Annotated in this window: 902 protein-coding genes, 4 tRNA genes, 1 other RNA gene, 11 pseudogenes, 3 riboswitches and 3 other annotated features (1 of these 924 running past the window's edge); of the genes and pseudogenes, 405 read left to right on the top strand and 513 right to left on the bottom strand. The window is 36.6% G+C overall.

The genetic code is table 11. The features are described 5' to 3' along the window. Positions 1 to 1930 carry the 3' portion of a DNA translocase FtsK gene (locus DQM45_RS07240; RefSeq protein WP_003084255.1) on the top strand. 476 nt of this gene lie to the left of the window's left edge, so only the last 1930 of its 2406 coding nucleotides appear in the window; its start codon lies off the left edge, out of view; it ends in the stop codon at positions 1928 to 1930. 71 nt (positions 1931 to 2001) lie between these two features. On the opposite strand, the gene DQM45_RS07235 is transcribed toward DQM45_RS07240, so the two are convergent. Further along, positions 2002 to 2352 carry a DUF3397 domain-containing protein gene (locus DQM45_RS07235; RefSeq protein ID WP_003085768.1) on the bottom strand — a complete coding sequence of 117 codons (351 nt, stop codon included), beginning with the start codon at positions 2350 to 2352 and terminating at the stop codon, positions 2002 to 2004. Between the two features lie 168 nt (positions 2353 to 2520). On the opposite strand from DQM45_RS07235, the gene DQM45_RS07230 reads away from it, so the two are divergent. The 29 genes and pseudogenes from DQM45_RS07230 (at position 2521) to smpB (ending at position 26731) form a co-directional block, all read left to right on the top strand. Beyond that, entirely contained in the window at positions 2521 to 3609 is a 1089-nt protein-coding gene (locus DQM45_RS07230) for a baeRF6 domain-containing protein (RefSeq protein WP_003082976.1), read from the top strand. Between the two features lie 164 nt (positions 3610 to 3773). Next, positions 3774 to 4199 carry a 50S ribosomal protein L11 gene (rplK, locus tag DQM45_RS07225; protein ID WP_003085047.1) on the top strand — a complete coding sequence of 142 codons (426 nt, stop codon included), beginning with the start codon at positions 3774 to 3776 and terminating at the stop codon, positions 4197 to 4199. A gap of 105 nt (positions 4200 to 4304) precedes the next feature. After that, positions 4305 to 4994, top strand: a complete 690-nt coding sequence (rplA, locus tag DQM45_RS07220) for a 50S ribosomal protein L1 (protein ID WP_003082715.1) — start codon at positions 4305 to 4307, stop codon at positions 4992 to 4994. A gap of 454 nt (positions 4995 to 5448) precedes the next feature. After that, entirely contained in the window at positions 5449 to 6177 is a 729-nt protein-coding gene (pyrH, locus tag DQM45_RS07215) for a UMP kinase (protein WP_003085747.1), read from the top strand. Between the two features lie 25 nt (positions 6178 to 6202). Further along, positions 6203 to 6760: a ribosome recycling factor gene (frr, locus tag DQM45_RS07210; protein ID WP_003084215.1), complete on the top strand. Its 558-nt coding sequence runs from the start codon at positions 6203 to 6205 to the stop codon at positions 6758 to 6760. 109 nt (positions 6761 to 6869) lie between these two features. Further along, a complete protein-coding gene (locus DQM45_RS07205; protein WP_003085427.1) occupies positions 6870 to 7724 on the top strand; it encodes a CvfB family protein in 855 nt (284 codons plus the stop codon). An 80-nt stretch (positions 7725 to 7804) separates the two neighbouring features. Beyond that, positions 7805 to 8311 (top strand): peptide-methionine (S)-S-oxide reductase MsrA, encoded by a 507-nt coding sequence (gene msrA / locus DQM45_RS07200; protein ID WP_003082990.1) that lies wholly within the window; start codon positions 7805 to 7807, stop codon positions 8309 to 8311. Then, on the top strand, positions 8311 to 8526 hold the full coding sequence (locus DQM45_RS07195) for a YozE family protein (protein WP_003084007.1): 216 nt from the start codon (positions 8311 to 8313) through the stop codon (positions 8524 to 8526). Before msrA ends, DQM45_RS07195 begins: the two co-directional genes overlap by 1 nt. Before the next feature lie 165 nt (positions 8527 to 8691). Beyond that, positions 8692 to 10464 carry an oleate hydratase gene (locus DQM45_RS07190; protein WP_003084758.1) on the top strand — a complete coding sequence of 591 codons (1773 nt, stop codon included), beginning with the start codon at positions 8692 to 8694 and terminating at the stop codon, positions 10462 to 10464. A 173-nt stretch (positions 10465 to 10637) separates the two neighbouring features. Continuing rightward, positions 10638 to 11717, top strand: a complete 1080-nt coding sequence (locus DQM45_RS07185; RefSeq protein ID WP_003083228.1) for a PhoH family protein — start codon at positions 10638 to 10640, stop codon at positions 11715 to 11717. Between the two features lie 42 nt (positions 11718 to 11759). Then, a complete protein-coding gene (locus DQM45_RS07180; RefSeq protein WP_003085072.1) occupies positions 11760 to 12233 on the top strand; it encodes an NUDIX hydrolase in 474 nt (157 codons plus the stop codon). A gap of 25 nt (positions 12234 to 12258) precedes the next feature. Further along, positions 12259 to 12831: a uracil-DNA glycosylase family protein gene (locus DQM45_RS07175; protein ID WP_003085605.1), complete on the top strand. Its 573-nt coding sequence runs from the start codon at positions 12259 to 12261 to the stop codon at positions 12829 to 12831. Between the two features lie 93 nt (positions 12832 to 12924). Further along, positions 12925 to 13422, top strand: coding sequence for an rRNA maturation RNase YbeY (gene ybeY / locus DQM45_RS07170; protein ID WP_003083967.1), 498 nt, complete (start codon positions 12925 to 12927; stop codon positions 13420 to 13422). Next, positions 13403 to 13804: a diacylglycerol kinase family protein gene (locus tag DQM45_RS07165; RefSeq protein WP_003086108.1), complete on the top strand. Its 402-nt coding sequence runs from the start codon at positions 13403 to 13405 to the stop codon at positions 13802 to 13804. The genes ybeY and DQM45_RS07165 overlap by 20 nt, the downstream gene beginning before the upstream one ends. 21 nt (positions 13805 to 13825) lie before the next feature. After that, positions 13826 to 14725 carry a GTPase Era gene (gene era / locus DQM45_RS07160; RefSeq protein WP_003082670.1) on the top strand — a complete coding sequence of 300 codons (900 nt, stop codon included), beginning with the start codon at positions 13826 to 13828 and terminating at the stop codon, positions 14723 to 14725. Between the two features lie 120 nt (positions 14726 to 14845). Further along, positions 14846 to 15322, top strand: a complete 477-nt coding sequence (locus DQM45_RS07155) for an NUDIX hydrolase (RefSeq protein WP_003084654.1) — start codon at positions 14846 to 14848, stop codon at positions 15320 to 15322. A 181-nt stretch (positions 15323 to 15503) separates the two neighbouring features. Next, the gene (locus tag DQM45_RS07150) at positions 15504 to 15893 is read left to right on the top strand and encodes a hypothetical protein (RefSeq protein WP_003083159.1); all 390 of its coding nucleotides are present in this window, start codon (positions 15504 to 15506) and stop codon (positions 15891 to 15893) included. A gap of 56 nt (positions 15894 to 15949) precedes the next feature. Next, a complete protein-coding gene (locus DQM45_RS07145; protein WP_003084912.1) occupies positions 15950 to 16741 on the top strand; it encodes a hypothetical protein in 792 nt (263 codons plus the stop codon). A 602-nt stretch (positions 16742 to 17343) separates the two neighbouring features. Next, a complete protein-coding gene (locus DQM45_RS07135; protein WP_003084472.1) occupies positions 17344 to 17976 on the top strand; it encodes an ABC transporter ATP-binding protein in 633 nt (210 codons plus the stop codon). A gap of 33 nt (positions 17977 to 18009) precedes the next feature. Next, positions 18010 to 18162: pseudogene (locus DQM45_RS10340) on the top strand (garvicin Q family class II bacteriocin); the annotation flags it as partial. Beyond that, on the top strand, positions 18143 to 18442 hold the full coding sequence (locus tag DQM45_RS07130; protein ID WP_003084370.1) for a bacteriocin immunity protein: 300 nt from the start codon (positions 18143 to 18145) through the stop codon (positions 18440 to 18442). The pseudogene DQM45_RS10340 and the gene DQM45_RS07130, both read left to right, overlap by 20 nt. A gap of 412 nt (positions 18443 to 18854) precedes the next feature. Continuing rightward, positions 18855 to 19676, top strand: coding sequence for a DNA-formamidopyrimidine glycosylase (gene mutM / locus DQM45_RS07125; protein ID WP_003082807.1), 822 nt, complete (start codon positions 18855 to 18857; stop codon positions 19674 to 19676). Further along, a complete protein-coding gene (gene coaE / locus DQM45_RS07120; RefSeq protein ID WP_039984898.1) occupies positions 19673 to 20260 on the top strand; it encodes a dephospho-CoA kinase in 588 nt (195 codons plus the stop codon). The genes mutM and coaE overlap by 4 nt, the downstream gene beginning before the upstream one ends. Before the next feature lie 340 nt (positions 20261 to 20600). Beyond that, the gene (locus tag DQM45_RS07115; protein ID WP_039984897.1) at positions 20601 to 22100 is read left to right on the top strand and encodes a helicase HerA-like domain-containing protein; all 1500 of its coding nucleotides are present in this window, start codon (positions 20601 to 20603) and stop codon (positions 22098 to 22100) included. 130 nt (positions 22101 to 22230) lie between these two features. Then, the gene (locus tag DQM45_RS07110) at positions 22231 to 23400 is read left to right on the top strand and encodes a multidrug efflux MFS transporter (protein ID WP_277779882.1); all 1170 of its coding nucleotides are present in this window, start codon (positions 22231 to 22233) and stop codon (positions 23398 to 23400) included. Beyond that, positions 23397 to 23543: a 50S ribosomal protein L33 gene (gene rpmG / locus DQM45_RS07105; RefSeq protein WP_077323081.1), complete on the top strand. Its 147-nt coding sequence runs from the start codon at positions 23397 to 23399 to the stop codon at positions 23541 to 23543. The genes DQM45_RS07110 and rpmG overlap by 4 nt, the downstream gene beginning before the upstream one ends. A 45-nt stretch (positions 23544 to 23588) precedes the next feature. Beyond that, the gene (gene secG / locus DQM45_RS07100; RefSeq protein WP_003083751.1) at positions 23589 to 23825 is read left to right on the top strand and encodes a preprotein translocase subunit SecG; all 237 of its coding nucleotides are present in this window, start codon (positions 23589 to 23591) and stop codon (positions 23823 to 23825) included. Between the two features lie 87 nt (positions 23826 to 23912). Beyond that, positions 23913 to 26261, top strand: coding sequence for a ribonuclease R (gene rnr / locus DQM45_RS07095; protein ID WP_003083152.1), 2349 nt, complete (start codon positions 23913 to 23915; stop codon positions 26259 to 26261). 2 nt (positions 26262 to 26263) lie between these two features. Next, positions 26264 to 26731 (top strand): SsrA-binding protein SmpB, encoded by a 468-nt coding sequence (gene smpB / locus DQM45_RS07090; RefSeq protein ID WP_003084337.1) that lies wholly within the window; start codon positions 26264 to 26266, stop codon positions 26729 to 26731. A 62-nt stretch (positions 26732 to 26793) separates the two neighbouring features. Here the strand turns inward: smpB and gloA are convergent, their stop codons facing one another. Then, the gene (gene gloA, locus DQM45_RS07085) at positions 26794 to 27174 is read right to left on the bottom strand and encodes a lactoylglutathione lyase (protein WP_003084823.1); all 381 of its coding nucleotides are present in this window, start codon (positions 27172 to 27174) and stop codon (positions 26794 to 26796) included. 14 nt (positions 27175 to 27188) lie between these two features. Beyond that, positions 27189 to 27854 (bottom strand): NAD(P)H-dependent oxidoreductase, encoded by a 666-nt coding sequence (locus DQM45_RS07080; protein WP_003083156.1) that lies wholly within the window; start codon positions 27852 to 27854, stop codon positions 27189 to 27191. Positions 27855 to 28019: 165 nt separating this feature from the next. On the opposite strand from DQM45_RS07080, the gene DQM45_RS07075 reads away from it, so the two are divergent. From DQM45_RS07075 to DQM45_RS07045, 7 genes are all read left to right on the top strand, one after another. Then, positions 28020 to 29453 (top strand): 6-phospho-beta-glucosidase, encoded by a 1434-nt coding sequence (locus DQM45_RS07075; RefSeq protein ID WP_003085315.1) that lies wholly within the window; start codon positions 28020 to 28022, stop codon positions 29451 to 29453. Between the two features lie 243 nt (positions 29454 to 29696). Then, entirely contained in the window at positions 29697 to 30014 is a 318-nt protein-coding gene (locus DQM45_RS07070) for a PTS cellobiose transporter subunit IIB (RefSeq protein WP_172601683.1), read from the top strand. Between the two features lie 61 nt (positions 30015 to 30075). Then, positions 30076 to 32043 carry a BglG family transcription antiterminator gene (locus tag DQM45_RS07065; protein ID WP_003084573.1) on the top strand — a complete coding sequence of 656 codons (1968 nt, stop codon included), beginning with the start codon at positions 30076 to 30078 and terminating at the stop codon, positions 32041 to 32043. Positions 32044 to 32052: 9 nt separating this feature from the next. Further along, the gene (locus tag DQM45_RS07060) at positions 32053 to 32367 is read left to right on the top strand and encodes a PTS cellobiose transporter subunit IIA (protein ID WP_003082553.1); all 315 of its coding nucleotides are present in this window, start codon (positions 32053 to 32055) and stop codon (positions 32365 to 32367) included. Positions 32368 to 32397: 30 nt separating this feature from the next. Next, positions 32398 to 32916 carry a hypothetical protein gene (locus DQM45_RS07055; protein WP_003085066.1) on the top strand — a complete coding sequence of 173 codons (519 nt, stop codon included), beginning with the start codon at positions 32398 to 32400 and terminating at the stop codon, positions 32914 to 32916. A 26-nt stretch (positions 32917 to 32942) separates the two neighbouring features. Then, the gene (gene celB, locus DQM45_RS07050; RefSeq protein WP_003083195.1) at positions 32943 to 34280 is read left to right on the top strand and encodes a PTS cellobiose transporter subunit IIC; all 1338 of its coding nucleotides are present in this window, start codon (positions 32943 to 32945) and stop codon (positions 34278 to 34280) included. 60 nt (positions 34281 to 34340) lie between these two features. Continuing rightward, on the top strand, positions 34341 to 35429 hold the full coding sequence (locus tag DQM45_RS07045) for a DUF871 domain-containing protein (RefSeq protein ID WP_003083493.1): 1089 nt from the start codon (positions 34341 to 34343) through the stop codon (positions 35427 to 35429). Positions 35430 to 35484: 55 nt separating this feature from the next. Here DQM45_RS07045 and DQM45_RS07040 read toward each other — a convergent pair whose 3' ends face one another. Continuing rightward, on the bottom strand, positions 35485 to 36570 hold the full coding sequence (locus DQM45_RS07040) for an aminopeptidase P family protein (RefSeq protein WP_003085603.1): 1086 nt from the start codon (positions 36568 to 36570) through the stop codon (positions 35485 to 35487). 173 nt (positions 36571 to 36743) lie between these two features. On the opposite strand from DQM45_RS07040, the gene ccpA reads away from it, so the two are divergent. From ccpA to DQM45_RS07000, 8 genes are all read left to right on the top strand, one after another. Then, complete coding sequence (ccpA, locus tag DQM45_RS07035; RefSeq protein ID WP_003083982.1) at positions 36744 to 37745, top strand: catabolite control protein A; 1002 nt, start codon at positions 36744 to 36746, stop codon at positions 37743 to 37745. 45 nt (positions 37746 to 37790) lie between these two features. Continuing rightward, complete coding sequence (locus tag DQM45_RS07030) at positions 37791 to 39254, top strand: alpha-amylase (RefSeq protein ID WP_003086006.1); 1464 nt, start codon at positions 37791 to 37793, stop codon at positions 39252 to 39254. 77 nt (positions 39255 to 39331) lie between these two features. After that, on the top strand, positions 39332 to 40330 hold the full coding sequence (locus DQM45_RS07025; protein WP_003084678.1) for a glycosyltransferase family 4 protein: 999 nt from the start codon (positions 39332 to 39334) through the stop codon (positions 40328 to 40330). Position 40331: 1 nt separating this feature from the next. Continuing rightward, positions 40332 to 41666: a glycosyltransferase family 4 protein gene (locus DQM45_RS07020; protein ID WP_003083937.1), complete on the top strand. Its 1335-nt coding sequence runs from the start codon at positions 40332 to 40334 to the stop codon at positions 41664 to 41666. Positions 41667 to 42085: 419 nt separating this feature from the next. Beyond that, positions 42086 to 44032, top strand: coding sequence for a threonine--tRNA ligase (thrS, locus tag DQM45_RS07015; protein WP_003084509.1), 1947 nt, complete (start codon positions 42086 to 42088; stop codon positions 44030 to 44032). 171 nt (positions 44033 to 44203) lie between these two features. Next, a complete protein-coding gene (locus DQM45_RS07010; protein WP_003083393.1) occupies positions 44204 to 45196 on the top strand; it encodes an ABC transporter ATP-binding protein in 993 nt (330 codons plus the stop codon). 1 nt (position 45197) lies between these two features. After that, positions 45198 to 46016, top strand: coding sequence for an ABC transporter permease (locus DQM45_RS07005; RefSeq protein WP_003083241.1), 819 nt, complete (start codon positions 45198 to 45200; stop codon positions 46014 to 46016). A 1-nt stretch (position 46017) separates the two neighbouring features. Beyond that, positions 46018 to 46803 carry an ABC transporter permease gene (locus DQM45_RS07000; RefSeq protein WP_003085183.1) on the top strand — a complete coding sequence of 262 codons (786 nt, stop codon included), beginning with the start codon at positions 46018 to 46020 and terminating at the stop codon, positions 46801 to 46803. A 168-nt stretch (positions 46804 to 46971) separates the two neighbouring features. On the opposite strand, the gene dhaQ is transcribed toward DQM45_RS07000, so the two are convergent. After that, a complete protein-coding gene (gene dhaQ, locus DQM45_RS06995) occupies positions 46972 to 47961 on the bottom strand; it encodes a DhaKLM operon coactivator DhaQ (protein ID WP_003083128.1) in 990 nt (329 codons plus the stop codon). An 8-nt stretch (positions 47962 to 47969) separates the two neighbouring features. After that, positions 47970 to 48509 (bottom strand): dihydroxyacetone kinase transcriptional activator DhaS, encoded by a 540-nt coding sequence (gene dhaS / locus DQM45_RS06990; protein ID WP_003085669.1) that lies wholly within the window; start codon positions 48507 to 48509, stop codon positions 47970 to 47972. A 160-nt stretch (positions 48510 to 48669) separates the two neighbouring features. Between dhaS and dhaK the strand changes: the two genes are divergently transcribed. The 5 genes from dhaK to DQM45_RS06965 all read left to right on the top strand — a co-directional run bounded on the left by dhaK (position 48670) and on the right by DQM45_RS06965 (position 52480). After that, positions 48670 to 49659: a dihydroxyacetone kinase subunit DhaK gene (gene dhaK, locus DQM45_RS06985; protein ID WP_003086083.1), complete on the top strand. Its 990-nt coding sequence runs from the start codon at positions 48670 to 48672 to the stop codon at positions 49657 to 49659. An 11-nt stretch (positions 49660 to 49670) separates the two neighbouring features. Then, positions 49671 to 50246, top strand: a complete 576-nt coding sequence (gene dhaL / locus DQM45_RS06980; RefSeq protein WP_003083917.1) for a dihydroxyacetone kinase subunit DhaL — start codon at positions 49671 to 49673, stop codon at positions 50244 to 50246. Further along, complete coding sequence (gene dhaM, locus DQM45_RS06975; protein WP_003082814.1) at positions 50246 to 50620, top strand: dihydroxyacetone kinase phosphoryl donor subunit DhaM; 375 nt, start codon at positions 50246 to 50248, stop codon at positions 50618 to 50620. The genes dhaL and dhaM overlap by 1 nt, the downstream gene beginning before the upstream one ends. Positions 50621 to 50630: 10 nt before the next feature. Then, entirely contained in the window at positions 50631 to 51341 is a 711-nt protein-coding gene (locus DQM45_RS06970) for an MIP/aquaporin family protein (RefSeq protein WP_003084424.1), read from the top strand. Positions 51342 to 51454: 113 nt separating this feature from the next. Further along, on the top strand, positions 51455 to 52480 hold the full coding sequence (locus tag DQM45_RS06965; protein WP_003084434.1) for a DUF3114 domain-containing protein: 1026 nt from the start codon (positions 51455 to 51457) through the stop codon (positions 52478 to 52480). Positions 52481 to 52531: 51 nt separating this feature from the next. Here the strand turns inward: DQM45_RS06965 and DQM45_RS06960 are convergent, their stop codons facing one another. The 4 genes from DQM45_RS06960 to DQM45_RS06945 are packed head-to-tail and all read right to left on the bottom strand — an operon-like array spanning position 52532 to position 55527. Beyond that, complete coding sequence (locus DQM45_RS06960; protein ID WP_003084630.1) at positions 52532 to 53179, bottom strand: amino acid ABC transporter permease; 648 nt, start codon at positions 53177 to 53179, stop codon at positions 52532 to 52534. A 15-nt stretch (positions 53180 to 53194) separates the two neighbouring features. Further along, positions 53195 to 53899: an amino acid ABC transporter permease gene (locus tag DQM45_RS06955; RefSeq protein ID WP_003085779.1), complete on the bottom strand. Its 705-nt coding sequence runs from the start codon at positions 53897 to 53899 to the stop codon at positions 53195 to 53197. Between the two features lie 17 nt (positions 53900 to 53916). Further along, positions 53917 to 54735 carry a transporter substrate-binding domain-containing protein gene (locus tag DQM45_RS06950; RefSeq protein ID WP_003083506.1) on the bottom strand — a complete coding sequence of 273 codons (819 nt, stop codon included), beginning with the start codon at positions 54733 to 54735 and terminating at the stop codon, positions 53917 to 53919. A gap of 12 nt (positions 54736 to 54747) precedes the next feature. Further along, on the bottom strand, positions 54748 to 55527 hold the full coding sequence (locus tag DQM45_RS06945) for an amino acid ABC transporter ATP-binding protein (RefSeq protein ID WP_003083323.1): 780 nt from the start codon (positions 55525 to 55527) through the stop codon (positions 54748 to 54750). A gap of 260 nt (positions 55528 to 55787) precedes the next feature. On the opposite strand from DQM45_RS06945, the gene yycF reads away from it, so the two are divergent. The 11 genes from yycF to DQM45_RS06890 all read left to right on the top strand — a co-directional run bounded on the left by yycF (position 55788) and on the right by DQM45_RS06890 (position 69109). Further along, on the top strand, positions 55788 to 56498 hold the full coding sequence (gene yycF / locus DQM45_RS06940) for a response regulator YycF (RefSeq protein WP_003084933.1): 711 nt from the start codon (positions 55788 to 55790) through the stop codon (positions 56496 to 56498). Then, on the top strand, positions 56491 to 57849 hold the full coding sequence (vicK, locus tag DQM45_RS06935) for a cell wall metabolism sensor histidine kinase VicK (protein ID WP_003082933.1): 1359 nt from the start codon (positions 56491 to 56493) through the stop codon (positions 57847 to 57849). The genes yycF and vicK overlap by 8 nt, the downstream gene beginning before the upstream one ends. Further along, a complete protein-coding gene (locus DQM45_RS06930; RefSeq protein ID WP_003084363.1) occupies positions 57850 to 58662 on the top strand; it encodes an MBL fold metallo-hydrolase in 813 nt (270 codons plus the stop codon). A 104-nt stretch (positions 58663 to 58766) separates the two neighbouring features. Continuing rightward, a complete protein-coding gene (rnc, locus tag DQM45_RS06925; protein WP_003085736.1) occupies positions 58767 to 59459 on the top strand; it encodes a ribonuclease III in 693 nt (230 codons plus the stop codon). After that, complete coding sequence (gene smc, locus DQM45_RS06920) at positions 59460 to 63005, top strand: chromosome segregation protein SMC (protein WP_003083218.1); 3546 nt, start codon at positions 59460 to 59462, stop codon at positions 63003 to 63005. A 29-nt stretch (positions 63006 to 63034) separates the two neighbouring features. Next, positions 63035 to 63847, top strand: a complete 813-nt coding sequence (locus DQM45_RS06915; RefSeq protein WP_003083446.1) for a Cof-type HAD-IIB family hydrolase — start codon at positions 63035 to 63037, stop codon at positions 63845 to 63847. After that, a complete protein-coding gene (locus DQM45_RS06910) occupies positions 63837 to 64661 on the top strand; it encodes a Cof-type HAD-IIB family hydrolase (RefSeq protein WP_003085523.1) in 825 nt (274 codons plus the stop codon). Before DQM45_RS06915 ends, DQM45_RS06910 begins: the two co-directional genes overlap by 11 nt. After that, positions 64661 to 66160, top strand: a complete 1500-nt coding sequence (gene ftsY, locus DQM45_RS06905) for a signal recognition particle-docking protein FtsY (protein WP_003084578.1) — start codon at positions 64661 to 64663, stop codon at positions 66158 to 66160. Before DQM45_RS06910 ends, ftsY begins: the two co-directional genes overlap by 1 nt. A 27-nt stretch (positions 66161 to 66187) precedes the next feature. Continuing rightward, the gene (locus DQM45_RS06900; protein WP_003083096.1) at positions 66188 to 66688 is read left to right on the top strand and encodes a YkgJ family cysteine cluster protein; all 501 of its coding nucleotides are present in this window, start codon (positions 66188 to 66190) and stop codon (positions 66686 to 66688) included. Between the two features lie 335 nt (positions 66689 to 67023). Beyond that, positions 67024 to 68265, top strand: a complete 1242-nt coding sequence (locus tag DQM45_RS06895) for a hypothetical protein (RefSeq protein WP_003085475.1) — start codon at positions 67024 to 67026, stop codon at positions 68263 to 68265. Positions 68266 to 68503: 238 nt separating this feature from the next. Then, positions 68504 to 69109 (top strand): SDR family oxidoreductase, encoded by a 606-nt coding sequence (locus DQM45_RS06890; RefSeq protein ID WP_003084076.1) that lies wholly within the window; start codon positions 68504 to 68506, stop codon positions 69107 to 69109. A 70-nt stretch (positions 69110 to 69179) separates the two neighbouring features. Here the strand turns inward: DQM45_RS06890 and DQM45_RS06885 are convergent, their stop codons facing one another. The 4 genes from DQM45_RS06885 to DQM45_RS10160 form a co-directional block, all read right to left on the bottom strand. Further along, complete coding sequence (locus tag DQM45_RS06885; RefSeq protein ID WP_003083512.1) at positions 69180 to 70544, bottom strand: MFS transporter; 1365 nt, start codon at positions 70542 to 70544, stop codon at positions 69180 to 69182. Positions 70545 to 70657: 113 nt separating this feature from the next. Then, a complete protein-coding gene (locus tag DQM45_RS06880; protein ID WP_003085608.1) occupies positions 70658 to 71473 on the bottom strand; it encodes a TIGR03943 family putative permease subunit in 816 nt (271 codons plus the stop codon). Next, positions 71470 to 72378 carry a permease gene (locus DQM45_RS06875; protein WP_003083014.1) on the bottom strand — a complete coding sequence of 303 codons (909 nt, stop codon included), beginning with the start codon at positions 72376 to 72378 and terminating at the stop codon, positions 71470 to 71472. The genes DQM45_RS06880 and DQM45_RS06875 overlap by 4 nt, the downstream gene beginning before the upstream one ends. A gap of 48 nt (positions 72379 to 72426) precedes the next feature. After that, positions 72427 to 72588 carry an SPJ_0845 family protein gene (locus DQM45_RS10160; protein ID WP_003085055.1) on the bottom strand — a complete coding sequence of 54 codons (162 nt, stop codon included), beginning with the start codon at positions 72586 to 72588 and terminating at the stop codon, positions 72427 to 72429. Between the two features lie 195 nt (positions 72589 to 72783). Here DQM45_RS10160 and DQM45_RS06870 point away from each other — a divergent pair, with 195 nt between their 5' ends. The 18 genes and pseudogenes from DQM45_RS06870 (at position 72784) to DQM45_RS06785 (ending at position 86635) form a co-directional block, all read left to right on the top strand. Beyond that, positions 72784 to 73167: a VOC family protein gene (locus DQM45_RS06870; protein ID WP_003084547.1), complete on the top strand. Its 384-nt coding sequence runs from the start codon at positions 72784 to 72786 to the stop codon at positions 73165 to 73167. 57 nt (positions 73168 to 73224) lie between these two features. After that, positions 73225 to 73707, top strand: a complete 483-nt coding sequence (locus DQM45_RS06865; RefSeq protein WP_003086117.1) for a cupin domain-containing protein — start codon at positions 73225 to 73227, stop codon at positions 73705 to 73707. Positions 73708 to 73787: 80 nt separating this feature from the next. Further along, positions 73788 to 74498, top strand: a complete 711-nt coding sequence (locus DQM45_RS06860; RefSeq protein WP_003085093.1) for a response regulator transcription factor — start codon at positions 73788 to 73790, stop codon at positions 74496 to 74498. A gap of 1 nt (position 74499) precedes the next feature. Further along, positions 74500 to 75834 carry a two-component system histidine kinase PnpS gene (pnpS, locus tag DQM45_RS06855; protein ID WP_039984600.1) on the top strand — a complete coding sequence of 445 codons (1335 nt, stop codon included), beginning with the start codon at positions 74500 to 74502 and terminating at the stop codon, positions 75832 to 75834. A gap of 156 nt (positions 75835 to 75990) precedes the next feature. Further along, a pseudogene (locus DQM45_RS06850) lies at positions 75991 to 76868 on the top strand (substrate-binding domain-containing protein). A 61-nt stretch (positions 76869 to 76929) separates the two neighbouring features. Next, a complete protein-coding gene (gene pstC, locus DQM45_RS06845; protein ID WP_003083587.1) occupies positions 76930 to 77793 on the top strand; it encodes a phosphate ABC transporter permease subunit PstC in 864 nt (287 codons plus the stop codon). Further along, complete coding sequence (gene pstA, locus DQM45_RS06840) at positions 77786 to 78601, top strand: phosphate ABC transporter permease PstA (RefSeq protein ID WP_003085264.1); 816 nt, start codon at positions 77786 to 77788, stop codon at positions 78599 to 78601. Before pstC (DQM45_RS06845) ends, pstA (DQM45_RS06840) begins: the two co-directional genes overlap by 8 nt. Positions 78602 to 78603: 2 nt before the next feature. Continuing rightward, the gene (gene pstB, locus DQM45_RS06835) at positions 78604 to 79356 is read left to right on the top strand and encodes a phosphate ABC transporter ATP-binding protein PstB (RefSeq protein WP_003084078.1); all 753 of its coding nucleotides are present in this window, start codon (positions 78604 to 78606) and stop codon (positions 79354 to 79356) included. 14 nt (positions 79357 to 79370) lie between these two features. Beyond that, positions 79371 to 80024, top strand: a complete 654-nt coding sequence (gene phoU, locus DQM45_RS06830; RefSeq protein ID WP_003082957.1) for a phosphate signaling complex protein PhoU — start codon at positions 79371 to 79373, stop codon at positions 80022 to 80024. Positions 80025 to 80227: 203 nt separating this feature from the next. Next, on the top strand, positions 80228 to 80581 hold the full coding sequence (locus DQM45_RS06825; protein ID WP_003084601.1) for a hypothetical protein: 354 nt from the start codon (positions 80228 to 80230) through the stop codon (positions 80579 to 80581). 56 nt (positions 80582 to 80637) lie between these two features. Then, positions 80638 to 80754: pseudogene (locus DQM45_RS06820) on the top strand (phosphate signaling complex protein PhoU); the annotation flags it as partial. 105 nt (positions 80755 to 80859) lie between these two features. After that, on the top strand, positions 80860 to 82992 hold the full coding sequence (locus DQM45_RS06815; protein WP_003083406.1) for a Tex family protein: 2133 nt from the start codon (positions 80860 to 80862) through the stop codon (positions 82990 to 82992). Continuing rightward, complete coding sequence (locus tag DQM45_RS06810; protein WP_197709519.1) at positions 82979 to 83422, top strand: SprT family protein; 444 nt, start codon at positions 82979 to 82981, stop codon at positions 83420 to 83422. The genes DQM45_RS06815 and DQM45_RS06810 overlap by 14 nt, the downstream gene beginning before the upstream one ends. A 59-nt stretch (positions 83423 to 83481) precedes the next feature. Continuing rightward, positions 83482 to 83754, top strand: coding sequence for a PspC domain-containing protein (locus DQM45_RS06805; protein ID WP_003082710.1), 273 nt, complete (start codon positions 83482 to 83484; stop codon positions 83752 to 83754). Between the two features lie 193 nt (positions 83755 to 83947). Continuing rightward, positions 83948 to 84877 (top strand): HPr(Ser) kinase/phosphatase, encoded by a 930-nt coding sequence (hprK, locus tag DQM45_RS06800; RefSeq protein ID WP_003085821.1) that lies wholly within the window; start codon positions 83948 to 83950, stop codon positions 84875 to 84877. A gap of 1 nt (position 84878) precedes the next feature. Continuing rightward, positions 84879 to 85658 (top strand): prolipoprotein diacylglyceryl transferase, encoded by a 780-nt coding sequence (lgt, locus tag DQM45_RS06795; RefSeq protein WP_003084228.1) that lies wholly within the window; start codon positions 84879 to 84881, stop codon positions 85656 to 85658. Positions 85659 to 85676: 18 nt separating this feature from the next. Then, positions 85677 to 86081 (top strand): DUF948 domain-containing protein, encoded by a 405-nt coding sequence (locus DQM45_RS06790; RefSeq protein WP_003085456.1) that lies wholly within the window; start codon positions 85677 to 85679, stop codon positions 86079 to 86081. After that, positions 86078 to 86635 carry a YtxH domain-containing protein gene (locus DQM45_RS06785; protein ID WP_003083716.1) on the top strand — a complete coding sequence of 186 codons (558 nt, stop codon included), beginning with the start codon at positions 86078 to 86080 and terminating at the stop codon, positions 86633 to 86635. Before DQM45_RS06790 ends, DQM45_RS06785 begins: the two co-directional genes overlap by 4 nt. A gap of 246 nt (positions 86636 to 86881) precedes the next feature. On the opposite strand, the gene DQM45_RS06780 is transcribed toward DQM45_RS06785, so the two are convergent. Further along, on the bottom strand, positions 86882 to 87166 hold the full coding sequence (locus tag DQM45_RS06780; protein WP_003083292.1) for a DUF3270 domain-containing protein: 285 nt from the start codon (positions 87164 to 87166) through the stop codon (positions 86882 to 86884). Between the two features lie 154 nt (positions 87167 to 87320). Between DQM45_RS06780 and DQM45_RS06775 the strand changes: the two genes are divergently transcribed. Next, positions 87321 to 88247, top strand: coding sequence for a peptidase U32 family protein (locus tag DQM45_RS06775; RefSeq protein ID WP_003085136.1), 927 nt, complete (start codon positions 87321 to 87323; stop codon positions 88245 to 88247). Between the two features lie 108 nt (positions 88248 to 88355). Further along, the gene (locus tag DQM45_RS06770; RefSeq protein ID WP_111724856.1) at positions 88356 to 89642 is read left to right on the top strand and encodes a peptidase U32 family protein; all 1287 of its coding nucleotides are present in this window, start codon (positions 88356 to 88358) and stop codon (positions 89640 to 89642) included. Positions 89643 to 89704: 62 nt separating this feature from the next. On the opposite strand, the gene DQM45_RS06765 is transcribed toward DQM45_RS06770, so the two are convergent. Further along, positions 89705 to 90016, bottom strand: a complete 312-nt coding sequence (locus DQM45_RS06765; protein WP_003085804.1) for a hypothetical protein — start codon at positions 90014 to 90016, stop codon at positions 89705 to 89707. Positions 90017 to 90132: 116 nt separating this feature from the next. On the opposite strand from DQM45_RS06765, the gene DQM45_RS06760 reads away from it, so the two are divergent. After that, entirely contained in the window at positions 90133 to 90348 is a 216-nt protein-coding gene (locus tag DQM45_RS06760; protein ID WP_003084313.1) for a YdbC family protein, read from the top strand. 36 nt (positions 90349 to 90384) lie between these two features. Here the strand turns inward: DQM45_RS06760 and DQM45_RS10300 are convergent, their stop codons facing one another. Both DQM45_RS10300 and DQM45_RS06755 read right to left on the bottom strand, forming a co-directional pair. Then, a complete protein-coding gene (locus tag DQM45_RS10300; RefSeq protein WP_003085313.1) occupies positions 90385 to 90519 on the bottom strand; it encodes a hypothetical protein in 135 nt (44 codons plus the stop codon). A 61-nt stretch (positions 90520 to 90580) separates the two neighbouring features. After that, on the bottom strand, positions 90581 to 91708 hold the full coding sequence (locus tag DQM45_RS06755; RefSeq protein WP_003083417.1) for an NAD(P)/FAD-dependent oxidoreductase: 1128 nt from the start codon (positions 91706 to 91708) through the stop codon (positions 90581 to 90583). A 98-nt stretch (positions 91709 to 91806) separates the two neighbouring features. On the opposite strand from DQM45_RS06755, the gene DQM45_RS06750 reads away from it, so the two are divergent. After that, positions 91807 to 92841, top strand: a complete 1035-nt coding sequence (locus tag DQM45_RS06750) for an ammonium transporter (RefSeq protein WP_003085477.1) — start codon at positions 91807 to 91809, stop codon at positions 92839 to 92841. Positions 92842 to 92948: 107 nt separating this feature from the next. On the opposite strand, the gene hutI is transcribed toward DQM45_RS06750, so the two are convergent. Beyond that, positions 92949 to 94214: an imidazolonepropionase gene (gene hutI, locus DQM45_RS06745; RefSeq protein ID WP_003084260.1), complete on the bottom strand. Its 1266-nt coding sequence runs from the start codon at positions 94212 to 94214 to the stop codon at positions 92949 to 92951. 195 nt (positions 94215 to 94409) lie between these two features. On the opposite strand from hutI, the gene DQM45_RS06740 reads away from it, so the two are divergent. The 8 genes from DQM45_RS06740 to hutG all read left to right on the top strand — a co-directional run bounded on the left by DQM45_RS06740 (position 94410) and on the right by hutG (position 104542). Further along, on the top strand, positions 94410 to 96443 hold the full coding sequence (locus DQM45_RS06740) for a urocanate hydratase (protein WP_003084476.1): 2034 nt from the start codon (positions 94410 to 94412) through the stop codon (positions 96441 to 96443). A 122-nt stretch (positions 96444 to 96565) separates the two neighbouring features. Then, on the top strand, positions 96566 to 97465 hold the full coding sequence (gene ftcD / locus DQM45_RS06735) for a glutamate formimidoyltransferase (RefSeq protein ID WP_003085098.1): 900 nt from the start codon (positions 96566 to 96568) through the stop codon (positions 97463 to 97465). Between the two features lie 14 nt (positions 97466 to 97479). After that, on the top strand, positions 97480 to 98106 hold the full coding sequence (locus DQM45_RS06730; RefSeq protein ID WP_003083088.1) for a cyclodeaminase/cyclohydrolase family protein: 627 nt from the start codon (positions 97480 to 97482) through the stop codon (positions 98104 to 98106). Between the two features lie 13 nt (positions 98107 to 98119). Beyond that, the gene (locus tag DQM45_RS06725; RefSeq protein WP_003083812.1) at positions 98120 to 99793 is read left to right on the top strand and encodes a formate--tetrahydrofolate ligase; all 1674 of its coding nucleotides are present in this window, start codon (positions 98120 to 98122) and stop codon (positions 99791 to 99793) included. A gap of 10 nt (positions 99794 to 99803) precedes the next feature. Further along, positions 99804 to 100427 carry a HutD family protein gene (locus tag DQM45_RS06720; RefSeq protein WP_003085425.1) on the top strand — a complete coding sequence of 208 codons (624 nt, stop codon included), beginning with the start codon at positions 99804 to 99806 and terminating at the stop codon, positions 100425 to 100427. A gap of 14 nt (positions 100428 to 100441) precedes the next feature. Next, complete coding sequence (locus DQM45_RS06715) at positions 100442 to 101773, top strand: APC family permease (RefSeq protein ID WP_003085697.1); 1332 nt, start codon at positions 100442 to 100444, stop codon at positions 101771 to 101773. A gap of 19 nt (positions 101774 to 101792) precedes the next feature. Further along, complete coding sequence (gene hutH, locus DQM45_RS06710) at positions 101793 to 103334, top strand: histidine ammonia-lyase (RefSeq protein ID WP_003084027.1); 1542 nt, start codon at positions 101793 to 101795, stop codon at positions 103332 to 103334. Positions 103335 to 103537: 203 nt separating this feature from the next. Next, the gene (hutG, locus tag DQM45_RS06705) at positions 103538 to 104542 is read left to right on the top strand and encodes a formimidoylglutamase (RefSeq protein ID WP_003083720.1); all 1005 of its coding nucleotides are present in this window, start codon (positions 103538 to 103540) and stop codon (positions 104540 to 104542) included. A gap of 28 nt (positions 104543 to 104570) precedes the next feature. Here hutG and DQM45_RS06700 read toward each other — a convergent pair whose 3' ends face one another. Both DQM45_RS06700 and lysS read right to left on the bottom strand, forming a co-directional pair. Beyond that, on the bottom strand, positions 104571 to 107624 hold the full coding sequence (locus DQM45_RS06700) for a BTAD domain-containing putative transcriptional regulator (protein WP_003085413.1): 3054 nt from the start codon (positions 107622 to 107624) through the stop codon (positions 104571 to 104573). 79 nt (positions 107625 to 107703) lie between these two features. After that, complete coding sequence (gene lysS, locus DQM45_RS06695; protein ID WP_003084276.1) at positions 107704 to 109194, bottom strand: lysine--tRNA ligase; 1491 nt, start codon at positions 109192 to 109194, stop codon at positions 107704 to 107706. A 264-nt stretch (positions 109195 to 109458) separates the two neighbouring features. Between lysS and DQM45_RS10155 the strand changes: the two genes are divergently transcribed. The 8 genes from DQM45_RS10155 to DQM45_RS06660 all read left to right on the top strand — a co-directional run bounded on the left by DQM45_RS10155 (position 109459) and on the right by DQM45_RS06660 (position 117188). Next, on the top strand, positions 109459 to 109599 hold the full coding sequence (locus DQM45_RS10155; protein ID WP_003082964.1) for a hypothetical protein: 141 nt from the start codon (positions 109459 to 109461) through the stop codon (positions 109597 to 109599). Then, complete coding sequence (locus DQM45_RS06690; protein ID WP_232036533.1) at positions 109599 to 109739, top strand: replication initiator protein A; 141 nt, start codon at positions 109599 to 109601, stop codon at positions 109737 to 109739. Before DQM45_RS10155 ends, DQM45_RS06690 begins: the two co-directional genes overlap by 1 nt. Positions 109740 to 110413: 674 nt before the next feature. Beyond that, positions 110414 to 110605 carry a hypothetical protein gene (locus tag DQM45_RS06685; RefSeq protein WP_003085091.1) on the top strand — a complete coding sequence of 64 codons (192 nt, stop codon included), beginning with the start codon at positions 110414 to 110416 and terminating at the stop codon, positions 110603 to 110605. Between the two features lie 48 nt (positions 110606 to 110653). Beyond that, a complete protein-coding gene (locus tag DQM45_RS06680) occupies positions 110654 to 110851 on the top strand; it encodes a hypothetical protein (protein WP_003082995.1) in 198 nt (65 codons plus the stop codon). A 607-nt stretch (positions 110852 to 111458) separates the two neighbouring features. Then, positions 111459 to 112088 carry a hypothetical protein gene (locus DQM45_RS06675; protein ID WP_003083881.1) on the top strand — a complete coding sequence of 210 codons (630 nt, stop codon included), beginning with the start codon at positions 111459 to 111461 and terminating at the stop codon, positions 112086 to 112088. A 200-nt stretch (positions 112089 to 112288) separates the two neighbouring features. Further along, a complete protein-coding gene (locus DQM45_RS06670; protein ID WP_241761056.1) occupies positions 112289 to 113980 on the top strand; it encodes an ABC transporter ATP-binding protein in 1692 nt (563 codons plus the stop codon). A 22-nt stretch (positions 113981 to 114002) separates the two neighbouring features. Beyond that, positions 114003 to 115397, top strand: a complete 1395-nt coding sequence (locus tag DQM45_RS10295) for an ATP-binding cassette domain-containing protein (RefSeq protein ID WP_003084985.1) — start codon at positions 114003 to 114005, stop codon at positions 115395 to 115397. 888 nt (positions 115398 to 116285) lie between these two features. Then, entirely contained in the window at positions 116286 to 117188 is a 903-nt protein-coding gene (locus DQM45_RS06660; RefSeq protein WP_039984887.1) for an HAD family hydrolase, read from the top strand. A 55-nt stretch (positions 117189 to 117243) separates the two neighbouring features. Here the strand turns inward: DQM45_RS06660 and DQM45_RS06655 are convergent, their stop codons facing one another. From DQM45_RS06655 to DQM45_RS06635, 5 genes are all read right to left on the bottom strand, one after another. Next, the gene (locus tag DQM45_RS06655; protein ID WP_003084293.1) at positions 117244 to 117861 is read right to left on the bottom strand and encodes a histidine phosphatase family protein; all 618 of its coding nucleotides are present in this window, start codon (positions 117859 to 117861) and stop codon (positions 117244 to 117246) included. Positions 117862 to 117874: 13 nt separating this feature from the next. Next, positions 117875 to 118240 (bottom strand): YccF domain-containing protein, encoded by a 366-nt coding sequence (locus tag DQM45_RS06650; protein WP_003085408.1) that lies wholly within the window; start codon positions 118238 to 118240, stop codon positions 117875 to 117877. A gap of 2 nt (positions 118241 to 118242) precedes the next feature. Next, positions 118243 to 118716 (bottom strand): aminoacyl-tRNA deacylase, encoded by a 474-nt coding sequence (locus tag DQM45_RS06645; protein ID WP_003084611.1) that lies wholly within the window; start codon positions 118714 to 118716, stop codon positions 118243 to 118245. 82 nt (positions 118717 to 118798) lie between these two features. Continuing rightward, positions 118799 to 119362, bottom strand: coding sequence for an energy-coupled thiamine transporter ThiT (thiT, locus tag DQM45_RS06640; RefSeq protein WP_003084238.1), 564 nt, complete (start codon positions 119360 to 119362; stop codon positions 118799 to 118801). Between the two features lie 45 nt (positions 119363 to 119407). Continuing rightward, a riboswitch (TPP riboswitch) is annotated at positions 119408 to 119504 on the bottom strand. A 226-nt stretch (positions 119505 to 119730) separates the two neighbouring features. After that, positions 119731 to 120576 (bottom strand): glycoside hydrolase family 25 protein, encoded by an 846-nt coding sequence (locus DQM45_RS06635; RefSeq protein WP_003085015.1) that lies wholly within the window; start codon positions 120574 to 120576, stop codon positions 119731 to 119733. A 224-nt stretch (positions 120577 to 120800) separates the two neighbouring features. On the opposite strand from DQM45_RS06635, the gene DQM45_RS06630 reads away from it, so the two are divergent. Further along, positions 120801 to 121304: an ECF transporter S component gene (locus tag DQM45_RS06630; RefSeq protein WP_003082575.1), complete on the top strand. Its 504-nt coding sequence runs from the start codon at positions 120801 to 120803 to the stop codon at positions 121302 to 121304. Then, positions 121288 to 121662, top strand: coding sequence for a DUF4430 domain-containing protein (locus tag DQM45_RS06625; RefSeq protein ID WP_003083363.1), 375 nt, complete (start codon positions 121288 to 121290; stop codon positions 121660 to 121662). Before DQM45_RS06630 ends, DQM45_RS06625 begins: the two co-directional genes overlap by 17 nt. 113 nt (positions 121663 to 121775) lie before the next feature. On the opposite strand, the gene pepF (DQM45_RS06620) is transcribed toward DQM45_RS06625, so the two are convergent. Beyond that, positions 121776 to 123575: an oligoendopeptidase F gene (pepF, locus tag DQM45_RS06620; protein ID WP_003085000.1), complete on the bottom strand. Its 1800-nt coding sequence runs from the start codon at positions 123573 to 123575 to the stop codon at positions 121776 to 121778. Positions 123576 to 123769: 194 nt separating this feature from the next. Here pepF (DQM45_RS06620) and ppc point away from each other — a divergent pair, with 194 nt between their 5' ends. From ppc to tpiA, 4 genes are all read left to right on the top strand, one after another. Beyond that, on the top strand, positions 123770 to 126475 hold the full coding sequence (gene ppc / locus DQM45_RS06615; protein ID WP_003084207.1) for a phosphoenolpyruvate carboxylase: 2706 nt from the start codon (positions 123770 to 123772) through the stop codon (positions 126473 to 126475). 176 nt (positions 126476 to 126651) lie between these two features. After that, on the top strand, positions 126652 to 127926 hold the full coding sequence (gene ftsW, locus DQM45_RS06610; RefSeq protein WP_039984885.1) for a cell division peptidoglycan polymerase FtsW: 1275 nt from the start codon (positions 126652 to 126654) through the stop codon (positions 127924 to 127926). A 247-nt stretch (positions 127927 to 128173) separates the two neighbouring features. Then, complete coding sequence (tuf, locus tag DQM45_RS06605) at positions 128174 to 129370, top strand: elongation factor Tu (RefSeq protein WP_003083585.1); 1197 nt, start codon at positions 128174 to 128176, stop codon at positions 129368 to 129370. 209 nt (positions 129371 to 129579) lie between these two features. Next, positions 129580 to 130338 (top strand): triose-phosphate isomerase, encoded by a 759-nt coding sequence (gene tpiA, locus DQM45_RS06600; protein WP_003085796.1) that lies wholly within the window; start codon positions 129580 to 129582, stop codon positions 130336 to 130338. Between the two features lie 91 nt (positions 130339 to 130429). On the opposite strand, the gene DQM45_RS06595 is transcribed toward tpiA, so the two are convergent. The 4 genes from DQM45_RS06595 to DQM45_RS06580 form a co-directional block, all read right to left on the bottom strand. Beyond that, positions 130430 to 131662: an aminoacyltransferase gene (locus tag DQM45_RS06595; RefSeq protein WP_003085493.1), complete on the bottom strand. Its 1233-nt coding sequence runs from the start codon at positions 131660 to 131662 to the stop codon at positions 130430 to 130432. Further along, positions 131662 to 132885 (bottom strand): aminoacyltransferase, encoded by a 1224-nt coding sequence (locus tag DQM45_RS06590; RefSeq protein WP_003085445.1) that lies wholly within the window; start codon positions 132883 to 132885, stop codon positions 131662 to 131664. The genes DQM45_RS06595 and DQM45_RS06590 overlap by 1 nt, the downstream gene beginning before the upstream one ends. After that, entirely contained in the window at positions 132885 to 133694 is an 810-nt protein-coding gene (yidA, locus tag DQM45_RS06585) for a sugar-phosphatase (protein ID WP_003082842.1), read from the bottom strand. Before yidA ends, DQM45_RS06590 begins: the two co-directional genes overlap by 1 nt. A gap of 170 nt (positions 133695 to 133864) precedes the next feature. After that, the gene (locus tag DQM45_RS06580) at positions 133865 to 135166 is read right to left on the bottom strand and encodes an HD domain-containing protein (RefSeq protein ID WP_003084909.1); all 1302 of its coding nucleotides are present in this window, start codon (positions 135164 to 135166) and stop codon (positions 133865 to 133867) included. Between the two features lie 79 nt (positions 135167 to 135245). On the opposite strand from DQM45_RS06580, the gene DQM45_RS06575 reads away from it, so the two are divergent. Further along, a complete protein-coding gene (locus DQM45_RS06575; RefSeq protein WP_003082740.1) occupies positions 135246 to 135632 on the top strand; it encodes a DUF1934 domain-containing protein in 387 nt (128 codons plus the stop codon). 327 nt (positions 135633 to 135959) lie between these two features. Further along, positions 135960 to 138647, top strand: coding sequence for a cation-translocating P-type ATPase (locus DQM45_RS06570; protein ID WP_003084302.1), 2688 nt, complete (start codon positions 135960 to 135962; stop codon positions 138645 to 138647). Positions 138648 to 138700: 53 nt separating this feature from the next. Here the strand turns inward: DQM45_RS06570 and DQM45_RS06565 are convergent, their stop codons facing one another. Then, positions 138701 to 139087 (bottom strand): hypothetical protein, encoded by a 387-nt coding sequence (locus tag DQM45_RS06565; protein ID WP_003083675.1) that lies wholly within the window; start codon positions 139085 to 139087, stop codon positions 138701 to 138703. Between the two features lie 110 nt (positions 139088 to 139197). Between DQM45_RS06565 and DQM45_RS06560 the strand changes: the two genes are divergently transcribed. Then, positions 139198 to 139950 (top strand): glycerophosphodiester phosphodiesterase, encoded by a 753-nt coding sequence (locus tag DQM45_RS06560; protein WP_003085246.1) that lies wholly within the window; start codon positions 139198 to 139200, stop codon positions 139948 to 139950. On the opposite strand, the gene DQM45_RS06555 is transcribed toward DQM45_RS06560, so the two are convergent. Both DQM45_RS06555 and DQM45_RS06550 read right to left on the bottom strand, forming a co-directional pair. Then, positions 139951 to 140325 (bottom strand): hypothetical protein, encoded by a 375-nt coding sequence (locus DQM45_RS06555; protein ID WP_003084181.1) that lies wholly within the window; start codon positions 140323 to 140325, stop codon positions 139951 to 139953. It lies immediately after the preceding gene. 18 nt (positions 140326 to 140343) lie between these two features. After that, the gene (locus DQM45_RS06550; RefSeq protein ID WP_003085866.1) at positions 140344 to 141210 is read right to left on the bottom strand and encodes a metallophosphoesterase; all 867 of its coding nucleotides are present in this window, start codon (positions 141208 to 141210) and stop codon (positions 140344 to 140346) included. Between the two features lie 68 nt (positions 141211 to 141278). Here DQM45_RS06550 and DQM45_RS06545 point away from each other — a divergent pair, with 68 nt between their 5' ends. The 6 genes from DQM45_RS06545 (at position 141279) to ftsX (ending at position 148027) form a co-directional block, all read left to right on the top strand. Beyond that, a complete protein-coding gene (locus tag DQM45_RS06545) occupies positions 141279 to 141917 on the top strand; it encodes an HAD family hydrolase (protein ID WP_003083989.1) in 639 nt (212 codons plus the stop codon). Between the two features lie 164 nt (positions 141918 to 142081). Then, positions 142082 to 143998: a fructose-bisphosphatase class III gene (locus tag DQM45_RS06540; protein WP_003086040.1), complete on the top strand. Its 1917-nt coding sequence runs from the start codon at positions 142082 to 142084 to the stop codon at positions 143996 to 143998. Between the two features lie 112 nt (positions 143999 to 144110). Beyond that, on the top strand, positions 144111 to 145229 hold the full coding sequence (gene queG / locus DQM45_RS06535; RefSeq protein ID WP_003084395.1) for a tRNA epoxyqueuosine(34) reductase QueG: 1119 nt from the start codon (positions 144111 to 144113) through the stop codon (positions 145227 to 145229). A gap of 49 nt (positions 145230 to 145278) precedes the next feature. After that, positions 145279 to 146380, top strand: a protein-coding gene (gene prfB, locus DQM45_RS06530) for a peptide chain release factor 2 (protein ID WP_111724854.1) whose coding sequence is annotated in 2 segments (ribosomal slippage) — positions 145279 to 145350 and positions 145352 to 146380 — 1101 coding nt in all. Because the reading frame shifts where the segments join, the coding sequence is not laid out codon by codon here. A 32-nt stretch (positions 146381 to 146412) separates the two neighbouring features. After that, entirely contained in the window at positions 146413 to 147105 is a 693-nt protein-coding gene (ftsE, locus tag DQM45_RS06525) for a cell division ATP-binding protein FtsE (protein ID WP_003084855.1), read from the top strand. Beyond that, on the top strand, positions 147098 to 148027 hold the full coding sequence (gene ftsX, locus DQM45_RS06520) for a permease-like cell division protein FtsX (protein ID WP_039984590.1): 930 nt from the start codon (positions 147098 to 147100) through the stop codon (positions 148025 to 148027). The genes ftsE and ftsX overlap by 8 nt, the downstream gene beginning before the upstream one ends. Positions 148028 to 148150: 123 nt before the next feature. Here ftsX and DQM45_RS06515 read toward each other — a convergent pair whose 3' ends face one another. Continuing rightward, positions 148151 to 148786, bottom strand: coding sequence for an MBL fold metallo-hydrolase (locus DQM45_RS06515; protein ID WP_039984587.1), 636 nt, complete (start codon positions 148784 to 148786; stop codon positions 148151 to 148153). A gap of 60 nt (positions 148787 to 148846) precedes the next feature. Next, the gene (locus DQM45_RS06510) at positions 148847 to 149668 is read right to left on the bottom strand and encodes an alpha/beta hydrolase (RefSeq protein WP_003085118.1); all 822 of its coding nucleotides are present in this window, start codon (positions 149666 to 149668) and stop codon (positions 148847 to 148849) included. Positions 149669 to 149819: 151 nt separating this feature from the next. Between DQM45_RS06510 and DQM45_RS06505 the strand changes: the two genes are divergently transcribed. The 13 genes from DQM45_RS06505 to lacD (DQM45_RS06445) all read left to right on the top strand — a co-directional run bounded on the left by DQM45_RS06505 (position 149820) and on the right by lacD (DQM45_RS06445) (position 166221). Continuing rightward, positions 149820 to 152282 carry a bifunctional DnaQ family exonuclease/ATP-dependent helicase gene (locus DQM45_RS06505; RefSeq protein ID WP_003085933.1) on the top strand — a complete coding sequence of 821 codons (2463 nt, stop codon included), beginning with the start codon at positions 149820 to 149822 and terminating at the stop codon, positions 152280 to 152282. 159 nt (positions 152283 to 152441) lie between these two features. Continuing rightward, entirely contained in the window at positions 152442 to 153632 is a 1191-nt protein-coding gene (locus DQM45_RS06500; RefSeq protein WP_003084398.1) for a pyridoxal phosphate-dependent aminotransferase, read from the top strand. A gap of 43 nt (positions 153633 to 153675) precedes the next feature. Beyond that, entirely contained in the window at positions 153676 to 155022 is a 1347-nt protein-coding gene (gene asnS, locus DQM45_RS06495) for an asparagine--tRNA ligase (RefSeq protein WP_003085258.1), read from the top strand. Positions 155023 to 155240: 218 nt separating this feature from the next. After that, positions 155241 to 156011 (top strand): DUF1003 domain-containing protein, encoded by a 771-nt coding sequence (locus tag DQM45_RS06490; protein ID WP_003083893.1) that lies wholly within the window; start codon positions 155241 to 155243, stop codon positions 156009 to 156011. An 80-nt stretch (positions 156012 to 156091) separates the two neighbouring features. Then, on the top strand, positions 156092 to 156982 hold the full coding sequence (rapZ, locus tag DQM45_RS06485; RefSeq protein ID WP_003084820.1) for an RNase adapter RapZ: 891 nt from the start codon (positions 156092 to 156094) through the stop codon (positions 156980 to 156982). Next, positions 156979 to 157956, top strand: a complete 978-nt coding sequence (locus DQM45_RS06480) for a YvcK family protein (protein WP_003083212.1) — start codon at positions 156979 to 156981, stop codon at positions 157954 to 157956. Before rapZ ends, DQM45_RS06480 begins: the two co-directional genes overlap by 4 nt. After that, the gene (gene whiA / locus DQM45_RS06475; protein WP_003084360.1) at positions 157953 to 158864 is read left to right on the top strand and encodes a DNA-binding protein WhiA; all 912 of its coding nucleotides are present in this window, start codon (positions 157953 to 157955) and stop codon (positions 158862 to 158864) included. Before DQM45_RS06480 ends, whiA begins: the two co-directional genes overlap by 4 nt. Before the next feature lie 106 nt (positions 158865 to 158970). Then, positions 158971 to 160368, top strand: a complete 1398-nt coding sequence (locus tag DQM45_RS06470; protein WP_003085987.1) for a C69 family dipeptidase — start codon at positions 158971 to 158973, stop codon at positions 160366 to 160368. A 254-nt stretch (positions 160369 to 160622) separates the two neighbouring features. Then, positions 160623 to 161372 (top strand): ADP-ribosyltransferase, encoded by a 750-nt coding sequence (locus DQM45_RS06465; RefSeq protein ID WP_003085890.1) that lies wholly within the window; start codon positions 160623 to 160625, stop codon positions 161370 to 161372. Between the two features lie 302 nt (positions 161373 to 161674). Next, positions 161675 to 163219, top strand: coding sequence for a zinc ABC transporter substrate-binding protein AdcA (locus tag DQM45_RS06460; protein ID WP_003083424.1), 1545 nt, complete (start codon positions 161675 to 161677; stop codon positions 163217 to 163219). A 103-nt stretch (positions 163220 to 163322) separates the two neighbouring features. After that, entirely contained in the window at positions 163323 to 164045 is a 723-nt protein-coding gene (locus tag DQM45_RS06455; protein ID WP_003084975.1) for a GntR family transcriptional regulator, read from the top strand. A gap of 19 nt (positions 164046 to 164064) precedes the next feature. Further along, positions 164065 to 165240, top strand: coding sequence for an SIS domain-containing protein (locus DQM45_RS06450; RefSeq protein WP_003083772.1), 1176 nt, complete (start codon positions 164065 to 164067; stop codon positions 165238 to 165240). Positions 165241 to 165243: 3 nt separating this feature from the next. Further along, on the top strand, positions 165244 to 166221 hold the full coding sequence (gene lacD / locus DQM45_RS06445) for a tagatose-bisphosphate aldolase (protein WP_003082618.1): 978 nt from the start codon (positions 165244 to 165246) through the stop codon (positions 166219 to 166221). Positions 166222 to 166250: 29 nt separating this feature from the next. Here lacD (DQM45_RS06445) and DQM45_RS06440 read toward each other — a convergent pair whose 3' ends face one another. Continuing rightward, positions 166251 to 166970, bottom strand: coding sequence for a GntR family transcriptional regulator (locus DQM45_RS06440; protein ID WP_003085062.1), 720 nt, complete (start codon positions 166968 to 166970; stop codon positions 166251 to 166253). Between the two features lie 156 nt (positions 166971 to 167126). Here DQM45_RS06440 and DQM45_RS06435 point away from each other — a divergent pair, with 156 nt between their 5' ends. The 4 genes from DQM45_RS06435 to DQM45_RS06420 are packed head-to-tail and all read left to right on the top strand — an operon-like array spanning position 167127 to position 169741. Further along, complete coding sequence (locus DQM45_RS06435; protein WP_003083389.1) at positions 167127 to 167630, top strand: PTS system mannose/fructose/N-acetylgalactosamine-transporter subunit IIB; 504 nt, start codon at positions 167127 to 167129, stop codon at positions 167628 to 167630. A 12-nt stretch (positions 167631 to 167642) separates the two neighbouring features. Beyond that, positions 167643 to 168524 carry a PTS mannose/fructose/sorbose/N-acetylgalactosamine transporter subunit IIC gene (locus DQM45_RS06430; RefSeq protein ID WP_003084529.1) on the top strand — a complete coding sequence of 294 codons (882 nt, stop codon included), beginning with the start codon at positions 167643 to 167645 and terminating at the stop codon, positions 168522 to 168524. Next, positions 168511 to 169329 (top strand): PTS system mannose/fructose/sorbose family transporter subunit IID, encoded by an 819-nt coding sequence (locus DQM45_RS06425; RefSeq protein ID WP_039984582.1) that lies wholly within the window; start codon positions 168511 to 168513, stop codon positions 169327 to 169329. The genes DQM45_RS06430 and DQM45_RS06425 overlap by 14 nt, the downstream gene beginning before the upstream one ends. Positions 169330 to 169333: 4 nt before the next feature. Next, positions 169334 to 169741 (top strand): PTS sugar transporter subunit IIA, encoded by a 408-nt coding sequence (locus DQM45_RS06420; protein WP_003085766.1) that lies wholly within the window; start codon positions 169334 to 169336, stop codon positions 169739 to 169741. 216 nt (positions 169742 to 169957) lie between these two features. Here DQM45_RS06420 and DQM45_RS06415 read toward each other — a convergent pair whose 3' ends face one another. The 4 genes from DQM45_RS06415 to yghU all read right to left on the bottom strand — a co-directional run bounded on the left by DQM45_RS06415 (position 169958) and on the right by yghU (position 172765). Then, positions 169958 to 170218, bottom strand: a complete 261-nt coding sequence (locus DQM45_RS06415) for a type B 50S ribosomal protein L31 (RefSeq protein WP_003086121.1) — start codon at positions 170216 to 170218, stop codon at positions 169958 to 169960. A gap of 113 nt (positions 170219 to 170331) precedes the next feature. Next, entirely contained in the window at positions 170332 to 171264 is a 933-nt protein-coding gene (locus tag DQM45_RS06410) for a DHH family phosphoesterase (protein ID WP_003083871.1), read from the bottom strand. Positions 171265 to 171272: 8 nt separating this feature from the next. Then, positions 171273 to 171707, bottom strand: coding sequence for a GNAT family N-acetyltransferase (locus DQM45_RS06405; protein ID WP_003082936.1), 435 nt, complete (start codon positions 171705 to 171707; stop codon positions 171273 to 171275). A 278-nt stretch (positions 171708 to 171985) separates the two neighbouring features. Continuing rightward, positions 171986 to 172765, bottom strand: a complete 780-nt coding sequence (gene yghU / locus DQM45_RS06400) for a glutathione-dependent disulfide-bond oxidoreductase (protein ID WP_003084432.1) — start codon at positions 172763 to 172765, stop codon at positions 171986 to 171988. A gap of 307 nt (positions 172766 to 173072) precedes the next feature. Between yghU and DQM45_RS06395 the strand changes: the two genes are divergently transcribed. The 12 genes from DQM45_RS06395 to DQM45_RS06340 all read left to right on the top strand — a co-directional run bounded on the left by DQM45_RS06395 (position 173073) and on the right by DQM45_RS06340 (position 183683). After that, positions 173073 to 173522, top strand: a complete 450-nt coding sequence (locus DQM45_RS06395; protein ID WP_003085023.1) for a flavodoxin — start codon at positions 173073 to 173075, stop codon at positions 173520 to 173522. 111 nt (positions 173523 to 173633) lie between these two features. Further along, complete coding sequence (locus DQM45_RS06390) at positions 173634 to 173912, top strand: chorismate mutase (RefSeq protein WP_003083479.1); 279 nt, start codon at positions 173634 to 173636, stop codon at positions 173910 to 173912. Further along, the gene (locus DQM45_RS06385) at positions 173899 to 175116 is read left to right on the top strand and encodes a chloride channel protein (RefSeq protein ID WP_003085504.1); all 1218 of its coding nucleotides are present in this window, start codon (positions 173899 to 173901) and stop codon (positions 175114 to 175116) included. Before DQM45_RS06390 ends, DQM45_RS06385 begins: the two co-directional genes overlap by 14 nt. 134 nt (positions 175117 to 175250) lie before the next feature. Next, positions 175251 to 175598: a 50S ribosomal protein L19 gene (rplS, locus tag DQM45_RS06380; RefSeq protein ID WP_003084324.1), complete on the top strand. Its 348-nt coding sequence runs from the start codon at positions 175251 to 175253 to the stop codon at positions 175596 to 175598. Positions 175599 to 175853: 255 nt separating this feature from the next. Continuing rightward, the gene (locus tag DQM45_RS06375; RefSeq protein WP_003083853.1) at positions 175854 to 176534 is read left to right on the top strand and encodes a hypothetical protein; all 681 of its coding nucleotides are present in this window, start codon (positions 175854 to 175856) and stop codon (positions 176532 to 176534) included. Positions 176535 to 176594: 60 nt separating this feature from the next. Next, a tRNA-Arg gene (locus DQM45_RS06370) sits at positions 176595 to 176666 on the top strand. Between the two features lie 121 nt (positions 176667 to 176787). After that, entirely contained in the window at positions 176788 to 178005 is a 1218-nt protein-coding gene (locus DQM45_RS06365) for an FtsW/RodA/SpoVE family cell cycle protein (protein WP_003085945.1), read from the top strand. Positions 178006 to 178106: 101 nt separating this feature from the next. Beyond that, positions 178107 to 178667: an HAD-IA family hydrolase gene (locus DQM45_RS06360; protein ID WP_003082977.1), complete on the top strand. Its 561-nt coding sequence runs from the start codon at positions 178107 to 178109 to the stop codon at positions 178665 to 178667. After that, positions 178668 to 180620 (top strand): DNA topoisomerase (ATP-hydrolyzing) subunit B, encoded by a 1953-nt coding sequence (gene gyrB, locus DQM45_RS06355; protein ID WP_003084428.1) that lies wholly within the window; start codon positions 178668 to 178670, stop codon positions 180618 to 180620. Positions 180621 to 180772: 152 nt separating this feature from the next. After that, positions 180773 to 182497, top strand: coding sequence for a septation ring formation regulator EzrA (gene ezrA, locus DQM45_RS06350; RefSeq protein ID WP_003085792.1), 1725 nt, complete (start codon positions 180773 to 180775; stop codon positions 182495 to 182497). 105 nt (positions 182498 to 182602) lie between these two features. Beyond that, entirely contained in the window at positions 182603 to 183259 is a 657-nt protein-coding gene (serB, locus tag DQM45_RS06345) for a phosphoserine phosphatase SerB (RefSeq protein WP_003083686.1), read from the top strand. Further along, entirely contained in the window at positions 183252 to 183683 is a 432-nt protein-coding gene (locus tag DQM45_RS06340; RefSeq protein WP_039984579.1) for a VOC family protein, read from the top strand. Before serB ends, DQM45_RS06340 begins: the two co-directional genes overlap by 8 nt. 303 nt (positions 183684 to 183986) lie before the next feature. On the opposite strand, the gene DQM45_RS06335 is transcribed toward DQM45_RS06340, so the two are convergent. Beyond that, positions 183987 to 184433 carry a YueI family protein gene (locus DQM45_RS06335; protein ID WP_003084829.1) on the bottom strand — a complete coding sequence of 149 codons (447 nt, stop codon included), beginning with the start codon at positions 184431 to 184433 and terminating at the stop codon, positions 183987 to 183989. Positions 184434 to 184661: 228 nt separating this feature from the next. Between DQM45_RS06335 and eno the strand changes: the two genes are divergently transcribed. The 25 genes from eno to DQM45_RS06210 all read left to right on the top strand — a co-directional run bounded on the left by eno (position 184662) and on the right by DQM45_RS06210 (position 212365). Then, complete coding sequence (gene eno / locus DQM45_RS06330) at positions 184662 to 185969, top strand: surface-displayed alpha-enolase (protein ID WP_003082749.1); 1308 nt, start codon at positions 184662 to 184664, stop codon at positions 185967 to 185969. A 386-nt stretch (positions 185970 to 186355) separates the two neighbouring features. Continuing rightward, positions 186356 to 186469: riboswitch (PreQ1 riboswitch) on the top strand. Next, positions 186467 to 186976 carry a QueT transporter family protein gene (locus DQM45_RS06325; RefSeq protein ID WP_003082822.1) on the top strand — a complete coding sequence of 170 codons (510 nt, stop codon included), beginning with the start codon at positions 186467 to 186469 and terminating at the stop codon, positions 186974 to 186976. (Overlaps the previous riboswitch by 3 nt.) A 107-nt stretch (positions 186977 to 187083) precedes the next feature. Next, complete coding sequence (gene ligA, locus DQM45_RS06320) at positions 187084 to 189042, top strand: NAD-dependent DNA ligase LigA (protein WP_003084882.1); 1959 nt, start codon at positions 187084 to 187086, stop codon at positions 189040 to 189042. 14 nt (positions 189043 to 189056) lie between these two features. After that, complete coding sequence (locus DQM45_RS06315; RefSeq protein ID WP_003084224.1) at positions 189057 to 190088, top strand: diacylglycerol kinase family lipid kinase; 1032 nt, start codon at positions 189057 to 189059, stop codon at positions 190086 to 190088. Then, positions 190088 to 192388 (top strand): type I pullulanase, encoded by a 2301-nt coding sequence (pulA, locus tag DQM45_RS06310; protein WP_003085809.1) that lies wholly within the window; start codon positions 190088 to 190090, stop codon positions 192386 to 192388. Before DQM45_RS06315 ends, pulA begins: the two co-directional genes overlap by 1 nt. Positions 192389 to 192463: 75 nt before the next feature. After that, complete coding sequence (gene glgB / locus DQM45_RS06305) at positions 192464 to 194338, top strand: 1,4-alpha-glucan branching protein GlgB (RefSeq protein ID WP_003082917.1); 1875 nt, start codon at positions 192464 to 192466, stop codon at positions 194336 to 194338. 60 nt (positions 194339 to 194398) lie between these two features. Then, complete coding sequence (locus tag DQM45_RS06300) at positions 194399 to 195538, top strand: glucose-1-phosphate adenylyltransferase (protein WP_003084595.1); 1140 nt, start codon at positions 194399 to 194401, stop codon at positions 195536 to 195538. After that, a complete protein-coding gene (glgD, locus tag DQM45_RS06295; RefSeq protein ID WP_003085897.1) occupies positions 195528 to 196661 on the top strand; it encodes a glucose-1-phosphate adenylyltransferase subunit GlgD in 1134 nt (377 codons plus the stop codon). The genes DQM45_RS06300 and glgD overlap by 11 nt, the downstream gene beginning before the upstream one ends. Further along, a complete protein-coding gene (gene glgA, locus DQM45_RS06290; RefSeq protein ID WP_003083709.1) occupies positions 196658 to 198097 on the top strand; it encodes a glycogen synthase GlgA in 1440 nt (479 codons plus the stop codon). The genes glgD and glgA overlap by 4 nt, the downstream gene beginning before the upstream one ends. 291 nt (positions 198098 to 198388) lie before the next feature. Next, on the top strand, positions 198389 to 198586 hold the full coding sequence (locus tag DQM45_RS06285; RefSeq protein ID WP_003085112.1) for a F0F1 ATP synthase subunit C: 198 nt from the start codon (positions 198389 to 198391) through the stop codon (positions 198584 to 198586). Positions 198587 to 198695: 109 nt separating this feature from the next. Beyond that, complete coding sequence (gene atpB / locus DQM45_RS06280) at positions 198696 to 199409, top strand: F0F1 ATP synthase subunit A (protein WP_003085377.1); 714 nt, start codon at positions 198696 to 198698, stop codon at positions 199407 to 199409. A gap of 15 nt (positions 199410 to 199424) precedes the next feature. Beyond that, the gene (gene atpF / locus DQM45_RS06275) at positions 199425 to 199919 is read left to right on the top strand and encodes a F0F1 ATP synthase subunit B (RefSeq protein ID WP_003085860.1); all 495 of its coding nucleotides are present in this window, start codon (positions 199425 to 199427) and stop codon (positions 199917 to 199919) included. After that, a complete protein-coding gene (locus DQM45_RS06270; RefSeq protein WP_003082621.1) occupies positions 199919 to 200455 on the top strand; it encodes a F0F1 ATP synthase subunit delta in 537 nt (178 codons plus the stop codon). Before atpF ends, DQM45_RS06270 begins: the two co-directional genes overlap by 1 nt. Positions 200456 to 200470: 15 nt before the next feature. Continuing rightward, positions 200471 to 201976, top strand: coding sequence for a F0F1 ATP synthase subunit alpha (atpA, locus tag DQM45_RS06265; RefSeq protein ID WP_003083862.1), 1506 nt, complete (start codon positions 200471 to 200473; stop codon positions 201974 to 201976). Positions 201977 to 201991: 15 nt separating this feature from the next. Continuing rightward, positions 201992 to 202870: a F0F1 ATP synthase subunit gamma gene (locus DQM45_RS06260; protein ID WP_003084154.1), complete on the top strand. Its 879-nt coding sequence runs from the start codon at positions 201992 to 201994 to the stop codon at positions 202868 to 202870. A 117-nt stretch (positions 202871 to 202987) separates the two neighbouring features. Beyond that, positions 202988 to 204394, top strand: coding sequence for a F0F1 ATP synthase subunit beta (gene atpD, locus DQM45_RS06255; RefSeq protein ID WP_003085772.1), 1407 nt, complete (start codon positions 202988 to 202990; stop codon positions 204392 to 204394). A gap of 12 nt (positions 204395 to 204406) precedes the next feature. Next, complete coding sequence (locus tag DQM45_RS06250) at positions 204407 to 204823, top strand: F0F1 ATP synthase subunit epsilon (protein ID WP_003084986.1); 417 nt, start codon at positions 204407 to 204409, stop codon at positions 204821 to 204823. Positions 204824 to 204903: 80 nt separating this feature from the next. Next, entirely contained in the window at positions 204904 to 205128 is a 225-nt protein-coding gene (locus tag DQM45_RS06245; protein ID WP_003085295.1) for a DUF1146 family protein, read from the top strand. A gap of 74 nt (positions 205129 to 205202) precedes the next feature. Beyond that, the gene (murA, locus tag DQM45_RS06240) at positions 205203 to 206474 is read left to right on the top strand and encodes a UDP-N-acetylglucosamine 1-carboxyvinyltransferase (protein ID WP_003083400.1); all 1272 of its coding nucleotides are present in this window, start codon (positions 205203 to 205205) and stop codon (positions 206472 to 206474) included. Then, positions 206474 to 206665 carry a DNA-directed RNA polymerase subunit beta gene (locus DQM45_RS06235; protein WP_172601601.1) on the top strand — a complete coding sequence of 64 codons (192 nt, stop codon included), beginning with the start codon at positions 206474 to 206476 and terminating at the stop codon, positions 206663 to 206665. Before murA ends, DQM45_RS06235 begins: the two co-directional genes overlap by 1 nt. A 30-nt stretch (positions 206666 to 206695) precedes the next feature. Beyond that, positions 206696 to 207577, top strand: a complete 882-nt coding sequence (locus tag DQM45_RS06230) for a DNA/RNA non-specific endonuclease (protein WP_003082810.1) — start codon at positions 206696 to 206698, stop codon at positions 207575 to 207577. Positions 207578 to 207869: 292 nt separating this feature from the next. Continuing rightward, the gene (gene pheS / locus DQM45_RS06225) at positions 207870 to 208913 is read left to right on the top strand and encodes a phenylalanine--tRNA ligase subunit alpha (RefSeq protein ID WP_039984576.1); all 1044 of its coding nucleotides are present in this window, start codon (positions 207870 to 207872) and stop codon (positions 208911 to 208913) included. 45 nt (positions 208914 to 208958) lie between these two features. Beyond that, the gene (locus DQM45_RS06220) at positions 208959 to 209483 is read left to right on the top strand and encodes a GNAT family N-acetyltransferase (protein ID WP_003083083.1); all 525 of its coding nucleotides are present in this window, start codon (positions 208959 to 208961) and stop codon (positions 209481 to 209483) included. 14 nt (positions 209484 to 209497) lie between these two features. Next, positions 209498 to 211903, top strand: coding sequence for a phenylalanine--tRNA ligase subunit beta (pheT, locus tag DQM45_RS06215; protein WP_003085834.1), 2406 nt, complete (start codon positions 209498 to 209500; stop codon positions 211901 to 211903). A gap of 90 nt (positions 211904 to 211993) precedes the next feature. Beyond that, the gene (locus tag DQM45_RS06210) at positions 211994 to 212365 is read left to right on the top strand and encodes an OsmC family protein (protein ID WP_003083287.1); all 372 of its coding nucleotides are present in this window, start codon (positions 211994 to 211996) and stop codon (positions 212363 to 212365) included. A 53-nt stretch (positions 212366 to 212418) separates the two neighbouring features. Here the strand turns inward: DQM45_RS06210 and ypfJ are convergent, their stop codons facing one another. Continuing rightward, complete coding sequence (ypfJ, locus tag DQM45_RS06205) at positions 212419 to 213336, bottom strand: KPN_02809 family neutral zinc metallopeptidase (protein ID WP_003084876.1); 918 nt, start codon at positions 213334 to 213336, stop codon at positions 212419 to 212421. A gap of 170 nt (positions 213337 to 213506) precedes the next feature. Between ypfJ and rexB the strand changes: the two genes are divergently transcribed. The 3 genes from rexB (at position 213507) to rpsU (ending at position 220756) form a co-directional block, all read left to right on the top strand. Next, complete coding sequence (gene rexB, locus DQM45_RS06200; RefSeq protein ID WP_003085335.1) at positions 213507 to 216743, top strand: ATP-dependent nuclease subunit B; 3237 nt, start codon at positions 213507 to 213509, stop codon at positions 216741 to 216743. 1 nt (position 216744) lies between these two features. Then, on the top strand, positions 216745 to 220398 hold the full coding sequence (gene addA / locus DQM45_RS06195; RefSeq protein WP_003084289.1) for a helicase-exonuclease AddAB subunit AddA: 3654 nt from the start codon (positions 216745 to 216747) through the stop codon (positions 220396 to 220398). A 181-nt stretch (positions 220399 to 220579) separates the two neighbouring features. Then, positions 220580 to 220756 carry a 30S ribosomal protein S21 gene (gene rpsU / locus DQM45_RS06190; RefSeq protein ID WP_000048058.1) on the top strand — a complete coding sequence of 59 codons (177 nt, stop codon included), beginning with the start codon at positions 220580 to 220582 and terminating at the stop codon, positions 220754 to 220756. 93 nt (positions 220757 to 220849) lie between these two features. Here the strand turns inward: rpsU and mscL are convergent, their stop codons facing one another. Beyond that, positions 220850 to 221224: a large conductance mechanosensitive channel protein MscL gene (gene mscL / locus DQM45_RS06185; protein ID WP_003085807.1), complete on the bottom strand. Its 375-nt coding sequence runs from the start codon at positions 221222 to 221224 to the stop codon at positions 220850 to 220852. A gap of 125 nt (positions 221225 to 221349) precedes the next feature. On the opposite strand from mscL, the gene dnaG reads away from it, so the two are divergent. The 20 genes from dnaG (at position 221350) to DQM45_RS06085 (ending at position 242903) form a co-directional block, all read left to right on the top strand. After that, positions 221350 to 223158: a DNA primase gene (dnaG, locus tag DQM45_RS06180; RefSeq protein ID WP_039984884.1), complete on the top strand. Its 1809-nt coding sequence runs from the start codon at positions 221350 to 221352 to the stop codon at positions 223156 to 223158. Between the two features lie 8 nt (positions 223159 to 223166). Continuing rightward, complete coding sequence (gene rpoD / locus DQM45_RS06175) at positions 223167 to 224276, top strand: RNA polymerase sigma factor RpoD (protein WP_003084376.1); 1110 nt, start codon at positions 223167 to 223169, stop codon at positions 224274 to 224276. 230 nt (positions 224277 to 224506) lie between these two features. Beyond that, the gene (locus DQM45_RS06170; protein ID WP_003083476.1) at positions 224507 to 224845 is read left to right on the top strand and encodes a metal-sulfur cluster assembly factor; all 339 of its coding nucleotides are present in this window, start codon (positions 224507 to 224509) and stop codon (positions 224843 to 224845) included. A 106-nt stretch (positions 224846 to 224951) separates the two neighbouring features. Beyond that, entirely contained in the window at positions 224952 to 225809 is an 858-nt protein-coding gene (rfbD, locus tag DQM45_RS06165; RefSeq protein ID WP_003084892.1) for a dTDP-4-dehydrorhamnose reductase, read from the top strand. A 114-nt stretch (positions 225810 to 225923) separates the two neighbouring features. After that, a complete protein-coding gene (gene cps2T, locus DQM45_RS06160) occupies positions 225924 to 227078 on the top strand; it encodes a beta 1-4 rhamnosyltransferase Cps2T (RefSeq protein ID WP_003084863.1) in 1155 nt (384 codons plus the stop codon). Continuing rightward, positions 227068 to 228009 (top strand): glycosyltransferase family 2 protein, encoded by a 942-nt coding sequence (locus DQM45_RS06155; protein ID WP_003082820.1) that lies wholly within the window; start codon positions 227068 to 227070, stop codon positions 228007 to 228009. The genes cps2T and DQM45_RS06155 overlap by 11 nt, the downstream gene beginning before the upstream one ends. Positions 228010 to 228011: 2 nt before the next feature. Then, a complete protein-coding gene (locus DQM45_RS06150; protein ID WP_003086054.1) occupies positions 228012 to 228737 on the top strand; it encodes a glycosyltransferase family 2 protein in 726 nt (241 codons plus the stop codon). Then, entirely contained in the window at positions 228737 to 229087 is a 351-nt protein-coding gene (locus DQM45_RS06145; protein ID WP_003084051.1) for a DUF2304 domain-containing protein, read from the top strand. Before DQM45_RS06150 ends, DQM45_RS06145 begins: the two co-directional genes overlap by 1 nt. Next, positions 229084 to 230844, top strand: a complete 1761-nt coding sequence (locus DQM45_RS06140) for a hypothetical protein (RefSeq protein ID WP_003084046.1) — start codon at positions 229084 to 229086, stop codon at positions 230842 to 230844. Before DQM45_RS06145 ends, DQM45_RS06140 begins: the two co-directional genes overlap by 4 nt. A 36-nt stretch (positions 230845 to 230880) precedes the next feature. Continuing rightward, complete coding sequence (locus DQM45_RS06135) at positions 230881 to 231705, top strand: LicD family protein (RefSeq protein WP_003085659.1); 825 nt, start codon at positions 230881 to 230883, stop codon at positions 231703 to 231705. Then, entirely contained in the window at positions 231706 to 232428 is a 723-nt protein-coding gene (locus tag DQM45_RS06130; RefSeq protein WP_003083568.1) for an IspD/TarI family cytidylyltransferase, read from the top strand. Position 232429: 1 nt separating this feature from the next. Beyond that, positions 232430 to 233488 (top strand): NAD-dependent epimerase/dehydratase family protein, encoded by a 1059-nt coding sequence (locus DQM45_RS06125; RefSeq protein ID WP_232036530.1) that lies wholly within the window; start codon positions 232430 to 232432, stop codon positions 233486 to 233488. After that, complete coding sequence (locus tag DQM45_RS06120) at positions 233488 to 234423, top strand: glycosyltransferase (protein WP_003084280.1); 936 nt, start codon at positions 233488 to 233490, stop codon at positions 234421 to 234423. The genes DQM45_RS06125 and DQM45_RS06120 overlap by 1 nt, the downstream gene beginning before the upstream one ends. 10 nt (positions 234424 to 234433) lie before the next feature. Next, positions 234434 to 235792 carry a DUF2142 domain-containing protein gene (locus DQM45_RS06115; RefSeq protein WP_039984573.1) on the top strand — a complete coding sequence of 453 codons (1359 nt, stop codon included), beginning with the start codon at positions 234434 to 234436 and terminating at the stop codon, positions 235790 to 235792. Between the two features lie 5 nt (positions 235793 to 235797). After that, positions 235798 to 237216, top strand: a complete 1419-nt coding sequence (locus DQM45_RS06110; RefSeq protein ID WP_003085705.1) for an oligosaccharide flippase family protein — start codon at positions 235798 to 235800, stop codon at positions 237214 to 237216. Between the two features lies 1 nt (position 237217). Beyond that, positions 237218 to 238051: a glycosyltransferase gene (locus tag DQM45_RS06105; protein WP_003083473.1), complete on the top strand. Its 834-nt coding sequence runs from the start codon at positions 237218 to 237220 to the stop codon at positions 238049 to 238051. Beyond that, the gene (locus DQM45_RS06100) at positions 238041 to 239177 is read left to right on the top strand and encodes a glycosyltransferase family 4 protein (RefSeq protein WP_003083285.1); all 1137 of its coding nucleotides are present in this window, start codon (positions 238041 to 238043) and stop codon (positions 239175 to 239177) included. Before DQM45_RS06105 ends, DQM45_RS06100 begins: the two co-directional genes overlap by 11 nt. A gap of 21 nt (positions 239178 to 239198) precedes the next feature. After that, complete coding sequence (locus DQM45_RS06095; RefSeq protein WP_003083304.1) at positions 239199 to 241076, top strand: N-acetylmuramoyl-L-alanine amidase; 1878 nt, start codon at positions 239199 to 239201, stop codon at positions 241074 to 241076. A gap of 84 nt (positions 241077 to 241160) precedes the next feature. Continuing rightward, positions 241161 to 242384, top strand: coding sequence for a peptidase T (gene pepT, locus DQM45_RS06090; RefSeq protein WP_003084888.1), 1224 nt, complete (start codon positions 241161 to 241163; stop codon positions 242382 to 242384). A 30-nt stretch (positions 242385 to 242414) separates the two neighbouring features. Next, the gene (locus DQM45_RS06085; RefSeq protein WP_003084542.1) at positions 242415 to 242903 is read left to right on the top strand and encodes an EbsA family protein; all 489 of its coding nucleotides are present in this window, start codon (positions 242415 to 242417) and stop codon (positions 242901 to 242903) included. Here the strand turns inward: DQM45_RS06085 and DQM45_RS06080 are convergent. Further along, entirely contained in the window at positions 242890 to 243087 is a 198-nt protein-coding gene (locus DQM45_RS06080) for a ferredoxin (protein ID WP_003082982.1), read from the bottom strand. The genes DQM45_RS06085 and DQM45_RS06080 overlap by 14 nt on opposite strands. 46 nt (positions 243088 to 243133) lie before the next feature. Here DQM45_RS06080 and DQM45_RS06075 point away from each other — a divergent pair, with 46 nt between their 5' ends. The 5 genes from DQM45_RS06075 to rplT all read left to right on the top strand — a co-directional run bounded on the left by DQM45_RS06075 (position 243134) and on the right by rplT (position 245673). After that, a complete protein-coding gene (locus DQM45_RS06075) occupies positions 243134 to 243628 on the top strand; it encodes an SAG1386/EF1546 family surface-associated protein (RefSeq protein WP_003085373.1) in 495 nt (164 codons plus the stop codon). A gap of 17 nt (positions 243629 to 243645) precedes the next feature. Beyond that, positions 243646 to 244326 (top strand): (d)CMP kinase, encoded by a 681-nt coding sequence (gene cmk / locus DQM45_RS06070; RefSeq protein ID WP_003082861.1) that lies wholly within the window; start codon positions 243646 to 243648, stop codon positions 244324 to 244326. Between the two features lie 23 nt (positions 244327 to 244349). Beyond that, positions 244350 to 244472: a sequence feature (ribosomal protein L20 leader region), on the top strand. A gap of 14 nt (positions 244473 to 244486) precedes the next feature. Further along, on the top strand, positions 244487 to 245017 hold the full coding sequence (gene infC, locus DQM45_RS06065) for a translation initiation factor IF-3 (protein ID WP_003083646.1): 531 nt from the start codon (positions 244487 to 244489) through the stop codon (positions 245015 to 245017). Positions 245018 to 245058: 41 nt separating this feature from the next. Continuing rightward, complete coding sequence (rpmI, locus tag DQM45_RS06060) at positions 245059 to 245259, top strand: 50S ribosomal protein L35 (RefSeq protein ID WP_003085764.1); 201 nt, start codon at positions 245059 to 245061, stop codon at positions 245257 to 245259. A gap of 54 nt (positions 245260 to 245313) precedes the next feature. Continuing rightward, positions 245314 to 245673, top strand: a complete 360-nt coding sequence (rplT, locus tag DQM45_RS06055) for a 50S ribosomal protein L20 (protein ID WP_003083401.1) — start codon at positions 245314 to 245316, stop codon at positions 245671 to 245673. A gap of 131 nt (positions 245674 to 245804) precedes the next feature. Here rplT and DQM45_RS06050 read toward each other — a convergent pair whose 3' ends face one another. Beyond that, complete coding sequence (locus DQM45_RS06050; RefSeq protein WP_003085557.1) at positions 245805 to 247988, bottom strand: LTA synthase family protein; 2184 nt, start codon at positions 247986 to 247988, stop codon at positions 245805 to 245807. 135 nt (positions 247989 to 248123) lie between these two features. Between DQM45_RS06050 and DQM45_RS06045 the strand changes: the two genes are divergently transcribed. The 5 genes from DQM45_RS06045 to gorA all read left to right on the top strand — a co-directional run bounded on the left by DQM45_RS06045 (position 248124) and on the right by gorA (position 253149). Beyond that, on the top strand, positions 248124 to 249284 hold the full coding sequence (locus tag DQM45_RS06045) for a class I SAM-dependent rRNA methyltransferase (protein WP_003083878.1): 1161 nt from the start codon (positions 248124 to 248126) through the stop codon (positions 249282 to 249284). Next, positions 249281 to 249958, top strand: a complete 678-nt coding sequence (gene aroD / locus DQM45_RS06040; protein WP_003082750.1) for a type I 3-dehydroquinate dehydratase — start codon at positions 249281 to 249283, stop codon at positions 249956 to 249958. Before DQM45_RS06045 ends, aroD begins: the two co-directional genes overlap by 4 nt. A gap of 97 nt (positions 249959 to 250055) precedes the next feature. Then, complete coding sequence (gene aroC, locus DQM45_RS06035) at positions 250056 to 251222, top strand: chorismate synthase (protein ID WP_003084448.1); 1167 nt, start codon at positions 250056 to 250058, stop codon at positions 251220 to 251222. 61 nt (positions 251223 to 251283) lie between these two features. Then, positions 251284 to 251622 carry a YlbF/YmcA family competence regulator gene (locus tag DQM45_RS06030; RefSeq protein WP_003082550.1) on the top strand — a complete coding sequence of 113 codons (339 nt, stop codon included), beginning with the start codon at positions 251284 to 251286 and terminating at the stop codon, positions 251620 to 251622. Positions 251623 to 251799: 177 nt separating this feature from the next. Further along, the gene (gorA, locus tag DQM45_RS06025; protein ID WP_003082565.1) at positions 251800 to 253149 is read left to right on the top strand and encodes a glutathione-disulfide reductase; all 1350 of its coding nucleotides are present in this window, start codon (positions 251800 to 251802) and stop codon (positions 253147 to 253149) included. Positions 253150 to 253176: 27 nt separating this feature from the next. Here the strand turns inward: gorA and DQM45_RS06020 are convergent, their stop codons facing one another. Next, positions 253177 to 253599 (bottom strand): DUF6556 family protein, encoded by a 423-nt coding sequence (locus tag DQM45_RS06020; RefSeq protein ID WP_003084609.1) that lies wholly within the window; start codon positions 253597 to 253599, stop codon positions 253177 to 253179. A gap of 236 nt (positions 253600 to 253835) precedes the next feature. Here DQM45_RS06020 and DQM45_RS06015 point away from each other — a divergent pair, with 236 nt between their 5' ends. The 35 genes from DQM45_RS06015 (at position 253836) to DQM45_RS05845 (ending at position 286758) form a co-directional block, all read left to right on the top strand. Beyond that, positions 253836 to 254978: a cysteine desulfurase family protein gene (locus tag DQM45_RS06015; RefSeq protein ID WP_003083901.1), complete on the top strand. Its 1143-nt coding sequence runs from the start codon at positions 253836 to 253838 to the stop codon at positions 254976 to 254978. 1 nt (position 254979) lies between these two features. Further along, the gene (gene thiI, locus DQM45_RS06010) at positions 254980 to 256194 is read left to right on the top strand and encodes a tRNA uracil 4-sulfurtransferase ThiI (protein WP_003085976.1); all 1215 of its coding nucleotides are present in this window, start codon (positions 254980 to 254982) and stop codon (positions 256192 to 256194) included. 109 nt (positions 256195 to 256303) lie between these two features. Continuing rightward, positions 256304 to 257473 (top strand): CapA family protein, encoded by a 1170-nt coding sequence (locus DQM45_RS06005; protein WP_394342210.1) that lies wholly within the window; start codon positions 256304 to 256306, stop codon positions 257471 to 257473. A gap of 65 nt (positions 257474 to 257538) precedes the next feature. Beyond that, positions 257539 to 257612: a sequence feature (ribosomal protein L21 leader region), on the top strand. Positions 257613 to 257645: 33 nt separating this feature from the next. Next, positions 257646 to 257960: a 50S ribosomal protein L21 gene (gene rplU, locus DQM45_RS06000; RefSeq protein ID WP_003083229.1), complete on the top strand. Its 315-nt coding sequence runs from the start codon at positions 257646 to 257648 to the stop codon at positions 257958 to 257960. Positions 257961 to 257969: 9 nt separating this feature from the next. Further along, positions 257970 to 258293: a ribosomal-processing cysteine protease Prp gene (locus tag DQM45_RS05995; RefSeq protein ID WP_003084795.1), complete on the top strand. Its 324-nt coding sequence runs from the start codon at positions 257970 to 257972 to the stop codon at positions 258291 to 258293. 26 nt (positions 258294 to 258319) lie between these two features. Next, positions 258320 to 258613, top strand: a complete 294-nt coding sequence (gene rpmA, locus DQM45_RS05990; protein WP_003082817.1) for a 50S ribosomal protein L27 — start codon at positions 258320 to 258322, stop codon at positions 258611 to 258613. 181 nt (positions 258614 to 258794) lie between these two features. Further along, positions 258795 to 259697: a LysR family transcriptional regulator gene (locus DQM45_RS05985; protein ID WP_003084380.1), complete on the top strand. Its 903-nt coding sequence runs from the start codon at positions 258795 to 258797 to the stop codon at positions 259695 to 259697. A gap of 9 nt (positions 259698 to 259706) precedes the next feature. After that, positions 259707 to 260153, top strand: coding sequence for a signal peptidase II (gene lspA / locus DQM45_RS05980; protein ID WP_003083253.1), 447 nt, complete (start codon positions 259707 to 259709; stop codon positions 260151 to 260153). 2 nt (positions 260154 to 260155) lie between these two features. Beyond that, on the top strand, positions 260156 to 261055 hold the full coding sequence (locus DQM45_RS05975; protein ID WP_003083497.1) for an RluA family pseudouridine synthase: 900 nt from the start codon (positions 260156 to 260158) through the stop codon (positions 261053 to 261055). A gap of 210 nt (positions 261056 to 261265) precedes the next feature. Continuing rightward, entirely contained in the window at positions 261266 to 261787 is a 522-nt protein-coding gene (gene pyrR / locus DQM45_RS05970; RefSeq protein ID WP_003082600.1) for a bifunctional pyr operon transcriptional regulator/uracil phosphoribosyltransferase PyrR, read from the top strand. A gap of 15 nt (positions 261788 to 261802) precedes the next feature. Further along, entirely contained in the window at positions 261803 to 263062 is a 1260-nt protein-coding gene (locus DQM45_RS05965; protein WP_003084780.1) for a uracil-xanthine permease family protein, read from the top strand. A 243-nt stretch (positions 263063 to 263305) separates the two neighbouring features. Then, positions 263306 to 264562 carry an efflux RND transporter periplasmic adaptor subunit gene (locus DQM45_RS05960; protein ID WP_003083147.1) on the top strand — a complete coding sequence of 419 codons (1257 nt, stop codon included), beginning with the start codon at positions 263306 to 263308 and terminating at the stop codon, positions 264560 to 264562. After that, positions 264562 to 265272: an ABC transporter ATP-binding protein gene (locus DQM45_RS05955; protein ID WP_003085050.1), complete on the top strand. Its 711-nt coding sequence runs from the start codon at positions 264562 to 264564 to the stop codon at positions 265270 to 265272. Before DQM45_RS05960 ends, DQM45_RS05955 begins: the two co-directional genes overlap by 1 nt. An 11-nt stretch (positions 265273 to 265283) precedes the next feature. Beyond that, the gene (locus DQM45_RS05950) at positions 265284 to 266510 is read left to right on the top strand and encodes an ABC transporter permease (RefSeq protein ID WP_003083483.1); all 1227 of its coding nucleotides are present in this window, start codon (positions 265284 to 265286) and stop codon (positions 266508 to 266510) included. After that, the gene (locus tag DQM45_RS05945; RefSeq protein ID WP_003085733.1) at positions 266503 to 267111 is read left to right on the top strand and encodes a TVP38/TMEM64 family protein; all 609 of its coding nucleotides are present in this window, start codon (positions 266503 to 266505) and stop codon (positions 267109 to 267111) included. The genes DQM45_RS05950 and DQM45_RS05945 overlap by 8 nt, the downstream gene beginning before the upstream one ends. A 178-nt stretch (positions 267112 to 267289) precedes the next feature. Beyond that, positions 267290 to 267562, top strand: coding sequence for a 30S ribosomal protein S16 (gene rpsP, locus DQM45_RS05940; protein WP_003084113.1), 273 nt, complete (start codon positions 267290 to 267292; stop codon positions 267560 to 267562). 9 nt (positions 267563 to 267571) lie between these two features. After that, positions 267572 to 267811, top strand: a complete 240-nt coding sequence (locus DQM45_RS05935; RefSeq protein ID WP_003082623.1) for a KH domain-containing protein — start codon at positions 267572 to 267574, stop codon at positions 267809 to 267811. A 154-nt stretch (positions 267812 to 267965) separates the two neighbouring features. Then, positions 267966 to 269495 carry an MSCRAMM family protein gene (locus DQM45_RS05930; protein ID WP_003084907.1) on the top strand — a complete coding sequence of 510 codons (1530 nt, stop codon included), beginning with the start codon at positions 267966 to 267968 and terminating at the stop codon, positions 269493 to 269495. Positions 269496 to 269871: 376 nt separating this feature from the next. After that, positions 269872 to 270390 carry a ribosome maturation factor RimM gene (gene rimM, locus DQM45_RS05925; RefSeq protein WP_003082648.1) on the top strand — a complete coding sequence of 173 codons (519 nt, stop codon included), beginning with the start codon at positions 269872 to 269874 and terminating at the stop codon, positions 270388 to 270390. Beyond that, on the top strand, positions 270380 to 271108 hold the full coding sequence (trmD, locus tag DQM45_RS05920; protein WP_003086070.1) for a tRNA (guanosine(37)-N1)-methyltransferase TrmD: 729 nt from the start codon (positions 270380 to 270382) through the stop codon (positions 271106 to 271108). Before rimM ends, trmD begins: the two co-directional genes overlap by 11 nt. Positions 271109 to 271114: 6 nt before the next feature. Next, positions 271115 to 272104 carry an NAD(P)/FAD-dependent oxidoreductase gene (locus tag DQM45_RS05915; RefSeq protein WP_039984567.1) on the top strand — a complete coding sequence of 330 codons (990 nt, stop codon included), beginning with the start codon at positions 271115 to 271117 and terminating at the stop codon, positions 272102 to 272104. Between the two features lie 144 nt (positions 272105 to 272248). Continuing rightward, complete coding sequence (locus DQM45_RS05910) at positions 272249 to 273310, top strand: PTS transporter subunit IIC (protein WP_003084675.1); 1062 nt, start codon at positions 272249 to 272251, stop codon at positions 273308 to 273310. Positions 273311 to 273333: 23 nt separating this feature from the next. Further along, positions 273334 to 274257 carry a 2-dehydropantoate 2-reductase gene (locus tag DQM45_RS05905; protein WP_003083322.1) on the top strand — a complete coding sequence of 308 codons (924 nt, stop codon included), beginning with the start codon at positions 273334 to 273336 and terminating at the stop codon, positions 274255 to 274257. Positions 274258 to 274420: 163 nt separating this feature from the next. Continuing rightward, on the top strand, positions 274421 to 275137 hold the full coding sequence (locus DQM45_RS05900) for a DeoR/GlpR family DNA-binding transcription regulator (RefSeq protein ID WP_257846284.1): 717 nt from the start codon (positions 274421 to 274423) through the stop codon (positions 275135 to 275137). Beyond that, on the top strand, positions 275134 to 276045 hold the full coding sequence (gene pfkB, locus DQM45_RS05895; RefSeq protein ID WP_003085693.1) for a 1-phosphofructokinase: 912 nt from the start codon (positions 275134 to 275136) through the stop codon (positions 276043 to 276045). The genes DQM45_RS05900 and pfkB overlap by 4 nt, the downstream gene beginning before the upstream one ends. Then, positions 276042 to 277994, top strand: a complete 1953-nt coding sequence (locus DQM45_RS05890; RefSeq protein ID WP_003083492.1) for a PTS fructose transporter subunit IIABC — start codon at positions 276042 to 276044, stop codon at positions 277992 to 277994. The genes pfkB and DQM45_RS05890 overlap by 4 nt, the downstream gene beginning before the upstream one ends. 88 nt (positions 277995 to 278082) lie before the next feature. After that, entirely contained in the window at positions 278083 to 278688 is a 606-nt protein-coding gene (locus DQM45_RS05885) for a glycoside hydrolase family 73 protein (RefSeq protein WP_003086064.1), read from the top strand. 137 nt (positions 278689 to 278825) lie between these two features. Continuing rightward, positions 278826 to 279551 (top strand): glycoside hydrolase family 73 protein, encoded by a 726-nt coding sequence (locus tag DQM45_RS05880; RefSeq protein ID WP_003084022.1) that lies wholly within the window; start codon positions 278826 to 278828, stop codon positions 279549 to 279551. A 44-nt stretch (positions 279552 to 279595) separates the two neighbouring features. After that, the gene (locus DQM45_RS05875) at positions 279596 to 280117 is read left to right on the top strand and encodes a hypothetical protein (protein WP_039984881.1); all 522 of its coding nucleotides are present in this window, start codon (positions 279596 to 279598) and stop codon (positions 280115 to 280117) included. A 68-nt stretch (positions 280118 to 280185) separates the two neighbouring features. Beyond that, positions 280186 to 280566 (top strand): DUF1149 family protein, encoded by a 381-nt coding sequence (locus DQM45_RS05870; RefSeq protein ID WP_003085914.1) that lies wholly within the window; start codon positions 280186 to 280188, stop codon positions 280564 to 280566. Next, the gene (locus tag DQM45_RS05865; protein WP_003084220.1) at positions 280566 to 281417 is read left to right on the top strand and encodes a DegV family protein; all 852 of its coding nucleotides are present in this window, start codon (positions 280566 to 280568) and stop codon (positions 281415 to 281417) included. The genes DQM45_RS05870 and DQM45_RS05865 overlap by 1 nt, the downstream gene beginning before the upstream one ends. A gap of 162 nt (positions 281418 to 281579) precedes the next feature. After that, positions 281580 to 282791 (top strand): CCA tRNA nucleotidyltransferase, encoded by a 1212-nt coding sequence (locus DQM45_RS05860; protein ID WP_003085402.1) that lies wholly within the window; start codon positions 281580 to 281582, stop codon positions 282789 to 282791. Further along, positions 282784 to 284655, top strand: a complete 1872-nt coding sequence (locus DQM45_RS05855) for an ABC transporter ATP-binding protein (RefSeq protein ID WP_003083671.1) — start codon at positions 282784 to 282786, stop codon at positions 284653 to 284655. Before DQM45_RS05860 ends, DQM45_RS05855 begins: the two co-directional genes overlap by 8 nt. Positions 284656 to 284903: 248 nt before the next feature. Further along, positions 284904 to 286256: an NADP-specific glutamate dehydrogenase gene (gene gdhA / locus DQM45_RS05850; protein ID WP_003083113.1), complete on the top strand. Its 1353-nt coding sequence runs from the start codon at positions 284904 to 284906 to the stop codon at positions 286254 to 286256. A gap of 91 nt (positions 286257 to 286347) precedes the next feature. Continuing rightward, entirely contained in the window at positions 286348 to 286758 is a 411-nt protein-coding gene (locus tag DQM45_RS05845; RefSeq protein ID WP_003085298.1) for a peptide deformylase, read from the top strand. A 36-nt stretch (positions 286759 to 286794) separates the two neighbouring features. Here DQM45_RS05845 and DQM45_RS05840 read toward each other — a convergent pair whose 3' ends face one another. After that, complete coding sequence (locus DQM45_RS05840) at positions 286795 to 288849, bottom strand: surface-anchored 5'-nucleotidase (protein WP_003082695.1); 2055 nt, start codon at positions 288847 to 288849, stop codon at positions 286795 to 286797. 428 nt (positions 288850 to 289277) lie between these two features. On the opposite strand from DQM45_RS05840, the gene DQM45_RS05835 reads away from it, so the two are divergent. The 6 genes from DQM45_RS05835 to fni all read left to right on the top strand — a co-directional run bounded on the left by DQM45_RS05835 (position 289278) and on the right by fni (position 296716). Further along, positions 289278 to 291014, top strand: a complete 1737-nt coding sequence (locus DQM45_RS05835) for an ABC transporter ATP-binding protein (protein ID WP_003084788.1) — start codon at positions 289278 to 289280, stop codon at positions 291012 to 291014. Then, entirely contained in the window at positions 291001 to 292743 is a 1743-nt protein-coding gene (locus DQM45_RS05830) for an ABC transporter ATP-binding protein (RefSeq protein ID WP_003084481.1), read from the top strand. Before DQM45_RS05835 ends, DQM45_RS05830 begins: the two co-directional genes overlap by 14 nt. Positions 292744 to 292920: 177 nt before the next feature. Beyond that, on the top strand, positions 292921 to 293799 hold the full coding sequence (gene mvk / locus DQM45_RS05825; protein ID WP_003085740.1) for a mevalonate kinase: 879 nt from the start codon (positions 292921 to 292923) through the stop codon (positions 293797 to 293799). After that, positions 293781 to 294725 (top strand): diphosphomevalonate decarboxylase, encoded by a 945-nt coding sequence (mvaD, locus tag DQM45_RS05820; RefSeq protein WP_003082948.1) that lies wholly within the window; start codon positions 293781 to 293783, stop codon positions 294723 to 294725. Before mvk ends, mvaD begins: the two co-directional genes overlap by 19 nt. Then, positions 294718 to 295725, top strand: a complete 1008-nt coding sequence (locus tag DQM45_RS05815; RefSeq protein ID WP_003084558.1) for a phosphomevalonate kinase — start codon at positions 294718 to 294720, stop codon at positions 295723 to 295725. Before mvaD ends, DQM45_RS05815 begins: the two co-directional genes overlap by 8 nt. Continuing rightward, positions 295718 to 296716, top strand: coding sequence for a type 2 isopentenyl-diphosphate Delta-isomerase (fni, locus tag DQM45_RS05810; RefSeq protein ID WP_003084169.1), 999 nt, complete (start codon positions 295718 to 295720; stop codon positions 296714 to 296716). Before DQM45_RS05815 ends, fni begins: the two co-directional genes overlap by 8 nt. Before the next feature lie 48 nt (positions 296717 to 296764). Here fni and DQM45_RS05805 read toward each other — a convergent pair whose 3' ends face one another. Then, positions 296765 to 298042: a hydroxymethylglutaryl-CoA reductase, degradative gene (locus tag DQM45_RS05805; RefSeq protein WP_003085843.1), complete on the bottom strand. Its 1278-nt coding sequence runs from the start codon at positions 298040 to 298042 to the stop codon at positions 296765 to 296767. Further along, on the bottom strand, positions 298032 to 299204 hold the full coding sequence (locus DQM45_RS05800; RefSeq protein ID WP_003083770.1) for a hydroxymethylglutaryl-CoA synthase: 1173 nt from the start codon (positions 299202 to 299204) through the stop codon (positions 298032 to 298034). The genes DQM45_RS05805 and DQM45_RS05800 overlap by 11 nt, the downstream gene beginning before the upstream one ends. Positions 299205 to 299403: 199 nt before the next feature. On the opposite strand from DQM45_RS05800, the gene DQM45_RS05795 reads away from it, so the two are divergent. From DQM45_RS05795 to DQM45_RS05770, 6 genes are all read left to right on the top strand, one after another. After that, the gene (locus DQM45_RS05795; protein ID WP_003085382.1) at positions 299404 to 300243 is read left to right on the top strand and encodes a thymidylate synthase; all 840 of its coding nucleotides are present in this window, start codon (positions 299404 to 299406) and stop codon (positions 300241 to 300243) included. 78 nt (positions 300244 to 300321) lie between these two features. Continuing rightward, positions 300322 to 300819: a dihydrofolate reductase gene (locus DQM45_RS05790; RefSeq protein WP_003084418.1), complete on the top strand. Its 498-nt coding sequence runs from the start codon at positions 300322 to 300324 to the stop codon at positions 300817 to 300819. A 23-nt stretch (positions 300820 to 300842) separates the two neighbouring features. Beyond that, complete coding sequence (locus tag DQM45_RS05785; protein ID WP_003083300.1) at positions 300843 to 301013, top strand: hypothetical protein; 171 nt, start codon at positions 300843 to 300845, stop codon at positions 301011 to 301013. A gap of 31 nt (positions 301014 to 301044) precedes the next feature. Further along, positions 301045 to 302274 carry an ATP-dependent Clp protease ATP-binding subunit ClpX gene (gene clpX, locus DQM45_RS05780; RefSeq protein WP_003086008.1) on the top strand — a complete coding sequence of 410 codons (1230 nt, stop codon included), beginning with the start codon at positions 301045 to 301047 and terminating at the stop codon, positions 302272 to 302274. Positions 302275 to 302286: 12 nt separating this feature from the next. Next, positions 302287 to 302886: a ribosome biogenesis GTP-binding protein YihA/YsxC gene (gene yihA / locus DQM45_RS05775; protein ID WP_003085441.1), complete on the top strand. Its 600-nt coding sequence runs from the start codon at positions 302287 to 302289 to the stop codon at positions 302884 to 302886. A gap of 101 nt (positions 302887 to 302987) precedes the next feature. Continuing rightward, positions 302988 to 303704 (top strand): hypothetical protein, encoded by a 717-nt coding sequence (locus DQM45_RS05770; protein ID WP_003083334.1) that lies wholly within the window; start codon positions 302988 to 302990, stop codon positions 303702 to 303704. A gap of 226 nt (positions 303705 to 303930) precedes the next feature. Here the strand turns inward: DQM45_RS05770 and DQM45_RS05765 are convergent, their stop codons facing one another. Then, entirely contained in the window at positions 303931 to 306030 is a 2100-nt protein-coding gene (locus DQM45_RS05765) for an AAA family ATPase (protein ID WP_003085631.1), read from the bottom strand. A 243-nt stretch (positions 306031 to 306273) separates the two neighbouring features. Continuing rightward, positions 306274 to 306408 (top strand) — a sequence feature (ribosomal protein L10 leader region). Between the two features lie 30 nt (positions 306409 to 306438). On the opposite strand from DQM45_RS05765, the gene rplJ reads away from it, so the two are divergent. Together rplJ and rplL are read left to right on the top strand one after the other, a co-directional pair. Then, positions 306439 to 306939 (top strand): 50S ribosomal protein L10, encoded by a 501-nt coding sequence (gene rplJ, locus DQM45_RS05760; protein ID WP_003083012.1) that lies wholly within the window; start codon positions 306439 to 306441, stop codon positions 306937 to 306939. Between the two features lie 65 nt (positions 306940 to 307004). Next, on the top strand, positions 307005 to 307370 hold the full coding sequence (gene rplL / locus DQM45_RS05755) for a 50S ribosomal protein L7/L12 (protein WP_003086110.1): 366 nt from the start codon (positions 307005 to 307007) through the stop codon (positions 307368 to 307370). 645 nt (positions 307371 to 308015) lie between these two features. Here rplL and DQM45_RS05750 read toward each other — a convergent pair. After that, the gene (locus DQM45_RS05750) at positions 308016 to 308870 is read right to left on the bottom strand and encodes a helix-turn-helix domain-containing protein (RefSeq protein ID WP_003083480.1); all 855 of its coding nucleotides are present in this window, start codon (positions 308868 to 308870) and stop codon (positions 308016 to 308018) included. A 280-nt stretch (positions 308871 to 309150) separates the two neighbouring features. Here DQM45_RS05750 and DQM45_RS05745 point away from each other — a divergent pair, with 280 nt between their 5' ends. From DQM45_RS05745 to DQM45_RS05670, 16 genes are all read left to right on the top strand, one after another. Further along, positions 309151 to 310017: a shikimate dehydrogenase gene (locus tag DQM45_RS05745; protein WP_003082858.1), complete on the top strand. Its 867-nt coding sequence runs from the start codon at positions 309151 to 309153 to the stop codon at positions 310015 to 310017. Next, entirely contained in the window at positions 310014 to 310871 is an 858-nt protein-coding gene (locus tag DQM45_RS05740) for a sugar phosphate isomerase/epimerase family protein (RefSeq protein WP_003084559.1), read from the top strand. The genes DQM45_RS05745 and DQM45_RS05740 overlap by 4 nt, the downstream gene beginning before the upstream one ends. Then, complete coding sequence (locus DQM45_RS05735) at positions 310852 to 311586, top strand: coenzyme F420-0:L-glutamate ligase (protein ID WP_003083362.1); 735 nt, start codon at positions 310852 to 310854, stop codon at positions 311584 to 311586. Before DQM45_RS05740 ends, DQM45_RS05735 begins: the two co-directional genes overlap by 20 nt. Next, positions 311579 to 312565 (top strand): Gfo/Idh/MocA family oxidoreductase, encoded by a 987-nt coding sequence (locus DQM45_RS05730; protein ID WP_003084921.1) that lies wholly within the window; start codon positions 311579 to 311581, stop codon positions 312563 to 312565. Before DQM45_RS05735 ends, DQM45_RS05730 begins: the two co-directional genes overlap by 8 nt. A gap of 9 nt (positions 312566 to 312574) precedes the next feature. Next, the gene (locus tag DQM45_RS05725) at positions 312575 to 313774 is read left to right on the top strand and encodes a methionine adenosyltransferase (RefSeq protein WP_003083309.1); all 1200 of its coding nucleotides are present in this window, start codon (positions 312575 to 312577) and stop codon (positions 313772 to 313774) included. Next, positions 313758 to 314723, top strand: coding sequence for an ATP-binding protein (locus DQM45_RS05720; RefSeq protein WP_197709518.1), 966 nt, complete (start codon positions 313758 to 313760; stop codon positions 314721 to 314723). Before DQM45_RS05725 ends, DQM45_RS05720 begins: the two co-directional genes overlap by 17 nt. 37 nt (positions 314724 to 314760) lie before the next feature. After that, the gene (locus DQM45_RS05715) at positions 314761 to 315849 is read left to right on the top strand and encodes a glycosyltransferase family 2 protein (RefSeq protein WP_003082636.1); all 1089 of its coding nucleotides are present in this window, start codon (positions 314761 to 314763) and stop codon (positions 315847 to 315849) included. Between the two features lie 181 nt (positions 315850 to 316030). Next, a complete protein-coding gene (locus DQM45_RS05710; protein ID WP_003085065.1) occupies positions 316031 to 319018 on the top strand; it encodes a non-ribosomal peptide synthetase in 2988 nt (995 codons plus the stop codon). A gap of 50 nt (positions 319019 to 319068) precedes the next feature. Next, complete coding sequence (locus tag DQM45_RS05705; protein WP_003083139.1) at positions 319069 to 320226, top strand: nucleotide sugar dehydrogenase; 1158 nt, start codon at positions 319069 to 319071, stop codon at positions 320224 to 320226. Between the two features lie 134 nt (positions 320227 to 320360). After that, positions 320361 to 321581, top strand: coding sequence for an MFS transporter (locus DQM45_RS05700; protein WP_003085554.1), 1221 nt, complete (start codon positions 320361 to 320363; stop codon positions 321579 to 321581). Between the two features lie 235 nt (positions 321582 to 321816). Beyond that, the gene (locus tag DQM45_RS05695; RefSeq protein ID WP_003083477.1) at positions 321817 to 322527 is read left to right on the top strand and encodes an energy-coupling factor transporter transmembrane component T; all 711 of its coding nucleotides are present in this window, start codon (positions 321817 to 321819) and stop codon (positions 322525 to 322527) included. Further along, positions 322520 to 323947, top strand: a complete 1428-nt coding sequence (locus DQM45_RS05690; RefSeq protein ID WP_003085965.1) for an ABC transporter ATP-binding protein — start codon at positions 322520 to 322522, stop codon at positions 323945 to 323947. The genes DQM45_RS05695 and DQM45_RS05690 overlap by 8 nt, the downstream gene beginning before the upstream one ends. Next, positions 323925 to 324512 carry an MptD family putative ECF transporter S component gene (locus DQM45_RS05685; protein ID WP_003084349.1) on the top strand — a complete coding sequence of 196 codons (588 nt, stop codon included), beginning with the start codon at positions 323925 to 323927 and terminating at the stop codon, positions 324510 to 324512. The genes DQM45_RS05690 and DQM45_RS05685 overlap by 23 nt, the downstream gene beginning before the upstream one ends. A gap of 1 nt (position 324513) precedes the next feature. Beyond that, the gene (locus DQM45_RS05680; protein WP_003082763.1) at positions 324514 to 326253 is read left to right on the top strand and encodes an ABC transporter ATP-binding protein; all 1740 of its coding nucleotides are present in this window, start codon (positions 324514 to 324516) and stop codon (positions 326251 to 326253) included. Position 326254: 1 nt separating this feature from the next. Then, the gene (locus DQM45_RS05675; protein ID WP_003085600.1) at positions 326255 to 327973 is read left to right on the top strand and encodes an ABC transporter ATP-binding protein; all 1719 of its coding nucleotides are present in this window, start codon (positions 326255 to 326257) and stop codon (positions 327971 to 327973) included. A gap of 201 nt (positions 327974 to 328174) precedes the next feature. Continuing rightward, positions 328175 to 328756, top strand: coding sequence for a TetR/AcrR family transcriptional regulator (locus DQM45_RS05670; protein WP_003084080.1), 582 nt, complete (start codon positions 328175 to 328177; stop codon positions 328754 to 328756). A 184-nt stretch (positions 328757 to 328940) separates the two neighbouring features. On the opposite strand, the gene DQM45_RS05665 is transcribed toward DQM45_RS05670, so the two are convergent. Then, positions 328941 to 329861: a polysaccharide deacetylase family protein gene (locus DQM45_RS05665; RefSeq protein ID WP_003083423.1), complete on the bottom strand. Its 921-nt coding sequence runs from the start codon at positions 329859 to 329861 to the stop codon at positions 328941 to 328943. Between the two features lie 186 nt (positions 329862 to 330047). On the opposite strand from DQM45_RS05665, the gene DQM45_RS05660 reads away from it, so the two are divergent. From DQM45_RS05660 to DQM45_RS05605, 12 genes are all read left to right on the top strand, one after another. Continuing rightward, a complete protein-coding gene (locus DQM45_RS05660) occupies positions 330048 to 331346 on the top strand; it encodes a homoserine dehydrogenase (protein ID WP_003086022.1) in 1299 nt (432 codons plus the stop codon). Beyond that, on the top strand, positions 331336 to 332199 hold the full coding sequence (gene thrB / locus DQM45_RS05655) for a homoserine kinase (protein ID WP_003084202.1): 864 nt from the start codon (positions 331336 to 331338) through the stop codon (positions 332197 to 332199). The genes DQM45_RS05660 and thrB overlap by 11 nt, the downstream gene beginning before the upstream one ends. Before the next feature lie 80 nt (positions 332200 to 332279). After that, the gene (locus DQM45_RS05650) at positions 332280 to 333566 is read left to right on the top strand and encodes a bifunctional folylpolyglutamate synthase/dihydrofolate synthase (RefSeq protein ID WP_003082578.1); all 1287 of its coding nucleotides are present in this window, start codon (positions 332280 to 332282) and stop codon (positions 333564 to 333566) included. Continuing rightward, the gene (gene folE, locus DQM45_RS05645; RefSeq protein ID WP_003082580.1) at positions 333559 to 334122 is read left to right on the top strand and encodes a GTP cyclohydrolase I FolE; all 564 of its coding nucleotides are present in this window, start codon (positions 333559 to 333561) and stop codon (positions 334120 to 334122) included. Before DQM45_RS05650 ends, folE begins: the two co-directional genes overlap by 8 nt. A gap of 13 nt (positions 334123 to 334135) precedes the next feature. Then, positions 334136 to 334936 carry a dihydropteroate synthase gene (gene folP / locus DQM45_RS05640; RefSeq protein WP_003084945.1) on the top strand — a complete coding sequence of 267 codons (801 nt, stop codon included), beginning with the start codon at positions 334136 to 334138 and terminating at the stop codon, positions 334934 to 334936. Between the two features lie 8 nt (positions 334937 to 334944). Continuing rightward, positions 334945 to 335304 (top strand): dihydroneopterin aldolase, encoded by a 360-nt coding sequence (gene folB / locus DQM45_RS05635; RefSeq protein WP_003083402.1) that lies wholly within the window; start codon positions 334945 to 334947, stop codon positions 335302 to 335304. Then, positions 335301 to 335792: a 2-amino-4-hydroxy-6-hydroxymethyldihydropteridine diphosphokinase gene (folK, locus tag DQM45_RS05630; RefSeq protein WP_003084900.1), complete on the top strand. Its 492-nt coding sequence runs from the start codon at positions 335301 to 335303 to the stop codon at positions 335790 to 335792. The genes folB and folK overlap by 4 nt, the downstream gene beginning before the upstream one ends. Positions 335793 to 335897: 105 nt before the next feature. After that, positions 335898 to 336788 (top strand): UDP-N-acetylmuramate dehydrogenase, encoded by an 891-nt coding sequence (murB, locus tag DQM45_RS05625; protein ID WP_003083345.1) that lies wholly within the window; start codon positions 335898 to 335900, stop codon positions 336786 to 336788. 36 nt (positions 336789 to 336824) lie between these two features. Next, positions 336825 to 337979, top strand: coding sequence for an ABC transporter ATP-binding protein (locus DQM45_RS05620; RefSeq protein ID WP_003084497.1), 1155 nt, complete (start codon positions 336825 to 336827; stop codon positions 337977 to 337979). Next, complete coding sequence (locus DQM45_RS05615; RefSeq protein WP_003084240.1) at positions 337963 to 338757, top strand: ABC transporter permease; 795 nt, start codon at positions 337963 to 337965, stop codon at positions 338755 to 338757. The genes DQM45_RS05620 and DQM45_RS05615 overlap by 17 nt, the downstream gene beginning before the upstream one ends. Then, positions 338754 to 339530 (top strand): ABC transporter permease, encoded by a 777-nt coding sequence (locus tag DQM45_RS05610; RefSeq protein ID WP_003085319.1) that lies wholly within the window; start codon positions 338754 to 338756, stop codon positions 339528 to 339530. The genes DQM45_RS05615 and DQM45_RS05610 overlap by 4 nt, the downstream gene beginning before the upstream one ends. Next, complete coding sequence (locus DQM45_RS05605; protein ID WP_003084741.1) at positions 339523 to 340596, top strand: ABC transporter substrate-binding protein; 1074 nt, start codon at positions 339523 to 339525, stop codon at positions 340594 to 340596. Before DQM45_RS05610 ends, DQM45_RS05605 begins: the two co-directional genes overlap by 8 nt. 81 nt (positions 340597 to 340677) lie before the next feature. Here the strand turns inward: DQM45_RS05605 and DQM45_RS05600 are convergent, their stop codons facing one another. Further along, positions 340678 to 341385 (bottom strand): response regulator, encoded by a 708-nt coding sequence (locus DQM45_RS05600; protein ID WP_003085841.1) that lies wholly within the window; start codon positions 341383 to 341385, stop codon positions 340678 to 340680. Position 341386: 1 nt separating this feature from the next. Continuing rightward, entirely contained in the window at positions 341387 to 342910 is a 1524-nt protein-coding gene (locus DQM45_RS05595) for a sensor histidine kinase (protein ID WP_003085169.1), read from the bottom strand. A gap of 162 nt (positions 342911 to 343072) precedes the next feature. Between DQM45_RS05595 and DQM45_RS05590 the strand changes: the two genes are divergently transcribed. The 4 genes from DQM45_RS05590 to DQM45_RS05575 all read left to right on the top strand — a co-directional run bounded on the left by DQM45_RS05590 (position 343073) and on the right by DQM45_RS05575 (position 352040). Beyond that, the gene (locus tag DQM45_RS05590) at positions 343073 to 344407 is read left to right on the top strand and encodes a 2-hydroxycarboxylate transporter family protein (RefSeq protein ID WP_003082744.1); all 1335 of its coding nucleotides are present in this window, start codon (positions 343073 to 343075) and stop codon (positions 344405 to 344407) included. Between the two features lie 13 nt (positions 344408 to 344420). Further along, positions 344421 to 345581: an NAD(P)-dependent malic enzyme gene (locus DQM45_RS05585; protein ID WP_003085511.1), complete on the top strand. Its 1161-nt coding sequence runs from the start codon at positions 344421 to 344423 to the stop codon at positions 345579 to 345581. Positions 345582 to 345849: 268 nt separating this feature from the next. Next, on the top strand, positions 345850 to 350361 hold the full coding sequence (locus DQM45_RS05580; RefSeq protein ID WP_003083176.1) for a S8 family serine peptidase: 4512 nt from the start codon (positions 345850 to 345852) through the stop codon (positions 350359 to 350361). A gap of 140 nt (positions 350362 to 350501) precedes the next feature. Then, complete coding sequence (locus DQM45_RS05575) at positions 350502 to 352040, top strand: ClC family H(+)/Cl(-) exchange transporter (protein WP_003084857.1); 1539 nt, start codon at positions 350502 to 350504, stop codon at positions 352038 to 352040. Between the two features lie 144 nt (positions 352041 to 352184). Here DQM45_RS05575 and DQM45_RS05570 read toward each other — a convergent pair whose 3' ends face one another. Then, positions 352185 to 353099 carry an AraC family transcriptional regulator gene (locus tag DQM45_RS05570; protein WP_003082902.1) on the bottom strand — a complete coding sequence of 305 codons (915 nt, stop codon included), beginning with the start codon at positions 353097 to 353099 and terminating at the stop codon, positions 352185 to 352187. A 205-nt stretch (positions 353100 to 353304) separates the two neighbouring features. On the opposite strand from DQM45_RS05570, the gene DQM45_RS05565 reads away from it, so the two are divergent. From DQM45_RS05565 to radC, 6 genes are all read left to right on the top strand, one after another. Beyond that, positions 353305 to 353919 carry an SGNH/GDSL hydrolase family protein gene (locus DQM45_RS05565; RefSeq protein ID WP_003083370.1) on the top strand — a complete coding sequence of 205 codons (615 nt, stop codon included), beginning with the start codon at positions 353305 to 353307 and terminating at the stop codon, positions 353917 to 353919. 216 nt (positions 353920 to 354135) lie between these two features. After that, entirely contained in the window at positions 354136 to 354771 is a 636-nt protein-coding gene (locus DQM45_RS05560) for a histidine phosphatase family protein (protein ID WP_003083522.1), read from the top strand. Next, a complete protein-coding gene (locus DQM45_RS05555; protein WP_003085611.1) occupies positions 354771 to 355703 on the top strand; it encodes an AEC family transporter in 933 nt (310 codons plus the stop codon). The genes DQM45_RS05560 and DQM45_RS05555 overlap by 1 nt, the downstream gene beginning before the upstream one ends. 20 nt (positions 355704 to 355723) lie before the next feature. Beyond that, positions 355724 to 357157, top strand: a complete 1434-nt coding sequence (locus DQM45_RS05550) for a 6-phospho-beta-glucosidase (RefSeq protein ID WP_269472102.1) — start codon at positions 355724 to 355726, stop codon at positions 357155 to 357157. Positions 357158 to 357369: 212 nt separating this feature from the next. Continuing rightward, on the top strand, positions 357370 to 358494 hold the full coding sequence (locus DQM45_RS05545) for an AI-2E family transporter (RefSeq protein ID WP_003083911.1): 1125 nt from the start codon (positions 357370 to 357372) through the stop codon (positions 358492 to 358494). A 90-nt stretch (positions 358495 to 358584) separates the two neighbouring features. Beyond that, the gene (gene radC, locus DQM45_RS05540) at positions 358585 to 359283 is read left to right on the top strand and encodes a RadC family protein (protein WP_003086005.1); all 699 of its coding nucleotides are present in this window, start codon (positions 358585 to 358587) and stop codon (positions 359281 to 359283) included. Positions 359284 to 359334: 51 nt separating this feature from the next. Here the strand turns inward: radC and DQM45_RS05535 are convergent, their stop codons facing one another. The 5 genes from DQM45_RS05535 to DQM45_RS05515 form a co-directional block, all read right to left on the bottom strand. Continuing rightward, positions 359335 to 359976, bottom strand: a complete 642-nt coding sequence (locus DQM45_RS05535) for a redox-sensing transcriptional repressor Rex (protein ID WP_003082838.1) — start codon at positions 359974 to 359976, stop codon at positions 359335 to 359337. Between the two features lie 210 nt (positions 359977 to 360186). After that, on the bottom strand, positions 360187 to 360534 hold the full coding sequence (locus tag DQM45_RS05530) for a DUF1831 domain-containing protein (RefSeq protein WP_003084919.1): 348 nt from the start codon (positions 360532 to 360534) through the stop codon (positions 360187 to 360189). Beyond that, positions 360524 to 361666, bottom strand: a complete 1143-nt coding sequence (locus DQM45_RS05525; protein WP_003085538.1) for a cysteine desulfurase family protein — start codon at positions 361664 to 361666, stop codon at positions 360524 to 360526. Before DQM45_RS05525 ends, DQM45_RS05530 begins: the two co-directional genes overlap by 11 nt. After that, positions 361653 to 362627, bottom strand: a complete 975-nt coding sequence (locus tag DQM45_RS05520) for a ribose-phosphate diphosphokinase (RefSeq protein ID WP_003083081.1) — start codon at positions 362625 to 362627, stop codon at positions 361653 to 361655. Before DQM45_RS05520 ends, DQM45_RS05525 begins: the two co-directional genes overlap by 14 nt. 126 nt (positions 362628 to 362753) lie before the next feature. Then, positions 362754 to 363320, bottom strand: a complete 567-nt coding sequence (locus DQM45_RS05515; protein WP_003083043.1) for a CYTH domain-containing protein — start codon at positions 363318 to 363320, stop codon at positions 362754 to 362756. Positions 363321 to 363411: 91 nt separating this feature from the next. Between DQM45_RS05515 and DQM45_RS05510 the strand changes: the two genes are divergently transcribed. The 5 genes from DQM45_RS05510 (at position 363412) to DQM45_RS05490 (ending at position 367634) form a co-directional block, all read left to right on the top strand. After that, positions 363412 to 364083, top strand: a complete 672-nt coding sequence (locus DQM45_RS05510; RefSeq protein WP_003085051.1) for a GTP pyrophosphokinase — start codon at positions 363412 to 363414, stop codon at positions 364081 to 364083. After that, the gene (locus DQM45_RS05505) at positions 364058 to 364894 is read left to right on the top strand and encodes an NAD kinase (protein ID WP_003083507.1); all 837 of its coding nucleotides are present in this window, start codon (positions 364058 to 364060) and stop codon (positions 364892 to 364894) included. The genes DQM45_RS05510 and DQM45_RS05505 overlap by 26 nt, the downstream gene beginning before the upstream one ends. Further along, positions 364891 to 365781 carry an RluA family pseudouridine synthase gene (locus DQM45_RS05500; protein ID WP_039984559.1) on the top strand — a complete coding sequence of 297 codons (891 nt, stop codon included), beginning with the start codon at positions 364891 to 364893 and terminating at the stop codon, positions 365779 to 365781. The genes DQM45_RS05505 and DQM45_RS05500 overlap by 4 nt, the downstream gene beginning before the upstream one ends. Before the next feature lie 19 nt (positions 365782 to 365800). Next, entirely contained in the window at positions 365801 to 366802 is a 1002-nt protein-coding gene (gene pta / locus DQM45_RS05495; RefSeq protein ID WP_003085799.1) for a phosphate acetyltransferase, read from the top strand. 73 nt (positions 366803 to 366875) lie between these two features. Next, positions 366876 to 367634: an SDR family NAD(P)-dependent oxidoreductase gene (locus DQM45_RS05490; protein ID WP_003084565.1), complete on the top strand. Its 759-nt coding sequence runs from the start codon at positions 366876 to 366878 to the stop codon at positions 367632 to 367634. 65 nt (positions 367635 to 367699) lie between these two features. On the opposite strand, the gene DQM45_RS05485 is transcribed toward DQM45_RS05490, so the two are convergent. Then, positions 367700 to 368386, bottom strand: coding sequence for a hypothetical protein (locus DQM45_RS05485; RefSeq protein WP_003082698.1), 687 nt, complete (start codon positions 368384 to 368386; stop codon positions 367700 to 367702). 150 nt (positions 368387 to 368536) lie between these two features. Between DQM45_RS05485 and DQM45_RS05480 the strand changes: the two genes are divergently transcribed. The 6 genes from DQM45_RS05480 to DQM45_RS05455 all read left to right on the top strand — a co-directional run bounded on the left by DQM45_RS05480 (position 368537) and on the right by DQM45_RS05455 (position 375413). Then, positions 368537 to 369379 (top strand): HAD family hydrolase, encoded by an 843-nt coding sequence (locus DQM45_RS05480; protein ID WP_003085210.1) that lies wholly within the window; start codon positions 368537 to 368539, stop codon positions 369377 to 369379. Positions 369380 to 369747: 368 nt separating this feature from the next. Beyond that, positions 369748 to 370476, top strand: coding sequence for an ABC transporter ATP-binding protein (locus tag DQM45_RS05475; RefSeq protein ID WP_003085301.1), 729 nt, complete (start codon positions 369748 to 369750; stop codon positions 370474 to 370476). Continuing rightward, on the top strand, positions 370469 to 371995 hold the full coding sequence (locus tag DQM45_RS05470; RefSeq protein ID WP_003085086.1) for an ABC transporter permease/substrate-binding protein: 1527 nt from the start codon (positions 370469 to 370471) through the stop codon (positions 371993 to 371995). The genes DQM45_RS05475 and DQM45_RS05470 overlap by 8 nt, the downstream gene beginning before the upstream one ends. 356 nt (positions 371996 to 372351) lie before the next feature. Further along, complete coding sequence (guaC, locus tag DQM45_RS05465) at positions 372352 to 373335, top strand: GMP reductase (protein ID WP_003083744.1); 984 nt, start codon at positions 372352 to 372354, stop codon at positions 373333 to 373335. A 43-nt stretch (positions 373336 to 373378) separates the two neighbouring features. Then, positions 373379 to 373474, top strand: a riboswitch (purine riboswitch). 83 nt (positions 373475 to 373557) lie between these two features. Then, positions 373558 to 374139: a xanthine phosphoribosyltransferase gene (locus DQM45_RS05460; RefSeq protein WP_003085958.1), complete on the top strand. Its 582-nt coding sequence runs from the start codon at positions 373558 to 373560 to the stop codon at positions 374137 to 374139. Further along, positions 374139 to 375413 carry a nucleobase:cation symporter-2 family protein gene (locus DQM45_RS05455; RefSeq protein ID WP_003082560.1) on the top strand — a complete coding sequence of 425 codons (1275 nt, stop codon included), beginning with the start codon at positions 374139 to 374141 and terminating at the stop codon, positions 375411 to 375413. The genes DQM45_RS05460 and DQM45_RS05455 overlap by 1 nt, the downstream gene beginning before the upstream one ends. A gap of 20 nt (positions 375414 to 375433) precedes the next feature. Here DQM45_RS05455 and DQM45_RS05450 read toward each other — a convergent pair whose 3' ends face one another. Further along, a complete protein-coding gene (locus DQM45_RS05450; protein ID WP_003085939.1) occupies positions 375434 to 376369 on the bottom strand; it encodes an FAD:protein FMN transferase in 936 nt (311 codons plus the stop codon). Between the two features lie 59 nt (positions 376370 to 376428). Then, positions 376429 to 376614, bottom strand: coding sequence for a 4-oxalocrotonate tautomerase (locus DQM45_RS05445; protein ID WP_003083140.1), 186 nt, complete (start codon positions 376612 to 376614; stop codon positions 376429 to 376431). A 198-nt stretch (positions 376615 to 376812) separates the two neighbouring features. On the opposite strand from DQM45_RS05445, the gene DQM45_RS05440 reads away from it, so the two are divergent. From DQM45_RS05440 to DQM45_RS05400, 9 genes are all read left to right on the top strand, one after another. Beyond that, positions 376813 to 377391 carry a thymidine kinase gene (locus DQM45_RS05440; RefSeq protein ID WP_003084689.1) on the top strand — a complete coding sequence of 193 codons (579 nt, stop codon included), beginning with the start codon at positions 376813 to 376815 and terminating at the stop codon, positions 377389 to 377391. 15 nt (positions 377392 to 377406) lie between these two features. Then, on the top strand, positions 377407 to 378486 hold the full coding sequence (gene prfA, locus DQM45_RS05435; protein ID WP_003085488.1) for a peptide chain release factor 1: 1080 nt from the start codon (positions 377407 to 377409) through the stop codon (positions 378484 to 378486). Next, positions 378486 to 379316 (top strand): peptide chain release factor N(5)-glutamine methyltransferase, encoded by an 831-nt coding sequence (gene prmC / locus DQM45_RS05430; RefSeq protein WP_003083432.1) that lies wholly within the window; start codon positions 378486 to 378488, stop codon positions 379314 to 379316. The genes prfA and prmC overlap by 1 nt, the downstream gene beginning before the upstream one ends. Continuing rightward, positions 379309 to 379902: an L-threonylcarbamoyladenylate synthase gene (locus DQM45_RS05425; protein ID WP_003083669.1), complete on the top strand. Its 594-nt coding sequence runs from the start codon at positions 379309 to 379311 to the stop codon at positions 379900 to 379902. The genes prmC and DQM45_RS05425 overlap by 8 nt, the downstream gene beginning before the upstream one ends. A 29-nt stretch (positions 379903 to 379931) precedes the next feature. Further along, positions 379932 to 381188 (top strand): serine hydroxymethyltransferase, encoded by a 1257-nt coding sequence (gene glyA / locus DQM45_RS05420; protein WP_003085725.1) that lies wholly within the window; start codon positions 379932 to 379934, stop codon positions 381186 to 381188. Positions 381189 to 381192: 4 nt separating this feature from the next. Further along, positions 381193 to 382170: a nucleoid-associated protein gene (locus tag DQM45_RS05415; RefSeq protein WP_003082870.1), complete on the top strand. Its 978-nt coding sequence runs from the start codon at positions 381193 to 381195 to the stop codon at positions 382168 to 382170. Continuing rightward, a complete protein-coding gene (locus DQM45_RS05410) occupies positions 382171 to 382773 on the top strand; it encodes a lysozyme family protein (RefSeq protein ID WP_003084170.1) in 603 nt (200 codons plus the stop codon). 307 nt (positions 382774 to 383080) lie between these two features. Beyond that, entirely contained in the window at positions 383081 to 384448 is a 1368-nt protein-coding gene (nox, locus tag DQM45_RS05405; protein WP_003086062.1) for a H2O-forming NADH oxidase, read from the top strand. A gap of 64 nt (positions 384449 to 384512) precedes the next feature. Then, positions 384513 to 385046 (top strand): dihydrofolate reductase family protein, encoded by a 534-nt coding sequence (locus tag DQM45_RS05400; RefSeq protein ID WP_003083923.1) that lies wholly within the window; start codon positions 384513 to 384515, stop codon positions 385044 to 385046. A 38-nt stretch (positions 385047 to 385084) separates the two neighbouring features. Here DQM45_RS05400 and DQM45_RS05395 read toward each other — a convergent pair whose 3' ends face one another. Next, positions 385085 to 386068: an L-lactate dehydrogenase gene (locus DQM45_RS05395; protein WP_003084658.1), complete on the bottom strand. Its 984-nt coding sequence runs from the start codon at positions 386066 to 386068 to the stop codon at positions 385085 to 385087. 194 nt (positions 386069 to 386262) lie between these two features. Between DQM45_RS05395 and gyrA the strand changes: the two genes are divergently transcribed. The 4 genes from gyrA (at position 386263) to DQM45_RS05375 (ending at position 391177) form a co-directional block, all read left to right on the top strand. After that, positions 386263 to 388773, top strand: coding sequence for a DNA gyrase subunit A (gene gyrA / locus DQM45_RS05390; protein WP_003083155.1), 2511 nt, complete (start codon positions 386263 to 386265; stop codon positions 388771 to 388773). A 2-nt stretch (positions 388774 to 388775) separates the two neighbouring features. Further along, positions 388776 to 389534 (top strand): class A sortase, encoded by a 759-nt coding sequence (locus DQM45_RS05385; RefSeq protein ID WP_003085142.1) that lies wholly within the window; start codon positions 388776 to 388778, stop codon positions 389532 to 389534. Positions 389535 to 389591: 57 nt separating this feature from the next. Beyond that, the gene (gene gloA2, locus DQM45_RS05380; RefSeq protein ID WP_003083508.1) at positions 389592 to 390005 is read left to right on the top strand and encodes an SMU1112c/YaeR family gloxylase I-like metalloprotein; all 414 of its coding nucleotides are present in this window, start codon (positions 389592 to 389594) and stop codon (positions 390003 to 390005) included. 215 nt (positions 390006 to 390220) lie between these two features. Continuing rightward, on the top strand, positions 390221 to 391177 hold the full coding sequence (locus DQM45_RS05375; protein WP_003084809.1) for a DUF1002 domain-containing protein: 957 nt from the start codon (positions 390221 to 390223) through the stop codon (positions 391175 to 391177). A 243-nt stretch (positions 391178 to 391420) separates the two neighbouring features. Here the strand turns inward: DQM45_RS05375 and DQM45_RS05370 are convergent, their stop codons facing one another. Then, complete coding sequence (locus tag DQM45_RS05370) at positions 391421 to 392143, bottom strand: DUF554 domain-containing protein (RefSeq protein WP_003085817.1); 723 nt, start codon at positions 392141 to 392143, stop codon at positions 391421 to 391423. Positions 392144 to 392557: 414 nt separating this feature from the next. On the opposite strand from DQM45_RS05370, the gene DQM45_RS05365 reads away from it, so the two are divergent. Then, positions 392558 to 392824 (top strand): hypothetical protein, encoded by a 267-nt coding sequence (locus DQM45_RS05365; protein WP_003084200.1) that lies wholly within the window; start codon positions 392558 to 392560, stop codon positions 392822 to 392824. 213 nt (positions 392825 to 393037) lie between these two features. Here the strand turns inward: DQM45_RS05365 and DQM45_RS05360 are convergent, their stop codons facing one another. The 3 genes from DQM45_RS05360 to guaA all read right to left on the bottom strand — a co-directional run bounded on the left by DQM45_RS05360 (position 393038) and on the right by guaA (position 397606). Beyond that, complete coding sequence (locus DQM45_RS05360) at positions 393038 to 394516, bottom strand: peptide MFS transporter (RefSeq protein ID WP_003085064.1); 1479 nt, start codon at positions 394514 to 394516, stop codon at positions 393038 to 393040. A 164-nt stretch (positions 394517 to 394680) separates the two neighbouring features. Beyond that, complete coding sequence (locus DQM45_RS05355) at positions 394681 to 395814, bottom strand: cation:proton antiporter (RefSeq protein WP_003083076.1); 1134 nt, start codon at positions 395812 to 395814, stop codon at positions 394681 to 394683. A 229-nt stretch (positions 395815 to 396043) separates the two neighbouring features. Continuing rightward, the gene (gene guaA / locus DQM45_RS05350) at positions 396044 to 397606 is read right to left on the bottom strand and encodes a glutamine-hydrolyzing GMP synthase (protein WP_003084738.1); all 1563 of its coding nucleotides are present in this window, start codon (positions 397604 to 397606) and stop codon (positions 396044 to 396046) included. 297 nt (positions 397607 to 397903) lie between these two features. On the opposite strand from guaA, the gene DQM45_RS05345 reads away from it, so the two are divergent. The 4 genes from DQM45_RS05345 to DQM45_RS05330 all read left to right on the top strand — a co-directional run bounded on the left by DQM45_RS05345 (position 397904) and on the right by DQM45_RS05330 (position 402264). Then, on the top strand, positions 397904 to 398602 hold the full coding sequence (locus tag DQM45_RS05345) for a GntR family transcriptional regulator (RefSeq protein ID WP_003082721.1): 699 nt from the start codon (positions 397904 to 397906) through the stop codon (positions 398600 to 398602). A gap of 107 nt (positions 398603 to 398709) precedes the next feature. Next, complete coding sequence (locus tag DQM45_RS05340; RefSeq protein ID WP_003083443.1) at positions 398710 to 399042, top strand: putative DNA-binding protein; 333 nt, start codon at positions 398710 to 398712, stop codon at positions 399040 to 399042. Positions 399043 to 399053: 11 nt separating this feature from the next. Next, the gene (gene ffh / locus DQM45_RS05335; protein ID WP_003085994.1) at positions 399054 to 400607 is read left to right on the top strand and encodes a signal recognition particle protein; all 1554 of its coding nucleotides are present in this window, start codon (positions 399054 to 399056) and stop codon (positions 400605 to 400607) included. A 373-nt stretch (positions 400608 to 400980) separates the two neighbouring features. Then, positions 400981 to 402264: an iron reductase gene (locus tag DQM45_RS05330; RefSeq protein ID WP_003084446.1), complete on the top strand. Its 1284-nt coding sequence runs from the start codon at positions 400981 to 400983 to the stop codon at positions 402262 to 402264. A 65-nt stretch (positions 402265 to 402329) separates the two neighbouring features. Here DQM45_RS05330 and DQM45_RS05325 read toward each other — a convergent pair whose 3' ends face one another. After that, positions 402330 to 403022, bottom strand: a complete 693-nt coding sequence (locus DQM45_RS05325) for a LexA family transcriptional regulator (protein WP_003085701.1) — start codon at positions 403020 to 403022, stop codon at positions 402330 to 402332. Between the two features lie 207 nt (positions 403023 to 403229). On the opposite strand from DQM45_RS05325, the gene DQM45_RS05320 reads away from it, so the two are divergent. The 3 genes from DQM45_RS05320 (at position 403230) to DQM45_RS05310 (ending at position 405211) form a co-directional block, all read left to right on the top strand. Continuing rightward, positions 403230 to 404246, top strand: coding sequence for a Gfo/Idh/MocA family oxidoreductase (locus DQM45_RS05320; RefSeq protein WP_003083935.1), 1017 nt, complete (start codon positions 403230 to 403232; stop codon positions 404244 to 404246). A 61-nt stretch (positions 404247 to 404307) separates the two neighbouring features. Beyond that, complete coding sequence (locus DQM45_RS05315; protein ID WP_003083486.1) at positions 404308 to 404763, top strand: DUF1801 domain-containing protein; 456 nt, start codon at positions 404308 to 404310, stop codon at positions 404761 to 404763. A gap of 73 nt (positions 404764 to 404836) precedes the next feature. After that, positions 404837 to 405211, top strand: coding sequence for a pyridoxamine 5'-phosphate oxidase family protein (locus DQM45_RS05310; RefSeq protein WP_003083069.1), 375 nt, complete (start codon positions 404837 to 404839; stop codon positions 405209 to 405211). Between the two features lie 39 nt (positions 405212 to 405250). On the opposite strand, the gene DQM45_RS05305 is transcribed toward DQM45_RS05310, so the two are convergent. After that, entirely contained in the window at positions 405251 to 406102 is an 852-nt protein-coding gene (locus DQM45_RS05305; protein ID WP_003085584.1) for a MurR/RpiR family transcriptional regulator, read from the bottom strand. Positions 406103 to 406431: 329 nt separating this feature from the next. Between DQM45_RS05305 and DQM45_RS05300 the strand changes: the two genes are divergently transcribed. From DQM45_RS05300 to xerS, 4 genes are all read left to right on the top strand, one after another. Next, complete coding sequence (locus tag DQM45_RS05300; protein ID WP_003083484.1) at positions 406432 to 406854, top strand: cupin domain-containing protein; 423 nt, start codon at positions 406432 to 406434, stop codon at positions 406852 to 406854. Positions 406855 to 407114: 260 nt separating this feature from the next. Then, positions 407115 to 407900 carry a threonine/serine exporter family protein gene (locus DQM45_RS05295; protein ID WP_003084632.1) on the top strand — a complete coding sequence of 262 codons (786 nt, stop codon included), beginning with the start codon at positions 407115 to 407117 and terminating at the stop codon, positions 407898 to 407900. Continuing rightward, entirely contained in the window at positions 407891 to 408337 is a 447-nt protein-coding gene (locus tag DQM45_RS05290; RefSeq protein ID WP_003083142.1) for a threonine/serine exporter family protein, read from the top strand. The genes DQM45_RS05295 and DQM45_RS05290 overlap by 10 nt, the downstream gene beginning before the upstream one ends. 200 nt (positions 408338 to 408537) lie before the next feature. Continuing rightward, positions 408538 to 409608, top strand: a complete 1071-nt coding sequence (gene xerS, locus DQM45_RS05285; protein WP_003084127.1) for a tyrosine recombinase XerS — start codon at positions 408538 to 408540, stop codon at positions 409606 to 409608. Between the two features lie 106 nt (positions 409609 to 409714). Here the strand turns inward: xerS and DQM45_RS05280 are convergent, their stop codons facing one another. From DQM45_RS05280 to DQM45_RS05250, 7 genes are all read right to left on the bottom strand, one after another. Further along, entirely contained in the window at positions 409715 to 410710 is a 996-nt protein-coding gene (locus DQM45_RS05280) for an ornithine cyclodeaminase (RefSeq protein WP_003084236.1), read from the bottom strand. A gap of 11 nt (positions 410711 to 410721) precedes the next feature. Next, entirely contained in the window at positions 410722 to 411579 is an 858-nt protein-coding gene (locus DQM45_RS05275; RefSeq protein WP_003084226.1) for a sulfite exporter TauE/SafE family protein, read from the bottom strand. Between the two features lie 20 nt (positions 411580 to 411599). After that, on the bottom strand, positions 411600 to 412385 hold the full coding sequence (locus tag DQM45_RS05270; RefSeq protein WP_003085312.1) for a TrmB family transcriptional regulator: 786 nt from the start codon (positions 412383 to 412385) through the stop codon (positions 411600 to 411602). Positions 412386 to 412576: 191 nt separating this feature from the next. Then, complete coding sequence (locus DQM45_RS05265; RefSeq protein ID WP_003083726.1) at positions 412577 to 413536, bottom strand: sensor histidine kinase; 960 nt, start codon at positions 413534 to 413536, stop codon at positions 412577 to 412579. Then, positions 413533 to 414198, bottom strand: a complete 666-nt coding sequence (locus DQM45_RS05260) for a response regulator transcription factor (RefSeq protein WP_003083161.1) — start codon at positions 414196 to 414198, stop codon at positions 413533 to 413535. Before DQM45_RS05260 ends, DQM45_RS05265 begins: the two co-directional genes overlap by 4 nt. A gap of 43 nt (positions 414199 to 414241) precedes the next feature. Next, entirely contained in the window at positions 414242 to 416197 is a 1956-nt protein-coding gene (locus tag DQM45_RS05255; RefSeq protein WP_003082986.1) for an FtsX-like permease family protein, read from the bottom strand. A gap of 1 nt (position 416198) precedes the next feature. Beyond that, positions 416199 to 416951, bottom strand: a complete 753-nt coding sequence (locus tag DQM45_RS05250) for an ABC transporter ATP-binding protein (RefSeq protein ID WP_003083603.1) — start codon at positions 416949 to 416951, stop codon at positions 416199 to 416201. A gap of 196 nt (positions 416952 to 417147) precedes the next feature. Between DQM45_RS05250 and DQM45_RS05245 the strand changes: the two genes are divergently transcribed. Then, on the top strand, positions 417148 to 417627 hold the full coding sequence (locus DQM45_RS05245; protein ID WP_003085291.1) for a PASTA domain-containing protein: 480 nt from the start codon (positions 417148 to 417150) through the stop codon (positions 417625 to 417627). 29 nt (positions 417628 to 417656) lie between these two features. Here the strand turns inward: DQM45_RS05245 and trmFO are convergent, their stop codons facing one another. The 5 genes from trmFO to DQM45_RS05220 all read right to left on the bottom strand — a co-directional run bounded on the left by trmFO (position 417657) and on the right by DQM45_RS05220 (position 422714). Next, positions 417657 to 418991, bottom strand: coding sequence for a methylenetetrahydrofolate--tRNA-(uracil(54)-C(5))-methyltransferase (FADH(2)-oxidizing) TrmFO (gene trmFO / locus DQM45_RS05240; RefSeq protein WP_003083978.1), 1335 nt, complete (start codon positions 418989 to 418991; stop codon positions 417657 to 417659). Between the two features lie 125 nt (positions 418992 to 419116). Further along, a complete protein-coding gene (locus DQM45_RS05235) occupies positions 419117 to 419833 on the bottom strand; it encodes a DUF3307 domain-containing protein (protein ID WP_003083864.1) in 717 nt (238 codons plus the stop codon). Beyond that, positions 419830 to 420501, bottom strand: a complete 672-nt coding sequence (locus DQM45_RS05230) for a SatD family protein (protein ID WP_003082682.1) — start codon at positions 420499 to 420501, stop codon at positions 419830 to 419832. Before DQM45_RS05230 ends, DQM45_RS05235 begins: the two co-directional genes overlap by 4 nt. Positions 420502 to 420648: 147 nt before the next feature. Next, on the bottom strand, positions 420649 to 421641 hold the full coding sequence (locus DQM45_RS05225) for a D-lactate dehydrogenase (RefSeq protein WP_003085803.1): 993 nt from the start codon (positions 421639 to 421641) through the stop codon (positions 420649 to 420651). Positions 421642 to 421655: 14 nt separating this feature from the next. Next, the gene (locus DQM45_RS05220; RefSeq protein WP_003084775.1) at positions 421656 to 422714 is read right to left on the bottom strand and encodes a PTS transporter subunit IIC; all 1059 of its coding nucleotides are present in this window, start codon (positions 422712 to 422714) and stop codon (positions 421656 to 421658) included. A 210-nt stretch (positions 422715 to 422924) separates the two neighbouring features. On the opposite strand from DQM45_RS05220, the gene DQM45_RS05215 reads away from it, so the two are divergent. After that, entirely contained in the window at positions 422925 to 423809 is an 885-nt protein-coding gene (locus DQM45_RS05215) for a LysR family transcriptional regulator (RefSeq protein WP_003085344.1), read from the top strand. A gap of 194 nt (positions 423810 to 424003) precedes the next feature. On the opposite strand, the gene topA is transcribed toward DQM45_RS05215, so the two are convergent. The 5 genes from topA to ylqF form a co-directional block, all read right to left on the bottom strand. Further along, positions 424004 to 426136: a type I DNA topoisomerase gene (gene topA, locus DQM45_RS05210; RefSeq protein ID WP_003083749.1), complete on the bottom strand. Its 2133-nt coding sequence runs from the start codon at positions 426134 to 426136 to the stop codon at positions 424004 to 424006. 103 nt (positions 426137 to 426239) lie between these two features. Next, positions 426240 to 427079, bottom strand: coding sequence for a DNA-processing protein DprA (gene dprA / locus DQM45_RS05205; RefSeq protein ID WP_003083806.1), 840 nt, complete (start codon positions 427077 to 427079; stop codon positions 426240 to 426242). A 71-nt stretch (positions 427080 to 427150) separates the two neighbouring features. Continuing rightward, a complete protein-coding gene (locus tag DQM45_RS05200; RefSeq protein ID WP_003084978.1) occupies positions 427151 to 427699 on the bottom strand; it encodes a sugar O-acetyltransferase in 549 nt (182 codons plus the stop codon). A 50-nt stretch (positions 427700 to 427749) separates the two neighbouring features. Continuing rightward, complete coding sequence (locus tag DQM45_RS05195) at positions 427750 to 428526, bottom strand: ribonuclease HII (protein WP_003083414.1); 777 nt, start codon at positions 428524 to 428526, stop codon at positions 427750 to 427752. Next, the gene (gene ylqF / locus DQM45_RS05190; RefSeq protein ID WP_003084532.1) at positions 428501 to 429364 is read right to left on the bottom strand and encodes a ribosome biogenesis GTPase YlqF; all 864 of its coding nucleotides are present in this window, start codon (positions 429362 to 429364) and stop codon (positions 428501 to 428503) included. The genes DQM45_RS05195 and ylqF overlap by 26 nt, the downstream gene beginning before the upstream one ends. A 177-nt stretch (positions 429365 to 429541) precedes the next feature. On the opposite strand from ylqF, the gene DQM45_RS05185 reads away from it, so the two are divergent. From DQM45_RS05185 to DQM45_RS05175, 3 genes are all read left to right on the top strand, one after another. Continuing rightward, a complete protein-coding gene (locus tag DQM45_RS05185) occupies positions 429542 to 429970 on the top strand; it encodes a DUF1836 domain-containing protein (RefSeq protein ID WP_003084388.1) in 429 nt (142 codons plus the stop codon). A gap of 13 nt (positions 429971 to 429983) precedes the next feature. Beyond that, complete coding sequence (trhA, locus tag DQM45_RS05180) at positions 429984 to 430634, top strand: PAQR family membrane homeostasis protein TrhA (RefSeq protein ID WP_003084967.1); 651 nt, start codon at positions 429984 to 429986, stop codon at positions 430632 to 430634. Between the two features lie 100 nt (positions 430635 to 430734). Further along, positions 430735 to 431646 carry a diacylglycerol/lipid kinase family protein gene (locus DQM45_RS05175; RefSeq protein WP_003084766.1) on the top strand — a complete coding sequence of 304 codons (912 nt, stop codon included), beginning with the start codon at positions 430735 to 430737 and terminating at the stop codon, positions 431644 to 431646. Between the two features lie 111 nt (positions 431647 to 431757). On the opposite strand, the gene DQM45_RS05170 is transcribed toward DQM45_RS05175, so the two are convergent. The 3 genes from DQM45_RS05170 to DQM45_RS05165 all read right to left on the bottom strand — a co-directional run bounded on the left by DQM45_RS05170 (position 431758) and on the right by DQM45_RS05165 (position 434124). Beyond that, on the bottom strand, positions 431758 to 432105 hold the full coding sequence (locus tag DQM45_RS05170) for a hypothetical protein (RefSeq protein WP_003082571.1): 348 nt from the start codon (positions 432103 to 432105) through the stop codon (positions 431758 to 431760). 9 nt (positions 432106 to 432114) lie between these two features. Then, positions 432115 to 432267 carry a hypothetical protein gene (locus tag DQM45_RS10150; RefSeq protein ID WP_003086119.1) on the bottom strand — a complete coding sequence of 51 codons (153 nt, stop codon included), beginning with the start codon at positions 432265 to 432267 and terminating at the stop codon, positions 432115 to 432117. Positions 432268 to 432579: 312 nt separating this feature from the next. Beyond that, positions 432580 to 434124 (bottom strand): ABC-F family ATP-binding cassette domain-containing protein, encoded by a 1545-nt coding sequence (locus DQM45_RS05165; RefSeq protein ID WP_003082701.1) that lies wholly within the window; start codon positions 434122 to 434124, stop codon positions 432580 to 432582. A 160-nt stretch (positions 434125 to 434284) separates the two neighbouring features. Here DQM45_RS05165 and DQM45_RS05160 point away from each other — a divergent pair, with 160 nt between their 5' ends. Further along, positions 434285 to 435553, top strand: coding sequence for an aminotransferase-like domain-containing protein (locus tag DQM45_RS05160; RefSeq protein ID WP_003085518.1), 1269 nt, complete (start codon positions 434285 to 434287; stop codon positions 435551 to 435553). A 116-nt stretch (positions 435554 to 435669) separates the two neighbouring features. Here DQM45_RS05160 and DQM45_RS05155 read toward each other — a convergent pair whose 3' ends face one another. The 5 genes from DQM45_RS05155 to DQM45_RS05135 form a co-directional block, all read right to left on the bottom strand. Further along, positions 435670 to 436008, bottom strand: a complete 339-nt coding sequence (locus tag DQM45_RS05155) for an ATP cone domain-containing protein (protein WP_003083992.1) — start codon at positions 436006 to 436008, stop codon at positions 435670 to 435672. 143 nt (positions 436009 to 436151) lie between these two features. Then, positions 436152 to 437234, bottom strand: coding sequence for an aspartate-semialdehyde dehydrogenase (locus tag DQM45_RS05150; protein WP_003083242.1), 1083 nt, complete (start codon positions 437232 to 437234; stop codon positions 436152 to 436154). Between the two features lie 268 nt (positions 437235 to 437502). After that, on the bottom strand, positions 437503 to 439020 hold the full coding sequence (gene cls / locus DQM45_RS05145) for a cardiolipin synthase (RefSeq protein WP_003083440.1): 1518 nt from the start codon (positions 439018 to 439020) through the stop codon (positions 437503 to 437505). Between the two features lie 319 nt (positions 439021 to 439339). Beyond that, entirely contained in the window at positions 439340 to 441010 is a 1671-nt protein-coding gene (locus DQM45_RS05140) for a formate--tetrahydrofolate ligase (RefSeq protein ID WP_003084232.1), read from the bottom strand. Between the two features lie 83 nt (positions 441011 to 441093). Next, complete coding sequence (locus DQM45_RS05135; RefSeq protein WP_003084805.1) at positions 441094 to 441849, bottom strand: lipoate--protein ligase family protein; 756 nt, start codon at positions 441847 to 441849, stop codon at positions 441094 to 441096. A 128-nt stretch (positions 441850 to 441977) separates the two neighbouring features. On the opposite strand from DQM45_RS05135, the gene DQM45_RS05130 reads away from it, so the two are divergent. The 4 genes from DQM45_RS05130 (at position 441978) to DQM45_RS05115 (ending at position 445695) form a co-directional block, all read left to right on the top strand. Next, positions 441978 to 442664: a phosphopantothenate--cysteine ligase gene (locus DQM45_RS05130; protein ID WP_003082919.1), complete on the top strand. Its 687-nt coding sequence runs from the start codon at positions 441978 to 441980 to the stop codon at positions 442662 to 442664. Beyond that, positions 442657 to 443202 (top strand): phosphopantothenoylcysteine decarboxylase, encoded by a 546-nt coding sequence (gene coaC / locus DQM45_RS05125; protein ID WP_003085314.1) that lies wholly within the window; start codon positions 442657 to 442659, stop codon positions 443200 to 443202. Before DQM45_RS05130 ends, coaC begins: the two co-directional genes overlap by 8 nt. 56 nt (positions 443203 to 443258) lie before the next feature. Next, positions 443259 to 443828, top strand: a complete 570-nt coding sequence (locus tag DQM45_RS05120) for an ECF transporter S component (protein WP_003083335.1) — start codon at positions 443259 to 443261, stop codon at positions 443826 to 443828. 148 nt (positions 443829 to 443976) lie between these two features. After that, complete coding sequence (locus DQM45_RS05115; RefSeq protein ID WP_003083919.1) at positions 443977 to 445695, top strand: phospho-sugar mutase; 1719 nt, start codon at positions 443977 to 443979, stop codon at positions 445693 to 445695. 40 nt (positions 445696 to 445735) lie between these two features. Here the strand turns inward: DQM45_RS05115 and DQM45_RS05110 are convergent, their stop codons facing one another. The 9 genes from DQM45_RS05110 to DQM45_RS05070 all read right to left on the bottom strand — a co-directional run bounded on the left by DQM45_RS05110 (position 445736) and on the right by DQM45_RS05070 (position 457050). Continuing rightward, positions 445736 to 449128 (bottom strand): S8 family serine peptidase, encoded by a 3393-nt coding sequence (locus tag DQM45_RS05110; protein WP_003085549.1) that lies wholly within the window; start codon positions 449126 to 449128, stop codon positions 445736 to 445738. A gap of 184 nt (positions 449129 to 449312) precedes the next feature. After that, positions 449313 to 450269, bottom strand: coding sequence for an ABC transporter permease (locus DQM45_RS05105; RefSeq protein ID WP_003084538.1), 957 nt, complete (start codon positions 450267 to 450269; stop codon positions 449313 to 449315). A 1-nt stretch (position 450270) separates the two neighbouring features. After that, positions 450271 to 451338 (bottom strand): ABC transporter permease, encoded by a 1068-nt coding sequence (locus DQM45_RS05100; RefSeq protein WP_003086043.1) that lies wholly within the window; start codon positions 451336 to 451338, stop codon positions 450271 to 450273. Further along, positions 451331 to 452863, bottom strand: a complete 1533-nt coding sequence (locus DQM45_RS05095) for an ABC transporter ATP-binding protein (RefSeq protein WP_003083505.1) — start codon at positions 452861 to 452863, stop codon at positions 451331 to 451333. The genes DQM45_RS05100 and DQM45_RS05095 overlap by 8 nt, the downstream gene beginning before the upstream one ends. A gap of 127 nt (positions 452864 to 452990) precedes the next feature. Beyond that, positions 452991 to 454046 (bottom strand): BMP family lipoprotein, encoded by a 1056-nt coding sequence (locus DQM45_RS05090; RefSeq protein ID WP_003085134.1) that lies wholly within the window; start codon positions 454044 to 454046, stop codon positions 452991 to 452993. Positions 454047 to 454137: 91 nt separating this feature from the next. Beyond that, entirely contained in the window at positions 454138 to 454527 is a 390-nt protein-coding gene (locus DQM45_RS05085; protein ID WP_003083268.1) for a cytidine deaminase, read from the bottom strand. Beyond that, positions 454514 to 455176: a deoxyribose-phosphate aldolase gene (deoC, locus tag DQM45_RS05080; RefSeq protein ID WP_003084753.1), complete on the bottom strand. Its 663-nt coding sequence runs from the start codon at positions 455174 to 455176 to the stop codon at positions 454514 to 454516. The genes DQM45_RS05085 and deoC overlap by 14 nt, the downstream gene beginning before the upstream one ends. A gap of 9 nt (positions 455177 to 455185) precedes the next feature. Continuing rightward, positions 455186 to 456463 carry a pyrimidine-nucleoside phosphorylase gene (locus DQM45_RS05075; RefSeq protein ID WP_003084015.1) on the bottom strand — a complete coding sequence of 426 codons (1278 nt, stop codon included), beginning with the start codon at positions 456461 to 456463 and terminating at the stop codon, positions 455186 to 455188. Then, the gene (locus tag DQM45_RS05070) at positions 456460 to 457050 is read right to left on the bottom strand and encodes a class I SAM-dependent methyltransferase (RefSeq protein WP_003086066.1); all 591 of its coding nucleotides are present in this window, start codon (positions 457048 to 457050) and stop codon (positions 456460 to 456462) included. The genes DQM45_RS05075 and DQM45_RS05070 overlap by 4 nt, the downstream gene beginning before the upstream one ends. A gap of 264 nt (positions 457051 to 457314) precedes the next feature. On the opposite strand from DQM45_RS05070, the gene coaA reads away from it, so the two are divergent. Then, positions 457315 to 458235: a type I pantothenate kinase gene (gene coaA / locus DQM45_RS05065; RefSeq protein ID WP_003083902.1), complete on the top strand. Its 921-nt coding sequence runs from the start codon at positions 457315 to 457317 to the stop codon at positions 458233 to 458235. A 59-nt stretch (positions 458236 to 458294) separates the two neighbouring features. Further along, positions 458295 to 458537, top strand: coding sequence for a 30S ribosomal protein S20 (rpsT, locus tag DQM45_RS05060; RefSeq protein ID WP_081461234.1), 243 nt, complete (start codon positions 458295 to 458297; stop codon positions 458535 to 458537). 74 nt (positions 458538 to 458611) lie between these two features. Here the strand turns inward: rpsT and DQM45_RS05055 are convergent, their stop codons facing one another. The 19 genes from DQM45_RS05055 to DQM45_RS04965 all read right to left on the bottom strand — a co-directional run bounded on the left by DQM45_RS05055 (position 458612) and on the right by DQM45_RS04965 (position 478490). Next, entirely contained in the window at positions 458612 to 459931 is a 1320-nt protein-coding gene (locus DQM45_RS05055) for a sensor histidine kinase (protein WP_003083461.1), read from the bottom strand. Beyond that, complete coding sequence (locus tag DQM45_RS05050) at positions 459924 to 460598, bottom strand: response regulator transcription factor (protein ID WP_003085675.1); 675 nt, start codon at positions 460596 to 460598, stop codon at positions 459924 to 459926. Before DQM45_RS05050 ends, DQM45_RS05055 begins: the two co-directional genes overlap by 8 nt. Positions 460599 to 460769: 171 nt before the next feature. Beyond that, a complete protein-coding gene (locus DQM45_RS05045) occupies positions 460770 to 463319 on the bottom strand; it encodes a M1 family metallopeptidase (protein ID WP_003083382.1) in 2550 nt (849 codons plus the stop codon). Positions 463320 to 463393: 74 nt separating this feature from the next. After that, positions 463394 to 464047, bottom strand: a complete 654-nt coding sequence (phoU, locus tag DQM45_RS05040; RefSeq protein ID WP_003085941.1) for a phosphate signaling complex protein PhoU — start codon at positions 464045 to 464047, stop codon at positions 463394 to 463396. A gap of 27 nt (positions 464048 to 464074) precedes the next feature. Then, complete coding sequence (pstB, locus tag DQM45_RS05035) at positions 464075 to 464833, bottom strand: phosphate ABC transporter ATP-binding protein PstB (RefSeq protein ID WP_003083395.1); 759 nt, start codon at positions 464831 to 464833, stop codon at positions 464075 to 464077. 11 nt (positions 464834 to 464844) lie between these two features. Next, positions 464845 to 465648: a phosphate ABC transporter ATP-binding protein PstB gene (gene pstB / locus DQM45_RS05030; protein ID WP_003085483.1), complete on the bottom strand. Its 804-nt coding sequence runs from the start codon at positions 465646 to 465648 to the stop codon at positions 464845 to 464847. Between the two features lie 15 nt (positions 465649 to 465663). Further along, positions 465664 to 466551 (bottom strand): phosphate ABC transporter permease PstA, encoded by an 888-nt coding sequence (gene pstA / locus DQM45_RS05025; protein WP_003082851.1) that lies wholly within the window; start codon positions 466549 to 466551, stop codon positions 465664 to 465666. Continuing rightward, complete coding sequence (pstC, locus tag DQM45_RS05020) at positions 466541 to 467476, bottom strand: phosphate ABC transporter permease subunit PstC (RefSeq protein WP_003085040.1); 936 nt, start codon at positions 467474 to 467476, stop codon at positions 466541 to 466543. The genes pstA (DQM45_RS05025) and pstC (DQM45_RS05020) overlap by 11 nt, the downstream gene beginning before the upstream one ends. Before the next feature lie 10 nt (positions 467477 to 467486). Beyond that, entirely contained in the window at positions 467487 to 468353 is an 867-nt protein-coding gene (locus DQM45_RS05015) for a phosphate ABC transporter substrate-binding protein PstS family protein (RefSeq protein WP_003082784.1), read from the bottom strand. 177 nt (positions 468354 to 468530) lie between these two features. Then, positions 468531 to 469292, bottom strand: coding sequence for an inositol monophosphatase family protein (locus DQM45_RS05010; protein WP_039984536.1), 762 nt, complete (start codon positions 469290 to 469292; stop codon positions 468531 to 468533). Further along, the gene (locus DQM45_RS05005; RefSeq protein WP_003086115.1) at positions 469282 to 469560 is read right to left on the bottom strand and encodes a UPF0223 family protein; all 279 of its coding nucleotides are present in this window, start codon (positions 469558 to 469560) and stop codon (positions 469282 to 469284) included. Before DQM45_RS05005 ends, DQM45_RS05010 begins: the two co-directional genes overlap by 11 nt. Before the next feature lies 1 nt (position 469561). Further along, positions 469562 to 469966: a Spx/MgsR family RNA polymerase-binding regulatory protein gene (locus DQM45_RS05000; protein WP_003083419.1), complete on the bottom strand. Its 405-nt coding sequence runs from the start codon at positions 469964 to 469966 to the stop codon at positions 469562 to 469564. A 104-nt stretch (positions 469967 to 470070) separates the two neighbouring features. Further along, positions 470071 to 470985 carry a bifunctional riboflavin kinase/FAD synthetase gene (locus DQM45_RS04995; protein ID WP_003085478.1) on the bottom strand — a complete coding sequence of 305 codons (915 nt, stop codon included), beginning with the start codon at positions 470983 to 470985 and terminating at the stop codon, positions 470071 to 470073. A gap of 31 nt (positions 470986 to 471016) precedes the next feature. Then, positions 471017 to 471895, bottom strand: a complete 879-nt coding sequence (gene truB / locus DQM45_RS04990) for a tRNA pseudouridine(55) synthase TruB (RefSeq protein ID WP_003082968.1) — start codon at positions 471893 to 471895, stop codon at positions 471017 to 471019. Positions 471896 to 472028: 133 nt separating this feature from the next. After that, the gene (locus tag DQM45_RS04985) at positions 472029 to 473366 is read right to left on the bottom strand and encodes a DUF2130 domain-containing protein (protein ID WP_039984877.1); all 1338 of its coding nucleotides are present in this window, start codon (positions 473364 to 473366) and stop codon (positions 472029 to 472031) included. An 87-nt stretch (positions 473367 to 473453) separates the two neighbouring features. Then, entirely contained in the window at positions 473454 to 474413 is a 960-nt protein-coding gene (locus DQM45_RS04980) for an aromatic acid exporter family protein (protein ID WP_003082800.1), read from the bottom strand. Between the two features lie 10 nt (positions 474414 to 474423). After that, complete coding sequence (locus DQM45_RS04975; RefSeq protein ID WP_003083713.1) at positions 474424 to 475026, bottom strand: restriction endonuclease subunit S; 603 nt, start codon at positions 475024 to 475026, stop codon at positions 474424 to 474426. A gap of 108 nt (positions 475027 to 475134) precedes the next feature. Beyond that, positions 475135 to 477771 (bottom strand): ABC transporter permease, encoded by a 2637-nt coding sequence (locus DQM45_RS04970; protein WP_003085812.1) that lies wholly within the window; start codon positions 477769 to 477771, stop codon positions 475135 to 475137. 17 nt (positions 477772 to 477788) lie between these two features. Next, positions 477789 to 478490: an ABC transporter ATP-binding protein gene (locus DQM45_RS04965; RefSeq protein ID WP_003083365.1), complete on the bottom strand. Its 702-nt coding sequence runs from the start codon at positions 478488 to 478490 to the stop codon at positions 477789 to 477791. Between the two features lie 121 nt (positions 478491 to 478611). Between DQM45_RS04965 and DQM45_RS04960 the strand changes: the two genes are divergently transcribed. Then, positions 478612 to 479151, top strand: a complete 540-nt coding sequence (locus tag DQM45_RS04960; protein ID WP_003085333.1) for a TetR/AcrR family transcriptional regulator — start codon at positions 478612 to 478614, stop codon at positions 479149 to 479151. Positions 479152 to 479200: 49 nt separating this feature from the next. On the opposite strand, the gene tpx is transcribed toward DQM45_RS04960, so the two are convergent. From tpx to pcrA, 11 genes are all read right to left on the bottom strand, one after another. After that, complete coding sequence (gene tpx / locus DQM45_RS04955; protein WP_003083578.1) at positions 479201 to 479692, bottom strand: thiol peroxidase; 492 nt, start codon at positions 479690 to 479692, stop codon at positions 479201 to 479203. A 97-nt stretch (positions 479693 to 479789) separates the two neighbouring features. Continuing rightward, the gene (locus DQM45_RS04950) at positions 479790 to 480434 is read right to left on the bottom strand and encodes a TrkA C-terminal domain-containing protein (RefSeq protein WP_003085302.1); all 645 of its coding nucleotides are present in this window, start codon (positions 480432 to 480434) and stop codon (positions 479790 to 479792) included. A gap of 153 nt (positions 480435 to 480587) precedes the next feature. Continuing rightward, positions 480588 to 481076, bottom strand: a complete 489-nt coding sequence (locus DQM45_RS04945; protein ID WP_003086053.1) for an Asp23/Gls24 family envelope stress response protein — start codon at positions 481074 to 481076, stop codon at positions 480588 to 480590. A 10-nt stretch (positions 481077 to 481086) separates the two neighbouring features. After that, entirely contained in the window at positions 481087 to 481290 is a 204-nt protein-coding gene (locus DQM45_RS04940; protein ID WP_003083851.1) for a CsbD family protein, read from the bottom strand. Between the two features lie 37 nt (positions 481291 to 481327). Beyond that, positions 481328 to 481849, bottom strand: coding sequence for an Asp23/Gls24 family envelope stress response protein (locus tag DQM45_RS04935; RefSeq protein ID WP_003085980.1), 522 nt, complete (start codon positions 481847 to 481849; stop codon positions 481328 to 481330). 66 nt (positions 481850 to 481915) lie between these two features. Then, the gene (locus DQM45_RS04930; protein WP_003083819.1) at positions 481916 to 482104 is read right to left on the bottom strand and encodes a DUF2273 domain-containing protein; all 189 of its coding nucleotides are present in this window, start codon (positions 482102 to 482104) and stop codon (positions 481916 to 481918) included. 9 nt (positions 482105 to 482113) lie between these two features. Then, positions 482114 to 482695: an alkaline shock response membrane anchor protein AmaP gene (gene amaP, locus DQM45_RS04925; protein WP_003085328.1), complete on the bottom strand. Its 582-nt coding sequence runs from the start codon at positions 482693 to 482695 to the stop codon at positions 482114 to 482116. Between the two features lie 59 nt (positions 482696 to 482754). Next, positions 482755 to 483000, bottom strand: coding sequence for a GlsB/YeaQ/YmgE family stress response membrane protein (locus DQM45_RS04920; protein WP_003085177.1), 246 nt, complete (start codon positions 482998 to 483000; stop codon positions 482755 to 482757). 88 nt (positions 483001 to 483088) lie between these two features. Then, a complete protein-coding gene (locus DQM45_RS04915) occupies positions 483089 to 483334 on the bottom strand; it encodes a GlsB/YeaQ/YmgE family stress response membrane protein (protein WP_003083198.1) in 246 nt (81 codons plus the stop codon). A gap of 82 nt (positions 483335 to 483416) precedes the next feature. Then, a complete protein-coding gene (locus DQM45_RS04910; RefSeq protein WP_003085102.1) occupies positions 483417 to 483659 on the bottom strand; it encodes a GlsB/YeaQ/YmgE family stress response membrane protein in 243 nt (80 codons plus the stop codon). 335 nt (positions 483660 to 483994) lie between these two features. Next, a complete protein-coding gene (gene pcrA, locus DQM45_RS04905; RefSeq protein ID WP_003084263.1) occupies positions 483995 to 486271 on the bottom strand; it encodes a DNA helicase PcrA in 2277 nt (758 codons plus the stop codon). Positions 486272 to 486458: 187 nt separating this feature from the next. On the opposite strand from pcrA, the gene DQM45_RS04900 reads away from it, so the two are divergent. Further along, on the top strand, positions 486459 to 487697 hold the full coding sequence (locus tag DQM45_RS04900) for a cation diffusion facilitator family transporter (RefSeq protein ID WP_003084644.1): 1239 nt from the start codon (positions 486459 to 486461) through the stop codon (positions 487695 to 487697). A gap of 97 nt (positions 487698 to 487794) precedes the next feature. On the opposite strand, the gene DQM45_RS04895 is transcribed toward DQM45_RS04900, so the two are convergent. The 14 genes from DQM45_RS04895 to DQM45_RS04830 form a co-directional block, all read right to left on the bottom strand. After that, a complete protein-coding gene (locus tag DQM45_RS04895; protein WP_003085236.1) occupies positions 487795 to 488565 on the bottom strand; it encodes a CAMP factor family pore-forming toxin in 771 nt (256 codons plus the stop codon). A 437-nt stretch (positions 488566 to 489002) separates the two neighbouring features. Continuing rightward, entirely contained in the window at positions 489003 to 489827 is an 825-nt protein-coding gene (locus tag DQM45_RS04890; RefSeq protein ID WP_003085758.1) for an amino acid ABC transporter substrate-binding protein, read from the bottom strand. A 25-nt stretch (positions 489828 to 489852) separates the two neighbouring features. Further along, positions 489853 to 490482, bottom strand: a complete 630-nt coding sequence (locus DQM45_RS04885; RefSeq protein ID WP_003085790.1) for an amino acid ABC transporter ATP-binding protein — start codon at positions 490480 to 490482, stop codon at positions 489853 to 489855. A 9-nt stretch (positions 490483 to 490491) separates the two neighbouring features. After that, positions 490492 to 491133: an amino acid ABC transporter permease gene (locus DQM45_RS04880; protein WP_003084092.1), complete on the bottom strand. Its 642-nt coding sequence runs from the start codon at positions 491131 to 491133 to the stop codon at positions 490492 to 490494. Between the two features lie 97 nt (positions 491134 to 491230). Then, positions 491231 to 491572, bottom strand: coding sequence for a zinc ribbon domain-containing protein YjdM (locus DQM45_RS04875; RefSeq protein WP_003085643.1), 342 nt, complete (start codon positions 491570 to 491572; stop codon positions 491231 to 491233). Positions 491573 to 491712: 140 nt separating this feature from the next. Then, complete coding sequence (locus DQM45_RS04870) at positions 491713 to 492861, bottom strand: mannitol-1-phosphate 5-dehydrogenase (protein ID WP_003084994.1); 1149 nt, start codon at positions 492859 to 492861, stop codon at positions 491713 to 491715. A gap of 29 nt (positions 492862 to 492890) precedes the next feature. Then, positions 492891 to 493328 carry a PTS sugar transporter subunit IIA gene (locus tag DQM45_RS04865; RefSeq protein WP_003085158.1) on the bottom strand — a complete coding sequence of 146 codons (438 nt, stop codon included), beginning with the start codon at positions 493326 to 493328 and terminating at the stop codon, positions 492891 to 492893. A 1-nt stretch (position 493329) separates the two neighbouring features. Next, positions 493330 to 495282, bottom strand: a complete 1953-nt coding sequence (locus DQM45_RS04860) for a BglG family transcription antiterminator (protein WP_003082661.1) — start codon at positions 495280 to 495282, stop codon at positions 493330 to 493332. A gap of 25 nt (positions 495283 to 495307) precedes the next feature. After that, positions 495308 to 497083: a PTS mannitol-specific transporter subunit IIBC gene (locus tag DQM45_RS04855; RefSeq protein WP_003085735.1), complete on the bottom strand. Its 1776-nt coding sequence runs from the start codon at positions 497081 to 497083 to the stop codon at positions 495308 to 495310. A gap of 124 nt (positions 497084 to 497207) precedes the next feature. Continuing rightward, on the bottom strand, positions 497208 to 499022 hold the full coding sequence (glmS, locus tag DQM45_RS04850; protein WP_003084136.1) for a glutamine--fructose-6-phosphate transaminase (isomerizing): 1815 nt from the start codon (positions 499020 to 499022) through the stop codon (positions 497208 to 497210). A gap of 374 nt (positions 499023 to 499396) precedes the next feature. After that, complete coding sequence (lepB, locus tag DQM45_RS04845; protein ID WP_003084168.1) at positions 499397 to 499954, bottom strand: signal peptidase I; 558 nt, start codon at positions 499952 to 499954, stop codon at positions 499397 to 499399. A 121-nt stretch (positions 499955 to 500075) separates the two neighbouring features. Then, positions 500076 to 501578 carry a pyruvate kinase gene (gene pyk / locus DQM45_RS04840; protein WP_003083678.1) on the bottom strand — a complete coding sequence of 501 codons (1503 nt, stop codon included), beginning with the start codon at positions 501576 to 501578 and terminating at the stop codon, positions 500076 to 500078. Positions 501579 to 501653: 75 nt separating this feature from the next. After that, positions 501654 to 502667, bottom strand: a complete 1014-nt coding sequence (gene pfkA / locus DQM45_RS04835; protein ID WP_003083631.1) for a 6-phosphofructokinase — start codon at positions 502665 to 502667, stop codon at positions 501654 to 501656. An 80-nt stretch (positions 502668 to 502747) separates the two neighbouring features. Further along, on the bottom strand, positions 502748 to 505858 hold the full coding sequence (locus tag DQM45_RS04830; RefSeq protein WP_003085783.1) for a DNA polymerase III subunit alpha: 3111 nt from the start codon (positions 505856 to 505858) through the stop codon (positions 502748 to 502750). A gap of 176 nt (positions 505859 to 506034) precedes the next feature. Between DQM45_RS04830 and DQM45_RS04825 the strand changes: the two genes are divergently transcribed. The 3 genes from DQM45_RS04825 to DQM45_RS04815 are packed head-to-tail and all read left to right on the top strand — an operon-like array spanning position 506035 to position 507892. Further along, a complete protein-coding gene (locus DQM45_RS04825) occupies positions 506035 to 506403 on the top strand; it encodes a GntR family transcriptional regulator (protein ID WP_003084209.1) in 369 nt (122 codons plus the stop codon). A gap of 1 nt (position 506404) precedes the next feature. After that, positions 506405 to 507103 carry an ABC transporter ATP-binding protein gene (locus DQM45_RS04820; RefSeq protein WP_003082769.1) on the top strand — a complete coding sequence of 233 codons (699 nt, stop codon included), beginning with the start codon at positions 506405 to 506407 and terminating at the stop codon, positions 507101 to 507103. Between the two features lie 9 nt (positions 507104 to 507112). Further along, positions 507113 to 507892 (top strand): hypothetical protein, encoded by a 780-nt coding sequence (locus tag DQM45_RS04815; protein WP_003082881.1) that lies wholly within the window; start codon positions 507113 to 507115, stop codon positions 507890 to 507892. Positions 507893 to 507949: 57 nt separating this feature from the next. Here DQM45_RS04815 and DQM45_RS04810 read toward each other — a convergent pair whose 3' ends face one another. Continuing rightward, a complete protein-coding gene (locus DQM45_RS04810) occupies positions 507950 to 508561 on the bottom strand; it encodes a TVP38/TMEM64 family protein (protein WP_039984875.1) in 612 nt (203 codons plus the stop codon). Between the two features lie 92 nt (positions 508562 to 508653). Between DQM45_RS04810 and ssrA the strand changes: the two genes are divergently transcribed. The 5 genes from ssrA (at position 508654) to DQM45_RS04785 (ending at position 511376) form a co-directional block, all read left to right on the top strand. Then, positions 508654 to 509001, top strand: a transfer-messenger RNA (tmRNA) gene (ssrA, locus tag DQM45_RS04805). A 131-nt stretch (positions 509002 to 509132) separates the two neighbouring features. Then, positions 509133 to 509756 carry a DUF3862 domain-containing protein gene (locus DQM45_RS04800; RefSeq protein WP_003083259.1) on the top strand — a complete coding sequence of 208 codons (624 nt, stop codon included), beginning with the start codon at positions 509133 to 509135 and terminating at the stop codon, positions 509754 to 509756. Positions 509757 to 510266: 510 nt separating this feature from the next. Continuing rightward, the gene (locus DQM45_RS04795; RefSeq protein ID WP_003085330.1) at positions 510267 to 510506 is read left to right on the top strand and encodes a hypothetical protein; all 240 of its coding nucleotides are present in this window, start codon (positions 510267 to 510269) and stop codon (positions 510504 to 510506) included. 38 nt (positions 510507 to 510544) lie between these two features. Continuing rightward, entirely contained in the window at positions 510545 to 511075 is a 531-nt protein-coding gene (locus DQM45_RS04790; protein ID WP_003085320.1) for a hypothetical protein, read from the top strand. Continuing rightward, positions 511020 to 511376, top strand: coding sequence for a hypothetical protein (locus DQM45_RS04785; RefSeq protein ID WP_039984527.1), 357 nt, complete (start codon positions 511020 to 511022; stop codon positions 511374 to 511376). Before DQM45_RS04790 ends, DQM45_RS04785 begins: the two co-directional genes overlap by 56 nt. Positions 511377 to 511437: 61 nt before the next feature. Here the strand turns inward: DQM45_RS04785 and DQM45_RS10290 are convergent, their stop codons facing one another. The 53 genes and pseudogenes from DQM45_RS10290 to DQM45_RS04555 all read right to left on the bottom strand — a co-directional run bounded on the left by DQM45_RS10290 (position 511438) and on the right by DQM45_RS04555 (position 545255). After that, positions 511438 to 512619 carry a peptidoglycan amidohydrolase family protein gene (locus DQM45_RS10290; RefSeq protein WP_003083904.1) on the bottom strand — a complete coding sequence of 394 codons (1182 nt, stop codon included), beginning with the start codon at positions 512617 to 512619 and terminating at the stop codon, positions 511438 to 511440. A 1-nt stretch (position 512620) separates the two neighbouring features. Next, entirely contained in the window at positions 512621 to 512953 is a 333-nt protein-coding gene (locus DQM45_RS04775) for a phage holin (RefSeq protein WP_003082713.1), read from the bottom strand. Further along, positions 512953 to 513276: a hypothetical protein gene (locus tag DQM45_RS04770; RefSeq protein WP_003083449.1), complete on the bottom strand. Its 324-nt coding sequence runs from the start codon at positions 513274 to 513276 to the stop codon at positions 512953 to 512955. Before DQM45_RS04770 ends, DQM45_RS04775 begins: the two co-directional genes overlap by 1 nt. Positions 513277 to 513286: 10 nt before the next feature. Beyond that, positions 513287 to 513445 (bottom strand): CD1375 family protein, encoded by a 159-nt coding sequence (locus DQM45_RS04765; protein ID WP_003085875.1) that lies wholly within the window; start codon positions 513443 to 513445, stop codon positions 513287 to 513289. A 28-nt stretch (positions 513446 to 513473) separates the two neighbouring features. After that, positions 513474 to 513803, bottom strand: a complete 330-nt coding sequence (locus tag DQM45_RS04760) for a DUF1366 domain-containing protein (RefSeq protein ID WP_003082983.1) — start codon at positions 513801 to 513803, stop codon at positions 513474 to 513476. A gap of 13 nt (positions 513804 to 513816) precedes the next feature. Beyond that, positions 513817 to 515838 (bottom strand): DUF859 family phage minor structural protein, encoded by a 2022-nt coding sequence (locus DQM45_RS04755; protein ID WP_003085338.1) that lies wholly within the window; start codon positions 515836 to 515838, stop codon positions 513817 to 513819. 12 nt (positions 515839 to 515850) lie between these two features. After that, positions 515851 to 520107 carry a glucosaminidase domain-containing protein gene (locus DQM45_RS04750; RefSeq protein WP_003082615.1) on the bottom strand — a complete coding sequence of 1419 codons (4257 nt, stop codon included), beginning with the start codon at positions 520105 to 520107 and terminating at the stop codon, positions 515851 to 515853. A 5-nt stretch (positions 520108 to 520112) separates the two neighbouring features. Further along, the gene (locus DQM45_RS04745) at positions 520113 to 521642 is read right to left on the bottom strand and encodes a distal tail protein Dit (RefSeq protein ID WP_003084640.1); all 1530 of its coding nucleotides are present in this window, start codon (positions 521640 to 521642) and stop codon (positions 520113 to 520115) included. Continuing rightward, positions 521642 to 524110: a phage tail protein gene (locus tag DQM45_RS04740; RefSeq protein ID WP_003083000.1), complete on the bottom strand. Its 2469-nt coding sequence runs from the start codon at positions 524108 to 524110 to the stop codon at positions 521642 to 521644. The genes DQM45_RS04745 and DQM45_RS04740 overlap by 1 nt, the downstream gene beginning before the upstream one ends. After that, positions 524110 to 524475 carry a DUF5361 domain-containing protein gene (locus tag DQM45_RS04735; RefSeq protein WP_003085800.1) on the bottom strand — a complete coding sequence of 122 codons (366 nt, stop codon included), beginning with the start codon at positions 524473 to 524475 and terminating at the stop codon, positions 524110 to 524112. The genes DQM45_RS04740 and DQM45_RS04735 overlap by 1 nt, the downstream gene beginning before the upstream one ends. Before the next feature lie 14 nt (positions 524476 to 524489). Beyond that, a complete protein-coding gene (locus DQM45_RS04730; RefSeq protein WP_003083704.1) occupies positions 524490 to 524750 on the bottom strand; it encodes a hypothetical protein in 261 nt (86 codons plus the stop codon). Beyond that, on the bottom strand, positions 524747 to 525304 hold the full coding sequence (locus tag DQM45_RS04725) for a phage tail tube protein (protein WP_003085353.1): 558 nt from the start codon (positions 525302 to 525304) through the stop codon (positions 524747 to 524749). The genes DQM45_RS04730 and DQM45_RS04725 overlap by 4 nt, the downstream gene beginning before the upstream one ends. Positions 525305 to 525316: 12 nt before the next feature. Then, positions 525317 to 525652, bottom strand: coding sequence for a hypothetical protein (locus DQM45_RS04720; RefSeq protein ID WP_003084965.1), 336 nt, complete (start codon positions 525650 to 525652; stop codon positions 525317 to 525319). Continuing rightward, entirely contained in the window at positions 525649 to 525888 is a 240-nt protein-coding gene (locus tag DQM45_RS04715; RefSeq protein ID WP_039984522.1) for a hypothetical protein, read from the bottom strand. The genes DQM45_RS04720 and DQM45_RS04715 overlap by 4 nt, the downstream gene beginning before the upstream one ends. Continuing rightward, positions 525881 to 526219 carry a hypothetical protein gene (locus DQM45_RS04710; RefSeq protein WP_003084841.1) on the bottom strand — a complete coding sequence of 113 codons (339 nt, stop codon included), beginning with the start codon at positions 526217 to 526219 and terminating at the stop codon, positions 525881 to 525883. The genes DQM45_RS04715 and DQM45_RS04710 overlap by 8 nt, the downstream gene beginning before the upstream one ends. Continuing rightward, positions 526179 to 526601, bottom strand: coding sequence for a phage Gp19/Gp15/Gp42 family protein (locus DQM45_RS04705; RefSeq protein WP_003082854.1), 423 nt, complete (start codon positions 526599 to 526601; stop codon positions 526179 to 526181). The genes DQM45_RS04710 and DQM45_RS04705 overlap by 41 nt, the downstream gene beginning before the upstream one ends. 21 nt (positions 526602 to 526622) lie before the next feature. Continuing rightward, positions 526623 to 526745 carry a hypothetical protein gene (locus DQM45_RS10285; protein ID WP_003083318.1) on the bottom strand — a complete coding sequence of 41 codons (123 nt, stop codon included), beginning with the start codon at positions 526743 to 526745 and terminating at the stop codon, positions 526623 to 526625. Beyond that, positions 526745 to 527650 carry a phage major capsid protein gene (locus tag DQM45_RS04700; RefSeq protein WP_003084804.1) on the bottom strand — a complete coding sequence of 302 codons (906 nt, stop codon included), beginning with the start codon at positions 527648 to 527650 and terminating at the stop codon, positions 526745 to 526747. The genes DQM45_RS10285 and DQM45_RS04700 overlap by 1 nt, the downstream gene beginning before the upstream one ends. A gap of 4 nt (positions 527651 to 527654) precedes the next feature. Beyond that, positions 527655 to 528119, bottom strand: coding sequence for a capsid assembly scaffolding protein Gp46 family protein (locus DQM45_RS04695; protein WP_003085856.1), 465 nt, complete (start codon positions 528117 to 528119; stop codon positions 527655 to 527657). A 78-nt stretch (positions 528120 to 528197) separates the two neighbouring features. Continuing rightward, a complete protein-coding gene (locus tag DQM45_RS04690) occupies positions 528198 to 529610 on the bottom strand; it encodes a DEAD/DEAH box helicase family protein (RefSeq protein ID WP_003083233.1) in 1413 nt (470 codons plus the stop codon). A gap of 78 nt (positions 529611 to 529688) precedes the next feature. Continuing rightward, entirely contained in the window at positions 529689 to 530375 is a 687-nt protein-coding gene (locus DQM45_RS04685; protein ID WP_003082637.1) for a hypothetical protein, read from the bottom strand. Continuing rightward, entirely contained in the window at positions 530368 to 531636 is a 1269-nt protein-coding gene (locus DQM45_RS04680) for a phage portal protein (RefSeq protein WP_003084869.1), read from the bottom strand. Before DQM45_RS04680 ends, DQM45_RS04685 begins: the two co-directional genes overlap by 8 nt. Continuing rightward, on the bottom strand, positions 531633 to 531989 hold the full coding sequence (locus tag DQM45_RS04675; RefSeq protein WP_039984519.1) for a hypothetical protein: 357 nt from the start codon (positions 531987 to 531989) through the stop codon (positions 531633 to 531635). The genes DQM45_RS04680 and DQM45_RS04675 overlap by 4 nt, the downstream gene beginning before the upstream one ends. 143 nt (positions 531990 to 532132) lie before the next feature. Further along, the gene (locus DQM45_RS04670; protein WP_003084109.1) at positions 532133 to 532486 is read right to left on the bottom strand and encodes an HNH endonuclease signature motif containing protein; all 354 of its coding nucleotides are present in this window, start codon (positions 532484 to 532486) and stop codon (positions 532133 to 532135) included. A 410-nt stretch (positions 532487 to 532896) separates the two neighbouring features. Further along, the gene (locus DQM45_RS04665) at positions 532897 to 533316 is read right to left on the bottom strand and encodes a DUF1492 domain-containing protein (RefSeq protein WP_003084147.1); all 420 of its coding nucleotides are present in this window, start codon (positions 533314 to 533316) and stop codon (positions 532897 to 532899) included. A gap of 257 nt (positions 533317 to 533573) precedes the next feature. Next, complete coding sequence (locus DQM45_RS04660) at positions 533574 to 533945, bottom strand: hypothetical protein (protein ID WP_003085855.1); 372 nt, start codon at positions 533943 to 533945, stop codon at positions 533574 to 533576. Further along, a complete protein-coding gene (locus DQM45_RS10145) occupies positions 533942 to 534097 on the bottom strand; it encodes a hypothetical protein (protein WP_003083626.1) in 156 nt (51 codons plus the stop codon). The genes DQM45_RS04660 and DQM45_RS10145 overlap by 4 nt, the downstream gene beginning before the upstream one ends. Before the next feature lie 146 nt (positions 534098 to 534243). Beyond that, positions 534244 to 534705 carry a hypothetical protein gene (locus DQM45_RS10140; protein WP_039984518.1) on the bottom strand — a complete coding sequence of 154 codons (462 nt, stop codon included), beginning with the start codon at positions 534703 to 534705 and terminating at the stop codon, positions 534244 to 534246. After that, a complete protein-coding gene (locus DQM45_RS04650; RefSeq protein WP_003084905.1) occupies positions 534702 to 535280 on the bottom strand; it encodes a DUF1642 domain-containing protein in 579 nt (192 codons plus the stop codon). Before DQM45_RS04650 ends, DQM45_RS10140 begins: the two co-directional genes overlap by 4 nt. Continuing rightward, complete coding sequence (locus tag DQM45_RS04645; protein ID WP_039984515.1) at positions 535270 to 535512, bottom strand: hypothetical protein; 243 nt, start codon at positions 535510 to 535512, stop codon at positions 535270 to 535272. The genes DQM45_RS04650 and DQM45_RS04645 overlap by 11 nt, the downstream gene beginning before the upstream one ends. Positions 535513 to 535563: 51 nt before the next feature. Beyond that, on the bottom strand, positions 535564 to 535740 hold the full coding sequence (locus DQM45_RS10135; RefSeq protein WP_003082837.1) for a hypothetical protein: 177 nt from the start codon (positions 535738 to 535740) through the stop codon (positions 535564 to 535566). Between the two features lie 12 nt (positions 535741 to 535752). Beyond that, positions 535753 to 535917 (bottom strand): hypothetical protein, encoded by a 165-nt coding sequence (locus tag DQM45_RS10130; protein WP_003084556.1) that lies wholly within the window; start codon positions 535915 to 535917, stop codon positions 535753 to 535755. After that, the gene (locus DQM45_RS04640) at positions 535918 to 536145 is read right to left on the bottom strand and encodes a hypothetical protein (protein WP_003084791.1); all 228 of its coding nucleotides are present in this window, start codon (positions 536143 to 536145) and stop codon (positions 535918 to 535920) included. It lies immediately after the preceding gene. Between the two features lie 3 nt (positions 536146 to 536148). Continuing rightward, positions 536149 to 536337: a hypothetical protein gene (locus tag DQM45_RS04635; protein WP_003083413.1), complete on the bottom strand. Its 189-nt coding sequence runs from the start codon at positions 536335 to 536337 to the stop codon at positions 536149 to 536151. A 1-nt stretch (position 536338) separates the two neighbouring features. Then, a complete protein-coding gene (locus tag DQM45_RS04630) occupies positions 536339 to 536563 on the bottom strand; it encodes a hypothetical protein (RefSeq protein ID WP_003083501.1) in 225 nt (74 codons plus the stop codon). Further along, positions 536560 to 536730: a hypothetical protein gene (locus DQM45_RS10125; protein ID WP_003085614.1), complete on the bottom strand. Its 171-nt coding sequence runs from the start codon at positions 536728 to 536730 to the stop codon at positions 536560 to 536562. The genes DQM45_RS04630 and DQM45_RS10125 overlap by 4 nt, the downstream gene beginning before the upstream one ends. Further along, positions 536727 to 536930 (bottom strand): hypothetical protein, encoded by a 204-nt coding sequence (locus tag DQM45_RS04625; protein ID WP_003085509.1) that lies wholly within the window; start codon positions 536928 to 536930, stop codon positions 536727 to 536729. The genes DQM45_RS10125 and DQM45_RS04625 overlap by 4 nt, the downstream gene beginning before the upstream one ends. Further along, positions 536927 to 537307: a YopX family protein gene (locus DQM45_RS04620; protein ID WP_003083845.1), complete on the bottom strand. Its 381-nt coding sequence runs from the start codon at positions 537305 to 537307 to the stop codon at positions 536927 to 536929. Before DQM45_RS04620 ends, DQM45_RS04625 begins: the two co-directional genes overlap by 4 nt. Continuing rightward, entirely contained in the window at positions 537304 to 537672 is a 369-nt protein-coding gene (locus DQM45_RS10180; RefSeq protein WP_039984513.1) for a hypothetical protein, read from the bottom strand. The genes DQM45_RS04620 and DQM45_RS10180 overlap by 4 nt, the downstream gene beginning before the upstream one ends. Beyond that, positions 537665 to 537907, bottom strand: coding sequence for a hypothetical protein (locus tag DQM45_RS04610; RefSeq protein ID WP_003085034.1), 243 nt, complete (start codon positions 537905 to 537907; stop codon positions 537665 to 537667). The genes DQM45_RS10180 and DQM45_RS04610 overlap by 8 nt, the downstream gene beginning before the upstream one ends. After that, positions 537908 to 538270 carry a hypothetical protein gene (locus DQM45_RS04605; protein ID WP_003084638.1) on the bottom strand — a complete coding sequence of 121 codons (363 nt, stop codon included), beginning with the start codon at positions 538268 to 538270 and terminating at the stop codon, positions 537908 to 537910. Then, complete coding sequence (locus DQM45_RS04600) at positions 538254 to 538607, bottom strand: VRR-NUC domain-containing protein (protein WP_003083980.1); 354 nt, start codon at positions 538605 to 538607, stop codon at positions 538254 to 538256. Before DQM45_RS04600 ends, DQM45_RS04605 begins: the two co-directional genes overlap by 17 nt. After that, positions 538567 to 539433, bottom strand: a complete 867-nt coding sequence (locus tag DQM45_RS04595; protein ID WP_003085452.1) for a bifunctional DNA primase/polymerase — start codon at positions 539431 to 539433, stop codon at positions 538567 to 538569. The genes DQM45_RS04600 and DQM45_RS04595 overlap by 41 nt, the downstream gene beginning before the upstream one ends. A gap of 243 nt (positions 539434 to 539676) precedes the next feature. Further along, complete coding sequence (locus DQM45_RS04590) at positions 539677 to 541230, bottom strand: hypothetical protein (protein WP_003083485.1); 1554 nt, start codon at positions 541228 to 541230, stop codon at positions 539677 to 539679. A 16-nt stretch (positions 541231 to 541246) separates the two neighbouring features. Then, a complete protein-coding gene (locus tag DQM45_RS04585) occupies positions 541247 to 541729 on the bottom strand; it encodes a DUF669 domain-containing protein (protein ID WP_003085195.1) in 483 nt (160 codons plus the stop codon). Positions 541730 to 541733: 4 nt separating this feature from the next. Then, positions 541734 to 543167: pseudogene (locus DQM45_RS04580) on the bottom strand (DEAD/DEAH box helicase); the annotation flags it as partial. Between the two features lie 5 nt (positions 543168 to 543172). Next, positions 543173 to 543880 carry an AAA family ATPase gene (locus tag DQM45_RS04575; RefSeq protein ID WP_003084362.1) on the bottom strand — a complete coding sequence of 236 codons (708 nt, stop codon included), beginning with the start codon at positions 543878 to 543880 and terminating at the stop codon, positions 543173 to 543175. Further along, on the bottom strand, positions 543877 to 544161 hold the full coding sequence (locus DQM45_RS04570) for a hypothetical protein (RefSeq protein ID WP_003082709.1): 285 nt from the start codon (positions 544159 to 544161) through the stop codon (positions 543877 to 543879). Before DQM45_RS04570 ends, DQM45_RS04575 begins: the two co-directional genes overlap by 4 nt. Further along, positions 544133 to 544342 carry a hypothetical protein gene (locus tag DQM45_RS04565; RefSeq protein WP_003082790.1) on the bottom strand — a complete coding sequence of 70 codons (210 nt, stop codon included), beginning with the start codon at positions 544340 to 544342 and terminating at the stop codon, positions 544133 to 544135. Before DQM45_RS04565 ends, DQM45_RS04570 begins: the two co-directional genes overlap by 29 nt. After that, on the bottom strand, positions 544343 to 544483 hold the full coding sequence (locus DQM45_RS10275) for a hypothetical protein (RefSeq protein WP_003084156.1): 141 nt from the start codon (positions 544481 to 544483) through the stop codon (positions 544343 to 544345). Continuing rightward, positions 544480 to 544758 carry a hypothetical protein gene (locus DQM45_RS04560; protein ID WP_003084851.1) on the bottom strand — a complete coding sequence of 93 codons (279 nt, stop codon included), beginning with the start codon at positions 544756 to 544758 and terminating at the stop codon, positions 544480 to 544482. Before DQM45_RS04560 ends, DQM45_RS10275 begins: the two co-directional genes overlap by 4 nt. 80 nt (positions 544759 to 544838) lie before the next feature. Then, positions 544839 to 545012, bottom strand: a complete 174-nt coding sequence (locus tag DQM45_RS10120) for a hypothetical protein (RefSeq protein WP_003083667.1) — start codon at positions 545010 to 545012, stop codon at positions 544839 to 544841. Between the two features lie 24 nt (positions 545013 to 545036). After that, positions 545037 to 545255 (bottom strand): helix-turn-helix domain-containing protein, encoded by a 219-nt coding sequence (locus DQM45_RS04555; RefSeq protein WP_003083278.1) that lies wholly within the window; start codon positions 545253 to 545255, stop codon positions 545037 to 545039. A gap of 186 nt (positions 545256 to 545441) precedes the next feature. Between DQM45_RS04555 and DQM45_RS04550 the strand changes: the two genes are divergently transcribed. From DQM45_RS04550 to DQM45_RS04535, 4 genes are all read left to right on the top strand, one after another. Beyond that, a complete protein-coding gene (locus DQM45_RS04550) occupies positions 545442 to 545798 on the top strand; it encodes a helix-turn-helix domain-containing protein (RefSeq protein ID WP_003084989.1) in 357 nt (118 codons plus the stop codon). Positions 545799 to 545802: 4 nt separating this feature from the next. Further along, complete coding sequence (locus DQM45_RS04545) at positions 545803 to 546153, top strand: hypothetical protein (RefSeq protein ID WP_003082950.1); 351 nt, start codon at positions 545803 to 545805, stop codon at positions 546151 to 546153. 53 nt (positions 546154 to 546206) lie between these two features. Beyond that, entirely contained in the window at positions 546207 to 546740 is a 534-nt protein-coding gene (locus DQM45_RS04540; RefSeq protein WP_003084506.1) for a hypothetical protein, read from the top strand. Positions 546741 to 546849: 109 nt separating this feature from the next. Then, positions 546850 to 547926, top strand: a complete 1077-nt coding sequence (locus DQM45_RS04535) for a tyrosine-type recombinase/integrase (RefSeq protein ID WP_003083425.1) — start codon at positions 546850 to 546852, stop codon at positions 547924 to 547926. A gap of 28 nt (positions 547927 to 547954) precedes the next feature. On the opposite strand, the gene DQM45_RS04530 is transcribed toward DQM45_RS04535, so the two are convergent. The 9 genes from DQM45_RS04530 to parE all read right to left on the bottom strand — a co-directional run bounded on the left by DQM45_RS04530 (position 547955) and on the right by parE (position 556470). Next, a tRNA-Arg gene (locus DQM45_RS04530) sits at positions 547955 to 548026 on the bottom strand. A gap of 100 nt (positions 548027 to 548126) precedes the next feature. Further along, positions 548127 to 549347, bottom strand: coding sequence for a 30S ribosomal protein S1 (gene rpsA, locus DQM45_RS04525; protein ID WP_003086014.1), 1221 nt, complete (start codon positions 549345 to 549347; stop codon positions 548127 to 548129). Between the two features lie 125 nt (positions 549348 to 549472). After that, positions 549473 to 549544 (bottom strand) — tRNA-Gln (locus DQM45_RS04520). Between the two features lie 8 nt (positions 549545 to 549552). Further along, positions 549553 to 549633, bottom strand: a tRNA-Tyr gene (locus DQM45_RS04515). A 60-nt stretch (positions 549634 to 549693) separates the two neighbouring features. Beyond that, positions 549694 to 549924 (bottom strand): DUF2969 domain-containing protein, encoded by a 231-nt coding sequence (locus tag DQM45_RS04510; protein WP_003083541.1) that lies wholly within the window; start codon positions 549922 to 549924, stop codon positions 549694 to 549696. Between the two features lie 63 nt (positions 549925 to 549987). Continuing rightward, the gene (locus tag DQM45_RS04505; RefSeq protein WP_003086102.1) at positions 549988 to 551010 is read right to left on the bottom strand and encodes a branched-chain amino acid aminotransferase; all 1023 of its coding nucleotides are present in this window, start codon (positions 551008 to 551010) and stop codon (positions 549988 to 549990) included. Positions 551011 to 551130: 120 nt separating this feature from the next. Then, complete coding sequence (parC, locus tag DQM45_RS04500) at positions 551131 to 553593, bottom strand: DNA topoisomerase IV subunit A (RefSeq protein WP_081461249.1); 2463 nt, start codon at positions 553591 to 553593, stop codon at positions 551131 to 551133. A gap of 318 nt (positions 553594 to 553911) precedes the next feature. Beyond that, positions 553912 to 554325 (bottom strand): YkvA family protein, encoded by a 414-nt coding sequence (locus tag DQM45_RS04495; protein WP_003085567.1) that lies wholly within the window; start codon positions 554323 to 554325, stop codon positions 553912 to 553914. A 195-nt stretch (positions 554326 to 554520) separates the two neighbouring features. Next, positions 554521 to 556470, bottom strand: a complete 1950-nt coding sequence (gene parE, locus DQM45_RS04490; protein WP_003083016.1) for a DNA topoisomerase IV subunit B — start codon at positions 556468 to 556470, stop codon at positions 554521 to 554523. Positions 556471 to 556601: 131 nt separating this feature from the next. Here parE and plsY point away from each other — a divergent pair, with 131 nt between their 5' ends. Next, positions 556602 to 557240, top strand: coding sequence for a glycerol-3-phosphate 1-O-acyltransferase PlsY (gene plsY, locus DQM45_RS04485; RefSeq protein WP_003085107.1), 639 nt, complete (start codon positions 556602 to 556604; stop codon positions 557238 to 557240). Between the two features lie 134 nt (positions 557241 to 557374). Here the strand turns inward: plsY and DQM45_RS04480 are convergent, their stop codons facing one another. The 27 genes from DQM45_RS04480 to cpsA all read right to left on the bottom strand — a co-directional run bounded on the left by DQM45_RS04480 (position 557375) and on the right by cpsA (position 585043). After that, complete coding sequence (locus DQM45_RS04480; protein ID WP_003082792.1) at positions 557375 to 558028, bottom strand: uracil-DNA glycosylase; 654 nt, start codon at positions 558026 to 558028, stop codon at positions 557375 to 557377. A gap of 108 nt (positions 558029 to 558136) precedes the next feature. Continuing rightward, positions 558137 to 558799 carry an amino acid ABC transporter permease gene (locus tag DQM45_RS04475; RefSeq protein ID WP_003085100.1) on the bottom strand — a complete coding sequence of 221 codons (663 nt, stop codon included), beginning with the start codon at positions 558797 to 558799 and terminating at the stop codon, positions 558137 to 558139. 20 nt (positions 558800 to 558819) lie between these two features. Next, complete coding sequence (locus tag DQM45_RS04470; protein ID WP_003086096.1) at positions 558820 to 559668, bottom strand: transporter substrate-binding domain-containing protein; 849 nt, start codon at positions 559666 to 559668, stop codon at positions 558820 to 558822. Positions 559669 to 559788: 120 nt separating this feature from the next. Beyond that, positions 559789 to 561246 (bottom strand): amidase, encoded by a 1458-nt coding sequence (locus DQM45_RS04465; RefSeq protein WP_003084334.1) that lies wholly within the window; start codon positions 561244 to 561246, stop codon positions 559789 to 559791. A gap of 183 nt (positions 561247 to 561429) precedes the next feature. Continuing rightward, positions 561430 to 562188: a GNAT family N-acetyltransferase gene (locus DQM45_RS04460; protein WP_003086056.1), complete on the bottom strand. Its 759-nt coding sequence runs from the start codon at positions 562186 to 562188 to the stop codon at positions 561430 to 561432. 72 nt (positions 562189 to 562260) lie between these two features. Beyond that, positions 562261 to 562893, bottom strand: coding sequence for an orotate phosphoribosyltransferase (gene pyrE / locus DQM45_RS04455; protein WP_003084043.1), 633 nt, complete (start codon positions 562891 to 562893; stop codon positions 562261 to 562263). 32 nt (positions 562894 to 562925) lie between these two features. Then, positions 562926 to 563618, bottom strand: a complete 693-nt coding sequence (gene pyrF / locus DQM45_RS04450; protein WP_003085657.1) for an orotidine-5'-phosphate decarboxylase — start codon at positions 563616 to 563618, stop codon at positions 562926 to 562928. A 249-nt stretch (positions 563619 to 563867) separates the two neighbouring features. Further along, positions 563868 to 564428 carry a hypothetical protein gene (locus DQM45_RS04445; RefSeq protein ID WP_003083436.1) on the bottom strand — a complete coding sequence of 187 codons (561 nt, stop codon included), beginning with the start codon at positions 564426 to 564428 and terminating at the stop codon, positions 563868 to 563870. 111 nt (positions 564429 to 564539) lie between these two features. After that, the gene (locus tag DQM45_RS04440; RefSeq protein WP_003085304.1) at positions 564540 to 565775 is read right to left on the bottom strand and encodes a nucleotide sugar dehydrogenase; all 1236 of its coding nucleotides are present in this window, start codon (positions 565773 to 565775) and stop codon (positions 564540 to 564542) included. A 1-nt stretch (position 565776) separates the two neighbouring features. Continuing rightward, a complete protein-coding gene (locus DQM45_RS04435) occupies positions 565777 to 566844 on the bottom strand; it encodes an NAD-dependent epimerase/dehydratase family protein (RefSeq protein ID WP_003085154.1) in 1068 nt (355 codons plus the stop codon). Positions 566845 to 566868: 24 nt separating this feature from the next. Beyond that, on the bottom strand, positions 566869 to 568065 hold the full coding sequence (locus DQM45_RS04430; protein ID WP_003083146.1) for a polysaccharide biosynthesis C-terminal domain-containing protein: 1197 nt from the start codon (positions 568063 to 568065) through the stop codon (positions 566869 to 566871). A gap of 23 nt (positions 568066 to 568088) precedes the next feature. Continuing rightward, on the bottom strand, positions 568089 to 569264 hold the full coding sequence (gene wecB / locus DQM45_RS04425; protein WP_003084701.1) for a non-hydrolyzing UDP-N-acetylglucosamine 2-epimerase: 1176 nt from the start codon (positions 569262 to 569264) through the stop codon (positions 568089 to 568091). Positions 569265 to 569282: 18 nt separating this feature from the next. Next, positions 569283 to 570317: a polysaccharide biosynthesis protein gene (locus tag DQM45_RS04420; RefSeq protein WP_003084716.1), complete on the bottom strand. Its 1035-nt coding sequence runs from the start codon at positions 570315 to 570317 to the stop codon at positions 569283 to 569285. A gap of 16 nt (positions 570318 to 570333) precedes the next feature. Continuing rightward, positions 570334 to 571779: a lipopolysaccharide biosynthesis protein gene (locus DQM45_RS04415; RefSeq protein ID WP_003083055.1), complete on the bottom strand. Its 1446-nt coding sequence runs from the start codon at positions 571777 to 571779 to the stop codon at positions 570334 to 570336. Next, the gene (locus DQM45_RS04410; RefSeq protein WP_003085022.1) at positions 571776 to 573029 is read right to left on the bottom strand and encodes an O-antigen ligase family protein; all 1254 of its coding nucleotides are present in this window, start codon (positions 573027 to 573029) and stop codon (positions 571776 to 571778) included. Before DQM45_RS04410 ends, DQM45_RS04415 begins: the two co-directional genes overlap by 4 nt. Next, positions 573007 to 574035, bottom strand: a complete 1029-nt coding sequence (locus DQM45_RS04405; RefSeq protein WP_003082779.1) for a hypothetical protein — start codon at positions 574033 to 574035, stop codon at positions 573007 to 573009. Before DQM45_RS04405 ends, DQM45_RS04410 begins: the two co-directional genes overlap by 23 nt. A gap of 20 nt (positions 574036 to 574055) precedes the next feature. Further along, positions 574056 to 575333 (bottom strand): glycosyltransferase family protein, encoded by a 1278-nt coding sequence (locus DQM45_RS04400; protein WP_003084335.1) that lies wholly within the window; start codon positions 575331 to 575333, stop codon positions 574056 to 574058. 12 nt (positions 575334 to 575345) lie between these two features. Continuing rightward, a complete protein-coding gene (locus DQM45_RS04395) occupies positions 575346 to 576470 on the bottom strand; it encodes a glycosyltransferase (protein WP_003082768.1) in 1125 nt (374 codons plus the stop codon). A gap of 10 nt (positions 576471 to 576480) precedes the next feature. Beyond that, complete coding sequence (locus DQM45_RS04390; protein ID WP_003083843.1) at positions 576481 to 577032, bottom strand: acyltransferase; 552 nt, start codon at positions 577030 to 577032, stop codon at positions 576481 to 576483. 6 nt (positions 577033 to 577038) lie between these two features. Continuing rightward, positions 577039 to 578133, bottom strand: coding sequence for a glycosyltransferase family 4 protein (locus DQM45_RS04385; RefSeq protein WP_003085942.1), 1095 nt, complete (start codon positions 578131 to 578133; stop codon positions 577039 to 577041). A 16-nt stretch (positions 578134 to 578149) separates the two neighbouring features. Beyond that, a complete protein-coding gene (locus DQM45_RS04380) occupies positions 578150 to 578998 on the bottom strand; it encodes an NAD-dependent epimerase/dehydratase family protein (RefSeq protein WP_003083516.1) in 849 nt (282 codons plus the stop codon). Positions 578999 to 579000: 2 nt separating this feature from the next. Continuing rightward, positions 579001 to 579603 (bottom strand): sugar transferase, encoded by a 603-nt coding sequence (locus tag DQM45_RS04375; protein WP_003085513.1) that lies wholly within the window; start codon positions 579601 to 579603, stop codon positions 579001 to 579003. 2 nt (positions 579604 to 579605) lie between these two features. Beyond that, on the bottom strand, positions 579606 to 581408 hold the full coding sequence (locus tag DQM45_RS04370) for a polysaccharide biosynthesis protein (RefSeq protein ID WP_003082683.1): 1803 nt from the start codon (positions 581406 to 581408) through the stop codon (positions 579606 to 579608). A gap of 3 nt (positions 581409 to 581411) precedes the next feature. Continuing rightward, positions 581412 to 582140 (bottom strand): tyrosine-protein kinase, encoded by a 729-nt coding sequence (locus DQM45_RS04365; protein WP_003085167.1) that lies wholly within the window; start codon positions 582138 to 582140, stop codon positions 581412 to 581414. Between the two features lie 10 nt (positions 582141 to 582150). Then, positions 582151 to 582840 carry a Wzz/FepE/Etk N-terminal domain-containing protein gene (locus DQM45_RS04360; RefSeq protein WP_003082847.1) on the bottom strand — a complete coding sequence of 230 codons (690 nt, stop codon included), beginning with the start codon at positions 582838 to 582840 and terminating at the stop codon, positions 582151 to 582153. Between the two features lie 8 nt (positions 582841 to 582848). Next, positions 582849 to 583580, bottom strand: a complete 732-nt coding sequence (gene cps4B / locus DQM45_RS04355) for a capsular polysaccharide biosynthesis protein Cps4B (RefSeq protein ID WP_003083510.1) — start codon at positions 583578 to 583580, stop codon at positions 582849 to 582851. After that, the gene (cpsA, locus tag DQM45_RS04350) at positions 583577 to 585043 is read right to left on the bottom strand and encodes an LCP family glycopolymer transferase CpsA (protein ID WP_003085574.1); all 1467 of its coding nucleotides are present in this window, start codon (positions 585041 to 585043) and stop codon (positions 583577 to 583579) included. Before cpsA ends, cps4B begins: the two co-directional genes overlap by 4 nt. A 254-nt stretch (positions 585044 to 585297) precedes the next feature. On the opposite strand from cpsA, the gene DQM45_RS04345 reads away from it, so the two are divergent. Beyond that, a complete protein-coding gene (locus DQM45_RS04345; RefSeq protein WP_003083286.1) occupies positions 585298 to 586227 on the top strand; it encodes a LysR family transcriptional regulator in 930 nt (309 codons plus the stop codon). Between the two features lie 5 nt (positions 586228 to 586232). Here the strand turns inward: DQM45_RS04345 and DQM45_RS04340 are convergent, their stop codons facing one another. The 6 genes from DQM45_RS04340 to rpiA form a co-directional block, all read right to left on the bottom strand. After that, a complete protein-coding gene (locus tag DQM45_RS04340; protein WP_003084367.1) occupies positions 586233 to 587018 on the bottom strand; it encodes a hypothetical protein in 786 nt (261 codons plus the stop codon). Then, positions 587011 to 587724 (bottom strand): purine-nucleoside phosphorylase, encoded by a 714-nt coding sequence (gene deoD / locus DQM45_RS04335; RefSeq protein WP_003082760.1) that lies wholly within the window; start codon positions 587722 to 587724, stop codon positions 587011 to 587013. Before deoD ends, DQM45_RS04340 begins: the two co-directional genes overlap by 8 nt. Before the next feature lie 200 nt (positions 587725 to 587924). After that, a complete protein-coding gene (locus tag DQM45_RS04330) occupies positions 587925 to 588734 on the bottom strand; it encodes a purine-nucleoside phosphorylase (RefSeq protein WP_003083849.1) in 810 nt (269 codons plus the stop codon). A 15-nt stretch (positions 588735 to 588749) separates the two neighbouring features. After that, positions 588750 to 589157: an arsenate reductase (glutaredoxin) gene (gene arsC, locus DQM45_RS04325; protein WP_003085761.1), complete on the bottom strand. Its 408-nt coding sequence runs from the start codon at positions 589155 to 589157 to the stop codon at positions 588750 to 588752. A 13-nt stretch (positions 589158 to 589170) separates the two neighbouring features. Further along, entirely contained in the window at positions 589171 to 590382 is a 1212-nt protein-coding gene (locus tag DQM45_RS04320; protein WP_003083494.1) for a phosphopentomutase, read from the bottom strand. 63 nt (positions 590383 to 590445) lie between these two features. Further along, complete coding sequence (gene rpiA / locus DQM45_RS04315) at positions 590446 to 591129, bottom strand: ribose-5-phosphate isomerase RpiA (RefSeq protein WP_003085570.1); 684 nt, start codon at positions 591127 to 591129, stop codon at positions 590446 to 590448. 162 nt (positions 591130 to 591291) lie between these two features. Between rpiA and mnmE the strand changes: the two genes are divergently transcribed. Then, a complete protein-coding gene (gene mnmE, locus DQM45_RS04310) occupies positions 591292 to 592668 on the top strand; it encodes a tRNA uridine-5-carboxymethylaminomethyl(34) synthesis GTPase MnmE (protein ID WP_003083143.1) in 1377 nt (458 codons plus the stop codon). Between the two features lie 93 nt (positions 592669 to 592761). On the opposite strand, the gene pepV is transcribed toward mnmE, so the two are convergent. The 20 genes from pepV to lepA form a co-directional block, all read right to left on the bottom strand. After that, complete coding sequence (gene pepV / locus DQM45_RS04305) at positions 592762 to 594165, bottom strand: dipeptidase PepV (protein ID WP_003082711.1); 1404 nt, start codon at positions 594163 to 594165, stop codon at positions 592762 to 592764. 119 nt (positions 594166 to 594284) lie between these two features. Further along, entirely contained in the window at positions 594285 to 594887 is a 603-nt protein-coding gene (locus tag DQM45_RS04300; protein WP_003086080.1) for a nitroreductase family protein, read from the bottom strand. Positions 594888 to 594978: 91 nt separating this feature from the next. Beyond that, the gene (uvrC, locus tag DQM45_RS04295) at positions 594979 to 596772 is read right to left on the bottom strand and encodes an excinuclease ABC subunit UvrC (RefSeq protein ID WP_003083971.1); all 1794 of its coding nucleotides are present in this window, start codon (positions 596770 to 596772) and stop codon (positions 594979 to 594981) included. A gap of 54 nt (positions 596773 to 596826) precedes the next feature. Then, entirely contained in the window at positions 596827 to 597636 is an 810-nt protein-coding gene (locus DQM45_RS04290) for a Cof-type HAD-IIB family hydrolase (protein WP_003083158.1), read from the bottom strand. A 66-nt stretch (positions 597637 to 597702) separates the two neighbouring features. Continuing rightward, a complete protein-coding gene (locus DQM45_RS04285) occupies positions 597703 to 599076 on the bottom strand; it encodes an NAD-dependent succinate-semialdehyde dehydrogenase (RefSeq protein ID WP_003083464.1) in 1374 nt (457 codons plus the stop codon). Between the two features lie 189 nt (positions 599077 to 599265). Then, positions 599266 to 599964: a YjjG family noncanonical pyrimidine nucleotidase gene (locus tag DQM45_RS04280; RefSeq protein WP_003082639.1), complete on the bottom strand. Its 699-nt coding sequence runs from the start codon at positions 599962 to 599964 to the stop codon at positions 599266 to 599268. A gap of 217 nt (positions 599965 to 600181) precedes the next feature. Then, a complete protein-coding gene (locus DQM45_RS04275) occupies positions 600182 to 600580 on the bottom strand; it encodes a DoxX family protein (protein WP_003085152.1) in 399 nt (132 codons plus the stop codon). Positions 600581 to 600769: 189 nt separating this feature from the next. After that, positions 600770 to 601387 carry a hypothetical protein gene (locus DQM45_RS04270; protein ID WP_003085049.1) on the bottom strand — a complete coding sequence of 206 codons (618 nt, stop codon included), beginning with the start codon at positions 601385 to 601387 and terminating at the stop codon, positions 600770 to 600772. A 76-nt stretch (positions 601388 to 601463) separates the two neighbouring features. Next, positions 601464 to 602648 (bottom strand): alpha/beta hydrolase, encoded by a 1185-nt coding sequence (locus DQM45_RS04265; protein WP_003085691.1) that lies wholly within the window; start codon positions 602646 to 602648, stop codon positions 601464 to 601466. Positions 602649 to 602786: 138 nt separating this feature from the next. Continuing rightward, complete coding sequence (locus DQM45_RS04260) at positions 602787 to 603806, bottom strand: YeiH family protein (protein WP_003084624.1); 1020 nt, start codon at positions 603804 to 603806, stop codon at positions 602787 to 602789. Between the two features lie 91 nt (positions 603807 to 603897). Beyond that, positions 603898 to 604884 carry an aldo/keto reductase gene (locus tag DQM45_RS04255; protein ID WP_003086120.1) on the bottom strand — a complete coding sequence of 329 codons (987 nt, stop codon included), beginning with the start codon at positions 604882 to 604884 and terminating at the stop codon, positions 603898 to 603900. Between the two features lie 42 nt (positions 604885 to 604926). After that, positions 604927 to 605250 (bottom strand): carboxymuconolactone decarboxylase family protein, encoded by a 324-nt coding sequence (locus DQM45_RS04250; RefSeq protein WP_003083496.1) that lies wholly within the window; start codon positions 605248 to 605250, stop codon positions 604927 to 604929. A 14-nt stretch (positions 605251 to 605264) separates the two neighbouring features. Further along, entirely contained in the window at positions 605265 to 605684 is a 420-nt protein-coding gene (locus DQM45_RS04245; protein ID WP_003085454.1) for a cupin domain-containing protein, read from the bottom strand. Between the two features lie 486 nt (positions 605685 to 606170). Continuing rightward, on the bottom strand, positions 606171 to 606395 hold the full coding sequence (locus DQM45_RS10175; RefSeq protein ID WP_003085074.1) for a helix-turn-helix domain-containing protein: 225 nt from the start codon (positions 606393 to 606395) through the stop codon (positions 606171 to 606173). 96 nt (positions 606396 to 606491) lie between these two features. Further along, entirely contained in the window at positions 606492 to 607346 is an 855-nt protein-coding gene (locus DQM45_RS04235) for an aldo/keto reductase (RefSeq protein WP_003082906.1), read from the bottom strand. Positions 607347 to 607439: 93 nt separating this feature from the next. Continuing rightward, positions 607440 to 608615 (bottom strand): Mbeg1-like protein, encoded by a 1176-nt coding sequence (locus tag DQM45_RS04230; protein WP_003084718.1) that lies wholly within the window; start codon positions 608613 to 608615, stop codon positions 607440 to 607442. Positions 608616 to 608678: 63 nt separating this feature from the next. Then, positions 608679 to 609140, bottom strand: coding sequence for a GNAT family N-acetyltransferase (locus tag DQM45_RS04225; protein WP_039984500.1), 462 nt, complete (start codon positions 609138 to 609140; stop codon positions 608679 to 608681). Positions 609141 to 609159: 19 nt separating this feature from the next. Then, positions 609160 to 609813, bottom strand: a complete 654-nt coding sequence (locus tag DQM45_RS04220; RefSeq protein ID WP_003083439.1) for an HD domain-containing protein — start codon at positions 609811 to 609813, stop codon at positions 609160 to 609162. Then, positions 609810 to 610262 (bottom strand): peptide-methionine (R)-S-oxide reductase MsrB, encoded by a 453-nt coding sequence (msrB, locus tag DQM45_RS04215; RefSeq protein ID WP_003084458.1) that lies wholly within the window; start codon positions 610260 to 610262, stop codon positions 609810 to 609812. Before msrB ends, DQM45_RS04220 begins: the two co-directional genes overlap by 4 nt. 157 nt (positions 610263 to 610419) lie before the next feature. Further along, positions 610420 to 612252: a translation elongation factor 4 gene (gene lepA / locus DQM45_RS04210; RefSeq protein ID WP_003082712.1), complete on the bottom strand. Its 1833-nt coding sequence runs from the start codon at positions 612250 to 612252 to the stop codon at positions 610420 to 610422. Between the two features lie 410 nt (positions 612253 to 612662). Here lepA and DQM45_RS10270 point away from each other — a divergent pair, with 410 nt between their 5' ends. The 3 genes from DQM45_RS10270 (at position 612663) to DQM45_RS04195 (ending at position 615324) form a co-directional block, all read left to right on the top strand. Continuing rightward, on the top strand, positions 612663 to 612908 hold the full coding sequence (locus DQM45_RS10270) for a hypothetical protein (RefSeq protein ID WP_039984852.1): 246 nt from the start codon (positions 612663 to 612665) through the stop codon (positions 612906 to 612908). A gap of 225 nt (positions 612909 to 613133) precedes the next feature. Next, complete coding sequence (locus DQM45_RS10210) at positions 613134 to 613238, top strand: putative holin-like toxin (protein WP_111724852.1); 105 nt, start codon at positions 613134 to 613136, stop codon at positions 613236 to 613238. A 289-nt stretch (positions 613239 to 613527) separates the two neighbouring features. Next, complete coding sequence (locus DQM45_RS04195; RefSeq protein WP_003084025.1) at positions 613528 to 615324, top strand: GBS Bsp-like repeat-containing protein; 1797 nt, start codon at positions 613528 to 613530, stop codon at positions 615322 to 615324. A 22-nt stretch (positions 615325 to 615346) separates the two neighbouring features. Here the strand turns inward: DQM45_RS04195 and DQM45_RS04190 are convergent, their stop codons facing one another. The 12 genes from DQM45_RS04190 to cdaA form a co-directional block, all read right to left on the bottom strand. Beyond that, the gene (locus tag DQM45_RS04190; protein WP_039984850.1) at positions 615347 to 615949 is read right to left on the bottom strand and encodes a DUF3862 domain-containing protein; all 603 of its coding nucleotides are present in this window, start codon (positions 615947 to 615949) and stop codon (positions 615347 to 615349) included. Between the two features lie 504 nt (positions 615950 to 616453). After that, positions 616454 to 616894 (bottom strand): GtrA family protein, encoded by a 441-nt coding sequence (locus DQM45_RS04185; protein WP_039984498.1) that lies wholly within the window; start codon positions 616892 to 616894, stop codon positions 616454 to 616456. Beyond that, positions 616866 to 617024 carry a hypothetical protein gene (locus DQM45_RS10115; protein ID WP_003085521.1) on the bottom strand — a complete coding sequence of 53 codons (159 nt, stop codon included), beginning with the start codon at positions 617022 to 617024 and terminating at the stop codon, positions 616866 to 616868. Before DQM45_RS10115 ends, DQM45_RS04185 begins: the two co-directional genes overlap by 29 nt. Positions 617025 to 618148: 1124 nt before the next feature. Then, positions 618149 to 618583, bottom strand: coding sequence for a nucleoside-diphosphate kinase (gene ndk, locus DQM45_RS04180; RefSeq protein ID WP_003084785.1), 435 nt, complete (start codon positions 618581 to 618583; stop codon positions 618149 to 618151). A 243-nt stretch (positions 618584 to 618826) separates the two neighbouring features. Beyond that, positions 618827 to 619471 (bottom strand): TIGR01906 family membrane protein, encoded by a 645-nt coding sequence (locus DQM45_RS04175; protein WP_003083282.1) that lies wholly within the window; start codon positions 619469 to 619471, stop codon positions 618827 to 618829. Beyond that, positions 619471 to 620235 carry a TIGR01457 family HAD-type hydrolase gene (locus DQM45_RS04170; RefSeq protein WP_003084668.1) on the bottom strand — a complete coding sequence of 255 codons (765 nt, stop codon included), beginning with the start codon at positions 620233 to 620235 and terminating at the stop codon, positions 619471 to 619473. The genes DQM45_RS04175 and DQM45_RS04170 overlap by 1 nt, the downstream gene beginning before the upstream one ends. A gap of 10 nt (positions 620236 to 620245) precedes the next feature. After that, a complete protein-coding gene (locus tag DQM45_RS04165) occupies positions 620246 to 620980 on the bottom strand; it encodes an acyl-ACP thioesterase domain-containing protein (protein ID WP_003082831.1) in 735 nt (244 codons plus the stop codon). 10 nt (positions 620981 to 620990) lie between these two features. Beyond that, positions 620991 to 622121 (bottom strand): radical SAM family heme chaperone HemW, encoded by a 1131-nt coding sequence (gene hemW, locus DQM45_RS04160; RefSeq protein ID WP_003083387.1) that lies wholly within the window; start codon positions 622119 to 622121, stop codon positions 620991 to 620993. 44 nt (positions 622122 to 622165) lie between these two features. After that, positions 622166 to 622834, bottom strand: coding sequence for a GNAT family N-acetyltransferase (locus DQM45_RS04155; protein WP_003085285.1), 669 nt, complete (start codon positions 622832 to 622834; stop codon positions 622166 to 622168). 66 nt (positions 622835 to 622900) lie between these two features. Continuing rightward, complete coding sequence (glmM, locus tag DQM45_RS04150; protein WP_003083947.1) at positions 622901 to 624253, bottom strand: phosphoglucosamine mutase; 1353 nt, start codon at positions 624251 to 624253, stop codon at positions 622901 to 622903. A 58-nt stretch (positions 624254 to 624311) separates the two neighbouring features. After that, complete coding sequence (locus DQM45_RS04145) at positions 624312 to 625268, bottom strand: CdaR family protein (RefSeq protein WP_003085969.1); 957 nt, start codon at positions 625266 to 625268, stop codon at positions 624312 to 624314. Between the two features lie 2 nt (positions 625269 to 625270). Continuing rightward, positions 625271 to 626116 carry a diadenylate cyclase CdaA gene (gene cdaA / locus DQM45_RS04140; protein WP_039984495.1) on the bottom strand — a complete coding sequence of 282 codons (846 nt, stop codon included), beginning with the start codon at positions 626114 to 626116 and terminating at the stop codon, positions 625271 to 625273. A 101-nt stretch (positions 626117 to 626217) separates the two neighbouring features. Between cdaA and murT the strand changes: the two genes are divergently transcribed. Together murT and gatD are read left to right on the top strand one after the other, a co-directional pair. Beyond that, positions 626218 to 627561: a lipid II isoglutaminyl synthase subunit MurT gene (murT, locus tag DQM45_RS04135; RefSeq protein WP_003083046.1), complete on the top strand. Its 1344-nt coding sequence runs from the start codon at positions 626218 to 626220 to the stop codon at positions 627559 to 627561. Next, entirely contained in the window at positions 627561 to 628349 is a 789-nt protein-coding gene (gatD, locus tag DQM45_RS04130; protein WP_003085115.1) for a lipid II isoglutaminyl synthase subunit GatD, read from the top strand. The genes murT and gatD overlap by 1 nt, the downstream gene beginning before the upstream one ends. Positions 628350 to 628417: 68 nt before the next feature. Here gatD and DQM45_RS10320 read toward each other — a convergent pair whose 3' ends face one another. Further along, the gene (locus DQM45_RS10320) at positions 628418 to 629851 is read right to left on the bottom strand and encodes a collagen-flanked surface repeat-containing protein (protein WP_003083500.1); all 1434 of its coding nucleotides are present in this window, start codon (positions 629849 to 629851) and stop codon (positions 628418 to 628420) included. Positions 629852 to 630414: 563 nt separating this feature from the next. Here DQM45_RS10320 and DQM45_RS04120 point away from each other — a divergent pair. Further along, entirely contained in the window at positions 630415 to 631581 is a 1167-nt protein-coding gene (locus DQM45_RS04120) for a YSIRK-targeted surface antigen transcriptional regulator (protein WP_003085467.1), read from the top strand. A gap of 46 nt (positions 631582 to 631627) precedes the next feature. Here DQM45_RS04120 and DQM45_RS04115 read toward each other — a convergent pair whose 3' ends face one another. The 12 genes from DQM45_RS04115 to trpX form a co-directional block, all read right to left on the bottom strand. Continuing rightward, positions 631628 to 632617 (bottom strand): lipoate--protein ligase, encoded by a 990-nt coding sequence (locus DQM45_RS04115; protein WP_003083890.1) that lies wholly within the window; start codon positions 632615 to 632617, stop codon positions 631628 to 631630. A gap of 162 nt (positions 632618 to 632779) precedes the next feature. Next, the gene (lpdA, locus tag DQM45_RS04110) at positions 632780 to 634540 is read right to left on the bottom strand and encodes a dihydrolipoyl dehydrogenase (RefSeq protein WP_003084277.1); all 1761 of its coding nucleotides are present in this window, start codon (positions 634538 to 634540) and stop codon (positions 632780 to 632782) included. Positions 634541 to 634639: 99 nt separating this feature from the next. After that, the gene (locus DQM45_RS04105; RefSeq protein ID WP_003085046.1) at positions 634640 to 636055 is read right to left on the bottom strand and encodes a dihydrolipoamide acetyltransferase; all 1416 of its coding nucleotides are present in this window, start codon (positions 636053 to 636055) and stop codon (positions 634640 to 634642) included. Between the two features lie 118 nt (positions 636056 to 636173). Beyond that, positions 636174 to 637175 carry an alpha-ketoacid dehydrogenase subunit beta gene (locus DQM45_RS04100; protein WP_003082562.1) on the bottom strand — a complete coding sequence of 334 codons (1002 nt, stop codon included), beginning with the start codon at positions 637173 to 637175 and terminating at the stop codon, positions 636174 to 636176. Between the two features lie 67 nt (positions 637176 to 637242). Beyond that, positions 637243 to 638211 carry a thiamine pyrophosphate-dependent dehydrogenase E1 component subunit alpha gene (locus DQM45_RS04095; protein WP_007893035.1) on the bottom strand — a complete coding sequence of 323 codons (969 nt, stop codon included), beginning with the start codon at positions 638209 to 638211 and terminating at the stop codon, positions 637243 to 637245. A 219-nt stretch (positions 638212 to 638430) separates the two neighbouring features. Beyond that, entirely contained in the window at positions 638431 to 640344 is a 1914-nt protein-coding gene (gene abc-f, locus DQM45_RS04090; protein ID WP_003085149.1) for a ribosomal protection-like ABC-F family protein, read from the bottom strand. Between the two features lie 81 nt (positions 640345 to 640425). After that, the gene (locus tag DQM45_RS04085) at positions 640426 to 641157 is read right to left on the bottom strand and encodes a matrixin family metalloprotease (protein WP_003085928.1); all 732 of its coding nucleotides are present in this window, start codon (positions 641155 to 641157) and stop codon (positions 640426 to 640428) included. Between the two features lie 16 nt (positions 641158 to 641173). Next, positions 641174 to 641959 (bottom strand): alpha/beta hydrolase, encoded by a 786-nt coding sequence (locus tag DQM45_RS04080; protein ID WP_003083459.1) that lies wholly within the window; start codon positions 641957 to 641959, stop codon positions 641174 to 641176. Positions 641960 to 642103: 144 nt separating this feature from the next. Next, positions 642104 to 643765: a ribonuclease J gene (locus DQM45_RS04075; RefSeq protein ID WP_003082687.1), complete on the bottom strand. Its 1662-nt coding sequence runs from the start codon at positions 643763 to 643765 to the stop codon at positions 642104 to 642106. Positions 643766 to 643948: 183 nt separating this feature from the next. Beyond that, entirely contained in the window at positions 643949 to 644707 is a 759-nt protein-coding gene (locus tag DQM45_RS04070) for an ABC transporter ATP-binding protein (RefSeq protein WP_003084628.1), read from the bottom strand. Further along, entirely contained in the window at positions 644704 to 645573 is an 870-nt protein-coding gene (locus DQM45_RS04065) for an ABC transporter permease (RefSeq protein ID WP_003085896.1), read from the bottom strand. Before DQM45_RS04065 ends, DQM45_RS04070 begins: the two co-directional genes overlap by 4 nt. A gap of 9 nt (positions 645574 to 645582) precedes the next feature. Next, the gene (trpX, locus tag DQM45_RS04060) at positions 645583 to 646581 is read right to left on the bottom strand and encodes a tryptophan ABC transporter substrate-binding protein (RefSeq protein ID WP_039984493.1); all 999 of its coding nucleotides are present in this window, start codon (positions 646579 to 646581) and stop codon (positions 645583 to 645585) included. Between the two features lie 339 nt (positions 646582 to 646920). Here trpX and DQM45_RS04055 point away from each other — a divergent pair, with 339 nt between their 5' ends. Next, the gene (locus DQM45_RS04055; RefSeq protein ID WP_003085823.1) at positions 646921 to 648576 is read left to right on the top strand and encodes an NFACT RNA binding domain-containing protein; all 1656 of its coding nucleotides are present in this window, start codon (positions 646921 to 646923) and stop codon (positions 648574 to 648576) included. A 77-nt stretch (positions 648577 to 648653) separates the two neighbouring features. Here the strand turns inward: DQM45_RS04055 and budA are convergent, their stop codons facing one another. From budA to DQM45_RS04030, 5 genes are all read right to left on the bottom strand, one after another. Beyond that, complete coding sequence (budA, locus tag DQM45_RS04050) at positions 648654 to 649370, bottom strand: acetolactate decarboxylase (RefSeq protein ID WP_003083457.1); 717 nt, start codon at positions 649368 to 649370, stop codon at positions 648654 to 648656. A 12-nt stretch (positions 649371 to 649382) separates the two neighbouring features. Continuing rightward, entirely contained in the window at positions 649383 to 651059 is a 1677-nt protein-coding gene (gene alsS, locus DQM45_RS04045) for an acetolactate synthase AlsS (protein ID WP_003084437.1), read from the bottom strand. A gap of 108 nt (positions 651060 to 651167) precedes the next feature. After that, a complete protein-coding gene (locus tag DQM45_RS04040; RefSeq protein WP_003083908.1) occupies positions 651168 to 652400 on the bottom strand; it encodes a tetratricopeptide repeat protein in 1233 nt (410 codons plus the stop codon). Then, the gene (locus DQM45_RS04035; protein WP_003084977.1) at positions 652387 to 653571 is read right to left on the bottom strand and encodes an AI-2E family transporter; all 1185 of its coding nucleotides are present in this window, start codon (positions 653569 to 653571) and stop codon (positions 652387 to 652389) included. Before DQM45_RS04035 ends, DQM45_RS04040 begins: the two co-directional genes overlap by 14 nt. A 4-nt stretch (positions 653572 to 653575) precedes the next feature. Next, positions 653576 to 654091 carry an NUDIX hydrolase gene (locus DQM45_RS04030; RefSeq protein WP_003082596.1) on the bottom strand — a complete coding sequence of 172 codons (516 nt, stop codon included), beginning with the start codon at positions 654089 to 654091 and terminating at the stop codon, positions 653576 to 653578. Between the two features lie 80 nt (positions 654092 to 654171). On the opposite strand from DQM45_RS04030, the gene DQM45_RS04025 reads away from it, so the two are divergent. Both DQM45_RS04025 and DQM45_RS04020 read left to right on the top strand, forming a co-directional pair. Continuing rightward, positions 654172 to 655182: a lactonase family protein gene (locus tag DQM45_RS04025; protein ID WP_003084670.1), complete on the top strand. Its 1011-nt coding sequence runs from the start codon at positions 654172 to 654174 to the stop codon at positions 655180 to 655182. Positions 655183 to 655255: 73 nt separating this feature from the next. Beyond that, positions 655256 to 655447: a hypothetical protein gene (locus DQM45_RS04020; protein ID WP_003082729.1), complete on the top strand. Its 192-nt coding sequence runs from the start codon at positions 655256 to 655258 to the stop codon at positions 655445 to 655447. Between the two features lie 92 nt (positions 655448 to 655539). Here the strand turns inward: DQM45_RS04020 and DQM45_RS04015 are convergent, their stop codons facing one another. The 18 genes from DQM45_RS04015 to miaA all read right to left on the bottom strand — a co-directional run bounded on the left by DQM45_RS04015 (position 655540) and on the right by miaA (position 673168). Next, positions 655540 to 656478 carry a glycosyltransferase family 2 protein gene (locus DQM45_RS04015; protein WP_003085108.1) on the bottom strand — a complete coding sequence of 313 codons (939 nt, stop codon included), beginning with the start codon at positions 656476 to 656478 and terminating at the stop codon, positions 655540 to 655542. A gap of 21 nt (positions 656479 to 656499) precedes the next feature. Continuing rightward, entirely contained in the window at positions 656500 to 658104 is a 1605-nt protein-coding gene (locus DQM45_RS04010) for a hypothetical protein (RefSeq protein ID WP_003085494.1), read from the bottom strand. A 173-nt stretch (positions 658105 to 658277) separates the two neighbouring features. Next, positions 658278 to 659324 carry a dTDP-glucose 4,6-dehydratase gene (rfbB, locus tag DQM45_RS04005; protein WP_003084392.1) on the bottom strand — a complete coding sequence of 349 codons (1047 nt, stop codon included), beginning with the start codon at positions 659322 to 659324 and terminating at the stop codon, positions 658278 to 658280. A gap of 44 nt (positions 659325 to 659368) precedes the next feature. Next, positions 659369 to 659965, bottom strand: coding sequence for a dTDP-4-dehydrorhamnose 3,5-epimerase family protein (locus DQM45_RS04000; RefSeq protein WP_003082791.1), 597 nt, complete (start codon positions 659963 to 659965; stop codon positions 659369 to 659371). Beyond that, complete coding sequence (rfbA, locus tag DQM45_RS03995; protein WP_003082955.1) at positions 659965 to 660834, bottom strand: glucose-1-phosphate thymidylyltransferase RfbA; 870 nt, start codon at positions 660832 to 660834, stop codon at positions 659965 to 659967. Before rfbA ends, DQM45_RS04000 begins: the two co-directional genes overlap by 1 nt. 55 nt (positions 660835 to 660889) lie before the next feature. Further along, positions 660890 to 661990 (bottom strand): NAD(P)/FAD-dependent oxidoreductase, encoded by a 1101-nt coding sequence (locus DQM45_RS03990; RefSeq protein ID WP_003085831.1) that lies wholly within the window; start codon positions 661988 to 661990, stop codon positions 660890 to 660892. A gap of 10 nt (positions 661991 to 662000) precedes the next feature. Continuing rightward, positions 662001 to 662822 carry a ZIP family metal transporter gene (locus DQM45_RS03985; RefSeq protein ID WP_003084117.1) on the bottom strand — a complete coding sequence of 274 codons (822 nt, stop codon included), beginning with the start codon at positions 662820 to 662822 and terminating at the stop codon, positions 662001 to 662003. A gap of 14 nt (positions 662823 to 662836) precedes the next feature. Further along, the gene (locus DQM45_RS03980; protein WP_003085241.1) at positions 662837 to 663625 is read right to left on the bottom strand and encodes a Nif3-like dinuclear metal center hexameric protein; all 789 of its coding nucleotides are present in this window, start codon (positions 663623 to 663625) and stop codon (positions 662837 to 662839) included. After that, positions 663615 to 664301 carry a tRNA (adenine(22)-N(1))-methyltransferase gene (locus DQM45_RS03975; protein ID WP_003085272.1) on the bottom strand — a complete coding sequence of 229 codons (687 nt, stop codon included), beginning with the start codon at positions 664299 to 664301 and terminating at the stop codon, positions 663615 to 663617. Before DQM45_RS03975 ends, DQM45_RS03980 begins: the two co-directional genes overlap by 11 nt. A 69-nt stretch (positions 664302 to 664370) precedes the next feature. Continuing rightward, a complete protein-coding gene (gene nth / locus DQM45_RS03970) occupies positions 664371 to 665021 on the bottom strand; it encodes an endonuclease III (protein WP_003084929.1) in 651 nt (216 codons plus the stop codon). Next, the gene (locus DQM45_RS03965; RefSeq protein WP_003083003.1) at positions 665018 to 665701 is read right to left on the bottom strand and encodes a DnaD domain-containing protein; all 684 of its coding nucleotides are present in this window, start codon (positions 665699 to 665701) and stop codon (positions 665018 to 665020) included. The genes nth and DQM45_RS03965 overlap by 4 nt, the downstream gene beginning before the upstream one ends. Positions 665702 to 665764: 63 nt before the next feature. After that, the gene (locus tag DQM45_RS03960; protein WP_003084090.1) at positions 665765 to 666283 is read right to left on the bottom strand and encodes an adenine phosphoribosyltransferase; all 519 of its coding nucleotides are present in this window, start codon (positions 666281 to 666283) and stop codon (positions 665765 to 665767) included. A 130-nt stretch (positions 666284 to 666413) separates the two neighbouring features. Continuing rightward, positions 666414 to 668618, bottom strand: a complete 2205-nt coding sequence (gene recJ, locus DQM45_RS03955; protein WP_003082551.1) for a single-stranded-DNA-specific exonuclease RecJ — start codon at positions 668616 to 668618, stop codon at positions 666414 to 666416. Then, on the bottom strand, positions 668615 to 669379 hold the full coding sequence (locus DQM45_RS03950; RefSeq protein WP_003084622.1) for an SDR family NAD(P)-dependent oxidoreductase: 765 nt from the start codon (positions 669377 to 669379) through the stop codon (positions 668615 to 668617). Before DQM45_RS03950 ends, recJ begins: the two co-directional genes overlap by 4 nt. After that, entirely contained in the window at positions 669376 to 670308 is a 933-nt protein-coding gene (rnz, locus tag DQM45_RS03945; RefSeq protein ID WP_003085215.1) for a ribonuclease Z, read from the bottom strand. The genes DQM45_RS03950 and rnz overlap by 4 nt, the downstream gene beginning before the upstream one ends. Positions 670309 to 670313: 5 nt before the next feature. Next, positions 670314 to 670955 carry a hypothetical protein gene (locus DQM45_RS03940; RefSeq protein WP_003083515.1) on the bottom strand — a complete coding sequence of 214 codons (642 nt, stop codon included), beginning with the start codon at positions 670953 to 670955 and terminating at the stop codon, positions 670314 to 670316. Then, on the bottom strand, positions 670948 to 672186 hold the full coding sequence (gene hflX / locus DQM45_RS03935; RefSeq protein WP_093958964.1) for a GTPase HflX: 1239 nt from the start codon (positions 672184 to 672186) through the stop codon (positions 670948 to 670950). Before hflX ends, DQM45_RS03940 begins: the two co-directional genes overlap by 8 nt. A 91-nt stretch (positions 672187 to 672277) precedes the next feature. Next, a complete protein-coding gene (miaA, locus tag DQM45_RS03930; protein ID WP_003084096.1) occupies positions 672278 to 673168 on the bottom strand; it encodes a tRNA (adenosine(37)-N6)-dimethylallyltransferase MiaA in 891 nt (296 codons plus the stop codon). Between the two features lie 132 nt (positions 673169 to 673300). On the opposite strand from miaA, the gene DQM45_RS03925 reads away from it, so the two are divergent. Then, positions 673301 to 673477: a DUF3042 family protein gene (locus tag DQM45_RS03925; protein WP_003084106.1), complete on the top strand. Its 177-nt coding sequence runs from the start codon at positions 673301 to 673303 to the stop codon at positions 673475 to 673477. A gap of 140 nt (positions 673478 to 673617) precedes the next feature. Here DQM45_RS03925 and trhO read toward each other — a convergent pair whose 3' ends face one another. After that, entirely contained in the window at positions 673618 to 674604 is a 987-nt protein-coding gene (gene trhO / locus DQM45_RS03920; RefSeq protein WP_003082775.1) for an oxygen-dependent tRNA uridine(34) hydroxylase TrhO, read from the bottom strand. 169 nt (positions 674605 to 674773) lie between these two features. Between trhO and DQM45_RS03915 the strand changes: the two genes are divergently transcribed. Then, positions 674774 to 675079: a hypothetical protein gene (locus DQM45_RS03915; RefSeq protein WP_003084861.1), complete on the top strand. Its 306-nt coding sequence runs from the start codon at positions 674774 to 674776 to the stop codon at positions 675077 to 675079. 80 nt (positions 675080 to 675159) lie between these two features. On the opposite strand, the gene glgP is transcribed toward DQM45_RS03915, so the two are convergent. The 3 genes from glgP to DQM45_RS03900 form a co-directional block, all read right to left on the bottom strand. Then, positions 675160 to 677424 carry a glycogen/starch/alpha-glucan family phosphorylase gene (gene glgP / locus DQM45_RS03910; protein ID WP_003083563.1) on the bottom strand — a complete coding sequence of 755 codons (2265 nt, stop codon included), beginning with the start codon at positions 677422 to 677424 and terminating at the stop codon, positions 675160 to 675162. Positions 677425 to 677445: 21 nt separating this feature from the next. Further along, positions 677446 to 678945 (bottom strand): 4-alpha-glucanotransferase, encoded by a 1500-nt coding sequence (gene malQ, locus DQM45_RS03905; RefSeq protein ID WP_003082829.1) that lies wholly within the window; start codon positions 678943 to 678945, stop codon positions 677446 to 677448. A gap of 81 nt (positions 678946 to 679026) precedes the next feature. Continuing rightward, positions 679027 to 680064: a LacI family DNA-binding transcriptional regulator gene (locus DQM45_RS03900; protein WP_003083932.1), complete on the bottom strand. Its 1038-nt coding sequence runs from the start codon at positions 680062 to 680064 to the stop codon at positions 679027 to 679029. 213 nt (positions 680065 to 680277) lie between these two features. On the opposite strand from DQM45_RS03900, the gene DQM45_RS03895 reads away from it, so the two are divergent. The 3 genes from DQM45_RS03895 (at position 680278) to DQM45_RS03885 (ending at position 683957) form a co-directional block, all read left to right on the top strand. Beyond that, positions 680278 to 681528, top strand: coding sequence for an extracellular solute-binding protein (locus tag DQM45_RS03895; protein ID WP_003083308.1), 1251 nt, complete (start codon positions 680278 to 680280; stop codon positions 681526 to 681528). A 231-nt stretch (positions 681529 to 681759) separates the two neighbouring features. Further along, positions 681760 to 683121 carry a carbohydrate ABC transporter permease gene (locus DQM45_RS03890; RefSeq protein ID WP_003084378.1) on the top strand — a complete coding sequence of 454 codons (1362 nt, stop codon included), beginning with the start codon at positions 681760 to 681762 and terminating at the stop codon, positions 683119 to 683121. Further along, positions 683121 to 683957 carry a sugar ABC transporter permease gene (locus DQM45_RS03885; RefSeq protein WP_003083539.1) on the top strand — a complete coding sequence of 279 codons (837 nt, stop codon included), beginning with the start codon at positions 683121 to 683123 and terminating at the stop codon, positions 683955 to 683957. Before DQM45_RS03890 ends, DQM45_RS03885 begins: the two co-directional genes overlap by 1 nt. Before the next feature lie 292 nt (positions 683958 to 684249). On the opposite strand, the gene dltD is transcribed toward DQM45_RS03885, so the two are convergent. The 6 genes from dltD to uvrB all read right to left on the bottom strand — a co-directional run bounded on the left by dltD (position 684250) and on the right by uvrB (position 690990). Next, positions 684250 to 685542 carry a D-alanyl-lipoteichoic acid biosynthesis protein DltD gene (gene dltD, locus DQM45_RS03880; RefSeq protein WP_093958844.1) on the bottom strand — a complete coding sequence of 431 codons (1293 nt, stop codon included), beginning with the start codon at positions 685540 to 685542 and terminating at the stop codon, positions 684250 to 684252. Continuing rightward, positions 685535 to 685774, bottom strand: coding sequence for a D-alanine--poly(phosphoribitol) ligase subunit DltC (gene dltC / locus DQM45_RS03875; protein ID WP_003084403.1), 240 nt, complete (start codon positions 685772 to 685774; stop codon positions 685535 to 685537). The genes dltD and dltC overlap by 8 nt, the downstream gene beginning before the upstream one ends. A gap of 15 nt (positions 685775 to 685789) precedes the next feature. Then, positions 685790 to 687049, bottom strand: coding sequence for a D-alanyl-lipoteichoic acid biosynthesis protein DltB (gene dltB, locus DQM45_RS03870; protein ID WP_003082827.1), 1260 nt, complete (start codon positions 687047 to 687049; stop codon positions 685790 to 685792). Continuing rightward, positions 687046 to 688590: a D-alanine--poly(phosphoribitol) ligase subunit DltA gene (gene dltA, locus DQM45_RS03865; RefSeq protein ID WP_003085684.1), complete on the bottom strand. Its 1545-nt coding sequence runs from the start codon at positions 688588 to 688590 to the stop codon at positions 687046 to 687048. Before dltA ends, dltB begins: the two co-directional genes overlap by 4 nt. 12 nt (positions 688591 to 688602) lie before the next feature. Beyond that, positions 688603 to 688737: a teichoic acid D-Ala incorporation-associated protein DltX gene (locus tag DQM45_RS03860; protein ID WP_003082556.1), complete on the bottom strand. Its 135-nt coding sequence runs from the start codon at positions 688735 to 688737 to the stop codon at positions 688603 to 688605. Between the two features lie 261 nt (positions 688738 to 688998). Beyond that, entirely contained in the window at positions 688999 to 690990 is a 1992-nt protein-coding gene (gene uvrB, locus DQM45_RS03855; protein WP_003085597.1) for an excinuclease ABC subunit UvrB, read from the bottom strand. Positions 690991 to 691161: 171 nt separating this feature from the next. Between uvrB and DQM45_RS03850 the strand changes: the two genes are divergently transcribed. From DQM45_RS03850 to pnuC, 4 genes are all read left to right on the top strand, one after another. Then, on the top strand, positions 691162 to 693336 hold the full coding sequence (locus DQM45_RS03850; protein WP_003083220.1) for an ABC transporter substrate-binding protein/permease: 2175 nt from the start codon (positions 691162 to 691164) through the stop codon (positions 693334 to 693336). Continuing rightward, positions 693336 to 694076: an amino acid ABC transporter ATP-binding protein gene (locus tag DQM45_RS03845; protein WP_003084120.1), complete on the top strand. Its 741-nt coding sequence runs from the start codon at positions 693336 to 693338 to the stop codon at positions 694074 to 694076. Before DQM45_RS03850 ends, DQM45_RS03845 begins: the two co-directional genes overlap by 1 nt. A gap of 326 nt (positions 694077 to 694402) precedes the next feature. Further along, positions 694403 to 695896, top strand: coding sequence for an ATP-binding cassette domain-containing protein (locus DQM45_RS03840; RefSeq protein WP_003085686.1), 1494 nt, complete (start codon positions 694403 to 694405; stop codon positions 695894 to 695896). 41 nt (positions 695897 to 695937) lie between these two features. Next, complete coding sequence (gene pnuC, locus DQM45_RS03835; protein WP_003084480.1) at positions 695938 to 696639, top strand: nicotinamide riboside transporter PnuC; 702 nt, start codon at positions 695938 to 695940, stop codon at positions 696637 to 696639. A 3-nt stretch (positions 696640 to 696642) separates the two neighbouring features. On the opposite strand, the gene DQM45_RS03830 is transcribed toward pnuC, so the two are convergent. From DQM45_RS03830 to DQM45_RS03820, 3 genes are all read right to left on the bottom strand, one after another. Next, positions 696643 to 696801 (bottom strand): hypothetical protein, encoded by a 159-nt coding sequence (locus DQM45_RS03830; RefSeq protein WP_003086044.1) that lies wholly within the window; start codon positions 696799 to 696801, stop codon positions 696643 to 696645. 126 nt (positions 696802 to 696927) lie between these two features. After that, positions 696928 to 698241 (bottom strand): GTPase ObgE, encoded by a 1314-nt coding sequence (gene obgE / locus DQM45_RS03825; RefSeq protein WP_039984483.1) that lies wholly within the window; start codon positions 698239 to 698241, stop codon positions 696928 to 696930. A gap of 50 nt (positions 698242 to 698291) precedes the next feature. Next, the gene (locus DQM45_RS03820) at positions 698292 to 698420 is read right to left on the bottom strand and encodes a DUF4044 domain-containing protein (protein WP_003085163.1); all 129 of its coding nucleotides are present in this window, start codon (positions 698418 to 698420) and stop codon (positions 698292 to 698294) included. Positions 698421 to 698587: 167 nt separating this feature from the next. Between DQM45_RS03820 and DQM45_RS03815 the strand changes: the two genes are divergently transcribed. Then, positions 698588 to 699829, top strand: coding sequence for an aminopeptidase (locus DQM45_RS03815; RefSeq protein WP_003084000.1), 1242 nt, complete (start codon positions 698588 to 698590; stop codon positions 699827 to 699829). A 59-nt stretch (positions 699830 to 699888) separates the two neighbouring features. After that, complete coding sequence (locus tag DQM45_RS03810; protein WP_003084802.1) at positions 699889 to 700806, top strand: magnesium transporter CorA family protein; 918 nt, start codon at positions 699889 to 699891, stop codon at positions 700804 to 700806. 41 nt (positions 700807 to 700847) lie between these two features. Here the strand turns inward: DQM45_RS03810 and DQM45_RS03805 are convergent, their stop codons facing one another. Further along, positions 700848 to 701567 carry a pseudouridine synthase gene (locus tag DQM45_RS03805; protein WP_003083410.1) on the bottom strand — a complete coding sequence of 240 codons (720 nt, stop codon included), beginning with the start codon at positions 701565 to 701567 and terminating at the stop codon, positions 700848 to 700850. A gap of 255 nt (positions 701568 to 701822) precedes the next feature. Here DQM45_RS03805 and DQM45_RS03800 point away from each other — a divergent pair, with 255 nt between their 5' ends. Further along, on the top strand, positions 701823 to 702185 hold the full coding sequence (locus DQM45_RS03800) for a thioesterase family protein (RefSeq protein WP_003084115.1): 363 nt from the start codon (positions 701823 to 701825) through the stop codon (positions 702183 to 702185). A gap of 36 nt (positions 702186 to 702221) precedes the next feature. On the opposite strand, the gene DQM45_RS03795 is transcribed toward DQM45_RS03800, so the two are convergent. The 7 genes from DQM45_RS03795 to DQM45_RS03765 form a co-directional block, all read right to left on the bottom strand. Further along, entirely contained in the window at positions 702222 to 703445 is a 1224-nt protein-coding gene (locus DQM45_RS03795; RefSeq protein ID WP_003086092.1) for an MFS transporter, read from the bottom strand. A gap of 284 nt (positions 703446 to 703729) precedes the next feature. Then, the gene (locus tag DQM45_RS03790; RefSeq protein ID WP_003082984.1) at positions 703730 to 704503 is read right to left on the bottom strand and encodes an ABC transporter permease; all 774 of its coding nucleotides are present in this window, start codon (positions 704501 to 704503) and stop codon (positions 703730 to 703732) included. Further along, entirely contained in the window at positions 704500 to 705156 is a 657-nt protein-coding gene (locus DQM45_RS03785; RefSeq protein ID WP_003083313.1) for an ABC transporter ATP-binding protein, read from the bottom strand. The genes DQM45_RS03790 and DQM45_RS03785 overlap by 4 nt, the downstream gene beginning before the upstream one ends. A 215-nt stretch (positions 705157 to 705371) precedes the next feature. Then, the gene (locus tag DQM45_RS03780; protein WP_003083002.1) at positions 705372 to 705758 is read right to left on the bottom strand and encodes a PaaI family thioesterase; all 387 of its coding nucleotides are present in this window, start codon (positions 705756 to 705758) and stop codon (positions 705372 to 705374) included. A gap of 82 nt (positions 705759 to 705840) precedes the next feature. Further along, on the bottom strand, positions 705841 to 706275 hold the full coding sequence (locus DQM45_RS03775) for a GNAT family N-acetyltransferase (RefSeq protein ID WP_003085423.1): 435 nt from the start codon (positions 706273 to 706275) through the stop codon (positions 705841 to 705843). Positions 706276 to 706314: 39 nt separating this feature from the next. After that, positions 706315 to 706785 carry a nucleoside 2-deoxyribosyltransferase gene (locus DQM45_RS03770; RefSeq protein WP_003084030.1) on the bottom strand — a complete coding sequence of 157 codons (471 nt, stop codon included), beginning with the start codon at positions 706783 to 706785 and terminating at the stop codon, positions 706315 to 706317. A 139-nt stretch (positions 706786 to 706924) separates the two neighbouring features. Then, complete coding sequence (locus DQM45_RS03765) at positions 706925 to 707380, bottom strand: 8-oxo-dGTP diphosphatase (RefSeq protein ID WP_003085963.1); 456 nt, start codon at positions 707378 to 707380, stop codon at positions 706925 to 706927. Between the two features lie 209 nt (positions 707381 to 707589). Here DQM45_RS03765 and DQM45_RS03760 point away from each other — a divergent pair, with 209 nt between their 5' ends. Further along, positions 707590 to 708159, top strand: a complete 570-nt coding sequence (locus DQM45_RS03760) for a dihydrofolate reductase family protein (protein WP_003085539.1) — start codon at positions 707590 to 707592, stop codon at positions 708157 to 708159. A gap of 39 nt (positions 708160 to 708198) precedes the next feature. After that, on the top strand, positions 708199 to 708576 hold the full coding sequence (locus DQM45_RS03755; protein ID WP_003085176.1) for a DUF1761 domain-containing protein: 378 nt from the start codon (positions 708199 to 708201) through the stop codon (positions 708574 to 708576). Between the two features lie 96 nt (positions 708577 to 708672). On the opposite strand, the gene DQM45_RS03750 is transcribed toward DQM45_RS03755, so the two are convergent. The 42 genes and pseudogenes from DQM45_RS03750 to DQM45_RS03545 all read right to left on the bottom strand — a co-directional run bounded on the left by DQM45_RS03750 (position 708673) and on the right by DQM45_RS03545 (position 744192). Then, on the bottom strand, positions 708673 to 709416 hold the full coding sequence (locus tag DQM45_RS03750; protein WP_003082725.1) for a class I SAM-dependent methyltransferase: 744 nt from the start codon (positions 709414 to 709416) through the stop codon (positions 708673 to 708675). A 424-nt stretch (positions 709417 to 709840) separates the two neighbouring features. Further along, positions 709841 to 710179 (bottom strand): Cd(II)/Zn(II)-sensing metalloregulatory transcriptional regulator CadX, encoded by a 339-nt coding sequence (gene cadX, locus DQM45_RS03745; protein ID WP_003084660.1) that lies wholly within the window; start codon positions 710177 to 710179, stop codon positions 709841 to 709843. An 11-nt stretch (positions 710180 to 710190) separates the two neighbouring features. Continuing rightward, positions 710191 to 710805 (bottom strand): CadD family cadmium resistance transporter, encoded by a 615-nt coding sequence (locus tag DQM45_RS03740; RefSeq protein ID WP_003084694.1) that lies wholly within the window; start codon positions 710803 to 710805, stop codon positions 710191 to 710193. A 41-nt stretch (positions 710806 to 710846) separates the two neighbouring features. Continuing rightward, positions 710847 to 711077, bottom strand: coding sequence for a CpXC domain-containing protein (locus DQM45_RS03735; RefSeq protein ID WP_228379842.1), 231 nt, complete (start codon positions 711075 to 711077; stop codon positions 710847 to 710849). Then, positions 711074 to 712411 carry a recombinase family protein gene (locus DQM45_RS03730; protein WP_415395678.1) on the bottom strand — a complete coding sequence of 446 codons (1338 nt, stop codon included), beginning with the start codon at positions 712409 to 712411 and terminating at the stop codon, positions 711074 to 711076. Before DQM45_RS03730 ends, DQM45_RS03735 begins: the two co-directional genes overlap by 4 nt. Beyond that, positions 712323 to 713564, bottom strand: a complete 1242-nt coding sequence (locus DQM45_RS03725) for a recombinase family protein (RefSeq protein WP_003083348.1) — start codon at positions 713562 to 713564, stop codon at positions 712323 to 712325. The genes DQM45_RS03730 and DQM45_RS03725 overlap by 89 nt, the downstream gene beginning before the upstream one ends. A gap of 353 nt (positions 713565 to 713917) precedes the next feature. Further along, positions 713918 to 714022 carry a putative holin-like toxin gene (locus tag DQM45_RS03720; protein ID WP_081461232.1) on the bottom strand — a complete coding sequence of 35 codons (105 nt, stop codon included), beginning with the start codon at positions 714020 to 714022 and terminating at the stop codon, positions 713918 to 713920. 137 nt (positions 714023 to 714159) lie between these two features. After that, positions 714160 to 715074, bottom strand: a pseudogene (locus DQM45_RS03715) (LysM peptidoglycan-binding domain-containing protein); the annotation flags it as partial. 162 nt (positions 715075 to 715236) lie between these two features. Beyond that, positions 715237 to 715560: a glycoside hydrolase family 73 protein gene (locus DQM45_RS10255; RefSeq protein WP_003085145.1), complete on the bottom strand. Its 324-nt coding sequence runs from the start codon at positions 715558 to 715560 to the stop codon at positions 715237 to 715239. Between the two features lies 1 nt (position 715561). Then, positions 715562 to 715960, bottom strand: coding sequence for a phage holin family protein (locus DQM45_RS03705; RefSeq protein WP_003082762.1), 399 nt, complete (start codon positions 715958 to 715960; stop codon positions 715562 to 715564). 17 nt (positions 715961 to 715977) lie between these two features. Beyond that, on the bottom strand, positions 715978 to 717834 hold the full coding sequence (locus tag DQM45_RS03700) for a DUF859 family phage minor structural protein (RefSeq protein WP_003083934.1): 1857 nt from the start codon (positions 717832 to 717834) through the stop codon (positions 715978 to 715980). A gap of 12 nt (positions 717835 to 717846) precedes the next feature. Beyond that, positions 717847 to 720762 carry a phage tail spike protein gene (locus DQM45_RS03695; RefSeq protein ID WP_039984847.1) on the bottom strand — a complete coding sequence of 972 codons (2916 nt, stop codon included), beginning with the start codon at positions 720760 to 720762 and terminating at the stop codon, positions 717847 to 717849. Further along, positions 720762 to 721487: a phage tail protein gene (locus DQM45_RS03690; protein WP_000589862.1), complete on the bottom strand. Its 726-nt coding sequence runs from the start codon at positions 721485 to 721487 to the stop codon at positions 720762 to 720764. Before DQM45_RS03690 ends, DQM45_RS03695 begins: the two co-directional genes overlap by 1 nt. Then, positions 721484 to 724603, bottom strand: coding sequence for a phage tail tape measure protein (locus DQM45_RS03685; RefSeq protein ID WP_003085290.1), 3120 nt, complete (start codon positions 724601 to 724603; stop codon positions 721484 to 721486). The genes DQM45_RS03690 and DQM45_RS03685 overlap by 4 nt, the downstream gene beginning before the upstream one ends. 182 nt (positions 724604 to 724785) lie before the next feature. Continuing rightward, positions 724786 to 725205, bottom strand: a complete 420-nt coding sequence (locus DQM45_RS03680; RefSeq protein ID WP_003084262.1) for a hypothetical protein — start codon at positions 725203 to 725205, stop codon at positions 724786 to 724788. 11 nt (positions 725206 to 725216) lie between these two features. Then, the gene (locus DQM45_RS03675) at positions 725217 to 725786 is read right to left on the bottom strand and encodes a major tail protein (protein ID WP_003084874.1); all 570 of its coding nucleotides are present in this window, start codon (positions 725784 to 725786) and stop codon (positions 725217 to 725219) included. Positions 725787 to 725788: 2 nt separating this feature from the next. Then, positions 725789 to 726115 carry a hypothetical protein gene (locus DQM45_RS03670; protein ID WP_003083592.1) on the bottom strand — a complete coding sequence of 109 codons (327 nt, stop codon included), beginning with the start codon at positions 726113 to 726115 and terminating at the stop codon, positions 725789 to 725791. Positions 726116 to 726123: 8 nt separating this feature from the next. Beyond that, positions 726124 to 726492: an HK97 gp10 family phage protein gene (locus DQM45_RS03665; RefSeq protein WP_003083471.1), complete on the bottom strand. Its 369-nt coding sequence runs from the start codon at positions 726490 to 726492 to the stop codon at positions 726124 to 726126. Further along, positions 726485 to 726823 (bottom strand): head-tail adaptor protein, encoded by a 339-nt coding sequence (locus tag DQM45_RS03660; RefSeq protein WP_003085935.1) that lies wholly within the window; start codon positions 726821 to 726823, stop codon positions 726485 to 726487. Before DQM45_RS03660 ends, DQM45_RS03665 begins: the two co-directional genes overlap by 8 nt. Then, entirely contained in the window at positions 726823 to 727080 is a 258-nt protein-coding gene (locus tag DQM45_RS03655; RefSeq protein ID WP_000631138.1) for a head-tail connector protein, read from the bottom strand. Before DQM45_RS03655 ends, DQM45_RS03660 begins: the two co-directional genes overlap by 1 nt. Further along, positions 727077 to 728285: a phage major capsid protein gene (locus tag DQM45_RS03650; protein WP_003082866.1), complete on the bottom strand. Its 1209-nt coding sequence runs from the start codon at positions 728283 to 728285 to the stop codon at positions 727077 to 727079. Before DQM45_RS03650 ends, DQM45_RS03655 begins: the two co-directional genes overlap by 4 nt. A gap of 13 nt (positions 728286 to 728298) precedes the next feature. Continuing rightward, positions 728299 to 728997, bottom strand: a complete 699-nt coding sequence (locus DQM45_RS03645) for a head maturation protease, ClpP-related (protein WP_003084543.1) — start codon at positions 728995 to 728997, stop codon at positions 728299 to 728301. After that, positions 728990 to 730279, bottom strand: a complete 1290-nt coding sequence (locus tag DQM45_RS03640; RefSeq protein WP_003082574.1) for a phage portal protein — start codon at positions 730277 to 730279, stop codon at positions 728990 to 728992. Before DQM45_RS03640 ends, DQM45_RS03645 begins: the two co-directional genes overlap by 8 nt. Before the next feature lie 56 nt (positions 730280 to 730335). Next, the gene (locus tag DQM45_RS03635) at positions 730336 to 730524 is read right to left on the bottom strand and encodes a hypothetical protein (RefSeq protein ID WP_000888907.1); all 189 of its coding nucleotides are present in this window, start codon (positions 730522 to 730524) and stop codon (positions 730336 to 730338) included. After that, entirely contained in the window at positions 730497 to 730685 is a 189-nt protein-coding gene (locus DQM45_RS03630; RefSeq protein ID WP_000224578.1) for a hypothetical protein, read from the bottom strand. Before DQM45_RS03630 ends, DQM45_RS03635 begins: the two co-directional genes overlap by 28 nt. 103 nt (positions 730686 to 730788) lie before the next feature. Beyond that, positions 730789 to 732381 (bottom strand): terminase large subunit, encoded by a 1593-nt coding sequence (locus DQM45_RS03625; protein ID WP_003086112.1) that lies wholly within the window; start codon positions 732379 to 732381, stop codon positions 730789 to 730791. Continuing rightward, on the bottom strand, positions 732378 to 732851 hold the full coding sequence (locus DQM45_RS03620) for a phage terminase small subunit P27 family (RefSeq protein ID WP_039984473.1): 474 nt from the start codon (positions 732849 to 732851) through the stop codon (positions 732378 to 732380). Before DQM45_RS03620 ends, DQM45_RS03625 begins: the two co-directional genes overlap by 4 nt. 48 nt (positions 732852 to 732899) lie before the next feature. After that, the gene (locus DQM45_RS03615; RefSeq protein WP_003085793.1) at positions 732900 to 733109 is read right to left on the bottom strand and encodes a DUF4314 domain-containing protein; all 210 of its coding nucleotides are present in this window, start codon (positions 733107 to 733109) and stop codon (positions 732900 to 732902) included. Between the two features lies 1 nt (position 733110). Beyond that, a complete protein-coding gene (locus tag DQM45_RS03610) occupies positions 733111 to 733365 on the bottom strand; it encodes an Nmad4 family putative nucleotide modification protein (protein WP_003084984.1) in 255 nt (84 codons plus the stop codon). A gap of 84 nt (positions 733366 to 733449) precedes the next feature. Next, entirely contained in the window at positions 733450 to 733704 is a 255-nt protein-coding gene (locus DQM45_RS03605; protein ID WP_003085595.1) for a hypothetical protein, read from the bottom strand. 70 nt (positions 733705 to 733774) lie between these two features. Beyond that, a complete protein-coding gene (locus tag DQM45_RS03600) occupies positions 733775 to 733963 on the bottom strand; it encodes a competence regulator inhibitor paratox (protein WP_003084540.1) in 189 nt (62 codons plus the stop codon). A 64-nt stretch (positions 733964 to 734027) separates the two neighbouring features. Next, positions 734028 to 735303: pseudogene (locus tag DQM45_RS03595) on the bottom strand (DNA cytosine methyltransferase). Next, complete coding sequence (locus DQM45_RS03590) at positions 735300 to 736556, bottom strand: site-specific DNA-methyltransferase (RefSeq protein ID WP_003083867.1); 1257 nt, start codon at positions 736554 to 736556, stop codon at positions 735300 to 735302. The pseudogene DQM45_RS03595 and the gene DQM45_RS03590 overlap by 4 nt, the downstream one beginning before the upstream one ends. After that, the gene (locus DQM45_RS03585) at positions 736540 to 736983 is read right to left on the bottom strand and encodes a hypothetical protein (RefSeq protein WP_003085469.1); all 444 of its coding nucleotides are present in this window, start codon (positions 736981 to 736983) and stop codon (positions 736540 to 736542) included. The genes DQM45_RS03590 and DQM45_RS03585 overlap by 17 nt, the downstream gene beginning before the upstream one ends. A gap of 288 nt (positions 736984 to 737271) precedes the next feature. Beyond that, complete coding sequence (locus DQM45_RS03580) at positions 737272 to 737637, bottom strand: HNH endonuclease (protein WP_039984471.1); 366 nt, start codon at positions 737635 to 737637, stop codon at positions 737272 to 737274. Positions 737638 to 737661: 24 nt separating this feature from the next. After that, a complete protein-coding gene (locus tag DQM45_RS03575; RefSeq protein WP_003083324.1) occupies positions 737662 to 738033 on the bottom strand; it encodes a hypothetical protein in 372 nt (123 codons plus the stop codon). Positions 738034 to 738065: 32 nt separating this feature from the next. Further along, a complete protein-coding gene (gene metK / locus DQM45_RS03570) occupies positions 738066 to 739103 on the bottom strand; it encodes a methionine adenosyltransferase (protein ID WP_003083625.1) in 1038 nt (345 codons plus the stop codon). Between the two features lie 46 nt (positions 739104 to 739149). Beyond that, positions 739150 to 739332, bottom strand: a complete 183-nt coding sequence (locus DQM45_RS03565; protein WP_003084750.1) for a DUF6900 domain-containing protein — start codon at positions 739330 to 739332, stop codon at positions 739150 to 739152. Positions 739333 to 739515: 183 nt separating this feature from the next. After that, a complete protein-coding gene (locus DQM45_RS03560; RefSeq protein ID WP_003084145.1) occupies positions 739516 to 739992 on the bottom strand; it encodes a hypothetical protein in 477 nt (158 codons plus the stop codon). Continuing rightward, positions 739985 to 741361: a DEAD/DEAH box helicase gene (locus tag DQM45_RS03555; protein ID WP_003083276.1), complete on the bottom strand. Its 1377-nt coding sequence runs from the start codon at positions 741359 to 741361 to the stop codon at positions 739985 to 739987. The genes DQM45_RS03560 and DQM45_RS03555 overlap by 8 nt, the downstream gene beginning before the upstream one ends. Continuing rightward, positions 741342 to 741623 (bottom strand): VRR-NUC domain-containing protein, encoded by a 282-nt coding sequence (locus DQM45_RS03550; protein ID WP_003084768.1) that lies wholly within the window; start codon positions 741621 to 741623, stop codon positions 741342 to 741344. The genes DQM45_RS03555 and DQM45_RS03550 overlap by 20 nt, the downstream gene beginning before the upstream one ends. A gap of 283 nt (positions 741624 to 741906) precedes the next feature. Next, complete coding sequence (locus DQM45_RS03545) at positions 741907 to 744192, bottom strand: phage/plasmid primase, P4 family (RefSeq protein ID WP_003085491.1); 2286 nt, start codon at positions 744190 to 744192, stop codon at positions 741907 to 741909. Between the two features lie 288 nt (positions 744193 to 744480). On the opposite strand from DQM45_RS03545, the gene DQM45_RS10250 reads away from it, so the two are divergent. From DQM45_RS10250 to DQM45_RS03525, 6 genes are read left to right on the top strand one after another with little or no spacing between them, the layout of a single operon-like run. Continuing rightward, positions 744481 to 744615: a hypothetical protein gene (locus tag DQM45_RS10250; protein WP_003084783.1), complete on the top strand. Its 135-nt coding sequence runs from the start codon at positions 744481 to 744483 to the stop codon at positions 744613 to 744615. Continuing rightward, entirely contained in the window at positions 744590 to 744913 is a 324-nt protein-coding gene (locus DQM45_RS03540; RefSeq protein ID WP_003083422.1) for a hypothetical protein, read from the top strand. Before DQM45_RS10250 ends, DQM45_RS03540 begins: the two co-directional genes overlap by 26 nt. Then, a complete protein-coding gene (locus tag DQM45_RS03535) occupies positions 744906 to 746027 on the top strand; it encodes a DUF2800 domain-containing protein (protein ID WP_003085480.1) in 1122 nt (373 codons plus the stop codon). The genes DQM45_RS03540 and DQM45_RS03535 overlap by 8 nt, the downstream gene beginning before the upstream one ends. A 4-nt stretch (positions 746028 to 746031) precedes the next feature. Next, positions 746032 to 746580 carry a DUF2815 family protein gene (locus tag DQM45_RS03530; protein WP_003083877.1) on the top strand — a complete coding sequence of 183 codons (549 nt, stop codon included), beginning with the start codon at positions 746032 to 746034 and terminating at the stop codon, positions 746578 to 746580. A 24-nt stretch (positions 746581 to 746604) separates the two neighbouring features. Beyond that, on the top strand, positions 746605 to 746772 hold the full coding sequence (locus DQM45_RS10110) for a hypothetical protein (RefSeq protein ID WP_003083091.1): 168 nt from the start codon (positions 746605 to 746607) through the stop codon (positions 746770 to 746772). Positions 746773 to 746820: 48 nt separating this feature from the next. Continuing rightward, positions 746821 to 748782 carry a DNA polymerase gene (locus DQM45_RS03525; protein WP_003083581.1) on the top strand — a complete coding sequence of 654 codons (1962 nt, stop codon included), beginning with the start codon at positions 746821 to 746823 and terminating at the stop codon, positions 748780 to 748782. 38 nt (positions 748783 to 748820) lie between these two features. Here DQM45_RS03525 and DQM45_RS03520 read toward each other — a convergent pair whose 3' ends face one another. The 4 genes and pseudogenes from DQM45_RS03520 to DQM45_RS03505 all read right to left on the bottom strand — a co-directional run bounded on the left by DQM45_RS03520 (position 748821) and on the right by DQM45_RS03505 (position 755754). Next, positions 748821 to 749390: a hypothetical protein gene (locus DQM45_RS03520; RefSeq protein WP_003086068.1), complete on the bottom strand. Its 570-nt coding sequence runs from the start codon at positions 749388 to 749390 to the stop codon at positions 748821 to 748823. 408 nt (positions 749391 to 749798) lie between these two features. Next, positions 749799 to 751667, bottom strand: coding sequence for an ImmA/IrrE family metallo-endopeptidase (locus tag DQM45_RS03515; protein WP_003084708.1), 1869 nt, complete (start codon positions 751665 to 751667; stop codon positions 749799 to 749801). Positions 751668 to 751905: 238 nt separating this feature from the next. Further along, a pseudogene (locus DQM45_RS10315) lies at positions 751906 to 752094 on the bottom strand (hypothetical protein); the annotation flags it as partial. 432 nt (positions 752095 to 752526) lie between these two features. Further along, positions 752527 to 755754, bottom strand: coding sequence for a collagen-flanked surface repeat-containing protein (locus tag DQM45_RS03505; protein WP_111724850.1), 3228 nt, complete (start codon positions 755752 to 755754; stop codon positions 752527 to 752529). Between the two features lie 169 nt (positions 755755 to 755923). Here DQM45_RS03505 and DQM45_RS03500 point away from each other — a divergent pair, with 169 nt between their 5' ends. After that, complete coding sequence (locus DQM45_RS03500; RefSeq protein WP_017647093.1) at positions 755924 to 756454, top strand: TetR/AcrR family transcriptional regulator; 531 nt, start codon at positions 755924 to 755926, stop codon at positions 756452 to 756454. Positions 756455 to 756756: 302 nt separating this feature from the next. On the opposite strand, the gene DQM45_RS03495 is transcribed toward DQM45_RS03500, so the two are convergent. The 14 genes from DQM45_RS03495 to DQM45_RS03435 all read right to left on the bottom strand — a co-directional run bounded on the left by DQM45_RS03495 (position 756757) and on the right by DQM45_RS03435 (position 769283). Further along, a complete protein-coding gene (locus DQM45_RS03495; protein ID WP_003085719.1) occupies positions 756757 to 757275 on the bottom strand; it encodes a ClbS/DfsB family four-helix bundle protein in 519 nt (172 codons plus the stop codon). Between the two features lie 497 nt (positions 757276 to 757772). Then, positions 757773 to 759578, bottom strand: a complete 1806-nt coding sequence (locus DQM45_RS03490; protein ID WP_003084142.1) for a recombinase family protein — start codon at positions 759576 to 759578, stop codon at positions 757773 to 757775. A 163-nt stretch (positions 759579 to 759741) separates the two neighbouring features. Next, positions 759742 to 759903, bottom strand: coding sequence for a hypothetical protein (locus DQM45_RS10105; RefSeq protein ID WP_153299043.1), 162 nt, complete (start codon positions 759901 to 759903; stop codon positions 759742 to 759744). A 134-nt stretch (positions 759904 to 760037) separates the two neighbouring features. Next, positions 760038 to 760262 carry a helix-turn-helix domain-containing protein gene (locus DQM45_RS03485; protein WP_000284847.1) on the bottom strand — a complete coding sequence of 75 codons (225 nt, stop codon included), beginning with the start codon at positions 760260 to 760262 and terminating at the stop codon, positions 760038 to 760040. Positions 760263 to 760450: 188 nt separating this feature from the next. Further along, positions 760451 to 761338 carry an aldose 1-epimerase family protein gene (locus tag DQM45_RS03480; RefSeq protein WP_000769130.1) on the bottom strand — a complete coding sequence of 296 codons (888 nt, stop codon included), beginning with the start codon at positions 761336 to 761338 and terminating at the stop codon, positions 760451 to 760453. A gap of 22 nt (positions 761339 to 761360) precedes the next feature. After that, on the bottom strand, positions 761361 to 761639 hold the full coding sequence (locus DQM45_RS03475) for a DUF3884 family protein (RefSeq protein ID WP_002938623.1): 279 nt from the start codon (positions 761637 to 761639) through the stop codon (positions 761361 to 761363). 24 nt (positions 761640 to 761663) lie between these two features. Then, a complete protein-coding gene (gene lacG / locus DQM45_RS03470) occupies positions 761664 to 763070 on the bottom strand; it encodes a 6-phospho-beta-galactosidase (protein ID WP_002938631.1) in 1407 nt (468 codons plus the stop codon). Positions 763071 to 763135: 65 nt separating this feature from the next. Beyond that, positions 763136 to 764851: a lactose-specific PTS transporter subunit EIIC gene (locus tag DQM45_RS03465; RefSeq protein ID WP_002938634.1), complete on the bottom strand. Its 1716-nt coding sequence runs from the start codon at positions 764849 to 764851 to the stop codon at positions 763136 to 763138. Then, on the bottom strand, positions 764851 to 765168 hold the full coding sequence (locus DQM45_RS03460) for a PTS lactose/cellobiose transporter subunit IIA (protein ID WP_003082802.1): 318 nt from the start codon (positions 765166 to 765168) through the stop codon (positions 764851 to 764853). Before DQM45_RS03460 ends, DQM45_RS03465 begins: the two co-directional genes overlap by 1 nt. Before the next feature lie 27 nt (positions 765169 to 765195). After that, positions 765196 to 766176 (bottom strand): tagatose-bisphosphate aldolase, encoded by a 981-nt coding sequence (lacD, locus tag DQM45_RS03455; protein WP_003084249.1) that lies wholly within the window; start codon positions 766174 to 766176, stop codon positions 765196 to 765198. A gap of 2 nt (positions 766177 to 766178) precedes the next feature. Continuing rightward, on the bottom strand, positions 766179 to 767111 hold the full coding sequence (gene lacC, locus DQM45_RS03450; protein WP_002936379.1) for a tagatose-6-phosphate kinase: 933 nt from the start codon (positions 767109 to 767111) through the stop codon (positions 766179 to 766181). A gap of 11 nt (positions 767112 to 767122) precedes the next feature. Further along, positions 767123 to 767638, bottom strand: a complete 516-nt coding sequence (gene lacB, locus DQM45_RS03445) for a galactose-6-phosphate isomerase subunit LacB (RefSeq protein WP_002936382.1) — start codon at positions 767636 to 767638, stop codon at positions 767123 to 767125. Positions 767639 to 767671: 33 nt separating this feature from the next. Beyond that, positions 767672 to 768097, bottom strand: a complete 426-nt coding sequence (lacA, locus tag DQM45_RS03440; protein ID WP_003084983.1) for a galactose-6-phosphate isomerase subunit LacA — start codon at positions 768095 to 768097, stop codon at positions 767672 to 767674. A gap of 235 nt (positions 768098 to 768332) precedes the next feature. Beyond that, a complete protein-coding gene (locus tag DQM45_RS03435; protein WP_002936385.1) occupies positions 768333 to 769283 on the bottom strand; it encodes an ROK family glucokinase in 951 nt (316 codons plus the stop codon). Positions 769284 to 769463: 180 nt separating this feature from the next. Between DQM45_RS03435 and DQM45_RS03430 the strand changes: the two genes are divergently transcribed. Further along, entirely contained in the window at positions 769464 to 770225 is a 762-nt protein-coding gene (locus DQM45_RS03430; RefSeq protein WP_003083650.1) for a DeoR/GlpR family DNA-binding transcription regulator, read from the top strand. Between the two features lie 8 nt (positions 770226 to 770233). Further along, positions 770234 to 770938: an HAD family hydrolase gene (locus DQM45_RS03425; protein WP_003085294.1), complete on the top strand. Its 705-nt coding sequence runs from the start codon at positions 770234 to 770236 to the stop codon at positions 770936 to 770938. Between the two features lie 43 nt (positions 770939 to 770981). Here the strand turns inward: DQM45_RS03425 and DQM45_RS03420 are convergent, their stop codons facing one another. The 3 genes from DQM45_RS03420 to DQM45_RS03410 are packed head-to-tail and all read right to left on the bottom strand — an operon-like array spanning position 770982 to position 773568. Continuing rightward, a complete protein-coding gene (locus tag DQM45_RS03420; protein ID WP_003084620.1) occupies positions 770982 to 772847 on the bottom strand; it encodes an SAG1250 family conjugative relaxase in 1866 nt (621 codons plus the stop codon). Then, complete coding sequence (locus tag DQM45_RS03415; RefSeq protein ID WP_003083998.1) at positions 772834 to 773199, bottom strand: MobC family plasmid mobilization relaxosome protein; 366 nt, start codon at positions 773197 to 773199, stop codon at positions 772834 to 772836. Before DQM45_RS03415 ends, DQM45_RS03420 begins: the two co-directional genes overlap by 14 nt. A 9-nt stretch (positions 773200 to 773208) precedes the next feature. Next, a complete protein-coding gene (locus tag DQM45_RS03410; RefSeq protein WP_003085008.1) occupies positions 773209 to 773568 on the bottom strand; it encodes an SAG1252 family conjugative relaxosome accessory protein in 360 nt (119 codons plus the stop codon). A 337-nt stretch (positions 773569 to 773905) separates the two neighbouring features. On the opposite strand from DQM45_RS03410, the gene DQM45_RS03400 reads away from it, so the two are divergent. From DQM45_RS03400 to DQM45_RS03380, 6 genes are all read left to right on the top strand, one after another. Next, a complete protein-coding gene (locus tag DQM45_RS03400; protein WP_003082588.1) occupies positions 773906 to 775663 on the top strand; it encodes a DUF4365 domain-containing protein in 1758 nt (585 codons plus the stop codon). Between the two features lie 177 nt (positions 775664 to 775840). Next, positions 775841 to 776539 carry a helix-turn-helix domain-containing protein gene (locus tag DQM45_RS03395; RefSeq protein WP_003083067.1) on the top strand — a complete coding sequence of 233 codons (699 nt, stop codon included), beginning with the start codon at positions 775841 to 775843 and terminating at the stop codon, positions 776537 to 776539. Next, positions 776536 to 776670 carry a hypothetical protein gene (locus DQM45_RS10245; protein ID WP_003085076.1) on the top strand — a complete coding sequence of 45 codons (135 nt, stop codon included), beginning with the start codon at positions 776536 to 776538 and terminating at the stop codon, positions 776668 to 776670. Before DQM45_RS03395 ends, DQM45_RS10245 begins: the two co-directional genes overlap by 4 nt. 4 nt (positions 776671 to 776674) lie before the next feature. Next, entirely contained in the window at positions 776675 to 778090 is a 1416-nt protein-coding gene (locus DQM45_RS03390; protein WP_039984844.1) for a Y-family DNA polymerase, read from the top strand. Beyond that, positions 778087 to 778455, top strand: a complete 369-nt coding sequence (locus tag DQM45_RS03385; RefSeq protein ID WP_003083640.1) for a hypothetical protein — start codon at positions 778087 to 778089, stop codon at positions 778453 to 778455. Before DQM45_RS03390 ends, DQM45_RS03385 begins: the two co-directional genes overlap by 4 nt. Further along, positions 778442 to 778729 (top strand): DUF5960 family protein, encoded by a 288-nt coding sequence (locus tag DQM45_RS03380; RefSeq protein ID WP_003085340.1) that lies wholly within the window; start codon positions 778442 to 778444, stop codon positions 778727 to 778729. Before DQM45_RS03385 ends, DQM45_RS03380 begins: the two co-directional genes overlap by 14 nt. Positions 778730 to 778784: 55 nt before the next feature. On the opposite strand, the gene DQM45_RS03375 is transcribed toward DQM45_RS03380, so the two are convergent. From DQM45_RS03375 to DQM45_RS03350, 6 genes are all read right to left on the bottom strand, one after another. Beyond that, a complete protein-coding gene (locus DQM45_RS03375; RefSeq protein ID WP_003083708.1) occupies positions 778785 to 779135 on the bottom strand; it encodes a recombinase family protein in 351 nt (116 codons plus the stop codon). A gap of 93 nt (positions 779136 to 779228) precedes the next feature. Continuing rightward, positions 779229 to 779510, bottom strand: a complete 282-nt coding sequence (locus tag DQM45_RS03370) for a hypothetical protein (RefSeq protein WP_003082951.1) — start codon at positions 779508 to 779510, stop codon at positions 779229 to 779231. Between the two features lie 44 nt (positions 779511 to 779554). Then, positions 779555 to 779950: a DUF5945 family protein gene (locus tag DQM45_RS03365; protein ID WP_003084059.1), complete on the bottom strand. Its 396-nt coding sequence runs from the start codon at positions 779948 to 779950 to the stop codon at positions 779555 to 779557. A gap of 3 nt (positions 779951 to 779953) precedes the next feature. Next, entirely contained in the window at positions 779954 to 780181 is a 228-nt protein-coding gene (locus DQM45_RS03360; protein ID WP_003083319.1) for a DUF5965 family protein, read from the bottom strand. A gap of 53 nt (positions 780182 to 780234) precedes the next feature. Continuing rightward, a complete protein-coding gene (locus DQM45_RS03355) occupies positions 780235 to 781323 on the bottom strand; it encodes a toprim domain-containing protein (RefSeq protein WP_003084411.1) in 1089 nt (362 codons plus the stop codon). 40 nt (positions 781324 to 781363) lie between these two features. Beyond that, positions 781364 to 782002: a hypothetical protein gene (locus DQM45_RS03350; protein ID WP_003083489.1), complete on the bottom strand. Its 639-nt coding sequence runs from the start codon at positions 782000 to 782002 to the stop codon at positions 781364 to 781366. A gap of 208 nt (positions 782003 to 782210) precedes the next feature. On the opposite strand from DQM45_RS03350, the gene DQM45_RS03345 reads away from it, so the two are divergent. Continuing rightward, positions 782211 to 783134, top strand: a complete 924-nt coding sequence (locus tag DQM45_RS03345) for a hypothetical protein (RefSeq protein ID WP_262863909.1) — start codon at positions 782211 to 782213, stop codon at positions 783132 to 783134. 51 nt (positions 783135 to 783185) lie between these two features. On the opposite strand, the gene DQM45_RS03340 is transcribed toward DQM45_RS03345, so the two are convergent. Beyond that, complete coding sequence (locus DQM45_RS03340; protein WP_003085572.1) at positions 783186 to 784145, bottom strand: polyprenyl synthetase family protein; 960 nt, start codon at positions 784143 to 784145, stop codon at positions 783186 to 783188. Positions 784146 to 784235: 90 nt separating this feature from the next. Between DQM45_RS03340 and DQM45_RS03335 the strand changes: the two genes are divergently transcribed. Beyond that, positions 784236 to 785123 carry a tyrosine-type recombinase/integrase gene (locus tag DQM45_RS03335; RefSeq protein ID WP_003083452.1) on the top strand — a complete coding sequence of 296 codons (888 nt, stop codon included), beginning with the start codon at positions 784236 to 784238 and terminating at the stop codon, positions 785121 to 785123. A 299-nt stretch (positions 785124 to 785422) separates the two neighbouring features. On the opposite strand, the gene DQM45_RS03330 is transcribed toward DQM45_RS03335, so the two are convergent. The 55 genes and pseudogenes from DQM45_RS03330 to DQM45_RS03050 form a co-directional block, all read right to left on the bottom strand. Next, positions 785423 to 785713 (bottom strand): DUF5966 family protein, encoded by a 291-nt coding sequence (locus DQM45_RS03330; protein ID WP_003085486.1) that lies wholly within the window; start codon positions 785711 to 785713, stop codon positions 785423 to 785425. A 14-nt stretch (positions 785714 to 785727) separates the two neighbouring features. Then, positions 785728 to 786027 carry a DUF5962 family protein gene (locus tag DQM45_RS03325; RefSeq protein WP_003084833.1) on the bottom strand — a complete coding sequence of 100 codons (300 nt, stop codon included), beginning with the start codon at positions 786025 to 786027 and terminating at the stop codon, positions 785728 to 785730. A 69-nt stretch (positions 786028 to 786096) separates the two neighbouring features. Then, positions 786097 to 787056: pseudogene (locus DQM45_RS03320) on the bottom strand (hypothetical protein); the annotation flags it as partial. Continuing rightward, complete coding sequence (locus DQM45_RS03315; RefSeq protein WP_003084608.1) at positions 787023 to 788906, bottom strand: recombinase family protein; 1884 nt, start codon at positions 788904 to 788906, stop codon at positions 787023 to 787025. The pseudogene DQM45_RS03320 and the gene DQM45_RS03315, both read right to left, overlap by 34 nt. Before the next feature lie 53 nt (positions 788907 to 788959). Further along, positions 788960 to 789151, bottom strand: coding sequence for a hypothetical protein (locus DQM45_RS03310; RefSeq protein WP_000503424.1), 192 nt, complete (start codon positions 789149 to 789151; stop codon positions 788960 to 788962). A 70-nt stretch (positions 789152 to 789221) separates the two neighbouring features. Beyond that, a complete protein-coding gene (locus DQM45_RS03305; protein ID WP_000659121.1) occupies positions 789222 to 789452 on the bottom strand; it encodes a YdbC family protein in 231 nt (76 codons plus the stop codon). Positions 789453 to 789528: 76 nt separating this feature from the next. Beyond that, positions 789529 to 790383 carry a ParB/RepB/Spo0J family partition protein gene (locus DQM45_RS03300; protein WP_000743701.1) on the bottom strand — a complete coding sequence of 285 codons (855 nt, stop codon included), beginning with the start codon at positions 790381 to 790383 and terminating at the stop codon, positions 789529 to 789531. 7 nt (positions 790384 to 790390) lie between these two features. Beyond that, positions 790391 to 791356 (bottom strand): MobV family relaxase, encoded by a 966-nt coding sequence (gene mobV / locus DQM45_RS03295; RefSeq protein WP_001145977.1) that lies wholly within the window; start codon positions 791354 to 791356, stop codon positions 790391 to 790393. 525 nt (positions 791357 to 791881) lie between these two features. Next, a pseudogene (locus DQM45_RS03290) lies at positions 791882 to 792906 on the bottom strand (AAA family ATPase). Positions 792907 to 793059: 153 nt separating this feature from the next. Further along, positions 793060 to 793533 carry a sigma factor-like helix-turn-helix DNA-binding protein gene (locus DQM45_RS03285; protein WP_000323521.1) on the bottom strand — a complete coding sequence of 158 codons (474 nt, stop codon included), beginning with the start codon at positions 793531 to 793533 and terminating at the stop codon, positions 793060 to 793062. An 83-nt stretch (positions 793534 to 793616) separates the two neighbouring features. Beyond that, positions 793617 to 794042: an RNA polymerase sigma factor gene (locus DQM45_RS03280; RefSeq protein WP_000323896.1), complete on the bottom strand. Its 426-nt coding sequence runs from the start codon at positions 794040 to 794042 to the stop codon at positions 793617 to 793619. 94 nt (positions 794043 to 794136) lie between these two features. Further along, positions 794137 to 794646 (bottom strand): sigma-70 family RNA polymerase sigma factor, encoded by a 510-nt coding sequence (locus DQM45_RS03275; RefSeq protein WP_000872511.1) that lies wholly within the window; start codon positions 794644 to 794646, stop codon positions 794137 to 794139. A gap of 473 nt (positions 794647 to 795119) precedes the next feature. Next, positions 795120 to 795309 (bottom strand): annotated as a pseudogene (locus DQM45_RS03260) (cysteine-rich KTR domain-containing protein). A 51-nt stretch (positions 795310 to 795360) separates the two neighbouring features. After that, complete coding sequence (tet(O), locus tag DQM45_RS03255) at positions 795361 to 797280, bottom strand: tetracycline resistance ribosomal protection protein Tet(O) (protein WP_000691759.1); 1920 nt, start codon at positions 797278 to 797280, stop codon at positions 795361 to 795363. Positions 797281 to 797646: 366 nt separating this feature from the next. Then, positions 797647 to 798021 carry a TnpV protein gene (locus DQM45_RS03250; RefSeq protein WP_001140406.1) on the bottom strand — a complete coding sequence of 125 codons (375 nt, stop codon included), beginning with the start codon at positions 798019 to 798021 and terminating at the stop codon, positions 797647 to 797649. Beyond that, positions 798002 to 803950, bottom strand: coding sequence for a DEAD/DEAH box helicase family protein (locus DQM45_RS03245; protein WP_003084104.1), 5949 nt, complete (start codon positions 803948 to 803950; stop codon positions 798002 to 798004). Before DQM45_RS03245 ends, DQM45_RS03250 begins: the two co-directional genes overlap by 20 nt. Before the next feature lie 50 nt (positions 803951 to 804000). Beyond that, positions 804001 to 804552 carry a hypothetical protein gene (locus tag DQM45_RS03240; RefSeq protein ID WP_003085680.1) on the bottom strand — a complete coding sequence of 184 codons (552 nt, stop codon included), beginning with the start codon at positions 804550 to 804552 and terminating at the stop codon, positions 804001 to 804003. Next, positions 804536 to 804727, bottom strand: coding sequence for a thrombospondin type 3 repeat-containing protein (locus tag DQM45_RS03235; RefSeq protein WP_003083517.1), 192 nt, complete (start codon positions 804725 to 804727; stop codon positions 804536 to 804538). The genes DQM45_RS03240 and DQM45_RS03235 overlap by 17 nt, the downstream gene beginning before the upstream one ends. Further along, positions 804728 to 809632, bottom strand: coding sequence for an SspB-related isopeptide-forming adhesin (locus DQM45_RS03230; RefSeq protein ID WP_003083409.1), 4905 nt, complete (start codon positions 809630 to 809632; stop codon positions 804728 to 804730). A 160-nt stretch (positions 809633 to 809792) separates the two neighbouring features. Next, positions 809793 to 810428 (bottom strand): hypothetical protein, encoded by a 636-nt coding sequence (locus tag DQM45_RS03225; protein ID WP_003084567.1) that lies wholly within the window; start codon positions 810426 to 810428, stop codon positions 809793 to 809795. 343 nt (positions 810429 to 810771) lie between these two features. Beyond that, the gene (locus DQM45_RS03220; RefSeq protein WP_003082612.1) at positions 810772 to 813576 is read right to left on the bottom strand and encodes a phage tail tip lysozyme; all 2805 of its coding nucleotides are present in this window, start codon (positions 813574 to 813576) and stop codon (positions 810772 to 810774) included. After that, on the bottom strand, positions 813573 to 815924 hold the full coding sequence (locus DQM45_RS03215; RefSeq protein WP_003084534.1) for a VirB4-like conjugal transfer ATPase, CD1110 family: 2352 nt from the start codon (positions 815922 to 815924) through the stop codon (positions 813573 to 813575). Before DQM45_RS03215 ends, DQM45_RS03220 begins: the two co-directional genes overlap by 4 nt. Beyond that, positions 815881 to 816234, bottom strand: coding sequence for a PrgI family protein (locus DQM45_RS03210; RefSeq protein ID WP_001097593.1), 354 nt, complete (start codon positions 816232 to 816234; stop codon positions 815881 to 815883). The genes DQM45_RS03215 and DQM45_RS03210 overlap by 44 nt, the downstream gene beginning before the upstream one ends. Before the next feature lie 61 nt (positions 816235 to 816295). Beyond that, the gene (locus tag DQM45_RS03205) at positions 816296 to 817150 is read right to left on the bottom strand and encodes a type IV secretion system protein (RefSeq protein ID WP_003085497.1); all 855 of its coding nucleotides are present in this window, start codon (positions 817148 to 817150) and stop codon (positions 816296 to 816298) included. Positions 817151 to 817166: 16 nt separating this feature from the next. Then, positions 817167 to 817409: a hypothetical protein gene (locus DQM45_RS03200; protein ID WP_001072129.1), complete on the bottom strand. Its 243-nt coding sequence runs from the start codon at positions 817407 to 817409 to the stop codon at positions 817167 to 817169. A 17-nt stretch (positions 817410 to 817426) separates the two neighbouring features. Next, positions 817427 to 819247, bottom strand: coding sequence for a VirD4-like conjugal transfer protein, CD1115 family (locus DQM45_RS03195; protein WP_003086094.1), 1821 nt, complete (start codon positions 819245 to 819247; stop codon positions 817427 to 817429). After that, complete coding sequence (locus DQM45_RS03190) at positions 819247 to 819735, bottom strand: hypothetical protein (RefSeq protein WP_003084600.1); 489 nt, start codon at positions 819733 to 819735, stop codon at positions 819247 to 819249. The genes DQM45_RS03195 and DQM45_RS03190 overlap by 1 nt, the downstream gene beginning before the upstream one ends. A 77-nt stretch (positions 819736 to 819812) precedes the next feature. After that, positions 819813 to 820394 (bottom strand): CPBP family intramembrane glutamic endopeptidase, encoded by a 582-nt coding sequence (locus tag DQM45_RS03185; protein WP_003083858.1) that lies wholly within the window; start codon positions 820392 to 820394, stop codon positions 819813 to 819815. Between the two features lie 2 nt (positions 820395 to 820396). Further along, on the bottom strand, positions 820397 to 820630 hold the full coding sequence (locus DQM45_RS03180; protein ID WP_003085021.1) for a hypothetical protein: 234 nt from the start codon (positions 820628 to 820630) through the stop codon (positions 820397 to 820399). Positions 820631 to 820639: 9 nt separating this feature from the next. Then, positions 820640 to 821023, bottom strand: a complete 384-nt coding sequence (locus DQM45_RS03175; RefSeq protein ID WP_003082591.1) for a thioredoxin domain-containing protein — start codon at positions 821021 to 821023, stop codon at positions 820640 to 820642. 9 nt (positions 821024 to 821032) lie between these two features. Next, the gene (locus DQM45_RS03170; RefSeq protein WP_003082657.1) at positions 821033 to 821461 is read right to left on the bottom strand and encodes a hypothetical protein; all 429 of its coding nucleotides are present in this window, start codon (positions 821459 to 821461) and stop codon (positions 821033 to 821035) included. Then, positions 821445 to 822800, bottom strand: coding sequence for a DNA (cytosine-5-)-methyltransferase (dcm, locus tag DQM45_RS03165; protein WP_003084878.1), 1356 nt, complete (start codon positions 822798 to 822800; stop codon positions 821445 to 821447). The genes DQM45_RS03170 and dcm overlap by 17 nt, the downstream gene beginning before the upstream one ends. Before the next feature lie 157 nt (positions 822801 to 822957). Further along, positions 822958 to 823782 (bottom strand): replication initiator protein A, encoded by an 825-nt coding sequence (locus tag DQM45_RS03160; protein WP_003085233.1) that lies wholly within the window; start codon positions 823780 to 823782, stop codon positions 822958 to 822960. Next, on the bottom strand, positions 823779 to 823952 hold the full coding sequence (locus tag DQM45_RS03155; protein WP_003084018.1) for a hypothetical protein: 174 nt from the start codon (positions 823950 to 823952) through the stop codon (positions 823779 to 823781). Before DQM45_RS03155 ends, DQM45_RS03160 begins: the two co-directional genes overlap by 4 nt. Before the next feature lie 210 nt (positions 823953 to 824162). Continuing rightward, positions 824163 to 825524: a 23S rRNA (uracil(1939)-C(5))-methyltransferase RlmD gene (gene rlmD / locus DQM45_RS03150; protein ID WP_003085278.1), complete on the bottom strand. Its 1362-nt coding sequence runs from the start codon at positions 825522 to 825524 to the stop codon at positions 824163 to 824165. A gap of 71 nt (positions 825525 to 825595) precedes the next feature. Next, complete coding sequence (locus DQM45_RS03145) at positions 825596 to 827074, bottom strand: LCP family protein (protein ID WP_003083604.1); 1479 nt, start codon at positions 827072 to 827074, stop codon at positions 825596 to 825598. Positions 827075 to 827236: 162 nt separating this feature from the next. Beyond that, positions 827237 to 827728, bottom strand: coding sequence for a shikimate kinase (locus tag DQM45_RS03140; protein ID WP_003084920.1), 492 nt, complete (start codon positions 827726 to 827728; stop codon positions 827237 to 827239). Continuing rightward, positions 827721 to 829004 carry a 3-phosphoshikimate 1-carboxyvinyltransferase gene (aroA, locus tag DQM45_RS03135; RefSeq protein WP_003083407.1) on the bottom strand — a complete coding sequence of 428 codons (1284 nt, stop codon included), beginning with the start codon at positions 829002 to 829004 and terminating at the stop codon, positions 827721 to 827723. Before aroA ends, DQM45_RS03140 begins: the two co-directional genes overlap by 8 nt. An 87-nt stretch (positions 829005 to 829091) precedes the next feature. Then, on the bottom strand, positions 829092 to 830051 hold the full coding sequence (locus DQM45_RS03130; protein WP_003084482.1) for a YihY/virulence factor BrkB family protein: 960 nt from the start codon (positions 830049 to 830051) through the stop codon (positions 829092 to 829094). A 1-nt stretch (position 830052) separates the two neighbouring features. Beyond that, entirely contained in the window at positions 830053 to 830913 is an 861-nt protein-coding gene (locus tag DQM45_RS03125) for a methionyl aminopeptidase (protein ID WP_003082554.1), read from the bottom strand. A 29-nt stretch (positions 830914 to 830942) separates the two neighbouring features. Continuing rightward, entirely contained in the window at positions 830943 to 832226 is a 1284-nt protein-coding gene (gene spxR / locus DQM45_RS03120; protein WP_039984829.1) for a CBS-HotDog domain-containing transcription factor SpxR, read from the bottom strand. Next, entirely contained in the window at positions 832219 to 832770 is a 552-nt protein-coding gene (locus tag DQM45_RS03115; RefSeq protein WP_003085728.1) for a GNAT family N-acetyltransferase, read from the bottom strand. Before DQM45_RS03115 ends, spxR begins: the two co-directional genes overlap by 8 nt. 142 nt (positions 832771 to 832912) lie before the next feature. After that, entirely contained in the window at positions 832913 to 834703 is a 1791-nt protein-coding gene (locus tag DQM45_RS03110) for a glycoside hydrolase family 3 protein (protein ID WP_003083100.1), read from the bottom strand. Between the two features lie 25 nt (positions 834704 to 834728). Next, the gene (locus DQM45_RS03105; protein WP_003085027.1) at positions 834729 to 835532 is read right to left on the bottom strand and encodes an HAD family hydrolase; all 804 of its coding nucleotides are present in this window, start codon (positions 835530 to 835532) and stop codon (positions 834729 to 834731) included. A gap of 161 nt (positions 835533 to 835693) precedes the next feature. Then, positions 835694 to 836533, bottom strand: a complete 840-nt coding sequence (locus tag DQM45_RS03100; RefSeq protein WP_003082613.1) for an SDR family oxidoreductase — start codon at positions 836531 to 836533, stop codon at positions 835694 to 835696. A gap of 41 nt (positions 836534 to 836574) precedes the next feature. Further along, on the bottom strand, positions 836575 to 837669 hold the full coding sequence (locus tag DQM45_RS03095; protein WP_003084591.1) for a mannonate dehydratase: 1095 nt from the start codon (positions 837667 to 837669) through the stop codon (positions 836575 to 836577). Between the two features lie 18 nt (positions 837670 to 837687). Next, entirely contained in the window at positions 837688 to 839088 is a 1401-nt protein-coding gene (gene uxaC / locus DQM45_RS03090) for a glucuronate isomerase (RefSeq protein WP_003084029.1), read from the bottom strand. A gap of 13 nt (positions 839089 to 839101) precedes the next feature. Then, entirely contained in the window at positions 839102 to 839719 is a 618-nt protein-coding gene (locus DQM45_RS03085; protein ID WP_003085978.1) for a bifunctional 4-hydroxy-2-oxoglutarate aldolase/2-dehydro-3-deoxy-phosphogluconate aldolase, read from the bottom strand. Positions 839720 to 839844: 125 nt separating this feature from the next. Continuing rightward, complete coding sequence (locus DQM45_RS03080; RefSeq protein WP_003083415.1) at positions 839845 to 840564, bottom strand: FadR/GntR family transcriptional regulator; 720 nt, start codon at positions 840562 to 840564, stop codon at positions 839845 to 839847. A gap of 38 nt (positions 840565 to 840602) precedes the next feature. Then, positions 840603 to 842393 carry a beta-glucuronidase gene (uidA, locus tag DQM45_RS03075; protein WP_003085472.1) on the bottom strand — a complete coding sequence of 597 codons (1791 nt, stop codon included), beginning with the start codon at positions 842391 to 842393 and terminating at the stop codon, positions 840603 to 840605. 9 nt (positions 842394 to 842402) lie between these two features. Next, complete coding sequence (locus DQM45_RS03070) at positions 842403 to 843428, bottom strand: sugar kinase (protein WP_003083761.1); 1026 nt, start codon at positions 843426 to 843428, stop codon at positions 842403 to 842405. 68 nt (positions 843429 to 843496) lie between these two features. Continuing rightward, the gene (locus DQM45_RS03065) at positions 843497 to 845041 is read right to left on the bottom strand and encodes an MFS transporter (protein WP_003086002.1); all 1545 of its coding nucleotides are present in this window, start codon (positions 845039 to 845041) and stop codon (positions 843497 to 843499) included. Positions 845042 to 845400: 359 nt separating this feature from the next. Continuing rightward, positions 845401 to 846660 (bottom strand): UDP-N-acetylglucosamine 1-carboxyvinyltransferase, encoded by a 1260-nt coding sequence (locus tag DQM45_RS03060; protein ID WP_003082690.1) that lies wholly within the window; start codon positions 846658 to 846660, stop codon positions 845401 to 845403. A 178-nt stretch (positions 846661 to 846838) separates the two neighbouring features. Beyond that, a complete protein-coding gene (gene metK / locus DQM45_RS03055) occupies positions 846839 to 848026 on the bottom strand; it encodes a methionine adenosyltransferase (RefSeq protein ID WP_003086030.1) in 1188 nt (395 codons plus the stop codon). Positions 848027 to 848259: 233 nt separating this feature from the next. After that, entirely contained in the window at positions 848260 to 850467 is a 2208-nt protein-coding gene (locus DQM45_RS03050) for a pneumococcal-type histidine triad protein (RefSeq protein WP_003085352.1), read from the bottom strand. A 155-nt stretch (positions 850468 to 850622) separates the two neighbouring features. On the opposite strand from DQM45_RS03050, the gene birA reads away from it, so the two are divergent. Further along, on the top strand, positions 850623 to 851558 hold the full coding sequence (gene birA / locus DQM45_RS03045; RefSeq protein ID WP_003082988.1) for a bifunctional biotin--[acetyl-CoA-carboxylase] ligase/biotin operon repressor BirA: 936 nt from the start codon (positions 850623 to 850625) through the stop codon (positions 851556 to 851558). On the opposite strand, the gene DQM45_RS03040 is transcribed toward birA, so the two are convergent. The 5 genes from DQM45_RS03040 to udk all read right to left on the bottom strand — a co-directional run bounded on the left by DQM45_RS03040 (position 851539) and on the right by udk (position 854984). Next, the gene (locus DQM45_RS03040) at positions 851539 to 851742 is read right to left on the bottom strand and encodes a DUF3272 family protein (RefSeq protein ID WP_039984826.1); all 204 of its coding nucleotides are present in this window, start codon (positions 851740 to 851742) and stop codon (positions 851539 to 851541) included. The two genes, birA and DQM45_RS03040, sit on opposite strands and share 20 nt — an antisense overlap. Before the next feature lie 59 nt (positions 851743 to 851801). Continuing rightward, positions 851802 to 853484 (bottom strand): DNA polymerase III subunit gamma/tau, encoded by a 1683-nt coding sequence (dnaX, locus tag DQM45_RS03035; protein ID WP_003085082.1) that lies wholly within the window; start codon positions 853482 to 853484, stop codon positions 851802 to 851804. Further along, positions 853484 to 853981, bottom strand: coding sequence for a GAF domain-containing protein (locus DQM45_RS03030; RefSeq protein ID WP_039985010.1), 498 nt, complete (start codon positions 853979 to 853981; stop codon positions 853484 to 853486). Before DQM45_RS03030 ends, dnaX begins: the two co-directional genes overlap by 1 nt. An 81-nt stretch (positions 853982 to 854062) precedes the next feature. Continuing rightward, positions 854063 to 854338, bottom strand: coding sequence for a DUF1294 domain-containing protein (locus tag DQM45_RS03025; RefSeq protein WP_039985009.1), 276 nt, complete (start codon positions 854336 to 854338; stop codon positions 854063 to 854065). A gap of 10 nt (positions 854339 to 854348) precedes the next feature. After that, entirely contained in the window at positions 854349 to 854984 is a 636-nt protein-coding gene (udk, locus tag DQM45_RS03020) for a uridine kinase (RefSeq protein ID WP_003082967.1), read from the bottom strand. A gap of 154 nt (positions 854985 to 855138) precedes the next feature. On the opposite strand from udk, the gene DQM45_RS03015 reads away from it, so the two are divergent. After that, positions 855139 to 856221 (top strand): DEAD/DEAH box helicase, encoded by a 1083-nt coding sequence (locus DQM45_RS03015; RefSeq protein WP_003085883.1) that lies wholly within the window; start codon positions 855139 to 855141, stop codon positions 856219 to 856221. A gap of 154 nt (positions 856222 to 856375) precedes the next feature. Here the strand turns inward: DQM45_RS03015 and DQM45_RS03010 are convergent, their stop codons facing one another. From DQM45_RS03010 to DQM45_RS02995, 4 genes are all read right to left on the bottom strand, one after another. After that, positions 856376 to 857665: a polysaccharide deacetylase family protein gene (locus tag DQM45_RS03010; RefSeq protein WP_003083857.1), complete on the bottom strand. Its 1290-nt coding sequence runs from the start codon at positions 857663 to 857665 to the stop codon at positions 856376 to 856378. A gap of 161 nt (positions 857666 to 857826) precedes the next feature. Further along, complete coding sequence (locus DQM45_RS03005) at positions 857827 to 859254, bottom strand: NADP-dependent glyceraldehyde-3-phosphate dehydrogenase (RefSeq protein WP_003084711.1); 1428 nt, start codon at positions 859252 to 859254, stop codon at positions 857827 to 857829. 152 nt (positions 859255 to 859406) lie between these two features. After that, positions 859407 to 861140, bottom strand: a complete 1734-nt coding sequence (gene ptsP, locus DQM45_RS03000) for a phosphoenolpyruvate--protein phosphotransferase (protein WP_003083223.1) — start codon at positions 861138 to 861140, stop codon at positions 859407 to 859409. A 4-nt stretch (positions 861141 to 861144) separates the two neighbouring features. Further along, positions 861145 to 861408: a phosphocarrier protein HPr gene (locus DQM45_RS02995; RefSeq protein WP_003085030.1), complete on the bottom strand. Its 264-nt coding sequence runs from the start codon at positions 861406 to 861408 to the stop codon at positions 861145 to 861147. A 565-nt stretch (positions 861409 to 861973) separates the two neighbouring features. Here DQM45_RS02995 and nrdH point away from each other — a divergent pair. The 4 genes from nrdH to DQM45_RS02975 all read left to right on the top strand — a co-directional run bounded on the left by nrdH (position 861974) and on the right by DQM45_RS02975 (position 866854). Next, a complete protein-coding gene (gene nrdH, locus DQM45_RS02990; RefSeq protein WP_003083060.1) occupies positions 861974 to 862192 on the top strand; it encodes a glutaredoxin-like protein NrdH in 219 nt (72 codons plus the stop codon). A gap of 19 nt (positions 862193 to 862211) precedes the next feature. Next, positions 862212 to 864371: a class 1b ribonucleoside-diphosphate reductase subunit alpha gene (gene nrdE / locus DQM45_RS02985; RefSeq protein ID WP_003083589.1), complete on the top strand. Its 2160-nt coding sequence runs from the start codon at positions 862212 to 862214 to the stop codon at positions 864369 to 864371. Positions 864372 to 864503: 132 nt separating this feature from the next. Next, the gene (gene nrdF, locus DQM45_RS02980) at positions 864504 to 865463 is read left to right on the top strand and encodes a class 1b ribonucleoside-diphosphate reductase subunit beta (RefSeq protein WP_003085394.1); all 960 of its coding nucleotides are present in this window, start codon (positions 864504 to 864506) and stop codon (positions 865461 to 865463) included. 146 nt (positions 865464 to 865609) lie between these two features. Continuing rightward, positions 865610 to 866854, top strand: a complete 1245-nt coding sequence (locus DQM45_RS02975; protein WP_039984821.1) for a chloride channel protein — start codon at positions 865610 to 865612, stop codon at positions 866852 to 866854. A gap of 247 nt (positions 866855 to 867101) precedes the next feature. Here DQM45_RS02975 and alaS read toward each other — a convergent pair whose 3' ends face one another. The 9 genes from alaS to nagB form a co-directional block, all read right to left on the bottom strand. Beyond that, positions 867102 to 869723 (bottom strand): alanine--tRNA ligase, encoded by a 2622-nt coding sequence (alaS, locus tag DQM45_RS02970; protein ID WP_003085703.1) that lies wholly within the window; start codon positions 869721 to 869723, stop codon positions 867102 to 867104. Between the two features lie 361 nt (positions 869724 to 870084). Continuing rightward, positions 870085 to 871026, bottom strand: coding sequence for a peptidylprolyl isomerase PrsA (gene prsA / locus DQM45_RS02965; protein WP_003084321.1), 942 nt, complete (start codon positions 871024 to 871026; stop codon positions 870085 to 870087). 62 nt (positions 871027 to 871088) lie between these two features. Continuing rightward, positions 871089 to 871796: an O-methyltransferase gene (locus DQM45_RS02960; protein ID WP_172601666.1), complete on the bottom strand. Its 708-nt coding sequence runs from the start codon at positions 871794 to 871796 to the stop codon at positions 871089 to 871091. 159 nt (positions 871797 to 871955) lie between these two features. Beyond that, entirely contained in the window at positions 871956 to 872597 is a 642-nt protein-coding gene (locus DQM45_RS02955) for an HAD family hydrolase (RefSeq protein ID WP_003084531.1), read from the bottom strand. A 76-nt stretch (positions 872598 to 872673) separates the two neighbouring features. Next, on the bottom strand, positions 872674 to 874476 hold the full coding sequence (gene pepF, locus DQM45_RS02950) for an oligoendopeptidase F (protein ID WP_003082959.1): 1803 nt from the start codon (positions 874474 to 874476) through the stop codon (positions 872674 to 872676). Between the two features lie 9 nt (positions 874477 to 874485). Continuing rightward, positions 874486 to 875436: a competence protein CoiA gene (locus DQM45_RS02945; RefSeq protein ID WP_003084896.1), complete on the bottom strand. Its 951-nt coding sequence runs from the start codon at positions 875434 to 875436 to the stop codon at positions 874486 to 874488. Between the two features lie 68 nt (positions 875437 to 875504). Beyond that, a complete protein-coding gene (locus tag DQM45_RS02940; RefSeq protein ID WP_003084884.1) occupies positions 875505 to 876650 on the bottom strand; it encodes an MFS transporter in 1146 nt (381 codons plus the stop codon). A gap of 93 nt (positions 876651 to 876743) precedes the next feature. Beyond that, entirely contained in the window at positions 876744 to 877460 is a 717-nt protein-coding gene (locus DQM45_RS02935; RefSeq protein WP_003083305.1) for a pseudouridine synthase, read from the bottom strand. A 70-nt stretch (positions 877461 to 877530) separates the two neighbouring features. Further along, complete coding sequence (gene nagB / locus DQM45_RS02930; RefSeq protein WP_003085267.1) at positions 877531 to 878241, bottom strand: glucosamine-6-phosphate deaminase; 711 nt, start codon at positions 878239 to 878241, stop codon at positions 877531 to 877533. 173 nt (positions 878242 to 878414) lie between these two features. Between nagB and queA the strand changes: the two genes are divergently transcribed. Next, a complete protein-coding gene (gene queA, locus DQM45_RS02925) occupies positions 878415 to 879443 on the top strand; it encodes a tRNA preQ1(34) S-adenosylmethionine ribosyltransferase-isomerase QueA (RefSeq protein WP_003083635.1) in 1029 nt (342 codons plus the stop codon). Positions 879444 to 879514: 71 nt separating this feature from the next. Here the strand turns inward: queA and DQM45_RS02920 are convergent, their stop codons facing one another. The 6 genes from DQM45_RS02920 to DQM45_RS02895 form a co-directional block, all read right to left on the bottom strand. After that, on the bottom strand, positions 879515 to 880561 hold the full coding sequence (locus tag DQM45_RS02920) for a serine hydrolase (RefSeq protein ID WP_003083969.1): 1047 nt from the start codon (positions 880559 to 880561) through the stop codon (positions 879515 to 879517). Positions 880562 to 880851: 290 nt separating this feature from the next. Beyond that, positions 880852 to 881460: a superoxide dismutase SodA gene (gene sodA, locus DQM45_RS02915; RefSeq protein ID WP_003082697.1), complete on the bottom strand. Its 609-nt coding sequence runs from the start codon at positions 881458 to 881460 to the stop codon at positions 880852 to 880854. Positions 881461 to 881578: 118 nt separating this feature from the next. Further along, positions 881579 to 882610 carry a DNA polymerase III subunit delta gene (gene holA, locus DQM45_RS02910; protein WP_003084683.1) on the bottom strand — a complete coding sequence of 344 codons (1032 nt, stop codon included), beginning with the start codon at positions 882608 to 882610 and terminating at the stop codon, positions 881579 to 881581. Positions 882611 to 882684: 74 nt separating this feature from the next. Further along, on the bottom strand, positions 882685 to 884928 hold the full coding sequence (locus DQM45_RS02905) for a DNA internalization-related competence protein ComEC/Rec2 (protein WP_306341356.1): 2244 nt from the start codon (positions 884926 to 884928) through the stop codon (positions 882685 to 882687). Further along, positions 884909 to 885595 (bottom strand): helix-hairpin-helix domain-containing protein, encoded by a 687-nt coding sequence (locus tag DQM45_RS02900; RefSeq protein WP_003085626.1) that lies wholly within the window; start codon positions 885593 to 885595, stop codon positions 884909 to 884911. Before DQM45_RS02900 ends, DQM45_RS02905 begins: the two co-directional genes overlap by 20 nt. A 69-nt stretch (positions 885596 to 885664) precedes the next feature. Further along, positions 885665 to 886405 carry a lysophospholipid acyltransferase family protein gene (locus tag DQM45_RS02895; protein WP_003083466.1) on the bottom strand — a complete coding sequence of 247 codons (741 nt, stop codon included), beginning with the start codon at positions 886403 to 886405 and terminating at the stop codon, positions 885665 to 885667. 147 nt (positions 886406 to 886552) lie between these two features. Between DQM45_RS02895 and DQM45_RS02890 the strand changes: the two genes are divergently transcribed. Genes DQM45_RS02890 through DQM45_RS02880 form a run of 3 tightly spaced genes read left to right on the top strand, consistent with a single transcriptional unit; the run spans position 886553 to position 887814 of the window. Next, complete coding sequence (locus tag DQM45_RS02890) at positions 886553 to 887302, top strand: tRNA1(Val) (adenine(37)-N6)-methyltransferase (protein WP_003086048.1); 750 nt, start codon at positions 886553 to 886555, stop codon at positions 887300 to 887302. After that, on the top strand, positions 887253 to 887543 hold the full coding sequence (locus DQM45_RS10335) for a DUF3923 family protein (RefSeq protein WP_081461248.1): 291 nt from the start codon (positions 887253 to 887255) through the stop codon (positions 887541 to 887543). Before DQM45_RS02890 ends, DQM45_RS10335 begins: the two co-directional genes overlap by 50 nt. Continuing rightward, positions 887533 to 887814: a GIY-YIG nuclease family protein gene (locus DQM45_RS02880; protein WP_039984814.1), complete on the top strand. Its 282-nt coding sequence runs from the start codon at positions 887533 to 887535 to the stop codon at positions 887812 to 887814. The genes DQM45_RS10335 and DQM45_RS02880 overlap by 11 nt, the downstream gene beginning before the upstream one ends. A gap of 226 nt (positions 887815 to 888040) precedes the next feature. Here DQM45_RS02880 and DQM45_RS02875 read toward each other — a convergent pair whose 3' ends face one another. The 16 genes and pseudogenes from DQM45_RS02875 to DQM45_RS02800 form a co-directional block, all read right to left on the bottom strand. Next, on the bottom strand, positions 888041 to 890047 hold the full coding sequence (locus tag DQM45_RS02875) for a KUP/HAK/KT family potassium transporter (RefSeq protein ID WP_093958883.1): 2007 nt from the start codon (positions 890045 to 890047) through the stop codon (positions 888041 to 888043). Between the two features lie 127 nt (positions 890048 to 890174). After that, positions 890175 to 891791 carry a DEAD/DEAH box helicase gene (locus DQM45_RS02870; protein WP_003084953.1) on the bottom strand — a complete coding sequence of 539 codons (1617 nt, stop codon included), beginning with the start codon at positions 891789 to 891791 and terminating at the stop codon, positions 890175 to 890177. Between the two features lie 522 nt (positions 891792 to 892313). Beyond that, positions 892314 to 893135, bottom strand: coding sequence for a hypothetical protein (locus DQM45_RS02865; protein WP_039985007.1), 822 nt, complete (start codon positions 893133 to 893135; stop codon positions 892314 to 892316). 56 nt (positions 893136 to 893191) lie between these two features. Then, positions 893192 to 893818 carry a DUF6287 domain-containing protein gene (locus DQM45_RS02860; protein ID WP_003082597.1) on the bottom strand — a complete coding sequence of 209 codons (627 nt, stop codon included), beginning with the start codon at positions 893816 to 893818 and terminating at the stop codon, positions 893192 to 893194. Positions 893819 to 893974: 156 nt separating this feature from the next. Next, positions 893975 to 895519 (bottom strand): peptide chain release factor 3, encoded by a 1545-nt coding sequence (locus DQM45_RS02855; protein WP_003085159.1) that lies wholly within the window; start codon positions 895517 to 895519, stop codon positions 893975 to 893977. 180 nt (positions 895520 to 895699) lie between these two features. After that, positions 895700 to 896392 carry a TMEM164-related integral membrane acyltransferase gene (locus DQM45_RS02850; protein ID WP_003082783.1) on the bottom strand — a complete coding sequence of 231 codons (693 nt, stop codon included), beginning with the start codon at positions 896390 to 896392 and terminating at the stop codon, positions 895700 to 895702. A gap of 98 nt (positions 896393 to 896490) precedes the next feature. Then, positions 896491 to 897855 (bottom strand): UDP-N-acetylmuramoyl-tripeptide--D-alanyl-D-alanine ligase, encoded by a 1365-nt coding sequence (locus tag DQM45_RS02845; protein ID WP_003085220.1) that lies wholly within the window; start codon positions 897853 to 897855, stop codon positions 896491 to 896493. Positions 897856 to 898213: 358 nt separating this feature from the next. After that, positions 898214 to 899260, bottom strand: a complete 1047-nt coding sequence (locus tag DQM45_RS02840) for a D-alanine--D-alanine ligase (protein ID WP_003083583.1) — start codon at positions 899258 to 899260, stop codon at positions 898214 to 898216. A 124-nt stretch (positions 899261 to 899384) separates the two neighbouring features. Further along, positions 899385 to 899980, bottom strand: a pseudogene (recR, locus tag DQM45_RS02835) (recombination mediator RecR). Between the two features lie 11 nt (positions 899981 to 899991). Then, positions 899992 to 902067, bottom strand: coding sequence for a penicillin-binding protein PBP2B (gene pbp2b / locus DQM45_RS02830; RefSeq protein ID WP_180687834.1), 2076 nt, complete (start codon positions 902065 to 902067; stop codon positions 899992 to 899994). 96 nt (positions 902068 to 902163) lie between these two features. Next, positions 902164 to 902925, bottom strand: a complete 762-nt coding sequence (locus DQM45_RS02825) for a formate/nitrite transporter family protein (protein WP_003082602.1) — start codon at positions 902923 to 902925, stop codon at positions 902164 to 902166. A gap of 118 nt (positions 902926 to 903043) precedes the next feature. Beyond that, entirely contained in the window at positions 903044 to 903562 is a 519-nt protein-coding gene (locus DQM45_RS02820) for a hypothetical protein (RefSeq protein ID WP_003084636.1), read from the bottom strand. Between the two features lie 72 nt (positions 903563 to 903634). Beyond that, positions 903635 to 904153: a transcription repressor NadR gene (locus DQM45_RS02815; RefSeq protein ID WP_003085721.1), complete on the bottom strand. Its 519-nt coding sequence runs from the start codon at positions 904151 to 904153 to the stop codon at positions 903635 to 903637. A 215-nt stretch (positions 904154 to 904368) separates the two neighbouring features. Next, complete coding sequence (locus tag DQM45_RS02810) at positions 904369 to 905064, bottom strand: phosphoglycerate mutase (RefSeq protein WP_003084158.1); 696 nt, start codon at positions 905062 to 905064, stop codon at positions 904369 to 904371. A gap of 234 nt (positions 905065 to 905298) precedes the next feature. After that, on the bottom strand, positions 905299 to 905505 hold the full coding sequence (locus DQM45_RS02805) for a hypothetical protein (RefSeq protein ID WP_003083391.1): 207 nt from the start codon (positions 905503 to 905505) through the stop codon (positions 905299 to 905301). Between the two features lie 72 nt (positions 905506 to 905577). Further along, a complete protein-coding gene (locus DQM45_RS02800) occupies positions 905578 to 907431 on the bottom strand; it encodes a heavy metal translocating P-type ATPase (protein ID WP_003083554.1) in 1854 nt (617 codons plus the stop codon). Between the two features lie 546 nt (positions 907432 to 907977). On the opposite strand from DQM45_RS02800, the gene DQM45_RS02795 reads away from it, so the two are divergent. After that, positions 907978 to 908319 carry a hypothetical protein gene (locus DQM45_RS02795; protein ID WP_003082871.1) on the top strand — a complete coding sequence of 114 codons (342 nt, stop codon included), beginning with the start codon at positions 907978 to 907980 and terminating at the stop codon, positions 908317 to 908319. A 358-nt stretch (positions 908320 to 908677) separates the two neighbouring features. On the opposite strand, the gene aphA is transcribed toward DQM45_RS02795, so the two are convergent. The 14 genes from aphA to DQM45_RS02725 form a co-directional block, all read right to left on the bottom strand. After that, entirely contained in the window at positions 908678 to 909415 is a 738-nt protein-coding gene (gene aphA, locus DQM45_RS02790) for an acid phosphatase AphA (RefSeq protein WP_003084440.1), read from the bottom strand. A gap of 305 nt (positions 909416 to 909720) precedes the next feature. Then, a complete protein-coding gene (locus DQM45_RS02785; protein ID WP_003084234.1) occupies positions 909721 to 909996 on the bottom strand; it encodes an HU family DNA-binding protein in 276 nt (91 codons plus the stop codon). A gap of 88 nt (positions 909997 to 910084) precedes the next feature. Further along, a complete protein-coding gene (locus tag DQM45_RS02780) occupies positions 910085 to 910681 on the bottom strand; it encodes a YpmS family protein (RefSeq protein ID WP_003085894.1) in 597 nt (198 codons plus the stop codon). Continuing rightward, positions 910659 to 911501 carry an SGNH/GDSL hydrolase family protein gene (locus DQM45_RS02775; protein ID WP_003083572.1) on the bottom strand — a complete coding sequence of 281 codons (843 nt, stop codon included), beginning with the start codon at positions 911499 to 911501 and terminating at the stop codon, positions 910659 to 910661. Before DQM45_RS02775 ends, DQM45_RS02780 begins: the two co-directional genes overlap by 23 nt. Continuing rightward, positions 911494 to 912333, bottom strand: coding sequence for a DegV family protein (locus DQM45_RS02770; RefSeq protein WP_003085253.1), 840 nt, complete (start codon positions 912331 to 912333; stop codon positions 911494 to 911496). Before DQM45_RS02770 ends, DQM45_RS02775 begins: the two co-directional genes overlap by 8 nt. 137 nt (positions 912334 to 912470) lie before the next feature. Then, positions 912471 to 914132, bottom strand: a complete 1662-nt coding sequence (recN, locus tag DQM45_RS02765) for a DNA repair protein RecN (RefSeq protein WP_003083729.1) — start codon at positions 914130 to 914132, stop codon at positions 912471 to 912473. A 14-nt stretch (positions 914133 to 914146) separates the two neighbouring features. Further along, positions 914147 to 914620: an arginine repressor gene (locus DQM45_RS02760; protein WP_003083574.1), complete on the bottom strand. Its 474-nt coding sequence runs from the start codon at positions 914618 to 914620 to the stop codon at positions 914147 to 914149. After that, entirely contained in the window at positions 914607 to 915434 is an 828-nt protein-coding gene (locus DQM45_RS02755) for a TlyA family RNA methyltransferase (RefSeq protein ID WP_003085306.1), read from the bottom strand. Before DQM45_RS02755 ends, DQM45_RS02760 begins: the two co-directional genes overlap by 14 nt. Then, positions 915427 to 916296, bottom strand: coding sequence for a polyprenyl synthetase family protein (locus DQM45_RS02750; RefSeq protein WP_003084108.1), 870 nt, complete (start codon positions 916294 to 916296; stop codon positions 915427 to 915429). The genes DQM45_RS02755 and DQM45_RS02750 overlap by 8 nt, the downstream gene beginning before the upstream one ends. Continuing rightward, entirely contained in the window at positions 916296 to 916514 is a 219-nt protein-coding gene (locus DQM45_RS02745; RefSeq protein WP_003084065.1) for an exodeoxyribonuclease VII small subunit, read from the bottom strand. Before DQM45_RS02745 ends, DQM45_RS02750 begins: the two co-directional genes overlap by 1 nt. Further along, positions 916489 to 917832 (bottom strand): exodeoxyribonuclease VII large subunit, encoded by a 1344-nt coding sequence (xseA, locus tag DQM45_RS02740; protein WP_003082735.1) that lies wholly within the window; start codon positions 917830 to 917832, stop codon positions 916489 to 916491. The genes DQM45_RS02745 and xseA overlap by 26 nt, the downstream gene beginning before the upstream one ends. Before the next feature lie 138 nt (positions 917833 to 917970). Beyond that, on the bottom strand, positions 917971 to 918810 hold the full coding sequence (locus DQM45_RS02735; RefSeq protein ID WP_003084720.1) for an NAD(P)H-hydrate dehydratase: 840 nt from the start codon (positions 918808 to 918810) through the stop codon (positions 917971 to 917973). Then, entirely contained in the window at positions 918807 to 919661 is an 855-nt protein-coding gene (locus DQM45_RS02730; protein WP_003083178.1) for a bifunctional methylenetetrahydrofolate dehydrogenase/methenyltetrahydrofolate cyclohydrolase, read from the bottom strand. The genes DQM45_RS02735 and DQM45_RS02730 overlap by 4 nt, the downstream gene beginning before the upstream one ends. A 216-nt stretch (positions 919662 to 919877) precedes the next feature. Continuing rightward, positions 919878 to 920108, bottom strand: a complete 231-nt coding sequence (locus tag DQM45_RS02725; protein WP_003085121.1) for a DUF1797 family protein — start codon at positions 920106 to 920108, stop codon at positions 919878 to 919880. A gap of 277 nt (positions 920109 to 920385) precedes the next feature. Between DQM45_RS02725 and DQM45_RS02720 the strand changes: the two genes are divergently transcribed. Beyond that, positions 920386 to 922680, top strand: a complete 2295-nt coding sequence (locus DQM45_RS02720) for an ATP-dependent Clp protease ATP-binding subunit (RefSeq protein WP_003085648.1) — start codon at positions 920386 to 920388, stop codon at positions 922678 to 922680. Positions 922681 to 922746 lie beyond the last annotated feature (66 nt).

Below are 922746 nucleotides of genomic sequence, written 5' to 3'. Positions count from 1 at the left end.
TATTGGGTCTTTCTTTATCGGTGCCTTAATTATTCTGCTAGGAATCTTCCTAATGACACCATGGGATGTTTACGATGTTAGTCATTATGTTAAAGCTCTTTGGCAAAGCTTTGCTGATCAGCAAAGACGTCGACGGGAAGAACACTTTGTCAAACGTGAAGAGGCCAAAGCATTAGCTGTGCAAGCACAATTAGAACAAGAAGCCTTAGAAGCTCAAATGTCCCTCAATCAAAATATTGACTTGGAGACGGGAGAGATTTTGGAAGGAACAGGTCCAGAGGTGGTTCTAGGAGCAGATGATTTTTCAAATCTTAGACAAGCTGAGCCAGAAATTGTAGCATACCAATCCCATCTTGATGAAGAAGTAATTGATTTTCCGCTTGAGGATTTAGAGGCTGACTACCTCTCAGGGGAAAATACAAGGACAGCTATCCCTGCCCAAGAGCTAGAAACAGATAGACTGGATGATGAACCGATCGAAGTAGATTTCACGCCAAAAACAAATTTACTTTACAAGCTGCCGACAATTGATTTGTTTGAACCCGATAAACCTAAAGATCAATCAAAAGAAAAGAATTTGGTACGTAAGAATATTAGGGTTTTAGAAGATACCTTCCGAAGTTTTGGTATTGATGTTAAGGTTGAGCGAGCAGAGATTGGACCATCAGTAACCAAGTATGAAATTAAACCAGCTGTTGGAGTCCGTGTTAATCGCATCTCTAACTTGGCAGACGACTTAGCCTTAGCCTTGGCAGCTAAGGATGTCAGAATAGAGGCACCTATTCCAGGAAAATCTCTGGTTGGTATTGAAGTCCCGAATTCTGAAATTGCGACTGTTTCTTTTCGTGAGCTATGGGAACAATCTAATAGTTCAGTTGAAAAACTTTTGGAAGTCCCGCTCGGAAAAGCTATTAATGGTATGGCACGTAGTTTTGATTTAACTAGGATGCCCCACTTATTAGTGGCCGGTTCGACAGGATCAGGGAAGTCTGTGGCTGTTAATGGTATTATTTCTAGTATTTTGATGAAAGCCAGACCTGATCAAGTTAAATTTTTAATGGTTGATCCTAAGATGGTCGAATTATCTGTTTATAATGACATTCCTCATCTCCTTATTCCAGTTGTAACTAATCCTCGTAAGGCCAGCAAAGCCCTGCAGAAGGTTGTTGATGAGATGGAAAATCGTTATGAACTCTTCAGTAAGGTGGGTGTCCGAAATATAGCTGGTTACAATGCCAAGGTTGAAGCATTTAACAGCCAGTCTGAAGAGAAACAAATTCCTCTACCTTTAATTGTTGTTATCGTTGATGAACTAGCTGACTTGATGATGGTTGCCAGCAAAGAAGTAGAGGATGCTATCATTCGCTTGGGGCAAAAGGCACGTGCTGCTGGTATTCATATGATCTTAGCTACGCAGAGGCCATCTGTTGATGTCATCTCCGGTTTGATTAAAGCTAATGTTCCATCACGGATTGCATTTGCTGTTTCGTCTGGAACAGATAGTCGAACTATTTTAGATGAAAATGGTGCTGAAAAACTTTTGGGACGAGGAGATATGCTCTTTAAACCGATTGATGAGAATCATCCCGTTAGATTACAAGGTTCCTTCATTTCAGATGATGATGTTGAACGTATTGTGTCATTTATTAAGGAGCAAGCCGACGCTGATTATGATGATTCCTTTGATCCAGGTGAAGTTACTGAAGCAGATATGGCGACTGGCTCTGGTGATTCTAGTGAAGGAGACCCCCTCTTTGAAGAAGCAAAAGCCTTAGTTCTTGAGACTCAAAAAGCCTCTGCTTCGATGATTCAACGACGTCTATCAGTTGGTTTTAATCGAGCAACTCGCTTGATGGACGAATTAGAAGAAGCCGGGGTTATTGGACCAGCAGAAGGAACCAAACCAAGAAAGGTTTTGCAAACACAATGATGCAATAAAACTCGTGTCCTTAGTAAGGTCTATCTTACATAAAAAGCTTTGTCTCAAATTGACAAAGCCTTTTATTTTGTGAAAATCACTATTACAAGTATTAAATACCCAAAGAAAGTCATGAGGAAGCCGATTCGCCAAAAGAGTTTAATAAAACGTGAATAGGTAAAACGCTGACTTCTAATGACTAATGTTAAAGTGATAATGATTGCTAGTAGTGATAATATAATCAGGTAATAAGGTAAAAAATTGTTATTAAAGAATTTTCCCGAAACAATAGCGATCTCTAAGGCAAAAAGTAGAAAGGCTAAATCAGGAAACTTTAAACCGTACCGACTAAGTTTAAAAAAAGTTACTAAAATCTGTGAGACAAGGGGTGTCAGAACAATAAAAAGCAATGCAATTAATTTGTATGTTATCATAGCATTATTTTAACCTTTAAACGATAACTTGTAAATAAATGTTCTTAAAATTTCTGAATAGAAATGGCAATTCAAAAAGTAAATCAAGTGGTCACTAAGGGTTTTTATTAGAAATTGACCCTGAAATATGGTACATTAGAAGCATAGAAAGAAGAAAGGAAGTTTATTATGAAACAGTTACATACATTCCCAGTTCCAGAACTGCTTACAGAGACTCAACCTTTTATTTCCATCAGCTTTGCTTTAGATGACTATTCTGCTTATTCCGAGAAGGATAGTCTCAAACTTGAAAACTATCTCAAGGAAGCAGAGAACGCAGTCCAAGATTTAGGTTCTTCATGGCAAAAACAAATTGAAGTTGTGCGTAAAGCTGAAAGGGAACTTTTAACTGCTACAAAAAGTCTTCTTTTATATATAAATGAGGAACAGGTCTTTTATTATCATCTTAATATTCCAGTTAACGATCAAATGCTTTTTGGAGATGGCCCTAATATAGCTCCTCTTATCAAACATTACCAATTTAATAGCGATTACCATCTTTTAGTTTTGAACCAAGATAGTGCTCATGTCTTCGAAGTTAGCCAAGATTCTATTCGAGAAGTAAAAGAAGATGAGTGGCCTCTTCAACTGACTGAAGTTCTAGGTCATGAAAAAGATGGAGGACAATTAAGTCATTCTGGTTCAGCTGCAAAAGGCGGACCTGGTCAGCCGGGATTTCATGGGCATAATGAAACTAGTGCTGAAAAAGAGATTGATCGAGAAAACTTTTTCCGAGCTGTCGATAATCATTTAATGGAGACCTTTGGTCAAGAGTCGCGCCCATTAATTTTGTATAGTTTGTCAGAGAACCAAGCAACTTTCCGCTCAATCAGTAAATATTTACCGCTAATGGATACGGGAATTGAACTATCAGGTGCTAAAGTATCTATAGAGGAAATTGCAGAGCGAGCTTCCGAGTTTATTGCTGGCTACCGCAGTCAAACTTTAACCTCGTTAAGTAAGCGATTTGTGGAAACTAAGCCAGAATACCGTGTTAATGATCAGTTGGACGAAATCAAAACTCTGGCACGCGAAAATCGAATTGATGAATTAATTATCGTTGAGGACAGAGTTCTTTCAACAGAGAGTGAGATGGACAAACGATTTACTATAAAAGATATTGTCCTAGCAACCTACCAAGCTAAAGGAAAAGTTTATATTTTGGATTCAGATCAATTAGAAGGAGATTTTGGCATTAGTGCTCGTCTCCGATATTAAAGTGAAGAATGAGAGGTAAATTCACCTCTCATTCTTTAAATTTTATAGAGATTTGAGTTGCTTTTTTTAAAAAACATTGTATAATAGTAAGGTATGCTATATGCATAACTGTGGGAGGTAAAAATCTTAGTTACCGCCAAAACCACAACAGGAGGATTTTTAAAATGGCTAAAAAAGTCGAAAAACTTGTAAAACTTCAAATCCCTGCTGGTAAAGCTACACCAGCTCCACCAGTTGGACCAGCACTAGGTCAAGCAGGTATCAACATCATGGGATTCACTAAGGAATTTAACGCTCGTACAGCTGACCAAGCAGGTATGATCATCCCAGTTGTTATCTCAGTTTATGAAGACAAATCATTTGATTTCATTACTAAAACACCCCCAGCTGCAGTTCTTTTGAAAAAAGCTGCCGGTGTTGAAAAAGGATCAGGCACACCTAACAAAACAAAAGTTGCAACAGTTACTCGTGCACAAGTGCAAGAAATTGCTGAAACTAAAATGCCAGATTTAAACGCAGCAAACGTTGAGTCAGCAATGCGTATGATCGAAGGTACTGCTCGTTCAATGGGATTCACTATCACTGACTAATCAGTTTTGAACCCTATTACCCGCAAGACTTCATCATAATTTGATGAGTGACGTGGGAGATTTTAAATCAAATCGATATGACCACATTACAAGGAGAATTTTAAAATGGCTAAAAAAAGCAAACAAATGCGTGCAGCACTTGAAAAAGTTGATAGCACAAAAGCATACAGCGTAGAAGAAGCTGTAGCATTAATTAAAGAAACTAACTTTGCAAAATTTGACGCATCAGTTGAAGTTGCATATAACTTAAACATTGACGTTCGTAAAGCAGACCAACAAATCCGTGGCGCAATGGTATTGCCAAATGGAACTGGTAAAACACAACGTGTACTTGTATTTGCGCGTGGTGCTAAAGCTGAAGAAGCAAAAGCTGCCGGAGCAGACTTCGTTGGTGAAGATGACTTAGTAGCTAAAATTAATGGCGGATGGCTTGATTTTGATGTTGTTATCGCAACACCAGATATGATGGCTATCGTAGGTCGTCTTGGACGTGTCCTTGGACCTCGTAACTTGATGCCAAACCCTAAAACTGGTACTGTAACTATGGATGTTACTAAAGCAGTTGAAGAGTCTAAAGGTGGAAAGATTACTTATCGTGCTGATAAAGCTGGTAACGTACAAGCTATCATCGGTAAAGTATCATTCGATGCTGATAAATTAGTTGAGAACTTCAAAGCATTTAACGATGTAATGGTAAAAGCTAAACCTTCAACAGCGAAAGGGACTTACATGACAAATGTGTCAATTACTTCAACACAGGGTGTTGGTATTAAAGTTGACCCATCAACAATGTAATAAAGGAGCTATCTGCGGATAGCTTTTTTTTTGTTAAAAAATGGAACTCTTAAAAGAACTTTAATAAATCGAAAAGTTAATAAAGAAGTTTCTTATTAAAAAATTGTAGCTGTCCTTAATTTATCTGATAGGAAAATTTCTATTAACTCAAAAATATACATTGGAAGCAGCAAGCCATTATATGAAGCAACCCCACCTATCTATTTGCAAGCTTTTTGTTTTACTTTTTGACTGTCAATTGACTGCCTTAGGTAGTTCCGATTTAAAAAATTAGCGGAGCTTATGTAATATCATATTGATTTAAAACCAGTCCTTCATCCGTTTTGGTGTCACTGAGTAGAGTTATAAGATTTTCATAAACGTTAAATTTTATCTTAGACCTTATTGTATTCAACTATCAAATTCAATGGTTTTATGGTAGAATAATAAAGGACAAAATAAGGAGATAATCATTGTGAAACCTAAATATCAACGTATTTTAATAAAATTATCTGGTGAAGCTTTAGCAGGAGATAAAGGTGTCGGGATAGATATTCCGACCGTACAAGAAATTGCCAAAGAAATTTCAGAAGTGCATGCTTCTGGTGTGCAAATTGCACTCGTCATCGGTGGTGGTAATTTATGGCGAGGAGAACCTGCAGCTGAAGCAGGGATGGATCGTGTGCAAGCTGATTACACAGGTATGTTAGGCACGGTTATGAATGCCTTAGTTATGGCAGATAGTTTACAACATTATGGAGTAGACACTCGAGTTCAAACAGCTATTCCAATGCAAAATGTTGCTGAATCCTATATCCGAGGTCGCGCATTGCGTCATCTTGAAAAAGGACGTATTGTTGTCTTTGGTGCAGGGATTGGATCACCTTATTTTTCAACAGATACAACAGCTGCTCTACGTGCCGCTGAAATTGAGGCGGATGCCATTTTGATGGCAAAAAATGGTGTTGATGGTGTCTACAATGCAGATCCTAAAAAAGATGCGAATGCAGTTAAATTCGATGAATTGACTCATGGTGAAGTTATCAAACGAGGTCTTAAAATTATGGATGCTACTGCATCAACTTTATCAATGGACAATGACATTGATTTGGTTGTCTTTAATATGAACGAAGCAGGTAACATCAAACGAGTTGTTTTTGGTGAACACATCGGAACAACAGTATCAAATAAAATTATCGATTAAAGAAGAATAGAAAGAGGAATAAAATATGGCAAATGCTATTATTGACAAAGCAAATCAACGATTTGAACAATCATTTCAATCTTTATCACGTGAATACGCAAGTATCCGTGCCGGTCGTGCGAATGCAAGTTTGTTAGACCGTATTCAAGTAGATTATTATGGGGCACCGACACCTCTAAATCAACTATCATCTATCACAGTGCCAGAAGCACGTGTTTTATTGATTTCCCCATTTGACAAAAACTCTATCAAAGATATTGAACGAGCAATCAACGCTTCTGATTTAGGTATTACTCCAGCAAACGATGGCTCTGTTATCCGCTTAGTAATTCCCGCTTTAACGGAAGAAACACGTAAAAATCTTGCTAAAGAAGTTAAAAAAGTTGGTGAAAATCAAAAAGTAGCTATTCGTAACATCCGTCGTGATGCTATGGATGAAGCTAAAAAACAAGAAAAAGATAAAGAAATTTCTGAAGATGAATTAAAAACATTGGAAAAAGATATTCAAAAAGCAACCGATGATGCAATTAAGCATATTGATGCTATGACAGCTGAAAAAGAAAAGGAACTCTTATCTGTTTAAGGAGATTTGTCGTTCCTTTCATAGAGAAGTAGAATAAGAAGGAGGTAGGCAAAGATTTCAGAAACTCTGTTTTGAAGGTCTGCCTACCTTTTTAAGAAAGAAAATAAAAATGAATGAATTATTAGCAACACAACTAACAGGTTTAATCCGTGAAGAAAATGACCAGTCTTACTTTGTTCAAAAGGACGGCTTTATTTTCAATCTATCTAAAGAAGAAGGTTCTCACGCTATTGGTGACATGGTCACTGGTTTTGCCTACCTTGATCAAAAACAGAAACTTCGCTTAACCACTAAAGACATCAAATCAACACGACATCAGTATGGTTGGGGTGAAGTTGTTGATGTCCGACGAGACTTAGGTGTTTTTGTTGATACTGGCATTCCAGATAAGGAAATTGTGGTTTCTTTAGATCTTCTTCCTGAATTGAAAGAATTGTGGCCCAAAAAGGGAGACCGTCTCTATATTAAGTTAGAAGTCGATAAAAAAGATCGTATCTGGGGGATACCTGCTGAACCAGAAGTGTTTCAAAAGATGGCTGACCCTGCTTATAATAATATGCAAAACCAAAACTGGCCTGCCATTGTTTATCGTCTAAAAATGTCTGGAACCTTTGTCTATCTGCCTGAAAACAACATGTTGGGCTATATTCATCCTAGTGAACGCTACAATGAACCCCGATTAGGTCAGGTCTTAGACGCGCGTGTTATCGGTTTTAGAGATATTGACAGAACCTTGAACCTATCTATTAAACCGAGATCATTTGAAATGTTAGAAAATGATGCACAAATGATTCTGACATACTTAGAATCCAATGGTGGCTTCATGACTCTTAACGATAAATCATCACCTGAGGACATCAAGACAACCTTCGGGATTTCAAAAGGTCAATTTAAAAAAGCCCTAGGAACACTGATGAAAGCAAAGCGTATTAAACAAGATGCTAGTGGAACGGAGTTACTCTAAAACAAGGATAATAAAAGCTTTGCCAGAGGCAAAGTTTTTTGCTACAATGAGACCATTAGATTTGTGATAGGAGTGCAGTGATGGAAAGAGCTATTTTTGCAGGTGGATGTTTTTGGTGTATGGTAGAACCTTTTGAAGAACACCCAGGAGTTATTTCAGTCCTCAGTGGTTATACTGGTGGTCGTACTGTTAATCCTACTTACGAAGAGGTTTGTAGTGGGAAAACAGGTCATACAGAAGCTGTTGAAATCATTTTTGACCCTGAAAAAATCAGTTATTCAGAATTAGTGCAGCTCTATTGGCAACAGACAGATCCGACAGACGCTTTTGGTCAATTTGAAGATCGAGGTGATAATTATCGCCCAGTTATTTATTATTTTGATGCTAGGCAAAAGGAAATAGCAGAGCTGTCCAAGGAACAATTGCAAGCTTCTGGCCATTTTACGAAACCTATTGTGACCACAATAGAGAAGGCACAGCCTTTTTACCCAGCAGAGGACTATCATCAAGCTTTCTATAGGAAGAATCCAGGACGCTATGCCCAAAGTAGTAGACGAAGACATGAATTTTTAAAGGAGAATTGGTAGTGAGAAAATCGTTTTATAATTGGTTAATGACTCAGCGGGATTCTAAGTCAAATGATCCAGTAGCCATTTTAGCAGATTTGGTATTTGAAGATACTACGTTTCCAAAACATAGCGATGATTTTGATGTCATTAGTCGTTACTTAGAAGATCAAGCAGTATTTTCCTTTAATTTAGGCTATTTTGATCAAATTTGGGAAGATTATTTGGCACATTAATGAAGATTATAATTGTGAGCTTTACGATAGAGTAAAGCTCTTTTTGTACACTTTGTCTAAAATTGTTTAAAGTCCAGCCTTTTTGGCGGTTTTCATTGGCAGAACTCAGAATTTAAGAGTAGAATGAAGGTGTTTAAAAGAAGTAACATAAAAGGAGGACTCTATATGTATTACAGTAGTGGAAATTTTGAAGCCTTTGCTAGACCACGCAAACCTAAAAAGGTGGATGGCAAGTCAGCTTATATTATTGGTTCAGGCTTAGCAGGCTTAGCAGCGGCAGTATTTCTCATTCGTGATGGTCAAATGGCTGGTGATCATATTCACATCTTAGAGGAGCTTCCACTTTCTGGGGGTTCGTTAGATGGTATTAAGCGTCCCGATATCGGTTTTGTAACACGTGGTGGACGTGAAATGGAAAACCATTTTGAATGTATGTGGGATATGTACCGTTCTATTCCCTCGTTAGAAGTTCCTGATGCTTCCTATTTGGATGAATTTTACTGGCTAGATAAGGATGATCCTAATTCATCTAATTGTCGTTTGATTCATAAGAGAGGAAATCGTGTTCCTGATGATGGTCAGTATACTTTAGGTAAACATTCTAAAGAATTGATTACACTAGTAATGACAAAAGAAGAAGACCTGGGAACAAAAACGATTGAAGATGTTTTCTCAGAGGAATTCTTTAAGAGCAATTTCTGGGTATATTGGGCAACTATGTTTGCCTTTGAAAAATGGCATTCTGCAGTCGAAATGCGCCGTTATGCGATGCGCTTTATTCATCATATAGATGGTTTACCAGACTTCACATCCTTGAAATTCAATAAATACAATCAATATGATTCAATGGTAAAACCTATTATTGCTTATTTAGAATCACATGGTGTTGATATTCAGTTCGATACCAAAGTTAATAATATCAGAGTTGATATTAAACCTGATAAGAAAGTAGCTAAAGAGCTCTTGTTGAGTACCTCTGGACAATCTAAAAAAATTAGCTTAACAGAGGATGATTTAGTCTTTGTAACCAATGGTTCTATCACAGAAAGTACCAACTATGGAAGTCATCATACCGTTGCAAAACCGAACAAAGACTTAGGTGGTTCTTGGAATCTTTGGGAAAATTTAGCAGCTCAATCAGATGAATTTGGCCATCCAAAAGTCTTCTATAAAGACTTACCTGCTGAATCTTGGTTTGTGTCAGCAACAGCAACTATAAAAAATCCTGCCCTTGAGCCTTATATTGAGCGTTTGACACATAGAGATTTACATGATGGTAAAATTAATTCTGGCGGTATTATCACCATTACTGATTCTAATTGGATGATGAGCTTTGCTATTCACCGACAACCTCATTTTAAAGAACAAAAAGAGAATGAGACAGCAGTATGGATCTATGGATTGTATTCAAATATAAAGGGAAACTATATTCAAAAACCTATTGAAGAGTGTACAGGACAAGAAATTACTGAGGAACTTTTATATCATCTCGGTGTTCCTGAAAATAAAATCCATGATTTAGCAAATCAAGAAAGTGTCAATACTGTACCAGTTTATATGCCTTATATCACAAGTTATTTCATGCCTCGTGTAAAAGGAGATCGGCCTAAGGTTATTCCTGATGGTTCTGTCAATTTAGCCTTTATTGGTAATTTTGCAGAATCTCCAAGTCGTGATACTGTCTTCACAACTGAGTATTCAATTCGTACAGCAATGGAAGCAGTTTATATGTTCTTAGATATTGAACGAGGGATCCCAGAAGTTTTCAATTCAACCTATGATATCCGAGAATTGTTGAAAGCAATGTATTACCTCAATGACAAAAAAGCTATTGAAGATATGGACTTACCTATTCCACAAATGATTAGAAAAGTGGGCCTTAAGAAGATTAAAGGAACTTTTCTAGAAGAATTATTGGAAGAAGCCCATTTGTTATAAAAAATATTAATCCTAAAGAACTCTTGAACATTTTTCAAGGGTTCTTTAATTATTTTGAACTGTGATTCCTTTACAATTCTCCTTTTTCATCAGCATGTCAACAAGATATTTCCCCCTTTAATTTTATTTTTTGTTATAATGAGACTATAATATGTAAGAAAAGGAAGATACATTTGCAAGAATATTCAGCAGAGATTGCTTTAAATCATCCTGATGATGTTTTATCGCTTTTTGGTAGCAATGAGCGCCATTTAAAATTAATTGAAAATCATTTAGAAATTATTATCCATGCGCGGACTGAGCGTGTCCAGATAGTCGGTGATGATCAAGAAGCGGTTGAATTAGCTCGCTTAACGATTCAAGCCTTGCTAGTTCTTGTAAATAGAGGAATGATAGTTAATACTTCTGATGTTGTTACTGCTTTGTCAATGGCAGAAAAAGGAACTATTGACAAATTTGTGGCTTTATATGAAGAAGAAATTATCAAGGATAACAACGGTAAACCAATCCGTGTGAAGACACTTGGTCAAAAAGTTTATGTCGAAAGTCTTAATAAGCATGATGTTGTTTTTGGAGTTGGTCCCGCTGGAACCGGGAAAACTTTCTTAGCCGTTACGCTTGCTGTTAAGGCATTGAAACGAGGTCAGGTCAAACGTATTATCCTAACTCGCCCTGCTGTTGAAGCAGGTGAAAGCCTAGGTTTCTTACCAGGCGATTTGAAAGAAAAAGTGGACCCTTACCTGAGACCTGTCTATGATGCTCTTTATCAGATTTTAGGGAAAGAACAGACAAGTCGGATGATGGAAAGAGAAATCATTGAGATTGCTCCGCTTGCTTATATGCGTGGTAGGACTCTAGATGACGCTTTTGTTATTTTGGATGAAGCCCAAAACACTACTATTATGCAAATGAAGATGTTTCTAACTCGCCTAGGCTTTAATTCTAAAATGATTGTTAATGGTGATACTAGCCAAATTGACTTGCCTAAAAATGTTAAGTCTGGTTTGATTGATGCTAGTCAAAAGTTACGCCATATCCGAGCCATTGATTTTGTGTATTTTTCAGCGTCAGATGTGGTACGACACCCAGTTGTTGCGGATATTATTCAAGCCTATGAAAGCGAAGCCAGTGTCGAACTTCAGGCTAGCGTTAGCAATTCTCAAAAGGAAAGTAAAGATCATACCAATCAAGAATCTGGCTTGACTTCTTATGAGGTAATCGAGGAGTTGCCTGAAAAACCACTTGACAAATAAAACAAGCTCTTCTTTGGAAGGGCTTTTTGTGAAAGGAAAACTATGTCGGATTATATTAAGTATATTAGGTCAAAAGTTGGTCAAGATTCAATCTTACTTCCTTTTGCAGCAGGTATTTTAGAAGATCAGTATGGAAGAATCTTACTTCAAAAACGGGCTGATACGGGAAATTGGGGGGTTCCTGGGGGCTGTATGGAATTAGGAGAATCCTCTCTTGATACAGTGATTCGAGAATTTTTTGAAGAGACTGGCATTCAAGTTGAAGCTTTGAAATTACTTAATGTCTATACTAATTTTGAAACCTTATTCCCAAATGGAGATCGTGCGCAGACAGTTGGTATAGTTTATAAACTCAGAGCCATTGCACCTTATGATATCAACGGTGTTACAAATGAGGAAACTTTAGAATTAGCATTTTTCTCAGAAGAAAGGATCAAAGATATTCTGCTAGTAAATGAGCAGCATCAGCAGATAATAGAAGAATATTTTTCAGGTAACTATAAACTTGGACATTAAGATTATAAATGAAAGGAACGTTTTTATGGATAAGATTTTTAAGGCTATTATGGATGATACAGATAATCAAAAATATACTGAAAAAGGAATCGAACCTCTTTATTCTGCACCGAAGAATGCTAAGATAGTAATTGTGGGACAAGCACCAGGCATAGTCGCTCAGGAGACCAAGCTTTTTTGGAATGACCGCAGTGGGTTAAAGCTCAGACAATGGTTAGGAGTAGATGAGGAAACGTTTTATCATTCTGGAAAGTTTGCTATTTTGCCCATGGATTTTTATTACCCCGGTAAAGGTAAGGGTGGAGATTTGCCTCCCCGTAAGTACTTTGCTCAGAAGTGGCACCAGCCATTGCTTGATCTTTTACCAAACGTTGAACTAGTCATTTTAGTAGGACAGTATGCTCAAGCCTACTATTTAGGAAAGACAAAAAAGGAAAATCTGACAGAAACCGTCAAAGCATATCAAGATTACTTACCAAGATTTTTCCCTTTAGTTCATCCTTCTCCACGAAACCAGCTTTGGTTAAAGAGGAATCCTTGGTTTGAAGAAGAAGTAGTACCTGTCCTTCAAGAAAAAGTCGCTAACCTCCTTAAATAGAGAACCTCTTTGAGACTGTCATAGTGATGATATTCCCATTTTCAACTTTCTTATGGTATAATGAAATGATAAAAGCAATTGAAAGAAGAATCTATGTATATCGAGATGATTGACGAAACGGGACTTGTTTCGCAAGAGATTATGGAGCAAACAAAAGATTTGCTTAACTTTGCCGCTAAAAAAACTGGTAAAGCTGAAAAAGAAATGTCTGTTACCTTCGTTACTAATGAACGAAGTCACGAGCTCAACTTGGAATATCGTGATACAGATCGTCCTACTGATGTTATTTCTTTAGAATATAAACCTGAGAGACCCATTCTTTTTGACGAAAGTGATCTAGAAGATAATCCAGACTTGGCAGAAATGCTGGCAGAATTTGACGCATATATTGGGGAGCTTTTTATTTCGATAGATAAGGCTAGAGAACAAGCACAAGAGTATGGTCACTCCTTTGAAAGAGAAATGGGCTTTCTTGCTGTCCATGGATTTTTACACATTACTGGTTACGACCACTACACGCCAGAAGAAGAAAAAGAAATGTTCACACTACAGGAAGAGATTTTGACTGCTTATGGCCTTACAAGACAATAAATCCCAACGTAAATGGAAAAATAGAACTGTCACCTCTAGCTTAGAGTTTGCTTTAACAGGAATAGTGACAGCAATTAAAGAAGAACGTAATTTAAAAAGTCACTTGCTATCTGCCTTAATAGCGACAACTGCTGGTATCTTCTTTGACATTTCAGCAACTGAGTGGTTATTCCTTTTTCTAGCGATTTTTTTAGTCATTGCCTTAGAAATTGTTAACTCTGCTGTAGAAAACGTCGTGGATTTGGCCAGTGAATATCACTTTTCTATGTTGGCCAAAAAAGCTAAAGATATGTCAGCAGGGGCTGTTTTAGTCATGTCCCTATATGCTGTCATCACCGGACTCATTATTTTTGCCCCCAAGCTATGGGCACTTATTTTTTAATTATCAGAAAACGGAGAAAATATGTCATTTAAATCAGGTTTTGTTGCTATCCTCGGCCGACCAAATGTCGGAAAATCGACCTTTTTAAACCATGTTATGGGCCAAAAAATTGCCATTATGAGTGATAAGGCGCAGACTACACGTAACAAAATTATGGGTATCTATACAACCGAGCAAGAACAAATTGTTTTCATAGATACTCCAGGAATTCACAAACCTAAAACAGCTTTAGGCGACTTCATGGTCGAGTCTGCATACAGTACCTTAAGAGAAGTCGATACCGTTCTCTTTATGGTTCCAGCAGACGAAAAGCGAGGAAAGGGCGACGAGATGATTATGGAACGTCTCAAAAATGCCAAGATTCCCGTTATTCTAGTTATTAATAAAATCGACAAAGTCCATCCAGATCAACTCTTAGAACAAATTGACGACTTTAGAAGTCAAATGGATTTCAAAGAAATTGTTCCAATCTCAGCTTTAGAAGGCAACAATATTCCAACCCTCATGTCCTTATTAACAGACAACCTAGAAGAGGGCTTCCAATATTTCCCAGCTGATCAAATAACAGATCACCCAGAACGCTTCTTGGTCTCAGAAATGATCCGTGAAAAAGTGTTACACTTAACACAACAGGAAATCCCTCATTCAGTCGCAGTAGTAATAGAATCCATGAAGCGTGATGAGGATACCGACAAAGTTCATATCCGTGCAACCATTATGGTTGAACGTGACAGCCAAAAAGGCATCATCATCGGTAAACAAGGAGCTATGCTCAAGAAAATCGGCAAAATGGCTCGCCGTGACATCGAACTTATGTTAGGTGACAAAGTCTACCTAGAAACATGGGTTAAAGTCAAAAAGAATTGGCGCGACAAAAAACTAGACCTAGCCGACTTTGGTTATAATCAAAAAGAATACTGATATTGTAATTCGAAATGCAACACTTAGTTGTCGCATTAAAAGTCTCTTGGTTAAAATTTGAAAAAAGAAAATACCTTTAAGTCAAGTTGGCTTAAAGGTATTTTTATATAAGGAGTAAAGATGGAAAAAGATTATATCTCTTTTATGCGGTCAAAAGTTGGTCATGATAAAGTCATCATGACCTTTGCAGGTGGTATTTTAGAAAATGAACAAGGACAGATATTACTCCAATTAAGGGGAGATAAAAAAACATGGGCAATACCAGGCGGGGCCATGGAATTAGGTGAAAGCACTGTGGATACTTGTCAAAGAGAATTTTTTGAAGAGACTGGCATTCCAATTGAGGCGACACGTTTCCTCAACGTCTACAGCAATTTTACCGAAGTCTACCCCAATGGCGATCAAGTCCAAACAGTTGTCTTTTTGTATGAAGTTAAAGCAAAGTCGAGTATAGAAATTACCGATTTTAGTAACGAAGAGACTCTAAAATTAAAATTCTTTTCAAAAAATGACATTGACTCTCTAGTTAATATATCAGACAAACATAGACTAATGTTAAAGGAATACTTTAACAACACTTTTAAATTAGGGTGGTAAAAATAAAGTGAAGCACAGCTAGTAGGCTGTGCTTTTTATGTTGAAATTTTTGTCTTATAGTCAAAAAAATAGATTCATGATAAAATAGTTTTTACTCATTTAAATGACAAAAAGCTAATTTTATTAAATTTTTGCGAATTTATAGTTAAGGGGGTAACAAATCATATAAGGAGGAAAAATAATGAAAAATCAAAAAATAAAGAGTTTAATAGTTTTAGCTAGTATATTTATTTCAACATCAAGTGTATTTGCTGGAACAAGACAAGTTGGCCAACTATCACATTTTCGAATTACACCTAATTTTACTGGAACAGGCTACCTACAGAAAATGAATGATAGTTATTATGTTGTTAACTTGTCATCGAAGAATCCACAAATAAGAGTGAAGCATTATCTTGCAAATTCGCAAGGAAATAGAAGAAGTGATGTTGATTTGACCTGGACTGGTCAAAGAGGTGTTTATACTAATGGTGCCAAGAGAAACTATATTTATAATTTAAACTTAGCTAGAGAAAACTTCTGGGATAAAGGCTTTTTTATAGATGGTAGTTGGTCTCCAGATTCAAAATGAACCTAATTAAAAAATAATTAAACTTGTTTGTTATTCCCACTATTGAAGGAGACAATATGATTTCAATTAAATTATTACCTTATAAAAAATGGTACCTTTTTACTATTTTGGTTTTTCTGTTATTAATTTATCACCAATCTGTTCTTCACGTTTTATTTTTTGATACAAATGCGAATGATTTAGTTCAATCAAATGGAGAAAGCATAAAATTGAAGTATTTAAAGGGTTTGCTTTCTTTGAATAATACCCTTTTTGAGTATAATTTTTACCAAGCTTTTTTGTTCCCCTTGTTAATTATTTTTATTGGAAACGCTTATAATTATCTTAAAAATAGGTATTGTCGCTATTATTTGGGTAGGACACAATACTATTATCTCACACTAAAAAAATTAAAGATTATTTTAGCGGTACTAAGTATTTTTATTTTTACAATTATTTTAGCCTTTATCATTACTGTATCTAAAGGAGTTGGCAGATTTGATTTAAGTGGAACTGAATATTATTTTAATAACAATTCTATTCTTTCGTTTTTTGGAACAAATACCACTAATTATCTGATTTATTATTTTTTAGTGAAATCTTCTGCACTTTTAGCAGAGTCATTCTTAATATTTTATATTATTGATTATTTTAATTATTTTACAAAATCAGCACTAGTTTATCTTCTATTTATGTGGGGAACTGCACCAATTTTATATAGCTTTCTTCCCTTTTACTTAGTTCCAATGACTCATATTATGATGACATCTTATGGGGATATTACTATCTGGCAAGTTTTTGCTTCATATTTACCATGTGCTATCGTCTTTTTAGTCATAAAATTTAAAAATTCATATGAAATTATATAAACTTACCTATTACATCACAAAATTTATTATTACATTATTTATTTCTTATCTTTTGTTGACGCACTATAACGAGATTTCGCATTCAGAAATTTCTAGTTTAGTCGCCTTTCAATTAATTAATCCATTTCTTTCTATAAATGGTCAACAGCTTAGCTTTCTTAAATTAATTATGATTTTAGGTTTATCTTTTACAAGTTTTTTAACAACATATGCATTTATGGCTGAATTATCTATTGGTGTAAAGACTATGATTAGAGCTCATTGTAATAATCATTTAAAGTTTCAGATTTCTATTTATAGAGTCATAACGAGTTTGTATTTAAAGGAATTTATTCTTCAAGTAATTTGTATATATAGTATTTCGTCGATATTATTACAGGATATAGAACAGGTCATAAACTTAACATTCTTATTATTGACGTGGTTTTTTGTAGATAGTATTTGTTATTTTTTTATTACATATTATATTTCAAATAATGTTCTCGTATTAATAGCAATTTGTATAGAAATTCTGATTCGGTTTATCCTATTCAAGCAGATAGCTATTTTATTATTTGTTGTTTTGCTTCACCTATTATTGAATGCATACTGGAGGTATCAATTTGCTAGAAATTAAAAACGGTATTGTACGAAAAGGACAAATGACAATATTAAACCATATTAATTTGGTATTTTCGAATCATCATGTCTATGGATTAGTAGGTATAAATGGTTCAGGGAAAACAATGATTTTAAAAGCATTAGCCGGTTTTTGTCGGCTAAGTAAAGGAGAAGTTCGTCAAAATGGAAAAATTCTTGGAAGAGGAAATGCAACAATTAGTGATGCAGGCTTAGTACTTGGAAATCAAGATTTTATTAGCCATTTGACTCTTGAAGAGAACTTGAATCTGATTAAAAAAATATGCCCAAACAGTCAGTGTATTGATTTAGACTATTGGATAGATCTCTATCAAATCAAAAAATTTAAGAATACGCTTTATAAACATTTGTCCCTAGGAACTCGAAAGAAAATGCTTCTTATTCAAGCTTTTATGGATAACCCTAAACTATTAATTCTAGATGAACCAATGAATGCACTTGACATCAAAAGTGTTGATATTACTAAAGAACTCATCAGAAAGCATAAAGAAAAAGGGTTTGTCATAATGACTTCTCATTATGAAAGTGACATAGCTGATTTATGTGACACTATTTTTCATGTGCAGGAAGGGAAAATAGTTTCGGAAGAATATTAAATATTTATCTTTTCATAACAAAAAATGTTTAGTAGGTATCCTAATGGTGAGTGGGGATATGTTGTAACGAAAGGTAATTTTGAAGTAACAAAGGATGTAATTGTAAATGGCTGGATTTCGTCACTTGGTGGAGGGTATTTTAATCCTGGGTATAAAGGGGAATATTATGAAAATAACAAAAAATGATCTGTTGATGGATGTGACAAATTTAATAATTAATCCTGCTGTTAAAGAAGAGGAAAGACGAATATTAATTACATATAAAAATAATATTGAAGAATCTCCACATTTAGAAAATAATATTATGAATTTATCAAATGAACTAAGACTATTAGCTGTAAAAAATATATCTTCAAAAGAAAAAATGATTATAGCTGTTAATGAGTTTTATAAAAAAATATGTTCCTATAATGAATTAAATAAAAATATTGCTCGTGGATTAGGGTTCTACGGAATAATGAGGTAGAAAGTTGATGAAACTAAAAGGTTTACTACCGTTTAGCTTGACAACAATCTTATTAGTTGTTTTTGGAAATTTATAAAAAATGGATTCTTGGACAAATATGAAATTAATTCTAAGTGCTGTTACGTTTGAATTAGTCTGTTTTATCTTGTCCAGACCTAAAGAAAATGGCTATCTTTCATTTATGGTTATTAGCAGATATTTCTATTTTACAAAAATCAGGCAAGTCATCATTAAATGGGACTTGCTTTTTTCATTTCTCAGCACTCCTTTTATCGTGTTATAATAGATGTAATGATGTCATTTAGGAATTAGCCGAACTTAATCCTGTAATGATTAGAATCAATGTATAAAGAAAAAATGTTGTCATTTTAATTTTCACATAATAAAAAAATGACTTGAACAAGGAGGAATCATGCCTGAGTTACCTGAGGTTGAGACAGTTCGTCGTGGCTTGGAAAAATTAGTTATTGGGAAAGTGGTTGCATCGGTTACTGTAAAAGTACCTAAGATGATTGTTTCCAATTCTGAAACTTTTGCTAGCGATTTGATTGGGCAAGAAATTCTTTCCATTGGTCGTCGTGGCAAGTATCTGATTTTCAATTTTAGCGATTTAGTGATGATTTCTCATTTGCGCATGGAGGGGAAATACTTGCTTTTTGAAGATGGTATTCCGGAAAATAAGCATTTTCATTTCTTTTTTCATTTTACAGACGGGTCAACTTTGGTTTATCAAGATGTACGTAAATTCGGTACCTTGGAACTGCTAGCTCGGGATGGGCTTGATTTGTACTTCAGTCAGAGGAAGCTTGGACCTGAGCCGACGAAAAATGAATTTAAGCTAAAGGCCTTTGAGGCTGCTCTGCGATTATCCAAAAAACCAATCAAACCCTTACTTTTGGAACAGAAATTAGTGGTTGGATTGGGCAATATCTATGTGGATGAGGTTCTTTGGGCGGCAAAAGTGCATCCCTTGCGACTGGCTTCAAATTTGAAGAAGGTTGAAATGAAAAGGATTCACGATCAGACCATTGTTATTTTGAATTTTGCTGTTAACAAGGGTGGTTCGACCATTCGAACGTATCAAAATACTCTAGGGATGAATGGGTCGATGCAGGATTATTTACAGGTTTATGGTCAAAATGGCAGACCTTGTCCTCGTTGTGGAACAGTTATTGAGAAAATTAAAGTTGGAGGGAGAGGGACACATTTTTGTCCCAAGTGTCAAAAACTATGACAATTATTGGTATAACGGGTGGTATTGCTTCGGGTAAGTCTACTTTGGTTGAACAGGTACGCTTGGCAGGTTACAAAGTTCTTGATGCGGATCAAATTGTTCACACTTTGCAGGAAAAAGGTGGGCGTTTGTATAATGCTCTTGTGAAAACTTTTGGTCCTGAGATTCTTACTGAAGATGAACGATTGGATCGACCGAAGCTTTCAGAAATGATTTTTTCAAGTCAAGAAAATCGGGAACTATCTGCTAACATTCAAAATCAGATTATTCATGAAGAATTGGAAAAAGCGAAGGATACTTTAGTAGTCTCTGAGGATGTTTTTTTTATGGACATTCCTTTGCTCATTGAATTGGGGTATCAGAACTGGTTTGATACGATTTGGTTGGTTTACGTCCCTAAAGATATCCAAATTGCTCGATTAATGGCTCGAAATCACTATTCTCGAGACGAAGCCCTTCAGCGTTTAGCGAGTCAAATGCCTTTAGAGGAGAAAAGAGCTTTTGCGGATAAGATTTTTGATAATAGTGGGAGTGTTGAAGATTTAAAAAGACAGGTATCCGATGCTCTTAGAAAGTTAATTTAGTAGGATTTTTCTTTAATCAATAAGTTCTTGAATAGCTACAAGTAGGGGAGAACTTCACTTTTGGATTTGGTGAGATAGTAGTTGCTGTTTTTATTATGCTAATTTAGATTATTCTATTAGTGGGATTAAGTAAATTAATCTTAATTAGTACAAGTGAAATAGTTTTTAGCGCAATCAGTCTTTTTGAAATAAAGTCATCTATGTACAGACTTTTATAGCTATGTAAAAGGTATTTGGTACGAAGTGCCTAAAAAAAGATTTAAGCTATTTTATGTTATAATTGGAATTGTAAGAAGTTACTATGGTCTTTAAATGTTTTGAAGTGGAGAAAGAGGTTGACATGGCAACACTAACAATTGCAAAAGGGAAAACCCCTATTGAATTTCAACTAAATATGTTAAATCGGCACGGTCTGATTGCCGGAGCAACTGGTACAGGAAAAACAGTCACTTTAAAAGTTTTAGCGGAGCAATTAAGTTTGGCAGGAGTTCCTGTTTTTCTTGCTGACATTAAAGGTGATTTAAGTAATCTAGCTAAAGCTGGACAAGTCAATGATAAATTACAAAGAAGACTAGATAAACTTGGGATTGGGAATTATCAATCGCAAGCTTTTCCAGTACGTCTATGGGATATTTATGGTGAGAAAGGTCTGCCTGTTCGGACAACAATTTCTGAAATGGGACCTTTGATGTTAGCTCGTCTTATGAATCTGAATGATACACAAACGGGTGTATTGAATATTATTTTTAAAATTGCAGATGATCGTGGATGGTTATTGATAGACTTAAAGGATTTGCAAGCTATCTTAAAAGAAGTAGCGGATCATACTAGTAATTATTCAGGGAAATATGGTAATATTGCAAAACAATCAGTTGGTGCTATTCAACGTCAATTATTGACTTTGGAGCAAGAAGGAGCAAATCTGTTCTTTGGTGAGCCTGCCTTAGATTTAGCTGATTTTATTCAGTTAGATGTAGCAAGTGGTCAAGGAGCTATTAATATTCTTAACGCCACTAAACTTTTTAATTCTCCAATTCTTTATACTACTTTCTTACTATGGATGCTTTCTGAACTTTATGAGTTACTTCCCGAGGTAGGTGATCTTGAAAAACCAAAGATGGTCTTTTTCTTTGATGAAGCACATTTACTTTTCAAAGATGCTCCAAAGATTTTTTTAGATAAAGTTGAACAAATTGTACGTCTCATTCGTTCAAAAGGTGTTGGGATTTTCTTTGTGACACAAAATCCTTTGGATTTGCCAGAGACAATACTAGCTCAGCTTGGGAATCGCATTCAGCATGCGCTTCGTGCCTATACACCAAAAGAACAAAAAGCAGTTCGAGTTGCTGCCGATACTTTTAGGCAGAATCCAGAATTAGATGTGGCAACTGTGATTACAGAGCTAGAAGTTGGAGAAGCACTTATTTCAGCTCTTAATGAAAAAGGGCAACCAAGTATCGTTGAACGTGCATATATTATGCCACCTAAAAGTAGTTTTGATTTGATGTCAGATGATGAATTGGTGAACTTAAATCAAACTTCTCCATATCAAAACAAGTATGCTCACAGTATAGATCGAGAGTCAGCTTATGAAAAATTGGCAGAAAAAGTGTTAGGTGAAGAAGCAGCTGCAAAAGAAGCGGAGCTAGCAAAGGAGCGAGAAAAGGTTGCCAAGGAAGCGGCTAAACAACAAGCTGAGGCTGATCGTGCTGCGCGGCGGTCTGTTGGTCGACCGCGTAAGTCAGTGGTAGAAAAGGCTACCGATGCATTTATTAGTACTACTGTAAGGACTATTGGTCGTGAATTAGTAAGGGGGCTATTGGGTTCTCTTAGAAGGTAATGGATTCATTCTCAGCAAATTTTTTTCTTTTTTAAATTATGTTATAATGGTCCAAGTAGATTTTGGAAAGAAGTGATGCTTTATTGATGGGAAAGTAATAGAAACTGTTAATTGGAAACAAAATTTGAAAGTGGCTTGGCTCGGTACCTTTTTTACTGGGGCAAGCTTTTCGCTTGTCATGCCTTTTATGGCGCTTTTTGTAGAGGATCTTGGGGTAGCAAAAAATCGGGTTGAATGGTATGCTGGTCTTGCTGTTGCTATTTCAGCCTTGGCTTCGGCTATTTTTGCTCCGGTATGGGGTCGTTTAGCGGATCGCTATGGACGAAAGCCAATGATGGTTCGAGCCAGTTTGATGATGACCTTTACTATGGGGGGCTTAGCCTTTATTCCAAATGTACAGTGGCTACTATTACTTAGGTTACTTAATGGTATTTTCGCGGGCTATGTTCCGAACTCTACAGCCTTGATTGCTAGTCAAGTGCCGAGGGAAAAATCAGGCTATGCATTAGGAACCTTAGCGACAGGTGTGACGGCGGGTACTCTTATCGGGCCATTAATTGGAGGTGTCTTGGCTGAAATGGTTGGGATTCGGTTGGTCTTTTTATTGGTCGGTGTTATTTTGTTAATCTGTACTATGATGACCGTTTTATTTGTGAAGGAAGATTTTGAACCGGTTAAAAAAGCACAAGTGGTGCCGACACGTATTATTTTGAAACGGATCAAGAGTCCTAAAATGATGGTAAGTCTTTTTGTAACTAGTATGATTATCCAAATTTCCGCTCAATCTATTGCTCCCATTTTAGCGCTATATATTAGGCATCTTGGGCAAACTGAAAATCTCATGTTTGTTTCGGGAGTAATCGTGTCGGCTATGGGGGTATCTAGTTTACTTAGTAGCTCAATATTGGGAAAAGTGGGTGATGTAATTGGTAATCATCGTATGCTCTTACTAGCTTTGCTGTATAGTTTTATCATGTATTTTTTAACAGCCTTAGCTAGAACAAGCTTGCAGTTAGGTTTGCTACGGTTTGCCTATGGTTTTGGTGTAGGGGCTCTGATGCCAAGCATTAATGCCTTGTTGACTCGTATGACCCCTAAGGAAGGGATTTCGCGTATCTTCTCTTTTAACCAAATGTTTATGAATATTGGGCAAGTGATTGGTCCCTTTATTGGATCTAATGTTGCAATTTTAATGGGTTATCGTTCTGTTTTCTATGTAACTAGTATAATTGTCTTGATTAACCTGATTTGGTGTACCATCAATTTTAGAAAATATATATATGTTAAGGATATTGTGTGAGAGTTAAAATTAATTTAAAGTGTAGTGAATGTGGAAGTAAAAACTATTTGACAAGTAAGAACAAGACGAACCATCCTGAAAAAATTAAGGTTCCAAAGTATTGTCCTAAGGAGAGAAAAGTAACCTTACATATTGAAACTTAGTATGAATTGTGTTAGAATTAGTGAGACTATAGTGGAGGAATGAACATGTACAACTTACTACTCACAGTATTGCTTGTTTTATCTGTTGTCTTGATAATCGCAATTTTTATGCAACCTCAGAAAAATCCAAGCAGTAATGTTTTTGATAGCAGTGGTTCAGAAGCTTTATTTGAGCGGACAAAAGCTCGTGGCTTTGAAGCATTTATGCAACGCTTTACAGCAGTACTAGTCTTTTTCTGGCTAGCTATCGCACTTGTGCTTGCTGTTTTATCAAGTAAATAGAGAGTGAGCTTGACAGAGTTGGTCTAGCTCATTTTTTTATGAAGCTAAGACTTGACAATAAAGAGATAAAAATAGAAATTTGGTAGTATGAAAGAAAATATTATGATGTATTTAAAGGAGCATGGCAAGTCAAACATTAATGAACTTGCAGCTTCTTTAGGGATGGCTGGGGCTAAAAAATTTCCCAGCCTTATAAAAGAAATATCTAAGATGGAAAGCAAGCGTCTTTTGCGCTTTTCTGATGACGGCAGTATTGCCCTACGTAAACAAGAGGAAAAGAAAAAGGAAATCACTGTTCAAGGTATTTTTAGAGCTAATAAAGCAGGATTCGGTTTCTTACAGGTAACAGATACAGAAGATGACATGTTTATCGGGAAAAACGATGTTGCTTATGCTATTGATGGGGATATTGTAGAAGTAGTTGTTAAAAAACCAGCAGATAGGTTAAAAGGTACAGCTGCGGAAGCCAAAGTCGTTGGTATTGTTGAACGTGCCTTAAGAACAGTAGTTGGTAAATTCGTCTTGGATGATGAAAAACCTAAATATGCAGGCTATATTAAGTCGAAAAATCAAAAAGTTCAACAAAAAATCTATATAAAAAAAGAACCTGTAGTTCTTGATGGAACCGAAATTATCAAGGCTGATATTGAAAAATACCCAACTAAGGGTCACGACTATTTTATTGCGAATGTCCGAGATATTGTTGGCCATCAAGGAGATGTTGGCATAGATGTTTTGGAAGTTTTAGAATCAATGGATATCGTCTCTGAATTTCCAGAAGCTGTGATTGCAGAGGCAAATGCTATTTCGGAGACGCCAAGTGACAAAGATTTGGTAGGCCGTATTGATTTACGCAAGGAAATTACCTTTACTATTGATGGTGCAGATGCCAAAGATTTGGATGATGCTATTCATATTAAGCCTTTGGCGAATGGTAATTATGAGTTAGGGGTTCATATTGCTGATGTTTCCTATTATGTGACTGAGGGCTCTGCTTTAGATCAAGAAGCTGTTGCTCGTGGTACGTCTGTGTATGTCACTGACCGCGTTGTACCAATGTTGCCAGAGCGTTTATCAAATGGTATTTGTTCTTTAAATCCAAACGTGGATCGCTTGACTCAATCAGCAATTATGGAGATTGATTCTAATGGGAAGGTTTTAAACTATCAAATTTGTCAGTCAGTTATCAATACGACTTTCCGAATGACTTACAGTGCTGTTAATGATATGTTGGCTGGTGATGAGGAGATGTTGCAAGAATATGCTGCTATTTCTGAATCTGTTGAGCATATGGCTAAGCTTCATAAGATTTTAGAAAGGATGCGCATTAAGCGTGGAGCCTTGAATTTTGATACTTTGGAAGCTAGAATTCTTGTTAACGAAAAAGGTATGCCTGTGGATATTGTTGTTCGTACTCGGGGAATAGCTGAGCGGATGATTGAGTCCTTTATGTTGGCAGCTAACGAATGTGTAGCTGAGCATTTTGCACGTAGCAATTACCCCTTCATTTATCGTATTCATGAGGAACCAAAATCAGAGAAATTACAAAAATTTATTGATTATGCTAGTGTTTTTGGAATTCAGATTAAAGGGACAGCAGCTAAAATTAGTCAAGAAGCTCTACAAGATTTTATGGCTAAAGTTGATGGGAAGCCTGGAGCTGAAGTTCTTAATATGATGCTCCTTAGATCCATGCAACAAGCGCGTTATTCTGAGACCAATCATGGTCACTATGGATTAGCTGCTGACTACTATACACATTTTACCAGTCCAATCCGTCGTTATCCTGACTTATTAGTCCATCGGATGATTAGAGAATATACTCAGGCAACTGAAGATAAGCGTAATCATTTTGCGATGGTTATTCCGGAGTTAGCGTCTTCATCATCACGGTTAGAACGTCGAGCAATTGATGCGGAACGAATTGTAGAAGCAATGAAAAAAGCTGAATACATGGAAGAACATATAGGTGAAACCTTTGATGGGATTGTCTCTAGTGTTGTTAAATTTGGACTCTTTGTGGAGTTGCCAAATACAATTGAAGGTTTGATTCATGTGACGAGTTTACCAGAGTATTATAATTACAATGAGCGTACAATGACTTTACAAGGTGAAAAATCTGGCAAAGTATTTAAAGTTGGTCAAGCTATTCAGGTCAAATTAGTTAAAGCTGATAAAGAAACTGGTGATATTGATTTTGAATACCTTCCAAGTGAATTTGATGTCGTGGAAAAATTGGCTAAGCCAGTCAAGGGTAAACGAAGAGACAGACGTCAGTCGACATCTTCAGAAGATCGCCAAAAAGGTTCCGCTTCACAGCAATCAAGAGACAAAAAGAAGCAATCTTCCTCAGCTAGAAAAGGAAAAGGACAAGCATCTTCACACAAACCATTTTATAAAGATGCTGCTAAGAAGAAAAAGAAAAGGAAAGGTTAATCATGGCAAAAGGTGAAGGAAATCTGCTAGCACAAAATAAAAAGGCAAGGCACGATTATACCATCGTAGAAACGATTGAAGCAGGAATTGTCTTGACCGGTACAGAAATTAAAAGTGTTCGCGCAGCTCGGATTCAATTAAAGGATGGCTTTGCCCAGATTAAACATAATGAGGCTTGGTTAGTCAATGTTCATATTGCTCCCTTTGAACAGGGCAATATTTGGAATCAGGATCCAGATAGAACGCGCAAGTTATTACTTAAAAAAAGGGAAATTCAACATTTGGAAAATGAACTAAAAGGTAGTGGTATGACCTTGATTCCCTTAAAGGTTTACCTGAAAGATGGTTTTGCTAAAGTTTTACTTGGTCTTGCTAAGGGAAAACATGATTACGATAAGCGTGAAAGTTTGAAACGAAAAGAACAAGATCGTGATATTAGGCGGGTTATGAAAAGTATTAACACAAGATAATAAGAGCTCCCATTTTGGGAGCTCTTATTATCTTTTATGAGATGTGAAAGGGAAAGATTCCCCTATTTGTGATTAATATCAATCACTTCAATTTTGTAACCATCAGGGTCTTGAATGAAATAGTAAGGCGCTGATGTTGCTGTTAGACCTTTAATATCTGTAACTGGATAACCTGCTTGAACATGTTTTTCGTAATCGGCTTCGAAGTGGTCAGATCCAATTGCAATATGACCATAGCCGTTTCCTAAATCATAGGCTTCGTGATTATAGTTGTATGTTAACTCTAATTCGTAGTCTTCCCCCTCTAAAGCGAGGTAAACCAGTGTGAATTGTTTATCAGGAAAATCTCTTCGTCTTGTTTCCTTAAAAGGAAAGGCACTAGTATAGAAGGTGATAGAGTCTTCTAGGTTTTTGACACGAATACAAGTATGTAAAGCTTTCATAGTAATCTCCTTTTTTAGTCAAAATAAGTAATAACTTCTGCACGCGGTTTGCGATTTTGAGGATGTTTAGGATCTCGTAAACGATATCCTAGTGATAGCATGCTAGCAATTCCTTCTTTATCAGGTTTAATGATACCATGTTTAGCCAAGATAGCATTAACCTTATCGTAATCAAAACCTTCAATAGGGCAGGAATCTATTCCTATTAAGGCAGCACTTGTCATCATGTTGCCTAAGGCAATATAGGTTTGCTTTGCTGTCCAATCAAAGAGTGCTCGGGGATTGTCAGCCATTTTCATATCACGTTTTTGGAAGTCTTCATAAGTTTTTAAACGTTTTAGGATAGCTTCTTCATCTGAAATCCCTCTTCTCACCAAACTCTGGCGCATTGATTCACCGTCATAGCGAGCATTGCGTTCTGCTAGTAATAAGATAAAATGGCTAGCCGTTTCTAATTGGTATTGAGCACCCCAAGCAACCTTTTTAAGTTCAGCTTTAACTGTCTCATTAGTCAAAACAACGAAACGCCAACCTTCTAAACCAACAGAAGAAGGACTCCGCCAAGCAGCATCTAGTATGAGATCTAAGTCTTCCTGAGAGATTTTTCGATTATTATAGACGCGTACCGCTGTTCGAAAAGTGTAACTGTCTCTAATAACTTTTTTGATGTCCTCTGTCATTTTCCACCTCCAAGCTTCTACAACATTAATGATAGCACAATGGCTTTATGAAAACAAAAATCTGATATGTTATAAGCTTTGCCGTTTAATAAAGGAAAAAGAATACATTTTCATTTTTGTAATCGCTTGCTAGAATGGTGATAAGAAATTAGAGGAGGATATCTGATGACAAAATTACCGGAATCATTTTTGTGGGGCGGTGCCGTTGCAGCGCACCAACTTGAAGGTGCTTGGAAAGAAGGGGGTAAGGGCGTAAGTGTCGCAGATGTTATGACAGCAGGTCGACATGGAATTGCGCGTGAAATTACTGATGGAGTAGTTGAGGGTAAATATTATCCTAATCATGTTGCTATCGACTTTTATCATCACTATAAGGAAGATATTGCACTTTTTGCTGAAATGGGATTTAAATGTTTTAGGACCTCTATTGCATGGACTCGGATTTTTCCAAATGGTGATGAAGCAGAACCAAACGAAGAGGGCTTACAGTTCTACGATGATTTGTTTGACGAATGCTTGAAATATGATATTGAACCTGTTATTACCTTGTCGCATTTTGAAATGCCTTATCATTTAGTCACAGAATATGGTGGTTTTACCAATCGAAAAGTTATTGATTTCTTTGTTCACTTTGCAGAAACTGTTTTTAGGCGTTATAAAAACAAAGTGAAGTATTGGATGACATTTAATGAAATCAATAATCAAGCGAATTTTATGGAAGATTTTGCCCCTTTTACGAACTCTGGTATTGTATACAAAGAGGGCGACGATCGTGAAGCTATTATGTATCAAGCGGCACATTATGAGCTTGTAGCAAGTGCACGCGCTACGAAAATTGGCCACGAGATTAATCCCAATTTCCAAATTGGTTGTATGATTGCTATGTGTCCTATTTATCCTGCAACTTGCAAGCCTTCGGATATTCTAATGGCGCAAAAGGCTATGCAAAAGCGTTATTATTTCACCGATGTTCACGTACATGGTTCTTATCCAAATCATATTCTTAAATACTGGGATCGGAAGGGAATCCGGATTGATATCACAGAAGAAGACAGTAAGGACTTAGGTGAAGGAACAGTTGATTATATAGGCTTTTCTTACTATATGTCTTTTGCTATAGATTCTCATAGACCAAATAATCCTTACTATGATTACTTGGAAACCGAAGATTTAATTAAAAATGATTATGTCAAAGCATCAGAATGGGATTGGCAGATTGACCCTGAAGGCCTTCGTTATTCACTAAATTGGTTTACCGATATGTATCATTTGCCACTCTTTATAGTGGAGAATGGCTTTGGTGCTATTGACCAGCTTGAAGAAGATGGCATGGTTCATGATGATTACCGAATTGAGTATCTGGGTGCCCATATCAAAGAAATGATTAAAGCAGTTGATGAAGATGGGGTAGAATTGATGGGGTATACTCCATGGGGTTGTATTGACTTAGTCTCTGCGGGAACAGGTGAAATGCGAAAACGTTACGGTTTTATCTATGTAGATAAAGATGATCAAGGCCATGGGACTTATAAACGTTCGCCAAAACTTTCCTTTAACTGGTACAAAGAAGTTATTGCTTCAAATGGAACCTCATTATAACTGTTAGCCATTTTTATAGTCCTGAGCTTTACTTTTTATTGAAGTTTAAACTATCTATGGAAAAGTAATGAATAGTTTTTAAAGAAATGGGGCCGATTTAGCTTTTTAGGGGATAGTTATGGAAAATATAAAAAGAGTAACTATATCTTTCCGTATTGATACGGCAAGAGAATACCTTGCCATTGGAAGCGCATACAAATATAATTGGATTATAACTAAAAAGATATTAAGTAGGAGGCAGTCATTATGACTAAAGCATTAATTATTTGTGCCGGAGGCATGTCATCATCGCTTATTGCTAAAAAAACCCAAACTTTGCTTGCTGAACAAGGAGTTGAAGTAGAAATGAATGCAGTAGGTGTCCCTGAAGGAGCAAAGAAAATTGCATCGGCGGAATACGACTTATACTTAGTAAGCCCTCAAACAAAAATGCATTTTAAACAGTTTTCTGAGGCAGCAGAGAAAGTTGGAAAACCAATTGTCCAAATCCCTCCCCAAGCTTATATTCCTATTCCGATGGGTATTGAGAAAATGGCTATCCTAGTTAAAGAAAACATCTGACTGTTCTTTTGATTAAAAATTCTGCATAATTAACATAAAGAATTTTCCAAAAGGAGACAGTATGTTAGGCCAGAAAGAAAAACTTATCTTACAATATCTTTATCAAAATCGGGGAAGTTTTGTTACCAGTAAAGAATTGTCCAAGCACCTAGCCTGTTCAGATCGGACTGTTAGAACTTACATTAAATCCCTCATTTCTTTTATTGAACAAGAAAAGGGACTACAGATAGTCTCGAAACAAGGACATGGTTACCAATTAGAGTTAGAAAATGAAGCTGATTATTTAAATATCGTTTCTGAAAATCATATTCAAGTTGGAACGGAAAATATTGATATTAATGATCGTCATAATTTTATCATCAATAAATTGATTTTTGAGCAAGAGGAGATTTTATTTGAAGATTTAATGGATCAGCTTTATGTTAGCCGATCCACTTTATCTTCTGATTTTAAAAAAATTCGGCATGAATTAGCACACTATGATTTAAAAATTGAAAGTCGTGCCAATAAAGGAGTTTATGTTAGTGGTGCTGAACATGATAAGCGACACTTCATTATGGATTACTTCTTTAGTGGCTATTTTTTAAAGAATATTCATCAGTATATTGGTGACGACTTTTTCAAACTCCCAATTAGCTTTGAAGAACTGACCATCATAGTTTTAGATGAATGCAGAAGTCGATATTTAAAATTGTCTGATTTTGTAATCCAAAACTTGATAGTTCATATTGCTTTAGCTATTAAACGAGTTAATGATGGCTTCAAGATTTCTCAACTTAATATTGATCAGCTGAAATTTAAGTCTGAGATTTTAGTCGCTACAAATATTTTAAGACGCCTTGAACAGGTAACAGGAACTGATTTTCCAGATGAAGAGATTAATTATATTGCCCTGCATTTAATATCTGAAAGTATTCATGCTGAGAACTCAGATAGCTTGGATTATATTAGTCTGAGACAAGATTTACTTGATGCGACAACTGAGATTGATCATAGTTATGGTTATCAATTTAGTCAAGATTTTACATTTATTGAAGGACTTTTAAAGCATTTAGAGGTCTTACTTGAACGTGTACGTAATAAGGTTCGATTGGACAATCCACTCTTAGATGATATCCAAAGACAATACAAGGAAGCATTTTTAATCTCGCGCAGTTTAATGAGTAAAATGAATTACTTTAAAGATTTTGATTTATCAGATGATGAAATTGCCTACGTAACCTTACATTTGCTAGCAGGCATTGAGCGTTTTTATCAAAACAATAAATTGAATACATTAGTTATCTGTGCCACTGGTTATGGCAGCGCTCAGATGCTTCGTATGCGTTTGGAAAATGAACTAGGAAGGCAAATAAATATTGTTAATTTGGTTGGTTATTATGACCTTACCGATGAAAGATTAGAGGGAATTGATTTAATTATCTCAACCATTGATTTATCTAATTTGGTTTTTTCAGTACCTGTTTTGACAACTAGTGTCTTTTTAAAGGATGATGAAGTTCAAATGATTAAAAATCAGCTAGCTGAAATTGACTGTAAGCACTATCGTAGCTCTCAGAATAATACCACTATGACAGATGTAAAAGTTTTTGATGATTACTTTTCCAAGGATTATTTTATGGTCTGTCAGGAAGGGGACAAAGAAACTGTATTGCGGCAATTGATAACCTTGTTAAATACAAAAGGAGATGACCAGTACCGCCTATCAATGAAAGAATTGATAGCGAGACGAGAGTCAATGAGTACAGTTATCTTTGACCAAGACATCGCAGTACCGCATCCCATAAAAGCTATTGATAAACAAGGAAAGATAGGAGTTGCTATTATTCCTACTGGTATATATTGGGAAGAAGGATTTGAAGCAGTTAAATTAGTTTTTCTGGTTTCACCTTCCATCTATAAAAATGATGGCTTAGCTGAAATGACTCGATTGCTTGTTAGTTTAACAGAATGTACTCAAACTAAGGAAAAACTTATTGCTTGTCAAGACTTTGAAAGTTTTAAGCAGATAATATTAGACATAAAATAGGAGAACATAATGACGAATGACGAATTGCAAATGGCTGCTTTTGAAATTATCTTGAATAGCGGGAACTCAAGAACAACAGTTCATGAAGCATTTGCAGAGATGCGAAAAGGTGACTACAATAGAGCCTCTGAGCTGTTAGAAGTTGCTAATGAAGATCTTTTACAGGCTCATAAGGCACAAACTAAACTCTTGCAAGAATATGCTGGAGGCACGGAAATCAAGATTGAAATTATTATGGTTCATGCTCAAGATCATTTAATGACAACGATGACCCTACGTGAAGTTGCTATTGAAATGTTAGCACTCTATAAAAAGATGCAATAACTTTGTAATGAAATGAAAGGAAGTTTTGAGATGAAGATAGTGGGAAAAGAGAAAATGGAAACTATACGTCAAACAAGTGCCCTTAAAACAATGTATTATACTAGGTATTTTATGATCCGTTATGTAGTTACATTTTTCTTTTTTACAAATCTTTATTGGATTATCATGCTTTATTTATCTAAAGCTTCAGCTACTGTTTTCATTCCAATAGTATTAGGGACTTTTGCTTTTTTTGCTATGTGGGAACAATTCAAGATGTATAGTACTAAACAAAAAAAAGCGACTGTGACTAAAACTTTCTTTAAAACAACTATTGCAGTGAATGCTTGTTTAATAGTTATGACTCTAGCAGGTCAATCCTATATCCTATATCCATTTTTTAATACTAGCTTTACAAGTAGAATGGTGGTAACGTCACTCTTAGCTTTAGGTATCTTGTTATCATTTTGGATGTTAGTCAAAATCAGTCATATCAATACCAATAAGGATAGGCAGTATGCTCGTATTAATCGTTATTTGGCATCACTTAAACCTAGCAAACATTATTAATGTAAATAAATTAGGAGGTAAGCTTAATGTTTGAAATTTTAGAGAAGTACCTCATGGGTCCCATGGGAGTAGTATCCACGTGGCGTCCTGTGCGTGCGATTGTCGCTGCTGGGATGGCCAGTATTCCACTCACAATCGTTGGTTCCGCTTTCTTGGTCTTAGGAATTATTCCTACCGCATTCCCATTCCCATTTGTCCAAGATTTGTGGGCAAGTTCATTTGATAAAATTGCTGCACTAACACTTATAGCCTATAAGTGTTCTATGGGGATTTTAACCCTTTATTTCGCATTTGTTATTGGATTTGAATATACCAAAATTTATGCAGAAGAAGATGGGTTGAATCTTGATCCGATGAATGGGGGGCTACTTTCAGTCTTTGCATTCTTTATGACAATTCCAGAAATTACTTTTTCTAAAGGAGCTATGGCATTAGTAGCTAATGAAACAACTATTAACGGATGGTCAGTAGGTGGGGATAGCTTAGCTCGTCTTTCAACCTCAGGTCTCTTTACAGGGATATTGATGGCAGTATTAACTGTGCAACTATATAGACTTTGTGTAGTTAAAAATTGGGTAGTTAAAATGCCAGATGCAGTACCAGAAGGTGTATCTCGCTCATTTACGGCCTTGATACCCGCATTTGTTGTAGCTGTAACGGTACTTTTTATTAGTGGAATCTTTATTATGTTGGGAACGGATATTTATAAAGTCATTGCTATTCCATTTGGTTTCGTTAAAAATATTACGAATTCCATTGGTGGGATTATCGTTATTTATTTCCTGATTCATGCTTTATGGCTAGTTGGTATCCATGGAGCTAACATCGTTATGGGACTAGTTAATCCTATTTTGCTAGCAAATATGGCAGAAAATGTTAATGGTGCCCACTTTGCCTTCGCTGGTGAATTTACAAATGCCTATGTTACTATTGGTGGTTCAGGTGCAACCTTAGGAGTATGTATCTTTATGGCATTATTTGCTAAGTCAGAACAATTAAAAATGTTAGGTCGCGCTTCAATTGGTTCATCACTCTTTAACATTAATGAACCACTTATTTTTGGACTTCCAATCGTTTATAATCCTATTCTTGCTATTCCATTTTTACTCTCTCCGGTAGTAACTGCAGTAGTAGCATTTGTTGTTGTGGATTTAAATATTGTTAAAAAAGCAATTATTCAAACACCATGGCCAACCCCAGGTGGTTTAGGGGCCTACCTTGGTTCAGGTGACATCAAAGCAGCTATTTTAGCTATTGTTTGTGTAACACTCGCATTCTTGATTTGGTTCCCATTCATTAAATATTATGATAAAAAACTGTTGGCTGAAGAAAGAGCTGTAGTAGCTGAATCAGCAATTGTATAATTCACTAAATACCTTAACTCACTTAGTGAATTAAGGTATTTTTTAGAGAGGAAACTAGTAATGGGAAAATTAGGAATATCTATTTATCCGTCTAAAACGTCAATGGCTGAAATGAAGGCCTATATTGATTTAGCAGTGAAATACGGTTACCAACGACTCTTTACGTCTATGTTAGAAGTAGCAGACAATGCACTAGAAACAGTTGCTACGTTTACCGAAATCATCCAGTATGGAAATAATAAAGGCCTTAAAACATCTTTAGATGTTAATCCAAAACTCTTTAAAGCCTTAAACATTAAGTACAATCAATTAGAAGTCTTTGCACAAATGGGAATTGATACTCTAAGATTAGACGAAGGCTTCACTGGCTATGAAGAAGCTATGTTGACCCATAATAACTTGGGAATCAAAATTGAATTAAACATCTCACGTGGGCAACACTACATTGATATGGTTATGGACTTTGGTCCAAATCCACATCAATTAATAGGCTCTCACAACTTTTATCCACAAGAATATACTGGACTGTCTTTTGACTATTTTCTCAAAACAGCCAAACAATATAAGACTTATAATTTGAAAACTGCCGCCTTCATTGATAGTCCAAATAGCAAAATTGGGCCATGGCCTCTTTCAGACCGAATGGTTTCCACTGAAATTCAACGAGATATGTCCTTAAAGGCACAAGTCTATCTTTTGAAAATGTGTGGCCAGATAGATGATATTATACTATCTTCAAGTTTATTACCTGAAAATGACCTCAAAATAGTGGCTGATGCTTTCAGCCAATCCTTACCAGTCTTTCCAGTTAAGGTTTGGCAAGAATTATCAGCTGTAGAGAAAGAAATCTTATTAAACAATCAACACCTCTACCGGGGAGACAAGTCGGATTACATGATTAGGTCTAGTCAGCCTCGTCTTATCTATAAAGACCACTCAATTGAGCCTTTCAATACTATTGCTATTAAGAAAGGTATGGTCACAATCGGAAATAATAATGCAGGTCAATACAAGGGTGAACTGCAAATTGCGTTGCAAGATCGCCCAAATAATGGGCGTCAAAATGTGGTTGCACAGATTGCATCAGAAAATGAGATCTTGACGACCCTTTTGCAGCTATGGCAAAGTTTCATATTTACTGAAGAATAAAAAGAGAGGCCAAAACGGCTTCTCTTTTGTTATAAGATTAAAATAAATTTTAGTATTAACCTTCAAAGTATTGCAATTCTTTTGTTGTTTTAGTAAAGGCTTGGAAACCTTCTTTGGTAACATGGCCGCAGTCTTCGATTCGCACGCCAACTTTTCCAGGAATATAGATGCCAGGTTCAATAGAGAAGCACATCCCTTCTTTTATTTCTAAGTCATTTCCTGCCATGATAGACGGAAATTCATGAACATCCATTCCTAGACCGTGCCCTAAACGATGGTTGAAATATTCTCCGTAGCCAGCTTTTTCAATAACGCAACGAGCAGCAGCGTCAACTTCTGCGGCAGTCACTCCTGGTTTGACGAATTCTTGGGCTGTGAGTTGGGCTTCTAAGCAAAGATTGTAGATATCAATTTTAAATTGATCTGGTTTTCCAACGGCAACAGTTCTTGTCATGTCACTAGTGTAGCCAAGTGTTTCAACACCTAAATCAAATAGAAGTAAGGCATTGTTTTCAATTTTATTGGTACCAGGAATACCGTGTGGATTTGCTGCATTATCACCAGTTAAGACCATGGTTTCAAAACTCATCTTACTGATACCCTGTTTCTTCATTTCAAATTCAATTTGAGCAATAATGTCTGTTTCGGTTGCTTCTAAAGAGATGTTTTCAAAACCAATTTGTACAGCCTTGTCAGCAAATTCTCCTGCAATCATCATCTTCTCAATTTCGTCAGTGGATTTAATCAGACGCATATTTTGAATAAAGGGTGTTAAATTATCAAAGTGCCCGCTAAATATACTTTGTAATCCTTGGAATTTGCTTACGTTGAGATGGTCGAATTCAGCATAGATACGTTTTGCTTTGGTATTTGGGAGTACAGTTGTGATTTTTTCCCAGGGGTTTTCAGAATCTATGTAGCCAAAAACAGGGAAGGAAACGCATTTCTGAGCGCGAGCTACCTCCAAGGCTGGGACAAAAAGAACCGGCGCTATCTGATCATAAATAAAGAGGAACATTTGTCGCTCATGAGGGTCACAAGCAAAACCAGTTAGATAGTTAACTGTAACAGGATCAGAAAAGATTGCTAACTGTGCTTCTTGTGACTTCAAAAAATCTTGTATTTGAGTAATTTTTGTCATGACAATACCTTCTTTCTGCTACTATTTTTCCAAAAAATCCTTAAAAAATCAAGTTTTCTTTTAATTGTTGAAAAAGTTTTCAAAAATGAGCAGTTAAGACTTGAAAGTGGTTTCAATTCGTGCTAAAATGACTTTGGAAGCGTCATTTTCAAAATTAGAAAGGAAGATAAAGAATGAACACAGATGATACTATCACGATTTACGATGTTGCTCGTGAAGCTGGTGTTTCAATGGCAACTGTTAGCCGTGTTGTGAATGGAAATAAAAATGTTAAAGAAAATACACGTAAGAAAGTATTAGAAGTTATTGATCGTTTGGATTATCGACCTAATGCAGTCGCTCGTGGTCTGGCAAGTAAAAAAACGACAACAGTTGGAGTTGTTATTCCTAATATTGCTAACGCCTACTTTTCAATCCTTGCTAAGGGAATTGACGATATTGCAGCAATGTACAAATATAATATCGTTTTAGCTTCAAGTGATGAAGACGACGATAAAGAAGTAAATGTTGTTAATACTTTGTTTGCTAAGCAAGTTGATGGGATTATTTTTATGGGGCATCATTTAACTGAGAAAATTCGTGCAGAATTTTCACGGTCCAGAACTCCAATTGTATTAGCTGGAACGGTTGATTTAGAACATCAATTGCCAAGTGTTAATATTGATTATAAAGCAGCTGTTTCTGAGGTGGTTGATATTTTAGCAGAAAAACATCAAAACATCGCTTTTGTATCAGGGCCATTAATTGATGAAATTAATGGTAAAGTAAGATTGTCTGGTTATAAAGAAGGCTTGAAGCAAAATAAATTGGACTATAAAGAAGGTCTTGTTTTTGAAGCTAACTACTCTTATAAAGATGGTTTTGAGTTAGCGCAACGCGTTATCAACTCTGGGGCAACAGCTGCCTATGTAGGGGAAGATGAACTAGCAGCGGGCTTATTAAACGGTCTCTTTGCAGCAGGTAAGAGTGTGCCAGAAGACTTTGAAATTATTACAAGTAATGACTCACCAGTAGTAGAATATACTCGTCCAAACTTAAGTTCAATTAGTCAACCTGTGTATGATTTAGGTGCTGTAAGCATGCGTATGTTAACTAAAATCATGAATAAAGAAGATTTAGAAGAAAAGGAAATTTTGTTAAATCATGGCATTAAACGTCGTGGCACAACGAAATAAAGATACTGCCACTTGCTGGCAGTTTTTTTATAGGAGGAAGAACCAATGACAAATGAATTATTATTTCAGGCCTTTGAATGGTATTTGCCAGATGATCATCATCATTGGAAAAACCTTCACGCTTCCATTCCAGACATGCAAAAATTAGGGATAACAAAAATGTGGTTACCACCTGCCTTTAAAGGGACGGGTAGTAATGATGTTGGTTATGGTATTTATGATTTATTTGACCTCGGCGAATTTGATCAGAACGGAACAATTCCTACAAAATATGGAACAAAAGAGGAATATCTTGATCTTATTAATTCCCTAAATGACGTTGGAATTATGCCGATTGCTGACATCGTCTTAAACCATAAAGCAAATGGCGATCAAAAGGAAACCTTTTATGTGCTAAAGATGGATCCTGAAAATCGTCAACAACCCATTTCAGACCCCTATGAAATAGAAGGTTGGACGGGTTTTAATTTCCTAGGTCGAAATGATAAGTATAATAACTTTAAATGGCATTGGTATCATTTTACAGGAATTGATTACGATGCTCGTAATAATGAAACTGGAATCTATATGATTACTGGTGATAATAAAGGCTGGGCTAATCAAGAAGTAGTGGATAATGAAAAAGGCAATTTTGATTATCTCATGTTCTGTGATATTGATTTCAAGCACCCTGAAGTTCAAGATCATTTAAGAGAATGGGCGCATTGGTTTATTGAAACAACTGGAGTTAGCGGCTTTCGTCTTGACGCAATCAAACATATTGACGCTACTTTTATGAATCATTTTATTCGTTATGTGCGTGAAAATATTGCTCCAGATTTATTTATTTTTGGGGAATACTGGAAAAACAATGCTCATGAAACTGATCGTTATTTAAAAGAAGTTGATATGCAGATTGAGTTAGTTGATGTCGCTCTACATATGAATTTCTTTGAAGCTAGTAAGGGTGGCAACCAATACAATATGGCAACACTTTTGGATAACACTTTGATGCAAGTAAATTCAAAATTTGCGATTACTTTTGTTGATAATCATGATACTCAAAGTGGTCAGGCTTTAGAATCTCAGGTTGAAGACTGGTTCAAACCTCTAGCTTATGGCCTTATTATGTTACGGCAAGAAGGAACACCGTGCCTTTTTTATGGAGACTATTACGGAGTTCAAGGAGAGCATGGACAGGTGGCTTTCAAAGACCTTATTGATAAAATGGCTTGGTTGCGAAAAAAACTTGTCTATGGTAAGCAAGTGGACTATTTTGATCACGCTAATTGCATAGGATGGACAGAACTTGGTAATGATGAGACGAATGCTTGTTTAGCAGTTGTCATGACTAATGGAGATCGCGGATGGAAGCACATGGAAGTTGGGAAACTTTATGCTGGGCAAACCTTTATTGATTATCTTGGGCACTGCTCTGAGGAAATTATTATTGATGAAGATGGCTGGGCTGATTTTATAGTTGAGCCAGGTTCTATCGCAGCTTGGATCCCGAAAAATACGATGATTTAATATAAAAAAAATCAGCTCTCAGCTGATTTTTTTACTCCCTAGTGAAAAATCCTTTAAAATAAGCTATAATAGAGACTATGAAAGTCTTACTATACTTAGAAGCTGAAAATTACTTAAAAAAATCTGGTATCGGCCGTGCTATTAAGCACCAAATAAAAGCTTTAACCTTAATTGGTCAAGCCTTTACGACTAATCCAAAAGATGATTATGATTTGGTTCATATTAATACATATGGGCTAGCTAGTTGGCTGTTGATGGTAAATGCACAGAAAAAAGGGAAAAAAGTGATTATGCATGGTCACTCAACAGAGGAAGATTTTCGAAATTCCTTTATTTTTTCCAACTTAGTGTCACCCTTATTTAGGCGCTACCTTTGTTTATTTTATAGGAAAGCTGATGCCATTATTACTCCGACCCTCTATTCTAAATCGCTGATTGAAAACTACGGTATTCAAAAACCAATATATGTCATTTCAAATGGTATTAATTTAGAACAGTACGGAGCAGATCCTCAAAAAGAAGCTGTTTTTCGGGAATATTTTAACTTAAAAGCTGGACAGAAAGTTGTTATGGGTGCGGGACTCTTTTTCAAACGCAAAGGAATTGATGATTTTGTTGAGGTTGCCAAAGCCATGCCTGATGTACAATTTATTTGGTTTGGTGAAACTAACAAGTGGGTTATTCCTGCTGAAATGCGTCGCATTATTGAAAAAGACCATCCAGCTAATGTTATTTTTCCTGGCTATATAAAAGGACCGGTCTACGAGGGAGCTATGACTGGGGCTGATGCCTTTTTCTTCCCGAGTCGTGAGGAGACAGAAGGGATAGTTGTTTTAGAAGCCTTAGCTAGTCGCCAGAATATTGTTTTGCGTGATATTCCAGTCTATTCGGGCTGGGTCAATCAGGAGAGTGCTGAATTAGCCAGCGATGTGCCCGGATTTGAAGCGGCGTTAAGACGTATATTCTCCGGTAAGTCCCATAAAGTTGAAGCTGGTTACCGAGTTGCAGAAAGTCGGAGTTTGGAAAAAATTGCTACTGAGTTAGTAGATACTTATCAAAAAGTAATGGAGTTATAAGATGCGAATTGGTCTATTTACAGATACCTATTTCCCGCAAGTTTCAGGTGTAGCTACGAGTATTAGAACTTTAAAAGACGAGTTAGAAAAAGAAGGACATGAAGTTTATGTCTTTACAACAACTGATCGTAATGTTAAGCGTTTTGAGGATCCAACAATTATTAGACTACCGAGCGTTCCTTTTGTGTCTTTTACGGACCGTCGAGTAGTATATCGTGGCCTTATTTCTTCTTATAAGATAGCCAAGCAGTATAATTTGGATATCATTCACACTCAGACAGAGTTTAGTTTAGGATTGCTTGGTAAAATGGTTGCCAAGGCTTTAAGAATTCCAATTGTTCATACCTATCATACACAGTACGAGGATTATGTGACTTATATTGCAAATGGTAAACTGATTCGACCAAGTATGGTCAAACCAATATTGAAGAGTTTTTTGAAAGAAGTGGATGGCTTGATTTGCCCGAGTCCCATTGTTTCAAATCTCATTGATGAATACCAAATTGCTATTCCAAAACGAGTTATTCCTACTGGGATCGAATTAGAAAAATATCTATGTAATGATATTTCAGATGATGACATTAGAGATTTAAAAGAACAATTACAGATTGAAGAAGATGAAACTATTCTTTTGAGCTTATCTCGAATCTCTTCTGAAAAAAATATTCAAGCTATTATTAAACAGATGCCCGATATTTTATCAGGTAATTCAAAAGTAAAACTCCTTATTGTTGGTGACGGACCTTATCTAGACGATTTAAAAGAGATGGCAAGTACCTTAGGTGTTGATGCTAATGTTATTTTCACTGGTATGATACCACATGATAAGGTTAGTCATTATTATAAGGCTTGTGACTTCTTTATTAGTGCTTCAACCAGTGAGACTCAGGGATTAACTTATATTGAGAGTTTAGCGTGTGGTAAACCGATTATTGCTCACGGTAATCCCTATTTAGATGAACTTATTTCCGACAAAATGTTTGGTACCTTATATTACCACGAGTCTGATTTGGCAGACGCTGTTCTGGACGCTATTCTTGAGACGCCAAAAATGTCACAAGAGTTACTTAATCAAAAGCGTTATGAAATTTCGTCTGAACATTTTGGACAGTCCGTATATACTTTTTATCTGGATACCCTAATTAACAAAAGTGAGCGTAACAAACAGAAACTGAGCTTGAGGATTACCGGTTCTAGCAAGAGAGAATCAATTAAGTTGGTTCAGTCAGCAAGCCAGTTACCAACAAGAGCTTTTAAAGCTACAGCAGTTACATCTGCAAAAGTAGTCAAAGCCCCTCTTAAAATGGTTAATGCTATTCGTGATTTTTTGGAGTAGTCACAGAAGTGGTAGATAAACTTCATCTAAATTAGTGGGTTTTCATGGGGTTATAGGTGATTTGCAGAATATTGTCTATCTAAAAGAGGAAGATATTTGTTTAATTCTTCATTGCTCAGATATTTTTGTAATCACTCTTGAAATTTTAGAAATTATTGTTATAATAACAAGGAAGACAAGTTGGTTTAGCAACATCTATCTAAGCGAGTGCTGGTTGGTGAAAAGAGCACAAGATGCCTAAGCTGATACTCCTTCCAATGATTTTATGTAAACATAAAAGGGTGGTTCCCTTATAACCAATCAGAGGTGTCTGGCTTTTTGCCGTACACAAATGAAGGTGGAACCACGTTGCGACGTCCTTTTTAGGATGGCGCTTTTTTATTTTTAAAATTATGGAAGAAAAAATAAAGGAGAGAAAAATGATTAAGATTACTTTTCCAGATGGTGCTGTTCGTGAGTTTGAATCTGGCATCACAACATTTGAAGTTGCCCAATCCATTAGCAATTCTTTGGCTAAGAAAGCTTTGGCAGGAAAATTTAATGGTCACTTAGTTGATACAAACCGCCCTCTTGAAGAAGATGGCAGTATTGAAATTGTTACACCAGATCATGAAGATGCGTTTGATGTTTTGCGTCATTCAGCTGCTCATTTATTTGCGCAAGCTACAAAACGGCTTTTCCCAGATATTCATCTCGGTGTAGGGCCAGCCATTGCTGATGGTTTCTATTACGATACCGATAATCAAGCGGGACAAATTTCTAATGAAGATCTTCCTCGTATTGAAGAAGAAATGAAAAAAATTGTTAAGGAAAATCATCCATGTATTCGTGAGGAAGTTTCAAAAGAAGAAGCTTTAGAAATCTTTAAAGGCGATCCTTACAAAGTGGAATTGATAGAAGAACACTCCGATGATGCTGCCGGTTTAACTATTTATCGTCAAGGTGAATTTGTGGACTTGTGCCGTGGCCCTCATGTGCCGTCAACAGGACGGATTCAAGTCTTCCATCTTTTAAATGTTGCCGGAGCATATTGGCGTGGTAACAGTGATAATGCTATGATGCAACGTGTTTATGGGACTGCTTGGTTTGATAAAAAAGACCTTAAAGCCTACTTAACACGTTTGGAAGAAGCTAAAGAGCGTGACCACAGAAAACTCGGTAAAGAACTTGACCTATTTATGGTTAATCCAGAAGTAGGACAAGGTCTACCATTTTGGTTACCAAATGGAGCAACTATCCGTCGTACTTTAGAACGTTATATCACTGATAAAGAACTAGCTTCAGGCTACCAACATGTCTATACTCCCCCAATGGCTTCAGTGGATTTCTATAAAACCTCTGGACACTGGGATCACTATCGTGATGATATGTTTCCAACAATGGACATGGGTGATGGTGAAGAGTTTGTGCTTCGTCCGATGAACTGTCCACATCATATTGAAGTCTACAAGCACCATGTGCATTCTTACCGTGAGTTGCCAATTCGAATTGCAGAGCTTGGGATGATGCACCGCTACGAAAAATCAGGTGCCCTATCAGGACTGCAACGTGTGCGTGAAATGACGCTTAATGACGGGCATCTATTCGTTACACCAGAGCAAATCCAGGAAGAATTCCAACGTGCACTTCAATTAATCATAGATGTGTATGAAGACTTTAATTTAACGGACTATCGTTTCCGTTTGTCTTACCGTGACCCTAATGATACAGAAAAATATTTTGATAATGATGAGATGTGGGAAAAAGCACAAAGTATGCTTAAAGCAGCCCTTGATGAAATGGGTGTTGACTACTTTGAAGCAGAAGGTGAAGCAGCCTTCTACGGTCCAAAACTTGATATCCAGGTAAAAACAGCGCTCGGAAATGAAGAAACCTTATCTACTATCCAGTTAGACTTCTTGTTACCTGAACGGTTTGATTTGAAGTATATTGGTGCTGATGGTGAAGAACACCGTCCAGTTATGATTCACCGTGGTGTCATTTCAACAATGGAACGCTTCACAGCTATCTTGATTGAAACCTATAAAGGAGCTTTCCCAACTTGGTTAGCACCTCATCAAGTTACTGTGATTCCAATTTCAAATGAAGCTCATGTAGATTATGCTTGGGAAGTTGCTAAAATCTTACGTGACAAAGGGGTTCGTGCTGATGTCGATGAGCGAAATGAAAAAATGCAATACAAGATTCGTGCTTCACAAACAAGCAAAATTCCTTACCAATTGATTGTCGGTGACAAGGAAATGGAAGAGAAATCAGTTAATGTCCGTCGCTATGGAAGCAAGGCAACACATACTGAGACTATCGAGCAATTTGTGGAAACAATCTTAGCAGATATTGCCCGTAAATCAAAACCAGTCGTGGAATAGACTAGTCAGTTTTTAGATAGACATCCCTCAAAAGTTAGAAAGTTATCTAATTTTTGAGGCTTTTTTTATAAGGAAGTGAGATGGTTATAGGAAGCGATTGCATAAAATTGGTCAGGGTGTTATAATAAATTGCTTATTATTTTAGGAAAATTAAAGAAGTAGGGCTTGATAATGACAATGATTGAGGTATCACACCTTCATAAAAATTTTATTAAAACTGTTAAGGAACCAGGTTTAAAAGGAGCTTTAAAGTCTTTTGTTCATCCTCAACTAGAAACTTTTGAAGCAGTAAAAGACTTATCTTTTGAAGTTCCTAAAGGACAGGTTTTAGGCTTTATTGGAGCTAATGGTGCGGGTAAATCAACAACGATAAAAATGTTGACAGGAATCTTAAAGCCCACTTCGGGTTATTGTCGCATTAATGGAAAGATTCCTCAAGAAAATCGCCAAGATTACGTCAGAGATATTGGTGTTGTTTTTGGGCAACGGACTCAGCTTTGGTGGGATTTAGCATTACAAGAAACTTACACGGTTTTAAAAGAAATCTACGATGTTCCAGACCAACTCTTTAACAAGCGCATGGCTTTTTTAAACGAAGTCCTTGATCTAAATGAGTTTATTAAAGATCCTGTTCGGACATTATCACTTGGACAACGAATGCGAGCAGACATAGCAGCTTCACTATTACACAATCCGAAGGTTCTATTTTTAGATGAACCTACGATTGGGCTAGATGTTTCAGTAAAAGATAATATTCGCAAAGCTATTGCTCAAATTAATCAAGAAGAAGAAACAACGATTTTATTAACAACACATGATTTAAGCGACATTGAACAACTTTGTGATCGTATTATTATGATTGATAGGGGACAAGAGATTTTTGACGGTTCAGTTAATCAGTTAAAACAAAGGTTTGGAAAGATGAAGAGTCTCTCTTTTGAGTTAGAGTCTGGTCAAGAAGAATTAGTCAAGCAGTTTGCAAATGTCTCTTCTTGGGAAATGACTTACCATGATCTTATTTTAGATATCCACTACGATAGTTCTCTTTTCCAAACAGCTGAGATTATTAGAAAAATTATGTTAGATTTTAAAGTGAGAGATTTGAAGATGGCAGATGTTGATATTGAGGAAATCGTTCGACGCTTTTACCGAAAGGAGCTTTGATATGCTTAGCTTTTGGAGACGTTATAAACCCTTTATAAGTTCAGGAATCCAGCAATTAATTACTTATCGCGTTAATTTCTTTTTATACCGGATAGGCGATGTTATAGGAGCATTTGTCGCTTTTTATCTTTGGAAAGCAGTCTTTAAGTCTTCACAGCAGTCTTTAATTAATGGTTTTACACTAGCAGATATGACCTTATATGTTATTATGAGTTTTGTGACCGCCTTACTAACAAAATCAGACAGCTCATTTATGATTGGGGAAGAAGTCAAAGATGGCTCAATTATTATGCGACTGCTTCGGCCTGTACATTTTGCTACTTCCTATTTATTTATGGAGATTGGTTCTCGCTGGGTTATTTTTATTAGTGTTGGTATTCCATTTTTAGTGTTAATTTTAATTGTAAAAGTGATGGCCGGGGTACCTTACTTATACCTGCTTTATACAATTTTCAGCTATGTACTCAGTATTTTATTGGCTTTTTTAATTAATTTTTATTTCAATATATGTTTTGGTTTTTCAGCATTTGTCTTCAAAAATCTCTGGGGTTCTAATCTATTGAAGAATTCGATTCTTGCTTTTTTGTCAGGGAGTCTCATACCCCTAGTCTTCTTTCCAAAATTAATAGCCGATATTCTTAGTTATCTGCCGTTTTCATCTTTAGTTTATACTCCGGTGATGATTCTGCTTGGGAAATATACAGTTAATCAGACAGTAGGAGCAATACTATTACAAGTCTTTTGGTTAATTGTGATGGTGAGCCTATCTCAATTAATATGGAAGAAAGTGCAATATCATTTAACAATTCAAGGGGGTTAGGATGAAAAAATTAGGACGGATGCATGTTATTTTTATCAAGCAATACCTCAAGCAAATTCTAGAATATAAAGTTGATTTTGTTGTGGGTGTGTTGGGAGTTTTTCTAACCCAAGGGCTTAATCTACTCTTTTTAAATGTCCTTTTTCAACATATTCCCTCCTTAGCAGGCTGGACTTTTGAGCAGATTGCCTTCATCTATGGATTTTCTCTAATTCCAAAAGGGATTGACCATCTCTTTTTTGATAATCTCTGGGCTTTAGGTCAGAGGCTTGTGCTGAAGGGAGAATTTGATAAATATTTGACTAGACCTATTAGTCCCCTCTTTCATGTCATGGTCGAAACATTCCAAGTGGATGCCTTAGGGGAATTGCTAATAGGGATACTCTTACTAGTAACGAGTTTTGGCACGATTGCTTGGTCTGTTCCAAAAGTGATCCTTTTTATCTTAATTATTCCCTTTGCTACGTTGATTTATACCTCGTTAAAGATTGCTACGGCAAGCATCTCTTTTTGGACGAAGCAGTCTGGGGCCATTACTTATATTTTTTATATGTTCAATGATTTTGCCAAATACCCAATATCAATTTATCATTCATTTCTAAAATGGGTGATTAGCTTTATTATTCCTTTTGCTTTTACTGCCTATTACCCGGCATCCTATTTTCTAACGGGGGAAAACGGCTTATTTAATGTCGGAGGAGTGGTATTAATATCCTTACTTGTTTTTGCAATCTCAATAAAACTTTGGAACTTAGGAATAGATGCTTATGAAAGTGCAGGGTCTTAACGATTTCTGATTAGTAAGTCTTTTTCACTTCACCCCAAGTTAACTCTGTTTTTATTGAGTATACTTTTGTACTATAAATAAAACACTCCTGAATCTAGTTGACTAGATAGTAACAGGAGTGTTTTATTTGTCCCCAATTTTGGGATGTGGTGCCATATTACAATTAATTTACCAAGCAAAGGCGTTGGTGGGTGCCTTAAGGTAGTCTAGCCAGATGGGATCTTTTAGGCGAGCTAGGGTCACTGAAATTCCTGCCATATCAAGGCTGGTCATGTATTTACCGTTTTTGAGATAAGCTATATCTAATCCTTCAAGTTCTAACAATTGTCCTAGGTCGTTTAGAAATATACCTTGTTCTAATTCTGTTGTTGTTCCTAAATTATTGGCTAACAAGATAAATTTCTCATCTTCTTGCCAATGGAATTTTATCTGTAATTTATTGACTATTTCGACTGCTAAATGTTCAGAGGAAGTAAATGGAACGGTCCGATAGCCTTCTTCCCCGTGAATTCCAATACCAAAAGAGATATGGTCTTCAGGTAATTCAAAGAGTGGTAGCGCGGCATTTGGGAAGGTGGGTGATTTGGTTGCAAAGCCAATAGTTGCTATCTCAGTGGCGAGATGAAACCCGATTTGCTCCAGCTCTTTGAGCCCTGCCCCTTGAAGCGCAGCTTGTCCCAAAATTTTATGTAATAGAATTGTCCCTGCTAGTCCTCGGTGGCGCATCTGAAAATTTTTTTTAGGTTCAACGGAGATATCATCGTGAGAAATAATGTACCTAACGGGAATTCCTTCAAGCCGTGCTTGGTGAATGGCCTTGCTAAACTCTCGGATGTCAGCTTCGAAATTTTTAATAATAACAAAGACTCCCTTTCCTTTGTTAAGGAATCGCAGAGCTTCTAAGATTTGCTCAGAACTGGGAGGAGTGAAAAGGTCGCCATAGACAGCTGCTGTTAACATGCCATCGCCAATAAAGCCGATATGTGCTGGTTCATGTCCCGAGCCTCCTCCAGACAGGATTGGAATGAGGTCTGAACGGAATTCCTTATTATAGATAATCGGTTTTTTAGGTACTTTAGCGAGGTGAGGATGTGCTGAAAGCATTCCTTTGATATAGTGATCAATCATCACATATTTATGATTTGAAATCGTAACCATCATGTTTCCTACCCTTCTGTCATACTAGAGAGAATTGTTTTTTTAATCAAATCTGTCTGTGGTTGCATTTGCTTATCGATTACAAATGCTCTAATCATGTCTGCCAATGCTCTTGAATGATAAGTTTTGAGAAAAGAGCGATAATTGGCTTCTAGATTAAGTTTTGTTTTAAGTTCTTGTTCAGCTATAATTTTTTCTAATAAAACCAAGCAATAGTCACCAAAATAGCTATAAAAATCGTTTTGGTCTTTAATAGCAAAAAGCTGAGCATAAAATGTTTTGTTATTACCAAAGTAAAAGAGTAACTCATCTAACAGTTGAAAGCCAGTAATGTAATTGAGGTTATTAGTCACTTGTTCTTGCAGCTCGGTTTCAAAAATCCAGTCTAGGAGTTCATATTTATCAAGAAAATGATTATAGAAGGTCTGTCTACGAATGCCAGCTTGATCCATGATATCAACGACAGAAATTTTATCAAAAGGTTTATAGGCTAGTTCTTTTTTAAAAGCCTTGGCGATTTTCTTTTTTGTAATTAGTGATGTTGCCACCTTTAGCCTCCTTAAACAGAATATCTTAACCTCATTATACTTTATCAAAAGAAATGAAGAAAGTATAAGGACAAATTCTTAATTTTGTCCCTTACATAAGTTTTTATTTTTAGATAGAATGAAAGCGTAAACAAAAAATATTTTATGGGAGGAAACCCGAATGAAAAAAATTATGAACCAACCAGAAGCTATTGTGCAAGATATGCTTGATGGTTTTGCCTTTATCCATTCTGATTTAGTAGAACGAGTGGATGGTTATGATGTTATTGTTCGTAAAGCTGAAAAGACTGGTAAGGTTGCTATTATCTCTGGTGGAGGTTCTGGCCATGAACCTTCACATGCTGGCTTTGTTGGAGAAGGGATGCTTTCAGCTGCAATCTGTGGGGCCGTCTTCACATCACCAACACCTGATCAAATTTTGGAAGCTATTAAAGCCGCTGATGAAGGAGCTGGCGTCTTTATGGTGATAAAAAATTATTCTGGCGATATTATGAATTTTGAAATGGCGCAAGAAATGGCTGAGATGGAAGGAATATCAGTAGCGAGTGTTGTTGTTGATGATGATATTGCGGTTGAAAATAGTCTCTACACACAAGGCAAACGTGGCGTAGCAGGAACTATTTTAGTGCATAAAATTTTAGGACATGCTGCGCATCAAGGAAAATCATTGGAAGACATCAAACAATTAGCTGATGCATTAGTGCCAAATATCAAAACAATTGGTTTAGCATTGTCAGGAGCGACAGTACCAGAAGTTGGCAAGCCAGGATTTGTGCTAGAAGATGATGAGTTTGAATACGGAGTTGGTATCCATGGTGAACCTGGTTACAAAAAGGAAAAAATGAAAGCTTCTTCTGAATTAGCTAGAGAGCTGGTTTCCAAGTTAGCAGATGCTTTCCAACTTGAATCAGGACAAAATTATGGTCTTCTTATCAATGGGTTGGGTAGCACACCTCTTATGGAACAATATGTATTCGCCAATGACGTAGCTAAATTAATGGCCGAATATGGCATCAATGTGGCTTATAAAAAGTTAGGTGATTATATGACGAGCTTGGACATGGCTGGTCTATCATTGACTCTTATAAAAATTGAATCAGACCAATGGTTAGAAGCCTTAACTGCTAAAGTTACTACACCAGCTTGGTAAAAGGAGATGTTATGGATTATCAAAAAGTTTTAGAATGGATGCGCCTATTTGACGAAAAAATAAAGGCTAAAAAAGATTATCTTAGTGAGTTAGATACACCTATTGGAGACGGGGATCACGGTGGTAATATGGCGCGTGGTATGGCAGCTGTTATGGAAAACCTTAATGGTAAAGACTTTGATAAGGCTTCTGATGTTTATAAGGTTGTTGCCATGCAACTGGTTAGTAAAGTAGGGGGAGCTTCAGGGCCACTTTACGGGTCGGCTTTTATGGGAATGGCTAAGCTGGCAAAGGATGTGTCCGTTGTTGAATTACTTACAGAAGGATTAGCTATGATTCAAAAACGTGGCAAAGCTGAAAAAGGTGAGAAAACAATGGTTGATGTTTGGATTGCAGTCATTGAAGCTCTTAAGAAAAATCAATTGACTAATGATGTTATTTGGTCTGCAGTAGAAGCAACCAAAGATATTGCTGCGACTAAGGGTCGGGCATCTTATGTGGGCGAACGCTCCATTGGCCATATTGATCCTGGTTCTTATTCATCTGGTCTTTTATTTGAAGCTATGTTGGAAGCAGAGGTGATCTAATGTCGGACTTAGGTATTGTTATTGTTTCACATTCAAAAGGCATTGCTTCAGGAATCACGGACTTATTGGCGGAAGTTGCAAAAGATGTAGCTATTACAAGCGTTGGGGGACATGAAGATGGTGGGATTGGTACCAGTTTTGATCAAGTCCAGATGGTAGTTGATCAAAATCCTAAGAGTCAGTTACTAGCCTTTTTCGATTTAGGGTCAGCCCGTATGAATTTGGAAATGGTAGCCGACTTTACAGATAAAGAATTATCGATTATGCAAGTACCTATCGTTGAGGGAGCCTATACGGCAGCTGCCTTAATTCAAGCTGGTGTTGATAAGGAAGCTATTTTGCAACAATTATCAGAATTAGAAATAAAGAAATGAGGTTTGGAGAATGTCATTTATTGGTGAATTATTAGGGACCCTGGTTCTAGTATTATTAGGTGATGGTGTTGTGGCAGCTGTCTGTTTAAAAAACACTAAAGCAGAAGGAAGTGGCTGGATTGCCATTACTCTTGGTTGGGGGCTAGCAGTTGCTGTCCCAGTTTATATGGTTGGCTTTTTAAGTGGAGCTCACTTAAATCCAGCAGTAACTATTGCGCTGGCTTTAACAGGTGCCTTCCCATGGGTGCATGTACTTCCTTATATTGTAGCCCAGATGTTAGGTGCGATGCTTGGAGCAACCCTAGTTTATTTGCATTACTATCCTCATTGGCAAGAAACTAAGGATTCAGCAACAATTCTAGGCTGTTTCTCAACTGCTCCTGCCATTCGTCACACATGGTCTAATTTTTTAGGTGAAGCTATTGGTACAGCAGTTCTTGTTATGACAGTTATGTCTTTAGGCCCTAATAAACTATCCGCTGGTTTTGGCCCACTCATTGTTGGTTTAGTGGTTATGGCTGTTGGTTTTGGCCTTGGTGGCACAACGGGTTATGCTATAAATCCTGCTCGTGACTTAGGTCCACGCTTGATACATGCTCTCTTGCCAATTCCGAATAAGGGCGAGTCAGATTGGTCTTATGCATGGATTCCAGTTGTTGCTCCTATTTTAGGTGGTTCTTTAGGGGCAGTTTTATATCAGCTTGTTCTATCTACAATGTAATTAAATTAAGGGTAAGACTAGGTCACACGTGACCTAGTTTTTTAATATCAAAAAAAAGAGAAATTTATTAATTTGGGATATAATAGTAAAAAGCTTTTTAAAAGGAGGGGCAAATGAAGGTAGACCTTCACAAAAAGTATGTGACAATCAAACAATTATACCATTTGGGATGGCCAATAGAAATTTTAAAGGAAGTTGCTTTACATGGCGATATAGACTACCGTATTGGCTCCTCTCTTTTTAGGCGTTTTTGGGCTTATAGCAGTGAGACTCTAGAAGGTAGGGCTTTATTAAAAATACTATTAGACATGGTTGCCATGCCAAGTGACTTAAGTGGGAGTCTTAATGAAACAAGACATTTATTAAGCCATTTCCACCCTTCTTTGAGTCCAGATGATTGTTTTTGGTCGAGTTTGGCTACCCTAGTTGATAAATCATTCCCTGGTGATAAGCTTTGCCAAGAGGGAAAATTAGAAAAAAGGATTCATCAATTTCGCTATGTCATTTCGAGCCAGCAAGCGCAGTATCTTCGTCACCATTATCGAAAACACCAGCAAACAGATGGTCAAGCTTTAGCAAACTATTTAAGCCACAAAAAGGGGCCTGCCTTTTGGCGAAATGTTGTCGACTATTCACTGTCTGAATCGTCGCGTCTACATAATAAGTTGAAGATGACGGGTAACCAGATTAGCTTTCCAGACAATCAAGTTTCTCATAATATCAAGATATTGATGGGGTTTCACACCGAATTTATCTTAGCAAGTAATGGCCGTTTTTTAAATGAACTTGATGCAGAAGTCATAACAGAGACTGGGATTGTCAATGGTGCTAGTTTTAATTATGGAACAGCTGGTCAACGACACTGGGATTTAGATGTTGATCCTGTTAGGAGACATGATCCCTTATTTAGACGAGAGGTTTTGAAAGATTATCGTTCACCAAAACATATCGTAAAAAAAAGGTCACAAGGCCAGATTAACGATTTTGAGTTATCCTATTTTAATCATAAGGGAGCTTTTGCCAGAAAAGGATTATCTAGTTATAGGCATGTTAAAAAAAGATGTTTCTACTTTTGTTGGAAAGTACGTTTTTTGAGATGGTTTGACCTCTTGTTTACTAAAAAAGAAAAGAGAAACTGATTTTCAGTTTCTCTTTTGATATAACCTTCTACTTACTGTGTCAATACAGCCTTAATTAGCCTTTGCCCATTTTTTTGCTAAACGCCTTGATAGACTTGAAATGGTAAAGTTAATAACAAAATAAATCAGGGTGATTAAAGCATAAAGGGCAAAAACTTGGTCAGCTTGAAAATAGTTTCCCATTAATATTTGACTCTTACCAAAAAGCTCTTGAATAGCAATAACAGAATATAGTAAGGAAGTATCCTTAATAACTGTTACAAACTGAGAAATGATGGCAGGTAACATTTTTCGGTAAGCTTGGGGGAAAACAATTAGTAGAAAGACTTGACTAGGACTTAAGCCTTGGGCTAGCCCAGCCTCTGTCTGACCGTTATCTACACCATTTAAACCTCCACGAATGATTTCTGCTAGCGCCGCTGAGGTAAATACAGTAAAAGCAGTGATACCAGCTGGTGTTGACTTCATCTGAAAGACTAAGAAGATGATAAATATCCACAAGAGGTTAGGGACATTTCGGACAAATTCGATATAAATACTGGCTAGTAATTTGACAAACTTGTTTTTTCCGTTACGCATAATGGCTAATATGGTACCAAAAAGGGTGGATAAAACGATGGAAATAAATGAAATATACAAAGTGAGACCTAGGCCTTGAAAAATAAAGGAAAGGTTTGCGGTTGTAAATAATTGAGACATGAACTTTCCTCCTTATTAGACTGAATAGGTTTTTTTGTTTGCTTCTTCTTTTCGACGTGCCCAGTTGGCAAGTGGGAAGCACATAATGAAGTATAAGATGGCTGCTCCGGCGAAAGCTGGGACATAATTAGTACTTTCATAGGCCCATGCTTTAGCAGTAAACATAATATCTGCACCTGAAATTATGGCCACAATGGATGTATTTTTGATAAGGTTAACGACTTGGTTAGTCATCGGTGGTAGAATTGTCCGCACCGCCTGAGGGAGCACGATTAAGCTCATCGTTTGTTCATAGGTAAATCCTTGTGAAAGAGAAGCTTCAATTTGCCCTTTAGGGACAGCTTCAATACCAGAACGAATAACTTCAGCAATGTAAGCACCATGGTAAACTCCAACGCAAAGAACTGCTGTAAAGAAGCTTGAAATCATAATATGACCATTACTTATGATTGCTAACCCGTAATAGACAAAAACGAGTTGTACTAGAAGTGGAGTGTTTTGGTAGAGTTCAACATAGACTCGAGCACAAGTTCGATAGCCTTTTTTCTTAGAAGTCGATAAGGCTCCAAAAAGAATCCCCAGAACTAAGGCTAAAATTAAAGCTCCAATCGACATGCCAAGAGTGTATAAAAAAGCTTTAGCAAAGAGAGGGAAATTTGCAAAAAAAGCTTGCCATTTTGAAAGAGCAAATGGACTTTCAACTGTTAGTAAATAGGTCATGATTAGCTCCTTTCATCTTATTCAGCTTTAGCAGGTTTCAAATGGTATTTACGATAGATTTTTTTCAAACTACCATCAGTTGACCATTTAGTAATTAATTCATTGATATACTTGGTTAAGTTTTGATTAGTTTTTGAGCTAGCAATACCGTAAGATTGTTGGTTAAAACCATCTGATAAAATTTGTGACTGTTTGCTGACATAGCCCGTTAGAATAGATTTGTCAACAGAAAATGCTTTAATCCGTTTAGCATAAAGAGAAATGGCTAATTCGGGGTAAGATCCTAGTTGAACAAATTTAAATGTGAGTTTTTTGTTTCTAGCATATTCCTCAATTGCAGCTTTAGTAGTTGATCCCTGGGCCACACCGATAGTTGCGTGGTTTAGGTCTTTGATTGATGCTACTTTTTGAGAAGTATTAACGAGAAAGCCAATTTCATCGCGGTAATAAGGTTTAGAGAAGGAGTAGCTAGCTTGTCGTTCAGGAGTGATAGTATAGGTAGCAATGATAATATCTAATTGACCATTATCCAAAAGGGCTTCACGTGTCTGAGCAGTTACAGCAGTAAAGACAGGCTTAACCTTTAGTGATTTAGCGATTTTCCTAGCAATATCAACTTCCATACCTTCATATTGACCACTATTAGGGCTATAGTAACCAAAGTTTGGCACGTCTTGCTTGACTCCTATTCTCAAAACACCTGATTTTTTAATTTTTTTAATAGCAGAGCTATTTACCCACTTGTTCTCAGTAGCTTTGACACTTGGTAAGGTTAATTGAGATAGACAGAAAAAAGCCAAAAGGCTTAAAAGAATCCATTTTTTTTTATAGGTCATCTAGGCTCCTCCTTATGGGCGAGATTTTTTCTTAGCTTGGACTTTTTCACTGGTGTGGTTAATGATTTTACTTAGAAATTGCTTAGCACGAGGTTCTTTAGGATTATCAAAGAAACCTGCAACATCTGTTGTATCCTCTAACACTTCACCGTCCGCCATAAAGATAATCCTGTCGGCAACTTCCCTTGCGAATCCCATTTCGTGTGTAACGACAATCATGTTAGTGCCATCGGCAGCAAGATTTTGCATGACTGCTAAAACATCACCAATTGTTTCAGGATCAAGAGCAGAAGTAGGTTCATCAAATAGTAGTAATTCAGGTTGCATAGCTAGCCCGCGTGCAATAGCAATTCTTTGCTTTTGACCACCTGACAACATAGAAGGATAAGAATCTTTACGATCCCACATATTAACAAAGGTTAGGTATTTTTCAGCTATTTTTTCAGCTTCTGCTTTAGACTGTCCTAGAACTTTGATAGGAGCTAAAGTAACATTTTCTAACACAGTTTTGTGGGGATAAAGATTAAAGTGTTGAAATACCATTCCAACTTCTTTACGTAGGGTTACTAAATCTTTGGCGGAACTATTAACAATTTGGTGCCCATTAACGATCAAGCTACCATTTTCAATCTTTTCTAAGCCATTAATGGTACGAATAAGAGTAGACTTTCCAGAACCAGATGGACCTAATAAAACTACTACTTGTCCTTTGTCGATAGTTAAATTAATGTTTTTTAAAGCGTGGAAATCCCCATAATGCTTATTAACGTTTTTAAATTCAATGAGTGCCATAAGATTCTCCTTTATAATAAATGTTAGAAAATCTAACATATGAACAGTGGAATTATTTTATCATAGGAAAACTTCTTTGTCAATATTTTCAGAATATTTAGAGTATCGTGAAGAAAATCACCTAAATAATAGCTTGCATTGTCTTTTGCCAATAAAATTTGGTATAATCATAGAGACATTAGTATAGGAAGAGTGTATACACAAAAATTTTTTAAGGTCTTAGCCTTATTACCAAAAAATAAATAGGAGAACATAAATTAATGAAAAAAATCCTCATTGTAGACGATGAAAAACCTATTTCAGATATTATAAAGTTTAATTTGACCAAAGAAGGTTATGATATTATGACGGCTTTTGATGGCCGAGAAGCCATTACAATCTTCGAAGAAGATAAACCTGACTTGGTTATTTTGGATTTAATGTTACCAGAGATGGATGGTCTTGAAGTCGCAAAAGAAATCCGAAAAACCAGTCATATCCCTATTATCATGCTTTCTGCAAAAGATAGTGAATTTGATAAGGTGATTGGTTTAGAAATCGGTGCGGATGATTACGTGACAAAACCTTTTTCAAATCGTGAGCTCCTAGCGCGTGTTAAAGCTCATTTGCGACGTACTGAGACGATTGAAACAGCTGTTGCTGAAGAAAATGCTTCTTCAGGAAATCAAGAATTAACTATCGGTAATCTCCAGATTCTACCAGATGCTTTCTTGGCTAAAAAATATGGCAAAGAAGTTGAACTGACACATCGCGAATTTGAATTATTACATCATTTAGCAAATCATATTGGGCAAGTTATGACCCGTGAACATTTATTAGAAACCGTCTGGGGCTATGATTATTTTGGTGATGTGAGAACTGTTGATGTTACCGTACGACGTTTGAGAGAAAAAATAGAAGACACACCAAGCCGTCCTGAATATATTTTGACAAGACGTGGCGTTGGTTATTATATGAAACAGCATGACTAGAGACATTGTTGGAAATTTATCTTTATTTGAATTAGCAATACTCTTCTTATTGATTTTTGTTGCTATCTATTTTATTTATTTAGCTGTTCGCGATTATCGTAATGCTAAAATTATCAGACAAATGAGTCACAAAATTCGTGATTTGATTAACGGTCGTTATACTGATGATATTAATAGCAAAGCAGACATTGAATTAATTGACCTATCAGAACAACTTAATGATCTATCAGATGTTTTTCGTCTCACCCATGAAAATTTAGCTCAGGAGAAGAATCGTCTGGCTAGCATTTTGGCTTATATGAGTGATGGTGTTTTAGCGACTGACCGAACTGGTCAGATTATGATGATTAATGAAACAGCACAAAAACAGATGAACATCAGTCGTGAGGAGGCCCTTACAAAGAATATAACTGATCTTTTGGGTAGTGAATCTCCTTATACTTATAGGGAATTAGTGTCTCAAACACCAATTGTTACCATAAATCGGCGTGATGAGACAGGCGAATTTATCACATTGCGCTTGCGTTTCGCACTGAATAGACGTGAAAGTGGCTTTATTTCAGGTTTGGTCGTCGTATTGCACGACACTACTGAACAAGAAAAAGAAGAAAGGGAGCGTCGTCTTTTTGTTTCCAACGTTAGCCATGAGCTGAGAACTCCTTTGACTTCGGTTAAATCATACCTGGAAGCACTTGATGAGGGAGCCTTAAAAGAGGACATTGCTCCAAGTTTTATTAAAGTTTCACTTGATGAAACTAATCGGATGATGCGGATGATTTCCGATCTTTTGAATTTGTCACGAATAGATAATCAGGTGACAGCGTTAGCCGTTGAGATGACTAACTTTACAGCTTTTATGACCTCAATCTTAAATCGATTTGATTTGGTTCGCAACCAAAATACAGTTGCCGGTAAGACATATGAGATAATCCGTGATTATCCCATAAAGTCAATTTGGTTAGAAATTGATAATGATAAGATGACCCAGGTCATTGAAAATATTTTAAATAATGCTATTAAATATTCTCCTGATGGAGGTAAAATTCGAGTTAAAATGAAAACTACTGATAGCCAGCTAATTATCTCCATTTCTGATCAAGGTTTAGGAATTCCTAAAAAAGATCTCCCTTTAATTTTCGACCGATTCTATCGTGTTGATAAAGCACGTAGCCGGGCGCAGGGTGGAACAGGACTAGGGTTGGCTATTGCAAAAGAGATTGTCAAACAACATAAGGGCTTTATTTGGGCTAAAAGTGATTACGGTAAGGGTTCGACCTTTACAATTGTTCTTCCTTATGACAAAGATGTGATGTCAGATGATGTTGATGAATGGGAGGACGATATTGATTAAATGCTAGAACAAGAAGGATTTAAATATAGTATTTTAGCATCGGGTTCTACGGGTAATAGTTTCTATTTAGAAACCCCTAAAAAACGGATTCTTGTTGATGCAGGTTTGACTGGTAAAAAAATTACCAGTCTCTTAGCAGAAATAGATCGGAAGCCAGAAGATTTAGATGCTATATTAATTACACATGAACATTCTGATCATATAAAAGGAGTCGGTGTCCTTGCTCGTAAGTATCATCTTGATATTTATGCTAACCAAAAAACGTGGCAGATTATTGATGATAGAAATATGATTGGAAAAATTGATTCGAATCAAAAATATATTTTTGACCGTGATAAGGTCATGACGTTTGGAGATCTTGATATTGAAAGTTTTGGTGTTAGTCACGATGCGGCAGATCCCCAATTTTACCGTTTTATGAAAGATAATAAATCATTTGTTATGTTAACAGATACTGGTTATGTGAGTGATCGTATGTCTGGCATTATTGATAATGCAGATGCTTATTTGATTGAATCAAATCATGATATTGAGATTTTAAGATCAGGCTCTTATCCATGGAGTTTAAAACAGCGGATTTTATCTGATAAGGGCCACTTGTCAAATGAAGATGGTGCTGGAGCTATGATTCGCAGCATAGGTTATAAGACTAAGAAAATTTTCCTTGGGCACCTGAGTAAGGAAAATAACATAAAAGAATTAGCTCACATGACAATGGAAAATCAATTAGCGATGGCGGATTTAGCAGTAGGAACTGACTTTAAAGTATATGATACATCGCCAGATAGTGCTTGCTCCTTAACAGATATTTAGTCACAATGAGTTGAAGATGAAAAAAAGCTGGTGGGACAAGCACCCCACAGCTTTTTTTGTTATAATAGGAATGTCTATGTGCAGTTAACTGAAAAGGAGAAATCATGAAAAAACTTAAAGCCTTACTCAAGGAGACTTTTAATATTGTATTTAATGATCAGGACTTACTTGAAACAGCCTTTACCCATACTTCCTATGCAAATGAGCATCGTCTCCTAAACATTTCACATAATGAACGTTTGGAATTTTTAGGAGACGCCGTTCTGCAACTGATTATTTCAGAATATTTATTTAAAAAGTACCCACATAAGCCTGAAGGTGATCTTTCAAAGTTACGGTCAATGATTGTTCGTGAAGAAAGTTTAGCAGGTTTTTCTCGCTTTTGTTCTTTTGATACCTATATTAAGTTGGGAAAAGGTGAGGAAAAATCAGGAGGTCGCAATCGTGATACTATCCTAGGAGACCTGTTTGAAGCTTTTTTAGGTGCACTGCTATTAGATAAGGGAATTGAGGAAGTCCGACTTTTTCTTAATCAAGTCATGATTTCGCAGGTTGAAAAAGGTAATTTTGAGAAAGTCAAAGACTACAAGACAGGCCTTCAAGAAGTTTTGCAGGCAAAAGGTGATGTCCAAATTGACTATCAAGTCGTTAAAGAAAGTGGCCCAGCACATGCTAAACAATTCGAGGTTGCTATCTTGGTTAATCAAGAAGTTATCAGCAGAGGAATCGGTAAATCAAAAAAGATTGCTGAACAAAATGCTGCAAAAAAAGCCCTTGAACACTTAAGTGAGGAATAAATGTTTTTAAAAAAAATTGAAATGCAGGGCTTCAAATCGTTTGCAGATAAGACCAAAATCGAATTTGAAAAAGGTGTTACTGCAGTTGTTGGTCCTAATGGGTCAGGTAAATCAAATATCACTGAAAGTTTGCGCTGGGCCTTGGGTGAGTCTAGTGCTAAAAGCTTACGTGGCGGTAAAATGCCCGATATTATTTTTGCAGGAACTGAGAGCCGTAATGCTCTTAATTTTGCTGAAGTAGCCATTGTTTTAGACAACTCAGACGAGTTTATTAAAGCTGCTGGTAAAGAAATCCGTGTAGAGCGACATATTTATCGAAATGGAGACAGTGATTACCTCATCGATGGTAAAAAAGTTCGCTTGCGAGACATTCATGATTTATTTATGGATACTGGCTTAGGGCGAGATTCTTTCTCAATCATTTCTCAAGGGCGTGTTGAAGAAATTTTTAACAGCAAACCAGAAGAAAGACGAGCAATCTTTGAAGAAGCAGCTGGAGTACTCAAATATAAAACACGAAAAAAAGAAACACAAAGTAAACTGACCCAAACTCAGGATAATTTGGATCGCTTAGATGATATTATTTATGAATTAGAAACTCAAGTAGGTCCTTTAGAAAAGCAGGCGGCAGTAGCACGAGAGTATAATCAGCTTGAGGGGGAGCGTCAAGTCTTGCACCTGTCAATCTTGGTGGAAGACGTCAGAAAAGATAAAAAGCAACTAAGCCAACTTCAAATGTCTTTAGAAGAACTTCAAAAAGAGTTAAAAGAATATCACCAGCATCGAGAATTGCTGGAAGCAAAAAACCAAAAGCTCAAAGAAAAACGACAAGCTCTGAACCGCGAAACTGAAAGTAAGCAGGCAGAGCTATTAGAATTAACACGAGCTTTGGCTGACCTTGAAAAACAGATTGATCTCATCAAGCTAGAAACAAGTCAAAAAAATGAAAAAAAAGCAGAAGCCAGCAGTCAAATCGCTGAGTTAGAAGCTGAGATAAGTATATTAAGATCAGCTGAGAAGCAAAAACATGAGATTTTAGAGCAGTTGGTAGTCAGTAACCATGAGAATACAATGGCTTTAGAAGAACTGCAAGAGAGCTTACAACGTTTTTCAGGTGATCCCGACCAATTGATTGAACAACTAAGAGAAGATTACTTAGCTCTGATGCAAAAGGAAGCAAGCTTATCCAATCAACTAACTTTGTTGACTTCTGAAATTGAAAAGGACAATCAAGAACAAGAAGATCAGCTTAAGGCTTTTTCTGAACAAGAAAAACATGTTGCTATGTTAGAAAAAGAGCACCAAGCGTTATTGGTAGCTTATCATGAGTGTTCTCAAAAGCTTCAAGAACTATTGGGAGACTACCAAGCTAAAAAGAGTCAACTACAAGATCAAAAGGAAAGTTATCAAGACGAACAAGGAAAGCTTTTTGATTTGTTGGATCAGAAAAAAGCTAAAGAAGCTCGGCTGAATAGTTTGGAAGCCATTCAAAAGAATCACAGTCAATTTTATGCAGGGGTTCGTGCAGTTTTACAAGCCAGTAATCAGTTGTCAGGCATTTTAGGAGCTGTCAGTGAACATTTAAGTTTTGACAGGAAATACCAAACAGCCTTAGAGATTGCTTTAGGTGCAAGCAGTCAAAATATTATTGTTGAAAATGAAGCTGCCGCTAAAGAAGCCATTGCTTTTTTGAAACGGACAAAACAAGGACGAGCAACCTTTTTACCACTTACTACCCTAAAACCTCGTTACTTGTCTGAAAGTCAGGAAAGGCAAGTGCAATCTAGCCCAGGTTTCCTTGGTAGTGCAGAGTCATTAGTATCTTATGACAGTCACTTAGCTGTTATCTTTAAAAATTTATTGAATACAACCCTAATCTTTGATTCTATTGACAATGCCAACAAAGCGGCTAAGCTTTTGCAATATAAGGTCCGTATAGTTACTCTTGATGGAACGGAATTAAGGCCAGGGGGCTCATTCGCAGGAGGAGCTAATCGACAATCGAATACCACCTTTATAAAGCCAGAAATAGATAGTCTTCAAGTTAGTTTAAGGGAGTTAAATCAGCATCTTCTTGAGCAAGAAAAGGTAGTCGCACACATTCAAACAAGTTTACAAGCAGCAGAAAATCAGCTCCTAAAACTTAAAGATTCAGGAGAGCGTGCTCGTCAAGAGGAGCAAGAAGTATCCTTTAAAGCAAAGCAATTGCAAGAGCGTCTAACTGATTCACAAGAGATTTTAGCAAATATGACTAAGATACAGTCTCAAAGCAGAGAGCGTGATTTTCAAACGCAGAAAGTTCACTTGGATCAAGAACTTGAGAGGATTAACCAAAGAAAAGATAGCTTAAGTCAGGAAATTGAGAGTATTAAGAGTAATAAAGATACAATTAATCAGAAAAAAGCTGCCTTAACAGAAGAACTTGCCCAAGCTCGGTTAAGCCAAAGAGACTTGGCTAATGAGAAGCGTTTTGAAGAGAGTAACCTTGATAGATTGGAAAACGAGCGACAGATAAAAGAAGAAAAAGTGGCTCAACTAAAAGACTTATTGTCAAACCATATTTCAGAAGAAGATATTGACCGTCTACCTTCTTTAGAAGAAGGTTTATTGGAAATTGCAGAGCGTAAGACCCAGGTTGAACAAAAATTGGTAGGTCTGCGCTTTGAAACAGAAGATTATCAAGCACAGCTGGAAGAATTAGAAGTTAAGCTTCAGCAAGAACAGTCTAAAAGTGAAGTATTTATTCGACAGCAGAGTAGGTTAGAAGCTGAACAAGAACAAGTTTCAGGACGCTTGCGTACTCATGCAAAAGTCTTATCAGAAGAGTTTCAACTTAGCTTTGAAGAGGCTCAAGCTAAAAGTCACCAGGTTGAGAACTTGGCTCAAGCAAAAGAAAAGCTTTCTAAACTCCGCCGACAAATTAAAGCTCTTGGTCCAGTTAATAGCGATGCTATTGCGCAGTACGAAGAAGTTTCAGAACGCCTAACATTCTTAATTGGTCAAAAAGAAGACCTTAACAAGGCTAAAAATATGCTTCTTGATACTATCCACCAAATGGATTCAGAAGTAAAAGCCCGCTTTAAAGTAACCTTTGAAGCTATTAGAAATAGTTTCCAAGAAACCTTTAAGCAAATGTTTGGTGGAGGTTCTGCAGATCTCATTCTTACTGATGGAGATTTGCTTACTGCAGGGATTGATATTTCCGTGCAACCCCCTGGAAAGAAAATCCAGTCTCTCAATTTGATGTCTGGTGGGGAAAAGGCCCTTTCAGCCCTAGCTCTGCTTTTTGCTATCATCCGTGTAAAAACAATACCTTTTGTTATTCTTGATGAAGTTGAAGCAGCACTTGATGAGGCTAATGTTAAACGTTTTGGTGATTACTTGAATCGTTTTGACAAGGATAGTCAGTTTATTGTGGTTACCCATCGTAAGGGAACGATGGCAGCAGCAGATAGTATTTACGGGATTACGATGCAAGAATCGGGAGTTTCAAAAGTAGTCTCTGTTAAATTGAAAGATTCAGAAAAACTTAGCTTTTTAAATTAAAGATAGGTGCCAAGGAGAAAGTGAACGAGATGATAAAATTAGTTGCTACAGATATGGATGGCACCTTTTTAACTGAAAATCATACTTATGATAAGAAACGACTAGCAGCACTGCTTCCCAAGCTGAAAGCTAAGGGGATTATCTTTGCTGTTTCAAGTGGCCGTTCTCTTTTAGCAATTGAGCAACTGTTTGCAGATTTTTTGGACGATATTGCCCTCATTGCGGAAAATGGTTCCTTAGTTCAATACCAGAATCAGGTTATTTTTGCCGATTTTATGACTAAAAAACAATATGTCGAGGTTGCTGAAAGGATTCTAGAAAATCCGTATTATGTTGAAACGGGAATGCTCTTTTCTGGCCAGAAAGCTTCTTATATTTTAGAAGGTGCTAGTCAAGATTACATTAATCGAATGCATTTATTTTATGAAAATATCAAAATAATCAGTGATTTTGATAAGATGGATGACGATTCGATTTTTAAAATCACAACAACATTCACAGGCGAGACGGTTCTAGATGGTAGCGCTTGGTTAGATCAGAAAATCCCATACATTTCAGCTGTGACCACTGGATTTGAATCTATAGATGTTATTTTAGCAGAAGTGAATAAAGGTTTTGGTATTGCTCACTTGTGTCAAGCACTTGATATTAAAGCCGAGGAAGTCATTGCCTTTGGAGATAATCTAAATGATTACCAAATGCTAGAGTATGTTGGCCAGGCAGTCGCAACAGCTAATGCCCGACCAGAAATCATTGCTTTGGCTGACCAGGTTATTGGTCATTGCAATGAACAGGCTGTTTTAACTTATTTAGAAGGGTTGGTGTCAGAAGATGACTTATAAGATTTTAGCATTGGATCTTGATGGAACACTTTTTAATAGTGAAAAAACTGTCAGTGATGCTAATAAAGCTGCTTTAGCCAGTGCGAGAGAATTGGGTGTAAAAGTTGTGATTACAACGGGTCGTCCTTTGGCGGCTATTGGTAGCTTGTTAACCGAGCTGGATTTGGTGAATGAAGATGATTATAGTATTACTTTTAACGGTGGTTTAGTTCAAAAAAATACTGGTCAGGTTTTGGATAAAAGCTCTTTAACTTTTGATCAAGTTGCTTTTATTTACCATGAATTGAGGACCTTAGGCTTGCCGACAGATATTTTAAGTGAGGGAATTGTTTACAGCCTTCCTAGCCAAGATGGACGCAAGTCACAATACCACTTAGCTAACCCTTTATTGGAATTTGTTGAATTAGATTCTTTAGAGGACTTACCAAGGGATGTTATCTTTAACAAAATTGTAACGGTAACGGATGCAGACTTTTTAGATGCTCAGTTGAATAGGGTCAAAGAGGAAACATTTGCCAACTTTGAATCCTTTAAATCACGTGACATTATTTTTGAGGTTATGCCTAAAGGGGTACACAAAGCCTTTGGGCTCCAACTTCTTTGCCAGCACCTTGGTATTGCTGCTAAGGAAGTCATGGCGGTTGGTGATGAGGCTAATGACCTTAGTATGCTGGAATGGGCTGGTCTAGGAGTGGCTATGGCAAATGGAACCTCAGATGCAAAACAAATTGCTAATGTAGTGACGAGTTTGACTAATGATCAGTCAGGTGTAGCCGAAGCTGTCCAAAAATATATATTAAGCGAGGAAAACTAATGGGACTTTTTGATAAATTATTTGGTTCAAAGAAGCCGAAAGAAAAACGTGATTTTCCAGATGTGACTGAAATGAAAGACGACACTAATGATTCAGAACCTGCTAGTTTAGCTGATGATACTACCAGGGATGATTCTAGTGTAACTAATGACCAAACAGAAAAACAATTACCAACAAGAGATCAAAGCCAAGGTGAGCTAAACAGTGTTATCCCACCAGAGGATGAAAATGAAGTACCGTTAACATCGCATCAAACGTCTAATTATTCAGAAGCTGGTTTTGAAAGTGAAATTTTCCCACAACAAAAAGAAATAATTGATACAGAAATTAAGAATGCACAGGTACAAGAAGAGGCGGGACTAAGTCATAATTCTAAGACAAAAGAGGCTAATGACCATCAACCAGGAGGCGAGGAAACTAGTTCTTATTCTATAGTAGAAGATGAATACTATCCAGGTAAAGTAACATTTGACGAGCAATTAGGTCAAAAGAAAGTTTCAAATTATGATGACAAGCCTATAGAAGTTAAGCCTAGTTCTTCAGAAGTAGCGGAAGAACAAGTGCATACAGAGGAAAGTAATCAAGAAAAATATGACCGTAGTCTGAAAAAAACTAGGTCAGGTTTTGCTAGTCGCTTGAATGCTTTTTTAGCTAATTTTAGAAGTGTTGATGAAGAATTCTTTGAAGAGTTAGAGGAGATGCTAATTCTTTCAGATGTCGGTGTGACGGTTGCAACGACTTTAACTGATCAGCTTCGCCAAGAAGCAAAATTAGAAAACGCCAAAAAACCCGAGGTACTAAGACGGGTGATTATTGAAAAATTAGTCGCTATTTATGAAAAAGATGGCAACTATAATGAAAAAATCAATTATCAGAATAATCTGACGGTTATGCTTTTTGTAGGTGTTAATGGCGTTGGTAAGACCACTTCAATCGGCAAGTTAGCCTATCGGTATAAAAGTGAAGGCAAGAAAGTTATGTTAGTAGCTGCTGATACTTTCCGTGCTGGAGCTGTAGCTCAACTAGTTGAATGGGGGCGCCGTGTTGATGTGCCGGTGGTGACTGGTTCTGAAAAAGCTGATCCAGCCTCTGTTGTATTTGATGGAGTCGAGAAAGCAGTTGCTGAAAATATTGATATCCTATTGATTGATACAGCTGGTCGTCTGCAAAACAAGGAAAACCTCATGGCTGAGCTAGAGAAAATGGGACGAATTATTAAAAGAGTTATTCCGGATGCGCCTCATGAAACACTATTAGCTTTAGATGCGTCAACTGGTCAAAATGCTCTTAGTCAAGCTAAAGAGTTTTCAAAAATTATGCCTCTAACAGGTTTGATTTTAACAAAAATTGATGGTACAGCTAAGGGAGGGGTTGTTTTGGCTATTCGTCAAGAATTGGACATCCCTGTTAAATTCATTGGTTTTGGTGAAAAAATTGATGATATTGGAGAATTTGATTCAGAAGAATTCATGAAAGGTTTACTCGGAAATATGATTTAATCAAAGTTTAGAGTAAGTATGTTCCTTATGGAAAAAATAACTGCAATTGCTATCGAGCGTTACAAAGATTTAGCCCAGCAAAAGCAAGCTGAACATCGTAAATTTCTAGCTCAACTTAAAAAGAAGCCACCTAAACAGTTAGATAAAATGGTTCAAGAGATACACGATGAAGTTTTTCAGGAAATTGATTGTAGAACCTGTGCTAATTGCTGTAAGGGTCTAGGTCCATCATTTACAGAAGCTGACATTCAACGCATGTCTAAATACTTTAGGATGAAGCTGGCGGTTTTCGAAGATCTCTATCTTGAAGTTGATGAAGACAACGATAAAGTTTTTAAATCAATGCCTTGTCCTTTTTTAGGCACTGATAATTTGTGTAGTATTTACGACGTTCGCCCTAAGGCTTGTCGTGAATTTCCACATACAAATCGTAAGAAAATTTATCAAATTAATCATCTGACTATCAAAAACACCTTAGTTTGTCCAGCGGCCTATCTCTTTGTGGAGAAGCTAAAAAACAGAGTCTAAAGCTGATAGTTTTTAGGACTAGCTTTCTTTACTCTCTTAAGATAGCCATATGATGCTTGTTGCTCAAAGATTATTCCCTATGTAAAGTATTATAGTTTTATTTTCCTTAGACGATTTAGGAGATCGCGAGCCTTGTGTTTACTTAGGTAACACGAGTTCAGATGTTTATGGAATAAAAACGCATTACCAATTGAAAGAAAAATGATGTGGATGGCTTATAGTCGTTAAGCTATTGGAAAGAATAAATTCAACCATCCATATCTTGTTTTCACCAAGTGACTACTTGGGCTTTGGCAGTAGCTGACTGCAAAACTTTATAATATTAGGAGATTATAATGAAAAGGTATATGATATTTTTAGGAATGATACTCGCTTGTGCAACTTTTCTCACGCCCGTGCAACCCGTTTACGCCAATGCGTCAGAATATTTAGACGATTTAGAAGAGGCAAATCGACCTCGCCAGCATCCCTCAATTTCAATTTCGGTGATTGGATTTGATAAAGATACGAAGAAAGAATTTTATATTCAAGGTTTGGATTTTGAAGTTACTTCTTCTAAAATTACAAAAGTTGCTTTATTAGACGCTATTAATAGTAAATATGCTCATTCAAGGGTAGATCATCAATCCAATGTATTGGATTTTCATGAAGATGCAAAACTTATCAATCGTCAAGGAAAGGTTCTTGAGGCAGACAGTGACGGTTCAGTAACTCTTCCAAAAGGACAAATTGAACAATACAGGTTAACCGGTCATGTTACTGTTGGAAGAAGGCCTCAAGCTCCTATTAAGAATCCTATTGATCGGGTATTAGTCCGAAGGAATTTCACGTTTAAACCTCTCAATAGTGACGGGAAAATACTTCGTAAAAATTTAGCTATACCAAATGTTAAAGAGGTCAATTCAGTGATTACGGTTGCTGATTTAAAATGTTCTGCTGAAGAAGTACTTAAACAGTTGGATTCAAATTATACGATATTAGAAGTAGATGAACTATCTGTAAAGCATGACGACCACACTTTTAGTACGATTGAGGAAAATGCTCCCTACACTGTCAAGGCAAGAGAGTACAAACCGTTTGAATCACAAGATGACGAATTAATGAGTGGGAATCAGGATATAATTAATGAAACCTATCTTATTATTAAAAAGGATTACTTGGACAAAAATGGTAAACTAAAATATGAAAATGTGAATGTAAGTTATATTGATAAAGAAACTAATACAGTGCTACGAAATAGCCAATATGGATTGATGCCTTATGAAATGCACCGTATAGATTTTCTTGATCCCTATGACTATCAAACTAGGAATAAGATCCTTAGAAATAGTCTTGATGATTATGGGATCTTTGGTTATACTGTCTCAGGTAAAGTAGACATAGTGAAATCAGATGGCTCAAGGCAAGTTAATGTCTATATGGTTAAACGAGATCCAAGTCTCAGACCTTTTGACCATGCTGGTTATGATAATGGGGCTTCTTATGAAGAAGCTAAAGAATACAGTTACTTACATGGTTTAACAGCTCCCAACCATGAAAATGAAAAATTGGGGCTATCGACTAACAGACCAAAATAGAGAATAAGTAGGCTAGGGAATATCAACGTTATTTCTTAAGAATGACAAATGAGTAACAAGTATCAAGCGCTAACAAAGACCAAGGACAAGTTTCTTTTAGAACTTGTCCTTGGTCTTTTCTATCGAACGACGAGTAGCACTGGGGTATAAATAGTAATTAAGTTAGCACCTTAACTATAATAGTTTGACTTAGTTCATTAGAATTCATATACTTAAGACATAAAGGAGGTGTTTACGGATGAAAGTATTAATTGCTGGGGGGAGTGGTTTTCTAGGTAAACAACTGATTGATATAGCATTAGACAAAGGGCACCAGGTTACCTATCTTGCTAGGCAGGAAGGGAAGGAGTCACTTTTCCATTCTTCTAGTCTTCACTATATCAAAGGAGATTTGCTGGATCTTGCTACGATTAATCTGTCCAATCAGTCTTTTGACCTTCTAATTGACTGTGTTGGTGCTATCAAGCCAAAACAACTCAGGAGCTCAAATGTTCAAACAACAAAAGGAGCCATTACCCTCTGTAAAAATAAAAAAATCCCTAAGATAGTCTATATATCAGCTAATACCGGTTACCCAGCTTATCTGAAAAGTAAACGAGATGCTGAGCAATTAATTAAAAAAAGTGACTTGGATTACTTGATTGTAAGGCCTAATTTACTGTTTGGTAAAGAGCGTCCTCTATCACTGATTCAGGCAAAAGGCTTATTTTTACTAATAGGTTTCCCCTTTTTTGGGAAATTTTTTAAAAGATTAAAGCCTCAAGAAGTGAGGAGCGTTGCAGAAACTATCATTACCACTCTTGTGACGTCACCAGACCAAAAGTTACTCACTTTTAATCACTGATATTGTGGATGATATCGATCACACTAAAACTAAAAATCCTTAAGAAAACCTTAAGGATTTTTTAGAAATTCTATTTTCCTTTATTTAAGAAAGTAAACATTCCTATATAAAGAAGGTAATTAAGGATCGCCAAAAAAGTAAATAAGAGATAAACATTGGTTACACCATTTGTTAGCGATGAACTGTTGTTCGCCATAATAGCAGCTAAAGCTGTTCCAAGAGCACCAGCAAATTGTTGCATCATTTGGAAAATAGCTGTCGCATCAGCGTTTTTGGAAACAGGTAAATTTTGAATAGCGGTAGCCAGAGTATTGTTAAAGGTCATGTTACGACCGATAGTGAAAATAATATAAAGGAGGGTGAAAGGAAGAATCCTAAAGTGAGATAGCATTATCGTAATGATTAATAAAGAAAGAAAAAAGAGGCTATTCCCCATGTAAAGTGATAACTTTGCACCTTTTTCATCATATAATTTTCCTAGAAGAGGAGCACATATAGCCCCGAGTAAGGTACCGGGTAACAAGACTAGTCCAGCGGTTGAACTGTTAGCAATATTTTGTAAGACTATGAAATTTGGGGTGATAAAATTAATACCTAAATTGATTAATTGAAAAGTGAAAAAAGGAATCAATCCAAAACTAACAGAAGGGCGTTTTAAAATACGAATATCAAGAAAAGGATATTGGCGGTTGAGACTTTGGTAGAGAAAGATGGCGAAGCTTAAGAAAAAGACAAGGACATAAATCCAATTGATGCCACCATTTTGCAAACTTGTGATTATTAACAAGGCCATGGTCAAGCTGATAGATAAGGAAATAAAGCCCAAATAGTCAAAACTTTCGGCCTCTCCTTTGGGAGAATCAATTAAAAAGCGGTAGGCGATGACGCTTGCAATGATAGGGAAGGGAAGTATACAAATAAAAATCCACTGCCAGGCAAAATGACTAATCATAAAGCCACCGTATGTAGGACCAAATGCAGGAGCTAGGCTGATAATCAGACCTCCAAGTCCCATATAAGTGCCAATTTTCTTTTCAGGGACGCGTTCTAAAATAATATTGAACATTTGTGGCATGATGATACCGGTTGCTATCCCCTGAATCACACGTGCTAAGAGCATAATCCAAAAAGAAGAGGTCAACGTTGCTAGAGTTGTACCAAAAATCATTAAACTTGCAGCTGTGAAAAAGATTTGTCTTTCACCGAAATGACGTTTTAGGGCTGCGGAAGCCGTTGTCATAATGGCAACCGATAAAAGATAGATAGTTGTTATCCATTGTAGATTACTTAAGGGTTGATGATAGATAGTCATCATTTTTGGGAAAGTAACGTTCATACTAGTCTCAGATAAAATACCTGAGAAGCCAATCATAGCAATTGCAATAATGGCCATTAGAGTTTCTTTACTAACTGCTTTTTCTTTGTTGTTTTGCATTTTTCCTCCTTTTATAAGTTATCGTCGCTCCGTTGCTATAGGAGCAAAGTAAAAGAAGGGAAAGTATCTAAAAATGTAGTTTAGAGAGACTTTCCGCTTCTTATAAGAATAGGTTAAAAAACCCGGTAGACATAAGGATTATCTGGTTTACTACTTTCCTTAATATCTTGAATGTGTAAAACAGGCAAGGTTTGTTCTAAATCCTTGTTATATTCTGTCTTAATTCGTCCCTTAACGGTTAACCAAGTATTGTTTGGATAAGTACTTTGATTACCAGTGGTTAATAAACCGTAGACGCCAGAGTCAGCAATACAGTGGATAATGCCAAACCGAAAGAGGAATTGGGATTTATCATGGCCCGGCTCGTTATAAACAAATCCTGTATACTGTATATCACGATTGGAAAATTCATCAGGGTAAAGGTAGATCAATTCCATCATTTCCATATAATTCTCAGTTGTAATGGTCAATGGTTTATCGCCTTGATATTTCTTCAGTTCCCTACGCATTTCTCTTTGATAGGCTGATTTTGTGAAATAAAGACTAGTATCAGGCTTTAAATATTGAATGGTGGTTCCATCTTCACTGACTCCAGTCTTGCTGGCACCAGCTGCTAGAGGGAATGTATATCCCTTAGCTGAAACTGTGGTTGAATCTAGACTGACCGTCGGAATCAGTAAACCAACCAGAACAGGAACAAGTAAGATAATAGGGCTTGTGATGATAGCTATTCTTCCTTTTAAATGACTTTGCGTTTTAATGTTCTTCATCCAAGTATAGAGTTGAACGAGAGCTAATAAAAAAGATAAAATCATTGAAATATAGGCAAGGTAAGAGTAGTGGGTATTAATGTACTGGTCAAGTTTCCCTGAAAGCTCCAAGTACATGGTTAACTCAAAGTAAGCAACCAAGATTAAAAAACGAATCATCCAATCACCCCCACAAATAAGCAGTAGAGCATAATGACAGCGACAGAGACACTAATAAATTGAACAACAAACTTTCCTTTAAAGGCTTTTAACATCATCATTAAATTCTTAATATCCACCATTGGTCCAATTAACAAGAAGGCAAGCACTGGAGCTAGACCAAAGGTTGATAATAAACTAGCTCCTATAAAGGCATCGGCTTCGGAACATAAAGATAAGATGAAGGCTAATAACATCATCACCAAAATAGCCGTTAAGGGATTATGGCCGATACTTGTCAGTATTTTAGTCGGCACATATATTTGCATGGCAGAGGCAGTCAGTGTCCCAAAAACTAAATAACGTCCAGTATCAAAAAATTCATCGATGGCATGAACTAAGGCTAAATAAATTCTTCTAGGCCACTTTTCACCAGTATAATTATGGATATGAAGATGATTTTCAGTGTCTTTTAGGATATCATCATCAACAACAAATGCCAACATGATGCCCAATGCAACAGCAACGATAATTGCTCCTAGTAAGCGTAAGGCTAAAAACCGCAAGGAATTTCCAAAAGCAGAATAAGTTGCAAATAAAACAATCGGGTTAATAATTGGAGCTGTCGCTAAAAAGGGAACAGCAGTGTAGCTTGGCACCTTCTTCTGTAAGAATCTATTAATAATAGGGATAATACCACATTCGCAGGATGGGAAGACAAAACCAATGAAAGTCCCAAAAAGAATCCGTGGCAGTTTAGCTTTGGGTAAGTACTTCTGAACGATGTCAGGTGTTACAAAAACTTCGATACAGCCAGAAAGGATGGTTCCTAGTAAGACAAATGGCAAAGCTTCAATAATAATAGATAAAAAAATAGCGAACCATTGTAGCATACTTGGAGGTAAGCTAGAGAAGAGATTTAACATGATATGCCTCCATCTAGCTGCCAGTAAAAGAGATCAAGTTTAATTAACTTAATCATTCTTTTCGTCCTTTTTCGTTAACTTATCTTTAGCTAATGGCTCAATTAGTTTACCTTCAGCATCAACGTCAATTGGCTTATCAAAACTCGGTATGGAGGCAAATCCAGCCATCATTTTCTCAAGGTCATCATTTCTTTTATGGGTAATTGCCATAAGGTCACCAACTTTCTTTCAAGATAATCCTATTATACTATCATTTAACAAGAAATGAAAAGAATTAATCAAAAAGTCCTTTCTGGTGGAAACAAAAAATCATAGGATTGTAGAAGAAAAAGCGTCTTTTTTATCAGTTAAACCATCAGAGATAGGGTATACTTGTACTAAATAAAAGAAGATGAGGTAGGTTCTATGCAAGTTAAAATAAATCATCTTGGTCTTTGGACAAAAGATATTGAAGCTATGAAAGCATTTTATTGTCGTTATTTTGAAGCAACTTCAAGCGATTTGTACCACAATCCGAAAACAGGTTTTTATTCTTATTTTCTCACTTTTACTTCTGGTGCCAGGTTAGAGTTAATGCATAAGGATTTTAACCAAGACCGTCATCCAGATGGTTTGGGGTTTGCTCATATAGCCTTTTCATTAGGTTCTAAAGAGAAAGTTGATGAGTTTTCATATGATATGAACAGTCAGGGATTTCCAGTTCAAACTGGGCCTCGCATAACAGGTGATGGCTACTATGAAGCTGTTATCCATGATTTAGAAGGTAATATCATTGAATTAACAATTTGATGTGTTCTTATCCACTAATGGGAAGCCATTTATTTTACTTGGAATAAAGGAGTCATTATGAATACAAGCGAAGAAATCATTCATTTATTAGGCTTAAAGGCTCATCCAGAAGGAGGCTATTTTAAACAAATAGAAAAATCCTCTGATTATATCTTAATGAAAGGAAAACACAGATCTCTCTACACGAGTATCTATTTTCTCTTAGAAAAGGATAATCCTTCACATTTTCATCGTTTGTCTTCAGATGAAATGTGGTATTTTCATCTAGGACAGCCACTAGCAATACACCTTTTATATCCTGATGGGAGCTATAAAAAGGTGGAGCTTGGTTCTGATGTAACAAAGGGTCAATACTTACAATTTCGAGTTCCTAAAGGAGTCATATTTGGTTCAACAGTTGACCAAGATTATGCCTTAGTTTCCTGTATGGTTTCTCCAGGATTTGAATTTTCTGATTTTGAACTTTTAAGTCAAGATATGTTGTTAAAGGACTACCCAGAACAAGAGGAAATCATTAAAAGGTTAACTTTGAACAAGTAAATGGATTCTTGAAGTAGTGTGGCTCTCTACGAAAGCTATTCTTTCAAATTGTGTTATAATGGCTCTTATAGGAGTAAGAGATGAAAAAACAGGTATTATTGGTTGATGACGAAGAACATATTTTACGACTACTCGATTACCATTTAAGCAAAGAGGGTTACGAAACAGAATTAGTCGAGGATGGTCGTACAGCCTTAAAACTAGCAGAGTCAGAACACTATGATTTTATATTACTTGATATTATGTTACCCCAGTTAGACGGCATTGAAGTTTGTAAGAGAATCAGAGCTAAAGGTATTCAGACACCAATTATGATGGTCTCAGCTAAGAGTGACGAATTTGATAAGGTGCTTGCTTTAGAGTTAGGTGCTGATGACTATATGACAAAGCCATTTAGTCCAAGGGAGCTTGTAGCTCGCTTGAAAGCCATCTTGCGTCGAACTGATAAGGAAGACAACCGTCAAGACAATAGTGAGAGATTTGCAGAAGAGACTTGGACTTTTGATAATCTTGTTATTTACCCTGAACGTCATGAAATCTATAAAGATAAGATTCTTTTAAATTTGACACCTAAAGAATTTGAATTGTTGCTTTATTTGGTAAAACATGCAAACATGACTTTAACGCGAGAAAGATTATTAGAGCGCATTTGGGGCTATGACTTTGGTCAAGAAACGCGACTAGTAGATGTACATATTGGTAAATTACGAGACAAGATAGAAGATGATCCCAAAAATCCTAAATTCATCAAAACCATCCGTGGTTATGGCTATAAATTTAAGGAGAAGTAGGATGAAAAAAAATCTTAAGCAACTAAAGGTCATACTCGGTCTAAGCTTATTCTGTCTTATTCTTTCTTTTTTTATAAGTCAGGGACAGTTAGGATTGCAGCTAATGAGTGCTTGCTTATTAGTTTTCTGTTTTATTCCAGTAAAGAAATTGAGTGATTGGGAAAGGCAATTTCAGATACTTGAAACAGGAAAATTCGTTAATCCAGACAGTTTTTTCCCTAAAAGCCAAGCAGATTTAAAGGCTATCTTTCTTACTTATCAAAATATGCAGAACCAAATACAAGCCTATAAGGATGAAATTGAACGCTTGTCTGGCAATTTAGAAGCACTTACTTCGAACTTAACAATGGGAATGTTACTGGTTACAAAAGAAAAAGCAATTGTTTTGCATAGTAACTCTTTACCGCATTTTTTTCCTGATGGGCAAGTAAGCTTTGAGCGTATTGAAGATATTGGAAGGACAGATATAAAAGCGACTATAGCACAAGCGTTTGATACGGAAAAAACAATTAAGAAAGAGTTAAGTGGTTTTCATGATGGTGATTTAATTTTAGAAGTCACTGCCGTACCAATTGCTAATCAAGAGGGTGAAATCGTTCAGGTTTTAGTCTTATTATATGATTTGACAACCATTCGCTCCTATGAAAAATTAAATATGGATTTTGTGTCTAATGCTTCCCATGAATTGCGGACTCCGGTTACTTCTATCAAAGGTTTTGCGGAAACCATTAAGGAGATGTCCCAAGATGAAATAGAATTAAAAGCGGAATTTTTAGATATTATCTATAAAGAGAGTCTGCGTTTAGAACATATAGTAGAACATATGCTAACTTTATCGAAGGCTAAAAATACCCAGTTGCAAAAAACACAATTTTCAGTCAACGACTTTTTACATTATATAGCTAACAGTATGAGACACCAATTGGACCAAAAAAAGCAAAGTTTATATTTTGAATTAACGCAAGATGTCATCATTGAAACTGATAAATACCTCTTGTCACAAGTTCTGCTTAATTTGTTATCAAATGCTATTCGCTATACAGAAGAAGGTGGTAAAATTACCTTATCAACAATCCTTGATGGGGAAAAACTTAACGTAAATGTCTGTGATACTGGTATTGGCATCAAACAAATGGAATTGGAACGTATTTTTGAACGCTTTTATCGTGTTAATAAAGGAAGAAGTCGTCAGAGTGGAGGGACTGGCCTAGGACTTTCGATTGTAAAAGAACTCACTCAGGTCTTAGGGGGAACAGTTACTGTAAGAAGTAAGCTTGGAGAGGGTAGCCAGTTTACCATAAGCTTGCCCTACTATCTAATAAAGGAAGTCAAGTGATTAAAAAGAGTTTATTATAACTCTTTTTTTATGCTCTTAGCATAAGATTTACAAAATCTTTACATGAATCACCACTAAATCTTTACAAATACTTGTTAGACTATAAGTGTAGTAAAGCTACAGAAAAACTTTATTAAATATAAAAAGGTGATGATTATGAAAATGAAAAAAATGCTTACCTTAGCAGTTCTTGGTTTATCAGGTTTAGGACTTGCAGCTTGTGGTAATAACACAGCTAGCTCAGGCTCTTCTAATAGTGGTGGTAAGATTGAAGTTATCACTCGTGAAAATGGATCAGGGACACGTGGAGCATTTACTGAAATTACTGGAATCTTGAAAAAAATAGTGGCAAAGAAGTAGATAACACCTCTAAATCTGCTGTGGTTCAAAATAGTACAGAAGGTGTCATTTCAGCAGTATCCGGAAATGCTAATGCAATTGGCTATATTTCACTAGGTTCTCTTAATAAAAGTGTTAAAGCCCTAAAAGTGGATGGTGTTGAAGCAAGTGCAAAAACAGTGTTAGATGGAGATTACCCACTACAACGCCCATTCAACATCGTCTTCAACGATAGCCTTTCAAGCCTTGGAAAAGATTTCATCACATTTATTCACTCGAAACAAGGTCAAAAAGTTGTTGCTAAGAATAAATTTATTGAGGCAAAAACAGAAACAAAAGAATATACCTCACAAAAAATGTCCGGCAAACTGTCAATCGTTGGTTCAACATCAGTTTCTCCATTAATGGAAAAACTAGTAGAGGCCTATAAAAAAGAAAATCCGGAAGTTACAATCGATATTACTTCAAATGGCTCGTCTGCAGGGATTACAGCTGCTACTGAAAAGACGGCTGATATAGGTATGGTATCTCGTGAGTTAACCCCTGAAGAAGGAAAAAAACTTAAGCACGATGCGATTGCACTTGATGGTATTGCAGTGGTTGTTCACAAAGACAATAAAGCAAAAAATATCAGCATGAAGACAATCACAGATATCTTTACTGGTAAAGTGACTAGTTGGAATAAAGTCAAATAAGTCGATTGTTTTGTAAGGGGGCTAGGTCTCCCTTACTTTCATTATTTAGAAAGGAAAGCATGTGAAAAAACAAGCTTTTAAAGAAGAACTTTTTAGAATTTTATTATTCCTAAGTGCAGCAACCGCAGTGATTGCTATCTTGCTTATCTGTGTTTTCATTTTTATAAATGGTCTCCCGTTTATTGGGAAATACGGAATTGGCAATTTTTTATTTGGTAAAGAGTGGTCCCCTTCTAATACGCCTGCCAGTTTTGGAATCCTACCCATGATTTTGGGATCTTTCTTAATTACTATCGGCGCCATTATTATTGGTGTCCCAACGGGGATTCTAACCTCTGTTTTTATGGTCTATTATTGCCCTAAACAATTGTACGCCTTTTTAAAGTCCGCAGTTAATTTAATGGCAGCTATTCCTTCCATTGTATATGGTTTTTTTGGTCTACAATTATTAGTACCTTGGATTAGAACTTTTGCTGGCAATGGGATGAGTGTTTTAACAGCTTCTATTCTATTAGGGATAATGGTATTACCAACTATCATTAGTTTGTCAGAATCAGCTATTCGAACTGTGCCAGCTACATACTATTCTGGTAGTTTAGCGCTTGGAGCAAGCCATGAAAGGACCATTTTTAGAGTCATTTTACCAGCAGCAAAATCAGGAATTTTATCCGCAATTATTCTAGGCATAGGTCGAGCAATTGGGGAGACGATGGCGGTTATTCTTGTTGCAGGTAACCAACCTATTATCCCAAGTGGTATATTTGAGGGAACGAGAACTATGACCACAAATATTGTTTTAGAAATGGCCTATGCTTCAGGGCAACATAGAGAAGCCTTAATCGCAACGTCTGCGGTTCTCTTTATCTTCATCTTACTAATTAATGCCTGCTTCGCATATGTGAAAGGAAAGTCAGTCCATGAGTAAATATATTTTAAAAAGCTTAGTTTATCTTTTTACGATCCTCACTTTTGGTTCACTTTTTCTAATTATTGGCTTTATTTTACTAAACGGACTACCCAGTATCACACCCAAATTATTTGAATGGACTTATACATCTGACAATGTTTCCTTAATGCCAGCTATTGTGTCGACTCTTGCTTTAGTATTAGGTTCTCTTTTAATAGCCTTGCCAATTGGCGTTTTTGCTGGTTTTTATCTAGTTGAGTATGCGAAAAAAGGGTCATTCTGGGTTAAAATTATTCGGATTGCAGCTGATACACTTTCAGGAATCCCATCAATCGTATTTGGACTCTTTGGCATGCTTTTCTTTGTAGTCTTCCTTGGCTTCCAATATTCATTGCTATCTGGTATTTTAACCTCAGTTATCATGGTTTTACCAGTAATTATCAGAGCAACAGAAGAAGCTCTACTAGCAGTTAATGATAGTGTACGCCAAGCCAGTTATGGGCTTGGTGCAGGTAAATTACGAACAGTATTTAAAATCGTACTTCCTGTGGCTATGCCAGGAATTCTCGCAGGCGTTATTCTTGCAATCGGCCGTATTGTTGGAGAAACAGCAGCTCTTATGTATACTTTAGGGACTTCTACCAATACACCGACTAGTCTTATGGCTTCTGGTCGTTCCTTAGCCTTGCACATGTATATGCTGTCAAGTGAGGGTTTACACGTTAAAGAAGCCTATGCTACAGGGGTTATATTAATCGCCACAGTCTTAATTATTAATGCTATTTCGAGTTTATTATCTCGTCGTCTTGTGAAAGGAGCATCCTAAGTATGGGAACTTTTTCCGTAAAAAATTTAGATTTATACTATGGGGATTTTAAAGCCCTTAAAAATGTTTCGATTGAGCTTCCTCAAGGAGAAATTACTGCTCTAATAGGGCCTTCTGGCTGTGGTAAATCAACTTTCCTAAAAACATTGAATAGGATGAATGATTTAGTAGCAGGTTGCCGTATTGAAGGCCAAGTCACTCTTGACGGTAAGAATATTTACGACAAAAATATGAACCTCAACACACTTAGAAAACGTGTTGGTATGGTTTTTCAACAGCCAAACCCATTTGCTATGTCTATCTATGATAATGTAGCCTATGGCCCTAGAACCCACGGTATCAAAGACAAAGTAAGACTGGATGCTCTCGTTGAAAAATCATTAAAAGGTGCAGCCATCTGGGATGAAGTAAAAGATGACTTGAAGAAAAATGCGATGTCGCTTTCTGGTGGCCAACAACAACGAATTTGTATTGCAAGAGCATTAGCTGTAGAACCAGATGTTCTTCTAATGGATGAGCCCACTTCAGCATTAGACCCCATTTCAACCCTAAAAATTGAAGATTTGGTTCAAAACTTGAAAAAGGATTATACCATCATTATTGTGACACATAATATGCAACAAGCTTCTCGCATCTCCGATAAGACAGCATTTTTCTTAACAGGTGAAATTTGTGAATTTGGTGATACCGTTGATATTTTCACTAATCCTCAAGATAAACGAACAGAAGATTACATTTCTGGACGCTTTGGATAGAGAAAGGACATTCCATGAGAGATCAATTTGAATTAGAATTACAAGAGTTAGAACACCTTTTTTTAGAAATGGGAACTGCCGTCTTAGAGTCATCTTCAAAAGCATTACTTGCATTAGCCGCTAAAGATACAACGATGGCGGAGCTGATTATAAAAGAAGACAAGTTGATTAACCAAGCACAACTGAAGATAGAATTAGCTTGTGCTCGCCTCTTAGCTCTGCAGCAACCACAAGTGACAGATCTACGGTTTGTCTTAACAATTATGTCAGCTTGCTCTGACTTGGAGCGGATGGGAGACCATATGGCAGGAATTGCTAAAGCAGTCCTAAACTTGAAAGAAGCGGATGCTTTAGCTGTGATAGAAGAGCGCATCCATGAAGCCGGCCAGAAAGCTCTTAAGATGATGTCAGATTTATTAATTATCTTTCCCCGTCATAATGCGGATAAAGCCATAATGATTGCTAATCAAGACGAGGCTATAGATAACTTATACTATACCATCTCACAAGAAATACTGACAGTCATGAAAGAACAAGAAACTTCCATTCGAAATGGTGCTCAATACCTTTATATGATTGGTCATGTGGAACGTTTTTCTGACTATATTTCTAATATCTGTGAACGTCTAGTCTATCTTGAAACAGGTGAGCTTGTTGAATTAAACTAATAAAGGGCGCTTAAAGCGTCTTTTTATTTTTTTGCGAAAAATTCTAATGATATAAGGTGAAAGTTTATTGACATAGTTATAATATATACTTTATATTAAAAAATTGAATTTAAATAAGTAAATAGGAGTGTTATAGTTAAAAAGTATCATAAAGAGTGTATGATGCTAAATAAACATAACAACTATAAAGAAAGGAAATAACAGTGAAAAAAATTATTTTAGCAAGTCTAGCAATGCTTATGATGGGGACGACTGTATTAGGGACAGTAGGAACAGTGAATGCGAATATATATGATAACTCTGATTGGAGTCCTATTAAATCAAATATTGGTAAAAAGAATGCTGAGAGAAAACTTGCAAAATCAGAAGGAGCGAAAAGAATAATAAGTCTTGAGGCTATGGTATCACAAGATACTGATAAGTATATTTATGAAATTGTGAGAGGATATATTAATCAAATTAAGAGAGCTGCTACTGCAGAGGAAGTAGAAAAACTTTCTAAACAGGCCAAAAGTGAATATGATAAATACCTTTCAGAATATTCTTATTACCCTTAATTTTGCTTAATTATCAGCTCAGTTTTACATTTCAGATTAACTAGAGATTTTTAAGAAATGGTGCTCAATACCTTTATATGATTGGTCATGTGGAACGTTTTTCGGACTATATTTCTAATATCTGTGAACGTCTAGTCTATCTTGAAACAGGTGAGCTTATTGAATTAAACTAAATCTAAAAATCACGCTAACTTAGCGTGATTTTTAGATTGTTCCAAGTTACTTATCAACTGAAAAAGTCTAATCTGATAGGAGTTTTATGGTATAATATTAGTACTATGGAAAAAAATATTATTGAACACATTTCAAGTGATTTGCAACTGTCTCAAAAACAAATTGAGGCTGTTTTAGCTTTGACGGCTGAAGGGAACACCATTCCTTTTATTGCACGTTACCGTAAGGAAGTAACAGGAAACCTTGATGAGGTAGTAATAAAAGCTATTATTGATCAAGAAAAATCCTTAAGGAACTTACAGGAGCGAAAAGAAACTGTTCTAGCTAAAATTCAAGAGCAAGGAAAATTGACGGATAGCTTAAAAGCTAGTATCCTAGCTGCTGAAAAATTAGCTGATGTAGAAGAACTCTATCTTCCTTACAAAGAAAAAAGGCGTACAAAAGCGACTATTGCAAGAGAAGCGGGACTCTTTCCGCTGGCACGTCTTATTCTACAAAATGCTAATAATTTAGAAAAAGAAGCAGAAGTATTTGTTTGTGATGCCTTTCCTAATACGGAATCAGCCTTGTCTGGAGCCGTCGATATCCTTGTTGAAGCAATGTCGGAAGATGTCAAACTTCGTTCTTGGACATATAATGAAATTTGGACCTATTCATCAATTACATCTCAAGTTAAAGATAAGGCCTTGGATGAAAAACAGATTTTTCAGATTTATTATGATTTTTCAGATAAAGTTTCAAAAATGCAAGGCTATAGGACATTAGCTCTTAATCGTGGGGAAAAATTAGGTATTCTGAAAGTTGGTTTTGAACATCATTTTGATAAAATGGTGCGTTTTTTCAGCGTTCGTTTCAAAGAAAAAAATATTTATATTGATGATGTTATTCAGCAAAGTATAAGGAAAAAAATAGTACCAGCAATGGAAAGACGAATCCGAACGGAGCTGACAGAAGCCGCAGAAGACGGGGCAATTACTCTATTTTCAGAAAATCTTCGTCATCTTCTACTGGTCTCACCACTGAAAGGAAAAATGGTTTTAGGATTTGATCCAGCCTTTCGAACAGGGGCAAAATTAGCCGTTGTTGATCAGACTGGTAAATTGATGACAACCCAAGTCATTTACCCAGTAGCTCCTGCTAGTCAAGCTAAGATTGCTCAAGCTAAAAAAGACTTAGCGGCTATCATCTCAGATTATAACATTGAAATTATCGCTATTGGTAATGGAACAGCCAGCCGTGAAAGCGAAGCATTTGTAGCAGAGGTATTAAAAGATTTTCCTAACTGTTCATATGTTATTGTTAATGAAAGTGGCGCTTCCGTTTACTCTGCTTCTGAATTGGCAAGACATGAGTTTCCGGACCTAACCGTTGAAAAGCGCTCAGCTATTTCTATTGCAAGAAGACTTCAGGATCCTTTGGCAGAATTAGTCAAAATTGACCCCAAATCTATTGGTGTCGGACAATACCAGCACGATGTTAGCCAGAAGAAACTTTCTGATAACTTAGACTTCGTCGTGGATACAGTTGTTAACCAAGTTGGTGTTAACTTAAATACAGCGAGTTCAGTACTGTTGTCCCATGTTTCTGGTTTAAATAAAACCATTTCTGAAAATATTGTCAAATACCGAGAAGAAAATGGCAGTATTAAATCTCGTGCTGAAATCAAGAAAGTTCCCCGTCTTGGTGCGAAAGCTTTTGAACAAGCCGCAGGTTTCTTAAGAATACCTAATGCTGAAAACATATTGGATAATACTGGTGTCCATCCAGAATCTTATCCAGCAGTGAAAGAACTCTTTAAACGATTAGCAATCAGTGATCTAGATGATCAGGCACGTGCTAAGCTAAAAAGTATTGATATAAAGACAATGTCGCAAGATTTGGGACTTGGTTTTGAAACCCTGAAAGACATTATCAGTGATTTATTGAAACCTGGAAGAGATTTACGAGATGATTTTGAAACTCCTGTCCTGCGTCAAGATATCTTAGACCTGAAAGATTTAGCCATCGGACAAAAACTGGAAGGTACTGTGCGTAACGTCGTTGATTTTGGAGCCTTTGTAGATATTGGTGTGCACGAAGATGGTCTCATTCATATTTCTGAGATGAGCCAAACCTTTGTCAACCATCCTAGCCAAGTTCTTTCAGTCGGTGATTTGGTCACTGTTTGGGTCTCAAAAATTGATTTAGCTCGTCACAAAGTAAATCTTTCCTTAATTGCGCCAAATGAATCTCACTAAGTATGTGCAAGAGGTTTCATTAGCAGATTTTGACAAACCATTTCGACATCAAGCGATATGGAATAGTCGCTTACGATCGACGGGAGGACGTTTTTTTCCGCGTGATGGTCATCTTGATTTTAATCCTCATCTTTATCAAGAGTTCGGTGAACCTGTCTTTCGTCAGATCGTCCGTCATGAGCTTTGTCACTATCATCTTTATTTTGCGAAAAAAGGATACCGACATCAAGATAAGGATTTCAAGGAACTCTTAAGAAAAGTTGATGGCTTAAGGTTTGCACCCAAGAGCCAGCAAAAATTAACTCACAAGTTTTATCAATGTCAGAATTGTCGGCAGATGTATCAACGTAAACGACGAATCAATACTAAAATCTATTTTTGTGGTCGCTGTCGAGGCCGACTACTTGAAATAAATCAGTCAAAAGGCTGATTTATTTTTCTCCCCATAAGGATTATAATATTACTATCGAAGATAAAAGGAGTTTTATCATGGAAAGCAAATTCTATAAACAAAGGAAAAATAGGTTAATTGCAGGTGTTGTGGCAGGATTGGCTGACAAATATGGTTGGGATTTGGCAGTTGCCCGTGTCTTAGCAGCTCTCTTAATGTATTTTTCGGGCTTTGGACTAGTCCTTTATATTTTACTAGCTATCTTCCTTCCTTACAAAGAAGATTTAATTGGTAGGAACGGAGCTAATGGTCCGCGTAAACGTAAAAATGCTGATCCAGCCAATGATGACGATGATGGTTGGTTCTGGTAAGAATAATGTATAGACATGAGTCAACTAAACAGGATTGACTCATGATTTTTAATGAAGCTATTGATATCTACTAGAGTCTTTATTATTTAATAAAGGCTTTTTCCTTATATTTGTCTTAGGAAAATCCTAATTTTACAAGTCTTTGCTAGAGTTAAGGTTTTGTCTTGTGTTATAATATAAAAAAGGAGAAATTATGACTGTAACAGTAAAAATGCTTGTTGATAGGCTTCGCTTAGAAAAGATATACAGTACTGATGACCTTCTGACCAAGGAAATCACAACCTCAGATATTTCAAGACCAGGACTTGAAATGACAGGTTATTTTGACTATTACTCCCCTGAACGAATTCAGCTTTTTGGGATGAAGGAATGGTCATATTTGACTAAAATGACCGCACATAATCGTTATTCTGTCTTGAAGGAAATGTTTAAAAATGATACTCCGGCGGTTATTATTTCTAGAGATTTGTCTGTTCCTGAAGAAATGATTCAAGCAGCAGAAGAAGAAGGTATTGTTTTACTACGAAGCAAAGTGTCGACCAGTCGTCTTTCTGGAAGTATTTCTTATTATTTAGATTCACTTTTAGCTGAAAGAACTAGTGTTCACGGTGTACTAATGGATATTTATGGTATGGGTGTTCTGATTCAAGGTGATTCTGGCATAGGGAAAAGTGAAACAGGCTTGGAGTTAGTTAAACGTGGTCATCGCCTTGTTGCCGATGATCGGGTAGATGTCTATGCTAAAGATGAAGAGACCTTATGGGGAGAGCCGGCCGAAATATTGCGCCACCTACTAGAAATTCGAGGAGTCGGCATTATTGATGTTATGTCCTTGTATGGTGCTAGTGCTGTAAAAGATTCCTCCCAAGTTCAGCTAGCTATCTACTTGGAAAATTTTGAGGCAGGTAAAGTCTTTGATCGACTGGGAAATGGAAATGAAGAGATTGAATTTTCAGGAGTGAAAATTCCAAGGATTAGAATACCAGTTAAAACTGGTCGTAACGTGTCGGTTGTCATTGAATCGGCGGCTATGAACCATCGTGCTCGACAAATGGGCTTTGATGCAACCAAAACTTTTGAGGATCGCCTTACCCAATTAATTAGTAAGAATGAGGGAGTGTGATATGATTGATCCCATAGCATTTCAAATTGGTCCATTTGCTATTCACTGGTATGCTATATGTATTATGACTGGCTTACTTCTGGCAGTTTACCTGACGACTAAAGAGGCTCCACGGAAAAAGCTAAGCAGTGACGATATCATCGATTTTATTTTAATCGCCTTTCCTTTGGCCATTCTTGGTGCGAGAATTTATTACGTTGTTTTTGAGTGGTCGTATTATTCACAACATCCTAATGAAATCTTAGCAGTTTGGAATGGTGGTATTGCCATTTATGGTGGTTTAATCACAGGAGCACTGGTCTTATTAGTCTACTCCTATTACAAGGTGATTAATCCCATCACCTTTTTGGATATTTCAGTGCCTGGTGTTATGATTGCACAAGCTATTGGTCGGTGGGGTAATTTTATAAATCAAGAAGCATATGGAAAAGCCGTTGATAATCTAGATTATTTACCGCATTTTATTCAAAAGCAGATGTTTATTGATGGTCATTATCGTATACCGACATTCTTATATGAGTCACTTTGGAACCTTTTAGGGTTTGTTGTCATTATGGGCTTGCGACGTAAACCCACTTTTTTAAAAGAAGGTGAAGTTATGGCTTTTTATCTCATTTGGTACGGAATTGGAAGGTTCGTCATTGAAGGGATGAGAACAGACAGTCTAATGTTCCTCGGTTTTAGAGTATCACAGTTAGTATCAATTGTTTTAATTATCGTTGGTTTAGTCTTTATCATGATTAGACGTCAAAAGAAGGGAATCCCGTATTATCAAGATTAAGGGAAAAAGGAGAAAAATATGGATTTAGTTGGAATTGCACTTATTATTATTGCTTTAGCGTTTGTTGCCTTGGTTATTTTTTTGATTCTGGTTCTGAAAAAAGTCTCTGAAACAATTGATGAAACGAAAAAAACAATTAGTATTCTAACCAGTGATGTGAATGTAACACTTTATCAAACCAATGAAATATTGGCTAAAGCGAATGTATTGGTTGAAGATGTGAACGGTAAAGTAGCAACTATTGATCCTCTCTTTGTTGCAATTGCTGATCTTTCTGAGAGTGTCTCAGATCTTAATGTCCAAGCAAGAAATTTCGGTCACAAGGCAAGCTCAGCGACAAGTAAAGCTTCAACCATGAGTAAAGCAGCTATTGTTGGCAAAGTGGCCAGTAAAATATTTAATAAAAAAGGAGAAAAAGCATGAGTAAATTTTTAAAATCTTTAGTTATTGGTACTGCAACAGGTATTGCAACAGCTTATTTTCTTAGCAGCGATAAAGGTAAGGCAATCAAAGCGCGTGCTGAAAAGGCTTTCGAAGCTTACAAAGAAAATCCAGATGACTACCATCAAATGGCAAAAGAAAAAGGGTCTGAGTATAGCAATCTAGCTAAGGATACCTTTACTACCTATAAAAATAAATTTGAAAATGGTGAATTAACACCTGAGCAAGTCTTGGAAACTGTTAAAGAAACAACTAATCAATTTATAAAAAAAGCTACTCAATATTTTGCTGAACAAGCCAGTGATTCTTCTTCTGAAGCAGATAAGACTGTATCAGAAGAAGATGTCATCATTAACTATGCTGATATTGAAAATAATTTATCTGCGACAGAGCCAGTAAAAACTAGCCCTATCATTGAGGAATTAGATAAGCAAAAAATGAATGATTTAGAAGGAAGCACTCTTCGCACAGTAGAGTCAGAGGATCCAATATCATCTGAGTCTTTTTCGGAAGTCCATAAATCATCAGAGTTATAAAAAGAATTTGATATGAAAAGCACTGCAAAAGTTAGATGAAAAATCTAGCGTTTGGAGTGCTTTTTTATATGGAATGAAGTTACTCAGGCAAAATTGAATTTTCCCTATTCAAAGGAAAGTCTTAGATAACTAGAATAGTACGGTTACTAAAGAAGGACTTAGTTCTGTGTTATACAGAACTAAGTCCTTCGCTTAAAAGATAATGTCTAATTTTTATCTACTAGTCAACTCACCAATAGGATTTTTTTATGACAAAAATGAATGTATTATTTTTGAAATTGCTAGAGTAGTTCCGTAGCTAAGTAAGCTAGAGAATAAGAAAGCCCATAAAGGAGCTAAATGCATAGCGAGTAGGACAAATGCAAAAAAAACAGTAACCATACTAAAAAATGCAATACGAGCAAAAAACAAAAGTTCATCTAGTTTTGTTTTCTGACTACTAAGGTTTTGAAAATCTTGAAATTTGGGTTCTGAATCAATTTCTTGATTGAGATAATCAAATTCATCTTGCTTTTTTAATGGTGATGGCATAGTCCTCTCCTTTCCTCTGAGATACTAAGTCATTTTAACATAAAAAAAGATTTTTGTCACTAGAATTTAAAAAATTTGCAAAATTAAGCACAATATCTCATTTTAGACAAGAAATATGCTCCAATTTTCTCTAAATTTGGTATAATTAATTCCTATGGAAAAAATAATCATTACAGCAACAGCTGAGAGTATTGAACAAGTTGAAGAACTTCTAGAAATTGGTGTAGATCGAATTTATATTGGTGAGGAAAATTACGGTTTACGTTTACCTTATAATTTTTCAGAAGATCAAATTCGACAAATTGCGCAATTAGTCCACGAGGCGGGCAAAGAATTGACAGTCGCTTGTAATGCTTTGATGCATCAGGATATGATGGATCAAATCAAGCCATTTTTAGATTTAATGAAGGAAATTCAAGTGGATTACCTTGTTGTAGGTGATGCTGGGCTCTTTTATGTGAACAAACGAGATGGTTACAATTTTAAATTGATTTATGATACATCAGTGTTTGTGACTTCTAGTCGACAAGTTAATTTTTGGGGGGAACATGGTGCCGTAGAGACAGTCTTAGCTCGTGAAATCCCATCTGAGGAGCTCTTTACCTTAGCAGCCAATCTTGAATATCCTGCCGAAGTATTGGTTTATGGCGCATCTGTTATCCACCATTCGAAACGTCCACTTTTAGAAAATTATTATAACTTCACACATATTGATGATGAAGTTACAAGGCAACGTGGCCTATTTCTTGCTGAACCTAGTGATCATGATAGTCATTATTCCATCTATCAGGATAAACATGGGACACATATTTTTATGAACAATGACATTGATATGATGACCAAGCTTGACCAGCTATATGAGCATCGCTTAAGACATTGGAAGTTAGATGGTATTTATTGTCCTGGTTCAGACTTTGTCGCTATTTGTCGCTTATTTATTGAAGCTAAAAACTTATTAGAGACTAAGCAATGGAGCCTTGAAAAGGCAGAGCTATTGGATCAAAAGGTGAAAGCTTTACATCCAAAAGGGCGTGGCTTAGATACTGGTTTTTATGACTTTGATCCTAAACTGGTCAAATAACTGCCTGATTTCTTTAAGAGTGAGTTTTGCTATTTCAGGGCTTGAAGAAATGATGCTTGAATCCTTTTAGATTTTATCTAACTATCTTGAAAATAGAAAGAATAAATGATGACACAATTGAAGAAAAGACCAGAGGTTTTGTCACCTGCTGGGACGCTTGAAAAATTAAAAGTTGCTATTGATTACGGTGCAGATGCTGTTTTTGTTGGGGGGCAAGCTTATGGCTTACGTAGTCGAGCAGGTAATTTTTCCATGGAAGAATTACAAGAAGGTATTGATTACGCACATGCTCGTCATGCTAAAGTCTATGTAGCTGCTAATATGGTTACCCACGAAGGAAATGAAAAAGGGGCTGGAGAATGGTTTCGCCAACTTCGTGATATGGGTTTAGATGCTGTAATTGTTTCTGACCCGGCACTTATCCTTATTTGTTCGACGGAAGCTCCAGGGTTAGAAATTCATTTATCCACCCAGGCATCATCGACTAATTACGAAACCTTTGAATTTTGGAAAGAAATGGGCTTGACCCGAGTGGTCTTGGCCCGTGAAGTCAATATGGCTGAATTAGCTGAAATCCGTAAAAGAACCGAAGTAGAAATCGAAGCTTTTGTCCACGGAGCAATGTGTATTTCTTATTCAGGACGCTGTGTCCTTTCTAATCACATGAGTCATCGTGATGCTAATCGTGGCGGTTGCTCACAGTCCTGTCGTTGGAAGTATGATCTTTATGATATGCCTTTTGGTTCGGAACGGCGTTCTTTAAAGGGCGAAATCCCAGAGGAGTATTCCATGTCTTCTGTAGACATGTGTATGATCGACCATATACCAGACTTGATCGAAAATGGGGTCGACAGCCTTAAAATTGAGGGAAGGATGAAGTCTATCCATTATGTATCAACAGTCACAAACTGCTATAAAGCTGCGGTAGATGCTTATATGGAAAGTCCTGAAGCATTTTATGCAATCAAAGAAGAGTTAGTTGATGAGCTCTGGAAGGTTGCCCAAAGAGAATTAGCGACTGGTTTTTATTATGGTATCCCAACAGAAAATGAGCAACTATTTGGAGCTCGTCGTAAAATCCCACAATATAAGTTTGTTGGTGAAGTTGTTTCATTTGACGAGACAACAATGACAGCGACTATACGTCAGCGAAATGTTATCAACGAGGGTGATAAGATTGAGTTTTATGGACCAGGCTTCCGCCATTTTGAAACTATTGTTAAAAATTTACATGATGAAGAAGGTCATAAGATTGATCGTGCACCTAACCCAATGGCGCTTTTAACAATCAGTTTACCTCAAGCTGTTAAAGCTGGTGATATGATAAGAGCGTGTAAAGAGGGCCTAGTCAATCTTTATCAGAAAGACGGTAGTAGCCAAACTGTGAGAGCGTAATAAAAAAATAGAATGCCTTCTTTAAAAACTAACAGACTGGTTTTTAAAGAAGGCATTGCCTTTTAATGATTATTGTTGATTGAAGTTCTAGGTAGCAGAGTTACTTTTTCAATCTCATTTAAAGGGATGATAGAAGTTAGATTGTTCTGGCTATCATTAAGGATAACTTGACCCTCTAATTTGTCATATTTTATTAAGGTTCCAGTGACACTTTTTTCATGACTAATAATATGAATGGGTGCTTGTTCTTGAAGCGCATTGTTGATAGCAGTGATTAGGTGGTTAGAGTGTAGTGAAATAGAGTGTTTATTTTGTGGCTTGTTATCTATAAAATCGATAAGAATAGATTTAAGAAGCATTAAAAATGATTTCATAGCTAAATTCCTTTTTTATTGATAAAATGATTTTATAGTATTTTACCCTAAATAGGAAAAATTTAAAAGAAAATACATTTTAGGTTTTTTCGAATAATAAAATGGGAGGAATAAAAATGGCAGAATTTACATTTAAAATAGAAGAACATTTACTAACGCTATCTGAAACAGATAAAGGTTGGACAAAAGAATTAAATCGAGTCTCCTTTAATGGTGCAGAGCCTAAATGGGATATCCGTTCTTGGAGTCCAGATCATACTAAAATGGGTAAAGGGATCACACTCAGCAATGAAGAGTTCAACCAATTAGTTAAAGCTTTTAAGGAGTCCTAGTAACTTTTTTCTAATCTAAAATAAGGCCGAAAGGCCTTATTTTTTTAAATGATCCGCCAATCCGATAAGAAAAATTACCGCACCGACTCCTAAAAATATCCATTTATGATAGAAGTATCCGTAAAGGATAAAGATTGCTGCAGATAGATATGAAATGTAGGCTTTTTTCATGTTTTCTCCTTATGACAATTACAATATGATCTTATTGTAACATAATTATGTTAAGGTTTCCTTAGCAGTCACAGTTAACATCGCAACAATCCAAATCAGTTAAAAACATTTGATTTTCTTTATACAAAGAAAGTGAATCTTCATCTAAATTGATTTTTTCACGTTTAGCTATCTCACAGATTATTGGCAAGAAGCGTTGGCGAAATTTGTAAATGTAACAAAAAATTGTGTCTCTTTGGCGTAAGCTTGGTCCTATTAAAAAACAGTTGGTTAGTATGGTCGATTCATCATTTTCTGTAACCATTGGGAGTTGGTGCTCATCATAGTTGAAAAGGTGATGGCCGTCAATACGGTGACAAGCGTTGAGAAAACCAGTTGCTAATATAGGCTTATGTTTACTTTTGGCATAGGTGCCATCTGAAAAGTTAACATGGTAATAGCCGTCGATTTGCTCTATTGCAATGGCTTTCTTCTTTTCGTTTATCTTAATGTTATATTGAGGATTTGATTGGATATGCTTTAATCTCTCCTTAGTAATTGGAGACAATGAAATACTAGGATCAGGGTTATCTTCCTTTTGCCCCAAGCTATCAGTAAAGAGGTGAACATGGTTACCTCGATATGCTAAGTGTGTTAGGGCGTCACAGGCGCTTTCATTGCCCCCTATTATAATAAAAGGTTCTTCAGAGGTTACATGGAAATTATCAATCTCCCCATAATGCATTCCTAAGTCCGCTCCTTTTATTGAACTTTTATTAGGATTTTGAAACTCACCAGTAGCAACGATTAGATAGTTGGCAGTCAGTTTTTCTTTTTGCGTTTCAACAATAAAAATTCCTTGAGATTTTTCGATATTTCGAACATGACTTTGAAGCCTTATGGGCAAGTGATAGTGAGATGCAACTAATTGTAGGTAGTGGGCATACTCTTTTCCAGAAAGGTGTTCTTTTTCAAATGAAAATGCTGGTGATGTGTCAGGGACAACAGCATTTAAATCGGGGAAGCCAAATCCATTAGTGGTAAAAGAGGGAGTAATAAACTGAGTTGTGGTTGGCCATTTTAAAAAACTGTCTCCAATGACACCTTTTTCTAAAATCAAAAAATCATCAATGCCGACCTTTTTAAGGCAAGCTCCAAAACCAATTCCAGAAGCCCCAGCTCCAATAATTATGATACGATAGTTTTTCATTTTTCCTCCTTGACAAGCTTAGGTCTGAAGTATTATACTTAACCAGTTAACTAAAATAGTGTAACAAATTCTATTTTTTTTGTAAAGGAAGCAATGACATGTTTTTATTAGTTTGTATATTAGTGATGTGGTTGATGATTTTTGGTGTGGCACTGATATATGTGTCAAGTTTGAGTCCAGAATTAAGTTCCTCGATTATTTATCGATTTCAACTTATTGTTTTAGTTTCTTCATTTGTGTGGATTTTATTTGCATTCGGTTTAACCTTTAAGGGGACGTTATGGTCTCCATTTTTTTCACACCCTATAAACTTTAATAGTATTTTGGACCTATTATTTCAGCTTTGTTTTTGTTTGTATGCCATAGTTATGTTAATTGGCTCAGTTATTGATCGTATGTCGACCTCCTTATTATTGAAGGTTGCTATTTTATGGATGCTTTTGGTTTACTGTCCCTTAGCTTTTTTAATTTGGAATTCCGATGGTTTTCTAGCTAGTATAGGGGTTAGAGACTTTTCAGGAGGGATGGTTGTCCATCTCTCAGCTGGTCTTTCCAGCTTGATTCTTGCAAAGCAAGTTGGTAAGACACCATATCAACATCCTCAAGAGATTCAAGTAAAATGGCTATTTCTAGGTGTCTTACTAGTTACTTTTGGTTGGTTTGGCTTTAACGCAGGCCCAGCAGGAGAGTTTAATCACCTTGCAGCTACAGCCATACTCAATACCTTTCTAGCTATTATTTCTGGGGGTATTTCCTTTAGTATTGCAGAATATATCTTAGAACGAAAACACACTTTACCAGTTTTATTAAATGGTACAGTGGTAGGCTTGGTGACTAGTACTGCAGGTGTGGGGTTTGTTTCTCCTTTACAGCTGGTTTTTATTTGCTTTTTTGCTTCTTTTGGAACCTATGCATTATCCTTTTTTATCGTAAAATACCTCGATGTAGATGATGTGGTAGATTCTTTTGCTATGAATGGGGTAGGAGGCTTCTTAGGAAGTTTAGGTGTTATCTGTTTCGATGTTAGGAGCTTACTTCCTCAACTGTTATCACTAGTTATCACTATTTTATTGTCTGTAGCAGGAACTTATCTTATAGTAAGGTTATTGCACTCTGGTAATAAATTGAAGTGATAAGATTTTAATTAATGAAAAGGCCAGAGTTAGATATACTAACTCTGGCCTTTAGAATACATCCAGCTATACCAATAAATGATAAGTGGATAGGTATATAGTTTAGTTTATTGGATATGACCATTTTTGACAACGCAACGGCCATTTTTGTAAACCTGATCAATAAGGTTTGTTGCAAAAAAGTAACACAGATAATCTATATTTGGTGCATCAAATATGGCAATATCTGCTAATTTGCCCTTTTCAAATGAGCCAACCGTAGTCTGTCTTCTAATAGCATAGGCGGCATTGATTGTAACGGCATTCAATACTTCAATAGGTGTTAATCGCATCATAAAGCATCCAAGTTGCATGATAAACTGCATATTAGCTGTAGGACAAGATCCTGGATTGCTATCAGTGGACAAGGTAATTGCCATCCCTTTGTCAATCATTTTACGAGCTGGAGCATAAGTATCCTCCATTAAACTAAAGGTGGTAGCAGGGAGTAAGTTACCAATAACATTTGCTTTTGCTAATTTGTCAATTCCTGTGTCAGTAATCATCATAAGATGTTCCGCACTGGTTGCATTTAGCTCGGCAGCTACATCGACACCTCCAATAGATTCAATTTCATCAGCGTGAATTCTTAATTGGAAACCTAATTCTTTAGCTTTTGAGAGAAGATAAGAGGATTCTTCAGCTGTAAAAACTCCTTTTTCACAAAAAATATCACAGAATTCGGCAAGGTCATTCGCTTTGACAATTGGAAGCATTGTCTCAACAATCAACTTCAGATAGTCATAGGGGTGATTTTTGTACTCGCTTGGGATTGCATGTGCAGCCATAAAGGTTGAAACCAAATCGATTTGGTGTTGTTTATCTAGAGCTTTGACAACTTCTAATTGCCGTTTTTCGGTTTCCCATTCTAATCCGTAGCCACTCTTAGCTTCAACGGATGTCACACCATGAAGTAACATATAATCTAAGAGCCTTTTTGATTTATCGTAAAGTTCTTCAAAGGAAGCCTTGCGTGTCGAAGTTACTGTACTAAGGATTCCTCCTCCTTGAGCTAAGATGTCAAGATAAGGGACACCATTTAATTTTTGAGCAAATTCGTGCTCTCGGCTACCTCCATATACAAGATGAGTATGACAATCAATGAGACCTGGTGTAGCAATCTTTCCTTCGTAGGATTTAATTTTGGTATTTTTTCCTATTAACTTTTGTTCAGGTTTCCCTTTGCCGACTGCTAGAATTTTGCCATCTTTAATAGCAATATAGGCGTCTTCAATAATTTCTGCTTTTTTCATTTCATGTCCCGAAAGGGGATGACCTAGGTCATTTGGGCAGAATACTTGGTTAAAATGGGTCAATATGGCATCAGCAATCATAATATTTTCTCCTTTTCACTAATGGATTCATCTAAATCATAGTTCAAAAACGTCAAATTTTAGTCAAAAAATAGGTTTTCAGCCTTTATTTTAAAAAATATAGCTATTTTCAAAAAACTAGACTAAAAATCGACGGCTCTTCTTTAAACTAAGTGTGAAAATAAACAATGGTCAAAAGACATAAGGAGGTTTACGATGACTTTTTATAGTGAAGCTGATATTGCCACAGCTATGACGGTAAAATTAGATGATGTTTTACCTGAAAAAACTGTCTTTCAAGAAGGAATCAGGCGGGCACCAAATCGGGGATTTCGCTTAAGTCAAAAACAGACAGAAATTGCACTAAAAAATGCCTTGCGGTATATTCCACCAAAATTTCATAAAGAAATTATTCCAGAATTTTTAGAAGAACTAAAAACTAGAGGGCGGATTTATGGGTATCGTTGGCGACCAAAAGAAAGAATTTATGGAAAACCTATTGATGACTATAAGGGAAATTGCACAGCAGCTAAGGCTATGCAGGTTATGATTGACAATAACCTAAGTTTTGAAATTGCCTTATATCCTTATGAATTGGTAACCTATGGGGAAACAGGCTCTGTTTGTGCCAACTGGATGCAGTATAACTTGATTAAGAAGTACCTCGAAATAATGACAGAAGAACAAACTCTAGTCGTTGAATCGGGCCACCCTTTAGGGCTTTTCAAGTCGAAACCAGAAGCTCCGCGTGTTATCATAACCAATGGTTTATTGGTAGGGGAATATGATAACATGAAGGACTGGGAAATTGCTGAAGAAATGGGTGTTACTAACTATGGTCAAATGACCGCAGGTGGTTGGATGTATATTGGCCCGCAAGGGATTGTTCATGGAACGTTTAACACTTTATTAAATGCTGGACGCTTAAAACTTGGAATTCCTGATGATGGTAATTTAGAAGGCAAATTGTTCATATCTTCAGGATTAGGTGGCATGAGTGGCGCACAAGGAAAAGCCGCTGAAATTGCTAAGGCTGTTGCTATCATTGCTGAGGTTGATGCCTCTCGTATTGAAACACGTCACTCTCAAGGATGGATTAGTCAAGTTGCCGAAACGGCTGAAGAAGCAGTTGCTTTAGCTCAACAAGCTCAACAGGCTAAAAACTCAACATCAATTGCATATCATGGCAATATTGTTGATCTTTTAGAATATGTGAATGAAAATAATATTCAAGTTGACCTTCTCTCAGATCAAACTTCGTGTCATAATGTATATGATGGCGGTTATTGCCCAGTGGGGATGACATTTGATGAACGTACACAACTGTTGGCTGATGATAAAGATAAGTTCCATCAATTAGTTGACAAAACTCTAGAACGTCATTTCAATGCCATTAAAGCATTAACCTCAAAAGGAACTTATTTCTTTGATTATGGAAATGCTTTTATGAAATCTGTTTATGATTCAGGTATTTCTGAAATTTCTAAAAATGGTATTGATGATAAGGATGGTTTTATTTGGCCATCATACGTCGAAGATATTATGGGGCCAATGCTATTTGATTATGGCTATGGACCATTCCGTTGGTGCTGCCTAAGTGGTAAGCATGAGGATTTAGTAGCAACTGACCATGCTGCAATGGAAGTTATTAATCCTGAGAGACGGTATCAAGACCGTGATAACTACAACTGGATTAGAGACGCTGAAAAGAATCAATTAGTAGTAGGAACCCAAGCTCGGATTTTATATCAAGATTGTATGGGGCGTGTTAATATTGCTCTCAAGTTTAATCAATTGATTCGCGAGGGTAAAATTGGGCCTGTCATGATTGGTCGCGACCACCATGATGTATCGGGGACAGATTCACCTTTCCGTGAAACTTCAAATATTAAAGATGGTTCCAATATTTGTGCTGATATGGCAGTTCAATGCTATGCCGGAAATGCTGCTAGAGGTATGAGTTTAGTAGCACTCCATAATGGAGGTGGAACTGGTATTGGCAAGGCAATTAATGGTGGCTTTGGATTAGTACTTGATGGTAGTGAAAGAATTGATGATATTATTAAATCAGCTATCGCTTGGGATACTATGGGTGGTGTTGCAAGGCGTAGTTGGGCACGAAATGAACATGCTATAGAAACCTCTATCGAGTATAACAAATTAAATGAAGGAAAAGATCATATTACTATTCCTTACTTAGCTGATGAAGAATTAGTTAAAGAGTCAGTATCCCAATTGTTTAATGACTGATGCCTGTGCGGGGAGTTGACGAAAGTAACTGTTCCGTTTATTCCTCGCTTTTCTTTGTTACAATAAAATGTAAGCGCAAACATAATTTGTGTTATAAAATCATAAATCTAAAGGAGAAGAAAATGTCAAAAATTGTTGAATGTATCCCTAATTTTTCAGAAGGTCGAAATCAGGCTACTATTGATGGTCTGGTTGCAACGGCAAAAAGTGTTCCTGGCGTTACCCTATTAGACTATTCTTCTGATACTAGTCATAATCGCAGTGTTTTTACATTAGTTGGCGATGAAGTAGCCATTCAAGAAGCGGCCTTTCTTCTTGTAAAATATGCTAGTGAACATATTGATATGACGAAACATCACGGTGAACATCCACGAATGGGAGCAACCGATGTTTTGCCTTTTGTGCCTATTAAAGATATTACTACAGAAGAATGTGTTGACATTTCAAAAAAAGTTGCTGAAAGAATTAATAAAGAGTTACAAATTCCTATCTTTTTGTATGAAGCATCGGCTACTTGCCCAGAAAGAACAAATTTAGCAAAGGTTCGTAAAGGACAATTTGAAGGTATGCCAGAGAAACTTTTGGAAGAGAATTGGGCTCCCGATTTTGGAGATAGACAAATCCATCCGACTGCAGGTGTAACAGCCGTAGGAGCGCGAATGCCCCTCGTTGCTTTTAATGTTAATTTAGATACAGATAATCTTGAGATTGCAAATAAGATTGCTAAAATTATTCGAGGCTCTGGAGGAGGTTATAAATATTGTAAAGCTATTGGAGTCATGTTAGAAGAACGTCATATTGCTCAAGTTTCTATGAATATGGTCAACTTTGAAAAATGTTCCCTCTATAGAACATTTGAAACGATTAAATTTGAAGCAAGACGGTATGGTGTCAATATTATCGGCTCAGAGGTTATCGGCCTTGCTCCAGCTAAAGCCCTCATTGACGTCGCAGAGTACTATCTCCAAGTGGAGGATTTTGATTATAGCAAACAAGTTTTAGAAAATCATTTATTGGGTTAGAAAGGATAGGAACAATGAAATTAGTTGATTTAACCTTGACTGAGTTTGCTCAAGTTCTAGGATCTGATAAACCTGCTCCTGGTGGAGGATCGGCTGCAGCTTTATCAGCAGTTAATGGCATTTCTCTGACAAAGATGGTGTGTGAGTTAACCATTGGCAAGAAAAAATATGAGGAGCATCAAGATCTTATGAAAGAACTTCATCAAGAAGCAAGCGATCTGCAAAAAAGCTTGTTAGATGCTGTTGATAAAGATACTGAAGCCTTTAACCTAGTGTCTGCTGTTTTTGCTTTACCTAAAGAAACAGAAGATGACAAAATTAAAAGACGAGAGGCTATGCAAAAAGCTTTAAAAGAGGCTACAAAATCACCCTTTGCAATGATGCAAGAGATTTTTGAAGCACTTGAAATCACTAAAAAAGCAGTAGGGAAGTCAAATACGAATGCTGCTAGTGATTTGGGTGTAGCGGCATTACATTTAAAGGCTGCTTTGCAAGGAGCTTGGTTAAACGTTTTGATTAATCTAGCAGGGATTAGAGATGAGACGTTTGTTACAGAATATCGTCAGAATGGACAAGAACTTTTAGAAAAAGGTTGTCAATTAGCTGATGCTATTTATTTAGATATATTGAAATTGTTATAATAAAGGAGGCATCATGGTTATTTCAGATATAGAAATTGCTAGTTCAGTTGAAATGAAACCCATTGTTGATGTTGCTCAAAATTTAGGGATTGATGAGAATGATATCACACTTTATGGTAAATACAAGGCAAAAATTAATGCGCATCAGTTACAAGATTTGAAGGATAAAAAAGATGGGAAACTGATTTTAGTAACAGCTATTTCACCAACACCAGCTGGTGAAGGAAAGACCACCACCTCAGTTGGCTTGGTAGATGCACTTTCTCAGATTGGTAAAAAAGCAGTTATTGCTTTGCGTGAACCTTCGTTAGGCCCAGTATTTGGTATTAAAGGTGGTGCTGCTGGAGGTGGTCATGCTCAAGTTGTGCCAATGGAAGATATTAATTTACATTTCACAGGAGACTTCCATGCTATTGGTGCAGCAAATAATTTATTAGCAGCTTTAATTGACAATCATATCCATCATGGCAATAGCTTAGGGATTGACACTCGTCGTATTACCTGGAAACGTGTTGTAGATATGAATGACCGTCAGTTGCGGCATATTGTTAATGGCTTACAAGGAAAAATTAATGGTGTTCCTCGTGAAGACGGCTATGATATTACTGTTGCCTCTGAAATTATGGCTATCCTTTGTTTATCCGAATCTATCTCAGATTTAAAAGCGCGTCTTGAAAAAATTATTATTGGTTATGACTACAAGGGAGAACCAGTTACAGCAGGTGATTTAAAAGCTGCTGGAGCTATGGCTGCCTTACTAAAAGAGGCCATTCACCCTAATATCGTACAGACTTTAGAACATACTCCTGCATTAATTCATGGTGGCCCATTTGCTAATATCGCCCATGGCTGTAATAGTGTTCTTGCGACTAAACTAGCCATGAAGTATGCTGATTATACGGTAACTGAAGCGGGCTTTGGTGCTGATCTAGGTGCTGAAAAATTTATTGATATTAAATGCCGTTTATCAGGTATCCGTCCTTCAGCTGTCGTACTTGTGGCAACAATTAGGGCATTGAAGATGCATGGTGGTGTTCAAAAAGCAGATTTAGGAACTGAAAATGTTGAGGCAGTTCTTAAAGGGCTACCAAACTTGGACAAGCATTTAGAAAACATTCAAGAGGTCTACGGGCTCCCTGTTGTTGTTGCTATTAATAAGTTTCCACTTGATACCGATGGTGAATTGCAAGCTGTCTATGATGCCTGCGACAAACGAGGTGTTGAAGTTGTGATTTCTGATGTTTGGGCAAATGGCGGAGTAGGTGGCCGGGAATTAGCTGAAAAAGTAGTTGAACTTTCAGAAAAAGAGAATCAATTCGCTTTTGTATATCATGAAGATGACTCCATAGAGACAAAATTAACTAAGATTGTGACAAAGATTTATGGTGGGAAAGGTATTTCCTTAACCGCAACTGCCAAGAAAGAGATGGCTGAACTTGAAAGGCTGGGATTTGGTTCTTATCCTATTTGTATGGCTAAAACTCAATATTCATTCTCGGATAATGCTAAAATGCTTGGTGCGCCTAAAGATTTTACAATTACAATTTCAAAGCTTAAAGTTTCAGCAGGTGCAGGTTTTATTGTAGCTCTAACTGGGGCTGTGATGACTATGCCTGGCTTACCAAAAGAGCCAGCTAGTGAAAAAATTGATATTGATGATCAAGGCAATATCACTGGTTTATTTTAAAATAGAGTTTATGAAAGATATTAGTATTCTAAAATCACAATCCTATTCAGTTTCTAAATGGTCTGGGGGAAAAACAAAAGAATTATATATTTTCCCTAAGACCAGCTCATACCTTGAAAAAAATTTCGATTTTCGCTTATCATCAGCAACAGTTTCATTAGTAGAAACAAACTTCTCAGACTTGAGGGGCTACCACAGACTTATTATGACTCTTGATAGGTCAATGAGCCTTTTTAATCTAGAGACACATGAAATCACGAAACTTAAACCCTTTGAAACTTTTTCTTTTGAGGGTTGTGACAAAATCAAGAGTTATGGACAATGCACAGATATTAATTTAATTTACAATGATAACTATTTGGGACAGATGGAGGCTGTTCATAAAACGACGGGGTCTATATGCAGTAGTATGACTACGCAAATGGTCTACACTTTATGTGATATGACTTGTACAGTTGATGGTCAACGAGCGTATTTGCTTAAGACTAATCATCTACTAGTCATACAAAATGGCTCTCCATCACCCCATAACAAGTTGGAATTATCACCTTTAAAACCGTGTTCAAAAGTTATAGCAATTTGGGCGGGTTTATCTTATAAAAAGGATTCGGGTTACATGATTAAAGGCTCTTAAGGAGGAGCATTATTATGGATTCAAATAAAATGACGAAACAAGAAAGAGAAGATGCTAAGTTTAGCTTAAGCGGTGCAACCTTGTATGGTATCAATGCTGTTATTGGCTCAGGTATTTTTCTCTTACCTCAAGAAATTTATAAAGGCTTAGGACCCGCCTCAATTGCTGTTATGTTAGCAACAGCAATCTTAACTATAATGCTTGCTATTTGTTTTGCAGAAGTTTCTGGTTATTTTGGGAAGAATGGCGGTGCTTTCCAATATTCTAAACGAGCTTTTGGCGATTTTATTGGCTTTAATGTTGGTTTTCTAGGCTGGGCCGTTACTATTTTTGCTTGGGCAGCTATGGCAGCGGGTTTTGCTAAAATGTTCATTATTACCTTTCCTGCATTCGAAGGCTGGAACGTTCCTCTTTCAATAGGTCTGGTTATTTTTCTTTCTCTTATGAATATTGCCGGTTTAAAGACATCTAAGCTTTTAACCATTACTGCAACGATTGCTAAATTGATTCCAATAGTTGCCTTTTCAATCTGTACTATTTTTTTCTTGCAAAAAGGGCTACCAAACTTTACCCCGTTTGTTCAGCTAGCAGATAATAAAAGTTTGTTTAGTGCTATATCTGGGACAGCTGTTTATATTTTTTACGGTTTTATTGGATTTGAAACCTTATCAATTGTAGCAGGAGAAATGCGTCAGCCAGAAAAAAATGTTCCGCGTGCAATACTTGGCTCAATTAGTATTGTTTCAGTCCTTTACATGTTGATTATTGGTGGAACAATTGCGATGCTTGGGTCAGAAATTATGAATACTAATGCGCCTGTACAAGATGCTTTTGTCAAAATGATTGGTCCTGCAGGGGCATGGTTAGTTTCTATTGGTGCTCTAATTTCAATTACAGGCCTAAATATGGGAGAGTCCATCATGGTTCCTCGTTATGGTGCTGCGATAGCAAATGAGGGATTATTGCCGACAATAATTTCAAAAGAAAATCAAAAAGCAGCACCTGTTGTTGCCATCATGATTTCAAGTGGTATAGCGATTGTCCTCTTACTTACAGGTACTTTCCAAACCTTGGCAAATTTAAGTGTTGTTTTCCGTTTCTTCCAGTATATTCCTACTGCTTTAGCAGTTATTAAGCTTCGAAAAATGGAACCCAATGCAAATCTTATTTTCCGAATTCCATTTGGCCCTATCATTCCAATTATAGCGGTTGTTATTAGTTTAATAATGATTATTGGGGACAATCCTAAGAATATCATCTACGGCTTAATAGGGGTAATTATTTCAAGTAGTGTTTATTATTTTATGCATGGGCGCAAGAAACATGTGAAATCTATTGTAGAGTAATTCAATGAGGAGTATAGTTATGACTAAAACTATCATTTTAGACGGAAAAAGTTTAACATTAGACGATGTGGTAGCTATTGCAAGAAAAGGAGAAAAATGTCAAATTGCAGAATCTGCAAAGCAAGATGTTAAAGCCTCTCGTAAAATTGTTGATGATATTGTCAGTGAAAAACGGGTGGTCTACGGAGTGACAACTGGCTTTGGTTCACTTTGTAATGTTAGTATCTCACCAGAGGATACGATTCAACTTCAAGAAAATCTGATTCGTACTCATGCTAGCGGTTTTGGGGATCCACTACCAGAAGATGCTGTGCGTGCGATTATGCTTATCCGTATCAATTCACTAGTTAAAGGCTACTCAGGTATACGCCTGTCCACTATTGAGAAACTAGTAGAGCTACTCAATAAAGGAGTCCACCCTTATATTCCTGAAAAAGGCTCACTTGGAGCTTCAGGAGATTTAGCTCCACTTGCTCATATGGTACTTCCTATGCTTGGTTTGGGTAAAGCTTACTATAAGGGAGAACTCCTTTCTAGTCAAGAAGCTCTTGATAAAGCTGGTATCGATAAGATTTCTTTAGCTGCCAAAGAGGGCTTAGCTCTTATCAACGGAACAACTGTTTTGACTGGTATTGGTGCCCTTGCAACCTATGATGCCATTCAATTATTGAAATTGTCAGACCTAGCTGGTGCTCTTTCTCTTGAAGTGCATAACGGAATTACTAGCCCATTTGAAGAAAATTTACACACTATACGTCCACAAAGTGGTCAGTTGGCAACAGCTCGTAATATCAGAAATCTCCTAGAAGGCAGCAAAAACACAACTGTAGCCACCCAATCACGTGTGCAAGACCCCTACACCTTACGTTGCATTCCGCAAATTCATGGGGCTAGCAAAGATAGCATTGCTTATGTGAAATCCAAAGTTGACATTGAAATCAATTCTGTCACAGATAACCCAATTATCTGTAAAGATGGGCACGTTATTTCAGGAGGTAACTTCCACGGAGAACCAATGGCACAGCCATTTGACTTCTTAGGTATTGCCATTTCTGAGATTGGAAATGTTTCTGAACGGCGTGTGGAACGTTTGGTTAACAGCCAACTCAGCAAATTGCCGTCCTTCCTTGTCAAATACCCAGGTCTCAATTCAGGATTTATGATTACTCAGTATGCTTGTGCCTCTCTTGCTTCTGAAAATAAGGTTTTGGCACACCCAGCAAGTGTCGATTCTATCCCATCTTGTGAAAATCAAGAAGATTTTGTCAGCATGGGGACAACGGCTGCTCGGAAAGCTGGTGAAATCCTTAAAAATTCACGTCGTATTGTGGCTACTGAAATCATGGCAGCCTGTCAAGCCCTTGATCTCAAACCTGAAAACCATAAACTTGGTAAAGGTACTCAGATTGCTTACGATTTATTCCGTAAAGAAGTCAACTTTATCGAACACGATAAAGACATTGAAATTTATGATGAGTTAAATAAAGCAAGTGCAATTATCGAAGAGGATGCTTTCTTAGAAGCCATTGAAGCACAAGTAGAGCTGTCAATTCAATACTAAGGAGATGGTGGTTGTAATAGATTAGGATATTATATATGGAATAAAGTTAAGAGTTTAATAATGTCTAGGTTTTTGAGCTCTTACTTTTTTAGGTTCGAATAACTGGTTAGCAGAAGTGGAACTAATAGAAAACTAGCAAAAAGGATGCTTTTCATTTATTCCAGTTTCTATTTCATTAAAATAGAGATATGAGAGGAGTAGATATGTTAACTGATTATTTTCCATTAATGCATAGCTATTATCAGAGAAGTATAGATGATGATAATCTTTATAATGCTAAATGGGGAATGTTAATTCAATTTTTAGATCTAAATGATAGGTCATTAAAGCCCTTTGAGGGAGTACATTTTGGTATTATTGGTTTTAAAAGTGATAAAGGAGTTTATATTAATCATGGACGCGTAGGAGCAGTTGAAGGCCCAAATGCCATCAGGCAACAACTGGCTAAATTACCTTGGCATTTTGGTCAGAATGTTCAGCTTTATGATGTTGGTGATATTGATGCTCCCAATCGTTCATTAGAGCAAATGCAGGAAAGCTTAGCAAAAGCTATTAAGCGTATGAAAGCACTCAATATATTCCCTATTGTCTTAGGTGGTGGTCACGGCACGGCCTACGGTCATTATCTTGGTCTGCAATCGTCGATTGCCCCTAAGGAGCAGCTTGCTGTTGTTAATATTGACGCTCACTTTGATTTGAGACCTTATGATCAAACTGGACCTAACTCAGGTACTGGCTTTAGACAAATGTTTGACTATGCCTTAACTCTTAATCATACCTTTCCCTATTTAGTGTTAGGAATACAAGAACATAATAATAATCTTTTTCTATTTGATTTTGTGGCCAAATCAAAAGGAATATCATTTCTAACAGGTCAAGATATTTACCAAATGGGCTATAAAGAGGTTTGTCATCAGATTGATTCTTTTTTAGCAGATCAAAAATATTTGTATCTGACTATTGATATGGATTGTTTCTCCTCAGCAAATGCTCCAGGAGTTAGTGCTATTCAATCACTAGGATTGGATCCTAAGCTAGCCTTGATTCTTCTACAGCATATTGCAGCCAGTGGTAAAGTAATTGGTTTTGATATTGTTGAAGTTTCCCCTCCGCATGATATTGATAATCATACGGCACATTTAGCAGCAACCTTTATCTTCTATATTACACAAATTTTAGCACAAAATGCCTTGATGGCCTTGGATTAATAAACAAAAACATCTAGAATCTTACGTTCTAGATGTTTTTGTGACTTATCATTTTTTCTAAACGTTCTAACTCCTTGATATGCTGGCGATCTCGACAAGGATTTAAATGATTTTTTGAAAGTTCTAAGTAGTAAGAGAGTTCTCCCTTTAGGAGATTAGTGAGCTCTAGACAGTTCAGTTTACCTGAGTTGATTTTTGCCTTAGTTAGGGCCATGATATAATAAATCATCCCCTTATCCCTGGGATTAGAGTAGCGTGCCATTAATTCTTCTTTTTTATTAATGAGATCAATTAATGGTTTATAATTTCCTTTTTCACAATTGATAAGGGCGAGGTAGACCTCTAATTGAACTTCTTTCCAAGGGAATCTGAGTGATTGTAAACCTTCTTTAGCATTTATTAAAATGGATTCAGCTTTATCAATTTCTCCCGATTGATAGTAGGAAATTCCTAGACTTATATAAAATGAAATGACTGATGTGCGACTTCGTTTGTTTTGACTGAGTTGAATAGCTCTATTCTGAAAGTCAATAGCTTTTCCAAGATTTCCTTGGATTTGCTCTATTTCAGCTAAATAGTCATAAGCCGCAGCAATTTGAATAGCATATTTTGATTGTAAAGCACTTGTTAGACTAAAGAAGCTAATTGATTGGTTAAGGTATTGGCTTGCCTTTGGGATGTGACCTATCATTAAAAAATATAGCCCGCTGAGTCTCAATTGGATAGCTATTGCTTCATAATTATTGGCACTGACAGCAGCATCTAAAGCAAGCTCAGTATAGTATTTCATCTCTGAAATATTTTCTACCTGGATACAGTAATGGATAATTTGCCGATAACTTTCTAAGAGATAGTGCGTGTGATGCCATTCTGTAGCAGCCGAAATCACTTTTTGGATATTAGTGATCCCTTTTTGGTATTGTCCGATCCGAATAAGATAACAACCCTCTATGTATAAAAAGCGTATCAGGGATTCCTGAAATGATTTGACCGGTTCAAATTTGGATCTTAGTTGTTGGATGACTTGATGAATCGTATTAAACTGTGTTTGAATAAGGAGGTGTCGCTTTCCATCAATACAGTCAGCTTCCATTGGGTTTTGCGAATAGATTGGGAAGAGTTCATGCTGAAATTGGAGAGTAGCCTCTAATCGATTCAATTGATGCTGTAAAGCTTGCACCGGTTCTTTAGCTTCCTGAAAATGGAAAGCAATTTCCTCGAATTGTTCAGCACTAAACTGTGTGTTTTGCATCATGTTTTCAAGTTGTTTAGCAATTTGAGCATGTAAGAGTCGTCTTTTAGCTACTGACATTTTCTGATAACAGTAATGAGCCAATAATTTTTGCTTGAAAATAAGGGTAACTTCGTCACCAGTAAAGATTTCTTTGATGAGTTGTTTGTTACAAAGCGTTTCAATAAATGAAATAGTCAATGCTAAAGGGAGATTCATAATTTCTGAGAGTATTGAAATACTAGCAGCGTTTTGGAAACAAGAAAGGTAGCAGAGTAGTTCTTCTTCATGGCTATTGACTTGTTTTAATTTTAAAGACAGTTTTGCTTCTATAGCAGGTGTCAAAATAGAAAATTTTTGACCTTTTAAATATTGGTTAACATATTCAGATAAAAAGAAAGGATTTCCTTCACTCCATTGGTAGATGCGTTGATAGTCCTTGTAAGGAGGATTTAGACCCGCTAATTTTTGTTCTAGATAGGTTAAGCTTTCTTTTTCAGAAAGTTCCTTAATTTTGATAATATCAACCTTTTTTCGATTGACTAAATGATTAAAAAATTGGTCTAAGTGAGGATTCGAATTGAGATTTTTGGTGAAAATAAAAGCGATAGGGTCATCTTCAAGATGATTTACAAGTGTTTGCAAAAGTGTAAGAGCTTCAGGTGTAATCCAATGAATGTCTTCAATAAGAAGAACAGTTGCTTTTTGACGAGATATTTTTTTTAATATATCAATCATAAAGCTTGTAAAAAGGTCTGCTGGGAAAATAGGAGTACTTAAATGGGAATCTTTGAGAAAATAGTTTGGGAAAAAGGTTTCATAAGCTCTTTTCCATTGATTAAGAGACATCAATTGATATTGTAATATAAGGTCCTTCAAACTTTCAAAGATGTCTTTTAAAATCTGTAAGGACTGTTTAGGTTCACCTTGAAAACATTCTGAGGTAACGATTTGATAATGATTGATCTGGTTTGATAATACTTGTCGTGTTACTGTCCGTTTTCCAATGCCGGTTCCTCCTATTAAAATCATAGTGTGCGACTTTTTTTCTTTATAAACTGAGTTAAAAAAAGTTTCTAATTCTTTAATAACGTCAAGTCGTCCAATAAAATCATTAGTTGTTTTGAGAAATTGTTTGATTTTCTGTTGATTGCGATCTTTAGCAATAACCTCTTCATAAATAGCTTGGGTTGCATCATTTGGGGTAATTCCAAGCTCAACATCAAGGAGATTTGCTAATTTATAATAAGTTTCGATAACTTTTCCATAGCGATGATGCTTTTGATAGACTTTCATTAACAATTGATAATTTTTTTCTTCAAATTCATCAATGGCAATAAGGCCTTGAAGTCTCTCTTCAATTTCTTCGATCCTATTTTGTGTCATCAATATGTCAATCTGTTGGTAGCATGATTTAATATAAATTTGCTCTAAATGAGCTCTCATTTTTGTTAGCCACAAATCAAAAGTTTCGTTGGCCTTCAGGTAGAAATTCTGTAAAAATTGACCTTTATAAAGTCCTAAATTGTTTAGTGGTTTTTTTAAAAAATAATGGACATCACTTACGACTTGCAAATCAGGATTAAACATCAAAAGTGTTCTATTTGGGCTGATAATATAATTATCACCTAATACTTTATTAACTTGATAAATAGAGTTTCGAAGATTTTTTTTAGCTGTCTTATTATCCTTATCTTCCCATAAAATACCTGCTATTTCATCTCGGTTAGTAGTTTCATTTATAACCAAATAATAGAGTAGGGCATTGATTTTTGCAAACGCGAAAAAGATTTCTTGATTGTCTAGATGGATAGAAGGATTTCCTAATAGAGTAAAGCGTAAAGTTTTCATTTGAAAGCGCCTCCATTTTTATAATTCCACTATAAACCAAAAAAAAGTATTTATCAAGCTTACACTTGATAAATACTGCTTATTTCATGGTTGGGAAAAGAAGGACGTCACGAATTGATGTGGTATTGGTAAGAAGCATACATAGTCTATCAATTCCAATTCCAAGACCACCAGTTGGGGGCATTCCGTATTCTAAGGCTTCAACATAATCGTAGTCAATACCAGTTGCTTCAATATCTCCCAATTCTTTTGCTTGTGCCTGTGCTTCAAAACGTGATAATTGATCAATAGGATCGTTTAATTCAGTAAAGGCATTAGCATATTCTTTGGTAACGATAAATAGTTCGAAACGATCAGTAAAACGTGCATCCTCAGCATTTTTTTTGGCTAATGGTGAAACTTCGACGGGATGACCATAAACGAATGTCGGCTGAATCAATGTTTCTTCAACAAATTCTTCAAAGAAAGCATTAATAATATGACCAACAGTAGTGAAATGTGTTTCAAGAGGAACGTGTTTCTCTTGAGCTAAGGCACGAGCGTCGTCAAAGGACATTTCTTTCCAGAAATCAATGCCAGTAACATCTTTAATAGCATCAACCATATGAAGACGTTTAAAAGGTTCATTAATATGAATCATTTGGCCTTGATAATCAATTGGACCATCCCCAGTAACTGCTTTTGCAGCATGTTGGATAATACCTTCAGTAAGGTTCATGATGTCTTGAAAATCCGCATAAGCTTCATAAACTTCAATTGAAGTGAATTCGGGATTATGAGTAGCATCCATACCTTCATTACGGAAGATACGGCCAATTTCATAAACGCGTTCCATACCACCAACAATCAGACGTTTCAAGTGTAATTCTGTGGCAATACGAAGAACCATATCAATATTTTGAGCATTATGATGTGTAATAAATGGTCGCGCCGCTGCCCCACCAGCTTCATTATGAAGAACAGGCGTTTCAACCTCTAAGAAGTCTTTACTATCTAGGTAACGACGGATTTCAGAGATAATTTTTGAGCGAGTAACAAAGCGGTTAAAGCTTTCACGATTTGAAATTAAATCTAAATGACGCTTACGATAAATGGTTTCAATATCAGTTAAGCCATGGAACTTCTCGGGAAGTGGGCGTAGTGATTTTGATAAATGTGTTAAATGCGTTGCTTTAATGGATAATTCACCCATATCAGTGCGCATAACCTCACCTTCGACACCAAGAAAATCACCTAAATCAGCTTTTTTGAAGATATCATAATTCTCTTCACCGACAGCGTCTTTACGAACGTAGATTTGAATTTGCCCTTCACGGTCTTGGATATGTGCAAAACCGACTTTACCTTTACCACGTTTGGTCATTAAGCGGCCAGCAATAATAGCTGTTTCGTTAAGGTCATGTAAGTCTTCTTTAGTTTTTTCTGCATATTTTGCTTTTAATTGACCAGAATTAGCAGTGCGTTCGAAACGTTTTCCGAACGGATCGATGCCTTTTTCAGCTAGCGCCATCATTTTTTCACGACGGACAATCTCTTGGTCATTTAATTCTTCAGTATGTTGATTTGACATGAGTTCCTCCAATAAGTTTTCCCCTATATTGTAACATAAAAAGACTTTATAATACAGCCTAATTTCCTTATAAATCGTGTCATAGAAAGGGTGATTAGACTGTTGAATTGTCCAGAGTTTTGAGAAATAGAAAAATATCAAATAAATTTAAGAGAACGAGAAAATGTTCTCTTATCGGTTTTTACTTTTTTGTCTCAGAAAGGAAATTATTTTATGAATTCAAGAAAGAAAAAAACACGAACTAGATAAAGGCAGTTAAGAAATATGGTTTTTATTTCTTTGATGAATGATACTGAACGGTCACGATCTAAAGATGAAGAGTCTGTCAGAGAGCTTGAGAAATTCAATTTGATTAAGTTTCCTGAACCAGGTGGAATGACGTTAAAAGTAGGAGAGGTCAGATAATGGCGTATGGAAGAATTTCGTTAGAACAGGCTCTAAACTGCGATAATTTTCATCAACTACTTAAAGTTATTATTGGTACAAAATACTACAGCAAACTAAAAGTTGAAGCAAAATTATTATTTATGCTATTGAAGACTTAGCCAGTAGTTTAGGATGTGGTCGTAACAAAGCGATAAAACTAATAAAAGCGAAAGAAGCTAATCAATTGTCTCAAAGACAATTGTCTGAATTAAAGATCATCTGTAATAAGAAGAAAGCTGTTTAGAAGACTTGTTAGCTTGTTATAACGCTCAAATGAATGTGAAATGTCAATCTGAATTTAGAAGCTAAGCACCAAGCTATAGAGGCTTAAGGCAATACAGCATCCCCTGTTTTTGATTAAGCAGGTAAGATTATTGATTATGTTGTTGCTGGATCAAAACAAAATCAAACAAGAGTAACAACAGTATCATACAAAATTAGAGGTAAACAAACGGTAGAACATAAAGGATATGGTGCAAGCCTCCCTCACACAAGTTCAAAAGAAAATATCAGTGTGATTATTATGAGAACTACTCTATTTACTTTAGGTTTGACTGATCGTAAAGCTAAGAAACAAGATTATAAAAGAGTAAAATGGCAAAGATTGGAATTGATTTTGGAGATGAAAAAGAAATACTATCAATAAGGAAGTGAAAGAACAGGAAACTCAAGAAAAGATCGAGGTTATTCCAGAACATATTGAAGTAAGACAAAGTGGAGAACACCTAAAATTTAATACCGTACCATAAAAAACCTAAAAGTAACACATGAGGCAAATGTTATTACACCAGAAATGCACAATGAATTAAATGCTTATGATGCTGGAGAAGAGGTTGACCTAGCTGTTACGCAAGAAAACATTCTACAAGTTATTCCAGAATTTTCAATATGGTATAACAGTGTCGATAAGCGAAATATTTCTGTTGGTAATACTTACAAACTAGTTGATCAACTTGAAGAAAGTAATCCAAAAGTCTTTCAGTGAGAACCAGAGCATGAAAATGATTTTGCAGAAATCTGTTTGGGAGCGGATTTGAAAGTAACACATTTATTTGAAGCGACAATACTAAATGGGAACTCCAAATCTATCTATCTTGTGAAGAGACCTTCTGGACTTAATGTTCCTAAAGCTGATGCAGAAGTGATAGGCGAAGGTATTTCATACTTGGCTGAGGAAGAAATCAAAGAAAACTGGAGTTATTCTTTGTTCAAGGTCTTAGCGTTTGTGTGAACAAAGATAGAGTCTACTGAGAAAGGAGAGTACATGATTAAATTTAATTCTGTTATTTTGGCGATCCTGTTAATGGCGGCTATGAGCTGGGAAATTGTCACAGATAGCAATAAATTTAGAAATACCCTTAATTTCTTCTTATCACTATTTTTATTCTAATTAGCCTTCTTGTTATTTGTTTTATTATAAACCATTTAGTTCAACAAACCACATGAATCCTTATATAAGAATAAAAATAAAAAAAAGTTAAAATAGCATGAAAGCGTTTGACTGATAGGAATATAGATGATACAATAAAATCAGAAAAATCAAAAGAGATTAACATTATGAAGTAAAGTCGTTTATTTCATAAATTGTTAACCTTTTTGTTATTAAGTAACGTTAAAATTAGTAATCTAAATTTTACAAATAATCATTCCATAAAGATAACATTAATATGAAGTGAGAGTTCAAAAACAAAACAATTCTAGTGGACTTGATGCTGGAAAGGCAGTTTATTATATATTAGGAAGTGTGTACATTTTAAAAAAATAGGAGGAATAATAATGAAAAAATTGTTGGTTTATACACTAGTCTTAATGATATTGGGAATCATGAACGCCACTACATGAAGTTTGGAGATTTTCACAAAGGAAGTAATCCATGTATTGTAAAATATGTTAGTGGGGATGGAGCTACTGTAAAATTTCAAGATGAGACTCATCAGCTTGAAGCTGGGATGGTGCTTGGTGCAGATGCCTTGGTCGATACAAATAGTTCATTTGTAGAGATTGCTGATTCATATCAGAATATTTATAGGCTTGCACCAGAAAGTCAATTTTGCTTGGAGCTGACAATCAAGGGCGTAGTTCCAGTACATTTTGGACATGTCCATGTTATTCCGTCTCATCAGACAATTGAAGCAGGAGCAAAATATAGAACAAGTTGTTGGACAGGTAAAAATCAAGTTACTATTGAATGTATTGCAAATAACTTAGATACTTATTATTCATATGATAAATCCGTTGAAGTTTTTGAATTTGACGAGTTTGGAAATAAATTTACCTTATTTACTTTAGAGCCATATCAAAAATGTGTTCTTCAGGATCAAGGTGGCGCTATGCGAGATAGATACTGTGTTCTAGAGCAGTCTAGCATAGAGAATAGTGAAATTATTAGGTTATATAAAACCTATTGCATGCCATTTAATTGGAGTTTCAGAGCTGAAGAAACCCAATTATCAGATCAGGCTAATTAGAATTTTGTCCGAGTTGCTTATTTTTAGTTAAAAATTTGGAGTTAAATGTATACACTTGCGATTCAGACTAGAGATTACTCTAGTCTGAACTTGTATCAAGGAAGGCATGGTAAGGTATGAAGAGAATGTATGAGTATCTGAAATTGTATATTAGAAGTTTAAACTTTATCTGGAAAAGTTCTAAGTTTGTGATGTTGTTAATGCTAGTAATGGTCCCCATACAAGCAATTCTTCCATCTATCAGTATTTTAATAACGAACATAGTTGTAAATAAAATATCCTATTTGGACTCCTTGGAAATTATGATACTTGTTACAGCTTGGGGCTTGACTTTCTTGCTCAATAATTTGATATCACCTTTGCTTGTGATGGTTCAAGGGAAGATGACGGATTTATTGACCTATCGTTTGAATACGGACTTGATGTATAAATCAGAGAAACTTCAGAGTATCAGTTACTTCGAGGATAGTGAATTTTATAACGATATACAACTTCTCAGTTCTGAAGCCAGTTGGCGGCCAGTTAACTTATTAGTATTTGGAACTAGTTTGATTTCCAACACAGTTATGTTCGGATCGATGCTATTGCTTGTTAGTTCTATCAACATATTTGTGAGTATTTTGTTGTTAATTGTGCTGATTCCCCAAGGAATGATTACCTATAAGATCCAACAGCAAGCCTTTGAAACACTTGTGTCAAACAGCGAAGAATCTCGTAAATTGGATTACTACAGTCAAGTTCTTTTGAGCAACAACCATATTAAAGATGTGCGATTGTATAATCTTTATTCATTTTTTATAAATAAATATACAGAATCGTTTATGCAGGTTACTGGGAAACTACAAACAGATCGCAGGAAAAAATCTATCAATTCAACCTTATTCATAACGCTGACCAGTATCATTATTCTTGCGATGTTTGCATATGTTATCCATCAGATTCAGACTGGAGAGTTGAAAATTGGTGTGATTTTTGTATTTTCAACAAGTATCATTTATTCCATAAATAGCATGGCTAGGTTGATAGAAGACAGTTCTTTATTGTACGATACACTTCTTTATATGGAAAAGTTTTTTGATTTCATAGAAATTGACGATGAAATGGTTTATGACACTGCAGATTGTTTGATCGAACATTCATCAGATATCCAATCTATTGAATTTAAACACATCAGTTTTTCTTATCCTCAAGCTCCCGATAAGGTCCTAGACGACATTTGTTTTGAGATTTCCAAAGGAGAGAAAATTGCAATTGTTGGAGAAAACGGTGCTGGGAAAACAACTATCATCAAATTATTGTGTGGCTTCTATCCAAATTATACTGGCGACATCTTTGTAAACGGCAGAACCATTAGAGGTTGTAATCTTACAGAATATCGAAAAAATATAACATCCATTTTTCAAGACTTTTCGAAGTTTGATATCACTTTAAGGGAAAATGTTGCATTATCTGATTTGTCTAGAATATATGAAGAAGAAGATTTGTACAAAGCGCTTCAAAATGGGCGTTTTAGCGCGTCTAAACTACCATTAAACCAGGTTTTAGGCAAAAGATTCGAAGGTGGAAAAGAGTTGTCAGGCGGAGAATGGCAAAAAATCGCATTATCGAGAGCTTTCTTTTCAAATGCTTCTATACTCATTTTAGACGAGCCAACCGCAGCTATTGATGCCAAAGCAGAATATGAATTATTCCAAGACTTTTTGCATTTGACGAGAGGAAAGACCGTTTTTTATATCACTCATCGATTGGCGAGTGTTAAGTTTGCAGATAGGATTATCGTTTTAAAATCAGGGAAGATTCATTCAATTGGGTCACATAGCGAATTGATGAAATCTGATGAATACTATAAAGAGTTATATGAAATGCAGTCTTCACTGTATACAGAGGAATAGTTAAATTAAGGAGGAGTAATAAATGGAAGCTATTCGACTGAGAAATATTAGCAAACAAATCTTCTCTCGAATATTATTTAATATTTCCGATTTAACCGTTTATCAAGGCGAACGAATAGGCATAGTAGGGGCTAATGGTTCAGGTAAAACAACATTGCTAAGAATGATTATCAATGAAGACTCTGACTATAGCGGTGAAATAGTCAGAAAAGGTGATATAGCGTATGTTCCACAAATAAAAGAATTGAAAGATGGGTCTGGAGGTGAAGTAACTCTGAGACTATTAGAGAAAGCATTTTCCTTATCACCATCAATATTAGTTCTGGATGAGCCCACTTCACATTTGGATCAAGAAAATGTTCAATGGCTAATTCATAAATTATTAAGATTCAAAGGTACAATTATTATTGTTAGTCACGATCGCTTTTTACTTGATTGTATTCCCGAAAGAATATTTTTCATTGATGAACGTGAAATAGAGACTTATGTAGGAAATTTTAGTGAGTTTGAAGACCAAAAGAATAAAAAGAGGAAACAATTAGAGAGGGAGATGACTCATTATAAAAATGAAGTTGCAAGATTAACTGAAGAACTGGAAAATAAAAAGATCAGGTCCCAAAAAATATCAAAGAAGAAAACTTCAAAGGTTAGTAACTCGGATTGGAAAGTTCGTTCAAAAATGGGGAGTTATGATAGTCAAGCAAAAGCTATTGCAAAGTCTGCAAAAGCTATTGAAAAAAGGATAAGTCGGTTATCTGAACCTCCTAAGATTCCTGCTCAAGCATTTATTAAATTTAAATCAATAGGTCACTTAGAAAACAATTCTCCTAGAACGTTGATACGAATAGAAGAAGGTAATTTTAAAACAAAATTTATAGAGTTAAAGTTACCTATGATTAAAATGAAATTTGGTGAAAGATGGCTACTAACAGGAAGAAATAAATCTGGAAAAAGTACTTTGTTAAAAAGTATAGTGGAAAAAGATATTGACGGATATTTTTCTAATGATTTAAAAATTGGTTACTTTAGTCAAAATTTAGATTTACTTAATAAGGAAAAGTCTCTTTTTGAAAATATTTATAGTATAAGTATTCAAAACGAGAGATTGATTATAAATTTATTAGCGATGTTGGGCTTAAAAAAAGATAAAATTTTTATTCCGTGTAAAAATCTTTCTGGGGGAGAACAAGTGAAGGGGCAACTCGCTTTGACTCTTTTAAGTGATTCGAATTTTCTTATTTTAGATGAACCGACTAATTTTCTTGACATTAATTCATTAGCTGCATTTGAAGATTTTTTACTGGATTTTCCTGGTTCAGTTCTATTAGTTTGTCATGATACATATATACAGAAAAATATTCATTTCAAAAGCATACAAATCAGAGATAATGAAGTGTTTCTTGAAAATTATTTTTAGTGTAGAGGTTATCAAATACTGACTCTAATTAGTTGCTACTATCAGTTGGAGTTTTTTTCAACACCCTCACTTGAAATTTGAGGACTGCAAAAGAGTTTATTTCAAAATGCAAAACATGATTTATTAGCATTGTATGTTTTGTTTTTTATACATTTAAAATCTTGATTTTTCACTTGTACTTAATAGTGAAGGCTAAAATTTGAGAGTACTTATAAAAAATCATCCGTCTCAATTCTACATTATGAGTCTAAAGAATAATAAGAAGGAATATATAGCATATTGTATTTATGTAAAAGGAAAGCTAGTCTCTGTTTTTAAATAAATATATCAAGGATATTGGCATTTAATTAACAGAGAGAAATAGCTTGGACGGTTAGCTTTACGATATCATGCTAGATCTTTTTCAGATTTTGATGATATACAATTATCTAATTTGATTGATAATCAGAGATTTAAACCGTTACTTAATAAAGGTAAGAGCTGGAATAGTTCAGGGTAAAATAAAAATATTAAAAGACTAAAAATCTTTATTTTTTAGTGCTTTTTACGTGTTTTGAGTTGCAAGGAAGATTAAAAAGTGCCGTATTTCTTATATTAAAATAAGAAAAAAGCCGTTAAAGGGCGAACTTTTACACCAAGCCAATTAAGGCAAATAGGACTTTCTTAGTAAATCGAGCCTTATTGAATATAATTAAAACGATAACGTCAAGACTGAAATAAGCAAAAATTCTTATTTCAGTCTTCTTAAAGGTTAAGTGTAGTTTTCTAAAACTTATTGGGTATCGACTAATCTCAAGCTTTCAGACACACACAACTGTTTCTATAATTGAAAAGCAGGAAAGAAAATAGTATAATATGACAGATATTACCCAGAAAGAAAAGAGACCTATGATTACAGCCATCGTTTTTGATGTTGATGATACAATATATGACCAGCAAGCACCATACAGAAAAGCTATGGAAAAATGTTTTCCAGAGTTTAACATGGCTGCAATGAATCAAGCTTACATCCGTTTTCGCCATTACTCTGACATTGGCTTTCCACGTGTTATGGCGGGTGAATGGACAACAGAATATTTTAGGTTTTGGCGTTGTCGTGAAACCTTGCTAGAATTTGGTTATCCAGAGATTAAGCAGGCAGAAGGAACTTATTTTCAAGAAGTTTATGAACATGAACTTGAAAACATTACTATGTTGGATGAGATGCGTATGACTTTGGATTTTCTCAAATCTAAGGGGGTGCCTATGGGGATTATTACCAATGGACCAACTGAACATCAATTAAAAAAAGTCAGAAAGTTAGGACTTTATGATTATGTTGATCCAAAATGTGTTATTGTCAGTCAGGCCACTGGTTTCCAAAAACCCGAAAAAGAAATTTTTAATCTTGCTGCAGAACAATTTAGCATGAATCCTCAAACAACATTATATGTTGGGGACTCTTACGATAATGATGTTATGGGGGCCTTCAATGGCGGATGGCACTCCATGTGGTTTAATCATCGAGGGAGGAGTTTGAAACCTGGGATTAAACCAGTTTACGATGTAGCTATTGATAATTTTGAACAACTTTTTGGTGCTGTCAAAGTTCTTTTTGATTTACCAGATAATAAAGTAATCTTTGATATGAATGATAAGAAAAATCCTATTCTTGAGATGGGCTTGAATAATGGCTTGATGATGGCCGCTGAACGGCTTTTAGAAAGTAATATCAGCATTGATAGAGTAGTAACCTTATTGAGGTTGTCTAAAAATCAAGAAAAAGTGTTACGAATGAAATATTCTAAATAACGTTAAAATGAGCTGCTTTTATAGCAACTCATTTTATTATTTCTAATCTAATAATTTATAAGTAGGACTTATCGTTCCAGGTTAAGCACTTAAAAGTTTTAAAATCGTCTGTTTCTAGAACTGTCAGACTCAGATTATTCAGGCCACCTAAAGCTCTTAAAAGGGCAGGTTCATAGCCAAGCAGGGACCTGATAGAAGCTGTTAGATTAGCTCCGTGGCCAACAATCAAGACGTTCTGGTAATTTTTATCTTTAAAATCCGTAATAAATTCTTTGACACGACTTGTGGTCTGATGAATGGACTCAGCTTCAAATTGACTACTATTAAATTTTGCTAAGTTGTGGGTGAAGGCAGCCATCTGACTTGGATAAATGGCACTCATGGTGGCTATTTTAGCCCCTTCTAATTTTCCTAAATGCCATTCCCGAAGTGCTTCATTGTAATGAATGGTTAAACTAAAATGAGCAGCTTTAGCAAGTAATTGAGCTGTTTTTTGGGCTCTTTTTAAATCACTAGAGTAGATAGCATCAAAGGGTATAGTTTTGAGATAATGCCCTAATGCTTTGATTTCTTGATAAGATTCTTCTAAAAGGGGTGAATCACCAGAGCCACCTTGAAAGCGTCCTTCCAAGTTCCACTCGGTTTTGCCATGTCTAACAAAGTAAAATTTCATAATACCTTATCTCCTAAACATGTACGATTTTAGCTCCGAAGGGGAAAAGGCTGATTCTAGCTAATTTGAGAGATTGAAAGGCAAAAGGAATACCGATAATGGAAATACAGAGTAAGAAGGCAGAAGTTAAATGTAAGAGCGCTAGTGACCAACCGACTAAAATTATCCAAATCAGATTAAAAATTAGGTTTGTTGCAGATTGATCAATAATAATGTCTTTTCCAAAGGGAAAAAGGCCAAAGTTTCCAATCTTAAAACATTGTAACCCAAGTGGAAGACCAAAGATAGTGATACAAAGAATGAATCCCACAAAAGTCCAACTAAGCCAAGCCCAAAAACCTGAACAAATGAACCAAATAATATTTCCTAAAAATTTCATAGTTACTCCCTTATATCTGCAAATTGAGCATTGACAAAATCAGCAAGCTCTTGACTACTAATACGAATTGAGCGACCAATTTCCCCGGCGGAGACAATTAGCTTGCCTTTTTCTTTAGCGATGAGGTCGATAATAATGGGAAATTGATGTTTTTGACGAATACCGATAGGATTGTTAGCACCATGTATGTAACCCGTTGTTTGTTGCAGATTCTTTTGTGGAATCATACTGACCTTTTTATTACCTGAAATTTGCGCTAATTTTTTTTCAGATAAATGTTCAGTAATTGGAATGATCCCTATCACTGGCCCGGTTTTATCGCCAATGAGGGCTAATGTTTTATAAATATCATCTTTCTCAATCCCCTCTGGTAATTCCTCTTTAAAAGCATCCAAACTTAGGCTATCATAGCTAATATGGGCTTTATCTAGTATTTGCTCAACTAGTGTTTTTTTAAGTTTTTTCTTCTTTGCCATAGACCCTTCCTTTAGAGCAAAATAAAAACGGTATAATAAGTTATTATACCATTTTTTGAAAAGTTCGTTAAGTGTGTGTTCATTAGTCTTTGGGTGCAAAAAATTGCCTTTGAGTTCGGATTAAAAGAAGGATGGCTATTGCTACTAGAATCAGAGTAAAAGCGCCTGCGGTGCCATTTACAGTGAATGAATACCACAGAGGAGATACCCCTTTTGGTGCATAAGATCCCCAGAAAAGGATTCCGGCAAAAAAGTGCCAAAGATAACGCGTTGCAGTGGCAATAAAAGCAGCGAAGAGGGCAATGTTAGTTGCTTTTGTTATCTGTTGGTCTGTAAGAGCCTTACGCAAATGTTCTGAAAAAAGTCCTGCTAGGCCCATTGAAGTGAAGGCTAAAATATACTCAATAAAAACTTGTGACATACTCAGATAATAGACTTTCCCTAGCACAAAATGGAGTAGCCCCCAAATAAGCCCAGATAAAATCCCATATTTCAACCCACGGCGTAGTGCAAAAAGAATCAGTGGAATAGCTCCAAACGAGGGACTAAACCAACTAAAGAAATCAGGAATAAACGAAAGGACCATAGCTAGTGCAGCAAATATAGCAGCTTCAACCAAATACTTAATATTCAGATTTTGAGACATAAAAAAACTCCTTTTCTTCACAAAAAGAGCCTGAAATCATGAGATAGAATTCAAGTTCACAATCCCTACGCTTGTATTAACAAGATCAGGTTGTTAGGATTTCGCACATGCGATCTCAGCCAAAGCACTCCTCTGTGACATTTTTTAATATTTGAGACTATTATAATCTTTTTAATAAATCCTTGTCAAGTTTAGAGAATTTAACAGAGTTCCCTCTTTTAGAATCTAGAATTCCCTTTTCAATAAGCAAGCAGAGAAAAAAGTTAGGGGTGAAACAGATGACTTTTTAAGTCTGTTTATTGTTGGCAAAGAAAAAGATTGAAGAAAAACTGTCCAATAGGATTTTTCCTTCAATCTGTATCTTATACTTATTTAACTTTTCCAAAAAGCTTTTCATACGTTTTTTTGGTGTCCTTGTTAACCGCAATCTGGTTTAAATCTAGCGGTTTAGAGAAGCCAGACAGATAGCCCTGAGAAGTATATTGATGTAAGTCATAGTTTAGTTTAGTATTAGGTGCAGCCTCATAGTAACCTGAATCGCTACCATAGGTTGGAATCCAAACAGCATCAAAACCTTCTGTGGAAATGTTTTGTTCAGCCATGAAATAAGTTCCAATATAAAGACCGACATTTTCAGCTCCTAACCGCTTCAATTCTTCTCGAAAAGCTTTAACGCCCTTGTTCATATCTTTCATAGTTGCTTCTTCTACGTCAATCCAGTAATAAGTTGGATTAAAGGGAGAGGCATTTTTATAAAATGTTCGTGCTTCAGCACGCATTTCCTTAGTACTAGATCCCAAGGCGTAGCTGTATACAGCTACAGGTACTTTTCGTTTTTGGAATTCTTTAATGTGTGTTTTAAAAGATTTGTCAATTCCAGTAGTATAGGCAGCATTGTTTTTTGAAGTAATTTGTGATCCACCAAAAACACGAACTATTGCTCCAGAAATGTTTTTGCACAAGGTATCGTAATCAATCTCACTAGGAAGCTGCCAACCCGAGACATCGACAATTGGATTTAGGATAAATTCTTCGGTGTCACTAGTGCTGGAGTTTTTTGTCTTTTCTTTACTGGAAATAATTGGGACACTTGATTTGGCGCGCTGAAGCTCTTTTTCCTTTATTTGGTCTGAATGTGTCTTACCAATTATTAATAATAATGCAAACAAAAGAAAGAAAACAAGCACTACAATAGGTTTTATTCTTCTTCTCATTATTGTTATTGTACCTTAAAAGGTTGAAAAAATCAAAACTTCCTCACTATATTCTTATATTATCATACATTTTAAGCAAAATCAGGGGAAAAGTTAAAGATTTTCCCTGATTTCTTTTTCGTTGGGTAGAGGGATTATTTTGTTTTAGAGTTTTTGGCAGGTTAAAGACTAGAAAAGTTTTTCTAATTCTGTCATAATAGAGTAAAACAATAGAAAGTAAGTTTATGTCATCCAAGAAAATTGCTCGAATTGCAATCTTAGCGGCCTTAGCCTTTGTATTAAGAATGGCTTTCAGTCACTTGCCAAATATTCAGCCGGTTACCGCACTATTTTTTATCGCAACAATTACTCTTAGCTATTATGAAGCCTTTTTAGTTATGTTTATCAGTATTTTATTAACTTCGTTTTTGTTAGGTTTCGGTCCCTGGGTATTTTGGCAAATAACGACCTTTACTATTATCATGGCTATTTGGCGCTTTCTTATTTTTCCTCTTAGTCGAAAAATTAAGGTCTATCGAATGCTCATGCAATCCTTATCCGTGGCTTTTCTTGCTTTATTGTACGGACTTATGATAGATTCTTGCTTTGCCTATCTTTACAGCATGCCTTGGTGGACTTATGTGCTGTCAGGGATGACTTTTAATCTCTTACATGCCCTATCGACTTTAATTTTTTACCCTGTTTTATTAACGTTATTTCGGAGGTTATTCAATGAAAAAATGGTTTAAATTTATCCTAATCTGCCTAAGTGGCTTTCTTTTTGTGGCATGTACTCGACAAGGACAAAACATGTCACAACCTAAAAAAGAAGCCTATGTTCATCTTATTGTTAAGGAAGATACGAACAAAGTTGATGAAAAAGTGTCCTTTACAACAGGAGACACAGTCATGGATGTCCTAAAAGCTAACTATAAGGTTAAAGAAACAGACGGCTTTATTACCTCAATTGATGGCTATAAGCAAAAACCAAATGAAAATATTTATTGGTTTTACAAGGTTAATGGAAAGATGGCAACAAAAGCTGCGAACGCTTTGAAGGTCAAAAAGGGTGATAAGATTTATTTTTATTTGGACAAAGTCAAATGAAATACTAATTTAGATAAATTAAAAGCAAGCTAACTGAAAAAGTTAGCTTGCTTTTTTAATGAATAGCGATGTCTCGCTATTTTAGATACCATTAGCAAAAGGTAGTTTATAGATTATGGGTTGTTGATTTGGCTTGAGTAAGCGATAATCTGATCAACTGTTCTGCTAAGAAATTGAATAGTATCCTTTAATGGTTTTTCTGTTGAAATATCTGCATGAATAAGCATTGCAGTTTCTTTTGGTGTTTTACTTCCTCCGGATTTTAGAAATTCGAGCCACTCTTTAGCACCGGTTTTGGAATGTTTCAAGTTGAGATATCCTGTCGTCGAGATGACTAAGCCGGCTGAGTAAGTGTAACTGTATAATCCCATGTAGTAGTGAGATTGGCGCATCCAGGTTAAGGCTGCATCATTATCGATTTCGATAGCATCTCCCCAAAATTCTTTTAGCACAGCCTTCATCAGCTCGTTTAATTTTTCAGCACCAAATGTTCCGCCATCTTCAATGAGCTGGTATACCTTTCGTTGGAAGGCAGCTTCTAGTAAGTGTGTGATGAAGTTGTGGAAGTAAGTATCAGTGAGGCGATGAGCTAGGGCAAAACGTTTTTGACGAGCATCTGGGAATTGATTTTCTAAATAATCAGAGAGGAGGAGTTCATTAAATGTTGAAGGAGCCTCCACATAGTAAGTTGACATATGGGTGTTAAAGTATGATTGATTGTTGTCTGAGAAAATAAATTGCCCAGAGTGACCAATTTCGTGAATGAGGGTGTAAACATCAGACATACGACCCGTCCAGCTCATCAAGATGTATGGATGAACCTTATAAGGATCGGCGGCATAGCCTCCGGAATCTTTATTTTCATTTGCTGCAAAATCAACCCAACGTTCTTTTTGATAACGAGTAATTTCTTGACTATATTCTTCACCGAGTGGCTGAATTGATTTCATGACTAGGTCATAAGCATCATCAATAGATACTTCTGGGTTCAAGTTATTGTCAATATCTAACTTCCAATCAGCAAAAGTCATTTTTTCGAGACCGTTAACTTGTGCGACATGTTTAAGGTATTTTTGTGCGACGGGACCAAATTCAGCCATTATGAGGTCAATTTGTCGATCAAACATAGAACGGTCGACCTCCTGTTCAGCTAGGAGATAGTCGAAGATAGTATCATAACCACGCATATCGGCTATTAATTTTTCAGATTTCACTTTGGCAAGATAGGCTGCGGCAGCTGTATTTTGATGCTTACGAAGACCAGTTGAGAATGAGCGGAAAGCTTTTTCTCGAATTTCTCGATTTTCATGATTTTGATAAAAATTTTCGTAAGAAACGAAGCTATTCTTATACTTTTTGCCATCAACTTCAAAGTCTTCCATTTCAAAATCACCGGCACGCATTTTTGTATAAATATCATACGGAGCATTTAAAACTTCGCGTAGATTCGTGAGGGCTTTTTCAACCTCGGGACTTAGGAGGTGCTTTTTTTGCAGTTTGGCTTGACGAATCATTGTTCTGAAATAGTCAATCTCTTCTAAAGCATCTAGGATAGCGGAGTCAGCTTGAGCCAAGGCAGAATCAAAGAAGCTTAATTCGACGCTAGCCTTTGTTACAAAGTCTTCGCCGGCTTGCGCGATAGCGGCAAACTCTTCATTTGAGAAGTCTGTTGTTTGAGGCATAAATGAATAAGTTTCAATGTGGCTGACTTGGATATATATTTGCTCCAGTTCATAGAGGGCTTGTTCGAAATCCTCTTTTGTTTGTAAATGTCCCTCGTAGTTTTTCTTAAAAGCCTCTACATCTGCAAGTGCTTTTTCAATGGCTAATAAAAAATCTTCTCGGTCCTTGTAAAGAGCTGTTAAATCCCAGAGTTCCTTTTCAGGAAAACTAGAGCGTTTTTTGAGTTCCATGATATTCTCCTTTAGTCGTAGTAAGTCCAGTATAGCAAAAAATAAGAACTTAAGTGAATATAAAAGAAGAAAAATCGTTAGATGAGAGTCTTGGAAAGAATTTTGTAAAAAACAAACCTTATTTTCAAAAGGTCTTACAATTTATTTAAAAAGTGGTATTATTGATTTAAGCAAAGTTTAAAGGAGTGAATGATTTGTCTGTAAAAAAGTTGGAAAGTAGTAACCATCACAAAATGATTACAGAAGAAGTTGCTATTTTACAAAGGCTACTTGAAGAAGTTACACGGTCAATGGCTGGTGATCAGGTCTATAAAAAAATTGAAACCATATTAGCTTTATCTGAGCAAAAAGATTCAGTTAAACTTGAAAAAATGATTAAAGACTTGACTAATGATGACATGGTCATAATTGCTCGTTATTTTTCAATCTTACCTTTACTCATAAATATTTCTGAAGATGTTGACTTGGCTTATGAAATCAATTATCAAAATAACACAAATAAAGACTATCTAGGGAAGCTATCAAACACTATTTCAGAAGTTGCTTTAAAAGATGATGCAGAAGTAATTTTGGAGAAGGTCAATGTAGTTCCTGTTTTAACAGCTCACCCAACACAAGTCCAACGCAAAACAGTTTTAGAATTGACAAATCATATTCATGACTTGCTCCGTAAATATCGTGATGTCAAAAATGGTATAGTTAATCAAGAAAAGTGGTTGGAAGAGTTGCGCCGCTATATTGAAATTATTATGCAAACGGATATCATTCGTGAGAAGAAGCTAAAAGTAAAAAATGAGATTACCAATGTTTTACAATATTACAAAAGTTCGTTAATTCCTGCTATTACGAAATTAACGCAACGCTATAAAGAGTTAGCTAAAGAAAAAGGAATCGTCTTGAATAAAGCCCGGCCAGTCACTATGGGGATGTGGATTGGTGGAGATCGTGATGGTAATCCCTTTGTTATCTCAGAAACATTAGAAGAATCTGCTATGCTTCAAAATCAAGTTATCCTAGAGTATTACCTGGAAAAATTAGCTATTCTCTACCGTAACTTCTCAATGTCGTCAACTTTAATTACGACTAGTAAGGAATTAGAAGAGCTTGCCCAACTTTCTAGTGATAAGTCTATCTATCGTGAAAATGAACCTTACCGCAAAGCTTTTCATTATATTCAATCCCGTATACAGGCAACACTTGCTCAAATAAGTCAAGAATCTGACAACTCTTCCCAAATTTCTTCTTATTCTGATGCTCGAGAGTTTAAAAATGATTTAGAAGTTATTAGAGCTTCCTTGATGGAGAATGGCGATGCTTCTTTAGTAGCGGGTGATTTAACAGAGCTGATTCAAGCGGTTGATATTTTTGGGTTCTTTCTTGCAAGTATTGATATGAGACAGGATTCCAGCGTACATGAAGCTTGTGTGGCAGAATTACTAAAGGCTGCTAATATTGTCAATGATTATAGTGCTTTAAGTGAAGATGAAAAGTGCCAAATTTTATATAAGGAGTTGACTGAGGACCCAAGAATTTTATCATCAACTAACGTTGACAAATCTGACCTACTGAAGAAAGAATTAGCTATCTATAAGGTAGCACGCAATCTAAAAGATAAACTCGGGGAAGATGTTATTAAACAACACATCATTTCACATACTGAGAGTGTCTCTGATATGTTTGAGTTGGCCATCATGTTGAAAGAAGTTGGGCTAGTAGCTAAAGATAAGGCGCGTGTGCAGATTGTTCCCCTTTTTGAGACGATTGAGGATTTAGAGCATGCTAAACAAATCATGACGGATTATTTAAGTTATGATATCGTTAAAAAATGGATCGCTTCAAACGATAATTATCAAGAAATTATGCTTGGTTATTCAGACAGTAATAAAGATGGTGGCTATTTATCTTCTGGTTGGACGTTATACAAAGCCCAAAATGACCTGACTGGTATTGGTCAGAAAAATGGAGTTAAAATTACCTTTTTCCATGGACGTGGTGGAACGGTTGGTCGAGGTGGTGGACCTTCTTATGATGCAATTACTTCTCAGCCTTTTGGGACAATTAAAGACCGGATTCGGTTGACCGAGCAAGGAGAAATTATTGAGAATAAATATGGCAATAAAGACGTTGCTTATTATAACCTTGAGATGTTGATTTCTGCTTCAGTCAATCGAATGGTCACACGGATGTTGACCGATGCAAATGAGATTGACGGTTTTAGAGACGTCATGGAAAATATTGTATCTTATAGCAATAAAGTTTACCGAGACCTTGTTTTTGGAAATCCCCATTTTTATGATTATTTCTTTGAAGCTAGTCCGATAAAAGAAATTTCAAGCCTTAACATAGGGTCACGTCCGGCAGCTCGTAAAACTATAACTGATATTACAGGTTTGAGGGCTATTCCATGGGTATTTTCTTGGTCACAAAACAGAACCATGTTACCGGGATGGTACGGGGTTGGTTCAGCATTTAGACAGTTTGTTGATCAAGAAGAAGGAAACCTGGCAAAATTGCAACACATGTATAAAAAATGGCCATTCTTTCACTCCCTATTGTCAAATGTAGATATGGTTTTGTCAAAATCGAATATGAATATTGCCTTTCAGTATGCTCAATTATCTCAAAACGATGAAGTTAGAGCAGTCTTTTATAATATTTTAGATGAATGGCAACTTACGAAAAATATGATTTTGGCCATTGAGCAGCATGATGATTTGTTAGAAGATAATGAATCATTGAAGAGGAGTTTAGAATTTCGCTTGCCTTATTTTAATGTTTTAAATTACATTCAGATTGAGTTGATTAAACGCCTACGCCACAACCAGCTCGATGAAGATTATGAGAAACTTATTCATATTACTATTAATGGTATTGCGACAGGTTTACGTAATTCCGGTTGATTAAAGCTATAGTTTGAAAAACTACCGTTTGGTCCTACCCATAATTAGAACGAAGAAGAGAGCAAAAGTAACTATTTTTAGTCTAAAAGGAGAAGTTGTTAACTTTTCCTTTTTTCTTTTTTTTGATTGGGAAAGATGGTATAATGCTTAAAGATTATCTGAGAATAGGGGAAACTATGAAAATTGATAAAAGGCATTTACTTAATTATTCTATACTCTTGCCTTATCTCATCTTGTCGGTAATTGGTTTAATAATGGTCTACTCAACGACAAGTGCAACCTTAATACAATACCATGCTAATCCATTTAAGGCTGTTCTGAGTCAAGGAGTTTTTTGGATAATCAGTTTAATCGCCATTGCTTTTATTTATAAATTAAAGCTGAATTTTCTAAATAACCATAATCTTCTAACACTAGTTATGTTATTTGAAGCCTTCTTACTCTTAATAGCACGTTTTTTCACTCAGGAAGTAAACGGTGCGCACGGCTGGATTATACTTGGGCCAATTAGTTTCCAACCTGCAGAATATTTAAAAATTATTATGGTCTGGTATCTTGCACATACCTTTTCTAAGAAACAAGAGGAAATCGCAAGGTATGACTATCAAGCTTTGACTAAGCGAAGATGGTGGCCTAGACAGTCTAGTGATTTAAAAGATTGGCGCGTTTATTCACTCTTTTTAGTGCTTTTGGTTGCCGCACAACCGGATTTAGGAAATGCAGCCATCATTGTTTTAACGGGAATCCTGATGTTTACCATTAGCGGTATCGGTTATCGCTGGTTTTCTGGTATTTTAACACTAATTACAGTATTATCAGTAACATTTCTTGGTAGTATCAAGGTAATCGGAGTTGAACGAGTGTCTAAAATACCAATTTTTGGTTATGTTGCTAAACGATTCAGTGCTTACTTTAACCCATTTAAAGATTTGACCGACTCAGGCCACCAGTTAGCTCATTCTTACTATGCTATGAGTAATGGAGGGTGGTTCGGAGTTGGTTTAGGAAATTCTATTGAAAAGCGTGGCTATTTACCAGAAGCACAGACAGACTTTGTTTTTTCGATTGTCATTGAAGAACTAGGATTAATTGGTGCGGGTCTGATATTAGCTTTAGTTTTCTTTTTGATTCTACGCATTTTAAATGTAGGTATTAAGGCTAAAAAACCATTTAATGCCATGATGGCACTTGGTGTTGGTGGCATGATTTTGATGCAAGTATTTGTAAATATAGGCGGAGTTTCTGGAATTATCCCATCAACAGGCGTAACTTTTCCTTTCCTTTCTCAAGGTGGGAATAGTTTACTGGTCTTGTCAGTGGCTATTGGTTTCGTCCTAAATATTGATGCTAACGAAAAAAGAGAAGAGATTCTAAAAGAAGCAGAACTTTCTTATAGAAACACAGTCAATGATGAAAAAGGAAAAGTCATTGATATTCGCCATTTTAAATAAACCTAGATTAGATTATAAAGACTAGCTGCTAGCTAGTCTTTTTTAATCACTGAAGGTTATATGAAATCAGAAAGTTGGAGGGATAGGGGAAGTCGTATTTTTTAAGTTACCTTAACTAAGAAAGAAAAGGCAAAAAGCATAAAATACTTGCTTTTTCCTTATAATTTGCTACAATAGTAAGGTAAAGTTAGACTGTAATGCCTACTGTCTATCTATAAAATATATTTTATTGGAGGCTTTTCCCAAAATGGCAAAAGAAAAATACGATCGTAGTAAACCCCACGTTAACATTGGTACAATCGGACACGTTGACCATGGTAAAACTACATTAACAGCTGCAATTACAACTGTTCTTGCACGTCGTTTACCAAGTTCAGTTAACCAACCTAAAGATTATGCTTCTATCGATGCTGCTCCTGAAGAGCGCGAACGCGGAATCACAATCAACACTGCACACGTTGAGTATGAAACTGAATCACGTCACTATGCCCACATCGATGCCCCAGGACACGCGGACTATGTTAAAAACATGATCACTGGTGCTGCCCAAATGGACGGAGCTATCCTTGTTGTTGCATCTACTGATGGACCAATGCCACAAACTCGTGAGCACATCCTTCTTTCACGTCAAGTTGGTGTTAAACACCTTATCGTCTTCATGAATAAAGTTGACCTTGTTGATGATGAAGAATTACTTGAATTAGTTGAAATGGAAATTCGTGATCTCCTTTCAGAATATGATTTCCCAGGTGATGACCTTCCAGTTATCCAAGGTTCAGCTCTTAAAGCTCTCGAAGGTGACTCAGCTCATGAAGATATCATCATGGAATTGATGAAAACTGTTGATGAGTACATTCCAGAACCAGAACGTGATACTGACAAACCATTGCTTCTTCCAGTCGAAGATGTATTCTCTATCACTGGACGTGGTACTGTAGCTTCTGGACGTATCGACCGTGGTACTGTTCGTGTCAATGATGAAATTGAAATCGTTGGTATCAAAGAAGATACTAAAAAAGCAGTTGTTACTGGTGTTGAAATGTTCCGTAAACAACTTGACGAAGGTCTTGCAGGAGACAACGTAGGTATCCTTCTTCGTGGTGTTCAACGTGATGAAATCGAACGTGGACAAGTTATTGCTAAACCAGGTTCAATCAACCCACATACTAAATTTAAAGGTGAAGTCTACATCCTTTCTAAAGAAGAAGGTGGACGTCATACTCCATTCTTCAACAACTACCGCCCACAATTCTACTTCCGTACTACTGACGTAACAGGTTCAATCGAACTTCCAGCAGGTACAGAAATGGTTATGCCTGGTGATAACGTGACTATCGACGTTGAGTTGATCCACCCAATCGCCGTAGAACAAGGTACTACTTTCTCTATCCGTGAAGGTGGACGTACTGTTGGTTCAGGTATCGTTTCAGAAATTGAAGCTTAATTTTAATTAAGTTCCCAGAATAACAATTAGAGTCAGACAACTCAGATTGTAAAGAGCCCTGTAAGGGGCTCTTTTTTATTTTCAGGAAATAAGTTTGAAAGAAACATTTTCCTTGTGAAAAAATTCCTAAAAAATGCCCATATTCTTTTATTAGCTCTTAAATTGTGTTAAAATAGTAGATGTAAATAAAAAAAGAAGAGGTATGTGAAATGTCACGTAAACCGTTTATTGCCGGAAACTGGAAAATGAATAAAAATCCTGAAGAAGCTAAAGCTTTTATTGAAGCAGTAGCATCAAAATTACCTTCAGCTGATCTTGTTGAAGCAGGAATTGCAGCTCCAGCTCTTGATCTTTACACTGTTCTTGAAGCAGCAAAAGGTTCAAACCTTAAAGTTGCAGCTCAAAATGCTTATTTTGAAAATAATGGTGCCTTTACTGGTGAAAATAGCCCGAAAGTATTAGCCGAAATGGGAACTGATTATGTTGTTATTGGTCATTCAGAGCGTCGTGACTATTTCCATGAAACTGATGAAGATATCAACAAAAAAGCTAAGGCTATTTTTGCGAATGGTCTAACACCAATTATCTGTTGTGGTGAAAGTCTAGAAACCTATGAAGCAGGTAAAGCAGTTGATTTTGTGGGAGCACAAGTATCAGCGGCCCTTGCTGGACTTACAGAAGAACAAGTATCATCACTTGTCATTGCTTATGAACCAATTTGGGCGATTGGAACTGGTAAATCTGCCACTCAAGACGATGCCCAAAATATGTGTAAAGCAGTTCGTGATGTTGTTGCTGCTGATTTTGGTCAAGCTGTTGCTGATAAAGTTCGTGTTCAATATGGCGGTTCTGTGAAACCTGAAAATGTTGCTTCATATATGGCATGTCCAGACGTTGATGGTGCCTTAGTTGGTGGAGCATCACTTGAAGCTGAAAGCTTCCTAGCTCTACTTGATTTTGTAAAATAGTTTAAATGAAAACCTTCAACAAGCTTTTGTTGAAGGTTTTTTTATGTCACAACTATGTAAAACAACTAAAAAGACAGGTTAGCCTGTCTTTTTAGTAGCGTTTTAAAAGTTTTTTAATGCTTTTAATTAGCTTATGTTTTAGCGGATTTGGGTAATAGGTAAAGCTTCCAACGGTACATTCTACATGCCCTTTAAAGTTTTGTTTGAATCCTAATACACCATCAGACCCATCAAAATATCCAGAAATTCCTAATAGGTTATAGCGATTAATACCGCGTTTTATAGCTTCTATCATAACGTACTCTTGAAGTATTGTTGGAGCGTAAAATTTGTTGAATTCTGAATAAGAACCACTAAAGAAATAAGTTACTTCTTGTTGTGTAAAAACAAATAAGGCACCAGCTAAGATAACATCTTGATTACCATATTGAGTAATTAATTCTTGAGCTTCGGCTTTTCGAACCTCGAAAGTTTGAAATTGACTTGAAAACTCTCTGTATTGATTTTGTTTTTTATCAGATTTGGGATTATTAATTAAGTCGTTCTCTAATTTATCGAGTTTAACCTTTAATTTAGCTTGATCTTTTTCCAGATTAGTAAAATAATCCTTGAAATTTAAAGTAGCGACAAGAAATTGCGCGTTATCTTTAAAACTGTCATAGAAGTATTCATAGTATTCTAAGGGCTTGTCATCATATTCACGTCGATCGGAGGTCGAAGAAGTGACAGCTTTAAATAAAGGTAACTCATCTTTTGTTAAGGCCTTAATTTTGATTCCAAAAGTTTTAGCTTTTTTGACTAAGGGTTTTCCCTTTTTACTAAAGGAGTTAATTAGAGTTTTTTCGGTAATACCAGTTAAATCCTTCACATAGTGCCAATCATGACTGGTATAGCCAACTTTAGGTTTAGTGTGTACAAAGCCAAGATTAACCAATAGATCAATATGATCTTGATCAACAGTGTTTTGAGGATTACCGTGATCATCAAAAACTTGATAATGAGCATATGGCTTAATAACAAATTCCATTACTCTCTTGGATTTTGCATAGTTTTTAAGTTCCTTTAAGAAGGGGACTAAGTAGGATTCATCTAAGTAAAGGGGTCCGTAATGAATTTCCATATGAACTCCACCAGCTATTGGTGTATTAAAAATAAGAGCAGCAACTTGTAGCTTACCTTGATTATCTTCAAAGCCTTTTAATTCAGTTGTATAGCCCCGCTTTTTAAGTAAAGTGTTCATATTGGCCGACTGTTCAAAGTAACGGCTTTTTACTGTCGAAGCAAAAGCTTCAAAGGTTGCTTCTGTAAGTGTTACTAAAGGCATTAGTGTTTGCTCCTTAATTTTTTACGTAGATTATAAACTAACATGGCTGGACGATAAAGGTGGCTAACCGGAATATCAAATTCCCCGGCAAACTCTTCAATTTGAGGATTTAATTTGGCTTTGAAAGCATAGAGCCCTCCGTCAAGTTGATTTTCGACACCACCCATATTTTGCCATTGACAACCACGATTAAAGGCTTCGTTGGCTGTTTCAAACCAAGTAAGAAGAGGGGCTTGGTACATTTTATAATCATCGTCCATTCCCGCGTAAAGATTTTCTGATGTCTTGCCAAAGATTAAGGTTAATGTTCCAGCAAGAGCAACAAGATTGTTTTCTTTTGTTTTTTCTTCTTCAATAAAGTTTAATTCAGCTTTTATCCGATTAATAGCGTCCTTATTTTCTTTAATTTTACCTTCTTTAGTTTTATCAGTAAATTTTGCCTGTTCTGTTTGTGCTTTACTCAGTTGTATTTCTAAAAGTCTTTGTCTATCATTAAGATTAATTTGAGACAGTGTAATGTAGGAATTGCCTGAGTATGTTTCCATCAGCTTTCGATAATAATCAACGCCACGGAGATGAATGCCTTTACGGACTTCCGTTTTTTTCATTAGCTTAGCGAAATCTTCAAGTAGTTCTTGACCACCGATGGTTACGGTAACGCCTTTATTTTGTGCCGTTCTAATAGCTTGTCTCGTCTTCTTGGGTAATTGAGCGAATTCAAAATCCTTAGCATAAAGATTGGCTTGGAATCTTGGTTGGATAGTTTCCCCGATATCTTTGGTATAACCACTCCATTCTAGACCTCTACTTTTTAAAAAGCTAATGGCTGATAGAGTTAAATCATTTGGTTCTACCTCAGTTATTTCTTCTGATACAGAGAACTGTTTTAAAAACAGACTAGGATCCCATTTGATAAAGAAGGCTTTTTGACGCTTACCATATTCTTTAAGTGAGCGAATGACAAAATCGACCAGCTCAAAATTGGTGAAATCCATAATCGGACCACGTGGTATATAAATGAGAGTATAATTTAGCGGGAGGTCTCTAATAAGCAGAGTAGCAGTAGCCACAAGTTGATTGTCTTCATAGAAACCCATTAATTTTTGCTTCCAGCTATCTTTGACACTTGCCCATTGAGAACTTTGTAAAATATTGCATTTAGGGTGAGACAGTACAAAAGCATCAAGTTCTTCTGCAGAAATATCAACTTTATAAGAATACATTATTTTAAAACCCACTCGCGTAGCGCATACGCTACGCCGCTTTCATTATTTGATTTAGTGACATATTTGGCAATCATTTTTAACTCGGGGCTACCATTTTCCATAACAACAGGATTACCAACTACTTCCAGCATGGCTCGGTCATTTTCTGCATCTCCAATCGCCATAGTCTGGCTTTGGTCAAGTCCCATTTTCTCAGCTAAATGAATAATGGCATTGCCCTTTGAAACAGATTTTGGCATAAATTCTAAGTAAAAAGGGGTTGATTTGACAATATTATATTGATCATAGAAAGATTGAGGTATATTTTTGAGAGCTTTGTCTAAAAGCTCAGGTTCATCAATCATCATCATTTTGACAATTTCCTTGGATGCCATTTCTTCGGGTGTTCTGTAAAAAATTGGCATGTTAACAAGTGTTGCTTCATGAACAGTGTATTTCCCAATATCTCTGTTTGCAGTATAGATTCCTTCTTTTGTAATAGCATGCATATGGAGACCAATTTTACGGCTGAGGAATTCAATTTCTAGATAATCGTCATAGGACATTATTGATTTGACAATTTCTTGTCCTGTCTCAGCATCTTGGACCAAACCGCCATTGAAGGTGATAACATAGTTACCTTGATGATTTAAGTTAAGTTCATTGAGGAGGTGGGTAACACCAGCAATAGGACGGCCTGTGGCAATAACTACTTGGACCCCTTGTGCCTTAGCCTCTTGAACAGCATCGAACACTTGACTAGTAATTTTACGGTCATCCGTAATAAGCGTGCCATCAATGTCGACAGCAACTAATTTGATAGACATGGGAATCTCCTTGATTCTAATCATTCTTTTTAGACAAAAAATATCTACCCTCTATCATACTAAAAAAGACAGTATTTGTCATGGAATCGAACGGAATTATAGCTTGATACGATAAGGAAAACGCTTAATAGATTATAACTATTAATAATTAAAAAAGAGCAGAGACTGCTCTAATTTGGAAATTGGAAATGTTCATCAGTAATGTAGGAAATAAATTCTTCTTTATCTTTAGCAAAGAGATCATCTGCTTCTAGCATTTCCTTTGGGAAGTAGAAGCGACGATCACCATATGTTGTACCGGTCAGTGTCTTGACAATAGGTGATAGGAGTGAAAGTTCAGACCTATGACCATCTTTATGAATCATTTCAATCTGTGTTCTTGGATTTTTCATTTCAGGACGATAAATATCATAAGGCAAATCAAAATTAACATGTACACCAGTATAATACTCAGGATTAAATCCAACAGCTTCGACAAGTTGACGGAGATGATTCAATTTATTTTCCGAGGCTTGATCAAAGGTCACTGATTTTAGAATTTTTCGATTGATAAAGCGACAAGCTAAATCTGCTAAAATGGAGTCCTGGCTCGTCATCCATTCTTGGAAGTATGTATTTAAAACACCATCATCAAGTTTTAAATAATCTGCTAATGTAAAGTTGTTTTGCAAAAAAGGAATTAATCCAGGTGCTGTTTTAATAATATAAGCAGGATCTTTTTGATAAATACGTTTAGCTCTTTTGAGTAGATTTTGCAGCGTTAGCTCAACTCCTCGACTGGCTGGATGGAAATAAACTTGCATATACATTTGGAATCGACTAACGATGTAATCTTCCACCGCGTGCATGCCATTCTTTTCGAATACAATGCCATTTTTGACTGGACGGATAACACGTAAGATGCGCATGAGATCAAATTGCCCATAATTTGCTGCTGAAAAATAAGAATCACGTAAAAGGTAGTCCATCCGATCGCAATCGATTTGACTAGAAATGAGCTGAACAACCTGTTTATTTGGATACGTATGATTAATAACACTGGCTACTTGATCGGGAAAATCTGGCGAAACTCGTCTAAGAATGCTATTGATTTCCGTTTCCGGATTAGTAATAATTTCTTGAGTGATGGCTTCATGGTCCGTTTCAAATAGCTTTTCAAAAGTATGTGAGTAGGCACCATGACCAATATCGTGTAAGAGACCAGCTGTCATCGTTAAGAGTGATTCTTCTTTATTCCATATATCGGAATATCGTTCGTCAAAAATTTCAGTGACACGTCTAGCAATCTCGTAGACGCCAAGGCAATGTGAAAAACGACTATGCTCTGCACCATGGAAGGTAAAGGCAGTTGTCGGAACTTGTTTAATTCGTCTCAATCGTTGAAATTCTTTAGAATTGACTAAGTCATAAATAACATCTTCACTAATGTGGATATAATTGTGGACTGGATCACGAAATACTTTTTCATTCATACCTCTATTATAGCAAAAATTGCTAAAATGAGGAGAAATTGGTAGAATAGACACGGTAAATTAATAGAATGGAATTGCTATGAAGATAGAGATTAGAAATACTATTTTGATTGACGATCAAGTAGAAAAAATTAAAGAGGTACAAAACTGTCAATTACATGAAAAGGGTAAGTATCTTTATTTTGTCTATCAGAATGCTGAAGATGAAAAAGTGGTAATTAAGTGTGATGCTAGTTCGCTGGTGATGAATCGTTTTTCTAATCCACACTCCATTATGACTTTTGAAAAAGGGGTTCCCCATGTTTTTAATATCCCAACCCCCCTTGGGATTCAACAATTAGTAACCGATACTGCAGAATATCAATTTGATCCTAAGAAGCAAAAGATAATTATCTCCTACAAATTAGTTCAACCAGAGAGTCTCGCTATTTTTGCAAATTATCAGCTAGAGATACTCTGGTACTAGCTATAATAAAGACCCACTTCCCTGATAAGCTTCATTTTAATATTGTTAAGAGAGTCGGAACAGCTAAGTTATTAGTTGACTGAAAGTTGGATTTAAGAGAGATGAGTTAGTCATTACATTTTGAGGTTTTTTGTATAAAATTCTTGTTTTTTTAATGTTTTTTTACTATAATGATTATTATATCAAGGGAGTAGCCGACGGTTTTAAACCGTGATTGCATCGTCACTACGGAATTTCGATTTCCGGTGCAATCTGAAACAGCGAGACTTGTTTAACTAAATTAAACAGGTCTTTTTCTATACAGAAAAGGCCAAGGAGGATAAACATTTGTCTAAAGAACAAAGAAAAGACGTGTATTATACACAATCCGAGGAGACAGTGCTTGAGCGATTGCATTCAAGTAGAGAAGGACTTTCATCTGACGAAGCTAAAAGTCGTTTAGACCAATTTGGTCGTAATGAACTTGATGAGGGTGAAAAACGAAGTCTCTTTATGAAATTCCTTGATCAATTTAAGGATTTAATGATTATTATTTTAATCGTTGCTGCCATGCTTTCTGTTATCACCGAAGGATCAAAAGGCTTGACTGATGCTATCATTATTCTAGCTGTTGTTGTTCTTAATGCGGCATTTGGTGTCTATCAAGAAGGACAAGCAGAGGCGGCTATTGAAGCCTTGAAGTCAATGTCAAGTCCACTTGCGCGAATTAGGCGTGATGGTCATGTCATTGAGGTTGATTCAAAAGAATTAGTACCAGGTGACATTGTCTTACTTGAGGCAGGAGATGTTGTTCCAGCAGATATGCGTTTATTGGAAGCTAATTCTCTTAAAATAGAAGAGGCTGCCTTAACGGGAGAATCTGTACCTGTTGAAAAAGATATTACAGTTCAAGTTGCTGAGGATGCAGGCATCGGTGACCGTGTCAATATGGGATACCAAAATTCAAATGTTACTTATGGACGTGGTCTAGGGGTTGTCACCAATACCGGAATGTACACCGAAGTGGGACATATTGCTGGGATGTTAGCAAATGCTGACGAGACTGATACACCATTAAAACAAAATTTAGATAATCTCTCTAAAATTTTAACTTATGCTATTTTGGTGATTGCTGCCATAACTTTTGCAGTAGGCGTCTTTATCCGTGGGCAACACCCATTAGAAGGGCTCATGACCTCTGTTGCCTTAGCTGTTGCTGCAATTCCAGAAGGATTACCAGCTATTGTAACAGTTGTTTTGTCCTTAGGAACCCAAGTCTTGGCTAAGCGTAATGCTATTATTCGTAAGTTACCTGCTGTTGAAACTTTAGGTTCAACTGAAATTATTGCTTCTGATAAAACTGGTACTCTTACGATGAACCAGATGACAGTTGAAAAGATTTATACAAACGGTTCACTGCAAACTGCTGGATCTGATATTGACTTTAGTAATAGCACTTTGCGCATTATGAATTTTGCCAATGATACAAAAATTGATCAATCTGGTAAGCTAATTGGTGATCCAACAGAAACAGCTCTAGTCCAGTATGGTCTTGATCATGGTTTTGATGTTCGAGAGGTACTTGCTTCAGAACCTCGTGTAGCAGAGTTACCATTTGATTCTGATCGTAAATTAATGGCAACTATTCATAAAGGGGTGGCAGATGCTCCTTACTTTGTAGCTGTTAAAGGTGCTCCTGATCAACTCTTAAAACGTGTCACACAAATTGAAGAGAATGGTAATATTCGGCCAATCACTGAAGCTGATAAAACAGCCATTTTAGACATGAACAAGTCTTTAGCTAAACAAGCTTTACGTGTCTTGATGATGGCATATAAGCATGTAGATGCCATTCCAACTTTGAATACAGAATCAGTGGAGTCAGAATTAATTTTCTCAGGTTTAGTTGGGATGATTGACCCTGAACGTCCTGAAGCAGCACAAGCCGTTAAAGTGGCTAAAGAAGCTGGCATTCGCCCAATCATGATTACTGGTGACCACCAAGATACTGCGGAAGCTATTGCTAAACGTCTAGGAATCATTGACGAAAATGATACAGGAGATCATGTCTTTACTGGTGCAGAATTGAACGAGCTTACAGATGAAGAATTCCAAAAAGTTTTCAAACAATACTCAGTTTATGCACGTGTATCACCAGAACACAAAGTACGCATTGTCAAAGCTTGGCAAAATGAAGGAAAAGTTGTTGCCATGACTGGCGATGGTGTTAATGATGCACCATCACTTAAGACTGCTGACATTGGTATCGGTATGGGAATTACAGGTACGGAAGTGTCTAAAGGTGCTTCGGATATGGTCCTTGCCGACGATAATTTTGCGACTATTATTGTGGCAGTTGAAGAAGGGCGTAAGGTCTTCTCTAATATTCAAAAAACAATTCAATATTTACTTTCTGCCAATATGGCTGAGGTATTAACTATTTTCCTTGCAACCTTGTTTGGTTGGGATGTTTTACAACCAGTTCATTTGCTCTGGATTAATTTGGTAACTGACACACTTCCAGCTATTGCTTTAGGGGTAGAACCTGCTGAGCCAGGTGTAATGAAACACAAACCTCGTGGGCGTAAATCAAGTTTCTTTGATGGTGGAGTAAAAGAAGCTATTCTCTATCAAGGAGCCTTCCAAACCGTACTTGTGTTGGGTGTTTATGCTTTTGCTCTAATGTTCCCAGAGCATTCAACTTATAAAGAGATTCATGCTGATGCCTTAACGATGGCTTACGTTACTTTAGGGTTAATTCAGTTAGTACATGCTTATAATGTTAAGTCAGTGTACCAATCCATGTTTAAAGTAGGACTCTTCAAAAATAAACTCTTTAACTACTCAATTCCGCTAGCATTTATCATGTTAATGGTAACCGTAGTTGTTCCAGGATTTAACAAATTCTTCCACGTTGCTCACCTAAGTGCCAGCCAGTGGTTAGTTGTTGTTATTGGTAGTCTACTGATGGTTGTCCTTGTTGAACTGGTTAAAGCTATCCAACGTGCAATGGGCATGGATGATAAAGCTATTTAAGTCAACTAGAAAACGATTCTGATTACAGAATCGTTTTTTTTATATTACATTGATTACTTCCTTCTAGTTTGTTTTTCAAAACAATAATTTGGAAGAAAAATAATCGGGATAATACTTAAGGTGATAATATTGCTAATAGGAGAAGTAAGAGGTAGACTCTTTTGAAAGAGCAGGAGATATAAAATATAAAAGCATAGGTAAAAGACCCGAATCATTAGAGTAACTTTATTCGGTTTAAGTAGTATTAGCTCTTCATTTGAAACTCGGATTCTTGGATAATCAAGAATATTATAGCTTAATAAACTGTTTTCTGCGGGTATTTCTAATTCAATACTTTCATTATTAGCGATTTCAGAAACATATTTTTTATTCAAACGAATAGCGATAGTATTTTTCAAAAAGCTTTTCTTGCCACTTATTCTTTTAATTATAATAGACATATTTACCTCCTAAAACGTTACTCAGTTAGTATACCATTTTTTAAATGAATTAGTGTCAATTATAAGATAAGATATGTTACACTAGAGAAAAAATATGGTTAGGAGAGAGTATGACAACCATTTTTGCTCATCGTGGTAGTAAAACAAATCGTCCAGAAAATACTCTTGCTGCTTTCAGAGAAGCCATAAGAGTTGGAACTGATGGCATAGAATTAGATGTCCATCGGACAAAGGATCGTCATTTAGTTGTCATTCATGATGAATCAGTTGACCGTACTACAAATGGTTACGGTTATATTAGAGATCTGTTACTAAAAGAGATTAAAGAACTTGATGCTGGTTCTTGGTTTGATCCCGTTTATTTTAGGGAGAAAGTTCCAACGCTTGAAGAAGTTCTAAAGCTTTTAGTGACAGAGAACTTTCAAGGGACATTAAATATTGAAATTAAGACAAATAAATATCACTATCCCGGTATCGAGTGGGATATTGCTCGGTTAATGAAAACTCGCGAGTGGCCTTTTAATTATCTTTATTGTAGTTTTAATGTTAGAAGTCTTAGGCTTATGGCAATTGCTGATCCTCATATTGAGTTAGCGATTTTGGTAAGGAATAATCCACTTCAAATCTGTATTGGTCGCAGAACATCCTTTATTAGTGCTTTTCACCCTAAGAAATTTTGGATAATGACTAGTAGAAGGATGGCTAGCTATTTTGGTAAAACGATTAGGCCTTGGACCTTAAACAATGAAAAACAAATGGAATATGCTTTTCGCCTTAACCTTGCTGGCTTTATGACAGATAAACCAGAATTGGCTGTTAGGGTCCGTGACCGAATTATAAATGAAAAAGCTAAAGAAAACTAATTAGTTTTCTTTAGCTTTTTTGAAATGACAACGAGGTGTTAAATAGCTAACTGCTAATAGAAGGATCCCGATTAGGGTAAACCACCAGAGGAAATCAGAATCGAAACTTAAAAGCAGATGGCTGATAAGAATGAGGGCAATACTTGACCAAAATAGGATGACATTGAGAGGGTTATCAACAATCAGATAAAAATCCTGATCACAGACTTTTATCCTTCTGCTCCGCCATTGGCGAATATAGATTTCTTCTCTTCCTTTATCAAGTGGAATAGTAGCTGTTTGACCATTCTTAAGAAGAACCTTCTCATTTTGGCCTATATTGACAGTGATTTTAGTACCAATCTTAGCAAATCGTGTTTGTCGTTTTAATTTCATACCAATAACTCCCTTTTTCTAACCAATGGTAAAAATAGTCATTGCAGAGCGAAACTCCTCCGCTAGATGTTCTTGTCGATAGATAATAAAAGCTTCTTCATTTTTAATAGCAGCAAAGCGTTTGTTAGGGTGATAAGTATCCTTGGTTAAATAGTGAGGAAATTGTCTCAAAAAGTGATTAGTTAATTGCCATTCTTTCATATACCCAAGGGGTTTACTGTGATAAGTGATTCCATCCAGTTCGGTTTTATTAATGCGCTTATGGTTGTGGCCAAACACCACATCAGTAACAGAAGTATTTGTAAAAATCTGATGAAATTTATGGCTGCCTAGAAAAGCATTGAATGGTTTCAATTTAGGGTAAGATAGCAAAAAAGCTTGGTGAGGAACAAAATGCATAGCGACAATGAGGCGCTTATCTGCTAATTGACAAAGCTTACTTTCCAGCTTTTGACAGATTGCGTCTGTAATTTGAGGATCAGATTGCTTTCTCTTAAGTCGGCGATCGAACCAAAAAGACTTCTTAAATGCTAGATTTTCTTGCTCAGTTTTGAGAGGATAGAAACTGTAGTCGTACCAGCCATGGATTGCTAGTAAACAATAGTCAGCACTCAAAGGATAGACCTGGAAATCATTGGCTTCAATAGTATCTTCACTCAAATCTAACATATCGTGATTACCTAAGTTATAGGTGACCTTGATAAATTGCTCTAAATAGCTTAGGAAGGGTTTTGTCGTTTTGTCAAAATGGTTGGCTAGATCACCAGCTAGATGAAGATGATCAACGGCCTCTTCTTTAAGGATATTGATAAGGACATCTATTTCATCTTTGTTAAAGTGGTTGAGGTCAATATGAAGATCACTCATAATAGCTAATTTAGTCATGCATTTATTTTAACAAAAATAAAATAACTTGGCTATTTATGGTAAAATAGGGCTTCAGGAGGAAAAACATGTATCAAGCAATCATTTTTGATATGGATGGGGTCATTTTTGACACCGAAGACTTTTATCTTGAACGCCGAAAGCAGTTCTTAGATAATCACGGACTTTCCATTGCTCATATGGAAGCGAAGGAATTTATTGGAGGGAATTTACAACAAGTCTGGCAAAAACTACTTAGTCAGAATACTGTCAAATTAGATGCAAAGGTCATTCAGGAGGATTATGAAGCTTATAAAGAGAAGCATCCTGCACCTTATTCTGATCTTTTATTCCCTCAGGTCAAATTAATACTTAAACAGTTGAGAGATAAGGGGTATAAACTTGCTTTAGCTTCTAATAGCCAGACAAGAGATGTGCACCGGGCTTTGACATCATCAGAAATCATGTCCTATTTTGATCTTGTTTTGGGCAGAGAAGATGTTGTTAATGCAAAACCAAACCCTGAAATTTATAAAAAAGCTGCACAGCTATTAGAGGTTGATAAGGAAGCAATCCTTGTTGTTGAAGATAGTGAAAAAGGAATTGCTGCCGCAAAAGAAGCTGGAATTACTGTTTTGGCTATCAAAGATTATCGCTACGGGATTGACCAATCAGCGGCTAATGGCCAGATTGATGACCTAAGTGGTTTGTTAGAAGTGTTAAAGTAAAATTCTAAAATGACTAAAATTTGTAGGTATCATGAGGTACCTTTTTTGTATGCGCTTACGTCTTATACTGGCATTTTCTTAAAATAAATTTTAAAATGGTGATAGGGACTTGTCTTAGACCGCTATTAATCATTGTTTTAAAAGAAAGGACTACTAGCCTAACCATGTTGCAGTACTATCAATTATTGAAAGAAAAGTTTCCGACAAAATCATCTCTGATTACAGAGATGATCAACCTTGATGCTATTTGTCACCTGCCCAAGGGGACGGAATATTTTTTGAGTGATTTGCATGGTGAATACCAAGCTTTTGACTATTTATTACGAAATGGCTCAGGTTCCATCAAAAAGAAGATTCAAGAATGTTTTCCACAAAAGAAGGTGTCAGATATCGAAACACTATGTCAGTATATCTATTACCCCGCGGAAAAAATTCAAGTACGTCAAGAAATAGTAGATCAAGATACTTTAAACAGAGAATTGTGCCATTATTTGCTAGATCTTTTACAATTAGTCAAATACATAGGCGGGAAATACACTCGTTCAAAAGTACGAAAGATGCTTCCCTCAGATTATGCGTATATCATGGAAGAACTTCTAACTGAGGAGCAACCAGATAAAAACAAACAATATTACTACAATGCCATTATTTCTAAAGTTATTGAACTTGAACAGTTGGACAACCTTTTTATTGCCTTTGCTTATTTAATCCAAGGATTGGCAATTGATCATCTTCACGTTGTAGGAGACATTTTTGATAGAGGACAATATCCAGATTTAATTATTGATCGTTTAAAAGGTTTTCAAAATATTGATATTCAGTGGGGAAATCATGATATAACTTGGATTGGGGCTATGTCTGGTTCTTACATATGTATGATTAATGTAATTCGTATTGCAGCTAGGTATAATTCACTATCCCTCATTGAAGATCGCTATGGTATTAATTTGCGTCGCCTTATTGATTATAGTCAGCGTTACTTCAAAGAAGAAACGGTTTTTAATCCGATTTTAGACGGCGATTATATTTCTGAATCAGAGCGAGTGACATTAAATAAATTACAACAAGCGACAGCCCTTCTACAATTTAAACTTGAGCATCAATTGATTAAGCGGCGTCCAGAATTTGGCATGGAGGCTTCGCAATTATTCTCGAAAATAGATCCTGAGAAAAAAACTATCCATATTGGTAAGAAGGTCTATCCTTTGCAATCATTTCCGTACCACAAGATTTCTTGGGATCATGCTGAACTTTTAACGGCAGAAGAAGAGCAAATCTTAAAAGGACTCATGTATCGTTTTCAAAATTCAGAAAAATTGGAAAGTCATATTGATTTCTTGATGGAAAAAGGCTCAATGTATCATATCTCTAATAATCATTTACTTTTCCATGGTTGCATGCCTATGCATTCTAATGGGGACTTTAAGTCCATGCGCTTTGGTAACTGTAGTTACTCTGGTAAGGCTCTTCTTGATTTTTTCCAAGAACAGGTCAGAGAATCTTATAAAAAGCGTGATCAACATGAAGATTTAGCGACAGATATTTTTTGGTACTTATGGTGTGGTGAGGTTTCTTCATTGTTTGGTAAAAATCGAATGACCACTTTTGAGCGCTATTATATCGCTGACAAAGCTAGCCACCATGAAGAAAAAAATCCTTACTACCGCTTAAGAGAAGATGAAGAAATTTGCCTTCGGATTTTGGCAGAATTTGGCCTTGACGACAATGCTCATATCGTTAATGGCCACACTCCTGTTAAAGAAAAAGGTGGTGAGCTTCCAATTAAGGCTAATGGTCGCATTATTATCATTGATGGTGGACTGGCTAAAGGTTATCAAAAAACCACTGGAATTGCAGGATATACCTTAATTTCCAACAGTTATGGGTTAGAGTTAGTAGCTCATAAGCCCTTCTCATCTGTCAAAGATGTTTTGGAAGGGAAATGTGATATTATCTTTATTAAGCGTCTAGTTGAACAAGTGGAACACCGGACATTAGTAAAAGATACAGATAATGGGAAGAAATTATTGCAGGAAATAGCGGATTTGGATCATCTTTATCACCACTTTGACCAATATTAAAGAGAAAGAGACTGGTTTAACTAGTCTCTTTTTGTCACTACAATTTAATATTTGTTACAAGAAGTCATTGCTTAGTCTTGAAGTCTTTATATTTTTCCATTATGATAGTACTATGGAACTTAAGTCGGAAATTATTAAGCTAGCAAAAGAAATTGGAATTTCAAAAATCGGTTTTACAACAGCTGATGATTTTTCTTATTTAGAAAAATCTTTAAAGTTAGCTATCGAAGAAGACCGTACATCTGGCTTTGAACACAAAGTGATTGAAGAACGGATTAAACCGAAATTATCACTGGCCTCAGCTAAAACTATTATTTCTATTGCAGTTGCATATCCTCATAAGTTACCTGTCCGACCGCAAAAAACGCAGTATAAACGTGGAAAAATCACGCCAAATTCTTGGGGACTTGATTATCATCATGTTTTACAAGAAAAATTGCAAAGATTAGCGGTTGGGATTGAGACTCTGACTAAGGATTTTGAATATAAAGGGATGGTTGATACGGGGGCTCTAGTAGACACGGCAGTCGCTAGACGAGCTGGTATCGGCTTCATTGGTAAGAATGGCTTGGTTATTTCAAAAGAGTTTGGTTCTTATATGTATCTTGGTGAGCTGATTACCAATCTAGATATTGAGCCAGATAAACCTGTTGATTATGACTGTGGTGATTGTCGGCGCTGTTTAGATGCTTGTCCTACATCTTGTTTAATCGGAGATGGCACCATGAATGCCAAACGATGTTTATCCTTTCAAACCCAAGATAAGGGCATGATGGATTTAGAATTTCGTAAGAAAATAAAAACCGTCATTTATGGTTGTGACATATGTCAAATTTGTTGTCCATACAATAAAGGAATTAATAACCCGTTAGCAAGTGTGATTGATCCCGACTTAGCAGAACCCGAGTTAATCCCTTTTTTAGAATTATCAAATAAAGAGTTTAAAGAAAAATTTGGTCATATTGCAGCTTCGTGGCGTGGTAAGAATATCTTGCAACGCAACGTTATTATTGCTTTGGCGAATGGTCATGATCGATCGGCAGTTGTTAAGTTGATGGAAATTATTGATAAGGGAAATAACCCTATTCATGTAGCGACAGCCATTTGGGCACTTGGTGAATTGATTAAAAAGCCTGATCAAGCAATGATTGACTATATGCAAAGCTTAGCTCCAAAAGACTTAGATAGTCAAAAGGAGCTTGAAAACCTCAGGACAAAATGGCAATTCTAATGGCAATGTGTTAAAATAATGAAGATAAAAACGAGAATGAGGTAAAACAATGGAAGTGGCAGAAATTCGCCAAAAAATAGTAGAAAACAAAGAGAAGTTGACTAGCTTCAGGAGGTCTCTTTGACTTAGATCGTTTAGAGGAAGAAATTGCTCTTTTAGAAAATCAAATGACTGAGCCTGATTTTTGGAATGATACTATTTCCGCGCAAAAAACATCACAAGAGCTCAATGAATTGAAAGTCAAATTTGATACTTTCCACAATATGGAAAATTTGTCAGAAGAGACAGAGTTATATATGGAAATGTTGGAGGAAGATGAGTCGGTTAAAGGGGAATTGGAAGAAAGTTTGCTTAAGCTAGACCAGATTTTAGCAGCTTATGAAATGACCTTGCTCTTGTCAGAACCCTATGATCATAATAATGCTATTTTAGAGATTCATCCTGGATCTGGAGGTACGGAGGCTCAGGATTGGGCAGACATGCTTTTTCGGATGTATACACGTTTTGGTAATGCTAAAGGCTTTAAAGTTGAGACTTTAGACTATCAGGCAGGGGATGAGGCTGGTATTAAATCAGTGACCTTGTCTTTTCAAGGCCCTAATGCATATGGTTTCTTAAAATCAGAGATGGGGGTTCATCGATTAGTTCGGATTTCTCCTTTTGATTCAGCAAAGAGAAGACATACTTCTTTTACATCTGTGGAGGTTATGCCAGAGTTAGATGACACCATAGAAGTTGATATTCGAGATGACGATATCAAGATGGATACTTTCCGTTCTGGAGGTGCCGGTGGGCAAAACGTTAACAAGGTGTCTACTGGTGTTCGTTTGACTCATATACCAACTGGTATTGTTGTATCTTCGACAGTTGATCGGACACAATATGGTAATAGAGACCGTGCAATGAAAATGTTGCAAGCTAAACTTTACCAAATGGAACAAGAAAAAAAAGCAGAAGAAGTCAACGCCCTCAAAGGTGATAAAAAAGAAATTACCTGGGGAAGCCAGATTAGGTCATATGTTTTTACTCCATATACAATGGTTAAAGACCATCGTACCAATTTTGAGGTAGCTCAAGTTGATAAGGTTATGGATGGCGATATTGATGGGTTCATTGATGCTTATCTTAAGTGGCGCATGAATGATGACTAAAAGAAAAGAATAAAACTAGAAAGAAGAGTAGAATGGCATTAATTGAAATGAAGGGCGTTACCAAAAAATACAAACGCTCGACAACAGCCTTAAGGAATTTAAACTTCTCAATTAACCAAGGTGAATTTGTATACTTGGTCGGCCCTTCTGGGGCTGGGAAATCCAGTTTAATTAAACTCCTTTATCGTGAGGAAAAAGTTACAAGTGGATCACTGTATGTTGGTGAATTTAATCTGCCTAAATTAAAAGCAAAACAAGTTCCTATTTTACGTCGTAATATCGGAGTTGTCTTCCAAGATTATAAATTACTTCCGCGGAAAACAGTTTTTGAAAATGTTGCCTATGCCATGGAAGTTATTGGTGCTAAGCCTCGTCATATAAAAAAACGAGTTCCTGAGGTGCTTGAACTAGTTGGTTTAAAACATAAAATGCGTTCTTTCCCAAACCAACTCTCAGGTGGGGAACAGCAACGGGTTGCTATAGCGCGTGCAATTGTTAATAATCCAAAACTATTGATTGCTGACGAGCCAACAGGTAACTTAGACCCAGAAATTTCTTGGGAAATTATGCATTTATTGGAACGTATTAATGTCCAAGGAACAACTATTTTGATGGCAACACATAATAGTCATATCGTTAACTCTCTACGCCATCGGGTAATCGCGATTGAAGATGGACGTATTGTCCGTGATGAAGAGGAAGGAGATTACGGCTACGATGATTAGAAATTTTTTCCGTCATATTTGGGAGTCTATTAAGAATCTCAAAAGAAATATATGGATGACTATTGCCGCAATTAGTTCAGTAGCAATCACTCTAACTTTGGTTGGGATTTTTGCTGCAACCCTATTAAACATTGAGCGAGTAGCTTCAGGAGTTCAAAATAATATTCAAATCAATACTTATTTGAGTGTTGATTCTACCGATACCAAGCAAGTTGTTAAAACAGTTGATGGTAAAGAGGTTAAAAATGATAAATACCACAAAATCTATGATCAAATTGCTAAAATAAAAGGTGTTGAAAAAATTAATTTTTCCAGCAAAGATGAGCAATTACAAAAATTACAAGACTCTATGGGCGATGTCTGGAAAATGTATGATAAAGACACCAATCCTCTTCAAGACATTTATATGATTGAAACTGAGAAACCATCTCAAGTCAAAAAGATTAGTGCAATTATCAAAGACATTAACGGTGTTGAAGATGTTGACTACGGTGGTATTAATTCAGATAAACTCTTTAAATTTGCCTCATTTATTAAGACATGGGGCTTGATAGGAACAGTATTGTTGCTGATCGTTGCGGTCTTCCTTATTTCAAATACTATCCGTATGACTATTATGAACCGTCAACGAGATATCGAAATTATGCGTTTAGTGGGAGCTAAAAATTCTTACATTCGTGGGCCATTCTTCTTTGAAGGAGCTTGGGTTGGCTTTTTAGGAGCTGTTTTCCCATCTCTCCTTATCTTTTATTTATATGAATATGCCTACCGACAATTTACGCCACAGCTTCAACTCAATGGTTTGTCAATGTATCCAATTGATTATTACCTCTATCTTTTAATTGGTATTCTCTTTATTATTGGCATTATTATTGGCTCTCTAGGGTCAGTTCTTTCAATGAGACGTTATTTGAAATTTTAATTCAAAAAAAGAATTTTACTTTTTTACTGTCTAAGATATTGATGAAAAAAAATTTAGGTTTTTATGTTCTAGATAATAGATTAAGTCTAAACTAAAAGCAGACCAAGATTACTTGGTCTGCTTTTAGTTTAGAAATGGATTGCTATTTTTTTCATGTGCAATTGTTGTCATCTGACCATGGCCAGGATAAACCTTGAAAAAAGGAGGCTGGGTCAATAATTTTTCTTTAATACCTTCAATCAGATGTTCATAATTTCCAGTTGGCAAGTCAGATCGTCCAATACTTTCACGAAAGAGTGCATCACCAGAGAAAATTGTTTCATCTTCTTTGAAAACAAAGGAAACACCACCAACCGAATGTCCGGGAGTTTCTACTACAGAAAAGGTAAAACCATCTAGGTGATAGTCTTTATCAAACTGAAAGAATTGCTCTGCGGGCTTACAAATAATGTCGGGAATATCAGCATGTCGTAATAGGCCTGATAAATTGTCTTTAGGAGTGAATAACCAAGAAGCTTCTTTTCCTGAGACGTAAACGGGTGGTTGATTAAAAGTTCGTCTAACCTTCTCTAAACTAAAAATGTGATCATAATGGGTATGAGTTAAGAGAATAGCAGCAACTGGTTTAGCCAATTTTTTAATTTCCTGACAAATTTTGTCGCCATTACTTCCCGGATCAATGACCAAAATAGCCTGATCATTAGATAAAATATAGGTATTTTCGCTAGCAATAGCATTGGTAACAGTCATAATTTTCATAAGTTTAGTTTAACAAATCCATTCTAGTTGACACAAGCAAAATGTGTTAACAATTTTGAGTTAAGTGAGGTTATTAGTCAAAAGGTGTTCCAAGAAGTATGGAAATTGCTTTGCCCAAACACTTTCTGTATGCCGAGCACCAGCAACAATAGCAAAATGTATTTGTGTAATAGGGAAGCCTTGGGCCAGAATTTGTTTATAGTAATTGAGGCTGTTAGTAATATAATTTTGATTTTCTTGAGGATTTGAAGGTTGATTTGGCATATCTCCCTCGTTAGTTCCCACTTGAAGATAAATATTAGTTTTGGGATTTAAAGGATGACTCTGACAGAAGCTTAGTAGTTGTTTTTCACAAGTCCAAGAAGCAATCGAAAAAACTCCTAATCCACCAAAAATATTAGGATACTGGGCTGCCGTATATGCCGTGATTAAGGCTCCCATAGAAGAACCGGCTAGAAAAGTATGCTTAAAGCCCCTTTTAGTCCGATAATTTAGATCAATAAAGGGTTTAAGCTCAGTCACTAACCACTTAGCATAAGCTTGGCCATTGCCCCCGTCCTTTGGAATTGCGTGAGGTACCACTTTTTCAAAGGGAAAAGGTGCATACTCTCGGAGACGATAAGCATCGGCGTGATCAATAGCAACTACAATAATATCTGGAATTATTTGTGATTGTAAGCTCTCTATAATGTTCCAAGATTTACCTGAAAATGATTCCTGATCAAAAAAGAGATTTTGTCCATCATTCATATATAAAACGGGATAGCTCACAGTATCTTTTTCTGAATAATTATTGGGTAGGAGAATACGAACACGTCGTTTTTTCTTTGTGTATGGCAGTGCTAAAAAATGGGTTTTTAGATTAGTAGATGTATCGACCATTCTGCAGATCCTTTGTTGAAATTTCAGCTTTATTATAACATGCTTTGAAGAAACAAAGAACACCTTTTGAAACAAATTCATTCCCAAGCTTTGCTTTAAAGATGGGTTTAGTCAGAAAAGATTTGTTAAAAAATGATATAATTAAGCTACCATGACAGAGAAATTAACAAAATATGCCGTCATTGATTTAGAAGCAACCAATGCAGGATCAGACGCACGTATTATCCAAATAGGAATCGTTATCGTTGAAGACAAAAAGATAATAAATAGTTTTCAAACTGATATTAATCCCCACAGCAAGCTTTCAGAACATATAAAATCACTTACTGGTATCACTGATCAACAGTTAGCTACAGCTCCGGAATTTTCCCAAGTAGCCGGCGAAATTTTTGAACTGATTAAAGATTGTGTTTTTGTGGCACATAATGTTAAATTTGACGCCAATCTTCTATCAGAAGCCTTGTTTTTTGAAGGTTTTGATTTGTTGACACCAAGGGTGGACACTGTTGAATTAGCTCAAGTCTTTTTCCCAAATTTAGAGAAGTACAATCTTGGTCACTTGGCTAAAAATATGGACTTAAATTTATCACATGCTCATACAGCTATCTCTGATGCTTTAGCTACTGCTAAACTCTTTATCAAGATTCAAAAGAAAATAGAATCTCTGCCCCGAGAAACATTGGAAATGATGGCAGTTTTTGCCGATAGTCTTATTTTTGAAAGTGGTCAGTTGATTACCCAAGCTCTTTCTAAAGCTAAATCTTATGATAGACACTATTACAATTTAGTAGAAGGTATCCTACTTCCCAAAAAGCAAAGAACAAAAAAAGCTAAAAAATTATCACAAGATTTTTCTATTAATACGGCTATTTTAGGATTAGAGGATCGGCCGTTACAAAATGATTTTGCGGCTTTAATCGAAGCAGGACTAAACCATTCAGAGCCCAGTTTTATTCAAGCGCAAGCAGGTATTGGAAAAAGCTATGGTTATTTACTTCCTCTTCTAGCAAAGACACAGGATCAACAAATACTTGTTAGTGTGCCAACAAAAATCCTTCAAGATCAGATGACTGCTAAAGAACTCGCTACTATCGAAGCTATTTTTCAGATTGATTGCCATAGTCTAAAAGGTCCTGCTAATTACATAAAACTTGATCTCTTTCATAAAAGCCTTCAACAAGTAGAAGATAACCGACTGGTCAATCGCTATAAATTACAGTTATTAGTTTGGCTGCTAGAAACAAAAACAGGTGATCTTGATGAGATTAAGCAAAAACAGCGCTACGCAGCATTCTTTGATACTATCCAACACGATGGAGATCTGAATCACGGATCACCGTTTTATGATTATGATTATTGGCGTTACAGCTATGAGAAGGGGAAACGCGCCAAAGTCTTACTGACTAATCATGCCTATTTTTTGCATCGGATAGAGGATGATAAGGCATTTGCTCGTGATAAAATTCTTGTTTTTGATGAAGCGCAAAGGCTGCTATTGCAGTTAGATCAATTGTCTCGAAAACAGATTAATTTACAACAATTACTACAAGATCTAACAAGAGCTTTAGAGACTCCTCAATCACTTGTAGAAAAGCGTCTGCTGGAAAGCCTTATTTTTGAATTAAATGATATGGCGACAAGTTATCTGAAAAAGCGTCCTTATGAGGCTAGCAATTACAAAGTATCACAAAAACTGAGTGATCTCGTAAAAGAATTAGATGGGAATCGTTTTCCAGAATTAAGTGCTATCTTTAAATATGCTGATACTGACTATTGGTTTAGTAGTGAGCACAAAGAGGAAAAGCGCGTCATCTACCTTAATGCCAGCACTCAGCGCTTTATTAATTTTCAGCACCTTCTACCAGAAATCCAGAAAAGTTTCTTTATTTCAGCTACTTTAGCTATCAGTCAGAGGGTGAATTTAGCTTATTTACTAGGCTTTGAAAATTATTCCTTTGCAAAAATCGACCATGTAAAATCAAAGCAACAAAAAATAATGATTGACCAAGAAATGCCCATCATCAGTGAAGTGAATGAAAAGGACTATTGTCAGGCTATTGCTAAGAGAATTTATGCATTAAGTCAAGAAAAATTACCCATTCTAGTACTCTTTAATTCCCGTAGTCATCTCTTTTTGGTATCAGACATTTTAGAAGAGTGGAATCTTGCTCATTTAGCACAAGAAAAAAGCGGGACCGCTTATAATATCAAAAAACGGTTTGATCGTGGGGAACAATCAATCTTATTAGGGATGGGAGCCTTTTGGGAAGGTGTTGATTTTGTACAGGCGGATCGTATGATTGAAGTCATTACAAAATTACCTTTTGATAATCCTCAGGATTTATATGTTAAGAAGATGAGTGCCTATCTTCTTGAGAAACAAAAAAATCCTTTCAAAGATTATTTCTTACCGATGGCAATTTTAAAATTAAAACAAGCGATTGGTAGGACTATGCGTCGTGAAAATCAAAAGTCTCTTATTTTACTACTAGATAAAAGGGTTATGACCAAATCATACGGTCCAGAAGTCTTAGCAAATTTAAGTGAGGAATTTCTTATAAGTTGCGAAACATTCGAAAATTGCTTACTTGAGTCAAGACAATTTCTGTTATAATAGAAAAGATAAGATTTATAACTTATTTAAGAGCCCCTTTTCATTTGCAAACAATCTCGACTAAATGAAGCTCACAGAAGATTGACCTTGAAAAACAAAAGGTATTTGCTATAATTGAAATACGTCTTAAAGGAGCATACAAGCTAAGTAGGAGAGGTCATGACAAAGCTATCTAAAAGAGTTCTAGAAATGGAAGAAAGTATTACCCTAGCTGCGGGTGCTCGCGCTAAGGCTTTAAAAGCGGCAGGCCGTGATGTTTTGAGTTTAACCGTAGGTGAGCCAGATTTTGTAACACCAGTAGCAATTCAAAAGCGAGCAATTGCTTCAATTAAGGATGGAAGTGCTAGCTTTTATACAGCTGCTAGTGGTATTCCAGAATTAAAAAGTGCTATAGCCACTTACATGGAAAAATTCTATGGCTATTCAGTTGCCCATAATCAAATTGTTGCTGGTACAGGAGCAAAATTTATCCTTTATGCTTTTTTTATGGCTACTCTCAATCCAGGCGATCAGGTAATCATTCCGACTCCTTTTTGGGTTTCATATGCTGATCAAGTTAAGTTGGCAGAAGGTGAACCAGTTTTTGTAAACTGTCTTGCTAGTAATGATTATAAGGTTACCCTTGAACAACTAGAAGCTGTTCGAACTAAAAAAACTAAAGTTTTATTAATTAATTCCCCTTCTAATCCAACGGGAATGATTTACACTAAAACAGAATTAGAAGCCATTGGTCAATGGGCAGTTCAACATGATATTCTCATACTAGCTGATGATATCTATGGTCGTTTGGTTTACAACGGAAATTGTTTTACTCCAATCTCAAGTTTATCTGAGACGATTCGACGGCAGACCATAACTGTTAACGGAGTGGCAAAAACGTACTCAATGACAGGCTGGAGGGTCGGTTTTGCAGTTGGTAACCCGGAGATTATTGCTGCAATGGCAAAGATTACGAGTCAAACTACTTCAAATTTGACCACAGTAGCACAGTATGCTGCGATTGAGGCTTTAAGTGGTGACCAATCGTCTGTTGAAACTATGCGACAAGCTTTTGAGGAACGTCTCAATGCTATTTACCCATTAGTAGAAGAGATTCCTGGTTTTTCATTAGTTAAACCTCAAGGAGCCTTCTATTTATTTCCAAATGTCGCTCAAGCTATGCAAATGACCGGTTTTTCTAATGTCACTGATTTTACAAATGCTATTTTAGACGAAGTTGGTGTAGCCATGGTGACAGGTGCAGGATTTGGGGCACCGGAAAACATTAGACTAAGCTACGCTACTGATTTAGCTACCTTAAAAGAAGCTGTGTCGCGCATTAAGTCATTTATGGCCAACCATATATTGTAAACGAAAGTCATTATAGGAAAAATTTAAGAAAGAAAAGAGAATTATGTCAAAACAATACGTGTCAATCATTGATGTTAAGAAATTTGTCGGACAAGAAATTACAATCGGTGCTTGGGTTGCTAACAAATCAGGCAAAGGTAAACTGGCCTTTTTACAGTTACGCGATGGGACAGCTTTTTTCCAAGCAGTCGCTTTTAAGCCAAATTTTATCGAAAAATTTGGAGAAGAAGAAGGAGCTAAGAAATTTGATGTCATTAAACGTCTTAGCCAAGAAACATCTGTCAGAGTAACAGGAGTTGTAAAAGAAGATCAGCGCTCAAAGTTTGGCTATGAGTTAGATGTTACAGATTTAGAGGTTATTGGAGAATCTGTTGATTATCCTATTACGCCTAAAGAGCACGGAACAGATTTTCTAATGGATAATCGTCACTTGTGGTTACGTTCACGTAAACAAATGGCTATTATGCAAATTCGTAATGCTATTATTTACTCTACCTACGAATTTTTTGATCAAAATGGCTTTATCAAGTTTGATAGTCCTATTCTATCAGGAAATGCTGCTGAAGATTCTACAGAATTGTTTGAAACAGACTATTTTGGAACACCAGCTTACCTAAGTCAGTCAGGACAACTTTACCTTGAAGCTGGTGCAATGGCATTAGGGAGAGTCTTTGACTTTGGCCCAGTGTTTCGAGCAGAAAAATCAAAAACACGTCGCCATCTAACAGAATTTTGGATGATGGATGCTGAATATTCTTTCTTAAACCATGACCAATCCCTTGATCTACAAGAAGCATATGTAAAAGCTTTAATTCAAGGTGTTATCGATAGAGCTCCCCAAGCTCTTGAAATTTTGGAACGTGATGTAGAGGCACTAAAACGTTACATTACTGAACCATTTAAAAGGGTTTCATATGATGATGCTATTAGTCTTTTACAAGAACATGAAGCTGATGAAGATACAGATTATGAGCACCTTGACCATGGTGATGATTTTGGTTCACCACATGAAACTTGGATTTCAAATTATTTTGGAGTTCCGACCTTTGTTGTAAATTATCCAGCAAGTTTCAAGGCTTTCTACATGAAACCAGTTCCGGGGAACCCAGAGCGCGTACTTTGTGCAGATCTTTTAGCGCCGGAAGGTTACGGTGAAATTATTGGAGGCTCGATGCGTGAAGATGATTACGATGCGCTTGTTGCGAAAATGGACGCTTTAGAGATGGATAAAACAGAATATGAATTTTATCTAGACCTTCGTAAATATGGTTCCGTTCCTCATGGTGGTTTTGGAATAGGAATTGAGCGTATGGTTACCTTTGTAGCTGGCACAAAACATATTCGTGAAGCGATTCCGTTCCCACGTATGCTTCATCGTATTAAACCATAACAAAAATTTGAAACCTATTCACATCGGATGGGTTTTTTTGATACTTGATATAAAGCTATTTTATTTAAGGAATATTTAAGTTAAGAAGAAGATAATGCCAACGGTTATATTGTTTGAAAATTAAAAACAATATTATCAAAAAATAAACTAACTTACAGGAGTAAGTTTCTTATTGATGTTAAGGTAGTTAACATTAGTAAGAAAGAAAGAGGTCACATATGAACAAAAAACGTTGGGTAATCGATGCCATTAATGGTGGAAAGTATCTTTCTACTGAGGGAGTTTTCTTCTATGAACTTGATGAACAATTACAAGCACTAATTATGGATGACCATCCTGAACTGGACTCGACCTCTTTTATCAGTCAGGAAAATTTGGCCACCTATCGTCTCAACTACCTGGATGAGATGATTGCAAGTGCTAAATTAAAAAACGAAGCTATTCGTGAAATGGTAAATGATGTTTCTAAAAACAACAATTACGCTATCTTAAATGTACAAGAACAGTTAGATAGTAAAATTACATTTGGGCAACGCCTAGCGGATCAAGTAGCTCGCTTTGGAGGAACTTGGACCTTTATTATTACTTTTATTATTTTTATGGCTATTTGGATGGGTTTCAATATCATTAATCCTTTTGGCTTAGCTTTTGATAAGTATCCTTTTATTCTTTTAAATTTGGCACTTTCTACCATTGCGGCTATTCAGGCTCCTCTCATTATGATGAGCCAAAATCGGGCATCTGAGTATGATCGTTTGCAAGCCAAAAATGACTATCAAGTCAACAAAACATCAGAAGAAGGTGTTCGTTTATTGCATTCTAAAATTGATCACCTTGTTTTACAAGACCAATCAGATTTGATGCAAATTCAAAAATTACAAACAGAAATTCTATTGTCTATCACTAAACAATTAAATCAAGTACAAATTTTAGAAAATGATGTCTTAACACCAGATGCGACAGATATCAAACAAAGAGCACAAAAATAGCCTATGAGAAACCTATCATTGATAGGTTTTTCTATGTTATAATAGAATGTACAGTCTAAATTTGAGAAAGGAATAGAAAAATGGTAACTAATAAAATTGACCTTGTCATAGTTACAGGAATGAGTGGAGCAGGTAAGACAGTGGCGATTCAATCATTTGAAGATTTAGGTTACTTCACTATTGATAATATGCCTCCGACATTGGTGCCAAAGTTCCTAGAAATCATTGGACAAACAAATGAATATGAACGGGTAGCTCTGGTCGTTGATATGCGCAGTAGGAGTTTTTTCAAAGAAATTAATGCTATTTTAGATCAAATTGAACGGAAACAATCTATTACATTTAGAATTCTCTTTTTAGATGCTACTGATAATGAGTTAGTCTCGCGCTACAAGGAAACTCGAAGAAGTCACCCGCTAGCTCCAGACGGGCGTGTAATGGATGGTATTAAATTAGAAAGAGAGCTCTTAGCTCCTCTAAAGAGCATGAGTCAAAATGTAGTGGATACCAGTGAATTGACTCCAAGACAGTTACGCCAAACCATTTCAGACCAATTTTCTAGCGCCTCAAATACGGTGTCTTTCCGGGTTGAAGTCATGAGCTTTGGTTTTAAATATGGAATTCCTTTAGATGCTGATTTAGTATTTGATGTGCGTTTTCTCCCTAATCCATACTATATTGCTGATTTACGAGAAAAAACGGGCCTAGATCAAGAAGTCTATGATTACGTAATGGAGCATCAAGAGTCTGAAGATTTTTTCCAAAACTTGGTTCAATTAATCTTGCCAATTCTACCAGGCTACAAGCGTGAAGGTAAATCACTTTTGACGATTGCAATTGGTTGTACTGGTGGTCAACATAGAAGCGTAGCTTTTGCCCATCGTCTCGCAGAAAGAATCAAAGAGGAATGGCCAATAAACGAAAGCCATCGTGATAAAGACAAACGTAAGGAAACAGTTAATAGATCATGAAAAAACCAAAGATAACGGTAATTGGAGGCGGTACGGGGATTCCAGTTATCTTAAAAAGTTTACGAAATGAAGAGGTTGATATTACAGCTGTTGTGACGGTTGCTGATGATGGGGGGTCATCAGGTAAAATTCGTAATGCTATGCAGCTGACACCTCCAGGTGATTTGCGTAATGTATTATTAGCTATGAGTGATATGCCACGGTTTTATGAAAAGGTTTTTCAGTATCGTTTTAATGGCAATGATGGGGTTCTCTCAGGTCATCCACTAGGTAATCTCATCATTGCCGGTATTTCCGAGATGCAAAATTCGACTTATAATGCCATTCAAATTTTGACTAAGTTTTTCCATATCACAGGCCATATTTTTCCTTCTAGTGAACAAGCTCTAACCCTGCATGCTGTTTTCAAAGATGGCCATGAAGTTTCTGGTGAAAGTCAGATTGCTGGGTATCAGGGAATGATTGATCATGTTTATGTAACTAACACATACAACGATGAACAGCCCAAAGCTAGCCGTAAAGTGGTTAAAGCTATTTTGGAAAGTGATATGATTGTTTTGGGACCAGGTTCCCTTTTCACATCAATTCTCCCTAATCTAGTGATTCCTGAAATTAATGAGGCCTTACGAGCCACTAAAGCTGAGGTTGTTTATATATGTAATATCATGACCCAGCATGGTGAAACAGAACATTTTTCGGATGCTGATCATCTTTCTGTTTTAAATAAGCATTTAGGACGAGATCTTATTGATACCGTTTTGGTCAATATAGAAAAAGTCCCTCAGTCCTATATGAATACTAATAAATTTGACGAATATTTGGTCCAAGTTGATCACGACTTTAAAGGGTTGCAAAAAGAGGCCAAGAAGGTTATTTCCTCTAATTTTTTACGTTTAAAAAATGGCGGAGCTTTTCATGATGGTGACTTAGTAGTAGAAGAGTTGATGAATTTAGTAAGGGAACAACATCTATGAGTTTCACAATACAGGTAAAAGAAGAGCTGATAGATCAGGCTAAAAGTGATAAGAATGAACTTTCAGCTATCATAAAGTTATCAGGAACATTGGGATTAAATAATCAAGGGCTAACTCTATCTATTACCACAGAAAATGCTCGTATTGCTCGTTATATCTATGCCCTTTTTGAACAAAGCTATCACATTCAACCAGAAATCAAATATCATCAGAAAACTAATTTAAGAAAAAATCGAGTTTACACTGTTTTTGTTGCAGAAGAGGTAGAAACAATCCTTTCTGATTTGAAGTTAGCAGATGCTTTTTTTGGGATTGAGACAGGTATGGCCTCATGGATGTTAGAAGATGATGATGCTGGTCGCTCTTATTTAAAAGGAGCTTTCCTAGCAACAGGAACGATTAGAGATCCAGAATCTGGGAAATATCAGTTAGAAATCTATTCAGTGTATTTAGACCATGCCCAAGATTTAGCTGATTTGCTACATAAGTTTATGTTAGATGCTAAAACGATTGAACATAAGAGCGGAGCAATTACTTATCTGCAAAAAGCTGAAGATATCATGGATTTTTTGATTATTATCGGTGCCATGGAAAGTAAAGACTTATTTGAATCAGTAAAGGTTATGCGAGAGGCAAGAAATGATATCAATCGTGCCAATAACGCAGAAACTGCAAATATTGCAAAAACAATAAATGCTAGTATGAAAACGATTAATAATATTGTTAAGATTATGGAAACAGTTGGTTTGGATAGTTTACCGATAGAATTGCAACAAATTGCTCAAATCCGTATTAACCACCCAGACTACTCTATCCAACAGATTTCGGATAATTTAGATTTTCCCTTGTCAAAAAGTGGTGTTAACCACCGTTTACGTAAACTTAATAAAATTGCTGATAATCTATAAAAACCTTCAATTCAACCGACTTTGTTATTTTGTCATTGATTCTATAAGCACAGCCAACTAACTGTCTGTGTTTGTGCCCCTAATCATACTATAAAGGAGATATATTATGTCATGCACAACAATTCTCGTTGGGAAAAAAGCTTCTTATGATGGCTCTACTTTGGTGGCTAGAACAGAAGATTCGCAAAATGGAGATTTTACTCCAAAGAAGATGGCTCTGATAACAGCTAATGAGCACCCCCGTCATTATCAAGCAGTCTTATCGCGTTTTGGCATCGATTTGCCTGACAACCCTCTAACCTATACCTCGGTTCCTGACGCTTTGGGTAAAGATGGGATTTGGGCGGAAGCGGGGATTAATTCTGAGAACGTTGCTATGAGTGCAACAGAAACCATTACCACTAATGCACGTGTACTAGGCGCAGATCCGTTAGTTAAAAATGGTATCGGCGAAGAAGATATGCTGACTTTGGTGTTACCTTATATTAGGTCGGCGCGTGAGGGTGTTTTACGCTTAGGGCAACTACTCAGCCAGTATGGCACTTATGAGTCAAATGGTGTTGCTTTTTCTGATGAAAATGAAATTTGGTGGCTAGAAACAGTTGGTGGTCATCATTGGATTGCCAGACGTGTCCCAGATGATGCCTATGTGACTAATCCTAATCAACTAGGCATAGATCACTTTGAATTTAATAATCCTGATGAGTATCTCTGTTCAGAAGATCTTAAAGACTTTATTAATAAGTATCATTTAGATTTAACTTATAGTAATGAACATTTCAATCCTCGCTATGCCTTTGGTAGTCAACGTGATAAAGATCGTCATTACAATACACCACGAGCTTGGATTATGCAAAAATACTTAAATCCTGAGATTGAGCAAGACCCACGTAGTTTTGCCATCCCCTGGTGTCAAAAACCCTACCGTAAAGTAACTATTGAAGACATTAAGTATGTCTTGAGTAGTCATTATCAAGATACAATTTATAATCCCTATGGTCCTGAAGGAGATAAGGTTAGTCGAAAAACGTTTAGAACCATCGGTATTAATCGTACGAGCCAAACATCAATCCTTCAATTAAGACCACATCAAGCTAAGGAAATTGCAGGTATCCAATGGGTTGCATTTGGCTCAATGCCATTTAATACGATGGTGCCACTCTTTACTCAGGTGTCTGATATGCCAGACTATTTCACAAATACTACTGAAAATGCCTCAACGGATAGTTTCTATTGGGTTAATCGCCTCATTGCAGCAATCGCAGACCCACATTTTAATCACCATGACAGTGATATAGAAGCCTATGTTGAAAAGACAATGGCTAAAGGTCATGCTATGCTTCATGCTGTTGAAGAGCTGATTGCTGAAGGTCAAGCTGTGGATTTAACTCAGAAAAATCAGGAAATGAGTGATTATATCCAAATTGAGACACAAGCCTTACTCAACAAAATTCTTTTTGATGCCAGCAACTTAATGACTAATCGTTTTAGTTTAAGTGATTAATATAACAGTTGAAAACCTTAAGGGTTATAACCTTAAGGTTTTTTATATCGTTCATGATTTGAGAAATTTCTAAAAATCAGATTTTATTCTACAGAAGTTATGGGATATGATAGTAAAAATATTATTTCAAACTATTAGTTATTTGAATTTAGGTGGTAAGGACTATTTTACAAATGCTTAGGTAGAGATTATAAACTCATTTAATAGTGTTTAGGTCCTAGTTTTGTTAGTAGTTAAAATTGGAGGCAAAGTGGATGAATCAAAAATTTAAAAATATTATCTTAATACCTTTTATTTCACTTTTTTTCTTTATAGGACAAAGTACAGTACTTTCCCAACATTATTATGATGAAGCTGATAGTATTGTATTTGATGGAGACAGTGCATATTTCAAGTTTACAGATTCAGAAATTACAAAGTACATTATTAACAAGCGCTGGGCAGATAAGACTATATTTACTGAAGAAGAAAAAAAGGGATTACATGACTATACTTGTGAGCAGTCTATTTCCATTAATAGTCAACTTGATAAGATTAAAAGTGACCTTAGTCAGCTAACTTCAGAAATGAGAAAGCAGGTAGAAGTGTTGGATAATGCTACGCATAAAATGTCTATTCCTTGGGATACTATTGTTTACCGCTATGTTTATACCAGTTTTCTTTTAGATTTAGGTTTTACCCAAGAACAACTAGATAACTGTTACACAAATGGTAAATTTAATCCAAAGGTATTAGATAAATTTACGCCAGGAGTTCAGTATACAAAATATAGTTTTATGAGTACCACAGCTTTGAAAAATGGTGCTATGATGCAAAGACCAATAGAATTACGAATCAGAGTTAATAGAGGAACAAAGGCAGCTTTTGTTGAGCCCTATTCATGGGTTCCTTCGGAACTTGAATTGTTGTTTCCGCGGGGGAGTCAACTAGAAGTTATAGGTGCTTATTTATCGGACAGTAATAAAAAGCTTAATATTGAAGTAAGACTAAAAGCGACTATGTAGGAATTTGCGAATTCTTTAAAATGTCTACGTTAGATATTAATGATCAAAAAGTTGCTAATATTTATTGTTAGTTAAGGGCCTAGTTCTCTATTCCATAGGATTGGGCTCTTTAGCTTACTTTTTCCTAGAACCTTACATTTTATCTTATATCTACGGATTAGCTCTATAGAATGACGAAAAGAAATATAGAAGTTATTTTTTTCACGATAACTCCTGAAGAAATAAAATTACGTGACATTTTCTTTTTTAAATGATATACTTAACCAGTGAAACTTTAACCAGTTAATAAAAGAGGAGGAATCATGAAAAAGAAAATTCTTTTAATGATGAGTTTTGTCGGATTGACATCAGCATGGCAATTAAGTCAAGTTAAGCAAGTAGAAGCAGAAGATACTAAAGTTAAGATAATGACGACTTTTTATCCCGTGTATGAATTTACTAAAGGGGTTGTAGGCAATGATGGCGATGTTTCAATGTTAATGAAAGCTGGAACTGAGCCCCATGAGTTTGAGCCAACGACGAAGGATGTCAAAAAAATTCAAGATTCGGATGCAATCGTCTACATGGATGATAATATGGAAACTTGGATTCCAAAAGTGAAAAAATCAATTAAATCAGATAAAGTTGATTATATTAAGGGAACAGGGTCAATGATTTTAGCTGCTGGTTCAAGTGAAGACCATGACCATGAAGAAAGCAAAAAAGATCATGACCATCATGATGAGGAAGGTCATAGCCATAAATTTGATCCCCATGTCTGGTTATCTCCATATCGTAGCATTACTGTAGTGGAAAATATCCGCGATTCGCTTTCAAAGAAATACCCTAAGAAAGCTGATGTCTTCAAATCAAATGCAGCTGCATATATTGAAAAACTGAAAAAGCTAGATAAAGACTATAGTGAGGCTTTATCTTCAGCAAAACAAAAGAGTTTTGTGACACAACATGCTGCTTTTGGTTACATGGCACTTGACTATGGTTTAAATCAAATTGCTATTAATGGTGTTTCTCCAGAAAATGAGCCTTCAGCAAAACGTTTAGCTGAACTTTCAAAATATGTAAAAAAATATGATATCAAATATATCTATTTTGAAGAGAATGCCTCAAGTAAAGTTGCTAAAACACTTGCCAAAGAAGCAGGTGTCAAGTCTGTCGTTTTAAGCCCACTCGAAAGTTTAACCCAAAAAGAGATCAAAGCTGGTGAGGATTACTTCAGTGTTATGCGTGAAAACCTTAAAGCTTTAGAATTAACAACTAAGCGTGATGGCAAGGAAATTAAACCAGAAGAAGATAATAGTAAATCAGTTTACAACGGCTATTTCAAAGATAATGCTGTGAAGGATCGTAAGCTAAGTGATTGGTCTGGTAATTGGCAGTCTGTCTATCCTTATTTACAAGATGGTACTTTAGATCAGGTTATGGATTATAAAGCTAAAAAATCAAAAGGAAAGATGACAGCGAAGGAATACAAAGATTATTACGAAGCTGGCTATAAGACTGATGTAACTGCCATTAAAATTAATGGTAAGAAGTCAACAATTACTTTTGAACGTGGCGATGATAAGAAAACTTTTACATATAGCTATTCTGGTAAAAAAATCATTACTTACGAAAAAGGAAACCGTGGTGTTCGCTACATGTTTGAAGCTAAAGAAAAAGATGCTGGTGAATTTAAATATATACAATTCAGTGACCATGAAATAGCACCAAACAAGGCAGAGCATTTCCATCTTTATTGGGGAGCACAGGGTCATGATGAGATTGCATCAAAATGGGATCATTGGCCAACATATTACAAGTCTGATTTATCAGGACGTGAAATTGCTCAAGAGATTAATGCTCATTAATAAGAAAAAAGAACTGAAAATTATCAGTTCTTTTTTTCTTGACAAAGTCTGGTTAGTATACTATACTCTTAGGTGGTTATAACCAGTAGAGGGAAATAATTATATGACGAAAAATCAACCATTATATCAAAAATTAGTCGATCAACTTGAAGTAAAGATTAGAAAAGATATGGCTCCTCATGAGAAGTTGTTGTCAGAAAGAGAGTTGAGTGAAAGCTATTCTGTTAGTCGCATAACTGTTCGGCAAGCTCTGAAGGAGTTAGAATCACGTGGTCTAATTTACAAAGTTCATGGTAGAGGGACCTATGTTTCAAAATTGAAGGGGCCCATAACAGACTTAGCGACTACATATAGCTTTACTGAGCAGATGAAAAAAATAGGAAAGAAACCAAAAACTGAAATCATTTCTTTTGAGAAAGTAGCAGTAAAGGATTATCTAGAAAAGTTTTTAGAAATGGATGCAGACGGTGAAGCTTTTGAGCTAGAACGGGTGAGACTAGCAGATGGTGAGCCAATGATGTTTGAAAGATCCTATCTTCCTGCTAACCTATTCAATGATTTATCAAAAGACTTATTATTACAAAAACCCTTATATGATATTTTTGCAGAAGGTTACCGTCAACAGATTCGACTTGCTGAAGAAGAGTTTTACGCTAGTATCGCTCTTGATTATGAGGCTCAATTATTAGGTATACAAAAAGGTGATCCTGTATTACACATGATACGTAAAACCTATAATGATAAAAATCTTTTAATTGAACACACTTTTTCAATTGCTAGAGCTGACCATTTTAAATATAAAATTATTCATCAACCCAATCAATAAAAGATTTTAGGAGGTCAATATGTTTCAATTAACTGAGCAGGAACTTAAGCAATTGGGAGCTACCATTACCACTAAAGAAATTAAACAAGAACCTGATTTGTGGGATCAAGTCTATCAGCAATTTTTGGATAAAGAAGAAAAACTTTCTTCTTTTTTAAACAAAGTCATTGAAAGCGCTGACACAAAAATCAAAGTTATTTTTACCGGAGCTGGAACCTCCGAATATGTCGGTAATAGTATTTGGTCATTTTTACAAACCTACGGGCAACGAGAGCAGTTTCTTTTCTACAGTATTGCTTCAACAGACATTGTGTCTGCTCCTCATTATTACCTTTATGAGGAAGATACCGTCTTATTAGTTTCTTTTGCAAGAAGTGGTAATAGTCCTGAAAGTATTGCAACAGTGGAACTAGTCAATCAATTAGTTACTAATTGTTATCATTTAACAATTACCTGTGCAAAGGAGGGAGAGTTAGCCAAAAGAGCTCGAGATGATAAGCGCAATTTCTTATTTTTAATGCCTCCTCGTTCAAACGATGCTGGTTTTGCTATGACAGGAAGTTTTACTTGTATGATGCTATCAGCTTTGTTAATTTTTGATAAGTCTCACACCAATGAGGAAAAATTAGATTTTATCTCACAAATGAGAAGAATGGCTGAAGACATTATTGATAGGGAGACAGAAATTAATGATTTCATGCAGAAACCTTTTAATCGCTTAGTCTATTTAGGTTCGGGATCTTTAGCAGGATTAACACAAGAAGCGCAATTAAAAATATTAGAACTAACAGCTGGCAAAATTGCAACGCTTCATGACTCCTCTATGGGTTTCAGACATGGTCCAAAATCTTTTATTAATGAACGGACACTGGTCTTTGGTTTTATTAATAATCATCCTTACACAAGACAATATGATCTTGATATTTTAGAAGAAATTGCTAATGATCAGATCGCTCAGTCAACCATTGCGATTGGTCAGAGAAAAGAGAAGAATTTCAGTGGTAAAAACTTTGTTCTGAATTCGGACTTTCTCTTGCCTGATGCTTACTTAGCTTTTCCTATGATATTTTTTGCTCAAACAGTTGCGCTACTAGCCTCAATCGAAGTCCATAACTTACCAGATACTCCTTCTGAAAGTGGAACCGTTAACCGTGTTGTTAAAGGTGTGAGAATATACAATTATTCAAAGGAGTAAAAAATGACAGTTATATCAAATAAAAAAGCCTACTTAGAAAAAGTAAGCCGTGACGGAATTATTTCTGCATTGGCTTTTGATCAACGCGGTGCTCTAAAAAGGATGATGGCAAGCCATCAAAAAGAAGAGCCAACAACTGAGCAAATAGTAAGCTTAAAGCGGCTGGTATCTGAAGAATTAACTCCCTATGCTTCCTCAATTCTCTTAGACCCAGAATATGGGTTACCAGCTATTGAAGTCAAAGACCAAAAAGCAGGTTTGTTACTGGCTTACGAAAAAACAGGCTACGATGCCAAGACAAGTAGTCGCTTACCAGACTGTCTAGAAGACTGGTCAGTGAAAGGTCTTAAAGCAGCTGGTGCAGATGCGATTAGGTTTCTCCTCTATTATGACGTTGATGGCAATGAGGCTGTTAACCACCAAAAGAAAGCTTACATTGAACGCATCGGTTCAGAGTGTCAAGCAGAAGATCTTCCCTTCTTTTTAGAGATTTTGACCTATGATGAAAAGATTAGTGATAATAGCAGTATTGCTTTCGCCAAAGTAAAAGCCCATAAAGTTAATGAAGCCATGAGAGTTTTTTCGGCTAAACGGTTTGGGATTGATGTTTTGAAAGTGGAAGTTCCACTTAATATGGCCTATGTTGAAGGCTTTACAGAAGGTCCCATTCTTTATAGTAAAGCAGACGCGGCCCTAGCTTTTAAAGAACAAGAAGCAGCCAGTCACTTACCGTACATCTACCTTAGTGCAGGAGTGTCAGCTCAGCTATTCCAAGAAACCTTAATATTTGCGGCCCAGTCAGGAGCGACGTTTAACGGTGTTCTTTGTGGTCGTGCTACATGGGCCGATGTTGTTTCAGTCTATATCAAAGAAGGAGAGGCTGCAGCTCGTCAATGGCTAAGACAAGAAGGGGTAAAGAATATTGAATCTCTTAATGACGTTTTAGCTAAGACAGCCAGTCCTTGGACAAATAAAGTATAAGAAGATATTTCCCTACATCAGTCTTAATGTCAATCGTAGTGAAGAGAATTAATGCGGTACTGAAAAAATTTCCAATTTTTATAAACTTCTGCATATTCCAAAATACGATGTGATGTCTTATCTTTGGTTAGTTTAAGTTGACGGACACACGGTTGCTTTTTATCTAATTGTAAAAATTTAGCCACTTCATTGCTATAATCAAGGGTTAAATCAGTTTTTTGAGAAAAGTCTTGTTCAGCCATTTGAATGTTAAAATCTTCAAAAAAGCGTTGATAGATAGAAGCATAAGAAGATAAATCTGCCTCGGGATTAGCAATGTAATCGTGTGCGATAAAAGATCTTTGGAATAGATAAGGCTCTTTATCTATCCACCTTTGACGTGACAGAATATAATAATACTCAGTTTTATGAAGGCCTAAAAGATTTAAATAATAAGGATCATTTCCTTTTTCTAAACTCAAAATATGCACATCTTCTTGATGGTTTGATGTGTTATTGGTGTAGGAAAAATGAACAATTTTATCTTTACTAGTTTTTTTGATAAAAGTTCCTAAACCACGTTTACGACTAATGAAGCCATCATTTTCAAGTTCTTTTAAAGCCCGTTTGATGGTTATAGAGCTTGCCTTGTATTTTTTGATCAATTCTGCCTCAGTAAAAAATAAGTCTCCTTTTTTATAATGCTTTGACATAATGAGGTGATAAAGATTTTCTTTAATAACTTGATATTTTGGTTTTTTAGCTTGCATAGGTTACCCTCAGTCCATTTCTGTACGCTTCTTACTTAAAATTATACCGAAAATGTTATAAAAAGCTATGCTCTTATAAAACTAATTGTAACAGTGTATTTATTGATAAAAATGAAAACGCTTACTAATAATTATTGTAGAAACTAGGAGAACACGATGACAATTATTGCAACACGAATCGATGGACGTTTGATTCATGGTCAAGTCGCTAATTTATGGACAACCAAACTTAATATTTCAAGAATTATGGTGATAGATAACGAGATTGTCGCCAATGATTTAGAAAAAACAGCCTTGAAGTTAGCAACTCCAGCAGGTATTAAATTATCTATATTAACAGTTGAAAAAGCTGCTAGCAACATTTTAGCTGGCCGTTATGATTCTCAACGCTTATTAATTGTAGCTAAGAAACCAGATCGTTTTTTAGAACTTATTAATAAAGGTGTAGCTATTTCTGATCTTAATGTGGGAAATATGTCCCAATCATCTGACACAATACCCCTTACACGCTCAATAAATGTTCTTAAACAAGATATTGATGATTTTGACGCTATTGCTAGAACTGGGACAAGACTAATTGCACAGATGGTACCAAGTGATACAGCTATCGATTTCATGCCTTTACTTAATAAAGTGAGACAGGAATCTCATCATAACTAGGAGGATTTTCAAATGATTCAATGGTGGCAAATATTTTTATTAACCTTATACTCAGCATATCAAATTCTTGATGAATTAACGATTGTTTCTTCAGCTGGATCACCAGTATTTGCGGGTTTTATAGCTGGTTTAATAATGGGTGACTTAAAAACAGGACTTTGGATTGGCGGTAGTCTTCAACTGATGGTTCTAGGTGTCGGAACCTTTGGTGGTGCTTCACGAATTGACGCAACTTCGGGTGCGGTTATTGCGACAGCTTTCTCAGTTTCACAGGGAATTAAACCAGAAATTGCAATTTCAACCATTGCAGTGCCAGTAGCCGCGTTAATGGTATATACTGATATTTTAGGTCGCTTTTCAACAACTTATTTTGCACACAGAATAGATGCTCATGTGGAGAATCATAACTACAAAGGAATCGAAAGAAACTATCTAATGGGGGCCCTCCCGTGGGCCTTGTCTAGAGCTTTGCCGGTCTTTTTAGCAGTTACGCTTGGTGGACACTTTGTTCAAGCTTTGGTTAACGGTATTCAACAGTATCAATGGTTAGCTAATGGTTTAACTTTGGCCGGTAAAATGTTACCTGGTCTAGGTTTCGCCATTCTTTTACACTATCTACCAGTAAAACGGAATGGTCACTATTTGGCTTTAGGTTTTGTCTTAACGGCAATGTTAACAACGGTTTATACTAATTTACAAACTGTCAGTACTGCCTTAACGACCCTATCCAAAGATTTTGATACCTCTCCGTATAAAAGTTTACCTATGATTGGAATTGCAATTATTGGGGCCTGCTTAGCAACATTGCATTATAAAAATAATCAAAAAACACCGATAATCGAACAAAGAGTTCAAGTCTCTGAAAGTGGGGAAATTGAAGATGATGAAATCTGATTATAAATTAAGTAAGCAAGATTTTAAACAAATTAATAAAAGAAGTTTATTTACTTTCCAATGGGGTTGGAATTATGAACGCATGCAAGGGTCAGGTTATCTCTATATGATTTTGCCACAATTACGCAAGTTATATGGTGATAATAGTCCAGAATTAAAAGAAATGATGGTTGTTCATACACAATTCTTCAATACTTCAAATTTTTTTCATACCATTATTACGGGGATTGATTTGGCACTGGAAGAAAATGAAGGTATCCAAGCTAGAGACGCTGTAAATGGAGTCAAAACTGGCTTAATGGGACCCTTTGCACCAATTGGCGATTCTGTCTTTGTCTCTTTAATCCCAGCAATTATGGGTTCAATTGCAGCTGGTTTAGCAAAAGACGGTATATGGTCAGGGATTATTGGTATTTTGATGTGGGTCAGTGTTCAAATGTTGATTAACGTTTTTCGATGGAAACAGCTGGAAGTTGCTTATAAGGAAGGAACAAAGTTGGTGACAACCATGCGTGACAGGTTATCTTCCTTGGTTGATGCTGCCTCCGTTATGGGGGTCTTCATGGTGGGTGCTTTGATTGCTACCATGATTAATTTTAAATTTACAGCAGCTCCCAAAATCGGTTCGAAAGTAATTGATATTCAAGACTTATTAAATACTATTTTCCCTCGCTTGCTTCCAGCTATTTTTACTGGAGCTGTTTTTTGGCTCCTTGGTAGGAAAGGGATGACACCAACAAAGGCCATATTTGCGATCATCATTTTTGCCATTATTATGGCTTATTTCAAAATATTAGGAGTTTAGAAGAGTGAAAAGTCTTATATTAATTAGTCACGGTCATTTTTGTCATGAGCTGAAAAAATCAACGGAAATGATAATGGGGCCACAAAATACTATTTTTTCGGTTGGTTTAGAGACTATTGAAGGAGCAGAGGATTTTAGAAAAAAATTGTTAACAATCATTAATAATATTGAAGGGGACTTCCTTATTTTTGCAGACTTATTGGGAGGAACTCCTTGCAATGTTGCTACGCAGTTATTGATGGCGGGTCATCATTTTGAACTCTACGCCGGGATGAATATGCCTATGATAATTGCTTTTCTAAATAGTCAAATGTTGGACCAAGAGATTGATTTAAAGAGATTTGCTCAAGAAAATATTCATTTTGTAAATACCTTACTAGAGCAAAATAATGATGAGGAAGATGAATTATAAGTATTTGTTGCGTTTTAATTAATGGTATTTGATGACACATTAGGTTAGGCTATATGTGATATCAATTAAACCATCAAATGATTTGGAAACATTACTTGATGAAAAAGAAGTTCTTATCGTGTTAAGTTTAGTTTTATGAGAATCTAACATTTTAAACTAAGGAATTTTTGATATTAAAAAACCACTTCTGAGAAGAAGTGGTTATATATTTTTGCCTTATTTTGCTGCGTTTGCGTCTTTGAGACCGTATTTTTTGTTGAAACGATCGACACGTCCGTCTGCTTGTGTAAATTTTTGACGTCCTGTATAGAATGGGTGAGAATCTGATGAAATTTCTACACGAATAAGTGGATAAGTTTCACCTTCAAACTCAACAGTTTCGTTGCTTGATTTAGTAGATCCACTAAGGAACTGGTAACCTGTAGTTGTATCTAAAAATACAACTGGACGATAATCTGGATGGATGTCTTTTCTCATCTTTAAAATAATTTCCTTTCTGCCATGGTGCCTTTGCCCATAGTTATTAACTAGTCTAGTTTATCAAACTTATCTTATTTTGACAAGCCTTTTACTTAAAATTAAAAAATTATCTAATCAAAGAGTGCTTGCATTTCTCGATAAATCTGCTCGTTTTCTGCTAGGCTATAGGAATTAGCACCACTGGCTAAGGGGTGCCCGCCTCCTTCATGGGCTTTAGCGATTTGATTAATTGTTTTTTCTTTACTGCGCATCCGTACTCTGAAGCTACCATCTTCATGTTGAACAAAGATAGCCCAAACGCTAACCATATCAATTTTCCCTGGTGCAGAGACGATAGCTGAGCTTTCAGCTTCTGAAATATCGAAGGATTTTAACGTTTCTTGACTCAGAACTACCCGCGCAACACCATTTTTATCAACTTCTAAGTGATCGAAGACATAGCCTTGTAATTTAGCAATTTTGAAGGGAAAAGAATCGATTTGGCGTGAAATCGTTGCAAAATCAAATTGGTATTCTCTAAGTTTAGAAGCTATGTGAAAAGTTTTAGCAGTAGTTGCTGGGTAGAGAAAACGTCCTGTATCGCCTACAATTCCTGTATAAAGTAAGGATGCAGCCTTGGCAGATAATGTTAAATTGAGACTAAAAGCAAGATCAGCAATAATTTCACTGGCACTTGAGGCTGTAGTATCAACTAGAGAAATATCGCCATAGACATCATCATTTGGGTGGTGATCAATTTTGATTAATTTTTTTCCATTGCAATATCTAGGATTATCAATTCTAGGGCGATTTGCCGTATCAGTCACAATTACAAGTGCATCACGATAATCGTCGTCAGTGACAGGATCCATTTGGGCAATCCAAACGAGACTTGGTTCATCAAAACCCGTAGCTAAAACTCTCTTGTCAGGAAAATTAGCTAAAATTAGTTCTTTTAAGCCAACTTGGCTGCCGATAGCATCTGGGTCGGGATTCTGGTGGCGGTGAATAATAATTGTCTCACTTTTTATAATTTCATCCAAAATTTGTTGGTAAATGGTCATGATATCCTCTAATCTATTTTAATCATATCAATATGGGGAATATTATCTTCAAGGTAAACCTCTGATGTACTGAAAAATCCAAAAGAATTATAGAAGTTTTCTAAATAAGCTTGCGCTTGTGCATAGACTGGTTTTTCGGGATATTTCTTGGCGCAATAGCCTAAAGCGTGATGAACTAAATCACGTCCGAGACCTAACTGACGATAATTCTTTCCTACTAAGACGCGTCCTAGCTTGATTTCACTTGCAGTAGGGATTAGGCGACAGTAAGCCATTACTTGTCCAAACTCATCTATTTTAAAAAGATGTATTGCAGTCTTGTCCAGTTCATCAATCTCTGGATAGGCACAGTTCTGCTCAACAACAAAGACCTCCACGCGTACTTTTAGTATTGCAAAGAGTTGCTCTCGACTAAGCTCTTTAAAACTTTTTACCATCCACATAGGTTTTTCTCTCCTCACCCTACTTAATGGTCATATTATAACATATTTGCAATAAGTCATTCACTTAGAAAAGCTTTTGCATAAATGACATTAACTATCAAATAGTGTTAATGATTAAAGGAGTCGGTATTAGAAAGAAGTGCTTTATTGATGTTAGTCATATATCCCTCTCCTCACGCTCTTTTCTAGTATTTATTAACTTATTATCTTTTCAGATTTGGTCCGCAAGTTTTATAAAAATTTATCTGAGAAAAAGTGATGGAATTTTCCATCACTCTTTAGTTAATATCCGTTAGCTGACAAGCCAAAGCCCGTTTAACAGCAGGCCTTTTCGATATCCGTCTTGCCCACGCTTGAAGGTTTTGATATTCTGTTACATCAAGAAACGTACCAGCATCTTTATAGAGATCATCAAGGGCGAGTTGTCCATACCAAGACCAAATGGCAATATCGGCAATGCTATACTCATTACCTACAATATAATCTTTGCTAGCTAGTTCTCTATCCAAAAGATCTAACTGACGCTTTGTCTCCATAGTGTAACGGTTAATGGGATATTGTAGTTTCTCTGGAGCATAATGGAAGAAGTGGCCAAATCCACCGCCAACAAAAGGGGCGGCTCCAGTTTGCCAAAAGAGCCAATTAAGTGTTTCGGTCCGTGTACTCCAGTCGGAGCTGATTAAAGACTGAAACTTGTCAGCTAGGTAAAGCAAGATATTCGCTGATTCAAAAATACGAATTGATTTCTCTGTACTCTGATCAACTAAGGCAGGAATTTTTGAGTTAGGATTGATGGCAACAAAATCACTACCAAATTGTTGACCTTGGTCAATCTTAATTTTGAAGGCGTCATATTGACTTTCTTCAATGCCTAATTCCTTTAGTTCTTCGAGCATGATTAAGGGTTTGATGCCATTTGGAGTTCCTAAGGTATATAGTTGAAAAGGAGCATTGCCTTTTGGTATAACTTGCTTGAAACGGCTTCCGGCTGTTGGCTGATTGTTGTCAGTTTCTTTAGCAGTGTTTTCCCAAACAGTTGGGAGTTGATATTCAGACATAGGTTTATCCTCCTAATTTTTCTTAAAATCATCATATCAAAAAGAAGTAGCTAAAACAAAAGATAAAATTACCAAAGCAAGATGAAGTTTATACTTGATGTAAGAAGTGTCCTTTTTTGGAAATGTCATAGATGAATTCTATCGGTAGTAGTAGAGTGTAAGAAAGAGCTTATTATAAAGGTCAGGCCCAAGTCTTTTTGACTAATTTTTAATCAAGGTCTTAGGAAATAGAAGCTATCTTAAAATGCAGATGCTTTTCTCAAAAAAGTGTGGTAAAATAAGAGCAGTTTAGTTTTTGGAGGAAATTATGGCATTAGCAAAGATCGTTTATGCCAGCATGACAGGAAATACTGAAGAAATTGCTGATATCGTTGCAAGTAAATTGCAAGAACTTGGACATGACGTAGAGATTGACGAATGTACCTCAGTAGATGCTTCAGATTTTGAAGATGCTGATATAGCAATTGTTGCAACTTATACTTATGGCGATGGTGATTTACCTGATGAGATTGTAGACTTCTATGAGGATTTACAAGATTTAGACTTATCTGGGAAAATCTATGGTGTTGTTGGTTCTGGTGATACCTTCTATGATTATTTCTGTAAATCAGTAGATGAATTTGAAGAACAATTTGCTCTAACCGGTGCAAGAAAAGGAGCTGATTCTGTTAAAGTTGATTTAGCAGCTGAAGAAGAAGATATTGAGAAGCTGGAATTTTTTGCTGAAAAAATGTCAGAAGCCGTAGAAGCTATCTAATAACAGATAAGGTTTGTAAAGCAAAATACTAGGAATTCCTAGTATTTTTATTGTTTTGTTAGCTAATTTTTCTTATAATCTAGAAAAATAAAAAAAGAAAGTAGGAAATCTATGGATCTAGAGCAACTTCGTCGAGAGATTGATCATATTGATGCTCAACTAGTTATTTTATTAGAAAAGCGAATGGACTTGATTAATCAGATTGCAGCTTATAAAAAACGTGAACAGATTGAAGTTTTAAACCAGCAACGCGAGACAGCTATTCTGGAAATGGTTTCTAAAAATATCCAAAATGCTGATTATGAGAAAACGATTTTAGCTACCTTTGAGTCCGTTATGACCTATTCTCGCCTTTATCAATGCCAGAGGTTAATTCATGACAAAGACTAGCATAGACACCAGAGCAAAAAAACAAGGACTCATATTTTTAAGTCTATTTGCCATAATTATCGGTTTTCTTGTGGGTTTTTTAGACTTTGTTTTTGGAAAAGGCCTACTTATATTATCAGCTTTTAGGGATACTCATTTTTTATACTTAATTCCTTTTTTAGCAATCAGTGGTTTACTTATCATTTTTCTTTATGACCGTTTTGGAGGAAAAGCTAAAGCTGGTATGTCTTTGCTTTTTGAGGTTGGGCAGGGGAAAGAAGAGGCGATTCCTCCCGTATTAATCCCTCTAATTATTTTGTCAACTTGGATGACACATCTGTTTGGAGGAAGCGCGGGAAGAGAAGGTGTAGCTGTTCAAATAGGTGCCAGCTTAGCACACTATTTTACAAAATTTAGTCAGTTTGAAAATGCTTCTCGTCTGTATTTGGTGATTGGTATGTCGGCTGGTTTTGCTGGCTTATTTCAAACTCCCATTGCAGCAGTTTTGTTTTCTTTAGAGTTGTTGTTATTAGATCATGTTTTCTTTAGAGCACTTATCCCAACAACAATTGCAGCATTTACAGCTTCTATGACAACTCACTTCTTAGGTCTAGAGAAATTTTCAGTAGCTTTAAAGTATCCCCTAGAGCTAAGTCTAGACCTCTTTTTTAAGATATTAATATTGGGTTTATTATTTGGAATTGTGGGAAATGCTTTTGCTATCAGTTTATCACGTTTGAAAAGCTATTTCTCACACATTTTAGAGAACCCCTATCAGCGAATTATGATTATTGGATTCCTTTTATCCCTGCTTTTAATCCTTTTACATCTAGGACGCTATAGTGGCTTAGGAACAAATTTAATAGCTGCTGCTTTTAATGAAAAGCAAGTTTTGACTTATGATTGGTTTTTTAAATTTGTACTTACAGTAATAACGATTGCAGCTGGTTTTCAAGGAGGAGAGGTTACTCCCTTATTTGCTATTGGAGCCTCCCTTGGCGCAGTTTTAGCACCACTTTTTGGTTTACCAATTGAATTGGTTGCTGCCCTTGGTTATATTTGTGTTTTTTCAAGTGCGACAAATACTTTTTTTGCACCACTTTTTATCGGCTTTGAAGTTTTTGGTTCGAAAAATTTTGTTTTTTTCTTTCTAGCCCTTGTTTTTGCCTACAGTCTCAATCGTAAATATAGCATTTATAGTAAGCAGGAAAGACTAATTTTGTAAAGAAAATATCTTTACAAGTCTGGTAAAATGTGTTAAAATACACTTTGTGTGTGATGGACACATAGAAATTACGGCTAATCCGCTTAGACTGTCATCAGGTTGCTCTAAAGATTAGTAAGATAGGAGAATAGAAAATGAATCCATTAATCCAAAGTTTGACTGAAGGTCAACTTCGTACTGATATCCCTGAGTTCCGCGCTGGTGACACCGTACGTGTTCACGCAAAAGTTGTCGAAGGTACTCGCGAACGTATCCAGATCTTTGAAGGTGTTGTTATTTCACGTAAAGGACAAGGCATTTCTGAGATGTACACTGTTCGTAAAATTTCAAGTGGTATCGGTGTTGAGCGTACTTTCCCAATCCACACTCCACGTGTAGATAAAATTGAAGTTATCCGTTACGGTAAAGTTCGTCGCGCTAAACTTTACTACTTACGTGCATTACAAGGTAAAGCAGCACGTATTAAAGAAATCCGTCGTTAATTTAGCTACCAAAGGTATCTATAAGTCGACAGAAATTGAAAAACCAGCTTGTGATAAAACACAGGCTGGTTTTTAGTGTTAAAAAATGTAAATACCTAGATGCTCACTAATATTATTAAGGACAGTCAGTTATAGGGTAACAGTGAAAGCTATTTGCTAAGGTTAAGAATTATGAATAATGTTGAGTCTTTGACAGTCGAAAACGTTCAGTCTGTGATAAAATATTAAAGAAAAACGAAATGTAGAAGGAGAAAGATGTCAGCTAGAAAACTTGAAGCACCAATTGTTATGTCGGATTTACGGAAAGAGATGATAAAAATGCCAGAGGTTATTCAGGAATGTTCTGGAATTTTTATTTATGGTCGTCGGATACGTTCAGTCTTATTTAGTACAGATGTTTCTATTATTGCTAATAGCGATGCTGATGCAGTCTTGGCGGTCTACCCTTTTACCCCGCACCCAGCTATTTTAAAAAGTATTATGATTGCTTCATCGGTACCAGTTTTAGCTGGCGTTGGTGGTGGTTTAACAACAGGATTTCGTTCAGCAAATATGAGCCTTTTTTCAGAGTCAGAAGGGGCATATGCTGTAGTTGTTAACGGGCCTACAAAGGTTGAAACCATTCGTGATATTGAAGACTTCATTGACATTCCCATTATTTATACAGTGGTATCAGAACATTCTGATATTAGGGGACGGATTGCAGCAGGGGTGGATATTTTAAATATTTCTTGCGGACCAGATACTCCTCAGGTTGTTCGTAAAATTAGACAATCATTTCCTGACATACCGATTATGGCCACTGGTGGCCCTACAGATGAGACCGTCAAAGCTGTTATTGATGCTGGAGCGAATGCGGTTACCATCACTCCACCAACCAATGGTGATCTTTTTAAAAAGAAAATGATGAAATATCGAGAAAGTCATCAGGACTAAAGATTTAAACTTGCAATTCCTGATTTTCTAGGCTACAATAGATGGAGGTATAATGCCTTAGGCTCCTTAGTTCAATGGATATAACAACTCCCTCCTAAGGAGTAGTTGCAGGTTCGATTCCTGCAGGGGCCATCTGTGAAAATTGTTAATAGTGACCAAATATTTGGTCCTTTTTTCATTTTTTCGTATTAAGGAAATCTTCTCTTCGTACCTGTAATCTAAAGTGGTTCGATAATATAGAAAGTAGGATAGAATGGCATATCATAAGAGAAGCCTTGATCATAAAATTGACTATGGCATTATCACTCCCGTTTTTTGTTTACTATTGATTGGTCTTCTGGCTGTGTATGTGGCAACTTATCATGATTATCCTAAAAATTTGACTAAAGTTATGGTTCAGCAGTTCTTATGGATAGGTTTTGGATCCTTATTTGCTTTTGTTCTCATGTTTTTTAGTACTAAGGTTTTATGGAAGCTGACGCCTTTTCTTTATACCTTAGGACTTGTTTTGATGATTTTACCTCTATTTTTTTATAGTCCACAGCTAGTCGCTGCTACTGGTGCTAGGAATTGGATTACTATTGGCTCTGTAACTCTTTTTCAACCGTCAGAATTTATGAAAATTTCTTATATTCTGGTTTTAGCTCGCCTAACTGTATGGTTTAAGGGGAAAGAGGAAAGATCAACTTTTAAGGATGATTGGAAACTCCTAGGATTGTATCTTTTATTAACCCTACCCGTGATGGTTCTATTGGGTTTACAAAAAGACTTAGGAACAGCCATGGTTTTTCTGGCTATCTTGATTGGAGTCGTGTTAATCTCTGGTATTTCTTGGTGGCTTATTTTACCGATCGCTTTTGGCGTTTTATTATCTATTGCAACTTTTTTTCTAGTTTTTATTCTCCCCCAAGGCAAGGATTTTTTCTTTAAGATGGGAATGGATGCTTATCAAATCAATCGGATTTCAGCTTTCTTAACACCATTTGAGTATTCTGAAACTATTGCTTACCAGCAAACACAAAGCATGATTTCCATAGGTAGTGGAGGACTTTTTGGGAAGGGGTTTAATCACTTAGATTTACCAGTTCCTGTAAGAGAAAGTGATATGATTTTCACTGTAATTGCTGAAAATTTTGGCTTTATTGGATCTGCAATTTTGTTAATGCTCTACCTTCTTTTAATATATAGAATGTTGAAAGTCACATTCGAGTCTAACAATCTTTTCTACACTTATATTTCAACTGGCTTTATCATGATGATTCTCTTTCATATTTTTGAAAATATAGGCGCTGCTATCGGAATTTTACCACTGACGGGGATTCCTTTGCCCTTTATTTCACAAGGTGGCTCTGCTTTGATTTCCAATCTCATTGGTGTTGGCTTGATTCTGTCCATGAATTATCAACATGTGTTGGCGGGTGAAATTGAAAGTGAACAACAATTAAGAAGAAGTTATCGTTACGACTACTAAAAATAGTGATTGTCTGTATTACTTTTCTGTAATAACTAGACAATCCTTTTATTTTACTTTCATACTATAAAATAGGGGTAAAATATGTTATAATTAGGGTTATGAATTACGAAGATTACATTTGGGACTTAGGTGGAACTCTTTTAGATAATTATGAGACTTCTACCCGAGCATTCGTGGAAACTTTGGCTACTTATCATCTTTCTGGGAGTCATGATGCTGTCTATGCCAAATTAAAAGAGTCGACAGAAGTTGCAGTTAACTACTTTGCACCTTTTGAGAGTCAGTTTCTTAATGATTATAAATTAAATGAAGCAAAGGCTTTGTCCAATCCTATTTGGCGTTCTGGAGCTAAAGAAATACTCAAAAAGATAGTAGAAGATGGGAAGCGTAATTTTTTAGTCTCTCATCGTGATAATCAAGTGTTACTTCTCTTAAAAAAGGCTCATTTAATGCAGTATTTTACTGAGATTGTGACCGCAAACGATGGTTTTGCACGAAAGCCTAATCCCGAAAGTATTCTGTACTTAAAAGAAAAATACCATATTCACAATGCTTTGGTCATTGGAGATCGTCCCATTGATTGCCAAGCAGGACAATCCGCAAATTTTGATACTTTGCTTGTTGATGAAAATAAGTCATTATTGGAGATAGTAAATTAAATGATTGAAGAAAACAAACCGTTAGAAGACAATGTACAAGAATATGACGCCAGCCAAATTCAAGTTTTAGAAGGTTTAGAAGCTGTTCGCATGCGTCCAGGAATGTATATTGGATCAACTTCATCTGAGGGCTTACACCACTTGGTTTGGGAGATTGTCGATAATTCTATTGATGAGGCCTTAGCTGGTTTTGCTAGTCATATCGAGGTTTTTATTGAAGAAGATAATTCCATCACTGTTGTTGACGATGGTCGTGGGATTCCCGTAGACATTCAAGCTAAAACAGGAAGACCAGCAGTCGAGACAGTGTTTACTGTTTTACACGCCGGTGGTAAATTTGGTGGCGGGGGCTATAAAGTCTCTGGTGGTTTGCATGGAGTTGGATCATCCGTTGTCAATGCTTTATCAACTCAGTTAGATGTTAGAGTCTATAAAAATGGTCAAATTCATTATCAAGAATTTAGACGCGGTGTTGTTGTTGATGACTTAAAAATTATTGGAGAAACCGAATTAACAGGGACTACGGTCCATTTTACACCGGATCCAGAAATTTTTACAGAAACAGTTATTTTTAACTTTGATAAACTTGCTAAGAGAATACAAGAACTTGCTTTTTTGAATCGGGGTTTAAGAATATCAATTTCAGATAAGCGCCCAGGAATGCAACAAGAAAAGGATTTCCACTACGAAGGTGGTATTGGTTCTTATGTTGAATACCTCAATGAAAAAAAAGATGTTATTATTGAAACTCCCATTTACACAGATGGAGAGATGGATGGTATTGCTGTAGAAGTTGCAATGCAGTATACTACTGGTTATCATGAAAATGTCATGAGTTTTGCTAATAACATTCATACCCATGAAGGCGGAACGCATGAGCAAGGTTTCCGAACTGCTTTAACTAGAGTAATCAATGACTATGCTAAGAAGAATAAGATTCTAAAAGAAAATGATGATAATCTGACTGGTGAAGATGTTCGCGAGGGTTTAACTGCGGTAATCTCTGTCAAACATCCAAATCCACAGTTTGAAGGCCAAACAAAAACAAAATTGGGGAATTCTGAGGTTGTCAAAATTACGAACCGTTTGTTTAGTGAAGCTTTTCATCGTTTTTTATTAGAAAATCCTCAAATTGCTAGAAGAATTGTTGAAAAAGGTATTCTAGCCTCTAAGGCAAGGATAGCAGCAAAACGTGCACGTGAAGTTACGCGTAAAAAATCAGGTCTAGAAATTTCAAATTTACCAGGAAAACTTGCGGACTGTTCCTCTAACGATGCTAGCCAAAATGAACTTTTCATCGTCGAAGGAGACTCTGCGGGTGGTTCTGCTAAATCTGGACGAAATCGGGAATTTCAAGCAATTTTACCTATTCGTGGTAAGATATTAAACGTTGAAAAAGCGACGATGGATAAGATCTTAGCTAATGAAGAAATTAGAAGCTTGTTTACGGCTATGGGAACGGGTTTTGGCGCTGATTTTGATGTAAGTAAAGCAAGATATCAAAAACTAGTTATCATGACAGATGCTGATGTTGATGGAGCTCATATTAGAACGTTACTCTTAACATTAATTTATCGCTTTATGCGACCAGTTCTTGAGGCAGGTTATGTTTACATCGCTCAGCCACCAATTTATGGTGTTAAAGTCGGCAATGAAATAAAAGAATATATTCAGCCGGGTGTCAACCAAGAAACACAATTACAAGATGCTTTAGAAAAATATAGTAGTGGCCGATCAAAACCCTCAGTTCAACGTTATAAAGGTCTAGGAGAAATGGATGATCACCAATTATGGGAAACAACTATGGATCCTGAAAATCGTTTAATGGCAAAAGTAACAGTTGATGATGCTGCTGAAGCAGATAGAGTTTTTGACATGTTAATGGGTGACCGTGTTGAGCCAAGACGTGAATTTATTGAAGAAAATGCGGTCTATAGTACGCTTGATATTTAGTGAAATATCCTTTGAAAAGCACTTTAAAGTATGTTATAATCGAAACGTTATAATGTATTTTTGATAAATTTTAATAAAGTAGCGAACTATCACTAAATCTAGAATTGAATTTAATAAAAAGTGATTACACCGCATAAAATAAGGAGATTAAGATGTCAAGCGGAATTATTTTGCTCATTGTAGCTATAGTCCTACTTGTGATTATTGCCTATTTAATAGGAGTCATTATTAGAAAACGTAATGAGTCATTGATTAGTAGTCTAGAAGATAGAAAAGTAGAACTATTTGGCTTACCTGTAAATGATGAAATTGAGGAAGTCAAATCCTTACATTTGATTGGTCAAAGTCAAACATCTTTTAGAGAATGGAACCAAAAATGGGTTGATTTAACCCTCAATTCTTTTGCTGATATTGAAAATCATTTGTTTGAGGCCGAGAAATTGAATGACACTTTCAATTTTATTCGCGCCAAACATGAGATTAACAATGTCGAAAGTCAGTTGAACTTGGTGGAAGAAGATATTCAGTCTATCCGCGAAGCTTTAGATATCCTAAAAGAACAAGAAGAAAAAAATAGCGCTCGTGTGACGCATGCTTTAGATTTATATGAAAACCTTCAAAAATGGATCTTAGAGAATGATGATAATTTTGGTTCAACTAAACCTGAAATTGACAAACAGATGAAAAATATTGAGACTGAATTTTCACAGTTTGTCACTTTAAATTCTTCTGGAGACCCAGTTGAGGCTTCTGAAGTGCTTGATCGAGCTGAAGAGCATACGATTGCGCTTGGTCAGATTACAGAACAAATTCCAGCAATTGTTGAAAAACTTGAAACACATTTTCCAGACCAATTAGATGATCTTGAGTCAGGTTACCGTCGTCTATTAGAAGAAAACTATCATTTTGCTGAGACTAATATTGAGGCACGTTTTCAGGAAATTAGAGAAGCTATTCGGACAAATTCTTCTGATTTAGCCAATCTTGATTTAGACAGTGCTAGGGAAAATAATGATCATATACAAGAACGTATCGATTCATTGTATGATTTGTTTGAACGTGAAATAAAGGCTCATAAACAGGTCGTAAGAGACAGTAAGATTATTCCTTCCTACTTAGCACATGCTAAAGAAAATAATCGAAAGCTTGCTGATGAAATGGCACGTTTATCACGTAAGTATATCATTACTGAAAACCAAACTTTAAATGTAAAAGCTTTTGAAAAGGATATCAAAGATGTTGAAGAAAATGCTCTTGAACTAGCAAAAGATATCTCGAATCAAGAAGTTCCTTACTCGGAATTGCAAGTTCTTTTTGATAAATACTTGAAAAAACTTGGAGCTGTGGAAGCGGGTCAAATTGAAGTCTTTGATTCTATTAAGGATATTGAAGCCATTGAAGTAAAGGCTCGCAAAGACGCTGATAAGTTTGTGGCTCAACTTCATATGATCAAGCGTTTTATCGAAAAACGTAATTTACCTGGGATTCCTCAAGATTATCTCAATGTTTTCTTTACAACATCAACGCAACTCGAAGCTTTAATGGACGAACTAAGTAAAGGTAAGATCGATATCGAGGCTATCGTGCGTTTATCTGATATTTCAAGTGCTTCAATCGCAAACTTAGAAGATTATACTTACCAAGTTGTCGGAAATGCTACCTTAACAGAACAATTATTACAGTATTCTAATCGTTATCGTAGTTTTGAAGCTGGGGTGCAATCTTCCTTTGAAGTAGCTATGCATTTATTTGAGGTTGAACATGATTATCAAGCTTCATTTGATGAAATTTCTTATGCATTAGAAACAGTTGAACCCGGTGTTACCGACAGATTTGTGAATTCTTATGAACGAACAAAAGAACGGATTCGATTTTAAAGTTTGAGCACCTTGCTCGAACTTTTTTATATTGCCTTTGATTATAATTTTCTGTAAAATAAGAACAGTATTTGAAAGCTTATTGTATACAATGAGGGAGAAATGATGAAAGATGTAAAAGGTCTTCTACTTATGGACGTTGATTCGACCCTAATTAAAGAAGAAGTGATTGATTTACTAGGGCAAGAAGCTGGCATAGGTTTGGAGATTGCAGAAATTACTGACCAAGCAATGAATGGCCTACTAGATTTTGAAGAAGCATTACGAGAGCGTGTTAAACTGTTAAAAGGCTTACCTATCTCAGTTTTTAAACAGGTCTATCAGCAAATTCATTTACAAAAAGGGGCTAAAGAGTTAATTGAAGTTATGCATGCTAAAGGTTTTAAAGTGGGGGTGGTCTCTGGAGGATTTCATGAAATCATTGATCCCTTAGCCCATGAATTGAAACTTGATTATGTCAAGGCTAATAAACTAGAGGTTAGTGGTGGTTATTTGACGGGACAAGTCGCTGGGCAAGTCGTTAATAAAAATGTTAAATACCAGTGTTTATTAGATTGGGCTAGTGAAAATCAACTACAATTAGCTGATACTATCGCCATGGGAGATGGGGCCAATGATTTGCCAATGATACAAACAGCTGGAATCGGAGTCGCTTTTTGTGCCAAGAGTATCGTTAAAGCGCAAGCACCATATCAAATAAATAAAGCAGATTTAATGGAACTGCTTCCCTTAATTGAAAAGCGAGAATTGTCAAATGAATAGAATTAACCTTATATGCCTAGGTGTGAGAAACATGGAAGATTCGGTAAAATTTTATCGAGATGGTTTGGGTTTTGAAACAAAAGAAAGAAGAACCAGCCCAGAAGTTATTTTTTTTAATAACGCAGGTACAAAACTAGAACTGTACCCGATTGAAGAGCTAGCAGCTGATTTTGGAAATGGTTTGCCAACTCTTCTAGAAGAGCATTTTAACGGAATGACACTTGCTTATAATGTTAGAACAAAAGAGGAAGTCTTTCAGGTGATAGCATTGGCGAAAGCAGCTGGCGCTAGAATTTTAAAGGAGCCCCAAAGTGTTTTCTGGGGAGGATTTCATGCTTACTTTGCTGATCCTGATGCCTATGTATGGGAAGTTTGTTGGAATCCGGAAATGGCATTTGATGATCAGGGGATGGTCATTGTTTGAGGGGATTTAGTGTTATCAGATATTGATTATCAGAAGGCAAGTCCCAAGTTGTTCTAGAGAGTTATGATATTAGTTATTGCAACGAGACCTTTGCTCAAGTTAAGGAAGATACGAATAGTGGTAACTTCAATTAAATAATTATAAAAAGAAACCAGTATGCACTATCTATCTCGATTTAAGATAAAAATCTTAGAATGGAGATTAAAGAGTGCATGCTGGTTTCTGCTTGTCGCTAATGATTATTATTTCAGTTTAAAGGTAAAGGCCGAGTAGTAGACTGTTTTGTGTCTTTGGCTATTCTGGCTATTTTCCAAACAAGTGTTGCCAAAAAGATTTTTTTTGTTTGGTGTCCTCTGTATTTTTTTGTTGGGATAGAGACGATGTGATGGAAGTTTCATTTAAATTGACAGCATGGTCGGTGTGTAAAACAATGGCAAATGGTGATTTGGCGCTTATTTCATCTACAATCGTTGTAGGGATATTTCTTTTACTTGCTAATTTCATATAAGCCATTTGATAGTCAGATTCTAACTCTGAGGACAACTTTAATGATAAAGGGGAGTAGTGTTCGACCAGACTTGGTAACAGTCGTTCAAATTCCAGCTTTGCAATATCATTTTCGATACCTTCAAGCGGTATTGTTAAGAGAACTCTTTCAGCAAATGTTCCTAAATAATAACGCTGCTGGTCAGGATCTAGACGATACTCTCCGTGGGCGCTTTTTAATACTTTTTGGTCTAATGAATCCATAATATCCTCCTTAAATGGGAATAAGCTTATTAACATTATACTGATTTTTAGATTAAAAAGCTATTAAAATATGCATTCTGAAACTTTCGATAGTTTTCAGAAACATAAGAAAAAACAAGGCAAAAGTTAGTGATTGTTTTCGTAAGCTCGTTTTTTAAGTTGAATCTGCTTAGTTTTTGTGGTATTATTAACATGTAAAATATTAAAACTCATAAGGAGAGTATTATAATGTCAATTATTACTGATGTTTACGCTCGCGAAGTCCTTGACTCACGCGGTAACCCAACACTTGAAGTAGAAGTTTATACTGAATCAGGTGCATTCGGACGTGGTATGGTTCCTTCAGGAGCTTCAACTGGTGAACACGAAGCAGTTGAACTTCGTGATGGTGATAAATCTCGTTACCTTGGTCTTGGTACACAAAAAGCTGTTGATAACGTTAACAACATTATCGCTGAAGCAATCATCGGTTACGATGTTCGCGATCAACAAGCTATCGACCGTGCGATGATCGCTCTTGACGGTACTCCTAACAAAGGTAAACTTGGTGCTAACGCTATTCTCGGTGTTTCTATTGCTGTAGCTCGTGCGGCAGCTGACTATCTTGAAGTTCCGCTTTACACATACCTTGGCGGATTCAACACTAAAGTTCTTCCAACTCCTATGATGAACATTATCAACGGTGGTTCTCACTCTGATGCTCCAATTGCCTTCCAAGAGTTTATGATTATGCCAGTTGGTGCACCTACTTTCAAAGAAGCTCTTCGTTGGGGTGCTGAAGTTTTCCATGCTCTTAAGAAAATCCTTAAAGAACGTGGACTTGTTACAGCTGTTGGTGATGAAGGTGGCTTCGCTCCTAAATTTGATGGAACTGAAGATGGTGTAGAAACTATTCTTAAAGCTATTGAAGCTGCTGGCTATGAAGCTGGTGAAAATGGAATCATGATTGGTTTCGACTGTGCTTCATCAGAATTCTACGATAAAGAACGTGGTGTTTACGATTACTCTAAATTTGAAGGTGAAGGTGGAGCAGTCCGTACTTCTGCTGAACAAATTGACTACCTTGAAGAATTAGTAAACAAATACCCAATCATCACTATTGAAGATGGTATGGACGAAAATGACTGGGACGGTTGGAAAGCTCTTACTGAACGTCTTGGTGGACGTGTTCAATTGGTTGGTGACGATTTCTTCGTTACAAATACTGACTACTTAGCACGTGGTATCAAAGAAGAAGCGGCTAACTCAATCCTTATTAAAGTTAACCAAATTGGTACATTAACAGAAACTTTTGAAGCTATTGAAATGGCGAAAGAAGCTGGTTATACTGCAGTTGTTTCACACCGTTCAGGTGAAACTGAAGATTCAACAATTGCTGACATTGCAGTTGCAACAAATGCTGGACAAATCAAAACAGGTTCATTGTCACGTACAGACCGTATTGCTAAATATAACCAATTACTTCGTATTGAAGATCAACTTGGTGAAGTTGCTCAATACAAAGGTATTAAATCATTCTATAACTTAAAAAAATAAGTGCTGAAATTACAGTTAGTCATGATAAGAATATGACTGGCTAAGCTTAAAGGTTAGTAGAAAATGAAAAACTTGGGGAAACCCAAGTTTTTTTGTGCTTTTATTAGAGTCTCTCAGGATAAGTAATAGTGGCGAATACTTTTATCTACTTCCTAATATTGGTTAGATAATACTTGCGTTAAGAGTTAGTAGGATAAATTAAGGATGTTGAAAAGTTTGGCAATAGCTTTTGCCGTTAAATAAGCTATGATTATCACTGTATTTTTTCATTGCTTTACTCTTCTTTTTGTCATATTTATTATATTCTTTATTCTTTTTAGGAGTACTACGATAGTGAGGTTGATTTCCATACAAAAGTATAGTATCTCTTTTTTTATCGGCTCTTTTGTGGTATACTTAAAAGGTTGCCATGTAACCCTTGGTGCTTAGTTCCCTTTCGCCAAGCATATTACAAATGTTATTAGCCAAGTTTTCTGATAACATTAAAGGAGAAAATGATGAAATCTTATACTATCCGTGACTATGTTCATATTGCCTTAGTGGCTGCACTTTATGTCGTTTTGACTATTACACCGCCTCTGAATGCTATATCTTATGGAGCCTATCAGTTTAGAGTGGCAGAGATGCTAAACTTTTTAGCCTTTTTTAACAAGAAATACATTGTTGCTGTTACCATGGGGTGTATAATTGCAAACTTTTACAGTTTTGGCTTAATTGATGTCCTAGTTGGCGGTACGTCAACCCTTGTATTTGTCACCCTAGGGGTGGTGTTATTTGAAAAGTATAAGAATGATTACTTATTTAATGGATTACTAAACAAAGCTTTTCTTTATTTTTCTCTATTTTTTGCAGCTTCTATGCTTACAGTGGCAATAGAGTTAGTTTTTGTTGCTAAATTGCCATTCTTTATGACATGGTTTACGACTGCAGTCGGTGAATTTACGTCGCTTATCATTGGAGCTTTAATTATTAATAAATTAGCTAAGCGTATTGATTTAAGTCAATGATCTTAGATTGAAGACAGATTTTCTAAATAGATTAGAGTCTGTTTTTTTATTTCTAAAGATGGTAGACTCAATCACGTATTTGAAAGGAAATATGATAAAATAAAGGTATGGAAAAAAGAATTATTGAGTTAACAAATCTCTTGAATCAGTATCGACAAGAATATTATACAAATGATAATCCTACTGTCAGTGATCAAGAATATGATAAACTTTATCATGAATTGTTAGCATTAGAAACAGAATATCCCGAATTTATTCAAAAAGATAGCCCGACACAAGGAGTTGGTGGGCTTATTTTATCTGGCTTTGAAAAATATCAACATCCGTATCCGCTGTATAGTTTACAGGATGCTTTTTCGCAAGAAGAGTTAGTTGCATTTGATCGGCGAATTAAATTAGAATTTCCAATAGTAACATATGTGGCCGAACTTAAGATTGATGGCTTGTCTATTTCCTTAAATTATAAAGGCGGAAAATTAGTAACAGGTGCCACACGAGGGGATGGCTCTGTTGGGGAAAATATCACTGAAAATATTAAAAAAATTAAAGACATTCCACAAATTTTAAAAGAGCCCATTGATATCACGGTTCGGGGTGAGGCGTATATGTCCAAACACTCTTTTCAGATGATTAATGTCGAAAGACAAGAAAATGGGGAAACAGAGTTTGCTAATCCTAGAAATGCAGCAGCAGGAACTCTTCGCCAGTTAGATACCTCAATTGTGGGCAAAAGAAATTTAGCAAGTTTTCTCTATCAGGAAGCTAGTCCTAGTCAGGAAAGTACCCAAGTAGCCGTATTAGACAAATTGTCTTACTTGGGGTTTTCTGTCAATAACCACCGTATGGTATCATCTTCCATGGAAGACATTTGGCAATTTATCCAAGAAATTGAGGCAGATCGTGCTCAATTGCCTTATGACATTGACGGTATAGTGATTAAGGTGGCTGACCTTGCAATGCAAGAAGAGTTAGGTTTTACTGTAAAAGCCCCACGTTGGGCAATTGCGTATAAATTTCCAGCTGAAGAAAAAGAAGCTGAGATCTTATCTGTGGATTGGACGATAGGCCGAACTGGGGTTGTAACACCTACCGCTAATTTAACACCAGTTCAGCTTGCAGGAACCACAGTAAGTCGCGCTACACTACATAATGTTGACTATATTGCTCAAAAAGATATTCGTATTGGTGATACTGTTATTGTTTATAAAGCTGGTGATATCATTCCGGCGGTTTTGCGTGTTGTAACAGATAAAAGAAAAGATCAAGAACCAATATTGATTCCTAATCTCTGTCCATCTTGTCAGAGTTCCTTAACTCACTTGGAAGATGAAGTAGCCCTACGTTGTATAAATCCATTGTGTCCTAGCTTGATACAAAGAAGTTTGGAACATTTTGCTAGTCGAAACGCTATGAACATTGCAGGTTTGGGACCTGCAGTAGTAGAAAAACTATTTACTGCTCAATTAATTCATGACGTTGCTGATATTTATAGACTCAGTCGTGAGCAGTTATTGTCTCTAGAAGGTATTAAGGAAAAATCAGCTGATAAATTATTGTCTGCTATTGCCGATTCTAAAGAAAAATCAGCTGAAAAACTTCTTTTTGGTTTGGGAATTAGACATGTTGGCGAAAAAGCAAGTCGTTTATTGTTAGAAACATTTGGTGATATTGAAACCGTAATGCAATCTGATGAAGAAGCTATTGCCCAGATAGATGGCTTGGGTCATGTTATTGCTAATTCTATAGCTCAATATTTTGCTAAACCAGAAGCTCAGCAATTGATATCTGAGTTGAAATCTCAAGGTCTCAACCTAAGTTATTTGGGCCAAAGAGTAGATCAATCTGCACCACTTTATGGTCTTACAGTTGTTCTAACTGGAAAGTTAGAGGAGATGGGACGTAGCGAAGCGAAGACTAAACTTGAAAATCTTGGCGCTAAAGTAACATCTAGTGTCTCTAAAAAAACAGATGTGGTTCTTGCTGGAAGTGACTCTGGCTCTAAGTTAGATAAAGCAAAACAGTTAGGTATTAGGATTGAAGATGAACAATGGTTATTGGACTTATAGTGACGAGGTAAAAAATGACAAAGCTAAAGAGAGCTAGGCTGATTTACAATCCGACATCTGGACAAGAAATAATGAAGAAAAATGTTGCGGATGTTTTAGATATTTTAGAAAGTTATGGTTATGAAACATCAGCTTTTCAAACAACTGCAGAGCCTAAGTCAGCTCAGAAAGAAGCAAGACGTGTTGCAGAGACTGGGGTGGATTTAATCATTGCTGCGGGTGGTGATGGTACTATTAATGAAGTTGTTAGTGGCATTGCACCCTTAAAAAAACGCCCTAAAATGGCCATTATCCCAACTGGGACGACCAATGATTTTGCACGTGCTTTAAAGATTCCAAGAGGAAATCCTATCAAGGCTGCAAAGTTAATCGGGAAGAATCAAACGATTAAAATGGATATTGGGAAAGCGCGTGAAAAGGAATACTTTATCAATATTGCCGCTGCGGGGTCACTAACGGAATTAACTTATAGTGTTCCAAGTCAGCTGAAAACAATGTTTGGTTATCTTGCTTATTTGGCAAAAGGGGTCGAATTATTACCTCGCGTTAAAAATGTACCTGTTAGAATCACTCATGATGGAGGCATTTTTGAAGGAGAGGTTTCAATGATTTTTGCAGCTATCACTAATTCTGTAGGGGGCTTTGAAATGATTGCTCCTGATGCAAAATTAGATGATGGTATGTTTACATTGATTTTAGTCAAAACGGCTAATTTATTTGAGATTGTCCACTTACTTCGACTTGTGCTTGATGGTGGTAAACATGTTAATGACCGTCGAATTGAATATATTAAAACGAGTAAAATTTCTATTGAACCAAAATCAGATAGTAGAATGATGATTAATTTAGACGGTGAATACGGTGGTGATGCACCTATTGTTATCGAAAATCTCAAAAATCATATTACTTTTTTTGCTAATACTGATTTGATTTCTGATGATGCTTATGATATCAATGACGGGGAACCAGAGATAGAAGAAATTGCACAAAAATTTGCCCATGAAGTAGAAGATTTAGAAGAAAAAAACAGAAGGGTTACGAACTAATGAAGAATGCTGTTACGGTACATTTCCATTCTAAAGATGGGAGTTATTTTGACTTCAATTTATGGAAATGGCGTGATGGCGAACTTGGAAAGGATGCCTTTTTCACAAGTTTTGATAGTTTTGGTCTTGTGGCACAATTAGATTTTGATGCCCCTTATTTTTTAAACCATGTATATGTTATTGTTAAAAAACATTATTGGCGCTATAAAACCAAAGATTATCGAATAGAAAGAGCTTACGGTTTACCTAAAACTGAGATTTGGTTGGTAGATGGTGATGACACCGTCTATTATTCTCGGCAGGCAGCAATAGCGAGCCATTGTTACAAAAATCGTGAAGCGCATGCTTTTGATATGGTTGTTAATAGCAGAGCTTTTGATCAAAAATGGGGCTTTTCGGGCTGGCTAGGTTTTTCCTATTCGAAAGAAAAAACGGAATTTCGTCTTTGGGCTCCCACGGCACTAGCGGTAGAAATTGTTTTATTTTCTTCAACTGCTGAGAATGCTAGTGTTTTAGCTGTTTACCCTATGATGCGTGGTGAGCATGAGGATAGGAATGATCATAGCCAAAATACACATGGAGTTTGGTTTATCAATCTAAATGGCGATTTAAATTATCAAGCTTATATGTACCGTGTTCACTATCGTAAGAGAACTTTTAAGGACACACGTGACCCCTATACTATTGCTACGACAGCAAAGGGGAAACGGTCAATTGTTATTGCCCCTGAACATTTAAGACCAAAAGGTTTTTCGGTAAAACAAAAAGAAGGGGCATGGTGGAGACTTGATAACCCTAATCAGGCAGTTATTTACGAGATGCATGTCAGAGATTTTTCGATTTCAGAAACATCAGGAGTTAGTGCAGAAAATAGAGGTAAGTTTAAAGGTCTATTTGAAGGAGGTACTACCAATTCCTACGGGGACTCCAGTACTTTTGACTATGTTAAAGGTTTAGGCGTGACACATATCCAATTGCAGCCTCTCTTTGATCATCATCAGACCTTGGCGGAAGATGGAAATTATGCTTATAACTGGGGTTATGATCCTGAAAATTATAATGTTCCTGATGCTAGTTTCACTAGTAACCCTGATGAACCGGCTACTCGAATTCTCGAATTGAAAGAAGCTATTCAAGCATACCATGACGCTGGTATTAATATTATTATGGATGTTGTTTATAATCATACTTATTCGTCACGAGATTCAGTTTTTCAACTAACAGTTCCAGACTATTATTATCGAATGAATCCAGATGGTTCTTTTCAGAATGGCTCTGGCTGTGGTAATGAAACAGCTAGTGAAAAGGAAATGTTTCGAAAATATATGATCGATTCTATCTTATATTGGGTCACAGAGTATAATATTGATGGTTTTCGTTTTGACTTAATGGGATTGCATGATATAGAAACAATGACCTCTATCCGTCAAGCTATTAATCAAATCGATAGTCGTATCTTAATATATGGTGAGGGCTGGGATATGGGAACTGGTCTTTCTCCTGAACAAAAAGCTACAAAGGCAAATGCTGCTAAGTTACCTGGTATAGGTTTTTTCAATGATGATCAACGTAATGCTATTAAAGGTGCAGAAGTATATGGCCATCTAGAGAGAGGATTTGTATCAGGAGCAGCCACAGAAGATGTGGTAGCTAAAGCAATCTTAGCAAGTGACGAACTTGTTCCTTACTTAAGTCCAGACCAAGTTATTAATTATGTTGAAGCGCATGATAATTATAATTTAAATGACCTTTTTTGGGCACTTAATCCAGATGATGATCAAGCTACACATAGAAAACGAGTACAGTTAGCGACAGCGATGACCATTTTAATGCAGGGAGTGTGCTTTATGCAAATAGGGCAAGAATTTTTGCGGACCAAGAGGATTGCTACAGGTCAAAATGGTTGTTTAAGTCAGGAAGATTTACAACGTGCGATGAATTCGTATAATGCGCCAGATGCTGTGAATCAGATTGACTGGGGACAGGTTACAAAAGAATCAGAAACAATAGAATTTGTGAAAAAATTGATTCAATTGAAAACCAAAACGAAACTCTTTTCATATCAGACATTTTCTGAGATTAGAAAGCATGTCTACCTTGAATCATCCCAGTGTGATAGTGGGTTTATCAGCCTTACTGTGGAAGATAGAAAGAAGTATCAAGTCATTTTCACATCTTTCAGCAAACGCTTGCAATTGAAAAATCAAAGTGCTATAATTGTAACAAATGATAAGCGCTTTCAAATTGAGACCGATTTTATTGATCAATTGACAGCATTGGTCCTTGATATCACAGAGTAACCTGAAGATTCAGGTTACTTTTTGTTTTATTTTAGTCCCAACTTATTATTTAGAAAATTAAAGAAAGAGAGATTGATGGATAAAGAACTAGCTTTATATACATTTGGTTTAGGTGAAAATTATCGGATTCAAGATTATTTTGGTGTTCATGAAACAGTAATGGATGGTCAGAAAGGATTTGTTTTTAGAGTCTGGGCACCAAATGCCGAAGCAGTTTTTCTGATTGGAGACTTTACTAACTGGTCATCCCAAAAGTTGGAAATGGCGAGAAATCAAGCTGGAGTGTGGGAAGTTTTTACAGATTTACCTCATGAAGGAGATATCTATAAATATTTGGTCAGACGACAAGGTGGTCAAGAAGTTGAAAAGTTAGATCCTCTCGCTATTCGTTTTGAAAATAGACCGGGAACAGGTGCAATTGTTAAACCATTAAAAACCAAAAGATGGAAAGATTCTCTTTGGATGGCAAGGCGTAAGCGGTTTGGATTTAAAGAGCGTCCCGTATCCATTTATGAAGTACACGCTAACTCTTGGAAAAAGGATCAAGATGGGAAACCTTATCAATTTAAAGAATTAAAGGAATACCTAATTCCCTATTTAAAAGAAATGCATTATACTCATGTTGAATTCTTACCTTTAATGTCTCACCCTTTAGGAATGAGTTGGGGATATCAGTTGATGGCCTATTTTGGTTTTGAGACAACTTATGGTAGTCCAGAAGATTTCCAAGATTTTGTAGAGGAGTGTCATGTTAACAATATTGGTGTCATCCTTGATTGGGTTCCTGGGCACTTTACACAAAATGATGATGCACTAGCTTATTATGATGGCACGCCAACTTATGAATATGAGGATTACCATCGTGCTCATAACTATAGTTGGGGAGTATTGAATTTTGACTTGGGAAAAAATCAAGTACAATCTTACTTAATATCGAGTGCTCTGTACTGGATAGAAACCTTCCACATTGATGGCATACGTGTAGATGCTGTTAGTAATATGCTTTATTTGGATTATGATCAAGGGCCTTGGCAACCAAACAGTGAAGGTGGTAACCATAACCTTGAAGCAATTACCTTTTTAAGGAAGCTGATTCAAGCTATCAAGAAGGACCATCCTGATGTTATGATGATTGCAGAAGAAGCAACATCAGATATTCCCATAACAAAATCGATTGATGAAGGAGGCCTCGGTTTTGACTATAAGTGGAATATGGGGTGGATGAATGATATTCTCAAGTTTTACGAAATGGATCCCTTTGATCGAAAATATCATTTTAACCTAGTAACCTTTAGCTTTATGTACTGTTTCAATGAAAATTATATTTTGCCTTTTTCTCATGATGAAGTGGTTCATGGTAAAAAAAGTTTAATGCATAAAATGTGGGGTGATCGTTACAACCAATTTGCAGGGTTACGGACGTTGTTAACCTATCAAATCTGTCATCCTGGGAAAAAATTACTTTTTATGGGATCTGAATTTGGTCAATTTCTAGAGTGGAAACACGATGATCAGTTAGTTTGGAGCAACCTTGAGGATGAGATGAACAGTAAAATGTTAGCATTCACATCGCTATTGAACCAGTTTTATCTAGATCATAATATGCTTTGGCAGGACGATTATACTTATGATGGGATTGAAATTATTGATGCAGACAATGCCCAAGAAACGATTCTAAGTTTTACTCGTAAAAATAAAAAGGGCGAGTTTATTTTATGTGTATTTAATATGACCCCAGTTGAAAGACGAGGATTTTCCATAGGTGTGCCACAAAAAGGTATTTATGAAGAGATTTGGAATACAGAATTAGAATCCTTCGGCGGTGTTTGGAAAGAGCATAATCCTATAACTGAGAGTAAGAATGAATCTTGGAGAGACTATCAAACAACACTAACTTTTACTTTACCTGCTTTAGGGGCAAGTATTTGGAAAATAAAAAAACGCAAGTAATGCTATTTAAAGCAGTGATTAAGTTTGTTTTGGGTCCAAATGACCATGAAAGGAATATCTATGAAAAATGAAATGTTAGCTCTTATTCTTGCTGGGGGACAAGGTACACGTCTGGGTAAGTTGACTCAAAGCATTGCTAAGCCAGCGGTACAATTCGGTGGTCGTTATCGGATCATTGATTTTTCGCTTTCTAATTGTGCTAATTCAGGGATTGATAATGTTAGCGTTATTACACAGTACGAACCCCTAGCCTTAAACTATCATATTGGAAATGGTTCCTCTTGGGGATTAGAGGGGATTAACCGAGGAGTTACTATCTTACAGCCATACTCAGCCACTGAGGGGAACCGTTGGTTCCAGGGGACTAGTCATGCCATTTATCAAAACATTGATTACATCGATAGTATCAATCCAGAGTATGTTCTTATTTTATCTGGGGATCATATTTACAAAATGGATTATGACGACATGTTACAAAGTCATAAGGATAATCTAGCGAGCTTAACAGTTGCTGTTTTAGATGTCCCATTAAAAGAAGCAAGTCGTTTTGGTATTATGAATACAGATAATAGCAATCGGATTGTCGAATTTGAGGAAAAACCTAAGCAGCCTAAATCAACCAAAGCTTCAATGGGAATCTATATTTTTGAATGGAAACGCCTAAGAAGTATGCTTGTTGATGCAGAAAAAAATAATATCGACATGTCTGACTTTGGTCAAAATGTTATCCCTGCTTACTTAGAAGCTGGTGAAAGAGTTTATGCTTATCACTTTAGTGGTTATTGGAAAGATGTGGGAACCATAGAATCACTTTGGGAAGCCAATATGGAATACATTGGAGAAAATAACGCTTTGGATAGTCGCAATAGGTCTTGGAAAATCTATTCTAAAAATCATATTGCACCACCAAATTTTATTTCGGAACATTCAGAAGTCAAAGACTCTCTTATTGTTGATGGCTGTTTTATCTCTGGAAAAGTAGATCATTCTATCCTTTCTGCCAATGTTCAAATGAAGTTGGGATCAGAAATTAAAGATTCCTTTATCATGTCGGGAGCCATCATTGGGGAGAGGGCCAGAATTACGCGCGCCATTATTGGGGAAGGGGCTGTCATTGGTAATGATGTCGTTATTGATGGAACTAATGAGATTCAAGTCGTAGGCTATAATGAAGTAGTGGGGGTTTCAAATGAAGAGTGATAAATATTCAGCAATTTTAGGTAGTGCTATTGGTTTTCCAGAAATGGGAGGTTTGACCGATAAGCGTCCATTAGCTAATTTGCCATTTGATGGGAAATATCGCTTAATTGACTTCCATTTATCTAATCTGGCTAATGCAGGTGTTAAAAGTATTTATGGTATTTTTCGAGCAGAAAATATTCGTTCCGTTTTTGATCATATTCGTAGTGGCCGTGAATGGGGACTAAATTCATTACTAAGTCATTACTTCTTGGGTTTCTATAATACTAAAGAAGATTCAAAGGAGACTGATGCTGACTACTATGATCAAATTCTGACCTATCTCAGAAGGTCTGGCTCAGATCAAACAATCTATATGAGTTGCGATATCCTCTGCAATATTGAACTAGAACAGGTTATTCACCTTCATAATGCTAACAAACGTAATATTACTGTTGTTTATAAGAAAATGCCTGTTGATTCCATTTCTTCTGAAAATGATATTTTAGAAATTGATGAAACGGATACTGTAATTGGTAGAAGTAGTGTCCGTGAAAAAGAAGGCATTGAAAAAATGTCTGCGGGCATCTATATTATTAATACCGACTGGTTGATAAGGGAGATGGAAAAAGAAGCTCAAAGAGAACAACCTCAAAAACTACGCTTCTTGCTACGTGATCTGACTGTTAATGAAGGAGCACTTGCCTTTGAGTATACTGGTTATATGGCAAATATTCATTCTATCAAATCATACTATGATGCTAATATGGATATGTTAGATCCTTTAAAATTTTATTCACTTCTATATTCAAATCAAAAAGTGTATACTCGTGTTAAAAATGAAGAAGCTACCTACTTTGCCGAGGAATCAGAAGTCAATAATTCACAATTTGCCTCTGGTAGTGTTATCAAAGGTACCGTTAATTATTCAATTATTTCGCGAAATTGTCATTTAGAAAGTAATTCATATATAAACCATTCTATTATTTCACCTAAGGTTACAATAGGAGAGGGTTCTACCGTAGAATACGCAATTGTTGACAAATCTGTTACGATTGCACCAGGGGTCCTTATCCGAGGAAAAGAATCTGACCCGATTGTTGTTGCTAAAGAGAGTCAAGTGACTGAGGATATGATTAAATGAAAATATTATTTGTAGCAGCAGAGGGAGCTCCCTTTGCAAAAACTGGGGGACTAGGGGATGTTATTGGTGCCTTGCCTAAATCCCTTGTAAAACACGGTCATCAAGTTGCCGTGATGTTGCCTTATTATGATATGATTGATCAGAAATTTGGACAGCAAGTGGAAGAAGTATGTTATTTTTACACTAATGTTGGTTGGAGAAGGCAATATGTCGGCATAAAAAAGCTTATTAAAGATCAGGTTACTTTCTATTTCATTGATAATCAATACTACTTCTTTAGAGGACATGTTTATGGAGATTGGGATGATGGTGAACGTTTTGCCTTTTTCCAACTTGCAGCTCTAGAAGCGATGGAGAAAATTAATTTTATTCCAGATTTACTACATGTCCATGATTATCATACGGCTATGATACCTTTCTTGCTAAAAGAAAAATATACTTGGATTCAAGCTTATCAGAACATCAAAACTGTCTTTACTATCCATAATATTGAATTTCAAGGGCAATTTGATTCAGCTATGCTTGGTGAGTTATTTGGTCTTGGTATGGAACGGTATGAAGATGGAACCTTACGATGGCATAATTGTCTTAATTGGATGAAAGCAGGAGTGCTCTATTCCGATAAAATAACGACAGTTTCGCCATCATATGCTCAAGAAATCCAAACACCGGCTTTTGGAAAAGGGTTAGATCATTTGATGCGAATGGAAGCTGATAAATTGTCTGGTATTGTGAATGGTATTGACACGGACTTGATAGATCCTAAGAACGATCCTTATCTAGACTATCCTTTTTCAGTAGATGATCTCTCTGGAAAACGTAAAAACAAGGCTAGTCTGCAAAAGAAGCTTTGTTTGCCAGTCAAAGCAGGAATACCATTAATCGGGATTGTTTCTCGTCTAACCGACCAAAAAGGATTTGATTTGGTGGTTTCGGAACTTGATAATCTTTTAAAACTTAATATCCAAATTGTTCTTTTAGGCACTGGTTACCAGCAATATGAAGAAGCATTTTCATGGTTTGCTCAGCAATATCCAGATAAGTTATCTGCTAATATTACCTTTGACTTAGAGTTAGCGCAACAGATCTACGGGGCTTGTGATCTCTTTTTAATGCCAAGTGCATTTGAACCTTGTGGTTTATCTCAAATGATGGCTATGCGATACGGCACCCTACCCTTGGTGCATGAAATTGGAGGATTAAAAGATACGGTACAAGCATACAATCGCTATAAAAAAACGGGGACCGGTTTTGGCTTTAACCATTTTTCAGGTTATTGGCTAACACAAACACTACTTTTAGCATTAGATGTTTATGATCATCATCAAGAAGATTGGGAAAAACTTCAAAGGAATGCGATGACACAAGATTTTTCTTGGGACACTGCAAGTCTTTCTTATTTAACTTTATACGACCAGATTGTAGACCAGAATTGAGAGCATACCTTTAAAAGCACGAAAGGATATTATTCGTACTTTTAAAGGTATCTTTCTTAGTTATGATAGAGTTGCAGAGCGATTGACAAACTTTGTGTTATCTGTTCATAACTGTTATAATAAGATTGTTAAGCTATCCGAATTTTTAAGAATGTAACCCTAGAAAACACCTGCTTTATGAAGGTTAGTAAAGGTTTAAGAAAGCGTCACCAGTTTTCAGAAATTAGTTGACATTCTTAATTTTAAGGAATAGAATAGCAAAGTAAAAAATATTTTAAGGAGAATTCAATTATGAGTCCTATTTTCGCATTAGCTATCGCCTGTATGGGTGTATCACTTGGTGAAGGTTTCTTGATGGCCAATCTTTTTAGAGCTGCGTCTCGTCAACCAGAAATTATTGGTCAGCTGCGTTCATTAATGATCATGGGTATTGCCTTTATTGAAGGTACTTTCTTCGTTACTCTTGCTATGGCATTTATCTTAAAATAAGTTTTTAAAATAAGGAATAAAGTAAGTTCTAAATATTTGTTTCTCATGTTGAGATGCAATAGTTAAACTTACATTTAATGTCATTTTAAAGAATAAAGGAGGGTTTAAATTGGGAGAAGTAACTCCAACACTGACACTCGGTCCAGTAACTATTGATTTAACCCTACTAGTTATGTGTGTAATCACAATTGCTTTAGTTTTCTCGTTTGTTTATTTTGCAAGTCGAAACATGACTTTAAAACCTAAAGGAAAACAAACAGTTCTTGAATACTTGATTGATTTTATATCTGGTGTTACGGATGAACACGTTGAAAAGCAATTTAGAAACCAATACTCACTATTCTTTTTCTGTCTCTTTCTTTTTGTGATGGTGGCGAATAACTTAGGTTTAATGACTAAATTAGAAACAAGTCATCATATGAATCTTTGGACATCACCAACTGCTAATATTGGCTTTGACCTCTCTCTTTCAATTTTAATTTCATTGATTTGTCAATTTGAAGGGATTCGTCAAAGAGGTGTGAAAGCCTATATCAAACGTTTTTTCACACCTGGGATAATGAGCCCGATGAATATATTAGAAGAATTTACAAATATTATTTCATTGGCACTTCGGTTATATGGAAATATCTTTGCTGGTGAGGTAGTAACTGGTTTGATCTTAAAATTAATTGCAGCTAACACATTATGGTTTCCAGTTGCTTTTATTTTAAATATCGTTTGGACTGCCTTTTCAATTTTTATCTCCTGTATCCAAGCGTATGTTTTCACTAAATTAACTTCTATGTATTTAGGTAAAAAAGTCAATGAAGAAGATGAATAGGAAAGGAGTACTTACATGGAATTAACAGTAGGTGAACTTATTGGGAATTTTATCCTAGTATCAGGTTCAGTACTTGTTTTGTATCTCCTTATCAAAAAATTTGCGTGGGGAGCTATTAGTGGTATTTTAGAAGAACGTTCTGCAAAAATTGCTACTGATATAGATAAAGCAGAAGAAGCTCGTCAGAGTGCTGAAACATTGGCTCAAAAACGCGAATTAGAATTAGCTGGAGCAAAACAAGAAGCAAATCAAATCATTACTGATGCTAAGGAATTAGGTCAAGTAAAAGGTGACAAAATAATTGCAGATGCATCTGAAGAAGCAAGCCGCTTAAAAACACAAGCTGAAGCTGACATTCAACAAAGCAAAACGGATGCCATTGCAAGTGTCAAAGCAGAGATGTCTGATTTATCAGTTCTTTTAGCTGAGAAAATTATGGGTTCAAACCTTGATAAGGACGCTCAAAGTCATCTTATTGATACTTATCTCGATGAGTTAGGAGATGCCTAATGACAAAAAAAGAACAGGCGCTTGTTGCACAGTATGCTAAAAGCCTTGTTGAGGTTGCTGTTGATCATGAATGTGTTGAGGACGTTAAAAATAATATTTTAACGTTAATGACAATTTTTGAGTCAACAGAACTTAATAAAACCTTATCGAGTTTAGCTGTTCCACAAGCTGAAAAGATGCATTTAGTTAGGTTATTAAAGGATACTAGTTCAGTATATATCAACAATTTACTTGAACTGATTATCTTGAATCAGAGAGAAGCATTTTTATTTGAGATACTTAATTCTGCACTGAGAGAAATAGAACAAGTAACAAATGAATATGATGTTAAAGTCATATCAACTGTTCCTCTAAATGAGGGACAAAAATCTCGTGTCAAATCGCTTGTTACAAAGAAATTTGGTTTACAGACAGGTCGATTAGAAGAAATCATTGATGAATCTCTTATTGGTGGCTTTATTATACAAGTTAACAATAAAGTCATCGATACTAGTATTCAGCAACAACTACACGAATTCAAAATGAAATTAATATAGAAAGTGGTGTGACTTTTGGCAATTAATGCACAAGAAATTAGCGCTTTAATTAAAAAGCAAATTGAGAACTTCCAGCCAAATTTCGATGTCACAGAAACTGGGATCGTTACTTATATTGGTGACGGTATCGCACGAGCTCGTGGTTTAGATAATGCTATGAGTGGTGAACTTCTTGAATTTTCTAATGGTGCTTTTGGTATGGCTCAAAACTTAGAAACGAGCGATATCGGAATTATCATTCTTGGCGACTTTTCAACGATTCGCGAAGGTGATGTCGTTAAACGCACAGGAAAAATTATGGAGGTTCCAGTAGGTGAAGCTCTTATCGGACGTGTTGTGAATCCACTAGGACAACCTGTAGATGGCTTGGGAGATATCGCAACAACAGGTTTTAGACCAGTTGAAGCGGTTGCTCCAGGCGTTATGCAACGTAAATCCGTATCTGAACCTCTTCAAACAGGTCTCAAAGCTATTGATGCTTTAGTTCCTATTGGACGTGGGCAACGGGAGTTAATCATCGGTGATAGACAAACTGGTAAAACCGCGGTTGCTATTGATACAATTTTGAACCAAAAAGGTCAAGATATGATTTGTATCTATGTTGCTATCGGGCAAAAAGAATCAACTGTTCGTACTCAAGTTGAAACCTTACGAAAGTATGGTGCTCTTGACTATACTATTGTTGTTACAGCCTCTGCTTCGCAACCATCACCGTTACTCTTTATAGCACCTTATGCAGGTGTGGCAATGGCTGAAGAGTTTATGTATCAAGGTAAACATGTTTTGATTGTCTATGATGACTTATCAAAACAGGCAGTAGCTTACCGCGAGCTCTCGCTATTACTTCGTCGCCCACCAGGTCGTGAGGCATACCCAGGTGATGTCTTTTACTTACACAGTCGTTTGTTGGAACGTTCAGCCAAAGTTTCTGATGCTTTGGGTGGTGGCTCGATTACAGCGCTACCATTTATTGAAACACAAGCTGGAGATATTTCTGCTTACATCGCAACAAATGTTATTTCAATTACTGATGGACAGATTTTCTTGCAAGAAGATCTCTTTAACTCAGGGATTCGTCCAGCCATTGATGCCGGATCTTCTGTTTCACGTGTTGGAGGATCGGCTCAGATTAAGGCTATGAAGAAGGTTGCAGGGACTCTTCGTCTTGATTTAGCGTCTTATCGTGAATTAGAAGCCTTTACTCAGTTTGGCTCTGATTTAGATGCTGCCACTCAAGCGAAGCTTAACCGTGGCCGTCGAACAGTTGAAATTTTAAAACAGCCCTTACATAAACCTCTTCCTGTGGAAAAACAAGTTGTTATTTTATATGCATTGACTCATGGCTTCTTAGATGATGTGCCTGTGAATGATATTCTTGCATTTGAAGAAGCATTGTATGACTACTTTGATATGCATTATAGCAGCCTTTTTGAGACAATCCGTACAACAAAAGATCTCCCAGATGAAAATGAACTAAACGATGCTATTAAAGCATTTAAAGCTCAATCACATTTTGAATAAGGAAGGGATGTAAGTATGGCAGGCTCTCTAAGTGAAATTAAAGCAAAGATTAATTCAACTGAGAAAACAAGTAAAATTACAAGTGCCATGCGGATGGTTTCTTCAGCAAAGTTGGTCAAATCGGAACAAGCTGCGCGTGATTTTCAAATTTATTCATCAAAAATTCGTCAAATAACAACAGATTTTTTAAAGGCAGAATTAACTGGTGGAGGTTCTAACAACCCAATGTTGGTTTCCCGACCAGTTAAGAAAACGGGTTATATTGTTATTACCTCAGATAAAGGATTAGTTGGGGGCTATAATTCTAAAATTTTAAAATCTATCATGGAGATGGTTGAAGAATATCACCAAAACGGTGATTACTCAATCATTTCAATTGGAAGTGTCGGTTCAGATTTTTTCAAAGCAAGAGGGATGAATGTCTCTTTTGAACTTCGTGGCTTAGCCGATCAGCCAACTTTTGAAGAAGTATCTAAGATTATTTCACAATCTGTAGATATGTTTCAACATGAAATTTTCGATGAATTATATGTTTGTTACAATCATCATGTTAACAGTTTGACTAGCCAAGTTCGCGTTCAACAAATGTTGCCGATTTCTGATTTGGTTGCTGATGAAGCAACTGAGGAAGGTGTCTTGGGGTTTGAACTAGAACCTGATCGCGATAGCATTTTAAATCAGTTATTGCCTCAGTTTACTGAAAGCTTAATTTATGGGGCAATTATTGATGCCAAAACGGCAGAACACGCTGCAGGGATGACAGCCATGCAGACTGCAACTGATAATGCGAAAAATGTTATTAATGATTTAACCATTCAATATAATCGTGCTCGTCAAGCAGCAATTACACAGGAAATTACTGAAATTGTAGCTGGAGCAAATGCGTTAGAATAAACTTATCGTTCACTAGAATGTTGAACCTTAAGATTAGGCATGTCATTTTTACAAAATTACTATAAAACGTAATCTCAAATTGAGATAATGTTTTCAAACTGACATAAGGAGAAATAAATGAGCTCAGGCAAAATTGCTCAGGTAGTGGGTCCAGTTGTTGACGTTGTGTTTGCAACTGGTGAAAAATTACCAGAGATTAATAATGCATTGATAGTTTATAAAGATAGCGATAAGAAAGAAAAAATTGTTCTTGAAGTTGCTCTTGAACTTGGGGACGGAATGGTTCGAACAATCGCTATGGAATCAACTGATGGGCTTACTCGTGGATTGGAAGTTTTGGATACTGGTCGCGCTATTAGTGTACCAGTTGGTAAAGAAACTTTGGGGCGGGTCTTTAATGTGCTTGGTGATACCATTGATTTGGAAGAACCATTTTCAGAAGATGCAGAACGTGAACCAATCCATAAGAAAGCACCAGCTTTCGATGAATTATCAACATCATCAGAAATTCTTGAAACAGGTATCAAAGTTATTGACTTGCTTGCCCCTTATCTGAAAGGTGGTAAGGTTGGTTTATTCGGTGGTGCCGGAGTTGGTAAAACCGTATTAATTCAAGAGTTAATTCATAATATTGCCCAAGAACACGGTGGTATCTCAGTATTTACCGGCGTAGGTGAAAGAACTCGTGAAGGGAATGACCTTTATTGGGAAATGAAAGAATCAGGTGTTATTGAAAAAACAGCCATGGTCTTTGGACAGATGAACGAGCCACCCGGTGCACGGATGCGTGTTGCTTTGACAGGTTTGACAATCGCTGAATATTTCCGTGATGTTGAAGGTCAAGACGTGCTATTATTTATCGATAATATCTTCCGTTTCACCCAAGCTGGTTCGGAAGTATCTGCCTTGCTAGGTCGAATGCCGTCTGCTGTTGGTTACCAACCAACGCTTGCTACTGAGATGGGTCAATTACAAGAACGTATCACGTCCACTAAAAAAGGATCTGTTACCTCTATCCAGGCAATCTATGTGCCTGCTGATGATTACACTGACCCAGCCCCAGCAACAGCATTTGCCCATTTGGATTCAACAACGAATTTGGAACGTAAATTGACACAGATGGGTATCTATCCTGCTGTGGACCCTCTAGCTTCAAGTTCACGGGCCTTATCGCCTGAAATTGTTGGTGAAGAGCATTACGCTGTAGCAACCGAAGTTCAGCGTGTCTTACAACGCTATCGTGAGCTTCAAGATATTATTGCTATCTTGGGTATGGATGAGTTATCTGAAGATGAAAAGACATTAGTTGGACGTGCACGTCGCATCCAATTCTTCCTTTCACAAAACTTTAATGTTGCTGAACAATTTACAGGTCAACCTGGTTCCTATGTTCCAGTAGCAGACACAGTTCGTAGCTTCAAAGAAATTCTAGATGGGAAATATGATCATATTCCTGAAGATGCTTTCCGTTCAGTTGGCCCAATTGAGGATGTTCTCGAAAAAGCTAAAAAAATGGGATATTAGTGAGGTTCTACTATGGCACATATGACAGTTCAAGTAGTAACACCTGACGGAATTAAATATGATCATCAGGTGAAATTTATCTCAGTAGCGACGCCTGAGGGTGAAATGGGAATTCTCCCTAATCACATTAATATGATTGCCCCCTTGGTTATTCATGAAATGAAAATTCGCCCTACCGACGATGTTGACAGTGTAGATTGGATTGCTGTGAACGGTGGTATTATTGAAGTAAAGGATAATGTTGTTACCATTGTAGCTGATTCTGCCGAACGTTCACGCGATATAGATATTAGCCGTGCCGAACGTGCTAAAAAACGTGCCGAGCGTGATATCGAAGAAGCGAAATCAACTAAGGATATTAACCAAGCTCGTCGTGCTGAAATTGCCTTACAGCGTGCTTTGAATCGGATTAATGTTGGAAAAAAATAAAAATTGGCTCTAGTGATAGAGTCTTTTTTATTTTGACTGAAATCCTATTCTTGTTCCTATACTTTTGGTATAATATTGCTATGGAATATATCAATAATTTATTAAAATTAATCAGTCATTTACTTTTTATCGGTATTAGTTTTCAACTATTGATTAGTCTTTTTGACTGGTCTAAAATCATTTATCGCAGTCCTGAAAATATTGGTAAATTAAAACTTTTTGTTTTTTTCCTAGCTATTGTCTTGGGCTATTTGGTTAGTCATTTTATTTTGGAGCTAATTCAAATGAGTCAAACCCTCTTCTAGTACTTGGTTAAGGTCTGAAAATTAGAAATGTGATATAATTTTATATTATAAAGTCAAAGGAAATGGAGAAAAGCGTGGATAAAATTATTATTGAAGGTGGGACAACGAGATTAGAAGGTGAAGTTATTATCGAAGGAGCCAAAAATGCAGTGCTCCCTTTGTTAGCGGCAACCATCCTACCATCAGAAGGAAAAACGGTTTTACGTAATGTTCCCATTCTTTCAGATGTTTTTACCATGAACAATGTAGTACGTGGTCTCAATATTCCGGTAGTATTTAATCAAGAAGCAAATGAAATTGTTGTAGATGCCTCTGGAGATATTTTGGATGAAGCACCTTATGAGTATGTTAGCCAAATGCGTGCTTCTATTGTTGTTTTAGGCCCGATTTTGGCTCGAAATGGTCACGCAAAGGTTTCTATGCCAGGAGGCTGTACAATTGGTAGTCGTCCGATTGACTTGCATCTAAAAGGCTTAGAGGCTATGGGAGCAGAGATTAAACAGAGCAATGGAGATATCACAGCAAGTGCAACTCGCCTCAAAGGAGCAACAATTTATATGGATTTCCCGTCAGTTGGAGCTACTCAAAATCTAATGATGGCAGCAACTTTAGCTGAGGGTACGACGACTATTGAAAATGCTGCACGTGAACCAGAAATTGTTGATTTAGCCCAACTCTTAAATAAAATGGGAGCTATTGTCAAAGGGGCTGGAACTGAAACGTTGACTATTAAAGGTGTGACTGAATTACACGGTGTTGAACATGACGTTGTTCAAGATCGGATCGAAGCAGGTACTTTTATGGTTGCGGCTGCCATGACGTCTGGCAATGTTCTTGTTAAAGATGCTGTTTGGGAGCATAATCGTCCTCTTATTTCCAAATTGAAAGAAATGGGGGTTGAGGTTACAGAAGAAACAGATGGTATTCGTATTAAGTCTGATACTTCCAAACTAAAACCTGTGACAGTGAAAACTTTACCACATCCTGGTTTCCCAACTGATATGCAAGCACAATTCACAGCTTTAATGGCAGTTGTTGAGGGTGAGTCAACAATGATTGAAACTGTTTTTGAAAATCGTTTCCAACATCTAGAGGAAATGCGCCGTATGGGGCTTCATTCAGAAATTTTACGGGATACTGCGATGATTCATGGGGGTCACGATTTACAAGGGGCACCGGTCATGTCCACTGACCTTCGTGCAAGTGCTGCTCTTATTTTGAGCGGTATGGTAGCCAAGGGGAGAACTACTGTTACAAAGCTCTCACACTTGGACCGTGGTTATTATCAGTTTCATGAAAAATTAGCAAAATTGGGTGCAAAAATCGAACGTATAAGTGAGGACTAGTGATGACGACTGGATGGAAATATGTTGCTAAACAAGTTGGTTTACTGGTGGTAGTAGCATTCTTGGCTTGTTTATTTTTAGCTATTGGTTTGATGATTGGCTATAGCATATTTGGCGATGGTCAACATGCCTCATCGATTCTGTCAATAGCCAAATGGACAGAGTTAATTAATAAATTTACTGGAAAGTAGGCTTAGCCTACTTTTTGACTGAGAGGAAAAATGTCTAAAAAACAGCCACATTTCAAAAAGCTTAATGGAATTCTGCTAGCTCTGCTCATTACTGGGCTAATAGCCTTCACCAATGGCCATTACCTTGCATCCAATAACCCATTGCAGCAAGTGTTACATGCTATTTCTGGTCAAGGGAACAATCAAAAAGACTCTAAAAATTCGACTAATCCTGCCACACCTAGTTATCAGTTAGCTAGCTCGGTGCTTACCCCGCAAGTGAAAAAGCAATTAGGTCAGAAAATTGTGTGGAATGGTGCAGGTGCTTTTATCGTAAATAACAATAAAACTAATTTGAAGGCGAAAGTTTCAAGTTTGCCTTATGCAAATAATGAAGTCAAGATAGTTGAGAGTAAGAAAGTGCCTTTTAGAGCCAACGCTTTGTTAACCAAATCAACAAGACAATATCGTAATCGTAATGAAACTGGTAATGGTTATACCTTCTGGAAGCCAGTGGGTTGGCATCAAATCCACGGCTTGCCAGGTGAATATGATCACGCTGTTGATAGAGGTCATTTATTGGGTTATGCCTTGATAGGTGGCTTAAAAGGCTACGATGCTTCGACCAGCAATCCAAGCAATATTGCAGTACAAATGGCCTGGGCAAACCAGGCTTACCTCTCAGATTCAACAGGACAAAATTATTATGAAACTTTAATCAGAAAAGCTTTAGATAGAAATAAACGAGTTCGTTATAGAGTGACCTTACTTTATGAAAAGAATAATATTATTTCTAGTGGTAGTCACTTAGAAGCAAAATCGGATGATGGTCGTTTGGAATTTAATGTTTTTGTACCAAATGTTCAAAAAGGGTTAAGGGTTAATTATCAAACAGGTCAAGTTGAGCAACAAAGTGATCAAAAAGCTAGCTGATTGGAATAGTAACTCGCTGACTATAGATAATTTTTATTGTTTTTTAAAAGCATTTTTGATAGAATAGTTTTAATTGAATAGAAGTCAGTGAGACTAGTAATTACAGGGAAATTATCAGGGAATGAGGGCCATAGACTGTAAGCCTTCTTGATGGAAATGTAAGGAATTCACTCACATATGATCACTAATTAAGGTCTGTTATTACAGATGAAATCGGATGGTACCGCGTGTCAACGCTCCGCTTATGTGGAGTTTTGGCACGCTTTTTTGTCCACTTAAAGAAGGGAAAACAATGGATTTACAAGAGCAATTAGAAGCATTACGAAACCAAACCTTAAATCAATTAAAAGAACTTACTGGCAATCACAGTAAAGAATTACAGGATTTAAAAGTTGCTGTCTTAGGGAAAAAAGGTTCTTTAACAGAGCTATTAAAGGGATTAAAAGATTTATCTGTTGACATGCGTCCTTTAGTTGGAAAGCAAGTTAATGAACTACGTGATGTGTTAATAAATGCCTTTGAACAGCAAGGAAAAGTTGTTGAGGCTGCTAAAATTCAAGATCAGCTTGATGCTGAAAGTATAGATGTAACACTTCCTGGTCGACAAATGGCTATTGGTAACCGACATATCTTGACACAGACCAGTGAAGAGATTGAAGATATCTTTTTAGGGATGGGTTTCCAAATTGTTGATGGTTTTGAAGTTGAAAAAGATTATTATAATTTTGAAAGAATGAATCTTCCAAAAGATCATCCAGCTCGTGATATGCAAGATACTTTCTATATCACAGATGAAATCCTGCTTAGGACTCATACCAGTCCCGTTCAAGCTCGTACACTTGATCAACATGACTTTTCAAAAGGGCCGCTTAAAATGATCTCGCCTGGTCGTGTTTTCCGACGTGATACAGATGATGCGACTCATTCCCATCAATTCCACCAAATTGAAGGTCTTGTCGTTGGTAAAAACATTTCTATGGGTGATTTAAAAGGCACCCTAGAAATGATTATCAAAAAGATGTTTGGCGAAGAACGTAAGATTCGCCTTCGTCCTTCCTATTTCCCTTTTACAGAACCATCTGTTGAGGTTGATGTTTCTTGTTTCAAATGTGGTGGTAAAGGCTGTAATGTATGTAAAGGAACAGGTTGGATTGAAATTCTTGGTGCTGGGATGGTCCACCCAAGTGTCTTAGAAATGTCAGGTGTTAATGCTGAAGAGTATTCTGGTTTTGCTTTTGGTCTTGGTCAAGAACGTATCGCTATGTTACGTTATGGAATCAATGATATCCGTGGATTCTATCAGGGTGATATGCGTTTTTCTGAGCAATTTAACTAAAAAGAACCTTCATTCAAACGAGACAGAAGTTTAGGAGGAATAGCCATGCAAAAAGAATTGTCTATTGATCTAGTAAAAGATGAGGAAATTGCAATATTAAGAGACTTAGCCATTCAAACTTTTACCGAAACTTTTGGTGGTCATAATACAGAGCAACAATTGCAAGAATTTTTTCAAGAAGCTTATACTACTGAGATACTCACTCAAGAATTAAAGAGTGAGGAAAGTCTAGTTTACTTTTTACGTTTAAATGGTGCTATTGTTGGTTACCTCAAAGTCAATTGGGGTAAGGATCAAACTGAGTATGAATTAGAAGATGCTTTTGAGATTCAGCGTATTTATATTTTAAATAAATACCAAGGTTTAGGGCTTGGAAACTATTTGTTTAAGTTTGCATTGAAAAAAGCATATGAATCAGGTAAGGCTTGGGCTTGGCTGGGTGTTTGGGAAAATAATTTAAAGGCTCAGTCCTTATATCGCAAGTATGGCTTTGAAAAATTTTCAGAACATTCATTTGCTGTAGGGGATCTTGTTGATACCGACTGGCTAATGAAGAAATCCTTGAAATAGAAAGAAAGAGATGTATGTTAGTATCTTATAAGTGGTTAAAAGAATTAGTTGACATTGATGTGACTTCAGCAGAATTAGCGGAAAAAATGTCGACAACCGGAATAGAAGTTGAGGGAGTAGAAGTTCCTTCAGCTGGCCTATCAAAATTAGTTGTTGGGCATGTTTTATCTTGTCAAGATGTTCCTGAGACATATTTACATCTATGTCAGGTAGATACTGGTGATGAGGAGCCTAGACAGATTGTTTGTGGTGCGCCAAACGTGAAAGCTGGGATTAACGTTATTGTGGCCTTGCCGGGAGCACGGATTGCTGATAATTACAAAATCAAAAAAGGTAAAATTAGAGGAATGGAATCATTAGGAATGATCTGTTCATTACAAGAACTAGGCTTACCAGATTCGATTATTCCAAAAGAATTCGCTGAAGGCATTCAGGTTTTACCAACTGATGCAAACCCTGGTGACAGTATTTTCCCTTATTTAGATTTAGATGATGAAATCATTGAGTTGTCAATCACACCAAATCGTGCTGATGCTCTGTCAATGCGTGGAGTTGCTTACGAAGTAGCTGCTATTTATGGGAAAGAAGTACATTTTCCTGTAAAAGAAATTCATGAAAGTCCTAAAGAAGCTTCTGATGTGCTTTCTGTCGCTATCGAATCAGATAATGTTCTAACCTACGCTAGTCGTGTGGTTGAGAATGTAACTATTCAACCCAGTCCACAGTGGTTACAGAATATTTTAATGAATGCTGGTATTCGTCCAATCAATAACGTTGTAGATGTTACCAATTACGTTTTGCTTTATTTTGGTCAACCAATGCACGCTTTTGATTTGGATAAGTTTGCTAACCGTTCCATTATTGCTCGTCAAGCACGTGATGGTGAAATGTTAATCACATTAGATGGTGAAGAACGTCAATTGATTTCCCAAGATATTGTTATAACAGTTAATGACAAACCTGTCGCTTTAGCTGGTGTCATGGGAGGAAAAGAAACAGAGATTGATTACGGCTCCACAAAGATTGTTCTGGAAGCTGCTGTTTTTGATGGCAAGTCAATTCGTAAGACAAGTAGCCGACTTAACTTACGTTCGGAAAGTTCATCCCGTTTTGAAAAAGGGGTTAATTATGATACAGTTCTAGAAGCACTTGATTTTGCTGCAGCTATGTTGGAGGAATTAGCACAAGGACAAGTACTTGCTGGACGTATACAGGCTGGACAGTTGCCAACCGAACCTGTTCAAGTTCTAACAACTTTGGATTATGTTAACGTTCGCCTTGGTACGGATTTAGCTTATACAGATATTGAGGAAATCTTTGCTAAGCTCGGTTTCGGCCTAAAAGGTGATGCCTCAGCCTTTACGGTATCTGTGCCACGCCGTCGTTGGGATATCAGCATTCAAGCAGACTTAGTAGAAGAAATTGCGCGTATCTATGGCTACGATAAGCTACCAACGACTCTTCCAGAAGCTGGGGGGACTGCTGGAGAACTAACTGCAAGCCAAGTTTTACGTCGGCGTGTAAGAGCAGTCGCCGAGGGAGCGGGGCTGACAGAAATTATCTCTTATGCTTTAACCACTCCTGAAAAGGCGCAAGCTTTTACTATTCAACCAAGTAAGCTAACAGAGTTAATGTGGCCAATGACCATCGAAAGATCAGCTCTTCGTCAGAATATTGTATCTGGTATGTTGGATACGGTTGCTTATAATGTAGCGCGTAAACAAAAGAATCTAGCTATCTATGAAATTGGAAAAATCTTTGAGCAAGAGGGAGATCCTAAAAGTGATTTACCGAATGAAATTGATACCTTTGCTTTTGCAATGTCTGGTTTAGTAGCTGAAAAAGATTTTCAAACGCAAGCACAGTATGTGGATTTTTTCTATGCTAAGGGGATTCTCGAGAACTTATTCCATAAATTAGGGATCAAGGTTAGTTTTGTTACTGAAAAAGAAATGGCAAGTATGCATCCTGGCCGAACAGCACGCCTCATCTTAAATAATCAAACACTTGGATTTGTTGGACAGGTACATCCTCAAGTGGCTAGTGATTATGATATTCCTGAAACCTATGTGGCTGAACTAAACTTACAAATGATTGAAGAAAGTATGAAGTCAAGTCAAATCTTCAAGGAAATCAGTAAAGTACCAGCAGTTTCACGTGATATTGCTATATTAGTTGATGATAGTACTAGCCATCAAGATATCATAAGTATTATTGAGAATCTAGGAATTAAGTATTTAGAATCTATAAAATTATTTGATGTTTATGCCGGTGCCCATATTGAGTCAGGGAAAAAATCAATGGCTTATAATTTAATGTTTCAAAATCCGCAAGAAAGTTTGCGTGATGAAGATGTTACAAAATATATGGATAAGATTACGACTGCCCTAGTAGAAGAAGCTGGCGCACAAGTAAGGTAAGATAAAAAAGGAACAAGGGATACCTATAAGTTTAAAGGTATTTGATCTTGTTCTTTTTGGTATAATAAGGTTGTTTAAAGGAGGTAGAAGATGTATCAAACAGAGATAAGAGGTGATTATCTATATCATACAAAATCAAAAGGCTATGGGGCAGAAATAGAATTATTTGGGGCAACTGATGATGGTGAAACACCAATGAGCTTGCTTAATATAGCCTTAGCATCCTGTGTCACCATGTGTATCCAATCATATTTTAAGACTTATGAAAAGATGGATGAATTATCTCTTAAAACAGAATCGCATTATGATAATCGTGCTTTTACTCTTACAGTTCACATGAAAGTGCAACTTAGCCAACAACAACAAAACCAATTGATGGCTTTTATAAAAAAGAAATGCCGTGTTAGTAAACTTCTAGCTCCAGATGTGGCTATTAAGATTGATTTCAAGACAATCTTATAATAAGACATAGATAAAATAAAAGAACTGTACCTAAGCCAGTTCTTTTATTTTATCTACAAGTTACTATAAGTTACTTCAAAGGTATTTCCGTGTTCAAGATCACCATATTGGTAACCCCTATTAAACCATCGTTGACGTTGTTCAGATGTTCCATGTGTGAAGCTGTCTGGAACGGTTTTACCATAGGTTTCTTTTTGCAAGGTATCGTCACCTACGGCATTTGCGGCCCTCATGGCTTCTTCAATATCTCCTTTATCAAGAAGGCCTTGATTTTGAACATAATTAGCCCATGCTCCAGCATAGTAATCAGCTTGGAGCTCAAGTTGAACATTAAGCCTGTTGGCGTCAGTTTGACTTTTTCCTTTACGGGCATTGGCGTACTTTTCCATTATACCTAGTTCATTTTGTACATGGTGACCAACTTCATGGGCAATAACGTATGCCATAGCAAAGTCACCAGCGGCACCATATTTTTCAGATAATTCATTATAAAAAGAAATGTCTAGATATACCTTGTTATCACCTGAACAGTAAAAGGGTCCTGAGGATGCTTGACCCTGTCCACAAGCCGTCGTAATAGAACCGGTATAGAGTACTAAGGTTGGTTTTTTGTACGTCTTACCTCGTTTTTCAAATTCTTTTCCCCAATAGTCTTCGGTGGAAGCAAAAACTTTACTAACAAACTGAACTTGTTGGTCACTAGCTTTATCACCACTTGTTCGTGTTACTTTTGTAGATTGATAGGGATTATTGTTGTTAGTCGAGTGACCTCCATTGAAGATGCCAGTTAGACCACCACCACCCATCACCAATAAGACAATTAAAAGAACAAGTTTTGTTTTCCAGCTTCCACGAGAAAAAAGGAGTTGTAGAAGTAGTCCTGCTCCGCTACCACCTCCACTGTAGGAACCAGAACTTTCATTGCGACGGTCTTCGACATTTTGGCTTTCTCTAAGATCATCAGTTTTCATTTTGTTTTCTCCTCTTTTTAGTACTTATAACTATTATAAAGTATTTTTATGAGAATTGCTTGAATATTAGGTTGAAAGTGCTGTTTTTAATTCAAAAATAGCCCTTAAATAGTTTTTGTGATTTGATTTGCTATAATAGAAGAAAGCATTCAGGAAAACGAAGGGTCAAAATGAAATTACTTTATACAGATTTGCAATATTCTTTAACAGAACTTTTAGTTACAGAGGCTGATAACTATGACAAAGAAGGGTGTCGTGTTTTTTATATCGCTCCAAATTCTCTTTCGTTTGAGAAAGAAAGAGCCGTCTTAGAAACGCTCAGTCAAGAAGCTTCGTTTGCCATTACAGTAACTAGATTTGGTCAGCTGGCTCGTTATTTTACTCTAAATGAAATTAAAACAAGTTTACCAATTGATGATACGGCTTTATCAATGATTTTTTACCGTGCTTTAGACCAATTAACAGAATCTGATTTAAAACGTTATTATCATTTAAAAGGAGATCTAGCATTTATACTGCAGTTAATTGATTTATATAAAGAACTTAAAGCAGCAAATATTGCAGTAACAGATCTTGAAATGGAAGACTCTGAGAAGAAGAATGATTTCATATCAATTTTTCTTGCTGTCGAAGACTTAATGGTAAACTACCAACTTGAAGAGACAAGTGTTCTTGATTACTTTTCTCAAGTCGTAGCAAGCGGACAAATAGATGAGCAACTTAGCCAGACAGTTCTTATCGTTGACGGTTTTACCCGTTTCTCTACTGAAGAGGCTAATTTGGTTGCGCAATTAGATACAAAATGTCATCAGGTTGTTATTGGCACTTATCTTAGTCAAAAGGCATATTCCAAAAGCTTTACCGAAGGTAATATTTATCAAGCTAGTATTGATTTTTTTCGTGAACTATCTCAAACATATCATGTCAAGGCACAATATACTAAGAGTCAGATAATTTATCCTGAGAGCTTCAGAAACCTTACTAAGCTCTTAGAAGAGCATTTTGACTTTTCTGAATCAGAGAGCCAGTTAAGTTCACAGGATAAGAACTCCTTCCAAATTTGGCAAAGCCTTAATCAAAAAGATGAAATCGAGCATGTTGCAAAGAGTATCCGTCAGAAGCTATATGAGGGTTACCGTTATAAGGACATCCTTGTTTTATTGGGTGATCTTGAAAGTTACCAATTACAGATCTGTCAACTCTTTGACAAATACGAAATTCCTTACTATTTTGGTAAAGCAGAAGCGATGTCTCATCACCCTCTTGTACAATTTATAGATGCTCTTGAGCGTATTTATCGCTATAATTGGCGTAATGAAGATATCTTGTCTCTGTTAAAAACAGGCTTATTTGGTCATTTTGAGGATTTTGATTTAGATCAGTTTGAAGCCTATGTCCAATTTGCTGATATTAACGGTTCGCGTAAGTTTGCTAAAACCTTTTTTGTAAACCCACTAGATAGTCGCGAACGTCGAAAATTTGATCTTGATGCTATAAATAGGCTTCGAGAGGTTATTTATAGTCCTTTGGAAGCATTATATAGGCAAAAGCAGCAAACAGGTGCAAGCTTTATGAATCGTTTATTGACCTTCTTAAATCAAGTTGAATTACCGACAAAGCTTGAGCAGCTTAGCTATGCTCAAAATGAAAATGAGCAGGAAAAGGATCTAGAAGTTTGGAAGGTTTTCACCTCTATTTTAGAGCAATTTTATCACATTTTTAAAGACGAACTCATTAACCTAGAACACGCTTTTAAGCTTATTAAAACGGGAATGCAGACAGCTCATTATCGAGCTGTGCCGGCAACTTTAGATGTCGTTACGATCAAATCGTACGACTTAGTTCAACCACATAGTAAGGCTATTGTTTACGCTATTGGGATGACTAGTGCACATTTTCCTAAAGTGACCTTTAAGAAGAGCTTAATAAATGATCAGGAACGTGCTTTAACCAATCAAAAGTTGCCTTCCTTTCAGCGATTTGAAGTTGCAAGTCATGAAACAACTAAAAAAAATCATTTTATGGCACTTTCCCTTTTTAATTCTGCAAATCAAAAATTGGTACTTAGTGTGCCAACGCAATTAAACGAAGTATCAGTAGAAATATCCCCTTATATTTCCTTGCTACTAGCTTTTGGTATTCCTTTAGTTGAAAAAGGGAAAAGTCGGTTCTCTGCTCTGGAGTCTGATATTGGAAATTACAAATCTCTTTTATCCCAAGTCATTGAATTGAATACTAGTCAAATGGAACTTAGTCCAGAAGAAGAAAACTTTTGGACAGTTATGTTACGCTATCTTAAAGGACGTTTGAAAAAAGAAGACCTAGTATTCCCTCAAACGAAAAAGCACTTACAAACCAAAACTCTATCCAAAGAAGTCATTCAAACTCGGTTTCCGGAAGAAAAGCCTATCCATTTATCTAATTCAGCTTTAACTGTTTTTTATGATAATCAATATAAGTATTTTTTACAATATGTTTTAGGTTTGCAAGAAACAGAGTCAATACATCCAGATGCCCGACAACATGGGACTTACTTACATCGTGTATTTGAACGGGTAATGGCAGATGCTTCAGACCTAGCTTTCGATAATAAAGTTAAAAGAGCAATCAAACAGACTAATCAAGAAGCAAGTTTCAAGTATTTTTATCAGGAAGATGCACAAGGACGCTATAGTCTTCATCTTTTAGAAGAAATTGCTAAAGCAACTGCAGATATTTTTAAAGCTCATCAAAATGTTCATGTCTTAGCCCAAGAAGAAAAATTTCAGTTGCCAATCCAGGACAAGTTGATTATTAATGGAACGATAGATCGAATTGATCAACTGGCTGATCAAAGTGTCGGTATAGTAGACTATAAGTCAAGTGCGAACGTTTTTGATTTATCTCTCTTTTTCAATGGCTTAAACTCGCAGTTACCAACCTATTTGTCAGCCTTGAAAAGGCGCTATCAAAATCATAATCCCATTTTTGGCGCTATGTACTTGCATATGCAAGAGCCAAAACTTGACTTGGCTACATATCAAGAACTGGATAGTAAGCTTTTGAAAGACCACTATAAAGAGCTCACCTACAAAGGTATTTTTATGGAAAGTGAAAAAGAACATTTAGCTTCTGGTGCCTACCACATTACCAACAATACTTTCACTGAAGAAGAAGTTGCCTTACTGTTAGCCTATAACGAATGGTTATATTTAAGGGCCGAAGAAAAAATTCGTCAAGGCCATTTTCTTATTAATCCCTACACTAAGGATGGAAAATCCGTTCAAGGGGATCAATTGAAGGCCATAACGGGATTCGAAGCTGATTTGGATTTTGGACAAGCTAGATCGCTAGTAACTGTTACGGGGAAAAATAAAAAAGAAATATTATTAGACTTAATGAAAGATAGACAGGAAGGTAACCAGTAATATGATCTTTCCAGAATTTTTAAGTGATAAGGAAATACAGGAACTGCAAAAACGGGAAGCTGGCTCTAATAAGTTACAAAAACGAACTCCTGAGCAAATTGAGGCAATCTATTGTAATGGACAGAATGTTCTGGTGTCTGCATCAGCTGGTTCAGGAAAAACTTTTGTTATGGTTGAACGGATTATTGATAAAGTGTTACGCGGTATTGCAATAGATAAGATGTTCATCTCGACCTTTACAGTTAAAGCAGCTACTGAACTGAAAGAACGCTTAGAAAAAAGACTCTTAGCCTTAATCAAAGAGAGCAGTGATTCCGAATGGAAGGCTTATTTAAATCAGCAATTACAAGCAATTCCTCAAGCAGATATTGGAACAATGGATGCCTTTACCCAACAACTCTTGTCCGAATATAGTTACACGCTAGGTATATCACCGAAGTTTCGAATCATGCAGGACAAATCGGAACAAGATATCCTTAAAAACAGGATTTATGAATCGATTTTTGCTAATTATATGGATTCAGAAGAGGCTATGACCTTTATGAAAACAGTCAAAAATTTCTCAGGAAACCGAAAAGATTCTAAAGGATTCCGAGCAATTGTCTATAGAATTTATGATTTTAGCCAATCAACTGAAAATCCTCTGGAATGGTTAGAGAGTACTTTTCTAAGAGCTAGTGAGATCTACACCGGTTTTGACAGTTTACCAGATGCTGATATAGAAGCTTTGCTCCAAAGTATGAAGAGGACAGCAGAGAGTCTACGTGATCTGACAGAATTAGAAGATTACGGACAAATGACAAAAGCAGGAAAACCCAGTGCCAAATATCAAAAGCATCTGCAGATGATAGAATTATTGCAAGAATGGTCACTCCACTTTGACACCTATTATGGTAAAGAACAGATTAGTCGATTAGCTAGAGACGTTTTGGCACTTTTACCGAGTAGTGACACTGTGACGGTCAATAAGAGAAAATACAGTATTTTTAAAGACTTACAAACACGCTTAAAAGATGTGAAGCATTTGGAAACTATTTTTGCTTTTCAACCAGAAACTTTACCATTATTAAAAAGTCTACAAGCTTTTGTCATTGATTTTAGCAAAGCTTATTTAAAAGCAAAAATAGATGAGAATGCTTTTGAATTTTCTGATATTGCCCATTTTGCGATTGCTATATTGGAAAATAATCCTGAGGTTCAAGCTTCTTACCAGAAGAAATACCATGAAGTAATGGTTGATGAGTATCAAGATAATAATCATATTCAAGAGAAGCTTTTAGAATTATTATCAAACGGTCATAATAGGTTTATGGTAGGAGATATTAAACAGTCAATCTACCGTTTTAGGCAAGCAGATCCTCTTATTTTTAATCAAAAATTCAAAGATTATCAAGAAAACTCGGAAAATGGCAGATTGATTCTGTTGAAAGAAAATTTCCGAAGCCAATCAGAAGTCTTAGAGGTTACTAATGCAATATTTTCTCATTTAATGGATGAAGAAGTTGGTGATATCCTTTATGATGCTAGCCATCGTTTATTACCTGGTAGCTCCCTTCAACGAGAAAGTTTTCCAGAAAACAGATGTCAATTCTTAATCTATGATACAGATAGTCAAGATCAGAGTCAGCACTCAGATTCTACTGAGACGCTTAGTGACAATCAACTCTCACCTGGTGAGGTAAAAATTGTTGCTAAAGAAATTATTCGTCTTCATAATGAAGAACAAGTAGCGTTTTCGGATATTACCCTACTGGTTTCTTCACGGACAAGAAATGATAATATCTTGAGAACTTTTAATCATTTGGGGATTCCTTTAGTGTCTGATGGCGGACTAGATAACTATCTACAATCAGTAGAAATAATGGTCATGCTAGATACCTTAAGGACTATCAATAATCCGCTGAATGATTACGCCTTAGTCGCCTTGCTTAAATCACCAATGTTTGCCTTTGATGAAGATCAGCTAGCTAGAGTAGCTTTACAGGAGTCTAGGCAAGATAAGGTAGAAAGTTTCTATGAAAAAATTCAAAATGCTTTATCTAATCAAGGTCTTTATCCAGATTTAGTAACTAATGAGTTACAAGAGAGCCTAATAAGGTTTGATAAGACTTTAAACCATTGGCGTCTTTTTGCTAAAAAAAATAGTTTATATGATTTAATTTGGAAAATCTATAATGATCGTTTCTACTTTGATTATGTGGCTAGTAGTCCCAAAGCGGAACAAGCGCAAGCTAATTTATATGCTCTGGCCTTAAGAGCTAGTCAATTTGAAAAAACAGGTTACAGAGGTCTATCACGCTTTATCTCAATGATTGATAAGATCTTAGAGACTGAAAACGACCTAGCTGATGTTGATATCGTTCAGGCCAAGGATGCAGTCAATTTAATGACGATTCACAAATCTAAAGGATTAGAATTCAAATACGTATTTATTTTAAACTGTGATAAAAAGTTTAGTTTTAAGGATTTGTATGCGCCAGCTATCCTTGATCGTCATCAGGGGATAGGTATTAAATACTTAGCTGATTTTAAAACTCTTTTGGATGCAGAGCAATTATCAAGTTTAAAGGTAAATTTAGAAACGCTTCCTTATCAGATTAATAAAAAATCTTTGAAGCGAGCTACTCTTTCAGAACAGATGCGCCTGCTTTATGTTGCTATGACTAGGGCTGAAAAGAAGTTATACTTGATTGGCAAGGGAAGTCAAGAGAAGTTAGGTGACAAGTACGATGGGCAAAGAGAAGGAAATCATTTGCCTAGGACAGTGCGCGAAAATCTCCAAAGCTTCCAAGATTGGTTTTTAGCTATTCGAGAAAGTTTTACACAAGAAGAACTTTATTTTGATCTTTGTTTTGAAAGTGATAGTGATTTAAGTGATAATGCTATCGGTCAATTAGCCGTCAAGGAGATTTTGGACTCTGATAATTTGGCTCATAATAGGCAGTCTGATCATATTGCACGTGCTTTAGACATGTTGGAAAAAGTTAATCAGTTAAACCAGACCTATCATGCGGCTATTCATTTACCAACGGTTCAGACACCAAGTCAGATTAAAGATTTTTATCAACCAATTATGGACTCTGAAGGAGTTGCTATTATAGAAAAAATCCGACCTCTGAGTCAAGCCTCGTTTGTACTGCCAGATTTTAGTGAAAATCCTCCCATTAATGCTAGTCAAATTGGTGCAAGTTTCCATGAATTGATGCAAAAAATTCAGGTTTCCGAAAGAGTGACGCAAGAAAGTGTTCAAAGGGCTTTGTCCCTGGTTAATGCTAGTGAGGCACTAAAAGCTAAGCTGGATCTGGATAAGGTTATTCAGTTTTTCAACCAGACAACTCTCGGACAGCTCATCTGCAATCATTATCAGAAGTTACATCGTGAGGCCCCTTTTGCTATGCTCAAAAAAGACATGCTTAGTCAAGAAAAGTTTGTGGTGCGTGGGATTATCGATGGTTATTTACTTTTTGAGGATAAAATCATTCTCTTTGATTATAAGACTGACAAATATCGCCAAGCAAGTGATCTACAAAAAAAATATGCCGGTCAATTAGCCTTATATGCAGAAGCTTTGTCACAAGCTTATAGTATAGACACGGTCGAAAAGTATCTTGTTTTGCTAGGAGGAGAAAACTTAGAAGTAGTTGCTGTCCCGTAAACCTTACATTGTAAGCTGTTTTTTAAAGATCAGAGGATTTTTAAAGGGAGTTTATGCTAAGTAAATTGAAAGAGAGAAAAAGTATTATTGTTAAGAGCAAATCTTATTGACAATTTCTCAAAAGTCATGTAATATGTTAAAGAACGTGTAAATGTTACAATATCTTGAGGAGGTGAAACATATGTCAAAAACAGTAGTACGTAAAAACGAATCATTGGATGATGCTCTTCGTCGTTTCAAACGTTCTGTTACTAAAGCTGGAACTCTTCAAGAATCACGTAAACGTGAATTCTACGAAAAACCTTCTGTAAAACGTAAACGCAAATCAGAAGCAGCTCGCAAGCGTAAAAAATTCTAATTTTAGATAAAGAAACAACCTTCCAACAGAAGGTTGTTTTTGACTTTAATAGGGTATCAAAAAAGAAGTTGGAAACCAACTCCTTTAGGATTATTATTTGCTTGCAAGTAAGTCGCGAATTTGAACGAGGAGTTCTTCTTGAGTAGGGCCAGCAATAACTTCTTCCTCTTCTTTTTTTCTGAAGGTCATTGCCTTATTAGCAGCCTTAACAACGAAGAACAAAGTTGTACCAATAATTAGGAAGTTGATAACAGCAGCAATGAAACTTCCGTATTTAACACCGTTCCATGCAAGTTCTGCAATGTTTGACACACCAGCAGCTTTAAGAACGGGATTCAGAATCAATGGTGTGATGACATCGGCCACTAATGAGTCAATGATTGCTTTAAAAGCAGCACCAATAACAACAGCAACAGCTAGGTCTAAGACATTGCCTTTAAATAAAAATTCTTTTAATTCTTTAATCATGAGAATTCCCCTTTTTTTTAATAACTTAATCATATCACAGTTTTCATATAAAAGACAGCAATTGTGTTCAATTTTAAAAATTTACAAAAAAGCTGGTAGATGGTATAATGAAATATAAAAATACAATGGGTTTTTTCTGGGGAGGTGACAGTTTGGCTATAGACAAAGAAAAGATTTCCCAGATTAAAAATGCTGTCAATATTGTTGATGTCATTGGTGAAGTTGTCAGCCTTTCTCGTTCAGGGAGACATTATCTGGGACTATGCCCTTTTCATAAAGAGAAGACACCGTCCTTTAATGTTATTGAAGATCGGCAATTTTTTCATTGTTTTGGTTGTGGTCGCTCAGGCGATGTTTTTAAATTTATTGAAGAATATCGACAAGTTCCTTTTTTAGAGAGTGTTAGCATCCTTGCTGAAAAGAGTGGTATCGTTTTAGATGTTCCCAAGCCACAAAGTCAGTCGCCTAAAAGGAAAACTCATCAAGAACTTATTGATTTACATCATGATGCTCAGAAATTTTATCAAGCTGTTCTAAAAACTACAAAAATAGGCCAAGAAGCTCGAAACTATTTATATCAGCGTGGCTTAGATGATAATCTGATTGAGCACTTTAATATCGGACTAGCTCCAGCTGAACCAGATTACCTTTATCAGGCACTTTCCAAAAAATACTCAGAAGAGACTTTAACATCGTCTGGGTTATTTAATTTATCTGAAACGTCTAATACCGTATATGATGCTTTTCGTAATCGTATCATGTTTCCTTTAGCGGATGATCGCGGTCAGACTATTGCTTTTTCAGGTAGAATTTGGACTAAAGAGGATCAAGATAAAAAACTAGCTAAGTATAAAAATTCACGAGCAACACTACTTTTTAATAAATCTTATGAACTTTATCATTTGGATAAGGCTAAGCCGGTTATTGCCAAAAAACATGAAGTTTTTTTGATGGAAGGTTTTATGGATGTCATCGCAGCTTATAAAGCAGGTTGTGAAAATGCTATCGCTTCAATGGGAACAGCGTTGACTCAGGAGCATATTAACCATTTGAAACCACTAACCAAAAAAGTGATTTTAACTTATGATGGTGATGATGCTGGTCAAAATGCTATTGCTAAATCCATAGACTTATTGTCTGATTTTCAAGTTGAAATTGTTCTTATCCCAAATAAGATGGATCCAGACGAATTTGTCCAAAAGTATTCAGCAGAAGAATTAGCTAATTTATTAGAACATTCAAGGATTAGTGACGTTGAATTTTTCATTAGGTATTTAAAGCCAGAAAATACAGATAACTTACAAGCTCAAATTGCTTATGTGGAAGAGATTGCTCGGATTATTGCTCAAGCTCCTTCAATAACAGCCCAGAATTCATATATTAATAAAGTGGCTGATAGTTTACCGGACTTTGACTATTTGCAGGTGGAACAGACAGTTAATACTTACCGAGTTCAAGATCGGCAAAGACGTCAAGTACAGATAGCTCCCTCAGAAGCGCCAGTTATGACTTTGCCGGTTACTAAAAACATTACGGCTTTAGTGAGAACAGAAAATCAACTTTTACATCGATTAATTCACCACGAGTATTTACTTAATGAATTTAGACTCAAGGACGATTTCTATTTTGACACACCAGCTCTACAGGAATTATTTCTTGTTTTAAAGGCAAATGGAGAGGTCAGTCCAATTGACTTAGCCAATCTATCGGAGGACGTGAACCAAGCTTATTATCGTGTTTTAGAAGAACATTTACCTGAGGAAGTGACCGAAAATGAAATTATTGATATTTTAGCAAAGCGTGACAAATTACTGAGGGAAAGAGATATCCATAAGCAAGGAAAACAAGTCCGAGAATCCAGTAATAATGGAGACCACCAACTGGCCTTAGAAGTTTTAGAAAATCTAATTGCACAGAAAAGGAAAATGGAATAGAGGAAAATATGACTAAAAAAAACGAAATAACAACTTTTAATGTTCAAGTTGCCGAATTCATTCGTAACCATAAAAAGGAAGGTACTGCAGTTGATGATGAGGTAACAGAAAAACTTGTTATTCCTTTTGTGTTGGACGCTGACCAAATTGATGATCTATTAGAACGTCTAACAGATGGTGGTATTTCAATTACGGATAAAGAGGGAAACCCGTCAACAAAATATATTGTCGAAGAACCAAAACCAGAAGAATTAACAGATGAACAGTTGATTGGAAGTAATTCAGCTAAAGTCAATGATCCGGTACGGATGTATTTGAAGGAAATTGGGGTTGTGCCGCTTTTAACAGGTGAAGAAGAAAAAGAACTAGCAATTGCTGTTGCTGAAGGTGATGTAGATGCTAAACAGCGTTTAGCAGAGGCAAACTTGCGTTTAGTTGTGTCAATTGCCAAACGTTATGTGGGGCGTGGTATGCAATTCCTTGATTTAATTCAAGAAGGTAATATGGGATTAATGAAGGCCGTAGATAAATTTGATTATTCTAAGGGCTTTAAATTTTCAACTTATGCAACTTGGTGGATTCGTCAGGCTATTACGCGCGCTATTGCAGACCAAGCGCGTACTATTCGTATCCCAGTTCATATGGTTGAAACAATTAATAAGTTAGTTCGTGAACAAAGAAATCTCCTACAAGAATTAGGTCAAGATCCTACACCAGAACAGATTGCAGAGCGCATGGAGATGACGCCGGATAAGGTACGTGAAATTCTTAAAATTGCTCAAGAACCGGTCTCTTTAGAAACACCAATTGGAGAAGAAGATGATAGTCATTTAGGTGATTTTATCGAAGATGAAGTGATTGAAAATCCAGTTGATTATACAACACGTGTCGTACTTCGTGAGCAGCTAGATGAAGTTTTAGATACATTAACAGACCGCGAAGAAAATGTTTTGCGTTTACGTTTTGGTTTAGATGATGGCAAAATGCGCACACTTGAAGATGTAGGTAAAGTTTTCAACGTAACGCGGGAGCGTATTCGCCAAATCGAAGCGAAAGCTTTACGAAAACTTCGTCATCCAAGTAGAAGCAAACAATTAAGAGATTTTATAGAGGATTAAACCCCTTCAGCAAAGGATTTTAAGGGTGAGTTTAAGATAAAAAGCCTGTGTCCAGTCGATGTTTAAAATAAAAAAGTAAAAACTATAGGCGGAGACTCTTAACGATGAGTTAAAAATTGGAACAGAGTTTCAGAGAACAAGCGGTAAATAAGTTACTCTACATGTTTCTAAGATTTAGCTTCGTTCTCCTAGAGTTAAGTAATCAAAATAATGAGGATGAAGGAAATTCCATGTTAGAAAATCCAAAATACAGTGAAGAGGAAATTGCAAAAATAAAAGATCGCATCCTTGAGGCTTTAGAAATGGTAATTGACCCAGAATTAGGAATTGATATTGTTAATCTAGGTTTGATTTATGAGATTCGTTTTTCAGATTCTGGCCATACAGAAATTGATATGACTTTAACGACTATGGGATGTCCTTTAGCAGATTTATTGACTGATCAAATTTATGATGTCTTAAAAGAGGTTCCAGAAGTGACTAGTTCAGAAGTAAAATTGGTCTGGTACCCAGCATGGACTGTAGAGAAAATGAGTCGCTACGCTAGGATTGCTTTAGGTATTCGTTAAAACCAATGGTGAAGAGATGAAATATTCTCTTTTTTAGTGTAGAATAATGAAGAAATAGTTAATTATTCTCAGAATATCTAATTAATAATTCTTTAAAGGAGAAGTTATGATTTTAATCACAGGAAGTAAGGGCCAGCTTGGGACAGAATTACGATATTTGCTTGATGAACGTAATGAAGAATATGTAGCTGTTGATGTTGCAGAGATGGATATCACTAATGAAGAGATGGTAGATCAAGTTTTCGCACAAGTAAAACCTACTTTAGTTTATCATTGTGCGGCCTATACAGCAGTAGATGCGGCTGAAGAAGAAGGGAAAGCTCTGAATCAAGTTATCAATGTTGATGGGACAGAAAATATTGCCAAGGCTTGTCAAAAGTATGATGCTACCTTGGTGTATATCTCTACTGATTATGTTTTTGATGGAACAAAAACAGTTGGACAAGAATGGTTTGAAACAGATATTCCTGATCCACAAACAGAGTATGGTCGCACTAAGCGATTAGGGGAAGAAGCTGTTGAAAAATATAGTAAGAAATACTATATTATTAGAACGGCTTGGGTTTTTGGTAATTATGGTAAGAATTTTGTCTTTACTATGCAAAATTTAGCAAAAACACATTCCAAACTGACTGTTGTTAACGATCAATTCGGTCGCCCAACTTGGACAAGAACTTTAGCGGAATTCATGTGTTATTTGGCAGAAAACAATAAAGCATTTGGTTATTATCACCTTTCAAATGACTCGAAAGAAGATACAAGTTGGTATGATTTTGCTAAAGAAATTTTAAAAGATACAGATGTTGAAGTAGTTCCAGTTGACTCATCAGCTTTTCCAGCCAAAGCAAAGCGTCCACTCAATTCAACGATGAATTTAGATAAGGCTAAAGCAACAGGATTTGTAATCCCTATGTGGCAAGATGCTTTACAAGAATTTTATAAACAGGATATCAAAAATAGGTGATATAAGAAGCTCTGCCCTAGTGGTGGAGCTTTTTCCTATTGGTAAAATTTCGCAAATAGACTATAAATATGCTATAATTGTTAAATGATTATAATTTAGAATGGGGCATTGTGGATGCAGGATGTATTTATTATTGGTAGCCGAGGATTGCCAGCAAAATATGGTGGCTTTGAAACCTTTGTTGAGGAATTAGTCAGCCGTCAAAACAGTGGAGCTATTCGCTATCATGTTGCCTGCTTAAGTGATTCAAAACATAAGGAGCACTTTGAGTTCAGAGGTGCGGATTGTTTCTACATCAATCCTCCTCAACTTGGTCCGGCTAGGGTGATTGCTTACGATATGATGGCACTCAATTATGCTCTGAGTTACTGCGAAAAAAATACTATTAATAATCCTATTTTTTATATTTTAGGGAATACAATAGGTGCTTTTATTGGTCTATTTGTCCCCAAAATCAAGAAGTGTAAGGGCCAATTTTTCATCAATCCAGATGGATTAGAGTGGAAGCGCAGCAAATGGTCTAAGCCAGTTCAATGGTATCTAAAGTATTCAGAAAAACAAATGACACAGAAGGCTCATTTGGTAATTTCTGATAATTTAGGCATTGAAAACTATATCAAAGAATCTTACCCTTGGGCAAAAACACAATTTATTGCTTATGGAACAGACATGGAACCTTCAGATTTAAGTTTTGAAGATGACCGTGTACGAGACTACTTTAATAAGGCCAATATCAATGAACAAAATTATTATTTAGTGGTTGGTCGTTTTGTTCCAGAAAATAACTACGAGACTATTATCAAAGAATTTATGGCTTCAAAAACTAAGCGTGATTTGGTTGTGATTTGTAATCATGAGGGAAGTTCATTCTTTGAGACATTAAAAAATAAGACACACTTAGAACAAGATGAGCGGATTAAGTTTCTAGGCACTTTGTATGACCGTCAATTATTAACCTATATTCGTGAAAATGCTTTTGCTTATATTCATGGACATGAAGTTGGGGGCACAAATCCCGGTCTCTTAGAAGCTCTTGCTCATACCAAGTTGAATTTGGTTTTAGGTGTTAATTTCAATAAATCAGTGGCAAAAACTGGCGCTTTATATTGGACTAAAGAACAGACTGTTTTAGCTCAGTTAATTGAGAGTGTAGATGGTCGCCACAACTATGATGATTTAGGTCAAGAAGCTAGAAATATTATTCAAAGAGAATATACGTGGGATAAAATTGTAGGAGAATATGAGGCCTTATTTTTAAATGAAAATTAATATCTTAATGTCAACCTATAATGGGGAACAGTTTCTATCAGAACAGATTGAAAGCATTCGAAATCAAACTGTCCAAGAGTGGCGTTTACTAATCAGAGATGATGGTTCGTCAGATAGAACACCAGAGATCATTCAGGAATATGTTGCAAAAGATAGTCGAATTCACTTCATTAATGCTGAGAATCGAGAAAATTATGGGGTTATCAAGAATTTTTTTACCCTTCTAAAGTACGAAAGAGCAGATTACTATTTTTTTAGTGACCAAGATGATATTTGGCTACCTGATAAAATAGCCGTTCAGTTAGGAGAAGCTAAGAAATATTCTGTAGAAACACCAATATTAGTTTATATGGATTTAAAAGTTGTTGATCAGCAGTTAAATGTTATTAACGAAAGTATGATTCGTTCACAATCTGGACATGCTAATACGAGACTAGTTCAAGAATTAGCTGAAAATTCAGTGACAGGGGGAGTCATGATGATTAATCATGCCTTAGCTGAAAAATGGCTGTCGCCGGATAATATTATTATGCACGATTGGTATTTAGCGCTTTTAGCAACGAGTCTTGGTAAGTTAATTTACATTGATCAACCTGGGGAGCTCTATCGGCAACACGCTAATAATGTTCTTGGAGCACGAACACTTGATAAGCGGTTTAAAATATTAAGGGAAGGTCCCAAAAGGATTTTTACTAGATATTGGAATCTCATTCATGCGTCACAAAAACAAGCACAAAAAATTATATATTCCTATGGACCTCTATTAAACCAATGGGATAGGGAACTACTTGAAAATTATATCGATATTGACCAGCAAGCTTTCTCTGAAAGAATTCGCAGAGTATTAAAATATCACTACACTAAAAATCAATGGAAACATATTATTGTATTCCGATTATTACTAATCACAAATCTATATAATGCGAGATGAACATGAAAAAAGTACTACTAATAATTCCAGCTTATAACGAAGAAGGAAGCATCGAAAAAACAGTCTCTAATATTGTGTCCTACCGAGAAGAGCACCAACTTCCTTTTCTTTTAGATTATATTGTTATTAATGATGGCTCAAAAGATAGAACAGCTGACATATTGGATGCTAAAGGGCTTCATCACATTGATTTAATTCAAAATTTAGGAATCGGTGGCGGTGTTCAAACAGGTTATATTTATGCTTTAAGAAAAGATTACGATGTTGCTGTTCAATTTGATGGTGATGGACAACATGATATCAATAGTATCGTTCAAGTGGTTATGCCAGTACTAGATGAAGAAGTAGACTTTGTTATTGGTTCTCGCTTTGTTGACAGGTCGATTGAAAATTTTCAGTCTACCTTTATGCGTCGTTTAGGCATTAATCTTATTTCAATTGCTATTAAGTTAACTACTGGTAAGAAAATTTATGACACAACAAGCGGTTATCGAGCTGGGAACAAAAAGGTAATTGCTTATTTTGCTGATCGGTATCCAGTTGCCTACCCTGAACCCGAATCAATTGTAAGTCTGTTAAAAAAAGGCTTAAAAGTAAAAGAAATGCCTGCAAATATGTTTGAACGATTAGAAGGCGTTTCGAGTATAAGAGCCTTTAAATCTGTCACATACATGATTGATGTGCTTATTTCAATCCTAATTGCAGGTTTCATGAAGGAGAAAGACTAATGAGTTTATTTTTACAAGTTGAAATGTTCCTGTTAGCCATTGTCATTTTATATGTCATCATTCGTATGGTTAATAGACATTCATTTTCTGTGAAACGGGCAACACCGTGGTTATTTATCGGTTTTTCACTTGTTTTTATTAGCTTATTTCCACAGGTCGTTTCTTTCGTGGCGCATAGGGCTGGATTTGCGTTAACAATGAATTTTCTTTTGTTTATGGCTGTCCTCTTTTTATTTATCCTAGAGATATTTGATACGACCAGTAGTACCCGCAAAGAAGAACAAATTAAAAAACTCATTCAAGAAGTTTCCCTGTTAAAAAAAGAAATAGAGGATAAAAATTCTAAATGACCAAAAAGATATTAATTGTTGTAACTTTTCTTTTACTATTGACGGGATGTAAGAAGTCAAGTAATTCTGAAAATACATATAAAAAAGTTGATATTACAGCTTATTATCATTATAATAATCAACCAATGCAAGGAATACATGTCGCGGTATTTAACTATGAAACGGCTTATAGAAAAATTAGATCTGGTAAATTCAATACATCTGATTTTTCGCACTATACTTTAGACAGTGTAAGAAAGAAATATGATGTTTATGACTCAAAAGTAAATCTCGGTGATTACCAGTTTGGACAAGGTATCAAGCATAATGATGCAGAGGCTAAAGCTATTATTAAGATTCTTTTTGAAAATTCATTAGATTACTTAACGTTTATGAATGGCTTAAAAAAAGAAGTTTTTCTATCTAATCCAGAAAACACAAGGTATAAATTTTCAAATCAGTCCGGTAAATTAATTGGGAATGTAGAGAGTGGTTTATCTATTTTAAGAGATACTACTGGGTCTAAAGATTATCGTTTAGTAAGACTTACTAATAATTCAACTGTTTATTTGGGGAATTCGAGACCGAATAAAAAACCGATATTACTTAATGGTAAACAAAAATTAAGTGGGATTTCAGCAGATCTCGGAGAAGAAATTACTTATGAAATTCCAATAACTTCACGTAAAATGCTAATACGATTATCACCCAATTTTGTTATTGATTCAGCAAATCATCATTATCAAGAAAAAATTGATCCAATTATTACTAAGAAGTCTGATAAGGGAAAACTCACGGATTCTAAATACAGTCCGACAATTGTAAATGGACAAATTAGTTATCGTATTGGAAAAGAAAATCCAGATAAAAATGATTTGGATATTATGGATAAAGAAGTTACTCTGGCGCTCTCTAAGCTTTATGCGATAAAGTCACTTAATTTTAATTTTGAAAAAAATACAAAAGATAAGCTGATTATTAAGGGGCATGTGAGCTCGAGGGTCAATTATAAGTTACCTTTGATTCTTGAAAAACCAAATGATCAAACAAGTCATATGGAAAAATCATTTGAAGTGTACAACACGAAATCATCGCAAGGTATTTTTGTTCTAGATGAAAATGGCGGTATTCTTACTCCACAAATTAGAAGTTATGGTATTAATTTTGTGACAAACAATCAGAAAACAAATAAACCAATCTCGGGAATTCAATTTATATTAGGAAGAATTCGAAAAGGGAAAGTAGAGGTTTTGGAAACAAATAAAGAGACAACTTTTTGGACTAATACTCATTTAAACCAAATAGAATTTATTAAGAAAATCAGTTGCTTTCAACCATTTTTAATTAGCGGTGAGAGGTTTACCTACGTAGATGGGAATGTTAGAGATATCCCTATCAATTATGACTTTTGGGTTTTCAATAAAAAAGAACAAAAAAAAGATAATGAACCTTTATACAAAATAAGAGGTCTTTCAGATAGATACAAATATTTTATTATTCCCCAACAAAATGAAAAGAGGGAAGTTAATAATAAGAAACCAATCTATTTTAAAGTCAATGGCAATTCTATTTCGAGTGCTAGAATAACTAATTATGAAGTTAACGGTTTTGTTTCAGATTTTAAATATGATGATCAAGAGTATAATGCTATTCCTGTTAAAAATAAGGGGCAGAAATCAGTTCATCATTTGAATCCAATATATAAGGTAGTAGGACTATTAGTTGTTGTTATTATTTCTTATATTGGCGTTATTATTTTCTTCATCAAAAAAACCTAGTTATAATGATTTCTTCAATTTGAAAGGAAATAAGATATGAAAAAAATGACCGTTTCAGAAATTAGGAAAATCCAATTGGAGATGCTTTCCTATATTGATAAAATAGCAAGAGAAAATAAAATAGAATATTCTTTAGGTGGCGGAAGTCTCTTGGGCTCTATTCGCCATCAAGGATTTATTCCTTGGGATGACGATATTGATTTAATGCTCAAAAGAAGTGACTATGAAAAGCTGATGGTAGTTTTAGCTAAAGAAGAAAATACAGAGTATAAGTTGTTGCACCATTCTGTTGAACCTAATCTATGGCCATTTGCAAAACTCTATCATACAGGTTCTATGTATCAGAGCAAGACTGATCGCATTCACCCTTGGACGGGTGTCTTTATTGACCTCTTCCCTATGGACAAATTACCTGAAAGTTCTGAGGATCGGGAGAAATTCTTTAAGAAAGTTCATAATGCAGCTGCAAACCTTATGTGTACAACCTACCCAAACTATGCTAGTGGTTCACGGAAATTATATGCTGTTGCTAGATTGATTTTAGGTTTTCCACGTTTTGTTTTGTATCATGGCCAAGCAAAAAAACGAGCACTAGTAGCAGATCAGATTATGGGAACATACAATGATCAAGATGTACCTTTTATAGGGTATACAGACTCACGCTATCGTTTAAAAGAGTTTTTCCCTGTTGAATTATTTTCAGAATATGAAGATACACCATTTGAACATTTAACAGTAAGAAAGATTAAAAATGATCATGCTTATTTAAATCAACTTTATGGTGATTCTTATATGGAATTACCGCCTGAGAATAAGCGAGAAAATCACAGTTACTACACTTGGTACTGGAAGGAGAATTAAATGAATATTGGTCTTATTTTTGCAGGTGGTGTAGGAAGCCGAATGCGCTCTAAAGGAAAACCAAAACAATTTTTAGAAGTTCATAGTAAACCAATCATTGTTCATACCTTAGAAGTTTTTGAAAATAATCCAGAAATTGATGTGACTGTTGTTGTATGTGTCAGTGATTGGATTGACTACATGGAAAAACTAGTAGAAAAATTTTCTCTCAAAAAAGTTAAAGCCATTGTTCCTGGCGGTGAAACAGGACAACTTTCAATTTTTAATGGTTTAGAAGCTGCTGAAAAAATTGCTAGAGGACAAGATGATATTGTCCTGATTCATGATGGCGTTCGTCCATTAATTGATGTTCCTTTACTTTCTAGCAATATTAAAACTGTAAAGGAAAAAGGAACTGCCATTACATCAGTAGCTGCAAAAGAAACAGTTGTTTTGATAAATGAGCAAGAGGAAATTCAAGAGGTTGTTGACCGAACGCGTTCCTATATTGCAAAAGCTCCGCAAAGTTTTTACTTAAAAGATATTTTAGAAGTTCAACGTGATGCTATCTCAAAAGGAATCACTAATGCAATTGATTCTAGTACATTAATGGGAATGTACAATCGGAAGTTAACTATTGTAGAAGGGCCATACGAAAACATAAAAATCACAACACCAGATGATTTTTATACATTTAAAGCTCTTTATGATGCTAAAGAAAATGCGCAAATTTATGGATTATAAAATGATAAGTTATTCAAATACAATTGTTCAAGAAGATTTACAAGCTATTATTAAAGATCGATCTGTAGCTTGGGATAAATTAAATCATAAATCAATTTTAATTACTGGGGCGAACAGTATGTTGGCTACCTATATGATTTACACCTTAGTCTATTTAAATCAGTTTGAGGATAGCGATATTACTATTATTGCAACTGCCCGTAACTTGGATAAAGCTAAAGAGCGCTTTAAAGGATTAGTTGAAGAGAATAAAATTATTTTAATTCAACACGATGTCAATCAACCATTGTTATATGATGGGACAGTTGATTTTATTGTTCATGCTGCCAGCAACGCTAGCCCACACTATATTTTAACTGATCCAGTTGGGATAATTAAAGCTAATACTTTGGGCACACTTAATCTTTTAGAATTTGCGAAAGTAAAAGAAATTGAAAATTTTCTTTTTATGTCAACCCGTGAAATTTATGGTAAAGCAATTCAGGAAGTTATTGATGAAGAAGCATATGGAGCATTTGATATTCTAGAAAGTAGAGCTTGTTATCCAGAAAGTAAGCGTATCGCAGAAACACTTTTGAAATCCTATTCGGATCAATATCAAGTTCCATTTACCATTGCTAGACTGGCTCATGTTTATGGGCCTGGAATGGAAGTGGCAAATGATGGCCGTATTATGAGTGATTTACTAAATAATGTTCTTATGAAGGAAGACATTGTTTTAAAAAGTGATGGGAGTGCAGAACGTGCTTTTTGTTATTTAGCTGACGCAACAGTTGCCTTATTCTTGATTTTATTAAATGGAGAAATTGGTCAAGCCTACAATATAGCTAATGAAGAAGAACCTATTATGATTCGGAACTTGGCTCAGTTATTAGTTGATACTTTCCCAGATAAAGATTTGCAGGTTGTATTTGAAATTCCAAGTGAAGCTAGTAAAGCATATAGTAAAATGGGACGGACAAGATTAAGCACTGAAAAAATTGAAAAGATTGGTTGGAAAAAGAAAGTTTCCTTAACAGATGGACTTGTCAAAACTGTTAAGAGCTTTGAGGAGATATAATGGTTAGAACAGCAGTATTAATGGCTACCTATAATGGTCAAGATTTTATTGAGGAACAATTAGATTCTATCAGAAATCAAACATTGAAGCCGGATTATGTCTTACTTCGCGATGATGGGTCAACTGATAAAACCATAGAAGTTGTTAATACTTATATTTTAAAATATAATTTAAATAATTGGTCTATTCAAAAAAATGAAAAGAATTTAGGATGGCGGTTGAATTTTCGACAATTATTACTTGATTCATTATCTTTAACAGTTGATTATATCTTTTTTAGTGATCAAGATGACATCTGGTATTGGGATAAAAACGAAAAACAAGTTTCTATCATGGAAACTCACCCTTTTGTTGATGTTCTAAGTGCAGATGTTGATATCAAATTAATGTCAGGAGAGGCTACTTATCCGAAACAATTTCAATTTGATGCTAAAGCTAAGCTAACTCAGTATCCACTTGATTTTTCATATCATAATTACCGTCAAGGATGGACTTTTTGTATCAGGAAATCATTTGTTGAGCAAGTTATGAAGCATTATCAAGAAGGGTTAATGCTATCACATGATAACCTAATGACCGGAATTTCCGGATTATTAGGAACAGGATACAATTATAATTATCCTGTAGGATTACATAAACGGCATGGTGGAAATGCCAGTGGTCATTTATTGAACATACACAGTACACATTCAAGACATATCACGGAGTTGAAATTAGTAGTGAGCTATTTTACAATCGCTCGAGCCGTACTCGTTGAGGATCAACATAAGAACCTGAATCGCTTAAACAAATATTATCAATTCAATGTTGAGCGTCTTGAAAATGCTGAGAACCGGAAATTATTTTCGACCTTAAAACAAACTATTATAAAAGGTCAATATTATGATAGTTTCAGTAATCGAATAAGAGATTTAATTTTTATCTTTAAGAAATAATGGTGAGTAAATGAAAGAAAAAGCTTTGACTTTTTTTGATAGTATTTTTTCAGACAGTTCAATACACAAAACCTTTTTGGTAGTAGGCTTAATGATAACAATGTCACTTAGCATTTTTATGCCTTTTTTCAATGAACCTGATGGTCAATATCATCTAGCGGTATCGGGTCGTATTGCAAACAAAGTTATTGATACTTCTAAATATGGTGAATATAGCATTGTTTCAGGGATGAAGAGTCAAAAAGAGTCGTATCAAGATGGGACAAGGTTTGAAAAATACTATCTTAATAAGGCAAATTTTATATCATGGAAAGACGCTCCTCGTGAAGTGAACTACTCCATTTTCAACTTTGTTTTTGGTGGGCATGTTTTGCCAGCGATTGGTCTTAAAATTGGTTCATATATTTATCCTTCAATGGGAATAATGATAACCGTAGCAAGACTTTTTTCATCTTTTGTTTCAATTGTAAGTTTAACATTAATTATTAAATACTTAAGAAATGCAAAAATGATATATTTTGCTGTTTTCTTGAGTCCAGTTGCACTAAATGCTTTTGCGAGTCTATCATATGATGCAACGGGTTATCTTATTACGGCCAGTCTAATAGCAGTGTTGATAAATATTCTATCGGATCGTTTAGTAACCAAAAGACGGTTAATAATTCTTGCATTTATAAGCCTTTTGTTATTACTTGCATGTAAACAAAACTACTGGCTATTACTTATGTTGATCCCAATCTCATTACTTCAGACGAATCATACCTTAGCCCAAAAAATGACAAACAAAGTGAAGCTAGCATATGACTTTGTGAAAAGTCATATGCTGATAAAAATAGTTATCATCCTGATTGCCCTAGGAGTCTTCTATTTAGTATGTAGGTCACATGGGGGCATTTTCGTTGTTATCCGAAGATACTTGATGACATTTGGCTATAATTACTCTGGAACTGAATTGTTAAGTAATGATATTACATCTTGGTTGGCAGCACCTTATCCTACTTATAATTTTATCCCAACATGGGTTTCAGCTGTTTGGTATCTCTTATTTTTTGTAGTCTTATTTACCGAAGAAAAATTTATTAAGAGTAGAAAAATGGGTTTAATATTCCTTATGACATTCTTTTTTGGGATTTTTGGGGTATATTTTATCATGCTAGAATATAATGGAGCAAGAACAAGTTATATTGAGGGGGTACAAGGACGCTATTTCACTCCAACTTTAGTGTTATTACAAGTTTTTGCATCTAGTATAAAAATTAGAATTGAGCAAAATGGACAAAAAATTGTGCCAATTTCTTTACTATGTTTAATAGTCGTATCGAATGGACTTCTATTATTTGATACTGTTATTAGTTTGATTTTGAGGTAATTCGCGTGAAATTAATAAGAAATATGTTTTACAATACCTCTTATCAGTTATTAACGTTAATACTTCCGCTGATAACAGTTCCTTATGTATCTCGTATCTTATCTCCAACAGGAATCGGTATTAATGCCTATACAAGTTCAATTGTTATGTATTTTACTCTCTTTGGAGCTTTAGGGATTTCTTTATACGGGAATCGTGAAATTGCTTTTGTTCAAAATAACAAGTATAAAAGAAGCAAAGTATTTTGGGAATTAGTTTTCTTGAAATTTATTACGGTCTCAATTGCTTCGGTTTTTTACTTGATTTTTGTCTTCTGGACTAAAGATTGGACTAGTTTTTACCTATTACAAGGGATAAATTTGCTGGCAATAGCAACGGACATTTCTTGGTATTACTTAGGAATAGAAGATTTTAAAAGGATAGTTGTTCGAAATACGATTGTTAAGCTAACAACGGTTACATTAACATTTATTTTAGTAAAAACTAAAAATGATTTGGGTTTGTATATCTTTTTAATAGCTTTTGCAGCTTTACTTGGGAATTTAACGGTTTGGTCACAACTCAAAGAAGAAGTTATACGAATCCCTTTTAAAAGACTTTCAATTTTTAAACACCTGAAACCAACTTTGATGCTCTTTTTGCCACAAATTACAATGCAAATTTACCTATCATTGAATAAAAGTATGTTAGGTGCAATGGATAGTGTTGTCAGTGCTGGTTATTTTGATCAGTCAGATAAAATTATTCGGATTTTATTTACAATTGTTTCAGCTATTGGTGGGGTTTTTTTACCACGTTTGTCAAGTCTCTTTTCTAATGGAAAAAAAGAAGAAGCTAAATCATTACTCATCAAATTAATAGATTTGAGTAATGCTATTTCAATGCTTATGATTGCTGGTGTTGTAGGAGTGTCCTCTACTTTTGCAACCTTCTTTTTTGGGAAAGACTATGCCCAAGTAGGCGCTTTAATGGCTGTTCAATCCTTTATGATAATTTTTATTTCTTATGGTAACGCTTTAGGAACCCAGTATCTATTAGCTTCAAAGCGGACAAAAGCGTATACCTATTCAGCAGTTGTTGGGCTAATTATAAATGTCATTGGTAATATCATTTTAATTCCAATTCTTGGTGCCATGGGTGCCATTATATCAACAGTTTTAACTGAGTTCGCAGTGTCTTTATATCAAATAATCTCTTTACGAGATGTCTTTAGTATTAAGGAATTAACAAGAGGACTATTGCGTTATTCGCTTGCAGCACTTGTAACGGCTTCCCTAATTTATTATATGGATAGTCATATGTCTATCTCCTTTATAAACTATGGACTTCAAACAATTGTAGGGGTATCAACTTATATTATTATTATCTATCTGTTGAAAACACCAGTTATTGATCTATTTAGAAACTTTAAGAGGGGACTATAAAATGCCAATATTAGCAGGGATTGTGACATTCAATCCAGAAATACAACGTTTAAAAGAAAATATTGAAGCCATTAAGCCTCAAGTAGATAAAGTGATAATTGTCGATAATGGGTCACAAAATTGTGATGAGATTTGTCAGGTTTTTCCTGATTTGACCATCATTAAATTGAATGAAAACCTTGGAATTGCAACAGCGCTTAATAAGATTGGAAATTATGCTATTGAGTATGCTTTTGATTGGTTCCTTACCTTAGATCAAGATACAGTCGTTTTTAATGATCTTATTGCTAATTATAAATCTTACATAAATTTGCCTAATGTTGGTATCTTAACCTGTTTGTTTAAAGATATTAATAAGACTAGTGATGAAAGCTACACATCGGAATATGAAGAAGTTACAAAATGTATTACTTCGGCAGCTTTTATGAAAACAAGTGTTTTCGCTAAATCTGATAAATTCGATGAAAAAATGTTTATTGACCTAGTGGATTATGATTTGAACTATCATTATGAAAAATTAGGATATAAAACATATCGCATCAATAAAATTGGATTTCTTCACGAAATTGGTAATGCAAGTCCAATCAAATTTTTAGGAAGAGATGCTTATACATCCAACCACAGTGCATTTCGAAAATATTATTTTGCTCGTAATACCATTTATCTTAGTAAAAAATATGGCTTTAACAAGGAAACAAAAAATAACTACATTGTTCTGAGAGATGAGTTTATTAAAATTGTCTGTTTTGAAAAGCATAAGTTGTCAAAAGTGACTGCAATGGGTAAAGGTATTATCAAGGGTTTATTTATGAAAGTTGACAATAATGACAGATAAGAAAACAATTCTATTTTTCTCCGGTTATTTTTTACCTTTCTTGGGTGGGATTGAGCGTTATACTGATAAATTAACAACTGAATTGGTTAAGCTGGGTTACGACATTATTATTGTAACCACCAATCATGATTATTTACCTAATTATGAAGTAGATAATAGTCGTAAAATTTATCGTTTTCCATCTAAAAAGCAATTTAAACAACGCTATCCTATTTTAGATAAAAATCAAGAATATCATGATTTATATAATAAACTTTTAGCTGAAAACGCAGATTATGTCATCTGTAATACCCGTTTTCAATTGACAACTTTAATGGGTTTAAACTATGCTAAAGCTAAAGGGCTTCCAAGTATTGTTCTTGATCATGGTAGTAGTCATTTTACTGTCAATAATAAAGTATTGGATATTTTTGGTGCCATTTATGAGCATCTTTTGACTGGTTTTGTTAAATCTTATTATCCTCAATTTTTTGCAGTATCCGAACGGAGTTCAGAATGGCTTGAACACTTTTCGATTAAGTCAAGTGGTGTGATCTATAATTCCGTTCCGGATAATTTAGCAGATCAATTTAAGGGCGCTAGCTATTTACCTAAAAAAGAGCAAGAATTATATATAACTTATGCTGGTCGAATTCTCAAAGAGAAGGGTATTGCTATGTTGGTTGAAGCATTTGAGGAAGCTAATTTTCCAAAAAATATCCACTTACAAATTGCCGGTGATGGACCTTTACTTGAGGAATTAGTTAGAGTGAACAAAAATGGGAATATCCACTTTTTAGGTAAGTTGAATTTTCAAGAGACCATGTCTTTAATGGCCCAATCAGATATTTTTGTTTATCCTTCGATGTACCCTGAAGGCTTACCAACGTCGATTTTAGAAGCAGGATTGTTGGGAACAGCCGTAGTTGCTACGGATCGTGGTGGTACAACTGAAGTCATTACCAATGATCAATTGGGAATTATTATTGAAGAAGATAAAGATTCGCTGAGAGATGCACTACAAACCCTAGTTGATGATTCTGCTAGAAGAGTAAATTTACAAAAAAATATTCAAGAACGGATTAAATCAACATTTGTTTGGTCAGTAACAGCTAAGAAGCTTGAGGCTGTATTATTTGGTAACTAAAGGTGATAATGGAGATAAAAAATGAAAAAATACTATGGCTCAAAAAAGTTTTATTTACTTGCGGGTATTACTTTAGCTAATCTTTTGAATGCAGGCATAATCCATGCAAATGATGTTAGCACACCACTAGCAACTGATAGTGCAACTAGTTCTGTTACTATTAATCAGCAAAATACAACTGGTGTGCAAAATGGACTAAGTGAGCAAGCCATACCTACTAAGCTAGTTTCAAAACCACAAAATACAGCTTCAAAAGATCTTATTTCTTCCCAAGAGTCACAAGTGTTATCAACAGTTAACCAGGATACTAAAACGATTCCTTCAACAACTCCGATAACTTTGGTTAAAAAAACTGATCAAACTGAGGTCAAAACTGCAGCAGTACAAGACACAGTCCTCTCCTATTCAGGTCATGTTCAGGATATCGGTTGGCAAGCGCCAGTAACTGATGGTTTAGTGAGCGGAACGACAGGTCAATCTAAACGACTAGAAGCTATCAAAATTAATATTTCAACTCCTTATACAGGTACAATCACTTATAATAGTTCAGTCGTTAATTCAGGTTGGCAAAAAGCTGTATCAACTGGTCAGATTAGTGGAACGACAGGTCAATCTAAGGCAATTGAAGCTATTCAGATCAATTTAACTGGTAATTTAGCCCTTAAATACGATATCTATTATCGTACTCATATTGCCTCTTATGGCTGGCTTGGTTGGGCTAAAAATGGTGCCTTTGCAGGTAGTACGGGCTTATCTAAACAGTTGGAAGCTTTTGAAATCTTTTTGATTACAAAGGGAGCAGAAACTAGCCTAGATCAAAATAAAGCCTTTATTCAAATGATAAAACCAAGTTTAACGTACCAAACTCACGTTCAAAATATGGGTTGGGAACCACTTGTTGCAGAAGGTCAGCTTGCTGGAACAACGGGTCAATCAAAAAGAATTGAAGGACTAATAGTTAATTTATCTTCAAATGAATTTGGAAATTTACAATATCGTAGCCATGTACAAGGCATTGGCTGGCAAAATTATGTCACTAGTGGAAATATGAGTGGTACAAGTGGGCAATCACGTCGCTTAGAAGCTTTGCAATTACAGTTAACGGGCATTTTAGCACAAAAATACAGTGTTAAATATCGAGTTCATGTTCAAGATATCGGTTGGCAAGCATGGGTTTATGATAATGCTATTGCCGGTACTACGGATCAATCAAAACGTTTAGAAGCAATTGAGATTCTATTAGTTGATAAAATTGCCAAACCAATAGGTCTGTCTGCTTCTCAAGGTAATTATGCAGTTATTAATAAAATTATTTACCTTGATGCAGGACATGGTGGCTATGATTCTGGAGCAGCTTACTTTAATCAATATGAGAAAACCCTGAATTTACAGATGCAAAATAGGATTAAGGCTAAGCTAGAAGCAGCTGGATATAAGGTTATAACTACTCGCACAAGTGATACATATGTTGATTTGATTCCACGGTCGGAAAATGCCAATGCATCATTATCTGATCTTTTTGTCAGTCTCCATTTTAATGCATCAACAAGCTCTTATGCCAATGGAATTGAATCCTACTATTATGAATATTATCCAGAGTATCCATCAGCGATTAATGAATTGTATCATAATGATCCTGAACGCTTGAGCAGAAGTGCCTTCTTAGCGCAAGCAATTCAGTCAGCTGCAGTGAGGAACACTGCCGCTAAAGATAATGGAGTTTTGAGAAATACTTTTGCGGTGTTAAGAGAAACAACAGCCCCAGCTGTGCTATTAGAATTGGGTTATATGTCTAATGCAATTGAATCCGAAAAGATTACAACAGCAGCTTATCAAGAAAAGTTAGCTAACGGTGTTGTTAGTGGTATTCTGGCATACTATAAACACTATTCACTCTAAAAAATGGCTCAAAAATCTTACTCAGCTTAAGATTTTTGGGCTATTTTATGCTATAATGGGGATAATAAATAATTGAGGTCGATAATGTTAAATAACACTCTTTTAGAACGTTTTTTGAAGTACGTTAAAGTTAATACACGCAGTAATCCTGAAAGTAAGACAACTCCCAGTACCCAAAGTCAAGTAGATTTTGCTTTGAACATTTTAAAGCCAGAAATGGAAGCAATAGGCTTGCAGAATGTTCACTATATCCCTGAAAATGGCTATATTGTGGGAACTTTACCGGCTAATGCTAGTCATTTAACCCGTAAAATTGGTTTCATTTCTCACATTGATACTGCTGATTTTAATGCTGAAAATGTTAATCCCCAAATTATTGAAAATTACCAAGGGGGAGCAATTGCTTTGGGTGAATCTGGTTATTCATTAGATCCTGAAGCATTTTCAAATCTGAATAATTATTTAGGCCAAACTCTCATTACAACGGATGGAACAACCTTACTTGGTTCAGATGATAAATCAGGAATAGCTGAAATAATGACAGCTATTGAGTTTTTAGTAGCTAATCCCAAAATAGAGCACTGTGAGATTCGTGTCGCTTTCGGTCCTGATGAGGAAATTGGAGTTGGTGCTGATAAATTTGATGTTGAAGATTTTAACGTTGATTTTGCCTACACTGTGGATGGAGGGCCTTTAGGAGAACTACAATTTGAAACCTTTAGCGCAGCCGGTCTGGATTTGACATTTTTAGGTCGAAATGTTCATCCTGGAACTGCAAAAGGTCAAATGATTAATGCTCTGCAGTTAGCCATAGACTTTCACCATCAGCTACCGATAAGTGAACGCCCAGAATTGACAGATGGATATGATGGTTTCTATATGCTGACTGAGATGTCAGGTAGTGTTGAAGAGGCGCATAGCTCGTATATTATTCGAGATTTCGATGAAGCTTCTTTCCAAGAGAGAAAAGCAAAAGTTCAAGCTATTGCGGACAAGATGAATGCCGAACTTGGTGCAGAGCGGGTTATCCTTACTCTTTATGATCAATATTACAACATGCGTAAAGTTATTGAAAAAGACATGACACCTGTTGAGTTAGCTAAAGAAGTGATGGAGGACTTATCTATAAAACCAATCATTGAGCCAATACGTGGTGGTACAGATGGATCAAAAATTTCCTTTATGGGTATCCCTACACCAAATATTTTTGCTGGTGGAGAAAATATGCATGGCCGTTTCGAATTTGTTAGCCTTGAAACTATGGAAAAAGCTGTTCAAGTTATTGTTGGTATCGTGCAAAAACCATAGTTATTTAAAAGTTTAAGGGGACTAAATCAAATGATTAAAATTTTTGGTAAAATCCGATACCACTGGCAACCAGAATTATCATGGTCTATTATCTATTGGTCAATTGCGATTTCTCCCATTTTTATTGGATTATCGCTCCTTTATGAGAATACCAATATTCCTAGGCGTGTCTTTATCTTATTTTTCATATTTATCGTCTTAGTGGGAATTGGATTGCATCGTTATTTCCTAATTGAGGAAGATGGAGTTTTAAGAATTGTTTCGTTAAGACTTTTAGGGCCACAGAGATTAGCAATTGCTGATATCACTAAAGTTGAAGTCACTAAATCAACTGTGACTATTTGCACAAGTGATAAAAACTATCTCTTTTATATGCGTAAATGGCCTAAGAAATATTTTCTTGATGCTTTAGTTATTAATCCATACTTTAAAGGGGAAGTTATTCTTGTTGATAATTTGATTAATTTGGATTATTTTGAATACTATAAAGATGAAAAAAAGACACTTACTCTATTGTAAGTGCTTTAGTTGGGCATGATTTAACAGCACGTAAAGTTTGACTATCATGAAGAGAGATTTCTTTTTGCAAACTATCTGAGTCTGTAAACTTTACGATGCCATCGTCTCGGTAGTCAAAGAGGTCAGAGTAGGTCTGACAAAGACCGCATGCAATACACTTTTCTGGAATTATAGATACTTTCATAGTATCATTTTAATATGATTTTGTTTATTTAACAAGGGGGAAGATCATGGCTAAAGAACCATGGGAAGAAAAAATTGTCAACGAGGATAAAGGGTTAAGGTCGCGAAAAGCTAGAGGTCCTATATTGAGTACACCTTGGTTAACAGCCTTATTAAGTGTTTTCTTCGTTATTATTGTTGCGATCTTGTTTATTTTCTTCTACACATCAAACAGTGGAGGAGATCGCACAACAGCCACAAGCGGTTTTTATGGAGCATCTATATCAAAATCAAACGAAAACGCCAAAGCATCAAAAGCTGCTAAGTCATCTTCAAAAAAGGGACAAACAAGTAGTTCATCAATGGCTGAGACATCTTCTAGTACAGCATCAAGTTCGAGTACTAAAAAAGGCGAAACGATTATTGTTTTACAGGGAGAGGGCGTTGCATCTATTGCTGCGAGAGCAGGTATTAGTGTAGAACAATTACAAACTTTAAATCCGGACCACATGACATTAGGGTATTGGTATGCAAATCCCGGTGATGCGGTATATATTAACTAATTTTATAAGAGGACAACATGAAAGCTATTAGAATCGCAATCGACGGTCCTGCATCAAGTGGTAAAAGTACTGTAGCCAAGATTATTGCTAAAAATCTTGGCTATACTTATTTGGACACTGGTGCTATGTACCGTTGTGCAACTTATATTGCCTTAGAGAATCATTTTACAGAAAAAGATGTAGATGCTTTGCTAGTGGAATTATCAAAACAACCTATTTCTTTCAAAAAAGCTAGTGATGGTAGTCAATTGGTCTATCTTGGACAGAGGGATGTTACCTTAGCTATTCGGCAAAATGATGTTACTAATAATGTTTCATGGGTTTCGGCTATTGCCAAAATCCGTGAGGAACTCGTAGATCAGCAAAGACGTATTGCAGCAAAGGGCGCTATTATTATGGATGGCCGTGATATCGGGACCGTTGTTTTGCCAGACGCTGAACTAAAAGTCTTTTTAATTGCATCTGTCGAAGAGAGAGCTATAAGGCGCTATAAGGAAAATACTGAAAAAGGGATAAAGACTAATCTAGAAATTTTAAAGGATGAAATTGCAGCACGTGACTATAAAGATAGTCATCGACAAGTTTCGCCACTAAAAGCAGCAGATGATGCTATTGTTTTTGATACAACAGGTGTTGATATTCAAGGTGTAGTAACATTTATTCAAGAAAAGGCAGAAAAAATAATTGACATGGATTAAATTTCATGGTAGTATAGTAACAATGAGAAAAGTAGAAGTGAGAGCTTCTCGCCTTGCGACTTAGGTTGTCTGGCCCTACATATCAAAATCCATTTGGATATTATGTGTGCGGGCTTGATTTATCAGGTCCGCTTTCGTTTTTCTCTAAAAAAATAAAGAGGTGAAGATCATAGCTAAAAAGGATCTATTCATTAATGATGAAATTCGCGTTCGTGAAGTTCGTCTAGTTGGTCTAGAAGGTGAACAATTAGGTATAAAACCATTATCAGAAGCACAATCAATTGCTGATAATGCGAATGTTGATTTGGTTTTAATCCAGCCACAAGCTGTTCCTCCAGTAGCCAAAATCATGGACTATGGAAAGTTCAAATTTGAGTTTCAAAAGAAACAAAAAGAACAACGTAAGAAACAGAGCGTTGTAACTGTTAAGGAGGTACGTTTGAGTCCCGTTATTGATAAGGGTGACTTTGAGACGAAGCTTCGTAATGGCCGTAAATTCCTTGAAAAGGGTAATAAGGTTAAAGTTTCTATTCGCTTTAAAGGGCGTATGATTACTCATAAAGAGATTGGTGCAAAGGTTCTAGCTGAATTTGCTGAAGCTACTCAGGATATTGCTATCATTGAGCAAAGAGCAAAAATGGATGGTCGCCAAATGTTTATGCAACTTGCACCAATTTCAGACAAAAAATAATTGTCACAGTTTTTAAGATTTAGTAAGAGGAGAATACAAAAATGCCAAAACAAAAAACACACCGCGCATCAGCTAAACGTTTTAAACGTACAGGTTCTGGTGGTTTGAAACGCTTCCGCGCTTTTACATCACACCGTTTCCACGGCAAAACTAAAAAGCAACGTCGTCATCTTCGTAAAGCTTCAATGGTAAGCGCAGGAGATTTTAAACGTATTAAAGCAATGCTTACTGGTCTTAGATAAGAGACTTAGTTAAACATTTACTAGAATTATTAGAACTATTTGGAGGAAATATAAATGGCTCGTGTTAAAGGTGGAGTTGTTTCACGCAAACGTCGCAAACGTATATTAAAATTAGCTAAAGGTTACTATGGAGCAAAACATATCTTGTTCCGTACTGCAAAAGAACAAGTAATGAATTCTTATTACTATGCATACCGTGACCGTCGTCAAAAGAAACGTGATTTCCGCAAATTATGGATTACACGTATTAATGCAGCAGCTCGCATGAATGGATTATCTTATTCACAATTAATGCATGGTTTGAAACTTGCTGAAATTGAAGTTAACCGTAAAATGCTTGCAGATTTAGCTGTTACAGATGCAGCTGGATTTACAGCACTTGCTGATGCAGCAAAAAATAAATTGGGCAAATAATTTTACCTAATCAGAAGGAGTGGGAAGAATTAGTCTTGTTGATAAGGCGATTTTTCTCACAACTTCTTTTTTTATTTTATATCAAAAAAGCACCTCTATCTATTAAGATAGAGGTGCCTTTTTAAATAGCGTTAGTTCTTTTCAATCTTTTTCCCGTCTTTTGAGTTACCATCATCAGATGAGAATGATGGTTTTTCCTCTTTAGGATTGAGTTCTAGATAGGAAGGAGCTTTGAAAAGGCTTATAGTCGTTTTATCACCATTTTCACTATAGAGACTCGTTGACTTATTGCCAAGTTCTTTTTCGATTTTTTTCATTTGTTTCAATTGATGTGTGTAAAGAAATTTACTTGGATCTGTTTTTTCTAAGCCATTATCCGTATTGAAGCGAAGGAGATCACCCGTTTGGACATTATCACTGACTGATAATTGTTGTGCGGTTTGTTCGCGGATGGCTTTTGTTTTTTCAAGAGTTACTTCATCAGGATTTGTAATTTCAACACCGGTTTTAGTATTATAAAGTCTGCCACCGTAGTTGGTGTAATCAGGGGTCATATAGGTTCCGGAGGTCCTTTGAGCTACGATTTGTTTATTTTGAGGAGATAATAAATCCTGACCGAGTTGAATATACTTGGAAGTATCAATACCAAGCACATGAAGTAAGGTTGGTAGAGCATCAATTTCGCCCCCAAAAGTATCTTTAATGCCACCATCGTGATAACCTGGGATATGTATCATATATGGTACGCGTTGAAGCATAGCGTTGTCATATTCAGACCAAGTTTCGGGATCCTTACCCAATAAGGCAGCTAGATTAGTATTACGTGAGTTAGAGATACCATAATGATCTCCGTAAAGTACAATAACTGATTTGTCATATAAGCCTGATGCTTTTAAATAGTCAAAAAAGGATTTGATAGAGGAATCGAGATAGTTTGCTGTTGCAAAATAGCCATTAATAGTTTCATCTTTGGTTTCTGCTAGTGGGAAGCCTTCTTCATCCTTCTCACCTTTTAAGCTGGTATAAGGATAATGGTTACTTACAGTAATAAACTTAGTATAGAAAGGTTGCTGCATTCTTTCTAAATATTTGATAGAATCTTTGAACATGTACTTGTCATTGAGTCCGTATTGGAAAGAATTATTTTTGGTCTGTTTTGAGAAATATGAAGAATCAAAGAAGTAGTTATATCCCCATTGTTTATATGCATTGTTCCTATTCCAAAAGGTACCTACATTACCATGGAAGACAGCACTGGTATAACCATCTTTTTGTCGAAGGATTGAGGGCGCAGCAAATTGTGTATTATCACCTCCATAGTTTACCATGAAGGAACCGCTATTTAAACCAAAGAGTGAGTTTTCCATCATGGTCTCAGCATCAGATGTTTTCCCTGCTTTGACTTGGTGGAAAAAGTTTGAAAAGGCGAACGTTGATTTTGAATGGTAAAGTGAGTTAAGAAAAGGTGTTACTTCATACTCTTTATCGCCAGATTTTAATTTATAATCAATTAAGAATTGCTGGAAACTTTCTAGATGAATAACAATAACATTTTTACCTTTTGCAATCCCATAATATTTAGGATTTGGCGCTGCGTAATGTTCCTGAACATATTTTTTGACAGCAACTAATTCATCTGCTGTAGCGCCGTTGCGCTCTTTTTGTGCTTGGTAAGTTTGATTTGCACTATACATAGTGAAAGCTGGTAGACCAAGCGCTCTAACAATATAAGTATTAGAAAAACCACGCGTTAATAGTTCAGGTCGATCAATCTCTGCTAGGAATAAATTGGCAGTGAGCATCAAGAAAGAAAGAGCAGAGACAGCAAAGGCAGCTCTTTTGTTAAAAGGCCTATGGTCTCTAGTTAATCTTTTGCTGACTTTTAGAATACCAAAGATAATAAAGTCTAGAATAAAAATAATGTCCCAGAAACGTAGTAAATTTAAGGCGGAATCGCCTAAACCTGCGGACACCTTACTAGAGGCTAACATGGCACTTACAGTGATAAAGTCAGAAAATTCGCGATAATAAATAGCATTTGAAATTAGTAACAAGTTCAAAATGACATAAATTATCCAAGAGAGGATATAGAATGTTTTTGTATTTTTAATATAAAGTGCAAATCCCAATAGTAATAATGCTAAAGGGATGGGATTGATGATTGATAAGAAGACTTGATATAGGTTTCCTAAATCAAGTGAAAAATCCATTTGGTAAGCCCAAAGGGTCTTTATCCAATAAGCAAGGAGTAGAGTTAGAATAAATCCTAATCGCGTACTTGTAAATTTTGATATGATAGTTTTAAATGTTGTCACTGAAGAAACTTCCTCATTTATTTTTTCCTAAAGATAAAAATCTCAAAGTAAATTATAACAAAAAAAATGATCTTATGCTTGTTAAAAGTTTAAATTTAGTAGGATTTTTGGGGAGTTTTTGTTATAATAATGACTATGAATAAACTCTATATCAATTCTTTTGTTGAAAAGAAGCTAACTGCGGGAGTTCAATTATTAGAAGAAAGAGATTTTAAAAATCTTAATATTACCGATCAGATGGTAACTCTTGTCTCCAAAACAAATCGAATACTTGGAGTAGCGTACCTTTCCAAACAACATAGAGGGATTGGCTGGTTTTTAGGTCAGCATGCTAATTTAACAACTGATTATTTTTGTCGGCTATTTTTGCAGGCAAAATCGAAGAGAAGTTCTTTCTTTGATGATGAGACTACCAATGCTTATCGTATGTTCAATCAAGAAGGTGATGATTTTGGTGGCTTAACCATTGATTTCTATGATGACTTTGCTGTCTTTTCGTGGTATAATACTTTTGTTTTTTCAATTAAAGAAATTATTATTGAGGCTTTCCAGAAGGTCTTTCCTGAAATTAAGGGAGCATATGGTAAAATTCGTTTCAAAAGTGAAACTGAAGAATCCGTACATCTTTATGGTCTAGAAGCTCCTGAGACTTTTATTGTCAAAGAAAATGGTGTTAACTACCAGGTGTTTTTAAACGATGGTTTAATGACGGGTATTTTTCTTGATCAGCATGATGTCCGAAAAAATCTAGCAGAAGGACTTGCAAAAGATAAGTCACTTCTAAACATGTTCTCTTATACAGCAGCATTTTCAGTGGCAGCTGCCGTAGGCGGAGCTAAAGAAACGAGGTCAGTAGATTTAGCTAAAAGGTCACGTGATCTATCAACCGCTCACTTTGAAGCAAACGGCATTTCTACAGATAATCATCTTTTCCATGTTATGGACGTATTTGATTATTTTAAATATGCTAAACGAAAAGCTTTGACTTTTGATTTAATTGTTATTGATCCACCAAGTTTTGCTCGAAATAAAAAACAAACTTTCTCGGTTCAAAAAGATTATCATCGTCTTATTTCTGAAGCACTAGCTATTTTGAATCCAGAAGGGATTATTATTGCGTCTACTAATGCAGCAAATATGACGGTCTTACAGTTTAAAAATGAGATTGAAAAAGGCTTTGAAGGATACCGTATCGCAGATATGACTCTTCAACAGTTACCCGAAGATTTTACAATAAACAACGCAGATGAAAGAAGTAATTATTTAAAAGTATTTACAATAAAGGTAAAAAAATGAAAATAGTAGCTCCGATAATGCCGACAAGTTTTGAAGAAGCACAGTCTATTGATGTGACTAAATATGAGGGTGTTGATATCATTGAGTGGCGTGCAGACTTTCTTCCGAAGGAAAAAGTAATCACGGTTGCTCCAGCCATCTTTGAAAAGTTTGCAGGTAGAGAAATTATCTTTACTTTGAGAACAAAACCTGAGGGTGGTATGATTGATTTGACAGACCAAGAATATATTGATTTGATTAAGGAAATCAATGCTATTTATAATCCTGATTTTGTTGACTTTGAGTATTTCACTCACAAATCCGTTTTTAATGAAATGATGGATTTTCCAAATCTTGTTTTGTCTTATCATAACTTTGAGGAGACACCTGAGAATCTTATGGAATCATTCTCGGAAATGACTAAACTAGCTCCTCGTGTTGTTAAAATTGCTGTCATGCCAAAAAGTGAGCAAGATGTTTTGAATGTAATGAATTATACTCGAGGGTTTAAAGCGCTGAATCCTGAGCAATCCTATGCAACTATGTCAATGGGCAAACTGGGAAGAATTTCTCGGATTGCAGGCGACATCATTGGCTCTGCTTGGACATTTGTAGCAGTTGATGATGCCAGCGCTCCAGGTCAAGTGACATTGGCTGATATGAAAAAACTAATATCAGTAATGGAAGCTGACTAGTGATGTTTGATATATAAGCATAACATTATTCTAATAGTAATTAGGATAATGTTTTTCTATATAGTATTTATTGAGTAAGATGACACGGGGGATAAAAATGAGGTATTTAACGGCAGGTGAATCGCATGGTAATAGTTTAACAGCAATTGTTGAAGGTTTTCCAGCTGGTCTAACGATTAACCTTGATGAGATCAATGATGAACTTAGGAGAAGGCAGGGTGGGTATGGTCGTGGAGCCAGGATGCTCATTGAGTCAGATAGAGTCGCTATTACTTCTGGAGTGCGACATGGAAAAACAACAGGTGCACCTATCACTATGATTATTCCCAATAAAGATCATCAAAAATGGCTGGACATTATGTCTATCCAACCAGTAGATCAGACCACACAAAAAAAGCGACAAGTAAAGAGACCACGACCGGGTCACGCTGATTTGGTGGGGGGAATTAAATATAAGTTCAACGACTTACGAAATTCATTGGAACGGTCGTCTGCTCGTGAGACTGCTATTCGTGTAGCGGTGGGTGCTCTTTCAAAACAGCTTTTAAAAGAATTGGGAATCACGACAATGAATCATGTTCTCAATTTTGGTGGGCAAGAAGTAGTTATCCCAGATGAGATATCGATCCAAGAGCTCACAGATAATGCTAGACTGTCAGAGCTTTCGATTGCTAATCCTAATCAGGAAGCTTTGATTAAAGAGTTGATTGATAAAATTAAACAAGAAGGCAATACTATTGGTGGAATAATAGAAACTATAGTGATTGGAGTCCCAGTAGGATTAGGATCTTATGTGCATTGGGATCGAAAATTAGATGGCAAACTGGCTCAAGCAATCCTTTCGATAAATGCCTTTAAAGGGGTTGAGTTTGGTATGGGGTTTGACATGGCAAATCATAGAGGTTCAGAGGTCATGGATGAAATTGTTTGGTCACAAGAAAAGGGGTACCGGAGACTGACAAATCATTTAGGTGGCTTTGAAGGTGGTGTCACTAATGGGCAACCATTGATTATCAAGGCTGTTATGAAACCTATTCCTACTCTCTATAAGCCATTGATGTCGGTTGACATTGATACCCATCAGCCTTTTAAAGCCAGTGTGGAACGATCTGATCCTACGGCCTTACCGGCTGCTGGAGTCGTTATGGAAAATGTTGTTGCAACTGTGCTTGCACAAGAGATTCTAGAAAAGTTTCCTGCTGACCATATTGACGATCTCAGATCAGCCTTTGCTGACTATCTTGAGTATTGCAAAAATTATTAACAGAAATAGTTGTTTTTTTATGGTATGATAGTAGTAATTTAAGGTTAAAGGAGATTAATAGATGTCACAAGAAATTTATGATTATGCTAATAAACTGGAGCGTGCTTTACGTAATCTTCCAGAATACAAAAATGTAGAGGCTGCTAAATCTTCTATTAAAGAAGATACAGAAGCTAGTCAATTATTTGACCAATTTGTTGCAATGCAAGAGAAACTACAAGGAATGATGCAAGCCGGACAAATGCCAACTGCTGAAGAACAATCTTCTATTGAAGAACTTAGCAAAAAGATTGAGTCTAATTCTTTTTTAAAAGCTTATTTCGATGCTCAGCAATCATTATCAGTCTACATTAGTGATATTGAACGTATCGTATTCACACCGCTTAAGGACCTTATCTAAGCAATCTTTTATATCCCTAAACATTACCTATGATATGAGGAGGCGCTTTTAAGATAAGCTGGGACAAGTTATAAATAATAAAAACCATTTTCAATGAAGATGGTTTTTATGTAGCAAATTCTTGAGAGGTATGGTTAATTATGTTACATTTAAGAAAAAATGAAGAGGTCATATAGAATGAAATCATTTGATTACATAGTTATCGGTGGAGGCAGTGGAGGTATTGCCTCTGCTAATCGTGCGGCTATACATGGCGCTAGTGTTTTATTAATTGAAGCAAATGAGATTGGTGGGACATGTGTTAATTTAGGATGTGTTCCGAAAAAAGTGATGTGGTATGGTGCGCAAGTTGCAGAAACGATACATACTTATGCGAAGGATTATGGTTTTGCAATTCAAGGAGAAGCATTTGATTTTGAGATTTTAAAAAAAAATCGTCAAGCTTATATTGATAGAATTCATGAGTCTTATGAGAGAGGTTTCCAACAGAGTGGTGTGACACATCTAACTGGCTTTGCTCGCTTTATAGATGCCCATCACCTTGAAGTAGATGGTGAAACTTATTATGCTCCTCATATTTTAATTGCAACTGGTGGGAGCCCGATCATCCCAGATATTCCTGGAGCTGATTATGGTATCACTTCAGACGGTTTTTTTGAGCTAAATCGGGTACCAGAGCGGACAGCCATTGTTGGAGCAGGCTATATTGCTGTTGAAATTGCAGGCGTTTTAAATGCTTTAGGGTCTACAACACATTTATTAGTTCGGCATGATCGTCCACTGCGAAACTTTGATAAAGATATCATTGACAGTTTAGTTGAGGAAATGGAAAAGACAGGTATCAATTTAATGACGGAAACCCATGTTCAGTCGGTATCAAAAAATACTGATCAGTCTTTAACCATTACTCTAAAAGATGGTAAAGAGCTTGAAGTGGATCAATTAATTTGGGCGATTGGTCGGAAACCTAATACCAAGGGATTTGGACTCGAGCATCTTGACCTTAAATACACTAAGGCTGGTTATATTGAAACCGATGCTTTTGAAAATACCTCTGTAGATGGAGTCTATGCTGTTGGAGATATTAATGGGAAGCTAGCTTTAACTCCAGTGGCTATTGCTGCAGGTAGACGCCTGTCTGAGCGTCTATTTAATCGTAAAACCAAAGAAAAGTTGGATTATGAAAATGTGGCGACAGTCATATTTAGTCATCCTGCAATCGGTTCAGTAGGTCTCAGTGAAGAAGCGGCCATTACAAAATATGGGGCTGATCACGTTAAAACGTATCAATCAACTTTCACTTCCATGTACACGGCTGTGACAAGTCATCGTCAAGATTGTAAAATGAAGTTGGTTACTTATGGTAAAGATGAGAAGATTGTTGGATTGCATGGAATTGGTTATGGGGTTGATGAAATGATTCAAGGCTTTGCTGTTGCCATCAAGATGGGAGCAACAAAAAGTGATTTCGACAATACAGTTGCTATTCATCCCACAGGTGCTGAGGAATTTGTAACTATGCGCTAAAAAAGGCTGAGAGTTATTCTCGGCCTTTTAAGGTGTAGTACTCGCGTTAGTGGAAGCTCCAGTGTCAGTTGTTGAAGCTGTGCTGGTACTTGTGTCTGTTTTAGCGGCAGGATTTTCCGATGAGCTACTAGTTTGAGTATTTGTACTGCTTTCTGGAATAGCAGAGCTACTAGAGTGGCTAAGGTCAGTATTAATTCCACTTGATGAGCTATCTTTTTCAATAATTTTAACAATAGTTGATGTCGAATTATTAGCATTATCTTTTTTGGTTTCTGGATTGGGATGAAGAACCTTAGTGATGGTGATGGTTGCAACGATAATACTTAAAATACTACCAACTAAGGCAATTGTTTTTTGAAGAGCTGTAAAACCTGTCTTGATATGCTTTGTTGGAACAGCAACAGTTTTTTTTGATTGGGGCTTGTTTTTTCGTGAATAGCGGGAATTCATTTTATCTCCTTATCAATTATTACTTGGAACCAAGAATCTTTTTTTCGATGCATTTGTAAAAAACTTTAAAAGTTTCACTTAATAGTATATGCTTGATAAAATTAGAAGTCAATTATTTACCTTTTACTATAAACAGATAAGCTACTAGATTTTAGTTAATTTGTTAAGGAAGCAAGTTTTTTCATTTAGCCTAAATTATGTTAAAATAGAGTATTGAGTAAAAACGTAGGTGAAAAATGATATATTTTGATAACTCCGCAACAACAATTCCTTATCCAGAAGCACTTCGTACCTTTCAGGAAGTGGCTAGTAAAATTTATGGTAACCCTTCTAGTCTCCATAGTTTAGGCTCTAATGCTAGCCGTATTATGGAAGCTTCTCGCAAACAAATTGCTCAACTTCTCAACTGTCAGGAACAAGAAATATTTTTCACATCTGGTGGAACAGAAAGTGATAATTGGGCTATAAAGGGAACTGCTTTTGAAAAGCAGGGTTATGGCAAACATATTATTGTGTCTGATATTGAACATCCAGCAGTTAAAGAGAGTGCCAAATGGCTGGCGAGTCAAGGTTTTGAGGTTACTTATGCTCCAGTAACTCACCAAGGTTTTGTTGACCTTGATCAATTGGAAAAACTAATTCGTAAAGATACGATTTTAGTATCAGTAATGGCTGTCAATAATGAAATTGGTTCAATCCAGCCGATTACTGCTATTTCGGATTTATTAGCAGATAAGCCAGGTATCACCTTTCATGTTGATGCTGTACAGGCCATTGGGAAGATACCACTTGAGAGCTTTATAACTAGCCGAGTTGATTTAGCCTCATTTTCGGGACACAAATTTCATGCAGTTAGAGGTATAGGTATCCTCTATAAAAAAATGGGAAAACGGTTAGCGCCCCTTTTACATGGTGGAGGTCAAGAGTCTAATCAACGCTCAACAACAGAAAACGTAGCAGCAATTGCAAGTATGGCCAAAGCCCTGAGATTGACTAAAGAAAAAGAAGTAGTGTCCTTAGCTCGAATGAGTAAGATGAAGGATCTTTTATATCAGGCTTTAGCTAGCTATCCAGATGTAACAGTTTTTTCTGGACAGGACTCTTTTGCGCCTAATATTTTAACTTTTGGAGTTAAAGGTGTTCGGGGAGAAGTGTTAGTTCATGCTTTTGAAAGTCATGATATTTTTATTTCAACAACCAGTGCTTGTTCCTCTAAAGCAGGTAAACCAGCTGGAACTTTGATAGCTATGGGGGTACCAACTAAAGATGCTCAAACAGCTGTCCGTATTAGTTTAGATGATGACAATAATATGGAAGAAATTGAACAATTTTTAACTATTTTTAACCAGATTTATCAAAAAACACAGAAAGTAAGATAAGATGCAGTATTCAGAAATTATGGTTCGCCATGGTGAACTTTCAACTAAAGGAAAAAATCGGATGCGCTTTATTAATAAATTGAAGCGCAATATTCAGGATGTTTTAGCTGCTTACCCTAAAGTAACAGTCAGATCAGATCGTGATCGAACACATGTCTATCTAAACGGAACAGAGTACGAACCTGTTATTGAGTCCTTAAAACTAGTCTTTGGTATTCAATCTTTATCACCGGTTTATAAAGTTGAAAAAAATGTTACTGTGCTCAAAAAGACAGTACAAGATATTATGACTTCACTGTATAGAGAAGGCATGACATTTAAAATTTCAAGCAAGCGTAGTGATCATCAATTTGAACTTGATACTAGAGAATTAAATTTGACTCTAGGAAATGCTGTCTTTGATGTTTTACCTGATATCAAAGCACAAATGAAAAAACCAGACCTTAATTTAAAAGTTGAGATTCGTGACGAAGCCGCTTATCTGTCCTATGAAGATATCAAAGGGGCAGGAGGATTACCTGTAGGGACTTCTGGTAAAGGGATGCTAATGTTATCTGGAGGGATTGATTCGCCAGTTGCAGGTTATTTAGCCTTAAAACGTGGTGTCGATATTGAAGCAGTTCATTTTGCCAGTCCACCATATACCAGTCCAGGGGCTTTGAAAAAGGCTCAAGATCTAACAAGATGTTTAACGCGTTTTGGAGGCAATATTCAATTTATTGAAGTACCGTTTACTGAAATTCAAGAGGAAATTAAAGCAAAAGCTCCTGAAGCCTATTTAATGACTTTGACCCGTCGTTTCATGATGCGTATTACTGATGCGATTCGACAAGCACGTAATGGATTAGTTATTATAAATGGTGAAAGCTTAGGACAAGTTGCTAGTCAAACATTGGAAAGTATGCAAGCTATCAATGCCGTTACAACTACGCCTATTATTAGACCGGTAGTGACTATGGACAAGCTAGAGATTATTGAATTAGCTGAAAAAATTGATACTTTTAATATTTCTATCCAACCCTTTGAGGATTGTTGCACCATTTTTGCTCCAGATCGTCCTAAGACGAATCCGAAGCTTAAGAATGTTGAGCAATATGAAGAACGTTTTGATATTGACAACCTTGTTGCGAGAGCAGTCGCAGGTATCACTATTTCAGAAATTGGCCCAGAAAGTATTAGTGATGGTATCGAGGATTTAATTGATGATATTTTATAAAAAGGTTTCTAAAAGAAATCTTTTTTTATGCTTTAAAGCATTTTTTAAAATGATATAATGATTAAATAAAGGAGGAATTTTTGTGGCTAAGAAATCCAAGTATCAAAAAATGATTATGTCAGTTATTACCTTAATAATAGCCATACTTATTTTTTCTTTGATTTATGATTTTATGGGCTTTCATCGTCATGATAATCTGTCAAAATCTAAGGAAAAACAAGTCATAACTAAAACAGCTAGAGTTGTTGCTAATGGTGATATTTTATTACATGATGTCCTTTATGAAAGTGCTGAAATTAGTGATGGGCATTACGATTTTACTCCTTATTTTGAATATGTTAAAGATAGGATTAGCAAAGCAGATTTAGCTATTGGTGATTATGAAGGAACGATTAGCCCTAATTATCCCTTAGCAGGCTACCCCCTTTTTAATGCTCCTAAGGAAATTGCAAAGGCTTTAAAAGTCACTGGTTATGATGTTGTTGACTTAGCCCACAATCATATTTTGGATTCTGGTCTAGAAGGAGCCTTGAATACTCAGAAAACATTTGCAAAACTTGGAATTGACAGTGTCGGGATTTATCGTAAAAATCGACAAACAGAACCTTTTCTGATCAAAAGTGTAAATGGCATAAAAATTGCTATTTTGGGTTACTCCTATGGTTACAATGGTATGGAGATAAATCTTTCTGCTACAGAATATGAAAGGCATATGTCTGATTTAAATAGACAAAAAATGAAATCAGAGATTGAGATAGCAGAAAAGAAAGCTGATATTACAATAGTTATGCCTCAAATGGGTACTGAATACGCTCTAGAACCAACTAATGAACAAAAAGAACTTTATCGATCAATGGTAGATTGGGGAGCAGATGTTGTATTAGGTGGGCATCCTCATGTTGTTGAGCCTTCTGAAACCGTCAAAATTGGAAATGAAAAGAAATTTATCATTTATTCGATGGGTAATTTCATATCTAATCAACGCTTAGAAACAGTTGATGATATTTGGACGGAGCGGGGACTATTGATGGATCTCACTTTTGAGAAAAAAGGAAAGATAACACGCATAAAAACCGTCAAAGCTCATCCCACAATGGTAATTGCTAAGCCTAAAGGGATGACCGGAAAAAGTGGCTTTGCTCTTTATAATTACAGAACCCTTGTTTTAGAAGATTTTATTAAGGGAGGCAAGTATCGTAAAAAGATTGATAAAGAGACACAAGATAAGGTGGATGTTGCTTATAAAGAAATGAACGAACATGTTCAACTCAATTGGTAAAAAGTTAGTGTAATGACTTGAAAAAAATAGATAGAGTGTTATAATAGTAATGTTGACTAAATGCACATCCTGTGCAACCGCACGAAAATCGTTCAAAAGTGGATTTGTCCCACGGTTCTAGGCGAGTCTTCACAGAGGGAAACCTCATAAAAATAATAATAGGAGGTGCATCATGAGCACATACGCAATCATCAAAACTGGTGGAAAACAAGTTAAAGTTGAAGTAGGTCAAGCAATCTACGTTGAAAAAATTGACGCAGAAGCTGGCGCAGAAGTAACTTTTAACGAAGTTGTTCTTGTAGGTGGTGACAAAACTGTAGTTGGTACTCCAGTTGTTAAAGGAGCTACTGTAGTTGGTACTGTTGAAAAACAAGGTAAGCAAAAGAAAGTAGTTACTTTCAAGTACAAACCTAAAAAAGGTAGTCACCGTAAACAAGGTCATCGTCAACCTTACACTAAAGTTGTCATCAACGCTATCAACGCATAATCTCATCATATGATTAAAGCAATTTTTACTCGCCATCAAGATGGTTCATTGAACAGTGTGACGCTGACTGGCCATGCTGGTAGTGGTGAATATGGCTTTGATATTGTTTGCGCATCAGTTAGTACACTAGCTATTAATTTTATTAATTCCTTAGAAGTGTTTACTACTGTTGTTGCCGACATTGATGTCGATTCGGTTGAAGGTGGGTATATGAAAATTTCATTTCCCCATGACAATCAAGAGAATGTTCAATTACTATTTGAATCATTTCTTCTAGGAATGACTAATCTGTCTGAGAATTCTTCTGAATTCGTCCAAACGGAAGTCGTCTAATGAATTTTAAGAGAGGAAACAACATTATGTTAAAAATGAATCTTGCTAACTTGCAACTTTTCGCCCACAAAAAAGGTGGAGGTTCTACATCAAACGGACGTGACTCACAAGCTAAACGTCTAGGAGCTAAAGCAGCTGACGGACAAACTGTATCAGGTGGTTCAATTCTTTTCCGTCAACGTGGTACTCACATCTACCCAGGTGTTAACGTAGGTCGCGGTGGAGACGATACCCTTTTTGCTAAAGTTGAAGGGGTTGTACGTTTTGAGCGTAAAGGCCGTGATAAACGTCAAGTATCTGTATACCCAGTTGCTAAATAATTATGATTTTTTAAAAAAACTTTCTATATTCATAGAAAGTTTTTTAATTTGCTAAGGTTGAAGGAGCTGGTTACTTTGTTTATCGTGAAGAACAATCCTTAAGGGGATTAGTTTACTAATAGATGCCTTTATAGCGTGCTTTGTGGTATAATAGCAGATACAGGAAAAAAGGATTGAACTAATGAACATTCAACAATTACGATACGTAGTTGCTATTGCTAATAACGGAACTTTTCGTGAAGCAGCAAGTAAACTATATGTTAGCCAACCAAGCCTATCAGTTTCTATAAAGGATTTGGAAGAAGAACTGGGCTTTAAAATCTTCAATAGAACTACAACCGGTACTGTCTTAACTAGTCAGGGCCTTGTTTTCTATGAAAAAGCATTAGAAGTAGTGAAGTGTTTTGATTCCTTTGAAAAACAATTTTCTGAAGCTGAATATGATCAAAATGAATTCTCTCTTGCTAGTCAGCATTATGATTTTTTAGCACCAATTATTACAGAATTTACAGATAAAAACAAAGGACACAAGCGATTACGCCTATTTGAAACGACAACAATTCAAATTTTGGATGAAGTGGCACAGGCAAATAGCGAAATTGGAATTATCTACCTGAACTTACAAAATCGTAAAGGTCTTTTTCAGAGAATGGAAAAACTAGGCTTAGAATTTATTGAATTAGATAGTTTTCAAACACACGTTTATTTAGGTCAACACCATCCTCTAGCTCATAAAGAAAGTATCATGATTGAAGAACTAGAAGGCTATCCTATTGTCAAATTTACACAGGAAAAAGATGAGTATCTCTATTACTCTGAAAATTTTGTTAATATAAATGAGACGGGAACTATATACAATGTTACAGATCGAGCTACATTAAATGGCATTCTAGAGAGAACCAATGCTTTTGCAACGGGCTCTGGGTATATTGATCAAGCATCTGTTAATGGCATAAAAGTTATTCCGGTAATTAACCATCTGGACAATAAAATGGTCTATGTTAAACGTAAGGATCGTAATCTATCACCGGCTGCTCTAGCTTTTATTGCCTTATTAAAAGATTATTTAAACAGTTATCATTAGAAAGAAAACATGAAATTTATCAAATTACTACTGGTCAGTTCCAGCCTTATTATTTTAGATCAAGTCAGCAAGTGGTGGATTGTCAGTCATATCAATTTAGGTGATGTCAGACCATTTATTCCTGGAGTTCTTAGTTTGACTTATTTGCAGAATAGGGGCGCAGCCTTTTCAATCTTGCAAAATCAGCAATGGTTCTTTGCGTTTATGACAATTACTGTTATTGGCTTTGCCATTATTTACTATTTAAGAGCTGAAAAAATGCCTATCCTGAAAGAATTAGCTCTTCTTTTGATTATTTCTGGTGGCATTGGTAATTTTAGTGATCGTATACGTTTAGGCTATGTGGTGGATATGATTCACTTAGATTTTATGAATTTTGCTATTTTTAATCTTGCAGATTCTTATTTATCTATTGGTGTTCTATTGTTAGTGTTTATCTTGTGGAAGGAAGACTGAAAATGAAAGTTATAATAAAAGAGACCGGCCTTCGACTGGACAAGGCACTAGCAAATGTTACCGATTTGTCACGTAGTCAGGCTAATGAACAGATTAAAAAAGGTTTAGTTTTGGTCAATGGTCAAGTCGTTAAAGCTAAATATAGTGTTAAAAGCGGTGATGAGATTACTTATCAACTCCCAGAAGAGGAAATTTTAGACTATAAAGCTGAGAACTTGCCTATTGATATTATTTATGAGGATAGCGATTTGGCTATTGTTAATAAAGCCCAGGGGATGGTCGTTCATCCATCAGCAGGTCATTCCTCTGGCACTTTAGTCAATGCGCTTATGTACCATATTAAAGATTTATCTTCCATAAATGGCGTGGTGAGGCCGGGTATTGTTCACCGTATTGATAAAGATACTTCTGGTTTATTGATGGTTGCTAAAAATGATAAAGCCCATCAAGTCTTAGCTGAGGAATTAAAGGCAAAAAAATCCTTGCGTAAATACTTAGCCATTGTGCATGGAAATTTGCCAAATGATCGGGGGATGATTGAAGCTCCGATTGGCAGAAGCGAGAAAGATCGTAAGAAGCAATCTGTTACTGTGAAAGGTAAGGATGCTGTCACCCGTTTTACGGTTTTAGAAAGATTTGGCGATTATACTCTTCTTGAATTGAGCCTCGAAACTGGTCGGACTCACCAAATCAGGGTTCATATGGCTTATATTGGTCATCCGGTAGCAGGCGATCCTTTATATGGACCACGTAAAACCTTAAAAGGAGCAGGTCAATTTTTACACGCGCAAACACTTGGTCTGACTCACCCGACTTCCGGTGAATTAATGACCTTTACCGCAGAGCCACCTGCTATTTTCTTAAAAACTTTAGCACATTTAAGGAAACAGTCTCAAACATAAACAGTTACTATTAATAAAAAAGGTAAAAATTAACTTGTTTTTCAGTTATAATTTTGTTATACTATTAAAAATTCGATATTCCTTTAAAACAGTCCCGTGAGGCTGTCAAGGAGACCGTTCAAGACAGAAACGCATGCTTTTGCATGTCATTATTTTGTAGGATCTCCTTGTTTAAGGAGATTTTTTTGTTGCACTATTTAGGAGGAAAAAATGAAATCAAAAGAGATTGTCGATGAGTTAACGATGAGACGTGCCATGACTCGGATTACGTATGAGATTATAGAACGTAATAAACAGTTAGATAATATTGTGTTAGCAGGTATTAAGACACGCGGTGTCCACTTGGCAAGGCGTATTCAAGAAAGACTTCAGCAACTTGAAGGCATTAGCTTACTGATTGGTGAACTAGATATCAAACCTTTTCGTGATGATGTAAAAGTAGAAGAAGACACAACTGTCATGCCAGTTGATATTAGTGGTAAAAATGTGATCTTGGTTGACGATGTTCTCTATACAGGAAGAACAATTCGAGCAGCCATTGATAATTTGGTCAGTTTAGGAAGGCCAGCGCGGGTCAGTTTAGCTGTCCTAGTTGATCGTGGACATCGAGAGTTACCGATACGAGCGGACTATGTTGGCAAAAATATTCCAACCAGTAGTGTGGAAGAAATTGTTGTTGAAGTAGTTGAAGTCGATGGACAAGACCGTGTTAGTATTATTGACCCATCGTAGGAAAAGAGGTGAAAAATGAAGGATGTTTTGTATGATGTAGAGGAAGTGCCAAAAGCTGGTCTCCTTTTTGGTCTCTCGTTTCAGCATTTGTTTGCTATGTTTGGTGCAACGGTTCTTGTTCCTATATTAGTTGGTATTGATCCGTCTGTCGCTCTTTTATCAAGCGGACTCGGAACCTTAGCTCACTTAAGTGTGACTAAATTTAAAATTCCAGCCTATATGGGATCTAGTTTTGCCTATATTGCAGCTATGCAAATGTTGATGAAGACAGATGGTATCGGGGCTGTTGCTCAAGGAGCAATAACAGGCGGCCTAGTATACCTCGTTGTGGCTTTGATAGTAAAAGCTATTGGAAATGAATGGATTGATAAGATTTTACCACCAGTAATTGTGGGACCAATTGTGATGGTGATTGGATTAAGTTTAGCATCAACAGCTGTAAACAGCGTTATGTTAAAAGATGGCAAATATGACCTGCTTTATCTGGTTATTGGTATGATTACTCTCTTAGCAGTTGTTTTCTTCAATATTTACGGTAAAGGCATCATCGCTATCATTCCTATTTTACTTGGTTTATTAGTAGGATATATCTTTGCTTTACTTATTGGTCTTGTGACGGGACAAGAAATTATCAACTTCACACAGGTTGCCCAAGCTAAATGGTTTAGCCTTCCTAGCCTCTCAATACCATTCTTAGCCTATGGTTTTAAATTTTACCCAAGTGCTATTCTAACAATGGCACCTATTGCTTTTGTCACAATGACAGAACATTTTGGACATGTTATGGTCTTAAATAGTTTAACCAATCGTGATTATTTCAAAGATCCAGGTTTAGACAAAACCTTGACTGGTGACGGGCTTGCCCAAGTTATTGCTGGATTTCTAGGGGCTCCCCCTGTAACATCATATGGTGAAAATATCGGGGTCATGGCCTTAAATAAAATTTATTCAGTTTATGTCATTGCAGGAGCTGCTGTAATTGCTGCTTTACTGAGTTTTATAGGAAAAGTTTCGGCATTGATTCAATCAATTCCGGATCCTGTTATTGGAGGTATTTCAATTGCTCTCTTTGGCGTCATTGCCTCAAGTGGTCTGAAGATTTTAATCGAATCAAAGGTAGATCTGGATAACAAGAAAAATCTTTTAATTACAAGTGTTATTTTAGTATCTGGTATTGGTGGCTTGATGTTACAAGTGAATGGCCTTCAAATTTCTGGGGTTGCTTTTTCTACACTGCTAGGGATTATCTTATATCAAGTTTTACCTGAAAAATAAAAATAGACTTGTCTTGTCGTTCAAGTAACTACTATTTTAAAAACTAATAACTAGCGATAAACTAACCATTTCTATGGTTAGTTTTTTCTTACAAAAATAGTAAGGAGAAATCTCTTTTTTGTTGTTATATTAGACTATATTCAAAGGAATGAAAATTTTAGATAATATGAACTTTACTTGACAAGTAGAAGGAAAGCTTTTATACTTGTCTTATATGATTAATACAATAAAAGGGAGATTAGGATGGTGAAAAGGAAAAATAGTCAAATGACTAAAAACACTAAAAAAATAATTGCAGGAGTAATAGTTGCAATACTTGTCTTGATTGGTGGTTTTTTATATATACAAGGGAAAAACCAACTAGCCAGTAAAAAAAGTAAAATGGCTTATTCTGCTATAAATGTGAAAGAAGGAACAATTTCTTCTACAACCTTACTTTCAGGAACAGTAAAAGCTTTATCAGAAGAATATATTTATTTTGACCAATCAAGAGGTAGCGATGCACAAGTAACTGTAAAAGTTGGAGATAAGGTTAGCAAAGGACAACAATTAGTACAATATAACACAACCAGTGCGCAAGCAGCTTATGATTCTGCAAACCGAAATCTAAATAAAATCGGACGCCAAATTAACTATTTACAAACTTATGGTCGACCGACAGCTTCTCCTCAGTTACCAGAAAATTCTAGTCAGGGAACCAGTGGGGCTGTAGACAATAGTGGTCAAAACTCTAATCAAGAGACAAATGCTAGTTATAATCAGCAATTACAAGATTTAAATGATGCTTATGCAGATGCGCAGGCAGAAGTGACAAAGGCTCAACAAGCATTAAATCAAACAGTCGTTACAAGCAGTCATGACGGAACAGTCGTTGAAGTTAATAATGACGTTGATCCATCTGCTAAAAATAGTCAAACTTTAGTTCATGTTGTTTCAGAAGGACAGTTACAGGTTAAAGGCAATTTAACGGAATATGATTTAGCAACTATAAAACCTGAACAAAAAGTTAAAATTAAGTCAAAAGTCTACAATGATAAAACCTGGGATGGTAAAATCTCCTATATTTCAAACTATCCAAATGATAAAAATAGTGCTTCTAACGAATTATCTCAAGGTGCAACAACCTCATCTGCAGCAAGTTATGAGTATAAAGTAGAAATTACGAGCCCTTTAGAACAATTAAAACAAGGTTTTTCTGTTTCAGTTGAAGTTGTTAATGAAGTTAAACACATTTTGGTCCCTATTAGAGCGATTTTTAAGCAAGAGGGCAAACAATATGTTTGGACTTATGACAAGTCTAGCTCCAAAGTAACTAAGACAGAAGTTACCCTAGGCAATGCGGATGCTAAGAATCAGGAAATTTTAACTGGATTAAAGGTTGATCAACTGGTTATTTCTAATCCGAATGGTCATATCAAAAATGGAGAAAAACTTGAAAATGTTAAATTTAAAGTTAATAGCAAGGGAGCAAACTCCAAAGAATCCGAGGTGAGTCAATAGTGGTAGAAACTAAAAATAAACTGATAAAGTTAACAAATATTTCTAAAAGCTACCAGAATGGTTATCAGGAACTTCAGGTTTTAAAAGAAATTAATTTAGAAGTTCAAGAAGGTGAGTTTGTGGCTATAATGGGTCCATCTGGATCAGGTAAATCTACCTTGATGAATATTATTGGTTTATTAGATAGGCCGACGAAAGGGGATTATTGGTTAAATGGTAAGGAAGTTGACCGGCTTAGTGACCGAAAATTAGCAGCTGTCAGAAATAAAGAAATTGGATTTGTCTTTCAACAATTTTTCCTTCTTTCTAGGTTAAATGCTTTGCAAAATGTTGAGCTACCACTCATTTATTCAGGAGTAGGTGTTACTAAAAGAAAAGAATTGGCACGGCAGTTTTTAGAAAAAGTTGAGCTTCATACAAGAATGAAGCACTTGCCATCAGAGTTGTCAGGAGGGCAAAAACAACGGGTAGCTATTGCGCGTGCCTTGGTTAATAATCCGTCGATTATCCTAGCAGATGAGCCAACAGGAGCTCTAGATACTAAAACTGGTCAACAGATTATGGAGCTTTTGACTGAACTTAATCGTGAAGGAAAAACGATTATTATGGTAACGCATGAACCTGACATAGCAGATTTTGCGACAAGAAAAATTGTTATTCGTGATGGTGAAATTACTGCTGATACTACGGATCGTGTGCGTATAGACTAGGGAGACATTAAATGGAAAATTGGAAATTTGCTCTCAGTTCTATTTGGGGGCATAAAATGAGATCCTTATTAACAATGCTAGGAATTATCATTGGAGTCTCAGCAGTTGTTATTATTATGGGACTAGGCGATGCAATGAAAAATAGTGTCACAGATTCTTTTGCAAGCAATCAAAAAGAAGTTCGTTTGTATTTTAAGTCCGATGATGAAAAAAATAATAATCCCTATGCTAGTTTATCTATTCAAGAAGATACTAATAAGGTCAAGAGAGAATGGCTAGAGCAAATCGTAAAGAATAGTGACGGTATTGATTCTTATTATGTTATAAATAATACAAATGCAACTATTTCATTTGGCAAGAATAAGATGAAAGATGCCAGTATAATAGGAGTAAGCAAAGATTATTTCAAAATTAAAAAATATGATATTGTTGCTGGAAGACAATTAACTGATAAAGACTATAATAATTTTTCAAGAATAATTGTTATTGATACTAACCTATCCAATAAATTATTCGGCTTAAATAATTATAATGAAGCTTTAAATAAAGTCGTCACGGTTAATGACAAAGATTATTTAGTTGTTGGGGTCTATAAATCTGATATACCAGCCATTTCGATAGGTGGTATGGAAATAGGCGAATCAGTGATGTCAAATACTCAAGTTGCCTCTGAATTTAATATTAATGAAGTTGGTCAAATTTATGTCCATGTTACTGATGTCAAAAGAAGTACAGAACTTGGCAAAGAAGCTGCTAAAATGTTAACTGACCTTTCTCATGTTAAAGGAGGAAGGTATACTATCCCTGACAATAGTGCCCTTATTGATAACATCAATAATCAGTTTGCTATTATGACGACAGTTATTGGATCGATTGCTGGTATATCTTTACTGGTAGGTGGTATTGGGGTCATGAATATCATGCTGGTTTCTGTTACAGAGAGGACGCGGGAGATTGGTTTGAGAAAGGCACTTGGTGCGACACGAGGAAAAATTTTAACACAATTTTTGATTGAATCTATAGTGTTAACTATCTTAGGCGGAATGATTGGCTTACTTCTAGCACTAAGTGTTGTAGGCGGCCTAGGCAACTTGATGAAACTAAAAGACGCAACTGTTTCGATTAATGTGGCTATTATTGCGATTTTATTCTCTGCCACAATAGGCATTATTTTTGGCCTTCTACCAGCAAATAAGGCAAGTAAACTTGATCCGATAGAGGCTTTAAGATATGAGTAGATATGGACAAAGACATGATAGATTAAAAAATGTGTTTAGAGTAATTGGCGTATTGTCTATTATTTTATCCCTTTTCTTTATTTTTTACCTTGTTAAGGACTTGGATATTTTCCATAATCCTAAAGTATTATCCCAGATGATTAAGGCACATCTCTTCTGGGGCTCAGTCATCTTCTTTTGCCTTCAAATTTTTCAAGTTATTGTTCCCATTGTACCTGGAGGAGTAACAACTGTTGTAGGATTTTTAACTTTTGGACCGTTATTAGGTTTTTTCTTAAATGTTATAGGAATTGTTTTAGGTTCAGTCTTTTTATTCTTACTTGTCAGAATATATGGTAAACCTTTTATTGCTTTATTTATAGATGACAAGAAAATAAAGGAATATGAAAATCGACTAGCTACTAAGACTTATGAACGTTTATTCATCATGAATATGGCTTCACCTATGGCCCCAGCTGATATTATGATTATGATTACAGGACTTAGTCAAATCAGCTTCCGCCGTTTCTTAATGATTATTATCATTTGTCGTCCTATCTCTATATTAATTTATAGTTATTTCTGGATATATGGCGGGCAATTATTAGGTCATTTATTTTGATAGCTTCATAATATCTGATTGTTTGCGTTGTTTTTTATAGTTTAAGAAATATCAAAAAAGTTTTGTCAAGAAAAAAACTTGACAGGTTTTTGAAAAAGTAGTACACTAAAAAAGTGAGAAATAGCAATAACGATTTCTCCTCAAAACAATAACATTAAAAGAAAAGAGATATTATAAAATGGCAGTAAAAATCCGTTTGACTCGTATGGGTTCTAAGAAAAAACCTTTCTACCGTATCAACATTGCAGATTCACGTTCACCTCGTGACGGTCGTTTCATCGAAACAGTTGGAACATACAACCCACTAATTGCTGAAAATCAAGTAACTTTAAAAGAAGATCGTATTCTTGATTGGTTAGCAAAAGGAGCACAACCGTCAGATACAGTTCGTAACATTCTTTCAAAAGAGGGTGTTATGGCTAAATTCCACGAACAAAAATTCTCAAAATAATAAAAGCTTATGGATACCATTGAAAATCTTATTATCGCCATTGTGAAACCTTTGATTTCACAACCAGACAATCTTACTATTAAAATTGAAGATACTCCAGATTTCCTAGAGTACCATCTTGACTTGGATGCCCAAGATATCGGTCGTGTTATCGGAAAAAAAGGTCGTACCATTACAGCGATAAGATCGATTGTTTATTCGGTTCCAACTCAAGGAAAAAAAGTTAGACTTGTCATTGATGAGAAGTAAAACATCCCAAAGTCCTCAGATTATTCTAGTCTGAAGGCTTTTTTTGTTATTGACCGAGAAGCTTAGAAGTGCTAGAATAACACTATATAGTTAACTGGTTAAGTATATTTGGTTAAATGATTAACTGGATAATTAAAAAAATAAAGGAGAATATATGAAAAAATCCCAATTTATTCACTCTAGTATTTTGAGTTTAGTTACTGTAGCGACGCTAACTTTAGCTCATCCTAAGCTCATTAGTGCCGTGCAAGCTGATGCTCTAAATCCAGCTAATATAAATAGTAATCAAGTTTCTGGATTTACTTTTACAGCCACAGTCCTAGATACTAATGGTAAGGTTTTAGCTGGAAAGAAAGTTCAATTATTTGATATTACGGATGCTTCTTCAAAGGTCTTGCAAGAACTGCTGACAGATAATAATGGGCAAGCTAGATTTACTCAACTACCAATTGGCAGAAGTATTAGTGTTTTTGTTGATGGCAAAGCACAAGGTTACACTCTTCGTACGAGTGAAAGTGGTTCAAATTTAGCTGCAAGTTTTACTGCTGATGGAGTAGGTACTGTAACTCCTACCTATGGGACAACACCATTAGACATTTATGTTCGTAATCAAGATGGACTGCCATTAGTTGGTAAAGGGGTTGATCTTAAAGACAAAAGTGGTAACCTGATTGAAAGTCTCACAAGTGATGCTAATGGTTTAGTACATTTTACACAGAAACTGATGGAAGGTACCTATTATAGTTATTATTTAGCTGGTACAAAATATGGAGAAACGATACCAGGTAGCTCTAGGACAATCTATTTGGACGATAGTAAGAGTCAAAATAGTTTTACTTTTACTGCAACAATTTTAGGGCAAGAAGGTAAGTTGGTTTCTGGCAAAACTGTTGAGCTTTATGATATTACCGATGGCCAAGCAGTTAAAGTTGCAAGTAAAGTAACTACTAAAGACGGACAAGCTGTTTTTAGTGATTTACCAGTTTCACGTAATTATAGCGTCTATATTGATGGACAAAATCAGGGTTATACTGTCCGTACCAGTCAAGCGGGATCAGGCATGGCTGCCGCTTTTTATGTTAATGCAAAAGGGGACCAAACTCCTACCTACACCAATATACCTTTGACCCTTACCGTTCGTAATCAAGAAGGTCAGGGGATAGCAAACCAATCTGTTGCTTTATATAATAAACAAGGACAACTAATAGCTAATATGACTTCTGACTCAGAAGGAAAAGTTGTTTTTACAGATAAATTGATGCAGGGAACTTTTTACACCGTTCGCATTAATAATTTCAAAATGGGGGAAGCAACACCAGGTAACAACATTAGCCTTTATTTAAAAAAAGACCAAATTAAAACTTCTCAGCCCAAACCAGTATCAAATGCACTTACTAAAGCCAGTTCTACTAAACTAGATCAGCAAGATCATGTTGGTCAGTCAGATAGCACTTCAAATCTCATATCGTCAAAAGCTGCTTTCAGCACAAAGGAAACAACTATCTCCAAAGGAAACAAAGCAAGTACAGTTGGGGCTGCAATTAAACCTGTAAACCAAGCTAAAACGCAGCTTCCTAAAACTTCTGAAGTGGCCTCTTCAATTGTGTCTCTAATTGGATTTGTTATAGCAGGAGCTACCGCAATTATTTTATTAGCCAAACGTTATCAAAAAAACCTAAAATAAGTGTAATTAGAAAGATTCAACTAGTTTTTATCACTAAGCTCTCAGTTAAAAGCTGAGAGCTTTTTAGTAAGCGTTATGTCAACAGATATCATCCTCACGATATGATATTAGTAAATAGAGAATTAGGAGCACTTAATATTTAGAAAAAAAGATAGCTATCATGAGGGAAACTTTGGAGGACTCAGTTTGAGAATATAAACTTATCACTATCAGCTATCATTTGTTGGATAGTTGACGTTATTTTCTGATATTATAATTCCTCTATAAATCTCTCATTTGGGATGCAAAATTAGCTCTAAGGTGTTAAAATAGAGATTGATTTTAAAAGTATTAGTAATGTGATGAAATCAAACAAGTATATCATACAGGAGTAATAATGGAATTTTTTAATGTTGGTAAAATTGTGAACACTCAGGGTTTACAAGGAGAGATGCGTGTCTTATCTGTCAGTGATTTTGCTGATGAACGTTTTCAGAAAGGATCAGTACTAGCTCTTTTTAATGATAAGAATCAATTTGTAGCGGATGTTGAAATATCTAGTCACCGCAAGCAGAAGAACTTTGATATTATCAAATTTAAAGATCATAACCACATTAATGCTATTGAAAAATATAAGGGCTTTACCTTAAAAGTGTCTGAAAACTATCTGAGTGATTTAGCTGACGATGAGTTTTACTATCATGAGATTATTGGCTTAGATGTATATGAGGAGAATCAGTTAATTGGGCAAGTAAAAGAAATTTTACAACCTGGTGCTAACGATGTCTGGGTTGTTAAGCGCAAAGGGAAAAAGGACCTTTTATTACCTTATATTCCTTCGGTTATTCTAAATGTGGATTTAGAACACCATCGGGTAGATGTTGTTATTATGGAAGGTCTAGACGATGAAGATTGATATTCTAACCCTTTTTCCAGAAATGTTTACTCCTCTTTCCTCGTCTATTGTCGGAAAAGCATGTGAAAAAGAGTTAGTAGAGATTCACTATCATAATTTCAGGGAAAATGCTGAAAAAGCTAGACATGTTGACGATGAGCCTTATGGCGGTGGACAAGGTATGTTACTACGTGCTCAGCCTATCTATGATGCTATCGAAACGATTGATAGAAAAAATCCTAGAGTTATCCTATTAGACCCCGCAGGTCAACCATTTAGTCAATCCTATGCAGAAGCATTATCCCAAGAAGAGGAATTAATTTTTATCTGTGGTCATTATGAAGGCTATGACGAGCGGATTAAAGCCTTGGTCACAGATGAAATTTCTCTTGGAGATTTTGTCTTGACTGGGGGCGAGCTGGCGGCCATGACTATAATTGATGCAACTGTTCGTTTGATTCCAAATGTTATCGGTAAGGAAGCAAGCCATCAGGATGATTCCTTTTCCTCTGGTCTCTTAGAATACCCACAGTACACAAGGCCTTATGACTTTCGAGGGATGACAGTTCCAGATGTTTTAATGAGTGGCCATCACGAGAAAATTCGACTTTGGCGGCTTGAGGAAAGCTTGCGCAAAACCTATTTAAGACGACCAGACTTGCTTGAAAATTATGAGATGACTGAAGAAGAAGCAAAGCTTTTACAGAAAGTAAAAAAAGATATCAAAGAAAAGGAGTGATGAGTAATCGAAACACAATATGATATCACCATTATTGGTGGCGGTCCAGTAGGTTTGTTTACGGCATTTTATGCTGGTTTACGGGGAATGAAAGTTAAAATTATTGAAAGTTTGTCTGAGCTAGGGGGTCAGCCAGCTATTCTCTATCCAGAAAAGGTTATTTATGATATTCCAGCTATTCCAGCATTGACTGGAGCCGAACTTACGGATAATTTAATCAAACAAATTAGTCGATTTGATGATCGCATAAGTGTTTGTTTAAAAGAAGAAGTTCAATTATTTACGAAAACAGAACATGGCTTTATTATCAAAACAAATAAAGCAGAGCATAGTACCAAAGCTATTATTATTGCTTGTGGGAACGGAGCTTTCTCACCAAGAAAACTAGGATTAGATGGTGAGGAAGAATATGCTGATGATAATATTTATTATAATGTCCATAAACTAGATCAGTTTACTGGCAAAAAAATAGTTATTTGTGGCGGTGGTGATTCTGCAGTCGATTGGGCATTAGCTCTTTATGGCTTAGCAAAAAGCGTGACATTAGTTCATCGACGGGAGGCATTTAGAGCACATGAACATAGTGTGGAGCTTTTAAGAGCTTCTGGAGTCAAGATTCTAACTCCTTATGTTCCAAGCGCTCTCTTGGGTAATAATGGGCGAGCTAACCAATTAGTTATCCAGAAGGTTAAGGATAAAGAGCAAATGACACTTGATATGGATGCTCTAATTGTCAGTTATGGTTTTTCAACATCAAATAAGAACCTCAAGAATTGGGACTTAGATGTTAAGAGGACAAGTATTAATGTTTCCCATCTTTTTGAAACGAGTCAAGAAGGTATTTTTGCAGTGGGTGACGCAGCACAGTATGAAGGCAAGGTTGATTTGATAGCTACAGGGTTTGGTGAGGCACCTATTGCAGTTAATCAAGCTATTAATTATATTTACCCAGATAGAGACAATCGAGTAGTTCATTCAACGTCATTAATAAACTAACTATAAATAATATCTATGGAACTATAAAAAAAACCATAGGTATTATTTTTTTTGTTAAGGATACAAACCTCAGTCTATGTGATATAATTAACTAGTAAATGTGATGAATTTCACACTATAAGACTATAATAATGAAGAGAGGTCATGAAAATGACAACAACTAAAGAAACATTTAGTTCTTTTATGAATAAAGTATTAGCTGGTACTGCCACGGCTATCGTAGTGGCGCTTATTCCGAATGCCATTTTGGCAACATTTTTAAAGCCATTATTGCCTAATGCGACAGCCGCTGAATTTTTGCACATTGTGCAAGTATTCCAATTCTTTACACCAATTATGGCTGGTTTTCTAATTGGTCAACAGTTTAAGTTTAATCCAATGCAACAGTTAGCTGTTGGGGGAGCGGCTTATATTGGTTCAGGTGCTTGGGCATACGCTGAAGTTGTTCAAAAAGGGGTAGCAGTCGGTTCTTTCCAACTTAGAGGTATTGGTGACCTTATTAATATGATGATTACAGCTAGTTTAGCTGTTTTGGCTGTTAAATGGTTTGGTAACAAATTTGGTTCGTTAACAATCATTCTTTTACCAATTACTATTGGAACTGGTGTTGGTTTCCTTGGCTGGAAGTTACTACCTTATGTTTCGTATGTGACAACTTTAATTGGACAGGGTATTAATTCATTTACAACACTGCAACCGATATTGATGTCAATCTTAATTGCAATGGCTTTTGCATTATTGATTGTTAGCCCAATTTCAACAGTTGCGATTGGTTTAGCAGTTGGACTAAATGGTATGGCAGCTGGAGCAGCATCAATGGGAATTGCAGCAACTGCAGCAGTTCTTGTCTGGGCGACGCTTAAAGTTAACAAATCAGGTGTACCAATTGCTATTGCTTTAGGAGCAATGAAAATGATGATGCCTAACTTTTTGAAACATCCGATTATGGCTATTCCAATGGTAATTACAGCAGCGATTTCATCACTAACTGTTCCCTTGTTCAACTTAGTTGGAACCCCTGCATCTTCAGGGTTCGGTCTTGTAGGTGCTGTAGGTCCAATTGCCTCACTGGCTGGCGGAAGTAGCATTCTTATCATTATTTTAGCTTGGCTTATTATTCCATTCGGTGTTGCATTTGTAGCACATAAAATCTGTAAGGACATTCTTAAACTTTACAAAGAAGATATCTTTGTATTTGAAGGATAAAAAAAGAGATAAAGGAGATTACAATGTTAGTTTATATTGCTGGTTCAGGAGCTATGGGTTGCCGTTTTGGTTACCAAATTTCTAAAACAAAAAATGATGTTATCCTTTTAGACAATTGGGAAGATCATATTAATGCCATTAAAGAAAATGGCTTGAAAATATCAGGTGATGTGGAAGAAACAGTTAAGCTTCCTATTATGAAACCGACCGAGGCAACACAAGAAGCAGACCTTATTATTCTTTTTACTAAGGCGATGCAGTTGCCTCAAATGTTACAAGATATTAAAGGTATTATTGGTAAAGAAACGAAAGTACTTTGCTTATTAAATGGGCTTGGTCATGAAGATGTTATTCGTCAGTATATTCCAGTTCATAACATCTTAATGGGTGTTACTGTATGGACAGCAGGACTTGAAGGTCCAGGACATGCTCATTTACAAGGTGTAGGTGCCTTAAACTTGCAAAGTATGGATCCTGAAAATCAAGAAGCAGGCCGTCAAGTTGCAGATATGTTAACAGAAGCAAAATTATATGCAACCTATGATGAAAATGTTCTTCCAAATATTTGGCGCAAGGCATGTGTCAATGGGACAATGAACTCTACTTGTGCCTTATTAGATTGTACTATTGGTGAATTATTTGCTAGTGAAGATGGTCTAAAAATGGTTCATGAAATTATCCATGAATTTGTGACTGTGGGGGAAGCAGAAGGTGTTAGCCTAAATAAAGAAGAAATTACTAAATATGTCATGGATACTTCTGTGAAGGCTGCGCATCATTACCCATCAATGCATCAAGACTTAGTTCAAAACCATCGTTTAACTGAAATTGATTTTATCAATGGTGCAGTAAATACCAAAGGGGAAAAATTGGGGATTGATACGCCATACTGTCGTTTAATCACACAACTTGTACATGCTAAAGAAGAGATCTTAAAGATTAAATAGGAATTTTTAACAAGACCAGTTTTAAGCTGGTCTTGTTTTTTGATAGCATTCTGAAAGAATTTGATAGATTATGCTTGACTTTGACAATAAATGAGGTATAATTTATATGTAACCGATTACAGAAAGTGGTGGTCTTATTCTAAAATCCAAACGGAAACAGAAGATTATGGAACGCATTCTGATAGATAGTTTTGTCGCTTTAGAAGATTTAATGCAAGAATTGGATTCTTCAGAATCAACTGTCAGACGCGATTTAGACGAGCTTGAAGCAGAAGGAAAGCTTCATCGAGTTCACGGAGGTGCTGAATTATTTCCGTCGCTTCAGGAGGAACTATCTAATTTAGAAAAATCTATCAAAAACAGTCAAAATAAACAGAAATTAGCTAAAAAAGCTTCTGAATTTGTCCTTGATAATGATGTCATTTTCATTGATGCAGGTACAACAACAGAGTTTTTGATTCCTCAACTCTGCCAAAAAAATTTGACCGTTGTTACCAATTCAATTCATCACGCTGCTAAGCTAGTGGATAGGAATATTAAAACTATCATTATAGGTGGTTTTGTAAAACAGACAACGGATGCTAGTATTGGAAATGTGGCTCTAGAACAAATACAACAAATGAACTTTGATAAAGCTTTTTTGGGCATGAATGGACTTGATAACTTTTATATGACCACTCCTGATATGGAAGAAGCGGTAATTAAAAGAACTATCATTTCTAATGCGAAAATGTCTTATGTTCTAGCTGATTCTTCAAAGATAGGATATGTGTCCTTCGTTAAAGTAGCTCCTATTGAAGATGCTTGTTTAATAACTGAAGTATCAAAAAGCATTCTGTTAGCAAAAATAAAAGAAAAAACAAAGGTGATTGAAGTATGATTTATACAGTAACCCTAAACCCTTCGATTGACTTTATCGTCAGGATTGACCATTTGGAAACAGGTTCAGTCAATCGTATGGCCAGTGACGATAAATTTGCAGGAGGTAAAGGAATAAATGTTAGCCGCATCTTACAAAGACTAGGTATTGATAATATTGCCACTGGTTTTATAGGTGGTTTTACTGGTCAATTTATTGAAGAGAGTTTAAAGTCAGAACAGATTACAACCAACTTTATTTCAGTCAAGGAAGATACACGGATTAATGTCAAAATTAAATCTGACCTTGAGACAGAGATTAATGGAGGTGGTCCTGAAATCAGTGACTGTGAGCTCCTAGCTATGAAAGAGGCTTTGTCCAAACTTTCTGAAAATGATACGGTAGTCTTTGCTGGATCAGCACCTGCTAATCTAGGCAATACTATTTATGACGAGCTTATCCCAATTGTAAGGTCAGCTGGTGCACAGATTGTTTGTGACTTTGAAGGACAGACATTATTAGATGCTCTTGCTTATCATCCTTTACTTGTTAAGCCCAATAATCATGAACTTGAAGCTATTTTTGAGACTACTTTAAAGGGCCTTGGCGACGTTGAAGTTTACGCTCGTAAGCTTATTGATAGAGGTGCTCAAAATGTTATTGTATCAATGGCTGGTGATGGAGCTTTATTGGTAACGCAGGAAGCATCTTATTTTGCCAAACCAATTAAAGGAACCGTTAAGAATTCTGTAGGTGCAGGTGATTCAATGGTAGCTGGATTTACAGGAAAATTTGTAACAACAAAAGATCCGATTGATGCCTTGAAGTGGGGAGTTGCTTGTGGAACAGCTACAGCTTTCTCAGATGATTTAGCAACAATTGATTTTATAGAAGAAACTTATCAAAAAGTTGAGGTAGAAAAAAGATGAAGATACAAGATTTATTGAAAAAAGACTTAATGATTTTAGATCTAAAAGCTAATAGCAAAGAAAGTGCTATTGATGAGATGATTTCACGTTTAGTTGCAAAAAATGTGGTTTCAGACTTTGATACGTTTAAGTCTGGTATTATGGCACGTGAAGCACAAACATCTACTGGTTTAGGTGATGGTATCGCAATGCCACACAGTAAAAATAACGCGGTACGTGAAGCGAGTGTTTTATTTGCTAAATCATCTACTGGTTTAGACTATGAGTCGCTTGATGGTCAGGCAACAGATTTATTCTTCATGATTGCTGCACCTGATGGTGCAAATGATACCCATCTTGCAGCGTTAGCACAGCTATCTCAATATCTTTTGAAGGATGGTTTTGCTGATCAATTAAGGGCTGTGGAAAGTCCAGAAGATGTCATTGCCTTGTTTGATGCTTCTGAAAAGGAACAGGTAGAGATATCACCTGTAGCAAAAACTTCAAACTCAGATTTTATTGTCGCTGTTACAGCTTGTACCACTGGTATCGCACATACCTATATGGCTGAAGAAGCTCTAAAAAAACAGGCTACCCAAATGGGTGTGACTATTAAAGTTGAAACCAATGGTGCCTCTGGTGTTGCTAATCGATTAACTGCAGAAGATATTAAAAAAGCAAAAGGCGTTATTGTGGCTGCCGATAAAGCTGTTGAGATGGACCGTTTTGATGGAAAACCTCTAGTATTACGTCCAGTTGCTGATGGTATTAAAAAAAGTGAAGAGCTTATTTCAATCATTTTAAAAAATCAAGCAAAGGTCTACCAAGCTAAGAATGATAGTAAAGAAGTTAGAGCTTCTGAAGAAAAGACAAGCTTTGGCGGAGCTTTTTACAAACACCTTATGGGTGGGGTCTCGCAAATGCTACCATTCGTTATTGGTGGAGGGATCATGATTGCGATTGCCTTCTTGCTAGATAATCTTTTAGGGGTACCAAAAGATCAGTTGGGGAATTTGGGTTCTTATCATGAAATAGCGGCTATCTTTAAAAATATCGGTGGGGCAGCCTTTTCATTCATGTTGCCAGTTTTAGCGGGCTACATAGCTTATTCAATTGCTGAAAAACCTGGTTTAGTTGCTGGTTTTGTAGCGGGCGCGATTGCCTCAAATGGTTTAGCCTTTGGTAAAGTTGCTTTTGCTGCAGGTGGTGAAAAATCTCTAGCCTTGGCAGGCGTTCCTTCTGGTTTCTTAGGAGCTTTGGTAGGTGGTTTCTTAGCAGGTGGTGTTATTTTAGTTCTTCGGAAGTTGCTATCTGGCTTGCCACGATCACTTGAAGGGATTAAATCAATCTTACTTTACCCTCTACTTGGAGTATTAATCACTGGTTTCTTAATGCTTTTGGTAAACATCCCAATGGCAGCTATCAATACAGCTTTAAATGATTTTTTACAAGGATTATCAGGTAGTTCAGCAGTCTTAATGGGCTTACTAGTTGGCGGTATGATGGCTGTAGATATGGGGGGACCAGTTAATAAGGCGGCTTATGTTTTTGGTACAGGAACCTTAGCAGCGACCGTGGCAAATGGTGGATCAGTTGTAATGGCTGCTGTAATGGCAGGAGGAATGGTTCCTCCATTAGCGGTATTTGTAGCGACATTGTTATTTAAAGATAAATTTACAAAAGAAGAGCGTGAGTCAGGACTCACAAATATTGTAATGGGGTTATCTTTTATTACTGAAGGAGCAATTCCATTTGGTGCAGCAGACCCAGCGCGTGCAATTCCAAGTTTCATTGCAGGATCTGCTCTAACAGGAGCTCTTGTTGGGTTAGCAGGAATCAAATTGATGGCTCCTCATGGCGGAATCTTTGTAGTTGCTTTAACAAGTAACCCGATTCTTTATCTTGTGTTTGTGGCTATTGGTGCCCTAGTATCAGGTATATTATTTGGTGCCCTTCGTAAAAAACTTTAATTAAGATATTTGTCTAAGTACAACTAGAATCTGCTAAGGTTCTAGTTTTTTGTTATACTTAAAGAACTACAATAAGGAAAATAGAGTTATGCCTAAAAAGAATTATCGACGGAAACCAAAATTTAAGAAACAAAATTTTCAAGTAAGTATTTCATTTTTAATTTTGACCTGTTTTATTATCAGCTTTTTTACCATACAATCACAAAGAGAAAGTATTAAAAAACTAGCAGGAAACCAAACGATTTTATTTTTGTCAACCGCTGCAAAGTCAGCTCAGTTTGTGGCTCAAAAAAATGATTTATACACCTCAGTAATGTTAGCTCAAGCCATATTGGAATCTAATAATGGTCAGTCACAACTAAGTCAAAAGCCCTATTATAACTTTTTCGGAATTAAAGGATCTTATAAGGGAAAAGCGATTATTTTACCTACAAACGAGGATGATGGCAAAGGGAACCTCTATAAGATAGATGCTAAATTTCGTCACTATGGAACGAGAACAAATGGTTTTAAGGACTATGCCCAGGTTTTATCAGATCCTCTTTATCTAAAAACACATAAAAGTCGGGCACAAAATTATGAGGAAGCAACTCAGGTTCTCACTGGTCATTATGCAACAGATACTACTTATAACCAAAAACTGAATCAAATTATTTCAACTTATCAGTTAACCTTGTTTGATTACCCATTTTAAATAATAGGGTTAAATATTTCAATATGACTACAATTTTATATCAGGTAATTTAAATATTACATTATTGTAGTTAAATACTAAATTAGTGTGTTATAATATTATTTGACTCAAGAAATAGAAAAGGATTAAAAGAAGCAATGACTAAGTTGAAAGGTAAAAAGTTATTACTGGCGATTTTTGCATTAGTAGCAGTAGTAACCGCATTTGTAGCAGTACAATCTTCACATAAAGAAAAAAAAGTAGAGGCTGACAGTTTTGCAGTTGGGCCAACACAAGCTTTTATCAACGAAATTGCTGGTACTGCTAGTCAAATAGCTAGTGAAAGAGATCTATATGCCTCTGTTATGATAGCTCAAGCCATTTTAGAGTCAAGTAATGGACAATCAGGCCTCAGTCAGGCACCATACTATAACTTTTTTGGTATTAAAGGTGCTTACAATGGTGGCTCTGTAACAATGAAGACTTGGGAAGATGATGGCAAAGGGAACCCCTACGAAATTGATCAACCTTTCAGGGCTTATCCAAGCATTGCTGATTCTTTAAACGATTACGCTAATTTATTAAGTTCACCTCTATATTCAGGTGCGCGTCGCTCAAATACCCTGTCTTATCAGGATGCAACTGCAGCACTGACAGGTTTATATGCAACGGATACATCTTATAATGCCAAGCTCAATAGTATTATCCAAACTTACGGTTTAACTGCTTATGATGTGGTTGCACAAGCTCCTAGCTCTCAGGCGACACCGACTGCAACGGTTGACACAAACAACCTTGTTTGGAATCATTTTAGAGGTTCTTATACTGATTCGGAAACATTAAGAATTGATCAAGCGTGGGCAGCGTTAAAGTATAACCGATAAATAAAAATCACCCTTCTAGGGTGATTTTTTGATATAATATGCTTATGAAAACAATAAATGAGACATACGAAAATCATCCTGAAAAACCTTATATTAATCCCAAATATGAATTAGATTTAATTCAAAAACCAATTCCAAAGCGAAATATGATAAGAACAGAAGAAGGTCTGTTACCAGGTCATATTGTTATGCTTTGGCGTATTAGCTTTGGCACTTATACAACAGAAAACCCACATCATAAATATTTCTACACAACCTATGGGATTGATGCTGATAAGGAATTAGCATGGCTCATTGCTCATGATTATGTTGTTATTGATTCAGCTTTTGATTCCTTAAAGCACATATCAGCTTTACAATTAAAGGAATTTCTAAAAGAAAAAAACCTTAAAGGGTTGTCTAAAATGAAACGCTCAGACTTAGAGAAGGCTATTGCACAAGCGTATGATGAGGAGAGTCTTGGGCGAAAGTTTTCACTGAGGTCTTATAGTTTATTAGAAAAAGGTAAGAAAACGTTACTGGCTCATCCTGAAATTATTGACCGACATCCGCAGAAAAAGTACTAATGAGCCTACTTTAATATTCTGAGAAACTATGCTATAATGAGTCATATTGTTATCAAGGAGAACAGAAAATGCAAGTCATTAGAGAAAAAGAATTTGTTAATCAGTATCATTATGATGCAAGAAATTTGGAATGGGAGAAGGAAAATGGAACTCCCGAAACTAATTTTGAAGTAACCTTTCAATTACTTGATAAGGATGAAGACAAAAATGAAACGGTAATTGTTTCAGTTTTACAATTTTTGATTGTAAAAGATGAATTTGTTATTGGGGGTGTTATCTCTCAAATGGTACGTATTGTTGACCGTTTGATTAATCAGCCAAGCGAATTCAAACAAGATGAAGTTGAGTATCTTGCTGAACCATTGTTAGATATGGTTCAACGCTTGACCTATGAAGTCACGGAGATCGCTTTAGATAGACCGGGAATTAATTTGGAGTTTAAGAGTTAATGAAATTAGCAATTGTTACAGATAATACGACAGCCATACCAGAAGAAGTGAAAAATCATAAAGACATATATGTCTTGAACATTCCAGTTATTTTTGATAATGAAACCTATTATGAAGGCTTAAATCTTAGCTTAGATGAGTTTTATCAAAAAATGGCTAATAGTTCAGAATTACCTAAAACTAGTCAACCTTCATTGACAGAATTAGATGAACTGTTAACAGACTTATCCGTAACAGGTTATACGCATGTCATTGGTTTGTTCCTTGCTGGGGGTATCTCAGGATTTTGGCAAAATATTCAGTTCTTAGTTGAAGAGCACCCTGATTTGACAGTGGCTTTCCCAGATAGTAAAATCGCATCGGTACCAACAGGAAATATGATTTCAGCTATCTTAAGTTGGTGTCAAAAGGGTGACGATTTTGACACTATCCTTAAGAAATTATATGCTAAAATTGAAGGTACTTCTGCCTATATTTTGGTTGATGACCTTAATCACTTAGTTAAAGGTGGACGTTTATCCAATGGCTCCGCTTTATTAGGTAGCCTATTAAGTATTAAACCAATACTTCGTTTTAACGACGAGGGTAAGATAGTTGTCTTTGAAAAGATTAGGACAGAAAAGAAAGCTATGAAGCGTTTGGTGGAGTTGTTAAATGAAACCGCTAAAGAGGGTGAATTTGAGTTTTCTATCATAAATGCTAATGGCCAAGAAAAAGCTATCACTTTAAAGAGCATGTTAATTGAGAGTGGTTTGCCAGATAACTTCTATGAAGCAGACTTCAGCTCAGTAGTTGGAGCACACCTAGGAACAAATGCAGTAGCAATTGGCTATTCACCAATTATTAAATAAGAGCTTATATTTATGGAGACGGAGGTCTTTATGACCGCCTATAGGCTATCAAGTAGCTAAAATTATTCAAATGTCTTCTTATCTTACTCAACAAGGTGTAACGCTAGGAATCAATTCAGTTATTAGCTATAAGTGACTGAATTATGGATTAGAGAAATTATTATGAAATTAATAACATTGCCTTCTGAATTTCAGAAGGCTTTACCAATATTAAAGAAAATTAAAGAAGCGGGCTATGAGGCTTATTTTGTTGGCGGTAGTGTACGAGATGTCCTTTTAAATCGTCCAATTCACGATGTGGATATAGCTACTAGCTCATATCCAGAGGAGACTAAGGCTATTTTCACAAGAACTGTAGACTTAGGTATTGAGCACGGAACCGTTCTTGTTTTGGAGGGAGGTGGTGAATATGAAATTACCACTTTTCGAACAGAAGATGTCTATGTTGATTACCGTAGACCTAGTCAGGTTTCCTTTGTCCGATCTTTGGAAGAAGATCTGAAGCGTCGAGATTTTACAGTTAATGCTTTAGCTTTGGATGAAGATGGTGACATTATTGATAAATTTAATGGGCTTGATGATTTAAAAGCTAGGCGCTTACGAGCGGTTGGAAAAGCCCAAGATCGTTTTGAAGAAGATGCTCTTCGAATCATGCGGGGATTCCGCTTTGCGGCAACTTTGGATTTTACTGTTGAAGAGACGACTTTTTGTGCGATGACTGAACAAGCTCACTTATTAACGAAAATTTCTGTTGAAAGAATCTTCATTGAGTTTGATAAGCTGCTGATGTCCAATCATTGGCGATGTGGGTTGGAATTATTAGTTAATGCGCAAGCTTACCAATTTTTACCAGACCTAGCAGGTCAAAAGACTAACCTACAAAAGATGATGACCAATTTACAAGCGACTTTTAACTTCACTGAGAGTGCTCAAGCTTGGGCAAGCCTGATTATAAGTCTAGATATTTCTAATAGCAAAGCTTTTCTCAAAAAATGGAAAACATCAAATGAGTTTCAAAAGAAGGTAGATCATATTATCAGCCTATATCGGCTTCGTCAAAAGCAAGAGCTAGATAAGTGGTCTTTGTACAGCTACGGCAAGGAGATCGCCATTCTTTGTGAAGAGCTTCGTCAAGCCCAGGCTTTAGAGGTAAATTTCTCTAGGATTCAAGATTTAGATGAAGCATTAGCGATTCATGATAAGCGTGAAATAGTGGTCAACGGTCGCTATCTAATGCAGGAATTAGGAATGTCCGCTGGACCGGAACTAGGTAAAACTCTTAATCATATTGAAGAAGCAATTGTTCGTGGGCAGTTGATCAATGATCTCCCGGCTATTCGTGATTATATTATTGAGGAGTTAAGGAATGAGTGATTTTTTAGTTGAAAAATTAAGCAAAACAGTCGGAGATAAAACTGTTTTTCGTGATATTTCTTTTCTCATACATGATTATGATCGAATTGGAATTATTGGTGTTAATGGAACAGGTAAAACAACTTTACTGGATCTTATCGCTGAAAAAATTGGTTACGATGGTGATTTATCTCCTTTCTTAAAACCTAACGATTATAAAATTGCCTACTTGACTCAGGATCCTGAATTTAAGGCTAATGATAGTGTTTTAGAGACAGTTTTATCGACAGATTTGCCTGAAATGGTCTTGATAGGACAGTATGAACGTCTGATGTCAAACTATTCAGAAGCTAATCATAAAGAATTAGAGAAAGTTATGGCTGAGATGGACCGACTTGATGCCTGGTCCATTGAAAGTGAAGTTAAAACGGTTCTCTCTAAGTTGGGGATTTCAGATTTAGAGCAAAAAGTTGGTCAATTATCAGGAGGGATGAAACGTCGTGTTCAATTGGCTCAAGTACTGCTAGGAGCAGCAGATCTCTTATTATTAGATGAGCCAACTAACCATTTGGATATAGATACTATTGCTTGGTTAACCAATTATCTTAAATCGTCGAAAAAAACGGTGCTGTTTATCACTCACGATCGCTATTTTCTAGATCATTTGGCTACACGAATTTTCGAATTAGATAATGCAAATTTACAAGAATACCAAGGTAATTATCAAGACTATGTCCGCCTTAAAGCTGAACAAGATGAACGCGATGCCGCTAACTTACATAAGAAAAAACAGTTGTATAAACAAGAGCTATCGTGGATGCGGACGCAACCACAAGCTCGTGCTACTAAACAACAAGCTCGTATTAATCGCTTCAATGAATTGAAAGAGGATGTGTCGAATTCGGTATCAAATGAATCATTGGAAATGGCTTTTGAAACCAGTCGGATTGGGAAAAAAGTCATTCACTTTGAAAATGTTTCATTTGGTTATGATAAGGATTTCTCTTTGATTAATGATTTTAGTTTAATTATTCAGAACAAAGATCGTATAGGGATTGTAGGCGATAATGGTGTTGGTAAAACGACACTACTCCATCTTATTAATGGAGACCTCAAGGCTCATTCTGGCAAAGTAGATATTGGAGAAACTGTCCGTATTGGCTATTTTTCACAGCAGATTCAAGGGATGGATGAGAGTAAACGTCTCATAACTTATTTGCAAGAGGTTGCTGATGAGGTAAAGACAAGTGTTGGTACGACCAGCATTAGCGAACTCTTAGAGCAGTTTCTTTTTCCTAGATCAACACATGGTAGTATTATCGGTAAATTATCAGGTGGAGAGAAAAAGCGTCTTTATCTTTTGAAAATATTGATTGAAAAACCAAATGTTCTTCTGTTAGATGAACCGACAAATGATTTAGATATTGCAACTTTGACTGTTTTAGAACAATTTTTAAATCATTTTGCTGGTCCAGTTATTACTGTTAGTCATGATCGCTATTTCTTAGATAAAGTGGCTACTAAGATTCTTTCTTTTGAAAACGGGGAAATTCAGGTCTTTTATGGAAATTATAGTGACTATCTAGATGAGAAAGCTTTTCAAAATGAAAAAATACTTTTAAAAGCTAAGAAACCGCCTAAAATGATAGCCAAAGAGTTAGCAGATAAGAAACGTATGTCATACAAGGAAAAGCAAGAGTGGGCTACTATTGAAGATGATATTACCCAAATAGAGAAAAAAATTGCGAGTATTGAAAGTGACATGTTAACAGTAGGTTCTGATTATGGCAAATTATCGGATTACCAAAAGGAACTAGATCAATTGAATCAAGAACTCTTAGAAAAATATGAACGCTATGATTACTTGAGCGAATTGGAGAACTAGTCTAATCATAAGTTTTAATTAAATCAGTCACCAATCAGATAAAATTTTGACTTTAACTCTTTGTGATGGAAGGTTATTTACAAATAGCGTGAGAAAAGAAGTGCCCCTTTTAGGCACTTCTTTTCTTTTGACGGAGCTATTGTTTGTTAGGAACTATTTCATTTTTATAGCAAAAACTTGACAGAAAAATTCAGAAAATTTATAATATTTACTACCTTATAAACAATTGCAAAGCGAAAGGACAAATTATGATATCAGGAAAAGAATATGTTGATCGTGTTTTTAAGAAAGTAAAAGCTACAAATGCACATGAGACTGAATTTTTACAGGCTGTTGAAGAAGTTTTTGACTCCTTAGTACCAGTTTTTGATAAATATCCTAATTATATTGAAGAAAATCTCTTGGAACGATTAGTTGAACCAGAACGTGTTATCTCCTTTAGAGTTCCATGGATGGATGACCAAGGGAATGTTCATGTTAACAGAGGCTATCGTGTGCAGTTTTCTTCCGCAATAGGTCCCTACAAGGGTGGGTTACGCTTTCATCCTTCAGTTAATCAGTCTATTGTTAAATTTTTAGGATTTGAACAAATTTTTAAAAATTCACTGACTGGACAACCCATAGGTGGTGGTAAAGGGGGATCAAATTTTGATCCTAAAGGCAAATCAGATATGGAGATTATGCGCTTTACCCAAAGCTTTATGACTGAATTACAAAAACATATTGGTCCAGACTTAGATGTTCCTGCTGGCGATATCGGAGTTGGTAGTCGTGAAATAGGTTATCTTTTTGGACAATATAAGCGTTTAAATGGTTATCAAAATGGTGTTCTGACTGGTAAAGGATTATCATTTGGGGGATCCTTAGCACGCAAAGAAGCGACGGGATATGGGGTTGTTTATTTTGCACAACACATGTTAGCTTCAAAAGGCCAAGAACTTAAAGGAAAAAAAGCCATTGTCTCTGGATCAGGTAATGTGGCTATCTATGCGACTGAAAAATTACAAGAACTGGGTGCAAGTGTTATTGCCGTTTCAGATTCGTCAGGTTATGTTTACGATGAAAACGGTATTGATTTAGATAGTTTAAAACAAATTAAAGAAGTTAATCGTGGACGTATCAAAAGTTATATCGAGTCGCATCCTCATGCTATCTTTACAGCAGTTGGTAGTGGGCCATCAATTTGGTCTTTAAAGGCTGATCTTGCTTTTCCGTGTGCTACTCAAAATGAGTTGAATGCTAAAGATGCTCAAATGTTGGTTGATAATGGTATCCTTGCTGTTGTCGAAGGTGCTAACATGCCATCTACTTTAAAGGCTATTGCCTTATTTCAAGACGCTGGCGTTTTATTTGGACCTGCCAAAGCAGCCAACGCTGGTGGAGTAGCGGTATCTGCTTTAGAAATGGCTCAAAATAGTGGACGAATTGCTTGGACTTTTGAAGAAGTTGATGCAAAACTCTTTGATATTATGAAAGATATCTATGATAATGCAACTCATGCTGCTGATGAATTTAACCTTTCTGAGAATCTAGTTGCAGGTGCTAATATCGCAGGTTTTCTAAAGGTTGCAGAAGCTATGTCGGCTCAAGGGCTTGTTTAATGGTTGAATGGATTGGGAAATAACTATTTTTCCTACTAGGATTTTGATATAATCTATAATATAGAGAATTCATCGCATAGGGAGATGTAAAATGATTCGTCGAATTGTGAAAGATCCTTTCTTTTTACAACAAGTTTCAAAACAAGCCACAAAAGAGGATTTGCCCATAGGTAAGGACTTACAAGACACTTTAGCTTTTCATAGAGAGAATTGCTTGGGCTTGGCGGCTAATATGATTGGAGAGTCTAAGCGTATTATTATCATTTCAATGGGGTTTGTTGACTTAGTTATGTTTAATCCAAAGTTGGTGAAAAAATCCGACTCATATATCACTGAAGAATCTTGCCTCTCGCTTTCTGGAAACCAGAAAACAAAACGCTACCAAAAAATTACAGTGGAGTATCTTGACCTTAATTGGAGAAAGAAAAGTTTAAGCTTAAATGGTTTAGCGGCCCAAATTTGCCAACATGAGTTAGATCATCTAGACGGGATTTTAATCTAAAAGGACATACCTTTAACTTAAGGTATGTCCTTTTTATTAGTGTTCTTTTTTCTTAGCTAAGCTAGTCGCGAAAAGAGTAGCAATTCCTGCTAGTGATAGTAGGAGAGAGCCTTGCTCCTTACTTCCAGTTATAGGTAATTTTTTCTTAACATCAGTATTTTGAATATGATTTTCAGACTTAGCATACATTAAGGAGTAACTATTAGTTGCTAGGCTTCTTACTTTTGTAGTTTCTGTTTCAGTAGCCTTAGTTGGTGTGAATAGGTCTGAAACTAACTCCGTTTGAATGATTTTTCCCTCACGATTACGATAAACGCGATTGACTAAATCATGTATACCCGATGAGTCTTTCCTTTTAGATGTTTCAAGAGTAACTGTAGCATAGGTTTTAACTCCAGAGATAGTGGCAGAAACTTTTTGATTGCTAGCTTCTAGATCTTTAATATATTTAATGAATACTTCGGTGTCAGGGTTGATTGCTCCTAACAATCTCCCTTTTTTAAATGTTTTAAAACCATCTCCTCCACCATATAAGAAGTCGTTGATAACCACTTTGTAGGTTGCGTTCGGATCAATTTCTTCACCGTTGGTCTTATAGGCTTTTACAACTTTGTAAGGATTTAAGGGATCAGCAGAGCCACTATCAGTATAGATGTACCTGAGACCAGATATTTGAAGGAAGTATTTTTCTCCCTCATCATACTGTTCATTCAAGACATCATAAATTTCTTGTCCTGTTAATTCAACAACTTGAAGGATATTTCCAAAGGGTTGGACAGCTTGAGCTGCGCCCCAAGTGATTGATTGATCACTATTAACTACTAAGTCAGCACGTACACCACCATTGTTTGTAATGGCGAAATCTACCTCAGGGAATGATTGCTTGGCAATAGCTAATTGAGCTTTTGTAATTAGGTTACCTAGAGCGGATTCTTTATCGTTATTAACCTCTCTTGAAATATTGGCATTTGTTATAGCTGTTCCAATTTTTGTTTCAGTTACACGAGCCACTATAGTATTGGCATTATTCACAATTGCTTGAATTTCAGGTGTTCCTGTTAAAATACCCGGAGCAACAGCGACAACTTGTCCAGTAGGTACTGTGATGAAATCTTGGGTATCAGTATCCAAAGTACCACGGACATCGGCATAGGCCTTTCCTTGAGCAAGGGCTTGAACAATCCGAGTATTACCAATTGTTCCGTTTGCATACACGTGGTTATGTCCAGTAAAGACTATATCAATACTGTTATCAGGATAGATTTGGTTAACTTTATTGATAATGGTAGCCATTTGATCACCAACCAGACCATCTTTTCCTGTAGTTGCAGGGATGTGAGCTAAAATCATAATAGCATTAACGTTCTGGGCTCTTAATTCTTTAGCATACTTAGCGATAGTTTCAGCTTCGTCTAAAAAATCATACTGTTCGTAATTCTGTTTAAGGACTAAATCGGGTATTTCAGTAGTAACGACACCAATTATACCGACTTTGACGGAAGTATTGTTAATAGGAATGGATTTAATAGCATAAGGTTTCCAATTATATGGAATCTCCCCAGTCTTTTTATCAACAACATTTGAAATAACAATCGTTTGATTAGAAGGAACATGCGGGTAGTCTTTTGTAATTTGATTAATAGTCGAATCAGGAGTGGGAGCTGTGCCAGTCATAATACGATTATACTCAGCCAAGCCCTCATCGAATTCATGGTTACCAAGGGTACCATATTCAACATTCATTTCATTAAAAATCTGAACAGTTGGTTCGTCTTGGAGTAATCCTGAGTTTGCTGGGCTAGCTCCAACCATGTCACCAGCTTGAACACGAAAACTAGTTCCATTAGGACTAGTTTGGGTAAAATCAGCTTGAGCTTTATCCATATAAGCATCAAGTTGAGCAGCCGTTCCAGCACCTGAAATTTTACCATCAGGCATATAAGCGGTGCTAGTTTGGTCAATGGCACCATGGAAGTCATTGACCCCTAAAATTTGAACATCAACTTGATCAGCGCTAACACCTGAAACAAATAATGACATACCAGCAAGGACACTTAAAACACTGCTTTTTAAAACAATATGTTTTTTCATAAAAATTCCAATCTCCTAAAGAATAAAATGATGTTTCATAAATAGTTTACTATCTTTTAATGCACAAAACAAGAAGTATTGCATAAAAAGTGAATGAAATACAAGTATATTTTTTATAAAAGGCTTACATTCTTTAAAAAACATATTATTTAAAACAAATAATTAAAAATGTTCGATTTTATTATTTTTATCTATTGCGATATAAGCTAATCTATGATAGTATGATAGTTAGATTAAAAGAAAGGAGAATAAACATGTTAACTATTAAAATGAATCAAGTTTTTTTGATATTCTCCTTTCTATCCTTCAAAGTTAACTTACTTTAGTGTCGCTATGTACCTAATAGTAAAGCCCGTGGTAGGAAGGATGACTTACTGCGGGCTTTTTGTATGCAAAAATTGATATTTATTCAAGAGAAGGAGGAAGGAATGTTAGCTTTAATTTTAGAACACATAAAAACTAAAAAAGCTATTTATCTTCTAGTTGTCATTTCTTTATTGGTCTATGACGCCAGTTTAATTATTCCTACTAAGGTTGTTCAAAATTTAGTTGATCACATGAGTCATCATCAACTTAGTCAAGCATCTTTAAAAAATCATATACTCGTTCTCATCATTGCTACCTTTATGTCATATGCCACAGCATACTTATGGCATCTCAAGCTCTTCCAAGAAGCAGTAGCTTTCAAATGTGATTTACAGCAAAGAGCGTTTAAAAAGTTGGTTTTGATGCGGACACCTTATTATGATAAATTCCGTTCTGGAGATATGATGACACGGTTTTCGACAGATGTTGAAGCTTTGATGGATTTTATCGGTTACGGTTTGATGATTATCTTATATGCTGGAGGTATGTTTGCTTTTATTATTCCCACAATGTTTTTCATTTCTTGGCAGATGACTTTAATTGGTATGCTCCCGATTATCATTGGTGTTTTTTTGACTTACTTCATGACGAAAAAACAGGAATTACTAGTAGAAGAAGCCAGAGAAGCCATTTCAAACTTAAGTGATCAGGTTCTAGAAACCGTAGAAGGCATTCGTGTTATGAGGGCTTATAGTAAAAAAGTTTTTTTAGCTAAAGAGTTTGAGAGAAAAACAAGAGCAATTGCTGAGAAATGGAATCGGATTGCATCGATTCGTGGCCTATATTTTCCTGTTTTTACTATTATGCTCGCACTTAGTACGATTCTTGTTTTAATCACTGGTCTTTCTTTTTTACAAAAAGGTCTTATCACTCTTGGTCAAGTACTGGCCCTGCAACTCTATCTAGTCTCTCTCATTGAGCCCTTCAGTATGGTGGCTGATTTTATCCTCGTTTTTCAGACAGGTAATGCTTCGTTTTCAAAACTTAGCCAAGTGATTGAAACTAGCGATGATATGGAGGAAGATGGGAGCCAATCCTTAGCCAAGATTGAGACTATTAGGTTGAAAGACTATTCTTTTAGGTATCCAGAAAGTAATCAAGATACTCTGAAAAAGCTTAATCTTGTCCTTAATCAAGGTCAAACCTTGGGCATTATCGGAAAAACAGGTTCAGGTAAAACGAGTTTAGTCCGACAATTTTTGCGTCAGTATCCAAAAGGTGACAGGCTTTTTGAAATAAATGGTCATGATATTTTAGACTATAAGCGTAAATCATTGGAAAGTCACATTGGCTACGTGCCTCAAGAGCATATTCTCTTTTCAAAGACTGTTTGGCAAAATATTGCTATGGGGAAAAGCGGAGCAGAGGAATCAGATATTCTTGCAGCCATCGAAACAGCTTCCTTTAGTGAAGATTTAGCACATCTATCGCAGGGCTTAGAAACGGAGATTGGGGAAAGGGGCTTATCAATTTCTGGTGGCCAGAAACAGCGAATTGCTATAGCTAGAGCTTTTCTAGGGAAGCCTGATTTGCTGATTTTGGATGATTCTTTGTCAGCGGTTGATGCTAGAACTGAGGCTGCTATCATTACTAACATTCAACGTGAAAGGCAAGGAAAAACAAGTATTATTGTTAGCCATCGTTTATCGGCAATCCAGCATGCTGATTGGGTTATCGTTTTAGAAGATGGAGAAATTATTGAGGAAGGAAAACCAAATGATCTTTACCAGCTGGGTGGTTGGTATTATCAACAATATATTAGACAAGAAGGAAAGGGGGTAGGGAATGTCAGTCTTTAAAACCTTAATAGCTGAAATTAGATGGGCTAGAAAACCTTTTTGGACAGGGTCTGTCTTACTCTTAATAGCAACTGGGGCAGGTCAATATGCTCCTTTGCTTCTGCAGAAAATGATTGATCGTTTTTTGACTCCAGTAGCGCGTGGGCAGGCCTTTAATAGAGATTCATTTACTAATCTGATTTATCTCTACCTTGTACTAGTCCTTGCTACAGCAGGCCTTCGTTATTTTTCTTTTAAGGCTCTAGTAAAAGCCTCTAATCAGATTGTCGAAAACTTGCGGAATCGGGCCTTTCAGACAATGCAGTCATTACCTATTTCTTATTTTGATCATCAACCAGCAGGGAAAATTGCAACACGTATCGTTAATGACACAGAAACTCTTCGTAATCAATTCTTTGATAATCTTTTATCGCAATTGATGATTTGCCTTTTACAAGTGTTAGTGATTTATGGTATTTTAATCTACCTAAACCTTACTTTAGGACTTTTTTTACTATTCATTTTACCGGTCTTTTATGGTATTCAACTTCTTTATAAAGGATTGACAGATCAGCCAATGAAAGATTTTTATAAAGCTAGAAGTGCTGTTAATACACAAGTCAATGAAACAATGAATGGTGTGTCTATCATTCAACTTTACCATCAAGAAGATCAGACCTTACAAGAATTTGATAAAGAGATTACTAAAATGCGAAAGGCTGACAATACTATTATCTTTGCTGATTCAGTTGCTTCGTGGACTTTAACAGAGTTTTTTAAGTACACTATAATTGCTGCTATTTTAACATTTATTGGTTATCGTTTTCTTAAAGGGCAAGCTAGAATGACAGTTGGTATGATTTTTGTTTATATTAATTATCTGACTAGATTGTTTGATATTCTAGGAATGGTGGTACGGCAACTTCCCAATATTCAAAGATCGCACGCAACAGGCAAACGGCTTTTGGAACTTTTAGATGAAAAGACTGAGAAAGATAGTAAAGTAGGAATTAAGGTCAGTCAGGGACAAGTCACTTTTGATCATGTTAGTTTTTATTATGATAAAGGCAAGAAAGTTTTGAAAGATATTTCCATTGAAGCTAAAAATGGTCAAACGATCGCCTTGGTTGGCCATACTGGCTCTGGCAAATCATCTATCATGAACTTGCTCTATCGCTTTTATGACCCCCAAGAAGGGGATATCAGAATCGACAATCAATCGATTAAGGATTTTTCTCGAGAAAGTCTACGTTCCCATATGGGGATTGTTTTGCAGGATCCTTATCTTTTTACAGGAACGATAGCCTCTAACGTGAGCATGGGAAACCAAGCTTATAGTGAAAAGCAGATAGAGCAAGCCCTCATTAAAGTAGGGGCAGAGCACCTCTTAAATAAATCGGACAAAGGGATATATGCTCCAGTTTCTGAAAGAGGCTCTTCCTATTCAAGTGGTGAGAGACAATTAATCGCTTTTGCTAGAACACTTATCTCAAATCCGAAAATATTGATATTAGATGAAGCGACATCACATATTGATACCGAGACTGAAGAGGTTATCCAGGCAGCTATGAAAGTTTTAAAAAAGGGGAGAACAACCTTTGTTATTGCTCATCGTCTCTCAACGATTCAGACAGCTGATCAAATTTTAGTTCTAGATCAAGGACGGATTATTGAGAGAGGAAATCATCACACTTTATTAAAAGCAAATGGTAGCTATGCTGAAATGTTTCGTATTCAAGAAAAAATCTAAAGCTGATTTCTTCAGCTTTTTTAGTTATGTGACTGCTAGTCCGTTTTATGCTCTAGTTTTCTTTTTGAAAGATTCAGTTTTAGATTAGTAAAAAGGGTTTCATATCGCATTTTCTTAGCTTTTAGTGTAAAATAGTTAGGTAGTTTAAAAGATTAAAAAGAACGAAAAGAATAATTTATGACAAAAAAAATAGGTATTGGTAAAGCTCACAGCAAAATTATTTTGATGGGAGAGCACTCGGTAGTTTATGGCTTTCCTGCAATTGCTTTACCCTTAAAAGATATAGAAGTGACTTGTCTCATTAAAGAAGCTAATGAAAAACTAAAATTTGATTTTTACGACACACTGTCGACAGCTATCTATTCAGCCTTAGATTTTTTACAGATTAAAGAAAAACCAATCTCATACGAGATTATTTCACAAGTTCCACAAAAAAGGGGAATGGGCTCTTCAGCAGCTGTTTCTATTGCTGCCATTAGAGCAGTATTTGATTATTTTGACCAACCAATTAATGATGACTTACTTGAAATTCTAGTTAATAAAGCTGAGATTATTGCTCATACGAATCCCAGTGGACTAGATGCTAAAACTTGTCTCAGCGATCATGCTATTACGTTTATTCGAAATGTAGGTTTTGAAAGCTTGGCTATTAATTTGGAGGCATATTTAGTAATTGCTGATACAGGTATTCATGGGCATACCCGTGAAGCTGTCAATAAAGTAGCTAAATTTGAAGAGAGTAATTTACCACATCTCGCTTGTCTGGGAAAATTAACAGAAGAAGTTCATCGAGCCATTATTAGTAAAGATGTAGAGGTAATGGGACATGCTATGACGCAAGCCCATCAAGAACTTAAGGCTATTGGAGTTAGTATTGAGCAATCAGATTTATTGGTTCAAGAAGCATTAGCACACCAAGCTTTGGGTGCTAAAATGTCAGGTGGTGGCCTTGGTGGTTGCATTATAGCTTTGGCAGCTACTAAAAAAGATGCTGAAATCATATGTGAAAAATTATTAGAAAAAGGGGCCGTGAATACGTGGATTCAAAAACTGTAACTGTGAAGTCCTACGCGAATATTGCAATAATTAAATATTGGGGAAAAGAAGATCAGAAGAAAATGATTCCTTCAACTAGCAGCATTTCTTTAACTTTAGAAAATATGTACACAGAGACGCAATTACAAGGCTTACCTAAAGGTGCTGATAAAGACTTGTTTTACATTGATGATCAGTTACAAAGTCAAGAGGAGCATGAGAAAATATCTGCAATTATTAATCAATTCCGGACTCCTAAGGACTTATTTGTCCAAGTTAGAAGCCGCAATAATATGCCAACAGCAGCTGGCCTTTCATCCAGTTCAAGTGGTCTATCTGCTTTGGTTAAGGCCTGTAACCAGTTCTTTGAAACAGGACTAACACAAAGTCAGCTAGCACAAAAGGCTAAATTTGCTTCAGGGTCGGCTTCTCGCTCTTTCTTTGGTCCATTATCTGCTTGGGATAAGAATAGTGGTGATATCTATAAGGTGAAAACTGATTTAAAATTAGCCATGATTATGTTAATTTTAAATGATGAACGAAAGTCTATTTCAAGTCGAGATGGTATGAAGTTGTGTCGCCAAACATCAACTACTTTTGACCAATGGATAAGAAAATCTGAAGTTGATTATCAAGAGATGTTACAGTATTTAGAGAGTAATGATTTTGAGAAAGTTGGCTTATTGACAGAAGAGAATGCACTTGCCATGCACGAGACAACTCGTACATCAAGCCCATCTTTTTCTTATTTAACCGAAGCCTCCTATCAGGCTATGAACAAGGTTCGAGATATGCGCTCTAAGGGTTATCAGTGTTATTTCACCATGGATGCGGGCCCTAATGTCAAAGTTCTCTGTTTAGAAAAAGATTTAGAGGAGCTTGCACATCTTTTTGAGCAAGATTACAAGATTATTGTTTCCAAAACAAAGGATATTCTGGATGATTAAGTATCAGGTAGAAACTGGCGGAAAGCTTTATATTGCAGGAGAATATGCTATTTTAAGTCCTGGACAAACAGCTATTTTAATGCCTATTCCTATAAAAATGAAGGCTGATATTGAAGCAGCTAGATATTTTAAAATCACTTCTGATATGTTTGATTATAGTGTTGGCTTAGAACCGGATGCTGGTTACCAGTTAATTCAAGCCAGTATTCGTACAGTATCTTTGTTACTTGGTAAGAAAGTAGAAGAACTGCCTCCTTTTCATTTAAACATTTCAGGTAAAATGGAAGCAAATGGTAAAAAGTATGGTTTAGGTTCAAGTGGTAGTGTTACTATATTGACGATAAAGGCTTTAGCAAAGCTTTTTCATCTATCACTTTCAAATGATTTGCTTTTTAAGTTAGCAGCTTACACGCTTCTTGCTTTAGGTGATAATGGTTCGATGGGGGATATTGCTTGTATTGCTTATAATCGGATGATTGCCTACAAATCTTTTGATAGACGAGTTATAAGTGAGAAAATTCGTTGTTATTCATTTGAAAAAGTAATGAAAGAAGATTGGCTATATCAAATAGAGGTAATTGAACCTAAATTAGACACTCATGTTTTAGTTGGTTGGACTAAAGTACCTTCAATTTCACGTGATATGATTAATCGTGTTAAGGATGCGATTGATGCCTCTTTTCTTTTGGAAACCCAAAAAGCTGTTTTAGATTGCCAAAAGGGGCTTGAAAGTGGAGATAAAGACTTATTTGTTCTTTCCTTAGCTCGTGTTAGTGACCTATTGCAAGAACTTGATCCTGCTATTTATCATCCCAAATTGCTTACTTTAAAAGAGGCATGTGAGGGGATGAATGCAGTCGCCAAGTCTTCTGGCTCAGGTGGCGGTGATTGTGGGATTGCTTTTTCTTTTGATCAAGTATCAACGAACCACATATTAACCAATTGGCGAACTAAGGACATTGAATTGATTTATGATAAGAGGTGGCTTGCAGATGACTAATCGAAAAAATGATCATATAAAATACGCACTAAAATACCAATCATCTTACAATTCTTTTGATGATATTGAGCTAATACATTGTTCATTACCTCAATATGATTTAGAAGAGATTGATTTGTCAACTCATTATGCTGGTCAGGACTTTGCTTATCCTTTTTATATTAATGCTATGACTGGTGGGAGTGAAAAAGGCAAAGCTGTCAATGAAAAATTGGCCCAAGTAGCAGCAGCAACTGAGATTCCTATGGTGACTGGTTCTTACAGCGCAGCTTTGAAAAATCCTAATGATCAGTCCTACCAATTACGATCGGTAGCTCCCAACCTTTTATTGGGGACCAATATTGGACTAGATAAAGATGTTAACCTAGGCTTACAAACAGTTAGAGAAATGAACCCAATTTTTTTACAGGTTCATATCAATCTTATGCAAGAGTTATTAATGCCTGAGGGAGAACGTTATTTTCGTTCTTGGCATCAGCATCTGAAAGACTATGCTGAACAAATACCGGTACCTATTATTCTAAAAGAAGTTGGTTTTGGGATGGACCTCAAAACGATTACTTTAGCGCGTGACTTAGGTATTCAAACATTTGATATATCTGGGCGTGGTGGCACGTCGTTTGCTTATATTGAAAATCAAAGAGGCGGTAATAAAGCCTATCTCGATAATTGGGGGCAAACAACTAGTCAATGCTTGTTAAACTGTCAAGCGATATCTGATGAAGTTGAGATTTTAGCATCTGGAGGTGTTCGAAATCCTTTAGATATGATTAAGTGTTTGGTCCTTGGAGCTAGAGCTGTCGGTTTATCTCGAACAGTTTTAGAGTTGGTTGAATCTTACCAGCTAGACGAGGTTATTGCTATTATTAATGGCTGGAAAGAAGAACTGAAGTTAATCATGTGCGCCCTTAATTGTCGAACAATTGCTGAGCTCAAAACTGTTGATTATTATTTATACGGTCGCCTAAAAGAAGCAAATAGCAAATCATAGGATAGTAATCATAAAAATCCCCGAAAGTTTTGGCTTTCAGGGATTTTTTTATTTTTGGCGTAATCTTGCCAATAACTTTTGAGTGTTTTCTAAATTAAGATGCTTGAGTGCTTGTAGCTCAGGAATTAGCGAAGCAAGCTCAGCTTCACTTGCTCCAGCTAATAGTGCTAAGGACTTAGCTTGAAGTTTCATGTGTCCAGCTTGGATTCCACTATTAGTGAGAGCTTTTAAGGCAGCAAAATTTTGAGCTAATCCTAAACTAACAATGATTTGAGCTAATTCTTTCGCCTTTGGCCAATCCAATAAGTCATGGGCTACCTGGACACTGGGATTGAGGCCAATAGATCCTCCCTTAGTAGCAATTGGCATTGGCATGGTTAATTGGCCTTTAATCACATTACTTTGGAGGTCTAAGCTCCAGGTACTTAAACCACGGTATGAACCATCCTTGGCTGCGTAAGCATGCCCACCAGCCTCAATGGCCCGCCAATCATTACCAGTTGCTATGACTAAGGCGTCAATACCGTTAAAAATGCCCTTATTATGGGTAGCAGCCCTATAGGTATCAAGTTGTGCGAAGTCACTGGCTAGCACCATTTTCTTAGCTAATTCTTCAGCTTCAGCTTTATTGCGACTTAAAAAACGGAGGTCAACCTGACATTCTGCTCTAACTAAAGCTTCGGTTGCATAGTTTGATAAAATAGCCATCAAGGTTTTACCGTGAGCTAAATCTTCTAGGGGTTTAGAAAGAGCCTCCACCATCGTATTAACCATATTCGCTCCCATAGCTTCTTGGGTATCAACCATAAGATAAACAATGAGAAGGCTCTCCTTTATCTTGATATGCAAATCGCATGCCCCTCCCCCGCGCTTGACGATTGAAGGATAGGCACTATTTGCGATCTCAAGTAAATTATCTTTTGCTAGCAAAATCTGGGTGCGGGCTTCTTTTTTATCTGGAACATCATACAAAGCTACTTGTCCGATCATCTGGCGATTGAGAACTTTTGTCTTAAAACCCCCGGAACGTTTGATGATTTTTCCAGCAAAGGTAGCAGCAGCAATAACTGAAGGCTCTTCTGTTACCATCGGTAAGTGGTAAGTTTTTTGGTTAATGAGAAAATCTGGGACGATGCTAAATGGAAGGGCGAAGCGTCCAAGGACATTTTCGGCCATTTGATCAGATATTTCAAGAGATAATAAGTCATCTCTTTCTAGATGGTCAAGAGCAAGGTCTCCAATTAGACCTTTTTCTTTTAAGAATTTAATTCTGTCTGCTGGACTTTTTTTATAGAAACCAGACCAATTAATAGGTTTATTTGTCATTTTTTTCATAAATCCTTTGGTGTTCTTGGATAGATTTCAAAGCAAATGCTCCGGTTAAATAGTCGTCAAAAGTAAGGTTCCCTTCTTGATCAACTGAACTATCAGCATAAAAAATAGTTTCATAATCAGTGACATTGATTTCTTGGCGTTGATCCAAGTAAGCCTGACGGTTAGTTTCTAATCTGCTTTGGTAACCATCAACTAACTGGATACTGTAGATTTCGCTAACAGCACCAGAACCGTAGGAGAACATGCCGATTTTATCTCCTGCCTGTAGGGTGTGACAATTTTCTAAAAGAGAAAGAAGGGACATGTATAGTGAACCTGTGTAGATATTTCCAACTTGACGGCTATAAGCAATAGAAGCTTCGAAAGCTAAGTTTAATTGCTTTTTATGCGAATCGGGTGTTTCTTTATCGAATAATTTATTGAGGCCTTTAAAAGCCAGCTTAGGAAAAGGAATATGGAAACAGAAAGCAGCAAAATCAGTAACCTCTAGGTTCTGGCGATTTTGGTACTCTTTCCAAGTTGTTTTTAGGGAATCAAGGTATTGTTTAGTAGAAAAGATTCCGTTTACGTAAGGGGTTGATGAGTAATTTGGTCGCCAAAAGTCCATAACATCTCGTGTTTGGGCGACATTGTCATTATTAATGATAGCAATTGAGGGGTTAGCTTTGACTAAAATAGCGACACTGCCAGCACCTTGAGTTGGTTCCCCAGCTGACTTGATACCATATTTGGCAATGTCACTGGCGATAACTAATACTCTTGAGTCAGGATTTAAAGTAATATGAGCTTTGGCATAATCAAGTGCAGCAGTAGCACTATAACAGGCTTCTTTTATCTCAATTGAACGGGCAAAAGGTTGAATGCCAAGTAAATGATGGACATAAACACTGGCAGCTTTTGATTGATCGATGGAGGACTCTGTTGCCAAAATGACCATATCGATACTTTCTTTATCCTCTTGATCAAGAATTGTGTCAGCAGCAGTAGCAGCAAGAGTCACAATATCCTCTGAAATCGGTGTGATACTTATGCGATCAAGCATCAATCCTTTAGTAAATTTATCTGGATCAGTTTGACGAGCGATAGCTAATTGATCCATATTTAAAACATAACGACCAGTTGCAAAACCGATCTTATCAATTCCAATTTTCATAATGTTCCTTCTTTAATATGCTAATAGATATTCCCTAATATTTTATCATAATTTTTCTGAAAAAAGAGAAAACAACTATTAGTTTCATGATTCAAACCAAAGAAATGCTTAGGGAAGCCTAATTTTTAATATTTCTTCTAGCTATTTCCTCAAAATTTGGTAAAATAAGAAACAGTATATAAACTAGAAAGGAAGCGTCATGACACGAGCAGATGTGATTTTTAAAGAGAATATCCAAAAGATTTTGGAAACTGGTGTTTTTAGTGAGCAAGCAAGACCAAAATATAAAGATGGTCAAACAGCTAACTCAAAATATCTTACTGGCGTTTTCACAGAGTATAACTTGGCTGAAGATGACTTTCCTATCACTACTTTACGGCCAATACCAATAAAATCAGCAATCAAAGAGTTACTTTGGATTTATCAAGACCAATCTAATTCTTTAGATGTTTTAGAAGAAAAATATAATGTGCATTATTGGAATGATTGGGAAGTAGGAAATACCAGAACAATCGGGCAACGCTATGGAGCTGTAGTTAAAAAACATGATATCATGACAAAAATTTTAAAACAGCTGGCTGATAATCCTTGGAATCGAAGAAATGTGATTTCATTATGGGATTACGAGGCATTCGAAGAAACAGAAGGTTTGCTACCTTGTGCTTTTCAGACAATGTTTGATGTTCGCCGTGTTGACGGTGACATCTATCTGGACGCTACTCTAGTACAGCGCTCTAATGATATGTTAGTAGCACATCATATTAATGCTATGCAATATGTTGCTTTACAAATGATGATTGCCAAACATTTTAGCTGGAAAATCGGAAAATTCTTCTACTTTGTCAATAATTTACATATTTACGATAATCAATTTTCTCAGGCAGAGGAATTATTAAGTCGTGAAGCAAGCAACTGTAAGCCACGTCTTGTTTTAAATGTTCCAGATGGCACTGACTTTTTTGATATTTGTGCTGAAGATTTTGAATTAGTAGATTATAATCCTGTTAAACCACAATTGCGCTTTGATTTGGCTATCTGAGTGAAACATGGATTTTTTTCAAGCAAAATATCACAAAATTTGCTAAAATAGAATCAATGACATTAAGGATAGAATAAGATGACAAAAGAAATAATAGCTATTTGGGCAGAAGATGAAAACGGAATTATTGGTTCAAATGGAACCTTGCCTTGGCATCTTCCAAGAGAATTACAACATTTTAAGAATACAACACTTCACCACGCTGTTTTAATGGGACGAGTGACGTTTGAGGGGATGAAAGCTAAACTTCTCCCTAATCGCCAAACCTTGGTGATGACCAGCAATGAGCGGTACGATGTAGAAGGTGTGCTAACTGTTACTAGTTTAGAAGAAGCTTTGGAATGGTTTCATGCCCAAGAAAAAAATCTGTACGTCATTGGTGGTGCTAAAGTCCTCAAAAGTTTTGAAGGGTATTTTAATCGTATCATTAAAACAGTTGTCCATCATCAATTTGAAGGCGATACTTATCGTCCCGATATTAATTTAGATGACTATATTGAGGAAGATCAGTTTTTCTATGCGAAAGATGAACAAAATCCTTTTGATTTTACGGTTCATGTTCTCGTTAAAAAGTGATTGTCGTTGGGAGAGATTAACTAATGCAACGTAGTATTTTTGGGGTATTTACGGCTTTTTTGTGTGCCATTTGTTTTCTTTGTGCAATGACAGCATTTAAGAAAAAACGTTATGGCTTGGGCACTTTGTTTTTACTAAATGTCATTACTAATTTAGTTAATACCATACATGCCTTTTATGGCACCTTATTTTAAATAAAGAGTGAAAAGAGAAAGTTTAGAAAATATGGCGGGAAATCGAAGTACTGATATCAAGGTTCATTGTTCATTTTGTGGCAAGAGCCAGGATGAAGTCAAAAAAATTATAGCAGGTAACAATGTCTTTATATGTAATGAATGTGTTGCCCTGTCACAAGAAATTATTAAAGAAGAATTAGCTGAGGAAGTATTAGCTGATTTGACAGAAGTTCCTAAACCAAAAGAATTATTAGAGACACTAAACCAATATGTGGTTGGTCAAGATCGTGCAAAAAGAGCTTTGTCGGTAGCTGTTTATAACCATTACAAACGGGTTTCTTTTGCAGAAAGTCGCGATGATGAAGAAGTGGAACTACAAAAATCAAATATTTTAATGATTGGTCCAACCGGTTCTGGGAAAACATTCCTAGCTCAAACATTAGCTAAAACCTTAAATGTTCCTTTTGCAATTGCAGATGCTACCTCCTTGACTGAGGCTGGTTACGTGGGTGAGGATGTTGAAAACATTTTATTGAAACTGATTCAGGCAGCAGACTATAATGTTGAGCGCGCTGAACGTGGTATCATCTATGTTGATGAGATTGATAAAATTGCTAAAAAAGGTGAAAACGTGTCAATTACCCGTGATGTATCAGGAGAAGGAGTTCAGCAAGCCCTCTTGAAAATTATTGAAGGAACTGTTGCTTCTGTTCCTCCGCAAGGTGGCCGTAAACACCCTAACCAAGAAATGATACAGATTGACACTAAAAATATTTTATTTATCGTTGGCGGTGCTTTTGATGGTATTGAAGAGATTGTTAAACAAAGATTGGGAGAAAAAATTATTGGTTTTGGACAAAACAGTCGCAAAATTGATGAAGATGCCTCCTATATGCAAGAAATTATTTCTGAGGATATCCAAACCTTTGGTTTAATTCCGGAGTTCATTGGAAGATTACCAGTTGTTGCAGCCTTAGAACAGCTTAGCACCAGTGATTTAGTAAAAATACTGACCGAGCCAAAGAATGCTCTTGTCAAACAATATCAAACCTTACTATCTTACGATGGTGTGGAACTGACTTTTGATCAAGAAGCTTTAGATGCAATTGCTGAAAAAGCGATTGCTCGTAAAACTGGTGCTCGTGGATTACGTTCAATCATTGAAGAGACAATGTTAGATCTTATGTTTGAAATCCCTAGCCAAGAAGATGTGACCAAAGTACGTATTACAAAAGATGCTGTTGATGGGACTGCAAAACCAATCTTGGAAATAGCTTAAGGAGAATTGGCCGTGACAGAAGAACAAGTCCTAAATACTCACAATGCCGGTCTTTTGCTGAGCGCAGCAAACAAATCGCATTACCCACAAGATAATATTCCAGAAATAGCTCTAGCCGGACGTTCCAATGTCGGTAAGTCAAGTTTTATCAATACTATTTTAGGGCGTAAAAACTTAGCCCGTACTTCAGCTAAACCTGGTAAAACTCAGTTACTTAATTTTTTTAATATTGATGATAAGATTCGTTTTGTTGATGTTCCGGGATACGGCTATGCTAAAGTTTCAAAAACCGAACGTGCAAGATGGGGAAAAATGATTGAAGAGTATTTAGTCAATCGTGAAAATCTTAGAGTAGTTGTTTCTTTAGTTGATTTACGACATGAACCTTCCGGAGAAGATGTTCAAATGTATGAATTTTTGAAATATTATGAGATACCTGTTATTGTTGTTGCGACAAAGGCTGATAAAATTCCGCGAGGCAAATGGAATAAACATGAAGCAATGGTTAAAAAGAAATTGAATTTTGATTCCAATGATCAGTTTATTATCTTTTCGTCAGTTGATCGTTTAGGTATTGATCAGGCTTGGGATAGCATTTTAGCAATGGTTTAAAAATACTTCAATTGAAGTATTTTTTATTTATACCAATAATGCAGTAGATGCTTGACTGTGAAATAGGGAAATGATACCATGCTAGTGGAGGAGAACCCTTTATGAATAATTGTGCAATATTAGATGTAAAACCCCAAAAATCGCGCAATCTTTTAAAAATAGTTAGTTTTTTGTTCTTTATTTTTCTCCTTGTTGGAGTAGGGGCTACTGCTTACTATAAATATCAGAAGGGAAACTTAGAAGGAACGTGGAAAGCTAATTCTGTTAAGGGAATTTATGAAAAAGATATCACTAATGACTTGAAATTATTAGACAAACAATTGGGTATGACCGTTGAAAATAGTATTTCGAAACCTCAATTAAAAATGGTAGTAAAAAAAGATAGAGTAGAGATGACCTACTATCTTACTGTCAATCGTGACCTTCTGAGCCAACAGATTTTAGATTATTATAAAAATGAAATGAGTAAAATTTTAAAAGATAGCGATGTCTCTTTAAATGAATTAGCTCCAGAAGTAAAAACGGCCATTGAACAATCAGTACCGACAAAAGCAGACATTCAAAAACAGCTGGATGAGGAATTTATGAAAAGGGCTTATGCTGTAAATGGTGAGTATGATAAGGCCACAGGAGTCATTTCATCACAGGTTGCTAGAGGAAAAGTCAATCGTTTCCTGAATCGAGTAGCGTTCAATTCTCTTAACAAGAAGGCGAAAATCTTTATGAGCCAGGGGAAAAAAGTGAACTTGAAGTATAATAAAACTGATAAAAAAGTCGTTTTAACAAATCAAAAAGATAAAATGGCATTTACAAAATAAAGATATCTATTACGTCAAGCCTTAAAAGGGAAACTTTCAAAGGCTAATCATAATAAGCAAAGGATTTAGCTATAGTGCTAAGTCTTTTTCTTTTAGTTAAGTAAATAGAATCATCTGTGTTGGATTGTGAGAAGATACTAGTGATATTAGTCGTATAAAAAAACATTCTAATCCTAGAGGAAAGTTGAGGATTAGAATGTAAGTTGACGAATAAAGAAATTTTATTTTAAGGAGCAATGGTGATTTTTCCATTTTCCAAATGGGCATGGAGCTTTTTGATTTCAGGATGCTCTAAGTAGTAATCTGTAATATTATCACGGATTTGTTGTTCAACAACACGTCTAAGTGGGCGTACTCCCATTGTTGGATCATAACCAAGCTCAATCAGCTGATCTTTAACATCTTCGTCCACCTCCAACGTGATTCCTTTTTTTACAATAGTTTTATCAACTTCGTCTAACATCAGATTGACGATAGCTTTCAGATCATCTTTTGTCAAACTCTTGAATTCTATAAGGGCATTGAATCTATTGAGAAACTCTGGTCTAAAGTACGGTGCAAGTCGATCCATGATTGGTATTTCTTTGTCTTTCTTGTCGAGATTATGCTCGTAACCAAACCCAGCATTAGATGTAGCGATAATAACAGTGTTTTTGAAGTCAATGGTATTTCCTTGTCCATCTGTCAAACGACCGTCATCTAAGACTTGAAGTAATAGGGTAATAACTTGTGAATCAGCCTTTTCAATTTCGTCTAAAAGGATAATAGCATAAGGATTACGACGTACTTTTTCGGTTAAGGTATTTTTGTTATCATCATAACCCACATAACCAGCAGTAGTGCCGATTAATTTTGAAACAGCTGTCCTGTCGCTGTATTCTGACATATCCAATCTGATAATGGATTCCTTGGATCCAAACATATCGAGTGCTAGCTGTTTTGCTAGCTCAGTTTTTCCGACTCCGGTTGGTCCTACGAATAAGAAAGATCCAATCGGACGATTCCCATCATCAAACCCAGCTCGGTTTCGACGAATAGCTCTTGCAACAGCAGAAACAGCCTGATCTTGACCAATAACATGCGCTTTCAAGCGGCTAGCAATTTCTTTTAGACGCTCTAAATCGCTAGCTCCCATCTTGGAAACGGGTATTCCTGTTAGTCGTTCGACAGATTGAGCAATGTCATTAATATTGGCAGTAACTTTTTGACCTTCTGTATGGTTTTCAATCTGTTTTTGTAATTCTTCGATTCTAGTTTTTGCTTTGAGAGCTGCTTCAAAATCTTCTTTTTCCACAGCCTGCTCTTGATTGTTTTTCTGTTTTTCAATTTCTTTTTCAAGAGATTGAAGATCTGTAGCAGGATGTTGGGCAGCTAAATGTGCTGCTGTCATATCTAATAAATCAATAGCCTTATCTGGAAGGCTACGCTGTGGAATATACTGGATAGAATAATCAACTGCAGCCTTTAATACGGAGTCAGGAAGAATAACATTATGATGTTGTTCATAAAGATTTCGTATACCCATCAAGATATGGAAAGTATCTTCAGCACTTGGAGCATTTACCTTTACTTCATTAAATCGTCTTGCTAGAGCAGCATTTTTAAGGATAGTATTTCGATATTCATCCTGAGTTGTAGCACCGATGACTGTTATTTCACCACGTGATAAGGCTGGCTTAAGAATATCAGCTAACCCTTTAGATCCCGATTCGCCACCTGTAGAACCTGCTCCTAAAATTTGGTGGATTTCATCAAAGAATAGAACAATGTTGCCCGATTCTTTAACTTCAGTGATTAAATTTTGAATATTTTCTTCAAAGCTACCACGGTATTGGGTACCTGCTTCTAGACTAGAAATATCAATTGAAATGATGTCTTTACCTTTAATCGCAGCTGGGACGTCTCCAGCTACAATAGCTTGAGCCAAACCTTCAACGACAGCAGTTTTCCCAACTCCTGCATCGCCAACAAGAACGGGATTATTTTTTGTTCTACGAGATAGAATTTCAGCAGTGTCTTGAATTTCTTTATTGCGTCCAATAACAGGATCTAGATTTCCTTTACGAGCTTCTTCAGTTAGATTAGTTCCTAATTTTTCCAAAATACTGTTATTAATTACTTGTTTTTTAGAGTGAGTAGCCACATTGTTTGTTTGATTTGGTATCTTGCCAGTCTGGCGGTAGTGATTGAACTCTTCAGGAGTCATCTCACGGCCATTGACTAGATAGCGACGGTTTTCTGTCTGGTAACCACCAATATTTCCCATTAGTTGGTTGAAAATATCATCCATATTTCCAAAAGAATCTCTTCCGTAATTTTTTGTCATTAGTTTTACCTCTTTAATTGTAATATGATTTTTATGAAGGAAACGGTCATTTAGTCTATACAAGAAGTAGAGAGATCAGATTTAAATGCCCGCTATTTATAGCTTGCCAACTACCTTCTAAATAGTATTATACTCCTAAGGTCAGTAAAGGTCAATAAAAAACTGACCTTTTTTGACCTTTATTTTGCAATAAATTTTAATATTTTTATTGACAAGAACTATTAAATAGAGTATACTGATATAGGTTTTGAAAAAAACTGACCTAAGACAGTAGGGGAGCAAGGCTCGTAAATTTCCTACCGAGGCACAAAACGATATTGTTTAATAACGTATTTGTACTTTCGTGTCTAGGTTTAGAGACGATTTTTTTCTGTCTCTAGACAAAAAATAATTACGGAGGTAAAACTAATGAGTGAAGCAAATATTGCTAAAAAAGCTGAGCTAGTCGACATCGTAGCTGAGAAGATGAAAAATGCTGCAAGTATCGTTGTTGTTGATTCGCGTGGTCTTACAGTTGGTCAAGATACTGAACTACGTCGTTCACTTCGCGAAAGCGGCGTTGAGTTCAAGGTTATCAAAAATTCAATCTTATCTCGTGCTGCTGTTAAAGCAGGACTTGAAGGAATGGAAGATGTTTTCGTTGGACCATCTGCTGTAGCATTCTCAAACGAAGATGTTATCGCACCAGCTAAAATCATCAATGATTTCGCTAAAACTGCTGATGCACTTGAAATTAAAGGCGGAACAATTGAAGGAGCTGTTTCTTCTAAAGAAGATATCATGGCTCTTGCGACATTGCCAAACCGCGAAGGTATGCTTTCTATGTTACTTTCAGTACTTCAAGCACCAGTTCGCAACGTTGCATATGCTGTTAAAGCAGTTGCAGAAAATAAAGAAGACGCAGCTTAAGGCGTCAAGTCGTAACCTTGGTTACCAATTAACTTAAACAATTATCTATTTGGAGGAAATTAAAAATGGCATTGAACATTGAAAATATTATTGCTGATATTAAAGAAGCTACAATTCTTGAACTTAACGATCTTGTAAAAGCTATCGAAGAAGAATTTGGTGTAACTGCTGCTGCTCCTGTAGCTGCTGTAGCTGCTGGTGGTGCTGAAGAAGCTGCTAAAGATTCATTTGACGTAGAATTAACATCTGCTGGTGATAAAAAAGTTGCAGTTATCAAAGTTGTACGTGAAATCACAGGTCTTGGTCTTAAAGAAGCTAAGGGTCTTGTTGATGGAGCACCTGCTAACATTAAAGAAGGTGTTGCAGCAGCAGAAGCTGAAGAAATCAAAGCTAAACTTGAAGAAGCAGGAGCTTCAATCACTCTTAAATAATCATCTACTGATTGTTTAAAGGTGAAAGCCTAGTATAAAAAGCGTAGATTCATCATATGGTGGATCTACGCTTTTTTAGTGATTAAAATAATATTCTTATCTTATGTATGTAAATTGGTATTTTAGTTATCTTTGTCAAAAAATCACTCAAAATGACAAGAATAATTATGATAAGGATGATACTCTTAACAAATAAATAAAATTGTTTAGTGAGTTGATGTCATGTAAGTTCTTAATTAGTTTGCTTACAAACGCATAGAAATACTTATAACTCGAACATAAAATTTTATCTACTTAATAGCAGATTTGTTGTAACAGATAAATGATAAACGTAACTTATAGCAAATAAATAGGCCAACATTTGAATGTAACTTCAAATGTTGGCCTATTTTGCATTAGAAGAGTAAATTTTTTGAAACTGCACCTGATAGAGTTAAGGTGTTATTGGCATAATACTGAGGGGGATTTAAATTTAGCAGGAATTTGATAGTTATCTTAATAAATACCAGGTGGACCCAAGTAAAAGGGTCTATTTGCAAAAGTGAGACATATCGTTGAATAAAGTAAATTAAATGAGATAGGGGGTAAGCGTTCCCGTAATTGACGAAGCTATCTTAAAAGTGTGTAGATGACGTTAGAAAGCATTTAAAAATTTTTAACATGTTTTTTGTAGTGCTCGAGATATTGTGATTTAATTTGGGATTCTCCGAGAATTTCAAAGATTTGCATAGCTTTTTCCATTTTTTCTATCCCTTTAGATGTGCGATTATTTTTGAATTCCCAATATCCTGTAGCATACACAAAAACGGTTTGTTCATAATAGTTTAATTCCTTATCTAATAATTTTTTTATTTCATCAATTAGGAACGTACAATTATCAAATTCACTTTTATCAACACTAACAATTAAGCAATTTATTGCTAGTTGTGTCACAAGTCTCTTATTTGTTTTATTTAATGATGAGTAGATATAATTTTTCAACATTTCTTTAGTAAGTAAAAAACACGTATTATAGTGAATTGTTCTAATGCAGTTAGCTAACAAAATTATTTCGTAATAGCCCCATTTTTCAATTTTGAAGAGGTAATCTGTTAACTGAAGCATTTCTTCGTCTGATGGCATAAAACTCTTATCCAATGTATGTAGAATTGATTTTATCATTGTTCTTTCAAGTGGATTCAATTCGTAAAGTGAATTATTGGAAAGTAAAGCTGCAATGTTAGCTTTATTTTGAGATGAATATTGTTTGCGAATATATTGTACTAGGTTAGCAAAAGAGGCTGTTCTAGGGTAATCATTATCATGAAGAATAAGAAATTCATCTAAAGAAATATGCAATTTATCTAGGATATTGATAAGTCGGATACAAGATATTTCGGACTCGCCTCGTTCGAATCGCGAAATTTGTGATTTCGATAGATGTTCATCTGCTACCGAAGACAAGCTTACTTGTTTACCTTTACGGACTTTTCTGAGTGTTTTACCAAGGTTAGATAACATAAAATTCCCACTTTCCCAACGAAATTATTGATACTTTTTATTTAGTATACAATAAATACACAATAAAGAAAAAAGTAAAAGGAGAAGCGAGATGAAAGAAGTATTAAAATCTGCCCCAATTCTGTTAGTGATTGTAGATATCATTATTATTGCTGGTGGCTGAAATTCTTAGATTTACAGAAAGTTTTTAGGATAGCTAAAGATGTATCAAAAATAATATTAATTTGTCTATTATTAAAGTTATTTAATATTATTGAAAATACAAGGAGGGAAAGATCATATGAAATATTCTGCCTTGATTGGGAATCCTGTTGAACACTCTATATCATCTTATTTATTTGAATATCTTAATTGTAATGCTGGAGGTTTGAAAGATTATAAACATCAAAAAATTCTAGTTGAATCAGTATCATTAGAAGATAAAATGAATAGGCTGATAAAAGATCCTCAATGTATCGGATTCAATATCACTTTACCCTATAAAAGAGAGGTATTAAAGTACATAAATGATTTAGATGAATCAACCCAAGCTATTGGGTCGGTTAATAATATTTATAAAACGGAAAATAGTGTGAAAGGGACAAATACTGATTGGAACGGAATCTATGAGACACTAGATTTCTTTGGCATCAATAAATTACAAAAATGTTGTATTTTAGGGACGGGTGGTACTTGTAGAGCTGCTATTTTCGCACTACAACAATTCAATATTTTACCAATAATAGTTTATAGAGAGCCACTCAGTGAAAATACGCTGTGTTTAATGGAAGAACGGCCCTATTTACACTATATTTCATATCAAGAGATGCTTAAGCACATTACTGAAGTAGACTTGATTATAAATACGACGCCTGTTGGAATGATTACCAACGATGAGGAACTACCAATTGGTTTAGATGTATTAGACTCAGTAAATTTTCACGATAAATACTTTCTAGATCTTGTATTTAATCCCTTACATACTAAATTATATAGGTATTTCAGTCATAAAGGAGCCAAGGCAATTGATGGCTTATGGGTTATGATTTTTCAAGGTATCGCTGCATATTCACTTTGGACTAATAAGAGGGCTGAAGAGCATAATTTAAGTAAAGATGATTTAGTGGAATTACATAAATATATTGGAAGGAAACTAAGGAAGAGATGACGTTTAAAATTACAATAAATCTGGACGAGATTTCGGATAATCTTGAAGATTCTTTAAACTTCTTAAATGAATTATCAGTAACGAGTTGTGAACTAAGGTTAATCAATGGCAAGAATCTTATACAACTTAATGATGCTGAGCTTATTCATTTAAAAGAAGCGTTAAGAAAATACAATATCACTCCAGTTTCTATTGCAAGTCCCTTATTTAAATGGACTATAGGAACTCATAAAACTGAAGACGAAATAGATCTGTATGGTGTATCTCCCAATATCACAATAGATCAACAATGGTTATATCTTAGAAAAATAGTTTTTATAGCTCATTTTTTTGAGATTAAATATATCAGAATTTTTGGAGGGATAGGCTGTTCAACAGAAGAGTTTTTAAAAAATGAACTTTTTTTAAATCTACTAAAAGAAGAAACCCTCATTTTCTTGATTGAAAATGAGTTAGGTACATCAGTCAGTAAGGCTGAAGATTTACTGAAAATAGCAAATTTTATAAAGACAAATGCAGTTAATAATTTGAAGATTTGGTTTGATATAGCTAATTATTATAGACTCGATCAAAATGTTGGAGAAGCTCTTTGTCAACTTAATGAATATATTTACTATATTCATTGTAAGAATTACCTTCCTGATGATCAAAAGGTAAACTACGTAGAATTGGGAAAAGGTATTATTGATTTTAAAAAAATTATTAAACAGATTCATCAAAACTTTACACATTTAATTTTTAGCCTTGAAATCCATGAAAGGGAACAGCTTAAAAAAAAGAACTCTGTAAAAAATTCTTTTCTGACGTTAAATAAATATATAAATGGAGATAAAAATGACTTTAAATTTAATTGAATTAGCAAATATACCAGAAATTAAAGAAGGCGATTCAGTAGCAGAGATTATCGCTGAAAGTATGATTTCTGCCAATCTTTGTCTCAAAGATAGAGATATCATTTGTATTGCTTCAAAAATAGTTTCAATTGCGGAAAATAGCGTGGTATCTCTTAATACAGTAACTCCAAGTGATTTAGCAAAACAGCTTCACAAAAGAATTCCACGTAAAGATCCTAGAATTATTGAATTAATTTTGGAATTAACAAATAGAGATTTATCCTTACTTGATCTAAGAGATAACTATATAGGTTGTAGATTAGCAAATGGATTAAAACTGACAAGTGGCGGAATAGATAAAAAGTCAGATGATGAGGTAGTAATGCTCCCTAAAGATCCAGATAAATCAGCAAAGAAAGTTTCGGAATATCTAAGCTTAAAATTTAAGAAGCAAGTAGCAGTTATCATATCAGATAGTGATGGTAGAGAAGATAAACGAGGTGCAAACCAAGTAGCTATCGGAGTTTTTGGAATTGAACCGTTAAGGAAAACAAAATCGATAGATATAACTACAGGCAAATCTAAAATTCAGGAGGAGACTTTATGCGATATGCTAGCAAGTAGTGCCGGTCTATTGATGGGTCAAAGAGGAACTGGAATTCCTGCTGTTATTATTAGAGGCTTAGATTATAAATGGTCGGAACATACGAGTATAAAGGAAGCATTAAATGAGTAGAAATCATGACTGTAAAAATATTCTAATAATTGGTTTTGGAAAAATTGGGAAAATTAAGGCGGATAAGTGGCTATCACGCGGATATAATGTCTACGTCAAAGATTTAAAATTTGCCAGCATGAAATTACTTAATAAAAACGTTAATGTGTTGGATGACTTATCACGAGAATATTTTACTATTGAAATTTGTACTCCGACAAATGATCACCTTAGGGTATTAAAAACTATTATAAAAACGTATCTCTATTCTTACATTAGCATTGAAAAGCCGCTTTGTAACAAGTTGGAAGATTTAGAAGAAATGATCTTGCTAGTAGAAAGTCAACCACACTTGTCAAAAAAAGTTTTTGCAAATGAACAATATTTCTTTTCTAAGATTATAGAAAAATTGTTACAAGCGGAATGTTTCTCGCTAGATAAAACTAAAGAAATAACAATTGATTTTTCTAAAGATAGGATTAAAGATAACGAGAATGGAAGATTTTTAGATCAGGAGATATTGGGTTATGGGATAGAACTTCCTCATATTATTGCTGTTATCTCCTATTTGGGAATTTCATTGGAAAAGTTCAAAAAAGGCATCTTTGTAAATACTATTTATATAAAGGACTTAGAGAAACACGACTATTCAATCGAAATATCATCCTGTATTAATCAAATGGTAGTTAAAATTACTAGTAATTTGGGAAGTTTCGCAATAAGAGAAGGAAAAATTAAAGGAGGTGATGTAAAGACAGTAAGAAGAGTTACAATTGACGATAAAATAATAACGTTTGATCCGCATCCTAAACTCGAAAGATACACGAGTGAGTTAGTAGCTGGGAAAACTATTCTTCAAATTCATGATGATATGATGGACACATATATCAGCTTGTTAGAGGAAAATTCTATTCCTGAAGGTTGCTATATTCATAATGCGGTTAAGCTGACAAAATTCTTAATTGAGTTATATTCTGAGTGTGAAAAAATTTATTTATGAGGTATAAATATGGATTTAAAAATTACAAATGGCTTTTATGATCCAAGCCATTCATCATATGAAGTAGTTGAACGTAAAGGCTTGGGGCACCCTGATACATTAGCAGATGGAATTGCCGAACAAATTGAAATTGATTACTCTCTTTATTGCTTGGAAAAATTTGGTGTTATCCCACATCATAATTTTGATAAGATTATCATCCGAGGAGGACATTCCGTTCAGGCTCTAGGGGGAAGTGATTTTATTGAGCCTATTAAAGTGATTTTTTTAGGTAGAGCAAGTAAAGAGTGTTTTGGAAGTACGATTCCTCTATTTAAAATTCAAAAAAAGGCTGCAATAAACTATTTAAAGAGAATTTTACCGAACTTAGATGTTGAAAACTGTGTAGCATTTGAGTCCTTGACCTCAAATTTCACTACAAAAGATAATTGGTTCTCACCGAAATCTCTTGAAGATCTACCTGAATATAGCGGTCAACCTAAAGCGAATGATACAGCTACAATGATAAGTTATTGGCCATTGACAATCTCTGAAGAGTTAGCATTAACGATTGAAGGGTATTTCTATAAATTAAATTCTCAAAACTTACCTGTACCAAGATTTCCTCAGGTAGGAGGGGATATTAAGGTGATGGTCGTTAGAAATGGTGCTCAATACGCTATTAAAATCAATTTCCCATTAATCAGTAAATATTTCATGGAGAAGGGCGAATGCGAAAAATATGTTGTTGAACATATCGAAAAAATAAAAAAATATATTGAGTCTAAATATCAAACTATTTCTTATACTTTGGGATACCACTACTATATGACCACCTCAGGCTCCTGTATTGATTTTGGAGAAGAGGGGGCAGTTGGCCGAGGTAATAAGACGCATGGCATTATATCAAGTTTCAGGCCAAATACTATGGAAGCACCTGCAGGTAAGAATTGCACTTATTTTATAGGTAAAGTATGGGGATTCTTGACTGATACAATTGCTAAAGAAGTTTATGAAACCTTCAAAACACCTTGTCAAGTTATTATGCAAGCAAACATTCATTCAGATTTGTACAAGCCTACTCATTTATTTGTTCAAACACATAAAGAAGTAGATTATGAAAAGATATTAGAAATTACAAATAAATATTTGTCTCTAGGCAGAGAAAATACAAAGTTAATTTTAAATACCCAGCACTTTTTACCTAGGACAAATGTCTATGAAGAGTAAGACAATCTTGTATTTTGGATTAGTTGAGATTACATTTGAAGTTCCAGAGTGTATATTTAAAAATATTAAAGAACAGGATAATCATATTAAAGCTCAGGCAAAAGAGGTTAAGGTTCGTGGGAACTTGAAGTTAATAAAAAGCAACCATCAATTTGTGAAATATGATGGGAAGAATAATATTTCTGTTTTTGGACAGATGAAGTACTTTAAAAAAGGAACTTCTCTCTATTATATAGGTGAATATTTAGCTGAATGCCTTTTGATTGAAGCAAGTCATACTCTATTAGTTCATGCTGCCGCGTTATATAATCCTGATACAAAAAAATCGATCATTTTATTTGGCGAAAAAGGGGCTGGAAAAACAACAGTTGCTCTAAGACTCTGCATTGAACATGGTTATCATCTTATTGGTAATGATCAAATCATATTTGGCTTAGAAAATGGAGAACTATTTACCTATGCAGGAACAGCTAACTTTAATATTAGGAGAACGGCTATTTTATCAGATGATTTATTACATAAATTATTTGGAAGTTATTTCAGTTCTTTTCCACAATCAGCTAGGATAAGTTGGGACGAAAAAATTTCTGTATCTGCTAAAGAATTAGGAGTGTTAACTTGTCACTCCCCGGCTAACGTTTCTAAAATTTATTACATTAAGACCGATAAAAAACAAGAAGGTACATTACAACAAATCTGGGATGATAATTTAGCATGTCTTATTCTGAATGAATTATTAGGAAGGCATATCTCAGCCCAAGTTTCCTGTTTTCAGTCTGATGAGGGGAATTATTTTTCTGCCATGCCTCTCATTCGTTATCAGCAAAACAATTTAGTCCGTGAAAAAATAGTAAAGACTATTTTAAAAAAATACAATATATATAAAATTGCTGCTGACACATCTGAAAAAATAGTGAAAGAGATTGTAGATGAGATGAATTCAGAATAAATGCAATTGAGTATATATGGAAAGGAACTATTTCAGTATGATTATTGTAGGTATTCCAACCTTAAATGAGGCCGATAATATCAGTAAATTAGTGGAAAAAATTGATAAGTACTCTTTGGAGTTAGGAGAGAATATAGTTATTATTAATTCTGATAGTAATAGTGACGATGGGACTTCAAAAATCTTTTTAAAGACGAAAACATTTAACTCAAAAATATCACTTACATCCATTCAGCGCGGAAAAGGTTACAATGTGAGAAATATTTTTCAATATAGCTTAGCTCATTTTCCTAATTTTGATGGGATTATTTTAATAGATGGTGATGTCATTTCATTAGATAAAACCTGGTTGAAAAAGATGTATCTATCCATTAGGGAAGGTAATGATCTTGTGGTTCCTAATTATGCTAGAAAATTTTTTGAAGGAAATGCGACAAATCATTTTATTTATCCTATCTTACTAAAATTATTTAAGAAAGATGTCCCCTATCAATGTATTTCTGGAGACCTTGGCTTCTCGAAAAAATTGGTTAAAGAGCTAATTTATAATTGCAATTGGCATAGTTTTTCTAAAGGCTATGGAATTGATATTTTTTTAACATTAACTGCACTATTAAAATCTTACAAAATTAAGGAAATTGATTTAGAGTCTAAGATCCATAAGAGAAGTTTTGAAAAGATAGAGAAAATATTTCTGGAAGTTTCCCAAAGTTTTTTTGAGACGCTGACAGATAATTTTTCCTATATTGATAGAGACAAGTATCATTTATCATTTGAAAGTCACACTAAGAGGTTTGTTGATTCAAATGATAAACCCTCCATTGATGAAATAGAAAAGTTAAGAACAAGAGCTTTGCTATTACTAGATATAAAGGAAAAATATCCTCAAGGAATCAGACCTACTGTGTGGCATAAGAAATTAGCTGAGTCACTCAAAAATATACCTAAGTTCAGTAGTAATGAGCTTGCAAGAAGCTTATTGCCTTACTATTTATTGAGAGTCTATAATTATCTAAAATTTAATAATTTTGGAAGTGTTTCCTTTGATTTAGAGACGACGACTCAAAACATTAAAGGCAGCTGTTGCAATAAAGAAAAACATTTTAATCTTTATAACTCACACTAAAGATGATTATAAGTGTTCAAGTCATTAGTAATCATGACTATTACTTCTGTTAGTGGATAAGAAGCAACTATTAGATTATTCAACTTGATACTAGTAAAGAATAGATATTAAGTTATTTCATTTAATAAGCATTTATTAAAGTATTAACCTTAGAGATCATCAGCTTGAAAGGAAGATGTTAATGTTAAAGCTACTCATGGATACATTAGAAAAAATAAGTAAAATAGACCCCAATAGAATTGCAATTAAAGCTCAGGACAAAGTGCTTACTTATTATGACGTTGAAAAATTGACTAATACTATTGCTAATAAATTAGTGGAAAAGGTCGGAGATAATCAGCGTGTCGTAGTTGCACTACCTCATGGGATCAATCAAATTTTGATACTAATTGCAATCATTAAATCAAATAATTGTTATGTACCTATTGATTACACAACTAAGGAAGATAAAATAAAAAAAATCTTTTCATCAACTAAAGCAATCATATATGTGTCAGATAAAGAAATTCCATGTTTATCTGATAATGACTATTTAGACGTCACAGAGCTTATGCTAAAAAATTCAGATAAGCTCAAAGAGCTCAATCCATTTGTGTACTTGAAGTCTCGTGAGGCTTATATTTTACATACCTCAGGGACTACAGGAGCTCCAAAAGGTGTTGTGATTTCAATATCAAATTTAGATTATATTCTCAAAAATTTAGGAATGCTTACCCCCGTTACAGAAGACTCTAGTTTTTTATTTTCGACTCCATATACTTTTGATGTTTCTATTACAGAAATGTTAGGTTGGATTATTGGTGGAGGTAGTGTATATTGTCTCGATTTAAAAGTCCGATCTAACTATAAAAAGCTAGATGATATTATTGTTCGAAACAGCATAAGTCATATTGCTTTTTCACCAACAGCCTTCCTAGCATTTATAGAAAAATTAGGTCCAACTAACTTAAAAAAATTAAATGCAAGTCTTGATTACGTGGTTATTGCTGGAGAGAAATTTAATCCTCTGATTTACCATATTTGGAAAAATAATGGACTAACTTTTACTTTAATTAATGCCTACGGTCCCACAGAAACAACAATATATGCCACGGCATATAAGCTTTCTACGAATGAAGGTGAGAATATTCCTATTGGACTTCCATTAGATGGAGTGGATTGGATTATTAAAGAGGAACAGAAAGAAAATCATGGCGAACTTTATATTGGAGGAGCAGGAGTAGCAAAAGGTTACACGCTACCAGAACTTACAAAAGAAGCATTTACTACAATTAATGGGAAACTGTATTATGCAACCGGTGATATTGTCTTTCGCAAAAAGGGACAATTTTACTATGTGGGAAGAAAAGATAATCAAATTCAAAAAAATGGGATTCGTATAGAATTAGGAGAAATTGAAAAAAATATTGAGCAAAATACTAACGTTTCTCAAGTTACAGTATTACAGCTAGATAAAAAAATCCTTGCCTTTTATAAGGGGGCGATAGAATCAAGCAAACTGAAAAATTTCTGTTTGAAAAATATGCCGAAATATCTGATGCCGAATTCATTTATTAAAGTAGAGCAATTTCCTTTAACCAGTAGCAGAAAAATAAGCAAGACTGCTTTAATAAAACTATATAATGATAGACAAAAAAATAAAGTGGTAGATGGAAGTGAGCAGTATGATTTAGATAAGGGTAGCAAAGAAATTTTGAAATTACTTGCTGATACTTTGAAAGTTAGTGTAAAAGCTATTGATCTTTCTCAAGACTTTTTTGAGAGTGGTGGAGATTCACTTACATTATTCACATTTATTATGGATTTTGAAGCTAGTTATGGCGTTTCCGTTTCAATGGATAATGTGTATGGGAAAGAACTTTTTTCATTAATCCAAGAACTGAAAAATCTAAGTAAAAAACAAATACAAGAAACCCAAAGCATTACTTCTATTGAAGAGAAAAAAAGTAGCACTAATAGCTTAAAGAAAGATTTAGATATTTTATATACAGATTATTTGATGGTCGACAATGAAGTCCTTTCAAAGTTTGAAGCAATTCATTCTCAGAGAATTTATTATTATGATGACTTTAGAAATATAGTAACGTGCACATTTGAATATAAAAATTGTTCTGTAGAAAAAGTTAAAAAAGCTGTACAGCAAGTCGTTAGTTCCAATGATTTATTACATTCACGATTGTCTTTCAAAGAAATTGGTTTGAATTTTGAAATCATTAAGCCAAATCTTTCGATTCCAGTTTTGAGTGTTTCAAATCAATCTGAATTAATATCTTTAGAAAAACTACTAGAAGAAGTTGGGGAAAATGCTATTCCTAACTCTAGGAATAAAGGTGGGCAATTGGCGATGCCAATTATTATTACTCAAGGGATGATGTGTGGGAAGATTATTTTTCAAATGGATCATTCTATATCGGATTTAGCAAGTATTAATGTTATAAAAAAACAAATTGGAAGTATTCTTAATAGTTACGATGGTGAAATTGAACAAGGAGAAAGCTATCGTTATTACTGTCAAAAAATAAAAGAAGTCAATGAAAGAAGTTCTTTAGAAAACAATCCATATCATAATTTACTCTTAAAAGAAGCTAAAAAAATTAAGAGGAATAAAGCCCTTCTTCCAAATAGTAACTACTCTTTATCGATTATACCTGCCCCTGATTATTCTAATGTTTACAGTATTTTGTATCTATCATATTTGGTATCACAAAATCTTTGTAAGGAATCCAAAAATAGTAGCTTAATTGTATCTACTATTTTTAATAATAGAGAAATTAGAAATTTAAATCTTCATAACACAATAGGAGATTGTCATAGCTCAAGATACCTCATTTACAAAGAAAATGATGATTTTAGATTATATAGAAAAAGGAATATAGGCTTTTTAACACATGCTGATGACAGTGTAATGTACTATAGACCAGGATTTATCTTTAATGAATATTATCCAAGAAGATCAGAATGGCGATCTAAACTAAAGCAAGACCTTACGAATATTTCCTTGGTATCTTTAAATTTTATTGGTATCTTGAATAAAGAAAAGAAGAATTTTTATTTAGAAAATTTTTCAGAAATTCCTGATTTTTTGAGTAAAAATCCCAAAATTTACATAACTTCTTTTAGATATAAAAATGATATTTATATTTTATCTAACAAAAATATGGAGTTGTAAAGATGTTAAAGAATAGCTCTAGTCTAAAAAATCAAATGATAGGGGGTAGTATGAAAATTACAGTTGTAGGTGTTGGATATGTTGGTTTATCAATAGGCTTATTACTTTCAAAAGAAAATGATGTTACTTTATTTGATATTGATAGTAAGAAAATTGAGTTGATAAATAACAAACAGTCTTTTTTAGAAGAGACTGCAATTAAAAAGCTATTGCTTAAGGCAAAAAATATAAGGGCGACTACATCTAAAGAGTTAGCTTATAAGGAAGCCTCTTTTATTATATTAGCATTACCAACTAATTTTAAAAATAAGACCTTTGATACTTCTGCTATTGAAGCAGTCATTCAAGACATCTTAAGCTATAGTAGAGAAGCTACAATTATTATTAAATCAACAGTTCCGATTGGTTTTACTGAGTATTTAAGGAAAAGGTTTTTTTATAACAATATTATCTTCTCCCCAGAGTTTCTTCGCGAAGGCTTTACCGTTCACGATAATTTATACCCATCTAGAATTATCGTTAGCAATGAATCGGAAAAGTCTAAATTGTTTTTGAAATTATTAAAGAGGATCGCGGTTACTGAAAGTCCACCCTACTTACTGACAAGATCCTCTGAAGCAGAAGCTATAAAACTTTTTTCAAATGCTTATTTAGCTCAAAAAATTGCATTTTTTAATGAATTGGATACATTTTCTGAATTATATCATTTAAATTCTGAAAAAATTATTGAAGGAATGTGTTACGATTCAAGGATAGGAAACGTTCACAATAATCCATCATTTGGATTTGGAGGTTATTGTCTCCCAAAAGATACTAAGCAACTAGAATATCATTTCAAAAATATATCAGCTCCACTCATTACAAATATAAATAACTCAAATTTGTCGCGAAAAGTACATATAGCAAAAATGATTTTAAGCAAAGATGTGACAACTATTGGGATTTATAGGATTAATTCTAAAGCAGACTCAGATAATTACAGGGATTCGTCAATAATTGATATTATTGAAATATTAAAAAATAAAGGAAGAAAGATTGTTATATTTGAGCCACTAATCAGAGAACAAACAATTTTGGGATGTTCAGTTATTAATGATTTTAATTCATTTACAGCTATTTCAGAACTTATTGTTGCTAATAGAATGGATGAACGAGTAAAAAAATACCGAGAAAAAATTTTCACTCGCGATGTTTTTCACAAGGACTAATGAAAGTAGACCGTTTATCAAGTGGCTAGTAGATTGTTTTGATGAAGGGATGCTTAGTGACGGGCTTATGATTGGACAATCACTTGAGCTTTGGCAGTAGCTAACTGCACTAAATATAAGGTAAGGAATATAAAATGAAAATAGATGAGAAGACTAATTTTCGTCACTTAATAAGTAGTAAAGGTATATCTCAAGTAGGTAATATAATGTTTAATTTTGCTAATCATACATTTCTTGCTGGTCTTAATCCGACTTCTTTATCGTTAGTTGCAATTTACCAATCCTTGGAAAGTATTATTGGAGTATTATTTAATTTATTTGGTGGAGTTATTGCTGATAACTTTAAACGCAAGAAAATTATTATGGGAACCAATATTCTATGTGGACTTGCTTGTCTAGCTCTCTCATTTATATCTCAAGAATTATGGTTAGTCTATGCAATTGTAATAACCAATGTCGTACTGGCCCTAATGAGTGCTTTTTCTAGTCCAGCATATAAAGCATTTACAAAAGAAATTGTAAGGAAGGAAAATATTTCTCGATTGAATTCGTTTTTAGAAACAACGAGTAATGTTATTAAAGTAACGATTCCGATGGTAGCTATTTTCTTCTATAACAGACTTGGAATACATGGTGTACTAACGCTCGATGGACTATCTTTTTTACTTGCTGCCTTGTTGGTTCACTTTATTGTACCTATTAATGAAGAAGTGGTATCAAAAGAGAAGATGACAGTAAGAGAAATCTTTGCTGATTTGAAAATAGGATTTAAGTATATTTATAGTCATAAATCAATTTTTATCATCATTACTTTATCAGCATTTGTCAACTTCTTTCTAGCAGCTTATAATCTCTTGTTGCCTTACAGTAATCAGATATTTGAAAATATGTCATCTGGGCTTTACGGAACCTTTCTGACAGCAGAAGCGATTGGTGGCTTTATTGGAGCCGTATTAAGCGGTTTTGTGAATAGACAACTGTCAACTCAGCGACTAATGATGTTTTTGGCTTTATCTGGATTAATGCTGATGTTAGCTACACCACTCTATTTTATATTTGATAATACAATCGTTTTAGCTTTTTCCCCAGCACTATTTAGTTTATATCTTGCTATTTTTAATATTCAGTTTTTCTCAATTGTACAAAGAGAGGTTGATAATGAGTTTTTGGGAAGAGTATTTGGAATTATCTTTACGGTAGCGATTCTTTTTATGCCAATTGGTACGGGAATTTTTTCAATGCTATTGAATCCTAAAAATACCTATAATTTTTTTATAATTGGCTTATCTGTTACATTGATATCGCTAATATCTGGTGCTTTATTCAAAAAATATGACCGTTCATCTATTAAGTAATTCTTACTGTTAAAGTATTTTGACAAATGATGTCGTGATATTACTAATAAATCATAAAAGTGTAAAGCTCTTAGTTTCTATTTGGTAGAGGGAATAGAAACTAAGGGCTTTTTAGATATTTTAGAAGCCACTAAAATTAGGTTTGCTTAATTAAAATATTAAGTATATTGACTTATGTCTAAAATAGTAATAATATATGTTATAGACGATTCCGTCGATAAAGGAGATGACAAGTATGCTATTAATAAATCCGAACAGTAAGCTACAAATATCAGCTAAAAAAGTTAATGCGTTAACAGTTATTTTGATCAATACATCATTACCACTTGTGAATAGTTTATATCCATCCCATAAAGGGGTAATATTTTCACAACTAGTTAGTTTACTAGTTATCTTTTTAGGAGGTTATTACTTAAAGGTTATTAAAGCGACGTGTTTCCTAGTGTTATTTTACAGCTCCTATTTATTATCGTCTGTCTACTTTAAAAATGGAATCCTAACTTCATTTTTTAGAATGTCTTTGTTATTTATACCTTGTTTTCTTTTAGCATGGCTTCTTTGTACAGAGTATAATTCTTCTGAATTATTATCAGCTCTCCAACGCTTACACTTGCCTAAGATATTTTTGATAGGTCTAATGGTAACATTGAGGTATATATCAGTTTTTAGAAAAGAATTTCAACTAATTAAGGAAGCGATGCAAGTAAGAGGGGTCGACTTATCTTTCAAACATCCGATAAGAACTTTTGAATACCTATTGGTTCCTCAATTGTTTCGTTGTTTAGCACTGAGTAATGACTTAACCAGCGCTAGCTTGACAAAAGGGCTGACGGTTCCTTGTAGGAGAACAAGTTATTTTGTTTCAAGATGGTCAGTTTATGATGTTCTCATTTTTATAATAGTTTGTTTGGGGTATGGAATGATTTTAGGTGGTATTTATGACTAAAAAAATAATGCTAGCACAAGAGTTGAGCTTCACCTATGAAGAAAATAAAAAAAGCACCTTGAATAAGGTCAATATTAACCTTGACTTAGGTGAACTTGTTTTTTTAACAGGCAGGAGTGGTTCAGGTAAGTCGACCTTACTGAATATTATTAATGGTATTATTCCAGAAGTTATTGAAGGTCAATTAGTTGGGGATTTATGGATTGATGGACAAAAGCATTTAAAAGTTCATGAGCGTCATTTACTTCTAGGAAATGTTTTTCAAAACTTAAGAAGTCAGTTTTTTACGACAAATACGACATCAGAATTGGTTTTTGAGATGGAAAATTGTGGTGTGGCTCATCAAGATATGGTTAGACGACTGAAAGCAATCAATGAGAAATTTAAAATTGAAGCTCTGCTAGACCGTCATGTTATGACTCTCTCTTCTGGTGAACGACAGTTGTTGGCTCTGCTGACAGCTTTGATGATGTATCCTAAAATTCTTATATTTGATGAACCATCTGCTAATCTAGACTATGGCAACGTTATGAGATTACGGCAACAAATAGCAGCATTAAAAAAAGAAGATAAGCTGATTATTATTGCAGATCATCGATGCTTCTACCTACAAGGGATGATGGATCAGGTATTGTTACTCGAAGACGGGACATTAAAATCCTACGCCTCTGAAGAAGCTTTTTATCAGACTTACTATGGAAAACGCGTATTTGATTTGTTTAGTCATCTGTACCCAGCTCGTGAGATTAGCCAAACAATGATTGAAACTGTCAAGATAGATCAAGTCTCTTACAAGAATATATTAAAAGATATTACTCTTAGTTTTCATCAGTATGAGATAGCAGTGATAGTTGGGAATAATGGTGCGGGAAAAACGACCTTAGCTAAACTCATCGCTCAGTTACTTAAGCCTTCTAAAGGAAGTATTGAGGTGGAGAGTCAACCTTTATATATTATGCAAGAGGCAGATTTTCAACTCTTTAGCTCTTCATGCCTTAAAGAATTAGAAATAACTTGTCATGATAATGAAAAAAATAAAGAAGCATTACAATTAGTGGATTTATACGATTTAAAGCATAAGCATCCACATTCATTGAGCGGAGGAGAAAAGCAACGTTTACAACTTGCGATAGCTTTTGTTAGCTCAAGTGATGTCATTATTTTAGACGAACCTACAAGTGGTCTTGATAAGGTATCAATGGAAAAGGTTATTGTCATGCTGAAATTATTAAAAAAAGAAAAAACGATTATCGTCATTTCACATGATTATGAGTTCATCAGAGGGATTGCCGATCGTATTATCTACATTGCTGGTCATCAAATAGCAGATGATTTTTACTTAGAAGCTCAACACATTACTAGACTAAATACAATTTATAGTGAAATGGAGAAATATTATGACAAAACAATTAAAAATTAAAGATTTTTTATTAATTGCTTTATTGACAGCGCTTTATATGCTGATTTACTTTGCAACAATGCTGATTAGCGCACCTTTTGGTCCTTTTGGACATGCTATTAGTCCGGGTATATGTGCGTTGTTCTCAGGAACGGTATTGTATTTCATGTCCAAAAAAGTTGGGAAAATGTGGCAGTTTACTCTTATGACTTTTTTAATTATGGCTATTTTCACCCTGTTAGGTGGTGGCTATCTTCCGTGGCTAATAAGTTCAGTTGCTATGGCCATTCTAGCAGATGTACTAGCGTCAAGTTCTAAAAACACAAGTCTAATCAAATTGGCGATTGCTTCAGGATTCATGCATGTGGGGCAAGCCTGGGGAGCAATTATTCCATCCCTATTTTTTGTAGAAAAGTATAAGGAAGAATGGATTCAAAGAGGGCAATCAATCAAAGATATGGAGGAGCTAATTAAATATACAACCGGGGTATGGAGTCTTATATCAACAGTGGTTGTCTTTTTGATGGCTATCGCTGGAAGCTATTTAGGTTATTTCATTTTGAGAAAACATTTTAAGGAGAATTAGTATGGATACCTTTAAACGTCTATTTTACTATGCAGATGAGAAGAAGAAGTATTTGATTTTTTCTCTATTATTTTCAGCTATGGCAACTATCCTTTCTTTTATTCCTTATTATTATTTTTGGGCAATTCTAAAAGAGATGACAGGAAATGCTGACAAGCAACTTATTCAAAAATTTGCTCTTTTGACATTTGGATCAACCATATTATATTTATTGATGTACTTTCTATCATTATTGTGTAGTCATACTTTCGCTTTCAGACTAGAAAGCAATATGAGGAAAGTAGGACTTAAGCATCTGTTAAATGCATCTTTTTCTTTTTTTGATTTAAACCCATCGGGGAGAACACGTAAAATTATTGACGATAATGCTTCTAATACTCACACTATCATTGCACACATTTTACCTGATTCAGTCAATGCTATATTATTTCCTATTTGTCTTTTAGTGCTTTCTTTTATGGCTAATATTTATGTTGGTCTCTTAGTGCTTATTGCTATCGCTTTTTCTTTAGTATGTATAAGATTTATGTATAGTGATACTGACATGATGAAAGAATATATGGGCGCTTTGGAGGATATTAATTCAGAAACAGTTGAGTATGTACGCGGTATCCAAGTCATAAAAATTTTCGATATGGTTATTGAATCGTTTGAAAAATTACATCAATCTATTATCAATTATTCTGTTGTGATTAATAGGCAATGTCGACTCTTTAAAATTCCATATGTTTTATTTCAATGTGTAATGATGAGCTTTGGCGCTCTAATTATCACAATAGCATCGATTCAGCTCCAAACTTCGAAACCTATGGGTGAGGTTTTAAGTCTAGTTGTCTTTTTCATGACATTTTCAGGATTACTTTATAATGCTTTTATGAAAATGATGTTTTTTAGTAAAGATTATTCTGTCGCCAAAGATGCTGTTGATAAATTAGAAGATTTGTTTAAGGAAATGGATTGTAATAAGCTAGATTATGGAAACCTGAGTGAGTTAGAGACTAATGACATTGAATTTTCGAAGGTAAGTTTTGAGTATGAGGCTGGGAGACCTATTTTAAAAGATTTTAATTTGGAACTCAAAGCTAATCATAAATATGCCCTCGTGGGCTCTTCGGGTTCAGGAAAAACAACAATTGCCAAATTAATTTCTGGTTTTTATCCTGTTACCTCAGGTCAATTAAAAATAGGTGGTCATGATATTAAAAACTATAAAAGCCAGGTCATTGAAAAAAATATTGCTTTTGTATTTCAACATGCAATGCTTTTCAAAACAAGTATCTTTGAAAATGTTAAATTAGGAAATCCCGATAGCAGTGATGAAGAAGTGATGAAAGCCTTGAAACTAGCGATGTGTGAGAGTATTTTAGACAAGTTTGAAGCAAGAGAACAGACGATTATTGGTGCGAAAGGGGTTCATTTATCTGGTGGTGAAGTACAGAGGATTGCTATTGCAAGGGCTATTTTAAAAGATGCTCCAATTATTATTTTAGATGAAGCCAGTGCAGCTAGTGACCCTGAAAACGAATATGAAATTCAAAAAGCTTTTTCAAAATTGATGGCCAATAAGACCGTTATAATGATTGCTCATCGTTTGACCAGCATTAGGAATGTTGATGAAATCTTAGTAATTGAAGATGGGAAATTAATTGAACGAGGAAGTCATGAGGTTTTAACTAAAAAGTATGGTAAATATAAGCAATTTCAAGATTTGTATGATCAAGCCAATGACTGGAGGTTATAAAGTGAAAGAAAAGATACAAGGCTATTTTTCATTGACAGAAAAAGGTGTCCATAATGTTTTTAAAGCAGCCTTTTTGTCCTTTTTGAAATTTATGAGTTTTATGTTCCCTCCAATATTGGTATTTCTTTTTTTACAAGATATTGTCAACAAAACATTGAAGCCAATTACATTTTATCTAGGAATTTTGGTGGTAATTGCAATTGTAATGTATGTGATTTTAGAAAAAGAATATACCCGGACATATGATGCGACCTATGAAGAGAGTATAGATTTAAGAATTAATATAGCTCAAAAATTAAAAGAATTACCACTCTCTTATTTTTCAACTCACAATTTAGCTGAACTGTCCCAAACAGTCATGATGGACGTTAATAATATTGAGATGGCTATTTCTCACTCCCTAGGACAGGGACTTGGCTTTTTAGGATTTTTTATTTGCATGACCTTATTGTTGATAGCAGGAAATCCTCTCTTAGGACTATGTGTTAGTTTACCTATTTGGCTAACAGTAGCAGCCATGTATCTTTCCAAGGATCTGCAGACAGCTCTGATTTCGAAATATTACCAACGCTTATTAGATAATGCAACAGCATTTCAAGATGCTTTTGAGTTACAACAAGAAATTAAAAGTTATTCATTACAAGATAAGGTTGAAGCTGATGTTTTAGAGAAACTAAATGATACAGAGAAACTTCATGTAAAAGCTGATTTTACCATGGCTTCTATCAGTTCCTTAATAGGCGTTCTACCTTTCTTTGCACCTGTTTTAACAGCAATTATTGGAGTAAGCCAATTCAAAGCAGGACATTTGCCACTTTTACACTATTTTGGCTATCTGATGGCTGCGACAACCCTGTCAAGTCAGTATGCTGGTATCAACGTGTTCATCTTGCTCATTCTTAATTTTAGAGATAGTTTCTCACGAATACGCGATTTATATGCAGAGCCTTTGCTAAAGGGAGAAGATACCAAGCTTGATTCCTTTGATATTCAGTTTAAAGACATCGTATTTGGATATGATCAAAATAAGATTATTAAAGGAGTTTCGTTTCAAGCTAAGCAAGGTCAGGTCACAGCCTTAGTGGGGCCATCAGGGAGTGGAAAGACAACTCTATTAAGATTAATAGCAAGATTATATGATTATGACAGTGGACACATTACCATTGGTGGTAAGGACATTAAAGATATGAGTATCCGTTCTTTGTATGATAATATTGCTATTGTTTTTCAGAATGTTGAACTTTTTAATACCTCAATCTTAGAAAATATTAGGGCGGGAAGAAAGTCAGCAACTGATGAAGAGGTACTAGCAGTAGCTAAATTAGCCAATGTAGATAAGATAGTTGAGAAGTTGCCAAATGGTTACCAGACGCTTGTTGGAGAAAACGGATCGAAGTTATCAGGTGGTGAACGGCAACGTATTTCAATTGCTAGAGCTTTTCTTAAAAATGCACCGATTATTCTTTTAGACGAAATTTCAGCTTCCATCGATGTGGAAAATGAGATGGAGATTCAACAAAGTATTAATCAATTGATAAAAAATAAAACAGTTATTGTCGTCTCTCATCGTTTAAAATCAATCGAAAAAGCAGATCAGATTATTGTTGTGGATCAAGGTCAAGTTGATCACAAAGGAAAACATGACTTCTTAATGCAAACTTGCCAACTTTACATGGATATGGTCAAAAAATCTAAATTGGCAGAGAACTATACTTACTAAGAAAAGATAACTGTTTAGGATAATAGTAGTTAGCTTATATGTGAGCTAAGGAGTAATGGCCTACTTGAGTCTTTTTGTTTTAAAATAAGATGAGCTGATATAAGTAGTAACAGCGTTTAGCCACTTTACAAGACTTGTTAATAGAGCCAAATTAAAATACAATAGCACTGACAACAAAAACATTTAGAAAAAGAGGTTGCTATGGCCACAAGTAAACGATTAAGTAAGGCAGAACGCAAACAAGAAATTATGGCATCTGCTTCAAAGCAAATTATTGCAAAAGGTTTTTCAAATACAAGTGTGGAAGATATCATTGCTGGCACGACTATGTCCAAAGGTGGGGTTTATCATTATTATAAGAATACATTAGACATTTTTAAAGACCTAATGCTGGAAGGATTGACCTACAGAAATAAGATTATTCAAGAGCATTTTGAGGAGTGTCAAGCTGGACACGAGACGGAGTTTCTGGTCAATCAGTTAGTAGATAAAGTCATAGATGATAATGATTTGATGCCACTTTATGTCGAATTCCTGATTGAGAAGAAGCGAAATCCAGAACTTAATAGTATCTTCGAATCCTTGAAAGAACAGTCCTTGCTTGATTTAAAAAGGATAATGCCTAGTCTTCCAACTATTTTGGAGCAAAAAGAGTCTTACGACTTGTTGACTGATGTTATAAATGGGATGATACTCGCTTCTAATCTACTTGGTGCAAGAGAGAATTTCAAGGCTAATAGGGTACTATTAGAACGTTTATTTTTGTTGCTTTTCAATCAATAAGGTGATAAAAATTAAGGTATTACAGTAGGTAGCATGAAATTTAAGAGATAAGATTCGTGATAAAAGTGACTAGAGTCTCAAAGAAGGAAACATGACTTTTGTCTAAAAAAATCTCCTCCCAAAAACCGAATGGAGGAGATTTTTTAGAATAGGTGTTTAAGGATACTTGCTTCATCGAATGTTTTTAGTTTGTATTGATATAAGTCAGTAAGGCTTGGGGATTTGTGTTAGGCATCATTCGTACTCTATTTAGTGAGAGTAAGCCATTGGCTGCGCTAGCTAACCCTTCATTGGTAGTTACCCCTAATTTATAATGGAGTCTTTTGGCAATATCAATAGTGGTATCACTATAACGACCAGAAGGATAGGCAATCGCTATAGTTTCTTGATTTAAGTTTTGGTCAAGGAAGTTTTTTGAAGCTTTCATTTCGTATTCCTGTGTCTGTGGATCTGACACTGAGAGATCGGGGTGATTAACCGTATGATCTTGAAATGACATGCCAAATTGTTTCATTTCTCTCATCTGCTTAAGTGTTAGATTTTCAGGCCGCTGATTTTCAGTAAAGCCAGTGATAACATTATTTGTAGCTTTAGCCTGATATTTTTTTAAGATGGGGAAAGCAGTCGTATAAAAATCTTCCATACTATCGTCAAAAGTGAGCCAGACGACTTTTGAAGCTGGTAATTCATTTTGACTGAGAACACGATAAGCCTCTTGCGGACTAAGGAAGTAGTAACCTGCTTCTTTTAAAGCTTTAATTTGCTCTTCGAAAATCTGAGGGTGAACAATTAAGTTAGCATTTGCTGTTTCTTCAGGCCCCATAACGTGTACTGCATGATACATGAGGATTGGCATCTTGACTTGCTCTGTTTGTTTAGTCCATGTTGTTTTTTCATTATCAACTGTTGATTTTTTCTTTTTAATAGTGTCTTGAGACCGACTCGTTTTGACTTTGTTTTTTTGAACTGCAACTGGTAAAAAACCTTTTGCAAAGTTCTTAATCTCTTGATGATAGGTAAGACCAAACAAACTTAGTGTAGCAATGATGAGTAATGCCAGTAAACGACTTATTATTTTTTTTGTGGTAGATTTCTTTCGTCTCATAAGTATGTGCTCCTGTGTTTAGATAGAGTCATTATATCATTTTTACAACAATAATTTAACGCCAGCAAAATATTTTTGAGAGAACTTTCAGCCATAATCTATTAAAATAGCCTAGAATTTGGTATAATATTCCAAATATTGATAATCACATCATCGTAAAAAGTGACAAGAACTAGGAGGTTTATAATGTCTTTAAAAATTGCTTTATTAGGCTTTGGCACTGTTGCCAGTGGGTTACCATTTCTATTAGAAAAAAATGGTGATAAGATAAAAAGTGCTGCTGGCGAGCAATTGCAAATATCTAAGATCTTAATTAGAGATGACGCTGAGAAAGCGCGCCTAAATGCAATGGGCTACGATTACCAATTTGTCACTTCTATTGATGAAATTTTGTCAGACAGTGATATTTCTATTGTTGTTGAACTTATTGGACGGATTGAGCCTGCTAAAACTTATATTATAAAAGCTTTGCAAGCTGGTAAGCATGTGGTCACTGCTAATAAGGATTTGATTGCTTTACATGGTAAAGAAATCAGGGAACTGGCAGAATCTAAGGCACTTGCTTTTTATTACGAAGCAGCAGTTGCTGGAGGTATTCCAATTTTAAGAACTTTAGCTAATTCTTTCACGTCAGATAAAATACAAGGTGTTTTTGGCGTTTTGAATGGGACTTCAAACTTTATGATGACTAAAATGGTTGAAGAAGGATGGTCTTATGAAAAAGCTTTAGCTAGAGCCCAAGCCTTAGGCTATGCAGAAAGTGACCCAACAAATGATGTGGAAGGTATAGATGCCGCCTATAAAGTAGCCATCCTAAGTCAGTTTGCTTTTGGCGTGTCTTTGGATTTTGAAGATGTCAGCCATCAAGGAATTTCAACAATTACAACTGAAGATGTAGCTGTCGCTCAGCAACTAGGCTATGTCATTAAGTTAGTAGGAAGGTTGGAAGAAAAAACTAGTGGTATTTGGGCTGATGTAGCGCCAACTTTTATTCCTAAAACTCATCCATTAGCTAATGTCAATGATGTGATGAATGCAGTATTTGTTGAGTCTATTGGCATTGGTCAGTCAATGTTTTACGGGCCAGGTGCTGGTCAAAAACCAACCGCAACTTCAGTTATGGCAGATATCATTCGTATTGCTAGACGATTAAAGGAAGGAACTGTTGGTAAACCTTTCAACGCCTTTAGCTGTCCTGTTAGGTTAGCAGAAAAAATTGATAGAACCAGCCGCTATTATATTACTATTAACACGCCAAACCAAAATGGTCGATTGCTCCGTCTTGCCTCTATCATTAGTGGTCAAGGTATTTCTTGCCAACAATTGTTAGAACAACAGGTTGATGACACTTGTACTCGCCTTGTAATCATGACGCATTTGATGAATCAATTGCAGCTAGATGCCATTAAGCAGCAGATTAGCCAGGAAGCGGACTGGCACTTGCTAAATGTCTTTAAAGTATTGGGGGATAACCATGATAATTAAGGTACCAGCCACTTCAGCCAATATCGGACCCGGTTTTGATTCTATAGGGATTGCAGTTACTAAATATCTAGAAGTAGAAGTATTAGAAGAAACCGCAGAGTGGTTTATTGAACATAAGCTTGACGGAGTTCCAAGGGATGACCACAATTTATTAGTTCAGACAGTTCTTCGAGTTGCGCCGAATGTCCAGCCTCATCACCTTATTATGCGTTCAGATATTCCTTTGGCGCGTGGATTGGGATCATCTTCGGCAGTCATTGTAGCAGGTATAGAATTAGCCAATCAATTAGCAGATTTACAATTAAGTATGGATCGTAAGTTTGAATTAGCTAACCAATTTGAGGGGCATCCTGATAATGTTGCACCAGCTCTTTTTGGGCAATTTGTTATTGCTTCACAACTCGATAATCAACTAGACTATATTCAGGCACCCTTTCCACAAGTTGGTTTGGTAGCTTTTATACCAAATTATGAATTAAAAACATCTGACTCTAGAAATGTGCTACCCCATCAACTGTCCTATAAACAAGCTGTTTCTGCCTCATCTGTAGCAAATTTGGCTATTGCTGCCCTTTTAAAGGGAGACATGATCAAAGCTGGACGAGCCATTGAAAATGATCACTTTCATGAGGTATACCGCCAAAAGCTAGTTAAAGAATTCCATTCTATTAAAGCAACAGCAAAAATAGAAGGCGCTTATGCTACCTACCTGTCTGGAGCTGGACCTACAGTGATGACCTTATGCCCGAAAGAAAAAGTGAGTTCCATACTTGAACATCTTGGAAACTTGGAATTGAATGGTGAGTTAGTTTCCTTAGAGATTGATAAAAAGGGCTTGCAAGTTTTAGCTTAGAGAAGTCTGGAAAAAGAGAGTTAACCTCCGATTCAACTTATTTATTAAAGTAGGTATGGCTCTCATGAAGTGAGGAAATTATGTTATATGAAGAAGCTCTAGAATGGATCCACGGACAAACGAAATTTGGAATTAGACCTGGTTTGAAACGTGTTTTCTGGGTCTTGGAAAAATTAGGAAATCCCCAAAATAACATTTTTGGGATTCATGTTGTGGGAACAAATGGTAAAGGGTCAACAGTAAATAATTTGCAACGCATTTTAACTGCTTCTAGTTATGACGTTGGTACCTTTACGTCGCCTTTTATTATGGACTTTCGAGAACGGATTAGCGTCAACGGTCACATGATTAGTAAAACGGATTTGGTAATATGCTGTAACGTGATTAAACCACTGACAGAAAGAATCCCTATTGAAACAGATTTAGGTCCCATTACGGAATTTGAAATTATTACCATCATCATGTTTTATTATTTTGGTAAGCTACATCCCGTTGATATTGCTATTATTGAAGCAGGTTTAGGTGGTCTATATGATTCGACAAATGTTTTTAAAGCCTTTGCAATCATCTGTCCCTCCATTGGTCTAGATCATCAAGATATTTTGGGTGAGACCTATGCTCAAATTGCAGAACAAAAAGCTGGTGTCATAAAAGGCGGTGAAAAAGTTCTATTCGCTATTGATAATGCAGAAGCTAGACAGGTTTTTCTCGAAAAAAGCCAAAAGAGCGGTAGCCAAGTTTATCAGTACGAAGTGGATTATAACATGCAAAAGATGGGTAATGTTTACCAATTTTTGTCTATACAGGGCTCCATTTCTGGGATTAAACTTGCTATGCCAGGTCAACATCAGGTGGCTAATGCGGCGCATGCTATACAGGCGTGTCAATTGCTAAAAAATAAGTTTCCCCTCATTAACGATGACGCTATTCGTGCGGGATTAGAGAAGAACTACTGGTTGGGGCGGACAGAATTAATGCTCCCTAATCTGATGATTGATGGCGCACATAACAAAGAAAGTATCCAAGCTTTGGTTGATGTTCTAAAGACAGACTACAAGGGCCGCCATATCCACATTTTAGTGGCTGCCATTAACACTAAGCCAATTGAGCAAATGCTGGATCTTCTTCAAGAAGTTGGAGATTTGGAAGTCACAACTTTTAATTACCCGAGAGCATTTGAGCTTGATGATTATCCTTTGGAGCTTCCACGAAATAAAAGCTTCAAGGACTGGTTAACTAAAATGGATGTTAAAGCCAGTAAGGATTTTTATGTGATAACGGGTTCTTTATATTTTATTTCAGAAGTTAGACAATTTTTCAAAAAAAGCGTAAAAGGCGAAGACAGAGAGGATTTTTGCGATGAATAGCAAAAAGGCAGAAGAAGCCATTTATCAGTTATTAGAAGCGCTGGGAGAAGACCCACAGCGTGAAGGGTTAATAGATACTCCAAAACGTGTTGTAAAAATGTATCAGGAGATGTTTGCGGGATTAGAGATGAATCCTAAAAATGAATTTACAACTGTTTTTGCTGAAGAAACTTATGATGATATTGTTTTGGTCAAAGACATTCCTTTTTACTCCATGTGTGAACACCATTTGGTGCCTTTTTATGGGAAGGCACACGTTGCTTATATCCCTAGGGGCGGCCGTGTAACTGGTTTGAGTAAATTAGCTCGTGCTGTAGAGGTTGCTAGTAAAAGACCCCAATTACAAGAACGTTTGACTAGTCAAATTGCGATTGCTTTAGAAGAAGCTCTACATCCAGAAGGTGTTTTTGTACTGGTTGAAGCGGAGCATATGTGTATGACGATGCGTGGAATTAAGAAACCTGGCAGTAAAACCGTGACCAAAATGGCCAGAGGCTCATTTATAGAAGATCGCGAAAGCCAACGGTATATTTTAGAATTAATTAAAGATAAGTAGGAGGAGTTAGGTTGTGAAAATTGGTAAATTTTCAATTGCTGGGAATGCTACTATTATGGGGATTCTAAATGTAACACCTGATTCTTTTTCTGATGGTGGTTCCTATACCGGTATTGAAGAGGCTATAGCACAAGTGGAACTGATGATCAATCAAGGGGCTACTATTATTGATGTTGGTGGTGAATCTACTAGACCAGGTTATAATTTTGTACCTGCTGAAGAAGAGATTGCACGCGTTGTTCCAATTATTAAAGCTATTAAAGAAAGATTTAATATTTTAGTAAGTATTGATACTTATAAAACTCAGACAGCTCAGGCAGCCTTAGAGGCAGGTGCTGATATTTTAAATGATGTTTGGTCAGGACTTTATGATGGAAAAATGTTTGCACTAGCTGCTAAATGGCAGGTTCCTATTATTTTGATGCATAACCAAAAAGAGGAAGTCTACGAGCATGTTGTTTCAGATGTCTGCGCTTTTCTAACAGAGCGTGCGCATCAAGCATTACAAGCCGGCATTTCCAAGGATAATATCTGGATTGATCCAGGCTTTGGTTTTGCAAAGAATGTTGAACAAAATATAGAATTGTTAAAAGGTTTAGATAAGGTTTGTCAACTGGGGTATCCAGTTTTGTTTGGTATTTCACGTAAACGGGTAGTAGATGCTTTATTGGGGGGGAATACCAAAGCATTGGAGCGTGACAAGGGAACAGCTGCTTTATCAGCCTATGCTATCGCAAAAGGATGTAAAATTGTTCGCGTCCATAATATTATTGAGAATGAAGCTATTGTCACTGTTTTAGAGAAGTTAATGTGAGGAAATGTATGGATAAGATAAGGCTAAATGGTTGTCGTTTTTATGGCTACCACGGTGCATTGGCTGAAGAACAGGTCTTAGGGCAGATTTTTGTGATTGACTTAGAACTAGCTGTTGATTTGTTATCAGCCTCAAAAACTGACAACTTAGAAACAACTGTACATTATGGTCATGTTTTTGAAAGGGTCAAAACCATTGTTGAAAGCCAACGTTTTGCGCTGATTGAAAGATTAGGTGGTGCAATTTGTGATGTATTGTTTCAAGAATTCTCGATGATTGAAGGAATTACTATTTCTATCAGAAAAGAGAATCCACCTATTGCAGGACATTATGATTCTGTTGGTATTATTTTGGAGAGAAGAAGATGACAAAGATATATCTTAGTTTAGGCAGTAATATGGGAAATCGGAAGGCTTATCTCGAGAAAGCTATTAGTCAGTTATCACAGTTACCGAAAACACACTTAGCTAAAATTTCTGCTATTTATGAAACAATAGCTTGGGGTAAAACGGACCAAGATAATTTTTTAAACTTAGCTGCTTGTTTTGAGACTGATTTAGAACCTGTCACTTTTTTAAATCATATTCATATAATTGAAAAGAATCTTGGTAGAGTTCGTCATGAAAAATGGGGACCACGTACTATAGATATTGATATTCTACTTTTTGGTGAGGTAATATGTAAGACTAAAGACCTAACGATTCCTCACCCATTCATGACGCAACGAGCCTTTGTGCTTATTCCACTTTTGGAAATTAATCCTGATTTAAAACTTAATGGAGAAAATAGTTATTTATCAGGCTATCTCTCTGAATTACCACAGAATGAGATAAAAAGTGTGGTAAAAGTATCATAATATGTCTTATTAATTATCGTTATTTTTAACAAATTTTGATATAATGGAATCGGCTCTGTGCCGATTTTTTAATGTAAAACGAAATGATTCGGAAAGTAGATAATAATGATTGAAGAACTTGCCGGAATTGATATCCGGATTAACGAACCTTTAAAAAAATACACTTATACCAAAGTTGGTGGACCTGCTGATTACTTGGTGTTTCCTCGTAATCGTATTGAATTAACACGGGTTGTTAAATATGCAAATCAGCACAAGATTCCTTGGTTGGTTCTTGGCAATGCAAGTAATCTCATTGTTCGAGATGGTGGCATTCGTGGCTTTGTGATTATGTTTGATAAACTTAATTTAATAACAGTTGATGGCTATACCATTGAAGCAGAAGCAGGGGCTAACCTGATAGAGACAACTAAGGTCGCTAAATATCATAGCTTAACTGGCTTTGAGTTTGCTTGTGGTATACCAGGAAGCATTGGTGGTGCTATTTTTATGAATGCTGGTGCCTACGGTGGTGAAATAGCTAACATCTTTCTTTCGGCTAAAGTCTTAACGCCAGAGGGGGAGATTAAAACAGTAACAGCGAGAGAAATGGCTTTTGGCTATCGGATATCTGCTGTCCAAACTAGTGGTGATATTGTTATTTCTGCTAAATTTGCTCTAAATCCAGGGAATTTTGAACAGATTTCCCAGGAAATGGATCGCCTTAATTATCTTAGGCGTCTAAAACAACCATTAGAATACCCTTCTTGTGGATCTGTCTTTAAGCGTCCTCCTGGCCACTTTGCTGGTCAGTTGATTATGGAAGCTGGCTTGAAAGGTTATCGGATTGGTGGTGTTGAAGTTTCGGAAAAACACGCAGGTTTCATGATTAATGTTGATCAAGGAACTGCGCGTGACTATGAACAATTAATAGCCCACGTTATTGCAACCGTCAAAACCAACTCTGGTGTTACCTTAGAGAGGGAAGTACGTATTATCGGGGAAGAGTTGACCTGATATTTGCTCAGATATTTTATGGAGGATTTATGACAATTGACTAAGCCAATTATCACATTTAAAAATGTTTCTAAAACATTTGAAGACAATGGTACTCAGGTACTAAAAAATATTAATTTTGAACTTGAAGAGGGTAAATTTTATACTCTTTTAGGTGCATCCGGTTCAGGGAAATCTACTATTCTGAATATTATTGCTGGACTTATTGATGCAAGCAGTGGTGATATTTTTCTTGATGGAAAACGGATTAATGATGTTCCCATCAGTAAACGAGATGTTCATACTGTATTCCAAAATTATGCCCTCTTTCCCCATATGAATGTTTTTGATAACGTGGCTTTTGCCTTAAAATTAAAAAATGTCCCTAAAGTTGAAATAGCAAAAAGAGTTCAAGAAACTTTAAAAATGGTTCAATTAGAGGGGTTTGAAAAAAGACCTATTCAAAAATTGTCAGGTGGTCAAAGGCAACGTGTAGCGATAGCACGCGCAATTATTAATCAACCTCGCGTGGTTTTACTTGATGAACCATTGTCGGCTTTAGATTTGAAGTTACGTACAGAAATGCAATACGAACTGCGTGAACTTCAACAAAGACTTGGGATCACCTTTGTATTTGTTACCCATGATCAAGAAGAAGCATTGGCTATGAGTGATTGGATTTTCGTCATGAATGATGGTGAAATTGTTCAGTCAGGGACACCCGTTGATATTTACGACGAGCCGATTAATCATTTTGTTGCAAACTTTATTGGAGAATCTAACATCATTAATGGAACTATGATTGAGGATTATTTAGTATCCTTCAATGGAAAAACCTTTGAATCAGTTGATGGTGGGATGCGTCCAAATGAACCAGTAGAAGTAGTGATTCGTCCAGAAGATCTGCAGATTACTCTACCTGAAGAAGGTAAGCTCCAAGTTAAGGTTGACACTCAGTTATTCCGTGGTGTACATTACGAAATTATTGCTTATGATGAGCTTGGTAATGAGTGGATGATTCATTCTACTCGCAAAGCCATTGAGGGTGAAATTATTGGATTGTCCTTTACTCCAGAAGATATTCATATCATGCGTTTAAATGAAACAGAAGAAGAATTTGATGCACGTATTGAAGAATATGTTGATACCGATGAGCAGGAGGAGGGGCTGATTAACGCAATCGAGGAGGAACGTAATGAAGAAAACCTCTAAGTCTTACTCGATTCCCTATTTTCTTTGGATTTTTCTTTTTGTTCTAGCACCAGTTGCTCTCTTATTTTACAAATCTTTTTTTGATATCCAAGGTCATCTTACTCTTGCTAACTATCAGATTTTTTTCAGTTCCTGGACTTATCTACGTATGGTTTTTAATTCCATTGTTTATGCAGGAATTATTACGATAGTCACTCTTTTGTTATCTTATCCAGCAGCCTATTGCTTAACTAAGCTTAAGCATCGGCAACTGTGGTTAATGTTAATTATTTTACCAACTTGGGTTAATCTCTTATTAAAAGCTTATGCCTTTATGGGGATTTTTGGTCAGCAAGGTGGAATTAATGCCTTTTTGACTTTTGTTGGAATTGGTCCTAAGCAAATTCTATTTACAGATTTTTCCTTTATTTTTGTAGCTTCATATATTGAACTTCCTTTTATGATATTGCCGATCTTTAATGCTTTAGATGATATAGATGGAAATGTTATAAATGCTAGTCGCGATTTAGGGGCAAATGAAGTTCAAACTTTTTCGCGTGTCATCTTTCCTTTGTCAATGAGTGGTGTACGTGCAGGTGTACAGTCTGTTTTCATTCCAAGTTTGAGTCTTTTCATGCTAACACGCCTCATTGGTGGAAACCGTGTCATCACTCTTGGAACGGCCATTGAGCAGCACTTCCTAACTACGCAAAATTGGGGAATGGGTTCTACTATTGGTGTGGTTCTCATTTTTACCATGCTTGTCATTATGTGGGTAACAAAGGAGAAAAGCCAATGAAAAAATTTGTTCCAATTTATTTAACTTTCACTTTTGTACTTCTCTACGTTCCGATTTTATATCTCATTTTTTATTCTTTTAATAAAGGAGGAGACATGAATGGGTTTACTGGGGTAACATTGGAACATTATCGGACGCTTTTTGCTGATAGTCGACTGATGTCAATTCTCTTGCAAACCTTTGTCTTAGCATTTTCAAGTGCTCTGATTGCAACCTTCATCGGTACTTTTGGTGCTATATTCATTCATCATGCTAAAAAGAGATTCCAGAATTCGCTCCTATCTGCCAATAATGTTCTCATGGTTTCACCAGATGTTATGATTGGCGCATCATTTTTAATACTTTTTACAACTTTGAAGTTTCAATTAGGCGCTTTTTCTGTCCTCTTAAGTCACATTGCCTTCTCAATTCCAATTGTCGTTTTGATGGTCTTACCACGACTTAAAGAAATGAATCAAGATATGATTAATGCAGCCTATGATTTGGGAGCTAGTCAATTTCAGATGATGAAAGAAGTTATGTTGCCTTTCTTAACACCTGGTATTATTGCTGGATACTTTATGGCTTTTACGTATTCATTAGATGATTTTGCAGTTACTTTCTTTTTAACAGGTAATGGTTTTACTACGCTTTCTGTAGAAATTTATTCGCGCGCTCGGCGAGGGATTTCACTTGATATCAATGCTCTCTCAACGATTGTCTTTTTTGTCTCAATACTTTTGGTAATGGGCTATTATTATATCTCACTTGATAAGGAGGACAAGCATGCGTAAATTGTATTCTTTTGTTGCAGGGGTATTGGTTATTATTGTTGTCCTAGCTGGGCTTTCTTTTGCTATTCAGAAAAAAACAGGGTCTGCTAATCAAGCAGATAAATTAGTCATTTACAACTGGGGTGATTATATTGATCCTGCTTTGCTGAAAAAATTTACAAAGGAAACTGGTATTCAAGTGCAGTACGAAACCTTTGATTCAAACGAGGCCATGTACACCAAAATAAAACAGGGTGGTACAACCTATGATATTGCTGTGCCAAGTGATTACACCATAGACAAAATGATTAAAGAAAATCTTTTAGTCAAATTGGATAAAAGTAAACTAAAAGGGATGGATGCGATAGGTAAGGAGTTCTTAGGGAAAAGTTTTGATCCTAAAAATGATTACTCAATTCCCTATTTTTGGGGGACGGTCGGTATTGTGTACAATGACCAACAAGTAAAACATGCTCCCAAGCATTGGGAGGATTTATGGCGTCCTGAATACAAAGATAAAATCATGTTGATTGATGGGGCGAGAGAGATGCTGGGAATAGGTTTGACCACATTTGGCAATAGTGTCAACTCTAAAAATATGAACCAATTAAAAGCAGCAGAAAAACGACTTCAATCATTAACACCAAATATCAAAGCTATTGTTGCCGATGAAATGAAAGGTTATATGATTCAAGGAGATGCTGCTATCGGAGTCACTTTCTCAGGCGAAGCAAGTGAGATGCTTGCTAATAATAAGCATTTACACTATGTTGTTCCTACAGAAGGTTCAAACCTCTGGTTTGATAATTTGGTCTTACCAAAAACAATGAAACATGAAAAAGAAGCTTATGCCTTTTTAAATTTTATCAATGAACCTAAGAACGCTGCTCAAAATGCAGAATATATCGGCTATGCTACTCCAAATACCAAGGCTAAAGCTATCTTACCAAAAGAGATAAAAGAAGATCCTGCTTTTTACCCAACAAATGAAACCATTAAGAAACTAGAAGTTTACGACAACTTAGGAAATTATTGGTTAGGAGTCTATAATGATCTCTATCTGCAATTTAAAATGTACCGCAAATAATAAAATAAGACTATCCACGTGGATAGTCTTATTTTATTATTCCTTTTCCGAAATGCTCGCTTACTTTTGAGATTGCCGTAATTAAGGGTAAAAGGAGTGGGTAGTAGGGGAAGGATTTTTATGATAAACACGGTATGGACGTCCCACCTTTGTATAAATCTGGTCACTCAGTAAGTAATTATTTTCTTCTAAAAAAGTAATATATTTGCGAACAGAAACATGAGAAAGTTGGGATTTTTGGGTAATATCTTGGATGGTAAAGGAATCAGCTAAGGTATCAATTGTATTAAGAACAAGCTGCATAGTCGTTTGTGATAGTCCTTTTTCTAATAGCAAGGATTGCCTATTTTGCGAGGACACTTCTTTATTGTTTATTTTAAGAGAGTCAATGTGTTCTTGTTGCAAGATTGTTTGGTTTAAGCGTTTGAATTGTGCTAAAAATAAGTCAATACTTTCTTTGAACCGCTCGTAGGTAAATGGTTTGATTAAGTAGTCTACAACTCCAAGATGAAAGCCCAATTTAATATTTTTACCATCATTAGCAGCTGAAATAATAATGACTTCACAATTAAGGTGTTCTTGTCTTAGATATTCTAAAAATTGCAAGCCGTTGCCATCTTTAATATGAATATCCAGTAGGACGAGATCAATCTTGAAATTATTACATTTTTCTTTAGCATCCTTGATAGTGCTACTGGATAAAATGATATCAAATTGATTTATTTTTTCCAAATAATTCCGATGAATGAAATCTACCATGGGATCATCTTCAATAATTAAAACATTCATATTACTCTCCTTTATAGGGAATGGCTACTGTAAATTCTAGTGGATAAGTGAAAAGCTGTTTAGTTGATTTAGAGTGGGTTTTAACAAGTAGTTGTTTGAAATAGTGGGTTTCTAATATATCTTCGATATTTTGAGCCTCTATTAACTTATCGTTAATTTGATAAGAGCTAAAGAGTGTGTCATCTTGATAACTTAAAGTAATTGTTACAAATTTAGGATTCAATCCTTTCAGTACATGAGTGTGAAGATATCTAAAAATCATTAAGACATTGTTTAATTGATTTTGGATTTGATTTCGAGGAATATCACTAGTTACTTCAAAGGCCAAACTAACATTGAGCTCTTGAAATTTTTCTTGTTCTCCAATTAGGAAGCTTGCCAGTAGAGGTTCTTTAATTAAAACGGACAATCGTGTAAAAAATTCTGATTCGGGTTCAAGTAAACTATCTAAGTAGATTTTGAGCTGATCAAAATAAGAAATATCAACTAAACCATAAATCACATGCAACTGATTCATAAACTTATGAGTTTGTGCTTGTAGGGCTGAAGCATATGTAGTTGTATACACCAGCTGATCCATGGTATATATAGCATCTGAGGCATTCCGAATGAGGAGTAAATAGCCTCGAAGATCTTTTTTTACAGCAATAGGTGAAATTGTAATAAGAAAATCTTCATCCTGGTATTTTAAAAGTTGCTCGTGACCTTGATGTAAATCTAGACTGGAAAAATTTGGGAAAATACTTTCAATTTTTCGTCCTTTAAGATGTTCTAAATTAAGTTTTTGTTGAACTAATTGATTAGCTGAAGGGTTAACCAATTCAATATGATGTTGGCGATTAATAATAAAGACAGCATTTTCGATTTGATCTAGCATAGCATTACGTTCTTCTAAAAGCTGATAAATTTCGCTAGGTTCTAAATTATGGAGTTGTTTTTTTAACCTCATTGAAATAATTGATGTTACTAATAAACTAAAGACAAGGGATAAAATAACTGCTGAGGTGTATTTTTGCTTGGATAAGGTAACAACTTCATTTAAAGTTGTTAATTTTATCCCAACGGCAAGGGCTCCTATTTGTTTGCCATTGCTATTTTTAACAGGAATTAAATACCTAAGAGATTTCCCTAAACTGCCCTTAGCTGTTGAAATAACTTCCTTACCTTTCAAAACAGTTTTCTCATCACCACCTTGAAAAGGTTTGCCGATTTTATGAATATTGGGATGTGTGTATCTAATTCCTTGCATATCCATAACAACAACATAGTCTAGGTCATAAGCCCTCGTAATACCTTTGGTATAGGAAATAAGTGATTGATTGGTTTGCTTATTTTCAAGACTTTGAATAATTTGGTCATTTTCAGATAACATTTTCCCAGTTGCTGTTAGAAGATGACTTTCTTGCTGTTTAATAGAACGGTAGGTTTCATGAATCGTTATCCCATAAAAGATTGAGCCTGTTACGATTATCATACTTACTAATACCAGAGATAAGCTGGCCCATAATGATAGATGTCTTCTCATAAATCCTCCTATTAATTGAGTATATCATAGGAGAAGTTTTAGACCTAGTTTAAATTAATTAAATAAATTGAATTATTTTAGATAGTTAAAGAACTTAAATAAACTTCCGCTTAAGTTTGATATCTCTTATACTAAAATTAACTAATAAAGGGAGGTAGTTTCATGGGGATAAATCATGAAAATGATGCCGTAGATAAAGCATCAGAACACAATCAGAAGAAGTGGTTAGCCTTTAAAGTAGGCTCAGTTCCATTACCAGTTTACCTAGTTTTTGCAACTTTAATTCTTTTTACAGCGTGGCTTCAACAGTTACCAGTTAATATGCTGGGAGGTTTCGCAGTCATTTTGACAATGGGGTGGTTGTTAGGCACTATTGGAGCTAATATTCCTGGATTGAAAAATTTTGGTGGCCCAGCGATATTATCGTTACTCATTCCTTCAATATTGGTATTTTTCAACCTTTTAAACCCGAATATTTTAGGAGCTACCAAAGTTCTAATGAAAGATGCCAATTTCCTATATTTCTATATTGCCTGCCTTGTCTGTGGTAGTATTTTAGGAATGAATCGAAAAATATTAATTCAAGGACTATTTCGTATGATTATTCCGATGCTTCTTGGAATGGTATGTGCGATGGCAGTGGGCACCTTAGTTGGTGTTATTTTAGGATTAGAGTGGCAGCATGCATTATTTTATATTGTTACACCTGTCTTAGCAGGTGGTATTGGTGAAGGTATTTTACCTTTGTCATTAGGCTACAGTGCGATTACGGGCGTAGGAAGTGAACAATTAGTAGCTCAACTTATCCCAGCAACAATTATCGGTAACTTTTTTGCTATTATGTGTACAGCCCTACTATCTCGTTTTGGCGAAAAACATCCGCAATATTCCGGAAAAGGGCAATTGGTAAAGGTTGGTCATGGTGAAGATATGGCTGATGCCTTAAAAGACAATTCCGGGGCTTTAGATGTAAAACTCATGGGTGGGGGCGTCCTTACAGCATGTTCTCTTTTCATAGCGGGTGGTTTATTACAGTATTTAACAGGTTTCCCAGGGCCAGTATTGATGATTCTACTAGCGGCCTTCTTGAAATATTTAAATGTTATCCCACAAGAAACGCAGAATGGAGCTAAGCAACTTTATAAATTTATTTCTAGTAACTTTACTTTTCCCTTAATGGCGGGGCTTGGGCTACTTTATATTCCTCTTAAAGATGTAGTAGCAACCCTAAGTTGGCAATATTTTGTCATTGTTATTAGTGTTGTTTTCACTGTCATTTCGGTAGGTTTCTTTGTTTCTCGTTTTTTAAATATGAATCCTGTAGAGGCAGGTATTATTTCAGCTTGTCAAAGTGGTATGGGAGGAACAGGAGATGTAGCTATCTTAAGCACTGCTGATAGAATGAACTTAATGCCATTCGCACAAGTTGCAACACGCTTGGGTGGTGCCATTACTGTTATTACAATGACAGCAATTTTAAGAATAATTTTCAAATAGAAAGAGGTAAAAAATGACAAAAGATTTTGGGCAATTAGCCTTAGAGCAAGCGAAAAAATTTGGTGGTAAGTTAGAAGTCATCCCTAAAGTAGCTATTGAAAATAAACATGATTTGAGTATTGCTTATACACCAGGGGTTGCAAGTGTTTCGACAGCAATTGCAAAAGATAAAGAGCTAGGTTACGAATTAACAAGTAAAAAGAATACGGTTGCAGTAGTTAGTGACGGTTCAGCGGTACTTGGCTTAGGAGATATAGGAGCATTAGCTGCTATGCCCGTTATGGAAGGTAAGGCAGCGCTCTTTAAAGCATTTGCTGGTGTTGATGCTGTTCCGATTGTGCTTGATACAAATGACACTGAAGAAATTATTAGCATAGTAAAAGCACTTTCTCCAACCTTTGGAGGCATCAACCTGGAGGATATTTCAGCTCCTAGGTGCTTTGAAATTGAACAACGCCTTATTGAAGAATGTGATATTCCTGTATTCCATGATGATCAACACGGTACTGCAATTGTGGTATTAGCAGCGATTTTCAATTCCCTTAAATTAATTGGTAAAGCTCTTGAAGACGTCAAAGTTGTTGTGAATGGTGGAGGCTCTGCGGGTCTATCTATTACGCGAAAATTATTAGCTGCTGGGGCCAAACAGGTCACAATTGTTGATAAATTCGGAATCATTAATGAAAAGGATGGCCATAAACTGGCACCACACCATTTGGAAATTGCCAAGCTTACTAACCGAGAATTTCAATCTGGTACCTTAGAAGATGCTCTAGAAGGGGCTGATATATTTATCGGTGTTTCAGCTCCTGGTGTTTTAAAAGCAGAGTGGATTGCTAAAATGACTGAAAAACCTGTTATTTTTGCCATGGCTAATCCTATTCCTGAAATTTACCCCGATCAAGCTATTGAAGCTGGAGCCTATATTGTTGGAACTGGAAGAAGTGATTTTCCAAACCAAATCAATAATGTTTTAGCCTTTCCAGGAATTTTCCGCGGAGCTTTAGATGCGCGTGCTAAGACAATCACTGTTGATATGCAAATAGCAGCAGCAAAAGGGATAGCAAGCTTAATACCAGATGAAGAATTATCACCAACCCATATTATCCCAGATGCCTTTCAAGAAGGTGTGGCAGAAATTGTCGCAAAAAGTGTCCGCCAAGCAGCAGATTAAGTCTCCTTTTAGCTCACTTAATATTTCCTCCTAAACATACTAGTGTTTAAAGAAACTTCTTTAAGCACTAGTTTTTTTGTCTCACTTTTCAGAGGAACCGAATCTAGTAATTTTACTCACTTACTTTTTTATGTGTTTTTCTTAAAATTATCTTGAAAATAAAATGATAAAATGTATAATTAAATTAAGCATGCTTAATTTAATATTAAAGCTAACTAAATATAGTTATGTTTTACCAAAGCGATTTTTAGAAAACAAGGGGGTTAAGGTGACAAAAAAATCTATTTATGCAACACAAACTAGAATTCTCCTAAATTCTAGTATACTTTTACTGTTTGCTGGCTTGGCAACTAATTCTTCAAACGTATCTGCAGATAGTCATGAGATTGACAATAATGCTTCTGCTAATAATATACAAGCTGGTAGCGCGAGTAGAGCAGAAGCGATTAATACTAAGGAAGTTGAACTGAACTACAAAGAAGTCAGTGGAACTAGCATAGAAACAAAAAACAGTTCTTTTGATACCACTCCAAGTATGCCATTACTTGATCAAGCTAATACTATTCACAACCAAGAAGTAAAGGCTGAGGGAGACACTAAATTAGATGGTAGAGGTGTTCTGATTGCTTCTATTGACTCCGGAATTGATCTTACTCATGAAACGCTGAGTTTAGATAATGATATTAGCGATCGTGACTTAAAAGAAAAAACAGTTGCTTCTGGGGCTAGCAGAAAAGTTCCTTATGTCTTTGATACTATGAGTGGGGATACTAGTATTAAAGATGATCAGACTGAACATGGGATGCACATTGCAGGGGTTTTGGTCGGTAACACTAAAAACGGTTTCAAAGGAATGGCTAAGAATGCACAACTTTTGGCCTATCGTACTTGGAGTAAGGATAATAGTGAAGGTTATCAGGGGTCCAGTCAATTTTTTGCGATGGAAGATGCGATGAACCGAAAAGCAGATATTATAAGTTTGAGCATAGGTGAGATAGGGACAGGTCGAAATGACGATATCTGGGCTAAAGTTTTGGAGAGAGCAAAGAAAGAAGACGTTATTATTGCGGCGGCTATGGGAAACTATGGAACCTCTTCAATGACTAATTCCTATGATACTTTAGTAGATGAAAAATTCTCACTTCAAGATAATTCAACACTTCTATCAGTATCATCAAATGACTCAGTTTTAGGTGTAGGTTCCTATTATGACACTCACATGCGTTTACCACATCTCAAAATTGAAGACTTAGACTTAGCTTATGAGAATATTAATTGGCACAATTATTTCTTATTTGAGCAAAAAGATAAAAATCAGATTAGTTTTGATAATAATATTATTGACTTGGAGCAGGAAAAAAGTATTTCGAATATTAGTGGAAAAATTGTCCTAGTTAATCGAAAAAGTGAACAAGTCTATCAACAACTAGTAACAATCATGGGAGAAAAACCAAAAGGCATCATCTTAGTTAATGCTGCGACTGCCACGACATATGGTAATTACAAAAATGTACCTGAAATAAGAAGTACCTTACTTGGTGATTCAAAAGGTTTATTTCAAGCAACTTGGGCGATTAGTGTATCAGCAAATGATGGGGAGAAACTCCGTAATTACCTTAAAAATCAATCTCAGAAGCTTCATCGTCTCACCATAGAAAGAGAGCCAAAGCTAACCAAGGTTTTTGAACATAAAGGAATTTCAGGATTTAGTACCTGGGGACCAAGACCTGATCTGGAATTAAAACCGGATTTAGTCGCTCCCGGCGAAAATGTCTATTCATCAGGAAATGAGAATAGTTATTATAATGACAGCGGGACATCAATGGCTGCACCACACGTTGCAGGTGCTAGTGCTATGTTGTTGCCTATCACAAAACAATTCCAAGCCAAATGGAACCAGAACTTTGCTAAAATTTCGCTCATTCAACTCAATAAACTATTGCTACAAAATACTGCTGATATTTTGATTGATCATACAGTGCCAAATGGTAAACCACTCTTACCATACTCTCCAAGGCGTCAAGGAGCAGGAGCAGTCAATCTCTTAAAAGCATTGAAGACCAAGGTATTTCTTTCAGATGAAAACTTAAAAGGTGCTATCAGTCTTAAGGATTTCACTGAAAAGGAAAAAACTTTTTCCCTTGTTTTACACAATCTATCGGATAAAGAACAATTTTTCAAACTTGAAGCAAGTCCAATCTTAGGAAAAGTAACTTACGACAATAAAAGGCAAAATCTTGAAAAAACATTGGCTATTAAAACAGTTCATTCCCGCCAAATTGAAGAAGCGAGCCTTATTGCTCCGAGGTATGTGAGAATTGCACCAAATAGCCAGATGACTATTCCTATGACTCTGAAGGTTGGAAAAGCAAAAATGGATGAGTTTATAGAAGGGTTCATTCGCTTTAAGTCACTTAACAAAGAGCAGGCTGACTTGAGTATACCTTATTTGGGCTTTTATGGAGATTGGAATCGTGAAAAGATTGTTGACCCAGTTGCATGGCAAGACGGTAGCAAAACAAAAATGACAGGTATCGTTAAAGCTTATCCTATAGGGCTTGAAATTTTCGATTATGTTCCTTGGGGTGTTGACTATAACAAATGGAAAGAAGATCACAATAACCTAGAGGCAGATCCGCGTCATTATGTTATGCAATCACTTGGTGGTATTGATAGTCATGCGCTGATGAAACTTCGACTAATCTTTATGCGACATGCTAAGGATTTTCAGGTCGAAATAACAGATTCAGCTAATCCTCAACTAGCAAAAACGTTGAAAGTTCTGAAAGTGGGCCACTATTATCCTAAATTTATGGAAAGTGCTTACCAAGAATATCCAGATCGTTACCAACCAATGTTTGGAGATTACGATCCCGATCTTGAATGGGATGGTAGCCTTTATAATCCAAAAACAAATGATGACCAACCTATTGCTGAAGGATTATACTTTATCAAAATTAAGGCACGGTTAGATGAAAATAGGCCGTGGCAAGAAACTTATATTCCCTTCGCCGTTGATAATACTAAACCAAAGGTTAGCCTTGTTCATAATACTGATAAAGAAGTTCTTCTTGCTATCACAGATAAGCACCTAAAAGATGTTACTATCGTTATGGAAGATAAAGTAACGAAAGAACTTAAAGCGGGTGCTGATGGTTATTATCGTGTGCCTAAAAACAGTGGTGACACTTACTCAGGCTATAGCCTAATTGTTGAAGATTTTGGTGAAAATAGAGTTGAATATGACCTGCAAGAACTTTTGTTAAAAGGTAATCTCAAGGAGAAAGAGTCAAAAAGACTTACTAAAAAATCCTTACTTACTGATTCGAGTGTTCTTAAACCAAAGAAAAAACTTATTCCTCAACCAGGACATGACATTGAACCAGACAATGATACTGAATGGGAAGATGATAATCAGGAGTGGGAAACAAGTGATAGTAACCCTAAAGAGTTTACCCATGGAACGGATTTCCATGATGGTAAATTAACATCAGCTTACACAGAAGCAACAGCCTCTAATGATGTTGATATTGAATTTGATGAAAATGGAAACGCCTTTAGGACATATTATATTCATTTGCAAAAAGGACAACACCTTTTTCTAACTAATACAAACGCTTTATATAATGCTAAGCAAAAACAGAGTCTTTTTGCTCCAAGTTGGCAAAAAAGATACGACTACCAAGAGTCAGATTATAAAGATAGTCATTTCAAGGAAATAAAGGTTCCAATTTTTCAAGGTCCAAATACCTTGAATGTCAAAGCCTACTATAACAATGAACTGATTTCTAATAAAGGCTATGCCATCAAGCTTGATACGCGGACTCCGGAATTGACTTTCCACAATACAAATATCCATTATTTCCATAAAGAAGGATTAAGTTCAGAAGATAGAGAAGATCAGCTATTGGGAGAAATTACTATCCCAAACAATGTTTTGCGTTTAGCAGGCAAAATTAAGGATGCCCAAGACGGATGGAAATTATTTGTAAATGGTGATATGGTTGACAGTCGTATAAAAGATGGAGAATATGATGACTATTTCCACCAGAATGAATCTGAGTGGTACTATGAGAAAGCTATTGAAGACGGAGATTATGTCAAAGTAGTTATTTCTGATTATGTTAATAACAACATTTCTTATTTGTTTAAAGTTAAGATTGACCCTAATGCTGTAAACGATGGCTTAGCTGAGCATCTATTAAAGAGAAAAGAAAAAAAGGAAGGCCTACTACTAGAAAATCAAAAAACACCTGTCAAAAAAGTGGATTTGATGAAACCAGCCCAATTAGCTAACTTTAATGGTAAGGGGATCACAAATGCTGAAGAGTTAATATATGCCTTGTCTGCAGAATTACCAGACTACAGTATTCAAGTTCTAAATATGTCAATTGAACCACAGGTACCAACAAAAGGACAGGCACTTATTCAATTACAAAAAGGACAGTCAATAGGACGATTTACATTAAATTGGGAAACCCCAGTCCAGTCAGAACAAAAAGCTACTAACACTTTGCCTGTAAATGTGCTGTTTTCATTTGAAAGAAATAATAAAAATGTAAAGACCTATGCAAGGGCTCTATTTAATAGCTATAAGACAGACAACGTAAGTCGGAATATGGAAAGTATTACTGGAACAGATACATTAGAAACAACAGAGAAGACTCTTCCTGTAACAGGTGAAAAGGATTCAAAAGTGTGGTATATTTTTGCAATTTTCTTTAGTCTCTTTTACTTTAAGTCAAATCGAAAAAGAAAAGAGTTTAATAAAGAAAACTAGTAAATCTCAATAAAATAAAAAGGGAAATGGTAATGTCATTTCTCTTTTTTTGGAGGTTTTTTGTCTTAGTAGTAACTAGATTCTTTTAGCTTACTTTGATACAATGTTAAATGTTTAGTGTTTATAGAAAGTGAGGACTTATGGAAAATCATAAGAATGAATACGCTTTTTCAAATGAATCAATTATTTCGTTTGTTTGGCGGGGTATTTTAGTTGGTAGTATTGCTGGTGTTATAGTTAGTTTATTTAGACTTCTGATTGAGAAGTTATCGCATTTAGTGGTAGCTACTTACCAGATATCACATGATAAACCAAGTCTAGTGCTAGTAATCATTGTTATAAGTATTCTAGTGCTTGTAGTTATTAGTCAGTTTATTGCTTCTGAACCAGATATCAAAGGCTCAGGGATACCACATGTTGAAGGAGAGCTTAAAGGGTTATTAGCACCCACTTGGTGGCCTGTCCTTTGGAAAAAGTTCATAGCAGGAATTTTAGCTATTTCAATGGGATTTATGCTAGGACGAGAAGGTCCCTCAATTCAATTAGGAGCAATGGCAGCAAAAGGGTTGTCAAAATTTTTAAAATCCAGTCGCTTAGAAAAAAGAGTTCTCATTGCAAGCGGAGCGGCTGCGGGTTTGTCTGCAGCTTTCAATGCCCCTATTGCAGGTTTACTTTTTGTGGTGGAAGAAATTTACCATCATTTTTCACGTTTAATTTGGATCACTGCTTTAGTTGCTAGCTTGGTTGCTAATTTTATTTCACTGCATATTTTTGGTTTAGAACCCATTCTTGCTATGCCAAAAGCGATGCCTTTTTTGGATTTGAATCATTATTGGCTATTACTCCTCTTAGGAACTTTTCTGGGAGTTTTAGGGTATGTCTATGAGCGTGTTATTCTAGCTTTCCCCAAATACATTAACCAAATATGTAGTGTTCTCCATATATCTCCCAAATATCAAGGGCTAATTCCTCTCATACTTATTATGCCCATCGGCTATTATTTTCCTCAGTTGCTCGGTGGTGGGAATGGATTGATCATAGGACTATCCATCAATCAAACAACATTGTTTATGGTTTGTTTATTTTTTATACTACGCTTTATTGGAAGCATGTTTTCCTATGGGAGTGGTTTACCAGGAGGTATTTTCCTTCCCATTTTGACCTTAGGAGCTCTTCTAGGATTAATTTTTGGTCTCCTTTTCCAAAAAATCGGCTTATTAGAGCCTGGATTTTTGCCTTTATTTATAGTTCTTGGCATGGCAGGTTATTTTGCAGCTATCTCAAAAGCTCCGCTGACTGGTATGCTTTTAGTAACAGAAATGGTTGGTGATTTAAAGCCTTTAATGGCTATAGCAGTAGTAACCTTTGTTGCATATCTCTTAATGGATCTCCTAAAAGGAGCTCCTATCTATGAAGCAATGTTAGAAAAAATGCCAATCATGCCCCCACACGACTTGGTTGAACCTACCTTGGTTGAACTTACCGTGAGTGATCGTATAGCAGGGCGTTATGTTAGGGATTTAAAATTGCCTGACAATGTTCTTATTACAACTCAAGTTCATCATGGCCGATCTCAAGTAGTTTCAGGAGACACTGTATTAATAAGTGGTGCGACCATTTTTATGGTGGTTAATGAATCGGAAGTTGGACATATTCGGCAATTAGTCATGTCCGTATAAAAGTCTGAATAGCATACGATTAGTCTAATCTAAATAAGTTTAAAAATAACTTCTGATATGAACATACAATTATAAATAGTCAATAGTTAGCCTGCTTGTTACAATAGTAAGAAAACACCCCTTTAAGACAAGAGGTGTTTTCTATTATGATTTAGGCGGATTAATAAGTGTTCTACTCTCTTTAGGCTTGGTATATTTTTTCCGATACTGACTTGGTGTCAGCAGGTAGTAACTTTTAAATTGCCGATTAAAATTAGAGAGGTTATTGAACCCCACCTCATTAGCAATTTCAAGAATAGGTAGAGTAGAATTGATGAGTAGCTCGCAAGCTTTGCTCAAACGGACTTGAATGATAAATTCCGTACAAGATGTTCCGGTGTGTTGCTTAAAAACCGTCATAAAATGAGTTTTACTATAGCCCATATAATTAGCTAAAAAGCCAATGCTTAGTTCTTGCTGATAATGAGTGTTAATATAGTCAATTAATTGACGAATTTTTTCATTTTTCCGATAAGTATCATCTGTATGTTTACGGATAACATAGCGGTAGTAGTAAAGAAGATAGATAAATTCATGCAAGCGTGATTTCAGTAGAAGCTCAAAATGCCGGTTTTCTTCTTTGGCAATGGTGAAAATAGATAGGAGACATGTTTTAATTTGGTCATAGCCCGCCATATGGGGCTTAATACAGTGGACAAATTTGTGGCTACTATTTTGTAGAGGTTGAAGGTAATGAAGACTAACCTGATCAATAATAGAAGAACCAATCATATCTAAATGAAATTGAAAGGTATCAGTAACATGTGGCTTTTGGGCAATAGGATGAATAGAATGCATACCATTCGGCCTAATTAAGATGATATCGCCAGATTGGCTATTAAAGAAGTCGTAATCAATATGGTAGCGCGCACAGCCTTCGCTAACGTAGGTAATTTCCATTTCTGGATGCCAGTGAAATAAAATGTCAGGTCTCCCATCTTTGACTTCATTATGAAAATAATGATAGGAAAGTAAATGACGTTGAGGTTCATTATTATGTCGTTGGTCAGTTAGTAACATTTAAGATTCTCCTAGATAACCTAATCATGTAATAGTATTATAACAGAATGACATTTTGAAGTCTGTATCAAAGCGAAAAGCTTCTAATTAAAGAAGAGTTATCAGCTTTAGAGATGGTAAAACGATTTCATCTAGAAAAGTCATTCTAAAGCTATAGATAAACATTTCTTTTTGATATACTAGTTCTATAAAAAAGGGGGATTATATGTTAGAAACTGTTTCGAAGGAACTTTTAGCTTATCAAATGGATCGTTTAGATTCCTATAGAGAACTTAATCAAGCAGTGAAACCTGGCGGTATCATCTTTGCAGGTGATTCTTTAATTGAATTTTTTCCTATTAAAAAATTCTTAGGTCGTGACTTGCCCATTCATAACAGAGGTATTGCAGGGATCGATAGTAAGTGGTTGCTTACTCATTTGGATCAACAAATCTGTGATTTAGAGCCTTCTAAGGTTTTTATCCTTATTGGTACAAATGATATCGGCCTCGGTGCCACCAATTCAGAAATCAAGGAGATGGTAGCAGAGATAGTAGCAGAGATAAAAAGAAAAAGTAGTGAGACACAGATTTATCTCTTATCCATTTTACCTGTTTCAGATGCCACTCAATATCAAAAAACGGTTAAAGTTAGAAATAACGAAACCATAGATCAGCTTAATAGTGCCTTACAGACATTAACAGGAATTGAATTTATTGATCTTAGTTCCTCTCTAAAAAATGCTAATAATGCACTAGACCTTCAACTAACTAAGGATGGTTTGCATTTGAACTTAGAAGGTTATGAAAAAGTTGCTAAAGTTCTGTTACCTTACTTATAATAAATAGCTTTTAAAGAAATAAGATTGAGTTTATCCTCAGTCTTTTTTTATCCTCTAAAACAAAGGATAGTATCAGAAAATCAAAGAATGAGACAAGAAACCGTTTTAAAAAAGTGTTAATCTTATCTAAGATATACCAAAGAGGTATCAAAGGGATAAACTGCTTCCCGAAGATTTTGTTTTGAGGTCTTGAAAGCTGTTCTTATAGGAGGGGAAATGCAGAAAATATTTTATCTTATGCGGCATGGTCAGACTTTATTTAATATTCAGGGACGTATTCAGGGAGCTTGTGATTCGCCCTTAACTGCATTAGGGATTAAACAAGCACAAGCAGCACGTGCCTATTTTCAAGAAGAGAATATAGTCTTTGATAAGGTTTATTCTTCTACTCAAGAAAGGGCTTGTGACACCGCCGAAATTGCAAGTGGTCGAACTGATTTAATCCGTTTAAAAGGTTTAAAAGAATGGAATTTTGGTGCTTTTGAAGCTCATCCAGAATATTTGAATCCACATCTTTTTAAGGAAGATGGTTCAGGCTATCGTGATTATTTTGTGGCTTATGGTGGTGAATCTAATATTGAAGTATATAAACGTATGGCAGCAACTATTAAGAATGCTTTGGCTGATGAAAAAGAAGAAGCAATATCACTTTTTGTCAGCCATGGAGCCTCTATCACCCAATTTTACCGTCATATGACAGTGGATGCTCCTGTTTTGGAAAAACCGATGTCGAACTGTGCCATTTTAAAATTAGTTTATGATGGTAAAAAAATACAAGTATTATCAGTTTATAATCCAATGGACCAAGAATACATATTTGATAGATTGAAAGAAAGTTCGAGTTCTGACTAATGACAGCATTTAATACTTTAGCACCAGTCTTTTTCATGCTGATATTGGGATATTTGGCACGACACTTCAAGTGGATTACATCTCAAGATAAAGACGGTGCTAACACTATTATGTTTACAGTATTGTTTCCAATCTTAATTTTTCATCTAATGATGCAAGCGGAATTAAGGATAGACACTGTTCCCATCATTGCTTACACGTTAATAGTTTTCGTATTGGCAGTCTTGGTTGGGAAGTGGTTACAAGGTTTTATTGGGGAATCACGATCGCATTTTGCCCCCTTCTTACTCTCCACAGTTGAAGGAGGAAGCGTTGCTCTGCCATTATACTTATCTATTGTTGGTGTTTCCAGCAATACAGTCATTTTTGATATTGCCGGTGCTATAACTGCATTTTTAATTATTCCTATCATAGTCTCAAAGGCTGCTGCCAATCAAACCAGTAATAAAGAATTAGTGGTTTCTATTATAAAGCATCCCTTTGTGATTGCAATCTTTCTAGGTTTAGTAGGTAATGTTTGTCATTGGTCAGAGATAATCGCACAGAGTTCTATTGCACCAGCTTATGATGGAATTATCGGGCGAGCAACTGCTCCTATTGCAGGAATGATTCTTTTTATAATCGGTTATGACCTAAACATGAGTTTGACTACTATTAGGCCATTAGCAAAATTGATATTAGTTCGTTTTACTTTTTATATTTTTGTTATTCTCGGATTCTTTATTTTATTTCCCAAAATTATGGCTAACTATGATTTTAAGTTGGCTGTTCTCATTTATTTTATGTGTCCAACGGGGTTTGCTTTGCCAGCGATTATTTCCCCAGTCTTTAAGTCTGAAGAAGATGAATTATTTTCGGCAACTTTTATTTCACTATCGCTTGTTGTGACCTTGATTATTTACACACTTATTGTTATTTTCATGGCTCACTAACTTACTATAAAAAGGAGAAAATGATGTCTACAAAACAATTTCCAGATAACTTTTTATGGGGTGGCGCAACTGCTGCCAATCAATTAGAAGGTGCTTTTGATCTTGACGGTCGTGGATTAGCTAATGTTGATTTATCACCCGTTGGTGATGCTCGCCTTGATGTTATCACTGGTAAACGTAAAATGTTTAATTTTGAAGAGGGGTATTTCTACCCAGCTAAAGATTCTATTGATTTTTATCATCGTTATAAAGAAGATATTGCTTTATTTGCTGAAATGGGTTTTAAAACATTTCGCATGTCTATCGCTTGGTCCCGCATTTTCCCGAAAGGAGATGAAAGTCAGCCTAATGAAGCTGGCTTGGCCTTTTACGAAGAAGTTTTTAAAGAATGTCATAAATATGGAATAGAACCCTTAGTAACTATTACCCATTTTGATATTCCCATGCATTTAGTAAGAGAATATGGTGGTTGGCGTAATCGGAAATTGGTTGACTTTTATGGTAATTTAGTGACTGTTTTATTTAAACGTTATAAGGGACTTGTTAAATATTGGTTAACATTTAATGAAATCAATATTCTTTTGCATGCTCCATTTATGGGAGCCGGGATTGTTTTTGAAAAAGGCGAAGACCGCAATCAAGTTCTCTACACAGCAGCCCATCATGAATTATTGGCCTCAGCTTTGGCAACAAAAATTGGACATGAAATAGATCCAGAAAATCAAATTGGCTGCATGTTAGCAGCTGGGAAATTTTACCCAATGACACCTAAGCCTGAAGATGTTTGGGCAGCTATGGAAAAAGACCGTGAAAATTACTTCTTTATTGATGTTCAAGCACGAGGAAAATATCCGGAATATGCCTTAAAATTCTTTGAACGTGAAGGTATCAAACTAACCTTTGAAAAAGGTGATGAGCAACTTCTAAAAGAAAATACGGTTGATTTTGTGTCGTTCTCCTACTATGCTAGTCGTGCAGCACAAGCTCAAAAAACTGATCAATCTGAAGCTAATCTTTTAGCTTCTTCAGAAAATCCTTATTTAGAAACAACTGATTGGGGTTGGGCAATTGATCCACTAGGATTTCGTATTACGCTAAATGATCTCTATGACAGGTATCAAAAACCTCTATTTGTTGTTGAAAACGGACTTGGCGCAGTAGATGTCCCAGATGAAGGCGGCTATGTGGCAGATGATTATCGCATCAACTACTTACGGCAACACATTGAAGCCATGCGGGATGCTATCACAGAAGATGGTGTAAGAGTCTTAGGATACACCACTTGGGGCCCAATTGATCTTGTTTCAGCAGGAACAGGTGAGATGAAAAAACGATATGGATTTATCTATGTTGACCGTGACAACTACGGAAATGGAACACTTAAACGCTCTAAGAAAAAATCTTTTGGTTGGTACCAAAAAGTTATTGCTTCGAATGGCTCAGATCTAGACTAATTTTAGAATCAGCTTTGCACAGTAATATTAAAAACTCCTCACCAAATATTTACTCAATCTAACAAATTAAACTGGCTTTGCTATTAAAAAAAAGAGAAAAGGAGTGGCAGTTGAAAGTTTCTTGATAGAGACTATACCAACTGTCATTCTTTTTAATCTGCCTTAGATGTTCATTTTATCATTTTAGTGTATAATGAGTGAAAGGAGTTTTTATGCATTTTGAAAAGAAACATGTTTTGTACATTGTCGTGGCCTTTCTTATCTGTTTTATGATTCAAGCTAATTGGGATAAGGGAACTGACATCGTCCAAACCGTTATTAAAACAAGCTTACCATTTCTTTATGGGGCAGCTCTGGCCTATATTATTAATATTGTCATGACTGCCTATGAAAATCTTTTGAATCGTTTCGTAAAAACCAACCGTTTTTTTCACTTAAGGCGTGGTTTTGCGATGATTCTGGCTTATGCAACCTTCATTGCTTTGTTTTTTTGGATTGTTTCCATAGTCATTCCAGATTTGATTGCTAGTATTAATATGATGCTATCTTTTGATACAAGTTCAGTTAAACAGTATATTAATGATTTAAGTCATAATAAAATAATTGCTAAAGTGATTCATTATTTTGGTGGTGATGCTAAAATTACACAAACAATTAGCAATTATAGTCAACAGTTGTTAAAGCAGTTCTTGTCATTTCTAACGAGTATCTTAACCTCGATGACAGTGATTGCCTCAGCTATTATTAATGTCTTTGTGGCTTTTGTTTTTTCTTTTTATGTCTTAGGTAATAAGGAACAACTCTGTCGTCAGGGCAATATTTTGGTTGATACCTATACTGGGATTCACGCCCAACGCATTCATTATATTGTTGGCTTGTTGCATAATCGTTTTCGTGGTTTCTTTGTTGGACAGACTATTGAGGCAATGATTTTGGGAAGCTTAACTGCACTCGGAATGTTTCTCTTTAAACTTCCTTTCGCAGCTACCATAGGGGTACTTGTTGCCTTTACAGCCCTAATTCCGGTTGTAGGAGCTTATATAGGTGTTACGGTTGGTTTTATACTAATTATGACGCAATCCTTATCACAAGCTATTTTCTTTCTCATTTTCATTATCATTCTTCAACAATTTGAAGGCAATCTTATCTATCCACGTGTAGTAGGAAGTTCTATCAAATTACCTGGTATGTGGGTTTTGATGGCAATTACGATTGGTGCTTCCCTAAAAGGGATTGTGGGCATGATTGTTGCTGTCCCATTAGCAGCAACATTTTATCAGATGGTTAAAGATAATATTGATAAAAAACAAGCTATCAAAAAGAACCAAGTTTCCTAAAACTTGGTTCTTTTTGATAGGCATGATGGTTTTCTTTGTAGCTTAGCAAAGTGTTTAACTTTTTCGAATATATCAAGTGGAGGTGTTAGAATGTATTCCATTAAGCTTGAAAAAGAAAGTCTATTACCTAGGGAGAAGTTAGTTAGAAATGGTGCTGAGCAACTTAGTGATCAAGAATTGTTAGCTATTATCCTGAGGACCGGTAACAAGGATAAACATGTCATGGAGCTAGCCGCCAATCTCTTAAATACTGTTTCATCATTATCCGATTTTAAAAAAATGTCCTTACAAGAGTTACGACAACTTGCTGGGATTGGCAATGTAAAATCAATCGAGTTAAAAGCGATGCTTGAATTTTCAAGAAGGATCCAAGAATCTGAACAAACCTGTCAATACCAAATTTTGTCAAGTTTTCAAATTGCTAAAAAAATGATAAAACAATTGGGAGATAAGGAACAAGAACATTTAGTAGCATTATACCTAGATACCCAAAATAGAGTTATTGAAGAAAAAACTATTTTTATCGGAAGTGTTCGACGCTCAATAGCCGAGCCTAGGGAAATCTTGCATTATGCTTGTCGAAATATGGCAACAAGTATGATTATTATTCATAATCACCCTTCAGGTTTTGTAGATCCAAGTGAAAATGATTATCATTTCACAAAAAACATAAAACAATTATGTGATCAAATTGGAATTGCTTGTCTCGATCACATAATTGTTGGAAAAAATAACTATTATAGTTTTCGTGAAAAAACCAACCTGTTTTGTGAAAAAACTCTTGAATAAAACAAACACAATGAAGAGGTTTCATTGTGTTTGTTGTTAATACACTTTATCTTATTTATTTGCCTGATTCATAAAATAGAGTAAAGTTTGGAGTTCACTTGTTAAATCAACATATTGTACAATGACATCAGCTGGCACTTGTAGATGTACCGGCGAAAAACTTAGAATCCCTTTAATCCCTGCAGCAATAAGTTGATCGGCGACCTCTTGTGCCTGTACACTTGGTACAGTTAAAATAGCAGTTTCAATATCAGTTTTTTCAACGTGCTCTTTTAATGTGGACATGCCATAAATGGGAATCCCATCAGCAGTATTTGTTCCAACCATGGGATGACTATCAACATCAAAACCCATTGAAATTTGCATCTTATTACGATCATGGAAGCGATAGTGCAGTAATGCACGGCCAATATTACCACACCCTACAATAAGGACATTGGTTGTCGAGTGATCGTTTAAGAGATCAGCAAAAAAGTTCATTAATTTTGAAACATCATATCCGAATCCTCGACGTCCCAATTCACCAAAGTAGGAAAAGTCACGACGGACTGTTGCAGAGTCAATCCCCATTGCGTCTGCAATTTGTTTAGAACTCGCTTTTTCAATCTGATCGGCATAAAAACGTTTGAAAATGCGATAATACAAAGACAAGCGTTTAGCTGTTGCCTTTGGAATGGATTTATCAATTACCATTATCTTGCTCCTTTTTTATTATTCAGTATCTTTCATGCTACTATTGTAACAAATACTTTGTGAAAAATGCAACTTTAATCCACTAGATAGGAGTAAATATTACTATTTTAGTCCCGTCATAAGAAAAACCTTCTGTAAAAGAAGGTTTCAAATTGTAATATGACTAATAAAAAGAGAGTTTTCTTAAGTCATAAAATTGGTGGGAAAGTGTTAGTTTACTTTCTTTGTAAAGATATCACGTTCTACCAAGCTATCCATTAAAAAGTAAAACTTATCTTGTAATATTTTATGTTTTTCTGATTTAAAAATATTTACCATACGTAAACCAGACTGGTCTGTAATGGCCAATTTAAACGCATCAAGCTCTTTGTTAATTGTAATTTTTAATGGGAAGCCATCGCCAGAGTTTGGAACCTCTTCTAAAAGGCGTGTCAATTCATAGTGTCCTACTTTTGTGACTGAGAAAGTCGTATCCCTTAGAGTGTATTTTTTAATTTTGGGACTTATTTCATATTTGTACCGACAGTCGGGTAAAGCAATTTCTTTTTCAAATGCCATTTGATACTCCTAAAATAGTTTTTAATTCTTTTGTGAAGGTTTGAATTTCCTCAATTGTGTTTTGTTCAGAAAATGAAATTCTGATGGCTTCATTTAGTCGCACAGATTCTTTGCCATAGTAGGCTTCTAAAACATGACTTGGTTCGACTGTACCAGCAGTACAAGCAGAACCTGTAGAAATAGCAATATTGGCCATATCTAAACGGGTGAGTAAAAGGCCATTTTGTTGACCGGGAAAGCCAATATTGATCACATGCGGAAGTGATGTTTTTGATTTTGATAAATAGAAGTTACTATCAGACAGATTAGCAATCAGCGTCTTTCTGAGGGTTTCAACGTGTTGAAAGTTTTCTGTCATCTTTTGATATGCTTCTTGCAAGGCAGTAGTCATCCCTACAATCCCAATAAGATTTTCAGTGCTAGCACGCCTCTTTTCTTCTTGGTCTCCCCCGTGTAGAAGTTGATCAAAATGGAGGTTATTAGAGTAGAGAAAACCTACACCTTTTGGACCATGAAATTTATGTGCAGAAGCAGATAAAAAGTCAATACCTAGCTCTTTGGGATTGATCGGTATTTTGCCAATTATTTGAACAGCATCAAGGTGGAAGACTGCTTGATGCTCTTTCAAACTTGTAGCGACTTCTTGGTAAGGTAAGAAATCACCGGTCTCATTGTTTGCAGCCATCATGCTGACCATAATGGTATCATCACGCAGGGCTTCACGGACTTGTTGACAAGTAATTTGACCATTGGTAGGTTTTAAGTAAGTAACCTCAAAGCCGAAACGTTTTTCTAAATAAGCCATGGTATGAAGGACAGAGTGATGCTCGATAGCAGTCGTTATTAAATGCTTTCCTTTATGTTGATTAGCAAGTGCATAGCCCTTAATCGCTGTATTATTACCTTCAGTTCCTCCTGATGTAAAGATAATGGAATGGCTCTCAACTCCAAGAAGAGTAGCAATTTCTTGACGACACGTTCGTAAAATTTTATTGGCTGATCGTCCGAAAGAATGGATACTAGAAGGATTTCCGAAAGTAGTAGCCATGACTTTAGTCATACTTTTAATAGCAGCATCACTTAAAGGTGTCGTCGCTGCATTATCGAAATAGATAGGATTATTTTTTTTCATTTGGATGGTAAGCAAAAAGTGGGCTCAATGGTTTTCTTTCATGAATATTGATAATAGCTTTCGCAATTAATTCACTAGCTGTGATGTAGTTGATATTTGCGGGTTTACGATTTTTAGTTAGGACAGAGTCTGTAACTAGAATTTCTTTGATTGGGCTTGCTTCTAAAATATCAGCTGCACCGCCAGCAAATAAACCATGACTAGCAACTGCATAGATATCAGTGGCTCCTTCGCGTTCAAGAATTTTAGCTGCTTCAGCAAAAGTGATGCCAGTATTCAAAATATCATCAATAATGATGGCTTTTTTACCGGAAACATCACCTATGATGTAACCTTCTTCACGTTCAGTTTCGTCTTCTGAGTAATCAATAATTGCAATAGGTGAATCAAGGAGTTCAGCTAAGCTTCTAGCGCGTTTGATACCAGAATTTTTAGGACTAACGATAACGACGTTTTCACCACATAAGCCTTTTTCTTCATAATGTTCAGCAAAAAGTGGAGTTGTAAATAAGTTATCGACGGGAATATCGAAGAAGCCCTGTACCTGAACAGCGTGTAAGTCTAATGTAAGAACACGATCGATACCAGCTTTGGTTAGCATATTAGCAACTAATTTAGCAGTAATAGGTTCGCGTGATTTTGAAACTCGGTCTTGACGAGAATAACCAAAATATGGCAAAACAACGTTGACTGAATTAGCACTAGCTCGTTTACAAGCATCAATCATAATGAGAAGTTCCCATAAATTATCATTCACAGGAAAACTTGTTGATTGAACAATATAAATATCATCTCCTCGGACAGTTTCCTCGATGTTAATCATGATTTCACCATCTGAAAATTGGCGTGAGGAAATTTTTCCTAATGGAATGCCAGATGCTCTGGAAATTTTCTCAGCGATTGGTAAGTTTGAGGTGAGTGAAAATAGTTTGATTTGCTTATCAGCATATCGTTCAGTCATGAGAATGGTAGCTCCTTATATCTTCTTTAGAATGTGAATTTACATAAAATTCCATTCAATTCCTAAATTGACAGTACTATTCTATCAAAAAAACAGAAAAATTGCATTTTTCTGTCGAGAATATTTTCAAGGGTTGAGGGTTTTGCTAAAACGCGCAACTTTACTTTTAGCATACTTAAATGAAATCTGATTTTCTTCTAAAAATCGGTCAAAATCAGTTTGACCTTTTTCAGCATTTTGGACTTCAAGTTCCAACTCATAGTCAATAGTCGAAGCATAATGGTTACAGTCTAAAGCCATTTTACCAATGGCGGTAGTGGCTTCGCGACGAGTAGTTGTTAAGTAACCAAAGTTTTCTAATTTAGAGACATCAATTCCTTCTGTCTCAATAAGGGTTCTAATATTGCTTTGGGGCAAATGACCTGTTTTTATTATTTCTTTTGCATTAATCATGGTTAAGTCAATATTATATTCCCTGTTACCAATATTTTCCGGCACTTTCAGTGTCAATTCAGCCTGCTCAGCGAATGTGCGAACTCTTAGAGACATGCGATGGGCTTTAAGATCGAAATTAGGGGTGTCAATATAATAATTGGTTTGCACAACAGGTGGGACATGAGACATTTGTTCGAGTAAGCGTTGGTACTCTTTTTTCGTTAGCAGGGTCTTATATTCGATTTCTAAGTTAGACATGTTACCTTCCTTTTGTGCTATTTTATGCTATAATAAATTGTTATTTCAATTTTATATCAAAGTATCTACTTTGACAAGAAAGGAGTAGGCTGTGGCAGTTGACTGGGAAGATTTCCTTGATCCCTATATCCAGGCAGTAGGGGAACTTAAAATCAAATTACGAGGTATTCGTAAACAGTTTCGAAAGCAAAACCGCTATTCTCCGATTGAATTTGTAACTGGTCGCGTTAAATCTGTTGAAAGTATTAAACAAAAAATGGCTCTTAGAGGCGTTCTTGAAGAAAACATCGCTCAAGATATCCAGGATATCGCCGGATTGCGCATAATGGTTCAATTTGTAGATGATATTGATGAAGTTTTGAATCTTTTAAGGCAAAGACAAGATATGACTATCGTTTATGAACGTGATTACATCCGTAATATGAAAAGAAGTGGGTATCGTTCTTACCATGTTGTTGTCGAATATCCAGTTGACACCATTGATGGACAAAAGAGAGTTTTAGCCGAAATCCAAATTAGAACACTGGGAATGAATTTTTGGGCAACCATTGAGCATTCTCTCAATTACAAGTATAAGGGAGAATTCCCAGAAAAAATCAAGAAACGACTTTCACGAACTGCTAAGATTGCTCTTGAATTAGATGAAGAGATGCGGAAGATTCGAGATGATATTAGAGAAGCACAGTTGCTCTTTGATCCGGGAAGTCGCAATTTAAGTGATGGTGTAGGAAACAGTGATGACACAGATGAATTATACAGATAATGTGATACGAGTTGCTATAATAGCTAATGGAAAATACCAGAGCAAACGTGTTGCTTCAAAACTATTTGCTATCTTTAAGGATGACCCCGACTTCTACTTGACCAAGAAAAAACCTGATGTAGTCATTTCAATCGGCGGTGATGGTATGCTATTGTCAGCTTTCCACATGTATGAAAATGAGCTTGATACTGTTCGCTTTGTTGGTATCCATACAGGCCATTTGGGATTTTACACTGACTATCGTGATTTTGAAATTGATAAGCTTATTGAAAATTTAAGAGAGGACAAGGGGGATAAAGTTTCTTACCCTATTCTTAAGATCGTTTTGACTTTGGAAAATGGTCGAGTTATAAAGGCACGAGCTTTGAATGAAGCTACAATTAAACGTATTGAAAAAACTATGGTTGCAGATGTCTATATTAATAACGTTCGGTTTGAGAGTTTTCGTGGTGATGGCATGTCTATTTCAACACCGACAGGCAGTACAGCCTATAATAAATCCCTTGGTGGAGCGATTCTTCATCCGACTATAGAAGCTCTACAACTAACAGAAATATCAAGCCTTAATAACCTTGTGTTTCGCACGGTTGGCTCCTCTTTAATAATTCCTAAAAAAGAAATAATAGAAATTATTCCACAACGAACAGGTATCTACACTGTGTCCGTAGATAATAAAACCTATAATTTGAAAAATGTAGTTAAGGCTCAATATTATATTGACAGTGAAAAAATTCATTTTGTCTCAACACCAAGTCATACCAGTTTCTGGGAACGAGTACAAGATGCCTTTATTGGTGATTTAGAGTCATGAAATTCAACTTTATAGCAGATCGTAGAACGAAAGTGAAGACGCTACTCAAAAGTTATGATGTTTCAAGAGGTTTACTGGCAAAAGTTAAATATAAGGGTGGTCGTATAGAGGTTAATGGTATTGAGCGTAATGCCATTTATCTATTGGATATTGGTGACGAAGTTAGTATTACAATACCAGATGAGTTACCTTTTGAGAAATTAGAGGCAATTTCTCATCCTTTGGATATTGTTTATGAAGATGATCATTTTTTAGTCATTAATAAACCAGTTGGTTATGCCAGCATTCCTAGTGCTATTCATTCTAATACCATTGCTAACTTTATCAAGGGCTATTATGTGGACCAGGATTATCCTAATAAACAAGTTCACATTGTAACTCGTCTAGATCGTGATACAAGTGGCCTTATGCTCTTTGCCAAACACGGTTATGCACATGCGAGACTTGATAAGCAACTTCAAGCTCGAGCGATTGAAAAACGCTATTTTGCTTTGGTTTGTGGAGAGGGACAATTACCAGATCAAGGGGAAATTGTGGCACCGATTGGCCGTTCAAAAGACAGTATTATTACCCGAACTGTTGACCCGATGGGTAAATATGCTAGAACGACCTATCAAGTTGTGGGGCGCTATGCTGAAAATGTTCACTTGGTCGACATCAAGCTCCATACAGGTAGAACTCATCAGATTAGGGTTCATTTTTCACATATTGGCTTTCCTTTACTTGGTGATGACCTGTATGGTGGACGACTTGATCTCGGAATCACAAGGCAAGCCTTGCATTGCCATTTTTTGAATTTTCATAATCCGTTTACTGAAAATCCAAGCCGGCATACAATTAATTTGACAGATGACTTTGAGAACGTTATCATAGATTTACAGAAATAAAAAATGAGGTAGTTAAAAAATGAGTATCAGAAGCTTATTTGGTAGTTTAAGGGAAAAAGTTGTAGGAAAACACGTTAAAATTGTTTTCCCTGAAGGAAATGACGAACGTGTTGTGCGTGCAGCGGCTCGTCTTAAATTCGAGGGCTTGGTAGAACCAATTATTCTTGGTGAGGCTGATGAAATTAGAGCCCTACTCACAAAACTTGGTTTTGCTGATCAAGATTATACTATTATTAATCCAGTTGAATACCCTGATTTCGAAGAAATGAAAAAAGAATTTGTCGAAATTCGTAAGGGTAAAGCAACAATGGAAGATGCTGATAAAATGCTTAAAGATGTTAACTATTTTGGTGTAATGTTGGTGAAAATGGGACTTGCAGATGGTATGGTTTCAGGTGCTATTCATTCAACAGCTGATACAGTACGTCCTGCTCTTCAAATCATTAAAACAAAACCGGGTATTTCACGGACATCAGGTGTTTTCTTAATGAACCGTGAAAATACAAATGAACGTTACATTTTTGCGGACTGCGCTATTAATATTGACCCAAATGCACAAGAATTAGCTGAAATTGCTGTTAATACTGCTGAAACAGCTGAAATTTTTGATATTGAACCTAAAGTAGCTATGCTAAGTTTCTCAACTAAGGGTTCAGGTAAAGCACCCCAAGTTGATAAAGTAGCAGAAGCAACTAGAATTGCAAAATCTTTAAATCCTTCTTTAGCTTTGGATGGTGAGCTACAATTTGATGCAGCCTTTGTTCCTGAAACAGCAGCGATTAAAGCGCCTGATTCTGATGTTGCTGGTCAAGCAAATACTTTTGTTTTCCCTGACTTGCAATCTGGTAATATTGGCTATAAAATTGCACAACGTTTAGGTATGTTTGATGCCATTGGGCCAATTCTTCAAGGTTTGAATAAACCTGTAAATGATTTGTCTCGTGGATCTAGTGCAGAAGATATTTATAAATTAGGGATTATTACTGCAGCACAAGCTTTAGGAAAGTTTGAAGCTGAATAAATATCTCAACTATAACGCGCAAAACTTTGTTAATGTCAACAAGGTTTTGCTTTGTTTTTAGGAGGTTTAACTAATGACAAAACAAATTGCTTTAGTAACAGGAGCTTCAGCAGGTTTTGGTAAAGAGATAGTTTATCAATTAATTGCAGATGGTTACCGTGTAATTGGTGCAGCAAGACGTATTGATAAATTACGTGAAATGGAAGCTTATTTGGGCGCAGAAAAATTTCTAGCTTTAAAGATGGATGTTTCAGACACTAACTCAATTGATGCTGGCTTAAAAAGCTTACCAGTTGACTGGCAGGTAATTGATATCTTAATTAATAATGCTGGACTTGCTCTAGGCTTGGATAAGGCGCAAGAAGCTGACTTCGCTAATTGGCTGACTATGATTAATACCAATATTGTGGGATTAACCTACCTAACAAATCAGCTTTTGCCCAAAATGGTTGCTAGAAATATTGGTACAATCATTAATTTGGGATCAACAGCAGGAACGATTCCTTATCCTGGGGCTAATGTTTATGGAGCAACTAAAGCCTTTGTTAAACAATTTTCACTTAATTTACGTGCTGATTTAGCGGGGACTAAAATCCGAGTTTCTAATATTGAACCAGGCCTATGTGAAGGCACAGAATTTTCAACTGTTCGCTTTAATGGTGACCGAGAGCGTGTAAATGCCTTATATCAAGGAGCACATGCTATTCAACCAGTTGATATTGCTAAAACAGTTTCTTGGGTTCTTTCTCAACCAGACTATGTTAACATTAATCGGATTGAAATTATGCCTGTTTCGCAAACCTATGGGCCACAACCTGTTTATAGAGATTAAAAAATATATAGCCATACTGATTAAAACAGTATGGCTATATTAGTTCTGTCCTTAATTTGTAACTGTTAAAGGTTATCTGAGATTGAAGGTCCCGATGTCACATCTGACCAGCCAACTATGGCTTGTGCCGTTTCCTCTAGGTACTGGGCCAGGATAGGTTTTAAATCCTGTACTATATCTATTGTTCCAAGATAGTGACCTTCATTGTTAGTGAGACTATAATATGATTGAAAATAGATATGATCTAGAGAAGCAGTTGGTAGTAAGAAATGCTTAGTTTGATTTACACGGCTACTTTTAAATTGGTGATAGAGCCAAGTCTCTAATCTCTTTTCTTCATCTTCAAAAAAGCTGCCATTAAATTGATGGTTATGGTATGTAAAATTGCCACTATTATCAGATAGTCGAATTTGATAAGGGAATAAATCCCATAGTGAATGACTGATACTTTGATAGAATTGGTTTAAGGCAGAGCTGAGCTCTAGTATTATTTGACCGTCTTTTAGACGCTCTTCTGTAATGAAGAAAGCTTTAGATACCAATTGTTCTGAAAAATAGAAAATGGGTTGTTGTGTTTCAAGTTCTACAAAAGAGAAGATGCCATTATATTCTTTAAGGTCAAAATTAGATGACGACGGAGCAACTGTAATCTCGAAAAGTTCAGAGTAGTAGTTTGAGAGAGTTTTAAAGAATTCTTGTTGGAAGATGTTTGTATCAGAGAAAACTGCGAGGATGGCTTGTGTTTTTTTCATAATTCCATAGTAACGAGAATAGCTTTAAAATGCAATTAAAGCGTTTATAGAAAATAGCAGATGATAGTATTAGTATAGCTGATTAAATGACTAGTTTATCCAACTACAATCATAGTATAATCGTAACATAAAAAGCTAAGAGGTAACATAATGACTCGAAAAATCATTTTTTTAGATGTTGATGGTACACTTGTTGATTACGCTAATAATCTTCCTCAATCTGCATTTAATGCTATTAAAAAAGCTAGAAGAAACGGACATTTAATCTATGTTTGTTCCGGTCGCAGTCGTGCCGAAATACCAAAAGATATTTGGGAGATGGGAATTGATGGCATGATTGGCGGTAATGGGTCCTATGTAGAACACCATGGTGAAGTTATCATGCATCGGCTAATTCCCTCTAGTGAAGCTAAACATATCGTTGACTGGCTACATGAGCGAGGTTTAGAATTTTATTTAGAATCAAATAATGGGCTTTTTGCTAGCGAGAATTTCCGCGAAGCGGCACGTCCTGTTATGAGAGCCTATTCCATGCGAAAAGGCAAAACCGCTGAAGAAGTTGCTGACTTAGAAGCTGAAGATGCCTTACATGGATTGGTATATGGAGCCCCCTTGTATCGTGATGACTTAAATAAGGTTTCTTTTATTTTAAGAGACTATCAAGATCACTTAGATTCAATATTAGAATTTCCTAACTTAGAAGCTAATACTTGGGGTGGTCGTGGCGAAACAGCCTTATTTGGAGATTTAGGAGTCAAGGGTGTTACCAAGGCACATGCAATTGACATTTTATTAGAACACCTAAAAGCTGATAGGAAAGATACGATTGCTTTTGGTGATGCTAAGATTGATATTCCTATGTTGGACTATTGTAATCTTGGCGTTGCGATGGGAAATGGGGGCCCTGAGATCTTAGCAATGGCAGATATGGTGACAGATGATGTTGAAGAAGAAGGTCTCTACACTGCCTTTAAAAAATTAGAATTAATTTAAGAAATGATAACCGAGTTTTGAGTGACCACCATGTTGATCCAAAACTCGGTTTTTATAATTATATTAGTTAAAATGTTAGATTGTTGCCTCGATAACATGCCCAAATACTAAGAAGAAAACTACGTTCTTTTATTAGGAGAAGACAAGGAGAAATGGTAAAATAGTTTTTAACACATAGCTGTTTAGTTTGAGTTGTGAGAAAATTTAAGAAACACCTATCTTTTGTGAAGAGATGCTACTATTCAGTTATGTTGTTCCTGTCATTGTTCGTCTAGATAAATGGCGTTTTGATTTAGGAGATAGTGGTAGTTTAACTTTATAATGTTGTAAAAAAAACTATATTTTTGAAGACAAAAAATGGAGAAAATATGATACGTTTTAATAAAGTCTCAAAACAATTTGGGGATACTTTGGTCTTACAAGAGCAAAGTTTTCAAGTTAATGATCGTGAATTTTTTGTTTTAGTGGGATCAAGTGGCTCAGGCAAAACAACACTGTTAAAAATGATAAACTGTTTAATAAAACCAAGTTCGGGTGAAATTTTACTCAATAAGATACCACAAGCTGAATTGGACCTGCGTGAAATGCGCCTCTCGATTGGTTATGTCTTGCAACAAATCGCTCTTTTCCCTAACCTAACAGTTGCCGAAAATATTGCCATTATTCCAGAAATGAAAAAATGGACAAAAGAAGAGACCATTCAAAGAACAAAAGACTTTTTGAATAAGGTAAACTTACCTGCTGAAGAATACATGAATCGTTATCCAAAGGATTTGTCTGGTGGAGAACAGCAACGTGTAGGAATTGTCCGTGCCCTTATTTCGCATCCTAAGATTTTACTTATGGATGAGCCTTTCTCAGCATTGGATCCTATTTCAAAAAAACAATTACAAGATTTAATGCTTGCTTTACATCGTGAATTCGATATGACTATCGTTTTTGTAACACACGATATTAAAGAAGCTATCAAATTAGGTGATCGTGTTGCTATACTTGATAAAGGGCAAATTATCCAAGTGGATACGCCCGAAGCCATCGTGGAGAATCCAGCTAATGACTTTGTAGCCAGTCTTTTTGGAGGTGATATAGATGACTAGTATTGTAAGAACCTTCCTAGAACGTTTTCCTGATTGGACTAAGGCACTAGCAGAACACCTACAAATTTCTTTAATTGCTCTTTTAATTGCTATTTTAATTGGCATTCCGCTTGCTAGTCTTTTAAGTAAGAGTAAACGTTGGTCAGATATTGTTTTACAAATTACAGGTATTTTTCAGACGATTCCATCATTAGCTCTTTTAGGCCTCTTTATTCCTTTGATGGGGATAGGTACCGTTCCAGCAGTTTCTGCTTTAGTCATATATGCTATTTTTCCTATTATTCAAAATACGATTACTGGTTTGAACGGAATCGAACCTAGTTTAGTTGAAGCTGGCACAGCTTTTGGAATGACCAAATGGGAAAGATTGAAAAAGTTCGAAATACCTATCGCTATGCCAGTTATTATGTCAGGAGTTAGAACTTCAGCTGTAATGATTATTGGTACAGCGACTTTGGCCTCTTTGATTGGAGCCGGCGGTTTAGGGTCATTTATTCTTTTAGGAATTGACCGAAATAATACAGATTTGATTCTAATTGGAGCCATCTCATCTGCTCTCTTAGCTATTTTATTTAATAGTATTTTGCAATATTTAGAAAAAGCTTCACTTAAAAAAATTCTACTGGCCTTTGCAGTAATCGTCTTGGGACTATTAGTATCTTATAGTCCCAAGTTAGTCTCTCAATTTACGAAAAAATCTGAAACACTCGTCATTGCTGGAAAACTAGGAGCTGAGCCGGAAGTTCTAATCAATATTTATAAAGAGATAATTGAAGATCAGTCAGAATTGAAAGTAGAAGTTAAGTCAAATTTTGGTAAGACAAGTTTTCTTTATCAAGCTCTCAAGTCTGGAGATATTGACATCTACCCCGAATTCACAGGAACGATAACCTCAAGTCTTTTAACAAGCAAAACGGAGTTATCCAATGATCCCAAAAAGGTTTATCTTGATGCTAAGAATGGTATTGCTAAACAGGATAATTTGGTTTTGTTGAAGCCTTTTGCTTATCAGAACACTTATGCCGTAGCTGTACCAGAAAAATTAGCCAAGGAAAAAGGGCTTACAAAAATCTCAGACTTAAAAGCTTATGAGGGGCAATTAAAAGCCGGTTTTACCTTAGAATTTAAAGATAGGGCAGATGGGTACAAGGGATTACAAAGTAAATATGGTCTATCTTTACCAGTTTCCACAATGGAACCAGCTCTTCGTTATCAAGCAATCAAAGCTAACGATATCCAAATAACAGATGCTTATTCAACAGATGCTGAATTGAAAAAATATCATCTTAAAGTTTTGGAAGATGATAAGCACCTTTTCCCTCCATATCAAGGTGCTCCACTAATGAAAAAGGCCCTAATTCAAAAACATCCTGAATTGAAAAAGATTCTCAATCAATTGGCCGGTAAAATTAGCGAAGACCAAATGCAAGAGATGAACTATCAAGTCTCTGTTAAAGGAAAAGAAGCAAGCCGTGTCGCTCATGATTTTCTAGTTAAAGAAGGATTGATTAAACAATAAAAGTTATTATCTCACTCTGAGTTTGACGACAAAAGTATTTTGTCGTCAATTTTTTATGATTCTTCAGATATAAAGGTTACAGTGATTATTTTTTGAATATTAAAATTGTTTTAGATGACCAAAACTGGTTAAATCAAGGAGTCCCTTATCCAAGCTAATAATGGGTGATAAGTAAAAACCGAACTTTATTTTTTATATATCGAAAATATTTGACAAAAAAAATACGTTGATTTAGAATGTTAGAAGGAAAGGTAAGTTTTTGCCTAGCGATGTCTCTATTTAGAGATTATAGGAAGGTCATTTTTAATAAAGAATATGGGGTAACCCCATTACCGTCTTTTAAAAGGAGAAGCCTTATGTTTAATGACATGCCTGTTTTTGATTACGAAGATATTCAACTGATCCCTAATAAATGTATTATCAATAGTCGATCGGAAGCAGATACCAGTGTCACACTCGGTAAATATAATTTTAAATTACCAGTTATCCCTGCAAATATGCAAACTATTATTGATGAAAATATTGCTGAGCAATTAGCTAAAGCAGGTTATTTCTACATTATGCACCGCTTTGACGAAGAAGCTCGTAAACCCTTTATCAAACGAATGCATGATCAAGGGTTAATAGCTTCAATCTCGGTTGGGGTTAAAGCTTATGAATATGATTTTGTTACTTCCCTAAAAGAGGATGCACCAGAATTTATCACCATTGATATTGCACATGGCCATGCTGATAGTGTTATCAATATGATTAGGCATATCAAAAGTCAATTACCAGAAACTTTTGTAATTGCAGGTAATGTTGGAACACCAGAAGCTGTTCGTGAACTTGAAAATGCTGGTGCAGATGCAACTAAAGTTGGTATTGGACCAGGAAAAGTATGTATCACAAAAGTAAAGACTGGCTTTGGAACTGGTGGTTGGCAATTAGCTGCCTTGCGCTGGTGTGCGAAAGCAGCCCGTAAACCCATTATTGCTGATGGGGGAATCAGGACTCACGGGGATATTGCTAAGTCAATTCGTTTTGGTGCAAGTATGGTGATGATTGGGTCACTGTTTGCAGGTCATTTGGAGAGTCCTGGTAAACTGGTTGAAGTTGATGGCGAAAGTTTTAAAGAATACTATGGCTCTGCTTCTGAATACCAAAAAGGTGAACATAAAAATGTTGAAGGTAAAAAAATTCTTTTACCAACCAAAGGTCACTTAGCGGATACTCTACGAGAAATGAAACAGGATTTGCAATCATCTATTTCTTATGCTGGAGGTAGAGATTTGGATGGTCTTCGTCGTGTGGACTATGTTATTGTCAAAAACTCTATCTGGAATGGCGATTCTATTTAATTGGAACTTGAAATCTTAGAAAATCGTGTTAAACTAGATGTAATAAAAAATTGAATAATCTACTTATTTATGTTGTGAATTGGCACAGCGTTTCTACAAGACACCGGAATGTCTAACAATAAGTAAGCGAAAAAGCTTGCTTGGTAACTTTACCGTGCAAAATAAGAGGGGTAGTGTCCTTTTATTTTGTGGCAAGCTTTTTTATTTTTGAAAGGGGTAATCATGAAATTATTGGAAGAGCGTATTCTTAAGGATGGTGATATATTAGGAGAAAACATCTTAAAAGTAGATAAGTTTCTCACGCATCAAGTTGATTTTGAGCTGATGCAAGAAATTGGTCAAGTATTTGCGAAAGCTTATCAAAAACATGGCATAACAAAAGTGGTCACTATTGAAGCGTCTGGTATAGCTCCTGCTCTTTACACAGCACAGGCTTTAAAAGTACCAATGATTTTTGCTAAGAAACATAAAAACATTACCATGACCGAAGGGATTCTGACAGCAGAAGTTTATTCCTTCACTAAACAAGTGTCTAGTACTGTTTCAATTGCCAGCAGGGTTTTATCCTCAAAAGACAAGGTTTTGATTATTGATGATTTTTTGGCAAATGGCCAGGCTGCTAAAGGTCTAATTGAAATCATTAAGCAAGCTGGAGCTGACGTAGTTGGTGTCGGTATTGTCATTGAAAAATCATTTCAACCTGGACGGCAATTATTGGAAGAATTCGATCTTGAGGTTACCTCATTGGTAAGAATTCAAAATTTTGAAAATGGTCAACCAATTTTTATGGAGGCTGATGCCTAATGACGACAAGTAAAGAACATTCCCACTCACAATCGGCTCTTCTTGGATTACAACATCTTTTGTCCATGTATGCAGGTTCCATTTTAGTACCGATAATGATTGCCGGAGCTATCGGCTATTCTTCAAGAGAGTTAACATACTTAATTTCAACTGATATTTTTATGTGTGGTGTAGCCACTTTCTTACAATTACAACTTAATAAATACTTCGGTGTTGGTTTACCAGTTGTTTTAGGATGCGCCTTTCAATCCGTCGCTCCTTTATCTATTATTGGTTCTAAACAAGGATCAGGAGCGATGTTTGGAGCCTTGATTGTTTCTGGAATTTTTGTCATTGCTATTGCTGGAGTTTTCTCAAAGATAGCCCGTTTTTTCCCTGCTATTGTAACAGGTTCTGTTATTACAACTATTGGGTTGTCACTGATCCCTGTTGCTATCGGCAACATGGGAAATAATGCTGATAAACCAAGTCTCCAAAGTTTAACTTTAGCAACTCTCACAATCGTTATTATTCTCCTTATCCAAAAATTTGCAAGTGGTTTTATTAAATCTATTGCTATATTAATTGGTCTTATTTCAGGAACAATTATTGCTGCTATGATGGGAGTCGTTGATACAGTAGCAGTTGCCAATGCGCCATGGGTTCATATACCCACACCATTTTATTTTGGAGCACCAACTTTTGAACTGACCTCGATAGTGATGATGTGTATTATAGCTATTGTATCTATGGTAGAATCAACAGGTGTTTACTTAGCCTTATCTGATATTACTAATGAGAAATTAGATAGCAAACGTCTTCGCAATGGTTATCGTTCAGAAGGTCTAGCTGTTCTTTTGGGTGGTTTATTTAATACTTTCCCATATACTGGTTTTTCCCAAAATGTCGGTCTCGTTAGGTTATCCGGTATTAAAACACGTCGGCCAATTTATTACACTGCAGCTTTCCTTGTTTTCATTGGCTTATTACCTAAACTTGGAGCAATGGCACAAATGATACCAAACCCCGTTCTAGGTGGTGCGATGTTAGTCCTTTTTGGAATGGTAGCTTTACAAGGAATGCAGATGTTAACTCGTGTTGATTTTACAAATAATGAAGCTAATTTTATGATTGCTGCCCTCTCTATATCAGTAGGAGTAGGCTTTAACGGGACTAAACTATTTGCAAGTCTGCCAACGACAGCTAATATGTTTTTGACCAATGGAATTGTCGTTGCAACTGTAACGGCAGTTACCTTAAACTTGATTTTTAACGGACATACAAAGAAAAACTAAGCCATAGCTTAGTTTTTTTATTAATATGAAATAGTGAATGATTTTTTTAGCCCAGTTGAGACAGCCAGTCTTTGATCTTTTGTGACAATAATCCCTTCAATGTTTGGCTCACAATTAATGATATTGAAAACTTTTAAACTATTAAGACCAAATAAGCGTGTCGTCCAAATTTCACAATCTAATGAAGAATCGGCAATAATTGTTAAACTTGCCATATCAGTTGTAATAGGAAAACCAGTATGCTTATCAAAGATGTGGTGATAGTCTTTTCCATCCACATGTAGTCTTCTTTCATAAATGCCCGAGGTAACAACGGACTGATTATGGATTTTTACAATTCCGAGGTTATGTCCTCGTGACTTTTGAGGGTGCTGGATACCAATATAAAATAGGCCATCAGCTCGTTTGGGATTAGCCCCGTGTACAAGGACATTTCCTCCTAAATTAATAAGGGCTGACTTTATACCATCATTGATGAGATAGGCCATTATTTTATCAGCAATATAGCCTTTGGCGAGAGATCCTAAGTCAATTTTCATACCCTTATCAGCTAAGTAAACTGTTTTATTATCCGAATCAATACAAATGTTATCTGGATTAGTTAGAGCCAATTCTTTTTTTATATCATTTTCAGAAGGAACTTTCGCGTCTGAAAAGCCAATTCGCCAGCTTTGAACAAGAGGGCCAATGGCAATATTCAAATTGCTAGGAGTGGCTAGACTTTGTGCCTTGCCGATGCTAATCAATTCTAATAAATCCGGATGGACCTTCACAGCTTGTTGGCCTGAAGACTCATTAATAGCCATTAGCTCAGAGTCACTATCATTTGCACTGAAGCGATTTTTATAGATTTCAAGCAAATTGCACACTGTGTTCAGCTGTTCAGGCCCTTTTTGTGATTCAATTTGGATATCAATAACAGTCCCCATCATGTGGACTCGCTTAGTAACTAGCATGTTCATCTCCTTTGCACTACTATAAAAAGAGGACCAAATCAGATTTGATCCTAAAGAACTTATGATTTTCGTTTCATTTCACCTTGGGGAAAATAAGTTCCTTCTGGTAAGTCGTTTATAAAAACGTGGATATTTTCTTTAGGTGCTTGAGCGATACGTGCGACGACTTCAGTGACCTCACGAGCTAGCTCATTTTTTTGTTCTTGACTACGACCTTCAAATAAATCAATTTTAACAAATGGCATTATCTATTCTCCTAACATTTTCCTTTATTTTACCATTTTCTGTCAAAGTTGCATAGGAAAGTTAGACACGTACAGTAAGTAGTCTTTAACTCACAGAATAGTACATGTGAAATGACATTTAGGGTTAATTGCAATCGCCAAATAGCTTCATTTGTGGTAGAATGGTTTAGATAAATAAAGAAGGTAGGGACCCCCAGTTTGGCTCAATTATACTATAAATATGGGACGATGAATTCTGGAAAATCCATTGAAATTTTAAAAGTAGCACACAACTATGAAGAGCAGAACAAACCTGTTGTCATCATGACAAGTGCTTTGGATACTCGTGATGGTTTTGGTTTAGTTTCAAGTCGCATTGGCATGAAAAGAGAAGCAGTACCCATTTCTGATGATATGGATATTTTTGCTTATATAGATAATTTGGATACAAAACCTTATTGTGTCTTGATTGATGAATGTCAGTTTTTAAGTAAAGCGAATGTTTATGACTTAGCACGAGTTGTCGATGAGCTCCATGTTCCTGTTATGGCATTTGGATTAAAAAATGATTTTCAGAACCAGCTCTTTGAAGGATCAAAACATCTTTTGCTCCTAGCTGACAAAATTGATGAAATTAAAACAATTTGTCAATATTGTAGTAAAAAGGCTATCATGCAATTACGGATGAAAGATGGAAAACCTGTCTATGAGGGGGAGCAGATTCAAATTGGAGGCAATGAAAGTTATATTCCCGTTTGTCGCAAGCATTACTTTCACCCGCCATTAGATAACAACTAAAGGAGAAAAACTAAAATGAATATTTATGATCAGTTGCAATCTCTAGAAGATCGTTACGAGGAATTAGGTGAACTCCTAAGTGACCCAGAAGTTGTCTCAGACACTAAACGTTTTATGCAATTATCTAAAGAAGAGGCCAACACTAGAGATACCGTAACTACTTATCGCCAATATAAGGAGATTATTCAGTCAATTGCTGACGCAGAAGAGATGATTAAAGAATCTGGCGGTGATGCTGAGATTGAAGAAATGGCTAAAGAAGAGCTGAAAGAATCAAAAGCGGCCAAAGAAAACTACGAGGAAAAACTGAAGATTCTACTCTTACCCAAGGATCCAAATGATGATAAAAATATTATCTTAGAAATCAGAGGAGCAGCAGGTGGTGATGAAGCGGCTCTTTTTGCAGGGGACTTGTTGGTTATGTACCAAAAATTTGCTGAGAGTCAAGGATGGCGTTTTGAGGTCATGGAAGCTTCCTACAATGGTGTAGGGGGTATCAAAGAGGTTGTGGCCATGGTTTCAGGTCAGTCGGTTTATTCTAAATTAAAATATGAATCAGGGGCTCACCGTGTCCAACGTGTTCCTGTTACAGAGAGTCAGGGGCGCGTTCATACTTCAACAGCTACTGTTCTTGTTATGCCTGAGATTGAAGACGTAGAATACGAAATTGATCCTAAGGATTTACGGGTTGACATCTACCATGCATCAGGTGCTGGTGGGCAGAATGTCAACAAAGTAGCTACAGCTGTCCGTATTGTCCATATTCCGACCAATATTAAAGTTGAGATGCAAGAAGAGCGAACACAACAAAAAAATCGCGATAAGGCTATGAAGATTATCCGAGCTCGAGTTGCAGACCATTTTGCTCAAATCGCCCAAGATGAACAAGATGCCGAACGCAAATCGACAATTGGGACGGGAGATCGATCTGAACGTATTAGAACTTATAACTTCCCACAAAATCGAGTGACAGACCATCGCATCGGCTTAACACTTCAAAAATTAGATACTATTCTTTCTGGTAAAATGGATGAAGTTATTGACGCTTTGATTATGTATGATCAAACTCAGAAATTGGAATCTTTAAACAAATAATGAATTATGCCAGTCAGATAGCAGAATATGAGCAAGCACTAGTCCAAATTGGCGATGATCCTGAAAACTTATCTTATGTTTTCAGAGAAGTGAAAGAATGGTCTCTTTTGGACTTTTTACTACATCAAAATCAGCAAGTAAGTGCAGAAGACCACGTTCTTCTAAAATCTATTTTTGAGCAATTATATAGAGGTCGTTCTCCTCAATATATTACCGGAAAAGCCTACTTTCGAGATTTGATTCTGACTGTTAATGAGTCAGTTTTAATCCCACGTCCTGAAACAGAGGAACTTGTGGCATTGATTCTTGCGGAGAATGAGAGAGAAGACCTTCAACTCTTAGATATAGGGACTGGTAGCGGCGCTATTGCTATCAGCCTCAAAAAAGAAAGACCAACATGGAAAGTTGTAGCTTCTGATATCTCTCAAGAAGCCATTCAGGTTGCTCAATTTAATGCTTGGAACATGGAGACAGAAATTACTTTTAGGCAGTCGGATCTTTTTAGTTCCCTTTCAGGAAAGTTTGATATCATTGTCTCTAATCCCCCTTATATCGCTTTTGCTGACAAGAAAGAAGTAGGACGTAATGTTTTAGTTTCCGAACCACATTTGGCCCTTTTTGCAGAGGAGGGAGGACTTGCTATGTATCGCTCTATTTTAGAACAAGCAGAACATTACTTGTCGCCGCAAGGGAAAATCTACTTTGAAATTGGTTATAAGCAGGGGCAGGCGCTTCGTGAATTAGTCAAATCCACTTTCCCAGAAAAAAGGTTTCGCCTAAAACAAGATTGTTATGGAAAGGATCGTATGGTAATTATTGATAATGGATAAACTTAAATCAATTATTGAAAATGGAGGAGCCTTAGTTTTACCAACTGAAACGGTTTACGGTCTATTTGCCAAAGCTATGGATGAGCAAGCTGTAAATATGGTCTATACCCTCAAGCAACGACCGAGAGAAAAAGCTATGAACTTGAATGTAGCTGATTATCAAGCCATTTTAGACTATTCTAAGGATCAGCCAACTTATTTAAAGGAACTATATGATGCTTTTTTACCTGGTCCACTAACCATTATTTTGAAAGCCAATGATCGAGTTCCTTTTTGGATTAATTCTGGTAAAGACACTGTCGGCTTTCGTCTACCTAAACATCCTGTAACAGAGCAGTTAATAAGGATAGCCGGACCCTTAATTGGTCCTTCCGCCAATTTATCAGGTAGACAAAGTGGTTGTCAATATGCTGAGATTATAAAAGCTTTTCACAATCGAGTAGAAGGCTATGAAGATGATCAGTCTCTGACAGGGCAAGATTCAACAATTATCGACTTGTCTGGTCCTAAGGCTAAAATTTTAAGACAAGGGAGTATAAGTGCTGCCGATATTCAAACTAAAATTAGTGGGATTGTTTTTGAATAATAAATTCAGATATAAAATAAGGAGAAAAAATGATTTTTGATATAGATAATTATGAAGCGTTTGATCCAGAATTATGGGAAGCCATTCATGCTGAAGAAGAAAGGCAAGAGCACAATATTGAATTAATTGCTTCGGAGAATATTGTCTCTAAGGCTGTAATGAAAGCACAAGGTTCCCTCTTAACAAATAAATATGCTGAAGGCTATCCTGGTAAACGTTATTATGGGGGTACAGAATGTGTTGATATCGTTGAAAATTTAGCCATTGAACGTGCAAAAAAACTTTTTGGTGCTAAATTTGCTAATGTTCAAGCCCATTCAGGTAGTCAAGCTAACGCAGCAGCTTACATGGCTTTAATTGAGGCGGGAGATACGGTGCTAGGTATGGATTTGGCTGCCGGTGGCCATTTGACACATGGCTCACCAGTCAACTTTTCGGGTAAAACGTATCACTTTGTCGGTTATTCTGTTGATCCTAACACAGAAATGCTTGATTATGACGCTATTTTAGAACAAGCCAAAGAAGTGCAACCCAAGCTAATTGTAGCAGGAGCATCCGCATATTCTAGAATCATTGATTTTGAAAGATTCCGTCACATCGCTGATCAAGTAGGTGCCTATTTAATGGTTGACATGGCTCATATTGCAGGCTTAGTAGCAGCGGGTCTCCATCCAAACCCAGTGCCTTTTGCTGATGTGACAACATCCACCACTCACAAAACCTTGCGGGGCCCACGTGGTGGTTTGATTTTAACTAATAATGAAAACCTTGCTAAGAAAATCAATTCAGCTGTCTTTCCTGGCTTACAAGGCGGTCCGCTTGAGCATGTTATAGCTGCAAAAGCTGTATCTTTTAAAGAAGCTTTAGATCCAGCTTTTACGGACTATGCTAAAAATGTTATTGCAAACACGTCGGCAATGGCACAAGTTTTTGCTGAAGATGAACGCTTCCGCCTTATTTCAGGCGGTACAGATAATCACGTTTTCTTAGTAGATGTAACAAAAGTCATCGAAAGTGGTAAAGTGGCGCAAAATCTTTTAGATGATGTCCATATCACTCTAAATAAAAATTCCATTCCTTTTGAAACCTTGTCACCCTTTAAAACCTCTGGTATCCGTATTGGCTGTGCTGCCATTACAAGTCGAGGAATGGGGGTTGAAGAAAGCAAAGCTATTGCTCACTTAATCATAAAAGCACTTGTTAATCATCAGGATCAAACCGTTTTAAACGAGGTTCGACAAGAAGTTCGTTCTATCACTAATCGTTTCCCATTATATAGTAATTGATAATATGTTAGATATTTATATACGTAAATTAGTTATTCATCAATTTTCACCAAATGATACAAACTTATTCTTTAATGACAACGAGTTAAGTATTACGCCCCGTATTGATGATTATTTCCGAAAAAAGTTAGAAAAAGTCTTCTCTGATGAAGCTAAAAGAGGTCGGATGAATCATGAGAATACTTTTCGTCAACTGATAAGTGATGATTTTGTAAGTAGTAGTAAGGCGGTTGCTCAAGCTTGGAAAGAAGCATTTGTTATCTCGGAAAACCAAAAAACCAATGATTTAGTTTTTATCAGGTTTGAGAAAGACGGACAGGCCTATTTTGCCTTTCTAAGAATCACTCTTAGAGAATCTTTTGCGCATACTAATATTTCGGAAGAAAATCCCTTAAGTATTACCCAAAATAATTTACCCAGCGCAACACAAACACCCGATGAAGCCCTAGTTATCAACCTTGAAAGCAACGATTATTATCTAATTGAGAAAAGAATCAAGCACAATGGTAGTTTTTCAAATTATTTTTCGGAAACCCTATTAAAAGTTCAACCAGAGCAGTCTGTTAAAAAATCAATTAAGACTATTGAACAAACCGCACAAAAAATAGCCGAAAACTTCAATCAAGATGACTTTGCTTTTCAATCAAAGATGAAGTCAGCTATTTCAAAAAATCTTGAAAATGGTGATCACCTATCCCCTGAAAAGTTAGCTGATCAATTATTTGATAATAATCTGACAGCACGTTTAACATTTGTGGACCAGGTGAAAGAGACTATACCAGAACCGATTAAAATCAGCGATATTGACCATACACGACAACTTAAAAAGTTGGAGAGTCAAAAATTATCATTGTCTAATGGTATTGAATTAACAGTTCCAAATGCAATTTATCAAGATGCTGACTCGGTTGAATTTATCATGAATGATGATGGAACCTATTCTATACTCATTAAAAATATAGAGGATATCAAAAATAAATAAATGTTGAAATTTTTAAAGCGCGTCATTTTCTTAGTCTTTCTGATTTTTTGTATCTTTCAGCTTTATGTTACTCATCAGAATGTAAAAAATGTCATGCGCTATAAACCTATGGTCGAAAAAACGTTAGCTGAACATGACACCGATACGAATCTCAATTTAGTTCTTGCTATGATTTATACTGAAACTAAAGGTGGCTCAGCTGATGTTATGCAGTCAAGTGAAAGTAGTAGTGGAAAGACTAATTCTATAACAGATAGTCAAGTGTCAATTAAACACGGTGTTAAACTCCTATCAGAGAATTTACAACTAGCTGAAGAAGCAGGAGTAGACTCATGGACTGCTATTCAAGCATACAACTTTGGTTCAAATTATATCCATTATGTTGCTCAAAATGGTGGTGAAAACTCTTTGGCATTGGCTAAAAAATATTCAAGAGAGGTCGTTGCCCCCAGCCTTGGTAACACGACTGGGGAAACCTACATCTATTATCATCCCTTAGCTATTATTTCAGGTGGTCAGTTATATAAAAACGGAGGGAATTTCTACTATTCTCGTGAAGTTCACTTTAATTTGTACCTCATTAAATTCTTTTCAAAATTTTAAATAGATTAAATATTGCAACACTTCTAAAAAAGATCAGAAGTGTTTTTTTATATAAATGTAATCTGTTCGGTTTTTCACAAAAAAATTATGATAATTGATGTTAATGTTTGTTATTTCACAAACATAGTAGGTTTTTTTGGAGATAAATTTTTTACTCCTCTAGAAAAGGTCGTATATTAGTATTTTGAGACAATTTTATTTTTGTGAATAGGCTAACAATCTGTAAGCAAATTCTTTGGAAGCAATTTTTTGCTGTGCTATAATGTAGACCTAACAGAAAATATTGTGAAATGAGGAACAAATATATATGAGTAAAATCGTTGTTGTTGGAACAAATCATGCGGGAACAGCCGCAATTAAAACCATGCTCTCCAACTATGGATTAGAAAATGAGATTGTCACTTTTGATCAGAATTCAAACATTTCATTCCTTGGATGTGGAATGGCTTTATGGATTGGTGAGCAAATTGATGGCCCAGAAGGTCTCTTTTATTCTAATAAAGAACAGTTAGAATCCATGGGTGCTAAAGTTTATATGGAATCGCCTGTTTTAAACATTGACTATGACAAAAAAGAAGTAACAGCACTAGTGGAAGGTCAAGAACATGTTGAAAGCTATGACAAATTAATTCTTGCAACCGGATCACAACCAATTATACCACCTATTAAAGGTGTTGAAATCGTTGAAGGGTCAAGAGAATTTAAAGCAACTTTAGAAAACTTACAATTTGTTAAACTTTACCAAAATTCATCTGATGTTATTGAAAAGTTAGAAAAACCAGGAATTAATCGAGTAGCAGTTGTTGGGGCAGGTTACATAGGTGTTGAACTGGCAGAGGCTTTCCAACGAAAAGGAAAAGAAGTAATCCTTGTTGATATTGCTGAAACATGTATGGGTGGTTACTACGATCGTGATTTCACTGATTTAATGAGTAAAAACCTTGAAGAGCATGGCATTCAATTAGCCTTCGGACAAGCTGTTCAGGCAGTTGAAGGAGATGGAAAAGTAGAACGACTTGTCACTGATAAAGACAGCTTTGACGTTGACATGGTTATCATGGCAGTTGGCTTCCGTCCAAATACTGAGCTAGGACGTGGTCAATTAGATACCTTCCGTAATGGAGCATGGATTGTTGATAAAAAACAAGAAACAAGCATGAAAGATGTCTATGCTATTGGAGATTGTGCAACTATTTATGATAACGCACGAGATGATATTAACTACATTGCCTTAGCATCAAATGCTGTACGGACAGGAATAGTTGCTGCTCATAATGCTTGTGGACATGAACTGGAAGGAGCAGGTGTTCAAGGATCAAACGGTATTTCAATTTACGGCCTAAACATGGTTTCAACTGGTTTAACCCTAGAAAAGGCAAAAGAAGCTGGTTATAATGCCTTGGAAGCTAGCTACAATGATTTACAAAAACCAGAATTTATCAAACATGGAAATCATAAAGTGGCAATCAAAATCGTTTACGATAGAGACAGTCGTGTTGTCTTAGGCTGTCAAATGGTTTCAAAAGAGGACATCTCAATGGGAATTCACATGTTCTCATTAGCTATCCAAGAGAAGGTAACCATTGAAAAATTATCTCTAATGGATATTTTCTTCTTACCTCACTTCAATAAACCATATAATTACATCACAATGGCTGCTTTAGGGGCAGAATAAAATAGGTCAAATATGACATGATAAAGTGTCCCCACTGAAGGGACACTTTTTTAGGAGGAAAGATGTGAGACCCTTAATTTTAAATATCGCTATGAGTTTAGATGGCTTTATTGCCCGAACAGATGGTTCTTATGATTGGATCGAAGGACATGGAACAACAGCTTATGATTCTGCTTTACAATTTGATAATGATGCCTTTTTTGCTTCGTGCGATACTGTCGTTATGGGACGAAAATCATTAGATGATTGTCCTATCGAGCAGATACAAGGCTATCATAAGAAAAGGTTTTATGTTGCTAGCCATCAGGACTTACACTCAGATTACCCCAACCTTTACTTTTCTAAGGATATAGTAGCTACCCTTAAACAACTCAAGCAAGAAGAGGGTGGACCCATTTGGTTATTTGGAGGAGCAGATTTGGTGCATTCTGTGCTTGCTACTGAGTTGATTGATCAGTACATCATTGGAATTATCCCAACTATTTTAGGTCAAGGGAGACCCTTGTTTAAAGGGTATAGTATAGAGCATAAATTGCAACTGATTGAATCAACTGTTACTGATGGGATTGCCATGCTTCGCTATCAGAAAAGACCCTAAAAAAGAGACCTATCAAGGTCTCTTTTGGCTTTTAGAATCTAGTTTTTAGCTACAGAAGCAAACTCTTCTTTTGCAAAAGCTTCATCAATAATTTCTTTTAATTGCTTAGCAGAGGCTTGCATTTTTTGCAATTCTGCATCATTTAATGGAATATTAACCGGACGAACAACCCCGTAAGCACCTACAATGGCAGGTTGACCAATGTAACAATCTTTAACACCCTCATATTGACCTTCTTGGAAGACAGATAGAGGAAGAACTGCATTTTCATCGTCGAGAATCGCTTTAGTGATACGAGCAAGTGCTACGGCAATACCATAGAAGGTAGCTCCTTTTTTGTTAATGATTGAGTATGCTGCATCTCGCACGGAAACAAAAATATCTAACAGTCCAGTTTCATCAATATCACGATTATCTTGGAGCCATTGCTCTAATTTTACCCCTGCAACGTTAGCATGTGACCAAACAGCAAATTCAGAATCACCATGTTCACCCATAATGTAAGCATGAACTGAGCGAGCATCAACTCCAATTTTATCTGCAAGTGCTTGACGGAATCGTGCAGAATCTAAAGAGGTACCTGATCCAATAACACGTTCTTTAGGGAAGCCAGAAAATTTCCAAGTTGAATAAGTAAGAACATCAACTGGATTTGCAGCCACAAGGAAAATGCCATTAAATCCAGAAGCAACGATTTGTGAAACAACTTCTTTATTGATGCGAAGGTTTTTTTCCACTAAATCAAGGCGAGTTTCACCAGGTTTTTGAGGAGCACCGGCTGTAAGGACAACTAAATCGGCATCATGACAGTCTGAATAGTCAGCCGCGTATATTTTTTTAGGGGAAGTGAAGGCAAGGGCATGACTTAAATCTTCAGCATCTCCTTGAGTTTTTTCTTTGAAAATATCGATAATACCGAGCTCTTGCGCAATATTTTGTGTTACTAATGCAAAAGCATATGATGACCCGACGGCTCCATCGCCGACTAAGATAACTTTTTTGTGTTGTTTAGTTACAGTCATGTCTGAACTTCTCCTTAATTTTTTTGAGGGTAGAGTAATACCCATACAATCTCATTTTAGCACTTTGTGAATACTTTGTCACTCAAATCAGAGAAAAAATGAAAATAGTTTTCTGATAGCGGTTCCAAAGTGAAAAAATAAGGATTTTATGATATAATGTTATAGAGTTTGACTAGAAAAGGAGCATTCCTTAAATGCAAGATAAAAATCTAATTGACGTCAATCTGACAAGTGAAATGAAAACAAGTTTCATTGACTATGCTATGAGTGTTATCGTGGCTAGAGCCTTGCCAGATGTTCGTGACGGTTTAAAACCTGTCCATCGTCGCATTCTTTATGGCATGAATGAACTAGGAGTTACCCCAGATAAACCACATAAAAAATCTGCCCGTATCACAGGTGATGTTATGGGTAAATATCATCCTCACGGAGATTCTTCAATTTACGAGGCGATGGTTCGGATGGCACAGTGGTGGTCATACCGTCATATGCTAGTAGATGGTCATGGAAACTTTGGTTCTATGGATGGTGATGGTGCTGCAGCCCAGCGTTATACCGAAGCTCGCATGAGCAAAATAGCACTAGAGCTTCTAAAGGATATTAATAAAAATACTGTTGATTTTCAAGACAACTACGATGGAAGTGAACGTGAGCCGCTCGTTTTACCAGCTCGATTTCCTAATTTATTGGTAAATGGTGCTACTGGTATTGCGGTCGGGATGGCTACCAATATTCCCCCTCATAATTTGGGAGAATCAATTGACGCTGTCAAAATGGTAATGGAGCACCCTGAATGTACAACTAGGGACTTAATGGAAGTGATTCCGGGACCAGATTTTCCAACTGGTGCTATGGTTATGGGACGTTCAGGTATTCATCGTGCTTATGATACCGGTAAAGGCTCCATTGTCTTGCGCTCACGGACGGAAATTGAGATAACCAAGACAGGTCGTGAACGGATTGTTGTTACTGAATTTCCTTATGGTGTTAACAAAACTAAAGTTCATGAGCATATTGTCCGCTTAGCTCAAGAGAAACGGATTGAAGGAATTACGGCAGTCCGTGACGAATCCAGCCGTGAAGGGGTTCGCTTTGTTATTGAAGTTAAACGCGATGCATCAGCTAATGTTATCCTAAACAATTTGTTTAAACTAACAAGCCTACAAACTAATTTTAGTTTTAATATGCTAGCTATTGAGAACGGTGTACCAAAAATCTTAACTCTTAGACAAATCATTGATAATTATATCAGTCACCAAAAAGAAGTTATAACTCGCCGAACTCGTTTTGATAAAGAAAAAGCAGAAGCACGGGCACATATTTTAGAAGGTTTATTGGTTGCCTTAGATCATCTTGATGAAGTTATTGCAATTATTCGAAATAGCCAAACAGATGTTATTGCACAAGCTGAGTTAATGAGTCGCTTCCAATTATCTGAACGACAAAGCCAGGCAATTTTGGATATGCGTTTACGTCGCTTGACAGGCTTGGAAAGAGATAAAATCCAATCAGAATATGATGATTTAATTGCTTTAATAGCTGATTTAGCTGATATTCTGGCTAAACCAGACCGAATTAGCGCTATCATCATTCAAGAAATGGACGAGATTAAACGCAAATACGCTGATCCTCGTCGTACAGAATTAATGGTTGGTGAAGTATTATCACTTGAAGATGAAGACCTCATTGAAGTGGAAGATGTTTTGATCACCTTATCAAATAAAGGGTATATCAAACGTTTGGCTCAAGATGAATTTCGTTCCCAAAAACGTGGAGGTCGAGGCGTTCAAGGGACTGGTGTCAATGATGATGACTTCGTTAAAGAGTTAGTTTCAACAAGTACACATGATACCCTCCTATTTTTCACCAATAAAGGACGTGTCTATAGGCTAAAAGCTTATGAGATTCCAGAATACGGTAGGACAGCTAAAGGTCTACCAATTGTTAATCTTTTAAAATTGGATGAAGAAGAAACGATACAAACTATCATTAATGCGCGTAAAGAAGACATTGATAATAAATTTTTCTTCTTCACCACTCGTCAAGGTTTGGTTAAAAGAACAAATGCTTCAGAATTTGGCAATATTAGACAAAATGGTTTACGTGCTTTAAATCTTAAGGATGGCGATGAGTTAATTAATGTCTTGCTAACTGACGGTTCAGAAGATATCATTATAGGAACAAAATCAGGCTATTCAGTTAGATTTGAAGAAGCAAGTATTCGCAATATGGGACGTTCAGCGACGGGTGTTCGTGGGGTTAAACTTCGTGATGATGATCTAGTTGTTGGTGCTTCACGGATTAGCGACAACCAAGAAGTGCTTATCATTACTGAAAAAGGCTATGGTAAGCGTACACCTGCTACAGAATACCCAACAAAAGGCCGCGGAGGTAAAGGCATAAAAACTGCTAATATTACCGCCAAGAATGGTCAATTAGCAGGTTTAGTGACTGTTACAGGTCATGAGGATATTATGATTATAACAAACAAAGGCGTCATTATAAGAACTAGTATAGCTGATGTTTCTCAAACTGGCAGATCTACAATGGGGGTTAAGGTCATGCGATTAGATCAAGACTCAAAAATTGTCACCTTTGCTTTGGTAGATCCTGAAGTCGAAAAAGATTTAGCTAAATTATCAACCTCAGACGTAGCATCTAGTCAAGACATAACCCCTGCTTCAATAGATAAAAGTGAGGATTAAGAATGACAAGAAGAAGAACAAGAAGAGATAAGAAGAAAAGCGCATCGTCAAAGTTCCGTACTTTATTTGCTACTTTTCTTCTAATCCTTGGTTTGGGGTTGCTTTTTAACAAGACTATCCGTAATACTATTATTGCTTGGAATTCAAATAAATACCAAGTTCAGCATGTCTCTAAACAGACCATTAAAAAAAATCAGCAGGCTGAGAGCACATTTGACTTCAACTCTGTCAAAGCAGTTTCAACAGATACTGTTTTACAGGCTCAAATGGCAGCTCAAAAGCTTCCTGTAATTGGAGGCATTGCAATACCTGATGTGAATATCAATTTACCTATATTCAAAGGATTGGGTAATACAGAACTAATTTATGGTGCGGGAACCATGAAAGAAGAACAGGTTATGGGAGGAGAAAATAACTACTCATTAGCTAGTCACCATATTTTTGGTATGGCTGGTTCCTCTCACATGTTATTTTCACCTTTAGAACGAGTTAAGGTGGGGATGCCCATTTACGTAACGGATAAAGAAAATATTTATCAATATGATATCGTATCTGTACAAACTGTAGCCCCAGATCGTATTGATGTTTTAAATAATACTCCTGGTACAAAGGAAATTACTCTTATTACTTGTACCGATGCAGAGGCTACACAAAGAATCTGTGTTAAGGGGATATTAAAAAAAGAAATGTCTTATAAAGGAGCTCCCGACTCTGTTATGAAGGCCTTTAATCATTCCTATAACCAAGTTGCAATTGAATAGAGTGTAGAGAACAGGGCATAAAATCCCTGTTCTCTTATTTAAGAAGGGAGAATGAAGATGAAACTTTCTGCAATTCATCATGTCGCGATTATTGTCTCTGATTATGACAAATCAAAAGATTTTTATGTCAATCAATTAGGCTTTGAAATCATTCGTGAAAATCATCGACCAGAGCGACATGATTATAAACTTGATCTTAAGTGTGGAGATATTGAACTAGAAATCTTTGGTAACTCAACCTCAGATCCCGCTTATCAGGCTCCTCCAAGGCGGATTGGTCAGCCAGAATATGACCGTGAAGCGTGTGGCTTACGCCATTTAGCTTTTCGAGTTAAAAACATTGAACATTATATTAAGGAATTAAAAGCAAAAAATATTAGAGTTGAGCCACTAAGGTATGATGATTATACTGGGGATAAAATGACGTTTTTCTTTGATCCAGATGGCCTTCCCTTAGAGCTTCATGAGTAAGCTAAACTAATTCCTATTTCCCAGAAATAAGTGATTATTTTTAAGGAAAGTCTACTAGTGACCTGACAATTGGTTACCAAATTATTTTATTGACTTCAGTATGTTGTAGGTTTTTAATGCAACTTTTAAAAAGAAGATGTTATAATATGAGAACAGATTCTTTCAAATCTGTTCTCATATTGAAAAAGGTTAAATCTATAGGATAAGAGGAAAAAATGACTATTAAGAAAAAAATGTTATTGGCTGGCTTCGTATTGGCTAGTAGCTTTATGGTTTCGACTGCCTTTGCTGCTAGTAACGATGTTCAAGGTGTTATTGATGAAGCCTATGTTCAGCCTGATTACGTCCTTGGTTACTCATTAGATCAAGCACAAAAAGATCAAACCTTGTCATTATTAAACTATAATAGTGGTAAAGACACAAAACTAAAAACGCTGACGACAAGTTCATACGCTAAAATTATGAATATTGCAGATGATTCAAGTATTCAACTGTATTCATCAGTTAAAATTGAAAAGTTAGGCTCCAATGATATTCTCAAGGTAGCTATTGTTACTCCAGAAAATATTACCAAGGTAACTCAAGATATGTATCGTAATGCAGCTGTTACCTTAGGAATTGAACATGCGAATATCACCATCGCCTCACCAATCAGAGTAACGGGCGAGTCTGCATTGGCAGGCATCTATTACTCTCTCGAGGAAAATGGAGCAAAGGTCCCGCAAGAAAATAAAAATTTAGCCCAGCAAGAACTTTCGACTTTATCTGGCATCAATGCTGAAAATTCTGGTAAAAATGGCTATGATTCTGATAAGTTAAATGTCGCTTTAACAGATATCAAAACAGCAGTAGCTAAGGGTGGAAGTGGTTTATCTAAGGAAGAGATTCAAAAGATTGTTGATGAAACTTTAAAAAATTATGGCCTTAAAAATGCCATGACCTCTGATCAAATCAATTTGATTGTTAACTTTGCAGTTAATCTTTCTAACAGTGGTATCATTAGTAACTCTCACTTTACTGCTACCTTAAATTCATTGAAAGATTCCATTGTCTCTAAATCTGGATCAACTTTTAAAAATATAAACCTTAATTTTGACTCTGCAAAAGCAGTTGAAACTGGCAAGGGGATTTGGCAGCAAATCGTTGAATTCTTTAGATCCTTAATCGGATAAGCTTAAAAAGAGTGATAATGGCACTCTTTTTTCTCATCCATTTATCTTTTCATTTGCACTATAGAAACTTCAAATAGGAGAGAAAGAATGTGACTCCCCTAATGTCTAAAATTACTGTATTTTAGTTTCATCATCTTGTTGATTTTGAAAATATTCCTTATACTATGCTAAACTACACTACGTGAGTAATAAAAAACGACCTCTTTGACTAGAGGTCGTTTTTTATTTTTACTACTTAGTCATTTAAAAATAGGCTATTATAGCCGCGAAAAGCAGTGCAGGCAACATGTTAGCTACACGCATTGTCTTACCCCAAATAATATTCAGTCCGACGCAAAAGATAAGGATAGAACCAACTAAAGAAATGTTTGTTAAGGCTGCAGAAGTCATGAAAGGCTGTACTATCTTTGCCAAAATGGTAATTAATCCTTGTAAGAAAAATACCGGAATAGCTGAAAAAACCGCTCCCTTTCCTAAAGTTGTCGTTAAGACGATGACAATAACAAAATCTAAAACACTTTTAGTTAATAAGGTACTTGGATTGTTAGAAATGCCATCTTGAATAGGACCAATAATAGCCATAGCACCAATACTAACTGTCAATGTCGCAGTCACGAAAGCATTCACAAAGTCAGGATCTTTATTACTGCCTGTCTTAGTTTTTAACCAATTACCAAACTTATCAAAAAAGGCTTCAATATTTAGAAATTCACCAAATAGACTTCCTAAGCACAAGCAACCAACAACAAGCATAGCATGTTCATTAGTCATACTATTATTAGCAAACTTTAGCATACCTGGCATAGCTCCAGAAATACCGATAAACAACACACTAACACCTGAAGCCATCGTTAAACCGCTTTGATGTCTTTCATTCAAATACTTACCAAAAAGCACTCCAAAAATCCCAGCTAAAAGAATAGAAATAGTATCGATTATGGTTCCAAAACCAGTGAAATAGGTCATCTGCTGTAATCCTCCTAAAGCATCTATGGCTATTATACAATAGAAGGAATGCTTGTCAATATAAAATCTAATAATTATAATTATATTAAAAATAAAGATTTTTGCCAATAATGGTAAAAGAGAGAAAAATCCATTTATTGCAATATTTCAAACAATAAGCACATATTCATAATATTCTCATTTTTCTATGATCTGATAAAAACAGAAGTTATTAGCGTAGAAAATTGAGAAGCATCTAAGTGGGAACTTGGCAGTATTCGAATAGACTGTTTTGAAAAACAACAACCCATAACTAAGGGTGTAAGTAGTAGTTCTTAGTTGGACCTAGGGCCTATATTATACAGTAATGCTTTTTTGAGCCTTTTTAAACATTTTAAGGTATACTAAAGAAAAGAACACACGGAGGAATAAATTATGAAAACAATTAGGACACAACTAAATGACCATGACTATGATCTTCTTAAAGTAAGAGCGGAACTTAGTCAAAAATCTATCGAAGAGATAACAGAAGAGTTGATTCATGATACACTTGCCAGAGAAGAGCAGGTGAAGACTAATGAAGTAAAAACAGAAAGAACATATAAAGATCATGACGAAACACTGATTGACAATGCTAATAAACCCGAAAACCAGTCCGTAACTCCACCTGAGATTGCTGGTGATATGGGTATAACAATTTAAAGAAAAGGATATCTCTGTATGATTGAATGATATCCTGCTAAGTTTAAAGATGTTAAAGTAGTGCTATTATTGTAACAGCTTGCCTTTCAGCCGCGGCTAGATAATTCTCAAGACTTCAAGACTAATCCAGAAATGTTTCTTCTTGAGAAAATAAAAGAAAAACTTTTAGTAAAATAAAACAAAGGCCACTCTCATAAGTGAGTGACCTTTGTTTTATTTTACACCAGCCATCAATTTGTCGATACGTGGTACATAGAAGAATAAGAGGAAACCAAAGACGATTGTTATAGTACCTACAATACCATAATAGGCAACTTCATTTCCAGGAGTATAAAACTTCACAATTTGTGCGTTAATAGCTTGGGCTGATGCGTTACTCAAGAACCAAATTGACATCATTTGTGCTTGGAAAGCTTTGGGAGCCAATTTAGTTGTAACTGATAAGCCAATTGGAGAAATAAGCATTTCACCAACAATTACGATAGCCCAACTAACAATTAGCCACATAGGGCTAACCTTAGCGTGAACTCCAAATAACATACCTGGTAACATCATCCAAACAAAGGACAGACCAGCTGCAATTAATCCGTAGGCAAACTTCTTAGGTGACGATGGTTGTTTACTTCCTAATTTGGCCCAAATCCATGCAAAGAAAGGAACATAAAGCATAATAAATAAAGGATTAATACTTTGAAAATATGATGATGGGAAATTAATATGTTGGCCAAACAGGTTAAAGTAGAGACGAGTTTGATCATCTGCGAAAAGAGCCAAGACCACAGAACCTTGCTCTTCAATTGACCAGAATAGAATTGAGGCAATGAAGAGTGGGATATAGGCCCAAACTCGCGACCGCTCAGTATCTGAAATTTTCTTACTACTTAAAATCTTAAAGAAGTAGTAGATTGGAATAACAATGGCAATAAAGGTAAAAATATTAATGACGCTATTGATGGTTAAAAGGTTTAGTAATTTAAGAATAACTATTAATAAAATAACCACAATACCACTAATTAAGGATTTTTTCTTTAAATCTTGTTTCTCAGCATCTGAGAGGGGATCCGTTGGATGTAAACTATCTTCTGAAAGGTATTTTTTACCATCTCGAACATATTGTAGTAAACCAAAGAACATCCCGATAGCTGCTAGAGAAAATCCTAGGTGAAAATTTATTTCCTGACCAAGATAACCAACAATAGCAGGTGCAATGAAAGCACCAAGGTTAATTCCAAAAACAAAAATACTGAACCCTGCATCGCGGCGTAAATCTTTCTCACCATAGAGGCCCCCAACCATTTCTGAGACATTGGGCTTTAAAAAGCCAGTCCCTAAAATAATTAAAGCAATTGAAACAAAAAGAGCTGTTTTCCCAAATGGCGTTGCTAATGCAATATGTCCTAACATGATAAGAATTCCACCATAAAGGACTGATTTGCGACTTCCGAGAATTCTATCACTAATATACCCGCCAATAATCGATGACAAATAGACTAGGGAACCGTAAATAGCCATAATAGAAGCAGCGGTTACTTTGTCAAATCCTAAACCGCCTTGACTGACACTATAATACATATAATAAAGTAAAATAGCACGCATACCATAGTATGAAAATCTTTCCCACATTTCTGTAAAAAAGAGAGTGGACAAACCACGAGGATGTCCAAAGAATGATTTTGTATCATTTGAATTCATCTCAATTATCTCCTTCATAATAACATCTTATAGCATACCTTAAATGAGGAATTATGTCAATTTTGTGAAAATTTTATAATATAAATTTTTCTTGCATAAATCCTTATATAAATAATAATTATTGATTACAAATAATTCTCAAAAATAAAAACCATTTAAGATTTTTACTTAAATGATCTTTTGAGAATAAATGGTGCAATAATGGTAGATAAAATAACAACTATAACCAAGGTAGAATATATTTGATTAGATATTAATTTTTCAGCCAAACCAATTTGAACGATAATCAGTGCCATCTCCCCTCGGCTTACCATTCCGCCACCGACTGTCAAAGAGTCCATTTTAGAAAATTGAAAGCCACGTGCTACTAAATAACCTGGCAATAGTTTTGTAAGAACTGCTAAAACAGTAAAAAGTAGGGTAACTCCAAGATTTGAAAGGATACCATTTAGATTTAATGGAAGTGCTATCGAAGCGAAGAAAATAGGGATAAAGAACATATAAGAAAGTTCAGAAATATCATGCATAATTTCTTCACCCTTGTGAGTTTGACCAATAGCTAAGCCGGCAAAGAAGGAACCAATAACAGCACTCATTCCGACGCTTGTTGCGAGTAGTGCCATACTAAAACAGATTAAAAGAGCCAAAAAACTATCTTTTTCAAAAAAACTAACCTTAAATGTTAAACGGTAAATAGCCGGAACAATATATTTAACTAAAACCATCAAAAATAATAAGAAAAGGGTTTGTCCGAGCATTTGCCAGATTAAATGGTTACTAGAACTCGTACCCTTCATGCTTGAGACAAAGAAACTTAAAAGAAGAACAGCAATAATGTCATCAGCCACAGCCGCACCGAGAATAACTGCACCCGTTTTGGTTTGAACTTTTTTATACTCTTGAAGAACTTCAACAGTAATAGAAACGCTGGTAGCTGCGAAGACGATTCCGTAGAAAATAGAAGTTTCCATTTCGTATCCCATTATTTTGGTGACCAAAAAGAATATTCCTACGGGAATGAGAACACCAGAAATAGCAACGGCTAAACTTGGTTTTAAATACCTTTTTAATAAGCCCAAATCAGCTTCAAGTCCAGCTAAGAACATAAGTAAGATGACCCCTAATTCTGATAGAAAATGAATAATCTCTCCTTGATGGACTAAGTTTAAGAGACTAGGTCCTATGATGATCCCGACTAGTAATTGTCCCACAACAGCTGGTATTGATAGCTTTTTTGATACTTCAATAGCCAAAAAACTGGCAATTAATATAATGGTAATCTGAAATAATTCTTGCATAAATCCTCCATAACTCTCCTAAATTGCATAAATCGTTACTATTATACCATGACTTGGTTAACAAACAAAGCTCTATGTTCCCGAAAGCTTTTTAAACCCAAAAAAACTCGAGTACTAGGACTCGAGTTTAAGAGAAATGAAAAGGGTTATTAGGATATTTATAATATAATCAATGAGCCTTAAATAAACCTTAACACCCTTAAGTATTATATTAAGGTAAGTTTCGTTATTATTCCCACTCAACTGTTGCAGGTGGCTTGCTTGTAATATCGTACACAATACGATTGACGTGATCAACTTCATTGACAATACGAGTTGAAATTTTCTTTAGGACTTCCCATGGAAGTTGGGCAAAATCCGCTGTCATACCGTCAATTGAAGTGATAGCGCGAATAGCAATAGTATAGTCGTAGGTCCGGCCATCCCCCATAACTCCTACGGAACGCACCCCTGTATTCACAGTGAAATATTGCCATACATCGCGATCAAGACCAGCTTTAGCAATTTCTTCACGAAGAATAGCATCTGATTCACGGACTGTTTCCAATTTTTCTTCCGTGATAGCTCCCATAACACGAATAGCTAAACCTGGTCCAGGAAATGGTTGCCGCCAAACAATATTTTCAGGCATTCCAAGTGCAATTCCAAGCTCGCGGACCTCATCTTTGAACAAAGTATTGAGTGGCTCAATCAGTTGGAACTGCATATCTTCTGGAAGGCCTCCAACATTATGATGGGATTTAATAGTTTGAGCTGTTTCTGTCCCAGATTCAATGATATCAGTGTAGAGGGTTCCTTGAGCAAGAAAATCTACGCCTTTAAGTTTACTTGCTTCATCGTCAAAGACGTAAACAAATTCATTTCCGATAATTTTCCGCTTTTTCTCGGGATCATCCACATTAGCTAATAAATCTAAGAATCTATCTTTAGCATCAACACGAATAATATTTAAACCAAATTTACCACCAAGCATACCCATAACTTGATCTCCCTCATCTTTACGAAGAAGACCGTGATCAACGAAGATACAGGTTAATTGATCGCCAATAGCTTTTTGTAAAAGCACACCAACTACAGAAGAATCAACACCACCAGAAAGACCTAATAGGACTTTTTTATCCCCAACAGTTTCTCTGATTTTTTCAATTTCCATTTCAATGAAATTATCCATTGACCAGTCCCCACGAGCACCACAAATGAAGATGGCAAAGTTTTTAAGGATATCGTTGCCATAAACAGAATGTCTTACTTCTGGATGAAATTGAATCCCATAGATATTTTTTTCTGTGTTTTCAATAGCAGCATAAGGACAGTCTACAGAATCACCTACTAAATGAAACCCATCAGGAATTTCTGTGACTGCATCACCATGACTCATGAGAACCAGCTGTTCTTCAGGAGTATCTGCAAACAATTTAGATTCTCTTCGAAGATTTAAGGTGGACTGACCGTATTCACGATGACCAGCTTGTCCCGCAGGAAGTACTTTTCCACCAAGTTTATGAGTAATGAGTTGCATACCATAACAGATTCCTAGGATCGGGATACCTAATTCAAAGATTTCTGGATCAATACCAAAAGAATTTTCTGCATAAACAGAATTAGGACCACCTGATAGGACAATACCTATAGGGTTAATCTCACGAAGTTCTTGAGCACTAATCTTATGGCTCTTTAGTTCAGAAAAAACACCAAACTCTCTAATGCGTCTAGCTATTAACTGATTATATTGACTACCATAATCAAGTACGATGATTTTTTGAAGATCTTTCAAAATTGAAATTTCAGTCATTGCAATCCTTTCATTTCCATTAGACTCTAGACTAATGATTTTAAACCTAATTGTAGCATATTTTTAAGAAAATGACATCAGAATTCCTTGATAAGCTATATGATTTTGGTAATTTCTTAACTTTAAATAATATTTCGGAATATAATTTCGTAAAAACTGTTTGTAAGTATTTTGAATTATACTTATAATCTAATGTAATAATTATCTTATTTTACCATATTACTCGATTAATTCTCTTAGAGTGTGGTAAAATAATATCTATATTAGTCATAAAATCATAGTTAGGGAGACACGAACATGTTACCAGCATATATCAAGATTCATGACGCCATCAAAAAAGACATTGACGACCAAGTTTGGGCAATTGGAGATCGTCTTCCCAGTGAGCGTGACCTCGCAGATCATTTTGAGGTTAGTCGGATGACTCTTCGACAAGCTATCACCTTATTGGTTGAAGAAGGTATTTTGGAAAGACGTATTGGTAGTGGTACTTATGTTTCCAGTCAAAGAGTCCAAGAAAAAATGAGAGGGACAACTTCCTTTACCGAGATTGTCAATTCTCAAGGGAAGAAGCCCTCTTCAAAACTATTGACCTACCAAAGACAATTGGCGTCAGACACGGAAATCAAAGAGCTTCAGTTAGAAGCAACAGATTATGTTATTCGGATGGAGCGTATTCGTTATGCTGATAATATTCCCTTAGTTTACGAAGTGGCTTCTATTCCCGAAAAATTTATAAAAGATGTTAAACGTGAAGATATCACTGAACATTTCTTTAAAACCTTGATATCTAATGGTTATGAAATCGGCAAAAGCCGCCAAACTATTTATGCTAAAACGGCCAGTGAGCGGATTGCTAGTTATTTAGCAGTAAATCGGGGACATGCCATATTAGCCTTGACCCAAGTATCCTATTTTACTAATGGAAAGCCGTTTGAATATGTGCGTAGCCAATACGTTGGTGATCGCTTTGAATTCTATCTGGAAAATAATTGAGTGAGAGTTTGTACACAAACTCTTTTTTAGTTTAACCACCTATAAAGGACAGCTATTAACTGATATCCTACTGTTATTATGCACTAAGATATGGTAAAATGAAAATTATGGAAATTGAAAAAACAAATCGAATGAATGCCCTTTTTGAATTTTATGCTGCACTATTAACCGATAAGCAAATGAACTATATTGAACTTTATTATGCTGATGACTATAGTCTAGCTGAAATTGCAGAAGAGTTTGGGGTTAGTCGTCAAGCGGTTTATGATAATATTAAACGAACAGAAAAGATTCTGGAAACCTATGAGATGAAACTACATATGTATTCAGACTATATTGTTCGTAATGAAATTTTTGATGAGATAATAACAAAGTATCCTACTGATAGTTATTTACAAGAGAAAATTTCCATATTAACAAGCATTGATAATAGAGATTAAGAGGAGTAGTTATGGCTTTTGAAAGTTTAACAGAACGTCTTCAAGGCGTCTTTAAAAATATTCGTGGAAAGAAAAAATTATCTGAGAAGGATGTTCAAGAGGTCACTAAGGAAATCCGCCTTGCCTTACTTGAAGCGGATGTCGCCCTGCCAGTTGTTAAAACTTTTATCAAACATGTACGTGAACGTGCGGTTGGTCATGAAATCATTGATACTTTAGACCCAACCCAACAAATTGTCAAAATAGTTAATGAAGAGCTAACTGGTATTCTAGGGTCAGAAACAGCGACAATTGAGAAAGCGCCGAAAATTCCTACAATCATTATGATGGTGGGGCTACAAGGGGCCGGTAAAACCACTTTTGCAGGGAAGTTGGCGAACAAGCTAATCAAAGAGGAGGATGCACGTCCTTTGATGATTGCAGCTGACATTTATCGTCCAGCAGCCATTGATCAATTAAAAACCTTAGGTCAACAGATTAATGTTCCTGTTTTTGATATGGGAACAGACCATTCAGCGGTTGAGATTGTTCGTCAAGGACTTTCTTTAGCAAAAGAAAATCGCAACGACTATGTTTTGATTGATACAGCAGGTCGTCTACAAATTGATGAAAAACTCATGACTGAGTTGCGAGATGTTAAGGCCCTAGCCAATCCAAATGAAATTCTGCTAGTTGTTGATAGTATGATTGGTCAGGAAGCAGCAAATGTCGCTGACGAATTCAACAAACAATTAGAAATAACAGGGGTTGTACTAACTAAAATCGATGGGGATACTCGTGGTGGAGCAGCATTATCGGTTCGCGAAATTACTGGTAAACCCATTAAATTTACAGGTACTGGTGAAAAAATCACTGATATCGAGACCTTCCACCCAGATCGGATGTCAAGTCGTATTTTGGGAATGGGTGACCTTTTAACATTAATTGAAAAGGCAAGTCACGAGTACGATGAACAAAAATCACTTGAATTAGCTGAAAAAATGCGCGAAAATACCTTTGATTTCAATGATTTTATTGATCAATTGGATCAGGTTCAAAACATGGGGCCAATGGAAGATTTGCTAAAAATGATTCCAGGTATGGCTGGAAATCCAGCTCTCGCTAATATCAAAATTGATGAAAAGCAAATTGCTCGTAAACGTGCCATCGTTTCTTCAATGACAAAAGCAGAGCGTGAAAATCCTGACTTACTCAATCCAAGTCGTCGTCGTCGCATCGCAGCAGGCTCTGGTAATAGTTTTGTTGACGTTAACAAATTTATCAAAGATTTTAACCAAGCTAAAGCAATGATGCAAGGGGTAATGTCTGGAGATATGAACAAGGCGATGAAACAAATGGGAATTGACCCTAGTCGCATGCCAAAAAATATGCCAAATAGTAGTGGTGCTAATATGCCTGATATGTCAGCATTAGACGGTATGATGGGCGCAAGTGCAATGCCTGATATGGATATGAGTCAACTGTTTGGTGGTGGTCTCAAAGGGAAAGTTAATGAATTTGCTATGAAGCAGGTTATGAAACGTCAGGCTAATAAAATCAAAAAAGCTAAGAAAAAGCGGAAATAAATTTCCATTTAACAAGAAGTTTAACTAGCTTCAGGAATAAAAGAGATAGGTAACTTAACTCTCAAATGCTAAGCGTTTTGGGAAACAGTCGTCCTCTCTCTTTTTTGATTACTTAACTATATCCTCTCATCTCTAAAGGGACATTGTTTTGCTAAAAAGCTTAGTTTTATTAAAATGTTACTTTGTTTAGTTTTATTTAAGAAAATTTAATTATTTTTATTTATAATCAATCTAAAAAAGGAAAACAAAGCCTATTTAATGCTTTAAGCTTTTGAGGGACTTATAGGTTTGATTATTTAAAAGTAAGAAATCAATTTTGTAGCCCTTTAATATTGAATTCAAAGGACGTTTATTACTAAAGGAAGATAACATTATGCTAAAAAAATTCATGAGTCATCTAGGGCTTTCCTGGCTAACCATACTATTTATTCTCCCCTTCCCCTTTTTATATACTTTAAACAACGGATTAAGAAAACTACATGTTCATAGTAGTCTTGGAATATTGTTAGGCGCCTTAGCTTATGTATGGATGCTAACGGCAATCTATATTGCTACTAAACCTAAATGGATAGATCGGTGGGTGGGACTTCCCAGTGCTTACCTGATCCACGGTATAGTAGCTCTTTTGGCGCTTTTTTTATCCTTTTTTCATAAAGAATTAGATTCGTCGCAAGGATTGATTAAGTGGACTGGAGATTTTGCTTTTATTATTTTCTTAGGATTATCAGCTTATTCTTTGATATTTATGGCTGGCTGGTTAACAACTCGTATTGTTCTATTACAAAACATCAAATTTTTCTTAGAAAAACTGTTTAAGCATGAACTTTCAGTATGGTTACACCGACTCAATGTAGTAGCAGTGGTATTCATTTTTATCCATATCCAATTAGTTCACTATATTGTTAACATTTACCCCTTTGTAATTCTGATTTGGTTTTACACTATCTTTGTATTATGCTCATATATGTGGTTTCATTTTAAGCCTAATGCTCACGGAATTAGAGCCAATTTACTGTTCAATCATGAAATTGCTCCAAATACTAGAGAGCTAGTGATTCAACTTCCCCCAAATTCTAGTTTGAAGTTTCGACCAGGTGATTTTGCTTTTATTTCTTTTCCGGATGTTTTTCAAATGGCAGAGCCCCATCCTTTTTCTTTAGCCAGGGCACCGGGGAAAAATGGTAAATTATTTTTTGCTATCCGAGGTGATGGCGACTTTACCAAACAATTGGCTCTTATTCCAAACAATTCACTAGTTCGTATCGATGGTGACTTTGGTAAATACCAATCTATCATTAATCTTTTTAAACCTAAGCAATTAATTATTATAGGTGGAGGTATAGGAGTAGTTCCTTTATTTTCAGTGGCAGAGGGGAATCCTGATATCTCAGTTAACTTTTTTTACACAGTCAAAAGCCAAGAGGAATTGATTTATAAAGAGAAACTCTTAGACCTGCAGAGACGTCCCAATACTAATGTTTATTACCAAGTTGGTCGCTTTAGCGAGGAGCACATCTTAGGATATTTACCTCAACATACTAAAAACTGTGTTTTTCTTATAGGTGGTCCTGTCAGTATGGGCAGATACTGGCAAAAGGTAATTCAAGCTAGGGGTGTTAATCCTGAACGAATCTACTATGAAGAATTTTCTTGGTAATATAAAAAGAGCTTTAATTTTTTGAGGAAAGCTCTTTTTATATTGCTATTTTCTCTATTTAGCTTTTAAACTTCCAAGGGCATAAAATTAGCAATGATTTTACCAATAATACGTGGATTTTCATCGAAAGGAGCGAACTTATCTGAATATTTTTTATTTAGAGAAACCAGCCGTAAACCGTTCTCTTCTCGATAGACCTTTTTTATATAAGTCTGTCCATCCCATTCAACAGCATAGATTGCTCCATCATAGTCAAAACCTTCTTGTTTTATAAGAACAACTTCACCATTAAGGTAAGTCGGTTCCATAGAATCTCCAAAAACCCAAGAAGCAAAATCATAGTCCAATTGCTCATCGTAGAAGACTTCGTCATAGTTTCCATCACCAAAATAAGAAAAGCCACCACCTGCAGAAAGACTCTCGTAGACACGATAACGATAAAGTTTCTTTTTAGGAGTAGATATAGCAATGACTTTACTTTGCTTTGCTAACAACGTCTGAGAAAAGGTCACTACCTTTTTTTGGTTATCGCTATTCAGCTGTTTATAAGGTATGAGGATAGTAGAGTAAGAATTGAAATAATCTTCTGAAACTCGAAAAATAGCAACTAATTGTGCTAGGTGTTTCTGATTAGGATTATTTTTGCCTTGCTCCCAATTAGAAATAGTCATTTTACTGACCCCTATTTGATCACTGAGATTTTCTTGACTCATCTTTTCTTTTTGACGGATAGCTTTTAATTGTTTTCCTGAAAACATACTCATGACTCCTTTAGTAAAGTTATAACTTTACTAAAGAGTATAGCAGATATTTTTCCATGTGACAAGTTTTTTTACAGTCAAAAATGAGTATATTTTGACAATTTCACTAATTAGTCGTATGATGAAAATAACTTATTTTCGTGAATTTTTCATCATATTTATGGAAAAGTTTGTGAATATGCAAATAAATGACAGGAGTCCATTATGCTAACTATTGCTTACATTGGAAATGGAAAAAGCGCTAACCGTTATCACATGCCCTTCTCAACCCAATTGAAAGATATTAAAATAAAAACGATTTATTCTCCAACCCCAAGTCCTTGGGAACCCCTTCCTGGAGTTCTTTATACAAATAAAATTGAAAATGTCTTAGAAGACCCAGAGATTCAATTAGTTGTCCTTTCAGTTCCTCCTTCAGCCCATTACAGTCTTGCCAAACAATGCTTACTAGCTGGCAAAAATACTTTAGTGGAAAAACCATTTACAGAGACAGCCGCTGAAGCTAAAGAATTATTTAAGCTTGCCAAAGAAAGAGGACTTTTTGTTCAGGCTTATCAAAATCGCCGTTTTGACTCAGATTTCTTAACTGTTCAAAAAGTTATTGATAGCGGTGTTTTAGGAGATATTCTCGAGGTAGAAATGCATTTTGATTATTTCCGTCCAGAAATTCCAGAAAGTACAAAGGAATATTCGATTAATACAAGTTATCTTTATGGGCATGCTTGCCATACCATCGATCAAGTCCTTTCTTACTTTGGTATGCCAGAATCTGTTCATTATGACGTTCGTCAATTGTTAGGTAAAGGTCGTATGAATGATTACTTTGACTTGGACTTTTACTACGGTCCTAAAAAAGTGTCCATTAAATCAAGTTATTTCCGTATTAAGGAACGGCCAAGTTTTGTCGTTTATGGTAAAAAAGGGATGTTTGTCAAAGAAAGTAAAGACCGACAAGAAGATGATTTAAAGCGTTTCTATATGCCTACTAATCCCGACTTTGGCATGGATAGCCCTGAGCACTATGGTACCCTTACTTATATTGATGATCAAGGTCTCTATCATGAAGAGAAGGTAATCTCAGAAGTGGGGAATTATGCTCGTATGTATCAAGCTGTCCATGATAGTATTATTCACGGTAAAGAAAAAATTGTCAAAGACGAAGAAACTATTCGTCAAATTGAAATAATCGAAGAAGGTATTCGTCACATGAATAAAGGCTAATAGCTAAAAAGTTTCTACTCAGTTTATTGATATAATAGAAGCAGAAAATTTGGAGATAAAAATGCAATATGATGTTAGTTCTGTTGACCAGTATCTAAGTGCTCTGCCAGAAGATCGGCGACAAGTAATTAATAAACTTAGACAGGTTATTAAAGGTAATTTACCCGACACATATGAAGAGAAATTACAGTATCAAATGATCGCCTATGTAGTTCCCAGAAGGTTTCTTCCAAATGGCTACCATTGTAATCCAGAAGATAACCTATCTTTTATCACTATTGGATCACAAAAAAATCATGTTGCCATTTACCACAATGGTATTTACATGTTTGAGTCTGTTAGAAATTGGTTTTTGCAAGAATATCCCAAACATCTGAAAACGAAGCCTGATATTGGTAAATCTTGTATCCGTTTTAAAAATATAAAAACGATTCCTTATGATTTAATTGCTGAGCTTTGTCAACAAATCAGACAAGAAGAATTCATTGCTACCTATCAACAAACGACTAAGACATAACTGGATAATAGAGCAAGCTTGTTTTTTAAAAATACTAGCTTTAAAAATAAAGAATATCTTAAAGGAGAAAACCATGTTCACTGATACATTTTTAGAAGTACTCAAGTACGAAGGTCCAGTTTCCATTACTTCTTGGGGGAAAGGAGACCCCCACGTTACTTGTACTTGGAATAGTTATTTAGTTCTTAAAAAAGACAATATTATCCTCATTCCTGCAGCAGGAATGAGAAGTACTGAAGAAGATATTGCCATTAATAATCAGCTAATTCTAACCCTAGCTGCGCGCGATGTTGAAGGATTCAATGGTTATCAAGGGACGGGATTTAGAATCAGCGGTAACGCAAGCTTTATCACAGAAGGTCCATACTTTGAAGAAATGAAGGAAAAATCCCCTTTTATTAGGAGTGTTTTACAAGTTGATGTTATTACTCTTAAACAATTGCTTTGAGCCCAAAGAACTAGAAAAAGAACGGTAGGAAAGACTCCTCTACCGTTCTTTTTCTAGTTCTTTGGATAAAGTTAATTTACGGATATAGTGTCCCATATAGTCGGATCGGAAGTAAATAGCATAAAGACTATTTAAGATGAAGAGTATAGATTCTTCAGTTGAGAAATTAGCAATTTTTCTATGTTTATCTTCACGAGTACAAATTGTAAAGAAGGCATCCGAATTGTCTTTAAGATAAGTGCCAAAGTGACTAGATAGACCAACGATAAAAATACCCCGCTCTTTTAATAGTGGCAGGTGTTTTAAGGTCTCGCTTGATTCAGAAGTTCCAGAGTAGGAGATAAGAATTGCTACATCGCCTTTTTTTAGAGAAGCTGTCATTAAACCAAACTCGCTAGTGCAAGCTACCTCAACTATTTTTCCTAGTGTCAACATTTTACGACGAAATAATTGAGCAATGTAATCGTTGGGACTTAGACCAAAAACAATGATACGTCCAGCTTTCCCTAATTCTTGCCCTACTCTTTCTAAAGCTTCAGTAGACATCTTATCGGCCGTATCTTGAATACTTTCTTTCGCAATAGTAGCAATTTTTTGAATGATTGCCTGGCTAGAGTCTTCTTCTTGGAAAGGAAGATTATGGTCAATGTCTGAATAGTGGGCGTCAGAATAAAAACGCTCAGATAAAAGAGCTGGTAGAAAATCGGTCCATCCTTTGTAACCTAAAGCTTGGGCAAAGCGAACAATACTAGACTTAGAACTATAGCTAAGTTTAGCTAGGTCATCAAGACTAATTCGCTCTATTTCCCCTAAATGTTCAATGATTGTCTGAGCTATGATAGCTTTGGAAGATTGCTCATTTTTAGCCCAAAAGCTAATTTTTTCTAACATAGAATCGACCTCTCTTTAAGATATTTTAGTCTCAATAGTACAAAGACTTAAAAGTGAAACCGCATACCAAGTGTATCGAAAAATCCCTCATTTGTCTAGAAACAGTCTTAAGCCTAACTACCGTAAATTTAATTACCATCTAAGTTGACGGCTATATCACTGTCAACTTAGATGATGATAGTAATAGATATGCTAAAGAGAGGAACTTTGATAAGAGTAATAGAGTAAGTAATGCTTTTTTCTTGACTTGTCACAACTCTTATGGCATTATAAAGATATAAGTTAATTAGAATAAATCTAATTAAGAAAACTAGAAGGAGGAACTCACAATGACATTTGACTATAAGGATCACGGCAAAGAAAAGTATATCGTCAACATTGAAGATTATACCAAAGAAAATGAAAACTATCGGACAACTATTTGGACTGGTGAAAAACTTCAAGTTACTTTAATGGCTATCCAACCAGGTGATGATATTGGTCTTGAAGTCCATAAGGGTATTGATCAATTCTTACGTATTGAAGAAGGTAAGGGTCTATGTCAAATGGGTGATGCCAAAGACAACTTAACTTTTAAACAAGAAGTTTCAGATGATGATGTGATTCTGGTGCCCGCTGACACTTGGCATAATGTCACTAATATAGGTGACGAACCTCTGAAAATCTATTCAATCTACGCCGGCCCTGATCATGTGCCTGGAACTATTCATAAAACACATGAGGACGCTAAAAACGACCCAAATGAAGATTGATATTAAATCATATGCAATTGATAGGTTTAAAAATATACCTTGACTGGTCTCTAACTAGTCAAGGTTTTTAATATTAAATTGGTGATTATTTTCTCATCTTTGCAGGGAAATTTTCCCTCAATAATACAAAGTCATGATATACTTAAAAGAAGGATATCATAAAAAGGGCAATTTTCCAGACCCCCTTAAAGCTTTTAAAAGATTTCTGCCGAGCCCAAAATCTATCCTATTACAATCTTATTTTAGGAAATTTAATATTAATGACAACAGATAAATACAATAAACGTGTACTAGAGGTTGCGACGCTAGCTGGGATGACCATGCTTGAAGCAAATGCTGAATGTTATCGCGTTGAGAATACTGTATCTCGCATTTTACAGGTTAGCCATCAACCGATAACAGAAGTTTTTGCTAATACAACTGGCCTCTTTATTACCTTAGATGGTCCAGACTTAGATGAGCCAATAACCTTCATTAAACGTATTACACGAAGGGATACAAATCTCCGAAAAATCCACATTGTTAATCAAATTTCTAGAGATCTGACCAGTGGAAAAATGTCAATTGAAGATGCCTATGCAAAACTCCAGCATGTTGATGGAAAAAATTATTCTCCAAAGCTTATTTCTTATTCAACCTTGTTATTAGTATTATCCTTTGCCATTTTGCTTGGGGGACAAACAACCGAAATTTTACTTTCGCTAGTAGCAGCTGTTTTACTGTTATTTTCTTACAGGTTAAAGGATTTTTTCCAACTTAACGATTTTATTTTCGGGACAGTAGCAACCTTAATCGTAGCCACTCTTATTCCACTTATTATTCATTGGTTAGGAAAAAGCAATAGTTCCTTTGATATTGTTGTTATATCAGTACTAATGCCTCTATTTCCAGGAACAGCATTCACAAATGGCTTTAGAGACTCTTTCAAAGGAGATTATGGGGCAGGTGTTTCAAAAATTGTAGAAGCCTTAATCATTGCTATTAGTTTAGGAGTGGGAGTAGCATTGGGACTCTTTATTGCGAAAGGAATTTTGTCATGGCTATAATTTTACAAATTATAGGGGCTTATGTGGCGACTATAACATCCGGTATTATTTTGGAAATCCCACGTCATCTTGTTTTTCAAACAGGATTCATTGGAGCTTCAGGCTATACTGTTTATTTACTTACCTTACCCTATTCCGATAATGCTTTAGCAACCCTATGTGGTGGCCTAGTAATCGCCTTCTTATCACAACTGGCAGCAAGATTCTTAAAGTCTCCAGTAACAGTTTTCTATATTCCAAGTTATTTCCCATTAGTCCCAGGAGCCGGGGTCTATAAAATTGCTTATTTTTATATCCAAGGAAATAGTCATCTTGCTGGGAAAAACTTTATTGAATCTATGTTGGTTTCAGGAGCAATTGCATTATCTGTTTTCTTAGTTGATTCATTCCTAGAAATCTACAATACTTTAAAATCTAAACGTTTAAAAAATAATTAATCAAGACATAACGACAAGTATTTTAATTGCTGTGTCTTGATTGCTTAGGCTAATGGTTGGGAATAAGATCTCATAACATCTAATATCTTTCCGAAAAATTGTAATTTTCTTGAAAAATATGCAAGAGTATGCTATGCTTCTATTGTAAGGAATTCTTATAAAATCTAGAAAATAATACAATAAATGAGGTTATCAAAACAATGAGACGTGAACTGCTTTTAGAAAAAATTGAAGAATACAAAGCAATAATGCCCTGGTTTGTATTAGAATATTATCAATCGAAATTGTCCGTGCCATATAGTTTTACAACCTTATATGAATATCTTAAGGAATATAAACGCTTTTTCGATTGGTTACTGGACTCTGGTATCTCAAATGTACCTAAAATTGCTGATATTGAACTCCATACTCTAGAACAGTTAACCAAAAAAGATATGGAAGCATTTGTCCTCTACTTGCGAGAAAGACCTTCACTTAATACTTACTCAACTAAAGAAGGCGTTTCACAGACAACTATTAACAGAACGTTATCGGCACTATCTTCACTTTTTAAGTACCTAACTGAAGAGGTCGAAAACGATCAAGGAGAACCCTATTTTTACCGTAATGTGATGAAAAAAGTTGCTACCAAAAAGAAAAAGGAAACTTTAGCATCCAGAGCTGAAAATATCAAGCAAAAGCTTTTTCTAGGTGAAGAAACCATGGAGTTCCTCGAATATATAGATTATGGATATGAAAACAATCTATCTAATCGGGCCAAATCATCTTTCCGAAAAAATAAGGAACGCGATTTAGCTATTATCGCCCTACTACTCGCTTCAGGTATCCGTCTATCAGAAGCGGTAAACTTGGATCTAAAAGATGTTAACCTTAAGATGATGGTTATTGAAGTGACAAGAAAAGGTGGTAAAAGAGACTCCGTAAACGTTGCTAGTTTCGCTAAGGCGTATTTAGAAGCCTATTTAGAGATTCGCAAAAAACGTTACAAGGCTGAAAAACAGGACCAAGCCTTCTTTTTAACAGAATATCGAGGAATTCCTAACCGTATCGACGCCTCAAGTATCGAAAAAATGGTAGCAAAATATTCACAAAACTTCAAAATTCGTGTCACTCCCCATAAATTAAGGCATACGCTGGCAACCAGATTATATGATGCTACAAAATCTCAAGTACTTGTCAGTCATCAACTGGGGCATGCCTCTACACAAGTTACTGACCTATATACCCATATTGTCAATGACGAACAAAAGAATGCCTTAGATAAACTTTAAGATAACATAATTATAGTTATGTAAATAAATAATAAAGACTGACTCCCCATATATTTTTGAGGAGTCAGTCTTTATTAAAAAATGCGAAGATGACCAAAATCTTCTGCTAAAAATCAATTGATGTTCCAACACCTTTCTCCAGTGCTCTTTCAACAATTCGTTGAGCTGTAACAACATCAAATACAGCAGAACCTACACTTTTAAATACCGTGATGTCGCTTTTACTTTGTCGACCCAAAATTCTTCCCAATAACAATTCACCCAACTCACCTGAATAATCTGTAGGAGTGAGTAGGCCTTCGTTGATAGGAGCTTGAATATCTCCCGCTTCTGCTAAGACAGCATCTGTGGTATCAAATAAAACGGTATTTGCTCTAATCAGTAATTCTTTAGGAAGTTCAAACATCTCCGGTGTATAAGCGCCAATACCGTTAATATGGGTACCTGGACCAATATCATTAGCGTCAAAAGTATTATTTTTAGATGTTGTAACAGTTGTTACAATATCAGAATTCGCAACAACTTCTTTAGCAGAGTCAACAGCATACACACTCGTGTGAAAGGTATCTCTAATATCATTCGTTAATTTTTCAGCAAATACCACTGCTCGATTATAATCAATATCAAATACTTTTAATTCATCCAATTTACGAGCAGTCATCATTGCAAGAGCTTGCTGATAAGCCTGCCCTCCAGTTCCGATGAGTCCAGCTATCTTAGCTTCTTTGTTTGCTAATTCTTCTGTAGCAGCCCCTTGAATGGCAGCAGTCCGTAATTGAGTCAGATAAGTTCCATCCAGAACTGCTGAGACAATTCCTGTTTGAGGATCAAGTGTTACCATGGTAGCAGGGACTGAAGGTAACCCTTTGTTAATATTATCAGGATAAACAGAGACAATCTTAACTCCTAATGATTTCTCCATACCACTGGTAACTGCTGGCATGTAAAGACTTTGCCCATTATAATCTGTCACCTCTAGATTCGTCCTCAATGGGACAATTGAATGTCCCTCGGTGTAAATCTTGCTGGCTTCTTTAGCTACTTTGATTGCTTCAGCCATTGAAAAACACTGTTCCATATCATTTTTACTTAAAATTAACATACAACTCCTCCTCACTCACTTTTCAGCATGCCATAAGCACTATAAAGTAGAATAAATGCAACAAACCATTGAAGAACAGATACATTTAAACTTGTTACAAGAAATACAGCACAAAGAACACCTAAAACACCAAAAGTGGAGGTAAATAATGTGATTTTACGACTGTATTCGCCTGACTTAACAAATTGTAAACTACCTACCGGTACTGAAAATGTTGCTGATCCCATCATAATAGGGAAGGCTACCGCAGGGTTTAAGCCCAGTAAATAGACCGTAATCATTGTTAATGCATAAGAGCCAATGCCGATATTATTTAAAGCTCCAAAAACTGCAAGGGATACTGCTGCAACGACGAGTTTTATACCTGTCAATGCAGTGGCAGTTCCGCCACCTGGAAGAAGGCCAAATTTACCTCCAAAGATAATGAGGGCAGCAATAATCATACCGATTCCAATTGAATATTTTAGCTGTTTAGCTGGCAACTGAACAGCAATTTTAGCACCAAAATAAGAACCAACCATCTGACTTAGAATACACACAATCAAAGTCATGATGGAAACCTTAATACTGGTGATATAGGCTAAAGCCATAACTGCTACCGGTATTGTGCACTGTGTGTTTAAAGTGCCTGGCAGTTTTTTAACACTTGTCCAATTTAGCTTAGGATAAAGACTAGTACTGATGGCAAAGTCAGAAATTCCAAGCGTTGATAAAAAGAAAATAATCAAACTGCTGATGGGTAAGATGCTCGTTTTTGCCGGTTCGGCCATAACTTCCCTTTTATGAGAAATTAAATCTTTAACAAAAATAAATCCAAAATAAAAGTTGATTGAAATAATAAGAAAAAGTAAGATGTTTTTAAAAGACATGATGGTATTCTCCATTAAAATTAGAAAATTTTTCGTATACCTTCAAAGTCGTTTCCATAAGCTTGAGACAGTTTATCTCCATGTTCTTGTATAATTTTCAATGTATAAGCATCATGTTTCACATATTCTTTAGCCAAGATTAACATAGCTAGATTATGAGTCCAAATAACATCACAGTTATGTTCCAAAGTACCAAAAAGAACAATACTATCATCACTGATAAGATTAATCCAAGAACCTCCCATATCTTTGATTTTTTCATTTTCAAATCCATGAGTATAAAAACGCTTAAAAGGAAGGGAATAATGACCACCTTTACTAAATAAAATACAAACGAAAACTTGTAATCGGGCCTCTGCTTGTGTTAGAGCTTGAATAATAGCAGGACTTAAGCTGTCCTCCCAGATTTGGATATAGAGACTTTCTTTAGCGTGTTCAATAATATACAAGATTTTATGTTGCACTGCCTCCATATTCTCAAGTTGCCATAATAAAGCATCATTTTCCTTTGACTTTATATTAGATAAGTGATGATCCAAATAGTGGATATCTTCAAAAGTAGTCTGTTTAAGCATGCTAACAAACTCTTCTGTTGAAATGGCAGAGTAAATTTTTGGTTCACTTTTATTAACTAATACGACACCCTTTTTTACTAAAGTTTCCAAATAATTATAAACTTTAGATCTAGGGACACCAGACTTCTTACTCACTTCATACCCAGTCATTGACCCATTTTCGACCAAACTCAGGTAAATTTTAGTTTCAGATTCTGTATAGCCGAATTGTTTCATTTTATCAACCAGCATAATTTCTCCTTCTCTATTTATAGTAGCTACTTACAGTAACTACTATATTCTCGGAAAATCGTTTTGTCAATAGATTTTGTGATTTTTTTATCAATATGTGTCAAAAAATGATATTTAGGATCACGGAGATCTAAAAAAGAGGATTCTATTTACGAATCCTCTTTTTTAATTGTTTGAAATTCAAGTACAAGTTACAAGGCTTTTAAATTTTTTTCCGCAGGAGAAATCTTGACATTAGTGCCCTTATCAATTCTGCTATCAATCTTAATATCGAGATTTAATTGACTGAGAATATTTTTAGTCATAAAAAGACCCAAACCTGTAGCTTTTTGGTGTTCATGACCATTATAGCCTGTAAACCCTTCTTCAAAAAGACGTGGTAAATCTTCTTTTAGTATTCCAATACCACTATCGGATATTTTAATACCGTCCCTTAAATAAATTCGAATCTGACCTCTCTGATAGGAATATTTAATAGCATTATCAATCACTTGAAGTAATGCAAAACGTAACCATTTTTTATCTGATACAACTTGCCATTCACCGGTCAATTTAATACTTATTTCCTTAGTAAAGCAAATAGGGCTCATCTCTTTTAAAATACTTTTAACAATATCACTAACCTCAATGACCTCAAAACGGAAATCGTCTTTGTTTTGGGTAAATTTAAAATAACTTAGCAATTGGTTTAAATAATTTTCAAGATAGAGGAGCTGGTTCTGTAAATCATGAGGAGTAACTTGGTTCGTTTGAACCATTAAGGAGAGGGCTGAGAGAGGAATTTTCATTTGGTGTGACCAAATTTTGATAATTGCAGCTAGTTCTTCTTGTTTTTTCTTTTCTTGGCGCAAACTCTCATATTGGGTTGACATAAGATTGCTGATTAATTTATTATAAGCTTTTTCACTCGGTTTCTTTAACTCGTCGAGTTCTGTTACATAAATAAATTCTTGTAATATTTGTATTTTCTTTCGAAATTGGACATAAGTTAGAATAGTTATAATCCATACTACACTTACAGAAATCAGACTAGCAGTAAAAAAGTAAATAAATGGTAAATGATAGAGATAAAAAACCAGTAAATATAGGCCTATTAATAGTAAAAATTGCACATACCAAATTCTGTATTCTTTTAGAAATAATCGAATCATTGCAATAAATATCCTACTCCCCTCACCGTATGAATATAATTAAAATCAATATCTGTCAGTTTTTTTCGTAACCGAGTCATATTAACATTCAAAGTATTTTGATCAATAAATTGGTCACTTTCCCACAAAGCCTTTAAAATCTTTTCTTTACTAACAATTGTTTCTTGATTAGTCAATAATAAAGAGAGAATCTTATGTTCAGTCGGTGATAGAAAAATTTTCCAATCATTCTTAGTTAATGATCCATCAAAATGCAACTGATATCCCTTATAAGAGAGGCTATCTGTCGCGAATTGGTTTACTCTTCGTAAAAAGGCGGTGATTTTAGCATCTAATATGGTTAAAGAAAATGGTTTAGTAATATAGTCATCTCCTCCCATGTTTAATGCCATAACAGCATCCATCTCATCGTTTGAGCTAGAAATAAAGATAATAGGCGTCGTCAAGTATTTACGAATCTCTGTCGTCCAATAAAAACCATTAAAAAAGGGCAAAGTAATATCCATTAGAATTAAATCTGGTTTGTAGCTTAAAATTTCCTCTTTGATGTCTCGAAAATTGCTGACGCTCAGTACTTGATAATCTTTTTGTAAATGGGATGTTAAAAGTGAGACAATAGTAGTGTCATCTTCCACAATATAAATTTTTGCAAGGTTTTTCATAACTTTATTTTACCAAAAAAGTAGCGAAATTTCGCTACTTCTTCTATCTCTCTATGATATTGTAGTATGTTCGACTCGTTAAACGATAAATTATGAAGTAAAGCCAGATAATAATAATAATCGTTATAGCACTAACCATGTAAATCATCGGATTATTGGTCACACCAAAAAGGAGCAGCATCTGTTTTAACATGACAAGAGCCACAGCGAAATGGAGTACAGCAAAAGCAATTGGTGTAAAAAAGACTAAAAACAGTTGAGAATTGATTGTTTGTTTGACTTGTTTGGTACTCATTCCCACTTCTTGAAGAATCTTATAAGCTTTCTGATCAAGATGACCTTCAGTAAATTGTTTGTAGTATATAATCAAAGCCGCTCCAAGTATAAAGCTTAAACCTAAGATAAAGCCGGTAAAAAGGAAACTACCAAAAATAGCATAAAATTCTTTTTTAAATTGAGTTCTTTCCTCCAAATGTCCCACATATTGGCCTTTAAAGCTTAAAACACCTTTCTTATCCAAGACTTTTGAGATTTCCTTTTTCGACAAGTCTCCCATCACAACATAACTAGGCTCAACAGGGTACTTAGGAAATTGATTGTAAAGCTTAAGGATCCTATCCAATACTAACTGATCCTTTACTACAATAACAGAAGGATTATAGGTATTTACAGCTTCTGGGTGGGAAACTGATTTGAGATTTTCTTTAACGTCAAAGGATTGTCCTAGTAGGGTAATTTTTTGGAAGCGACTGTCACCCTTTTGTTTGTAAAAGAGAATCTGGCCTTGTGCAAGGTCGGGACCTTTGTTGCCAAGTGCTTTAAAATCATCAGCCGTAATGAGGTAAGAATAAGATAAGTTACCATAATTAGGATTTTTAAGATCGGCCTCTGTAACTGTCATCTCTGTACCACTCCCTAATGGGAGCGTAATCATAGCACTAGTATAACGAGTAAACTCCTTGGCTTGACGATTTAAAGGCTTTAAAAATGCCTGATCGAAATTCTTTTGTAATTCTTTTTCATTTTTACCTATAATACTTATTTTAGTGTTTTTAGGAAAAATCATTTTAGTTTGATATTCTATATTACTATATAAAGCCGTTGTCGTAGCTATTGCAATAAAAGCCATTACTGCTAGCAAGGTAATATTTGCAAGACCAACAGCATTTTGCTTCATTCGGAAAATCATTTGTGATGTTGAAACGAAGTGTTCTGGTTTATAAAAATAAGCTTTCTGATTTTTCTTATACTTTAGATACCATGTCATAAATGAAATATAGAAGAGATAAGTTCCAACGATGACAAAAAGCACAGCAATAAAGAAGCGAAATAATACTGCAAGAGCTGCTAATTTGGTAGAGGTAATTGAAATGTAATAACCGATACTAATTGCTATAATAGCTAAACTAGCTAATATGACATTTCCCCTAGGCTCTTTTTCACCTTGCTCTTGATCTCTAAAGAGCATTAATGGCGAAGTTTTTCTAATTTTTACCAGACCCATTAGCGTAAGTACTACAGAAATTAAAGCAAAAATCAAACTTGTTATCGCAAAAGCACTACCATTGACTTGCAATTGTAGCTGATTGTAATGGATTAAATTGACAAAGACAAGGTAAAAAAGGTGTGAAAAAATAAAAGAAGCAAAACATCCGATGGCCACAATGGCTAAATACATTATCCATAATTCAAAGCTTAGCACTAATCCTATTTGTTTCTTATTCATACCTAGAATATTGTAGAGTCCAAATTCACGACTTCTTTGTTTTAGTAGAAAATTGTAACTATAAATTTCCATGATTGTAGCAAATATAGTCAAGATAATTGCTGCTAATCCTAAAAGGATTTTTCCGTTTTGCATATTTCGAGACAGAGGACTAGTCATGATAATGGTCACAATATTATTTAACATAAATAGGACCGTACTGGCCAATAAAAATGGAGCCACTACTACTTTTGATTTGTTGAGATTATTCCAAGCTAACTTGAGGTAAAACATGTCACTCACCTCCTAACAAACCAGTCATGGCTAAGGAAATATCTTTACTAAATTGTGCATTACTTTTTTCACCACGATACATTTGATGGAAAATACGCCCATCTTTAATAAAAAGCACTCGTTTAGCATGACTAGCCGCAGTCGCTGAATGAGTAACCATTAAGATTGTCTGTCCATCCATATTAATATCTTCAAAAAGATCCAATAAATCCTCTGAATTACGATAGTCTAAAGCAGCTGTGGGTTCATCCGCTAAAAGTAATTTAGGATTAGTGATTAAACTTCTTGCAATGGCTACCCTTTGCTTTTGCCCTCCTGAAATTTCAAAAGGTCGTTTATCTAATAATTCTTCTATGCGAAGTTTTGGAGCAATCTGGTCTAAACGCTGACTCATTTCTTTATAGGGTTTTCGATCTAGAACCAAAGGTAGAAAAATATTATCTCTAATTGACAGGGTATCTAAGAGGTTGAATTCTTGGAAAACAAATCCTAAATTATGTAAACGAAAGTGAGCTAAGTGGTTTTCTTTTATTTTAGTAATATCTTCGCCATTTAGCAAAACTGCTCCACTGGTTGGTTTTTCTAAAGTAGCTAAAATATTTAATAGCGTTGTTTTCCCTGAACCAGACTCGCCCATAATTGCAATAAACTCACCATTATCAATTTTAAAATCGATATCTTGTAGAGCTCTCGTCTCTTCTTTTGAAAATCGTGTACGAAAAACTTTTTCCAAATGTTGTATATCTAATAGCATAGCTTTTTACTCCTTGTATCATTATATCTTTTTTTAAAAGGGGTGTACCTTATTTCTCTTTTATTATAACCTTTGTAAAACCCAGTTATACTTACAAGCTGTGCCTGAAAACTTACAATTTTGTAAGTTTCTTTGACTGAAAAAAGACCACCTTCTGCTATAATAGAGTTAAGAAAAATTCGAGGAGAAGTGATCTATGGCTAAAAAAATTAAACTATCGTTAGGAAGAATAGCCAAGGTGATGTCTATTATCCCAGACACGACTGAATTAATTGGTAAAGGGATTGACAATAGTCGTCCAATCATCGAAAAATATATGGATCACAGACATCAGAAGCAAGAAAGTCTGCGAAAACTTGATAATGTCATCAATATGCCTGTCGAAGAAGCGCGAAAATATCTAGAAACACAAGGATTTGTAGTCGCTACTATACCAGCTCGTCCAAATAAAAAATGGTTAAGCTCATCTTTAGATGAAGTCGTTGCAATGTCTCCAAAATCTGGTCAACATCCTCTTGGAAGCCTTATAAAACTCTACTACGTTACTTACGATGTTTTAGAAAAAAGTCAAGAAATTCTTGATCAAGAGAATCTTCGTATTGTTGAAAGAAACCAAAAAATAGCTACTATCTTTGATAGTCTAAAGCATGCCAAGTTTCCTTTTTATAAAAAATAGGTTTTGGAATATTTCCAAAACCTATTTTTTTAGTGTGCTAGAAAAGTTTCTAACTCTCGAAGTGATCTTGCAGCAATTGCTTCATAACGTTCTTTTTTGTCTCTAATCCGTGGACCTTCCAGTTCTTTAATGATACCAAAATTAACATTCATGGGTTGAAAATGTTTACTATCAGCATGAGTTACATAATGTGGTAAAGATCCAATGGCTGTTGTTTCTGGGAAGATAACTTCTGCTTCTCCCTTGAATTTCTTCGCGGCATTAATACCCGCAACAAGACCAGAAGCTGCTGACTCCACATATCCCTCTACTCCCGTCATTTGACCAGCGAAGAAAAGGTTGTCATTGGCGCGTGATTGGAAAGTTTGTTTGAGTAAGTTTGGAGAATCCATATAAGAGTTACGATGCATGACTCCATAACGAACAAATTCTGCATTTTCAAGACCAGGAATCATTTGGAAGACACGTTTTTGTTCGCCCCACTTCAAGTGTGTTTGGAAACCGACCATATTATAGAGACTTCCAGCAACATTATCCTGACGCAATTGTACAACTGCATAGGGTGTTTTAAACTCCCCATCACGTGGTCCGGTATAGTCTTTTGGATACTCTAATCCAACGGGTTTCATTGGTCCATATAACATTGTTTTAATCCCACGTTTCGCCATCACCTCAATTGGCATACATCCTTCAAAATACTTTTCTTTTTCGAACGAGTTAAGTGGTGCTTCTTCTGCTGTTGTTAAAGCTTCATGGAAAGCCATAAATTCTTCTTTGGTCATCGGACAGTTAAGGTAAGCAGCTTCACCTTTATCATAACGAGACTTGAGGTAGACTTTATCCATGTTAATGGTTGATTTATCAATAATTGGTGCTGCGGCATCATAGAAATAAAAACCATCGCCACCATTTAAGGCATGAATTTTTTCAGCCAAAGCATCTGATGTTAGAGGACCTGTTGCAATAACTGTAATAGCATCATTAGGTATTTCCGTGATTTCACCACGGATAACCTCGATGAGAGGATGGTTCACCAACTCAGCAGTAACAGCTTCTGCATAGCCAATGCGGTCAACTGCCATAGCACCACCTGCTGGAACGCGATGTGCTTCTCCAGCACGCATAATAATGGAATCTAGACGGCGCATCTCTTCCTTCAACAGTCCTACCGCATTGGTAAGGCTATCACCACGAAAAGAATTCGAACAAACCAATTCAGCAAAGTTATCTGTTTTATGTTGAGGGGTTTGTTTAACACCTCGCATTTCGTAGAGCTTTACAGGAATACCACGCTTAGCAATTTGGTAGGCGGCCTCTGAGCCAGCTAAACCTGCTCCAATAACGTTAATATAAGATTGAGACAATAGACTAATACCTCTTTGGAAAGTTTCCTTCCCACAAATCTTTCTTTAAATTTTACTTGCTATATTATAGCAGAATTTCCAATAAAAGCAAAAGTCCGATAGTTTTTAACATATCTATAGTTATGTTAAAAGAAACAAATCCATGCTGACAAGAAGACACTTAATATACTAAAAAGTGAACCAATTAGATAATACTCTGCAAAGGCCGGACTTTCTGAAATTTTATTATACCGAGCAATTGATTTAGCGGTAAAAACAAGTCCTATAGAGGCAAATTGTCCCATTATCATACAAATGCCAATCACTATTCTTTCTAAAATACCAATTGTTGCTCCGGCTCCCCGGATAGTATCCATCTTTTGCCCTTGTTCAGGTTGATATTTGCTAAAAAAGATTTTAAAGGAAATATTGGTCGGTTTTGTTATTAAAATAAGGAAGAGAATTGTCAGTAGAAACTTATGACTTATCCATTGAGGTAAGGCATTAGGAGTCAAAATACTACTTGTATACACAATAATCATGATATGAGTAAATTGATCCAACAAAAAAATCCACGCTTGCTTCCATTGGAATAGCTTAATCACTTTAGATTTGCACAAATCAATGAGACTATGACTAGCCACTATTAGAAAAGAAATTAACCATACCTTAGGAACCAAACAAGTCAAAATAATTAAGGGGGCTGCAACTCCAAGGATATGATAAGCAAGGTAACGAAGATTTGTTTCTTTTTTATCAGCTATTTCAGGACTTTGAAAATGAAAGTCAGATAAAAAATGACAAATTAACAATATGGTAAGTAATGGATGAGTTTGTAAGAATGGGGCTAGACCTTCAATCATTTGTCTATCTCCTTTCCAAATCTTTGCTGGATGTATTGCTGGGCACTGTGACGACTTCTTAAATAAATTTTGAGGTTACTGCTTTTCAGACGTTTTGATAAGGCGCTTGGAGATAGGCCAAGAAGCTTACCCAATTGTTGTTGATCAAAATATTCTTGGTAAATATTAGATATTAATAACGTATGAAAGACCTCTAATTGACTAGCTCGCCAATTATATTTGATTGCCTCTCCTGCTGATAACAAGCTATTTAAAAAAACATCTTCCTCTATTTCTCCTGTTCGTATAGCAATTTGGGTGGTGCCATAATCATTTTTTTGATGAATGAACTTAATAGCCTCGCGAGCGTACCAATAAGCAGGGCCATCTGCTCCGATGCTAATTTCTGGATTAATATCAGTAAGGATTTCACCCACTCCAATCCCATACCTCATTGGGATATCACGCATTTCGTCATTAATTAAATCAATTAGATAGAAGATAGGAGCATCAATTTTCATTAGTCCTTGAAACTCATCTCCAAGTGTAAGAGAAAAATTAGAGATTATATAAGGTTTAAAGAGCTCATTCAAGCGCTTTAAACAAGTCTTCAATCGCTCTTGTGCTTCTGAACGCTGAGATAGTTGCTTGGATTGAATAATATCTCCAATAAGTGCTAAATATACCATCGTGTTCTCCTTTTTTAAGTTACATTATAACAGGAAAAAGCATAAAAGTCCATTATAAAGGAAAATATTCGAAAAGTCTTTTTAAATAGATAAAACAAAAAAAGTCCGTTAAAACAGAAAATATTAATCTGCCTAACGGATATAATCCTAATTAACACGCATTGTTGTTGTACCAGTCCTAATGACATCAACAGTTGCATTTAGAGCACCTTCAACTAAGTTTTTAACAGCCTCATCTGTATAATAAGCGGCATGAGGAGTGTAGATGACCTTTGGATGATGAATTAAATCAAGGAACAGGTCGTCAGTAATTGCTTTTCCTTTAAAGTTTTTAGGAACATAGGGACCTTCAAACTCATACGTATCAATTCCAGCACCATCAAGAAGTCCTTGATCTAAAGCAGCTAGTAAATCAGCTGTATCAATCAAAGCACCTCGAGCCATATTTAAAAGTATAGCTCCTTTTTTAAATTGTTTAAATAATTCAGCATTGAAATAGTGACTATTATCAGATGTAGGGGGCATGTGGAGTGAAACCACATCTGCAGTTTGGATAGCTTCTAAAATTGAGTCTTTATATTCTAAAACCTCTTTAGCAGCTGGGCTTTGATAAATATCATACCCTACCACTTTGCAACCGAAACCTTTAAAGATTTTAGCAGTAGCAAGTCCGATACGTCCTGTACCTATTATAGCAACAGTCATATCGCCAAGCACGCGCCCTCTAATTGGAAGATCCCAAGTGAAATTATGTTCTTTAACGTTTGAACGGATAAGTTCTACTTTACGAATCAAGTTCAAAGCAATAGTTACTGTAAACTCAGCTATCGATTCGGGTGAATAGCTTGGGACATTACTAATAATAATCCCATTTTCTTTAGCTAATTCGAGATTGTACATGTCAACTCCTGCACTGCGCTGAGCAATCTGCTTAATTCCCATTTCTTTTAAAATAGGATAAATAGAGTCGTCAAGTGGTTCAATCTGAGCATTAGCAATTCCATCGAAACCTTGCGCTTCTTTGGCTGTACCTGGAGTTAGAGGTCCTTGATCAAGTGACAGTTCAACCTGATTAACTTTTGCCCATTGTTCTGCTAAAACAGCTTCTTCACCACGAACATTGAATAATTTTATTTTCATTTTTTTCTCCTTAATTAGATGTCTAGTTTATAATCTTCTGCTTTAATGATTTTAAGCACTCTAATAAAGAGATAGTTAAAAGCGAAGCTTAAAACGATTGGAGCTATGACAAAGATAAGAATTATAATCATAATATTGATAAATGACCATCCACCTTTGGCTAGATTTAATGCATTTATAGGTCCAATCAAACCACTAATACCAAATCCTGCACTGGCAGGAGTTCCCTGAATATTAAAGATAGCTGCAAGAAGTCCAAGAACAGAAGCTGTAGAAAGCATTGGCAACATAATAATTGGTTTGGAAAGGACATTTGCCATAGAAATTTTTGGCGAACCAAGCACATGAGCCAGAGAAGTTCCTTTGGAATTAACTGCCCAACCAGCTATACATAAACCAAAACTTGCTGCACAAATTCCTAAATTGGCTGCTCCAGAACCAATACCTGACAGACTAATAGCCAAGGCAATACCAACCGTTGTAATGGGTGAAACGATTAAGAAACAAAAGATCATAGCAATTAAAATTGACATTAAAATTGGCTGTAAACCTAGTAATCCAGCAATTCCCTGCCCAATCATAGCTGTAATCAACTTCACATATGGTAATAGAAAACGGCCCACACCCCCAATTAATAATAAGGTCACGGTCGGAACAATAATCAAGGTAAAGGATTTGGTTTTATCAGCTAAAAATTGGATTAAGAGTACGCCAAGTGCAGCTGTAATCCCCATATTGATGATATCACCAGTCCCTTTAAGCATCATTATACCATTGCTGAAGTTAGCCGCCCCACCTGCAAACATAACAGCTAGTCCTAAAGACGCAGATTGAATTGGTGCAAATTTAAAATTAAGCCCAACAAGCATCCCTATCACTAGTCCCATCATACTTGTCGCAAGGCCTGTTGCTGCAATAAGCGTAGCAAATCCTGTCCACATTGGCAATAAAGCTTTCATCAACTCACCAAGGATAGCTCCTGGAATAAGGACGATAACAGTTCCTAATGCTATACCATTTAATATATTCATTGTAAAAGATTTAGCAGACTGTTTTTGAATTATTTCTGACATTAAAATGCCTCCTCAAAATATTGTTTGTGATTTCACTAACTATATAAACTATAACATAGGCACAGTAAAAATAAAAATTAATAAAAATTATAATACTATAACTTTTTGTAATAGAGTTCACAAATTTATATTGTCAAATTATAAATAAATAGATGCTCTTAAATAAAAGATAGTATTTTATGGTATACTAACTTTAGAAAAGGATTCACTATGGATATCAGACAACTAACTTATTTTATTGCTGTTGCCGAGACAAAAAATTACTCACATGCTGCTAAAAGTCTTTTTGTCACACAGCCGACACTATCGCAGTCAATCAAAAAACTAGAATTAGAATTAAATACAACCTTGTTTTCACAGAATGGTCGTCAACTTCTTCTAACAGAAGCTGGTGATATTTTATATGAACGAGGCAAAATTTTAATGGCTGATTTCAATCAAATTGTCGCTGAAATTCAACAGCTTAATCAGGAAAAGAAAGAAGTCATCCGAATTGGTTTGACAGCGCTTTTTGCTATCCAATTTATGAAGCAGATTTCTACTTTTATGGCCACACATTCTAATGTCGAAGTATCTTTAATTCAAGATGGATCTCGAAAATTACAAGATTTACTTGCAAAAGGTGAAATTGATATTGGATTACTTTCCTTTCCAAGCCTTCGTAAGGATATCGTCATTGAGCCCCTACAGACATCAACAAAAGGTTATAAAGTAAGCATTGTTCTGCCTAAAAATCACCAATTAGCTCACCATCACCACTTGAAATTAATAGATTTAAAAGATTGTAAATTTGCGTCCCTAAATGAACACTTTATGCTAGGTGAAATGCTTCCTAGACGAAGTCGGGCACTGGGTTTTGAACCTGACATAGTTTTTAAACATAATGACTGGGAAGTTATTATTCATAGTCTAAAAAGTCTTCATGCTGTTGCTATACTGCCCAGTGAATTTGAAAGCCTAAGTAAAGTAGACGACTTAGTCTGGATTCCCTTCCAAGACAAAAATGATTTTTACCCAATTGGAATTGCTTATCGTCATGGCTACTCTTTCAGTCCAATGATTGAGGAGCTCTTATCAACCCTAAAAACTAATTAAAAGCATGCTCAAAACTAATAGCATGCTTTTTCTCGACTTATCGATATAGTATGTTTGACTCTAAACTCAAAAGCCCTATAACCTCTGTATCAGTTTTAGCCATTACAGAAATTATAGGATAACAAAGAAAAAAGGGTTAAAGAAAACTATCTCACTAGATTTTTCTTCACCCCAAAACCAATAAAGATTAATCTCTATTTGATTTTATCTTCTTTATAGTCACAAGCTTCGTTGCTACATACCACTTGTTTACCGCCACCCCGAATTTTCTTCTCAACTAAGTAATCACCAGATTTAGGACAGTCTCTTCCGATAGGAATATCCCAAGAAGTAAATTCACATTCTGGATAACGATCACAGCCGTAGAAAACACGGTTACGTTTGGTTTTTCTTTCAATAACTTGACCCTTACCACATATTGGACAGGTCACCCCAATTTCTTTAGTAATTGCTTTAGTATTGCGACACTCTGGAAAATTACTACACGCATAAAATTTCCCAAAACGACCAAGTTTAATTACCATGGGATGGCCACAAATGTCACAATCAAACCCAGCAGGCTCATCTTTGATTTGGATTTTTTCAATTTCATCTTCAGCTTTTTCCAAGTCTTTCACAAAAGGTTGGTAAAAGCTATCAATAACAGTTTGCCATTGACGTTCTCCTGTTTCTACTTGATCTAGTTTTGATTCCATATCAGCAGTAAAGGTAACATCAACAATATCAGGGAAAAATTCAACAATTAAGGTATTAACAATTTCACCAAGCTCAGTTGGTTCAAAACGTTTGGCAGCTAACTTAACGTAATAACGTCTTTGAATGACCTCTAAGGTAGGTGCATAGGTAGACGGACGTCCTACTCCATTTTCTTCCAAAGTTTTGATTAAAGTTGCCTCAGAATAGCGAGCTGGTGGTTGAGTAAAGTGCTGTTCAGGACTTGTCTTCTCCTTTTTAACTACTTCTCCTTCTGACATCTCAGGTAACATTTTATTTTTATCGGAATCATTGTAGACCGCCATATAGCCGTCAAATTTAATTTGACTACCATTAGAAGTAAAGACAACCTTGTTTTGTTCTAGAGTTACTTTGACAGTGTCAAAAACTGCAGCAGTCATTTGACTCGCAACAAAACGGTTCCAAATTAAAGTATAAAGTTTCAACTGGTCTTTATTAAGATACTTAGCAATTGATTCAGGCGTATGAAAAACACTTGAAGGTCTGATAGCCTCATGGGCATCTTGTGAACTACTTGCATTCTTAACGCGATTTCCATGTTTTGAATAATGACTACCAAATTTTTGACTAATAAAAGTGGCAGCATCATTTTGAGCAACAGGACTAATACGTGTTGAATCAGTACGCATATAGGTAATTAATCCTTGAGTTCCGTTGCTACCTAAATTAATCCCCTCATAGAGTTGTTGAGCAACCATCATGGTTTTTCGTGTTCTGAAATTTATTTTATTAGCTGCATCCTGTTGTAAGGAAGAGGTCGTATAAGGTAATGGTGCATTACGACGTCTCTCTTTCTTCTCAACTTTAGATACATTAAAATCATCGCTGGTAATCCTTGACAATACTAATTGAACATCCTCATTAGTATTTAATTTCATCTTTTTATCATCTAAGCCATAGAAGCTGGCTTGAAATTTATGTTTACCTTTTTTAAAAAGCCCATCAATAGTCCAGTACTCTTCTGGGACAAAAGCTTTTATTTCATTTTCGCGATCAATAATCAATTTCAAGGCTACTGATTGCACACGTCCAGCTGATAATCCTTTTTTAACTTTTTTCCAAAGGATTGGTGATATTGAATAGCCAACAATTCGGTCTAGAACACGTCTCGCTTGTTGAGAGTCAACTAGATTCATATCAATTTCTCTTGGTTCGACAAAAGCATTTTTAACAGCATCTTTTGTAATTTCATTAAAAACAACACGATTTTTATCAGTAATATCAAGTCCTAGAATATGAGAAAGATGCCATGAAATAGCTTCCCCTTCTCGGTCAGGGTCACTTGCCAGGAAAACTTTTTTGGCATTTTTAGCTTCTTTTTTTAAAGAATTGATAAGTGGTCCCTTACCTCTAATATTGATATACTCAGGCTGATAATTATTCTCAAAATCAATTGACATAGATGATTTTTTTAAATCACGGATATGACCAACTGATGCAACAACTTTATAGTTGCGCCCTAAATATTTTTCAATTGTTTTGGCTTTGGCAGGGGATTCTACAATAACCAAATTCTTCTTTGTTGATGTTTTTTTCTTTTTAGTGGTTTTTTTTGAATTTGTTTTAGTCTTAGTTGCGGTTTTTGTTACCAATGTGTCACACTTCCTATAACTTAATGGTTAAAGCTTATAGAATAATATCCCATTTTTAGATAACTGTCAATAAAAAAATTCCATATAGGAAGAAAGTTATTAGTTAAAAAAGCTCTGTAAGCACATCCAAACCACTCATGATACACTTTGCGCCTTCTTGGATAAGTTGATTACAGCCATCTGAAAAACCATCACTAATATTTCCAGGAATTGCGAAAACTTCACGACCATTTTCGAGAGCGTGTCGACATGTTATTAAGCTTCCAGACCGTCTTTTAGCTTCAATAACTAAAACAGCCTTAACTAAACCAGCAATAATTCGATTTCTTTCTGGAAAATGAATGGATAATGGAGGATCATTTGGTCCATATTCAGTTAGTAAAAGGTGATTAGAAGCAATAAATTTTTGCAATCTTTGGTTTTCTTTAGGGTAGTAATGCGTGAAACCAGAGCCAATAACAGCGATTGTATGACCACCTGTTTTAAGCGCACAACAATGTGCCGCAGTATCGACTCCTCTGGCAAGGCCACTAACAATAATGAGTTTATTATCCAATTCTTCTATTATTTTTTGAGTCGCTTTTAGACCTGATTGACTGGCTTTGCGGGAGCCTACTACTGCTAGTTTGGGATAATTTAAAAGTTCTAAATTTCCTTGATAAAAAAGTAAAACCGGTGGGTTATAGATTTCTTTTAAATATGAGGGGTAATTTTTATCAAGTAAGGAAATACTAGGATACTGATTAAATTCTTTCCGCAGAGCTTTACTATCAATTGTTTTATAAGTTTCAATAAATTGTATAGGATCCAATGTTTCAGAAGCAACTGCGATATTTCGTAAAGATAGGGATTTACCATAAGTTTGATAATAATTAATAACATTTAAAATGTGATGGTTTTTCAAACCTGCTTTTCGAAGTTTATAAAGTTCAAAATTATTCATAATTATACCTCTCTACTTCTACCATTCGCAAAAATAAAAAAACTTTTACTAAGACAGCAAAAGTTTTTTTATTAATCCAACCACTTAATAATTTTTGCTGGATTACCAGCCAAGACAACATTATCTCCAAAAGATTTGGTTACGACACTTCCTGCTCCTACAACAACGTTGTCACCAAGTGACACTCCAGGTAAGATAGTAACTCCTCCTCCTAGCCAGATATTATCACCAAGTGTTATAGGGGCTCCGTATTCTAGTCCAGCAATACGTTCTTGCGCATCAATAGGGTGTAGAGGGGTTAATAACTGACAGTTTGGACCAAACATGGCATTGCCACCAATTTTTATTTCACAAACATCTAACATGGTTGTATTGAAATTGGCATAGAAATTCTCACCTACAAAAATATTAGAGCCGTAATCACAGACAAATCCAGTTTCCATATAAATATTTTCACCCGTTTTACCAAGCCACTTTTTTAAAAGATGACTTCTTTTTTTAGCATCTACCTCAGCATTAAAGTCAGCCATGATTTGCCGTGCTCTATCACGCATTTCTTTTAACTCTATGTCACTTGCGTCGTATAAGTGACCAGCAAGCATTTTTTCTAATTCAGTCATCTTAATCTCCATATTATTATCAATATAAAGTAATAGTACTACAACTATTGCTACAGTAACATCGATTTAATAGGTTCAAAACTTTTTCGATGAATTGGTGTGACACCATACTTTTTTAAACCATTCAAGTGTTTTTTAGTACCGTAGCCTGCATTTTGGGCAAAGTCATAGCCGGGATAATTTTGATCGTAACTCATCATTAGCTGATCCCTCGTTACTTTAGCAACTATTGAAGCAGCAGCTATAGATAAGGAATTAGCATCGCCTTTAATAAGTGACATTTGTGGTATTGAAATATCTAAAGTCATCGCATCAATAAGTAAATAATCAGGGATAACCTCTACCTTTTTTAAATCGTTAATAGCCTCTAGCATTGCTAGTTTAGTAGCTTGATAGATATTGACAGAGTCTATCATTTTATTATCGACAATACCTATTCCAATACCGACAGCTTGATTTTTAATTTGTTCAAACAAGATATTATGCTTGGATTTTGGAATTTTTTTTGAATCGTTTAATCCCTTAATTTTACAATTTTTGGGAAGAATAACACAAGCAGCTACAACAGGGCCTGCTAATGGCCCTCGCCCAACCTCATCAATTCCGGCAATATAATGATAGCCTTGTCCGTAGACGTCTCGTTCGTAGCGAAGCATGTATTCAAGTCGTTGTTCTTCTTTAACATTACCTTCTAACACTTTTTTCCGAAGGGCAATTGCCTTTTTAACACCCTGTCGCTCGTCTTGCTCAAGTTTTTTCCAAATGGGATCAGAGAGGTCAGTAACAGCCTCGAGATTTTCTTTAATTTCCCTGATCGTCTGAGTCATATGCTTCCTCCACTTGATCTAAGGTAAAGGTTCCTAATTTTCCATCCCTAACTTCTTTGATAAAGAGGGTATAGAAGCGGTCATAGTCATCTCTGAAACCCAGTTTCTGTGTCATGGTTATGATGATATCAGGTGCTTCTGCTTCGAGATTTATTCCTTTAAATCTTTCAATAAGACGATTAGGATAGTACTCTTTGAAGTAGTTAAGCCCAAATATAGTGACTTCATCTAAAGGTAAAAGTTGATCTTTGATGGCACCTGTTAAGGCTAATTTCAAACCAACTACTTGGTCTTCAAATTTAGGCCATAAAATACCAGGAGTGTCTAAAATTTCAAGGTCTTTATTGGACTTTAACCACTGTTGACCCTTAGTAACACCTGGCTTATTACCAACAACTGCGATTTTTTTACCTGCTAAACGGTTCATCAAAGTTGACTTACCAGCATTTGGGATACCAATAATCATTGTCCGTAAGGTTTCTTTTTGAATGCCACGTTGGCGCAGTTTGGCAATCTTATCCGTCATCAAAGCTCTAGCTGCATCTGTCACTTTTTTGACAGTAGCTTGTTCCTTTGAATTGATAGCTAGTGTTTTGATACCTTTTGATTCGTAGAATTGTTGCCACTCCTTTGTTCTACTTTGATCAGCTAAATCGGCCTTATTAAGTATCATCAACTTTGGTTTATCACCAACAATCTTCGTTAACATTGGATTCTGACTAGATAATGGTAAACGTGCGTCAACTAATATAGTTACAAAGTCAACATGTTTTAAATTTTCTTGTACTTGTCTACGAGCTTTAGACATGTGTCCAGGGAACCACTGAATAATAGCCATTTATAGCTCTCCTTTCCTAGTTTCAAATATGAGACTAGTTGATAGTATTACTGTTTATTATATCATGAAATCGTGCCTAATCCTATTTTCATATTTTAAAACTAAAATTTTTTCTTGTATTTTTATTTTAATTATTGTAAAATCTAGTTATCGTAACTAGATGAAAGGGTTTCTAAAATGAAATATACTATTCTTCCTAATTGGGAAAATTTGCCTGAGATTGACTTATATCTTGATCAAGTTCTACTATATGTTAATCAAGTAGCAACTATTATAGAACCAAATCAACAAAAACCTCTAACCGCTTCTATGGTCAATAATTATGTTAAGCATGGCTATCTTGAAAAGCCCTTTAAGAAGAAATACGCTAGACATCAGTTAGCGCGACTCATCGCAATAGCGATTCTAAAGCATAGCTTTCCCATTCAAAATATTAGTCAGGTTCTACAAAATTTAAAAGATAAAAATGATTCTGAACAGCTCTATCGTGCTTTTGTTAATTACTGGAACAGTGAGCAATCTGATGGGGTTGATGACATTATCGTTGCAGCATGTAAAACCGTTAAATACTATTGTCTAACATTTTCATTAACGGAAAATGAATAAGGAGGTACTTGCCTTGAATCAAACTTTTAAACAAAGCCTTCCCCTATCATTTGGAGAAGAGGTGGCAAATGCAGTGACGCATGCTGTCGGTTCCGTTGTCATGCTGTTTATTTTGCCATTTGTTGCTATTTACAGTTATCAAACTTACCAACTTAAAGTTGCTGTTGGGACCTCAATTTTTGTTATTAGCTTATTTCTGATGTTCCTGTCATCAACTATTTATCATTCAATGGCTTATGGAACACCCCAAAAATATGTACTGCGGATCATTGATCATAGTATGATTTATATTGCTATTGCTGGCAGTTATACACCTATTGCACTTTCTTTAGTAGGAGGCTGGCTAGGTTACCTTATTATCATTCTACAATGGGGGATAACATTATTTGGCATTCTCTATAAAATCTTTGCAAAATCTATTAATGAAAAATTCAGTTTAATACTCTATCTTTTTATGGGATGGTTAGTTATCTTTATTTTACCAGTCATCATTAATAAGACGGGATTAATCTTTGCTATTCTGATGCTTTTGGGAGGCTTATCTTACACTATCGGTGCCCTATTTTATGCTAAGAAAAAGCCCTATTTTCATATGATTTGGCATCTCTTTATTCTGCTAGCTTCTGCCCTGCAATTTATTGCCATTGTTTTCTACATGCTCTAATTAAGTGCTAGTCTGACCAAATAAGACTAGCTTTTTTATTACTTACAAATAGATGGAGGAGTGTTATAATAAGTATGATTAGAAAGAAAGGTAATTCATTATGGAGACAATACACTTATTTGTCAATCCTTTTTCCGGAAAGAAAAACGAAAAAGACCTTACACAACATGTTAAAGACTCTTTCCTAAAGCATGGTTTTCTTGAAGAGAATATTACTATTGTTAGCCCTGAGTCAGCTTCCGATGCCTTCAAGAAGGCTAAAGAAGCTTCTAGCAGGGGGATTGACTTGGTTATTCCACTTGGGGGGGATGGAACTATTAATAAAATAATAGGTGGTGTACATGAAGGTGGTCAGCATACTAAAATCGGTCTTATCCCCTCTGGTACTGTCAATAACTTTGCAAAATCTCTATCCATTCCATTAGATCCTGATTTAGCCATTGATACCATTTTAAATGGGCAAGATAAAAAAGTAGACCTTTGTAAAGTTAATGATCATTATATGATTAGTAGTCTAACTCTTGGACTCTTAGCAGATATAGCGGCTAATGTAACGACTGAAGATAAACGAAAATTTGGGCCCTTAGCTTTTTTAAAGGATAGTTTTCGGATTTTAAAACGCAATCGTTCCTATTACCTAAATCTTGAAGATGATAGTCGACAATTTGCAATTAAGACAAAGTTCTTACTTGTAACCATGACCAATTCCATTGCTGGTTTTCCATCTTTTTCACCCTCTGCTACGGTTAATGATGGGCTATTGCAGGTCTATACCATGAAGAAAGTTTCTTTTATAAAATTTTTATTACATATAAATGATTTTCGTAAAGGAGATTTCTCGATGGCTGAAGAGATTACACACTTTTCAACTCAGAAGTTAACTATTACGCCATCAAAACTAAAAACATTGATTTTACCTCGAACCCGTATTGATGGTGATAAAAGTGATATGGTCCCAGTGACTCTCACAGTCTTAAAGGAGGCGGTCACAGTTCGCGTTCCTAATGCTTAAAACAATTCACATATATAAAAAAGGGCTAAAAGCCCTTTTTGTGTCTTATCGAATGAGTTTACTTTGTCTTATCAAACTCTCGTTTTTTAATGTGGGGTAGCGTAGCTAGCTTTATTTATTTTTAAAATGATTCAATTGCTCGTCAATCTTATCGCCAGCCAAATCTGAGTAGTGATCAATAGTCCCTTTTGCCTTTGAAAGGGAATCTTCAAACTTAGTTGAAGCGAAATCAGAATACTGGTCTATCTTTGATTTTGAATCTTCCAACTTTTCAGTGACTGTTCCTAAAAACCGTTCACTAAGATCTTTAATGGTGTCATTTAATTCACCTATTTTCTCATTACTTTCTTCAAGTAAGTCTTGCCTGTCAGTTTCTGATAGGCTTAAATAAGCAACAGTTGCTGCGGCGACTCCAGCAATAAGAGCGATAGCTATACCTTTTTGTCTTGAGTTCATCATGTCTATCTCCTATTTCATTTTACGGTCTTTCAAAATTTTCCGACTTAATTTAAAGACGGGGATAAGTAATAACACTAATTGAAGTACCTCCGCAATCTTTACTTTGTTATGTTTAGTATTGACAGCACGTCCCGCTTTCACCTTGTTTCCCATAAAATTCATATTAAACTCCTCTTCTATCTGAGACATTGATCACTTTTTGGTAGCTAACATTTTCTATCTTGCTAAAATGTCTCCTCTAAAAGTGACCCTTACAATTAATTTTATGTAGCTACTTTTGTTTATAGGTGAAACATTTACTTTGTAATTTCTTTAACAAAGCCATTATATCAAGGTAAGCAAAAGAGACTACTCTATTAATTATTTATATTGTCATTATACTTTTATTTTGAATTCTAGTCAAGAATTTTGCTATCAGATATATAAAAAAAGTTGGCACAATTGGCCAACTTTCCTTATAACTATTATCTAGGATTAAGTTAATTGGTTGAAATCCCAGACATCTGTTACCCAACCTTGATAAAAATCAGGTTCATGACATACCATTAAGATAGACCCCTTGTAGGCTTTTAATGCCCTTTTTAGTTCAGCTTTAGCATCAATATCTAAATGATTAGTTGGTTCATCCAATACCAAAACATTATTTTCTCGATTCATGAGAAGACAAAAACGCACCTTAGCCTGTTCCCCTCCGGATAGAACCTGAATCTGACTTTCAATATGTTTTGAAGTTAAGCCGCAACGTGCAAGAGCTGCTCTTACTTCTGCCTGATTTAAAGCTGGGAAAGCATCCCAAACTGCTTCTAGTGGTGTTTGACGGTTTACTCCTGAAACTTCTTGTTCAAAATAACCTAATTCGATAAAATCACCACGCTCCACTTGCCCTGCTAATGGCTTGATGATACCTAATAAACTCTTTAATAGCGTAGATTTTCCAATACCATTCGCACCTATAATAGCAATTTTTTGATTTCGTTCAAAATTAAGATTTAGAGGATTTTTTGTTAGAGGGCGATCATAGCCAATGACCAATTCTTTTGCTTGAAAAATATAGCGACTAGGAGTACGAGATTCCTTAAACTCAAAGTTTGGTTTAGGTTTCTCAGCCTGCAATTCAATAATGTCCATTTTATCTAATTTTTTCTGTCGAGACATAGCCATGTTGCGAGTAGCAACACGCGCCTTGTTACGGTTAACAAAGTCTTGCAAATCAGCAATTTCTTTTTGTTGACGTTCATAGGCCGCCTCTAATTGTGCCTTTTTCATTTCATGAACCTCTTTAAACTGATAATAGTCACCCGAATACCTTACCAGATCTTGATTTTCAACGTGATAGACAATATTAATAACCTCATTAAGAAATGGAATGTCATGTGAAATAAGAACAAAGGCATTTTCATAATTTTGAAGATAACGTTTAAGCCATTCGATATGCTCCGCATCAAGATAGTTTGTTGGTTCATCCAGCAGCAAAATATCTGGCTTTTCAAGCAATAGCTTTGCTAGCAGAATTTTTGTCCTCTGACCTCCAGATAATTCTGTCACATCAGACTCCATTCCAAAATCCATAACTCCTAGAGCTCTTGCTACTTCATCAATCTTTGCGTCTAGTGTATAGAAATCTCGTGACTCTAGACGATCTTGCAATTCACCGACTTCCTCCATAAGACCATCGACATCAGCTCCTTCTTCAGCCATTGATAGGTAGATATCATTAATACGGGCTTCAGTTTTAAACAACTCATCAAAAGCTGTTCTTAGAACATCACGAACGGATTGTCCTGCTTCTAAGACTGTATGCTGATCTAGGTAGCCCGCTGTGACATATTTAGACCATTCAACCTTTCCTTCATCGGGTTGTAAATGCCCAGTAACAATGCTCATAAAGGTTGATTTCCCTTCACCATTAGCCCCAACTAAACCAATATGCTCTCCTTTCAATAGCCTAAAAGAGACATTTTCAAAAATAGCTCTATCTCCGAAGCCATGACTTAAATTTTTAACTTCTAATATACTCATTTATTCATCCTTTACTTCACTAAAAAAGCCGTTATTACGGCATTGACTTACTGTCATTATGGCAAAAATCAAGATATTTGTCAATGTATGACCATTGTTGTAAGTGATCATATGAGTTACAATAGAAAGGAAAATATTAAATGATATAGGATCACTTATTATGACAAGTATTTACCAAAAAATTGTGGATGACCTAGCAAGGGCTATTGATCAGGAGAAACTTCAAAAAGGAGATAAAGTCCCCTCTATACGTCGGTTAAGCACAGAATATAGTTGTAGTAAAGATACTGTACAAAGAGCCTTAATGGAACTTAGACATCGGCACTATATCTACTCTGTCCCTAAAAGTGGTTATTACGTGATTGGTAAAGTCAAAGAGAACATCCTCATTGATTTTAATTTGGCCGATTATAATAGCCTTGCCTACAAAAACTTTAAGTTATGCTTAAATGAAACTATGACAAGAGAAGGTGACTATCTCTTTAATTACTATTCTAAAGTTGAAGGATTAGATGCATTAGCAGTAGCTCTTGAAAAACATTTAGCAGATCATACTGTCTATTGTAAAGCCAGTGAGATTATCATCACTTCTGGAACTCAACAAGCTCTCTATATCTTAAGTCAGTTAGCTTTTTCAGAATATAAAAAGGCAATCTTATTAGAAAAACCAACCTACACTCGTATGGAACAAATGGTAAAAGGTTTAGGTGTTCCTTTTGAAACAATTGACCGTACGTTCCAGGGCCTTAACCTGGATCAGTTGGAATCTTTGTTTAAGAGTGGCAAGTTTAAATTTTTCTATACTATCTCACGATTTTCAAATCCTTTAGGACTCTCATATACAAAAGAGGAAAAACAAGCAATTGTCACTTTAGCCAATCGCTATGATGTCTACATTATTGAAGATGATTATTTAGGAGATTTTACTGCTAAAAACGAAATGCCTCTTCATTATTTTGACACTAATCAAAAAGTCATTTATCTTAAATCTTTTTCAATGAGTGTCTTCCCTTCCTTACGAATTGCTGCTTTAGTCTTACCTGAAAAACTTCGTCTACCATTTCTTAATCATAAGGCAATGATTGATTTAGAAACCAATATTATCATGCAAAAGGCTCTCTCACTTTATTTAACTAATGGCATGTTTGAACGAAACTTTGATAGGTTGTATGATTATTTCCAAGAGAAAATGTTGACACTGATTGCTTTCTTTTCAGAAAACTATCCTCAAATTGATTACCGATTAACGCCACAATTTGTGATACTTTCTCTTCCCTCACAGATTCCTATGATTAAAACTTTAAAGCAGGGAACTTACGATTTTCATCACCTACAAGGCTCTTCTTATCTTAAACTCCCTTTATTAATGGCAACCCCAGAACTCTTAACTTCCCTTTTATCAGACTTGGAAATAGAGATAAAACAATGAAAAACTGAAACATGAGACACGAGAATAGAAAAAACTTAGTTCTAGACAATCTAGAACTAAGTTTTTCTTGTAGTAAAGCTTACTTAATTAAGCTCTTCGCCAAAACAGGAAACTTTTTATTTTGTTTGTTCAAAGCGGAGATGAACTATAATACTATCACCATATCCGTTTCTTTCCAAATCTCTTTGTAGACGATAAGAAATATAATGTTCAGCGATATTGATAAACCCTGCATCCATCAAACGATTTTCAACCAAAGATTGAATCATATTAATGGTTGGTTTCTCAACTTTTGCTTCTTCTAAGTCAATAACAACTTTTTTAGTAACTTGTGCTAGGTTCTGACGCCATGTTTCATCGATGACATAAACTGTTCGAGCAGCTTTAATGATTGCTTGATAAATCTTATCTGGATCAAATTCAGCAACCTGACCATCACGCTTGATAATTTGCATCTTTTTCCCTCTTTTCATCTCTTTTCAATTTACTTACATTATGCTAATCTTTTCTAATTTTGTCAAGTTTTAGCTATTAGAAAACCTAATTTAATAAGTTTTAATTAAAAATTTGTTTATTGGTATTCCTTCTATTCATTGTTTCAATTTTTATCTAATTCAAAAACTAATTTCTTAGTTGGTTTAACCAATCCCCGTTGGTGTAAAGTTTCGGCAATCTGAACGGAGTTCCATGCAGCACCTTTTAGAAGGTTATCAGAAACTACCCACATGTGAATTCCATTTTCGATATCTAAATCCCTACGGATACGACCGATAAAAGTTTCTTTACTACCAACAGCATTGACCGCCTGAGGATAGGCTTGCTCTTTAGTATCATCTTCAAGAACGGCTCCAGGAAAAGCTTGAATAGCTGCTTTAATTTCTTCAATCGGAGCCACTGTTTTTGTTTCAATATAAACTGATTCTGAGTGAGCAGATAGGACTGGGATGCGGACACAGGTTGCAGAAACCTTAATTTTGTCATCTGACATAATCTTCTTGGTTTCCTTTGTCATCTTCATCTCTTCATAGGTATAATCGTTATCAGTAAATAAGTCAATTTGAGGTAAGGCATTAAAAGCAATAGGATAATGTTTTTTATCTCCAGCTGAGGGTAAGATAGAGGCGGTGAGATTTTTAGGATCTATATTTTCATTAAGAACTTGACTATATTGCATTTTCATCTCATTAATAGCAGATTGTCCCGCTCCTGATACAGCTTGATAAGTTGAAACGATAATCCTTTCTAATCCCCATTTTTGACGAATTGGTTCTAAGGCAACCATCATTTGGATCGTTGAACAATTTGGACAGGCAACAATCCCTTGATGTTGATTAAGAGCATCAGCATTAACTTCTGGAACTACTAAAGGAACTTGCGGATTTTGTCTAAAATAAGAAGTGTTATCTACAACTACAGCTCCAGCTTGTACTGCATACGGAGCATACTTTGCTGATGTTGCTCCACCAGCAGAAAACAAGGCCAAATCAACACCATCAAAGGAACTTTCAGTTGTTTCCTCGATTATTATTTCTTGTTTTTTAAAGGTTAACGTCCTGCCAGCAGAACGAGCTGATGCCAGTAAACGTAGTTTTTCAATCGGTAAACTGGATTCTTCAAGCATTTTTATCATTTGTGTACCTACTGCTCCAGTAGCACCAACAACTGCAATTGTATATCCCATAGGTAACCTCGTTTTTTAATTTTCTTGATATAGTTAAATTCTCTAAAATTTGTATAAATATAGTACAGCATCAGACTTATCTTGCTGTCAGAATAAAAAAAGATTCCTGTCAAATTGACAGGAATCAGGGGCATTCAAAGAATGTGATAAAAAGGTTCACACAATTTACCAAAGTCGGCTCCTGCCTTAATGACCTCCCCTGCGCAAATATGGTTAAAAACCATAATCGACTCATCGCATAAACCTATTATAGCAAAAACTGGTCATATTACAAGAGGGGAGCTATTGTTTTGACCAAAAGCCCGACTAGTTTTTGATGCCATGACCGTTTCTTTAAATAATCATAGGTCACAAGGCGTGACTCATTTTGCGTGTCTTGGAAATCTTTAACGATATCTGCAATAGCTGATACACGATATAGATAAGTTGCACATTCAAAATGATGATATAAACTCCGATAATCTAAATTTATGGAACCAACAACAGCTTTCATTCCATCGCTAACAAAAATTTTAGAGTGAACAAAGCCAGGACTATACTCATATATCCTAACGCCGGAGTCCATTAAGGCTTTATAATAGGTTTTAGCCAAAGCATAAGGTACTGCCTTATCAGGTTTTCCAGGCATAATGATTCGAATATCTACCCCACGTTCAGAAGCAAATCGGATAGCATGCTCCATCTCACTATCTAAAATCAAGTACGGAGTCATTATATAGACGTATTCTTTAGCATGGTTAAGGATATCAATATAGACATTTTCTCCAATCTTATCCGTATCTAAAGGAGAATCCCCATAGGGAATCAAAAAGCCATCAGAAGTAAGCTCTTGTTCATGTTTTGATAAATAGGGCTCAATAATAAGTTCTTTCTCTGTGATAGACCACATCTGTAAAAATAGGATTAGAAAACTATCTACAGCTTCACCTTCTACTCTGAGACCAGCATCTTTCCAGTGGCCAAAACGCTCTATTTCATTAATATATTCATCAGCTAAATTAATACCGCCAGTGTAGGCAATCTCACCATCAATAACAACAATTTTACGATGATCACGATAATTATAATAAGTTGAAATAAACGGCGATATTGGAAGAAATGCTTTTGCTTTTATACCCAGACCTTCAAGTAATTTTGAATAGTCTGAAGATAGGGTAGATAATTCTATCATACCATCATATAAAACACGAACCTCTACACCTTCTTTTACTTTTCTCTCTAATATACCGAGAATTTCTCCCCACATTAAACCTTCGGCAATAATAAAGAACTCTAAAAAAATATATTTTTCAGCCTTAAGTAAATCTTCTTTTAATTGTTCAAAAAAAGGTTCACCACCAGAAAAATAAGTTGTCTGACTATTATCGTAAACAGGAAAACTTGCCCGACTTCTCTGTAAATATTGCACTAAATGGTAAGTTGTTGAGGTATTATCTTTCAGTATATCAACAACTGCCTCATCATCTTTTAAATAAGGTTCACTTAGCTCCACTAGATGATTGATTCTTTTCTTTAAATCCCGGTATCCCCAATCAAACTTAGTATAAATAAGGAGTAAGGAACCAAATAAAGGCGCAACCATAATTAAGATAAGCCAAGTTACCCTAGAAATAGCATCCATTTCACTATTAACAAGATAAAGAACGATACAAATGGCAAAGATGACTTCAACAATTGTTAGTAAAAAACGATATTGTTCCATCCATGCATAAGATAGTACTAAAAACAAAATTTGCAAGAGAACCAAAAGTATAATCAAGGTTACACGACTAAATAGGCCTCGCAAAAACCCCCGCTTACTTTTATGAAGCAAATGTTTAACTTTGATTTTATTATTTATTATTCAGTCCTCCTCTAAAAATGCTAATAGGACTACTAGAATCAATTCGAACAATTCTCTTCAAAATAGTAACCCCGATATTATAAACTACAATTTTCCTTGCAAATATTTAATGCTATCAAGCACCCTAAATTTGAAGTTCACTTTTGGTTAACCTCTACTTTTATAGTTTATCAAAAATTACCTACTTTGTCTCTTGGTTTAGATTTGATTTAGAAGAGAAATAAAGTACGCTCCTATAGTAAAGGAACGCACTTTATCAGCTTTAAAATAGTCCAATTACGGTACCATCTTCCGAAACATCCATATTAAGAGCTGCAGGAACTTTCGGTAAACCGGGCATAGTCATCACATCGCCTGTCAGAGCTACAATGAACCCCGCTCCAGTTTTAGGTACAAATTCACGGATAGTGATCTCAAAGCCTTCAGGGGCTCCGATCAAAGTTTGATCATCAGAGAAGCTATACTGAGTCTTAGCCATACAAATAGGCAGTTTATCCCACCCAAATTCAGCAAATTGTCTAAGTTGAGCTTGAGCTTTTGCCGACAAGGTCACACTCTGTCCACCGTAAATATTTTTTACAATCTTGGTAATTTTCTCTTCGACGGTATCTTGCTCGGTATATAAAGGTTGATAAGCTACTTGTCCTTCTTCGATTACTTTGACAATTGTTTTTGCCAGAGCTACTCCTCCTTCAGCTCCCTTTGCCCAGACGCTAGCTAGTTCAACTGGAACATCAATCTCACGACAGAGGTCTTTTAAAATAGCAATTTCAGCATCAGTATCAGCTATAAACTCATTAATAGCGACTACGACTGGAATTCCATATTGACGCATATTTTCAACGTGACGCTTCAAGTTTGAAAAACCAACTTTTACAGCCTCGATATTTTCCTCACTGAGTTGATTTTTGAGAACTCCTCCATGCATTTTTAAAGCACGTAAAGTTGCAACAATAACAATAACGTCAGGAACTTTTGATAAATTGGGTACTTTAATATCTAGGAATTTTTCTGCTCCTAAATCAGCTCCAAAACCAGCTTCAGTTACTGTATAATCAGCTAAGCGTAGTGCTGTTGCAGTAGCCAAAATAGAATTACAACCATGAGCAATATTAGCAAATGGTCCACCGTGAACTAAGGCAGGTGTCCCATAGATTGTTTGTACCAAATTGGGCTTGATAGCATCCTTAAGGATAAGGGTTAACGCTCCTTCTACCTTCAAGTCACGCACATAAATCGGTTTACGGTCATAACTATAAGCCACAACAATATTGGCAAGTCGTTCTTTTAAATCCTTAAGATCAGTCGCTAAACATAAAATAGCCATGATTTCCGATGCAACTGTAATATCAAAGCCATCTTCTCTAGGAAGGCCATTAACTGGGCCTCCGAGGCCGACAATAACCTGACGTAAAGCGCGGTCGTTAAGATCGACAACTCTTTTCCAAATAATGCGACGCTGATCAATACCAAGTTCATTGCCTTGTTGTAGATGATTATCAATCAAAGCTGAGAGGGCGTTATTTGCTGTTGTAATCGCATGCATATCTCCTGTAAAGTGAAGATTAATATCTTCCATTGGCAAGACTTGAGCGTAGCCACCTCCAGCAGCTCCCCCTTTAATTCCCATTACAGGCCCTAATGATGGTTCTCTTAAAGCAAGCATTGTTTTCTTACCAATTTTATTTAAAGCATCCGCAAGTCCAATACTCATTGTAGACTTCCCTTCACCCGCAGGTGTGGGGTTAATTGCTGTTACTAAAATTAATTTTCCAACTTTATTTTCTCCGATGGCATTGATTTTATCAAATGATAATTTAGCCTTGTACTTTCCGTAAAGCTCAATATCATCAAAATCAATACCAACTTTTTCAACAACTTCTGTAATTGGTTTAAGTGTAATACTTTGAGCAATTTCAATGTCTGATTTCATAGGGCTCCTTTTTTATACATGTCATTTAGATACATTCATTATAACACAAGTGATAATGACTCCAATATTGAAAGGTTTTTAATTTATGATTGCTCAATTTGAAAACCATCTTGATTCAAGGTCTCTTTAATCATATCAATAAGTTGATCAACAGTAAGAGAAGTTTCTAATAAATCAGAAAGATTTGCCATGCACTGGCTATTAATATTAGGAAAGTCGATTTTTGATTCTTGAGATTTACCTTCTTTGTAGAAATGAGACAATAAGCGACATCTCTCCTTTTGATCACCACTGACACTCAGATAGATTGATACCAGAACAGCATTTTTCTTGCGACGCTGAGCAATACCAGCAAATTTTTTACCATTAATACTGAGATCATACTTACCAGGACAATAAGATTGGCTAATTTCCTTAACATCAATAACTTTTCCGCTTGACTTAAGAACTTCTTTTATCAAGTCGACCATTATTAAATATCCATCTGCAATGCGAAAATTCGAATCATCCTCTCCACCAATTGGTAGGCAAAGAGAAAAATTAAGAACACCACTATCTGAAACAACTGCTAGTCCACCTATATTTCGAATAGCAACTTGATAACCTTGGTTCTCTAAGTATTTTTTAGCACTTTCAAAAGAAGGGAGCTGACGATCTATCATGCCTAGTATAACCGTGTTTGCTAGAGGCCAAAAATGTAAAAATAGTTGATCGGAATCGGTATTAACCATCTCTAGTATGCTCTGTGATCTTGCTAAAGCTGAATCAATAGTAGAATATTCCCTACTATCATCCACTACAGTTAATGGCAATTGATTAAAAATATTTAGCCTTGTCATCTTTTCCTCAGTTCAAGTGATTATTTTTTATCTTCATCTATTTTAGCTTAATTAGGAGCATTATGCTATTAAAACTGATAAGAAGCTAAACCATTACTTAGCTCTCTAAAATATGTTAAAATAAACTTATGAAAATTTTAATTACATCAGGTGGAACAACTGAAAAAATTGATTCTGTTCGAAGTATTACTAACCATTCTACAGGCAGGTTGGGTAAAATGATTGCCGAAACTTTTTTAGAAAAGGGCTTTGACGTTACTTTAGTTACTACTCCTGATGCTCTGAAACCCCAGCAAGATGAGCATTTATCCGTTTATCAGATTACAAATGTTGCTAGCCTAGCACAAACCCTAGAAACTTTAGTTAAAACTCATGATGTTTTGATTCATAGCATGGCAGTCTCAGACTACACTCCTGTCTACATGACGGATTTTGATCATGTCAAACAAATTTCTGACTTAGACTCTCTGCTAACTAAATCAAATACAGAAAGTAAAATTTCTTCGCAATCAGATTACCAAGTCCTCTTTCTTAAAAAAACACCCAAATTAATTTCTTTGGTTAAAAAGTGGAACCCTGAAATAAAATTAATTGGCTTTAAGCTTCTAGTCAATGTGGAAAAAGAAAAGTTGCTATCAGTAGCTAGAGAAAGTTTAATTAAAAATGCAGCTACTTATATTTTGGCAAACGACTTAAGCCAAATAAGTGAAGATCGACACCACGCTTATTTAGTTGGCCATGATGATCTCATTGAGTTAGAAACTAAAGCAGATATCGCTAAACTAATTTGTAGAAAGATTATTGACAATGACTAAAAATATTACATTAGCCGTTACAGGTAGTATCTCAGCTTACAAAGCTGCTGATCTAACAAGTATGCTAACCAAAGCAGGTTTTAACGTGACAGTACTTATGACTAAGGCAGCGCAAGCATTCATAACGCCACTAACCTTACAAGTACTATCTAAAAACTCTGTTCATTTTGACATTATGCGAGAAGATGACGTGGCTATTGTCAACCATATTGAATTGGCCAAAAAGACAGATTTATTTCTAGTCGCACCAGCCTCTGCTAATACTATTGCGCACTTGGCCTATGGCTTTGCTGATAACATGGTCACGAGCGTTGCCCTTGCTCTTCCTCAAACAACCCCAAAAATGATTGCACCTGCAATGAATACTAAAATGTATACTAATCCCATCACTCAAGAAAATATCAAACGACTTGAGAGTATTGGGTATCAACAAATCCTACCACAATCGTCCTTATTAGCTTGTGGTGATAGGGGAATAGGGGCACTTGCTGATATTAAAGATATCTACACTATAGTCCTTGATTTTTTCGAGGGTTAATAGTTGTTAGCCTCTAAAATCATAATCTTGCAGAAAATTTAATGGAGAGTTATCTAATGAATCGTCGAAAATCCTCTGAAGTCGCAATTTTATCAATCTTTTTTGCGATTATGTTACTGATACATTTTATCAGTTCTTTTGTCTTCAATATTTGGCCCCTTCCTATTAAACCAACCCTTGTTCACATTCCAGTTATCGTTGCTTCAATATTATACGGTCCCCGAATTGGTAGCATCCTCGGTGGACTTATGGGAATTATCAGTGTCATCACAAATACTATTATCTTACTTCCTACAAGCTATCTCTTCTCACCATTTGTAGACCACGGTAATATTTTTTCATTAGTGATTGCCATTATACCTCGCGTACTCATCGGAGTTACACCTTATTTTTGCTATAAATACCTTACTAATAAGGTCGGTTTGATAGTTTCAGGAATTATTGGATCCCTAACCAACACTATCTTTGTTCTTAGTGGAATATTTATCTTCTTTGGAAGTGTGTTCGCTGGTAATATAAAAGCTCTTTTAGCTGGGATTGTATCCTCAAACGCAATTGCAGAAATGGTTATATCTGCTATCGTTGTCATGGCTATCGTTCCAACCTTAAACAAAATAAAAAAATAAGATAGTAAACCTCGCTAAATGAGATAAGCGAGGTTTTTTCTGAAAAATTTCAATTGAAAGAAATTTGCAAATTTCCACAAAAAAAAGTGATTTTTCGCTACGAAAATGGTATACTGTAAGCGTTTAAAAAGTAATAAGGAGATAGTTAATGACCTATACAGAAAACTTTGAAAAGTGGCTAAATGTCCCTAATCTGCCAGATTATTTACATGATGAATTAATGCAGATGGACGAAAAAACCAAAGAAGATGCCTTCTATACTAATCTCGAGTTCGGAACTGCGGGCATGCGTGGCATTATCGGAGCAGGTACAAATCGTATCAATGTTATCGTTGTTCGGCAAGCAACTGAGGGTTTAGCAAAATTATTAGAGTCTAAAGGACAGGAAGCCAAAAATCGTGGTGTAGCTATTGCTTACGACTCTCGACACTTTTCACCTGAGTTCGCTTTTGAGTCTGCTCAAGTTTTAGCAGCACACGGAATCAAATCATATGTTTTTGAGAGCCTTAGACCAACACCCGAGCTCTCATTTGCTGTTCGACACTTAAATGCTTTCGCTGGCATCATGATAACAGCCAGCCATAACCCTGCCCCTTTTAACGGATACAAAGTATACGGTGCTGATGGAGGGCAAATGCCTCCTGCCGATGCTGATGCCTTAACAGAATTTATTCGTTCCATTGAAAATCCTTTCTCAATCGCATTAGCTGACTTAGATAATTCAAAAGCAAAGGGATTAATTGAGGTTATTGGTGAAGCGGTTGACACCGAGTATCTTAAAGAAGTTAAAAAGGTTAACATTAATCATGAACTTATCAAGGAATTTGGTAAGGATATGAAAATTGTCTATACACCGCTACATGGGACTGGAGAAATGTTAACTCGTCGCGCCTTAGAGCAGGCAGGATTTGAGTCTGTTGAAGTTGTTGAATCACAAGCTAAACCAGATCCTGATTTTTCAACAGTTGCATCACCTAATCCTGAGAGTCAGGCAGCCTTCGCCCTCGCTGAGGAACTTGGTCGTCAAGTTAACGCTGATGTTCTTGTTGCTACCGATCCTGATGCCGACCGACTAGGTGTTGAAATTCGTCAAGCTGACGGTTCATATCGGAACTTATCCGGTAATCAAATTGGCGCAATTATTGCAAAATATATCCTTGAAGCTCATAAACAAGCAGGAACCTTACCTGAAAATCCTGCACTTGCAAAATCTATCGTTTCAACTGAATTAGTAACAAAGATTGCAGAAAGTTACGGAGCGACTATGTTTAGTGTCCTTACCGGCTTTAAATTTATTGCTGAAAAAATCCAAGAATTTGAAGAAAAACATAATTACACTTACATGTTCGGCTTCGAAGAAAGCTTTGGTTATCTTATCAGACCATTTGTGCGTGATAAAGATGCTATCCAAGCTGTTCTAATTGTTGCTGAAATTGCGGCTTACTACCGATCCATAGGTTTGACACTGGCTGATGGTATTGATGAGATTTACAAAGAATATGGCTATTTTGCTGAAAAAACAATTTCTGTTACCTTATCAGGTGTTGATGGTGCTGCAGAAATTAAAAAGATTATGGATAAGTTTCGGAATAATGCACCAAGCCAATTTAATACCACTAATATTGTCCAAACAGAAGATTTTCAAGAGCAAACATCAACAACTAAAGGTGGTATTAAAAAACTGACAACACCACCAAGCAATGTTCTCAAGTATACATTAGCTGATGACTCTTGGATTGCTGTAAGACCTTCTGGAACAGAGCCTAAAATTAAATTTTACATCGCTACTGTAGGTGCTACCCTCTCTGATGCAGAGATAAAAATCAAAAATATTGAAGCTGAAATTAATTCCTTTGTAAAAGATTAATCAAAAAGAAAGTTCTAGTTTTTAGAACTTTCTTTTTTGATTAATGTAATTTTCTTTTAAAGAATGATATCGAAGCTAAAATTAAAGCTGAAATAAGAGATAGACTTCCTAAAAGTTTATGTGTTTTTTGTGAATCATTTGTCATAGGTAATGAATTTACTTTTTCTTGTCCTTCTACAAAATTAACTACTTTAGAATCAGCACGTTCTTTAGTTATATGTAGTTCGTTGATAAGTAAGATTGCATTGTTTTGAGACTCTTTTTCCTCATTTACAGGGACATGTGGTTTTACAAGAGGTTTTTGCTTGTTTAATTGATTTTCTCTTTTAGGTAAAACTGGAGTTTGTTGACCTACAAGAATTTCATTTGATTTCTCGTTTTCTTTATTTTTAAGCAATTCTTCAAGTGTAATAGCACTGTAATTACCAGCTCTATCCTCTAGTACATAGTATAAACGATCCATTTTACTAATATCAATTGTAATCATTTCTCCACTCAACTCATCTTCAACTTCTGTTGGTAAGATAAATTGACCATTTTCATCTCTATCAAAGAAAATAAAATTAATAACTTCATCACCATATTTATAATAAAGACGATCGCGGTAAGTATTATTTGAGTCCTCGCTAAAGCCTTTTGGAATTGTCAAACTTCTTGCCTCTGAATCAAAACTGATATCCTTAGGAAGGTCTGGTAAAGTTAAATCGACTAAAATATTGAAGTCCACAGACTGTTCCTTAGCTCCCTTTGCAATTGGAGTATAGATTACACGATAAACATATTTTCCTTCTTTCACGGTACCGCCAGAAGAATCTTTACCAGCCCATCTTGTTCTCTCTAAAATACCTTGTTTTAATTCATTAGTATTAACGTGTTTTTGGGCAAATGGTGTAACTTGGCTTTCCCAAATTGGAGTTGTTAAATCATCATTTTTAAAGACTTGTGCTTTAATATCTTTAACATTTCTTAGGAAAATACCTTTAAAAACAAGACTGTCCATATTATTATCACCATTTGGCGATATAGCGAGATATGGTTTACCATCTTGGAAATGGAAGCGTCGAACTGTCTCATCACCTTCTTTTGTATAGGAACCAAGGAAATCCTCAATAGAAATCTCTGGAGAGAGTTCAGCTGAAAACTCTTCGGATTTACTTCCTTCTACTATTGACCAAGGTGTGAAATCTGTCATCAAGCCTGTAAAGTGGCTATTTTTTATTTGTTGAATGCCATCAACTTTAAAGTCTAACTTATCTTGACCTTCTTCTGGAGTATAATAGAAGGTACCTTCAAGACTCTTATAAATCGGGCTATCTAGAGCTTCTAAATCAGCAAATTTGCCTTTAAAGCCAAGGAAAGGAATTGAAAGTGCATTTTGAACCCCATCATTTGTATCAAAATGAACAAAACCATCTACAAAGTAGCCATTAATCATTTCACTACTTAATTCAGCATCAAACTTACTAATGTCAATTGTGATTGTAACCTCTTTTACCTCATTAGGAGCAAGGTTAATCTCTTGTTTATCTGTTTTATATAATTCTTTAGGATGTAGTGTCATTTTGCCATCTTCAGCTTTATCTGTGAGTACTGTTGCATAGTACTTAAACTGCTTGACTTGACTGCTCATATTATGTAATTTGACTTTTAATTCAAAAGTATTTGAGATATCACCTAAATTGATTTTTGATAAACCGCTTGTTCCTGTCACAAAGACTTCTGTAGTAATAGCTTTTTTAGCATCAATAGCACCGGCGCCTTGTAGTCTAGGTGAGTAATAGGTATTATCATCTGGACTAATAATTGGACTTGCTGTTGACATTAAAATATTTTTGACTAATCTTAGTTGCTCTTCAGGACTATATTGAGAGAATTTTTTCTTAACATATTCTTGTACTAGACTAATAATGCCCATAGCGTGTGGACTAGCTGTACTTGTTCCAGACATTGGACTATAGGTATTGCCCAAAGATGGAGAATAAATTTCATAGCCTGGAGCAGATAGATCAGGTTTCATATTACCGTCTGCAGATAGCCCCCAACTTGAGAAGTTTGCCATTTGTCTACCACCAGGAACTGCTACAAGTTTTTTCTTCCGATCAAAACTTAAAGTCGCTTTGTCTAAAGACTTAAGATAGTCAAAGTCTTCAAGACTGATGAAACCCATAGGTAATTGCCCATGATAATTTAAAGGTAAGAGAGGTCGCTTATAATCTTTGTGATGAACAAGAACGCCAGCTACTCCTTTAGATTGAGCAAGTTCAGCAGTTGCTTTTGAAGTTTTAACACCTCCATAGTTTACAATAACAACCTTATCTTTGACATCTTTATCACGGTAATCATTTTCTAAACCATCCCCAATGTAAACAAAATTCAGTTCTTTTCCTTTAGGGAAAGGACTAGCCACAGTTACCGCTAGTTCTTTTGATTCATTGTTAGCCTTAACAGTAAAAACTTCACTTATAGTTTCTGGTGCAACATAAGCTGCAATAGTAAGAACATCATCTGTCGTTGCAGGTGTCCCAATAACACCAAAATCAGGATTCTTAGCTAGAGGTTTTAAAGAAGAGCCTCCCATTGCAAATTCATTTCCAGCTGCAACAACAACTGCTACCCCTTTTTCTCTAGCTGCATTTAGCGCTCTATGAACGCTCTCTTTTAATTCGTCACTGGCTTTACCAACATTCCCAAAACTCATGTTAATAGCTGTAGCACCAAGAGCAATTGCATCCTCAATCGCTAAAGCATACAGATTTTCTTTTTCAGACATAACTTTTGTTTCCCCAACTTTTAAAAACATTAGTTGGGCTTCTGGAGCAACTCCCTCCATTAAAAGTTCATTTTTTTCACTTTTCATTGAACCTGTGGCAACGCCAGCAACATGGGTTCCGTGATATAGATTATCATTATTAGCCTTTGGAGAGTTTACTCCCGAGTTATAATCATGATAAAAAACAAGTTTATTATTTACCCATTTTCCTCTGTCAATCCCACGCTCTTTTTTCTTAGCTTCTATTTCTTCTTCACTTTTATATTTTAAATCACTGCTATCACTAGGTTTTAACATATCATGCGTCTGTTCAATTCCAGAATCAATGACAGCAATTAATGCTCCTTTTCCTTTACCAACTTTTTCCCAAAGTTCTTTAACATTTGAAGGATCAACTTGATCAATCAATGGTTTTTGTTGTTCTTCAGAAACTGGTTCAGTAATCGTTTCTTTAACTTCTACTTCCTTACCAACCTGCTCAGTAGTTTCTACTGACTCAGTTGTTAAGTTATCAGCTTCAGGTTGCTCTACCTGCTTTGAAACGACTGCTTCTGAATTTGATTCAGTAGCTGATACACTGCTTACTTGTGTTAATAAAACACTTGTTGCAGCAAGTGATAACTGAAGCATAATTAATTTTTTCGAGCGAATTTTACTTTTCACAATATATTCCTCCAATAGAATGTCCGTTAATAATAATACATTATTATCATTTGTTTAGCAATAGATTTTAAAAAGATTAGATTTTTCATAAAATATTAGCATTTTTATTGGATAGACTATAATTTAAAATATGTAAAAAGCCCCAGAAATTCTAGAGCTCTTTACATATTTTAAATTTAATTTTTTATTTAGATTTTATATAGTTAACACCATCTGCTTTAGGTGCTACTGCTTGTCCAAAGAAAGCGGCAAGAATGATGATAGTAAAGAGATAAGGAGCTATCTCTAAATATACTGTCGGAATTTTTTCCAATAAAGGTAGTTGGGCACCTATGACAGCTAAACTTTGAGACAAACCAAAGAACAAACTCGATAGCATTGCTCCTACTGGATTCCACTTACCAAAAATCATTGCAGCAAGTGAAATAAATCCAGGACCTAAAATTGTCGTTACGGCAAAGTTAACTGAAATGGATTGTGCATATACTGCCCCTCCGATACCACCAAGGAAGCCAGAAATCATAACACCATAATATTTCATTAAGTAAACATTTATTCCTAGCGTGTCGGCTGCCTGAGGATGTTCACCTACTGAACGCAAGCGTAGACCAAAGCGTGTTTTATAAAGAATAAACCAAGCAAGGAAAGAAAAACCAACAGCTAAATAGCCGACTAAGGTTGTATCCTTAAAGAAAATATGACCAATGATAGGAATATCACTTAAAATAGGAAAGTCAAATTTACCAAAAGATGCTTGAATATTATCAGTTTGACCTTTTCCGTAGAAGACTTTTACTAGAAAAACTGCTAGGGAAGGAGCTAATAGGTTTAAAACTGTACCAGAAACAATGTGATCTGCCCTAAAATTAATGGTAGCTACAGCATGAAGTAATGAGAAGATTAGACCTACTAAACCTCCAACTAAAACGGCAATCCAGGGGGTTGCTTTTCCAAATGTATCAACAAATTCTAAGTTGAATACAATACCTGAAAATGCTCCCATTACCATAATCCCTTCTAACCCGACATTAACAACACCAGATCTTTCTGAGAAAGTACCTCCAATACTTGTGAAAATAAGAGGGGTAGCATAAATCAACATTGAAGATATTAACAATGAAAGAATTGTAACTAATGACATCTTATTTACCACCTTTCACAGTTGTTTTTTTAGTTCTAATCATATAACGTTCAATTAAGTAATGCGCCCCCACAAAGAAAATAATTGAGGCTGTCACAATTTTGACCAGTTCTGGAGGAATTCCAGCAACATTCATACCAGGTGCACCAACATTTAAAACACCAAAAAGGAAAGCTGAGAAAAAGATACCAAGTGGATTATTAGCTGCAAGAAGACTTACTGCCATACCATCAAAACCAATAGCTAAAGAACTAGATTGAACAAAGACATTTTCAAACGTCCCCAGTCCTTCAACAACACCACCTAGGCCAGCTAGTGCACCTGAAATAATCATTGAAAGAATGATAGTTCTTTTGGCAGACATACCAGCATACTCACTGGCATGAGGATTTAGACCAACTGAGCGAATTTCAAATCCTAAGGTTGTTTTATTTAGTAAGAACCAGATGATAAAGATAGCTATTAGAGCAAAGAAAATACCAATATTAAGTCTTGAATTATTTGTTAATTCGGATAACCATGGCGTTTGATAACTAGCATTATGGCTAACTTGAACAGAGGAATCAATACTTTGTTTAATATTTTTTGCGAAGCCATTTTGAATAACAGCGTTACCAGTATACAAAATAATATAGTTCATCATAATGGTTACAATAACTTCGCTGGTTCCTAGGAAGGCACGTAAAATACCAGGTATTGCTCCAGCAATTCCCCCTGCTACCATCCCAATTATTACTGTTAATACAATCAGTAACGGACGAGACATGTCTGGATGTGAAAGGGCAAACCAAGTGGAAGAAATCCATCCTGCCAAAGCTTGTCCAGAAAGACCAATATTAAAAAAACCAGCTCGACTTGCAACAGTAAATCCAAGGGCGATAAGAATCAGTGGCCCCATCGCTCTTAAAATCTCACCTATATTTTTCACACTACCAAAAGCGATATTAAATAAGCCTTCGTAACCCCATATTGGGTCATATCCAAAGATAAACATAATGATTGCGCCAAGTACAAAACCTAATAAGACGGAAATGACAGGAACTGCAATTTTTTGTGCCTTTTTAGACATTTTCTTCCTCCTTATCAATTGAACCACCAGCCATAAGAATTCCTAACTCCTGTTTATTAGTCGTTTCTGGCATAACAATGCCTTGGATTTTTCCATCATGGATAACAGCAATTCGATCAGATAAATTCAAAATTTCATCAAGTTCAAAGCTAACTACTAAGACAGCTTTTCCTTTATCACGTTCTTCGATTAGACGTTTATGGATATACTCAATCGCACCAACATCAAGACCGCGGGTTGGCTGACTAACAATCAGTAAATCAGGATTGCGGTCAACTTCACGGGCAATAATAGCTTTTTGCTGATTTCCTCCAGAGAAACCTCTAGCCGGAACTAGTTCACTAGCACCCCGTACGTCAAATTCAGACATCAATTGGCGAGCATAATCATTGATTTTAGCATAATTTAAAATACCATTTTTACTTAAAGGTTCTTTATAGTAGGTCTGTAAAGCTGTATTTTCTGCTAAAGAAAGATCTAAAATTAAGCCATCACGGTGCCTATCTTCTGGAACATGGCCAACAGATAACTCAGTAATTTTACGCGAAGAATATTGCGTTACATCTTGACCTTTTATAGTAATCGTGCCAGATTTCACTTTACGTAAACCAGTAATAGCTTGAATTAATTCACTTTGACCATTACCATCAATACCAGCGATACCAATAATTTCACCAGCTCTAACATCTAGTGAAAGCCCTTTAACAGCAGGGACACCACGATTTTCATCAACAAATAAGTCTTTAATTGATAAAACTACTTCTTTTGGTTCTGAAGGTTTTTTAGCAGTTGTAAAAGAAACAGATCGTCCCACCATCATTTCTGCTAATTCTTTTGAGCTAACCCCTAAAACGTTTGCTGTCTCAATTGATTTTCCTCTACGAATAACGGTTACGCGATCAGCAACGGCGCGGATTTCATCTAATTTATGTGTGATAAGGACGATAGACTTTCCTTCTTTAACCAAGTTTTTCATAATAATCATTAATTCTTGGATTTCAGAAGGGGTTAAAACAGCAGTCGGTTCATCAAAAATTAATATATCAGCACCACGGTAAAGAGTCTTTAAAATCTCAACACGTTGTTGAGCTCCTACCGATATGTCAGCGACTTTTGCATCAGGATCGACAGATAGGCCATACTTTGTAGATAAATCTCGGATTTCTTTACTTGCTTTCTTTAAATCTAAACGACCATTTTTAACTGTTTCATTTCCTAAAATAATATTTTCAGCAACTGTAAATGCTTCAACCAACATAAAATGTTGATGCACCATACCAATTCCTAAACGAGAAGACTTAGAAGGGGAGTCAATTTGAACTGGTTTACCATTAATCAAAATTTCACCTTCTGTTGGTTCAAGCAGGCCGGCTAGCATGTTCATCAAAGTAGACTTACCAGCTCCATTTTCTCCTAATAAGGCATGAATTTCCCCTTTTTTGACGGTCAAATTAATATGATCATTTGCGACAAAATCACCAAATTTTTTTGTAATCTCTTTCATTTCAATGACATGTTGAGTCATAGGATCGCGCTTCCTTTCAATTCACACTTTTATTTCAGCAAAGCTTGCCAGTAATCGCAAGCTTTACTGAGACAAAAATTATCTCAGTCTAAAAGAGCGACCGACGAAGGTCGCTCAAACTTCAGGTTTATTTATCTGGAACGTTAATATCGCCAGAAACAATTTTTTCTTTAGCTTCTTTAATTGCTTTTATGGTATCATCTGAAAGATTAGTTGTCGCAATATCAACACCACCATCTTTTAAACCATAAACTGTTGTTTTACCACCAGGGAATTTTTTATCAACAACAAGCTTATTAATGAGTTGAACTGATTTACCAACTTTTTTGATTGAAGACGCAAGCACGAAGTTTGATTTTTTACCATCTTTAGATGTATAGTTTCCTTCATCTTTTTGATCACGGTCAACACCGATAACCCAAACTTTATCAGCATCTGTCTTTTTCTCATTACGAGCTTTTGCTTCATTGAAGACACCTGCACCAGTTCCACCAGCAGCTTGATAAATAATATCTGCACCACTAGCATACTGTGCTGCAGCGATTGTTTTACCTTTTGCAGCATCACCAAATGATCCAGCATAATCTACTTTAACTTTGATTGAGCTATCAACAGATTTAACACCTTCTTGGAAACCTTTTTCGAAGCGGGTAATAACTGTACCCTTCATTCCACCGATGAAACCTACCACTTTTGTTTTAGTTGTTTTAGCTGCTGCAATACCAGCAAGGTAAGCAGCTTCATTATCAGCAAATGTTACGCTAGCGACATTATCTTTACCTTCAATAACGTCATCGATGATAACATAATTAGTTTCTTTGTTATCTGCTGCTGCTTTAGCAATAGCATCTTTAAGAGCAAAACCAATCCCATAAACAACCTTATAACCATCAGATACGGCTGTATCTAGGTTTGTTGCATATTCAGATTCACTATTTGATTGGAAGTAATTGAAACCAGCTCCTTTTTTAAGCCCCATTTCTTTACCCCAAGATTGTAAACCTTCCCAAGCTGATTGGTTGAAAGATTTATCATCAACACCACCAGTGTCAGTAACAATTGCCACTTTTAAATCTGTTTTAGCATTTTTGCTATCAGATTTTGAAGGACCGCGATGCCCACATGCAGCTAAACTTACTAAAGCTACAGAAGCTAAACCAAGACCGATAAATTTCTTGTTCATGAAAATGAACCCTCCTAAAAATGTTTCTAGCAATCCCTTGCTGAAAAAATATATATAGCCTTATGGCCAAATAACTAGTTAAAGTCAGATTTTAAGATAAATCTGTAAAAGAATATGGAAGCAGATCCCTCACCGTTGTCAAAGTAGTACGACCATCTTTAGCGATAAGTGTTACCTTGGCGGTGGGTTCAAAAAATTCAGCCATTACTTGGCGACAAGCACCACAGGGAGAAACCGGTTCCTGTGTTTCCCCGAAAATGGCAATTTCAGATAATTCTTTGTATCCCTCCGATACTGCTTTAAATATCGCTGTACGCTCTGCACAGTTTGTTAATCCAAAGCTAGCATTTTCAATATTACATCCAGTAAAGAGTTTACCTTCACTTGTCAATAGAGCTGCACCTACTGGAAATTTTGAATAGGGAACGTAAGCATATTTACTAGCCTCAATGGCAGCAGACTCTAGCTTAGTAGCCACCATTAGATGTCTCCCCATTGATAATTTTCACACCGGCAGAGGTCCCTATTCTAGTAGCTCCAGCTTCAATAAAAGCTAATGCATCTTCCAATGAGCGAGCACCACCAGCAGCTTTTACACCAACCTTAGGACCAACAGTTTGACGCATCAATTTAACATCTGATACAGTAGCACCACCTGTTGAAAATCCTGTTGACGTTTTAACAAAGTCAGCTCCAGCATTGATAGCCAAAGTACAAGCTTTAACTTTTTCATCATCAGTTAATAAACATGCTTCAATAATGACCTTCACAAGTTTGTCTCCACTTGCTTCCACTACTGCTCGAATGTCATTCTCTACGTAGTCATAATCACCTTGTTTCATACGACCAATATTGATGACCATATCAATTTCATCTGCGCCATTTTCAATTGCATTTTTAGTTTCAAAAGCCTTTGTTTCTGATGTAGTTGCTCCAAGAGGAAAACCAACTACCGTACAAACTTTAACATCAGAACCTCTTAAAGATTGCGCACAATAAGATACCCAAGATGGATTAACACAAACGCTAGCAAAATCATATTCTTTTGCTTCTAATAATAATTGATTCAATTGTTCCTTCACACTATCTGCTTTCAACAAAGTGTGGTCAATATATTTATTTATTTTCATTAAAACACCTCAAGATATGACTTCTATAATCTCTTTAGGAGCAATTCGCTCTTCACCTATTTTAACATTTTTTTCGAATTCTGTAATCACATTTTGACTTAAATCTTGACTAGAATAAATCACTGCGATACGCTCTCCGACCATGACAGAATCACCGACCTTCTTGTCAAAAACAATCCCACTTTCGTAATCAAGTTGATCGGTTTTAACAGCTCTACCTGCTCCTAACTTCATTGCAAATAAGCCAAATTCTAATGCTGGTAATTCTGTGATATAACCATCTGATTTTGCAAAGATTTCAGTCTGTACTTTTGCACTTGAAGGTCTGTAAAGATCAATTAAATCACCACCTTGTCGGTTAACCATCTCTTCAAACTTAGCTAAAGCACGACCCGAAACAAGATGTTCTTTAATTTCTTCTTTTGATTTTGAGATTCCAGCAAGTTCTAGCATTAATTGACCTAATTCGCAAATGAAGTTGGTCACATCCTCACGGCCTTCTCCTTGCATTATCTGAATTGCTTCCAACACTTCTAAACGATTGCCAATAGCTCGACCCAAAGGCTGGCTCATATTAGTAATAACTGCAATTGTTTTACGTCCTACCTCCTTCCCTAAATCAACCATTAAACGTGACAATTTTTCAGCATCTTCAATGGTCTTCATGAAAGCACCATCTCCAACTGTAACATCCAGTAAGATACTGTCAGCACCAGCTGCAATTTTTTTACTCATGACAGAACTAGCAATCAGAGGAATAATATCAACAGTGGCAGTGACATCACGTAAAGCATAGAGCATTTTATCAGCTTTAACCAACTTATCTGACTGGCCAATAACTGAGAGCCCAATTTCTTGAACTTGTTCAATAAATTCATCCTGATTAATGTTAATATTATAACCTTTTATAGCTTCTAATTTATCTAGTGTACCTCCAGTGTGGCCTAACCCTCTACCACTCATTTTGGCAACCGGCACACCGAAACTCGCTACTAAAGGTGCAAGAATTAAGGTCACCTTATCGCCAACACCCCCAGTAGAATGTTTATCTGTCTTAATACCTGGGATTGCCGATAAATCAATCTGTTCACCAGATTTAACCATTGCCATAGTCAAGTCTTTAGTCTCGCGAGTTGTCATGCCTTTAAAATAAACTGCCATAGCAAATGCAGACATTTGATAATCTGGTACAACGCCTTGAGCATAATTAGAAACCAACCATTCAATCTCTTGAGTGGAAAGTTCTTGCCCATCTCTTTTTTTCTGAATTAAATCAACGGCTCTCATTCTTTAATACTCCTTAAAATATAATAGCCTTTTACTTTTTTTACAATCTCTACGTTGCCAAAGATTAATTCCATTTTTTCTTTAGCACTTGGTGCCCCTTGTTTTTTCTGAATGACAATTGTCAGGTCACCATTTGAGTGAAGAAAATCGAAGGCTTTTTCGATAATTTCATGCACAACTTTTTTACCTGCTCGAATAGGGGGATTACTGATGATATGATCAAACTGTCCGGTAACATTTTCATAAATATTTGATTGGTATATCGTCACCTCAACTTCATTATAGGTTGCATTTTTCTTTGCAAGCTCAATAGCTCGGTTATTAATATCAATTAGTGTCGCACTAACTCCTTGAGTCTTGGCAAGAGCAATTCCTAAGGGACCATAACCACATCCCACATCAAGTAAACTTTCTCCCGTTCCAAAGGATAGGCTATTGAGAAGAACTTGACTTCCAAAATCAATCATTTTTTTTGAAAAAACACCAGAATCTGAAAAAAAAGTGAACTCTTGACCTAAGAGTTTAACACCTAATTTATGAATGTCATGTTGACTATCTGGATTTTCATCATAATACATTTTCGACATGCTTTTTCCTATCTATTTTCGATGCTTATACATTCTAACATACTTTGAAACGGTTTACAAGACGCTTATTTTTAAACCTTTTCTGCATATTGTTCGGTTTTTACGAACTTTCGGAATAATAACTATCTGACTATTGTGAATAACTTAATAAAACGCTTACATAAGCTATTTTAAAGGGATTATTTCTATATAATAGTCGATATTTTTTATATATCTTTTTTAAAATGGTATAATAGCACTATTGTCATTCGATAAGGAGCTATTATGACCAATGAATTTATTAATTTTATAAAAATGACTCGCCAATCCTGGAAAGATCTTCACCAGCAGTCTCGTCCCTTGCTAACCGAAGACGAACTAGAAACTATAACAAGTCTAAATGATAATATCAATATTACCGACGTTATTGAAGTCTATCTTCCACTTCTAAATCTCATACAGATTTACAAAATTAACCAAGAAAACTTATCTTTTTCTAAAAGCCTTTTTTTAAAAAAAGATGCTCATTATCGGCCTTTTATTATTGGTGTCTCAGGCTCAGTAGCAGTTGGAAAATCAACAACAAGTCGTCTGCTTCAACTGCTCTTAGCTAGAACTTTTAAGTCCTGTAAAGTAGAATTAGTGACGACCGATGGTTTTCTTTATCCTAACGCTTACTTATCAAAACATAATATCTTAGATCGAAAAGGATTCCCTGAATCTTATAATATGGAGTTACTTTTGAATTTCTTAGATGCGATGAAAAACGGCGTCACCACAGAAGTGCCAGTTTATTCTCACGAAATTTATGATATTATTCCTAACCACTTGCAAACTATTGAAAGTCCTGATTTTTTAATTGTCGAAGGAATAAATGTTTTTCAGAATCAGCAAAATAATCGCCTCTACATGAATGATTATTTTGATTTTTCAATATATATTGATGCTGATAGAAATCATATCGAAAATTGGTATATTGAACGTTTCGAAAGTATTCTTGAATTAGCAAAAAATGATGACACTAATTTTTACACTGAATATGCATCCATGCCCAGAGACGAAGCAATTGCTTTTGCTAAAGAAGTCTGGAAAAACGTTAACCTAGTTAATTTAGAAAACTATATTGAACCAACTCGAAACCGCGCACAAATCATCTTGCATAAAGCACAAGATCACAAAATCGATGAAATCTTTATCAAAAAATAAATATGACTTGCCAAACAAGTATTATTTCTATATAATAGTGTAGTTAGATTAATACGGAGGTGAAAACATTGGCAAATATTAAATCAGCTATCAAACGTGCAGAACTTAATGTTAAAGCAAACGAAAAAAATTCCGCACAAAAGTCAGCTATGCGTACTGCTATCAAGGCATTTGAAGCAAACCCATCTGAAGAGCTTTTCCGCGCTGCTTCTTCAAGCATCGACAGAGCAGAGTCTAAAGGTTTGATTCACGCTAACAAAGCTAGCCGCGATAAAGCACGTCTTGCTGCTAAACTTGGCTAATAAATATCCAATGAAAACTCCACAAGGAGTTTTTTCTTTACAAAAAAATGGTTAGATCCAATGGTCTAACCATTTTAATTTAGAGGAAGTTTTACCTCAAATACACTACCCTTGCCTTTATTATCATTAACAAGAATAGTTCCTTTTAAAGAAGTGACGATTTGTTGAGCAAGTGATAACCCTAATCCAAAGCCACCATGACTCCTTGTTCTAGCTTTATCTACTCGATAAAAACGATCAAAAATTTTCTTTTTGTCGGCATCTGTAATACCTGGTCCATTATCTTCAACAGTAATAAAGAGATATTTATCCGTATTTCTAACAATGATTTTAATAAAACCTGACTCATCTGTATACTTAATCGCGTTATCGAATAAAATTGTCATTAACTGTTTTAATAGAGATTTGTCCATTCTGATTGGCTTTGTAACGGTATTGACAGACTCAAAGCCTTTTCCATATTCTTCAGCAATTAGCTTATAATTATCAAAAATACCATCAAAAAAACGACTTGATATCTCTACTATTTCAGGTTTAATGCCATCATCTCGACGAGCTAAATTCAGAAGATTCGTCGTCAAGATTCTCATATTGCGAACCTCTTCTAAACTTGAAGCAATTGCTTCGCTATTATCTAAGATACTTTCGTTGGGTTTGCGAAAAAGAGTTTCTAAACGATTTTGGAGTACGGCCAAAGGCGTCCTTAATTCATGACTGGCATTTTCAACAAACATCTTCTGTTTTTCATAGCTTTCAAGAATTGGTTTGCTACTCCAATTGGCTAAATAGATACTTGCCAAAATAGAAATAAGCCAAAATAAGATCATGATTATAATAATTATTTTTTCATAGCGTTCGTTAGTTTTTTCAGATTGCTCTACATTAACAACAGCCATTAAATAGGCGACAGATGGGTAATTATTAGAATGCACTCTAACTGTAATAGTATGGAACTTTTCCTCATGACCGTAGTAATTAACAAGTTTTCGAGTTTTGATTTCGTTTAAATCACTCTTTTTAAAAGAGAAATTTTGAAAATTGGAAAGGGCATCAAAGGTATTGATTACCATACCATTAGCATTAAATAGAATAATATCAGTATTTGCGACAGGTTGATCACTGTTTTTCCCTTTTAAATCATCTAGATTTGTTTTGAAATTTAAATCTTGTCCATCAAAATAGAAAGAGGAAATCCTTTCCATCGTTCGGTTAGCATATAGGGTTGAGTGAGTCGCAACAGCTGTCAAACTTGTATCTACTGATGAGTAGACACCTACTTTCATGATTTGCAAAATAATAACCGTCATCACCACAAATATACCTGTAAAAACGGCAAAAAAATGAAAGAAACGGTCAAAGTTATCCGAAGTAATAATCGCTCTATATTTAGTCATTTGCTTTTAAAATATAACCAACACTACGTAAGGTTTGTAAGTTTGCTGCAAAATCAGTATTTTTTAATTTCTTTCGAATTTTAGAAACATAGACCTCCACAACCGAAATAGTGGTATCACTATCAAAGCCCCAAATTCGATCAAAAATTTGTGATTTTGGTAAAATTACATTCTGATTTTGAAGTAAATAGATAAGCAAATCATACTCTTTCCCTAATAGCTCAACGGCCCTATCATTCACTTTTACAGCATTTCGATTAAGATCAACTCTGAGATTACCAAATGTAATACTGTTTTCGTTAAACTTGCCAGTTCGTTTAAGCAAGGCTTGAATACGCATTTTAAGTTCTTCCAAGTAAAAGGGTTTTGTTAAATAGTCATCAGCACCTAGTTCAAAACCATGTCCCTTATCATCTAAGCCTTCTTTAGCTGTCATAATTAAAACAGGCGTCTTAATATCTTTTTCTCTAAGCTCTTTTAAAACTTGAAAACCGTTTTTTTCTGGAAGCATTAAATCTAGAAGAATTAAATCATAAACCCCACTTTCTGCTTCATATAAACCTTCATCTCCATCAAAAACTTGCATAACGTCCGCAAAATCATCGAGAAAGTCAAAAATAGAATTTGATAAACTTAAATCATCTTCAACTAGTAATATTTTTATCATTGTACTTCTCCTATTTAGCATCACTGAAGGTTATTACTCCGTTCAGTACTATCACCTTAAATCATATCATATTTTGCTTAATATTTTCTAAAAAACTATTCACAAAAAAGGAAAACCTTAGGTTTTCCTTTTATCAATTAAACTTTTTAATTTAAAGAAAACAATGAATTATCAGTCTTTGTGGCTAACGCCTGATAAAGCTTGATAAACAGCTAGTTTTTCCGTTTCGATGAGAGTAAGTCGAGCTGAAATCTCATTAATACCCATTTTGATATTTCGACTAATCGCCATATCGTCTAACTTGGGCTCAAAGAAGGCTTGATACTCATCAAGACGTTTTTTCGTTTTGAAAATATTAGCAGGATAAATAACAAACTTATCAAAACTCATATCTCCACCTAACGCTGCTTTAATCCATTCCCAGTCTTCACGTGCCCATTCCCAAGTTGCTTCTTGTGTAAACTCTTGAGAAAGTAGGAAACGATACCACATTGCTAAATCTTGCGGTTTAACAATCGTCTTGTCTTTAAGGCTAACTAGAATCCGACGAAGAGTTGCTTGACTATGAGTTCTAGATATAGCATAAGCCAAATCAACGCGAATATTATTATCTGTCGTGGAAATGTAGGTATCAAAATAGCAGTTAACTAGGTCTTCTGTTTCAAAATGCTTCATCTGATTAAGGAGAACAAATCGTCTTGTGGCAGCCGGTAACTTAGTCAAATCTTCAGCATGTGCTTCAAATATTGTTTTTGCTACTTGAACAGCATCTTCATTACCTGCAGCAATCAACTGACCTAGGGTAATCTGACGCACCATCTCTGCTTCATCTGTTTCACCTGTTACTTTTTCAAAACCATGCGCACGATAATCAGCTTTAAAAATAGTAGTTACCAATTTATTATAATCTAACTGCGCAGTTGATTCTTCATCTACAAAAGTATCTAATCCTACGAGCACTTGGTCAATAGCGGAAGCTACCATATAAGTTTTTTCTTCGGTTAGTTTAGCAATCAAGTTTACTAACTCGGCATACGAAACTAGACCACTTTCTGCCAATAAACGACGCTCTTGGATAATTTGGAGCAAGCTAGTTTGATCAAGTTGTTTGAGCTCAGCTTGTATCGCTTCAAAAATAGGCCCTTGATAGTTAGTAATATAGTGTGCCGTATTCTCAGTATTTAACCGTAGTGGAACTTTATTATCTGCTTGTAGTTGACTAAAATTCGGAATAACAAGTTCTTTTTCAGTCAAAATATCTGGTATCGCTTCCCAAGTTGCATTAAGAGGAATAGGCCAAAGACGGTCTTTTTCGTCATGTTCACCGATAAAGAATTGTTCTTGGCGAATATGAAGCTGGTCATTTTCAACTGATAGAGTTACTACTGGATAACCAGGTTGTTCTAACCAAGCATCCATAAAGCTTGCGACATCTTTACCTGAACTTTCACTTAATGCATTCCATAAATCACGACCCACAGTATTACCATATTGATGTTTTTCGAAATAGAGCCCCAATCCTTTAGCAAAGTCAGCATCACCAATCCAGCGTCTTAACATATGCATAAGTCGGCTGCCTTTTGCATAAACAATTGCTGGATCAAACAAGGTGTTGATTTCGTCAGGATGATTAACAGCTACATGGACTGATTGGACACCGTCAGTTGCATCACGCTTTAAAGCTAATGGAACACCCCCTGTTTGGAAATCTTCAAAAATCTTCCATGAGGGCTCGATAGCATCAACGGAAACATATTCCATCATATTGGCAAAACTCTCATTTAACCAAAGATCATCCCACCATTTCATCGTGACTAGATTACCAAACCATTGATGTGCTAACTCATGCGCAACAACTAATGCAACTTGTTGTCGACTTGAAGCGGTAGAATTCTTATCAACTAGTAGATAAATCTCACGATATGTGATTAAGCCCCAATTTTCCATAGCTCCAGCAGAAAAATCAGGTAGGGCTAAGTTATAGGATTGCGGAATTGGATATTTGACACCAAAGTAATCTTCGTAAAAATCAATGACTCTTACAGCGATATCCAACGAGAATTCTAAAGCACTACTAGGGTGTGCTTTTGTTGAAAAAATTCCAACCTCTGTACCATTTTTGGTCTTTGCTGTAATCCCTTGTAATTCCCCTAAGCCAAAAGCTAAGAGATAAGAAGACATCTTAGGGGTGGTATCAAAGGTCCATAAACCAGTTTCTTTTCGCAAATCCACATTAGTTTCTGGCATATTAGATAGAACCATTTCACCTTCAGCTTGATCAAATTTAATACTAAGATCAAACGTTGCTTTTGCTTCTGGTTCATCAATACATGGAAAAGCTTCTCTTGCAAAATGGCTTTCAAATTGGGTTGAAATAACCTCTTTTTGTTGGCCATCAACTGTGTAATAAGATGGGTAAATACCAGTCATATTATCAGTAATATGACCTGAAAATTCAATAACTAGGGTCATCAAGCCAGTTACTGGTAATTCTATATGAAGTACTTCATTTTCATCGTCTTTATGAAAATGAACATCTTCGTTATCTAATAAAACAGAATGAATTATTAAGTCCTTTTGATGAAAGGAAACATTATGATCAAGTGCTTCACCATTAATAGCAACATTACCTGTAAATGTTTTATTTTCACGATTAATGTCTAAAAAGATATTATAATTTTCTGGAACAAATTTCTCAATAAGATGTTCTACTGTCTTCATAAAACTCCTTTATTTATGATTAGAAAAATAGTGATTAGAAAAAAGCTTTCTAACCACTATTATATCATACTTTATTATAATTCAATAATCTTTCCAGTTTTCAAGTAGACTATCCATTCGCACAAATTACGAGCATAATCACCAATTCGTTCAAGATACATCAGAACTTGGAAATACTCTTTCCCAGCAAAAGCTGCATCAGGAGTTTTCTTAATTTCTTCTACCGCTAATGTTTGAATTTCACGATAATAATTATCAATAACTTCATCATGGGCAGCGATTTCATATGCTTTAATATCATCACTGGTAATATAAGCATTTAAAGCATCTTCAACCATGTGTTTCACTGCTTTCCCCATGAGATTAATTTGTTCCTCAACTAACGGAATACGTTCTTCACCCTTCATCCGAATGGTTGCTTTTGAAATAGATGAAGCGTGATCACCAATTCTTTCAATATCACTAGAGGCTTTAAGAACAGTGATAACTGTTCTTAAATCATTAGAAACAGGCTGCTGCAAAGCAATAATTTCAAGTGATTTTTTCTCTAATTTCGTTTCAAATTCGTTAATAATAACATCTGCTTCAATGACTTCTTTTGCCAAATCACGGTCATGACTAACAAAAGCTCGAACTGACTTGTTTAATTGTGCTAAAACTTCAGTTCCCATTGAATAGAATTGATTATGTAATTTATCTAATTCTTCTTCAAATTTCGTTCTTAACATTGTTTCTCCTTATCAATTGCGGTAACATTAACCAAATTTACCAGAAATATAATCTTCTGTCTCTTTACGCTCAGGATTCATAAACATTTTCTTAGTATTGCCAAATTCCAACAAATCGCCTGCTAAGAAAAATCCAGTTCGATCAGATAAGCGGGAAGCTTGTTGCATTGAACGCGTAACAACAACCATTGTATAGTCTTTTTTCAAAGCAAAAAGAGTTTCCTCAATTTTACCGGCTGAAATAGGGTCAAGGGCTGAGGTCGGTTCATCTAACAGGATAATTTGAGGACTCGTCGCTAATACACGAGCAACACAAACACGTTGTTGCTGACCTCCAGAAAGACCTAAGGCTGAGTCATGAAGTCTATCTTTCACTTCTTCCCAAATAGATGCACCTTTCAATGAAAACTCAACAGCTTGATCCAAAACTTGTTTATCTTTCACACCCTTAATTCGTAATCCAAAGACAACATTCTCATAAATAGACATTGGAAAGGGATTAGGTTGCTGGAAAACCATTCCAATTTCTTTACGTAAATCAACCGTATCCGTTCTTGGACTATAAATATTATGCCCATTATAAGTAATTGAACCAGTAACAGTCACTTCTGGATTTAAATCGCTCATCCGATTAATAGCACGTAATAAAGTAGATTTACCAGATCCTGAAGGACCGATAAAAGAGGTGATTTCATTTGGATAGATATCAAGTGAGACATTTTTTAAGGTTTTCTTTTTATTATAGTAAACAGAAAGATCATTTATTTTTAAAATAGGTTTTAACATGCTATTCCTTTCTATCCAAAGTGACCTGACACATAATCATTAGTTGATTGACATTTGGCATTTTGAAAAATATTTCGTGTCTTATCATATTCAATCAAGTCTCCCAAATAAAAGAAGGCTGTATAATCGCTGGCACGAGCCGCTTGTTGCATGTTATGGGTTACTATAATAATGGTATAGTCTTTCTTCAAGTCAAACATTGTTTCTTCCAATTGCATCGTCGCAATAGGGTCTAAAGCCGAAGCGGGTTCATCCATCAAAAGAATATCAGGCTTAACCGAGATTGCACGAGCAATGCATAGACGTTGTTGTTGACCTCCAGAAAGAGTAAAGGCAGATTTGTGTAAATCATCTTTGACTTGATCCCACAAAGCAGCTTGTTTTAGAGACGTTTCTACGATCTCATCTAGTACCTTTTTATCTTTAATACCTGCACGTTCATGAGCAAAAGTAATATTACGATAAATAGATTTCGCAAAAGGATTAGGGCGTTGAAAGACCATTCCAATATGCTTTCGAACTTCAAAAACATTCATTTCAGGTCGATTGATATCAATACCTTGATACATGATTTCACCTGTTACTTTTGCCACATCAATCGTATCATTCATACGGTTCAAGCTTCTTAGATAGGTTGATTTACCACATCCAGAGGGACCTATTAAAGCTGTAATTTTATTCTTTTCAAACTGCATATCAATACCTTTGATAGCTTCCTTGTTACCATAGTACACATGTAAATCTTTTGTTGATAAAGCAAGGTTAGCTTCAGAAAAGGTTTTAATATAGCGTTCTTCCCAGTTATATTCTGTCATGTTTTCTCCTCTAGCTTATTTTGCCGCAGTCATTTTTGAGTGTAACTTCTTACCAATGAAACGAGCAGATAAGTTGAAAATTAAGATGAAGATTAATAAGACTGCTGCACTACCAGCAGATACCAAGGTGCCATCTGGGATAGTCCCTTCGCTGTTAACCTTCCAAATGTGAACTGCCAAAGTTTCTGATTGACGGAAAATTGAAATTGGGCTGGTAACACTAAGTGGATTCCAATTTCCCCAGTCTAATGCTGGAGCAGATTGCCCAGCTGTATAAATCAAGGCAGCTGCTTCACCAAAAATACGACCTGAAGCTAAGACAATACCTGTTACAATACTTGGTAAAGCTTCTGGAATAACGACATAAAAAACAGTCTCCCAGCGTGATAGGCCTAATGCTAGTCCTGCTTCTCTTTGGGTATGATGAACATGTAAGAGGCTATCTTCAACATTCCGAGTCATCTGTGGAAGATTAAATACCGTTAAGGCTAAGGCTCCGGAGATAATTGAGAAGCCATATTGAAATTGCACAACAAAAATTAAATAACCAAATAAACCAACAACAACTGATGGTAACGATGAAAGAATCTCTATACACGTCCGAATAAAATTCGTAAGAGGGCCTTTCTTAGCATATTCAGCAAGATAAATACCTGCTCCTGTTGATAAAGGAATTGAGATAATCAAAGTGATAATTAAGAGGAAAAACGAATTATAAAGCTGAATACCAATACCACCGCCAGCTTCATATGAAGATGAATTTCCTGTTAGAAAATGCCAACTAATATGTGGTAGTCCACGTAACAAAATGAAAAGAATTAATGAAGCTAGAATAGCTACAATGATTCCAGCAATGGTGTATAAGGTACCAGTTGCTAACTTATCGACTTTCTTAGCGTTCATAGTTTCTCTTTCTCTCTTTCGTAATTAATTTTACTAATGAATTAAAAGCTAAGCTCATTAATAATAGAACCAATGCAAGGGACCAAAGAACATTGTTTTGAACAGTTCCCATAACAGTATTACCAATACCCATTGTTAATACAGATGTCAAAGTAGCCGCTGGCGTTGTTAACGACGTTGGCATAACAGCAGAATTCCCAACAACCATCTGGATAGCCAGTGCCTCACCAAATGCTCTAGCCATACCAAAAATGATAGCTGTAAAAATTCCTGGACGAGCAGCGTTCAAAACAACACGCCAAATAGTTTGCCACCTTGTAGCCCCCATTGCCATACTTGCTTCACGGTAGTGTCTAGGGACAGCCTTCAAACTATCAACAGTCATGAAGGTTACAGTTGGTAAAATCATGACAAACAAAACACAAACACCCGATAAAATACCAAAACCAGTACCACCAAAAATTGTCCTGATAAAAGGTACAATAACTTGTAAACCAATAAATCCATAAACAACTGATGGAATACCGACCAATAATTCGACTGCTGGCTGTAATAATTTAGCCCCATATTTCGGTGAAATTTCAGTCATAAATACCGCTGCCCCAATAGCAAACGGCGTAGCCACTAAAGCTGATAAAATGGTAACCAAAAATGAACCACTAATCATCGGTAAGGCACCTAAAATTGGGATACCATTCTTTCCTTTGACACTTGGTTCCCATCTATTCCCAAACAGAAAATCAAAGATATTGACCTTATCAACAAAGAAGGTAGATAGACCTTTTTGCGCAACAAAAATTAATATCATTGCAACTATAAATACAATTAGTCCCAAGCAAAGAAAGGTAAGAGTTCTACCAAATTTTTCTAAACGTGAATTTTTAGAAGGTGAGACTAGTTTTTTCGCTAAATCCTGATTATTCATAATTCCCTCGTTACTTTTTAGTTACTTTTCCATCATGTGACTTAACAACTTTCATTTCAGTCATCGGAATATAACCCATATGTGTTACAATTTTTTGCTGAACACTTTCAGATAACATGTAATCTAAAAATTCTTGTGTTAGACCATCAGGTTTTCCGTAAGTATACATATGTTCATAAGACCAAATTGGCCAATCATTTGTTTTTACATGTTTCGCTGTTGGTGAAAAACCATTTAACTTGAGGGCTTTTACTGAATCATCAACATAAGAGAAAGCTAGATATGAAATAGCTCCTGGTGTTTGAGAAACAATTGATTTCACCATACCGTTTGAATCTTGTTCTTGACTTTGTTTGGCATTCACATCACCCATGATAACAGCATCAAAGGTTGCACGAGAGCCTGAACTTGCCGCACGATTGATGACCGAGATATTTAAATCTTGACCACCAACTTCTTTCCAATTAGTGTATTCACCTGAGAAAATGCGACGCAGTTGTTCAGTTGTTAAATTTGAAACTTTTATTTTAGGATTAACAATCACTGCTAAACCAGCAACAGCCACTTGATGATCCATCAATTTACTGGCATCAATACCATCTTTTTCTTCAGCGAAGAGGTCGCTGTTCCCAATTTGCACTGATTTTGATTGTACTTGCGAAAGTCCCGTTCCAGAACCGCCACCTTGGACGTTGATGGTCTTGCCTAAATGATGCTTTCCAAATTCATCTGCTGTCGCTTCCACTAATGGTTGCAGAGCAGTAGAGCCAACCGCTGTGATGGATTCTCCTTTTTGAATCCAACTAGAACATGCCGTTAGAAAAACCGTAGTTAAAGCTAACACACTTATAAAAAAGAACTTCTTCTTCATACTCATTTTAAATTTCCTATTCATTAAAAAGTAGAGGAGCTTTTAATAATAAACTCAACCATAATAGTAACATATCTAAGTTGCCATTTAAAGAGCTTTAACTCCAAAAGAGTGATATTTTTTTACAGATTTTTTGCCTAATCTTTACATAAAATTTAAGATAAAAAAAAGCCTATTGAAAACTTATATATCTAAATAACTTTCAAAATGCTTCCATTCAGCCTCAGGAAAAAACATCAATTTTTGTCTTGTTTGAAAATCTGGAGATTCTCTTTCAAAAGTCTGAATCTTATATCCTAACTTTTGACCAATTACTAAGGCTGCTGCATAATCCCAAGGTTGAATATAGGAGATATAAGCTATTAGTTCTTGTGTTATAACTTTTAGCATAGAAATACCAGCTCCGCCATATATTCTGACCCCTAGACTATGACTGATTAAGTTAGCTACTCCATAATCATTGTTCAGATACAAGCCCGCATTACAGCCGATTAAGGACCTATCCAATGGTTTGTGACAATAAGGTTCTATTTTTTGGTCGTTAAGATAGACATCAAAAGCACCTCCTCCTGAAAGGAGGAGATCATTCATGACATCATAGATGAGACCAAAACAGCCTACCCCATCTTCATAATAAGCAATCATAATAGCAAAATGGTTTCTTTGAACCACAAAATTAACAGTCCCATCAATAGGGTCAATTACCCATACATTACCATCTGAAATTGGATGACGAACCTCATCTTCCTCTGCTAGAATATAATCATTCGGATAATACTTTAATATGTTTGAAATAAGAAAGTCCTGTGTTTCTTGATCAACATTGGTAACTAAATCATCATGTTTACTTTTAACTTGAATAGCGAGACTTTCAGACATCTTATTCTTAATAAAATCTGCAGCTTCTTTAATTATTTTTTTGGCAAATGAATATTTATCTTCCAAGTGAAAAATACCCCTTCTCAAGTTCTTTAGCCTTCTTGACTACCTGATAAGTCGAATAACCACTACTTTTTTGAAAATCCCTATCAATCTGCTTTTCTTGTGATTTGCTAGGTACAATTTTTTTAAAGGTAGCATAGCTTTGCAAGAGTTGGCTAGCTTCCACCTTCGCTTCATAAGCTTTTTCAACCTGATTTAAAAAAGAAAGCACTGATGTAATTTCGTCAGTGCTCCAATTTATGTCAAGTGGATAAGTATAATTATCTGACATGTTATCCCTCAGTTTCAGCTTTAATCGTTGCTTGACGCAGTTCTTGTTTACGATAATCTCTTGGTAAAAAAGCTCGTATCTCATCCTCATTGAAACCAATTTGCATCCTTTTAGTATCCATGATAATAGGACGACGCAATAAACTTGGATTTTCAGCAATTAACGTAATCAAGTCAGAAATCGACAATTCATCAACATCAACATTAAGTTTTTGGAAAACCTTTGACCTTGTAGAAATGATATCCTCTGTACCATTTTCAGTGAAAGCCAAAATAGCCATTAACTCATCACGACTTAGTGGACTAGTAATAATATTATGCTCTTGAAAATTTACTTCATGTTTTATAAGCCACGCCCTTGCTTTTCTGCAAGAGGTACAGCTAGGTGATAAAAATAAGGTAACCATATTTTCCCTCTATCAATATACTTACTTTATTATACAAAAATTTAATAAAATTGGCTATCCTTTTTTTAAGTATAATTCATCTATTTTCAGTACACAAAAGTATTTCAACGCCAATTTAGAGCTATTTCTTTATCCACCTTTAACTGCTCTACCAAGTCTTCAATACCTTCAAATTTGGTCATTTCCCGTATCTTCTCTAGCCAAATGATTTCAATTGATTCCCCATAAATCTCCCTATCAAAATCAAAAATATTGGCCTCTAGCCTTAATTCTGTACCGCCAAAAGTAATATTTTTACCAATACTTGTCATTGATCTATAACGCTGACCATTGACCATAACATCTGTCACATATACTCCATCAGCAGGCAAATAAGTTCGATCAATGGGAGCCAAATTAGCTGTTGGAAATCCCAATGTGCGCCCACGCGCATCGCCATGGACAACCATTCCTCTTGTAGAAAATTCATAACCTAACAGTTGGTTAACCTTGGCAACATCACCTTTTTTAATCAACTCTCTTATCCAAGTTGAAGAAATTTTTCGATCTTCATAAGAGATTTCTTCAATGGTATGAACTGTCCCCGCAAAGTTCCGTTGTAAATAGTCAGAGTTAGTTCTGTTATGACCAAATTTATAATCAAAACCTACAATAATATGCTTTGCGTTTAGCCGACCAATATATTCTTTAATAAAGTCATCAGAGGTAATTTTTGAAAATGCGGTAGTAAAGTCAACAAGATAGAGACTGTCCACTCCATATTCAGCAAATTTCTCATATCTTTTATCTGGATAAACAATATGTAACAATAATTCTGGTTCAAAACGTGCAAATGCTAACTTTGGTGACTCAGTAAATGTGAATGTCACAACCTTGAGAGATTCTTTTGCGGCAATGGCTTGTGCTCTATCAAAAAGTGCTTTATGACCACGATGTAAACCGTCGAAATAACCTAAAACGAGGACAGTTTCTTCTGGTTCGAAAATATCCTCTGCAAATTTAATGTGTTTAATATTCATTTTTTCTCACTACTTCTTCTCTTTTTACAATTTAGAGAAAGACTTTTCTCGGTTTATAACCCTCATTACATTTTTCAACGATAGCTATCAATTTTTCTTGATGAAAAACAGCTAAAATATCTTCCGAACTTGGCAATTGAATCCGTCGTCCAAAAGACAATTCTTTTGATTCTTGTTCACTAATCATTAGCTTGGCTAATTCTGCAACACCATATTCGATAGGTAACAAAAAAGAATAATTAGTCTCAGCAACCATTTTTTCAATATCTAACAGAGTGAAGGCTTTATCAAGTTGCAAGCCCGCAGAAGCCGTCCGCTCCAAGTAAGACATATGGCTCGCATAACCTAGTTTTTGCCCCAAATCGACAGCTAAAGTTCTGACATAAGTACCTTTACTACACGCAACTTTAAAATCAAAGTGACATAGATTATTTTCATAGGTTAATGGACTAGTCCTTTTGAATTCGCTAATGGTAACCTGTCTTTGTGGCCGTTCAACTTCCTCACCTGCACGAGCATACTCATATAATTTACGTCCCTTGACTTTAACGGCTGAATACATCGGTGGAATCTGAGTAATTTCCCCCTGAAAAGAAGCCATCACCTCATCAACAATCTCTTCCTCTAGTGGTCTAGTCACTGGCGTCTGCTCAACTAGGGATCCTGAGGCATCTTCTGTATCTGTTGAAAAACCTAAGGTTACTCGTCCTTCATAAACTTTACCAGCCTCAGTCATAAACTCCAAAACCCTTGTTGCTTTGCCAACTGCAATTGGTAAAACACCTACAACATCAGGATCTAGAGTGCCACCGTGACCAATCTTCTTTTCTCTAAGAATTCGTCTCAATCTAAAAACAACATCATGTGACGTCATTCCTGCTTCTTTTTTGACATTTATGATTCCGTTCATTTCTCAATCTTTCTAATATACGACCTATACTCACATCATTATAACTGTTTTAAAACCTAATTGCCAAGAGAAAAAACTCCAAACTCGGAGTTTTAGATTTTTTAATGGACTGGCTCTTCAAAGTCTCCACTTACTATTCATTTAGTTCCTTAAATTTATCAGCCATAGTAGGATTATGACGAGTAAGCTTTTTGACAGAAACATCATCAAGTTTATTATTAGCCAGACGAAGCTGATTTTCACTAGTCGTCAAGAAGCGCTTAACCTCTTCCATTCTTTTAATCGATTTATCAATTTCGTCAATAGCCTTTTTGAAATTAGTACTTGCTGAATTGTAATTCTTCGCAAAAGCTGTTTTAAAAATATTTAAATCTTCTTCAAAATGCGTAATATCAATATGCTGCTCTTTAACCAAAGCAAGCTCTTGCTTATATTCCAGTGCATTCATCGAAGCATTTCTCAAAAGGCCAATTATTTGCACAAAAAATTGTGGACGTACCACGTACATTTTCTCATACTCATGACTAACATCAACAATTCCAGTATTGTAGTAATCATTGTCTGCCTCAAGCATTGTCACTAAAACAGCATACTCACAGTTTTTTTCACGACGATCTCGATCAAGCTCTTTAAAAAAATCACTATTTTTATGCTTAGTTTTAGTCGTATCAGCCTCATTCTTCATTTCGAACATTATTGATAAGATTTCCACCCCATTAGCATCCAGCTCACGGTAAATATAGTCTCCTTTTGAACCACGACTAGAAAGTTCATTATCTTTAGCAAAGTGCGCATTAGGGAAGGCATAACTGCGAACTTTATTAAATTCTGTTTCAGCATAAAGTTCTAAACTTTCACCAATTGCTTTTGTTGATTGCTGCGCCTTAAAGTTTTTATAAAATTCAACTTGTTCATTAGCAGCCTTTAATTGAGATTGGAAATCACTCTTTAAAGAGGATAGGGATAAGGCACTTTCTTTTTCTTGCAGTAATAATTCATTTTTCAAACGATCTCGTTCTTTTTCTACACTATTAAGAGCAGATTGTAGCTTGGTCTGATTCTCCAACTCTAGTTTTTCTAATTTATTTTTGAGATTGTTAAGTTCTTTATCCTTATCTGATAAAGTATTAGCAAGTTCCAATGCATTTTGTGAAGCAATTTTATCCAGTTCTCCTTGAAGAGTCAAGATTTCCTGATCTTTTTTAGCTAATTCATTTTCTTGTTTATATTTTTCTTCTTTTAGTTTTTGCTCCAATTGATTTTCAAGTTGATGGATAAGCAAGTCTTTTTGACTTAATTCTTCTTGTAAGGTATTTTGAGCTTTTTGATCATGTAATGCTAACTCCTTATAGAGCCGTTCTTTGATTTCTTTTTCAAACTCTTCACCACGAACTTGTGCCAGTAGTTGACTATATTCTGACTCATTAATAGTAAACACTGTCTGGCAATGAGGACATTTTATTTCTTTCATAATCATTTTCCATCCTAAGCTTATATTGTTCCTATTATATCAGAAAAGACCTAGACTAGGTCTTCTAAGATGCTATTAACAAATAGACTAATAATATTCTTTGTATTCTTTATAAAATTCTATTTTTTCAAGAATAAACTGCTCTAAATCTTGCAATATTTGAAAAATTTGTGACCGGTTTTCAAATTCAAGACGAGTTTTTGGTAGTTCTCCCTGCCTATATGTCTCTAATAAAAGAGAAATATCTTCACGCAAAGTTAAAGCAGAGTTGGTTTCACTAAGTTGCTCAGCTGTTTCATGAATGAAATGAGCTAGCAAGATACTTTGACGGTTACGTTCTGTTATTTTTTTGCAACTCTTAACCATCTTATCTACTATTCTCAGCTGATGACGCCTCATTTCAAAATAATGAACATGGTAATTAGTTTGCTGAAAAACTTGGTTGTGACTATCCCTATAAACTAAAACTAAAGCTTCCCCCAATAAATCCTCTAATTGTTCTAAAGAGTGATAGAGTCGGTTATCAAAATGTGTTAACAAGGAAGATTCGAGTTGAAAAAGCAGGTCTTTGAGTTCTTTTTCAATTATTACATGGTACTGCTGTATCTCTTTTTTGGGAGTTTTCATGTAGGCATTTCCTAACAAGGCCGTACTTGTGCCGATAATAAATAGCAAAAACTCATTACTCAGAATTTGAAAGTTAAGGCTTTTAAAAACTAAAAGATGAGTCACTAGAACAGTTATCGGAACTAAGCCTGATTCTAATTTCAAAAGGTAAAGTATGGGAATACTAAAGCTCAAATAGACTGTAAAAGCTAACATTGAAAAGCCAAATACTGTAAAAGAAAAAAAAGCAATACAAAATGCTAAAAAGAAGGCAAATAACCGTTCTCGTGCCACCTTTAAACTTGTTTTCCTTGTATCATGTAAACTCAATAAAGCAATAATGCCAGCAGAAATGGCATAAGTCAACTGCAGACTTTCAGCAATAAGAATAGCTAAAATGGTTGTCACGACCATTTTAATAGTTCGTTCTAATAGGGGCATTGGTTATCCTTTATTTATATATACTTTTTTCAATGTCATTTTGTAAATGGTACCACTCCTGCTCAGCACGTTGAATTTTACGTTGGTATTCACTTAGGCCTCGTAGATACTGACTAATCAAATAATCTTGTTTAACCAAGGGCATTGCGGGAACAGGTATTTCTAGTAGTTCTTTAGTAGATAAATTAATAACATCCTTACCATGATCCGCACGATCCAGAAGCTGCTGACCAATATCAGAGTCTAAAAAAAATTTGATATAATAACCTCTCAATTTATCCAGCGGTCGTAAGACTGTAATGTTTGATGATGCAACAATCTCTCGCTTTTGTTTTTGAAAGACACAAACTTTTTTCACTGTACCTTTAGAGGCAATGAGAACATCGCCGTCTTCTAAAAAATAACGTAAAAGTTGTCTGCGTTCCAAATGAAAGGTGCGAAGATTCTGATAATTGATACCTGCTAAACTCATATCAGAGAGGTTAATTAAGGCAAATTCTCCATCTTCAACTTTACTACTCACTGCCTTCCCCTTAAAACACTCGACCACATCACCTATGGTAATCTTTTTAATATCACTATTATTAAGGTAGTTTTCTAGATCTTCATTCATTCTCTAGTATCTTTCTATTATGTTATAGTATTTAAATACTACCATTATTTTCGTGATTGTTCAAGTTAAAAAAGACTAGATTCGAAAATTCAAATCTAATCTTCATTACTAATCTACTGACTTCAAAGCATCTAACATCGCTAGCCTCCGTAGCTGATAATGTACCATAATTCCCAGCAACATAACCATAAAAGAAATTGCTATAACCGGAACAAAATAAACATAACTATCGACCTGATTGCCAAAACTCATAGTGGATGACCCCATAAGACTCATTAATAATTGATGCAAATACTTCCCAGCAACTAGGCCAAAGATGATACCAATGATACTCAAAAATGCCGTTTCTCTATAAATGTATAAGGTCACTTCATAATCATAAAAACCTAAAACTTTTACCGTTGATAGTTCTCTTAACCGCTCAGCAATGTTAATGGCCGTTAAATTATACAAAATAACCAAAGCCAACATGAGTGATAGGACAACCAATAATGTCATAACCTCTCTTAGAGAAGTAACGACAGATTTCACAGTTTCTATGACGAGGGTATTTTGTGCTACAGCCTGAACAGTTGATCTATTTAATAATTTTTTAGCGTAAGCTTTTACAGACGAGGCATCACCTTTATCCAAGCTAAGAAGATAGCCTGACTGAAACTCTGTCTGACCAAACTGTTTTTTCTGATAAGCTCGTGACATAAAGATATAATGGCCTACGTTCATATCAGCTATTGCGGCTACTTTAACTTTATAAGTCTGATTTGTGTCAGTTTTCAAAGTCAGACTATGTCCAGGAATAACCCGATAAAAAGCAGCTAGTTTTTTTGATAAGATAACTCCCTCTTTAGAAAGTTTTAGTGTTTTTTGCGTTTTACTATCACGCAAATTAATAAGAGGTGACAAGTTTGAATTAGAGGTTGCTATTAAACGAACTGCCCTTTTGCTACTTTGGCCTTTTATAACAAGATTAGTGTTAGACACAGCAATCTTTTCTTTTTCCTTTATCTCCTTATCCATCAAGAGAGATTGACTGAGTTTACTATCTGCTTCTTCTTGATTAGCTTTGCCAACCACCATAACATGATAGGGCGTCAGCACTCTAAACTGATGATCAATTACTTTTGATAAGGAGGACTGAATTCCTAGACCTGAAAATAAGAGAGCTACAGAACCAGCAACACCGAAGATAGTCATCGACATCCTAAGTTTATAGCGAAAAATATTTCTAACCATCACCTTGTAGGTAAAAGATAATCGTTGCCAAATAAAAGGTACTTTCTCTAGGAAGATTTGAGCTCCTTTACTTGGGGGTTTTGGTAACAAAAGCTGAGCAGGATTTTGGAAAAGTTCACGACGAACAATAATATAAACTGGAAGTAAGGCAGATAAGGACGCTAAGAAATAGGCTAAAAAGGTATACATCATATAGAAATCCATCTGGACTCGTCCAATCACCAATGGTTTGGTAATAATCTCTGCAATCATACTTGACAAGAAATAAGTTCCGCCTAAAACCCCTAGACTAGTTCCAAAAAAACTTGCCAAAAAACCATAGCTAAGAAACTTAATGAGAATAGCATTCTTCTTATAGCCTAGGGCTAAGTAAAGGCCCGAGTTGGCTCTTTCCTCGTCCACAAAGCGTGTCATCGTAGTAAAGGCCACTAAGGCAGCTACTAGGTAGAGGACAACGGGAAAAATATTACCTACCTGTGAAATACTAGCCATTGAAGTATCGTAAATGTTATAGCCATCACCACCTGGAAGTGTTTCTCTATTATAGACAGTATAGTTAGGCTTAACTAATTGATTAATGTTTTTTCTAGCTTCTCTAATCTGTTTATCTTCTTCTTCCAGCTTAGCTTGAGCTGCGCGCAACTCATTCATGGCGACCTTAACTTGTTCTACTTGTGGCAGTGATTGCAAGGATTTTTCTTTAATGGCTATTTCTTTTTTAGCTTTAGCCACTTGTTCTTCAGAAACGCTTATTTTCTTTAAAGACTCTTCTTTTAGGGATAAAAGTCTTTTCTCTGCATTATCCGTAAAGATATGCTCAACCGTTTTTTCTTTTTCTTGTAGCTTTAGTTTATAATCTTTTGAGAAGGCATCAGAGCCTTTTAGACCTTTAAAAGTTATCCTAGCAATGTTACTGTCCATTTCAAAATTAGAAGACCTTAGAAAGCCATATAGAGCTAAATTACCGTCCCCAGCCTGTGAATTGCCTAAATTTTGCTTAGACCATATATCTGATGCATTAACAAAACCAACAATTTTTAACTTGTTAACCCTTATTAGTTTCTTTTTAGAAGACTTCACTTCTATTGTCTGCCCAAGATGATAATTTTTGACTTGCCAACTTGAAATCGCAATTTCAGAGTCCTTTTGTGGCAATCTTCCTTTGATAATAGATAGCTTGGAAATCTTTTTTGGTATTGAAAAAAGTCTAATAGATTTTTGTGTCTCTATTATTTCTGCATCTAAAAGGTGTCCCAATTCATAATCTGCATCTGGAATGCTCTTTAAATCTTGTATATCTTCAGCAGAAAATCCATAGGAGGTAACTAAGCTCAGGTCCATCATCTTGTTTTTATCAATAAAACGGTTAGCTGTCCTAGATAGGTCTGGACTGGTAACTTTGAGTCCAACCAAAGCAAAAGAGCCTAAAGCCATCAATAGAAACAGTGAAATAAAACGAGTTTTGGTTGACCAAATGGAGCGACAAAGCTCTTTCCATAAAGTTTTATTCATTTGTAGGCTACCTTTTCTTAATAATCAATGTCATCAATTGATAGAGGATACCTATTAAGTACCGTCTTAATGACTTGGGCATCATGCATATAAATAACCCGATCAGCTATGTCTGCTAAAGCTGAGTTGTGAGTCACAATAACGACAGTTGCCCCCTTTGTTTGAACCATATCTTGAAGCAATTGCAATATCTGTTTACCGGTTTTATAGTCTAGAGCACCTGTTGGTTCATCACAAAGTAGTAACTTCGGTTTTTTTGCAATTGCACGCGCAATAGAGACACGTTGTTGCTCACCACCAGATAACTGACTGGGAAAATGATCCATTCGTTTGTCTAGACCTACTTCAGAAAGAACATAACTGGGATCAAGCGCATCATCAACAATTTCAACGGCCAGCTCAACATTTTCTTTTGCTGTTAAATTTGGAACTAAATTATAAAATTGAAAAACAAAACCAATATCTCGACGCCGATAATGAGTTAGCTCTTTAGTAGAGAACTGCGAAATATCTTGACCATCAATGATAACGTGACCTGAATCATTTGTGTCCATTCCTCCCAAGATATTCAAAACAGTAGATTTTCCTGCTCCAGAAGCTCCAAGAATGACAACTAACTCTCCTTTTTCAATCTCAAAACTCACTTTATCATTTGCTTTGATGATATTATCTCCAATTCGGTAAACCTTACTAGATTTAATCATTTCAATATAAGCCACAAGATATACTCCTTTTATCTGAACAGACTGTTGATTTAATTCTATTTCTATTATATAATGCTCTCAATTAGCGAACAAGAACAAAAGTAAACTAAGTGTTGATTTAAGAGGAGATAATCTGATGAGAAAAAGACAAACTGAAACCCTAAACTATCTAAGAGAATCTCTGATTGCTTTATTAGCTGAAAAAGACTTTGAAGCTATTTCGGTAGCAGACTTAACCAAAAGGGCAGGTATTAACCGTGGGACTTTCTATTTACATTTCCGAGATAAATATGACATGATTAACTACTTCAAAGATGAACATTTTGACAAACTTTTTCAGGTTTTAGATGCCCCTGAAATCACAACTAATACCAGAGAGTTATTAATTAAAACCTTAACCGTGTTGACCGAACATTTTGATTTTATTGCAGCTATTTCACAGTCACATAGCTTACACGTCAAAGAAATTCTCAAAGATTTTATCTATAAAGTACTATTAACCTTAGAAGATTATCAAAAAATTGTCAGGCAACAATATGGCGGTATTCCCTTTGAATACGCTTTGGAGGTCTACTTAGCTAGTGTTGAAAGTATCATCTCATATTGGATTAAAACAGGTGGTCAGCAATCACCCGAAGAACTAACAGATATTATTTTGAAAACTGTTGGCATATAATAAAGCTCACAAAAAGCCAAGAAGAGTCTTTCTTGGCTTTTTGTGAGCTTTATTGAATTGCTTTTAGAGCGGTGATTGCTGAAATATAATCTGGCTCAGAGTTTACATTTTCTAAATATTGTGTATAAACGATTTTATTATCATTATCTAGTACAAGAACTGCGCGAGCAAGTAAATGCCATTCCTCCATTAGTAAGCCATAGGACTTACCAAACGAATAATCATAATAGTCAGATAACATGATTGCCTTGTTAAGCCCTTCTGCTCCACACCAACGTGCCTGTGCAAATGGTAAGTCAACAGAGATTGTTATCACATAGGTATCTTCCAGGCTCGCTAACTCCTTGTTAAAAGTACGCGTTTGAGTTGAACAGATACCTGTATCAATTGATGGAACCACACTAATAACTTTTTTACCCTTAAAATCCGATAATGATTTTTTCTCTAAATCAGTAGATAATAAGGTGAAATCTGGCGCTATTTGACCTACTTGAAATTGTTGCCCAGCTAAGGTTACGGGTTTCCCGATAAAGGTTGTCATTAGCTTATACCTCCTACAAAAATGTATCAAGACCTCATATCTCTGTCATTAGGTAAATAATGTTTAAAAGGTTCACTAATGACACAGTTAAGCACTATTAGAGTCCCATTGATAAATTAAAATAATTTTTCATTCTAGAATAAGCTGCTTCATCTCCAACGAAGTAGATATGATCCCCTTTTTCGATAACAGCATATGGCCCGGGAGAAATGAGGAACTTACCTTCATGTTCAATAGCAACAACGGTTGCCCCTGTTTGATGCCATAAATTTAACACACCTATCGACTTTCCAAAATGAACCGTATCTTTATTGACAATAATTTCATAAGGGGCCAAAGGAAATTGCTTACTAATATTTTGACTCTGCATTAAGAAATCATTGACTAGTAGAGATAAATCATTTAATTCATCATTTTGTTTCTTGATATTTTCCCGAATTTTTTCTTTAATCACGGCTATAGAGTGTGTTGACTCGTATTGGTTGATAAATTCTATAGCTTTTTCTTTGGATAAAACAATAGCACCGCTACCATGCTTGAGGGTTAATATTTTTAAATCTGCTAAAATATTAAGGCCTTTTCGTGCAGTTTCAGGTGATACATTAAAAGTTGATGCTATTGTTGTCCGTGATTTTAACTTTTCTCCAACTTCATATTCCCCACTTGCTATTCTCTGAGCAACAGAGATAGCAATCTTTTGGTATTTTGAAGTTGTTACTTCATTTTTACTAGCTGTAGTCATTTTTCACTTCCTTACTATACTTAATCTTACTCAAACAGTCTAATTAAATCACATTTCACAAAAGATTTCAATAGCGATTATAAAGTATAACATAAAACAGAGAGCGGTTTAAAACCAGCTCTCTTGTCTTTCCATTAAGAATCACCTAAAAAACTAGTTAACTGTTTTCTCAGTATTAGTATTATTAGAAACGGCTTCTTTGACTTGATTTGTCTTTGAACTTACATACTCTGAAGTGGAGCTTGCAGCACTTTCAACACGATCCTGAATTGTTACTTCTGCAGCTTTTTGTTCTTCTTTAGTTCTAATATCAACAACATTGACATTGACTTCCACAACATTAAGGTGAGTCATAACATCGACATTTTGAGCCACGATTGCTTTTATTTGATCGACAATTTTTGGAATATCTTTGCCATACTCGACAATAATGTTAAGATCAACCGCAACTTCCTCAGTACCGACTTCTACATTTACTCCATCGGTGACTGAATCACTGTTCACAACATTATTTTTAAGGTTTGAGAAAAAACCACCGCTGACAGCTAGAAGCCCATCTACATTTTCAAGGGCATGGCCAACAATTTTTTCAATTACTTTGTCATCGTAAGTTAATGTACTTTTTATATCCTTAGCAGTCATAAGCTCTCCTCTACTCTTTAGTCTTGTCTTTAAGCCCTTTTGCTAGGCCGTCAAGTGCATCCTTTGCATCAGCAGCAACTTCATCAACCTTACCAGTTGTTTTGTTGACTTTTCCTTCTGTTTCCAATGATTTGTCCCCAGAAAGTTTACCCAAAGATTCCTTAACAGAGCCAGTAACTTGTTCCATCTTTGCTTTCAATTTTTCATCTGACATATTAAACACCTTCTTCTATCAATTTAGCCTTTCTAAACTATTTCACGCGAGGTTCAGTTTGCATGCTATCATTAACCGTAGATTTTACATTGCCAACTTGCTTACTAGTGAATTCACTCGTTGCGTGCGCTGCATCAGCCACTTTATCTTGAAGGCTAACAGTATCTGCTTCGTGTTGAGCTTTAGTTTTAATATCGACAACGTTAACATTAACTTCAATAACATCTAAATCAGTCATTTTCTTAACTTCAGTTTCAATGGTTTTCTTAATTTCATCAAAAATAGTTGGTACGTGTTTTTGATATTCAGCAATAATATCTAAATCAACAGCTACTTGCTTTTTACCCACTTCAACCGAAACACCTTCACGAACTGTATCAGTGTTAACTAATTTGTTTTTGATATTTGCGAGATAACCACCATTAACAGCCAATAAACCATCAATATGAGTTACTGCTAAACCAACAATTTTCTCAATTACTTTATTTTCGTAAGTTAATTCACCACGAATAGTTGGTGCGTCAGCTACTTGAGTATTTTTGATAAATGTGTCAGTCATAATTATTCTCCTTTTTAGATAAGTTATTTAAAAATAGTAGTTTTGAGAGGAAAAGAGTTACTTCTCTCAGCGACGGCCGATAAATTGGTCAAAAATGCCTGTTCTCTTTACGAATAAACCACCATAGACACCCAACACAATAAAAATGAGAGCTAGGAGGGTTTTAAAGAAGCCGAAAGTCATTAGTAAAATAGCAAGTATCAAGCCAATGACGCCACCAACAATAGGATATTTATATTTTTCAAAAAACTCCATCTTTATCTCCTATTCTACACGGTTCCCTTTACCGTATTTTTTTTCAGTTTGAGCAATATCTTTTACATAAACTTTTAGGTTAACAGGTTTATCAATTCCAAAAAATTCTTTAAAACCAGTATCAATACCTTCTTTTATTCCACGGATTTGGTCACTAACAGCTACCCGTGAATCTAAACGACCCGTAACGTCAATTTTAAATTTCCGCTTATAAAGAGTTGCTGTGACATTTGGCTTAGTCATTAAACCGGCATTTTGAATTGCAGTGCGGACATAAGACTCAATTGCTGACTTTTTAAGAAGTAAGGAACCTTGGTTTTTACTAAGACGCACCTCTGTATAAGTCCGTGGGTAAAATATAACTACTAAAATTCCTATGATTGTTAAAGCTGCTAAAGCAACAGCTACCCAGTAAAAATAGTAATACATTCCAGGATCAAGGAAGCCAGGAATCCTGTCTAAATCCCAGCCAAACCAGTCATAACTTGAAGGCATATCTAGATAACCTTGAGTCACTCCCATTACCATAATAAAGATGGATAGGAGGATAAGGCCAAATAAACTATAAAATATTTTTAATATCTTTGCCATACCTACCTCTTTCTTACTTTTCAATAGCTCTGTTAATACTTTTTGCAATCATTAATGTATTAATTAAGTTTACTTAGTACAAAAGAAGTTACAATAACTACTATAACTGCACCGATAATTGACGGAATTAATGCCATACCTGCTAGTGATGGTCCCCAAGCTCCTAGTAAAGCCTGACCAACCCATGCACCAACAAGACCTGCTACAATATTAGCAATCCAGCCCATTGAGCCACCACGTTTTGTAAGTGCTCCGGCAATTAGACCAATAAGGCCTCCAACGATTAATGTCCAAATAAGTCCCATAATATTTCTCCTTCTCTGTGAGAATCAGAATGATCGATTCTACCTTTATTAAGCAATCAACTGTTTAATAGCTAGTAAGTAACTCCGCTTAACCAACTTTACGTAGCATAAATGAAGTTACAACAACTACTATAACTGCACCGATAATTGACGGAATCAAGGCCATGCCTGCTAGTGATGGTCCCCATGTTCCTAACAGAGCTTGCCCTAACCAAGATCCAATAAGACCTGCTACGATATTAGCAATCCAGCCCATTGAGCCACCTTCTTTTGTAAGCGCTCCGGCGATTAGACCAATAAGGCCTCCAACAATTAATGTCCAAATAAGTCCCATAATATTTCTCCTTAGTATTTTGAGTATTTTGATAATTATTTTTTACTCAATATCATTTTCTCTCTAAAGCTCTAGCTGAGGGTTAATTGACTTTCCTTAAGATGAATGAAGCAATTAAAACAACAATCACAGCACCAATAATTGACGGAATTAATGCCATACCTGCTAGTGATGGTCCCCATGACCCTAATAAAGCTTGCCCTAGCCAAGATCCAATAAGACCAGCTAAGATATTAGCAATCCAGCCCATTGAGCCACCCTTTGTAAGTGCTCCAGCGATTAAACCAATCAAGGCTCCAACTAATAATGTCCAAATAATACCCATAGTATTTCTCCTTCTATTAGTGCATTGCACTGTATGTTTGTTGTAAAAATGGTTCATCACCCTGTAACTAACCTCGGTCGTTTAAGAAGTGACTACATAAATCTAAAAGCAAGTGTCAATAATATAAAACTTAAATATATAACATATCAATTCTTTATTCAAATCATATACTTAGAGGCTTTTTCGTAGTGACCACTCGTTTTTTTATTTATATTGTTATTATACCTCTTACGTTTTTATTTGCAAGAAAAAAGCACTGAATTTTTAAATTTTTTTATTTTTGAAATAGTAAAAAGCTAGAAATCCCCGTGTGATAAGATTTCTAGCTTTTTATATTAGTTAACTTTTTCAATAGGAGCTACGCTGGCTAGTAACTTTTTCAGACCAACTTCCGGAAATTTAATTTTTAGTTCCATAGTTTTGCCACTTCCAGATACCTCTAGAACTGTTCCTTTCCCCCATTTTTTGTGCTGAGCAATATCGCCAATTTCCCAATGCACTTCGCCACTTTGGTTATTTCTGCCAAAAGGCAAATCCATCGTGTTAATAGCTTGTGGTTGAGCATGTGACTTACGCCCTTGAATAGCCTGGGATAAACTCATTCCTTGGGCAAAATGTGTCTGATTTTGATGAGTCATTTTCACGCCAAAAGAACTACTCGTCGGTCGCGCTAAGCCCTTGTAAGTAAGCAATTCATCAGAAATTTCGCGTAAAAAACGAGTTGGCCGATTATAGTTGGTTTTACCAAATAAGGTCCGTGTATTAGCATTTGTCAAAAAGAGAATCTCTTCAGCCCTAGTAATACCTACATAAGCTAATCGTCTTTCTTCTTCTAATTCACTCTGCTCTTCAAGAGATCTTGATAAAGGAAACACACCTTCTTCCATCCCAATTAAAAATACGATTGGGAATTCTAAACCTTTGGCCGCATGCAAAGTCATCAACGTCACTTCTGCTACATCGCTCTTAGAATCATCAGTGTCAGCTATTAAGGCAAGGTCGTTTAGAAACCTACCCAGTTTATCAAGCCCGCTTTCTTCTATAGTTGCACTTGATTCGTCAAAGTTTTTAGTAACAGATAAGAATTCTTCAATATTCTCAATCCGCGCCTGACTTTCCAATGTATTTTGAATGGTTAGCGCCTGCAAATAACCTGATTTATCAAGTATTTCTTGTGCCAAGTCGGTAATTGTTAACTGATCTAAATGATTGCGTAAATCACCCAGAAGGCTTGCTAAATCCATAATAGCTTGAGCTGCTTTACCTTTCAAAGGAGAGAGGAATAAATGACTAGATGCTTCTAATAACGACATTTCCTGATCATAAGCAAACAGCCTCAATTTCTCAAGTGTCCCAGGTCCTACACCACGTTTAGGCTCATTGACAATCCTTTCAAAAGAAATATTATCAGATGGGTTGGCCACAATATTTAAATAGGAAATCAAATCACGGATTTCCTTACGGCTATAGAATTTTGTTCCTCCAACCATTGTATAGGGGATATTTGATTTGAGAAAAGCTTCTTCTATTGTCCGAGATTGCGCATTTGTACGATATAAAACTGCAAAGTCTTTAAAACTTTTCCCCATCTCCATGCACATACTTGAGATGGTCGAAGCAATAAAAACAGCTTCATCTCTTTCGTCATTTGCCCTGTAGTATACAATTGGTTCACCACTGCTATTTTGCGTCCATAGTTTTTTATCACGTCTATTTTGATTATTCTTAATGACGTCATTAGCAGCTTGCAAGATTGTCTTTGTTGAACGATAATTTTCTTCTAATAGAACAACCTTTGCTTGGGGGTAATCTTTTTCAAAATCTAGTATATTCTGCATATCAGCACCCCGCCACCCGTAGATAGACTGATCGGCATCACCAACTACACAGATATTTTGAAAACGTGAGGCTAGCAATTTCACCAACTGATACTGGGCATGGTTGGTATCCTGATATTCATCGACATGGATATACTGATAACGTTGCTGGTAATAGGCTAAAACTTCTGGATTTTGATCAAACAATCTTAGAGTCATCATGATTAAATCATCAAAATCCATGGATTCACTACGTCGTAGCTCTTCCTGATAAGCTTTATAAGAACGCGCAACAATTTGAGTATAGATATCAGAGGCTTGGGCTTCATATGCCTTTTCATCTAGCAAGTCATTTTTGGCATTGGAAATGGTACCCAAGATTGACCGTTCACTCCATTTTTTAGAATCAATGTTTAAAGATTTTAAAATACGTTTCATTAGCGTTCGCTGCTCTCCAGGATCAACAATCGTAAAATTACGATTGTAACCTATATGATCAGCTTCCCGCCTTAAAATCCTGACACACATTGAGTGAAAGGTAGCAATTAGAGTATCTTGTGTTGCAGGGTTTAAAGCTAGCGCCCTTTCTCGCATCTCGTGTGCTGCTTTATTGGTAAACGTAATAGCCAAAATATTCCAAGGATTGACATATTTTTCATCAATTAAATAAGCAATTCGATGGGTTAAGACTCTTGTTTTTCCAGAACCCGCGCCAGCCATAATTAAAAGCGGTCCTTCTGTTGTTTGAACTGCTTCCGCTTGTTTATCATTCATTCCATCCAATAAGGGATTCATTTTTTCTCCTCATAACTCTATACATCTATTAACTTTAAAATTATACCACTTTCCAAGCAAATTTTAAAATAAACAGAAAAGGCTTAAAAGCATTTTCTCCTGATAAAGCATAAACTTGGAGACATGTATCACGTTACTATATATTGGAATATGATATAATAAAAACATTGAACTTTAAGGAGAAGTAATGACTCAAGATCCTATTATTAACCTAAAACTTGCTAAACGAGGTCCTATTGTTAGTATTGTGGCTTACTTAATCATCAGTATTGCAAAGTTGCTAAGTGGTTACTTCCTTAACTCTAACTCTTTAATTGCCGATGGCTTTAATAATCTATCAGATATCGTCGGAAACGTAGCACTCCTAATTGGTCTTCAACTTGCGAGTCAGCCTGCTGACGCTAACCATAAATTTGGTCACTGGAAATTTGAAGACTTATCTAGTCTAATAACCTCATTTATTATGTTTATTGTCGGCTTCCAAGTGCTTATTCAAACGATTCAAAATATGGTTCTTGATAAGCAAGCCCCTGTAGATCCCTTGGGAGCAATTGTCGGTATTATTTCCGCAATAATAATGCTGATGGTTTACTTTTACAATAAAAGACTCTCAAAGCAAGTGAAATCTAGCGCTCTGGTTGCTGCTTCTAAAGACAATTTATCAGATGCAGTAACGTCCGTTGGAACTTCTATTGCAATTGTTGCCGCTTCTCTAAATTTACCAATTGTCGATAGAATCGCTGCTATTATCATTACCTTTTTTATATTAAAAACCGCTTATGATATTTTTATGCAAAGTGCCTTTAGCTTATCAGATGGCTTTGATAATAAGCACTTGAAGCAATACGAAGAAGCAATCTTAAAAATTCCCAAAATAAAAGCTGTCAAATCCCAGAGAGGTCGCACCTATGGTAGTAATGTCTACTTAGATATCGTTTTAGAAATGAATCCCGACTTATCAGTTTATGAAAGTCATGCTATTACTGAGCAAGTCGAGAATCTCTTAAGTGAAAAGTTCTCTGTTTATGATATTGACATTCATGTGGAGCCGGCAAAAATTCCTGATGATGAGTTAATTGAAAATGTTACCCTAAAAATTTACCGCAATGAGAAAATAATCCTCTCAAAAATACCTGGCTATGAAGAGCACATCGCTGATAATTTTACTTTAATTGATCAAACAGGAAAACTTCTCAATCGGCAGAGCCTAATTGATAAACCAACCTTCTATCCTAGCAATTTTAAAAACTTCCACTTGCAATCAATTAGCCAAAAGACAAAGCTCATTACCTATGAACTCGAAGATAATCTTCACACTAGTATTTGGCGTCGTAATGAGGTTTGGTATTTAATTTTTCATCAAATAACCCCCAAAGAAAAACACCGTTTAACGACAAAACATTACAAAATCTCTAAAAGAAACTAAAAGACTGAGCAAGTTGAACCCTAAATACTATCTAGAGTTCAACTTACTCAGCTTTTTAATATTATGAAGAAACGATATCGTATAGAACGTAATATTTTTATTGTAAAGCAGTATCTAAAGCTTTTTGTAGCGTTACAATTTCTTGATCAACCTGTGCAACCGTTACGCTTGGATTTAGCTGCACTCCAACTGCATGAGTAATAGCTTTATTCAAGGTATTATAAACTTCAAAGCTCTTAACATTCAAAACTTTCTGGTCACGGGTAATTCGTGTGCTCCAGATAGCTTTATCTAGTTTTGCTTTGGTATAGAGAGTTGCTCTGTCAGTTGGTTTTAAATCTGGGTATTTAAGAACAGCTACTTCCAACTGTTTTACTGCTTCGACTTGCGCTTTTATAGAATCTACAGAAGCAAATGGATCAGCAATTCGAATAAGCAATTTGGTAATGGCAAATCCCATATCAATATGTGCTTGTTCCACTTTATTTGTCAAATGATTTGTTGAAAAGACAATAGCTTGAACAACATCAGAAAGTGCTTCAACTCTGGCACCAATTGAACTTAAATCATAAATAGTTTCAGGATTGGCTCTTAAGGATGTTTCAAGACCGTTCACAGTATTAATAGCTGTAGTGACGGTTTTCTCATTAGGTGTTCCTTTAACTTCTTCTTTCAAAGCACTCAATTGATTACTCTCTTGAGTTAACCGATTAGTTAATTGTGCTTTTTCTTGAGTATTTATGCTAGTTACTGCAGTTGTATTTTGTGCCCCATTAACTTGATCTGCACTTACGGTAGTAAGAACTGGTGAAAATAAAGCTATACTTGCAACTGAACCTGATAGATAAAGTATTTTTTTAATATCCATAGTGATTCCTCTTCTAATTGATGATATATTGCAATATATGGTAATAAGTACTTACGCATGTATCATACTACTTATCAATTTCTTCGTCAAATATAATTTGAAGAGACTAATAGCAATGGTTGTGTCCTATAAAGTTACTTTAATAGTCATATTATTAGATTAAATTTAACAAGAGCGGTCTTCTGCTTTTGTTTTTTAATTTTTCGAATTATTAAAGGATATCCTGTTTGAAATAACAAAGGGCCATAAAATAAATTATTAAGCATGCTTATATTATCTGAATATTTAATTTCATAGTTATAGCTACTTAAATCAACCAGATGAGACGTAAATAATTTTTATTATAATTATTAAAATATTAATAATTACAAAAATACTCCTGATTTGTCTAACTATATTTTCGACAAATCAGGAGTATTAAAAATATTTGTTTACATCTATTTTACTTGATCGGTAGCTACATCCTCACCGAACCATTTTTTCGAAATCTCTTGAAATTTTCCATTTTTGTAAAGAGTTTTAAATCCTTTATTAATCATTTTGACTAAGGTTTTATCCTCTTTTCGAACACCAACAGCAAAGTTTTCCCCTGCATATTCGCTTTTCGTAATATGGTATTTCTCTAACTCGCCTTCTTGCTTAAGATAATAGTTAGCATAAACTTTATCAATCAGTAAAGCATCTATCCGATCATTTTTTAAATCAATAAAACCTTGTGTGAAGGTTTCGTACTGAGTAGCATCTTGACCTTTAACATTATTCTTTAAAATTTTAGGGTAACGAGTAAAAGCATCATAGCCAGAAGAAGCCGATTGAGCACCTAAAGTTTTCCCTTTCATATCTGAAAAACTGTTGATATGGGTAGCATTTTTCGATACAAGAATTTGTTCATTTTTCATATAAGGATTTGAAAAAGCAACTTTAGCTAGGCGTTCTTTAGTCATGGAATAACCATTCCAAATCATATCAATCTTACCGTTTTTAAGCTCTGTCTCTTTTAAATCCCAATTAATGGCTTGAAATTTAACAGTAATCCCATACTCTGCAAAAACTGCTTTAGCTAATTCAATATCGAAACCAGTATTTTTACCCGATTCATCCTTATAGCCCATTGGGACAAAGGTGTTATCAAAGCCTAGAGTGATTGTTTTTTCTTTTTTATAAGTCTTCCACGAATCACCTTTAGTGGCTTGAGGTTTGCCACAAGCAACTAAACACGTAGTGACTACTACTGTCATTAAGATCATAGCTAGTTTTTTCATTGATCTACTCCCTATCATTACCTATTTATTTAGGATTAACTCTTATAATCTGATCTGAGATTGTTTCAGCAAACTGAAGGTCATGAGTGACAACTATTTGCGTAATTCCCATCTGACGATTTTGTAGGATTAACTTAGCAACTTCATCACGTAATTCTGGATCTAAAGCGCTAGTAGGCTCATCGTAACCAATAATTTGAGGATTAATCATCATCGCTCTTGCTAATGCCACCCTTTGCTTTTGTCCTCCAGATAAGGAAAAGGGGTAGTCTATAAGATGATCCTTAAGGCCTAGTCGCTCCAAGATTTCTTGAGCCTTAACTTTTGCCTGCTTTTTGTTTAAACCCATAGTGAGAGTTGGTGATAAAATCAAATTGTCTAGTACCGTTAAGTGTGGGAAAAGTTGAAAATCTTGAAAAACAAAACCAAGTAAATGACGATTCTCTAAGTGATCAATCGGAACTGTTTCACCATCATAAATGATTTCCCCAGAATCAATAGGCTCCAGACCAGCTAACATTCTTAAAAGAGTTGTCTTACCACCACCTGAAGGTCCCACCAAAGAAAGAATTTGGCCATCAGAAACTGTCAAACTGAAACGATCAAATATCTGTTTATGGCCAAATTGTTTGGAAATATTTTTAAGTTCTAACATGTGGCCTCCTTATTTATAATAGTTAAATTTCTTTTCGATATGACGTGATAAAATTGTGACTAATCCGATAAGTAAAAGGTATATCATCCCCGCAATAAACATTGGTGCGAGGGTTGCATCACGGTTAGCTGCTGTCTTACTTGCCAGCAACAAGTCTCCTACACCTAAGACATAAACCAAGGAAGAATCTTTAACTAGATTAATTACTTCGTTAAAAACACTTGGTAGTACAATTTTAAAAACTTGTGGCAAAATAATGTAGCGAATGGTTTGCAACTGACTTAACCTTAATACTTTAGCAGCTTCATATTGTCCTTTAGGAATTGCCTCAATACCACCACGGAATATCTCAGCAAAGTAAGCTGCATAGTTCATAGTAAAGGCTAAAATTGCTGCCGGCATCCTATCAAAGGTAAGACCCACATTGGGCAAGACATAATAGAAAAAGATCAATTGCAAAAGCAAAGGTGTGCCCCGCATTATCCAGACGTAGAGGGTCAAAAACCATTGCAAGGGTTTAAAGGGGACCTTCATCAAAAATGCCAACAGAGCACCTAAAGGAATGGAGAGACTAATAACAATGAAAAACACTTGTAAGGTAACCTTAGCCCCATCCAGTAAACTGGGAAGAACTTGTAATATATATGACATTTATACTCCAATAATGAAAATAAGTGTTCTCATTATACCAAATTATCTGAAATTTTGGGAGAACTTTGAATAAAGATACAATATAAGTAAAAATATTCTACAATTTTTTTACAAATTCTGACTTCAACTTCATAGCACCGAAACCATCTATTTTACAGTCAATATTATGGTCACCTTCAACTAAACGGATATTTTTGACACGCGTGCCTTGTTTAATATCCTTAGGTGCACCTTTTACTTTAAGGTCCTTAATGACTGTAACACTATCCCCATCATGTAACTGCGTCCCATTACTATCAAGAACTTTTAAAGTATCCGCTTCTTCTAAGAGAGTTGTTTGATCTGCTGGCCATTCAAAACTACACATGGGGCAAATGAGCATAAGACCATCTTCATAAACATACTCGGATTGACATTGTAAACAATTTGGTAGTGACATACTATTATCTCCTCTAAGTCTAACTATTCTGTATTTTAACTATTCTACTTTAGATAAGGCTATTTGACAAGTTGAATGCGTTTTTAAAAATGATTTTTTTAAAGAAAAACCCCTCTACTAATCAGAGGGGAAGATATCAACTAAGGAGTTGTCTTAATACTTGTAACAATTTCTTGAATAAGGTCACGATCTTCAAGTGAAGTCACGTCTGCTACAACCTTTTCTAAATTATTTTCTGATAGCATAACTTGAAGTTGATTACTTTGCTCATCATTCGCATCTTTATAGTTAAAAACATAGGCAACTGTTTTCAAAAGCTGATTATAGGGAAGCTGACGCTCTTTAAGTTCCCGAATAGGACGGATAAAACGTTCGTCATATCCAAGTTTGCGAATAGGGGTTCTAGCTACCCGAACCACATCATCAACAATATAAGGGTTTTCAAAACGACTGATGATAATGTCATGATAGGCCTCTAGTTCTGCTAAATCAAAATTCCATTTAGCCACCAGTAAAGATCTAATTTCAGCTAGCACAGCCTGTAATCTTTCTTTTACTTCTGGTAATTGCAAAGCTTCTAAGATGGTCTTAGCGCCTGCGTGTGCTCCTGTATATGCTGACGTAGCATGGCCGGTATTTACCGAGAATAATTTACGCTCAATAAAAGGTTCTAAATCTTCCTCGTAGTGAACACCGATAAGCCTTAAATCTTTATTTTTCATTCGGCTTGTTTCAACCACCCATTCATTAAAAGGTTCAACAATTACAAATAAGGGATCTTCATGTGACTGAGCTGGAACAATTCTATCAACAGCTGCATTTGGAAAACCTATATAGGAATTGAGATAAACTTCTGTCTCTTCCGATAGATACTTTTTAACTTCCTCAAGTAAGAACTGAGATCCATCAATCATGTTTTCACATGCTAATATATCAAGAGGGGTTTGAACACCATTTGATTGACGTTTTTGGATACCACCAGCAATCAATTCTGCAATAAACGGAAGGATATTAGGCCCAATAGCTGTTGTAACAATATCAGCCTCAGCTATAGCCTCAACAACTGCCTCAGGATTTAACCGACTATTAATACCAGCTACATTTTCTATAGTAATATGACGTTTACCATCTTCTGCTATTTCAATCTCATAAGTATGTCTGTCGTTTAAAGCATTAATAATAGTTTCATTAACATCTACGAATTGAATGGAGAAATTATTTGTTGCTAAAATTTCTCCGATAAAACCCCGACCAATATTTCCTGCTCCAAAATGAACTGCTTTTTTCATGACTTACTCCTTTTACTGCAAATTTCTAATTAGTCTACTGAATTTAATAAAATAATGATTTCTTCTTCTGTTTTAGCATCAGCTAATTTAACAACATTATTAACATCAGCACAGAAGATTGAAATTTTTTGGATTAATTGCAAATGTTCATCACCAATACCCGCAATTCCAAATAGGACCGTAACTATTTGAGGATTCTCTTGCGTTCCAAAGTTAACACCATCTGGGACTTGTACTACTGTTAAACCTGATTTTTTAACGTTTGTTTTAGCTGCATCTGTTCCATGAGGAATAGCAATAAAGTTTCCCATATAGACAGATAATTCTTGGTTACGATCAAGCATCGATTGAATATAGCCCTCTTCAACATAACCATTTTGGTAAAGTAGCTGACCACAATAACGAATAGCCTCTTCATAACTATGAAAAGATTGGTTAAGTTTTATGAGTTCTTTTTGAAATTCCATATTAATTCTCCAGTTTTTTAATTTTTTCAGTAAAAATTTGATTTAATAATTGATAAATAATGTCATAATTTCCCTTACGATATATTTCTGTATAAAGATGATTTTCAATCAAGGATTGGCTTATGGCAGTCATCAAGTCTCTAATCTCTTCACTTTCATTGAGTCGCGTTAGCATGACTAAAATCCGATTGACGACTTCATCTTGCCCATTCATAGACTTCGCCTTAACGGGATGATTCAATTCAAAAACCATAAAGGTTGAATGTTCCACCTGACTGGACTGTGTATGAACAAGAGCAAGATTGGTCTCTGGAATTGCCATAGGACTTTCATGAAATCGCTTAATAAGTTTATGAGCTAGATAATCTTTATCCTTTACCTGATGGATATCAGCAATGATTTCGACAATTGTTTGTTCAAAGCACGCGCTGTTGTAGATATAAGTGACTGTAAAGGTCTCTAAGAGAAACTGACTAGCTTCAAAATAATCTTTAAAATGAAAGTTAGACGGTAAGAATATATCATCTCTTGGCTTAAAGTCTCGACTGACTTGTACCTGATTTAAAAACTTCTCTAACTCAACCAGTTCATTTGGATTAGGAAAGGTTGAAACTAAATGAACTTGGTTATTGGCAAGTAATTTTGTCGATAAAACCGCATCAAATACCTCAAAATCACTCTTTAAAAGCTTATCAGTGCCTTTTGTTTGAATACTTTCAATAAAAGGAGCAATGTTTTTCAAGCGAGTAATTAATAGCTCGGTTGCTAATGGCCTTTCATCAGTCAACAACAATAAACGGATCGGGTAAATTTGTGGACTACGTCTCAAACTGGAAGCAAAGTGGAGGGTGATCAGCTCCAACTCACTTTCAGTTCGAAGGAATTGCGGAAAAATCTCCATGACCAGTAATTTAATCAGGCGATGGAGATAATCACTATGACTTAGAGCTTGATGAGCTAAATCAGTGGTATGACTATCAGCGAAGATAAGAGGTACAGCTAAGCTAAGGCGAATGTGGTTAAATAAAAATTTAAATAGCTTGGGATCTTTTGTAAAATTGATTTTAGTGTATAGCGCTACTTTATCAATCAAATTCGTTACATTATAAAAAAACTCACTATCAAAATTTTCCTGAAACAGTGGTGTTTCTTGACGCTTGAGCACTAATTGATCAAGCATTCTAGCAAAATATAAAATTTCTTGTAAGGGATAAAAAGTTTGTAGTTCCTTGGAAAGGTCTGCAAAAACTTTTTTGGAAAAATCAAGGGACAATTTACTGACCTGTTGCTTTTCCTGAGGAATCTGATCCCAATTACTTAAGGCTAAGAGAAAAACAAAAAATTGGAACAACTTTGAATCCATCTCTGGTAATTCAGACTGATAGCTTTGAAAGATCTGACACGCTCTAGCTAAGGTTTCCTTTGGAATAAGAGAATAGTAACCCATTTGTAGCTGATAAAAATCAGATAGATTTATGGTATTACATAAAAGTATGGCTAGAAATCGTCTTCTTGAAATTGGGATTTGTCCAAGCTGATAGCCCTTTTGACGATTGATAGGAATATTAAAATCTGCCAAACGCTCCTCAATCAAGGCAATATCTTGAATAATAGTAACATTACTAACCCCCAAAATAGCTTGTAAATAGTCATTTGTCACACCTTGCTCATTGATCAATAAGTGATAAGTAATCAGATTTAAACGTTCACATTTAGTAAATAGTTCCTGACTAGTAAAAGACTGTAACTGTTCCAAATCACCATTTAGATAATATTTTTGATCATCTTTATGAATGACAATTTGCAATGGTTTCAAGCTATCAGTTAGTTCATTCAAAACCCGATAGACTGTCCGTTTTGAAACCTTCAGAATATCACTCATATTATCAATTGAAAGCTTTCCATAAGTCAGGAAAGCTTTCAAAAGTTCTTCTTCTCGTCTTGTTAGTTGCATAAATTAATTATACACCATTTCTAACTTATTTAGAGATTCTATCGACCATTTTGTCGTATTCGTTAGTAGTTACCAAACTGTCAACAGCAAGTAAGGTTGCAGCAGGCGCCACTTGTTGCACCTGTGCTTGATTATCAATACTTGTAATAATCAAAATATTGCTTGAGTTGTGGGCAGCTAGTTTGTGATTTTCAACCTTTGTCACTGGAATGCTAATATTTCTAACTTTGAAAATTTCTTCTAAAGTAGCTTGTCCCATAGTCGCTGAACCTTTAGCATCACCGTAGGCAAAGACCACTTCATCAATATTATGTAAATCAATCACTTCTTGATTTGTGACTGGTTGCGTTTGAGGCTTAAGAGCTTCTGGATTAGGCTTTTTTACAAGCTGTGCAACTATCTCATCATATTTTGGCGTAGCTAAGAAATTATCGACTGAAACATGGCTGGCACGTGGCGTTTTTTGAGCTGCACGAGCTGCAAGTTCTTGTTGAGTCACAACCAAAGTATTTGTCACATCAGTTAAATTAGAGATAGCTTTATTGGTTACCGGGATTGTTAGCCCAGCCTTTTTCACCTTATCGCGAAGGATTGAAGCTCCCATAGCAGAACTTCCCATACCAGCATCACAAGCAAAGATGATTTGTTGAATAGTATCACCTGTGAAGGTTTCCTTTGCATTTGTCACAACTTGACCTTTTGCTTCTGCTTTTGCCTGCTTCGTTGCCGCTTGTGCTTCTACTAACGCACTTTCGTCATCTTCTGTTTTATCTGCCTTTAATATAATCGAAGCAATTAAGAAGGAAACAATCGCTGCTGAGAATACACCTGCTAATACAGAGCTTAGGTTATATAAGTAATTATCACCTTTTGGTACCATTCCCCAAATAGCGATGATAGAACCTGGTGATGCAGGTCCTCCAAGACCTGAACCCAATAATTGGTTAGTAAATGTACCTGTAACACCACCACCAATAACAGCTAAGAATAAAGCTGGCTTCATCATTACATATGGAAAGTAAATTTCATGAATACCACCAAAGAAATGAATAATTAAAGCACCCCAAGAAGATGATTTCGCTGCCCCTTTACCAAATATTAAATAAGCTAATAAAATACCAAGCCCTGGACCAGGGTTTGCTTCAAGTAAGAAGAGAATTGATTTGCCAGTTTGAGCAACTTGTTCTGCCCCAAGTGGTGTAAAGATACCATGGTTAAGTGCATTATTAAGGAATAAAATTTTAGCTGGTTCAATAAGAATATTTGCTAAAGGCAAAAGCTTCATATCAATAATGGTTTGTACACCGTGGCCCACCGCAGTTGTGAAAACAGCAACAAATGGTCCTACAATTTTGAATGCCAGCAATAGTAACCCAAATCCAATTAAACCTGCTGAAAAGTTGTTAACCAACATCTCAAAACCTGGACGAATTTTGTCTTGGAAGGTCTCATCAAATTTTTTGATAACCCATCCACCTAAAGGCCCCATAGCCATAGCACCGATAAACATTGGTACTGTTGAGCCTGCAATAGCTCCAAACGTTGCAATGGCACCGACCACTGCACCACGTTGACCATGAACAACATAACCACCAGTGTATCCAATTAGCAGTGGCAACAAATAGGTGATCATTGGTCCGACTGCAGCACCAAATTCTTTATTTGGCATCCAGCCGGTGGGGATAAAAAGTGCCGTTAAAACTCCCCAAGCAATAAATGCCCCTATGTTAGGCATTACCATATTCGATAGGGCTGTACCTAACTTTTGAATTTTAACTTTAAGTGAAGATTTTTGTTCCATCAGAACCGCCTCCTAGTTTATTTACATTTTTATCATATCATGTAAGAAGTATCGGGAAAACTCAAACTTTGGCACAGAATTTGTGACAAAAAAAGATATCTATTTCTAGATATCTTTTAAACTTTTATTCTACTGTTACAGCTTTGGCTAAGTTACGTGGTTTATCAACATCCAGACCACGTTGTAGTGAAGCATAGTAGGCAATTAATTGTGTTGGAATAACCATTCCGATTGTTGCAAGATATGGATGAACTTTGTTAACGATGATATCATCACCTTCACGTTCAAGTCCTTCTTCAACAACTGTCAAAACACTTGCGCCACGTGCTGCAACTTCCTGGATATTTCCACGCGTATGTGCAGCAACCAGTTCACTAGATGAAATCAGTCCAATAACTGGTGTCTGATCTTCAATAAGTGAGATTGTACCATGTTTTAATTCACCAGCAGCAAAACCTTCACATTGGATGTAGGAAATTTCTTTTAATTTAAGGGATGCTTCCATGGCAACATAATAATCATTACCTCGACCGATATAGAAAGCATTACGTGTTGTCGCTAATAATTTTTCAACTTTTTCAGCAATCAAGTCTTTTTCTGATAGGGTTGCTTCTATTGATTGGGCAACAAGTGACAACTCATGAACTAAATCAAACTCAATAGCTTCCTTCTTACCATTTGCCTCACCAACAGCTTTCGATAAGAATGCTAAGGCAGCTACTTGTGCAGTATAAGCTTTAGTTGAGGCCACTGCTATTTCTGGACCTGCATGTAAGAGCATAGTGTAAGTTGCCTCACGAGATAAGGTTGAACCAGGAACATTTGTCACAGTTAAACTTGGAATTCCCATTTGGTTAGCTTTTACTAATACTTGGCGACTATCCGCAGTTTCACCAGATTGACTCAACAAAATAAACATTGGTTTTTGACTTAGTAAAGGCATGTTGTAGCCCCACTCAGAAGCAACCCCTAATTCAACTGGGGTATCTGTGAGCTGCTCTATCATTGATTTAGCGGCAAAACCAGCATTATATGATGTCCCTGCTGCAAGAATATAGATACGATCAGCATCTTGTACCGATTTTACGATTGCTGGATCAATAGCCATTTTGCCATCTTCGCTTGCATAAGTTGAAATTAATTTACGCATTACAGTTGGCTGCTCATCAATTTCTTTTAGCATATAGAAAGGATAAGTTCCTTTACCAATATCAGATAAATCTAGTTCAGCAGTATAGGACTCACGTTCAAGGACATTACCCTCATAATCAAGAACTTTAACAGAGTCTTTTGTTAAGATAACAAGCTCTTTGTCATGGATTTCCATAAACTCACTTGTTTCACGGATCATAGCCATCGCATCTGAGCAAACCATATTATACCCTTCACCAAGACCAATTAGTAAAGGAGATTTATTCTTTGCTACATAAATGGTATCTGCATCTTCTCTATCAATTAATGCAAAGGCATATGAGCCTTCAATAATTGACAGTGCTTTTTTAAAGGCTTCCAATACTGTGAGTCTATCTTCTTCCACAAATTTTCCAATTAGATGAACAGCAATTTCTGTATCTGTTTGCCCCTTAAAGTTGTGATTAGCCAAAAACTCTTCTTTCATTTGGAGATAGTTTTCGATAACACCATTGTGAACTAAAACAAAACGCTCTGTAGCTGAAGTATGAGGGTGAGCATTCTCAACAGTTGCTTGTCCGTGAGTTGCCCAACGTGTATGACCAATTCCTGTGCTACCAGCTACATCAATCCCGATTTTTGCTCGTAAGTCAGCAATACGACCAACAGATTTAACCAAACTTGAATTCTTTCCGTTTGCCACAAAAATACCAGCTGAGTCGTAGCCACGATATTCCAACTTTTCCAATCCTTGCATCAAAATATCTGTTGCATTACGATTCCCTACTACTCCAACGATTCCACACATAAATAAACACCAAGTAAGTTACCTTACTTCTTTCTTTTCATTATTTTTAAAATTGGTATAGTCTGCTTTTGTCATTTAAAAAGCTATGTTAGTAGTATATAATAATGATTTTTTCTTGTCAAATATTATATTGGTATAGTCTAATTTAGAGGGTTAAAAGATATTTGAAAGGTAACAAAAAGTGTCTCTTTAGCTACTAAAGGAAGTCTGATATGCCTTCTCAAGGACAGTATAGCTTACTTATAACTATTTTCTTAGCTATTTTTAAGATTGATATTCTTTAAGGGATTTTAAAAGACATGACCCCCAGTTGAAATAGAGGTCATGCCTTTTAGTAATCATTTATTTCTAAGAGGAACTTGCCTTCCACTGCTTTAGTCAACCTCTACAAAACCAAATTCATCAATAGGTAGCACTCGGAAGGTAACGACACCTTTAATTTGTTTTTTATCAATCAAACCAAACTGGCGACTATCGGCACGATTACGACGATTATCATTTAACAAAAGATATTTCCCACTAGGAATAACGGTGTTCTTTCCTTTTGAAATGGTTGCTATATTAAAATCATCTGTAAAGAGACTTCCCATAGGTGAATGTTTTAAGTAGTCATTTTTCAACTTTTCGATATAAGGTTGGTCTTTGATACGATTATTTAAATAAAAAATATCGTCCATATAGGTTGCTCTCTGCCCCTCAGTTGCGATCACTCGACTAACATATTCTTTTTTATCCACTTTATAAACAACAAAGTCTTTATAACGAGGCTCTACATTATGTTTAATGGTAACCAAGTCACCCGCTTTCAAATAAGAATTTTCTGATTCTTTCGTAACTTCAAATGTAGAAAAGACAAAAATACTTAAAAGTACTGCAATAATAGCCACAATTAAAACAATAATAATATTTCGAATAAAATCTCTTTTTACCATATTTACTCCTAATCTTATGTCTATTATAGCATGTTATGCCTGATAACAAAAGACTAGAACTTGGAAGAAGACTATTCAATGAACAAAAAATCACAAGGAATTCCTTGTGATTTTAGAAATTTTATTTAACAGTACGAACTCGCATTGTGTTAGTTCCACCAGAGCCGACGGGAACACCCGCAACAATAATGATGTTGTCGCCTGAGCTGACCATTCCTGACTTAAGAGCTAATTTTTCCGCTACTTCAAACATATCATCTGTAGAAGATGGTTTGTCTGCGACAATTGGAGTTACTCCCCAATAAATCATAAGAGCTTTTTGCACTTTTTCATCAAAAGTAACAGCTAGAATATCTGAATCTGGACGGAATTTTGAGATAGCACGAGCTGTATTACCAGTCTCAGTAATCGTTACAACAAGTTTGATATCCATAGAATGCGTTGCATCTTTAACTGCAGAGGCAATAACATCTGTCTTATTAGTACGTGGGAAAGTAGAAGAATCTAAACGGCCATATTCATTAAGAAGTGTTTGCGCATTTTTATCAATTGTCGCCATTGTACGCACTGCCTCAACAGGATACTTACCATTTGCTGATTCACCTGAAAGCATAGTTGCATCAGTACCATCAATAACCGCATTGAAGACGTCTGAAACTTCTGAACGGGTTGCACGTGGTTTTTCAGTCATTGTTTCAAGCATGTTTGTCGCTGTAATAACTGCTTTACCAGCTGCGTTCACTTTAGTAATAATCATTTTTTGGAAAACTGGTACCATTTCAAATGGCACTTCAATTCCCATGTCTCCACGAGCAATCATGATACCATCTGCTGCTTCGATGATTTCGTCAAGGTTATCAATACCTTGTTGATTTTCAATTTTAGCAAATAATTGAACATGATCATTTCCAGTTTCACGACAAATGTCACGTACTTCTTCAACATCTTTAGCAGTACGTACAAATGAAATGGCAATAAAATTCAAGCCTTGTTCTAAACCAAAACGGATATCAGCATTATCACGCTCAGCTAGAGCAGGGAATGGAATCTTAGTGTTTGGAATATTCACACCTTTTTGTTTTGCAATACTACCATCGTTTTCAACGGTAACGATAAATTGACGTGTAGCGATATCTTTTTCAACTACTTTCAATCCTAGCTTACCATCGTCAATAAGGATAGTATGGCCCACTTCAACTTCATCATAGATATCTAAGTTCCCAGCAACACTCAAAGCGATGACATCACGAGTAGACTTAATACCTTGTTCAGTAGCGACACGAATACGTTCACCAGTTAGGTAACTGTATTCTTTAGCATCTTCTTCAAACAATTCTGTACGCATCTCTGGCCCTTTAGTGTCTAAAAGGAAGCCAACTTTTTTACGTGCAATTTCTTCTGCACGACGTACAGTTGCCATACGGTCACCCTGTTCTTGATGATCGCCATGTGAGAAATTGAAACGGAAAACATTTGCACCAGCTTCGATTAATTCAGCGATTTTTTTTGCTGACTCTTCAACGTCAAGTTGACCAGCCCAGTAGCCATCTTCACCAAATCTTTTTCCACCACGAATTTCTACCGCAGGACCAAGTGTTGCAACAATTTTTACACGTTTACTCATAATATTATGAAACTCCTTATTTTTTTGTCGACTGTCGACGTTTAACAAAAATTAATTATAGCTTATAGCTTGCTTTTATCTTGAAAGTGAACGATTTAATTTAGCAAAATCAAGACGTGCTTTATGTGGATTATTAACAATAATCTTACCATCTTCAGCTAGAGTGAATAAAGCACCTTCTTCGGCAGTCCCAAGGATTGGGCTTTCAACTAGTTCTTCATTGTGAATTCCCACTGCCAAACCGCCTCGGCCTTCTTTAAGAAGTTTAACAGCATGAGCTCCTAATCGTGAAGCTAGAACTCGGTCACGTGCAGTTGGTGAACCGCCCCGCAAAATATGTCCTAGGTTTGTTACACGTAAGTCACTCTTATCTCCAGCAGCTTTAAGTTTTTCAGCAAATTCAGCACCACTCATAACACCTTCTGCAAGAACAATAATATGATGGTTTTTACCTTGTTTTTTGAAGTCATTTTCAATGGTTTCAGCAACTTGTTTAATATCAAAACCTTCTTCAGGTACAATAATCTGATCAGCACCACTTGAAATACCTGCCCAAAGAGCAATATCTCCTGCGTTACGTCCCATAACTTCAACAACAAATGTACGGCCATGACTTGAAGAAGTATCACGTAATTTGTCAATGGCTTCAACCGCAGTATTTACAGCTGTGTCAAAACCAATTGTAAAATCAGTGCCAGCAATATCATTATCAATTGTTCCAGGAACTCCTACTGCAGGGAAGCCGTGTTCTGTCAAGCGCATTGCACCATGATATGAACCATCTCCACCAATAACAACCACACCTTCGATGTTATTTTTCTTAAGTTGTTCAATACCAGCTAATTGACCTTCTAATTGTGCAAATTCTGGATAACGAGCAGAGTATAAGAAAGTTCCTCCACGGGAAATTTTGTCGCCAACGTCTCTAGAACTGATAGGGAAAATGTCACCAGCAACCAAACCTGCGTAACCATGGTTAACTCCATAAACTTCCATACCTTCTGAGATTGCTTTACGAACAACCGCGCGGATAGCAGCGTTCATACCAGGGGCATCACCACCACTTGATAAAACAGCAATACGTTTCATTTTTTTGGTACTCCTTTAATTAATTTAACGTTCCCATTATAGCATATTCCCTTGCAAATTTCTTCACTATTAGGCTAAAATTATCGAAAAACCGTTTTCACAACTAATTCTTCAAGTGCCTCCTCTAATTCTGGACTACCATCTACAAGAATATGGCTTAATTGAAGTGTTTCCTTGGTCTTTTGATAATGGATCACAACAGGATATTGGCCCGTAAACTCTCCTAAAATTTTAGCAATCCGCTGATCATTTTCATGACTCTCAAGCAGAATCCAGTATTTCTTTTGATTAGCTAAAGTGATTGTTTGCACAACAATTTGTAGACGATTGTCACGCTCCTTTACCCTTCCTTGGATAAATACCATCTGCCCCTCTGTCAAAAGATGTTTAAACTGCAAAAATTCTTGGGGAAATACCGTAACATCAATTTTTTTCTTAGTATCAGTTACAGTTAGGAAAGCCATTTGTTGACCACTACTTTTCGTACGGATAATCCTTACCTTTTCAATCTGAACAAGAACGGTTTGGTCACTATCTTTAAGAAGCTTTATTATTGGCGTAAATTCTTGATCTGTTTTTTCAGCAATTTCTAGTAAAGGATGTGGGCTAAGACCAATACCAATATAAGTTTCTTCTAACTGGTATTTTTCTCTATTTGAAAAATCATCACAGTCCACCCAACTAAAGGATGAGTCCGCAAAAAGAGAACCAAGTTCCGAAACAAAAATCAATAATCCGTCCAAATTTTTTAAAATTTTTCTACGATTAGGTTCAAAGAGATCAAATAAACCAATAGCGAATAGAGGTTCCAGTAAGTCTTTTTTTTGGTACTTAGCGGGTAAGGCACTTAGAAAGGACTCAATACTCGAAAAAGGGCGTTTTTCAATAATCCAATAAGCTAAATCACGTGGTAGTCCCTTAATATTTTTCAATCCCATATAAATCTTATTTGCATCAATTTTATCATTATACGGAATATTATTAATGGTCAAGGGTACCACTTTAAAATCTGATTCTAAGGCATCACTGATATAATCACTATTTGAATAATTCATAATGACATCATAGAAAACTGCCGGATAATGCGCTTTAAAATAGGCCAACTGAAAAGCTAAAGCGGAATAAGCAAAGGCATGACTTCTATTAAAACCGTAACCTGCAAACTTCTCCATCCTATTAAATAAAAGCTTAGCTGTATCTTCAGAACGACCAAGTTTGATGGCACCTTCCAGAAAGTCATTCTCCATTTTTTTCATTTCTGATAGATTCTTTTTGGACATAGCTCTGCGGAGAAGGTCGGCTTTGCCTAAAGTAAAACCGGCAAAAACTTGTGCAATTTGCATAACTTGCTCTTGATAAAGCATAATGCCATAAGTCGGTTCCAAGATAGGTGCAATGATAGGATCAATTAAATCAATTTTTTCTTGTCCTCTTCTACGCTTAATAAAATTATTAGTATAGTCGCTTGCCCCTGGCCTATTTAAACTCGTTGTCGCAACAATTTCTTCAAATCGCTCAGGTTTAATCCGTTTCAATAAGCTGATGGCACCGCTTTGTTCAAATTGAAAAATACCTTTAGTATCACCCTTAGCAAACAACTCTAGCGTTTTTGGATCTTCCAAGTCAATATCTTCGATGATAATTTCTTTTCCAAAGTCTTTAGCAACTTTCTCTTTCATTTTTTGCACAAATGTTAGATTTCTTAAGCCAAGAAAATCCATTTTCAAAAGACCATTTGCTTCCACTGCTGGAGCATCATACTGCGTCACCATCATTTCTATTCCTTCTTTCAAAGGAATATGGTCTGTCAAAAGATCATCACTCATAACAATTCCTGCAGCATGAATAGATGTTTGTCTAGGATTACCTTCAATTCGTTTGGCTATTTCAAATGCCTTTTGAAATTCTAAGCGACTATTGATTGTTTGGCGAAAACTTATGTTTTTGTCGTAGATAGATGCCAAAGTATCTTTAAAGGCTATTTTCTTGCTTAAATTGCTAATCTCGTATTCAGGGACTCCAAACCGTTTAAAGACATCTCTAATAGCTTGTTTAGCTCCGAAAGTTGAAAAGGTTACAATTTGAGCAGAATGATCACTACCATAACGATTTCGAACATAGTGTAAGAATTCTGAACGATAAATATCTGGTAAATCAATATCAATATCGGGCATACTGTAACGCTCTTTGTTTAAAAAGCGTTCAAAAAGCAGATTATTCTTAACAGGATCAATACCAGTAATATTCAATGCATAAGCAACCAAACTACCCGCTGCAGAGCCACGTCCCATGCCCATATAATAGCCCTTACTACGCCCAAAACGGAGCAAGTCCCAAACGATCAAGAAATAGTCATCAAAGCCCATGTCCGAGATAATTTGAAGCTCCTTTTTCAAGCGCTCTTGATAAATTTCTTGCCACAGACCTTTTTCCTTTAAACCGGTTTCGGTTAATTCTCTTAGTTCATCTTTAGCTACCTTTTGACGATTAAACCTTGGTAATTTAAAATCATGATTAAAATCATAATGAATATCTTTTAATAAATCAGTTAAATGGTTATTGATGCCTGGATAAAGCTCCTCAAACTTTTGTGAAACTTCCCTTGGATCTTTCAGATATTGCCCAGCTTCTACGACCTTCGTTTCTGCAAGCGTTACATTGTCCCGAATAGCGTGTAAAACTTGCAAGGTCTCCCTTTCAGAATCAGCAAAATATCGTACAGTTCGTAAAGGCACTAGCTTTTGCAGAGGGAGGGGCTGAGCCAGTTCAGTCTCCTCAAAAACACCAGTGAAGTAAGGAAATCCAAGATTTATATCATGTAAATGTGACCTATAGGGCAGTATGACTATCAAACCTTCAAGAAAATCTTTAATTTTCTCAGGACTAAAGCCAGCCGACATACGCAGAGTCGAAATTTTTAAGAGGTTTTGATATCCCAAATTATTTTTTGCAATGAGATATAAAGCTTCCTCATTTCCATTAATTGGGAAATCAATCGCTAACCCTAAAATAGGTTGCAAACCAGCCTTTTGAGTCTTAATAATAAAATGATACGCCGCATATAAACAATCTTTATCCATGATGCCAATTGATTGATAACCAATCTTCTTAGCTTCTGAGATGTAATGGTCTAAGTCAATTAAACTATCCATAAAAGAATATACCGTTTTGGTATCTAATTGTGCAAACATGGCTTCTCCTTGAAATGATTTCTTCTATTATACTATGAAATTGATTACTGTGCTCCCTTTTTATATTTCATAACTGTCTAAGTATAATTTAGAAATTAATAAGTTGACTTTTACTCTTTTTTTCTGTACTATTTATGTAGTACAAGTGATGCTTAATCACAAAGAGAGGAGACCGTATGTCTTGGAATTTTGATGAAAAATCGCCGATCTATGCTCAGATTGCACAACATATCAAAATGCAAATTGTCAGCCATGAGATTAATATTGGTCAACAATTACCAACTGTACGAGAATATGCGGAAACTGCTGGTGTTAACCCTAATACCATGCAACGAGCTTTCACCGAATTAGAACGTGAAGGCATTGTTTATTCCCAACGCACAGCTGGTCGTTTTGTAACGGATAATCAAGCATTAATTGCAGAAAAACGTCGTGAATTGTCTCGAAGTGAACTTGAATCCTTCGTTAGCAATATGGTAAAAATTGGCTTTGATAAGTCACAAATTATACCAGAACTTGAAGATTTTCTAAAGGAGGATTCTTAGGATGTCACAACTTTTACAGCTACACCATGTTTCAAAAGCTTTCAAAGGTAAAAAGGTTATAGATGATCTAACACTGACAATCCCATCTGGAAAAATCATTGGCTTACTTGGACCTAATGGCTCTGGAAAAACGACATTGATTAAGTTAATTAATGGTCTAATCCAACCTAACAAAGGTGATATTGTTATTGACGGCTATCGTCCTTCAATTGATACAAAGAAAATTATTTCTTATTTACCTGACACATCCTATTTGCGAGAGGATATGAAAATCTCAGATATCATTGACTACTTCAGTGATTTTTACGAAGACTTTGATGTTACTAAAGCTCATAGCTTACTGCGTGATCTTCATTTAAACCTAAATGATCATCTCAAAAATCTCTCAAAAGGGAATAAGGAAAAAGTGCAATTGATTCTTGTGATGAGTCGTAAAGCAAAACTTTACATTCTTGATGAACCAATTGGTGGTGTTGATCCTGCTGCTCGTGATTATATTTTGAAAACAATTATTAATAACTACAGCGAAGATGCTACCGTTCTCATTTCCACCCACCTTATTTCTGATATTGAACCTATTCTTGACGAAGTCATTTTTCTTAAAGATGGACAAGTTGTTATTACAGGGGCAGTAGATGAGTTGAGAGAAAGCCACGCTATGTCCATTGACACTCTCTTTAGAAACACTTACAAAGTATAGGAGGAAGCAATGTTTGGAAAATTATTAAAATATGAGTTCAGATCAGTAGGTAAGTGGTACTTTGGATTGAACGCTGGAATAGTTGCAATTGCTGCCATTCTATCATTTGTTATAAAAATATTAGTAAAGAAAAATCCTGATATCAGCCTTTTTTCAAAATTCTTACCTTTTTCACTTATCCTTATTTTTGGAGCCCTAATTGCTGGCTCTCTTCTAGCAACTTTATTAATTATTATTAACCGATTTAACAAAAACATTTATGGGCGTGAAGGTTATCTAACAATGACCTTACCCGTATCGGAGCATAAGCTGATTCTAGCGAAATTATTATCCTCAGTTACTTACAGTTTCTTTAACCTTTTGATGTTAGCAGTCGCCTTCGCTATTTTAATTCTACCTCAATTTGATAAAGCAGACCTTCTAAAAGGTATTAACGAAATATTAAAAGTTGCTCCTCAACATATGAACCTTATTGCTTTTATTTGTGTTACGATAATATTATCAACCCTATCTAGTATTCTTGCCTTTTATTTCGCTATTTCAATTGGTCAGTTATTTTCCAACCGCCGTGGATTAAAAGCTTTTATAGCGTACTTCTGCGTTCAAATTACTCTCAGCATTATCTTCACATATATCAACACAAATCTTTTAGGGCTTGGTTTTAATCAAGAGGTTGATTATACAAGTAATTATTACTTCTTAATCTCTTCTCTAGAAGGATTCTTCCAAATTATTCTCTACTATTTTGGAACACATTTCATTATGAAGTATAAGCTCAATTTACAATAATACTAAAACTAATTACAAACAAAAAAGGCGGGAACCTATCCTGACCTTTTTTATTATTTATTTAAAGAAAAATTTAATGATATCTTTCCCAAAAATGAAAAGGTAACTATAACCGATGATTGATATTGGCTTTGCAATCATCATAATTGTCATGAAGCGTTTGACCGACATATTTGTTAGAGCAGTAATCATAACCATAATATCTGCTGGAGCTATCGGAGAGACCATGCAAAAAATAAAAAGTTTTTCGTAACCAGGTGTCTCCAATTTTTTTTCATACTTATAGAACGTTTTTTCATCGAGAAAAAGGAGAATAAACTTCTTCCCATAAATTCGAACTAGAATAAACAGAATGTAACTCCCGATCAATATCCCAAAATAATTGAGTAAGAAACCTTTAACGGGACCAAAAATAAGAAATCCAAAAACAGTTGTTATCCCACCAGGAATGACTGGAAAAACAATTTGAAAAATTTGGATGATAATAAAAATGAAGGGGCCCCAAAATTTGTATTGGTTGATAACATCTTTCAATACATTTTTATCATTAAATATACCCATCTTATATAACCAAAAAGCTAAAACAAAGGACCCTATGAGAGCTATAATTCCCAAGACTTTAAATAGTTGCTGAAAAAAGGCGTAGGCTTTCGGATTCTTGATTTTCATGCTTTTATCATACCATAAGATAGATAATTTTGCCATACGAAATATTTTCTGATATAATAATTCTTGTAAGTTTTTCTTACCCTTTTAGCAAAGGGGTTGTTACGGATTCGACAGGCATTATGAGACATGTTCTGCGACCCATCGGCAGATGTAAAATGCCAGTTAAATATAACTGCAAAAAATACAAACTCTTACGCTTTAGCTGCCTAAAAACCAGCTAGCGTGACTTCTGCAAGATTGCTTGTGTCCTGTTAGAAGTCTCAAAATAACAAGCTACGTTTAAGGTAGTGTCTGCTGCCTTAAAAAGAGAGTTTTAGACTCGCAAGGTAATGGCTTGAGTTATGTGTCCTTACCTTGTTAAATCAAAACATAACCTATGGTTGTAGACGAATATGTTGGCAGGTGTTTGGACGTGGGTTCGACTCCCACCAGCTCCATTAAAACTTACTGAACCCTTACCTGTAAGGGTTTTATTTTTTAGACCTTCACCTGAGTTACATTGGTGCTTAACTCAAACCTGATCAAAATCTGTTATAACAGATACAATATTAATGGAGAAATAATTTAAACTATGAAAAAAAGTTCATTCATTTTGACACTACTCCTTCCTGTTCTTTGCTTTAGTATGGTGGCCTGTGGCAAAAATTCCGAAAATAAGACATCATCTAAGGATAAACCGTCACTAATCGCTAAGTCTCAAGAAACAGCTCCTCATCAAGACAAGCGACTTGCTTTTGAGAAAATTCATATTGCTAGCGCTGATCAGGAATTCAAAGGAGGATCCTCCATCGAGGACTTAACAAGTTTATTTGGAAATCCAAGTAAACACGAAAAAAAACCTGCTGGTAATGTTGCCCTCGATAATTACACTTGGACATTTGATAAAGTCACTATCCAAGCAAATATGTATCAAAACTCTACCATTGTCAAATCCATTGCTAATTTTGCTTTTAATAGAAAACCCAAAATCTCTCTAAAAGACTATAATAAGCTTCAAAAAGGCATGACTTATAATCAAGTGACAAAAATATTAACTGAGCCAGATGATTATACTCATGCGAGTTCTAGCGATAAAATACAACTACAAGCTGTTTGGATTAGTGGTTTAAAAACAAATACACAAGGAAGCCACATTAACCTCCTATTCGAAAATGATAAACTTATCCAACTTAGCCAAAGAGGACTTCTAAAATAGACTCGATATAACAAATAAAGCATTAGCTTACAGCTAATGCTTTATTTGTACTTAAAAGTTATGAAATTTAAATCCACCTTGAGAGAATTTTGATAATAAAATAGTATATTATATAGGAAGAAAGTTTTTAAGAATAGTATTTTTTAACTATTTTAAACTATAACTTTTAAAATATTTTGGACAAAATTTGGACAAAATTTTTTGTATTCTTCTCATTTGCCGTTCTAACCGACTTATCGCAGTAAGTCCATTTTACAAGACTCAAAACAAAAACCAGTGCTCCTCAGCCCACTTTAAAAATTCGTCTGAATTGTCACGCTTCCACTCTTTAAACTTTATAATTAATTCTGCCATTTTTATTCCTCCTATTTTATTATTCGAAAAATATTTAAAAAAGTTTTAAAAAGGTATTGACTCGGGTGCTACCTAATGTTATAATAAATATGTAAGTAAGACAAAGGCTTACAAAAAAATAAATCGCAAGGCCTGCAAGAGGCTGAGGAGGAAAATATGAAATACTTTACAACTGACATCGAAAATCTTGAAAACATCACAATCTTTGAAGAGTTTGGTTTTAACTTTGAAGAATCAGAAGACGGAATTTGGTACACAGAAGATAAAGCGATGTTTGACTGGTGGAATGAACTTGCTCAAGCAATCGAATTTTTAAACGATAACGGTATTGATGCAGAAACTAGCGAACTAGCGGACTACGTAACAGTTGCTAAAGAAAACGGATTTGAATTTTAATTAAGAGGGGCGGCAGCCCCTCTTTGTTGGTAAAAACCATGAGAAAATTAGATTTAACAGGGAAAACATTTAATCGCTTAACGGTTATTAAAGAAGTTCCAAACTCGAGAAAGGACACGTACTGGTTATGCCAGTGTTCCTGTGGAAAAATTGTTGAAGTTAAGGGAACTGCTATTAAAAACGGAACAACAAAATCATGCGGCTGCTTGGCTTTAGAAATCGCTCAAAACCTAGCTAAAGAAACCGGAACAGTAGAAAATGCACATGATGGGTATAACAAAAAACGTGTTGATGGCATTGCTACTTTTTTGATTAACGATAAGATACAAAAAAATAACAAGACTGGTTATAAAGGTGTTTTGCAATATAGATTAGCTGACGGATCGGCAAGGTTCCAAAGTTATTTAACTGTTGGCGGTAAAAATTACAGCAAAAAAGGCTTTAATACACCAGAAGAAGCTTATAATTATCGTCTAAAACTAATTGAAAAATATGTACCAAAGGAGAGACAAAATGACAAAAACAACAGCACAACGCAAAAAATCAATTTATATCAACGGAGCACTTGAAAAGGTTTATGATGAGTGCAGCAACGGCATGCGCAATCGTACGTTTAGCGGTCGTGTCATGGATATTGCAGAGCGTTATGATGTTTTGATGGGGTTAACAGAGATTCCAGAGTTGACACCACAACAGCAAATGATTTTAGGTGAGGCTGTCCTCGGTGCTTTTATGGACCGCAACAAAATCAGATATTTGCATGACGCTATTGCAGATACAGAGATTGACGGATGTCTTGGTTTAGCAAAAATTGTTAGAGACTTAGACTACACACAGCGCCTAAAATTGATAGAGTCGATTAATATTTGAGCAGCTAATATTGCTGCTTTTTTAAACACAAAAAAACCGCCCTCAATTAAGAGAGCGGTTTTTACATATCTGTTGCATCAACTAAGTAGCTATCTTCTACCCATTGAGCTGATTGTGGAGCGCCTATTCTTGCCCAGCCGTTTAATTTCTCGTAAACTCTGACACGAGTTCCAGCTTTTAAAAGCTCTTTGTCCTCTGAATTTACATCAGGTTTAGACTCGACGTAATAATCCTCAGAAACTGTAGCCTCGTAATAAGGCATATTTGAATTACTTAGCGGAGTATTTACATCTAGCTCTCTCTCAAACTGTGATACGACTGTTTGTTGATTAACTGGTGCTGATCCCGAACCTGTGTATCTGTACAAATATTCATACGGTTGGCCATTTGCGTACCAAATCTCATTATAATCATTAACTGTAATGCCATTATATCCATAATTACAATGGATGATATTGCTATCATCAAGGAACATAAATGTATGACCACCTGAACCTGCTGAGTAGCCACGCTTCCCCCAAATTCCAATATCTCCACGTTTGGGATAAAGCAACTCATTTTCTGCAACTAACTGATATCCGTTTTTGACTAACCATTCGTGCTCATACTCTGTATTTACTGCCCAACCATTGTCTGACGCCCCTGCTGATCGTAAAGCGAAATAAATAGAGCTAGAGCAGTCATAAGAGCTTGGACCGTTTCGATAGTCCATTGAGTAAGTTACTTTCCCTTGCCTCGCTGACATCCAAGCAATAGCTTGTTCTGTGTTAATTGTCATTGCATTTTCTCCTTTTCCAATAACTTCCTCATCCCATTTTTGTAAGTCGTTTTCCTCAATCAGCTGTATAAGCAGTTCAGCATATCCACTCGCTGTGGCATAACCTGCGGCTTTAATAGCATGACAGGCTTTTTTATAGTCAGTCTCACCGATAACTGCTTTGTAGCGTGGATTATCGTTTAAAAACTTGCCATGATCCAAAATGCTATCAGTCCAACTGTCATAAGCTCTAAATCTATCTACAATATCAGTCATAACCCCTGGCTGATACTCCTCCTGAGTTTTGGTATTAAAAGACTTTCCAGTCCAGCTTGCGTCCGCTTTAATACCAAATAAAGCGTTATGCGGAGCATGCTTGCCCCAACCGCTCTCTAAAATGGCTTGTGCCGCTGTTAAAGATGGGAGAATTTTGTACTGCTCCCATCCTTTTAGACAGCCTGCTTTTATATCATCTAAAAATGACATATTATTGACCTTTCCAATTGTCGTTCATTCTTTTCACAGCTGCTTCAATAAACATTTCCATGTCTTGATTGCTTAAATAAATATTATGCTTAGATAATTCATTTTGCATGCTGATTTTAGCTTCTGTGAGTTTGTCTAGACCTTTGATATCTTTGTCGTATGCAATCTGTTCTACTGCTTCGACTGCGTTTTTTGCGACGATTTCGGCGATTTTAACAGACTTTTCCCCACCCTTTTTGAGCAAGTACTCTTTAACGTATTTAACTAAAATACCAATGACAATAGTAATAATTGTCATTGATGCGCTAACGATTGTTTGTTGTAATTCTTCCATTATTTTTTCTCCTCTTTTACTTTCCAGAGCGTTTTTAATTGCTCGTCGTGACTAATAAGTCTGTCTTCCACAGTTCCGATGCGCGCCTCGTGTTGATCTTGGACTTTTTGTAATTGTTCACGGTGCAGCTTAGAAGTCTGGAAATTATATTGATTTTCTTTGAGGCCATCTGACAATTTGTTGATAGCTTCTTGTAGTGCTTGCATTGCATGTTTGTTGTTGTCTAAAACGTTTTTAACTGGCGCTGATACCCATTTTAAAAAAATGAGTATCGCAGTAAACGCAATGCACCACTGACTGATAGCAGTTAAATCTATAATCATAGTCACTCCTCTATTTAGCTAAAATCATTTCCAAATGTTCTTCGTCGCACATAAGAGCCAACTGTGCCTTAACTTTGTTGTTAATGTACTCCGAAAACTCTTTTTTCAAAAACTGTGACCAACTCATGTTATCGTAGTATAAGTCTGTAGCAAATAATTTAATCATCATATCTATCCCTTCTTTCCCATAAATAAATTTAACTAAGTACCATAAAATCTTCATCATTTAAAGTCCCTTTTTTATAAAGTATATTAATAAGCTCTATTAAAGACTGTGTACCAGTTGATGTTTTTGCGCTAAGCTCTGTCATCTTCTCAGTCTGTGCTTTGTCTTTGTACTTTTCGTCATAAAAGATTTGCTCACATTTCTCGAGTGTTTCAGCAAAAGTTTTATTGTCAAAATCAGGTGGCAAGTCAAAAGTTAAACTACCTTTAACATGTGGCAAATCAACTTCAATTATTGATGTCACACCTGTGATACTTTTGTCCTCAAGCTCTTTGGGGAATTTTGTAATAACTTTAAACATGTTATCTCCTTTCTTAGATTGCCCACGAAATTTGGCCCCTGTAATTGTTTTTATAAGCGCCAGGATTTAGCCACTCGATTAATCCGTTGTCATTGACTTGGATCTGTATTTGCTTATCAACAGCAGTTGTCCAACCTGTGATATCAAACATCATAGCTCTCGGCGTTAGTGTTGTTGGCATATTCCCAGCGCTAAGTCTCGTGACGCCATTAGATGCAAAATCATATCTCAGGTATACAACATCACCAACTTGTTTATAGTAAAAACTATTACCAATGTTTACCCATCCAGTGTTAATTTGACTTGGGCTGTTTGCTGTGATAATTGGTATCCACGCCCCCCAAACTCCATTGCTACAAATGCGATATGAATGTATAACCCCTGAAAAATCAGTTACTGTTTGCTTAACCCACAAATCATTGTGTCTCTGCACGATTATGTGAAACCACGTATGAGCGCCGGTCTCAGCCGAGGGTAAGTTTGTTGTAGCTGAACGATACGCCATATAAAACCCAGTGGTTTTTAAATTGTTTATATCCCCAGAAAAAATTATTGCAGTCCCGTCTTCTTGCGTTATTTGCATCTGTTGGACTGGTTTCCCATTACTATAATACTTTCCAGTTATGTAAGCATCGCCGATTGCATCAACTGCACCTTTTTCCCACTTTTTATTTATTCCAACTCCGCTTTTAGCTGGACTGCCAGCATCCATAAGCGTTAACGCTTTAAACTGTGATGACACTGGTACTTTTTTGGAGTCAGCAATGCCAAAAGCGTCGGTTATTGTGCCGTAAACATCAAATGATTTTGCATTGTCAAATGTACCAGATAAAACAAATTGTTGAGAGATTAACTCATATTTGCTTGTATAAGTCGTACTAGCGCTTGAAGTGTCAATTGTAAATGTTTGTGTGCCAGATGGAGCCGTTTTAAAGCTGAGAATCATCTTGTTTTTTTGCACACCACCTATTAAAAGCGGACTAACAGAGGCTGTCACGGTAACAACAATTTGATTAGCGTTTACTGCTCCTCTATCAGTTTTAAAGTCAATAGATGTACCTTTATACTCTAATACATTAATAGTAGTCCTAAATGGGTCGGAGACTTGTCCTCGGCTATCTGTAACAGTAGCCTCAACAGTTGCTTGACCAAACCATTTTAAAACACCAAATGCCCCACCGTTACTATAGACAGCTTGGTCTTTACCAACTATCTTAGCTGTGTAGGTCTCGATTGTTGAGCCATAAGCACCAATTGCACCATTAAAGGTAACAGATGGATTCGATACGATTTGGATAAAATTATTAGCCCCAACAATTGCTGGGACTTTTGTATTTGTATCTGTAATTGTTAATCCAGCTATTTGGGGCTTGATTGTGACTGGCACATTTAAAGTAAATTGCGTCTCCGATGTACCAATAACCGTGCTACCCGATTTTGTATCAACTATAATTTTTCCGCTTGCCGTTTTGGTGTTTGGGATTTTTGTCATCCAATCCAATTGTGTTGCAAGTGTCGCAGATGTTGCAACATTACTTGCTACCGTACCAGATAATCCTTCAAATTCATATCTAACATCATGTGTAAAACTTGCATCAGAGCGATTAATCGTGATTGCCAAAGTATCGCCAAAATATCCGCTAGTTGATGTAACAGAGCTTGCTCTTGCAATTTTTGTTAACTCAAAATTTTTATCACTAATAGTTAGCGTTGATGGCGCAAATCCGCCTGGTCCATTTAATTTAGCAGCCACTACGACTGTCTTATTACCGTTTGAGTCATGAGGTATCTCAATAGTTTTGTCAATAAGCAAGTAATTACTGTTAGCCCCTAGAGCTGATGGAGCTGTAAAGTCATACTTGCTACCAACCCAAGCGTAACCGCCAAAACTATATTGAGCATAGCTGTTAGCACCTGTTGTTAAATACAATCTAAATCTAACCTGACTAGAGTTTTTTGCGGTTGAAGTCGATAACTCGTCAACTATATAAGTTAAGCGATATCCTCTGTCCGCATTACTATAATATGTAGCCATTTAACCTCCTCTCTATATTACTCGTCCAATCATGAGCATTCCATTACCATCCTCCTCAAACAAATAATGTCCGATTTGTAAACGTAATGTAAATACCCCAGATTCGATTTGTAAAAATCCTTGACTAATAAAAGCAGTTTCTGTTCCGCCTGAGTAAAAACTAATTCGGTCAGTTGTCACACGTACGCTTGACGTACCGTCTTTCATTCCGATAATAAGTCCATTTTCAGAGTATGACATATACTGCGTGATAGCTTCGGTGACAAGTGCTATTTCCCCAAGTTTAGCTTGTATTTGTGTGACACGAGTAGATGCTTCAATTAAGGCTTCCTCTGATATACGTTGCCCATTTTTTTGTGCCTCAAGTTGCTCTTTAATGGTATTGACCCAAGTGTTTAACTCTTCTAAACTTGCCTTTGCATCATTTTCCGCCTTTAATAAACGCTGATTTTCCGCTATTAAGTTTAATTGCTCAATGGTAAAATCTTCATCTGCTTTTGAGTCAATTTTAGCGTCGACATCTTCAGGAGCTTTAGACCACTCTGTGTTAAGGTTCCCAGCGTACAAAGCAGGTAAAGCGATATATACGCTATTTACTGAGTCAAAGTTGCGACCTAAAATTAACCACATTGGTGTGTTTTCGGCCTCTGTACTAGCATCACGAATAGTCCATTTTATCCAATAACGTTTCCATTGAGTTGTTAGCTTAAACGCTATTAAACCATCGCCGCCATTTGAATTGTTAAATAATGCGCCTGTACTGGAAACTCCTTTAATTGTTCTGTTCGGTGAATAAAAATGATTGTTAATTGTTACATTATCAACCGAACTCTTAGCATAAAACGAAACTATAAACTCGTTTCCTTCGGGGGCAATTTTCATCGCTTGCCTAAAAGCATCTTGATATGATCCGCTGACTGCTTTTGCAGTCGCAATAGTACCGCCTAAATAAGTCTCAGATGAATTGTTAGCAATAAAGTAATTACCTGATAATGACTTTGTGTTAATCAATAAGTTATTGTTGCCAGTCTTTGCATTAGCAGTCATATCAACCCATTTGTACTTGGTAGGGTCAGTGCTACCTGCTACATTAGTATCTGAGTAGTCACCTTTATACCGTCTTCCTTTTGACTCAGTTGTACTAAAGTCTACTTTGCCATCCTCGCTGTTAGCCCATGCAGTATGCGGATAGTAAGTGTCCCCTTTGTCCCCCTTAGGGCCGACAGCACCTTGTTTAGCTATACCATAGACAATACTGTTGTCTGACAGTGTTGTCTTAGACCATAGATATTGCCCTTCGGGGACACTTGGAATTGTTGTAGACCATGCCCCTGTTGGTGCAACTGTGCCACTCGTTCCTGCTTGATACTCTATTTTTGATACTTTAAGCGATGCTCCAGCAACGCCATCCTTGCCCTGGAAACTGTAAGTTAATTCAATGGTGTCTTCTTTTGTAGAGTCAGTGTAGTCCGTTATTTTTCTAGTCCATAGATAATCACCTTGCCCAGCTACTGGTAAATCAGTCGTCCAAGTTGTCGGTTGAGTGCCAGCTGATTTTGATAAGCCGTAAGTGATTGAAACAGAGTTAACGCCTACACCATCAGTACCGTCTTCAGTATCTGTAAATGATACTTGAGCTGATGCTACTAACTCATCGTTTATATAGGCTTCGACTGTCACATTTAGGACATGGCTAAAGTCGGTTGCTTTTACCAAAAATTGAGGACCCATATCTAAGTGGCTGTCACCGTTTCTGTAAGCAAAAATGGCGTCATACTCTTTTCCATTTTTTTCAAGAGTTGGTGTTAGTAATGACTCACCAATACCGTTTTTAAAAGCAGTACCATTTGATACCGCCAGTCTGATATTATAAGGTGTTGCATCATCATACATACGAAGCATTTCACTAATTAAGTCATCCGAAATTTGGCTAGCTTTTTCAACATAATTACTAAACGTTGTCTTGCTAGCCTTTTTGTTGGTGTCACAAACTACTTGGTCAACTACCCTTGCAGATAAAATTAGCGGTGGCTTATAACCATCATCTTGAATTGTGACAATATCTCCGATGTCTCCGTCGAACCATCCATCAACCTCATAAGTGATTATTGGATAAGCATGCGCTTTGATGTCACGTAGTCCAACAGTTTCAAGCATAGCTGGACTATCCGTATCAACTTCTAAATCTTTCCGAATCCAGTTATCTTTTGTCTCGTTTCCGGATAACACTGAAGGATACCTATTTTTTGACAATGGCGCATAAAACATTCCATCTTTCAGGTAAAATTCAACTTGGCCTTTTGAGTCTTTCCACTCTTTATAGATTGATTTGTCGATAGTTACAATTTGTTCTTCTTCGTAAGTTTCAGTTTGAGCTTCCTGTACTACTTCATCATATGAAATTTGAGTACCGCCTGAAATTTGTTGAGTCGTTGCACCTGTTACAGACATACCCTCTTTAATCTCACGAGGATAACAAACTGTTTGAAGTGTATTTACAAAAGCTGTCTTATTATAAACATTTTCGATAACATACATTCTACCTGCATAATTTTGCTCATAAACAGTAACTTGAGTATCTGTAACACTTTTAATAATCCCAGTATGACCATAAACACCAGTTTGGATAGGTGCTGGAGCAAATGCTCTTACGTTATAAATACCGCCGGCTTTTAAGTTACTTGCCGTTGGGTTTTTATCTAATAACCACTGATAGGAACCCCAAGCATAGTCAGTACCGATTTGTGATGCCGCCACACCTGCGCCAATACGACCTCTAAAGCCAGTGACCCCACCATCGAGTCCAGGGCCATTTAGTTTCATAGCATACCAAGCCGACAACGCATAACATTGCCCTGAACCAACTCTGTGCCCCTTCATCCCTTGAATTTGGTTAAGTACATTGATTGTTTGAGTCGCTCGTTTAGCAACTGTCGTTCCCGTTGTAGTTACTGGTGTTGACCAGATACTGTCGATAGTATTTAAGATATTGTTATTACTCTTATTGATTTGATTTCTCAAAGAGTCCATCGAAATTTTATATCTATCATAACCAACAGCAGCATAATTATATTTTGCCCCGCCAATTGTAAATAATCCTTGAGTAAATGTAGCAAAAGTTTTTTTGCCAACTACATTGTAAATGCCTTGTTTTGCTAAAAGATAAGCATAGTCTTTAAGGTAATCAGCTACACTTGCGAAATGCATGTAATAGCCACCTTCATTTGCAGGTCTTGCACTACCTCTTGAGACTGTGACGCCACTTGGTCGAGTAGTTTGACCAGTCCATGTTAAACCGCCCCAGTTATTGTCCACTCGTGCTACATAACTTGTTCCCCATAATGACTCTGTAAATAGCTGAACAATTAGACCTGATGGAAGAATATTATATAGAACAGCATAATCAATAATTGATTGAACAAAATCCTTCTTCAAAATTTTATCTTGAAGTCGAAGATCACCGCCAACATATGTTTTTCTGTTAGTAACTAGTTTAGTTACTTTTTTTGTAACTGGATTAGAAACAACTCTTGTTCCAGTTACCTTCTTTTTACCAAATGGTTTGACTGCATTATATATCTGAGTCTTATCTACTTTCTTTGTAACACCATCGATGTTTTTATGATATCTAAGCACTCTATCAGTCTTATCTTGACCAACTCCGCTTGAGACGCCTTCTTCATATTCTTTGTAAATGTTAACCTGAAGCATTTTAAAGGTATAGTTGTCATTTAGCTTTGTTTCGAACTCAACCTCTGCATCAAAATTGGTAACAATAGATAAAAGTCTAGCAAGTTTAGTTTCAGTTGCTGTCCACTCAAGTGTGAGTTTCTTGTCTTTAACCTCGTTAACACCAATAGTTAATGCACCGAAGTTAATCATGTCAAATTCAACAAAATATTCTTCCAGTGACATCGCTTTATCAGCTTTGAATGCTGGACAATACTCATTTAGTAATTCAAGGTTTAGGTTTTCACAGTAGCAAGTGATTTTATTTTCAGTTTCTTCAATCCGCATGACGTTAAAAAGTTCAACTTTGCCTTTTTTGTTAATAAAAGAGACAAATGCCTGGTCATTCAAGACGTCATATTTGTGAGAAAGTGGTGTATCACCTAGTAAATTCTTTTTGTAAACAGAAAATTCAAAAACGGACGACCCTGTCATTAAATGTCTTGTCCACTGATCATCAAAAAAGTTCAAGGTTCCTTGTTTCTTATTATCAAGTATTAAGACTGGTTTCAACTCTGAATCATGAATTACTATAATCATATTTTTTACAAGAACCTTTCTTCAAAATCAATTGTTATTTCAGGTATCACCGAAATCCAACTAGACAAGTGAATGACAAACTCTGATGTTCCTGGTGGAATAGTTAACGGTTCTGAACCAAGCAACATGTCTTGGATACTATCAACATCTTTAGTCTCCACAGAGTCGTCTTCAAAATTAATAACGACTTTATCACCTGGTTGATATTTGTTTACGATATTGTTGTAATGAGAAACTCCCATTTTTTCAAATCGTAGTTTTTCAAAAAGCATGTAGTCAATGTATTTTCTACTGTCTGAGCAAGTCCCCATAGCCAAATGGACTTTCCGTGACTTTTTACCTCTAAGCGACGGTACTGATACTGGATAGTGTTTACCATCAAAGAAAATCCTGAACTTATCTTCTTCCCTAAAAATTTCAGTAGCACGACCTCGTGACATACTGAATGGATTTCGTTTGCTATTTTCAGATGAGAATGTAAATTTTTTATAAAATCTCCATCCGATCCCGTCATCATCTAGTGCAAAAAAGTTATATTCAGTTTCTGTACCATTTTTACGTTTATATGTTTCGATCCCGTAAAGGAATTCTTCTGTACCATCTTCTTTGATTCCTGACACACACATTTTAAGGAACCCTTTGCGGTCTTGATTGACTGCAATAAATACTTGAGACCACCACAAATGCTCATTGAGTGTATATTCTCCGTTCGAATCAGGAGCAATATCCCAAGTTAGTGTTCCTTCATGCTCTCCGTAACCTGGTGTTGTCCCACGATTGCCGATAACAACATATTCTCCACCTTTACCAGAACCAAGAATATTATCAAATCTCATGCGCTTTAGCTCTGTGTCATAAGTAGGTGCCATATAATTGAGAACGCCAACATTTTTAGCGCCTTCTAATGACTGAGCAATGGCTTTCGAATAATCAAAAAGGACCTCGTTTTTTGTAACGATGGCCCCATCTTCAGCTTCAGGCGACCCTAAAGCAAAAACTCCTGTTTGGTTAGCTAAACCAATATATCCGTTTTCGGAATTATGCTTGATAGTAATAATTGGTAGTGCCTCTTCAGTTCCATTATTTTCAATTTGGAAAGTTAATTTATTACCGTCTAGCGTGTAGTTTTGAACTCGTTTATAGACATTACTTCTAGCGACACCTTCTGGAATGACAAACGTAATTTTGCCACTACCGTTCAATTTAATTTCATCGAAATCAAGGTCATTTACGGGAATAGCCATAAAATATCTGTCCGGAGCGATATCAAATCTTAATTTTTTAGGCTCTTTCAATCTTAATGCGAGTTGAAAAGCATCATAATCATTGATAGTTTCATACTTTACATAAAATGGCACTTCAATCACCTTATGACCGTAGCTTGTACCTAAGAAAATAGATCCATTGCTATCGTCAAAATTTTTCAAGTCAAGCTTTTTATCGCTACCTTTAAAAATAGTGAAACCTGGTTTGATAGTAATCCATTGTGTTAATTCGATATCGTTAAGATATGCTCTAACTGTTTTATATGACATTAATTAACGATACCTCTCATTCTATTCATTTGATCCTTTAAAAGTGATTGCCGTTCTTCTACTGGCTGAGCGATAGCCTTGGCAATTTCTCTTTCGTTGATCTTCATTGATACATTAATTGGACGACCAGCTAAATCGGAAATAGCTTTGAGTAAATCAAAATTATTTTGAAATTCTGATGGTGTGGCGCTTACTTGATATGCAAGTTGACCACTAGCCACTTGGCTAGCAATTTGACCTGTCATGCTTAAAGGCATTTCTGTTGCAAGTTGAGGTGTCCCAAAAGCACTTTGAAGCTCGTCAGCCATACTTGTAACAGTCCCTTTTACAGTTGCAAAGTTATCTTTTAATCCTTTATGTAAGCCATCCATTATCGCATTTCCGGCCGGAATAAGTAACTTTTTGTCATATTCAATAGGGCCTTTGTTATCTTTTATCCACTCAGCTATACCGCCAACAAATCCCGTGACAGCATCCCAACCGCTTTTCAAGCCTGCTAAGAAACTATCAATAATAGCCCTCCCAGCCTCGAAAAGATTTATATTTTTGACGCTGTTAAAAGTAGCCTTTATGTTGTTTACCCAACCTATCACTATTCTGCTCACATTTGATACTGTTCCGCCAAAATTTGTAAATACATTGATAACAAAATTAATAGCGCTACGAATAGCACCACTAACAGACGAGATGACATTTCCTGCTACCGTAAACGCAGACGAAATCATATTTTTTATTATTGTAGCTGTATTACCAAGATTGCTAAAAACAGTCTTTGTAAAGTTAATAGCACCTGAAATAATCGTGCTTGATGTTGTAATAGCGGACTGCATATTAGCCCACGCCGATGAAATCATAGATCCCATTCCTTGCCCAGCTGTGCTTAGATTGCTAAATAAGCCGATAACAAAACCTATTTTTTCTGCTAGCCAGCTTAAAGCTGGCTCTAAAGCGAGAAAACCATCTACAAGCAGCTTAATTACAGGTGTTAAAACTTCAATCGCTATTTTAATAAGATCGAATGCTCCAGCAACACCAGTAAGAATTCCAGACAGAATGCCACCTAAAAATGAGCCAATAATTTGGAAAGCTGGCGTCAAAGCCTTTGACAAAACGGAGGCTAACGGCTGAATAGCATTCCACAAACCAAGAAAGGATGAAGAAACTTTTTCAATGGCCGGACTCGAAATAGTCATAAATCGTTTAAAACCAGTTGTTAAAGCTGGTAGGATTGATGTGACTATAGATTTAATACCGCTAAAATCAAGTTTTGAAAATCCACTTGTTATTTTCTGGATCAAAGGGATTATAAGACCGCCAACAGAATTTATGACGCTTGGAATTTGTCCTATGAAAGTATTTATAGTTGTTCCGATTTGTTCGGCTATATTTACTATTTCTTTTGATGTTCTGGGACTAAAGCCCAAACTTTCCAATAAGTCGCTATTATCTTTTTTGCTAAGCGAGCCAAAAGCCATATCGTAAAAAGTGTTGATAACTTCGTTGACTTTTGTCAGTTCTTTCATCATCTGAGATGCAATACTATTGCCAAAAACGCTTTGCAAGCCCTCTTTGATAACCGTACCTAAAATAACCGGTATTCCAGTCAACACATTTTTTAACATCGGTATAAAATTACCTACAACAAATGTGTAAGTTGTTTTCCCTAATGCTTCTAGTGAAGGTTTTATGTCTTCTCCTAACGCTAATTTGCCTAAAAGATTACTAGCTGAAGATTTCATAGCGTTTAACGAACCTGAGAAAGTGTGCTCCGCCTCTCTTGCGGTAGTTCCAGTAATTCCAATTTCCTTTTGGACTTCGTGGATTGCTTGATAAACATCAGATAAGTTACTCATGTCATACTTCTTGCCAGTTAATTTTTCGGCGTCTTGAAGCAATCTCTTCATTTCCTCTTTTGTACCACCATAACCAAGTTTTAAGTTATCAAGCATGGTGTAATTCTGCTTAGCAAATCCTTGGTAGGCGTACTGTATGGACTCCATTGAAGTTCCCATTTTATTTGAGTTATCCGCCATGTCGATCATCGCCATGTTTGCTATATTAGCTGCTTTTTTAGTATCTCCTCCTAAAGATTGCAGAAGACTTGCGGAAAATCCTGTTACATTCTCCATATATGCATTCGCAGACAAACCAGCTGTCTTATATGCTGCATCTGCGTATTTTTTAACAATAGTCGCATTTTCTTTAAACAAAGTTTCAACTCCGCCCAAAGATTGTTGCAGAGCTGCACCTTCTGTTATTGATGATTTTATCGCATCTCCAATAAGCTTCCCTATCCCAGCTGCTGCAACTATTCCCGCTAAAGTTTTGACAATATTTCCGCCAATTAGCGAGCCTGCACTAGCTCCGGCGCTTGATGCTTCGGGGTCTAATTGCTTACTAATTGATCCGCTTATCCCTTTTGCCGAAGGCATTATCTGCACATATGCTTGACCTAATTCAATCGCCATCAGTTCCCTCCTTTCGTAATGTATTTTTGTCTTACTTTCATAAAGTCCTCACCAGTTTCAAAAGATGTAATCTCTTCTTGTGACTTCGCATTAACTGACTCAATGACGGATTTTGGCTGATTAATGCCTTTTTGCCCGTCTTTGGTTTTAGACCACAACAGAATGCTCAATCTGTCTAAAATTCCAGCTATAAGCGTCTGCTCAACTGTTAGTTTTTCTTCAGACATTAACATTCTGACCCGTGAATTTTCCCTTAAACCAGCAGAAAAGACAGCTACCAAGTCCGCTGGCAACTGTCTGTAATCGTATATGTGATAAGTTTCTGCTAAATCACAAATAAGAGCGTCTTCATCTGCTTTTATCATTTTGGCGAGGACAATTAGTTTTTTAATGTTTTTTGACTTTCGAAGATTTCAGCGATTTCTTCATTGATTTTTTCTAGATCAACAAGGCCTTCGCTATCTCGTACATGATCTTTTAATTTGTCTGCCAGCTCTTCTCCTAGCATAACTTTAACCAATTTAGGCAACAATAAAGGATTTTTGTCAACGTCTGCTAGGAGTTCAACTAGCTCATAGTTTTTGAGGCGAGCCTCTGAAATTTTATATTCAAATCCTGATTTTGTGGTACCGATTATCATAGAGGTGTACCTCCAATATACTCATAATGAGTATTGCCTTTTGAATCAGGCAAAGCTTGGACGGTTAGTTCGTAACCGACTGGCTCGCCATCGACATACTTGATTTCAGCCATTTCTTTGATTTTGGCGATTGGGATAACAATGCGTTTAAATTGCCCTCTAACTTCCATCTCAATGACAACGACATGATCTATTTTTTCCTTAGAATTAACAGATATTTTGATTCCTTCTTCGAGGGTGCCAGTAACATTTTTTTCACCGTAAACCTCTTTTAAAACCTCAACATTGAGAGCTTCGATCAATTTATATGTAAATGTATCAGATGTTCCCGTTTGTGGTGTAAGAACTGTATCTCCTCCCCACGCCTTTATTTCTTCGGTATCTGTTGTCATTTCGTTGGTTAGTCCATCATCGGAAACATATCCTAGCGATTTAAACGCTGGATCTAATTCTGTTTTTGCGTCTGTTGGTAATGTTGATCCTGCCGGAGCTGACCAAATCGCGCCTCCAATTTTAGGTTTACCAGCAACAACTTTAGTAGAATCTGTAGCCATTTTTTCTCCTTTTTAATAGTAATTTATGTCGTATACCGCTTGATAGCGATAACGTTTAGTCTGTACGTCGGTATAGTCGTAATCAGAATTGAGATGCACCCCTGAAATCTCAGGAAGTTCCTCAATTTTTTCTATAGTTTGTTTTAATTCTTCGTTTAACAACGAAGCTTTATATTTTGATTCTGCGTAACTTTGGAAAGCTATTGTTGCAGTTTTCAAATAATTCTTTTTAGTTCCACCAGTTCTATCGATTAAAACAAAAGAATCTAGTTCATTTTCTTGATGTTCATTAAAAACTGGAACATTTAAGTTTTCTGCGAGGTAATTTGTAATAATTATTTCGATCATCTATGCACCGCCTTAAGCAGAGTATTGTTTTCCATGTTGTCTTTTTTAGCTTTAATACTTGTTGCGCTTACCATCGCATTTGCTCGATTCTTACCAACATAAATGTCTTGCTCGTAGCCATCTCCCACACGATCCTTAATTGCTTTAGCATGTCCTTTTAGGACATTTTGCATTTCAGACGACTTCATGAGACTTGCTACCCCAGTTCTGTCAAGCTTAAATTTAAAATTACTCATATCTTTCGACCATCACTTTTTTATTCCATTCAAGTGGAATCAAATCTTCTATGCCTTCGACTGGCAGGCCAAAAGTTCTGAATTTCTGTCCGAAAAATCTAACTTCCTTATTTTCCCAGTTGTGAGTATCGCCTTTTGGGATTCCTAAAGTATAAACAGCCTTTTTACCAGTTAGATTTAGTTGATTTGTGATGTCATCTGAGGAAGTTGGGGCGACTAGAACATTTTCAACCTTAATTTCAGAATCGATTTTTATAGGATTGTTAAAGGCGTCTTTTCCTTGGACGACTTTATCGATTAAAGTAATCGTTATCCCTTTCAATTTCCCCATAAAGTTCAATTCCTCCATATCTTTGTTTCTTTAAGCCGAGTCTTTTCAGCTCGTTATCTTTAATAAACAGCCCGCCGCCGGGTACTAAGTAAGTACCAGACCACGAATAACCTAAAGCAGACTGGCTTTCTTGAGCCATCGGCTCTCCATTTGTTGATGTCATGAGCGTTCTTGCTACAATGTCAACAGTCACGGATTTTACGACTGTAGCAAAAAAAGGACTAGACACAATCATTGCATCTAAGTCCTTTCCAACTTTGCTAGCTTCTAATCGTAACGTGTCAGATACGACTGCTAAGAGCGCCTCTGCGCGTTTGATTTCATCAGCTGATAAATTCCTCCAAAGAAGGATAATATCGTCTGTAGTAGCGAAATTTGCCATAATAGCCACCTTTCTAGTAGGCTATTTAGCCTCTGCTTTCTTAGTAGTTTTCTTTTGCTTTTCTTCTTGCATAACTTCCCAGTCGCCAGAAAGTTCGCAGTCAGTAACAACTACTGCACCTGTTTCTTTATCTTTATATATCATTAACCTTGCACCTCCACACGAGCGAATGCTTTTTCATCAAGAATACCCCAACCAATAAACGCTTCGGTACGTAGTAAGATTTCATTATAAGCTTTAAGGTCACGTCCAGAGCCGTCAGGATCGCCGTATTCAATGATTTCCATTGGAATATTTTCTGCGTAACCCCATTTAAATTTACTTTGGAAGTCTCCGACAATTGCATGGTCTGTTTTAGCAGTACCGCCAGTTGTTGTAAGTGTTTTATTCATATCAAGTTGCATGTTGAAGAAATTATCTGGGCGTTGACCAAATCGGAATTCTGGATATGCTGGTAATTTATCAGCACCCAATTTAATTTTAGACATATCTTGGCCTGCTTGTGGGGATAATGCAATACCAGTTACTTCATTACCGTTTACGACAATAGTCGTTACTGCTGTATCGATATTTTCATCGATTGTTGCTGCATTATAAGGTACAACGTTTCCTGTAACAACTCCGTCAAATGAGTTTGTCGCTTTGAATGAGGCGTCAGTCATCGACCGAGGTTCGAGTCCGTGAATAGCTGCAATGTCAAACGCTTCTGCCATTTTTTTCGCGAACCCATCTGCATAATGTTTCAAAAAGTTTAAACGTTTTTCTTCTGATGCATATTTAAATTCATCTGTCATCCGAGCTTGATATACAAACTTCATCGGTTTAATGATTTTAGATGTTACTGTCGCAGTGCTTCCGAGTTTTTGCTCGCCCTCACCAACAATTTGAGCGTTACCATCTAAATTAAAAATAAATTGCTCTACTCCATTAAATGGGATTGGAGTTTGTCCTGATAATTTAGCAAGAGTAGAATGTCCTTGAACCTTGCTCATAATTTCTGTTACTAATTCTGGTTTAAAAAGTGTTCCTGCTTTAATTGCTTCTGCCATTTTTTTAATCTCCTGTATTAATTAAGTTTCGTGCCATTTCTGCCCAACTCGCTTCTTTCGAGTCCGAAATAGCTGGTTCGTTTGATTTTAAGGGGGGTGTTGGTTGAGAGGGTTTGATATATGATGCCAATCGTTCAGCATCTGCTTTAAATCCTTCTTCGTCATCACCTTGTAGTCGCTCGGCTAAGTCAAGTGGTAAACCATATTCGGTTGCAATACGTTGCTTAGCAGTTTGTAATCTAGTTTGATTGAGTTCGCCATTGACAGATTCTAATTGACTTGATAGTTCGTTTTTTTCTGTCTTAAGTCCTTCAATTGTTGACTGATAAGTTGCTTCTTTTGTTTCAAACTCTGCAACTTTTGTCTTCAATTCTTCGTAATCGTTATATTTCTCACGTTCTCGAGCAACACGAGCTTTAACGATTGCGTCCAGTTCTTCTTGCGAAGTAATATTTTTAAATTCTGACATGATAACGTCCTTTCTCCTGCTTTCCCGGCAGTTCGGTAATTTTTGCATTAAAAAAACACCTCAAACGAGATGCCGTATTTAATAGCTGATTCTTTGCTTTCTTTTTGGTTTTGTTGTTGAACAAACCCAGTGCGCAAGCAATACACTATCCATTAAACTAATATCTTTATCGTCATAAAGCGATTTATACCCAAAACCACCGTTAGAGCCAATTTGCCTCTTTTCGCAGTTTGTTACAACGGCGGTTAAAGACGGCTGGTCATTGTGACATATAGTCTCTTGCATGATAGCTTGTTCCCAAGTCATATTTGCAGTAATGATCTCTGACACTTTTGGCATAATTGGAGCTTTTAGTTTTTGCTCTTTCATCGTCTGAGCTAAAAGTTCTTGACCACTTGCGCCATCAACCACTACTTTTGCAATGTCAGCAGATTTCAAAAAATCAATTATCCATTGTGTCCCGTTTCTGACAGACAAGCAGTCTATAGACTCAACAAATATTTTATTTTCTTTTGTTCTTGCTGCAATAGACATAGACACATTGTTCCCATCTTGACCAAACTTAATGCCAACAAAAAGTTTTCCTGATAATTCAGGAGTTTGCTCAACTTTGAGCTTGCCCCACTCTTTTTCAGAGATGACAGATTTTTGGTTAAATGTCGGCCAGTATCCTAAACGCTGGATGTTATGGTCAATTTCATCATCGCCAAGTTCCGCCTCAATTTTCCGCTCGTTCAAGTGAAATCCCATTGATGGATTTGCAATATACCATGACTGCACATCATCAATTTTAGTCATCTCAGACACAGACCATTCAGCCCAACCAGAATATTTTTTGGCGCCTTTTAGTACTTCTTTTCGATAAGATTCAAAGACAGTGCCGGTTGACACCATTGTTGGTGGAGTTCCACACATGACTGTCATAGGATTGTCACTATCCGTGACAGTATATTTAAGAGCTGATTCTTGCTCAGAAGTATACTCTTGCGCTTCGTCTATGACTAATAAATCAAAGCCCTCACCAAGACCGCCATTTGAAGTACGAGTTCGCCATTGGATAACAGAACCACTCGACTTAAACTCTATACGCTCTTGACCTTTAGCCTTGTTGGAAATAAAATCTTCGCCATCAACATAGCCGGACATTTCCAAATATTTTTTTAGCTTTTCAAATGATGAGTGGGACGTACTTATTCTATGTGCAGTATGCAAAATTTTAAGACCTTTATGAAGACCCCAAAGCTCTAGAATATAGACAATTTCCGTTTTACCATTCCTACGCGGAATAGCATAGCCATATTTTTGATGTACCCACAAACCATCTTCATCAATAGCCATAATCGGGGAAAGCATATTTTTCTGCCAATTATAGCAACTTAAGCCGGTTTTTTCGTAGTAAAAAACAGCTTCATCAGACAAAGAAATAGAATAATGTAAATTTACCGATTGAGTCGGATGTTGATTGCCAAGTTTTGTTTTCGTAACAACCATTTTTCATTCCTTCCAATCGTATTGCATGATAACCCTGTCGCTGGGAGATAAACGGATCACGCTCCTTTTTATTTATAACTATCTCCATTGTTTTGTATAAGAATTTTGGATACCTCTTCCATCTTTAGGATGATATTCCACTATACAATCACAATTTTCGTGTCTTGCGTAAAGGCTTTTGTCTACCGGGTAAGAATAAGTTCCAGCTTTTTGTTCGCACCAATCGCAACACTTCCCGACGACATATCTTTTTATCTGTGGCTTTAGTCCTGATTTTCCGTGAAAATTAACATTCTCCATTATAAAATCGTCAACTACTGACTGAGTAAAGTTGACGATTGGGTCCTTCATTATCCACTTGATATCATCGTAGTTTTCTTCGTACGAGACACGATTAACAATTCCTTTTATTTTATCTTTGTTAAGAGAGGGTTCCCTCGGTTTGAGACCTATCTTTGCTTCTTTGTTCAACGCCGATTGCATTTGACTTGCGTATTGCGTCACTAACTTATGATTAGTACCTAATGTGTCAAACAATATACGCTCAGCGATGTTAAAATACATCTTTCCATCAGGTAATACATTCATCGTTAAATTACTTTCGAAAACGTTAGCTAGAATCTGCCCAACCTCTTTTGCAAATAAATAAGAGTTTTGAGATGTTTTGTTTTTTAGTAACTCTTTAATCTTTGGACTTGATGCATACTTAGCATTAAACTCTTTTTTTATTTTTTGCAGTAAACTTGGTACGATATCCTCAACCATTATCAACACCACCTATCAATAAATGTTCATCGTCGTCAGATCCTTTTATTCCGGTCCAGTCATAAATGACGTTTTTATCAATAAAACCTGGAACAGCTTGATTAATTTTAATAGCACCATCTCCAATCAATGACATCATAGCAGCATCTGCTTCAAACAATGGCTCCCACTTGATAACTGTATTCATAAACTGATTCCTGCTATATGGGAAATTATCTCTCAAACAAACAGCGACATAGGCCACGTTTAAGAATCCCGAAGAAAAAGAGCGCTGAGCCTTTCGCCCTGCTGCCCTTAAGTTTTCATGTGCTGCTTTAATTGCTTCAACTGATGACGGGTTATCTGAAGGGAAACCGAGATCATCTAATGTTAGACCAGAACCGCCAGCGAATAGTGAAGCATACATCTTCAAATGGTCCATGAATGGAGCCATGCTTGCAGTTGTAAATTGACCAACACTTGGACTATCTCCGTCCTCATCTTTGTCAAACGCTAACATTGTAGATACTGTAGCTTTCCACGTTTCCAAGACATCTGCCTCAGGATCAAGACCAAGTATGTATTTTTGAGGGAATGAGTAAAACTCAGCTGTAACCTCAGCACGTTCCAATGTGCGTTTAGCTGCCTTTTGATGGTACATTCCGGCTTGAGTAATGCGACTACGACCAAAAGGGCGCTTAGCATCTGGTCTGTGAATGATTGGAACCAATAAAGGCTGTCCCGTCGGATTTTCGATGAAAAATGAGTCAGCACCTTTTGGATAATAGATTGTGTATTCTTTAGTGAAGTAAGCTTCCAGTATCGGATTATCGTTTTGGTCAACTTCTAAGACTGCATAGCCTTCTGTTAATAAATATGTTGTCGGGTCTAAAATACCAGTCGCCTTACTAGCTTCGATAACTTGCAATTTAGGGAGTTCACCATTTTCACCGGGCATAATGTAAACAAAGCAACACGATGCGATTAAGGCGGATTGAATCGCAGTATCAAAGAAAATATCAGGGTTATTTGCTTGGAATATTTCCGATGCATTGAAGCCATCATTTTCAAACTCCCTAAAAATAATGCGGTCAGCTAAAGAATCAACACCTTTAGCGGTCCACTCCAAAACAGAACGGTACATCTGCTTGACAGAGTCAGGAGTAACAATGCTTCTTGTGTTATCTATGTCGTCCATCGAATAATATCTGTAACGCTTCTCGACGCCCCGTTTATAAATGCTAAGCTTCCTTTGAAGGTAGCCCATCCCCATATAGTTCATTTTCTCTCCTTAATCTTTTCTATGATTAATTGCTCAAAGTTTTCTTCGTGTATATCGATTCCCTCAACTAAATAAAGACCCTTGAAACCGAACTGCTCTTCATTTGCTAGCAAATCCTTTTTTAGTTTCTGGTAGTGCTGTAACAAGTTTCTCTTTTTCTTTGGTCTATTTCCGCTGTCTAGGTTAGCATTTTGAGAGTCTGTTTTTTCAACATTTTTTGGTTGGCGTTTCTTCTTCATTAATTCACGCTGAGTCTTCAACCGCCCTTGTTTTCTGCATTCTTCCGAACAGTAAATACTTCTGTTTGTCTCTGGCACAAACTCTTTTTGACATATAACGCATATCTTTTTCATTTACTCCCCTTTCCAAATGCTAACGTGTGAAAAAATGTACAGTGACGGCGTGAAGCTCGGCCACCAAGTCGGCTGGGTCTATATGCCCCCTAAAATCAATTCTAAGCAACTTTTGTTTTTCTTGATATAAATCATCATATTTATTATTTAGATGCGTATGACGACCAGTCTCGGCTTTGAGGAAGATTTCTATTGCCAACTGTCTTTTGGTCTTGTTGTTTGACATCAGAGTAGAGCTTATCAGACTTCTGCCGATTGCATTGCCAATGTGTTAGCTGTAAGTTATCCATTGATGATGGATGTCCGCCTTTTGCAATGGGAACGATATGATCTATTGCTGGACTTAAAGGATGAGGGTACTTAAGCGACTTATCAACTGGCTTACCACAAATCCCGCAGACGTTTACTGTCTTGAGTAGCTTTCTCTTATTTCTGTCAAATGCAACCCGGTGGGTACCTTTTTTGTCCGCCCTTAAATTTGATGTAGGGGGGGTCATTTCATTTACCTCCATAATAAAAAGCCACCAATTGTGGTGACTAACGACGTCAAGCGTCTCTCAAAACCATAAGCGATACAGTAGATTAGCACCGCTTACTCAATCTCTTTCTACACTCGGTAGATGAGTTATAGGAACAGTCGGAATCGAACCGACAAAGTGACATCTAATGTGCCAAGAGTGGCCAACTCTAGTACCTTTCCAATCACTACTCTATGTTCCCTAATTGAGATAGCAGGATTCGAACCTGCTTATCTCACATATCAAAATAACAAGTTTGATCGTAGTTAAAATTGGCGACTAATAAACAGTCCATTGACAAAATATTTATCTCTTCTTGCTATTTTGATAATACTATAATAGCATACAAATAAGTATTTATGCGTATTATTTTGTATAAATATAATATTTTAAAGTATCAATTCTAGACTTTTTTTGCCATCATTTAATATTTTAAAATACTTATTTCTGTTACCTATATCAAGTTTCTCCATAGCCTGATAGCTATCTTCACTTTCAATTGTTTTGATTAACACATGACTTTCACACAATCCTGTATTCTGTATAATTATGTTAATCATATTTTCTTTTTTGCGTTTCAACTCCTCTATTTGTTTGCTATAATAATCAGTCTTAACAATAGCATCAATATTTTTATCCTCTTGAGTTTTTCTAACGCCTCCAGAAACGCTCATATCGTTCCACTGTGGGCTTTTTATTAATGAGCGGTTCATTATATTCGAGTCGCGTTCAAGGCTCTCTATGAGCTTAGGAATGGCCTTTAAATCATTTATAAATCTGTTTGCTTTTGGTGTCTGATTTTTCCCCACAATCAAGTCTCCTTATGGTATAATGATGATAGATAGTTTTACCAAAAGGGCCTTTTGCAGGGCTCTTTTTTTGTCTTATCAGAGTAGTTAAGATACCTCATTTCTTTTTTATTTTGTCAGGTTTATAACCTTGGATAATCACTGCTAACCGATAAGCAGCTTTAGATTTGTATTGATGTAAGGAGATACCTCTTTTCTTTTTTTATTTTCGGTTAATACCAACCGAGCGAATCGAACGCTCGTGATACCGTTGTTGGTTATTTAAGTTGCATAATTAAATCAATATGTGGTGCTAGAATTACTGATAGCGAAACACAAATTATTGTAACCAAACCGGAAGCTACAAAAATAATCCCAGACCATTTGCAAACTATTTTTAATGCATCGTCTACCCATTTTGTTCCCTCTACACAGATGAATAGTGTTAATATTCCGAATATAAGCATTGCTACAAATGCAACAACTGCCGAAGTCGAAGAAATAATATCTAACACTTTCCACCATTTATATTCAATCAACAACCGCTCATAAATCTGTGGTGCATTCACATTCAGACTGCTTACTATTCTCTCTAGTTCACTAGCCGATATATCTAAAACCTTTGCTAGCGGTTTAATTAGTTCGTTCATTTAATATCCTCCCAGTATGTAAGTGTGTACCAATCATGGCTTATAGAAGAAACATCGTTTTTGAGTATAATAATATCTTCTCTTTTAATACCATTTCTTTTAATATACTTATTTAGTTTTTCTAAACCTAGGGACCTATATTTTTTAATCATTTCAACTCCTCTAAGCTAACCCACTTAAACTGTGGAAAATGTTCCGCTTCTTTGCGTGTGAGTTTAAATGCTTCAGATATTTTTTCTGTAAAGATTGCAAACTCCTCAACTATCAAATGATTAAGACTGACCATTCGTTTTTTATTTCAGTCCATGTACATATTTTTTGGTTTCTTTAATTCGTCTACAATTTCCAGAATACCCTCATATTGAATACGAGCAGTAATATCATCTGTTTTTGTTTTTTTATTCCAGTCATCAAGCAATTGATTCAAGTTTATTTTTTTCAAATTACCATCGACTGATTCCACCAATTTATCTAACTCTTTTTTGGGAATGGGATAGTAAGTATTGAGACCAAATATGGTTAGATAATGGTTGTTTAACATTTCCCACAGAATAATTGAATCTTTTCTGTTTCCGTTGATGTACGACTGATGAATCTGGGCTTTCTTTTTTAATCCAAAATTTTGTCCATCAGTACAATACCAATTACTTATAACTTTCAACTGAAATCTATTCAGTAAGTGTTGCTTCAAGATAATAGCTAATGTCGTTCTCAATGCCAAATTCCTTAAAACTACCTTTAATACAGACGGCTCTGTCATTCCGTCACCTCTTTCATAAATCCTTGTTGCCACGCCCAATCAAAATCTTTGCGGATTTCTTCCTCTGTTAGTTGATAACCTTTTTCTTTTTTCCAATCTTCTCCGAATTTTTTTACTATGACAACTTGTTTAAAACTATTCATCATAAGAACGTTAGCTTCATTTCCTATACGATTCGGATTAGGTATCTCAACAGTGTAGAGCTTCTCTTTCTCGACTGTGTAGCCGAACAAAATTGCAGTAATAAATTCATAAGCATTTTTAGTCGTCCACTCAGAAATTTTTTCATCAATAGTAAAATCCCAAGAATAAAGATCTTCTCCAAACCTGAACAGGTCATTGATAGCCCTAAAAACAAAATCAGCTCTAGCCTCTTCATCCCACTTACTATAATCTCCTTTGTGATCTTCTATCCAATCAGCCACAAACTTCGGCACTACTGGTTTTGGTTGGTCTAGTTCGATTTGGTCTAGTAATACTTTCGCATCACGTTTTTTGATCAACACATCATCATAAAAACCATGTGTATATGTTTCGATTTCTTCAAATCGAATTTTTGCTTCTTCAATCTTCATTTGTAATTACCTCCAAAGAAACTTCATGGCATTTATTGCATTCAATCCTATAGCCTGATTTGTCAATTACCAATTTATAAAAATGATTATGATTATCATCGCTATTTAGTCGCTCATACGAAAAACGAATATGATCTAAGAAATTTTCGATATTAATTACTGCATCGCCACTTCTGTTAGCTCTGAACATAAAATATTCGTTAACTATTCGCTCAATATCTTCAATCTTCATTTACTTCCTCACTATCTATTAAAATATCTCTAAGTGATATAACTTTAGCTTTCATAACATAATCATCATCATACCTGTGTTTTTAGGTGTAAGTTTAAACGCTCTGTCAATAGCTGATTGAAGACTATCAGCTATTACAACAACTTCAGTTTTATTAGCTGTTATGGAATTAGGAAAGTGTTGATTATACTCAATAATTTCCATTTTAAACTCAGTTAATATCTTCATTTGCTACCTCTTTTAATCTGGATATGTTTCTGCATTGATAAAAAACTTATTAGGATGCTTGTTCCAAGTCATTACGTTTTTAGCTTTAGTTAAAACTCCTTCGTCTTTTTCGTTTATCCAAACTTCGAGCTCTGGGTCAACTTTTGCTAGCACTTTATGTAGATCTTTTACTTTCATCTATCCCCCATTTCCAGTATCAGGTTTTTCAAGTTCACACCAGTAGAAATCATCCGCTGAAAAATTTTCTTCTAATTCAGCATGACCGTCATCTTCAAAAATAAAAGTATCAATAAAAAAGTATCCATTTGTATAAATTACTAGTTCCTTGTCATACTCAGGCATATCTCCATGCCATTGTAAAAATCCGTTTTTATTTGGTGCTAAATACGCATGTTTCCAATCCATATTTTATCCCCCATTTCCTGTAAGTTCTGCAAGCCTAGCAAGAATATTTTCAATAGGTATTTCAGTATCAAAATATTCTTGATTTTCACATTTTATGGTTGTAAATTTTGTTCCATCTAAGCAGAACCCACTGTTAACAGAAATTATCTTATCGATATTTATATATCTTCCGTCAATTTCTAAAAACTTCATGTTATCCTCCGTTATTCGTCAATTCCGCAATCCTCGCAGTCTGCTCCACATTTTGCTCTCTCGCTTTGCGTAACTGATACTGTGTGCGTGTGAGTTGTTTTTGCAAACCCTCTATTTGAGGCTGATAGTAATTATCAGCAATCGTATAGCCCAAAACTGTTAAAATCAGGCTGTACATAACAATAAAGATTTTTACGTGTAATGCTTTAAACTCATACCTCTTCATTCTTCTACCTCTTTATAAGACAGCGTAACTACTAACTTCCTACCTGAACCGTTGTCAGTTAATTCAGCAGTACACTCTGTTGAGTTGTCGTTTCTCAAATAAATTAAAAGGTCCATCACAGTTGCATCAAGAAAATCTTGTGGTGTTTTAATTTCAATGTTTTTCATTCTTCCACCTCTTGCATTTTAATTCTGATTTCTTTTCCTAATCTGCGTAATCTGGTCATGTTACAGTGTGGGTTTTCTCTATTCCACTGTTGTTCTTCTTTAGAATACAAAGGAAAATCAGGCTTATACACTAAAGCTTTGGCTATTTTTAGATAATCATTTATAAGTAATTCAACATTTGTAATATCATTTACGCTCATTCTTCCACGCTTTCTAGTAAGTCACTGTTTTGGTATATGTTTCCGATGATTTCGATTCCTTCGGCGTGTACCCACAAATCTATTAAAATTTTTCCACTTTGAATACAAAATGCGTTTTTGTGATACGTTATAACGCCTGTTAAATCAGTAGTTTTATATATCTTCCCATCATCAGAGTCATAATCAAAAGCATTTACCACATCACCCTCAAAAATTTCTAAAGCGTTTTTATCAAACAGACCTGTTGATTGCATTGGATCACTAAACATACTGTTATCTGTATCTAATGCCATGAATAGCTCTGATAAATCTTCATAGTCATTAGCTACCCACATTTCGCAATTTTCTAAATCGTATACTCTAAATTTAGGTATCATCTCACTTCCTCCAAAAATTGCTCATAGCGTGGGTCAATAGCAATAGCCTCCGCTCGGGTGAATTTGGTTTTGTGACCTAGTACTTCTTCTTTACTGGTAACAGTAAAGTCACTTTCTGGCGTAATGTTTAAATAACCAAATTCACTATCAACTAACTTCACATAATACAACGGCTCTTCAACTTCCCATTCGCCGTCAAGGATAGCTTGGATAGCTTTAAGTTTAGATTCAGCAGTAACAAAAGTTTTACTTAATAGTCCATCTCCTGTAAATAACCAATTTATTAAATCTGTCTTTATAACTGTATCTTCAATTCCTCCAAACACACGTAACGCTTTATCTTCTTCTCTTGTCAACTTAATCATTCTCCACCTCTTTCATAATCAACTCTGCTTGAAATTCTGTCGGTATCTTAATTCGCAACCAAAATTTCTCGACTAACTTTTCTTCCATTTTTAAACGCTCTGACATATCATCAATACTTATTTTATTTGCAGTCATATACTCTATTAAACGATCTAACACATCGTTTGGTAATAAGTTATCGTATGACTTAGCTGTGTATTTTATGTCTAAATAATTTGCTTTATGTCTTTTCATTTATAATCCTAAGAGCGACAATGCTTTTTCATGCACTTGTTTTCTGATCAGCGCTCTGTATTCCTTTCTAGTCAAACCTTTTTTAACTGCTTTAAATTCTTCGAGAGCAGTTATGTCTTCTTCTGCTTTAAAATCCCTTTGTTCAAGCGATTTAATCATCATTTTTTCAAATTCGTCAGGCTCGTAATAATTTTTAAAATAAATTAATGACGACGGTCTAGGCAAAATACCAGCTCGTTTATTTGCAACAATAGTTACATAGATACGTCTAAACTCTTCACTATTGATATCTTTAAATACCTCTCTGCAAAAAGCTTTTGAATTATCTTCAAATTTACTATAAAATTTATCTGTTAGTGTCATTTATTATCTCCAATGCGTCTTCAACAGACCTAGCAACTCCAGCTAAAGCGCCTCGTTTTTGCATATTTTCTATAAATTTTTTCTGTTCAGGTCGTAATCGACCTTTTTCATTTTTTACTTCAATAAAGAATGCTTTTGCGTCACCTTTTCGAAATCCTGATAAATCACAATACCCTTTAGGTACACCTGTTTCGAACCAACGCCCATTTTGCATCTTGACTTTACCGACGTTTATTCGAAACACTGTATGGCCTGATTTGGATAATTCCATTCTGATAAGGTTTTGGATATCATGTTCAGAAAGTGACGTAGTTAACTTTTCGTCTTGCTGATTCAATAGTTAGTTCAAACTCCTCTCGTGTAAATACATCTCTACCTTTTACTGTTCCAATGATTGATGTTAAATCGTCAATATCGATACCATTTTCAAACGCCCAGCATGCACCTTTAAATAAATCATCATTCCTGTTATATGATGTTCCAGAAGCCACTCTCTCATAAGCTTCTCTTCCTTCGTGGTAACCCGTTGTTTTCGGTTTAACAATCGAACCACCGAAGTACGTAATGATACTTTCTTGTTTTGACTTAAAAATATCTTCTTCAAATTTTCCATCGTAGTAAGGTAAGTTTTTAACAGCTTGTAATACTTCACGTCCATCAGATGGAAATATCTTCACATAGTTATTGTCATTGGCTTTTATATCAACACCAGGCATTACACCAATCTTTTGTGAGTAGTTTATGCCATCACGTTTTTTAAATAAAATATGCATACCACCACTTTTAGTGACTTCCACGAAAGTGTTTTTGAAATTTTTTATCAATTCAAATTTATGCTCACTTCGAATAATTGACGAATAACCATCTAAACCATTTCCGTATTGATCAGTAGTAAGTACTGTTAATAAATCGACCCCTAAAGTTTTTATCATTGTTAGCAATTCACTAGATAACTGTTCGTCCATCTCGTGCGTGTCAATGTCTATACACCACATCCCACGCATTAACAATGCGTAATCACAGTTAAACCAATTAATTGATTCGATAATTTCTTTCGTCATTTCTCTATCTTTAAATGGAATAATTGGTCTACCAGTCTTCTTACTAAGTGGTATTACCTGATATCCTTTCTTTAAGAACGAAAGTGCTGTAGTGTGATACATACCCCGTAACTCCTATAATCGTTGATATAATAATGTTTATAGCTATTTGTAACGCCGTTACGTCGTTTCGACCTACCCCACTCTATATATAATCAATAATTAATCAATCATTAATTAGACTATTTGGTTGTAACCCCGTAACTTTTAGATTTTTAACTCTGAAAACCGTTGGCGCTCTAAGGTTCAAGTGCGTTACGACCTTTTCCAAAAACCCCGTAACAACCGCGTTACACCCCGTAACTTTTAGATGACATATTTATCGAAACGTGTTTTATTTTCGACTTCATATCCTCTAACTGTTCGTCCGTTCACTCTTTTAGATTTACTTCGTACACCAATCTCAGAAATTGCTTTACTTAATGCATTGCTATTTTTTCCGTACACCTGCAATGATAAGTCAATAACTTCCTTATTATCAGTCCGTTGTACAAAATCGACTTCTTGTAATGAGTTGATAAGTGCGATTTGAAATTCATCTAAATCAATATCATTGAATACTTCAACATCTTTCCATTGATACCACTTACCGGTTTTTTGAAAATACTCAAGTGAGTTTAATAGGAAACCGATACAACCATCAATTTTGGGATTCTTGTCACGATCAGTGAAAGCTTGCCAGTAAGGCCTAAATATCTGTTCGCGCTCGTAATCAGTTTCTTTTTTCGGTCTATCTTTAAATTGAATTAACACTTTTCGTCCATTCATTTCATCGGATAGTGCTACTGTTCTATTTGTGTCGACACACAGTACAGATGACAACGTAACCATTGACTGATTCTGACCGATTGCTCGTGCAACGTGTGTTTTCTCAGTCGCAATGATTTTTAATACACGTTCCATTGCGTTGCCTTGAATGTCCCCTTGCTCTGTTGCAAGTGCCATTTCGCCACCTGAAAACATCGCCCAAGCTTGCAGTGCCTCGAAACCATTACTTTTAAGAGTGTCTAATTCAACATCGATTTTATTAAATAATCCTGATAATGCGATATGCCGTAACCCCTTCCCAGTTCGTACCCCTGATTTTGAGATAAAGAAATTCGTTTTTGCACGAATACCGCATGATACCTGCGCTATGAAATAAGCTTGAAGCATTGCGTTGTTAAGTGAATTTTCATCTGCGATAACATACTCTAAAAATTGATTTGCGGTTGCTTTACTTGCAATTGCTGTTTGATAATCTACGTCGTAGTATTTAAAGTAAGAAACATTTTGCATAGGTGTTTGCTCTAATATTTCCGAGTCCTCAAGGTCAATTATAAAATCCTTGCAGGCAATCTGATATGGTTCGATATAATTTATTGGTTTGATATCCAGCGTTTTATGAATACCTTGTAGTATTTCTAAAATATGACCTGAATCTTTGAAACCGTATTTTGTTTGGAGTGTAAAATCGTCAATCAGTTTGAATTGCTTATACCTCACATCGTAGAGTTTATTCTCAAAGAATGTGTAAGCACCAAGTATGTAATCGATAACCAGTTTCGCGAATGGTGGGAAGTTGTTTTCGACTGTGTAGGTTAGGTATTCGCTACCTTGCTTATCCGTCTTAAGTTTTGTTTCTCCGAACAAAAATCGATAAGTCTTGCGTCCGTCAGATACGAAATACATGACATCTTCATCTTTAACCAACTCTGAATAGAACAGTTTGTGAACATAACCGTTATGGTCGATTGGAACAATTTTAAATAAGTGTTTTCTCAATTCAGCTTTAAGTACTGATTCACCGAAGATTGGGTCTCCCCAATCTGTTTCGGTTGTCAGTTTTGATAAAGCCTCTATAAATTCATTTGATGTCATTTATCCCCCAATCTTATTAGAACGGAAGATCGTCGTCTTTAATCTCCGCTTGTGTAAATCCAGTTGTTTTTTCTTTCCAAACGTGTTGTGAATTTGGCACTTCACTTGGGTTTAAGTAACGTACTTTCGGATATCTATTTCCGTTATACTCCTCAAGTTTTACGGTAACTTTTGCAGTACGTCCTTTGAAGTCATTTAAGAATGCCTCAAAGCTATCGTAGTGTTGACCCTCTTTGATACCTAGCGCTTTTGCTTTACCCATTAAGATGCCAATGTGATATTTCCCAGTTTGGGAATTAGGATATTGCTCATCCCATAAATGGAAGTTTTGCATTTCTTGTTTGATGTCATTTCGGACAACGTAATCGATAACGACACGCTTTTTATTGTTGCGTTCGTTTACTGCTTCGTATGCATCAAAGACAATCATTTCGTATGGTTGTTCTTTGAATTCTGCGTGTTCTTTAACTTCTGAAAAATCTGTTGTAAATCCTGCCATTTTTTTATCCTCTTAATTTCTTTTCTAGCCAATTGTAGGCGCTATATATTTCTTTTTCTGACTTGCCAGTTACTTCAGCAAGTTGTTTGATATTCGTTTCTACCCAATCAGTTTTTAAGTAGAAATAAATCAGTTTGTATAATGGTTTGCCTTTACCAGCGTCTTTAACTCTAGCTTGGGCAATTTCCCAGTTTGTTTTTAAATCTTTACCAAACTTCTTCTTAGCAAGTTGTTTGATTCTAAACTGCTCACGTTTTATGAGTTCAAGTTCTGCCTCTATGCGTTCTTTCTCTTGCTTTTCTTTCAAGTTAAAGTCGTGTCCGCATAAATCACAAAGTGGTTGATTGAGTGGCCATAGCGCTGAACACTCAGGGCATTCTTTTGCGTGTACCGTATTAGTTTTATTTGACTTCTTTTTCCAACCACCAATAAAATAGCTTTCCCAATCGTGCGGTGCGTCTGGTAAGCCATGCACGTTCCAATTTCCAACGTGGTCAAGTATAATCGCCTTTTTATTAGGTTGATATCTCATTGATCGCATGGATTGTTGAAGAAATAAAACAAGTGATTTAGTCGGTCTGCATAGTATGGTTACAGCACAGTCAGGAACATCGAACCCCTCTGATATCAAGTCAACATTACAAACGACTTGTATTTTTCCGTCACGAAAATCTTGCATGATTTTGTCACGTTCAGCCTTAGGTGTTTTTGCGTCTGCATGTATTGCATTGATACCAATAGATTGGAATTCTTTAGCAAATGCCTCTGACGCTTCCACAGAGTGAGCATATAAGATAGCTTTCTGACCGTTGGCCTTTTTGATATATTCTTGGACGACATCACCAAAAATCTTTTTACCAAATGATTCATCAATCGATTTATTAGAGTAATCTCCGTTTTGCACTTTTAGTTTCGAAGTGTCGATTGATAATACACTGTAATAATCATATGGTGCTAGTTTGTTGTTATCGATTAACCACTCAACAGTCTTGCCAAGAACCATAACATCGTAGGTGTCTGTGAAACCGTCACCCGATAGCCTCCAAGGTGTTGCAGTAAAACCTAATCTTGGAACGTCTTTAAAATAATCATAGATAACTTGGTAAGTACTTGCCTTACCGTGATGCCCCTCGTCTGTGATAATCAGTGTAGGCTTGGTTAATTTATCCAGTCGATTTTTTGCTTTGCCAACTGTTAGTAAATCGACTTTATCCATATCGACCTCATGGAATTTAAAGCTGTTTGTGATTTGGTCTATTAATTCCTTGCGATGCACTAAGAATAAAACGTGTCCGTTTTTCTTAGTTGCTGACTTCGCAATGTCAGATATGACAACTGATTTGCCACTTCCGGGAGGGCTGACAATCATCACGTTATTGTTTAAAATATGCTTTCTCGCTTCGTTTATAAGTTCAGCCTGGTAGTCGTGTAATTGGTATACCGTTACGCATCACTCCCTTCGAAGTTAAACAAATCTTCAATTTTACAAGCGGTTCTATCATCTAATCTATTCTTAGCATAAGTGCCTTCGCTACCTTCAAGAATCAATCCGCGAGAACCTGTTTTTGCATTTACTAAGATACGACCGACAATATCTGTCAACCCCAGCAATTGATTTAATACAGACCCCCTAATCTGCGGAACGTATTGCGTAATAATTTGTCCTGTTTCCAAATTTAACTCATGTGTATCTTCCCATGCCGTTACGTAAATATTTATTGGTTTTAAATAGATAGTTGTTAATACTCTCAGGAAGTAATTAGTCCATTGGTTATAATGTTGTAACTCGTTACTAATTCCATTTTTAGACTTGCGACCTTGTTCGATAAACCAGTCTGATTGTAAGCTTGATACATTATCAATGACTAAGTTATCGTATTGATCTAACACTTCATCAACTTCTTTAAGGAAAATATTGATATCGTCTGACGGATGTTCCCTATCGAACGAAATTGCGCCGTCATTGTCAATTGTTCTAACATCAACATTTGGAATGCCCTCTAATACTTTATGGGAGTTATCCAATGACAATACCAAAGTGTTACCTTTTAATTGTTTAATTAGCGATGTCTTGCCAAGTCCAGCTTTACCATAGATAAGAATTCTCCAATTGTTTGTCCGTTTTAAATCTTGTGCTTTAGTTATCTTCAATGTCTAATCCCTCCAAAAAGTTCAGTGAATTTGTCATCGTAATCAATCATTTTTCTAATATCTTCTTCTTTCCCGATTATTAATTCTTCAAAAAGAGGAGTATCGAAAATGTCTTCATATTTTTTTAAAACACCATCAATAGCTTTGTACATATCAACTTTAAACTCTTCTTTGAGTGGTGATTCTTTTAACATTAATCTTGTATCAAACATGACACCGCGCCGATCTTCAAACTCAAATTCAACGGACGGTTTACCTTTTTTGTTTACATAAATTCTCATATCTATCTACATCCATTTCTATTGCTTCAAGGGTGCTATTAATATCTGTAAGAGACCAACTTTGATAAATAGCATTAACTATTTTGATTTTTTTATTTTCTTCCATCTTTGGCCATTTTTCAGCAACACAATTTAAAATTGTTTCATACAAATCAATTTGACTGTTAATAAATTCTTTCATCTACTTCCCCTCTGAAATCCTACTTCGCATATAAGCGTCAAATTTAGCCCACTGTTTTTCTGATGAAGCCCGCTTCGTGTCGTGTGGTTGATGTTGTTTTACCTCTTCTTTTGCAAAGATTAAGTTAAATAATTTTTTCATTTTTCTATTCTCTCCCAGTTCTCGTCAATCCATTTTTTAACTGCATCTCTTGGATACCTATCTTGCTTACCCGGAACCCTAACAATCGGAAAATCTTTCATGTCAATTAGTTCATTTATCCTTGTTGGATTCAGGCCAATGAAAGTGTTTAATTGACCTCTCGTAAGCATTAAAGGCATTACATTTTCAACATCAAAAACTTTTAAAGTTTTAAATAAGTTCTTGAATAAGCGTTCAGTTACTGTCTTTATCCATTCGTCAGCTAATTTATCCATTGATAGCCATATCCTTTCATGTTATAATTAAGTAAATAAATTTTAGTTTGAGTCCGACTGCAATCGGACTTTTTTGCGTTTTAGTGTATTTCTGCCATCGTTTGGATAACTCGACCATAGTTTGAATTTCGTTGCTCTCTCACTTCAACTTCCTCAATCTCGATCGTTGCGTTGTAGTCTGAATTTAAAAGTTTAACCAGCACGAAAATTACGATTGGTAATAAAGTCAGACTTTGTGTGATTGTTAGTTCCATGTTTTCTCCTTTTAATCGTTCTTTTTAGTGAACGTTGTATTTAAAAAAAATACCGATATCATCTTTTGAAATACCTAAAATTTCAGCAACTTTAGCTAATTCGTCTGCGTCAAAAGAAACAAATCCATTTTCGCGCTTTGCGTAACGTGCTCTATCTGACCAGCCAAGTTGCTTTGCCATATAGTCTTGCGTAAACCCTTTAGCAACACGCTCAGCTTTTACACGTAAATAATCTACTGCCATATTATCTCCTTTCGTTCGTTAAATTAAATAATCGTTCTCTTTAAGGAACAATTTAAGTATAACACACCGTTCTTTTTTGTCAACACTTTTTTCTAAAAAAAATAAAAAAGTTTTTTTGAAGGAACGCTTGTATCTTTTAGAGAACAGTGTTATAATTATAGCAGTTAATAGAAGAAAGGTAAAATCATGAGAACAAATGACGAGATAATACAACTAATAGAAGAAGTATCAAAAGATAAAAATATTTCTATTAGTGAGTTAGCAAGACGAGTAAAAATGTCAAAATCGAGTGTATCTATGTACTTTACTAAAAAGAGAAAGTTTCCACTAGATAGAGCTGATGTTTTTGCTAAAGCATTAAACATATCTCCAGAATATTTGATAGGTGTAACACCAATTTCTAAAAACACTGAACACACTATAGACCTCCGCCATGTCGCCTCATCAGCAATGGCATTTGACGGTCATCAATTAAATGACGAAGATTTAGATTTAATAACTTCTGTATTAGAAGCTAGAATGAAAAATAGAGATAAGGAATAAGCCTATGACACCAGAAGTGTTATTTATTGACGGTCGTGAGATAGACAATAAAGGTTTTTATATACATCAAGCGAATGTTATTATCATGGATGCATATCTTGATGATATTGATAAAAAGAAGGTTTTATATCACGAATCTGAGCATCAAAATCATTTGTTACAAAATTATGAACGAATGCGTGAAAAATATGAACAGATGTCTGACCGCAACATGATCCATCATTTGCTAAAAGAATATTTACCTACGCTTGACAATATCGAAGATTTTAACATCTGTCGTTTTATGGAAACGTATAGATTAAAAACCATAGCTAACGAAGCGATGGTCATTGAAGAGTTTAAAAATTTAATTTAATAAACATGTGCAAAGTCTGAATCACACTAAAAGCTGACAGGGAGAAATATATTATGAAAAGATTATTTGCTTTAGGATTAATTACACTAAGTGCAACTATGCTTGTAGCGTGTTCTGGTAGTGACAGTAGCAATAAGTCAAGTACAAATAATAAGACAATGCAATCAAGCTCTGGAAACAAGACCTCAAAATCAAACGCTGAAAAAAATAATAAAAAATACAAAATAGGTGATAAACTAACATTTAAAGACGGCGTCGAAATTACAATTACAAATGCAGAATTTACAGATGAAAGAAATGAATTTGATGATACAAATCCAGATAAAGTGTTGAAAGTAACTTATAATGTTGTTAATAATTCTGACAAGGATTATGTTGTGGGTGGCGATATAAATACTTATGTCGGAAGCAACAAGATGTCAACATATCCAATAACAACAACGATGGATACTATATCAGCCGGTCGTAGTTACGAAAATGCTGTCCAAGGATTCGGGATAAAAGGTACCGATAAAATCGAGTTGGAAGTGCACCCATTGATCAACTTTGATAACGAAAAATACGTTGTAGCTTTAGATCTTCAATAAAAATAAAAACCCCACTCCCGCCGGCAAGCATGAAGTGAGGTTAGTGATATCAAAGAAAAGGGATGTCTTTTCTTGTACTCTATTTTAGCAAAATTGAAAGGTAAAATCAATGGCTAGTATCAGAAAGAGGTCAAACGGATGGGAATTTCGAATCTCTTATAAAGACAGTAATGGTAACTACAAACAAAAAACTGGAGGTGGTTTTAGAACTAAACGAGAAGCTGAGATAAAAGCAAGCGAAGAAAAATTAAGGATTAGCAAAGGAATAACTGGAGACATTAATTCCACTCTATACGATTATTTCAAAATATGGTCAAACACTTATAAAAAGAATAATGTATCTTTAGTAACTTGGAAAAAATACGAATACACCCTTAGCAAAATCAGAATATATTTCAGAGATGCAAAAATAAAAAATATATCAGTTTCTCAATATCAATCAGCGATCAATCAATTCTTAGAGGATTACTCTTGGAGAACGGTTAAAATGTTTAACACTCATATCCGTCAATGCTTAAAAGTTGCAATGCACGAAAATATTGTTCAAAAAGATTTTACAACTTTTACAAAAATAGCTCAAAATGAAAAAGATGAAGAAAAAGATATACTTCAAATTGACGAATATTTTGATTTGTTGGAAACTACTTCAACTATAAAATACCGCTCCCACTTTTTTATATATCTAGTAGCAGTAACTGGTCTTAGATTTAGTGAGGCGATGGGATTGACTGTCAATGATATCAATTTTGAAAATTCAACTATTAACATAAACAAGACATTTAAAGTGTATGGTCCAAAGCGTGGATATGGCCCAACTAAAAATAAATCATCAATGCGTATTGTACCTATTGATGATAGGACTCTATCGCTTCTCTCAGAGTATGTCAAGCGCTTTGAAATTAAAGATAGGGTATTTGTAGAGTTATCTAATACAGCTGTAAATAAGACACTTAAGAAGCTTGTAGGGCGAAACGTTCACATGCATTCATTAAGGCATACTTATGTATCATATCTTATAAAAAATAACATCAATGTAGTTCAGGTCTCTAAGTTGATTGGTCATACAAATCCAAATACAACTTTGACAGTTTACTCACATCTATTTAAACAACAGGAAATAGAATCCGTAAATCAAATAAACAATTTATTTAGGTCAAATTTAGGACAAAAAACAAAAAAAGCCTAATTTAATAGGCTTTTCAACGTGGTTTAAATCCACCTTGAGAGAATCGAACTCCCATCTCAAGAACCGGAATCTTACGTGATATCCATTACACTAAAGGTGGTAATACCATAATAGTATACCACAAAAATAAAATTTTCGAAATAGAAATCATAAATTTTGATTAGAAAAAAAGCTAAGAAAATCTTAGCTTTTACACTTTATTATAATTCAATATCACCGAATAAATCAGCCATTGAGAAACCAGTTTGAGTTTCTGGTAATTCATAGTCACGTTTAGCTTCACGTTTTGGACGACGTGGACGTGATTGGCGTTTTTCACTGTTATTGTTGTTGTTATTGTTGTCACCTTCAGCTTGTGCTGGGCGTTCTTCAAGAGCTTTGATTGAAAGTGATACACGTTCATCAGCTGCATTTACTTCAAGAACCTTAACAGTAACTTCTTGACCTACAGAAAGTACATCTTTTGGATTTTCAACACGTTTGTGTGAGATTTGTGAAATATGAACAAGTCCATCAATTCCAGGTAAAACTTCCACGAAAGCACCGAAGTCAGTAAGACGTTTTACTTTACCTTCAACAACATCACCTTGAGCGAGTTTTTGTTCAACACCATCCCATGGTCCAGGGGTAGTTGCTTTAAGTGAAAGTGATACACGACCAGCTTCTTCGTCAATTGACAGAACTTTAACTTCAACTTCTTCACCAACACTTACAACTGATTTAGGTGAAACATTACGTTCATGAGATAACTCAGTAACGTGAACAAGTCCATCAACACCACCAAGATCAATGAAAGCACCAAAGCTAGTTAAACGAGCAACAGTACCAGTCACAACTGAACCTTCAGAAAGTTTCGAAAATACTTCTTCGCGAGCTGCTGCAGAAGCTTCTTCAATGACTTCACGACGTGATAAGATAAAACGGTTTTCAGCAGCATCAACTTCTTTAATTTTTGCGTCAAATTCTTGACCTACAAATTTTTCAGTGTTGCGTACAAAACGAGTATCAATCATTGAAGCAGGAATAAATCCACGTAAACCTTCAAATTCAACTGAAAGACCACCTTTAACAGCGCGAGTACCTTTAACAGTAACTACTTCACCTTCACGACCAATAAGTTTGTCCCATGCTTTGCGAGCTTCTAAACGTTTTTTAGATACTAGGAAAGTAACTGTATCAGTATCTTTACCTACAACTTGACGAAGAACAAGCACTTCAACTGTGTCGCCAGCTTTAACAAAATCATTGATATCGGCATCACGATCATTAGTCAATTCGCGAAGTGTCAAAACACCTTCTACACCAGTACCATCAATAACAACGTTTGCTTGACCGTTATCAACTGTTAAAACTTCCGCAGTGACTACATCACCAGGGTTTACTTCGCTAACACTGTTTAGCAAATCTTCAAATTCATTCATTCTAAAAAATCCTCCAACAAAAGCAAGCTATGCTTGCTTTTGATAACAATATATTTTCTCAAGGTAACCCGCAACGACAACAACTCTTATCTTTGACGGTCTCAGAATCTATCTGATACCTCTGACTGGGGTAGCTGGATTCGAACCAACGCATGAGGGAGTCAAAGTCCCTTGCCTTACCGCTTGGCTATACCCCAAATAGAAATGGAAAGAGAGGGATTCGAACCCCCGAACCCGAAGGAGCGGATTTACAGTCCGCCGCGTTTAGCCTCTTCGCTATCTTTCCATAACAACAAAAACTATTCTACCATAGTTTTATTGCTCACGCAAGTGTTTTTACCCACTTTTAGTGATTCAAATTGTAGTTTTCAATGATACTTTCAACCGCTTGTTCCAAGGTTTTAAAGAAGCTTTCTGCACTACCGTTATTAACAACAATGAATCTTTCATCAAGCTCTGCAATTTCACCCACAACACGTTTCCCGTTTAGTAATTGATAACCATTTACTAGGGTATTTTCAAGTGAAACCTTGTGATCAACAATTTGAATTTCAATTTTTTTATCTTTTTTACTCATTCTATACCTCGCTTCATCCATTTTACACAAAAAGAAAAAAGCTTGCAAGAGCAAGCTTTGGATTTAATCAACTTTTACAATCCAACCCTCTGGGGCTTCAATATCACCAATCTGAATGCCTACTAATTCGTCATATAAACGTCGGGTCACCGGTCCAACCTCTGTCTCACTGTAAAAAACATGTAGATGGTTACGGTACTGGATACCACCAATTGGTGAGATAACGGCAGCTGTTCCACAAGCACCAGCTTCTACAAATTTATCCAAATTATCAATTGGAACATCTCCTTCAATAACTGTCATCCCTAGTCTCTTTTCAGCTAATTCGAGAAGAGAATATTTAGTAATAGACGGTAGGATTGATGGACTTAAAGGAGTAATAAACTCATTATTAGCGGTGATACCAAAGAAATTAGCAGCGCCAACTTCTTCAATTTTAGTATGAGTGGCCGGATCTAAATAAATCACATCAGAAAAGCCACTAGCTTTTGCAACTTTTCCTGGTAAAAGCGATCCGGCATAATTGCCTCCGACCTTTGCTGCTCCTGTTCCAAATGGAGCAGCACGATCATACTCTTCAGAAACAATAAAATTTGTTGGCATTAAGCCACCTTTAAAATAGGCTCCCACTGGCATCGCAAAAATAGTAAAGATATACTCATCAGCTGGTTTGACACCAATAACATCTCCAACCCCAATTAATAAAGGACGAAGATATAAACTTGCTCCTGTACCATAAGGAGGAACATACTCTTGGTTCGCTTTAACCACTTGCTTAACCGCATCAATAAATTGTTCTGTTGATACTTGTGGCATTAACAAACGCTCTGCTGTTGCTTGTAAACGAGCAGCATTGCAATCAGGACGAAAGAGCTGAATAGAACCATCTTTTGTCCTATAAGCTTTTAAACCTTCAAAAGCTTGTTGCCCATAGTGTAAAGCTGGTGCTGCTTCGGATAGATGTAAAGTAGCATCTTCGGTAAGTCGTCCCTGATCCCATTGTCCATCTTTAAAATAAGAAATATAACGGTAAGGTAACTTATGGTATTCAAATCCTAGATTGTTCCAATCTATATCAAGTGTCATATCATATCCTCATTTCTGCTTTTATATATTGTATCGTAATTTTCATGAAAAGCAACCATCTTCTAATGTTTTTTAATTTTCAGAAAAATACATTCAAACTAAAAAGAACTTCCGTCCTTTTTAGTCAAATCTTACTGACAAGACCTCTTGATCTGAGATAGAATCTGAAATAAAAGTACCATTACTTGTACGTTCAGACAAGGAATAGTTGGCTAAATTCACTAAATATTCTTGACCAGTTTTGCTAGTAACTATCAATTTTATACTAGACTCATCATTGTCAGCTTGTGGACTACTAAATAGATCAATGGCTTTATTTGACACCGAACTCTTGACAGCACCAGCTAAGAAGACACGGTGAGGTTTATTTTTTAATTCTCTCAGAACCAACAGTCCCCTATTCGCTCGACTCGTTTGCGGGATATCCTCCGTAGCCACTCGCTTCAGACTGCCACGTTGTGTTAGGACAAAGAAACTGTCTGTGTATGCTAAGAAAGCAGAAGTAATATAATCACCTTTTTTAAGGTTCATTGCTTTCACACCAGCTGTTTTTAAGCCTTGAACGGGCACTTCCTCATTAGAAAAACGAAGGGCATAACCTTGATGTGAAATCAACATGATATCTTCAAAAAGGATAGGCTGAACAGCAATAATACGATCCTGCTCATTTTTTAGTTTCGCATACTTAAGTGATTTAGAGCGATAGGTACGCCATGGTGCTAGCTCCGCTCTTGCAAAACGCTTAATTTGACCTAATTGTGTCACACTATAGTAAGTTACTGATTTGAAATCATCTACAAGCTCAGCATACAAAACCTTCTCCTCATTACCGTAGTTAGTAATAGTTTGAGATAAGTGCTCACCAACTTCCTTCCAGCGAATATCTTGCAATTCATGTACAGGACGATAAATAACATTCCCTAAATCTGTAAAAATAAGAAGATGCTGGGTTGTTTTTGCATTGGTTACGAAAATTAAGCGATCATCATCACGTTTACCGACTTCTTCAATTGTTGAAGCATTGAAGGATCGAGGACTAGTTCGTTTAATATAGCCACCTTGTGTAAGGCTGACAAAGGTCTCTTCTTCCACAATCAAGCTAGCGGTATCAATTTCAATTGTCTCTGTCTCTTTTTGTAATTGTGAACGACGAGGATTGCCAAATTTCTTTTTAACCTCTCGTAATTCACGCTTCATCACATTATACATGGTAGCCTCATCAGCGATAATAGCTCCCAAAGTAGTGATTAAATTACGAAGTTCTTCCTCTTCATTTTGCAAAGTAACAATGTCGGTATTAGTCAATCGATATAATTGCAAAGTAACAATAGCTTCTGCTTGTTCTTCTGTAAAAGCATAGCTGATTTTCAAGTTTTCCTTGGCATCCGCTTTATTTTCAGATGCACGAATCAGAGCAATCACTTCATCAAGGATAGAAATAACTCGAATCAGTCCCTCAACAATATGAAGGCGCTTTTCAGCTTTAGCCATATCAAATTTGGAACGTTCAATAATGATTGACTTGCGGTGCGCAATGTAGGAGCTAAGTATCTTTTGAATACCAACTTGATGAGGTGTATAGTTATCAATAGCTACCATATTAAAGTTGTAATTAACTTGTAAATCAGTATACTTCAACAAATAGTTTAGAACAGTCTGTGTATCGGCATCTTTTTTCAATTCAATCGCAATTCGTAAACCAGATCTATCAGACTCATCACGGACTTCTACTATTCCAGGAACTTTGTTATTAACACGAACATCATCAATTTTTTTCACTAAAACGGACTTGTTAATTTCATATGGAATTTCAGTAACAATAATCTGTTGCTTGCCGCCTTTGAGCTCTTCAATATCCGTTTTTGAACGAACGACTACTCGCCCCTTGCCTGTTTCATACGCTTTACGAATCTCATCTTGACCTTGGATAATACTTCCAGTCGGAAAATCTGGGCCAGGTAAAAACTCCATTAATTTATCCAATTTAGCTTTAGGATGATCAATTAAATAAACCGTCGCATCGATCACTTCTGCTAAATTATGAGGAGGAATATCGGTAGCATAACCTGCAGAAATACCAGTAGCACCATTAACCAAGAGGTTTGGATAAGCTGCCGGTAGAACTGTTGGCTCTTTTTCTGTATCATCAAAATTCCAAGCAAATGGTACCGTATTTTTCTCAATATCTTGTAAAAGATAGCCTGAAATTTCTGATAAACGAGCTTCTGTGTAACGCATAGCTGCAGGAGGATCACCATCCATCGAGCCATTATTACCATGCATTTCAACAAGAATTTCACGATTCTTCCAATCCTGACTCATCCGCACCATGGCATCATAAATTGAGGAATCTCCATGAGGGTGGAAATTCCCCATGATATTCCCTACCGATTTTGCAGATTTACGGAAACCTTTTTCAAAAGTATTTCCATCTTTATACATGGAATATAAAATGCGACGTTGAACAGGTTTTAGGCCATCTCTAATATCAGGTAAAGCCCGCTCCTGAATAATATATTTGGAATAACGCCCAAAGCGTTCTCCCATGATATCCTCTAGGGACATGTTTTGAATGTTACTCATATTTAAGATACCAAGCCCGAAAACTGCAAAGATAATATAGAAAATCACTAGGAATTCCTGATTTTCTAAAAGACTTATCTTTTTGGTACAGTATTTAAAGCAGGTTCAATTCCTTTCTGTTTGTTTAAAGGTATATTTCAAGTAAAACAGGTCACTCAAAGACGCTAGGAAAGCTTTACGATTTTTCTTAATGCTAATTCGGAACAATTCTTCCTTACACAAAATATCAAGACAAGCTCTTGCAGTTAATGACCACCTGAACCTGTCTTGAAAAAAATAATCAGTTCTTATTGAATCATTTTTCAAGAAGAAAAGAGTTTAGTCAGAGAGCACTTGCCGAGCTTTTTTCCACTGACGGTAATCCTCAATATCCTTATAAACAAGATTCCAACAGGTAGCAACAACAAGAGCATCATCTAATTGCCCAAGAAAAGGAATCCAGTCAGGAATAAAATCAATTGGAGATAGAAAATAGATTAAAGCACTCACAATAGCTACGATAGTTCTTCGAGGCACACGTCTATAATCCTTTTTCCAATAGCTACGCACCATACTAATTAGAATGGGGATCGATTTTAATTCTTGTCTGATAAATGGGATCCACTTAATTCTTCTCTCCAATTTATCAAGGAAAGATTCCATTTTAGCATCATCTTTTAGCAGGCGATCAGCCTTATTATAACCTTTTTGTAACTCTTCCATAGCTTGCTTTTTATCAAAATGTTTTTTCATAGCTCTACCTCACAAATTTAGAATAAGACATAGTCCCAATTAGAAACAGAATTATCAATTACTGTTCTAAATAGTTAAGTAAATTAATTATTATATACAATTATATAATATTAATTACAAAGTGAGAAATTAAAAGTAGTTGCATTTTAATTTTAAGCAAGGTATTGTTGTTTTCACTTAGAATTTGTGTGCGTGTTAGAAGACTGTATTCTCCTCAAGTGTAAATGTAACATTGTCTTCAATCCATTGCCGTCTAGGGGCCGCCTTATCTCCCATCAAGACAGACACACGCCTCTCTGCACGTGCTAAGTCATCAATAGTCACACGAATGAGAGTCCTAGTTTCAGGGTCCATAGTTGTCTCCCACAGTTGGTCTGCATTCATCTCACCTAGACCCTTGTAGCGCTGTAGCATAGCACCTTTCCCAAATTCCTTTCGAAGATCTTCTAGCTCCCTGTCTGTCCAAGCATAGGCCACCTTAGCTGTCTTTCCCTTACCTTTGGACATTTTGTAGAGAGGCGGTAAAGCAATATAGACATGCCCTTCCTCAACAAGCGGGCGCATATATCGGTAAAAAAAGGTTAACAATAAGGTTTGAATGTGAGCACCATCAGTATCCGCATCCGTCATAATGATGATTTTGTCGTAGTTAATCTCTTCAATGCTAAAATCAGCTCCAACACCAGCGCCGATGGTATAAACCATGGTATTAATTTCCTCGTTCTTGAGAATATCTGTCATTTTAGCTTTTTCAGTATTTAAAACCTTACCTCGAAGTGGCAAAATAGCTTGAAACTTGCGGTCACGACCTTGTTTAGCCGAACCACCAGCTGAATCCCCTTCAACCAAATAAAGTTCATTTTTCTTAGCATTTTTGGATTGGGCTGGGGTTAATTTCCCAGAAAGCAAGCCTTTATCTTTTTTATTTTTCTTACCGTTTCGAGATTCATCCCGAGCCTTACGAGCAGCTTCGCGAGCGTCACGGGCTTTGATAGCTTTGCGAACTAGATTAGTTGCTAATTCACCATTCTCAAGTAAAAAATAAGTCAATTTTTCAGAAACAATGCCATCAACAACTGGACGAGCTAGTGGGCTTCCCAGTTTATCCTTGGTTTGTCCCTCAAATTGTAAATGTTGTTCAGGAACCAAGATAGATAGAACAGCTGATAATCCTTCACGGTAATCAGAGCCTTCTAAATTTTTATCTTTGTCTTTTAAAAGATTCGTTTTACGTGCATAATCATTCATAACCTTTGTTATAGCAGTCTTCAAACCAGTCTCGTGGCTACCACCATCTTTGGTTCGCACATTATTGACAAAGGATAAAATATTATCAGAAAAACCATCATTATATTGGAGTGCTACTTGTACTTGGAACTCTTGATCTTCTCCTTCAACATAAATTACCGGAGTCAACGTTTCCTTATCTTCATTTAGATAAGATACAAAATCTTGCACGCCATTTTCATAGTGAAATTCTTCTGTAACAGCTTCTTCTCCGCGCAGATCTGTCAAAGACATCTTGACATCCTTTAAAAGAAAAGCTGATTCTTTGAGCCGCTCTGCAATAGTGTTAAATTTAAAATCAGTTGTTGAAAAGATACTATCGTCAGGCATAAAAGTAACTGTTGTGCCCGTTTTACTCTTTGGAGCCGAAGCAATCTTCTTCAGAGTTGAGACCGGTTTGCCACCATTTTCAAAGCGTTGCTTATAAACCGAACCGTCACGGGTAATTTCAACTTCAAGCCACTTAGATAAGGCATTAACAACTGATGAACCAACACCGTGGAGACCTCCAGAGGTTTTGTAACCACCTTGTCCAAACTTACCTCCAGCATGTAACACAGTGAAGATAACTTGTACAGTTGGTATTCCCATGGCATGTTTACCAGTTGGCATCCCCCGTCCACTATCAGCAACACTAACTGAACCATCAGCATTAATGGTAACCTTGATTTCGTTACCAAAGCCTGATAAGGCTTCATCGACAGCATTATCAACAATTTCCCAAATGAGATGATGGAGACCAGTTGCATCTGTAGAGCCAATATACATCCCTGGGCGTTTTCGGACAGCGTCTAATCCCTCAAGAACCTGTATTGCATCATCATTATAATTGGTTATGGATATTTCTTTTTTAGCCAAAGTGACCTCCAGATTTTTTCATCTTTATAATCTTACAAGTTTTTTGAGAATTTTGCAAAGTTATTTTTTTATTATCTAAATTTAAGTGAGATTGCCTCATCTAAAAAAAGCTTTATGGTATAATAAAAATTATGAAACTAACATTCTTAATTATTATTGCATACCTCCTTGGCTCGATACCTACAGGACTATGGATTGGCCAATACTTTTATCATATTAATTTGAGAGAACACGGATCTGGCAATACCGGCACAACCAATACCTTTCGCATCTTAGGGATTAAGGCCGGTCTTGCTACCCTAGCAATTGATATCCTAAAAGGGACTATTGCGACCCTGCTGCCAATCATCTTTGGAGTGACCTTTTTATCACCCATTATTTTTGGTTTTTTTGCAGTAGTCGGACACACCTTCCCTCTTTTTGCTAAATTTAAAGGAGGCAAGGCCGTAGCAACCAGTGCTGGAGTTATCCTTGGCTACTCACCACTCTATGTCCTTTTTCTTGCCATAATCTTTTTAGTCATTCTCTATCTATTCAGTATGATCTCACTATCAAGTATCTGTACAGCCATTATTGCAGCTATTACTGTACTTTTCTTCCCAAGGATACATTTCCTCTTAAATCAACCAGATCCTATCTTGCTTGTTATCGTCATCTCACTAGCGGTACTCATTATTTATCGTCATAAAGATAACATCCAACGCATTAGATCAAAAAAGGAAAATCTCGTTCCTTGGGGACTAAACCTAAGCCACCAAAAAAAATCATAACCTCAAAAAAATTCCCTTTCAAACGATAGGGAATTTTTAAATTATTAACAAACTTTTCGTCTACTAATCTTATCACTGCTAAACTAGGTACCTATCAGTAACAAGTATGAGCTCTACCTTCTATAAAAATCATACTAGGACAGCCAATCAATAGGAGCAAGACCATTAGCTTCAAGAAAATGGTTAGCCCGTGAATAAGGTTGGCTACCAAAAAAGCCACGATAGGCTGATAAAGGACTGGGGTGAGCACTTTCAATCACCAAATGCTTTGGATTGGTAATCAATGTTTTCTTTTTCCTAGCATATCCTCCCCATAAGATAAAAACTACAGGGGTTTCCTTGCTATTAGCAACCTTGATAACAGCATCTGTAAAAGGTTCCCAAATAAGCCCTGCATGCCCATTTGCCTGATGTTCAGGCACGGTCAAACAAGCATTCAATAAAAGCACTCCTTGCTTTGCCCAAGGCAATAAATCATGATGATCTCGCAGTCCTATATCAGTCTCTAGTTCCTTTAACATGTTTTGAAGAGACGGAGGTGCTGGTAAGTCATCTGGCACAGAGAAGGATAGACCTTGCGCTTGTCTAGGGCCATGATAAGGGTCCTGACCTAAAATGACAACTTTTGTTTCTTCATAAGGCGTCTCGACTAGGGAACGAAAAACATTTTCACGTTTAGGATAGATTGTTCCTGATTGATAAGCCTGATCTAAAAAGTGATTGATTTTAGCAAAATAATCATCAGGAAGAGATGCTTTTATCATCTTATGCCAAGTTGAATGTTTCATAAACTACCTTTCTTCTAGAGCAAAAAATTTCATTTCTTTAGCTCATATTTTAGCATATTTTACAGGCAAAAACCTCAGAAATCGGTGATTTCTGAGGTTAAACTCTTTTTATTCATTTGGAAGCCGTAATTTCCATTCAAGATAGGCTTGAAAATTTTCGAATAAATAACAAAGGGACCAATAAATGAAAGCCACTAAAATATACATGGACATATAATCCCATTCCCTACCACCAACAATTTTGGCATTTTGAAAAATATCAGGAACCGTAATCATTGCTGCTAGTGATGAACTTTTTATCATATCAATAACAATGTTTCCAAGTGGCGGAATAGCAATTCGAATAGCCTGCGGTAAGATAACCTTTTTTATGACAGTTTTTTGAGGCAAACCCAGCGCTTTGGCTGCTTCCCATTGACCTAAGGCGACAGCATTAATAGAAGATCTAAATATCTCTGAAATATAAGCCGAACTCACCAAACTAAAGCCAATATAAGCACAAAGCAGGGCTGGTAATTGCAGGTTAAAATAGGGCATTCCAAAATACAACATAAATAACACGACAATCATAGGGACACCACGCATGATTGAGACATAAACCTTCACAATTCTTCTGAAAAAGCCATGTCGTGATCTTCCGAGGATAGCTAACAGAATCCCCAAACTGATACCAGTTAAAAAACTCAGTGCCGAGATTCCGATAGTATATGGTAGTCCCGAAAGTACAAACCAGAGACTGTCTTTCATTAATTGAAAATTAATAAATTTCATCGGCAACTGTCCATTTCTAATTAGTCAACGTCTGAAACGTCAATTTTTTTAAAGTCATATTTTTTCTCTTTTGATACGTCTTGACCAGCAAAAAATTCTTTAGATAATTTAGTTAAAGTCCCATCTTTTTTCATTTCTGCTAAGGTTTGGTTTACTTTCTTCTGAAGTTTTTCATTCCCTAACTTAATAGCAAAGTTTGATTCTGAAGGGTTGTAATAAACACCTTTTAAGACTTTCACAGGAATGTCAGGAAGGGCTTTACTTGCCATTGATTGAAGATAGAAATCATTTAAAATAACGTCAGTTCTGCCATTAGCGACATCCTCTAGATAAACATCGTTAGTCACATTATCATAGATAACTAACTTAGCGCCAAACTTCTTAGCCACTTTCATATATGAAGTTGTCGAAGCTCCCGCAGCTTTTTTACCTTTTAAATCCTTCAATGATTTAATTCCAGAATCATCTGATTGGCGGACAATCATCGAACCAAAGGAATATTTATGGGCATTAGTGTACAAGAATTTCTTTGCATTCTTACTATCCTTTTCAATGGAATATCCTGCTATATCAACCTGACCACTATTAAGAGCTGAAAGCATGCCATCAACCCCCATCTCAGTGAACTTAACCTTAAGTCCTAAGCGTTTCCCAACTTCTTTGATGATTTCAACATCATAGCCTGTTAACTTATTCTTCTTATCATGGAATGATTGTGGAAAAAGAGTTCCTGAGGTTGCTACTTTCAGTTCACCCTTCTTCTCAATTTTATTCCATTGAGCCTGACCTTGGTCATCTTTTTTTGAGGCGCAAGCCGTTAAAACAAAAACTGAAAAAGCTAAAGCGATATATGTATAGATTTTTTTCATTAGAAAAAACACTCCTTTTTTTAATAAGTTTAGTATACCATTATACCCTTTGTTTCAGTCATGACAATGCTTACAAACAAAGAGAACCTAACCTATAATAGATTCTCTTTGTATTATATATTAGATTTTCATTTTAAATTGTCCAGCTTCTTCAAAGAGCGATGCTATTTGTAAAAGTAAGTCTTCACGACCCTTTGCCGCTATAAATTGAATACCTAATGGGTATTTATCCTTAACCAAGGAAAGAGGTAAGGTTATTGCTGGCTGTCCCGTTAGATTAGCAAGTGGGGTATAGGGATTGAGTGCTAGACCTTTTTGAAACATCTCTTTAACTAGCTGCAATTGTTCTTTGCTCGTATAGCCTTCAGCCTGAGACAACTTTGCCATCAAGTCAGGGTTTGGGTCAAGTTGCCTATGCTTAGGAGCAATGTCATGCGTTGTTGGTGTTATTAACAAGTCATATTCCTTATGAAAGTTAGCCATACAAGCACTATAGAAGTCCCACTCAGAAATAACCTTAGAATAATCTTTAGCTTTTAAATTCTGGCCTGCTTGATAAATGGCCCAGGTCATTGTCTCCATATCATCTTTTGTAAGCGGGCGTTTGATTGCTTGCTCAATCTCGTCAAACATGGCTGCTGTCTCAGCTGCATTCATAAAGTAATAAGAATCAATCAGGGCTTCCATATCAAAGGGTAGACGATTAATAGAAGTTATCGTATGACCATTATTTTCTAAAAAGCTCACTACCTCTCCTAAGGCCTTGTTAACTTCATCTGAAAAAGGGCTTCCGTCTACTTCATTACTTAATAGAGCAATTTTTAGCGGAACAGATTTTGCATTAAAAAGTACATCCTCGCTTAGTAGAGGTAAGGGAAAAGGCCCTTCAAGTTGACACTCCTGCAGATGGAACAGTAAGTTTTTTGTATCTCTCACTGATTTGGTTAAAGCAAAATGAACTGATGCTCCTTGCCAACTACGGTAGGATTCAGGCCCCGTCGGAATACGCCCCCGACTAGGTTTTAAACCAATCAGACCATTAAAGGAAGCAGGGATTCGTATCGAGCCACCTCCATCGCTAGCTGCTGAGATGACCGTTACTCCTGCTGCTATCAAAGCAGCTGCTCCGCCGGACGATCCTCCCGCATTGCGCGTAAGATCAAAGGGCAGATTGACTGTACCATTCGCTTTACTATCGCTAATATTTTTAAAACCAAATTCTGGGACATTGGTTTTTCCTAAAATAATAAAACCTAAGTCTCGCAATTTCTGAACATAATGACTAGTCACAGTTGCATAGTTCTTTTGAAAAAGGACGGACCCTGAAGTAGCTAAAGAGCCAGGCAAATTCTGCCCTAAATCTTTAATAAAAATAGGAACACCTGCAAAGGGCAAATTAGAAAAATCACGACTCCTAGCTTCTTCACGCGCCTCTTCATACCGCGTTGACACAATCGCATTTAAATCAGGATTAACTTTGTTGGCTTTGGCAATTGTATCTTCTACTAGTTCTAGTGGTGTTACTCGGCGTGTTCTGACAGCATGGGCCATTTCACTTGCATCTTTAAATGTTTTCATTCTGTACTCTCCGGCTAAATTGATCTCGCTTTAGTATAAACCACTTTTTCTTTTAAATCAAAATAAGTACAACTTCTTAAAAAGTGGGCTTGGATTTCAATAATAATCGCTTTTTAAGGTCATTAAACCTCTCTTCTCATAGTGTTATGTTAAACAATACTCCGAGTTAAGGTAACAGATAAGCTAGTCCTTCTTTTTATGACTCTCCTCTTTGCGAGTACCCACCCAGTAATGAGCTACTTCCTCATAGCCTTGGTGTTCATACATTTGACGGTTTACTTCTTCAGAAATGAGGATAGCATATTGAAATCCCTTACTAGCTTCTTTTTGTAGAGCAGAGCCAATTCCCTTTTCACGATAGTTTTCTAAAACACTAAAATCATCCATCTCAATATAGTCACCATAATGCCAAGCCGTTACATCTCCAATAATATCCTGATCATCTCGTGCAATCAAAATTTCAGACCCTTTTTCAGGAAGGTGGACTTGATCCCAGACATGCATTTCTTTAGCAAAGTTTTCGCCATAAACTAAGCGCTGTTGATATTTATAATCAAGGTAATCCCTGAAAAGCCGCTCACTTAATCTCTCAATAGTAATACCATCAATTACCTTTTGACTAAGCTTTAAACGACTTATAGGAGTGCTAAAAATAATGTGCTTTTCAATCTCAAACTGTTCAGCTTTCAAGTAGGCTTTTATGTTTTCCGGAAGTTCAGCATTTTCAGGAAAAAAGACCATTGCGTAGTCTAGAGGGTAATCTTTTTGCTCTTCTCTCAGATAGGCTAAATCTGCACTTAACTGCTCTAAACGGGGTAAAATTTTGTAATCAAGATAATTTGAATAATAGCGAGTTTTCAAATCAGAATCTTTAAAATGATAAAAACGATCCGTGTCTCGGTAAACCTGACTATAGTCAGTTAAAAGAGTTTTATAAGTCATGCAAAAGCTTCTCCTTCCTTTTCTACTCATTATATCATGAAAAAAGTGACGAACATTCAAAAACAAAATCCTTTATTTCATTTGCCAATTTTCCTGGTCTTCTTGGAATTTTTCTAGCAAAGCCAAGCCTTCAGCATTAATAAAGCCATTTTCTTTGGCTACTTGGATTAATAGGGAGTAGTTAGACAAAGTCTGACACTTGATACCTGTCTTATCAAAGTTGGCTTTGGCCTTTGGCAATTCATAAGTGAAGATTGCAACGACTCCAAGTACTTCTACTCCTTCTCGAATAGCTGCGGCAGCAGCATCAAGAACTGAACCGCCAGTTGAAATCAAGTCTTCAATGATAACCATCTTTTGTCCCTTTTCAATATGTCCTTCAATCTGATTACCTACGCCATGCTCTTTTGGCTTACTACGAATATAAGCAAAAGGCAGATTCATTTTATCAGCAACTATAGCACCGTGTGGAATACCTGCTGTCGCCGTTCCTGCGATGATATCTACCTCAGGATAGTGCCTTTTAATAATTTCTACGAAGCCATCTTCAATTAAGGTTCGTGTTTTGGGATACGAAAGAGTAATCCGATTATCTGTATAGATTGGTGATTTTATGCCTGAAGCCCAGGTAAAAGGCTGTTCAGGCTTTAAAGAAACAGCTCTAATCTCTAATAATTCAGTAGCAATTTGTTTAGCTAAAGTCATCTTATTCTCCTCATTTCTCTTCAAAAATGCTTTTAGGCATTCCATTCCTTCTTGATAGCTTGATAGGCCTTCCAAGGGTTTTGAGCTCGGGTAATAGGCCTACCCACAACAATATAGTTACTTCCCATTATTTTTGCTTCTTTAGGCGTCACCACACGCTTTTGATCTCCAATCTCTGCTCCTTCCGGTCGGATACCTGGCGTTACACAAATAAATCCCTCGGGTGCCACTTCTTTAATTGCCTTAACTTCATGAGCTGAACAAACCACACCATCGAGTTGAGATGTGACTGCTCCTTTAGCATAATGAAGTACCGATTCAAGTAATGAGGTTTGAATATTCTGGTTCTGACGCATCTCTTCTTCACTAGTTGAGGTTAATTGGGTGACAGCTATTAACCGAGTTTCTTGACCAAGTCCCTCACATGCAGCTTTCAGCATCTCTATTCCACCAGCAGCGTGTACAGTAGTCATATCAATTCTCATCTTAGCCAGAACTTGCATCGTGGCTTTGACCGTATGTGGAATATCATGTAATTTTAAATCAAGGAAAACACTGTGCCCTAAAGACTTAATATAGTAAACTATTTCTGGACCGACAGCATAATAAAGTTCCATTCCAACTTTGACATATAATTTTTCCTCCTCAGGGAAAACCTTTAAAAAGAGTTTCACTTCTTCAAAACCCGAAAAATCTAACGCAATAATGGGACGCTTTTCAAACATTTAACTTCCTTTCTACACAAAAAACCTTACTCTCAGAGAGTAAGGTTACAGAAAATAGCGAGCAAACCGCTCTTACTTTTACTATTTTAACCTTGAAGCCTCTCTGGACTTGTTAAAGGTATGCTATTTTTGCTATTATATCTTATTTAAAAAGAAGTGTCAAAAAAATGGTTAACTTTCTAACAAAAGACATAGGGAAATGTATAAGTAGTCTACTCAAAAAGCCCTGCTAAAAGCAAGACTTGATTTTTATCCTTGTATGTGTTCCGGACTAAATTGAGTTTCAGGAGCCATCTGTTTGGGACTATGGTAGTGCTTACGGAAAGCTTCTTCTTCAATATTGACCATCTTGATTTGCTCATAAAGAACTGGCGGTACAGGTACTTCTTTTAAGGACATCGAAATGATTTTCAAAGAAGAAAAGACATCAATCAAAACCCCAAAGACCCGAATCCGGTTATCGCCCAAGATTGCTTGAAAAACTTCTTTTGATTGACACAATGAAATCAAATCATCCAAACCCTTTACCCATTTATCAACAATCTGAAGCGTTTTATTCATTAATTTGAAGGCTTTTTCTTCGTACCAAAAAGTGGATTCTATCAAGCGCTGCTGGAAATCCAATCCATTGATGGCTGTAACGATATCTCCTAATTCAGACTGGACAAGGGCCGGCGGAAAATTTTCTCCTAAAATAGAAGGCGTTTTTTCGACTAGTAATAACTCATCCTTAAACAGTGTCAAATAGTGAATACTGACCAATAATTTTTGAATTAAAACTTTGTGACCATCTTGTTCAGTTACACTCATACGACACCATCCTTTACCATACACTTCGCTCAAAAACTATATTATAAATATAACACAAGAAAATTAAAAGGGCAATGCTAATGCATAATAATTAGGTGAGAATAGCAAGCTTTAGTCACGGTGGAACAAGTCTCGAGTATAGACCTTACCTTTAACATCATCCAAGTTTGAATCATAACGATTGGCAATGATGGCTTGCGATTTTTTCTTAAACTCATCTAAATTATTGATAATCTGACTTCCGAAAAATGTAACAGATTGATCTAAACTTGGTTCAAAAATAATAACTTTAGCACCTTTAGCTTTGATTCGTTTCATAATACCTTGAATCGAAGATTGCCTGAAATTATCACTATTACTCTTCATGGTGAGGCGGTAAACCCCAATCGTAATATCTTTTTCTTTTTCAGGGTTGTAATCGCTTGATCCTTGGTAAGCACCAGCCATCTCAAGCACTCTATCAGCAATATAATCTTTACGAGTACGATTACTTTCAACAATAGCCGTCATCATATTTTGTGGAACATCTTTATAGTTGGCTAAAAGTTGCTTGGTGTCTTTAGGCAGACAGTAACCACCGTAACCAAATGACGGATTATTGTAATGACTACCGATACGGGGGTCAAGACCAACACCCTCAATAATTGATTTAGTATCAAGCCCTTTACTTTCAGCATAAGTGTCTAACTCATTAAAATAGGACACACGTAAGGCAAGGTAGGTATTTGAAAATAACTTAACAGCTTCTGCTTCCGTAAATCCCATAATTAAAGTGTCAATGTCTTCTTTAATAGCTCCCTCTTGCAACAAGTTAGCAAAGGCAATTGCCTTATCTGTCAGGTCAAAATCATCTTTATCTGTTCCAACTATAATCCGACTTGGATATAAGTTGTCATATAAGGCGCGAGACTCTCTTAAGAACTCAGGACTAAAAATGATATTTGTTGTATGATATTTTTCTCTAACACTTTCTGTATAACCAACTGGAATCGTCGATTTGATAACCATAACGGCATCTTTATTAACAGCCAAAACAGCTTCAATAACTGATTCTACAGTACTAGTATCAAAGAAATCACGCTTGCTATCATAATTTGTTGGCGCAGCAATAATAACAAATTCCGCATCTACATAAGCCTCATGAGCGTCTAGAGTTGCTTTTAAATGCAAGTTTTTTGTCGCCAAAAACTCTTCAATTTCCTTATCTTGAATAGGAGATTGTTTTTGATTAATCATCTCCACTTTTTCAGGAATAATATCAACCGCTGTTACCTGATGATGTTGAGCCAAAAGGACCGCCATCGAAAGCCCAACATATCCAGTACCCGCTACCGCAATTTTTTTCATGTTATTGTCCTTTCACATAGAAGTCATAATACCATTCAGCAAATTGTTTCAACCCTTGGCGAAGACTTGTATTAGGGGTGTAACCAAACTCCTTTTCCAGTGCACTAGTATCAGCATAGGTAACAGCAACGTCTCCTGGCTGCATTGCTACAAGTTCTTTGTGAGACTCAAAGTCATAATTATGAGGTAATACTCCTGCTGCGATTAATTCTTCCTGAAGAATTGTAACAAAATCAAGTAAGTTTTCTGGGTGGCTATTGCCTATATTATAAATAGCATACGGAGGAATTGGCAAACCATCTTCACCTTGACTTCTTTTGGGAGCGCCATTCATCACTAAAGTAATGCCTTTGACAATGTCGTCAACATAAGTAAAATCACGCTTACAATTTCCGTAATTAAAAATTTGAATTGTTTCACCTTTAATTAATTTATTGGTAAAACCAAAGTATGCCATATCAGGACGACCTGCAGGTCCATAAACAGTAAAGAATCGCAAGCCAGTTGAAGGAATATTATACAGTTTACTATAAGAATGTGCTAATAGCTCATTAGACTTCTTAGTCGCAGCATATAACGATACAGGACTATCTACCTTATCTTCCGTACTATAAGGAATTTTGGCATTTGATCCATATACAGATGATGAGGACGCATAAACAAGATGTTCGACAGGATTATGTCGACAGGCTTCCAAAATATTGTAAAAGCCAATAATATTACTTTCAATATAAATATCAGGATGTGAAATAGAATACCTCACCCCCGCTTGTGCCGCTAAATTCACAACAATATCAGGCTTATAAGTTGTAAAAATGTCATCTACGAGTGTTCTATCAGCAATTGAACCTTTGATAAAAGTCCACTTAGACTTACTAGTTTTTGCAAGATTATTAATCTGATTAAGACGAAATTCCTTTAAAGACACATCATAATAATCATTCATATTATCAAGACCGATAATATGACCAACATGTTCTTCTTTTAATAGTTCAAGTACAAGGTTACTCCCAATGAAACCAGCAGCGCCTGTGACTAAGATTTTTTTATTGGTTACTTTTAATTCCATACTATCCACTCTATAAAGTATTCTCTAAACTTCTTCAAAATAAGTGTCCGGATGTTCAGGATCAAATATCTCATTACAAGTCATAACGGTTACAAGATTATCTGTTTCAGATAAGTTAATAATATTATGAGTCCAACCCGGAACCATATAGATTGCTTCAATTTTATCACCTGAAACTTCAAACTCAACAATTTCTCCGGTTACAATATTTCTTTCTTGAATTAAACCATGACCACTCACAACGATAAATTGCTCCCACTTACTACTATGCCAATGCTGTCCCTTGGTAATACCCGGCTTACTAATATTAATACTTACTTGGCCGCAATCCTCTGTATGAACTAATTCAGTAAATGATCCTCTGTCATCAATATTCATTTTTAAAGGGTAACTAAATTTATTGATGGGTAGGTAAGTTAAATATAGGGAGAATAATTTTTTTGCAAAGGACCCTTCCGGAATTTTTGGCATCAATAAATTAATAGGTTGCTGTTTGAATTTTTCTAATAAATCAACAATTTCACCTAATGTTACTACATGGGTTTTAGGAATATAACAATACTTACCATGTAAATAAGGTTGAGGAACGACACCATCATAGTCACATCTTACTTCCTTATTTTCTAACAAGTCTAGCATACCTTCTATCAGATCATCAATGTATAATAGTTCTATCTTAACATTTCTGTCACTGACAGTATATTCTAAATCGTTTGCTATAGCATGACAAAAAGTGGATACTGCTGAATTATAATTTGGTTTTGAATGCCCCATTAAATTTGGAAACCTATATACAGCTACTTTAACACCTTCTGACTTAGCATATTCAAAGAATAAATTCTCACCAGCTAGTTTACTCTTCCCATAGTCACCATCAGCATATCTACCAACTAAGGTCGCCTGAATTGATGAGGAAAGCATAATAGGTGCCTTATTATTATATTTTTTTAGCGTGTCTAATAATGTGCTTGCAAAGCCAAAATTTCCCGCCATAAATTCTTTCGTATTTTTTGGCCGATTAACACCAGCTAAATTAAATATAAAATCTGAATTTTGGCAGAAATATTCTAAGTCATCAACGGTTGAATCCATATCATATTCAAAAATATCATCAATCTTTAAATCAGACCGTGTTCTGTTTTTGTTGTCTCTAATATTTCTAAGTTGATTGACTAGGGCAGTACCAACCATTCCTTTTGCGCCTGTAACTAAGACTCTCATTCAATTCTCCTAAGATAAATAATCTAATCTTTACGCCAAACCATTTTATTAACAATATTTGTATAAGATTGAATAATTTTTATTACTTTATCTGACACATTTTCATCAACATAATCCGGAACAGGTAGCCCAACATGCTGATTTTTGTTCATTTCAACTGCTACTTCTACAGCTTGAAGTAACCCTTTTTCATCAATTCCAGATAAAACAAATGTTCCTTTGTCTAAAGCCTCTGGACGTTCTGTACTAGTACGAATGCAAACTGCTGGAATAGATTTACCAACTGACGTAAAATAACTTGATTCTTCTGGTAAAGTTCCCGAATCAGATACAACTGCAAAAGCGTTCATTTGTAAACAATTATAATCATGGAAGCCTAACGGTTCGTGTTGAATAACTCTCTTATCTAACTGGAAACCCATTGCTGAAATTTTATTTTTACTACGTGGATGACAAGAATATAATATTGGCATATCATATTTTTCCGCTAGCTTATTTATAGCATTGAATAAACTTAGAAAATTCTTATCAGTATCAATATTTTCTTCCCTGTGTGCAGAAAGAAGAATATATTTCCCTTTCTCAAGGCTAAGCTTTTTATGTATGTCTGAAGTTTGAATTTTAGTTAAATTAGCTTTTAAGACTTCTGCCATTGGAGAGCCTGTAACGTAGGTTCTCTCTTTAGGTAGCCCCGTATCAGCAAGGTATTTTCTCGCATGTTCAGAATAAGCTAGATTAACATCAGAAATAATATCTACAATACGGCGATTAGTTTCTTCTGGAAGACACTCATCTTTACTCCTATTTCCTGCTTCCATATGGAAAATGGGAATATGAAGCCTTTTAGCACCGATGACAGATAAACATGAATTGGTATCTCCTAATACCAAAACTGCATCTGGAGCAATTGTAGACATTAAATCATAACTTTCTGAAATAATATTTCCCATTGTAGCACCTAGATGCTCACCCACCGCATTAAGGTAAACGTCTGGTTCTTCTAAATCTAAATCTTTAAAGAATACTTCATTAAGATTGTAATCATAATTTTGACCCGTATGGGCTAGGATAACATCAAAATATCGTCTAGATTTTTTTATCACCTCAGAAAGCCTAATTATTTCTGGACGAGTTCCAACAATTATTAAAAGCTTTAACTTGTCATTATCCTTCCAACTTAGCATTTCGTATTTACTCATTTGATAGTATCCTCTAACTCACTCTTCTCTTAGTCTTTCTTGAATATAAGAAAGTGCAGCAATTTTTTCTTTAGTTTCCTCAAGATTTAACAACTGAGTATTATGACTATTAAATTCCGTTAGTTCAATTCTTTCTGTATCACCTTCATTAAAATATTTATCATAATTTAAACCACGTTTATCACTTGGAACACGATAGAAATCACCCATATCAATAGCGTTAGCACACTCTTCATTTGTCAAAAGAGTCTCATACATTTTTTCTCCATGACGAATTCCAATGACCTTAATATCCTCTAGCTGACCGCCAAACAGTTTCATCACTGCCTTTGCTTGCGTTTCAATAGTACAAGCAGGAGCTTTTTGTACCAAAATATCACCTGAAACCGCGTTTTCAAATGCAAAAAGAACTAAATCAACCGCTTCATCTAAAGACATTATAAAACGAGTCATTGTTGGTTCCGTAATAGTTATTGCATTTCCAGCTTTTATTTGATCAATCCACAGTGGAATAACTGATCCCCTACTACACATAACATTCCCATAGCGAGTACATGAAATCTTAGTGTCTTTACTTTGTCTGGCCTTTGCAACAACTACTTTTTCCATCATCGCTTTAGATGTTCCCATTGCGTTTACTGGGTAAGCTGCCTTATCAGTAGATAAACAAACAACATTCTCCACTTTTGCTTCAATTGCAGCATTTAAAACATTTTCTGTCCCTAAAACATTTGTTTTTACGGCCTCAATTGGGAAAAATTCACAAGATGGTACTTGTTTCAAAGCAGCCGCATGAAACACATAGTCTACACCAACCATGGCAGTACGCACAGAATTAATATCTCTCACGTCTCCAAGATAAAATTTAATCTTATCAGCAAAAGCTGGATATTTCACTTGATACTTATGGCGCATATCATCTTGTTTTTTTTCATCACGTGAGAAAATTCTAATCTCCCCAATATCTGATGTCAAAAATCTATCTAATACAGCATTACCAAAAGAACCTGTACCACCAGTGATGAGTAACGTTTTATTTAAAAATAGTGACATGATATTCTCCTCGTTTTTATTTTTTTATCTTTAAATCATATTGCTCGTATATCTTTTTAGAAATTACTAAGATAACAGCTGAAAATATTATAATCAAACAGTACCTTGCTAATGTATTTTTGTACACAACAATTCCGAATAAAATTACTGTAGCTGTTGCAATTGAAATTTTTAATAGATACGAATCATCATATATTTGAGTAATGTGTTTATTATTTTTTATAATTAATTTTTTAGACCAATAATATTGGAGGTAGGCCAAAATAATATATGAAACCATAGTGGTATATGCAGCAGCAACATATCCAAATAACTGTATCAAAATATAATTACCAATAATATTTACTATAGAAGCTATTATTGCAGGGTACATAACATATTTTGTATTTTTATAATATATCGCTAAGTTTGAGTATATATTGGATAATGTTGTAAAATAAACCCCAGCTGCTATCGGTGGCATTATATATATTGACTGATAGTATTCACTTGTTGCTAACACTTTAATAATTTCTGGTGCAAAATAGGTCATTAAAATTGCAACGAGAGAAAACAGAATCATTAAGTATGTTGATATTTGTTTAATAGCTCTATTATTAACTCCAATATTTTGAAATAAATATGGTATAAATGAAGCGTTTATTGCTTGCCAAACTAATAACGAAAGTGAACTTACTGTATATAGAATGCTGTAAATACCAACGGCACTATTATTAACAAGTTTACTTATCAAAAGTCTATCAGATACATTTAATACCTGCCCAGCAATTGAGTACCCTACTAACGGGATACTTAAAGTTAATGAATTTATCCAATATTCTTTATTATAAAAAACTTTTCCTCTAAAGAATATTATCAACCAAATAACAAAACAGAAACAAACACTAACTGTATAATTAGTCAAAATGCGTAATTCACCTAAATATTTGTAATGTTGAAATTTCAATACTATTACAACAGAAGCTATTGAAGTAAGTAGTGCAGATAATATTGATACAAACCCAGATAGTTTGTATTTATATTCAAAACGTTGCCTTGCTAACCAAAAATCATATGCAGGAGCAAAAAGAAAGGTAATAAACATCATTAATAATAAATTATGAGATAAACCGGTAATCCTCTGCCAAAAACTTTGTTTAAAATAATAAATTAAAAATAAACAAAGACTTACCAATGATGTCAATGTTAATATTGAAGATTGGTACTCATCTCTTGAGTTTGCATATTCCTTCATTGCAATTGCGAAGCCACCTGAAGTTAATGATAACGTAGTAACAACACTTAACATTGCGTACCATGAGTTATACAGATTTACGATTCCAATCTGATCACTACTCATTATACGAGTAAAAATAGGTACAGTAATAATTGCTAAACCTCTGGTAAAAATGGTAGAAATCGTATACACTACTGCTGAAACCATCGCTTCAGGAAGCCTTTTTTTATAAAATAATTTTATCAATTTCTAAACTTTCCTCGTCTATTTGGTAAAATTTGATTAAAAAATTCTTTTTGATACATGAAAAAAATAATCCATGTCGACATAATTGATAAGTGAGGTTCTTTATTAAGGATAATAAAAACAATAATAAGTAAAGTAATTTTTTGTAAATTACTTTGATTTTTATTCTTAAGTATCCCTGAGCACCACCAATATGAATATAAAGCACCAAAAATCCCAAAATAAGCAAGCATTGCAAAAGATGTTGATGTTTGAGAATCAATCTGAAATGCTCTTTTATTTTCAACATAAAGTTTAGTACCTTCAACCAAACCTGCACCAAAAATCGGAAACTTTTGAAAAATTTTAAAATTTAAAATGGGAGACATTAACCTTGTTGATTTTGTTGACCCACTCTCAATCAATTTTGAAAAAATTTTAGGTGAAGATTTCACTAGAAACAAAAGAATTTCATTTTGAAAAAAAAGCACAAAAATAACAAGCAACCATAAAACAATAGGAATAAATATTCTTAAAAACTTATTTTGGATTCTTCTATCAAGAAATAGTAAGAAAATTGGCAATAGTAAAATTATCCCGCCAGTCGACCGTGTAGTAAAAAGTGTAACAATTAGAACTATCATTTTCAAAGTCGAAATTTTCTCTTTGTAAATAGTCTCAAGCATCATTGCAAAAATTAATATTGATGCGAATAAACCTGGTTCCCAAAAAACACTACTATTTCTCCCTATACCGCTAACAAAAAGCTTAGGATAAAAGAATAGTTTATAATCATAATATTGATTAATAGTGATACCAGCAGTTATCGTAGAAGAAGTATGAGGAATCCCCCAAAATTTTATTATAAAAAGGTAAAATAAGGAAATTATTGAAAGTAAAATGGTAACGTTTACAAACGTATTAGCGACAACCTCATTTTCATATTGAGTCACTATATAAAATGCAATAAATACTATAGAAAGAAAAGAAACATAACTCCTATAAGTCTCTAAATTTACCATCATAGTAAGCAAACATGATAAAACTATTATTAGCAACTTAGTTTGAATTTTATTTTTTACAAAGATATTTTTTTTAATAATAAAATAATCAAATAGCAATATCATAAAAACAAATGCTGTAAAATATTGTATTTTCAATTTTAACGGACTGTCAGAAACCTGCAACATATAACCACTATTGATAATGACTAAAAAAATCAAGAATAGTGATTTCAGGATAGATAAATCAAATTTTATTTTTTTTTGCATACCATTTATTCTTGATAGCCTCCTTATTGAATTTTTCAAACTTATTTAACCCAAATAAGTTTTTTATAAAAATAGCTATACTAAATTTTATTCTAGCTTTTAAAGGAAACAATATTATTTTTTCAGTTCTCTTCTCAAACTTTTCATCTAATTTAATCTCACTCGGATGAACTAAGGGAAATTCTAATGGTTTAGTCTTTATTGTACAAAACCTTCTAGTCATTTCATTCGAAAAAGAGTTACCACCATGAATAGAAAATTCATCTACACCAATATTTTCAATCTGATTATATTTAGGACTTATTCCGAAAAGTTCATTTGCTTTAATAGAAAGAGCCATTTGGAAATCCCATGATGCATATGGAAGTCCTTGAGATCGCCTGTACAACTCATACTCCCCACTATTAATTTGTTGCTTAAATAGACTATTATTGAAGTATTGTTTTTTTATCAATTTTAAAGTTTCCTCATTTTCTAAACACTTTAAATCATCATCATAATACTTCGAGAATTTACTGCTCCAAGTAGCCCAACCACAAGGAAATAATTGTTGTGTAAATATGTAACTTTCATTATTTTTAGTTTGGTAATCCTCCAAATAATTTGTTCCACATATCCAAAAAATTTTATCATTATATTTATATTTTTCTAGTAAATCTTTACAATATTCAAAAAAAGTATGCTCAGGTAAATTGTCATCTTCCAAAAAGACAGCCGATTCTTCTCTTTCCAAAACCCACTTGGCACCACCAGCTATATTCTGGAATACACCTCTGTTATTTATAGAAAAATTTGTGATAACTTCACAATCCCAAGTTACTGCATTTATAACATCTTGACGAGTCTGAAGAATAGTTTTTTCTTCTTTTTTGTTGCGTGGTCCATCTCCTATTAAATAAAGTTTTTTAGGTTTAATTTTCTCTAAAACTTTAATAATTTGTAAAACAGTATTAGATCTTTTAAATAAAAATATAGCAATGGGTATATTAAAAAAGTTTTCTTTCATGGTTCCTCACTTGATAATTATTAACTTGGTAAACTAGAATTATTTATTACTTTCAAGAATATCTCTAGTGCTCTCTCTTTACTAAAATTTGACATTGCGTATTCTTTATTATGTTTTGAAATGCTTTTTAATTCATACTCATTCTTTAAAAAAAGCCTATCTAAAGCTTTTTTTAAATTTGAAATCGAGCTAACAGTTTCCGCTAATTTATTTACACTCATAAATTTATACAAATAAATGTCATCTGGACAATATAACAAAATTGGTTTCCCTGTTGATAAATATTCAGGAATTTTAGTTGAAATTGAATATTTAAAAAAATCAGTACTGTTTAAATTAGTAGTCTCAACATGTAGTAAGACATCAGCCTTAGAATAAATTTCTGTTATTTTATCATGTGATACCGATTTATGTAAAATAGTTCTTTTAAGATGAGCAAAACAATATCCATATCTACCTATATTTTCATCGTTAGTATAAATATGTAATCTAATTTTTTCTTTCTCCAAACCCAGGTTTTCAATTACATTTCCCAGCTCAATCAAAGATTTATATCTTCCCAAATGTAAGCCACCCGCATAAATAATATTAAAACACTTAGTGTTTTTTTTGAGATCACAACTGTACTTGGAAATTTCAGTGCTATTCATTATTACGCTATGTTTAATCCCAGTTTCTATAGTGAAATCTTCAGCCATATTTTCACTTATTGCAATACTATTACTACTACGACTATAACATAGAAAGCAATAAGCTCTTAATTTTTTTACATATGAAGAGAGCAACAAGTTATCTTCCCATTGTATTGAGTGAAGCCAATTATCCATATGGTGTATAACGATTGGTACACTATATTTTATAGATAAATCATAGGATAATTTTAAAGCATTCACACTTGCTCCTAAAGTATAAATAACATCAGGTTTAAATTCCTCAATTTTCTCATAAATATAATGGTTGATACAAATCGGAGCTTGATCTGAAAGCAAAGCAATATATTGTCTCAAATAAGAAAAATAACCTCTTTTTGTTTTTCGACTATTGTTATTTTGTTCGCTTTTTTTTATATTTTCATTCAACTTACTTTTACGTAATTTAACTAAACTACTACCTAAACTGAATGATTTATATTTGAGTTTATAAGATTTTATAGGCACCGACTTGTTATTTTCTCCATCCCAAAATAGCTCCATCAAATAATCAGAATCTAGCTCTTCGAAAATTGACCTTAAAGTTATTCCTGTAGCATTTTCTTGATAAATAGAATTGACATTTACAATTAGAATTTTTTTATTCATATATTTCTCCAATTAAGAATTACTAAAGAAACTTTTAAACACTGGTTGTTTAGAAAACTGTCTATAATCAAAAGTTTCTTTTTCAACTTTCATTTCTAATTTAAGATTATCAATTACTTCAGCCACATAGGGGGGGTCTAAAGCATCAAGCAAAACACCATTTATTTGACTGTTAATATAATCAGAAATATTACTTGTTTTATTCGTAATAACTGGCGTTCCACAAGAAACAGACTCTACTAATTTTGTTGGAAAACCTGCATTACTTACAATATCGTTATCTCTGAGAAAAAAGGTATAATTTGCTTTTTTTACAAAATCTAAACTAACTTCGTGCGAGAGCCTACCATGAAAAGATACCTTACTAGTTATTTTGCTTTTTTTAAAACGAGGATAGGTATTTAAGAATTCCTCTTCATTAATACCAATTACATCTAATTTTACTTTTCTAGTTATATACTCTAAAGATGAAACCATTAAATCTAGGTTTTCCTTCTTACCAGGATTTCCTGCATAGACTAATTGAAGTATTTCTTGAGATTTTTGGTAATTATTTACCCATTTTACATCTTCTAAATCACTAAGTACCGGTATACAAATAATATTATTCACATACTCTGCATAGTATTTTTCTAAAAAGGTACTAATTACAATTAACCCATCTAGTTTTTTATGCAATATAGCCATCCTATAAAATGTATCTAAACCCTTTAATATTTTGTTTGGTAGTGAACGACCTTTTGTAGAATACCATTCAGTTACATCCCCATAAATTTTAAAATTATTTACCCTACAGAACATCATTAATCTTTTTAAAACGATTGATGGTAAATTATAACAAATAATATTTTGAATATTATTTGTATATATCACCTTCACTATTGATTCTATGGAAGTTAAGTAGTTAAACCATTGAAAAATTCCCTCAGGATAACGTAATTCATAAGTTTTAAATCCTTCAACTTCTTTTACGGTATTTAAGATATCACTTTCACCTAAAGTTCTATTGACTCCTAAAAATATAACTTCTAATCCAGTTTCTTTTAAAGCTTTTCCATTTGACAAAACTCTATGAGCAGCAGCATTTTTATCTGGAAGTTCAAACCCTCCTATATATAAATACTTGTTATTTGTCATAATTGCCTCGCTAGTATCTTTTCACTTTTGTTTCTTTTGGTTGGTAAATTAAACTATTGTCAGGAAATTCACCTTTAATAACACTCCCTGCAGCGATTATACTATTATCGCCAATGCTGGTACCTCTTAATATAATTGCACCAGCTCCAATCCATACATTTTTACCAATAATGATGGGGCTACTTTTATATTTACCTACTGAAATACCCCCACTAGCTTTGTAGTCATGATCATGGTCATATAATAGTATATTAGGGCCAAACTGAACCCCATTACCGATAACTATTTTCTCGCGAGAAACTATCATGCAGCCATGATTTAAGGAGATGTCATCTCCAATAACCAATTCTGCACCATTTCTTACTCTAATCCTCGATTGACTTCTTTGACGGAAGTTTTTTCCAATTATAATCCTTGCTCCTTTATCAACTGTTAATTCAGAAAAGAGAGACATAAAGATGAGAGGTTTACAGCGAAAAGAGTTATTTCTGATTAATTTTAGGTATCCCATTTTAATTATTGCTGTTGGAAATTCAACAACAGCTCTCAAATATTTATTCATAAATTCTTATTCTAGTACCGTTTGAATATCTTTCATATATTGTTCAACAATAATTTGCCTGTCAAATTCCTTTTCAACTTTTAATCTAGCATTATGCCCAAGTTGCTCTTTTTCAATATGAGTTAAATTTAGGAATTTCTCTACTTTCTCTATTAAATCTTCGCTATTTTTTTGTTTAACCAAGTACCCAGTAATTCCATCATCAATTACTTCTCGACACCCTGGTCGATTTGTTGTGATAATAGGTCGTCCAATCGCAGAAGCTTCTAATAAAACATTAGATAGTCCTTCTGGATAGTAACTTGGATGAAGCAAGCAACTCGTATTTTCTAAAGCTTCTGCGATATCTTTAATCATCCCATGAAAGTAAACAATACCTTTCTCTTGTAATTCCTTGAGTTTATCTTCATATGCTTGTTCGCAAAAACCATAGATATGGAATTCAGTATTTGGATATTTTTTCCTAATATATATTGCTGTATCTAAAAACTGATCAATTCCTTTTTCTTTCATTACACGCGAAACAAAGGCAAATTTTATAGGTAACATATGGGGAAAATCCTTTTCTGCAAATCTGACAAGATTTACTCCAGAACCAGGAATAAGACTAAAGTTATCATTTATTATTTTATTTTCTAAAAAGAATTCTCTATTAGCTGTATTTTGAAAGTAAACTCTATAAATATCTTTGAAGGCATATTTATATAAATTAATAAAAACCGATTGTTTCCAGCTTTTATATTCAACAGCCGTTCCCAATCCTGTAATATTTGCAATGAAAGGAATTTTTAAAGTTTTAGCTGCAATGGCTCCATATATATTAGGTTTGATTGTAAATCCTAGAATGACATTAGGTCTTACTTTTTTTAATAATCTTTTATATGCCTGTATAAGCTGAAGTTCTTCAATTGGATTCATTCCATGACGATTAATACGTATCTCGTGAAAATGACAACCTATTTCTATTAATTCCGGGATTCTAATGCCGTCTGGTGAAGAAATATGAACTTCATAACCTTCTTTTAATAATCTCTCAACAATTTCAAGTCGAGTATTATACACTGTATAATCATGATTTACTAAAAATAATATTTTCTTCAACTTGAGCCTTTCCTAACTATTTTTCTTCCGACCTTCTGATAGACTCTTCATAATCCGCTACATTATAATCAAACACTTCTTGCGACAGTGCTTGATCATAAGTCAGATTCCCAAATAATTTATTGATTTGACTAACCCTATGCATCTTAGGGATAATAGGATTAAATAAAGATATTAGGATTGTATTTTTTCCATTAACCTTCCGAATCATCTTAACCAGTTCACTGGTATTAACGTAGGTGCTATTTTGCGGAAAATGAAGTCCGGATAAATTATGTTCTATTGCTAGTCTGACAAATTCTAATAAATTATCAATATAAATCATACTACGTTGGTTCCCTATTTTCGGGAAAATAGGGGTAACTTTAGCGAGTTTTGACAATCGCGCATAATTTCCTGTAGCCTTTGGTCCATAGACCATTGGTGGACGCATAATAAGAACATTGAAGGTGTCTGATTCTAATGCTTTCAACCCAATCTCTGCAGCCAATTTACTTTTCCCATAATAAGTTGAGGGTTCTTCTTTTGTAGCACGATTAATAATTGACTCTTTACTTCCATAAACACTCATACTACTTAAAAAAATAAACTGTTGAACTCCTGCTTCCTTTGCAAGATTTGCTAATTCTATTGGTAACTCAGTATTAACTTTTTGATACAGATCCGGATCAATCTTTTTTTCGTTTTTATGAACAATAGCAGCCACATGAAAAATACAGTCATAGGGGGTAAAATCAAATTCCCGCCAAGTTGGGCTAATCATGTCTAAAGTATCAACCTTATATTCTCCCTCTGATTGTTGTAACCACTTCTCAAAAGAGGTTCCAATATAAGAATTTGCTCCAGTAATAAGAACTTTTTTCATATCTACTCCTTGTCCTTAGCTCCTGTTCCACCTTCAACAACGCCCTCACTTTTAAGCACACTGACTAGGGTTCCAACAAAACAGTGCGTGTCAAAACAAAAGCTCATTTTATCAACGTAATAACCATCTAGTTTTGCTTTTTCGTTAATTTCCAATTCGTCACGGCCATTAATTTGTGCCCATCCTGTTAACCCAGGAGAAACATCATTAGCATGGTATTTATCACGTTCAGCAATCAAATCGTATTGGTTCCACAAAGCAGGTCGTGGTCCTATGATAGCCATTTCGCCTTTAAAAATATTAAAGAGTTGTGGCAGTTCATCTAGACTAGTTTTTCGCAAAAAGCCACCTACTCGTGTAATCATAGCACTTGGATCTTTTAAGAGATGTGTTGGCATATCGGCAGGTGTGTCGCTATACATGCTTCTAAATTTATAAATCATAAAGTGACTTTTATCTTTTCCAACGCGTTTTTGTTTAAAGAATACAGGTCCTTTTGAATCTATTTTAATAGCAAGAGCAATTCCTAATAATACTGGACTGAGCACGATGATTGCTATACCAGATATGATGATTGCTAATAGACGTTTGATAATTGGATACATCTCTACTCCTGTCTTGCATATTGGATTAAGGTTTCTTTTAGCTCTTTTTCAGATAATTGTTCTAAGTTATTAATAATGTTTTCAACTTCTGAGATTGGTTTTGTGGCTACTTTGCCGACAAAGATTTTATCGTAAATTTGTTCGCTGACGCGTTCTTTGGTGGATAATAATTCTTCGTATAGTTTTTCACCAGGGCGGATGCCTGATTCAACAATCTTGATTTCATCTTCGGTGTGGCCACTTAGTTTAATCACTTTACGGGCTAGATCGACTATTTTAACAGGTTCTCCCATATCAAGGACAAAAACTTCTCCACCTTTTGCTAAGTAACTCGCTTGTATAACCAAACGACTTGCTTCAGGGATAGTCATGAAATAGCGTGTCATTCGGAAGTCCGTAACAGTTAATGGACCACCTTTTTTTATTTGGTCTTTAAATAATGGCACGACACTTCCACGACTGCCTAGAACATTTCCAAAGCGCACAGCGGCAAATTGTGTTTGCCCGGGTTCGTTCAGGCCAGTAACAATCCTTTCTGCAAAGCGTTTAGTTGCTCCCATAACATTTGGTGGATTAACTGCCTTGTCTGTTGATATCATAATGAAAGTAGCTACACCAGCTGCCTTAGTTGCTTCAGCAACATTTTTTGTCCCAAAGATATTGTTTTTCACAGCTTCTCTCGGATTAAATTCCATTAGAGGGACGTGTTTGTGGGCAGCGGCATGGTAAACCATATCAGGCTTATAAGTCGCCATAATCTTAAAAATCAAGTCCCGATCTTGGATATCAGCAATGATTGGAACAATTTCGATAGCGTCTTGATAAGTATCTCTTAACTCGCGATTAATCAGATAAATAGAGTTCTCACCGTGACCAAGTAATACCAATCTTTTGGGATTAAATTTTGAAACCTGACGACAGATTTCAGAACCAATCGAACCGCCTGCACCTGTGACGAGAACCGTTTTACCATTGAAAAAATCTGATAATGACGATTGGTCTAAAACAACTTCTTTTCGACCTAGTAAATCTGCAATGTCAATTTCTTTAAATTTATTTAAGGAAACCTTGCCCATGACAATATTTTCAATACTTGGCATATTGTTTACGGGTACATTTGCGGTACGACAAATATCTAGGATACTTTCTCGCTCTTCCCCTGTTAAACTAGGAATAGCAATGGTCACTTGATTGACTTCATAATCAGCGACAATCCTTGGAATTGCTTGTTTATTTCCTAAAACTTTAATACCATGTAGATAAGTTCCGTGTTTATTGATATCAGCATCAACAATTCCGACAATTTCAAAATCTTTGCCCTTATTTAAAACAGTTTGAATGAAGACGCTTCCTCCTTCACCCGCCCCTACAACTAGCAGGCGTGTTTTAGGATCATTTTTCTTTTTTCGCATGTTAGGATTAAAATCATGATACATGCGCCAAGTCATTCTTGGGATAATCACTAAGAAAGTGCTAAAGAGATACCCCAAAAAGATAAAGCGTCGGCTAAAACTATCAAAATAGAACAAGTCAACTAAATAAGCCATCAGTGAGGCAACAAATAAGTTGACAATAATTTTAAAGATAATTTTATAATCTGTGAAGCGATTGATGATTGAAAAAATCCGAAAGTGGATACCAAGAATAGTATAGACAAAAAGGGTCATCAAAAGAGTTATTACCACTTCACTATTTGTTAAATCTTGACTATAAGCCAACAGGAAATGATATGCCGAAAAATGGGAAACTGTAATCATCAGCACGTCTAAAAAATACAAAATCACTCTTTTTTGACTTCTCTTCATCTATTACTTTCTCTTTCTTGAACTTTTTCTTGCGTGTTTTCTTGGTTTTTCTTTTTTACCATAGTTACCATATGAGCCGTAACTTCCATACGAATCAACTGTATGTTCTACTTTATTTAAGATAACCCCTAAAAATTGAGCACCACTTTGCTCCATTTGCTCTTTAGCTTTTTGCACAAAGCGTCGCTTAATAACACCCGCTTCTGTAACAAGTACTGAGGCATCTGCTTTCTGGGCCACAATCGCCGAATCAATGACTAAACCAATTGGTGGCGTATCGATAATAACATAATCAAACACCTCTTTTAAGGTATCTATCATATAGTTAAAATTGGTATTTTGGAGCAGAGTTGTCGGATTTGGTGGTACCTGTCCTGCAGGGATGATCATCAAATTACTAATATTGGTATGTGAAATGACATGTGATAAATCAGCATTCCCTGATAAATAGTTTGATAGTCCCTCATACTTTTCGTCTGATTTAAAAGTTCCTGACATAACAGAATTACGGATATCTGCATCAATTAATAAAGTTTTAAAACCTGCATTAGCAAATGAAACCGCCAAATTGATTGAACTTGTTGATTTCCCTTCGCCCGGTTGTACAGATGTTAAAACAATTACTCTTAGGTCACGGCCACTAAATTGGATATTGGTCCGGATGGAGTTGTAATATTCTTCTGCTGCTAAATATAAATCTCTTTTTGATCTAATTAAATCTAATTGCGCCATTCTTCACCTCTTACAATTTATCGGTATTTGGAACAGTACCTAATAGGGTCATTCCAAGAACTTCTTCAATATCTTCTGGGCGTTTGATTCGATCATCCAGAACTTCACCAACCACAATAACAACAATTGTCAGCAAAGCACCTAGGAAGAAACCAATAAGTGTATTACGTTGGATGTTAGGTGATGATGGACTGCTTGGAAGCTGTGCTTTTTCCAAAGGCGTTACATCTTGGACTTTGGTCACCTTTTTAATCTTTTCAGATGCCGCTTCGCGAATAGAATTAGCCAAGTCTTTTGCTTCTTGAGGATGGTGATTTGTCACAGAAATAGAGATTACACGAGTATCAGCGGGAACAGTAACAGCAATCATTTTACTTAATTGCTCTGGAGTTAAGGATAAGCCATCACTGGCAATAACATCTTGCATCACATCCCGTGACGTGATGATTTCCTTATAGTCATTTACCAAGTAACCACCCGCTTGCAAGTCAGTAGCTGTAAGGTTGTCTGATTGTTGACGATTGATAACATACAAACGTGTTGTTGAAGTATATGATGGCTTAATCAAGAAAAGTGAGGCCATCAAAGCTAGCACTCCAACAAAAAGTCCCATGAAAAGAATCAAAAATTTCTTATTCCAAAGCTTTTTTAAAAGGCTAAGTACATCAATTTCTATTGATGACTGATCAGTGTTATTCATAATGTCTCCTATAAATATTCATTATTAATCAAAGTTTCAGGATTGGTTTCAAATAAAGCTCGCGCACGTTTAATCCCATATTCTTTTTCTACCAAGCGTCTTGCTTCTTTCATAAAAGGGGGACGTTTTTTTAAATTGTGCATGTCTGACGCGATGCAATGAACTAAGTTCTCATCTAAAAAGTAACTCGCACGTTTTTTAAAAACTTTTAATTTATCGCCAAATAGCTTCGCCTTAAGGACATGCGAGCTATTAATTTGTGTGTAGCACCCCATATTAATCAACTCTTTGACACGGTCTTTATTAAAGGCGAGAGCATCATAACGTTCGATGTGAGCAATAACAGGCGTAATTCCTAACATAATAACTTGAGCAAGAGCAGTATGAATCTCTTTCCAAGGTGTAGCCATTGAGAATTCAATTAATGCAAAGCGAGTACCGTTCATGGTTGGTACTAACCTGTTTTCTAATTTTTCAAGAATATCATGTGTATAATAGAGCTCACCACCATACAGTAAGGTTAAATCTGGGAACTTCTTTTCAGCTTCACGTTTTACTTGTAAAAATTTGTTAGCAATATCATCTTCAGGCGTTTCGAACATTCCTTTGCGACGATGGGATGTCGACACAATAGTCCGCACACCCTGTCTGTAACTTTCTTCAATTAAGGATAGACTTTCATCTATCGTCAGTGGACCATCGTCCACATCGAAAACGATGTGGGAATGGATATCGATCATTGATTACCCTCCATTGTTGCTCTAATAGCATCTTTTGCTTGGTTAAGGCTGGCATCATCTAACTTGTACATATATAAAGCCGATCCTGGCATCGCATAAGATTGTAATTCTCCTGTTGAGCCAATACCTGTAACATCTTGTGATTCAACAGAAAATTGAGCATTATCTTCTAATTGACTATTTGCAATTGTCATCATTTGATTAAGGCTTAGATTAGTTTGAACTGAGTTTTGAATGCCTGTAATGATAGAACTTGCTTGATTTGGTGATTTGATACTACTTAGTTTATTAATAATAGCAGTCACAACTCGTTCTTGATTTTTACCACGATCATTATCCCCACCTTCAAGGGCATGCCGTTCACGAACAAATACCAGAGCTTGTTTTGAATTTAAAGAGATTCTTCCCTTTGGAAAATCAATGCCACCTGCTGAGAAGGCTGTGTCATTTTGAACTTCAATTCCGCCCAATAAATCAATCAGCTCTGCAAAAGTAGTGAAATTAATCCGAGCATAATTATCAATTTTAATATCATAAAGATTTTCTAACGTTTTCATCGATGTTTCAACGCCATAGATTCCAGCATGGGTCAATTTGTCGAACTGGTTACCACCACCATCAGGAATCTTAACATAAGAATCACGTGGTGTCGTTGTGAGCAGCACCTTGTGTGTATTCATGTTGACGGTCATAATAATATTTACATCTGAACGAGAAACGGTTGAAATTGGACCATAAGTATCAATACCGCTAATATAAAGATTATAAACCCCAGATTTATTAACCGGTTTTTGTGAATTTGGAATAGCTTTTTTGATTTTATAAGAATAGATAGTTTTGACTTTATCTGCAAAGTTAGCGTCGTTTTGTTCTAGCAAAGCCACATAGGCGCTGTTCATCACCATCGCTTCTGTATTACCGGATTGAATATCTTCATAAGCATTCTGGTAAGAATTAACTTCTTTTGTTGCCAAATCGACATTTTTATCACTCTTCAAATGACTTAACAACTTCTTAATATTTGACTGGTCCATCTTTAGTGGAGCTTCAACTGTTTTTAAGGTCTCAACTGAAGAGATAGAACTATTTTTAGGAACAACAATAGACATTTCTACCTCTGAAAAAGAAGCCGTTTTGTTTAATTGTGCTGTTAAATCAATAGTTGACTTAAAGGTGAAAAGGACAAGTGCTAAAGCAATATTAGCAATAATCATCCCCAACATAGTTAACCATTTTGCTTTTTTACTAATAATCAAAAACAGTGTCAGAAAAAAAAGAGCACTTAAGGCCACACCAATGATTATGTTTAAATGACGAAAAGCTAAAAAGTTATAAGTATACATCATAAAAGCCACAGTGAGCGATAATAACGTATAGAGTATAAATAATGCAACATTTATAACTGTAAAGGTTCCATTTCCTTTAGGTTTTACACGTTTTTGACGTCTTGACGATTCTGTCATGATTTTTTGTCTCCGAATTCTTTGAAATACACAGAAATATAGCTCAATTATAGCATTTTCAAATTTAGATTGCAATTTCTAGAAACATCATTTTACTATAATTTTTAATCTTTTTAGCGCTTTCTCTAATCTAAATTAAATATAACTGAAAATACAGATATTTATAATTATTCCAATAAGCCTATTATCAAGCCATGCATGACCCTTTCCTTTCTTTACTTGAAACTTTAAAGCATTTAAGATAGACTGTCATTATGAGATTACAACAATTACATTACATTATAAAAATCGTTGAATGTGGCTCCATGAACGAAGCTTCTAAGCAATTATATATTACTCAGCCCAGCCTCTCTAATGCTGTCAAAGACTTAGAAAACGAAATGGGAATTGCTATTTTTAACCGAACTCCCAAAGGTATCACCTTAACAAAAGATGGTGTTGAATTTTTATCCTATGCCAGACAAATTGTAGAGCAGACATCACTCTTAGAAGACCGTTATAAGAATCATAACAGTAATAGAGATTTTTTCAGCGTCTCTTCTCAACATTATGCCTTTGTCGTCAACGCTTTTGTTTCCCTATTAAAAAAAACAGACATGTCACAATATGAGCTCTTCCTTAGAGAAACAAGAACCTGGGAAATTATTGATGATGTTAAAAATTTTAGATCTGAAATCGGAGTTCTTTTCCTTAATGATTATAACCGGGATGTTTTATCAAAGCTACTCGAAGAAAGTCACTTGACTGCCCATATCCTTTTTAAGACACACCCCCATATTTTTGTTAGCAAAGAGCATCCTTTAGCTAACAAAGCCTGCCTTTCTTTTGATGACTTAGAAGCTTACCCTTACCTGTCCTATGATCAGGGCTTACATAATTCCTTCTACTTCTCTGAAGAAATGATGGCTAATGTACCACACGACAAGTCTATTGTCGTGAGTGACAGAGCTACACTTTTTAATTTGATGATTGGTTTGCATGGTTATACTGTAGCAAGTGGGGTCTTGAACAGCCAACTCAATGGTAACCAAATAATAGCCATCCCTCTTGATATGCCAGATATTATCGATATTGTCTATATCAAACATGAACAAGCAAATCTTTCTAAAATGGGTGAAAGATTCATTGATTATTTAAAAGACGAAGTCAAATTTACCCAACCAAACATGCAAAAAGAACAGTAGAAAAACTACTGCTCTTTTTCATTGTTAAGACCTTCTTCAATTAAAAGATTGATTTGATCGAAATAAAAAGGCTCTCGCTGATAGATTACACCTGCATAGGTTGCTAACTCAATAATCTTTTCTAAAAAAACTTGAGAAGAGAACTTCGTCGTACGGTATAACTCTTCTTCATCAAAGGCTTTTATAAGATGAGCTAGTGGATTACGAACCGATTTTTCAAATTGTCGTAAGGTTTTAATTGTCTCCTTAATCTCATGCGGTAAGTCGGATAGGATTAAAAGATCCGTCAGACTCCGAGATGTGATGTTCCGACTCTGTCTGTGAGACAAATAGGCTTGAAAAATTGGGAGATTTGCATCTTGCATTTTTTGGAAATCCCAAGTATCATATTGATCATTTTTAGAGTCATTAATAAATGTGTCAAAAGACGGAATTTCTTTTTGAATTAAGGTTAAGAAAAGACGGTAAAGAATCGGTGAGACAGCTCTCACAAAATCAATAATATCACCATTTTTTACCTTAACTTCCAAATCCAAAATATAATTGGCGATTTGTTCCTTCTCTAAGTCCTCATTCATAACAAATATGACCTGATATTTAGCTTGTAACTTTTTTAATCTGTCTTGATTGGCAATTATAAAAGACAGATTTAGTTCCCGTCTTTCTTTTAAGAGCTCTAACAAGAATAAAGAATCAGGATTAATACTAGAGACTTCTTTCGCAATTTTAAAGGCGTGATTATAAGCATAGACATCCAAAAGGATGTCTATTGTTTTTCTAAGTTCAGTCATTTGCAATGAGAGTTTCTAGTCCTACCTGCATCATATCTGTAAAGGTAGTTTGACGCTCTTGTGCACTAGTGTCCTCTGTTGGATCATTTAAATTATCAGAAATTGTCATGATACCCAAGGCTTTTACATGGTGTTGAGCAGCCAAGTAATAAAGAGCGGCAGCTTCCATTTCAATAGCTTTAACTCCTAATTTTCCAAGAGCCATATTTCGCTCAGGCATATTAGAATAAAAAACATCCGAAGAAAGCACATTACCAACATGAGTGGTCATACCCAGTTTTCTAGCAATGTGATAAGCTTTGTCTAAAAGACCAAAGTCCGCAATTTGAGGAAAATCGAATTCAGGGAAGTCATTACGAATGATACTAGAATTAGTTGCAGCGGCTTGGGCAAGAACTAACTCACGAACGTGCACTTCTGGATCAATTGCCCCAGCAGTTCCAACACGAATCAAAGTCTTAACACCATAGTCAACAATCAACTCACGCGCGTAGATGGAAATTGATGGCATCCCCATCCCGGTCCCCATAACAGAGACACGGTGACCTTTATATGTTCCAGTGTAACCAAGCATACCACGGATTTCATTAAAACATACGGCATCTTCTAAAAAATTTTCAGCGATAAATTTAGCACGTAAAGGATCACCAGGCAATAAAATTTTATCAGCAATTTGACCCTTCTCCGCAGAAATGTGAATAGACATAATATGATAACACTAAGGGTCTTAAGAGGACCTAGTCAAAATCGGGAAGTTATTTTGAAGCTTCTGCTTCTAAGCATCTTCTCTTTTTTAACACAGTCCTTAATCTGAGGGCAAATTAATGACCTCAATACCCTTGCCTTTCTTTTTTAGTTTATCTTTTAAGTAAAATATAGTTTATTTCAGTTGATGATGAATGCATTTTACAATTCAGAAAGAATCGCTTTTACTAAGCCTTTGAAATCTTCCTTAATATGTTCAGTAACCGTTACAACTTCCTCATGGTTTAACTCAGTCTGAAAGCCAGCAGCAAAGTTAGTAATAGCTGAAATACCCAAAACTTTCATACCAGAATGAGCAGCAACAATAACCTCAGGAACCGTTGACATACCTACAGCATCTGCCCCCATCATTTTGAAGGCACGGATTTCCGCAGGTGTTTCATAAGTTGGTCCTGTTACTCCGAGATAAACACCACCTTCAAGCTTAATGCCAAGAGACTCTGCTACTTTGTTTGCTTTTTGACGATATTCAGCAGTGTAAGCATCTGACATATCTGGGAATCTTGGGCCAAATTCCTCAAGATTTTCCCCCATTAATGGGTTATTCCCTGTCATATTGATATGATCTGTAATCGCCATCAAAGTTCCTGGGCCATAACCGATACCTCCGGCAGCATTAGTGACAATAACGCCTTCACAGCCTAGAGCTTTCATAACACGAACTGGGAAGGTAACCACTTCTAAAGGATTTCCTTCATAAAAATGGAAACGACCTTGCAAGGCAATAACTTTACGACCTGACAAATCACCATATACTAATTTGCCTGCATGACCAACTACAGTTGATTTCCCCCAGTTAGGAATATCATTATAATCAATCACAATAGCATTTTCGATTTCATTAGCTAATTCTCCCAGACCAGATCCTAAAATAAGACCAAAGTCTGGGGCTTGAACACCTTTAAAGGTTAAAAAATCTCTTGTTTCGTTAATTTTTGTCATTATAGACATGTTTGTCTCTCCTTTTTATTTTGGTTGAACAACTTGACCATCTTCCTTAGTAAAAGGACTCGGTAACCTCACTGGTAAAATATCGAGTAGTACTTCTGAGGGACGACAAAGTTTCACTCCTTTTGAAGTAACCACAATTGGACGATTAATCAAAATCGGATCTGCCATCATAGCATCAAGTAATTGGGAATCCGACTTAGTAGCGTCCGCAAGATGGTGCTTCTCAAACTCGGGAACATTTATTCTTACCAAGTCCCGCACTTGAATCCCCATAGCTCTAATTAATCCTTGTAATTCTTCTCTAGTTGGTGGGGTAACTAAATATTCTATTACTTCTGGATCAAGACCTGCATGCTTAATCATGGCTAAGACATTTCGCGAGGTCCCACAATTAGGGTTGTGATAAATTCTTACTTTTCTCATAATCCTAGAGTCATTAGACTAGATCTGAGAGGAATGATTGACCAATCATAGCTGTCTCGACACCAAAGTTTTCAGCAATTGTAGCTGAAATGTCCGCAAAGTGCCCTTGTGGTATCACTCCATTTCCTTTAAATGATGGAGAGTAAGCCAATAAAGGAATATACTCACGTGTATGATCTGTTCCTACATAAGTTGGGTCATTACCATGATCTGCTGTAATTAATAGAAGGTCATCTTCTTTCATATGTTCCATGATTTCCGGTAGACGATTATCAAATTCTTGTAAACAATCACGATAGCCTTCTGTATCACGACGGTGTCCATACATGGCATCAAAGTCAACAAGGTTCGTGAAGGACATTCCTTTTTCAAATTCAGGTAACTGCAATGTCTTAATGAGTGTATCTACACCATGACTATTCGATTTATTATGACCCATATCGTTGGTAATACCAGAACCATTGAAGATGTCGTTGATTTTACCTACTGCATAGGTTGAAATACCAGCATTGGCCAAATTATTAAGAACTGTATCTTGGAAAGGTGATACTGCATAATCATGACGATTTGAAGTTCGTGTGAAATGACCTGGTTCTCCAATATAAGGACGAGCAATAATACGACCTAACAGCGCTGGACGTTCTAAAGTGATTGAGCGGGCATACTCACAGATTTTATATAATTCTTCAAGTGGAATAATATCTTCATGTGCTGCAATCTGTAAAACAGGGTCTGCTGAAGTATAGATAATCAATTCCCCAGTTTCCATCTGACGGGGTCCAAAATCATCAATAACTGCCGTTCCAGAGTAAGGTTTATTAGCTTCACGAATAACTTTACGCCCAGAAAACTCTTCTATTTTGGTTAAAATTTCTTCAGGGAAGCCATTCCAAAACGTGTCAAAAGGCTCTGTAATGTTCAAGCCCATAATTTCCCAGTGGCCTGTCATCGTATCTTTACCTAATGATACTTCTTCCAATTTGGTCACGTAACCAATTGGATTTTCTTCTTTCGCAACCGTTTTCAAAGGATTCTCACGAGGAATATTTCCTAAACCAATTTTAGCCATGTGGGGCACATCTAAACCGACTTTTTCTGAAATGTGGCCTAAAGTATCAGATGAGGTATCTGCAACACCAGCATTAAAGAACTTATCAGAATCAGGAGCTGCTCCAACTCCGACGGAATCAAGTACAACTAAATGAATACGATTAAATTTGGACATTTTGTCTCCATTCTATGGGAGGTTACGGTTGGCTCCCAAAAACCTATAAAATGATGAACGAATTTAATTTTTGACAGGTGCTTCAAGAACTTGGACACCATCTTTACCAGCAACAATGACTTTATTAACCATACCGTTAAACAAACCGTGCTCCACAACACCTACAGTAGCATCAAGTATCTCAGCAAATGCAAAAGGATCCTCAATGCACTTCATATCTAAATCGATAATGTAGTTTTGCATATCTGTCACTAGTTTTTGTCCATCTTTCATACGAAAGGAAGGACAGTAACCAGCTTTTTCGAAAACACGACAAAGCCGCTCTGAACCGTATTGAACTACTTCAACAGGGACTTTAAAAGCTCCCAGATGTTCAACCATTTTTGACTCATCAACAACCCAAATATAGTCCTTTGTTGGGGTAGCAACGATTTTTTCCATTAACAGAGCGGCACCGCCACCTTTAATGCCATTAAAGGCTTTATCAACCTCGTCAGCACCGTCAACAGTAACATCTATGACGTCAATATCATCAACTGATTTTAAAGGAATGCCTAGCTCTTGCGCCTGTTTAGTGGTCCTACTGGAAGTAGTGACACCAACAATTTGCAAGCCCTCCTCCTTAACCCGACGACCCACTTCTTCGACAAAGTAATAAGCCGTCGAACCAGTCCCCAAACCGACTGTCATACCGTCTTTGACATATTGCGCAGCAGTAACACCGGCAATTTTCTTAAGTGCTTCCATGTTTCCTCCTGAATAGTTTTGCATGTTGGAATTATATTATATCATGAAAGCGCCAACTTGTTAATGAGATTCCCATTTTTTTCCTAATTTTTAAATAGCACCGCTAAGAGCTGTTTGAACCAAAGCCTTGCTTTCTAAACTGACTTATTCTAAAATAAAGGAATGAGTATAACTAAAGAATTTGACACCATTACAGCAATTTCAACCCCACTAGGGGAAGGAGCAATTGGAATTGTTCGTTTATCAGGAACAGATGCCCTTAATATCGCAAATAAAGTCTTCAAAGGCAAAAATTTACACGAGGTAGCTTCTCATACTATCAACTATGGTCACATTATTAATCCAGCTAATCAAGAAATCCTTGATGAAGTTATGGTGACTGTCATGTTGGCTCCTAAAACTTTTACTAGAGAAGATGTCATCGAAATAAATACCCATGGGGGCATTGCTGTTACCAATGAAATTTTGCAGCTCTTAATCAAACAAGGGGCTCGTATGGCTGAGCCCGGAGAATTTACAAAAAGAGCCTTTTTGAATGGCCGTGTCGATTTAACACAGGCTGAGGCTGTTATGGATATCATTCGAGCAAAAACAGATAAGGCAATGAACATTGCTGTTAAACAACTAGACGGCTCCCTATCAGAGCTGATTAACAATACCCGACAAGAAATTCTCAATACCTTAGCTCAAGTTGAAGTTAATATTGATTATCCTGAATATGATGATGTTGAAGAAATGACAACAGCATTACTACGCGAAAAAACCCAAGAATTTCAAGCTCTACTTGAAAATCTACTGCGCACAGCAAGACGCGGCAAGATATTACGCGAAGGCCTCTCTACCGCTATCATTGGCCGTCCTAACGTTGGGAAATCTAGTCTCTTAAACAATTTATTGCGTGAGGATAAAGCAATTGTTACTGATATTGCTGGAACTACACGGGATGTGATTGAGGAATATGTCAATATCAAAGGTGTCCCCCTTAAACTCATTGATACCGCCGGAATTCGGGATACAGATGATCTCGTTGAGAAAATTGGTGTTGAGCGTTCTAAAAAGGCTCTAAAGGAAGCTGACTTAGTTCTCTTAGTTCTTAATGCTTCAGAACCCTTGACCCTCCAAGACCGAACCTTACTAGAATTAAGCCAAGAAAGCAATCGCCTTATTTTACTTAACAAGACTGATTTGCCAGAAAGAATTGAAACTGACCAGCTACCCTCAGACTTTATCCCTATTTCTGTCTTGCATCATAAAAATATTGATATGATTGAAGACCGCATTAATCAACTCTTCTTTGATAATGCAGGCTTGGTAGAGCAAGATGCCACCTATCTCTCTAATGCCCGCCATATTTCACTCATCGAGCAAGCTCTTCAAAGTTTACAAGCTGTTAATGACGGCCTCGAAATGGGCATGCCAGTGGACCTTCTGCAAGTAGATCTGACTAGGACATGGGAAATTTTAGGAGAAATAACTGGCGATGCCGCACCGGATGAACTCATCACCCAACTTTTCAGTCAATTCTGTCTCGGAAAATAATCTTTTGAAGTTAACCCGTAAGCAAAAATGACTGTATAGGAAAAAGAACAAATTTCCTATTAAATAATAAAAGGAGCCTTAAGGCTCCTTTTATTATTTAATTAATTCATAGATAGCTTCAGCATAAATCGCAGCTGATCTATAGATATTCTCTAATGGCATATATTCATTCGCTTGGTGCATAGTATTTTCATCACCAGGGAACATCGCTCCAAATGCTACACCACGTTTAAGGAGACGTCCAAATGTTCCGCCACCAATAACCTGTTCATAGCCTTTAAGCCCTGTTTGTTTTTCATACACCTTAAGTAGGGTTGCAACCAATTCATCATCCATCGGCACATAATGTGGCACGTGTTCATGGCTAGATAAGGTCACTTCTTTAATTCCTTTAAGTTGTTCAAGACCTACCTTAAGAACTTGAGCATCAATTCCTTTTGGATAGCGGAAGTTTAAGGCAATTGTATTATCATCTGAAGCCTTATCAAAATTAAAGACACCAGCATTCATACTTAAAGAACCCATTTTATCATCAGTATAAGCTAACCCAAGTTTTTTAGCATCAAAATCTTCATGTAATGTTATACCAGCAATGCGTAAGAAAGCTTCAGCAGGCCCTTCAAATGAGAACTGACTCAAGAATTTAGCTAAAAGTGTAGCCCCATTGATACCTAACTCAGGTGTCGAACCATGAGCTGACTTACCAATGATTGTTACTTCTATTTCTTGACCATGATCTTTAAGCTCACCTTCTACTCGATGTTCAGCTAAAAATTGTTCAAATGCTGCCGACAAGACATTAAAGGGATGGGCTGATTCTATTAAAGCGGTAGCTGACTCTGGAACCATATTTTCACGTAAACCACCTTCAAAACGGTTTAAGACAAATGCACCGCTATTTTCCCCACTAAAATGAAGATATTCAGTAATATTTCCTTTTTCGCCATTGATAATTGGGAATTCAGCGTCAGGTGAGAAACCGAAGTCTGGATCTTTTAACCCATTATGAGCAAAGTAATAATCCATGTCACCCCAACCAGATTCTTCATCAGTACCAACAACAAAACGAACCTTTTTAGAAACTGGTAAACCTAACTCTTTAATGATTTTCAAAGCATAGTAACAAGCCAAGGTCGGTCCCTTATCATCTGAAGAGCCACGCGCATAAATTCTATCGTCTTTGATAACTGGTTCATAAGGATCAGTATCCCAACCGCTACCAGCAGGGACAACATCTAAATGACCGAATATACCGAGAACTTCTTCTCCTTCTCCAAATTCGAAATCACCAGCGTAATTATCAATATTACGTGTTTTATAGCCATCACGCTCAGCCATAGCTAGAAAATGCTCTAAGGCTCTGACAGGACCTGGCCCAAATGGGTGTTTGTCGTCAGCTAAGGAATCATCTCTTTCTGAATTAATTCGAAGTAAATGAATTAAGTCTTCAAGCATCGCTTCCTTACGGCTTTCAACTTCAGCTTTAAAATCAATCATCAATTATTCTCCTTCATCTCTAAAAAGGTAAATAAGTTGTATCATCTACAACTTACTTATCTTTGATTATCCAATTAATACTGTTATTATAACACGTTTGAACAGAATTTTCTCTGCCTTTAACGACGTTCAATTAATTCATCAACTGGTAAACGGTAGCTTGGTTCAATCACATCATCAGTGTAACCAACAGTAATCAAAATTTCTGGACGAAAACGCTTGTCAATGTCTAAGATCTCATTGGTTTTTGTTTTGTCAAAACCTAGAATCATGTTAGAAGCGATACGCTGATCAGTCAAAGCTAAGACTAAATTCATAGCAACCAGACCAGAATTAAATGATAGGTATTCTGCCTTTTCAAGCTCATCAAATTTAGCATAACGTGGTGGCAGAGTTTCCATATAATAACCAATCAAATCATCAGGAAGTGATTTCACACCAATTCGTGCTATCTTCCGAGATCTTTGAATCAAATCAGTATCCGAAAAAAGTGCCACAACATACTGAGCTTGCTCAATCTGTACTTTATTACCAAGAACCATATCTTTAGCTAATTCGGCTTTTTTATCTTCAACAACAACAAACTTCCAAGGTTGAATATTATTAGCACTAGGAGCTAAAGTAGCAATCTCAATTGCTGTTCGCAAATCCTTATAGTCAACGGGTTTATCATTAAAGGACTTGACAGCATGTCTTTTTTTGTTTAATTCGAGAAATTTCATAGACAAAATTCCAATCTGTTTAAAGTATTTTCAAACTTTATTCTACCATATTTTAGGTCATTTGACTTTTTAAAAAGCCATTTACTACTAATTAGTGTTTCCTCTCTGCCTCCTTATTGGCAAAGGATGCCAGTAAAGACTCTGCCACTTTTTGAGGAATTCCTAAAGAGGTAATATCATCTAAGCTAGCTTGACTAATGGCTGTTAGACTCTTAAAATGTTTCAACAATGCTTGCTTGCGCTTTGGACCAAGACCATCAATCCCATCCAATTTTGAAGAGAATGAATTCTTAATTCGTACTTGACGGTGGAAGGTAATAGCAAAGCGGTGAACTTCATCCTGAATCCGATGAAGCAAGAAAAATGCTTCTGAGTTTCTCGGCAAATCAATAACAGCTAGCGGATCACCAAACAGCAATTCCTGTGTCTGATGCTTATCATTTTTTTGCAAACCAGCAATAGGAATGGAAAGACCTAGTTGGCGATGAACCACATCTTTTGCAATATTGACCTGACCAGGACCACCATCAATGATAATCAAATCAGGTGCGACCAAATCATCTTTTAAAACACGACTATAACGTCGATAAATCACTTCACGCATACTAGCATAGTCATCTGGACCCTGTACCGTTTTAATTTTATATTTACGGTAGTCTTGCTTGCTGGCCTTACCATCCACAAACACCACCATTGCAGCGACAGGACTTGTTCCTTGAATGTTAGAGTTGTCAAAAGCTTCAATTCTTTCAGGACGAGCTATCCCCATGAGTTGACCGAGACTTTCAATTGCCCCTTGAGTCTTCTTCAAATCTTTCTCCAGAAGGTCGAATTTTTGTTGCAGGCTAACACGGGCATTTTTTGTTGCCAATGCAACCAGTTGTTTCTTTTCTCCCCTTTGGGGTTTGATAACTTTAGTGGGAACAATTGCTTCAACCAATTCCTGATCCACCTCTGAAGGGATAAAGATTTCGCTTGGGATAAAGTGCCTTTTATCCTGATAAAATTGACCTATGTAAGTCAAAAAATCATCCTCTGCATTATTATAGTAAGGAAACATATTCACATCCCGCTGAATAAGTTTTCCTTGACGAACAAAAAAAACTTGCACGCACATCCAACCTTTATCCACATAGTAACCAAAGATATCACGGTCTTTTAAATCCTTGCTCATAATCCGTTGCTTGGTCCGAAGTTTAGCTATCCCAGAAATTAAATCACGAAATTCCGCAGCCCGCTCAAATTCCATATTCTCAGCAGCAACAGTCATTTTTTCCTTTAAGTTATCAACAATTTTATCATCCTTACCATTTAGAAAAAGCTTAACATCTTCAACTAATCCGTCCCAGTAAGCTTTATCAGTATGACAAATTGTATGAGCGTTACATTGGCCTAAATGGTAGTAAAAACAAACTTTATTGACTGGATTGGTACATTTCTTAAAAGGGAAAATCCGATCAAGAAGCTTTTTAACTTCATTTGCTGTATAGGAATCTGGGTAAGGGCCAAAATAAAGACCATCATTCTTTTTAATTTGACGCGTAATCAATAAGCGTGGAAAAATCTCATTCGTAATTTTGATAAAAGGATAGGACTTATCATCCTTGAGTTTAATATTATACTTAGGCATATTCTTTTGGATTAAATTAATTTCCAAAAGTAGAGCCTCAGTATTTGACCCTGTCACTATAAATTCAAAATCAGCAATCTCTGACACCAACATCTCGGTTTTAGTATCATGACTTCCTCTAAAATAGGAGCGAACACGATTTCGGAGATTTTTAGCTTTTCCGACATAAATAATTGTGCCGTTTTTATCTTTGTGCAAATAGCATCCAGGACTATCTGGTAGCAATTCTAATTTGTGTTTAATCAGTTCATTCATGTCCTTATTTTACCAAATTTTTACACTTTTAACTCTAAAAAGGCTGATCCTATTTTAAATACCCATAAGTTTTTCCATAACTGCCATCACACCACAATCGTCATTACTTGAAGTGATAAAAGATGCTGCTTCTTTAACCTTCTCAGCCGCATTCATCATCGCATATGAATTGTCAGTCATAGTCAACATTTCTAAATCGTTCTGACTATCTCCAAAAGCAACTAAGTTTTTGGGCGATAGCTTCCAATAATCAAGTAAAAACCTCAAAGCACTTCCTTTATTGATATCTTTACCAATAACATCAACATTCCCATTACCCGTTTCTACCGCTAAAACCCGTCCATCTAAACGAATATTCAAGGACTCAACAATTGCTTGCGTCTCAGAAATAGAGCTATTGAAAGAAAATTTTAGGATATTGTCAGCAGGCAGAGCTTTAAAAGACTCAATAATTACTAGTTCAGTATAGTAAAGAGAAAACATCTCCTTATCAGCTGCGCTAGCAGAATCTAAGATATAAGCAGATTTTTCTCCGCATGCTAGAGCTCGATGAGCTAGCTTATTAGCATAAAGGTAATCAATCAAAACACTAACAATATCATTATTCAATGGGAAGGTTTTCAGAAGTTGTCCTTTATCAACAATATAGGCCCCATTTTCTCCAACAATGGTCATCTTATCAGCATAGCCAGGGAAAAATTCTCTAATCTGATAATACTGATTACCACTAATTGCTACAAAATGCTTTTGCTGAGCATCGATTTTTTCAAAAAGATGAGCAAAACGCTGACGATCATAATCGTGCTGACTGTTTAAGAATGTCCCATCCATATCGGTAGCGAAGACTTTGATGTCCACAAGCATCTCCTTTCCTTAAAAAGAAGGCTTAAAAGTTTCCCTTTAAGCCTTAATTTATTTTAGCCAACTATCTTATTTTTTGGGTGTGTAGATTAAGTGTTCGTTGACAAATGCGTTGAAGCCTAATTCACTCAACTCACGGCCGTAACCTGAATTTTTAATGCCTCCAAATGGAAGTTCTGGAAGTGAAGCCCAACCTGAATTGATGAAGGACATCCCAGTTTCAATTTTAGCGGCTACAGCTTCTGCGTGTTCTTTATTACTACTGAAGATTGTTCCACCTAGACCATAATTAGAATCATTTGCTACTTCAATAGCTTCTTCTTCTGAAGCCACCTTGTAGATTTCACCAACAGGGCCAAAGATTTCTTGGTAGTAGATTGGGTTATCTTTTGTCAAACCAGAAATGATGGTTGGCATAACAAAGTTACCTGGGTGATCAATGGCTTCACCACCGTAAACTAATTCAGCGCCCTTATCGACAGCTAATTTAATTTGAGCAAGAACATCTTCTTTAGCTTGAGCTGATGACAATGGTGCCAAAGTTGTTTCTGGATCCATTGGGTCACCCCATTTAGCTGTTTTAAAGACTTTAGTCAATAATTCTTTAAAACGGTCATAGTCTTTTTCAAGGACGATAAAACGTTTTGAAGAAGTACATACTTGACCAGCATTGTATAGCCGTGAGAAGAAAAGCACTTTTTCTAATTCATCCCAATCAGCATCATCAAGGACGATAAAGGCATCATCGCCTCCTAGTTCAAGCGTCGTTTTTTTCAAGTTTTTACCTGCTTCTTCCGCAATGGATGCACCACCACGCTCAGAGCCTGTTAAGCAGACACCGACGATACGTTTGTCAGCAATAATTGTTGAAACTTGATCATAAGAGACAAAGAGGTTAGTGAAAGCTCCTTTTTCAGCTCCTGCTTCAATAACTAACTCTTCAAAAGATTGAGCAGACCACGGACAGATTGAAGCATGTTTTAAAACCATTGGATTACCAACGATAAAGTTTGGCGCAAACACTCGCATGATTTGATAATATGGGAAGTTCCATGGCTCAACTGCAAGAACAACACCTGTAGATTGTTTGATATAGTATGCTTCACCTGTATCAGTAGCTAGTGGCGTTGCTTCTAAGAACTTATCAGCATTATCAGCGTAGTAGTCAGCAATATCAGCACAGAGTTCAATTTCACCTTGAGCCTCAGTGAAAAGTTTCCCCATATCTTTAGTCAAGATTTCCGCATATTTGTCACGGTCACGACGTAAAATACTAGCGACTTCATGTAATTGCTCTTTACGATCTTCTAAATGGTCTTCCTGACGCCATTTTTTATAAAGTTTGTGAGCTGTCTCAAGCACTTCTTCTAATTGTGCATCACTAGTGTTCTCATATTCTTTAAGAACTTCATTTGTAAAAGGGTAAATTGTTTTATACGCCATAATAAGCCTCCTTTTGTTATTAATTAAAGTCTATCAGAAAATGATACCGATTTCAAAAAAACGCTATGGAAATCTAATATTTTCTAAAACATTTTAAATTTACCAAAAAACAATTGCTAATAGAGTCTCTTCTTATCTAAAAAAAGACAGCGCGAGCTGTCTCAAATATAACTTTATTCTTTTAATAAGCTATTTGTCATCCACATGAAGAATGGTTAGTAATTCTTGATAGTTATGTACTTGATAGGTCGGCAGAACAGAACTTTTATTTTCTAATTGCTTGGGGTTATACCAAACTGTATCAATACCAGCGTTTATCCCACCTTGAATATCAGCAGTTAGACTATCGCCAATCATTAATGCCTCTGCGGGATTATAGTTTGGAATTTGTTCTCCTATCCAGTCATAAAAAAATTTATCCGGCTTTTGACTGCCAGAAGCTTCTGAAACAAAAATCTTTTCAAAATATTCTGCTAGGCCTGCTTTTTTCAAACGACTAGTTTGAATCTGACTAAGGCCATTAGTCGCCGCATAAATAGCAAAACCATTTACTTTCAAGGTCTCTAATAAGGCTTTGGCACCAGGATAGCTTTGCCCTTGATTTTGAAGATGGGCCTGATATCTTTCGGCTAGATAGATACCATCGACTGTTCGACCAAAATGTTCAAACAATTTAGTGAAACGGGTATTAACTAGCTCTTTTTTGCTTAGTAATTTAAGCTCTAATCCTTTCCACATTGCTTTGTTCATAGATTTATAGTAATCTTTATAACTTTGAATATCTACTACTTTACATTCTTCCAATAAGGCTGTTAAGGCGATATCTTCTGCCTTATCGAAGTCTAGTAGGGTATGATCAAGGTCAAATAATAAAAATCGATATGTCATAGAAATCCTTTCAAAAGATTATTGAGCGAAATTGCAACTATTATAACATAAAAAAACAATGAAATCCTTCAGAATAATAGCTTTCTTCATGTCAATAAGAAGTCTCCATCAATCTCCTAGTCATTTAGTAGCATTTCAGTTGCTAATTCCAATCCATAGTCGATTATTTCATATTAAAAGAGGACTTTTTAAAAGCCCTCTTTCTTATACTTATTTGCTAATTGTTGGCTTTTTTTGACAAGAAATTATCAAGAGCTAACGTACCACTCCCTGTGAAAACAAAAAGGAAGAATACAAAGGCATATAAAGCTGCTAGTTCCCCTTTATTGACAGAAGGTAAGAAAACGTTTCCTGCTAGGCCATGAAACATAAAATAAGCAACTGCCATTTGCCCAGAAAGGATAAAGGAAGCTATACGCGTTCCAAGTCCGATCATAATTAATAAACCTGCACCTAATTCAATTAATCCACCAATTCCCACTAACGATGCTAGAGGAACTTTGCCTCCAAAAAGTCCAAAAACTTTATCCAAACCATGACACATAATCATGTAACCTGATACAATCCTTAATAATGAAATAGCATAGGGTTGTAAGTGATTCAATTTTTCTTTCATAAATGACTCCTCCTAAAGCAGTTATGTTATTACTAACTATTAATAGTTTGATATCTAGTTTACCTAATTTTTAAAATATTTGCAACCTTTCTGGATAATTTTCAGAAAAGTTAGAACTTCAACTAGCACCACTTCTTATTTTTTACTGTCCAACAAAAAAGTAGCCCAGTTCAACTAAGCTACTTCTTGTTATGAATGATATTTAATAATTTCAACTCGACTTATGGAGTTGCCGTTCATTTTATCAACTCTCAAAGCCAGATTATCTAAATAGACAATGGAGCCCACTGAGATGGTTCTATCATCAGCCTCTAGCTTGCGAGCCATAAAACTGCAGAGAGTATCCTCTTTTTCACCTGGAATATTGGTCCGTGCTAAGATATTAATCATTTTCAGTTTATAACTACCACGAACAATCATATGAGCTGCATTATCCATCCGCACAAAGAGATACCTACGGATAGCAAATAAAACAGCTACAGCGATGATACCAAAAAGAAAGTTCAACATATTAGGATGATCGACAATCAACTGACGAGTCAAAGCAAAGAGAAGAACTTCAATCACCGTTTGAGGGCTAGGATTCGAAATCATCTTTATCAACTCGATACCAACTGCTAAGGCCATTGCTCTCGCTAGAACTAAATCAAATAATTCTAGATCATCTACGCTACTTGACATAAAGCCCGTCATATCTTTTAAAAGCGAAAAGGCAAAGAAAACCATGGCTAGCATCAGGATGAAGGACAAAATCATCTCTAGATAGTCTGAAACTTCTTTTTCAAATTCTTGTAAATATTTTCTCACAAAATCTCCTTTTTGATACTGGTAAGTAGCCTTGAATATAGTTTTATTCTAACATAATTAACTGTTAGAAAGTAGTTTAGTGCTTATGGTCCCCTGCCTTTTCAGGGTAAGTTTTGAACCAATCTTTACTAAGGTTTAAATAAGCCTGACTCCCTAGGTTACCATTAATCCGATCATAGGCATGATTAGTAAAAGGAATGATGACCAGTTTATTTGGAATCTTCTTTTCTTTCAAAACTTCGGCTAAATGGTAAGTAGGTTCCTGAGGAACCAAGGTATCACGTTGTCCCGCCATTAGCAAGGTTGGCGGACTTTGGGACGAAATGGCATTTTTTGGCGTTAGTTGAGCATATTTTTTAGGTAACTGATCCGGACGCCCCCCTAAATAAGACACAACCATATACTTGGCAATATCTCCCTTAACTAGGTCACTATTCTCGTAAAAAGCTTTTGGACTAGCTACAGGATAAGAAACGGCTACCGCTGATATCTTAGGTAGTCTAGTGCCATCTGCCCATTTGTAGGTGCCACTATTAATTTTATAAGAGAGCTCTAGAGCTAAATTACCACCAGCTGAAACTCCTGTCGTATATAAACGTTCAGTGGAACCACCATAATTTTCAATGTTGTTAGCAATCCAAGCAAAGCCTTTAGTTAATTGCTTTTCTGTAGTATCGGATAGGTGCCGATGTTTATTAGAAAGATCATAGTCTAAACTAACCACTACGTAATTATCTTTGGCAAAACTTTTCCAATAATAAGAATGAGAAGAACGATGCCCTGCAATCCAGCCACCACCATGAATATAAACGAGGACCGGCTTATTTTTAATCTCATTTTCCTTATAATAGACGTTTAGTTTAACATCACCTAATTCTGAGCTACTATAAGTCTTAACATCCACAGAAATTCCTGAGGTCTCCTCTACCTGATAGGAATTTAAAAAAGAAATCCTGCCACCCAGCTGGTTAACATGGGTCTGAATCATAATAATGATATAAATCCCCATAATTAAACTCAGAGAAGCAATAATGGCATTGGAAAGATGCCACTTGCTCTTTTTATGGGTTAATAACATATATAAACTAATCAAACATAAAATAAATAAGAGAGGAAGCCATACTCGAACATAGGGCACTGTATAATGGTTAGCAATGGAACCAAGGTAGGGAATGGGAAATAAAGTTGCCACGTTAAAGATAAAAACCGTAAAGACAATGACTTCTAAACTAAAAAAGACCACCTTCTTAAGGACAGTCATCAGACCCACCTCCTTCATATAAAATCTTTCTATCATTAATAGACTATCAAAAGTTCAGAGCTCCTGCAAGTCTTGGCATGACCTTACAAATAAAAGTGCACCTAAAAAACTAGCCATTTTTTCAATGACTAGTTTAAACTACCAAACTCCCAGTAAAATTTGCATAAGAAGGCTGACACAAGTAATTGCGCACCAACAGGCAGCACCCAAGATAATGGCTTTCCCACCACTTTTAACCAATTTAACCAAATTGGTATTGAGACCAATAGCTGCCATAGCCATGACAATGAAAAATTTTGAGAGTGTTTTTAAGCCTTCAAATAAAGCTAGATGAATACCTAGAGCTGATACCAGAGTTGTCACCAGCGAAGCCATTAAAAAAAAGAGAACAAAAGTAGGAAATGCTTTCTTCCAACTAAAATTATTCTGAGCCGGTGAATGTTTCTCTTTTCTAACGTTATGGGAGGCTAATCCTAGAGTGATAGGAATAATAGCTAGCGTCCGCGTTAATTTAACAATGGTTGCTTCATCCAAAGTATTAGCCTGGTGCAAAGCATCCCATGAAGCTGCCGTTGCAGTTACTGATGAGGTATCATTAACAGCTGTCCCTGCAAAGAGGGCAAAGCCATGATTAGACAAACCTAGCAGTTGCCCTAAGCTTGGAAAGAGCATAGCGGCAATGATGTTAAAAAGAAAAATGACAGAGATAGCCTTTGCAATCTCATCATCTTTAGCACCAATAACTGGTGCTGTTGCGGCAATAGCTGAACCCCCACAAATAGATGAACCAACCCCAACTAAAGTTGCTGTATGGACATCAATCCTTAATGCTTTTTGTAAGAAAAAAGCAACAAGTAATGCTGTCACGATAGTCGAAATAATAATAGGTAATGAAGAAAGACCAACTTTCACAACTTGTGTCAAATTAAGTCCAAATCCTAAAAGAACCACCGCTATTTGTAAAATATATTTAGAGGTAAAGCCTATCCCAGCTTGTCCTTTCTCACGACTGTGGTAAAAGAAAGCCACAAGCATACCTAACAAAATCCCAAAAACAGGACCACCGATAATAGGCAGAACTTGACCTAAAATCCAAGCCGGAACAGCAATCATCAAACAGATGAGAATACCCGGAACCTTCTTCTGGATTGATAACATAGAGCCTCCTTTTCTGCAGACTATTATAAAACTTTTACTAAAGATTGTAAAATGTAAAAAAAGTCTTGCAGATTTGCAAGACTAGTGATCATTAGATGGCACCGACAATTTTATGAGGCAAGTATTTCTCATCCAAAAACTCGATTTCCTCTGGCGTCAATGTCAAGTTAAAGGCGCCTATAAAATCATCCAAATATTTTTCTTTCGTTACACCAACGATTGGGGAGTGAATTCCTTTTTGCCAGAGCCATGCCAAGGCAACCTGAGCTCGACTAATCCCACGCGCATCAGCCACTTGGGCAACCCGCTTCACGATTTCTTTATCTTGCTCTTGTGTCTTATCATATTTTGACATAGCCGTCTGATCCGTTTTACTCCTAGCCGTGTCCGCATCCCAATCACGAACGACGCGGCCTGCTGCTAGAGGACTATAAGGAACCAGGGCTACACCTGAATCTTGACAATAAGGTATCATCTCACGCTCATCTTCACGATATAGCATATTGTAATGGTTCTGCATTACGGAAAACTTGGTCCAACCATTTTTTTCAGCTATATTTTGGGCTTTTTGGAATTGCCAAGCATACATAGCCGATGCCCCCAAATAATAAACTTTCCCAGCCCTCACTAAATCATTCAAGGCCGACATGGTCTCCTCAATAGGTGTAGTATAATCCCAACGATGGATGTAGAGTAAATCAATATAATCGATACCTAAACGTTCCAGACTAGCATTGACCTGATTAAAAATTGCTTTCCGAGACAAACCCTTGGTATTACGACCTTCATGTTGACCATCACCAAAGAAGAGTTTTGTCGCAATAATTATCTCCTCACGATCAGCAAAATCTCTAATAGCACGTCCCAAATATTCCTCACTCGTCCCTGAAGCGTAAGTATTTGCTGTATCAAAGAAATTGATGCCCATATCTAAGGCCTTCTTGATAATCTTGCGACTAGCTTCTTCATCTAATAACCATCCTGAATGAAAGCCTTTACTAGCATCTCCAAAACTCATACAGCCTAAACACAGTTTTGATACTTCTAAACCTGTTTGTCCTAATCTAATATATTCCACTATAAACCTCCTTCAAAAAGATATGATAATGACTTCTAAATGCTATGTTTCTGACCAAATAACTTTAGCACGGTTAAAAGCAGACCAAGCTTTTGGCCAACCAACATAAAAAGCAATATGAGTTATTATCTCTGAAATTTCTTCGTTTGTAACGCCGTTAGCTTTGGCACGTTGTAAATGGTGATCTAACTGTTCCAAGTTACCACCCGAAATAAGAGCTGATACTGTTACTATCGAACGGATTTTAGCTGATAGTTCTGCTTCACGCGACCAGATTTGACCAAATAGCATATCATCATTGCATTCTGCAAATATAGGAGCAAAGTCACCCAAAATGTCACGGCCTGCTGTCACTTTTTCCACCATTAGAAACCTTCTTTCTAGTGTTCAACACTCTGGTACTGCTGATCTGTTACTGCTTCATAAAATTCACTGGCACCTGAGGTAATAGCAATATGTGAAAACCAAGAATTTTTACTTGCACCATGCCAGTGTTTAATCCCCTTATCAGTGACCACGACATCTCCTCCTTTCAAAGCGCGTGCTTCTTTCCCTTCTTCTTGGTACCATCCTTGACCTGCTGTCACTAATAAGATTTGAAACCCATCTAGATGCACATGCCAATTATTACGACACCCCGGCTCAAAAGTTACATTGCCTATCGAAACTTTTCCATCAGGAGACTTGGCTAAGGTATTGAGAAAAGACTGACCAAGGAAAAACTCCCCCAATGGATTTTTCTCACCGATAGCAAAGAGTTCATTTTCTACTTTTTTTGCATACTTATTTCTCACTTTCATTCTTATCAAACCATTCGTGCTCACATGGAATCATCTTATTATGATAAGTTTCAATTCTATGACTAAGTCACTCTATAGTCTTTGCAAAGTACCTATGTAGCCTTCTAAACTTTCTTTTTCCTCTCGGAAAATACTGAGATATGCTTTAATAGTAAGATCACCTTGCGCCACCAACCCCAAAAGTCAGTGCTTAGTTCCTTTCGCTCGGTAATGACCATCTTCCCCAGCTCAATAACTGTTATTTCTTTCATATCGCTTACTTCATTTCTCTATATTTCATTATAAACCTTAGAGTGAACTTCAAGTCAAGAAAAAATGCTCATTTAAAATAATATTTCAGAAATTTTTAAAATAGTCTTTGTTTCTGAAACCTAGTTCCACAAACCTTATCTCTTTCTGACGATTACCACCGTTGCCACGTTGATAAATTCCCTCGATGTGAAAGACGATAGTATACAGTCCTCCACTTCTTGTTTCAATCACAGCCTAAGATGGGAATTCCTCAATAATTTTGTAACCATAGGTATATTGCTTGCCTACACCTTGAAGGAAACGATGAAGTTCCTCATTTTCGTACCATTTCATCCAAGTATAGATTTGACTATCATTTTTTATACCTAGATTTTCCATAATAACCTTGTTAGACTTGCCTGCATTCTTCATCTCAATACAAGCTAGCTTCGTTTCCCAAGAATATGCTTTTTTCCCCATAATAAAACACTCCTGTTTCTAGTTTACTAGATTTCAACAGGAGTGTTTTTCTTTTGTCCCACTATTGGGGTGCCGTGCCAAATTCTTCATTGCTTTTTATTTACCACTGAAAACTGGAAATGTAGAATATCTTCCATAATCAGTAAATTGAATCTTGTTCAGTAAAGCCATATCATGTCGGGAAATATTAAAATCAAGTTTCATATTACTTAAAAGATGCTCGGGATTTTCTGTTTTGGGTAAGGCAACCATACCAAGTTGATTAACATATTTAAGACACAAGGAAGCTGGCGAAACAGCATATTTATCTGCCAACTCTTGGACGGTCTTATCCTTCAAAACTTGTCCGTGAGCGATTGGTGAATAGGCTTCTAAAAGAATATCTTGGCTTTCACAATATTCAATTAAATCAAATGGAACATTCCCGATATGACTTAAAATCTGGTTAACCGCTGGTTTTACCTGACTATTCTCCAAAATATTTTCAATATCTGCTCTTAAAAAATTTGAGAGGCCGATGGACTTAACTTTTCCCGCCTTTTGAGCATCTTCCAAAGCTCGCCAAGCTTCTAGGTTTCCCTGATCAAAATTTTTATTTTTATCCCTCCACTCCATCCAAGGCTGTGGGCTATGGATAAGCATTAGATCAATATCGTTAAGTCCCAGTTTATTTAAGGAGTCATCAATAGATGTAGCGACGGCCTGATAGCTTTTCAGCTCAGCAGCCACTTTAGAAGTAACAAATATCTCTTCTCGGGGAAGACCAGATAAAAAGAGTCCTTTCCCGACACCGACTTCATTGCCATAAGCTTGAGCAGTGTCAATATGACGATATCCCAGTTTCAGAGCTTGTGAGACAAGGACTTCCGCCTTTTCATCACTTATCAGCCATGTTCCAACACCCAAACTTGGAATACGATTGCCATCACTCATTTTAAAAGTTTCGATCATCCTATTGCCTCCGTTCTTTCCCTTATTATAGCACTGACCCTAGGAGGCAGGTCAAGCAGAAACCGTAGGAGCAACAAAGCTCCTGTATTTCCCTTACAAAAGCTTTATTTTTGTTCCTTTTTTTAATAACTGACCCATACGGGCTTCAAGTTTTTCCGTCACTGCCCGTTTCCGATAACCAGTATAGTCATGAATAAGTTGACGGATGGACCTCAACATGATAATCTTTTTAGCCTGATCAATGGATTGCAGAGAACTAATAACGTTAAAGAAAGTAATAAAGGATTTTTCATCAAAAGAAAAAGCATTTAAGCTTGTGATTCCACTAGAAATAAGCGTGTCAAAAAAACTATCACATACCAGTTTTAAATCGTGTTTTGACAATTGCTGCGTCCAATCTTTAAAGCTTTTCTCCAAACTGAGGCTTAATTCTGTTTGACTTGGAACCGTTAGCAACTTACCCTCTAAATCGACCTGCCAATTACAAGTTTTATGTTGTAAAACACCATAAGCTGAACTTTTCACGATCTTAGGTTTGACATCACAGTAGAGCATAACTCCAACTACAGACTCTTGGGGCCTTATTAGAACTAACCGATCACGTATAGCTTTATAGGAGGCTCTCTGCAAAAGCTCCTCGGTTAACCCTGGTGAATCTAATGCATAGATTTTTTTAATTTTTTCTTGCAAACACGGCAAAAGAAAACAAGAAGCATACAGAGCTAGATTGCCCCCCTTCGAATGACCCGTCACCAAAACCTGTTGAGAAGGGTGGAGATCAATATAGGATCTAAGATAGGAGATGGCTGAGCGTTGAGCTGGTATCTCTGACATATAAGTCAGCTTGAAATCCTCTTTCCAGCCAATCAAGCTATCATCTGTCCCTCGAAAAACAATCTGAACATGACTAATACTCGCTATAGTGAAAACCATAGCAGCAAATTGTTTTTCAAATTCACTATCAACCTCATTAACGTAATGAGATAAGGTCAAATCTTGAAAACGTTGAGAAGCTTGGATTGCTTCAAACAATTCCAACCTCTCCTTCGTAATCAAATAATTATAAATGGTTTTTTGGCCATCGACAGAGGTATCTTTTTTGATGTCTTTAATTTTCACCTCAGTCTTTTCATCAATAGTAGTTGCTGCTAAATCATCAAAAGAAAGGTAACCAATTTCATTAATGGCAATAATATCCAACTCATTTAAAGGTAAACTTTTAAATGAAGTTTTAGACTGCTTGATAATATAATCCTTCAATATAGGCAATACTTCACCTTCTTTCTATCCTATCTTCTATTCTATTTAAGAGACAAGGGTTTAATTACTACTTTAGAGAATTTTTTCCATCTGAATTTGCTGAGGTGTAAAGCCTGCTTTGTCATAAAAATGATAAGCATTCTGATTGGCATGCCAAACATTTAAGGTGACATTATAAGCGCCATGATCACGACCATATTTTTCTGCAAACTGTAAAAGTTTTTGACCTATTCCTTGATGGCGAGCTTCTTGTGCAAGACACAAGTCTTCAATATACAGTGATTTCTTCGGATAGCGTACACTATTGTCCGAAACTTTAAATTCCAAAAAGAGATGACCAAGCACCTTTCCCTCTTCTTCATAAACAAAAATCGGCTTTCGAGGGTTCCCTAAAAGTTCTACCAAATCTTCCAGACTAAATTTTAGAGAGGCTGGCTTAAACAAGTCTGGCCGAACCTCATGGTGAACCTGTGAAATCTCACGTAAAAGTTTCTCAATGGCTGATAAGTCTCTTCTTTCTGCTAAACGTATCATTGCTGTCCTTTCTATATGGCTAGCGCAGCCCATCCCACTCAGCATAAAATTCTTCTAAGTATAACTCTAGAAACTGATGCCTTTGCTGGGCTAATTGACGGCCAAAATCCGTATTCATATCATCTTTGAGCAGTAACAATTTTTCATAAAAGTGCATAATAGCTGTGTCTTGACCATTGCGGTATTGCTCCACTGTTAGGTTAGTACGAGCTTGTCTTTCTGGATCGTGTATCAGTCTTCCTTTATGACCAGAATAAGCCATGCAACGCGCAATACCTATGGCACCGATGGCATCCAGTCGGTCTGCATCTTGGACAATTCTAGCTGAAAGAGATGTCAATTTTTGACCCTTGCCTGCCTTGAAAGAGATATGTCGTATAATGTATAAAATATCCGCAATCTCGTCTGCACTAAGAGCTTTAGACTGTAAAAAGTCTACAACTTCTTGGTCTGCTGCTTTTGGGTCGACATTAAGTTTCTCATCAGCCATATCATGTAACAGCGCAGCCATTTGACAAATAAAAAGATCTGCCCCTTCAATCTCAGCTATGGTTTTGGTAGTATTGACCACACGCACAATGTGCCACCAGTCATGACCACTAGTCTCGTCAGCAAGTTTTCGTTTAACCCACTCTGCTGTTTGGGCAAGAATGCTCTCTTGACTCGCCTTCATTTATTTTCTTGCTCCTCATTTGTAAAGAGATCTAGGTATTGGGCGTAGCCTTCTGCTTCCATCTGATCATAAGGAATAAAGCGGAGGGCTGCTGAATTGATGCAGTAGCGCAAACCTCCTCTTTCTTTGGGGCCATCATTAAAGACATGGCCCAGATGAGACTGAGCCTTGCGGCTACGCACCTCAACTCGATGCATGCCAAAGGAAGAATCGTTGTGATTCGTGACCAGTCTATTCTCCACTGGCTTGCTAAATGCTGGCCAACCACACCCTGACTGGTACTTATCAAGAGACGAGAACAGGACCTCTCCACTAACCACATCAACGTAAATTCCCTTTTCAAAAAAATTATCATACTTACCTGTAAAAGCTGGCTCTGTTGCTGCTTCTTGCGTCACCTGATAGGCTAGGTCACCAATGCGTTTGCGCAAAACTTCTTTTTCTTCCATGACTGATCTCCTTACTACAATTGACTTTTTTATTATTGTAACAAATTCTCTTTCTATTGCCTTCAAGAAAAACTTTCTGGAAATCTTTTTTTATTTTGTCACACTCTCGCCACCTCATACAAGCATAAAAAATAAAAACCCACTGTGCAGTGAATTTTTATTTTTTACTATCGTCATCCATTGATAGAACACTTAAGAAAGCTTCTTGTGGAACTTCTACAGATCCGATTGCTTTCATCCGTTTTTTACCAGCTTTTTGTTTTTCTAAGAGTTTACGTTTACGGGAAACATCGCCACCATAACACTTAGCCAAAACATTTTTACGTAAAGCCTTGATATCAGACCGAGCAACAATTTTTTGGCCAATAGCTGCTTGAATTGGGACTTCAAATTGTTGGCGTGGGATGATTTTCTTTAGTTTTTCAACAATTAGTTTCCCACGTTCATAGGCAAATTCTCTATGGACAATGAAACTTAGGGCATCGACTTTTTCAGCATTGAGTAAGATATCCATCTTAACCAACTGTGATTTACGATATTCGGAAATTTCATAATCAAAACTAGCATAACCTCGAGTTGATGATTTCAACTTGTCAAAGAAATCAAAAACAATTTCTGCCAGAGGAATCTGGTAAATGACATTAACGCGGTTATCATCAATATAATCCATGGTAACAAAATCACCGCGCTTCCTTTGGGCTAATTCCATAACAGCTCCGACAAAGTCCTGAGGAACCATAATTTGCGCCTTGACATAAGGCTCCTCAATACTTTCAACCTTGGTTGGGTCTGGGAACTCAGACGGGTTTGAAACTGCAATCATATCACCATCTGTGGTATTAATATGGTAAACCACGGAAGGTGCAGTCATAATCAAATCAATATTGAACTCACGTTCCAAACGCTCTTGAATGACATCCATATGAAGAAGACCCAAGAACCCACAACGAAAACCAAAACCTAAAGCTTGCGATGTTTCTGGTTCAAACTGTAAGCTAGCATCATTTAACTGCAACTTCTCCAAAGCTTCGCGGAGATCATTGTATTTGTTGGACTCTATCGGGTAGAGGCCTGCAAAAACCATTGGGTTCATTTGTTTATAGCCATGCAGAGGTTCAGCAGCAGGATTGCTGGCAAGCGTTACCGTATCACCTACACGCGTATCTGCCACTGTCTTAATAGAGGCAGCTATATAACCAACATCTCCTGTCGCTAAGAATTGCCGACCTACCGTTTTTGGTGTAAAAATACCGACTTCAGTAACATCAAAGGTTTTACCATTCGACATCAACTGAATCTTATCACCTGGTTTAACCACACCATTAATAATACGAACCTGTAGAATAACCCCACGGTAGGCATCATAAGCTGAGTCAAAGATTAAGGCCTGCAAGGAGGCATCCACATCGCCAGTCGGCGCTGGAACCTTTTCAACAATTTGTTCTAAGATTTCCTCAATTCCTATCCCAGCCTTAGCAGAAGCTAAAACTGCTTCAGAGGCGTCTAAGCCAATCACATCTTCCACTTCTTGACGTACGCGTTCTGGATCAGCAGCTGGTAAATCAATCTTATTAATAACTGGTAAAATTTCCAAATCGTTATCTAAAGCCAAATAAACATTAGCTAAGGTTTGAGCTTCAATCCCTTGCGCAGCATCAACGACCAAAACCGCCCCTTCACATGCAGCTAAAGAACGTGATACTTCATAGGTAAAATCTACGTGACCTGGGGTGTCAATTAAGTGCAAGATATAAGTTTCACCATCTTTAGCAGTATAGTTTAATTCAATAGCATTAAGCTTAATAGTTATCCCACGTTCTCTCTCAAGATCCATAGAATCCAAAAGTTGGGCTTGCATTTCCCGTGAAGAGACAGTTTCTGTCTTTTCTAAGATACGATCTGCTAAGGTCGACTTACCGTGATCAATATGAGCAATAATCGAAAAATTTCTGATTTTTGCTTGTCGCTGTTTCAATTCTTGACTATTCATTTTTTATTTCAATTCCTATACACATTTTTCATTATCCCTTATTATAGCAAAAAAGTACAAAGACTGCTATAAGAATAAAGAAGCGGATCAAAGCGAATCGAAAAAACATTAAAAATTCTTATTTTTGTGAATATTTTAACCAAATTGCTATCATTTTGTAAGCTGACTGTTATAGGAGAGAGAGAATATTTCTTAAATATTCTGATATAATTATATTTATGAAGAAACTAAACCTCAATGGAGAGAGGTTCGGTCGACTAAAAGTTATTAAGAAAACCGAAAAGAAAGCTGGCAATAATGAATTTGTTTACCTTTGCCGTTGTGATTGTGGGAAAATCATAGAATCCTATACCTCATTATTAACAAGAGGAAAAACAAAATCATGCGGATGTCTTCACCAAGATACACGCATGACTGATTTAAGCTCCTTAAACGCTAAAAAACAGCTAACTGACGGAGTAGAGTTGGACATGTTTGACAACCGACACAATAAAAATAATACTAGTGGCTATAAAGGAGTCTACAAACATGGAAAAGGCTATCTTGCCCGTATGTGTGTCAAAGGTAACCACTATCATGGACCAACACGTCAAACCAAGGAGGAAGCTTACCTAGACCGCAAGGCTTTCGAAGAAAAATTATTACCCAAAAGCTAAGTAAGACAGTTTTATAAACCCTAACCATCTGTTAGACGCTGGCTTTCACGTTGTTCAAATTAAATATCCCATACAACTTGATACACTTATTTTAGGAGTAATGTATTGGTTTTTAAGCAATTTATGGATATAACAAAGAAATAGAATGTTTATGATGTTGATCTGATTGTAGACAGTGGATAGCGATTATGTATATACTTTTGAAAACTATGAGAAAGTAAAAACTTGTTGTTGACATACAAGGCATTATACCTAATGCACAGTTTTGGTGGATTTATCTTAAGTTTGATTGGTGTAATAATTGCTATTGTAAACTTAAGCAAAAAATAACTGCAAACTTTATCCAGTTCGGTTATTTTTAATATAAATAATCAGTCACCTTCTTAAATGGTTTACTCAAGCAGTTGCTCCCAGCAACTGCTTTTTGTATTTTTTAGGTAACTTTTACACTATCATACTGCCAGAGTCAGTTTTTATCCATTATTTGAGGCAACTTGCGCAGGATAAAATGCACAATTGTGTCATATCAAAAAACTTCCTCTAAAAAATTTTTTTCCAATTGACTCCTAATAACAAAACAATTAAAATTAATTTGAAAAAAATTAAAGGAGAATGTGTTATGTCTAAACACAAAGCTTATTTGACAACTGCTGTCCTACTTACTTCTTTATTATTAAATAATAGTATTATTAATGCAGATAGCACCGATAATGCTAATTCAGGAACACCACCTACTTCTTCAATACAGACGCCTCCTAGTAGCTCTGTAAAGTATAGTTCCAGTTCAGCTACATCAGATACTACAACTCCTCAAGCATTAACTAACATCACTCCAACAATCAATAATTATGATCCTCACTCAGATACTTTCACTGTTGATGCAAAAGGCGATTCTACCACCAAAACAATAAAAGGTTTCAGAGTTGCTATTTGGTCTGAGGAAAACGGTAACGATGACCTAAAATGGTTTACCGTTGACGGAATAACTAATAACTCAGCACAAGTAAAATTTAATGTTAAAGATTTCAACTACAAGCCAGGTAATTATATTATCCATGCGTATATTGACTACACTGACGGAACTACTTCAGGCACTAACTTCGGAACTCGAAATATAGCTGTTTACAATCCAACAATAACATCTGATATTAATAATATTATGGTAAGGGCCAATCGAGCTATCCCTGCTGGTGTTGAAGGGAAAGTTGCTATTTGGTCCAAAGCAAATGACCAAGATGATCTAAAATGGTACACGATAAAACCGGACGGAACATTAGATATTCCATTATCTGAATTAAAGGGTGGCATGGGGGAGTATAATGTGCATGTCTATTTTAACCAAGATAATAAAAAGGTTTATGGTTTAGCATCAACTGTAACCATTAATCCTGTCCCTCAATCTTTCTCTATTACTAAAAAAGATAGTTTAACTTATGATGTTATATTATCTAATGTTCCAAGTTACTACAAAGATATTAATATCCCTGTTTGGTCAGAAGCTGATGGGCAAGATGATCTTGTATGGACGGCTGCAACTAAAATATCAAGTAATCAGTACAAAATAACCATTAACTTAAGAGATCATAAATATAACCTTGGTAAATACAATGTGGGTTCTTATGCCACAAATATCATGACTGGAAAAACAAATCAAGGCCTTACTTCTACTACCTTTGAAACAGATAAAACATTTGTTGGAATAGACAACTACAATGGTGCTAACGGGAAATTTGATGTTGTTGCAAGTCCTGTTGATAATGAAAAAGCAGTTAAAGGTATAAGAGTCGCTGTTTGGTCACAAGCAATGCAAGAGAATTTATTTTGGTATCAAGTAAATGAAAAATCAGCTAATGGTCTCTTTACTGCTCACGTTGATGTGAAAAATCATAAAAATATAGCCGGAACATATCATGTTGCGGTATATGTGGATCATACAGACGGAAGTACAACTGGCTATAATCTTCCAGAACAACAATTATCTTCAGTTAAACTAGGGGTCAATTATTCAGGAGTTAATTCTTATACTTTCCCTGAACAATATCGAGGACTTCTTGCAAACCCTCTTCCTAATAGTCAAACATATCCTGGTAATGCCTATGCACCTGGTCAATGTACTTGGTATGTTTACAATAGATTTGCTCAATTAGGTATTAATATCTATGCTTATTTAGGAGACGCTAACCAATGGCCTAGTAATGCTCTAATTCAACACTACGGTGTTGGCAAGACTCCTAGAGTTGGAGCTGCAGTTATTTTCCCTAATGATGGGAATGGCTATGGTCACGTAGGATTTGTAGAACACGTGAATGCTGATGGAAGCTTCTTGCTCTCAGAATCTAACTACAACAAGGTACTTTATCAAGTGCATTGGAGAGAAAGCTGGGTAACAAGCGATTTAATCTTCATCTATCCATAATAAAAAGGGCTTATTGCCCTTTTTATTTTATTCCTACTTGATTTTTTTGAGTAAGTTTTCCGTCTGTAAAATTTAGAGTCATATTTGCTTTATCATTCTCTCCCTTGATATTGGAATACCATACACCAGTAGTTAGTTCATTTCCATTCATGACCGTGGTTGCTAATTCATCAGGTTGACCATATTTATCAGTAACAATTTCATAACTTGTATTTGTTTTTATAGCATCAAAATCATCAAGACTAATAACTTTGTCTCTCTTATATAAAAAACCAGTAATTGTCTTACTGACAACTTTATTATTCATAAAGCCAACGTCAATCCTTACTTTGCCAGTCTTCCAAATCAGAGTTTCTACTGTATCATTTTTTGTTACGGATGTCTCTTTACCTAATAATTTGACAACTTCATCTTTAGAGCTGCCAGCTTTACCGTCCTTGTTAAAATCACCTACTTTAACATTTGTTAAAGAGTTTTTCATTTTTTCATCTTTAGTCATTTTATTCGCCGATTTTTTAACAATTTTACTAGTAGATACGTTACCTTTCGAGGCATCTGTAGAAGAGCAAGAAACTAATGTTAGCGAGCTAATGATTAATAAACCATATAATAAGTTTTTCTTCATAGGCATGGAACCCCTTTCTTAAGCTATTTTTTATTATATCACAGATAATTTAACTTGTTTGTTAATAAAAGTAAAAATACCTAAAAAGAATCACGCGTGTGATTCTTTTTTATACTTTACTCTAAGCAAATAATATTATTGAAAATCTTCAATTAATCTCTCCATTAACTCAGAAAGTAATTTGATAGTCTCTTTCCTAGGTTTTGCCCGTCGTTTCCTAAATTGACTAACTGCTGATACCGATATCTTAAACTTTTGTAAACTCTTCTCGCCTCAAACTCAAACTGTATCGAGGTGCTGAAAAAATAGTTTTCTGTATTGTTAATACGCAACCCTTTATTTGAACGATTACCTTCTAAATAGTTCACAATAGTCTCTCCGTGGACAATCCTTATGGAGGAATTGTATTTTTCAAAAGCATCTTTGAATGACGAATAAGCAGTTCTATAACAACGGCCCTTGGTCTCTTTGGGTCTAGATTTTTAAACTATGATTTTATCCCATTCACAAAGGACCCCTATCTCTAAACACAAATAATTTACTTAATACATAGTTCAATACAATAATTAATACTTGTCCGAACAGTGTCTCAATCGTGTTAATCATCTGAATATCATTTTTTACAAATTGGCCGATAATATGAGGAAACTTCTCTACCAATAGATATGCCAAAGCTACGTCTATAAGTAAGGTAAGTAATCTAGCAGCAAAGAACTTTATCAGACGTTTAAACCAACCCTCTCGTGCCTGTTTAAAGACAACAATATCATTCGTCACAAAGGCAAAAAGAATGGATATGATACTTGCTAAGGTAGCTGATAGACTTGCCAGCGTGGTTAGGTTAAATATAATCATGCGCATAACCACATAGACTAATGTGGTCATCACACCAAAAATCAAATATGATATAACTTCATTATTTAAAAACTTCTTTATCATTTTCATAACGACTATTTTTCTTTCTAGGCAGCTTACCCGAATTTTTAGAGATATTAACATTAGGATTTTCTTCTATTTGCTCTGTAGCTTTCTCGTCTTGTTCATACTGGATGGCTAACTCAAATATTTTGGGCAATATTTCATCTACTTGTTTAATTCTTCCAATATGAATCAGGACTTATAGAATCAAGATTATTAATAAACAGATTATTAGACATCATTAGTAAACACTTTTAAGCAATTGTTTTTTCTAATTGAGCTGAGATAAATCGTTTAGTTCCCTGTTGAATTCTGCTGTTATCATTATAAAATACGATGTCATCTTTGACAATATTTGTCGTACTATCTTTAGTTAAATTTCCTCATAGCTTACTTGTGTAGAAGTCGCAGTCTAATTTGTTTTCAATTACCTAAGATGATTTCGTGACTTTTTAGAACGTGGACGACAGAGCCACCCCTTATTAAAACAATCCCTGATTCTAGTTTACTAGACTTCCTTTTTGATATACAAAACTAGTCAAAATTTTAAAATTGCAATCAGAACAGTAAATATCTTAGTAATAGTCAAAACTATAAATAGACTTCCATTCATTATACACCATAATAGCAGCAGCTATAAAGACATAAATAAACATTGTAAAAAAGGAAGCAAACTAAAGGGTTAAAACTATTTCAGTATATGTCTTTTCTTTAGTATCAACCACTCTACAACTGAAAATAGCAATTCCATAAATAAGGAAAAGTAGCGAAAAGAACTAAAACAGAAACCTAGAAGTTTCATTCCTACGCTTTATGCAAACCTCATTAAGTTCATATAAGTTAGGTTTAACTAATTCAAATTTGACATTATTATAATACTTTTCATGTTGCTAATGCTATCTTTTCAATTAAATGGGTATTTGTATTTACAAAGCCATAAAAAAAGAAAATAGCACTGATAAGAAGAGGTAACAAAAACCTGGTGCAGATACTAGTGCTACGGTTTTGTAGTAATAACCGGGACGAGGAATATTCCGTCAACGACTCATAGATAGAAGACTGTATATACCCTTGTTAGCAGTATTACCTCCCTTTTTGGTCATACTTTTACCCCTTTTGCTCTGCAATTGGCTTAAACACCTTTATTGTATCGCATCTGAAATATTTTGGTGTCCCCACTGATAGGCACCTGCTTATACGAATGGTTAATTGTCTTACACCTTCGATGTGAAATGGTCTAAAAACATACAAAGCAAAAAACGATAGAGTCCATCTATCGTTTTATTTGCTGTCTTCAGTTGCTCCACCAAACCAAAGTTCTATCTCCCGAAAAGCAGAATCTTGCGAATCAGAACCGTGAACACAATTCATCATAGGACCATTAGCTTCCGGAGTCTGAGCGAAATCTCCACGAATGGTTCCTGGTAAGGCATCTTTGGGATTGGTTTCTCCCATCATCGCACGCCATGATGCTATAACATCACTGCCTGAAAGTATTCCAATTAAAAGAGGACCACTCGTCATGTAGTCAAGTAAAGAAGGATAAAAAGCTTTACCCCTTAGATGCTGATAATGACTATCCAAAAGCTCACGACTTGGTTTTATCATCTGCAGTCGCTCTAGTCTAAATCCTCGCCTCTCAATACGTGATAAAATCTGACCAACTAGACCACGTTGAACACCGTCAGGTTTTATCATAAAAAATGTTTTCTCCATTAACAGTCTCCTCTTATTTTTTCTCATTATAGCAAAAATGTAAGGGTTTGCATACAAAAAGAATAAAATCATCATTAATGGTAATAACAAAACACTTTTATTGGAATTATTCAAAATAACATAGCAACAAGTTAAAATAAGGTTATCCGTAAACAACTTGTAAAAGTGCGCACCGATTCGGTGCTTTTTTGTTTTGCCCCAAATTTAACAGTTTTCTCTTATATATACATAAAAACAAGCACTTCAAAGTGCTTGTTTTCTATTTTTAGGTCTCCTTCTTCGACTTAACCAGTAAAGGCCTAGTAGGAGTACTTCATAGATAGTAAGAAAGAGGATGAAGCAATGCATGAAAAACTTTTCGGGCAGAATCCAAATAATAGGGTCTGTTAAGGGGTCAAATACCCAGTTATCCTTGCCTGCAAAGAGGAGTTTATGGAAGAAAACAAAAAATTGATCAAAACCAAAAAGGACTGCCATAATAGCAATAGCAAAGGGAAGTAAGATCGCCATTAGCAGATACTGACGAAAGAGCCATAGGCTTTTGTGTTTAATGGTTTGACTAAGAAATAGCAAAGCAGGAATACTGGTAATGAGAAACAGAGCTTGTGCTATTTGAAATAGTCCTTTGACATCAGCAAAATGGGCTAGGCCGGCTTTTGAGGCTGTGAAACTAGCAAAATGCAATTCTCTGACCAAAGGGTTGGTCAGGTATTGCATTAATCCATTAAAGTTGTAAAGAATTGACTTTTTTGTCATATAGACTGTTTGACTAATCTTTAAGTAATCCACTTCTAGTGGATAAGCTAGCCAAGCTAGGTAAATCGTTACTAAAACAGAAACTGACAATAGCCATATAAAAGTGCTTACTAAACTAAATTTTTCTTTCATCAAACCTCCCATTCATCTAAGCTAGCAACAACATGATTAGGTTGAATAGCCAAGCTTGCCACTTCTTCAGGCTTCGTAAAGCCAGTTGTCACTAATAAGGTTGCAATATCATTTTGAATACCAGCCATTATATCTGTTAAATAATTATCTCCTACCATGAGAGCTTCTGAACGCTCAACTCCTAAAATAGCTAAGGCTTTGTTCATAATAATAGCATTGGGTTTCCCGATAAAGACTGGTTTAACACGGGTTGCTGCTTCTAACAGTGCAACTAGAGAGCCGGCTCCCGGCATCAGTCCTCTTTCGGTTGGAATATTCAAGTCAGGATTAGTTCCAATAAAGAGGGCACCTTTAGCAATAGCTAAGGTCGCCGTTGCCAGCATATCATAGGTCACTTGTGAATCTAATCCAACGACAACATAGGCTGGATTTTCTGTATCTTCTTGATAACCAGCCTCTGTAATGGCCGTTTTCAGACCTGCTTCACCAATGACATAAGCTGTCTTGCCACGCTTCATGTCATCCATATAGTCGACAGTCGCCATCGTAGCTGTATAAATCGACTCTAAACTCGTCTCAACATGAAACTGTTCCGAAAGCATAGATTGAACCGTCTCTGGTCTTCTAGTTGTGTTATTGGTGACGAGTAAATAGGGAATCCCCTTTTGCTGCAAACGTTTAATAAAGTCTTCCCCAGCTGGAATTCTTTCCTTTCCTTTGTAGATAGTTCCATCTAAGTCGATTAAATAGCCTTTATAGCTCACTTTTTCCTCCTTATTTTTCAATCTTTTGCCATTCGATAATAGCTTGCGCATTTACTTGACCATCTGAGATGATCTCATGTCGTGTGGTTAAATCCTCTTTCACATAGAGTGACCTAATCTGGCCACCTGGTGCCACTTCTTTGATATATTTGAGACGCAGGCTGACAGGATTATGATGTCTGAGAAAGTCATAACCCAAACTATCATAGATCCAATCCAGATATTTACTATTATTGACATGCCCATTCATGTCAATATCAAAATAACGGACATGATAGTCTTTGGACTGGGGATTTTCTAGAGGTTGTGCTTTAAAAGCCCGCCTGATTTTCTTGACAAAATCTGTTTGATAAGGAGCAACTACTTCTTCAGGAATAGGGGCTACCTTACGGGTCTCTGGGTCCATCAAAGCAAAGTAGGTCAAAATATCAACAAGCTGATTGCCCTCTTGGTCATAGATATCAAACTGACGGTAACAGAATAATTTGTTATAGGAAAGGGCTTCTGTTTGAATGGTAATCGTTTCATTAAAAAGGGGCAAGCGCCTAATCTTAACTTCGTAATCAGTGATAATCCAAACCAGTTTAAACTGTTCTAATAGATAAGCGTCACTACGGCCTAAAGCCTGTGATTGGCGGCCTGAAACCGTCAAACAATAGGCTAGTAATAAAGGTAGTATGGCATCATGCTTGACATCACATAAGTCAAAGGGCATGGTAAAGCTTTCTTTGTAGGGTAATCCCATGTTAATTCTCCTATTTCAAGATAAATTTTTCTGCTACTGAGTCTCCTAAGAAGAGGCCTCGTTTGGTCATACGCACTCTTTGCGGGTCATCAACTAATAAACCTTGTGCTACCAGTTCCTCAACTATCTGACCATACCTTTCTTTAAAAGAGTGGGGGAATTTAGCTTCAAATTGAGCAATGGAGACACCTGATTTCTTCCGTAAACCCAAAAAAAGTTCTTCTTCCATCATCTCCTCAAGGGTCAATACTTCCTCTGTCAAACGGGCATTACCTTCTTGAACGGCCTTTAGATAGTGTTGGATAGGTACTCTATTACGGTACCTAATCCCGTCTAGATAACCAGAGGCACCTGCCCCACAACCATAGTAGTGGTCATTATTCCAGTACATGAGATTATGCTGACTATAGTAACCTGGTTTGCCAAAATTAGAAATTTCATAGTGTTCAAAACCATGAGCTTCCATCTCTTGGATAATGTACTCAAACATTTCAGCCTCTAGGTCCTCAGTTGGTAGGTTTAGTTTGCCACGTCGCATCTTGTTCATAAAAACAGTATGATGCTCTAAAATCAAGCTATATAAGCTTAAATGGGGGATATCTAGAGCAAGCGCCTTAGCCACATTTTCTTTGACTTGCTCAAGCGTTTGCCCAGGCAAGGCATAAATCAGGTCAATAGAAATATTACTGAAGCCAGCTGCTTTTAGACTGTCAATAGTTTCATAAATCTGTGCTTCATTATGGCTTCGGCCAATCTGTTTGAGATGCTTATCATTGAAGGTCTGAACCCCTAGGGATACGCGGTTGACGGCTGATGCTTGCAAAACGGCAATTTTCTCGGCATCAAGGTCGCCTGGATTAGCTTCAATGGTGAATTCTTCCAAGCTGGCTACATCAAGATCACGCGTCAATTCTGTCAAGAGATAATCCAGTTGCTGAGCATTAATAGCTGTCGGTGTTCCTCCACCTATATAAAGGGTTTTTAGCTGGCTGATTTCATAGGAGCGAAACTCAGCAATAAGAGCCTGCAGATAGGCATCAACAGGCTGATTTTTAATAAAGACTTTGGAAAAGTCACAATAATAACAGATTTGCGTACAAAAAGGAATATGCACATAAGCCGAACTTGGTTTTTTCTTCATAGCATTATTATACCACTTTTACGAGATAGGTCACGAGACTAAAATTACTTCTTAGTCGCTGCGCTATCAGCAACCGACTTAGTCATTCTCACAAAATCATAGACAGACCCATTGGTTTCCTGAGCAAAATGCCTCTCTTCTTTATAGCCGCACTTACTATAAAGCTTCCGTGCCCTTTGGTTAAAAGCTGCCACATTAAGGACAAAGCACTCCACTTGGTAAGTTTTCAGCGCATAATCTTCAATAGCTTTTAAAAAGTCAGAACCATAGGATTGCCCAGTCCACTTGGGCGCCATACCTAGACCAATCTCCAGTTCCTTATCATACACGACAAAGGAGGCAAAGCCAAAGAGAATCCCATTTCGGATAACTTGTACATAAGTGTCCTGGCGGAGATATGGATTGATTATCTCATCATAATCATCTGGGTCAGCAGTTAGATTGTAAAAATCGTAGGGACTAGGATACTGCCAATCATTGGCTATAGTTTCAGCAGCCTCTTGACTGAGAGGCATAAGATAATACCACGGTTTATCCTGCCAAACTTGGAAAAGCTTACTAATATACTTAAGACGTCGACCTTGGACCTCATAATCTTCTGTCTGATAGATGTAGTCGACATAACCTTTCTGGTACTCAGGGATAATGGTTTGAAAATAGGCAGAGGCTTTGGGATCTAAGCGTCTGAGGATTTCTTCTATTTGCGCTTGCAACTTTAACTTCTCCTTTCTCTTGTGATTTTCTTATGAAAAAAGTGTCGTAAGTACGACACTTTTATATTAAGCAATTCCAATTTCACGACGAACAACGTCAGCAATGGTGTCAACATAATAATCAACTGCTTCATCAGTTGGTGCTTCAGCCATAACCCGTAGCAGCGGCTCAGTTCCACTTGGTCTTACCAAAATGCGACCGTTACCTTCCATCTCAGCTTCCATTTGTTCAATGATAGCTGCGATAGCTGGAACTTCCATCGCCTTGTTTTTCATGCTGTTTTCAACACGGATATTGACCAATTTTTGAGGATAAATGGTTACTTCTGCGGCTAACTCTGACAGTGTTTTACCTGTTTCTTTCATGACCTTGGTCAGTTGGATAGCTGTTAGTTGACCATCACCGGTTGTATTATAGTCCATGATGATGACATGGCCAGATTGCTCGCCACCTAGATTGTAGTGTGAGCGACGCATTTCTTCAACCACGTAACGATCGCCAACTGCAGTGACTGCTTTGTTAATACCATGCTGGTCCAAGGCTTTGTGGAAGCCAAGATTTGACATGACAGTTGTCACAATTGTGTTTTGCGCTAGGAGACCTTTTTCTGATAGATACTTCCCGATGATAAACATAATCTTATCACCATCAACAATCTCCCCTTTTTCATCAACAGCTATTAAGCGGTCGCTATCACCATCAAAAGCCAACCCGATATCAGACCCGTTTTCAAGGACTAAGGCCTGTAATTGTTCTGGGTGGGTTGAGCCGATGCCATCATTGATGTTTAAGCCATTTGGGCTTTCACCAATCACGAGGATATCAGCTTGCAAATCAAGGAAAATATCACGTGCTGTGGCTGACGCTGCACCATTAGCTGTATCTAAGGCAACTTTCATGCCTTCTAGGCCAATTCCTGTTGATACCAAGAATTTTTCATATTTGCGTAAGCCTTCTGGATAGTCCACCAGAGTTCCCAATCCTTGTGCACTTGGACGAGGAAGGGTATCTTCTTGAGCATCAAGCAAGGCTTCAATTTCTAGTTCTTGGTCATCAGCTAATTTAAAACCGTCGCTACCAAAGAACTTAATGCCATTATCATGAGCTGGGTTGTGACTAGCTGAAATCATAACGCCTGCGCTAGCATTTTCCGTTCTGACCAAGTAAGAAACTCCGGGAGTGGCTAGGACGCCTAACTTATAAACTTCAATCCCCACTGACAAGAGGCCAGCAATTAGGGCAGATTCAAGCATTTCACCAGAAATCCGTGTGTCTCTGGCTACAAATACTCTAGGACGCTCTGTTTCGTGTTGGCTAAGTACATAGCCACCAAAACGGCCTAGTTTGAAGGCTAACTCGGGGGTTAACTCAAGGTTAGCTTCTCCGCGGACACCATCTGTTCCAAAATATTTACCCATAATTTATCCTTAAGCGTTAAACGCTTCCTCCGTTTCAATTTTCCTTTGATATTATCTATTATTTCTTTTTGGTTGTCAACTGAACAGTCACCGAGGTGGGTTCTATGGAAACGTCATCAGCCTTCAAAGCTATTGTTTTATTACCATCTTTAGTGACATCTGAAATATCGACTTCAGCTAGGACTTCATAAATGTTATCTAAGACTTCTCTTGGGCCAGAGATAATGGCTGTTTGTTTTGATAATTTCGGTGTAATTGCGCTGAGACTACTATCTAGATGACCGACCATAGATAATCTAATAGGAACTTCTTTAGTTATCTTTTTAATGGCAACCTTGAGATTGGTTTTAGCTGGACTAATGGAACTTGCTAAAACAGTCCCATCAGCAGAAACTGCCTGCAGAGTAACCTCACCACTATAGTTAGCAGATAGTCGGACATCGTCAGGTAATTTAGCCACCACGTGATCAATCATGTCAATCTTAGACTCATCACTGGTCACTTCAACCTTGTGGATGCTAGTTGAAATTTCAGCAATCTCATATCCAGGATTTATTTGTTTAGGATCGGCACTGCCACTGACTGAGAATGTCTTGGTTTTCTTTTTACCGATGGTCACAGAAATCTTATCAGGGGTCACTTTTGCCGCTACCCCAGATGGAAGGTTGGTCACTCTTAGTGGTACGGTAACTTTTCCTGGTTTGCTATCACTGAGGTCGGCCACGATTTTAAAGTTACGGGTATCGCTGTTGACCTCAGAGTCGAGCTTAATCCGGTTAGTTGAGGTTAGATAAACTTGGGCCGCATAGGAATACTCACTTATGAAATACTTATCACTGTCATATTTGAGATCAATGGGGACATCTGTCAGGCTGTGGGTATAGGTTTCAATCGGGCTGTAAATCTGGCTATTAGTGTTTCGCACATTACTAGAGGCTGCGGTCAAAAAAAGCGCAATCGCAAAGAAGATTGACACTAAGCCGACCCATAAACGGCTATTTAAAAATTTCTTCATAGTTACTTACCTCCCCACCATTTCTTATACCAGATGTTTTTCGAACTTGTTTCTTTGACCAAGTAGGAACGTAAGACCTTTTCAAAATCTGACTTGCTTAAATCATGCAAGAACTGGCCCTTGCGGGTTACAGAAATACCTCCAGTTTCTTCTGAAACAACAATGGTGATGGCGTCTGAGTTTTCAGACAAGCCAATCGCTGCACGATGCCGTGTGCCAAACTCTTTAGAGATGGACATAGATTCTGATAGTGGCAGATAAGAACAAGCAGAGACGACTTTATTACCTGAAATAATGACTGCCCCATCGTGTAATGGCGTGTTTGGAATAAAGATATTAATGAGTAACTGACTAGAAATATCGGCATGTAAAGGAATCCCCGTTGAGATGTACTCCTGCAAGGTCTGTGTTTGTTCGATCGCAATTAAGGCGCCAATCTTACGAGGGCTCATATAGGCAACTGACTTGACAATCGCATCTACTAAGCGCTCTTCACCGCTCATCAGCTCTTTAGGACGAAAAACTTGAGTTGAGCGACCAAATTTTTCTAATCCTGTCCGTATTTCCGGTGCAAAGATAACTACCCCAGCAATCACCCCATAGGTGATGACTTGGTTCATCAGATAGGTAATAGTGGTCAGGCCTATCCACTCGGCGATAAAACGAACAATAATAAATAAAAGCACCCCTTGGACCAGGGACATGATTTTAGTGCCGGCCAGAGCCTTGATAAAACGGTAAATAGCATAGGCAACAATAAAAATATCCAAGAGATGAATAGTCAGCATCCTGGGGTCATCAAACAAACTTAAGATAAACTTCGCATCGATATTACTTAGGTTACTCATAGGTCTCGCTTTCTATGTGAAATAGATATCATATATATTATATCACGTTTCCTGAAGATTTTCTGTATCTAAATTTGTGAATTCTATGTTAAAATATAAACATGAAAATGAAAACGATAATGGGCATTACTGCCGGGAAGACGGCACAGACCGTCCTTAAAACTATGGGCCGAGGTTCGACCTACCCAGGAAAACTGGCCCTAAAATTTGATCCAAGCATCCTTGATACCTTAGCTAAAGATTACGAAATTGTTGTTGTCACAGGAACTAACGGCAAAACCTTAACCACTGCTTTGACCGTTGGAATCTTACAAGAAGCCTTCGGCCAGGTTCTGACAAACCCTAGTGGGGCTAACATGATCACTGGGATTGTCTCCACCTTTTTATCTGCCAAAAGAACTAAAAGTGGAAAAAAAATCGCCGTCTTAGAAATTGACGAAGCTAGCTTACCAAAGGTGACCCAGTATATCACTCCTAGCCTCTTTGTATTTACAAATATTTTCCGTGATCAGATGGACCGCTATGGCGAGATTTACACTACCTACCAGATGATTCTTGACGGAGCTAAAAAGGCCCCTGAAGCAAACATCTTAGCCAATGGTGACAGCCCGCTCTTTGCTTCCAAAGAAGTGGTCAATCCCATACGATATTATGGCTTTAACACCCAGTCTCATCACCCTCAACTGGCCCACTACAACACCGAAGGAATCCTCTGTCCGCGTTGTGAGCATATCCTACGTTACAAGGAAAATACCTACGCTAACTTAGGCCATTATATCTGCCTAAACTGTGAGTTCGAACGTCCACAACTGGACTACCAACTCACAGCCCTGACCGAACTCAGCAACCATAGCTCAGGCTTTGTCATTGACGGGCAAGAGTATAAGATTAATGTTGGCGGGCTCTATAACATCTATAATGCCCTAGCAGCTGTCGCCGTTGCCGAGTATTTTGGTGTCGCACCTGAAAAGATTAAAGCTGGTTTTGACAAGAGCCGGGCCGTCTTTGGTCGCCAGGAAACCTTCACTGTCGGCCAAAAAAGCTGTACCCTAGTCTTGATTAAAAACCCAGTTGGTGCTAGCCAAGCCCTAGAGATGATTAAACTAGCCGACTATCCTTTTAGCCTCTCTGTTCTCCTCAATGCCAACTATGCAGACGGTATTGATACCTCTTGGATCTGGGACGCTAACTTTGAACTCATCAGCCAGATGGACATCACTGAGATTAATGCTGGCGGCGTTCGCCACTCAGAGATTGCAAGGCGGCTACGGGTGTCTGGTTATGATGAAAACAAAATCACCGAGACAGCCAACCTCCAAGAGGTCTTAGACAATATCAAAGAGCAAGAAGCTGACCATGCCTATATCTTAGCTACCTATACCGCCATGCTCGAATTCCGCGAACTTTTAGCCAAACAAGACCTCGTTAGAAAGGAGATGAACTAATGACCTATACCTCACTACAATCTCCCACTAACCGTGACTACCGTTATGAACTTAACCTAGCCCACCTCTACGGAAATCTAATGAATACCTACGGCGATAATGGAAACGTCCTCATGCTCAAGTACGTCGCAGAGAAACTAGGTGCCAAGGTTACTGTTGATATCGTCTCAATCGGTGACAACTTTGACCAAGACCACTACGATATCGTCTTTTTCGGTGGTGGTCAAGATTACGAACAAAGCATTGTGGCTAAGGATTTACCAGCAAAGAAAGCGGCCATCTCCCAGTTTATCGACCAAGATAAGGTCATCTTAGCCATCTGCGGGGGCTTTCAATTGCTAGGCCAGTACTATATTCAAGCTAATGGTGAGCTAATTAACGGCATCGGTGTCATGGGACACTACACCCTAGGCCAAGACAAAAACCGCTATATCGGTGACATCAAGATCCACAATCAGGAATTTAATGAAACCTATTACGGTTTTGAAAATCACCAAGGCCGGACCTTTTTGTCTGCGGATGAAAAACCGCTCGGACAGGTCGTCTATGGTAATGGTAATAACAAAGAAGACCAAACTGAAGGCGTCCATTACAAAAATGTCTTTGGCTCCTACTTCCACGGCCCTATCCTCTCGCGTAACGTCAATCTAGCCTATCGCTTAGTGACAACCGCTTTAAAGAACAAGTACGGCCCTGAGATTGAGCTTTCTCCCTATCAGGACATCTTAGCTAAAGAAGTGGCCGAAGAGTATGCCGACATTAAGAGTAAGGCTGCTTTTGAGCGGTAAACGTCTAAAACCTCTAAGGATAATCCTTAGAGGCTTTTTTACTCTATATGAAATAAAAGGGAGAAGAATTAGTCTTCTTTTTTAGTTTTAACAGTAGTTGCCAACATACCAGCACCAGCCAATACTGCAAGCGCTGCTGCAGTGAAGAATGGGTTAATGCTGTCACCTGTTGAAGGCAATTGTTCACCAGCCATCTGACCTTGGCCATTTGCTGCTGCTACAGCTACAGGCGCGTTAAGAGCTACTGGCATACCAGCTGCATTACCTTTGCCATTGTTTGCTGGCATATTATGAGCGTTTTGACCATTCATACCATCGCGACCTGGTTGACCATTTTTACCGTTCATACCATCGCGACCTGGTGCTCCTGGTTGACCATCTTTACCATCACGACCTGGCACGCCTGGCTTACCATCTTTTCCGTCTTTTCCATCACGACCATCTTTTCCTGGCTCACCGTCTTTACCATTGCGTAGGTTGATTGATGAACGTGTTCCATCTGGGTTTAAGAAGGTAATCGTGTGGCTACCGTCAGAATGAGTTTGTGTTTTTACAACTGGAGATAAGCCATCACGACCATCTACACCGTCTAGACCGTTACGGCCATCGCGACCATCGCGGCCATGGCGTCCATCTAAACCTGCACGACCATCGGCACCGTCAGTTCCGTGTTGACCATCTTGACCTTTACGACCATCTTTACCATCACGACCCTTAGCTCCATCACGACCATTACGGCCAGCTTGACCATCGCGACCTTTTGCGCCGTCTTTTCCATCACGACCGGCTGTGCCGTCGGTACCGTTCTTACCGTCTTGGCCTTTCATGCCGTCTTTTCCGTCGCGACCATTTTGACCATCACGACCTTCAGCACCACGGGCACCATTTTTACCGTTCTTACCGTTTTTACCGGCTTTTCCTTCTTTACCGTCTAAACCGTCACGGCCATCACGACCAGTGTCTCCTTTTTCTCCTCGACGACCATCACGGCCAGCGTCTCCTTTCTCTCCTCGACGACCATCACGGCCGGCTGGACCTTGTTCTCCTTTTTCGCCATCTCGACCATCGCGGCCTGGTAACCCACGTTCACCTCTTTGACCATCACGGCCAGCGTCTCCTTTTTCTCCTTTCAGTCCGTCACGGCCGGCTGGTCCTTGTGGGCCTATCGCACCATCGCGGCCGGCTGGACCTTGTACACCTTGTTGACCATCGCGGCCGGCTGGACCTATCGGACCAGGCAATCCCGGTTGTCCCTGAGGTCCCGGTGCTCCCGGTACTCCCGGAATTCCGGGAGGTCCTGGAACTCCTTGAGGCCCTGGAACTACGTAATAATAGTTATTTGCTCCATTACCTAAACTAAATCCATCAACTTGGGCTTCTACTTTCGTGCTTGATATCCCAACTGCACACACTGTCGCTAAGAGGATTGATGCTGCTCCAAGTCTGTATTTACGATTAGCAGAAACTTGCTGTTTAGCAAGATTTTTCTTGTTTTGTGTCATGACACTTGTCTCCTTTTTTCCTATTCCCTTCTTAAGATAGGGAATAGTTTTGATTAGTTTATTAGTTATATCGAGTCATTCTGCTGATAACTTTTTCATTACCATATTTCTATAATAAAAAACTCATCTAAACCTTACAAACTCTTAATAACCGTTACTTATAATGCCATGATTTGTCTTTACTAACATGATTTTTTCGCTTTTTTTTTGAATAAAACGGTAAAAAGATAGGATATTTTACAATTTTCATTTTTTATTCATTTTTATATCATTTTATTAATTTATGATTTTAATTTCACTCTTTTATGTGTTAAATTGTATCTAGGAAAGACACTTGTCTATGAGTGGGTCCCTATTATCCTTTATTGGTCGGAACACTCAATATTTTATCCGATAGCAGGTTTTCACAACGATTTAGACCCTATCTTTTTCATTTATATCCTACTCCCTAAGGTTCCGGCCCCAAGCTCACATAATGCTTAACGCCATCACTCACTCATAGGCAGTTGCTTTCTTATTTTTTGATATGAATTAACCATTTAGTTAAAGGACGTGACTCATTTATGCAGAATCATCCAATCTTAGAATCTATGCATATTTGTTTAAAATTACCCATTATCATTTTGAATCAAGACTTAAAGCTGCTTAAGGCTTTTTTTCATGCTCCGTGCCAGCCCAGACTCACAGCTGACTTGCTAGCTGAGCTAGCTCTGGTTCGTAAGCGTAAAAGTTTGTTGCCTTTTACTTTATTAACGAGTCCTTCTGGCCTCAGCTTAGCCCTTTACCCTTTTCATGACTACTTCTTTTTGTTTGGTCCCTTTCAGTTGGATCAAAAACTGACAAAGCTGTCCACTTTAGCTCAGACCCACCCGGTCAGTCAGAAATGTCTGGATCTTGATATAGAGCTAGAGAGCTACCATATTATAGACAGTAGCCACCTGCTCCATCTCATTCACTACTTCTTTACGGATGAGATCCATTTTCTAAAGACTGAACAGGCTCAAATGACCAACCAGAGCCTCTTAGATATTCGTAAAGGCCTCTCAGAAAAGCTTTTACAAGAGTGTCACTTCGAAGAAGAGTCCAGCTTTGACTTTGAGTTTGAACTCTTGGAAAGCATCAAAAAAGGCGACCTGCAAAAGGTTCGCCTCTTCCTGAGTCAAGATTTGACCCCCTCCTCCTATCATAAGGACCTGCGATCGGAGAAAAACTATTCCATTATCCTCTTTGAAAAGCTATCGCAGCTAGCCATCATGACGGGAGTCGATCAGCACTATGCCCATCATTCACGCGACTATTACATCGAGAAATGTGAAGCCTGCCAAAAGGCCTCGGAGGTGCTTCTCCTGAGAGAATCGGCTATTATCCTCTTCACCCAAAAGATTGGCCAGTTCAATAGTCATTCCTACCTGATTTCAAACATTCTCCACTACATCAACCAAAATTTATCCAAGAAATTATTGATTGAGACGATTGCTAAGGAGTTTAACTTCAGTGAATCCAACATTCGTAAGCTTTTTCGCAAGGAAATGGCCTGTTCTATCCAGCAGTACATCAGTCGCAAAAAAATCGAAGAGGCTAAAATTCTCTTACGACAACAAACTAGTGTCACTGAGATTAGTAATAGCCTGGGTTATTCTGATGCCGCCCACTTCTCACGTAGCTTCAAAGCCATGGTCGGCATGTCACCCAAACAATTTCAAACGGCTCCTATTAGAGATATTGTCTAAGGCTAACAAAAAACCAAGCTCGCTTGACGCGAACTTGGTTTTTTTATTAAGCAACAATGCCTTTAGCAACTTCTTGAACAGTCATGCCAGAGAAGTACTGAGTAGTGTCAATAGTTTGGAGTTTTTCAAGAACATCTTTATAGTCATATTTGCAACCAATCAAGAGGCTCTCAACGTCTTTGACATCTTTAATCCCGAAGAAATCTCCGTAGATTTTAATATTTTTGATAATGGAGTTTTCAACATTGGCAAACGTATTAATCTTACCAGCTGCATAGCGAACATTCCGCTCAATTGTGTATTCTGGAGCCTTGCCATAGGTCCAGTCCCAGCTTCCAAACTGCTCATCGGCAGATTTTTGAATCTTAGCCAATTCATCTTCTGAAAGGACGTATTCCGTCATTTCAGGATAGGTTTCCTTCATTTTTTCAAGGATTTTATCAGAGAACTCGGTTACAGTGATTTTCTCTGGTAGTTCGTCAAGGATATTTGTCACACGTGCACGAACCGATTTAATCCCTTTAGAAGCAATTTTATCCTTACTAACTTTAAGGGCATCGCCAAGCACTGTCATATCAACGTCAAAGAGGAGACAACCATGGTGCATCATACGACCTTTGTAATAGGCTTGCGCATTACCGCAGAATTTTTTCCCATTGATTTCTAAGTCATTACGGCCAGTAAACTCAGCTTTGACACCAAGGTCAGCAAGAGTTTCGATAACAGGTTGTGAGAAGGTCTTGAAATCAAAGGCACCTTCAGCTGATTTGTTAGAAATGATGGTATAGTTGAGGTTGTTTAAATCGTGATAAACCGCACCACCACCAGATAGACGACGGACAACATGAATACCGTGCTCATCTGTGTATTCTTTGTTAATTTCTTGAATAGTGTTTTGGTGCTTACCAATAATGATGGCTGGTTCATTAATCCATAGGATAAAAATCTCATCTTCAGATAGTAATTCTCTAAAAGCATAAGCTTCTAAAGCGATATTATAGGCCGGATTATTACTTTTGTTAACAATGTATTTCATTTTTTTCTCCTGCTATTAATAATTTATGACTGTATCTATTTTAAGGCAAAGTAAGGCAAAAAACAAGCCTTTGGCATTGTGAGAAAGACAGGAAAGCTATAAGTTTCTCAAGCCATGCAAAAAAGTTTAGGACATCCTAAACTTTTTTTGCTAAGCTTTTACTTATTTTCTTTTTGGTGGGTTATGGATTGCTTCGCCTAAAACGTCAGCAAATGCTTCATACATTACTTCTGAGAAGGTTGGGTGACCATGGATAGAAAGAAGCAATTCATCAACTGTCAATTCTGATTCCATAATAGTTGCTGCTTCGTTAATCATCTCTGCCGCTGCAGGACCAATGATATGGACACCTAGGATTTCGTGGAATTTAGCATCCGCGATAACTTTTACGAAACCATGCGCTTCGTTTGATGCAATGGCACGTCCGTTACCAGTAAAGCTGTTACGGCCTACTAGGATATCTCCGTATTTAGCACGGGCGTCTTCTTCAGTGATACCAACCATAGCCACTTCTGGGTGTGTGTAAACAGCAGCCGGAGTGAACTCAAGGTTAGCTTTGCGAACGTTACCATGCATTGCGTTTTCTGCTGCAACTTCACCCATACGGTAAGCAGCGTGAGCAAGCATCTTAGTTCCGTTAACATCACCCGGTGCATAGATGCCAGGGATAGATGTTTCTTGGTAGGCATTAACTTTGATACGGTTACGATCCATTTCAAGGTTAAGATTTTCAAGACCATTCATTTGTGGGACACGACCGATAGACAGCAAAGCTTTTTCAGCAACAACTTCTTCGCCGTTGTTGAGTTTCAAGGTTAATTGGTTGTTTGCTTCTACGATTTCTTCAACACCAACTGAAGTTTTAATCTTCATACCTTTTTTGGTCAAGATTTTTTGCAACTCAGTTGATACTTCTTTATCCATAGCAGGGATAATGCGGTCTGCCATTTCAATAACAGTAACCTCTACACCATAAGAAGCCCAAACAAGACCAAGTTCGATACCAACGACACCACCACCCATAACAGCTAGAGTTTTTGGCATTTCACGTAAGTCAAGGATATCATCAGATGTCAGAACTAGTTTAGAATCAATACCTGGAATGTTGATACGTGATACTTTTGATCCAGTAGCAAGGATAATGTTGCGACCTTTGATAGTTTCAGAACCAATGCTTACAGTTTTATCTGGGTTAACTTGACCTAGACCATTAAAGATGGTTACTTTGTTAGCTTTAAGGAGACCTTTAACACCACCAGTTAGGGTTTTAACAACAGAATTTTTGAATTCTACTGTTTTATCCATGTCAATAGTGTAGTTTGTTGATGCAAGGTTGATACCGCGACCAGCTGCAATTTTCAAACCGTCAAGGATTTCCGCATTTTTGAGGTAGGTTTTGGTAGGGATACAACCAACGTTTAAGCAGGTACCACCAAACTCAGTTTTTTCAACGATAGCAATTTTACCGCCAAGTTGCGCACCACGGATAGCCGCGTAGTAACCAGCAGGGCCACCACCAATAACAACAATGTCATATTCATTGTCCGCAAGTGGTGCTTTATCTGCTTTTGCTGCAGGTGCGTCTGATTGGGCAGGTGCTTTTGGTACTTCAAGACCAGCTGCCTCAAGGTCAGCAGTTGCTTTTTCAGCTGCAGCGCCTGATGAGCCTTCTTGGATTTCTTCACCTTCTGCTCCGATGTAACCAATCACTTCTGTGACAGGAACAACGTCGCCAGCTTGACGAACGATTTTCAAGAGAACACCAGCATCTTCTGCTTCGATTTCCATGTTGGTTTTATCTGAGTTGATTTCTAGTAAAATGTCACCTTCGTTAACAGTGTCACCTTCTTGTTTTTTCCACTCGATGATTTCGCCTTCTTGCATGTCTACACCGAGTTTTGGCATAATAATTTCAACAGCCATTCTTTTCTCCTTTTATTAAATCCTATAAAGGGACTGGGTCCCTTTATATTCTTAGTCCATTATAACCTTTATTGCGTCAACTGACTAATTCATGTTCAATTAGATTAAAAGTCCAAATGGGTTTTCCATCAAGTTCTTCAAATCAACCATGAATTTAGCACCATTCATACCATCTACGATCCGGTGGTCGATGGTTAAGCACATAGCCATGATTGGACGCGCCACAATTTCACCATCAACAACTGTTGGTGTTGGGATAGTTGCACCCACACCTAAGATTGCTGAGTTAGGTTGGTTGATAATTGGGTTAAATGTTTTAGTTCCAAACATTCCTAAGTTGGTGATTGAGAAGGTAGAACCTGACATTTCAGCAGCTTTTAATTTACCAGCCTGAGTTTTCTTAATCACGTCTTTAGAGGCTACGACAAATTCGGCTAGTGTCATTTTATCAGCATTGTGAACAACTGGTACAATAAGTCCATCGTCTAGGCCAACTGCGATACCAATATTGACAAATTTGTGCAATTCAATCTCTTGAGCATCATTAATGAGTGAAGCATTCATGTAACGATGTTCCGGTTTCATCAATGTTTTAACAACAGCCATACCAATCAGGTCGGTGAAGGATACTTTAAGACCTGTTTTTTCCATGATTGGATCAATCAGTTTTTTACGAAGAGCCATCATTTCTGTCATGTCGATGTCATAGTTAAGGGTAAATGACGGAGCTGTTAGGTAAGAGTTGGTCATACCTTTAGAGATGGCTTTACGCATTGCTGACATCTTGATGATTTCAACGCCTTCTGGTAGATCTGCTTTTGGTTTTTCAGCATCAGCTGATTTGGCAGCAGGTGCCTGAGTGGGTTTGGCAGCTTCTGTAAGAGCAAGGATATCTTCTTTCATTACTTTGCCTTTGAAGCCACTGCCTTTAACAGTTGCTAAATCAATACCTGCATCAGCAGCCATTTTGCGGGCCAATGGTGATGCTTTAGGTTGGGCAGTTTTAAAGTTCTCAACGTCTTCAGCGTGCACACGACCTTTTGGTCCTGAACCAGGAACTTGACCAAGGCTTACGCCCATCTCTCTTGCAGCTTTACGGGCAGCAGGTGTCGCACGGACCTGAGAATCATCTCCTTGTGGTGCTGATGTTGCTGGCACTTCAACTGCTGGTCGTTCAACTGCTTCTTTTGGAGCAACTGTTGGCGCAGCATCAGCTGAATTTGGTGCAGGAATTTCTGTTGCTTTCTCACTTGAAGCGATATTATCAACAGATTCTCCTTCTGCTCCAAGGTAGCCGATAACTTCTGTAACAGGGACAACATCACCTTCGTGACGAAGGATTTTTAAGAGAACTCCAGCATCTTCTGCTTCGATTTCCATATTGGTTTTGTCTGAATTAATTTCAAGAAGAATATCGCCTTCGTTGACGGTATCACCTTCTTGTTTTTTCCACTCGATGATTTCGCCTTCTTGCATATCAACACCGAGTTTTGGCATAATGATTTCGACAGCCATAATTTTCCTTTCGTTTTCTCTTTTCTAAAAATAGCCAGTGACGCTTGATTGAGTTCTGCTATTTTTATCAACGAAATAGACTGAAGGAAGCCTCAGCATTGAGACTTCATTCCTTTGTCTATTCGTTACCGTTTTTAGCCATTTTATGAATAGCTGCTTTGATTTTTTCAACATCTGGTAAGATAGCTTGTTCTAATACACGTGCATAAGGAACTGGCACATCTTCACTTGCTAAACGAACAATTGGATGGTCAAGGTAATCAAATGCTTCACTTTCTGTAATCATTGTTGCAATCTCGCCAGTGTAACCACCAGTTTTGTAGGCGTCATTGACTAACATAACTTTACCTGTTTTCTTAACAGATTCAATGATTAATTCTTTATCAAGTGGCACTAAAGTACGTGGGTCAAGAACTTCAACATTGATACCTTCTTCAGCAACTTCTTCAGCAGCTTGAAGAACGCGTTCTAACATACGTCCGTATGAGATGATTGTCAAGTCTGTCCCTTCACGCTTGATTTCCCCTTTTCCTAATGGAATATAGAAATCTGGATCTTGGTTAACTTCTTCTTTTTTACCGTAAAGTGCTTTTGGTTCCATAAAGATAACGATATTGTTATCTCGGATAGCAGATTTTAGAAGTCCTTTTGCATCGTTGGCGTTACCTGGTGCAACCACTTTGATACCTGGGATATGTGTCATCCATGCTTCAAGTGATTGTGAGTGCTGTGCTGCTGATCCAATACCTGAACCTGATGCTACACGGAAGGTTACCGGTGTTTTCAAACCACCACCAAACATGTAGTTATTTTTAGCACCATTGTTAACAATAGCATCCATCATGATTGTCAAGAAATCCATGAAGGTTACGTCAACGATCGGACGAAGACCTGTGATTGCAGAACCGATAGCTGCACCTGAGATAGCTGCTTCTGAGATTGGGGTATCTTTAACACGTTTTGCTCCGAATTCTTCAATCATTCCGACTGATGTTCCGAAGTCTCCACCATACACACCAACATCTTCACCCATAAGGTAGATATTTTCATCTTTGCGCATTTCTTCTGTCATGGCAAGATTTACGGCTTCACGCAAAGCCATTAATTTTGTTTCACTCATTATTTACTCCTAGTTTTAATCGTATTTCTGTTAGTTTTTTTGCAACTAATAACGGCTAAATCCGAACTTAGTCAACCCAAATATCTTCGTAGGCAACTGAAAGTTCTGGGTCTGGACTGTTTTGAGCATATTCATAAGCATCGTCAATTTCTTGTTTTACTTGTGCTTGAATAGCATCCAATTCTTCATCAGTAGCAATACCTTCTTTTGTGAGGTAAGCTCTGTATTTAAGCATTGGATCTTTTTCTTTCCAAGAAGCAACTTCTTCTTTAGTACGGTATTTACCAGCATCAGCAGTTGAGTGACCAAACCAACGGTAAGATTCTACTTCAACGATTGCAGGGCCGTTACCACCACGGACATGTTTAACAGCTTGGTCCATTGTTTCATAAACAGCCATTAAGTCATTACCATCTTCACAATAAAAACCAGGAATGCCATAAGCTTCCGCACGTGTATAAAGGTGAGGTGTGTTTGTTGCGTTGTTAATGTTCATTGAGATGCCGTAACGGTTGTTGATAATGAAGAAGATAACTGGTAACTTCCAAGTCGCTGCCATGTTAACAGACTCATGGAAAGAACCTTCATTTGTTGCGCCGTCACCTGAGAAAGCAACAACAATGTTATTTGTTCCTTTATATTGTTGTGTTAAGGCAGCACCTACTGCAAGGGCATAGCCACCACCAACGATACCGTTAGTTCCGTAGTTCCCTTTTTCAAAGTCAGCCAAGTGCATTGAGCCTCCGCGACCTTTAGAAACACCAGTTGCTTTACCAGCCAACTCAGCCATCATTTTGTTCAAATCCATGTCTTTAGCAATAGATTGTCCATGTCCACGGTGATTTGAGAAAATAATATCATCATAAGTTAAATGTGCGACTGCACCCACATTGGCCGCTTCTTCACCTACTGAGAAGTGAGTCATTCCTTGTACAAAACCTCGACGTACAAGTTTGTTAATACGTGAATCAAATTCACGGATACGTTCCATTTTTAAAAACATATCCAAATGTTGTTCTCTAGAAACTGTTACCATTTTGGCCTCCATTTTTTCATTTTACCATTCAATAGTAACTTATTTTTTCACAAGTTGCAAGTTTTTAAACCGCTTCCTATGCACCAATAGACGCATTTCACGCCAAATCCAACAATGTGAAATCCATAACAAAATCTGTTGCATTTTTTTATTTATAATATATAACAGTTCCAAAAAAAGGATTGCTTTAGCAATCCTTTTTCCATGACTTTTTCACTTTTAAAGGTTCAGTTGTGTACCAATTTCCTCCCACTCGTCCATCAAGGTCATCTGTTCTAATTCATACTGATCCAACTCTTTTTGACAATCCATTAAGAGATCTGGGTCATTTGTTGCGACCATTTTTTCAGCGATTACGGCGATTTCAGCGTCGATATCTTCCAAACGATTTTCGATTTCAACTAAGCGTCTGCTTAATTTTCGCACTTCTTTTTGGTTTTCTTTTTGCTTTTGATAGTCCGTGTTGGGGATAAATGAATCAGTTGTTACAGGCTCACTTGTAGGTTGGCTGAGGCGTGCTAATTCTTCTAGCTCGGCCTTTTTCCCAATATAATAATCGTAGTCCCCTAAATACAAATGAGACCCTGTCTCTGTAATTTCCAAAACTTTGCTAGCAACGCGATTGATAAAATAACGGTCATGACTAACAAACAAGAGGGTACCATCATAGTCAATGAGAGCATTCTCTAAAACTTCTTTGCTATCAATGTCCAGGTGGTTGGTAGGCTCATCTAAGATGAGAAAATTGTTATTTTCCATAGATAACTTGGCTAGTAAAAGGCGAGCTCGTTCTCCTCCTGACAACATACTAACCGATTTTTTAACATCATCTCCTGAAAAGAGGAAAGCCCCTAGGCGATTTCTAATCTCTAACTCTGGGGTGGTTGGAAAAGCATTCCATAATTCCTCAAGAACACTGTTAGTCTTAGTTAGTCGTGACTGGGTCTGGTCGTAATAGCCTATCTCCAAGTTAGCGCCATATTTTATCTCCCCTCTGATAAAGGGAATCTGTTTGACGATGGCTTTTATCAGCGTTGATTTGCCAATCCCATTTGGACCAACGATAGCAATAGCATCCCATTTTTGGACTTCGAAATCAATGGGCTCAGATAAGACCTGCTGATGGTATCCAATAGCAGCGTGCTGAACATTCAGGACCTGATTACCTGAGGGTTTTTCTGAGTGAAAGGTCATCTGGGCTGTTTTGCTGCTGACGCTTGGTTTTTCTAGGCGATCAATTTTCTCCAACTGTTTTCGCCTTGCTTGAGCACGCTTGGTGGTTGAAGCCCTGACGATATTTTTTTGCACAAATTCTTCTAGCTTGGCAATTTCTTTTTGCTGTTTATCATAGTTTTTTTCTTGGTTAGCTAACTTTGCAGCCTTCAAGTCAACAAACCGTGAATAATTCCCCACGTAACGGTCAAGGCCGTTTTTTTGCAAATCAAATGTGACAGTGGCCACTTTATCTAAAAAGTAACGGTCATGACTGACAATAAGGAGGGCACCTTGATAATTGGAGAGGTAGTTTTCTAACCACGCAATGGTTTCAATGTCCAAATGGTTAGTCGGCTCATCTAGCACTAATAAATCTGGTTTTTCTAGAAGCATTTTCGCTAAGGCCAATCGGGTATTTTGGCCACCTGATAATGCTGCTATGGGCATATCCCACATACTTTGGTCAAATTTAAAGCCATTTAAAATAGCTTTAATATCCGACTCATAGCTAAAACCGTTACGAAGACGGAAGGATTCTGTTAGACGGTCATAATCCTGCATGAGTTTTTGCAGGGCTTCCCCAGTAAGCTGACCCATTTGGCTCTCCATTTGTCGTAAGCGGGCTTCGTCTTGGCGGAGGTCAGCAAAAACAGCTAACATCTCTTGGTAGATTGTATGACACGACTCAAAACGGCTATCTTGAGCCAGATATGATAGGCTTAGGTCTTTTTTCTTATTAATCTCACCACTAGTGGGAGCTTCTTCACCCACTAATATTTTTAATAAGGTTGACTTACCAACGCCATTTGGACCAACTAAGGCAATTCGATCACGTTCGTCAATTTGAAGGCTAACATTCTGAAATAAAACATCTCCTGAAAAGGAACGTTCAATTTTATTTGCTTGTAAAATAATCATACTGTCATTGTAGCAAAAAAAAGCCCCATTTGGGGACATTTTCGGTTATTATTTCAACCTAAAAACTCTTATAGGGTGATTTTAATTCTTTTTCTCATAGAGAGTTTTGACACGCGCTATATCTGCTGCTTGAATGCCGTAAAATGAACCTGCCGTCTGCATAACAGATACTTGATCATCAGTATGTTCTAAGCCGATAGCATGTCCCAACTCATGTTCTGCGGTATGTACAATTCGCTCACTACTGTAACCATAATGGCTATCTAATAGGTAATAGGCGTTCAAATACACTTTAACACTAGTTATGGTTTGTGTCAGTGGCTGACTCTCAACATTGGCTAGACCAGCTGCATCGGCTGTTTTATCATTAGATTCATCAGCGATGATATCTGCCTTACTGCCATCATCGACCACTATAAAGCGGAAAGCTCCCGTGCTGTTCCAATTATTTAAGGCAGCCTGATAAGCATTATGAAAAATAGGATTAGTTGTTTTGATATAGACCTTCGCCTGGTTATCAGGCCACTTAACCCCGTGGGTGTGATGAAGATGATCAACATTTAACGTTTGTTTAACCTGTTTCTTTGTTTTTGTCTGCGTATTATTCCAAACATTGTACAGTTTAACAATTTTTTCGCTGACAGTGGAAATCTGATTAGCTAAGGCTGAATCACTGTGATTGGCATAATAAAGTAGTCCAAAAATAAGAATAGCCAGAATGATAATTGTTTGTAGAAAGCCCCAAATAATCCGCCAAATCACTTGGAGAATCTTTAAGGGCAGCCAGAATAAGGCTTTTAAGAATTTCTTCATCGTTGGCCTCCAAGTCTCATGAGAGTCTCTCTTCTTTAACATAATGTATCGGCAACCACTCCAAAAGCACTTCTAGTTGCTGGTTCCAATAATACCAATCATGGGTACCGTGATCTTTTTTATAGCTAATATCAAGACCAAGTTCCTGCAATTCTGTAACAGCTCTCTCATTAGCATCAAACAGGAAATCTTCATAACCACACCAAGCATAGAAATGGGTTTGTAAATCTGATTCAGGAACCATAGCTCTTAATTGGTGTTGTTCAATCTGACTAGCATCCAAATCACCAAAGATGCCACGCCAATACTTGACAGTATTATCATCCATCTTATCAAAAACAGCCTCAGGTGTCGTAAGTGCTCCAGAAAAAGAAGCTGCGTAAGAAAAACGATTAGTTTTTAAAGCTATCTTATAGGCACCATAACCTCCCATAGAAAGACCTGCAATAAAGGTTTTTTCACGTTTTTGGGTCATATTAGGGAAAAAGCTGCGCAGAACTTGTGGTAATTCGCTGGCTATCGCTTGATAATATGAGAGACCAGAAGCAGTATCTGTATACCAGCCCAAATCAGTTGATGGCATGACCACAATCAGATTAGTATGTCTGAGCAGACGTTCAATATCGGTTCTTTTTTGCCAAGAATTTTCATTTCCACCCATTCCATGGAGAAGGTATAAAACAGGAATATCAGTATCTCCTTGCTCCTCTATAGCTAGTGAGGATTGGTCGGGATAAATCACATTTACTTGTCGTTCCATCTCTAATACTTCTGAACGGTATTCAATTGATATAGTTGCCATATAATGCCTTTCTATTCATTTCAATGATGAAAAATGAGTGAGATTGGCCAAAGCATCGAAGCTGACTATCTCACTCATCAATTGTCAAAGGGTCACTGAACCCCTATCATAACTAGTATACTTTCGTTTGTCTCCAGAAATCACTTAGCGGACTTCCATGACTACTGGAAGAATAGCTGGACGACGTTTTGTTTGTTCAAATAAGAATTTAGACAACTCATCGCGGACAGATCCCTTGAGTTCGCCCCAATCAAAATTGTCTTGTTGCAGGTAATTACCCACTGTGGTATTGACCAATTCTGCACTTTCTCGCAGAATATCACGGCTCTTTTTAACGTAAACAAAGCCACGAGTATTGACCTTAGCTTTTGAAATGATTCTCTTTTCACGCTTGCTAACAGTAATAACAACAATAAAGATCCCATCTTCTGATAAGACTTTACGGTCACGCAGAACAATGTTGCCGACATCTCCGATAGCATTACCATCAATCATAACATCGCTAGCAGGAATCGCACCTTCATGCAAGAAGCCCTCTTGGTTGAGAACCATGATATCACCACGTTTAACAATGTAGATATTTTCTGGGAAAAGTCCAATCTCTTCTGCTAAATCAGCATGGGCTGCTAAATCACGGTACTCACCCTGAATTGGGAACAAGTATTTCGGTTTGATTAAGTTAAGCATTAACTGCAAGTCACGTCCATTAGCATGACCAGAAACTCGTAAATTTTGAGTAATTAGGTTGACTGAGCCACCTGCTTTATAAATGAGGTTTTCAACACGCGCAACCATCGCTTCTTTAGCAACATTTGGTGTGGTGACGATATAGACCAAATCACCTTTTTTAATGTTAACAAAGCGGTGACGGCCTATTGCCATTTTTTGCAAGCTCACAATTGGCTCACCCATTCGTCCTGCTTCAAGGACAATAAGTTCATGATCCTCATATTTAGACATGTCTTTTGGTTTTATTAACAATTTTTCGTCAATCAGTGTTAATTTTTTCAGACGGATAGCCGTGCGCACAACATTTTCCACATCACTACCAGTCAGAACCACGCGTCTACCAGAAGCTGCTGCTGAGTCAAAAACCTGCTGAATTCGGACTAAGTTTGAAGCAACTGCTGCAATAATCACACGACCCTCTGCGTCACCAATAACTTGGTTCATCTCATCACCAACTTCAGTTTCACTAGCTGTTTGCACAACTGAAGTGGCGTTAGCAGATGCTGATAGTAAAGCAAGAACGCCTTCTTTACCAATCTCAGCTAGACGAGCTAGGTCTGTTTGGTAACCTTCACGCGCTGCCTGGTCGAATTTAAAATCACCTGTGTAGACAATATTTCCACGGTCGGTGCCGATAACTACTCCCAAGGTTTCTGGGATTGAGTGGGTAGTGCTAAAGAAAGAAACCAAACCATCACGGAATTCAATCTCTGTTTCACTATCAACAATATGAAAGTTGTTAAATTTTTTAGTAGCATTGTTACTTTTAACAAAGAGCTTGGCTAGTTCTATGGTTAACTCAGAACCAAAAACAGGAACAGGCACTTCTGCTAATAGGTAAGGCAAGGCTCCAATGGCATCGGCATGGCCGTGGCTTAAGAATACACCTTGTACCTTATCTTTATTTTCAATAAGGTAATCTAAATTTGGGATAACAAGATCCACTCCCAATTGCTCGTTCTCTGGGTATTTCAAGCCCGAATCTAAGATAAAAATCGAATTGTTTATTTCTACCAAGTAGAAGTTCTTTCCATATTCACGAACTCCCCCCAAGGCGATAATTTTTATATCACTCATGATACTCCTTTAAGATTATTTATTACAAACGGTCCTTACATGGTAAGTCGAATTACTGTTTTGTAGCTTTGCTACACTCCATAATAGTATACCATATTTTCATCTTTTTTTGCTATCTCCTATCTCAGAAGTGCCAACTATTCTCAAAAAAAGCCTTGAAAAATCAAGACTTCTCTTAGCTTCTTATTCAAAAAGTTGGTAGTAATCGGCGATACTGAGTTCTGCCTTAGCTTTTTGATCCAAATCCTTGATAATTTTACCATCTTTCATGACGATTAGCCGATTCCCATAAGTCAAGGCGTCTTCCATATGGTGGGTAATCATCAGAGCCGTTAAATGGTCCTCTCTGACAAAAGTATCGGTCAAGTTCATTAAAGACAAGCTGGTTTTGGGATCTAGGGCTGCTGTGTGTTCATCCAAGAGTAGCAAATCTGGACGCTTGAGTGTGGCCATGAGTAAGCTTAGTGCCTGACGCTGCCCCCCAGAAAGTAACCCTGTTGGTGTTTCAAGGTGAGTTTCCAAGCCGTTGCCAGTCTTAGCTAATAGTTCCAAGAAATAGCTACTTCTGGCCTGTAGGGAGCGTTTTATCAGGCGTCGTTTGTCCCCTCGTTTCTCGGCAATTAAGAGATTCTCTGCTACTGTCATTCTAGGTGCCGTCCCCATTTTCGGATCTTGGAAAACCCGTGCCAAATAGTTTGCCCGGCGCTCAGCTCCCATACGTGTCACATCATGTCCTAAGATTTTAATTTGCCCTTTGCTCAAAAGCAAGGTTCCCGCAATCACGTTAAAAAGGGTTGACTTACCCGCACCATTTCCCCCTAAAACAGTGATGAAATCATGCTCATAAATAGTCAAATTAACATTATCTAGAATGGTCTTATGATCATCAAAACCATTATTAACGGTTAGGGAAGCGTCAATTAATTCAATAATTTTTGTCATCGTGATACTTTTACCCCCTTAAAGAATCGCTTACGCAGCACTGGCATCGTCAAACAAAGAGCAAGCACAAGTGCACTGAAAAGTTTCAAATAATTGGTATTAAACCCTAAAGCAATCACCGCTGAAATCAGAAATTGATACAGGACAGAACCAACTAGAATAGCAATCAGACGCTCCAAGAGAGTCAGATTAATTGAGTATAAAACTTCTCCGATAATGATACTAGCAAGACCAATAACAATGACTCCTATTCCCTTAGAAACATCAGCGTAGCCGTCTTGCTGACTAACAAGTGCTCCTGATAAACCAATTAGAGCATTTGAAAGGACCAAACCCATTAACTCCATACGATCGGTATTAATTCCAAAACTTTTAGCCATATCACGATTATCTCCCGTTGCGATATAAGCCTGTCCTAAATCAGTATAGAGGAAATAAATCAAGAGAAATATAATGAGAGAAACTGCTAAACAGCCCATGATTAATTGGTTAACGTTGGGTGCAAATGGCAAATAATCTTGGATACGCTTGATCTCTTGGAGTCCCAAATTAGCCCTCCCCATAACCATTAACATAATTGAATTGCAAGACGTCATAACTAGAATCCCTGCTAAAATGGTGGGTATCTTACCTTTTGTATATAAAAGTCCCGTTATAAAGCCCGCTACTCCACCAGCAACCATTCCCATAAAGGTGGCTAAAAAAGGGTTCAATCCCATATTCATAGCAGTTACCGTTACTGCACCACCAAGAGGAAAGGATCCTTCAGTGGTCATATCAGGAAAGTTTAAAATTCTAAAAGTGAGGTATATCCCGAGGCCTAAAATCCCCCATAATAAACCTTGTGAAACAGATGAAATAATCATTGATGCCTCCTATTTCTTACCAAGAATATCAGCAGTCTTTGCTAAGCTTTCAGGGATCTTTATTCCCAATCGGTCAGCTACTCTTAGATTGATGACTGCTTTTCCATTATCTACAATTTTGACCGGAACCTGACTGACTTCCTTGCCAGCCACTAGAGCCTTGATTTGCTTTGCGGTCTCTACTCCTAGTTGGTATTGATTTTGTGAAACTGAGGCGATACTGCCAGCCTCTACCATGGTATCCACACTAGAGTAGACTGGTATTTTCGCAGTATTGCTAGCGCTAATAACGGCCGAAAAAGCAGAAGCAATGGTATTGTCTTGAGGTAAAAAGATAGCATCAACTTTTCCAGTTATAATTGACATGGTTGAAGGAACTTCATTAGTTGACGGAACAGCATAGGGAAAAACCTGATAGCCTGCCGATTTAGCATAAGCGGTAAAGTCTCTTACCTGTGAAAGGGAGTTATCTTCATTACTAGCATATAAAACAGCAATTCTTTTAACTTCTGGTGTCAGCTCTTTAATGAGTGTAACCGTTTGTTTCAAGGGGACGCGGTTAGATAAACCTGTAACATTAGCCTCTGGCTTATCCAAATTCTTGACTAATTTGGCACCTACAGGGTCTGTAACTGCAGACATAATCACTGGTACCTCTTTTGTAGCAGCTGCTAGTCCTTGAGCAGCTGGCGTTGCAATACCGACTAGGATATCACTGCCCTTAGTTAATAACTGATGGCTCATCGTTTGGATTTTACTCTGATCCCCTTCGGCGTTCATAAGTGTGACCTTAATTTTTTTACCAGATACTGGTTGTCTGTGCAACTCGTCTTCGATTCCTTGTTCAATTTGGTTCAAAGCTTCGTGCGTTACCAGCTGCAAGATGCCCACCTTGATTAAACTTTTGTCTTCAAACGTCCTTTGGTGGTTGCCCTTGTCCAAAACCAGCGATCCCAAAACCATGATCACGATGATGATCAAACTTACTATTAACCGTTTACTTTTCATCTTCTGTCTCCTACTTCTTTTACACCATTTTGCCAAAAGAAAAAGCACTCAGTAAATTATCTTACTAGCGCCTCAGTAATTTTGTTATCAGCGCATAGATAGCTTTTTAGAAGTGCTCTAAAAGTCGTATCTATGCCAAATCCATAAACACAACTTTATCTATGCCAGCTTTGCCATTTTGTCATAAGGATATGGTTGTTCATCATGGATTTTCCTTTCTCGCTTTTTTATCATTATAGCTTAAATTCAAAAAATTGCAAGGTAAAATAGTCAATTCTTTTTCTGCGGACTTTCTGATATGGTATAATGGAGAGATTAGAAGACGGAAGGGGAGAAAACATGTCATTTGACGGCTTTTTCTTACATCACTTAAGTAAAGAACTTTCTGAAAAACTGCTTTTTGGTAGAATCCAAAAAGTGAATCAGCCTTACGAAAGAGAATTAGTATTATCTATACGTAATCATCGACAAAATTTTAAATTACTACTATCAGCTCATCCTGTTTTTGGGCGCATTCAAATCACCCATAGTGAGTTTCTAAATCCAGCTGTTCCAAACACTTTTACTATGATGATGCGAAAATACTTGCAAGGGGCGGTGATTGAGTCCTTTAAACAAATTGAAAACGACCGGATTATTGAAATAGGTGTCTCTAATAAAAACGAAATTGGAGATGCTGTCAAGACAACTCTGGTTATCGAAATCATGGGCAAACACAGTAATATTATTTTAATTGATCGCAATCAAGATAAAATTATCGAGTCTATCAAACACGTTGGCTTCTCGCAAAATTCTTACCGGACCATTTTACCGGGTTCTGCTTACCGAGAACCTCCTAAAAGCCGAGGCTACAATCCCTATAAGATTTCTGATGAAAAACTCTTTGAAATTTTACAAACACAGAGGCTCGATGCCAAAAACCTGCAAGAACTCTTTCAAGGACTTGGTCGCGACAGTGCCCAAGAATTGGCAAGGCAAGTTGATAGTGACCAAAAACTTAAGGCTTTCCGACAATTCTTCACAGAGAAAACGCGTCCTAGCTTAACAGCAAAATCGTTCGCAGCTATAAGTTTTTCAGATAGTCATACTTACTTTGAAGATTTATCTAGCCTGCTAGACCATTATTACCTAGATAAGGCCGAACGCGACCGCGTTAGCCAGCAGGCTAGCGATTTGATTCATCGTGTCCAAAACGAATTAGACAAGAACATCAAAAAACTAGCTAAACAAGAAGCCGAACTTGCTGCCACAGAGAATGCAGAAGATTTTCGCCAAAAAGGGGAACTCTTAACAACTTATTTAAGTCAAGTTCCCAACAACAAAAGTTCTGTTAGACTTGAAAACTACTATACAGGACAAGATATTGATATCGCATTGGATTTGAGTCTGACCCCTAACCAAAATGCACAACGTTATTTCAAGAAATACCAAAAACTAAAAGAAGCCGTTAAGCATTTATCAGGTCTCATTTCTGAAACAAAGCAGAGCATTGCCTACTTTGAAAGCGTTGACTACAATCTTTCACAGGCTAATCGTGATGAGATTGAAGACATTCGAGAAGAATTAATTGAAGCAGGTTTCATGAAGCGTCGCTCCACTGATAAGCGGCACAAGCGCAAGAAACCAGAACAATACCTAGCTAGTGACGGGCAAACCATTATATTAGTTGGTCGCAATAATTTGCAAAATGAGGAATTGTCCTTCAAAATGGCTAAAAAAGGAGAACTGTGGTTCCACGCCAAGGATATTCCAGGAAGTCATGTTATTATTAAAGATAATCTTGACCCAAGTGATCAAGTCAAAACAGATGCTGCTGAGTTAGCAGCCTACTTCTCCAAAGGGCGACTATCTAATCTCGTTCAAGTAGATATGATTGAAGCCAAAAAATTACATAAACCAAGTGGCGCCAAACCTGGTTTTGTGACTTATACAGGTCAGAGGACTTTGCGAGTTACCCCTGAAAAGGACAAGATTGAAGCCATGAAAATCACATAAAAACTGAGCCTAATGCTCCTTACAAGTTACTAGCTTGACTAGCTACCTTATAAGGATCACATTAGACTCAGTCTTTTTTATTCTGATTGATCGATATCTTTTCTTAATTGTTCAATATCAAAGTTAGCGTCTCTAAAAGCTTGGTTATTAGCAGGAAAATCCTGTAATAAGCCAGCAATTTGGCCAATTTCAGCTTGACCATTGACTATTTGAAAATCTAAGACGTGACCACCGAACTGTTTATCGTCAGATAAGAAATGCAAATGATAGCCAGCAACACTAAGGCCATGAAAGAGTTCCGGCGTCCAAAAACCGAGTAAGGTTCCGTAAACATCTTCTTTTGTAAACTCTGGCTGTGATTGAGCAATTTCAGCAAAAGATTTACCCAAAGGTGATTTGGGAATCATTCGAACATGCATGTCTTTAAAGTGCCCTTTAATTTTGAGTGAGTGAAATAAATTGCGACTGATAAATTGAGCTTCCAATTTTTCTTTCAAAGCAGTAGCGGATAAGACTTGGTCAATAGAAAAGTTTTGCACTGGCTGGTGTTTGACTACTGCTGCATAGGGCACTGTTTCTTGTCCCTCTAGCGCCACAACCTCTGCCTTAGCACCAGTTCCTATGGCTTGATAGGCTTTGCCATCTAGAATAATCAATTCTCCATCAATCTGATCTAATGTTCCAATCCCAAGATCCCCATGTTCGAGTAACTGTTTCAAGGGCATAGTACCTTGATAGAGGCCCGCCATCAGCGCTGCTAAACTATTGTGTTGAAAAAGTATTGTTTGTGTCATAAAATCACCTTCTTAGTAAAACTCATCTGGTAAGATAGTTTCGCCTAAGCGACCATTATCCTTATAATCAATTGGGATATCTATAAGCACTGGGCCATGTTCTGATTCTTTGATGGCTTGCGCTAATCTTTCATTGAATTCTTGCTTGCTATCAACTCGGTAGCCCTTGGCACCAAAAGCTTCTGCATATTTGACAAAATCGACATTACCTAGTTGAACACCTGCTGAGCGACCGTATTTCATCTCTTCTTGGAATTCTACCATATTGTAACGACCATCATTCCAAATAATGTGTACAATTGGTAATTTCAAACGCACTGCTACTTCTAACTCTTGGGCTGAGAAGAGAAAACCACCATCTCCTGATACTGAAATAACCGTTTTATTAGGGCGTACCAATGCTGCTGCGATAGCCCATGGAAGGGCTACACCTAAGGTTTGCATCCCATTTGAAAAAAGTAAATGGCGAGCTTCATAAGACTTGAAGTAGCGAGCCATCCAAATATAATGACTACCGACGTCAACAGTGACAGTCATCTCATCGTTGATTTGTTCTTGTAAGATATCCATAACATCAAGTGGGTGGATTAAGCCCTCTTTAGACCGACGATCAAACTTAAGATCACCATCTAAATTTTTCTTAAGATTTTGCAAGTATTCAACAGAACCTTGGGGCAGAGCATAACCATTGACAGCTGGTAATAGAAGATCCATAGTCTCGGCAATATCACCAATCAACTCACGTTCTGGTTGGAAATAAGTATCAATCTCTGCTTGAAGGACATCGATGACAATCACACGCGCCGAAATTTCAGCATTCCAGTTACGGGCTTCATATTCAATCGGGTCATAACCCACAGCAATAACCAAATCCGACTTCTTCAAAAGCATGTCGCCAGGTTGATTTCGGAATAGGCCCACACGACCAAAGAAGGTTTCTTCTTCAAGCTCTCGTGAGACGATTCCTGCCCCTTGAAAAGTTTCCACAACTGGTAATTTAACAGAATCTAAGAGACGACGGATAGAAGCTGTTACTTTCTCGTCTGAGGCTCCATTTCCTAAAAGTAGAACTGGTAAAACAGCATTACGGATGGCTTGCGCTAGGTAATTAATGTCTTCCACTGAAGCAGAACCTAGTTTTGGAGCTGTTAAAGGCTTGATGGCTTTAACTTTAACAGGGCTATCTGTCACATCTTGAGGAATAGAAATAAAGCTAGCGCCTGGTTTTCCTGATTTGGCCTTACGATAGGCATTAGCAATGGTTTCTGATAAAGTATTAGCATCATGAACTTCTGCAGAGTATTTTGTGATGGGTTCTAGCAGCGCCACATTGTTCATGGATTGATGAGATCTCTTCAGGAGATCACTACGTTTAACTTGACCACCAATTGCTAGCACAGGATCACCTTCTGAGGTCGCAGTGACTAAACCAGTTGCTAGGTTGGAAATACCTGGTCCACTCGTTGCAATGACCACCCCTGGTTTTCCAGTAATCCTACCAATAGCTTGGGCCATAAAGGTGGCATTCTGCTCATGCCGTGACACTATTAATTGGGGGCCTTTATCTTCTAGAGTATCGAAAATACGGTCAATCTTTGCACCAGGAATACCAAATACATACTGGACGTCATGATTAATGAGGCTGTCAACAACTAAATCAGCCCCATAATTTTCTTTTATATCTGCCATAATTATCACTCCTCTATTTCACAATATAAAGCCATTATAGCACTTGATCATGTAAAGGTCTTAAAATTAACATGTGATTTTCACATTTTCTGAAAATAATTAATTCTCTTAGAGTAATTCTTCTAAAAATTGTTGCATATTGATATCATCTGGAACCAAAGTTAAATAAGATTGGCTAACAGCTTTAGCTTTTTCTAATAGAGCAAAGTCACGTAATATATAAGCATAATCTAGTAAAAATTCCGGATTATCTTTGAGGTCATCTGCTAACTCTTGATAGAGATTTAGTGCTTTTTCTTCTTGATCAAGAGCTTGATAGGCTTTAGCTAGATTCCATTTGGTTAAGATATTATCCGTATCCTCTATGCCTAGAGCAACCACATCTTGATAACGCTCACTATCTAAGTAGAGTGTCGATAAGCGCATAATCACTTCTTCTGGATTATCCGTGATTGTTTTAGCTTCCAACAAATACTCTTCTGCTAACTGATGGTCATGCGTTTCAAAGGCTAATTGTGATGCTAATAGCAATAGTTGGCTATCAAAGGCATTTTTTCGGAGTGCTTGTTGCACTAATCTCAATGCTTCTACTGTTTTATGTTCCTTATGTAGACTTTGAGCATAGCCATATTCATAGCCCTCAAAATCTGGATTCATAGTTTCCAGCTGTTTAAAGTATAAATTAGCCTTTTGATAGTCATCTTGGTCATAGAGGATAGTTGCTAGTTCATAGACTGTTTCGTCATCATAGGCTATTTGAACAGCTTTCTCTAAAAATTCAATAGCCGCCTCAAATTTACCAAGTCCAGCATAGGCTCTTCCAATTCGTTGGTAAGTTGAGACACCCGTACTTTCTAAAATTTCTCGATTGTCTAAAAGTGCATAGTGGTTAATAGCTGTTTGAAATTGACCCAAGTCTAATTCCAATTCCGCTAAGCCAAAACTTATCAGAGGATCATCACTTAAAGCTTGAGCTTCTAGGAGCTTTTCATGGGCAACATCTGTTAAACCTTCCATATCATATAAATCAGCCATAATCAGTAGAGCATGAAGATAATCTGGACTTTCAGGTGAGATCCTATCCAAATATAAGAAAGCTCCTTCAATATCGTTGTCTTCTGCGACAATTTGTGCCAGATTTAAGTTCACCTCAGGGTACTTGTCTTCAAGTTGCTGATAAAGTTTTTTGGCATGTGGTAGAAAGCCGATACTTTCCAAGTAAGCGCCTAAGGCCAATAAACTGTCATCATCATCACTTGCTAAAGCTTTCTTAAAATATTTCTCCGCATGCTCCAAGTCCTGTTGCTCAATTGAAGCAATCATTTTCTCACTGTTTAACACGTTCGTCTTTCTCCTCAACAATAATCTTGTTATCTATGTAAAGATTACTTACTGACTTATACCAATCAAAAAGTTCTTTAACGATAACTTTTAGCGAAGCATAAATTGGAATAATCAAGAAGACGCCCCAAACTCCAAACATAGCTCCTGAGGTCAAGAGCAAGAACATAATAGTAATTGGGTGAATGCTCAACTTATTACCCAAAACTAGTGGGGTTACAAAGCGTCCTTCAATGGTTTGTTCAATCGTAAAGATTAAAAGTACTTTTACCAACATCAGCGGACCTTGAACTAAAGCCATGATAACAACAGGCACCATAGCTAGAAAGCTACCTAAATAAGGTACCATATTTAGAATTCCAGCAACAATGGCAAAGGTAATGGAATATTTCAATCCAACAAGACTAAACATAATAGCAAACATAAAACCAACAATTATGGCAACTGTTACTTGGCCCTGAACATAACCTGCTAATTGTTTATTGATATCTCCAAGAACACGTGAAATAGGAACTCTTAGTTTAGTTGGCAAAACATTCACTAAACCATCTTTCATTTTGCCACTGTCTCTTAAGAAATAGAAAATAATAAAGGGGGAAATGATAATTGAAACGGTAATTCTTGCGATAGCACTAGCAAACGACCCCGCCCACTCAAAAGCATTTTTTGAGAAAGTCTCAGCGTAGTCAATAGCTTTTTTACTAATATTAGTTACCATGTCTTGCAACTCGGTACGATAGCTAACTAACCAGTCATTTTCCAAAAGTTTATTGGTCTCTTTATTAACTGTACCGATATATTTAGGAAGGTCAGCAATAAAGGTTGTGATCTGGTTACCAATCATTGGAATTAAACTTGCAAAAGCCCAGATAAGTAGGCATAGGATTAGAGTAAAGACAATAATGATTGACGTTGTCCGACTTGGTCCTAAGTTTTCAATACCATCAACCAAAGGCTTGGTTAAGTAATACAAAATAGTTGAAATCACTAATGGTAACATTAAAATGGTTAGGAAAGAGCCAAGCGAGACAAATAAAAATGAGATTTTAGTAAAAATAAAGATGATTGCAAAAATCAAGAGTAAGACAAAAAGGCTCACTACTGCTTTATTGTTTAAAATCCACTTATAAAACCAGCTATTTTCAATTGGGTTATCTGTTTTTTTTATCATTAAATTATTTTTCCTCTCGATTGTGATTAAATTTTAAAGAAGGATCATAAAAGTGAACTTCTTTATCTAATAACTGGTAATCATCACCATATCTAAATTTGGCCGAGAAAAAGGGACGATCTTCTAAAATCCATTTAAAAATATCGTAGTCACCTTCCCAAGTCGGCTTAGATAGAACTTGATCATAGGGCACCCATTCTAAGGTTCCTTCACGAGACTCTTGGTCTGAAATCAGCTGTCCACTAAAAGCAGTTACCTTAAAAACATAGGTATACCAATCATGACCAGGTGTAAAATTAGGAAATGTGATCACGCCTTTAAAAGCCATCTCCTCAACCTTTAAATGGGTCTCTTCATAGATCTCTCTGATAGCACACTGATCTGGGCTTTCACCAGGCTCAAGCTTTCCACCAACAGAAATCCATTTCCCTTCATGAACATCATTTTCCTTTTTATTGCGATGTAATAACAAAAGTGATTTACCATCGTCAATATAACATATCGTCGCTAATTTAGTCATTGTAACATCCTTTTTTTCTTTGTTACTATTATACCAATATCAATAAAATATGCTATCATTAAATGACTTGGAGGATAAAAATGAAAACAGAAGTTTATTTTGGCACTTATACTCAAAACCAAGCTAAAGGCATCTATAAGGCACAGTTTGATCCAAAAACGGGTAGCTTGTCAGATCTTGATAATATTATCCAGACACAATCCCCTACCTACTTGGCTTTATCCGAAAAAGGGATACTTTATAGTATTGTCAAAGATGGAAATAAGGGTGGTATTGCAGCCTTTAATCCAACTGGTCAGCTGATTAATCAGCTTGTTTCAGAAGGGGCTCCTCTCTGTCATATTGCTATTGATGAACGCAGACAACTAGTTTATGGTGCCAACTATCATAAAGGGGAAATCAGTGTTTATCATATTCAAAAAAATGGCGGCCTACAAGTTGCCGACTTAGTCACTCTAGAAGGTTCTGGCCCCCACCCTAATCAAAAGACCTCTCATGCTCATTATGTTGGCTTAAGCCCAGACCATTATCTTATGACTTGCGACTTGGGTGCCGACAAGATTAGAAGCTATGCTATTTCTCAAAAGGGACGTTTGGAACCAATCACAGAATACCACTCCCGCCCTGGCTCAGGTAGTCGCCACTTGGTTTTCCATCCCAACGAAAAAATTGCTTACTTACTCTGTGAACTGAGTTCAACTGTGGAGGTACTCATTTACAACGGTTGTGGTTATTTTGAACGACTCCAGACTATCAGAACCTTGCCTGAAAGCTACGATGGCTTTAATGCAACAGCTGCTATTCGCATCTCAGCCGATGGTCGTTTCTTATATGCAAGCAACCGAGGCCATGATTCAATCGCTTGTTTCAAGATTGCAAAAGATGCTCAGTTGAGTTTGCTTGATATCGTTCCCTGTCATGGTAAAACGCCTAGAGATTTCAATCTTAGTCCTGATCAGGATTATCTCCTTGTAGGGTATCAAGATAGCAACCATGTGAACGTCTTTAGACGTGATCAACAAACTGGTCAACTAAATCTAGTGGACGAGAGTTTTTACCTGCCTGAAGCAGTCTGTGTTTTATTTGCCTAATTAAACTCACAATCTTTGCTTATTGGACCACAATATGGTTAAATACTGTAAACATTATAAAAGAGGTAGAAACATGAAGCCACAAGAACTTTTTGACCAAGTTAAAGAATTGATTGCCAAAAAAGATTTGGCCAGTGCCAAAGATTTCATTACTGAAAACAAAGATGCTCTAGGTAGCTATTTTGAAGAAGCAAAAGGCCTGCTTGAAGGCTCCAAAGGTGTCAATGATCTCTTTCACAATATCAAAGGATTATTTAAGAAATAAAATTAGAGTGATATTATTAAGAATATCACTCTAATTTTATTTTTTTAACTAGCCAATGACAGGTCTAGAAGTATCTTGGTGTATAGATTTGATCAACCATGTTCTTTAATAATGTAAACAGGCCGTTTTTTGGTTTCTAGGAAAATTTTAGCAACATACTTGCCTAAGATACCTAAGCACAGTAATTGAAGACCACCAATAAATAGAATAACAACAATAATACTTGCCCAACCGTTTACACTGCCACCAACTGTAAGTTTTCGGATAATAACAAAAATAATGCCAATAATTGATAGGATAAAAGATAAAATACCACTATAGGTTGCTATACTAAGCAAAGCTTCTGAAAAATTAATAAAGCCTTCCATTGAGTACTTGACCAGCTGCCAAAAATTCCAAGAGGTTTCACCGGCAACTCTTTCTCTATTTTCGAAAGAGATATAATAGGTATTATAGCCCACCCATGCAAAAATTCCCTTTGAAAAGCGATTGACCTCTCCCATCTCAAGAATGCTGTCAACTACTTGTCTTGTCATTAAACGAAAATCTCTTGCTCCATCAACAATCTTTGTATCAGAAACAGAATTGATAATTTTATAAAACATTTTTGCAAAAAATGTCCTTATTGGTGGTTCACCTTCTCGATCCTTTCGGCGTGTCCCAACAATATCATAACCCTCTTGTATTTTTTTATACATGTCTATTAGCAATTCTGGTGGATCCTGTAAGTCAGCGTCCATGACCGCGACATAGTCACCTTGCGCATGTTCTAGACCTGCTAACAAAGCACTTTCTTTGCCAAAATTGCGAGAAAAAGAGAGATAGTGAACGTTACTTATTTTTGAAGAAATGTCTCTTAAAACCTCTAAAGTTTTATCCTTTGAACCATCATTTACAAAAATATACTCAAAATCAAGATAATTTGATAACTGAAACTCAAATTTCTGAGTTTCTTTCAAAAATAACCTAATGGATTCTTCTTCATTATAACAAGGAATTATAAGAGATAATAATTGTCTTTTATTTTGCATACTAATCCTATCTATGGCAATCTAGTCACTGGAGCGATAATTCTTTATTTGTTTTTTTAAAAATATAAAAATTAAAACAATTATCCAAGATATTGTTTCTAAAATAAACCCAATTTTTTGCAACTTTGTTTTCTTATAAGTTACTTCAACATGTCCACTTCTATTTACTTCTAAAACTGCCCTACCGTTCTCTAAAACTTTTTGCTTAACTTTTGGCCTATGCTCTAATTGTCTTGATATAATTTCTTTATTTGTTAATGTCATCTGGTCAAGCTTTGGCTGACTTCCAGTCGCACCATCAGTATAGTCTGCAACTAGGCCTTTGTACCAAATTCTAGGCAAAACAATACGAGTCTTAGAATGACCGACTTTAAAATCAAATGATAATTTATTATATCCCTCTTTCACATTTGAAAGAGTGTAAGATTTGGTCTTTTTCGGAAAATCCAAGAGAAAATTTCTGTTATTTGCTTCCTTATAGTTAATATCGATTGTCAAATATTCCATCCCAGAAAAGCCATTCAACTCTTTACTACCATAATAAAGCGACTTCATTTTTTGTTCAAGTCTATTGCTAAATGCCTTTGAATCAGTTTGGTTTCTAAAAATTACAATCGAGGAAAAAAGAGAGAGAGCAATTACAAAGGAATAAAATGCTTTTTTTGTCGACTTTTCTTCTATGACAAATGCGAGAACTATTAAACTAGGTATAAAGGTTATAATTCTTGTAGGCCATTGTAGTATCCCTAAAATGGTGTACTTTAATTCATTCCATGGTAAGACACTAGACGAGAAAATAAGTAAAATTAATGCTAGCAAGAATAGTTTTTTACTTGTATTGGAAATATTTTTCCATTCTAGCAGGATAGAGATGGCTAAAAAAGATATAAAAATAATTAATGGAGATGCTACTGCAATTGTTGTCGCTGATGTAGTTGTATTAAATAATGACTCAATAACTTCGTAAAAACTTTTTGAATTTCCACTCATTCCCATGAAAGGTCTTGTCGTCCAATTTGCAAAGAAAACTTGAGACCTGGATTGTTCGATGAATTGAAAAATAAAACCAATACTTAACATTAGAGCAACTATTATAGATTTTATAAATTCAACTATTGAATGTATTGTTATTTTATCAAAGAAAATAATTAAAAAAGCTACTACATTTAATGCTAAAATAACAGTGGAAATAATATGAGTTTGAACTAATAATGCAACTACAATCCCTAATAACAAACCTGCTTTTTTCTTTTCAAAAAGGATTAAATACAAGGCCAGTAGTAAGAAAGGAATTAATGCTGTACTTGCTATCATCCCATAGCCGAAATTACAATAAACTAATGGGTTTAACATAGCTACTAAAAGTGTAAAAAGTGAATTGTTATTAATCTTCCTAAAAAAATAATATGAGCCCGAACTTCCTACAAAACTAATAATAAATGCATAAAGAGCGACAGATAGTTTTATCGATTTTGTAAATATAAATAATACGGACGAAGGGTAAAGCAACCATTGACCGTAAAACATAGGCGTAGCATAACCAATCCCATTTCCAAACAGATAATTTAAGTTTGGTAGAAAATCAAAATTTCTAATTGACTGTGCTAATCCAACAATTCTAGCCATATGAAATTCGATATCCGAATCTGCTCTATTAATAACATTGTGCGATAGAAATACTAATACTAAACAATAGAAAAATAGTATTAGATAAGGTCTAATACCATTTAAGTTGAAGTTCCACTTTAATTTTTTGCTAATATTTAACTTGTCCAATTTATTATCTCAGTTCCATAAAATTAAGAAATAACTTCTTGAGTTTTTGCATATTTAGCTTCAACTTCTGCTTTTTCTGCTTTCCACCAGTTTTCATGCTCTGCATACCAATTGATGGTTTCTTCTAATCCTTTTTCAAAGTTAGTAAACTCTGGTGTCCAACCTAACTCTTGACGGAGTTTGCTTGAATCAATAGCATAACGTAAATCATGCCCAGCACGGTCAGTGACATGGTCATAGGCATCTTTTGGTTGGCCCATTTTTTCTAGAATCAATTCTAACACTTCTTTATTATTCTTCTCACCGTCTGCCCCAATTAAATAGGTTTCACCAATACGGCCTTTGGTTAGGATAGCCCAAACTCCAGTGGAATGATCATTAGTATGAATCCAGTCTCTGACATTTTTTCCTTCACCATAAAGTTTTGGTTTTATTCCTGATAAGATATTGGTAATCTGACGAGGAATAAATTTCTCAATATGTTGGTAAGGCCCATAATTGTTAGAACAGTTTGAAATAGTTGCCTTAACCCCAAATGAACGCACCCAAGCTTTAACAATTAAATCAGATGCTGCTTTTGTTGATGAATAAGGTGAGGAAGGATTATACTTAGTTTCAGCAGTAAACTTTTCACCCTCTCCTTCACCGTGGCCTGGCAAATCTTCACGTAACGGAAGATCTCCATAAACTTCATCCGTGGACACATGATGAAAACGAATGCCATACTTACGAGCAGCTTCCAATAAGGTGTATGTTCCAATAAAATTAGTGTGAATAAAAGGGCTAGGATCGTTCAAGGAATTATCATTATGACTTTCAGCAGCATAGTGAACAATGGCATCTGCTTTAGCAGCTAATTGGTCCACTAAAGCTGCATCAGCAATATCACCAACGACTAGTTCAACACGATCACCTAAAATAGCTTCAATATTAGCCCTATTACCAGCATAAGTAAGTTTATCTAAAACTGTGACATGAACATCTGGATGATTGTTATAAACATAGTGTACAAAGTTTGAACCGATGAAGCCTGCTCCACCAGTCACGATGATGTTTTTGTATTCTGACATGAATCTTCTTTCTCCTAACTTTAGAGTCCGCCTCTAAAACACTTTTATGATAAGTCTTCTTTCTGCAATGGTTTAACATCTTTTAAATAAGGATGGTTTTTATCAGCATCTGATACTTCAGCTGCCTCTAAATTCTCCCATTGAATGCCTAGACTTGGATCTGCATAGTTCACAAAGGCATATTTTGGTTTTAATTCTAATGCCCAATAGTCATTTACCAAATAGCTGTACGAAACTGTTTCGGATAAAACTTGGAAACCATTGGCCACACCACGCGGAACAAAGATTCCTTTTGATGCATCAATAATCGTTTGATACACATGACCAAAAGAGTCACCTTGGCGTAAATCAACCCAAGTTCCCAAAACCTTACCTTGGTCAGCTACCGAAATGTATTTATCCCAAGGTTCAGCATGCAAGCCACGAAGGACGTTTTTCCGAGAAAAAGATACATTGTTTTGTAGTTTACCTTCTGTAAAAAAGCTTTCAGGAAAGCCTAGGGGAATCATTTTTTCTTTTTGGAAGTTTTCCTTAAACCACCCACGGTTATCACCACGAACCGGAATATCGAATTCTAATAAGCCTGGAATTGCTTCAATAGGGTGACAAGCTAATTCTTTATCAAAAAACTGTTCTGACATTAAGCTTCTCCAATCAAACGTAAAAGGTATTGACCATACTCGTTTTTCTTCAATGCTTGTGCTAAGTTATGCACATCTTCTTTGCTGATATAGCCCATACGGTAGGCAATTTCTTCAAGGTTGGCAACTTGAGCATTTTGCAACCGTTGAACTGTTTCAATGTATTGAGATGCTTCAAGTAAGCTTTCGTGAGTACCTGTATCTAACCAAGCAAAACCACGTCCCATCAGCTCAACTGATAAGTCTCCACGGTCTAAATAGGCTTTATTAACATCTGTGATCTCTAACTCACCACGAGGACTTGGCTTAATATTTTTCGCAATTTCAACAACATCATTATCATAGAAATAAAGACCAGTTACTGCATAATTTGATTTTGGTACTTCAGGTTTTTCTTCAATTGACACGGCATTCATCTCTTGATCAAATTCAACCACTCCAAAACGCTCAGGGTCTTTAACTTGATAACCAAAAACAGTCGCTCCTTTTTCTTTTGCGGCAGCCTTTTGTAACATTTTTGTAAGGCCATTGCCATGGTAAATGTTATCACCTAAAATGAGAGCCACGTGATCGTCACCAATGAAGTCTTCACCAATGATAAAGGCTTGAGCAAGACCATCAGGACTTGGTTGCTCAGCATAAGACAATGAAATGCCAAATTCACTACCATCTCCTAACAAATCCTCAAACCGTGGTAAATCTTGGGGTGTTGAAATAATGAGGATCTCCTTAATCCCCGCCAACATCAAAGTTGACAGCGGATAATAAATCATCGGTTTATCGTAAATAGGCATCAATTGCTTTGATGCGGCACGTGTTAATGGGTAAAGGCGAGTCCCAGACCCACCAGCAAGAATAATACCTTTCATGCTAATCTCCTATTTCTTATAGTCTCTAACATTCTATCATTTTTTAAGATTGATGTCACATTTTACTGTATTTTACATAGTTTTGGATAGGATAATTGGTAATATCCAGTATCTTTTCGTCTTGCAATAGCAAAGCTACAAGTTCGCGTCCAATCAAGGGACCTACTGTTAGCCCAGAAGAACCTAGCCCACTAGCTGCAAAGGCCCCCTTCATACCAGGTACTTCTCCGAAAAAGGGTAAAAAATCACTAGAATAGGCCCGCGTGCCAACCCTTACTGTTTGGCGTAAAGACCTGTCTAATTCTGGATAGTAATGTTGAGCTGATTCTTCTAGAGCCATCAAAACATCCTCATCAACGGAGAGATCAAAAGCTTGATCATTTTCATGACTGGCACCGAGGGCTAAATGCCCATCTAAAAAAGGAATTAGATCGATTTCTCCTTCTGGCATGACCACTGGTAGTTGATCAGTAGCTAGATCCCTTAGTTGGTAATCGATTAGTTGCCCTTTTTGTGGACGAATATCAACTTGATAACCTAACGGTTCAAGTATCTGCCCTAACCAAGCACCAGTACAGAGAAAAATATGATCAAAAGTTTGCTTTTGAATACTAAAAGTATCCCCTTTTTTTATGAGAGAAACCTTGCCAGTCACCAGCTGATAAGGAGTAGCCATTAAGAGAGTCTGGCAAAGTTTGGCACCGTCAACCCGCGCACCTCCTTCAGCAAAAAGGAGGCGCTGAAATCCTTCTAGCCCAGGAAACTCTTTGGCAACCGCTCCTTTATCAAGAATCCTTACATCACCAATTAAAGGAGCTTCTTGTCGGCGACTCTCGGCTAAAGCTTTTAATTCTTCTAACTTACTGTTGTCTTTTTTGAGAAGATAAACACCATTTTTTTGATAAAAGCTGGGCCTTATCCCTTCTTCTGCTAAATCTCGTATCAGCGTTTGATAAAAACTTGCTCCATTGCTGGCAAGTTGATACCAAGCCTTGTTTCGTCTTTTGGAAAACCACGGACAAATAATGCCAGCTGCTGCTTTGGTTGCTTGCCCATGCCCATCATCAAAAATAGTGACATCTGTAATGCCACTTCTGTGTAAATAATAAGCTACAGTGGAGCCGACAATCCCTGCTCCGATAATTGCTACTTTCATAGTAACCTTTCTAGCCTAAAGCTACATCTAAAATCATCATCAATACAAAACCGAGCATCAAGCCCATAGTGGCGATATCAGTGTTACCATTTGTCTGTGACTCAGGAATCAATTCTTCAACAACCACAAAAAGCATTGCTCCAGCTGCAAACGACAGAGCATAAGGCAAGGCAGGCATCATAATAATGACTAATGCAGCACCTAAAATTGCCCCAATCGGCTCAACAATAGCTGACATTGCTCCCCAGTAAAAAGCGTTGAGACGACTCTTACCATCTGCACGGATAGGAATTGATAACGCTGCTCCTTCCGGAACATTTTGAAGACCTATACCAATTGCTAAACTTAAAGCACCCAAAAGGGCTAGTTTAGAAGCCCCAGTATGTTCCAAAGACCCAAAAGTGACACCAATTGCTAAACCTTCGGGAATATTGTGGATGGTAATGGCTAAAAATAAAAGGGCTGTCTTTGATAACCTTTTCTCAGGCTTCAATCCTTCCATTTCAGACATATTTTTATCCAAATGTAAATGAGGAACAATAGCATCAATACTTCTAATAAAGAGAGCTCCTACCAAGAAACCAATAGCAGCTGGTAGCCAAGACCATTGTCCATAATCAGATTTAGCATATTCAATAGATGGTGCTAACAAGGACCAAAATGAAGCTGCTATCATAACTCCAGCCGCAAAACCCATCATCACATCCAAAAGTTTTCTGCTAATCCGTTTAAAAAAGAAAACAATAGCAGCTCCTAAGATAGTACAGCCCCAGGTAAAGAGACCTGCTAAAAACGCTAGGAAAACTGGGTTTTGGTTAATTAACCAATTCATAGAAAACCTCACCTTTATAAATGACTAAATGGGTTGGTTGAGACTTGACTAGCTAAAATCTTTAGTGGCCAATTTTCATCAAGCTGCCATTCTGTCAGTTTTTCAACTATCTTCTCAATAAACAAGACTTCAATATGATGACCAGGATCAAGGGCCAATAACCCCTCAGTTAGCATTTCCTGAGCGGTGTGGTAATAAATATCTCCTGTTATGTAAAGATCAGCATGCTTTTTAATAGCATCTTGATAAAAATCATCCCCAGAACCTCCACAAATGGCCACACGTTTAATGAGCGGATTATCCTGATTGTATCGTATCAAGCGAACAGTATCTAAAGCAAAAACTTCCTTTACTTTAAGGGCAAGATCTTCCAGATGAATAGGATCAACATTACCAATACGACCGATTCCATAGCCCTCTTGAGTCTCAGATAAATAATCTCGGTCATAAATATCTAAAAGCTGGCAAAACCAATCGTTTAAACCACCAGGTACAACGTCAATGTTAGTATGACTGACATAAACAGCAATGTCATGTTTAACCAAATCCAGTAATATATTGCGTTGAGGGCTAGCTACTAAATCTTTAAGCCCTTTAAAAATAGGGGCATGCTTCGTGATAATCAAGCCCACATTGGCTGATATCGCTTCTTGTACAGTCTGTTCCCGAATGTCCAAGGTTACCATGACCTTATCAATTTCTTGTTCAAAACTCCCAACTTGTAATCCAAAAACATCACCAGTCATTGATAATTCTGGCGGACAAAACGCTTCATACTTCTTTATAACATCTCTAACTTTCATCGATTAGCATCTCCTTTATAATTTTCATTTTTTGGGAAATGGCCGAGCGGTCCACTTGATTATCTTCTGGGACACAAGAAAGAGCATGGGTCAGTTTGTCTAGCTCTCTTTGCCATTTGGCTCTAAAAATTGGCGATTTTTCTTTAGACAATAGAGGACCGAAACGACACTCTAAATCAGTTAACGCTTTAGAGCCAGGTAGAGCCTGAATAATCTCATAATATTTACCATTTTCTTCTAAAATACTTTCAGCTGCGATGGTAAATTGATTAGCTGCTAGCCAATGACGTAAGTCATCTTCACGATTGTTAGGTTGTAAGACAAGCGTTTCAACGCCTACCAATTTTTCTTTCCCTGCTTCTAAGATTTCAGCGATGAGACGACCTCCCATACCACAAATGCTAATCGTCTTGATATGGTCTTCAAGGTTCATAGCCTCTAAACCACTAGCTAGACGAGCTTCTATTTGCTTATCTAGGCCTGAAGTCTTAATATTCTTTTGAGCAGATAAAAAAGGCCCTTGAACAACTTCACCTGCGATAGCAGCTTCAATGTCTCCACGTTCAACTAAGGCGATGGGTAAATAAGCATGATCACTTCCAACATCCAGTAACTTACGGTTATAAGGGATATAGTCTGCTACCATCTGCAGACGCTTTGATAAAATTGTCTCCATTATCTCATCTTTCTAACTATTACTCGCTATATTATATCAAAATAGTAGCAAAACTAAAAGAAAGCCTTGTTAGGCCTTCTTTGAATGTTCTTTATAGTAGAGGCAATAACTTTGCAAGGGACAAACCTCACACTTCGGTTTTTTGGCTAAGCAATGGTAACGACCAAAGAAAATCAAACGATGATGAGTAATAACCCAATCCTTTTTGGGCACCTTCTTCATCAAGTCAGTTTCTATTTCGGCAACACTCGCATCTTGGTCAGATATGTTCAGTCTTTTTGCTACTCGAGCAACGTGCGTATCAACCGCAATTGATGGAATACCATAAACTTCACCTAAGACAACATTAGCGGTCTTCCGGCCGACTCCCGGTAATGCTTCTAGTTCTTTATGCGTCTTAGGTATTTGACCATTGAACTCTGCTAAAATTAACTGGGCTGTTTTGATAATATTTTTAGCCTTATTCTTATAAAGGCCTATCGTACGCAAACTGTTCTCCACATCAGTCAAATCAGCATTAGCTAGATCTTCAATCTCAGGGTATTTAGCCCAGAGAGCAGGAGTAATTTTATTAACAGCCTTATCAGTAGTTTGAGCAGATAAAATGACAGCAATCAACAAATGAAAAGGAGTATCCCAGTCTAATTCACCCTTGGCTTCTGGAAACATCTGGCCAATAATGGTTAAGACTTGGCGTAATTTGTCACGTCCAATTTTCATTGCTCACTCCATAAGTTCATTGCTGATAAGAAGTCATCTGACACAGAGACGTTAGAAGGACTGGATGCTTCACGTTCTCTTTTTCGTTCTTCCACTTGGTAAAGATTAGTAATTCCTTCCTTCCGCCAATTTCTAAGAATTGCTTGGATATATTTCCAATTGGTTTTACCATTAAAAACTGCCTCTTTCAAGGCTTCACGCACCAACTCAATGTCTGTCTTATCTTCTGAAATAGTTTTTTCTAAATCTTCTAGTTCAAAAGGACTTAGAAATCGTCCCAGCTCACGTTCAAACTCTTCAACTATTCTCTTAAACTGGTTGGTGTCATCTTGAAGAGGCTCTGCTTGCGTTTGTTCTTTAGCCAATAACTGATCAAGTTTAATAAAAACGGGACTAGCATCAATTAATGTTTCGATTTCATCAGCAATCCTTATGGTTTTCATATTCAACAAATCTTGATTGCTCAAATTAGCAATCGATTTATTGACTTCAGCGACTGATTTACCAAGGGCATTAGCAATCTGACTAGGTGCTAGTTCTTGCGTTCGAGTTGTATTTTGTAAGTAAAAGAATTGCCATACTAAAAAGTCATCGGCATTGGAAAAAATATCTTTAAAATGAAAAAGTAAGGCACTTGGGTAGACCAAATTGCCTGACTTATAACTATCGTAATAACTCATAATACCTCTATCAAGGTTTAAACAAGTAAACCTATTCTATCAGTGTATCGCCTGCTAGATTTATTAACCAGGGAAGTTCATCAGAACTTTATAGTCAATATCTTTCAAAGCATTGCGACCATTTAATCCGTCTAGTTCAATAATAAAAGCACAACCTGCAACAATACCGCCAAGTTTTTCAACCATCTCAATCGTTGCTTTAACAGTACCACCCGTTGCCAGTAAATCATCAACAATCATAACTCTTTGTCCTGGCTTAATTGCATCTGCATGCATCGTTAAAGTATCTATACCATACTCTTTTTCATAATCTGCTGAAACAACTTCACGAGGTAGTTTTCCCGGCTTACGGACAGGTGCAAAACCAATGCCCAATTCTACCGCGACAGGGCATCCAATAATAAAGCCACGCGCTTCAGGTCCTACAATCATATCTATTTCTTTGTCAGCTGCGTATTGGCAAATTTCTCTAATCGCGTAACTATAAGCTTTGCCATCAGCCATTAAAGGAGAGATGTCGCGAAAAGTAATGCCCTCTTTAGGATAGTTTTCAATTGAGGCGATATAAGGTGTTAAATTCATAATTAGTGTTTTCTTTCTCCTTAGCTTAAAGCATAAAATCAAATACTCTTAATTATAGCACGAAATGGATTTTTCGTAAATGAAGCACCCCTATAAACAGATAATTTCTAACCTTTAGGATTTACCTAATCTAATCCAATCCCATCAAAAATGCGTAAATGTCTTCAGGTCTTGCTAGGGCCATTAATTCTTGAAATTTAACCAAGCTTTTTAAGTCTTGATAAATATGACTTTCAGCAATTTCTCTCTTCGCTGCCTCTTTATTAACTGACATTAAGCCATCACTAATGGTTACAAAGTTTAACTCTTCGAAAATTTGAATCATTTTCACCAACAAAATTTTGTCAATTTTTAAATAATCACTCAGTTCTTGCAATTTAAAACGGACATCAAACTCAGGAAATTGGTAGATGGTTTTATAGAGACGAGCAAATTGTTCCTTACTGCCGTAACCTGTTAAATAATAAGGTTTCTCAATGGTATTTTTAAAATAAATTTGCTTATAATCTTGTTGTTGAAAATCCTCTTTCAAAGCAAGCTGATCATCAGGAACCTTGTCAAGAACAATTTCCTCATTGAAGGGATTTTCAGAATATAGTGGCACATTCTCTGGTATACCTGCACTTTTAGCACGGATATCAATTAATTGGAGGCCTGTAACACGCGCATCTACTAGCATTAATTGCAAAGTAGTCTTACCATTCCAGGAGTTAACAGATAAGGTTACTGCAAGTTCTAAACCTCTTGCTTGTTGGAAATCTTGTAACAAATGCCCTTGGTTGAAGGCTAAAAGATCGGTTGTTACAGAGCCTTTTTGAAGACGAAGCTTGAGATGGGCACTATTTGCTCCTAGAGTTCTAGCTTGAAGTAATTGAAAATCTTGCACTAAAAAAACAGGCTTAGGATTTCCCATACCAAATGGAGCAATACTCTGTAAGCTTTTCAAAAGTTCTATAGACAAATGCTCCAAATCTAATATTGAATCGATCATTAAGCTATTTTTTTGCTTACAATCAATGTGATTCTCTACAATAAAATCACTAAGTGCTTGAGCCAAAGCCTCTAAATTATCGACGGGCAGAGTCATACCCGCTGCTCCAGCATGGCCACCAAACGCTGTCATTAATTCCCGTTTTGCATTTAATGCTTCAAAAATGTTGATTGCGTCAATGCTACGGGCTGAGCCTTTCGCATAGCCATTATCACAATTTAAAACAATAACAGTCTGGCTGATTTCTTCCATGATGCGACCAGCAACTATGCCCAAAACACCTGGATGCCATCCCTCTTTTGCGAGAACCTGAACAGGCTTACTAAGATCAACCATTTGTAAAGCCTCATCATAGATAGTCTGAACAAGAGCCTTTCGTTCCTCATTTTTAAGGTTAATCATTTCAGCAATAGCTAAGGCTTCCTCTTCATCAAAACCAGTCAACAATTCAATGGCTGGGTTGGGGTCATCGAGGCGACCTAGAGCATTTAACTGGGGGGCAATTTTAAAGCCAATGACTTCTTCATTAAATTGTTCAAAATCCACACCAGCTAGAGCCATTAATTCCTGAAGACCTACCCGCTCAGTATGACGTAAAATAGAGAGGCCATTTTTAACCAAAATGCGATTCTCGCCCTGGAGACTAACCATATCAGCTACTGTCCCAATAGCGACCAAATCTAGGAATTCTGTCGGAACTTCTTCCAGTAGTGCTGTTGCCAATTTGAAAGCAACGCCACAGCCAGCTAGGTATTTAAAAGGGTATTCAGCATCTGGATGCTCTGGATGGATAATCGCGAAAGCTTCAGGCAAAGTATCAGGAAGACCATGATGATCCGTCACGATAACATCAACTCCCTGTGCTTGCGCAAAAGCTATTGCTTCATGACCAGAAACACCATTATCAACCGTTATAATTAGAGAGATAGCTTCCTGCTGGATAAAATACTTGTAAACGCTGAGGTTTGGCCCATAGCCATCAGTAAAACGATTTGGCAGGTAAACTCTTACCTCAGCTCCCATCATTTCAAGGGTTTCTTTCATGATAGAAGCTGAAGTCATACCATCTGCATCATAATCACCATAGACTAAAATCCTTTCGGCATTTTCAATAGCCTGCCGAATCCTAGACACTGCTTTCTCCATATCATTAAGCAAATAGGGGTCATGTAGATGGGAGAGGTCCGCACGTAAAAAAGTGTCTACTTGCTCAGGTGTCTGAATCCCACGTTCATAAAGAATTTGCGCACTTTCTTGGGATAGTCCTTCTTTTTTAGCAAGTTGAAAGAAGCCAGAATCTGGCTTCTCTTCTTGTATTTCCCATTGATACTTCGCTTTTATCATTTATAGTTAAAAACCTTTCTTGCAAGATAATCTGACAACCTTGGGAATAAGCTATAAAACAGACGTGTGACTGCCAGTGTCCAAGGTAAGTTAAGCTCTCGCTTGTTTTTACCAAGTATGGCTACCGTTTTCTTAGCCACACTATCTGGCTCCAATGCAAAGTTATTGATACTCTTCAAATATTGGCCTGAGGGGTCCGCTTGGTCAAAGAAACCTGTTTTAATCGGTCCTGGGTTAATCGTTGTGACATACACATTTTTTTCAGCTAATTCTAATCGCAGGGCATTTGAGTAGCCAATCATCGCAAACTTTGTTGCTGCATAAACACTTGATTTACTGGTTGCCACTAAGCCAGCCATAGAGACAATATTAACAATATGACCATAATTCTGCTCTGCCATTTTAACACCTATTAAACGTGCGAAATCAATGGAAGCTAGGGTATTAATTCTAAACATCTCTTCAATTTCTTGATGTGTGTATTGGTCAAAGGACTTAAAAGAACCAAAACCAGCATTATTAATCACTACATCAATAGTTGGAAATTCTTGGTAGATATCCAAGAGCAAGTTGTTGATAGCTTGCGCATCACTAATATCAATTTGAAAACACTTTTTGTTGGGGTACTCTTTGTATAGGCTTTCTAATTTATCTTTATTGCGACCCAGTAGGAGTAACAAATCTGTCTTTGGTAGCTCCTTTATGATAGCCTGGGCCAAACCTCCTGAAGCCCCCGTTATAAGAATCACTCTTTTTGTCATTGAATCCTAATTTCCTCTAAATCTTTAACTATTTTGACATTAGCAAAAATGGCTGCTGCATCTTTCTCCATTTGACGACAATCGCGCCCCAAAAACCGAGCTGAAACATGATTCAAGAGCAAGCGCTTCACACCTGCATCTTTTGCAATTTGGGCCGCTTGTAGGTTCGTTGAATGACCATGATTGCGCGCAATCTTGTCATCTCCTTTTCCGTAAGTCGCTTCATGAACTAGAACGTCTGCATCTTTTGCTAATCTCTGGCTAGCTAACGATTTACGCGTGTCTCCAAGTATAGTAATAATCTTCCCTTTTTTAGGGGCAGAAATGAAGTCTTGTGCCTGAATCAGGCGACCATCTTCTAAGACCACGTCTTGGCCGTTTTTGATTTTCCCAAATAGAGGACCAAAAGGAACTCCTGCTTCTTTTAAGGCCTCAGCATCAAGTGTGCCTTCTAAGTCTTTTTGAACAACACGATAACCTAGGCAAAAAATAGTATGAGCCAAACGTTCTGCGTAAACTGTAAATTTGTCTGTTTCAAGAATTTTCCCTAAATTATCCTCAGTCATTTCATGGTAATGAATCTTATAAGGAAGACGGGAGCCTGATACTGATAGGCTGTTTTGAACAAAGGATTTAATCCCTAGCGGACCAAAAATATCAACATCTGTTTGTTCTTCACTAGCTTGAAAAGCTCGACTAGAAAGAAAACCTGGTAAACCAAAGATATGGTCTCCATGCAAGTGAGTGATAAATATTTTTTCAATTTTTCTGGGTTTGATTGTTGTTTCAAGGATCTGTCTTTGTGTTCCTTCACCACAATCAAACATCCAAATTTCGTTAATTTCATCAAGAAGCTTCAAGACAAGGCTCGAAACATTCCGCTGTTTGGCTGGCTGACCAGCACCAGTTCCTAAAAATTGTAATTCCATACATCCTATTCTTTCTCTTGATTGATATAAATTTGGCATTCTTTTTGTTGGAATGCATAATATTTGTTTCCCTGATATTGTTGGCTAAGAGCGACGACTTCTTGAGCATTATAGCCTGATAAAAGAATAATCTGACCAGATTGAACTCCCTTAGTTAGGAGGGCATCTTCTAAAACAATCTCCTTTGCATTTTCAAATGAAAATGGCCTTGTTTGCATTTTAATCAAACCATCTTCAAGAAAAACCACATAATGAGGGAAAATCTGAGCAAGCTCAAATAAGAGGTCATCAGATACCACTTGGACACCTTCTGAAAAAACGAGTGCCACTTCTTTAGCATTTTCAAAAGCCAAACCAAAGGAACGTCCTGAGAGATTTAAGCGTATAAATGGTTTTTTTTCCAGAAAGCTTGGTTGCTTTTGAAAAAGCTCAAAAGCCTTACTGAGTTCAAAAAAGTAATCAGTTGCTGCTTTTGGGGACTGTTTTTGATAAATTTCTGCAAAATAGGCATTAATGACACTTGGTGGTGGCGTAATAACTTTTAATTTTTGATCATGGCTTAAATGCTTCAAAATTATCTCTAAGTAACCTTTATCAAGCTGTGTAAAACCACCCATTTTTATCGCAAGTGCAACATAATCAATCATAAAATTCTTCTAATCTCCATTTATGTTTAGGGTTAATATAACCTGAAATTTCTTCAACTTCCTCTTCAAAATGATAAGAGTCCAACAAGGCAACTTTATTTAAATCGTACAATTTATAAGCTTTTTCCTGATGCACTTTAACTGAAAAAGGTTGATATAACTCTCGAATCTGCTGACTAATAATCCGTCTTAACAAAGATCTACTTTCAGGATCCTTAGCTGATAGTCTTACATTTGGAAAAGCTGTTGCCGTTAGATGATCTGCCTGATCCATTTTATTGTAGATAACAAGACGAGGAATATCAAGCATCTCTAAATCTTTCAAAATATCTAAAACCACTTTTTCTTGTTCAGAATGATTTGGGTCACTGGCATCAACAACGTGCAAAAGTAAATCAACATAGCGACTCTCTTCTAAGGTTGATTTAAAAGCCGCTACTAATTCTGTCGGTAAGTCTTGAATAAAACCAACGGTATCTGTTAAAGTTGCTCTGAATTGATTTTGTAAGTAAATTTGCTTTGTCGTAGCATCTAAGGTCGCAAAAAGCTCATTTGCTTCATATTGACCATCATCTGTCAAGACATTCATGATTGTTGACTTACCAGCGTTAGTATAACCAATTAAACCTATTTTAAAAGTGTCAGACTGTACCCTTCGGTCACGAATTGTTTGACGATTTTTTTCAACAATTGCAAGTTGCCTCTCAATATCAGAAATCTGATGCCTAATCGAACGACGATTCAACTCTAGTTGACTTTCACCCGGACCACGGCTTCCAATACCACCTGCTTGGCGACTGAGCATAATCCCTTGTCCTACTAATCGAGGTAACATGTACTTCAGTTGAGCTAAGTGAACTTGTAATTTGCCTTCATGACTTCGAGCACGCATAGCAAATATATCTAAAATTAACTGCATACGATCAATAACTTTAACCTCTAATATTGCTTCTAAATTTGCATTTTGTCTGGGAGTTAGTCGATTGTTAACGATGACGGTGTCGATGGCGTCAGCATCGATCATTAGCTTAATCTCATCAAGTTTACCAGAGCCAATAAAGGTTTTACTATCATATTTTTCTCTTTTTTGGAGATAAGAGCAAACAACCTTAGCACCTGCTGTTTGAGCTAGACTAGCTAGTTCTTTCATAGACATATCAATATTTTCTGTGGTCTGTAAGGCAACACCGATTAATATTACCCTCTCTTGCTCAACTTTCGTCTCTGTCATCACCATAGGCTAATCCTCCAAATTTCGTAACCTTTATTATACCATAAAAGTATCTCACTACTTATAAAATTAAATGCAGTGCTTTTGAGTATTAACCTTTTAAAAAAGCTGCTACTTTCTGCTCAATAGGCAAAGGGTAGTCATTAGCAGAAATGGGATAAAAGTCTACAGACATTCTATTTCGAAACCACGTTAACTGCCTTTTAGCAAAGCGTCGAGTATTCTGCTTTAAGTGGGCACTTGCTTCTTCTAAAGTCTCATCACCTCTAAAATAGGGAAATAATTCTTTATAACCAATGGCTCTACTTGCTTGTGCAGTCGGAAAATTATCAAAGAGCCATTTGGCTTCACTTAATAGGCCTGAAGCCAACATTCTATCAACTCTTTGATTAATTCTATCATAGATAAGCTCTCGCTCATCATTTAAGCCAATAATCATAGTTTTGTAGGGGAAAACCTGATTGCTTAAATCCTGACCAAAACGCTGTAATTCTAGGGCTCTGATAGCGCGTCGACGGTTTAATTCAGGAATAACTAGGCCTTTATGTTCTACCATAGCAAAGATTTCCTTTGTTCCCAAAGATTCTAACTCTTTACGGTAGTCTAAAAGAGCTTCTTGATCAAGGTTTCCACCCAGATGATATCCTTCTAGTAAGCTTTGTAAGTAAAGCCCAGTCCCTCCTACAATAATGGGAAGTTTCCCCTTTGCTAAAATCGTATTAATAGCCTTTCTTGCATCATTTACAAAGTCAAAGGCAGAATAAGTATCAGTGACTTCTCGAATATTAATAAGATGGTGGGGAACTGCTTCTTGTTCAGCTTGAGTCGCTTTTGCTGTTCCAATATCCAAATGACAATAAACTTGTTGACTATCACCTGAAATAATCTCACCATTAAACACTTGTGCTAACCTTATGCCTAGTTCTGTTTTTCCGACCGCTGTTGGTCCAACAATGACGAGAATTTTTTCTTTATTTGACATGATCTTCTTTCTAGTTTTATTCTCTCATAAAACATCTTTTTCTTGATATTTAGAGGAAAATTCGTTAACATATATTATAACATAAGTCTTAAGTTCAACAGAATTAACGCCTTATAGAAACGGAGAAAAGTTATGTCTAAGAATTATCAATTCGTTAAAGGTTTAGCAACTGGTGTCTTGGCTACTGCCGCAACTGTTGCAGGTGCGGTTTTTGCAGTCAAAAAAACGATTATTGAACCTGAAGAAGAAAAAGAAGCATTCGTAGAAGAAAATCGTAAAAAAGCGGCACGTAGACGTGTTGCTCGCTAAAAGAAAAAAATCTAAGCTAATGCTTAGATTTTTTCTTACATAGATTATAAGTAGCAGTTTTAGAGCTCATTCACTAATTTTATAGATTTTGATTGCTTGGTAAATAAAGAAGAGATTCAATTTGAATCTCTTCTTTATTATTAGACTGTTTCTAGCTCTGGTAAATGTTCACCAATTGCTTCTAAACGACTAGCCCACTCTTGACGGCTTAGCCCATTTTCAGCTACATAGCGATTCCGTTCATGAGCTCGACATTCTGGCGAACAACCACGGACATATTTTGCTTCATTTGCCTCTGAAGCAAAAATTTGCTTATTACAGAACGGATTAGCACAATTAACATAACGTTCACAAGGTGTATCATCGAAATAATCTCTTGCAATTACCGTTGGGTCTACATGATTAATTGGCACTGCGATACGCTCATCAAAAACATACATCGCCCCATCCCAAAGCTCACCTTGAACTTCTGGATCTTTACCGTAGGTTGCAATACCACCATGTAATTGGCCAACATCTTTGAAGCCTTCACGAACCATCCATCCAGAGAATTTTTCACAACGAACACCACCTGTACAGTAGACAACAACCCGTTTTTCCATAAACTTCTCTTTATTGTCTCGGACCCACTGCGGTAAATCCCTGAAATTACGGATATCTGGACGAATGGCTCCACGAAAATGTCCTAAATCATATTCGTAGTCGTTACGTGTATCTAACACAACTGTGTTTTCATCTAATAGGGCTTCTTTAAATTGCTTAGGATTCAAATATTCACCAGTCAATTCTAACGGATTGACATCTTCATCAAACTCATTATCTTCTAAGCCAAGATGAACAATTTCTTTTTTATAACGAACAAACATTTTCTTAAAGGCTTGCTCATCTTCTTCATCCATCTTAAACCATAAGTCGGCAAAGCGTTCATCACTATGAACCCAATCCATATATTTCTGAGTTGTTTCATAGTCCCCAGAAACCGTACCGTTAATTCCCTCATCAGCAATTAAGATCCGACCTTTTAAGCCAATCGATTTACAAAAAGCTAAGTGTTCAGCGGCATATTCTTGTGCATTTTCAATAGCAACATATTTGTAGTAGAGTAAGACTCTAATTTTTTCTGACATGATATCTCCTATGTTATCAAAAGTTTTACACATTATTATACCGTCACTAAAGGATGAGACGCAAAAAATAAGCTTGTTCAATAGTTCACAAAAATCGAAATAATTGACTCCTTAATTGAAATATGACAGAATGGGAATATTATTAATAGCTAGTAAAAAGGAGGCCTTAATGTCCTACGAACTTTGTCTTGAATATGGCACCTATCCTCTCACTGTTCTTAATGCACAGCTTGACGAAGATAATGTTATTCCAACATTTATCAAAGGCAACCAACCATTGTTAGATAAATTAGATCGCGTAAACACACTTTTTCATGAACTTTTCTTAACGATTGAGTGCCAATTTCACTATATTGGCCATGAGTTTCCTGAAAAAAGGCAAACCATTACACAACTATACAGCGAGATTGTTCAAGAGTTACAAGAAAATTATGCTGATCAAAAAATTAAGATTCATCGCCTTCTAATCTCTTAAATGGTGATTAGTAACCATCTCATTTTTAAGAAGAATAAGCAAAACCTCAGTTGTAAGCAACTGAGGTTTTTAGGTTAAAACTAATTTGAATGCCAGATTTCTTGGTTATATTGCTCGATTGTTCTATCTGAAGAGAAGAAACCTGCTTTAGCAATATTATTCACAACTTTAGTCATCCACAAGTTCTGATTCTCATAATCATTCAACATTTTTTCTTTGACATCAATGTATTCTGCTAAGTCAATCAGGGTCATAAACCAATCTTTGTTAATAAGTTCTTTGTAGAGACGATCAAGTCTTGACTCATTTCCTAGTTCAAGCATTTGTGGACTAATAATAAAGTTAACAGCAGCCTTGATTTCTGGGTGAATATCATAATAGTGTTTTGAAACATAGCCGCCGTCAGCGTACAAATTAATAATCGTATCGGAATCTTTACCAAAAGTATAGATATTATCCATTCCTGCTAATTCTGCAATTTCGACATTGGCTCCATCCATCGTTCCCAAAGTTAAAGCACCGTTAAGCATAAATTTCATATTACCGGTTCCAGATGCTTCTTTTGAAGCTAAAGAAATTTGCTCAGAAATATCACTTGCCGGAATTAAATGCTCTGCTACAGTCACATTGTAATTTTCAACCAAATGCACATTGAGATAAGGACTAACCTCTGGATCATTGTTAATTAATTCTGACAGGCAAAGAATCAGATGAATGATATCTTGGGCAATGATGTAGGCAGGTGCTGCTTTACCACCAAAAATAACTGTAATCTTACGTTTTGGAAGATTACCCTTTTTAATGTCTAAATATTTATGAATAACATACAGGGCATTCATTTGTTGACGTTTATATTCGTGGAAACGTTTAATTTGAGTATCTATAATTGAATTTTCATCCAAGTCGATACCTTTATTATCTTTTAGATAACGTTTCAACGATAATTTGTTCTGATGTTTGATTTCTGCTAATTTAGCATGAACTGTTTTGTCATCAGCAAAGGCTAACAGTTTTTCCAATTTTGAACTATCTGTAAGATAGTCATCGCCAATGAGTTCTTTAATATAATCAGCCAAATCTTGATTAGCAAATTCTAACCAACGACGGAATGTTATCCCATTAGTCTTATTATTGAATTTTTCAGGATAAAGGTCATAGAAAGCCTTTAATTCACTAGTCTTTAAGATTTCAGTATGCAGTGCTGCCACTCCATTGACACTCGTTGCAAAATGAATATCCATATGTGCCATGTGAACGCGACCAGAATCATCAATGATTTGAACTGATTTATCAGCAACTTGTGACGCAATCAACTCATTTAATTTTTCAATAATTACAACTAGATGAGGAACAACTTCATTCAAATAGTCTAATGGCCATTTTTCAAGAGCTTCTGCTAAAATAGTATGGTTTGTATACCCAACCATTTGCTTAACAATTGATACTGCTTCTTCGAAATCAAACCCATGTTTTTCAGTCAATAAACGAATCAATTCTGGAATAACCATTGACGGATGAGTGTCATTAATTTGAACATAAGCATAGTCTGCCAAGTCATGTAAGTTTGACCCACGTTCAATGGCTTCATCGATTAGGAGTTGAGCTGCGTTTGACACCATGAAATATTGTTGGTAGATACGAAGTAACTCACCATTACGGTCAGAATCATCTGGGTACAAGAATAAAGTTAAGTTTTTTTCAATTTCAGTTTTATCAAATGAAATGCCATCTTTAATTAAGCCATAATCAACACCTTCGATATCAAACAAGTTCAGATAATTTTTCGTTTCACGCTGATATCCCAGAACATCAATACGATCTAAACGAGATTTCAATGTAAAGTTTTTGAACGGAATATCATAAGAAATAGTTGTTGGAACCAACCATGACTGGTCTTCAATCCAATAGTTTGGTTCTGCTTCTTGTTCATTATGTTTAAAAACTTGCTTAAAGAGTCCACAATGATAATTGAGACCAACCCCTTCACCATTGATTCCTAAACTTGAGATAGAATCAATAAAACATGAGGCTAAACGTCCCAAACCACCATTTCCTAAAGATGGTTCTAATTCCACGTCTTCTACTTCAGCAATGGATTTGCCAGCCTTAGCTAATTCTTCTTTGATTTCTTTATAAATCCCCAAGTTGATAAGATTGTTTGATAATAATTTACCAATAAGAAATTCTGCTGAGATATAATAGACCTTACGCTTTGCATCATTTTTAGCTTTATGAGCAGCAGCCTCTTTAACATAATTTAATAACGACAGATAAATTTCTTCATTTTGTGCTTCGGATAATGGTTTTCCAAGACGATTCTCAGTATAAGTTGTGAAAGTTGACATTTTTCCCTCTTTTCAAAAATTTTAGTGTGTATTCGCTCGACCATAACGTTCAGTAAGTCGTGTTAAGTAAACCTTATGTTCATCGGTTAAGTCATCTGCCAGCATACGCCACTGCCAATTGCCACCAACAGTATTTGGCATATTCATTCGACTCTCAGCAGGTTTATCTAACAGATCTTGCATACAAAGAATAGCATAATCACAGACCGATGCGAAAATGGTACGTAACATAGCCTTCGTAATAGGCTCCTGGTGAGGTTTTCCAAGATAAGCATTAACAAATCGTGCTTGCTTAACAGTTAAATTTTCATACCAGCCGTTGATAACTTCATTATCATGGGTTCCAGTATAGGCAATATTATTCCTATCATAATGATGAGGCAAATCAAAGCTTTGACTTGTTTCATCATAAAGCCCAAATTCTAATATTTTCATGCCTGGGAAGCCTGTAGCTGCTAGCAGTTTCTCCGCTCGATCGTCAATGTAACCCAAGTTCTCCGCAATAATTGGAAGATCTCCTAAGGCATTTTTTACGGTCTCAAATAGCTCAAAGCCTGGTGCTGAAGCCCAGTGGCCATTTTTAGCAGTCTTGTCTCCCCCAGGAATTTCCCAAAAATCAGAGAAGCCTTTAAAATGATCAATCCGAACAAGATCATACATTCGACAACTTTCTTGAATGCGGAAAATCCACCAAGCAAAATCCGTTTTGAGATGGTTATTCCAGTCATAAATAGGATTACCCCAAAGCTGGCCATCTTCACTAAAGCCATCTGCCGGAACTCCTGCTATATAGAGTGGTTTTTTATCTTGATCCACCTTAAATAATTCAGGCATTGTCCAAACTTCAACACTATCAGCGGATATGTAAATGGGCATATCACCAATAATTTGAATCCCCTTTTGATTAGCATATTCTTTCAGTGCAAACCATTGTTGGAAAAAGAAATATTGACAAACTTTATGATAATTTATAAGGTTTGCCAACTTCTCTTGGTAAGAAGCTAACGCTTTGTGATCACGTTTGACGATAGCCATATCAGGCCAGTCTTGCAGAGCTTTATTACTAAAATATTCCTTAATAGCCATAAAATCTGAATAGTCTGATAGCCAGCTCGCATTTTGTATAAAAGTCTCTAACTCTTTTTTACCATTGGCTGACGCTAAAAAATTTGCAACTGCTTTTTCTAAAATAGGGCGCCTTGCCGAGAAAATAGTAGCATAATCAACTGACTCAGGATCAGAACCAAAGAAAACTCCTGTAAAATCTGATTGTTCTAAATAACCAGCGTCAACCAAGAGATCGAAATCAATAAAATGGGTATTCCCAGCAACCGCTGAAAAAGACTGGTAAGGGGAATCTCCAAAACTGGTTGTTGTTAAAGGCAATATTTGCCAATAGGTTTGCTTGGTTTCTTTTAAGAAATCGACGAAGTCATAAGCAGATTTTCCAAATGTACCAATCCCAAATGGACCTGGTAAGGAGCTGATATGCATGAGGACTCCACTTGCACGTTTATTCATTCTAATACCTCTCATAATAGTGACTATGATGAGATTATAACGCAAGCGTTTGCGTAAGTCAATAAAAAAAACAATATTTTTTCAAATACTGCTTTTCTTACTATTTTTTAAATTGCGAACACTCTCTCTAATCTTAAGCGTAAAGGGCACAAAGATTTTTTGACTAAGAGACTGTTCTTTTGAACTGATAATGTCCATTAATTGCTTAAAACTTGTGACCCCCAAATTGTCAACATTAATGTCAAATGTCGTTAGGTAGGGGTGAACCAATTTGCAATATGTTGAATTATTAAAGGTAATAATAGAGATATCATCTGGAACTTTCAGACCGTAGTATGAAAGTAATTGAATCATTCGGACACTTAGAATATCACCAATAACAATCAAGGCTGTTGCCCGAAAATCAAAAATAGTTTCGGTCAGCTCTTCCACACTCATGGGATCACTACGGTCAAACAGCAACATTGGTTTTGACTCCAAATGTAATTTCATACACCCCTTGAGGTAACCAATATAGCGCTCAGATGCCACTTCTGATTGGAGATCATCTGTGATAAATAAAATACGTTTATGACCATTATTATATAAATAATTAATTGCTGTTTTAGCCATTAATTGATTATCATTATCTATATACGTGATATTATTTTCATCGCCTTCAGGTGCTCCGACAATTACAAAAGGAATCTTATTTGCCATTAAATAGTGGCGAACGGGATCATTTAATTCGGAATATAAAATAATAAAACCATCAACTCTCTTTTGAAGATGCATCAATTTAACTTGCTCTTCAAGAGCTTCAACTGAATTACCAGTTGCGATAGAAATCGTAAAGTGATGTTTCTTTGCTTCATTGGTAATAGTGGATAATATTTGCATAAAAAAAGGCTCTGACAAACGATCAGTGAAGGTTATTGGAGGAAAGACCAGACCGATATTATGTGTTAGACCACTAGCCAGTATTTGCGCTGCAAGGTTTGGCACATAACCCAATTCCTGCATAGCTTTTCGGACTTTTTCCTTTGTTTTCTCAGATATAGATTTATTATCTTTTAATACCCGACTAACAGTTGATGGATTTACTCCTGCCTTGTTAGCAACATCTTTTATTGTTACCATTCATACCTCTCATATTAAGAACAGTTGTTCTTATTTCTACGCATGTGTTTTTTTCCATTATACAATTATCCTTGGAAAAATCAAAGCCTCTCTAAAAGTTTTAGCAAATCTAATTTTTTGACATTTTTTTGAAAAAAATCAAAAAAACTATTGACATAAACTGCAAACGGTTGCATAATAGACTTATAAAATATTTCTTAGGAGGAAATGGCTATGAAATCATGGCAAAAAATTATCGTCAGCGGAGCAAGCTTAACACTTGCAAGTACTCTTTTGGTAGGTTGCTCATCAGCTTCAAACGATAAGAAAGAATCTGCTTCATCAGACTCTAAAACAATTAAATTATGGGTTCCAACTGGAGCTAAGAAATCTTATGCTGAAACTGTTGCGAAATTTGAAAAAGATTCTGGCTATAAAGTAAAAGTTGTAGAATCTGAAGATCCAAAAGCACAAGAAAAAATCAAAAAAGATGCTAGTACTGCTGCTGATGTATTTTCTCTTCCTCATGATCAATTAGGACAACTTGTTGAATCTGGTACTATTCAAGAAGTTCCTGCCAAATATACAAAAGATATTACTAAGAATGACACAGAACAAGCCATTGCTGGTGCTCAATATAAGGGCAAAACTTACGGTTTCCCATTTGGTATTGAATCACAAGTTCTTTTCTACAATAAAGAAAAATTAAGTGCTGAAGATGTTAAATCATACGAATCAATCACTTCAAAAGCTACTTTTGGTGGAAACTTCAAACAAGCTAACGCCTATATTACTGGACCTTTATTCATGTCCGTAGGTGACACACTATTTGGTCAAAACGGTGAAGATGTTAAAGGGACAAACTGGGGCAACGACAAAGGTGTTGCAGTTCTTAAATGGATTGCTGACCAAAAAAATAATAAAGGTTTTGTCAACTTAGATGCTAATAATACAATGTCTAAGTTTGGCGATGGTTCAGTTGCATCATTTGAATCAGGACCTTGGGACTACGCTGCTGCTCAAGAAGCTATCGGCAAAGACAAACTCGCTGTAGCTGTCTATCCTAAAGTAACTATTGGTGGCCAAGAAGTTCAACAAAAAGCTTTCCTTGGCGTTAAACTTTATGCCGTTAACCAAGCTCCAGCTAAGGGTGATACAAAACGTATCGCAGCAAGCTACAAACTTGCTTCATACTTAACAAGTGCTGAAAGCCAAAAAAATCAATTTAAAACACGTAATATCGTTCCTTCAAACAAAGATGTTCAATCTTCTCAAGACGTCCAATCTAATGAACTTGCAAAAACAGTTATTACAATGGGCTCATCTTCTGATTACACAGTAGTCATGCCAAAAGTTAGCCAAATGGGTACTTTTTGGACAGAAAGTGCAGCTATTCTTAGCGATGCCTATAGTGGCAAAATCAAAGAAGGTGACTTCCTAGCCAAATTACAACAATTTGATAAAGACATTGCTACAACAAAATAATCATTGTTGAACACTATAAACAAGTTCGGGAGTTGTTACTAATTAGATTACGTGATTGTCTTCTCCAATAGGGAGTGGATCTAGGTCTCAGTACTTATAGGGATTTAGACCACTCCTACTTGTTTTTATTTAAAAACTTAGCTGTATGCTACGTAAACTTTTAAGATTCTTAAAGGTTTACGTAACATTTAGCTATGTTACCAAAACTATCCTATACAAAGGAGAAAATTTATGATACAAAAAAGCTTGGTGCCAGAGGTCAGTGTAACTGACGCATTAAAAAAAGGTAGTTGGGATATTAAGCTATCTACATTAATTATGGGATTTGCCAATCTTGCCAATAAACAATTTATTAAAGGGTTACTATTTTTAGTAAGTGAAATCGTTTTTCTGATTGCTTTTGTCAGCCAAATTATTCCGGCCTTTAAAGGTATTATCACCTTAGGTACTCAAACCCAAGGAATAGTTACTAAAACTATTGATGGTATTAAATTGAAAGTTGCCGTTGATGGTGATAACTCCATGCTAATGCTCATCTTTGGTTTAGCTGCAATCATTTTTTGCTTAGTTTTTGCCTACATCTATTGGTGTAATCTTAAAAGTGCTAGAAACCTCTATCTGCTTAAGAGTCAAGACGAGAAGATTCCAACCTTCAAAGAAGATTTTCTCACATTAGCTAACGGTCGTTTCCACATGACCCTGATGGCAGTGCCGTTGATTGGTATTCTCCTCTTCACCATTTTACCACTGGTCTATATGATCTGCTTAGCATTCACAAACTTTGATCATAACCATCTACCACCTAAATCGCTCTTCGACTGGGTTGGATTTAAAAATTTCGGTAATATTTTAAGTGGTCGTATGGCAGGTACTTTTTTCCCTGTCTTCTCATGGACACTGATTTGGGCCGTTTTTGCTACTGTTACTAATTTCTTCTTCGGTATTATTTTAGCTCTGCTGATTAATACCAAGGGCTTAAAATTGAAAAAAATGTGGCGGACAATTTTTGTTATTACTATCGCCGTTCCACAATTTATTTCATTATTGATTATGCGTAATTTGTTAAATGATGAAGGGCCAATAAATGCTTTACTCTATAAACTTGGACTTATCAAACACGCCTTGCCATTTTTATCTGATCCATTATGGGCAAAATTCTCAATCATTTTTGTTAACATGTGGATTGGTATCCCCTTCACCATGTTAATCGCCACTGGTATTATTATGAACCTGCCAAGCGAACAAATTGAAGCTGCTGAAATTGATGGAGCAAGTAAATTCCAAGTGTTTAAATCTATTACTTTTCCACAAATTCTCTTGATTATGACACCAAATCTAATCCAACAATTTATTGGTAATATTAATAACTTTAACGTTATCTATCTATTAACGGGTGGTGGACCAACAAATTCACATTATTATCAAGCTGGAACAACTGATCTTCTCGTTACATGGCTCTACAAACTCACCGTTACTGCTGCTGACTACAATCTAGCCTCAGTTATCGGTATCTTAATCTTTGCTGTGTCTGCGATTTTCAGTTTATTAGCTTATACTCGTACTGCATCATACAAGGAAGGAACTGTTAAATAATGAAAAATAAACGTCGATTCCAACTTGGTTTAGTTTATACTACCTTAACAATACTTGCTATTGTATGGCTGTTCCCAATTGTTTGGGTTGTCTTAACAAGTTTTCGTGGCGAAGGAACTGCCTACGTTAACTACTTCCTTCCCAAAACTTTTACCTTAAATAATTACATCATGCTATTTACCAATGAGTCATTTCCTTTTGGTCGTTGGTTTGCTAATACCTTTATGGTCGCATCAGCTACTTGTATCATTTCTACCTTCATTACAGTAGCTATGGCCTACTCTCTTAGCCGGATTAAATTCAAACATCGCAACGGCTTCCTTAAATTAGCGCTTGTCCTTAATATGTTTCCTGGCTTTATGAGCATGATTGCTGTCTACTACATCTTAAAGGCGCTAGGTTTAACTCAAACCTTAACAGCACTTGTACTTGTCTATTCAGCTGGTGCAGCATTAGGATTCTATATTGCTAAAGGGTTCTTTGATACCATTCCGTACTCTTTAGATGAATCAGCAATGATTGATGGGGCTACGAGAATGGATATCTTCTTTAAAATAACTTTACCATTATCAAAACCTATCATTGTTTATACAGCACTACTATCTTTCATGGGACCTTGGATTGACTTTATCTTTGCCCAAGTTATCTTAGGTGATGCTACAAGCAAATATACCGTTGCTATCGGACTTTTCTCAATGCTACAAGTTGATACAATTAATACTTGGTTCCGTGCTTTTGCTGCTGGCTCCGTATTAATTGCAGTTCCCATCACTCTCCTCTTCATCTTCATGCAAAAATATTACGTTGAAGGTATTACAGGTGGATCTGTTAAATAGATTTCAAAAGATGTTAAGCTTAAGATGCTATTTCTGAGTCCGACGAGTTTATCAAAATAGACAAAGAATCTTACTTATAACTAACAACTCAAGCAATAAAAGACCTAGAAAACCTGAATAAACAGGTTTTCTAGGTCTTTTTGATTTCTCTAATTAGGTAATTTAAGTTCTATATACAAAAAAAAGAGGAGCAGGCGTCCTCTTGAGGTTTTGTTTTTGATATAGCCATTAAAAGGAGCTATTTAAAGTGATTAGCTTCTTCTTTAGTTAGACATTTACCCATTTTAACTTGCTAGGGAGTATTTGTTAGCTTTGTATTCTTATCTTCTTTATTGGCTACAAAGGGTTTTTTCGCCCATTCTCTTGAATAAAAGTAAGGATTCATTTTGTAGTGGTTAGTATTTTTTTCCACCTCTAAAAAGGGTTGTACTACTTTATCAACTGCTAACCAACCATTCCAACCCATATGAATAGTATCTTCCATAAAATAAGGCTCGCCACCTTTATTTGAAAAGTCGGCAATTTGGTTAAAACCTTGTGAGTTTAACTGATATTTTATTTTATGAACTGCATCTAAGTATTTATCCTGACTAAGCCCAGTATACTTAGCCCAGAGTTGATTGACTGGCGGTATAATAAAGAGAACATCTGTATTTTGCTTAGCCAACTCAGTTAATACTAGTTGGAAATCATTGTACTCTGGAGAATTAATATAGACGTAATTTCTCTGGAAGGACCGATATTTCGCAAGGTCCGGTGCAATCCGTTTGCTATAAAAACTATTTTTAATTCCGAAGGGATTGTTAGTGGTAGCTGCTTCCCCACGTTTAATAGCCAATTCTGTTAAGCGACTATAAGAAAATTTCTTTGGAAGTCCTTCAACACGTGGCATAATACGAGTATCAAAAGTTTTCGATTTAGCTAAGAATGAAAAGAGCGACTCTTCTCTCAAAGAGATATTATACTGTAGCCTTAGTGTATATTTATCCCAGAAACTCAATTGTTGTCCTAAACTAATTTTCTTTAATAACTTAGCCTTTGCAACATCAGGATTCATTTCCAACATGCGTTTAGCAGCAAAGCGGGAAGTGGTATCTTCTTGGTTCGCATGTAGCAAAAACTCATATATCTGAGTTTTTGAAAGGTAAGTTTGAACAGCACCTGAGTCAGTTCCCTGAGGTGTAAACCACTGGGGCGATATGACAAAGACTGCTTTTTTATTTTTAAGGTTATTGGTCATCTGTTGCATACCATAGTAATGCACCAACGATTGTGATCCACGATTACCTAGCAGATATGGACGATAGCTTCGCTGGTACTTTTCAGCAATAATCGATGGATGCATACTATCCATTCGACTCCATTCACTAGAACCAAAAAAAGGAACAAAACGATGTTTAGGGTCATCTAAAGCTTGACGCTTTACTAAGCTATTTTTAAAACTATTATTTGTAATAGCAACGGCACTTCTTTTTTCAGCTATCAGTGAATGTGGTAAGCGACTGGGAAAAGCAAATATTGTAACTAAAACTAGCATTAAAGCCACAACCAAGGGCCCTAATATATAAGCTAATTTTTTAAGCATTTTGAAGTTCCTTTACACCTTCAACAATTTTTGAAACGGTGTTCCAATCCTCCCGTCCAAATTCTGATATGGGCACCTTGATATTAAAGAGTGACTCTAGCTCAACAATGAGTTCAACTGTTCCCAAGCTGTCTAATACCCCAGCATCAAACAAATCTTCATCTTTCATATCTGAAACATCTTCCATAAAGAGACGGTCAAAAGCATCAATAATAGTTTCTTCAATAGTCATAATAATTTTCCTTTTTTAATAACGCATAGGGTGGATCCAGAAACGATCCAAAAATCCTGAGAATAATAGTAACGAAATCATTACTATATGAAAAGTTACTGCAATAGATAGATAATGGTAGGCTTTACTTGTAAATAACGGAGCTAAGCCTTTTTGCTTACGGTTACGATTAATGGTTTTCTTCTTACGAATCCAGGCATCAGTTATAATAAGACCAGTTCCATGAAAAACACCGTAGGCTACATAGTACCAAGTAAATCCGTGCCAGAATCCCATAATTGTCATGTTAACTAAATAGGCGAAGCCTGAGGTGACATTACGGTTTTTAAAGACCTTATGCTTAATGAGAAAATGTACTAATCTCATAAAAACAAAGTCCCTAAACCAGAATGATAACGTCATGTGCCACCTATTCCAAAATTCTTTTAAATTTGGAGCTAGGAAAGGCAAATGGAAGTTTTCTGGTGTCTTAATCCCCATTAAATTTGAGATTGCAATTGCAAACATAGAGTAGCCCGCAAAATCAAAGAAGAGGTTTAAGCCATAGACGTACATAACCAAAACAAGATATATATTGAACGGACCACCCGTAGCAATCGTTTTTGCTTCTACGATGGGTAACGAAACACTTCCCAAATAATAAGAAATGATAAATTTATAAAGAAAGCCAAGCATGATATACATAACAGACTTATTTATCATTTGCAAATATTGCTCTTTATCAGGAAGATTCTGGTAATCCTCTTGAAAACGTCTAAAACGATCAATCGGTCCACTTGAAAAAGTTGGTAAAAAGATCAGGAAACGTAAAAATTCAGGAAAAGTAAATTCCTTTAAAATACCGTCTCGCATCTCCATTATCATACCAACACTTTTAAAGGTAAGATAGGATATCCCTAAAAAACTAAAAAGTGATTGATTAGGATGAGCCTGGTTAAATGGACTCAATTTAACAAAAAATAAAGGAAGTATAATTAATAGTAATGCTAATGCAAAAACAATGAAGTGGTCATTTCTTTTTCTATACCATTTATAACTAAAAACACAAACTGTCTGCCAAACAACATAGATAAGAAAAGCTATTAGTTGACTCGTGTGATCCTGACCAAACATCATCAAAATGAAGGCCCCCGTTACTAGGAATTCATATAAAGGGAGTCGTCTACGATAAAAGAGCCCAATGATGATAGGCAGTAAGGCAAAAATTAAATAAACAAAATAGATAGGATTTGAGTAGGGGTCTAAATAAGGAATCTTTTCGAGTACTCCCATCATCTATTATTCACCTCGTTTATCAAAGTTTTGATATCCGTCTTACCATTTTGAGTCATCGGCAAGGCTTGACGGTAAATAAACTTAGAGGGCATCATATAAGACATCATACTATCTTTTAGAGATTCCTTGATAGCTTTTGTGACATCAATATCACGTTCAAACTGTTGGCGAACCCCATCTTTGAGGACAACAAAAGCTAAGAGATTCTGTACCTTATGCTCTGCATTGTAACGAGGAACAGCAACTGCTGTATCTACATACGGCGACTGTTTTAGTTGTTGTGAAACATCCTCTAGCTCAATTCGGTAGCCCCCATATTTAATTTGGAAATCTAATCTGCCACCATAACAGAGGATATTATCCTTAGTAAAATAGCCTAGGTCGCCAGTATGATAAGCTGGTTGACCATTGTAGGTGAAGAAGGCCTCTTTGGTTTTTTCAGGATTGTTAAGATAACCTTTTGACACTGCAGGTCCCGTAACAATGATTTCACCACTCTCACCATTTGCTACTTCATTTAAATCTTCATCTAAGATATAGGTAGGTGAATCTAGCTTAGTATAGCCAATTGGTAAACGTGCACCTGCCTCTACCATTTCCTTAGTAATGCGGATAGCAGATAGGGCTACCGTTGCTTCGGTTGGACCATAGGCATTAACAATGATAGCATCAGGGAAACGTTCCATCAGCTTTCTAGCTGTTGATACCGTCAACTCTTCACCATCAAAGTAAAAATGGGTTAACTGTGGCATTTTATCATGACAGAAATCATCACTTAGCATAGCCATATCAACAAAAGACGGTGTTGATGTCCAAATCCCTACCGGTAAATTCGTAATGGTTGTAAAGAGTTGTTTAAAATCAGAAACCAATTCCTTAGGTAAGGCATATAAGGTTCCTCCTAAAGCTAAAGTTGGTGCCCAGTACATCACTGATAAGTCAAATGAGTAGGGTGGCTGAGCCAACATTTGTGGGCGTTCAGGGGTAGAAAACTCCTGATCTTCAATCATCCAATTGGTGAAGCTTAATAAATTATCATGCGAGATTTGAACACCTTTAGGCTTACCTGTCGTTCCAGAAGTGAAGATAATATAGTAATTATCATCTCCTTTGACAGAATTGGTTAATATAAAAGATGATTGTTGAGCTTTGGCTTGATTAATAGCCTCCAAATCAATAACAGGAGGCTCTTGACCTTTAAGTTCAACATTTAGCGGTTCAACAGCAATAATGAGACTTGGTTGTCCGATTTCGATAATGTCACTCACACGTTCTGGAGCAGAATGAACATCTACTGGTATATAAGCATGTCCTGCTTTTGTTAAAGCAACAAATGTTGCAATCATATCATAGGTCTGTGCTCCAAATACCAAAACAGGGGAACCAGCTTCTAATTGCATTTGACTAATATAGTTTGCGATACTATCAGAGTCTCGTTTGAGGTCCCCATAAGTGTGGCATTCCCCCATACAATTATAAACGGGATAATCTTCTTGAAGGACTGCAAGTTCTTCAATTCTCTCAATCATATCTTTAATCATGACCAACTCTCCTTAAAATTCATTGTAAATAAATGCACTTTGACCATGCCCTAAAAAATCAAAGATATAAATTAAAAGCATAAAAATAAGATAAAACAAAATGGTTTTTCCAATAAATATACTAATTTTTTTCCATTTTTTATTCATGTCAATTCCTTTTCACCTTATTGCTTTCATATCAATACACACTAAAGAATTTTACCTTATTTCTAGCCAATCGGCAAGAAAAAGATAAAATTATTAAAAAAATTTCGCAATTATGTTAGTTTCTATACAACTAATCCTTCATTTTTTTAAAATCATAAAAATTTTTAATAATTATTGCTATTAAAATACTGAATGTATCTTAAAGGAAACTTAAATGTGTTACTGTTTTGTTACAAGTCCCTGTTCACTAATAACAAGTCCTCAGTTTTCAAGTTTTAATTCTAAGATAAGATCACGGATTTCAGCTGCTAACTCAAAGTCAAGTAATTCGGCTGCTTCTTGCATTTGTTTTTGCAGCTTCTTAATCGCTTCTTTTCGTTCTGTTCTATTCATACTTGCATAGTCAGTGCTTTCCTCGACACTCTCTGAACCAGTCCCTTTAGTGATAGCAATTAAATCGCGGATATCCTTCTTGATGGTCTGAGGCACAATACCATGTTTTTCATTATAAGCCATCTGGATATGTCTCCGACGTGCCGTTTCGTCAATTGCTTTTTGCATTGAATCTGTCATTTTATCGGCATACATAATCACACGCCCTTCAGAGTTTCTGGCCGCCCGTCCAATAGTTTGAATTAATCCACGCTCATTTCGGAGGAATCCTTCTTTATCAGCATCCAGAATAGCAACTAAGCTTACTTCAGGCACATCTATCCCTTCACGCAGCAAGTTGATCCCAATCAAAACATCAAAAACACCTAGTCGCAGATCACGAATAATCTCAGTCCGTTCCAATGTCTTAATATCACTATGCATATATTTGACCTTAACGCCCATTTCTTTGAGATAGTCTGTTAAATCTTCGGCCATCTTTTTGGTCAAAGTTGTAATGAAACAGCGTTCTCCTTTTGCAGATCGGGTATTAATTTCACCAAGTAGATCATCCATTTGTCCCATTGAAGGTCGCACCTCAATAATCGGATCGAGCAGGCCAGTCGGTCGAATGATTTGTTCAATCACAGTGTCAGTTTGTGCCATCTCATAATCACCTGGTGTCGCTGATACATAGACAATCTGGTGGACATGACTTTCAAATTCTTCACGACGTAAAGGACGATTATCTAATGCTGAGGGTAACCTAAATCCGTAATCAACAAGCATTTTCTTACGAGCCTGATCGCCATTATACATCCCTTTAATTTGGCCCATAGTCATATGGCTTTCATCTATCATAATAAGGAAATCTTCAGGGAAAAAATCAAGAAGAGTATACGGAGGCTCTCCCGCTGAACGACCATCCATGTGTCTTGAGTAGTTCTCAACACCATTTGTGTAGCCCATTTCCCGCAACATTTCGATATCATATTCTGTTCTTTGTTTTAATCGCTGTGCCTCTAAAAGTTTTCCTTCAGATTCAAACAGCTGCAACTGCTCTTCCAGTTCTGCTTGAATTTTGGCAATAGAGGCTTCCATGTGCTCATCATTAGTCACAAAGTGAGTAGCTGGAAAGAGGACTAGGTGTTCTGCTTCGCCTAGTACCTTACCCGTTAAGGATTCGATTTCACGAATCCTATCAATTTCATCACCAAAGAATTCAATCCGAAAAGCGTGTTCATCACGTGACGCTGGAAAAACCTCTACCACGTCACCACGCACACGAAAACGGCCTCGTTGAAAATCAATATCATTCCGTTCAAACTGGATATCTACAAGTTGATTTAACAATTGGTCTCTGGAAATTTCTTGGCCAGGACGTAAACTAACTGCTGAATCGGCATATTCTTTAGGAGATCCCAATCCATAAATACAAGAAACTGAAGCGACAACAATAACATCATTACGTTCTAATAAAGAAGAGGTTGCTGAATGCCGTAATTTATCAATTTCATCATTGACAGAAGAATCCTTTTCAATATATGTATCACTAGAGGGTACATAGGCTTCTGGTTGATAATAATCATAGTAGGAAACAAAATACTCTACAGCGTTATCAGGAAAAAATTCCTTAAATTCACTGTAAAGTTGGCCAGCTAAGGTCTTATTATGAGCGATAACCAAAGTAGGCTTGTTAACCTGGTTAATAACCTGACTCATAGTAAAGGTTTTTCCTGTCCCTGTTGCTCCAAGTAAAATTTGCGCCTTTTCCCCTCCTTCTATATTGTCAACCAGCTCTGCTATAGCCTGAGGTTGATCGCCAGAAGGCTGGTACTTAGAAACTAAGTGAAAAGTATTGTTTTCTCGTTTATCTATCATTTTATATCCTCATCACAGACTTTATATTATTATTTTACCATAGTCAAAGTAAAATCATATGAAATCAACACAGACATGTCATGTTAGATTTTATTACATGAAAAGCGAATGAGTTTGCTATTGTTAGCTGTTTCTGATATAATAAAGCATATTTTTTCGAAGGAGATATACATGAAGAACAAAATAAAAGGTGTTATCCTTGCTATTTTAGCTCTCAGTTTTATATTTAGTGGTATCGCAAGTGCTGAAACCGTAACAATCGTGTCAGATACAGCTTATGCGCCTTTTGAATATAAAGATTCTGATCAGATTTATAAAGGAATCGATGTTGATATCATCAAAGAGGTCGCTAAACGGCAAAAATGGGATTACAAAATGACTTATCCTGGTTTTGACGCGGCTGTTAATGCTGTTCAATCAGGTCAAGCAAAAGCTTTGATGGCTGGAACTACCATTACTAAAGAACGTCAAAAAGTTTTTAATTTTTCAGATCCCTACTATGATACAAAAATTGTCATTGCCACTCAAAAAGCAAAACCCGTTAGAAAGTACAGTGAATTAAATGGGAAAACAGTAGGTGTTAAAAATGGCACAGCTGCTCAAAGTTTCCTAGATAAGAATAAAGACACCTATGGTTTTTCTGTTAAAACCTTTGACACTGGTGATTTAATGTATAACAGTCTGGCTTCTGGCTCCATTGATGCTGTAATGGATGATGAGCCTGTTATCCAATTTGCTATTAAACAAAGTCAAGATCTTGCTATTAATATGTCTGGTGAAGCTATCGGTTCTTTTGGCTTTGCAGTCAAAAAGGGAACTGGTCACAATCATCTAGTAAAAGATTTTAATAAAGCCCTTAAAGCTATGAAAGCTGATGGAAGCTACCAAAAAATCATGACAAAATGGTTAGGCGATACAACAAGTACATCAAATCAAGCTTTAGGAATTGCCAGCAAAAAAGCAAAACCTGAGAAAAAATCTTACAAAATTGTAGCTGACTCCTCTTTTGCCCCTTTTGAATTCCAAAATGACAAAGGTCAATATGTCGGTATCGATATGGAACTCATTAAAGCTATTGCTAAAGAACAAGGCTTTACCATAGAAATTGCTAACCCTGGTTTTGATGCTGCTTTAAATGCTGTTCAATCAGGTCAAGCTGATGCAGTTATCGCCGGTATGTCTATTACCAACGAGCGCAAGCAAATCTTTGACTTTTCTGACTCTTACTACACTTCTAATATTTTATTAGGTGTCAAATCAGGTTCTTCTATTAAATCATATGAAGACCTCAAAGGAAAGACAGTCGGTGCTAAAAAAGGAACTGCATCATATGACTTCTTAGATAAAAACAAGGAGAAATATGGTTACAAAATAAAAGCATTTGATGAAGCTTCATCTATGTATGATAGTTTAAACGCTGGATCAATTGTTGGTTTAATGGACGATGAAGCTATCCTTAAATACTCTATCCAACAAGGTCGTAAATTTGATACACCAATTGAAGGGGAACCTTCTGGTGAGTATGGCTTTGCCGTTAAAAAAGGCACTAATCCTGAATTGATCGAAATGTTTAATAATGGACTTGCTTCTTTAAAAGAATCTGGGAAATATAAATCCATTATTAATAATTATTTAGCTTCAGATCAAGACTCTAAGGGAAATGAATCTTCTATTGATGAAACTAATATTTTTGGGTTATTGTCAAACAACTATAAACAATTGCTTGCCGGTTTAGGGACAACCTTAAGCTTAACCCTTATTTCCTTTGCTATCGCCATGGTTATCGGGATTATCTTTGGAATGATGGCAGTTGCACCAAGTAAAAAAATCCGCGTCATATCTTCTGTCTTTGTAGATGTTGTACGTGGTATTCCCTTAATGATTGTTGCTGCCTTTATTTTCTGGGGTATTCCTAATCTCATTGAAAGCATGACTGGCCACCAATCACCAATTAACGACTTCTTGGCTGCTACAATTGCACTTTCCTTAAATGGTGGTGCTTATATCGCCGAAATCGTCCGAGGTGGGATTGAAGCAATCCCAGCTGGGCAAATGGAAGCCAGTCGTAGTTTAGGAATTCCTTATAAGATTACCATGCGTAAGGTTATTTTACCGCAATCTGTTAAAGTTATGCTTCCAAACTTTATCAACCAATTTGTTATTTCCTTAAAAGATACCACTATTGTTTCGGCAATTGGTTTAGTAGAACTCTTCCAAACAGGGAAAATCATTATTGCTAGAAACTACCAATCATTCCGAATGTATGCAATCCTAGCTATTATCTACTTGATAATGATTACGCTATTAACACGTTTAGCTAAACGCTTAGAAAAGAGGCTTAATTAATGGCAGAATTGAAAATTGATGTCCAAGACCTACATAAATATTTTGGTCAAAATGAGGTCTTAAAGGGAATTAGTGCCCAATTTTATGAAGGCGATGTTGTTTGTATTATTGGCCCTTCTGGTTCTGGTAAATCAACTTTTCTAAGAACCCTAAATCTCTTAGAAACAATTACAATGGGAAAGGTCGTTGTTGACGGCTTTGAATTATCAGATTCAAAAACTAATATTGATAAAGCACGTGAAAATATTGGCATGGTATTCCAGCACTTTAACCTTTTTCCACACATGACCGTCATTGAAAATATCATGTTCGCTCCAGTAGAGCTCGGAAAAGAATCTAAAGCCTCTGCCAAACAACATGCACTGGAACTTCTTGAAAAAGTGGGATTGGCTGAGAAAGCTGATGCTTACCCAGCCAGCCTTTCTGGTGGTCAAAAACAAAGGGTGGCTATCGCGAGAAGTTTAGCCATGAACCCTGATATCATGCTATTTGATGAACCAACTTCTGCGCTCGATCCAGAAATGGTTGGTGATGTTTTAAATGTTATGCGTGACCTTGCCAAACAAGGAATGACCATGTTAATCGTCACTCATGAAATGGGCTTTGCAAGACAGGTTGCTAACCGTGTTATCTTTACAGATGGCGGCCAGTTCCTTGAAGATGGAACTCCTGAAGAAATTTTTGATAACCCTAAACATCCGCGACTTATCGAATTTTTAGACAAAGTCTTAAATGTCTAGTCACAAAAGGAACTTTCAATAGAGTTCCTTTTTTGCTACCATTTATAATTGCATTAGTATTATAATGATGTTACAATGGAATCAATAATAGGCGGAGGTATAGGAGCAATGAACAACTAAAAAACTTTTTTGAGAGATTCATATCTTATCAAGCTAGGTTTTTTAGTCTGCTCTTATCTAAGTATGTATCTCTAAGATACTGCTAATTTTTTGATGCAAACTTTCTACTTTTCTTGTTAAGGTAGGAAGTTTTTTTCTGTCTCTCAATTATTTGTCACTTCTTATTTAGTACTAATTAAGATATAACTAATAGACAGGAGGCATCTATGCTACAATTAAACAAACTGAACCTCATTCATACCAAAGACCTTTCCCAGCTCCTTAAAGAGTTAACACTTACTATCAATAATGGTGAAAAAGTGGCTATTATTGGCGAAGAGGGGACAGGAAAATCTACCCTTCTAAAAGCCATCTTTCATCCTGAAAAATTGCCTGATTATATTAATATGAGTGGACTCATCAAATATGATTTCACAAAAGTTATCCACCTGCCACAAGAATTAGATCAATTGACCTTGGCTAAAACTTTAGATGCATTTTTGTATGATGAAAATGACATCCCTTTTCTAGACTTTAATCTTTTCTTCCAATTGGCCCAATCTTGTCGATTCAACTTGGATTTATTAGATAGAAAAGACATTCGACTAAAAGATTTATCAGGTGGCGAACGCCTTAAGCTACAAGTCAGCAAAGCTTTAGCTCTCAATCCTGATTTACTCTTATTAGATGAACCTTCTAGCGACTTGGATTTAGAGTCCATAATCTGGCTAGAAAAAATAATTCAGGATAATCAGCAAACAATTCTCTTTATTTCCCATGATGAAGGTTTTTTGACAACTTGTGCTACTGCTATTTTACATCTTGAATTAACCCAAAAACGCCGGAAATCAAAATGGACTTTCTTTAAAGGTTCTTACCCAGAATATAAGTCCTATAGACAGAATCAATACCAGAAACAGTTACAAATTGCCTCTAAAGAGCGCACCGATTTCCAAAAGAAAAAAGCCAAACAAGAGAAACTCCAAGCTAGCCTCCATCATCAGCTAAACCACACAAAGGATTCAACAGCTGGTCGGCTACTAGCTAAAAAGATGAAAGTTATTAAATCTCAGGAACGAAAATTAGACATTACTCAAAACCAGTTGAAAGAGCTTCCTGATGAGTTAGAGAGCATTGCCATTTTCTTTTCTGATAGTATTCCACTACCGAAAAAAAAGATTATCCTCCATTGGCAAGATTACATTTTAGAGACTGGGCAAAAAGTTAACCTCCTCATCCGAGGTCAAGACAAACTCGTCATTACTGGCCAAAATGGTGTTGGTAAAAGTCGTCTGTTAAAAACAATCGTTACTGAATTAGAAGAGAACTCCTCTTTCCGAGTTGGCTATATGCCTCAACATTATGATGATCTTTTGATAGAAAATGAAAAAGTTCTTGACTTCCTTGCACCGGAAAATCCAGAACAAGCTAGAAATCTACTGGCTAGCTTACAACTAACACGACAGGAGATAGAACATGACATCTGCCATCTTTCAGGGGGACAAAAAGCTAAACTATTTTTAGCCAAGATGGTTTTAGATAAGTGTAATATTTTAGTTCTAGATGAGCCGACCAGACATTTTTCTCCTACAAGTCAACCCTTAGTCAGAGAATTCTTAGCTGGTTTTAAAGGAGCAATCATTAGCGTTTCGCATGACCGTCATTTGATTGCTGAACCATACTTAAAACAATACCAATTAGATCAGAAAACCCTCCTTTAAAGGCCATTGACAGGATCTATAAGCTGTGATTGAATAATACTATGGCATTATTAAAATACTTTAGCAAATTGGAATGGTTGATTTGGTTATTTTCCATGACAACTATTATATCTTCCTACATTTTCTTTAATCAAGCTAATCCTTTGGCTTTAGCTGCTTCATTAATAGGGGCAACCTCGCTAATATTTTCAGCTAAGGCAAATCCTTTAGGTCAAGGTCTGATTATTATCTTTTCCGTTATTTATGCCTACCTATCATTGAGAAATCACTACTATGGCGAGGTTCTAACCTACTTTATTTTAACCCTCCCTATGGCAATTTTTGCCTTGTTCTCGTGGCTAAGTCACCCTTTTGAAGGCAAAAAATCACAAGTACTAATTAGTCGTCTAAACGTTAAAGATATCTATGTTTTAGCTTTCTTCACTTTTCTTATAACAATTGTCTTCTACTTTATTTTAGATATTTTCCATACTGCTTTTTTATTGGTATCTACACTTTCCATCACAACCTCTTTTATAGCAACTTTTCTATCCTATAAAAGAAATCCTTTCTATGCTTTATTTTTTGCTTTAAATGATGTTGTCTTGATTTTCCTTTGGCTTCTAGAAGTAAACTCTGATCCTAGCCATTATTCTATCGCTATCTGTTTTATCATTTTTTTAATTAATGATATGTATACCTTTTTTAACTGGATTAAGCTTCAAAAAGGCCAAGAACTGGCGCTGAAAAAGGATAAGGTTTAAACCTTATCCTTTTTCTTTTTTTAATTTTTCGCGTTCTAGTCTGAAACGTCTATTTGGATTTAAAGTATTAAAGAGCTCCTCTAATTTTTCTGCATTCCAAACGTCCGCAGCTGAAACAAAATTACCATCTTTATCTTTAAAAGATATCGGTTTGTCTCCCATTAGATACCCCCTCGTATCATTACTTGTAGCACTGTTACTGTTGAGTTATTGTCAACAAAAATAAACTCATAACCTAGCAAAAGTTGTCAGAGCATCAATCGTAAGGTTCACTATTTCTGTGCAACTTTAATCCACAAATTCAAACTCAAAATTACCAATACGCACGATATCTCCATCTTTTGCACCCCGCTCACGTAAAGCTTCGTCAACGCCCATTCCCCGTAGCTGGCGTGCAAATTTCATGATTGATTCATCTCGCTCCATATTTGTCATCACAAAGAGACGTTCTAATTTTTCGCCTGAAAGCACCCATGAAGCATCATCATCACGGTTAATTTCAAAGTCTTTTTCTTCGCCATCAAAACCATAATAAACCTCTTCATCTTGAAAATCACCTTCATCATAAAGTAAGAATTCATCTGTTTTGGCTAAGAGCTCTGCTGTGGCATCCATTAAATTGTCTAAACCCTGTTTTGCAAGAGTGGAGACTGGAAATACTTTAGGAAGTTCGTCAAACTCGTCATAATCTGCAGCTAGTTTTTCTTTAAATGCCTTTAAATTTTCTTCAGCTTCTGGCATATCCATTTTATTTGCAACAATAATTTGTGGACGCTCCAATAATCTCAAATTATAGGTTTCAAGCTCATTATTGATAGAAACGTAATCTTCATAAGGATCTCGACCTTCTGAAGCTGACATATCAATAACATGTAAAATAACTCGTGTCCGTTCAATATGACGAAGAAACTGAGTGCCTAGCCCTATTCCCTGACTAGCTCCTTCAATAAGACCTGGAAGGTCTGCCATAGCAAAACTGTCTCCGGACTTGGTTCGCACCATTCCTAGATTCGGAACTATCGTAGTAAAATGATAAGCACCAATTTTAGGTTTAGCGGCTGATACTACACTTAATAATGTGGATTTACCAACAGAAGGGAATCCAACTAAACCAACATCAGCTAAAATCTTCAATTCTAATTCTAAGTCGCGCTCTTCACCTGGTTCCCCATTTTCAGCAATTTCTGGGGCAGGGTTTCGAGGAGTAGCAAAACGAATATTACCACGTCCGCCACGTCCACCATGAGCCACTATATATTCTTGGCCATTTTCCACTAAATCTGTGATAACTTTTCCCGTTTCAGCATCTTTAACGGTTGTTCCTTGAGGTACTGGTACGATAAGGTCCTCTGACCCTCGCCCATGCATGCCTTTAGTCATGCCCTTTTCACCAGCTTTAGCTTTAAATTTCCGATTATAACGGAAATCCATCAAAGTCCTTAAGCCCTCATCAACTTTAAAGATGACAGAGCCGCCTTTGCCGCCGTCACCGCCCCAAGGACCGCCATTTGGAACATATTTTTCTCGTCTAAATGCAACCATTCCATCCCCACCACGACCAGCATGAACACTAATCTTGGCAGTATCTAAAAACATACTCATATCCTTCTCTTACTTTCTCTTATTTTAAAAAAACGCCTGATGGCGTTTTTTTACATCAATACTGATAACGCACCTGCAACAAGGCCGCCGACAGTTACAAGAACCATTAATATAACAACAAACATTGTAATTTTTTCAAATGTTGTTTTTTTTCTAGGTCCATTTTCTCCAAATGCCACTTTACTACCTCAACTATAGATTTTTCTTTCTATTATCTTAACACGAAAATGACCAATTAGCAAATAGCAAGTTATTAGCTTATTTCCTTTTAAGAAGCTCCTTCATCTTGAGCTTTTACCTCTTTTATGCTACATTAGACTTACGATAACTAAAAAAGGGGTCATACATGGTTTTACCAAATTTCAAAGAAAATCTAGAAAAGTACGCTAATCTTTTAATCACAAAAGGGGTTAATATTCAAAAGGGTCATACACTAATCATCGCTATTTCTGTTGAGCACTATCAATTGGCTTCACTATTGACCGAAAAAGCCTATAAAGCTGGTGCTGCTGAAGTTGTTATTGACTACATTGATGATAAGATTGCTCGTCAACGTCTCTTGCATGCTGATTATGAGCGTTTGATTAACGTGCCAAATTACTTAGTCGAAAAATCAAACTACTTTTTAGAAAAAAATGCTAGTCGTCTCTTCGTTCGTTCATCTGACCCTAATGCCTTTGCAGGTGTTGATTCCGAAAGGCTATCTGAAGCTACGAAAGCTACTGCCATTGCTCTTGAAAAACAGCGGGCCGCTTCGCAAGCAAATAAATTTTCTTGGAATCTTGTTGCAGCTCCAAGCCCAGAATGGGCTGCTATGGTATTCCCAGACCTTGCTACAGAAGAAGAGCAAGTTGATGCCTTATGGGACGCTATTTTCAAGATGAATCGTATCTATGAAGAAGATCCAATAAAAGCTTGGGATGATCATCAAGCTAAACTGGAAGCAAAAGCAAAAATCTTGAACGATTACCAATTTGATGCTCTCCATTACGTGGCTCCTGGAACTGATCTAACCCTAGGCATGCCTGAAAACCATTTATGGGAAGCTGCTGGTAGTAAGAATGCTCAAGGAGAAGAATTCATCGCCAATATGCCAACTGAAGAAGTCTTTACGGCTCCTGATTATCGCCGAGCTGATGGTTATGTTTCTTCAACGAAACCACTTAGCTATGCTGGAGTTGTTATTGAAGGAATGAGATTTACCTTTAAAGATGGTCAGATCACAGAAGTAACAGCCAAAAAAGGGGAAGAAACTATTAAACGATTGGTTGAAGAAAACGACGGTGCTCGCTCATTGGGTGAAGTCGCACTTGTACCACACAAAACACCAATTTCGCTATCTGGCTTAACTTTCTTCAACACTCTCTTTGATGAAAATGCTTCAAATCATTTAGCTATCGGCGCTGCTTATGCTTTTAGTTTAAAAGGGGGAACAGAGATGTCTCAAGAAGAATTAAAAGCTGCCGGCTTGAACCGTTCAACAGCACATGTTGACTTCATGATTGGGTCAGATAAAATGGATATTGATGGTATCACAAAAGATGGCAAAGTTGTGCCAATTTTCCGTAGTGGAGAATGGGCCATCTAAACAAACAAAAAAGCTAGTTGGAACTAGCTTTTTTTACTTAATAGACTTATAATATGCTTATGTATTATAATGTTTCAGATAAATTAAAAGTAACAACCTTTGAAAACTGTCAACAAAGCAGAAATCCCTTTGTAGCAGTTATCAAACCTGCCGAGTGGCAAAGCTTACAGGATGCTTTACAAATGGGCATTGACATGGATTTTGACTTTGCTAGCGCTAAATCTACTAAGGCCGAAGTTAACCTTGACTCGCTTACAGGAACCTTCAAAATCCCCAATCGTGATGACTTGCTGAACGAATCCATTGATTTTTCCTTTGCCCTTGATGAGCGGGGGATTGTCTTCATTGATCAACATCATCATGTAGAACATCTGGTTAAAAAGATTCAAAAAAGTAAAAAGTGGAAAAATCCCAGTTTAGAGCGCTTTCTCTATGATTTTTTAGAAACTATTATCAAAGGAGATAGTGAGCTACTGGAAGCTTACGATAAATATCTCGATAATTTAGAGGAAACCATTCTTGATGGAAAAAACCAATACCATGAATCAGATCTAAATAGTTTAAGACGTAAACTGACTAAATTGAATCTGCATTATAGTCAACTCCTTGATTTAAGTCAAGAATTAGCAGAAAATGAAAACAATTTTTTCCAAGAAGAAAACCTACGCTTTTTCCATCTTTTTTCTGCCCGCGTTGCACGATTGCAATCAACAGTTTTAATGTTAAGAGAAACCATCATCCAGATAAGAGAAATGGCCAAATCTCAATTAGAAATGCGCCAAAATAAAAATATGGCTATTCTAACTACTGTTACAACCTGTTGCATGCCCTTAACCATCCTAGTTGGCTGGTATGGGATGAATTTCAAATACATGCCTGAATTAGCAAGTCCCTTAGGTTACCCGTTAGTTATTATTTTTGCTGTAACCATTTTTATCGCAGCAATTCTCTACTCAAAATTTAAAAAATGGCTGTAAAAACCTATGTGTCGATGCACATAGGTTTTTAATGATAAGATTCAAGGTAAGCTTAGTAAGGCCTCAATTTCAGTATTTTCTAGCTTTCTAAATGCGCCGAGTGCAAGCTTAGAATCAAGTTGTAAAGGTCCCATTTCAAGGCGCTGAAGATCTCTCACTTCCTTCCCACACGCTAATACCATACGTTTAACTTGATGAAATTTTCCTTCTTTAATAACTATTTTGACACGTGACTGCGACTTTTCATAATCAAGTGCTAAAATCTCCAAAAGTGCTGGCTGACACTGATGGTCTGATAAGTGAATGCCTTTTTTGAAAGCCTCAATATCTTGATTAGTCATTAAACCATCAACATCGGCCACATAAACTTTATTGACATGCTTCTTAGGAGAAAGAAGACGGTGTGCCAAGTTGCCATTATTTGTCAATAATAATAATCCGTGTGTATCTTTATCTAAACGTCCCACTGGAAAAACTTCTTTTTGCTTTGCTGTCGCATCTAGTAAGTCTAAAACAGTCTGGTGAACTTTATCTTGGGTAGCTGAAACGACACCTTTAGGTTTATTAAGCATGTAATAGACAAACTCTTCGTATAAAACTTCTTGACCCTCAACCTCCACTCGGTCAAGATTTGGATTAATCTGCTTTTTGGCTTGAGACTCTTTTTTACCATTAACGCATACTTTTTTTGTTTTGAGCAAACTTTTTACCTGAGTACGGCTTCCAAAGCCAGTTTCGGCTAAAAATTTATCTAATCTCATTATCATCTCCTCACTTACATAAGTAAGATCTTCAAAAAGGCAATTTGATAAATTGACTAATTAAATACCTTACATTTCTATGTCATCTTTTCTAATTCTTGGAACGGATTTCGAGATAATCAGCTTTTACTTATTTAGTTTCAATCATAGACCCCATTCTAAGTTCCTAATCTTTTTTATTAGTATACCATATAACCAGTTTTCAGCAGACTTAAATGGTTTAAAGTACTATAATAAAATAACAAGGAGGTTACAATGGCTATCTATTCAAAAGTGTATGAAACAAGGATTGAACATTCAGCTAAATATGTTGGTTCTGGAGAGCTTGAAGTCCTTTCGACACCCAGTCTCGTTAGTTTTTTAGAAAATACTGCTTATCTCTTCATTAAAGAAGAGATTCAGGATAACCTATTAACGACTGTCGGAACAAAAATGACTATTGACCATTTAAAAGCAAGCAAAATTGGCAATTCTGTCACTGTCCTGATAACCGAGGTTACTAATCAAGGACGCAGATACGATTTTCAGTTAGAAGCCTTTGTTGATAAACAATTAATTGCAAAGGCTTGTCATACCAGAGTTCGGCTTAATAAAGAAACATTTCTTCAAAAATTATAAAGGTATTAGTGCTCGCTAATACCTTTTAATTTATCCTTATTTTGATAACTGCTTATAAAGACTTGGCTGGAGATTTTTAATAGATAACATCGCTCCAAAGCTAATCATATAGAGGGTGGCTAAGAAAATCATGACCATGGCCATACCTGAAATATCAAGAATTTTACCAATGATGACAGACGAGAAACCACCAATAGCACGACCTACATTAAGTATGACATTATTTGCAGTTGACCGAATGTGGTGTGGGTAAAGTCTTGTAATCATAGCACCGTACCCTGCAAACATACCATTAACGAAAAAACCAACTACTGCCCCACCAATTATCATGGCTGGCATTGAATTTGCAAATTGAAAGAGATAAACGCAGACCGATGAAGCTATTAGAAATGCCGAATAAACTGGTCTTGGGCCAAACTTATCTAAAATATGACCAAAGGTTACCATCCCCAGACACATTCCTAAGATTGTCGCTACCATCCATAAAGATGAGTCTTTGACAGAGAGCCCAAGATTAGTCTGAATGATAGTTGGTAGCCAATTCATCATTCCAAAGTAACCAGCAATTTGAACTGTAGTCATGACCATTAATGCTAAGGTTTGCCCTGCTAAATGTGGACTTTTAAAAAGTTGACTAATTTTAACAGGTTGACTAGCTTCTTCTGTTCCATTACTACCCTTATCCCAAATCTTGTCATCATCAATACTGAACATCATCCATAGGACTAGCAAGATTGGTGCTAAACCAAACAAGAAAAGTCCTCTCCACCCTAAACTTGGTGCTAACCAACCCGCTAATAGTGCGGAGGAAATTGAGCCTAATTGCCCAGCAATTCCATTAAGAGAAGATATTCGTCCCATTTTTTCTGCTGGGACAATACCTGCCATAATAGCTATAGCTACACCATATTCTCCACCTACACCAATCCCAGCAAGAAAACGCATCAGATAGAGATAGTTAATACTTTTGGTAAAGTAAACGAGACCTGTCGCAATCGAGAATACCAATACTGTCCATTTAAAGACTTTAAACTTATGGTACTTATCAGCCAATAATCCAAAAATAAGGCCTCCAAGTAGCATCCCTAAGTTTGTTACTGTTGCAATCCAACCACCTTGTGCTCCTGTTATGCCAAGTTCGGTAATAATTGAAGACATTGAAAACGCAAGAAACATAACGTTTAAATCATCTGTTCCTGAAGCTATAATAGCTGCCGCAAGGGCTCTTTTGTTATTTCTGTCTAGTGACATCTGTGACATTTCTTTCTCCCTTTAATAGTAGCTCACTGACTACCTTAATTAATTGAATACTGATAAAAGCCAAAAAAGACCCCCGCCAGTAGCCGTGAGTCAAAAAATCTCTAGAAAATAAGAGGGTAGCATTTGCCATCTCTTCTTTGTGCTTTTATGTCTCACGGTACATAGTTAAAGCAGTATTTAATTGTTAACAGTATAGCTAAGATAAGAAGAATTGTCAAGCACATTTGATATGGAATTTAGCATAAAAACAACTTGAAAACTCATTATTGTTGGCTTTTTTCTATCTATGACTGTTTAACTACTAATTGTTTTTTGTCATTAAAGAATCCTTTATAAGCCAGATAAGAAGCAATAAAAGAAGCAATTGATGTTGTAGCTAGTAACATAAAAGTAACCATCATTTGATATTTCACAGCTTGTATAGGAGAAGTTCCTGCTAGAATTAACCCTGTCATCATTCCCGGTAAAGAAACGATACCTAGTGTCTTAGCCGAATCAATTGTTGGCACCATGCCAGTCCGAATAACATCACGGATAATATCAATAGAAGCAGGTAAGATATCAGCACCAAGTGCTAATTTGGTTTCTACTTCTTCTTGTTTATCTCGAAAAGAATCTAAAAGTTGTTTATAACATAACCCAATAGCAACCATTGAATTACTGATAATCATTCCCCCAACAGGGATCATTTGATTAGGCACAAACTCTAAAATTCCTGAAAAAATTAAAACTGATAGCGTAATACTCGCACCTAAAGTAATAGCGACAAAAGATATTTTAAAAGCATTACCAACTCCTTTTCCACGCTTAGCTGCATTATAAGAAGCATTCACAATCATAAATAATAACAAAAGAGCTGTAAAAATAGGATTTTTGTACCCAAAGATATAATCAAGAACAAAGCCAACTATAAGTAACTGGATAACTGCTCGAATTGCTCCTACAATAATCTCTTTTTCTAACTTCAATTTTTGCCAATAAGAAAAAAATAATGTTATCAAAACCAAAGATGATGCTAGTAATAAAGACGTTACGGAAATATTATCTGCTCCACTCATTTAATCACCTCCATAGATTCTAGTTTCCCATCTACAATAGTCATCATTTTATTAGCATATTTTTTACTTTGACTAGTATCATGGGTAATCCAGAGAATAGTAACCCCCTTGTTATTTAGCCTTTCAATAACTTCTTCGACTATTTCTTTATTAACAGAATCCAAAGCTGAGGTCACTTCATCCAATAAAAGAACCTTTGGTTCAAATAACAATTGTCGAATCAGAGCTATTCGCTGCTTTTCCCCTCCAGATAATTTTTTAACATCCTGTTCTAAATACGAAAGATCCATTTTAAATAGTTCAAAAAGTTTATTGACACGGGCCTGATCCAAAGGTAAATGTCTAATTTCGTAGGGAAATTGAATATTATCTTTCACTTTTTCACCAAATAGATGTGGAGTTTGAAAACAATAAGAAAGGGCCTGACGTAATTCTATTGGATTGTAAGCCCCCAATGATTTACCCTCAAACATAATATCCCCGCTAGTCGGACTTTGTAAATAACTAGCTAGCTTCAAAAGAGTGCTTTTCCCACTACCAGAAGGACCTATAATCGATACATAGTCTCCCTCATCAATAGCAAAACTAAGATTTTTTAAGATGTCCTTCCCATCAGATGAAAATGAGACGTCTTTAAATTCAAGTATTGGCAATTTTTTCTCCTCTCTTTCTTAATTATAATCATTCTTATTAATACTATAGCACTTTTAAATAAAAAAGTCAGAAAAATGATTTCTAAATTGATGCCAATATCATTTGCCCCTCAAATTGTGCATAAAAAAAGCCTTTGAAAGTTAAAAATGAACTTGCAAAAACCTTTATTTTTATGTGTTTAAAGTATCCAATGTAAATTAAATGACCAAATTTATCACTCTTCACGTTTTCCTGTCACATACATTGTAAAAATAGCACGTGTTAATATGTTATTTTTTTGATTTTTAATAACAACTTCATTAACTTTGGTCTTTTTTCCATCATGGATACAAGTTCCTTCAATTGTTAAAATATCTCCTAACTTTCCAGGTTTAAAATAATTTATACTCGACTGTTGAGTAACTGTATCATAACCGGTAGAGACACTTACAGCCCCAGAAATCTGATCACTTAAAGCAAAAAGGTATCCACCATGAGCTGTCTGGTGATAATTTAATGATGATTCAACAACTTTTGTGGACACAATGACATGACCATAATCAACTAATAGTGTTTCATAATTTTCAAATATTTTTAGTTCTTTTGTTTTAAATTCTTTCATATAGTATTTTCCTAATCGCGTCATTTTTATTTCAGTGTTAGAAGTCGCAGCGTTCAATATTTACCTGCATTCTCATAGAACATTATTGTAGAAACTTAATAAAGCGAACTTGCTTCTTAGTATCATCATAACCAAGACTTCTATAAAAAGCGTGCGCTTCTCTACGGTAAGATCCTGAATTTAAGCGAATAAAAGTAAACTTATTCTGAGAAGCCCATGCTTCAATATAAGTCATCAACTGCTTACCAATACCTTGTCTTTGGTATGAATGAGCGACTGCTAATCCCAAGATATTAAGACCACGTTTACTATAAATAGACTCATAGACCTGCACTTCAACGAATCCTAGCACCTCTTTAGTACAATCATCTTCAAAAACAAATGCATGATGATGCTCGTTCTGATCTAAATTATCAATCTGTCGCTCAATAGATTTTAAGGAACTGTCATATCCCAAATCTTCTCTACAAATAGTTTGTAAAGCTTTTGCATCTTCTAGTTTGGTATGTCGAATCATCCAGTTTCCCTCCCCTATAGTAGTAGCTATACTTCCTTTTTACATATTACCAATTGCCTCAAGCACTTCTTGACTAGAGCTAACTACTTTTCCATTTAACTTGATTAGACCAATAGTATAAAGGTTCACATAAGCAAATTGTGATTCCCCAACCTCTTGTAGAGCCTTTATTTTTTGTTGATTATCTGCTCCTAATTGACGCAAATCACTATAGAGTCCCAAGATGGGAATTCCTGCCTGATAAGCCACTCCGATTTCTGAAGCAACGCCTGGATCAATAACTTGACCATCTAAAATTGCAATTAGTAGATCACTTTCTAATACCGCTTGCGTATCTAGCTTCGCAATCATCTTAGAATCAGCATAGGCATGCTTATCATTAATTTCCCCCTGCTCCTGAGGTAAAAAGACTTCAACCTCTGGATAAGTCTGTCTAATTTTTTCAACAAGAACTTGATTAAAGGTCAATTCCATTTCAGTAAATAAGGGACTGGCAAAATAAATCTTCATGAAGTACTCCTCTATTATGATAATATCCTCATTATAACATGCCACACTAAAAATTTTGGTTAAAAAAACTAAACAAGGCTCTTATCTAGAAAAGAAAAATCTAAAAAAGTCATCACTTGACTGATGACCTCTGCATCCTTTATTTCAAACTGTCTTTCCATATCCCATTTTCTTGGTAGAAGAAATGTTCACTAACATCATCTCGCAAAAAGACCTCTAGCATAATATCCATCGAACGGGCAAGTTTTAGATGCTTAAGTTCTTCCAAATTTACCCAATATACTTCACCTTCATCAGAAGATTGTAGCTGACCAGAAAAATTGTTGGTCTTGTATAGAAACACAATATAACGAGAGCCATCAGAGTTAGTCCAGTCCTTAATACCACAGATTTCTAAGTCACTTATGTCTAAACCTGTTTCTTCTTTTATTTCTCTAATAGTAGAATCTACAATTGACTCCCCCGGATGAACGTGACCACCAGGAAAGGTTATACCCCACCAAGAATTGTTGACCTTATCTTGCACCAAAACCCGTCCCTGATTATCATAAATCATACACATATTTGTTAGGATAGTGGCAATTTCTCGGGACATTTCAGTTACTCCTTAGTTCTAAAGATTTTATGATATTGACTCAATACTTACTAGTCAAGTATCTGACTTTTCCCTTGATTTGTCAAGCCTATCAACCCCTTCAGCAATTAAACAGAAACTAATTGGTTTCTTTCAAGACATTTAAATTTACTTTCTAGCTTCAAAACAGTATACTAACCTCAGTTACCAATAGATTAGAAAGTCAGCAAATGAGAGAACTTAACATTTTTTTACACATGTCACTAGATGGCGTTGTTGAAGGACCAAAAGGAGCTATGGATATTGACTTCATAGCTTACAACAAAGAATTAGAAGCTTTTGCAGAAAAAACCTTATCAAGTGTTGACACTATTTTATGGGGACGAACGACATATGAAATGATGTATGCCTACTGGCCAGACATGCTTGGTCACCAAGAAGCTACCAATTATGAACGCAGACATGCCAAATGGATTACTGACGTTAGAAAAGTGATTGCTTCTACAAGTCTTAAGACTGCTGAGTGGAACAATTCTACCATTGTGTCAGAAAACTTAAACCAATATCTCAAAGAATTGAAACATACAGCTGGTCAAGATATTTTGGTTTTAGGAAGCCCTCGACTAAGCCGTTCTTTATTATCTGAAAATCTCATTGATAAAATTACATTGACAGTCTCACCCACTATTGTTGGGAATGGCTTACGCCTCTTTGAAAACATCAGTTCCGACTTAGAGCTAATCAGCTCAAAAACTTTTACATCAGGTGCCCTGGGTTTAGAATACAAGGTAAAACACTAACTCACACTGTAAGAATTCACACATTTAGGAGAAAAAACAATGACACTTATTATCGCAATCGTTGCTGGAATTATCAACTTTATGATTGGCGGCCTCTGGTATGGTCTTCTCTTCCAAAAACCCTGGATAGAAGCACAAGGTATTAATCCAGAAGACATTGGCAAAAACGGAGATGGCAAAAAAGAAATGATAATGACCCTTATTGTCGAAGTTATCATTAGTATCGTAACCATACTATTTTTATCAGCCATAAACGCTGCCACACCAATCAATGCCCTAATTATTGGTATCATTACGATTCTTTCTGGTCTCAAAAACTATTTCTTTGAACAACGACCAGTTAAGTTAATTCTCATTAATGAAAGCTATAAACTGGTGGCCTTTATTATTATTGGATTAGCTTTATTATTAGTTTAATCAGTTAAAAAGCTCCCTTAATTCTTACACAGACTTAAGGGAGTTTTTTAGTATTTTTCAATGTTGCTAGGTTTTTTAAATTTAAAGAATGACTTTTCATTCAATCTTCTTTACTCGTAAAACTAAGAAATCCGGTCTATGAACGGTATCCTTATACTCAGGGAAAGAAGTTAAAATATTGTTTTCTGGTATTGGTTCTAATATTTTTTCTATCCTAAATCCTGAAGTAGTCAGAGTATTAATTATAGTTGAAAAAGTGCGATGGTATTTTTCAACATTCTCGATGAACCAATCCGTTTTTCTTTGTCCTTCAACTCCATAATTTGAAATATTGGCAAATAGTTTCTCTCCTGAAAGATCTCTTGTCCACCTATCTCCTTTGGAGTGGCAAGTCACAAAAGGATGCTCCTGAGAAAAAACTAATATTCCACTTTCGTCTAAAAGTTTATTTATACTTTCGACTAATCCCTTAAAATCCTCAACATAGTGCAGTGCTAATGAACTGACAACTAGATCAAACTTTTGCGTTAGGGTAGTTATGTCTTCCATTGCAAGTTGGAGATACTCTATTTGAGGACTATTATTTTTCAAATTTGCTGTTTCAATCATCTTTTGAGAAATGTCAATTCCAACGACTTTTTTTGCTCCCATTTCGACAAATAACTTGCAATGTTCTCCAAAACCACAACCCAGGTCTAAAATTACTCTATCTTTCAAATCTGGTAGTAGAGATAATAAAGCTGGTATTTCTATTAAATTATTGGCAGTAAATTCTTTTTTTCGTAACTGTTTATATTCATTAAAAAATATTTCATTATCATAAATGTTTTGTTTAGACACAGTTTTCTCCAATCATAAAATATTTTTTTGTAATAATTCGGAAAAAATCATTTCTATTCTGGTTATAGTTCTCTAAACCATCGTCTCTATTGATACAATTGTTTCATTGTTAGCTTATTCTCTCCTAACAAGATTAGTTGCGTTTTTCTAACAAGCTGACACACTCCACATGTGCCGATAGTGAGCACCTATACTATAAAACGAAAGGGATATATTAGGCTTTATTATTATATTATTGAACGAATTTTGAAAAGGCAACACTTTTCAAAAAACATCTAACTTGATTAAAAACTCTTTATTTTCTTTAGATAAGAAAATAGTCATTCTCCTGTTAATTGTTCTAACTTATCCGATTTAATCCAACTATAAGTATATAGCTCGCCACCAGGTTGACGACGGTCTATCCTAATCTATAGCCAATTTGTTATCCTAGTTGATTAAAAAAATCTCTGATTTCCTTATCTTTTATAAAATAATATATAATTTTCCCCTCTCTTCTAGTGTCCAAGATGTTTTGATTGGCTAGTTTACGAAGATGGTGGGAGGCAGATGCCATACTGAGATTTAGTAAACAGGCTATATCGCAGACACAGAGTTCTTCGACGGCAAGGAGGTAAAAGATGATATTTATCTGTTTATTATCGGTAAACTTTGATAAAATGCGAAGTGATTTTTGGACTTTTTCCTTTTCAAGGTAGTTCGTTGCGGTTATAACATTTTGTTGATTTATAACATTTACTTGGCAGATACTATCTTTTTTCAAAATACTTTCTCCTAGCCTAACACATTCCATAGCATGTCAAAGCTGTTGTTTTCAATCAGGATATACATCCCCAAGCCTAAATAGACAACGGCAATAAACCATCTGCTATATTTTTCCAAAGTTTCTCCAACAGAAGGGACTTGTGCCAATTTTTGGGCAGAAAAAACCAAGAGATAAATCATGACTAGAAAGGTAAGTAAAGCCACTATCAAATTTGTTAAATTTAAGGTAGTAAAATATGGGACAAAGACACCAATATTGTCAGCACCACAACTTGCAAAAGTAATCATAGCGACTAGAAAAATCAGGTTTTTATTATCTTTGCTCAAACCTTCTTTGACAATAGCTTCTCCATCAGAATCTCCTAAAAGCAAAACTTTGAGGCCTAGGAAAATTGGAATCAAACCGAGCAAGCCTAAAATCTCTTTACTAGGAATATAATTTAAGACAAATGCAAAAAACAAACTTAGCAATATTAGACTAACAGAGCCTAGAAATTGTCCTAAATAGATGTTAATGATGTCTTTTTTGCTTTTTCTTTTAGCAAAAAATAACATTAGGATAATAAGTAAGTCTACGGCGGTCCCAGAATACAGGATTATTGAAGTAACAACATTTTGAATCATAAAAAACCTCATTCAAATATATTTTTGAATGTATTCTAACATTAAACTTTGTAGATGTCAAAGAGGTCATACTGAATAATTGTTTTTTGTTCCTCATCTACTACGACTGTTGGGTAATTAATTAGCACCATATGGTTACAGTTATGGCAGGTAAATTTAAAGAAATCCCCGTCCAAAATAGCAGAAACAATCTCAGGGGTCTTCACCGCATAAACCCTATTATACCACGAAACAACACAAAAAAACGCAACCTTTCGGTCGCAGTCTCTTATAAGTCAACTTCTGTTCCTTCGAGAAATGTTACAGTAATCTGCCCACTTTCTGATATTGTGATGTTGTCGAGCACTTGGCACATGATGGTGCAATCATAATGGTCTAGGTCAAGAAGCTGTTTCATGAACTTGGCATAATGCTTATTCAGTAGATTGTCACCCTTGCTCAGTTTTTCTAGTTTATCAAGGACATCAGCTTTATAGTCTTTTAGGATGCTGACGGCTTCCATAAAAGCCTTCTCTAGCATCTCCTCATCAATATGGTTGTTGCTACAGCCCATGACACCTGTCACCCGATAGCGGTTGTTACATTGCCACACCTTCCTTTTTCCTCGGCTAGTCGTCCAGTTCTTTCGTCCAAAGGCATCACCGCACTCGGCACAGAAGACCTTTGTCATAAAAGGATTGTCCTCATTTTGCAGGTGGTAAAAAGGAATACCATGTTCTTCTCTAAAAGCCTTTCGTCTTGCTATCTCGAGCTGAACCGTCTCCCACATCTCGTGATCAATGATACCTTCATGGTTGTTGGCAACATAAAACTGGTTAACCTGACCATCATTCTCCGTTCGTTTCTTGGTGAGGAAATCCACGGTGTAGGTTTTCTGAAGAAGGGCATCGCCCTTGTACTTCTCATTCTGAAGCATTTTCAATATGGAACTTGGGTACCAGTTAGCCTTTCCTGACCAACCAGGAACGTCTCGGTCGTTGAGGTCTCTAGCGATGCTTTCTGGGGTGTATCCTTTTAAGAATCGCTCATAGATGTATCTAACCACTTCAGCTTGTTCTCGATTGATGATAAGGTTGCCATCCTTATCCTTATCGTAGCCCATAAACTTGGTGGTGTTGACTCTGACCTCACCACGTTCGAATCGCTTTCGGATACCCCAAGTGGCATTCTCAGAAATTGACCGTGATTCGTCTTGAGCAAGGGATGAAAGTATGGTCAAGAGAACTTCTCCTTTTGAATCAAGACTATCAATGTTCTCCTTCTCAAAAGTAACACCAATGCCTAGGTCTTTCAGCTCACGAACATACTTGATACAATCCAAGGTATTCCTCGCAAATCGACTGATGGACTTAACCAAAATCCTATCCACCTTACCATCTCTACAATCTTGTATCAGTCGGTTAAAGGCATCACGTTTTTTGGTGTTGGTTGCGGAAATCCCCTCGTCTGCATAGATGTCCACTAGCTCATAGTCTTCGTGCTTTGAGATAAAGTCACGGTAGTAATTGACTTGGTTCTCATAGCTTGATAGCTGTTCGTCTTGGTCGGTGGACACCCGACAATAGGCGGCCACTCTGATTTTGGTGACTTGCTGATGGGTGACCATCAGCTGCATTTTCTTGGCTGGAATAACTGTAATGTTTTTGCCCATATTCGGTCCTTTCTATCACTGTTACAGGGGTCTTAAGTTTCCACTCTTCAATGGCTTTCTCTGGCACACGCATGCCTTGGCAGGAAGCCTTGCCTTCTTTGATGTACTTTGAGCAACACCAGACAATCTGTTTCTTATAGGACACCTGTCTTTTGAGAGTTGACCCACAATACTGACACCTAAGCATGCTCGTAAAAAGGTAGTGCTTATTCGGTCCTTGCTTCCAAGTGTTGCTGTCAAGTTTATGTTGAACAGCCTGCCACACTTCTTTTGAAACAATAGGCTCATGGTTATCTTCAATCAAGTACTGGGCTACTTCGCCTTGATTTAACCGTCTTTTACCATTAACCCCATCAAGATAGGTCTTCTGTAATAATGCTGCACCTTTATACTTCTCGTTTCGTAACATATGCCCCACTGTCGTATCATGCCATTTCGCATTTGATACTGTAGTTACACCTTCTTCATTTAAGAGTTTTGCAATGCGGTGCAAACCCATGCCATCAAGGTAAAGATGGAAAATCCGTCTCACAATTTGTGCTTCTGCTTCATTGATAACCAACTCGCCATCGACATCCACATCATAACCCATAAAACGCTTGGTGTTGATGACCACCTCCCCACGTTGAAACTTCTTCTGAAACGCCCAACGTTGATTGGTACTCATACTCTCCAGTTCTTCTTCAGCTAAACTTGCCAAAACCGAAAGCATGACCTCTCCTTCATTGGATAAGGTATTGATATTCTGTTCTTCAAAGTAGATACCCACACCCAAGACTTTCAACTCTCGACTGACTTCAAGTACCGTCATGGTATTCCTCGCAAACCGTGAAATGGACTTGGTGTGTATCAAATCGATCTGACCTTGCCTACAAACTTCAAGCATGGCTTGAAAATTCGGTCGCTTCTCCTTTGCCCCAGAAATTCCCTTATCGTAATAGACACCGAGAAAGTCAACGTCCTCTCTATTGGCATAGAGCGTTTCAAAATAAGTCTTTTGATTTTCAAGGGAATCCAGCTGACTGCTGTTAGTCGTTGATACCCTGACATAGGCACATATGCGTTGTTTTTTATGATCTTGTTTTGCTTTAATTAACCTTACTGCCATTTAGTTTCCTTTCTATTTTTGGTACACTATATATCACTCTAAAGGGAAGATAAGTCAAGCTTTCAGCAAAACTACTCCCTCCATATTACTAAGTAAATTTGGAAACAAATTTTCCGCAGTTATTGAAAAAAAGCAAAAAGAAAAAGCGTGGTGATATCACCACGCTGAGATACTAGTATGCTATTCTCCTAACTACACTATGAGTTCTGAGTTGAAAATTATTGCCAGTATGTTATAATGAATATAGAAAAAGGAGCTGGTCTGCAAACCAACTCCAACATAGAACCGTTAAAAAGACGGTAGCTCTGTTAAACGAAAATAATCCGTCCTACCTGAGCAAAAGTGGGGACGGATTATTTTTTGCCTTTGTCACTGAATATTTTATAGCACAAACCAATCAAAGCAATGGTAAAGCTACCAAAACCAAAGATGGTTTGCACAACTTCAAACTCAGTCAAAAGTGCTCCTCCTTTCCGTCAGATTTTGATGAATTGCCCATAGGCATCACCTCTTTCTTTCAGGATTTAGGAGCCACCGTCTTCACTTTTCTACCATTAAATTATACCATATAAGCCGCTATAAATGCGGCTTATTTTAGTTTTAATTTCTGACCTACAGAAATCAGACTTGGATTTTTGATGTCATTCAATTGAACCAAATCCTGTAAGTTTGTCTTGAACTTTTTAGAGATACCATAAAGCGTATCACCCTTTTGTACCGTATAGGTTTGTTCACTATGTCCGTTTGTTGACCCAGTTACATCTTGCTCCAATACCCAGGAATTAATACCTTCAAGAAGGTACGCTTTTTTGCTGCTAGATTGGTTAACATCTTTCACACGAATGATTTTGAAAGTCTTACCTTTCACCCAGGATGAGATTCCTTGTCCTGTTTGGTAATGTGTTGCATGCTTTTGAACAACCACAGAATCACCAACGTGATAGGAAATGGCCCCTGACTGAGGAGTATTGGTGCTGGGAGACACTGATTGAGCTTGACCAGTAATCGCTTGAACAAACTCACGAGCCATACCTACTTTATTAGCTTCATAAGTTGCCATATCGCTATTGTTATCGATAAAAGCAATTTCTACGAGACGATAGTTATACCCACGGTTCGCCGCAACATTGGCATTATAGAGCCAGTCCACTTTCTTAAACCCGCGATTCGTAAAACGACGCGCAAGAATACTAAGGAGTTTCTGGTCCAACTCATCAGGATTATAACCCGCATAAATGAGAACTTCGGCTCCTTTTGCTTGTCCATTAAAGGCATTAAAATGAAGTTCTGTAATGGTCTCGTACCCTTTTCCGATACTACCTAAGCTACGGTAGTCATAGACATTTTGCTCCGTAATATAATCAATCTGATTACCAGAGTAGCGTTTCATCAACGATGCAAACTCGCGTACCTTCCCCGCTTCAGTAATACCTAGTCCTGGATTCGTCGCTCCAGGATCATATCCAGTTTGTCCCTGACCATGCCCACAAATAATAAGATGTTTTCCCATAGTTTTTTCTCCTTTATGACTTAAAATACCTTCATCCCAAGTGTTGAGATGATTACTTTCAATAAGACTGATGAGTTTAGCTCCATAATTAGGATCAGTTGCATAGCCTGCTGCTTGAAGAGCCAGACAGGCTTTTTTGTAGTCTTCTTCACCAATCACATTCTAATAGTGGGACTGTCGCCAGTCATTCTCTGATAAGAATAACGCATGGTCTTTAATAGATTCCTCCCATGAGTCATACTTTCTAAAGGTGGCGGCAACCGTGATAAACTTACCATCCACATATTCTTGAGTTGGAATGACAACACGCTTTCCTTTCCAGTCAGGACTCGCTTTAATACCAAAGAGATTATGGTTAGGGTACTGAGCTAACAAAGACTTACCCCAACCACTCTCTAAGATAGCTTGTGCTGCTGACACGGACGGAAGAATGCCGTGCTCCCAAGACGCTAAACAGCCGTCTTTAATCTTTGATAAAAAAGTCATCCTAATCTCCTTGTTTCAATTGCTTCAGCACATCTTTCAACTTTTCAGGAACTGGTAGTCCAATCCGTGCCGCATTCTCAATGATGGACAACCCTTCATTTGAGAGGTAATAAAAGATGATAGCGGTACGAACCATACCCCCTTGTTTTAGGACATGCTCATCAATGATTTGCCCTACTGCTACTAAACACAAAAGGACAATCTTTTTGAAGATGCCCTTGAATCCGATATTGCTAGCAAGCCTTTTCTTAATTGCTGCTGCCATAAGACCTGTGATGTAATCGATGGAAATAAAGACCATCAAAGCAAAGAGAAATCCATCAACTTCTCCAAAAATCGAACCGATAAGTCCTCCAATCGCTGAGAAGAAGACTTTATTTGTTGCCAGTAATTCTTTCATAATGACACTTTCCTTTCTTAGGCTGTCCTACGCCAACGGTAAACCGTAACGTAAGGTTGTAAGTTATTGTGTGGCTTTCCGCCACCAGTATTTCCTGTATTATTCCCTTGCGGATAAGTATTAGAATTTCCATCTGATCCATAATCACGTCTAATAGCTTTATTACCATTATTAGCTGAAACATATTGAGCGTGAGAGTGTGATGGCATCTCATCAATGGTCAAGGTATGTGTCTTACTACCGCCTGACTTATTGACGCTATTAAACTCACTTTCATTCTCAGACACTCCAACCAAGACCCGTCCGTTGCCAAATCGCTCCCAACTGCCACCCATGATGGTTGCTGGACTGATGTTTGACGTAGATTCATAAATGACACCCACTGGGTAAAAAATATCAAGAAGTTTTTTATTCTTTATATAAATCTCACCGTCAAAATAAGCAGGCAAACTCCCATCCACATCAAGCACCCCTCTTGTCCACGCTTTGCCTATCCCCATACCAGATGGACTTAAGCCGTAGACAACCTTTTCTGGACCAACGGTAAATTCAAAGGTCGTGGCATAAAAGAGGTCTGCGAGCTTTCCAATAATGTTGTAGGACTTTGTCGTATCGTAGGTGCCACCTAAAATAGCTTGGAAATCTGTCTTTGTGTGTTCCGTGGTTGACGTCCAGTTGGCCGCACCACCAGCGTTTGTGACCTTCTGGCCACTTGCCAAATCAACCACTTCCCATGTCAAGGTTGCCTTATTCTTTTGAACACTATTGATGGTTAGAGGGGCAATCTTAAGCTTTCGTGTGACCGTCACCTGATTCATACTAGAACCGGCACGAACCGCTGAGAATGAAAAGATAGGTTTGAAATACTCTAATAGGGTTATCTCCACTTCTTTTCGAGCACTTTGTCGCCCTCTCGAATCAGTCACATAGGCAGAGACCTTAGCGCGACCAATCCAGTTTATACCTCCCAAAAGACCGTTATTACTCGTAACCACATTAGGCAGTTGAACCCACTGATTATTCTCAAATTTAAAGACCTCTGCACGATAACCCGTCGAAGGAATGGTCGATCCGTAAATACCTGCTCCTTGATTGAAGGTCACTTTAGGATTAGACACCAACTGGGCAAAACTTGTGCCAGTTAAAATGGTTTTAGCTGTGGTATGGGATTCTGAAACAGTAATACTGCCCAAGGTTGGAACAACTGACGTCGGTAGGTTGAGGGTAATGGGAATTGTCATAGAACCTATTGTCTTACCACCATAGATAGTGGCTAGCGTTAAATGCCCATTACCTGAGGTACTATTTGGAATTTGAGTTGCTAATTGCGATATTGATGGCGTCCAAGTTACAGAGGTCGCAATGCCTGTTCCAATGGTGCCACTGAGAGATCCAAAATGCCATGTGATATTATGGGTAAAATCACTACTAGCGCGCTTAATCGTAATGGTTACGGCTTGCCCCAATATATTCCCAGAAACTGTAGCACTCGATGACCGTGGAATATCACTTAAACGTAGCGTTTGTGACCCTGTATTCAAGGTGCCAGGCGACCAGCCACCAGACCCAGAGAACGTTGCTGAAAAACTGATGGTTTTTGACCCATTCGAATCATGTGACACAGTGATGGTCTTATCAATCAAGTGAAGAGAACTATGAGCAGTATACATATCTGGTCGCCCTGACCAAGAAAGCGTCTGGCCATTGATAGACACACTTGCCCTACAGTCATACATCCCAAAGGTCGTATAACCATTCTTTAGCCAAAGTTGGACTCGGACAGTAGATGTATTATTAGCCGTTGAAGTTCCTGTTTCTTCCACTCGTAAAAGTAGGGTATAGCCCCTATCATTATTTGAACCATAATCTGCCATAGGATCTCCTTTCTACTTGGCATCAATAAAACGACAAACTAGATGCTTAGCATTATGTCTTGCGTCTTCTAGTCGGTAATAACCAACCTGTAAGGTCTCCACAAAAACCCCATGATGAATTTTTATGACACCAGCTGTAACCGTCATAACGGCATTACCAGCTGACTTAATCATCATCCCTTGTGGGGTTAATTCGATATATTCAGAGTTATCCTTCTTACCAATAATTACCCCATTATCACCAGCTCTCAAATAGGTATTGACAAAGTTAAGCAAGAGACTGTTGGCTTTAAGATCTGCTTCAATAGCTGCGATACGAGCCGTATTATCAATAAAGTCTTGATTAAATTGCGCAAGGACAGCTTCATTATTCTTCTCAAACTCTTTATAAGACTTGAGCCAATCAGCTACTTCTTTTGCCAAAGCTCTCGCTTCAAGGTCCACTCGGAGAGATTCTGTCTTTTCAGTTAGAAGGTCTAATTGTTGCTTCATAAACCCGTTGTCAGCTTTGGCATCAATCTGAGCGATAAGATCATTCAAAGAAGGCACAGGCGCTGAAGCAACGTTGCCATCTTCCAATTGAACATTTCTAAGATAAACCACATCTCCTACTGACCACGAACCTGACATTAAGTAAAAGATATAAGAATAGTACTGATAACTACTTACTTTCCATGAAGAAACAAACCTTTGCCAATCTGTTGTTACTTCGTAAGCTTTCATTCCACCGAGTTCACAACCCATATTGAGTGTGACAGATTTTGAACACTTAATATCAATTGAAAAAGTCATCGTCGCACCAATTCGACTCCTTAAATCATGGAAGTTCCGATGAAAGCCGCCAGTACCTGCTTTGGTACAGGTCAACTTAATAGTCACCCCACTAACAGAACTCGTATCTTCAATTACCTCCTTCTTCCACTCAGAGGTAACAGATGAAAAAGTCATCGCTTTCATGGCATAATCGTCAATGTAATTGCGACCACCCAGTTCCGTTCCCTCAAAAAAGGATGACCAGATATAGTCACCAGGATTGGTTGAAGGGGTTGCGCTCTCCTTATTGACTGCTAGACCAAGGTAACGTTTGCCTGTTGGAATGGCAGAAAGTCCTTCTCCCTTGTCACTATCTGCATACATCCGCCAAGTATAAAGGGTCTTTCCGTCCTTACCAGCCTTTCCATCCATACCCTTGTCCCCATATACACCGATGACAACAGGTGTTGTGACTGTCGTTGAGCCATTGGTGAAAGTGGTTTTTTCATAGTTCCACAGATATTTAAGCGTTGAGGTGAGAAAGGGAATGGTTGTGCTCCAACCAGAGTTTGTTGCTGTTACACCAGTCTTTTGTGCAGAGACTAAGTAGTACTGCTCCCTTAATTGAATGCCCACCCCATCTGCTCCAGCGTCCCCCTTTGGTCCAGGGGTTAAAGAGATAGTTTTAAGATCAACTTTTGTCGCTAGGCTTTCCCCCCTCACCTTTAGGAGGGGCGTATCAATGGAAAGATTCCCATCCCTATCCAAACTAAAGACCGGGGTGTGCCAGCCAGGAATAACGACCTTATCTGCTTCAATTTCTAGGCTCTTCACATACTCTGATAGAATCTGTTGGGAAACAAGTCTTGTCATCCATGCTGAACTAGAGACAGTCAACTCATCAATCTTAGCTTTTTGAAGGGCTGCGACTCGTGCTTCTAAGGCATCAGTTGCCAGATAATCAAGCGCAGCTTTCTTCCCAGAACGCTCGCCTTCTGCTTTGGCCTTAGCGATACCATCTTCAACTTCTGTTTGAAGACGCTCAAAGTGCCTATCAAAGACCTTGTTAAAATTAGCTCGCTCCTTAGACGCACGGTGTTCTGTAACCGACTGATTGACATCAAGAATGGTCTTAGCCGCACTGGTTAGCGAATTGTTTCCTGATGATCCAGAGTTTGTAAAGCTAACCTCATCATCAAAGGTCACCGAAAGATACACTTCTTCTAGAGCGTCAAAGGTATAACTAACTGCCTTTTTCTTAACATCTACCTTGTGCTTTTGACTTTTAAGAGTGACTGTATCTCCCAGATGGACTTCTTGACCATCAAGCTGATAAGCTTCAACGGTTATCTGTCTAGAGATGCTATCGATGTGCTCATGTGTGAACTTAGCCATCGCCCATTGGCGCAATTCTTCCTCTGTCTGAAGCGTGTTATTCTCATACCGTGCTTCGTGGACATAAGGGTATTGGTTAATGAGGGGACTTTCCACAACGACAGAAAGAACGGTATCCTCATCACTACCTTCTGCCTGAAAGGTTGAGGTCGCATAGATGCGCGTAATGACCTTCTCAGAATCACCCTTATCCTCAAAAGCTTTCAGATTGTGATGGCTTGTGAGAATAACTCCCTTATCGTTGCCACGGTGCTGCTTAACTATCAGCTGAAAGTTATCACGAACGAGCTCACCTTCCCAGGTTCCAAGGATGGAATGTTTACCATCCATTAGAGCTTGATAAAGTGTCAAGTCTTCGTCAGACACATAGGTATGACGCTCCGTCACATCACTGTCAAAGCTAAAAAGTCCTAAATCAGATGGACAAGCCTCAACCAGCCTCATCAAGGCTGATTGACAAGTCGTGTTAGTCGCTGAAAAAGGCTTAACCTGACGCTTCATCACATCATCAGAAATGTGATAACACTCAAGCTCTATCGTATCGTCTTGAATCTTTACCTGCTTAACACGAAAGAGCTGCTTTCCCAAATCAGGAGTTGGACACAAAATCAACTCATCTGCTCTAAGGGTTTCATGAATACCTGAATCCGTAATCGGATAAGTTAAATGGAGCTGAAAGGTGCTATTCAGCTCCTCTTCTACCGTTGCACTCACCGTTTCAAATAATGGCTGACCATTCCATTTCGGTGTCTTTGTTTGACCGTCAAGAAGGTAAAGCATCATACCCACCCCCAATTCGTCTCAAAAGTGAGCGATAATATCCCACTACCCAAAACAACACCAACAGACTGAGTTGGATGACTGGCATCAATCGTGATAAAATCCCCAGACCACTTGGCAGCTTTCCCTGATAGGGTCTTAAAACTAGGACGATCAGGGTGATTAACCATAACAAGAGGCTCTGTAAATTTCTCAATGCGGATCACCTGGTCACCTACCGTGAATGAGGTTTCTGACACCGATTGACCGGTGATAGTAATGGTAGGAAAGGCAAGGGCAGAGCCTTGTGTTTTTAACACACCATTGGCACTCAAAACTTGCCTATCCACACTCTTAAAAAAGCGAGTGGGGTGACAGATAAAGGTCACATCAATCACATACACATCGTGGCCATCCTGCTTGATGTCAAAGCTATCCGTTCGGTAACACCAAAGCCTGGTGAGCTTAAGGCGTTCACTTTCTAGCCAAAAACCTTCCTGCATGAGATAAGCCGAGAACTCATTGACCTCTTTCTCACTCGCACCAATCAGGTACAAGCGGTAAGGCTTTTCAATCACATCACGGTGTTTATTGGTTTGAACAATCGCCCCACTCAACCCACGATGGTCTAAGAGTTGCGTTTTAGACCGTGGCACTTGAACGCTCGGTCTATCTTCCACAAGCACTTTAAAAGGAAAAGACGAGGTGCCTTTTCCATTCAGTACCAATTCATTATGTTTAATCACACTGTTCCTCCTCTCAGTAAAGCTTGTCGAGTCATTTCATCAGCTAGTTGACCAGCTACATAGTCGGCTAGTTTTTTCATATCAGCTTCTTCACGAATCACAACATCTGTGATATTGACCGTTATGGTTGTTCCCTTGTTAGGCATGGTAGCTGCGATGCTGCGACCGATACTGCCAAGAATTTGGTTATTAAGAGGTAGAACTGCTTCACGTCCTGCTTCTCCTCCAACCATCAAGCTATTTCCTGTCATACCAAATGCCGTTGGCTTGGTGAGAATCCCACCCTTGGCGTACCATTGAATGGAAATCTTAGGTAAGCCACCTTTTAACCAATCAAGGGGATTCGCAGAACCTGACACACTAAAGTGCGGAAGAGGAATATGCGGCCACTTAATCTTGAAGTTAAAGAGGTTCTTAATGGCATTGATAGCTGAAGAAACCGCATTTTTTGCCCCATTGATGGCATTTGTAATGGTTGATTTGACCCCATTCCAGACAGAGGACACTGCGCTTGAAATACCACTTAGGACACCTGAGATGGTTGCTTTCATCCCATTCCAGATAGAAGATACCGTTGAACTTATGCTCGATATAATCGAACTAATCGTTGACTTGATGCCATTCCAGACATTACTAACGACAGATTTGATACTATTGAGTAAGTTTGTCATAGTGCCTTTGATGCCATTCCAGGAATTGGAAATGAACTGAGCAATGGCATTTAGAACAATCGAAATCAGTGACTTGATGGCTTCCCAAACTGTAGAGACGACCTGCTTGATGGTTTCCCAGGCACCTGACCAATCACCCGTGATAATCTGCATGACTGCCTTGATAATGCCTAAGAGAACATTGATGGCTGTTTCTACGACCACTTTAATGATGTCCCAAGCTGTCGTGATAATCAGTTTGATATTCTCCCAACTGGCTTGAAGGTAAGGGCCAAGAATGGTCATGATGGTTTGAATAACTGTTGAAATGGCTGTCCACACGGTATTTGCGGCTTTAAGGATTAGCTGTTGCTTCTCTGTCCACCAAGTAGTCAAGGTTCCCCATATCGACATAACAAAGCTTGATATCTGTTGGATAATGACAGATAAAAAGGCATAGATGGCATTCCAGATTTCTGTCACAGCTGTCCGAAAGCCTTCGTGATGTTGCCAGAGTTGCTGAATCCCAACAACCAGTAAGGCAACAACGGCAATGACACCAAGAATAATCCCTACGATTGGAGCTGCTGCAGTTATCATCCCCATGATGGTTGTTCCCATAGCCATAGCAGCTGCTTGCAGGGCAATAAAAATCGGGAGGACTAAGCCAAGGGCTGCGACCAAACTTCCAACAATGACAATAAACTGCTTGACTGGCTCTGATAGCCCAGAAAACCATGTGGCAACAGCTTGAAGCAAACTGGCGAGAACCTCTAAGATAGGTGCTAGGGTTGCTGCAATAGCATCTCCCATCTCCGCCATTGCTAACTTCGACGTGTTTTGAGCGGTTGTAAACTTATCAATAGGATCAAGCGTCCCCTCATAGGTCTGTGTTACAATCCCAGCTGCCTTATCAGCTGTTCCTGCTAAATCTTCAAAAGATAAGGCCCCACGCTTGATGGCATCAACCATACGTGGAGCTGCTTTACTTCCGAAGATTTCTGAGGCAAGAGAAAGAGCCTCTGTTTCACTGGTTGAGGCTTTGATTTGCTCAATGGTTCCAGCAAGTCCTTCTTGAAGCGTCAGCCCATCGCCCGCATACTTAACAGCTGCCTTTGAGAGTGACGAAAGTGCTGCAGAAGAATCAACCCCTGCTTTTTCAAACTGCCCCATCAAGGTGATGCCTTCATCAAAGGAAAGGCCAAGGGCTTTGATTTGTGGTGCTCCCGCTACTGCCTTGTCCATCAACTCTTGGACACCAACACCTGTCGCCTGGCTGGTATAAGTAACCGTGTCTAAAACACTTGATAAATCAGTCGCTTCAAGTCCATAGGCCTCAATCGCTTGTTTGGCTGAAATGGCAGAGCTCGTCACATCACTCCCATTGATTTCAGAGAATTGAATCAACTGGGTAGAGGCAGACTTAAGGGCATCTCCTGTTAACCCAAATTGCGTATTCAACTCCCCTACGGCACTTCCTGCCGTATTAAAATCCGTTGGTAGTTCAGTGGCTAGGGTTTTAGCGATGTCTGTCATCTCTTCAAGGGCAGAACCAGTTGCCCCAGTTTTCGTGACAATGATATCCATACCCTCATCAACTTCAAGAAATGCGTCAAGCGATTGTTGACCGAAGTCAATCAATTTCTGTGACAACTCTCCCAGTTGGTCGCCAAACTCCATGAGAAGGTCAGCCTTTAAGAGGCTGTTTGTCTCTTCCAAAGAAGCCTTGGAACTCGCAGAACTAGAGGCCAACTCCTCCATCTCATTTTGGAGATTATTGTAAGCTGTCTTTGTCTCATTAAGAGTTTTCTCAAGCTTATTAGCTTCAACCGAATTCTCACCATATTCGCTCTTTGAAAGAGAGAGCTGTTGTTCCAGATTATGAATCTGTTTCTCAAGGATTTCTGAATGAGAAGCGACCTTTCGTTGAGCAAGTGCCAACTTATCAGCCTCACTTGCGGTAGTTGCTAATGCTGATTCTTGTAGCTTAAAGGAGCTATTGAGTTTCTCACTTTCTGACACCAACTGTGCCTGCTCATTTTGGAGACGATTGAGCTGGGACTGATTGGTTTCAACCTGCGCTCCGTTTTCTGAGAGAACTCTGTTAACACTTTCTAGCTTTGATTCATAGCCCTTTAAGACTGTTTGAGTACTCTCAACCTCACGTTGGAAGGCACGGTACTGGTCTGCACCGATGTTACCGGCCTTGAACTGAGCCTCGACTTGGGCTTGAGCTTGACGAAGTGTGGCGAGTTTTTCTTTAGTTGTTTCAACTTGTTTGGCTAAGACTTCCTGCTTCTGGGTCAAAAGAGTGACATTGCCAGTGTCAAACTTGAGTGCCTTGTCAATCTGACGCAATTCTTTAGTGGTTTCAGAAGCCTGTTTATTCACACCCTTTAAGGCATTTTGTAAGGGTTGGGTATCACCACCAATTTCAATGGTGATCCCCTTAATGTTTCCTGCCATCGTCACTCCTCCTCCCTACTAGAAATTGTCAAAGTCTGCTTGGGTAGCTTTGCGAGCATAAGTCTCATCTCGGCTTCTTAGCTCCACATAATCCGTCTGATAATCCAATGCCATGCCAATTGAGATGTGCTTTAAGTCATCAATGGAAAGGCCAGTCTCCTTACAACAAGAGAGGTAACTCTCTACCGTGAAGATTTCCTCGCTCGCTGTTTCGGAAGTTTCTGCTTTTTTCTGGTTGTCATCCCTTGGTTAAGCATAGACATCAAGACTGGCCCAACTTCCTGAAGGGGAAATTCCTCCATCGACATAAAGAAATCCTCGAATGGTTTGATTCGATGATTGGCTGACTTGGCAAAGGCCCAAAAGAGACGGTGGAAAAAGGTCATGTCGAAGTCAGATAAAATAGACAAGTCAATCTGACTAGCCTTTAACTCTTCCCCCTCTTCCAATTGCTCAAGTTGAGTCATGATGGATTCCGCACTTAACATGTTAAAGAGATCCTGGAAATAATCCTTTCCGAATTGCTCCTTATAAGCAATCGGTGTATAGGCATTCGTAGCCAAGGGATAGGTTTTTCCAGCAATCGTGATATTTTGTCGCATGTTCTCCTCCTTTAAGCAGTTGGTTCAAAGACAGACTTAAACCAGTTCTCACGAATCTCATCACTGGTTTCTTCAGTCGTTCTGCGTCGCACAATCTTATCAAGTGGTCGTGGACTTGCCGTAAAGGTCAACTCCACCTCATTGATGTCAGAGCCTGACTTGGTTTTTGACCCAACTGTTGGGCGAGACGCATAACAGTAATAAAGGACATGAAGTGTCTCTTTCTTGTCCCCTTCAAATCGGAACATGAGGGCGAAGTTTTTCTTCTCCGCATTTGCAATCTCTGAAATGGTGTTAGTTGTCGCATCCAATTTCTCACCTAGAACATGAGTTAGAAACTCCTGTGACAAGAGAGCGACTTTCAGCGTTCCCTCATAGCCGTCATTGGATTCAGAGGTGTAAAAGTTGATGTTGTCTGCCTTGTAAGAACCCTTATCTCCAGTCGGTTCAAGGGTTAATTCTGCGGCACCACGAAGGCGCTCGACAGTACCATAAGTCAAAGCACCGTCAGCTCCCTCACTGGTGACTTCTGCCCAGTGGACATCTTGTAGGCCAAAGGTGACCTTGTTTTTTTCTGCCATGGTTATCCTCCTAATAGTGTGATGGAATAAATGGTTTGGTAGAGTTTCTCACTAGTGATGTAAGTCTCTACCTTGTCAAAATAAAGATGGTGGGCATCAAGAACTGATTCCACCGTTTCTTCTGTCACTAAATCCTTCTTTGTTGTGTACAGCTCAATCTGAACATTAAGCCCTTTGTGATAAGCCCAGTTGTCTGCCCCAAGGTTATCTGAGTCAGTGACTAGATAGACCATAAAGGGAGGTCTCGGACTGTGACCTTCCTCAAAATGATGATAGGCTACTGGGAGTTTGCTCTCTTTTAAGACAGGAAAGAGGTCTTCAAATCGCATAAGCCACCTCACAGTTTCTGTCGCAATTTGTCTTCAAACGACTGAATCGCCCTTTTCTCGACAGGAGCGATGTGCTTAATCCCTTCCACCCGACCACCGTTTTGTTTGGCATGCCCATCTTCAAGCAGATGCGTCAGCCCTGGTGTTCGATTGTGAATAGTTTTGGTCAGAGCCGTATTGCTGTCAGTCGTTGCCTTACTCGTCCACCCTTTAGCATATTTCCCTCGTCGTTTTGGGGAAGTCACCTTTAAGGTATCAACGGCATCGTCTGTCACTTCCTCAACCACCTCACGCATGACATCTGTGGTCTCTTTGGCATAAGTCGTCAGCTCCTTTTCGATGACAGAAGCTAAATCATCAAGTCCAATCTTAGTCATAAAGCTCCTCCTTGGTCGCAACGATGTAAATCAAGCTTTGAGCCACAGTATCGCCATCAATGGACTCGATAGCATAATACTGGTCACGAAAGTAAATTCGAGTCGTTAAAGAATTAAGAGCAAGAATAGCCTTATCGTAGCGCAAGGTAAACTGCACCTTGTTATGAATCAGTTTTGTCGCACTCCCATCACTTTCAGTTAAAGCTAGTGGACGACAAGAACACCAACGCATAAAGAGGTCATCCCAAATGGCTAACTCGTTTCCGATGTCGTCCTGCTTGAGTCGCTTTTCTTGAAAGACTAACTGTTCTCTTAGAGGCGCAATCTTCATCAGAACACATCCTTTCTATCTGCCAAAAGCAAATGATAGAGAGTTTCCTTCAACTCCTTGTGATTGGCTTCTTCACGGTGTTCATAAAGATAGGCAACCCCATAAAGGACTGCCGTCTTTAGAACTTCTGAAGTGGAGGTCTCACGAAGAATATCTTCACAAAGCTGGCGACTTGTTGCCATCAACTGTTCGATAAGGAAGTCCTCCTCATCATTCTCCACTTTCAGATAGAGCTTGGCTTCTTCTAGCGTTATCATAGACCTTTCCCTTTAATGGTGAGTATTTTCACTGCTTCGGGAAGAACCAATTTCCCATCCACACGTTGGCTGGCAAGAAAACCAATCTGACCATTGTTTGCATAAAGCTCATTGAGACGCTTGAAGGTACGCCCTTGACGGTCCGCAATCCAGTAGTAAGAGAAATCACCAAAGGCAATCGCTTTGTTTCCTGCTTCTGGAAGTGGCGCAAAAGTTGACGTGTAGTAAGGACGGTTGAGAATCAAATCAGGTTGACCAGCTTGTGTTGATGGTTGCCAGATGTAATTGCCATTATTGTCCTTGAGCTTGCGGATAGCCTTAACCGTAGTATCATGGAGAATCCAGACCGCATTCTTACGATAAGGAGCAGGAAGCGAGTGGTAAAGCTCAATCATGTCATCAAAGGTGATGTCTTTGGTTGCGGTCGTTGGTCCTTCTACATCTGCTTGCGTGAAGATACCTGTTGGTTTTTTAGAACCATCACCCACCAAGAATGATTTTTCTTCCTCCGTACCGATACGACGTGCAAACTCAGAAGTCATGTAAGACTCAAGGTCAAAGACAGAGTCATTGAGCAATTCTTCTGAGATACGGATTGCTGTCCCAATCTTATGCGAATCAAGAGTCACTTGACCAAAAGTCTCATCCGTTTCTGGATAAAGTCCGTTCTCATCCATCCAAGAGGCTGAACCATGACCAGTAACAACTGGAATCTTACGCTCACCACTAGAGGTTTTGATAACAGTTGCGAGACTACGGAAAAAGTTTTCTTCCTGAAGCCCTTGTACCAATTTCTTTTCGTATTCATCAGGGACAAGGTGTCCGCCTTCTGTATCTTCACCGACACGAAGAACATCCTTCACATCATAGAAGTTACGTTTACGGACACTGGTCCAGAACGTCTGGGTGTAGATATCTGATGCGACACCTTTCTTTTCATCTTCTTTTTGGTTATCGACAATGACTGTTGGCTGCGTCGTTAGCGCTTGTGAGGTGGGTTGCGCCAGTTCAAGGTCAATCTTTTCTTGGCGCTCCAAGCGAGCAATTTCCTTATTGTAGAGCTCGATTTTAGTTTCCATTTCCTCATAGCGTTTGGAATCTTCATCCGATACCAAGCCGTCTTCTGAGCGAACAGTATCCAGAAAGGCTTTCGCTTGAGCCCAAGCAGCGTTACGTTTTTCTTTCAATTCAAGTAGTTTAGACATAGGTATTCTCCTTTTATTTCAATAGGTTCAATCGTTTTTCCAACTGATTGATGGGGATCGTTTTCTGTGACTTGGGTGGTTGAAGGCTCGCTTGAAGTTTCACCATCAAATCATGAGCAGTAGTCACTCTGCTAAAGGTGTAGCTATTTTGATGGTCCTGATCAGGTGTCTCCTCTTTTTCAAAGAGCACCTTATCCGCAAAACCAAGCTCCACTGCTTTCTTGGCATTGAACCAAGACTCTGAGTCCATGAGATGAGAAATCTTAGTTCTGGAAAGTCCAGTTCTAAGCTCATAAGCATTGATAATGGACTCCTTAATTTCGCCAAGCATCTCAATGACCTTGGCCATATCTTTCGCTTCACCTTGCGCAAACGTCCAAGGGTTATGAATCATCATCATGGCAACTGGACTCATGGAAACTGTTGTCCCAGCCATGGCGATGACGCTGGCAGCACTCGCAGCTAGGCCATCAATGATGACATGGACATCGCCCTGATAATCCATAAGCATGTTATAGATTTGAGCAGCCGCAAACACATCACCCCCTGGACTATTGATCCAAAGGGTGATGTCGCCTGTTCCTGAAGTCAACTCATTCTTAAAGATCTGCGGGGTGACTTCATCCCCAAACCAAGTCTCGTCCGCAATCTGTCCTTCAATCCGAAGAGTGCGGACTTCTCCTTCGTCAGTAATATTCCAAAATTTACGCATCTTCTTCCTCCTCTGGTGGATCTTCAGCTGGATCCGTTTCTGTCGGTTGCTTCATGAAACCACCAGCATCTTTTAATTTGGTCATGTTGCCGTTAATCAAGTAAAGGTTTCCGCCTTCTTCATCAGATAACAAGTTCAAGTCTTCCAACTCACGGATGTCGTTAGTCGAGAGCCATCCATTTTGTCGTGCGATGGCATAGCCATTCATACGACTCTGATAATCGCCACGAAGCAAACCGTCTACATTAAACTTGATAAGGTAGCGTTTCTTTTCTTCGGGTAAAAAAAGAGACCTCTTGAAGGCCTGTTCTAACCGAACTACCCAAGGGTCTAAGGTATATTTCACAAATTCAAGTGATTGCTGTTCAATATTTGAAAACGACGACTTCTCCAAATCCCCAACCATGTGTGGTGGGATACGGTAAAGTCGTGCAATTTCGTTAATCTGAAACTTCCGTGTTTGTAAAAATTGGGCTTCTTCAGGGGGAATTCCAACTTGAGTATACTTCATTCCTTCTTCGAGTACAGCCACTTTATGCGCATTTGTGACCCCATTGTAAACGGCATTCCAAGAATCTCTCACTCGTTTAGGGTCTTTAAGGATACCTGGGTGCTCCAAAACACCACCTGGATTAGCGCCATTTTTAAAGAAAGATGCCCCATAGTTTTCGGTAGCTAGGGTCATCCCAATCGCATTTTTAGCCATCGCAATTGGTGAGTAACCAATCAAGCCATCAAATCCAAGACCAGGCACATGAAGAATGTCTTCCTGCTTCAATAAGACAGTTCCCTTATCATTGAAATTAGGATTTTCTTCTGTCTGCCGCTGGTATTTGTAGTAAAGTCTCCCATTATCATCACGATGGACAGACATCTTATCAGGCAAGAGTGGATAGAGACTAATCACTCGTCCACCCTTATCTCTGATAATCTGCACATAAGCATTTCCCCATATTAACAAATGGCTCATCATGGTTTCTCGAAAAATAAAGGATGACATTTCTGGATTTGGCTCATCATGAAGAAGAAAGTACAGTGGGTGGTCCAGCTTTTTCTCCTTCCCAGTTTCTGTCCGTTCATAGACGTGAATAGGAAGTGACGCTACTGCTTCAGCAAGGATACGCACACAAGCATAAACGGCCGTCGTCTGCATAGCCTTAAACTCATCTACGGTTTCACCACTGGTCGTCCGTCCAAAGAGGTATGAAAAATCTTGCCCCTCATAACTATTATGGGGCTTATCTCTTGAACGCTTTGATCCAATCCAATCAAAAATACCCATTTGACCTCCTTTTTGAGTAAACAAAAAGCACCTCAGTCGAAGTGCTTAGTGCTAGTTTACAAATAACATGGTACGAGTTTACCATCCGTTAGAATGTACCATCTTTTTTCTGTTTCTTTGTATACGTAAGTGTAGTCTGCTAAATAATCTCCTTCAAGGTCGCTCTCACTTCCTACAAAGCGAATGTTCTCTGTCCCTTGAACAAGGCTATCTGTTTCTACCTCATCAAGGTTTTCTTCCAACATGATGATGTTGCCTTTTTTAGAAGTTCTTTAACTTGTTTGAGGCTATTGAATGCTGATGTTAATAGGCTTCCTGTGTAACTTGGATACCCTTCATAAGCGACCTTAATAAATGTTGCGGTGTTTGATTTCGTTAAAAGTCCAATACGTGCATTAGTTGCCATGTTTTTGTTCTCCTCTTCTTTTGTTGTGACCATATTAACTCTAAAGAGGAAGTTTATCCAGTCATTTTTGAGCCATTTTTGAAAGAATTTAACTTTATTTTTCCTAAAAACTCAAAATTCCTCGTTCATCATAGACACTACCTTCATCTCCTTGGTGACGGATACAACGGTCTAATCCCATAATAAGGGCGACAATACCATCAATCTTCTCAACAGACTTTTCCTTATCTGGCTTGATATTACCAGCTGGATCTTGTCGCATGACCACATTTTGTCCCATCCACTTAAGAACAGGATGACCACCGTGTTGGACTTTCCCCTCCATCATAAGCTTGTAGAGTTCTTTGGATGGTGGACTCATATCCTTATAACCCTGTCCAAAAGGCACCATGGTCAAGCCCATGCCTTCGAGATTCTGTACCATTTGTGTTGCATTCCAACGGTCATAGGCAATCTCCTTGATGTGGTAGGTTTCAGCGAGTTGTTCAATAAAGGCTTCGATGAAACCATAGTGAACAACATTCCCTTCGGTCGTCTTGATGTAGCCCTGCCTTTCCCAAACATCATAAAGGACATGGTCACGACGGCATCTGAGTTCCAAGGTATCTTCTGGTAACCAAAAGAATGGGAAGATAATGTAGTTCTCCTCGCTATGTCGTGGTGGGAAGACCAAGACAAAGGCGGTGATATCTGAGGTACTTGATAAGTCAAGCCCTGCGTAGCAATCACGACCTTTAAGAGCCTCATAATCTATCGGGGCATTACCTTTGGCATAGACATGTTCAGGTATCCAAGCCACGCTGGAACTCGTCCACATGTTGAGACGGAGTTGCTTAAAGACATTCTCCTCTGCTGGGTTATCAAGAGCTTGTTGGTAGGCTTCACGAACTCGGTCAATCCCAATGGTATGACCAAGTGAGGGATTAGCTTTCAGCCAGTTGGCTTCGTCATTCCAATCGTCTTCATCAGAAAGACCATAGACCACAGGATAAAAGGACGTGTCCTTCTTTCGACCTTTGAGAATATCAAGAGCCTTGGTGTGGAGTTCATAACAGATGGAGTTTTTATCTGTCCCAGCTGTTGTGATGATGAAAAAGAGAGGTTGTTCCCTAGCATCACCAGAACCTTTGGTCAAGACATCATAGAGATGGCGATTGGGTTGAGCGTGAATTTCATCAAAGACAAGGCCAGACACGTTGAGACCGTGTTTGGTTCCTGTTTCCGCTGATAGGACTTGGTAAAATCCAGCGTTTGAATAGTTCACTATCCGCTTTGTCGCTCCCATAATCTTGGAGCGTTTCTCAAGCGGTCGGCTCATTAGAACCATTTGTTTGGCAACATCAAAGACGATAGAAGCTTGGTTTCGGTCACAAGCCGCCCCATAAACTTCTGCACTGGCTTCATTATCTGCGTACAAAAGATAAAGGGCAATAGCTGCGGCAAGCTCAGACTTGCCGTTTTTCTTTGGAATCTCGATGTAGGCTGTCAGAAACTGACGGTTGCCGTCTTCCTTAACAATTCCAAAGAGATCTCGTACTATCTGTTCCTGCCATGGCAACAACTCAAACTTCTTCCCTGCCCACTTACCTTTGGTGTGGGAAAGGTTATTGATAAAGGTCACTGCCCTATCTGCCTTTGCCTTGTCGTAGTGAGACGTCGGAAGCATAAAGGGACTCGGTTCATAATGATAAGTCATTGAATACCTCCCAACAAATCCTCCATCTCATCACCTGTACCAACATCAGCATCCATAGTCGCCAAGCGATTACGAGCTGATGGTGTCAGACCAAACTGCTCACAGAACTTGAGCATGATTTTCAGATTGGTCTGGCTGATAGATACCTGTGGCACTTGTTGGAGATAGCCATTTGGGGTCTTGATGATAGATCCATGTTTTGAGAGAAACTCTTCGGCTTCCTTCCATCGTGCATATGCTTGGCAATAGCCTGCGAAGGCTGTCATGTCCATCTCTGTTAAAATTCCCATCTGTTCGAGAATTTTACCCATCCGTTTCCATTCCTTCTTGGCATCGTCTTCGAGCCACTGTGGACACCGTGGGGCTTTCTGTTTGGGTTTAACCTCGTTATTCGGTAGAGGTCGCTTCCCAGGGTTTCCTTCAAGTATTTTCAAATTGGTAGGCTTTGGTTTTCGCCCTCTAATTGCCACTGTCTCACCCCCTTTTTGGTACAAGAAAAAGGCTTCAAAAGAAACCTTTTAAATCTTTTCAACTCCATCAACTCCATATAAAACATTTAAGCTTTGGCCATTATCCCAAGAGACAATGAGTGAACCAATATCATCTACATCAAGGACCGTACCAAGTGTCCCTACTGGAACTGGTCGAGGGTCGTCCATCTGGACTAATCTCACCCTTGTCCCCTCTGGGTAGGTGGACTTGATTCGTTTTAGAATCTTGTCGTTCATCTTATGCTCCTAATGTTTCAAATGCCCGCTTCACTGCGTGTCCTTGGTCTTGGAAGGTTTTTTCTGAATCAATGATAAGGTTGAAACGTTGTTCTTCCTTTGAAAACTCATCAAGGCTTTCAACTGTTTCAAAGATATGAAGATTAATTCCTTTGTAGCTTTGGTAGGCTATAATCAACCAGTTTTTGAATGGTACAATGCTTGCAGTTGCAGGGTAAAGGCTGTAGGCATTTTCAAGTGTTGTTTGTGTTGTCATGGTTTTGTTCTCCTCTTCTTTTGTTGGTTACATATTAACTCTGGAGGAAATTGATATCCAGTTTTATCTGCTTGTTTTGGCAGATTATTTTGACAAGATTGAAGAAACATCTTCCCACAGCTGGTTGGTATCTTCGGTGATATAAGTTACTTCCATATCTGTGAACTGTCCTTTATCAATACCTGTCTGAATATCATCAAGCAGCTCATTGATTTGTTCCAAGTTTCCAGTCTCGATGATATCAAGAGGAAACTCTCGTGTTTTTTCATAATGGTGCTTCATCACCATTAAATGAACATAACAGTAATCAATTATCTGATTAGCTTCAGCTTTGGTCATTGTATATAACTCCTTCTTAATTGCTAGTCGTATATTACCGTACCTTTCAGAGTATATCCAGTAGTAATTGCTAACAGAGGTCAAAAATCTCCGCTACCATGTCATTCAAAGTCATTACTTCAACAACCTCATTCTCACTCACCGATTCCTGAGGAAGAACGTAATCAATAATCACACCATTTCGACGAGCAACTCTGACACTATCTTTAGAGATACGTCCACTCTTTACCTCTTTCAAAAAATCATTCAAATCAAGCATAGCTTTTCACCTCTCATCTTATCTATTCGAGAAAAGTTTCAAAAAATGCTTACTTAATCAAAATTTATTTAGATTTTTTATCGATGGTCTCCAAAATGGCTCTGCCAACGGCATAAACCACGGTGACAGTTACGCCATTTCCTGCCTGTTTGTAAAGCTGTGCATCAGAATTAACAGCTTCAGCTTTTTCAAACAAGTCATCTGAAAAACCTTGGAGTCTGAAGCACTCTCGTGGAGTCAAACGTCTGATTTTCACCACTCGACCATTCCAAACCACCGCTCCCATCTGACCACCACAAGAAAGGTTGTGGGCAATGCCCTTCCCAGCTCTGGCTCGTCTCATCTGTGAGCCTGGATAAGAAAGGTCAACGGAGTCACCAACCTCTGCCACTTGGTAGCCCTGCTTTGTTCCATTATTGACCTTGATGCCTTCAAGGACACCGTGACGGTCTTGAGAAGTCAAAGTAAACATGGGCTCATCCTGTTCTTTGATCCGTCTACCATTTTGACATTTAGTTACCCTGTCAGGAGTTAGAATCGGTTGAACTTCAAGAACTCCAGAGTTCATGGCAGTTCTCTTTGTAGCACCTGCAGTGTAGCGAGCGGTGATACACCGTGCTTCATCAGTTAGCTTTGGTTCAGTCAAAGACTAGTCAATCAGATAAAGACCTGTCTTAGCTCCCAGTCCGCCACCCTCACCAACAAGGGTTGTGACAATGCCACTAGGGTCGTAGACTCGGTAGCTTTGCATGCCGCCTATAATTTGCTTAAGATGGTTACCGCCTTCTCTGCTGAGAGGTAGTACTTGTCTTCGACCTCGACTTCTAAAATAGATGTCCGAGAGTGTAGATGCGCTCTCGGTTTTGGGGAACTCCGTAGTCTTTTGAGTTGAACACTTGCCATTCAAGGTCGTACCCTGCTTCATCCAAGATAGAGAGATAGTCGAGATAATCTCGTCCCCCGCCACTTGATAGAAGTCCCTTAACATTTTCAAGGAGAACCCATTCGGGTTTATCTTCTTCCTTTTGGCTTTGGATGAGGTTAACAAATGTAAAAAAGAGTCCACTTCGCTCACCGTATAGGCCGGCTCGTTTTCCTGCGATAGACACATTTTGACAAGGGCTTTCCGCAGTCCATAAATCTTCTTTGGGAAGTTGTGTGGGGTCAATGCTTGTGATGTCGTCATGAAACCATTCTCCTTCTGTATCGTACATTGCTTCATAGGATTTTCGTGCAAACTTATCCTTTTCACAGTAACCAAGACAGGTCATCCCTGCCAACTCCAACCCACGACGAAAGCCACCCACTCCTGCAAAGAAATCAAGAAAGGTTATTGTCATAGGTCATCCTCCATCTGTGCTTTAGCTTCGTCATAAGATATGGTCTGACTATTTCGAAGGACTTTCACATCGGAATTACCAGTAGCCTCCATGTAGCGTTTAACAATGACATCCACAAACTTTTCATCTAGCTCAATGCCGTAACAGATTCGACCAGTTTGGTCAGCTGCCATGAGGGTTGAGCCTGAACCAAGAAATGGGTCAAGAACTAATGTTCCTCGCATGGATGAATTTTGGATAGGATATGCCATAAGCTGAATCGGCTTCATGGTTGGGTGGTCTTTACTAGACTTAGGTCGGTCATACTCCCATATAGTTGTCTGCTTACAGTCACTGAACCATTGGTGTCTCCCCTTTTGTCGCCAACCAAAGAGGCAGGGTTCATGTTGCCATTGGTAGGGACTACGTCCGAGAACCAGTGAGTTCTTCTTCCAAATGCAACAACCGCTCAAATAGAAACCAGCGTCCTTAAAGGCCTTACGGAAGTTAAGCCCTTCCGTGTCCGCATGGAAAACATAGATTGAAGCATCAGCTTCCATGTGGCTTTCAACTTGAGTAAACATGTCGTAGAGGAATTGATAGAAGTCACCGTCAGACATGTTATCATTGAGGATTTTTCCAGCTGTCTCTTCCACATCCACATTGTATGGCGGGTCCGTCACAACAAGATTGGCTTTCTTATCACCAAGTAGCTGGTCATAAGTTTGTGCCTTGGTTGAATCACCACAAATCACTCGGTGTTTTCCAAGTTGCCAGATGTCTCCACGTCTTGCGACAGTTGGTTTCTTCAGCTCCTCTTCCACGTCAAAGTCATCTTCAGACAAGGCCTTGTCGTGGACGTTGGAGAGAATGTCATTAATCTCTGGTGGTTCAAAACCAGTCAAGTCAAGGTTGAAGTCAGACTCTTGCAAGTCCAAAAGCAAGTCTGCTAGAAGCTGGTCATCCCATTGACCAGTGATTTTATTGAGAGCAATGTTCAGTGCTTTTTCGTCTTCCTTGGAAAGGGAAACAATGACGCACTTGGCCGTTTCATACTTGAGGTCTTTAAGTACCGTCAAGCGTTGATGTCCACCGATGACCGTCAAATCCTTGTTGACAATGATAGGGTCAACGTAGCCAAACTTGAGCAGGCTCTGTTTAATCTTTTCGTATTCTTTGTCGCCCTTCTTCAATTTCTTTCGAGGGTTATAAGAAGCTGGTTTTAAGTCACCTAGAGGAAGTTCCTTAATCTCCATGTTAGGTTGCGTTGTCATTCCTTACTCCTTTTCTAAATCGATGTTCAATATAACAAGGGTGTCCGCAGAACTTCCTTGTTGGATTGGCATAGGATAAAAAAGACCTGCCACAGTTTTGGCAAGTCAATTCATCGTATGCAGTTTTGGTTTTGTCGTGCTCCTCTTTATGAGTATCCCAATAAACTTTACGACACTTATCAGAGCAGAACTTTTTCGGTCGACCTTGATTAACATGCTGAAGCTTTTGCATGCAATTTTTACAATACAATCGCTCCCCTTCATCAATTTGAGACTTTACTAATTCTCCAGGGCCTTTTAGCTCTGGAAATCTTCGACAGTACTGTTTGACTGAACCTAGTGATAGATTAAGCAACTGAGCAATAGCTCCGTACCCAAGGCCATCACTTCGTAATTTCCAAATTTCTCGACGTTGATTATCGTTCATTTGTTTTCCTCCAAGGTCAAAATCTGCATCATTTGATAATTTTTCTCCAGTTTTTTCTCCGAAAAGCAGCCTAAATTGTAAACAATTAAACGGTACATACCCTAGTAAAATAACTATTCTAACAACGGGTGAAGGTGGTTTTCATATCGTTTTTGTATGCCCCTAACGAATTTTGCGAAAATGCACGTTTGAGGGGGCGTCGGTCTTAGTCTCCCAAGGGTTTAGAGATTTCATCCCCCCTCCCCCAATGAGTGAAAAATAAGATACTTTTGGAACGAAACTCCAAGACTAAAATCGATACGAATACTCCACATATCGGTCAGTTGTCTTGGTCTTGCGGTCGTGACATGACTTACAAAGTGCTTGCCAGTTGGTTTGATTCCAAAAGAGGTCTTGGTCACCTCTGTGGGGTGTGATATGGTCAACCACTATTGCCTTGGTCAATCGACCTTTGACTTTGCATTGAACACAGAGTGGATGAACTTTTAAGTAACGAAGTCGTGCTTTATTCCACTGGGCATTGTATCCTTTGGCTTTGGTTGACTTGGTATCCAGTTGGTAGTTTGCTTTATGGTTGTCACAATACTTGTGACCATAAGGTACTAGGTTAGGACAACCATTTTGTTTACAAGGTGTGCTTGGTCTTCTTGGCATTTTCCTTCCAAAGAAAAAGTACAATTATTCTAGGTAATTGTACTTTACTAATCTATTTATTGCCCTACAAAACAACGTCCATTCTCTTGGAAAATTATTATCGCCCGAGCAATTGTAAGTTCTTCCATTCATGACAAACGTTACATGCCACTGAGTACCATCTAAAATCTCCATCTCATTTGAATAATATTCCTTCCATTCAGACAGTTTCACACGTTTTAATTGATTTAAGAAGAAAAATAATCGGAGATTGGAGATTGTTATTATCTCGGCTTCTGTCTCAGGAAATTTTTGGATACTTACCAATTTTTCTTCTACGTTAATATCAATTGAAATCATCGGTAACATGAAACTAAATAGTGATACGGTTATAGAAGATACTTGAGGATTGGGCATATGAACACTCCTTTTCTCTCTCAATTATATCACTATTTCTCCCAAGGAAGATAGTCTTTCGTGAAATGCCCAAAGCAAGTTGTCTCGGTGTAGTCTACATTCAAGAGATGAAGTTCCTTAATGATACCTCGTGGTGTTAAATCATACCGCTCACGAATCATTCCTTCCAGTTGTTTTGCGGTGTAGCGACTGGTTCCAAATGTTTCTACATACACCGACACAGGTTCTGCTACTCCAATGGCATAGGCTAATTGTACTTCACATCGTTTCGCATACCCTTCTCGAACAATATCCTTAGCAATCTTTCGTGCCATGTAGGCACCGGATCTGTCCACTTTGCTTGGGTCTTTTCCAGAGAAAGCACCGCCACCATGATGTGCGAAACCACCATATGTATCTGCCACAATTTTTCGACCAGTAACTCCTGCATCCGCAAATGAACCACCAAGTACAAAGCGACCAGTTGGATTGACTAGAACTTTGAAATCTAGATTCTGTCGGTAACGAAGTACTACTGACATCATAGCTTCAGTCACAATTCGTTTCACTTTGGCAAGGTCGGCCGTTTCGGTATGTTGGATGGAAACTAAAAAGGTATCAATCCGTTTCTTCTCATAGTCGTAGGACACCTGTGCTTTCGCATCCTTTCCAAGTAAGGGATGACCAAGTGACATCAGTTTCTCAAGTACTCGAGTTGCCAAGACATAAGGCAGTGGGAGGTACTCAGGTGTTTCATCTACCGCATAACCAAACATCAACCCCTGGTCACCTGCACCCCCATTGTCTACACCTTGTGCAATATCTTTGCTTTGAAGTCCTAGTAGGTTCGTCACCATGATGTCCGTCATACCGTAAGGTTCAAGAACCTTTTTGACAATTCCTTCAAGGTTAAAGAAATGCTTGGTTGAGACTTCTCCTGCCACAACCACATGGTTATCCTTGATAAGTGTTTCGACAGCTACTCGACTATCTTTATCGCGCTTAAGGCATTCCGTCAAAATAGCATCTGAGATTTGGTCACAGAGCTTGTCTGGGTGTCCGCTTGAAACTTGTTCACTGGTAAAAATCATGTTTTCCTCCACGCAAAAAACCCAACCGTCTGGCTAGGCTTTGTGTTTATTTTACTGAATTTCTGCCTTCTTCGTAGGCTCGTTCGAGTGCTTTTTTAATTCCCCAAACTGGAATGTCGTAGAAATCAAGGTTATCGCTCCAGCGTTGTTCCAAGGTTTCAACTTGTAATTCCTCTTGAGCAATCCTTGTAAAAATCGCATCCAGTTTTTCTTGTTGGCGTTTTGTCATTGTATTGTTCTCCTCTTCTTTTGTTGTGTCCATATTAACTCTAAAAAGGAGATATATCCAGTCATTACTGGGTATTTTTAATCTTTTTTGACACTTACAATTCTACCACAAATTTTGACAAAGTGAGGTCAATGTTAGATCACACTTAGTGCAGGGGTAGGTTACTGGTAGGTCAGGGAGAGGTTACTTTCCCAAAGAAAATCCCATTTTCATATACACTTCCCTAACATGGTCTAAGACCTTACGTCGCCAATTTCTAACAGTACTTCGACTAATATGAAACTCTCTCATCAAACTATCCCAATTACTATCTGTCTTAAGCATGGATTGCGCAAAATCATACAAATCTCCCTTTAGAAATTTTAAAGCCATCTCAAAATTATCAAGGTCATTAGCCAATCGGATATACCGTTGCGATAAATCCGCCAACTGTTCCTCATTTTCCTGAATCATCTTCTCACGAAAATTCAGTGCAATCATCTCTGACCGTTGATTGGTAGGTGTACTTTTAACTCTAGGTTCTTCAGATTTTTCAAAAACGAGTGATCCAATAACCTCATTTTCTGTCACTGGTTTGAAATGTTCCAAACGATACTTTAACATCTCCAAGTCACTTTTGAGTTCATTGTAATTCGTCAGTATGTGCTCTGCCTTATCCATCTGCCCCTCCTACTTGTGCTTTAACAGCTTCAATCAGCCGTTCTTGTTGTGCATCTTTGTTTTCTAGCGCCTTGAGGATTTCCTCATCAATCGTTCCTTCAGTCACAATGTGTTGGATAACAACTGTCTCAGACTCTTGCCCCTGTCGCCACAGACGAGCATTGGTTTGTTGGTATAGTTCCAATGACCACGTTAAACCAAACCAGACCAAGTGGTGACCGCCTTTTTGAAGATTCAACCCATGACCTGCTCCAGCTGGATGAAGTAAGCCAACTGGTACATTGCCCTTGTTCCATTCACGAATATCCTCTTCTGTTTTCAACACCCGACTCTTTACCTTGAGTTTTTCTAAACGACTCATAATCCGAGCCAAGTCATGTTTAAACCAATAGGCAACTAAGACAGGTTCTCCATTTGCGGATTCGAGGATATCTTCAAGGGCATCTAGTTTCTGTTCATGAAGTGACACGACTGTATGATCATCAGAATATACAGCACCATTAGATAACTGAACTAACTTGTTCGTAAGGCTTGCAGCATTGGCGGCAGTTACTTCTAGTCCATCTAACTCTGACAATACATACTCTTTCTTAAACTGACTGTACTTTTCTTTTTCCTTATCTGACATATGCACCAGTTTCTTAGTTGAAATCAATTCAGGCATATCCAGATAATCTAGTGCCTTCATAGAAATGGTAATATCACTAATCTTGTCTTGAATTTGACACTCCGCATAGTCCATGGGGATGTATTCATAGACAATATTGCCATTGCGACGACCTTCTTCAAAGTAGCGACTACGAAACTCACCAATGAATCGACCAAGACGTTCCCCACCATCAATGACCTTGAACTCTGCGAACAAGTCCATTAGTCCGTTTGAACTTGGTGTTCCAGTCAACCCAACAATACGTTTCATGTAAGGACGCATAGCCATGAAAGCTTTGAAACGCTTGGACTGCCATGACTTGAAAGAACTTAATTCATCAATTACTACCATATCCCACTTGAAATAGGGACTGCATAGTTCTACCAACCAAGGGAGGTTTTCACGATTGACGATATAGATATCCGCATCTTTCTGAAGAGCTACCATTCGTTGCTTGGGAGTACCAACTATTTTCGAATACCGTAAGTGACGCAACTCAGACCATTGCTCAATCTCATCACTCCATACTGTATTTGCGACTCGAAGTGGGGCAATAACCAAAACCTTTGTGACTTCAAATCGGTCAAACATCAATTCATTCACTGCAGACAAGGTTGTTGCCGTCTTTCCCATCCCCATGTCTAGGATGACTGCTGCATGAGGGTGACCCATGATGAAGTCCTTGGCGACTACCTGATAGTTATGTAATGTCAATTTCATCTAGCACTTCTCCAATCATCTCAATGCGGTCAATGACATAGACCTTAAAGCCTAATCGCTCGAACAGTTTATGCCTTGACACTTGTAACTTCCTTGGCTTTTGGTCAGGAGCCTTCACTTCCACCAAGCCAAATTTGCCTTTGGGTAAAAACACCAAACGATCTGGAACACCAGAAAAAGATGGCGATACCCATTTAGGACAAATGCCTCCTCTGGCTTTCACAGACTTCACCAAGGCTTGCTCAACATACTTTTCTCTCATCGTTCTAAATCCTTTCGTCAAATTGAAGTGTGTAGGTCTAGTGCAGTCATTTCCAAAACTCCTCTTATAGGCTTTTTTATAGTAATTTTTGCTTATAGGATAGTTTTAGAAAAGACCATAATAGACCTACACAAAATCAAAAAATGTCACTCATGCTGGTCGTTTTAATCATTTATCTGAAGTCTCATTCAAAATAAGTTCCAACCATTCAGTCAACGACCTACACACCTAAAATAATCAAATACCTCTCTTGTGGAAGTAAGTTGGCTAAAAATGTTGGTCATTAATCTATGAAATCATAGCCATCATCGACCAATTTCAAACCAAGAATGAGATTACCTTTACTAGTCCGTTTTCGTTTAAAACCTGCCTGATCAAGAGCAGAATAAAAATCAGTCGTACTACGTGTGTACTCCATGTTTTTGGCGCAATAGGCACGATACTGACTATAGAGCTCTCCTGATTTTTCTGTCAACTGATCACCAACTTGACAACAGTCACTAAGGAAGTGTCCTAACCAATCATTGGCCTCACGATAGGCTTTGACGGAAGCTGATACGGCAGTTGGTACTTTTGTTTTGAAGTTCGCTTTGATGGCTTTTTCTGCACCTTCTATAATCCAAGACATGATGGCTGGTGCTGCATTGTCGTACAGATAATCCGCAAAGTTTTTGATGTCAGAGCGACCAGTGATTTTGGCGTTAAACGGGATAACAACCAAACGTCGCCACGTTCCATCATCGTTCGCACCTACTTTAGGCAGGTGGTTGGTGTAAAGAACAAGCGTATGAGACGGCACAAAGTGGAAGGGATCCTTGTATTTCTTCTCAGCTTGGATTTCATCTGTTGAGGTAATCTGCTTAACAACTGCTGTGTTGAGTCGCATCCCTTCTGCCATTTCAGAAGCAATGACCAGACGTTTCCCTTTAAGCTCAGCAAGCTCAGGACTGACATTTCGCTTGTTTGACATAGTTAAGGCATCCGCAGATAATTTACCTGAATAGCTACCTAGCACACGAGCAATGGTATTCCAAAAAGTAGACTTGCCGTTCGCTCCGCCTCCATAGGCAATAATCATGTGTTCCTGATAGACCTTACCGATAGCTGCCATACCAATAATTTCTTGAACATAATCAATTAATTCTTGGTCATTACAAAAAAAGGTAGCTAAAGTTTCCTGCCACAATCCCATTCCCTGATCACTAGGGGAGACTGCGGTTATTTTTGTTATATAATCTTCAGGATTGTGTTCTTGTTGCCCATTTATTCCTTTTCGTAAATCATAAGTAGCCTCTGGGGTATTGAGTAATAAGTCATCACTATCTAATTCTGACAATTCTACTGAAAGCATTGGTTTAGCTGTATTATAGACAGCCATCAAATTCTTATAGTCACGATGTTTCATAACAAATTTATGGAACTCTTTAGCTGCTAGATAGGCTTTTAAATATTTCAATTGAAGTGGAGTTTCGACTGCATTTTCTAGACGCTTTCCTCCAGCCTTAATGGTCAACTCATCAATACCTGAAGACTGAAGTTGCTTATCTGCAGATTCCAAGAGTGCATTTGCTTCAGCAAGTTGTTCATCGGTAAAGTGTACAACTGCACCTAATGCCAACTGCTTATTCTCACGCCAGTGAGTTCCGTCATAGTAAAGATAGTCTGTTGCGTTGGTATAAGCGAGCCTGTTCGCATACTCTCTTGCAAGAACTCCCGCTTCCCCAACATCAGAGTAATCATCTGGTTTTAATGTTTCTCTATTGAAAGCATCGGGAGCCACGTAGCCTTTAGATGTTTTTATAGTTCTATTGTAGAATCGCACAGCACTTCCCCAAATGGTATCTAACTCTGCTTTATCAAGCGGCGGTACACATTTCTGAGCCTGCTCATCAAAGCCATCCCTTGCTTCTTGCGTTACACCTAAACGTTTTAGAATTTTTGCTGCAAAGACTGACATGGTAGAGTTACGACTGCCTTGCTGGATTGGACCATTTGGTGGCGTATAGAAATCTGCATCGAAATCTTCCTCGTCTTCAATAGAAACAGCCTGAAACAAATCTTCATCAATAGTCAGCCATGAATCATGCCAAACTACCTCTGCTTGCGGATTTCCAAAGAAGAATCGTGCCGCATCCTTGGCATGATCATCAAAAAACTTGTATTGATTACAGAGTTCTTCCTTCAGTGCTACATAGATGGCTTTATCAGTTACCTCATTGATTTGGAAGTAAATATGATATTTTGGTCTTGGAGCTTTTCCTGCCTTAGCTTGCATGTGACTACGGCTCGTCACCAAAGCGAAGTTATAATCCGCAAAGATTTCTTTTAATCGCTCTACAGTTATCCACTCATCTGGATTTTCAGAATGGTCATTATCAATATCCATGACCAAGACGTCCGACTTGATGAAATTGGTATTTGAGCGTGCATTGTTTAAAAACAGCCCCGCCACATGGTCGAATTGCGCAACAGTTTGTAGCGATATTTCATCTGTAATAGTTACTTGATTGGGATAGACCGTGGTTGTCTGAACCCCAGTCTGTCCAGAATGAGATAAGGTAAATTGCATTATGAACCCTCCATATTTTTGCAGTAATTTAGAAATATATCTTCTTAACTTACTAAGTAAGAATCTGACAAAGTTTTCCGCTCTTTCAGAAAAAAATTATTCAAAAAAATAGAAGTTTCCTATTAAATTGCACAGGAAACTTTTTTGATATTCAAAAATTTTTTCAAATCTAACGGAAAAACATCACTTGGTTCTACTTAGTAATGTGTAAGAGATATGTCTAAAAAAATCTCTTGCAAAGTGGAAAATTTAATAAAAACCTTACTTAGTAAGATAGGAGGACTCAATATGGCAAACGAACCATACATCGAACCTGATGATGATGTAGCAGATACACTCATAGCCATCAGCGTTATCTCAAAGCTACTCGCTCGAAAAATTACGGAGGAAAGACAACATGAGCAAAATGAAAGAACTGAATAGACTGATTCATGATATGGAAGAAACCGCAAAGTACTACCTTCGATTGGTAGATGAATTCAAGAAACTCGTCTCTTCTGAGGAAGAAACGGCAACAAAACCTGATCAATCTAAACCAGAACCAAAAAAGGAAATTCAATTGGAGGATGTCCGCGCTGTACTTGCCACGAAAGCAAAAGATGGCTATAAGAACGAGGTTCGTGCTCTTCTAAATGCTTACGGTGCTTCTTCACTCTCAGCACTTGACCCAAAACACTTTGCGGCAGTACTTGAAGAAGCTGGAGGAATTGGTAATGACTAACCACGCCATTCTATCTGCTTCTGCATCACATCGTTGGTTGAATTGCCCACCATCTGCTCGTCTCACCGAAGATCTGCCAGACACAACATCTGATTTTGCTCTCGAAGGCACTGATGCTCACGAGTTGTGTGCTTATCTAGTCGAGAAAGCCTTGGGTAGGAATGCGCGTGATCCAACTGAAGATTTAACATTCTACAACGATGAGATGCAGGAATGTGCAGAAGAATATCGCAACTATGTCATGGAACAAGTTGAGAAAGCTAGAGGTTACTCCCGTGACCCTACAGTTCTTATAGAACAACGACTGGATTTTTCTAAGTGGGTACCTGAAGGCTTTGGAACTGGAGATTGCATCATCGTGGCAGACGGACTCCTTCAGGTTATTGACTATAAACACGGACTTGGGGTTCTAGTTGATGCAGACCGCAACCCTCAAATGATGTGTTATGCACTTGGAGCACTTGAGATGTTTGATGGACTTTATGATTTCGATAAAGTTACCATGACAATCTTTCAACCACGAAAACATAACATTTCTACCTTTGAGATGGAAAAGACTGAGCTGCTTGAATGGGCAGAAAACGAACTCGCTCCAAAAGCTGAACTTGCATTCAAAGGGGAAGGGGAAATGCAGTCTGGTAATCACTGCCAATTCTGTAAACTCAAGAATGTCTGTCGCAAACGTGCTGAGGATAATTTGGCACTAGCCAAGATGGAGTTTGCGGATCCAGCTTCCCTTGATAACGAGGACATTGCAGAGATTTTACCTAAAGTAAACCTGTTGATTTCATGGGCAAACGACATCAAAACTTATGCTTTAAATCAAGCAACAGATGGACATCCTATCCCAGGATACAAACTGGTTGAAGGTCGCTCTGTTCGTAAATTCTCAGATGAGTCAGCCGTTAGTCAAGCAGTGATTGAAGCAGGCTATGACCCTTATGAGAAGAAACTGCTCACTATCACTGCCATGACTAAGTTACTTGGCAAGAAAACTTTTAATGACCTGCTTGGTGGTCTTATCATAAAACCAAGTGGAAAACCAACACTCGTTCCTATTGACGATAGCCGTCAAGAGATGAACCTAGCAAAAAATGAATTTAAAGAGGAATAACTTTATGATAACTAAAGTAATAACAGGACCAAACACTCGCTTCAGCTACTTAAATGCCAACGAGCCAAAATCTATAAATGGTAGCACTCCCAAGTACAGTGCCTCACTCATCATTCCAAAAGAGGATACTGCCACCATTAACAAGATCAAAGCAGCCATTGAGCAAGCATATAAAGAAGGTGAGTCAAAACTCAAAGGCAATGGCAAATCAGTACCTGCATTATCTACTCTGAAAACTCCACTTCGTGATGGTGACCTTGAACGCCCTGATGATGAAGCTTACAAAAATGCTTACTTTGTAAATGCCAACTCGCCACACAAACCTGGTGTGGTTGACGGAAATCGTCAAGAAATCATTGATACTTCAGAATTGTACTCTGGTATCTACGGTCGTGCTTCCATTACCTTTTATGCTTTCAATTCAAATGGTAACAAAGGTATTGCTTGCGGTTTGAATAACTTGCAAAAATTGCGTGATGGCGAGCCCCTCGGTGGTCGCACTCGTGCTGAAGATGATTTTGCGACAGAAGACGATGATGACTTTTTGAACTAGAACTAGAAATGGAGAATTAGATTGATGATGTATACTATTTTAACTTGTACTATTATGGGCCTCTGGGTGCTTATCGGACTATACTTCGGGTATATGACCATTAGAGATGACATTCGAAATGAAATAGAACGAAAGGCAAAGCAAAATAAAGAAAAACTTAGCCAAACACCACTCAGTCGAAAAAACAAATAGAACTTTAGGTGGCAGTACTTCTGTCACCTTTTTCAGAAAGGACAAACTATGCCGATAAAAGAACTCAGCATTGACATCGAAACATATTGTGAAATTGACTTACGAAAATCTGGTGTCTATCGCTATGCGGAAGATGAAAGCTTTGAACTCCTTTTGTTTGCGGTATCTGTCGATAATGGACCAGTGACTGTTTACGACTTAGACTTAACTAAGGAGAAATTACCACAAGATATCCTTGAGACCTTGGTAGACAATAGTGTCATCAAATGGGCTTTCAATGCTTCATTTGAGCGAATTTGTCTATCCAATTGGCTCAAGAAATATCATCCTGATTTATTATTAGATGGATTTTTATCTCCAGTTTCATGGAGATGTAGCATGATTTGGTCCGCCTATTTAGGACTCCCCCTCTCCCTTGAAGGAGTTGGAACAGTTCTCAAACTCAAAGACCAAAAGATGAGAGAGGGTGCTGACCTTATTCGCTACTTCTGCTTGCCTTGTAAGCCAACCAAAGTCAATGGGGGACGAATTCGTAACTTTCCTCATCACGCATCTAACAAGTGGTCTACATTTATCGACTACAACAGACGTGATGTTGAGGTCGAATTGGCCATCAAGGAACGGGTGAAAAACTTCCCAGTACCTAGCTTTGTTTGGAATGAGTACCACCAGGATCAGATTATCAACGACCACGGTATTGGCATAGATGTTGATTTTGTAAAAGCTGCTTTAAAAATAGACGGAGAGAGCAAAGCCAAAATTCAAGCAGAGTTAAAAGCATTAACGGGTCTTGAAAATCCCAACTCTGTTCTGCAGATGATTAGTTGGTTGCGAGAACATGGAGTAGCAACAGATTCTCTAGACAAAAATGCTGTGAAAGAACTTCTCAAAACGGTTGATGAAACAACTGCTCAAGTTCTCAAACTTCGTCAGCAAGCTGCCAAATCAAGTGTCTCCAAATACCAGGCTATGATGAACTGTGTTTGTAAAGACGGTCGAGCAAGAGGAATGTTTCAATTTTTCGGGGCTAACCGTACAGGTCGTTGGGCTGGTCGCTTGGTACAACTTCAGAATTTACCACAGAACCATCTTCCTGACCTAAAGGAAGCTAGAGATCTTTTCAGAACAGGTGACTTAGAATCTACTGAGCTACTCTACGACACACAAGATACCTTATCTCAACTTATCCGAACAGCCTTTGTCCCTAGTAAAGGAAAGAAATTCATCGTTTGCGACTTTTCAGCTATCGAAGCTCGTGTACTCTCCCACCTGGCAGGAGAGAGATGGCGCAGTAAAGTATTTGAACAAGGGAAAGACATCTACTGTATGTCCGCTTCTCAGATGTTTGGAGTACCAGTTGAAAAACATGGACAAAATTCTGAACTCAGGCAAAAAGGAAAAATTGCAGAGCTTGCTTGTGGCTATGGTGGTTCAGTCGGTGCATTGAAAGCCATGGGAGCACTTGATATGGGACTATCAAAGGAAGAACTCCAACCACTAGTGAACTCATGGCGACTAGCTAATCCGAATATCGTTCTCTATTGGTGGGATGTCGATAATGCTGTAAAGACTGCTGTAAAGGAACTAATTCCAACATCTACTCACGGTATTCAATTTGAAGTGAAAAGTGGCATTTTATTCATCACCCTACCATCTGGTCGCAAGCTAGCGTATATCAAACCAAGAATTGGCGATAACCAGTTCGGCGGAGAGTCCGTCACTTACGAAGGATCTGGAACTGCCAAACGTTGGGAGAGACTAGAAAGTTATGGTCCAAAATTTGTGGAGAACATTGTCCAAGCTATCAGTAGAGACATACTTGCATTCTCTATGAAGCAACTAAAAGACTTCAGAATTGTAGGACATGTGCATGATGAAATCATCATTGAGTGTGACCAGAGCCAAAATCTTGAGCAAATCGCAACTTTGATGGGAAAAGCACCATACTGGATGCCTGATATTAACCTCAGAGCTGATGGATACGAGTGTTTCTTCTATCAAAAAGACTGACAAAAAATCGCCACCTCAATTGAGATGGCTATTTGGTTTTATTTGTTGAGTTCTTTGTAAAGTTTCAGCCCTTCTTTCTGGGCATTATTGACTTTCTTATAGCCTGCAGATTTCTTAACACCTAGGTACTCGAAGATTTCTTTATTCTCATAACCTTCAAAAAGCATATCTAAAATTTCTGGTGCTTGGAAATTGGTTGCTGCGAGTTTAGCTTTCAAGAAGTCCAGTTGATCCATTACTAGATATAGTTCAATACCTTCATCAGCAATTGCTAAATCTTGCTTTTCAGTGAAAGCTTCCCATGATGAGATTTCTGGAGCATTCTTCTTAGGTTTACGAAAATCCTTAAGATAATCATTGACTGAACTATTATACCACTTAACCATTTGTTCATACTCCTCATCTGCAACAGGGACAAAAGCTGTTAGAATTGGAATACCCATGATACGGCATTGTCGAAATGTCCCACGGATTAGACCTGATTCACTAGATGACATATAGTAGTTTTGCACAAACATCGGTGCTAGTACTTCACCCTCTAATAGTTCTACACCAGTTGATGAAGATTGAGTTTGACAGTAGTTGAAAAAGTTGACATTGATTGGCATGTTTTGACTCCGTTTCTTTGGCAAGCAAAGAAAAAGAGTATGACAAACCAATATTCAGTTGTGTATTTGACCACATCAGCAATTCCTCTGCTTAATCATGGTCAACTGGCTTTATAAGTTGAGCTGTTTTCCCTAAAAATACAGTTAAAGCCAATAATGTAGGAGCTTTCCCCATTACAAAGTATTTTTAAGGAGACGATAACTTGTAGGATTAATCTTTACTCTCTCAGTATATAGTTTTTCTTCTATCAAAAATAGGTAGTCCAAACTTCCGCCTTAAAACGCCCTTGGCAACAGATTTCTGGAATTTTTATGTAGTAAAATCATGCTAATTCAATCTCAAAACCGGAAGCTGAGTTTCCGGTTTTTTGAAAAAAATAAAAAAACTACCACAAATTTTGTGATAGTTTATAAGGTTTTCATTTTTGCAGCCTGTAAAATTGAGTTTATCTCAGAAAGAGGTTTATAATAACTTGTTGATAGCAACATTTTATATACTTGGTGTGGTGGAGAAATTGTAAGTTGATGACCTGCTTTCTTTATCATATCGTCACTAAGTTCAGGTCTTAATTTTAAAGCAAAACAAAATGACAATGTTAACTCAAGCCTTGGTAAATTATCTTCTAGTGTTTCATAATCTCTCAACGTTCGTTCTGTAATTCCGACTAGCTTAGCCAAAAATGGTTGTGTGCAATTTTTTCGCTTTCTATGACTACGTAATGTCCCAGAAAATTCAAAAGGTAGTTCTTTCAATAATTCAGAGATTTTTTTCCCGAGTTTCATCATATCCAGTGGAGGGAGCTGAGCCATCAAGCTTGGATTCTGGAGAATATCTACAAAGTCAGCCTTAATCTCACTTTCCTTTATTACGCCTCTATTCAGTACATAATCATAGTATGTCTCATTAGAAATCGAGGTGAAATTTTTAGACTTTACTTTAAAGATTAGACAACATTCATCCATGTGCTCGTAAGCATAGTCAGTCATAATTGGCCCATCTTTTGTCATATAAATAAATTTCTTATCCTTTAAACAAAGATGGTTATCAACGTAAATAAACATATTTCTATCAATAATCTGTCTAAAACTCTCGTTAAAACAATACTCAAAACACAAGTCATTTGAAGTAATAGTATAACTACTTCCTTTATCAAATGCTTCAAGTTCAAAAGCAAAGTTATGCATATATCTATCATCAAGATAATTATATACACCATTTGCTTCCTTAAATCCTAAATCAATCATTCTAATTTTAGCAGCCTGTCTAGATACCTCAAAGAAAGTAGCTAAGTTGTCTACCACTTCTTGCACTAATTCAGAACGACTTATATCAGGATTAACCAATGTCAAAGTTTGAAATAGCTCCCTAATCTTTATTCTAGTTTGGACTTTGGGCATAAGAATTCGGGGAGCAATTCCATTAGCTTGCCACTCCATCCAGTCAAGCGACGTCCACATACTAGAATCAGCTAAATTTTCTTCTGTCCAGCTACTAACTTGTGAGTGGTCTTTATCAAGTACCATCTTGACTTCGTGAAATACTTTATGGAGTTCCCAGTGAACACATTCATGGATGACCGTATTGTTATACGAACCTACATTCCGTTTGAAAACAACATCCTTATCTACAAGGATACTCCCTTTGTTAAAATGCTTAGAAACTAACTGCTCATCCTCTATGACCTCAACATCAGTATCTTTAAAAACCATTTTCCCGAAAACTGAATTATCTATAGTTAGTTTCTCTTGATGGATAGACAGTCCCATTTCAGAAACTATTGTCTCAACTGGAACAGGGGTTGGTTGAGTCAGGGCTTGAGGATAGTACTTCCTTAAGAATTTTTCAGCAATATCATCAAAGTCCTTCTTCCTTATATATGGAACCCAGTCTTTACTCAATTTTAAGTTTCGGGACTTTTTGTACTGATCTGATTTAAATTCTGTATTGTAAATTCGAAAGTTTTTGATACCAGCATCAAGTTCGACTTCAGCATATACAGACACAAACTTAGTTTTAGTATCAACCTCCATCTCACCTTTGATATACTGCCGAACAATTACATCAGCAATCACAATGATTTCAAGATTTAATTCGCAATTATTAATAATTTCATAGTTTATCTTATATAACTCAAAATTATCAAACTCAATAAAACCATTCGGTTCTGGCACCATGTATGTAGACAAATCAGTATTATCTTTATTATTAAAAATAAATCCTTTAACAGTTTTGACTATTTGCTCATAGTAGGTATCAAAAATATATTTATCGAACATGACTGAACCTCACTTGAATGTAGTAAGAGTATTATACCATTTTTTGTAAACGCTTTTAATGATTGTTTGATCATTAGAGCAAGCTCTATTTATGTTATTACTTATAATATGATGGAGAAATAGAGGAAAGAATATATATCTTGTTATCGAGTATTTACTTATCCAAAAGACTGTCAAAGCCAATTCAGACTTTGGAGATTTTAGTATACCTTGCTTTTACTTAATATGTAATTATTCTCTATTTGCCAAGATACCGTAAAATAGCCACAACTGCAGCTTCAGTACCAGTTGTTAAGGTCGGTTGAATAGCTGGTGCAAACTTAGAATTATGGTTAGAATAAATCTCTTGTTTTTTCTTGAAACCTCAGAATCCCCAATAAAGATACGGGATGCCCGATGCTCTAGGAATATATGAAAAATCTTCCGATTCGTAGAACTTGGTAATCATACGACAGCAAGGTTTTATAAATAAATTGGCTGGTATTTTTCTCTTGCATTAATAATTCGAGATAGCTATGAAAATACTTACAAGTTTCTTCGTGCCACTCTTTAATTATTATCAAGGACTCAAGAACACTTTAAACCTCTATTCATTATCTTTAAAATTAACTTTCTAAGTACCATTATACGTGACATTGATTCAACGTCTATTGAATATTTTAACAATATTTACACTTTATTATTTAGCATACAAAATCAAAAACCTATCGGAATTAATAATCTCGATAGGCTTTTTCAAGAATTAATCTCGAAAAATTGAAACACTTTAATTAATTTTGTTGGAGAGAGAGGTATAACTTAATTAAAGTATTCACACCAATAAATGGTGAAAAGTTTAGTGACATTTTAGGTCAAAAGATTAATCCTCTTTTTTCTTAGAGTTCATCATATATGCCCCAGTTAGTAACCCCAATGCACCAAGTAATATAAGTGGATTATTTGACTCTCCAGTGGAAGGTAATTCTTGGTTTTCCAATCTCTCACCTGAAGTATAATTCACTTTTAGAGGTATTAAAGTAGATTCACCTGGTACTTCTGGTTTACCTGGTACTTCTGGCTTACCTGGTACTTCTGGTTTGCCTGGTACTTCTGGCTTACCTGGCACTTCTGGTTTGCCTGGTACTTCTGGCTTACCTGGTACTTCTGGTTTACCTGGTACTTCTGGCTTACCTGGCACTTCTGGTTTGCCTGGTACTTCTGGCTTACCTGGCACTTCTGGTTTGCCTGGTACTTCTGGTTTACCTGGTACTTCTGGTTTACAAGCACAATCACCATCTTTACCATCTTTACCATCTTTACCATCTTTGATGAAGACATCTTCGGTGCTTCCGTCTGGTTTTTGGATAGTGATAGTATGACCTGGTTGACCGTCTTTGTCTTTACCTGGTGTCACAGTAACTTTTGGACTTACGCCATCTTTACCGTTTAAGATGTTACTACGAGAGACTTCCTTACCGTCGCCATCTTTCACAATGATAGTAGTTCCAATAGTTTTACCTGAAGCATCCTTAATTGGAGTTTGCTCAACGGTTGGTGTTTTACCATCTTTACCATCTTTACCATCTTTACCATCTTTACCATCTTTACCATCTTTACCATCTTTGATGAAGACATCTTCGGTGCTTCCGTCTGGTTTTTGGATAGTGATAGTATGACCTGGTTGACCGTCTTTGTCTTTACCTGGTGTCACAGTAACTTTTGGACTTACGCCATCTTTACCGTTTAAGATGTTACTACGAGAGACTTCCTTACCGTCGCCATCTTTCACAATGATAGTAGTTCCAATAGTTTTACCTGAAGCATCCTTAATTGGAGTTTGCTCAACGGTTGGTGTTTTACCATCTTTACCATCTTTACCATCTTTACCATCTTTACCATCTTTGATGAAGACATCTTCGGTGCTTCCGTCTGGTTTTTGGATAGTGATAGTATGACCTGGTTGACCGTCTTTGTCTTTACCTGGTGTCACAGTAACTTTTGGACTTACACCATCTTTACCATCTTTGATGAGTTCTGATTGTATGATATCATCAACGCCAGGCGTATATTTTCCATCATCATCTTTGTCGATATAGAAAGTAAGTACTGTAATTCCTTGTTCTTCTAATCTGAGACTATCAACTTTCGGGGTTTTTCCGTCTAATCCATCACGTCCATTTTTGATATTAATGGTTGTATCTTCCTTACCTGGAATAGTAATTGTGACATCAGTGCTATTACCATCTGCTCCTGGTTTAGTTGTAATTGTTGGAGATAGTCCATCTTCACCGGCTGGACCGGCTGGACCTTGTTCACCACGTTCTCCGGCTGGACCGGCTGGACCTTGTTCGCCACGTTCTCCGGCTGGACCGGCTGGACCTTGTTCACCGGTTAAGCCGTCTGGAATAAATACTGTTTTGATTACCTTTCCATCAATTTTATCTCTGAAAGTAATCTCAGTTCCCATTACTTGAGGACCTTGCCCATTATCTACTGTTCCTTGTTTACGTTGAGTTGTAACATCAATAGTCGCTGACGGATTAGTTGAGTTATTTTGAGATTTAATATTAATTTGAATCTTTTTATTCTGTGGCTGTTTCTTTACACTAGGTGTTCCATATCTATAGCCTCTATCTTGTTCAACATTATCAGAACCAACATAGACTACTCTTTGAACTGGAATTTCCATTAGACCATTCATTCCAGTTTGGATTTCCCGATAAAAACCAACTGGTTGCCCCTCAATTTCAACAAACTCATATTCTGTCTGATATGGTATTGGAAATGCCAGTGGCTGTAATTCTTGAACTTTTTCACGGAATGAAGGGTTTGCATCTATTGCTACATTAGGATTTTTTCCAAAATAGTTATCCGTTGAAAAAAAGTCTCTAGTGGTATTAGTTGAATGATCTTCGCTAAACATAGCAATTGTCCCATCAATACTAAGGTCATCATCCCAGTTATTTACTGGTACAGAAAATACGATCCTTAATGGTTCAGTCTTAGCAATTGCATTTGTATAAGGTATTGGTGATGTAGGAATATACCCTAATAAAGAGCTGGCCCGACCTCCCTCTTTCAATACTACTGGAATGCTATTTTTCCCTAGTTGGTAACTACCACTAATTGTAGGAGTAGGACTAAACCCTCTACCAAATTGAATTGCAAAGTCAGCTGCATGAGCTCCACTATTAGTAGAAATTCCATCCAGCTTATAGACTATCTCAAAGTCCATTTTATTAGCATCCCTATTTGGAGTAGCTACTACATCATAGTGTGCTCCACTAAAATACGTTGCTTTTCCATCACCGTGAGCTTTGTATTGACCATTTGATTCTGGTTCAACTACTGCTAAAACTAGAGGAGTTGGTAAATCAGCCTTTCCTAACTTATTTCGGATGTAAAAATTCTTTTCATCTTCACTAAAATTTACTAGTAATCTTTTTTCTTCTTCAGTTAAAACACTATTAGTCTGATTCAGAGTTTGCTCAGTAACTTTATTCAATAGAACTGTCTTCTCTGATTCTGAAAGACCTAATTTTTCCAAACCAGCAAAAGTCAGATTTTCAATGTCTAAATCCTTAACATTTGATAGATGACTGTTTGAGGCTCTTTGAGTCTCTGTTTCGTCATCTTTTACGACTTCTACCTGCTCGCTAGATGATATTGCAATTTCTGAATCCTTATTTTCTGCTGTCAATTCAGATGTGGAAGAAGATGCAACTTGCAACGTTTTATTTGCTTCTTTGTCTTGTGTCTCTGGTACCGCTACATCTTCAGCATTCATACCTACAGCATGCTCCGCTGATCCTGTAGGATTAGAATGAGATGCATCCGTTGATAACACTGCTGAAGTTGACGTATCTGTCACAAGACTTGTTACATCTGAAGTAGGCTGTGTAACAGTAACTTCCGGTTTTACACCAGCTGTTTGTGGTACCTCCGTACTCATAATACTTGACTCATCCGCCAAAACAGAATGACTACTCATTCCTAGAAATGTCAATCCAACCAGTACCGATGCTGCACCAAATTTGAATTTCTTAATCGAAAAACGCTGTTTCGTATGTGCGACATCATAATTTCTTTGCTTATACTTCCTAAGCATAACTTCTCTCCTTTTCAAAAGTAAAAATAAGGTAACTAGTAAAAATTACTAGTTATAATTTACTTTTTGAAAGATTTTGGGAGTTTACATTATCTTGATAAATGTGAACTATTATTTGAATTTGTATTGTATAATCACATTCGATAAGATTTATGAAGGTGATAATACGTTGGAGAGTTCAGATAACACTAATTTAAAATTTTTAAAAGCTTTCTCTGAATTATTAGAAACGAAAAGCTTTGAACAAATTACAGTTAGCGATTTAGCAAAAAAAGCTCAACTTAGTAGAAGAGCTTTCTATAATCATTTCAATTCAAAAGAAGACTTCCTTAGGGAGTCTATTTTAATAATCTTTGATGATATCACAAAAATTTTAAATAATGATTTATTATATGAAGAAGTAATCCTAAAGGAAATGCTTAGCTACATATATACAAACAAAGAAATTATTAAGTCCTTTGTTTGTTTTTTTCCAAATATTGACAACATAATTAAAGACTATATCAAAGGAATGATTATACATTCCGATATACCAGACTTAGAGAAACAACTCGAAACAGCATATCAAATTCCATATTCTTTCGCTCTTGATATTTATATCTCAACAATTGAAAGTATCATTTTAAATTGGATAGATAATAATTTTACTGAAAGTCCTGAAAAAATAGCAAAATATATTACATCTGTCGTGAGAATTTAACATTTATAAAAGTTAGAAAAATAAAACTAATACTTCATTTCCTCATCTAATACTTTATAAGGGAGCGTAAAATACACTGTGGAGTTAGCCCAATCCATTATTGATACTTACCAGCCTGAAAGTGTAGAAGATATGCAAAATGCTTTAAAGCATATAGTGTTTATTTGTAAACAGTAGAAAATTAATTTCCTACTTACACACTCCACTTGACAATCCCCTTTATAAAGAAAAAGACGATAGTTTTTCTCCTATCGCCTTTTGTGACCATTTTTATGAAATTTTTTAAAGTTAAAAAATATAATTCATAACACTATTTTTTTCCATTTTCTGATTTTAGTTCTAAAAGTTCCAAAAGGTGCAACTGTATTTACATGAATAAACTTATATACTTCCCAAGTGGCGGTTTTAGTCGCTTCATCAGCCCATTTTCTCATATGTGGTTTAAATAATTCTTCTTCACTCAACGAATCAATCATTGCATATATAGAATTAATATTTTCATTTAATTTTGCTTTCAACTCTTGCAGAGATAAATGAGCGTAGGTATCCGTGAACCACTGATATAATTCACCAAGCTGATTCCATTTAAAGTCATCCGATGGTGTTTTTGCTTGAAGCCCCTTTCTTTCATCTTCTTCCCATTTAAGAACCAAACTTGTCCATCCAACCTGATATGAAAGGTTTTCTGCTGGAGTTCTATCAACTTCATCAATTCTTTTATCTTTTAGATTCTCTGGAATATTATCAAATTCTGAAATATATTTCTCAAATGTTTTCTCTATTTCAACTTTTAGTTCTTCTTTATTGTAGTATGTTCGCAAAAAATCATCTCCATTCTGATTTATCAGTACTCTAAATTAAACAGGTCTTATTTTCTCCTTTACCTCTTCAAAAAAATATTATATTTCTATATCTTTTACAAATAAAGCTTTTAAAAGACAGTGACTATTCTCAGCAATATTCTGATTGTAAATAAGATTATATTTATTAACATCCACGAACTCTCTTCTTTTCTATTATTATACTATCTTTCTCTAAATTTTAAAATAAGGATATTATTTTACTGATTTAAAAATACTAAATTTAAAATATATAGTATCAATATATAGAACTCAAACTTCAACGACCATCTAGGTAATAATTTAGGGGGGATGTTTATTTCCACAAACTCTTCTTCTATGGAAACAAGTCCATACCCCTAGGGTTTATGGAAATAAATTCTCTCTCAATAACGCTATCACATTAAGATACTCAGCTTAAACTCTCACTCTGATACTTCCCCTACATACGACAAAAGCCTTGAAATCAAGGATTTTTACTATTGCGATTTAACAAAGGGTTCTAGGCTTTCACGAGCAGAGAAACACACTCCACGTGTGTAGTCTGTTCCTTGAGAATACAATTTTTTATCCTCGTCACTGTTTTGAGGACACAATTTATCTGTTTCTAGTTTAGCATTTTTACGTTTACTTTTAAATTTTTTTCCATCCTTGTTTTGAGTTTCACCTGTTTTGAATATTATGGTTAACATTGCAGGATCAATTTCTCCGTCGCTATTAACTCCACCTACAATAATTTTCTCAACAATACTTTCAAAAACTGCACGATCAAACTCCGTAAGCATTTTCTGTGAAGATAGCAAGTGCTTAAACTCAGTTAGTCTTTTCTTTACATCGATTTCTGATTTTAAGGTTGTTTCAATATTTACCTTCTCTTCTGCTAGAAACACTTTTTCTGAGGAAATTTCATTGTACTTTTCATTGTATATGGTATCGCTAATTTTCCCTTCGAGCCTTAGATTTACAAGATTTTCCTCTTTTTTTAGTAATGTTCGAAGTTTGTTTGTAATCCTTTTTAATTCCTTGTTAAGGCTATTGTCATTCAATTCAGATTCAATCGTTTCAAGTAAGTCTGTCATTAAGTTTTCATTTGAATGATAAAGTTGTCTGTAAGCTTCCATGAAAGCCCCCTCAATAGCGAGCTCTTCTAATCCTTTACTATGCTTACAAAATTTCTTTCCTTTCTTTATCGATGTAACACAATGCCACACAACCTTGCGATAATCTGAACGGCAGTGCCAACTCCTTCTAGATAATATTGAACCACAAAAACCACATTCTAACATGCTACTAAAAGCATACATTTTTGAATAGCGTTCACGCTTGCCATTTACATTTGCAGCAGTCTTCTTATTTCCTGCTCGACGCAGTCTAATCTCCTGAGCTTTTTCAAAATCTTCTTTAGATATTATAGGTTCATGATTATCTTTAATATAGTACTTATCTTCTTCTCCAAAATTACTCAACCTTCTCTTGCTTATTGGGTCAACTGTAAAAGTTTTTCCCATTAGAATATCACCTTTATATTTTTCATTCTTTATTATTCCTAGAACTGTTGTATCATTCCAATGTTCTAATCCTCTTGGCGATTTGTAACCAAGTTCATCAAGTTCCCTAGCTATTACTTTTCCTCCAATACCTTCTAGATATCTTTCAAAAATATAACGAACAATTTTGGCTTCTTTTTTATTAATTGAAAGCTGCTTGGTTTCTACATCATAATCATACCCTAGGCACCCTTGAAAGCCAACCAATTCACCACGTTGCATCTTCATTTTTAATCCTTTTTTCACATGTGCAGATGTATTTTCTACTTCTTGCTGTGCAACGGAGCTTAGAATAGTCAAAAGCAATTCTCCATCCATTGTTAGGGTATCTATGTTTTCTTCCTCAAAATATACTCCAATTTGCATATCTTTTAACATTCTGACATATTTTAAAGTATCTAGGGTATTCCTGGCAAATCTAGCAATTGCTTTTGTGACAATGTAATCTATTTCTCCATTTACACAATCATTTATTAATCGTTGAAAATCTTGTCTCTTTCCTACTTGTGTTCCTGAAATCCCTTCATCTGCATAGATACCTGCCAGTTCCCAATCCGACCGCTGAGAGATATAATCTTTATAATGTCTCACCTGAGATTCATAGCTGTTCTTCTGATCTTCACTATCAGAACTAACTCGGCAATAAGCAGCAACCCTTTTTGAGTCTCTTTCGAAATTATCGCCTCTTCGACGAACTAACGAATCAGCTTTTATTATTTCAACATTATTGTTTTTCATACTGAAATTCCTCCTTTTGATTCTATATTACCGCGTTCAAATCAAAAGGTCAGCTATTTTGTGTACTTAATACGCAGTCTGTTTCTGATTTTTTCATATTCATTTTTAGATAACAATTCTTTAGAGTATAAAAAATTAAGCATTGATAACTGCAGACTATATTTTACAACTGTTTGTTCCAAAATTTTTCCTCCTGATAACGTGATACTCTATCATTTCCTCCGTGGGTATGATTGGTTAAATCGTGCATGGGCATCTCACCCGCTGTCCTTTTACGATGGCAGCCTGAACGTTCAGAAGTATCATTGTCCTTATTTGTGGTCATGGCAGATAGAGAACCACTCTATTTTATAGCTAATAATTTTCGCTCCTATCACGGCGTATCTCACTAAATTGCTCGACAAATAAGAAAGTCCCACCTCGGTTTATTCAATTGTCAATGAACAAATCAAGGAGAGACTATTTTATTTTTTGTTTAATTCTTTGAGGACAGTCTGATAGTCCAAGAATATAATCCGTACTAACGTTATATAGTGCAGAGAGTTTTATAAGTATTTCAGCTGTAAGAACTACCTCACCTCTCTCAATCTTTGCATAATTTGTGGAAGAGAACGATAGTTTTTCAGCTACAAATTTCTGAGTGAAGTCATTGTCTTCTCTCAAGTCCCTTATACGTTGGTACATTTAGCTTTCTCCTATGAAAAGTATAGAATACTTTTAGAAGAAAACTTGGAAATTGTCATAATATGACAGCTGATATATTACCTCAATATTACTGAAGTTTATTGATAAATTTTAAATCAATAAATCATAATTTCATGATATAAGTAAAAATATTAAAGTTAATATTATTAAGCTAATTGCCAAATTCATTAACAAATTTCAATTGTAAATGCTTTGCGAGATACTTCGCCTTTTTCAACATAAGTGACATGAGTTTTATCGATAAAGTTGTCCGTTTCTGTCAAAGAGGTAGATAAGCCACTCCACGGTTCCAGAGCAATAAATGGTCCTTTATTGGTTGTTGTCCAAACAACTAAGAAAGGAAAATCTTCAAATGATACCTTTAATCCTTTTTGATGATTTTTGGTTTTCAAAGCAACCTTTCGAGATTTAAGGTTATCAAACGTCAACGCATCATGTTGAAACAGTTCATAATTCAAGTCTAAAATTCTTGTTTTAGATAGCATTGGTTGACGTTTTGAAAAATCAAGAAGTCCCGTCTCTGGGAAACTTTCTGGAATCGTGCAATCTTCTTCCAATTCGAATTCTAGGTAATAGTCATCAAAAGCTTCATCCTCTAATAATGGACAATTAAATCCTGGATGGCCTCCAATAAAGAATGGCATCGCATCTAACTCACCTAAATATCGAATTGCATATTCTGTTTCCAACCTCTTACCATCCAAGCGGTATGTTAGTTGGAGTTCAAATGGAAATGGGTATTGCTTTAACATCTCGTCGTCAGATAAAATACGAAACTGTATCTCATTTTCGGTATGTTTTACTAAATCAAAAGTGCGTTTTCTGACAATCCCATGGCGAGGCATGGATCCAGAAATTGTTTTTTCACCAACCTGAAAAGTGGCCCCATCATTTCTTAGACTACCACAGATAGGAAAGAGAACTGGTGCCTGACCACCCCAGTACTCTGGATTACCTTGCCAAAGATATTCCACACCATCTCGATCTCTAATCGAACTGATGGTCGCCCCCTCTGGTTTAAATTCAACCGTTAATTCATCATTTTTTAATTTCATTAGTTGATTCCCCAATTATACTCTATGATTGCTGAAAAGGCATATAGTCCATTTCATATCTAACATTCCCTTTTAACGAACCTTCTAAGAGATTGTTAAACAATGTTTTGAAGTCATCCCATTCTAAATCTGAATGACAAATCCATTCTCCTCCAGTAGAGACATACCATTTCCCTAGAGATTTTAAAACATTCTGATCGATGTATGGAATATATGGACATTTTTCAAAATTAACAATATAAACTTTTTCATAGGCAGAAGTTAAAACACCGCCTGTCACTCTTTTTAATGTTTTAAACATAGGTACACACTTTCATAGTAAGGATTAATCAATGACTTGAGTTTCAGCAACTTTCTTGTACCAATGCGCTGATTTTTTAGGATAACGTTCTTGTGTCTCAAAATCAACATAGAAGAGACCGTAACGTTTCTCATATCCATTTGACCATGAGAAAACATCCATCAGAGACCAGATAAAGTATCCTTTAACGTTAGCACCATCTGAAATCGCATCAGAAATCACTTCCAAATGTTTTTTCACGTAGTCAATACGACCATCATCATAAACTGTTCCGTCTACAAATTCATCCTTATAACCAAGACCATTTTCAGTAATGTAAATCTTTTTATAATTAGGATAGTCTGCTTTTACCCGCATAATTTGATCATATAGACCTTGAGGATAAATAATCCAATCCCAATCTGTTTTCGGAACATTTACTGGTGCTTCTCTTCTACCAACACCTTTAATTTGGTATTTGGAACTTCCTTTTTCACCTTTACCGTTATGAATGATTTCAGTCTCACCATCAAAAGCTTGCATCCAATCACTCATGTAGTAGTTAATTCCAAGGAAATCATTCAAATCTTTAGCCGCTTCGAGAATAGAAAAGTCTTCTTCACGAAGGTCTAGTTCACCTCCGTTTGCTGCTAAAATGTGCTGAACGCCTTCCATTGTCTTCTCAGAATAACGGCCAAGGTAAGTCGCATCCAAAATAAATTTGTTATGAATAATATCTTCTAATTCTGCAGCTCGCACGTCATCTGGATTAGCTGGATCATAAGGGTATTTGGTTGGTAAAGCATGAACGACACCGATTTCCCCTTTGTAACCTTTATCTTTATAAAGCTTAACTGCACGTGCATGGGAAACCATCATATTATGATGAGATTGAAAAACTTTTGCCAAATCATATTGGATACCTGGAGGGAACTTACCAACTAAGTATTGCCCGTCACCGATAGGTCCAATCTCATTGAAGGTAGTCCAGTAGTTCACTTCCGGAAACTCTTCGAAACAGAAGGCAGCATAGGCAACAAAATGGTCAATATTGTCACGATTTAAAAAATCACCGTTTGAATGCAAGGCTTCTGGTGTATCAAAATGATGCAAGGTAACGAATGGTTCTACACCACGCTTATGACATTCTGCAAATAAATTATGATAGTACTCAACTCCTTTGCGATTGACCTCACCATATCCAGTAGGGAATACACGAGACCAAGCAATCGAAATACGGATTCCATTGACACCGTATTCTTCAGCCAGCTTTAAGTCGACAGGATAACGATTATAAAAATCACTTGCAGGTTCTGCTGTATACCAATAATTGTCTTCTAAATACTTATCCCATGCGACCGGGCCTTTTCCATCTGTTTTAGTAGCACCTTCAGCTTGATATGCTGCTGTTGCACCACCGAAAATAAAATCTTTAGGTAATGTTTTTGACATTTGTTTTTCCTCTTCATCTAAAAAGGGAAGTTGAGTTCCCCCAACCTTCCCTAATGTTGTCTATTTTAATTTTCCATTTGTTGTTTAACAAAGTCCAAAGCGCCTTGTCCATCACGAGTCAATTTGATGTATTGTGCACCTTCTGTCTTAGCTAATTTGATACCAAGTTTATCTGTTTCTACTTTCAAGTCTTCATAGTTTGACGCTACTTGAGGAGCAAGGATAACGAGCTGATATTGCGGCAAGATTTCACGGTGACCACCATAGCTTCCTGCTGCTGCAGTAACTGGAGCACCATATTCTTTAGCTGCTTTTGTCAAAGCATTTGCAAGAAGACCACTTGTTCCTCCACCTGCACAGAGAACCAAAACATTTGTTTGTTCAGTAATTTCTTTTGATTCAACAGTTGATTCAACAGTTTCAGTTGCTCCTGCTTTTTCAAGAATGGCATCAGCTTTTGCTGTATTGAAGTTTGCGGCTACTTTTTCTTTCAACTCATCTGAAGATTTACCAGTTCGTTCTTCTTCAAGAATTTGTTGGTCATAAACCTTCAAGAATGGGTAGTAAATGGCAACATCAACAACTATCAAAACAGCAGCTAAGATGAATGATAGAACCTGGAAGTTAGTACCTAGTACAAGTCCTAGGGGAGCTGGTGTTGTCCAAGGTAAGTTTGCAGTAAAACTGTTCATTCCTAGACTATCAATAAAGAATTTGAAAATCCAAACGTTAACAATTGGGGTTAAGATAAATGGAATGAAGAAAATTGGGTTCAATACCAGTGGAGCACCGAACAAAATTGGTTCGTTAACTCCAAAGAAAGTAGGAACAACGGACGCACGTCCAATCGCTTTATTACGTTTTGATTTCGTCAACCACATAAACATGAACGGAACAACCAATGTTGCACCAGTACCACCCATCGTAACGATGAACATTTGAGTACCTGATGTCAAAATCTTATCAGCATGTTCCCCTGCTTGAAGCAATTGTAAGTTAGCTTCAGCATTGGCATAGGTTATGGCTGCAATAGCAGGCTCAACAATTGAAGGCCCGTGAATACCAACAAACCAGAAGAAAGCAAAGGCACCAAAGATAATGGTAATACCAACATAACCATCTGCTGCTTGGAACAATGGAGCTAATAATTTACCAATTGATTCCGCAACATTTACACCTAGTGCATTATGTACAAGAAGTTCAATAGCATAAAGCAATACGACTGAGACAGTAAATGGGATTAAGTCTTTAAATACTTGTGAAATATTCGGTGGAACTTCATCAGGCATGCGAATAGTGACATTGTTTTTCACACAAACCTTGTAAACATTAACCGTAATAAAGGCTGCAATGAAGGCTGTAAGCAAACCTTTAGTACCCATAAATCCAGTTAAGAAACCACCATCTTTTGCTGGATTAGCAGCCATCAACAGGAAGCCAACAATTGCTGCAAGCATTGTAGAAATGAAGTTAATTTGATTTGTGCTAGGCAATGAGCGGTTCATTGAATCGGTTAATGCTTTTGCAGTTGTACCAGCAACAAACAATCCAAGAATTCCCATTGAGTAATTGTATGGAGTCATCAAAAGTGTTTCAATATCAGCGCTCCATTTGAATCCCCAAGCATTAGGAACATAAGCAATTAAGATGAAAATACTTGAGAAAAGAATGACCGGCATGCCAGCGATAAAGCCATCACGAATAGCACGGAGGTAAATATTCCGAGAAATCTTCTCAAAGAAAGGTTTCCCTTTCTCAATTTGAGCAATCAACCCTTTCATTATTTTGCTCCTCTCTTATACAACTCAATCATATGTTTCATTAGGTCTTGAAGTAAGATTGTAGTCATCAAGTGATCTTGACCATGCATTAAGGTAACACTAAAGGCAAGATCCTCACCAGCTGCTTCTTTTTGTAGAAGACTTGTCTGAGCATTGTGTGCATCATTTAAGCACTCACCACCAGCTGCAATCAATTCTTCAGCTTTGGCATAGTCACCTTCTTGGGCAGCCTTCAATGCTTCTAAAAATTTAGAACGTGCATCTCCAGCATAAGCAACAATTTCAAATCCTAAAAGAGTGATTTCTTCTCTATTCATGATTATTTCCTCCGAAAATTTTTATGATTATACTTTTTCAGTCCATGGACTAGCAGTTTTTTCCAAAACCTTGTTCAATTCATCAATATTTTGGAATCCAGTTGTACGTAACCATTCACGAGCTGCTTCCTCACCTTGTTCAATAAAGACTTGAACTGAGCCAGCCCATGTTGCACGTCCACAAAGAACACCATTGAATTTGGCACCTGATTCTGCCGCAAATACTAAGGTATCTTGGAATAATTTAGCAGAAACACCCGCACTTAAATAGATATAAGGTAGGTGTGTTGAAGCTTCCTGGTCACGGAAGTGTTGTGCTGCTTCTTCCTTAGTGTAGACGACTTCACCATCACCAAAACCTTCAACGAAATTCATATTGACTGGAACTTCAACCTTAAGAACATCAATACCGAAACGCTCATCTGAGAAGACTTTCATCGCTTCATTCACTTTACGAGGTTTTACTTTGGCGAACTCAACACCTGTGTTGTCTGCAATACCTTCGTCATAAGACAGAATTTCAAGGAAGAACGGAATATCTTCCGCCTTACATTCAGAACCAATACGTTCAATGTATGCTTGTTTTTGACGGTTTACTTGCTCATCACCATCTACATCATAGTATAGCAAAAATTTCAGTGTATCGGCACCCTGTTCTTTAAGGCGTTTGACTGACCAATCATCCAAACAATCTGGTAAGCGGCTTGTTGTACTTGCATCGTATCCTGTTTTTTCGTAGGCAAGTAATAGCCCTGCTTCGTCCGCTCGAGCTTTAGATGCTGGCAAACCGTATTCTGGATCAAGAAGAATAGAAGACGCATATTTTGTCAATTCTTCTGAAACAATTGTTTTCAATGTTTCAATTTGTTCAACTGTTGGCTCTTCTGTTTGATGTTTCGCCATCATTTTTTTGAGTGCCCCACGTTGATCAAAAGCCAAAGCTGAGATAACACCATTTTTATCGCTGACTTTTTCCATCAATGAACGTTTTTGTGCTGTTAATACCATTATTATACCTCTTTTACTTCTATTTGATTAAATAAATTATCGTAATTGTTAAGATTGACATGACCTGTTAGCGCTTCTTGAGCATTCAACATACCAAGTACATTTGCTTTTTTCAATAAATTCTCATCACTATCGTTATGAACTAAAGCAGATGTAATACCAGCTACCGTTGAGTCTCCTGAGCCAACAGGATTGACCACTTCAATTTTAGGGATAGATACCTTATAAAAAACATCATGATGTCTTGCAAAGGCTCCTTTTGAACCAAGTGAAACAATCACCCATTCAATCCCATCGAAAAGAGAATTGTGAAGAACTGATTTCAAACTATCAATATCATCAGTCACTTCCGTTCCTACTAGTTGAGAAAGTTCCTCAGTATTTGGTTTAATAACTGTGGGTTTTTCTTGTCCATCAAGTACATTTAGAAGGGCCTCTCCTGAACAATCTAATACAACTGGGATATTATATTTATTACAAATTCCCACCATACGAGAATAAAAGTTTGTATCAAGACCTTTTGGGAGACTACCTGAGATAGCTACAATCCCTAAATCTGGAACCAGTTTTTCAAAATAGTTTAAGAACCCTGTTGCTTCTTCTTCACTAATCGTAGGACCTTGTTCAAGAATCTCTGTTTGATTTCCATCATGCAAAATGGCAATACAGTTTCTCGTTTCTCCAGCAATCTTATAAAAGGAGTGTTTCACACTTGACTTATCTAGTTCACTCTCTATGAATTCTCCAATTTTACCGCCTAACAAACCACTTGCAATCACATCATCTCCCAGTTGGGAAAGAACTCGAGTAACATTCAAACCCTTTCCACCAGGAGTTTTATGCGTTTTAGCAACACGATTCACGGTATCTAATTTGAATTGTTCAAGCGGATAAGAAATGTCAACTGACGGATTCATTGTTATTGTCAGAATCATAACCTTACCCCTTAGTCGTGATATTCACCACGATCCCATTTTTCTAGGAATTCATCAAAGAAGTGTGGATCAGCTTGTCCTTGATTGAGTGTTTCAACATGTTGAATTTTTTCGATCAATTTTTTATTTTCTTCTGTTGGTTTATATTCTGCATGGATAAATGCTTCAATAATATCTGTCATCAATAAGCCACCTGTAATTTTACCACCAAAACCAATTACATTGGCATTCAATTCTTCTTTGGCGTAGATAGCTGATGTCATATCACGAACAAGAGCAGAGCGAATACCAGGAACTTTATTGACAGCATTGTTAATTCCAACACCAGTCCCACAGATACATACACCAAGATCGGCCTCACCACTCGCTACTGCCTCACCTACTTTTTTACCAAAGATTGGGTAATGCGTACGAATGTTATCGTAAGTACCACAGTCAATCACTTCATAACCTTGAGTTTTCAAATAGTCTACTACCGCAATTTTATCGTTAGTTACAATATGGTCACAGCCTACTGCAATTTTCATTTGTTTTCTCCTCTAATTTTAACTTTTGATTTTTTAGCACATTTTATTCAACATATCAACACGAATTTGGTGGCGACCTCCATCATATTCACCTTCAACAAATCCTTTAGCGATATTTTTGGCAACACCAGGTCCTACAATTTCAGAACCAATGGTAATGATACGTGAGTTATTGTGACCACGTGTCATATAAGCAGAGCGTTCATCTGAAACTTCCGCAGCAATCATCCCTTTGATTTTAGTTGCTGTCATGAAAGGTCCAACACCATACGCATCAACTACGATTCCTAAGTTTGAATCGTTAGAAGTCACTTCTTTAGCAACTGCTAAAGTTACATCTACGAAGTCTTGACCATCTTTACTCACATCAACAACTTCTTTACCAAGTTCAATCAAGTATGATTTAACTGTCTCTTTAAGTTCTGTACCTGCTTTATCAGCACCAATAATTACTGCCATTTTCTTTCTCCTGTTACATTAGAAAATAATTGAATGTAGCTACATCGACGATAAATTTTTGCAAAACTGTTTGAAATAACGCTTTCATTATTTCTACACCATTATAATACCACCATTAAAAACAAAAGTCAACAGTTTTATGTTTTTTTTTTTGTGTTTTAAACTATTTGTGTTTGATTTGTTTGTTTTTAAAAAATAAAAACACCAACAAACTTAATATTTGTTGGTATAACTATTATAAAACTAGGCTTGCAGCTCCAATCACTCCAGCATTATTCCCTAAAGTAGCTAAAGCTAGTTTAGTAGAATTCCTAACTGTTGGAAAAGCAAATCTATCAAACTCTTCTTTTACTTTATCTAAAAGAAAATCCCCTGCAGCAGAAACACCACCACCAATAACAATATAATTGGGATTAAGTGCATTAGCCAATTGACTCAATGATTTACCTAAGTAATTGGCAAATTGCCATACAATTTTTTGGCCAAGAGAATCGTTTTTCTTAGCGAAATCAAAAACATCCTTTGCAGTTACTTGATGTTCTAAAATTAACCTTCTTAATTCACTTGGTTCATCAAATTGACTAGCAAAGCTTTTTGCAATATTGACAATCCCTGTGGCGCTAGCAACAGTCTCCAAACATCCAATATTCCCACAAGTACATGGAAATCCATCTTCATCAACAACCATATGACCAATCTCACCAGCACTTCCATTAACACCATGAAGTAATTGGCCTTGAGCAATAATTCCTCCACCTACACCTGTTCCAAGTGTTACAAAAATAACATCAGGTGCGTTATCTCCAGCCCCCTTCCATCGTTCACCAAGCGCCGCAACATTAGCATCATTATCTATATAAAAAGGACGACCAAATGCTTCTTCAAATTGTTCTCTGATATTTTGTTCTTTCGACCACCCTAAGTTATAAGCTCCTGTTACTGTTCCTTTTTCAAAATCAATCTTGCCAGGACTTCCCATGCCTATGCCCTTAATATCGCCTAAAGATAAGCTATTTTCTAATAGATATTCTTGAATGGAACTGATAATGTCAGATACAATATTTTTGCCATTATCACTTATATCTGTTGGGATTGACCATTGAGCTTCTATATTTCCTAAAACATCTAAAATGGCTAATTTTACTGATGTTCCACCTAAATCAACGCCTATTATTTTTTTCGTCATGACTTATTCCTCCTCTGTTACACTTTCAATGACGTTTACAAACATATAATATAATCATGTTTTGTTATATTGTCAACTATTTTTATGTTTATTATGTTCTGTTTTGTTTGTTTTTATATTTTTATTATGATAGAATACTAACAGATAGTTATTTTGTAAGTACAGAAAGGAAACATAGTTATGATAAAGAAAGAAAGGCACGAACGTATCTTAGATATGTTAAACATTGAAGGTGTTATTACTGTCAAAGATATGATGAAAGAGCTAAATATCTCTGATATGACTGCTAGAAGAGATTTAGACTCACTTGCTGAAGCAGGATTCCTGACTCGTATACATGGAGGAGCACAACGACTCTATAAAGATGAAGAACCGCACGAAAAAACTCATATTGAAAAAAAGGTGCTTCAAACTAAAGAGAAGAAACTTATTGCACAAAAAGCCAATTCGATCATCAAAGATGGTGAAACTGTTTTCATTGGTCCTGGAACAACGTTAGAACATCTAGCAGTTGAGTTAAAAACTCGTAATATTCGTGTAATTACAAACAGTCTTCCTGTTTTCCTTATACTGAATAAGAGTAGGACTGTTGACTTATTATTGATTGGCGGAGAGTACAGAGAAATTACAGGGGCGTTCGTTGGTTCAATGGCTATAACTAACCTAAAAACCTTACGTTTTTCTAAAGCATTTGTAAGTGCTAACGCCGTATCAGATAATGCTATCGCAACATACAGTGATGTTGAAGGAGAAATTCAACAATTAGCACTGGACAATGCTGTTGAAAAAATTTTGTTGGTTGATAGTACCAAATTCAATCGTTATGATTTCTTTAATTTCTATACTCTAGAACAAATTGATACTATCATCACCGATAGTCAAATATCCCAAGACCAATTAAATGAATTTGGCCAACAAACAACTATTATTCAAGCAGATTAAACTCACTTATGACTTATAAAAATATCGTTTTTGATCTTGATGATACCTTATATGACCATCTTTTACCATTCAAAAATAGTATCATACAATGTTTTCCTGAACTTGATATTTCTGAAATTGAATTTATCTATAAACGATTCAGGTATTGGTCTGATATTGCTTTTCCAAAATACACTAATAAGCAAATTTCAATTGAAGAACTACGTATTTTTCGTTGTAAACAGATAATAAGTGAATTTGGATCTTTTAGTATTTCTGATGATTTAGCACTCTCTTTCCAAAAAACATACGAAAAAGAACTCAGTTCAATTACCTTGTTTCCTGAATTAAAAGAGATTCTTGAATACTGTTCGGCAAAAAGGATTCCCATTGGAATCATAACGAATGGTCCAGTTAAACATCAATTAAAAAAATTATCACAATTAGACGTTCTAAAATACTTTGATAAACAGAAAATTATCATTAGCCAAGCAACTGGTTTCCAAAAACCTCAAATTGAAATTTTTAATCTCGCTTCTAAGAATTTCAATTTTCTCCCCAACCAAACACTTTATATTGGTGATAACTTTGAAAATGATATTGAAGGAAGCTTAAATGCTGGTTGGAAATCCATTTGGTTTAATCACAGGAAACGCAAACTACCTATTGATACTAAAATTCATGAAGTTCAAACTGCTAAAGACTTAAAAGAACTAATCTACCGATTACTTTAATTTCAATATACTATTTTTTGACCAGTCAATAGACTGGTTTTATTTATTCTAGGGCAATATCTCCATGAAATTCGTGTTCTGTCTGTTTATTAGTATTAAGAATCTTGACAAATGTTTCTAACTTCCTAGCTAGTCCCTCATACTCATCAAGATAATGTCCTAGGTCCTCTTGCAATACTCGTATTTCTTCAGTCACTTGTTCTAATGTGCTTGATTCTGTTAAGTTCAGTTTTGAAAATTCATAGCTAGCTAGTTTTCTACTACTCAGTTCTTCACTCTTTAGGTTGATAAGTACTTCCGCCATCTTGTTTATGGTGGTGATTTTTTCATTGGTTTGAATCATTTTTATATCTAGCTCTGCTATTTCTTCAACCAGATTGTCTTTGATGTCCTGATATTTCTTACCTGTTTCGGTTAACTGAATCAAAAGGTTAATTTCAGAGATTTTTTCCTGAAGTCTTTCAACAGTTGGTCTTCTGTAAGGCATCATCTTACTATCATTAGTTAGCTGTCTAATCAGAGTTCTACCTTTGATGTACCGATTTTTGTCCGAATATTCTTTGTTATAGACAAAGTATGAGGTTGTCTCACGAATATAGACTTTATATTTTTTCTGATTCTTTTCTTCAAGAATATCCAAATTGAAGTTGGGAATGAAAATAAGACCACTCTGCTTGACACCGAAGGACACCTTGATATAAATGCCCTCATCAACTAAATTCTCAATTTGGTGGTCTGCAAGTTCCACTTCAAATTCATGAATGGCATCTCGCTTCTTCTTAAATTCCTCAAAGGCTTCCTCAATTTCTTCAGCGGCTACCTTCTCCTTTTCACGTTCTTCTTGAAAAGCATGATATTGTTCTCGAAGACTTTCAACTACTTCTGAGGAAACCAACTCCTTATCTTCAAAATAATTCTGAAAAAAGGCAGCATCATACAACTTTTTCTCACTTATTTTTTTATGACTCAAACTGAATTGCTTTCCATTTTCTTCAAGTATAAAGATTACATTTTTTTGTTTTAAATCAATGGTTAGATTCAATTCTTTTGCTTTTGTTAGTAACTCTTCTAAAGAATTGACACGGTTCAACAAAAATTCTAAACGACTTTCAATCTCTTGCTTAACAAAATGTGTACGAAAAAATTCTTCATCATATAAATCTCGTTTGCTGAGTTGGCGTCCTCGAATTGGTTTTGTCATTGCTTTATCCGTCATCATGAATCGGCTATGTTTCTGACTAAAATCAATATGAACATGTAACTGCTCTGCTTTTTCCCAAAAATCCTCAAAGGACTTTGACTGCTGCATCAAAAAATAAAGACGTTGCTTTAATTTAAATTTATGACTCGACTGTCTATATTTTTGATAGTCACGGTAAGAAAAACGCTTCTCAATAATTTTCGCCCCAGCCACTTTAGAAATACGGTCTGAAATCATACGAAGGTTTCGTTCCAAGGCATAATTCCATATCAACTTTTTATCTGAATTACGATCAATGGCGTTGATTAGGATGTGATTATGAACATGATTTTTGTCTGTATGAGTTGTCACGATATAACGAAAACGGCCTCCTGTTAATTCCATCATGGTCTCATAACCAATGCGGTTAATTTCTTCAGGTGTCAGATTATCCTCGGGAGAAAATGATTGGATGAGGTGATGGGCATGAATATTCTGTTGATGTTTTTCTTGTCGGTCATTTCTAGATTCGTACAACTTGTCGTTATTGGTAAAGTTGACATTGTACATTTCTACCATTTCTTCATAGCTAGGAAAGTCTAAGTAATTACTCATGCCAAAATCAGATATCAATTTCAAATTGTCTGTTTTATCAGGATTCAGGATATACTTAATCAAACGCCTACGATATTTTTTTCCGTGTGTCGCAAAGTGTTTAGTGACTACCATAAAACTCCTTCAGTCTTTTTACTTCCACTTGAAATTCTCTATCCACGTCCTTAATTAATTCTCCGATCCCTTTACTCAGTTCTTGTAATTGTTCCTGAGAAATCAGATGGCTTTGATTAATAGCACGCGCAATTTGATTGATGTTATTTCCAATTCGTCTCAATTCAAACACTAACTGGTCATAAGTATCCGTGTTAATAGTGACAAAAGACATATTGGGATTCAGTAACACTCTTCTAGCATAGACTGAAAAATTTTGACAGTAACTCTTAGCAATTCGTTCATTCAATTGGTGTAATTCTGAATCTGTTAGAAATACTTTTTTGAGATTGGTACGATAACGATAAACCATAGTTACCTCCTAACCCATATACTTTTCTCGAAACTCATGACTGAGTGGTTGTGCTTGATTTACTTCCGCAATCAATTCTTGAACACAGGTCAATAAAATCGAGACATATTCTTGAGTCACTTGATGATTTTCTCGTGCGATAATCAAAACTTCATATACATCTCGACTAATCTGTTCTAACTTTTGTGATTGCCAAAGGGAGAACCAACTTTCAAAAATTCTATCCTGATAATTCTTTTTCAATAAATTTTGACGAAGAAATTCTGAGAAACTATCCACTTTTTGTTCCCTCATCATTTCTTTTATCTGTTTTTCTTCTTGTCTCGTGATTCTAAATTGCTTACGAATCAACTTAATTTCTTGTCCCATCCTACTATCCTTTCAATATTATTCTTGTCTGACAGTGTGAGGCTGCCTCACATTGTCAGCACGCTTCCTAAAGACCTCACTCTCTTCTTGTTCGGTCTTTGCGAGCTCAGATATTGTGTCCACAATATCCCAAAAATCATATCGCCAGCTGACTAAAACCTTCCAGTTTTGACAGCTAACGATAAGATAACTTGGTGGCTCTGCCCCCAAACCCCCAGTAGAAAATCAAACTTTGATTTTCTTAGGAATGATATTAGGATAACAAGGATGATTTGGAAAAGTTATCACAAAAATTGGTATAATGTTAGTATAAAATTACTTATTCAAGAGGTTATTCATGGTTAAATCATCTAAGCAAATTGAAGAAGATGCTGTCGATTATTTGAAATTGGCATTAAAAAAATCTAAACATATTAACAGAGAAATTTCCGAAGGAGATAGAGAACCCATCTGGGACGGTCATATCTATTTTTATAAAAACATAAAAAAGCAAAATATTGATTTAGTTGAGAGAATTCCAGTTCAAGTAAAAGGTAAGGATGAATATTATAAAGAAAATGTTGGATACTCAATAAACAGGAATAATTTGGAGCATTATCTGACAGAAGGTGGTGTACTCTACTTTGTAGTGTATTTAAAAGATGATATCCCTACCGTCACTTATGCTTCACTAACCCCAAAGGTCATTAAGAAAGTTTTATTAGCCAGCGACAAGAAAAAGAAAAAGATTAAGAATATTTCGATTCATATGAAACCTCTCCCTAACAATGAAGATAAGTTAAACTTTGTATTTCTTAATTTTATTCAAAAACGCAAATATCAGAAAGGATTTGCTCATATTGATTGGAGGAGCCAAGAATCTCTCTTTGAAAATTTGGAATCATTTGACGGAGACTTAGAGTTTAAATTTATTGGCAAGGATTATCTAGACATTCTTGATTATGCAATATCTGGTGAGTTAGATCTTTATTACAAACCTAAAGGAGCTATGATACCTGAACCTCTCATTGACGATATTGCTAATTTAAAAATATTTGAAGAAAAAGAAATGTTAGTTCAAATTCAGGGAAAAGATCGTGTATATAAGACAACTTTTGCTTATGAAACCAAGAATGACTTCACCATAGATTTTCATAATGGCTGTTCGATAAAAATACAAAAAACACCTGATTTAGTAACACTAACTCTTAATTACTCACTTTCAAATATTCTCTCAAAAAGACTAGATGGATTAGAGTTTATTATAGAGCTTCAAAAAAATAAAGGAATTATTTTAAACAGAAAAAGACTAGAGTTTAGTGATGAAAATATAGCTAAAATTGATTTTAATTTTCTGAAAAAAGCGTTTAATGCGAACATACGTTTAAAAGAATTAGTAGACAAACTTAAAATTTCTACTGACCTTGACAATACGGGTTGGTCACAAAAAGATGCTAGAACAATTGAATTATTGTATGATGGTATCGTAAATGAACAAGTGGTAACTCTAGATCGTGTAGACTATAATCCTACTCAAGTCATTCAATTTGCTAATGTACATGTATTACTATTTTTAATTCCAGAAAACGAAGGAACTAAAAGCTATAGACTATATAACTTTAGTGATTACGATATGGTACTAATCAACAAAGATAAACAGTTATTTTCAAAATATGAAACAGTTGAATTAGAGCAGCTACTACTTATTGATAATTTTAACATCTCTGATTATCTTTCATCATATTTGTCAAGTGAAAGTAAAATTGAAAATATGGATCTTGGTCTATTAAAACTAATAAACTACGCTGATTCTAAACACGACCAAAATACCTTGCAGTTTTGTTTAAAATTTGCTCAAAAGCTTGTAGATATGGATGAATCTGAAAATAACATTCTCAATCTACTACAAATTAAAAAGCGTTTAAATAATTTAACACAAAAAGACAGTTCCTATCTCCATTCTTTAATGAATCACAACTCAGTAGAAATTAGATTTGCTACAAATTGTATTTTAGGCTACAAAGATCAAGCAATCTACTTATTCGAAAATGAATTTTCCGATGAACAAAGGGAACGTTTTATTGAATATCCTATATACAATCTCTTAAATCTTTGATTACGATACAATATATTCTAAAAACAGAGGAAGCGTATCTCTGTTTTTTGTTGTTTCAAATAAAATAGTACTACTAAATATTTGTTAAACATTTCGTGTTAAAAAAACTCTACTACTTGCATCTTGAAAATATTTTGATATAATTGTTGCATAATAAAGCAACAGGGGTTTTGATTTATGTTTTCTGGTAGCCGTCTTAAAGAACTTAGAATGGAAAAGCAGTATTCTCAATCAGAGTTAGCTAATCTGTTAAAAATCAATAGAGCTTCATACAATAAATGGGAATCTGGTAAATCTGTTCCTAATCAAAAAAATCTTTCTGCCCTTGCAAGAATACTTGATGTTCCAACAACCTATTTTGAATCGGAATACAAGATTGTGAATACCTATCTCCAACTCTCTACAGAAAATCAAGGAAAGGTTGATGAGTATGCAGAAGGATTGCTTCAAGCGCAAGAATCACATGATAATGTTATTCCATTGTTTGCTGTGGAAGTATTATCTGATGTTTCACTTTCTGCTGGTTTTGGGGAATCGCTCTTTGAGGAATACGAGACAGAGACCGTCTATGCTGAAGAAGAACAGTATGGTTATGATATTGCCGCCTGGATTAAAGGAGATTCTATGGAACCCATCTATCTTGATGGTGAAGTAGCCCTTATTCGTGCTAGTGGTTTTGATTACGATGGTGCAGTCTACGCCCTATCTTGGAATGATTCTGTCTATATTAAAAAACTTTATCGAGAAGAAAATGGCTTTAGAATGGTGTCACTCAACGATAACTACCCTGATAAATGGATTCCTTATGAAGACAATCCTCGTATCGTAGGGCTTGTTGTGAGTCACTTTATGCCAGTTATAGGAGCCCAAGCATGACAGTTAATGTTAAAGAAATGATTTATCTCAGGGACAATCGTATCTATTTTACACCCTATCTCAAAGAGTATGATATTACTGATCATATTCAAGAACTCATGGAACAATTAGAAGAACTAAAAAGAGGTTAAGATGATGGGCTATATCGATTACTCAAGAGAACCTCAGTCTGATATAGCTTTCGTTGACATGAAATCGTTCTATGCTTCAGTTGAATGTGTGGATAGAGGATTGAATCCCCTCCATACCTCTCTTTGTGTCATGAGTCGTGCTGATAACGCTGGAGGGTTAATTTTAGCCTCTTCTCCTATGTTCAAAAAAGTTTTTGGAAAAAATAATGTTGGACGTGCCTACGATTTACCTTTTGACATCAGCACAAGAAAATTTGACTACTATAATGCTAAACGTCAAGGCTTAGACATATCACCACCCTATGTTTCCTATATTGAACATTGGGCTAAGCGAACGCTTATTGTTCCACCACGTATGGATCGCTATATCGAAAAGAATATTGATATTCAGCACATTTTCCAAGATTATGCGGCTCCTGAAGATATTCTCCCCTACTCCATTGATGAAGGGTTTATTGATTTAACCTCCTCGCTCAATTACTTTGTAAGTGATAAACAGATGGATAGAAAGGCAAAATTAGACGTGGTCTCTGCCAAACTACAACATGACATCTGGCAAAAGACTGGTATCTATTCTACCATTGGTATGAGTAACGCTAACCCATTATTGGCCAAACTTGCTCTAGACAATGAAGCCAAACGAACACCTACTATGCGTGCCAATTGGTCCTACGAAGATGTAGAAACAAAAGTTTGGTCAATTCCTAACCTAACTGATTTTTGGGGGATCGGTTCTAGAACAGAGAAACGCCTTCACAAACTAGGGATTACCTCTATCAAGGAACTAGCCAATAGCAATCCTGATCGATTGAAAAAAGAATTTGGAAAGGTTGGAGTCCAGTTGTGGTTTCATGCTAACGGTGTTGACGAGAGTAATGTTCATCAACCCTATAAACCAAAGTCACACGGGCTAGGCAACTCTCAGGTGCTACCTCGTGACTATGTCAAACAGCGTGATATTGAGATTGTTCTTAGTGAAATGGCTGAACAAGTTGCCATCCGAATGAGGCGAGAACATCAGAAAGCTACTATTGTTTCCATCTTTGTGACCTACTCTAAAACAGAAATGAAACAGCCAATCAACGCTCAAATGAAGATAGAACCCACTAATCATACACGACTGCTTACCGATACCGTATTAACGCTTTTTCGTAAAAAATACACGTCAGGAGCCGTTCGGGGTATTGCAGTCAATTACTCAGGCTTTGTTGATGAAAGTTATGCCTTAATCTCATTATTTGATGATATCGAAGCAACCGAAAAAGAAGAAAGGTTACAACAAACTATTGACCATATTAGAGACCAATTCGGTTTTTTAGCGGTTCAAAAAGGAACTGCCCTCTTAGACAGTTCCAGGAATATTGCAAGAAGTAAACTAATAGGAGGCCACTCAGCAGGTGGCTTGGAGGGATTACAATGATTGACCGATCATACTTACCATTTCAATCCGCAAGAGACTATCAAGACGTTAACATGCAAAAGTGGATGGGGTTCTTTTTATCGGAACATACCTCTGCCTTATCAGATGATAATAAGCAAGTCAGCTACCTTTCTGACCTATCGCTGAATCAAAAATTAATATTACTCAGTCAGAGTTACGCTAATCAATTGACCATACAGGTGACTAGAAAACAGAAAAATGACTATCAAACTATTATCGGAACCATTCCGACTCTTTCAACAAAGGAGGTCATTCTAAAAACCAATGACGGACATATCGCTATCGCTTTAGAAGATATTATAGCTATCACATTAGTTGAGGAGGCCTACCATGAATCAGCTTGACTTTTATAAAAACGAATTGCAGATGGACTACTTCAGCGATAATTACCGAAAATTTGAAAGTGACTTCTATCGCTACTCAGCACTTGATACCCCATTGACTTTTCTAACAGATGATATCATGTTGGCAATGGCGAAATCTGCTAAAAACTATTTCAAGCTCAATAAAGAAAATGCTAAAGACAATCGTGATCATTATTTCATCTTTGACATAGAAAACCTAAATGATAGTAAATTGACAAAAAAATATGTGTATCAAAAATCCATTTCGAAGTAACAGCATAAAAGGAGCAAGTCAAATAAAATGACTGCTCCTTTTTATTTTAAGACACCTATTTAATAGTCCTATCTATGATGACATTTGCTTCATTGCAGACAAATAACTTTGCACCAAGTGGTTTTAAAATAGTCTCTTCCAAAATAACTACACCCAAGTCAGATCTAGTCACTCTATTAGCATTTGTCACTAAAAGATAATCGGCATTAGCTTTCTCAATGTCTTTGATTGCTTTAGTCATTTCTGGCCTATCTTGTATAGGCTGAGTATCGCCAATCACTTCACAATAAATAGCTAACAGTTCTAACTGAAGCTGAGAAGCCCGCTCCACTAATATCTCTTTTTGTTTCTCAATCATATGAGGAACATCAACTGAATATCTAACATAGCCTACACACGTTTTCATCCCCACACCTCCTATACTTTGAAACTATTATAACATGTACTGACCATTTTAACAGCTCAATTACACAAAATGATTGATTAAACAGTTGAAAATTTATTTCGGTTTCTTCGCCTGCCTAAACTGCTCTATCCGCTTTTCAAGTTGCTCAGTCTTCAGTGTATTCTTAGCTTCAGTAATGGTCTCATCTAATACAGGCTCCTTTGGTATAGTTTTAGGAGACATTTTTTCATCTCGGTTAGTTTGACTTGTAGCGTCAAAAACGACATCCAATAATTGGTTGACCTTATGTAAGTCGGCTTCAGACATTCCTGATAAGCGATGAATGAGTCGTTTAAAACTATCTTGGTTATGCGTTTGCTTTTTGAATAACTTCATCTTCTTTCCCCATAAAAAGCAGCCCTTGTGAGGACTGCTTATACTTACAAGTCATCAATGGCTACTGAAATGGCTTGTAATTTCTTATTTTGCTTATTTTTGTCATCAATCAACTGGTGCAGCTCTTCAATTTTCTTCTGGCTTTGACGAATGTCCTCATTATTCTTAGCCATCACATCGGCTAGATGTTTCTTGTAGTCGTTTGTAATGGTTGAGGAGGACACCTCTTTTGGTGTGGATTGCTCTTGAGTTTTTTGCTGTGGAGCCATCTGATTTTTAGACTTTTGTTGTTCCATTTCAAAGGCTGCCACATAATCAACGTCTTCAGCGCCCTCTTGGTTTTCTTTATGAAATAGTGCCGCAATCTTCGCACGTTCTTCTGTGGAAGATGTCGGTGTGTTATCATCTAAGGGTTGGTCAAAAGTCCAATCTTTTGTCATGTGTTATTCCTCATTTCTATTATCTGATGGTTTTAGTTCTTGTTCATATTGGCCAAAGGCTTGCGTCAATGCTTCATCAAACGTCCAGGGACTATTTTGTTGGCGTTTGATAAAGGCTTGATACATCGCTGTTTGTAATTGACTGCGATAGGTTTCTAATTTTTCCGTTTCTTTCGCAACTTTTTCCTCTTGCCTAGCTACTCTTTCGGCTAGGCGTTCAATCACACTCATAGGGTGTCCTCCTTATCACTTTCTAGATTAAGCTAAGAAACTTGATTTTGTTATCACAATTCTAAAGCGGTATTTTTTCTAGGCGGAGAATTGCTTCGGATAACTTGTAACTTGGCAGATTGTATCATGTCCTTTAAAGAATGATTACTATGACCTTTCACAATATCGTTCCAATCTGCTTTAGTTTCCAGTTCCTGTAATGGTGGTAAGTCTGTTTCAATGGGAAGTCCTTTATCAGATAATTTCTGACAAAAGTCTCGCCCTGCTTCATCATTATCAACAGCTAAGGTTAATAACCCTGTGTGCGTCTGAAAGAAAGTAGTCGTCTCTTGTATAGCATGAAGGTAATGCGTTAATCGACTTGGTTTGACAGTATCTAAAAAAGCAAGTTTGCCCAGTTCCTCAGCTGCTAATCGTAATGACTGATACGCAATCACAGAGAGTTTTAGACCTTCCATAGAAACTAAACGCACATCTGATAACTGCTTCTGATGGAGTTGATAATAACTCATCATATCAATTACCGATTCACAAAAGATAAGACGTTTCGGTTTTCCAATATCAAAGCTCATTCCCACATATCCATGAGAGTCTTTCATGATTTTTTTGAGGTAACCTCGAACATGTCTCTGACCATTTTTGACAAGTCCTTGAAGACTTGCCCCTTCTAATTGCCCCTGATGATTGTAACTCTTAAAGACAAGGACTGATTCTTGAAAGGTCTTTGTCTGGTAATGGGCCTGTGCTAATAGACCTTGTCTGCCAAAAGCATTGATAGTGTCATCACTTAGACCACGAATGTCATTCAGGTATATCCGTGCTTGGTCAAATGGTTCTTCTCTTAGATAATAACGAAAGGGTTGGTAAGTCTCTTCGACGATCTTAGTTTGTTCAAAGTCTCCAGTTTCAAGGTAAGACAGGGCTTTTTTAAAAGACACTCCTGTCACTAATTGAACAAAATCAATCACATCTCCTTGGATGTCACGTGAAAACCATTTGAAAGTATTGGTATCCGCAAAAATCCTAAAAGAATCGTGTTCTGGATGTTCATAGACTTGCCCTGATAGTCGTTTAAAAGAATAACCTAGACTTTCTGCCACATCTAAAATCGCCTTTTGTTTCATTCTTTCAATTCTAGTCATCTCATCTCCTTATCAAAAAAAAGCAGAAGATGAACTCCTGCTAGTTGGTCTCACTTGTAGTAGTGCCTTGAATCTTTGGAATGCTTGAATTTACTTCATCTGAAGACTCTTTCAAGTCCCCTAGCTTCCCATTCCAAATGGTTACCTGATTGACAAGGAGTTTATCTGACAATTTGGCATAAGATAGTTTAAGAGTTCTTGTTTCTGTCTGTGTACTTCTCTGAGCCTTATCACTGACATCTGACACGTAAACAACCTGATAAGACACTTCCGCAAAAGCTTCATTTTCTTCTGTATTGACATAGATATTGGCAGACTCCAAGCGATAATCCAACATATAGTCTTTATAGACTTGGTTAATGGAATCTTCTTGACGAGATACCTCTTCCTTAAAGGCAGAATCTGTCATATAGGGTTTAATACGGTTGTTATTCTCGCCTAGCTTTTCCTTAGTATAGTATTGGGTGAGAAATTCCTTGACTAACTCATCAGAGAGGACACTTGCCTTCTCTTTTTCTTTCTCTTTGGTCAGTAATTTTTGAGCCTCAGACTGGATTTGTTTCTGCGTGTGATTGGTTACAGACTGAGAACCAATGGTGTAACCCATCATCACAATAAAGCTAGTCACAGCTAGACCTCCTAAACCAATAAATAGCCGAGCCTTCATTTTATTTAACATCACTAGTGCTATCTCCTTTTTCCATAAGATAGCACCATGATAACAAGATGGACTTGGAAAAGTTATCACAAGAAAAGATTGTTTACTAGCAATTTATGATATACTAGTGATAATAAGTAGTTATCGGGAGAAAATGAAATTGCACATATGGATAGTTGATAAAATTCTTTCAAAAAAATGTCTATGGACAATTTTTTTAACGTGTTGGATGTTTGTAGGAATTATCCTATCAATCTTTGATACATCACTCAAAAATAATTATGTTTATGTCCTTGGTGTAAATACTTTATTATTTGCACAAGTTATAACCTACCATAATTTAATGAATAAGGAGAGTAACCTCTCATTTTCAATTTCAGGGGTTACTGTTAGTGGATATCCAATATTTTCAATAGTTAGCAGATTTGGAGCTCATTTACAACAGTGGTATAGTATTGCTTTCTCTTTCATAATTGGAATTGTTTATGTTGCTTCATTGCTTTTATTGAAAGTATTAACTTGGAATCAGATGATTACAAGTTACGGTAGCCTTACCTTAATTTTTACAGTATTTATCGCAATACAACTGTATTTAAAGTACATATTTTATATTTTAACTTTAAGGAAAATTTCTAAATTAGATTTTACTACATTCACTCCGATTTCTCTCCATAATCCCTCTGAAGCTGATTGGATAGTTAGATTTACAGAAAATATGAATAGTTTCAGTAATTACTTTGGAGTACTTGGCATTGCCTACACATTATTATTCTATTTAACCACTCCTTTATCAGCCATATCATTTTCAAATAATAGATTAAGGATAGACACACCTAATAATATTGCCTTCGTAATAACTTGGGGAATTATCGTTGTATTGATTGGTTTGGGCTACATACTGTTTGATTGTATGTGGAAGACCTACATCAAGATTATCATTAGAAAAATAAAACGTAAAAGATTATTAGATTGGGAAGTAGCCTCTTCTAACCAGACGCAGCTAGATTCGAACTATTTAGAACTCTTTAATTGGTATAAAACTGTACCTGATTTTCCTGTACTTTTTAATGAAAAATACATCAATCCCTTAGGCTATATTCCTCTGATAATAAATGCATATAAAGTCATCGCTCCCTTTTTATCTCAAAAATAACGATATAAAAGAACCTCGCAATTATTGATTGTTTCGAGGTTCTTTTCTTTATTAAAAATTAGCTCTTGCTTTAGCCAAATTGATGGCATAACGAATAAAAAGTGTTAAGCGATCTGTATTAAGCTCTTCTCCTAAATGATTTAAATGGGACTGTATATCCAACTCTATGCAATGAATTTCTTGCCTCACATAATCTAGTATTTGATACTTTTTAAGTAGATGATTTAAAATAGAGTAATTCCCATTATTAAGTTCTATTTTCTCTTTATAATTTAGAAATTGTTCCAAATATGAAAAGCATAAATTTTTACGTTGTTTATTAATATCTAAATTAGCATTTCCTTTATATTTCATTGCAAATTTTGGGTTAAAGTAAGCTTCGCAATCATTTAACAACTGAAATAAGTAACCTAATTTATAACCTATTGTCTCTAAATACTGATTATAAATAGAGTCATCATATGATTTCATACCAATTATCAAACTGTTTTGGATAACTTGAGATGTTTGATTGTCTAGAATGTATTTGACTTCTGAAAGAGTTACGTTATCATCAATATTTAACTCACTTAGTGTTCCTTGACACATCTTACTAATCATTTGACTAAACAACCGAATGGTCGAATCATCAATATTCGATAATAATTCTATACATTTCCCCAATAAAAATACTGTTATAATTAAAGCTTCATTTATAGAATATTGCTGATGAACCGTTGGCAAACCGTGCCTTTTTTCATCCTGATCAATAATATCATCAATGATAATTGATGCTTTATGAATCAACTCTATCGCAGTAGCAGAATGGTAAATCGTTTCATTCAATTCATTAGAGTATAATGTATACCCGTAGTAGGTTAACAAAGGACGAAAGCGATTACCATTCACTACTTGTAAAATATCATGGTACTGTTTTGGTAGCTCTAGTAATAATGCTTTTATCCTAGAATCAATTTCAAATAGGAAGCCCTTCTCTTTTTTAGTTAATACAATTTCTGGTAAATTTCTCAAGCACTCACTCTCCCGATAACTACTTATTATCACTATACAAATTGACTAAATCAGTCTATAATAGCGTAATTATTGATAAAGGAGATCTTCATGGATTACACTATTATTTCTACTTACTTAGATTATTGCAAAACCCATAAACGTTTGAGTTCGCATACACTTCGGGCTTACAAAAATGATCTTATACAGTTTTGTAATTCAGACCACGATTGTGTAGTAAGTTATATCGAATACTTGACAAATTCAGCTATCAAAACCAATACCTTGAGACGTAAAATCGCTAGTTTAAAAGTTTTTTATAGTTATCTAATGACACAAAATATCATCTCTGAAAATCCATTTAATCAATTACGTTTTCAATTTCGAACAGAAAAAACACTACCTAAAATAATCCCCCACAATATTTTAAAAAATCTTTATGCTTACCTTAAGCAAAAAGTCATCACCTCTAAAACAAACTTTCAACGCCAAAAAGCTGAAAGAAATCTTCTAATAGTCTCTATTTTACTTTCAACAGGCATTCGAATTTCCGAACTTTGTCACATTCAAATAAAAAATATCAATCTTCAAAATCAAACACTCCATATTTTCGGAAAAGGAAAAAAAGAGCGTATTATTTTTTTAGGCGATGAAACAACAGTTCTACTACTAAAAACGTATCTAGCAAACTACTGTAATCAATCAGATAAGTATCTTTTCCCAGGCAAATTCTCTCAGAATCCTCTGACAGAACAAAGCGTTCGCCTTGTTTTAAAAACAGTACGAAAACAAATGAACCTCGCTACTACCATCACTCCTCATATGTTCAGGCATAGTTTTGCAACAATGCTTTTAGATAACGATGTGGATATTCGATATATCCAGCAGATACTTGGCCATAGTTCCATCTCCATCACTCAAATTTATACCCACGTCTCACAGTCGAAACAAAAGGAAATTTTGACTTCTTGTAACCCTATCGCTTCTGTTCATAACTAAAAAATATATTGGTATTAAAACAAAAAAACTAATTTCATACTCATTTAACATCAAAATCTGAATAGGCTCCTAGTCTCGATAGCAATCTTCATTTCGAGAAGAATCACATTTCTATAACAAGAACTCGCCCTATCTTTCACTATACAGTAAGATCCGCATTTTCAGATTTTGAAATGCACTCAGTATCAGTTCTATTTTTGAAAAATTAATACTCTAAAAAGGCATATAATCAATGTTTTGATAACATATGATTATATGCCTTTTACTGCTTTATAAAGTTTTTCCTATACTAGATATATTTATGCCATCCGACTTCTAATCACTTTGATCACAAGTCCTAAAACAAGTAAGATATTGAAAGCAATATAGAAAGTCGTAAAACTCAACATACCATTGGTTGCTAAATCTTCGACATAGAGGTATCTTTCTGTAAAAAAGAGGTAAATCCCATAGACTTCTGTAAAGGCTAAAAATCCGATTAATCCAATGATAAATAAGCTTCCAAGCATCTTCGCAATCCGATAAAGGACAAGTAAAATCAGTCCAATTGCTGCGATAATCAAAAGACTTTGAATGATTTGTTCTACCATATCTGCACCACTTTCTACCCTAATTGCTTACGATAATAGTCAGCCTTCCCCTTATCTAGGTCATCCAGTTGTGCAACCAGGTCAATATACTCTTCTTTGGTGACCTCATCTAAGCCTGGAAAGTCATTCTCACGAGTCGTGATAATAACTTCTAATTGACCAATGATTTCTCGCTTTGAAAAGCTGTAATCAAAGGTTTCATCTTCATATTGTTTCTTTAAGACTTGATAGTTAGCTCGGTCTTCGGAGCTTGTAAAACCTTGTGCTAACCATTCTTCTAATTGGTAACGTATATCTTCTACTGTCTGGGTCATAATCAATTCTCCTTTGATGATTTCTTGACTTTATTTTACCGCGTTCATTATTTTTTGTCAGCCTTTTTCTTAAAAATCAAGCGAAAGTTGTTGGTCCTGTTGCGGTTGGATCGTTTCATTGAACTTAGCTAGGGCTGCATCAATTTCCTCAACCTCTGCTTCTTGTTCAACCAAAGGAGCAAGGATGTCATATTTGGCTTTAACCAGCTGATAATCCTCTTCTTTAGGAAAGACCTTTTCCACTTCAACCCTTGCGACTGCTAGCTTATCTTTTAGATTATTGGCCATTTCTTCTGTCTTTTCTTGGTCTTCTAGGATATGGTCAATGGCATTAGTAATGCGTTGAATCGTTCCCACGTCTGATTTCAAGTCTAAAGAGACAGAATACTGGTTGCTGCCTGAAATGGTTAAAGACACCATATCTGGCAAGGGCTCACTAGGACTTCTGGTTGCCATTTTAAGCTCAAACCCTCTAAAGGTCGCAAGCGTTCTTACTTCTTTGGTTTCAGAACGGTTATAGGTAATGAGTTTACGTAGATAGTCTCCAGCTTCTGCACGGTTATCCATCATTTGATTGTCAAACCGCATGATAAAATCTTGTGACTTAGTTGCCAAAGATTGGGCAATATCACGGTCATATTGGGTAAGGCGTTTCTCTAATACAGGGAGGTTCTGCTCACAGTAAGAAATGGTATGGCGATACTCATCTTTGGAGCGATTAAAGGCACGCTTTTGATTGTCCAATACCGTCAACTCATTCTCTAGTTCCATTTTTAGTTTGAGATAAGGATTACCTGTCGCTAAAGCCTTAAAGTCTGAAGCAGTCATGGTTTGTTCATCAATGTCTTCTGCCGATCGTACTGGGTCTTTAGAGGTCATGATTTGCGTGATGTATTTGAGTTTATTCTCCTGTGTTTGCCAGAGGTAGTTATCGAAGCTCCCTTTCGTAATGTAATGGTAAATATCTACCTCTTGGTGCATATTGCCTTGACGAATTAACCTACCATTACGTTGGACAATATCAGTCGGTCATTTTTTGCGGACAGTTCAATACATGCCCTTCGGTTCCTCTCCCTACTCCTGCGTTTGCTCTCGTTTGATTTCTCCCTCTGTATCCTCTTAGCACAAGCGGGACAATACTTTGATATTCCAGAGCTGGGGACGTATTCAACACCGCACACCGTACAATTTTTAGGCTTTAACGCCGTCCACCGCTTTGTGGGTGTGATATGTAATTCACCGACAAAGCCGATGAATTTATAGTAAATCTTGATTTCCTGCCTTACTGTCCCGTCCGCAAGTTTCTCACGTTCCGAAACAAGTATCTTGTCTATGAGTGCGTTTATGATGGTTGCGTCCAACTCTTTCAGCCCCTGATAGTTGCGGATTAGGGATAGAAAGTCCCTCACGCCCTGCGATTTCTCATAGCTGTCATTGAGCGTTTCCGTTACCTCTTTCAGCCGTGCTTCAATTTCAAGCTGCTCTTTCTGGTATTTCCCCGACATCATCTCAAAATTCCGCTCCGTGATACGCTCCATTACCTTGTCCTCATAGAGAGAGGAAAACAGCCTGTCAAGCTCCGCAAGGCGTTTGTTCAGCTTCTTCTTTTCTTTCTCTAATGATTTCGCCCTGCTCTGGTCTGTTTCCGTGAGCCGCCTTTCTATGGCTCTGACCGCCTTTTCATCATTGACCGCCATATCCGCAAAGCGGTTGATGTCGGCAAGGACGGCATTGAATAAGTCCCTCGCTTCAATGCTGTGTGCGGTACACATAACATTGCCATATCTGCCATAATTATTGCAGGTGTATTGTACGCAGTCGATGATGTCGGGGCGTTTCCTCCTGTTGGCACTCGCCGCCCGCATCGCATAGCCGCAGTCCGCACACTTGATAACGCCCGAAAAGATATTCTCAAATCCCCCTGCGTTCTGCTCCCGCCTGCGGCTCGTCATAAGCTGCTGTACGGTGTCAAATTCCTCCTGCGTGACTATCCCCTCATGGGTGTCTGGTATCACTTCCCATTCTTCGGGCAGCTTAGAGGGGCGTTTCTTGCTTTTCATGTTGGCTGCAATCCGCTTGTAGCCTGCAAGGTTGCCCGCATATATCGGGCTTCTTAAAATGCCCCTCACGCTGTTCTCGCTCCAAATATAACGGTTTTCCTCGTTATCCTCAAAGTACCGCTCATAGCCTGTTGCCCCTTGCTCCACCGCATAAGCGGCAGGGCGTAGGATATGCTGTTTGTTGATGTGCTTGCGGATTTTGGCGATGCCGTTGCCCGCTAACGCAAGGTCGAATATCTCCCTTACCACATGGGCAACTTTGTCATCTATCAGCAGATGGTTGTGGTCGGCAGGGTCTTTGACATAGCCATAAGGGGCTGTTGTTCCCATGAATTTCCCCTGCTGAAACCTCGCACGGTACGCCGATTTTATCTTGACTGACACATCGGCAGAATACATTTCGTTTAGGATGTTGCGGAAAGGCGTGATGTCCATAGCGGATTTGTTTAAGGTGTCCACGCCGTCATTGACCGCTATATACCTCACGTTATGCTCTGGGAAAAAGACTTCCAGATATAACCCACAATCAAGATAGTTCCTCCCCAGACGGGATAAATCTTTTGTAATCACGCAGTTTATCAGCCCGTTTTCAATGTCCTTAATCATATTCTGGAAACTTGGTCTTTGGAAATTTGTTCCAGAGTAGCCATCGTCAACATACGTTTTTGCTAAATGCCATCCCTGCCTTTTCACATAATCCGTGAGGATGGATTTTTGTGTCGCAATGCTCGCACTCTCGTTATCCGTGCCATCGTCCTTTGATAAGCGGCAGTAAATGCCGACTTCATAAATCTTGTTCTCCGTTCTTATTCCTGCCATACTGTAAAACCTCCATATCTGTCCTAACGTTTTCATGTTCCATTGCGTACATTCTAAGCGGACAGCCCCTCATTGTCGAAGGTGTCGCCCTCGGCAATCTTCTTCCGAATATCCTCGGAGATAATCGGGACAAACGCTTCTGCAACGGTCTGTGTGCCGATATATTCTCGACTGATAATCATTTGTACTTGCCCTTTTGGCACAATACGCTTTCTTCTTCCAGTTGTTTTCCTATCCTCGCCCATACTTAAATCTTCCTTTCCAGACAGGGCAGGAGAACGTCTGGAAACGCCCCGCCCTGTCAATCAGATACCATCAATCCCCGCTGTTTACTTCTTTCTGTAATGCTTCAAGGAGTGCCGCTGCTTCATCAGCGTTCAACGTGATACCCTTTCCGCACTTCTCACGGTTCGGGGAAAAGCTGCGGATGTCATATTTCGGCTCTCTCCCGTTCCATGAAATAAGATTGATTTCCTTTGTGTAGCCGCTGTCACTCGCAGACAATACGGCGATTTCCTTTACAATCTCATACTGGATTTCTTTCATTCCTTACCTCATTCTCCTTAAAATTCTGTCTTTCTTCTGTTCCAAATTCCTGCATTTACTTCCCGAAAAAAGAAGGTTAGCGGCTGTCCCTGCTCCGTTTTCTCTGCAACTCACGTTCCAGAAGTCGGATGATGGTTTCCTCCATCTGCTTCGGCGTTGTGTCCTTCGGAAAGTATTTTTTCAGTTTGCTTGTGTTGATTTTCAAGGTTTCTTTCTGGTTTCCCTTTTCCTCCGTCATAATGGAAAATATCATATCCATGTCAAGCTGCCCGCTCTGGCTCATGCTTTTCATCCGCTGTGCCTGTGAGAGTGAGGGCGTTGCTTCTTCGCTCTCCATCGTGGCAAAGAGATTTTCCTGCTCGTCTTTCTTCAAAAAGGACAGTTCCACCGCAGGTGTGAGGGCGATTTTCCCCTCGTCCACCATCTGCAAAATCGGCGGTATCAGTTCCGTCAGGCGGATAAAACGCTGGACGGTCATCCTGCCCACGCCGAAGCCCTGTGCCACTTTGTCGTCCGTCCGCAACTTCGTCACAACTTGTGACGAGGTTAAGTCTGTGCGGAAACCCTGCCGCTTCATGGCTTCGGATTTCATCCTGTAGGCAAACGCCCGCTCCGATGGCAGGATATTTTCACGCTGTAAATTACTGTCTACAAGGGTGATGATGGCTCGGTCACGGTCTAAGGGCAGGACAAATGCAGGCACGGTATTTATACCTGCAAGTTCGGACGCACGGACACGCCGCTGCCCCGCAATCACTTCATAACCGTTCCCGTCCTCTTTCGGGCGTGTGATTATCGGCGTGACAATGCCAAATTCCTTGATGCTTTCCGCTAACTCTGACAGCGTTTCATCCTCCACAACATGAAACGGATTGTCGGGAAACGGGTATAAATCTTTGGTCTTTAACACCTTAAAATCCTGTTTCTTCATTCACTTTTTACCTTTCTCTTGATTTGTTTCTGCCTGTTCTCTGTAATTCTTCCAACACTTCTGGCGGTATCTTTGAGAGCAGCCGCCCCATCTGCTCGTTGGTTCTCTGCAATTCAAATATCCTCTGGTTGGCTTTCTGCACCTTTAATTCCTGCTCGTACTTTTCATCACGCATACGCCCTGCATAGTCGGCTTCCTGCCCGATTTGCTCCTTTAAGCTGTCGATATACGCCTGCTGTCTGCCGATTTCCTTAGAGAATTTCTCCACTTCGGGCAGCCATGCGGCAACCAGTTCCAGAGCCTTGTCACGCTTTTTCCCTGCGTTAAAGGCGTTGATGTCGGACAGGGCAGACACGATTTCCCCATACTGCTTATCAAGCCTGCCGCCCAACTTATAGAGCCATGTGGGGACGTGTTTCCGCTTGGTTTCCATCGAAGATTGACCTCTCTCAAGCTGATTCCAACGTGAGGACATCCGCTCATGGTAGGCGGTCTGCCACTCCGACAGGCTCTTTTGATTGCCTAAAATTGTTTTGGCGGACAGCTTATTGTCTGGTGTAATCGGCACAAAGCAGAGGTGCATATGGGGCGTTCTCTCGTCCATGTGGACGACTGCGGAGAGGATATTCTGCTCCCCGACACGCTCCGAAATGAAATCCAGAGCCATCGTAAAATACGCTTTCTGTTCTTCGGGCGGTAACTGGTTCATAAATTCTGGTGAAGCCGTGATGAGCGTTTCCACCATCATCACGCTGTCTTTCCTTGTCCTGCACCCTGCTTCGGCTACCTTTCGGTTAATCTCTTTCTTATAGGTGTACTTTGGCGGTGCGACAAGATGATAGTTATTTTTAGAGCGTTCCATGTCGATATCTGGGTTGCTTTTGTAGGCTTCTTTCTTCCGCTCGTTGTGGCGTTCGCAAGCCGCAACGCCGCCCGCTTTGCGTTTCTGGAAACGCAGGATTGCATAGGGCATAATCCATCATCTTCCTTTCTTCGGCGGGTAACTGCCCTTTGGGTGACAGCGGTGACGGTGGTGACGGCAGTTTTGGGATGCCCCCTGCCGATTGCCGTAACTGTCACCCTTATCCCCTGCATGACGGTCATGACGATGGTGACGGTGTTTTTGGGATACTCCCTCGCAAGAGCTGTAACCGTCATGCCGCCGTTCTTTTATCCGAAGCCGCAAGGCGTAGGATAGCAGGGCGTAAGACCTGCCATAAGGGAGTCCAGAGGGAACGTCTGGCACACGGCTCTTTGCAGGGCAAAGTGTAGTGTGTTACACCCTGTAAACGCAGTCGGAAAAATCGGAGAGATTTTTCTGACCGCAGGGGTGATTTTACACGCCCGAAAAGGGCGGGTGAATCCCACGCCTGCATTTTGCGTTTGCGGGGTGTTCTCCCGTAGGGATGACAGCGGCAGGGTATCCTAAAATCACTGTCACTGCCGTCACCGCTGTCACCCGCAGGGCAGAGCCGCCAACTTTACATGGCTTTAAGCGTCAATGACAGTAACAGGGGGTATCCCAATATCGCTGTCACCGCCGTCACCGCTGTCACCCGCCCTCCTTGCAAGGGCAATCTGCCTGCCGTCTTTCCTGCGGCTGTACTGGTAGCAGATACGGTTCTCGCTTAAAAATGTGGTGTGATATTCATTCAGCCATTTCGTAATCACCGTGGGTATGGTTTCCGTTTCCCCCATAGCGGCTAACAGCTCCGTTGCCGTGCCTGCCCATTCTTCCTTATCCCTCATAAAATCCACCAACCGAAAAAGGACATCTGGTATCGTTTCTTTCGCAAGCTGCTCCTGCGTTTTCCTCTCCACAAGTTCCCAACTGCAATCACGGAAACGGAGCGTGTATTCCTGATAGGGCGTGTCCCTGCCCGTTACATACAGCTTGGCGGTGTCAGATGCCCGTTTCTCCTTTTCCAGAACAAAGGTAGCGTCCGCACTCCCCGTTAAGCCTGTCGTCCCAGACACCTTGTTGAACACATCGCTGTCATTCTGCTTTCGGATGTGGTGTACGACAATGACCGCCAGAGAGTGCCTGTCGGCAAAATCTTTGATTAGGGAGATGTCCCCATAGTCGCTTGCATAGGCGTTGTCTTTTGAAGCTGTACGGACTTTCTGCAAGGTATCAATGACAATGAGCCTGCTGTCTGGATAGTCTTTCAGATAATCCTCAAGCTGCACGATAAGACCGTCTGACAGCTTGCAGCTTGCCACGGCAAAATGAAGCCGCCCGCTCGCTTCGTCCGTCAAACGGAACAGCCTGTCCTGTATGCGGCAGAACGTGTCCTCAAGGCAGAGGTAAAGCACATCGCCCTCCATTGTCGTCATGTCCCATAAGGGGATTCCCTGCGACACGCATAAGCACAGCTTCAGCATGAGCCAGCTCTTGCCTATCTTCTGTGAGCCGCAGAACAGCGACAAGCCTGTGGGGATAAGGCTGTCCACCACAAAGGACGGCTTCTCAAGCGGCTCATAAAGGAGCGTTTCGGCGTTGACTGTCTGTAACTTCTGCATGGGTTTCCTCCTTTCGGGCAGTTATCTTGTTTTTGTTGCACATAGGCGTTGACCTCCTTAAAAATAGATTTACTCCCACGAAAAAAGTGAGAGTATGTAATACCGCCAATCCCACACAAATAAAAAACAGATTTCTTTTTCGGGCGGTGTCGGTCATGGTTGGAGATATTTCCTCATTTCCGCTTTTACTTTCTTCTTTGCAACAGCAACGGATTTCTGTATTGCAGAAGCGGTGCAATGCTCCATAGCGGCGATTTGGTAAAAATTGAACTCATACTCGTAGTAGAGCAGGAAACGTCGCCTTTGTATCTCTGGCAGTCTGTCAACCGCCTTACAGAGCAGTTCCGCCCGTTCTGCTTCAATCATTTGTTCCTCAATGCTCTTAGGCAGCTTTAACGCCCGCCTGTTCAGCGTTTCGTCCCATACTTCCGAAAACTCCCTGTGCCGCTCGTCCCATTGGAGAAGATTCCTGTTCCTGCGTTCCATCTGCCGAAATTCAAAGAATAACTGCTCGGATACTTCCAGTTCGTGGTGTTCCCCCTGCCCGTCCTTAAAACTGATAAAATACCTTATACCGCTTTCCGTGGATTCCTCCCGAAGCGTGTACGCCTTAGCTTTATATGCCATCCCGTTTTCCTCCTGCCAAAAATAAGCGGGGAGATTCCACTCCCCACCCAGTAGCCCGCAGAATAATGGGATGTATTAGACGCTTACAAAATTTTCCGAAGCTTCTTCCGCAGATGGTCTAACCTCGCATAGATGGCACCAGTCGTCAAATGCACAAGTGGGGCAATCTCCTTTGTGGAATACCCCTGCATTTTCAGCAGGACGATTTTCAAGGTACGCCCGTCCACCGTGACTAATACTTGATAGAGATTTTCGCTCTCAATCTCGTCCAGTAACTCCGCAACTGTATTCACCTCCGCTTGCCGCTCCCTGTCTGCCATGTCCTCAAGGTATTCCGCAACGTCATTCGTCCATCGGTAAAACCGCCTGTTGGAATTGAAGTCTGCCCTGTCCGCTATGCGTATCTGCTCAATGGTCACTTCATCAACGCCGCACTCACGCAGCAGCTTTTCCTCCGCTTCTTTCCAGATACGCCATTTCCTGTCCTCCCGTCCGTGGTTGTATGCCATTCTTTCTTCCTCCAATCAGAATTGATTGAGAGGGCAGAGAAAAGCCCCCTCATTTTCCCAAAGGAAAAAACAAGGGGGCTGAACGCCTTAAATTTTAATTTTCTATTATCTTTCTTAGTTTTCTTAGGATTCTGGCTTTGCGTTTGTTCACAACGCTCTGGGTTATGCCTAACCTCGCCCCGACTTCACGCTCGGAAAGTCCGTCAAAAAAGATTGCCTGTATCAACTCCTGCTCACTATCCGACAACAAAGGCAGGGCGGCTTTCAGCCTGTCCACCATAACAGCATTGACAACGGTTTCCGCAATGTCCGCCGCTTCATCAGCGATAAAGTCCAGAGGATTCCCCTCGCTGTCCGTAAATCCGTCCAGAGATAGCAGGCTGTTCCTCGCATCTAATTTTTGCAGGTAACGCCACCGCTCCCTGTCACGGTAGAAGTCCGCATATTGCTCCCTTACGACTTCAAGCAGACAACCTTGGACGGGGATAAACAGCTTGTCCATATATCCCTTGTCGGCTTGCCTGCGGCGGCAGAAATCCGTATAGGACAGTTCCACATAGCCGCCGCTTTCTTTGATATATACTTTTCTTGGTGCGTATTTCACCGCTAATACCTCCAATCTGAATTTTTGAAATGTAAAAATCCAGATGGAGAGGCGGGGAGCGGCAACGCACACCAGAAACAGCCCTGCGGCACTTTCCAACAAAAAACGACAAAAGAAAAACCGCAAAGGCTCTGTGACCTTCACGGTTATGGGAAATACAAATTCTGTTGTATGGAGATTGTACTTCCACTTTCAAGGTGAGAAGTACCGCTGCACTGGCAGAAATTTTTTTAACTGGTTTCCTGCCATTCTCTGATATGCTATGTATTGATAAATTTTACTTCGTATGAGCAGATGAATAACCGCCCGAAAAAAGAACATAAAAAAATCCCTCCAAATTTAAAAACAAATTCAGAGGGTAATTTAGGGTATAACAAAATAACCCACCCGAATATCGTTTTTTTTATTTGGTGAGTTTGTTCTTTCAAATACGAAACAAAAAGAGCCGATGATTCGTGAATTGTTCCACAATTTCATCGGCTCTGCGTCTTAAGCGTCTGGCTCTTTGATGACAGTTATCTTCAAGTTGTCAACTTTAATCAAGCTTTCTTGTCTGCATTTTGGACAATAAAGGGGATAATTCTCCAAAACAGTGTCCTTCCTAATTTTATTACGGGTTTTGCTCCCACAAACAGGACACAATATCCATTCGCATTTCATCATAATTAGTCTCTAATCCTTTCAAATCTCATTTTATATGACTTTTGCAAGCTGTTAAGCTAACTTGTGGAACATATGCCGAACCTTATCTATACGGCTATTCGGGCGGCGGGGTTGGCAAATAAATTTACCAATAGCTGGCTGGTATCCTTTTAACTCTGTCAAGCAGACTCCCTGCCCATTTGTGAAATAAGTTAAATCGTTCCTGTATTCTTGAATACATCTGGCAGGGATTTCTCCTTTCAGAATGACCTCGTCATTCTTTACCTGAGTACTTACAATATCTGCACAATACCTTGGGGCATCATGATACGCCCGTGAGAGATATTCCTGCGGTGCATAAATTTCAAAGTGGAGATATGGCTCTAATAGTTCTGTCCCTGCTTTTTTTAAAGCCTGCTCCAATACGATAGGGGAAAGCAGCCGAAAGTCTGCGGGGGTACTTACAGGACTATAATACAATCCATATTCAAAACAGATTTTACAGTCTGTCACTTTCCATCCATACAGCCCCTGCTCGCAGCCATAAAGAACCCCCTCCATAACCGCATTTTGGAACGATTGGTTTAAATATCCAAGTGAAACTCTGCTTTCATACTGCACTCCGCTTCCAATAGGGAGCGGCTCTATGGACAACCCGACAGAAGCCCAGAAAGGATTTGGCGGGACTTCTATGTGGATGGTATATTCTGCTTTTCTAAGCGGTCTTTCCATATATATAACAGTAGGCTCTTTTATTTCTGCCTCCACATGGTATTTTTCCTCAAGGATGGCACAAATGACTTCCATCTGCACATTCCCCAAAAAAGAAAGTATAATCTCATGCGTTGTAGTATCCACATAATATTTTAAAAGAGGGTCGCCATCTGAAATTTCTGTAAGTGCCCCAAGCAATATTTCCCGCTGTTCAGATTTCTTTACTGCAATCGTTGTTTGGAGCATAGGGAGAGGATTTTCAATAAATTTTCTCTGCGGCAACAGCATTTCGTTCCCCAAAATACTGTTTAGCTGCAAAACATCATTTGGTAAAATTACAATATCACCAGAGCAGGCTGTATCGGATGAATATAATTCACCGTTTGTCGGAACACACATCTCTGTGATTTTTATTTTCTCTTTTTCAGATATTTTAATAACATCCCTCAAATGCAATGTTCCGCTATATATACGCACATAAACAAAACGCCGCCTTTTCTCTGAATATTCAATCTTAAAAACCTGCCCGCATAGTTCAGATTGACCTTCAGGCGTTGATGAATAAAACTTACTGGCAATCACTTCTATAAGCTGCCGAATCCCCAGATTGTTTTTAGCACTTCCGTGATAAACGGGAAATAACGTTCCGTTTTGGAATCTCCTGTTTTCTTCCTGTTCCAGTTCTGACATTTTAAACGGTTTCCCTGACATATATTTCTCTAATAGTTCATCGTTTCCCATAATTACCGCATCCCACTGTTCCATATCGTCATTGTCCGTTACATTTATATGGGGATGCTGCCCAACCTTTTGCTTCACTATAATTTCCGAAGAAAGCTTTGCTTTCATTTCTTGATATACCATTGGCAAATCAATCCCCTCTTGGTCAATTTTATTGATGAAAAAAATTGTCGGAATCTTCATTGTCTGTAGTGCATGAAACAGTATACGGGTCTGTGCCTGTATGCCATCCTTTGCAGAAACTAATAATACTGCTCCGTCTAATACGGATAAAGAACGGTATACTTCCGCCAAAAAATCCATATGGCCTGGCGTATCTATAATGTTGACTTTTACATCCTCCCACTGAAAAGATGTCACTGCTGTCTGGATAGTGATTCCCCTTTGACGCTCCAAATTCATTGTATCTGTCCTTGTTGTGCCTTTATCTACGCTCCCTGGTTCTGCAATTGCACCACTGGTATACAATAAACTCTCCGTTAATGTTGTCTTTCCTGCGTCAACGTGAGCCAGAATGCCTAAGTTAATTATTTTCATGTGATTTTCCTCCTATCAACACCCAAAAAAGGGCATAAAAATACCCAGTGATAAATACTCCTATCACTGGGTAAATAACTCCAATAGCCCCAAAACACTTATATGTTTTCGGGCATATAAAATTACATGATAAAAGTATTCTTAAACTGGGTACAAAAAACTAAGCCCCATATTAAAAGTGAAACGGGACTGCTACTTTTTGTTCCCACTATCAAATTGACAGTTTATTTAAGAATACCTTGCCGCATATTTATTAACTCCTTGTATAATACTGAATCTAATTATATTCCTTAACCCTTTATTTGTCAAGCTGACAAACTAAAGCAGAAAAAGCGGCAGGATTTCCCCCTGCCACTAATCATCTGTTTATGCAAAAATAATTTCCTTTTCCACAATCTCCCTCGCACAAGCCCTTATGTTATTGAGGCATCCTGTCCATTCTAAGGCGTTTTCTGCCTTTAGCTGTTCCGTTATGCCCTGTGCCTGTTTCATACCCTCTATGAGCCTTTCAAAGCGTTCCTGTGCCTGTCTGTCAATGTCGGCAAGGTAAGCGTTAAGTCTGCCGCTTGTAAGAAGATTGGTGTATGTAACTTTGCAGTGATGCTTCAGATAATCCAAATGCCGCTGTCCCCAGATGCCTATCGGCTGTTCTTCTTCGGCGGGTACAGTTAAGCACGGTATTAAATAATCGCCTTGCCTTTCGTATTTGCCGCCCATTTCCTCAAAAATTGTCTTTGCCATTGTCTGTTACCTCCACATTCTTTTTTATTTTGAATGTCCGCAAAATCCGTCCTACATCACTTGGTCTCCAGGGAACGTCCAAATGGTGGACTGCTTTCATACGTGACTGGACGTTTAGACCTGTTCCACCTTTTTCCGTAGAAGCCATGAGAATCCGTACTTCTCCACTATTGACCTTGCGTGACAGAGAGTTCTTTTTCTCATCCGTATTAGCGTCATGTACAAAGGCTATTTCTTCTTTGGGAATCCCTCGATCAACAAGTAGATCTTTAAGTTCATTGTAAACATCAAAGCCCACTTCCTTACTTTTAGGTGTTCCAATATCAGAGAAAATCATCTGGGTAGCTTTCAAATTTTCTCCCTCACGGTAAATACGTTCCACATTATCCACCACTTGCATAATCTTCTGATTGTCCGATAGGGTATAGGCTGAGTCAATGAGGCGCATGTCAATGGCTAATTTTCTAGCTTCCCCAGTGATTTTTAACATGTTATCATCACTAGGGTCAACACTGCCTGACTTGATAGCGTCTGAACGGTCAACCAACTCTTCAAGGTAGTATTTCTGAGCTTCTGTGAGTTCACTCTCTACCGCAATGACTTTAGCTTCAGGAACAGGTAAATCAAGCATATCTGAGGTCTGAATATCAGCTGTTTCCTTATAAATCCGCATGAGTTCAGGCAGGTTCACAAATTTCTTAAAGCGTTTCTTGGGTTGGTATTTATCCCCTGTCGGTGCTAGTTCCATAGAATTTTCGATATTCCCAAAAGCCCCTACCCATGAATCAAAATTAGATACCTGGTATCGTTCTAAGACATCTGGTTGGATATAACTCATCATGGTATAGAGTTCACTAATAGAGTTAGAGACTGGTGTTCCTGTCGCAAAGACCACATTACGATAGTCGTGTTCTCCTTGAACCTGTCTGACCTTCATTTCCATATCCACGTTCTTTTTAGAAGTCGTGTTGGTAATTCCTGCGACATTACCAAGTCCTGTAATGGGTCTGATATTCTTAAAATGGTGAGCCTCGTCCACAAAGAGAAAGTCAATCCCTAGATTTTCAAATTCAATAAAGGTATCACGTTCCAACTTTTGAAGTTCTTCCAATTGGTGCTCTAAGCCCTTAATAGAACGCTCTGCTTCTTTAACAGTATAATCACTATCACTACCTTGCTTGATGTCACGAAGTTGTTGTAACTTATCTTGAATATAGGTCACTTGCTTTTCCTGACTCATGGGTATTTTCTCAAACTGGGAATCCCCAATGACAATGGCATCGTAATCCCCTGTGATGATCCGTGACACAAATTGCTTGCGTTTGGCTTTCGCAAAATCTTTCTTGGTCATCACGTAGACATTCTTGGTTGGGAAGAACTTCATGATTTCTTGGCCAAACTGAGCGGTCAGACTTGATGGCACCACATAAAGAGGCTTATGCACCATACCCAATTCTTTCAGTTTGAATCCTGCCCCAAGCATGGTTAAGGTCTTACCTGAACCCACTTCATGAGCTAGAAGCGCTCGTTTTTCTTCCACAATGCGTTGAATGGCATTCTTTTGGTGAGGGCGTAAGGAAATATTCTGGGCAAGCCCATCAATAGTTAAATGGCTGCCATCATAAACTTTTGAGACTGTACGATTATAAAGGCTATTATAGGTCTCTTCAATCATCTGTTGCACCACTGGGTAACTTGCCACAAAATCTTGGAAGAGTTCTTGAAGTTGTGTTTCCTTAGCACGAAGAACCGTTGTCTTCTCCACGTCCGTCACATGCTTTTTCTTATCCCCATCTTCCACTTGTTTGGTAATGGTTGGTTGATTGGAATTAAGCAGGTTTTCAAAGATTTTACGACCACTATCATACCGAGACCCAGGCACACCTAAACTTCTATCCGTTGCGGTAGAATACCTAAAGGCAAACTTGGATTGGTAAGACATCGTCCCATCAATTGGACTGACTTCAAGAACAGTTGATACTTCTTGATCAGTCAAGTCAAAAGTTTGTCCCATAAAGGTTTCTTGGGCAAATTTCCCATAAACAGCTAGAGGAATCCAGCGTGAACCAATCCGATAATCAATATCAGCCAAGGTCACACGTGGCGGTTTCACATCTTCTAAGAGACCTTGATAATAGACCCAAGGAAAATCAGAATTATCTTCTTTGATGAGTAAGTCCACAACCTCTAACTTAGTCATCACATCCCCTGATAAGAAATCCTGCCGAGATTTATAGACCACTTCCCTATCGTTTAGATAGCGTTCTGGGTCAGGAATAATAGCGTCTCCTAATTCTTCAATCAAAGTCGCTTTAGAATCCGTCTGATAAATAGACATCATGTAATCCAAATCGACCCCACGACCATCTGCTAGACTAGAATTGAGAGCGTCAAGGGCAGAAGAAACTGCCGTCACTTCCTTTTCAGGACGAACTAGGGCCTTTTCAAAGGCAAGTGACTTGGTATAGATAACTGTCTTCCCACTTGGATCAAGACTTTCATCTTCTAAACTCGCAACGAGCGAATACTTATCATCACTATCAAAGAGGTTACGATTCACAGCACTATTGACATAGCCAAAGCGTTTCACAAAACTATCATAGGTCCGATTGAGATGTCCTAACAAGTGATTGAACTCGTCTTTGTCATAATCATAGTAACGTTGAATGGCGATGACCTCTTGGTAAGCATTTCGAATATCAACCATCCCTTTAATTCGTGCCTCTTCTTTCTCAGACAAAGGAGCTTCATAAAAGACGGTCTTTTTGAAATAGCCCTTAAATTGCCCACGTTTGGTGGCTTCTTCGGTCACATGCACATCAAGAGCGGTGCTATCGGTGACTTCGAGTTCATTAAAACGGTCAATCTGCTTTTGCGAGTGCTTAGTGTCCCATGCCTTAAAGGTCCCCTCCTCGTCCACATAGTAGCTAATCTCCTCTGTCTTTGTCCCTACACGAATGCCCTTATGATCACGGTAGTAAACCGTAGAATCTTTATAGCCAAAGCTATACTGGTCTAAGCTTTCTCTGATGTCAGAAGGAATTGAGGTATCAACGACCTGTTTTTTCATCACATCAGGAGTGATGAAGATATCAGAGTTATCCACCACTCTAGGGGCTTTAACCTGTTTAAGAGCAGTCTGAACATCTGCTAGCAAATTATCAGAAGTGCCTTTCACAGAAAGTGTCCCTCCGTTAAAGTTTCTAACCTCATAGGTCCCAAGAACCTGACTGTTGTAGTCTCCATCAAAGTAAGGATTGAGCCAAATACGGTCATCCTTGTCATAACGAATAGAACCTGAAAAAGCTAAATCATCTGCTACATATCCCTTATCCATATGTTTTTGGAAGAACAACATATCTGTTGTGACATTGGTACCTGCAATGGCCTTAAAGGCGCTATCTGGTAAACGCACACCACCTAGAAAATCAGTCGTCTCACGAATGTCCTGAAGAATGTTTTCTGTCCGTTTATCCATGGTTCCTGTGGAGGAAATAATAGCCACTTGCCCACCATCATGCACCAAATCAAGGGATTTTTTAACAAAGTAATCATGAATCATATAGGGTTTATCATAGCGACTGTCCGCAATCCTGATATTAGCAAACGGTACATTTGAAAGAACCAAATCAAAGCTATTGTCATTAAAGGCAACAGTCTCAAAGCCCTTTACTTCAATATGGCTATTGGGATGAAGGTGTTTGGCAATAGCTCCTGTAATCGTGTCTAGCTCTACACCATACAACTCACTATTTTCTCTCAGGTGTTTAGGCATTGCCGCAAAGAAATTCCCTGTTCCCATAGACGGGTCAAGAATTTTACCACCTGTAAAGCCATCACGTTCTAACTTCTCCCACATCTGACGAATAAGAGTGGGATCCGTGTAATAGGCAGTCAGAGAAGATTGTTTCATGTCCGAATACTCTTTATCGGTGACTAGCGTTTTTAATGCCTCACGTTCCTTAGAAAACTTAGGATTATACTCGTCAAAGACCTCATTGGCTAGTCCTCCCCAACCTACGTATTTGGCAAGGAGTTCCTGTTCACTTGGCGTGGCTTGACGATGTTCAGCTTCAAGCCTTTTCACCAAACGAATGGCAGCCACATTCATTTCAACCTTATCTCTTGTTGTCTTAGGGTAAAAGTCTGTTAGATCTTCTGGGAAGTGAAAATCAGTGGTCGGGGGCGTCTCAGTGACTTCTGGTTCCAACTCATCTTCTGACAATGCTTCTTCTTGTTTAGCCTCTCTCTTATTTGATGATACAGAAGCCGTCACTTGAGAAACCGGCTCATTTTGTTCTTCCATATCCATGAAGGAAAAGAGGTCTAATTCCTGCTGAGTTTCTTCCACTTCCTCTTTTTCTTCGACAGAAGGAACATGAAGAGCTTGAGTGATGTCTTCTAGTGTCCGTAAGAAAAGAACTGGATTTTGTTCAATCACATCTGTGAAATCATTTTGTAATTCAATCCGAATCAGGTTATTAACGCCTGAGTCCTCAATGGCCATTACTTGAAACTCTTGCCCCTTATAAGTCACAATCGAAGCAATCGGGTAGCGTTTAAGGGCTTCCTCTACGATAGGATTTGGTAGTTTTTCTTGAGTCACAATGATTTCAGGTTCTGTTTGCGATAGGTGTTCTCGCCAGTCTCTAAAGGATAGTTCTGGCTGGGACAGTTTGTCACTTTCAAAGGTTCTTGCTTCTTCAAGAGTGAGGTCTTCATGCAAGAAGGCATAGGCAATGGGTCTTAACTCTTCGAAGTCTAGCTGACTGGTCAAGAAAAATTCTGTCTTGTCATGCGTTAATCCCATCTGAAGCAATTCTGTCGCAAGGGCTAATTGAGTAACGGTTGCTTTAGGATAGCCCCCTAATAAGGCTAGGTTCGCATTCTTCAAATGAAAACGCCCTGCAGCATCTATCAGTATCCCACGTTGTTGCTCATCAACGTCAGCTAAGTCTATCCCTAAATTGGTCAATTTTTCGGTATTTTCAGCCAAAATGGTTTGACCCATTTCAGTTAAGATTACTTCTTCTTGAGGTGTTAGGGGACGTTGTAAGTCATAGACCGTCCCATCTGCTTCCAAATAGGTTAAGAGGCTATCGTCTTCATAGATTGGCGTCATTTCCATTTCATGGTCAAACTCCCCACGTCTCAGGTTTGGTAGCTTTGGACGGCTATTTCGCACTTGATCAAAGTGACTTAGTATCTCAAATTTTTGGGACAAGTTTAGATGTTCATAGGCTGATAAATGTTCTGTTTGCCCTGTTCGTAAATCGAGTTGTGATAACTCGTCCTCATCAAGACTTGCGATCATGACAAGTCCTTCTTCACGAAAGGTGATCTCTTGATGAGACTCTGGTATTACTATATTCTCAACAACCTCCTTTTTTTCCTCCAACGTTTCCTGTGTACTTTCTAATTCAGGTTCATAAGTGAGAAGAAACTGTTCAATATCACGGCTAATACGATCAGACAAATTATTGGCCACTCGGTAGACATTAACCAAATTAGCAGCTTTGCTTTTATCCAAAAGAGAAGCTACCGAAATGGACTGATAGGCGCCTTCTTGGTCTAAGAGATGAAAGCGAGTGGCTAGGTTAAAGAGGGCTACTTCAATCACCAAATCTTTCTCATCACTGTTTAACTGAGGTAACTTCTTTAAACCAGCCTGACCAAAGGTCTGTGTGTAGCTGCTCAGGTCAGTCACTCCATCAAAGGGGCTTGCCTCTACAAAAGCAGAAACTTCTGTTACAAAGCGAACCACTTGAACAGGTGAGGTGACTACTCCTCTTTGGGTTGTAAAATTTTGGATAAGGCTATCCCAATCATCATCAAAATGGACTGCTTGATAGCGTAAAAAGGATTCCAAAAGAATCTGGTCACGTGGCAATCTTGCCCGCAACATTTCAAGTAATTGTTCTTGAGTCATATGTTCCTCCAATATAAAAAGGGGCTGAGAAAAGTTCTCAGCCCACTGCTTTAGTCTAGGACCAAGGCGCTTTGGTCTTTTTCTTGTGGCAACTTATCCATCAAAGTTGTCACATACTGTTGTAAGAAATGGCTTTTCTGGTCTAACAAATCTTTCTGCAAGGCAAGATAGGTCACATCTCCAAAATAATCTTGACTCGTTAAAGACAACTCCTTTTGGATAATATCCTGCAAGGTCTCTAAGGTGAGAGATGAGTAATCCTCCTCATTCAAAACCTCATACTGAGCAAGGGAATCAGAAATATTGTTGGACGCAATCACTTCCATAATGAAACTAGCTCCCTCACCTGTTCGATAGAGTTTATCCAAGAGGTCCGTCACTTCTTCTTGAAGCTGTTCCTGATAACCGTCCGCTCTTAGGTGCAGGTCATCACTAACTAAAGACAAGTCATCAATGCTCCTAAAGTCTTGATAGAGCGTATCAAGAAGTGACTTGTTTTTGATACTCAACTCCATGGCTAAAAAGGCTTTAACCATGTCTTCATAGTTTTCTCGTGCCATCTCTGAAAGGGTTCTAGAAATTGTGTCATAATTCCAAGCCATAGCTTCTCTCCTTACGCTGTTGAATTGGATTCAAGCCTTGTTGGACTTCTTCAAGGTCTGTCAGTCCGTCACTATCCGTATCACTGCTAAAAGGATTAGTCCCTAAAGCTAACTCTTGAGCATCCGTTAGACCATCCTGGTCTGAATCTCTTGTGTAAATGTTTTTGGGTTCCATTTAGTTGTCCTCCATTTTGCGTTTAGAAAGTCCGTAAGTTAGGCCTAAAAGAAGTCCTCCACCGACAAGCGCTAAGAGGGATTGACTCTCTCCTGTATTTGGTAAGACACTTGCTGGAACTGGTGGTTCTTGTGTTGGAATAGGTGGTTGGGGTGGGGTTGGTTGATTTGGAGTAGGTGGCTCTGGTTCAGGAGTAGTTGTTTTAACCGTGTTTGAACTGATGGTGTAGCCATTCACGGTATGTAGTACCGTATTTTCTACTTCACCTGAAGCGATTCGTTTCATTTGCACGTAAACATCTGCCTGAAACTCGGATTCTTCTGCTAGTTTTTCAAGGAATTCCTGATCAAAACTGATGGTAACCGTTCCTTTTGACGTGTCTACGTGTTGCAGCGTGAACTTGGTCACTTCTGTCCCTTTTGGTAAAACCGTTCCATCTTTTAGAGTGACATCTACCACAGTATAAGCCTTGTAAACACCATTATAGTCGTCATGGCTTTCATCGTAATCATCGTCAAAGCGGTACTCGATGAGTGGTGTCGCACGATTACCAGGAATAAGTGCTCCCACCAAGCGGTAGTTAAAGACCTGATTCAAGGCAACTTCTTTTCCATCCAGACTGTTCTCCTTTTGTGACAAATCAATCACCACATCTTTTTGTGGGTCCAGTTTTGGTACATTATTGACCACTGTCTCTGTCACATAAGCCAAACCAAAGTCAATCTGATAAGCGGTGTTTTCATACTTCCCACCAGTCTTTGTCAGCTCATTCTTAATGGTCATTGGAAGGGTCACCACTAAGGTTTGACCAGTTTTAACATAAGCCTCGTAGAACGCTTTTGGATTTTCAGCACTTAAAACTTGAATGGCTCCTTTGGGTGTGAACTGGCGTTTGGCCATAGCGTCTTGAACCACTTTAGGCGCTTCTAACAATGAGGCATAGGCTTTCACCGAAATCCCTTTGACAAGATTTCCTGCCATATCCATCACTTGGACACCATCTGCATTTACGCTAATCGCTTCTTCAGGGTAATCATCCACCATGTAAAAACCTTTGGCAAGAACATCCTCCGTCACTACCAAATCCTTGTACTGACTGTAATCAAGAACAATCTTATAATAATTGACGGTATTTGGAAGAACGGTCTTGCCATCAATAGAAACGCCTTCTTTATTGGTATTAGTTTTATGTGGTGTTACTTTTGGCACGTGATTCGTTACCGTATTGGTTTCATAGGCTTGTCCAAAATCTACCTGATAAGCCACATTGTCATAAGACTTTCCTGAATTAAGCATAGACTCACGGACAGTCATAGGAGTAACGATGGTGATGTTTTGACCTTGCGTTACATATGAATAATAAAAAGCTTGCGGATCTTCTGCCATAAAGACTTGGAAGGCTCCTTTAGGCGCAATCTTGCGTTTTGAAAGAGCTGCTTGTAGTTTTTTAGGAGCTTCTGATAAGTTCGTATAAGTTTTAACCGTCACACCTGACACTGCTTTGCCAACAGTTGTCACAAGTTGAATACTTGCTTCATCTGGTAATAGAGCTTCTTCGGGATAATCATCCACAAAGTAAAACCCTTGTGCAATCTGAGCCTTATCAGCTTTAATGCCACGGTATTGGTCCAAGTCCCATGACAAGGTATAGTGGTTTTGTGAACCGACCACCATCGGTTTTCCATTGATGTCCACCTTATCCTTATTTAGGTTTTGTTTTTTAGGTGCTGGGCTAACAAGGGTATTCGTCACCTCATCGGTTTCATAGCCATTGCCAAAATCCACTTGGTAAGCCTTGTTTCGATAAGTCTTCGTCTGACCATAAAGACTATCTTTGACCGTCATTTTGGTGACAAGGTTTAAAGAAGTGCCTGTTTTGACATACTGGTCATAGAAAGCCTGATTATCATTAGGCATAAAGACTTGGAAAGCCCCTTTTGGAGAAATCTTAGCATGAGCGAGTTTATCTTGAATGTCTTTAGGAGCTTCTGACAGCGACGCATAAGCCTTAACAGTAATCCCTGATACGGCTTTGCCATCAGGAGTGGTGATACCTGTCCCCTTGTCTACTAAGTCCAACACTTCTTCTGGGTAGTCATCTACAAAGAAGAAACCACGAGCAATTGTCTCTTTAGAAGACCTATCGCCTTTATATTGATCTAAATCCCAGGTCAAACGGTAATGATTAGTTGTTCCTAAAGCCACTACCGTATCGTTAATGACCACACCATCTTCATTTTCATTTTTCTTCTGCGGCTCAATACGGCTAGTGGTCGTTCCATCACCAGGCGTTCGCACCGTCACGACATTGGAAGTCACGGTATAAGCATTTGGGGTTCCCTTATTGATGAGGAGCTGATAACTGTTGGAATAGGTTGCTCCATCATTTTGAAGGCTACCGTAAAGTTTCGGAGCCACCAGTTGGTAAGACTTGGTGAGGTCTTTATTGACCTCTTGAAGCAAGGCTTCCTTGGCGGTCAAGGTCACAAAGTTCTTAGCAGCATCAAAGCTAAGGGTATAATTTCCATTTTCTGCCTGCGTTTTTTCCTTGTCAAAAGCATAGCCTGCTGGAAGGTAATCTTCAAAGGTGAGGCTTGTGGTTTTGGCTCGATTTGGAGAAAAAGCGTCTACGGTTAAAGGGTAAATGACCGTTGAATCTTTTGCGACCGTTTTGTCATGAAGGTTCACTTGGTCGGTATTGATAACTTCCTTAACAATTTCAGGAGTCGTTGTCAGACGATAGTCGTGATAATGAACCGTTGGCACTTGTGGTGCTTTTGGTAACGGTTCTGGTTTAGGTTCTTTAGGCAAGGTCACCTTGGTGAGTGTCAAACTAGGCTGAGTAACTTTCTCTAATGGTTTTTCCTTAAAGCTCACAGGTGGCTCTGGGGTAAAGGTCTTTGGGGTAAAGGTTTTTGGCACAACCTTAATCGGTTCTGGAATTGGCTCTAACTTTGGTGTCACATGAGGTTTTGGACTATAAGGTTTGACCGTCCGTGCAACTGGTAGGGTATTTAAGGCAAACCAATAAGAGAGACCAACATTTTGGGGCATATCCCCTTGACCAAAGGTCACTGTATAAGTGTTGCCTGATGTAACCGTTGAGACTATCGCTCCCTTATAGGCATATTTACTGTATGACGTATCCCATTCTTCAGGAAGATTTAAATCACTGGCACGGTTTGACCCGAGTGAACGAGCCAAACCTTCGTTAGTCACTTGAATGGTTGAGCCATTGATAGGGACAAACTTGCCTGATGAGTCTTTCACATACTCTAAACCGATGTCATTGTGGTTGAGTGAGGAGTGGGTAAAGACACCTGGTTTTTCCTTGGTGAAGTTCACTTGTGAGCCATCTTCTAAGAAATACTTGGCTTTGACACGAAACTCCATTTTATCGGTTCGCCAATTACCTGTCCCATCATTACGGTAGGCAATAAAGCCTTCTGTTGGGTCATTTGGTACAACCAACTGTACGGCATTAGTTCCAGCTGGAGAAACAAGGTTTGTAATGTCATAGGCTACTTTTGTGATTTTCTTACCATCAAAGCGAGCATTTTGAAGATTTTGATAGGTAAAGGAAAGGGTTTCTCCCGTTTTAAAGGTGTCATAGACAAAGAATCCTGTCGAATCAAGGATCTTAGAGTACCCACCAAGCATAGCGTCACCTTTTGCAACGATACGATTAGGATTTCTGGTATCAGCTGAATGTCGTGCTTGCGGTTCTCCATTATTCAAGTTGAGTGCCTGAGCAAGAGCTTGAGAGATATAGCCTTCCTCTCCTTTTGAAATCTCAGCTAAATCACGTTTATAGCGCTTCATTTCCTTGGTGTTATAGGCATCAATGGCGTCATTTTCTTTCTTGGCAGCTTCTTCTTTTTCCTTATTGCGTTTCGTGATAGAAGCAATCTCAGCTTCACGGTCTGTGACTAATTTCTGTTGGTCTTTATTATAGGCATCAACAGTAGCTTGACCTGACTTGTTTTCATCATCCACTGCTTTTTGTCCGGCTTGATTGCGTTTATCAATTGCTTCATTATCAGCCTTTGCTTTAGCAAGACCCGTTTCATTTTCCTTTTGAGTAACTAAGTTCTTTGCGACAATGGCATCTGCATCTTTTTTCTTTGATTCGTATTCAGATAGATTGTCCTTATTTTGCTTATCAATAGCAGCTACCGCAGAGGTATAATCCTGATAGCCTGAAACCGTTGAACCATCTCCTGATGTTACGGTTTGAGTTGTAACGGTCACATTAGCCAACTGATCTTGGCCTTTGATTTTTGAAACTGTGCTATCCACTGAATGATTCAAGGCGTTTCCTGCTTGAGTAGCTTCTTTATGACTAGCAGCCAACGCAGCATTCCCTTGTTCAACACGTGTTTTATCTTGTTCATAGGCGGCTTTATCTGCTTTATAGGTATTGGTCACCTGAGTGATGGCTTCAGCCTGCTCAGCAGCATCCGCTTCAGCGGTATCCAATTGCTTACTGGTCTCACTCGCAGAAGTTGTATTTCCCAAGTCCATAGGTTGGTCTTGAACAGTAGTAACCCCTTCAGCAGTTGCTTGATTGACAGCCTGTGTCACAACATCATGAGGAACCGTAACTGTGATAGCCCCATCTGATTGACCAGTTGACGCAAGACTATCAGTTTGTTCAACAACTGGAGTTGGCTGAGCTTCTGGTAAGTTGGTCGCAGGATTATCTGTCAACTGAACGGTTTTATCTTGAGAGGGTGTTACCACTTCGTCAGCTTGTGCTACTTGGCCACTCCAAGCGACAACAGCTGTCACCATAGTTCCAAGAGCTACCGAACAAAGCGTACGGTACTTCTTACTCTTACGGAAGACATGTTTTTCTGCTTTTTCCTGATTGACTAAAAAGTGATGATGACATTGTTTGGTCATAAAAAAGTCCTTCTTTTCTTTTGATAAGTAGTAACAATCTGTCACTCTCTCCCCATCATAAAAAAGACGGCTTGATTTTGGTATCACATCAACGAAGGATAAAGAAAAAAGCCACCCACAAAAAGTGGATGACCCAATGATTATCATATCAATATTTCTATTAAGACGGCCAATTAACCTTTCTAGCTTTAGCGGTCTTAAAGCGTTTCTTGTCAACAAGTTTCAACTCTATTTCTCTACAATTTGTAATTAAGGTGTCGTTGATTTTAAGACTTCTTGGAAAGTATTGGTTCCCTTGTTCACGCGATAATTCAACGGTATAACTAATACCATTACTTAATTTGAAGACCACAAAATAAATATTATCTCTTCTAAATCGTTTGCCAACTTTTCTATTCAAAATACCATCCGTTGTGTAGAATTTACATTCCATCAGATGTAACATTTGATAAAGTAATAATGTTCCAACGATTTTGAATTTATTTTCGTTAAACCAACCATTATCAGCCTTATTTAGACGCTCCAATGTCCAATCATCCTTTAATCCTTCAAAAATACTCCCTGCGTTATTAGTTGGTAAATTAACATGATGATCTCTTGATAATCCTAATAAATGGGGAATAGAGGAATTTGGGACAGAAAGAACAATTTCAGGATAGTTCTCCATATTTGTCTGATAAACGTATTTGTACTGAGAAACATATTTCTCAATAGTATTGGCTAGACAAGACATATCGACATTGAGAATATCAATTTCTCCATCAAAGGTCTCGAGCCATTCCAAAGTATATGTCATTCTATTTTTCTCCTAAAAAAGAGAAGGAAGCAGGTGCTTCCTTCTCTTCCACGTATTGAGTTTCACCTCACGCTAGATATGCCCTATCTATTCCTCAAGGGTAGGCAGTCCTGCTATTCTTTTTCTCAACAAACAGTTTGAACTGAGTGCGGAGCCCACAGGCGGGTGCAGACCATATCCACTAGCCCACAAGTAATTTATAACCTTTATTTACTATTATTATACGGGATAATTCCTTATTTGTCAACTCCTATGTTCACGCTTAAAGTTTAGATGAGATGATTACTTTGTCCCAAATATCATACAACATTTGGGACAAGAAGACAAGTATTCTAATATTTTTTTATTTCGTCGTATAGGCAAAACTAATCGTACCATCGACTCCTGATAACTTACGGAAGGTATAGTTAGGATTGCCATTATAGTTGGTTTCTGAGATAAGGAAAGATCCATCTGGGTAAACTTTCTCGACAAAGGCGACATGACCGTATTCTGTTGGCGATCCATGACCTCCTCCCGCAAAGGAAATAATCGCTCCTGCTTTCGGTACCTTGCCTGTTTCACCACCAAGACGTGCTGCTGTTGCCACCCAATCTTGACCATTCCCCATGGTACTAATGATTGGAAATTTCTCACCATTTCGGCCTTTGAGTTTCAAGTCCAATTGGTTGATACGAGCGGCCACTCCCCACGTACATTGCCCATAGGCATAGCCCATACCATCACCTCCACCTGGAACGGAGTTGTCATAAAGGTCTCCTCGAACCGCTTCCAGCGCTTTTGGATCACTCTGGGCGGTTCCACCATTTGGTTGGCTAAAGCCTTTCTCAATTTGGTAATACCACTCGGTGGCTCTCGTTTGACGTTCTAGAAGTTTATCATCACTATTTCCCTCCCAATAAATGAGAAAGACTTGGGCAAGACTGGCCGGGCTTCCTGAATTTTTGAAAAAGTCTTTTAACCAGTTGGTATAGTAAGGATTATCCCCATGGAGCATAAAATCCAATTGTAAGCCTAAGTCATACCACTTCTGGTTTTTTCGGTTGGCATACTCTAATAATAAGGTATGCCTGCGTGACCCATCTGCTGTATCTGTCCACTGCCCTAAGCCTAAGCCACGTCTTAGAATATTGGGGTACCTGCCATTATAGATAGCTGGACCATTTAGAGACAACCAGCCCTCATCGTCCCAAGAGCTAGCACTCGCCCCAACAGGAGGTGATAAGTAATCACCTTCAGCTCGTTTGGGATTAATGGATGATTCTACTGACCAGTTTCCTAAAATAGCCGCAATGGCTTGATTAGTCACCCCTTGACTCTTCAAATACTCATAGATAGCTTTGGCTCTCGCAAACTCATCGCCTCCAAATTGTCCAATGGTAGGGAGAATCGTCGTTTGGAGTTGAATGACTTTAGGAAAGTAAAAGGCTGGATTAACGTAAACCAGTTTCACTGAATCATCGTCAACCTTTTGATAGGTCACTTTTAGACCAGCACCATCCTTGGTTTGACCAATCACTTCCCCTGCTTGGACTTTCTGACCGTCTGTCACTCGACCAGTATGGATATTAAACAAGGTCAATTGAGACTTGTTTAGTCCCTTACCTGACGTGATGATAATGTTCTCGCCATCCAGGGAAACCTTACCATCCATGGGAGCCACAATCACTTGATTTTCTTTAGCTTCTAGAATGATATGATGATGAAGCGTTGGGTTGTCATCAATCACCTCATAGCCATAGCGGACTGTCATGGTAAGCGCATCGTCTTCAGTCTGATTTTGGAAAGGATTGTCCAATTCTTGGAGGGTAAGGTAGGTGCCTTCCTCACTTAATTCCTTTAAGTCTTCTCTATCGTCATCAGAGAGTTTGTAGGCAGGCTCCTTACTTAACTCAAGCATTGATTTTAAAGAATCCCCACCGTTTAAGTCCTGCCAAAGTTGACTCAAATAGGCTTGATAGGTTTTATCCCCTTCTTCCATGATTTCTTCTAAAGCATAATCTTGATACTTGAGATTCATAAAGCCCATGACGTCATCAATCTTGGTGTAGTAGGTAATGCCAGTGGGGTTGGTTCGGGTGTTTTCCGCATCTTCCCAAGTCATGTACGTATAGGCTTTTGTCAGTTCACTCTCATCCTGTTGAATGAGAGTGGTTCCTGAAATTCCTATGACAAAACTCATCATCAAAAGCAAGAAAAACAAGAGGCCTGACACGACCCAAGTCATAGGATTAAGGACAATCGATGAAAAGAAGGTCAGGCTATTCTTAATCGCTTGAATAACCCTTGTTATTCCTGACACACTGTGCCTTCTGGCTTGCTTGAGAAAGGTGTGATATCGCCTCTTGGGCTTTAAGGGCTTCTGACGAGTAAAGCCTTTCCCCTTTTTAAAGTTCTGATACCGCTCCTTACTATGAGCGGCTTTCGTCTTAGTAAACCGAAGACCTGTCTGCCCACTTTTGACAAGTAGTTTTCCTGACTGATAAGTAAATCTCCCATAGCGTCTTCCTTTAATCACAGACTCTTTTAGGGTTCTGATTCCCTCTAAGTCATCATCTTGAGCGACTAACTCAAGTAATTCTGAAGCGACATAGCGTAACCCTCGTTTGACCTTGGTCGAGGGGTTCTTAAACTGATGTGCTTTTTTCAGTTGTTTCACGTCACGCTTCGCTGATTTCACCTCTTTTTCTGCCTGAAGGCGTTCAAGAGGTTTTTCTTTTTGAAACTGAAACCGTGATGTTTTTGGTTTTGTCGACTCTTTCTGATCGGTAACCTTAGAGGTAACAGCCTCCTCTTTTCCAGACATCTTGACCTCTGCCAGGTGTTTTCTCGCTACTGCTAGGCGCTGTCTGGCTTGAGGAAGCCGATACTTCTTAATTTCCCTAGCCTTTAGCCATCTGGGTGACACATGGGCAATCGCTTCCTTGAAGGTATCTGTCGCTAGGTCTTTTTCCTCCTGATAGGTTTGCTTCAAAGTCTGACGTTGTTCCCTTGTTTCAGCTTTCTCAGCTCGGCGCATGATAAAGCGTCGTTTAGGAAGTGAGCGTTTTAACCCCTTCTTCTCCCTACGGTAATGGATACGACTAGCCTTTAAACTACTCTGAAAGGTTTTACGGGCTACCTTGACCTTCTGTTGTTCTCTTGTCATTGTTCAGTCCTCATCTTTTCTGGATCGGTACTCATGATGTCAAAGAGTTGGGTTTGAAGTGGGATTTTATTTCTAAAGGGAACAACCGTTGAGCCTGCCTTAATCAATCCAGCTCCCTTTTCTGGGTTAACCAAGTATTTCTCAAGTTCTTTAGATAAGCCCAAAAGATGAACCAACTCTTCTCGGTCACTTTTAGCTTGTTTTAGAAGTATCATGAACTCGCTATTAGCGATAATACGTCTCCCGTTGGCATCAAGTAGTAAGGTTTCTACGTTTTGAGTAATGCCTGTTGGAATGGCTCCATACTTACGGACACGGCTCCATAATTTAAAGAAGAAATCTGAAGCGTACTTATCTAGCAACAACAGCTGCATTTCATCAAAGTAAATCCAGGTCTTCTTGCCAAGTTTTTGGTTTTTAACCACACGATTCCAAATCTGGTCAAAGATGACCATGAGGGCAATCTGCTTCAACTCATCCCCTAACTTTTTAACATTGTAAATGAGGAAATGGCTGTCAGTTTTAATATTAGTACGATGTGAGAAAATATCGAGTGAGCCTTCCACATAAAGCTCCATATCAAGGGCTAAGTCCTTGGCTTCTTGTTCAGGCTGTTTAGAGAGAACAAAGACCCATTCCACGAGAGATGGTGTCTCAAAATGCTTATAGGTTAACCGTGTCACACGGTCAATTAGGGACTTTTCTCGACCGTCCATTTTCCGGTCTAAGAGTTTCCCAATCCAAGACAATAGAAATTCCGATTTGACCTTAATAGGGTCTTCATCCATATTATCATCGGATAAGTCTAAAACATTTAAGAAAGTGGTAGAGTCAGGCGCAATATCAATGCTCTCCCCACCAAAGGCTTGACCAATGATACTGTACTCATTTTCAGGGTCTACAATGATGATTTCGGTATCACTCTCTTCTTCTTTTAACTTGGTTGAGATGATTTCATGCTTAGTCGCCATCCCCTTACCTGCACCTGAAGTTCCTAGAATCAATCCTGATGGGGTATTGAGTTTCCCACGGTCAATGGTGATGATATTACTTGAAATCTGGTTTATCCCATAGAATTTTCCTCCCTTATCTTGTAGGTCGACAGAGGTCCAGGGGGAATTAACGGCAATATTTGAGGTCAAAAGAGACCGTGACACACCCTCAAGGTAGTTCTTGCCAAAAGGAAGCAGGCTATTAAAAGCAGCTTCCTGCATATAGGTCAGATTATCAATCACAAGATCATTAGAACCTGCCACTTGTTTGATAATATCAAGGGAGTGCTTCAATTGGTCTTCGTTATCCGCAAAGACTCCAATCAGAAAAAGGGTGTCAAAGAGCTTGTCTCCTGTTTGGGTCATGGTTTTAATCAACTCATCGGCTTCATCAATATTACTTTCTAAGACTTGACTAACCTTTTCAAGATACACCCCAGAACGTGCCATCTTTTGTTGTTCCCCAATTTTTTGCGATTCCATCAAAGTCTTCTTGGTGCGGAGCTTTGTCATGGCTTCTGACTTGGCTGACCCTTTGGCATGAAGACTAATCATCACTTCCAAGTCCGACTGCATGAGTTCTCGTAAGAACTTATCTCCTAACTCCATCCCATAGTCACGAACATAGACAATCTGAAGCACTCTATCGTCAATCTCTACATAATTCTTATGTTTGAAAGATATACTGGTTGGGGCAATAAAGTGCTTGGTTGTTTGTCCTGAACGCACCAGGTCTTGATAAGTAAAGGACAAATGATTTTCCCCTCGCAACATATCAGCCAAGTGATTCACACGGCTTTCTCCACTGAGGAGAGTAAAGTTCGCATCTATTTCAGAAAAACCACTCTTGAAATATTCCCCAATTTGAGACAGGGAGCGATAGGCGAGTTTCGGATTTTGGTCTGACTTCCCAAAAGAAATGAGCTTAACCGCTGAAAAGTTATTTTCACCAGCTTCAAGGTTATTTTCCATGATACGATTGAGTTCTTCACGATAGGTATCGTAGCCATCCTCATGTAAGGGGTACAAGACACCCTTTCTAAATTTATCCAAGTTGACCCTCTGGTTAAAAATAGTAAGTTGGAAATTGGTCTTGTCATCCAAACTGTTAATCAAGTCTGAATAGGTTTCCATAATCGCTCCCTTATCTTCAAGTCCCACCGTCTGGTAATTGACATCTCCTAGAAGATAGGACTGGGAAAAATAATCTGGGGTGACTTGCATGAGACCATTAGGAAAAAGGCCTTGGTAAAGAAGCGTATTAACAGTTGTTGGCAGCACTTCTTCTTTTGGTTTACGTGTCTTCTTGTGTTTAGAAGAGGTCTTTGGTTTCATTGAGCGATTTGTTTTTTTCACGTTGTATTCCTTTCTGTCCAGTTAGTGTACGGTCTGGTATGGTCATTTCATAATGCCATCTATAATTAAGATACGTTTCAAATGGTAAGTCATTAGGGCGATAGACCCCAAAAAGCATAAGAGGAATGGTAAAGGTAAAGATAAGTCCGTAGACAAACCAATCCCCAAATTGCCAATAAAAGAGGTTTAACCCTAAAATCAGGATGGTAATGGCAATGGCTGGCAAGACAAAGATAACTTGTCGTGTGGTAAAGCCTAGCCAAGCCCTATGTTGGACTTTTGTGATGTCCTTAAAAACACGTGTATTCATAAGACTCCAATCTAAGATGAAGATGAAAAAAGATTGGGAGGAACGTCCTTCCCAATCCTCCTTACATGCCTAGGATACTTCTGGCAGTCCGTTGACTGCCCACCAAGGCAATGATTAACAAAATAGCCTGAACTAAGCCACCAAAGGCAGTCGCTAGCGTCTCCATCACTCCCGCACCATCTGAGAGTGCTAATTTTCCAGCAGATTCAAAGAGGGGAACAAGGGAAATAATTAAGAAAATCAAGACCCCTTGGAGAGCATAGACCATGATATTTTTCAGGTAGCCAATCCCAACGCTTCGCCAGTCATCACTGAGGAAAGTCGGAATTGTTAGGGGCGCAAATGGAATCATGAGATAAAGTTGGATAAAGCGAATGGTAATGAGGAGATTCACCACCATCACACTCACCAAACGAACCAACCATATCAGAATGGCAAAAAAGCCAACAATGAGTTTTCCAATAATTCCTGACCCTTTAAGTCCTGAAATGGTCTCATAAGTCGTTCCACCATGAGAAACGACACCAGCTACGCCTTCAATGATGTGAGAAGCAACGGCTAAGATGGCTTCTACAATAACGGTGGTGTTGGTAATGACCACAGCCACCATAATATAAGAGACAATCATAGGAGCAATAGCTTCAAAGGTCATGGCACCACCTGAGTTAGCGATTTTCTTAGCCATCTTCGAGAACTCAAGGACTAAAACGACTGCTAAAATAGCCACTCCCAAGGGCTGCATCACTCCTTTTGTGATCGCTGACATATAAGACCAAACGGTTGGGTTATAATCTGCAAGGGATTTGACCAAGTTGGCCGTCGATTCCAAGTCCACGTTAAAACCTTCAAATAGGCTATCGCTTGAAATTTTCTCCGAGGCTAGAAAGACAAAAGCTGAAGGTAATGTGTTGTTCATGTCATACCTAGCCCTCCTAAATGGTAATTTGGGTGATAAAGGCACCAGCGGCACCTACCATAACACCACCCACAATTTCTAAGATGGCATTGCGGACACCAGGTCCACCATCTTTGATATTGGTTGACAGGTTAATAATGCCCATGACGACAAGAAAGGCGCCTGTCGCAACCATTCCTTTTTGTAAGAGCGCCATGGCTTGGGCAAACATGGAACTAGCGTCCACGCCATAAACAAAGCCTGTAAATTTTTGGTTCATACGATTCCTCTTTTCTATTAGTGTAGTGTGCTTTCTGTGCTTAAATCCCTAACCTTGTGGTCTGAGGGTTCAAACGGAACTTCCTCTGTTTTGAGGGGGTCAATGTGGTAATGCCACCAACGTTCATCTGACTCCTTATCCGCTAAGTATTGCCAGTTCTTATGTTTCAAAGGAAAATACTTCTTTTCCTTAAAGACTGGAACCCCTGCAATTCTCACCAAGCACTCATCACGTTTCATGTTTCCGACTTCATCAGGGGTCATGAGATCCCTTGCGATTTTCTGATGAGACGTTGACCCAGACCCTGTTTGGCCATACGACCGACTGGTACTTCTCACATCAATGGTTTGTTTGCCTAAGAGACCACTCATGAACTTGAAGGTCTCTTCATCATTGCCTCCAAGATAAAGCAAGCTATCACAGTTTCCTAGAATGGTTTTCCAAGCGTCCTTCTCCTTATAAAGTCCTTGAAGTTGGGCAATGTTTTGAAGAATGGGTACGAGACTCATGTTCCGTGAGCGAACCGTTGAGGTTTGTTCCGCAAAGTCTGGAATTTCACCACAATTCGCAAACTCATCTAGGTAACTTCTGACATGGATAGGCAGTTGTCCCTTAAAGTCCACATCAGCTTGTCTGGTTAAGGTTGAAAAGACCGTGGAGAAAAAGAGGGCTGAAAGAAACCGAAAGGTGGTGTCATTATCTGGAATAACGAGATAAACCATGGTTTTCTGCATCCCCCATGTCTTTAAGTCCAAGGTATCACGTTTCGTTAAGTCAATGACAGATTGGATGTTAAAGAGGGCAAACTTAGCAGTCGTTACTGCAATCACCGAATCTAAGGTCTTATCCTTGTAGTTTTGGAAGTCTGCCCAGTTACGCATGGTGAAGTTTTCTGTCCCATATGTCTTCGCATAGGTCTCAAACATCACTTCTAAGACACTCTTATCTTGATTTTCTCCTTTGGATAAGAGCTTGATGAGTTTTCCAATTTCAGAAAAAGAGGGGTAACGCCCTCGCTTACGACGACTGTCTGCTTCTTCCTTGGTGCTACCTGGAGGATTGTAAAAATCCACCAAGTAAGAGGAAATGGCTCTGACTAAGGTCATGGAAGCTTCATCCCAAAAAGGATCACTGCGACTGCCATTGCCCTTAGTGTTATTGAAATAGACCGTAAGCATACGGTTCAAATCATTCTCCGTTTCCACATAACGAAAAGGATTAAAGCCATCTGAGTTAAGCATGTTTACAAGGTCTAAGACCTTGACCTGATAGCCATTTTCTAAAAAGAGCTTCCCTGTCTTTTCAGCTAAGTGATCCTTAGGGTCAACGACAATATTGGAACAGTTAAGCTGAATCAGATTGGGTTTGACTAAGCGAAAGGTCTTTCCTGCCCCTGATCCACCGATGACAACTAAGTTCTTGTTTCGGTCAAACTGTGGGACTTTCTTTTCTAACAGGGTTAGCCTAACGTTTCGTGACAAAATAGTGTCATTAAAGGGATTTTTACTGATAAAGGCTTTACGCTCACGGCTATTTCCAAAGCGAGCAGAGCCATATTCAGCCCCTTCTCGGTAAACCTTTTGACCAGTTGAGACATAAAGATAGACTAGGCCCATCGTCACAAATCCAAAGCAAAAGCCCAAAACTGATTTACCTGTAAAGTTGCCATTCCACAAGGGATTTAAGACCTGATTCTGTCCCTCTCCTAAGAGATAGGCAAGACGTTCCAAGGGTGGTTGATTAGGTAGACTATCGTAAAGCAAGACTAGCCGATGGCAGAAATAGCCAAGAGCAAGCCCTAAAATACCAAAGATAAAAACTTTTTTCCCTGAGACCATTAGAGAATGACCTCCTTTGTTTTCACAGCAGAGGCTTCTGACATCACAATCTGTTCCTTGGCTTGTGCGATTTCCTCATCAAGAGTTTTATCCATAGTTAGCCCTTTCATTTTTTCTGGATTGGAAACCAACTTCTGAAGCAACTCATCTAAGTGCTTGTCTAAGAGCGACTTATCCTTAGCATAGAAATGAAGGTAATCTCCTTGCCAACTAATGGCAATAGGAAGGTTTTCTGATTCCACCAATTCCTTGAATTTCTCGACATCAACTGGTTTATCCAAAATGTCTTTTGAGATATTCAGCGACTCAATGGCATATGGACTTTGAAGGAGTTCTTCTAACTTTTGAACCCCAATTTTATAAGCCGAGTCTTGTGCCAGGGCGTGTCTGGCTGACCACTCTAAGAGTTTGAGAAGGACCTTCACCGTAAACATAGCACTCCGTTCCGCATATTGAATCGCTTGGCGTTCCTGTTGTTCGGATGACATCATTTCCTCCTTTATGTGATTCCCTTATCAAAACAATAGGGTGCTTTCATGATACGAAAGCACCCTTGATTTTGGTATCACAATAAAGATAGGAAAAAGACAATTCCGTTCCAAGACAGGTGAATAAGTGTGGACGTCAAGCAGTCTGTTTGCCCTCTCACCACACCAAGTGTGAGACCTAAACTCCCATAAAGCACCCAAGTGAATAAACTAGAGGGGTGGTGGGCTAAGGCAAAGAGAAAACTCGTTAATAACACTTGAACAACTGGTTGAGGCAAGACTCCCCACAACACTTCTCGGTAAAAGACTTCTTCCACAACACTGGCATTAAGAAGAAAGAAAATAAAGGAGAGAATAGGAATCTGATTTTGAACAGTCACTAACGTTGCTTGGTTTGGTTCGCTTCCTGAAAATAGAGTACTCATGATAAGAGCCATACTTGCCATCACACCAAGACTACCACACATCCAAAGCCCTCTCTCCTTCAAGGATAGCTTTCTTTTAGGTATCTGGTACCTTTTCCAGCTCCACAATAGCAGGGCTAGAAACGTCACTTGTAAAACAGGTAACCATGCCCCATTTAGCCAACCAACCAAGTATAAACTCACAAGGAGGACATTGACATGAATGGCTCCGTACATCACTACTAGTTGTTTCATCGCTATCTCCTAAACAAGTCCTCATAGTCAATCTCTAAGACGCTCACTATTTTCTCCACCCATTTGCCTTGTGGCATGAGACGATGAGATTTGTAGTGACGAAAGGTTTGGTAGAGGCGCTTAAACTCACTAGGGTAGACGTATTGGCCCTTAAACATCTGTCGAGCAAGGTCAGCCCATGACAGTCCTTTTTCCATAACGATAATTTCCAAATTTTCCCAAAAACGATCGTTCATAACTCCTCCTTATGTCACCAGATCCTTAAAAAGATGTTCACGAAAGGAAACCACTTTTTGACTTCTCGGAAGAAAGGTCCTTGCTTCTTCTAAACTCATATCGGGATACACTTTGTTCTCACAAACAACAAGTGGGAGACGAAGATTCTGGTCAGGTTTCCGTAAAACCAACGACACTAACTCACTCAATTTCATCTCTCTATGACCTTTAAATCGTTGTAGCGAGGGGGATAAGAGCGTAAAACAATCACTGCTTTTGGTAAACAAGCCCAATAAGTCTTCACGTGACAGGTTACTTACTTCTTTACTGGAGTAGGAAATACCATGTGAGTCACAAAAAGATAGGAGTTTCTGATTCCGACTGGTATTTCGACTTAAATAGATTTCTAACATCGCTTCCTCCTACACAGATAGCTCCTTCTCTAATGCTTGAGTTGGTGGAGTAAACACCTTACTCATATTGATGGGTGACCGACCTTCACCAAAACTCTTTACTGTAATCAGTGTAGTCAATAAACCATCTTTTCCATTTGCCATATAATGTTGACCAAATGCCCTAAAGGCGAGATCGTTCTCATCCGTTAGATAAGTGTCAACACCATTTTTGATGTCTTGGGTTTCAATAAATTCAAAAATACGGTGTAAGTTGGACTCATGAGCTAACGGATAATTCATTTCTTTGTGGTAGTCATCTTCAAAAGTGACATCAATGTCACAATCATAATTGGGTAAAGAAGCAATCATTTCCGAAAATCTCTCTACTTCTGCTTGATGTATGGCTTCTTCTAGCTCCGTACAGTTCCTAATACTTTTACTATGTAATAATTTCATGTTTTTCTTCCTCTTCAATCTTTCTAAATTCTCTAGCAATGGCTTCAATAACAGTGACGGTCACGCTATTGCCTGCTTGTTTATACAACTGACTTTTACTTGAAACACTTTCTGCCCTCTCAAAAGCCCAGTCAGGAAATCCTTGTAACCTAAAACACTCTCTTGGGGTTAGGCGTCTGATTCTCAAACGATACAGTTTTCCCTCTAGGATTATTCCAGTCACTTCATACCACTTGTCCTTACGGTATTCCAAAGCAGCAACAACCACTCCCATATTGTCAGAAGTGGTTAAAGTATTTGAAATCCCCTTTCCCACTCGTCCTCTGCGTTTGTTAGACTCTGGGTAAGCAAGGTTGACAGAATCTCCCACTATTGCCTTGGCATAGCCTAATTTGGTCGCCTCCCTAATTTTCAAATGCGGTGCTTCTTCACGGCAAAGAATCTTAGGAACTTTATCCCCTCCTTGCATGGTTGTCAACGTTGGAGAAAGCCCTGAAAGGTCATAAACTCGTCCAGTCTGCACAAACGTTGTTGGTAAGGTTCCTGCGACAACTACACCATGTCGATCTTGGCTAGTTAAAGTAAACATTGGATCATCGTTCCCTTTAAAACGTCTCCCATGTTGGCGTTTTTCTAGCCTATCAGGGGTTAAAACTGGAATGGCAATTTTAGTTCCTTCACCTTTTCCTCTGGTTAAAGTTGGTGCTAGCCCACGTGATAAATAGACTTCTCCATTCATCCCTTTGCCTGACGGATTAATATTACCTAATCGTTCAAGACCAGCTGAGCTGTTTTCTCCTCTGAGAGGAAATAGGAATCGGGGACGGAATCTTCTAGAATGTCCGATAATAAAAATTCTTTCACGGTTTTGCGGCACTTGGAAATCTTTACTGTTAAGCACCTGCCATTCAACATCATACCCCAACTCATCCAATGTGGTGAGGATTGTTCGAAATGTCTCTCCCTTGTCGTGACTGAGTAAGCCCTTGACATTTTCGAGAAATAAAAAACGTGGTTGGATCTGTTTGGCCGCTCGAGCAACCTCGAAGAACAGAGTTCCCCTAGTATCCTCAAATCCCAATCGTCTGCCTGCGAGTGAAAATGCCTGGCAAGGGAATCCCCCACAGATGATGTCCACTTGCCCTCTAAGTTGTCTAAAGTCTTGGTCTGTAACTTGTCTAATATCATGAAATTCTATTTCTCCTTCGGTCTTATAGATGGCCTTGTAAGATTTCCTCGCAAACTTATCAATCTCACAAAAGCCAATACACTCATGGCCCTGACGGGTTAACCCCAGTCGAAAGCCTCCAATTCCTGCAAACAAATCTAAAAATTTCATGGTTCTCATTCCTTTCTGACAAAACTAAAAAGGACCTTACTTCTTGCGTAACGTCCTTGCTTAACAATGATCTTCCATTTCTGGGGCAGTGATAAGTTCAAAAATAAACCAAATCATTCCTAATCCCCAAATACCTAATAATATCCACCAAAACATCTTACTCACCCCCTTTTAGTTCTTTTAAGCGTTGGACCGTGGTCCATTCGGATAAGACGCCATTAAAGACGTATTCCGCTATCGTTTCTGTTCTGTCCGCAAACCTCATATTCTCTAAAGCGTACTGATAACGATGATCAAAATAAATCATGGCATAATCACTAGCGGCACGTGATAGACCAACTTGTCTCAACTGGTCATGAACCAGTCCCCAAATGTAATCTCTGTCATATCTTGTGACTTGCTCCACCTTACATTGAAAATAGTCATTGTCATTTTTCTTACTTGTTTGACTTTCTTTCTCCTCCTCGTCCTCAATGACTGACTCACTCTCTTTAGTTTCACTCATATCAGTCTCACTAACTTCAGTCTCACTAGTGGCTGAATTTAAGACCGGCCCCGGCTGATTTTGATACCCCCCTAGTGTTTTTTGAACACTACCCCCGTTTGAATTTAAGACGGGGGTAGGTTCATGTTCTAGCTCCCCTAAGTAAATCTTATTGGCCAAGCGTCCTTTTTCACTGGAAGACTGTTGGACTTCATCTATCAAGCCATACTCACGTAATGTTTTCTTAATCGTCAGTAATTTTGACTTGGAACAGCCAAGTAGTGCCATGAGTTTGGAGTTAGAATAGACCAAATAAATGGCCCCATCTTCATCTATCCACCCTCTACTTAATGACAATTCCAAACGGTCTTTTAGAACAGCATAAGCAACCTTAACCTCAAGTTTCATATCCTTGTAGCGCTCACTCTCAAATAAGAGTTTTGGGAGTTTATAGTAACGCTCTGACGTTTGATAATGATTTGCGGTGATACGTTTCATGATTGTCCCTCCAACACTAATAAACCGATATTTCCTAACTCATCAAATTGAATTAGCCCTGACTCTTCCATTTCAGCAACTATCCATGTCGCTTTCTCAATTTCGATTCCCATGATAGCCATGAGATGACACATCACAATTTGTCGTGATGACTGTTCATTCTTTTGCATGATTTTCCTCCTGAAAATAAAAAAGCGAGAACACTTATTAGAATGTTCTCGTTTAGTTAACCTATTACTGACGTATCTATTTTTTGTCTACGCAGTCGACATCCAAACAGACGTTCACATCAATGTACTTTTTTTGCACCTTTTTTATGTCAAAATCACTCTTTTCAATAAAGACAAAATGCTTGAAAAAGTGCTTAAAATAAAGGATTTTTACCCTTTGCTTCGTTGTAGCAACACTACGCACTCCACGTGGTGTGTATGTGGGAAAAGGTCTACTGGTTGTACTTTTTTGAGATCGTAGCCTAGTTCTTGGTAGAGCTTGATGTCACGCGCCATGGTAGCTGGGTTACATGATACATAGGTGATTTTCTTTGGCGCCATGGCTGCACTTGCTTTGATAAAGCTTTCTGTTAAGCCTTTACGAGGTGGATCAACTAGAATGACACTTGGCTTAATTCCTTCTTTGCTCCATTTTTCCATAGTTGCTTCTGCACTACCTATAACAAATTCAGCATTGTGGATACCATTTCGCTCAGCGTTTTTTCGAGCATCTTTGACTGCAGCTTCTATCACCTCGACACCATAAACTTTTTTAACCTTTTTAGCAAATGACAAGCCGATAGTACCGATTCCTGAATAAGCATCAATGACTACATCTTCAGCATTTAAATCTGAAAAATCAATAGCTACCTGGTAAAGTTTTTCAGCCATGACAGTGTTGACTTGGTAGAAGGACTGAGCAGAAACCATGTAGTCATTACCTAACATCCTGTCGGTGATGTGGTCTTGTCCGTAGAGTACTTTGAAGTCTTTACCAAAAATAGCATTACCATTTTGATCATTAACATTTTGCATAATGGAAACGACCTGTGGGAAAGCTTCGGTTATGAGCTGAACCATTTGCTCTACGCGAAAAACTTTTGGTCGGCTAGTGATAAAGACTAACATCATTTGGCCAGAATAATGGCCACGCCGGACAACTAAGTTTTTAATCAGGCCTGACTGATCTGCTTCATTATAAGGACTAACTTGGAAACGACGTAAGAGGTCACGAACGAAGAGAATCAGCTTATCTATTTCTTTATCTTGGATATAGAAGTCAGAGATAGGCAATAAATCATGAGAATTCTTTCTGAAAAAACCTGTTTCTAACTGTCCATTCACCCGTCTCACTGGGATTTGTGCTTTATTGCGATAGGCATAGGGCTGGTCCATACCAATGGTTGGTAATAATTCAACCTCTTTGATAGCAGCTGTTTTATAAAGATTATCTTTAACTTGCTTGGCTTTGAAAAGTAGTTGCTGTTCATAAGCTAGGTGTCCAAAGTCTGCGATACCAGTCCTCAAGTAAGCAGTGTCAAGGTCTTCATTTCGATACGAGGATTTTTCCAGATATTCTTCAACTTTACCAAAACCAATCTTTTTATTGAGCTTTAATACGCGCATGGTAATGCGTTCAGTTGGTAAAGCATTCTCCACAAAGAAGACAAAACCATCCACTTTGGCTATACCTGACCCTTGATGGCTTAAATCTTCAATTACTACTTCGACTAAATCATTTTTCTTTAACATTATTTTTCCTTTACTTTGAGGGGTTGGCACTAAAAAAGAGCAACCTTAGTTACTCTTCATTATAACATACTTTAACGTAATCCCATTTTTGATAATTTTTTCTGATATTTGGCAAAATCAATGTATAAAGCTTGACCACCATACATATCAAACTCATCCACCCAATCTCCTTGAGCTGGAATAGTGACATGTTCAACCTTTGCTCCGGAAGTGAGCGAAGTTAGTCCCTTTTGAAGGATAAAACCAGAAGGAACATTAGTTGAAGTCAAAGCATAAAGTTTTCCAATCGCTGCAGATCCTGTAAAGAGTTTAACTGGATCCTTGACTTGTGACATGACAGCTGTCATAACTTGCTGTTGTCTTACTGTTCGTCCATAATCGCCATCATCATCTTTTCGGAACCGAGCATAGTTAAGTAGCGTCCGACCGTCCATACGCTGTTCGCCAACTTTAATGGTCTGATCTGGTACAACTCCATTTTTCATCCTTAAATCATCTGGAACTTTAACGGAATTTACGGCTTCTCCAGAAATAGTTGCAAATTTTGCATTTATTTTAACACCATCAGGGAACAAGGTATCAATAGCCTCTGCAAAAGTTTCAAAGTCAACCATCATATAATATTTCACATCTATATCAAAATTGTGCTTTAAGGTCTTACGAACCATTTCAGCACCCTTATGGCCATCTTGCTCGCCAAAATTAAAAGAAGAATTCAACTTGAGGTCATATGAATCACTATTGTTATAACTATAACCTGGGATATTGACTAAGGTGTCACGCATAAAGCTAACCATCTTAACTTTTTTATCTTTATTACCAACATTAAGCACCATAATAGTATCTGTTCTGGCATCATCTGATTTTTGTGTAACCCGTTGATCTGAGCCTAGTATTAGGATATTGGTTCCGTTTTTAGTATCAACACCATTGAAGGTTTCTGTAACAGCAGGCTTATATTTGGCTTTATTAGTGGAAATATCAAAATAACCTTTTGCAAACATAAAAATGACACCCGCTATTAGCACCATCAAAATAAAGCCTAAAAACTTAAGATTTCGTTTTAACTTTCCTTTTTTCTTGGGCTTTTTATTTTTTTTGTTTCTACTAGTATCTAGATTTTCATAGGTTTGGTGTATAGAAGTTTCTGCTTCAAACATTTCGGGAGCTACTGCTTCTTCTCGCTTAAACCTTTGGTGACGTTTAGAACTACGAGACATGGAAGGCTTATCCGGATAAATAGGTAACCCACTTGGAAAGGTTTCCTCTGGTTGGTAAGCCTGATTATTATCAGTAGCATCCACACTTTGTGTCCCTTGATAATGGTCGGAAGCAGAAAAATCCCGAAAACGCTGGTTCTCAAAGGTTCTCTGCGTTTCAGGTTTGTAGGGATAAGAGGTGAATCTATCGGATATTGTAGCTTCCATTTTGGCTTTTAAATACCGGTACTCTCTCATCTCATTTTCACTTAGATAATTCAAATTCCTCAGTAAGTAAAAATACCTTAGTTCTTCGTGGTGACTTAAACCATTTTTTTCATCTCTTGCCATATTTATCTCATTTGCTTCAACTATATTTCTCTCTCAACTACTTCAGTAGTTTCTATTATAACTTAACTTATCCAACTTGTCTGTGAAAAATTCTTTTTTTAAGACTTAATTATGGCATTATTAATGCTTGTCATATCAGTTTCAAATATCATCATTTACTTACTAGATGCTATTAATAATACGCACAATTTCTTCAGGAGTTCTATTATCAACATTAATAATTAAATCAGAGAGGCCTTCATAAAGTGTCATCCGTCGCTCAAAAATACCATGAAAATCCTCTTTCGAATTATTTAAAAAGAGAGGTCGTTGAAAGACTTTATCCTTTTTAATCCGATCATACAGAACGTCAAAAGAAGCTGAAAGTAAAATATTATTTTTTCGATTTTGACGTAACAGTTCACGGTTTGATTGACTAATCACTACACCGCCTCCTGTTGAAATGATGTAGTCACCTTTCATACTCATCAATTCTGCTAGCAAAGCTGATTCAATTGCTCGAAATGCTGCTTCGCCTTGATGGTTAAAAAAATCCGAAATAGACATTCCAATCCGTTCTTCGATAATCATATCCATGTCTAAAAAACGCTTATCTAATAAGGAGCCAATTGTTGTTTTTCCTGCTCCCATGAATCCAAGTAATACCTTAGTCATCTTGTAATCTTTCTAAATCTGCGAAAAAATTAGGGTAACTAGTCGCAATAGCGTCTGCTCCTTTTAAAGTCATAGTCCCTTTTTTTACGAGCAGAGCAGCAATTGTAGCCATCATTCCAATACGATGATCCATTTGCGCATCTGCTTGACAAGCTACTAGCTCTTGACCACCTGTAATAATCATTCCATCAGCTTTTTCTTCAACTTGTGCACCCATTTTTTGGAGAATGTCAACAACAACTGTTATCCTGTTAGTCTCTTTTAGTCTTAGTTCGGCAGCGTCTTTAATAATCGTGTGTCCCTTTGCCTGTGTTGCTAAAAGAGCTATAATTGGAAGTTCATCTATTAATCGAGGAATTAAAGCTCCTGAAATTTCGGTACCTCTCAATTCAGAATAAGTAACTCTTAGATGAGCTGATTGATTCTTACTATCGTAATTTTCAATAGCGACTTGTCCTCCCATATTTTTGATAACATCTAAAATACCGGTTCTCGTTTCATTAATACCAACATTTTCCAGCCTAATATCTGATCCTGGTACAATTAATCCCGCTACTAGCCAAAAGGCTGCACTGGAAATGTCTCCTGCTACTTTAATTTTTTGTCCTCTTAAGGATTGGGGCCCCTTAATAGTTATTTCTTTCTCTGATTGTTGAATCTGGCCACCAAAAATCCTGATCATTTCTTCTGTATGATTACGTGTAATAGCCTTTTCAACTAGTTTGGTTTGTCCCCGAGTTTGTAAGGCTGCTAACAGAATAGCCGATTTTACTTGTGCTGAAGCCACGGGTAAATGATAAGTAATAGCTTTAAGATGTGTTTTTCCTTTTACGGTAATAGGAGGTTGCTTAGCATAGCCTTGGCCTGAAATCTCAGCTCCCATTAATTCTAGCGGAACAGCAACGCGATCCATTGGTCGCTTGCTCAGACTAGCATCACCTTTTAGGGTTACAGTCCAATCTTGAGCAGCTATAACCCCACACAAAAGTCGCATGGATGTCCCTGAATTTCCCATTTCAAGGGTATTTTGAGGAGTTTTAAGCCCTGAAAAACCTTGTCCATGAACAATAACTTTTTGACCTCTCTCTTCTATTAAAACTCCCATTTGTCGAAAAGCTGAGATAGTTGCATTAACATCATGACTCTTTAAAAGTCCTTCAATCTCTGTAATTCCTTCTGCAATTGCTCCAAAAATGATTGCTCGATGACTAATGGATTTGTCACCAGGCATTGTTAAGCACCCTCGTAAAGGTCTAGAATCTGTTTTGAGTTTCATGCTTTCTCCTTGTCCAATCCTTAACATTCTATCATATCTATTTTGGAAGTTCTAGCATAAAAAGGTTAGAAAGAATAAGCTATCTTTCTAACCTTTAGTTTTATCTTTGTTTTCTTTATCTACTTTTTTCTTCCCGAAAACACGCTCCATAATAGAAGCCACATTGCCCCTTCTACCAACCAACTTACCTTGGTCTAATTCTTGATAGGTAGCATTACAGATAGCACCGAAAATCAAAATCCGAGCTAAAAAGATGAACCATAGCATGATAATGAAAATCATGATAGACCCAAACATTTTGATATCTACCATTCGTTCAACACTATGCACAACATAGTTGGCAAGCATGTTACTCATAAATGTCATAACAAAGGCTGTCAAGAAAGTACCGGGTAATATGTAACGGATTTTACGTATTTTAACGTTTGGAAGGAGAAAATACAAAACCATAATACCAATAAAAATTATAACAATGGTAATGGGTTGAATCAGTAGTAAAAATAGAGAAGTAATATTATCACTTAAATGATAGTGTTTGTCTATGACTTGAATAGCTGCCTTTGAAAAGGTTGAAAAAATCAAGACAAATGTTAATAGAAAGAGAATAAAAACACTGATTAAAAGACCAATGATATGACTCACCAAAAAATCACGATGCTGGGAGGCCCCATAAGCTTTATTAATAGCCTTTTGCAAGGATGTCAAACTTCGTGACATTGTCCATAAACCAGCTACGGTGGCCATTCCCAAAATACTACCAGCAGGCTTTGAAAATATATTAGTGACAATAGATGCAGCTGGTTTATAAATATCAACTGGCAAACTTTGCTTCATCAAATTTAGTAAATCAGAAATATCAATATTTAAATAGGGAAAAATATTAGCTGCAATAATAATGAGAGGAAAAACCGTTAAAATAAGGTAATAGGCTACAGCAATTGAAGACAAATCCATCTCTGCACTGGCAAAATGTTTCATAAAAGCTTGAACAGGTTCATACTGCCATTTTTCCATTAATCTGGTAAAAAGGTTTTTATTCTTTTCCATTTTAGTAGGTTCTTTCTTCTCCTTGGCTAGTTAGGATAACCGGGCCATCTTTGGTAATAACAAATTGATGTTCATATTGACAAGATAGACCTCCGTCTAAGGTTTTATGAGCCCAACCAGTTTTCATATCTGTATCAATTTCCCAGGTACCTGTATTAATCATTGGTTCTATAGTTAGTACCATACCTTCTTTTAAGCGTAAACCACGCCCAGCCGTACCAAAATTTGGTACCATTGGTTCTTCATGCATCGTTGGTCCTACACCATGTCCTACTAAATCACGGACAACACCATAACCATGACTTTCAGCATAAGCTTGGATAGCAGCTCCTATATCACCAATACGATTACCAACTTGAGCCTTTTCAATGCCAATATACATAGCTTCTTTTGTGACATCCATTAATTGTTGGACTTCTTCGGATGGTTTACCCACAGCATACGCCCAACACGAGTCTGCTAAACCGCCATTATAAGGCTGAGTCACTGTTTTCATTTGAGCAACATTATTAAAGTCTAGTGATGCCACATCAATAACTGTTTTGTCCAGAGGCATACTAAGCACCATATCAACTTTGAGCAAATCACCATCTTTTAAAATATAGTGTCTTGGAAAAGCGTGAGCTACTTCATCATTTAGAGAACAACAGGTTGCGTAGGGATAATCCATCATATGACCATCAACGCCAATCTGTAAAGGCAGAACATTTTCTTCTTTACAGCGTTTGCGGACATATTCTTCAACTTCCCACATATCAACACCAGGTTTAATGATTTGCCGTAGGCCAATATGTATACTTGCTAAGAAATCGCCCGCAATGTCCATTGCCTCGATTTCTCGTGCAGATTTTAATGTTATCATTTATTAAATCTCCTTGTTTATTTTCGTTCTTAGTTAATTTTACTGGTAATAACCGCTTTAGCAACTATCTGACTATTGACATAGATCTCAAAATCTAGAACACCACTTCTTCGGTTTTCAGTAATAATTTTAGGATAAATTTTTAATTGATCCTCAATTTGAGCGGCATGTAAAAAGTATATCATCATTTGTTCAATAATGATATTTTTTTGATATTTTCTTGTAAAGACTTTCAGTGTAATTTCTTTCAAAACTTCTGAAATAATACCTTGGGCGAGGTTGCCAGTACTATCAATCATATTAGGTTCAACAACAAGTTGGAAATAGTGATTGTATTCTTCCAGCTCAGATACTATTTGTTCACTATAGGTATGATGACTAATAGAGGGGCTATTTTTTAGATTATCCATTGCCAACCGCCGAGTAATAACACCAATAACGCGGGCATCATCATCAACCACAGGTAACATATTTAGATCTTCAAAAATCATTTTCTGACCAACATTGGCTAAGCTCGTGTTCGGAGAAACAAAAATCGGATCTTGCGACATCACCTCTTTAAGTGTCAGTTGTCCTGATTTGCCAACAATATCACGCATACTCACGACACCGACAATTTGATAATCCTGATTAATAACAGGGAAACGGACATTATTTGTTTCCTTAGCTAAACGACTAAATTGTTCAATCTTATCTGTTTCATAAAGCCTACCATAGTCGCTTAATGGGATCAGGCTGTTCTCAACTGTTTTCAAATCAGTCTTGATTCTAAAATTCAAGAGAGCGTGATTTATCAAAGTTGCAACCGCAAACGTATCATAATGTGTTACCATAACAGGAATTCCTAGTTGATTAGCTGTCGAAAGAACGCGGTTTGAAATTGGAAAACCACCCGTAACTAAAATAGCATTATGATTTTTTAAAGCTAATAATTGAATTTCCTCACGATCCCCGACAATAAGTAGACCACCTTTAACCAAGTAACGTCCAATATTTTTTTCAGTCATGGCACCAATTGAAAACTTACTAAATTCATGTCCCAAGCCAGAATGCCCTGCTAAAACTTCTGAGTTACTAATACGAGCGATCTCCGTATAAGTTAATTTATCAATACGTATCCGATTTTTACGTTCAACCCTAACCGTCCCACTTCGTGGCTTTGTTTCAACAATACCACGATTTTCCGCTTCTTTTATAGCACGGTAAGCAGTTCCATCACTAACTTTTAAATGATTGGAAATACTACGAACACTGACCCGTTTACCAATAGCTAGTTTCTCTAAATAGTCTAAAATTTCCTGATGTTTACTCATGATAGTCACCTTTTGATATTTGGTATTCCAGATAGTCCCTTACTTTATGGGTATAGCGATCACTGCCTTTGAAAGCACGTTTTAATGAAAATGATGTCGCCTGTGCAACTTTTTGACTAGCAATATTTTCTTTATGGGTTACAATTTTCAGACACTTAAAGCTCAAATCTTCAAAGGAATAGGCAAGTAAATGCCTAACCACTTCTGTCATATAGCCTCGACCGCGATACTTGTGACTTAAAAAATAACCAAGCTCGGCCGATGCACTGCTAACTACAATATTTTCAAACTTAATAAAACCAATCATATCTTGCTGATTTTTTTCAGCAATAGCCCAGCAACCTAGCGGTTTTCTCAAAAAAGCATGTGTTAATAGGTAATCACTTTCTGACCTGGTTGCCACTGCTGGAAAAATAAAAGATAACTGACTAGGATCTGATGCGAATTCAAAAAAAGCGTCACTATCAAAGTAGGTTATGGGGCGTAAATATAAGCGTTCAGTTTCAATCAGAGATAGTTGTGCTAAATGTGTCCAAAAGTCCATAAAATCCCCTTCTCCTTGCCTAATTCGAGATAATTATAACAAATTTTTCACCTATTTACTATAACAGTTTGCAAATATTAAACAACTGTATTAATAATTAAAAAGAACCCTTCTTACAAAGAGTTCTTATACGATACAAGAATTACTTTTGTCGCCAAATATGCGTATCAATAAGGCCACAATAAGCATCCACAGGTGAGACACCTTTAAATTCTGATTTCCCAGACAGTTTTTCAAATAAAGCAGCCATTGTATTTGGCATACCATCATAAGCATTAATATAAGTTCCCACTTGAGGCATATCAGCTAATGCAAATGGGTGCTGTACAGAAACAACAATGGTCGGAATTTCATGAACGTAAAACGGCTGATCTGGTGTGCCTTTGGCAGCTGGCCAAATGATACGTTGGGTTGTTCCTCCAGAATTGACGTCTACAAGATTAATAATTAAGTCATAATTATCTGTTATAGCTGAAATTGGACGTTTTGAAGCATAAACATTTTGGATAGCTGCTGCTTGTTCTGATTCGGGTAATTTCTTAATCCGTTCTTCTGTATTTTCCCAAATAGAAACTTCGTGTCCAGCATTCTTTAGCAGCTCTTTCAAGGTATCGGAAGCACGTTTTTTACCAGAATTAATAAGAGCTCCAAAACCGCCTTTATAGCCATCTACTTCTACTATTAAAATACGTTTATAACGTTCTGGGGTAACTGGAAAAATATCCTTTTGCTTATCTTTAACAAGCGTAATTGCTGCATCAGCAATCTGATCAGAAATACCTTTTGCTTCTTCTGTATTGATTAAAGCCATTGCTTCTTCCTTAGAAAGCATGATTTGCTCACGACAATTGTCGTACTTGTGTAGACCCAAGCGCGCTTTTAATCCTAATGTCCGACGCAACGCATCGTGAAGACGCTCATCAGAAAGGATACCTTTTTCATATCCTTCTTTCATCCATGCTAAATCTTCATCAGGATCATTAAAGAATAAAAAGAGATCACAGCCTGCTTCAATCGCAGTAGGTAAAAGCTCACGACGTGGCATTGACGATGTCATACCTACCATATGCGATGCATCTGTTACGATAGCACCGTTATAACCAAGTTCACCTCGTAATAATTCATCCAATAACACTTTATTTAAGGAAGCTGGAAGCATGTCATCAAAGTCCCGCTCTGGATACATTTCTTTTTCAACATTAGGTAAATGAATGTGACCAGCCATAATTCCTGGTAAGCCTGCATCAGCCATTTCTCCATAAATCCGGCCAAAGCTTTCCATCCATTCTGCTTTAGTCATGGGATTTGAAGCATAAGATAAATGATGATCACGCTCATCAATTCCATCTCCTGGAAAATGTTTTGCAAATGGTATAATGCCATGTTCCATAATGCCGCGCATATATTCTTTTGATAAAGTAATCACTTGGTCAACATCACTGCCCCAAGTGCGATTAGCAATAATGGGGTTACGCCAGTTACGACTCAAATCCATAATTGGTGCAAATGAAGCATTACAGCCTACTGCTGAAGCTTCTAATCCTGCAATCCGTCCTAATTCATAAGCATATTTAGGATCGTTTGCGGCAGCAATTTTTACCTCATCGCCAATTTTAGTACCATCAGTTACCGCACCATTACCACCTGATTCTGTATTAGCAGCAATAAGCATTGGGATTTTTGATTTGGTTTGTAAAATGTAATTTTGTTCCCAAATATCTGCTGCAGGACCTGGTGCATAACGGACAGCAGCAAATTTGTAGTCTGTCATAACCTGCGTTAAATACTCTTCTGTGCGACTACTTCCCATATTAACAAATAACTGTCCAATCTTTTCATCAAGCGTCATCGAAGCGATGGTCTTTTCGACCCAATCAATAGCTTCCTGATCAAGATTGTATGGTTTTTTACTTAAATCTACTAAATGTGTCATATTGCTATCCTTTCTGATTGTTGAGTTATTGTAGATTTTTCCAGAACTTCTCTTTTAACTGTGCTAATTCAAGGTTATCTAAACCTGGGCTAATAAAGGTATCCGCAATTTTTTCTTTCAGCGCTATCCAAGAAGATTTTTCTTGACCGACTAAAATCGGATAAAATGAGACATCGTTTATTTCTGCGGCAGCCAAATCACCTGGAGAATCGCCAATCATTAGAATCTTTGATTTGTCATAGCCCTTAGTTATAAGTTGAGCAATAACATCTTCTTTCTTCCCACGATCTTGACAATAAAGCTCAGTAACATAGGACATAAGCCCTTGATCCTTCCATTCTTCTTCTACAGCTTCTTTGTTAGCTGAGCTAACAACAAAGACTTCCCCAACCTGGTGCAATTTTTCGAGAGCGTCTTTAGCGCCTTGGAAGGCTAAAGCTTGACCTTCATAACTTTTAATCTGGGCATTGACTTCATTTGACCATTGTAAGGCTTTTATTAAATCTTGACTACCTTCTTTAGCAATCTCGATTTCTAAAGATTGATTTGACAATGACTTTGTTGTCTCAACCCAATTTTTTAAAGCCGCAATATCAGAAACCCCAGCAAATTCCAATCCCATCACCAAACCAACGAATCGATTTACCCCTCTCGTTTTAGAAAAGAGATTAATGCGATCCCATTCCTGCAAAAAAACTTCTTTGTCAGTAACTTCAAAAATGTCTGCAGCTAAAGGGCCAAAAAACAACTGGTGTTTATAGGTCATGGTATCCATAGCACAACCATCTGAATCTACGCAAAAGATATACTTTTGCTTTTTACTTGTCATATGAACCTCCCAATATTTACGTGTAAACTAATTACCACACGATAGTATGTCTTGATATTTTGAATATCACAAACAAGGTAAAAAGGTCTCTACGCATATGACCTTTTTACCTAAATCTCACTAGTAAATCAAGAACAGTTTAATTATCCTTATAAGGGCTCTTAAACACCAGAGTAAGCAGCAAAGCCACCATCAATTGGCAACACAACTCCATTAACGAAACTTGCTGATTTCTCATCAGCTAGGAAGAAAAGGCCACCAATAAGTTCTTCAGCCTCTCCAAATCGTCCCATTGGTGTATTATTAAGGATTTTCTCAGCACGTGCTGTTGGTTGACCATCCTCAGAGAAGAGTAAGCCACGGTTTTGATTAGTAACTAGGAAACCCGGAGCGATAGCATTGCAACGGATACCAACCTTAGAGAAGTGAACAGCTAACCATTGCGTAAAATTGCTAATAGCTGCTTTAGCTCCTGAATAAGCTGGAATTTTTGTTAGAGGTGTGAAAGCATTCATTGATGAAATATTAATAATATTAGCACCAGGGCGACCAACCATATCCTGAGCAAAAACTTGCGTTGGAAGAAGAGTTCCTAGGTAGTTTAAGTTGAAAACAAAACTGATTCCCGCTTCATCTAAATCAAAGAATGATTTTGTTTCAGATGGTAAATCCAATTCATGAAATTCATTATCAGTTGTTGCTTTAGGACTGTTTCCACCTGCACCATTGACAAGAATATCTGTCGGACCTAAATCATTAAGGATTGCTTGACGAACTTCCTCTAAGTTTTCTTTTGAAAGTACATTCGTCTTATAAGCTTTTGCAGTACCACCTTCTGCTTCAATCTCATCAACAAATTTTTGTGCTGCATCTTGATTTAAATCTAAAAGGGCAACTTTAGCACCAGCTTTGGCAAACTCTTTAGCCATGAAACCACAAAGGACACCACCTGCACCTGTAACAACTACAACTTTATTATTAAAATCAATTACTCTAGACATATTCTTTCCTCTCTTATCTGGCTCCTGTCAATTAGACACTCTTAGTTATGACCGACTGTTTTGTCTTTTATTCCAAAATCAGGCATTTTCCCTTCAGCTCTCATATTTGCCTCATACAAACCGTTAAAATAGGTAGCTCCTAGAGCACGATCAAAGAGTCCGTAGCCAGGCGTTTTGGTTTGGTCTCCCCAAATACGGCGTCCATGGTCTGGACGAAGAGCTCCCTGCCAATCATAATTGACCAACAGTTTAATAATAGCATTCATATCAATATCACCAGCTTGAGATAAATGAGCTGTTTCTTGGAAGCCCCAATCACCAGCAGTCACATTACGCGTATGCATAAAGTTGATACGATTACGTTTTAAAGCATACTCAGTCATCGCAATGACAGCATTTTTAGGATCTGATGCATAAGAACCTACACACATGGTAATACCGTTATTTTCTGAATCATAAATATCAAGGAAACGTTCAATTGCCTCTTGACCAGTAATAATACGAGGAAGTCCAAAGATACCGTATGGAGGGTCATCAGGATGAATGGCCATTTTAACACCCGCAGCTTCAGCCGTTGGCATAATAGCTTTGATAAAATATTCCAAGTTCGCCCACAAATCTTCTTCCGAAATATTATGACGATAATTTTCGATAATAGCCTTCATTTCTTCTTTTGAATAAGAAGAATCCCAACCTGGCAAATTTAAATCATCAGCCACTGGATCCACACCTTCTAAGTCAGATTTAAGAAAGGCTAATGAGGTAGATCCATCTGGAAGAGGATGATTAAGGTCTGAACGTGTCCAATCAAAGACTGGCATAAAATTATAGCAAACAACCGGAATTCCAGCTTTACCAACATTTTCAATTGAGATCTTATAATTCTCAATCAATTCATCACGGTTAGCTTTACCCTGTTTAATATCTTCATGAACAGGAATAGACTCAATAACTGTGATTTCAAGGCCTGCATCTTCTACCATTTTTTTGAGCTCAAGAATATTTTCCAAGGGCCAAGCCTGACCAACTGGTACATCATAAACAGCCGTTACAATTCCTTGCATTCCTGGAATAGCTTTAATTTCTTGAAGCGATACAGGATCATTTTTCCCATACCATCTAAATGACATTTTCATCGTTTTTCCCCTATTTTCTTAGTTCTTAAAGTAAGCTTTTGCATTGTTATAAGCAATATCCTGAACCATCTGACCAAGCGCTTCATAATCCTCTGGAACTTCGCCTTGGCTGATCCATTGACCAATGTAACTTGCAAGTATTCGTCTGAAATAATCATGACGTTGATATGACAAGAAGCTACGCGAATCTGTTAACATACCAACAAAATTAGCTAACATCCCTTGTTCTGCCAAAGCATCCATTTGACTAATCATACCAAGCTTCGTATCAGCAAACCACCAGCCGGCTCCAAATTGAAGGTAGGATTTGATCCCAGCTTCATTAGCCTGGAAATTAGCAAGTGTATTAGCTACCGTAATGTTATAACTTGGATTTAAGTTATACCAAATCATTTTTGGCAAACTATCAGTCACAGTCAAATGATCTAAAAGGCGATTCATATTAGCTGCCAAAGCGGTTTGATCCCCCATAGAATCTATTCCAATATCAGCACCAAGTTTTTGATAAAGGACAGAATGATTATTACGAAGGGCTCCAAAGTGAACTTGAGTCACAAAGCCATATGTTTTATAAAGTCGACATAGCTCTGAAAAAACAGCTGTTTGCCATTGACGGATGTCATGTTGACTTACTTGCTGATTTTGAATACCTTTTTGGAGCAAACAATCAAGTTCAGATTGCTCAGCACTTTCAAAGACAATTTCCGTAAAACTGATATCACTTGCTTTACAACCATGGTCTGCAAAATATGCAACCCGGTCTTCCAAAGCACTAACGAATGTTTTAAAATCTGTAATTGTTTTGCCTGTCAATTGACTCAAGTCTTTGACAAAACTCGAAAATTGCCCATGCTCAATAAATGCTTGATCTGGCCTAAAGGTTGGAGCAACAATGGTTGAAAACGTCTTATCAGCAGCTAATTTTTGATGCCATTTCAAATCATCTAGAGGACTATCCGTTGTTCCAATAAAAGTTACCTTACTATCAGCAATTAATTTTCTTGGGCTGATCTGATGTCTTACTAAATACTCATTTAGTTGATGGTACATCTGTTCAGCATTTGCTTCAGTCAATGGTTCATTTATACCAAAGATGTTTTTCAACTCCATTGCTGACCAATGATAAACCGGATTCCCATAAGCTCTTTCGATTGTTCTTGCAAATGCTTTAAATTTATCTAATTTGCTGGCAGAGCCTGTAATGTCATCTTCTGAAACACCATTCGCTCGCATCAGTCGCCACTTGTAATGGTCGCCGCCCAGCCATAAATCAACAATATTATCATAAACTTTATCCTCGAAAATTTCTTTTGGATCTAAGTGACAATGATAATCAAAGATTGGTTGATCCTTAATCTGAATATAAAGCTTTTCGGCTGCTTCATTTTTTAACATAAACTTATCATCGTTAAAAACCATACATTTCTCCTTATTAGTTAAGAGCTGAAACAAAGGCTTTAGCAATTTCTGTAACGCTTTGATAGCCTTGACTTGCTACATCCTTTGATAATGCCGATCCGACTCCAACCGCAACAGCTCCAGCTTTTTTCCATTCAGCAACATTTTCTATAGCGACTCCACCTGACGGCATGAGATCTACTTCTGGTATTGGGCCATGGATATCTTTAATAAAGCCAGGTCCTAAAACACCGCCAGGAAATAATTTTATAATAGGACATTGAGCTCTCATAGCTGTTACTACCTCTGTTGCAGTAGCACAGCCTGGAAAGTAATAGACATTGTTATCAACCGCTAAGCTTGCAATCGCTGCATCAAAGTGAGGGCTGACAAGGAAACTTGCTCCAGCATCAATAGCTTCCTTAGCCAAGTCAGTTGTCATTACCGTTCCAGCTCCAATGACAACATCTTTAAAATCTTCAAATTCCTCAGATAAATCTTTAATCACTTGAGCTGCATTAGGCGTTGAGAAAGTTATTTCAATATTACGAATACCACCTTTAATAGCGTATCGAGAAATATTGATTGCATCAGCTTCATCCTTACCACGAACAACAGCAAAGAAGAAATTATTTTTTAAGATGTCTAACATTTTTGCCTCCTATTTTGTAATCGTTACCATAATTATATTATAGAAGTCATCAGATGAATTGTCAAGAATTTTACTTTAAAAAAAGAAAAAAAGATCAGATGAACTAATCTTCTTTTCATTATTTATCACTTTTTAGAGGACGGTAAGCCTTGGATATCAATCTTCTTATCAAACCAATCATTCAACACCGACTGTCTAACTGTAAGAACATGAGACATCATGCTATCGTACGCAGCGATAGGATGCCTTGATTGAATGGCCTTTAAAATATTTCGATGAGCTTCAATACTTGTTTTTTTCATCTGACGATTTGTATAGTCTTCATTGATGATTTGAATAGATTGATTAATAACTGGAATTAAACTAGAGACTGCAATATTGCCACTCATCTCTGCTATCATACTATGAAACTTAACATCTAATTCAAGATGGATTGGATCATTTGCCTCCAAAGCTTCTTCAATTGCATAAACAATTTCTTCTAAACGTTTAATATCCTCATCATTAGCAAATTGTGCAGCTCTTTCTGCAATCCGTGGCTCCAGCAGATAGCGTAATTCAAATAAATCAGTTGTTAGTTTCACACGATCTTTAACAAATGCAAAACCAAAAGGGTCCTCTGCAACGCCTTTCTTGGAACTAATATAAGTACCCGATCCCTGTCTAACCTCCAAAATATTTCGAGCAGCAAGACTTCTAACGGCTTCACGTACCGTACTTCTTCCAACATCAAGATCTTGGGCTAATTCATACTCATTTGGAAGTTTGGCACCTATAGGATATTCCCGCTCTAGTATCAAATGCATTAAGCGATCCGCCGCTTGTTCTACTAAAGGCCTAGCCATTTCATCACCTCTTCTCATTTACCTATTTCTATTGTACACTATTTCTTTTTGTAATGGTAATTAGGAATAGCTTTCCAGCGTTCTTTAAAATCTCTGACGACTTGTTTAGGCTGACGATTTCTTGAAAACAGCCCTTTATGATTCCCTTGAACACGTAAGATCATCAAATTAGTTTCAAAATCAGCAAAATTCCACACTTGCTCACCAACTAAGTTTGGTATGCTATCAAAGACACTATGAGACATCTCATAAAAAGCAGATTGAAACTCTTCCGTATAAGGAATAGCCCAAGAGGAATGTAATCCTGGCAGTGTATCTGCTCCGTACTCTGTCATGATAATTGGTTTTTCAGGGAATTTTTCTTGCCAAGCTAGCAATTCCTTACGTAGCCCTGCTTCCCCTTTTTTCAAATCTCCATGGTCAACATACCATGCGTAATAGCGATTTAAGCAGACAACATCTACCAGATCCATGACCTGGTCTTTATCCGGAGTAGCCATCATAATGTTAACTAACGTTACCGGTCTTTTTTCTGGGTCTAATTCTCTATATAACTGAACTAAAGGTTTGAAGTAATCGCGAGCACCTTCTTCATGGCTGGCAGGTTCATTTGCCACAACCCACATCACTACCGAAGGATGATTTTTGTCACGCTTAACCAGCTCTCGAATAGCTTGTTCATGCGCTCCTTTAGTCTTCATAACATTCCAAGTTCCATTATCTTTATCATCCAAATCAAGCGAAGCCATAAAGTTATGAAATAAGCCCACGGCAGGCACTTCATTAATAACTAAAATCCCCATTCTATCCGCCAATCTCATCATTTCCTCAGAGTAAGGATAGTGCGAAGTTCTAAAAGAATTAGCTCCAATTTCTTTTAAGAGATTTAAATCCATTAAATTAGCTGCTTCATTAAGGCCACGCCCATTAATAAAAGTATCTTCATGCTTTCCAAACCCTTTAAAATAGACAGGCTTATTGTTAATTAAAAATTGTGCATCTTTTACTTCAATCTTACGTAAACCAAAAGTTTCTTCAAAAACGTCAGATAGAATACCTTCACAAAACGTTTCGATACGTGCTGTATAAAGATAGGCATCTAGAACTTCCCACAAGTGAATCTGTTCCAAATGAATCTGACCTGTTAAGGATTCCGTAAGAATATTTTTATCTTCATCTAAAATGCTAATTTTATAGGAATCAATGGGCTTACTAGTACTAATAGTAACTTCTATATCTGCAGATTTTAAATCATCTGAAAGAACTGAGTTAATGACAATATCAGAAATATGATTTTTAGGTCTAACAACCAATTTCACCGGTCTATGAATACCTGCATAGTTAAAAAAGTCAAAATTTTCCTTAACTACTTTTTTAATTGAGCCATCTTCAATAACTTCTTCTGAATAGTTACCAACAGGTAGTGTTGTGTAGTCTAAACAATTATTAACACAAACTGAAAGCTTAATCTGACCTTCTTGATAATAATCATCTGGAATAACAACTTCAAATGGAGTAAAGCCACCTCTATGTTCTCCTAAAAAAGCTCCATTAACATAAACTTTAGCATGATGTGTAACTGAACCAAACCGAATCACTAATTCTTCCGCATCTGATACAGATGGCAGATCTACCAATCGCTCATACCAAAAATCACCAATATAGTTTCGTTTTTCTGTATCAACAATTACATCATTAAAGGAACTAGGGACAACCATCAGTTCCTCTGAACTTAATAGTGTCTTTGGATCATGGGTCCCCAAAGTAAAATTCCATACTCCATTTAAATCATAAATACTTCTTGTCTTTGTCAACAGTGGATATAACATTTTTTCTCCTTATCTTTTTATTTCATGTGAGTCTGAATATAATAATTGTTCAATATCATGGTTAGTAACAACATTAATATCACCTTCAATTGTGTGTTTAAATTTAAAACAAGCCATAGCCGTTTCAAGGGCTAATTGTGGTTGTCCTTCGCTTAATAAACCATGGATTAAGCCCGCAGTAAAAGCATCTCCAGTTCCAACACGATCTAACACTTGAATACCTGTTTTCTCAGTTTTATATAATGTTCCATTTTGAAAGAGAAATGCTTTCAATTGGTACTCATTAGTATGAGTGCTTTCTCTCTGGGTAAAAGCTATCGATTCTAACTGGTATTTATTTGCAATTTCTTTCACTATATGAAGTAAGAGCTTTTCATCACAATATGGCCTTGCCAAGCCTAGTTCATCTTTCAAGTCTTTACTTTCACCCTCTAGAACAATTGGTTCAATACCGACACAAACATTAGCGAAGCGTATAAGTGATGATAGCTTTTGACGAGCTTGTTGAAAAGAGTCCCATAAACTAGCTCTAAAATTTAAATCAAATGATACTTTTACCCCTAGCGATTGTGCTTTTTTCATCAAAAATTCAGTAATAGAATATAATTCCTCTGTTAGAGCAGGCGTAATCCCCGACACATGAAACCAATCTACGTCGTTAAAAACTGCTTCAAAATCAAAATCTGTCAAACGACTTTCCCAAAAAGCGGAATATTTACGATCATAAGTTACCCTACTTGATCTGATTGAAAAACCTTTTTGGTAGAAATATAAACCAAGCCGGTCACCTTTTTTTATAATAAATTCCTGCCCAATTTGTTTTGAAAACAAGAACTGTTCTGTCATACGTCCCAAGTCGTTATCAGGAATAACTGAAATTAAAGAAACATCATGACCTAATTGCGCCAGCGTTGCTAATACATTTAACTCCGAACCTCCAAACTGACAATCTAACTGGTTAGCTTGGGTTAAGGTTTGATATTGTGGTGGACTTAATCTCAGCAGAATCTCACCCAAAGAAAGTACTTTTGCCATAAAAACTCCCTAATTATTCTTCAAAAAAAAGGAAACAGCGGTACCATAGGCACAGCTGTTCCAGTAAACTAATCTTTATCAATAGGATATTGAGTCACATCGACATAATCCATATCAGTTAACGGAACGTTCTTAGCAATTGCTTTAACACGTTCATCACTTGAAGCTGATTTCATGATTTGAATTTTTTCTTGAATACGAACCATTTCTTCTTTATCTAGTTTATAGAATTTCATCAATACTAAAGCTACTAATAAAGAGATAAATGGAATACCTACTAATAAGATAATTGTAGCCATTTTCAACTCGGGTGTCAAAGGTGTTTCCATTGTTGGATAAGCCTTAGAGAAACCAATTGTAGCTAAAATCGCACCGACCACCATTGGTGCAAAAGATGATGCGATAGAATCTGTTAGCGAGAAAATTGTTCCTATCATACCAGAAACATAGCGTCCTGATTCAGAAGTTTCATAGTCAGAGATATCAGCACCCATAGTTAAAACAAGTCCTGCTGGTGCTTGACTAATATAACGAGCACACATATAAGTGATAATGAAACAAACTGTATAAAGATTAATATTTGTTAAACTTAAAGATCCTTGCTTACCAAAGTAAAGTACTACACCAAATGCAAGAAGGGAGATTAAAGCTAATTGCAATGATTTAATATAAGAGAACCGTAAACCTTTTTTACGAGCAATGTTTGAAATCACAATATTGAGTAGCACTCCTGGAATAACAAAGAGCAATGAAAAATGTCCTGATAAGGCATAATTACCAAAGAGGATACCGTAGAGCATTACCATGACAACAGAATCACCAAAGAATTGAACAGTGAATTTGACCAAAGCGGCAGCTATAGAGAGAACTTGTAACGGTTTATTACCTTTAATTACTTTCCAGTAATCTTTTAACTGTGTCTTCTGGGTGTTTTCTCCAAGTCCAAAAAATTCTTTCCGGTCTTTTGACCAAATACCAATAACTGCAAGGGTAGCCAATACTGCTGAAATAATAATAGTGCCATAAATAAGAGCATTGAAGAATTGAGGAGTGAAATTACCAAATTTTGGTACTAAGAATGAAGAAACAACAAACTGTCCACCCGTCATCAGCGAGGTTGTCATAACTGCATCTACAATATTAAAAATTGGACGTTGCTTTGGGTCGTTAGTGAGGGCTGTTTGTCCTGCTTTAGTAATGGTTTGTTGCATAGAATAACCAATTTTATGAATAATTAAAACAATGACAAACAATGGGAAGCGAATGTTTTGATCAACATTGCTTAGCGCTAACAGTAAAATCAAAGATAAGGCAGTAATGACATTCCCCAAAATTAAAATAGGACGGTACTTACCAAATTTTGTTTCTGTCTTATCAATGATAATACCGATAGCGGGGTCGATAAATCCATCAAAAATACGAATGTAACCCATAATTTGACTAACAAAAATAGCTGCTAGACCTAAAATACCCGTTGAAAAGTAAGTCACAAACATAAATGTAAACAGATAGATATTTGTGGATGCATTATTAAGAGCAAAAAGAACTAATTCCCAAACCTTCGCTCGATTATAACTTACCACTTCTTCCCTGTATTCAATTGTTTTCTCCATCAGAGAAACCTCCTTTTTCACCACCACTTTTGGAAGCGTTTTTATTTACATTTTTATGATACTATTCATCTGATGTATTGTCAATAGAATTTTAGAATTTTTATATTATTTTACTTATTTTTTTGTTTTATTAGATATACTTCTTATAATATGCATTTATAAATAAAAATTCATCTGATAACTTAAAAGTTGTTTTCAGATTAAAAAGTAGTCAATTCGTTGTTAAGTTCTCAAAAAGAGATCGACTATCTCATACAATTCCTAATCATAAGATTCTAAAGCTACTTATAAGTCTCCCTAAAATCTAAAAAGCTTGTTAATAATGCTAAGTTAGCATCCATTAAACAAGCTTCATTTATCTATTCTTCAATTAATTCAATATCAGCACCAAGTGCTTTTAATTTTTCAATAATTTTAGCATATCCACGAAGGATAAATTCAATATTATGAATTTCTGTACGCCCTTCAGCCATCAAACCTGCTGTTACTAAAGCAGCTCCAGCTCTTAAATCAGTTGCTTTAACTTGAGCTCCAGTCAATTGATTTGGCCCTTGAAACACAATTTGACCACCCAATATTGAAATATTAGCACCCATACGAGCCATTTCAGGAACATGATTGACACGTTTTTCATAGATAGTATCAATAATAGTGCCTCGACCGTTCGCAGACAAGAGTAGAGGTGTCATGGGTTGTTGTAAATCAGTAGCAAAGCCAGGGTAAGGAGATGTTTTAATATTCACTGCCTTAAGATTCTCTTGTTTCTCAACAAAGATAGCATCTTCTTCAACCGTCATCCGAACACCCATTTCTTCCAACTTAGCAATAAAACTTTCTAAATGTTCATATAAAACATTTGTGATTTTAATACCTTCACCAATGGCTGCTGCCATAGCAATATAAGTACCTGCTTCAATTCTATCCGGAATAACTTGATGGCTCGTCCCATGAAGTGCTTCTACACCTTCAATCGTAATAATGTCTGTACCCGCGCCTCGAATGTGTGCTCCCATGTTATTCAACAAAGTTGCAATATCAATAATTTCAGGCTCCCTAGCAGCATTCTCAATCACTGTTTTTCCAACTGCTCGAGTAGCGGCTAACATTGTATTAATTGTTGCCCCCACACTAACGGTATCCATGTAAATATGAGCACCATGGAGGCGTCCACCTCTGGCCTCTAAATGCATATACTCACCTTCAAAGGAAACTTCCGCCCCCATCGCTTCAAAAGCTTTTAAATGCAAATCAATCGGCCTTGGACCTAAATCGCAACCTCCTGGCAACCCAACAGTAGCTTTCCCAAAACGTCCCAAGAGACTACCATAAAAATAATAAGATGCTCTTAAACTATTGATTTTACCATAGGGCATAGCAACGCTTTTGACCTGACTAGGATCAATCGTAAGTGTTTCATCTTGATAAAGACATTGAGCCCCCATAATTTCCATAATATCAACCAAACTATCAACATCACTGATATTAGGAACACCGTCTAAAGTCACCTTATCATCAGCTAAAATAATAGCAGGAATTAAAGCTACCACACTATTTTTTGCACCAGAGACAGCCACTTGTCCCGATAAAGGCTTACCACCATTAATAATAATTTTTCGCATACTTTCAGATCTTTCTTAAACTAGAATTCAACCTTTTTATTTTATCATAATTTAATGTGCAATACAAATGGATGCTCAGACTGACTTTACAACCTTCGGGAAATATCTATTAAAAATTCAAAAAAGATAGATGAACACTCACCTATCTTTTTGTAAAAATTAAAATTGTAACAAAAACTTAACTTAATAGTTCCTTCAAAGCATCAACTTTATCTGTTTTTTCCCAAGGAAGCTCAATATCTGTTCTTCCCATATGTCCATAAGCAGCCGTTTGCTTGTAAATAGGGCGTTTCAAATCAAGCATCTGGATAATTCCGGCAGGACGTAAATCAAATAATTGTCTCACTGCTGCTTCAATCCGACTCTCTGATATAGTTGCCGTATTAAAGGTATCAATTCTAACAGAAACCGGCTGGGCAACCCCAATTGCATACGCCAATTGTACTTCAGCTTTTCTAGCAAGTCCAGCTGCAACAATATTTTTAGCAATATAGCGAGCTGCATAAGAAGCTGAGCGATCCACCTTAGTAGCATCTTTACCAGAAAAGGCACCTCCACCATGACGAGAATAGCCTCCGTAGGTATCAACGATGATTTTACGACCTGTTAGGCCAGAATCTCCTTGAGGTCCTCCGATAACGAACCGTCCTGTAGGATTGATAAAATAGCGTGTCTGGCTATCCAGTAAATTAGCAGGTATGACCGTTTTAATAACGTGATTAATTACATCTTGGCGAATTTGTTCATTGCTAATATCAGGATCATGTTGAGTAGAGATAACAACAGTATCGACTCTGACTGGTTGATCTGACTCATCATACTCAACTGTTACTTGAGATTTAGCATCTGGCCTCAAATAGGAAATAGTACCAGCTTTTCGTAAATCAGCTAACTTTTTAACCAACTTATGTGACAAAGCTATAGGTAGAGGCATTAATTCCGGTGTTTCATCAATCGCAAAGCCAAACATTAGCCCCTGATCACCAGCACCTATAGCATTCAATTCATCAGCAGCACCTTCACGGATTTCGAGAGCTTCATTAACACCTTGCGCAATATCGGCTGATTGCTCAACTAAAGATGGGTGTACACCTACAGAATTTGCAGAAAAACCATATTCTGCCTCAGTGTAACCAATTTCTGCGATAGTATCACGTACCACACGATTAATATCAACATAGGCTGATGTCGAAATTTCCCCAAAAACATGAACAGATCCAGTATATACAACTGTCTCAGCAGCTACATGGGCTTCTGGGTCTTCAGTAAGGATAGCATCTAAAATTGCATCCGAAATTTGATCTGCAATCTTATCTGGATGTCCCTCCGAAACTGACTCAGACGTGAAAAGTTTACGTTCTGACATATAAATGTCCCCCTTTTAATAAATTTAAACACTTGCAAGCTTAATTCTTGCAATTTTATCAGTCTTTTAGACCAATGTGGTTAAAAAGTTACAAAGAACCAGAAAAATTATCTTTTCTGCCTTTTCGGGACTCATTAACTTGTCTATTATATCATTTTTTTGAGATTATCAACTTATTACCTTTGAGAAAAATGTTTGGGAGACTATAGGAATCTATGCAAAAACAAGAGAAATTACTCAGTCGCTTCTTTACTATCCTCTTTACTATCAGTACTCTTTTCTAATAATTTAGAGGTTTCGTGAACAGGTTTATTCCCTTCAATGGAGCCTTCTGTAACAGCTTTAAAATGTTGGGCTACTCCGACTGGAATTTCTTTCTCATTTAAAGTCAACTCTTCTTTGGGTATCTGATTATGGCTGACGTCTAGACTTTTAACTTGTTGATTTGGTTCTGATATCTTTAAGGTGTTAATCTCATTAGAAGCTGCACGTAAGGTTTCCAGTGCTTTATAGTCATTTATTCCCTCTAAGTTTTGTAACTTATTGTCAGAAACATTTATAAATTTTAGAGATTTCTGTTTCCCAGGAATTTTCAGGCTGCTAATCTTATTCCCTTGAAGATCAAGAAAATGAAGTTTTTTAGCCAATTCGATCCCTTCTAAATTGTCGATTTGGTTTTTTTCTGCAGTTAATTCTGAAAGTGACAAATTTTTTCCCAAGAATGTTAAATGTTTCAAGCCACTATTGTTAACTGTCAGAGTCTCCAAATTTGGAAGGTTTAAAGTTGATAAATCAACATTACTATTTTCTGAAAGATTTAAAACTTTTACCTCTTTCTTTCCAGCTAATGGACTCAAGTCACTAATTTTATTATTCTCAATATGAATTTCTTGCAACTTATCCAAACCTTGTAACGGCTTCAAATCTTGAATATCGTTATTACTCAAGACTAAAAACTTTAAATTCGGAAGTTCTGCTAAAGGTTCCAATGATTTGATATTATTATCTGCCGCTGCAATTAGATTCAAATTTTTATAGGGCTTCAAAAAGCTTAAATCACTTACCTGGTTTTGTGAGATATCAATAGCTTCAAGCTGTGGCATATACTGTAAGAAATCATAATTCTTAACCCCTGTTGCTGTCATTAATAAACGTTTCAATTTTTTAAATTGAAGAACTGGCTTCATATCATCAATTGGTGTAAAGCCAATACCTAAGGTTTCTAAATTTGGAAGAAGGGCCAAACCAAAACGTTTTAACGGATTCTGACGACTACCAAGATCTAATTTGTTAACTGTAGCTAACCATTTTTTCATTAGCTCCGGATTGGTTTCATTAGATGGAAATGCAGTTTCTGCTTGATGAGTTCTAACAATGTCAAGAATTACATCATCATCAAAGCCCATCTTTTTCAAGGTCTGCATGCCTACTTTGTGCTTTTCTAATTCCCTCTCATGCTCAAGTTCATGGGGATCAGGGATAGGTTGACCTAGCTCAATATCCTCTAACATCAAGACATGACTATGATCATGATGTGGATACTTAAGGCCAATCCGACCATCTTCTGTTTCAATGCGTTCAATGACAGTTGAGGGTAGATTCAAAGCTTTTGCCAGGTAGTCTAGCTTAAGTTGAAAATCATCTTCTTTTTTCTCAACAGTATTGTGGTCTTTTTTATTAGCTTTATGTTCAAATTCTTCTGCAACAGTTTCCCACCCTGATTTACGTAAATCCTCAAAAGAAATCGGATGCAAATGACCGTTATGATTAACTAGAATACTCTCCTTTGTAGTCCCGACAATACCAGTTCCATCAAATTTAAAGCCATCCGAAGTTGCATAGTCTAAACCAGAAATTCCTCTATTTTGAGGCACATAGTGTCTACTACGATGGAAGATCTGAGAGTGAGCCAGGTTAGTGGGGGTAGCTGAAGTAAGCCCTAGACTTGATTTTAAAATATAATGAAAATGATCATCATGCCTTACGGTATAACCATTAGCATCTTCTGCAACAATATCTTTGGGATCAAAGACATAATGGTGACCTGCACCAAAATCAGAAGATTTCATCGTCAGTTCGGATGGCTTACTTAGACTTGCACCCTCAGGTATCAAATAGGCAAAAGCAGTCCCCTGTAAATCTTTATAGAAAATGAAATGGGAATGATTGCCATGTTCTACTACAATCCCTGAATCAGTCCGAGATAAAATCTTTGAGTGAGCCTCTAATTTAAAACCATCACTTGTCGGATAATCAACACCTGCTGTCCCCTTTCTTTTTTTAGAAGCAGCTACCTTTTCTTTTTTTTGAACCTCAGTGCTGATTTTTTGACTTCCAGGCACAGTCTTCGATAATTCTTTAGACTGCGATAAATTAATAGCGATAGCAGCACCACATGATAATGTCAGTCCTACTATAAGTAAATATGTACGTTTTTTCATTTTTCCTCCAAAATTTTAGTTAACTAGTTAATTATATCAAAAAAGTTTCTTTTTGCAATGCTTTATTTATTTTATTATAATATTTGTTTAATTAAATAAACTGCTTTTTTGAGCTCTAACTTTAAAAAGAACAAAAAATAAGCTATACTATAACTATGAAAACATCTGAAAAAATATATACTCTTTTAAATGAATCTAATCAATTTGTTAGTGGTGAAGTGTTGGCAGATAAAATTAATTTATCTAGAACTTCTATCTGGAAAGCTATTAAATCTTTAGAAAATCAAGGATTAGTCATTGAGAAATCGAAAGTTAAAGGCTATAAGCTCGTAAGAGGCGACTTGCTGTTACCTGATTATATTAGTCAAGCCTTAGACTTTCCAGTGACCTTAACTGCAAATAGTATATCAACCCAGAAAGATGCTAAAGATAGTATTACAGCTAACGAGCAGACTCCCCATTTATTCCTAGCAACCAGTCAGGAAAAAGCTAAAGGTCGAATGAATCGTGACTTTTTTACATCTAATACAGGTGGTATCTACATGTCTCTTCATTTAAGACCAAATGTTACTTACGCTCAACTTAACCCTTATACACTAATGGTAGCTTCAAGTATCGTTAAAGCCATTTCTCGTTTAACAGGCATTGAAACCCAGATTAAATGGGTTAATGATATCTACTTGGATCAAAAAAAAATAGCCGGTATCATTACCGAAGCTATTACTTCTGTTGAAACAGGCTTAATTACAGATGTTATTATTGGTGTAGGATTAAATTTCGATATCCCAATTTTTCCTGATGAAATCCGCTCTAAGGCTGGATCCCTTTTTCAGGGAAATGCCCCCATCAGTCGTAATCAACTAATCATTGAAATATGGAATCTATTTTTTAATATTCCTGTTAAAGACCATTTAAAGGTTTACAAAGAAAAATCATTAGTACTAGACAGAGAGGTTTCTTTTTTAGAAAAGGACCAATTAGTAACTGCACGCGCTATTGACATTACAGATCAGGGTCATCTCATAGTACAACTAGCTGATGGCCAACAGCAAATCTTAAGAAGTGGCGAAATTAGTCTTTCTTCTTGGTAGATCGCGTTGCTTCTAACAAACTCTTAGCAAATTTAGTAATGGCATGAGCTTTTCTTAAATCTCTTATCAACAAAAAGCCCCAAAAGCCAGCAAATAATAAATTACCTGAAAAAATTGCTTCATTAAAAAAATAAGTTTCAAAGGCGCAAATAATGGCCATAATTATAAATTGTCTAATTGTCATATTGGTATTCTATCAATAAAAAGAAAATTCTGCCATGAATTTTCTTTTTTTAGTGATCATTAATCCTCTGTTGTTTTTATTTTATCCTTTAAGAAACCGAACTCTTCTGGAATCTCATTGGATTTTTTTTCTTCTACCGGCTCCTGTGATTGAGCCTTCATTTGCTTAGCAAACTCCGATCTAATGTGATTAAAATCAGCCCTCGGTACTGCAAGGATATTTGGCGAAAAACCAGCAGCCTTACTCATAATATTCCCAAATATATCATTTAAATCTTGACGGTTCATAGCTTGCTCCGCATTGAAAGCTGCTTCAAAGGCTAAAATAGCATTTTCACTATTGGCTAGGACTGGCTCTGAGCCTAAAAGTAAAGCTCTATCTTGGGGAGGAATACTATCCAAAATTTCATTCCACACTGATTTTAAAGAGTCTAGATATTGTCGTGATTTTTCACGCTCTTGAACAGTTTCCTCCATGATAGTCAAAATTTTCTGACGATCTACTTTATAGGTAAAGGTTTTCCGAGAATAATTAACTTTACTAGCAACAGCTGTATTCCCTTGCGTTTGCGAAGCCTGTGATTCTAAAGATTCTAAACTCTCTTTTAATAAAGCCACTTCAGATCGCAAATTTTCCAAATCAGTCAGTACTTCTTCTGACATTCCTACAGTAGCTGAAGCAGTCGGTTTAGACAAGGCGATGGTCATCATTTCAGCATAAATTTTAGGATGACTGCCTTTTTTAATTTCCGGTAAATACTTGGTAATCGTTGCAATCATAGCAAAAATAGAGTCTGTTTCAATCTGCAAATTCTCCTGAAAGTACTCAGATTGTGAATAGGACTGACCACCTACTTTTACCACCAATAAATCTCTCAAATAAGTGAGTAAGTCCGTAGCAAACCGACTCATGCTTTTGCCGTTATCAAAAATGGTAGCTAGATCTGATAGCGCTGCTTGGGCGTCGTGATGACGGAGGTTGAACACATAGGTGTCTAGAGCGGCTAAACTAATTGACCCCGTTATTTCTTCAGCAATAGCTAAATCAACTTGGTTTTCAGATGATAAACTTAATGCCTGATCCAGTATCGATAAGGCATCTCTCATACCGCCTTCTGCCCTTCGGGCAATCAAATCTAAGGCACCCTCTTGATAAGGAATTTCTTCTGTTTCTAAAATCCAGGCAAGATGACTACTAATGTCATTCTGTTTGATAGACTTGAATTCAAATCGTTGAACTCTTGAAAGAATCGTAGCAGGAATTTTATGAAGCTCTGTTGTAGCTAAGATAAAGACAACATTTTGGCTGGGTTCTTCCAAAGTCTTTAATAGAGCATTGAAAGCGCCACTCGACAACATATGAACTTCATCTATAATGTAAACCTTATAAGTCGCTCGACTAGGGGCGTAAGTTGATTTATCACGAATCTCACGAATCTCATCAACTCCATTATTTGAAGCTGCATCAATCTCAATCACATCCTCTAAACTACCATTGGTAATATCACGGCAGATATCACAGTGATTGCAAGGTTCCCCATCAACTTGATTTGGGCAGTTCATTGCTTTTGCGAAAATTTTAGCGGCACTCGTTTTACCCGTTCCGCGGGGTCCAGAAAATAAATAAGCATGGCTAATTTTGCCTGATGAAACAGCTTGTTTTAAAGTTGTCGAAACCACCTTTTGTCCAACCATCTCAGCAAAGGTTTGACTCCGATATTTTCGATATAAAGCTTGGTACATTAATTGTTCACCCCAAACATTTCAAAATTGAAAGAGCTATTCTCTACCAAAATTGCGACCAATCGCTCCAGGTAGACACGGTCTAATTGATCATAATCATCCACTACTGAAGAGTCCAAATCTAAGACTCCCAATAGGTGACCGTTTTTAATCATAGGTATCACAATCTCGCTCATTGCCTTGGAATCACAGGAAATATAATTTTCATGTTGTGTGACATCTGATACAATAATTGTTTTTTCTTCTAGCGCAGCTTGACCACAAACACCTTTACCTAGAGCAATCCGAACACAGGAAACACCACCTTGAAAAGGGCCTAGAATGAGCTCTTTTCCATCGAATAAATAAAAACCCGAAAAAACAGAGTACGGTAAACTAGCCATTAATAAGGCACTAGCATTTGCTAAATTTGCCATAGCATTATCTTCGTTGGCAAATAATGCCTGCGCCTGAGCAATCATGAGTTGATAATTTTTTTCTTTTGTCGTCATATTCATTGTTCTATTATACCACAAGAAATTTTTTTCTTTAAATGTTACCTTTGCCATTCAAAATCTGAATAGCCTACTTTCAATAGCTTAATTGAGACCAGAGTAAAAATAAATAAAATATCCCAGTATCACAAGAATAACTAGTCCTATGCACCAAACCACTTGAAAGTACCATTTCTGTGTTTTATGGTGAAATATTTTAGCGCCAAGCCAAGCACCTAGTCCTCCAAAAAAGAGAGTCATTACGATTAAAGTTGATTCTGAGATACGCCATTGACCTTTAATTGCTCTGCTTTTATCAACCCCATAGACCACAAAAACAATTAAGTTCCAAAACAATAATACACTGAGAAGTGCTAGAATTCCTCTTAAACTATTCACCTTGATATTCCGCTAATATACTTGCAATTTTCGTATTGATTAAATCAATAGCTACGACATTACTCACACCTTCAGGCACAATAATATCTGCATAACGTTTACTTGGCTCAATAAATTGATGATACATAGGTTTTACAACAGTTGTGTACTGTTCAATAATACTATCTAAACTTCTACCACGTTCCATCATATCACGTTTAATACGACGAATAATTCGAATATCATCATCAGTATCAACGAAAAGTTTGATATCCATTAAATTACGTAATCGCTCATCCTCTAATACTAGGATTCCTTCGACAATAATAACATCTTGTGGCTCTTGACGGAAGGTTTTATGACTCCGAGTATGTGCTTTATAATCATATATCGGAATATCAACCGGTCGTCCTTCTAATAATTCTTTTAGCTGTTCAATCATAAAATCAGTTTCAAAAGCTAATGGGTGATCATAATTCGTCTTTACTCTTTCTTCAAAACTTAAATGAGCTTGATCCCGATAATAAGAATCATGTTGAATCATAGCAATTCTTGCATTAGGAAAATGATCTAAAATTGCTCGTGATACACTTGTTTTTCCGCCTCCAGACCCACCTGTAACACCTATAATAATCGGTTTCTTATTCATTCTTTACTCCATCTCTAAAAAGTCTTCGGTATATTTTACCAAAATTCAAACAATATGGCTATCTAATCCGATTTTAAAATTGAGCTTAACTATACTTAGAAACTAACACTATTTCATGCTATAATATATAGTAAGAAAGTTAAAAGGACCTAGAATGTTAAAAGAATTTCCCCAAATTTGGCAAGATCAATTTGCCAAGAGTCAAATCGCACAGTTAACCCCTATTCAAGAACAAGCCTTTGAACCAATTCGCCAAGGCAAAAATGTATTGGGTATTAGCCCAACTGGAACCGGTAAAACCTTAGCCTATCTCTTACCAAGCCTATTAAAGATTGAAGGTAAGAAAGCCCAGCAATTGTTAATTCTAGCCCCAAATACAGAATTGGCCGGTCAAATATTTGACGTTACCAAAGAATGGGCTGAGCCATTAGGAATAATCGCTCAACTCTTTATTTCTGGTACAAGTCAGAAAAGACAAATCGAACGCCTCAAAAAAGGCCCCCAAATTATAATTGGTACTCCAGGTCGGGTTTATGAGTTAATTCAACATAAAAAAATTAAAATGATGAATGTAGAGACTATTGTATTAGATGAATTTGATGAACTTCTAGGCGACTCACAATATCGTTTTGTTCAAAAAATTTCTCATCACGTCCCTAAGAACCATCAAATGATCTACATGAGCGCAACTGATAAAGTTTCAAAAGATGTTTTAGCTACCGACACGGTAACTATTGACTTATCTCATCAAAAGTTAACCTCTATCGAGCACTACTATATAACGGTAGATAAACGTGATCGCCTTGACCTTTTACGAAAATTTGCCAATATCCCTAGCTTTCGGGCCCTAGTTTTCTTTAATAGTCTATCCGATTTAGGAGCAAGTGAAGAAAAATTACAATATATGGGAACAAATGCTGTTTCTCTTGCTAGCGATATCAGTGTGAAATTTCGAAAAGCAATTCTTGAAAAATTTAAGAATGATGACATTTCACTCTTATTAGCTACTGATTTAGTTGCTCGAGGCATTGATATTGATCAGCTTGAGTATGTTATTAATTTTGAAGTAGCCCGTGATAAGGAAAACTACACTCATCGAGCTGGCAGGACCGGTAGAATGGGGAATAAAGGGATAGTTATTACCTTTGTTAATCATCCCGAAGACATCAAGAAATTAAAAAAGTTTGCCCCAGTCTCAGAATTAACCTTGCGTAACCAGAAATTACAACAAAAATAAAAAATTTATTTAAGATTTTGATTTAGATTGAAGAAAAAGTCCACTGCGACTAGTTTTTCTTCAATTTTTTTCTTTTATTCAAGAAAAAAGCCCTTAGAAAAACTGCAATAAAAGCATTTCTAAGAGCTATTTCAATTGTAACCGAACTACTTTTTTATTCCCCCATCAATTGACTAATCGTTACACAACGATAGCCTTCTTTTTTCAGATACTCCAAAACAGTCGGTAAAGCATCTACTGATGTTTGGTGAATGTCATGCATCAATATAACACCACCAGGTTGTAGTTGACTCTTAATATTTGACATAATCCCTTCAGTACTATGATTTTCCCAATCACGGGTATCCACTGTCCACAGCATCTGATTCATACCGGAGGCTTGTTTTACCATCTCATTTGTTGCACCGTATGGTGGCCTTAGGTAGATAGGCTTTTGACCACAGGCTTTTGCTATGGCATCATTAGTTGATTGAATTTGTGACTTAACTTGGTCTGGGCTTAACTTAGTTAAGTTGGGATGATCCCAAGAATGATTACCAATATCATTACCTAAATCATGTACTTTTTTGACTAGTGCTTCATTTCCAGCAATTTTTGATCCCATCATAAAGAAGGTTGCTTTAGCGCCATATTTACTTAGCAACTCTAAAACTTTTGGAGTAGTTGCAGGATTTGGACCATCATCAAAGGTTAGAGCAACCATTTTTTCTTTAGAAGCTTTAGCATCTGCTTCTTCTTTTTTCTTTTTCAGATAGTGTTCATAGTCATTTTTTATTTGCCCCTTTAGATACTGAGAATCAATAACGTCAAACAGATTTTGAAAGGGAATAATCTTCTTGTCTTGAACGATAATCCCTTTTTCATTAATCAGCAACGTATCTGATAGCTTTCCTTTGCGTTCAGAAAGTCTACCCATGATACTAGGGTCAAAAACAGCCTCAGGATCTAATTTTTTAATTTCTTGAGCAATCCGATCAATATGACCATTGACTAAATCAGTTACTTTAAACTGACTATAATCGGATTTTAAATGATAACTACTAATAATTTTATCTGATTTTTTAGTAAGCTTAAATAATTCTTTTTTATAGGTTATTTGGTGAATAAAGACCTTTTTGACCTTATTTAAAGGGGTGTCTTTGAATTCTGGCTTAATAAAAATAATTTCTTTTTTATCACTTAGATTTTGGTACAAAGATAAAGGTAAATTTTCTTTATAGAATGAACTATTATCTTTTAACGGCGCTAAATAATAGAACTGTTTATTACCCACCTTTAAAACTTTGATAGATTTCATTTCTGGACCATCAAGTTGCTTTTTCTTTTCTGTTATTACAGCACTTGCTATTTGTTTTTGCATTTGTTTTTCATGATAAGCATATGCTGCTAGACCAAGGCCAACAGCCAGAAAAAGTGTGATGATAAGGTATAGAATTTTCTTCATATTTTCTCCTTAACTACTTTGATATTTTAACACAATAGATAAGAGAAATAAATGGAAAAAATGTGGCATTATTCAGGAAAATCAATTAAATTAACTGATAAATTATTATTAAATAAAAACAAGTTTTCTAAGAAAACTTGTTCATGAGAACTCTATCTTGATTATGCAATGTCAAAAACAATTGATTTTAAGTTTGTCATTGCATCAATTGAGTATTTAACCCCTTGTACTCCTGCACCTGATTTTTTAGCACCTAGGAATGGGAAATTATCAGTTCCACGTTGCGTTTTATTATTAAGGTGAACAGTACCCACTTCTAGTTGTTCTGCAATTGCAAAGGCTTGTGGAAAGTTATTAGTGAATACTGAAGCTTGTAAACCATATTCAGAAGCATTTGAAATCTCAATAGCTTCTTCAACAGACTTCACACGAATAAATGGTAAAACTGGTCCAAACGGTTCCTCCCATGCTAAACGCATATCTGTTGTAACATGATCAAACACTACTGGTGAAAGAAGATTGCCCTCACGTTTGATCTCTGTTAAAGCTTTTGCTCCTTTTGAGTTAGCATCTTCAATTAAACCTTCAACAAAATCTGCAGCCTTAGTATCAATCAAAGGAGTGATGTCAGCATCATCAGCTGGCATACCAATGCTTAAATTAGAAACTAAATCACAAACATGTTTTTCTAGCTCATCTGCAACGCTATCCATAACCAACACACGTTTAACGGCTGTACAACGTTGTCCAGAATAACCAAAAGCACCGGCAACAATATTTTTAGCCGCAAGAGCTAAATCAGCATCTTCTAAAACGATAGCTGAGTCTTTACCACCAAGTTCAAGCATAATTGGGCGCATACCAGCTAATTGACCGATATGTTCCCCAACAGGTGTCGAACCTGTGAAATTAATAAAGTTAACCGCTTCGTGCTCAACAATGTAGTCCCCAATAATAGAACCACGACCTGTGATAGTATTAAAGACACCTGCCGGTACTCCAGCCTCAGCAAAAACTTCTGCTAATAGTAAACCAGAGATAGAGCCTTGTGTTGGCGGTTTGAGGGCGACAACATTACCAGCAATTAAAGCAGGAGCGATTTTTGAGCCTGCTAAATTAATGGGATAGTTAAATGGTGAGATAGCTAAGACTAGACCTACAGGTTCGTGTCGAACGATGGCAATTTTTTTCTTACTTGATGCTTCAAAACTACCGCCTTCAAGCACTTCCCCTTCCATACGGATACCTTCTTCCGCAGCATAGTTGATAATTTCAGCCGTACGAACAACTTCACTTACAGCTGCTTTATGACCTTTTGCCACCTCTTTAGAAAGAATAGCACCAATCTTTTCTGCATCTCTAATTAAAATATCTGCCGCTTTATGTAGAATTGCTGCGCGTTCTACATAGGATAAACTACGCCAAGCTGGAAAGGCTTTTTTCGCTGAATCATAGACAAAGTCTACTTCATCAGTTGACATAGCTGGAACAGAACCTAATTCTTCTCCAGTTGCTGGTGCGTAAATCTTGATATCATTTTCAGAAAGTTTCCATTCACCGTTAACAAGATTTTTATACTGTTTAGTCAAATTACTTATCTCCTTTTTAGATAATACAACTATTCTAACACTTTTTCAGGATAATTCAAACATCTGATATAATTATTTTCAGAATATTAAAACAATTTGAAGCCTCAAAATATTTTATTAACAAAAAGAAGTTGGTTCCCCAACTTCGTAGATTAATTTTCTGGTAAGTAAACTTTGGCTAATTCAAGTACTTCTTCAGCTGTAGAACATTCTGTCAATGCACGTTGCGCATATTCGCGCATCTTGGCAGTATCAAGAGTTTTCATTAAGCTTCGTGTGCGTAATACAGATGTAGCAGACATTGAGAACTCATCTAAGCCCATTCCTACAAGTAATGGAACAGCCTGTTGATCACCAGCCATTTCACCACACATACCAGCCCATTTACCTTCAGCGTGAGCTGCTTTAATCACGTTGTTAATTAGACGTAGGATTGATGGGTTATAAGGTTGATAAAGATATGAAACTTGTTCATTCATACGATCAGCAGCCATTGTATATTGAATCAAATCGTTGGTTCCAATCGAGAAGAAATCAACTTCTTTTGCAAATTGGTCTGCCAACATTGCTGCTGCTGGTATCTCAATCATAATACCAACTTGAATATCTTCTGAAACCGCAATTCCTTCAGCTGTAAGCTTCGCTTTTTCTTCCTCAAAGACGGCTTTCGCTGCACGGAATTCTTTAAGCAGTGCAACCATTGGGAACATGATACGCAGTTGACCGTGAACAGAAGCGCGTAACAAAGCACGAATCTGCGTACGGAACATAGCATCTCCTGTTTCAGAAATTGAGATACGAAGGGCACGATAACCTAAGAATGGGTTCATTTCTTTTGGAAGATCAAAATACGGTAATTCCTTATCCCCACCGATGTCCATTGTACGGACAACAACTGGCTTGCCGTTCATACCTTCTAAAACAGCTTTGTAGGCTTCATATTGCTCATCTTCAGTTGGGAAGTCTTGTGAATCCATATATAGGAACTCTGTACGGTAAAGACCAACTGCTTCAGCACCATTATCATTGACACCTTCAACATCTTTTGGAGTACCAATGTTTGCTGCAAGTTCAAAATGCTGACCATCAGCAGTAACAGTTTCAGCATCTTTTAACAATGCCCACTCAGCTTTTTGTTTAGCATACGCAGCGCCTGCTTCTTTGAAGGCAACAATCTGGTCTTGGCTAGGATTGATGATAACTTCACCAGTAATCCCGTTAACAGCAACAATATCACCGTCTTTAACACGTTGTGTAATATCGTTTGTTCCTAAAACAGCAGCAATTTCAAGGGTACGTGCCATAATAGCAGAGTGACTAGTACGTCCACCAATATTAGTAACAAAAGCTTTAACAAACTGCTTGTTTAATTGTGCTGTATCAGAAGGAGTCAAATCATGTGCAATAACGATTGACTCTTCATCAATTGTAGCAGGATTTGGTAATTTAACACCTAAAAGATGTGCCAATACGCGTTTGGCAACGTCACGAATATCAGCAGCACGTTCTTGCATGTATGGATTATCTTCCATCCCTTCAAAGATTGTGATAAACATATCCGTTACTTCTTTTAGTCCAGTTTCTGCATTGGTTTGTTTTGCACGAATGGTCTCTTTAATCTGGCTAATCATTTCAGGATCAGCTAAAACCATTAAATGGGCATCGAAAACTGATGCTGCTTCTTCTCCTAAGCTCTCTACTGCTTTCTCACGAATAACAGAAAGCTCGTCTTGTGAAGCTTGTAATGCTACATCAAGGCGAGCTTCTTCTGCGTTTGTATCTTGGACTGTAATAGTCTCAAACGACAAATCCGGTTGAACGAGTAGATATGCTTTGGCAACGGCAACACCATCTGAAGCTGCGATTCCATTAAGCATTTCTGTCATAATCTTATGCCAATCCTTCTTTTGTCATTGTGTCTTCGATAGCTGCGATAGCATCATCAGCGTCAGCACCTTCAGCAGTGATTGTAACATCAGCTCCTTGACCAACACCAAGGCTCATTACGCCCATGATTGATTTTAAGTTAACAGCTTTACCTTTATAGTCTAAAGTGATGTCTGATGCAAATTTGCTAGCTGTTTGAACTAGTAATGTTGCTGGACGTGCGTGAATTCCTGTTTCCGCAACAATGTGAAAATCTTTTGAAGCCATAGTATGGTTCTCCTTTTAATAGTTGTGTATTTTCGAGTCGCCACATGGTAACCCTTACAATAACAGATTATAGCATATTGTCTTTTTATTTTCAAGATTAAATCTTCTAACAAGAAAAAAGCTCTAAAAGTTTTCCTAAAATTTTCATATACCTCCAATCTGCCTTAAATGCTTATCTCTATTAGAAATTTTCCTTCTCATCTTCATCTCTAACCTCAAACTTTCTACACTTCAATGGTAAACTTTCATGAAATTTTCTGTATATCTCGTTTTCCCTAAATACATTTTCTACACTTTGTTTCCTCAGCTAATCATTTTTAAATGATTGCTATAGTCATAGCTCAGTAGAAACAGATTGTGCCAAGTACTTTTTCCACTATCTGAGGAAAAAGTGTTCCTTCCATCTTCTTAAGCACTAGTCTAGGTCAATGCTCACACAATATATAGTGACGTAGGTAAACAACAACCCCAAAATATTGTGTTTTTTTAAGAGAAAAATCTTGCTTTTTAAATACAATTTTTATATGCTATTAGAGTATTGAAAAAACCAAAGGAGAAATTATTTATGATTACACTTTATTCAAAAAATAACTGTATGCAATGTAAAATGACAAAAAAATTCTTAGAACAAAACGGAGCAAATTTCCAAGAAATTAACATTGATGAACACCCTGAAAAAATTGAGTATGTTAAAAGTTTAGGATTTACTGCTGCTCCTGTTATCGAGAGTGATCAGATGGTTTTCTCAGGATTCCAGCCCGCAAAATTAAAAGAAATTATTTAAGTAGTAAGGAAGTTTTTTTATGAGTCTTAAAGATATTGGCGATATTTCTTATTTTCGCCTAAATAACGAAATTAACCGTCCCGTTAATGGGACAATTCCCTTAAACAAAGACAAAGAAGCTCTAAAAGCTTTTTTTAAAGAGAATGTGTTACCAAATACAAAACAATTTTCATCTATTACTGATAAGGTTACATTCTTAATAGAAAATGACTATATTGAAACTGCATTTATTCAAAAATACCGGCCAGAATTTATTGAAGAGTTAGCTGCCATCCTAAAATCAGAAAATTTTCGCTTTAAATCTTTTATGGCCGCCTATAAATTCTACCAACAGTATGCTTTGAAAACAAATGATGGTGACCTTTACCTAGAAAGCATTGAAGATCGCGTAATGTTCAATGCCCTCTACTATGCTGACGGCAATGAAGAACTAGCAAAAGATTTAGCAATTGAAATGATTAATCAACGATATCAGCCAGCAACTCCTTCTTTTTTGAATGCTGGGCGTAGTCGTCGTGGAGAATTGGTTTCTTGTTTTCTCATTCAAGTTACTGATGACATGAATTCAATTGGTCGTTCTATCAATTCAGCTTTGCAATTATCTCGAATCGGGGGTGGTGTAGGTATTAGTTTATCAAACCTTCGCGAGGCTGGTGCTCCTATTAAAGGCTATGCAGGTGCTGCTTCTGGTGTTGTGCCTGTTATGAAACTGTTTGAAGATAGCTTTTCATACTCCAACCAATTAGGTCAGAGACAGGGAGCTGGCGTTGTCTACCTCAATATTTTCCATCCAGATATCATCGCTTTTCTATCAACTAAAAAAGAAAATGCTGACGAAAAAGTTCGAGTTAAAACCTTATCTCTTGGATTAACTGTTCCTGATAAATTTTATGAATTGGCTCGCAACAATGACGATATGTACTTGTTTAGCCCATATGACATTGAACGTGAATACGGTATTGCTTTCAATTACATTGATATTACTGAAAAATACGACGAATTAGTAGCTAATCCTAAGATTACAAAGACCAAATTACGTGCTCGTGATTTAGAAACTGAAATTTCAAAATTACAACAAGAATCAGGTTACCCGTACATCATCAATATTGACACAGCAAATAAAACCAATCCAATTGACGGAAAAATCATTATGAGTAATCTCTGTTCAGAGATTTTACAAGTCCAAAAACCAAGTGTTATTAACGATGCTCAAGAGTTTCTTGAATTAGGTACAGATATTTCATGTAACCTTGGTTCAACTAATATTCTTAATATGATGACTTCTCCAGATTTTGGTCGCTCCATTAAAGCTATGACTAGGGCCTTGACTTACGTTACAGATTCTTCTCATATTGAAGCTGTGCCAACAATCAAAAATGGTAATCAACAAGCACATACCTTTGGACTTGGGGCTATGGGGCTACATTCTTTCCTAGCACAAAATCACATTGAATATGGCAGCCCAGAGTCGGTAGAATTTACTGACATCTACTTTATGTTGATGAATTACTGGACCTTGGTAGAATCAAATAATATCGCTCGTGAGCGTCATACAACTTTTGTCGGTTTTGAAAAGTCAAAATATGCCGATGGAACTTACTTTGATAAATATGTGACCGGAGAATTTGTTCCTAAATCAGACTTGGTTAAAGAGCTCTTCAAAAGCCACTTTATTCCCCAAGCATCCGACTGGGAAGCTCTTCGTCAAGCTGTTCAAAAAGATGGCCTCTACCACCAAAACCGTTTAGCAGTTGCCCCTAATGGTTCCATCTCCTATATCAATGACTGTTCTGCTTCTATTCATCCTATAACCCAAAGGATTGAAGAACGTCAAGAGAAAAAAATTGGTAAAATTTACTACCCCGCAAACGGCCTATCAACCGATACAATCCCTTATTACACTTCTGCTTATGATATGGATATGCGTAAGGTGATCGATGTCTACGCCGCTGCGACACAGCACGTTGATCAAGGCTTATCTTTGACACTTTTCCTTCGTAGTGAACTGCCAAAAGAGATTTATGAGTGGAAAACAGAAAGTAAGCAAACAACCCGTGATCTTTCTATTCTTCGTAACTATGCCTTTAATAAAGGTATTAAATCAATCTATTATGTTCGTACCTTTACTGATGATGGTGAAGAAGTTGGGGCAAACCAATGTGAATCTTGTGTCATCTAGTGATGGAAGGGAAATCCTAACATCATTAAATGAATAGATTACATTCAATTAAAAAATGAAACTGCCAGTAATCTACTCAAGAATGGATTACTGGTTTATATCATGATAATACTCTTTAGGAGAAACCATACAATGACAACCTATTATGAAGCAATAAATTGGAATGAAATCGAAGATGTAATCGATAAATCGACCTGGGAAAAATTAACGGAACAATTCTGGCTCGATACACGAATACCTCTATCAAACGATTTGGATGACTGGCGCAAGCTTTCCGATCAAGAAAAAGATTTAGTCGGTAAAGTTTTTGGCGGTCTAACCTTACTTGATACTATGCAATCCGAAACGGGTGTTGAGGCTATTCGAGCGGATATTAGAACTCCTCATGAAGAAGCTGTGTTAAATAACATTCAGTTTATGGAATCTGTTCATGCTAAATCCTACTCTTCAATTTTCTCAACATTGAATACCAAAAAAGAAATTGAAGATATTTTTGAATGGACCAACAATAATGAATTCTTGCAGAAAAAAGCAAAAATCATTAATGACATCTATGCAAATGGGAACGCCTTACAGAAGAAAGTTGCCTCAACTTACCTAGAAACTTTTCTCTTTTATTCTGGCTTTTTTACCCCTCTTTACTATTTAGGAAATAATAAACTAGCAAATGTAGCCGAAATCATCAAGTTAATTATTCGTGATGAATCCGTCCACGGAACCTACATTGGTTATAAATTCCAGCTCGGATTTAACGAATTAAGTGAAGAAGAACAAGAATCCTTCAGAGAATGGATGTATGATCTTCTCTACCAACTCTATGAAAATGAAGAATCTTACACTAAAACTCTTTATGATCAAGTTGGCTGGACTGATGAAGTCATGACTTTCTTACGTTACAACGCTAACAAGGCCCTTATGAATCTAGGCCAAGATCCTCTTTTCCCTGATACTGCAAATGACGTGAATCCAATCGTTATGAATGGTATTTCTACTGGAACTTCAAACCATGACTTCTTTTCTCAAGTCGGAAACGGTTATTTGTTAGGATCAGTAGAAGCCATGCAAGATGATGACTATAACATGGGGCGCTAAGCCGTATTAAAAACTGAAATAATAGAAAATGAACTAAGATAAATCGTCTCAGTTCCTTTTTCTTTCCTCTAAAACTTCTCTCTTCTATTTGTCCTTCTTGATGTACATATCTTTTAAAGGCTAGTAGCTTCTGTTATAATGATACTATGAAGACATCAATAGAAGAACAGCTCAGGTGGTTGGGATTGCTTCTCTTAACTGGTATTACAGCAGGAGTCGTAGCTAGTCTATTAACTATTCTTATCCACCTCATTCAAGCTATTAGTTTTGGTTATCACTCAGGTACATTTAGTTCAGAGATTGCAAAAGTAGCGCCTATTCGTCGCGCTATCAGTGTCATTCTTGCAGGAATTATCGCTGCTTTTGGTTGGCAAGCTTTGACAAAATATTTTAAACCCTTTAAAACAATTAAGGCAATTGTCCAGGACAATGAAAAGGTCTACCCAAGCTCATCTTTTTGTCATGGAATGTTACAGCTAGTGACTGTTTCTATGGGCTCACCATTAGGACGTGAAGGAGCTTCCCGCGAAGTCTCAGTTGCTCTCACTGCAAGTTGGTTACAATTTTTTCGACTTAAAAAGAAAGAGATAAGTCTCCTATTAGCCTGCGCATCTGGAGCTGCCTTAGGTGCCGTCTATAATGCTCCCTTAGCAACAACTATTTTCATTATGGAGAATGTTCTCTTAAAATGGTCAAAACATCATTTTTTATCAGCCACTATCACGTCATTTATAGCTGTATGGACTGTTAGACTGTTGTCAGGAAATATAATTCAATACAAACTAAGTCCCTTACACTGGAATAGCTACTTACTCTTATGGGCTCCTCTTTTTGGTTTCTTAGTTGCCATTATTATTTTTTTCTATAAATACTTGCTTAAGATTATCCCAAAGAGAAATTTAACAAGTCCTACTTATCTTTATTTGGTCATAGGCTCATTTGTATTTGTAGCGATTCTTAGTATCTTTTTCCCCCACATTTTAGGGAATGGCAAAGCTGGATTACTCTATTTTCTCCATGCTAACTATAATTTTTCTTATGTCAGCGGCCTATTAATCGCAAAGGCTGTCGCAGTTTTTATCACTTTTTATGCTGGAGCTTTCGGAGGTAGAATAGCTCCTTCCATGATGATGGGAGGGGGACTAGGTTTACTAGCAGCCCAAGCTTGGAATTCCTACCTACCAAATATTTCAATTTCATTTGCCATTATCATTGGAGCTGCCATTTTCTTAGCAATCATCAACAATATACCAGTAGCAGCAGTCTTTTTCTTACTTGAAATTACTAATCAACCTCTTTGGAATGCTTTTCCTATAGCCATTGCTATTTTATCAGCACTATTTTGTCAAAAAATAGGTTCTTCTTTATTAAATATGAAAACTCTAGGCTAAGATTACTTGACTGCTACAACTGAACATATTATCAAATCCCTTCAAAAGGTAGATATAACCTAACTTTTGAAGGGATTTTACTATGCTATTAAACACATTAAAACCTATTCAAGGCCTCTCCAAATCAGAATAAAGATGTCCTGAGGCTATTAGAATCAATTCCAAAATGACAAAAGGTATGATGCCCTAGTCAATAGCACATCATACCTTATTTTCAGTATCCAAGAAACAAGCGTCTAAGCACTTATTATTTCAAAAGGTTTGGAACTGCTGATAGCAAAGCTGCAATTTGGCTTGCATCAGAACCACCTGCCATAGCCATATCAGGTTTACCTCCACCACGGCCAGAAACAATCGGCGCCAAAGACTTAATGAGATTACCAGCGTGAACAGCCTTATCTCTGCTCGCAACTAGTACATTTACTTTTTCACCAATTGCAGCAACTAGAACTAAGACATCTGAATAGTCTTTTTGCTTCCAGTTATCAGCAAAAGTTCGCAATGCACCAGCATCTGCTACAGAAACCTCTGTGGCAATGTATCTGTGGCCATTTACTTCCTTAACATCTTTAAAGAGATCTCCAGCCTGTGCCGCTGCGGCTTTTTCTTTGAGCTCATGATTTTCTTTTTGCAAATCACGAACTTGTTCAGAAAGACTAGCAACTTTAGAAGGAACTTCTTTTAATTGTGGGGCTTTTAAGTTAGTAGCAATTTCTTTAAGGGCATCTTCACGTTGACGGAAAGCTTCAAAAGCTTGTTGACCTGTTAGGGCTAAAATCCGACGTGTTCCAGATCCAATCCCCTCTTCTTTGACAATTTTAAAGAGTCCGATTTCTGATGTGTTGCTAAGATGAGTTCCACCGCAAAGTTCAACTGAATAATCGCCAATTGTAACAACACGGACAACCTTGCCATATTTTTCACCAAATAAGGCCATTGCTCCCATTGATTTAGCTGTGTCAACGTCTGTTTCAATCGTTTTAACTGTGATAGCATTCCAAATTTGCTGATTAACTTCTTCTTCAATTCGACGGAGTTCCTCTGCTGTGACCGCTTCAAAATGTGTAAAATCAAAACGTAGGAAGCTTTCTTCATTCAATGAACCCGCCTGAGTGGCATGTTGGCCAATAACATGATGTAAGGCAGCATGCAACAAATGAGTTGCTGTATGATTTTTCTCAACAGCATAGCGGCGTTTATGGTCGATTTCCAAAGTATAGATAGAAGCAATTGAAAGACTTGCAAAGACTTCAACAGTATGTAGTGCCTGCCCATTTGGTGCTTTTTGCACATCAATCACTTTTGCAAGTATATCGCCGCTTGCATTTTTTATAACACCGTGGTCTGCCACTTGTCCACCCATCTCCGCATAAAACGGTGTGCGATCAAAAACAAGTAGAGCTTGACCTTCAGAAACCATATCACTACGTTCATTATCCACGATAATAACTGAAAGTTTAGCGTCTAAGGTTTCTTCTTTATAGGAAAATTCTGACGGTTCAACAATACCTGCCAAGGTTTCATTTTGCATCCCCATTGAGCCACCTTTTACAACAGCTGCACGCGCACGATCTTGTTGTTCTTTCATGGCAGCTTTGAAGCCTTCTTGATCAATCTTATAACCTGCATCTTCAGCCATTTCCTCAGTTAATTCTAGTGGGAAACCATAGGTATCGTATAATTTAAAGATATCTTTTCCTTCAAGCGTGTCTTTACCATCTTCTTTTAACTGCGCTAGCAATTGATCCAAATGACCTGATCCGGCATCAATAGTACGGGCAAAAGTTTCTTCCTCACGTTTAATAATCTTTTCGATAAAATCACGTTTTTCAAGGATTTCAGGATAATATGATTCCATGATTTGACCAACTGTCACAACCAATTTGTAAAGGAAAGTCTCGGTAATTCCTAATCGACGACCATGCATGACTGCACGACGAAGCAAACGACGAAGTACATAGCCGCGACCTTCATTCCCAGGTAGGGCCCCATCGCCAATAGCAAATGAAAGAGCACGAATATGATCGGCAATAACCTTAAAGCTCATATTATCGCCATCTGGATCATAATCCTTACCTGAAAGTTTCTCAACTTCTTGAATAATAGGCATGAAGAGGTCAGTTTCAAAGTTTGTCTTAGCCCCTTGCATCACAGCAACTAGGCGTTCTAAACCTGCACCAGTATCAATGTTCTTATTAGGAAGTTCTTTATATTCAGAACGAGGGACATCAGGATCAGCATTGAATTGAGACAAAACAATGTTCCAAATTTCGATGTAACGATCATTTTCAAGATCCTCTTCCAAAAGACGAATCCCGATGTTTTCTGGATCAAAAGCAGGGCCACGATCAAAGAAAATCTCAGTATCTGGACCTGAAGGACCCGCACCAATTTCCCAGAAATTTTCCTCTAAAGGAATTAAATGACTTGGATCTACACCCAATGCAACCCAACGGTTGTAAGAATCAGTATCTGCTGGATAATAAGTCATATAAAGTTTATCTTTTGGAAAATCAAACCATTCTGGACTCGTTAAGAGTTCAAATCCCCACTCAATCGCTTCGTCACGGAAATAATCTCCAATAGAGAAATTGCCCAACATCTCAAACATAGTATGATGGCGAGCCGTTTTGCCTACATTTTCAATATCATTTGTACGTATAGATTTTTGAGCATTTGTAATTCTTGGATTCTCAGGAATTACAGAACCATCAAAATATTTTTTTAAAGTGGCCACTCCCGAGTTAATCCAGAGCAACGTAGGATCATTTACCGGAACAAGGTTAGCTGAAGGTTCAATAGCATGACCTTTTGATTTCCAAAAATCTAACCACATTTGACGAATTTCTGCAGATGTTAAAGTTTTCATTGTTACATGTTAGAAAGTTCCTCAACAAGGAATAATTGTCATAAGAAGATTCTCTCACCACATTTTTAATATGTTTGATGCAGTTTGAACTCATCTTTTTGTCTTAAAACTTTCTTTCCTTCCTTTTTTCCTAATCAAGATAAAAGACAAGTGCATTGTCTAGAGGGCGAAAACCGCGGTACCACCTCCATTCAATGAACTTGTCATTATCTTTATTGTTATATGCAATTGTATTTATTAAGTAGCATGCTAATAAGAATAATCATGACTCGCATCAACCGTCACTTTTCTGGTGAAAATCCTAATTATTAACAATTCTTAATAGTCTTATTATAACTTCTTTTTTCAGTCGGGTCAAACCTTATTTTTTACCCACTGTTGAAGAAATTCCACCTTTGCCTTTGTTAGAAGCAAATTGTGACAAAATGTTAGCAAAGGCTTTGTCTTTAATCTTAACGTTGGCTTTGTCCAATGTTTTAGAGATAACCTTATTTTGGAACGCGGTATCATTTTCTTTTGATTTCATGATAATTTCTGTTAAGCGTTTTTTGTATTCTTTCCAGTCTGCTTTTTTCTCAGCTTTCTTAACCATATTTACAATATAGTATTTTTTCTGATAAGTTGAAGGATCCATAACAGTAATCAATTCGGATTTAGCACCTTCATTTAACTTACCTGCAGCAGAAATAACGTCTGATGGCAAATTAGTCCCTGCTGAGTCAAAGGTGAAATCAAGCTTTTTAGCTGATTCAACTGTATTTTCTTTGGCTATTTTAGAGAAATCAGCACCTTCAGCTTTAACTTCTTCTAACACTTTTTTAGCTTTAGCTTCATCATCCATAATAATAACTTGAGTTGTCATTTCTGGGCTATAATTCTCAAAAGCTTTCTTATAATTAGCATCTGTTAATTCTTTTTTAGCTTCTTGCTTAACAGCGTACTCTACTAGCATTGTTGTACGAATTTGTTTTTTATAAGTTTCAGTTGTTAAACCAGCCTGACCGAGAGCATCTGAGAATGATGAACCATATTGCTTAGCTGTCTTGTTATATGATTCTTCTACTTTTTTATCAGAAACTTTCTTTCCGTATTCTTGTTCAAAAACACGAGACATAATCAAACTTAACATTGATTGTTGAGCAGCAGTTGATGTTTTTGCTTCCTTATAAAAGTCAGTAACAGTGATGGTGTCACCTTTCATCGTAACAACTTTGGTGCTATCATTAGTTGAACTACATGCAGCCAAGGTCATTACAGAAGCCAAAGTTACAAATCCTGTAACTAGCTTATTCGAATTTTTCATTTTTAATGTGCTCCTTCTTTATCTTTAACCAAATCATTATATCATAATTTCTTAAATATTACTTAATCAACTAAATCGACACATTCCTGATTTTTGCGTACCATCAAAAGACCATCGCTAAGTGGAATCAAGCTTGAACTTAGACCAGGATGATTTAAAGTAGCCTCAAACAATCTATGAAGGCCTCGATAAATGGTTCTCTGACCTCGTCTAACCTCTTCAATCGGCTTAGCAATATCTCCACCCTGGAAAACATCGTCAAAGATAATGATACCACCTCTTTTTAAACGCTTTAAGATTTCTGGTAAAAATACAATGTATTTAGATTTTGCAGAATCCATAAAAACAAAGTCAAATTGCTGGTCTATCTGTCCAATAATATCTGCTGCATCACCTTCTAGAAGGGTAATTTGCTTGCGATAATCATGTTTAGAAAAATTATCTTTGGCTAAACTGATCATCTCTGGATTTCGATCAATTGTTTTTATCCTCGCATGAGGAAGCGTGTCCGCCATCAACAAGGTCGAAAAGCCAATCGCAGTCCCAATTTCAAGGATTTCTTTTGGTTGTAAAGCTTGCAGCAAGACACGAAAATAAGCCACCACTTCATGCTGAATGATCGGAATATTTTCTCGATGCGCAAAAGCCTCGATATCAGCCAAAAAACCTGTACTAGGCGCTTGCTTATTTCTTAAAAAATCAACAATTTCTTCTTTCACAACGGGACGACGCATATTGTGATTTGCATTTTTACTATACGATTCAACCATAAATTTAGCATATCACAGTCTATCAAGCAGTGTCAAGAAGAGTGAAGTACTTAGCTTCCATTATTCCCACTCAAAAAAACTTTTAGTGTCAACCACCACTAATCCTAATGAGGGATTGGTATCTACTTTTTACCTAAATAGCCAAATAACAAAAAACACTTAGCGAAAGAAACAATAGGCATCTTCAAATTTTTCGAAAACTTCATCACAAGCTGTCATATCTTGCTTAGGATAATCTGGATTTACAAAACCAAAACAAATCATCCCTGCCGCTTTAGCTGCTAAACTACCATTCTTAGTATCTTCAAAGACAAAAGTTTTTTCTGGAATCGCCCCCAGTAATTCTGCCGCTCTAAGAAAAACGTCTGGTGCTGGTTTTGAATGAGCCACTTCTTCACCACTTACAGTGATCGCAAAATACTGCGTGAGACCTAATTCTGACAGATTACGATTAATATCAGCTTTTGGCGAAGAAGATGCTACTGCTAGTTGGTAACCCAAATCCACTAAGTAAGATAGTAACTCTTTGATACCCTTAATAGCTCTGACACCATCTCTAGCTATAATCTCTTCTCGTCTATCATTCATTTCTGCAATTAATTTTTCTACAGAATCAGAAAGCTGGCACTCTTCTTTCATCACACGCCACATGTAATCAAAAGTTGTCCCCATAAACTGATATTGATACGTCTCATCTGTATCAATTCCTCGATCTAACAGCATTTCTGTTTTACTTGATAAGAAAACATACTCCGAATCTACGATAACACCATCCATATCAAAAATGACCCATTTCCCCATTTATAGCTCCTTGTTTTAAGCAAAATAGCCTCTATATAAACATATTTCCTAGGTGAACGAATTATCAGAATAGTTTTTATAAATGAACACCCTTATCGACCAGATCCTCTAATTCTGTAAGACGTTCTTCAAAAATAGCAAAGGCATCTTCTAAATAAGCTTCACTGGTCATGTCCACTCCTGCTTTTGCTATAACATTCAAGGGATAATCAGAATTACCAGCTTTTAGATAAGACAAATAGTTATCAACATCCTTTTGTTGACCATGAACAATCTTGTTTGCTAAATAACTTGCCGCTGCAAAACCTGTAGCATATTGATAAACATAATAATTGTAATAGAAATGAGGAATACGAGCCCACTCATATTGAATATAATAGTTATCTTCTTTGGCTAAACCGTAATATTTTTCATTCAACTGCGCATATAAGTGATTTAAATAATCACTTGTTAAGACATCACCATTTTGGTCAGCTTGATAAATAGCATGTTCAAATTCAGCAAATTGACTTTGGCGGAAAATAGTTCCTCTAAAGCCATCCAAGTAATTATTTAGAATAGCAAAGCGTTCTTTTTCATCTGTAACATCTTTCAATAGAGCCTCTGTTAAGATATTTTCATTCGTTGTTGAAGCAATCTCTGCCAAGAAAATACTGTAATCCCCATAGACATAAGGCTGGTTTTTACGTGTTAGAGTTGAATGCAAACTGTGGCCTGTCTCATGGACCAAGGTATAGAGATTATCTAAATTATCCTGCCAGTTTAACAGCATAAAAGCATTGGTGTCGTAAGACCCACCTGAATAGGCACCGGATCTTTTTCCTTTATTAACATGGACATCAATCCATCTTTCCGAAAAGGCTTGGTGAACATAGTCACTATACTCTTTTCCGAAAACAGATAAGACTTTTTCAGCTTTTTCCAAAGCTTGGTCATAATTGACAGATAGGTCGGTTTGAGATAGCGGTGTATAGACATCATACATTTTTAAACTCTTTAAACCTAATATCTTTTTTCTCAATTCTAAATACCGATGCAGTAACGGGAGCTTACGGTTAACAACTTCTAAAAGGGTATCATAAACTGTTTCGGGAATAAAGTTTGCGGTCATAGCAGCTTGACGAGCGGATGCATAGTGATGCACACGCGCCTTATAATTATTTACCTTAACATTGGTTTGGAGTGTTTTAGCATAAGTATGTTGAAATTGTTCATAGGTACTGTATAAGGCTTCATAAGCAGCTTGACGAACCTGACGATCTTTAGATTCCATCAAGTGGATAAAATTACCATGAGTAATTTCAACATCTTGTCCTTTTTCATCTTTGATAATTGGAAATTGGATATCAGCATTATCTAAAAGGCCAAAGGTCTCCTCAGCACCGTTAAAAATTTCTTGAGCCCCTGCTAGAAGTTCTTCCTCAGCTTGACTAAGGACATGTTCTTTATTTTTAAGAAGCTTTTCAAAGAAGTGATGATAGTCTTCCAATTTAGGTTCTTCCTTAAGAAATTCATCAAATTGGTTCGGAAGAATTGTCATGAATTCTGGCTCATAAAACGAAAAAACTTCACTAAATTTCGCATATAAAGCTGATGCTTTTGATTGATATTCCTGGTATTTTGCAACTGTCGTATCTTGGTCATTTTTCATGTGAGCGTAGACATAGACCTTTTCAATACGTCTTGACAAATCCAATTGGATTTCCGTTATTTCCAATAATTCTTTTGCTGAGTCTAAAAGGTGTCCAGCTAAAGTCTGGGCCTTTTCTAAGTCTATTTTTAAGGCATTAACTTCCGTTTCCCATCTTTGATCACTGTCAAAGATAGTAGTCAAGTCCCATGTATACTTTTCTTCTAAATGACTTCTATTATCTGCCATCATAACCTCCTAAATTTTCTTTTCCCCTATTTTATCATAAAAGAGTGGAGGATGAATCGTTTGTACTTTCTTATTTTTAATATTCTTGTAATAACGACAAAAGCGCCGATAGTCTGATAGATAATCCATCTTAGTTTGACAGAAGCCGACATTTGACCGTGGAGGGTATAGTTGAGGATAGAAGTCTTCTGTTTGTCGCGCTAATAAATTATCTCCCTTTAAATAAGCTTTTTCTTGTTCTTTCATCCAATAAGCATTTTTCTTTCGAAGAGCTTTTTGAATGCTTAACTTTATCTCATCTTGCATGTAAATCTTCATATTATTAGCAGGAATTCCCTTATATGGTAAGCTCAGAACAGCTAGTAAATCATCAGTTAAAGAATAAGCTTCTGTTTGGAAATACACTTTTCCAAACAGATTAAGATGGATCATATATTGTAGTCGGATCTCTCTCTTTTTGACATCCAGCTCCCAGAGATGAAAACCATGAGTTTTGGAATAATATAAAAATTGCTTTTGCAAAGCAGTTAGTTTATTCCTCAGCCAAAGCTTTTGTCCTAATAGCCACCGAACAGAAAAACCCTTTTCTTGGTAGGAACTAGTCCTTACCATTAAACGTTCTATTGGCAAGGGACTACATTGAATTTCAAGAGCTAACTTATGATTGACCATAATATCTGAAACCTGACAACATGTCTCAATATATTTTTCAATTTCTACATTGTACAGTGGCCGTAAGCTATTATAGACTAAAGCCTTTAAAGTGAGATGTTCAACTGACTCGTTTTCCTGAAAAAAGTGACAATTACGCAAATTCAGATGAGCAAAATGAGGGCGTATCACTTTTCCCTTTTTTAAGCAAAGCTTTCCTCGGCATAATGGGCAATAAAAATCTCCCTTATCTGGAACTTTCTCTAATAAGGAGATTGTCTTCCCATAACTATCAACGGCTTTTAGCATCAAATCCTCCTTTTTTCCTTACCTTTTTATTCGAAAAAAATGAGCTATCCTAAGGTAGCTCAACAATTCTAGTCTTTTTTCAAAAGTGGATAAAGTAACAAGCTGACGACCATTAAACCAACGCTGATAGCAAAAGGTGTCACAAAAGCTTCTAAATGTAAAGCTGATGGTAGTTTTGTTAAAATGATAGGCGTTAAGATCACACCAATGTTGCCTGCGGTAATAGCCAAGCTGGTAATAAAATGATTGTGTTCCTTACCAAAATGCTTAGCAATAAAATAGAAGACTGATGACATAGTCCCTACAAAGCTAGCTCCTATTAGAAAAGCAGCTAGGAAAAAGAGAATTGGCAAATTCCCAAAGGTAAAAATTAAATTTCCAACCGCCATCATGCTCAACATGACTAATAGAGTTTTTTCTTGCAATACTTTTGCTAACTGGCCAAAGAGAAAACCACTAAAAATACCTGAAAATGCTAACAGAGTCAACATATTACTAGCAAAAAAGCTGGAATAATGATACTTAGTGACCAACAAAGTTGGAATTTTAACTGTCGCCCCAATATAGGCAATGCCAACTAAGAAAGTAATTAACATTAATACTGCAATTTGGCGATTAAACAGACGAGCAGCTCTTACAGAAACTAGTTCATCTTCAAGCTTAGGAACCTTTGCATTGAAAAAGAAATAGACAGGAATAACTAACAAGTAAATAAGGTAAGTGTAATTTACACCAATCAACAAGGCTAGCCCAACAATAAAGGTAGTCAAAGCTTTACCAATATTCAAAGTTGCTGTCCTAAAGCCAATCATATTGGCACGCTCATCGCCCTCATAAAAATCGCTAATAATACTTATCGAAAGAGAATTATAAAGTCCAATCCCAATCCCCAAAAGCAAACGACAAATCAAAACAATAACAAATTGTCTTGTTAGAAAAGAACCAAGGCCTGAAAGTAAGATAAGGATTAAACCTAGCTTAATGGTATTCTTTTTGCCAATTTTTGCAACGACAAAATTACTGAGGATAACAAATATAGTGATCATCATCGCAGGAATTGTTACCAAAGTTTCCACTGAAGCTAGCCCAATATGCGGATTTGACTGATGGTATAATTGATATAATTTAGGAATAGCTGGTGCTATTGCTAAATGAGACATCAAAAAAAGGGAAATGGACAGGATTGCCCATTTAGTTGATAATTTTTTTGGCATTACTATTCTCCTTAAAAATATTACCTACTCAGTATATAGTCACTTTTAATATTTTTCAAGGATTGTGAATTTTTTCATGTAACATTTTTTATCTCACTCTAAGTACTGCTTCACAATAGTCTTTTCGTGAGCCGTTAATGTTCTATACTCACCTGCTGCTAGATTTCCAACAGAAAATTCAGCAAAAGTAAGTCGCTTCAGATAGATGACCTTGACCCCATATGCTAAAAACATTTTTTTAATTTGGTGAAATTTCCCTTCAGAGAGTGTTACCTTGGCCACCGATTGTTTTTCCCGAGCTGACAAAATCTCGACAGCAGCTGCCTTACAGACCGTTCCATCAAGAAAGACAACACCAGACCTGAAGAATGATAGGAGATCATCACCTAAAAAACCATTAACGACAACATAATAACTTTTGTCGACATGATGTTTCGGATGTAACATACGAAAACCTAGGGGCCCATTGTCCGTTAGCAAGACTAAACCTTCAGTATCTCTGTCCAAGCGGCCTACAGGATAAAGGCTGGGAAATCGATCAGCTTCTGTCAAACAATCAATAACAGTTGGGTGTTCTCTATCCTTTAACGCAGAGACGACTCCTCTGGGTTTATTAAGAAAAAAATAGTGATGACCTTTTGCCCGCAAGACTTTACCATCCACTATAATTGTTTGGAGTCCTGGATCAACATTTTGTTGACCTCCAATGGCTACTCTATCGTCAACAATGATTTTTTTAGCACTAATTAATTTTTTAACTTGCCCTCTGGAGCCAATTTGACAAGTTTCTAACAATTTGTCTAAACGCATACTTATAGTTTAACACAAAAAAAACCGAAAGAAAGACAAGGTAGCCTCCTTTCGGTTAGAAATCTAAAGATTAAGGTCTAGCTAATTCTGACGCTGCTTCCTCATCAACAATTACAATCACATTTTTATGCTTTTGCAAAATTGAAGCTGGTAAGTCTTCGCTAACTGGGCCAGAAACCATTTTTTTGATAGCTTCTGCTTTGTCTTTACCAAAAGCCATTAGCACAATTGTTTTGGATAACATAATAGAGGCGATTCCCATAGATATTGCTTGTTTTGGTACATCATCAATACTCTCAAAAAAGCGACTATTGGCCTCAATCGTTGACTTTTCTAGGTTCACAACGTGTGTTGTCATCTCAAAAGAAGTCCCAGGTTCATTAAAGCCGATATGACCATTGCGTCCAATTCCCAATATTTGGAAGTCAATAGGATGATCCGCAATAACCTTATCATAAGCCTTAATTTCTTCTGCTAAATTAGTTGCTAAGCCATTTGGTAAGAAACTCTCCTTAAACGGTTTGGCATTGAATAACTGCTCCTTCATAAAATAGTTATAGCTTTGAGAATGTTCCTTTGGCAAACCCACATACTCATCTAAATTGATACTTGTCATCTCAGAAAAATCTAGATCACTTGCTACAACTTCTTGGTAAAAAGTAAGTGGTGTACTACCTGTTGCTAATCCTAAGGTTTTAGCACCATTAGACATAGCTTCTTTTAATAGTGAGAAAGCAACTTGCCCACCTTCAACTTGATTCTTTACATGAATTACTTTCATTTTATCTCCTTTTATTGGTATAGACCTTTTATGGTTTTATTATATGGTATATACCAATTTTTGTCAAGCTCATTATTTTTAAACTTTCTATAATGACGTAGACATCCTCACGTGATATAATAATTGGGATTGGGTTTATATCCACTAGGAGAAAAGCCCTTAAAGGAGCTAGAATGAATACAAACGACTTTGATTTTGAATTACCTGAAGAATTAATCGCACAAACACCACTTGAACAAAGAGACAGTTCAAAACTACTAGTTATCGATCACAAAACAAAAAAGATGGTTGACAGTCACTTTGACCATATCATTGACCAGCTTAATCCTGGAGACGCTCTAGTTATGAACAACACTCGTGTTCTACCAGCACGTCTTCATGGAGAAAAACCAGATACTCATGGCCATGTTGAACTTCTTCTTCTCAAAAATACCAAGGGTGACGAATGGGAAGTTTTGGCTAAGCCAGCTAAACGTCTCAAAGTAGGTAGCACCATCAGTTTTGGCGATGGTCGCTTAAAAGCAACGGTCATAAAAGAACTAGATCATGGTGGTAGAATAGTTTCCTTTTCTTACCAAGGAATTTTTCTAGAGGTTTTAGAAAGTCTTGGTGAAATGCCTCTTCCTCCATATATACATGAAAAATTAGATGACTCTGAGCGTTACCAAACTGTTTATGCTAAGGAAAATGGATCTGCAGCTGCTCCCACTGCAGGCTTACACTTCACACAGGAATTACTCCAAAAAATTCAAGAAAAAGGAATTCATTTAGTTTACTTAACTCTTCATGTTGGGCTTGGAACATTTCGCCCCGTTTCAGTAGATAATGTTGACGAGCACGAAATGCATTCTGAGTTTTACCAACTTTCTGAGGAAGCAGCTGATACTTTGCGCCAAGTAAAAAAAGCCGGTGGGCGTGTTGTTGCGGTTGGTACTACTTCCATTCGAACACTTGAAACAATTGGTAACAAATTTAATGGTGATATTCAAGCAGATTCTGGTTGGACTAATATATTCATTAAGCCTGGTTATCATTTTACTGTAGTAGATGCTTTTTCCACCAACTTCCACCTACCAAAATCAACCCTTGTCATGTTAGTTTCAGCTTTTGCTGGGCGTGATTTCGTTTTAGAAGCCTATAGACACGCTATCAGTGAACAGTACCGTTTCTTCAGTTTCGGTGATGCCATGTTTGTTAAATAAAAAATCATAAGTACCCGTTAATGGGTACTTATGATTTTTTATTTAAAATTTGTACTTTAAATATTCAGCAATCAAGCTTTATTTTGATTAACACGATGCCACTCGTTTATGACATAGGTGAGACCGGCCAGTTGATTATAACCCTCTCCTGAAATTTCAAAGGATTCTTCTGTACTTCCTCCCAGATTTTTAGTATAAAGAGCAATCAAATAAGGACTCTTTTCGCAGACAATAGCCCCTACATTCAAGGCTTCTCTCACATAGCCAGGCTTTTGGTAAATGGGAATATCAGGCAAATAGGTTTTATAATAGTCTCCTGGAAATGATTCACCAATATAATATAGGATATCCTTATACTTATTTTTATGCCTCCAAAGATAATCTAGAACTTGGATATAATACTCTGTTGTCGTCTTGTTACCCTCTTCAAGTATCGTTTTTATCTCTGATTTGGACTTACCATATCTACCAAACTTCTTATAAGCCTTGTCCATACCACCAAGACGATCAGCCAAAGCATAAGCTGGAGTATTTTCAGAATACATTAAAGAATATTCTTGCATTTCTGAAATAGACATTGCTCCAGCAAATTGATTAACATATGCCATGTGTTCCCTATCATACTCATAAGTTGTATTAGTTATATCAAAACGTTGTTCAAGGCTATATTTTCCTTTCTCTGTCTCATCAACAACTAACATGTTAAGAGGAAGTTTATAGGTTGAACCAGCAGTCATCGGTTGCCTATCGTTCATTGAGAAGGTTTTACCAGATTCTAGGTCTTTATAACTAAAAGCTATTTGAGTATGATTGATACCAAATTCATCCAAATAAGCTTTGACAGTATCTACTAAACTTAACTTATCATATTCATAATATAAACCTAAAGCATTCATCCTAGCTAAGTCAGCATCCATTACAGCCTTTTTGGCTTCTGCTGATTTTTCTACTGGATTTCTATTTTGCTTTACTACTTTTTTTACTTCTTGTGTCACTTGGTGCGTCTTAGCCTTTTCTAGAGCTGACGCTGTTACTATCAAACCTAAAGCAATGACCAAGACAACTAAAATAACAATATTAACTGTTTGAGGAATCTCAAAAAATCTTCTCTTACGCAACCCTATTCTCCTCTCAATTATATTTTATATTATTTTAATCAAAAATCAAGGGAATATTGCATTTTCTAGACAATTATATGTCAATAATATTACAGAACAAAGACATAGAGCTTTAAAAGAATTATTTTACCCAAAAAACCATATGCTAGACACAAAATTAGGCTTATTTAATTAGATTAAATAAGCCCTTGATCAACTAATCCTTTAAACTTCTCTGATATTAAAAAGAAATCTATTTCTGAACCAAAAAAACTGGCCTTTTGGTCAGTTCTTAATAAATCATAATCAGTTTAAGCTTTAGCAGCTTTATACAGTTCATCAACTTTGTTCCAGTTAATAATTTCAAAGAAGGCTTTGATATAATTTGGACGAACATTACGGTAATTTAAATAATAGGCATGCTCCCAAACATCAAGTCCCAAAATAGGTTGTTTTCCTTCAGATATTGGAGTATCTTGGTTTGCAGTAGACATAACTTCTAGTTTACCTTCTTTATTAACCACTAACCAAGCCCAGCCTGAGCCAAAACGGCTAGTTGCTGCAGTAGTAAAAGCGTCTTTAAAAGACTCAAAGGAACCAAATGCCTCATCAATTGCACTTGCCACATCACTAGTTACTTCAGTTTTTTCTGGAGATAGTAATTCCCAGAAAAGTGCATGATTGAGGTGTCCACCTCCGTTATTAACCAACGCTTGACGGATATCCTCAGGAATAGCTGAAACATCTGCTAAAAGCTCTTCAAGGTTTTCACCAATCTCTGGATGTTTTTCAAGTGCCGCATTAGCATTAGCAACATAAGTTGCATGATGCTTATCATGATGAAGTATCATTGTTTCTTTATCAAATTGGGGCTCTAAGGCATCATATGCATAGGGAAGTTCAGGTAAAATAATAGCCATTTGTATTCCTCTTTTCCATTATTGATAAGACTATAGTAACCTAATTTGATAGAGCTTTCAACTATTTTGATTAATTCTAAATAAGATATAACTAGTAGAATAACTTCCCAATTATACCTCAACCAATCATCAATTTAAGGAGGGCTAAATCAAATAAATAGGATTTATCATTGACTCCCTTTTTAATTTGATAATCAGTTTCAATCAATACTTTCACTACTCTTTCTAAATAAGCAGTACTTAAATTTTGTGAATCACGAATAGCGAATTTTACTTGATAGGGGTTAACTCTCCGTGCCATCAAATCAGAAAGAGCCACGACTATTTGTTGCTCATTCTTACCATCTTGCACTAACAACTTAATTTGTAAATATAATCGAAATTGTCCTATCAAAATAGCAATTAATTTGATTTCATCTTCACCAGCCAGTCTGAGATCATGAACCAATTCAGCTACTTGATCACTACTTCCTTGCAAAATAAAACGAGATAAATCAAAGATATTATCATGAAGTGTTTTTGGAATTGCCTCATCAACGTCTTCTAAAGAGATATTACCTTGTCCCTTATATGTTTTTAAAAACAATAAATTTTTTGCCATCTCGCTAAAGTCACCATTGGATTTTAAAAGAAGCTTATCAAAAACACCACTATCAAATATCAGCCCAATTTCTTTTCCCCTTGACTGAAAATATTGCTTTAATTCTTCTTCTTTTAAAGGAAGTGCTTCAATAACCTCGGCATCGCGCTTTAATAACTTAACGATACGTCTCTTTCCATCTAGCTTCCCAGGCGCAAAGATGATTAACTTTGTCGTTCCTAGAGGGTTCTCCAAATAGCTTTCGAAAGATTTGAGCTCATTTTCCTTCAGGTAATTCTTTTTTTGTGTCGTAATATCAACAAAATAATCAAAGATAACAAATTTGGTATCAGCGAAAAAGGGAAGACTTAGTAAATCCATTTCTGCTTCAGAATATCCTCCTTCTGACAAATCAAAATAGGAGTAGGTTAAGTCATCTTTATCATAAGCAATTATTTTCAAGACTTCCTCTTTAATCTGGCTGAATTGACCTAAATCATCACCTGTAACCAAGGTTACAAGACCTAGTTTATCTTTTGACAATTTCTTTACTTTTTCAATTGCAATCATGTACCTATTATACCATCTTATCTTTAAAATTGAAGAAATGCTCTTAGATTTCTACTATCTAAAAATCTCTCTTGTTAGCGACAAGTCTCAATTTCCCACTGCCGTCGTCCAGTAAATCGTATGGATCCTTGTTGATCCGTCCGATAAACCTTGACGTGTCTCTCTTTAAACCGTTCTAAAGTTTCGGGACTTGGATGCTTAAAAGCATTATTGTTACCAGCAGAAATCAAAGCAACCTTCATTGATATTGTATTTAGAAAATCTTCTGTAGAGGATCCTTTGGAACCATGATGACCAACTTTCAAAATATCGACTTTTAAGTTTGGATATTTTGAAAGTAAAGCTTTTTCACCTTCTGCTTCAATATCTCCTGTAAAAAGAAAGTTTTTTCCTAATAAACGGCCATATAAAACTAAAGAATCATTATTCTTACCATCTCCTATTGACCATGGATAAAGAACCTGTAAGTAACTCCCCATTATAGAAAGTCGGTCACCGGCTTTAACCAACTTTGTTTTTATTTTCATAGCTTTAATCCTATTCACAAAACTAACATTTTTCATACTTCCCTGACTAGTTAAAATCTCCTTAACTTCAAAGTTTTTAGCAACTTCTTCCATATCTCCTACATGATCATTGTCGGTATGAGTTAGTAATAGATAATCAATTTTTGTAATCCCCCTTGACTTGAGATAGGGAATAAGGGTTCTATCAGCATTAGTTTGTCTATACTTTTTTTGCCAAGCTTCTCTCCCATCAAAATGGTGTACGCCACCGACATCAATCAAAAGAGTTTTGTTATTCATATCTCTAATTAAAATACTATCTCCTTGCCCAACATCTACAACGGTAATTTCATTACGAAACGGTATCCTCATACTCAGAAAGAGTAAAACAATTACACAAGTTGGTAAGAAAACTGTTTTCTTTTTTGAGAGTTGATTGACAAAAAAAGCAAGAGCCATGATAAGCAGGAAAAATTGGATTACATTTGGATTCCCTAAAGTAATAGGCTTACTGGTATACCCTTCAATAAGATGAACTAATTTTTCCATAAGTAAAAACAAACTATTAAAGATACTGAATTTTATCAATGGAGATAAAAGAAAGGTTATGCATAAGATAGGGAGAATTACATTATCAAATAGAAAAGAAAAAAGAATAGTCAATAAAATAGCTATTACGTTATATTGCGAAAAATAACTAATTATAAACGGGAGAAGACAAAAATTTAAAGCGAAAGTTTCATAAACTCTTCTTCTAATCCCTTCAAAACTTTCAAAACGAAGGACTGTAATAAAAAAAGCATAAGCAAAGGATAGAACGCCACCAATACTCAGTAGAAATTGACGATCACAAATAAACATAAGCAAGAAAGCTAAAGCAATATTATCAAGTCCTTTAAAGCCAAAATTTCTTAAATTACTTTGCCACAAACTCCGTAAAACAGAAATGCTAAAACCAGTGATAAAGGCATAAAATAAAGAAAACAAAATATCTAAATAAGGAAAATAATCTCTAGGAATACCTAAAAGTATCAATAGTTTACGAAAATAGTTAAGGAAAAAAGCAACTTGCATTCCCGATAAAGCAAATAGATGAATAATTCCTAGTTGACTATAAATCCGGGTCATTTCACCGAAAGACTTATCTAAATAGCCAAATAAAAGTCCCGTCATATAATCCGACATTGGTTTAGGAAATTCTTTTTGACAAATTATGATAGCCTGGCGTCGCCAAGTTCGTACAATCTCGATTAAATTTCTAGTTGGGCTTTTTGATAACTGATTTAACTCTTTTATATGGCCTATACGGTGTATTCCTTGATATTTTAAAAATGCTCGATAATCGAAGCCCGAAAAATTGCGAATACCCTCAGCTTCTTCCAAAGCTATCTCAGAAACAATTTCCAAATAGTCTCTGTTTTCCCTAAAAAATACTAATTCTCTTTTGCTCTTCAACTTATAAAAAAGCTTATAACTATTATGTTTATGCTCTCCAGTGAAGGTTAAAGAATCTCCATTAATGGCAACTGTATCTGGAATAAGTCTGACTTGACTAATTGTATTCGGTTGTTGATTATAAATTTTATTTTCTTGCCACTGCCAATAGTTAAACAGAGACATTGTTGAAACTGAAAGGCATATTAACCACGGAATAATTCTTTTTTTGTAATGTTTGATAACTAAAAAGATTATTAAAATATCTACAATTATAAGAGGAATGCTGGGAAAACGAACTGTGTAATAAGAAAAAATAACAAGATAGACAATCTGAATTAAAGGCATAGGCAACTGCCTAATCAATGCTAATATCATCTTTGAGTTTCTCTAATGTCTTTTTCCCAATTCCAGAAATCTTTAAGAGATCTTCTAGTTTCTTAAACCCTCCTTGACTCTCTCGAACATCAATAATTTCCTTGGCTCTCTTCTCTCCAATTCCCGGAATCTTTGTTAAATCTTCAAGTTTTGCGACATTGATATTAATTTTTGAATCAACAATTTCGTTATCTATCGTACTAAAATTACCACTACTTTCTTCTTTAGGAATAACTGATCTATTCTCACCAATTTTGGCAATATACACTACACTACCGTCGCTTAATTTTTGAGCTAAATTAACAGCTCTCCTATCAGCAAATTCCGTAAGCCCACCCGCCTTTTTGATAAGATCTGTCACACGACTTTCCTTATTGAGACGATAGACACCTTCTTGCTTGACTGCCCCTTTGATATCTACGATAATTTTTCTATTAGCTTCTTCTTGAGCTGATGCTGATTCTATAGCACTAGCTTTTGTTTCCTGGCTTTCTTGGATTGTCTCAAGTTTTACAGTTGAAGCAGTATTGTCAGGCATCTCTTTTCTACCAACTAAGAAGATAATGAGTAAGAAAACAAGCCCAATAGATAGCAGTATTGTCAGTAACTGTATTTTCGATACAAGATAGCACATTTTGTCTTTACAAGATATCAAGTGTTTAATCATTCCTATCACCTCAATTATTTATTCGAAAATATGATGAAAAACATAAAAAAAAATATCCCGAAAGATATTTTAATGAGTATGTTTATCTGGATCCCAAATAAAACTAGCTAGTAGAGAAAATAATAGCGTTAATAGTAAGACAATTATCGCAATCAAAACTAACGGCAAGCGATAAATATAAGTTAAAGGATTTCGTCTTTTTCCAGGCTGAAATTGAGCATTTTCTTCATCAATCCGAACAAACTCTGCTTGGATACGACTGGCAACTTCTTTAATCCCTTCGTCGTTCATCCGTTTTATATCTGAGATATCGATAGGACGACCAAAATTCATATCAACGCGATCACCTAAAATAAGGCCTTTTAGCGTCATTGGTCCAGCATAAGCAGCTGGCAGAATTTTAACCTTGGCCATCTTGGCGATAACGGCAACGCCTCCTTTTACATCTTTCGAATGACGACTTCCACTAGGAAACATAACTAAGGAACGATTTTTCTTTTTTAAAACATTTACAGGATAACGGATAGCATCAGGTGAAGGTTTATCCCTATCAATTGGAAAAGCACCACACATTTTTATCCACCATGCAAAGATTCGATTGGCAAATAATTCCTTTTTCGCCATAAATACAAACTGTTTTGGTCTCGCAGCAAACGCCATATAAACCGGATCCCAAAAAGTTCGGTGAGGAGCCACTAAAATATAATTTTCATCAGCTGGCAAAATATTTTTCTCATTATGGTAATGTGAATTACCATTCACAACCCATAAAATAAAGACAACAAGCCCACGTAAATATGCGTAAAACACCCTATTCTCCTTCAATCATTTTAACTTCATTTATTGTATCACGAATACCATCTTTGTCAAATTCTATGTCAAAATAGCCACTTAGCTCGTTGCGCTATAAAGTAAGTCGTTATTTCTCAACAGATACTTTTCTGTTATAATATTTTTATGACAGAAGAACTTTTAAAAACTGGGGAACGTATTGATCAATTATTCTCAAACGATGTTAAAATTATTCAAAATAAGGATGTTTTTTCTTATTCAATTGATAGTGTTCTATTATCACGATTTCCAAGGCTACCTTCTAGAGGCCTAATTGTTGATTTGTGTTCTGGTAACGGTGCCGTTGGCCTCTTTGCTAGTCGCAATACTAAAGCACAAATCGTGGAAATTGAAATTCAAGAGCGGTTGGCTGAGATGGCTGAACGATCGATTAAACTCAATCAGTTAGAAAAACAAGTCTCTATAATCTGTGATGATTTAAATAATCTATTAGATCATGTCCCTAGATCAGGAGTTGATCTTATCCTCTGTAACCCACCTTACTTTAAATCAACTAAAAGTTCAAAGAAAAATATCTCTAAACATTATCTCTTGGCTCGCCATGAAATCACTACAAATTTAGAAGAAATCTGTAGTATTAGTCGACATGCTTTAAAATCTAACGGACGTTTAGCTATGGTTCATCGACCAGATCGTTTTATTGAAATAGTGGATTCTTTACAAAAATATGGCCTAGCTCCCAAACGAGTTCAATTCGTATATCCTAAAGCTAGTAAAGAAGCAAACATGCTATTAATTGAAGCTATCAAGGATGGCTCTATTGAAGGCATGAAAATCTTGCCACCACTTATTGTTCATAAAGAAAATGGCGATTATACAGACGATATCAATACTCTTTATTTTGGTACAAAGTAACGACAGAAGGACAATTTTACAAATGAAAAAGACCTTATTGATCTTTAATCTCACACTTTTTGTTTTATTTTTTATTGTTGCGTTCTTTTTATGGACTCGAGAAACTGATGGAACTGGCACAATACAAACAACTCATTCCCGTCTGTTTACAGAACTTGTTTGGTGGGCTTTTTATTTGCTAATACTAGCATTGCAAAGTCTCATCATTCTCATAAAAAAGGCAATTACTCATGATAAATAAGAAAGCTTATATGTATGTTTTAGAATGTGCTGACAAGACACTTTATACAGGATATACAACTGACATCGACAGAAGGATTAAAACCCATAATGAAGGGAAGGGAGCTAAATACACGCGTTCTCGCTTACCAGTTAAACTACTATATACTGAATCTTTTGAGAGTAAGCAAGAGGCTATGAGTGCAGAGGCACTTTTCAAGAAACGAAAAAGTCGTCAAGAAAAATTAATTTATATAAAAGAACATCAGACTTTTTTAAAGAAAGAGAGCTGATATAAACTGTAATTTCTCAAAATCTCTAAAAGTGTAGTATTATAGCCATAAAGGCGATCAAAAAATGTTTCTTTGCCAACTGTAATGGCTGATAAAAAAACTCCTTGTCAACCTAGCAAATAAACTAAAAATAAATGGACTTAGTTCTGTATTAAAGAGAACTAAGTCCATTTTTAAGATACAACAGTCAACTTTTTGAAGTCAGTTGAAATGCTTTTACTGGTTTTTAAATTGTTTCAGCTTTTGACTCAACTTCTTTCACTTCTTTTATTGGTAATTTCAAGATATCAGAGAGCATGAGTGGAACTAGCTCTACTTTTACCTCTGAATATTGCAAACCAAACCAACGAGTAGGCGTTGCTGTGAAATGTTTGATACTTGCTTTTGTTTGCATGATAAAGCGTTCAAAACCACTTAACTGTCTAGCCTGAGAAACACGTTCTTCAATGATAACGAAGCGGAAATCTCCCACTTCACGCCCACGAGAAATTGAATACTCCTGAACTTGTTTTGGTAAACGACCACTTTCCATTAAGTCTTGAACAATAGTTCTTAAATAGCGTGGAACTGTTTGAGGCATTCTGAAACCTAAATAGAGTTCTACTTTAACCATGTAGTCCGTTCCCATCATATCAACCTTGTATTTAGCTGTGTAAGGTTCATCTGTTACCTTTACATTCACAAACCAATACACTTTAGCCCGCTTTGGACGTTTATCCAAGATGGAATATAGGATCGACTTATCAATCATGTTGTCATTAATTCTATTGGTCAAATACACAACATTCGTTTGATACAAATCAATAGATGTGTCATCTCGAAGAGCCTTGATTTGTTCACGATAATCTAGTAGATTAAGAGACTTAACATATTTGAATACAATCTTAGTCCCTCGGTGCCAAATGAACATTAAAGAAACTATTGTTAGCGCAATGATAACAACCACATATCCCCCATGGAAGAACTTAACAGCTGAAGCCCAAAAGAAGATAAATTCAATAGCTGCAAAAAATGACATGACTAAGTGAGCAAGAACTGATCTCATTCCGCGCTTAATAAGATAGTAATTAAGCAGAATCGTAGTCATTAACATCGTAATTGTAATGGCTAGACCATAGGCCGACTCCATATGAGCGGAATTTCTAAAATACAAAACTGTACTTGATGTAATGATGAATAAAACCCAGTTAATTACAGGAATATAAAGTTGACCCAAGTTTTCACCCGGGTAGGTAACTCTAAAGAGTGGAAAAATTTTCAAGCGCATGGCTTCTGCTACCAAGGTAAATGAACCTGTTATTAAAGCTTGTGAGGCAATAATAGCAGCTAGCGTTGCCAAAATAACAGCATAAACGCGAAAATCTTCAGGAACACTGGCAAAGAATGGATTTAACTCTATCCCACTATTTTTATTAGCCAAAATCCAAGCTCCTTGACCACAATATGATAAGAGTATACAAACCTTAACAAATGGCCAACTAACATAAATATTACCACGACCAACATGCCCCAAATCTGAATAAAGGGCTTCTGCACCGGTAGTTGCAAGGAAAATAGAACCTAAGATAAAAATGCCACGGTGATTTTCCGGGCTCAGTAATAAGTGAATAGCATAGTAGGGATTGATGGCTTTAAAGATTTCCAAATGCCCAAGGCTGTTCATTATCCCAGTCAAGCCAAGAAAGCTAAACCAAATAAACATAACAGGACCAAATAGTTTACCAATCATACTTGTTCCAAATCTTTGAATACTGAACAGTGTTAGTAGAATCAATAAAGTGGTAATAATAACATTTGTTTGATTGGCATAGATGTGATCAATACCAGGCACAGCTTTCAGGCCTTCAATCGCTGAAGTAACTGTTACTGCAGGAGTCAAGGCACCATCTGATAATAGAGTTGCTCCACCAATCATGGCTGGAACAATGAGCCACTTCGACATTCTTCTAACCAAAGTGTAGAGAGAAAAAATACCACCCTCATGATGATTATCCGCCTTTAAGGCTATCCAAACATATTTAACAGTAGTGATTAGGGTTAAAGTCCAAAAAATTAATGAAACTGAACCTAAGATAAACTGTTCAGATATTTGCGATAAACCATCTTGATTCTCAACTAAGGATTGCATGGTATAGAGGGGGCTAGTTCCAATATCACCATAGACAATTCCAAGTGCAATAATAAATCCAGCTTTTGTAGCTTTATCAAAAGCTGGGTGATTGGCATTAGACATCCAATCGTCCTCCTAATATTCATTAAAAATACCAAAAATGGTTGAACTCATTATAACAAATTATGAAATAAAAAGATATGAAAGACAAATAAAAAGAAAGCTGAAAACGCGTTCAGCTCTCATTCAATTATTCACCTTTATGACGGATGACGAATCCAGAATCCTTACCTGTAGACTTTTTATCTTTGTTAAAGAATTCTTTTGCCTGACGTTTTGGCTTACGCTTAAAGTCACGACTTCCGCCATTCTCATCACGTTTGTCTTTACGACGGTCATCACGTCTTTCTCCTCCACGACGGTCATCACGTTTCCCTCGGTAACCACCACGGCGTTCACCATCACGGCTACTTCTACCTCGACCACCTTTAGAAGATTTTTTACCGCCCCCGTGACCACCACCAACGTATTTGAATGGAAGTGGTTTTTCACGTGCAATTTCAACTTCTGGTTGATCTGCCGGATCTTGAACGGTTAAACTCAAAATATAAAGTGCTAATTCTTCAGGTGTGAATTCAGAGGCTAATTGAATAGCATCACCTTTAAACTTTTCAAAGTTTGAGCGAATTGTTTCATCTGCAAAATCACGCTCAATCTTTTTAAGTGCCACTTTTTTCTTTGCTTGAAAGGCTTCTTCAGCTGTTGCTGGTTTCAGCGGTTTCATTTGTTTCTTAGTCAAGTTTTCAATCATGCTTAAGTAACCCATTTCATTTGGTGAAACAAAAGTGATTGATTCTCCTGATTTACCAGCACGACCTGTACGACCGATACGGTGAACATAAGACTCTGGATCTTGTGTGATATCGTAGTTATACACATGCGTTACGTTTGAAATGTCAAGACCACGCGCAGCAACGTCTGTTGCTACTAAGATATCAACTTGATCTCCCTTAAAATCACGGATAACACGTAAACGTTTATTCTGATCAAGGTCACCATGAATACCTTCAGCACGGAAACCTCGTAATTTCAAACCGCGAGTAATTTCATCGACGCGACGCTTTGTCCGACCAAAAACAATTGATAATTCTGGTTGGTCAACGTCCATCAAACGTGTCATGGTATCAAATTTTTCTTGTTCTTTAACACGAACATAATATTGTTCAACATTTACATTTGTAAGTTCTTTATTTTTAATTTGAACATGCTCTGGATTTTTCATAAACTTAACACCAATTTGTTTAATAGGTGCTGGCATAGTTGCTGAAAATAGCAAGGTTTGGCGTTCCTCAGGGACACGGCTAATAATGGCTTCAATATCTTCTAAGAAGCCCATATTAAGCATTTCGTCAGCTTCATCCAAAATAAGGGTTTCAACATGGTCAAGTTTTAATGCTTTACGTTTAATTAAGTCAAGTAAACGACCGGGTGTACCAACAACAATATGAGCTCCTGATTTAAGGGCTTTAATTTGTTTATCAATACTTGCACCACCATAGACGGAGCGAACTTTAACGCCTTTATCACGACCAAAACGAAAGAGTTCTTCCTGACTTTGGACAGCAAGTTCACGCGTTGGGGCAATAACAAGTGCTTGTATGATATTTTCATCCGTACGGATCTTATTCAAGGTTGGAAGACCAAAAGCAGCTGTTTTACCAGTTCCTGTTTGTGCTTGACCAATGACATCTTTTCCTTCTAAAGCTAATGGAATAGTCATCTCTTGGATAGGAGATGCTTTTTCAAAACCTGCTGTTACAACAGCTGATTGGATGTCTTCAGATAAGTTTAATTCTGTAAATTTCAAATGTTTCTCTTTTCTAAAAAAGCAGTGCGAAGCTGCCTTATAAGCCTTTATAGTTCTGTCGTTCAATTAACAACTAGACTAGTGTAACATAATTAAATCTAAAAAGATAGGAAAGAAGTTATGAAAAGGTTTTTATAAAAAAATAATAGTAGAATATGGACTAAGTAATCTTTTTTATTACTATTTAACTCTATCATATAATAGTGTCCTCTTTATCCTATTTTTAAGCAAAACTAATGGGTGAGATGAGTTGACCAAACTCTTTAGACCTAGTAAAAAAGCCAAAAACACTAGGTTTTTGACCTTCTGAGATTTTTAGTGTAGAAGCTATTCATAGAGTAACTACTGCTTAAGCTTGGAATTAAGAACTAGAAGAAGGTTGGCTGATATTATAAAACTCCTCTATCTCCCTCAAATGGCTAATCGCCTAACTTTGTGACCTGCCGTTTTAGCTAGCTACATAACATAGCTTAAAGAGTCAAGGTTTTTTCTTCAATTTGGACTTCCTTGGAGACCTCGTTTTTATTGTTTAATAAGTGTTGGACCAGTCAGCGGGACATTATAATCAAATTCTGAATCAATCCCGGTCTGCCATAGGATCGGTGTTAGACTATTCCCCTCAACATGCATGCCAAAAACGTACTTGATATTGTAACCACCAATACCTCCAAGAATCATAATAGCTTGATCTGCACCATAATTTCCTACTAATTGATAATTCCCATTTCCTCTATCATAAACGCCCTTAAAATGAACCGTTTTGGATTGGACATCAGAACTTGACTTCAGTGATTGATCTACGCGAGTGACTGTACCATCCTCACTAATGGTAATCGTCACAAAAAAATCAGACTTAAGTTGAATAGCCCAAGTTCCAATGCTAGAAACTGGCATGGGAGCCAAAGCTGATCTATCTAGTGTTGGTGTCATTTCTTCTGAGGATTGACTTGCCTTGCTTACTTGAGCGCTATTTTCTTTATCATCTAGAACATTAGGTTGATTAACCTCTTTAGTCACACCTGTCACTGGAATTTCTGAACTTGGACTAGTTTTATCCCTAGGAGGTAACATAGCTTGCTGGTTTTGGGCTTCTTGACTCTGTCCTTTATCAAGATCAGTCTTATTATTTAGGAATTCTACGGTCTTCATTTTCTTGTCGCCGGTTTTCTTTGACAGTTTGGAAAGGTTACTTGTATTTTTATTAGCAACAGCTTTTTTTTGTTTAAGAGAAGTTACCCTATTTGGAAAATGCTCTTTACCCGCCTCTTTATATTGCCCGAGATAAAGAATACTTGAACAAGCCAATAACACAACTAAAACACTAACCACAAATTTCTTTGTCATTTTCATCTTCCTCCTGAAGAATGATATATTACGAATATTATAATGACATTCCTTGATTATTGTCTATAAAATGGGTGTTCATCTGCATGGACAGATTGCCCTATAGCAATGGAATCTTGGTTATATACTGTACCAATATGGATATTTTTGACGCTAGCTGGTGTTACTATAAATCCAGCTCCAGTAATATTAGCTAAATAACAGCCATCTTTAATAAAACCCGTCCCAATTTTATCATGTCCCCTAGTCACACTACCATCAGCTTTTTTGTAGTCAAGCGTAAAACTACCGTCTGCTTCAATAATCAGAATTTCTCCTAAATCATTTTTCCAAGTCCCCGCTATTACTGAAAAATCACGGTTATCTAACCTGGTAACAAGGGCATGAGCCGTATTGATTTGATCAGTTTGAGAGTCAACAGTCTGAGTAGGAACTTCTTGGCTACTACTTTGTTCAGGTTGGCTTCCTTTTTGACTACTACTATTGAGGTCTCCCGTATGACTGCTATTTTCCTGACTGGGATTCAATATTTCTTTTTTTGTTTCAACTTTTTTAACTCGTGTCTGACTAATTTCCTTTTTAGTTGTTTGCTCTTGAGGTTTAAAAATAAGCGATTTTACCGTTATGAAGGTTAGTAAAATCAAAATAAGTGCTGATAAGAGAATAATGAACCTTTTTTTCATAATACGACTCCAAAAAATATTTTTTATTTATTATAATTAGATTATATCACTTAAATTTCAATTTGCAACACTTTTGTAACATTAATGAAATATATGTTATCTAGAAGTAAAATATATAAAAAAAGCTAAACTGTACAGTTTAGCTTTTTAAGAGTATTACATTTTTTCTTCTAGTTGGACATCTGGGTATTTATCAGCAAACCAACGGAGGGCAAAATCATTTTCAAACAAGAAAACAGGTTGATCAAAACGGTCCTTAGCCAAAATATTACGACTTGAGGACATTCGTTGATCTAAGTCTTCTTCTTTAATCCAACGAACAGTTTTCTTGCCCATAGGAGTCATAATCACCTCTGCATTATATTCACCTTCCATTCGGTGTTTAAAAACTTCAAATTGGAGTTGACCAACAGCGCCAAGCATGTACTCCCCTGTCTGATAATTTTTGTAGAGTTGAATAGCCCCCTCTTGCACCAATTGCTCCATCCCTTTGTGAAATGATTTTTGTTTCATGACATTTTTTGCAGAAACCTTCATAAAAATTTCTGGCGTAAAGGTTGGTAAAGGCTCAAATTCAAATTTATTTTTGCCGACAGTTAGGGTATCACCCACCTGATAAGTCCCTGTATCATAGACACCAATAATATCACCAGCAACAGCATTTTGAACATTTTCCCGCGACTCAGCCATAAATTGGGTAACATTGGACAATTTTACACTTTTACCAGTACGACTTAAGTTAACACCCATTCCTTTAACAAATTCGCCTGAAACGATACGGACGAAGGCAATGCGATCTCTATGACGAGGATCCATATTGGCCTGAATCTTAAAGACAAAACCGGAGAAATCTTTATCTAAGGGATCAATCACTTTCTCATCTGTTGTTTTATGGCCATGTGGCTCAGGAGCAAACTCCAAGAATGTATCAAGAAAAGTTTGAACACCAAAATTTGTCAAAGCTGAGCCAAAGAAAACCGGAGTTAATGTACCAGCCAATATGGCAGCTGCCGAAAATTCATTTCCAGCTTCTTGGAGTAACTCGATATCTTCAAGAGATTGTTCATAGAAGGGATTGTTAGCAAAAAGTTTAGCCCCTTCTTCTAAGTCTGCAAACCGTTGTTCCCCTTTATAAAGTTCTAAACGTTGATTGTGCAAATCGTAAAGACCTTCAAAAGCTCTTCCCATACCAATTGGCCAATTCATAGGATAAGAAGCAATTCCAAGAACCTCCTCTAATTCTTCTAACAGTTCAAGAGGTTCACGACCATCACGGTCAAGCTTATTGATAAACGTAAAGACCGGTATACCACGATGTTTCACAACTTCAAATAATTTTTTAGTTTGTGCTTCAATACCTTTGGCAGAATCAACTACCATAACAGCCGCATCAACAGCCATCAAGGTCCTGTACGTATCTTCAGAAAAGTCTTCATGCCCCGGCGTATCCAAAATATTAACACGCTTACCTGCATAATCAAATTGCATAACAGATGATGTTACTGAGATTCCTCTTTGTTTTTCAATATCCATCCAGTCTGATTTTGCAAATGTTCCCGTTTTTTTCCCTTTTACAGTCCCAGCTTCACGGATTTCGCCACCAAAATAGAGTAATTGCTCAGTGATTGTTGTTTTACCAGCATCTGGGTGACTAATGATAGCAAAAGTTCGTCTTTTTTTTATTTCTTCTTGTATTGACATAGGTCTTCCTTAGTTAATTACAGTTCTTTTTAATTGTACTATATTTATTATTTATGTTGATAACAATTGTATCATTTCCAAGTAATGCTACATTGGGTACTCCTCAATATTTAAAGTAAAAAAGTGCCGGATTATCGACAACTTCTTTATTATATCGGATTTTAAATGCTTTAGCAATGACTATCCTTTTACCAAAGGAGCAAATGCTTCTTCTTTTAAGCAGTAACGGACATACACTAATTCTACTAGTCTCGCTAACATCCATAAACCTAGTGTTAGTAAGCAAAAATTCCCTACTAGATGACGACTATGTAGCAGAGGCAATTCCATAACAAAGCCATAATTACCACCAGTTAAAATGTTGACGGTTATTAATGAAAAGTGGAGAGTCGCTAAGAAAGTGAGAGAGAACGTAGACGACGACAAATCCCTATCATAATACTGAAGTAGGTATATAAGCGCATTGACTAGTAAGGCATAATGACCTATATAAAATGCAAAGTTAGTCACATGAGTGAGAGGATAAGGATATAAATCAGGGGAAAATAAGGCAAGAATTGATCCGCCTATTCCCAATAACATCATCAATTGCTTAAGCTTAGTTTTGTTTGGAAACAAAAAAATAGCTAGCATGCCGATACGACAATGATATAAAGGCAAAGCTTCAGCCGGAGGGAAGCCTTTTAGGATATACCAACCATAAAAAGTTATGAGTTGAAATAATTGGAGGGCTAGGAAAAAATACCGAAATCCCTTTTTTTGATAATAGTTTAATGTTAAATAGATTAGAACAGGAACCAACACCAAACATAAAAGATAAAATTGCAAGCTAATACGTGGCAGTTCCGTGGGAGTTAAGGCAAAAAAATTCATAATAAATCCTTTCTTGATTTTTTAATTATACCTTAATCATAACTTTTGGACAAGTTAGATTGGCAATTAAAAAACAAAAAATTTATTAAGAATCTTTGCTACGCCAAAAGACGATTTACAACTTCTTCTAAATTCATTGAATGACTTCCCTTTACCAAAATCTGATCATTAGCCCCAAGTATTTCTTGAACATGATGACATAAGTCTTCAAACTGATCTTCCGTGTCGGTCTTTCTAAAGAAGAAGACTTTTCCGATTGGATACAATTGACTAGCTAACTGTGCTAAAGCTTCAATATCCTTACCATAAAAAATTAAATGATTAATGTCATCTGGATTCAATGCCTCTATTAATTGGCAATGTAAGTCAACTGAACTCGGTCCTAATTCTTTCATATCTGCCAATAAGGCAATTTTTTGGCCATCTTGATTCGGTGCAATCTGTGTAAAGGTTTCTAAGATAAGACGCATGGCAGTAGGATTTGCATTATAGACGTCTGATAATATATCCGCTCCATTGCTAGCTTTCTTCCACTCTGTTCTGTTGCGTGTCAGTTGCACATGTTCTAAAGCTTCAATAATATCTTCATCAGCAACAGCTAAGAGCTTCCCAACATAAGCAGCAAGCATAGCATTTGTTGCGTTATACTTACCTGATAATGGCAAAGTAAGAGCTTGATTCAAAACATTCGTTGTGAATGATAGGCTGTTTTTACTTTCCTCAATCGATTTGACAAAAATTTCTTGATTTTCACCAAAGCGGATAACCATTTGGTTTTCAGGTAAATAAGGATCAATAATAGGGTCTCCCGGTGCAATCAAAATGCCATGAGAATTCATGCCATCAGTAATTTGCATTTTCCCTTGAGCTATTTTTTCTCGGCTACCAAAGAATTCTAAATGAGCTTCACCAATTAAAGTTACAACAGCAATATGGGGCTGGGCAATTTCTGAAAGAAGATGAATATCTCCCAGATGATCTTGACCCATTTCAAGAACAATTTTTTCAGTATCATCGGGCATATGAAGAACCGTATAAGGCAAACCAATTTCGTTATTGTAGTTTCCTTGGGTCTTATAGGTTTTGTAGGTTGTTGCTAGTACAGCCTCAATCATATCCTTGGTAGAAGTTTTTCCATTTGACCCCGTAACAGCAATAACATCTAAACGCATTTTTTCGATATAGTACTTAGCAAGCTTTTGAAATGCTTTCAAACAATCCTTAACAAGAAGATAGGGATGTCCACTAATCTCTTTTTCGGAAAATGTAGCGACTGCTCCACTCTCAAAAGCCTTATCTATAAAATCATGACCATCTCTCTCCCCTTTTAAAGGTAGGAAAAGATCCCCTTTTTCAATTTTACGGCTATCAAATTCGATTTGTTTCAGGGGAACATCATCAAATTCAGAAATAATATTCTGAGCCTCCACGACCTTTGCAACTTCATACAATGATAATTTCATAATATTTCCTTCTTTTTTACAGTAACAAAAAAATTCTCACACCCATTATACCACTTTTTACAAAGAAAATTATGATATTTTAAATTGCTAAAATATATACTATTATTTTTTACTAGCAGTTGAATTAAAACTTCTAATAAACTAAACAATTATCTTTATTTTAATTAGGACCTTCATTTTCTATCTTCTTTTACTTCAATTTTATTTTCAGATCATAGTTTAAGTACAGGCTTATAATTGCAAGCCCTTGAATACTACCACTGAGGATTATAGGCTCTCATATTACTAGTACCTGCCTTACAAAAATGATGTTAAAATAAAAGAACAGAGTGTTATCATCACTTTGTTCTTTTGAGTATTAAATTAAATGACTTTCACGCTTTTCAAACATCTCAATCGCTAAAATAACTAACCTTTCAATAAGTTCAGGATACGAAAGTCCCATATTCTCCCATAGCAAAGGATACATGGACCATTGTGTAAATCCTGGCATAGTATTCAACTCATTTAAATAGATAAAGCCATCTTTTGTTAAAAAGAAATCACAACGGGACAACCCACAGCATCCTAGAGCTTTAAAAGCATTTTCTGCATAGATGCGCATTTTGTTAGCAAGGTCTGTCTCAAGCTCTGCTGGAATTGCCATTGTAATTTTATTATCAATATATTTAGCCTGATAATCGTAAAAAGCTACTTCCTTAACCACTTCACCGGGAAGTGTTGATGCAATATCAGTATTGCCTAAAAGGCCAACTTCAATCTCACGCGCATCAACTCCTTGCTCAATTAAAATGCGACTATCGTATTGTAAGGCTAATTGAATAGCCTCTCTCAACTCAGTTTCAGAATCAGCTTTTGAAATCCCCACTGATGAACCCATATTCGCCGGTTTTACAAACATAGGAAAGCTTAATTTGGTCAGTGTTTCCTGGATACATTCTTCTAAGGAATTGCCTTCAATAAAAACATTATAAGCAACCTGAGGCACTCCCGCAGATTCTAAAACTCGCTTAGTTGTAATTTTATCCATGGCAACACTTGAAGATAAAATATTTGTTCCAACATAGGGCATTTTAAGAACTTCTAGAAAACCTTGGATAGAGCCATCTTCTCCCATTGGCCCATGCAGTATAGGAAAGACAACTGCTCCTTCTTCATAAATATCACTTGCTTTAACTTGAGCATCTGCAACAATCGTTTGATTGGTCATTAATTTTTCAGTTTCGGCTGGTTTTTGATTCCATTCTTGAGTTTTATAAAAATCACCAGACTGCGAAATGAAATAAGTTTTGACGAAGAAGCGGTCATAATTAACGGCTCTCATCACACTTTCTGCTGATAAAACTGAAACTTCACGCTCTGCAGAACGGCCACCGTATAACAAGACAAGTGTTTGTTTGGACATTTTCTTTTTCCTATCTGAATTAAATTTCTATTAATTATAACAAAAATTTGAAAGCATTTCAAAAGCAAATCGTTCAAAATAAAAAGAAAGGAGTTCCTACTTGAACTACCTTTTCTTTTCTATTTTATAACTCTGTCCGATTTTCAATAGCCCTCAAAAGAGTTACTTCATCTGCATATTCAATATCTGAGCCTACTGCCAACCCCTAGCTAGCCTAGTAACCTTAATTCCTGCAGGCTTTAGAATTCTTGAAATATACATTGAGGTTGCTTCTCCATCTGCAGTGGCACTGGTTGCAATAATCACTTCCTGAACATCGCTATCCATAAGACGAGTAATTAATGCTTTCAGATTGATATCATCTGGACCAACCCCATTCATGGGAGAAATCAAGCCGTGTAAAACATGATAGTAGCCATGATACTCTTGAATTTTCTCCATTGCAGAAACATCTTTGGACTCTTCAACCACCAAAATTTGACTCTTGTCTCGGCTTGGGTCCATACAAATAGAACATGGATCCTCATCCGTTAAATTACCACAAATAGAACAGTAGGTTAATTCACGTTTGGCCGCTAATAGATTTTTAGCAAAGTCATTCACATCATCATCACTCATACTGATAGTATAAAAAGCTAGCCTTGTAGCTGTTTTAACTCCAATACCTGGTAATTTTGAATAAGACTCAATTAATTTCGCTATAGGCGTTGGGTATAACACTCTGATCTCCTTTATGATTTTACATTCATTGATAGGTATAAATTAATAATATCTCTTGCCATATATTGATGAGCTTTAGCTAGAGCGTCGCTAGCATGTGGATACATAATGGCTACTGCAATCTGCGGCTCCTGACTAGGTCCATAAGCAACAACATTGAGATTAAAAGTAGCTACGGTATTGCCATTCTTATCTTTAGCATACGTTTCAGCAGTTCCCGTTTTACCACTAATAGTAACAGATGAGCCAGCCATGCCTTTACCAGTAGCATAGGGACTACCACTATTTACAACTTGATAAAAACCATCCTGAATTATCGCCAACTGCTCATGGTTTAGTTGAACCTGATTCAACTCTTTAGTTGCAATTGTCTTCTCAAGTTGACCAAGTCCCTTACTACCATCATTGTGATAAACACCTTCAACCAAATGAGGTGCTACTCTCTTACCTCCATTTGCAATTGTCGAAACATACTGTGCTAATTGCATCGCAGTATAGTTATCAAACTGTCCAAACGCTTCTGTGATAACATTTGAAACAGTATATTTGCCAGCCACATAACCGGTAGATTCACCAGGTAGATCAATACCAGTAGGTGCCCCTAAGCCAAAACTAGCATAAGCTTTGCGCAGTTCCTCCATTGTTTTTTTCATGCCATCACTTGTTAAGGACATTCCAACATGATAATCTTGTCCCATCATTTTCAGAGCAATCTGCACCATATAAGTATTTGAGGAATACTCCAAAGCTTGAATAGCTGAGATATTTTGTTGACCAAAAGTAAACCAAGAATTTATTGGTTTAGAATTTCCAAACTGAATTGGCTGATCCGTTAAAATTTGATTCCCAGTAATAACTCCTGTTTGCCAACCAGCTGCTAAGGTAGCTCCTTTGACTACCGAACCTGGAGTAAAGACGTTAGTAATAGTTCCTAGAGCATTCTTTTCCAATTGACCCGTTTCCAAGTCTTGAGAAAGTCCTGACATTGCCAGAACAGCACCAGTCTTAGGATTCATAGCAACAGCATAAGCTCCTTCTGAATACTTAGCTTTGCCTTCGGCAATTTCTGATTCAAAATATTTTCTTATAATTTTATCGACACCATCTTGAAAATCTGTTGCAATAGTCAATTTCAAGTTTTTCCCATTTTCACCTTTATGAGTGATTTTATCGGAGACAATTTTTCCTGATTTATTTGTTTTTATTTCCCGAACTTCATGTTGACCTTGTAATTGATTTTCATATTGTCGTTCAAGATAGGAGGTTCCTACCCGGTCGTTCAGAGCATAACCCTTTTTTATATATTCTGCTGCTTCTTCTTGAGGCAGACCTGCTTCTCGACTGGATACCTTCCCAATAATTGAATTCAAGCTAACATCTTCCACTTTGCGGTTCCAATCAGTTGTCACGGAAATCCCTGGTAGTTTTGCTTTATTGGCTACCAGATAAGCTATTTCTTGATCTGTTAAATCTGCGGTTCTTAGAGTTATCGTATTAAAACTGGCTACCGCGTTCATTTGGTTAAAAATAGAAATAACTTTTTCTTCCTCCGAAGAATAATTAAGTTCATCTTTGGTGACAGAAGCTAAAGCATGTTGATAGATTTTTCTTTCAGTCAAGCTGTTACCGTAAGCATCAACTTTTTTATTCTTAGGTAATTTTTTAACCACTTTAGCATAAACCTTAGGATCAGCTAGATAGTAATCCTTCTTAGCACGTAGACTAACTTTAACATCATTATACCTTACATAATCAGCTAAGTTTTTAGCTAATGTTCTTAGGTCATTTGCCGAAGCATCAGGATTTCTTGTAAATGAAATAACTTCTTTTATTTCATTACCAACCAACAATTTTCCTTTTTGGTCAAAAATCATTCCCCGTGGTGTTGAACTTTTAACTTTATAAACGGTTGAGGACTTAAGCTTTGCATCATAAAAAGCCTTATCTTGAATTTGCATTTGTGCTAGGCGCAAGATTAAAACCACAAAAAGAAAGACAATAATAGAAAATAAAAGGTTTATCCGGCGAGGTATACTTGCTTTTCTCTTAACAACAACTAATAATTTTGACTCTTTTTTGATGACAATACCCCCTTTTAAACTTCGCATTCTATTTTATCATAAAATATAAAAAGAAAACTGAGAATGAAGTTCTCAGTCAGGATTTTTTTCTATTTTATAATACTAGTGGTGGTAAAATGCTTTGTAATAGAAGAGACTGACAAAGACTGCACCACCTACAATGTTACCTGCATAAACCAAGGTGAAGTTTTGTAAAAATGCTAACCAAGTTGCCCCATTTTCAAATATAGCTGCAGGTATAATAAAGGCATTAGCCACACTATGCTGAAAGCCTAAAGCAACAAAAGTCATCACTGGAAACCAAATACCTAGCAATTTACCGCTGGCATCACTAGCACCATAGTTTAACCATAGGGCAAGTCCGACAAACCAGTTACAGCCAATACCAGATACAAAGGCTTGTAAGGGACTGGCCATAATCTTTGCTTGTGCGACGTGAATAACTTCTTCTTTAAAGACTCCACTTGAGGTTAAGCCGAGAAAATGACCAAAAACGTAGGCAACAAAAATAGCGCCAATTAGATTAAAAAGAGTTATGATTAACCAATTATGTAGGAGCTTTTTAAAGGGGATTTTTTGGGCAAAAAAGCTAGCCGATACAGCCATCATGTTTCCAGTAATTAATTCACCACCGGCCATCAGGATAATAATTAACCCTATAGGAAAGGCACATGCCCCTAAAATACTTGAAAAAGCACCGAAAGTTTCTAAGCCACTGGCAGCAATTCGGACATATAAGAGGTAGCCAAGGCTAATCATAGCTCCTCCAATAAAACCTAAGATAGCTTTTGCAAGAAAAGGCTTTTCAACTTTGTGCTGGCCAATAGCAATCGTAGTTTGGATAATCTCTTCTGGACTCTTCATGGTTACCTCTTTTGTTATAGTCTTCACAATTCTTTTTCTAGTATACCAATTTCCCAAAAAAATGCAAGCCCTTGCAACAAGGACTTGACGATTAATATTAAGATAATTTCCCTAGCCTTTATTTATGTGCTAAGCGATTCCAAATCCAATAGGCTAAATAAAAATCAACTAACCCATGAATAACAGTTCCTAGCCCAACAAGCCCTAATATGGACCAGATATAAGAAAGTTCTGTATGAGCAGTCATTGTCATTAAAAGAACAACCAAAAATTCTGCAGCTCCATGGATGATATTAATCACTATCGCAAAAGGTAAAGCTTTAAGGGGACTCTGTAAGGTTGTGGGCTTCTTACTTAGATAGAGAGCGGCTACTGCTACAAAAATAAGATGTGAGAGTGCTCTCATAACGATAACAATTGGAAAACCGGCTAAAAAGAATCCTAGTGTTGTTCCGAGTGCAACAAATAAACCCACTGGTAGAGAAATAAATGTGGCGATAAAAAGAGGAACATGGCTCGCTAGAGTGTAGGAAGCTGGACCAATTACAATTTTAACAGGCATAATCATAGGAATCAGTATTCCAAATGCAACTAATATTGATGCGTAAGCAATTGTTTGAGTAGGTTTCTTTGTCATAATAATCTCCTTTTGTTTAAAAGCAATTATAAAACAAAACCTTACAGGTGTCAAGACACCTGTAAGGTTTTGTTAATTGTGATAAAGAATACCGGCTGATGACAATTCTTCTTTAATTTTTTCAAAGCTTCTCTGATCTGGACAAGATACCAAATGACTATGTAGTCCATTGGTTAGTGAGGACAAGAGTTCTGCATGCGAATTGTCAACCTTAGTCATAAAATCAAGTATATCTTGCTGACTTTTAATATTAAGAGGAGCAGTTAACATACCATAGAGAGGATGTTCCACTTCCACCGTTGAAACAATACCACCATTAGCCACAATAATAGATAACTCTTGGAAAGTCTGGTCATTTTGGTGCTGACAAACTAATCTCGCTGTGTAGTCACTTGAATAAAGTGATTGGCGCATAATATAGCCCTTAGGAGTTGAAATAATATCATTTTGCAAAGCTCTCAGTAAGGCAATATCGCCTACAATAAGTTGCCTGCTGACCTGTAGTTCCTTAGCTAACTGACTGGCCGAACATGGCTCTTGGTTAGCTTCAAGGATTTCTAAAATGGTTTTTCGACGCTCTTCTGCTTTCATAAGGACACCTCTCCATTACTTATTAAAGTCTATGTTACCATAAATTCTTAAGCTAGCCTATGCCTTTTCTTATAGCAAAGCTCTAGCAAAATGTAATTTAAAAGGAGACTCTCTGCTAGTAAAAAGATACTAAGAAGAGATTTCTTCATGTCCAAAAAGTCCAAATAACCTAACTTGTGTGGACAAAAAAAGCCCTCACAGTGAGGGCCGTCTGATTACTGACCACCAAGATAGTATTCAGCAGTCAAGTTTAATTTCTCATCAAATTCAAAAACTAGTGGTGGGAAATTAGGAATTTCAACATCCATGATTTCATCATCGTTTAATTGTTTGATATGTTTCACCAAGGCACGGATGGAGTTCCCGTGAGCACCGATGAAGACATTTTTACCGTCTACTAAAGCTGGTGCAATTTTGTCTTCCCAGAAAGGAAGTGCACGTTCTAAGGTTACTTTTAAGTTTTCAGCATCTGGAATAACAGAGTTATCTAAATGTGAATAACGACGGTCAGTATGTGCTGAATGTTCATCATCTTTAGCCATATCTGGAGGCAATACGTCGTATGAACGACGCCAGATGTGGACTTGCTCATCACCAAATTGTTCTGCAGCTTCTGCTTTGTTTTTACCAGTTAACCCACCGTAGTGACGTTCGTTTAAACGCCAAGATTTTTCAGTTGGTACCCACAATTGGTCTGAATATTCAAGAGCAAGATTAGTTGTTTTGATAGCACGTTTAAGAACTGATGTGAAGGCAAGATCAAATTCGATACCAGCTTCTTTAATTAATCTACCTGCATCAATAGCTTGTTGCGTTCCTTTTTCTGAAAGATCAACATCAGCCCAACCAGTGAAAAGGTTAGCTTTATTCCATTCTGACTCACCGTGGCGAGCGAAAACCAATTTAACCATTAGTTAATTCTCCTTTTATTTAAGGTTTATCACCTTTTTACAACATCTATTTTACAAAAAATGGCGTAAAAAAGCTAGTCTATTCCAGATAAAATTGAAAACAGAAGATGTAAATCATGAAAACGTTTCAAAAACAGTGGATAATAAACTCCTTTTTTCAGGATACTAACATGTTGGTGTAGAGAAAAAGGCAAGCTTCAAGTGAGATGCTCGCCCTTATCTTAAGAGACTCTCTTATCTAAAATAATCTCTTTTATATTTTTCAGCAGAACTAATTTTTTGACTACCTCTTTTCAAATAATAGGTTTTAGGATTCTTTTTATTTTTTCTGACTTTATTTTTGGGTAAAAATTTCTCCGATAGGACAATAAAAATAATGACTTTTACAATTGAAAAAATGGCTAATCCTATTATAACAGCTTCGATTCCTAATTTTATCATGTGGTCTACTTTCTATACAAATCTCCTAGTACTAGTATAAACACTTTCAAAGTAAGAATCAAGTTTCCTAATTTATTTAAAAGACAATAAACGTAAACCGTTCAAGATAACAAGAATCGTAGATCCTTCATGACCAACGACACCTAATGGTAAATTTACAACTTGGAAAACATTCGCTAGGATCAGTAGGCTAATAACAGATAGAGCAAAAATAATATTCTGCTTCACTATTCTTTTCATTTTTTTTGATAATTTGATTGAAAATGGAATTCTCGTCAAATCTTCCATGATAACACTATCAGCACTTTCCATTGCAATATCTGTTCCTGAACCAATAGCATAAGATACATCTGCCTGAGCTAAAGCTGGCGCATCATTAATCCCATCGCCAACCATAGCCACAAAACCATACCTTTCTTTAATTTTAGCAAGGTTAACAACTTTATCTTGTGGCATACAATTAGCAACGACTTCATCGATACCCAATTTTTTAGCCACATAATGGGCTGTTCTTTCTTGATCACCTGTTAACATGACAGTCTTAATATCTAAAGCATGCAGCATCTTAATCGCTTTTAGAGACTCTTCCTTAATGTCATCAAGTAAGGCATAATAAGCCATTAAGTCATCTTCTTTACTAACAAATATAAGGGTTTTACCTTGACTCTCTAACATGTCAATTTCAGGCTCAATATGCTCAATGTGAGTTACTCTTTCTAGTATAAAAGATTTCTTTCCGATCCGCCATTCTTGACCATTACTTGTCACCATAAAACCTTTACCAGAAATTTCCTCTGCTTGAATAGGACTAAGATGGATACCTTCACCAATGTAATCCAATAACGCCTGTGAGATAGGATGGATGGACATTTCCTCCGCTGCTTTCACAATTGTGTCAATTTCTGATTTATCACCAATATAATAGCTATCTACTACTGAAGGTTTGCCTTGAGTCAAGGTTCCGGTTTTGTCCATAACAACTGCTTTAATATCACCCATTTTATCAACAATATCACCACCCTTGATGACTAGACCTTTTCTTGCAGCTCGGCTAATAGCTGATAGACTTGCTGGTGTTGAGGAAGCTATCAAAGCACAGGGAGAAGCTACTGTCAGTAAAACCATTCCTCGGTAAAAAGAATCCAACCAAGGCCAAGCAAGAATCAAGTGACAAAATAGGATAAAAAGTGGTACTAAGAGAAGGACAGCCTTAACATAATGGTTTTCTAGACTTTCAATGAAAGTTGTTGTGCGACTTTTTTGAGTTTGGGCAGACTCTACTAAATTGACAATTTTAGCAAATAAAGTGTCCTCATTCTCTACAGTTACTATCATTTCAACAGTTTGCCCTTCATTAATTGTGCCCCCAATTAAGGAATCCTTATAAGTTTTCTCAACAGTGACAGACTCACCCGTAATCATTGATTCATCAAATTGACCAAAGTTACTTTGTAACTCACCATCAATTGGAATGGACTCACCTTTTCGTACTTGCAATTTGTCACCAACTTTTAAAGCTTTGGTTTCAACTTCTTCAACGCTTCCATCATCTCGAATTCTGCGTGCTGTATCTGGTGTAAGATTCATCAATGCTGAAATAGCATGTTTACTTTTTTCCATAGCCATTTCTTCCAAGGTATTGGAAAGGGAGAAAATGAAAATCAATAAAGCTCCTTCTAACCAATAACCGATAATACCTGCACCTACTGCAGCTAAAACCATTAAAATATCAACAGTCAAATGCTTCTTAACAAACAACTCATGAAGACCTTCTTTTGCAGATTCATAACCACCAAGCAAAAAAGCCAGTATAAAAAAAACTGAAGCTAAGCCAGTATACCTTCTTAAAAGTAGTAAACCTACTAAAATCAATAACAGGCAAATAAGTGTTTCCACTAAACGAATATGCCCTTTAATCCAAGCCATTTCTCTTCCCTCCAGATTAGAAATTTTCTCACTATTTAACTCACTTTAATTATAATAATTCTAAATAAAAAAGTCAAGTTATTTAGAATAATTCTAAATAACTTGACCAGCTAAGTAATTTTGGAGAAATATCATTATCAAAAGAAGGAACGATAAGAAGTCAAAAATTTATCATTACTAGTACATAACCTTATCTTTCCTTACGTTTACATTAAAAACACTTAGTTTGTATATCAGCTTTTACGCTAGTAGGCAGTCTGTTGTCTTTTCATACCTTTACATATAATTTTTAGATAAAGAAGTAAGATCTGCTTTACATTAGCTTAACTATGTCTCTAAAGTTAAAATGAAGACTCGAAAAATTTGGTCAGACGCAAGCATAACATTCATTTTAGGTCAAAAATTTTTAATTTAAAAATAATTTGCATCAAATATATTACAAAATAATTTGACAAAAAAGAGAGTTATGAATTAAAATAAACTTGTGATAGTTTTCTGTCACAGAAATTAACGGTATACCTAGCCGAAAATGGAGGAAACTTTTTTATGAAACTAATTTGCAAAAAATTTGCAATGTCTACAATCGCTGCTTTAGCATTAGCTGCAGCATGCCTTACTGCTTCAACTCAAATTGTCAACGCAGATCAAGTTGGAAATGTAAACACTGAAGTTCGTTCAGACGTAAAAGATAACAGCCGTCAAGAGTTATTAGATCTTTTAAAAGAGAAAAACGTTGATGTTGACGAGGCGGAATTGTATTTAGAGATTACAGATGAAAATTATGCAGAACTTTTAGAGAAATTCAAATCTCAACCAGAAGACAAAGTAAAAGCTCATGTTGAAGCCTTCTTTGATGAACTTGCACCAAAACAAGTATCCTTTGACTAATTAAGACTCCTTAAATAAGACAAAAAGCCGCTCTTAGACCGATAGGGCGGCTTTTCTTTTGTCTAGCTACTACTCTCTATTTGGAGCTCCGCTCAATGCTATTAGGAACAGATGACATGATTGATGAAACCTGTTAAATTGAGAAATAGAATTCTAAGACCTTGTTAGCATTATCAAAACTTAATAAGATAAGAATCTTTAAATGAGATTATTTTTCTCTTTTTAAGCTGATACACTTTCATAAATATTGCCGAGTAGAAACTTTATTGCTATAAGAGCTTATAAAGGATGAACTTATCATTTTTAAACTACGAAATATGCCTGATGGAAAGTTGCTAAAGTTTCAGTAATAAAATGATTAATAAGCCGAATTTTCTAAAACTTCTTCCCCATATCCTCCAGCTTGTGGCAATGGTAAGTTTGTGGAATTAGGTGCTCTTAAAATTCTAATGGGTCTAGCACCTGCTTCTCTTGCTGCATGAACATCCTCATCACTATCACCATAGTGGATTTCTGAGCCGTATTTCTTAATATAATATGATTTGTCATACTTATAAGGTTTAATGGCTTTATCTCCGGTATAATGAATAGCAATTGGTTTATCTAAATTAAAGTCTTTGGCTAATGCTTTCGCTGTTTTATCAACTTCACCCTCTTTATACATTGAGCCTCTAGTTCTTCCTGTGATAAAGATAATTTTATCTCCTCGTTTTTGATGCATAGCAATTAATTTTTTTGCATATTCTTTAGGAATAGAATCTTGATCTCCCCGCTTTGCAACAAGATCCCAAAATTTTTGTTTATGAAGAAAATCAAAAGATCCTGGAGTGACATACTCTTTTCCATACTGAAAATATTGGCTACTAAAAAGTAATGTGTCATCAATATCAAAGCTTACGGTCGTTTGTTTCTTACCATCTAGACTTTTTTGAATAGCTTCAATAGAAATAGTCTTCACTTTATCCTTAGCATTTTGAGAAAGTGCTGTCACCCCCTCTTGCGTATAAGCTACTTTGGGTCCACTCGCTTTAACTACTGTGGATGATGTTGCAATAATCCCCAAAATCAAAAGACTACTCATTAACCTTCTCTTCATAAGAACCTCCAAAATATTAAAAGATAAATATAAGGGGCGTTACTCCCTTAGCTAATATACCAAAACAGTCCTCCTATTGCAAGCGCTACCAAAATTACCGACCCATTCTTAAATTCTATCATTTAAACTTACTAGATGGAGAAATGGAGTCTATCTTCTACAACACTGGGTGAAACACGCTTTATAATATGTTAAAGAGGCAGGAAAAACACACAAAATTAACCATGACTAATTTTACTCTCTCAACAAAAAAATCCTTATCATCATCAAGAAAATCTGATGTGATAAGGATCTTTAAGTAAAAATTATTTAACTGCGTCTTTAAGAGCTTTACCTGCTTTGAAAGCTGGTACTTTTGATGCAGCGATTTCAATTTCTGCACCAGTTTGTGGGTTACGGCCTTTACGAGCTGCACGTTCACGCACTTCAAAGTTACCAAAACCGATTAATTGAACTTTTTCACCTTTAGAAAGGAAGCCTTCAATTGCAGCAAATACTGCGTCAACAGCTGCCGCTGAATCTTTTTTAGTAAGGTCAGTTGCTTCTGCAACTTTTGCGATTAAATCTTGTTTGTTAGCCATTTAACAAATCCTCCAATTAATTAATAAGCAATATGCTTTAACAGTTACAATGATATCTAAAAAAAGCTTATAGGTCAAGTATTTAACGTTATTTTGACGATTTCTTGTAAATATCAAAACTTATTTTGTCGTTAATTAAGTCAAGTTTTTTAGCCTTTAGAAAAAGTGGAGTATTACTCCTAATTTTACTAAGGTCAATCATTAAAGATGATTTTTTGGCATTAACAGTTACAAAGTTTGGTAAATCATAACTCGATTTTACATATTGTAATACTTCTGACTCAGGCAAAGGTAAAGTTCCAGCAGAAATTGATGAAACTTGCAGTTGAACGTTCCCATTGGCTAAGGCAATCGGCTGAAAGTAGACATAAAGAGGAACTTCGTATCCTAAGAGTCTGTACTTGCCCTCAAAAATAATAGAAGACGATCCAGCATAGATATTGTAAGTCAAATCCTTAGTCTGGTTATCTTTCAAAAAACTAGCTACAGTTTGATTCAATTGCTGACGGTTAGAATCGATCGTTCCAACTTTAATCGCCTTCTGTTTTTGAACCTTGATTTGCTCTGTTTCTGGTTCTCGAATTTGAATCAAGCGACTACCTATTACAAGACAAAAAGCTAAATTTAGGGCTAATAGAAGGAGAAAAGCCCATTTCCACCAATTAATGTTTGAGTTTCTTTTCATGTTTTTTGATTGCCTCCAATACAGCGTCGGACATTATCTGATAACCAATATTATTAGGATGAAAATGATCACCTGCATATAATACATCATTTAGGACACTTTTCTTATCACCTTCTGAGTGAACAATTCCTTCTTTTCCATCAATCCCCTTATAGAGTTGATCGTTAATAGGAACGAAATGAACATATTTAAATTGGGATAAGGTTATCTTTGTTCTGTGATTCCAATTATTCACTACATCTTGCATTTTTGTTATTTCTGGAAAATTTAAATAAAAGGGATTATAAATACCTAAAACATAGATACGAATATCTTTATTAGCTTTTTTAGCTAATGTAATAATCTGACTCAACCTTTCTTGATACTCTGTCATAGGTTGATCAAAAGTTTCTATTTCAAGATGAGATAAGTGTTTTCGAATAACCGCCATCACATCATTCCCCCCTACAGTGAGAGTCATGATTTGAGCTTTTTTTAGGTCAGATTTAAGTGCTTCATCATTCTGCATGCGTTTTACTATTTGCTGGCTTGTATTACCAGAAATACCGTAGTTTTGAGCATTTACAGTAACATGATAGTGTGATTCCAAATCTTTAGATAAGAGGGGAATAAAGCCACCTTGATTAGTAGAGTCTCCTACCCCTTCTGTCAGGGAATCCCCGATGGCAATATAATTAATATGAACTTTTTCCTGATTTAAAAAATCACTGGCCTTTAATTGGGACCGTGATTTTGGTATAAGCAAATTTAAAACAAGGGAAAAAATCAGGAAGGCTAGGACAAAACAGAGGCTTCCTTTTAGTAAATCCTTCTTACTCATATCTAATCATAACGGCGAAGGCGCCTTCTCCTGTATGAGTTTGAATGATAGAGCCAGTCTCTTGTACAGATACCTCTCCCTTGTAAAAAGGTCTGATTCTCTCTAAAAGCTGATCGGCTAGTTCCCTATCACCAGCATAAGAAATCGCAAGTTCTGCAATTGGCTTTTTAGCTATCTCTTGCATGTGATTTTCCAACCATTTAAAGAAGGTTTTATTTCCTCTTCCTTTTGCAATTGGCTGCAATTGATCAGGTATTAACTCCATTAAAAGGCGAATATTCAATAAGCTACTAATCGCTCCTGTAACACGACCAATTCTGCCACCCTTTACTAGATTTTCTAATGTGGATACGCCAATGTAGAGTCTCGTTTTTTCTTTAACTTCTTCAACCTTGGCTAATATTTCAGACAAGGAAGCTCCAGCTTGGGCTAACTTAGCAGCAGCAAGGACTTGGAATTTTAGTGCTTGATCCGTAAAAGATGAATCTAGAACATGAACTGAAGCACCGGCAATCTCAGCACCTTGCCGTGACGCTTCAATAGTTCCTGATAGGATTGGATTTAAATGAATAGCAATAATCTCACTAGCACCCTGCGCAACCAATTTCTCATAATAATCCGCAAACAGTCCTACCGGTGGTTGACTGGTCTTTGGTAAATGCTTGCTAGCTTTCATTAACTTGAGGAATTGTCCTTCTTCTTTTAAATCATTATCAGAATAAAGCTTCCCGTCAATCATCACAGAGAGAGGCACGACAGTTATATCATATTTATCAATTAGGTCTTGTTCTATTGTAATTGATGAATCTGTAACAATCTTAATATTTCCCATAGTTGTTTCCATTCTATTACTAGTCTATTTCTTAATATTTTAGCATTGATTGACAAATAAATCAAAGCACTCCTGCTTAAGGTTAGGTTGCAAAAAGAAAATAATTCCTAGTCCTTTTCTTCTTATTCAATTTGCCATCACTTTTTCTGTAATAAATCCCGTGCTTGTTGGCGTGCTGTTTCCGTTATGTCATTACCCGCAATCATCTTAGCAATTTCCTCCACACGTTGATCGTCGTCTAATAAGCTTGCTTTTGAAACTGTGGTATCAGCCTTGCTTTCTTTAGAAATATAATACTGATAATCTGCAATGGCAATAACCTGCGGTAAATGTGAAATGGCAAGTACTTGACTATTCTTTCCAATTTTATAAATTTTTTGAGCAATAGCCTGCGCAACACGCCCAGACACTCCCGTATCAACCTCGTCAAAGACAATACTCGTTTTGTCTTCCTTACTTGAAATAGCTGCCTTTATGGCTAACATCAAGCGTGATAATTCACCACCTGAAGCCACTTTAACTAAGGGCTTAAAGCCTTCACCAGGATTTGTTGAAATATAAAACTCAACAGTTTCATTACCATTTCGGTTAAACTTTGAAGGAGTTAAACGCACTTCAAAATTAGCTTTATCCATATATAAATCTTTTAGCTGCTGTTTGATGTCTGTTTCTAATTGATGTGCCAGTTTATGTCGCTCCTGACTTAAAATATGAGCTTGGCCGATTAAATCTTTTTCTACTTTTTTGAGTTGTATTTCTAGCTCTTCATCTGAACTTTCACTGCCCGTCAAAAGCTGATATTCTTTTTCAATATTACTGTAGTAATCTAAGAGATCATCGACATTTCCACCATATTTTCGTGTCAAGCTGTTAATTTGATCCAAACGACTATCTAGTTCTAGGAGTCGACCTGCATCAAAATCCAAATTATCTACAGTATCTGATAACATTTTATTAACATCTTCCAAAATATAGTAAGCTTCCGTAATATTGCTTGCCATTAATTTATAGTCTGGATCAAACGTTTCTATCGCTAAAAGATCATTCATAGCAGAACGGATATTGGACAAACTGGACAACTCCTCGTTGTCTAGAAGAACTGCTGCATTTGCTAGAGTATCAGCGATTTGTTTATGATTCAAAAGCCGCTGTCTCTCCGATTGAATAGAAACATCTTCACCTTTTTGCAAGCCGACTGCCTCAATTTCAGCCATTTGAAATGCCAACATATCAATGCGTTCCTTATGATCACGTGCATTCTTTTGTTTTTCAATGACCTTTTTGCGAAGCTTTTTGTAATTGTCAAAAATCTCTTGATAGGCTACTTTTTGGTTTTGAAATGTTGGATCGCCAAAGGCATCTAAAATTGCTAAATGGTGAGCAGACCTCATCAATTCTTCTTGATCATGTTGGCCATGGATATCAACTAAAAATTGGCCTACTTCTTTTAATGTGGAGAGGTTAACCATCTGGCCGTTAATACGACTGACACTACGTCCGTTAGCAAAAATATCTCGGCGAATGATCAATTCATCCTGAACATCAATACCATTTGCTTCTAGTAACACCATCAACTCAGCCTTATGGTCAATGGAAAAGAAGCCCTCAATCTCAGCCTTTGGAGCACCATGTCTAATCACGTCAATACTAGCACGCGCCCCTAGCATCATATTCATAGCATCAATAATGATAGACTTACCTGCTCCAGTTTCACCTGTAAGAACTGTCATTCCATTGTCAAAACTTAGGGAAATTTCCTCTATAATGGCGAAATTTTTAATCGAAATTTCTAAAAGCATTCCTAACCCTCTCTTTACAATGATTTATTAGTTACCCATCTTGACACTTCATTTCTAATGTAATCAGCATCAGCCTCTGTTTTTGCTAACAAAAGAATACTGTCATCATCTTCGATGACACCAAAGATACGTTCTGCAAAATCAGTATAGAGACAACGTTTCATTACCATGGCATTTCCAGGTACCACCTTAAGATACAGGTGTTGCTTTAAGTCCTGATTTTTCTCTGAAATGGATAAAATACTATTCCGAATGGACAAGGGGCGTTGTGTAATCTTTTTGCCGCTATCTTGAGAAAGACCATAAATGTATGGACCTGAACCAGAAGGTATTTTCACAATCCCAATCTCATTCATATCTCTAGAAATAGTCGCTTGGGTAAGTTCTAAGCCTTGTTCTTTAAGCAAGGCTAATAACTCATGTTGAGTTTCAATATCATGCGATAAAACAATCTTTTTAATTAAATCTAAACGTTCACTTTTCTTCATGTCTGTCAAATTCCTTATGTGCTTTTTCAACAAGAGATGTAATATCTATTTCGTCAATCAAAACCTCTTGTGAGCCTTTTTGCAAATGTATCAAAAATTCAATATTGCCATGGCCACCTTGAACTGGTGAAAAATCTAAACCTTTAATTATAAATCCGAATTTTGTTGCAAAGGCGATAACTTCTTTAATGACTTTTTGGTGGACATTTTTATCCTTGACAATACCATTTTTACCAACCAAATCCCGACCTGCCTCAAATTGTGGCTTGATTAGGGCAATAACTTGACCATTATTAGCTAAAATATCATGAAGAGCTGGTAATATCAAACTCAAGGAGATAAATGAAACATCGATACTTGCAAAAGTAGGTTGCCCCTCTTGAAAATCAGCTAGTTGTGCATAACGAAAATTATACTGTTCCATGCTTCTGACACGGGGGTCTTGTCTAAGTTTCCAAACCAATTGGTTGGTTCCTACATCAACAGCATAAACCAATTGAGCTCCAGCTTGAAGCATGACATCTGTAAAGCCTCCAGTGGAAGCACCTATATCAATTGTGATTTTATCAGCCACGGAAATAGAAAAAACCTCTAATGCTTTTTCAAGTTTCAACCCACCACGACTGACATATTTTAGTTTTTCGCCTTTTAACTTAAGTTCCGTTGTTTCATCGATCTTCTCACCTGGTTTATCATAGCGTTGACCATTTAATACGGCCACAACTAGCCCTGCCATAACTCCTCGTTTAGCCTGCTCTCTAGTATCAAATAGGCCTTGTTTATAGGCTAAGACATCAACTCTCTCTTTAGGCATGCAAGCGTAACCTTTCTATCAAGCAAATAATGTTTTCAGGCTTAAAAGCAACTTTATTTCGTAAAGCTTCTAAAATTGCAATACTTTGATCAATATCTTCATTCAAGACGCAATAAGATTCTTCTAAACCTAGTAGCCGCGGATAGGTCATTTTTTCTGCTACTAAATCTTTGTGAGGTGTTTTACCTAAGTCAGCGAAATCAGCGGTAACATCTAAGATATCATCCCGGACTTGAAAAGCATGACCAACCTTTTGACCAGCCTGATAAATCTCCAGAAGAATCTGCTCATCCACTTCTGCTATTTTAGCTGCTGCCCAAAAAGGATAGGCCAGCAAACAGCCCGTTTTATGGCTATGAATCTCTTGCAACTCTGCTAAAGTTAGCTCTTGTCCTTCTGCTTTCATATCAAGCATTTGACCGCCAACCATACCAAAAGTTCCTGATGAATTCGAAAGAGATTCTATTAAATCAACCTTTATATTAGCTGACAAATTTGTCCCAGCAATTAAGGCAAAGGCATCCAAAAAGAGACTATCACCAGCTAGTATAGCCGTTGCTTCATCAAATTTTTTATGATTCGTAAGGCAACCACGACGATAGTCATCATTATCCATAGCTGGGAGATCATCATGGATCAAACTCCCAGTGTGAATCATTTCAAGAGCAGCTGCAATATCATAATGACTATCTGTTAAAGTCACTGAAAAAGCCTCTAATAGTTCTAATAAGAGGAGGGGCCTAATCCTTTTACCACCAGATTCCGCAGAATATCTAATCGCCGCTATGAGCTGTTCAGACACAGCTTGCTTCTCTTGATAAAAACGGGTGAGTGCCTGATTAATCTTATCTACTTTATTCATCAGGCATCAATCTCAACTTCTGTTCCATCGTTTTGCATGACTTTAACCAAAGTTTTCTCAGCATCTTGCAACGTTTTTTGTAGGCCTTTTGAAAGAATCATTCCTTTTTGAAATTCTGCCAAAGCTTCTTCTAAGGGAACATCCCCATTTTCAAGTTTTGTAACAATAGCTTCTAGTTCTTGTAAGCCTTCTTCAAATGTTTGTTTTTTGCTTGACATTTTTTACCTCTACTTCTATTTGTCCATCTTGTAGTTCAAGGTCTAAAGCATCACCTATTGCTATATTTGCAACTGACGATATAACCTCTTCATCTTTTCGTAAAATCCCATAACCTCTAGCAATGATTCTTTCAGTGTCTAGAGCTAACAGAGTATCCTGAGCTTTTTCAAATCGGGCCAAAGAATAATCATAACGTTTTTGCATATTGATTTGCAACCACTGATCAAGGTAATTAACTTTTTCTTGATAACGACTCAACTTGGCGAGTATATCCAAGGACTGGAGACGATGTCTTAGGGAGACCTCCAGACGTTGAGTTTCAGATAGTTTTTGTTTGATCTGATAGTTCATCTGAGATTGGAGTTGATCAATCTTTTGTAAAAAGCTATCATAAAGGCGCTCAGGCTGCCTAAATATAACGGATTGTGAAAGCTTGGCTAACCTATCTTCTTTTTGCTTAAATAAGCGTAGATTAGCTTGATAGGCTCTATTTTGTTGTTCACTTATCCAAGAAATTATATCAGCTTTAGTGACAGGAGTTGCTAGCTCAGCCGCTGCTGTCGGTGTAGCTGCTCGCCGATCAGCTACAAAATCGGCCAAGGTAATATCTGTCTCATGACCAACACTTGAGATGATGGGTAAGCGTGATTCAAAAATAGCTTGAACAACTATCTCTTCGTTAAAAGCCCAAAGATCTTCAATAGAACCTCCCCCACGACCAACGATTAATAAATCCAAATCTGTTCTTTGGTTTGCAAGGGCAATATTGGTCACTACTTCTTCTGCTGCTCCACTTCCTTGAACTTTAGTTGGAAACAAAAGGATATCAACACCGGGAAAACGCCTAGATACCGTGGTAATAATATCTCTAATAACTGCCCCACTTGGGCTCGTTACAACACCAATTTTTTTAGCAAATTGTGGCAGAGCTTGCTTGTGGTTGTCATTAAAGTAACCTTCTTTACTTAGTTTAGCTTTTAATTGTTCAAACTGAAGGGCTAAGGCGCCAATACCATCTGGCTCTACCTTTTCAATGATAATAGAATAGCTCCCCGAAGGCTCGTAAAGCTGCACACGGCCAACTATATTTACTTTCATCCCTTCTTCTAAATCAAACCCCAATTTCTTGTAGACGCCACCCCAAATAGTAGCTTGAATAACTGCTCCTTCGTCCTTCAAAGAAAAATATTGATGGTTGGGTCTTTTTCTAAAATTCGAAACCTGACCTGTCAGATAAACCCGTTCTAAATAGGGATCACGGTCAAACTTCAATTTAAGGTATTTGGTTAATTGACTAACACTTAAATAATCAGACATCAGGTTTCCTTTCTTTTTGTTAAAGGCGAAAACGCCACTATACAAAAGCAATTATACCATTTTTTCACTTAAAAAGTCTGCTCTAAGCACGAAAAAAGGAGCCTGCAGCTCCTAGTCATTAGTTCTCACAAAAGAAGATTAATTCTGACACCATTTTTTCATCCAATAAGGTATTTGCTCACAAATAGTAGTGGGCAATGCCACATAGTTATCTCTAGCTAGTTGGTCTGCAATATAAGAATGCAAGTAAGTTGCCGCAGCCAGTCTCTCAACTAGACTAGCATTTTGAAATTGACCAGCAAAGCCAGCTATCATACCTGCTAGTGTATCACCCATACCTGCCGTAGCTTGGTAAGGACCCCCAACACCTATTTGAAAGATCTGATCTTGATAGAAAATACTCGTAGCATGACTTTTTGCAATCAGTATAGTGCTATCAGGAAAATGACTTAAAGCTTCTTGAGTAGTCTCTAAGTTCTGTTTTTCAATGGCTAGTCCTGATAAACGTTCCCATTCTTTTTCGTGAGGGGTTAAAACAAGATTCTGACCTTTCTTAACTTGTTTTTTTCCTTTTGCTATGAGGTTTAGGGCAGAGCCATCCAGAATTAAAATCTGCTCCTCTGACACCTGCTCCATCACTGTATCAAATAGAGACTCAGCTTTGCTATTCTCTGAAAGTCCAGGACCGATAAGAATAACGTCCGCAGTCCGTATATGTTGTAAGAATAGGGTTTTGTCATCGACTGAAAAGGCCATTGCTTCTGGTAATTGAGCATGAAGTGGACAGATGTTATCTTTTTCAGTAGCCACAGTTACTAAGCCGGCACCACTATAAATAGCCGCTTTTGCAGCCATGATGATAGCTCCACCATAAGGAGAGAGCCCTCCAATTAAAAGTAATCGGCCGTAATCTCCTTTATGACTTGCTCTTTTCCTTTTGGTAATCACTTGCCTTAAAAATTCCTGCGATAATTTCATTTGCTCACACTTCTTAGGGCGGACTGATAAGTTTGCTCTAGCAACATCGTAATGGTCATTGGACCTACGCCTCCTGGCACCGGAGTGATATAGCTTGCCTTTTGGGACACTTGATCAAAGTCTACATCGCCAATTAATTTACCATTATCATCACGATTCATGCCGACATCAATAACTACGGCTCCTTCTTTGATAAATTCTTCTGTCACAAAATGACCTTGTCCAATAGCTACAATCAGGATATCAGCCTGTTTTGCGAATTCTGCTAAATGCCGTGTTCGTGAATGAGTTAAAGTCACTGTGGCATTTTTATCAAGTAATAACTGTGCCATCGGTTTACCAACGATATTTGAACGCCCAATAATCACTGCATGCTTTCCTTCCAAATCAATACCGTAATCGCTAAACATCTCCATAATACCAGCTGGGGTACAAGGAACCATTAGAGGTCGTCCAGACCAAAGATGGCCGGTATTCATAGGATGAAAACCGTCCACATCTTTTTTAGGATCAATTTCGAGAATAATCTTTTTGTCATTAATGTGACTTGGTAACGGTAGCTGAACTAATATGCCATGAATAGTATCATCTTGATTATATTGATGAATAATAGCAATTAACTCTTCTTGACAAATTGATTCTGACAAACGTACTGTCTCACTCTTAAAACCTGCCGCAATGGCTGATTTTTCTTTATTTCGGACATAAACTTGACTTGCGGGATTATCACCTACAAGTATCACAACTAAGCCTGGAACAATTCCATATTCCCTTTTTAAGTCACTTACTTTTTCAGATAATTTATTTTGTATTTTTTGTCCTAATGCTTTACCATCGATAATTGTAACCATTACTTACTTCCTTTTCTTATTTCTCTCTATTATACCAAAAAGATTAGTAAAGATTCTTTGTTTTTAATAGCAAACCTTCTGGCTGAAGAAACAAAGGCTAAGGTCTTAGCAAAACGAAACTAAGAATAAGTATATCCTTTTGTAAATAAAAATATATTTTAAGTAAAAATAAAAAACTTATTGAAAAATAAGCTTTCTATCCATGCTCCCGCAGCATCAATATAATAAATCGTAAATTTCCATCGCAATTAAATCAATACTATCAAATGAGTATGATTCACGCGCTTCCACATCACGTAATGTAAAAACGGGACCGCTTTCTGGATCATTTGCAAAAGAGACTTCAGCAACTACAACACCATCACGTTCAAAATTTCTTTTTAAATTGCCACCATCATTGACCATCAATTCAAGGCGATTAATGATTCTCACTAAATGTGATTCCATGTCTTTTCTCCTATTCGTTTGTTATCCCTTTTATTCTATCATAAAAATAAATAAACCAACACAAAAAGAACCAATTTTATCAGTTTTTTCACAAACTTTAGGCTTAGGTTAACCTATTCTCTCTTTGTATCCCATAATTATCACTCTTTAAATACAAGTGCTAATTCTTGAACTTTTTGCTTGATTTCCAACCTAAGGGTGCTATAATAAGATTATGAAGTTTGACCATTATTGACTAAATGGTTTTCTTTTGAACAAAAGCCCCAGGAGGTATTTTATGCTTTGTCAAAACTGTAAATTAAACGAGGCCTCTATTCACCTATATGCTAATGTGAATGGGAAGCAAAGACAAATTGACCTTTGTCAAAACTGTTATCAAATTATGAAGACTGATGCAAACAACTCGATTTGGGGCGGCATGCGTTCTAACCCCCAAAATCAAAAAGATTCTTTAAACCCTTTATTTGATGATTTCTTTGGTGATCTCAATAACTTTAGAGCTTTTGGGGACTTACCAAATACGCCTCCAACCCAATCTGGCCGGCAAAATGGTAGTGGTGGGGCTGGTGGAGGCAACAACCACAACGGCCAAGGAGCAATTTCTGGCCAAAACGCAAGACAACCTCAAAGAGAGCCCGGTCTCCTTGAAGAGTTTGGGATTAATGTGACTGATATCGCAAGAAATGGTGATATTGATCCTGTTATTGGTCGCGACGAAGAGATTATTCGCGTTATTGAAATTTTGAATCGACGAACTAAGAATAATCCCGTCTTGATTGGTGAGCCAGGAGTTGGTAAAACTGCAGTTGTAGAAGGCTTGGCTCAGAAAATCGTTGATGGCAGTGTTCCTCATAAACTACAACATAAAGAGGTTATCCGTTTAGACGTAGTTAGTCTAGTCCAAGGAACTGGTATTCGTGGACAATTTGAAGAACGTATGCAAAAATTAATGGAAGAGATTCGTAACCGTCAAGATGTTATTCTCTTCATTGATGAGATTCATGAAATAGTTGGTGCTGGTACTGCTGGAGATGGCAATATGGATGCTGGCAATATCTTAAAACCAGCCTTAGCGCGCGGTGAGTTACAGTTGGTTGGGGCAACTACACTCAACGAATACCGCATCATCGAAAAAGATGCAGCCTTAGAGCGTCGAATGCAACCTGTTAAGGTTGATGAGCCTTCTGTGGAAGAAACCATTACCATTCTTAAAGGGATTCAAGCCAAATACGAAGACTATCATCATGTCAAATACAGTCAAGATGCCATTGAAGCAGCTGCTAATTTATCGAATCGATATATCCAAGATCGTTTCTTACCGGATAAAGCTATTGATTTACTTGATGAAGCTGGTTCAAAAATGAATTTAACTCTTAATTTCATTGATCCTAAAGAAATTGATAAACGTTTAGTGGAAGCCGAAAATTTAAAAGCGCAAGCCACCCGCGATGAAGATTTTGAACGCGCAGCTTATTTCCGCGACCAAATCGCTAAGTACAAGGAGCTACAAAATCAAAAGTTAGACGATCAAGATACTCCTATCATTACTGAAAAGACTATTGAAGCAATTGTTGAGCAAAAAACTAATATTCCTGTTGGTGACCTCAAAGAAAAAGAACAATCTCAATTAGTCAACCTATCAGATGATTTGAAAGCTCATGTGATCGGTCAAGATGCTGCTGTTGATAAAATTGCTAAAGCTATTCGTCGCAATCGTGTCGGTTTAGGTAGCCCAAATCGACCAATTGGATCTTTCCTCTTTGTAGGTCCGACTGGAGTAGGGAAAACGGAATTATCTAAACAATTAGCCATTGAACTCTTCGGTTCAGCTGATAATATGATTCGTTTTGACATGTCTGAATATATGGAAAAACACGCTGTTGCTAAGCTAGTGGGCGCTCCTCCAGGATATGTGGGGTATGAAGAAGCTGGTCAATTAACAGAAAAAGTCAGACGAAATCCCTATTCACTGATACTATTAGACGAAGTTGAAAAAGCTCACCCTGATGTTATGCATATGTTTCTTCAAGTTTTAGATGACGGTAGGCTCACTGATGGACAAGGGCGAACAGTCAGCTTTAAAGATACTATTATCATCATGACATCAAATGCAGGTACCAGCAAAGCTGAAGCCTCTGTTGGTTTTGGTGCAACACGCGAAGGACGTACTAATTCTGTTCTAGGAGAATTAAGTAATTACTTCAGTCCAGAATTTATGAACCGTTTTGATGGCATCATTGAATTCCAAGCATTAAGTAAAGACAATTTATTACATATCGTTGATTTAATGTTAGCCGATGTCAATACACGCTTAGCATATAATAATATTCACCTAGATGTTACAGATAAGGTGAAGGAAAAATTAGTTGATCTTGGCTATGATGCTAAGATGGGTGCTCGTCCACTTAGAAGAACGATTCAAGATTATATTGAAGATGCTATCACTGACTACTATCTTGAAAACCCAACTGAGAAAGATCTGAAAGCCATGTTGACTAGTAATGGCAATATAGTTATCAAAAGTACCAAAAAACTTACTAAAACACAGCCTATTCCTCAGCAAAAGGACTAATATACCAGAGTGCTAAAGATAGCACTCTTTTTATTAATTTTTGATCAAAAATACACATTTTAATAA

Source organism: Streptococcus porcinus, from assembly GCF_900475415.1.
Classification (GTDB): domain Bacteria; phylum Bacillota; class Bacilli; order Lactobacillales; family Streptococcaceae; genus Streptococcus; species Streptococcus porcinus.
The sequence above is the reverse complement of the archived record's forward strand: the minus strand, read 5'-3'. Positions and strand labels throughout refer to the sequence as shown.

Coding starts and splice junctions, on each gene's coding strand:
- DQM45_RS07235 (WP_003085768.1), bottom strand. CDS start 2,352: ATGATAACATACAAATTAATTGCATTGCTTTTTATTGTTCTGACACCC.
- DQM45_RS07230 (WP_003082976.1), top strand. CDS start 2,521: ATGAAACAGTTACATACATTCCCAGTTCCAGAACTGCTTACAGAGACT.
- rplK (WP_003085047.1), top strand. CDS start 3,774: ATGGCTAAAAAAGTCGAAAAACTTGTAAAACTTCAAATCCCTGCTGGT.
- rplA (WP_003082715.1), top strand. CDS start 4,305: ATGGCTAAAAAAAGCAAACAAATGCGTGCAGCACTTGAAAAAGTTGAT.
- frr (WP_003084215.1), top strand. CDS start 6,203: ATGGCAAATGCTATTATTGACAAAGCAAATCAACGATTTGAACAATCA.
- DQM45_RS07205 (WP_003085427.1), top strand. CDS start 6,870: ATGAATGAATTATTAGCAACACAACTAACAGGTTTAATCCGTGAAGAA.
- msrA (WP_003082990.1), top strand. CDS start 7,805: ATGGAAAGAGCTATTTTTGCAGGTGGATGTTTTTGGTGTATGGTAGAA.
- DQM45_RS07190 (WP_003084758.1), top strand. CDS start 8,692: ATGTATTACAGTAGTGGAAATTTTGAAGCCTTTGCTAGACCACGCAAA.
- DQM45_RS07180 (WP_003085072.1), top strand. CDS start 11,760: ATGTCGGATTATATTAAGTATATTAGGTCAAAAGTTGGTCAAGATTCA.
- DQM45_RS07175 (WP_003085605.1), top strand. CDS start 12,259: ATGGATAAGATTTTTAAGGCTATTATGGATGATACAGATAATCAAAAA.
- ybeY (WP_003083967.1), top strand. CDS start 12,925: ATGTATATCGAGATGATTGACGAAACGGGACTTGTTTCGCAAGAGATT.
- DQM45_RS07165 (WP_003086108.1), top strand. CDS start 13,403: ATGGCCTTACAAGACAATAAATCCCAACGTAAATGGAAAAATAGAACT.
- era (WP_003082670.1), top strand. CDS start 13,826: ATGTCATTTAAATCAGGTTTTGTTGCTATCCTCGGCCGACCAAATGTC.
- DQM45_RS07155 (WP_003084654.1), top strand. CDS start 14,846: ATGGAAAAAGATTATATCTCTTTTATGCGGTCAAAAGTTGGTCATGAT.
- DQM45_RS07150 (WP_003083159.1), top strand. CDS start 15,504: ATGAAAAATCAAAAAATAAAGAGTTTAATAGTTTTAGCTAGTATATTT.
- DQM45_RS07145 (WP_003084912.1), top strand. CDS start 15,950: ATGATTTCAATTAAATTATTACCTTATAAAAAATGGTACCTTTTTACT.
- DQM45_RS07130 (WP_003084370.1), top strand. CDS start 18,143: ATGAAAATAACAAAAAATGATCTGTTGATGGATGTGACAAATTTAATA.
- mutM (WP_003082807.1), top strand. CDS start 18,855: ATGCCTGAGTTACCTGAGGTTGAGACAGTTCGTCGTGGCTTGGAAAAA.
- coaE (WP_039984898.1), top strand. CDS start 19,673: ATGACAATTATTGGTATAACGGGTGGTATTGCTTCGGGTAAGTCTACT.
- DQM45_RS07115 (WP_039984897.1), top strand. CDS start 20,601: ATGGCAACACTAACAATTGCAAAAGGGAAAACCCCTATTGAATTTCAA.
- secG (WP_003083751.1), top strand. CDS start 23,589: ATGTACAACTTACTACTCACAGTATTGCTTGTTTTATCTGTTGTCTTG.
- rnr (WP_003083152.1), top strand. CDS start 23,913: ATGAAAGAAAATATTATGATGTATTTAAAGGAGCATGGCAAGTCAAAC.
- smpB (WP_003084337.1), top strand. CDS start 26,264: ATGGCAAAAGGTGAAGGAAATCTGCTAGCACAAAATAAAAAGGCAAGG.
- gloA (WP_003084823.1), bottom strand. CDS start 27,174: ATGAAAGCTTTACATACTTGTATTCGTGTCAAAAACCTAGAAGACTCT.
- DQM45_RS07080 (WP_003083156.1), bottom strand. CDS start 27,854: ATGACAGAGGACATCAAAAAAGTTATTAGAGACAGTTACACTTTTCGA.
- DQM45_RS07075 (WP_003085315.1), top strand. CDS start 28,020: ATGACAAAATTACCGGAATCATTTTTGTGGGGCGGTGCCGTTGCAGCG.
- DQM45_RS07065 (WP_003084573.1), top strand. CDS start 30,076: ATGTTAGGCCAGAAAGAAAAACTTATCTTACAATATCTTTATCAAAAT.
- DQM45_RS07060 (WP_003082553.1), top strand. CDS start 32,053: ATGACGAATGACGAATTGCAAATGGCTGCTTTTGAAATTATCTTGAAT.
- DQM45_RS07055 (WP_003085066.1), top strand. CDS start 32,398: ATGAAGATAGTGGGAAAAGAGAAAATGGAAACTATACGTCAAACAAGT.
- celB (WP_003083195.1), top strand. CDS start 32,943: ATGTTTGAAATTTTAGAGAAGTACCTCATGGGTCCCATGGGAGTAGTA.
- DQM45_RS07045 (WP_003083493.1), top strand. CDS start 34,341: ATGGGAAAATTAGGAATATCTATTTATCCGTCTAAAACGTCAATGGCT.
- DQM45_RS07040 (WP_003085603.1), bottom strand. CDS start 36,570: ATGACAAAAATTACTCAAATACAAGATTTTTTGAAGTCACAAGAAGCA.
- ccpA (WP_003083982.1), top strand. CDS start 36,744: ATGAACACAGATGATACTATCACGATTTACGATGTTGCTCGTGAAGCT.
- DQM45_RS07030 (WP_003086006.1), top strand. CDS start 37,791: ATGACAAATGAATTATTATTTCAGGCCTTTGAATGGTATTTGCCAGAT.
- DQM45_RS07025 (WP_003084678.1), top strand. CDS start 39,332: ATGAAAGTCTTACTATACTTAGAAGCTGAAAATTACTTAAAAAAATCT.
- DQM45_RS07020 (WP_003083937.1), top strand. CDS start 40,332: ATGCGAATTGGTCTATTTACAGATACCTATTTCCCGCAAGTTTCAGGT.
- thrS (WP_003084509.1), top strand. CDS start 42,086: ATGATTAAGATTACTTTTCCAGATGGTGCTGTTCGTGAGTTTGAATCT.
- DQM45_RS07010 (WP_003083393.1), top strand. CDS start 44,204: ATGACAATGATTGAGGTATCACACCTTCATAAAAATTTTATTAAAACT.
- DQM45_RS07005 (WP_003083241.1), top strand. CDS start 45,198: ATGCTTAGCTTTTGGAGACGTTATAAACCCTTTATAAGTTCAGGAATC.
- DQM45_RS07000 (WP_003085183.1), top strand. CDS start 46,018: ATGAAAAAATTAGGACGGATGCATGTTATTTTTATCAAGCAATACCTC.
- dhaQ (WP_003083128.1), bottom strand. CDS start 47,961: ATGGTTACGATTTCAAATCATAAATATGTGATGATTGATCACTATATC.
- dhaK (WP_003086083.1), top strand. CDS start 48,670: ATGAAAAAAATTATGAACCAACCAGAAGCTATTGTGCAAGATATGCTT.
- dhaL (WP_003083917.1), top strand. CDS start 49,671: ATGGATTATCAAAAAGTTTTAGAATGGATGCGCCTATTTGACGAAAAA.
- dhaM (WP_003082814.1), top strand. CDS start 50,246: ATGTCGGACTTAGGTATTGTTATTGTTTCACATTCAAAAGGCATTGCT.
- DQM45_RS06970 (WP_003084424.1), top strand. CDS start 50,631: ATGTCATTTATTGGTGAATTATTAGGGACCCTGGTTCTAGTATTATTA.
- DQM45_RS06965 (WP_003084434.1), top strand. CDS start 51,455: ATGAAGGTAGACCTTCACAAAAAGTATGTGACAATCAAACAATTATAC.
- DQM45_RS06960 (WP_003084630.1), bottom strand. CDS start 53,179: ATGTCTCAATTATTTACAACCGCAAACCTTTCCTTTATTTTTCAAGGC.
- DQM45_RS06955 (WP_003085779.1), bottom strand. CDS start 53,899: ATGACCTATTTACTAACAGTTGAAAGTCCATTTGCTCTTTCAAAATGG.
- DQM45_RS06950 (WP_003083506.1), bottom strand. CDS start 54,735: ATGACCTATAAAAAAAAATGGATTCTTTTAAGCCTTTTGGCTTTTTTC.
- DQM45_RS06945 (WP_003083323.1), bottom strand. CDS start 55,527: ATGGCACTCATTGAATTTAAAAACGTTAATAAGCATTATGGGGATTTC.
- yycF (WP_003084933.1), top strand. CDS start 55,788: ATGAAAAAAATCCTCATTGTAGACGATGAAAAACCTATTTCAGATATT.
- vicK (WP_003082933.1), top strand. CDS start 56,491: ATGACTAGAGACATTGTTGGAAATTTATCTTTATTTGAATTAGCAATA.
- DQM45_RS06930 (WP_003084363.1), top strand. CDS start 57,850: ATGCTAGAACAAGAAGGATTTAAATATAGTATTTTAGCATCGGGTTCT.
- rnc (WP_003085736.1), top strand. CDS start 58,767: ATGAAAAAACTTAAAGCCTTACTCAAGGAGACTTTTAATATTGTATTT.
- smc (WP_003083218.1), top strand. CDS start 59,460: ATGTTTTTAAAAAAAATTGAAATGCAGGGCTTCAAATCGTTTGCAGAT.
- DQM45_RS06915 (WP_003083446.1), top strand. CDS start 63,035: ATGATAAAATTAGTTGCTACAGATATGGATGGCACCTTTTTAACTGAA.
- DQM45_RS06910 (WP_003085523.1), top strand. CDS start 63,837: ATGACTTATAAGATTTTAGCATTGGATCTTGATGGAACACTTTTTAAT.
- ftsY (WP_003084578.1), top strand. CDS start 64,661: ATGGGACTTTTTGATAAATTATTTGGTTCAAAGAAGCCGAAAGAAAAA.
- DQM45_RS06900 (WP_003083096.1), top strand. CDS start 66,188: ATGGAAAAAATAACTGCAATTGCTATCGAGCGTTACAAAGATTTAGCC.
- DQM45_RS06895 (WP_003085475.1), top strand. CDS start 67,024: ATGAAAAGGTATATGATATTTTTAGGAATGATACTCGCTTGTGCAACT.
- DQM45_RS06890 (WP_003084076.1), top strand. CDS start 68,504: ATGAAAGTATTAATTGCTGGGGGGAGTGGTTTTCTAGGTAAACAACTG.
- DQM45_RS06885 (WP_003083512.1), bottom strand. CDS start 70,544: ATGCAAAACAACAAAGAAAAAGCAGTTAGTAAAGAAACTCTAATGGCC.
- DQM45_RS06880 (WP_003085608.1), bottom strand. CDS start 71,473: ATGATTCGTTTTTTAATCTTGGTTGCTTACTTTGAGTTAACCATGTAC.
- DQM45_RS06875 (WP_003083014.1), bottom strand. CDS start 72,378: ATGTTAAATCTCTTCTCTAGCTTACCTCCAAGTATGCTACAATGGTTC.
- DQM45_RS10160 (WP_003085055.1), bottom strand. CDS start 72,588: ATGGCAATTACCCATAAAAGAAATGATGACCTTGAGAAAATGATGGCT.
- DQM45_RS06870 (WP_003084547.1), top strand. CDS start 72,784: ATGCAAGTTAAAATAAATCATCTTGGTCTTTGGACAAAAGATATTGAA.
- DQM45_RS06865 (WP_003086117.1), top strand. CDS start 73,225: ATGAATACAAGCGAAGAAATCATTCATTTATTAGGCTTAAAGGCTCAT.
- DQM45_RS06860 (WP_003085093.1), top strand. CDS start 73,788: ATGAAAAAACAGGTATTATTGGTTGATGACGAAGAACATATTTTACGA.
- pnpS (WP_039984600.1), top strand. CDS start 74,500: ATGAAAAAAAATCTTAAGCAACTAAAGGTCATACTCGGTCTAAGCTTA.
- pstA (WP_003085264.1), top strand. CDS start 77,786: ATGAGTAAATATATTTTAAAAAGCTTAGTTTATCTTTTTACGATCCTC.
- pstB (WP_003084078.1), top strand. CDS start 78,604: ATGGGAACTTTTTCCGTAAAAAATTTAGATTTATACTATGGGGATTTT.
- phoU (WP_003082957.1), top strand. CDS start 79,371: ATGAGAGATCAATTTGAATTAGAATTACAAGAGTTAGAACACCTTTTT.
- DQM45_RS06815 (WP_003083406.1), top strand. CDS start 80,860: ATGGAAAAAAATATTATTGAACACATTTCAAGTGATTTGCAACTGTCT.
- DQM45_RS06810 (WP_197709519.1), top strand. CDS start 82,979: ATGAATCTCACTAAGTATGTGCAAGAGGTTTCATTAGCAGATTTTGAC.
- DQM45_RS06805 (WP_003082710.1), top strand. CDS start 83,482: ATGGAAAGCAAATTCTATAAACAAAGGAAAAATAGGTTAATTGCAGGT.
- hprK (WP_003085821.1), top strand. CDS start 83,948: ATGACTGTAACAGTAAAAATGCTTGTTGATAGGCTTCGCTTAGAAAAG.
- lgt (WP_003084228.1), top strand. CDS start 84,879: ATGATTGATCCCATAGCATTTCAAATTGGTCCATTTGCTATTCACTGG.
- DQM45_RS06790 (WP_003085456.1), top strand. CDS start 85,677: ATGGATTTAGTTGGAATTGCACTTATTATTATTGCTTTAGCGTTTGTT.
- DQM45_RS06785 (WP_003083716.1), top strand. CDS start 86,078: ATGAGTAAATTTTTAAAATCTTTAGTTATTGGTACTGCAACAGGTATT.
- DQM45_RS06780 (WP_003083292.1), bottom strand. CDS start 87,166: ATGCCATCACCATTAAAAAAGCAAGATGAATTTGATTATCTCAATCAA.
- DQM45_RS06775 (WP_003085136.1), top strand. CDS start 87,321: ATGGAAAAAATAATCATTACAGCAACAGCTGAGAGTATTGAACAAGTT.
- DQM45_RS06770 (WP_111724856.1), top strand. CDS start 88,356: ATGACACAATTGAAGAAAAGACCAGAGGTTTTGTCACCTGCTGGGACG.
- DQM45_RS06765 (WP_003085804.1), bottom strand. CDS start 90,016: ATGAAATCATTTTTAATGCTTCTTAAATCTATTCTTATCGATTTTATA.
- DQM45_RS06760 (WP_003084313.1), top strand. CDS start 90,133: ATGGCAGAATTTACATTTAAAATAGAAGAACATTTACTAACGCTATCT.
- DQM45_RS10300 (WP_003085313.1), bottom strand. CDS start 90,519: ATGAAAAAAGCCTACATTTCATATCTATCTGCAGCAATCTTTATCCTT.
- DQM45_RS06755 (WP_003083417.1), bottom strand. CDS start 91,708: ATGAAAAACTATCGTATCATAATTATTGGAGCTGGGGCTTCTGGAATT.
- DQM45_RS06750 (WP_003085477.1), top strand. CDS start 91,807: ATGTTTTTATTAGTTTGTATATTAGTGATGTGGTTGATGATTTTTGGT.
- hutI (WP_003084260.1), bottom strand. CDS start 94,214: ATGATTGCTGATGCCATATTGACCCATTTTAACCAAGTATTCTGCCCA.
- DQM45_RS06740 (WP_003084476.1), top strand. CDS start 94,410: ATGACTTTTTATAGTGAAGCTGATATTGCCACAGCTATGACGGTAAAA.
- ftcD (WP_003085098.1), top strand. CDS start 96,566: ATGTCAAAAATTGTTGAATGTATCCCTAATTTTTCAGAAGGTCGAAAT.
- DQM45_RS06730 (WP_003083088.1), top strand. CDS start 97,480: ATGAAATTAGTTGATTTAACCTTGACTGAGTTTGCTCAAGTTCTAGGA.
- DQM45_RS06725 (WP_003083812.1), top strand. CDS start 98,120: ATGGTTATTTCAGATATAGAAATTGCTAGTTCAGTTGAAATGAAACCC.
- DQM45_RS06720 (WP_003085425.1), top strand. CDS start 99,804: ATGAAAGATATTAGTATTCTAAAATCACAATCCTATTCAGTTTCTAAA.
- DQM45_RS06715 (WP_003085697.1), top strand. CDS start 100,442: ATGGATTCAAATAAAATGACGAAACAAGAAAGAGAAGATGCTAAGTTT.
- hutH (WP_003084027.1), top strand. CDS start 101,793: ATGACTAAAACTATCATTTTAGACGGAAAAAGTTTAACATTAGACGAT.
- hutG (WP_003083720.1), top strand. CDS start 103,538: ATGTTAACTGATTATTTTCCATTAATGCATAGCTATTATCAGAGAAGT.
- DQM45_RS06700 (WP_003085413.1), bottom strand. CDS start 107,624: ATGAAAACTTTACGCTTTACTCTATTAGGAAATCCTTCTATCCATCTA.
- lysS (WP_003084276.1), bottom strand. CDS start 109,194: ATGTCAAATCAACATACTGAAGAATTAAATGACCAAGAGATTGTCCGT.
- DQM45_RS10155 (WP_003082964.1), top strand. CDS start 109,459: ATGGTTTTTATTTCTTTGATGAATGATACTGAACGGTCACGATCTAAA.
- DQM45_RS06690 (WP_232036533.1), top strand. CDS start 109,599: ATGGCGTATGGAAGAATTTCGTTAGAACAGGCTCTAAACTGCGATAAT.
- DQM45_RS06685 (WP_003085091.1), top strand. CDS start 110,414: ATGCACAATGAATTAAATGCTTATGATGCTGGAGAAGAGGTTGACCTA.
- DQM45_RS06675 (WP_003083881.1), top strand. CDS start 111,459: ATGAAGTTTGGAGATTTTCACAAAGGAAGTAATCCATGTATTGTAAAA.
- DQM45_RS06670 (WP_241761056.1), top strand. CDS start 112,289: ATGCTAGTAATGGTCCCCATACAAGCAATTCTTCCATCTATCAGTATT.
- DQM45_RS10295 (WP_003084985.1), top strand. CDS start 114,003: ATGGAAGCTATTCGACTGAGAAATATTAGCAAACAAATCTTCTCTCGA.
- DQM45_RS06660 (WP_039984887.1), top strand. CDS start 116,286: ATGATTACAGCCATCGTTTTTGATGTTGATGATACAATATATGACCAG.
- DQM45_RS06655 (WP_003084293.1), bottom strand. CDS start 117,861: ATGAAATTTTACTTTGTTAGACATGGCAAAACCGAGTGGAACTTGGAA.
- DQM45_RS06650 (WP_003085408.1), bottom strand. CDS start 118,240: ATGAAATTTTTAGGAAATATTATTTGGTTCATTTGTTCAGGTTTTTGG.
- DQM45_RS06645 (WP_003084611.1), bottom strand. CDS start 118,716: ATGGCAAAGAAGAAAAAACTTAAAAAAACACTAGTTGAGCAAATACTA.
- thiT (WP_003084238.1), bottom strand. CDS start 119,362: ATGTCTCAAAATCTGAATATTAAGTATTTGGTTGAAGCTGCTATATTT.
- DQM45_RS06635 (WP_003085015.1), bottom strand. CDS start 120,576: ATGAGAAGAAGAATAAAACCTATTGTAGTGCTTGTTTTCTTTCTTTTG.
- DQM45_RS06630 (WP_003082575.1), top strand. CDS start 120,801: ATGTCATCCAAGAAAATTGCTCGAATTGCAATCTTAGCGGCCTTAGCC.
- DQM45_RS06625 (WP_003083363.1), top strand. CDS start 121,288: ATGAAAAAATGGTTTAAATTTATCCTAATCTGCCTAAGTGGCTTTCTT.
- pepF (WP_003085000.1), bottom strand. CDS start 123,575: ATGGAACTCAAAAAACGCTCTAGTTTTCCTGAAAAGGAACTCTGGGAT.
- ftsW (WP_039984885.1), top strand. CDS start 126,652: ATGAAAATTGATAAAAGGCATTTACTTAATTATTCTATACTCTTGCCT.
- tuf (WP_003083585.1), top strand. CDS start 128,174: ATGGCAAAAGAAAAATACGATCGTAGTAAACCCCACGTTAACATTGGT.
- tpiA (WP_003085796.1), top strand. CDS start 129,580: ATGTCACGTAAACCGTTTATTGCCGGAAACTGGAAAATGAATAAAAAT.
- DQM45_RS06595 (WP_003085493.1), bottom strand. CDS start 131,662: ATGCCTTTAGTAACACTTACAGAAGCAACCTTTGAAGCTTTTGCTTCG.
- DQM45_RS06590 (WP_003085445.1), bottom strand. CDS start 132,885: ATGTATTCTTATAAAGTTGATATTTCTGCAGAAGAACTTGATGCTTTT.
- yidA (WP_003082842.1), bottom strand. CDS start 133,694: ATGTCTATCAAATTAGTTGCTGTCGACATTGATGGCACGCTTATTACG.
- DQM45_RS06580 (WP_003084909.1), bottom strand. CDS start 135,166: ATGAATGAAAAAGTATTTCGTGATCCAGTCCACAATTATATCCACATT.
- DQM45_RS06575 (WP_003082740.1), top strand. CDS start 135,246: ATGAAGATAGAGATTAGAAATACTATTTTGATTGACGATCAAGTAGAA.
- DQM45_RS06565 (WP_003083675.1), bottom strand. CDS start 139,087: ATGTCTATTATAATTAAAAGAATAAGTGGCAAGAAAAGCTTTTTGAAA.
- DQM45_RS06560 (WP_003085246.1), top strand. CDS start 139,198: ATGACAACCATTTTTGCTCATCGTGGTAGTAAAACAAATCGTCCAGAA.
- DQM45_RS06555 (WP_003084181.1), bottom strand. CDS start 140,325: ATGAAATTAAAACGACAAACACGATTTGCTAAGATTGGTACTAAAATC.
- DQM45_RS06550 (WP_003085866.1), bottom strand. CDS start 141,210: ATGACTAAATTAGCTATTATGAGTGATCTTCATATTGACCTCAACCAC.
- DQM45_RS06545 (WP_003083989.1), top strand. CDS start 141,279: ATGTATCAAGCAATCATTTTTGATATGGATGGGGTCATTTTTGACACC.
- DQM45_RS06540 (WP_003086040.1), top strand. CDS start 142,082: ATGTTGCAGTACTATCAATTATTGAAAGAAAAGTTTCCGACAAAATCA.
- queG (WP_003084395.1), top strand. CDS start 144,111: ATGGAACTTAAGTCGGAAATTATTAAGCTAGCAAAAGAAATTGGAATT.
- ftsE (WP_003084855.1), top strand. CDS start 146,413: ATGGCATTAATTGAAATGAAGGGCGTTACCAAAAAATACAAACGCTCG.
- ftsX (WP_039984590.1), top strand. CDS start 147,098: ATGATTAGAAATTTTTTCCGTCATATTTGGGAGTCTATTAAGAATCTC.
- DQM45_RS06515 (WP_039984587.1), bottom strand. CDS start 148,786: ATGAAAATTATGACTGTTACCAATGCTATTGCTAGCGAAAATACCTAT.
- DQM45_RS06510 (WP_003085118.1), bottom strand. CDS start 149,668: ATGGTCGATACATCTACTAATCTAAAAACCCATTTTTTAGCACTGCCA.
- DQM45_RS06505 (WP_003085933.1), top strand. CDS start 149,820: ATGACAGAGAAATTAACAAAATATGCCGTCATTGATTTAGAAGCAACC.
- DQM45_RS06500 (WP_003084398.1), top strand. CDS start 152,442: ATGACAAAGCTATCTAAAAGAGTTCTAGAAATGGAAGAAAGTATTACC.
- asnS (WP_003085258.1), top strand. CDS start 153,676: ATGTCAAAACAATACGTGTCAATCATTGATGTTAAGAAATTTGTCGGA.
- DQM45_RS06490 (WP_003083893.1), top strand. CDS start 155,241: ATGAACAAAAAACGTTGGGTAATCGATGCCATTAATGGTGGAAAGTAT.
- rapZ (WP_003084820.1), top strand. CDS start 156,092: ATGGTAACTAATAAAATTGACCTTGTCATAGTTACAGGAATGAGTGGA.
- DQM45_RS06480 (WP_003083212.1), top strand. CDS start 156,979: ATGAAAAAACCAAAGATAACGGTAATTGGAGGCGGTACGGGGATTCCA.
- whiA (WP_003084360.1), top strand. CDS start 157,953: ATGAGTTTCACAATACAGGTAAAAGAAGAGCTGATAGATCAGGCTAAA.
- DQM45_RS06470 (WP_003085987.1), top strand. CDS start 158,971: ATGTCATGCACAACAATTCTCGTTGGGAAAAAAGCTTCTTATGATGGC.
- DQM45_RS06465 (WP_003085890.1), top strand. CDS start 160,623: ATGAATCAAAAATTTAAAAATATTATCTTAATACCTTTTATTTCACTT.
- DQM45_RS06460 (WP_003083424.1), top strand. CDS start 161,675: ATGAAAAAGAAAATTCTTTTAATGATGAGTTTTGTCGGATTGACATCA.
- DQM45_RS06455 (WP_003084975.1), top strand. CDS start 163,323: ATGACGAAAAATCAACCATTATATCAAAAATTAGTCGATCAACTTGAA.
- DQM45_RS06450 (WP_003083772.1), top strand. CDS start 164,065: ATGTTTCAATTAACTGAGCAGGAACTTAAGCAATTGGGAGCTACCATT.
- lacD (WP_003082618.1), top strand. CDS start 165,244: ATGACAGTTATATCAAATAAAAAAGCCTACTTAGAAAAAGTAAGCCGT.
- DQM45_RS06440 (WP_003085062.1), bottom strand. CDS start 166,970: ATGCAAGCTAAAAAACCAAAATATCAAGTTATTAAAGAAAATCTTTAT.
- DQM45_RS06435 (WP_003083389.1), top strand. CDS start 167,127: ATGACAATTATTGCAACACGAATCGATGGACGTTTGATTCATGGTCAA.
- DQM45_RS06430 (WP_003084529.1), top strand. CDS start 167,643: ATGATTCAATGGTGGCAAATATTTTTATTAACCTTATACTCAGCATAT.
- DQM45_RS06425 (WP_039984582.1), top strand. CDS start 168,511: ATGATGAAATCTGATTATAAATTAAGTAAGCAAGATTTTAAACAAATT.
- DQM45_RS06415 (WP_003086121.1), bottom strand. CDS start 170,218: ATGAGAAAAGACATCCATCCAGATTATCGTCCAGTTGTATTTTTAGAT.
- DQM45_RS06410 (WP_003083871.1), bottom strand. CDS start 171,264: ATGACCATTTACCAACAAATTTTGGATGAAATTATAAAAAGTGAGACA.
- DQM45_RS06405 (WP_003082936.1), bottom strand. CDS start 171,707: ATGTGGATGGTAAAAAGTTTTAAAGAGCTTAGTCGAGAGCAACTCTTT.
- yghU (WP_003084432.1), bottom strand. CDS start 172,765: ATGTCTGAATATCAACTCCCAACTGTTTGGGAAAACACTGCTAAAGAA.
- DQM45_RS06395 (WP_003085023.1), top strand. CDS start 173,073: ATGGCATTAGCAAAGATCGTTTATGCCAGCATGACAGGAAATACTGAA.
- DQM45_RS06390 (WP_003083479.1), top strand. CDS start 173,634: ATGGATCTAGAGCAACTTCGTCGAGAGATTGATCATATTGATGCTCAA.
- DQM45_RS06385 (WP_003085504.1), top strand. CDS start 173,899: ATGACAAAGACTAGCATAGACACCAGAGCAAAAAAACAAGGACTCATA.
- rplS (WP_003084324.1), top strand. CDS start 175,251: ATGAATCCATTAATCCAAAGTTTGACTGAAGGTCAACTTCGTACTGAT.
- DQM45_RS06375 (WP_003083853.1), top strand. CDS start 175,854: ATGTCAGCTAGAAAACTTGAAGCACCAATTGTTATGTCGGATTTACGG.
- DQM45_RS06365 (WP_003085945.1), top strand. CDS start 176,788: ATGGCATATCATAAGAGAAGCCTTGATCATAAAATTGACTATGGCATT.
- DQM45_RS06360 (WP_003082977.1), top strand. CDS start 178,107: ATGAATTACGAAGATTACATTTGGGACTTAGGTGGAACTCTTTTAGAT.
- gyrB (WP_003084428.1), top strand. CDS start 178,668: ATGATTGAAGAAAACAAACCGTTAGAAGACAATGTACAAGAATATGAC.
- ezrA (WP_003085792.1), top strand. CDS start 180,773: ATGTCAAGCGGAATTATTTTGCTCATTGTAGCTATAGTCCTACTTGTG.
- serB (WP_003083686.1), top strand. CDS start 182,603: ATGAAAGATGTAAAAGGTCTTCTACTTATGGACGTTGATTCGACCCTA.
- DQM45_RS06340 (WP_039984579.1), top strand. CDS start 183,252: ATGAATAGAATTAACCTTATATGCCTAGGTGTGAGAAACATGGAAGAT.
- DQM45_RS06335 (WP_003084829.1), bottom strand. CDS start 184,433: ATGGATTCATTAGACCAAAAAGTATTAAAAAGCGCCCACGGAGAGTAT.
- eno (WP_003082749.1), top strand. CDS start 184,662: ATGTCAATTATTACTGATGTTTACGCTCGCGAAGTCCTTGACTCACGC.
- DQM45_RS06325 (WP_003082822.1), top strand. CDS start 186,467: ATGAAATCTTATACTATCCGTGACTATGTTCATATTGCCTTAGTGGCT.
- ligA (WP_003084882.1), top strand. CDS start 187,084: ATGGAAAAAAGAATTATTGAGTTAACAAATCTCTTGAATCAGTATCGA.
- DQM45_RS06315 (WP_003084224.1), top strand. CDS start 189,057: ATGACAAAGCTAAAGAGAGCTAGGCTGATTTACAATCCGACATCTGGA.
- pulA (WP_003085809.1), top strand. CDS start 190,088: ATGAAGAATGCTGTTACGGTACATTTCCATTCTAAAGATGGGAGTTAT.
- glgB (WP_003082917.1), top strand. CDS start 192,464: ATGGATAAAGAACTAGCTTTATATACATTTGGTTTAGGTGAAAATTAT.
- DQM45_RS06300 (WP_003084595.1), top strand. CDS start 194,399: ATGAAAAATGAAATGTTAGCTCTTATTCTTGCTGGGGGACAAGGTACA.
- glgD (WP_003085897.1), top strand. CDS start 195,528: ATGAAGAGTGATAAATATTCAGCAATTTTAGGTAGTGCTATTGGTTTT.
- glgA (WP_003083709.1), top strand. CDS start 196,658: ATGAAAATATTATTTGTAGCAGCAGAGGGAGCTCCCTTTGCAAAAACT.
- DQM45_RS06285 (WP_003085112.1), top strand. CDS start 198,389: ATGAGTCCTATTTTCGCATTAGCTATCGCCTGTATGGGTGTATCACTT.
- atpF (WP_003085860.1), top strand. CDS start 199,425: ATGGAATTAACAGTAGGTGAACTTATTGGGAATTTTATCCTAGTATCA.
- DQM45_RS06270 (WP_003082621.1), top strand. CDS start 199,919: ATGACAAAAAAAGAACAGGCGCTTGTTGCACAGTATGCTAAAAGCCTT.
- DQM45_RS06260 (WP_003084154.1), top strand. CDS start 201,992: ATGGCAGGCTCTCTAAGTGAAATTAAAGCAAAGATTAATTCAACTGAG.
- atpD (WP_003085772.1), top strand. CDS start 202,988: ATGAGCTCAGGCAAAATTGCTCAGGTAGTGGGTCCAGTTGTTGACGTT.
- DQM45_RS06250 (WP_003084986.1), top strand. CDS start 204,407: ATGGCACATATGACAGTTCAAGTAGTAACACCTGACGGAATTAAATAT.
- DQM45_RS06245 (WP_003085295.1), top strand. CDS start 204,904: ATGGAATATATCAATAATTTATTAAAATTAATCAGTCATTTACTTTTT.
- DQM45_RS06230 (WP_003082810.1), top strand. CDS start 206,696: ATGTCTAAAAAACAGCCACATTTCAAAAAGCTTAATGGAATTCTGCTA.
- pheS (WP_039984576.1), top strand. CDS start 207,870: ATGGATTTACAAGAGCAATTAGAAGCATTACGAAACCAAACCTTAAAT.
- DQM45_RS06220 (WP_003083083.1), top strand. CDS start 208,959: ATGCAAAAAGAATTGTCTATTGATCTAGTAAAAGATGAGGAAATTGCA.
- pheT (WP_003085834.1), top strand. CDS start 209,498: ATGTTAGTATCTTATAAGTGGTTAAAAGAATTAGTTGACATTGATGTG.
- DQM45_RS06210 (WP_003083287.1), top strand. CDS start 211,994: ATGTATCAAACAGAGATAAGAGGTGATTATCTATATCATACAAAATCA.
- ypfJ (WP_003084876.1), bottom strand. CDS start 213,336: ATGAAAACTGATGATCTTAGAGAAAGCCAAAATGTCGAAGACCGTCGC.
- rexB (WP_003085335.1), top strand. CDS start 213,507: ATGAAATTACTTTATACAGATTTGCAATATTCTTTAACAGAACTTTTA.
- addA (WP_003084289.1), top strand. CDS start 216,745: ATGATCTTTCCAGAATTTTTAAGTGATAAGGAAATACAGGAACTGCAA.
- rpsU (WP_000048058.1), top strand. CDS start 220,580: ATGTCAAAAACAGTAGTACGTAAAAACGAATCATTGGATGATGCTCTT.
- mscL (WP_003085807.1), bottom strand. CDS start 221,224: ATGATTAAAGAATTAAAAGAATTTTTATTTAAAGGCAATGTCTTAGAC.
- dnaG (WP_039984884.1), top strand. CDS start 221,350: ATGGGTTTTTTCTGGGGAGGTGACAGTTTGGCTATAGACAAAGAAAAG.
- rpoD (WP_003084376.1), top strand. CDS start 223,167: ATGACTAAAAAAAACGAAATAACAACTTTTAATGTTCAAGTTGCCGAA.
- DQM45_RS06170 (WP_003083476.1), top strand. CDS start 224,507: ATGTTAGAAAATCCAAAATACAGTGAAGAGGAAATTGCAAAAATAAAA.
- rfbD (WP_003084892.1), top strand. CDS start 224,952: ATGATTTTAATCACAGGAAGTAAGGGCCAGCTTGGGACAGAATTACGA.
- cps2T (WP_003084863.1), top strand. CDS start 225,924: ATGCAGGATGTATTTATTATTGGTAGCCGAGGATTGCCAGCAAAATAT.
- DQM45_RS06155 (WP_003082820.1), top strand. CDS start 227,068: ATGAAAATTAATATCTTAATGTCAACCTATAATGGGGAACAGTTTCTA.
- DQM45_RS06150 (WP_003086054.1), top strand. CDS start 228,012: ATGAAAAAAGTACTACTAATAATTCCAGCTTATAACGAAGAAGGAAGC.
- DQM45_RS06145 (WP_003084051.1), top strand. CDS start 228,737: ATGAGTTTATTTTTACAAGTTGAAATGTTCCTGTTAGCCATTGTCATT.
- DQM45_RS06140 (WP_003084046.1), top strand. CDS start 229,084: ATGACCAAAAAGATATTAATTGTTGTAACTTTTCTTTTACTATTGACG.
- DQM45_RS06135 (WP_003085659.1), top strand. CDS start 230,881: ATGAAAAAAATGACCGTTTCAGAAATTAGGAAAATCCAATTGGAGATG.
- DQM45_RS06130 (WP_003083568.1), top strand. CDS start 231,706: ATGAATATTGGTCTTATTTTTGCAGGTGGTGTAGGAAGCCGAATGCGC.
- DQM45_RS06125 (WP_232036530.1), top strand. CDS start 232,430: ATGATAAGTTATTCAAATACAATTGTTCAAGAAGATTTACAAGCTATT.
- DQM45_RS06120 (WP_003084280.1), top strand. CDS start 233,488: ATGGTTAGAACAGCAGTATTAATGGCTACCTATAATGGTCAAGATTTT.
- DQM45_RS06115 (WP_039984573.1), top strand. CDS start 234,434: ATGAAAGAAAAAGCTTTGACTTTTTTTGATAGTATTTTTTCAGACAGT.
- DQM45_RS06105 (WP_003083473.1), top strand. CDS start 237,218: ATGCCAATATTAGCAGGGATTGTGACATTCAATCCAGAAATACAACGT.
- DQM45_RS06100 (WP_003083285.1), top strand. CDS start 238,041: ATGACAGATAAGAAAACAATTCTATTTTTCTCCGGTTATTTTTTACCT.
- DQM45_RS06095 (WP_003083304.1), top strand. CDS start 239,199: ATGAAAAAATACTATGGCTCAAAAAAGTTTTATTTACTTGCGGGTATT.
- pepT (WP_003084888.1), top strand. CDS start 241,161: ATGTTAAATAACACTCTTTTAGAACGTTTTTTGAAGTACGTTAAAGTT.
- DQM45_RS06085 (WP_003084542.1), top strand. CDS start 242,415: ATGATTAAAATTTTTGGTAAAATCCGATACCACTGGCAACCAGAATTA.
- DQM45_RS06080 (WP_003082982.1), bottom strand. CDS start 243,087: ATGAAAGTATCTATAATTCCAGAAAAGTGTATTGCATGCGGTCTTTGT.
- DQM45_RS06075 (WP_003085373.1), top strand. CDS start 243,134: ATGGCTAAAGAACCATGGGAAGAAAAAATTGTCAACGAGGATAAAGGG.
- cmk (WP_003082861.1), top strand. CDS start 243,646: ATGAAAGCTATTAGAATCGCAATCGACGGTCCTGCATCAAGTGGTAAA.
- rpmI (WP_003085764.1), top strand. CDS start 245,059: ATGCCAAAACAAAAAACACACCGCGCATCAGCTAAACGTTTTAAACGT.
- rplT (WP_003083401.1), top strand. CDS start 245,314: ATGGCTCGTGTTAAAGGTGGAGTTGTTTCACGCAAACGTCGCAAACGT.
- DQM45_RS06045 (WP_003083878.1), top strand. CDS start 248,124: ATGAATAAACTCTATATCAATTCTTTTGTTGAAAAGAAGCTAACTGCG.
- aroD (WP_003082750.1), top strand. CDS start 249,281: ATGAAAATAGTAGCTCCGATAATGCCGACAAGTTTTGAAGAAGCACAG.
- aroC (WP_003084448.1), top strand. CDS start 250,056: ATGAGGTATTTAACGGCAGGTGAATCGCATGGTAATAGTTTAACAGCA.
- DQM45_RS06030 (WP_003082550.1), top strand. CDS start 251,284: ATGTCACAAGAAATTTATGATTATGCTAATAAACTGGAGCGTGCTTTA.
- gorA (WP_003082565.1), top strand. CDS start 251,800: ATGAAATCATTTGATTACATAGTTATCGGTGGAGGCAGTGGAGGTATT.
- DQM45_RS06020 (WP_003084609.1), bottom strand. CDS start 253,599: ATGAATTCCCGCTATTCACGAAAAAACAAGCCCCAATCAAAAAAAACT.
- DQM45_RS06015 (WP_003083901.1), top strand. CDS start 253,836: ATGATATATTTTGATAACTCCGCAACAACAATTCCTTATCCAGAAGCA.
- thiI (WP_003085976.1), top strand. CDS start 254,980: ATGCAGTATTCAGAAATTATGGTTCGCCATGGTGAACTTTCAACTAAA.
- DQM45_RS06005 (WP_394342210.1), top strand. CDS start 256,304: ATGATTATGTCAGTTATTACCTTAATAATAGCCATACTTATTTTTTCT.
- rplU (WP_003083229.1), top strand. CDS start 257,646: ATGAGCACATACGCAATCATCAAAACTGGTGGAAAACAAGTTAAAGTT.
- DQM45_RS05995 (WP_003084795.1), top strand. CDS start 257,970: ATGATTAAAGCAATTTTTACTCGCCATCAAGATGGTTCATTGAACAGT.
- rpmA (WP_003082817.1), top strand. CDS start 258,320: ATGTTAAAAATGAATCTTGCTAACTTGCAACTTTTCGCCCACAAAAAA.
- DQM45_RS05985 (WP_003084380.1), top strand. CDS start 258,795: ATGAACATTCAACAATTACGATACGTAGTTGCTATTGCTAATAACGGA.
- lspA (WP_003083253.1), top strand. CDS start 259,707: ATGAAATTTATCAAATTACTACTGGTCAGTTCCAGCCTTATTATTTTA.
- DQM45_RS05975 (WP_003083497.1), top strand. CDS start 260,156: ATGAAAGTTATAATAAAAGAGACCGGCCTTCGACTGGACAAGGCACTA.
- pyrR (WP_003082600.1), top strand. CDS start 261,266: ATGAAATCAAAAGAGATTGTCGATGAGTTAACGATGAGACGTGCCATG.
- DQM45_RS05965 (WP_003084780.1), top strand. CDS start 261,803: ATGAAGGATGTTTTGTATGATGTAGAGGAAGTGCCAAAAGCTGGTCTC.
- DQM45_RS05960 (WP_003083147.1), top strand. CDS start 263,306: ATGGTGAAAAGGAAAAATAGTCAAATGACTAAAAACACTAAAAAAATA.
- DQM45_RS05950 (WP_003083483.1), top strand. CDS start 265,284: ATGGAAAATTGGAAATTTGCTCTCAGTTCTATTTGGGGGCATAAAATG.
- DQM45_RS05945 (WP_003085733.1), top strand. CDS start 266,503: ATGAGTAGATATGGACAAAGACATGATAGATTAAAAAATGTGTTTAGA.
- rpsP (WP_003084113.1), top strand. CDS start 267,290: ATGGCAGTAAAAATCCGTTTGACTCGTATGGGTTCTAAGAAAAAACCT.
- DQM45_RS05935 (WP_003082623.1), top strand. CDS start 267,572: ATGGATACCATTGAAAATCTTATTATCGCCATTGTGAAACCTTTGATT.
- DQM45_RS05930 (WP_003084907.1), top strand. CDS start 267,966: ATGAAAAAATCCCAATTTATTCACTCTAGTATTTTGAGTTTAGTTACT.
- rimM (WP_003082648.1), top strand. CDS start 269,872: ATGGAATTTTTTAATGTTGGTAAAATTGTGAACACTCAGGGTTTACAA.
- trmD (WP_003086070.1), top strand. CDS start 270,380: ATGAAGATTGATATTCTAACCCTTTTTCCAGAAATGTTTACTCCTCTT.
- DQM45_RS05910 (WP_003084675.1), top strand. CDS start 272,249: ATGAAAATGACAACAACTAAAGAAACATTTAGTTCTTTTATGAATAAA.
- DQM45_RS05905 (WP_003083322.1), top strand. CDS start 273,334: ATGTTAGTTTATATTGCTGGTTCAGGAGCTATGGGTTGCCGTTTTGGT.
- pfkB (WP_003085693.1), top strand. CDS start 275,134: ATGATTTATACAGTAACCCTAAACCCTTCGATTGACTTTATCGTCAGG.
- DQM45_RS05890 (WP_003083492.1), top strand. CDS start 276,042: ATGAAGATACAAGATTTATTGAAAAAAGACTTAATGATTTTAGATCTA.
- DQM45_RS05885 (WP_003086064.1), top strand. CDS start 278,083: ATGCCTAAAAAGAATTATCGACGGAAACCAAAATTTAAGAAACAAAAT.
- DQM45_RS05880 (WP_003084022.1), top strand. CDS start 278,826: ATGACTAAGTTGAAAGGTAAAAAGTTATTACTGGCGATTTTTGCATTA.
- DQM45_RS05875 (WP_039984881.1), top strand. CDS start 279,596: ATGAAAACAATAAATGAGACATACGAAAATCATCCTGAAAAACCTTAT.
- DQM45_RS05870 (WP_003085914.1), top strand. CDS start 280,186: ATGCAAGTCATTAGAGAAAAAGAATTTGTTAATCAGTATCATTATGAT.
- DQM45_RS05865 (WP_003084220.1), top strand. CDS start 280,566: ATGAAATTAGCAATTGTTACAGATAATACGACAGCCATACCAGAAGAA.
- DQM45_RS05860 (WP_003085402.1), top strand. CDS start 281,580: ATGAAATTAATAACATTGCCTTCTGAATTTCAGAAGGCTTTACCAATA.
- DQM45_RS05855 (WP_003083671.1), top strand. CDS start 282,784: ATGAGTGATTTTTTAGTTGAAAAATTAAGCAAAACAGTCGGAGATAAA.
- gdhA (WP_003083113.1), top strand. CDS start 284,904: ATGATATCAGGAAAAGAATATGTTGATCGTGTTTTTAAGAAAGTAAAA.
- DQM45_RS05845 (WP_003085298.1), top strand. CDS start 286,348: ATGATTCGTCGAATTGTGAAAGATCCTTTCTTTTTACAACAAGTTTCA.
- DQM45_RS05840 (WP_003082695.1), bottom strand. CDS start 288,849: ATGAAAAAACATATTGTTTTAAAAAGCAGTGTTTTAAGTGTCCTTGCT.
- DQM45_RS05835 (WP_003084788.1), top strand. CDS start 289,278: ATGTTAGCTTTAATTTTAGAACACATAAAAACTAAAAAAGCTATTTAT.
- DQM45_RS05830 (WP_003084481.1), top strand. CDS start 291,001: ATGTCAGTCTTTAAAACCTTAATAGCTGAAATTAGATGGGCTAGAAAA.
- mvk (WP_003085740.1), top strand. CDS start 292,921: ATGACAAAAAAAATAGGTATTGGTAAAGCTCACAGCAAAATTATTTTG.
- DQM45_RS05815 (WP_003084558.1), top strand. CDS start 294,718: ATGATTAAGTATCAGGTAGAAACTGGCGGAAAGCTTTATATTGCAGGA.
- fni (WP_003084169.1), top strand. CDS start 295,718: ATGACTAATCGAAAAAATGATCATATAAAATACGCACTAAAATACCAA.
- DQM45_RS05805 (WP_003085843.1), bottom strand. CDS start 298,042: ATGACAAATAAACCTATTAATTGGTCTGGTTTCTATAAAAAAAGTCCA.
- DQM45_RS05800 (WP_003083770.1), bottom strand. CDS start 299,204: ATGAAAATTGGAATTGATAAGATCGGTTTTGCAACTGGTCGTTATGTT.
- DQM45_RS05795 (WP_003085382.1), top strand. CDS start 299,404: ATGACACGAGCAGATGTGATTTTTAAAGAGAATATCCAAAAGATTTTG.
- DQM45_RS05790 (WP_003084418.1), top strand. CDS start 300,322: ATGACAAAAGAAATAATAGCTATTTGGGCAGAAGATGAAAACGGAATT.
- DQM45_RS05785 (WP_003083300.1), top strand. CDS start 300,843: ATGCAACGTAGTATTTTTGGGGTATTTACGGCTTTTTTGTGTGCCATT.
- clpX (WP_003086008.1), top strand. CDS start 301,045: ATGGCGGGAAATCGAAGTACTGATATCAAGGTTCATTGTTCATTTTGT.
- DQM45_RS05770 (WP_003083334.1), top strand. CDS start 302,988: ATGAATAATTGTGCAATATTAGATGTAAAACCCCAAAAATCGCGCAAT.
- DQM45_RS05765 (WP_003085631.1), bottom strand. CDS start 306,030: ATGACAAAAAATTACGGAAGAGATTCTTTTGGAAATATGGATGATATT.
- rplJ (WP_003083012.1), top strand. CDS start 306,439: ATGAGTGAAGCAAATATTGCTAAAAAAGCTGAGCTAGTCGACATCGTA.
- rplL (WP_003086110.1), top strand. CDS start 307,005: ATGGCATTGAACATTGAAAATATTATTGCTGATATTAAAGAAGCTACA.
- DQM45_RS05750 (WP_003083480.1), bottom strand. CDS start 308,870: ATGTTATCTAACCTTGGTAAAACACTCAGAAAAGTCCGTAAAGGTAAA.
- DQM45_RS05745 (WP_003082858.1), top strand. CDS start 309,151: ATGAAATATTCTGCCTTGATTGGGAATCCTGTTGAACACTCTATATCA.
- DQM45_RS05740 (WP_003084559.1), top strand. CDS start 310,014: ATGACGTTTAAAATTACAATAAATCTGGACGAGATTTCGGATAATCTT.
- DQM45_RS05735 (WP_003083362.1), top strand. CDS start 310,852: ATGACTTTAAATTTAATTGAATTAGCAAATATACCAGAAATTAAAGAA.
- DQM45_RS05730 (WP_003084921.1), top strand. CDS start 311,579: ATGAGTAGAAATCATGACTGTAAAAATATTCTAATAATTGGTTTTGGA.
- DQM45_RS05725 (WP_003083309.1), top strand. CDS start 312,575: ATGGATTTAAAAATTACAAATGGCTTTTATGATCCAAGCCATTCATCA.
- DQM45_RS05720 (WP_197709518.1), top strand. CDS start 313,758: ATGTCTATGAAGAGTAAGACAATCTTGTATTTTGGATTAGTTGAGATT.
- DQM45_RS05715 (WP_003082636.1), top strand. CDS start 314,761: ATGATTATTGTAGGTATTCCAACCTTAAATGAGGCCGATAATATCAGT.
- DQM45_RS05710 (WP_003085065.1), top strand. CDS start 316,031: ATGTTAAAGCTACTCATGGATACATTAGAAAAAATAAGTAAAATAGAC.
- DQM45_RS05705 (WP_003083139.1), top strand. CDS start 319,069: ATGAAAATTACAGTTGTAGGTGTTGGATATGTTGGTTTATCAATAGGC.
- DQM45_RS05700 (WP_003085554.1), top strand. CDS start 320,361: ATGAAAATAGATGAGAAGACTAATTTTCGTCACTTAATAAGTAGTAAA.
- DQM45_RS05695 (WP_003083477.1), top strand. CDS start 321,817: ATGCTATTAATAAATCCGAACAGTAAGCTACAAATATCAGCTAAAAAA.
- DQM45_RS05690 (WP_003085965.1), top strand. CDS start 322,520: ATGACTAAAAAAATAATGCTAGCACAAGAGTTGAGCTTCACCTATGAA.
- DQM45_RS05685 (WP_003084349.1), top strand. CDS start 323,925: ATGACAAAACAATTAAAAATTAAAGATTTTTTATTAATTGCTTTATTG.
- DQM45_RS05680 (WP_003082763.1), top strand. CDS start 324,514: ATGGATACCTTTAAACGTCTATTTTACTATGCAGATGAGAAGAAGAAG.
- DQM45_RS05670 (WP_003084080.1), top strand. CDS start 328,175: ATGGCCACAAGTAAACGATTAAGTAAGGCAGAACGCAAACAAGAAATT.
- DQM45_RS05665 (WP_003083423.1), bottom strand. CDS start 329,861: ATGAGACGAAAGAAATCTACCACAAAAAAAATAATAAGTCGTTTACTG.
- DQM45_RS05660 (WP_003086022.1), top strand. CDS start 330,048: ATGTCTTTAAAAATTGCTTTATTAGGCTTTGGCACTGTTGCCAGTGGG.
- thrB (WP_003084202.1), top strand. CDS start 331,336: ATGATAATTAAGGTACCAGCCACTTCAGCCAATATCGGACCCGGTTTT.
- DQM45_RS05650 (WP_003082578.1), top strand. CDS start 332,280: ATGTTATATGAAGAAGCTCTAGAATGGATCCACGGACAAACGAAATTT.
- folE (WP_003082580.1), top strand. CDS start 333,559: ATGAATAGCAAAAAGGCAGAAGAAGCCATTTATCAGTTATTAGAAGCG.
- folB (WP_003083402.1), top strand. CDS start 334,945: ATGGATAAGATAAGGCTAAATGGTTGTCGTTTTTATGGCTACCACGGT.
- folK (WP_003084900.1), top strand. CDS start 335,301: ATGACAAAGATATATCTTAGTTTAGGCAGTAATATGGGAAATCGGAAG.
- murB (WP_003083345.1), top strand. CDS start 335,898: ATGATTGAAGAACTTGCCGGAATTGATATCCGGATTAACGAACCTTTA.
- DQM45_RS05615 (WP_003084240.1), top strand. CDS start 337,963: ATGAAGAAAACCTCTAAGTCTTACTCGATTCCCTATTTTCTTTGGATT.
- DQM45_RS05610 (WP_003085319.1), top strand. CDS start 338,754: ATGAAAAAATTTGTTCCAATTTATTTAACTTTCACTTTTGTACTTCTC.
- DQM45_RS05605 (WP_003084741.1), top strand. CDS start 339,523: ATGCGTAAATTGTATTCTTTTGTTGCAGGGGTATTGGTTATTATTGTT.
- DQM45_RS05600 (WP_003085841.1), bottom strand. CDS start 341,385: ATGAATGTTTTAATTATTGAAGATGATCCCATGGTAGATTTCATTCAT.
- DQM45_RS05595 (WP_003085169.1), bottom strand. CDS start 342,910: ATGAGAAGACATCTATCATTATGGGCCAGCTTATCTCTGGTATTAGTA.
- DQM45_RS05590 (WP_003082744.1), top strand. CDS start 343,073: ATGGGGATAAATCATGAAAATGATGCCGTAGATAAAGCATCAGAACAC.
- DQM45_RS05585 (WP_003085511.1), top strand. CDS start 344,421: ATGACAAAAGATTTTGGGCAATTAGCCTTAGAGCAAGCGAAAAAATTT.
- DQM45_RS05575 (WP_003084857.1), top strand. CDS start 350,502: ATGGAAAATCATAAGAATGAATACGCTTTTTCAAATGAATCAATTATT.
- DQM45_RS05570 (WP_003082902.1), bottom strand. CDS start 353,099: ATGTTACTAACTGACCAACGACATAATAATGAACCTCAACGTCATTTA.
- DQM45_RS05565 (WP_003083370.1), top strand. CDS start 353,305: ATGTTAGAAACTGTTTCGAAGGAACTTTTAGCTTATCAAATGGATCGT.
- DQM45_RS05560 (WP_003083522.1), top strand. CDS start 354,136: ATGCAGAAAATATTTTATCTTATGCGGCATGGTCAGACTTTATTTAAT.
- DQM45_RS05555 (WP_003085611.1), top strand. CDS start 354,771: ATGACAGCATTTAATACTTTAGCACCAGTCTTTTTCATGCTGATATTG.
- DQM45_RS05550 (WP_269472102.1), top strand. CDS start 355,724: ATGATGTCTACAAAACAATTTCCAGATAACTTTTTATGGGGTGGCGCA.
- DQM45_RS05545 (WP_003083911.1), top strand. CDS start 357,370: ATGCATTTTGAAAAGAAACATGTTTTGTACATTGTCGTGGCCTTTCTT.
- radC (WP_003086005.1), top strand. CDS start 358,585: ATGTATTCCATTAAGCTTGAAAAAGAAAGTCTATTACCTAGGGAGAAG.
- DQM45_RS05535 (WP_003082838.1), bottom strand. CDS start 359,976: ATGGTAATTGATAAATCCATTCCAAAGGCAACAGCTAAACGCTTGTCT.
- DQM45_RS05530 (WP_003084919.1), bottom strand. CDS start 360,534: ATGGCATTTGAAAAAGAAATTGCTTTACCCGACTGTCGGTACAAATAT.
- DQM45_RS05525 (WP_003085538.1), bottom strand. CDS start 361,666: ATGAAAAAAAATAATCCTATCTATTTCGATAATGCAGCGACGACACCT.
- DQM45_RS05520 (WP_003083081.1), bottom strand. CDS start 362,627: ATGACTGAACGATATGCTGATAAGCAAATCAAACTATTTTCACTCACC.
- DQM45_RS05515 (WP_003083043.1), bottom strand. CDS start 363,320: ATGTCTAACTTAGAAATCGAATATAAGACCCTGCTAACGAAAAAAGAG.
- DQM45_RS05505 (WP_003083507.1), top strand. CDS start 364,058: ATGACACAGATGAATTATACAGATAATGTGATACGAGTTGCTATAATA.
- DQM45_RS05500 (WP_039984559.1), top strand. CDS start 364,891: ATGAAATTCAACTTTATAGCAGATCGTAGAACGAAAGTGAAGACGCTA.
- pta (WP_003085799.1), top strand. CDS start 365,801: ATGAGTATCAGAAGCTTATTTGGTAGTTTAAGGGAAAAAGTTGTAGGA.
- DQM45_RS05490 (WP_003084565.1), top strand. CDS start 366,876: ATGACAAAACAAATTGCTTTAGTAACAGGAGCTTCAGCAGGTTTTGGT.
- DQM45_RS05485 (WP_003082698.1), bottom strand. CDS start 368,386: ATGAAAAAAACACAAGCCATCCTCGCAGTTTTCTCTGATACAAACATC.
- DQM45_RS05480 (WP_003085210.1), top strand. CDS start 368,537: ATGACTCGAAAAATCATTTTTTTAGATGTTGATGGTACACTTGTTGAT.
- DQM45_RS05475 (WP_003085301.1), top strand. CDS start 369,748: ATGATACGTTTTAATAAAGTCTCAAAACAATTTGGGGATACTTTGGTC.
- DQM45_RS05470 (WP_003085086.1), top strand. CDS start 370,469: ATGACTAGTATTGTAAGAACCTTCCTAGAACGTTTTCCTGATTGGACT.
- guaC (WP_003083744.1), top strand. CDS start 372,352: ATGTTTAATGACATGCCTGTTTTTGATTACGAAGATATTCAACTGATC.
- DQM45_RS05460 (WP_003085958.1), top strand. CDS start 373,558: ATGAAATTATTGGAAGAGCGTATTCTTAAGGATGGTGATATATTAGGA.
- DQM45_RS05455 (WP_003082560.1), top strand. CDS start 374,139: ATGACGACAAGTAAAGAACATTCCCACTCACAATCGGCTCTTCTTGGA.
- DQM45_RS05450 (WP_003085939.1), bottom strand. CDS start 376,369: ATGCTAGTTACTAAGCGAGTCCACATGATGGGGACTGTTATTGATATC.
- DQM45_RS05445 (WP_003083140.1), bottom strand. CDS start 376,614: ATGCCATTTGTTAAAATTGATTTATTTGAAGGTCGTAGTCAAGAACAA.
- prfA (WP_003085488.1), top strand. CDS start 377,407: ATGAATATTTATGATCAGTTGCAATCTCTAGAAGATCGTTACGAGGAA.
- prmC (WP_003083432.1), top strand. CDS start 378,486: ATGAATTATGCCAGTCAGATAGCAGAATATGAGCAAGCACTAGTCCAA.
- DQM45_RS05425 (WP_003083669.1), top strand. CDS start 379,309: ATGGATAAACTTAAATCAATTATTGAAAATGGAGGAGCCTTAGTTTTA.
- glyA (WP_003085725.1), top strand. CDS start 379,932: ATGATTTTTGATATAGATAATTATGAAGCGTTTGATCCAGAATTATGG.
- DQM45_RS05415 (WP_003082870.1), top strand. CDS start 381,193: ATGTTAGATATTTATATACGTAAATTAGTTATTCATCAATTTTCACCA.
- DQM45_RS05410 (WP_003084170.1), top strand. CDS start 382,171: ATGTTGAAATTTTTAAAGCGCGTCATTTTCTTAGTCTTTCTGATTTTT.
- nox (WP_003086062.1), top strand. CDS start 383,081: ATGAGTAAAATCGTTGTTGTTGGAACAAATCATGCGGGAACAGCCGCA.
- DQM45_RS05395 (WP_003084658.1), bottom strand. CDS start 386,068: ATGACTGTAACTAAACAACACAAAAAAGTTATCTTAGTCGGCGATGGA.
- gyrA (WP_003083155.1), top strand. CDS start 386,263: ATGCAAGATAAAAATCTAATTGACGTCAATCTGACAAGTGAAATGAAA.
- DQM45_RS05385 (WP_003085142.1), top strand. CDS start 388,776: ATGACAAGAAGAAGAACAAGAAGAGATAAGAAGAAAAGCGCATCGTCA.
- gloA2 (WP_003083508.1), top strand. CDS start 389,592: ATGAAACTTTCTGCAATTCATCATGTCGCGATTATTGTCTCTGATTAT.
- DQM45_RS05375 (WP_003084809.1), top strand. CDS start 390,221: ATGACTATTAAGAAAAAAATGTTATTGGCTGGCTTCGTATTGGCTAGT.
- DQM45_RS05370 (WP_003085817.1), bottom strand. CDS start 392,143: ATGACCTATTTCACTGGTTTTGGAACCATAATCGATACTATTTCTATT.
- DQM45_RS05365 (WP_003084200.1), top strand. CDS start 392,558: ATGAAAACAATTAGGACACAACTAAATGACCATGACTATGATCTTCTT.
- DQM45_RS05360 (WP_003085064.1), bottom strand. CDS start 394,516: ATGAATTCAAATGATACAAAATCATTCTTTGGACATCCTCGTGGTTTG.
- DQM45_RS05355 (WP_003083076.1), bottom strand. CDS start 395,814: ATGCAAGAATTATTTCAGATTACCATTATATTAATTGCCAGTTTTTTG.
- guaA (WP_003084738.1), bottom strand. CDS start 397,606: ATGACTGAAATTTCAATTTTGAAAGATCTTCAAAAAATCATCGTACTT.
- DQM45_RS05345 (WP_003082721.1), top strand. CDS start 397,904: ATGTTACCAGCATATATCAAGATTCATGACGCCATCAAAAAAGACATT.
- DQM45_RS05340 (WP_003083443.1), top strand. CDS start 398,710: ATGGAAATTGAAAAAACAAATCGAATGAATGCCCTTTTTGAATTTTAT.
- ffh (WP_003085994.1), top strand. CDS start 399,054: ATGGCTTTTGAAAGTTTAACAGAACGTCTTCAAGGCGTCTTTAAAAAT.
- DQM45_RS05330 (WP_003084446.1), top strand. CDS start 400,981: ATGCTAAAAAAATTCATGAGTCATCTAGGGCTTTCCTGGCTAACCATA.
- DQM45_RS05325 (WP_003085701.1), bottom strand. CDS start 403,022: ATGTTTTCAGGAAAACAATTAAAAGCTATCCGTCAAAAAGAAAAGATG.
- DQM45_RS05320 (WP_003083935.1), top strand. CDS start 403,230: ATGCTAACTATTGCTTACATTGGAAATGGAAAAAGCGCTAACCGTTAT.
- DQM45_RS05315 (WP_003083486.1), top strand. CDS start 404,308: ATGCAATATGATGTTAGTTCTGTTGACCAGTATCTAAGTGCTCTGCCA.
- DQM45_RS05310 (WP_003083069.1), top strand. CDS start 404,837: ATGTTCACTGATACATTTTTAGAAGTACTCAAGTACGAAGGTCCAGTT.
- DQM45_RS05305 (WP_003085584.1), bottom strand. CDS start 406,102: ATGTTAGAAAAAATTAGCTTTTGGGCTAAAAATGAGCAATCTTCCAAA.
- DQM45_RS05300 (WP_003083484.1), top strand. CDS start 406,432: ATGACATTTGACTATAAGGATCACGGCAAAGAAAAGTATATCGTCAAC.
- DQM45_RS05295 (WP_003084632.1), top strand. CDS start 407,115: ATGACAACAGATAAATACAATAAACGTGTACTAGAGGTTGCGACGCTA.
- DQM45_RS05290 (WP_003083142.1), top strand. CDS start 407,891: ATGGCTATAATTTTACAAATTATAGGGGCTTATGTGGCGACTATAACA.
- xerS (WP_003084127.1), top strand. CDS start 408,538: ATGAGACGTGAACTGCTTTTAGAAAAAATTGAAGAATACAAAGCAATA.
- DQM45_RS05280 (WP_003084236.1), bottom strand. CDS start 410,710: ATGTTAATTTTAAGTAAAAATGATATGGAACAGTGTTTTTCAATGGCT.
- DQM45_RS05275 (WP_003084226.1), bottom strand. CDS start 411,579: ATGTCTTTTAAAAACATCTTACTTTTTCTTATTATTTCAATCAACTTT.
- DQM45_RS05270 (WP_003085312.1), bottom strand. CDS start 412,385: ATGCTGGTTGATAAAATGAAACAATTCGGCTATACAGAATCTGAAACT.
- DQM45_RS05265 (WP_003083726.1), bottom strand. CDS start 413,536: ATGATTCGATTATTTCTAAAAGAATACAGAATTTGGTATGTGCAATTT.
- DQM45_RS05260 (WP_003083161.1), bottom strand. CDS start 414,198: ATGAAAAACCTTGCAAAAATTTATATTGTGGAAGATGACACTACTATT.
- DQM45_RS05255 (WP_003082986.1), bottom strand. CDS start 416,197: ATGTTTTACCTCAAGTTAGCTTGGAATAATCTCAACAAATCAAAAGTA.
- DQM45_RS05250 (WP_003083603.1), bottom strand. CDS start 416,951: ATGCTATTAGATATACAACATTTGGAAAAAGTTTTTCGTACACGATTT.
- DQM45_RS05245 (WP_003085291.1), top strand. CDS start 417,148: ATGGCTAAAAAAATTAAACTATCGTTAGGAAGAATAGCCAAGGTGATG.
- DQM45_RS05235 (WP_003083864.1), bottom strand. CDS start 419,833: ATGATTGAAGGTCTAGCCCCATTCTTACAAACTCATCCATTACTTACC.
- DQM45_RS05230 (WP_003082682.1), bottom strand. CDS start 420,501: ATGGTATATTTAGCACTTATTGGAGATATTATTCAATCCAAGCAACTA.
- DQM45_RS05225 (WP_003085803.1), bottom strand. CDS start 421,641: ATGAAAATAAAATTATTCAATGTTCGTGGTGAAGAAGCTGTTTTAGCA.
- DQM45_RS05220 (WP_003084775.1), bottom strand. CDS start 422,714: ATGTCAGAAATAATTCAAAAACAGTCTGCTAAATCTTTTACAATGAAT.
- DQM45_RS05215 (WP_003085344.1), top strand. CDS start 422,925: ATGGATATCAGACAACTAACTTATTTTATTGCTGTTGCCGAGACAAAA.
- dprA (WP_003083806.1), bottom strand. CDS start 427,079: ATGAATAATTTTGAACTTTATAAACTTCGAAAAGCAGGTTTGAAAAAC.
- DQM45_RS05200 (WP_003084978.1), bottom strand. CDS start 427,699: ATGACTGAATTAGAAAAAATGCTTGCTGGTCACTTATACGACGCAAGT.
- DQM45_RS05195 (WP_003083414.1), bottom strand. CDS start 428,526: ATGACTCAGACGATCAGGGAAATTAAAGAAAATCTCGAGGCTGTTACT.
- ylqF (WP_003084532.1), bottom strand. CDS start 429,364: ATGGCTATTATTCAGTGGTTCCCTGGACACATGTCTAAAGCTCGTAGA.
- DQM45_RS05185 (WP_003084388.1), top strand. CDS start 429,542: ATGAAATATACTATTCTTCCTAATTGGGAAAATTTGCCTGAGATTGAC.
- DQM45_RS05175 (WP_003084766.1), top strand. CDS start 430,735: ATGGAGACAATACACTTATTTGTCAATCCTTTTTCCGGAAAGAAAAAC.
- DQM45_RS05170 (WP_003082571.1), bottom strand. CDS start 432,105: ATGATGAACTCAAGACAAAAAGGTATAGCTATCGCTCTTATTGCTGGA.
- DQM45_RS10150 (WP_003086119.1), bottom strand. CDS start 432,267: ATGAATTTTATGGGAAACAAGGTGAAAGCGGGACGTGCTGTCAATACT.
- DQM45_RS05165 (WP_003082701.1), bottom strand. CDS start 434,124: ATGAGTATATTAGAAGTTAAAAATTTAAGTCATGGCTTCGGAGATAGA.
- DQM45_RS05160 (WP_003085518.1), top strand. CDS start 434,285: ATGACAAGTATTTACCAAAAAATTGTGGATGACCTAGCAAGGGCTATT.
- DQM45_RS05155 (WP_003083992.1), bottom strand. CDS start 436,008: ATGCAAATTATCAAGCGTGATGGTCAGGTTGCTGAATTTGATCCAGAT.
- DQM45_RS05150 (WP_003083242.1), bottom strand. CDS start 437,234: ATGGGATATACAATTGCAGTTGTTGGTGCTACTGGAGCAGTAGGTACA.
- DQM45_RS05140 (WP_003084232.1), bottom strand. CDS start 441,010: ATGAAATCAGACATTGAAATTGCTCAAAGTATTACACTTAAACCAATT.
- DQM45_RS05135 (WP_003084805.1), bottom strand. CDS start 441,849: ATGACAAGGCTAAATATTTTTAATCAATTGCCATTAACTGTAGTGGAT.
- DQM45_RS05130 (WP_003082919.1), top strand. CDS start 441,978: ATGAAAATTTTAATTACATCAGGTGGAACAACTGAAAAAATTGATTCT.
- coaC (WP_003085314.1), top strand. CDS start 442,657: ATGACTAAAAATATTACATTAGCCGTTACAGGTAGTATCTCAGCTTAC.
- DQM45_RS05120 (WP_003083335.1), top strand. CDS start 443,259: ATGAATCGTCGAAAATCCTCTGAAGTCGCAATTTTATCAATCTTTTTT.
- DQM45_RS05115 (WP_003083919.1), top strand. CDS start 443,977: ATGACCTATACAGAAAACTTTGAAAAGTGGCTAAATGTCCCTAATCTG.
- DQM45_RS05105 (WP_003084538.1), bottom strand. CDS start 450,269: ATGTCATTAGTTACAATTCTTTCATTGTTAATATCTTCAATGTTGATT.
- DQM45_RS05100 (WP_003086043.1), bottom strand. CDS start 451,338: ATGTCTAAAAAGGCACAAAAAATTGCAGTTCCTGTCATTTCCGTCTTA.
- DQM45_RS05095 (WP_003083505.1), bottom strand. CDS start 452,863: ATGACTCAACATGTCATTGAAATGAAAGAGATTACAAAAAAATTTGGT.
- DQM45_RS05090 (WP_003085134.1), bottom strand. CDS start 454,046: ATGAACAAGAAATTTATCGGTCTTGGTTTAGCTTCTGTAGCTTTAGTA.
- DQM45_RS05085 (WP_003083268.1), bottom strand. CDS start 454,527: ATGGTGGCTACTAAGCTAGAGTCTGCTGCCATTGAGGCTAGTAAATAT.
- deoC (WP_003084753.1), bottom strand. CDS start 455,176: ATGAAAATAAATAAATATATTGACCACACTTTGTTGAAAGCAGATAGT.
- DQM45_RS05075 (WP_003084015.1), bottom strand. CDS start 456,463: ATGAGAGCCGTTGATTTAATTCAGAAAAAAAGAGATGGGCAAGAACTT.
- DQM45_RS05070 (WP_003086066.1), bottom strand. CDS start 457,050: ATGTCGAAAATGTATTATGATGAAAATCCAGATAGTCAACATGACATT.
- coaA (WP_003083902.1), top strand. CDS start 457,315: ATGACCAATGAATTTATTAATTTTATAAAAATGACTCGCCAATCCTGG.
- DQM45_RS05055 (WP_003083461.1), bottom strand. CDS start 459,931: ATGACTAAATATAGAGCGATTATTACTTCGGATAACTTTGACCGTTTC.
- DQM45_RS05050 (WP_003085675.1), bottom strand. CDS start 460,598: ATGATAAAAATATTACTAGTTGAAGATGATTTAAGTTTATCAAATTCT.
- DQM45_RS05045 (WP_003083382.1), bottom strand. CDS start 463,319: ATGAAGACAGTAGAACATCTTATTGAGAAATTTGTTCCAGAAAATTAT.
- phoU (WP_003085941.1), bottom strand. CDS start 464,047: ATGTTAAGAACGAAATTTGAAGAAGAATTAGATAAATTACATAATCAA.
- pstB (WP_003083395.1), bottom strand. CDS start 464,833: ATGTTAAAACCTATTTTAAAAATAAATGATCTTTCTGTTTACTATAAT.
- pstB (WP_003085483.1), bottom strand. CDS start 465,648: ATGACAGAATATAACTGGGAAGAACGCTATATTAAAACCTTTTCTGAA.
- pstA (WP_003082851.1), bottom strand. CDS start 466,551: ATGAACGCTAAGAAAGTCGATAAGTTAGCAACTGGTACCTTATACACC.
- pstC (WP_003085040.1), bottom strand. CDS start 467,476: ATGAATAATCAGGATTTAGCGAAAAAACTAGTCTCACCTTCTAAAAAT.
- DQM45_RS05015 (WP_003082784.1), bottom strand. CDS start 468,353: ATGAGTATGAAGAAGAAGTTCTTTTTTATAAGTGTGTTAGCTTTAACT.
- DQM45_RS05005 (WP_003086115.1), bottom strand. CDS start 469,560: ATGTCAGATAATTATACTTATCCACTTGACATAAATTGGAGCACTGAC.
- DQM45_RS05000 (WP_003083419.1), bottom strand. CDS start 469,966: ATGGTTACCTTATTTTTATCACCTAGCTGTACCTCTTGCAGAAAAGCA.
- DQM45_RS04995 (WP_003085478.1), bottom strand. CDS start 470,985: ATGAATATTAAACACATTAAATTTGCAGAGGATATTTTCGAACCAGAA.
- truB (WP_003082968.1), bottom strand. CDS start 471,895: ATGAACGGAATCATAAATGTCAAAAAAGAAGCAGGAATGACGTCACAT.
- DQM45_RS04985 (WP_039984877.1), bottom strand. CDS start 473,366: ATGAAAGAAATAAAATGTCCTCATTGCCAGACAGTGTTTACTATTAAT.
- DQM45_RS04980 (WP_003082800.1), bottom strand. CDS start 474,413: ATGCCCCTATTAGAACGAACTATTAAAATGGTCGTGACAACCATTTTA.
- DQM45_RS04975 (WP_003083713.1), bottom strand. CDS start 475,026: ATGAATGAAGATCTAGAAAACTACCTTAATAATAGTGATATTAAAAAG.
- DQM45_RS04970 (WP_003085812.1), bottom strand. CDS start 477,771: ATGAATAAAACTTTATGGAAAGAGCTTTGTCGCTCCATTTGGTCAACC.
- DQM45_RS04960 (WP_003085333.1), top strand. CDS start 478,612: ATGAGAAAAAGACAAACTGAAACCCTAAACTATCTAAGAGAATCTCTG.
- tpx (WP_003083578.1), bottom strand. CDS start 479,692: ATGACAACCTTTATCGGGAAACCCGTAACCTTAGCTGGGCAACAATTT.
- DQM45_RS04950 (WP_003085302.1), bottom strand. CDS start 480,434: ATGACTACAGCTAGTAAAAATGAAGTAACAACTTCAAAATACCAAAAG.
- DQM45_RS04945 (WP_003086053.1), bottom strand. CDS start 481,076: ATGACTGCTAAGGATATAAAAAGTACATTAACTTACGATGACAAAGTA.
- DQM45_RS04940 (WP_003083851.1), bottom strand. CDS start 481,290: ATGTCAGATGAAAAATTGAAAGCAAAGATGGAACAAGTTACTGGCTCT.
- DQM45_RS04935 (WP_003085980.1), bottom strand. CDS start 481,849: ATGACTGACACATTTATCAAAAATACTCAAGTAGCTGACGCACCAACT.
- DQM45_RS04930 (WP_003083819.1), bottom strand. CDS start 482,104: ATGGAGTTTTTTGAAAAATATAAATATCCTATTGTTGGTGGCGTCATT.
- amaP (WP_003085328.1), bottom strand. CDS start 482,695: ATGGCAAAGATATTAAAAATATTTTATAGTTTATTTGGCCTTATCCTC.
- DQM45_RS04920 (WP_003085177.1), bottom strand. CDS start 483,000: ATGGGACTTATTTGGACATTAATCGTTGGAGGCCTTATTGGTCTAATT.
- DQM45_RS04915 (WP_003083198.1), bottom strand. CDS start 483,334: ATGGGACTTATTTGGACATTAATTGTTGGAGGCCTTATTGGTCTAATC.
- DQM45_RS04910 (WP_003085102.1), bottom strand. CDS start 483,659: ATGGGTATTATTTGGACATTATTAGTTGGAGCCTTGATTGGTTTAATC.
- pcrA (WP_003084263.1), bottom strand. CDS start 486,271: ATGAATCCCTTATTGGATGGAATGAATGATAAACAAGCGGAAGCAGTT.
- DQM45_RS04900 (WP_003084644.1), top strand. CDS start 486,459: ATGACTCAAGATCCTATTATTAACCTAAAACTTGCTAAACGAGGTCCT.
- DQM45_RS04895 (WP_003085236.1), bottom strand. CDS start 488,565: ATGGATATTAAAAAAATACTTTATCTATCAGGTTCAGTTGCAAGTATA.
- DQM45_RS04890 (WP_003085758.1), bottom strand. CDS start 489,827: ATGAAAAAACTAGCTATGATCTTAATGACAGTAGTAGTCACTACGTGT.
- DQM45_RS04885 (WP_003085790.1), bottom strand. CDS start 490,482: ATGTTAGAACTTAAAAATATTTCCAAACAATTTGGCCATAAACAGATA.
- DQM45_RS04880 (WP_003084092.1), bottom strand. CDS start 491,133: ATGTCATATATATTACAAGTTCTTCCCAGTTTACTGGATGGGGCTAAG.
- DQM45_RS04875 (WP_003085643.1), bottom strand. CDS start 491,572: ATGTCACTACCAAATTGTTTACAATGTCAATCCGAGTATGTTTATGAA.
- DQM45_RS04870 (WP_003084994.1), bottom strand. CDS start 492,861: ATGAAAAAAGCAGTTCATTTTGGAGCAGGAAATATTGGTCGGGGTTTT.
- DQM45_RS04865 (WP_003085158.1), bottom strand. CDS start 493,328: ATGGAATTTCAAAAAGAACTCATAAAACTTAACCAATCTTTTCATAGT.
- DQM45_RS04860 (WP_003082661.1), bottom strand. CDS start 495,282: ATGCAACTAACAAGACGAGAAGAAGAACTTTTGAAAGCTTTCCTGACT.
- DQM45_RS04855 (WP_003085735.1), bottom strand. CDS start 497,083: ATGGAACAAAAATCTTCACTTAAAGTTAAAATTCAAAAGTTAGGTACA.
- glmS (WP_003084136.1), bottom strand. CDS start 499,022: ATGTGTGGAATCGTTGGAGTAGTAGGGAATCGTAATGCAACAGATATT.
- lepB (WP_003084168.1), bottom strand. CDS start 499,954: ATGGTAAAAAGAGATTTTATTCGAAATATTATTATTGTTTTAATTGTG.
- pyk (WP_003083678.1), bottom strand. CDS start 501,578: ATGAGTAAACGTGTAAAAATTGTTGCAACACTTGGTCCTGCGGTAGAA.
- pfkA (WP_003083631.1), bottom strand. CDS start 502,667: ATGAAACGTATTGCTGTTTTATCAAGTGGTGGTGATGCCCCTGGTATG.
- DQM45_RS04830 (WP_003085783.1), bottom strand. CDS start 505,858: ATGTTTGCACAATTAGATACCAAAACGGTATATTCTTTTATGGATAGT.
- DQM45_RS04825 (WP_003084209.1), top strand. CDS start 506,035: ATGTCTTGGAATTTTGATGAAAAATCGCCGATCTATGCTCAGATTGCA.
- DQM45_RS04820 (WP_003082769.1), top strand. CDS start 506,405: ATGTCACAACTTTTACAGCTACACCATGTTTCAAAAGCTTTCAAAGGT.
- DQM45_RS04815 (WP_003082881.1), top strand. CDS start 507,113: ATGTTTGGAAAATTATTAAAATATGAGTTCAGATCAGTAGGTAAGTGG.
- DQM45_RS04810 (WP_039984875.1), bottom strand. CDS start 508,561: ATGAAAATCAAGAATCCGAAAGCCTACGCCTTTTTTCAGCAACTATTT.
- DQM45_RS04800 (WP_003083259.1), top strand. CDS start 509,133: ATGAAAAAAAGTTCATTCATTTTGACACTACTCCTTCCTGTTCTTTGC.
- DQM45_RS04795 (WP_003085330.1), top strand. CDS start 510,267: ATGAAATACTTTACAACTGACATCGAAAATCTTGAAAACATCACAATC.
- DQM45_RS04790 (WP_003085320.1), top strand. CDS start 510,545: ATGAGAAAATTAGATTTAACAGGGAAAACATTTAATCGCTTAACGGTT.
- DQM45_RS04785 (WP_039984527.1), top strand. CDS start 511,020: ATGACAAAAACAACAGCACAACGCAAAAAATCAATTTATATCAACGGA.
- DQM45_RS10290 (WP_003083904.1), bottom strand. CDS start 512,619: ATGTCATTTTTAGATGATATAAAAGCAGGCTGTCTAAAAGGATGGGAG.
- DQM45_RS04775 (WP_003082713.1), bottom strand. CDS start 512,953: ATGGAAGAATTACAACAAACAATCGTTAGCGCATCAATGACAATTATT.
- DQM45_RS04770 (WP_003083449.1), bottom strand. CDS start 513,276: ATGATTATAGATTTAACTGCTATCAGTCAGTGGTGCATTGCGTTTACT.
- DQM45_RS04765 (WP_003085875.1), bottom strand. CDS start 513,445: ATGATGATTAAATTATTTGCTACAGACTTATACTACGATAACATGAGT.
- DQM45_RS04760 (WP_003082983.1), bottom strand. CDS start 513,803: ATGTTTAAAGTTATTACAAAATTCCCCAAAGAGCTTGAGGACAAAAGT.
- DQM45_RS04755 (WP_003085338.1), bottom strand. CDS start 515,838: ATGGCTACATATTATAGTAATGCGGACAGAGGATATCGCTTAACTTAT.
- DQM45_RS04750 (WP_003082615.1), bottom strand. CDS start 520,107: ATGATTATAGTAATTCATGATTCAGAGTTGAAACCAGTCTTAATACTT.
- DQM45_RS04745 (WP_003084640.1), bottom strand. CDS start 521,642: ATGTCATATAAAACAGTTAGAGCATATCTTAACGATATCGAATTAACA.
- DQM45_RS04740 (WP_003083000.1), bottom strand. CDS start 524,110: ATGGCGATTGAATTAGGTCAAGCATATGTGCAGATAATGCCTTCGGCA.
- DQM45_RS04735 (WP_003085800.1), bottom strand. CDS start 524,475: ATGATAAAAGCAGATGAAGACGCTCTTATTTGTGATTTAGCAGAAACT.
- DQM45_RS04730 (WP_003083704.1), bottom strand. CDS start 524,750: ATGATAATCGGTACCACAAAATCAGGATTTGAATATAAAATTTCAGAG.
- DQM45_RS04725 (WP_003085353.1), bottom strand. CDS start 525,304: ATGGCTACAGATTCTACTAAAGTTGTTGCTGGTAAACCTAAAATTGGA.
- DQM45_RS04720 (WP_003084965.1), bottom strand. CDS start 525,652: ATGATCGAAATAATTATTACAAATTACCTCGCAGAAAACTTAAATGTT.
- DQM45_RS04715 (WP_039984522.1), bottom strand. CDS start 525,888: ATGAGTAATTTTAAATTTAAGCTTGACAGAACTGGGGTAGCAAGTCTC.
- DQM45_RS04710 (WP_003084841.1), bottom strand. CDS start 526,219: ATGGGGAAATTGAAAGGGATAACGATTACTTTAATCGATAAAGTCGTC.
- DQM45_RS04705 (WP_003082854.1), bottom strand. CDS start 526,601: ATGGCAAATTTCGCTACTACAGACGATATTATCCTTCTTTGGAGGAAT.
- DQM45_RS10285 (WP_003083318.1), bottom strand. CDS start 526,745: ATGATATATAAAGATAAAGAAACAGGTGCAGTAGTTGTTACTGACTGC.
- DQM45_RS04700 (WP_003084804.1), bottom strand. CDS start 527,650: ATGGCAGAAGCAATTAAAGCAGGAACACTTTTTAAACCAGAATTAGTA.
- DQM45_RS04695 (WP_003085856.1), bottom strand. CDS start 528,119: ATGTCAGAATTTAAAAATATTACTTCGCAAGAAGAACTGGACGCAATC.
- DQM45_RS04690 (WP_003083233.1), bottom strand. CDS start 529,610: ATGGTTGTTACGAAAACAAAACTTGGCAATCAACATCCGACTCAATCG.
- DQM45_RS04685 (WP_003082637.1), bottom strand. CDS start 530,375: ATGGTTGAGGATATCGTACCAAGTTTACTGCAAAAAATAAAAAAAGAG.
- DQM45_RS04680 (WP_003084869.1), bottom strand. CDS start 531,636: ATGAACTATATGGGGATGGGCTACCTTCAAAGGAAGCTTAGCATTTAT.
- DQM45_RS04675 (WP_039984519.1), bottom strand. CDS start 531,989: ATGAAAAAGATATGCGTTATATGTCAAAAAGAGTTTGTGCCAGAGACA.
- DQM45_RS04670 (WP_003084109.1), bottom strand. CDS start 532,486: ATGACCCCCCCTACATCAAATTTAAGGGCGGACAAAAAAGGTACCCAC.
- DQM45_RS04660 (WP_003085855.1), bottom strand. CDS start 533,945: ATGAACGAACTAATTAAACCGCTAGCAAAGGTTTTAGATATATCGGCT.
- DQM45_RS10145 (WP_003083626.1), bottom strand. CDS start 534,097: ATGATTAAAAAATATAGGTCCCTAGGTTTAGAAAAACTAAATAAGTAT.
- DQM45_RS10140 (WP_039984518.1), bottom strand. CDS start 534,705: ATGACAGAGCCGTCTGTATTAAAGGTAGTTTTAAGGAATTTGGCATTG.
- DQM45_RS04650 (WP_003084905.1), bottom strand. CDS start 535,280: ATGAAGATTGAAGAAGCAAAAATTCGATTTGAAGAAATCGAAACATAT.
- DQM45_RS04645 (WP_039984515.1), bottom strand. CDS start 535,512: ATGAAGATTGAAGATATTGAGCGAATAGTTAACGAATATTTTATGTTC.
- DQM45_RS10135 (WP_003082837.1), bottom strand. CDS start 535,740: ATGAAGATATTAACTGAGTTTAAAATGGAAATTATTGAGTATAATCAA.
- DQM45_RS10130 (WP_003084556.1), bottom strand. CDS start 535,917: ATGAAAGTAAAAGATCTACATAAAGTGCTAGCAAAAGTTGACCCAGAG.
- DQM45_RS04640 (WP_003084791.1), bottom strand. CDS start 536,145: ATGGATTGGAAACATGCGTATTTAGCACCAAATAAAAACGGATTTTTA.
- DQM45_RS04635 (WP_003083413.1), bottom strand. CDS start 536,337: ATGAAGTTTTTAGAAATTGACGGAAGATATATAAATATCGATAAGATA.
- DQM45_RS04630 (WP_003083501.1), bottom strand. CDS start 536,563: ATGAAGAGGTATGAGTTTAAAGCATTACACGTAAAAATCTTTATTGTT.
- DQM45_RS10125 (WP_003085614.1), bottom strand. CDS start 536,730: ATGAAAAACATTGAAATTAAAACACCACAAGATTTTCTTGATGCAACT.
- DQM45_RS04625 (WP_003085509.1), bottom strand. CDS start 536,930: ATGAGCGTAAATGATATTACAAATGTTGAATTACTTATAAATGATTAT.
- DQM45_RS04620 (WP_003083845.1), bottom strand. CDS start 537,307: ATGATACCTAAATTTAGAGTATACGATTTAGAAAATTGCGAAATGTGG.
- DQM45_RS10180 (WP_039984513.1), bottom strand. CDS start 537,672: ATGATTAAGTTGACAAGAGAAGAAGATAAAGCGTTACGTGTGTTTGGA.
- DQM45_RS04610 (WP_003085034.1), bottom strand. CDS start 537,907: ATGAAAAGACATAAAGCAAATTATTTAGACATAAAATACACAGCTAAG.
- DQM45_RS04605 (WP_003084638.1), bottom strand. CDS start 538,270: ATGACACTAACAGATAAATTTTATAGTAAATTTGAAGATAATTCAAAA.
- DQM45_RS04595 (WP_003085452.1), bottom strand. CDS start 539,433: ATGTATCACACTACAGCACTTTCGTTCTTAAAGAAAGGATATCAGGTA.
- DQM45_RS04590 (WP_003083485.1), bottom strand. CDS start 541,230: ATGACATCAAATGAATTTATAGAGGCTTTATCAAAACTGACAACCGAA.
- DQM45_RS04585 (WP_003085195.1), bottom strand. CDS start 541,729: ATGGCAGGATTTACAACAGATTTTTCAGAAGTTAAAGAACACGCAGAA.
- DQM45_RS04570 (WP_003082709.1), bottom strand. CDS start 544,161: ATGAGAATTTATGTAAACAAAAAAGGTAAACCGTCCGTTGAATTTGAG.
- DQM45_RS04565 (WP_003082790.1), bottom strand. CDS start 544,342: ATGAAAGAATTTATTAACAGTCAAATTGATTTGTATGAAACAATTTTA.
- DQM45_RS10275 (WP_003084156.1), bottom strand. CDS start 544,483: ATGAAAAAATTATTTAACTTAATCTTTGCAAAAGAAGAGGTAAAACAA.
- DQM45_RS04560 (WP_003084851.1), bottom strand. CDS start 544,758: ATGGATAAATTAGCTGACGAATGGATAAAGACAGTAACTGAACGCTTA.
- DQM45_RS10120 (WP_003083667.1), bottom strand. CDS start 545,012: ATGGAACTAACAATCACACAAAGTCTGACTTTATTACCAATCGTAATT.
- DQM45_RS04555 (WP_003083278.1), bottom strand. CDS start 545,255: ATGGCAGTAGATTATTTACGTGTAAAAGCTGAGCGTGTTGCTAAAGGG.
- DQM45_RS04550 (WP_003084989.1), top strand. CDS start 545,442: ATGAGAACAAATGACGAGATAATACAACTAATAGAAGAAGTATCAAAA.
- DQM45_RS04545 (WP_003082950.1), top strand. CDS start 545,803: ATGACACCAGAAGTGTTATTTATTGACGGTCGTGAGATAGACAATAAA.
- DQM45_RS04540 (WP_003084506.1), top strand. CDS start 546,207: ATGAAAAGATTATTTGCTTTAGGATTAATTACACTAAGTGCAACTATG.
- DQM45_RS04535 (WP_003083425.1), top strand. CDS start 546,850: ATGGCTAGTATCAGAAAGAGGTCAAACGGATGGGAATTTCGAATCTCT.
- rpsA (WP_003086014.1), bottom strand. CDS start 549,347: ATGAATGAATTTGAAGATTTGCTAAACAGTGTTAGCGAAGTAAACCCT.
- DQM45_RS04510 (WP_003083541.1), bottom strand. CDS start 549,924: ATGAGTAAAAAAGATAAAAAAATTGAAATTCAAATTGTTGATCACAAG.
- DQM45_RS04505 (WP_003086102.1), bottom strand. CDS start 551,010: ATGACACTTGATATAGATTGGAACAATCTAGGATTTGAATACCATAAG.
- parC (WP_081461249.1), bottom strand. CDS start 553,593: ATGAGTAACATTCAAAACATGTCCCTAGAGGATATCATGGGAGAACGC.
- DQM45_RS04495 (WP_003085567.1), bottom strand. CDS start 554,325: ATGAAAAAACATTTTGATAAAAAGCAAGCTATGGAAGAGTTACAAAAA.
- plsY (WP_003085107.1), top strand. CDS start 556,602: ATGAAACTAACATTCTTAATTATTATTGCATACCTCCTTGGCTCGATA.
- DQM45_RS04480 (WP_003082792.1), bottom strand. CDS start 558,028: ATGAAACATTCAACTTGGCATAAGATGATAAAAGCATCTCTTCCTGAT.
- DQM45_RS04475 (WP_003085100.1), bottom strand. CDS start 558,799: ATGAAATTTATTAATTTTCAATTAATGAAAGACAGTCTCTGGTTTGTA.
- DQM45_RS04470 (WP_003086096.1), bottom strand. CDS start 559,668: ATGAAAAAAATCTATACATATATCGCTTTAGCTTTTTCAGTTTTTGTT.
- DQM45_RS04465 (WP_003084334.1), bottom strand. CDS start 561,246: ATGAAAACATTTAAAGATGCAAGTGAAATGGCCCATGCTGTCAGAACA.
- DQM45_RS04460 (WP_003086056.1), bottom strand. CDS start 562,188: ATGACTTATAAAACTCTTTTAACTGACTATAGTCAGGTTTACCGAGAC.
- pyrE (WP_003084043.1), bottom strand. CDS start 562,893: ATGACTTTAGCTAAACAAATTGCTACTGAATTATTAGAGATTAGAGCT.
- pyrF (WP_003085657.1), bottom strand. CDS start 563,618: ATGTTTGAAAAGCGTCCCATTATTGCGTTAGATTTTTCGGGTTTTGAA.
- DQM45_RS04445 (WP_003083436.1), bottom strand. CDS start 564,428: ATGAGTGTAACTGAACAAGATGGTCACAAAGTTTTAATTCAAAAATTA.
- DQM45_RS04440 (WP_003085304.1), bottom strand. CDS start 565,775: ATGAAAAAAATTGCGGTAGCGGGTACTGGATATGTTGGGCTTTCGATG.
- DQM45_RS04435 (WP_003085154.1), bottom strand. CDS start 566,844: ATGGAATTAAAAGTAACCAATAAAAAAATCTTAGTCACAGGCGCTGCT.
- DQM45_RS04430 (WP_003083146.1), bottom strand. CDS start 568,065: ATGAGAGTCTTAGTTACAGGCGCAAAAGGAATGGTTGGTACTGCCCTA.
- wecB (WP_003084701.1), bottom strand. CDS start 569,264: ATGAGTAAATACGAAATGCTAAGTTGGAAGGATAATGACAAGTTAAAG.
- DQM45_RS04420 (WP_003084716.1), bottom strand. CDS start 570,317: ATGTCACTATTTTTAAATAAAACGTTACTCATCACTGGTGGTACAGGT.
- DQM45_RS04410 (WP_003085022.1), bottom strand. CDS start 573,029: ATGCAAAAAAAAATAAAATTTGATTTATCTATCCTGAAATCACTATTC.
- DQM45_RS04405 (WP_003082779.1), bottom strand. CDS start 574,035: ATGAAAGAAAACTTTTTTAATATACCCATTGCTATATTTTTATTTAAA.
- DQM45_RS04400 (WP_003084335.1), bottom strand. CDS start 575,333: ATGAATAAAAAAATTCTAATTGTAAATGTCAATTCTATTTATCAAGAA.
- DQM45_RS04395 (WP_003082768.1), bottom strand. CDS start 576,470: ATGACAAATAACAAGTATTTATATATAGGAGGGTTTGAACTTCCAGAT.
- DQM45_RS04390 (WP_003083843.1), bottom strand. CDS start 577,032: ATGAATAAATATTTGAGAGCTGTTGTTGAATTTCCAACAGCAATAATT.
- DQM45_RS04380 (WP_003083516.1), bottom strand. CDS start 578,998: ATGAAAAAAGTTCTTATTACTGGAGCAAATTCTTATATTGGAACCTCT.
- DQM45_RS04375 (WP_003085513.1), bottom strand. CDS start 579,603: ATGTATCCAATTATCAAACGTCTATTAGCAATCATCATATCTGGTATA.
- DQM45_RS04370 (WP_003082683.1), bottom strand. CDS start 581,408: ATGAAGAGAAGTCAAAAAAGAGTGATTTTGTATTTTTTAGACGTGCTG.
- DQM45_RS04365 (WP_003085167.1), bottom strand. CDS start 582,140: ATGGCGCAATTAGATTTAATTAGATCAAAAAGAGATTTATATTTAGCA.
- DQM45_RS04360 (WP_003082847.1), bottom strand. CDS start 582,840: ATGAATAACACTGATCAGTCATCAATAGAAATTGATGTACTTAGCCTT.
- cps4B (WP_003083510.1), bottom strand. CDS start 583,580: ATGATCGATATCCATTCCCACATCGTTTTCGATGTGGACGATGGTCCA.
- cpsA (WP_003085574.1), bottom strand. CDS start 585,043: ATGACAGAATCGTCAAGACGTCAAAAACGTGTAAAACCTAAAGGAAAT.
- DQM45_RS04345 (WP_003083286.1), top strand. CDS start 585,298: ATGAGATTACAACAATTACATTACATTATAAAAATCGTTGAATGTGGC.
- DQM45_RS04340 (WP_003084367.1), bottom strand. CDS start 587,018: ATGACTGAACTTAGAAAAACAATAGACATCCTTTTGGATGTCTATGCT.
- deoD (WP_003082760.1), bottom strand. CDS start 587,724: ATGTCTATTCACATTTCTGCGGAGAAGGGTCAAATTGCTGATAAAATT.
- DQM45_RS04330 (WP_003083849.1), bottom strand. CDS start 588,734: ATGTCTATAATGACAAAAATTAACGAAACAAGAGATTTTTTAACCTTT.
- arsC (WP_003085761.1), bottom strand. CDS start 589,157: ATGAGAAAAGTAAGAATTTATCACAACCCTAATTGTGGGACCTCGCGA.
- DQM45_RS04320 (WP_003083494.1), bottom strand. CDS start 590,382: ATGTCCAAATTTAATCGTATTCATTTAGTTGTACTTGATTCCGTCGGA.
- rpiA (WP_003085570.1), bottom strand. CDS start 591,129: ATGGAAGCACTTAAGAAAATTGCCGGTGTTACTGCTGCGCAATATGTC.
- mnmE (WP_003083143.1), top strand. CDS start 591,292: ATGAGTATAACTAAAGAATTTGACACCATTACAGCAATTTCAACCCCA.
- pepV (WP_003082711.1), bottom strand. CDS start 594,165: ATGATTGATTTTAAAGCTGAAGTTGAAAGCCGTAAGGAAGCGATGCTT.
- DQM45_RS04300 (WP_003086080.1), bottom strand. CDS start 594,887: ATGAAATTTCTCGAATTAAACAAAAAAAGACATGCTGTCAAGTCCTTT.
- uvrC (WP_003083971.1), bottom strand. CDS start 596,772: ATGAATGAACTGATTAAACACAAATTAGAATTGCTACCAGATAGTCCT.
- DQM45_RS04290 (WP_003083158.1), bottom strand. CDS start 597,636: ATGCTTGTGGACATCAAAGTCTTCGCTACCGATATGGATGGGACATTC.
- DQM45_RS04285 (WP_003083464.1), bottom strand. CDS start 599,076: ATGGCGTATAAAACAATTTACCCTTTTACAAATGAAGTTCTTAAAGAA.
- DQM45_RS04280 (WP_003082639.1), bottom strand. CDS start 599,964: ATGACATATCGATTTTTATTATTTGACCTTGATCATACCCTACTAGAC.
- DQM45_RS04275 (WP_003085152.1), bottom strand. CDS start 600,580: ATGAAAGAAAAATTGAATCACTTACAACCCTATGCTATTTCATTATTA.
- DQM45_RS04265 (WP_003085691.1), bottom strand. CDS start 602,648: ATGACTGTCCTTAAGAAGGTGGTCTTTTTTAGTTTAGAAGTCATTGTC.
- DQM45_RS04260 (WP_003084624.1), bottom strand. CDS start 603,806: ATGTTATCAATCCAGAAGAAGGTTCCGGGTATTCTCATCTGTTTGATG.
- DQM45_RS04250 (WP_003083496.1), bottom strand. CDS start 605,250: ATGGTGGAAAAAGTGACAGCAGGCCGTGACATTTTGGGTGACTTTGCT.
- DQM45_RS04245 (WP_003085454.1), bottom strand. CDS start 605,684: ATGAAAGTGAGAAATAAGTATGCAAAAAAAGTAGAAAATGAACTCTTT.
- DQM45_RS10175 (WP_003085074.1), bottom strand. CDS start 606,395: ATGGGGAAAAAAGCATATTCTTGGGAAACGAAGCTAGCTTGTATTGAG.
- DQM45_RS04235 (WP_003082906.1), bottom strand. CDS start 607,346: ATGATCGAAACTTTTAAAATGAGTGATGGCAATCGTATTCCAAGTTTG.
- DQM45_RS04225 (WP_039984500.1), bottom strand. CDS start 609,140: ATGATACGTTTAGCAGAAAGAAGAGACTTATCAGCCATTGAGAAACTT.
- DQM45_RS04220 (WP_003083439.1), bottom strand. CDS start 609,813: ATGAAGGCGAGTCAAGAGAGCATTCTTGCCCAAACAGCAGAGTGGGTT.
- msrB (WP_003084458.1), bottom strand. CDS start 610,262: ATGGAAGAAAAAGAAGTTTTGCGCAAACGCATTGGTGACCTAGCCTAT.
- lepA (WP_003082712.1), bottom strand. CDS start 612,252: ATGAATAGTCAAGAATTGAAACAGCGACAAGCAAAAATCAGAAATTTT.
- DQM45_RS10270 (WP_039984852.1), top strand. CDS start 612,663: ATGACTGATTTAAGCTCCTTAAACGCTAAAAAACAGCTAACTGACGGA.
- DQM45_RS04195 (WP_003084025.1), top strand. CDS start 613,528: ATGTCTAAACACAAAGCTTATTTGACAACTGCTGTCCTACTTACTTCT.
- DQM45_RS04190 (WP_039984850.1), bottom strand. CDS start 615,949: ATGAAGAAAAACTTATTATATGGTTTATTAATCATTAGCTCGCTAACA.
- DQM45_RS04185 (WP_039984498.1), bottom strand. CDS start 616,894: ATGAAAATGATAAAGAAGTTTTTAAATAATGAAGTTATATCATATTTG.
- ndk (WP_003084785.1), bottom strand. CDS start 618,583: ATGGAGAAAACATTTTTTATGATAAAACCTGACGGTGTTCAACGTGGT.
- DQM45_RS04175 (WP_003083282.1), bottom strand. CDS start 619,471: ATGAAAGAAAAATTTAGTTTAGTAAGCACTTTTATATGGCTATTGTCA.
- DQM45_RS04165 (WP_003082831.1), bottom strand. CDS start 620,980: ATGGGATTACCCTACAAAGAAAGCTTTACCATGCCCTTTGACTTATGT.
- hemW (WP_003083387.1), bottom strand. CDS start 622,121: ATGAAGAAAAAACCAAGTTCGGCTTATGTGCATATTCCTTTTTGTACG.
- glmM (WP_003083947.1), bottom strand. CDS start 624,253: ATGGGTAAATATTTTGGAACAGATGGTGTCCGCGGAGAAGCTAACCTT.
- DQM45_RS04145 (WP_003085969.1), bottom strand. CDS start 625,268: ATGAAGAAATTTTTAAATAGCCGTTTATGGGTCGGCTTAGTGTCAATC.
- cdaA (WP_039984495.1), bottom strand. CDS start 626,116: ATGAGTAACCTAAGTAATATCGATGCGAAGTTTATCTTAAGTTTGTTT.
- murT (WP_003083046.1), top strand. CDS start 626,218: ATGAAAATGAAAACGATAATGGGCATTACTGCCGGGAAGACGGCACAG.
- gatD (WP_003085115.1), top strand. CDS start 627,561: ATGACCTATACCTCACTACAATCTCCCACTAACCGTGACTACCGTTAT.
- DQM45_RS10320 (WP_003083500.1), bottom strand. CDS start 629,851: ATGACACAAAACAAGAAAAATCTTGCTAAACAGCAAGTTTCTGCTAAT.
- DQM45_RS04120 (WP_003085467.1), top strand. CDS start 630,415: ATGCAGAATCATCCAATCTTAGAATCTATGCATATTTGTTTAAAATTA.
- DQM45_RS04115 (WP_003083890.1), bottom strand. CDS start 632,617: ATGAAATACATTGTTAACAAAAGTAATAATCCGGCCTATAATATCGCT.
- lpdA (WP_003084277.1), bottom strand. CDS start 634,540: ATGGCTGTTGAAATTATTATGCCAAAACTCGGTGTAGACATGCAAGAA.
- DQM45_RS04105 (WP_003085046.1), bottom strand. CDS start 636,055: ATGGCTGTCGAAATCATTATGCCAAAACTCGGTGTTGATATGCAAGAA.
- DQM45_RS04100 (WP_003082562.1), bottom strand. CDS start 637,175: ATGAGTGAAACAAAATTAATGGCTTTGCGTGAAGCCGTAAATCTTGCC.
- DQM45_RS04095 (WP_007893035.1), bottom strand. CDS start 638,211: ATGGTAACAGTTTCTAGAGAACAACATTTGGATATGTTTTTAAAAATG.
- abc-f (WP_003085149.1), bottom strand. CDS start 640,344: ATGATTATTTTACAAGCAAATAAAATTGAACGTTCCTTTTCAGGAGAT.
- DQM45_RS04085 (WP_003085928.1), bottom strand. CDS start 641,157: ATGAAGAAATTCTTAAAAGCCTTATTCTGGCTGCCCTTAAAGATTCTC.
- DQM45_RS04080 (WP_003083459.1), bottom strand. CDS start 641,959: ATGGCAACTATATCAATTGAATACCGTTCAGAAGTATTAGAGATGGAA.
- DQM45_RS04075 (WP_003082687.1), bottom strand. CDS start 643,765: ATGAGTGATATAAAAATTATCGCCTTGGGGGGAGTTCGTGAATATGGA.
- DQM45_RS04070 (WP_003084628.1), bottom strand. CDS start 644,707: ATGACAAAAATTATTGAATTAATTGACGCTTCCCTAACCGTTAATAAT.
- DQM45_RS04065 (WP_003085896.1), bottom strand. CDS start 645,573: ATGATTATTTCATCTGTTTCACAAGGTTTATTATGGGGGATTTTAGGC.
- trpX (WP_039984493.1), bottom strand. CDS start 646,581: ATGAAAAGTAAACGGTTAATAGTAAGTTTGATCATCATCGTGATCATG.
- DQM45_RS04055 (WP_003085823.1), top strand. CDS start 646,921: ATGTCATTTGACGGCTTTTTCTTACATCACTTAAGTAAAGAACTTTCT.
- budA (WP_003083457.1), bottom strand. CDS start 649,370: ATGACACAAACAATACTTTTTCAACACAATAGTTTAGCAGCGCTGATG.
- alsS (WP_003084437.1), bottom strand. CDS start 651,059: ATGGCAGATATAAAAGAAAATTATGGGGCTGATTTAGTTGTTGACAGC.
- DQM45_RS04035 (WP_003084977.1), bottom strand. CDS start 653,571: ATGATAAAAAAAACAGATAACCCAATTGAAAATAGCTGGTTTTATAAG.
- DQM45_RS04030 (WP_003082596.1), bottom strand. CDS start 654,091: ATGACTAAATTAGCGACGATATGTTATATTGACGATGGTAAATCACTT.
- DQM45_RS04025 (WP_003084670.1), top strand. CDS start 654,172: ATGAAAACAGAAGTTTATTTTGGCACTTATACTCAAAACCAAGCTAAA.
- DQM45_RS04020 (WP_003082729.1), top strand. CDS start 655,256: ATGAAGCCACAAGAACTTTTTGACCAAGTTAAAGAATTGATTGCCAAA.
- DQM45_RS04015 (WP_003085108.1), bottom strand. CDS start 656,478: ATGCAAAATAAAAGACAATTATTATCTCTTATAATTCCTTGTTATAAT.
- DQM45_RS04010 (WP_003085494.1), bottom strand. CDS start 658,104: ATGGCTAGAATTGTTGGATTAGCACAGTCAATTAGAAATTTTGATTTT.
- rfbB (WP_003084392.1), bottom strand. CDS start 659,324: ATGTCAGAATACAAAAACATCATCGTGACTGGTGGAGCAGGCTTCATC.
- DQM45_RS04000 (WP_003082791.1), bottom strand. CDS start 659,965: ATGTCAGAACAGTTTTTTGATAAAGAATTAGCTTGTCACCCTATTGAA.
- rfbA (WP_003082955.1), bottom strand. CDS start 660,834: ATGAAAGGTATTATTCTTGCTGGTGGGTCTGGGACTCGCCTTTACCCA.
- DQM45_RS03990 (WP_003085831.1), bottom strand. CDS start 661,990: ATGAAAGTAGCAATTATCGGAGCAGGGATTGTCGGCTCCACTGTAGCT.
- DQM45_RS03985 (WP_003084117.1), bottom strand. CDS start 662,822: ATGAATTGGTTAATTAACCAAAACCCAGTTTTCCTAGCGTTTTTAGCA.
- DQM45_RS03980 (WP_003085241.1), bottom strand. CDS start 663,625: ATGAAAGTTAGAGATGTTATAAAGAAGTATGAAGCGTTTTGTCCGCCA.
- DQM45_RS03975 (WP_003085272.1), bottom strand. CDS start 664,301: ATGGAGACAATTTTATCAAAGCGTCTGCAGATGGTAGCAGACTATATC.
- nth (WP_003084929.1), bottom strand. CDS start 665,021: ATGAAAATTGGACGTGACAAATTACGCCAAGTCTTAACCATTATTGGC.
- DQM45_RS03965 (WP_003083003.1), bottom strand. CDS start 665,701: ATGAGTTATTACGATAGTTATAAGTCAGGCAATTTGGTCTACCCAAGT.
- DQM45_RS03960 (WP_003084090.1), bottom strand. CDS start 666,283: ATGAATTTAACACCTTATATCGCCTCAATTGAAAACTATCCTAAAGAG.
- recJ (WP_003082551.1), bottom strand. CDS start 668,618: ATGATAAAAGCGAAGTATCAATGGGAAATACAAGAAGAGAAGCCAGAT.
- DQM45_RS03950 (WP_003084622.1), bottom strand. CDS start 669,379: ATGACAAAAAGAGTGATTCTTATAACGGGGGCTTCAGGAGGTTTGGCC.
- rnz (WP_003085215.1), bottom strand. CDS start 670,308: ATGGAATTACAATTTTTAGGAACTGGTGCTGGTCAGCCAGCCAAACAG.
- DQM45_RS03940 (WP_003083515.1), bottom strand. CDS start 670,955: ATGATTGATTATGTTGCACTTGCGATAAAAATGGGTGGTTTTACACAG.
- hflX (WP_093958964.1), bottom strand. CDS start 672,186: ATGACAGAGACGAAAGTTGAGCAAGAGAGGGTAATATTAATCGGTGTT.
- miaA (WP_003084096.1), bottom strand. CDS start 673,168: ATGTCAAATAAAGAAAAAATTCTCGTCATTGTTGGACCAACAGCGGTC.
- DQM45_RS03925 (WP_003084106.1), top strand. CDS start 673,301: ATGTCTAAGAATTATCAATTCGTTAAAGGTTTAGCAACTGGTGTCTTG.
- trhO (WP_003082775.1), bottom strand. CDS start 674,604: ATGTCAGAAAAAATTAGAGTCTTACTCTACTACAAATATGTTGCTATT.
- DQM45_RS03915 (WP_003084861.1), top strand. CDS start 674,774: ATGTCCTACGAACTTTGTCTTGAATATGGCACCTATCCTCTCACTGTT.
- glgP (WP_003083563.1), bottom strand. CDS start 677,424: ATGTCAACTTTCACAACTTATACTGAGAATCGTCTTGGAAAACCATTA.
- malQ (WP_003082829.1), bottom strand. CDS start 678,945: ATGAATAAACGTGCAAGTGGAGTCCTCATGCATATCAGCTCCTTACCA.
- DQM45_RS03900 (WP_003083932.1), bottom strand. CDS start 680,064: ATGGTAACAATAAAAGATGTTGCTAACAAGGCAGGAGTAAATCCATCA.
- DQM45_RS03895 (WP_003083308.1), top strand. CDS start 680,278: ATGAAATCATGGCAAAAAATTATCGTCAGCGGAGCAAGCTTAACACTT.
- DQM45_RS03890 (WP_003084378.1), top strand. CDS start 681,760: ATGATACAAAAAAGCTTGGTGCCAGAGGTCAGTGTAACTGACGCATTA.
- DQM45_RS03885 (WP_003083539.1), top strand. CDS start 683,121: ATGAAAAATAAACGTCGATTCCAACTTGGTTTAGTTTATACTACCTTA.
- dltD (WP_093958844.1), bottom strand. CDS start 685,542: ATGCTTAAAAAATTAGCTTATATATTAGGGCCCTTGGTTGTGGCTTTA.
- dltC (WP_003084403.1), bottom strand. CDS start 685,774: ATGACTATTGAAGAAACTATTATTGATGCTTTTGACCGTCTCTTTATG.
- dltB (WP_003082827.1), bottom strand. CDS start 687,049: ATGATGGGAGTACTCGAAAAGATTCCTTATTTAGACCCCTACTCAAAT.
- dltA (WP_003085684.1), bottom strand. CDS start 688,590: ATGATTAAAGATATGATTGAGAGAATTGAAGAACTTGCAGTCCTTCAA.
- DQM45_RS03860 (WP_003082556.1), bottom strand. CDS start 688,737: ATGAATAAAAAATGGAAAAAAATTAGTATATTTATTGGAAAAACCATT.
- uvrB (WP_003085597.1), bottom strand. CDS start 690,990: ATGATAGATAAACGAGAAAACAATACTTTTCACTTAGTTTCTAAGTAC.
- DQM45_RS03850 (WP_003083220.1), top strand. CDS start 691,162: ATGAAGAACAAAATAAAAGGTGTTATCCTTGCTATTTTAGCTCTCAGT.
- DQM45_RS03845 (WP_003084120.1), top strand. CDS start 693,336: ATGGCAGAATTGAAAATTGATGTCCAAGACCTACATAAATATTTTGGT.
- DQM45_RS03840 (WP_003085686.1), top strand. CDS start 694,403: ATGCTACAATTAAACAAACTGAACCTCATTCATACCAAAGACCTTTCC.
- pnuC (WP_003084480.1), top strand. CDS start 695,938: ATGGCATTATTAAAATACTTTAGCAAATTGGAATGGTTGATTTGGTTA.
- DQM45_RS03830 (WP_003086044.1), bottom strand. CDS start 696,801: ATGGGAGACAAACCGATATCTTTTAAAGATAAAGATGGTAATTTTGTT.
- obgE (WP_039984483.1), bottom strand. CDS start 698,241: ATGAGTATGTTTTTAGATACTGCCAAGATTAGTGTTCATGCTGGTCGT.
- DQM45_RS03815 (WP_003084000.1), top strand. CDS start 698,588: ATGGTTTTACCAAATTTCAAAGAAAATCTAGAAAAGTACGCTAATCTT.
- DQM45_RS03810 (WP_003084802.1), top strand. CDS start 699,889: ATGTATTATAATGTTTCAGATAAATTAAAAGTAACAACCTTTGAAAAC.
- DQM45_RS03805 (WP_003083410.1), bottom strand. CDS start 701,567: ATGAGATTAGATAAATTTTTAGCCGAAACTGGCTTTGGAAGCCGTACT.
- DQM45_RS03800 (WP_003084115.1), top strand. CDS start 701,823: ATGGCTATCTATTCAAAAGTGTATGAAACAAGGATTGAACATTCAGCT.
- DQM45_RS03795 (WP_003086092.1), bottom strand. CDS start 703,445: ATGTCACAGATGTCACTAGACAGAAATAACAAAAGAGCCCTTGCGGCA.
- DQM45_RS03790 (WP_003082984.1), bottom strand. CDS start 704,503: ATGAGTGGAGCAGATAATATTTCCGTAACGTCTTTATTACTAGCATCA.
- DQM45_RS03780 (WP_003083002.1), bottom strand. CDS start 705,758: ATGAAAGAATTTAAAACAAAAGAACTAAAAATATTTGAAAATTATGAA.
- DQM45_RS03775 (WP_003085423.1), bottom strand. CDS start 706,275: ATGATTCGACATACCAAACTAGAAGATGCAAAAGCTTTACAAACTATT.
- DQM45_RS03770 (WP_003084030.1), bottom strand. CDS start 706,785: ATGAAGATTTATTTTGCCAGTCCCTTATTTACTGAAATGGAATTGACC.
- DQM45_RS03765 (WP_003085963.1), bottom strand. CDS start 707,380: ATGTCCCGAGAAATTGCCACTATCCTAACAAATATGTGTATGATTTAT.
- DQM45_RS03760 (WP_003085539.1), top strand. CDS start 707,590: ATGAGAGAACTTAACATTTTTTTACACATGTCACTAGATGGCGTTGTT.
- DQM45_RS03755 (WP_003085176.1), top strand. CDS start 708,199: ATGACACTTATTATCGCAATCGTTGCTGGAATTATCAACTTTATGATT.
- DQM45_RS03740 (WP_003084694.1), bottom strand. CDS start 710,805: ATGATTCAAAATGTTGTTACTTCAATAATCCTGTATTCTGGGACCGCC.
- DQM45_RS03730 (WP_415395678.1), bottom strand. CDS start 712,411: ATGGTCACCCATCAGCAAGTCACCAAAATCAGAGTGGCCGCCTATTGT.
- DQM45_RS03725 (WP_003083348.1), bottom strand. CDS start 713,564: ATGGCAGTAAGGTTAATTAAAGCAAAACAAGATCATAAAAAACAACGC.
- DQM45_RS10255 (WP_003085145.1), bottom strand. CDS start 715,560: ATGACTTTTTTATCAAAGATTAAAGACGGCTGTTTAGCGTCTTGGGAG.
- DQM45_RS03705 (WP_003082762.1), bottom strand. CDS start 715,960: ATGAAAGAATTACTGGCAACAAATAAAGTCTTCTTCTCAGCGATTGGA.
- DQM45_RS03700 (WP_003083934.1), bottom strand. CDS start 717,834: ATGGCAGATTATGGTTCAAATAATGATAGGGGCTATACCCTACTTTTA.
- DQM45_RS03695 (WP_039984847.1), bottom strand. CDS start 720,762: ATGCTTTACCTTCTTGACGGTCAAACAAAGACACCGAAATGGAATGGT.
- DQM45_RS03685 (WP_003085290.1), bottom strand. CDS start 724,603: ATGGCAGGAAACATTAAGGGGATCACCATTGAAATTGGTGGTGATACC.
- DQM45_RS03680 (WP_003084262.1), bottom strand. CDS start 725,205: ATGCGACAAAATATCACGATTGCTGGAAAAACCTATCCCTTGGCTACG.
- DQM45_RS03675 (WP_003084874.1), bottom strand. CDS start 725,786: ATGGCAGAAAAAAACAAGGTCACCTTTGGCCTACAAGATGTCCACTGG.
- DQM45_RS03670 (WP_003083592.1), bottom strand. CDS start 726,115: ATGCGATTTGAAGACCTCTTTCCTGTCTTAAAAGAGAGCAAACTCCCA.
- DQM45_RS03665 (WP_003083471.1), bottom strand. CDS start 726,492: ATGACTAAGATTGGACTTGATGATTTAGCTTCTGTCATCGAAAAGGAG.
- DQM45_RS03660 (WP_003085935.1), bottom strand. CDS start 726,823: ATGAAGATTGCGCCTCTAAGAGAACAGTTAGTCTTTCAAGAAAAGCGA.
- DQM45_RS03655 (WP_000631138.1), bottom strand. CDS start 727,080: ATGATAACGCTAGAAGAAGCCAAGCTCTATCTGAAAGTGGAGAATGAT.
- DQM45_RS03650 (WP_003082866.1), bottom strand. CDS start 728,285: ATGTCTAAACTACTTGAATTGAAAGAAAAACGTAACGCTGCTTGGGCT.
- DQM45_RS03645 (WP_003084543.1), bottom strand. CDS start 728,997: ATGCGTAAATTTTGGAATATTACTGACGAAGGAGAAGTCCGCACTCTT.
- DQM45_RS03640 (WP_003082574.1), bottom strand. CDS start 730,279: ATGGGTATTTTTGATTGGATTGGATCAAAGCGTTCAAGAGATAAGCCC.
- DQM45_RS03635 (WP_000888907.1), bottom strand. CDS start 730,524: ATGTTGGAAGAAAACCTTGATGAGGTAGAAACAGATAGCCTTGTTCAA.
- DQM45_RS03630 (WP_000224578.1), bottom strand. CDS start 730,685: ATGGCAACTAATGCACGTATTGGACTTTTAACGAAATCAAACACCGCA.
- DQM45_RS03625 (WP_003086112.1), bottom strand. CDS start 732,381: ATGACTTATCATTATGAACCGAGTCCCTTTATGCTTCCGACGTCTCAC.
- DQM45_RS03615 (WP_003085793.1), bottom strand. CDS start 733,109: ATGAACGACAAGATTCTAAAACGAATCAAGTCCACCTACCCAGAGGGG.
- DQM45_RS03610 (WP_003084984.1), bottom strand. CDS start 733,365: ATGACAACACAAACAACACTTGAAAATGCCTACAGCCTTTACCCTGCA.
- DQM45_RS03605 (WP_003085595.1), bottom strand. CDS start 733,704: ATGACCAAAGCTGAAGCTAATCAGATAATTGATTACTGTTATGTTCAT.
- DQM45_RS03600 (WP_003084540.1), bottom strand. CDS start 733,963: ATGCTTGATTTGAATGATTTTTTGAAAGAGGTAAAGAGTGGACGTATC.
- DQM45_RS03590 (WP_003083867.1), bottom strand. CDS start 736,556: ATGACAACGCAACCTAACATGGAGATTAAGGAACTTCCTCTAGGTGAC.
- DQM45_RS03585 (WP_003085469.1), bottom strand. CDS start 736,983: ATGAACGATAATCAACGTCGAGAAATTTGGAAATTACGAAGTGATGGC.
- DQM45_RS03580 (WP_039984471.1), bottom strand. CDS start 737,637: ATGCCAAGAAGACCAAGCACACCTTGTAAACAAAATGGTTGTCCTAAC.
- DQM45_RS03575 (WP_003083324.1), bottom strand. CDS start 738,033: ATGCCCAATCCTCAAGTATCTTCTATAACCGTATCACTATTTAGTTTC.
- metK (WP_003083625.1), bottom strand. CDS start 739,103: ATGATTTTTACCAGTGAACAAGTTTCAAGCGGACACCCAGACAAGCTC.
- DQM45_RS03565 (WP_003084750.1), bottom strand. CDS start 739,332: ATGACAAAACGCCAACAAGAAAAACTGGATGCGATTTTTACAAGGATT.
- DQM45_RS03560 (WP_003084145.1), bottom strand. CDS start 739,992: ATGGATAAGGCAGAGCACATACTGACGAATTACAATGAACTCAAAAGT.
- DQM45_RS03555 (WP_003083276.1), bottom strand. CDS start 741,361: ATGAAATTGACATTACATAACTATCAGGTAGTCGCCAAGGACTTCATC.
- DQM45_RS03550 (WP_003084768.1), bottom strand. CDS start 741,623: ATGAGAGAAAAGTATGTTGAGCAAGCCTTGGTGAAGTCTGTGAAAGCC.
- DQM45_RS03545 (WP_003085491.1), bottom strand. CDS start 744,192: ATGCAATTTACCTTATCTCATTCTGGACAGACTGGGGTTCAGACAACC.
- DQM45_RS10250 (WP_003084783.1), top strand. CDS start 744,481: ATGGCAAACGAACCATACATCGAACCTGATGATGATGTAGCAGATACA.
- DQM45_RS03540 (WP_003083422.1), top strand. CDS start 744,590: ATGAGCAAAATGAAAGAACTGAATAGACTGATTCATGATATGGAAGAA.
- DQM45_RS03535 (WP_003085480.1), top strand. CDS start 744,906: ATGACTAACCACGCCATTCTATCTGCTTCTGCATCACATCGTTGGTTG.
- DQM45_RS03530 (WP_003083877.1), top strand. CDS start 746,032: ATGATAACTAAAGTAATAACAGGACCAAACACTCGCTTCAGCTACTTA.
- DQM45_RS10110 (WP_003083091.1), top strand. CDS start 746,605: ATGATGTATACTATTTTAACTTGTACTATTATGGGCCTCTGGGTGCTT.
- DQM45_RS03525 (WP_003083581.1), top strand. CDS start 746,821: ATGCCGATAAAAGAACTCAGCATTGACATCGAAACATATTGTGAAATT.
- DQM45_RS03520 (WP_003086068.1), bottom strand. CDS start 749,390: ATGCCAATCAATGTCAACTTTTTCAACTACTGTCAAACTCAATCTTCA.
- DQM45_RS03515 (WP_003084708.1), bottom strand. CDS start 751,667: ATGTTCGATAAATATATTTTTGATACCTACTATGAGCAAATAGTCAAA.
- DQM45_RS03505 (WP_111724850.1), bottom strand. CDS start 755,754: ATGCTTAGGAAGTATAAGCAAAGAAATTATGATGTCGCACATACGAAA.
- DQM45_RS03490 (WP_003084142.1), bottom strand. CDS start 759,578: ATGAAAAACAATAATGTTGAAATAATAAAAGCTGATTCGTTAGTTCGT.
- DQM45_RS10105 (WP_153299043.1), bottom strand. CDS start 759,903: ATGACCACAAATAAGGACAATGATACTTCTGAACGTTCAGGCTGCCAT.
- DQM45_RS03485 (WP_000284847.1), bottom strand. CDS start 760,262: ATGTACCAACGTATAAGGGACTTGAGAGAAGACAATGACTTCACTCAG.
- DQM45_RS03480 (WP_000769130.1), bottom strand. CDS start 761,338: ATGAAATTAAAAAATGATGAATTAACGGTTGAATTTAAACCAGAGGGG.
- DQM45_RS03475 (WP_002938623.1), bottom strand. CDS start 761,639: ATGTTTAAAACATTAAAAAGAGTGACAGGCGGTGTTTTAACTTCTGCC.
- lacG (WP_002938631.1), bottom strand. CDS start 763,070: ATGTCAAAAACATTACCTAAAGATTTTATTTTCGGTGGTGCAACAGCA.
- DQM45_RS03465 (WP_002938634.1), bottom strand. CDS start 764,851: ATGAAAGGGTTGATTGCTCAAATTGAGAAAGGGAAACCTTTCTTTGAG.
- DQM45_RS03460 (WP_003082802.1), bottom strand. CDS start 765,168: ATGAATAGAGAAGAAATCACTCTTTTAGGATTTGAAATTGTTGCTTAT.
- lacD (WP_003084249.1), bottom strand. CDS start 766,176: ATGGTATTAACAGCACAAAAACGTTCATTGATGGAAAAAGTCAGCGAT.
- lacC (WP_002936379.1), bottom strand. CDS start 767,111: ATGATTCTGACAATAACAATGAATCCGTCAGTTGACATTTCTTATCCG.
- lacB (WP_002936382.1), bottom strand. CDS start 767,638: ATGAAAATTGCAGTAGGCTGTGACCATATTGTAACTAACGATAAAATT.
- lacA (WP_003084983.1), bottom strand. CDS start 768,097: ATGGCAGTAATTATTGGTGCTGATAAAGCAGGTACAGAACTTAAAGAG.
- DQM45_RS03435 (WP_002936385.1), bottom strand. CDS start 769,283: ATGACGAAAAAAATAATAGGCGTTGATTTAGGTGGAACATCAGTAAAA.
- DQM45_RS03430 (WP_003083650.1), top strand. CDS start 769,464: ATGATAAAGAAAGAAAGGCACGAACGTATCTTAGATATGTTAAACATT.
- DQM45_RS03425 (WP_003085294.1), top strand. CDS start 770,234: ATGACTTATAAAAATATCGTTTTTGATCTTGATGATACCTTATATGAC.
- DQM45_RS03420 (WP_003084620.1), bottom strand. CDS start 772,847: ATGGTAGTCACTAAACACTTTGCGACACACGGAAAAAAATATCGTAGG.
- DQM45_RS03415 (WP_003083998.1), bottom strand. CDS start 773,199: ATGGTTTATCGTTATCGTACCAATCTCAAAAAAGTATTTCTAACAGAT.
- DQM45_RS03410 (WP_003085008.1), bottom strand. CDS start 773,568: ATGGGACAAGAAATTAAGTTGATTCGTAAGCAATTTAGAATCACGAGA.
- DQM45_RS03400 (WP_003082588.1), top strand. CDS start 773,906: ATGGTTAAATCATCTAAGCAAATTGAAGAAGATGCTGTCGATTATTTG.
- DQM45_RS03395 (WP_003083067.1), top strand. CDS start 775,841: ATGTTTTCTGGTAGCCGTCTTAAAGAACTTAGAATGGAAAAGCAGTAT.
- DQM45_RS10245 (WP_003085076.1), top strand. CDS start 776,536: ATGACAGTTAATGTTAAAGAAATGATTTATCTCAGGGACAATCGTATC.
- DQM45_RS03390 (WP_039984844.1), top strand. CDS start 776,675: ATGGGCTATATCGATTACTCAAGAGAACCTCAGTCTGATATAGCTTTC.
- DQM45_RS03385 (WP_003083640.1), top strand. CDS start 778,087: ATGATTGACCGATCATACTTACCATTTCAATCCGCAAGAGACTATCAA.
- DQM45_RS03380 (WP_003085340.1), top strand. CDS start 778,442: ATGAATCAGCTTGACTTTTATAAAAACGAATTGCAGATGGACTACTTC.
- DQM45_RS03375 (WP_003083708.1), bottom strand. CDS start 779,135: ATGAAAACGTGTGTAGGCTATGTTAGATATTCAGTTGATGTTCCTCAT.
- DQM45_RS03370 (WP_003082951.1), bottom strand. CDS start 779,510: ATGAAGTTATTCAAAAAGCAAACGCATAACCAAGATAGTTTTAAACGA.
- DQM45_RS03365 (WP_003084059.1), bottom strand. CDS start 779,950: ATGACAAAAGATTGGACTTTTGACCAACCCTTAGATGATAACACACCG.
- DQM45_RS03360 (WP_003083319.1), bottom strand. CDS start 780,181: ATGAGTGTGATTGAACGCCTAGCCGAAAGAGTAGCTAGGCAAGAGGAA.
- DQM45_RS03355 (WP_003084411.1), bottom strand. CDS start 781,323: ATGACTAGAATTGAAAGAATGAAACAAAAGGCGATTTTAGATGTGGCA.
- DQM45_RS03350 (WP_003083489.1), bottom strand. CDS start 782,002: ATGTTAAATAAAATGAAGGCTCGGCTATTTATTGGTTTAGGAGGTCTA.
- DQM45_RS03345 (WP_262863909.1), top strand. CDS start 782,211: ATGTTTGTAGGAATTATCCTATCAATCTTTGATACATCACTCAAAAAT.
- DQM45_RS03335 (WP_003083452.1), top strand. CDS start 784,236: ATGGATTACACTATTATTTCTACTTACTTAGATTATTGCAAAACCCAT.
- DQM45_RS03330 (WP_003085486.1), bottom strand. CDS start 785,713: ATGGTAGAACAAATCATTCAAAGTCTTTTGATTATCGCAGCAATTGGA.
- DQM45_RS03325 (WP_003084833.1), bottom strand. CDS start 786,027: ATGACCCAGACAGTAGAAGATATACGTTACCAATTAGAAGAATGGTTA.
- DQM45_RS03315 (WP_003084608.1), bottom strand. CDS start 788,906: ATGGCAGGAATAAGAACGGAGAACAAGATTTATGAAGTCGGCATTTAC.
- DQM45_RS03310 (WP_000503424.1), bottom strand. CDS start 789,151: ATGGGCGAGGATAGGAAAACAACTGGAAGAAGAAAGCGTATTGTGCCA.
- DQM45_RS03305 (WP_000659121.1), bottom strand. CDS start 789,452: ATGAAAGAAATCCAGTATGAGATTGTAAAGGAAATCGCCGTATTGTCT.
- DQM45_RS03300 (WP_000743701.1), bottom strand. CDS start 790,383: ATGAAGAAACAGGATTTTAAGGTGTTAAAGACCAAAGATTTATACCCG.
- mobV (WP_001145977.1), bottom strand. CDS start 791,356: ATGCCCTATGCAATCCTGCGTTTCCAGAAACGCAAAGCGGGCGGCGTT.
- DQM45_RS03285 (WP_000323521.1), bottom strand. CDS start 793,533: ATGGCATATAAAGCTAAGGCGTACACGCTTCGGGAGGAATCCACGGAA.
- DQM45_RS03280 (WP_000323896.1), bottom strand. CDS start 794,042: ATGGCATACAACCACGGACGGGAGGACAGGAAATGGCGTATCTGGAAA.
- DQM45_RS03250 (WP_001140406.1), bottom strand. CDS start 798,021: ATGGCAAAGACAATTTTTGAGGAAATGGGCGGCAAATACGAAAGGCAA.
- DQM45_RS03245 (WP_003084104.1), bottom strand. CDS start 803,950: ATGACTCAAGAACAATTACTTGAAATGTTGCGGGCAAGATTGCCACGT.
- DQM45_RS03240 (WP_003085680.1), bottom strand. CDS start 804,552: ATGGCTTGGAATTATGACACAATTTCTAGAACCCTTTCAGAGATGGCA.
- DQM45_RS03235 (WP_003083517.1), bottom strand. CDS start 804,727: ATGGAACCCAAAAACATTTACACAAGAGATTCAGACCAGGATGGTCTA.
- DQM45_RS03230 (WP_003083409.1), bottom strand. CDS start 809,632: ATGACCAAACAATGTCATCATCACTTTTTAGTCAATCAGGAAAAAGCA.
- DQM45_RS03225 (WP_003084567.1), bottom strand. CDS start 810,428: ATGACATATACTTTGGAATGGCTCGAGACCTTTGATGGAGAAATTGAT.
- DQM45_RS03220 (WP_003082612.1), bottom strand. CDS start 813,576: ATGACAAGAGAACAACAGAAGGTCAAGGTAGCCCGTAAAACCTTTCAG.
- DQM45_RS03210 (WP_001097593.1), bottom strand. CDS start 816,234: ATGAATACACGTGTTTTTAAGGACATCACAAAAGTCCAACATAGGGCT.
- DQM45_RS03205 (WP_003085497.1), bottom strand. CDS start 817,150: ATGAACAACACATTACCTTCAGCTTTTGTCTTTCTAGCCTCGGAGAAA.
- DQM45_RS03200 (WP_001072129.1), bottom strand. CDS start 817,409: ATGAACCAAAAATTTACAGGCTTTGTTTATGGCGTGGACGCTAGTTCC.
- DQM45_RS03195 (WP_003086094.1), bottom strand. CDS start 819,247: ATGGTCTCAGGGAAAAAAGTTTTTATCTTTGGTATTTTAGGGCTTGCT.
- DQM45_RS03190 (WP_003084600.1), bottom strand. CDS start 819,735: ATGTCATCCGAACAACAGGAACGCCAAGCGATTCAATATGCGGAACGG.
- DQM45_RS03185 (WP_003083858.1), bottom strand. CDS start 820,394: ATGAAACAACTAGTAGTGATGTACGGAGCCATTCATGTCAATGTCCTC.
- DQM45_RS03180 (WP_003085021.1), bottom strand. CDS start 820,630: ATGAACGATCGTTTTTGGGAAAATTTGGAAATTATCGTTATGGAAAAA.
- DQM45_RS03175 (WP_003082591.1), bottom strand. CDS start 821,023: ATGTTAGAAATCTATTTAAGTCGAAATACCAGTCGGAATCAGAAACTC.
- DQM45_RS03170 (WP_003082657.1), bottom strand. CDS start 821,461: ATGAAATTATTACATAGTAAAAGTATTAGGAACTGTACGGAGCTAGAA.
- dcm (WP_003084878.1), bottom strand. CDS start 822,800: ATGAAATTTTTAGATTTGTTTGCAGGAATTGGAGGCTTTCGACTGGGG.
- DQM45_RS03160 (WP_003085233.1), bottom strand. CDS start 823,782: ATGAAACGTATCACCGCAAATCATTATCAAACGTCAGAGCGTTACTAT.
- DQM45_RS03155 (WP_003084018.1), bottom strand. CDS start 823,952: ATGCAAAAGAATGAACAGTCATCACGACAAATTGTGATGTGTCATCTC.
- rlmD (WP_003085278.1), bottom strand. CDS start 825,524: ATGTTAAAGAAAAATGATTTAGTCGAAGTAGTAATTGAAGATTTAAGC.
- DQM45_RS03145 (WP_003083604.1), bottom strand. CDS start 827,074: ATGGCAAGAGATGAAAAAAATGGTTTAAGTCACCACGAAGAACTAAGG.
- DQM45_RS03140 (WP_003084920.1), bottom strand. CDS start 827,728: ATGACTAAGGTATTACTTGGATTCATGGGAGCAGGAAAAACAACAATT.
- aroA (WP_003083407.1), bottom strand. CDS start 829,004: ATGAAACTCAAAACAGATTCTAGACCTTTACGAGGGTGCTTAACAATG.
- DQM45_RS03130 (WP_003084482.1), bottom strand. CDS start 830,051: ATGGAAAAGAATAAAAACCTTTTTACCAGATTAATGGAAAAATGGCAG.
- DQM45_RS03125 (WP_003082554.1), bottom strand. CDS start 830,913: ATGATAACATTAAAATCTGCACGAGAAATCGAGGCAATGGACATTGCG.
- spxR (WP_039984829.1), bottom strand. CDS start 832,226: ATGAGTAAACATCAGGAAATTTTAGACTATTTAGAGAAACTAGCTATT.
- DQM45_RS03115 (WP_003085728.1), bottom strand. CDS start 832,770: ATGGACTTTTGGACACATTTAGCACAACTATCTCTGATTGAAACTGAA.
- DQM45_RS03110 (WP_003083100.1), bottom strand. CDS start 834,703: ATGACACATTTAGTAGATTTAAGTAAAAAACCATACAATCTTGATCAG.
- DQM45_RS03105 (WP_003085027.1), bottom strand. CDS start 835,532: ATGACAAGTAAAAAGCAAAAGTATATCTTTTGCGTAGATTCAGATGGT.
- DQM45_RS03100 (WP_003082613.1), bottom strand. CDS start 836,533: ATGTCTAGAGTAATTGATTTTAATAATAAAGTTGTAGTTGTTACAGGT.
- DQM45_RS03095 (WP_003084591.1), bottom strand. CDS start 837,669: ATGAAAATGTCATTTAGATGGTATGGGAAAAATGATCCTGTATCGCTT.
- uxaC (WP_003084029.1), bottom strand. CDS start 839,088: ATGGTTTTTAACGATGATAAGTTTATGTTAAAAAATGAAGCAGCCGAA.
- DQM45_RS03085 (WP_003085978.1), bottom strand. CDS start 839,719: ATGTTAGACATCTTAAAAAATAATTTCTTCTTTGCTGTTGTTCGTGGT.
- DQM45_RS03080 (WP_003083415.1), bottom strand. CDS start 840,564: ATGGCTAGGCCTTTAGTAGAACAAGCGGCGGATCGCTTAATGCATTTG.
- uidA (WP_003085472.1), bottom strand. CDS start 842,393: ATGTTATATCCACTGTTGACAAAGACAAGAAGTATTTATGATTTAAAT.
- DQM45_RS03070 (WP_003083761.1), bottom strand. CDS start 843,428: ATGGCAAAAGTACTTTCTTTGGGTGAGATTCTGCTGAGATTAAGTCCA.
- DQM45_RS03065 (WP_003086002.1), bottom strand. CDS start 845,041: ATGGAGAAAACAATTGAATACAGGGAAGAAGTGGTAAGTTATAATCGA.
- DQM45_RS03060 (WP_003082690.1), bottom strand. CDS start 846,660: ATGCGAAAAATTATTATTAATGGTGGTAAGCCTTTATCGGGACAAGTG.
- metK (WP_003086030.1), bottom strand. CDS start 848,026: ATGTCAGAACGTAAACTTTTCACGTCTGAGTCAGTTTCGGAGGGACAT.
- DQM45_RS03050 (WP_003085352.1), bottom strand. CDS start 850,467: ATGAAAAAACGTACATATTTACTTATAGTAGGACTGACATTATCATGT.
- birA (WP_003082988.1), top strand. CDS start 850,623: ATGAAAACATCTGAAAAAATATATACTCTTTTAAATGAATCTAATCAA.
- DQM45_RS03040 (WP_039984826.1), bottom strand. CDS start 851,742: ATGACAATTAGACAATTTATAATTATGGCCATTATTTGCGCCTTTGAA.
- dnaX (WP_003085082.1), bottom strand. CDS start 853,484: ATGTACCAAGCTTTATATCGAAAATATCGGAGTCAAACCTTTGCTGAG.
- DQM45_RS03030 (WP_039985010.1), bottom strand. CDS start 853,981: ATGAATATGACGACAAAAGAAAAAAATTATCAACTCATGATTGCTCAG.
- udk (WP_003082967.1), bottom strand. CDS start 854,984: ATGAATAAGAAACCGATTATTATAGGTGTTACAGGTGGGTCTGGAGGC.
- DQM45_RS03015 (WP_003085883.1), top strand. CDS start 855,139: ATGTTAAAAGAATTTCCCCAAATTTGGCAAGATCAATTTGCCAAGAGT.
- DQM45_RS03010 (WP_003083857.1), bottom strand. CDS start 857,665: ATGAAGAAAATTCTATACCTTATCATCACACTTTTTCTGGCTGTTGGC.
- ptsP (WP_003083223.1), bottom strand. CDS start 861,140: ATGACAGAAATGCTTAATGGAATCGCAGCTTCAGATGGTGTTGCCGTT.
- DQM45_RS02995 (WP_003085030.1), bottom strand. CDS start 861,408: ATGGCTTCAAAAGATTTTCACATTGTTGCGGAAACAGGAATTCACGCA.
- nrdH (WP_003083060.1), top strand. CDS start 861,974: ATGATTACACTTTATTCAAAAAATAACTGTATGCAATGTAAAATGACA.
- nrdE (WP_003083589.1), top strand. CDS start 862,212: ATGAGTCTTAAAGATATTGGCGATATTTCTTATTTTCGCCTAAATAAC.
- nrdF (WP_003085394.1), top strand. CDS start 864,504: ATGACAACCTATTATGAAGCAATAAATTGGAATGAAATCGAAGATGTA.
- DQM45_RS02975 (WP_039984821.1), top strand. CDS start 865,610: ATGAAGACATCAATAGAAGAACAGCTCAGGTGGTTGGGATTGCTTCTC.
- alaS (WP_003085703.1), bottom strand. CDS start 869,723: ATGAAAACTTTAACATCTGCAGAAATTCGTCAAATGTGGTTAGATTTT.
- prsA (WP_003084321.1), bottom strand. CDS start 871,026: ATGAAAAATTCGAATAAGCTAGTTACAGGATTTGTAACTTTGGCTTCT.
- DQM45_RS02960 (WP_172601666.1), bottom strand. CDS start 871,796: ATGGTTGAATCGTATAGTAAAAATGCAAATCACAATATGCGTCGTCCC.
- DQM45_RS02955 (WP_003084531.1), bottom strand. CDS start 872,597: ATGGGGAAATGGGTCATTTTTGATATGGATGGTGTTATCGTAGATTCG.
- pepF (WP_003082959.1), bottom strand. CDS start 874,476: ATGGCAGATAATAGAAGTCATTTAGAAGAAAAGTATACATGGGACTTG.
- DQM45_RS02945 (WP_003084896.1), bottom strand. CDS start 875,436: ATGCTAAAAGCCGTTGATAGTTATGGGAAGACAATCTCCTTATTAGAG.
- DQM45_RS02940 (WP_003084884.1), bottom strand. CDS start 876,650: ATGCCAAAAAAATTATCAACTAAATGGGCAATCCTGTCCATTTCCCTT.
- DQM45_RS02935 (WP_003083305.1), bottom strand. CDS start 877,460: ATGCGTTTAGACAAATTGTTAGAAACTTGTCAAATTGGCTCCAGAGGG.
- nagB (WP_003085267.1), bottom strand. CDS start 878,241: ATGAAAGTAATTCATGTAAAGAATCAAGTTGAAGGTGGGCAAGTTGCT.
- queA (WP_003083635.1), top strand. CDS start 878,415: ATGAATACAAACGACTTTGATTTTGAATTACCTGAAGAATTAATCGCA.
- sodA (WP_003082697.1), bottom strand. CDS start 881,460: ATGGCTATTATTTTACCTGAACTTCCCTATGCATATGATGCCTTAGAG.
- holA (WP_003084683.1), bottom strand. CDS start 882,610: ATGATTGCAATTGAAAAAGTAAAGAAATTGTCAAAAGATAAACTAGGT.
- DQM45_RS02905 (WP_306341356.1), bottom strand. CDS start 884,928: ATGATATTAGCATTGATTAGGCAGTTGCCTATGCCTTTAATTCAGATT.
- DQM45_RS02900 (WP_003085626.1), bottom strand. CDS start 885,595: ATGATTAAACACTTGATATCTTGTAAAGACAAAATGTGCTATCTTGTA.
- DQM45_RS02890 (WP_003086048.1), top strand. CDS start 886,553: ATGACAGAAGAACTTTTAAAAACTGGGGAACGTATTGATCAATTATTC.
- DQM45_RS10335 (WP_081461248.1), top strand. CDS start 887,253: ATGGCGATTATACAGACGATATCAATACTCTTTATTTTGGTACAAAGT.
- DQM45_RS02880 (WP_039984814.1), top strand. CDS start 887,533: ATGATAAATAAGAAAGCTTATATGTATGTTTTAGAATGTGCTGACAAG.
- DQM45_RS02875 (WP_093958883.1), bottom strand. CDS start 890,047: ATGTCTAATGCCAATCACCCAGCTTTTGATAAAGCTACAAAAGCTGGA.
- DQM45_RS02865 (WP_039985007.1), bottom strand. CDS start 893,135: ATGACAAAGAAATTTGTGGTTAGTGTTTTAGTTGTGTTATTGGCTTGT.
- DQM45_RS02860 (WP_003082597.1), bottom strand. CDS start 893,818: ATGAAAAAAAGGTTCATTATTCTCTTATCAGCACTTATTTTGATTTTA.
- DQM45_RS02855 (WP_003085159.1), bottom strand. CDS start 895,519: ATGTCAATACAAGAAGAAATAAAAAAAAGACGAACTTTTGCTATCATT.
- DQM45_RS02850 (WP_003082783.1), bottom strand. CDS start 896,392: ATGAATTTTTTTGCCTTAACTCCCACGGAACTGCCACGTATTAGCTTG.
- DQM45_RS02845 (WP_003085220.1), bottom strand. CDS start 897,855: ATGAAATTATCATTGTATGAAGTTGCAAAGGTCGTGGAGGCTCAGAAT.
- DQM45_RS02840 (WP_003083583.1), bottom strand. CDS start 899,260: ATGTCCAAACAAACACTTGTCTTGTTATACGGTGGCCGTTCTGCAGAG.
- DQM45_RS02825 (WP_003082602.1), bottom strand. CDS start 902,925: ATGAAGAGTCCAGAAGAGATTATCCAAACTACGATTGCTATTGGCCAG.
- DQM45_RS02820 (WP_003084636.1), bottom strand. CDS start 903,562: ATGACAAAGAAACCTACTCAAACAATTGCTTACGCATCAATATTAGTT.
- DQM45_RS02815 (WP_003085721.1), bottom strand. CDS start 904,153: ATGAAAGCAGAAGAGCGTCGAAAAACCATTTTAGAAATCCTTGAAGCT.
- DQM45_RS02810 (WP_003084158.1), bottom strand. CDS start 905,064: ATGGTTAAATTGGTTTTCGCTCGCCACGGTGAGTCAGAATGGAATAAA.
- DQM45_RS02805 (WP_003083391.1), bottom strand. CDS start 905,505: ATGATAAAATTAGGAATCGAAGCTGTTATAATAGGATTAGCCATTTTT.
- DQM45_RS02800 (WP_003083554.1), bottom strand. CDS start 907,431: ATGGCTTGGATTAAAGGGCATATTCGTTTAGTGGAAACACTTATTTGC.
- DQM45_RS02795 (WP_003082871.1), top strand. CDS start 907,978: ATGAAACTAATTTGCAAAAAATTTGCAATGTCTACAATCGCTGCTTTA.
- aphA (WP_003084440.1), bottom strand. CDS start 909,415: ATGAAGAGAAGGTTAATGAGTAGTCTTTTGATTTTGGGGATTATTGCA.
- DQM45_RS02785 (WP_003084234.1), bottom strand. CDS start 909,996: ATGGCTAACAAACAAGATTTAATCGCAAAAGTTGCAGAAGCAACTGAC.
- DQM45_RS02780 (WP_003085894.1), bottom strand. CDS start 910,681: ATGAAAAGAAACTCAAACATTAATTGGTGGAAATGGGCTTTTCTCCTT.
- DQM45_RS02775 (WP_003083572.1), bottom strand. CDS start 911,501: ATGAGTAAGAAGGATTTACTAAAAGGAAGCCTCTGTTTTGTCCTAGCC.
- DQM45_RS02770 (WP_003085253.1), bottom strand. CDS start 912,333: ATGGGAAATATTAAGATTGTTACAGATTCATCAATTACAATAGAACAA.
- recN (WP_003083729.1), bottom strand. CDS start 914,132: ATGCTTTTAGAAATTTCGATTAAAAATTTCGCCATTATAGAGGAAATT.
- DQM45_RS02760 (WP_003083574.1), bottom strand. CDS start 914,620: ATGAAGAAAAGTGAACGTTTAGATTTAATTAAAAAGATTGTTTTATCG.
- DQM45_RS02755 (WP_003085306.1), bottom strand. CDS start 915,434: ATGCCTAAAGAGAGAGTTGATGTCTTAGCCTATAAACAAGGCCTATTT.
- DQM45_RS02750 (WP_003084108.1), bottom strand. CDS start 916,296: ATGAATAAAGTAGATAAGATTAATCAGGCACTCACCCGTTTTTATCAA.
- DQM45_RS02745 (WP_003084065.1), bottom strand. CDS start 916,514: ATGTCAAGCAAAAAACAAACATTTGAAGAAGGCTTACAAGAACTAGAA.
- xseA (WP_003082735.1), bottom strand. CDS start 917,832: ATGTCTGATTATTTAAGTGTTAGTCAATTAACCAAATACCTTAAATTG.
- DQM45_RS02735 (WP_003084720.1), bottom strand. CDS start 918,810: ATGAAATTATCGCAGGAATTTTTAAGGCAAGTGATTACCAAAAGGAAA.
- DQM45_RS02730 (WP_003083178.1), bottom strand. CDS start 919,661: ATGGTTACAATTATCGATGGTAAAGCATTAGGACAAAAAATACAAAAT.
- DQM45_RS02725 (WP_003085121.1), bottom strand. CDS start 920,108: ATGGAATCACATTTAGTGAGAATCATTAATCGCCTTGAATTGATGGTC.
- DQM45_RS02720 (WP_003085648.1), top strand. CDS start 920,386: ATGCTTTGTCAAAACTGTAAATTAAACGAGGCCTCTATTCACCTATAT.